Here is a 922,746-nt window from a genome sequence, read left to right as displayed (position 1 = left end):
CAAGAGATTTAGTACCAATCGGGTATTCACTGACAAAAAAACAAGTGGGCACAATAATTGAAGTAACATCTAAAAAAGTGAAGTTGGGCAAACAGCATATGTTGGGCGGTTATTTATTTGATCAAGATGGGAATCTAGTGACACAGTCTAAAGGGATTATCCAATTAGCAAAACATCAGACAAGCAAAGAGTTGGATCGGCTCGCTGAGATTCATCATCAATTTAGTCACAGCGGTAAAGGAATTTCTTCTTCACAAGAGATTTTTTTAGATGCGATGCAAGCGAGAACGATTACCTTGGGATACAAACAAGCGATTCAATCTGAGATAGACACAGTGGTCAAGTGGCTAAACAAGGAGATTGAACAGGCTAATCTTCTTTGGAGCCAAACGAAACGGGATACGAACCGCTGGGGTGAACATTTGAATGATACCGAAAAAATGGCTATTCTGGCAGAAAATCAGGTGACAGAGTACACACTAGTCCGTCAGCCAGTGGATACCTATGAACAACAACTAACCCTATTGCAAAAGGTCCAATATGAATTAGATACGCTGCTGAAACAGATAGTAACCACCATTGAAGAACAGGTGAGGACAGATAAAACATTGTCCCAATATCTTTCATAAAATGGAGGGGTTATGGATGAAAAAAGGTAAAGGACAGTCTCAACCTATGGAAAAACAGTTATATTCAGAAAAAAAACAATTAGAAAATCAACTCGACCAACTAAAGAAAGAAAAAAGTAAATTTGATCATTACTTAGATCACTTAGCAGACCAGTTCCATGATTTTTTGTTTTTTGATGTTTCCCCCCACAGAAAACAGTTCTATCATCTGTTAAATGATAGTAAAGAAGAGGCGGAAGGGATTTTTCGCAGAGAGAAAAGAATGATCGAATGTCGCATTGAATGTCCATTAGTAGAGAAGTATTCTGCTTTAGAGAAAGAATCTAATAACTAATAAAAACGAAATGGGAGAAAAACATGTTTGAAGAATTACAAAGAACATTGGAGAAACAACTCATACGGCTTATTGTTGCAACACCAAGTCATGCCACATCGCAAAATAGAAAAAACTTGACCAAACAAACACTTCAACAGAAGAAACAAACGTTGAAACAGCTGACTACAAGTTATGCAAGTCATTTAAGTCACGTTTCTAAAGGAACATGGGTCAAGACAGCTATCCAAGTGATCGAAAGAACGGCGAATCAATTCGAATGGCTTACTTAAGGAAGTAAAAAAGTTGAGCATGAAGTTGTGCTAAACTTTTTTACTACGAGTAAATGATCGATTCAATGATGAACCGCAATAGCAAGAGAAGACGTTCTAAATCAAGGGAGTGATGGATCTTCTTTTGTTTGCCAGTGATTGAATGATTTTTTGAGTATACCTAAGAATAGAAACTAAAAAATCATAAATAAGCATCGATTTCTTCTTTAATGATCCGTAATCCTTTCTTTAAAATCTCCAAATGATTGGATGATAAGGCGATTCGGATAAAAGGATCAGCTTGTTGTTGACTAGTGAAGCGATTCGAGTGATAGATTCTTATCCCTTTGTTCAAAAAATGTTGTTCTACATCTAAGGGAGAAATATCGGCTCGGATCGGAATATTTCGATAATAAGGATAAGGATTCGAAGGACGAGGTAAATCAAAATACGCATCAAAGCAGTCATTTGCTTCGGCTGTTCGCTTTAATTTTGTTGTTAAGATTTTCTGGACTGTTTCTGGTGAGTGCAAGATTTGAGTGATGATTTCTGCATCTAAACCAGATGTTTTGACGTTTATATTAAAGATTGCTCGTTCAATTCGTTCTCTTAAACGTTCTGGGAATACAAGATAGGCTACACGAAGACCTGAACAGATAAATTTGGTCATTCCTGACAAGTAAATGGTTTGGTCAGGTAGCAGCTGTTGAAACGGTGGCAAAACTTGTTGTTGAAAATGGGTCGTTAAAAAAGAATGAATATCGTCTTCAATAACTAATAACTTTTCTTTGGAAATAATAGCTTTCAATTCATTACGCCGTTGGAGAGACAGTTGAAAACCGATGGGGTTATTACAAGAAGGCATCAGATAAATCCCTTTTATTTTCTTTTTATGACACTCTTGTAGCAATAATTCAGGTTTCATTCCTTCTTGGTCGAAATCGATCGGAACTACTTCTAAGTGATACAAATGCGCTAACTCAATAAAATTGGAATAGGTATATCGATCAATAGCGATTCGATCTCCAGGAGAAAAAAAGGCGGCAAGTGTCACAGCAAGACCATTTTGAACACCAGAAACGATTGCGGTATGATGAATCGTTGTTTGAACCCCTTGAGTCTGTAACCACTCGACTGCCGTCTTTAATTGAAAATTGGTTCCCATAGGGTCACGATAATTCAATAAACCCACGATATTGGGGTTGAGACTGACTGAATGGATAAAAGGCAGGACAAGATGGTTGCAGTCTTCAAAAGAACTAACTAATCCAAAATCAATCACATGCTCAGCTACTTGATTAGTTGAAATCGTGATTGAAGTAAAAGCATTAGGGGAAACGAACGTACCACTTCCAATATTGGTGTACAAGAGACCTTTCTCAATACCATATTTATAGGCCTGACCGACAGTTGTAAAATTGATATCTAAATAGTCGGCTAATTCTCTCTGAGAAGGAAGTTGGGTATTTTTTTGTAACTTACTTGTAAGAATATCTTCTTCTAGCTGTTGGATCAGAGATTTATAGATGGGGCGTGTTAATTTTGTTTTATCAGGTCGCCAAGTGATCGGATAATCTTCATAAGAATTTATGGGCATTTTATTCACCTCTAAAATTGTATTCCATACAATTATACTGTTGAATGTATATAATTCAATGATAATATATGGATGTGAAGGGGAGATTTTTATGAGAAAAATCGATTTTGAAGAAGCAGTATCACGATTAGATTTTCAAGAGGCAATTGAAGTAATGCGTCAGTGTTTTAGCGATTATGGCGAAGGAAAAATTAGTCAAAATACACGTATGGTAGAGATTTTGCCAGATGGTAAAAACAAAAATGTTTTTGCGATGATGCCTGCTTATCTTGGTAAAGATCGTTATTTTGGTGCAAAAATCATTACTGCATTTCCTGATAATCATTTACAAGGACTATCTTCACATTTGGGGGAAATTCTATTATTTGATTCTAAAAACGGTGTACCTGTAGCGCTAATCAACGCGAATGCAGTCACTTGGATTCGTACCGCTGCAGTTTCCGCTTTAGCCACTGATATATTGGCGAAAAAAGAAGCGGCATCATTAGCTTTAATCGGGGCTGGACAACAAGCAAGCTCGCATTTGAATGCGATCTGTGCTATACGTTCAATCAATAAAGTATCTGTCTATGACTTGAGTAAAGAAAGAAGTCAACAATTTATTGAGGAAATGCAAACAGCATACCCGGAAATTGAATTTTCAAGTGGAGAAACACTCGCAGAAACAGTGGAACAAGCTGAGATCATTTGTACGCTAACACCTAGTAAAGAGGCGTTTTTGAAAAAAGAATGGCTTACTCCTGGTACGCATATCAATGCTATTGGTACGTTTACACCAGATACACGTGAAATCACTAGTGAGTTGATGAAAAGCAGTGCCATCTATGTCGATGATTATGAAGCTGCAATGAAAGAAAGTGGCGATCTACTGATTCCGATTGCTGAAGGAGAATTATCAGAATCAGCGATCTCAGGCTCGTTAAGTGAATTGGTTTCAGGAAAAAGATTACTAAAAGACCAACAAGAAACAATCACGATTTTTGATGCCGTTGGCTTAGCGATTGAAGATCTATGTTGTGCAGAATATATTTATCAAAAAGTTAAGGAGTCTGAATAAAATGAAGTTAAGTTATTATGTTGTTGATGCATTCACACAAGAAGTGTTTAAAGGGAATCCAGCAGCAGTCTATGTTTTAGAGAAGTGGTTACCAGATGCAGTGATGCAAAAAATTGCTATTGAGAATAACTTATCTGAAACAGCATTTACTGTCAAAAAGGAGGAACACTATGAGTTACGTTGGTTTACTCCGGATCGTGAAATCGACTTATGTGGACATGCTACTTTAGCAACAGCGTTTGTTTTGTTCAATTATTATGGGGTAGAGGAAGAAACAATCAAATTTACTAGTCAAAGTGGCGAACTTCTTGTGACAAAACAACAAGAAACTTACTATATGGATTTTCCAAGTATCATGCCTAAAAAAGTAGCAATTTTACCTGAATACGAAAAAGCGATCGGTGCAAAAATCAAAGCTGCTTATTTAGCGCGAGATTTATTTTTTGAACTGACAGATGAAGAAACCGTAAAACAGTTGCAACCAAACTTTTCAGCTATTAAAAATTTTGATTTGGGCGTTGGTGTGATCGTGACCGCACGTGGTCAGAAGGAAGATTTTGTTTCTCGTACATTTTTCCCGAAATTAACGATCAATGAAGATCCCGTTTGCGGTTCTGCTCATGCCAATCTTATTCCTTATTGGGCAAATAAATTAAGTAAGAAAAAAATGATTGCCCATCAGCTTTCACCAAGAGGTGGCTACCTTGATTGTGAGTTACGAGGGGAGAGGATCATGATTGGTGGAGAAGCAGTGCTATTCGCTCAAGGAGAAGCTTATATTCCAGAAAATTAAGCATCGCAAATGAAGCAGGAGTTCCCTCTGACAATCTATACCTTTTTCTTCCAGGGCGATTTCCAGAGGATAGAATAGAGATACTAGAAGAGGCTGAGGCAGGTTTTGGCTTAGTCTCTTCTTTTCAACCATAATATTGAAGCTTTCCTAGAAAATCTCTCTATTATTTTACTACTACTTTACTGCTAGAGTTCAAACAGATTATTTGCCTGTATCATTTTTGAGAGGTACGATAATAATGCAAACGCTATCATAAAATTTATGGTTCTTAATTCGAGAGAAAGAAGGCTTTATTATGGAAAAAGTTTATCAAGCTGGTACACATGAAGGGATGATTGATTTCATCAATATGGAAGATCTGGAATTAGCAGCTACTCAAGTAATCCCTAGTGGTGGATATGGCTATATCAGTAGTGGTGCAGGGGATTTGTTTACTTATCGAGAAAATCAAAAAGCCTTTAATCATCAATTGGTTATCCCTCATGTTTTGAAAGATGTGGAATTACCTGATACAACGACCTATTTTTCTGATGAAACATTAGCCGCACCAATCATTATGGCACCAGTAGCAGCGCATGGATTAGCTCATGAACAAGCTGAAAAAGCTTCGGCTAAAGGAGTATCAGAATTTGGAACGATCTATACAGCTAGTTCTTACGCTTCTTGTACCTTGGAAGAAATTAGAGCAGCTGGTGGTCCTGAAGCTCCTCAATGGTTTCAGTTTTATATGAGTAAGGACGATGGGATCAACTTGGATATCTTGGAAATGGCAAAAAGAAACGGAGCAAAGGCGGTTGTTTTAACAGCTGATGCAACAGTTGGCGGAAATCGTGAAACAGATCGGCGAAATGGTTTTACTTTTCCGTTGCCCATGCCAATCGTTCAAGCTTACCAATCGGGAGTCGGTCAAACGATGGATGCAGTCTATAAATCGTCTAAACAAAAATTAAGTCCAAAAGATATCGAATTTATTACGACCCATTCAGAGTTGCCAGTTTATGTCAAAGGGGTACAATCAGAAGATGATGTGTATCGTTCTCTTGATGCTGGTGCACAAGGGATTTGGGTCTCCAATCATGGTGGTAGACAGTTAGATGGTGGTCCAGCTTCTTTTGATTCATTACGCTATGTAGCTGAAGCTGTGGATAAACGTGTACCGATCGTATTTGATAGCGGTGTTAGACGAGGGCAACATGTCTTTAAAGCGATTGCTTCAGGAGCTGATTTAGTTGCCATTGGTAGACCAGCCATTTATGGACTTTCTTTAGGTGGAAGTACAGGAATCAAACAAGTATTTGATTTTTTCAAAACAGAACTTGAAATGGTCATGCAATTAGCTGGAACTCAAACTGTTGAAGATATCAAAAACGCAAAATTGAGAGAAAATCGTTTCATGTGTTAAGACAAAAAATCGGTTTATCAATAGGGATTAAGTAGCAAAACAGCAGGAACAGAGAGTGATTTTGGATAGCATTTTTGAATGATCGTGCTTGTTTTAGGAAAGAAAATTTCAACAAGATATTAACCAGTTTTATAGCGATAATCAAACGGTAAGGCAAACTTATTTAGCCTTACCGTTTTTTTGTGAGCAGATTATTCCTCTAAAAATTTATCAAGTGATAAACTTGTATTATTGTTTGATAAACTTTTAAAGGAGGAGTTAGATGTTTTTAGCATTAAATGAAATCATACATTCAAAATTACGCTATGCGTTGGTTGCTGGGGTGATGTTTTTAATTGCATATTTGGTCTTTTTTTTAACCGGTTTAGCGTATGGACTGGCACAAGATAACCGAACGGCTGTCGATAAGTGGGAGGCAGACTATATTGTACTGTCAAAAGATGCCAATACGAACCTAGGGATGTCAATGATAACGAAAAAGACAGCGCAAGAAGTAAAAGGGGATAAGGTGGCTTACTTAGCACAAACACCAGGGGTCGTAACCAGTAAAGACAACGATGAGGCAGGAAAAATCAATGTTAGTTTTTTTGGTATTGATCCAGATCAATTTATCATGCCTAATATTGTTGAAGGTAAGGCCTTTGTTGGGAACGATGAAGCAGTGGGTGATATTAGCTTAAAAGAAGAGTATGGTCTAGGAATTGGCGATACAGTTAAACTTTCTGGTAGTGACAAAACCTTTCGATTAACTGGATTTACCGAAAATGCGAAGTTCAATGTATCGCCAGTTTTATATACAACACTTGATGCTTACCAAGAAATTCGTTTTGAAAAAACAGATACAAGTGAGAATGCCCGAATCAACGCGGTGGTTGTTAGAGGACAGATAGATGATTTACCAAATGATCTTGAAAAAATCAGCATTTCTAAATTTATTAATGAATTACCTGGCTATAGTGCGCAAGTACTCACTTTTGGTTTTATGATCGGCTTTTTGATCGTGATTGCAGCGATTGTAATCGGAATTTTCATTTATGTGTTGACCATGCAAAAAATCAATATTTTTGGTGTTTTGAAGGCGCAAGGAATGACAGGAGGGTTTATCGCTCGTTCAGTAGTGGCCCAAACTTTCTTACTCTCATTCTTTGGGATCGGTCTTGGCTTGTTGGGAACAGTGGGGACCTCGTTCCTTTTACCAGATACCGTACCTTTTCAAAGTAATTGGTTATTTTTCGGAGTTATCAGTGTTTTGATGTTAGTGGTCGCCATTTTAGGTGCGCTGTTTTCGGTACGAGCAATTGTAAAAATCGATCCGTTGAAGGCAATTGGTTAGGAGATGAAAAAAATGAAAGCAATCGAATTTAAAGATGTCGAAAAGAATTTCAAAGATGGTGATCAAATCGTCCACGCACTGAAAAAAACCAATGTCAGTGTAGATAAAGGCGAATTTGTTGCGATCATCGGTCCTTCTGGTTCAGGAAAAAGTACTTTCTTGACCATTGCAGGTGGCTTACAAACGCCTAGTAAAGGGTCTGTTTTGATCAATGGGCAAGAATTTAGTGCTCAACCTGAGAATCAGCGGGTAAAATTACGTTTTAAGGAAATCGGATTTATTTTACAAGCGTCTAATTTGGTTCCATTTTTATCGGTCAAAAAGCAATTGATATTAGTGGATAAAGTCAAACATGAGAATCGTCAGAAAGAAGCGAATGAACTATTTGAGCAGTTAGGTGTTGCCGAATTGGTCAATAAATATCCAGAAGAATTATCAGGAGGAGAACGGCAAAGAGTCGCCATTGCTAGAGCGCTTTACAACGATCCGTCCATTATTTTAGCAGATGAACCAACAGCCAGTTTAGATTCAGAAAAAGCAAGAGAAGTCGTAGATATTTTAGCGAAAGAATCGAAAGAAAAAAATAAAGCCATCATTATGGTCACCCATGATACACGCCTGATTGACAAATGTGATAAAGTGTTTATGATGGAAGACGGTGTTTTTCAAGAAAAAACAGAATAAGCATAAAAAGAAGGTGTGTATGTGGTTCATCGCTATAACAAAGACACGCAAAAAAAGATTTTACATGAAGCCAATCATTTGTTTATGTCAAAAGGCTATCTCGGCACGTCTACTCGTGAAATTGCTAAGAACGCCGGGATTACCCAACCCAATCTTTATCATTACTTTAGTGACAAAGAAAAACTTTACCAGGCAGTTCTGGAACAACATTTGAAAACAGTAGGGGACGATTTGAGGAAGATCGCCGCAACGAGTGCCGATGATTTTCAACAAACGTTGACTAAGATGGCTGAATATCTTATCGAAACCCATCTCATTGATTTGTTTATGATGCTGCATGATTTGAAGCTCAATCTTTCAGCTGAAACAAGAAATCATTTGTTTTGTTTATGGAAAAAGAATTATCGGGAACCTTTTGAAAAGATTTTTGCCAATCATCAACAACTATTACGAAAAAACGTCACACAGGAACTGGCAGCGAAACATTTTTTCCTTTTACTAGCCCCTTATATTACTGAATCTGGTCATTCAGAGGAACAGCCTTTTGATGTGGCGACTTTGATCGATCTTTACTTAAATGGGGTTATTGTTTAGCTTGAGACGAATAACGGTTGTGTAAGCTCCGTTCGATTGGATGGATCTGATGTTTTGGAGACACTATATGCTGTCTCCAAAACATCAGATCCATTTCAAAGAACGAACACTTGCACGCCGTTTTTTTGTGTTAATGTTGCCGATGGGATTCATTTGTTAGTTGAAGCGGCTTTTCTATTAGGGGATTTCAATAAATTTTTTTTTTTGAAAAAAAAGGAACGTTTCTCCCTATTTTCCACTTTATACTTAAGCTCAATGAATAAACGAGAAGGGAAAGAGAAATGAAAAGAACTTTGTTCTATTTAGATAGGGATAGTTATGTTTGCTATTTATTAGAGAAAATCAAAGAGATAGATGAAAAACGAAGTATCGAACACCATTTATTAGTGGAAGGGGCAAATCGAAAGTCTATAGATACAGTCAGTCAAATCAAGAAGATGGATTTCTTACCAATATTTAAGGATAAAACCCAGCAAGAGATAGTTAACGAAGCCACTCAATACTGTCAATCGCTGCTAAATGTTTTTAATAGTGCGATAGGAAAAAAAGCTATTACAAATTATCTTGTGCTACATGACCTGAGTCCAGAATTGACTAAAGAAATTGTTGAAGGACTAGTTTTTAAGGGAACTGTGAACAAACATGGATTTTTTAAAAAGATAGAAAAGAAAAAACAATTACATAAAAAGTTCAATGAAACATTGGTCAAATATGGCACAAATGAAGGGATAAAAGCAATTGAAAATCAACTCATTTTAAATGAACTTCCTCGATCTGAATACAACAAAATAAGTGCAACAATTGGAGAATTTTTGTTTCCTACATGGGAGAATTCCAGATACTCTAAACAAATTACTTTGACGGCCAAAAGATGTAATGTTTTTTTAGAGGATTTCGGTGAGACAGAAGGATTATTAGCTGTTCAATATTATTTATTGTTGCAAAATACAACAGCAGACAGAGCGAAGGATATACTTAATGAAGTTCAATTACCCAAGACAATCAATCAAAAAGAGTATAAAGATCTTCTCGTTACAACGCTCTATTATAATAATATAGGGGCAACAGAAGTAGAAAATCGGCTAGTTCTACAAGGAGTAGATCGTAAATTTTTCAATCGGATAGGAGAAATTTTAAACATCAATTTATTGCCTTCCTTGAAAGATGAACCTTTATCAAAGGAGGAGAAAATAACTAAAGCAGTCAAATATTGCCAAAGTTTTTTAAATTACTGGTATCCAAACAAAGTAAATGGAGTTAAATCAGTCAATAATTACCTTATGTTGGAAGATTTCCCTCCTGCAATCAATATCGAAGTCATAGAGCGAATAAAAGATTCTATGAATGATGAGGATCGAAAAAATTTCCATTTTTGTTTAACTAGATATAGAAACTATAGCCAATTTGTTCGAGAATCGGGAACAGAAATGGGCAGAAAAAAATTCGAGAATTATTTTATTTTAACTTATCCTAGTTTACAACAGCTTCATCAAATGAATGAATACATCGATCAATCAATATTCCCAATGATAGATATGACTAAAAGAGGGGCAATTAGCACATTAGTTGATCGGTGCAATTCTTTTTTAGAAGACTTAGGACCAAAAAGAGGCTTTGTAGCGATTCAAAAATACTTATTGTTACAAAATACAGCGCCCAAGTATGTTGATAAAATTTTTAGAGATCTAAGGTTTCCTAAAACTATCAATAAATTTTATTTACAGAAACAATTCGAGGAAGTGTACAAGTGCCAATCGATGTTGATAGGATCTGAGGGAACTGTTGGAAAGAAAAAATGTGAGGAATATCTTGTTTTACGAGGAATGAATCGAACGCAGATCGATCAATTGAGTAAGATACTAAATGTCACCTTGCTTCCTTCTTTGAAGATGAAGTCGTCTCAAAAACTCATTGATGAAGTAGTCAAACGTTGTGAACGTTTTGAGCCATTGGCAACACGGAATTATCTCGTGCTTCAAGAGCTGCCTCCAGATATTCTTGAGGAAATTTTTACAAAAATCCCTTCAAAAGTAAATGTTGTTCTTGACAATAGTTATTTGACTATCAAAGAAGAAGTAAGACTTGTTAAGGAGTGCCAAGCATCTTTTAATAAGTTAGGGCTCATTGAGTGGAAAAAATCAAGTGAAAATGCCCTTGCCTTAAGGGGGGCGAATCAAGAATTAGTCACATTGATCAATAACCATGTAAATGAAGAGTTATTCCCCAAAACTGGACGTTTATCTGGACAGTTGAATCGTTGTCACTCGTTTTTAAAGGATTTAGGTAATGAAAAAGGAATGAAGGCTATTGTTCATTTTCTATTATTTACAGAGAGACCACTAAAGGAAACACTTCATGTGATTGATGCGTTTGATTTTTCTTTGCCGGTTTCTTCAGATGCATTAAAGGTGAGCATCATTGAGAAGTATTGTGATCATATCGTACAAAAAAAGGATGATTGGCTCTGGCAAAGGAAAGAAATAGAAAATACATTGATTTCCATAGGTGCAAGTAGAAGAATCAGTAATCGATTAAGTGATCGTTATGAGATTCCATTATTTCCACCGATTTTTGATGGTAAACTCTCAGCAGATGAGATCAACAAAGGGAAAAGGGACATAAGGAAACGTTGTGATGAGTTAATCAAAGAGAACCGATCCAAGGGGGGACATATACATGCGCTGGTCAATTACTTTTTCTTACAAAAAATGCCAGTCAAAATTGCAAAAGAAACCATCAAAAAGCTAAAATTAGAGACCATCACTAAAGACGAGGTAAAAAGAGTCGTGTTAGCTAATTATTATACTTATCTTGGAGAAAAAAAACCACTAGCTGAATATTTAAAATCGGCTAAACGATACTTACGTACATTAAATTGTTTTAGAGAGCAGGAATCGCAGATTAAATATGATCGTCAATTTCGTTGAAAAAGTTTTCAGTTAAATGTTAATGATGAAACGAAAAGAATCAGGAAGATCCAACTCTAAGAGGATACATTCAAAAATGAACAAATCATACATAAAAAGATTCGCAGCATTTTGTCCAATTTATTTTGGTGGAATGCTTTTTTTGTTCTTTTATAAATATAAAAATAAAAAATAAAAGTTATTTTAAATAAAGTAGCAAAAACAGATGGAAAAGAGATAAGAGAATGGGGCGATTTATTAGTTATTTTAGATAACTATAAATATATAAATGTTAATATGCAATACAAAAATATCAAATCATTTGATGCTTTGATAAGATAATGTTAACCTTGTTTTGTAAGGGTTATCATTTTTTGTTTTTTAGGAGGTTGGTTTATTAAAAATAACTGATTTATTTTATGGATAATAAGTTTTATTAGGGGAGTTCGTATAGAAAAAGAGGGGAAGGGTTAAAAATGAAAAAGTTTAAAAAAATTAGTTTGGCAGCGATGTTATTTTCTTCTGTTATTTCTCTGACAATGCCATTATTCAGCCACAAAGAACATGTGCATGCTGAAGAAGCACAGGAAATTACAAAAAAAGCGTCTTATCGTAATGTGATGTATTATGGTGATTGGTCGATTTGGGGAGGAGAACAAGAATTTTATCCTAAAGATATTGCCGCAGACCAATTGACGCATTTAAATTATGCCTTTTTAGATTTTGATAGTAATGGTGAGTTGAAATTTACAGATAAAGAAGCCGCTGTAGGCGTGCCAGCAGGTGAAGCAGAAGTCGGATGGGGAAATGCTGCTTCTGGTTTGTTGAATGCGCTTCAAAATTTGCGTGGACAAAATAAAAACTTAAAAATTGGCGTGTCATTAGGTGGTTGGTCAAAATCGGGTGATTTTTCTGAAGTTGCAGCTAGTCCTGCAAAACGAAAAAAATTAGTGGAAAACATTACTAAATTCTTAAAATATACCAACATGGATTTCGTTGATATTGATTGGGAATATCCAGCAGATGTTCGTGAGCCTGATCGTGTCGACAACAAAAATGATGAAGGAACACCTAACGCAAAACCAGAGGATAAAGAAAATTATATTTTACTATTAAAAGATATTCGAGCGGCGATCGATAAACAAGGAGTGGAATTAGGTAAGACTTATGAACTTTCCGTAGCATTACCTGCATCCCAAGGAATGTTGGACAAGGGAATTGACATCAAACAACTATTTGAAGTAGTTGACTTTGCGAATATGATGACTTATGACATGAATGGTGCTTGGAGTGCAACAAGTGGTCATCATACTGCACTTTATGGTAATCCTAACGACCCGAACTATGCAAATGGGTTGTCCGTTGATCAGACCGTTCGCTTTTTGAAAGAACATGGGGCTCCTTCAGAAAAAATCGTTATCGGCGCAGCTTTCTATACTCGTGGGTGGAATGAAGTAGCTAAAGGGACAGACCCAAATACTCCTGGATTATTCCAACCTGCTGAAAAAAGCAATAAAGATGCAGACCAAACACCGACATATGGTGCGGACAATGAACATTCTCTGGCACTTGGGGATGGTGGCCGAGCAGGTGGAGTTTGGTCCTACCGAAACATTGATGAATTAAAAACTAAAATCCCGACTCTAAAAGAATATTGGGATGATACAGCCAAAGCACCATTTTTATACAGCGAAGTTTCAAAAGAGTTCTTTACCTATGACAATGTAAAATCAATTAATTACAAAACGCAATATGTGAAAGAGCATGAATTAGGTGGTGTAATCTCTTGGATGCAATCGCAAGATAAGCCAACAACGAGTACGAAAAGAGATGAACTGACCAAAGCAATCAAAAATGGGTTGTTTGGTACAGAAAAACTTCCAGAGCATAAAATTGTATCAAGTGATCTAAATGTCGAGGTAGGGATTTCTACTTATTCTGAAAACAGTTCAAAAGGGTATGAATTAGTCATCAAAAATAAAGAAACACTAAATGAAAATTCGGACGTTTTATCAGCTATTGAATCTTCTCACAAGACAATTAAATTACCACGATACACTTTAGCGTTGAATTCAAATGAAATTCTTAGTAGTGGTGATTACAAAGCAGGCGAGGTTTCAACCTCAAATGGAACGGTGACGATCGATTTAAGTGGTGTTTATGAAGGAAAAGAGCTTAAACCAGGGGAGACATATACGTTTAGATTAAAATCAAATGCAACTGATGTATCCGTTGATCATATTGCTTCTATAAATCTAGCACAAAGAATTACAAAAGCCGGTATAGATATCTCGCAACAAACGATTTATGGAGAGGATTCAACTAATCCAACACCAACGCCAACACCAGATCCAGAAGATAAAGAAGCACCATCTATTCCGACTGATCTGACAGCTTCAAATGTGACAGAGACAAGCGTGACGTTGAACTGGACCGCTTCGACGGATAATAAAGGAGTAGCAGGATATTATGTTTATCGTGACGGACAACAAGTTGGTCAAACAGCTACTACCAATTATATTGACAAAAATTTAATTGCTGGGTCAACATACACTTATACTGTAAAAGCGTTTGATCATTCTGGTAATGTTTCAGAACACAGTCAACCTTTGAGTGTAACAACACTAGATAGCACATCTTCATCAAAATATGAAGCATGGAGTGCTACAAATATTTACAAAGCTGGTGATAAGGTGTCTCATAAAGGGCAAAACTATCAAGCGAAATGGTGGACAAGCGGGGAAGAACCAGGTACTGAACAATGGGGACCTTGGGAGTTGATTGATTAAATTGCTGGTTATTAATGGGGAAAACATACTAAGTTTTAACGTTTGGGACTAAATAGTTGGCTCCCATCGCAGTGGAAAAAAGTTCTATTCTACTGTGATGGGAGTTTTTATGCTATCTAAGAGATCAGGCTATGCTCTTAAGGTCAAATGACCAATTGGATAGCCTGTTTTAAGAGGTCTTATGACCGTTGCTTCAACGCTTCATTCCCATAGAATGATTTCTGAAACAACGTTTATTATTTTTAGAATAAAGCGTTAAAGGGATATCATAAACTCATTTTTTTTGCTTTTTCAGTATTCGCAAAATGTAATTTTGCATAATTTGCTAACAAATCAAGGCCACCTTTTTCAATGATTTTTGCAGCTATTCGATCCGACTTTGTTCCAGCGCCAGAAGGTAACTCTAAACCGACCTCTGCTGATTCTTTGGCTAATTCTTCTAGAAAACTTGCTCGGCTGATGATCGATGCCGCAGCTACCGCTAAGTGGTATTGTTCTCCTTTAGTCACAAAATAGAGTTTTTCTTGCACTTGATTTTTTTCCAAACGGACATACTTTTTATAATTGCTTTCTGGTGTAAACTGATCGATCAAGATTGCCTCTGGTTTGACAGGAGCAATTTTTTTCAGCAGTAGATGGATCGCTTGATTATGCAAAGCAACTTTCATACGCACAGCATTGTATTTCGGTTGGATTTCGTTATATTTTTTAGGCTCGAGTACTAAAAGTTGATAAGGGATCGTCTTCTTCAAGATACTAGCCAATTGAATGATTTGAGGATCTTTTAATTCTTTTGAATCACGAACGCCTAGTTTTTTTAGTTGTGTTAGTTGCTCCTTGGCCACGTAAGCAGCACAAACTGTCAATGGACCGAAGTAACTCCCATTTCCCACTTCATCACTTCCTAATACAGATAAAGATTCGATGTTCTTAGGCAAAGATGCAGCTGTTTTTCCAGCTTTGGGTTTTGCTGAAGCTGCTTCGCCCCATTGACTTGCTTCTTTTTCGGCATTTGCACCTTGGAACATGACTTTTCCTGAGGTGTAGGCAGTGATGGTCGTGCCATTTTTTTTAGCAGCAAATACGGTATAAGGAATTTTTTTAGGTAAAAGATAAGAAAGATAAGTTTGTTTCATTTTTTCCATTTGGGCAGTCGTTACTTTGATGATAATATTACTCATTATGTACCTCCAGTTTAGTTAAATTAATAAATTTAGATGCTTGTTAGATGAAAGATCCCTCAATAGTTCCTTGTCGTTCAGTTGGGGACGAGACATAGCATTTTTTCAAAGTTTATCATATAATGATAAGGTAAATATAAGAAAATTTGTGTACAACTGTTAAATCATTAATTTCATGGTACACTAGATAATAATTTTATCAATAGGGGGAAATGATTCGGATGGCGCACGAAAAAACACGCTATAAAGCAGTGATTGCCGACCAAACTTACACGATTATTGGACGTGAAACAAAGCACCATATGGATATCGTGACAAATTTGATCAATGAACAACTAAAAGAATTGAAGGATTTGTCTCCGCAAATCGATAATGAACAAGCAGCGATCTTAATGGCTGTCAATGCGCTCTCGGATCAATTGAAGAAGCAAGAAAGAAATCTCGAACTTGAAAAAGAAGTAGCAGATTTAAAGAAAAAAATGATCAAATTTGTGGAAATGGAAAATCGAATCAAAAGAATTGAAGCGATTGAAAACGAAGCACGAGAAGTGTTGAAAGAAAACGGACAAGCAGATCGAGAAATCAAGAATCATGTGGAAGCCCAACAAATTTTAAATGAAAAAAGAAAAGGTCAAATCAAACAAAAATCTTCAAATTGATGAAAGAGAAAGGAACAAGACATGTTAAGTCTTTTGATTTTATTTATCTTGCTGCTTGCATTTTTTTCAGGTGCGAGACGAGGATTCTCTATGCAGGTCGTTTATACGATCGGTTATATCTTGTCTTTTATGGCAGCACAGCACTTTTATAAGGATCTAGCAAGTCGTCTGGAATTATATATTCCTTATCCTGCGGTAACATCTAATTCCCAAATGGTCTTTTTTGATCAGACATTTTCTTTCAGATTAGATGAAGCTTTTTATGCAGGAGTCGCCTTTTTGCTGATTTTATTTATTGGAGGATTGCTTACTCGTTTTATCGGGATTTTTGTTCATAGCTTGACCTATATTCCGATCCTAAAACAAGTCGATTGGCTTGCGGGAGGCATCTTATCTTTAATCGTTGCCTATGTCACGATATTTTTGCTCTTGAGTTTATTGACTTTTGTGCCAGTAGATATCGTTCAAAAACAATTTAGTGGAAATAGTCTTGCCCGCTTTATCGTAGAGCAGACACCATTTCTAACCAATAAAATCCATGATTTATGGATAACGAATGTGATAAACTAATCAAAAATTTTTTGTAAAAGTGTAACAGTAAGTAGTGAAAGAAAAAAACGAAGTTGTGACAGGACAGCAAAGACCAATGAGTCAATGCGAAATGTGACAACTTCTTTTAGTGAAAGTTAGGGTGATAACGTGAATAATCGAATCCTAGAAACATTAGAATTTGAAAAAGTGAAACAGCTTGTTCGTCAGTTTGTGGTAACCGCGCAAGGAACAGAAGAACTCGCAAAGTTAGTGCCGATCAACCAACAAGAGAAATTAACAGATTGGTTAGCAGAAACAGAAGATGGCTTAAAAGTTCAAAGGTTACGTGGGGGAATCCCTATTCCTAAGTTAGAGAACATCCGACCTCATATGAAACGAATTGAGATCGGTGCTGATTTGAATGGACTCGAATTAGCGCAAGTTGCACGTGTTTTATCGACTACAAGTGAATTAAAACGATTCTTTGCTGATTTAGCAGATAGCGAAATTGAATTTTTACGTCTTTATTTCTGGGCAGAACAATTGGTGACGATCCCCGAATTGAATCGACGTTTAAAAGAGTCGATCGATGAAGATGGGCGAGTAACAGATGATGCTTCCCCTGAATTAAAAATCATTCGTCAAAATATTCGTCGAAGTGAACAAACGGTAAGAGAACAACTAGATGGCATTGTTCGGGGGAAAAACGCCAAATACTTAAGTGATACGATCATTACCATGCGAAATGATCGCTATGTGATTCCTGTCAAGCAAGAATACCGAGGTGTCTTTGGTGGGGTAGTCCATGATCAAAGTGCTTCTGGGCAAACATTATTTGTTGAACCAAAGCAGATCGTTGAATTAAATAATCGCTTGAGACAGTATCAAATTGCAGAGCGTAATGAGATCCAACGTATTTTAAGTGAACTTTCTGCTGAACTGGTTCCTCATCGACATGAAATCATTCATAACGCATACGTGATCGGTAAACTAGATTTGATGAACGCCAAAGCACGTTTTGGGAAAGAACTGAAAGCCATCGTTCCTGCAATCAGTGTAGAAAATCATGTCATTTTAAAACAAGCAAGACATCCGTTGATTGATCAAGAAAAAGTGGTGGCTAATGATATCAGTATTGGGAAAGAGTACCAAGCGATCGTGATTACTGGTCCAAATACTGGAGGAAAGACGATCACTTTAAAAACTTTAGGATTGTTACAATTGATGGGGCAATCGGGTTTACCGATCCCTGTAGATGAAGAAAGTCAAATCGGTATTTTTGAGGAAGTATTTGCTGACATTGGTGATGAACAATCCATCGAGCAAAGTCTCTCAACATTTTCTTCCCATATGACAAACACCGTTGATATCTTGGCACATGTGAATGAAAAAAGTTTAGTCTTGTTTGATGAATTAGGCGCAGGAACAGATCCCCAAGAAGGGGCAGCTTTAGCGATTGCTATTTTAGACGATCTTGGAAAAAAATCGGCTTATGTGATGGCTACGACACACTATCCAGAACTAAAAGTTTATGGATACAATCGGGCGAATACAATCAATGCAAGTATGGAATTTGACGTTGATACACTTAGTCCAACGTATCGTCTGTTGATTGGTGTACCAGGGCGAAGTAACGCATTTGAAATCTCTAGCCGCTTAGGATTAGATCAATCAGTCATCAATGAAGCCAAACAATTAATGAATGACGAAAGCCAAGATTTAAATGAAATGATCGCTGATTTAGAAAATCGACGAAAAATGGCTGAAACGGAGTATTTAGAAATGCGCCACTACGTTGATGAAGCACAAGAGTTATATGAAAACTTAAAAGAGGCGTATCGTTATTTCTTTGAAGAACGAGAAAAAGAAATCGAAAAAGCCAAGAAAAAAGCCAATGAATTAGTTTCTGAAGCACAAGAAAATGCGGAAAAAATCATTGCAGATATTCGTAAAATGCAACAACAAGTAGGCCAAGGAAATGTAAAAGAGCACCAATTGATTGATGCGAAAACCAAATTGGCAAACTTACATCAAGAAGAACAACTGAAAAAAAATAAAGTGTTGAAAAAAGCCAAAGAACAAAAAACATTGAAACCAGGCGACGAAGTTTTAGTGACAACTTATGGTCAAAGAGGAACCTTGTTACGTAAAAACGGGGAGCAATGGCAAGTGGAAATCGGGATTTTAAAAATGAATGTTTCTGAAAGTGAATTAACGCCCGTTGCTCCAAAAAAGGAACCAAAACAGCGGGTCATTCATGCTGTACGTTCGGAGTCAGCTAGTCACGTGTCGAACCAACTAGATCTTCGTGGCAAACGCTATGAAGAAGCGTTGAGTGAGGTTGACCAATACCTTGATTCAGCGATCCTTGCTGGCTATCCCCAAGTAACGATCGTACATGGAAAAGGGACCGGAGCTTTGCGTCAAGGAATCACCGACTACCTGAAAAATCATCGAAGTGTCAAAAGTTTTGAATTTGCTCCTGCTAACCAAGGCGGTAATGGGGCGACGATCGTTAAATTTAAATAAAACTTACTAAATGTAAGCAGAAGGCTCGTCTCGAATCAAGAAAGGTGCTATAATGACTCTAGACTAAAAAATGGAGGTCTTTGATATGTCACAAGTAGTTACAGATACGACATTTAACGAAGAAACAGATAAAGGCTTAGTATTAATCGACTTTTGGGCAACTTGGTGTGGACCTTGTCGCATGCAAGCACCAATTTTAGATCAGCTGTCAGAAGAATACGATGAAGATGAATTCCGAATCGTAAAAATGGATGTAGATGAAAACCCACAAACACCTCAACAATTTGGGATTATGAGTATTCCAACATTATTGTTGAAAAAAGATGGGCAAGTCGTTGAAAAAGCGGTTGGTGTACACTCGAAAGAGCAATTACGTCAAATGATCGATCAATATTTATAAACATCTGGAATGTTACTGAGATATCAATCAATGGATTGATATCTCGGTTTTTTTGTCCTTAGCACAAATTTCAGTAAAACCTTTCTCTAGTTTATCTAAACCCTCAAACAAGTCTAGGAAACAAATGAGCCGATCACGATTCTTTTTGACAGACATGTTATAATTAATTCAATGAAATTTGAAAGGAAGTATTTCATGAACGAACGTATCAAAAATAAATTAGCCTTACTTCCTGATCAACCTGGCTGCTACTTGATGAAAGATAAAAATGGCACCATCATCTATGTTGGGAAAGCAAAGATTCTCAAAAATAGAGTCCGTTCCTACTTTACAGGTAGTCATAATACCAAAACCGAACGATTAGTTAGTGAGATCGAAGACTTTGAATATATCGTTACAGAATCCAATATCGAAGCTTTACTTTTAGAAATCAATTTGATCAAGAAAAATGATCCCAAATACAATATCATGTTGAAAGATGATAAAACGTATCCTTTTTTGAAAATCACAAACGAAAAGTACCCACGCTTAGTCATTACACGTAAAGTGTTAAAAGACAAAGCAGTTTATTTTGGACCATATCCAGATGTTGGCGCAGCAAACGAGACCAAAAAAATCCTTGATCGGTTGTTTCCGTTACGCAAGTGTAAACCTAGCCAGACGAAAGAGCCGTGTTTGTATTATCACTTAGGACAATGCCTTTGTCCTTATTATTTTGATGTTGATCCACAAGTTTACACGAAAATCGTTGATGAAGTTAAAAGCTTTTTAAATGGTGGCTATGAAAAAGTTGAATCAGAAATCCACCAAAAAATGGTTCAAGCTGCCGAAAAGATGGAATTTGAAAAAGCGGCAGAATACCGCGATCAGATACGAGCCATTGAAACGATTATGACACGTCAAAAAATGACCAATACAGATCTGGTGGATCGAGATGTTTTTGGTTATGCCATTGACAAAGGCTGGATGTGTGTCCAAGTATTCTTTGTCAGACAGGGGAAATTGATTGAACGGGATGTGTCGATGTTTCCTTTTTATAATGAAGCAGAAGAGGATTTTCTGACTTATATCGGGCAGTTTTATCAAGAAAATGAACATTTTATTCCTAAAGAAGTCTTGATTCCTGACACGATCGATCAACCGAGTGTGGAGGCATTGTTGTCCACAAAAGTTTTACAACCCAAACGTGGTGAAAAGAAAAAATTAGTAGAACTTGCGAATAAAAATGCTACGGTTGCATTGAATGAACGATTTGATTTGATTGCTAGAAAGCAAGAACGAACGATTGGGGCAGTGGAACGTTTAGGGAATGCCATGAATATTCCTACACCTGTTCGGATTGAATCCTTCGATAATTCGAATATCATGGGAACCAATCCAGTAGCGGCAATGGTGGTATTCATCGATGGAAAGCCAGCAAAAAAAGAATACCGCAAATATAAAATCAAAACGGTCACAGGACCAGATGATTATGCTTCGATGCGAGAAGTGATCTATCGAAGATATTCTCGTGTCATTCGAGAAGGTCTCCCTTTGCCTGATTTGATTTTGATCGATGGCGGGAAAGGGCAAGTAGATGTCGCCAAAGATGTTTTAGAAAATCAACTTGGGATCGACATACCAGTGGCTGGTATGGCTAAAAATGATAAGCATAAAACGAATGAACTCCTTTTTGGAAATGAACTTTCGGTGGTTCCATTGGAAAGAAATTCGCCCGAGTTCTTTTTACTTCAACGGGTCCAAGATGAGGTCCATCGGTTTGCGATCACATTCCATAGACAACTACGAAGTAAAAATAGTTTTGCTTCTAAGCTGGATGAAATTGAAGGATTAGGACCGAAAAGAAAAAAATTACTTCTAAAAGAATTTAAATCGTTGAAAAATGTTACGGCAGCGACGATGGAAGAACTCCAACAAATTGGGCTACCAAAAAATGTTGCTCAAAATGTTTTTGATAAATTGCATGAGAACTAGCATAGGACACTTTACAAACTACGTAAAGTGTCCTATGATTTTTTGTATAACAAATGATGTAGAATTCGTTTTAGTTCGACGAGGCGGGAAGCGCTATGATGACTATTGGAAATGATTATAGCCAACCTAGATTGAATAAATGTCAAAATGGTCGTTGTTTCAATGAAAAAGTGGGAAAGAATGGTTTTCTTTTTAAACTATTCATTTTTCAATAGACTTTGGACCTTTAATTGATAAAGAATCTCTGGACTATTTCATTTTTTGCATTTGTATGCGATTTAAGTTGTCTGAACTATCTGAATATGGTAGAAGAAATGGAGACGAAGGAGTGAGACGATGTTAGAAGTGAAAGATTTGGTTAAGACGTTTGGAGACTATACCGCTGTTGATCATGTGTCTTTTCAAATACCTGATGGAAAGATTATGGGGCTGATCGGACAAAACGGGGCAGGAAAAACCACAACTTTTCGATTGATCTTAGATTTTTTGACACAGGATCAAGGGGAAGTTTTATGGAATGGACAACCTTTGGGAGAAAAAGACTATGACATTATTGGCTATCTTCCTGAAGAACGTGGGTTGTATCCGAAAGTAACGATTCAAGAGCAATTGTTGTATTTTGCTGAGTTGAGAGGCAAAAAAAGAAAAGAGATCGAACCAAAAATCGATTTTTGGATGGAAAAGTTCCAAGTAAAAGGAAAGAAAACCGATAAAGTAAAATCATTGTCTAAAGGAAATCAACAAAAAGTTCAATTGATTGCTACGTTGATCCATGAACCTAAATTAATCATATTGGATGAGCCGTTTAGTGGGCTTGACCCAGTCAATGCAGAATTGCTGAAAGACGGGATCATTGAGTTAAAAGAACATGGCTCATGTGTTATTTTCTCCAGTCACAATATGGATAATGTTGAAAAAATCTGTGATCATTTAATTATGTTGCGTAATGGAAAAATGGTGTTAAGTGGGAAAGTCCATGAAATCAGAAATTCTTTTGGACGTACAAAGTTATTCTTAGAATCTGGCTTGTCCCAACAGGAAGTTGCAATGATCGAAGGAGTCGAAAAAGTCGTCACTCATGAAGATCAAACGCTTGAAATCACTTTAAACGATCCTGATGTAGGAAAAGAAATCTTTACCCGAGCAACACAATTTGGCTATATTCCAATGTTCAATCAACAACCGCCTACCTTAGAAGAGATATTCAAAATGAAAGCAGGTGAGATTGATGCGTAAATTTTGGATCATTACAAAAGATGTCTATTTAAAAAATGTCAAATCCATCTCTTTCTTGATTATGATCTTAGTGCCATTCATTATGATAGGGATCGTTTATTTAGCAGGCAATTTTGCTCAGCAAAACAGTGAGATTAATAAAATTGGTGTATTGTCCGAAAATCAACAAGTAACGCAACAGCTTGAACAAGTAAAAACCGATGAGTTCAGCTTTCAAGCGGTTGATTCGCAAACACAAGCTCAAAAAGAATTAGCCGATGAAAAAATTGATGCCTATTTAGTCGTCACAGTCGAAAACGATCAGCTAAAAGGTCAACTTTACAGTGAAAATTCGTTAGGACAAAGTACACAATTGTTGATCCAACAGCAATTAACTGGGTTGCAATCACTATTGCGAGCTAGCCAACTGGGACTTTCTCCTGAAGAAGTAGCTAGTCTTAGTCAACCAGCAAGTTTGACTAGACAAAAAGTAAGTTTTGATAGTAATAACAAAATGAAAGTTGGAGAAGATAATTCTGGCGTACAATATGCGATTAGTTATGCAGCAACCATTATCTTATTTATCATTATCCTGACTTATTCACAAATCATCGCGCAAGAAATTGCTTCTGAAAAGGGAACTCGAATCATGGAAGTCATTTTATCAAGTACGACAGCTCAAAAACATTTTTATGGTAAATTGACTGGTGTCTTGTTAGTTGCTTTAACGCAGATGGCTCTATACGGTGTGATTTTGACTGTGGGATTCCAACAATTTAAACATATGGATTTTGTAAAAAGTATCATAGAGAATATTTCACTAGATAAGATCATCGGACCATTTTTATGGTACGCATTGTTGTTTATGTTCTTTGGTATCTTGATCTTCTCCGTTTTAGCGGCTTTATGTGGATCATTAGTCAACAAAGCAGAAGATACAGCAAAAGCGATTTTACCAGTTACTTATCTTTCTTTAGGTGGCTATATGCTTGGGTTGATCTTAGGCGCATCTGATCCCAACAATATCGTGATTCGGATCACGTCCTATATTCCGTTCCTTTCTTCTTATATTATGCCGATTCGATTGGCGAATGAGACAGTGGGAATGACTAGTGTATTGATTTCACTTGTAGTGTTAATCATTGTCACATTCCTGCTAATGTTCTTCTCAGCGAATATGTATAAATCAAATGTTCTTGTTTATAGTGAAGGTGGCTTATGGAGTTCGTTGAAACAGTCACTTTCAATTATGAGAAATGAACGTAAAAAATCCTAACCGACTGACTATTAAAAGCAGTATCGGCACAAGAAAACGGTAAATGAAAAACTAAATGCTGGCGTTATTTCGGTTGATCTACGAAATAACGCCAGCATTTTTTGTTAGGATATTCTAAAGAAAAAAAATCGTTGCCCAATCACTTCAGGACTAAAATTCTTGAACAAAAAAATCAAATAATCCTTGGTCAGTGGGATTGCTTGAATGTGTCAGCTCTGGATGCCATTGTACACCAAATAATCGAACATCCTTATCGAGACTTTCAATCCCTTCCACTAGACCATCAGGTGAAAAGGCTGTGGCTTTTAATGAAGGTGCCAGCTCTTTCAACGCCTGATGATGATAAGAGTTTACCAAATAAGTATCAGGTAGTAGCTGATGTAATAGAGTGTCGGGTAAAATCTCTACTTCATGAGTAGCAAATTGTGGGGCGGTTGGATGCTGTTCATGTTTGACTGACCACTTAGGATAAGTGGTTAAATCTTGATACAAACTACCCCCAAGCACGACATTTAAGAGTTGCATTCCACGACAGACAGCAAAAATTGGTTTGTTTTGTTTGAGTGCTTCGCTGATAAGTGCCGCTTCAAAGAGATCTCTTTGAAGGTTGGTTTCTAAAAGTTTTGGATGGGGAGGTTCATGATACAGTTGTGGGGAAATATCCTGTCCACCGGCTAAGATCAGTTTATCGATTTGGTCAATATAAGCAGAAGCAGTCTTAGGGGATGAGATCGGTAAAACGATCGGTAAACCATTCGCCTGCTGTACAGCATTGACAAAGCCTTGGGGAGTATAGGTTACTTGATTTCCTTGAAAAGTATCTGTTGCTCGGATCAACTGATTTCCAGCAATTCCAATAATGGGTAACATAAACATTCCTCCAAATCGTCTATTCGTTCTATTCTATCAAGAATAAAAAAAATTTAACACTATTTGAAATAGATCTAGTTTGGGAATACATATGAAGAAAAAATTTTTTTCATGAGAATTTCTTATAAAAAAACAGAGTTACCGAGGAAAAATATGGTGTTCTTATTGAATTTTTTCGTCATTTTGGTACAATAGAATTAAATCACGAATAAAATGGTTGGGCATAATGCTTCAAGGATCGCGTTCTTCAAGGGGTGAGAAGAACATATTGAAGGGCTCAGCATCATTAGTCAACTAAAGGGCACATACTTTCAATGTAACGAGAGCATGTGTCCTTTTTTAATCGAAAGGGGGAAGTGATTGTGACAGAAATGGCACGAATTTTGACAAGAATCAAAGAAGCAGAAGAGAATAATCAGAAAAAAGAAGAGCAGGTCAAAGCTGAACTTGCTCAATATGAACAATTAAAAAATAACGAATTAATCGATTTGAATAAAGAATTCCAAGAACGATTAACCAAGCTGATGAAAGAAAAAAGAAAAAATGAAGAGGAAGTAACTGAAGACGAACAGCACAAACTGGAATTGATTTTAGAACAATTTCGTCAAAAAGTTCTTGAAATAGAAAAAACATATTTAGAAAAAGAAGAAGAGGAAATAGCGAAGAAAAAGAACTTAACGAATGAGATCATTGAAAGGATGAAACAAAAAAATGGCTGTCACTAAAATGGTAAAAGTGACTCTCATTTCAGATAAGAAAAATCGTGAAATCTTGTTGCAAGCAGTTCAAGGACTTCATGCAGTAGAAATCCGTGATCTGTTCCAAGAATCTGAAAACAATCAATGGGTAGAGACGTTTTTTCCTGAACCAGAGATGATCGATAAGGACAAGGAACTTGCGAAATTATCCTATAAATTAACGGATATTCGTACAGCTATCCAATTTATCGAACATCATGGCGAAAAAAGACAGAAAAAACAACACTTAAAAAGGCGTGAACTTTCGTTAGATACTTTGGAAAAAAATTATTCAGAAGAAGCTTTTTCGAAAAAGCTGGAAGAAGTCTTACTTTTGAAAGAACAATGGGAGCAACTAGTAGACGAACGCCAACAATTGGAAGACCAAGAGAATTGGTTGCTCAATTGGCAAAATCTGGATTTGGCGCCTAAAGCATTTGATAGTCAAATGACCAAGCTAGTCATTGGAACGGTCAATGCTAAAAATGCTGAATCTTTTAAAGCTGAAGTTGCTGAGATAAACGAAGCCTATTTAGAAGAAATCAACTCTTCACCAACAACGACTTACTTTGCCTACATTGTTTTACGAGCTGACGAGTCACGCATGGAAGAAATCGCCAGTCGTTATGGATTTGTTAAAGAAGACTATCTGTATGAGGGGACACCACAGCAACAGTTAGTTGCTGCAAAACAAAGTTTACAGGAAATCAAGGACCAACAAAAGAAACTCTCTTCAGCCATTGGAGCTTGTAGTGGGTATATCAAAGATTTCGAATGGACGGAAGAAATCTTCTTGGCTCGCTCTGAACGAGAAGCAATCAAGGACCGGATCATTCATACTCCTTATCTGATTCTGATTCAAGGCTGGGTGGATCATGAAGAAAAACAAGAATTGATCCACATGCTACAAAATGTCTTAGCAAGTGAAGAAGTCTATTTGACCTTTGACGAGCCAACGGACAATGAAATTGCTGAAGAAGTACCGACCAAACTAAAGAATCATCCGATCGTTGCTCCTTTTGAGATGTTAACGGAGATGTATAGTTTACCAAAGTATGAAGAAGTTGATCCAACGCCGTGGATGATGCCGTTTTACCTCGTCTTTTTTGGCATGATGGTGGCGGATATCGGGTATGGGTTACTGATGTTTTTAGGGGCATTTTTACTCCAAAAATTAGTGGTATTGCCACGGGGAATGCAACGTTTTGCAAAATTCTTTGAGATTCTAGCGATCCCTTCGATCATCTGGGGATTTATCTACAGCTCATTTTTTGGGGCGGCATTGCCTAAAGAAATTTTTGGTATTCATTTACCATTTCCGATTTTGTCTACTACAGATGATGTCAACACGATCTTGATTTTATCCGTAATTTTTGGGTTGATCCAAATATTAGTCGGACTATTTATTGCTGCTAAGGAACATATCAAACGAAAAGCATATGTCGATGCCGTGAATGATGGGTTTGCTTGGCAAGGGATCTTGCTTGGTATCATTCTGATTTTATTGGGAACGATGATCCTTAAAAACAACGCCTTTGTTTATTTAGGCGGTGCATTAGCTGTTCTTTCAGCCGTATGTATTTTGATCATTCCTGTTTTCCAATCTTCATCAAAAGCCAAGGGGATCGCCAAAGGTGCGTATAATTTATATGGTCTAACTGGCTATATCGGAGACTTAGTCAGCTATACACGACTAATGGCACTGGGAATCTCTGGAGGAAGTATTGCCGCAGCTTTCAACATGTTAGTTGCTTTTATGCCTCCAGCTGCTCGTTTTAGTGTCGGAATTTTATTGATCATTGTCCTACAGGCTTTGAATATGTTCTTAACACTTTTGAGTGCCTATGTACATGGCGCAAGATTACAATATGTAGAATTTTTTGGAAAGTTTTACACTGGAGGAGGGCGTTCCTTCAAACCACTAAAAACGGTGGAGAAATACGTCAACATCAATCATAAGAAAAAATAGAAATATTGGAGGAATTTGATACAATGATGGATTATTTGATTACTCAAAATGGTGGAATGGTATTTGCAGTATTAGCGATGGCAACAGCAACGATTTTTTCAGGAATCGGGTCTGCTAAAGGCGTTGGAATGACTGGGGAAGCGGCAGCAGCATTGACGACCAGTCAACCAGAAAAATTTGGACAAGCGTTAATTTTACAATTACTTCCAGGTACCCAAGGATTATACGGTTTCGTTATCGCCTTCTTGATTTTTATCAACTTAGGCAGTGATATGTCTGTCGTTCAAGGATTGAACTTCTTAGGAGCTTCCTTACCGATTGCCTTTACTGGTTTATTCTCAGGGATCGCTCAAGGGAAGGTTGCAGCAGCTGGTATTCAAATTCTAGCGAAAAAACCTGAGCATGCAACAAAAGGGATCATTTTTGCTGCGATGGTTGAAACATATGCCATCTTAGGTTTCGTTATTTCTTTCTTACTGGTCTTAAATGCGTAATAGCCTAGCTTATAAGGAGGAATGACGGTGGATGCGATTGATAAAATCATCACTCAAATAAATGAAACAGCACAACTCGAACGTGCATCATTCGAAGAAATGAAGCGCAAAGAAATCGATCAAAAATTTGAAGTGAAAAAGTGGCAGATCGAAGCAGATTTTCAGAAAGAAAAAGCAAGTAAACTGGAAGAAATTGAACGAAGTTATTGCCAGTTGAGAAACAAGCAAAAAATGCAAGTGAAACAAGAAATCTTAAATGTGAAACAAGAAGTTTTACAGCGTTTATTCACGGAAGCAACGCTTCAGTTAGAAAATGAACCAAAAGAAGAACAACTTGCATTGATGAAGCAAATGATCCAAACATTACCGATCAATGGCACAGCTCGCTTGATCCCAGGAGAAAAATCAGCGGATATCTTAACACCTGCGGTCATCGCTGAATGGAATGAAGAACTTCCTTTTGAATTAATACGGGAAGACTTTACTGAAAAAGCACAAGCAGGGTTGATCATTGATGATGCTGGTATCCAATATAACTTTTTATTTAGTCACTTGATCAAGGAAATTCAAGAGACGATGAGTGCTGAAATTGCCAAAGAATTATTTGACTAAGGAGGGATTGTTAAATGGAGTATCATGAATTAAATCCCTTGATACGTGGTAGAGAATTAGAGTTGATTTCAAAAGACACGTTTGAGCAAATGATCCAAACCGATTCGATCGATTCACTTGGAGAAATCTTACAATCCACGATCTATCAGCCGTATATCTATGACGGCTTTGACAAGGATTTTGAAGCCAATCTCTCTCAGGAACGCAGCAAATTATTCCAGTGGTTGAAAGAATCTGCACCAGAACCAGAAATCGTTTGGATCTATACGATGCGTTACACTTTCCATAATTTGAAAGTATTGACAAAGGCTGAGATCACAGGGCAAAACCTTGATCACCTTTACATCCATGATGGATTTTATTCGCTGGAAGTGTTGAAAGATGCGATTCACACGCAAGTGTCGGTGGAATTGCCAGACAGTCTCATGGATTATATTCGAGAAGTTCATGAATACTGCGAAGAATCGACTATTTTACAAGGGATCGATGTGATTTATGACCGTTGTTTTCTAACCGAGCAACGTCGCTTAGGGGAACAGCTTGGTTACCCTGAACTATTAGAAGAGATCATTGCTTTTATCGATTTAACGAATATCACCACGACAGCAAGAGGGATCTTGCAGCAACGTTCTGCAGGTTTTATGACAACAGTTATTTCAAGTTCAGGAAGTATTCCGAAAGACACATTGCTTTCCTTTGTTCGTGGGGAAATGGCATCTTTTACTCAGTTTTTACTGACAACAGATTACAGTGAGCTATTAAAGCAAGTCATCCATGAAGAACAGATTGATTTAGTCAGTTTGGAACAATTGAAAGATGATTATTTAAGTTCTTTTTATCAAGTAGCACAGACACAAGCGTTTGGCCCGTTACCATTACTAGCTTTTTTGAACGCAAAAGAAGTCGAAAGTAAAAATCTGCGCCTTTTGATCATTGGCAAACGAAATCACTTTTCACTGGAACAACTAAAAGAAAGGATGAGACAGGTCTATGACTTATAAAATCGGAGTAGTAGGTGACAAGGATTCTGTCTCGCCTTTTCGATTATTTGGCTTTGATGTACAGCATGGTACGACAAAGACTGAAATAAGAAAAACAATCGATGAGATGGCTAAGAATGAATATGGTGTGATCTATATCACCGAACAATGTGCAAATCTGGTCCCTGAAACGATTGAGCGCTATAAAGGACAATTGACACCTGCGATCATTTTGATCCCTAGTCATCAAGGAACCCTTGGTATCGGTTTAGAAGAGATCCAAAATAGTGTGGAAAAAGCTGTTGGACAAAATATTTTATAATAGGAAAAGGAGATAGTCATTTGCAAATTGGAAAAATCATAAAAGTCTCCGGTCCTCTCGTTATGGCAGAAAATATGTCAGAAGCAAGTATTCAAGACATGTGTTTAGTGGGAGATTTAGGAGTCATCGGCGAAATCATTGAGATGCGTCAAGATGTGGCGTCTATTCAAGTATATGAAGAAACTTCAGGAATTGGTCCCGGAGAACCTGTTCGTTCCACTGGGGAAGCACTATCTGTTGAGCTAGGACCAGGAATCATTTCACAAATGTTTGACGGGATTCAAAGGCCACTGGATACATTTATGGAAGTGACTCAAAGTAACTTCTTAGGACGTGGGGTCCAATTACCAGCTTTAGATCATGAGAAACAATGGTGGTTTGAAGCGACAATCGAAGAAGGAACAGAAGTAAGTGCTGGAGACATCATTGGGTACGTGGATGAAACGAAGATCATTCAGCACAAAATCATGGTCCCTAATGGTATCAAAGGAACTGTACAAAAAATTGAATCTGGATCATTTACGATCGATGATCCGATTTGTGTGATCGAAACGGAACAAGGCTTAAAAGAGCTGACGATGATGCAAAAATGGCCAGTACGTCGTGGTCGACCAATCAAACAAAAATTAAATCCAGATGTACCGATGATCACCGGTCAAAGGGTCATTGACACGTTTTTCCCAGTAACTAAAGGAGGAGCGGCAGCCGTTCCAGGTCCGTTTGGTGCAGGGAAGACAGTTGTGCAACACCAGATTGCTAAGTGGTCGGACGTAGATCTAGTGGTTTACGTTGGTTGTGGGGAACGAGGAAATGAAATGACGGATGTCGTCAATGAATTTCCTGAACTGATCGATCCAAATACGGGCGAGTCTTTGATGGAACGAACTGTGTTGATCGCTAATACATCGAACATGCCAGTAGCTGCTCGAGAAGCTTCTATTTATACGGGAATCACGATTGCCGAGTACTTCCGTGACATGGGGTATGATGTAGCAATCATGGCAGATTCCACTTCTCGTTGGGCAGAAGCACTGCGTGAAATGAGCGGACGTTTAGAAGAAATGCCTGGTGATGAAGGTTATCCCGCTTATCTGGGCTCTCGTCTAGCTGAATACTATGAACGTTCAGGACGTGTCATTGCTCTAGGCTCTGACCAACGTGAGGGCAGTATCACTGCCATCAGTGCGGTTTCTCCTTCTGGTGGAGATATCTCTGAACCAGTGACTCAAAATACCTTACGAGTGGTGAAGGTTTTCTGGGGATTAGATTCTAGTCTTGCTCAAAAAAGACATTTTCCATCGATTAACTGGATCCAAAGTTACTCATTATATTCAACAGAAGTTGGCAGATATATGGATCAAATCTTACAACAGGATTGGTCTGATATGGTAACTGAAGGCATGCGGATCTTGCAAGAAGAAGAACAATTAAATGAAATCGTGCGCTTGGTAGGGATCGATTCGCTTTCTGATAACGATCGCTTGACCCTTGAAGTAGCAAAATCGATTCGAGAAGACTATTTACAACAAAATGCTTTTGATGATGTAGATACGTTTACTTCAAGAGAAAAACAATTCAACATGTTGAAAGTTATTTTGACTTTTGGGAAAGAGGCACGAAAAGCTTTATCGCTGGGAGCGTACTTCAATGAAATCATGGAAGGTACAGTAGCGGTCAGAGAACGCATTAGTCGGAGCAAGTATATTCCAGAAGAAGAGTTAGCCAAAATTAGTAGTATAAATGAAGAAATCAAAGAAACGATCCAATTGATTGTTTCAGAAGGAGGGATGACCGATGATTAAAGAATATCGTACAATCAAAGAAGTGGTCGGCCCTTTGATGGCAGTCGAAAAAGTTTCGGGAGTCAAATATGAAGAATTGATTGAAGTTCGGATGCAAAACGGCGAGATTCGTCGTGGACAAGTACTAGAAGTCCAAGAAGACAAAGCAATGGTTCAGATCTTTGAAGGAACCAGTGGAATCAATCTAAAAAATTCTTCCGTACGTTTTTTAGGACACCCTTTACAATTAGGGGTATCAGAAGACATGATCGGTCGGGTTTTTGATGGTCTTGGTCGACCAAAAGACAATGGACCTGAAATCTTGCCAGAAAAATATTTAGATATCAATGGCGAAGTAATCAATCCAATTGCCAGAGATTATCCCGATGAATTTATCCAAACAGGGATTTCAGCAATCGATCATTTGAATACATTAGTTCGTGGTCAAAAATTGCCGGTTTTTTCTGGCTCAGGTTTACCACACAAAGAGTTGGCTGCCCAAATTGCTCGCCAAGCAACTGTTTTGGATTCTTCCGATGATTTTGCTGTGGTTTTTGCTGCCATCGGTATTACTTTTGAAGAAGCCGAGTTTTTTATGGAAGACTTTAGACAAACAGGTGCGATTGACCGCTCTGTTATGTTTATGAATTTAGCTAATGATCCAGCAATCGAACGAATCGCCACACCAAGAATGGCATTGACGGCCGCTGAATATTTAGCTTATGAAAAAGGCATGCACGTCTTAGTCATCATGACCGATATGACCAACTATGCAGAAGCGCTCAGAGAAATTTCGGCCGCACGTCGAGAAGTTCCTGGCCGTCGTGGTTATCCAGGCTATCTTTACACAAACTTAGCCACCTTATTTGAACGGGCTGGACGGATTAGAGGATTGAAAGGTTCTGTAACTCAAATTCCGATTTTGACGATGCCAGAAGATGATAAGACTCATCCGATTCCCGATTTGACGGGCTATATCACAGAAGGTCAGATCATTTTAACGAGAGAGCTTTATAAGAGTGGGATTCAACCACCGATCGATGTCTTGCCTTCTCTTTCACGGTTGAAGGACAAAGGAACAGGTGCCGGTAAAACGAGAGAAGACCACGCAGCAACGATGAACCAATTGTTTGCCGCCTATGCGCAAGGAAAACAAGCGAAGGAATTAGCTGTCGTTTTAGGTGAATCTGCCTTGTCAGATATTGATAAAATCTATGCAAAATTTGCGGAACGATTTGAAAACGAATATGTCAACCAAGGATTTTACACCAATCGGACGATCACAGAAACGCTTGACTTAGGTTGGGAACTGTTGGCAATGCTTCCAAGAACCGAGTTAAAACGAATCAAGGATGATTTACTGGATAAGTATTTGCCAGAAGGGAAGTGAGTTCCTTATGCGATTAAACGTCAATCCTACGAGAATGGAGCTAACTCGTTTAAAGAAACAATTAACGACAGCGACAAGGGGACACAAACTTTTAAAGGATAAACAAGATGAATTGATGCGTCAATTTATTTTACTGATCCGTAAAAATAATGAGTTACGCCAAGCAATAGAAAAAGAAACCCAAACAGCAATGAAAGATTTTGTCTTAGCAAAGTCAACAGTCGAAGAAGCCTTCATTGACGAACTTTTAGCATTACCAGCGGAAAACGTCTCACTTTCTGTAGTTGAGAAAAATATTATGAGTGTCAAAGTTCCCCTCATGAATTTTCAATACGATGAAACATTGAATGAGACACCATTAGAGTATGGCTATCTTCATTCTAATGCAGAGTTGGATCGTTCGATCGATGGTTTTACGCAGCTCTTACCAAAGCTTTTGAAGCTGGCAGAAGTTGAAAAAACATGTCAACTCATGGCTGAAGAGATCGAGAAAACCAGAAGAAGGGTCAATGCGTTGGAATATATGACGATTCCTCAATTGGAAGAAACGATTTATTATATTAAAATGAAGCTGGAAGAAAACGAACGAGCAGAAGTAACTCGCCTGATCAAAGTGAAAAATATGGGAACAGAAGAGTAAGGCTGATCCAATTCAGCATTCTAATGGCTTTTTTCATGATCAGAACAAATCGAATTTAGCGTAAGAAGAAAAAGTAGTCATTTATTTTTCTTCTTACGCTCGTTTGCTTATAATGGAAAGAGGTCGTGAAAGAAGCGGTCAGCTCCGAGCGAATAAGCGATGATTTTTTTAAATAGCTTCTCCTATTTTAGAAAATCATCGCTTATTGCCGAGTAGTTGCTTCACGCCAATGATTCATTTTGTACCTATTTATGATCGCAGAACAAAATGTCGTTCTGAGATCTTAGATAAAAATTAAGCATAAGGAATGACTATCATGAAAAAAAGAGTAAGAAAACGATTATCACCTGTCCAGCTAATTGCTGCTGGTTTTTTTATCTTGATCCTGTTTGGAGGTAGCTTACTGACGTTACCATTTTTTAGCCGCAGCGGAGAAAGCACCCATTTTATTGATGCCTTATTCACTGCAACCTCAGCTGTTTGTGTGACTGGTTTGACGACACTGAATACTGCGGAGCATTGGAATAGTGCAGGACAGTTTTTGATCATGACCTTGATTGAAATCGGTGGGTTAGGCTTTATGATGATCCCGATCCTCTTTTTTGCTATTGCGAAGAAAAAAATCAGTTTTAGTATGCGGATTGTGCTAAAGGAAGCCTTAAACCTTGAAGAGATGTCGGGTGTAATTAAGTTAATGATCTATATCTTAAAATTTGCGGTGGTGATCCAAGTAATCGGGGCGGTTGCTTTGAGTGTAGTTTTTATTCCTGAATTGGGTTGGGCTAAAGGAATCTGGTTTAGTATCTTTCATGCCGTTTCTAGTTTTTGTAATGCAGGATTTGATTTATTAGGAGACAGTTTACTTGCGGATCAAACAAATGTTTACCTGATCATGGTCGTTTCAGCGTTGATCATTGCAGGTGGATTAGGTTTTATTGTCTGGCGTGATATTCTAAGTTATCATCGGGTCAAAAAAATCACACTACATTCAAAAGTCGCCTTATCTGTAACTGCACTCTTATTAATTGGTGGATTTATTTTATTTCTCATCACTGAAAGAAATGGACTGACTTTAGTTAAAGGTACGTTTACAGAAAGATTAGCGAATACATTTTTTATGAGTGTGACACCAAGAACAGCAGGCTATTACTCTATTGATTATTTACAGATGAGTCATGCAGGATTGATTTTAACGATGTTTTTGATGTACATCGGAGGAACTTCTGGTTCGACAGCTGGAGGACTGAAAACTACGACATTAGGAATTTTATTGATCCAAATGCATGCCATGTTTAAAGGAAAGACACGAGCAGAAGCCTTCGGTCGAACCATTCGCCAAGCAGCCGTGCTACGTGCATTGACTCTTTTCTTTGTAACTCTCTCTTTATGTGTTGTTGCGATCATGGTCCTATCTGTGACGGAGACGATTCCTAAAACGTCAGGAATCGAATACATTGCGTTTGAAGTCTTTTCCGCTTTTGGGACAGTTGGGTTGACGATGGGGTTGACCCCAGATTTGACATTGATCGGAAAACTAGTCATTATTTCTTTGATGTATATCGGTCGAGTAGGAATCATGACAGTCGTTTTTTCACTACTAGTAAAAGCGAACAGGGCAGAAGCCAATTACAAATACCCAGAAGAAAGCATCATGCTTGGGTAGTTGTGAAGGTATCGGGGAGTTCTGATGATAATAAAAAAGAAACGCTCAAAACAAGAGAAGCTGTTTTGAGCGTTTTTTTACAACCTTATCCCCGAATAACTTCGATTTTATATCCGTCAGGGTCAACAACGAAATAATAAGAAGGAGCTGTTCCTGGAAGTCCTTTTAGGTCTGTCACATTGAATCCTTCTGCTTGGTGTTTTTCGTGAAGTGCTTCTAAATCATCCGCAGCAATAGCAATGTGTCCATAGCCATTCCCTAGATCATAGCCTTCATGATCATAGTTATAAGTTAATTCTAATTCGTAGTCATCTCCTGGTAAAGTTAAATAAACAAGGGTGAATTTGTTTTCTGGAAAATCACGGCGACGACTTTCTTCAAAGCCAAACGCTTTTTGGTAAAATTCTAATGAAGCGTCAAGATCTTTCACTCGAACGCAAGTATGAGCCATTTTCATAAATAACTACTTCCTTTCCTTTTTTTTCATCATAACAAAAAAAGAAAGAGCAATAGAAGATTTGCGCTTGTTTATGAGAAAACTCTCATGTAAAATAAAAAGTAAATAAGCTTAAGGTGGACAAAATGATGGATAAACCAGTATTTGGTGAAAAAGAAGCAGGGGTCCAGTATTCCCCACGATATGCTGCCTATATCATCGTGGAAGAAAAGAACAAACTAGCTTTGATTGAAGCTCCAAATGGTGCTTATTTTTTACCTGGTGGAGAGATCGAAGCGATGGAAACGAAAGAAGCGGCACTCAAGAGAGAACTCCTTGAGGAAATGGGGATCGTCGCAGAAATTGCGACTTATCTAGGGGAAGCGGATGAGTATTTTTATTCCAATTACCGTCAGACCTATTACTATAACCCAGGCTACTTTTACGTGGCAAACGGCTGGCAACAAGTGGCAGAACCAACTGAAAAGACGAATACCGTTTGGTGGGTCACACCACAAGAAGCCATTGAAAAATTAAAACGAGGTAGCCACAAGTGGGCGGTTGAAAAATGGTTATTGAACAATTAAAACAATTAAATCAAGAAAAAATCCAAAACCAGCGTACAGTCAGTGACGAACTGGTTTTGGATTTTTATTTAGTAGCAAGTGTTATTTTTATTATGATAAAACATACGTTTTGATCGCTTCTGCCACACCATGTTCTTCATTTGTTTTAGTGACCACGTTGGCAGCTTCTTTAACTAGCGGAACAGCATTACCCATCGCAACGCCTAAGCCAGCATATTCAATCATCGATAAGTCATTTTCGTTGTCACCAATCGCCATGATCTCATCCTGATCGATTCCAAGATGTTGCGCTAAGTTCGCAACGGCTGCGCCTTTACTTGCTTCTTTGTTTAATACTTCAAAGTAATAAGGCGCACTTTTCACTGTCGTGTATTTTTCACGGAATGTTTGGGGCAAACGAGCAATCGCAGCATCTAAGATATCAGGTTCGTCGATCATCATCATTTTAACCAAATTGATATCTGGTGTCATTTCTTCAGGTGTGCGGTATTTCAACGGCATATGAACTAAGCTGGCTTCATGGATCGTATACGCACTGATATCACGATTAGAGGTGTAAATCGCCTGATCATCAATGGAGTGTAGATGACTGCCAACTCGACGAGCCATCACTTCGATTTCTAAATAATCTTCATGTGTCAAACCATGACGTGCGATGATTTTTCCTGATTTTGTTTGTTGGACAAGTGCGCCATTGTAGGTGATCACGTAGTCATTTTCTTGGAATAAATCGAGTTCATTCAACTGTTCCTGTACACCAGGCAACGGTCTGCCGGTACACAAGACGATGGCTACTCCTTTAGCGACAGCTTGAGCAATCGCTTCTTTGACGTCTGCTGTAATTTCTCTTTTCTCATTTAATAAGGTTCCATCGATGTCGATGGCGACTAACTTGATAGACATAATTTCCTCCAGTGATCGTGTGTTTTAGTTTGTTTGGGTAATCAGTGAACCATTGCGGATATGGCTTGCAAATTCTTGATAGGTTTCGTCAAATAGATCGTAGTGATTTCTTAAAGACGGATCAACCATTTCTTTTGGAAAGAAAAATCGTTCATCTCCTTGTTCTTGTCCAGCAAGAGCAGCCACAAGTTGGCTCACCTCTGATAATTCTACCAAAGTTCCATCATTTCGCAAGATTTCGATTTGTGTTCGATGGCGTCCTTCTTCGGGGCGATAAAAATCATAAGGCAAATCATAACTGGAATTGATGGCAGTATAGTAGACAGGATTGTAGCCAACTTTTTCCACAAGAGCAGTCATTTCCTTGATCAAGGAAGAAGAGCGATCCCCAGAAAAAGTTGCCGATTTTAACGGTTTACGGTATAAGAAACGTTTAGCTAAATCACTTAAGATTGGATCAGAAAATTCTGTCCATTGGGTAAAATAAGTTCCTAAAACGCCATCGTCTAATTTTAAATACTCATCTAGTGTAAAGTTTTCGTCAAGAAACGGTAAGAGTAGTTGAGAATGGGATTCAAACACATTGGGATCTTCTCGATACAACTCATGCGCCCGATGTAACAAGTGTTCTAAAATTACTTCCATGCCACGAGACACAGGGTGGAAATAAACTTGAACGTACATTTGATAGCGACTCACAATATAATCTTCGACTGCGTGCATCCCATTCATCGAAAAGGCGATCCCGCCTTTATAGGGACGAATGACACGTAAAATTCGTGTTAAATCAAACGTACCGTATTCTGTCCCAGTGTAATAGGCATCTCGCAACAAGTAATCCATTCGATCAGCATCGATCTGACTCGAAATCATTTGGACGACTTGGGGATTAGGATACGTTTTTTGAATCACACTGGCAACTTTTTCTGGAAATCCTTCTTCCACACGATTCAAAATTTGATAAACTTCCGTTTCGGGAGAAGTAATGATTTCTACAGTGATCGCTTCATGATTCGTATGGAAAATATGCTCAAATGTATGAGAATAAGGACCGTGACCAACATCGTGAAGTAATGCTGCGCACAACGTAACCAAACGTTCTCGATCATCCCAGCCGTCAGCGCCAATTTTTTCTTGAGGGAAATTGCGGGAAAAGATATCACAGATCCGTCTTGAAATTTCATAGACCCCTAATGAATGAGTGAACCGACTATGTTCAGCGCCGTGAAAAGTAAAGGAAGAAGTGCCTAACTGTTTGATACGGCGCAATCGTTGGACTTCTTTTGAATTGATCAAGTCTAAAATGACTTGGTGTTGGACATGGATATAGTTATGGACCGGGTCACGAAAGACCTTTTCGATCGGTAATAATTGATATTTATAAGGAATAGTCATCAGCAAGCTCCTTTAATTTATTTCGTTCTTCCATTCGATTGATTTGATTCGTCCACTGTTCAGAAGTGACATGTGCCTCTTTCCAACATAGCGCATCAACTGAACGACTCTCTCCATAGAGTTGTGTGAGTGCCAATTGGAATTGCTGTTTTACATCCTCAATGGTTAAAGGAATTTCAAGTAAATCAGCTAAGGTTGCCATACTTTCAGGAACGACCGCCGGGTAACCATCCGTGCCGAAATCCTCTTTCAACGCTTCTTGATAGAATCGTTTCATCGCTTGACCTCTGGTTTGTTGTGCGCCATTGACACTAACATACATCATCACAGAAATCCCGTTTTTTATGCGACGTTGGGCGATCCCCGCAAACTTTTTACCGTTGATACTCAGGTCATACGTACCAGGACAATAAGAATGAGTCACTTCAAAAGCTTCGATTGATACGGTTGGAAAAGCCAGACGAGTCAATGTGAGCATTTTTTCATAGGCAGCATCAATCGATATCTTCTCCTGTTCGTTTTGAGGGAAAATCAATGAGAGATTTAAAACCCCTTGATCAGAAATGATCCCTAATCCACCAGCGTTACGAACGATTGGCTGATAGCCTGCTTTTCTTAGCTCCTGAATGCCTTCATGGAAGTAGGGCGTTCGAGTATCTTTCATTCCTAAGATCACCGTTTGTTCATATTGCCAAAAATGGAGAAAGTTTTGGTTGTTTTTTTTTGAATACTCGGTTAAGATATCCGTCAGAGCAAAAGGGGTAAAATCATTTTTTTGATAAATTTTTTGATCCAAAATAATTGTTGGATTCATTACATTCGCTCCTTTATATAATTAATCATCGATTGACATTCCAATGATTCACGTTTGTCATCGTTTCATGGGAGTTTCTCTCATTATTATACTATACTCTAACATACTCTAAAAAAAAGAATTTATTGAGTCTGGGACAAAACTTGGCTCAGTCTCTTCTGGTAGCTCTAAAAACGAATAAACGGTGTTCAAGCATCAGCTCCTTGAAATAAGCCTGAATTTTTCAAAATATGAGAAGCTATTTTAAAAAATTCTTTCTTATTGTCATCGGAGCTCCCCGATGCTTTCACAACCTCTTCGATGACGAGTTGTTTGACAAATAGACGAAAACTAGGAACAATGTACCTATATGAAGTAAAGGAGAAGGTAAAATGGCACAATCGCAAGGAACACCCATTTCAATCAAATTACGGACGAAAGTCATGCAAAATGGGGAGCATCAAGACTTTTTCTTTGATCTGAAAGGTCAAATGGTCAAAATTGGGGATACGTTATACATACGATACCAGGAAATTCAGGAAAATACAGCAGAAGAAATCCCTGTAACGATCAAATTGATGCCCGATGGACAGGTTCAACTGATTCGTGCGGGAGAAACACGGATGCGACTAAAATTCGGGTATCGTGAACGTTTGGAAACAACGTATCGGACACCTTATGGCATGCTTCAAATTGAAACGTATACCAAAGAATTACATGTTAGTCTGAAAGACCGACCAACCGCTGGGAAAGTAATGATTGAATACGACTTGCTAATGGGACCAGAAAAATTAGGGGAATATTATTTAACTTTAGATTTTACTGCTTAAATCGCAAAGAAACGTTTGATTTTTTACGTATGATTTTGTATGATAAGGAGTAGACTGTGAAAGGACGTGTCCTGATTGGAAATTAGTGTATTTGAAGGTGCAAACAAAAACGAATTATCAATGATCGAAGTAGCACATGCGATCTTAGAACAACGTGGCGATGTGATGGATTTTTCTGATTTAGCCAACCAAATCCAAACCTATCTTGGAAAATCAGACAGTGAGATTCGTGATTCACTGGCACAATTTTATACTGACTTAAATATTGATGGTAGCTTTATTTCATTAGGTGACAATCGTTGGGGCTTGCGTTCATGGTATGCGATCGATTCGATCGATGAAGAAGTAAACCATGGAATTGACGAAGAAGATGAAGATACACCTCGTCGACGCAAACGTAAAAAAGTCAATGCCTTTATCAACGATGATGAAGATGCGATCGATTATAATGATGATGACCCAGAAGATACTGACTTGTCTGACGAAGATGACGATGATCTTTTTGAAGATGATGATGACGATGATGAAGAAATCGCTGCTTATAACTCTGACTTGCAAGAAATCGGTGCAGACGACACAAGTGACGATGAAGAAGAATTACCAGGCAACATCGAAGAAGATCTAAGCATCATTGAAGATGACGATGAAGACGAAGACTACGAGGACGAAGAGTTCACCGAAGAATAGACTTTCGGATTCATAGCTGCAGATCCCCCAATAAGGGATCTGCAGTTTTTTTGTATTGATTTTTTACATAAATTAAAAATAATTGAAACTTTTTGGTTTGTTTGATCGTCATAGTAAGTGAGAGGGAAAGGAGATGGGTCCGATTTTTAATCGTTACAAGAAAAAGAAGCAAATCGAAAAATCCAAGAATTTATTAAGTGAATTGATCCAAGAGGAATATGAGAAAATGTTTCGGATCACAATGAATTATGTTCATGACAAAGAAGAAGCATTGGACGTAATGCAAGACAGTTTTCATAAAGCGTTAGCTGCTATTGAACAAGGGAAAGAGATTGAACGATTTTCAGCTTGGTTTTATCGTATTTTGATACGAACAGCGATCGATGCTTGGCGTAAGCAAAAACGAAATCAATCGGAAACATTGGAAGAAGAAACGATTCAACTCGCTCATACAATGGACGATTCATTGACTGATTTACATGGAATCATTGAAGGAATTGATAGCCCCGAAAAGGAAATTTTGATTCTACATTTTTTTGAAGGCTTTCGTTTAAAAGAAATTGCAGAGATTCTTGATTTGAATGAAAACACCGTCAAAACCAAAATGTATCGTACGTTAAATCAGCTAAGAAAAATCTTACAGTAAAAATCACAATAAAGGAGAGAAAGACGGATGTACTCAGCTCAGAAAGAATTAGAACAACTGAAACAAGTCTATCAACAACAAGAAATCCCTCGTGGTATCAAAAATGAGATGATCAAGCGCTACTCACTAGAAGAACAAAGGTTTAACCAACGAGTGAAACGAAAAAAACAAGTGAAAGGACTTATTCTATCTTTTGCTATTATTGCGATGATGTTCAGCAGTATTTTTTTTAACAATCAAATTCGTAGTTTTGCTGAAGATTTACCCTTGATTGGCCCAGTCGTGAAATTAATTTTAGGGAAAACACTGTCTGATGAAGCAATCGAGATCCGAGTGCCGCAAATCAGTACAAAAGATAAAGAAAATAGTCAGACGATTGCTGGACTGAACAAAAAGTACTTTCGTGAAGGACAAGAAAACTTTGAAAAAGCAAAAGTACAGTACCAAGACTTTAAAACAAATCATTTTCAAGTTACGGGAGATTATCAGAAACTGTTGGATGATCCGCGTTTTTTAGTGATTGAACGAAAGATGACACAAACTGCCGCAGACAGCTATACGGAAAAGCGTTATGATACGATTGATAAAAAAAACGGAGTAGTCCTATCTTTACCACTTTTATTCAAAGATGATCAGTATCTTTCCGTTTTGACAAATGAAGTCAAAGAGCAAATGCAAAAAAATAGCAAAGAAAACCCTGATCAGTATTATTGGACAGATGATGATTTTAAAGATGGACTAATCAAAAAAACGCCATTAGTTACTAAAGACACATCTTTTTATATCAATAAAAATCACGAGCTAGTCTTAGTTTACGATCAATTTTCGATCGCACCTGGCTATATGGGCACACCAACCTTTGTGATACCTAAAGAAGTGACACGTTCACTTTTAGCTTCTCCAGATTACTTAAATGAGTAAGCTCAACCTAAAAAATAAATAACTGATCCTTTGCGCTATCATAAGAGTTGATTTGATTTTGGAAAAATACTTCAAATAGTTCAATTATACATGGTTATAATATATACAAAATGTCTAGGACAGCCATTGTTGGATAAATAGCTGTTTAAGAGAGATTGAGACAAAAGTATTTCGCATCAAGAAATAAGAAGGAATTTCCGAAAATTGACAAGAAACGCAAACACTGGTTTTTGCTGTTGATTGTTACCTACTTGGTGCTTCACAAATTTTTTGAAGATGCTACTTTTTTCTCACCGTGAACAAGAGGTCAGCTCTTTGAACATCATTTATTCGTTTTTAGAGATACTAGAAGAGACTGAAGCAAGTTTTGTTTCAGTCCCTTTTATTTTAGAGAACTATCCAAATTTCGTCCTAGAATTTTTTGTGCAAATATCGTAAATGATGTGAAAGTATATACTTTTTAGTATATACTTATTGTTGGATAAAAATATTTTCTCATTATTGTTGGTTCTGCTAATAAATAAAGCTAGCAGAAAGTTTGGAGAATATTTTAGGAGGAATCTCGTGAAAAAACAACCAAAATTTCAAGAAATTGCGAATGAAATTGAGAAGCGAATCATGGAAGGAATTTACGTTTCTAGTCAAAAATTACCTTCAGAATATGATTTAGCAGACGAGTTTCAATGTAGTCGTTTAACTGTTCGTAAAGCAATCGAATTATTGATCAGCCAAAATAAGTTGATCAAAGAAAAAAGTAAAGGCACGTATGTCATGAAACAACCTAAGATCCAAAGTGGCTCTGGAGGACTGCAAAGCTTTACCGAAACTGCTCGAATCCAAGGGAAAAAGACAAAAACGCAAGTCTTAGAATGCGAAGTTACTGAACAACTACCAACGAATGTTAAACAAGCTTTTGGTGAATCGATTTCTGAGCCAATCGTTCATTTGAGACGATTACGTTATTTTGATGACGAACCAATGACGGTTGAAAATCTTTATATTTTAAAACGTTATCTGGGAGAAGTCTCTCAAGAAGAATTAAGTGGGTCACTCTATCAAGTGATCGAAAAAAACGTGGAGATCGCTTATTCTCACCAAGAAATCGAAGCAGTGAAAGCGACGGCTGACGTGGCAAAACTCTTGCAAGTAGCTGTGGATGAACCGATGTTGTTTGTCCATTCAATGACATATTCGCCAGCAGCCAAACCGATCTTATATGACTGCTCGTTTTATCGTGCAGATAAATATACATTTAAAAATACGTTGATTCGTCAAAAAAGGAGTGAATAAATTGAAAAAAAGCAAGTCGATGATTGATGATCATTGGGAAGAATTTCTTGAGTTTCTTCAAACAGTTATGAAAGTACCAAGTGTGAAAGGGAAGCCGGAAGATCATGCTCCGTTTGGGAAAGCACCTCGAGAAGTGTTGGACCTTGTACTCAAAAAAGGAAAAGAAGTAGGGTTTAAGACTAAAGTGATTGATGATGCGATCGGATACGTCCAATGGGGAGAAGATGATGAGGACTATATTGGGATCATTGGTCATTTAGATGTGGTTCCAGCAGGATCAGGATGGGATTTTCCACCCTTTGATTTAAGCGAAAAAGATGGACGCTTTTATGGACGAGGGATTTTAGATAATAAAGGGCCGATCATTAGTTGTTTTTATGCTCTGATCCTGTTGAAAAAAATGGGAGCGGTTCCTAAAAAAACGATCCGCATTATTTTTGGGACTGACGAAGAAAGTGGGATGTCTGATGTGGCTCATTATTTACAGGCTGAAGTTCCGCCATCATTTGGTTTTACGCCAGATTGTAAATATCCAGTTGTTTACGGAGAAAGAGGAGTAGTCAACCTAACGATTCATTTCCCATTAGTTAAAGAAGAAGTTATTCAAATCAGTGATTTTACAGGGGATCAATATCGAGATCATGTGCCAGACCAGCTGAGTGTTTCGATTAATGAGAAAAAATTTGATGTGGAAGGAAAACGTTCTCCAAGTAATGCCCCAGAATTAGGAGAGAATGCGATTACGCTGCTTGCCGAAAAAATCAAAGCAGATTCAGCTGTTCCAGAACAAATACGAGCTTATTTTGATTGGATCTGGCAAGCTTTCCACAATAAACATTATGGAGAAGGAATCGATCTTGCTTTGTCTGATGAAGATTCAGGCAGGTTGATTCTTACACCTGTGAATTTGCAAAAAAACACTAACGGGTTAGATTTAGAAGTTGCTTTTCGTTACCCTGTTTCAGTCACAGAAGAGGAAGTCGTGAGTGGGTTGGCTAAACAGTTGCCCGAGAAAGCGACTTTTACAATCAATCGCAGTATTCCAGGAATCTGTCAGAAAAAAGATTCGCCTGAAATCAAAAAACTATCTCAAATTTATGGCGAGATTACTGGGAACGACCCTACGCCAGTGACGACAACGGGTGCTACTTATGCCAGAAAGATTCCTAATGTATTAGCATTTGGTCCCTCTTTTCCAGGGCAAAAAGGGATTGCGCATAACAAAAATGAGTATATGGAAGTAACAGATCTGCGCATGAATTTAGAGATATACCTACGAAGCATTCAAGCATTGATCGAATAAACAGTTATATATTTTTAAAAAAAAGATTATCAGAGACTTCTCTTATAAATCAATTAGATTTTAAGAAAAGTCTCTTTTTAGTATAGACATAATAGTATATACTAAATAAAATAGATGTAAGCGCTATATATAGGAGGGGTAAACATGTGGGGAATTATCGCAACGTGGCGTATGGCACATGATGGTGTGTTAGCTGCCAAAAAATTATTAGAACAGGAAGGAACGTGCGGAGATGCCGTGGAAACGTCAATCAAATGTGTAGAAGACTATCCATTTTACAAATCAGTTGGCTATGGTGGCTTGCCAAACGAACGAGGCATTGTAGAAATGGATGCGGCTTTTATGGATGGGGATACGTTCAAAATTGGGGCAGTGGCTGGGATCGTAGATATTGCGAATCCAATATCAGTTGCCAGAAAATTAAGTAATGAAAAATTCAATAGTTTTCGCGTAGGACAAGGAGCCACTGAATATGCAATGCTAGCAGGATTCGAACGGAAAAACATGCTAACGCCAAGAGCTAAAAAAATTTGGCAAAAACGAGTGGCAGAAGTGGCGAAAACGAATCTAAGTCCCTATGACGGACACGATACGGTGGGCGTGGTTTCTTTGGATCAACACACCGGCATGGCTGCAGGAACGTCTAGTTCTGGATTATTTATGAAAAAGCAAGGTCGTGTGGGAGATTCCCCTTTATCAGGTTCTGGTTTTTACGTCGACAGTCAAATCGGTGGTGCGACAGCAACTGGTCTAGGAGAAGATTTAATGAAAGGCTGTCTAGCTTATGAAATTGTTCGCTTGATGGGAGAAGGAGTCACTCCACAAAAAGCCTGTGATCAAGCTGTGTATTCTTTTACTGATTTATTAAAAGAACGGTATGGAAAAGCAGGTGCTTTTTCATTAGTTGCTATGAATAAAGCAGGTGAATGGGGAGTTGCGACCAATGTCGAATTTACGTTTACTGTTGCAACTGAAAAGGAGCAACCAGCTATCTACTTAGCTAATCCAGGAGTTGATCAGACAACGATCATTGAACCAATCACCAAAGAATGGCTGGATGCTTATGAAAAACGCATCAAAGCCCCAGTTTGATCCCAGTATCGAAGTCATTTAGCTGATAATCAGCATATGTATATATAAGGAGGAGAAAAAAATGGCAACAAAAAAAATCTATTTATTCTGTGAAGCAGGTATGTCAACGAGTATTATGGTCAATAAAATGATGGAAGTAGTCACAAAACATCAGATGCCACTAGAAATCCATGCGTTCCCAGCAATCCATGCAGAGGAAAAAGTTGAACAAGAGAAACCGGTAGCCATCTTATTAGGACCACAAGTTCGTCATTTAAGTGACAAAATGAAAAAAACGTTTGAGCCGTTAGGCATTCCTGTAGGCACAATTGCCACAGAAGCATATGGCATGATGGATGGCGAACGTGCGATGAAAGATGTCCTGAAAATGATCAAAGAAAGTAGAAAATGAGTTTTTGTAAACGGAAACAGTCGGAGTCAACAAAAAGATCGGGGGAAAAAAGATGCAAAAATTTTTGAATTGGTTAGAAAAAGTTTTGACACCAATGGCAAAAACGGTTGGAGAAAATAAATATTTGATTGCTATACGAGATGGCTTTTTACTTTCTACACCGTTATTGATCGTGGGGTCATTGTTTCTAGTATTGACCAACTTTCCAATACCAAATTGGAATGAATGGATGGCTGGTTTTTTAGGGGAAAATTGGGCAGTCATGTTGAATAAGCCTGCTACTGCCAGTTTTGATATCATGACGATTTTAGCAGTTGGGGGCATCGGTTATAGTTTAGCAAAGCAATTTAAAGTGGATGCGATGCAAGCAGCAATTATTTCTTTAGTTTCATTCTTTATCGTAACGCCTTTTACCACATTATTTACGCCAGAAGGTTCGACTGAAGTATTTGAAGTCGGAAGTCTTCCTTTACGTTGGATGGGATCAAGTGGTTTATTTTTAGGGATGGTAGTTGCTTTAGTAGCGACTCGTATGTTCGTTGCCTTGATTCGTACAGGGTGGACAATCAAAATGCCAGATGGCGTGCCGCCTACTGTTGTTAAATCGTTTGAAGCATTGATTCCAAGTTTCGTCATCTTAACGTTCTTTATGGTGGCGAATTGGGTAGCGAGTTTAACCACATATGGGAATTTACAAGAAATCCTGTTTAAATTCTTACAAACACCATTGTTAAGTTTAGGGAATACCTTAGGTGCTATGATCATTGCGTACTTATTTTTACATTTTTTCTGGTTTTTCGGAATCAACGGTTCAAGTGTCGTAGGTGCAGTTTTCAATCCAGTTCTTCGTGCTTTATCGATTGAAAATCTAAATGCGTTCAAAGACGGACATGAAATTCCTAATATCATTACAGGTCAATTTCAAGATATGTTTGCAACATTTGGTGGGGGCGGTTCTACCTTATCATTGATTTTGATTATGATTCTTGTATGTAAGAGTCAGCGAGTGAAAAAACTTTCACAATTATCACTTGTACCAGGAATTTTCGGGATCAATGAACCGATCATCTTTGGTTTACCGATCGTATTAAATCCAATCATTTTGATCCCATTTGCTTTAGTACCCACAATCAATATCATTATTGCTTATTTTTGTATGGACCTAGGGCTAGTTGCTTACACCAATGGGATTCAACTTCCATGGACAACGCCACCGATCATTTCAGGCTTTTTAGTCAGTGGTTGGCAAGCTTCTGTCCTTCAGGGATTACTTATTTTATTAGGAATGGCAGTTTATTATCCATTCATCAAAGTATTAGACAATCAATATCTGAAAGAAGAGCTTGAGGCAGAAGAATCAACAGCAGAAGAAATCAATTTTGATGACTTTGATTTTGATACCTTATAAAAAGGAGTAGGAGCATGAAAAAAATCATTTTGATCCTCAACCATGTGACCGCAGGTATGGGAAGTGACGAACAAGCACAATTGCCTCCAGGTGGAAAAAAAACAGCTCTAGGACCGGGAGAAACATTAGCGCCATTGTTTAAAGAAAAAAAGGCAGAGATTATTGCTACTTTATACTGCGGTGATCGTTATTATTCAAGTCATCCAGAAGAAGTCAAACAAAAATTTATCGGATTCGCCAAAAAGTTTGGAGCAGATGCGATATTATGTGGACCAGCTATGCATTATCCTAATTTTGGAGAGATGGCAGGCGGGTTAGTCGAAGCTTTTAACAAAGAAGGCATTCCTGCTGCCGCTGCAATGTCTGTTGAAAATCCTGCTGTAGCAAAATATCAGCAAGTGATCCCCATCGTTAAAATGCCAAAAAAAGGTGGGATCGGACTAAATCAATCCTATAAAAATATGGCAACAATCGTGACACAGTTAGCGAAAGGGGAAGAACGAACTTCCTCAGAACAAGAAATGATCTTTTGAATCAAAAGTGAATAAACGGAGCATAATGACTTTTCTTAAGTTGAAAAGCTGTTTCGATAGATGACGGAAAAAAGCCAATCATTACGTATGTTTTGATTGGCTTTTTGTGTGAAGAAGGTTGCAAAGAATAGTTTGCCACAAGCAGGATCAGGGGAGATGAGCAACACGTAAGGCTTTGATCAATGTTTGGGTAGAAAGATTCGATCAATTAGCTAACTGAATTTCATCGTTTGCCAACTTGCTCCTTCTCTTTATTGATTTATTCCTTCTCTTTATTAAAAAGTAGAGTGAAAAATAGACTTGAATCTCAATGGATCGTCCAATAAACTATTTATTGTAAGCGATTTATTCTTAATTGAAGAAAAGTGGTGATGTATGAACAAAGTAAAGATACTCATGACGTTGTTTGTTAGCTCTATACTTCTATTGTTGGTTTCTCATCCCCAAGAAATAGCGGCAACTACAAGCAAGTCTAATGTAGGAACACATGCAACATTTTCCAAAGTAATGACTTATGATCAAATGATTGAGCAACTCACAAACGATCTTCAGCTTTCATCAACAAAAGCAAGGCAAAAACTCGAATCTTCGGACAAAATTGTTCACACAGTTACTCGAAATAGAGCAACCTTTCGAGTACTGTCGCAGACTGTGACGGTGAATAAGACGTACAAGCCAACGATGCGGTTTTATTGTGAAACGAGTGAAAGTGGTCATTTTAGAGCGATTAAACGAATAATAGCAATAAATTTGGTTAGAGAAGACCAGGAAGTGGCAAAAGCTTTTTCGGGAACTGTCTATGTCAACTTAGAAGAAGCCAATCGTATCTATTATATCGTGAATGGTGACTTCTTTAATCAAGGTACGACTTCATGGAAAAACGGATCAACGAGTGGTGTAGACAGTGCGCTAGATCTAAGGTTTACTACAAAGGATGCCGGGAGCCATTACCAATACAGTTATAGTGAACACCGAATCACTTTTTGATTTGCAGGCGGGTAAGGAAGTGGACAGCGATCGCTAACCATTGCTGAATAATAGTGAATGGTTAAAGAAAAGTGATGGGAGAGATATGGGTGGCTCGTAAAACTTAGTTTACACAAAAAATAACGAAAAAAGCTGATCCATACATGCGGATCAGCTTTTTATCTTTTAAATTTAGAAAGCAAAACATTCCCAAATATGCTAAGATAGCAATAGACGCGTCCTGAGGGAATCGAACCCCCGTCTCAAGAACCGGAATCTTACGTGATATCCACTACACTAAGGACGCAAGTACAGACACAATTGTAACGAAACTAAAAAAAAATTACAAGGGGAATGGACAAAAAAATGAAATTTCAACAAAACTTTTCACAAAAACAACAGCAAACACAAAAATTAGCCATGACACAACATCTGCAACAGTCCATCCAGGTATTGCAATATAACAGTGAAGAGCTCTTGGCATTTGTTGAAAATCAAGCATTAGAAAATCCATTGATAGAAGTAGTGGAACCAGAATGGCAATCTGACTATCAGAAGATCAGATCAGCCAATGATAATGAAGAAACCAACTACTTAAATCAAATTCCCGATACCAGTGTTTCCTTATTTGAATCATTGATCGAACAGATCCATTTGAACTATCGGCAGACCTTCTTACGTCAGTTAGTTCTTTATTTAGTCGAGTACATTGATTTAAATGGATTTTTGACGATTGATTTAAAAGAGGCACAAGAACAAACAAATGCAACTTCGATTGAGATCCTTGATGCACTGACGCTGGTCCAACAACTTGAACCAGCAGGTGTGGGGGCACGAAGTTTACAAGAGTGTTTGATGTTACAAACGGAAAGAGATGACTTTGCACCAGAGTTAGCGTATATCGTTTTGGAAGAGTGTTTTGAGTTGCTGGTTGATCGCAAATGGAAAGAGATCGCTCAACGCTTTTCAATCGAACTTAGTGAAGTACAACGAATCTTTGATTACATCCAAACACTTAGCCCAAGCCCTGGCCGGATTTTTGATCGAAGCAGTGAATTATATATCATTCCTGATGTCAAAGTGATGGTTGATAAGGACCAAAAAGTGTCTGTCCTTTCTAGACGAGGAAATCAACCAGATGTTCGTTTCCAAGAACATTATTTTAATCAGATGCTTAAAAAAGCAGACAAAGAAACGCAAGCGTACTTGAAAGAACGGAAACAAGAATTTGACTGGTTGAAAAAAACGATTCTACAACGAGGGGATACGATTTTACGGGTGGCTCAAATCATTGTTTCCCATCAACAAGCCTTTTTCACAAATAAAGAACGACCAATTAAACCGCTGACATTAAAAGAAGTGGCAAAAGAGTTGGAAGTACATGAATCCACTGTCAGCCGTGCCGTCAATGGAAAATACCTGGAAACTGAATTTGGGGTTTTCGAGCTTAAGAAATTCTTTACAACTAGACTACAGCAAAGTGGGACAGATACTGAGACTGATCTCTCAGCTGATACTGCACAAAAGAAAATCCAAGAACTTGTAGATCAAGAAGACAAAATCAAACCACTTTCTGATCAAAAGATCGTAGAATTATTAAAAAAAGATGAAATATTGATTTCAAGAAGGACGGTTGCAAAATATCGTGACCTGCTGGGAATCCCAAGTTCATCGAAAAGAAAACGTTATGATAGATAATGTGAATCTCGACTAGAAAAAAATGAAAAGTTTTTTCTAGTCTTTTTTTATTGAAAAAAACGGGTAAAACTGTTAGACTTACATTCGTGAGGTTGAGATTTTCCTTTTTAATACTTAGTAGTAGGAAAGTCGCTTTTCTTTTTTTATCGTACATGGGTCGTTTTGAGTCTACATTGGACAAATATCGTCCAACTAAGGAGATCGCTATGCTTGATGAATTGAAAATGATTGAATCTGTTGCACCGGATATTATCGAGGTTTTACAGGAAAGATATAAAATTTTACGTAATATTTATTGGATGCAGCCAATAGGTCGTCGTAGTTTATCAGAGAGTATGGGCATCACAGAACGCGTATTACGAACAGAAACAGATCTATTGAAACAGTTAGATTTGATCAACACCTCTAAAAGCGGTATGACTTTGACCAAAAAAGGAGAAGAAGTTTATCAAAGTCTTGAGAACTTCATGGATCAACTTTTAGGAATGCATCAGACAGAAAAAAAACTGGCTGAGTATTTTGGGAATCAACGTTGTATCGTGGTATCAGGAAACAGTGAAGAACAGCCTAAAGTGGCGGATGCTTTTGGTGAAGCATTAAATGAAGCTTTAGATTTGTTACTACCGGAGGGCAATAATATCATTGCTGTAATGGGCGGAACAACGATGGCTGTAGTAGCTGAACAACTGACAAATTTGGAAAACAATCAGCGACATAATCTATTTGTGCCAGCTCGTGGCGGTATCGGAGAGGCTGTGACTGTACAAGCAAATTCCGTAAGTGCTAGAATGGCTACAAAAGCAAGTGGAAATCATCGTGCATTGTATGTTCCAGAACAATTAAGTTTAGCAACGTACAATTCCTTGCTCAATGAACCCTCTATTCAAGAAGTGTTAAACTTGATTAGTCAGGCAAATTGTGTTATTCATAGTATTGGACGCGCACTCCATATGGCAGCACGTCGAAAAATGACTGAAAAGGAATTAGTCATGCTGAAACAGGCGAATGCGGTGGCGGAATCTTTCGGCTATTTTTTCAATGAAAATGGCGAAGTCGTATATAAAGTTCCTCGCATCGGAATCGAATTGAAAGATTTGGCAAATGTACCCATCATTCTTGCGATTGCTGGGGGCAAGTCAAAAGCAAAAGCGATTCGCGCCTATATGAAAAATGCACCAAAACAAACGTGGCTCATCACTGATGAAGCTGCAGCAAAAGAGATTTTAAAAGGGGTATCCCTTTAAAATAAATATTTTTTTGATTTTCATAAGGAGGAAATCTTAAATGACAGTTAAAGTAGGTATTAATGGTTTTGGACGTATCGGACGTCTAGCATTCCGTCGTATCCAAGATGTAGATGGAATCGAAGTAGTAGCAATCAACGACTTAACAGATGCTAAAATGTTAGCACACTTGTTAAAATATGACACAACTCAAGGACGTTTCAACGGAACAGTTGAAGTTCACGAAGGTTCATTCAACGTTAACGGAAAAGAAGTTAAAGTTTTAGCTAACCGTAACCCTGAAGAATTACCTTGGGGCGAACTAGGTGTTGACATCGTTCTAGAATGTACTGGTTTCTTCACTTCAAAAGCAGCTGCTGAAAAACATTTAACAGCTGGTGCTAAACGTGTTGTTATCTCAGCTCCTGGTGGAAATGACGTTCCAACAATCGTTTATAACACAAACCACGAAACATTAACTGGTAAAGAAACAGTTATCTCAGGTGCTTCATGTACTACTAACTGTTTAGCTCCTATGGCTAAAACATTAAACGACAAATTTGGTGTTGTTGAAGGATTAATGACAACTATCCACGCTTACACAGGTGACCAAATGACTCTAGACGGACCTCATCCTAAAGGTGACTTCCGCCGTGCACGCGCTGCTGCTGCAAACATCGTTCCTAACTCAACAGGTGCTGCTAAAGCTATCGGTTTAGTAATCCCTGAATTGAACGGTAAATTAGACGGAGCTGCTCAACGTGTTCCTGTACCAACAGGTTCATTAACTGAATTAGTTACAGTTCTTGAAAAAGAAGTAACTGTTGACGAAATCAACGCAGCAATGAAAGAAGCTTCAAACGAATCTTACGGATACAACACAGACGAAATCGTTTCTTCTGATATCGTTGGTATGACTTTCGGTTCATTATTTGACGCTACACAAACTAAAGTAATGACTGTTGGCGACAAACAATTAGTTAAAACTGTTGCTTGGTATGACAACGAAATGTCTTACACTGCACAATTAGTACGTACTTTAGAATACTTCGCTAACTTATAAGATAGACCAAACGTACAAGTGTAATTTATAAGCATGTACACTTAAAAGCGGGGAAGCAATCGCGCTTCTTCCGCTTTTTTTGATAGTAAGTTTATTTAGGAGGAAATAAAATGGCTAAGAAAACAGTGAAAGATATTGATTTAAAAGATAAAAAAGTTCTTGTCCGTGTTGACTTTAATGTTCCTTTGAAAGATGGCGTGATCACAGATGACACACGTATCAAAGCAGCATTACCAACAATCAACTACGTATTAGAACAAGGCGGAAAAGCAATTCTTTTCTCTCACTTAGGACGTGTAAAAACGGAAGAAGATAAAGAAGGTAAATCTTTAGCTCCAGTTGCAAAACGTTTAGGCGAACTATTAGGAAAAGAAGTAACTTTCGTTCCTGAAACTCGTGGTGCAGAATTAGAAGCAGCAATCAATGGCATGAAAGATGGCGACGTGGTTGTTTTTGAAAACACTCGTTTTGAAGACATTGATGGCAAAAAAGAAAGCAAAAATGATGCAGACCTAGGTAAATACTGGGCTTCATTAGGTGATGTATTTGTCAATGATGCTTTCGGTACAGCTCACCGTGCGCATGCTTCAAACGTCGGAATTGCTTCAACTGGTATCCCAACAGTTGCTGGATTCTTGATGGAAAAAGAAATCAAATTTATCGGTGAAGCCGTTGAAGAACCAAAACGCCCTATGATCGCAATCTTAGGTGGCGCAAAAGTTTCTGATAAAATCGGTGTAATCGAAAACTTGATTCCTAAAGCAGACAAAATCTTGATCGGCGGCGGAATGACTTACACATTCTACGAAGCTAAAGGAATCAAAATCGGTAACTCTTTAGTAGAAGCTGATAAAGTTGAATTAGCAAAAGAATTGATCGAAAAAGCTGGCGACAAATTAGTCTTGCCAATCGATAACGTTTGTGCTCCAGAGTTCTCAAACGATGTTGAAACACAAGTAATCGAAGGCGATATCCCTGAAGGATTGATGGCTTTAGACATCGGCCCTGCATCAGTGAAATTATTTGCTGATACATTACAAGGTGCAAAAACAGTTGTTTGGAACGGACCAATGGGTGTGTTCGAAATGAGTAACTTTGCTAAAGGTACAATCGGTGTTTGTGAAGCAATCGCTAACCTTGAAGATGCAACAACAATCATCGGTGGTGGTGACTCAGCAGCTGCTGCAGAACAATTAGGTTTTGCTGACAAATTCACACATATCTCAACAGGTGGCGGCGCAAGCTTAGAATTACTAGAAGGTAAAGAACTACCTGGTTTAGCTGCAATCAACGATAAATAAGCATCGTTCGTTGTATCTGATTTAGATGAAGACAGCTGCTTTTTGCAACGGTGAATTGATTCAAACTCAAATAAACTTAACCAAAAAGCAGCTTTTTCTTTTTATACGTGGAGGAGAGTTCCACGACTCATAATTTTAAAGGAGTGCATACTGTCATGCGTAAACCAATTATCGCTGGTAACTGGAAAATGAACAAAACTGCATCTGAAGCAAAAGAATTTGCTGAAGCAGTAAAAAACAACATCCCTTCAAATGAAAAAGTTGATTCTGTTATCGGATCACCTGCTTTGTTCTTACAAGAACTAATGGCTTCAGCTGAAGGAACAGAATTAAAAATCTCAGCACAAAACTGCTACTGGGAAAACTCAGGTGCATTCACAGGTGAAACTTCACCAGCTGCTTTAGCAGACTTAGGTGTGGACTATGTGATCATCGGACATTCAGAACGTCGTGAATACTTCCATGAAACAGATGAAGACATCAACAAAAAAGCGAAAGCTATCTTTGCAAACGGCATGATCCCAATTCTTTGCTGTGGTGAATCTTTAGAAACTTACGAAGCTGGAAAAACAGCTGAATGGATCGAAGGACAAATCACTGCTGGTCTTGAAGGATTGACAGATGGCCAAGTAAGCAACATGGTTATTGCTTACGAACCAATTTGGGCAATCGGTACTGGTAAATCAGCTGATGCACAAATTGCTGACGAAATCTGTGGCGTTGTACGTCAAACAGTTGAAAAATTATACGGCAAAGAAGTATCTGATGCAGTACGTATCCAATACGGTGGTTCTGTAAAACCAGAAAACATTGCTGAATATATGGCGAAAGAAAATGTTGACGGAGCATTAGTTGGTGGCGCAAGCTTACAAGCTGATTCATTCTTAGCATTATTAGACGCTGTAAAATAATTAGTGAAAATTTGCGAAAAATGCAAGAAATGTTTGCACTAACGCCTAAAATTAACTAAAATCGTATATGAGGGAAATCCCTTAGGAAAAAACAAACTCAAAGGAGAGACAAAACATGTCAATTATTACTGATGTTTACGCTCGCGAGATCTTAGACTCACGCGGTAACCCAACAATCGAAGTAGAAGTATACACAGAAAGCGGAGCTTTTGGCCGTGGAATGGTTCCTTCAGGTGCTTCAACTGGTGAATACGAAGCCGTTGAATTACGTGATGGAGACAAAGCTCGTTATGGCGGTAAAGGTGTAACTAAAGCTGTTGACAACGTAAACAACATCATTGCTGAAGCAATCATTGGCTACGATGTACGTGACCAAATGGCAATCGATAAAGCTATGATCGCTTTAGACGGAACTCCTAACAAAGGTAAATTAGGTGCGAACGCAATTTTAGGTGTATCTATCGCTGTTGCTCGTGCAGCTGCTGACTACCTAGAAGTACCTTTATACCACTACCTAGGCGGATTCAATACAAAAGTTTTACCAACTCCAATGATGAACATCATCAACGGTGGATCACATGCGGATAACTCAATCGACTTCCAAGAATTCATGATCATGCCTGTTGGCGCTCCAACATTCAAAGAAGCTCTACGTATGGGTGCTGAAGTATTCCACGCATTAGCAGCAATCTTGAAATCTCGTGGATTAGCTACTTCTGTTGGTGACGAAGGTGGATTCGCTCCTAACCTTGGTTCAAACGAAGAAGGTTTTGAAGTAATCATCGAAGCAATCGAAAAAGCTGGCTATGTACCTGGTAAAGACGTTGTTCTTGCTATGGATGCTGCTTCTTCAGAATTCTACGACAAAGAAAAAGGTGTTTACGTATTAGCTGATTCAGGCGAAGGCGAAAAAACAACTGACGAAATGATCAAATTCTACGAAGAATTAGTTTCTAAATATCCAATCATCTCAATCGAAGACGGATTAGACGAAAACGACTGGGACGGATTCAAGAAATTAACTGACGTATTAGGCGACAAAGTTCAATTAGTTGGTGACGACTTGTTCGTAACAAACACTCAAAAATTATCTGAAGGTATTGAAAAAGGAATCGCTAACTCAATCCTAATCAAAGTTAACCAAATCGGTACTTTGACAGAAACTTTTGAAGCAATCGAAATGGCTAAAGAAGCTGGCTACACAGCAGTTGTTTCTCACCGTTCAGGTGAAACAGAAGATTCAACAATCTCTGATATTGCTGTTGCAACAAACGCTGGTCAAATCAAAACTGGTTCTCTATCACGTACTGACCGTATTGCTAAATACAACCAATTACTACGTATCGAAGACCAATTAGGCGAAGTTGCTGAATACAAAGGTTTGAAATCTTTCTACAACTTAAAAAACAAATAATTTTAGGACGATCAAATAAGTACGACGATAGCAGAGCGTCGATTATATAGCTGTGCTGGTCTACTTCATTCTAAAGTTATTAAAAAGTACCTTTCTCTTATCTTGAAGATAGGAGAAAGGTCTTTTTTTGCAGAAAAAATTTAGAGATTATCCTAACAAAAACTGAATTACATAATCGTTTTTTGTCACGTTTACAAACGATTTAATTATTGCTAAGATATTATGATAAAAGGAAAAAAAAGAATAATGGGGAAAGTGTATGAAAGCAAAAATTTTAAAGGGGTTCAAATGGTTCGGTATTTTGCTTCTCAGTACCATTTTATTGGTCGTGATTGCTTTTCAAGTTTCACCGAGACCGGGTGCTTATGTGATCCGACATCTGTTTAGCGATGCTGTAACGATCACAGATAAAGAAACGTATGAACAAGCAAAAGATTCCACCAGTTCGCTCACTGATCGTTCTTATCAATCACAATTCAAAAAAACAACTACGATATCTATTATCCTAAAGGCAGTGAGGGACCTTTACTCACGTTGATCTGGGTTCACGGTGGAGGCTATGTGAGCGGGGATAAAGCAGGTGTAAAAGAATTTGCAACAAGATTAGCTTCAGATACGCACATCGCAGTTGTTGCTATGAACTATGAACCGGCACCTAGCTCTCAGTATCCCAATCAAGTAGTCCAAGTCAATGAATTAGTCCAACAATTAAAAAAAGAGAACAATCAGAAGTTGGATCTTTCAAAGCTGATTTTTGGTGGCGATAGTGCAGGCGCTCAGATTGCCTTACAGTATGTCACTATCCAAACAAATCAACAGTATGCAAAAGAAATGAAGATGAAACAAATGATTGATCCAACAGCGATCAAAGGAGCCATTTCTTACTGTGGACCAGTTGATTTGCAACAAACGGCAAAACAGCAATCGAGTGATCGATTGATGCATTTCTTCGTTAAAACGGTAGCTTGGTCTTTGATTGGAACGAAAGATTGGCAAACAGACGAACGCTTATATCAAGCTAGTTTAGTTGATCAAGTTTCAAAAGACTTTCCGCCTACGTATATCACAGATGGAAATGCGTACTCTTTCCAAGATCAAGGGATTGCTTTCGCAAATAAATTAAAAGAGTTAGACGTCCCTGTAGACGAACTATTTTATAAAGACCAGAAAAAAGAAATCAGTCATGAATATCAATTTAATTATACATTGCCAGAATCAAAAAAATGTTATGAGCAGACGGAGCGGTTCATTGAAAACTGTTTTCGATCTACAACAGCTCAATAACGAATTGCCGAAGCATCCCGAAATAGCTCCTTCTATTTTGGGGTGCTTCGGTGTCTTTAGACATAGGAGTGTCAATGGCTGCTGCTAACTAATCGACTGAGAATGGATGAATGATTGAAAATGATACACTGTTTCAGTAAAATAGAAAGAAACAGCAGGAGTGTGAGACAGGATGGGAAATGAAGAAAAAATAGCTATTTTACAAGAACTGATCCGAATCAAGTCAGTGAATGGGAACGAAGGGGAAGTAGCCGCCTACTTAAATCAATTATTGAATCAACATGGAATCCAAGGAGAAATCATTTCTCACACTGAGGGGCGTGATAACTTGGTGGCGACGTATCACAATGGTCAAGGAAGAGTATTAGGTTTGTCTGGTCACATGGATGTTGTGTCTGCAGGAGACGAATCGAATTGGACCTATCCGCCTTTTGCAGCAGAAATAAAAGGTAATCGTTTGTATGGACGTGGTGCTACCGATATGAAAAGCGGGCTAGCCGCTATGGTGATTGCGATGATTGAATTGAAAGAGTCTGGGAAACCGTTTAACGGGACAATCAAATTATTAGCGACAGTAGGGGAAGAAGTAGGAGAATTAGGTAGTGAACAACTGACAAAAGCAGGTTATGTCGACGATTTAGACGGATTGATCATTGGTGAACCAACCAATTACAATTTGATGTATACTCACATGGGTTCAATAAACTACACCGTTGTTTCTCATGGTAAAGAAGCCCACAGCTCAATGCCTCAAGAAGGCTACAATGCGATCAACCATTTAAATGAATTTATTACGCGTGCAAATGAGCAAATGGATGCTTTAGCGAATGATTTCCAAAATTCAGCATTAGGAAAAACGATTCATAACGTTACAGTGATCAACGGAGGAAATCAAGTCAACAGTATTCCAAGTCAGGCGCAATTACAAGGAAATATCCGCTCAATCCCTGAATTTCCAAACGATCAAATCATTGATTTATTACAAAAGATCGTGGATGAATTGAATGAAGGAACGAACTATCACTTAGAATTGACGATCGACTACAATAAGATTCCTGTGAAAGCAAATCCTGACTCTTCGTTGATCCACCATATTCAAAAACAGTTCAAGCAACCATTGCCCCTAGTAGGTGCAGCAGCAACGACAGATGCAGCTGAATTTACTAAATCCGCTCACTCCTTCGATTTTGTGGTATTCGGTCCCGGAGTCGTAAACTTGCCTCATCAAATAGACGAATATGTAGAAATCGATAATTACTTGGATATGATTGACACATATCAAGCAATCATCTTGTCTTATTTAGCATAACAGCCTATTTTGGTTCAAAATACAAAAAAGTACAAAGTAGATCCTTCAATTAAATCAAAAAAACGCAAAACAAATTTTCATGTTTTGCGTTTTTTTTGATTTACTAATTGAAGTAACCGACTTCTATTCGCACGTGTATTTACTCCAGCTCATCACAACTACGCAGCTCAAATCGCTCTGTTCACAACCCTTTTCGGCAATGCCAAGACGACAAGGGTGACGACGACTACTGAGAGCAGGCGGTCGAGGTAATCGGTTCCCGCTTGAACGAGAATCACGCTCATTGTTTGATTGAACCCAATTCCATGGAGGAACTGAACGATCATGCTTGAACCAGAAGAAGTGACTCCCCCAAAGAGTTTTACAGTGATTAGGGAAGAAAGGATGGTTCCAGGCAGTGATAAGACAAGTGCCCAGAAAACTAAGGTCCAGCGGTTCTTACTGCGAGTGAATCGTTGATGGAAAATCACTCCAGCAAGTAAACCTGTTACCATTTGAACAGGTGAATAATACAACGAGAAGATATCGGTGGTAACACCACTTAATACCCCGCTGGCCAAGCCAGTGAGTAACCCAAATACTGGACCTAACAAAGTCCCAGCGAATATGGTACCGATCGAATCAAGATAGATCGGTAATCGTAGCCATAATGCAATGGTTCCGCCGATATAATTGATTCCGATACATAAAGCGACGATCGTAATCGTCTGTGTGGTGATTCTTTTTTTGCGCATGTTTTTCATCCCATCTTTAATCTTTCCAGATCTTTTTTAATCGTTTCTTCTTGTGCATTTAAAAGAACGGTCAAAAACTTCCGAAAAAATAGATGAGTATCAACTTCTGTCATAATGGTGCTGTTTGGTGCTTTTTGCCAAAAATCAAAGCGATCGACTAGTGTTTGCCCGCGGCTGATTCCTTGCGTTTCAACAGCGGTATAACTAGTAAATCCCTGACAAATGCTTTCGTCGATAAAGTAGGCAACGGCCAGAGGATCATTGATGACGCACCCTAGGATTCTTTCTTGTTGCCAGTGAAAATCAAAATAAAAACGAGTGATCGCTTTTAGAAATTCTCCTTCTTCAGGATTGAGCTGACAACAATATTCTAATAAGGTAGGTGTCAAAACGATTTCTCTCGTAACATCTAAACCGACCATTTCAATCGTGTTCCCTAAATTTTCAAACACAAAGGCAGCTGCATCAGGATCGCACCAATAATTGTACTCAGCAACTGGTGAACAGTTTCCGTGGCTTTTGTAGGTGCCACCCATTGAAATAAATCGCTCGAAATGTTTCCCTAAATGTGGATTTTTCATCAAAGCACGAGCAATATTGGTCAAAGGGCCAAGTGCAATGATCGAGGTGTTTGTTTCTTTAGAAAAGTATTCCGCCAAAAAATCGACTGCTGATTTTTCTTCTATTTGTTTTTCTTGTACTTGAGCAAAGTTTGTCTCGCCTAATCCGTCCATCCCATGAGTGTCTTGTGCGCTAATAAACGGCTGTTTCAACGGTTGTGTTTGCCCTTGATAGACGGGGATGTCTAAGCGTCCGCAACGTTTCAAACATTTGAAAACATTTTGGCTACCGATCGTCACAGGTACATTACCGCAGACCGTCGTGATCGCAACCACCTCGATTTCGGGGGACTTAATGGCTAACATCAATGCTAAAGTGTCATCGATTCCAGGATCGCAGTCAATAATTACTTTTCGCATTATTTCCAATCTCCTTTCTGTAGAGATACTTAGTTTTTTATTCTGGGAAGTTTCCGAACCAGTCCAAGGATACTCCTTGATTAAAATGCACGGAATCAGTATACTGGCTTTTAAATAAAATGTAAATGTTATCTTATTTTTTATTCCTATTTGATTGGTTTTAAATTTCAATGAAGCCTAGGGTGAAAACTTGAGCAGTTTTTTTAGAAAATGGTACAATGGAATAGAAGGCTATACGGATTGATAATAGAAAAAATATTTAAGGAAAGCGGGGAAGATAAGTGATTGTCATGTATCTTATTCTTATAGTTCTCATTTTAGGCGCAGTCATTTATCGTGGACTTTCTTCTTACTATGCGCAAAAATTAATTCAATCGGGTTTACAAAGAGGATATGATTGGTATGAGAAAACAGGTCATCAGTTGATGGACCCATCGGCTTTTACGATCGTGGAAAAGCAGCGGCAACTTGCGGAAACAGAAGCTGAGGGCTTTTGGAATAAAGGCAAAGAAATCGAAGTCAAAAGTCATGATGGGTTAAAACTGTTAGGACGAATCTTTCAAAGTTCCTCTCCCAACAAAAAATGGGTTGTTTGTGTCCATGACTATCGAAGTGATGGGAAAACAGATATGTCTTATATTGGAAAGAAATATGCAGAAGCAGGGTTTAACGTCTTGATTCCTGATTTGCGTGCTCACGGTAAGAGTGAAGGAGAAATCATCGGAATGGGTTGGTTGGATCGTTTAGACTTGATTATCTGGATCAACTATATTTTACAGCTGCAGCCAGATGCTAACATTATTTTACATGGGAGTTCAATGGGTGCCTCTGCTATCATGATGGCTAGTGGGGAAAAACTACCTCCTGCAGTTCGTGGGTTTATCCTGGATAGCGGGTTTGTTTCCGTCTATGAGGAGTTTCGCTACATGTTGAGCAAACTAACCTTTCTTCCTAAAAAAATGATCATGCGCCATGCAAATCGCTATGCAAAGAAATATGCTGGTTATTCTTTGAAACAGGCGTCAGCAACCCGTCAGTTGGGCAGTAATCACCTGCCAGTATTGATCATTCATGGGGAAGAGGATCAGTTCGTTCCAGTCAGTGCCGCTTATACGATCCAAAATGCGACAGCTGGTGAAAATGATCTTTTTCTGATCCCAGAAGCTCAACATTTAGAAGCAGCCGTGAAAAATCCCACCAAATATTGGACGGTTGTTTTCTCATTTATCGAACAGCGAATCGATTGGAGATAATCAGGTTATTCCGAGTATAAATAATTGTTTGCTGAGAACTAGACTGTTAGAATCAAGGAGAACAAATTATTTGGTCAATACGGGGAGTGGCGAAAATGGAAATCAAAGAAGAAAAAAATCGTTTCGTATTATTGAATGATGAAGCAAAAGAAATCGGGGAAATGACTTGGTCTGATGCAGGACCAGACATCATGATCATTGATCATACATTTGTAGAACCAGAGTATCGTGGACAAAAATTAGCAGAAAAATTAGTGCTTAATGGCGTAGAACTAGCTCGAAGAGAAGGTAAAAAAATTATTCCATTGTGTCCATATGCGAAGAAAGAATTTGAAAGAAAACCTGAATATCAAGATGTGCTTCGTAAATAATCGACTCGTTTTCGTACGATCGTCAATGAATGAAATGACAAAAAGTGGATCTATCCGCTAAATGAACTTTTTTTAAATTAAAGAAACCGAAATTGTAGCAACCGGCTATCAGCGGTGTTATTCTTTCGGTTTTTTCGTCTTTTCAGTCTTTGCCCATGAATAAGTACTAATACTAAATGTTATCTAAAATTGGAGCCCCATTCGCAAGAGAAGGTTGTCAGAGTTTTTTTTATATGATAAAGTAAAATAGATGATATTTTACGGAAAGGAGGCTGCTTAATGTATAATGTAATTTTAGGAATCGTGATCGTGTTATCGATTGTAATGGTCATTGCAATCATGATGCAACCAAGTAAACAAAACAGTGCAGCAAGTGCATTTACTGGCGGAGCGGATCAATTATTCGGTAAACAAAAAGCACGTGGTTTTGAAGCAGTCATGCAACGTTCGACAGCGGTAATGGGTGCCATTTGGATGATTTTATTATTTGTACTAGCCTTTTTATCTTCTAAATAAAAAGTTGATTTAACGATTAGTCGAAATAATTATGAATCGTTTTTTCGTTCAAAAAATTTCGGCTTAATTTTTTAAGTAGTTGATTTGAATGAGCGAAAAAAGAATTCCTTTCATGCAGAGCAGTGATTGACGTCGCGGCTCTTTTTTATTTGCCAAAAGAGCGGTTTTGTCCTAAGGGATCGCCAATCTATGTTAAAATGAGAAGAACGAGGTGAACCTAATGAAAAGTCTACCAAAACCCCTTTATGCAAAACATAGTAAGAGAGCTGTGCTACTCTTACATGCCTATTCTGGAAGTCCGAATGATGTGCGCATGCTGGCTCGATATTTGGAAAAGTCAGAATATACTGTCTATGCTCCATTGTTTACTGGACATGGAACGCTAGCTCCACAAGACATTTTAGCGCAAAAAACGGAAACATGGTGGGAAGATACGAAACAAGCCATCCACTTTTTAAAAGCAGAAGGTTTTTCCCAAGTTGCTGTTTTTGGATTATCAATGGGAGGAATCTTCGCTGTTCGAGCATTAGCAGAACAGCCAGAGATCATTGGTGGCGGATGTTTCTGCTCGCCGATTTCACCAGTTGAAAATCATGTGCCAGAAAATTTTGAGCGATATGAACGTTATGTGCTAAAACTTGCAGGGGAATCTGAACAGGAAATCGAAGAAACTGTCGCTGCGCTTCGACCAAATGTTTATCAGCAATTAGCAGAGATACAAAACCAAGCAGCAATTACAGAAGGAAAACTTAGTAACATCCAAGCACCTGTTTTTTTAGCCCAAGCCGGTCAAGATGAAATGATTGATCCAGCTGGAGTCTACGAAACAGCAAAAAAATTAGCCGATAAAAGAGTGACCCTTCAATGGTATCCCAACAGCAAACATGTGATCACCGTTGGAGAGTCTAGAAAATTACTGGAAAAAGATGTGTTGGAGTTTCTAGAGAATTTACCTTGGAATGAGGAATGAAAATGACAAAAGAAACATTGAAAGAAAAAATTATTTTTTTTATTGAGAGCGAGCGCAAAAAAAGCTTTTCAATGGAAGAAATCGCCCAAGGATTGGGCTTGCAAAAAAGTGAAGATTTCAAGCTACTCGTTCAGACGATCGCTCAAATGGAACGAGAACAAAGTGTGGTCTTTACCAAAAAAGGAAAAGTGAAGCTGCCATTAAAACCAGTATTGATCGAAGGAACGTTTCGGGCCAATGAAAGAGGCTTCGGCTTTGTGACGATTGATCCAGAAGAAGATGATATCTATATTCCTAAAGAAGCAACTGGGTATGCCATGGATGGCGATACGGTAGCGATCGATATCATAAAAACGGCCGATACTGCGATGGATCGTGGAGCAGAAGGTAAAGTAGTTGAGATCCGCAAACGAGCAACTACGCAGTTAGCTGGAGAATTCGTGGCTTACACAGACGACGAGATAAATGAAACGGATCTTTATGGGGTGGTTATCCCAAAAGACAAAAAATTGAATCAGTTTAAAGTTTATGCAGCAGCTGAAGGGATTCGACCAGTTGATGGGAGTATCGTAATGGTTGAGCTGACCCATTATCCTGAGAAAAACTACGCGACCAGTTTAGAAGGTATTGTCAAACAAGTCATCGGCCATAAAAATGATCCTGGAATGGATATCCTATCGATTGTTGTCTCAAACGGGATTCCGACAAAATTTCCAGATGATGTCTTGGCAGAAGCTGATCAAGTGCCAGATACGATCAATGAAAAAGACCTAGTTGGCCGGAGAGACTTACGGGAACAATTGATCGTGACGATTGACGGAGAAGATGCCAAAGATTTGGATGATGCTGTTACTGTGAAAAAATTAGCCAACGGTAATTATTTCTTAGGTGTACACATTGCAGATGTTTCCAATTATGTGACCGAAGGAAGCCAGTTAGATCGTGAAGCTTACGAACGAGGAACGAGTGTGTATTTAACCGACCGTGTCATTCCAATGATCCCACAAAGATTATCAAACGGGATTTGTTCATTGAACCCTCACGTACCAAGACTAACAATGAGTTGTGAGATGGAGATTGATCCAAATGGTCAGGTGGTATCTCATGATATTTTTCCAAGTGTCATCCAAACGACGGAACGAATGACCTATACAGCGGTCAATCAGATTTTAGAAGAACAAGATGAGCAGGTAATGGAACGGTATAAGCAATTAGTGCCGATGTTTCAAGAGATGCAAGAGCTACATCAGATTTTAGAAGAAATGCGGATTCGTCGAGGAGCGATTTCTTTTGAAGACCGTGAAGCAAAAATACTCGTAGAACCAGATGGACAACCAACTGATATCTTATTGCGAAGCCGTGGCGTAGGCGAACGGTTGATCGAATCTTTCATGTTGGCGGCAAATGAAACGGTGGCGGAACATTTTAATAAACGCAACTTTCCATTCATTTATCGGATTCACGAGCAACCTAAAGAAGAAAAGATGCAACGTTTCTTTGATTTTGCTTCTGCACTAGGAATCGTCGTTCGTGGAACAAAAGGAACAATCACACCTAAAGATCTTCAAAAAGTCATTGAAAACGTCGAAGACAAACCGGAATCAGCTGTTATCAATACGATGCTGTTGAGAAGTATGCAACAAGCACGTTATTCAGAAGATAATTTTGGGCACTATGGATTAGCTGCGGAATATTATACGCATTTCACTTCGCCTATCAGACGTTATCCAGATTTGATCGTCCATCGCTTAATTCGCTCGTATGGACAAGACCCAAGTGAAGCAAATCAAACTTATTGGGAAAATGAGCTACCCGAAATTGCGGAGCATAGTTCAAAGATGGAACGTCGTGCGGTCGAGGCAGAGCGTGAAGTAGATGCAATGAAGAAAGCTGAATACATGATGGATAAAGTAGGAGAGGAATTTGAAGGGATCATCAGTTCAGTTGTTAAATTTGGGTTGTTTATCGAATTACCCAATACGATTGAAGGGTTGATTCATATCAATGAGTTGAAACAAGACTATTTCCACTTTATTGAGAATCATTTAGCATTAGTAGGCGAACGAACAGGGTTAACTTTTAAAATCGGTCAAAAAGTGCGGGTAAAAGTCATCAAAGCAGACCCGGAAGAACGTGCAATTGACTTTGAATTGATTGATGCAGAAGAAATCGTTCCATTAGAACGTCCAAAAACGTCAAACAAAAATCGTCCTTCTAATCGTCATCAAAAGCGTTCATCAAAATCTCATACTGAACGGAATGGAAAGAAAAATTCCTATTCAAATGAGCGGAAAAAAGGAAAAGGACCATCTAATAAAAAAGGGAAAAAACCTTTTTATAAGGGAATTAAGAAGAAAAAGAAAAAATAACCAATAATCACTATGAATACCAGTTTGGAGGAATGTCATATGCCAAAAGGCGACGGAAAGTTAATCGCCCAAAATAAAAAGGCTCGCCATGATTATTCGATTATCGATACGATGGAAGCAGGAATGGTGCTGCAAGGAACAGAAATCAAATCGATCCGAAACAGCCGAATCAATTTGAAAGATGGATTTGTCCGTATTCGAAACGGTGAAGCATTTTTGCATAATGTTCATATCAGTCCCTATGAACAAGGCAATATTTTTAACCATGATCCGTTACGAACAAGAAAGTTACTATTACACAAAAAACAGATTTCACGGCTAGAGACTGAAACAAAGAATACCGGGGTCACGATCGTACCCTTAAAAGTATATATTCGTGATGGGTATGCCAAAGTTTTGATTGGTCTTGCGAAAGGGAAGAAATCTTATGACAAGCGAGAAGATCTAAAACGAAAAGATGTGGATCGTCAAATTGATCGAACATTAAAAAATTTCTCTAGATAATTTCATTATCCTTTTTCGCATATTCGGTGCTTTTAGGTTTACTTAATGATAAAATTTGTTAGCATTTAATCTGATAAAGCATGATATCACAGGTTTTTTCTTGTAAAACGCCACGATGATTTTTAGGAAAAAGCAAACTTTTTTGACTGAAATAAAAAATTGTCTGATTTTCATGAAAATGTTTTGAATTTTCTGTTTCATGGTGGTATGATACCGTTTGGTTAGAAAACGATTTAGAAAAACCAGATGTACACATGAATTTGATTTTATGTGAAATTCAGGGAAAAGAGGTGAAATGGATTGGATGAACGCTCGCTAACGTTCCATATTGGACCGGTTTGGTTTGATGGTACTGTTTGTATGATGGTGTTATTGACCTGTTTGATTGTCTTCTTCTTAGTTTACTTCTTTACAAGAAATCTTAAGATGAAACCAACGGGGAAACAAAATGCGCTGGAATGGGTCATTGACTTTACCCGAGGGATCGTAACAGATAATCTGCCTAGAAAAGAATTGAATAATTTTCATTTGTTGGCTTTTACATTGTTCTTGTTTGTCTTCGTGGCAAATAATATAGGTTTAATAACGAAAATCGTCTTACCTAGCGAAACAACACTTTGGAAAAGTCCGACAGCAGACCCGTTTGTTACTTTAACTTTGGCATTTATAATGATCACACTTACTCATTTATTCGGGGTGAAAAAGCTTGGATTTAAAGGGTATTTTGTAAATTCGTTCTTGAAACCATATAGTTTCATGTTTCCAATGAAGCTGATCGAAGAATTTACGAACCTATTAACACTTGCTTTGCGTCTTTACGGGAATATCTACGCGGGGGAAGTTTTACTTACCTTGATTGCCAATATGATGAATAATTTAGGTTGGTTCTCATTACCGTTAGCAATTCCTTTAGAGATGGTCTGGATCGCATTCTCATTGTTTATCGGAAGCATCCAAGCATTTGTCTTTGTCACTTTATCGATGGTATATATGAGCCATAAGATTGAAGTAGAAGAGTAACATCGTTTTTAACAAACTACTATTTATCTATATTTAGGAGGAAATAAATTATGAATTATATCGCAGCAGCAATCGCAATCATGGGAGCAGCTATCGGAGCTGGTTATGGTAATGGTCAAGTAATCTCTAAAACAATCGAATCAATGGCACGCCAACCTGAAATGTCTGGTCAATTACGTACAACAATGTTCATCGGGGTAGCCTTAGTTGAAGCTGTTCCTATTCTAGGTGTGGTTATTGCCTTGATTCTAGTCTTTGCTGTTTAATCAATTAACTGTTTGAGGATAGGACAACTGTCACTAATCCTCTTTTAATTGTCGAAAACTGAAAAAAAACAACCTGGTTATTTTCAAAATAATTGAGTTGTTTCATCATAATACTAGAACAAAAGGCGTTGAGGAGGCTGTTTCAATCATTGAAATCAGGATTCCTTCATCATCCATGAGATACACCTTAAAGAAAGGAAGGCTAGCCTATGCTGAATCAATTGGCAATTGCAGAAGTTGGTAATCCGATGTTAGGTAATATCATCGTTGTCAGCGGCTCATTTTTGATACTAATGTTTCTATTGAAACATTTTGCTTGGGGACCAATCAGCGATATTTTGAAAAAACGTGAAGATAAGATCGCCAATGATTTAGATTCTGCCGAAAAATCTCGCATCAATTCAGCAAAAATGGAACAAGAACGCGAACAACAATTGTTAGCGTCTCGCTCTGATGCAGCTGATATCATTAAAAATGCGAAAGAAAGTGGAGAATTAAGCCGTCAAAATATTTTGAAGGAAACGCAAGAAGAAGTTGCACGTCTAAAAAGCAAAGCGCAAACTGATATCATGTTAGAACGTGATACAGCTTTAAACTCTGTAAAAGATGATGTAGCAGATCTTTCTCTTCAAATCGCGGCTAAAATCTTGAACAAAGAATTGTCTCCAGAAATGCATGAATCTTTAATCAATCAATATATCGAAGGTCTAGGTTCTTCAAATGAAACTAGATAAATATACTGTCGGCAGACGCTACGGTAAAGCACTATTTGAACTGGCGATCGATTCAAATAGCGCAGAAGAAATTTACCAAGAATTACTAAGCTTACGCCAAATCTATAGTGAAGTATCTGGATTAGGCAACGTACTTAGTGACGTCCGCTTAGAACCTCACGAAAAACGAATCATTATGGATAAACTTGTCAGTGGGTTTGACGGTATCGTGAAAAACTTTTTAGAAGTGGTCTATAGTTATAATCGGATGTCTGAATTATCGTTTATGATCGATGAATACGAACATCGCTACAACGATTACAAAGGACTACTTTTAGGTAGTGTAAAAACAGCAGTACCACTTTCTGATGAACAATTACAAAAACTAGAAATGAATGTTGCAAAAACAATGGACTATCAAACAGTTGAATTGAAGCAAATCGTTGATTCTTCTATTATTGGTGGGGCAATTGTTGAAGCCAACCATCGAGTGATCGACGGAAGCATTCGCACGCAATTAGAAAAAATGCGTAATCAATTAAATAGATAGTACAAAGAGGTAGGTGAATCGAATGGCTATCAAAGCAGAAGAAATTAGTGCCTTGATCAAAGAACAAATTGAAAATTATCAAAACGTGCTTTCAGTCGAAGAAATCGGTACCGTGACTTATGTCGGTGACGGGATTGCTCGCGCACACGGTTTAGAAAATGCGATGAGTGGTGAGTTGCTTGAATTTTCAAACGGCTCATACGGAATGGCGCAAAACTTAGAATCAAATGATGTAGGTATCATTATCCTTGGTGATTTCGAATCCATTCGTGAAGGAGACAAAGTAAAACGAACAGGTAAAATCATGGAAGTTCCAGTTGGGGACGCCTTGATCGGACGTGTCGTTAATCCGCTAGGTCAACCAATCGATGGGTTAGGAGAAATCGTTACAGATAAAGCTCGACCAGTCGAAGCGATGGCACCAGGCGTTATGCAACGTAAATCTGTCAATGAACCAATGCAAACAGGTCTAAAAGCCATCGATGCTTTAGTTCCAATCGGACGTGGCCAACGTGAATTAGTTATTGGTGACCGTAAAACGGGTAAAACATCTATCGCAATCGATACGATCCTTAACCAAAAAGGTCAAGATATGATCTGTATCTATGTGGCGATCGGTCAAAAGGATTCTACTGTGCGTACACAAGTAGAAACTTTGAAAAAATATGGAGCAATGGATTACACGATCGTAGTCAATGCGGGTGCATCACAACCTGCGCCATTACTTTATATTGCGCCTTATGCAGGAACTGCAATGGGTGAAGAATTCATGTACAACGGCAAACATGTATTGATTATCTTTGATGACTTATCAAAACAAGCTGTTGCTTATCGTGAACTTTCATTGCTATTACGCCGTCCTCCAGGTCGTGAAGCTTATCCAGGGGATGTTTTCTACTTGCACTCACGTTTACTAGAACGTGCGGCAAAACTAAGTGATGATTTAGGTGGCGGTTCAATGACTGCTTTACCATTTGTTGAAACACAAGCTGGAGATATCTCTGCTTATATTCCAACAAACGTTATTTCAATCACTGACGGACAAATCTTCTTAGAAAGTGACTTGTTCTACGCTGGAACTCGTCCAGCCGTTGATGCTGGGTTATCCGTTTCCCGTGTAGGTGGTTCTGCTCAAATCAAAGCAATGAAAAAAGTGGCAGGAACATTACGTCTTGACTTAGCAAGTTACCGTGAATTAGAAGCATTTACCCAATTTGGTTCTGATTTAGATGCTGCGACTCAAGCGAAATTGAATCGTGGACGTCGTACAGTTGAGATCTTGAAACAAAAACTTCATGCACCACTAGCTGTTGAAAAACAAGTAGTTATCTTATATGCTTTGACACATGGATTCTTAGATAGTATTCCAGTTGACAGCATCTTAGATTTTGAACATGAATTATTTGAATATCTAGATACGAATCATGCAGATATCTTTGAAACGATCCGTACAACGAAAGATCTTCCAGAAGAAGAACGATTGAATCAAGCGATCCAAGAATACAAAGATATTTTCTTAGCGACAAAAGGAAACACTTCTTCAACAGAAGACAAATTGAAATCCATTCAAAATGCATAGTGAGGTGAGATGAATGGGCGCTTCATTAAATGAAATCAAGACTCGGATTGCTTCAACGAAGAAAACGAGTCAAATCACTCGAGCAATGCAAATGGTGTCCGCTTCTAAACTGACAAAATCTGAAGCTTCTTCTCAGAAGTTTCAGATTTATGCAAATAAAGTCAGAGAAATCGTCACTCATTTGACAGCTACTCAACTAAATGATATTGCTTCTGATAATCCTCGTGGAGATATCAATTACAATAGTATGTTAATCAGCCGTCCGGTAAAGAAAACGGGGTATATCGTGATTACCGCTGATGGTGGTTTAGTTGGTGGCTATAACAGTTCGATTTTAAAGCAAACAATGTCTATTTTAGAAGAAGACCATAAATCTCCTGACGATTATGTGATGATCGCAATCGGAGGTACAGGTGCAGATTTCTTCAAGGCTAGAGGAATTAATTTGGCTTACGAATTACGTAATTTATCGGACCAACCAAGTTTTGATGAAGTGCGTAAAATCGTAGGTATGGCAACAACGATGTATCAAAATGAAGTATTTGATGAATTGTACGTATGCTACAATCATCATATCAATTCACTAACTAGCCAATTTCGTGTAGAAAAAATGCTGCCAATTTCAGATTTAGATCCAGAAGAAGCAACTACTTTTGACCAAGAATACATTTTTGAACCTTCAAAAGAAGAAATCTTGGCGCAGTTATTGCCTCAATATGCGGAAAGCTTAATCTATGGTGCAATCGTTGATGCGAAGACAGCAGAACACGCTGCCGGCATGACTGCCATGAAGACAGCAACGGATAATGCTGCAACGATCATTGATGATTTGACGGTATCTTATAACCGTGCAAGACAAGGGGCTATTACCCAAGAAATTACCGAAATTGTTGCCGGAGCTTCGGCGCTAGAATAGTATTGAGATTGGAGGAAAAAAGATGAGTTCAGGCAAGATTGTTCAAGTAATCGGTCCCGTTGTCGACGTGGAATTTTCTTTAGACCAATCCTTACCAGATATCAACAACGCATTAGTTGTTTATAAAAATGATGAGAAAAAATCAAAAGTTGTTCTTGAAACAGCATTAGAATTAGGGGACGGAGTGATCCGTACCATTGCCATGGAATCAACAGATGGTTTACAACGTGGTATGGAAGTTATCGATACTGGTAAAGCCATTTCTGTTCCAGTAGGGAAAGATACACTAGGACGTGTATTCAACGTTTTAGGAGATACGATCGATTTAGGATCATCTTTCCCAGAAGATGCAGAACGTAGTGAGATTCATAAAAAAGCACCAAGCTTTGATGAATTAAGTACTAGTACGGAGATCCTTGAAACTGGGATCAAAGTTATCGATTTGTTAGCACCTTACTTAAAAGGTGGGAAAGTTGGATTATTCGGTGGTGCCGGTGTAGGTAAAACGGTATTGATCCAAGAATTGATCCATAATATTGCCCAAGAACATGGTGGTATTTCTGTATTTACCGGTGTTGGGGAACGTACTCGTGAAGGAAATGACCTTTACTATGAAATGAAAGATTCAGGCGTTATCGAAAAAACAGCGATGGTGTTCGGACAAATGAACGAACCACCAGGTGCTCGGATGCGGGTAGCTTTGACTGGTTTGACGATCGCTGAATACTTCCGTGATGTAGAAGGTCAAGACGTGCTATTGTTTATTGATAATATTTTCCGTTTCACTCAAGCTGGTTCAGAAGTATCTGCCCTTTTAGGTCGTATGCCTTCTGCCGTTGGTTACCAACCAACGTTAGCAACTGAAATGGGTCAATTACAAGAACGTATCACATCAACGAAAAAAGGTTCGATCACTTCGATCCAAGCAATCTATGTACCAGCCGATGACTATACTGACCCAGCGCCAGCAACAGCATTTGCCCACTTAGATGCTACAACAAACTTAGAGCGTAAATTGACAGAACAAGGGATCTATCCAGCCGTGGACCCATTGGCTTCATCTTCAAGTGCTTTGGCACCTGAAATCGTTGGTGAAGAACATTATAAAGTAGCGACTGAAGTCCAACATGTCTTACAACGTTACCGTGAATTACAAGATATCATTGCGATCTTAGGGATGGATGAATTATCTGATCAAGAAAAAGTTTTAGTTTCACGTGCACGTAGAGTTCAATTCTTCTTGTCACAAAACTTTAACGTAGCGGAACAATTTACAGGTCTTCCTGGTTCTTATGTACCAGTTGAAGAAACAGTCAAGGGTTTCCGTGAAATCTTAGAAGGTAAATACGATGATCTTCCTGAAGAAGCATTCCGAAGTGTTGGTAGAATAGAAGACGTCGTAGAAAAAGCGAAAAAACTAGGCTACTAGAAAGGGGTGCCCCATGGATCAATATTTAACTGTGAATGTGGTGACTCCTGACGGTTTGGTCTATGATCACCATGCAGCGATCGTAGTAGCACGTACTACAGCGGGGGAACTTGGTATTTTACCTAAACATGCGCCGATCATTGTTCCATTAACAATTGATGAAGTCCGTGTGAAGAGAACAGACTCTGATACCCACGTCGATTGGATTGCTGTCAATGGCGGAATCATGGAAGTTCGTGACAATGTTGTTTCAATCGTTGCCGATAGTGCAGAACGTGAAAGAGATATTGACGTTTCTCGGGCAGAAAGAGCCAAACAACGTGCTGAGCGACAAATCGCAGAAGCAAAAGAAAAAGAAGATACGAATGAATTGAAACGTGCGACAGTTGCTTTGCATCGTGCGATCAACCGAATCAAGGTTTCAAAACATTCTTAAAAGCAACGAATGAGGACCTAACAAGTAGGCCTTAAAAAATCCAAGATTCTTAAGGAGATTCCTTAGAATTTTGGATTTTTTTATCGTTTTTTTTATTGGTAGTTATATTCTAAACATAAAAAGTAAAGAACAATTACTTCTTTGTTACATAAAAATATGGAACTTTCATCATTATGATACTATGGTAAACTAATTGCAGTAAAAAAGGAGGTATCATAATGCCGAAAAAGGTTCAACGGTTTTCCACAGAAGACACAAAAGAAGAAACACATACGCAACAAAAATCGCTATCTTACTCAGAAATAGTAGGCAATCTTACGGATGATCAAACAGTTTCGTTACATAAACAATTACAAGAATTTAGGGACTATCTTTTAAAGAAGAGCCTTGAATCAGAAAAACAAGAAAAAGAGGAGTTTCCATCTAACAGACATCATTTTGGTCCACCTCTATCGGAAAATAATACAGGTAATCTTGCTGAGCAACAACACTCGCGATCGGAAACAATTCAAAGAAAGAGAACGTTGCAAAACATTATTAACGAAAATGAACTGAAAATGACACAAAACCAAGATAGTCATGCAGTGTCAGAACAGAATAACAAAGTACAAGTTCCCCCGTATAAGAAACAAAAAGTTGCTCCAGAGAACGAACTGGAAAATCATTTGGAGTACTCATTAGATGTCGAACGGTTACTAGAAATAGAAGAAATGTTGGGGATCAGAAACACTTCCCAATCAACAACGCTGTCTACCAAAGCCCAAGAGTCTTTATATGAAACTAAGGAATTTGTACAAGATACAAACGTGCCAATAGAAAGTAATAGCGAGTTCAGGTGTTCAACACAACAACCATTGGAGAATGGGCAGACAAGCACTCAAAGTAAGAAGGAACAAGCGCTTGTTGAATCAGTGAAGTGTTTGTTGGAGCAAAGACATAAACTATTTTTTTTGCGATTAGCTAAAAAACATGAGATGAGTTGTCAAACTGTAAAAAACATTTTAATTGAGAATAATATAGATGTAACTGCTGAGAATAATAAAATAAAAGTAGAGTCTGAAGAAAAAGCACGGCAATTATTAACGGAAGTATTTCACGGAAGGAAAAATTTATCATTTGAAAATATTAAACAAATGGTACGATTGAACAACAATGATATTACAATTTTAGCTAAGAATCACTTAAAAGTTCTCCTAGAACAAGCACACGCATCTCATCTGAATGGTTCTCAGAAGGAAACTTCAATAGATAGGATTCTTTTGACATATTCTGGATGGACTATGCCAATGCAATATAAATTGTCAAGGCTGGATACTGAATTAAAAGAACAGATAGATAAACACGGCGTAATAAACATAAATGAAATATTAAAGAAAATACCATGTAGCCAAATTGATGTCATCAAGCGAATAGGACAGTTAAATTATCAGCAATATCTCCCACCAATTTATATGTTTCACCCGCAACTAAATGAGAAAATCCAAAAGCCATTTTATGATGCAATAATACAAGATAAATCGATTCCTACTGATCAAACAAATCAATTTTTTAATCCTAGTACTGATCAAAACATTGCTTATTTGAAGGAACGAATAAAATTAAATCTCGCTAGAAAAGCTGAGTTTGAAACAGCAGAACAAAAAAACAAGACAATTATGGATCAGAGAACTCAGTTAAAAAACCAACCGATTAGAAACAATCAATCTCCCGCTATGGAAGAACGTTGAGTGTTTTAATTTTCGTAGTATGACTATTTTTTTTGTTAAATCGGACTAGGACAAAAGAAAAAAGTTCAAAGGAGGACGATTATTGCTGCTATTATTTACCTTGAAAACTAAAAATAAATAAACTTATGGGAAGGAAAATGAACGATGAAACAGGAAATAATTCTATTTTATGGCTTATCACCAAAAGCGGAAAACTTACAGAAACAGATTGAAAAAATTAGAAAAAAAGGATTCCATTCAAGTGTTACTGAAGGACAAGGTCCCTGTGATATCAGAGAGTACAATAATCATTTTTCATCTATTACATATGATCACCCAAAAAATCCGATGAATCTTGAATACTTAAAAGATTTTTCAATAAATTGGAAAAAATATATTTCACCATTTAAAGATTGGTGGCCTTTATGGTCTTACTATTTTCAACGCACACAAGATACTGAAAAAAATAAAGTAATCAATTTTAATCCTGGGCTACATAAAGCTACGAAAAAAAATATAGGACACCTATGTGAGAAAAATCGCAAATATACAGGACAGCTGATTGTTAGAGGTTGTAAAATTGGATTAGACAGTGCAAGAGATAATGAAAATGTAACCATTTATTATTGTATTGATGATTTAGATATGAAACGTATTATAGAAAAAAAAGATAAAAAGGCTTTCACTCCTAAAGAACTTCGCTATCTCTTTCGCAATTGGAAAGATTTTGAAGGAAAGGTACATTTTTTTGAAGATGGATATGAAGTGCCTGCACCTTGGAAAACATCTCCAAATGAATGGGAAAGTTATAAACCAAAAAGTTGGCAAGCGTTGAATGAACAACCACCCTTTCAAGAGAATCAAGTGAAACCAGAAACAATCAACCAACGAATATGTAGACAAAAGTATCTAAGTGAAATAAAAAATAATTTATTTGAGCTAAAAGTAGCAGAACAACCACCCTCTCAAGAGAATCAAGTGAAACCAGAAACAATCAACCAACGAATATGTAGATAAAAGAATTTAAATGAAACAATAACAAATAACTTAGCTGACCTTAAAGTACAAGCAAAGAAGATGGCAAAAAAAGAAATAGACTTGATTGTACGATCATCAAGAAATTAAACAAAGGATTATTTGTTCTTACACTATAAAAGAGAGCATATATTTATATTAAATAATCGTTTAATTAACAATGGTAAATACTATCATAATGATATGAGTACATAAGCAAAAAAGGAACAACTTTCATCAAAGATGCATGTGAAATAGTAGTTAAAATAGTTTATAAAAATAAGGTATTAAAACAGAGTCATCATTTGAATGTAAAGTTCTTGAAAATTCTTGTCTCGTTTAGCCAACAAATTCCATCTTTTTACAACCAATAATTTCTCTATTTTTCCAATTTATGGTATCATCATTTTGTTAGTTATTAAAAAAAGTATAATTTTGAAGGGACGTCACTATGCAAGTATACGGAATTGATGCAATTATTCGAATCGTGAGTCATTTAGCTTTTATTTATCTGGCTTTCTGGTCGTTGCGGTCACTGCGAATTGAGATGTTTTTTAAAAAAATGCATGATACGCAAATTCGAATGGCGATTGTATTCTTCTCTATTTTTTTAGGATATACTGCCAGTAATTTCTTCTTAGAAATTATTGCATTGTGTCGAAATCTTTTCGTTAGCCTGCAGTAAAAAAAAGGTACTATAAAAAAAGGTACTATTTTAATAAAAGAAATGATATAATAGAAAAGATTTTGAGTCTTTATAGCTCATTGGAATTTTTTGGGGGGAACAACATGGAAGAGATCATCGTCAAAGGTGGCAAACAATTGAATGGAACAGTAAAAATCGAAGGAGCTAAAAATGCTGTTCTACCTATTTTAGCTGCTAGTTTGTTGGCTGAAGAAGGAACAACCGTTTTAGACAACGTTCCAATTCTTTCTGACGTCTTCACTATGAATCAAGTGATTCGTCATTTAAACGTAGATGTAGTGTTTGATGAAGACAATAATCAAGTAACGCTTGATGCGTCAAGACAATTAGAAATCGAAGCGCCATATGAATATGTGAGTCAAATGCGTGCTTCTATCGTTGTAATGGGACCATTACTTGCTAGAAATGGTCATGCAAAAGTTGCCATGCCAGGTGGATGTGCGATTGGGAAACGTCCAATTGATTTACATCTTAAAGGATTCCAAGCATTGGGTGCGAAAATCATTCAAAAAAATGGCTACATCGAAGCTATTGCGGATGAATTGATCGGTAACACGATCTATTTAGATTTTCCAAGTGTTGGAGCCACTCAAAATATCATGATGGCAGCAGTAAAAGCTAAAGGAACAACGATCATCGAAAACGTCGCTCGAGAACCTGAAATTGTAGATCTTGCGAATATTTTAAATAAAATGGGCGCAAATATCTATGGTGCTGGTACGGAAACGATGCGTATCGAAGGAGTCGATCATCTGCATGCAGTGAAACACGCAATTGTTCAAGACCGGATCGAAGCAGGTACCTTTATGGTAGCAGCAGCGATGACTGAAGGAAATGTCTTGATCGCAGATGCAATCTCAGAACATAATCGTCCGTTGATTTCTAAATTAATTGAAATGGGTGCAACGATCACTGAAGAAGAAGACGGCATTCGAGTTGTTGGTCCAAAACATATTTTACCAACTGACGTCAAAACAATGCCTCATCCTGGTTTTCCGACAGACATGCAAGCCCAAATGACTGCTATTCAGTTAGTCGCTGAGGGAACGAGCATGGTGACTGAAACAGTTTTTGAGAATCGCTTCCAACATTTGGAAGAAATGCGCCGTATGAACGCCCATGTGAAGATTGATGGAAACGTAGCGATTATGGACGGGAATCATGAATTACAAGGTGCTGAAGTTTATGCAACAGATTTACGAGCTGCTGCAGCATTAGTACTTGCTGGTTTAAAAGCAAATGGCATAACACGCGTTCGCAATCTTAAATACTTAGATCGTGGTTATTATCAATTCCATATTAAATTGCAAAACTTAGGTGCAGATGTGGAACGTGTGGCAATCGATCAAACGCCCGCTGATAAAACAGCTCAAGTCACTGTTTAAGGACGTGATAAAATGAGTAGCCAACGGTATATTTTAATCACATTGGTGAAGATTTTAGTTGTCATACTATTACTGATTCTTTTATTTATAGCTGGAACAATGATTGGATACGGGGTTATCGGTGGTGGAAATCCGTTTAAGGTTTTTCAACCAAGTTTGTGGCTGCACATCCAAGATTTTTTCAGATAAAGAGTTGTGTGAAAATGATAGTGTAAGCAAACAAAGGATTTCTTAAAACGAATTTTCGCTTTTGAGAAGTCCTTTTTTATTGTGAGTCATTCCACTGTTTGGCAGATTATTGCTCCTTTGAACAGTCGTTTGTCATGAATAGGAGAATGAGGAGCAAAGCTTTAATAATGAGGTGATGAGATGAAAAAAATCTTAGTGGCTATTGTCCGTTTTTATCAACGGTTTATTTCTCCTGCTTTTCCACCTAGCTGTCGGTACTATCCTACTTGTTCAAACTATATGATACGTGCGATTCAAGTACACGGTGCATTTAAAGGAACGCTGATGGGGACAGCACGCATTTTGCGTTGCCATCCATTCGTAAAGGGCGGAATCGATTACGTGCCTTTAAATTGCCAATTGACACGTAATAAGAAAGATAAAGAGATGCCTAATTATGATGAAAAGTAAACAGTCAGGTAAGACCGAGCATTCTGGAGAAAAAAGTATCGTCACACTAGATCACTCAACTTTACCTTGGTCATTATTGTTGGATGCAGATCCTGAAGAGGAAAACGTCCAACGATACATTGATCAAGGGGCTGGTTTTATATGGAAAGCAGAAAACGACATTCAGGGAGTGATCGTTTTTCTCACAAATAAATTAGTGTTTGAAATAATGAATTTAGCTGTAGCTCCAAAAGTTCAAGGTCAAGGAATCGGCTACGCGTTGCTTACCCATACACTAAAAGAAATGAAAAAGTTAAAAACCACCCAACAACAAGTCATTATTCGGACGGGGAGTACGTCATCAGCAGCTTTACAACTGTATAAAAAAATCGGCTTCCTGGAAATTTCTAGAGAAAAAGATTATTTTGTCAAAAATTATAAACAGCCAATCTATGAAAATGGCCAACGTTTACGAGATCAAGTGACTCTAGCAAAGAAAATTTGAACTCATCCATAAAAAGGCTTTCAAAATACTGTGGCTTGACTTAAAATAAAAACAGTATGAGAAAAGGAGACAAATAAATGATGGGTATTTTAGTTTTTGATTTTGGTGGTTCCGCAGTAAAATATGGCTATTGGAATGGACAAGCGCTTGAAGACACCAGCCAATTTCCGACTCCTAAGACATGGGAAGAAATGAAAGCGCATTTAAAACGGGTATTCCAAACGTTTGTAAAACAGAAGGCGATTGAAGGCGTAGCAATCAGCGCACCTGGAGTAGTGAATCAGGAGAAACAGCTGATTGAAGGGATTAGTGCCATTCCTTATATCCACGGATTCAATATTTTTCATGAACTGGAGGAACTCTTCCATTTACCAGTGACGATCGAAAATGATGCTAATTGTGCTGGAATGGCTGAGTATTATGAAGGCGCAGCGAAAGAATATCAACATGTAGCATTTGTTGTACTTGGGACTGGAGTAGGTGGGGCAATCTTTACCCAAGGACAACTAAATAAAGGCGCTCATTTGTACGGGGGAGAATTTGGCTTGATGTTCTTAGAAGGCAATCAAACATTTAGTAAGCTTGGTACAGCAGTTCAAATGGCTTGGCGTTACTGTGACCGTTTGGGAGTTTCACGTACGACTTATAGCGGAAAAGAAGTCTTTGAACGAGCAGAACAAGGGGATGAACTAGCAAAAGAAGAGGTAGATAATTTTTATAATTATTTAACAAAAGGTTTGTTTAGTATCCAATTTTCGATTGATCCTGAAGTCATCGTGATTGGTGGGGGGATCTCTGCAAAAGCAGGGTTATTAACAGAAATCAATCAACGAATGAAACAATTAACTACTGATTTAGAACTAAATGACTTTGATCCTAAAATTTTATTATGTGATTATCGAAATGATGCAAACTTGATTGGAGCAGCTGCCAATTTCACCGCTCAACGTGAAGGTTTAGTTCAATGATGCATAGCGTTGAACAAAACTTTTAGACATATGGTAGGCATTCCATGAATGAATATGATAAACTATCATGGAGGTGGAAAAAGATGTCAAAAAAAAATAAAGATATTGAAGTACGTATCGAAGAAGTCAAAAAACAAATCAAAGGAACAACTTATGATGTGACTCAGTTATTTATTGGTAAAAAAATGATTGGGGAAATTTTGGCTTATGGACCAAAAGAATTTGAAATTTTTTTTGGTGAAGAAGATTTTGGGAAAGAAAAGAGTCTTGAAAACGCGATAGAAACAGTTATTCGTCACTGGAATCTACACGAATAAAAAAATATCAAAAAAATTTTCAATAAGGGGTTGCAAAAATCTGGAAAATTAGGTATTATAACTAAGTCAGGTTGATACAAACCTTTCGGAGGAGTAGCGAAGTGGCTAAACGCGACGGACTGTAAATCCGTTCCTTAGGGTTCAGTGGTTCGAATCCACTCTCCTCCATTTCATTGGGGTATAGCCAAGCGGTAAGGCAAGGGACTTTGACTCCCTCATGCGTTGGTTCGAATCCAGCTACCCCAGTAGTACGGAGTGATCTATTAAGATCACTCTTTTTTTGTGTGAAAACAGCTTGTTTCTTGAAGATTATCATGAAATAGGCTAGAGTGAATAGTAGATAGATCAAAAAAAGGGGGCAGTAAAATGAAGTGGAAAGAAAAAGTAGATGAGACCGCAGAGAAAATCTATGATTTGATTAAGTCGGAAAAGTATCAGGTAGAAGTCCGGTTACCGAAAAAATCAGAAAAAGCGATACAAGTGAAATCAAAGCGTCCAACCAATCACACAAAAAAATGGCTTTCAAAAAACCGTTAAGAATAACACAATCTCTAAAAAACAGTGATTTTGCTGTCTTTTGGAGATTTTGTTATTTTAAAAAATGATTTTCAATCCTTCCACTTGGATTAAAGAGGAAGGACACACATTTACTTACATAAACTTTCGGATAAAATAAACGGGTTGGCAAATGATTGATCGACAATTAGTCGAGCAAAAGAAACTTTTTCCTTTTCAGTTGTGAACCAGGTATATACCAGTTATAATAAAGGAAATGAAAGGGCGGATATACGTTATGTCGAATCAACTACCAGTCTATATACAAATCCATGATCAGATCAAAAGTGAAATCGAACAAGGTATTTGGAAAATCGGTGATCGCCTTCCTTCTGAAAGAGAATTGGCAGTGAAATTCAATGTTAGTCGAATGACTTTACGTCAAGCCATTCAAAACCTGGCTGATGAAGGGATTTTGGAAAGAAAAATTGGCTCAGGTACATATGTAGCAAGAGAAAAAGTCCAAGAAAAGATGTCGGGTGCGACCAGTTTTACTGAAATTATGGAATCACAGAATCGAGTACCCTCTAGTCGGACAATCTCTTATTTTTTAACTTCCCCAAGTTCTAGTGAAATGGAGAAGCTGCAACTGGAAAAAGACGAAACGATTCTTCGTATGGAACGAATTCGTTATGCTGATGATATACCAATCTGTTTTGAAGTAGCCAGTATCCCGCAAAAGATTATTGCAGACTATAGTAAATCTGAAATTACCAATTCTCTTTATCGGGTACTCGAAGAGAAAAGTGGGCATAAGATCGGGGCAGCTAATCAAACAATCACAGCCATTCTTGCTTCAGAAAAAATTGCAGAATATTTAGAAGTAAAAAAAGGAGATGCTGTGTTACGTTTACGCCAAACTTCTTATTTTGATGACGGTACCCCATTTGAATATGTTCGTACGCAATATGTAGGGAATCGTTTTGAATTTTATTTAGAGAAATAAAAGAGGGACACGAAACAGTCCAAATAAAGAAGAGCCTGAGACAAGTTTTGTCCTAGGCTCTTCTTTTTTGATTTCGAGATCAGCGGATAGAGTAATCACTGGTCAGCTTCTACCAGTTGTTCATGATAGGAAATTGGACCATCTGTAAATTCCACCTGTCCATTCAATAATTCAACGACTGCTGTTTTAAATGCAGTAACTTCTGTTTCTACAATCAAACAGTGAACCGTGACTTTGTCTGTGTAGATCGTTTCTTTTATAGGAATATGTTTCAACTCAAGCATATTTTCTAATTTACCTAATTGCGGGTAGGTGATATGGACAGCTATTTCTTGCTGTTGTGTTCCTTCAACGATCCCGATTTCAATTAGTGCGTGAGAAACAGCCTGTGTATAGGCACGAATCAAACCACCGGTACCCAATTTTGTCCCACCAAAATAGCGTGTGACGACAGCGACCACATTGATCAATTCATTTTTTTTTAGTACTTCCAGCATTGGGACACCTGCCGTACCACTAGGCTCACCGTCATCACTACTGCGTTGAATTTCATTTTTTTCACCGAGAACGAAAGCACTACAGTTATGGTTTGCTTTCCAATGCTCTTTTTTCATTGCCTGAATAAACGCTTTAGCTTCTGCTTCCGTTTCAATTCGTTTCATAGAGCAAATAAAACGAGATTTTTTGACTTCGATTTCTGCTTGACCGTCTGCTTGGATGGTTCTATAACTATTCAGCGTGATGCTTCCTCCTTACAAGTAGTTGATAATAGTCAAAGTATAATGAATTATTCCTTTAGTTTCAACACTTATAATACTTGAGTAATGAAGAGAGTCTATGGGATAATAGAAGAAAGAAAGGTGAGATGGGGATGAAAGAACGCATAAAAAAATATGACGCCATCACCCAATATTTAAAAAATAACGGGGGATCACAGGTTACTTTAACATTTACACAGATCGACGAACTTCTTTTTCCAAGTTATGGGCTCCCTAAATCAGCTAGACAAAGCACTGATTGGTGGGCAAATGATTATAAGCACCCAGAAAAAGGAGCATATGGCTGGATCAATGCTGGCTACGAGGTTGTGGCGATCAATTTAAAAAAAGAATATGTTGTGTTCAATCAATTAGTTAAATCGAGTTGGCTATTCGACTGATAAGAAAACGTTGACATTATCTTGCTTTTTTGTATAATAATCACACAAGCAAAAAAGAAATCGTTTGCAAAAGTTAAAAGAATGGAGAGAGTAAAATGACTAAAAAAACAATCATGCTCGTATGTTCTGCTGGGATGAGTACCAGTTTACTTGTAACAAAAATGCAAAAAGCTGCTGAAGAACAAGGAATTGATACGGATATTTTTGCCGTATCAGCTTCTGATGCCGATAATCAGCTAGCTTCTAAAGAAGTTGATGTTTTGCTGTTGGGACCACAAGTCCGCTTCATGAAAGCTGATTTTGAAAAACGTCTAGAGCCAAAAGGAATCCCATTAGATATTATCAATATGGCAGATTATGGTTTGATGAATGGCGAAAAAGTATTACAACAAGCCATCCATTTAATTGAAAACAAATAAAGGACAGAGCATACTAAGATGTTCAAATCGGAAATAAGCCGAAAAATCCAGCGAATAGGGCGCCTATTCAAGGATTTTTTGGCTTATTTTTTATACCAACCGTTTCAAATAACCATTTCTTCTCAAATTTTTTGAAGAATGGACTGATGTAGCGTATCTTCTTTTAGGGGATCATATGGAAAAAAGTAGTTTATGCAGTTTATATGGTAGACGATTACTTACGAGAGACTTGAGAGAATGGACAGAGAGTTTTCAACAGATTCGCTATCAGAAACTAGCTGCCATTCATCTACAAGGAAATTGGTTAACATGTAATCGATGCAGCATGCGAACAAAAATAGGTAAATCAGAGCAAAAGCAACCAATCCTCTTTTGTCCTGTTTGTCTTTTTTTAGGTCGTTGTGACAACACACAAGAATTATTTTTATTTGAACAACCTGAGTTGCCGAAAAGAAATGTCTGTTTTACTTGGACAGGAAAGTTAACGCCAACTCAACAAGCGATTTCTACGAACTTGGTCACTGATGTCTCGGGAAAACAGCACATGATTTGGGCTGTGACAGGAGCGGGAAAGACTGAGATGCTTTATGAAAAGGTCATAAAAACGTTAGAAAAAGGTGGACGAGTCGCATTAGTTTCACCTAGGGTTGATGTGTGCAACGAACTTTACCTACGTTTTTGTGGCGTTTTTCCAGAAGAAGACATTGTCCTGCTTCATGGAAAAAAGAAAGAAGCCTATCGCTTTAGTCCATTCGTGATTGCGACTACGCATCAGCTGTATCGTTTTTATCAGGCGTTTGATCTGTTAGTCGTCGATGAGGTGGATGCGTTCCCTTTTGCAGGAGATCCTGGGTTAGCTTATGCTGTTGAAACTGCAATTAAACCAAAAGGAACATTTATCTATTTAAGTGCGACACCTAATGAGCAGCTACTGAAAAAAATCCGTTCAACCTTTTTGATCCATCAATTGCCACTTCGCTTCCATCAACGGTTATTGCCTGAACCACATTTGTTTTTTTGGAATGACTGGCCGAATAAATGTTTGAAAGAAAAAAAACTTCGACCACTTTTGAAGTGTCTAAAGATGCTGCTCCAACAAAATCATGTCTTATTATTTTGTCCGTCGATTGCCTTAATGAATCGATTAGCCTCACTGTTAAAGCGTTGTTTACCCATGTACCGTATTACCGATGCATCCGCAAAAGATCCAAACCGTTCAGAAAAAGTTCAGCAAATGAGAAAGCAACAATATGATGTGTTACTTACTACAATGATTTTGGAACGTGGGGTAACATTTGCAAATGTGTCAGTGATCGTCTTAGGCGCTGATCACCGTGTTTTTACTAAATCTTCCCTTGTACAAATCGCTGGTCGAGCCGATCGAAAGGGAGATTTTACCAATAGCCAAGTCTATTTTTTCTATGAAGAACTGACAAAAGCTATCAAATTAGCCTGTCGTGAGATCAAAGAAATGAATCGTCAGGGAAAAAAGCAGCTTGCTATGAAAAATAGTGAGCCTAGAGGAGAAAAAACACATGAATCGTTGTAGTTATTGTCAAAAACAAGTCATCCGAAATTTGAAAATCAGCGAGATTGTTGGGTTGGGAAAGATTCTTCCTCAAATTTGTGAGGACTGTTCAAATTTGTTTCGTCCGATAAATAAACAGCAAAGCTGTCGAACTTGCCAGAAAGAACTGCCTGGTGATATTACGTATTGTGAAGATTGTATTGCCTGGAAAAACGACTATCCCAATTATGATTTCAGTCATCATGCTTGTTTTTACTATGATTCAGCCTTCAAAGAATGGTTAAAGCGCTATAAATTTATGGGAGATGTCCGACTGGCAGGTACATTTGCTAAACAGTTGCAAATAATCCAACAAGAATTTAGCGATTATCAAATCTGTCCAATCCCACTAGCAACTGCTCGTTTAAAAGAACGTGGGTTTAATCAGGTCATTGAAATGTTGAGAGTAGCTAAAATACCTTATAGTCAACTGCTGACTCGCTCTGATCATTCACTTCCACAATCCCAAAAAACACGTCAGGAACGTTTAAAAACTACCCAACCTTTCAAATTAGCTGTTGTTCCAACGATCATCAAAGGGAAAAAAGTATTGTTGGTAGACGATGTCTATACGACGGGGCAAACCCTTTTCCATGCTGCTTCTTGTTTATTGCCACATGCTCCTGAAAAAATCCGCACCTTTTCGCTAGCTCGATAAATAAATGAAAAACGAATGTCCTTGATAGCGATTTAGTTTGCAAATGGATTAGAGTTCGATATAATGGTAGTAAGAAGAGGGAAAGAGTGGTCCTTCTCCTTCTTGATTGTGGTAGACGAAAGGGGTAATTTTTATGTTTAGATACAATGTACGCGGTGAAAATATCGAAGTAACTGAAGCGATTCGTGACTACGTTGAGAAAAAAGTAGGAAAACTTGAACGCTATTTCAGTGATGCACCCGATGCTACAGCACATGTAAATTTAAAAGTTTATACTGAAAAAACAGCGAAAGTGGAAGTAACTATTCCATTACCTTATCTTGTATTGCGTGCCGAAGAAACATCACCTGATCTTTATGCAAGTATTGATTTGGTAGTTGACAAATTGGAACGACAAATCCGCAAATTCAAAACAAAAATTAACCGTAAATCTCGCGAAACCGGTATGAACACAGCCGATGCAGCGGTATTATTCAATAACGAAGCTGACGATGCTGATCATGAAAATGATTCTGAATTAGACATTGTCCGCACGAAACGTTTATCACTGAAACCAATGGACAGTGAAGAGGCTGTTCTACAAATGAACATGCTTGGTCATAATTTCTTTATTTTTGAAGATGCAGAAACCAATGGTACAAGTATCGTTTACCGTCGTAAAGATGGCAAATACGGTTTGATTGAAACCGACTGATAAATAACAATTAGAAAAAGCAGTAAAAAGCTTGTGGCAAACCCTTCACGGTTTGCCACAGCTTCTTTTTTGTCTACGTCAGAAATTGTGAATTAATTGTGAATATATTACATTAATTGTGTTAAGATATTTCAATTATCTAGAACTAATGATAAAATAGAAACTAGAATCTACATAATCTGGATAATATATGTAAAAAGGAGATTATACAACGCATGGCCAATTTTATTCGTTCGATTATCGAAAATGATAAAAAAGAACTAAAACGTTTAGATCGTATTGCTAAAAAAGTAGAAGATCATGCTGACGAAATGGCAGCATTAACAGATGAACAATTACAAGCAAAAACAGCTGAGTTTAAAGCTCGCTATCAAAATGGGGAAACTTTAGATCAATTATTACCGGAAGCCTTTGCGGTAGTTCGTGAAGCTGCCAAACGAGTGTTGGGACTTTATCCTTACCATGTACAATTGATGGGGGGGATCGTTCTTCACGATGGAAATATCCCAGAGATGCGTACTGGTGAAGGGAAAACTTTAACAGCAACAATGCCGGTTTATTTGAATGCATTGACGGGAGAAGGCGTTCACGTCGTTACTGTCAATGAATACCTGGCTACTCGTGACTCCTCTGAAATGGGCGAATTATACAACTTTTTAGGTTTAACAGTTGGCTTGAATATCAATTCAAAATCAGCGGACGAAAAACGAGATGCTTACAATTGTGATATTACCTATAGTACCAATAATGAATTAGGTTTCGACTATCTAAGAGACAACATGGTCGTTTATCGTCATCAAATGGTTCAAAGACCATTGAATTATGCGATTGTCGATGAAGTCGATTCGATCTTGATCGATGAAGCAAGAACACCGTTGATTATTTCAGGTCAAGCTGAAAAATCAACGGCTTTATATACAAGAACAGATAATTTTGTGAAACGTTTGAAAGAAGAAGAAGATTATAAAATCGATGTGCAATCGAAAACAATCAGCTTGACTGAAGCGGGGATCGAGAAAGCCGAAGAAACATTTGGCTTAGAAAATCTATATGATATTGAAAATACTGCCTTAACCCACCATCTGGATCAAGCGTTGCGTGCCAACTATATCATGATCTTGGATATTGATTATGTGGTCCAAGATGGAAAAGTCTTGATCGTTGACCAATTTACTGGTCGTATCATGGATGGACGCCGCTACTCTGATGGATTACATCAGGCGATTGAAGCAAAAGAAGGCGTAGAGATCGAAGACGAAACGAAAACGATGGCGACAATCACGTTCCAGAACTATTTCCGAATGTATAAGAAACTGTCAGGTATGACTGGTACAGCAAAAACAGAAGAAGAAGAGTTTCGGGAAATCTATAATATTCAAGTTTGTCAAATCCCAACAAATCGTCCAGTCATTCGTGACGACCGACCTGATTTGTTATATCCAACATTGACTAGCAAGTTCCAAGCGGTGGTGCAAGACATCAAAGAACGTTACCGCAAAGGACAACCTGTTCTTGTCGGAACGGTAGCAGTAGAAACTTCAGAATTATTGTCTGATATGTTGAATCGTGAACGTATCCCACATGAAGTATTGAATGCAAAAAACCACTTCAAAGAAGCGGAAATCATCATGAATGCTGGTCAAAAAGGTGCGGTGACGATTGCAACGAATATGGCTGGACGTGGTACAGATATCAAGTTGGGACTTGGTGTCAGAGAACTAGGCGGACTAGCTGTTATCGGGACAGAACGTCATGAATCACGTCGTATCGATAACCAATTACGTGGTAGGGCTGGACGTCAAGGAGACCCAGGGATGTCTCAATTCTATCTTTCATTGGAAGATGATCTGATGAAACGATTTGGTTCTGAACGGATCAAAGCATTCTTAGATCGCATGAAAATCGGTGAAGAGGATGCAGTGATCCAAAGTAAGATGCTGACAAAACAAGTGGAATCAGCACAAAAACGTGTCGAAGGAAATAACTACGATACTCGTAAAAATGTCTTACAATACGATGATGTAATGCGAGAACAACGCGAAGTTATCTACAAACAACGTCAAGAAGTCATCATGGAAGAAACAAGTTTGTCTAAACCAATGATGAATATGATCAAACGTACGATCAGTCGGGTAGTAGATGCGCACACACAACTAGAAAAAGACAACTGGAACCTTGAAGGAATCGTTGATTTTGCGGGTAGTACATTAGTCCATGAAGACAGTATCTCGATCGATGATCTTAAAGGGAAAGAACCGCAACAGATCAAAGAATATTTAAATGAGTTAGCACAAGAAGTATTTAATACGAAAGCTAACCAGCTCAACGGACCTGAACAATTACTAGAATTTGAAAAAGTAGTCATTCTACGAGTAGTGGATTCGAAATGGACCGATCATATCGATGCTATGGATCAATTACGCCAATCAATCGGTCTTAGAGCATATGGACAAAACAATCCATTGGTTGAGTATCAAACAGAAGGATACAAGATGTTTGAAGAGATGGTTGGAGCGATCGAATATGAAGTGACTCGTCTCTTTATGAAAGCTGAGATTCGTCAAAATGTTCAACGGGAGCAAGTGTCAACCGGTGAAGCAGTTCAACCAACTACCGGTGATGCAAAAGAAAATAGCAACACAAGTGCCAAAAAACAACCGGTTCACGTGAACAAAGTAGGCAGAAATGATCCTTGTCCATGTGGTAGCGGGAAAAAATATAAAAACTGTCATGGAAAAGATGAGAACTAATTTTTGACAGCTAGTAGATAAGATTGGTGAGATCGGTTCTTTTTGATTAAGAATCGTCTCACCTTCTTTCTGTTATGAAGCGTTTCTGTTAAACTAAAGTGGTTGAATAAAACATAAAATAATGTAGATAGAAAGAGGGAAGTTTATGGAGATTTCAGAAATCCGTAACTTATTAGCTGAGATGGAAGAAAAGGTCACAAGTTTCAGGAGGTCTCTTTGACTTAGATCGGTTGGAAGAAGACATCGCTGAAGCTGAAGCCAAAATGGCAGAGCCTGGTTTTTGGGATGATAGCGAAGCAGCACAAAAAGTGATCAATGAAAACAACACAAATAAAGAAACGTATGATCAATTCAATGCGTTAGCTGAAGAATTAGAAGAGTTAGCCCTAATGGTAGAAATGTTGCAAGAAGAACCAGATGCTCAAATGCAACAAGAAGCAGAAGATAGAATCCAACTATTAGACGAAAAAATGAAGACGTATGAATTAGCCATGCTTTTAGATGGTCCATATGATCGCAACCATGCAATCGTCGAACTTCATCCTGGAGCAGGGGGTACAGAATCCCAAGACTGGGGAAGTATGTTGTTACGCATGTACACACGTTGGGCAGAACAACATGGCTACCAAGTGGAAACATTGGATTACCAAGCAGGGGATGAAGCAGGAATAAAAAGTGTGACTTTACTGATTAAAGGGCATAATGCATATGGCTATTTAAAATCGGAAAAAGGTGTACACCGGCTTGTTCGGATCTCCCCTTTTGATTCAGCCAAACGGCGCCACACTTCGTTTTGTTCGGTCGATGTGATGCCAGAACTAGATGAAACGATTGATGTTGCGATCAACCCAGATGACTTGAAGATCGATACGTACCGAGCAAGCGGTGCTGGAGGACAACATATCAATAAAACAGAGTCTGCCGTTCGGATCACTCATCTTCCAACAGGAACGGTCGTAGCTAGTCAAGCGCAGCGTTCACAATTAAAAAACCGAGAACAAGCAATGAGCATGTTGAAAGCGAAATTGTATCAACTTGAGGTTGAAAAGAAAGAACAAGAAGCTGCAGCATTGCGTGGGGAGCAAAAAGAAATTGGTTGGGGTTCACAAATTCGTTCCTATGTCTTCCATCCATATTCAATGGTAAAAGATCACCGGACAAACGTAGAAACTGGTAATGTTCAAGCTGTAATGGATGGCGATTTAGACTTATTTATTGACGGATATTTAAAAATGCACCTCTAAATAGTTGACTTTAATTGAAATAAAATTGTAAGATTTTGAAAGCAAGATGAAACATTACCATGCTATAATGGTGAGAGACTGAGAAAAGATATGGAGAGAACGCCATGATTGAAATGAAGGATGTCATGAAAAAGTACTCAAATGGTACGACTGCAATCCGAAATTTATCGGTTGTTATCGATCAAGGAGAGTTCGTTTATGTAGTTGGTCCATCAGGGGCTGGGAAATCTACATTCATCAAATTGATGTATCGAGAAGAAAAAGCGTCAAAAGGAACCTTAAATGTTGCTGGTCATGATTTAATGGCAATCAAAAACAAAGATGTTCCTTACTTACGCAGAGAAATCGGGGTAGTTTTCCAAGACTACAAACTGTTGCCGAGAAAAACAGTTTACGAAAATGTCGCTTATGCGATGCAAGTAATCGGTAGAAAACCACGAGATATCAAAAAACGTGTGATGGAAGTGTTAGATCTTGTTGGATTGAAACATAAAGTGCGTGTTTTTCCAAGTGAGCTATCTGGTGGGGAACAGCAACGGGTATCGATTGCCCGTGCAATCGTAAATACGCCGAAAGTATTGATTGCTGACGAACCTACAGGAAATCTAGATCCGGAGAATTCTTGGGAGATCATGAAGTTATTGGACCGAATCAATGCTCAAGGGACAACGGTCGTTATGGCAACCCATAACAGTACGATCGTGAATACAATTCGTCATCGAGTGATCGCCATCGAAAATGGACGAATCATACGTGACCAAGCGGAAGGGGAATATGGATACGATGATTAGAACCTTTTTCCGACATTTATTAGAGAGTATCAAGAGTTTAAAGCGTAACGGCTGGATGACTGTCGCTTCAGTGAGTGCCGTGACGATCACATTAACATTAGTTGGGGTGTTCATGGCTGTGATCATGAATGCAACGAAACTAGCCGAAGATATCGAAGGTAACGTAGATGTTTCTGTTTTCGTTGATATTGGCACGAATGAAAAAGATATGAAGACTCTTGAAAAACAATTAAAAGAGATTGATCACGTCAAAAGTGTCAAATTCTCAAGTAAAGACCAAGAGTTGAAAAAGATCCAGGATGCTATGGGGAATTCATGGAGTTTGTTTGAAGGAGATAACAACCCGTTATATGATGTTTATGTCGTTCAAACGTCAGAACCTTCTTATACGAAACAAGTATCTCAAGAAGCCGGAAAATTAGCGAATGTTTCTCGCGCGGATTACGGTGGAACGTCTTCAGATAAAATTCTTAAGCTTGCAGGAACCGTTCGAACATGGGGCTTAGCTGCAGCAGCATTATTATTGTTTATTGCAATGTTTTTGATTTCAAATACAATCAGAATCACGATCTTATCTCGCCAAAAAGAAATTCAAATCATGCGATTAGTTGGTGCCAAAAACGGCTACATTCGTTGGCCATTCTTTTTAGAAGGTGGCTGGATTGGTTTGATCGGTGCAATTATTCCGGTATTGCTGATTACATTTGGGTACCAAGAAGTATTCCGAATGCTTAACCCTTCATTATTGCGCTCCCACTATTCCTTGATCCAACCACAGGATATCGTGTGGAAAATCAACGCTTTGATGGCTGGGATCGGAATCATTATCGGTTCATTAGGATCAATTATTTCGATGAGAAGATTCTTGAAGTTTTAATTCATTTCCATCGTTTCACCATATGAAAGGATGGAACGAGTTGTTTCAAGAAGATCCAACAACTTTAAAGTTTAAATGGATGATTCAATGAATCAGCAGACAGAAATTCATTTTTCTGTCTGCTTTTTTAGTTGAGATTGGGACAAAACTCGTCTCAGTCTCTTCTAGTATCTCTAAAAACGAATAAACGGCGTTCAAGAAGCAACTCCTCAACAATAAGCGATGATTTTCTAAAATATGAGGAGCTATTTTAAAAAATCCTCTCTTATTCGCTCGGAGCTAAACGCTTCTTTCACGACCTCTTGCTAAACGGTGTTCAAACATCAGCTCCTTGAAATAAGCCTGAATTTTTCAAAACATGAGAAGCTGTTTCAAAAAATTCTTTCTTATTGTCATCAGAGCTACCCGATGTTTTCACGACCTCTGATTCACGGTGAGACAAAAGCAGCATCTTCGGAAAATTTGCCGAAATTTACCAAAAATTTGAGAAGCACCAAGTAGATAACAATCAACATCAAAAACTAGTTTTTGTGTTTCTTGTAAATTTTCAGAAATTCCTTCTTATTTCTTGATGCTAAACACTTTTGTCTCAACCTCTTTGTAAAACGCTATGATTTTTTTTACCTCATAATATAAAATAAAAAAATAATATCAAGTAAATGATCAATAGGCGGTCATATCGGTTCAGCAGTAGGTATTTTAATTCATTGAGATCATTATCTGTCTGATACTTTCACTTTACTTTAAAAAACATCTCGGCTATTCTTAAGTAGGTGTAAAAGTGAAGAGGTGAGCCATGAGAGTAGTTGTTGATAATTTTTTTACGATCATCTTAATTGCGAATATCTTATTATCAATTGTCATTGTTTTTCGTGAACGAAAAGAAACCGCTCAGACATGGGCATGGTTGTTAGTATTAATGTTTATTCCGATTGTCGGTTTTCTTTTATATATCTTTTTTGGCAGAGGTATTTCACAAGACAAGATCTTTGATTTGAAGATCCAAGGGAAAATCGGGAAGAACTTGGAAATTGAAGAAGACAAACAAGCCTTGATGCGAGGACTTTATCCGCATCCACCAACAGGACAAGTTGATGTCAAGCAACTAATCTATATGCTGACAGTGTTTGAAAGTACATTGTACACAACTGGAAATGAAGTGACTTTATTTACGGATGGACGAGAAAAATTTGATGCATTGATTGAAGACATCAAGCAGGCAAAAGATCATATCCATCTACAATATTATATTTATCGGGGCGATGCTCTGGGTAAGGAAGTGCGTGACGCGCTGACTGAAGCAGCTCAAAGAGGGGTCAAAGTCCGTGTATTATTAGATGCTTGGGGGTCTACCCAAGTAAATGCAAAATTTTTCCACGAATTACAGGTAGCTGGTGGTGAAGTCGCTTTTTTCTTTCCACTATTTGTCCCTTATATCAATCCACGAATCAATTATCGAAACCATCGGAAAATCGTTGTCATTGATGGGAAAATTGGTTATACTGGTGGATTCAATGTAGGAAACGAATATTTAGGAGAAGTTTCAAAGTTTGGTTATTGGCGAGACAATCATTTGCGAATCTACGGGGAAGCAGTTTATACGCTACAAAATCGTTTCTTGATGGATTGGAACTCGCAGCACGTGAAAGAAGTCAGCTATGCACCAAAATTTTTCCCAAAAATTGATTCTGTAGGCACTTTAGCACTTCAAATCGTCACAAGTGGCCCAGATTCTGAGCATGAACAAATCAAATTGACTTATTTAAAAATGATTTCATTAGCAAAAAAAGAAATATTGATTCAAACGCCTTACTATATCCCAGATGAATCCATTCATGAAGCATTGAAATTAGCCTTGCTTTCTGGTGTCAAAGTTCAGATTCAGATTCCCAATAAACCTGATCATCCGTTAGTCTATTGGGCAACTTATTCTTTTGCAGCAGAACTAATCGAATATGGTGCAGTGATCGAAACCTATGAAAATGGGTTTATCCATGCTAAGACCATGATCATTGACAGTGGAATAGTTTCAATTGGTTCAGCAAATATTGATGTCCGTTCATTCAAATTAGACTTTGAAGTGAATGCGTTGATCTATGATGAAGGAATGGCGACTCACGTAAGAAAAGCTTTCTTTGCTGATTCAAGAAAGTCACAACTGTTAACCAAAGAACGCTATGAAAATCGAGGATTTATCATCAAATTAAAAGAAGGTTTGGCACGATTGATCTCGCCATTATTATAATTGCTACTTCCAGCTAATCAAAAAGGACATGAGGGAGGCGTCTAAGACGTCAGCTCATGTCCTTTTTCTGTCGGGGCCATTTCTGTAAACTGTCAGAAATGGAGAAAGCGTCTCACAGGAACAAAACTAACTTTGGGGTACTTCTTGTTTTTGGGGAAAGCAAGAAATAAGTTAGATAATGTTTGATAAAGAGACACATTTCAAAGCCAGTATAGCATAGAATAACCTAATGAGATAGTGTTTTTTTATTAATAATCATTATTTTTGTTATTTTATAATTTTAATTCGTTTTCAAGTATTTTGTTAAATGTTAAAATGAACTTACTTTAGGACTGAAGGAGATTTCTAAATGAAAAAATTAAAATTACTTTTACCAATAATAGGATTAACTATTCTTTTATCAGGTTGTTCAAAATGGATCGATCGAGGAGAATCCATTACAGCTGTCGGGTCTTCCGCATTGCAACCATTAGTTGAAACAGTCGCTGAATCTTTTCAGGCTGCAAACCCTGGGAAATTCATTAATGTCCAAGGAGGAGGAAGTGGAACTGGATTATCTCAAGTCCAATCTGGAGCAGTAGATATCGGGAATTCTGATTTATTTGCGGAGGAAAAATCTGGAATCGATGCAGCTGCTTTAGTTGATCATCGGGTGGCTGTAGTTGGGATCACACCGATCGTTAACAAGGAAGTGGGCGTTAAAGACATCTCAATGGAAAACTTACGGAAGTTATTTACGGGTGAAATCACCAACTGGAAAGAACTTGGCGGGAAAGACCAACCAGTGGTTATTTTAAATCGTGCATCAGGAAGTGGGACACGTAGTACTTTTGAAAAATGGGTCCTTGATGGAGAAACGGCGATTCGTGCGCAAGAACAAGATTCAAGCGGAATGGTGCGACAAATCGTTGCAGATACTCCAGGAGCAATTAGTTATGTCGCTTTCTCATATGTAACCAACGATGTGGCTACTTTGAGTATTGATGGTGTAGAGCCAACCGACGACAACGTTACGACCAATAAATGGATCATTTGGGCTTATGAACATATGTATACAAAAAATCAACCAAAACAGTTAACGAAAGAGTTTTTAAACTACATGCTATCAGAAGAAGTTCAAAATAATATCGTAGGTGAATTAGGTTATATTCCGGTTTCACGTATGCAAGTAGAACGTGATTGGGAAGGAAATATTGTAAAATAATCATCTTTACACAATCTTTACAAACTTCGCATAAATTTTACATGTTATTAAACTCAAATTGATGTTCGCTTTGTACACTGTATAAGTATGTTAAACCTTACTGGGGGGGAATCATCTGTGGAAGATGTGAAAAAAGTATTATTAACAAAATCAAAACGTTCAAAAATGGAGCAGCGTGGTAAATTCATCAGCTTCTTATGTATCGCCTTGATCGTTCTAGTAGTAGTAGCCATTTTTTATTTTGTTGCAAGTAAAGGATTAGCGACCTTTTTCGTTGATAAGATCAACGTATTTGATTTCTTGTTTGGAACGAATTGGAATCCTGGACAAATTGGTGCAGATGGTAAACCGATGGTCGGGGCATTACCAATGATCGCTGGTTCGTTTATCGTTACTTTTTTATCTGCGATCATCGCGACACCTTTTGCCATCGGTGCAGCGGTCTTCATGACAGAGATATCTCCAAAAAATGGCACAAAAATCTTGCAACCAGTCATTGAACTATTAGTTGGTATTCCATCTGTTGTTTATGGTTTTATTGGATTATCAGTCATCGTGCCATTTATCCGAAACATTTTTGGCGGAACTGGTTTTGGTATTTTAGCTGGGACATTTGTTTTGTTTGTCATGATCTTACCAACTGTGACGACTATGACAGTCGATGCCTTAAAAGCTGTGCCGCGTCATTATCGTGAAGCGTCATTAGCTTTAGGAGCTACACGTTGGCAAACGATCTATAAAGTCGTTTTACGAGCTGCTGTACCGGGAATCTTGACAGCCGTTGTATTTGGTATGGCACGTGCATTTGGTGAAGCATTAGCGATCCAAATGGTCATCGGGAATGCTGCCTTGATGCCAACAGGATTAACAACTCCTGCTTCAACATTGACATCGATTTTAACAATGGGGATCGGAAATACGATCATGGGAACAATTGAAAACAACGTGTTATGGTCATTAGCTTTGATCTTGCTATTGATGTCATTAATCTTTAATATCGTGATCCGAATGATTGGTAAGAAAGGGGCATTGAAATAATGAACGCAAAACGCTCTGATAAAATCGCAACAGGAGTCCTTTATGCAATATCGGGAATTATTGTATTGATCTTAGCTGCGTTACTTTTATATATTTTAGTTCGAGGAATTCCTCATATCTCTTGGTCATTTTTAACTGAACCATCAAAAGCCTATCAAGTAGGCGGCGGAATCGGTATCCAATTATTTAACTCGATTTATTTATTATTGATCACGATGATCATCAGTTTTCCGCTTTCTTTAGGAGCCGGTATTTACCTTTCTGAATATGCTGGTAAAAACTGGTTGACTGATGTTATCCGTACTTCAATTGAAATATTAAGCTCATTACCATCTGTAGTTGTTGGTTTGTTTGGCTTTTTAGTTTTTGTTATTCAATTCCAGTATGGCTTCTCCATTATCTCTGGGGCACTAGCTTTAACAGTTTTTAACTTACCTCTATTGACGAGAACGGTAGAAGAATCTTTACAAGCGGTGCATTACACACAGCGTGAGGCAGGGCTTGCATTAGGTTTGTCACGTTGGGAAACAGTGATTCGTGTAGTTGTACCTGAGGCAACTCCAGGGATTTTAACAGGAGTCATTTTAAGCTCAGGGAGAATTTTTGGTGAAGCAGCAGCTTTGATCTATACAGCTGGGCAAAGCGCGCCTGCACTTGATTTCTCAAACTGGAATCCATTGAGTGTCTCTAGTCCAATCAGTATTTTCCGTCAAGCTGAAACACTAGCTGTTCATATTTGGAAAATCAATACGGAAGGAACGATGCCAGATGGCGTATCAGTATCTGCTGGAGCATCTGCGGTCTTAATTATCGCAGTATTACTATTCAATTTTGGTGCTCGTGCGATTGGTAAACGTTTATACCGGAAAATGACTTCAGCTTAAGGAGAAGAAGTAAGATGAAAGAATATAATTGGAATGAAAGAAATATCATCACAATGGGTCAAGAAAAAGAAATTGCCCTTTATACAGATGATCTTCATGTTTGGTACGGTGACAACGAAGCGATCAAAGGTGTTGATCTGGAATTTGAAAAGAATAAGATCACAGCTTTAATCGGTCCTTCTGGCTGTGGTAAGTCTACTTATTTACGTTCGTTGAATCGGATGAATGATGGGATCGCAAATACTAAGGTGACTGGTAAAATCATGTACAAAGATGTCGATATCAATGCACCACAAATTGATGTCTATGAGATGCGTAAGCGAATCGGAATGGTTTTCCAACGACCAAATCCATTTAGTAAATCAATCTATGAAAATATCACGTTTGCATTGAAGCAACATGGCGAAAAGAACAAGAAGAAATTAGATGAGATCGTTGAGACCAGCTTGAAACAAGCAGCATTATGGGATCAAGTAAAAGATAGCCTGGATAAAAGTGCTTTAGCCTTGTCAGGTGGTCAACAACAACGTTTATGTATTGCACGTGCGATTGCGATGAAACCGGATATCTTGTTATTAGATGAACCAGCCAGCGCACTTGATCCGATTTCTACTGGGACAGTAGAAGAAACATTGGTGAATCTAAAAGATGATTACACGATCATCATTGTGACCCATAACATGCAACAAGCAGCTCGTATCAGTGACTATACTGCCTTTTTCTACTTAGGAAAAGCGATCGAATACGATAAAACGAATAAGATATTTACTAGACCAAAAATTAAAGCGACCGAAGATTATGTATCGGGTCATTTTGGGTAAGACGGAGGATTCGTTATGACAAAAGAAATTATCTCATCAAAAGATCTTCACTTATATTATGGAAAAAAAGAAGCATTAAAAGGAATCGATCTAAGCTTCAATCAAGGCGAAATCACAGCGATGATTGGTCCTTCTGGCTGTGGTAAATCAACTTATCTACGCTCATTGAATCGAATGAATGATTTGATACCGAGTGTGACGATCACTGGAAGTGTCCTGTATAAAGGAAAAGATATCTATGGCCCTAAAACGGACATTGTTGAATTGCGTAAAGAAATTGGAATGGTCTTCCAACAACCAAATCCTTTTCCCTTTTCGATTTACGAAAATGTGATCTATGGGTTAAAACTAAAAGGCGAAAAAGATAAAAAAGTCCTTGATCAAGTAGTCGAAGAAAGTTTAAAGGCTGCATCTGTGTGGGATGATGTCAAAGACAAACTGCATAAAAGTGCCTTATCCTTATCAGGTGGTCAACAACAACGGGTATGCATTGCAAGAGTGTTAGCCGTCAATCCAGAAATTATTTTGTTAGATGAGCCAACTAGTGCGCTTGATCCTGTTTCTACTGGGAAAATTGAAAGCATGCTCTTGGAATTAAAGGAAAGATATACTATGATTATAGTTACGCATAATATGTCACAAGCTTCACGGATTTCTGATAAAACAGCCTTTTTCTTAGATGGGAATTTAATTGAGTTCAATGATACGAAAAAAATCTTTATGACTCCAGAAAAACAAGAAACGGAAGACTATATCTCAGGGCGATTTGGATAAGGAGGAAACGAAATGTTACGTACACAGTTTGAAGAAGAACTACTTAACCTTCATAATCAATTTTATGAGATGGGGATGATGGTAAGTAGTGCAGTGCATAAATCAGTTCGTTCTTATATCAAACATGATAAAGCACTTGCTCAAGAAGTGATCGAAAATGATATTAAAATCAACGACATGGAAACACGTTTAGAGAAAAAAAGTTTTGAAATGATTGCTTTGCAACAACCAGTGACTACAGACTTACGGATGATTATTACCGTGATGAAAGCTAGTTCTGATTTGGAACGAATGGCAGATCATGCGGTTTCAGTTGCCAAATCAACGATCCGTGTGAAAGGTCAAACCAGAATCCCAGAGATCGAAAAAGAAATCTCTGATATGTCTGATTATGTCAAAAAAATGGTGGACAATGTGTTGGTTGCTTACGTCAAAACGGATGAAAAAGATGCTCGAACGATCGCAAATATGGATCAACGGGTCAATGATTATTTCAATCGCATCTACAATGCAACGATCAAAAATATGCAGTCTGATCCAGAAACAGTCATCAGTGGGACAGATTATCTAAATGTTGCCAGCTACTTAGAACGGATTGGCGATTATGTAACGAATATTTGTGAATGGATCGTGTATCTAGCTACAGGAAAAATCACCGAATTAAACTCAAATCACAACGAAATTTTCTAACTCTTGAAGATTGGAAAGTAACGATCAACGTGTGAGTTATAAGAAATAAGCCGAAAAATTCCAAAATAGGAAATATCCTAGGAATTCTTCGGTTTTTTTGTAACTTGAAGACTTAGAGTGAATATTGCTGACTTCTCTGAGAGAAAAAGGTCAAGACTAATTGTCATTTGTATAATCGAAATTCAGCGACTAGTCTTTGTTTTTTCAACTCGTTCAATTATAATAAGAGCATAGAGATGAAAAGGAGTGAAAGAAGATGAAATTTGTTGAGCAAGATTTTGCTTATTATGAGCGGACAATCAAAAGAATGTATCAAAGTTATTATTGGAAGCGAATTCTAATCTTAGCATTCGTACTCGTGATTGTTCTGGCTTATACAGGCATCTTTCAGGAACATTTGCTTTATAATGTTTTACTGATGATAATCATTGCTGGGGGAGGTATTTATCTTTATCTGCAAAAACAAAAATTTCCAGAGGTCTATCAAAAATATCTAGAGATAAATCAACCAGAAGCAAAAATCGTTAAGATCCAAGAAGCAGAGTATAGCTATAATGATCTTGAAGACAAGAGTGTCAGGATTAACAAAACTGGTATGCGTAATTTGCCGTCAAGGAATAAACAGTATACATTGATGGTTGGATTCTCCAAGTCCTTTTTTCCGCGTGAACCACTTCAAATTGTTTATTATGATATGCTTGAACTAACCTATGAAGAAAAGTTTCGTTTGAAGCGAAACGGCTATCATTCAATGCCACGTTTTTTGCGTCGGTTTACATTTAGTAATTTAAAAGAAAGCATTGGTAATATGGGACGTTTTATTGTCGGAAATATATTTTTACTAGTTATCCTGTTTCGTGTTATACGCTATTTATGGTCATTTATCCAATTGCTTTTTTAATATCCATAATATTCATACATAATTCATAAAAAATTAGAAAACAATATTTCTTGCCATAAAAAGGGAAAGAAATATTGTTTTTAAAGCATTATTGGCTGGTTCAATGGGAAGTAAATCGTTCAGTAACTCAAGTTGGAGAAAAAGTTACAACTTAAGTCCTATGACTTTTTCTTCCATTCCGTGCATAATATGAATGTAAGGAAAAGCTTGCAAACTATATTTGCTTAAGGAGGCAATTTCCATGAAAGAAAGAGAACGTATTTTAGACTTAGTTAAAAAAGGGATCCTTTCCACTGAAGAGGGCTTAGATTTATTAGAAAGCATGGCAACTGAGAAAGATGAAAAGCAAATCGCAAAAGAAGCAGATAAAGTAACTGCTAGTCATAAAGAAAAAGATCAAGCAACTCAATTGATCGATGAATTGGAAAATGGCACATCAGAAGAAATCCATTTTAATGCCGATCCAAAACAAAACGAAAAAGAAGATCAAGAAAATTTGGAACGTATCTTAGATGAGCTAGCAACACAAGCAAATCAAACGTCAGCTCATTTAGACGAAGTGAATGAAAAGTTAGCACAAAATAAAGCGGCACGCAATGACAAACAGGAAACATTGATGCAGCTGAATACCAAAGAAGAATTGGATGAACTAACAGAAGATGAGCTTCTCCAAAGAAAGACTCTTGAATCTGAGATCAAGGAATTAGAAGCTGCGAGTGAACAATTAACAGAAGAACAATTGAAACTAGAAGCAGAATTAAAAGATATTCGCAAAAACCAATGGACAGAAAAGAAAGAAACAATTGCTGATAAATTTGAGTTACCGGATGACTGGAAAGAACAAGCCAACGATACATTGAACCAAGTTGGAGAAAAAATGTCTGAAGCTGGTTCTCAGCTAGGCAAGTTTTTGCGGAAGACATTCCAAACGGTATCGGAAACAGTTAATGAAAACATGGAATGGAAAGATGTCAATCTCCGTGTACCAGGTATCGCAACGACAAAATTTGAACACGAATTTTATTATGAAGCACCTGCAGCAAGTATTCTTGATATCAAAGCTGCAAACGGAAATGTCACATTGAAAACTTGGGAAAGTGAAGATGTGAAAGTTGAAGCTAAAATCAAATTATACGGTAAAATGAATGCAGAACCATTCGAGGCATTCTTAGAACGTAGTCAAATTGAAGTCAATGATGAGCATGTCTCATTCCAAATTCCAAATAAACGTGTACGTGCGGATCTAGTCTTTTATTTACCAAAACGAGTATATGACCATACAGCAATCAAATTGTTAAATGGGAATATTACGATTAACGACTTAGAAGGTAAAGATGTGTACACCAAATCGACAAATGGAAATATCGTCATTCAAAAATTACAAGCAACCATGCTTGAAATTGAAGGCGTTAATGGGAATATCGATGTTCAATCAGGTGCAATCTTAGATTCGATCATCGAAACAGTGAATGGTACGGTCACTGTAGGAACAACCCCTGAAAATCTTTCCGTTTCTCTCGTTAATGGGGATGTACGGTTGACAATGAAAGAAGAACATTTGAAAAAAATTGAAGCAAGTTCAGTCAATGGCAATGTCAAAGTAGCTTTACCAACAGGAATTGGCATGGAAGGTAATGCGAAAACAAGTTTAGGCAGCATCAACAGCCGCCTGACTGATTATGAAGTAATCCGTGAAAAAAAAGAACGGACCAATCAATTACTACAGTTCCGTCGTCTCTCTGAAAATGAAGTAGCTAGAATCCAATTATCGACTACGACTGGTAGTATTTATTTAAAAGATACGGATCAATAAAGTAATCAACCGGTGAGTTAGCTTATTCTAACAATCGAAAGCAGGATTGATAAGTGGGATGTACGTTCACTATTAAACGATGATACTTGGTCATTCGTTCCTTTAACGAGGAAAAGCAAAAATCTTTGGAGAAAAAGTGTAGTGAGAATGAACAGTTTATCTATTGTCACACTCTTTTTCTTCCATTAAAATGAATAGAACAGAGGTGAAAGTAAAATGAAAAGAAAATTGACAAAATCAAATAAAAATATTGTTTTGACTGGTACATTAGCTGGGATCGCAGAATATCTTGGAATTGATCCAACGGTAGTTCGTGTGATCTATGTATTCCTAAGCTTAGTGGCATTTGGAAGTCCAGTTATCTTATATATTTTATTGGCTTTGCTCATCCCTTCTGGACGAAACAAACAGACTCGTTATGGGCATGAAAACCAATATTATCAAAATAATAATTATCATCATGAACAAACAAAAAAACGTAAAGAGGCGGAAAAGGTCAATGATGACGAATGGAGTGACTTCTAATGTCTTATCTTCAGCGCCTCATCGTGAATACGTTGACGTTCATCTCTCTGGCAGTGATTTTTCCGACGATGATTTATGTAGATAGTATTTGGACAGCTATTTTAGCAAGTTTCGTATTGTCCATCTTGAATATGTTCATTAAACCTATTCTAACAATTTTATCACTACCATTCACTTTAGTGACACTGGGCTTGTTCACATTTGTCATCAATGCGGCAATCTTGAAGATGACTTCCTTTTTTGTTGGAGCATCTAATTTTAATTTTGCTTCCTTTGGTTCAGCTTTTTTGATTGCTGTGATCATGTCAGTGGTGAATATGATTGTCAGTGAACACAATAGTAGAAGGTAAACGTGAACAATCGATAATGACTAAAAGGGTACATCCATGGGAAATGTCTTAAATTCCCTGGTTGTACCTTTTTGCTTTGTTTTATAAAAAAAGTGAATTTAAAATAAAAACGTTTTTTTTATTTGGTAGTACTTTTTGTCAGACAATGATAAAATGGGAAGGAACACTCTAATAGAAATGAGGTAGCACGAATGGCAGAAGTTGTAAAAGTAAGCCAATTAGTAGAAAAATTATCATTAGAAATAGTGACTGGTGATGAAAAGAGTTTGGAGCGTGTTATCGTAACTGGTGACATCTCAAGACCTGGTTTAGAATTGACCGGTTATTTTAATTATTATTCACATGATCGTTTACAATTATTTGGGAGCAAAGAGATTAGCTTTGCTGAACGGATGATGCCGGAAGAAAGACTGATGATCATGAGAAGATTGTGCAGTGAGGATATGCCAGCATTCATTATTTCTCGGGGGCTTCCAGCTTCTGAAGAAATGATTCAAGCAGCCAACGAATACGGTATGGCTGTCTTACGTTCACCAATCTCCACATCCCGTTTGCTTGGAGAATTATCTAGTTATTTAGATGGTCGTTTAGCTCCTAGAACGAGCGTTCATGGTGTGCTAGTCGATGTTTATGGGTTAGGTGTACTCATTCAAGGGGATAGCGGAATTGGTAAGAGTGAAACCGCATTAGAATTAATCAAACGTGGTCATCGCCTGATTGCTGATGACCGAGTAGATGTTTATCAACAAGATGAACTGACAGTCATTGGTGAACCACCAAAAATCTTAGAACACTTGATAGAGATCAGAGGGATCGGAATCATTGATGTCATGAACTTGTTTGGAGCAAGTGCTGTCCGTGGTTCAATGCAAGTGCAGTTAGCCGTTTATTTAGAAGCCTGGGCGAAGGACAAAAAATATGATCGACTAGGTTCTGAAGATACTTCTGTGGAAATTGCAGAAGTGGGGATTCCACAAATAAAAATACCTGTCAAAACTGGACGAAACGTGGCCATCATCATCGAAGTTGCAGCAATGAATTTCCGAGCAAAAACGATGGGATTTGATGCAACAAAAACGTTTGAAGAAAGATTAAGTCGTCTGATCGAAGAAAATTCAGGGGCACAATAGCAAGGAGTGGAAACATGATAGCGCAAATCGATCGGGTAGCGTTCAATCTTTTAGGAATACCAATCTATTGGTATGCTTTGATCATTGTATCGGGAATAATTATTGCCATGTGGCTAAGTAGCCGTGAAGCCGTACGAGTTGGCTTAAAATCTGAGGATGTCACTGATTTTATGTTGTGGGGATTGCCACTTTCAATTATTGGCGCACGGTTGTACTATATTTTATTTGATTTACCACAATATATAGCTGATCCTATTCAAATATTCAATATCCGTTCTGGCGGGTTAGCTATTTATGGTGGATTAATCGCAGGTGCCATTACTTTATACTTCTTTACCAAATACCACTTTATTTCCATGTGGACATTTTTAGATATAGCAGCACCAAGTGTCCTACTCGCTCAAGCAATTGGGCGCTGGGGAAATTTTATGAATCATGAAGCTTATGGCCCTGTCACGACGAGAATCTTTTTAGAAAATCTTCATATCCCAAGATTCATAATTGATAATATGTACATTGAAGGTTTTTATCGTCAACCTACCTTTTTATATGAATCCGTTTGGAGTTTGATTGGCTTTATCCTACTCCTATTTTTAAGAAACAAAAAGCATTTACTGAAAAAAGGAGAAGTTTTACTTGTTTATGTGATGTGGTACAGCTTCGGGCGCTTTTTTATCGAAGGATTACGGACAGATAGTTTATACTTCTTAGGTGTTATTCGTATCTCCCAATTGTTGTCAGCCTTTTTATTCGTTGGGACAATTATTCTGTTTATCTGGCGTAGAAAAAAAGGAAATCTACCAGATTACGATCGCACTTTTGGTAAAAATCAAATGATTATCTAATTTACAGAGCTAAAAAAATGAAAAAAATAGCAGGAGTGGTAAAATGAAATATAGGGTGGCAGTCTTAGGAGCTGGCTCATGGGGGACAGCTCTTGCGCAAGTTCTTGCTGAAAATGGACATGATGTTCGCCTATGGGGACATCGTCAATCGCAAATAGACGAGATCAACCAACAACACACCAATCAAAAATATTTACCCGACTATCATTTGTCAACGTCAATCCGTGGTTTTAGTGAGTTGGAACAGGCAGTTCAAGATATTGATGCCTTGTTATTCGTGATTCCGACACGAGCCATTCGCTCTGTAGCACAAGAGGTGGTCACTAAATTGAATACCAAGCCTGTAATCATCCACGCAAGCAAGGGTCTAGAACAAGAAACACACAAACGGATCTCAGAAATTCTTTTAGAAGAGATCCCGAGTGACAAACGTCAATCCATTGCTGTTTTATCTGGTCCGAGTCACGCAGAAGAAGTAGCAAATCATGACATTACTACGATCACAGCTGCTAGCACAGATCAAAAAACAGCTTCCTTTGTCCAAAAGTTATTCATGAATCATTATTTTAGGATTTATACCAACCCTGATGTGATTGGGGTTGAAATGGGGGCTGCATTGAAAAATATTATTGCTCTTGGTGCAGGAGCCATCCACGGATTAGGTTTTGGGGATAATGCAAAAGCTGCTATTATGACTAGAGGTTTAGCTGAAATCAGTCGTTTAGGTGTTGCCATGGGTGCCAACCCATTGACTTTTATTGGTCTTAGTGGTGTGGGCGATTTGATCGTTACTTGTACTAGTATCCATTCGCGAAATTGGCGAGCGGGCAATTTGTTAGGTAAAGGGCATGAACTGTCAGAAGTATTGGAAAATATGGGGATGGTTGTGGAAGGTGTCCATACGACAAAAGCCGCAAAAGAACTTGCTCAGCAAGTAGGTGTAGACATGCCAATCACTCAAACAATTTATGAAGTACTTTATGAAAATAAAAATGTACAAATTGCGGCAAGAGAAATCATGTTGCGAGATGGAAAAAAAGAAAATGAATTTTCACGATTAATTTTTTAGAGGAGAGATGACAAATGAAAGTAAAAAAGGCAGTTATTCCAGCAGCAGGTTTAGGAACAAGATTTTTACCTGCAACAAAAGCGATGGCAAAAGAAATGCTTCCAATCGTTGACAAACCAACGATTCAATTTATCGTAGAAGAAGCACTTAAATCAGGGATCGAAGACATTTTGATCGTCACTGGGAAAGCAAAACGACCAATCGAAGACCATTTTGATTCAAATATCGAGTTAGAAACGAATTTGAGTGAAAAAGGGAAAACAGAATTATTGAAGTTGGTTGAAGAAACAACTGATGTAAATCTACACTTCATTCGTCAATCTCATCCAAAAGGGTTAGGACATGCTGTATTACAAGCCCGTGCTTTTATCGGTAATGAACCTTTTGTTGTGATGTTAGGTGATGATATCATGGAAGATGAAGTACCTTTGACACAACAATTGATTGATGACTATGAGCGGACACATGCATCAACGATCGCAGTGATGGAAGTGCCACAAAAAGATACGTCTAAATACGGAATTATTAATCCTGGTGAAGAATTAGAAGAAGGATTGTTCAATGTTAAAAACTTCGTTGAAAAACCAGACCCAAGTAAAGCACCAAGTAATTTAGCTATTATTGGACGCTATTTATTAACTCCTGAAATCTTTGATGTTTTGGCAGAACAACAACCAGGTGCTGGGAATGAGATCCAACTGACAGATGCGATTGATACATTGAATAAAACACAACGAGTATTTGCTCGTAACTTTACAGGCAAACGCTATGATGTTGGTGACAAGTTTGGTTTCATGAAAACCAGTATTGAATACGGCTTGACTCATCCAGAAGTCGGCGAACCATTAAAAGAATATATCAAAGAGCTAGGGAAACAATTAGAAGCAGATCAAACAATGGTACCAAAAAAAGACAACAAAAAAATTGAATCAAAAGATGAGCTGAAAAAATAAATTTTTTAGCAATGAAAGCTTCAACTGCTCTTATCCAAAAAAAGTAGTTGAAGCTTTGCTATTTTTTATTTGTTTAAAAAATGCGAAAATGCTATGCTTATAGAAAGAGTATCAGAAGGGAGTTCGAGTATGACAGGCGGAGAAATTGCTGGGCTGATTGCGGCCATCGCATTTGCAGTCCTCGTTGTTTTTATCATAAGAGTATTGTTACAATTATCAAAAACATTAGAAAAAGTGGATCAAACAGTGGCAGAAGCAAATACGACGATTGAAGTCGTCACCAAAGATGTCGATCTTTTGTCAAGACAGGTGGAAGGTTTACTAGTCAAAAGTAATGAATTGCTTTTAGACATCAATGGGAAAGTAGAAACGATTGATCCATTATTTACAGCTATCGCGGATTTAAGTGAAAGCGTGTCAGAATTGAATACATCAAGTAAAAATATCGTAACCAAAGTTGGTGGGATTGGGCGTACAACAGCTAAAGCTACCGTGGCTGGAAAAGTTGGTGGCACAGCTTTAAAGTTTTTCAAAAATAAAAAACATACAGAAAAGACTGGAGGAATTTAATTATGGCAAAAAAAGGTGGATTTTTACTAGGAGCAGTTATTGGTGGGACAGCAGCAGCAGTCGCAGCATTATTATTAGCACCAAAGTCAGGAAAAGAACTACGCGATGAACTTGCTGCACAAGCAGATGATTTACTTGATATGGCTTCAGACTACACGGATATGGCAAAAGAAAAATCAGCGACATTAACAGACATCGCAAAAGAAAAAGCGCAAGATCTATCCCAACAAGCTGGTGACTTAGCTGGTAGCGTGAAAAATAAAGTCAATCATTCTGCCAATGATGTCGAAGATGAGTCTGAAGACATTTTATTAACATTAAAAGAACAATCAGAAGATCTTTCTCATCGCTTCAAGAAATCAGCAGATGAGCTTAAAAAGCCAGTCGGACAAATGAATGAAACAGTTAAAGATGCATCTGAAGATATGATGATCAATGCGAAAGATGCTGCAGGTGAAGCTGGACAAACAGTAAAAGAAGGCATTGCTGAAGCAAAACCAGTCGCAAAAGATGCGCAAGCAATGGCAGATATGGCTAAAGAAGACGTAAAAGCTAAAAAAGAAGATTTAAAAGATACATTTACTGACAATGGAAAATAGGCAATTTCTATTTTTTGTAAATAATCAATAGATGCTATCTCGATTTTGGTTAATCGAACGGAACAAGTGATGAATATCAAAGCTAGCAAAGTTTCCTAGCTTTGATATTTTTTTGTTTGATAATTACTAGAATAATACATAATGTAAAGGGCTAATTTGCATAATCACTTGATAGCATGCTTATTACCATGAGAGTGAAGACACTATAAAAGGACCAGAATGATCAGAAAAATTCGTAAAATCTAATGGTAACCAGAGCTCTTTGGTATGAATGGCTCAACAACGATTAGTGAGGTTGAAGATAAGAAAAAAATGAGTCTAGGACTAACAGTCGCCCTTAGACTCATTAATAGATGTAGAAGTGATAAACGGCGTTCAAGAAGCAACTCCTCAACAATAAACGATAATTTTCTAAAATATGAGAAGCTATTTTAAAAAATCATCGCTTATTCGTTCGGAGTTAACCGCTTCTTTCACGACCTAATCCACGGTGTTCAAAGAGCTGATCTTCGGCGATAAGTCAAAAAATCTCAAAACATGGGAAGCTGTTTCGAGATTTTCATCCTTACCGCTCCGATCAAGTCGCTCTTCTCACAACCTTATTCAATAACCAATAATTCTTTTGGCGTAGTTGTAAATGGAATACACCCGTCTTTTGTCACGTAGACACAGTCTTCGATTCGAACACCTACTTGATCAGGGATATAGATTCCTGGTTCAAGGGAGAAGCACATGCCTTCTTCGATGACTAAATCATTACCTGCTACAAGGGAAGGAAATTCATGGACAGTGGTTCCGATTCCGTGACCTAGACGATGATTGAAGTATTCGCCATAGCCATAGCTATTGATTACATTTCTTGCAATTTGATCTAGTTCGGCAGCCGTTACGCCGGGACGTACAGCTGCTTGGGCAGCTAATTGTGCCTCAAGTGTGATTTGATAAATTTTTTCCTGAAATTCAGTTGGTTTTTTATAGGCTACAGTTCGAGTAGCATCGCTGCAATAACCATCCCAAACAACACCTAAATCAAACAAAACAAGTTCATTAGGCGAAATTTTTGTGCTGCCTGGAGCACCGTGGGGGCTTGCTGCGTTTTTACCAGCTAAAACGAGCGTGTCAAACGACATTTGCGAAACACCTTGTTTTTTTAGTTGGTATTCGATTTCTGCAATGATTGCTTGCTCAGTAACACCTTCTTTTACTGCCTTAAAGCCGATTTCAAAGGCAACATCTGCCCATTTACCAGCAGCAAGTAATTGGTCTTTTTCTTCCAGTGTTTTGATTAATTGGAGACGTTGAATGATTGCTGTTAAATCAGTAAAGTTGTCAGAACCAGTTAGAACATCTGAAATGGCATCGAAACGATCAACGGTTAACGCATTTTTTTCGATTCCGATATTTCCAGGCTGACCATAACGGTGACGAATTTCTTTCCCAATGATTTCCCAAGGATTTTCGCTGTCTAAATAGCCACGAACATCAAAAGACCATGCACTGTTTTGTGCATCTTCAACTTCTAAAGCCGGAGTGAATAAAAAAGGATCCTGTTCAAGTGGGATAAATAGTGCTAAGACACGTTCATGGGGTTCACTTTCGTATCCTGAAAAATAAGCGATGTGTCCTGGATCACTAATATAGGCAAGATCCACTTGATTTTGAGCCATCCATTTACGTAATTCGTTGATTTTTACGTTATTCATTTTGGCATCCTTCTTTCTAATTTATTGAATTATTAGATAATTGTACCACTTAATGTTTCAAAGACCAACGTATAAAAGTGAAAAAATGAATTATTTTCATGAAAGCGGTAGTAAAACGGTTGCAATTTTGAGTATTATTTGTTATCCTGTTTTAGAAATGTAAAGCGTATTTTCAGAAAACATATAAAAATGAACAGGAGAGCAAGAATGGAAAAGCAAACAATTACTATTTATGATGTAGCGAGAGAGGCAAATGTTTCGATGGCTACTGTTTCACGTGTCGTTAACGGGAATCCGAATGTCAAACCTGCGACTAGAAAAAAAGTGTTAGAAGTCATTGATCGATTGGACTATCGTCCGAATGCTGTTGCACGTGGGCTAGCAAGTAAGAAGACAACGACAGTAGGGGTAATCATTCCAGATGTCAGCAATATGTTTTTTGCTTCTTTAGCACGTGGGATCGATGATGTTGCTACAATGTACAAATACAACATCATTTTAGCAAATTCAGACGGCAATGATCAAAAAGAAGTAAATGTATTAAATAACTTGTTAGCAAAACAAGTAGATGGCGTGATCTTCATGGGACATCATATCACTGATGAAATCCGTGGTGAGTTTTCTCGATCTAAGACTCCTGTAGTATTGGCTGGCTCAATTGACCCTGATGAACAAGTTGGAAGTGTGAATATCGATTACACTTCAGCAACTAAGGATGCTGTCAATAAATTAGCTAAGAATGGCAATAAAAAAATTGCCTTTGTCAGTGGGGCATTGATTGATCCAATCAATGGTCAAAATCGCTTGAAAGGATATAAAGAAGCACTTAAAGAAAATAATTTACCTTACAGCGAAGGTTTGATCTTTGAAGCAGAGTATAACTTTAAAGACGGATTAACCCTAGTTGATCGCATTCATAACAGTGGCGCAACAGCTGTTTATGTTTCAGATGATGAATTAGCTATCGGTATTTTAGATGGACTTTTAGATAAGGGTGTGAAAGTACCGGAAGAATTTGAGATCATTACAAGTAATAACTCATTGTTAACAGAAGTTGCACGTCCACGCCTAACAAGTATCACACAACCATTGTATGATTTAGGTGCCGTTTCAATGCGTCTATTAACAAAAATGATGAATAAAGAAGAAGTTGAAGAAAAAACAATTATCTTACCTTATGGAATTGAAGAAAAAGGATCGACGAAATAATAAGTGATTAACACTCCACTAGATGATGCTAGTGGAGTGTTTTTAACCTCTAAAAAGATTCAGTGATTGAAATAAGTAAACATTCGTTGAAGCTTTTAGCTAGTTAACAAGAACAACTATTTATTTTTTTGTAAAAATTTGGACAAATTTTAGCTTTTTATTCCGTATAATGAAATGGAATCTCTATCAGAAGAGAAAATCTAAAATGCCAGGAGTTACTGTATATGTCAGATTTTTATTTTGTAAAACTACGCCCTGAAGTTTACAATGATTTAATAACTTCAAAGGAAACTAAAAATAGGATATTAAATAAAGAAACAAGAATGTATCTTGCGTTCGAACAAAATGAAAGAAATTGGTATATTCCTTTTAAAGCTCATACAAGTACAAAACATTCAGATTCTGTATTTTTTTTGCCAATATTGGAGGAGGACCCTCATCTTGTTTCTCCGGGATTAGTTTTCTATCAGTCCTTAAATCTTTCCTCTTCAGATGTAATAGAAGTAAAGATAAAAAGTGAAGAGATAGCTGATTTATACCTACCGTTTATAGAAAAAAATTTGGAAAAAATTAAGGACGCTTTTTATCATTATCTAAGAGGATATTATAATCATTGTGTATACGATAAAAAGACCGGAACGCTTGAATTATTTCTAAAAGAAATAGAGGAAATATGCAATCTTAAGTTTAATGAGGGAATAAGTGATAAAAGTATACAAAATTTGAGCAAACGAGGTGATATAAAAGGGATTGAAGCATATCGAGAAAAACAACTTCCAAATTTTCTAGAAGAAGATTATTTTATTAAGTTTTTATCTGTTAAATCTCATCTTCCTTGGCAAGATTCAAGCATAATCCAAATCTTGATCGCCCAAAAACCAGACGTCCAATTGGCTCTTCAGGCTTGGGAATGGAAGAAACTTGAAAAAAAACTAAATCTGTGTCCGGAATCCCTCCTTAGAGCATATACAGGAGAAGTTTTCAAAAAAAAAACAAACTCTAAACCAACAGATTATTTTCAAGTACAGGTTTTTGATGTTAGTGAATTAAAGGAAAATCAAGAAATACCTAGACCTGCTTACTACGTAGGAGATCAAACAGTTGATTCATTTCTCTATAAAATTTTATTCCAAAGTATCAGAGGACTTACAAGTAGGTCAATCGAGATACAATCGGGAATGAATGATAAAGAAAAATTGAGTATCTTATTGCGTTCAGCCATACATAAGAGAAGATGGACTAGTATCGGTGATCAAGACCATTTAGAATATTTTAAATCAGAAGCGGTCGGTTATACCTTAGCAAAACATTTAGGATTATCTACGGAGAGTTATTCTTTTGAATATCTTTCTACTTTGAGGCAGAATAAATTGTCTGAAACTACAATAGATAATATTTTAGAGAGCATTAGTTCAGAAGTAAATAAAACATATAATGACTTTAGAGAAAAATTTAATATTATTTTGAATAAAAGTAACGAAAAGAATAAAGTTACCCAACTTCAAAACAATCAATCTATAGAGATATTAGACCCCGTCAATAAAGGGAAAAAAAGACGTGAAGCTTTGATTGAAAATAGTAAAAAAAAGTTTAGCGACAAACGTTTGAAAGTAGGAGAAAAACAGCAGCGTGATCCACAAACTTGGACAGAAGTTAAAACTAAAAAGAGTAAAAGAATCCATCCGAATATATATGAGAGTAAAATACAAAATTCTGAAGGGCAAAATAGCGAATATAATAGCGAGTATTGGTGGGAAATCGAAAGTAAACACGTGAGGAAAGTCAAAGAAGGGAACCACCAGCTATCAGGCGACTCTAAAGGATTGATTAGACCTGAAGTCAAAATATCTTTGGAAAAAGCTGAGGGTGCCAGCATAAAAAAAAATGAACTCTCGATGGATATTAAGGGAAATGAGCAACAGACAGTTCATATTAAAGGATCAAATGGTACTAAGCAACAAGAAGTTAAAGAGAGATCTTGGAAAGAGAACTCAAGCACAGAAAGAAACAATCAGCTAGATAATCTAGTGAAATACGGAGAAGCGAATCAACAATGGTTTGAGAAAGGAACTTTGGAAAAAGACACAAGTAAAGGAAGTAACACAAGTACTTCAGAAAATGTTGTTACCAATGATTTAAAGAGTTCTAAACTTAGAACTTTTGAAAGATCGATTATCCTTAAAGCCAAAGAAGGTGCAAGTCTACCTTTGAGTAAAGCTGAGGATACCAATCGAAATAAATCTGAACATTCGACGACTATTAATAGAATTAACCCGCAGACAGAGCATCAAGAATCTTCTACCCCTAGAACCTTTGCAAGCTTGTTTGACATGAAAGCCAAAGAAGGTGAAAGCCTATCTTTGAAAAAAGCTGAGGATACCAACCGAACTGAATCTAAACTTTCGACGACTATTAATGGAAAATATCAGCAGACAGATCATCAAGCGGATCAAAGTGAGCCGGAAGAAATGACTTGGGAAACAGTTACAAAAAAAGGAAGTAAAAAAAGCAACAAAAGCAACAAAAGCACTTTAGAAAAAGTAGATACTAACAGTCTAAATTCATTGACTACAGATAAATTCATTCCGCAATGGCAAAGGATAGCTCAGGAAAAAGCAAATAAAAACAATCGGCAGAAAAAAAATGGAGTATCCGGGCGTAGAACAGTGGCAAGATAAAAAAGCTTCTTTAAAACCATAACCAGATAAAAACGAGAGTGGGACAATAGTCAGAAAAAAATCTGATTATTTCCCCATTTTTTTGATTTTAAGGTACATAAAAAGCACAACCTTGTATGATTAAAGTGCTTAAACAAAAATCAAAGGAGTGTGCTTTATGTTTAAAAATTATACCATCAGCCAAACAACTTTACCACGAAATGTAGAACATTAACTGTTACCACCTTTATGTGGATGAAAGACGGTTATATGCGAAATGGACAGCGCAAACCAGGTTATAATTTCCAAATCGCCAACGATTGAGAAAGAACTATTGTCCCACTCTCGTTTTAACTTCTAAAAAAGATTTAGTGATTGAAATAAGTAAACATTCGTTGAAGCTTTTAGCTAGTTAACAAGAACAACTATTTATTTTTTTTGTAAAAACTTGGACAAATTTTAGCTTTTTATTCCGTATAATGAAATGGAATCTCTATCAGAAGAGAAAATCTAAATTGTAAGGAGAAGTTATAAATGTCAGATATTTATTTTGTGAAACTGCTTCCTGATGTTTACGATGAGTTAAAAACTTCAAAGTACAAAGAAATAACATTAGAAAATTTAAATAGGACATATCTTGCATTGGAAAGAAATAGGAGAAATTGGTATATTCCTATTAAATCTTTTACAGAGAAAATTTTTACAGAGTTTGTATATCCATTGCCAGTAATGGAAGAGAAGTACAAGAACAATCGTCGCTGTACTCCAGGTTTTGTTTTTAATCATTCCTTGTATCTTGATTCTTCACTGGTAATAGTAACTAAGGATCCGGGAATGGAATTATATCGTCCGTTTATAGAAGAAAATAAAGAAAAGATCATAGAAAAATTTTATTATTTTGTAAGTATGGCACATCATATTAATGAACGTGGTAATAAGTTGGTTAACTCAATTGACTTATTTCCAGAAGGAGTTGAATATATACTAAATCTTAGGTTTAATGAGGAAATAGACGATAAAAGTATACAAAGCTTGAATAAACGGGGGGATAGGGAAGGGATTGAAACGTATCGAAAAAAACAACTTTCAACTTTTCTAGAAGAGGATAATTTTATTAAGTTTTTATCTGTTACAGCGCATCTTCCTTGGCAACACTCAAAAATAACCCAAAACCTGATCGCCCAAAAACCAGATGTCCAATTGGCTCTCGAGGCTCAGGAATGGAAGAAACTAGAAAAAAAATTAAAACTGGGTCCAGAGGCACTTTATAGAGACCATACAGAAGTACGTTTCGACAAAGAAACAAAAAGTAAACTAACAGCCTCTTTTCTAGTACAGGTTTTCGATGTTAGTGAATTAGCGGAAAAGCAAGAAATACCCAGACCAGCATACTATGTAGGGAATCAAACAGTTGATTCATCTCTCTACCAAATTTTGTTCCAAAGTATTAACCAATTTAAAAGTATGCCAATCGAGATTCAATCAGGGATGAATGATAAACAAACATTGAGTAACTTTATGCGTTCAGCCATACATAAGACAAGAGGGACTAGTACCGATTATCCAGACCAATTAGAATATTTTAAATCAGAAGCGATTGGTTATATCTTAGCAAAACATATAGGTTTACATACGGAGAGTTATTCTTTTGAATATCTTTCTACTTTGAAAAAAAGTGAATTGTCTGACAGTAAAATCGATGCTATTTTAGTTAGCATTAGTAGGAAAGTAAGTCAAATATATGGACGGTTTAGAGACAATTTTAACGATATTTTGAAAAAAAGCATGGAAAATGATACAGTCTTCCAATTTCAAAACAATCAATCTATTGAGTTATTAGACCCTGTCAACAAAAGGAGAAAAGGACGTGAAGCTTCAAAGGAACGTAATCAAAAAAGGGTTGACAGCATACGTTTGGAAGAAGAGAAACAAAAACAGCATGACCCACAAGTATGGATAGAAGTACAAACGAACAGTAGCGAAAGAACCAATTGGAATAAAGATGAAAGTAAAATGCAAAGTCCTGAAGAGCCAAATAGAGAAAACAATAGCGATTATTGTAGGGAAATCGAAAGTAAGCAAGTGATGACTGTCAAAGAAGGGGATAACCGGCAATCAGGTGACTTTAAAGGAAAAGACAAAGATGATGCAAGCCTACCTTTAGAAAAAGCTGAGCCCTCGATGAATATCGATGGAAATGACCAACAGTCAGATAACCTAAAGAAATCAAGTGAAACGAACCCGCTGTGGTTTGAAATTGGGGTATGGGAACCAGTCATACATGAAAAAGAAAAAAGCAACCTTGCTACCAATGATCTAAATAGTTTTAACTCTAGCACATTTAAAAGCTTGACTGCTCCTAAATTCAAAGAAGGAACCAGCCTATATTTAGAAAAAGCTGAGCCCTCGATGAATATCGATGGAAATGACCAACAGTCAGATAACCTAAAGAAATCAAGTGAAACGAACCCGCTGTGGTTTGAAATTGGGGTATGGGAACCAGTCATACATGAAAAAGAAAAAAGCAACCTTGCTACCAATGATCTAAATAGTTTTAACTCTAGCACATTTAAAAGCTTGACTGCTCCTAAATTCAAAGAAGGAACCAGCCTATATTTAGAAAAAGCTGAGCCCTCGATGAATATCGATGGAAATGACCAACAGTCAGATAACCTAAAGAAATCAAGTGAAACGAACCCGCTGTGGTTTGAAATTGGGGTATGGGAACCAGTCATACATGAAAAAGAAAAAAGCAAACCTGCTACCAATGATCTAAATAGTTTTAACCCTAGCACATTTAAAAGCTTGACTGCTCCTAAATTCAAAGAAGGAACCAGCCTATATTTAGAAAAAGCTGAGCCCTCAATGAATATCAATGGAAATGACCAACAGTCAGATAACCTAAAGAAATCAAGTGAAACGAACCCGCTGTGGTTTGAAATTGGGGTATGGGAACCAGTCACATATGAAAAAGAAAAAAGCAAACCTGCTATCAATGATCTAAATCAGTCTAAATATTCACCGACTACAGATAAAAATACTCATCAACAGCAAACAGTGGATCAAAAAAGGAATAAAGCAATGAACTTAGTCAAACAGCAAGAAAAAAAGCGTATGGGCGCTACTGAAAAATTAACAAGATAAAAACAGTCGCCATAATTGGCGACTGTTTTTTTAGGTCCTTTGTCAAATAATGTTGGTACGTTTCATCAATATTATTTGACAAAGTCTGAGTTATTCTTTTTCTTTATCATTTTCTTTTTTTGCTGGATGCGCTCGAGCAAAGGATGAAGCAGTTCCCCAATAGTTTTTATAGTTTTCATCCGTTCCACCGACACCAAACTTGAATGTTGATTTTTTTGGACCATTTTTTGCCCAAAGCGATTCAACTGTCTGACTTGGCGTTTCGATGGTTTTCTTATCAACAGTAACTTTACCAGGAAGTTGTCCTGTAAAGGATGCTACTTTTTTCTTGGAGACATCAGAAGATAATTCAAATTTATCCTTTGTCCCGAACACCGCTGGATTTGCTTGGTATACTTGATTAATGAGATTGGCTAAATAGCTAGAAGAACGTAATCGGGCTCTTGAGTCCATTCCAGTGTTGTCATCGTGACCTGCCCAACTACTGATCGTAATAGATGGCGTTGAAACAATCAGCCAAGAATCACGGTAGTCATTTGTTGAACCTGTTTTGCCGATCCAATCCGCTTGTCCCAGTTCATGATTTAAAGCAGTAATATCATCTTTAAAAGGTGTCGTGATTTTCGCAGTGATTACACTACGCATCATATCATTCATAATTGATGCTGTAGCTTCAGAATACACTCTTACAGGTTTTTCCTCATGTTTGTAGATGACGTTTCCTGAGTTATCAGTAATTGAATCAATCAAATAACCTTCTTGATAGACCCCGCCATTAGCCAAAGCTTGGAAGCCATTGGTTTGTTCCAAAGTCGTTACATCAACGGTTCCCAACGGCGCAGACTCAACACCCCAATTATCATTGGTTGGATAATTCATTTTTGCCAAGTAATTTTCATAAGCATATTGTTTAGAACCACCATTTTCTAAAACATCCTGATATAAATGATAGGCAGGGATATTGTTAGACCATTCCAAAGATTCTCGAATCGTTTGGAAGGTATTAGAACCTTCATTCGTTGCATTGACGATTTTTTCTCCTGCGTTACTTCCTTCTTGCCAGGTAGTTGCGTAATCAGAAACACGTGATTCTGATCCTACGAGCCCCATATCGATGGCTGGACCATACACGAGTACTGGTTTAATCGAAGACCCAGCTTGTCTTTGGGTGTCAAAAGCATGATTATTTTGGTTTTGTAGATAATTTCTACCACCAACAAAACCATAGATACGACCAGTTTTATTATCCATCAAGACATTTCCTGTCTCAACTTGTGTGGCTTTGCCATCGTCTAATAGATGACCATAACTTTTTGCTGCTTCTTGCATTGCCGCATAAACATTTTTATCGATCGTTGAATGGATCGTATAACCTTTGTTTTGGATCGTTTGTTGTGCTTTTTGATAGTAGGCATCATAGACTGAACTATCAGATAAATCTGCATCATCTTTTTCAGCTAATTGTTTAGTGATGATCTCTGTGGCTTCACCCATAACGGTATAATATAGAAACTCACGATCACTTTGTTCAGCAATCTGTTGTGGTAAGAAATCTTTCGTGAGATCATAAGCTTTCGCTTCTTCATATTGTTGTTTTGTGATTTTATTTTCACGATACATGCTGAATAGAACCACATCTTTTCGATTCAATCCTGCTGAAAGGTCTTCTTTTAAACTCCCAGTATTTGTGTAAGGACTATAAGTGATCGGACTTTGTGGCAAGCCTGCGATAAAGGCAGCTTGTGGTAAGTTGACATCTTTGGCATTAACACCAAAGATTCCTTTCGCTGCTTCTTGTACACCAGCGATATTTTGTCCTTTATTGTTTCGACCAAAGGGAGAAACATTTAGATACATAGAAATAATTTCATTCTTGGAAAAGTGTTTCTCGACTTGTGCTGCTAATAAAATTTCATTTGCTTTTCGCTTGAATGTTGTTTCATCAGTTAAGATTTGTTGTTTGACTAACTGTTGAGTCAACGTGGAACCACCGGAAGAACCGATACCAGTTGCTTCAGAAAATAAAGCACGCAAAACAGCTTTTGGTACATAGCCGTTATGTCGCTCAAAATACTCATCTTCAGTACTAATGATTGCAGTTTTCAATAAAGGCGAAATTTGATCTGAAGGAACGGCTGTCCGCATTAAATCAGTTTGGATCTTTGATATTTCAGAATTGTCAGCATAAACAAGTTTAGATGTTTCTGTAATGTTGCCAAGCTCTGATTGCAGGGTTGCTTTGGATGGTATTTCGGTATCTTCAACAAGATAGGCAAAATAACCAGCTCCGATACCAACACCAAGGGCTGCCAGTAGCAGAAGAAGGACGACGATAAAAGTAGTCAGTGATTGGAAGACACCAAAAGCGATGTTTAATCCCAACCATTTTTGCTTTTTCCTTCGATGTTGCTTTTTCCGAGTATCTTTACGTGGCAAAAGGGTTCACCTCAACTAATAGTTTTATTTCGCTAATTATAGCAAATAATGGAACAAAAAAACAGATATGGTGATTTTTATAAGGATTATTTCAACTTTCTTTTTCTGAATGATAGAGTGAACGAGAAACTTAAAGCACTAGACCGGTTTTCGAGTCGTAAACTTTCCTTTCACTATATGTTCAGTTAAAATAGAAAAAGATTAGCTTATTTAGAGTGATTATCAATGAATGGAATATGGCTTGATAAGGATTTCGATCATTGACTCACTTTTTATGGAGAGGAAGAATTTTATGTTATTAGGGTCACACGTAAGCATGAGTGGGAAAAAAATGCTATTAGGGGCAGCAGAAGAAGCTGCAAGTTACGGTGCTTCAACCTTTATGATTTATACTGGAGCACCGCAAAATACTAGACGTAAAGCAATTGAAGACATGAATATCGAAGCGGGGAAAGCGTATATGAAGGAACATGGATTATCTGATATAGTGGTTCATGCACCTTATATTATTAATTTGGGAAATACGATTAAACCGGAGATGTTTCCTTTTGCGGTTCAATTTTTAAGAGAAGAGATCGTCCGAGCGGAGGCTTTAGGAGCAACCCAGATCACTTTACATCCAGGTGCCCATGTCGGTGCAGGTGCCGCAGCAGGTATTGCCAAAATCATTGAAGGGTTGAATGAAGTTTTGACGAAAGAACAGACTGCACAAATTGCTTTAGAGACAATGGCTGGTAAAGGGACGGAAGTCGGTCGGACATTTGAAGAATTAGCGCAGATCATTGATGGCGTGACTTTGAATGAAAAATTGTCTGTGACATTTGATACTTGTCATACGAACGATGCAGGCTATGACGTGTGTCATGATTTTTCAGGTGTCATGACAGAATTTGATAAAGTAATCGGCTTGGATCGATTGAAAGTGTTACACATCAATGACTCGAAGAATCCTCAAGGGTCACATAAGGATCGTCATGCTAATATTGGTTTCGGGACGATCGGTTTTGATGCACTGAAAGAAATCGTACATGAACCGATGTTTTCAGATATTGCCAAAATCTTAGAAACCCCTTATGTAGGGAAAGAGAAAAAAACGGCCTATGCACCATATGGAAAAGAAATTGCTATGTTAAAAGAAAAACACTTTGATCCAGAAGCTTTCCCAGAATTATTAGCAGCAGTGAATGAATAAACAAATGAAACCTTAAAGTTTTGATTGTAGGATCTGTGCAAAACCTACATGATATTAGTAGTAAAAAACGTGATTCATTTGCTTCACGAAGACATTTCAACAAATGGACATAAAAGTTGTTGAATGTAGTTATACGAATTAAAATAAGCCGAAGAATTTCCCTGAGTAACCATTTCGGGATTCTTTGGCTTATTTTTTAAAGTTGGACACTTAAGGAACAACTTTTTTATCATCTAATCTTTTTATTAGTTATTTTCTTGGACGGTTAGTTGTTGCAAACGTTCTGCGTATCTTTTGTTCCCTTTATACAAGTCGACGATCGTCCAACACAATAAGGCTAAGACAGCAAAGATAATCAAGTAGGCCACATTGTCTGCCCACATCAATTCATTGGTAGTTGCTTGATCACCTAAGAAACTTTCGATTTGTCCAGGCAACCCTCGTAAATTCAAGAATGTCAGACTGATTACGGAGATCCAGCCTAAAGATTTAACGAATAGATTATTTTTAAATTGTTTCCCCATCTCTACTTCACTATTTGTCATCATCAATAATGGAATCATTGAAAAAGGAAGCGCAAATGCAAGGAATACTTGAGATTCGTTCATCAAATGATTCAAAGCAGTATGTTCTTCGATCGTTCCTTTCGTGCTGGTAAAGAGGACACAGAGTAAAACAGGGATGACAGACAAGAGACGTGTGACCAAACGACGTAACCAAATCGGCATACGCATGTGGATAAAGCCTTCCATGATCACTTGTCCTGTCAGTGTTCCAGTAATCGTAGAATTTTGTCCAGAAGCTAAAAGGGCAACAGCAAATAATGTAGATAAAATGCCAGATTTTGCTACAGTGGTCAATACATCATTGCTCATAACAGAAGGATTAGACAATGCTTCGTAAAGCCCAAAAAATGATGGGTCTTGCACAGAACCATTTTTAAATACTGCAACGCCCATGATCAAAAGTAAAGCATTGACTAAAAAAGCCATAGTTAATTGAATATTAGAATCCCAAGTTGTAAAACGAACAGCTCGAGCGATATCGGTTGGGTCTTTCCGATCGATTTCTCTCGTTTGTGAGACTGCAGAATGGAGATACAAATTATGAGGCATGACAGTTGCGCCAATGATTCCTAATGCACCTGTCAATGGTGTCTCACCACCAATCATCGGTGAATCAGCAAACGTTTTGCTATTAGGAACAAAGCCAGCAAATAAATGTTTCCAGTCGGGATTTGACAAAGCCACTTGGTAGACAAAAACGAATAAAATGACAAAGATCAAACAAACGACGATCGCTTCAATTTTACGAAAGCCAATCTTAGTTAACATCAATAAAACAAAAACATCAAAAACAGTAATAAATACGGCAATTACTAATGGAATATCAAAAAGTAAATAAAGGGCAATGGCGGCCCCAATTACTTCTGCAATATCGGTTGCCATGATTGCCAATTCAGTTAACACCCACAAAATCACACCAAGTGTTTTACTTGTACGGGCTCGGATGGCTTGGGCTAAATCCATTTGACTAACGATGCCTAGTTTTGCTGCCATATATTGCAAAAGCATAGCGACTAAGCTGGATAAAAGAATGACTGACATCAGTAAATATTGAAAGTTTTGACCTCCTGTAATAGAAGTCGACCAGTTTCCTGGGTCCATATAACCTACCGCAACGAGTGCGCCAGGACCTGAATAAGCTAATAATGTTTTAAAAAAACTTTTCCCTTTAGGAACTTTGACTGTTCCGTTCACTTCAGCTAAAGATAAGCCGTTGGTGTGTTCAATCAATTTTTGTTTATGGAATTGATTACTCAAAAAAATCACCTCTCATTTTCTTCACGACACCATTCTACACCTGCATCAAAAAAATTGAAAGCAATTTATTCGGTTTGCCTAAAAAAAATATATGGTTAAGCTTCTATTTGGCGAAGTTATAGGAAAGCAGTAAAATAAACTTTTTAGCCAAAACTAAAGAAAACGCCTTTCTTTTTTGGGAAAACTTTAGTAAAATAAGTCATTGAGAGCAATTCGGAAATAGAAAGGAGAGATTTATATGGTAAAAACAGGAATAGTCGTACTTATCGCAGTTATTGCTTTATTAATCGGCGCAATCGGTGGATTCTTTTTTGCGCGTAAATATATGAAAGATTATTTAGAAAAAAATCCTCCCGTTAATGAGGACATGTTACGATCAATGATGATGTCAATGGGGCAAAAACCATCTGAAAAGAAAATTCGTCAGATGATGCAACAAATGAAAAACCAAGGGAAAAAATAGGGTTTTCATTGGACAAATCATAGCGGGCTGATTGATTTCAGCTCGCTTTTTTTGTTAGATGGATTTATGGAAGCGATTAAAAACAAGGTTGTGTAGTTAGTGAGAAAAATGAGTGACACTGACTAAATTTTTAAGAGAAAAAGAGGTTGATGGGAGTTAAAAAGGAGGAAAAATATGTCTATTTTTAGGAAGTTGGGTTGGTTTTTTAAACAAGAAAAGAAGCACTATGTGATCGGCGTTTTTTCTTTATTATGTGTTGCCTTGGTTCAGTTAGTTCCGCCTAAAGTAATCGGGATCATCATCGATGAGATTGCAGATAAGAATCTCTCCATGCGATTTATCGTCTTTTGGATCGCTGTATTAATCGGATCTGCTATTTTACAGTATCTCTTTCGTTTCATTTGGCGGGTGAATATTTGGGGAAGTGCAGCGAGGTTAGAGAAGGAATTACGTCAGCGTTTGTTTATCCATTTCACCCGTATGGATAGTATGTTTTATCAAAAATATCGTACAGGTGATTTAATGGCACATGCGACCAATGATTTAAATGCGATTCAAAATGTGGCAGGAGCAGGCATCTTGACATTTGCTGATTCGGTCATTACCGGTGGAACCACAATCATTGCCATGATCCTTTTCATTGACTGGCGCTTGACTTTGCTTGCTCTGATCCCTTTGCCGCTATTAGCTGTTACTTCAAGGATATTAGGATCAAAACTACATGATGCTTTTCGAGAATCACAAGAAGCTTTTTCCAGTATCAACGACAAAACGCAAGAAAGTATTACTGGGATTAAAGTAATCAAAACTTTTGGGCAAGAGCAGGAAGATCTGGCAGATTTTCAAGAAAAAATCGAACAGGCAATCACCAAGAATAAACGTGTCAACTTTTTAGATGCTTTGTTTGATCCGTTTATCACGCTGATCATTGGGTTATCTTATGTTTTAACGATCATCTTGGGTGGTAAATATGTGCTAGATGGCACGATCACGATTGGACAAATGGTTTCCTTCATCAGTTACATTGGAATGTTGGTTTGGCCGATGTTTGCTATTGGTCGGTTGTTCAATGTTCTGGAAAGAGGAAATGCTTCTTATGACCGAGTGAATGAACTCTTACATGAGAAGACCCATATCGTCGAACAACTTGGTGCAGTGAAGACACCCGCAAAAGGAGAATTAAATGTAGAGATCGCGCAATTCCATTATCCCAAAGAAGAATTACCCGCCTTGGAACAAATCAAGTTTGCAATTAAAGAAGGGGATACATTAGGAATTGTTGGTAAAACTGGTGCTGGAAAAACCACGATCATGAAGTTGCTGATGCGTGAATATGATGACTATCAAGGACAAATCAAATTTGGTGGTCGTTCGATCAAAGAATATTCCTTAGATGCTCTTTTACATTCTATTGGCTATGTACCACAAGATCATTTTTTGTTTTCAATGACGATTCGTGAGAATATCCGTTTTTCTGATCCTAAGTTATCTAACGAAGAAGTGGAAGCTGCTGCTTCGTTAGCATCAATCAACCAAGAGATCAAAGAATTACCGAAGGGGTATGAAACATTAGTTGGTGAGCGGGGGGTTTCCTTATCTGGTGGACAAAAACAGCGGATCTCGATTGCCAGAGCATTGATCCAAAATCCAGAGTTATTGATCCTTGACGATGCGTTGTCGGCAGTGGATGCTAAAACAGAAGAAAGAATTTTGCGAAATTTAAAAGAAATTCGTCAAAGTAAAACCACGATCATTGCCGCTCATCGACTAAGCAGTGTGATGCATGCTGATGAAATCATCGTCATTGACAAAGGACAGATCGTTGAACGTGGCCGTCACGCCGAGCTATTGGCTTTAGGTGGTTGGTACAAACAAATGTGGGAAAAACAACAGTTAGAAGCCAAAATTGAAAGGGGAGAAAATGATGGAAGATAACTATCAATCCGAATGGTCAAAATCCATTCCATTGCGAGAGCAAAAGCAAATCATTAAACGCTTGTTGCATTTTGCTAAACCCTTTAAAGCGACTTTCATCATTGCCATCCTGTTTGCTTTGGGATTGTCAGTAATCAATGTCCTATTACCTCGAATCATTCAAACCTTTATGGATGAATATTTAGCCAAACAATCTGCTACGACACAAGTGATTTTATTTTTTGCAGGCTTGTATTTATTTGGAGTCATCGTCAAAAGTATCATCTGGTTTTTCCAATGGTATTTGTATTCCAATGCTTCGCTTAAAACCTATCAATATATCCGTATAAAATTATTTGAAAAATTGCATACATTGGGAATGAGATATTTTGACCAGACACCAGCCGGCTCGACTGTCTCAAGAGTCACGAATGACACCGAAACGCTTTTTGAATTTTGGTATGTTTTTCTGATGGTATTGACAGGCATTTTCGCAGTAGTTTCCTCCTTTATTGCAATGTTTCAAATCAACGGACGCATTGCTTTATGGCTGTTGCTTTTTTTACCTGTTCTAGGAGTCGTGATCTGGTATTATCAAAAATTTAGTTCTCGGATTTATCGTAATATGCGAGAAAAGTTAAGTCAGTTGAATACTAAATTAAATGAATCCATTTCAGGGATGCGGATCATTCAGCAATTCCGGCAGGAAAAACGGTTAGCAAACGAATTTGAAGCGGTCAATACGGATTATCTCAATACACGATACGCTATGATCAAAACCAATTCGCTGTTATTGAGCCCGATTATCAGCTTTTTATATGCATTAGCCATTGCTTGGGCACTGACACTTTTTGGCTTAGATGCCTTAAAATCACCAGTGGAAGTTGGGCTGATCTATGCTTTCACCACATATGTCCAAGGGTTCTTCAATCCGATGTCTCAAATGATGGATTTCTTAAGTATATTCACTGACGGAATCGTCGCTGGTAGCAGAATCTTAAAAATCATGGACACAGAAGAATACGCACCACAGCAACATGAAGGAGCAAACAAAACCATCACTGAGGGGAAAATTGAATTTCGTAATGTCAGCTTTTCCTATGATGGAAAAAATAAAGTGTTGAACAACATTTCTTTTGTTGCCAATCCTGGTGAAACTGTCGCATTAGTCGGTCATACTGGCAGTGGGAAAAGTTCGATCATCAATGTATTGATGCGTTTTTATGAATTTTATGAAGGGCAGATTTTAATTGACGGGTGTGATATTCGAGAATATCCGATTGCTGAACTTCGTAAAAAAATGGGGTTAGTTCTCCAAGATGCTTTTCTATTCTATGGGGATATTGCAGGAAATATACGTATGATGGATCCAGCGATCACAGATGAACAGATACGTGCAGCGGCAGAATTTGTCCAAGCCGATCGCTTTATTAATGAATTACCAAATGGGTATCATTCAAAAGTGATTGAGCGAGGCGCAAGTTATTCTAGTGGACAACGACAATTGATCACATTCGCACGAACCATTGTTACTGATCCTAAAATCTTGGTTTTAGATGAAGCAACTGCCAATATTGATACCGAGACAGAAGGGTTGATCCAAGAAGGATTAGCAAAGATGCGTCAAGGAAGAACCACTATTGCGATTGCGCACCGCTTGTCAACGATCAAAGATGCAGAACTCATTCTTGTCTTGGATAAAGGAAAAATCGTTGAACAAGGAACCCACCAGGAGTTGCTAGTAAAAGAAGGACTGTATGCTGATATGTATAAACTCCAAAGTGAATAGTTGTTCCAAATAGAAGTAATCAGACAGAGAAAAAGAGGAAATCATCTTCTTTTTCTCTGTTTTTTTAATAAAGACAATTTTATTGAGTATCAGAAGTAGAGTACCTTGAACAATAGCGTTTGAAATAAACAAACAGATATAAAATAACTATTTAGTGATCATTTCTTAGCGGAGACATTTTATCGTCTGTCAGAACTTAATGAAAAACAAAAAGCAGTTTTGGTAGACTTAATGGCCGACAAGATTGATGATCCAAAAGTATCCGTAGAAGAGCTCAAAAAAGTAGTGGCTGCCAAAATGGAACAACTCTCATCAATTGAATCAAAACAAAGAAACAAAGAGAGTGAGGGGGGGAGCAAGTTTTAGTCAGGCAAGAGAACGTGGACTAATAGGCGCTACTGAGCCTAGTCCAACTGCTAACAACTACGAAAAACAACATGAAATTTAAGCAAATAAAACCTAAAAAATATCCATGTTGTCATGGTAAATTTTTTAGGTTTTTCTTTTTGGACACGACTAACTTAACAAGCTAGATGGTGAAAAGAGAAAATGCATAAGAAGCTGAAAAGTGTGAGATAATTTATTCCTTAATTGTAGGAGGCTCTTCCATAATAGAGGAGCTGATTGGGCGGTCGTCTACTTTTTGTCCGATTTTGATTAAATGGTTGAGGTTTTTTTGATATTCCTCTGCAAAGATACAGCTGTATAGTACGTCTAGTAAGTAACAAATTGAAGTATTGATCGTAAAATTACTGATTTTGGAATACAATCGTTCTCTGGTAGTGATACGAAGGATAGCTGAGCTGAAAGTAGAAAGAGTGGAATCACCAATACTCGTCAATGTTAAAATCGGCACATTGATTTCTTGCAAAATCTTGGCTGTTCGTAACATCATTTTATTTTCGCCGGTATAAGAAATTAAGATGGCACAAGTATCAGGCGTACAGTTGTAGGCTTCATAGTAGGATTCGCCTGAAGTCGTCACGATCGTTACGTCTCGTTTGATTCGCTTCATTTTCAACATAAAAGCCTGCGAGATCAAAGTATTCGAATTACTAGAAAAAAGGACGATTTTTTTTGCTTTCAATAAAAGCTGTTTTGCTCGTTGTAAGTCATCGTGGTGAAGCAATGAGAGTGTGTCTTCAATCGTCATTCGTTCCAGTGCAGCGACTTTGTTCGCAATAGACATGATTCCATCGTTTTCTAGAAAGGGGAGGTTGGCATCAACTTCTTGAAAATTTCCTTCCAAATACTCGTTTTCCGCCAAAAAAGCTTCCTTAAAGTGGACCCAACCGTTGAACCCAGCCTTTTTGGCAATCCGGATCAGCGTAGAAGGATGGACATAACATGCCTTCGCAATTTGTTGGATTGTTGCTTCTTTGAGTTGATGTTCATGGCTTTGAATAAAATGGATCACTTCTGTTTCTGCGGGAGAAAAAGCAATTTTTTTTAATTTTTCTTTTAATAGCATGACGATCCTCTTTTACATTTTTTTAATTTTTTGTGTAAAAATATTGTAAGCGCTATTTATTGATTCGTCAATCGTTCGTTGTTCTTATACAAGATTTTTACAAAATAATCTGCTATATAATGAATTTTTGTAAATGGAAATGCAAAAGAATAAAGTTAACTTGTTGTTTTCGTTTACAAAAAACATAATATAGTTGTAAAAACAAAAAAGGAGGAAGCTCATGGAACGAAAAGTGAAGATTGCAACAATTGGTGGCGGAAGTAGCTATACCCCTGAATTGATGGAAGGGTTTATTAAACGATATGAAGAATTACCGATTAAAGAAATCTGGTTAGTGGATGTAGCAGAGGGTCAAGAAAAATTAAGAATCGTCAGTGAAATGTCTCAACGAATGTGGGATGCTTCGCCTTATGATGTTAAGATCTATGCGACGTTGGATCGAGAAGAAGCACTGCGAGATGCTGATTTTGTAACAACTCAGTTTCGGGTAGGTCAATTAGATGCCAGAGTGAAAGATGAACGAATCCCTGCATATTATGGCATGCTTGGACAAGAAACCAATGGAGCTGGCGGTATGTTCAAAGCGTTTCGTACCATTCCGGTCATTCTTTCAATCGTAGAAGATATGAAAAGACTATGTCCCGATGCTTGGTTGATCAATTTTGCCAATCCTAGTGGAATGGTTACAGAAGCTGTCGTTCGCTACGGAAAATGGGAAAAGGTGATTGGGCTTTGTAATGTACCAGTTATGGCAATGATGACAGAGCCAGAAATGCTGGGAGAAACCAAAGAAAACTTGATTTATAAATTTGCTGGACTCAATCACTTTCATTGGCATAAAGTAGCAGATTCACATGGAAACGATCGAACGAATGAGCTAATCGACCGACTTTATGCTGAAAATAATGGCTTACCAAAAAATATATTCGATGTGCCGTTTTTCAAGGAACAATTACAACAAATGCAAATGATTCCTTGTGGCTACCATCGCTATTATTATCGTGAAGAAGAAATGTTGAACCATGCTTTAGAAGAATATCAAACAATTGGTACAAGAGCAGAACAAGTTAAAAAAACGGAAGCAGAATTATTTGAGTTGTATCAGGACCCAGAACTAGACCATAAACCAGAACAGTTACAACAACGTGGGGGTGCTTATTATTCAGATGCTGCCTGTGAAACGATCGCTTCGATCTATGCCAATAAAGAAACCCAAATCGTTGTTTCAACAAAAAATGACGGCGCTGTTCCTGATCTGCCCGCTGATTGTGTCGTGGAGGTCACAGCGTATGTCGGGGCACAGGGGGCACGTAACGTTGCTTTCGGTTCTTTGCCACCAGCTGAACGTGGCTGGCTTCAAGTCATGAAAAATATGGAACTATTGACGATCGAAGCGGCAGTGACGGGTGATTATGGCACAGCGCTTCAAGCATTTACGATCAATCCCTTAGTACGTTCGGGTGAAACAGCGAAACGGATCATGGATGAATTGTTTGTTGCTCACGAAGCGTATTTGCCACAATTTAAGGAAACGATCCACCGCTTAAAAGAAGAGGGGATCGAAGTACAAGATGAAATAGCAAACAACCTGACAAAAACTTATCAAAAACAATAATGGAGGAAGTAGGATGGCATTTAGAAAAGACTTTTTATGGGGTGGCGCAACGGCTGCCAATCAATGTGAAGGAGGCTACGCTGAAGGTGGACGTGGTTTAGCTAATGTTGATGTTGTTCCGATTGGTAAAGATCGTTTTTCAGTGATCACTGGGAAACAAAAAATGTTTGACTTTGATGAGGAACATTTTTATCCAGCAAAAACAGCTATTGATATGTACCATCGTTACAAAGAGGATATTGCACTTTTTGCGGAAATGGGATTTAAAACCTATCGCTTATCCATTGGGTGGAGTCGTATTTTTCCAAAAGGTGATGAAAAGGAACCAAATGAAGAAGGGTTGAAGTTCTATGAAGATGTCTTTAAAGAATGTCAAAAATATGGAATCGAACCGTTAGTGACGATTACTCATTTTGATTGTCCGATGCATTTGGTCAAAGAATATGGTGCTTGGCGTTCTCGAAAGTTGATAGAGTTTTATGAAAGACTTTGCCATGTCATTTTTAATCGTTACAAAGGACTAGTGAAATACTGGTTGACCTTCAACGAAATCAATATGATTTTACATGCTCCATTTATGGGCGCTGGATTGTATTTTGAAGAAGGGGACGATGTGGAACAAATCAAATACCAAGCAGCCCATCATGAACTAGTTGCTAGTGCAATCGCTACAAAGATCGCTCATGAAGTGGATCCAGAAAATAAAGTTGGCTGTATGTTAGCAGCCGGCGCAAATTATCCTTACACTTGTAAACCTGAAGATGTCTGGGCGTCAAGAAAGGCGGACCGGGAAAACTATTTCTTTATTGATGTCCAGTCAAGGGGAAGTTATCCAGCCTATGCTTTAAAAGAAATGGCACGTAATGGAATCAAAATCGAGATGGAACCAACTGACTTAGAAATATTAAAAGAACATACCGTTGATTTTATTTCATTCTCCTATTACTCTTCCCGGGTAGCTACTACTGATCCAAAAGTATTAGAGCAAACGGCCGGTAATATTTTTGAATCGGCTAAAAATCCTTATCTTTCAGCCAGTGAATGGGGCTGGCAAATTGATCCATTGGGGTTACGTATCACGATGAATGATCTTTATGATCGTTACCAAAAACCATTGTTCATCGTCGAAAATGGGTTAGGTGCCATTGATACACCAGATGAAAATGGCTATGTAGAAGACGACTATCGGATCGATTATTTAGCACAACATATCCAAGCAATGAAAGATGCGGTTGAGCTCGATGGTGTGGATCTCCTAGGCTACACGACTTGGGGCTGTATCGATCTTGTCTCTGCTGGGACTGGCGAAATGAAGAAACGCTATGGGTTCATCTACGTTGACCGTGACAACGAAGGAAATGGGACATTGGAACGCTCGAAGAAGAAATCGTTCAATTGGTATAAAAAAGTCATTGCAACAAATGGAGAAGATTTAAGTAACGAATAGCGAATCAAATAAAAGTCTATTGTTTTTAAACTGATTTTTCGAGTATAATAAATCTATTCGAGAAAAGAGTAAGCAGAACAATAGACTTTTTTTTCTATAGGCTGTAAAGTAAGCTTACTTGATTTTTATAATGGAGGAATGTACATATGTATGATGTTATCGTGATTGGTGCTGGACCTGCTGGAATGACTGCTGCGTTATATGCGTCACGTTCAAATCTTTCAGTTGCTATGATTGAACAAGGCGCACCGGGTGGACAAATGAATAACACCGCTGAAGTTGAAAATTATCCTGGATTTGATTCCATCATGGGACCTGATCTTGCTTATAAAATGTATGAAGGTGTCACTAAATTTGGAACAGAAAATGTCTATGGAATTGTGCAAGACATCAAAGACCATGGAAATTACAAAGAAGTGATTTGTGAAGATCAATCTTATGAAGCCAAAACAGTGATTATCGCAACGGGTTGTATCCATCGTAAGTTAGGTGTTCCTGGAGAAGAAGAATACGCTGGACGAGGTGTTTCCTATTGTGCCGTATGTGATGGTGCTTTTTTCCGAAACAAACGCTTAGTCGTGATCGGCGGGGGCGATTCTGCGGTAGAAGAAGCCATCTACCTAACACAATTTGCTTCTGAAGTCGTGATTGTTCATCGAAGAGACGAATTACGTGCGCAAAAAATCATCCAAGATCGTGCCTTTGCTAATGAAAAGATTTCATTTGTCTGGGACACTGTCACAGATGAAATCGTTGGTAATGACATGGTGGTCACTGGGGTTAAAGCGCATAATGTGAAAACGAATGAAACCATTGATTTAGCAGCAGATGGCGTGTTTATTTACGTAGGATTAGATCCGTTGACTGAACCATTTAAAAAAGCTGGTTTAACTAATGCAGCTGGTTGGATTCCAACAGATCAAGACATGCGTACGACTATGCCTGGTGTGTTCGCTATTGGGGATGTTCGTGAAAAAGATTTACGACAAATCACGACAGCAGTCGGTGATGGAGGCATTGCTGGTCAACAAGTTTATAAATATTTAGAAGCATTAGAAGAAACAACACAAGCGTAAAGTGATCAAAAGAGATGAAGAGCTTCTTGAATACTATTCATTTTTATACTACTAAAGAGAGAGTGGGACAATAGTTCTTTCTCAAAAAGAAATAAGTTCGATTTTGATGTTTATTGTCAAAATCGAACTTATTTTTTCTGTTATGCGCACTTTCCTCTCCATAAGGCATATACGTAGAGGATGCAAAATTGGCTTGAATAGTGCAAAACTAAATCCAAATTTAAAGATCCATTTTTGTTTAGATGGGTTAAATATGAGTGAGGTTTTATCTAAAGACAATCGCAACGGCAAAAAGAAAACATCAACTGAACTTCGCTACGTTTATCGCAATTGGAAGGAATTGAGCGAGAAAGTTATTTTTATGAAAGGAGGACAGAGGGTAAAAGCACCTTGGGAACAGGAACCAGAAGTTTGGCAAGCATATCAGCCGAAGAGTTGGAATAATCTTGATCTTGGTGAAAGAAAAGAAGATCCTATATGCGCTTATTTTTTCTTCTGACTTTTCTATCTAAAAAGAGAATGCTATACTGAAAGAGGTAGATATTTTAGAAAGAGGTGTTCGCTTCATGTCTTGGGAACAAGTATACCAACAATGGGCCAATGAAGAAAATTTAGAAGAAAATTTAAAAAAACAATTAACTGATCTTAGTCAGGACCCTGAAAAGCTGGAAGATGCTTTTTATGCTCCTTTAGAATTTGGAACAGCAGGAATGCGGGGGATTTTAGGTCCTGGGATCAATCGAATGAATATTTATACGGTCAGACAAGCAACAGAAGGGCTGGCACGTTTTATGGATACACAAGGAGAAGAAACAAAACGTCGCGGCGTAGCGATTGCTTATGATTCACGCCATCAATCGCCTGAATTTGCGATGGAAGCAGCGAAGACTTTGGCACAACACGATATTCCTTCTTTTGTCTTTGAGAGTCTACGTCCAACACCTGAACTTTCTTTCGCTGTTCGTCATTTGAATACGTTTGCGGGAATCATGGTGACAGCTTCTCATAACCCAGCAGCTTACAATGGCTATAAAGTTTATGGAGAAGATGGCGGACAAATGCCACCCGCTGATGCGGATGCATTGACAAAATATGTACGTGAAGTAAGTAATCCTTTAAAAGTCGCTGTTTTAGCTGATGACGAAGTAGAAACTAGTGGATTGATTACGATTATTGGTGAAGAAGTCGATAAAGCATATTTGGAAGAAATCAAAGCAGTCACGATTGATCAAGAATTAGTCCAAACAATGGGGAAAGACTTGAAATTGGTGTTTACACCCCTGCATGGTACAGGAAAAATGCTAGGAGAAAGAGCGTTACAACAAGCTGGTTTCGAACAATTTATGCTTGTACCTGAACAAGCTGTAGCTGATCCTGACTTTACAACGGTTCAATCACCAAACCCTGAAGAACATTCAGCATTTGAGTATGCGATTCGTTTAGGTGAAAAAGAAGGCGCTGATCTATTGATTGCAACTGATCCTGATGCGGATCGCTTAGGAGCAGCAGTTCGCCAACCTGATGGCTCTTATAAAGTTTTGACCGGTAATCAAATCGGTGCGTTAATGATTCAATATATTTTAGAAGCACATCAATCACGAGGGACTTTACCTGAAAATGCAGCCGTACTTAAGTCAATCGTATCAAGTGAACTTCCTGCAGCCATCGCTGAAAGCTATGGCGCTACGATGATCAATGTCTTAACAGGCTTTAAATTTATTGCAGAAAAAATCCATCAATTTGAAAAAGATCATTCTCATACATTTATGTTTGGTTTTGAAGAAAGCTATGGTTACTTGGTCAAACCATTTGTACGTGATAAAGATGCAATCCAAGCACTCTTATTGTTAGCCGAAGTAGCTGCTTTTTATAAAAAACAAGGAAAGACACTTTATGACGGCTTACAAATGATTTTTGAAAAATATGGTTATTTTGCTGAAAAAACAATCTCAGTCACGATGAGTGGTCAAGAAGGTTCAGCCAAAATTGCTGCTTTGATGAAGAAATTCCGTGACCATGCCCCATCAGAATTTGCTGGAGCAAAAGTTCTTCAAACAGAAGATTTCAAAGAATTAACGAAAACAGATTCAGCTGGACGAGTGGAAAAATTAACGACACCTCCATCTGACGTATTAAAATATGTATTAGAAGAACATGGTTGGGTAGCAATCCGTCCTTCAGGAACAGAGCCAAAAATCAAATTCTATATCGGTGTAAAAGGTAATTCCGCACAAGAGGCACAAGAAAAGATCGATACCTATGAAGCAATCATCAAATCAATGACAGAAGAATAAAATAATTGAGACTGATGGAAAAAGTGGTAAACTTTAGAAGTCAGTCTTTTTTTATGGAGGTGAATCGGTTGACAGACACACCAAAAAGCGAAATAGAAAAAGTGAGTCAATTATTTAAAGTCTTAAGTGATCCTACCCGATTGAAAATATTGATGTATTTAAAAGATGGAGAACAAAATGTGACGGCCATCAGCCAAGCGGTGGAAATGGAACAATCCGCTGTTTCCCACCAACTACGTTTATTAAGGGAAAACCATGTGGTAAAATCGCATCGTGAAGGCAAAGCAATCTTATATAGTTTAGATGATTTTCACGTGTTGGATATCTTGGAACAAACCTTGAAACATGTGGAACATCAGTAAAATAAGAATGAGGCATTTCTAAGGGAATGTAAATAGATTATACTGAAAAAAAGCCAGCAGACACGTGTCAGCTGGCTTTTTTTCAACTAGTTATGCGTTTGGTTCTGGTTGTTTGTTATAGCTGCTTACTGGATACAATTATTTGTTCTTTATTTTTCTCCTGAAGTATCCGTGCCATAATAACTGTGGTCCTCTAAATCTAAGGCATTTAGGATCAACGAAGCCGTTTCTTCAATTGAGAGAGAAGCAACATTGATCACAACGCAACCTAATTTTTCATACAAATCATTAGCAAAATCTAATTCTGCTCGTATTTTTTCGATATCAGAATAAGCCGTATCAGGATTTAATCCATAGGAACGCATCCGTTCTTTTCGAATATTATTTAAAATATCGGGATTATTGGTTAAACCAACAATTTTTTTAGGATCGATCTCCCAAAGTTGTTTTGGGATATGGGCTTGAGGAATGAGTGGGAGATTCGCCACTTTTAAGTTTTTATTCGCTAAAAAAAGACTTAACGGTGTCTTTGACGTTCTGGAAACTCCTAGCAACACCACGTCTGCTTCTAAGAAACCTCTTGGATCTTTCCCATCATCGTATTTTACAGCAAATTCCATTGCCTTGATTCGTTTAAAATAATTTTCATTCAATAAATGTAGGGCTCCAGGTTGACGAGTGGGTTGAATTCCTGTTAATCGTTGGATTTCTTCGATCGGTGGGGTCATCACGTCAAAACTAAATAAGTTGTTTTCTTCGCAAAAACTTCGGGTATAATCAATCAGCTCTTGGTTGATCAAGGTATGAAGTACTAACGCTTTTTCTGCTAACGCATCTTGTAAGGCTTGTTCGAGGGTGTCTTGGTCAGTGACAAACGTTCGACGAAATAAATTAAATTCAACTGTAGGATATTGTGCCATGGTTGCCTGTGCGAGTTTTGTTGCTGTTTCACCAGCTGAATCAGAAATGACAAAAAAAGTAACGATCTCAGTAGAATCAAAAGCCATAAATAAAAAACCTCACTTGCATTTTTTTTATCTTTAGTATACCATACTGTGGAATATGTACTTCGTAATCATTTTGATTTGGAGGGAAAGACTTGAAAAACCAAACATTAATCGAACAATCGTTAGAAATTTTGAAAAATAACGGATTTAAATACACGAAAAAGCGAGAAGCATTATTGACTTATTTGGTCAAAAGAAATCGTTATGTGTCAGCAAAAGAAGTATTTGATTTTATGAATGAGGAATTTAAAGGAGTGAGTTATGATACGATTTATCGTAATCTCCATGATTTCTCTGAGTTAGACTTATTAGAAGAAACCGATTTGAATGGCGAAATGAAGTTTCGTTTTCATTGTTGCCAGGGAGAGATCGGTCACCATCATCATTTTATTTGTACCGTTTGTGGGATGACAAAAGAAATCCATATGTGTCCAATGGACTATTTTGAAAATCAATTATCAGGTTGTACGATCGAAGGGCATCGGTTTGAAATTTTCGGTCGATGTGAAAACTGTCAGTAGTTGTTTTATAATAAAATAACATATCATTATTTTAAAAAATCCAAAGATTCCCTTGACGGTCAAATCAGCATTAGATATAATGTTTTATAGAACAGTCTTGTTTTTTGGATTATAATTTCAATAACAATTACGGTTACTTTTTAAGCTCGGAGGGAGGGAATTAACATGTCAAAAACAGTCATTCGTAAAAACGAATCAATTGACGATGCTCTTCGTCGCTTCAAACGTTCCGTGTCAAAAGCGGGTACTTTACAAGAATCTCGTAAACGTGAATTCTACGAAAAACCAAGCGTAAAACGTAAGAAAAAATCTGAAGCAGCTAGAAAAGCAGCGAAAAAACGCAAAAAAACGCAAAAAAACTAGTTCCTTTATGAATTGGAGTTGGTAGTGTGTCACTACTAAGTAGATTGAACGATGACATGAAAACAGCGATGAAAGCAAAAGATAAAGAATCTTTACAAGTCATACGTATGATTAAGTCATCCATTCAAAACGAGCAAATCAAAGAAGGTCACGACTTGACTGAAGATGAAGAATTAACAGTGTTGTCTCGTGAAATGAAACAACGGCGTGATTCTTTACATGAGTTCGAAGAAGCTGGACGTGACGATTTAGCTGAAAAAGTGAAAAGTGAAATAGTAATTGTTGAAAAATACATGCCAGAACAACTTTCTGAGGATGATATTCGTCAACTTGTTCAAGAAGCGATTACACAAACTGGAGCTTCTTCTGTCAAAGAATTTGGCAAAGTCATGGGTGCGATCATGCCGAAAGTCAAAGGAAAAGCAGATGGGAACCAAGTGAATGCGATTGTGAAAGAGCTATTACAATCTTAAACTTATCATTTAAAGAGTTTGGGACAACCGCCCTCTCTTAAAAAAGAAAATAAGCCTGATTTTGATCCACAACGTCAAAATCAGACTTATTTTTTTTAGATTTTTTTTCATACATGTCCCAATTTCCTCAAGGTGAGCGCCAAGGCAACATCAATCGGTACGCCTTGTTCCCCATGCAATCATACATATCCTTCTTTTATCTCTCTTCCTCACTCGATAGATCTAGGCTTGGTTAGATTGGTTCTTTGCCTTATCTATTAAGTAAAAGCTGTTTATTGATAGGCAGGAATCTCTCAATCATGGAAGTTCAGCAAAGTAATTTTAGGTTAAAATGAATGAAACGAATAAGGAGTGAGACAACCTTTTTTATTTGCTATATAGTTTTTTATGAATATGGTAAAATAGGAAGGAATGAATTGAAGTAAAGGAGATGTCTATTTTTGACAGAAGCATCCAGTTCTTTAGAAATTAGATTAACAGCTGCTGACGATATCAGTATGTTGTTAGGCTCGCATGACAAACATGTAAAATTAATTGAAGAAATGACTGAAACAACGATTCATACGAGAGGCGAAATGATCCAGATTATTGGAGAAGAGCCGGGGCTTTCGTTAGCACAATCGGTGATACGTACCTTACAAGAATTGATCAAGCGGGGGATACATGTCAGTACACCTGATGTTGTTACTGCCTTAAAAATGGGGCAAAAAGGGACATTGGATTACTTCATTGAAATGTATGAAGAAGAAATCGTCAAAGACCGCAATGGTAAACCGATTCGAGTGAAAAATAGTGGACAAAAACAATATGTCGAGGCCGTTGCTAAACATGACATCGTATTTGGTGTCGGTCCTGCTGGAACAGGTAAAACATTTCTAGCTGTCGTTTTAGCAATTGCTGCGTTGAAAAAAGGCGAAGTCCAAAAAATCATTTTGACTCGTCCAGCGGTGGAAGCAGGAGAAAATCTTGGTTTCTTACCGGGTGATCTGAAAGAAAAGGTTGATCCTTATTTACGTCCAGTGTATGATGCACTGTATCAAATATTTGGTTTAGATCATACCAATCGTTTGATGGAGCGTGGGATCATCGAAATTGCGCCATTAGCTTATATGCGTGGGCGAACACTTGACGATGCTTTTGTAATACTAGATGAAGCTCAAAATACAACAGTGGCACAGATGAAAATGTTCTTGACTCGTTTGGGGTATCAATCAAAAATGATCGTAAACGGCGATACAAGTCAGATTGACTTACCTAAAGGGACGATGAGTGGTTTGATCCATGCAGAACGTACATTGAAACAAATCAAAAAAATTGCTTTTGTCAATTTTGAAGCAAGTGACGTCGTTCGTCATCCTGTTGTAGCCGAAATCATCAAAGCTTATGAAAAGGCAGATCTTCATCAAGAGTAAGGCTTAGGAGGATAAGCGAATGTTGAATAAAATACTCCAACAACTGCAAGCAAAATTAGGAAAGGCGGCAATGCCTTTCTTATTGCTTTTGTTTTTTGTGATCGTTTGTGGCGTTACGTTTAGTAGCGTCAAGCAAAAAGCCAATGACTTCAGAGAAGGACAAGTGGCAGAAGAAAGTATCCGTGCGAATAAAACGATTGAGAATACAGAAGAAACCGAACAAAAAAGAAAATTAGCAGCGGAAGCTGTTACGCCAGAATATACGTATCAACAAGATTTAGCTAGTGAACAAAGTAGTCGCATCAAGCAGCTTTTTGAATTGATCAATAAAACAAATGATTCGATCAATAAAGCGTATAAAGAAAAAGTAGATAAAGCAAAAGAAGATGAAAATGTTCCTAAGCCAACTATCGACGAACGAATTGCAGCTTTAAAGAAGAGTTTTGAAAATGCCAATGCTGAAAACGTGGCATTTTATCAAAAATTACCGACTAATTTTTACACAAAAATCTTTAGTATGTCAGATAGTCAAATTGCGACAGTCCGAGATGAAAGTCTTCGATTGATCAATGAACAAATGAAAAAACAAGTTCGAGAAAGTGATTTAGAAACCTTCAAGCAACAGGCAGAAGAACAGATCCAATATTTGAACGTGACACCTGACCAACAACAAACGATCCATTATCTTGTCGATCAAGGAATCGTCGTAAATGATGTCTTAAATGAAAAGAAAACAGAGGAATTGAAACAATCAGCAAGGAGTGCGGTTCAACCGGTCATGATCTATCAAGGCGAAATCATTGTTCGTGAAGGAAATCAAATCGATGCAGATGCAATGAAAAAGCTTGAATTATTAGGATTGACCAGTCAAACAACGTCAATTTTTCCTTTAGTAGCAATGATCTTAGCAGTCTTATTGCAAATTGCTGTTTTAGTTTACAACTCAATGCAGTACCATGAAGCCGGAAAACGAACAGAGTATGTTCTCTTTTATGTTACGGCTATGTCCATCAGTGTGTTATTAATGAAATTTTTCCAACTATTCCAAACGGAACAAGCAGCTTTTATCCCGCTGTTTTATCCTGCAGCTTTTGTTCCTTTAGTTTTAAATTTCTTTTTGAACCGGAGGGCAGGAATCATGGCTGCCTTGTTCCAAGCCGTATCTGCATTGTTTATTTTTTATGGCTCGATTGGGACCAACTTTTTGACCGTTATCTTGATGGCTTATCTTTTTTCAGGCTTATTAGCGACGGTTTTAAAACGCCAACGAGTGTCAGAACAATGGTTTTCAGCTATGATGTGGGTCATTATTTTTCCGTTGATGATGGATGTTGTGTTGATTGTTTATCAAGGTATGAGCTTTAGTAATGGAACAACTTGGTTAACACTGATTTGTGGCTTTATGGGGGCTTTGCTGTCGTATCTGTTAACGATGGGATTACATCCGTATATCGAATTGATGGTCAACGATGATAGTGTGATCGTCTTGAATGAGTTAAGTAATCCTAACCATCCATTGTTAAAACAGCTATTGGAAGAAGCACCAGGAACTTATCATCACAGTATGATGGTCGCCAATTTAAGCGCAAACGCTGTGGCTGAGATCAATGGGCGGTCATTATTGACACGTGTAGCTTGTTACTACCACGATATTGGTAAAATCAAACATGCTAGCTTTTTTGTAGAAAACTTGCCTTCTGGTGCTGAAAATCCACATAATTTCTTATTACCTGAAGATAGTAAACAGATCATTTTTGGTCATGTGACCGATGGAGCGAAAATTTTAGAGGAATATGGCATGCCGCAAATGGTAATCGATATTTGCCGACAGCATCATGGAACAACATTGATGAAGTATTTCTATATCAAGGCAAAAGAAAGAAATCCTGAAGTCACCGAAGAACCATTTCGTTATCCTGGTCCCAAACCACAGACCCGAGAAGCCGGCATCGTGAATATTGCAGATAGTTGTGAAGCGGCAGTACGGGCAATGGATCATCCAACAGGTGAAAAAATCGAAAAATTTGTCCATAATTTGATTGAAGAACGAATCTCTGATGGTCAACTTGATGATAGTGGTTTAACATTAAAAGAAATTCGCAAAGTGGAAAAATCTTTGATCAGTGGGTTAAGTAGTACCTTCCATTCACGGATCAAATATCCTAAAATGAAATCGGAAGCGGAAACGATGAAAGTAGAAAAAGAAAATGGCTAAAATAAAAAATATCAGCAATAAGTAAGAAAGAAGCGATAAATATGGACATCACATTTATGGATGAAACACAGAAAGTTTCAACAGAAAAAATCAAAGAGATCGAGGACCTTCTGCAATTTGCAGCGGCTCATTTGAAATTACCCGAGGAAACAGAAATGTCTGTTACTTTTATGGACAATGCAGCAATCCAAGAAATCAACCGTGTCTACCGTGGCAAAGATGCCCCAACAGATGTGATTAGTTTTGCATTAGAAGACGAAGGGGAAGACGAAATTCCCGTGATTTTTGAAGAAGGCGATAATCCTTTACCACGAGTATTAGGAGATATCATGATCTCAATTGAGCGTGCCCAGGAACAAGCGGAAGAATATGGTCATTCGTATGATCGAGAGTTGGGATTTTTGGCAGTGCATGGCTTTTTGCACATCAATGGTTATGATCACATGACACCCGAAGATGAAGCAGAGATGTTTGGTTTACAGAAAGAGATTTTAGATGCTTATGGACTTAAAAGATAAAGAGTGCGAGAAAAAGGTTGAGAAAAATAAGCACTTCGCTATGTCAGTAGAATTTGCTCTTCAAGGGGTTAAAACAGTCTTTGATGAGGAACGTAATATGAAAAAACATGTAGGTTTTGGGTTGCTGGCGTTTTTTATGGGAGTTGTATTTCAACTGAATCAAATAGAATGGCTGTGGTTAGTTTTAGCAGTTTTTCTGGTGTGGATCGTTGAGATTTTAAATACTGTTTTTGAGAATGTGGTGGATATGTTTACCGATTTTCATTTCCATCCAATTGGGAAAAAAATCAAAGATATGGCGGCAGGAGCAGTGTTAGTCACCGCTTGTTTTGCAGTGATCGTCGGTCTCATTTTATTTGTACCTAAAATCTATCAAATGTTTTTTAATTAAAAGGAGAATAATATGTTAGAACATAAATCAGGTTTTGTCGCTATTGTGGGACGACCAAATGTTGGCAAATCAACATTATTAAATCGAATCGTTGGGCAAAAAATTGCTATCATGAGTGACAAGGCACAAACGACCAGAAATAAGATCCAAGGCGTTTATACGACACCAGAAGCACAGTTGATTTTTATCGACACTCCGGGAATCCATAAACCAAAACATCGTTTGGGTGATTTTATGGTGGAATCAGCCTATAGTGCACTAAGAGAAGTGGATGCTGTCTTATTTATGATCAGTGCGGATCAAAAACGTGGACGTGGGGATGATTTTATTATTGAACGATTAACAAATGTTCAATCACCTGTTTATTTGATCATCAATAAAATCGATAAAGTTCATCCAGATGAATTATTAGGAATCATCGAAGATTATTCGGCACAAATGCCTTTTGCACAAGTTGTACCGATTTCGGCTACCGAAGGGAACAATGTGGACCGTCTAATGGAAGTGTTGATCGCTGAGATGCCAGAAGGTCCTCAATACTTCCCGGATGATCAAGTAACGGATCATCCAGAATACTTTATCGTTTCGGAATTGATTCGTGAGAAAGTCCTGTTTTTGACTAGAGATGAAGTCCCACATTCAGTGGCTGTTGTTGTTGACTCAATGAAACGCAATGAAAATGATAAAATCCAAATTCAAGCAACCATTATCGTTGAACGTGATAGTCAAAAAGGGATTATCATCGGTAAAGGTGGTAAAATGCTAAAAGAAATTGGGACGAAAGCAAGAAAAGATATTGAAAATTTGCTTGGTGACAAAGTATTTCTAGAACTATGGGTTAAAGTTCAAAAAGATTGGCGCGATAAAAGAGTTTATTTACAAGATTTTGGTTACCGCAAAGAGGAATATTAACTTTAAGTAGATAAAAATGAGTTGAACGTGATTATTCGATAGACGAAACCGCGTGTAAAAGTCAGAAGACAAGAAAATGAGTAGAATAAGTGGGAAAGGAAAATGATTCAGTGAATGATTTTTCTTTTCCTTATTCTTTTTCTAAAAGGGGGGCGAAAAAAATGAGCCAGCTAGCCGAATCAAAAGGGATCATATTGTCCAGTCGAAATTATAAAGAAAAAGACAAATTAGTGAAAATTTTTACTGAGTCTGCGGGGAAACTGATGTTTTATGTCAAAGGAATTCACCGGCAAAACCAACCATTAGCCCCTGCACTACTCCCTTTTACTGAAGGAATCTACATCGGTACGTTTAAAAGTGAAGGACTTTCGTTTATAACCAGCGTAAAAGATGTTCACTCCTTTAGAAAAATTCAAGAAGACATTTTTTTAAGTGGTTACGGCACGTATTTGTTAAACTTAGTGGATGCAGCGATCGAAGACCATCAATATGATCCCCATCTTTTTCAATTTACACAAGCAGCATTGCAACGGATGGATCAGGGGGACGACGCGGAAATCATCACTAACATCTTTGAGGTACAATTATTGCAACGCTTTGGGATTGCACCGATTTGGACCCATTGTGTGGTGTGTGGCAAAACACAAGGTAAATTTGATTATTCTTCCAAATATGGAGGCGTGCTATGCGAAGAACATTGGTCAATGGATCACCGTCGTTATCATGCAGATCCAAGAGCTGTTTATTTCGTGCGTATGTTCTCTGCTATTTCTTATGATAAGATCACAGGGATCAATTTAAAAGACGAAACCAAGGCAACGATCAGGCAACTGATTGACCAGTTATACGAAGAATACGTAGGGATTCATCTAAAAAGTAAAAAGTTCATTGATCAAATGAAATCATGGGAACATGTCCTAAAAAAGCCTGATCCGGAAGGAGAAAGTGCTTCTGAAAATCAACAAAGTGAGTAGAATGTTCAATCAACATTCAAAACTATTTGACAAAAGCCTAACTATACGTCTATTATGGAACCTAGATAAATGAGAGTTTTGTACAAAAACTTGATTGGCTAAATAAAAGAATAAAGTACGTTGAACAAGATCAGTAAAAAATACGTAGCAAAAGCGAGTTCGGGAGGGTGTGAGCCGAATGCTGTCGGTTTTTGAAGAGGCACTTGGGAGTACTGACAATGAAGCTGCCGAAATTTTCGGAAGTAGGGTGGAACCGCGAAGTTATTCGTCCCTATGTTTGTTTAGACAAGCATAGGGACTTTTTGTTGTTTCAAATTCTCAGCAAACTATTTAGAAGTGGAAGGAGTCATTTTAAATGAGCAAAAAATTATCTGTACAAGACATGATCTTGACGTTACAAAAATTTTGGTCATCAAATGGGTGCATGTTGATGCAAGCCTATGATACAGAAAAGGGGGCAGGTACAATGAGCCCATATACCTTTTTACGAGCAATTGGACCAGAGCCTTGGAATGCAGCATACGTAGAGCCTTCTCGTCGCCCAGCCGATGGTCGTTATGGGGAAAATCCGAACCGTCTGTATCAACATCATCAGTTCCAAGTAGTGATGAAACCATCACCTGAAAATATCCAAGAACTTTATTTAGAAAGTTTACGTTTATTGGGGATCGATCCTTTGGAACACGACATTCGGTTTGTCGAAGATAACTGGGAAAACCCTTCGATGGGCTGTGCCGGTGTTGGTTGGGAAGTTTGGCTCGATGGAATGGAAATTACACAATTCACGTATTTCCAACAAGTCGGCGGTCTGCCATGTAAACCAGTGACATCTGAAATTACTTATGGTTTGGAGCGCTTGGCATCCTACATCCAAGAAGTAGAAAGTGTCTATGATCTTGAATGGTCAGATGGCGTAAAATATGGGGAGATTTTCAAACAGCCTGAATACGAACACTCCAAATATTCATTTGAAGTCAGTGATCAAGAACTATTATTAAGTAATTTTGATCGTTTTGAAAAAGAAGCCAAACGATGCATTGATGAAAACTTAGTTCATCCTGCCTATGATTACATTTTAAAATGCAGCCATACATTCAATCTATTAGATGCTCGTGGGGCAGTTTCTGTTACAGAACGAGCTGGCTATCTGTCACGCATCAGAAATATGGCAAAATCTGTTGCAAAGATTTTTGTGGCAGAGCGTGAAAAATTAGGATTTCCTTTATTGAATAAAAACACAGCAAATCCAGAAACGGTTAAGGAGGCTGAATAACATGGCAAAAGAGTTACTTTTAGAAATCGGGTTGGAAGAAATGCCTGCCCATGTAGTTACACCAAGCATGAAACAACTGGAACAAAAAACAGCAAAGTTTTTAGATGAACACCAATTGTCTTATGATACAATCGAAACTTTTTCAACGCCAAGACGTTTAGCGATCAAAGTAACCAATATCCCAGAACGTCAAGCAGATAGCGAAGAAGAATTAAAGGGTCCGGCTAAAAAAATCGCATTGGATTCAGATGGAAATTGGACGAAAGCCGCAGAAGGGTTTGTACGTGGTCAAGGTTTGACGACTGACGATATTACCTTTAAAGAGCTGAAAGGTGTAGAGTATGTGTACGTAACCAAATATACACATGGACAACCAGCGAAAGAAGTATTAACTGGACTTGCAGATGTCATCAAAAGTTTGACATTTCCTGTTACGATGCATTGGGCAAATTTTGACTTTGAATATATTCGTCCTATTCATTGGATTGTTGCTTTACTAGATGATGAAGTGATTCCTTTCGAGATTTTAGATGTTACAACAGATCGCACATCACGTGGTCATCGTTTCTTAGGAGAAACAGTTCGTTTCGCTCATGCCAATGAGTATGAAGAAAAATTACAAGAACAATTCGTGATAGCTGCGCCACATAAAAGAAAAGAAATGATTGTCCAACAAGCAACAGAATTAGCAGAGAAAAACCATTGGACGATCGATTTAGACGAAAAGTTATTAGAAGAAGTGAATAATTTAGTCGAATATCCCACAGTTTTTGCTGGCGATTTTGAAGAAAAATATCTGTCTGTCCCTGAAGAAGTATTGGTTACTTCAATGAAGGAGCACCAACGTTATTTTGAAGTAAGAAATGACCAAGGATTACTCTTGCCACATTTTATTTCTGCTCGAAATGGGGATCGTGTCAAACTAGAAAACGTGATCCGTGGAAATCAAAAAGTATTGACTGCTCGTTTAGAAGATGCAGAGTTTTTCTACAATGAAGATAAAAAGATTGAAATCGAGACTTTTGTTGATAAATTAAAATCAGTGACATTCCATGAAAAAATTGGAAGCATCTACGAAAAAATGCAACGAGTACAAGTTATTGCTCGTATTTTAGGTAAATCTGTCGGCTTATCACCAGAAGAGTTAACGGATTTACAACGTGCTGCTGAAATCTATAAATTTGATTTAGTGACCAACATGGTAGGTGAGTTTCCAGAGCTTCAAGGGATCATGGGTGAAAAATATGCGCGATTACACGGCGAAACATCAGCTGTAGCAACAGCTATCAAGGAACACTATCTGCCAATTTCAAGTGAAGGTGACTTACCAGAAACCAAAATTGGTGCAGTATTAGCGATTGCAGACAAATTAGATAGTATCTTCTCTTTCTTTACAGTTGGAATGATCCCAAGTGGGTCAAATGATCCGTATGCTCTTCGTCGTCAAGCGTATGGGATTGTCCGCATCATCGAAGCAAAAAATTGGGCATTTCCATTGGTTCGTTTACAACGTGAAATCGACCAGGCAATCAATGAAGATCAAGAACGTTTTGGCGTCCAGTTATCGGATGGACAACAGGCAGTCATTGATTTTATCAAAGGACGTTTCCGTCAGTTACTAACTACAAAACAAATCCGACACGATGTGATTGATGCAGTTTTAAATGCAAAACAAAGCGATTTGACAAAAGTTTTTGCAGCAGCTCAACTGTTTAAAGAACGTTTAGATGAGGAAGAGTTTAAGCCATCGATGGAAGCATTGACTCGAGTGGTTAATTTAGCGAAGAAAGCGCAAGAAACAACGACAACAGAGATTAATCCTGCGTTATTTGAAAATGAAGCTGAAACAGCACTTTATCAAGCGGTAGCAGAAATGAAAAAACAATTTGGTACACAAACGCTGAAAGAAGATTATGATCAACTTGTTGCTTTACGTCCATTGATCGAAACGTATTTTGACCAAACCATGGTCATGGTAGACGATCCTGCTGTCCGTAACAATCGTTTGGCACAGCTGAAACAAATTGCTGAAATGGCACTATCAATAGCAAGCTTAGATCAGATTATCACTAAATAAATCAGGTAGCCCTTTGCCAACTTGATTTGAAACAAGCGTTATGACAAGTCTAGCTCTGAGATATAAGCCGAAGCATCCGAAAATAGTTTCTTCTATTTTTAAATGCTTCGGCTTATTTTTTGACTGATTACCGAAGTGCAGATCTTTGAACGCCGTCGATAAGATTGTGAAAGTATCAGAGTGGATGCTTTCATAGCAATTACTCATTTTAGTGTAAAAAGTAAGCTTAAGGTCTTAATACCTCAGACTCTTTTTATGTAGTGTATATCGTTTTTATTCATGCTATCTAGCAATAAGCGACTTTTCTTTCACGAATCAGAACAATATGACATTTTTTGGTAAAAAGAGAACAATCGGTCAGTGCTATTGAGTGAAATGCATAGTTTTTGTTATTTTTAAATCATCCTTTATTTAAAAATGAAAGTTAGGTATAATTAATATAGAAAAATTGTTATTCATAACAAGAAAAGCTTGTTATGAATGGGATAATAGTAAATAGGGTCTCAGGTAGAAATTCTTTACTTGTCTAATGAAATTAGCAAATTTCCCGTGATTTGGAAGCGATTAGATAAAGTAACGATTTATTTTTTTGGGAATAAAAAGTTTTTAAAACGATGGGATCCAGTATCTTACTCTAGATGATAATAATTATCATCTGAATGATAAACTAAAAATTTTTTTAGAAATCGATGTCATTTTATTATCTAAGTATGTTCATAGGATGGAAGTCTCACGAAGCTTCACTGAAATGAGTATATTTTATGAGAACAAGTAACATCAGCAGGATGTCATGTGTTAAAAGAAAAATGAATTTAGGAAAGTAACAGGAAAGTGGAGAGAAATGGAAGAGACAATTAGTATAAAAGAGATCATCGGAGTATTTCGTAAGCGTTTGTTGACCTTATTTATTTCAACGTTAGTTGGTTTGGCGGTAGCAAGTTTCGTTACATTCTTTATTTTAACACCCAAGTTTAGTTCACAAGCCCAATTGATTGTCACGTTGCCTCAGTCAAATATTACGAATGTCAATGATGTGAATACGAATTTACAAATGATTAACACCTACAAAGATATGATCATTAGTGACTTAGTTTTAAGTGAAGTGAAAGATCAATTAGAAACGCAAGATCAGCTAGCAATGACGGTTGGAGAAATCAAACAAGCAATCACAGTGAATCAATCCGAAAATTCACAAATGTTTTCTATCCAAGCGATTAGTTCGATTCCAGATAATGCTCAGAAAATTGCGAATACCACAGCTGAGGTGTTTCAAACGAAAGCAAAAGATGTGATGAATGTCGATAAAATATCGATCATTTCTGAAGCGGTTGCGGACGGAACATCGGTGTCACCAAATAAAAAAATAAATATTGCCCTTGGCCTTATTTTAGGTCTGATGATTGGCATGGGGATAGCTCTGTTATTGGAATTGTTCGACCAGACTGTGAAAGATGAAAAATATCTTTCGGAGGTCATAGGGTTTCCAATTTTAGGGACGGTACCAGAAATGACTGCCAAAGATTTCAATAGAAATGACAAAAACAACAACGCACCGGTGACAATAAACGATGAAACTGGTGAACAAGCGAGAGCTTCTCGTAGAGCTCGTTCGAGAGTGTAGGAGGGAAAACATGCGACGTGTCATAAAACAAAAAGAAACACTACTTCAACCGATTCGTTTGATTACTTTAACTAATCCTTCATCAGCAGCGGCTGAGCACTACCGAACGATTCGAACCAATATCCAATTTGTTTCAATCAATGATCAACAAGTCAAAACGATCGTGGTCACGTCATCTGGACCAGGTGAAGGGAAATCGACCACGGCTGCAAATCTGGCTGTTGTCTTTGCAAAAGCTGGTCAGAAAGTGTTATTAGTTGATGCTGACATGCGAAAACCAGTTATTTACAAAGCATTTCAAATAAATAATCATTATGGGTTAAGTAATCTACTCAGTTCAACTGAAACGATCAGTAAAGGGATCCAAAAAACGGCAATCAAGGAATTATCGGTATTACCAAGTGGACCGATTCCTCCTAATCCATCAGAGCTGTTAAGCTCGAAAAGAATGGATCAACTAATGGTAGAAGCAAGTCAGCTCTATGATATCGTGATGTTTGATTTGCCTCCGATTGTAACTGTGACAGATGCTCAAATCTTGTCATCAAAGGCAGATGGTACGCTTCTGGTAGTACGTGAAAAGACTTCACGAAAAGAAGCAGTTGTGAAAGCCAAAAAATTATTAGAGATGGCTCAGGCAAAGGTACTGGGAATTGTTTATAACGGAGTCGAACAAAGCAAAGATACAAGTTATTATTATGAATGATAAAGAGGAGGTAAAGGGAATGATCGATTTACATTGTCATCTATTACCAGCAGTTGACGATGGTGCGCAAAACCTGGAAGAAAGCCTGGCAATGGCTGAAAAAGCGGTTGAACAAGGGATTACTCATATTCTATGTACACCGCACCATAACAATGGCAAGTATTGTAATCAAAAGAAAAAAGTCATTCCCCTAGTCGCCACTTTACAAAAAGAACTGGATAAAAGAAATTTACCGTTGGTGTTATTAGAAGGTCAAGAAGTTCGTATTACTGGAGAATTGCTTGAAGCGCTTCACCGAGATGAACTTCTTTTTACAGATTTAAATGATACTTATCTGTTGATTGAATTTCCTACATTAGAAGTACCGTTATATGCAAAGAACCTTTTTTTTGAACTGTTGAAACTAGGAAAAATACCAGTAATCGTGCATCCTGAGCGTAATACTTATTTTGCAAAAGATCCGAATCGTTTGTTGCCTTATCTAGAAATGGGGTGTTTGACACAGCTGACAGCGCCAAGTTATCTGGGGCGCTTTGGCAAAGAAATCCAAAAAACAGCAAAAAAAATGGTCAAGTACAATCTTGTACAAATGGTTGCTTCGGATGCTCACGGTGTTGAGCGACGTTCTTTTTGTTTAAAAGAATGTTATGAACAAATCGCTAAAGACTTCAATAACGAAAAAGTTGAGCAAATGAAACAAGTCGCCAAAGATTTAATCAATGGGGAGCAGATTCATTATCCAACTTATCAAGCGATAAAAAAGAAGAAGTTTGGGTTATTTTAGGGGGAGTAAAGGTGTTTGAAGTCACAAGAAAAAGAAAGATTGCTATTTTGATAGGAGTTGATAGCTTATTGTTGTTTTTGGCAAACATTGCTACAATTAGATTCATGAAGCCATTCGCAGAAGTATCAACGGATTTTATGTTCATCTCTACAGGCGTTTCAATAGGTTTCTATTTGTTTTATGGGAGTTTATTTAAAGTCTTTACAAGGATCAATCGCTATATGAATTTAGAAGAAATCAGGGCGATTTTTGTTTCTTTGTCGATCACTATGATTTCAAATCTTTTTGTCTTGTTTTTTATCAATCATCAGTATATGTTACGTCTAACGATCTTTACCTATATTTTGTCTTTGCTTTTAATCATGGGAAGCCGTCTGGAGTGGCGTCTTTACATTGAGAAAAAGCAGACAAAGCTACAACCTAGAGCCACTGCCAAGAAGACGATCATCGTAGGCGCTGGTGAAGGCGGTAGAATTTTGGCAAATATCTTACTTGGATCAAAAACAGCAAGTGACACCTATGTCATTGGTTTTGTTGATGATGATCCTAATAAGCAAAATACATATCTTTCAGGAAAAAAAGTGATCGGTATGATCAAAGACCTCCCTGCACTAATCAAGAAACATGATGTACAAATCGTTACCATCGCCATTCCTTCCTTATCCAAAACAAAAATCAGGAATATCTTTCAAATGGTAGAATCCTTGCATGTCAAAGTAAACACGATGCCTTCAATGGAAGAAATCGCTTCTGGAAAAGTCAGTGTCACAAAATTAAAAAAAATTGACGTAGTTGATTTACTAGAAAGAGATGAAGTTGAATTGGACATTGAATCGATCAAAGGTCATTTGACAGGGAAAACCATTCTTGTGACTGGTGCGGGTGGCTCGATCGGCTCAGAGATTTGTCGGCAGATTATCCAGTTTTCCCCAGCACAATTATTACTAGTAGGACATGGGGAAAATTCGATTTATTTGATCGATCGGGAACTCCGCATGAATCAGCAAAATCAGCAGACAAAAATCGTCCCGCTCATTGCAGATATTCAAGATCGTGACAAAATCAATGAGATCATGCAAAACTATCGCCCAGATATCGTTTATCATGCTGCAGCACATAAGCATGTTCCTCTCATGGAAGTAAATCCCAAAGAAGCAGTAAAAAATAATATTCTTGGAACAAAAAATGTTGCGGAAGCAGCCAAACAAGCGAAAGTCAAAAATTTTGTGATGGTCTCAACAGATAAAGCGAATCATCCACCTAATGTGATGGGAGCGACAAAGCGGATTGCAGAAATGATTGTAACAGGATTGAACGAAAAAAATGGAACAACATTTTCCGCTGTTCGCTTTGGAAATGTATTAGGTTCACGAGGAAGTGTGATTCCTGTCTTTCGTGAACAAATTGCGCAAGGTGGACCAGTCACGATTACTGATTTTCGGATGACACGTTACTTTATGACAATTCCTGAAGCAAGTCGATTGGTCATTCAATCAGGAGTCTTGGCTAAAGGTGGAGAGATTTTTATTTTAGATATGGGTGAACCAGTCAAAATCGTCAACCTTGCCAAAAATATGATTCGCCTGAGTGGCTATCGTGAAGACGAAATTGAGATTCTTGAAACGGGTATCCGTCCTGGGGAAAAACTATATGAAGAACTACTGTTGGATAAAGAGAGAAACGATGAAGCTGTCTATGAAAAAATTTTTGTCGGAAACATCAAAGGTTATTCAAATCAAAAAGTGATGGATTTTATCCGTCATTTGCCAAAAGATGAGAAACAATTAGCAAGAGAAGTGATTCGTTTTGCCAATGCTTCTAATCAATAGAAACTAGCTGTTTTAAGCTGAACGTACTATTAGTAAAGTAGTAAAATCATTGCTTTATGTGCTGGATTATACGATTCCTGCGATCAAAAATTGCATAGGGATACGTTATTCAAATCGCATGTAAAAAAACGTTTGACCATCAAAAAAAGAAACGAGAGGAGAAAGCGAGTGGATGCAATAATAGTAGGAGCAGGTGGGTTTGGTAAAGAAATTGCTTTTTTGCTCCAACAACAAAATGAGTATCAGTGGGTCGGTTTTGTCGATGATCGTAAAAGTGAGCAAAGCGATGTTCTAGGAAAACCTGTGATTGGCAAAATTGCTGACTTGCTTCAAGTCAAAACACCAATGGCAGTTTTTCTTGGGATTGCGGCTCCGACGGTCAAAGAAAACATCTATGAACAGTTACGACAAAACCCTCACTTGCTTTTTCCAAATTTGTTTGCCCCTAGCGCATTGATTGGCTTAAATGTTCAACTGGGCATTGGGAACATATTGATGCCTTACACGACCTATACTGCAGATATTTCAATCGGTGACTTCAATATGATCAATATTGGTTCAACAATCGGTCATGACTCCATTATAGGTAGTTACAATGCCATTTTTCCTAATGTCAATATTTCGGGAGCAGTCACTTTAGGAGATAAAAATGAACTGGGTGTCGGTACAAAGATTATTCAAGAACGTTCGATTGGTGATGGCAACATTATTGGGGCTGGCAGTGTTGTTATCAGAGATATCCCTCATCATTCAAAATGGGTGGGGGTACCAGCAAAGATAATTGAAAGGTGGAGTTGATGTGAGAAAAAAGCGAATATTATTAGCTTCGCCCCATATGAGTGAAGCAGGCTATGAACAAGCGTTTGTCAAAGAAGCCTTTGATACGAACTGGATTGCCCCTTTAGGTGCCAATGTCGATGGTTTTGAGCAAGAACTGGCAGATCATGTGGGAGCCAAGCATGTTGCTGCGCTTTCTTCAGGTACGGCAGCGATTCATTTAGCATTAAAGGCAGCAGGTGTCACGAAAGGAGATCAAGTGATTTGTCAATCCTTGACTTTTGCAGCTACGGTCAACCCGATTCTTTATCAAGGAGCCGTCCCAATCTTTGTGGATAGTGATGCCGAAACTTGGAATATGAGTCCTGTCCATTTACGCGCAGCTTTAGAAAAATATCCAAAAGCGAAAGCGGTGATCGTCGTTCACTTATATGGATTAGCTGCAAACTTAGCTGAAATCATGCAGATCTGTCAAGAATATCAAGTGACGTTGATTGAAGATGCTGCCGAATCATTAGGAACGACTTACCAAGGTAAATATACAGGAACGTTTGGAGACTATGGGATTTATTCCTTCAATGGAAATAAGATCATCACAACTTCAGGTGGGGGAGCATTAATCTCTGACGATCAATCAAAAATCGAAAAAGTCAAATTTTGGGCCACTCAATCTCGTGAAAATGAACGTTATTATCAACATTTAGAAATCGGTTATAACTATCGTATGAGCAATATATTAGCAGGAATCGGGCGTGGACAATTAAAAGTATTAAATGAAAGAATCCAAAAGAAGCGTGCCATCTATCAATTTTATCAAGAAGAATTGTCCGAGTTTCCTAATATACAATTTATGCCGGAAAACTCTTGGAACGAACCTAACTATTGGTTGAGTGTCATTCGTTTAGAAGGAATAGATCCATCTTATTTGATTGAAGAATTGGAAAAAGAACAGATCGAAGCACGTCCTGTCTGGAAACCGATGCACTTACAGCCTGTTTTTGACTCTTTTGATTTTATTGGCGGCGAAGTTGCAGAATCGCTTTTTTCTTCTGGAGTTTGTCTTCCCTCAGATACTAAAATGACGGATGAAGAGTTAAATAGAGTCGTTGCAACGATCAAGCGAGTGATGCGTTATGAGTAAACCAACCTTTTATCGACTTTTTGGAAAGCGTGCGTTCGATCTTTTTTTCTCAGGTCTTTTATTGCTTTTGCTTGCACCACTGATGCTCATACTTGCAGTGTGTGTGCGATTAAAATTAGGTTCACCGGTTATTTTTAAGCAAACAAGACCAGGGAAGAATGAACGATTATTTTTTATGTACAAGTTTCGCACGATGACAGACGAGAAAGATCAACATGGCGCGTATCTTCCAGATGAAGTTCGTCTAACAAAATTCGGCAAACTACTTAGAGCAACTAGTCTTGACGAGCTGCCAGAGCTTTGGAATATCTTTAAAGGCGAAATGTCTTTTGTTGGTCCTCGTCCATTATTGGTAGAATATTTGACACTTTATAATGAAGAGCAACGAAAACGCCACAACATTCGCCCAGGTTTGACCGGATTGGCCCAAGTCAGTGGTAGAAATGCGATCAGTTGGGAAGAAAAGTTTACGTATGATTGTTTGTACGTTGTAAGTTATTCGTTTGGCAAAGATGTTTGGATCTTGTTACAAACAGTCCTTAAAGTGTTCAAACAAGAAGGGATTAGCTCAAATTTTGGACCAACAAGTGAAAAATTTGAAGGGAATGAACCATACTGAAAATTTTATATGTGACGACGATCTCCAATACACTCAATGCTTTTTTAATCCCGCATATTGATCAACTAATCAAAAATGGACATGAAGTGAGTGTGGCATGTGCGCTTGAACAACCGTTGGCATCTTATTTTTCTGATAAAAAAATACCTGTGTTTCAAATACCATTCAATAGGAATCCATTAGCTAAAAGCAATCTTTTAGCCTATAAGAAAATCAAACAGCTGATCAAAGAAGAGAATATCGATATCGTACATACGCATACGCCAGTTGCTTCGATGGTGACAAGACTTGCTTGTAAGCGGATCAATATTCCTATCTACTATACGGCACACGGGTTTCACTTTTATCAAGGAGCCCCAATGCTTAATTGGTTCGTCTATTACCCAGTTGAAAAATACTTATCTCGTTATACAAGTAAGCTTATTACCATTAATCAGGAAGATTATTTGCTTGCTTCACAAAAATTTAAAGCAACACAAACTCATTTGATTCAGGGGATTGGAATCCAAGTCGAAAAGTTCGAGAAAACCTTGGTTGATAAACGGCTAAAAAGTAAGGTACTTTCACTAGCTCAGCCAACAACCAAAGTACTCCTTTCAGTCGGTGAATTGAATAAAAACAAAAACCACGAACTGGTGATTCATGCACTCGCTTCATTTAAAGATCAAGATTTCCACTATTTTATTTGTGGAACGGGGCCTTTAAAACAAACGCTGGAACAAAAAATTAAATTTTTAGGTTTGGAAAAGAAAGTCAGTTTACTCGGATATCGTAAGGATATTATTGAGATCATGAAAATGAGTGATCTATTTCTCTTTCCTTCTTTAAGAGAAGGATTGCCCGTATCGATCATGGAGGCTATGAGCGTTGGTTTACCGGTAGTCGCTTCAAATATACGAGGCAATAAAGATCTGATCTATGATGAGAACACAGGAAAATTGTTTGATGTCAAAGAGTCAGAAGAACTAGTGAATATTCTTCAAGATTTTTTTGCTGGAACGTTACCTGTTACAAAATATTCCGAGAACGCTGCTGCTCATATCCAACAATTCAGCGAAAATGTAATCCTCAATCAAGTAGCAGAACTTTATGAAACTTTATAACTAAAGGAATTTCACAAAATAAAAAAAACACTTAAACAGGGAAAATGAGGTGAAAAGCTCTTAACCTCAAGAATGCTTTGATTATTTGTAAGAGTGACTGACGAAATGAGCCTGGGTTTAAAGGAAAAGTAAATGGCTTTGTTTTTTTAGAAGAATGATAAAGCGAATGAAACGAAGAACTACCAATAACGTTCCAGTTTGTGTTTTTTATGTTAATAAAACTAATTATAGAGGTGAAACCAATTGAACGTATCAATTTTCGGCCTAGGCTATGTAGGGCTAGCCAATGCGTTATTACTTAGCCAGAATGAGAATGTCAAAGCTTATGACATCGTAGCAGAAAAGATCGAACGACTACAAAAGAAGGAGTCACCAATTGAAGACCGTGAAGTACATAATTTTCTTCAAAGAGAAGACCTAGCAATCGAATTTATTAAGGATTTCCGAGAAGCGGTTCTTTTTGGTGATTATTTGATTATTGCCACACCCACTGATTACGATGAAAAGAAAAATTATTTTAATACCTCATCGATTGAGAGCATCATTGAACAAGCTCTCGCCATTCGTCCAGAAGCAAAATTTATCATTAAGTCCACGGTACCAGTAGGGTATACGGCCGAATTAAAGAAAAAATATCAAACAGAAAATATTGTTTTTTCACCAGAATTTTTACGTGAAGGTAAAGCATTGTACGATAATCTTTATCCTTCCCGCATTGTTGTAGGAGAATGTTCAGATAGAGGGACAGAGATTGCGAATATGTTCAAAAAGAATACGCAAGCAGATAATGTCCCAGTTTTATTGACTCATTCAACAGAAGCGGAAGCAATCAAGTTATTCTCAAATACGTATCTGGCGTTGCGTGTGGCTTACTTCAATGAATTGGATAGTTATGCGGAGATACGAGGCTTAAATACGAAACAAATCATTGAAGGCGTCGGACTGGACCCACGTATCGGCTCTCATTACAATAATCCTTCATTTGGTTATGGAGGGTATTGTTTGCCAAAAGATACGAAACAGTTGAAAGCAAATTATACCGATGTGCCTAACAATCTTATCCAAGCGATCGTTGAAGCAAATACAACCAGAAAAGATTTTATTGCAGAACAAATTTTAGCCCAAAAGCCTAAAACTGTGGGAATCTATCGGTTAACGATGAAAGCCGATTCAGACAATTTCCGTTATTCATCGATTCAAGGAGTCATGAAACGAATCCAGGAACAAGGAGTTTCGGTGGTTGTCTATGAGCCAACGTTACCTGTTGAAGAATTTCATCATGCGCCTGTCGTTTCGGATCTTGCGCGATTCAAACAACTATCGGATGTGATCGTCTCAAATCGGATGGACCATCAATTAAAAGATGTGATCGAAAAAGTCTATACGAGAGATATTTTTAGACGGGATGAATAAATGAAAAATATAGCCAAAAATTTTTTTTATCAGAGCTTGTTTCAACTGACGAAAATCATTCTTCCGATTATTACCATTCCAATCGTTTCTAATGCTTTAGGGCCAAGTGGGATCGGTCTTTATAATTATACGTTTTCAATTGTCCAATATTTTGTTTTGTTTGCGGGGCTAGGGGTAACGATGTACGGGAACCGGGAAATAACTTTGACTTACAACCGTAAGAAAGAAGCGTTATCAGAAGTTTTTTGGGAAATTCTGCTTTTTAAGGCATTAGCGAGCTTAATTGTCATAGTCGCTTACTTTATTGTTGCCTCTTTATTAAATAATCGTTCGTATTTGTTTGTCCAATCCTTGGCGATTTTTGCCGTATTATTTGACGTATCTTGGTTTTTTATGGGAATTGAAGATTTTAAGAAAACTAGTATAGCTAATTTAGTAGTCCAACTAGTCACGTTTTTTCTCATTCTTTTCTTAATTAAAAACGAAGACGACACGTTAAAGTATACCTTGATTCAAGGACTAGGTTTAGTTTGTTCACAAGTGAGTGTCTGGTTCTTTATTCCTAAATACATTCATTTGACGAAAGTTGATTTAAAGAAAAGTCTTAGTCATTTAAAGGGCTCTTTTGATTATTTTATTCCTCAAATTGCGATCATGTTGTATACCAATTTGAATAAGACACTTTTAGGTTTCACATTAGGAAGTGTTGCAGTGGGCTATTTTACCAATTCTCTGCAATTGAATACCGTATTCATCACGATCATAACTACCTTAGACATCGTCTTACTTCCCCATATGACAAGTTTTTTTGCAAAAAAAAATATGGAGAAAATCGTTCGCACGATGGAAAAAACGATTCATTTACAATTGTTTTTTTCGATTCCAATCATGTTTGGGATGTTGACAGTTTATGACAAGCTCGTTCCTTGGTTTTTTGGCGAAAAATTTAGCTACATCACTCAAATTATTCCATATTTTACGGTTTTGATTGTGATCGTTCCTTTAGGCATGGCGATTTCTAGACAATATCTAATGCCAATCGGTCAGGTTAAAGAGTATAATCGTTCAGTAATCATTGGAGCTATCATCAATCTTGTGGCAAATCTCATACTATTGCCGTCTATTGGCTTTTTGGGCGTTGTATTTTCAACTATTCTCGCCGAAAGTTTTGTTACAGTTGTAAGAACAAGAGCTTTTCTGAAACAGACGACGTTTACCTTTTCTCTCAGAAAAATCGGGATGTTTATAATTGCTGGATTGATCATGTGTTTGATCACCAGGTTTTTAACAGGTCATTTAACGAGTAATATCCGAACCAATCTGATCCAATTCGTCATTGCTTGTCCGATCTATCTCGCAATCACAACGATAACCAAAGTCAATCCACTAGTTGATTTATTGAGGATCAAAAAGAAAATCTAATGATGACAAACAACAGGTCAAAGACCTTGAAAGTGGTTGCTGCTAGTGAAAAGAAAAATGTTTACACTGATTTTCATTCAATCCGAACCATTGATTCGGCAATATAGAGAAGAATAGTCAATGATCAGAGGACAAAATAAAAAAGGAGGAGAGGCGTTCTCTCTTCCTTTTTTATTTTAGCTATTTTGAGAAACAAACGAAATGCTTAGTTATTTCCGTTTTTGTTGTTTTCCAGCGTTACGACCTGTTTGGTTTTTAGGTGCTTTGACTTGTTTCTTCACTGGTTGTTCGCTATCCGCAGGTGTCACGTCTTTACGAGGTGTTACGACTTGCTTCGGTGGATTTTGTTTTAACTCTTCTGCCACTTGAGCTTTTAATTTAGGCTTCATGATGACATTTGTAATGAAGGTTTGCAAACAACTAAAGATACCACCAACTACCCAATAAAGTGTGACTCCAGCTGGCGCACTGATCGACATGAAGACGATCATCGCAGGCGAAACGATAAGCATCGTACGCATTGTTTTCTTTTGTTCTTCAGGGATACCGATTGTTGAAATATATCCTTGAAGTAAATAAGCAGCACCAGCAATCGCAACTAATACAAAACTAGGGTGTCCTAAGTCGATCCCATAGAAAGAGGATTCACGAATGCCTTCTGTATAACGAGCTGTGAAATAAAGGGCTGAAAAGATCGGCATTTGGATCAAGAGAGGCAAGCAGCCGATCCCGCCAGTCATACTTAACCCATTTTCACGATAAACTTGTTGCATTTCAGCTTGTGCAGCCATTTGTTCTTCACGAGTAGTCGCCGTTTTTAGTTTTTGTTGAGCGGCTTCGACTTGCGGCTTCAATGCTTGCATTTTTTCAGATTGGATCATTGTCTTTTTCGATTGACTAATACCTAATGGCAAAATGATGATACGAACGATGACTGTCATTAAAATAACAGCCCAACCATAGGACCAGTTGAAGTTCTCCACTAAATATGTAATCGCTTGTCCCATTGGATGGACTAATACTCGGTACACGATACCTGATGTGTCAGGGTTACCATTTGAATCCAGACGAACACAACCAGATAAGAAAAGCATGACTGTGACAAGGCCAGAACCCAATACCCAATTTTTCCATTTATTCATAAAATACTTCCTCTTTTATAATTTTTACACAAAATTAACTATACTAAAAAAGCACACACAATTCAATCTACTTTATAGAAAATTCATAGATTCCTACCTATATGGACTTAAAAAAATAAAAAAGTTATTTGTCAAACCACAAAAAGGAAAGGGAGAAAAGCCATCGGTTAAACAGAAGCAAAAACGATCAAACGAGTGAGGGACGATTAGAAGAGAGAAGGCACGTTGTTTCTTTAAAAAAAGTCCTTTATCGTCAAACTTTCTTAAAGTCATGTGAGCCTTCTCATAGTGTAAATAGAACTACCTTTTACGTGTTTCGTCCATTCAGAATCAGTAAATTAGCCGATCACATCAAATTTTTTTCGTTCTTCCATCATCGGATTATCTTGCAAGTCAACGTATTGTACGCGACCACTAGGACTTGGAGAATCCTTTACTTCTTCAATGAATCTTTTGATCGTTTCCTCATCGCCACATGCTTCGATTGTCACCGAACCATCTTCTTCGTTTTTAACTGTGCCTGTGATCCCTAATTGATCGGCAACGATTTTTGTCATATAACGAAAGCCAACACCTTGGACACGTCCTTGAACGTTCATCTTGATTTTTTTCATCATATCCACCTTTCTTTCCTTGCTTTTTAAATTAATGATACCGATTTTTTGATGTTGTAACAAGTTCAAGGTTCGAATTCATGCTATAATTAAGTGAGGTGAAAAATGTGAAAGAAATCCAATCAGCAAAAAATCCAAGAATCAAAGAATTGAAAAAACTACATAAGAAAAAATACCGGGAAGAAACAGGCGAGTATCTACTCGAAGGATTCCATTTGGTTGAAGAGGCAGTTGCTTCTCATGCCAAAGTAAAAGAAATCTTAATCACAGAAAAAGGGTTAGAAGAGTGGGAGGAGTGGCTTAAAAACCATTTAGACATCCCTTGTACCTTGGTAACGAATGAAGTCATGGCTGTGGTATCAGATTTGCCAACACCCCAAGGTATCTTAGCCGTTATGCTCTACGAAAAAGTAAACATGCCCGAATTAACTGGAGGATGGTTATTGTTAGATAATGTCCAAGATCCTGGGAATGTTGGAACAATGATTCGTACGGCAGATGCTTTTGGACTATCTGGTGTCGTTTTAGGAAAAGGATCAGCTGACATTTATAGTACAAAAGTGTTAAGAAGTATGCAGGGGAGCAATTACCATCTACCAATACTTCAAACAGACCTTGAGCAAATGATCCCGCTTTTAAAGGAACACAATTTTAATATCTATGGAACGGAATTGAACGAGGATGCTCGTTCATTAGAACAGGTAACTGTTCCTGAGAAGTATGCAATTGTCATGGGGAATGAAGGGCAAGGCGTGCGGCCCGAAATTCTTTCCTTGACGGATAAAAATATCTATATTCCGATTCGCGGAAATGCTGAATCATTAAATGTAGGAGTGGCAGCAGGCATCGTACTTTACCATTTCTCTTTATGATTAAGGAACTATTAAGCTTTCTACATTTTGATGGAACCTCACTAGAATATTCCGAACACTAATGGTATACTAGGATCAATTTCAAAGGAAAATGAAATTCAAAAAAGGTGGCAGATCAATAATTATGACAGAAAAATGGCGTGAAGACGAAGAATATATGTCTTATGTAGAAGATCTATTAGCAACAGATGCAGTGAAGAAATTAGCCAATTATACACAACATGTCCACTCCACTCGATTAGAGCATTCTCTTAGTGTTTCTTACTATAGTTATAAATTAGCCAAAAAATGGGGTGGTAATGCAAAAGCAACCGCACGTGCAGGTCTTTTGCATGATCTTTTCTACTATGATTGGCGTACAACAAAATTTGATGAAGGAACGCATGCTTATATCCATCCAAGGATCGCAGTGAAAAATGCAGAAAAAATTACTGACCTATCCGATTTAGAGCGTGATATCATCTTAAAACATATGTGGGGCGCTACGATCGCACCGCCTAAGTATAAAGAAAGCTATATTGTGACGTTTGTCGACAAATATTGTGCTGTGAAAGAAGCAGCACAGCCGATGACTGCTTCGATGAAACAAAAATGGCAAAGATATTTCGGCAAAGAACAATCGATTTAATACGATGTGATTAAGAATTCTTCCTGAGAAATTTCATAAAATTTCTCAGGTTTTTTTTTATTGACGAACCATGATTTTTACTGTTTACTTTGTATCAAGAACAAGTTGTTGAAACAAACTTAAAGGGGGTGATGATAAGATGCCATATGGATCTTATTTAAAAGAGTGGAAAAGCTTTAACTAACGTACTTTGCTGAAGTTCTTTTCTTCAAAGTACATTCACTTGAAAGAAGAAAGGACTCAAAGTCATGGAAAAAACAATTAAACCTTATCAATATTATTTTATTAAAAGAGAAGTCGAACAATTAATATCAGTCTATCATTCAGTAAACGATTCTAAAACGATCGAAACGGTCCAAGCATTAGCTGTGGAGAGAATAGAGGAACTAGTAGAACCCTCACAAAGGATGAACCTTTTCTTAGAAAACATCTTAGATACTTCTTTGACCAAAGAAACTGCTGAACGCTTATTAGAAGAATTAAAAGAATCAGTTCAACCTTTTGAGCAACCTTCGAAAGCTCAAATCGAAAAATTATTCCGAAAAGTGAAAAAGCTAAAACAACCTGATTGGAATCATTTGGATTTAAGAGAACACACCTATATTGGATGGAATGATCCTGGTACCCAGAAAAAATTTCTTGTTTATTATGATGAATCAGGGAAGTTAAACGGTATTCGCGGGACTTTGTCCCCGACCATTACGAAAGGGATTTGTACGATTTGTAAAAAAACTTCGAGTGTGTCACTCTTTTTAGCAACAACAAAATCGAATTCAGATGGCACCTATACGAAAAAAGGAAACTATATTTGCCATGATAGTGAGCATTGTAACCACAATTTAGTCCAATTGACTCCTTTTTATGAATTTACTGAGATTGTAAAAAAAGAAGGATAATTTCATTGTATTTTTCATAAATATATGCTATTTTAATTGATGAAGTGAATAGGTGATGGTGTTCGCCTTTAAACGTTAATCTTAAGATAACTAATGACGCCTACTAAGAATCGGGATACCCCTTTTTTTAGTAGGCGTTTTTTTGAGGAGGAAAAGAGATGGAAAATCGATTACCTGATCCAATTAGGGTCGTCGTATACATGGTCAAGTGGCTATTAATCACATTGTTATTGGGAATCTTTATGGGGAGTTTATCAGCCTTTTTTCTCAATAGTTTAACATGGGTTACTAATATACGCCTTGCTTCCCCCTGGTTGTTGTTTCTTTTACCAGTAAGTGGTGGAATTTTTGCTTTTTTATATAGTAAGTACGGAGGAAATTCTGGTAGAGGAAATAACTTAGTGATTGATCAAGGAAATGGTGGGGAAGAAAAAATTCCTTTACGCCTGATTCCTTTAACGTTATTTGGAACGATTACCACCCATTTATTTGGTGGTTCTGTCGGACGAGAAGGAACAGCTGTGCAAATGGGAGGCGCTTTAGCAGAAAATTTAGCCCGTCTCTTTCGGTTAAATAAAGTGGAACGGGAGTTATTGGTGATCAGCGGGATCAGTGCTGGTTTTAGTTCCGTTTTTGGTACGCCTCTGGCTGGAACACTATTTGGGTTAGAAGTTTTAGCAATTGGAAAAGTTAGAACAGAAGCCTTATTTCCAAGTTTTTTTGCAGCACTATTTGCTAACTTTGTGACTGAAAGCTTTGGGGTGAAACATATCCATTACCCTATGGGTACGATTCCAAGTTGGGATGTATCTCTTTTCTTTAAATTATTCGTTGCAGGCATTGCTTTTGGTCTTATTGGTTGGGTATTTAGTCGTTCGATTGTTTTTTTGAAAACTTGGTATGCCAAAAGAATGGCTAGTCCAGTTCTACGTAATTTTATTGGCGGAGCTGTGGTCGTCATCGCAGCGCTCTTATTGCAAACCCAAAGATATTTGGGGCTCAGTTTGCCTCTGTTAACTGATGCCTTTAATGGTACCGCCCATTTCTATGATTTTCTTGGAAAGCTTGGATTTACTGTCTTGTCTTTAGGTGCTGGTTATCAAGGTGGAGAGGTAACTCCTTTATTTGAAATCGGAGCGACATTAGGTGCTGCTCTAGCACCAATCTTACATGTGTCCATTCCTTTTTTAGCAGCCTTGGGATTCATTGGCGTCTTTTCAGGAGCAACAAATACACCCATTGCTTGTTTTGTTATGGGAATCGAATTGTTCGGTGGACAAGCAGCCAGTTATTTCTTTATGATCTGTCTGGTGAGCTTCATGTGTTCTGGTAATAGTGGAATTTATTCAGCACAAAAAGTAGTAGTGAAAAAGGGAATTCTTTTCCTGCCAATGATGGGAAGTCAGAAACAGTCTGAGCGATCTAAGGGGAGAACGAAAACACGAAAATAGTTGTTGCAAAAGGAAAGATTACAAAAAGTAAAAGGCATTTGGGGGGCACCCAAATGCCTTATTTAAATAAAGATGCTCAAAGCTGCGAATAATACGGTAAATAGCACGATTAAGCCACCAACGATCAAGTGTCTTTTTTTGTGCAGAACCAAGATGGCGATATATTCTCGCAAAAATGCATTCGGCAAGTAGTAAAAGGCAGTTTTCGCTCCGATTCCATCCGCTTTTAAACCAGCTTGCTTTGCATAAAGACCTGCACGGAAGATGTGGTAATTATTAGAAGTGAAAATCGCTCGATATGGCCCACCAGTTTGTTGATCCATGAGTTCTTTAGAAAAACGCATATTTTCTAAAGTTGTCTTTGAATTGGCTTCCACCAAGATATCTCTCTCAGGAATGCCTTTAGCTAAAGCATATTGCTTCATCGCAATTGCTTCCGGCACTTTTTCATCTGATCCTTGACCACCAGACATCAATAGAATAGGCGGGTTCAAGGTTGCTTTACTTTGTGCCCAATAAAAGGCGATCGCTTTGTCGATTCTTTTTGCTAAAAGAGGAGATACCGTTTCGCCATTTAGTAGACCAGCTCCTAAAACGATAATGTAATTTTGGTTGTATCGTGGACGGTTGAACTGATACAAAAAAGAAACGGTTATAAAGTTATAGAAAACCACAAAAAGATAAAACAGAATCAATGGGACAGCCGTGAATAATACATTGAACCATTGTGGGAAATATTGGATAAAGAAGATTTGAAATATAGTATATAACGTCAAAAAGATTGCTAATAATAAAGTTAAGAGATTGGCTAATGAGCGAGATTCTCTTTTTAAAACTAATAACCCGTTCCAAAATAAAAAGACGATCAAAATGTAAACGCCAAATAACAAGATCAACAAAACGGGGATAGCAATTATTGCAAATAAACCACCAATAAAAATATTTTGTGTTTCAAGCAGCAAGGTGACTAAGTAGCCGCCAAAACTAATTAAAAAGAAATTGAACAATACCCCGTTCAATAGTTTGCGTTTTTCAGTAAAATAGGAGAATGCAAAAATACTGAAAAAAACAAGTGGGATCAAAAAGTAAAAGGTGGAATAAAAAATTTCCAAAACAATGAAGTAAGTGACCATCATCATAAATGTCCAAGATCCACAATAAAAGAACAGAGCAGGATCACTTTGACGACGGCGCCAATAAAGAATACCGGTAAACCCTAAAACATAGAGAACCAAGAAAGTCAGGTCTCTTGTCAAATTCATAGAATTAACTCCTTTCGTTTAATGAACACGAAATAAAACGTGTTTTGTTTAGGTTGATACCAATTTACGCAAAAACGATTGATTGAAAGATAAAATCAATAAAATTGACACAACCTTTACTATTATAGCTAAAATTAGAGAAAAAAGCTGTTCTGAAAAATTAAAAACTAAAAAAAGGAAAACTTGAGGCATGTAGCAGGGATTGTTAGATAAAAGTACACCTCCTAAGTTAGACAATGACATTCTGACTTAAGAGGTGTACTTAAAATTCTACATTTTACTTGTTGGCATTTTAGCTGGATTAGAACAAATTACTAAAAAAATCAGTAACATGTCGCCAACCAATCACAAAGATATTTGCTTTTTCAACTGATTTAGCAGTAATAATATCTGTGGTTGGTTCTTTATTGTCTTCCAAATAGCCCAGTGAATCATCGGCTAAGGTAATCGTTGCTGTCCCTACCTTCATACCTTTATTGACGGGGGCTGCTACTTGATCATTCGTTACGACTTTTTTATCAAGGGTAGGAGTAATTTTTAATTTACCAGTATCCATACCATTTCTTACCCAAACTTTTACAGGATTTTTTAAGGCAACAGCTACTGAAGTTTCTTTGCCATCTTTCACTGCTAAGTTTTTTAAATCTGGAATACTTGCATTGGACTTTCCAAGTTCTTTAATTGACCAATTATCATAGCAGTAATCCATTAAACGTCCGGTTTCGTTGAAGCGGGCACTTGGATTTGTAGCATGGTCATCGGCATTTAAAACAACCGTAATGACTCGTCTACCCTCTTTATTGATCGTTCCAACAAAACAAGCACCAGCAAATTCAGTTGTACCAGTTTTTAAACCATCTACGCCTTCTTTGTAGTTAACAAACCCAGAAAGCATCCAATTCCAATTCACCATTTCGACAGGTGACTGAGTCCCTTCGCCGAACGTTTCATTAGTAGTATTTGTCACTTTTAATACCTCAGGGAAATCTAAGATCAAGTGTCTGGCAACGATCGCAACATCTTTGGCTGACATTTGGTTTTCTTCTGTTTCCGAGGTACCTTCAGGACGATTCTCACCGAGATAGGAATTATTTAATCCAGAGGCGTTTACAATCGTTGCGTCGTTAATACCCCAATCTTTTAATTGTTTTTTCATCAATTCAAGAAACTTTGTTTCACTGCCAGCTATTTTTTCGGCTAAAGCTACCATTGATGCGTTAGCAGATTGAATAAAGGCTGAATCAAAAAGTTCTTTGACCGTATAGCTGTTCTCTTTGTGCAAAGGTACGTTTGACAAGTCAGGAACGACACTCAATTTTTCAGCATAATCTGAAATTGGCACTTTTTCATCCCAAGTCAGTTTTCCTTCTTTTACTTGATCAAGAACGATATAAAGACCAATTATTTTGGTGATTGAAGCAATTCCCATTGGTTTTTCTCCATCTTGATCATAAAGGATCTTACCACTCTCTGCATCAACAGCAAAAGCGGCTTTTGCATTGACTTTGAATGATTCGTCAGCGTGAACTGCTGTGATTGGTAAAATCGCAGTAAGGCACAAGATCAAACTTGTTAATAACATGAACAATCGTAATTTTTTTTGAGGCATTTATTTTCTCCTTGTTTTCTAATAGTTTTCCTATAAATTAAAATTTTATCAAAGAGATAGAGTAGTTTCAATATTTCTGATAAAAACATAATAAAAGATATTTATAGAAAAAGGAGAAAAGTGGTTACTTCTCTTGATCTTTGCTACGAATTTTTACCGGTTGCACTTCTGGCTCATTCAATCGAGAAGCAACAAAAATAGTAACAGCAGTTAGGGTTAATAAACTGAAGATCATGAATATGTGCATGTGATCACCTCATTCATTTATTTTCTCTTAGTGTAGCAAAAAGAATTGAATTTCTTTTTAAGAAATGAAAGGAATGATTGAGTAAAGTATGAAATAATTATGAAATTAATTAAATAAAACAAAAATAGAAATAAGTCGTTTTATTAAAATTCGTTTTATTATCTCGAAAAAATTTGTTGTGGTAGACTTTACTTATAGTAAAGGAATGACTTTTTTTAGGAGGGATACGATTATGACAAAAATGGCGAAAGAATTATTGTCACAGCTGACTTCAGAAGGTGCTACAGGCCCATTCGTCACGATTATGTTGAACACCCATGTCGCACATCAAGATGTAGAAAAAGATCAAATCAAGTTCAAAAATTTTGCGAAAGAAGCAAAAAAACGGTTTGAAAAAAAATATGCTGAACATGACTGGTCCTTGTTCCAAGAAAAAATCACTAGTTTGTTAGAAGATGCTTCATTTTGGCGAAGCGCTACAACAAGCGTTGCTGTCATCTTATCTCCAGAACATACGTATATCCATCGCTTAGGTATTCCTGTAGATGACCAATATTATGTGAGTGATCTGCCATATCTTCTAGCGATTATCAAAAATAGTCACTTTAACTACGCTTATTATCTACTAGGATTGAATCGTGATTCAATGAAGTTGTACGAAGTAAACAATAAGCAGGTAACTGAAGTAAAATTACCGGAAGATGCACCGAAAGATGTAGTAACAGCTTTAGGTTCTGAGTTAACAGGTGGCGGATTAAACTATACTTCAAATGGTAGTGAGGGAGCTACGTTTCATGGTGTCAATCCAAAAGATGAGGAAGTAGAGATCGACTGGGTCAATTATTATCAAGCAGTTGATGATTATCTTAAGGATACCTTTGACAATCCTGAAAAACGCCCAATTTATCTCTTTGCATTACCGGAAAACCAAACGATGTTCAAAAAAATTGCTAAAAATCCGTACTATTGTTCTGATGTGGCGATCTCTGCCTCACCTGCACAATTATCGTTAAAAGAAATCGAAGCAGGAGCTAAAAAACTCTCTGAGGAATTAGCTGCGAAAGAAGCAGAAGGGTATAATCGTTTGTTAGATAAGAAATTTATCGATCAACTAGTGGATATCGTTCCAGCTGCTAAAGAAGGGAAAATTTCTCACTTGTTTATTGCTACGTCTAACTTAGTGGATGGATTTGGAGAAGATCCAGAAACAGAGTATGATCGCCGTCAAGTTTTAAATGAATTGGCAGATAATGTCATCATGAACGGAGGACAAGTAGTCATTCTTGAACAAAAAGAGGCACCAGATGAGAAAAGTTTAGTAGCAATCCTTCGTTACTAATAGAGTGACGTGAGATTTTGCATTTTGAATAAAGAAATGAAAGAGCACGACTGGGGAAATTTTTTCCTCAGTCTTGTTTATAGTTAAAAAATAAAAAGTAGAAGAAATCAATTCAACTGGTGTTATTTTACTATCAACTATCGTTCTTATGGGGAATCTTATCAAAAAAAATCGTTAGAGAAAGTCTGAATTATAAGGAAACGATTCCATATTTGTTAGGACGGAATACAGAGATATCCCTCTTTTTCTCGTTTTTGTCAGAAAACACCAGATGAAAAGGAAAAAAAGAAGGGAAAATAGTGGCTATTTTGTAACCGATATGATATATTAAGAGTGTAGTTTTTGTTCGGTAATCTGTGGCATGTTTCAAATAAACATCTTCCAGATATACACCATTCAAGTAATTGCAAAATATGTGTTGAAACACAAGGAGGATTTTTATTATGGAAACAGGTACAGTAAAATGGTTTAACTCAGAAAAAGGTTTTGGATTCATTACAGCAGAAAACGGTAACGATGTATTCGTTCATTTCTCAGCTATCCAAGGCGACGGATTCAAAACTCTTGAAGAAGGTCAAACAGTAAACTTTGACGTTGAAGAAGGTCAACGTGGCCCTCAAGCAACTAACGTTGTTAAAGCTTAATTAATTGATTTGAATAAAAGCTCGATAACTACATTGTAGTTGTCGAGCTTTTTTGTTTTGGATCAATCACGAAGTTAAATAAGTTCTTCAGATAAGTGGAATTGATTCTGCATCGACAGATAGTTGAGTAATCAGCTGGTAGGTAAGGTGATCAGATGATTTAGAAAGTGAACCAATAATATAAAGGTTTTTTTCATAAATGGAAAGAGAGATTAAGAAATTTTCTGGTGATTGTAGTATAATCGCAAGAGAACATTTAAAGGCAAGAGAAGAGGAAGTAAATTTGAAATCAAAAACTTATGCAGTTGTCGATATTGAAACGACTGGGACAAATCCAAAAGAAGATCGCATTATCCAATTTGGATGTGTCATGATTGAAGGTGGTCGAATCACTTCTCGTTTTTCGATTGATATTAATCCCGGACGCAAGATTTCCAAACAAATCCAACATCTGACAGGAATTACCAATCGTCGTGTCCAACAAGCACCTTATTTTGAAGATGTGGCCGCAACCATCTATAATCTGTTGGCGGATACGATTTTTGTTGCTCATAATATTTATTTTGATTATAACTTTCTTAATCAGGAGCTATTAAGGTGCCAAACACCGGGATTAAAGATTCCTGGCATCGATACTGTTGAATTAGCTCAAATCTTCTTGCCAAGTGAGCCAAGCTTTCGATTGGCTGATCTGTCAGAGAGTCTAGGCTTTATTCATGAAAATCCACACCAAGCTGATAGTGATGCCGAAGTGACTGCCCAACTTCTTCTATTGATTGAAGAACGGATGCGCCGTTTACCATTAGTCACATTAGAAGCCATTTATGCATTAAGTGGGCAAACAGGAATGGATACAAGTCGATTTATTCAAAGTGTGATGGAAGAGATGAGAGAACAACCTCAGCCGTTAAACGAAGAATTAGAGATAATTGATGGGTTAGCTTTGCAAAAAAAAGAAGTAGATCTTTATACCAGCATTCATTACAACGAGCAAGTTTATCCTAGAAAGAAACAAGCTAAAGAAAAGATATTTGGGAAAACATTGATGTATCGCAAGGAACAAAATCGCTTGATGAATGCAGTATACGACCATTTTACCAAAGATGAGTCCAAAGATTTGATGATTGAAGCCGCTACTGGAATGGGAAAAACGATCGGGTATCTACTCCCACTCAGCTATTTAGCCACTCCTGAAAAGCCGGCGATCATCAGTACTGTCTCACTGGTACTCCAGCAGCAGATCTTGGAGAAAGATATCCCATTGTTAAATCAATTGTTGGATCAGCCAATTCAAGCAACAGTGATTAAAAGTTATCGCCATTATATCGATTTGCAAAGGTTCAAAGCGACCCTTGAAGCGCCAAAAGAACAAAAACAATATTTACTTTACCAAATGGCAATCCTTGTTTGGTTGACTCAAACGAAAACCGGTGATTTAGACGAATTGCATTTGACCAACTTGAATCATCTTCTCTTTAGTGAGATTGCCCATCGGGGGACTTCATTTTTAGCTAAAAATCAACCGTTTTATGCACAAGATTTTGTTCGTTTTTTAGAGAGAAAGATCCAGCAAAGCAATTTTTTGATTGTGAATCATGCTTTTTTAGTCCAAGAAACCCAAAGAAAGCGACCATTGTTACCAGAGAGTCCATATTTATTGATCGATGAGGCGCATCATTTGCCTGATATTGCAGAGAAAGTCAATGATCGCCGCTTAAGTATTGCGTATTTTTTCAAACAAATCCAACAGTTTAACGAATCGGATCATTTGTTTGACCGGATCAAAGCGTATTTACCAGAAAACCACGAAGTTCAACGTTGGTTAGAGATTTACCAAGAGGAGTTAAACGCACTTAACGAAGCGCAAATTTTTCTGGCAGAAGGACTGAATCAATTTGCGGCAAAGCAAACAAACGGTCAGTATCCAGAAGAAATGATGGTTACTCAAGAAATGCTTTCGCAGTTACCCTTTGAGTCGAGCCTTGCAATTGACCATCTCCATGTGTTTTATCGTGAAATCAAACAACTACAAGACCAAATGCGCTTAAGTTTGACAATCATTCAAGAAAGCTGGACGAAACAAATGCGCATTGATTTAGCCACTCTTTATCAATTATTCGATCAAATGGAAAAGCAAGCAACTTTGATGGAACAGTGGCTGGAAGATTGGCATGAAAATTTGATCCATTGGTTTGTTCCCAACAAAACGGCGCAACAAACGATTTTTCATCTTCACGATTTCAAGGCAGCCTCACTGAAAAGAACAGTTTGGTATCCGCGCTACACGCATATTTTATATATTGGCGGCACGCTTAAAGTGGGACCGAATCGTCAGTATCTTGCGAAACCTTTAGGAATTGAAGGTACACCATTGAAAGTGATCGCATCTCCTTATGATTACGAAAAACAAGCCCGTATCTATGTACCCAAAGAAGCACCGTCAATTAGTCAAGTTGATCAGCAACAATACGTGGACTATTTGTCTCATACGTTGTCTCAATTGATCTTACAAGAAAAGCGGCCAATCTTGGTTTTGTTTACGTCACATGATATTTTACAAAAAGTTTATCAGACGATTCATTTATCCATGTTAGAGCAAGGACGGGAAATCTTAGCCCAAGGGATCGGCGGTAGCCGACAGAAATTGTTGAAACGATTCATGCTGTCTGAAATGAGTGTTTTATTTGGAGCTGATAGTTTTTGGGAAGGTGTGGATTTACCGGGGGATGCTTTACAGATTGTCGTGGTTACCCGCTTACCTTTTGACAATCCGTTACGACCGATGGTGAAGGCAAGGAATACCTATCTTGAATCAGAAGGAATCAACCCATTCTATCAAGAATCGATCCCTAAAGCTGCTTTAAAATTGAGACAAGCCTTAGGAAGATTGATTCGTGGTGAAGAAGATCGAGGCGTTTTATTGATTCTGGATCGTCGATTACTGTCTGCGAAATACAGTAATCGGATCTTGCAGGCCTTACCGAAGAATATTACGATCAAAGAAGAAACATTGGACGATATTTGCAAAGATATCCCAAAATTCTTAAAGAAAAACGAAGAATAAACTTCTTCAGACAATCTATTTTCGCATGAAAAATCTGCTATAATAAAACTTAGCGAATATAAAAGGAGCGACGATCCTTGAAGAAACAATCAAAACAAAAGCAAGAATCTCCGAAAGAAAAAACAATTAATCATGTATTACTAGGGTTGATTATCGCTTTATTAGCGATCATCGTATTTAGTTCGATTTTTTATTTACGTGCGAGCCGCCCAAGGATGCAAGCCAAACAAGAAGCAATTGAGATTGCTAAAAAATACGCAGGACTTGAAGAAGCAGATCACTTTTATTGGTTTACTCGGAATCATACTTACTTTTCTTTGACTGGTAAAAACGATAAAGGGCAAGAAATTGCGGTCATTATTCCTAAATCGGGCGAAAAGGTCAAAGTATTAGCTCAAAAAGATGGGATAACTGAACAAGAAGCAAAAGAAAAAATTGCTCAAGCTCATCCAGAAGTCCAAATCGAAAAAGCTTCACTAGGAATGTACGATAATCAAGCTGTCTGGGAAGTTGTTGGAAAAAATTCAAAGGATCAATTCAATTATTATTTGCTTTCTTTCGAGTCAGGGAAAGAAATAAAAACTATCACTGGAATATAATTTGTAAAGGATGAGTAGGATGAAGCTGTCAAAAAGAGTACAACAATTAGAACCTTCTGTGACGCTTGCTGCAGCAGCAAAAGCAAAAGCTTTGAAAGCACAAGGAAAAGATATCTTAAGTTTAACGGTCGGAGAACCTGACTTTGCAACGCCCGAAAATATCCAAGAAGTGGCGGTTCAGGCAATTAGAAACGGCAAAGCAAGTTACTATACGCCGAGCGCAGGGATTCCTGAACTACGCCAAGCAATTGTCGATTATATCAAGGAGTACTATGGGATCACCTATGAACCTTCTCAAACGATTGTAACGGATGGTGCAAAATTTGCGTTATATGCCCTTTTTCAGACGATTTTAGATCCTGAAGATGAAGTGATCATCCCAGTACCTTATTGGGTAAGTTATGGAGAGCAAGTAAAATTAGCAGAAGGTCGACCGGTATTTGTTAAAGGCGAGGAAAACAATGGATTTAAAATAACTGTTTCCCAGCTAGAAGCATCACGAACCCCTAAAACGAAAGCATTGATCATCAATTCTCCTTCGAATCCGACAGGAATGATCTATGATCAAAAAGAGCTGCAAGCAATCGGAGAGTGGGCTGTCAAACATGATATTTTGATAGTTGCAGATGATATTTATGGACGTTTAGTTTATAATGGCAATGAGTTTACTCCAATTGCAACAATCTCTGAAGCTATTCGTAAGCAAACGATCATCATCAATGGGGTCTCAAAAACTTATGCAATGACGGGATGGAGAATCGGCTATGCTTTGGGGAACCAAGAAATCATCGATGGGATGATTGCAATTGCTTCTCAATCAACAAGTAATTCAACAGCAGTCAGCCAATATGCTGCGATTGAAGCGTTGACTGGTGAGCAAGATCCAGTGGAAGAAATGCGCGTGGCATTTGAAGAACGCCTAAATATCTTATATCCACTTGTTTCAAACTTACCTGGAGTGACACTTAATAAACCACAAGGTGCTTTTTATTTGTTTCCGAATGTAAAAGAAACGTTGGCTATGTGCGGTTATGAGAATGTCACGAAGTGGGTAGAAGATCTATTAGAGGAAACGGGTGTTGCTTTAGTAACTGGTGAAGGATTTGGTGCGCCAGAAAATGTGCGATTAAGTTATGCAACGGATCTTGGAACTTTGGAAGAAGCAGTCCGACGTATTGCGCAATTTATTGAGAGTAAAAGTCAAATATAATCCTAATAATTAAGGTAGAGCGAAGGAGAGTCATAAGTGGAAACAATTCAAATCATTGATTCGAAAAATCATGTAGGAGAAACAGTAAAGATTGGCGCTTGGGTAGCAAATAAACGTTCAAGCGGAAAAATTGCTTTTCTACAACTAAGAGATGGAACGGCTTATTTTCAAGGAGTAGTTGTGAAAAGTGAAGTTCCAGAAGAAGTATTTCAATTAGCGAAAAATCTTCACCAAGAAACATCAATCATCTTGACCGGAGAAATCCGTGAAGATAGCCGTTCAAAATTTGGCTACGAAATCGGGATTAAGACAATCGAAGTTGTCAGTGAAAGTCATGATTATCCCATCACACCTAAAGAACATGGAACTGATTTTTTGATGGATCACCGTCATTTATGGTTACGTTCTTCCAGACAACATGCAATCATGCAAATCAGAAATGAAATTATTCGTGCAACATATGAGTTCTTTAATAACCATAACTTTGTCAAAATCGATCCCCCAATTTTAACTGGTTCTGCACCAGAAGGAACGACTGACTTATTTGAAACGAACTATTTTGACCAAAAAGCGTACTTATCACAAAGTGGTCAATTATATATGGAAGCTGCAGCGATGGCTTTTGGTAAAGTATTCTCCTTTGGTCCAACATTCCGTGCAGAAAAATCAAAAACACGTCGTCATTTGATCGAATTTTGGATGATTGAACCTGAGATGGCATTTACACATCAAGAAGAAAGTCTAGAGATCCAAGAACAATATGTTGCTTTCTTAGTACAAAATGTATTGGATCACTGTGATTACGCATTAGATGTCTTGGAACGAGACAAAGAAGTATTGAAAACTTATACGAAGTTACCATTCCCACGTATCTCTTATGATGATGCGATTGAATTATTGAAGAAAAATGGGTTTGATGATATTGAGTGGGGCGATGATTTTGGTTCCCCGCATGAGACATTCATTGCCAATTCATTTGAACAACCCGTATTTATCTTGAATTATCCAAAAGCAATCAAACCTTTCTATATGAAACCACATCCAACTCGTGAAGATGTAGTGATCTGTGCTGATATGATCGCACCAGAAGGATACGGTGAGATCATTGGTGGTAGTGAACGGGCAACGGATTATGAATTCTTATTAGAACAGATCAAAAATCATGGTTTAGACGAAAATGAATATTCTTGGTATCTTGATTTGCGTAAATATGGTTCAGTGCCACATTCTGGATTTGGATTGGGCTTAGAGCGAACAGTTACTTGGATCGCAGGTATCGACCATGTGCGTGAAGCAATTCCATTCCCACGTTTGTTGAACCGTATCTATCCATAAAAATGAAATAGCTGGTTCAACCACAAAAAACTGCAGAAAGTGGCCTCTTAGGAGGTTAACTTTCTGCAGTTTTTTTATAACTTAGTCAGTTGGTAATGGCTTTTTTAAAGCTTCGATTAATGGTTGGATCGTTGATTGCTGAAGAAGCAATTCTAAGGTACGAATCTCTTTTAGCGAAGGATAATTGTCTAAAAGTAGCCAGTTTTTCTGAGGAGCTATTGGAATATTAGAAATCCAGTAATCGATGGAATCTGCATTTTGATCGTTCATTACAGGATCTTGGACATCAATGATTTCAAAAACTGCGTACTCATTCAATTTCGTTTTAAGAAGCGTAATCAGTAATTCACTATGTACTTGGTCGTAGGTAAAAGCAAGACCAATTTTTTTCTTCTGTTGATTTTTTCTAATAAGTTCCTTTAAGTGTTTATCATAGATAATTGTAAGATAGAGCCATTCATAAAATAAAGGATCATCATTTATTTCATTTCTGAAAGTGATCAATTTTTGTAACAGTCGGTTAGCAGTATGGGCAGAAAAGCGCCCATTTTGCTTAAAAAATTCAATCACAAATCGTTTTTTTTGATCATTTAACAAATATTTGATTTTTCCAGACAAAGTTAGTGATTGATCGATCGAATAATGGAGCTCAATTTCTTTATTTTCTCCAAATAGCTGGTAGAGTTCAGTTGTCAACTGAATCAAGGATTGCTTTTTCCCTTGCATTTCTAGTGAAAGCTTTGGTTCTTTCATCATTGACTGAAATGTTAAGAGATTTGATTGGACGACACCCGTATATGAAAGCTTGAATACTTCTTTGAAGTGTGCATAATCAATGACGATTCGTGAATCATCAAATGGTAAAGTTGCTGAGGATATTGCATTTTTATCCGCTGATTTATAATAAGTCGTTGATTTTTGGATATGGACACTAAGCTTAATAATCACCCAGATCCAGCTACTTAATCGTTGTTGTTCTCGAGAAGTAGAGAAGTTGGGCAATTCGGTAAATGCTTGCAACAGTTGATCAAGAATTAATTGTTCTTTCGGAAGAATATATTGAGTATTAGCGTGATATTTTTCTGAAAAAAAGACATAAAAAAACTGATATAGTTTAGATGAATCTCCTGTAAAGTAGAAAGGAGAGTCAGTCAGACAAATATCATGGCAGTTCAAAAAATCAGCTACTTGTTTTTTGATACGGCGAAATTGAGATTTACTGATTTTTAGTTTTTTTAAAATTTCCGAAGTTGTTATAAACGGACAAGAAAAAACCAGAGAAATAAATTGAATCTGTACAGAATCTTGATAAATATAACTGTATACTTCACTATAGCTGATTGGTTTATTTTTTCTCAGCAATAAATGATCTTTTTTCTTTTCCACTTGAAAAAAGCCACGATTTTCCAGCTCATTCAATTGTTTAAGAATCGTTTGCTTGGTTGCTTGGGTTGTTTCTTCTAGTTGTTGAACGGTCACTTGTCCATTTGCTAAATATGTTTCTAAAATAATTAATTGGATATAATGTTTTTTGGATAATATCGGTTTCATCTTGGTTGGAACCTCCTTACTCGTTATAAGGATTGTACTAATGAAATAGCTGCTATCGGCAATGATAATTTCTTTTTTTTGAAAAAAAAATTATGGACAATTCCAAAAAATTAGTAAACATTAGCAGGATTGCTAAATAGAGAGATGAAAAATGGGAATTTGGCTATTTATTTCTTTTTTTGTGTAAAAAAGGGTCTTTAAAATAAAATGTTCATGAAAATTTAAGACAAATAAAAGAGTATCTCCAGAGATAATATAGAATGAGTCTCGTTACCTAATCGTAACAGCAGAAATCAATTAGTGGGGGAAAATAGAATGAAAAATAACATGAACAAGGTATTTGTCGCAAGCATTGCCTGTCTGTCTTTAGGAACTTCTATAGGCGTACATGCAACAACCATAGGTAAGGAAGCTATTACTATCAGTGATAACTTGAAAGAAGTGGTTGAGGACTCGATTATCAGTAACGGGGATTTTAGCGCTGGTTTAGATCATTGGATCGTGTCAAACCCAGAATCGAACAATCCAACACTGGTAACTGAAAATGGGGTTTCTTATGTGAAAGCAATGTTGGGCGAAAATATCCATCAATATGTGAAATTACAACCCAATACGACCTACACATTTTCTTATGACGCTGCGGGAAGCAAAAATTTTCCGAGTAAAGTCGAGTTTGGTACATTGAATCACGGAGAAGAATTTGTTTCTTTACAAGAATCGGCACATAATAATGAACAATGGGAAAGACATTCGTTTACTTTTACGACACCAGAAAAAGACAATACATATATTATCCGTTTTTCTTCTACGGGAAATGGTTGGGCAACTTTTAAAAATATCGATATCCAATCAGAAGATAACACATCCCAAAATACTTTGTTATCTGTTGGAGTAGAAAGTCACCAACCATATATCTACTTAAACTTAACGCCAGAACAATTTAATAGCAAACAACGCCTGATGGTTTATTTGGATGGTAACTATTATTTTGAAACGTATAATGGTAAAGCTTACTACTCTTACAAAGATATAACAGACGAACTAGTAAAGATACGTCGTGGGTTTGAAGGCAACAAAGGTGAAAAAATTGAAGTTTATTTAGCGCCTGGATCACCTGGTCAAAGCTCTGCAGGTAAAGTATTGTTAGAAACCTATGTAGTAGAGAAAAAATTGGAATCAGCAGCGACTGAATATGATCAGATCGTGAAAGATATTCAAGTAGTTGGAAATAAAGTAGTGATGGATATTGATCGAGAAATATTTGAGCAAGACAATCGAATCGTACTTTATAAAAATGATGCATATATCGCGGAAACTTATAAAGGAAAAGTTTACTATTCATCAGTCAAAAAAATGAATGAGACTGTTCGGGTGACTTACAGTAAAGGCGTGGTTGCTGGCGATATCATTTCAGTTAAATTAGTAGGTAATCGACCAGGAACAAGTACTACGAATAGTTTCCAACAACTACTAGCGACTATAGAAGTGGAATAATCCCAGTAAAATAGATATCGCTTAGGATGAAGAGATACGACAACAATAAAAAAACTCCCTCACTCGTTTGGCTAGTGGGGGAGTTTTAATCAAATAGGAGAAATGCTTATTTTTTTTATTGCTGATAAGATAGCTATTAGGTATGGATTAGTTCGGGTAAGGACAAGTGTAGATTCCGTTGTTCAGTTCTTTTTTATTTGTGACACTCCTGTACTCTTACAATGGATGATATGGTTTTCACTTTATGAGTCGCTTTTTTTATTGTAAAGGTAATGCTTTTTTGATTGATAAAAAATAGAAGAAGTATTAGTTTGACAAATGAGTGACCACTCATATATAATTATACATGAATAAACGTTCATGTTTAAAGTGAGGAGGTCAGAGCATGAAAAGCTATCGATTAGAAGGATTGGATTGCGCAAACTGTGCAATGAAAATCGAAAAAAGAATCAACGAAATCAATGGGGTAAAGCAAGCAAATGTTAACTTTGCTGTAGGTAAATTAACGATTGACGCAGATCAGGATAAGATAGGTGAAATCGAAACTGAAACTAGAAAAGTGATCAAGGAATTAGAACCAGAAGTTGAGGTAAAAGAGATGGAAGAAGTGACTTCGACATTAAATGAAGAAAAAAAGGATCTGATTCGTATTGTCCTATCAGCTATTGGCTTATTAGGCTTGTTTATTTGGGCTCCAGCTGAACCGATTCGTTTTATTGGATTTTTACTTGTCTATTTATTTATTGGTTTTGATGTTATTAAACAAGCTGCATTAAACATTACGAGAGGTCAATTGTTTGATGAAAATTTTTTGATGGCAATCGCAACGATCGGTGCGATGTTGATTGGTGAATATCCAGAGGCAGTAGCGGTCATGTTGTTTTATCAAGTAGGTGAATATTTCCAAGGCTTTGCAGTCAACCAATCAAGAAAATCGATACGTGCATTGATGGAGATTCGACCAGAAGTGGCTCATGTTGAAACAGAAGCTGGATTGGTGACAACCCAGCCAGAAAGAGTACTGATTGGGGAGCATGTTTTTGTCAAACCAGGAGAACGAGTACCATTAGATGGGAAAGTCATCAGTGGGCAGTCATTAGTTGACACTTCTGCATTAACTGGAGAATCGGTTCCAAAAGAAGTTTTTGAAGGAGAGTCAGTATTAAGTGGTTTTATCAATATCAATCAACCATTAGTTGTTGAAGTAGAAAAAAATTATCAAAACTCAACCATTAGTAAATTGCTCGAATTAGTAGAAAATGCAAGTAGTAAAAAGGCACCAGCAGAAAATTTCATCACTAAATTTGCTCGTTACTACACGCCAGTGGTAGTAGTATTAGCTGTTTTATTAGCCATTTTACCACCACTTGTGTTACCAAATACAGGATTTGATGAATGGATTTACCGAGCTTTGACGTTCTTAGTGATTTCGTGTCCTTGTGCTTTAGTAATTTCGGTACCTTTAAGCTTTTTTGGAGGGATTGGTGGAGCTAGTAAAATGGGTGTATTAGTGAAGGGTAGTAATTACCTTGAATTATTAGCTCATACAGACACCATGGTTTTTGACAAAACAGGAACTCTGACAAAAGGTGATTTTTCTGTTCAATCAATTGAAACTACTATGGTTGAACCTTTATTCATGCAATATGTTGCAAGTGTAGAACAATATTCGACACATCCGATTGCACAAGCGATTTTAGCTGATTATGAAGGAGCATTATTACCCACGGATCAAATGGAAGAAGTTTTAGGCGAAGGAATCAAGGCAGTTGTGGATGGGAAAGTAGTCTTAGTAGGAAATCATAAACTTTTCACTCGATACAATATAGCCTTTCCAGTCAATCAAGCAGTTGGTACCTTAGTATATGTGGCAATTGATCAACAGTATGTTGGAAGCATAGTGATTGCAGATTCCATCAAAGAAGATGCAAAAGCAGCTTTACAAAAACTAAAAAAACTTGGAGTTAAACAAACTGTGATGCTTACCGGGGACGCACAAGCAATTGCGACACATATTGGAAATGAATTAGGAATCGACACGGTCTATAGCGAGCTCTTACCGCAAGACAAAGTGGCTAAATTAGAGCAAATCCTCACGAACGCATCGCAAAAGACTGCGTTTGTTGGTGACGGAATCAATGATGCACCTGTGTTAGCTAGAGCTGATGTCGGAATAGCGATGGGAGGTCTTGGAAGTGATGCAGCAATCGAAGCGGCTGATGTAGTGATCATGAATGATGAACCTGGAAAAATCGCAGATGCTATTCGCTTATCAAGAAAAACGTTGAAAATCGTTAAACAAAATATTATCTTTGCGATCGGGATCAAAAGTGTTGTCTTAATTTTAGGCGCATTCGGGATTGCCACAATGGGAGATGCCGTATTTGCTGATGTAGGTGTCACTGTACTAGCAGTCTTAAACGCTATGAGATGTTTAAAACTCTAAAGATCGACTGTTGATCTAAACCACAAGCATCGTTAAAGTGAACTTTTCTTGCCTACGGAGTAGGATTATCAGAAAATAAGTGAAAATCTTTAACCAAACTATTTATATGCGTGTTTAAAATGAACTTCTATAGGTGTATTTTGTTTGTTATTGATCAATAGAAAAGAAATTTTCCTTTATTCGTCAGCTTGATGACTGTTCGGATGAAAGGGGAATTTCTTTTTTTATGTAAAAGCGACGATTTTTGAATTGTACTACCTATTGTTGTTTTTTGATTAGAAAGTAAGCATATTAAAATAACTGTTTGATCTAATTTTTTGAAAATTCTTTTACATCCTTCAGTTTGAAAGGGATTAACTAATTTATACAAGGTGTTATCTTGTGTTAAATGATAAAAAGATGGAAAAACAGTGTGGGAAAATTAAAAATATACACACATAAAATAACGAACTATTGTAAATAGATAAGAATTTGTTTATGATTGTGAATAGATAAATATTTTATTTAAAAAAATTTAAAAGGAGAAAACAGATGAACGATAAACAACTACGTTGGTTTACCGTAGCACTCATTGCTTTCAACATGGTTTGGGGCATGGGGAATGTAGTAAACAACTATGCGCAACAAGGAATCTCAGTTGTTACTTCTTGGCTATTGATTCTTGCTATTTATTTTATCCCTTATGCCTTGATCGTAGGGCAACTTGGTTCCGCATTTAAAGACAGTAAAGGTGGCGTCAGCTCTTGGGTCGAAAATACGACATCAAATAAACGGTTGGCATACTATGCTGCATGGACTTATTGGGTCGTCCACATTCCTTATCTTGCACAAAAACCTCAGGCAATTTTGATTGCTGCTGGATGGGCAGTTCAAGGAAATGGAAATATTGTTAACACAATGACTGTTCAAATGGTAGCAGTGATTTCCTTAGTAATTTTCTTAGCCTTCTTGTATCTTTCTACAAAAGGATTATCCACATTGAAGGTCATTGGTGGATTAGCAGGAACTGCGATGTTTGTCATGTCACTTTTATTTATTTTGATGGCAGTAACAGCTCCATTTATTACTACTGATATGGAATTTGCTACTACAGGAATGAATCAGGTCAAAACATACATCCCGACATTTGACTTTAGCTATTTTACGACCGTTTCGATGCTTGTATTTGCAGTAGGTGGGGCAGAAAAAATCTCTCCTTATGTTAATTCCACAAGAAATCCAGCCAAAGAATTTCCAAAAGGAATGATTTTCTTGGCTGCAATGGTTGGTGTTTGTGCGGTTTTAGGTTCTGTAGCGATGGGAATGTTATTTGCGAGTGACAATATTCCGAAAGACTTAATGGCAAATGGTGCTTACAGTGCTTTTCAAATCCTAGGCAACTATTATGGCATTGGTAATTCGTTGATGATCATCTATGCTTTGACAAATATGGTTGGTCAAATTTCCGCATTAGCCTTCTCAATTGATGCACCACTGAAAATTTTATTAGCAGATGCAGATCCAGAATTTGTTCCTTCATGGTTACGTAAACGAAGCAATAAAGGAACACTCGTCAATGGCTATTTATTGACTGGGATTTTAGTTAGCATCATCATTTTACTACCCATTTTTGGAATCAAAGACATGAACGAATTAGTGAAATGGTTGACTAATCTAAATTCAGTAGTAATGCCTATGCGTTATTTATGGGTATTCTTAGCGTATATGATGTTGAATAAAGCTTACAAGAAATTTACTTCTGAGTATAAATTCGTGAAGAATCCAAAGGTTGGTTTTATTTTCGGTGCTTGGTGTTTTGCCTTTACCGCTTTTGCTTGTATTCTGGGAATGGTTCCCAAAGTCGAGTATGCGGCTGATCCTAAAGCTTGGTGGTTCCAGTTGATCTCAAATGTCGTTACACCAATTATTTTGATCATGTTGGGAATGATCTTACCAGCGATTGCCCGTCGTGATAAAAATAAAAATGTAAAAGAAACATTGATTGAAACATAATGAGTTGAGAGAGAAACGATCGTTTCTCTCTTTTTTTGTGCCTCATGTTATCATAAATAAAAAAAGAAAAAGTTTTGAGTGGAGGAGGAATAAGATGAAGATAGTAATTTTAGGACAAAGTGGCTCTGGAAAATCGACACTGGCAAGAACTATTCAAGAAACGGCAAAGATTCCTCTTTTACCCTTAGATTTTTTATGGCATGGTACAGATTATAGTGAAAAGGCACAAGTTTGGTTTCAACTAGAGCAAGAAAACTTTATGGCTAAACATGAGAACTGGATCATCGAAGGAAACTATCTTGCTACTGCTAGGAAGAGACTGCAAGAAGCAGATCAAATCATCTTATTACGAGTGCCAACGTATCTTGCAATGGCTCGTGTCATCAAACGAACTTTAAAAAGAAAGCGAGATCGTGCGACCAGACCTGACATGCCTAATGACTTTACTGAAAAGTTGGATAAAGAATACTTGGATTTTTTGTGTTTTGTTTGGCGTTTTAAGCGAAAGAATGAACCTCGAATCTTCCAACTGATTGATACATTGCAAGTAAAAAATAAGTTACTCATTTTAGATAATAAACGTGATCGACAAAAGTATATTAACCAGTTGAAAAAAAATAAGCCCATTGGTTGACAATTTTCGATTACAGTTGTAATCTATTATCGAAGTTAAGTTTACAAATGTAATCGATGGAGGTGAAAAACCAATGGAAGAAAAGAGAGTATTAATTAAAATCAGTGATTCTGAATGGGAAATCATGCGAGTTATCTGGACTTTAGGTCAAGCAAATGCCCAACAAATCACTCAGATATTAGCTGATTCGATGGATTGGAAAGTAGCAACTGTTAAAACCCTTCTAGGGCGTTTGGTGAAAAAAGAAGCGCTTTGGACTGAACAAGAGGGAAAGAAATTTATTTATCATCCAGCTGTTTCCGAGATGGAAACCGTTCGAAGTGCTACTGAAAATCTCTTTTCACATATTTGTGCAAAAAGAGTCGGTGCGACAATTGCTGATTTGGTTGAAGAAGCGACATTGACCCAAGAAGATATTCAGCAGATCATGAAACAACTCAATAAAAAAGAGCCAGTCGAAACGATTGAATGTAATTGTATACCTGGCCAATGTGAATGTAAGAAACAGTAATAAGGAGGAAACAAGAATGAAACAAGAATTTTCAGTTAAAGGGATGAGTTGCAACCATTGTGTGGCTCGGATTGAAGAAGCGGTCGGAAGAATCAGTGGTGTCAAAAAAGTAAAAGTTCAGCTGAAAAAAGAAAAAGCCGTTGTGAAATTTGATGAAGCAAATGTTCAAGCGACAGAGATTTGTCAAGCAATCAATGAATTAGGCTATCAAGCAGAGGTGATTTGATGGCAACGAATACCAAAATGGAAACATTTGTCATTACTGGAATGACATGTGCGAATTGTTCTGCTCGAATCGAAAAAGAACTAAATGAACAACCTGGTGTCATGTCCGCTACTGTCAATTTAGCCACTGAAAAGGCAAGTGTGAAATATACCGACACTACTACAGAAAGATTGATCAAAAGTGTCGAAAATATCGGCTATGGGGCAATTTTATATGACGAAGCGCATAAACAAAAAATTGCTGAGGAGAAACAAACCTATTTAAGAAAAATGAAGTTTGATCTTATCTTTAGTGCGATCTTAACTCTACCCTTGATGTTAGCAATGATTGCCATGATGCTTGGAAGTCATGGACCAATTGTGTCGTTCTTCCATCTGCCTCTTGTGCAGCTGCTCTTTGCTTCGCCTGTGCAATTTTATGTAGGTTGGCGCTTTTATAAAGGAGCCTATCATGCATTAAAAACTAAGGCGCCGAATATGGATGTCTTAGTTGCGATTGGAACATCTGCAGCCTTCGCATTAAGCATTTATAATGGTTTTTTCCCTAGCCATTCCCATGATCTTTATTTTGAAAGTAGCAGTATGATTATTACCTTGATTTTACTTGGAAAGTATTTAGAACATACAGCAAAAAGTAAAACAGGAGATGCCATCAAACAGTTGATGTCCCTTCAGACAAAAACAGCACAAGTTTTAAGAGATGGCAAAGAAGAGACGATTGCAATTGATGAAGTCATGATCGATGACATCTTAGTGATTCGTCCTGGTGAACAAGTACCTACAGATGGACGGATCATTGCTGGCGCTAGTGCATTGGATGAAAGCATGTTGACAGGAGAAAGTGTACCTGTTGAGAAAAAAGAAAAAGATATGGTTTTTGGTGGAACGATCAATACCAATGGATTGATCCAAATACAAGTTTCTCAGATAGGAAAAGATACGGTGTTGGCACAAATCATCCAAATGGTGGAAGATGCTCAAGGAAGTAAAGCACCGATCCAACAAATTGCTGACAAGATTTCAGGGATTTTCGTACCGATCGTTTTGTTTTTAGCATTGGTGACACTATTAGTTACAGGATGGCTCACGAAGGATTGGCAGTTAGCATTGCTTCATAGTGTGTCCGTTTTAGTCATTGCTTGCCCATGTGCGCTTGGGTTAGCAACACCAACTGCCATCATGGTAGGAACAGGAGTCGGTGCTCATAATGGGATATTGATCAAAGGTGGCGAAGCGTTAGAAGGAGCCGCTCATCTAAATAGTATTATTTTGGATAAAACTGGAACGATTACACAAGGCCGACCAGAAGTAACAGATGTCATCGGTCCCAAAGAGATCATTTCCCTTTTCTATTCCCTTGAACATGCTTCTGAACATCCTTTAGGAAAAGCTATTGTTGCTTATGGTGCAAAAGTCGGTGCAAAAACTCAGCCAATCACTGATTTTGTTGCTCATCCTGGTGCAGGAATCAGTGGAACGATCAACGGTGTTCATTATTTTGCTGGGACTAGAAAGAGACTAGCTGAAATGAACCTTTCATTTGATGAATTTCAAGAACAGGCGTTAGAATTAGAACAGGTAGGGAAAACAGTGATGTTTTTAGCCAACGAAGAACAGGTTCTTGGAATGATTGCCGTTGCTGATCAAATCAAAGAAGATGCAAAACAAGCAATCGAGCAACTACAACAAAAAGGTGTAGATGTGTTTATGGTTACGGGAGATAATCAACGAGCCGCTCAAGCAATCGGCAAACAAGTAGGAATCGATTCCGACCATATCTTTGCAGAAGTTTTACCTGAAGAAAAAGCCAACTATGTAGAAAAACTACAGAAAGCTGGAAAGAAAGTTGGCATGGTCGGTGATGGAATCAATGATGCCCCAGCGCTAGCTTTAGCAGATGTTGGTATTGCAATGGGAAGTGGAACCGATATTGCGATGGAAACAGCCGATGTGACATTAATGAATAGTCATTTAACTTCTATCAATCAAATGATTTCTTTATCAGCTGCCACATTAAAAAAAATCAAACAAAATTTGTTTTGGGCATTCATTTATAATACGATCGGGATTCCTTTTGCTGCCTTTGGTTTTTTAAACCCAATCATTGCTGGTGGCGCAATGGCCTTTAGTTCAATCAGTGTATTATTGAATTCTTTAAGCTTAAATCGAAAAACGATCAAATAAATCGTTTCAGAGGAAAGGAAGGAAAAAGATGAATAATGGAATAGATCCTGAGAATGAAACAAATAAAAAGGGCGCTATTGGAAAGAATCCTGAGGAAAAAATAACTGTAGAACAAACGAATACCAAGAATAATTTACAGGAACATGGAAAAATGGAAAATATGGATCAACACCATACGCATGGACACATGGAACGGCACCAACAGATGGACCATGGACACATGAGCGGAATGGATCATAGCCATATGGATCATGAAGATATGAGTGGAATGAATCATAGCCACATGGGTCATGAAAATATGGGTGGAATGGATCATTCTATGCACATGGGGAACTTTAAGCAAAAATTTTGGCTTTCTCTGATTTTAGCGATTCCGATTATTCTTTTTTCACCGATGATGGGGATGTCCTTTCCTTTTCAAGTAACGTTTCCTGGTTCTAATTGGGTGGTGTTGGTTCTGGCAACGATTTTATTTATTTATGGCGGACAACCATTCTTAAGCGGAGCCAAAATGGAATTGAAACAAAAAAGTCCAGCAATGATGACACTGATTGCTATGGGGATTACCGTCGCATATGTTTATAGTGTGTATTCTTTTATAGCCAACCTCATCAACCCCCATACACATGTCATGGATTTTTTCTGGGAATTAGCAACGTTAATCGTAATCATGTTATTGGGACATTGGATCGAAATGAATGCAGTCTCTAATGCCAGCGATGCTTTACAAAAATTAGCAGAATTATTACCTGAATCGGTAAAACGATTGAAAAAAGACGGGACTGAAGAAACCGTCTCTTTAAAAGAAGTCCATGAAGGTGATCGTCTAATTGTTCGTGCTGGAGACAAGATGCCAACGGATGGGACGATCGACAAAGGACATACCATTGTTGATGAATCTGCTGTTACGGGTGAATCCAAAGGGGTTAAAAAGCAAGTGGGCGATTCGGTCATTGGTGGATCAATTAATGGCGACGGAACAATTGAAATTACTGTAACAGGTACTGGCGAAAATGGTTACCTTGCAAAAGTAATGGAGATGGTACGAAAAGCCCAAGGAGAAAAATCTAAATTAGAGTTTCTATCAGATAAAGTAGCAAAATGGTTATTTTATGTGGCTTTAGTAGTTGGGATCATCGCCTTTATTGCTTGGCTCTTCCTAGCAAATCTACCAGATGCACTAGAACGAATGGTCACCGTGTTCATCATTGCTTGTCCGCATGCACTGGGACTTGCGATTCCATTAGTCGTTGCTCGTTCGACTTCGATCGCAGCTAAAAATGGGTTGCTTTTGAAAAATCGGAATGCGATGGAACAAGCCAATGATCTAGATGTGATCATGTTAGATAAAACAGGCACGTTGACCCAAGGAAAATTTACTGTAACTGGTATTGAGATTTTAGATGAAGCTTATCAAGAAGAAGAAATCTTGAAATATATTGGTGCTTTAGAAGCACATGCAAATCATCCTTTAGCGATTGGGATAATGAATTATTTAAAAGAAAAAAAGATTACTCCTTATCAAGCACAGGAACAAAAAAATTTAGCAGGTGTTGGTTTAGAAGCAACTGTGGAAGACAAAGATGTTAAAATTATTAATGAAAAAGAAGCAAAACGTTTAGGACTAAAAATCGACCCTGAACGATTAAAAAACTATGAAGCTCAAGGAAACACTGTCAGCTTTTTAGTAGTTTCAGATAAATTAGTGGCTGTGATTGCTCTAGGAGATGTCATTAAACCAGAAGCAAAAGAGTTTATCCAAGCGATCAAAGAAAAAAATATTATCCCAGTCATGTTGACTGGGGATAACCCCAAAGCAGCCCAAGCAGTAGCGGAATATCTTGGAATCAATGAATATTACGGCGGTCTACTGCCAGATGACAAAGAGGCGATCGTTCAAAGATATCTTGATCAAGGAAAAAAAGTGATCATGGTTGGTGACGGCATCAATGATGCGCCAAGCTTAGCACGGGCAACGATAGGTATGGCAATCGGAGCAGGAACTGATATTGCGATTGATTCTGCAGATGTTGTCTTAACGAACAGTGACCCCAAAGATATCTTGCATTTCTTAGAATTAGCAAAAGAAACGAGAAGAAAAATGATCCAAAATCTTTGGTGGGGCGCTGGTTATAATATTATTGCTATTCCTTTAGCAGCAGGAATCTTAGCACCGATCGGACTTATTTTAAGCCCAGCAGTGGGAGCAGTCTTGATGTCACTAAGTACAGTGGTCGTTGCGCTCAACGCCCTAACTTTAAAATAAGTTGTTAACGTTACTTGATTAACGAGTGAGTGTAAGAATAGAAAAAAGACAATCTTTAAGGACAAACACAAGCAAATTTATTCAAATGAAAACTGGTAAGCAGCTATTTTTCAGCGAATCAAATTTAGCAAAGGTCGTTAAAGATTGTCTTTTTTATTTATGTAGACAAAATGAAAAGAAAAAATGGCAGGAGAGAGGTTGAGAGAGGTATTCAAGAAATAATCAGTAACCATAGTTGTTCCCATTGTACGAAATTTTGCACAGTTCAATGTGTGATGGTAAGAAAAAAATAGCAGTAGTTAACTTTTTCGATCTGTTAAATTAGAATTTAATGAATTTCGTTTGAATTAAAGAAGAAAAAATGTTTTTTTTCGTAATTTATATATAGGGAGATGTATTAATCTATAGTTGATCGTACTCCTGAAACACACAGTAAAAAATAAGTGAGGGAACGCCAATGAAGTGGCAAAGATTATTGTCAAAAAATGTACAAAATCTATTTATATTGATCCATCAAATGAAAGATTTATCGTGGAAAAAAACGGATCTAGCAGAAAAACTATTAGTTGATGTAAAAACGATCGATCGATATTTAAAAAGATTAGAAGAAGGAGATTTTCCGATCCAACTGATTCAACATAAAAAAAGCGTAAAGCTGATTTATAATAAAGGCTACAGTGAGCCCTATTTGTTATTTGATTTTCTGATCCACTCTTCGTCCTTTTGCTTATTGAAGGATTTGATTTTGAACACGGAGTATCAACAAGAGTATGATCGCTCCTCACAAGAGCGTCTAAGAAAATGGCTGGGTGAATATCATTTGTCTTTTTCTTATCGAAAACAACAACTTTATGGTTCTGAAAGAAAGATACGCTATCTTTTTTTCTGTTTTCTTAAAGATTTTCCCCTCTTTTTTATTGGGGATACAGAACAGTCTTTTTCCGAATTATTTATCCATTTGTTGGAGACACGTGACCAAAATGCCGAAATCAAAATATTAGACGAACATCGCACGCTTTTTTTTGAACTTTTTCCAGAGTTGTTATTCCGACACGAACAACGTTTATCTGTCCGCGAAAAAAATTACCGCTGTATCGTTCGTTTAAGTTGCAACATCATTATCGAAAAATACTGGAAAAAAATTGAAGAAACGAAAATCTACCGAAAATTAATGACCTTAACAGAGAAATTGGATTCGTTGTTTTGGTTGGCTAGTGAATTTGAAAGTACGAATAAAACAACGATTACGCGAGTTATCTATCAAGAGTGGCTCCGTTACTCAATTGGACTACACGAAAGAGTAGTCAAAGAGGAATTTCATGAGTATCAGGAAAGCTTGCGTTTGGTGCCGAATGTTAATGAAAAACTTTATCAATACCGGATGGCTTTACAACAAGCACTTACATATCCATCGTATGAATGGGGCCTACTTTTACTTAAAGTTTTGCAAGAAAGAGGATACCTGGAAATCTATCCACCAGAAGTAAAAATCGTCTTTTTTTTTCGTTACGATCATGAGGAAGCGCGCCGCCTAGCTTCTGTTCTGGATAAGACCTTGCGACATCGAAAACGGACCTCCATACATGTTTGTACTCGATCAATCCCTCCAAGTTATGCACAATTGATTATTACGGACCATTTTTTTCCATTAAATAATAGTAAACATCAAAAGACTTATTTCTACCAACCTTCTTTTGGGGTAGATCGTCTACTATCAGATATTGATTATTGGATTGATACGAAAAATTGATTTTTATCATATGAAAAGGGTGTGTTATAATAAAGAAGATGAGTAAAGGAGGATGTCTTTTGGATTTAAAGAAATTAGAAGTTCCTACATCTTCAATCACTGAAGTAAAACGATCACCGATGGATGTATTTGATCAGGCAAGAAAAGCTGAAACCGGTGTATATATATTTAATCGTGAAAAAGTTGCAGGAGTGATGTTGACACAAGAGCAATATGAAACACTGTTACAAGAATTAGCAGATTTACGTCAGAAGGCAAATGAAGAAGTACAGGCACCTATAGAAAGTAATGAACTACTTGGAAACTACACTGACCAAACAGCTGCTGTCGTTTCGACTTCTGATGGTCTAGATGAGTTGGTACAAACACTGAAACGTTATTTGATTACTGGTATAACGATTTCTGCTAAAAATTTAGATGAACGAATGGTTACACTAGGTTTCATTACGAAAAAGACGGGCTTTGGAGGAGTGGTCGATATGTTAAACGAATTGACCGCAACTGGAAAGATCAATTATCAGTTACGTAGAAAACCAAACAGTCGTACAGTAATTGCTGAGATTATTGGTGAACAAGACAGTCAATCACAATTATTTGATAAAATTATTATAAAAAAAATTTATCTGCATGAACTTTAATGAATAGCGTAAATTTTTATTTTTTGCTTCTTTCGGTGCTATGATTTTTCAGACTTTTTTACAAGGATCAATGAGAAATCATAGCTGATTTTCTATAAAAATTGGGTGGTTACCGATCCTTTGCTAGTCATATTTTTTCGATTCACTGATTTAACGAGTGAAAATTCTTACCCAAAAAGCCCCAAGAATTTGAGGGATCAAATACAAAACCGAAAGCAGTAAAATCAGTTGGGTTGGTTTGAATGGCTGGTAAAAGAAATGCCAATCAGAGTAATAGTGACAAATCAAATAAGAAATGAATGTTGAACTAATATTAATAAAGAAGAGAAAGAGTAACTGTTGCTTTTTCTGGAAGCTAAAGCCAGCGTAAAAAGACAGAAAAATCAAAAAAATCAAGCCAAAAACAGAATGATACCGATAATCTAGTAGTAAAGAGAAGTACACATACGGAATGAAAAGTAAGAGCAAAATTAATTTTTTTCCATGATTTTTCATGGTGTGTTCCCCCAATCAGGTGAATCCGATTTCTTCTACTTTCATTCTAAAATCAACCAGCTAATAATCAAACACTTTTTTGAAATTTGTAGATTAAATGAATAAACTCTCATAGCCTTATCTCTAAAAAAAAAGATTTTCCCCCTAATTTTTTTAGAGAAAACGCTTATAGTAGGTGAAAGAAAAAATCGCGTAGGAGTAAAGTGATGAAAAAGAAAATAAAACTTGAACAATTGTATTTATTTTTTTGGTTTTTTCCAATTCTGCTGTTGCCGTTTACTTGGGTGAATGCCGTTGTTCAGGGAGCAGAAATTTTGGGGCTAATTCATGGTACTGGGATTGTAGTATCGAAAAATTTTCCAATTTTAACACTATTCTATTTTTTAGTGAGTATGAGCTTGATTTTGACAAATAAATTTATGAATAGTTATAATTGGCATTTGATTCATTTTTCTTGTATGTTGGTTTTTACTTCCTTTTTTTCTATTCTGCCACGAATCATTGTTGGACCGAATGGCTTAAGTGAAAGTGGATTGAAAGATACAGGGGAAACTTCGATGTACTTTTTGACCATTAAACCAAGTTTTTATCTAGCGATTCTTTCGTTTTTATTAGCAGTCATTTTTTATTCTATAGCAAAATTAAGAATAGAAGAAAAACTGTCCGGCGAAGTTAATAAATAGGTTCAATAAAGAGGAAACATTGTGAGCAAATGATAGTAGCGAACAGTGTTTTTTTGCTCTTTGTCAAATGATGTTGAAGAAGAGAATCTTAGAATCATTTGGCCAGAAAGAGGAAACCTTTTTTATATCACACTACTTGATCCCAAATAGGCATTGGCATGATTCGACGTTTTAAAAGCACTGAACAAAAATACCTGAAAGGATGGCAGGAAAGCAAGAACAACTTAAAGAAATAGAAGAGAAGTTAGAAATAGCGAAAAAACAGCTTCGTTTCCCACAAAAGGAAGAACTCAAAGAAAAAGTGGTAGAACAAACTAGAGTAAACATAGAAATGGAGTATTCACTAAGTAAGAAGTTAGATACGCAATCAATGGATGAAGATATGAATGAAGCAATGTTGCCTGAAGAAGAATACAATGAAGAAAATCAAATCGAAATATAAAAGAATAAATAACTGAATGTATTACATATTCCGCAAAGGAAACATCTCTTTTCGTATAATAATCAACCTATTTAAAAAATTCAAATAGCCTTTTTAGGCAAGCTAAAGATCTTTATTCTATGATATAATATTATTGTAGAAAGTTTGTGGCGGTTTGGCAAATCCAATTGAGGGGGCGTGGTGCCTATGGGCTTATTAGCTTGTTGGACGTACTCTTTAGAAAGGAAATGCCTGATTTGTTCTCATTGGATCAAATCATTGCTATTATCGGAGCAGCAGCAGTAGTAATTACTGCCGTAGCGAAAGCTAGCGATTCGATTTTAGCTTGGTTAAAGTTCAAAAAAGAACAAAAAAAATAGAGCCGTCTCAACTTTTGGCGAAGTAGACAGGCTCTAAAGCTTTGTATATATGCCATCCGCTTTGAACGGACTACACATTAAGGGCTATGTTAGCGCATAGCTCCTTTATTTAATTATAGTATATCGTAGATAGAGAAGAAAGAAAAGGATTAAAGGTTAGTTTTGATATAAATTAACCTTTATTTTTGGGCTTTTTGTCAAATGACGTTGGTAAAGAGAAAGTCTAGAATCATTTGGACAGAAAGAAGAAAACTTCTTTCTGTGTTTTTTTTGGTTAAAATAGTTTTACGTGACGGATCATGGTTTAAAGGATTTCAGGGGGGCTCTTCTCTCTGTTTTTACATCATAAAAAATTTGTCGGTGAATTTCACCAACATCAAAAAGTACGAAGCCTTTTTATTTGGCTTCGATTTACGATAACTTTACATAAATTAACTTGATATTTACACCTTCAATATGCAGGATTTACAGTGGATTGCTACAATTTACTTGTAAATAAGAAAGGGGTATATCAATGAAAAAAGTATTATTTTCTTTAGGTGTTTTAGGTCTTATGTTAGCTGGCTGTGGTTCCGGTTCTGGTAGCACGGATGGCTCCGCAGCACAAAATAATTCTGCAACTTCTGGCGATCAAGTCAAAATCGTGGCTGTCGGATCTACTGCGCTCCAACCTCTAGTCGATGCGGCACAAGAAAGTTTTGTCCAAAAAAATCCCAACTATCAAATCTCTGTCCAAGGTGGCGGAAGTGGTACTGGGTTAAGTCAGGTCGAGTCTGGGGCAGTGACAATCGGAAACTCCGATGTCTTTGCTGAGGAAAAAGAAGGCGTAGATGCAAGTAAAATAAAGGATCATAAAGTTGCGGTGGTAGGTATGGCGCCAATCGTCAATAAAGACACGAACGTCAAAAATATTACAAAACAGGAATTAATTGATATATTCACTGGAAAAATTACCAATTGGCAAGAACTAGGTGGGAAAGATGAAAAAATCAATGTCATCAATCGGGCAAATGGTAGTGGTACACGAGCTACTTTTGAAAAGTGGGGATTAGATGGTGCTACTCCAGTACAATCACAAGAACAGGATTCATCAGGAACTGTTCGACAAATTGTTAGCCAAACTCCTGGCGCGATCAGCTACCTTGCTTTTTCTTATTTGGATGATAAAACACAGGCTTTAAGTATTGATGGTGTAGAACCAAAAGAAGAAAATGTTGCTGACAACAGTTGGAAAATTTGGTCTTATGAACACATGTATACAAATGGTGAGCCTTCCCCGGAAGTTCAAAAATTTTTAGATTATATGATGACAGACGAAATCCAACAAGGACCGGTGAAAGAACTCGGTTACTTACCAATTACTGCGATGAAAGTAGAACGTGATGCTGAAGGAAACTTAAAATAAGCAATCATGTACTCAAATCTGCTACCCCTAAAAGTGTGCCTTTAACGGGCATGCTTTTTTTTTAGCTATTTCCTGCAAATGAATATGACAGTAATGAAAGATATTTATTAGTCATTTCATAGGCTTTTTTTTTACAAATGTACTAAGGTAAATATAATACTAATAATCGAGGTAAACGGTAAATGAGAATATTTAGTCATCAAACGGAAGTTGAAAAAGATCAAACTTCAGTTAAAAATATTACAAGATATGCTCCCGATTATCGAGAGGGGCTAACAGATGAGCAAGTTGCAGAACGAGTGCATGCTCAAGCAACAAATGAAACGATCGACCCATCATTTAAAACGAACAAACAAATCGTTTTGCAAAATATATTTACTTATTTTAATTTGATTTTTATCGTCTTAGCAGTTTTATTATGTCTAGTTAGTTCCTATAAAAATTTGACTTTTTTGCCAGTGATTCTTGCAAACACGGGAATTGCTATCTATCAAGAAATTCGCTCAAAAAAGATATTAGATAATTTGAGTGTACTGAATGCAGCAAAAGTCACAGTCGTAAGAAACGGCGTAGCCAATAAGATCGATATGGAGGAATTAGTTTTAGATGATGTCATCTTGCTCGAAACGGGTCAACAGATTCCTGCAGACGGTTATGTCTTAGACGGTAAATTACAAGTCAATGAAGCACTTTTGACAGGTGAAGCAGATGAGATCGTGAAAGAAGTAGATGATTATTTGATGTCAGGGAGCTTTGTCGTTTCTGGTAAGGCTTATGTACGATTAGACAAGGTTGGCTATGACTCTTACATCTCCCAATTAACAGCAAAAGCAAAAAAAATGGGAGGAGGCGAACAATCAGAAATGATTGCTTCGTTGAATAAATTAATCAAATGGATCGGGATCATTATTATTCCCATCGGCATCACTTTGTTTTCACAAAGTTACTTTTTTAATGGCAACACGATCAAAGAAAGTGTGGTAGCCATGGAAGCAGCTTTAATCGGGATGATACCAGAAGGCTTGTACTTATTGACAACGATCGCTCTAGCAATGAGTGCCGCTCGTTTAGCTAAGCAACGAGTATTATTACATGATATGAAAAGCATAGAGACTTTAGCAAGGGTTAATGTACTATGTGTAGATAAAACGGGAACTATTACTGAAAATCAGATGTCTGTACAAAAACTAGTGATTGCTAAAAATGAGCAAGCGGAGCAACAGGCAACTAGGATTCAAGAACTCATTTCAGATTATGCTAAAGCTATGGCAAATGACAATGCGACGATGCAAGCAATCAAAACGTACTTTAATAAGCCTACAGATCAAGAACCTTTATCTATCTTGCCTTTCTCGTCGGTACAAAAATTCAGTAGCGTAACATTTGCGGATGGGGTCTATGTATTAGGAGCGCCAGAAATGGTTTTACGTGAACGTTTCGAAACAGTTAAAAATGAATTTAGTCAATATGCTGATCAAGGCTACCGTGTGTTGGTTTTCGGTAGTTACCAAGGAATATTGAGCGAAGCACTTTTAGAAGCAGAAGTGATTCCGCTTGCTTATCTTTTGATTGCCAACCCAATTCGTAAAGAAGCACCTGACACATTTGCTTATTTTAAGGAACAAGGGGTAGCAATCAAAGTGATTTCAGGGGATAATCCGCAGACCGTTTCAACTGTCGCATTACAGGCGGGCATTGCTAATGCAGACCAATATATTGATGTTTCTCAACTTGCTGAGGAAGATTATCTCTCAGCAGTGGAAAAATACACCGTATTTGGACGGGTTAAGCCTGAACAAAAAATGCAGTTCGTTCAGCTTCTTAAACAAAAAAATACAGTTGCGATGACTGGTGATGGTGTCAATGACATTTTAGCAATGAAAGAAGCTGATTGTAGTATCGCTATGGCTTCTGGCAACGAAGCAACGATCCAAGCTGCGCAAGTTGCTTTATTAGATTCTGATTTTTCTAGAATGCCTGAGATCGTAGCAGAAGGTCGGCGAGTTGTTAATAATATTGAACGATCTGCTAGTTTGTTTTTAGTAAAAAATATTTTTTCTTTCTTACTTTCCGTCTTTTCTGTCTTGTTCGCACTGACTTATCCGTTGGAGCCTTCTCAAATTACATTGATTAGTCTGTTTACGATTGGTTTGCCATCGTTTTTACTTGCTCTTGAAGAAAACAAAAATCGAATTGAAGGAAAGTTTATTGTGAATGTCTTAGAAAAAGCCATTCCTGGTGGGCTAACAGATATGACTGTCGTGGGGACTTTAGTGGTAGGCGGTGTCATCTTGCATTTGAATAAGACAGATGTTTCCACGGCTTCAACGATGCTACTGACAGCGGTTGGTTTTCTCGTACTCTATAAAATTTGTCACCCATTGAACCAATTCAGAGGGCGGATCATTTTATTTTGTGCAGCAGGTATCTTATTTTCAGTCGTCTTTCTGCATAAATTATTTTCTATCTCCGCTATTTCACCCGTTTCGATTCTGTTGCTTTTGATTCTATTTTTTGCGGCGGACTCGATTTTCCGGCAATATTCGCGAATGATTGAAAATTACAGCCAGTTGAAGGATGGAAAGAAAAAACGGTCTATTTGGTTCTGGCTCAAAGTGCTGTTTTCAGTAGACAATAAACACGATTAACAGATAGACAAAACAAAAATAGGCGGTTATGCCAACCGCCTATTTTTTTCTGTTCCACTATTTCACTTGTTCATTCATTTTTTGAAGATTTAAAGGTGATCATGCTGGAGGGATGGTGACGGTAAAAGTCGACCCCATTCCTGGATGACTTTCCACTTTGATCGTACCACCCAAGAGATTGACGTAATCTTTCACAATAGCCAGACCTAGACCAGTACCACCTGAGTGTCGACTACGTGCTTTATCCACTCGATAGAAGCGCTCAAAGATCCTTTCTTGATCTTCACGATCAATCCCAATACCAAAGTCTTGGACAGAGAATGTCAATTGGTTGTCAACCTCGTAACGGATGATTATTTTCTCTGATTCTTTAGAATATTGGATTGCATTTTCGATCAGATTTTTGATGATCGGGTATAAGAGTTCAGTTTGAGTTGTAAATGATTTTTCTTTCTGTTGCATTTCCAGGGTTAAGTGTTTCTTTTCGATCATTGGTTGGTAACTTTGAATGATTTGTTCAAAGTAAGTTGCTAAATGGATGGTTTGCGTTTCGTGTGCCGTTTCTTCATCTTTTGATAGCTGAATGATTTCTCGGATCAGCTTATCTAAACGAATCGCATCTTTTTGCATGATCAATAGGAACTCATTCATTATTTTTGGGTCATCTTTGGCTCCATCTAGCAGTGTTTCAGTAAATCCGATCAATGAAGTAACCGGTGTTTTAAGTTCATGAGAAACATTTCCTACGAAGTCTTTTTGCAGTTTTTCTAATCGTCTTACTTTTGTGAGATCATAAGCCACGCCTAGAATCTGCCCAGTCTCTTCAGAACTATTGAAGTAACGTAAGCTGATGTCTAATGTTTGTTGTCCCTCTGAAATAGTAATTTCTTGATGGATCAATGGTTCATTTGGCGTAACTTGATGAATCAATTGGATTAATTTTGGCTCTTGAATGATCTCAGTATACCGTTGATTAGGCTGATAATCATGTACCCCTAAATGTGCCTGCATTTTTGGATTCAATAGCCGCAGATGTGACTCTGAATCGATCAAAAAGACACCAATCATTAATTCATTCAATAGAGTATACAATTGTTCTTCAGTGGTCGTATAGGCACGATAGACTTTACTCATTTGTTCACTCAAAGCATTGATCGTTTGGTAAAGTTCTTCCCATTGATCAGAAGTTTGCATGATGGTCTCGGTTTTATCAGGGTTTTTGACCATTTTCTTTAAGACGGGCAGCACGGTTTTCAAGGGACGGTTACGTTGATAAACCAAATAATAGCTCATACTGGACAAAACAACGAAGAAAACCAAAAAGAAGAAAAAGACCCAACGACGAAAATTTTCTGTTCTTGGCAAAAAGCCATTTGTTGGTTCTGCGATTCGAATAATGGCTTCCAACTGCCCATTCTTCTTGATCGGTAGTGCTACATATAATAGTTCTTCCTTTAACGTACTGCTCATTCTTAAAGAAGTACCTAGTGAGCCGCCATCAAGGACTGCTTTGATTTCTGGACGAGTATTTCGCTGCCCTCGTAGTGAGTGATCGGTCGTATCGAATAGGATTGTACCATTTGGAGCTAATAAGGTTAGTCGTTCATTTGATTGATGAACAAAGTCTGTTAAAACTGATTGATTATGCTTCGAAGATAAATCATCAATAGTCAATTGCTGGATCAGCAATTGCCCTTTTTTTGAAAGATAGCTTTCTTGTTGCTCGATGATTTGTTGTTTGAAATATTGAGAAATCATTTGCCAGCCACCGAAAAAGAGTCCCACTAAGAGAATGAAAAAGAAGACACGCTCAGAAATTTTTTTCCAATTCATCGTTTTGGTTCCTGAAATTTATAGCCAAAACCGCGAACTGTCACTAAATATTTTGGATGTTTAGGGTCTCTTTCGATTTTTTCTCTTAAGTGACTGACATGGACATCAACGATTCGACTTTGACCTGCAAAATCAAAATTCCAGATGCGATTTAGCAGCGTATCACGATCAATTACACGATCTTTTCGTTTCATAAAATAAACGAGCAGTTCAAATTCTTTTGGCGTTAATTCGATCGGTCGTTCCTCTACGGTTACTTGGAAATTCGTTAAATCTGCTTTGATCTGTCCAATCGTTAGGTAAGCAGGTTCTGCTTCTTCTTGTTGGACATGGCGTGGTTCGATGCGGCGAAAAATAGCTTTCATTCGAGCAAGTACTTCTCTAGGGCTGAAAGGTTTTGTTAAATAATCATCAGCACCAATTTCCAAACCGATGATCCGATCGATCTGGTCATCTTTGGCTGTAAGCATTAAAATTGGAGTATCAATTTTTTCTTGTCTCAACTTTTGGGTGATTGCCATACCATCTATAGAAGGCAGCATCACATCTAAAATCATAAAATCAAAAGGTTCTTCCAGTGCTAATTCCAGTCCTTTTTGTCCGTCTAAAGCACTTGTTACTTGATACCCTTCTTTTTCCAGATTGAATGTCAACAATGTGACGATTGAAGGTTCATCATCTACCACTAATACTTTTTTCATAACTTCTCCCTTTTCTTGCGTTCATTCTTTTTGTTTATTTAAAAACAGCTATCAACTAATGCCTGGTTTTTTTAATTAAGTGTCATGAATAGACATTTCTTATTTTAGCATAGAATCCAGTAGAAGGACTATTTTACCAACTAAATAAATGGTATAATAGGAAGGCACTTTGTTGGATAAAGGAGTGAGTGGCAATTGATCGGAATTAGTGCTTGTTTAGGCGGTGTCTTATGTCGGTATGATGGACAAGAAAAAGCTGTGCCGGAATTAAAGAAACTGGTCGCTGAAGGTAAAGCGATCATGGTTTGTCCTGAAGTAATGGGCGGTCTTTCAACTCCTAGAGCCCCAGCAGAAATCGTTGGTGGCGATGGATTTGACGTTTGGAATGGTCAGGCAAAAGTGATCACTACAAATGGTGAAGACGTCACAAAAGCCTACCAAGAAGGGGCAATCCATGCTTATCAAAAATTAAAAGAGCAAGAAATAGATTTAGTGATATTAAAAGCGAAAAGTCCTTCTTGTGGTTCCTCTCTTATTTATGATGGGAGTTTTTCAGGAACCTTGAAGTCTGGAACTGGTGTAGCAACTGCTTATTTTATCCAACAAAAGATGACCGTACTCTCTGATGAAGAATGGTTGAAATTGCGAGGTGAACAGAATGGAAATCGAGAAAACGAACCGAATGAACGCACTTTTTGAATTTTATTCTACGCTTTTAACCGAAAAACAGATGAATTATATGGAGTTGTATTATGCAGACGATTTTTCATTAGGAGAAATAGCAGAAGAGTATGAAGTAAGTCGCCAAGCAGTATACGATAATATCAAACGAACCAGTAAGATTTTAGAAGATTATGAAAAGAAACTCCATCTTTTCTCTAATTATATTGTTCGGGAACAGTTATTAGAAAAAATGAAAACTTATGTAAAGGAAACTTATCCTAAAGATGAAGTTCTCCTTGATTATGTGAAACAGATCCAAGAAATTGAAGAATAAAGGAATGAAGAAATCATGGCATTTGAAAATTTAACTGAGCGCCTTCAACAGGCAATGAACAAGTTAAGAAAAAAAGGGAAAGTTTCAGAAGCTGACGTCAAAGAAATGATGCGGGAGATCCGCCTTGCATTACTAGAAGCCGATGTAAACTTACAAGTAGTAAAAGACTTTACGAAGCGTGTTCGAGAACGGGCGATTGGTGTAGAAGTATTAGAAAGTTTAACACCTGCACAACAAATCGTTAAGATCGTTGATGAAGAATTGACGATCACTTTAGGGGCAGAAACTGTTGAATTGAATAAATCACCAAAAATTCCAACAGTCATCATGATGGCAGGTTTGCAAGGGGCAGGTAAGACGACGTTTACTGGTAAACTAGCCAACTATTTAAAGAAAAATGAAAATGCACGTCCTTTACTGATCGCAGGTGACGTGTATCGTCCAGCTGCGATCGATCAATTGAAAGTTCTAGGGCAACAATTAGATGTACCTGTTTTTGATATGGGAACAGATGTTAGTCCAGTTGAGATCGTTCGTCAAGGGATGGAATTAGCAAAAGAAAAGAAAAATGATTATGTTCTGATCGATACGGCGGGGCGTCTGCATATCGATGAAACCCTGATGGATGAATTGAAACAAATCAAAGAATTAACACAACCAAATGAAATCTTGTTGGTTGTCGATGCGATGACCGGTCAAGATGCTGTCAATGTGGCAGATAGTTTTAACCAACAACTAGGGATCACTGGGGTAGTTATTACTAAATTAGATGGTGATACACGTGGTGGTGCAGCACTTTCGATCCGTTCTGTGACTGGCGCACCAATCAAATTCATCGGGTCAGGGGAAAAATTAACAGATCTTGAAGTTTTCCACCCAGACCGTATGGCAAGCCGTATTCTTGGTATGGGCGATATGTTGACGTTGATCGAAAAAGCGCAACAAGACTATGACGAGAAAAAAGCAGAAGAATTAGCGAAAAAAATGCGGGAAAATTCATTTGATTTCAATGATTTCATTGAACAGTTGGATCAAGTGATGGGGATGGGACCGTTAGAGGATCTGATCAAAATGATTCCTGGGATGAACCAAGTACCAGGGATTGAAAATGTCAAAGTAGATCCTAAAGATGTCGAACGTAAAAAAGCAATGGTTTACTCAATGACACCTGCAGAAAGAGAAAACCCTGATTTATTGAATCCAAGTCGTCGCAGAAGGATTGCCGCAGGTTCTGGTAACAGTGTGGTTGAAGTTAACCGCATGATTAAGCAATTTAAAGAATCACGCAAAATGATGCAACAAATGTCTAAGGGAGATATGAATATTCCTGGAATGGACCAAATGTTTGGCACAGGTGTCAAAGGAAAACTTGGAAAAATGGCGATGAATCGCATGATCAAGAAAAACAAAAAGAAAAAGAAAAAACGGAAATAAAGCTTCTATCGTACTTCTATTATAATAGTAGAATTTTGTTTACCGTTTCATCCATCGAAAGAATCGTTGAGTTAGCTTCTGCTGGCTTTGCGATTCTTTTTTTGCATACTAGATAAACCCAATTCAAAAACTACCTGCCATAGCGTTCCTCATTTTAGATAGAGAAACAAAGGAATGGTACAATAAAGCTAAGAGGTGAAGAGAATGAAACGAAGATGTCCTTGGGGTGAGCAAACAGCAAGTATGAAACATTATCATGACACAGTTTGGGGTGTTCCAGAATATGATGATCAATTACTTTTTCGTAAATTGATGTTAGATATCAATCAAGCGGGATTAAGCTGGCAAACGATTTTGAATAAAAGTGCCTCCTTTGATGAAGCTTATGACTTTTTTTCGATCGGTAAAGTAGCCGAATATACAGAAGCAAAAATCAATGAGTTGATGGAAAATAAAGGGATCATTCGTAACCGTCGTAAAATTGAAGCAGCGGTAGCCAATGCTCAGGGTGTCCAAAAAATCCAACATGAATTTGGTAGTTTTGCGGATTATTTGTGGTCATTTTCGGATCATCAAGTGATCAATCACTCGTATAAAGAACAAAATGAGGTACCAACAACGAGCCCGTTATCTGATCAAATCGCCAAAGATCTAAAACAACGCGGTTTTAAATTCATCGGAAGCACAACCATATATGCTTTTTTAGAAGCTGTGGGAATTGTCAATGACCATTTAGATCATTGCTTTCGCAAACAAGAAGTCAGCCAGATGGGAAAAGGAGAGTGAACATGATGGGGAAAATCGTCTTTTATGGAGCCATTAGTTTAGATGGCTACTTAGCAACAAAAGAGGATAGTTTACAATGGCTATTTGACACACCAACTGGAGAAAAAACAACTTACGAGGCTTTTTATCAAACGATTGATCAAACGATTATGGGAAGAAAAACTTATCAGGAAGCCAAAAAATTGTTAGCAACTGACCATCTGTATCCTGAAAAAAAGAATTTTGTATTTTCTACTAACAAAGAATTGGTATTAAATGATGCAACAGTTATTCATGAAGATCCCGTTTCATTCGTGAAAAACATAAAAGAACATTCTAACCAAACAGTCTGGGTCGTTGGTGGTGGGAATTTGTTGAAACCTTTGATCGAAAATCATTTGATCGATGAATGGTGGATCCAAATTGCACCTGTGCTTTTAGGAGAAGGTATTCGATTGTTTCAAGAAGGCGCATACGAAGAACGATTGAAACTAGTTGATACTAATTATTTTGGAGAGTTCATTGAATTGCATTATGTAAGTAATCGTGGATAATACTGGTTTAGTAAAAGGGAAGAGAAGTCTCGGAAAAAAGAACATAAAGAGGAATGAAAATTTTTCAAAGCATGAGGAGCGATTTTAACAAATCCTTTCTGATCCGCTCGGAGCTTATCGCTTTTTTCGTGGTCTTATTCATGTATTGAAAACAAGCCGAAGAATTCCAAAAATAGGAGAAGCTATTTTCGGATTCTTCGGCTTGTTTTTCAGAGCTAGACAGGTCACAACCTTTTTTCGATTGTTTCCTTCATATATGATCTATTTGATTCGACCCATCGCTTATCAAAGCTAATTTTTACTTAGTTAATTTATTTAAAAAATCAAGATAAGCATCTAGAATCGTTTGGAAGAAGCTGAGTGTTCCTTCCACAATATGACCTTCTTCATCAACTAAATTTGCAATATTGCCAATATAAGCTTCAGGTTGTTGTAAGGTAGGAACATTTAAGAATACAAGTGATTGACGTAGGTGATGGTTCGCGCCAAATCCACCGATACCGCCAGGGGAAGCAGTGACAACTAACCCAGGTTTGCCGTCCCATGCGCTTTGACCGTAAGGGCGAGAACCTACATCTAGTGCGTTTTTAAGTACAGCAGGAACCGAACGATTGTATTCTGGAGAAACAAAAACAACACCTGCTAATTCCTTGACCTCATCACGGAAACGACTCCATTCAGCAGGAGCATTCTCTGGAGTTTCAAGATCTTCGTTATAAAAAGGCAGATCATCGATCTTTACAAAAACACCTTCATATCCTTCAGGTAGCAAGTTAGCGAAAGCCTCTGCTACTTTTCTATTGTACGAATCCTTACGCAAACTACCTACAAAAAATCCAATTTTTTTAGTCATAAAACAATTCCTCCTTCAAACTTTCTATATTTATCTTACAAAAAATAAGTAAACTCAGCAAATAAAAACACTTGAGGAACATAGCGACTAACTTAACTACTTTTTTCGACTACTTATAGTAGTTATTACGTATATATATTTGCTTCACTTGACATGGATCTTCTATAATTAGTGAATAGAAGTCTTGTCTAAAGGAGTTTGTGTGATTTTTTTAGAAAAGAGTGTAGTACATGAACTTTTGATAAAGAATGTTTCTCATTGAAACATCGGTACACATCATCGCATGACTTGGGGTAACGCAGCATCAAATAAAAAGATGAAATTGGTAGGTGGAACAAATGCATATTAACGAGTTTTTACCATTTTTGATCCCGTTAGTGATCATACAACTTGGGTTATTTTTTTATGCCCTTTATCATATTTTGACTCATACGCATTATCGATTTGGCAGTCGAACACTCTGGATCATCGTAATTCTCATAGGATTTCAATTTGTTGGTCCAATCTTGTATTTCGTGTTCGGTAAGGAGGAGGCATAATGGCGATCCTTGAACTAATCGATGTATCAAAATCTTTTGGTGATAAAAAGTGTTGAACCATCTTTCCCTTACCGTCAAGGAAAAGACGATCTTTGGGTTTATTGGAAAAAATGGTGCAGGGAAAACGACGACGATGAAATTGATTTTGGGGTTGCTAAAAAAAGATGCTGGAACAATCAAGGTTAATGATGAAACGGTTCACTATGGTCAAACAAAAACGAATCGTTGGATCGGCTATTTACCAGATATTCCGATGTTTTATGACTACCTTACCGCCGAAGAGTATTTGCAATTATGCGGGGAAATCACCGAGATGCCTAAACATAAAATCCAACAAAAAACGCAAGAGTTATTAGCGTTAGTCGGATTGGCTCACGAGAAAAAAAGGATTAGGACTTTTTCAAGAGGGATGAAGCAACGTTTGGGGATTGCCCAGGGGTTACTGAATGAACCAAAACTGTTTATTTGTGATGAGCCGACTTCGGCGTTGGATCCATTGGGGCGTAAAGAAATTTTGGATATCTTATTACGTGTCAAAGAGCAAACAACGATCCTTTTTTCCACACATATTCTATCAGACGTGGAACAAATTTGTGATGAAGTGGCTTTCTTAAATAAAGGAGAAATCGTTTTAACAGGCACGGTAGCAGAATTGAAAACCCATCCTAAAAATGAAGGATTTGAAATCCAATTTCCAACTGTGAAACATTCTCAAGAATTTTTATCGCTTTTGCCGGGAGCAACCATGAAAAATGAAACCCTTATTTATCCTGGCAGAACTAACGAAGACTTACTTCGTGCACTATCTTTAATTGTTGATCACAAATTACCGATTCAATCGATTCATCGTTTAGAACCTTCCTTAGAACAAATTTTTATGGAAGTGGTGGACAAATGAAGCAATTACTCGCGTTTTCAAAAAAAGAATGGAAGGAAAATTGGCGTACAGGTAGATTATTACTGTTGCTTTCATTAACGATCATTTTTGGGATCATGAATCCACTGATAGCCAAATTAACACCCTACATCGTTCAATCGATGTCAGAAAATTTAGCAGCATCTGGTATGAAAATCGGGGAAGTCAATGTAGATGCGCTGACTTCTTGGGGACAATTTTATAAAAACATGCCTATGTTTCTTTTATTGTTTTTGTTATTGTTTAGCTCGACCTTGACGAATGAATATCAAAAAGGAACATTGATTAATCTTTTAACCAAAGGGATGGTTCGCTGGAAAATTTATTTTACCAAATGGATCATGGGACAGTTTTTTTGGGCAGTTGGTTTTTGGGGTTGTTCCTTCATTACTTACTTTTATACTGCTATTTATTGGGATAATGAGCTGGTTGTTCAATTAGGGACAAGAAGTTTTTATTATTATTTATGGGGTGTGTGGTTATATACTTTATTTCTATGGTTGTCCTCCTTTATTTCTTCTGGCTATTTTGTGCTAGCTTGTGGAGGGATTTGTGTGGCTGGCTGTTATTTGTTATCTATGTTTACAAAAGTTGCTGAGTATTCTCCTTTTTATTTAACGACAGTTTCGAACGCATTGGGGGAAAGGATTGATTCGAGTAACTATTCTTTTTCTTTAATGGTAACAGGTTTGATGATTGCTGCCTTTTTAGTGACAGGAATTCTTTTTTTCAATAAAAAAGAGAGTTGAAAAAATTTTTTATTAGCTGTAAAGAAAAAAAGCTTTACAGGGTAAAAAAAAACTGTTACACTACAACTTGTGAATAAAACAATGGAGGTGGAAATATATAATGGCAGTTAAAATCCGTTTAAAACGTATGGGTTCTAAAAAGAGTCCTTTTTACCGTATCGTCGTAGCTGATTCACGTTCTCCTCGTGATGGACGTTTCATCGAAACTGTAGGTACTTACAATCCTTTGAAAGACCCTGCAGAAGTAGTTTTAAAAGAAGATTTAGTTCTTAACTGGTTATCTAAAGGTGCGCAACCTTCTGATACTGTACGTAACATCCTTTCAAGAGAAGGCGTTATGCAAAAACACCACGAAGCTAAATTCTCAAAGAAATAAGGTGATCGGATATGAAAGATTTAAGCGAATTAGTCTTAACAATCGTTCGTCCGTTAGTCACTTATCCTGAACAAGTCCAGTTAGAAGTCACTGAGTCAAAAGACTTCTATGAATATAACCTAACTGTGGCTCCTGAAGATATTGGTCGTATCATCGGTAAACAAGGGCGTGTTGCGAAAGCAATTCGTACGATCGTTTACGGGGTACGAACAAATGCACCGAAAAAAGTGCGTTTAAATATCATCGATCATAAGGAATAAAAAAAGCTGTTTCGTCTTGACGAGACAGCTTTTTTCTTTTTGAGGGGACTACTTGGCAAATGATTATAGAAAGCGTATCCTTAAAGTATAGAAAGGAGTAGATACCTATGAAAAAAGTTGCATTATTGATACCAGCTCTTTTACTTTTAAGTGCCTGTCAAGGGACAAATAATTCTACTGAAACAACTGATACGGCGACACCAGGGACTCATTCAACGAGTCATAGTACTTCCAAAGAAACAGATACTCAATCAACAACCAAAAAGAGTGAAAGCTCTGAGATGTCTGGAAATACAACGGAAACGGCGACTACAAAAACAGAAACATCTACACAGAATAAACAATCACAAACCGCATTTGAAGAACTGAAAGAAAAATACCCAACAACACCGATGCCACAAGAGATACCGATTACAACAGGGAAATTAAACATCGCTGCTGCCGAAACCAAACAGGGCTTTTCGATCTTATACTATGACCTACCCAAAGCCTATGTCTTAAATGCCAAAGAGTTAAATCAAGAAACCCCGATGGCTTCTTATCTTTACCAGTATGGCTTTGCTTCTAGTCAAGAAGCAATTGATGCCTTGCAACCAGTTACGGTTGATACAAACGGCCGACAAGTCGATTTGGGCTACAATATTACTGGCTATCAACAAGGAGCGGCGGGATCTAGTATTCTAGAATGGCAAGAAGGAAATTGGAGTATTCGTGTCCGGGCAAGTAATATTGAAGGACAAGATCCTGTACCGTTAGCCAAAGAAATCGTTGCTTACTTAGAAAAAGCAAGTTTGCCTGCGCCTGAGAAGTACGGAAAAATTACGGTTGAAATGAATGATTCTTCCCAACAAGCTACACAAGTAAGCTGGCAAGAGCCTAAAAATGTTTATACTGTTACCCACAAAGATACTCTTTCCGCATTGAAAATGGCTGTTTCTATGAACCAATAAATGATTGGAAAATGATATAGAAAAGCGAAAAGAAAGTAGAATTGCATATGCACACATGCTAAAATAAGGCAGATACGTCAAAAACACGTTCAGCCATTTAAAAACCATTGTTTGGTTGAAACATGTGTGAAAAGGAAAAGGGGATACAAGTTGACTGAATATTTAAATGTTGGAAAAATCGTAAATACTCAAGGGATCAAAGGAGAAGTGCGCGTCATTTCTACCACAGATTTTCCAGAAGAACGATATAAAAAAGGTGCTGTACTTACCTTGTTTCAAGAGAAGAAAGCGCCAATTGAATTAACCGTCAAAAGTCATCGTAAACATAAAAATTTTGACTTGTTAAGTTTTGAAGGGCATCCTTCAATCAACGATGTTGAAAAATATCGAGACGGTATTTTAAAAGTTTCAAAAGAAGAAACGATTGAGTTGCCAGAAAATGAATTTTATTATCATGAGATCATTGGAGCAAAGGTCGTTGAGGAAAATGGGAATGAACTAGGTAAAATCAAAGAAATTCTTTCACCAGGTGCTAACGATGTTTGGGTAGTCCAACGACCAAAGAAAAAAGATGTTTTGCTTCCTTATATTGACTCAGTGGTTAAAACAGTTGATTTAGAAAATGGGGTCATTTACGTCGAGATTCCAGAAGGATTGATCGATGATGAAAATTGATGTCTTAACACTCTTCCCACGAATGTTTGAAGGACCAATGGGTGAATCAATCATCGGTAAAGCGGTCAATAAAGGATTGTTAGAGATCAATGTTTCTAATTTTAGAGACTATTCCGATAATAAACACCAAACGGTCGATGATTATCCATATGGTGGCGGGGCAGGGATGTTGTTAAAAGTCCAACCTATCTATGACAATATCAAAGCAATTGAACAAGCAAATCCTGAAACAAAAAAACGTGTGATTTTATTGGATCCAGCTGGTAAACGATTTGATCAAGCGATGGCGGAAGAATTTTCGAATGAAGAACATTTAGTATTTATTTGTGGACATTACGAAGGCTATGATGAACGAATCCGTTCGCTAGTTACGGATGAAGTCTCTTTAGGTGATTATGTCTTGACTGGTGGCGAACTTGGCGCAATGGTGATGATTGATGCAACAGTCCGCTTACTACCGGATGTTTTAGGAAATCAAACATCCGCTCAAACAGATTCTTATTCAACGGGATTATTGGAACATCCTCAATATACACGGCCAGCAGAATTTAACGGGATGAAAGTCCCAGAAGTTTTAACAAATGGAAACCATAAATTGATTGAAGAATGGCAACTGAAAGAATCCTTAAGAAGAACCTATCAACGCCGACCTGACTTATTGGAACAATTAACAATGACTCCACAAATGCTGAATTTGTTAGAAGAAGTCAAAAAAGAAGAATCAGACGAAATAGAATAAGAAATATCAAAATGACTCTTTACACTAAATTGATAGTATGATAGTATTTTATGGTGAGTGCAAAAGCACTTAACTATTACGATGTTCCGCTGTGAGGGAAAACTCATAAGAATGTTTGGAATAAGGAGAAAAGATCAATGAATCCATTAATCGAAGAATTAACAAAAGAACAATTACGTTCTGACATCCCAGCTTTCCGCCCTGGTGACACTGTACGTGTTCATGCGAAAGTTGTCGAAGGTACACGTGAACGTATCCAGTTATTTGAAGGTGTTGTAATCAAACGCCGCGGAGCTGGAATCAGCGAAACTTATACAGTACGTAAAGTTTCTAACGGAGTAGGCGTTGAACGTACATTCCCATTGCATACACCACGTGTTGCAAAGATCGAAGTCGTTCGCTACGGTAAAGTACGTCGTGCAAAATTGTACTACTTACGTGCATTACACGGAAAAGCTGCTCGTATCAAAGAAATCAGAAGATAAGAAAGCAGAATTCTGTCTATCAAATTTCGAATGTGAAAAGTCCTTGTATATCAAGGGCTTTTTCTTTTTTCTCTATCACAGTTTTAAGCCTGAATTGGCTATTTTGGCTCATTTTTCACTCATATTACCTTAAATTGTCCTAGATTGTCCGATATTGACTATCAGTGTCGTCAAAATAAGGCAAAATTTAGTAGTCAGTCTGACGACAAATTTAATACGAAAAATACTAAAACATTTACCGAATTTAGCAACTTCTGAATCCAAGTTACTAAAAGGGTCGACTTTTTTAAAAAAAGACAAAACATGCACTTTTCTACTAAAAAGTTGATGTGATAGGATTCTATCTAAATAATTTTTAGGAGTTTTTATCGTGAAGCAAGATGATGGACGAATCGTATGGAAAAAGTTAAGTGATCTAAAACTGATTTTGCTAATCAATCAATTTATCGAAAAACACGGAATAAAATCTAGCTGCCAATATCAGAGAAAATTATCAAAGAATCCCAATTCTGTGCCAAGTATGTGGTTTATCAATCAAAAATATGGTTCATGGAAAAACTTATTAGTTAGTCTTGGATGTGACAATGGAGAATGCGGGAAATGGGCAAAAATATCAGAAAAAGATTTACTGAAAATAGTAGAGTCCTTTATTACGGTTGAGAAAATAACTTCTCAGCGTATGTATGAAAAAAATCAGTAGGAAAAGACGTTCCTTCGTTAAGTACATTGAAAAAGAGATTTGGAGATGTAAGACATCTGTTTAGAAAGAATACAGAGGAACATTTACTTACCGACTTTGAATTGTTGTTAGAATTAAGAAACGAACTAATTCGGTTAAGTTTGCAAGATGATTTGTCAATGACGAAGTTCCGAAAACTTGCAGAGTCCTCGAATTTACCGTCAGTTGATACAATTATGAAAAGGACAAATAAAAATTGGGAAGAATTGATGACAGAAATAGGGTTTGACTATCGAAGAATCAAAATCTATAAGCAGAGAAATAACTTATCTATAAAGAAGAAAACTAAATAGTAACTCCCTAGACTAGACGTTCAAAACTAAAAATTTGGACGTCTTTTTTTATTACCCAAAAATGAAAGGAGATTTATTCTATGAGAAAGCCGAGATTTAAAAATTGGCGATTGTTTGCGACTTTGGCTATATTAGGGCAAACAATTGGCGGAGCGATTGGTCCTACGATTGCCTTTGCTGATGAGATTATTCATCCACAAAAGGTAACTGTGGAATTAGATTTAGCACATCAATATGCTGTCGAAGGAACCTTTAGTGACGGTCGTCCAATGTCAGAAGTCACCGTTCCACATTTGCTGTCTATAATGGCGTGAAACAAAATATTTTCTGTATTGAACCGGGGATTCCGATTGATAATCAATTCACTCCAGGTTATGAGAAAAATCCATTACCTGATACGCCGGAAAAAGCCAAATTAGTTTCAGTGTTATGGAAGGAAGCCGGCACAGATGTTGATACACAAATGGTCGCTCAAAAGATGATCTGGCAAGACGTCAATGGTTATACCCTTCACTCAATCAAACGATCGGATGGTAGTGCGGTAAATATTGCAGCTATTGAAACAATGGTATATCAAGACTCAAAAGATAGGAGAATTATTATTCAAAATCCTACAATTACTGCTTTGTCGCAAAAAGCCTTGTATAAGCAAGATCTCCTCTTCGAATTCGATAGTAATGTCGACGAGAAAGAAGTAACTGAAGTTACTTTGTTTTTAGAAACTTTTTTCAAGTTATATCCAAAAGCTTCAGCAGAAGAACTTGAGCATTATGTAAAAAATAATTCAATAAAACCCATTAGTTCTAACTCTTATATTTTTGAATCAATAAATCAACTTTCTTTAGTTAGGGATAAAAAAGGAATAGCAGCTTCTTTTTTTGTAATATATATTGATGAACAGACTAAAATGAAGCAACTTTTTCAATACAAATGTTTTCTTCTCAAAGATGATCACTGGTTTATTACAAACGTAAATAAAAAACAATTTATAAATACCCTTTTTTAAAAGTGTGTTTATAAATTTTATGGTGTATTATTTTATTAACAAAGATTTGATGGGAGAAAAAAATGCATAAAAAAATTTTACAAAAAGCTTTAGTTGCATTGACTTACAGCAAATTGAAAATGCAAATTCAGATATTAGAAGATACCAGAAAAGGTGAGAAAAACTCTACTTCTGATTATCAAGAAACCAAAGATAAATATGATGATAGAATTTCTCAAAGATCTATATCGCTCGCTTTAAAAGGAGATCAGAATCCTAATTGGCTGAATGATATTTTTAGAGAAAACAAAGATATTGGACTCAGCAACTATATAAGCATACTTGCCTATATTAAAGAGAAGTATAGAGATTTTTTGTTAGAGAAACAATTTGTTTTAACTGACTTTCTTACTGAAGATCTTCTTGAAATGGGGGACTTGCTAGATCAATACATTGTTGAGTCAACTGAGCCGGATTTTGATCTGGAAGAGTTCTTCCAAGCTTATTCTGATTCTGAATTTTTACTGGATGAACTTACTGAAATTTTAGGGGAGTTTGCTATGAATGGTAATTTAACAGAGGAAGAGACGGAATCTGTGGACTTGTTGCTAAGCGCCATTACAGTTGATTATTCAGAAAGAGAACAACTAGACGACAATATTGAAGGAGATGGAAAAGATGAAATATAGAACAACTTGGTTTGTTACCCGGCCACAACGAGATCCAAACTTTTTTCCCAATGCCTTAGAAGCTTTAAAAACTGCAACCAATAATTTTACGGAAAAATGGAACTCCAATCGACCTATCCAAAAAGAGTATGAAGTAGTGCTAGCTGATAAGAAATTGAAAAGAGCGAACATTTCTAATGATGGATCAGGCGGTAGGACTTGGGTAGCAATGCTAAGAACATACAGTTTGGTTTATTTAGCAGATGACGGACGCCTAGTACCGACAAAAGTTGGTGTAGCTCTTTTAGAAGGAAAGAAAAAATTCGATAATTTGTGTAAACAGCTTCTGACATTACAAATTCCTAATTCTTATTTTGAATCTACAGGATTTAGGCCAAAGTTTGCACCCGACTTTAAAATTCGACCAATAAGATTTTTGATCAGAATCGTTTGTCAAGAACCTTTGGACTATTATGTTACCAGAGAAGAAATTACATTTTTTGTAATGACTGCAAGAACAGATAAGCAAATCAATGAAACTGTTGCTAAAATCGTTCAGTTTCGAAATGCAAGTGAAGAAGAAAAAGCAGAAATGAAAAGAGAGATTGCAGAACTTGATTACAGAAAAAGGTCGGATAGTGGCGCCAGAGATTTTGAAACGGCAAATGGTGATGTTGCCCATACGTTTATGTTACAGGCTGGTTATACCGAATTAGTGGAATACAATGAAGGACGCTTATTTATCGATAAAGAAACTGATCAGCTAGGCTCTACACTTGAAGAATTAGATCGATATGATCAACGATATCCGTTTGATGATCGATATAAAATTTCGGAGTCCAGGTTTGGTGAACGTGCAGGTTTAGATGTAGACAGCTATAAGTCTAGAGCTTTAACAAACGAAAAAGTTGCTAGTAATCAAAGTAAGGAAGAGAAGCTGGTTCAAGAAATTTTGATGCAGTACCCAAATCTTCCTGGTAAAAGTTTAAATGAAGTTATTGATATTATTTCAAATGACTTCCCTCCAAAAAAAGCACAAAAAATTGCTGTAAAAATCGTAGAGCAAAAAAGTGAAATGCCCAATATAGATGGAGGATTTATTACCTCATATCTTAATCAACAAAATGACTTGGAATTTGAAGTTCAATCTGCGGAAATTTTAAAATCTATAGGGTTCAAAACAGTTCTTCATCCTAAACCGGTTATTGAAGACGAAAGAACTAATATTGATATATTGATTCATATTGATGAATCAACTGTAGCAATAATTGACGCTAAAAATTATAAACAAAAGTTTCTTCTCTCAGCTAATTTAGCTAATCATATGGCTGCTGAGTACATCCCCGAGTATCAGGGTTATGAGGGAAAAAGAGTGAAATATTTTGGTTATATTACTGCTTCAAAAATCGGCGGAGTTTCAAATATGAAAAAGATAGTCAATAAAGTTAAGGACTTATATGATGAAGAAGTAAGCGGATTAATGATTTCAGCCTCAGCTTTATTAGGATTTTTAGATTACTGCTTAGAAAATGGTATTGAAGCGGTAGAAAGAAAAAGAATGTTTTTAGAGTTGTTGAATGATAACCAAGCCTACGAGTATTACGGAGAAGTTGCAAAAAGGCTCAATATTGACTAAATACAAACTTAGCTGGAGTGAAGATAATTTATGTTAATTTGTGATGATTTATTTGATGAAGTACTTATGGATCCTGCCCGAAGAGGTCTTACTGATTAAAAAATAATCAGCGGCTATGCGAGTTCTTCTATGGTTAACCAGCATATAGCCTTTCTTCAGGGAGAAGGCATCTATATCAGATCACTTGAACTGATTGTTGGCATGGTATTAAGAGATGGTATCAGTATTGCTGATTATAAAGGTTTTTTATATAATGATCGGCGATTCGAATGTTTTTTCGGCTATTACTCTCTTAATAATATCCCAATACACTCTAAACTGTATATATGGAGTGATGAATTCGGTAATTCAGAAGCTTATATTGGTTCAGCAAATTACACACAAAATGCCTTTTTAAGACGAAGTAATGATGAGATTTTAAGTCCCTGCGACCCTAGGACAGCGATGTTATACTATGAAAGTATTTCAAATCATGTTATAGATTGTTGTAACCCTGATGTCCAAAATTTATTTGCAATCACAGAAACTAGACGCATGATAGAGGACGCAAGGAGAGTGCAGAGGTCAAGTAGAATAGTAGATAATAATGGGATCGGAACTACCATTACGCTTCCTCTTCTTACGCGAAATGGTGAGATACATCCTAGATCAGGTTTAAATTGGGGGCAAAGACCAGGGAGAGAATCTAATCAAGCTTATATCCCAATTCCTATGACTTATCAATTGAACAACTTTTTTCCAAATGTGGGTGAAGTTTTTAATGTTATTACAGATGACGATATTTTATTAGTTTGCTGCCGTGCCCAAGGAGATCATGGTAAGGCTATACAAACTACGCAGAATAATTCAGAAATGGGAATCTACTTCAGAGATCGGATCGGAGTTCCAAGAGGGGATTTTGTTACGAAAGAAGATTTGCTGAATTATGGAAGAATAGATGTAGATATAACTAAACTTGATGAATCAACCTTTTATATGAACTTTGGTTGGAACTAATTAATTTTCTTAAAGACATAACATATTGTTATATTTGAAATATTATTTTTGATCCTCCTCAATTGACTTTTTTGGCATATGCTAAACTGTACTTCGAGGCATCTGCTAAAACGTATGTTCGAAACCAGGAGGGTTACTATGATTTTTAAAACTGGAGAATTATTTGCTGGACCTAAAGGCGGAGCTTACGTTGCCGTTACTTCAAAATATATAGATCAACATAATGAAGAATGGGGATTTACTCATGCTTGGGCAAATGAATACGATTCAGACACAGTTGAAACGTACAAAATTAATATTTTGAAAGATCCTGATGCAACTTCTGTTTATTGCCAAGATGTGCGAACATTTGATTTACATGATCATGAATTGTTAGGAGACATCGATCTTCAGACATTTCCTGATCATTTTCATTTTCAAGGTAGTAGAGAAAGCGTAAGAAGACAAATAGGGATGGCAATCCCACCGGAAGGTCTTCGTCATATATTGATGGCAATCCACAAAACTTTCGCAGGTGAAGAGTATGATCATATTCAAGCCACTCCTAAATTGCAACCGCAAATTTTATTCCAAGAAGATGGCGATACTGCAGCTTCACTAGTTAAATCTTAAAATAGACAATCAGAATATCCCGTACAATCGAGTCTTAATTCTCATTGTACGGGATATTTTTTTAGTGTACCATTATATTAAGAATGGAGAGATATTATGTCTGAGACAAAAGAATACCGATCAAAAATGATGTCCAAAATACGTTCAACGGGTGGGAAAGCAGAGACTTTATTAGCAAAAAGAATTTGGCACGAAGGATATAGATATTTTCGTAATTATAAAAAATTACCAGGAAAGCCGGATATAGCTATTACAAAGTATAAAATTGCAATTTTCGTCGATGGAGAGTTTTGGCATGGTTATGATTGGGAAAATCAAAAATTAAAGCGGATACACACCAATAGGGAGTATTGGATTCCTAAAATCGAAAAAAATATGGCTAAAGACAGGCAAGTAAATGAAGAACTTAGAAATATGGGATGGATAGTAATTCGTTTTTGGGAAAAGCATGAAGTTTTAAAAAATATTGATGAATGTGTATTGGAAGTAAAAGAAGCCATAGCTTTAAAAAAATAGTTTGAAAATGAGGTATGGATTGATGAAAATAGCGATTACAGAAGCTCAACTAGCAAAGCGCAAGGAATTCTCGGAAGAATGCGCTAAGCAACACCAACAAAAAGAATTTGGGCAGTCGGATACATCAAAGAGATGTGTAAAAGAAATTGCTAGAGATAATTTAATAGGGAAAATTGCAGAAGTCGCATTAGCTAATTTTTTAAATTCGAAACACAACATTTCAATAGACTTGAAATTTAATTATTATCCTAGAAACATTTGGGACGACGATGATGCGTCAATAAATGGTTGGAAAATTGACATAAAAGGAACGAGACAAGGCGGGAAGTGGATGCTTGTTGAATGGAATAAACTATCATTTCGTAAAAAAGTAGCAAAATTGCCGCATCTGTTCGTCATGCTTTCTGTGGGGTGGGATAGGAAAGCTGATGAACCAACAGGTGTTGCTGATCTACAAGGCTATTTCCCCACTAGAAGGCTTACTTTTTTAGATGAAGATGCGTCCGTATTAAAAAAAGGTTCTTATTTGCCTAATACTCAATGCAGATTACAGGCAGATAATTTTGGGATATTATTCGAAAATTTATGCAAAAACTGGGATGAGTTAATGATCGCTATAAAAGAAAAACAACCTTATAGTCTAGACACCTATCAAACTCCTTCGTCCTATACCTAAGCAAATCTATTTTTAAAGTGTTAATTCTTGAATGAAAAAAGTCCAAGCTGAGATAATGCCTGGACTTTTTTAGTAAGTTTTATTAGTAATAAAGCAAGACTGCTTCCAAAGATTCTATTTCGATCCCACTTTCAATTAAAGCATCAATATGTTTTTCATATATTTGCGTCAGCAAGGGCAATTTGTCTTCTTTTTTTCCATAATGAATTAATCGATGACATGACGGACACAAGCAGCTCAGGTTTTCAATGCAATCTAGTTTGTTCTGATAATATTTTTGTGCACTCAGAGGAATAATATGATGAGTTTCTATATAGTTTCTGTTTGTTTTACTTGATATAAAAGTTTCATGAAGTGGACTTATTTCACATTGATATTTGTGTGATGCTAAGCATTCCTTTTTTAGTCTAGCCGATCTCTTTATGCGTTCTTTTTCTGACAAGGTTATAGTATCCTCAGCAGAAAAGGCAGTGTTTGAATAATTCAGTTCAACATTGCTGGATTCGCTTATGTCATCCATCTCAATAAATGGCATGATCTCTGAATTGACCTTCCATATTATATTAATCGGGTCTTTACCACTTACCTTTATAGGGACTGCTAATCCCTTATATGTAAACGGGGCTCCTTTTAGCTTACTTTTATTTGAGTTAGACTTTCTAACGAATAAATGATTTTTAAGGTTAGGATCAAGTAATTTTTTTATAAGCTTATGGTTGATGTTAGATTTCTTTCTACCATTCCAAAAGAAGGTTTCTTCGTCTATCCAGGTATCTCCGTGATCAAAGCCAGTATATGATTCACCACCATATGTAGATAAAATAAACATCTCATTATTATGCTCTACATATCCACCATCCCATTTTCCTAATGTACCAGGATCATTTTCTATGTTCCGTATTTCTGTTCTAGTATAAGTTTTTCCAACCACATATTTACCCATTTTCATACCTCCATTTAAAAATTATACTCGAAAAATCAAGTAGATACGAATAATATATTTTCAGGCCATATATTTTATTATCACACACTATATTAATTAAATATATATAATGTAGTATATATACGTTTTATCTATTGAAATATATTCTGTTTAGTGATAAAAATATAGTATAAATACTCATGTTTTTTTGATTTTTTAAGGAGGGTTTGTATGGAAAATAAAAAAGATAAATTTGTTCGTTTAGGTGAAAGCAGAGTTAACGACGCAATAAAAAAGATCAGGTTAATTGGAAATCTATCTAACAAAAATAATTATGAATATACCAGTGAGCAGGTAAATGAAATAATAACAGCTTTAAAATCTGAAATAGAAGATGTTCAAAAAAAGTTTACAGCTCAGCAAAATAAAAAAGATGACAAATTTCAATTTAGAAAGTGAAGTGAAAATCTATGACATTAGCAGAAAATTTTTATTTTCCAAGTAATAATGGAGGTGAAGTAAAAGGTATCAGCGATTCCGGTATTGAAACATTCAGCGGAAATTCTATCAAAGGATTAGCAAGAGAGATATTACAAAATTCTTTAGATGCAAATAAAAACTCATCTGAACCAGCTTACGTTGAATTTGAATTATTTCAATTGCCTTTTAGATCACTTCCAGGGAGTGTTTCATTAGAAGATGCTTTTAAAAAAGCACGTGAGTTTTGGGAACGTCAGACAAGTAAGAAAGCAAAAAAATTTTTTGATCAGACTTTGGATCAGATTAATGAACCTGTCAACATGCTTCGAATAAGTGACTTCCATACTACTGGACTGACAGGATCAAAGGGAGACTATAATACGCCATGGGTTAATTTAACTAAATCAGCAGGTGTATCAGACAAAGAAAATGGTACCATGGGATCATTTGGAATTGGTAAATTTGCAACTTTTGCTGCCTCTTCTTTACGTACTGTTTTCTATAATACAGTTGCAGAAGATGGGGAATCAGCATTTCAAGGGATTTCTCGTCTTACATCTTTTAATAATGATGCTGGGGATATCACCCAAGGTATTGGTTATTTGGGTTCCCACCGCTCTGATCCTGAATACACTAATATTTCTTTAGATCCTAATTATAAGCGTGGTGAGTTAGACTATGGAACTGACATTTATATAGCAGGCTTTAAAAATGTGGGTAATGATTGGCAAGAAGAAATTATTGCTTCCGTTTTAGATGGTTTTTTATATGCAATCTTTATAGGAAATTTAGAAGTAAAAGTCGGATCTATCACTATAAATAAGTATACATTGCCTGATGTAATTGAAAACTACAAAGACTATTTTTCAGAAAATGCTCACTATTACTATAATGTTTTGACAAATCCAGCCACACATTATAAAGAAGAAAATTATAACAACGATGGTCTTATAAAATTGTGGATATTATTGGAAGATGATTTAAGTAATAAAACAGCTATATATAGAGGCGCAGGAATGAAAATCAAAGAAATCCCTTTTCAAAACAGCCTGCTTTCTGGAGCAGCTGTTATGGTAATTGAAGGAAAAGAGATTCAAAATAAATTAATTCCTTTAGAAAACCCAACACATACTAACTGGGAAGTAAAAAGGGCAGAAGAGAACAGACCATTCTTAAAAAATTATATCAGAGGAATATATGATTTTGTAAAACAAGAATTATTAGTACTCTCAGACTATGAAAGTTTAGATGAAGTGGATTCTGATGTAGGAGAATATTTGCCTCTTATTTCAGAAGATGATAAAAACAAAGCACTTGAAGAATCCATTACTAACGAGTCAAAAAGTATTGTACAAAAAGAAGTAAAAAGAATAAAAACGAAATCAGGAGTTCCTGATGGAGAATATCTGCAAGAGGAAGTGGACGATAATGGAGAAGTTACTGTTCCCGGGAATTCTGGACACAAAAAATCAAAAAAAACAATTATAGATAAAACTAAAACCCAAAAAGACACGCCGGGAGAAGGTTACGGTAATGCAGATGAAAAACGTAATTATAAGCATATTGGAATATCACAAATTAGAGTTTTAGCTCAAGATAAAAACGCTGGTAGATATACAGTTGTTTTCAAACCGGAAAAAGATTGTGAAGATAGCAAAATCAGAATACGGTTAATTGGTGAAACTGGCAATGAAATTGCAACTTTGCTAGATGTTAAAGCAATACCTAATACTCCAATTAATATTATTAACAACGTTATAACAGGTTTGAACTTGAAAAAAGATGCGTTAACAAGACTTATTGTTACTATTGATTTTGATGATTATGTCGCAATGGAGGTGGATGTATATGGAATTTAGAACAAAAACTTTTCCTTATCCATTACTTGAAAAAGACTCTACTGATTATAAATCCTCATTTCTAAATATCTCTATGGAATATGGGCGTTATGGTTCTGATATAGAAATGGTATTTGAAGCGAAACTAGAAAACGAGGAATTAATAGAATTATTTCAAAATAATTCTATTGCAATTACAGTCCACATTGAGTGTCCTGCAACTTCTTACAGAAAGGTTTTCCCCTTAGATAAGGAAATGACAGCAACAATAAAAATTCCAGAAGAAATACTGAATGGAAAGGTAGAAATTTCAAGTTTCATTGTTGCTATAACCGAAATTAAAAATTACAGCAGCAAAGATTTTGAAGATTTTCTCAAAGGCTATACTTTTGACTTTGAGATCGGTGCTATTTTAGGAGTAGGTAACCAATTTTCATTGCTTATCAACAAAGAAACAGAGGAATTGATAAATGTTGTTTCTATTTTTAAAATTATGCGAAATCCAAATATTGAAACAATAGATTATGACGCATCACAGCATCGTATTTCAATTTATCTTCCCGAAAAAGAATTTGGAATCTATAACTTATTAAGAAATCAGGTATCTTTACAACCTATCTTATCTGCAATGATTATCGTTCCTGTTTTAACAGAAATGTTGACTGAAATTAAAAGCCTGGGAGCTGACGAATATCAAGACCTTTTATGGTTTAATTCGCTCGAAAAACAACTTAATGAAAAATTTAATTTATCAATGATTGACGGAATATGGTCCCGATATACTGAAAAAAGTATGTTTTTCTTAGCTCAAGAATTGATAAATTATCCAGTATCTAAAGGACTTGGGACTTTAGTGGCTGGATACTCTAGTGAGAATATTATTGAAGACGGAGAGGAGGCATAAATATGGAAAAAATAAAAATTGTCCCAAGCGATGAGCTTGCCGTTTTGAAAAATAATATTGAATTATATAGAGAAGCTTTTTTAAAGCCCGATAATCAACACTTAATCGACCTATTTGGAAAAGATCCTTTCATAGATTCAAAATTTACTATTGAGAATTTTTCTTTAGATATGAGTGCAAAAGAACCTTTTGCAACAGAATTTGTCAATGTAAAAACTACTTATGAAAATTTGAAATTTTTGACAAGATCCCAAGCAAGTGATGAACGATTATGGGCTGGTTTATGTTTATCGAACTTTTGGAGCTATACAAAATATCGTTGGAAAATAGATAGTAATAACAGCACAAATAACATTTTAAATCATTTCTTTTTTAATTATTCTAGAAAAAGATCATTAACTAGAAATGCAATGGCTAGATTGTGGTGGATTGGCTCTTTGACGTATGACAAAAATAATCCTGATCCATATGCGTTGACTAAATTAGTGTGCAGAAATGCAAACTATATCCTCGATGCTTTAGAAAGAAATACATCTAATAATCCTGAAGTAGTTCAATCATTCTTGAAAGGTGCGCTAAGGGCTGAAAAAGAAGGTTATGCACTGACTAAACAGTCTTTTTCAAGACTAGCAATTTATATGAATCTGTTAGGGGGGACTTACCTTTTAGATGCGATACCTTCGGAAATGATTGAAGAAAAGATTTTTAATTATGCTATGAAAGTGGTGCATTAAAATGACCATTAGTGAATTATTATCAGATGATAAGTGGGAAAAAATCAGCTTTTTTTTACAATCAAGAGGAATAGAGCTTGTTGACCAGTTAGAAGAGAGCGTCATAGAAGAACTTTATTTTGTTCCAGGGGCAGACTACGAGTTTATTGAAGAACTAAAGCAAAAAATAGCATTCGTAAATGAAAAAAAACTCCAAAAAGGTACTTCAGAAAATGAAGTACAAGAGCTTAGCAAGGTCTCAGAAGAAAACGAAATCTCTAAGGAAACTGTAATTTTAGAGGATGTTATACCAGATTTTGATAATAAGATAGACAGCATTCAACTTCTTAAAGAGAATACAGGGCAACAAGCCACCCCTTGGTATTCTAAATATCCTTGGCAAATGTTATTAGGTAAGTCCTATAAGGTAAGAGGTGTCATAATTTCATTTCTCGAAACAAATAATATTTCGACTATAAAAAATATTGAAATGATTTTGCCTATCAGCAGAGCTGAGATAACTTCAGGTATTAGTGAAGAAAACCTCGATAGCTTCAATCGATATATGCAAAGTAAAATGAGTTTGCTGAAGCGTACAACTTCTTTTGAAGAAATAGATCAAGTCGTGGATGGGCTTAGTTGGCAAAATTTTTATTCTAAGATCGATTTGAATGAACTAGCCGGAAGTTTGCCGCGCTCCATACTTTCAGAATCAATGAAAGGGTTATTCGATCTATTTGAGATTTCAGTAAGTAAAAAAGTGGCCAAAAGACTCAGTAGCGAGACGTTATGGAATTTTTTGATCGATCGAACTGAATATGATTTCTCAGGGGTTAGACAGGCTGATCTGTATCAAACCTATGATGCTCTTTTTGAGAGTCTGAGAGAACAGTTTATTAAACCACAATCAAGAAGTGGTGCTAAGCAATATACGATTTCCCTATATGAACCAGTAAAATCTTTAGATTTAAAAGAAGCTTTAAATATCTTTCTTGATCATAATAAGGACTTAGTTACAGGTGTTTTTAATAAATATGGCGTAGAGTCAATGAATGATTTAGCAAGTATCGAACTAGATTTTACAGATTATAGTATTCTTCGACCGTTTCTTGCAGTACTTGAAGTAAACTATATCCAAGAGTTTATTGACCATATAGAAGAGTTACCTGCAAATCGAAAACAAATTTTAGAAGGTAGAGTTCTAGGAGACACATTACAAACTATTGCAATGGAGTTGGACTTAACGCGAGAACGTGTACGTCAAATTGAAGTAAGGATACTGTCAGAATTGTTGAAAGATATTGATCTTTTAGCTCAAATATTATCCCATTCGAGAGGATTTTTTTATTATTCGGATCTTGAAAAGTTATTTCAAGAGGACTTTCTTAGTATGGTATTTGTTTGGATACTAGATAAAAAATCAAGCCGGTATGAATACTTGAAATTTGCTGATTTAATTATTGATAAAAATGTCATCAGTGAGGATATTTCTCAAAAATTCCAGAATATAGTTGAAAAAGAGGCAGCAGAAATCGGCGATATAGCGAACTTGTACCATAATGTATCTACTAAATTAAATGATAACGGACTGTCTTTTATTACTCTTAATAACTTCTCTGTTTTTTTGAATAAGTGGCTTAATTTTAAGATAACTGATGGAATGTACGTTAAACCTGGAATACAAGATGTCGATCTTTTGGCCTATGTCATTGAAGAAGAGTTTAGCGACGGAATAAAACTAGACAGTCAGGAAGATAATCCGGATTTAATTGAATTTAGGAAACAAGTACAAAGAAGCTTCCCGCAAATCAAATTACCAGCTAATAATCGCGCTTTAACTGCTCGCATCACACGGAGTGAGCGGATAATACTCAGAGATCGCGGAGTATACATTGCGTCCTCGCAAATATATATTGATGACTCTCTTCGCGATGAAATAGTGGAATGGATAAATAATCAAGAAACGACTTTAACTTACAATGAGGTATATGAAAAATTTAAATCACGGCTATTTATGGAAAGTAACATTGATAATGGAAACTTTTTACATGGAATGCTTAAATACTATTATCCGGATAAATTCGTTTTTAGTCGCGATTATTTTACAAAAATAGATGGAGAAGTAATCACTACCGATGAAAGAATCATTTATTTACTAGAAAAAAATGGAGCGATGACTGAACAGGAGATCACGAAAGAAATTCCAGGTCTGAAAGAATATCAGATTTCAAGTATCGGAGATAGAAATATTAGGATTTTTAGAGCAGGAATAAAGAAACTTGATGTAGTTGATCACGTCAATTTTTGTGAAAATGATCTGGTGCAAGTTGAACAGTTTATACGACATCTGTTAGAAAAAAATAAAGGGTATATTTCCAGTAAATACTTATTTAGTGAACTATCTTCGTCAACTCTGAACAGGTTGATTATTAATAACCCTGAATTAGATGATGTTGGAATTTATCAGTTTTTATTGAAAAAATTAAATGATTCTTTCCTCTTCAGATATCCTCATATAATAGATAATCAAGGTGATATTCAAATAAAAAATCTAAATGCATCTTCTATATTAGAAAAGCTTTTTGTTAATAAGAGCGGGATTATTTCAAGAAGTGATTTGGAGCATTTCAAAAAGAAATTCCAATGGTCGGAATTGACAATTTATGCATTTTTAAACGAAAGTAAGCAAAATTTAATTCGTATTTCGCGAACAGAATATGCCACACTTGAAAAAAGCGGTGTAACTGATAAGACAGTACATGCTATTGATCATTTTTTTGATAAAATTGATGCTCCTTATTATCCAACGAGGGGTTTTTCTAACTTTGATTCATTGCCTGACGTGACATTTGATTGGAATCTTTTTTTATTGGAAGATATAATAAATAAATTTAGTGACCGCTATCGTTTAATTGATAGAGAGCATAACGGAATGCATTATGTTAGTTCAATTATTGTAAAAGATACAAGTGATTTAAAATCTTTTGAAGATATTGTTGTCTTTGAGCTTAACAAAACTGGGAGAAAGAGTTTTTCTTTAAGAGAAATGCGGGAATATTTATCAAATAGAGGTTTAATAGCCGATGTTGTTCCTCAGGAATTAGAAGATGGAGAAAAAATTAAATTTAACAGCAGAAGTGAAATGTTCGAATTAAAAGAATAGCTGATTTAAAAAAAAGGATAGATTTGAGAAAAAATTTCTCAAATCTATCCTTTTTTTATCTAGATTGTATCTGAAAATTCCAACGATAAATATTTTGTGCATTGTTCTCATCGTAATCATCGCCACAAATGCTTGAATATGGGACACATAAGTTACTCTTTATTACTCGGTTACGACAAAAAGTTCATAAAAATGCGTATCCTGCCAGTGTTTTCAGATGTACTCTAGAATAATTTGCTAGTAGTTTAATTTATTTGTGATTTTATTTATTTGAATAAGTATCTGTTAAAGAGTGTAACTAGCAGGTGTCTACTAACTTTAGTCACTATAAATATTTATTTGATATAATAAAATTAAGCATTATTAATTATATTGATCGGGGTGTAATCATCTATGAGTAAATATGTTCAACACTTCTCAACAAGGATTCCGTGGAAAGATAGTTTTTCTGGAAAAATTGACGATAATCCTAAGTACAACGTTGCTGCGCAAGTTATACCAAATATTGCTTCTGCTAGAGATCTAGAGTTTGAAGAAGCTAATAAGGGAAAAGATTATTATGAAGTTGGTACAGTTAAGATGCAAAATTGGATTACTGAAAATGCTGCGTTTATGTGTAAAAGAAAACTTTTTCTGTACTAGAGCTACTACGAGAAATTATAGAAGACAGTATACTTCGCTTATCTCGGAGTTTTATGAAGTGTTAACCAATAGTGGACTAATTGACTTCATAAGATTTAGTTGAGACTTTTGAAACACGTATGAATATACTAATGACGTCCTGTTATTGATTTTCATAATAAAAAAGTCTCAAAGAAATTTATAGAAAGTGAATTGGTTGGGCACTCACAGAATAAATCCTCAAAGAGTACTTCACTTTTTTAGTATCTGTAAATGCTGTTTGTTTTCTCCAAGACATCTTGATCGTTTTCAACCTTGCTATGAACTATATGATTATATAGACAAAGGATCCGTTCAAAATCTCTTGCTGTTGGATTTGTTTGGATAGAGACGATCGGTGGATCACAAATCTCTAAGGTCGATAGATTTGTAATGATCATATCATAATCTTGGCAAAAACCAGTAAAATCGGTGATCGTCTTCGAGTTTGGTATATCGATTATCAATCGGTTTTTCAAATGATATTGTAAGTCATCACGTAAGAATATGGTATGTTCATAGCTTGTATTCACAAACAAAGCAACTTTCACTATAGGTACATTGTTTTCCAACTGTAAAGATAAACTGTCCCAAGCCGTAACCAACATAAATAATAATTGATCAAGAACTGTTTCATCATAATAGATTGGTAATTCATTATCTATTATGGCTGAATGCAGCTTTTTTTTTATTCTCTGGGTAAAAGCATCGTAGTAGTTGTTTAGATTCACAAAGAATTCTTCATTTGGATTGTATAAAATTTTAGTTGGACCCCAGATATAGGTCGTTGCGTTATAGAGATATAGGAGCATTTTTTCCTTATTTTGAATAGTTAGGTTTTCTTGCTTTTCGATATTATTTAACGCTTCGGACAATGATGAATAAATCGAATTTACTGTCAAAGTGTTGGCTGCTTTTGTTAGCAGTTCGTGATTTGAAAAAAGTAATCTTGATTCAAAAAAATATGGAACAATCTATTGACTACAGTGTCTGAGCAATGGATTGTTCCATAATAAGATTTAATTCTGTAAGTTAGGAAGCCTGGTAAGTGCAAAGTACGAAGATAGAGCTCATTTTGATGGCTGTGTCCCTTGTGTAATCTTTTGATTCCAACGAACAACATCGTTCGAATTTTATTTAAATAGGAGAAAGTTTGCCTTTTAGGTATGTTCAAACAAGGATACTGATCAAATAAGACTGCAATCAATTCATCTAAAAGAGTAAGTTCTATGTCAGGTAATAAAGCATCCAGATATTCGTATTTCTCGAATAGGTAACAATAAAAAAACAGATGATTTTTTTCTCATCGCCTAAAATGTCCATATGATTTGGGTCAATATAGAATCCATACTCTTTCCATATCTTATTGATTCGGTAAATTCCTCTTCTCAAGGTAGATTCACTGATGAATAATTTACGAGACAAGTCAGAAAGAGAAGCATATTGATGTAAAAAAATGTGTTCCAAAATTAGAAAGGCAACAGATTGTTTATTAATAGACGAAAAAATATAAAACGCATTCTTGTTTTTTTGAAAAGTAAGCTTAAGCCAAACTTGATGCTGCTGTCGATTTTTACTGGCTCGATGTATTCGTTGATTTCTCTAATATCTTTACGAACTGTCACTTCTGTGCGAGGAAAGCAAGTCAATTTTTCAATTGAAACGACAAAAACGGTCAGTTCTGCAAGACGTGTGGTTATGACTCCATTAGTCATGGATAAGTTGCAACAATTGATCAACGTCCTAGATGAGATGCGCTCAACCGTCAGTTTTAAAGTGGAAGAATACTATCTATTCATTTACTTAGAGCCACGTAAAAGAGGTATTCCATTCAGACGTGAATTCGTGAATGATCATGTAAAACGTTGTATGCATCGTTGCAGAATCACTAAAGCATTTCATACCCATTTAGCGAGACATACGATGGCAAGTCTAGTTGCTCAACACTGTAGCTGGGATGTTTTAAAAGCTCGCTTAGGACACGCTGACAAATCGACTTCTGAGTTTTATCGTCACCTGACTTCCGAAGAAAAAATGACACCTTTAGATGCTTTTGATGATTTAGAGAATTAGTTTTGTCGTCAACTCTATCATAGATGGCTCTATATCAATATATCCAGAGCTTTTCACACTTATCAAAGAAATCCGTCGTTAATCTATCGTTACCAGATAGTAGGAGAACCCTTGATTTTCAAGGGTTTTTTTTTGTGTGTTTTGAAAGCTTTCTGCTATGCAGGTGGTTTTCGAAACACACAAAAAAATCGATAGCTGGAATACTGGCAAGTTGCCGATACAATTTAAATACTATAAAAGAATTTTTGAATGATGAGACTGGTTTTAGATTTATCCCAATAATAGCTGATAAAAGTATCTTAAGGTTATGAAAGTAATAGTACAAATGAAATATTGCTCTTTTATACCTGATTTAATCAAAAGATTAACGCATAACGATAGAGCAAGTAAGGCACAATTTATCAAACTTAATTTAAGATAGAACGTTCCTAAAAACACGTAATTAATAATGAGATTAATGATGACATAAAAAAGAAAAGCTTTTAGTAATTACTTAATCAGAAAAAATAGATAGTGGGGTTGATCCAATCGTATGGCAATAAAATTTTTCATTAACGATAGTTCATAGAAAAAATAAAAAATAAAATACATTTGTGAAAACGAGATTAGAATAGTAAATAAAAAATCGATTGGCAAATTCAAGTACATAGTATATTGGGTGAATACGGGGAATAGACCGATAGCAACTATTAGATAAAAAATGATATCAATAAACAGTTGGTTAGAATAGAAATATAAAAAATGTAGAGGCGATGTAGTGTGTAGTGAAGAAAAGCTCAGATTGACTGTTAGAAGTGGCTTGAGGTCTACGATAACTTACTAAAGAGAGGCTGTTCAGTAGCAATCGGTGCATCCTCTTTCCCGCGTAAATGAAAACAACGGAACGCCAATTTTTCCTTTGGATGCCCAAACATTACCAATTCTATTTTTTCACGAATTGCTAAAGCGAGGCTTGAATAATGAAGAGTGGGGAGTTCCATTTAGCTATACGAACAACTGCAAATTATTTTGAAAATAGAAGATTCAATGAGTAAACCAACGCACCAGTATGTCCTAGTACAGCCGGAAATCAAAAAGTCTAAAATAATTAGGAGCAGTGAGATTGAAGAGGGATCGGAATATTCAGATGGGAAATACCGAAAGAGTTTTTATAGGGTGAGTCATTTTCATTTTTAACAAAACAATTTACTCCGGTTTCAGTGAGGTAGTTTGGTAATGGAATAAGATAAATATTTTTTATTGTTATTTTAAAATAACGTTTTTAATAGGAAGGTGTATCTCGTTTATTATGTGTATCTTTATTCTTAATATTGCTAATGTAATTTTTGTTGTAATATTTTTTTATGATAACAGACTTTTTGTTTTTATTATAACAAATTTATCTTATTAAATATTTTCTATTTTTTTATTTTATAAATGAATATACTGAATATATTATGAGATGTGTACTTATGTTATATATGAAGGGGTAGGGAAGGAAAAGGGGACATAAGATGACATAAAATGGCTTTACACTCAGTTCAAAAGGAGGGAAGTGTCCAGTGAGGTTGTAGATTAAGGAGTATCATCTTATTTTGATCAGATCATAAAAGAGCAAGTATACATATCATGTGAAAAATCTGTATGGCATCATGAATTATTCTCTAATTCATTTATAGGAGGAATCGTTATGGCTATTGATCATAAACAAGTGACTCAATTGGAAAAATTAGCATTAAACATTCAACTAGATATTTTGATAAGTGTTAAACAAAGAGGAGAAGAATCAATGGATTGTTCTTTTTCTATGATCAAATTGTTAGCTGTTTTATACGGTAAACAGATGAAGATTGACCCGAAAAAACCAGATTGGGGAAATCGTGATCAATTAGTTTTAGCTAAAAGTCATGCGGTATTGGAATTATATAGTACTTTATCTAATCTAGGGTATTTTGATAAGAAGTGGCTATGGACGATGAGTCATCAAGGGGACAGACTCCCTAAAAAGTTAGATCGTTCAAAGACTCCTGGAATCGATGTGACAATCGGGGACTTAAATAACGGTGTTGCAATAGCTGCAGGTCTTGCGATGGGATTAAAAATAGCAAATAAGGAAAATGATGTTTATTTAGTGATGGATGAAGACGAATTAAAAGATGAACGTTGCTGGCAAGTATTTCAGTGTATTGCTCATTTTAAATTAGATCATTGCTTGGTAATTATTGATAGTGGTTATAGAAAACGAGAACAGTTAAGCAAAAGGTATGAGAAATCTTATCTATTGAAAAGAAAAGCAGAGAAGGCTGGGTTTTATACGTTGCTCGTTGATGGGACAAATATCAAAGCAATCAATGAGGCGATTGAAGAGTATAAAATGAGGACGACACAAGCCTTCTGTATTGTTTTAGAAAGTTATCCAGAGCGAGTGCTATCAGACTTAACAATGGACGATCATGAGGATTCAAGTAAAAAAATTCCTAAAACATTCCATCAAGAGATAGAAAAAACGATTTTGAAATTACAAGAAAAGCTTGAAAGGATGAGCTAAATGGTTCAGTTAAGTAACTCGTTATCTGTAAGGAAAGAACTTCGTACTTGCATAGTTGATACATTAAATGAATTAATGAAAAAAAACCACAATATCGTTGCGTTAGAAAATAAGTTTGAATCATTTAGTAATTGGGTTGATTTAAAAAATGAACACCCAAAGAGATATCTCAACATGCCTGTGGATGAAGAGAACATGGTAGGTATTGCAGCGGGGTTAAGTTTAGCTGGCTACCAACCTTTTATCCATCTTTTTGATTCTCATGCGATTCGAAAAATTTTTGATCAATTATTTATTTCCGAAGGATACGGTGGAAATACCATCAATATTTTTGGGGAATATTTCGCTTCTAATCGAAATGGAAAGGAACGCGTCAATGAACTAGGGGAAGATTTAGCGTTGATGACAATGATCCCAAATTCAATTATTTGTGAAGCAACAGATGAGGTGCAAATGGCATGGATCATCAAAGAATTTAGCCAATTGAGCGGTATTCACTATGTACGCGGAGAAAATAAAAGGATACCTAATATCTATAAAAAAGAAACGACTTTTCAATTAGGCAAAGGAAATATTGTATGGCATGGAACAGATATTTTAATTATTGTCGCTGGCAGATTAGTTTACGAAGCCCTCAATGTTGCTAAGCGGTTAAAGTCCTGTCAAATTAGTTGCGAAGTCATTGATATGTTTACGATCAAACCAATCGATAAACAGTTGATCCTTAACGAGTTGAAAGGGAAAACACAAGTGGTCACTATCGAAAATTATGCAGTTATTGGTGGCTTGAGCAGTGCGGTGAACAGAGCTCTTACAGAAAATAAAGCAGCTGTTCCGTTGAGAAAGATAGAGATTGTGAAGCTTAGGCAACAAACGGATGTGCCAATCCAGACAGAAGGTTTTGACTTAGTGGTTCAGTTGATTGTTGAAACAATATTAGCGAATGAGCTAGATCGATAACGGAAAAATTGAGCTGGATCATGATAAAGGATAAAATTTCTTGAAAAAAATTAGTGTATCAAAGAAAGCATATGAAATATTGATTCTAATCGAAATACATAAAGAGCCTTGATTGATCAAGGGAATGAAGAAAACGAAAAAGGCAGCGTTTGGATTGGCCCGATGAAAGGGCCATTTGGGCGCTGTCTTCCTTTAATTTTTCGTTTCTTTAACTACTTAAAAGAGTTTTAATCAATTAATAATTGAACATGTTTGCCAAAAGTTTCTTTTTGACTATCGGATATAGCAGAATCGGTAATCAAATAGTCGACTTCTTGGAGTGGATAAAAGCCATAGAAATCTTTTTTATCAAGTTTATGATGATCTGCTACGATATATCGTGTTTCAGCGCTGTTCAATGCGTAACGTTGAGTCAATCCTTCATCTTCATTTGAAGTGAAAACGGATGTTTTATCTAATCCATTTACCCCGATGAAACTTTTTTTTACATGGATATTTGCAATAAAATCATTGGCGATCGTCCCAACGAAAGCGCCGGTCTTATTTCGATAGGAGCCGCCGATCAGGATGATCTCAAATCGAGGATCACTTTTGAATTTGTTAAACACATGGATCGAATTGGTAATGATTTTAGCGTGGTTAATCGTCAAGAAATCATAAGCTAATTCAATCGTTGTTCCAGGTCCTAAAAAGACAGTATCGCCTTCGTGGATATGATTCGCAATGATTGTGGCAATTTCTATTTTTTCTGACAAATGAAGATCCTTTTTTTCCCGATGACTTAGTTCGATCACGGAAGTTTTAGGATTTAATAGTTTGGCACCACCATGAATGCGAATGATTAACCCCTTATCCTCCAATTCCTGCAAATCTCTACGAACAGTCATATCAGCTACTTTCAATTCTTGAACAATATCGGCCACTTTCACGATGCCGTTCTTCTCTAGTTGTGCTAATAAGTATTTTTGTCGTTCTTCTTTTAACATGATATAAACTCCCTGATATTTCGTGGTTCTTATTTTTTTGTTTGAAATAAACATAAAACATTCAAAGGAGGTTGTCAAATATTAAAGGTTTGTATAAGAAAATAGATTGACATGTTAAAAACATTCGGTTACTATTTGTTTGTAAAGGACAAAAACGAACACAAACAAACATAAACTGGAACAAATATAATGTTCTTGTAAGAGAATGGAGGAAGAAAAATGGATAAAGAAACAGTAGCAATGATTGGATTTGAAGTGGTAGCTTTTGCTGGTGAAGCAAGATCGAAATTGATCGAAGCGTTAGCTAAAGCAGAGAAGGGGGAATTTGAAGAAGCCAATGGATTAGTTGAAGAAGCCAATCAGAGTTTGGTTGAAGCGCACAATTCTCAAACTAAAATGTTAGCTGCTGAAGCGAGTGGTGAAACAATTGAAGTAGGGTTTATTATGGTTCACGCCCAAGATCATCTAATGACCACGTTGCTATTGAAAGATGTCATTCAACATCTCTTTAATATTTATAAAAAATCATAGAGGAGCCTGGGTATGAATGCAATGATCAAACGTATCGAAAAAATGAAACCGTTTTTTGAGAAAATTTCTAATAATTCTTATTTAAGAGCAATTAGGGATGGTTTTATCAGTCTTATCCCTGTCATTCTTTTTTCAAGCTTTTTTTTATTGGTAGCATATGTTCCCAACGCATTCAATTTTCATTGGGGAGAAGAAATAGAATCCATTCTAATGAAAGCGTATAACGGGTCCATGGGGATATTAGGGATCTTAATGGCTGCTACAGTGACCAAGAGTTTGACAGAAAACTTTAATACTAAATTGCCAAAAACGAATCAAATCAATAGTACTTCAACCATGATCGCTGCTTTTATTGGTTTCTTGATTGTTGGGGTTGATTCGTTAGAAGGTGAATTTGCTTCTGATTACATGGGGACCAAAGGATTGATGACAGCGTTCATTGTTGGTTTTATTGTTCCTAATATCTATCGATTCTGTGTTAGCAAGAATTTGACAGTGAAAATGCCAGAGGAAGTTCCTGGTAATATCTCACAGACATTTAAGGATTTGATCCCGATTACACTGTCGACCGTCTTTTTTTGGGGATTTGATTTGGGTTTTCGTAACCTTGTCGGTAGTGGGTTTTCAGAAAAATTGATTGAACTGTTCCAACCAATTTTCTCAGCGGCCGATGGCTATTTTGGGTTAGCACTCATTTTTGGGGCAATGGCGTTTTTCTGGTTTGTCGGTATCCACGGTCCCTCTATTGTTGAGCCAGCTGTTGCTGCCATCTACATAACAAATGTAGAGATGAATTTTCAACTGTTTCAAAGTGGGGAACATGCACCGAAAATTTTATCTCAAGGCTTACAATACTTTGTTGCCACACTAGGTGGGACGGGTGCGACATTGGTCATTACGTTGATGTTTGCTTTTCTAGCAAAGTCAAAGCAGTTAAAAACAATGGGACGTGCCTCAGCGATTCCCGTTTTGTTTGGTGTGAATGAACCCATGCTGTTTGGTGCACCAATCGTATTGAATCCTATCTTTTTTATTCCTTTTATTCTTGCACCGATCCTCAATGTCTGGATCTTTAAATTTTTTGTTGAGGTGTTAGATATGAATGGATTCATCTACAATCTGCCATGGACAACTCCTGGACCAGTAGGGTTGATCTTAGGGACAGGTTTTGCTGGACTATCGATCGTTTTGATGATTGTTTTATTAACTGTTGATTTTGCGATTTACTATCCATTTTTCAAAGCCTATGACAATGAATTATTAGTGAAAGAAAAAGAAATAGGGCACGGGGATCAGTTGGAAAGTACAACTGTCAAATCAGCAGTCGTTTCACCGGCATTTGCTAAACAAAAGAATGATCAGACTAATGTTCTTGTACTTTGTGCCAATGGAGCAACTAGTTCGATGTTAGCCAATGCAATTAAAAAGGGTGCGAAGGAATTGAGTATCGGTGTGGATGCGACGGCAATGGCTTATGGGCAACATAAAGATCAGATTGGCGAGTTTGACTTGATTATCTTAGCTCCGCAAATGGCTTCGATGCTTGAGGAACTGAGAGAAAGTGCGAAGGACCATAAAACACAAACTGTTTCTACTACGGGAATCGAGTACGTCAAACTTGCAAAAGCACCTACTGATGCGGTCAACTTTGTTTTTGAAAATCTAACATGATGTGGAGGATGCGATGAATAAATTTCCAGAACATTTTATTTTTGGAGCGGCAACGGCCGCTTATCAAGCTGAGGGTGCCCTTTCAATAGGAAACCGTGGGAAAAATTATTGGGATGATTACCTTAAAAAGACAGGGACGTTTGACCCTAGTCAAGCAAGTGATTTCTATAATCGTTATGCAGAAGACTTACAAGCATGTCATCAGTTTGGCATCAATGGCATTCGGATTTCGATTGCCTGGTCTAGGATCTTTCCTAGTGGGAGAGAGAAGGTCGATCCGATCGGTGTCCAATTTTATCATCGTTTGATCGATTCTTGTATCAAAAATGGAGTCACGCCGTTTGTGACTTTGCACCATTTTGATACACCAGAGAAGCAATTTAAAGATGGTGATTGGTTGTCTGCAAATATGGTGGATGATTATGTTGACTTTGCGCAATTTTGTTTTGAAGAATACGGGGACAAAGTGAAACATTGGATCACGATCAATGAACCCTGGTCAGTGGTTGCCGGTCAATACATCATCGGTCATTTTCCGCCGAACAATCAATATGAGCTGGGTAAAGCGATCCAATCGATGCACAACATGATGGTTGCCCACGCTCGCGTAGTCAAAAAATACAAGGAAGCTAATTACCAAGGTGAGATCGGGATCGTTCATATTTTAGAATCAAAGTACGGGATAACTGATCAGAGAGAAGATAGCCTGTCAGCGAAGAAAGAACATATCTTGGCGAATCAATTTCTATTGGATGCGACGTTTAAAGGGGAATACTCAGCAGAAACGATGCGTGTGATCAATGAGATCTTATCTGCAAATGGGGCGCAGCTTGAACTCAAAATAGAAGATTTTGATCATCTAAAAGAAGCAGCAAAAATGATTGATTTTTTAGGAGTCAATTATTATGCGAGTCATTTTTTAAAAGGCTATACAGGAACATCAAAAATCCAACATAACGGAACTGGTGAAAAAGGAAGTAGTATCTTTGCCTTGCAAGGTGTAGGAGAAAGGGTAACAAATCCTGTAATCCCAACGACTGACTGGGATTGGCCGATCTATCCACAAGGGTTGGAAGATATGCTTCTCTTGATCAAACAGAATTATCCGAACTATGGAAAAATTTATGTAACAGAAAATGGTTTAGGGAGTAAGGATCATTTTGAAGCGGGACAAATCAATGATGAGGAGCGGATCGATTATGTTCGTCTTCATCTAGCCGCTATTTTACGGGCGATCGACCAAGGTGTGAGAATTGAGGGATACTTTATTTGGTCGTTGATGGATATGTTTTCTTGGACGAATGGTTACAATAAACGTTATGGATTATTTTACGTAGATTTTGATACGCAGCAACGATTTCCTAAAAAGAGTGCTTATTGGTACCAAAAAATCAGCAAAGAAAAAGTATTGGATCAACCGATTAAAAATGAAACTAGCGAGAAATGAGAAAACTAAACAGGAGGAAAAATGAGTATGCGAGTAGTCATTGGTGCGGATAGCGACGGAATGGAATTAAAAGAATGGTTAAAAGATAAGCTCGTGCAAGAGGGATTTGAAGTAGAAGATAAAAGTATTCAACCAGCAGAAGATTTTATTGCATCTACATTAGCTATCACAACAGATTTAAAAGAACACCCGGAAAGTCTAGGGATCGCTATTGATGGTTATGGTGCAGGGAGCTTTATGGTCGCAACAAAAATAAAAGGAATCGTGGCAGCTGAAGTGTCGGATGAAAGAAGTGCTTATATGACTAGAGATCATAATGATGCCCGAATGATTACCTTAGGCGCAGCGATTGTTGGTAAAGAGCTTGCGTTAAATATCGTTAAGGGATTTTTGACCGCATCTTATAGTGGTGGTCGTCATCAGATTCGTGTAGATATGTTAAATGAAATGGGTTAAGAAAGGAGCAGATAATGAGAATAGCAATTGGATGTGACCACATCGTAACAGATACAAAAATAGCAGTTGCGGATTTTTTGAAATCAAAAGGGCATGAAGTAGTGGATGTAGGGACCTATGATTTTACCCGCACACATTACCCGATATATGGGAAAAAAATTGGAGAAGCAGTAGTTAAAAAAGAAGTTGATTTAGGCGTATGTTTATGTGGAACAGGTGTCGGGATTACCAATGCAGTCAATAAAGTACCTGGAGTAAGAGGTGCGTTGGTTCGTGATATGACCAGTGCCATCTATGCAAAAGAGCAACTAAATGCGAACGTCATTGGTTTTGGTGCCAGAATCACAGGAGAATTTTTGATTTGTGATGTCATCGAAGCCTTTATTCAGGCAGAATATCAAGAAACAGATAAAAACAAACAGTTGATCGAAAAAATCAACCAGTGTGAAAGCACAAATGCTTCGCAAGAGAAGCCGGAATTTTTTGCAAAATTTCTTAAAAAATGGGAAATGGGCGAATACGAAGACTAAAAAGGAGCGTGACATAGAAGCAATGGATGGAAAAATGAAACATTTAAAAAAACTCTGGAATAAAGAACAAATCTTTGCCGCTTTAGCAATTGATCAACGAGGTGCATTACGTAAAATGCTTACCAAAGCAAAAGGAGAAGAAGCAAGTGCTAAAGAGCTGGAAGAATTTAAGATGATCGTGTCTTCGCAACTAACAAAAGATGCGTCAGCGATTTTGTTAGACCCAGAGTATGGCTTGCCTGCAGCGAAAGCGAAAGCGCAAGAAGCTGGCTTACTTCTTGCCTATGAAAAAACGGGATATGATAGTACCGTTCCTGGAAGACTTCCTGATCTTTTACCTACTTGTTCAGTTAAGAATCTAAAAGAGGCAGGTGCAGATGCTTGTAAATTCTTACTTTATTATGATGTTGATGAAAGTGACGAAATCAATGAGCGAAAACAGGTATTTATCGAACGGATCGGCTCAGAATGTCAGGCAGAAAATTTACCATTCTTTTTAGAATTAGTTTCATATGATCAAAACATTTCTGATAGTCAATCAAAAGAATATGCGATGAAAAAACCTGGCAAAGTCATAAAAATGATGGAGAAGTTTTCTGAAGAGCGATTCAATGTCGATGTCTTGAAAGTGGAAGTTCCTGTCAACATGCAATATGTAGAAGGATATAGTCAAACAGATTTCGTACATACGAAAGAAGAAGCAGCGAAATTTTTCCAAGAACAAGCTGCTGCTACCCATTTGCCTTATATCTTTTTAAGTGCCGGTGTCGAAGCAGAATTATTTTATGAAACACTACGTTTTGCCAAGGCAGCAGGATCGACCTTCAATGGGGTTCTTTGTGGTCGGGCAACGTGGAGTGCTGGGGTAGAAACTTTTGTCAAACACGGAAAAGAAGCGGCAATGACGTGGATGAACGAAGAAGGAAGTAAAAAAATCCAACAACTCAACCAAGTGCTGCAAGAAACTGCAACACCAGTAGCGTTATAAAAAAGGCTATGAATACCATTTGTTCGGAGGGTAACAACGGGTATAAACGTAGCGGTAAGCTTTATAATAGAATGAACATTTTTTGAAACGCTTCTTCTATTTTTATAATGGAGAAAAATAGACAAGAATAAATAATCAAGAGATATAAAGATAGTGTAAAGAAACGATTTAAAGTTTCACACTATCTTTATATCTTTTTTTGTATGATCAAATCATAAAGGAGAGAGGAAAAATGATGATTATATTTGGTTTGATTAGTGCTTTATTAATGATTTATCTTTTCTGGTTTTTATTTAAGGGGGAAGAGTTATGAGTAGTATCATTTATCAAGGATTGTTTTTTTTATTTGTGTTACTAATTCTAGCGTTACCTCTTGGGTGGTATATTAAACAAATCATGCAAAATAACATACCTAAAGGCGTACGATTTTTGCAACCCGTTGAAAAACTATTTTATAAAATAATCGGACCAGTCAGTCAGAAAGAAATGACGGCGAAACGCTACATTTTTAGTGTATTGTCATTAAGCCTTTTTTCGCTCATTTTACTGATTGGTCTGTTAATGACACAAGAATGGTTGCCGGGAGGGAATACAGTTAAAAATCTTTCTTTCCCATTAGCCCTCAATACGGCAGTTAGCTTTGTAACGAATACTAATTGGCAAGCCTATGCTGGGGAAACTACCTTATCGAATTTTTCGCAAATGTTTGGCTTAACAGTTCAAAATTTTGTATCTGCAGGTGTTGGTTTAGCAGTTTTGATTGCCTTATTAAGAGGTTTGACTCAAGTGAAAAATAAACGGCTAGGGAATTTTTGGCAAGATTTAACCAGAGGTCTAGTCTATATCTTATTGCCGCTTTCCATCGTTTTAGCTATCTTATTGATCTCTCAAGGAACGATCCAAACGTTTCAATCAGGGCTAGCTTATCAAGGATTAGAAGGAAAAGATTTGTGGTTGTATCTAGGACCAGTAGCAAGCCAAGTAGCTATCAAGCAGTTAGGAACGAACGGTGGTGGTTTTTTTGGAGCAAATTCAGCTTATCCTTTTGAGAATCCAACGATTTTAGCGAATTTTTTGGAAAATATTGCCATTTTGCTTATTCCTGCTGCATTGATTTTTACACTAGGTTTTTGGGTAAAAGAATGGAAACAAGGGCGGACGATCTTGATCGTTGCAACCACTTTTGTTCTATTAGCGTTTATCGGGGTAACAGTTAGTGAATATTATGGACCAAACTTTATTCAAGTGTTAGGTTCGGCCAACATGGAAGGAAAAGAAGTTCGTTTCGGTGTAGGATGGTCAAGTTTATGGGCTGTCAGCACGACTGCTGCTTCTAATGGTTCGGTCAATGCGATGCTAGATAGTTTTACGCCATTAGGTGGAGCGATCCCACTCTTTTTGATGCAATTAGGAGAGATTATTTTTGGTGGGATTGGTAGTGGATTATACGGCATGCTTGCTTTTCTTTTGTTAGCCGTTTTTATTGCTGGTTTATTAGTTGGTCGTACGCCCGAATATTTAGGGAAAAAAATTGAAGCGTTTGACATCAAGATGGCTAGTTTAGTTATTTTGACTCCTTTAATGTTGACCCTCTTTGGAGCTATGGCCTTGATCAGCCACAGTGAAGTCTTCACTTGGTTAACTAATGAAGGACCTCATGGATTTAGTGAATTATTATATGGTGCAACTTCCTTAGCGAATAATAATGGGAGTTCATTTGGAGGTCTATTAGCAGATACGCCGTTTATTAACTATTTAGGCAGTTTCTTGATGCTGCTGTCCAGATATCTACCGATCGTTGCGATTTTATTCCTAGCAGAAAATATGGGGAATAAGAAAAAAGCAGCGTTGAGTCCAGGGACATTATCAACCGTCAGTCCAACGTTTGTTACGATGTTGATTATTGTCATTTTAGTGATCGGCGCCTTGAGTTTCTTACCAGCATTAGCCTTAGGACCAATTGCTGAGTATTTTACAGTAAAGTGAGTGAGAAAAATGAAAAAAATCTATTTATGGGCTGTGGGTCAATCGTTCAAGAAGTTGGACCCACGACAGCAATTAAGAAATCCAGTCATGTTTGTTGTCTATTTAGGCGCGATTTTGACAACCATTTTGTGTTTTTACCCGATGGATGTACCATTATGGTTTAGTCTTGCGATTACGGTTTTCTTATGGTTGACTCTATTATTTGCCAATTTTGCTGAAGCCGTTGCTGAAGGTCGTGGGAAGGCACAAGCGGATAGTTTGAAGCAAGCGAAGAAAGAAGTAATGACCTATAAGATCACCTGTTTAGAAGATGTGCAAGAAAAAAACTTTATTGAGATCCGTTCTTCTGATTTGAAAAAAGGCGATCTGGTTTATGTCCAGGCAGGTGAACAAATCCCAGCAGACGGGGACGTTATTGAAGGGGCTGCCTCCGTCGATGAAAGTGCCATTACTGGAGAATCAGCACCAGTCATTCGGGAATCCGGAGGGGATCGAAGCGCTGTGACAGGAGGAACGACAGTCGTCTCTGATTATTTAGTGATACGGGTCACTTCCGAAAACGGGCAATCATTTTTAGATAAAATGATTGCGATGGTGGAAGGCACCCAACGAAAAAAAACACCCAATGAAATCGGACTGCAAATCTTTTTGATCACTTTGACGATCATTTTCTTAACAGTTTCGATTACGCTGATCCCGTTTACTCACTTTAGTAGTCTGCTGGCAGGAAAAGGTGGCCCGCTTTCTTTAATCATTGTGATTGCGTTATTGATTTGTTTAGCACCCACGACAATTGGTGCGTTGATCTCTTCGATCGGTATTGCTGGTATGAGTCGATTGACAAAAGAAAATGTCATTGCCATGAGTGGTCGAGCAATCGAAGCGGCAGGAGACGTCGATGTCTTATTATTGGATAAAACTGGAACGATTACGCTGGGCAATCGACGTGCAAGTGAATTTTTACCAGTTCATCAAGTGAGTGAACGAGAACTGGCGGATGCTGCCCAACTTTCCTCTTTGGCAGATGAAACAGCGGAAGGCAGAAGCATTGTGATTTTAGCCAAAGAACGATTCAATCTACGGGAACGTGAATTTCAGCAATCTGAGGTGAAATTTATTGATTTTAGTGCCAAAACAAGAATGAGCGGGATCGATTATCGCGGGGACGAAATTCGTAAAGGTGCGGCTGACACTATGAAAAAATACGTGGAAGCAAATGGACATACCTATCCTGAAGAATGCGATCAATTAGTGGCTCAAATCGCACGTGCAGGGGGAACCCCATTAGTAGTTGTCAAAAATTACCAAGTTTTAGGTGTTGTTTATCTCAAAGACATTGTAAAAAATGGTGTGAAAGAAAAATTTGCAGATATGCGGAAAATGGGGATCAAAACGATCATGATCACAGGGGATAATCCTTTGACGGCTGCAGCGATTGCGGCAGAAGCGGGCGTTGATGATTTTTTGGCAGAAGCAACACCAGAAAACAAAATGGAATTAATCCGTGAGTACCAAGAAAAAGGTCACCTTGTAGCAATGACGGGTGATGGAACGAATGATGCTCCGGCATTAGCACAAGCTGATGTAGCGATGGCAATGAATACAGGAACCCAGGCTGCCAAAGAAGCAGGGAACATGATCGACTTAGATTCAAGTCCTACGAAACTCCTGCAAGTAGTTCAAATCGGCAAACAACTATTGATGACTCGTGGAGCGTTAACGACCTTTAGTATTGCCAATGATGTTGCTAAATATTTTGCGGTGATCCCAGTCTTGTTCTATAGCATCTATCCACAATTAGATCAATTGAACATCATGGGACTTAGTACGCCTTTAACAGCTATTTTATCTGCGGTCATTTATAACGCGGTGGTGATTGTGGCATTGATCCCATTAGCGTTGAAAGGTGTTGCTTACCAGGAAAAACCAGCTAGTCAAATCCTGCGACATAATCTACTTGTCTATGGATTAGGAGGTGTCATTGTACCATTTATTTTTATCAAACTGATTGATGTCATTTTATCATTCGTGATTTTGTAAAGGAGAAAAGTGATGCGAAAAACAGTTATGGGAAGTATTCGTTTTTTATTGTTAAGTTTACTTGTTTTCGGAGGGGGGTATACATTACTAGTTACCGGGGTCGGTCAACTATTTTTCAATGAACAAGCTAATGGCAGTCAAGTTACCAATGATGGGAAAGTCATAGGTTCGAAGTTGATTGGGCAACCTTTTGAATCAACTCGCTATTTTTCTGGACGGAATGAAAAAGTTAGCCAACTGTCACCGGTATCCAAGGAACAGGCTTCACGTGTGGAACAGAGAACGAAAAAACAGCTTCAAGAAAATCCAGATCAAAAAGAAGTTCCGGTGGATCTAGTGACTGCTTCGGCAAGTGGTGTAGACCCAGATATCAGTGTGGAAGCAGCCAATTTTCAAGTGCCAAAAATCGCTCAAGAGCGAGGTCTTAAAGAAGCGGATATCTATGCTATAATAGAAAAAAACAGCCATAAGGATTGGTTTTCAGATCGCAAATACGTTAATGTATTACAATTGAATCTTTCGTTAGATCAGATGTCTGATTCATAATCGGTTCTAGCCATTTTCTTGATTGGTTTTAGCCAATCGGAAAATGGCTCAGACTTACATAAAGGATAAGTTGGAGGGGGAAAGGATGTCGTTATCGAGTGTATCAGAAGATTTTATGCAAAGACAGCAAGGGAAGAAAGGTAAATTAAGAGTATTCTTTGGTTTTGCGGCTGGTGTCGGGAAAACGTATGCGATGCTCTTAGAAGCTAGAGAATTATTTGCCTTAGGTAAAGATGTCGTGATTGGCTATATTGAGCCTCATGATCGACCAGAAACGAATCAACTACTCGAAGGTATGCCTCAGATCCCACCTAAAGAAATCAATTACAAATCAATCACTTTATTTGAACCTGATATTGATCGCTTGATCAAGCGAAAGCCAGAAGTAGTTTTGATCGATGAATTAGCGCACACCAATGCGCATGGATCAAGAAATAAGAAACGTTACCAAGACGTGGCAGAGTTACTGAATGCTGGAATCAACGTTTTTACAACGATTAATGTGCAACATATCGAAAGTTTGAATGATGTTGTTGTTAATGTAACAGGTGTGGAAGTAAAAGAAACCGTACCAGACACTTTCTTTCAACAAGCATCTTTGAAAGTGATCGATGTTGAGCCGGAAGAATTGATCTTACGGTTAGAAGAAGGAAAGATCTATACCAACGAAAATGCAAAACGAGCCTTAAAAAATTTTTTTACCCCACAAAAGTTGAACCATCTGAGAGGTTTAGCGATCCAAAGAGCTTCCGATCATATTAATCAAGTCAGTAGTCAAACCAATCGAATCCAAAGCAAGTTGTTGACTATTGTTAATGACGATTTTCCTAAAATGGCAGAAAAGTGTATTCGTTGGACTGCAAGATTGGCGCAAGGCTTAGGTGCGCAATGGGTCGTGATTCAGATTCGTTCACATGAAGACACGCCGACAAACTTACCACTTGCTGACAAACTTGGTGGAGAAGTGATCAGTATGGAAGAAGAAGGAAGCTTTGAAACGATCGTTGAATACGCTAAAATGACTGGTATCACAGATATCATCATGGGAAAGAATCTACGACAACCATGGTATGAACGATTATTTTTAGAATCGTTTGAAAACCGATTGCTGAAGCGATTGAATGATACAGAGATCCATTTGATCCCATTTCAAGAAACTAGACCGTCCTTTTTATTTCATACAAGAAAAATCATTGAAGGCGGCGGGAAAGATCTAGGGTATGCATTAGGTGCTGTTTTTTGTGCCACTTTAATTACTGAGTTGATGCAGTATTTGAACGTCGGTGATCAAAATCTGATGTTGATCTATCTCTTTTTCGTCTTATTAGTCGCTCGGATGACTTCCGGTTATTTTTGGAGCGCTTTAGCATCAATCCTTAGTGTACTATCGTTCAATTGGTTTTTTGTTGAGCCACTTTATTCATTGACAGTCTATAAACAAGGCTATCCGTTCACTCTTTTGATCATGTTTTTAGTTGCTCTGATGATTAGTAACTTAATGGTGCGGTTAAAAAAACAAGCAGTTTATTCTATGGAAAAAGAGCATCAAATGGAAATTCTTTATGAATTGAATAAACAATATGTGTTGGCACAAGATCAACAACAAATTTTTGATATTACTGCGACGTATCTTTCACGTTTGTTAGATCGAGAAGTGGTTCTCTTTGATTCTGAAGGACAAGTGAAAAGTGTGCATCGTGTCGATCGGAAAAAATCAAGACTTAACATCAGTGAAGAAATTGCAGTAGCTGTTTGGACAGCAAAAAATCAACAGGAAGCAGGAAATGGAACCGATACCCTCGGAGGAGCAAAAGGATTCTATTTACCGATCCTTACTAATGGAAAAGTCGTAGCTGTTTTAGGAATGGAACGAAGTCATTCCCACGACCTACAAAACGATCAACTAAACTATTTAAAGTTGCTCATTACACAACTGGCAACGATTCTGGAACAAAATCAATTGAAAAATGAGAAAGAGCAAATCGAACTTGAGAATGAACGAGAAAGAGTCCGCAGCAATTTGCTCCGAGCGGTCTCGCATGATTTGCGGACACCATTAACGGCAATTTCAGGGATTGCGGAGACGTTAAACAATGAAAAAAGTGTGTCGAAAGAAACCCAACAAAAATTATTGCAAGATATTCAAGATGAGTCCCAATGGTTGATTCGGATGGTGGAAAATTTATTATCGATTACACGGATCAATATGAATACAATGAAAGTGAATAAATCAGCGGAACCGATTGAAGAAATTATCGAAGCTGTGTATAGTCATTTGAAAAAAGTGTATCCAGATAGCCAATTAGATGTCGTATTACCAGAAAACATGCTATTCATCCAAGCAGATCCTATTTTAATTGAACAAGCTTTGTTCAATTTGATTGAGAATGCTTTGAGACACGGTGAAAAACAGCAACCTGTACGATTGACTGTGAGCCAAAATGGAGAAGAAACGAGAATTGAGATTAGAAATAAGGGTGAGATTCCTATCGAACAATTTCAAAAAATCCAAAATAATCTGACTCAACCAAATGAGGTGCCTGTTGATTCTAAAAACGGATTGGGAATTGGGTTAAGTATTGTCAACACGATCATTCGTGCTCATAACGGACAAATGGAGATGATTGCCGATAATGGGGAAACGATTGTCCGAATCTATTTAAAGTAAGGAGTTTTTTATGAATAAGATGATCTTATTGATTGAAGATGATCCCAACATTACCGACTTCATGGAAGTGGTTTTTGAGCGAGAACAATATAGATTAACGGTAGCAGCAAATGGGATGGAAGCTTTAACTGCTTTACAGGCAGAAACATTTGATGTCATTTTACTTGATCTAGGTTTACCTGATATTGATGGAATGGATCTCTTGAAAATATTGAGGAAACGGATGGATCTTCCGATCGTGGTGATCTCTGCACGAAAGGACGAAAATGAAAAAGTAGCCGCCCTTGATTTAGGAGCAGATGATTACGTCACCAAACCTTTCGGGACTAACGAACTTCTAGCTCGTATAAGAACAGCTTTACGACATAAGAAAACCAAAGAAGAACAGACGTTGATCGTAGTAAATAATGCATTGAAAATCGATTTTGATAAGCAATTGGTTTATAAAAATGACCAAGAAATCCATTTAACAAAAAATGAATATCGATTACTTAAATGTTTATTTGAGCAGATTGGTAAAGTAGTCACTTACCAAACCTTAATGACCCAAGTATGGGGACCATATAGTGAAGATTCCCAAATTTTGCGAGTCAATATGTCAAATATCCGCAAAAAAATTGAAACAAATACGTTGAAGCCTGAATATATCATTACTGAAATTGGTGTTGGTTATCGTTTACGTGATTACCGCTCGTAAACATAAAGATGAAACAGTGAAGTCTGTTTAATAAGTATTAGATCCAAGAAAGATAGTTCAAAAAGGTCATGAAAGAAACAAATAGCTCCGAACAAACCAGAGCTTACTGTATCTTTCATGACCATTTTATGGTGTTCATCGTATTACTTCTAGGGAATTAAACCTAGGTTATTCACTTACTCTTTTATAATTAGACCTAACAATGTAGAGAATTTTAAGGCCTGGTAGGTTGAGACCTGGCAACCTTTTAATTCATTGATCGTAATGCTTAATGTTTCAAAATTAGAGGAGCTTAAATCAACGCCTTTTAAAGAGGTTTGCTGAAAATTCGCTTCGTTCAATTCACAATTGTCAAAAATGATTCCTTTGAAGCGACAATGATAAAGATCGGCGTTTTCCAATGAACAATGGCAAAATTGATTATTCTCCATTTTAGCATAGCCAAAAGCAGCTAGATTGATTAGACAATCTTTAAAAGTAACGTTTTTAATCGTTGATTCTTGAAAGGTTGTCCCAAGTAGTTTGCAATTGATAAATTCTACTCGGTGGATAGAGGCTTTTGTCATATTGACGTTGGAAAGATCACAATTTGTAAAGCGAACATCTACGAACTCGACCTGACTAAAATCGCTATTTGTAAATTGACAGTGATCAAATTCCATATTGTAAAAACGTGGACGATCGAAAAATGCTTCGATTGCTTCGTCATTGACTACTTTGCACATTTCAAGCATTGGTTCCTCTTCGGAATAGATTGTAGAAAAGGGCTTAAGTGGTAATGTGGGAGAAATTTTTGGAGGAACGATTTTCATAGATTCATCTACTTTCCTATATAAGATTTTTCCATATCAGTAACGGAATCATCGCTGTCTGCTTATTATAGCACAAATCATTTGATTACATTTGGCAAATTTTTTGCGACAAAATGCGATATATTGCAAAATATTGCAAAATGTAGTAAAGTGACTTAAGGGAGGCGGTTTCATGCTGAGGGAAATTCGTTTGAAAAAAATAATCAAAATCATGAAAGAAAAACAAAATGCTGCGATTGATGACTTAGCAGAACAGCTGGAAGTATCTAAAGACACGATCAGACGTGATTTAATGAAGTTAGAAGAAAAAAATATAGTTCGCAGAACACACGGCGGAGCGATTTTATTAGAAAGAGAAGCAACTATTTTTGATTATGAGCAACGTTCAACTAAATTAAATGGAGTGAAACTTCAGTTAGGAAAAACCGCTGCAGCTATCATTAAAGACAATTCATCGGTTATTTTCGATTCCTCCACTACTGTAGAAAGTGTGATCAATCAAATAGGGATGAAACCTTTGACAGCTATCACTAATTCTTTGACTCATGCGATGCTGTTGGCAAAAAGGTCAGCAACTACGATTACGCTATTGCCGGGAAAATTGCACAAAACACAACTTTTTTTACATGGCGCAGATACTATTGAGAAATTAAAACAATACAGTGTAGACTATACATTTTTAGGTGTTTTTGCTTTATCGTCTGAAGGAATATTCATTCATACGGAAGAAGAAGGACTTGTCAAACGCCAAATGGTCAAACAGGCAAAAACGGTGGTTGCTTTAGCAGATCATACAAAAATGGATAAAACCGGTTTTTTTAAGGTTTGTGATTTAAAAGAGATTGATTTTCTAGTAACAGATCAACCTCCCAGCAAGCAGTTGCAACAAGCTTTGATAAATAATCAGGTGGAATGTCTTATATTAGATCAATAAAGGAGTAAGTATGGAAAAGAAAAATATAATTTTAGATGTGTTGACTGAGCCGAAAACATTTGCAGATGTCTCACCGGTTTTCTTAACAGATGAAACGATTGAGATGAGAAAAAAACGAATGATACAAAGGATGAGAGAAGAAGCGATTGACACACTGATCATTTACGCGGATCGTGAGCATGGTAGCAATTTTGAATATTTTACGGGATTTATTCCACGGTTTGAAGAAGGATTATTTGTTATGGAAGATAGTGGAAAAAGTACCTTGATTTTGGGAAATGAAAATCTGAAACTATGTAAACATGCACGAATCCAATCAGAATTGGTTCATTATCCACCTTTTTCATTGCCGAATCAACCAATGGATCACGAACAACCTTTAGAACAATTATTTACTTCGTTAGGGTTCGTTGAAAAGAAAAAAATCGGGGTAGTTGGTTGGAAAATGTTTACTACACGGAAGAAAGAAGCGAACAAGCTATTCGATGTTCCTCACTTTATTATTGAAGCAATCGAAAAAGCAAAAGATGAAACGACTGAACTACTAAATGCTAGTTCGCTGTTGATCGGGGAAAAAGGAATACGGAGAACAAATAATGCCAATGAGATCGCTCATTATGAATTTGGTGCCAATCTAGCTTCTAGTTGCATGTTACAAGCACTAAACAAGATTGAAGTAGGTGTAAAAGAGTCTGAAATTGGAGCATTGTTAAATGGAAAAGGACAACCGAACACGGTAGTGACAATTGCTGCGACAGGGCAACGTTTCGAATATGCTAATCTTTACCCAACCGATAAAACAATTAAACTTGGGGATGCGTTGTCTTTAACTACTGGGTTTAAAGGTGGTCTATCTAGCAGAACCGGGTTTGTCATCGAACATGAAAAACAACTTCCATCAGAGCAAGCGGATTATTTAGAAAAAGTGGCTAAACCTTATTTTCAAGCAATTGTTCATTGGTTAGAAACAATCAAAGTGGGGATGAGAGGCGAAGAAGTTTATCAACTAGTTGAGACTGTTTTACCAAAAAAACAGTTCCATTGGCATTTAAATCCTGGTCACTTGACAGCAGATGAAGAGTGGTTAGCTTCACCTATTTATCAAGAGTCGCAAGAAATACTTGAAAGTGGGATGATTTTTCAACTAGATATCATTCCTTCAGTTCCGGGTTATACAGGTGTTAGTGCGGAAGAATGTGTGGTATTAGCTGATGAGGCACTGCAAGGAAAAATCAAAGAAAAGTATCCAGAATTATGGCAACGCATTATGATTCGTCAAACGTATTTGAAAGAAGTGCTAAACATTGATTTAAGTAAAGACATTTTACCGCTTTCCAATACGGTTGCATACTTACGCCCTTTTTATTTAGCAAAGAATCAAGCATTTCGTGTACAAAGAATAAAATCCACATCTTGATGTACGAGTGAATGATAAGAGAAAATTCGTAGGAGTAACAGGAGCTGTATGGTTCGTTACTTCTACGAATTTCTTTGAGGTCTGCTAGCTTTTTTGAGAAAAATCCCTTATAGTGAAAGCCGAAAGACTAGATCATTTTTTGTACGTTGTTTCAAATGCGACGATGATCATGCATAAATCTTCATTCGTTTATTGGTTTTGGCCAAGCAGATAAATGTTAGGCTAGTCAATTATGAACGAGATGGAGCAGAAAAAAGGGGATATCAACTATGAACATCAAACAAGTGAGCGAAGCGAAAGGGATCTCGCCCGATACATTGCGTTATTATGAGAAAATTGGTCTCATTCCGCCTGTACATCGCACGAAAGGCGGAATCCGTGATTATACAGAAGAAGACCTCAACTGGGTAGATTTTACAATTTGTATGAGAAATGCTGGTTTATCCATTGAGTCGTTGATCGAATACAATAAATTGTGTAAGCAAGGAGACCAGACAATTGCTGCTAGGAAGCAATTATTGATGACAGAAAGACAGCATTTGATTCAAAAGATCGATGAGATGCAAGAGTGTTTAACACGATTACATAAGAAAATCGAGAATTACGATCGGTATTTATTAGAACAATAAGATATTAGTCCATGTTAGCCAACAGTTGGTTAAGAGAACTTTTATAGCCCAAATACAACAGTTCTGAAATTTTTACCAATGATGAAATAAAAAATTTTGATGAAAAAGAAGGCGTGTCGGAAGTGTCTAACTCTAAGAAATAAGCCGGATAATCCCAAATAGGAGGAACTATTTTGGGACTATCCGGCTTATTTTCGATGATAGAACTCACCATGAATATCAGATAGTGAGTGAAACTACATAGCATTTAACGCATCATCAAGATCAGCGATCAAATCTTCTACATCTTCGATCCCGCATGAAAGCCGAACTAAAGTTTCAGTGACACCCATCGCTAATCGATCCTTTTCAGGCATACTGGCATGAGACATCGCCCAAGGATAAGAAAGGATGGATTCCACACCTCCGAGACTGACAGCTACGATTGGTACACGACAGTGTGTGAATAAGGTTTCAATTTGCTTAACTGAATCTACTTCAAATGACAAAATAGCACCACAGTCTTCGCATTGTTTTTGATGGATCGAATGTCCAGCATGCTGTTCAAGACCAGGATAATAAACGTTTGTTACTTTCGGATGATTGACGAGAAAGTTAGCTAATTCACTAGCGTTTCGAACTGATTTTTCCATTCTTAACCCCAACGTTTTAACGCCGCGCAATAGTAGCCAAGCATCTTCAGGACCTAAAATCCCGCCCAGTGCTTTTTGATGTTCCTTTAATTGCTGATACAGCTCCTCGTTATTTGTAGCGACCAAACCTGCAACAACGTCACTATGTCCATTGATAAACTTTGTTGCACTATGTATCACGATATCAACACCTAAATCTAAAGGATGTTGTGAAATGGGTGTCATAAATGTATTATCTGCAACTGTTAAGATCTGATACTCGTTAGCCAATTCAGTCACTTTCTTTATATCAGTGATTGTTAATAATGGATTGGAAGGAGTTTCAATGTAAAACATTTTTGTTTCTTTTTTAATCGCTTTTTGCCAAGAATCAATATCCGTTTCATCAACAAAAGTGCAATCGATCCCGAAACGAGCTAAGAAAAGATGGATGCTTTGGAAGGTTCCACCATAAATATTTTTACCTAGTACTAAATGATCTCCTTTGGATAAAAGGAACAGGACAGCGTTAATAGCAGCCATTCCTGATGAAAAGGCTAAACCGAACTGTGCGTTTTCTAATGAAGCAATACATTTTTCCGCCGCTTCGACAGTAGGGTTACCAAAACGAGTGTAACTAAAACCTGTGTGAGTGAAGACATTTTTTTGATGAAACGTGGAAGTTTGATATTTAGGTATCGACGATGCGCCTGTAACTGGGTCGATGACTGGGTAATCGTGTAGAATTTTTGTATTGATATTCATATGGGTTTCCTCCAAACCTACTTCATGTATCTCAAAAATAACACATTCATTTCCGTTATGTCAACGCTTTCTTGATAAAAAATTATCAATGAAATTAATTGCTTGCGTTAGATTTTAAATAACATTAGCTTTTATAATTTTATTTTAAATAAAAGAATTTTTGCGGTTTTTAAAAACTCTGAAAGTGGTTGACTGCCTTAAAAATATATGATAATTTTTTAGTGTAATTGTATTCTATGATAAAAAATTATTAAAGGAGGAAAAGAATGAGTAGCAACAAATTACCGTATGAAAAATATCGCGTGGCGGGAGACTTGATCTTTGTTTCTGGACAGTTATCAATCGATCCAACCACTGGTGAAATCGTTTCTGAAGAGATTAAAGCACAAGCGAACCAAATCATGATCAATATATCACAAGTGTTGGAGGAGCTAGACTTGACCATGAATCAAGTGGTTAAAACGACTTGTTTTCTAACTGATATGAATCATTTTGAAGCATTTAATCAAGTGTACGCAGAACACTTTGGTGAACGTTTCCCAGCACGATCAGCTTTTCAAGTCGTTGCCTTACCAAAAGATGCTTTAATAGAAATCGAATGGGTTTTATCTAAAGCATAAGAAAAGAGGAAGAAAGAATGAAAATAATAATCATTGGTGGAATTGCTGCAGGAATGAGCGCAGCGGCCAAAGCAAAGAGAGTCAATCCAGATGCAGAAATCATCGTGATTGAACAAGAGGATTATATCTCTTTCGGCGCTTGTGGGCTTCCTTATTATTTAGGCGAAGAATTTAATGATGAACAAGAGATGTTTGCTCGAACGCCTGAACAAATCGAACGTTTAGGAATTAAATTATTGTTGCGCCATCGAGTAGAATCAATCGAATTTGCCACTAAAACGTTAGCTGTAAAAATTTAAGTACAAATGAAGTAAGTCATGAAACTTATGATCGTCTGATGCTGGCTGTCGGTGCAAAGCCGTTTGTTCCTAACATTGCTGGTATTGATTCCAGTGATGTATATACGATTACAAAACTTAATGAAGTCAAACGACTACAGCAAGAATTATCAAATTATCAAAATATTGTCATCCTGGGTGGTGGATTTATTGGCATTGAAGTAGCTGATCAGTTAACGAAAGCAGGAAAAAATATTCATTTGATCGAGATGGCTCCTCACTTGATGAATCGTTCATTTGATCCGGAATTTTCTACTAAAATTAAAGAAGCTATTGAAGAAGAAAATGTAAGGGTTTCCTTAGAGGAGTCTGTTCTAGAGATCGAAAAAAATCATGAACAAGTGGTAGCTGTCAAAACGAATAGAGGAAGTTATCAGGCGGATGCGGTGATCGTTGCTGCTGGATTTGTTCCTAATACCAGCTTTTTGAATGATCAATTGGAATTGTTAGGAAATGGTGCAATTAAAATCGATACATATGGGAGAACGTCTCAAAAAGATGTATTTACGGCAGGTGACTGTGCTTCGATTCCCCATCGAATCTTAGGGGATATTTACCTTCCTTTAGCGACTACAGCGAATAAAATGGGACGGATCGTTGGGATCAATCTTAGCGGTGTACAGATGCAGGAATATTCAGGGACATTAGGCAGCAGTGCGATCAAAGTAGTAGAGTACGAGGCAGCAGCGACTGGTATCACTGAAAAAATGGCAAGAGAAAAAGGATTAGATATCAAAACGACTTGTATTGAGACAATGAATCACTCGAATTATTATGGAACTCAAGAAAAAATCATGATCAAACTGGTTTATGACCGACAAACAAAAGTGTTGTATGGCGCCCAACTATTCGGGAAAAATGAAACAGTTCTTCGTGCGACTGGCTTAGCTGTTGCGATACACGCTCAAATGACGACTGAAGAATTAGGATTTGTTGATTTTGCTTATGCACCACCTTTTTCTTCTACGTGGGAAGCACTAAATGTTGTAGCAAATACTGCAAAATAAAGGGGATGAATAAATTGATCGATGCACCTTTTTTTACTCAATTTCTGAAAGTAAGTAATTATTATACTGCGGGAGGAATCGCTTTGCTGATTCTATCCCTCGGGGTAATGAAGTACCTGAAAGACAAACGGATTAATTTCTCTAAACGAATGATTTATGCTCTTATTCTTGGTTTGCTTTTAGGGGTTGTCATTGATTTGATTGGTTCCGATAGCGAAATTTATACCGAATTTGCTCGAACGGAAATCAATGCCTGGTATGCCCTAGTTGGTTCAGGATTCTTGAAGATGATCCAGTTGCTAGCTATTCCTGTCGTGTTCTTATCGATTATCAAAGTAGTGATTGATGTCAAAGGAGAACGGTTAAAATATTTGACGGGAAAAACTTTTGCAACATTACTAGGGACTACGGCTATCTCTGCGGCATTGGGGATTGCGGTTGTCAAACTCTATCGGCTTAACGGTGCAGAGTTTGCTGGAGACTTGGCAGCAGACAAAGCAGAAAGTATTAGTAATATTGCTTCGCAAAGTTTCCCGGAATTTTTCTTGAAACTGATACCTAACAATATAGTTAGTGTGATGGGGGACAATGGGAGTATTGTATCGGTTGTGATCATAGCGGCTATGTTTGCTGGAGCTATTCGCTTCTTACAAGTCAAAAAACCGGATCAAGTGGCACCTTTTGTTACGTTGTTGGACTCATTAAAAGTAACCGTCATTTCCGTTTTAACTAACGTGATCAAGTTGATGCCGTATGGGGTTGTTGCTTTAGTAAGTAATACAATTATTTCTAGAGGGATTCAAGCAATTATGGGAATGATCGGATTTATTGCAGCTCTATATACTGGCGTTCTTTTGATGTTGATCGTTTATGTCATTTTATTACTATTCATGGGTGTGAATCCAATTGTTTTTTACAAAAAAGCATTTACGACACTATTGTTTGCTTTTTCTTCCCGTTCAAGTGTAGGAACTTTACCTTATACTTTGAAAAATCTGGAAGAAGATCTAGGTGTGTCTCAAGAAACGGCAAATTTTGTTGCTACTTTAGGAACTTCGATTGGTATGAATGGATGTGCTGGTGTATTCCCTGCTATGCTTGGTGTTTTAATGGGATCAGCTGTTGGCGCAGAAATGGATCTATCCTTTTATTTCTTGGTGGTCGTTGTCGTTACGGTAGGATCCATCGGAATTGCTGGTGTACCTGGTACGGCGACCGTTGCTGCGACAGTTACTCTTAATGGCTTAGGGTTTGGACACACGATCACAAGTATTGGAGCGATATTTGGTATCGATCCGATTGTTGATATGGGACGTACCATGTTGAACGTCGCAGGCTCAATGGTTTCTGCGATTATGGTAGATAAGTGGGAAGGAACATTTGATAAACAAGCGTTTTTGGCACCATTGAATAAAAAAAATGAAGAAGAGTAATAGACAATGGGAAAAGTTATGTGTTCAATTAGTGATGAAATGATATCTAGGTAATGAGTTGATACCAACTCGCTGATTAGATCGTTTTTACTATAGCTTTCGCCTGTTTCAAAAGTGAAACAACCAAGAAATAAGACGGCACTCCTTAGTGAAGAGGAGTGCCGTCTTTAGTTTCAAAGTTCATCATGTCTGAGAAGCTGTTAAAAAATGCTTGCTTATTGTCATTGGAGGTAACCGATGCTTTCGCAATCTCTTTACTTTTCTCCTTCAGCAATCTTCAGGTAACGATAAACGCTGGGATCTGATATGTTGAGAATCTTAGCCACTTGTGAAACAGCGCCTTTGATTTGGAAGATTCCTTTTTCATTTAATTGGCGAATGATTTTAATTTTCAACTCTTTATTTAAAGGAGTTTGTTTGTCCAAGAGATCGGAGGGGACGATAGAGTAGATAATCCCTTCAATGGTTTCTTCCAAGATCTCAACGGATTCGGGGAGGTGATTCGTATCAAACACTGCAAGTGGTTGTTTTTCTGTTGATAAGCCAGCTAATGCGAGTATCTCCTTTGAGAGTGACTGATATTTGCTGATATCTTGATTAATGCAAAGTAATCCGACTATCTTCTGCTGATCATTGCGTATAAAAAAAGTGGCACCTCTTAATTTTTTCCCATTGATTGTTTGTGCATCATAGTTGACTAAATAATCTTGTTTAAGATATTTCTTTGAGCGCACCATTTCTAAAGCGAAACCAGTAACAGGATAATGGATATCTCGTCCACTTATATGATTGTTTTCAATGGCAGCGATATGAAAATGACCTTCTTCCAGATGATGAAGAACCACTTCATAGTTTTCCCCTAAAGCTTGTCCGAGGAATTTGACCAGGGATATATATAGCGTTAATTGAGTGTTATTCATTTTCTCACCTTGATAATTTTTTGTTACTTTATAATACCATCTTTGTTTGCTGTTTACATTATAAAATAATCGTTATTTCATTTTATTTTTTATTGACAAATTTTTTGGGGGAAGTTATATTGTTTGTATAAATCGTAATCATTACTATTTAAGTTCGTGAACGGTTTATTTGATAAAAATAGACTTGAAAAAGGGAGAAAGCAATGGAAAAACAAGACTTAGCGAGTGCCTATCGTCGGCTAAAGAGCCCCAATATCAAAACGAAAAAAAGAGCGTTAAAAATCATTCATCAATACAAACGTAATAAAAATAAGTAAAAACTGCCATTTGTCAAAACAAAACGTATTTGATTGGGCGGTGTAAACGATAGATGATTAAATGGGTTTGTTTTGGTGAAAGAACGTGATAATTCTATCAGTCAATTCTTGTCTTCAAAATTTTAACTGGTATAATGGTTTTTAAACGAAAAAAGGTGTGTACTATATGATCCATTATTCTATAGCAACTATAGAAGATTTACCTCGTATCGTGGCAATTTACAATCAATCGATTTTAACAAAACAATCAACTGCCGATGTAGCGCCCATAACGATGGAAGATAAAGTGGCTTGGTTTGAAGCCCATGATCCTAAGAAACGTCCGCTATGGATCATGCAAGAAGCAGGGGAGATCATTGGCTGGATCAGTTTGAGTGATTTTTATGGACGACCAGCATATGATCAAACGGTAGAAATCAGTATTTATATTGATGAGGCCTATCAACATAGAGGCATTGGGCAGTATGCTATGGACTTTGTAGAAAAACAGCTCCTTGGCTTAGGTATTGAGACTGTGCTAGCCTTTATCTTCGATAGTAATCAAGCGAGTCAACGTTTATTTGAAAAAAATGGTTATTGTTTATGGGGGCTACTGCCTGAAGTTGCGCAAATCGATGAGAGATTGCTTGGGTTAGCTATTTGGGGAAAATCGTATCGCTAATCAAATAAGCTGTAGTTTCATGGATTTTTCTGAAACTACAGCTTATTTTTCATATTACTACACAAATGAAAAAATTTGTGTTACACTCTTTTTGTGAAACAGTTTATAAAACTGTACTAATAAAAAAGCGTTTTTCGAGAGAATGTTTAATGAAAAGGGAGTAATATTGTAATGGATGATGAAATGAAACAAGGTTCTAGAGCTGTAGTAGAAAGTTTAGCGAATCACCAAGTCGAATATGTTTTTGGGATTCCAGGAGCAAAAATCGATGGGGTGTTTAATGAGTTAGAAGATCAAGGACCAGAATTAATCGTTACGAGACATGAACAAAATGCCGCTTTTATGGCTCAAGCAATTGGACGGATCACAGGCGAGCCAGGCGTCGTCATTGCTACTAGTGGTCCTGGAGCTAGTAATTTAGCAACTGGGCTAGTGACCGCTACGGCTGAAGGTGATCCGGTTCTTGCAATTGCAGGACAAGTCAAACGAAGCGATCTACTTAAATTAACTCATCAAAGCATGGACAATGCTGCTTTATTTCAGCCAATCACTAAATATAGTGCAGAAATTCAAGATCCAGAAACAATTTCAGAAGTGATTGCCAATGCTTATCGAATGGCTAAAAGTTCGAAAAAAGGAGCAAGCTTTATTAGTATCCCACAAGATGTGGTAGATGCGACTGTAAAAAATGAAGTCATCAAACCTCTAAAAGATCCACAATTAGGTTCTGCTTCTGCTGGCGATATCGATTATTTAGCGGAACGTATTCAAGAAGCGAAATTACCTGTTTTATTAATTGGGATGCGAGGTTCAAGTAAAAAAGAAACAGCAGCGATCCGTAGATTAGTAGAAAAAACAGGCTTGCCGGTGGTGGAAACTTTCCAAGCCGCTGGTGTGATTTCTAGAAAATTAGAAAACTATTTTTTTGGCAGAGTCGGTTTGTTTAGAAATCAACCAGGAGATATGTTATTGAAACGAAGTGATCTAGTGATTGCGATTGGGTATGATCCAATCGAATATGAAGCAAGAAACTGGAATGCTGAAAAAGATGCTCGAGTAATCGTTATTGATGAAACACCAGCTGAGATTGATTCTTACATGCAGCCAGAAAGAGAATTAATCGGGGATATCTCTGAAATATTGGATCTGTTGACGGATTCTTTAACACCGCATCAAGTGTCACGTGATGCGAAAGAATACTTAGCCTTTTTGCAAAATAAATTAACTGAGCGTGATATTGTGCCAACAAAAGACTGCGAAGGAATTTTGCATCCTCTAGAAGTCATTAATACACTCCAAAATAAAGTGACAGATGAGATGACTGTTACTGTAGATGTAGGTAGTCACTACATTTGGATGGCACGTCATTTTAGAAGTTATGAAGCAAGACATCTATTATTTAGCAATGGGATGCAGACACTAGGCGTTGCTTTGCCATGGGCAATCTCCGCTGCATTAGTACGTCCTAAGACACAAATCATTTCGGTATCTGGTGATGGTGGTTTCTTATTTTCTGCTCAAGATCTAGAAACAGCTGTTCGTAAAAATTTGAAGATCATTCATTTGATTTGGAACGATGGTCGTTACAATATGGTGGAATTTCAAGAGATCATGAAATACCAACGAGCTTCCGGTGTGGATTTTGGCCCAGTTGATTTTGTAAAATATGCAGAAGCTTTTGGTGCTAAGGGGCTTCGTGTGACCTCTGTCGCTGAGTTGGAACAAGCAATAGAAGAAGGATTTAAAACGCAAGGTCCAGTTATCATCGATATTCCAATCGACTACCGTGACAATGAAAAACTTGGTGAAACGATTTTACCAGATCAATTCTATTAAGGAGATGCTAAGATGAGTGAAAGAATACTTTTTCAACATGGAACACTAGGAGCATTGATGGCAGGACTAATGGATGGTACTGAGACGATTGAACAGATACTCAAACACGGGACTTTAGGTTTGGGAACGCTACATGGATTAGATGGGGAAGTCATCTTCCTAGATGGTGAAGCTTATCAAGGACGTTCCGATGGAGTAGTTGTTAAGCTGACAGGAAAAGAAACCACTCCTTATGCAGCAATCACCCCATTCATTACAGATGAACGTTTTGAAGTCGAAAATCAAACAAAAGGCGAAGAATTAAAACAATCAATTTTAGCCAGTCAAGCAGGAAATAACTTATTCTTAGCGATAAAAATTACTGGGCTGTTTAAAACAGTTCACACACGTATTATGCCAAAACAAGAAAAGCCTTACCGAAGATTAGCAAAAATTTCAGAGTCTCAACCTGAATTTCATGAAACAAATAGTCAAGGAACGTTAGTTGGATTTTATACGCCAAAACTGTTTCAAGGAGTAGCAGCTGCTGGATTTCATTTGCACTATATCGATGAAGCTAAACAATTCGGAGGGCATGTCATTGATTTTGAGCTGACAAAAGGCACTGTCGAAATCAGTAAAATCGAAACACTTGTTCAACATTTTCCCAGCGATGATCCAACGTTTATTGGAACGACAATAGATTATGCAAACTTGGAACAAGAGATCCAGCAAGCAGAATAATTTTCTAATGAGTCCGTGCTAAAAATTAATAATGAAAGTATTTTATATTTGAAGGATGTTCTTTTCCCGTCTTTCTGTCTAGTAAGGTCATTTTTTTCTCAATGACTAGTCAGCAAATCATTTCTAAGCTATAATTTTTTCATAGAAGGAGTGGTTGAGATGTTGTGGACAGAAAAGCAAAAAGAAGATGCCTATCAAATTTTATTATTACAGCAAAAAGGATTATTAGAGGCAGAAGATCATTGGCTAGCAAATTTAGCGAATTCTTCTGCTTTGTTGAACGAGACATTACCAGAAACAGTTTTTGCAGGTTATTACCTATATAATGGCGAAGAATTGATTTTGGGTCCATTTCAAGGTCGTGTTTCTTGTACTAGGATCACAATGGGAAAAGGGGTTTGTGGTGAGTCAGCACAAACAAAAACTACATTGATCGTTGATGACGTTAAGAAACATGAAAACTATATTTCTTGTGATTCTGCAGCTCAATCTGAAATCGTTGTGCCCATGATCAAAGAAGGACATCTGATTGGCGTTCTAGATATTGATTGTGGTGTAACAGGCGGGTATGATCATATTGATCAAGAATATCTTGAGAAATACGTAGAAATGCTTATTGATATCGTGCCTTTAGATGTTATTTCTTAAAAAATTCAATAACTTTAATAAGTGAAATCAAAAGAACGCTCGAAAAAGTCGTTCTTTTGATTTTTTTCTAAAATTATAATGGTTTTTGGTTTTCATAATCTAATTTTAATGCTATTATCATTTTATAAAATGTTAGAACGATTAAAGGTGGATGAGATATGAATAACGAAGAAATCATTTTGGGACAAAAATATGCGTGTAAGCCAATCGGTTTAAAGCATGTAGTAGTAGGTGAAGTCATTAATAAATTAGAAAATTGTATCGTGTTATGTGTGGAAAAATACCAAGAAAGTGATCATGAAGAAATATTAGAAAAATGTGGGAAAGTGGTTGCGAAATATGCGGATGTATATGATTTAACTACTATAGAAGCCATTTTTGAAACTTCTTCAAAAATTTATGAACCAGCGCTTGTCTCATAAATAAAAAATAGTTTAAAAGAGAGGCTCTTTGTCAAATGATGTTGGTAAAGAGAAATCTTAGAATAATTTGGGCAGAAAGAAGAAAAACTTCTTTCTGTTTTTTTTATTTGGTTAAAATAGTTTTACCGTGACAGATAATGATTCGTCGTTTGAAATGATAAAAATTTCGAAACCCATAAGCGTTGCGTTTTAATACTTTAATAGGGTTGTTTAAACATTCTAGTGGTCCGTTTGAATAACTGTAGCGGAGGGCATTTCGGATCTGTGGCAGAAACTTTTTAAATGTTCGCAAAGTTGTCGCATAAGTTTCAGGTAGCTGGCTGACTTCTCTAGATAAACAGTCCTCAAATAGTGAATGATCTCTTTTCTTTACTGCATAAAGAAAAACTTGGTATAACTGATAGCCTTGTCGTAGATTGGTACAAGTAGCTAACAATCGGTCGACAATCTCACTTTCAGTTAAGTAATCTTTGAAACTGGCACGCCAAACCCGTTTTTCATAGTTCAACTTTGCTTCTTCTTTTTGTAGGAGTTTCCAATAACGTTTCATTTTTTTATCAAGCCCACGTTGGTATTGAGAAGTACTTTTAAGTCGTGCATTGGTTTCCTTCACTCGGTGGTTTAAAAAAGTTTTTCCTATATGTTGGACAATATGGAAACGATCAATAATCAACTGAGCATTGGGAAAAGCTTTTTAACCAATGAAACATAAGGCACATACCTATCAATAACAATGAATTCAACAGCTTTTCGAGTCGCTAAGGACAATCGAGAAAACAGCTTTCTAAATAAGGCAATCGTCGGTTTGAGACAATGTGGATACTCTTCGGGCGTGTATTGAAGAGTACCTTTGTAAATCAAGCAAATTTGCCCTTTATATCTTTCTTTGGTTAAATAATTTTCCTCGAAATAGATAGTTAGGTCTAGAATATTTAGGGTATCTTTGATAAGCTGAGTATAAGACATCTTGAATCCTCCTATGAATTGGTTAGCCAAATTAATTCTAAAGGATTTCAGGGTGTCTTTTCTATATTTTTACATCATAAAAAAGATGTTGGTGAATTTCACCAACATCAAAAAGTATAGAGCCAAAAGAGAAAGAGGAATAGCTTTCTCTTTTTTTTTTTTGTTATTCAAACTTTTATGCTTTACAAGTCTCACTAAAACATTTATATTATTGATAAGTCAATAATTGACAAGTCAACGGAAGGAGGATGGAGATGGATTTAAGAAAACTCAGTCAGTTACTCTATAAAATCAAAATTATCAGTCAAGAAGGATCAGCTTTGTTCGAGAAAGAAACTGGATTCAGTTTGACGAGATATGAAATGCTGATGTTTTTATGGGAAAAAGGCAAATGTTTACAAAATCAAATTCAAACAGATCTGAAAATAGACAATGCAGCTATCTCTAGACATTTGAAGATATTGGAAGAAAAAGGCTATGTTTCACGAAAACGCAATCCAGCGAATAATCGTGAAGTATTTGTTCTACTGACGGATACAGCCAAACGAGAACTGGCTAAGTGTGAAAATAATCATCAACAGTCCGCTGACTCTTTGTGCATTTCGTTGACCGATGAAGAAATCACCGAACTAACAAAATTATTGAATAAACTTTATTAACTACATTAGGAGAAAGAAGAGAGAGAAATGAGCAAAGAATTAGTAAACAATGATTTTTCAAGTGTTGTATTTGGAAGAAAATCCGTTCGTGTATATGATGAAACGGTTAAGATTTCTCATGAAGAAATGTTAGAAATGATACAAGAAACAACAACAGCACCATCTTCAGTTAATATGCAACCATGGCGTTTTGTGGTGGCAGAAAGTGAAGAAGCAAAAGCAAAATTGAAACCATTGATCCGTTTTAATACGAGACAAAATGATACTTCATCAGCTATGGTCATGATCTTTGGAGATATGAACTGCTACGAATATGGGGAAGAAATCTATGATCAAGCAGTAGCAGAAGGTAAGATGCCGGCAGAAGTCCGAGACCAACAACTTGCTGCGATCCTTCCTTATTACCAAAACTTTACACGTGAACAAATGAATGACGTTGTGAAAATTGATGCTAGTTTAGCTGCAATGCAATTCATGCTAGTTGCTCGTAGTCACGGCTATGAAACAAATCCAATCGGGGGATTCGAAGCAGACCAATTGGCTGAAGCTTTTGATCTCGACAAAGAACGTTATGTTCCAGTGATGATCTTATCTGTTGGGAAAGCAGTAGAAGAAGGATATGAATCTGTTCGATTGGCTCCAGAAAAAATTACAACTTTTAAATAAAGCGAGTGTGGAAAAATGATCGTTATCAATGCAAAATTTTCAATCAAACCAGAAAAAAGAAATGAATTTCTTGCGGAAGTCAATGAACTTGTTGCAAGTACAAGAAAAGAAGACGGGTGCTTAAGCTATCAATTGTACGAATCAATCGATATTGAAAATGAATTTGTCATGGTTGAAAATTGGCGTGATCAAGCAGCGATTGAAGGACACAATCAAAGTCCGTTACTTCAACAATTATTTAAAAATATGAGTCAGTATAGTAGTAAGAAGACAGAAATAAATGTTTCTCAAACAGTAAACTAATTTTTTGATTAAAGAAGTTATGTGTTAAATCTATTTTATAAAATGTAACTAAATAATTTCCAGTTCGTCATGGTAAAATGATTAATCATTTACCGTGACGGGCTTTTTTTGTTAATCAATCATTTTTACTAAATAAACATAATCGGATTTTAAATAACGTTTGTGAATTTTTTTAAGAATGTAAAAATCATAATTTTAATTTCTTAACTAGATATTTTTTTATTTTAACACACAGAAAACCTTGTTTTAATAATAAAATAATCTTGCGAATCTTATATGTTACAGGTAACATTAATATGTAGGTTAAACTACTATTGTTTATTTTAAATAACGTTTTTTAAGGAGGAGGATAATCGGATTCAAGTACATAAATAAAAGTAACCAACCTTAGAATAAAGTAAGAAAAAGCTAGGTTAGCGAAATTTCAAATATAACTGGGGGAGCAGATAAATTAAATGACGAAAAGAAAGCAAAATAAAAAAATAAAAAAAATGAAAACAATTATGAACTCAGCATTGCTGATGACCACTGTAGTGGGGTTGCTAGCACCTAACGTATTGGCAGCATCCAACGCAGTAAGTGAAATCGAAATAATTGATGAGGTGCAACCACCACATGATTCAGGAACATTGGACCTATCCATGCCTGAACCGGAAATAGGACGGGTATCTGTCATTGGGGTAGATGTAGATACACAAAAAGCACTTTGGTTTTCAGAGGAATTCGGTTTTGTCGGAAACAATGTAACCTTATTCGCTGAAATTGTAGAAGGGTATGAATTGATCTCTCCAGATAGAGTGATTATTTATATGGAAACGCCAGAGATGTATCACAATTTTTATTATAAAAAAATTGAAGATAGTCCTGAAGAAAGCTTCTCATCAGTCACTGTGCAGTATTTACATAATGAAACTGGTCAACCGATTGCCGAACCTACGGTAATTAATGATTTAGAGATTGGAACAGAATACATAGGAAATGCACTGGTGATTGATGGCTACACGATCGTAGGGCCTGAAACTTATACAATCAATGTTTCCGAGGATCCAAATAGCAATATCATTACTTTCCGTTATGATGAAAATCCAGTGACTAAAGAAAAAGCAGCTGTAACTGTTAAGTATATTAATGAGAAGGGGGAATCGATTGCTGAAGATAAAATAATAAGTGACCTGGAAGTCGGCTCTACACATACAGAAGAAGCGTTACTTATCGAAGGATACGAATTGCTGAGTATCAAAGTCCAAACGATAGAAATACAAAGCGAAGGCAATATCATTACATTTATATATGAAACTAAGGAAACAACGCCGCCAGAAAATGAAAAAGCCAATTTGACTGTGAAATATATTGATGAGCATGGTCAATCGATTGCTAATGATAAAATAATCCAAGACTTAGAAGTCGGCTCTACATATACGGAAGAAGCGTTACTTATCGAAGGATACGAATTGCTGAGTGCCAAAGTCCAAACGATAGAAGTACAAAGTGATGGCAACACCATTACATTTATATATAAAGCCAAAGAAACATCACCGTCAGAAAATGAAAAAGCCGATCTGACTGTCCGATATATCGATGAGCAAGGTCAATCAATTGCGGAGAAAAAAGTAATAACTGATTTAGAGATTGGGAAGCTTCACAAAGAAGAAGCGTTGCTAATCAAAGGATATGAACTAGTTAATCCAAAGTTAGCGATACAAGAAATCATGATTGAAAAGGGAACAAACACGATCACGTTTATCTATAAGAAAATCAAAACAACAGTAGCGTTAGCAGAAAACGTTGCTTTCATTTATGGTACAGAAGGAAAACAAATGACGGCGGTTATTCCAGGAGGAACAACGATGTACGTTGTTTTGAACGGGGAAATCATCGGAAAAGCCAAACAAGAAAAGGTCAATTCTTCTCGTTTAGTAGATGTAAAAGTAGAAGAACCGACGACGATTTATTTATCTAAAGCTGTAGCAAATGGGGAAACAGTTCAATACTATACAGAAAATGAAGCCGGAGAAAAATCAGTCATCTCAGAAATTACACGCCAAGAAAAGACGGATCAAACAAATAAACCAACTGAGAATGACGACAACAAACAAGATCAAAGTAAAGTGGATACCGCAACTGAAACGAATAAAAATAAAGAAAGTACCGAAAAGAAAGAATCAAATCAAACGTCAACTTCAAAAAATGGTAGCACCACAAAAAATAATTCTACAGGTACGACCAAAACCACCGTATCTGGAAAAGCTACTTTACCAAAAACAGGAGAGCAACAAAATCGCTTATTGCGCAGTTTAGGAATGGCACTTTTAGTAACGGTAATGGGGATCAGTTACATATTAAAGAGAAAAAATAGAATAAAACAAGATTAAAAATCATTCAATGAAAAATAACTAAAAAAACACAGACCTCCAGAAGTATCTAGATACTTCCGAGGGCCTGTGTTTTTGTTCTCGCTTCCTATTTACTGGCAGTGATAGCGGACAGGATACTTATTTTTTCGGGATCGGATAAAACCGTTAATTCTTTATTGATCTATGTGAGTAAACTTTGTCATAATGACTGAGAAATAACCAAAATCTAACTAATTCAAGGTTGCTTATTGTTCAAATTATGCGCTTTATATGTATCAGTCAGCAGGGAATGCTTAGATTCAATCGTTAGTATAGGAAAATGTTCAGAATCATTCAATTTTATAATGAGACTAGATAATAAAATTTTATCTTTCATTACTTGGTATTTTTTTTGTAAGGGATAAGCACGAGGTTTTTTGTCTCCGTAGTTTCTTCCTCGCTTAAAGGAGTGAGAATAATCGTTTCATTCTTCTTACTGACTTTGTAAGACATGATGTCACTTTTAGACCAAAGTTCCTTCCAAGTCATTATATCTCCTTTAATCGTATAACGAAACTCTTCTTTTATATGCTTACTGAATTGTTTGATAAATTTCTTCATATGTACACTATTGGATTCATCGTCTACAGAGTAATCGATACTTGAAAAATCTAAGTTAAAACTAGCTTTACGGTTAGAAAAGGTAAGGGTCATTTTGGGATCATCAGTAGAGTCCGTCCCTTCAATTACCCATGCATTTGCTTTTAGATCCTTAACTAAACGATTTGCTTGCTCGTCTTTTTTCCTTTGACATCCACATGCGCTAAGTAACAACAATGTGAATAAAACCAATAAACGAACGCTCTTTTTTTTCACTTGCTTTCCTCCTTTCTATTTTCTTTAGTGTTCAAGAGAAGAAGACTTGCCCTCTAAGCAAATAAAGAGTTGCGAGTGCTTAAATTAGATAAATAATCTCCCGCTTTTTAGATAATTTATAAAGATTGAAAACGTGGGCTCCTTTCGTTCAGGATCAAATTATTCTTCTCTTATCAGAAATAACGCAACCATTCAAAGATGAAACATGTTTCTCGTTGTGAATATCTCTAAGTTAAGTTTAAAGCTTATCTGATTTCATGACAATCAGAAATTGAAGAGAGAGAATTGATCTTGCTCAGTGACCAATCCAAACCAAACTTGAGAAGATAATGTACAGCGTATTTCAATTTCTGAAAACAAAAAAATGATTCATTCAAAGAAATAATTATAAAAAAAGGAAAAAAATTTGTATATTTTTGGTTAAACTATTGGAAAATAAAAAGGTATTAAATGATGTAGTGAGCGCTGAAATGATGTAAACAAGTTTCAAAATATCTTTTAGTTAGAAAGTCGAGGTCTATCGTTGAGGAGTTGGTTTTACACATCGTTGATTTTCTTTGGTAGTAGGCCAGTTCCTATCTTTTATAATCAATTATTAAATGAGGAGGGGTATGTATGTTTCTAATATTTATGTTTATCTTTTTTATTTCAGCATTCTTACTCTTGATGTATGGCGCAATTAAAAGGCGAAAAGTCACTGTTCCATTTTTTCTGCTACTTTTTTTGGGAACTTATTGTTTCTTCAATGTAGCTAAAGATGTATTAGACGAACTGGATTTGGGAAGCAAAACGTCTTTCAATCAATTAGATGATGATGTTTTTGAAATTGACGATTGATGAGATAATCATAAAATGCAGTGAAATTTTTAGCATTACCAACGATATACTATTAGTAGCTATTCCTCAAAAGTGTAGGTGAATCACCAGAGCAATCTTTATACGACTAGCAGTAACGTAATCTTTTTCTGTGCTATGGAAAAAATAGGACTAGATTTTCCAAGTAATTGAATTCGGAAATTCCATCTTATCTCTTGCTACTATTTTGTCTCAACTCTTTTGTTTCCATATAATTTTAGTATGAATCAAAAAATAGTTGAGTGGGGCCCAATGAAAAATCAGCGTGAGAGATGAATCTTTCGGGCTTGAAAATGAGCTTGAATAAATTTCATTTAACGAAAACTACCGAAAATAAAAAATGCCTAAATCCTTTTAAAATAAGGATTTAGGCATTTAGTGAAATCTACCGAAATCTCACAATGGAGACGGCGGGAGTCGAACCCGCGTCCAAACACATCGCCACTTAAAAATCTACGTTCATAGTCAACTCATTTGTGGTTTCGCTTTACAGCTTGCCGAGTGACAGGCATTCTGTATCGCTAGTCTGATGATCTCTTTAACAACTTACAGACGGAAAGTTGTCACGTATCCCACTAAATTTGAGACCCTTACTCGAGCACATGGGCGATGCCGAGAGGATCTACGCTAACTGTTTTTAGGCAGCTAAAGCGTAAGAGTTGTTTTCGTTTTTAGCAGTTATATTTAACTGTAACGTTTTAACGTAGACGTAACCTACGAAACGCAATTCAAGCTCAAACTGTGCCTGTCGAATCCGTAACGTCCCCGTTATAAACAAGGGTTACGTGTATTTTTCATACAATTTATATTATAGCACAAAATTGAATTTTTTCAATGAGAAACGATCACGGAAAAAGCAAATCGTCCGAAGTATCAAGAGATGATTCTCAATAGCTAATACTGTAAAAAATCATCTCTCAGTTACTCGGAAATATACATCGTATCTAGTTAAAAAGTTTTCAACATTCACCTGATATTGGCTAGATGAATTACCTTTCTACTAGCTAGCATCCTTATCAGCAGAATTTCATCGTTTTTCGATTAAAAATCAAATCAAGTCAAAATGTTTGAGCGCATGAACGATTCCGCCCTCAGTGTTTTTCTTTGTAATAAAAGTGGATAGTTCTTTGAGATCATTGTAAGCATTGCCCATCGCGATCTTGTTGTCGCATGCTTCTAACAGTGCAAAGTCATTTGGTCCATCACCAAATCCAAATGTAGGCACATCAACAAGGTTTAATTCTTGTTTTAGACGTTTCACTCCTGCGCCTTTCGAGATTCCTTTTTTGACCGTGTCAATCGAGTAAGGACCATTTCGATAAAAAGTCAGATCAGGAAATTGTTCATGATAATATTCATCCCCAGATTGAGAGAGGATAAGTAACATATTGATGGGATGATCCAAATAAGCTTGCGGATTGATTTCTGGTACATTTGAATGGATAAAGTTATAGGCATCAATCATCGTTTGTGTGTGTGCAGTACACCAAATATGTTGATGGTTATAAAATGAGAGCTGGTGCCCTTGTATTTGGACATGTTCGAGCATCTTTTGACAGTCTTCGGTTGCGATTATTTCAGAATGAACTTCTTGACCATCCACGCTGATGTAAGAACCATTCATCGTAACTGCAGAGGAAATACCAGCATCTGACATGATATGTTTGATTTCAGCTTCAGTTCGTCCAGTTGCTATGACTGGCAGGACGTTATTTGCCTGTAGTGCTTGCATTGCTTCGGCCACTTCTGGTGTGATTTTTGATTGAGCATCTAACAGTGTTCCATCAAGATCAAAAAAAGTAATTGCACGATAATTTGACACAAAAAAAACCCCTTTTTTATTCGATTACCCCTATCTTAACAAAGAATGAACAAAAGACAAACCTTTCGTGAAGAATTACCGAATATATTGGTTCAAGTTAATTTTTAGAGTATACTAGAAAGAGAGATTTAGGAGGGATTATATGATTTTTTTAGTTGTCGGAGTATTTTTGACTATCCTAGGTTGCTTGTTTCTTTTTATCCCTTCTAAAGGGAATCTGCCTTTTTATGGTTACCACTCACCGCGAGCCACAAAATCCGATGTTCACTGGCGGTTAGCACAAAAAACAAGTGGAAAATATTTTTTTATTTTCGGTTTATTGATGGCCTTGATCGGCTATTTACTAAAATTAACTGGACAGACAAACTATTTTATAATCGAGATGTTGGTTTTAGTTTTTCCAATTATGCCGATTTTTATCTTAACTGAAAAAAAATTACAAGAACTCGATGATAGTATTGGAGGAAATAAAAAATGAATATTTTAATGATAGAAGATAATCAATCCGTATCTGAAATGATGCAGATGTTTTTTTTGAATGAAGGATGGGAAGCAACTTTTAAATATGACGGAAAAGAAGGTCTAGATGCTTTTTTAGAAAGACCGAATTACTGGGACATGATCACTTTAGACCTGAACTTGCCAACGATGGATGGTATGCTTGTTGGAAGAGAAATTCGGAAAGTCTCTAGTACAGTTCCGATCATTATGTTAACAGCTCGTGATTCTGAAAGTGACCAGGTTATTGGATTAGAGATGGGCGCAGATGACTACGTGACCAAACCTTTTAGCCCACTAACTTTGATTGCCCGAATGAAAGCTTTACACCGTCGTAGTGAATTGGTAGAGGTAAAAGAAGAAACAAACAACTCGGACGATCACTTCGATATCGAAACAGATCACTTTAAGATGAATACAAAAACACGTGAAGCTTATTTAAATAAAGCACCAATCGAAGGTTTGACACCGAAAGAGTTTGATCTACTATTTACACTAGCTAAAAAACCACGCCAAGTATTCTCTCGGGAACAATTACTGGAATTAGTGTGGGATTATCAATACTTTGGTGATGAACGAACGGTTGATGCGCATATCAAAAAGCTTCGACAAAAAATCGAAAAGGTTGGACCACAAGTCATTCAAACGGTTTGGGGCGTAGGTTATAAATTTGATGATTCTGGTGTGGCCTAATGCGCTATCTTTACCAGCAGTTATTAGCCTTTTGCGGAATGATCGCGATGATTATTTTGATCGTAGGTGTTTCTTTTACGCAACTGACTAAGCAAACCATTGAAGAAAATAATTACCAACAACTTTTTGGCTATGCAGAATCTGTCGAGAAGACAACACAGACATACACAGACACGTTTCCTCAATTAAGCCAAGATCAAGCGTTTCAAAATGCATTATTATTAACGGAACAAGTCTTATCAGAACAAAATGTCAATTTTATTTTTATCGATAAGAACGAACGGGTCATTTATCCTACTGATAATGTGGTATTGAACTTTACGATTAAAGCGGAACAATGGGATAATCTGCGTCATGGAAGACAAGTAAAATTTACCTCCAACAAAAATATACTAGGACAAAATCAAGCGACGTCTTATGCCTTAGTACCTTTTAATTTAAATCATGAATTTTATGGTGGCTTGGTTGTTAGTCAACCGGCTAAAAATATCGATAATAGTGTTCGGTCGGTCACATTGAATCTGTTTAAAGGTTTTATTTTTTCAAGTATTGTTGCTATATTAGCGAGTTATGCGTTTGCTGCTTTTCAGGTTAAAAGGATCAATCGTTTACGTAATGCAACGAAAGAAGTCACGAATGGAAATTTTGATGTCCAATTGCCAGTTCATGATAAAGATGAATTTGATGAATTAGCGGATGACTTCAACAAAATGACGAATTCTTTAAAAGAATCTCAGGCTGAAATCGAAGAGCAAGAAAATCGCCGAAGACAATTTATGGCAGATGCTTCTCACGAAATGCGTACGCCGCTAACCACAATCAACGGATTACTTGAAGGTCTAAAATATAATGCAATTCCTGAAGACCAAAGAGAAAATGCGATCAACTTGATGAAAAATGAAACAGAACGACTGATACGCTTAGTTAACGAAAATCTAGACTATGAAAAAATCAGAACCAATCAAATCAGTATGGTTATTAAAAGATTCAATGGTACAGAAACATTGAAAAATATTGTGGCACAGCTTGAAACAAAAGCAGAAGCTGCAGGGAATGTTTTAGTTTTACAAGCAGAAGACGATGTGGAAGTGTATGCAGACTATGACCGATTTGTGCAAATCATGGTGAATATCATCCAAAATGCGATTCAATTTACAGAAAATGGAACGATCACGATCTCTTTAGAAAAAGGTTATCTAGAAACGATTATCCGAATTAAGGATACAGGTATCGGAATGACTGAACAACAAATGAAGAGTATTTGGGACCGTTATTATAAAGTTGATCCCTCAAGAAAAAATACAAAATACGGGGAATCAGGTCTAGGACTTCCAATCGTTCAACAGTTAGTTCGGCTTCATAAAGGAAAGCTGGAAGTAGAAAGCGAATTGGGGACAGGAACAACATTTACAGTTAAATTACCAGATGTAGAAATAAAATAAACAAAGAGACTGATCCAAAACTTGGTTCAGTCTCTTTTAGTATCTCTAAAAACGAATAAACGGCGTTCAAGAAACAACTCCTCAACAATTAAGAGAGGAGCTAAATAGTGTTCAAAGAGCTGATCTTCGGCAATAAGGATGAAACTCTCAAAACATAGGAAGCTGTGAGTTTCATCCTTATTACATAGGTCGAGTTGCTCTTTCCACGACCTCTTTTTATCGTTCATCATAGATTTGGTCGACATACTGACTATGAGCAATGGTTTCATCATGAGTCAGTAATAGAATGGCGATTTTTTTGTTTTTGACTAGATAATCAAATAGATCAAGAATTTCTTGTGCTTCAATTACTTTAAGTTCATCCAGCACTTCTTCAATGATGAGTTTGTCTTTTTTAGCAAGTAACGCATGCAACAATTGAAGTTTGATTTTATCAAAAAGAGAGAGTTGATCAGGTTCTCTGTTAAGAAGTGCTGGATCAATCTTGAGCATTTCTTGAAAAGATAAACGTTCTTTTTTATTTTCAGATAAATTCAGTAGTACTTGATCTTTGGTTTTTAAATAAGGGAAGAGAGGCCAATCTTTTTGGACGATAAGTAATTGTTTGGGACTCGATACAATCGCTTGCTCTTTTAGCGCTGTTAATAGTTCTTCTTGTTTTGCTTTTGGGCAAAGAATAACAGCTAATTCTCCTAAAGACATTATTGGCTTACATGTATTCATGAAAGATCACCTTACCTTTTTTTAAACGTTGATAGAAAATCGTAAATTGTAAGAGACTAATGCATAGACTGATGGAGATAAGAAGGCCAACCGTTTGTAGGAAACTCTTAAACGTATCGAAGAAAAAAGCATCGTTTACAAAATCAATTTTAAAAAAAGTTTGTTGATCCATCGGTATGGCTAATGGTCGAGTAGTCGATATAAGTGAATGGGTGTCAGGTAATTCAAATAATCTTAGACTCCAAAAATTAAGATGTTGTAACAGTGCTTGATAAATGTTTTGAAAAAGCACAATTCCAATAAATAAGAGTGTGCAACAGATCAGTAATGGTAAGATCATTTGCCAGATGATCAAAAGAAAAATTCTAGTTTTCGATAAACCAGCTAAACGCCAGTTGATCAATTCACGTTGGTCTTGTTTTAATGTTCGCTGAAAGAAAAAGATAAATGCGCCAACAAACAAGAACAGTAACAACAAGATCAGCTCGACATAAAATTGTTTCACTGATAGAAAAGACGGAAAGTGTACTTTTAAGGACGTCGTGTCCAAGAAACTAAGACGATCTTCAATTTGTGCATAAAGTGTTGATTGTAAATGATATAAGTTACACACAAGCATCAATAAAAAAGCAGTGACACTTGTAAATAAGCAACTAAAAAGTGTCTGTTTTTTATAATAACGCATTCTTGCAACTGAATAGCGGAGTATTCTCATCACTTTCACCTCATTTTAAATTATAGAAAATGAATATGAATAAAGTATGAAATTCATATAGTAAAATCAGGAAATCCCTATTTTTTAATAAACGAAAATGACGATAAATCAACTGTTCCGCTATATTTTGTGAATAAAATCCAATGTTCATGGATGGTTCTAATACGTGAATTTAAGCTCTATTTTCTAGAAAAACGCCAGAGTAACTCAAATTAAAGTGCATGAAAAAAGCTAAGAATTAACGAAAAACAAGAATTGGTTTTCGTCAATCTTAGCTTTTATAATCATTACTTCTATGGGCACGTAATCCTTTTGAAAGAAAGGCTAGCTATTTATCAGATTCAGAAGAAGGAACTGAATCACTCGTCTGTGTCCCATTTATTTGTTGGTAAGTTTTGGTTTCATATAGATCTTTTGTTGATTGGTTATTGTTTTGACTAAAGACACTTGTTGATTTGTCACCTAGTTCTTTTTCTTTTTCAAGCAACTGTTTCATGCCGTTTTTGTAATCAAATTGACTTGCTTCAATTGGGTCTAACCCAGTATCTGTAGAAAAGCGGAGTAAGTCACCATTGTTGATTTGATCAGAAACAGCTAGCTGTTTATTCGCTTTTTCTTTCAATGCATCAATCTCATTTTGAACTTCTTGAGTCGGTTCTGTAATGGCTTGTCCAGTTTTGTTATCGTAAATCGTTCCACCATAATAAGTGTATTTAGGAGTAATAAAATCACCATCACGGAAAGTAACAAGTTGATCATGTTGCTTAGAAAAGAGATCTTGTCCTAGCTGATTGTAATTTTTGGTATCTACTCCTAACAGATGGAGTAGAGTAGGTAATGCATCCACTTGTCCGCCATAGGTATGATTGATTCCACCGTTTGTTTGTCCAGGTAGATGGATCATGTAGGGAACTCGTTGCATTTGTGCATTGTCAAAGTTGGTCCATGTATCACTTGTTTTACCCACTAGTTCCGCTAACGATTTATTTCTAGAGTTAGAAATTCCGTAGTGATCACCATAAAGGACGATGACAGAATTATCATAAAGACCACTAGCTTTCAAATAGTTGAAAAATTCTTCAACTGCTGTATCGAGATAATTCGCTGTTGCAAAGTATCCGTTGATCGTTTCATCATTTGTCGTAGCTAGCGGGAAGCCTGCTTCTTCGTTTGTAAACTTAGAATAAGGATAATGATTAGATACCGCAATAAATTTAGAATAAAAAGGTTGTTGTAAATGTTCTAAATATTGTACTGATTGTTGGAAGAACGGCTTATCATGCAATCCATATTGGAATGAATTGTCGTCATTGACATCATAATAAGAAGCATCAAAGAAATAGTTGTAACCTAATTTTTTATAGGTCTCATTACGATTCCAGAATGTACCAGCGTTACCATGGAAGGCGGCACTCGTATAACCTTGTGTCTGACTCAAAATATCAGGAGCAGCTTGGAAGGTATTCTTTCCACCTAATTGAGTGAATAACGATCCTTGATTTAAACCAAATAGTGAATTTTCAAATAAGGTTTCAGCATCACTGGTTTTACCTGCTTTAACTTGATGGAAGAAATTGTCAAAGCTAAATGTACTGTTACTATGATATAAACTATTCAAAAATGGCGTTACTTCATGTTCTACACCATTGGCATCTTTTAGTTTATAGTCGATCAAGAATTGTTGGAAACTTTCTAAATGGATATAAATCACATTTTTTCCTTTAGCAATACCAAATGTTTCATCATTTGGTTCAGCATAGTGATCTTTGATATAACTTTCTACTTCTTTCAGATCATTAGGACTTGCTTCTGCTCGTACTTGGTTCGTTTGGTAAGTCTGGATACCATCATAGACGGTAAACGCATTGATACCTAAATATTTGACTAAATAATCTCTAGAAAAAGTACGAGTCAATAATTCTGGGCGATCGGCTTCTGCTAAAAATAAATTTCCAGAAAAAATCATGACTGACAAAGTCGAGATCGCAAAAGCCATTCGTGCACGAATCGGTTGTGGATCCATTTTGATTTTTTTGGTTATCAATAATGCAGCGACAATGATAAAGTCGATCCAATAAAGGACGTCATATGGTCTAAATAAGCGAATAGCACTTTCGCCAAGTCCGCTAGCTACTTTTCCTGCTCCCAAGATGGTATTGATCGTAATAAAATCCGTAAACTCACGATAATAAGTTACGTTAGAGAACACCAGTAAAGTCAATAGGAAATAAATGACCATCATTGTAATATAAGACGCCTTCGTCCGTCTCACATATAACGCAATCCCCATTAACAACAACGTGGTAGCGATCGGATTGATAAACAGTATAAAGTATTGTATGCCACTTTCGATGCCTAAATTGAAATCAAACAAATAGGCAAAAATTGTTTTTAGCCAAAGTAAAACAGCTAATAAAGAAAAAAATCCGAGCCTTTTATTCAAAAAGGCGGGTGTTTTTATTCGTCTCAATGTAATCTCCCTTTCCCCACTCTTCTCATTTACAGAGTGTTATGAAGTTATGATTGCTCAAACTACATATTCCATCCTATTTTACTAGTACGCAAATCCAGTGTCAATCGAAACCAAACGCTTACACTGGTGATTAAGGATTTCTTATTCTTTTGTGAACGCTAGCACTAAGACAGCCTGCTTAATATTTGGTATACTGATTAATGATAAAGGTAAAGTAGGTGAGTCAATGAAAGTACAAATTAAGAAAAAAGCAGGAAATCGTATCAAGAACGGTTATCCATTGATTCAAAAGGAAGATTTGGTCCAGTCGTACAATGAAACCACGCAGTGGATCGAATTGGTTGATCAACAAGATAATTTCTTAGCTAAGGGCTATTTAGGTAAACAAAACAAAGGAATCGGTTGGGTTTTGAGTCAACAAAATGAAACGTTTGACCAGGCATTTTTTGAGAAAAAGTTCTCTGAAGCTAAAGCTAAAAGACAAGCTTTTTTCATAGATGAACAAACAACAGCATTTCGTTTATTTAACGGAGAAGGGGATGGCATCGGTGGTCTGATCATTGATTATTATGAACACTATGCAGTATTTTCTTGGTATAATGAAACTCTTTATACTTACCGCCATTTGCTCTTCTCAGCGTTTCAACAAGTTTATCCTGAGATAAAGGGTGCTTACGAAAAAATCCGTTTTGAAACAAATGAATTTCCTGAAAGTCAGTATGTTTATGGAGAAACAGCTCCTGAACCTTTAATCATCAAAGAAAATGGCGTCTCTTACGCCACTTATTTGAATGAAGGGCTGATGACAGGCATCTTTTTAGATCAAAAAGAAGTCAGAGGAGCTTTGATCGATGGACTTGGTCTAGGAAAGTCTGTTTTGAATATGTTTAGCTATACTGGGGCTTTTTCAGTTGCGGCAGCAATGGGTGGTGCTTTGGAGACCACTAGTGTTGACCTAGCAAAGCGAAGTTTGAAAAAAACACAGGAACAATTTGAAATCAACGGTTTGGATCTTCAGACACAAAAAATCATTGTGATGGATGTTTTTGCCTATTTTAAATATGCTAAAAGAAAGCAGCTGACTTATGATCTCATTGTGCTTGACCCTCCAAGTTTTGCGAGAAACAAAAAGAAAGTGTTCCGAGTAGCCAAAGATTATGGCGAATTGGTTAAAGATAGCTTGGCTATTTTATCGGACGAGGGAACGCTTATCGCTTCAACGAACGCAGCTAACGTGAGTACCGATCAGTTCAAAAAAATGATCGAAAATGAACTAATGCTAGCCAATGTTGAATATGAAGAAATCACTCGTTTTCGATTACCACAAGATTTCCAAACCATTGAAGCCTTTCCAGAAGGGGATTATTTAAAAGTATTTATCTATCAAATTAGGAAATAAGGGGGGAGGACAGATGGTGCAAGTGAAAGGACTAAACTTAGGAAAAGGACATCCTAAAATTTGTGCGCCAATGATCGGAGACACTCGTGAAGAACTTTTGCGAGAAGCGATTTTAGCCAAAGAAGCTGGTGCTGATTTAGTGGAGTGGCGAATTGATTATTATGAAGATGTCTTTCAATATGAAAAAGTCACAGAAACGTTGGTACTGATCCATGAGATGCTCGATGGGTTACCGGTGCTTTTCACTTTTAGAACAATAGCAGAAGGTGGCAAACGAGATATAACGATCCGAGCATATCACGAGTTGTACCTACAGATGATCCGCTCTGGTTTAGTCGATATGGTTGATTTAGAATTAGACAAAATTGAAAGCCTTGAAAAAGAGTTGTTAGCAGAAATCAAACAGCGCAACATCCCGATGATTATCAGCAGTCATAATTTTAAAGAGACACCAGCTGATCCAGTCTTATTGTATCAATTGAATATGATGGAACATCTTGGTGCAGATATCGGTAAAATAGCGGTAATGCCCCATAACGAACGAGATGTGTTACGTTTGATGGAGCTAACGAGACGGGCAGGAGCGTTTGTGTCCATGCCTCTGATTACAATGTCAATGGGACAGCTCGGAATGATTTCGCGCTTATCGGGAAATTTGACTGGTTCGGTCATGACCTTTGGTGCGTTAACCTCTGAAAAAGCATCAGCACCTGGACAAATCACTGTAAAGGAACTAAAATCAATAATCAAATTATTAAATTGAAACAATCTAATTTGAAGGTGAAAATGTTGGCAAAGAAAAAACAAGTGAAAACAAATGCGATCCGCTTAGTAGAACAAAAGAAAATCAAGTATACTGAACATGAGTATGCTTGGGATGAAGCACATTTAAGTGCATCTTCTGTCGCTGAGCAACTTTCTGAAAGTGAACACCGCATTTATAAAACACTCGTAGCGGTTGGAAACAAAACAGGAACGATCGTAGCGGTCATTCCTGGTAATCGAGAGTTAGATCTAAAAAAATTAGCAAGAGTATCTGGAAACAAAAAAGTAGAAATGTTACATCTGAAAGACTTAGAAGCTACCACTGGTTATATTCGTGGCGGCTGCTCGCCAATTGGGATGAAGAAATTATTTCCTACTTATTTAGAACAAACAGCACAATCACAAGAAACGATCATTGTATCAGCAGGAAAAAGAGGACACCAAATGGAGCTAGCACCTCAAGCCATTTGTGATTTAACTAAAGGGACTTTTGCTGATCTTGTACTGTGATGCAGTCGGAAATTCATCAGTTTATCAACAAAAAAAGAAAAAACAGTAACGAAAAGAGTAAGACATCTTCTACTCCCTTCGTTACTGTTTTCATTTAATCAGCTAAGAAAAGCGGCATTCATTCCTGCTACATGTCCAGTCGCAAAAGCCGCAGTAATATTGAAACCACCAGTATACCCATTAACATCTAACAATTCACCAGCAAAAAATAATCCATTGACCAATTTGCTTTCTAATGTTTTTGGATTGATCTCTTTTAGTGAAACGCCACCACCAGTCACAAAAGACTTTTCGATGGCAAAAGTTTTGGTTATTTTGAAAGAAAAACTTTTGCAAAGCTCCGCAAATTGTTGGATCTCTTTTTCTGTCGTTTGACTACCAGTTTGTTCCGTTAATCCACTTTTTTCAAGGAAAAAGAGAAGCAAGCGTTCAGGTAAAAAGCCATGCCAAGCATTACTCAATGTTTTCTTCGATTGGTGGCTTTTAGCAGTCAATTCGTTGATCAATTCTTGAAGCGAACGATTCGGAAAACAGTCTAAGACGACCGTGACAGGTTCTCCAGTCGTTTGCAACTCTTGATTGATGAAACTTGAACATCTCAATGCCGCAGGTCCAGAAATCCCAAAATGAGTGAAAAGCAAGTCCATAACATGTTCGGTGATAACTTTACCTCTCTTGTTTAATACGCTTAAAGAAATATCTTGTAAAGATAATCCTTGCAAGGTTTTATCCTTGATAAAAGTTTCTTCAGAAACCAGTGGAGATTCTGTTGCATACAAGGGTGTGACAGTGTGACCGACTTTTTTAACGATTTTATAGCCATCACCTGTAGAACCAGTCGACGGATAGGTTCGCCCCCCAGTAGTTAATACGACACAAGAGGATTGAAATTCTTCAAATTCCGTTCGTACACCATAGATTTTTCCGTCGCTATGCACTAATTTTTCGACTCGGGTGCCAAAGAGCATCGTAACATTTAATTCATTTAAACGATGGATCAAGGCTTCGATAATCGTTTTTGACTTATTCGTCACAGGGAACATCCGACCATGATCTTCTTCTTTTAGATGAACACCTTGAGATTCGAAAAATTCCATGATATCAAAATTATTCCATTGGGAAAATGTACTGTATAAAAATTTGCCATTTCCAGGAATATGAGCAATCAAATCATCAACTGGACGGTTATTCGTGACATTACATCTTCCGCCACCTGTCATTAATAATTTTTTTCCAGCTTTTTTATTTTTTTCAATTAAGAGAACCTTTGCGCCATATTCAGCCGCACTAATTGCAGCCATCATACCACTAGTTCCAGCACCGACTACAATCACATCATAGGTTGTTTCCATTTCCTCACCTCAGAGAAAGTGTAGCATATTTATGAAAAGAAAGCAGGAAATGTTTTGAGCATCTAATAAAAATAGGCTAAAATAAAAGAAGATTATAAAAGGAGTGTGAAACAATGACAAACGCAACAGAATACGTCCAACGAATTCAAAATAATATTCATCAAAAAGACACAGGACAAGTCGAATTTTTACAAGCCATTGATGAATTTATGCCTTCAGCTACTCAATTTTTAGAAAAACATCCTGAATACATCAAACGGAATATTTTAGGATTGTTGTCAGAACCAGAAAGAATCATTCAATTTCGCGTGCCGTGGCAAGATGACGAAGGAAACTGGCAAGTCAATCGTGGATACCGCATTCAGTACAATTCAGCAATCGGCCCTTATAAAGGCGGGTTGAGATTCCACCCGAGTGTGAATTTAAGTATTCTTAAATTCCTAGCTTTTGAACAAATTTTCAAAAATAGTCTAACTGGTCTACCAATCGGTGGAGGAAAAGGCGGAAGTGACTTTGATCCAAAAGGAAAATCAGACGATGAAATCATGCGTTTTTGTCAAAGTTTCATGCTGGAGCTATCCAAGCATATCGGTCCATCCATCGATGTACCTGCTGGAGATATTGGAGTCGGTGCCAGAGAAATCGGTTATTTGTTTGGAGAATATAAACGATTAAAACAATATGATGCCGGTGTCCTTACTGGAAAACCATTAGATTTTTGGGGAAGTAAGATTCGTACGGAAGCAACTGGATACGGATTGGTTTATTATGTCAAACATCTTTTACAAGCAGAAAAAGACTCTTTTGAAGGAAAAACAGTTCTGGTATCTGGTAGCGGAAACGTTGCAATCTATGCCATTGAAAAAGTTCAAGAATTAGGTGGGAAAGTCATCACATGTTCTGATTCCAGTGGGTTTATCTATGATCCAGAAGGAATCGACCTGGCACTATTAAAAGAAGTCAAAGAAGAAAAAAGGGAACGGTTGACCGCTTATGCAGAAAAACGTGATTCTGCTGTCTATCATGCTGGTCAATCTGTCTGGACTTTGAAAGAAACTGCAGATATCGCGCTTCCTTGCGCTACTCAAAACGAGATAGACGAAACGCTTGCTAACAACTTGGTTGAATGTGGCGTGAAAATCATCGCAGAAGGCGCAAACATGCCATGTACTCTTGAAGCTGTCAATGTTTTTGAAAAAGCCAATGTGTGGTATTGTCCTGGGAAAGCAGCTAATGCCGGCGGTGTCGCTGTCTCAGCATTAGAAATGAGTCAAAATGCTCAACGATTGTCTTGGGAAAGTGAACAAGTGGATCGCCAATTAGATGAAATCATGAAAAATATTTATCAAACGTGTCGCCAAACGGCAGCAGCTTATGGCAATGAAAAAAATCTATTGCTAGGAGCAAATGTTGCAGGTTTTGAAAAAGTAGCGAAAGTGATGTATGCGCAAGGATTAGTTTAGTGTTTGAAATTTTCTTGTAAATATTAGCTTCAATTCATTTATTTGCTTGAAAAATTGTAAAAAAAAACGTAAAGTATAAGCTGTATATTGATCTTTTAAAGGAGGAATAAAAAATGGCACATATTCATTTTGATTATTCAAAAGTAGCACCATTTGTTAATGAACATGAGTTAGGTTACATGCAAAGCCAAGTATCAATGGCAGATAAAGTATTACGTGAAGGTACAGGCGCAGGAAGTGATTTCCGTGGTTGGATCGATCTACCTACTAATTACGACAAAAAAGAATTTGCTCGTATCAAAGAAGCAGCGAAAAAAATCCAATCTGATTCTGAAGTTTTAGTAGTTATCGGAATTGGTGGTTCTTACCTAGGCGCTCGTGCAGCAATCGATTTCTTAAACCACACTTTCTTCAATTTATTAGATGGTGAACAACGTAAAGCACCACAAATTTTCTTTGCAGGAAACTCAATCAGCTCAACTTATATCGCTGATTTGATTGAAGTAATCGGAGATCGTGACTTCTCAGTAAACGTGATTTCAAAATCAGGTACAACGACTGAACCAGCTATCGCATTCCGTGTCTTCAAAGAATTACTTGTTAAAAAATATGGTCAAGAAGAAGCGAATAAACGTATTTATGCAACAACTGATAAAGCAAAAGGTGCAGTTAAAGTAGAAGCCGACGCAGAAGGTTGGGAAACATTCGTGATTCCTGATGACATCGGTGGACGTTTCTCTGTTTTAACAGCAGTAGGATTACTACCAATCGCTGTTAGTGGAGCAGATATCGATGCGTTGATGCAAGGAGCTGCAGATGCAAGCAAAGCTTATTCAAGTGATAAACTAGAAGAAAACGAAGCTTATCAATATGCAGCAATGCGTAACATCCTTTACCGTAAAGGGAAAGTAACTGAATTATTGATCAACTATGAACCAGGAATGCAATATTTCTCTGAATGGTGGAAACAATTATACGGTGAATCAGAAGGTAAAGACCAAAAAGGAATCTACCCTTCAAGTGCGAACTTCTCAACTGACTTACATTCACTAGGTCAATATATTCAAGAAGGACGCCGTAACATCTTTGAAACGATCGTTAAAGTTGAAAAACCACGTAAATCAATTACAATTCCAGAACAAGCTGAAGACCTAGATGGTTTAGGTTACTTGGAAGGAAAAGAAGTAGATTTCGTCAATACAAAAGCTTTTGAAGGAACTTTATTGGCTCATACAGATGGCGACGTACCAAACTTATTAGTTAAAATTCCAGAAATGGATGCTTACACATTAGGTTATACAATGTACTTCTTTGAAATTGCTGTAGGTATTTCAGGTTACTTAAATGGAATTAACCCATTTGACCAACCTGGTGTTGAAGCATATAAGAAAAACATGTTCGCACTTCTAGGCAAACCAGGCTTTGAAGACCTTGCGAAAGAATTGAACGAACGCCTGTAAGATAAGGGTTTTTCGCTAGATTTAAAAAATCAGTGATAGAAACATGTTCGCTTCTAAATAAAATTAGTGATAGTTTTAGTGATAGTGAACTTAAAAAAAGCACTCAATTTGAGTGCTTTTTTATTTGCTCTTCTATATAGTTTTCTAGTTGATTCATTGATCTTTTTTTCACTTCGGGAGAAATATGGGCATAGACTTGTGTAGTAGAAACATCTTTATGACCTAAAAAATCTTTGATATCTTCTAAAGGTATTCCTGCTTGTCTCGTTCTAGCTGCAAAAGTATGTCTACCATCATGCACAGTTATGTGGGGGAGATTGGCATGTTTTTCAATTCTATGAGAAGCACCGTTAACGGTTCGATCTCTTATTGGAATACCTTTATTTTTACCGTAAGTATTTATAAAAATAAATGCTTCGTGGTCATCTGTTTCAGGTAAAAAACCAAATTCTTTTATTACTTGATTTCTTAAAGTCAATAAGGCTTTCTTTACTCGTTTTGTCATAGGCAATGATCGTGTACCAGATGGGGTTTTTGTGTCATCTGTAATAATTAAACCTTTGTTAGGTCCTTTTTCAGCAGCCCCAAGTCGTTCACGATTGATATTAAGTGTATTCTGAGAAAAATCAATATCAGCCCATTGTAGCCCTAAAGCTTCTGATTTTCGCAATCCTTGATCAAATATAATAAGAAAAAAGGGATACCATATAAATGATTTCTCTTTTTTGGCAAATTCGAGAAATAGTTCAGATTGATCAAAAGTATAATATTTAACTTTCTTTTTATCAGATAGATTTCTTGGAAACTCAACAAAACTAGTAGGGTTATTCTTTATATATCCTAACTGAATAGCTTTTTTGAAAGCATTGCTAAGAGTGGCATTGATACTTTTGGCTGTTGTTACTGAGAGACCTTCCTTAGTTCTACCTAAGCCCTTTTTAGTAAGTAACTGATTGATGAATCTTTGATGATCAGCTCTAGTATATTTATCTAGTTTATATTTTCCAATATATGGATTGATGTACATTTTTATATTTGCCCTATGAACTATTCTTGTTCCTTCTTTAACATTCATTTTATAGTTATTAATCCAATCGTCCATGAATTTTTCTATAGTTAATTTCTTAGGATTATTTTGTATATATTCTTCAGAAGCTATTTGTCCTTCAACAATTTTTGCGAATTTTTCTGCTTCTTCGTGACTTTTAAACCCTTTTTTATGAATCTTTTTCTGTAGCTTAGTACCAGGATTAATTCCATTTGATATATATACTTCATAACGATATTCTTTTGATTTCTTTAAGTAATATTTTTTAATGGAGGCCACTGACATCATTCCTTTCGTATTTCAGTCCTAATAATAAGAATATTTTAGGGGAGGGATGTTATTTGAACGAAAATTTAGAAAATCTTCGTATCAATAGAGTTTTTATACGAACTTATGTTCTTTTGCGTTTAAAAAGAAAAGCCCTAAGGCTAATCTTTGGTTATTACCATTTAAATTAAAAATCTATACACGCTTTCAGGAAGCCCATACAAATTTGTTAATTCCTCGACTTTTCTAGGGTATTTATCGTTGTCTTCTTTATAAAGAGAAACAATGAGATTAGCGGCAAAGCAATTCGCTTCGCTCTCTGATTTACTTCTGGATGTTCTTGTTGATACGTAATAGCTAGATAACCCACGATGAAATATAGCGTGACCAAGTTCGTGAGCGCAAATATAGAACCGTTCTTCAGAATACTTTAGTTCGTGATTTAGAAGTATAACTGACCGTCCTAATAATTCTTGAAATTGTCCCTTTGGGTTATTCAAAAAGGGAACGTATCTAATTTGAATATCCATTTTTCCACAAATAGTAAAGGGATTAGCAGAATTATATTTTTGTTTTAGTCTACCAACTAGACTAATTACGTCCATCTCCATAGAAAATCACTTCTCTTTACTTTTGTCTTCTTTTCTAAATTCCCAAAATAGACCAGTTAAAACATCTTTTACTCTTTGTTTCTCTTCATCAGTTAACGTTTCGCCACCATAAGCCATATTAACATTGGAATCGAGCATTTTATCTAATTCAACTAAATCATTTTCATCAGCCCATTCAGGAGTTTGATTTCTTCCGAGTAAGTAATCAGTAGTAACATTAAAAATTTCTGCTAATTTCTGGAGTTCTTCTGTAGAAACCTTTCTAGTGCCATTTTCAATTTTATTCATTGCTGATTTTTCTAATCCAATTTTCCTGCCTAACTCAGCTTGGGTCCAGTCACGTTTTTCTCTTAAATCTATTATTCTATTCACTAGATCTTTTGACATTAGACTACTCCTTCCGTTGCTTTTTTCACAACTATTTTACCATAGTTGCGAAAAAAGATATAAAAAGATGCGAAAAAAGATACTTTTTCTATTGACGTATCTAAAATCGCAATGTATTATATGTATATAAGGTTGCTAAAAAAGAAACTTTGGAGGTGCAAATATGTATCAAGTAAATCTTGAATTAATAAAAGAGCGACGTAAAACAAAAGGTTACTCTTTAAAAAAAATGTCTGATCTCATGGGTTTTAATGATAAGGCGAAATATTATAGAAGAGAAACTGGCGAATATAATTTTAAACCAGAAGAACTTCCTTATTTAGCAAAGCTATTGGATATCCCATTAGCAAAAATTTTTACCCATAAAGTATCTAAAATCGAAACTTTTTGACAAAGGAAGGAGAAACACCAAATGACACGACAATAAAAATAAACATCGTACTTGATGCAAGACCTAGACTAGTACACATCATCAAATGTGCTACAGATGTTCAACTTGATCTTTTAGTTGAAGAAGTTCAAAAAGAGCTTGAACGTGAATTAGACGAAACAGCTTTTGTTTGATTATTTAAATTAATAGTACAAAAAAATTGCTCGTATTGATATACGTGTGAATAAGAAATTGAGGTGTTCAAACTGTTAAAAAAATCAGCTGTCATTCGAGAATCATTAATTAAGGTGATAAATAAGAGTGGCAAAACGAAGAAAGAAATTGCAAAGCAAGTTAATGTATCTCAACAGTCATTGAGTGATTGGACAACGCCACATAATACTAAGCCTGTGACGTTAGAAAATGCTCAAGCTTTAACTGATCATTTTCGAGATTCAGATTTTACTCTCCATGTAATCCATAAATTTTTTGGATTATTTAAATCAATTGATGGAGATGTTTATAGAAGAGACCCCTCGTCACTAGATAAGCTTCAAATGATAGAATCCGATGAGCGAAAACAAAAGAAAAAAGAAGTTGAGAAAATTCTTCTCAAAAATGAGGATTATTTAACCGCTGAGGATCGTCAGCAAATCATTTCATATGCATATGAATTTTTAGACGAGATCATGATTGAAGTGACTCTGATCTGTGTACTATGCGAAATTCTTGGAATTGATATTCGTCAACTAAGCGAACAGCGTTTAACTTATTGGATCAGTCAAGGATACATGAAAGGAGAATTAAAATGAAGATTTCACAAATGGAAAGAGTGGTCCCTTTAGTTCAAAAAAAGCAACCAAAAGAAAGAGTTTGGAAGAAAGCTAAAGATATTGCTGAATATTTCGGTGTCTCATTAGCTACTATTTCTAAATGGACGAATTCAAAAAATGATCCGTTACCTTCTCGAAGGGTTCGAGGTGTTTTGCAGTATGACTTCGAGTTAGTGAAGGAATGGGAAGAACGCAATACTAATTAGAAAGGAATGTGAAGCAATGAGAACGGTTTTTAAAATGACTGTCAAAAGCGCTTTGCTTATGTGTCTTGTAGCAATCATACTGACAAGTATCAACCCGGCATATGCGCTGATTTATTGGGGAACTTTAGTAGTTGTTACTGCTGTAAGAGAAAGTTTCAAAATGCCAACACAAAAAAGACCGACCAGCGATGGCCGTCGCTAATCGGTAACATAAAAAAACATAACTAAGGAGATTTCACCATATGAATCCAAAAATTAAAAATTTAATTGAAGAACTAATACATGAGTGTAACGAAAGTGATGTAGCCATCACTCTTGGGGCGATTGATCCAAGTGTAGATGAAGCAACTGTTGTATTTGGTGGAACATTTGCTTTGCAAACAATTGTACTAACACTAATGAACGATAAGTTTAAAGAAAGTATACGAACTAATGATTGCGATTATCCTGCATGTAAGGCTACAAAGGAGATGATGTTTAATGAATGACTTTGCCTCATCGTTAGATCAATACCTAAATACTCCAGATTGGGGAAGACCACAAACTGAGGAGGATGAAGATGAGTAAATCAACTTTAGACATGAGCCATCAAGAATGGCTCGAAGACCGCAAAAGAGGTATTGGTGGTTCTGATGTCGCAACAGTACTTGGATTGAATAAATACAAATCCCCTTATCAATTATGGCTTGAGAAAACGGGTCAAATTGAATTAAAAGATTCAGAGAGCGAACCAGCTTATTGGGGCAATGTTTTAGAAGAAGTTGTTGCCAAAGAATTTCAAGAACGAACAGGCAAAAAGGTCCGTAGAAGAAACCAAGTGTTTGAACATCCGTTACATCCATTCTTAAGAGCAAATATCGATCGTGATGTAGTAGGAGAAAATGCCATTCTTGAATGTAAAACAGCGAATCAATTTTTTAGCAAAGAATGGGAAGGAGAAGAAGTGCCACTTAGTTATTTGTGTCAAGTGCAACATTACATGAATGTTTTGAACAAGGATTATTGTTATATCGCTGTGTTGATTGGTGGTCAAAGATTTATATGGAAACGAGTTGAACGAGATCAAGAACTGATTGACATCATCACAGAACGGTTAGTTGATTTTTGGGAAACGAACATTATCGGCGGAGAAGAGCCACTGATCGATGGAAGTAAAGCAACGTCAGATTTTCTAAAAGAGCGTTATTCAGAATTAGATTCAACTGAAATTATGCTTCATGCTGATTATGATGTTCTACTCGATCAAAAAGAAGAGTTACTCAAAAATAAGAAGGAACTAGAGAAGAGTATTCGACAAATCGACAATCAAATTATTCAGGAACTTGGAATAAAGAATGCCTCTACAGGTATCACACCTAATCGGATTATTTGTTTAAAATCAGTCGTTTCTAAACGAAAAGACTTGAAGAAAATAGCAGAGAAATATCCATATGTGATGAAAGATGAGGAAATTTACAGTTTATCAACTTCAAATAGATTAGTGATAAAGGAGATTCAGTGATATGGCAACAAGTAAAGATTTAAAGAATCAACTAACAGAAAAAAACAATCAAGCAGTGGATGTTTCAAAATTAGGTTTTAAAACATTGATGAGTCAGCCAGCTATGAAAAAGAAATTCAATGATATTTTACACGAAAAATCAGATGCTTTTATGGGTTCTCTTTTAACGTTAGTTGGTGGCGATGATTATTTATCTAAAGCAGAGCCGATGACAATCATCGCTTCTGCTTTAAAAGCAGCAACGATGGATTTACCAATAGATAAAAATTTAGGATATGCCTATATTGTTCCATTTAATCGGAAAGAAAAGGTAGGAAAAGATTGGATTACGCATAACGAAGCCCAATTCATCCTAGGATACAAAGGCTATATTCAGTTAGCACAACGTTCTGGACAATACAAAGCACTTAATGCAATAGAAATTTATGAAGGGCAATTAATTGAATGGAATCCTCTGACAGAAGAGTTTCAGTTTGACTACAATGCGAAACAATCTGATCGAGTCATCGGTTATGTTGGATTTTTTGAATTACTAAATGGGTTTAAAAAAACTGTTTATTGGACAAAGCAAGAAGTGGAAGCTCATCGTATTAAACATGCCAAAGGGTTTGATAAAACAAAGCTAACTGGAGCGTGGAAAGAGAATTATGATGCGATGGCGATAAAAACCGTCTTACGTAACATGTTAGCTAAATGGGGGATTTTATCTGTAGAAATGCAAAATGCGGTTACTTCTGACGAAAGAGTTTTTCGATTTGATGAAAATAATGATCTTGTAGAAGAAGTTACTTTAAATGATGCAGAACCAATTGAATCAGAACGTAAAGAAGCAGAAAAAGTGGAAGACGTGTCATCAGCGTTTGATGAATACGAAGAAACAGCAAATATAGACGAACAACAGGATTCATTGTTCGATGATATGAACCCACCACTATAGCGAGGGAGTTTCCCCTCGCTTATCTAAGGAGGTGATAGTGTGGCAAGACCAACAAAAGAAGGTCTTGATTATTTTCCTCTTGATGTTGATGTTTTCGAAGATGAAAAAATAGAGGCTATTGCTGGGGAATTTGGACTTAAAGGAGAAATTGCGGTAATCAAACTGCTTTGTGCGATATATAAAAAAGGATATTTCATTTTGTGGAATGATTTAACGCAAGCTACTCTTTTAAAACGCCTGCCAGGAGTAAGTAAGGAAATGCTCAATCAAATAGTGAACCGCTTAGTCAAATGGGGTTTTTTTGATAAACAACTGTTTGACTCGGTCGAGGTGCTTACGAGTGAGAATATCCAAGCCACCTACTTTGAAGCGACAAAAAGACGAAAATCACCAAAACCAACTAAGTATGTAATTAACGCAAACATTAATACACAAGATGAAAGAGATAATGCTGACATTAATCCCCAAAGTAAAGGAAATAAAAGTAAAGTAAATGAAACAAGAGTATCTTCTTCTAGATCTAGTATAGATATTCATTCAGAAAATATCGCAGAGAGCTATTGGCTAAATCAAGTGAATCCAGCAGAAGCACCAATGGTTTTAGAATCTATTCGTTTTTGGGTAAATGATTTTCAAGGACAAGATGAAATTGTCATCATGGCGATTGAAGAAATGCTAAAAAATGGTGCTAAAAATTATAACTATCTCGATAGAGTGCTAAAAAACTGGGAAAACAAGCAACTAGACACCGTTGAGAAAGTGAGAAAGTATTTGCAAGGTCATTATTCAAAATCACCTAGAAATGCAAATAAAACGCTTGAATACGAGAAATTTAGCACAGATGAGTTGCCTATTTGAGAGGAGGCGTAGGCATGGAAACCGTTGGAGAAATCATGGAAAAACTAATACAGAAAGTGCTTGTCCAACGTGGCGAATGTCCTGAATGCGGACAGCCCTTGTATGGATGGCGTACGAAGAATCCTGATGGCTCAGATCGTTGTAAACCAACTTGTATGCAATGTGGGTATAAAGCATTGCGAGTTCAGGAAGACTTACAAACAGAGCAAATGTACAACGAAAGTCTGAAAGCAAGAGCTATCAATTTTTTCAAAGGTGGTTCTGTCGTGCCTAATAAAGCGTTGTTTGATTGTACATTGCAGAATTATCAAATCGTTGATCAAGAAACAAGACAAGCGGTTGAAGTAACCAAACGCTTTGTTAATTCAGTCTTGTTAGGAAATCCAAGTCATCTTGTTTTAACTGGCAAACAGGGAACAGGTAAAAGTCACCTAGCGATGGCAGCGGCTTGGGAAGTTTTGAGGCGATCAAACTACGACAAGAAAATCTTGTTTATCGGGTTACAGGAAATGCTGGATCAAATCAAGTTTTCGTACAACAATCCTGAACTTAGAAAAACGATTGAGGGATCGTTGATTGCAGATATCAAAACGGCGGATTTAGTCGTCATTGATGATATCGGTTCAGAGCTAGGAAAAGATACTTCAGATAGTCGAGCATTTGGCATAAACACGTTGAATTCGTTCTTGGATGCACGACAGAACTTAGCAACGATTATCACAACGAACTTGCTTGGGGAAGAGTTGAAAAAGGCTTACGGTATGAGGACAACATCAAGAATATTTGTCAATTCTGATGGATTTACGATGGTCTTTTCTCAAACAACCGATAAACGATTAAAACCAGTAAAAGGAGCGACAGCATGAACAAATATCGCAATCGAAAAACGGTTCATCGTGAGATCAAATTCGATTCTGTAGCAGAAGCAGAGTACTATGATCTGGCAGTATGGCAAGCGGAAGCAAACGGCTGGAAAGTAAAGCTTCAGGAAAAATTTGAACTATTGCCAAAATTTGAATTGGAAGGCAAGAAGTACCGTAAAATCGAGTATATTCCTGACTTCACGTTTTATAAAAACGGTAAGCTTGTGAAAGTTGTAGATGTCAAAGGAATGCAGACAAAAGATTTTAAAATCAAAGCGAAACTGTTCTGCCATCGTTATCAAGTGCCGTTGATATTAGCTAAAAAATATGGCAAGACGTTCAAGGAAGAGCGTTTTTAAAAGAAAGGTTAGGAAGGTTTGAAAATGAGCAGAAAAAAGAAATTCATTCCAGAAGTTAACCAAGAGGTTGAATGCTTTTGATGTGACTCAGAACATGAGACACCATGGATTTATCTATTTGTATGATATGTAAAGACAGTCTACGACAGATGTTGATACGGAAGATAAAAATAAACTCGTTATTCTAGTTGAAACAGGAAAGAAACAGTACAAAAGACATCTTGTGAACATGACTAGTTGGAACATGTATGTGGTTGAAGATTTAGAAGGCGCGAAGGTCAATGAATACAAATACGAAGTAAATTACATGCCAGAAAGTATTGTGCCGTTTACGGTGACTGAGAAGAAGTAGGAGGACAGCGAATGATACCGAAGTTTCGAGCGTGGTACCACCGTTTAAAGGTAAAAAATTTGGGCAAGAAATGAAATATGGACAAGCAGGAAGGTTGATCACTCATGCTGAAATGTCTCCAGATAAATATATCCTCATGCAATCCACAGGACTGAAAGATAAGAACGGTGTAGAGATTTTTGAGGGGGATATAGTACTTTTCAGTGTAAGTGATGGTTTTAATCACTTAGATCATGAAAAAGCTGTTGTTCAAGCCTCTGGGTGTCATTCTGGCTTAATTTGTAAGCTAGTAGACTTGGACTTAGAATATCGAATTTATTATGATCCAGTATTTCACACTGACTATGAAGTTATCGGGAATATATACGAGAATAAAGAGTTATTAGAGGTAGAGTAATTGACTAAAATATTAGATGCATGTTGTGGTAGTCGAATGTTTTGGTTTGATAAACAGAATCCAAACGTAATTTTTATGGACATTCGGAAACAATACGAAGAACTAAATAGCGGACATGTCGTTGATATCAATCCTAATGTCATTGGAGATTTCAGAGATATGCCATTTGAAGATGAATCATTTTATCATGTAGTATTTGATCCGCCACACTTGCTTAAAGCAGGCGAGAATAGCTGGTTGGTCAAAAAGTATGGAAAATTAAATCCCGAAACTTGGAAAGAAGATTTAGCATTAGGATTCAAAGAATGTTTCAGAGTATTAAAGCCAAATGGAACTCTTGTATTTAAATGGAACGAGGATCAAATCAAGCTATCAGAAATATTGAATGCAATTGATTATGTGCCATTATATGGAAATAAGAGAGCTAAAACACACTGGTTAGTATTTATGAAGAGTATCTAGCTACCTCGTGAAATTGTAGGATCAATTTTGATTAAATATGTAATTTCTGAATTTACCAGATAATGGGAAGGTAAACATGCAAATTAAAAGGATCGTTTGGAAAATTAAAACTATAGTTAATGCTGTAGCGTTGAATTTTAAGTACAAGCTTAAATGTATTCCCCATTCAATCAAATTTAATCCAATTAAATAAAAGTAGTATCTCTTTTTAATCTTACAGTTTTTAAGAAAATAGTAGCTAATATAATAATCTAATAAGACAAGTATAACCAATATATGTTTATCTATAGTGACTATAATGTCATGTTTTTCTGAGAGTCTATGGAAATACATTAATAATGTTGGTAAAGGAATATATATTGTTAATAATGATATAAAGAAAAAGACTATAAATGGCATTTCGTCACCCCCATATAAATAAAACTATGTAAAAAATATCACAATCTTGTGTTGTGGTCAAATATTTTCATGTTATCTATTTTGTTATTATCGTCAATAAATGAAAAGGAGGAGGTAGAATGATGGGTTTCAAAAAGAGTGACAAAGTAGTGACTAAAATAGGATCAGGCGTGTCATTATACTTCTTGGACAACGAATATTATATAGTTCAAGATGCTTCGATGCCTGGCAGAATCGTTTTGATTGACGACGATAAACAGCGTTTGAGTTGGCCATCTAGTAAATTCGAATTATATGAGGAGGTGGCGGAAGGATGAAATTAAAAGACGGCTTTTACGCTAGCAGTCATGGAATCGGCGGTTTAATGCTAGATATGCCGACTAAGAATCCTAAGAAGAAAAAGAAAGCAAAAGTCGAAGTAGGTGACATGGTTCGTTGCGAAGCAGAAGAGTTCGTTTATCCGTTCAGAGGATATGTAGAACACGTTTATAATCATTCTGCAATCATTCGTATCGGAAATACGATGGAATGCGACAAGTGGTTAGCAAAGAGTAAAGATAATTTAGCTGTAGCTCGTTTGATGGATATCGAACTCATTGGAGGCAAATAAAAAAAGCCGGATCGCTCCGACTCAAAATAAATAAACATGACACGTTTATTATATCACAAAAAGGAGCGGTTTGACTTGATGCAATTGTTACGAGAGGTAGATTTCAAACAGACAAGATGTAATGCGAGAGATGTGCTGAAGAACTTTCGGCGTTTGGAGCGGATGGCAGGTCGCTCTTTGATAGATATTAAGTCGCCTATCATAACCGATATGCCGAAGGCACCAAAACACGGGAATAAGGCAGAAGACGCGATTATCCAGATGATGGATATAGAAGCAGAGAGAGACGCGATTTTAGCGGCTTTAATGGCTCTTAGTCTGATTAGTCGTCAGATACTCTACTACAGCTTCTGTGATGTAAATAAGCACTCTAATTATGAGATAGGGCAATTGATCTGCGGATATGGTGAGAAAAATGTCGAGAAGCTGAAATCCAACGCATTGATTGAATTTGCAGAAGCGTATAAAAGAGGGGCGCTGATTGCGTACCTGTAAAAACGTAGGGTTTTTGTAGGGATAGTGTAGGGTTTTTGAGCGTTTTAACATGATATTATGGTAGTGTCGAAAGATTAGTGATAGGTCTGAGACAAAATAAAATGTAAGGGAGGAAATCTCCCTCATCGTTGTAAATTATGCTTTGATAGACAGCAACCAACTAATCACAAAAATACGAAAAAGGAAGTGAAAACCTCCTTCATTTTCCATTGTTTATCTATATCAATTGGTTGCTGTCTGTTTATATTATGTCGCTGTGGCGGAATAGGTAGACGCACTAGTCCTTCCGAAGGATATCAGTCAAGGGCGGAGCTTAGCTCAAATTAGGGTAGATATCATGCAAGGTGCAAATCCTTGCTAGCGACTTTGGCAACTGAGGGTTGGAAATGGGGGCTCAAAGTACACGAGCAAGGCGAGGTCGATAGTAATCGATGGAATCGGTGTAGGTTGCTTGATAGAGCTATAACTGCATCTCATTGCTGAGGTGTAGTTTTTACATATTAGATCACTCAATGAGTGGTCTTTTTATTTAACACAAAGGAGACTGCATGATGAGAAACTACTGGTACGTATCACTGTCTAATAGGTATCCACAGCCGAATGAAAATGATCTAGTAAGAGTCGTCCAGTCAGTACAAATCAAAAAGAAGTATTCGATTATTGAAATGACACGAGAAGCGACTCCAAAAGAAATCGACAAATACAACCTTCGTTACTGTGGACGTGGGTATTTTAATGAGCAGAATATTCAAGAAAACATAAACAAGAATTTGAGGGATTAGAATGTAAATTGAATTAATTAATTTTCTGATTTAAAGATATTAATTGAAGCTGATCTTATGTTGAAAGATATCGATAGTTAGAGGATAATTAAACTAAAAATATTGGAGGACATAAGATGGTTTTAAATATCTTATTTGATCATAATGGTAATTTTATGTGGTCAAGTTTAGCAACTTTAGCTAGTTTTATAGCTGCATGTTTAGCTTATAGAAGTTCAAGTAAAAATAGTAAAATTCAAAAAGAAATTGCTCAGCAACAAATAGATGCTAATTTAAAAGCAAAAGCAAGAATAGAATGGATAACCGAGGTACGAAACTTAGTTAGTAAATATTTATCTTATCTGTTCGATATTAAAATATTGGTTAGCAGAATGCAAGATATTGAAGAGGAATTAAGTGGTTTAGAGAAGAAAATGAATCAAGAACCAACTTATATTAATAGACAAAAGGAGTTAAAAATAAAACAATTAAAAAAAGAAGAGGAATTAATGATTTGTATACAAGAATCCATTTTAACTGCAGAAAAAATATTACTTCATTTCAGCAAAAAAGACGAGCATAAGGCTATTGAGAAAGAGTTATCAGATTCTGTAGATATTATAAAAGATATAGAGGCAAGAGAAGCGAGACCAGGTTTCTACAATTTGCATTTGCCAAAAACTGATAAAACTTACGCTAGTGAAATGAGAGGTTTGATTGATAATTCAATTACTAGTATACGTAATATTTTTCGTGAATATCTAAAAACTGAATGGGATAGAGCAAAAAAAGGAGATTAGAAAAACAAAACTCAACCTAAACAGAATGTGAGGTGGTGTGTATTGAATGGCAAGAAAACGTGATCCAAGACGTGATGAAGCCAAAAGAATTTGGTTGGAATCCAACGGAGAAAAGCAATTAAAGGAAATTGCATCAGAATTAAATGTTTCAGATTCTCAGATTAGAAAATGGAAATCTCAAGACAAGTGGAGCGCTGAATTGAAAAGTAATGTTACCAATGCAAAAGGTAACGTTACTAATCGAGGAGGCGCTCCTTTTGGTAATCAGAATGCCAAAGGCAATAAAGGCAATAGCCGAGCATCGCCGCCAATAGGGAACAAGAACGCTTTGAAAACTGGCGAGTATGAAACTATATTTTACGAAACATTAAGCGATGAAGAGAAGGACATCTATTCTAATTTGAATAATGATCCTTCTTTTGTTTTGTCTGAGGAAATACGGTTATTAAAGATAAGACAGTTGCGAATGATGAAAAGAATCAAACAAGCTGAATCAGGTTTAAACGAGGAAGAAATCGAACGCCTGCAACAGTTAAGAAAAATCAAAACGCCGATTGAAAAAGACGGTAGAAAGTTAGAAATTAAACGAGAGGTTATGCAAGATGTTCAAGTTATCAGAAAAATACATCGCAAAATTGATGACATTCTTTCAATTGAAGATTCATTAACTCGGATTAGCAATCAGTTAGCTAAAGCCATTAAGCAAATGAATGAACTATATATAACAGATTACAAGACTGATTTAATGAAAGCACAAACCGAGAAAATTCAAGCTGAAACAGCTGATATTGGCGGTAATAATTCTGGCGAAGAAGTGGAAGAATGGAAGCAAGCAGTTTTGAATGCAGCAAATAAACGGGCGGTGAGAGAGAATGAGTAATGATTTTATTCCTTTTGCTGATATAGGTGCTGCGATTGATTATTACTATGATAAGCCAGTAGCTTTTTGCCAAGATATATTGGGCTTGGATCCTGATGAATGGCAGGAAAGTGTTTTGAATGATTTGGCTGAATTTCCAAAGGTTTCAGTTCGTTCTGGACAAGGTGTTGGAAAAACAGCATTAGAAGCAGGAGCAATACTTTGGTTTTTAACTTGTCGACCATACGCAAAAGTGATTGCTACAGCTCCAACCATGAAACAACTTTACGATGTGCTTTGGGCGGAAGTAGCTAAATGGCTAAATGATAGCTTGATCAAAAACTTACTGAAGTGGACAAAGACCAAAATTTATATGGTTGGTGATTCAGAGCGTTGGTTTGCTACCGCTAGAACAGCAACGAAACCAGAAAATATGCAAGGTTTTCATGAGGACCATATGCTGATTGTGGTAGATGAAGCTTCTGGTGTATCTGATCCAATTATGGAAGCTATTCTTGGTACGCTATCGGGTTTTGATAATAAGCTATTGATGTGTGGAAACCCCAATAATATTGAAGGTGTCTTTTATGATTCCCACAATTCAGACCGTGATAAATACAGAGTCCATAAAGTATCTAGTTACGATAGTAAACGTACAAACAAAGATAACATAGAGATGATCCTTAAAAAGTATGGAAAAGAAAGCGACGTTGCTCGTGTCCGTATTTTTGGAGAATTTCCCAAAGGAGCGTTGGATTCATTTATCAATCTTGAAACGGTAGAATTGGCTACAGAAAAACTAATTAGTGATTCTTTAGTCAATAAAACAACGGTTGCTCATATAGGTGTCGACGTAGCTCGGTATGGTGATGATTCTACGATTCTTTTCCCTAGAATTGCTACTAGGGCATTAGAGTATGAGAAATATTCAAAACGTAGCACCATGGAAACAACAGGATATGTCATCAATATGGCCAAGAATCTAATGAGTCAATATCCGAGTATTGATAAAGTGATGATTAAAGTCGATGACACTGGTGTCGGAGGCGGTGTAACCGATCGCCTCGAAGAACTGATAGAAGATAATCATTATCCTTTTGAGGTGTTTGGAGTGAATAATGGTGCAACATCAGAAGACGATTTTTACGATAATTTAGGTACTCAGCTATGGGGAAATATCAAGGAAATGTTAGAAGAAAATATGACAGCAAATCTTAACGGTGAACAACCGATTATTGAATTGCCTGATGATGGATCGTTGATTAAAGAACTGAGTACACGTAAATTCAAAATGACGAGTAGAAGTCGTATTCGTTTAGAAAGTAAAGATGATATGAAAAAGCGAAACATTGGTAGTCCAGATATTGCTGATGCGTTGGCTTTAGCATTTTATGAGCCACCAAGTCACTATCAATTTATTCAATTTTAGGAGGTGAGCTTTTGATTAGTACAGTATTATCTTTAGAGAGATATAAGAAGCTACGTATTAAATATGCAACACAAATTGAAGATAGAATGTTTGATCCGAATGGTTTTATAGAAGATATGAAACCATTTTTTGCTGATCGTGAAAGAAAATATCTAGCGTATACTAGCGAAAAGAATGAAATAGACAAAAGACCAAAGCCTAACACTGATATTGTAAAGGTTAATAATAAACTTCATGCTGGTATGTATTCGATTGTCGTAGATCAAGCAGTCAATCATTTTACTGGTGTACCTATTAAATGGGATTACGATGTATCAGAACAAAAAAGAACACTCATTCAAAGATTAAAAGATAAATTCTTAAAAAATGATACAGAGCTTCCAACAGTTCCAGAAGCTTTTAACAAATTAACAAGCAATCTTGATTCCATGAGATTTGCAATGCTTGATCCTGAGACAGCCACTTTTCAAGGTGCATGTGGAGTAGCTTTCCGATTGTTAGAGCCTGTGGAAGGAGATGATGGTTGGGAGTTAAGAGCAAGCAATATTGAGCCTTGGAGAGCTGAAAGATATGGAAATGCTGGAATCTATATTAAAGAAAAGTATGACTCTTATCAGAAAAAGTTTTTCCAAGAAATGAAAGTTATAACTAGAAATGAAATTACGACATATGCTTGTTATGGTGATTTAGATTTTATTACTAACGGAACATTCAAAAAAATCGATGAAACAAAAAATCCTTTAGAAGTGATTAATTTATCCGAATTTAAAAATAATACGAATCGTTATTGTGATTTTGAAGTAGCCGAGGAAATTGGAGATGCAATTGATCGTGCTTTGTCTGATCAGCAAAACGAAATCGAACAATTTAAGCTTGCGTACATGCTTGTTACTGGTACGACAATGAGCAAAGACACTGCTAAAGAAATGATGAATCAGCTAGGGATTATTAACTTAAAAGACCCTACAGCAAAAGCAGAATATGTCACCAAAGATTTAGCGAAAGATTTCAATGAATATCATATGGATCTATTGAAAAAACAATTTTACACCATTTGTAAAGCAATCGATTTTAACGATGAGGTGTTTAAATCAAACAGTTCTGGAGAAGCTCGTAAGTGGCAAATCATTAGCCTAGAAGCAAAAACAAATACTAAAGAACAATATTTTAGAGAAGGACTGAAAGAATGCGCAGAAACAATTGCTGCTTTTCTTAAGTTTCATGACAAAGTAGAAATTGAGCCAGAAAAAATTATTTTTACTTTCTCTAGATCTTTGCCAACTGATCTAAGTTATTTAGCTGAAGCTTTACCTAAGCTTGCACCTTATGTATCCAAACGAACCATTCAAAGACAAATTCCATTTGTGACAGACGTTGATTATGAAAATGAAATAATGGAGTTGGAAAATGGAAATGCTTATCCAGATAGTGAATACAATTTTGGCGGAGGTGGCAATAGTGACGACAGAAACGAAGTATTGGACCAAACGTCGAGAACTGGAGGATCAAGCAAGGCTCAAACAAGAAAATCAGACACTTAAAAAATTAACTAGTGTATTTCCTGAAGCGCTGAAAGAGATACAGGAAAAACTATTATCTCAAGCAGACTTACATGATATTACTTATGCTGAAATGATGGAGTTTTACAGCAAAAGTGATCAAAAAAAATATCGTGAATATGTGGAAAAAAATTACAAATCTCTCAAAATGTACGATTCAAAATACAAAGAGTTTATCGATGAATTTTTTCCATCTTTTGATTATACAAAGGTTAATCGTTTGCTACAGATACGTTCTGATATCTTTAAAATCCTTGCATACCATGCAATAGATGTAGACGTGAACAAGTATTTTTCAGATCGATTGGAAGAGATATTGCAACGTTCATATGCTTCAAATGCAAATGTGTTATCGCAATTGCTGAATGTTGATTTGCCGAATTATTTATCCCAAGTGGAATTAGAGAGTTATCTAAACTATCCTTGGTCGGGTAAAACCTTTTCTAGGAGGCTTTGGGGAAATATTTCATCACTCGAACAGAAACTCTCCAATGCTATTGTAAAAAGTGTTGCTAGTGGAGAAGGCGTTATACACGCACTAAATACCATGCGAACAGACTCAGAAATTTGTGACATGTTTAAGTTAGAAGAATCAAAGTATAACAAAGCGATAGAAAATCTCGTTCGAACGGAGTATGCAAAATTTGCTCAAGATGGTATTGAAAAATCATATTTAGAAACAGGTATTGAGGAATACAACGTTTTAACTGCAAAGGATGAGAGAGTTTGCCGAATTTGTGGAGGAAAGGCAAGTAAGAATCCCTATAAACTGAAAGATGCTGTCATAGGTGAGAATCGAGCACCTTTTCACAGTCGTTGCAGATGTACGGATGTTCCTAATTTACCAAAATTAGGAAAGGATATTGATGAAGAATATGACCGATTATTTGGCGATTTATTAGATGAGTTTGCACATGATTCTTTTGGAATTAATTTGAAACGGAGGAAGTAGAATGAAAGATTTTCATGAAGCAGTACTAACAATTAATGTAAAAGCTGATATTGCAGAAGCCTACAAAACAGCTATTGAGTCTGAGAATCATCCTAATGGCTTGAGAGATCAGTGGAATGGTAATTATGCCTACGTGGTTATTGGCGATCAAACTGTTAATTATCAAGAGAATACTCCAGTTAATAAGAATACCGTTAATTTAACGATTCAATTATTATCTCATACATTACCAAATTTAAAAGAAACAGTTAATTGGTATGAAAAGACGGGATGTATTGTTGTTAGAACTGACTACAAAGAAGGAAAGTCTAGTAAATAGGCTTCTTATTTCAAATTTCTACAAATACTAACAAAAAGGAGTTGGCAATTAAGCCACTCCTTTTTGTCTACAGTCTGAGATAACTTAATTAATAAGTTATCTTTTTCTTGGTGCGAAATCACCTTAAACTAGCGCAATACTGGGCTTGGTTGAATGGTGGGGCGCAACTATTAAAACTCAAAGCAATGCGGGGCGTGAAAACGAATCGTGGGGCGAAAGGAGAATAAGCGTGAAAAACAAATCATTAATACCAATGAATTTGCAATACTTTGCCGAAGGTGACGATCCACAGTTTTCTTTTGAGGATTTCAAAACTTTTGCGGAATCTAATGAAGAAGCTCAAAAATTTCTTCAGTCACAATCTCAAAGTGTTGCTGACAAGCAATTGGAAGCTTGGAAACAAAATAACCTAGATAAAATTAAACAGGATACTATCAAGGAATATGAGGAATCCAAGAAAAACAAGTCACCTGAACAAATACAACTAGAGAAATTACAAGCTGAATTCGAAGCTGAGAAGGCTTTACGTGTGACAAGTGACAACAAAGCATTTGTTGCTGAACAAATTGCTGGGCTAGAACTAGATGGAGAGTTAAAAGATTCTATTTCTCAATTTATGTTAAATAATCTTGTTAGTTCTGATACAGAATTCACTAAAAAAGCTGTGGAAGGTTTTACTAACGTTTTGGAATCTATTAAAGAGAAACATTCCGAAGAAATTAAAAGTCTAGAAATGCAGACAGCATTTGGTACGAAAAAACAGCAACAAACAGCTGATAATACACAAGAAAATATTGATGATCCAATGGGTAAGTTAGGCGAAATGCTACAACAATTTAATTAGGAGAGTGACAAATTATGAAAAAAACATCTTTAAATAATTTAGAGTATTTGGATATTTCACCAGCGATTAATGCTATGCAAGTACCAAATACACCTTTTTTAAGCTATTTACTTGGTGCTGGAAAGACAGAGCAAGCAAACTCTACAGAAATTAAATGGCGTGAATATGATATCAATAACGATGATTCTTCTGAAAAGCTTGAGGGCGGAGATTATCCAGATGCTGAATCTGGTCGAACTTGGTTTAACAACTATACAGAAATTTTTAGAAAATCAACCTCTGTATCTGGTACGTTAGATGCTATTAATGTGAATGGTGTCGGAAACGAATTGACTAATCAAGTAGCACTACGTGGTATGGAAATGAAAATTGATTTGAACAGAAAATTAATTACTGGTGTAAAAGCTGATGAAAATAGTTCTAAAGGTCGTCGAATGAATGGAATCTTGAACTTGATCAACTCAGCAAATAAAGCAGAAACAGCTACTGCGGGTGCGGTAACAAGAAAAGATATCGATAGTTTATTTAAATTAATGTATGAAAAAGGTTATATGGGAGAAAAACTATGCTTGATTTCTCCAGATATGCAGGAGTTAATGACTGATGAGTTAGATGGAAAATCAACAAAAATTGTTCAGTTCGGGGAAAGAGTAACTTTTGGATTGCAAATTGGAAATATCGTGTCTAATTACGGTACAGGTATTGCTTTACTAGAACCATCATTGCCAAAAGGAACAATTGCCGCAATCGATACTAATTATGTGAAACTACGTCCATTACGTGAATGGAGAGCAGAAGAACTTGCAAAAACAACTGATTCAAGACGTATCGGTCTTGTAGGTGAATATTCTCTTGAATACAACGCTTCAAACTCTGGGGCAATTTTAAATTTAAAGTCTGAATAAATGGGAGTTAGTACTCCCTTTTTTGATAGGAGGAATTACAGTGGTAAAAAAAGATGAAACTAAAAAAGATGAAGTCGTGAAATATAGAGTAGGTAAAACTAAAAATTTTGTTGGATTTGTTCATCCTAAAACTCGTAGATTTATCACAGCAGATTCAAATAACGAATTTATCATTTCTATAGATGATAAAGAAGCAATTGCAATTTTGGAAGATGCAATTGATGTTAATGAAATTTAGGAAGTGATCTGATGGATGAATCGCTAAAAACGGAAATCATTGAGTCTATAAAAGAAGATTTTCCAGATTTGAGTGAAGAACGCATAACTAATTTATTAGAAATAATTTTGCTAGAAATTGAATCATACAATAGTTGTAAAAATGATGTTTCATGGGAAAAGTTAAAAAGCGTGATTAGTGAAGTGTTGTATCAAATAATAAAAAATGAATCAGAAAAAAAAGTATCTTCAGTTAGACGTGGCGATACGACGATTAGTTATGCGTCAACAGCGAATGCTGTTAGTGAGTTACTTCTAGGATATGGCGATTTGATACGAAGGGTTATTGGTTGTGGAGGATTGGAGTTTTTTTAATGAATGAAGCAGATATTTTAGAAACTACTTACGAAGATAGTTGTATTATCGAAAGACTAATGGACATTGAAGATTCTAATACAAATATTACTATTCAAGATTATAAAAAAGTACATGATAATCCTATCCCTTGCGCTCTTTCACAAGGTCAAATCGATGGACTAGCAGTCATAGAAGATGGAGAAATGGTAAATGTTTCGACTGACACATATAAATTATTTATTCATCCTAAGATTAAACTCAAAAAAGGAGATCGAATAACAATAACTCAAAAGGCCAGTGGCTTAATTTTTTCTCTATTTGCTACTAAGCCTTTTTACTATCCTAGTCATTGTGAAGTAAATTTGATAGGAAGTGAAAAAAATGGGTGATCTCAAATATGAATCTAATGCAGAAAAGATCATTGAAAATTTTAAAAATATGACTGTAATTGCTCAAAAAGAAGGAATATCTTTTGTAAATGATTCGATGAATAAAGTTGTTAGCCTAGCTAAACCTTTAACTCCTGTAAAATCAGGTGATTTAAGACGTGGTTATCGAGTAGTAAAAGCTAGGAAGCTTTCAACTGGTCGTATTGTTGGAGCAGCTATAAATAATGAACATTACTTTAAGTATGTGGAAGAAGGACACAGGACTAAAAATGGTGGATTTGTAAAAGGACGGTTTATGTTGACCCGTGCAACGAATCTTGCAAATATGTCTTATATTCCTCGAAGATTTAAACAAATGGCAATAAAAATCGTTAAGAAAGGAAAGTAACATGAAAGATAAAATCATTGCTGAAATCAGTAGTAAATTAAAAGAAATATATCCAGATGGGACAATATATCTTGATTCAGTTATGCAGTCAACTAAAGATTTTTACTTTGTATTATCCGTAATGGAATCTGGGACTGAAAATGTAGGGATTGATGTTCAAAATGTTTCTTTCTTAATTGATATTGCATTGATTGATAATAAATCTGATAAAAAATTAGTGAATGAATTAGTCTCATGCTGTGGGGCTTTTTTTAATACGATTACAATTGATAGTCAAACACTATTTCCAGAAAACTATTTACCTGATGAAACAGATGGTGTTCAACACATTCGCTTTACATTAGGATTTCCACAATATATTGAATGGAGTGAAAAATAAATGGGAGAAAAAAGAAGTAAAACTGGAATTATTTCTGTTGAAAAACCTACTTGGTTTCCTTTGAAAGATGAGACAGGAGAACTTCCAGTATATGATACTGCAATGACGATGGGAACAGCAGTTAGTATCAAACCTACAGCTAATTACGAAACAACACAAGACTATGGTGATTCAGTTGTTCAAGATCAATTCACTGCGTTTGGTGGTGCAGAAGTTGAATTAGAAGCAAATGGGTATAGTCATAAAGTTTTAACAGCAATCACTGGAGGAAAACTTGTCAAAGGTGGTGCGTTGCGCTCTGGAGAAGATATTGCCCAAGATGGGGCTTTTGCATATCGGCGTAAAAAGTCGAATGGAAAATATCGTTATACAGTCTTTTATAAAGGGCAGTTTGCTTTAGATTCAGATGAAACTTCAACTATTGAAGGAAGTAAAGTAAGTTTTACTCATCCAACTTGGAAGGGTTCATTTGTAGATGTACCAGGACTTGGATATATGTACTCAGTTGATGAAGATGATGAAGGCGTTGATCAAACAATGATCGAAAACTGGTTTACAAAAGTAGCAATTCCAATTGAAGAAGCAGAACAAGAAGAACTTACAGGAGGTAAAAAATAATGTCTAAATATCAAACTACAATTAAATTAATGAAAAAAAATGAAGATGGGAAATATAAACAAGTGCAATTCAAATCTGCTGAATTTCTACCAGGTCCAGTTGTAGAAGAAGCGGCAGAAGTGATGGAAGTAATGCAAAATGCTGTAGACAAAAAATCAGTGTCAGAAGCTTTAAGTCGAGCTTATTCATTTATTGCAGATACTTTGTTTGAAGGACAATTTACTGGTGAAGATTATCGTCAAGGGATTGATGCTCGAGAAATTGCTCCATTGACAGGAAAGTTATTAAAATCTGTTACCGCAGGATTTGATGAAACTTATACGGAGACGAAAAAAAAGTAAGCGAAGCTCTCAAATATCCTTCTTTTAAACATTCGATTACTTATCGAGAATTAGATTTAAAGACGCAATTACTCGAAGCAGGTTGGACGTTACCAGAAATTGAACGTACTGACTTTGATGAGTTAATGCGTCTTTTTGCTTTTCGAGATGCAGTAAAAGAGCATGAAGATGTTGAGTACTACGATAACTTCACCCAATTTTAGGAGGTGATACTTTGAATAACGATGACCTAATTCTGAAGATGATATTAGATGAATCAGGTTTTACTGCTGGTATGAATAATGCTATCAAAAAGCTAGGTTCTTTTGATGGAACTATCGAAAGAACGAGTAGAAAAAGTGGCAGTTCATTAGGTAGTATTTGGAAAATATTTGCTGGTAGCTTTCTAGCCAGTGGAGTGACTAGAATTTTAGGAGCTGGTTTTGATCTAATTAAAGGTTCCATAAGTGGAGCAATTGATCGAGTAGATACGATGAATAATGCTCTACGAAATTTCCAAAATATGGGGTTCAGCAACTCTGAAATTATGAAGAATATCGGAAAGAATGGGCTTTTATCTCAAGGTATTAAAGGACTTCCTACCGCTTTGAATGATGCGATAAGTCATGTACAACTTCTTGCTTCTTCAACTGGGAACTTGACTCGTTCGACTCAAATATTTAAAGCATTAAATGATGGGATTCTCGGGTTTGGTGGTTCAACTGATCAAGTAAATGAAGCTGTTATTCAGCTATCTCAAAGTTTCTCAAATGGAAAAGTAGACGCACAAACTTGGAATTCAATGATTAATGCTCAACTTGGTCCTACTCTATCTGCTATCGCTAAAAAGATGGGAATTACAATGGGAGAGCTTAAAGAAGGGTTATCTCAAGGTAAGATCTCTGTTGAAGAGTTCCAAAATCAATTAATAGAAATGGATACTAAAGGTGGCGGAGGACTTAAATCATTAAATCAAATTGCAAAAGATTCAACTAAAGGGATTAAAACCTCTATCCAGAATGCCAAAACAGCTGTTACTCGTGGTGTTGGCGAAGTAATAGAAGGATTAAATAAAGCCCTAGTGGATGCTGATTTAGGTGGATTTAAGGGGATTATTGATAAAGTTGCCAGTTCCATGGAATCTTTTTTAAAAGTAATTGCTGCAAATATTCCTAGAGCAGTGTCTTTTTTAGGTGATTTATTTAATGCAGTTCAAAAATTTGGCTCTGCATTGAAATTCATGATGCCATTTCTGGTTCCTGCAACTACTGCTTTGGGCGCATTAATGTTTCAACTTAAAGGAATACCAGCAATTATAAAAAGCTTCAATAATTTTAAAAATGCCATAATCGGTGTTGGAAATTCACTAAAGATTATGGGTGCTATAGCTGCCGCAAATCCGTTTGTTTTGATTGTTGGAGCCGTTGTTGGGGCGATTGCTGTATTTGGCTATTTTATGGCAACCAACGAAGAGTTTAGAAACAAAGTTATATCCGTTTGGAATGATGTAAAAGATTCCGTACTTGGGGTATTAAAGAATATAAAAGATTGGGGAATTGATACTTGGAATTCTGCTAAAGAAATGGCATCAAATGCCGTTGAGAGTGTCAAGAATACTTGGTCTGGAATAAAGGAATGGTTTTCAAATACTTGGCAAGACATTAAAAATGGAGCAACAGGTTTATTTGATAAAACAGTAGAAACATCTATTAATGCAGTTGATAGTGTAAAAAACGCATGGTCTAATATGAAGAAATGGTTTTCTGATACTTGGCAAAGTATAAAAGATTCAGCCAGAGAAAAATGGAATGAAATTAAAGGTTCTATTATGTCAGTTGCTGGTCCATTGATTACAGGTATAAAGAATGCATTTTTACATGTTACTTTTTATCTAGAAACCTTATGGAATAATTTAGTTGAGATTGGTAAAAACGTCTTTGAGATTTTAAAAAATGTTATACTTGCGCCGGTTTTGTTTATTACCTCCATGATTTCTGGTGGATGGGAAGAAACAAAAAATAATATGATTGCTGTTTGGAATAATATTAAAGAAAGTGCCATAAATATTTGGGAATCTATAAAGAATATATTTGTAAGTTATTTTACAAATATTTATTTTGCTGCACTCAATATTTGGACAGGGTTCAAGCTTACATTGATAAATATTTGGAATGAAGTGGTAAATCAAGCTAAATCGATTTGGTTAAACATAAAGTATTTTTTTATTAATCTTTGGATTGATATAAAATATTTTGCAATTCAGAAATGGATTGAATTGAAGTTTTCTATTATTCAAACTTGGATCGATTTAAAATATAATGCCATTGCTACTTGGAATAATATTAAACAGTTTTTCAAAGATACTTGGAAAAATATTAAAGATACGGCATACAATACGTGGATTTCTATAAAAAATACCATGATCAATACATGGAATAACATTAAGGACTCTTTCTGGAATATTATTACTGGAATTGTTAATTCTGCTGAAAATGCATGGACAAATCTAAAAAATGGTGTTTCAAATACTATTAATCGGGTAAAAGAAATCTTTAATTCGTTAAGGGAAGTCAATTTATTTGAAATCGGTAAGAACATCATTGATGGACTTATAAATGGTGTAAAAGAAAAGTGGAATGCTTTGAAAGATACTATCAAAGGTATTGCAGGTAATATCAAAAATTGGATTAAAGGAGCTTTAGATATTCATTCTCCATCAAGATGGATGCGTGATATGGTTGGTAAAAATATTGTTCAAGGTATTATCGTTGGTATTGATAAAGAGCAAAGTAAGTTAGATCAAACCATGACAAATTTAGTAAAAACACCGTCTGTTCAACCTGTAGTAAATGGAATAAGTCACCTACCAATTACACAAACAAAGCAAAATATATCTGCTAGTGAAACAAAAGAAATTCATTTACATTTAAATGTTTATGGAGATTTACCTGATTCAATGGTTCGAAAGATTACTACAAAAATTAAAACAGAATTGACAAGACAAATGAAACGAGATGCTGGTGCAGTAGGAGGAACATTATATGCAACTTAAGAGAGGACAATTTTTTATTAATCAACATTATTCTTCTGAATTTAATGTGTATATTCAAAACAGGCCTGCTTCTGTTTCAGCTAGTCGAGTAATTGAATTGAGAGAGCGAGAAGGAAATGATTCTATCATTATTGATAAAGGCTATTACAAAAATGTGACTAGAAAGATTGAGTGTTACTATAAAGCACCTTCAATTGATATGGTGCAGGAGTGGGAAGATCGAATCACTGAATGGTTAGATATGTCGTCTTATAGTGATTTTATTCTTTACTATGATGAACAATATATTTATCAAGCTGTAGTAATAGAAGGACCTGAATTTAAAGGAACAAGAAAAACAGGAAATATTGTCCCTTTTGAATTTACAGTGAGTATTCGACCATTTAAGGAAAATTACAATGGTAGATTTACTATTCGACAAACAGAAACTTTTGAAATTTATAACCCAGAGAAGTATTCTTCAAAACCGCTTATTAAATTGAGTGGTTCTGGAGATGCTTCTTTTTATATTAATAAGGATAAATATGATTTGAAATCGTTGGACAGAGAATTATTTATAGATTCTAAATTAGAAGAGGCTTATCGAAAATTAGATGGTAATTTAGAACATCAGGATCAGGTCACTTTATTTTTAGATTTTCCATTTTTATATCCTGGAAAAAATGAAATTAAATGGACGAAAAATATTCATTCATTTGAAATAATGCCTAGGTGGTGGAGAAAAGTATGAAACCAAGAATATATAGTCCTACTGAAACAGATTTCTCAACGAATGGCTTAGGAATTTTAAAGGATTGTACAAGATGTGAAATATATGAAGTAGCTAATGGAAAATATGAATTAGAGTTGGATTATCCTTTAGGAACTAGATTTGATGAATATTTTGAAAATGACTATCAAATAAAAGCAAAGCCAAACGATCAAGAAGAGTATCATATCTTTTTTATTGATGATAAAGATATAGATACTTTTTTAAATACAGTAACTATTTATGCTCAGAGTCGTACAAATCGACTTGGAAGACGGGTAGTCACTCTTGCGGAAGTAGACTCTAAAACTGGTCAAGAAGCGATATCAATTATTGAAGCCAAAATGGATAAAAAATCTGACATACGACTTTATTCTGATATTACGGCTGTTTCTAGCACAATCTTTGAAGCGAGAAATGTTTTAAATTGTATTGCTGGTGAACAAGGATCATTGCTTCAATATTGGGGCGGAGAAATTAAACGTGAACCATTTAAGCTTTCTTTGTTAAAGCGAAGAGGTCGCAATAATGTTGGAACGATTCGGTATGGAAAAGATATGTCTGGTTTGAAGGTCAAATTAGATTGGACAGGTATAAAAACAAGAATTATTCCATATGCTGATCCTCAAAGTGAGGTAGGTACGACTAATCGAATTTATGGTTCGCCAGTAGATAGTGCCTATATTAATAACTATCCTGATGTCTATACAGAACATGTTCAGTTTACAGAAGAACAAGGAGTAAAAGACATTAAGAGCTTAAATAAAATAGCTAAAAATTACTTTAAAACGATCAATCCTGGCTGTGATAAGCCTAAAGTTTCTATTACGGTTGAATTTGATAAGTTGACTGATAGTGAAGAAGCGAAAGAATTTGCGAAGATTAGAAATTATGGTCTGTTTGATACATTTAAAATATATCATAAAAAATATAATATTTATCTTGAATCAAAGGTTAGTGGACTACAATACGATTCTTTATCTGAAAAAACTTTGAAATTAGAAGCAGGAGACATTCAAGTTGCTTTTTATCAGCAACAAGCTGTAACTATTCAGGATAAATTAAAAGATTATGCAACGAATAATTATATGAGTGATTTTAATGATTATGTTTCTTCAATGATTACAGGTCAAGGCAGTGCAGGAGGATATGTAGTTTTATGGCCAAAAGAAAAACCTTCCAACATCTTTATTATGGATAATCCAGATTTAGAAAAGGCAAGAGAAGTACTAAGAATGAATAAAAATGGGATTGCTTTTTCTAAGAAAGGATGGCGGGGGCCTTTTAATTCAGCTTGGACATTAGATAGTATATTTAATGCCAATTTTATACAAACTGGATTAATCAAAGCAGATATCTTTCAAAATTCTTTTAACAAGACTGGAGATGTATTGAAATTAGTTAATGGACTACTCCAAATTTGGAACAACAAAAAGAAAATAATGGAGTTAACTAAAAAAGGAATGGAATTTTGGAATTCTAAGGGTTCAATTGGAACGATTGGAACAACTGATTCTGCTGGTAATCCTTTTCCTGGAGCTTCTACTCCAACCCCTATTGAAGATAATTCTTTAGTTATTCGTACAAATGGAGACGGCAAATATATTTTGATTTCTCCAAAAGTAGGAAAAGGATTAGTTTTATTAGGAAATGGTAAAGCAATTTATTTTGGAGACTTAGATGTACAAGGAAAACTTACAGTTAAAGGAAAAGAAATAATTCCTGGACAAGGTGGTGGTCCATCAGGAGGTGGAGAATCTACTGGTGGATATCCTAGTGAATTAAAAACAGATGCAGAAAAGAGAGCTTGGAGAATTTACGATATTTTGTGTAATAACGGATTTACGAAACAATCTGCATGTGGAATATTGGGGAACATTCAACAAGAAACAGGAGGAACTTTTGATCCTGATACTGTTCAAATAGGTGGACCAGCATACGGATTAGTTCAGTGGGATGGTTCTTCATATCCTCTTGTTGGTCCAGCAACATGGGATGGAAAAGTTTATGTTCAAAACTTATTTAATGCTGCAGGTATTAAAGAACCAATAACGAGCTTAGATGCACAAGTTCGATTGCTTATTTGGACATTTACAAATGGACAATGGATGGGTGTAGTACAACCTACGACGGTTGATGGATTTAAGGCCTGTACTGATCCAAGACAAGCAGCATATGCTTTTGAACGAAACTATGAACGTCCGGCAGCGACACATCCTGAACGTCAAGATTATGCAGTTAACTGGTATAACAAATTTAAAGATTTAAAACCAGGAGGAGCTACTGGAGAAGCAGGACTAAAACATTTAGAGTCTTTGATTGGACAACGAATTGGCAATGGTCAGTGTTATGGCTTGTCTGCAGAATATTCAGGATATCTGGGTGGTTGTGGCATGGGTGCTGGAACAAAATATGGTTTAACTCATGTGATAGGAAATACTTCTGCAGCATCTGATATTGGTATTGCCTATGATTGGTCTGCTGTTGGCTGGAAAGTGATTCAAAACCCTAGATATGATCAATTAGTAGTTGGTGCAATTATTAATTGGGCAAGAGGTGGACAAGTGGGTTCATGGTTTGCAGATGGAACTTATGGACATACTGGCGTTATCCGAGGCTTAGCTAATGGTCGTATGCAAACTTATGAACAAAACACAGAGTTAGGTATGATTTGTGGAAAGTTAGATCGCCAGTATTATAGTGCAAGTGCAATTTCTTCCATTGTCATACCACCAAAATAGGGAGGTGATTTAATGGCAAAGTGGAATGTCATATTAAGTACAACAGAACCCTATAATTACGTGGGGATGATTCAAGTTCGACAAGGCAATAAAAACACTGAAGTTATGGAAGCTACAATTGTCGAAAATGGTCTTCCATATGATTTATCAGAATGTAAGGTATATTTTGAATCAGTTGTTGGCGGAAAATATCCAGTCCAATTAGAAACAAAAATTGTGGATGCTAAAAAAGGGAAAATCAAATATATTTTTGATAAATATTCCATGCAGTGTTTGCATCGACAAACAGCCAATTTCATTATATTTAAAGGAGAAGACTTGATTGGAACAACTCAAGACTTCTCTTATTTTGTCATCAATGCTGTTTCAAAAACAGAAGGAGAAATGGGTTCTTATTGGCAATCAATTGAAGATTTAATTGCTGATATGACAGATTTTATTAATGAAAATAAAGGCGATTTTACGGACTGGATGAATGAAAGGAAAGAAGAATTTGATCGCTGGAGAGAGGAACAGGAGAATAGTTTCCAAGATTGGAGAGAAGGACAAGAATCAGATTACTTGTCATGGTTTGAATCAATCAAGGATATTTTAAAAACAATTGATCCTGGAGGAACGATGCTTGCCGAATTGATGGATGCGAGAGTGGATATTCAAGGGAAACGACACAATTCAATTTCTAATCGTTTGCTTGCAGATATGGATTATTTATTCGAAAAATTGAGAGAAAGTTTATTTACTATCGAATACGGTGAAATTGAAATTGTGGATGTTTTACAAGATGATTTATTTTCTAAGAATCATGAGGTAGAAAAAGTAGAAACTATTGAAAGTAATATATCCGAAGGAGCATTAGTTATAGCCACCATTGATGATGAAAAACAAAATGTATTCACTCTTGAGAAAGTTGGGGTGATTTGATGGTTAAAGTAAAGAGAATGATGGAAACTGATGAATCTGGTGTTAAACGTCAATTTATGCCAATTACACATGTTTCTGCAGTTTTAGGCTTAGAAAAAATGATATCAGGACAATCAAAAGTTCTTTCGGTTAATGGTAAATATGGTGCAGTCATTTTAACGAAAGCTGATTTAGGATTAGAGAATGCAATTACTGAACTACCTTATGCAAGCGAGACAAGCGATGGTATTCTTACTGCTGAAATGTTTCAAAAGATTGTAAATGGAGAAGGTGGAACATATATTTTGCCGATCGCTACCCCTGAACAATTAGGAGGTATAAAAGTTGGGGAACTTTTAGAAGTTACTGAAGAAGGTGTTTTATCTGCAACTAAGCAAACAGACTTCAATTTCTCTGAAGAATTAAAAGGAAAATTAGAATCTCTAAAAATATTAAAAGCAGGTGCAAATATATCAATTGCAGAAGATGGAACAATTAGTTCTACAGGTGGTAGTGGGACTGGTGGTGTTAGTCAGTCATATGTAGATCAAAAATTCCAAGAAGCTGTAAATCAAGCAGAAAATTACACAAACGAAAGAATTCCAAATTTTACTTTTGAAAAAATTGGGGAGGTATAGAGAATGACAGATATCGTAAAAATAAAACAAAGCGATGTACAGGTTTATCCACAAACTCATTGGAATGCTATAGAAGGCAAACCAACAACAGTGAAGGGAGATAAAGGCGATCCTGGTCAAGCAGCAACAATTACCATAGGAACAGTTTCTAGTGGGGCAACCGCTTCTGTTACGAATGTAGGAACATCATCTGCAGCTAGATTTAATTTTGTTTTACCAAAGGGAGATAAAGGTGATCCTGGAGAAAATGCAACAACTACAGCAGTAGCAACAACGACAGCAAATGGTTTGATGTCTAAAGATGATAAAAAGAAACTTGATGGAATAGCCAATATTACATTTGAGAAAGTAGGCGAAGTTTAATGTCTGATATTGTGCAATTAAAAGAAAATGGTGTGCCTAAATATTTAAAAACTCATTTTAGAGCAATTGATGGAGCTGAAGCATTAGTACAAACATCTGGTAATCAGTCTGTTGATGGTTTTAAAAACTTTTTACAAACACCAACAGTGAATGATGTACCAGTAATTTTAGATCGTTTTGTTTCAAAAACAGTAAAAACAACGAATACAACAGATTTTACCAATGAAAGTTCAGTCAGATTTGAACGATGTGGACGAAGTGTAGTGGCTAATTTTGCGATTACAAATAAATCAGCAAATTTTGCTGGATGGAAAAACTTAATGGCTTTTCCAAAAGGATATACTCCAACTTCGCTAAAGGATTGGGGTGGAACTTTGGCGAATAAAACCAATCGAAATCCTGCATTATCTGTTTATGCGAATGCTTCGGGAATTGCTGTGATGGTTTCTACTACAAATTTACCAGAAAATCAAGAGTGTTCTGGAACCGTCAGCTATTTTACAAATGATGCGTGGCCAAATTAATAGGGGGAATGAATGATGAAAGCAATGTATGAATATATGTATCCAGTAGGTTGTAAGGTCTGGGAGAACATGCCAGATGATTTCCCAGAGGGAGTCCCTTATACCTCAGTACCGCCATTACCAGATATTCCATTAGATCGCCAATTTTGGAATCCGAGGGAGCGAAAATGGGAAGAAGTTGTGACCCAAGATGTTTCTAAAAAACTGAATCTTTTAGAAGAACTATCTATAGGCTTACAAAATGATAACAAAAACTTGAAACAATCAAATGGAGAACTAGCAAAAAAAACTGAATCATTAGCACAAATCAATTCAAAAACAATGCTTACAACTATTCAAAATAGTAAAGAAATCGATTCATTAAAAAGTCAACTTCAATTATCAGAAAATGAAGGAGGAAAATAATATGTATTCCTATGATGATATTAAAATGATGTATGACTGGAATTGTTTTACTGCAGATCAAGTTCGGCAATTTGTTCCATTGTGCATTACAGAGGAAGAAGCAGATAAAATTATTAATAAAGAAAGTTAAAGCATGCTCCGTGGAGTGTGCTTTTTTTGTTGGAAAGTTGGTGAACTATGAGTATTGATGCGATTATTTCTGCTTTAAGTATTGCAGGAACATTGGTTGGTACGTTTGCAGGCATTGTTTTTTCAAATAAACTGACCATTTATCGAATTGAACAATTGGAGAAAAAAGTTGAAAAGCATAACCATATTGTTGAACGTACTTTTCTATTAGAAGGACGGATGAATGAAGCAGAACATGATATTCAGGAAATGAAAGGAGGCGAGAAGTAATGATTTTACCCGATAAATATTATCAAATTATTAAATGGACAGTACTTACGGTATTGCCCACTTTATCTGTATTAGTAGCCACATTAGGCAAAGCATATGGATGGAATGAAACTGATATGACAGTATTAACTATCAATGCTATAGCAACATTTTTAGGAGTAATTACAGGGGTATCAGCTTACAACTTAAAAGATAAGGAGTAAACGAATGAAAAAGAAAATTTTAGTAGGAGCTCTCGTAGCTCTTTTTTTGTTGCCTATAAATGTTTTTGCCGCCAAAGGCGATCAGGGTGTGGATTGGGCGATTTATCAAGGAGATCAAGGGCGTTTTGGTTATGCTCATGATAAATTTGCGATTGCTCAAATTGGCGGGTATAACGCTAATGGTATTTACGAGCAGTCCACGTACAAAACACAAGTAGCGAGTGCTATTGCGCAAGGTAAACGAGCGCATACCTATATCTGGTATGACACCTATGGAAACATGGATATCGCTAAACAGACAATGGATTATTTCTTGCCTAAGATTCAAACACCGAAAGGCTCAATTGTAGCTTTAGATTTTGAACACGGCGCTAGTTCTGATAGAAATGCAAATACAGAAACAATTTTGTACGGTATGCGACGAATTAGACAAGCAGGATATACACCAATGTATTATAGCTATAAACCTTTCACATTAAAATATGTTGATTATAAGAGAATTATTAAAGAATTTCCTAACTCTTTATGGATTGCCGGGTATCCTAGCTACAATGTAACTCCAGAACCGTTGTATAACTATTTTCCAAGTATGGATGGGGTTGCCATTTGGCAGTTTACATCTACTTATATTGCAGGGGGATTGGATGGGAATGTCGATTTAACAGGAATCACTGATAATGGTTATACTAATTCAGATAAACCACAAACAGATACACCAGCAATTAATGCAGGCGAAGAAACGAGTGAAAAACCAAAATCAGAGATTAAAACTGGCGACACTGTGAAAGTGAATTTCTCAGCTAATCAGTGGGTGACTGGTGAGGATATCCCACAATGGGTAAAAGGTGAAAGCTACAAAGTTCAACAAGTAGATGGGAATAAAATCTTACTTGCGAATATTTTATCTTGGATCGATAAATCCAATGTAGAACTTTTGCCAGATTCTACAACTGTTGCACAACAACCCTCAACTACAACACACATTGTACAATACGGAGAAACCTTGTCATCAATCGCCACTCAGTATGGTACAACGTACCAAGCTTTAGCTTCTTTGAATGGATTAAGTAATCCAAACATGATCTATGCTGGTCAAGTATTAAAATTAAGTGGTGTAGCTAGTGCAATTAGAACGTATTCAGTTCAATATGGCGATAATCTTTCGTTAATTGCGACTAAGTTAGGAACAACCTATCAAGCACTGGCACAGCACAATGGATTATCCAATCCTAATTTGATTTATCCAGGTCAAGTACTATCATACTAAAAAATAGCCCCTCGATGAGGGGCGGTACTTGGAAATATATATAACATTTTTGTTACAAATTTAATGTTATGAGTATCACAAAGTGTCGTTTTAATGTCATAAACGTTTAACTTGAACGTATGTTCTCTATATGTTAAAGTTATTTCATAATTCTCAATGATTATATCTGCTAAGAGGTCCAAAAGCTATTGTCTTTAGGGCTTTCTTTTGGTTAAATTAGGTTAGCAGATACATTGGAGGATTATGATAATGGAAGACTTAATGATACCAGGTCATTTATTGGAAAAAATTGACGTTAAACATTTAGAACAATTTATTAAAAATGAGGGTTTAGTATTAGATGGCAATAAAGCAATGTTGATTGATAGCTTAATTAAAACAATTAATGAAGAAAGTGACAAATACGAAAAGAAACAATTAATTGCTAGCTATCATAATTTTCTATTAAAAACAATTAAACATATCAATAATAGAATAGTAGTTACATATCCTATTATTACTACAGAGCAATCTGTTTATTTTTCTGAAAGAAATATAATTGAAAAGTTTGATGTAAATTCAATTGATGATCTAAATTTTTCCGATGTTCTTTTGGGTAAAAATTTAAAAAAAGAAAAATTTACAAAAATATTTAGACATGTGTCACATACAAATGGACTCATTGATTTAATAGAAATTTGCTATGGTAGAATAAATAGCTATAAACGTGAAGACGAAACAGAAAAAGAAATTTTCGAGTACGTATGGTGCGAAATAAATCCATTAGATGATGTTGTTAGAATAATTTTATCAGAAAATCCCCAGGCTTTTATTAAAGATAATAGTAATGGATCAAGAAATAAGATACAAACTGAAATTGTTGGTAAATTAAAAAGAGACTATAATTTAACATTTAAATTATTAAATGAAAAGCAAACTTTATTTAAGATTTATAAATATTTAACTGCACATTTGGAAGAGCCTTATGCTCAAAAACTAGAGCCCTACCAAGAGGAAATCCAAAGATTTGTTACCACCATGTTAAACAATCTGAATACAGAAGAGGCACGGAACATAAGGCTTTCTCACAGAGTTAGAAAATTATTTGAAAGAAATCTTATTCAAAAAGATTTTCAAAAATTTATAACTAAAAAAGTAGATGATGGAAGAGTATTATCTATAATTTATTCAGATGCAGTTGGGGGGAATGTTAAAGCAACTTCAGGTGGAACGAATGCAAGAAAAGATTTGGATTTACAGGATAGTGATGTATATTTTGATACGAAGGAAAGTATATATTTTGATCAAGAATTATCTAGTATAGTAGTTAGTTGGGTAAATAAAAGTGAATTGAAAGATGATCGTTTTGATAATATTGAAGTACGCTATACTTGTTATCGCGAATTTTATATAACTCATTTTTTGAGATATAATGTTAGAGAGGAGATATATGAATATGTATTACCAAAATTTGATGAATATAAAAGAAAGCCTCTCTAATGAAGGAAATTATTCATCTATAGGTAAAATACTGGAAAATTTAGATATGTGGTTAGCTTCGTTGTCTTATCACAGATTAATGCGAATTAACCCTTATCAATTTGCTTTGGAATATAATCATAATGAGCGGGATGTACTTAGAATATTTGCAGAAGGGGAACGTAAAAATTTATTTGAAGTAAAGTATGAAGTAAGAAATGATGATAATGATTACATTGGAACTATATCTGAAGAGGAGTATAGAAAACTTGTTGTTCATGGGAACCCTATAATTTTATATTCAAGATATACTGATAGAAATGAAGAGTTTTTCTCTCATAACATTGAAATTTGGTTTAGTTTAAAAATGAAACCAACTAAAGTACCGGAAACAATTTTGTCAACAAAAAAAGAGATTGCCCCGCCAGTTTGTGGTGATGATGATAATGCTAAATTATGGCTGGGGCTAGCTGAGAGGTAGTTTATGAATACGAAAAAAGTTGAAATAAGCATTGTGTACTTAGTGATAGGCCTTTTTTGCGTTTTCTTTTTATCTATGTGGGGAATGAATATATTATTTTCTAAAATAAGCGATGAAAACCAAGCGATGTATTGGACAGAACTTTTTAAAATTATGTTTTCTTCTTTACTATCTGCTGGAGTGGCATACTGTGTTTCTTACTTACAAACCAAAGGAGCTATAATGCGAGAAAAAGAGAAAGAGTTAAGTGCTAATAACAAACGTGTAAAGCTGCTAATTCTAGAAATCAAAGATAATCTAGATGTTATGAATAAAGTAAACGAAGCGAATTTTCCAACTGATAGTAAAATGATTTTAGAAAATCAGATATCAAAAAAGATTTTAAATACTTATTTTGATAAGTTGATTTTAGAAGAAGATGTACTGGAAAGTTTAATAAAATATGATAAAAAATTGTCATTATTAATTGGATCAGATTTAGAACAAAAAAGAGGTATCTATAGCAACTTGAAGTCTGAAATAAACTCATTAATAACAAAATTGGAGAGAGAAGTTTTAAGAACTTAATGGAATATATAAAAGAACCAGCTTTAAAATCTAAGGATGGTTCTTTTTTTCATCCCTTGATCAACCGCTCTAACTCTTCCAAATCTTCAAGAGTAGCTTGCTTTCGAATAAATGATCGATATAAAGTATTTAGATGACTATATTGACAACTATAAAAAATATTCGATAAAATAATAATGTTATCGCGTATCTTCACTTTCACCCATAGCTAGTCACTCTCCAAAGTTATGCGATAATGGGATTGTTGCCACAAAAACTGATGTTATCTCTTTTTTTATTGTTCATGGTGGCAACAACCTGTACCCTTAGCTCAGTTGGTCAGAGCAGACGGCTCATAACCGTCCGGTCGTAGGTTGAGTCCTACAGGGTACATATAGTAATTAAGTTAGTTCTGTGTTAAAATTATTTAGAAGAGTATTTATGTAAATAAAAGCTTTCTTCAGCCACCTTCGGGCGGTTATTTTTTTATACACAATCTTATGTCTATTTCCTTCATAAGTTATGATGACATCTGTTCAGAGCTACTCGAAAGAATAGTTTTTTAGTATTGATTTTTTATAGGATGAGATTATAATAATAGTCGTAATAGCTGATGAATCAATTTCCCAATCTTTTTACGCATTTAAACAGCGAAGCGTCTTCGGACGCTTCTTTTTTGTACTACAATCAATATTTATATTTGGATTACCTCCAGATAGTTTCTTTGTATAAAAAAACGACTCATAATGAGTCGTTTAATAGATCAGAGTAATAAGTCATTGATTTCTTTAAATTCTTTATCAAGTTCTTTTTCATCATATTTTTCATATTTATCAGCTTCATGAAGAACTTTTTTAATTTCATGAATAGCCTTTCGTTCAACTAACCATTTTTTTAGGTTATGTTTTTTTTCTGGATTTTCAGATAACGTATCAAGTTCGTCTAACTCTTTATCCAGTTTATTGACAACAGAAACAATTTTGTTTACAACTTTTTCTTCTTTGTTTTCTAAATTTGACATTTATCTTCACGTCCTTTTTATTTGATAATTTAAGTATAGAACTTTGATATAGTTTATACAAATAAAAACGCTTCTTTGTGTATTCTGTGCTTTTCTTTTGGAATGAGGAAAACTTTGGAGTAATATGAACGTGGACAGAAAAATATTTAGGAGGAATAAACTATGTGTACGTCTATTACTTATGTAACAAGTGATCATTATTTTGGAAGGAATTTTGATTATGAAATATCTTACAATGAAGTAGTCACTATTACTCCAAGAAATTATAAGTTGAATTTTCGAAAGGTAAATGATTTGGATACTCATTATGCAATGATTGGTATTGCCGCTGGTATAGCTGACTACCCTCTTTATTACGATGCGACAAATGAAAAAGGATTGAGTATGGCTGGGCTAAATTTTTCTGGGTATGCTGATTATAAAGAAATACAAGAAGGGAAAGACAATGTATCTCCTTTTGAATTTATTCCTTGGATTTTAGGACAATGCTCAACAGTAGGAGAAGCTAAAAAATTGTTAAAAAATATCAATTTAGCAAATATAAATTATAGTGATGAACTTCCTTTATCCCCTTTACATTGGCTATTAGCTGATAAAGAAAAATCAATTGTCATTGAAAGTATGAAAGATGGACTTCATATATATGATAACCCTGTGGGCGTTCTTACCAATAATCCTTCATTTGACTATCAATTATTTAATTTAAACAATTATCGTGTCTTATCGAGTGAAACTCCTAAAAATAATTTTTCAAATCAAATAAGTTTGAATGCCTATAGCCGCGGTATGGGAGGGATAGGCTTGCCTGGAGATTTATCCTCAGTATCTCGTTTTGTTAAAGCGACTTTTACGAAGCTGAATTCTGTATCTGGAGATTCAGAGTCAGAAAGTATTAGTCAATTTTTCCATATCTTAGGTTCAGTAGAACAACAAAAAGGTTTGTGTGATGTTGGTGATGGAAAATATGAATATACAATTTATTCTTCTTGTTGCAATGTTGACAAAGGAATCTATTATTATCGAACATATGAAGACAGTCAAATTACTGCAATTGATATGAATAAAGAAGACTTAGATAGTCATAAGTTAATTAGTTATCCAATTATAGAAAAACAACAAATTAAATATATAAATTAGTTAATGTGTTGTGATTGATTATTTAATATAGATATAATACAAAAAAGGCAAAGATATTTTCAAAACATTTTTTCTTGATGTGATATCCTTGTCTTTTTTGTAATGTTTTTAACTTATTGCTTTTGCAAAATTTATTTACCTGTTTTCTGGATCAACAATAGTGTATATTATGCTATCCTTGTTTGGATTTTAGGACGTTTAAAGAGGCACTTTTTTACATAACTTAATCCATAGACCTTTTAAGCATGCTGTGAGATAATAATAAAGAAGAGTTTAAAGCGCACCCCAAACCACTTCCCTTAAGTGTATTACGCTTTAAACTCTTTTATATTTGAAGCCATTAAAAAGCATACCATATAACTATAAAAAATAATGGGAAAAAGACTTATAATTGGAGTGGTAGTTAATTAGTGACTTATTTTTGGTTTTATAGCACTGATACTATAAAATATAGATATCATCATATTACACAATCTTAATACTAACTTAAAAATATCTCCTTTTATAAGTATGGTGATAAAATCCGTTCCGGGCTACCTTTTTAGGTATCCTACTTTAATCTTTATACCTTTCTGGATCAACGAAAGTATACTTTATATAGTCATAACGCCGATGACCGCTCCGTGCGTCTGACACATTCGTCACGATATCAAATATACATCTTTCTTCATGCTCGTTTTCGCAGCAGGGATTTTAAAGTAGTTTTTATTGGAATAATAGAGATTAATTAATAAGCTATCTTCTATTGCTAATGGTCAGAGCAGACGGCTCATAACCGTCCTGTCGTAGGTTCGAGTCCTACAGGGTATATAAGGATAGATAAATATACAAGGAGGTAAAGAAATGGCTATTACTGTGAACATTTATTATAGTGGTACAAATGGAAATGCGAAAAAATTTGCAAAAGAGATGGTTTCAACTGGAGTTGTAGAAGATATCCGTGCAGAAAAAGGCAATATTAAATATGAATACTTTTTTTCAATGAATGATGAGGACACAATTCTTCTAATTGATAGTTGGACAGATCAAGATGCACTAGACAAACATCATGAATCTCCGATGATGGCTCATATTACTAAACTTAGAGAAAAATATGATTTGCATATGAAAGTTGAAAGATATGTAACAGATATAAAAAATATTTCCGCAAAAGACTCCGCTTTTATAAGAAAATAATGTGCTTATTTTATTTGATAGGATAGTTTTTCCTTTAGAGTGAGAAGAACACTTGTAGTAACAGTACTCTTAAGTTAATTTATCTATAACTAAACCATTTTTTATACACCTTCGGGTATTTTTTTATTTCAAAAATATAGAATATATAATCTCTTAAATTGGTAAAATAAATGTGTTAGATGTTTTGGTCTATCCGAAAGAGTAGACTTTTTTATGTGAATTTAATAACTGTATCTAATTTTAAATTAATTAATACAATGTTTTAAAAATAATGTTTGTATGCAGTTACATCTGACTTTATCCGAATTAAGAAAAAGATTTATAAAAATAAAATAAAAAAATACATATTTAAATTGACTGATTGTGAAATCATTAACTATAATTTGTTCAGTTTGTGTTAAGGAGAATGGTGATATGAATAAGAAAATTGTAGTAAGTGGATTAATTATAGGTGGATTAGTGTTAGCAGGGATCGCAGGGAAAAACTTTGCCGATGATATTTTGTTATGGGGTGGAGAAGATAATATTGAACAAATCAATCATAATTTGGAGTCATTAGATAAAGCACTAGAAAATAAAGAGCAAAATATTAGTAGTTTAAATTCACGATTATCTTCAAATAATCAAGAACTTGAGCAAGTAAAGGCTAACGTTGAAGAATATAAACAAAAAGTGTTGACTTTGGAAAATGAGAAAAATCAATTAACTATAGATAAAACAAATTTAGAGAATCAATTATCAGGAAAAAATGCTGAATTGCAAGGTAAACAAAATGAAATCAATGCTAAAATTGATGAAATAAATCAAAAAATAGCTGAAATAAATCAATTAAACACTGATTGGAATAATCGTTTACAAACAGAACAAAATAAATTTAATGATGCTCAAAATACTGTTAATAGTTTAAATCAACAAATTAATCAATTGTCAAATGAAAAAAATACTATTAAAAACCAATTGCAAAGTACTCAACAAAAACTAGAAAAAGAGCAATCAGAAAACAGTAATTTGAATAATTATATTGAAAAACTGGAAAAAGCCAAAAGCGATGTAGAAGACACAGCAAATAGATCACAAGAAATCGTGACTGAACATACAGGAAAATAGATGTATTTTTTAGTTTAAATTTCTTTAACAAAATAGTATTTTGTTGCTAAATAATTTTTATTTGAATATTCTACAAAAATATCTCCTCTCAAAATGGAGGGGAAGTACATATTTATATTTTTGCTGAACGACAGGAAACGGGGAAAGGTCTTTTTGTTTGTACTTCAAAAAGACTAAAACATATTAAAAAAGGTCTTCCACCTTTAAATAGATTTGAAATTTTACCAAATAAAGAGACTTCTAGAATTAAATCGCCATTTCGCATGCCAGTTCTGGTGGATTGTGATCGGTTATTTGTCTTAAGTGGTATCTCTATACCATTAACGTTACTTACAAATCGGAGGTATATATGTAGAGAATACCTAGAAAAAATTTTACAAATAAGGAAAAATAATATGAGATGTGAAATTGTGCCTTTAGAGATTAAATCAATGATTTCATTAAATCCTTTGCTAAATTTAAAACCGAAAGATTCAAATCTGACTTTGAGTAGCTAAAGACCTCAACCAATCATTCTTGGCTGAGTTTTTTTCGTTCTTATATTAATTGTTCTAACTCCGGTTTCAATATGCATATAAAAAAGTAAAAATAATAGAAAAACTAGTGATAGTTTTGGTGATAGTGATATTAAAAACCAGAAAAGATGGAAAAAGCAGGAGATAGATAAAATACTGATATTTCAGCGTTTTCTAACGGTACAAAAGAGAAAAAAAGTAATAAATGTACACATGATACAAGAAAAACATGTTCGCACTCCTAGGCAAACCAGGCTTTGAAGACCTTGCCAAAGAATTGAACGAACGTCTTTAAGATAAGGAGTTTTAGGTAATTATTAAAAATAATTATCCAAAACAATTTGCCTTTAAAATGAAAAGTGATACTCATTGAGGTATTTATAAAAAAGGATGGCTAATTATAGCCATCCTTTTTTGGTTTGTTGGCAGAGAAATATTTTGTCCAGAAAATTTTCGTTGTTGATTATTGATATAGTCATTGGACTTATCGAAGTTCGTTCAATACTTTCATATGACACTTGATCATATAGTTGAATAATAGAGAGATCTTTATGACTTATATCTTCATGCTTCATGCCAACTTTTCGGTTAGGCACTGCTTACACATATCTACCATTATGGACAGTTAGGGGAGAGATGGGCATGTTTGTCAATTCTGTGGGCAATAGTATTCACAGTTTTAATTTTTTAAATCAATCAAGCTTACTTTGCTCGGTTGGTCAGAGATTGTGAGCATACATTAAATGGGATTTTTATGTCGTCTGTAATGATTAAATCTTTGTTCAGATCTTTTCAATAGCTTTTATCCGTGCACGAATACTATCATTGACAAATATATCATTATTTTGATAAAATAATAATTGTTATTTAATAGCCGTTTGTTTTGATTTGTAATTAGCTGAAACATAGGTAAATCCAATTATAATAGTTTTACGACCAAATTTTAATAATGTGAATGGAGAAATGATATGGATCAAAAAGCGTTTATTGAATCGATTGATTCTACAATTAATAAATTAAAAAAAGATATTCAATCGTATAATAGAATCATTGGTATAGGTAATATTATAAAAATCGTATTATCTGCTGCTATTCCTATTTTAATTCACGAGGCATCTGATCATAAGTCTTTGTTATTAGTCGTTTCGATTGCTTCCGCAATCATAACGATTATTCAAAGTGGGATGTCTGCGTTTAATTATCAAAACAAAGTACAAACCGCAACACAGGTTCTAATGAAAATAGAAAACGAGAAGCTGCTTTATGTAACAAAAACATCCCCATATGATAAAACGGATGAAGAAAATTTTCATTTGATTGTTTCGACACTTCAAACGGAGTTGAATGATATCATTTCTGACTTTAATCAAGTAAGCAATTAACCATATCATCCCTTTAAAGATAGAAAGGTACCAAAGAGATAGGAACAACAAGTAATCCTAGAACAGCATTTATGTATAAATAAAAAATAAACCTAATTTTGCTGATTTAAAAAGGTATCCAAACCTACACGCTGAGGCAGATGGATACCTTTTTTTTTACAAAAAAGTTCTGATTTTTTGAGACGGGAGTTATATACTTCAAAACCAATTTTTATTTTTTACCAATAAATTCTTTCTTGATTTTTTTAAAATCAATCAGTATTTTCGTAGGACCGAGCACATGGTATTCTTTGACGACCAATTGGTTTCTTTGATTATAATAGCCACTGATTACTAATTTCATTCCTTCATCTACTTCAGCAAGAAAGTTTAAGCCATGACCAGCGATTAAACAGTTCGTATCATTCAAGCTAAATCTTATCAAGGGACGAGCCCCAATTTGTAGTATTTTTATTTTTGTTACTGTGCCATATTTCTTAATCATTGTGGACTCTCCCTTATGAGCGATTTCGAGGATGCCAATCCGTAAATATTCTTTAATAGCATTATACGAACAAACATTCTTTTTGTAAAGGAGAAACGCAAAAAAATTTATGGTATTTAAGCTAATATCCGACTATTAATATCAGGAAAATGGCTGTAAAATTTTTCTGTTTTTTTGTATGATCATGCTTAAGTAAAGTTAGGAGAGACCGGACACCGGAAATGTTCACAATAAAAAATAAATTAGGGAGACAAATCTTACATTGTGCTTTGAAAATGGATAAACGGTGTTCAAGCATCAACTCCTTGAAATAAGCCTAAATTTTTCAAAATATGAGAAACTATTTCAAAAAATTTTTTCTTATTGTCATCGGAGCTCCCCGATGTTTTCACAACCTCTTGCTCTAAACGGTGTTCAAAGAGCTGACCTTCGGCGATAAGTCAAAAAATCTCAAAATATGGAGAGCTGTTTCGAGATTTTCATCCTTAATGCTCCTGCGATTACTCGTCGCAGTTTTTACTTGGTGAGCGCTCAGGTCAAAACGCTCTTTTCACAACCTCTGATTCATGGTGTTCAAGCATCAACTCCTTGAAATAAGCCGGAGAGTCCAAAATAGTAGAGACTATTTTCGGATTCTCCGGCTTAGTTATCAGAGCTAGACATTGCTGTCACAGTTCATTTTATTATTTTAGCTTAACCTCGCTTACACAACGTATATCCACGTGCTTGGGCCTCTTGCAGCGAGATAGCTACGACAGAATTTGCATTGTTAAGTCCCGAACAGTTCGGATTTAAATGATATTTTGTACCATGATCTGGAGCAATATAAACCGTTTGTTCGTTGTTTTGTTGCGGTGTTTGTGCTGCTGCAACTTGATTGGCTTGTTCTTGTGCGGCCGCAGCTTGCCGTTGTCGTTCTGCTTCAGCTGCTTCATTGGCTTTGATCGTTGCATCTACTGTAGCTAGTCGAGCAGACAAGTGTTGATTGCCGTTTGGAATAGCCTGGATTAAAGTAGCTGCTGAGTTATAGTTTTCTCTAGTTGGATGAGCTTCAGCTTGTGATAGTGCTGTTGTTGCTTCATTTTCAGCTTGTTTTTGACGTTCTTCTTGTGCTTTACGCTCAGCTTCAATTTTCTGTTTTTCTTCTTCTTGTTTTTTGCGCTCAGCCTCAAGTTTCTGTCTTTCTTCTTCTTGTTTTTTGCGCTCAGCCTCAAGTTTCTGTCTTTCTTCTTCTTGTTTCTTACGCTCAGCTTCAAGTTTTTGTTTTTCTTTTTCTTTACGTTCAGCTTTTTGTTTCAGCTGCTCTTCACTAGAAGTACTTGATGTTCTTTTTGTTTCGATCTTTTTTTCAGATCGTGCGCTTGCTTTTGAACTATCGGAATGACTGGTAGGAGAGATAGACGCTCCGAAAATCATAAGAATAAATGCTGTTCCTATAATAATAAAGTTTCGTTTTTTATTCCCTTTTTTGAAAAATGATCGAATTAGTCCTACTAACCCCCAACAAATACCAATTAAACCTACTAACACTAAAAAAGTTCCAATTTTTTCCTCCAAAAATAAAAATATTTTCCTTCCATGTAGGAATGAAAGGAATAAACCTCCTAATAAAAAAATATATCATTCTGTAATACTTGTCTAAAGATATACAAAGTTGTTTTTTATCTAAAAATTAAATTACAAAATAAAAAATGTGAATTTTTAATCACCTATTGATAAAAATAGATATATAAAGGAAATGATTTGCACAACAGCAGATTACGATAGTTACAAAGTGGAAAAGATCAGTCATTAAGTTAGTACAGTATAATTCTTGTTTTTAACGCTTAGAACCTGCTAAAAAAGCAATCAAACAAGTTAATAAGAATCCTTTAAGGTTAATATCAATGAAATGAATTTTTGCTATACTTATTAGAGGCTTATTGAATAAGGAGTTGAGTGAATTGGTTAAAAATAAATTATCAAATATGATTAGTATCAAGAAGAAAGGCGGAGGAAAGGTTAGGGTACATGGATAGAGTAAAGGAAATGCTTCAGTATGTTAGGCAAAAACAACTTTATTTTATTTGTGGTATCGCTCTAATTCTTACACTAATACGTCTTTATCTCTATTACAAAGCGACTTACAGCATCGATATGACAGCTAGCTATGATGACCATCTTTTTATTCATTATGCCCGTAACTTAGTGGACGGGCAGTGGTTAGGAGAGTACAATGCTAAAACTTTATCAAAAGGTATTTCTTATAGCTTATTTTTAGCTTTTGCCAATAAAATTCAGCTACCATACTCGCTATTATTAGGTGGGTTTAATATTTTAGCTAGCGTGCTGATTACACTGAGTGTAAAGCCGATCGTTAAAAAGAATAGTATCTTGTTTTTTATCTATGTCTTTTTTTTATTTTCACCAATCGGTTTTACCCATGAATATTCGACACGTATTTATCGAAACGCCATTGTAATTCCATCTGTCGTAATTATCGTTGCTTGTTTATTAGCTATTTATTATCGTAAATATCGTGCAACAAAAACTATTTTACCTTGGTTTTTCTTGTTGTCTCTAATCTTTCCATTTTACTGGTATATTCGCGAAGATTCACTCTGGTTGTTGCCGTTTGTTCTGGCAGCCTTAATCATTAGTTTTGTTCAGATTTTATTAGGAGTGGATTTTAGACCAACGAAAACTGTTGAAAAGTTTCTTTCACAAATTACCTTTGATCGAAGAAAACTGATCAAGCTCAGTTTGTTTTTTCTTCCTATGATCAGCTTTATCGTGACAAACCAAATGATTAAGCATAAAAATGAAGAAGTCTATCATCTTGCAGTAGTCAATGATCGTACGAGCGGAGAGTTTGCTCAATTGATGAAGAACTTGATTCGAATAGATGATGGAACGAACATAAACAAAGAGAACAGTAGGATTTGGGTTTCTCATGAAGCGTTAAATAAAGCATTAGCTGTGTCACCTGCTTTTGCTAAAGAAGCTGCTAGAATCAAAGAATTATATACGACACATGCTTGGACTCAGGCAGGAAAAGTAAAGGAATTAAAGGGAGACATTATTTTTTGGGCACTGCGAGATGTGTTGAATGAGTCTGGCTACTATCAAAATAACGCAAAAGAAACCAATGAATTTTGGAAACAAGTCAATCAAGAGTTAAGGGCTGCTTATCGTAAGGGAGATTTGAAGAAGAAACGTGAAGTCTACTTAATGAGTACAGGAGATGGGAAAATTGCCGAGGATATTCCAGTACTCTTAGATTTTTTTAGGACAGCTTATAGTGACAATTTGTTTTACAAAGATTTTCATCAAGGAGGGAATTACAGTTTTGGAACCCATGCGGATGTAGAAGCAACGCAAAACTTTTTGCGAGTTCCTTTATTGAATAATTGGATTAATAGTGAAGATCCACAACCGCCAATTTTAGTTTTATCAAAAACAGCGAAAATCTCTAATATTATGATTGCGATTTATCAAAAGACAAGTGGTGTTGTTCTATGTTTAGCGATTTTAGGATTTTTATTTTTGATCTTAGGTTCAATCTATGCTAAAAAAGATCGTGGTTTTTATTGTTCTGCACTAGTCATTACTAGTGGTTTGATATTGACCCAGTTTTTATTTTTATTTGGGGTTTCATGGTTTTGTTCCTACTCGCCAGAGCAAAAAGATTATTTTCTAAGTGTGTATACGGGGGCAGGAGTACCAATCATGCAAATTGCGATGGTTCTAATCTTTCTGGGAATCAGCAAAATTTCATGGGGGAAAATAAAGCACAAACTCAAATTGAATAAATAATAAAAGACGTTTGCTAACTGTATTAGTTGCAAACGTCTTTATTCTTTTTTCGATCCCGAGTTGTTTTCGGTCATTAGAAATGATTCACTCCTTATTTGGATTCATTTAATGCACGGACAGCTTGTTCAATCGTGATACCAAATGCTACGTTGTTTTCATTTGTAGCATCAATTGCCATAAATTGATTGGATACAGTATCAAATGCAACTCGGTATTCAATATTTGTTTTAGTAAATGTCATGTAAGTCACCTCTTTTTTTATTAATGTAAATTGTGGTTGGAATTTTCTGTTAAATTTTCCTGCCTGTAATTAGTGTAGCACCCTTATTTTTTTTTCGCAATTAATTGCTATGTCAACAAGGGATTCTTAATTTTCTGTGAGTCCAATAAGCAATCCAATCAATAACAGGATAAATACAGTAGCTTGAATAACAATCATGAAATTCCCTCCTCACAGAATAGTTTAGATGCTTTTTCGGAGGTTTACACGAACAAAAGGCTAACAGTTTCAAACAAATCTGTCACTTATAAATTACAATTATATCTTGGTATTAGTTATGTGAGAAAAAGGGGAAACTAGATTGAAATCGTGTAATTCTAAGAAAAAATATAAAAAAATTCAATAAATCGTTTTCAAATCTTCTTTTTTTTGTTATTATAAATTAAAGATTAACAAAATAAAGGAGGGAATTGAGAAATGTTAAAATTAGAAATAGGCAAGTCATACATATGCAAACCGATTGGAGTGAACTATGAAGTGATTGGTTGCGTGGAACGTACATATACTAATACGGCTGTTATTTTTGTAGAAAGCTATGATCAGAGAGATCGGTTGGCTGTTTACGATAGTAAGTTTCGTCTACTAGTTAAACTGGACGAAATTTATACAGTAGCAGAATCTGCTTTGGTTTCATAAACACTTTTTTTGAGAAATATCGTAAACTTCTCTATAATTAGAGGAGAGAGAAGGGAGCGAAAAAACATGCAAAAAAGAAAGAGTTCAGGTAAAATGGGCATTATCTTAGCAGTTATTTCTGCTATTCCGGCAATCTTAGCAGTGGTTCGTGCGGTGAAAAGCGCGAGAGAAAGATAAAGTAATTGAAAAAGAACCCCATGGATTCAATCCATGGGGCTCTTTTTTTAACCAACACCTAAAACGAAATTCAATAATTTATCTGAATAGGTGATCTCTTCATCCATTGCTTTGATATTTTCATTTAAGATAGTCATTTGATCAGTAATGATCCCATCAACACCATAAAACATCATACGACTGATTCCATCTGAGTCGTTAACCGTCCAGACATACACTTTTTTACCATCTTGATGAGCTGAATCAATAAAATTCCGATTGATCGTACTATACTCCATCGTCAAAAAGTCAGCCGGAGTAACTGGTGGTCCAACAATATTGAATGGTAGGATGTAGCCTACATAAAAATTAGGATTGGCATTTTTCAGATCAGATACTGTCTGATACGTAAGACTTTGTAGAATATGCTGATGAGTTAAAATGTTTTCCTCATATTTTTTGACAAAGCGATCAATGATATCTTTAGAATCATTTTTTGAATTTTTGATTTCGATTAAAAGTTTTTGATTTAATTCATTGGCTCTCTTTAAATAAGTATCAAAGGAAACGACAGGTTCTTTCGCACCGTTTTCAGTTACTTTTAACTTTTCTAATTCTTTCAAGGTTAGATCTTGTGGTGCTTTATTTATCCCTGTTAATTTTTTTAAGTTAAAATCATGCATGACAACGAATTGACCATCTTTGGTTTCTTGTACATCCATCTCCACATAATCAGGATGGTAGGTACGACTTGTTTTTTCTAAAGCAGCTAAAGTATTTTGGGCACTGTTACCTCCACTGACACCACGATGAGAAATCGTTACAGGTTTCGTTTGAGAAGCAGAAGTCAAATAATCCATATTGTAGAGACAAACACCTACACCAAAAAATACAGCAAATAAAACTAAGCTTGTATTTTTAAGAACAGAAAAACGTTTGTTAGGAGATTCTAAACGAAACCAGTTAGGAGTCTCAGGAAGAAAACCTTCATCATCCATGAAATCAATAATAATGTAAAAAATTCCGACTGTTGACATAACGATGTTGAATAAAAGGATAGCTTGAAGAATCGTCATTGCAAAAACAGCGCTAATCAATGAATAATTAGGGAAAAATTGTTCTACAATTATTTGTGCGAGGAGCACAATTAAATAGCCGGCAAATGAAATGAGTAAAATACTACCACCAATAATGATGAACTGTCCAAGGATTGCAAAAAAACGTGATTTGGTTAAATACCAACTTTCTTTAACCGCTTGTTTAAATGGTCGATCACGTAGAATCATTTCTGGTAAGGCAAAAATGAGACGGATACCAATGTAAGCTAAAAAGATATAAAACAGAATGAAGCTGCTAACCACGATCCAACGATTAGTAAAAATAAAATCCATGATAAAAGCTGGGATTTTAACTTTAGATAGTAAATCAGAATTAAAACTTAACCCACTAATCGGTAAAATAAGTACGAAATAAGCTAAGAAAAAAAGAAAAGTCAATGGGCGTATTTTTTTTAATTGACGAAACGTTGCTTGAAGTAACTGTTTCAACGAGATAGGTGTTTGTTTCTTAATAAAGTAAACACTCATCAATAAAAAAGTAAACTCAAAATAAACTAGGAGTAAGATAGTTAGTAAGACAGCAGTCAAAGATAATAAGACACCTGGGTGCTGTGAAAGGATTGTAGAGATATTATCACTAGATATATAATCAATGGCTCCTCGATTCAAGATGAATCTGGTCGTACTATTCAATAAGGGTAAACAAATAAATAAAATAAATAAATGCATAATCAAAACATCACGAAAATATGCTTGAGTTCCTTTAAGAAAGTCCCAAGCATTTCCTAAACTTCTTTTTAAATAAATTAACATTCAATCACCTACCATAAATATTATAACGTAAAAATAAAAATAAGTGGACAGATTGCGCAAATACTTAACGCAGTACGCCCACTTATAATAAACTATCCTAGTAATCCACTTAAGAAATGTCCACCATAAATCAAAGCCATGCTGTATAAGAAAATCGAGAGGGGTTTCGCCAATAAAATGATCCAAGTATATTTTTTTACAGAAATATTTGTTAGACCAGCCATTAAACAAAGCGCATCATCAGGGGCCACTGGTAGAAAAATTGCTAAAGCAAATAACTTTTCAAAGCGATTCTGGTTATCGAGCCAACCAACATACTTGTTATACGTCTTGTCACTGACCATAGATAAAATAAATGGTTTACCATACCGCCGACCAAGTAAAAAGATGATGATCGAACCGATACAAATTCCTACATAATTATAAATAAAACCAGCATAAGGTCCAAAAATTAATACACCGGCTGCTGTACTTATCCCTCCAGGAATGATTGGAATAACAACTTGCAGGATTTGGATTAAGATGAAAATAATAGGACCTAAGATAATTGAATCTCCAACTAATCCTCTTAAAGAATTTAAATCTTTAAATACACCCAAATTGATAAAATAAATCGTTAAGCCTATCGAAATTACTAATCCAATGATAGATATAAAATTGATCAATTTCCGTGATGCCGCAATGTTCAACGTCTATCAACTCCTTTGATACGTTTTCTTATATTACTAATGTACTTTATTAGTGACTCTTTGTGCCACTATTTTAAATGACAGTTATCAAACAATTTTGTAAGTTGTAATAAGTATAATTTAAAAACGATTCAAAAACATCCAACTAAAGATGTATTTGAAGTATTATTTTTGTGCCTGTAGTTTTAGGAAAAAATATCCTCTATTAAATGAAAAATCGGCGTTCAAGTATTAAATCTTTAAAATAAGCTGAGGAAACTAAAAGAAGAAGTTTTTGCTTTACCTCTTCTGCGTTTCTAGCTTACTTACGTGGATAGAATACTCTGAACGCCATAACTATATGAAAGCTAAAGGGAATATCTCAGGGGAGTGAAAATCAGTGTCTCATTTTGTCTTTTCACTAAGCCTGTTGAATCAAAGGATTCGTCTAAATACTTTTATATTTAAGATGGGAAGTTCGTACATGAGTTCCACATCATCAATCAGACTTCCAAGTAATCGGAAATCTGATTGATCCAGAAAAACATTTCCAAGCTCTTGGTAATATAGATCCATAGTAGGATTTCTTGGTTCATTGAGCATTTCCGCTAACTCATGCAAATCAGAAGGAGGAGAATAACAAGTTCCTTGAATTTCAATATATAATCCTTCGGGTGTTGATTCTAGCCCAATCCTTATTTCAGTGATCTCGTGAGAATAAAGATAGGTTAAAAATTCACTAATGATTCTTTTTGATAATTCTTTTTCCAATGCCATCCTTTTCCTTTCTGCCAACAGTCAGGCTGTCTAAGATCGGTACAAGAAAACTTGCAACGAATCCAGTTGAGAATCCACTATTATATAGGCTTAATCCGCCATGTAATGCACTGACGTTATGGACTAAGACAATATGCAAAAATCCAGCTAAAATACCAAAAATACTACCATAAAAACCACTAATAGGAGCAAGTGCAGTACCAAATATCGCTGCTACGATCATTGTTGTTTGAGAGGCATCATGGATAGTAGCCAGATATGAAGCAAGATAAATCCCTATAAGTATGGGGAAGCTGTTCTTTAGATGACAACCAAAGGCACTGAATCCAACTGAAGATAGGATTGCACCAATAATCGGGCCGTTGAATTCACCACCAATAAGAAGAACATAGATGGAAAGCATTAGCCCTACTAACCCCATGTTTAGTAAGGTGGCACCGATACTTGAGATCGCCATAAAATCAGTAGTTACTTTTCCTGAAGTTTGAAAAATGTCATGTAAACCAGTGAGCTTCCATGAATTAATAAAAAGACCAAATAGCGTAGTTAAACTAAAAAAAAGAAAAATGACTAATGTAAGTTCTTGATGGTAGCCTGTTGAAACGAACGATTGAACTTCAATTGGAAAATCAAATAACCGAAGGATACCAGCCACGACCATGGCGATCAATCCAGAAGTAAAACCAATATTATACAAATTGAATCCGCGATGAAAAATAAGGGTATGCGATGCCAAAGGAGGGAGTAAAAAACCAACGAGTATACCAGTCAGATTACCAAATAAAATACCTAAGCCCAATGGTAAGTTCATACCGAAAGTGATATAACTAACTACAGGTGACAAGGCACTAGCAAATAAGCCAACCATAATATACTGTGAAAATGGTTTATGTACAAAACGTGCATAGAGATAGACACCCAAAATAATGGAAAGAGAGTTATACAGATTTTTTCCAAAAAAAGAAAAGCCTGTGACGGTTAATACAGAAGCAAAGATTAGTCCATTTAGATAGACTTTATGATGATAGCAAAGAAGTACGGACAACAAAGTCAGAACACCAACATTGATAAATGCGCTTCCAAAACCACCTATTGCCAAATAATCGGTCATCAGATTACTAGGAGAAGTGAGGATATTGTTGAGTCCCTCAATAGTTTCAACCGGATGTCCAGAAACAAGCCCGATTATTAGAAAAAACAAGCCAGTAAATGTTAAATAAAAATACTTATTTTTTTGAGATGGCTTTTTTTTGATGGGGTGAATATAAATAACGTCGTTTTTATTAACCATTACATACCTTCTTTGTCGTTTTCTTTAACTATAACGTGAAAGAAATCTTTTGGTCAACTAACAGTTACAGAAAAATCAATTTTTGTAAGGGGAAACAGTATTTTTGTTTATTCTTAAATAATATTGTATCATTGTTAAAAATAAATAAGAAAAAAACTTAAAATATAACGTTTTGAGTAAATTATTTGCCAAAAACTGTGTATATCGGTTACAATAAAACAACATATACTGCAGTAAGAAGTGGGGGAGTTTTAATGAGAAGAAAAGTCTATACTAAAGATCAAATTCTAAAAGCTGCTTATGATGTTGTTGCAAAGGAAGGTTTTAAAGGGTTTACTGCGAGAAATATTGCTAAAAAAATGGGTATATCCACACAACCTATTTATTTAGAGTTCAAAAACATGGAGGATCTAAAAAATACTTTATTAGACTCAATTTTTGAACAACTCAAAGAAAATGTTTTTCCAGTTGAACGTACTGGAGATAAAATTATTGACCTAGGTTTAAACTATATCTACTTTGCAAAAAAACATCATAGTCTTTACATGGCATTATATATCGACGAACATGGCGATGGACAAAAAATGCATGATTTTTCTTATAACTATTTCCGTGAAATCGTCAAACAAGATCATCGATACAACCAGTTGTCAGATGAATACGTTGATGCATTACACACTGGAACCTGGGTTGCAGTTACCGGAATCGCATCTTTAATGTCTTCAAACATCATGCACCCAACTGAAGAACAAATTATTTCGTTCATCAAGCGAACGATTGATTCTATTCTTTCTTTAGAAAATCCTGAAACAATTAGTTAGATCTACTTATGAAGTGTGATAACACAAGGTTCATTCCAATACTCTTTCTTACTTCACATTGGGCACTATTTAAGAAGGAGCAGAAAATGATTCTTGTGTTTTTTTGTCTTCTCATAAAATAAATATGCCGGTTTTTGATTTCTATCGGGAAATAGGCTTGACTTTTTACTAAAAAAAGTTTAAAAATAATAGGTATGGAAGGTTGGCAGAGTGGTAATGCACCGGACTCGAAATCCGGCGAACCGGTTAATACCGGCGCGCAGGTTCAAATCCTGTACCTTCCTTATATAACATTTCATAATAGAGGCGAAAACATTGATATACAGGCATTTGCTTGCAATATTTTCGCCTCTATTTTTTGTTTGAATACGTCTTTGAATACGTTCTGCTTAAATACCGATATATTTTGCGAATTGTGCTGCTGTTTTTTCTTTTCGTTTGTCTGTAATGTGGATATATAGATCCATAGTGATTTGAATAGACGAGTGGCCTAAACGTTCTTGTACGTCCTTAATATTTGCACCAGCTTCTAAAAGTAAACTAGCATGTGTATGTCTAAAACCATGAACAGTAATACGTTTAAGATTATTTTGTTTGATAATCACTTCTAACCATTTACGAGGCTTAGATAATTGGAAATATTCGTTTTTCTGGTTAGAAAATACCAGTTGATTTTTGCTTAACGTATTAATTCCCAATGCTAACAACCATTTTCTTTGTTCTAATCGCCATTTCTTCAAGATGTTCATAGTTTCATCATCGACTGGTATATCTCGCTTAGAATTTTTGGTTTTAGGTTGCTCTACATAAAGGCGTCTATTTTTTCCTCTGGCGAGAGTTTTATTTATCTTGATATAATTATCGTTAAAATCAATATCTTTCCATGTGAGAGCTAAGAGCTCGCCTACGCGCATCCCTGTGAAGGCTAGTGTCCGAAAAAAAGAATACATACGAATATCTTTTTTCTTTTCTACTGATTTCAAAAAGATTTCTAGTTCTTCTTTACTAAAAAAGTTTAAAGTATCTTCTTCATGAATAGAGACCTTCCTTTTCGGAACTGTGATTTTTTTAAAGGGATTATCTTGTAGATATCCTAATTTAATAGCATAATCACATATACGCGAAGCATTATTGATGAATTCTCTATACAACACAAATTTTTTTACCTTTTCATTAGCGAACTTTTGAGCTATATCAATCGATATTTTGTTGATTTTAAGAGCACCAAATGCTGGTAATATATGATTCGCAAACTGTTCTTTTGTTTTAACGAAAGAACTTTCTTTTACTGTTTGCTCATAATTTACGATCCATAGATCGTATACTTCTTGAAAAGTTAACTCTTTAGACTTATTTAGACCATTATTTTCGTATTCCAATTGCAGTTTGGTCAGCGCTAATTGAGCTTCTTTTTTTGTTTTAAAACCTCTTCGTGTAGTTCTAACTTGTTTGCCAGTCAAGGGATCTACTCCCAAATAAGTTTGAAACTTCCACAATTTTTTACCGTTTTTCTTTTTGTATTGTTCGAATGTTGCCATTTTTTTCGTCCTTTCGCTCGGGTAAGTGTTCGGACTAAAATAGCTGGCATCACCTCCTTAGTTATACGATCTTACTTTGGACAGTGGTCGTGTTTTTATTTTATCTTCTTATTAAATAATTGTTATCTGTAGGTGTTAACAGTGCTTTTATACCTTCATATAAACCTAGGAAAAAAGTAATACTTGTCCAACTAAAGACAAAATATAATAAACCTCTTTTAAATTTTTGTGCATAAAACCATTGAATTCCAAACGTTCCTAAAAATATTGCTAATAGTGAAAATATGAATTTATTTACTAAAATCTCATTTTTCTCTTCGATAGATGAGGTATTTTGAATAATTGTGTCATCAATATTTTCTGATTCTAACACACTCTCTCTTTCTTCTGTCATAGATTCTTTTCGTTCTAAATACTTACTTACATCAACTTTAATATAAAAATTTCCATATCCTTCTTTTATAGTTGTTTCAATTTCTGAAGGTTCATTTAAGATTACACCAGAATTTCTTGGTAAATATCCTATTTTTCCACTTCTATTTATTTTTGCATTTTTAGGAGTTGGATGATTAGAATAAACAGCTATGGCCTTAGGATCATATTCATTATCAGGTTCAGGAACAAGAACCAATTCTAAATCGTGATATTGATAGCCATACGTATCCCACGTTTCGCCTCTATCTTTCAATACATTCCTTAAAATTCGTTCTGCGTCAGTATATTGAGTGCCAACTACTTCTAAAATTTTCTTGCTACTTTGTTGATTGTTTTGATTATCATTTTTTATATTAGAGTTGAGGGATTTTTTATTTACATCAATAGATGAAAGAGGATTAACTCCGAAGGTAGTCTTATTGTAAACTTTATTATATGCAGCTTTTTTTGGGTCTTTAATCCATCCAGTGCCTTTTTTACCGTAACCAGGAATTACTGCTTTTTTCACAGCTCTTTTTGCTTTCCCAGTAGTTCTAGCGCTGATAGATTTTTTTATACTCGGTTTTCGTGGTCCTATTTTCATATAGCATTCTCCTTACGTTGTATTATAATTCACAAGTAACGATCGAATTCATCTGGTAATCCAAAGCAGACGAGCTTTTCATATTTTGTCATATGATCAAAGCCGTCTAAAGTTGGATCAATAGTTAGATGAGTTGCGAAATAGTTTGCCTCTTTTTCAATTTTTAATTCGGATACTAGCGTTTTTTTAGACAACATAGGTGTGTTTTCATTTGAATGTAAAACACAGTGGCCTAATTCATGACTACAAGTTATCCATTTTCCCATTTCATCTAAGTTAGAATTTATGTGGATCATTTTTATTTGTTTTAATTTACTATAGTAACCATAAATTTCTCCCAAATCTTCTTCTAAAACTAGTATCTTCAATTCTCGTGCAATTCTAAAAGGATTGCGTGTTTGATATAGTTTTACCAGTTTATTAATTTTTTTATCAATTTGAGGTAAATACATAAACATCGCACTCCTTTTAATCGCGATATTTTTTAGGTGTATATTTTTTCTTAGCTTCTATCTTAGATATCCGCAATGCATTCTCTAAAGAAATAATGAGAGCTTCACGTGTAGCTTCGCTCATTTCACCATCCTTCTTCGAAAAAGCCATTCCATCAGCATTAGATAAATCGTCGATTAAGGATTGTAATTCTTTTTGAATATCACGTTCGTCTTTTTCCGTTAAATCGTAGTACCTTTTTTTCTCAGTGCGTCCTAATAGATAGTCGACAGATACATTGAAATAGTCAGCAAGTCGAGCTAATTCTGTAGAATTAGGAGTTTGTCTTTTCCAACTGCCAATGTATCCGTTGGAATATCCGAAATTTATCTCCAATTGCCTAATAGAAAGACCTTTTTCTTTAGCTAAATCTTTTATTATTTCATAAGTATTCATTGATTTAACAACCTTTCTGAATGCTTACAAAAAAGTTTAGATAAATAATATAAAAACTGTTGACTAGTTTATATTAATAATCTATACTATGTCTTGTAAACAAGTTTAACAACTAAAAAGACAACAAAAACACTATTGATTAATAAATGCCAACCGCCAAGAAAGCTTTTAAATCAACGTTTTAATGTCTTATTTAACTATGGATTTAGTATAGATTAATAATCTAATAATGTCAATATAGTTTATAAAATAGTTGTTAGATTTGTTTACAAGTAAAAGAAAGGAGGCGCGGTAATGACTGATATTGCAGAAATTACTAAACAAGACAGAGAAAAAATTAAAAAATATGTAGAAGGATCTAAGTTTCTAACATACAAAATGCTTGCTGAAAGATTTGGAATTAGTAAAAGTTACTTATCTTTAATCTTAAGCGGTAAAAAGACTTCTGCAGAAGCTAATATAATTATCGATTCGATCATTACTATGTATGAACTGTAAAGAGAGGAGTAAAAAAATATGAGTATTATCGATCAAGTTTCAAAGATAAACGAATTATCTGACGAAGTAGCTAAACAGATTTATTCAGAATGCATTGAAGAGAACATTTCTGTCAACAATTTAAGGGAAAGAGTCAAAGAGAAGTTAACTAAGTATGTCGGAGAACCGGCATTCAACGAAACCTACAGATATATTTTCAGCAAAGTTAAGTTTTTGATCGAACATAGCGAAGTAAAAATAGTGAAGCCCCACATTGGATTTGAAGCTTCACATAAAACATCAATTTTTTAATTGTTCTTCAAGCTCTTGGAATAAATCAGCTAATGCAAGCACTAATTTTTCCATATCTTGGTTAGTAGTATCTATTCCATAATGCTCAAAAACTTTAGAAATTTTTTCTTCGCTAAACATCAAAACACCTCGCTTTCTAATGAGAATTATAGCAAATAAAAATCAGCTGGGGAGGAAACCGAATGAAAGAACTAATCAAAGTAACAACAAATAAGGAGAATGAACAGTTAGTAAACGGCAGAGAATTGCATGAGTTTTTGGAGGTGGCTACAGAATATAAAAAATGGTTTAGTCGTATGGCAGAATATGGTTTTGTTGAAAATATAGATTTCATAAGGGTGACCCAAAAATGTCCGACCCCTGGAGGAATTCAGAATATTACTGACCATGCAATGAAATTGGACATGGCAAAAGAAATTTCAATGATTCAACGAACAGAAAAAGGAAAACAAGCGCGTCAATATTTTATTCAAGTAGAAAAAGAATATAAACAACAGTTGCTTGATACTTCAAAACTAAGTCCAGAACTCCAAATGTTCCAAGGAATATTTAATGCAGTAGCTAAGCAAGAGTTAGAGACAAAACGTTTAGCAACACAAATGGAGAATATTACTGAAATTGTGGCATTGAATACAACTGACTGGCGTAGAGAATGTCGAAAACTCGTAAATAAAATGGGGGAAACTCAAGGCGGATACGGTGCTTATCAAGAAATTCAAACAGCGATATATGAAGAAGTTGATCGTAGAGCTGGTTCCTCTCTCAAAACTAGATTAACCAATTTACGTAACCGTATGGCTGGCGAAGGTGTTTCAAAATCCAAGCGAGATAAGACAAATAAGTTAGATGTAATCGAAAGTGATAAAAGGTTAAAAGAAATTTATTTATCTGTAGTCAAGGATTTCGCTATTAAGTATGGAGTTTGGAAAGAAAAATAAAATTTGATAGGAGGTTCAGGATTATGGAAGTAATCTTAACGCCTGAAAATGAGGCAGCACTTCGTAGCTATATTCATGAAATCATAACTGATGAAATTGCAAAAGCAAGAAGAGATGCCTCAGTTGATAAACGTGTATTAAAGCAAATAGAGATAGCGAAATACTTCGGAGTATCAACTGCAACTATTCGTAAGTGGGAAGATAAAGGACTTCCATTCGGGCGTATAGGCGATCAAAAATTTTACGACAAAGAAAAATGTAGAGCATGGGTTCTAGCACAATAAAATATCGGGTAAGTGTTCGGACATAATAACAGCAAAGAAGGGGAAATACATGGGCAAGTTTAATCGATCATTAGTATTTAGCGCACCGCTAATTATCTACGCTTTAGGTCTTTGGGGAAGCAAACAAGCATTAATCGGCACGATTGTTTACATGGTATGGATCTTCATAGGTCTTGATGAAGCTGAGTATAGAACCAAAAAAAGACACGATCGCCGGCAAGCATAATCGTGTCAAAAAAATAAAAATCACAAGGAGATTTTATCACATGAACGTAAAAATTGAAAACTTAATTAAAGAATTAGCGAATGAGCTACAAGAGCAAGAAGCCGGAATGTCGTTAAGTATTGTCAATTCAGAAGGCGAAACAATCATTGCACAAGGAGGCAGCGACATATTAGTCAGCTTAGGGGTTCTTGAACAATATGAAAAAACAAAAGAAAAATTGGAATATAGCGATTGTGATTGTCCTGGCCATCGTGAAGTTTTCAAAGGGTTTGGTATTGAACGTGAATACAGCGGAGAAGTTACAGAAGAGACAATCAAAGATTTTACTGACTTCCTTAAATTCTTAGCTAATGGAATGGGAGGTACACAAAAATGATTTCAGTAAAGGGATTAGGCGATGAAATATTCGAAGTAATGATGAATAAAGCGCAATAAGACATCCAAGAAAAAATTCTAACCGCAGCAAGCTATGGACAAACGAGTTGCACTGTTCGTTCAAAAGGAGTTACACCATCATTTCTAGTGGCACTGGAAAGCGAAGGCATTTCAAACATCAAGCAAGATGAGGACACCATCAAATTATTTTGGGAATTTTAGGAGGCCATGATGAAAGACTTTGATTCTTTAGGAGCTATGCAAGAACCACCAAAAGAAAGTAGTCCTATCGGAATTGACTGGCAAGACAATCCTATTTATGAAGGTGACTCTTGCTACTTAACCGAAGATGGGTACGTACAAGAAGAGGATATTTTGGAATATGTACAACAATATTTTCCAAAGATTGAACTAGGAGGAGTTTAATATGTCAAATGAAATGGCTACTTTACAAAAAGATATTACTGATGTTGTTTTAGGAAAAATAACTGAATTGGAAAGTCAAGGTGTTAAGTTACCGAACAATTACAATGCAGCGAACGCATTAAAACAAGCATTTTTCAAAATCAATGAGGCAGCTCTAAGCCAACGAGAAGGTGGTGGGTTATACATGGAAAAATATGGTAATACGCCAGTTGGTAAAGCTAGTATAGCTAATGCGTTATTAGACATGATTCAGCAAGGATTGAACCCTGGAAAAAATCAATGCTATTTCATTGCTTATGGTCCAAAACTTCAAATGTCGAGATCGTACTTTGGTACTCAAGCAGCATTAAAACGACTTGATGAGATTAATGATGTCAAAGCAGAAGTAATCCGAAAAGATGATGTCTTTGAGATTGGTTCGATTGATAACGAGACAGTAGTCACAAAGTTTGTTCCTAGTTTTGAAAACATGGATAAAGAAATTATTGGAGCATTTGCAACAATCACTAAGTCTGACGGAAACAAAGTTTATACGATTATGACAAAAAAACAAATCGAAAAATCATGGTCAAAAGCTAAGACAAAAAGTGTTCAAAATGATTTCCCAGAAGAAATGGCTAAGCGTACAGTGATTAATCGTGCTGCTAAACCATTTATCAATACTAGTGATGATGCTGAACTTTTTTCAGATGCGTTCAACCGAACGACCGAAAATGACTATGATTACAATCGCAAAGACGTTACACCTCAAATTGAAAAAGTGGCCACACTTGAAGAAAAACTTTTTTCAAATAAAACTGTCGAACCAATTCAAAAAGAAGCAGAAGAGATTGTGATTCCTAACGATATTCAAGAAGAAAATACTCGTATTGCGGATATGCCAGGACATCTAGAAGTTGAACAAGCTCATCCGATTGAAAAAGAAACATTGAACGAACCGATTCAAGAAGAATTATTAGATATTCCAGATTTCGGACGTGAGGAAGGTGCAGATGATGTCTCAGAATTTGAAGACGATGAGTACCCTTTCTGATGAGAATTATTACTCAAATGAAGCTGACTGGCAGTACATGTCAACGTCACAATATAAGTCCTTTTTAAAATGTGAAGCGGCCGCCTTGGCCAAACTCAAAGGGGATTGGCAACCGATATCTAATCCTAAAGCTCTTTTAGTCGGGAATTATGTACATTCGTATTTTGAATCGAAAGAGATACACGAAGCGTTCAAAGAAGAAAATAAATCCAAAATGTTTTCTAGTCGCAAGCCGTATGGATTATTGAAAGATTTCCAGATTGCTGAACAGATGATTGATCGATTAAAACAAGAAGAAGCTTTCATGAACATTTATCAAGGTGAGAAAGAAACGATTGTAACTGGTGAATTATTTGGAACTCAGTGGAAAGGCAAAATTGACTGCTTGAATTTAGAAGAAGAATACTTTGTTGATATCAAAACAACGAAAGACATGCATGAACGTAAATGGAATGAAGATTATGGATCAAGAGAAACATTCCTAGTCAATTTTGGATATGTACTTCAAATGGCTATATATCAGGAGTTACTTTTACAGCAATACGGAAAGACGTTTACACCGATCATTGCAGCAGTTTCTAAACAAACACCAAGTGAAGCAAGACTGATCACAATTGACCAGGACAATATGGATTATGAGCTGGTTATGTTAAAAGAAAAAATTGAAAGAATTGTCAGAGTGAAGAATGGTGAAGAGAAGCCGAACCATTGCGGTTTATGCGAGTACTGTAGGGGTAATCTTCCAATAACCGGATTCACTAGCATGGACGATTTATAGAACGGTGGTGATTATATGGCTGAAGGATGGGTCAAGCTTCACCGTTCTATAACTGAAAATTGGATATGGGATAATCCGCAATATCTAAAGTGGTGGCTTGATTTAATTCTAATGGCCAACCACAAAGAAAAGAAAATTCTTTTTAATGGTTCATTTAAAAAAGTTGATGTTGGGGAAAGAATTACTTCAGAACAAAAATTGGCTGAACGTTGGGGAGTAAGTAGAAATACTGTCAGAAAATTTTTAAGTCTACTTGTTGAAGATGACATGATAAGCATTGAAAAAAGCAGGAAAAATGGAACAACGTATAAAGTCAATAACTACGCCATTTATCAAGGATTTTCAGAAGAAAAAAAACAACAGACTGAACAACGAGCTGAACATCAAAAGGACAACGAACTGAACATAAACAAGAATGAAAAGAATGAGAAGAATGAAAAGAATAATAATTATGTCGCAACACGCAAAAAACGCGTGTACGCAGATGACGATCCAAATAAAAAATTGGCCATTCTTTTATTAAAACTCATTCGAAAAAATCAAAACATCAAAGAACCTGATTTGGATAAATGGGCGAATACGATTCGTTTAACAATTGAATCTGACAAACGAACCGGTAGAGAAGTTCAAGACATGATTGTTTGGGCCACAAGCAATGATTTCTGGTCAGGAGTAATTTTATCACCGACTAGCTTAAGAAAGCATTTCGATAAGATGGCTATCCAAAAAAATAAAAGAAAGCAACAAAATATTTCTAATGATGAGTTACCAGAAACAGGTGAGGATTGGTAATGGATAAAAAACTAAGTGCAATGGCTGCACCTTATGGCGGTTTGAGGATTGTTGATCATCCTTGCCCAAAATGCGGGGATCCATTGTACATGTGGAAATCAAAAAACAAAGATGGTACGGATCGATGCGGTCCTACATGTATCAATAAGAGTTGCGGATATCGAGAAATGGTAACGAAAAATCAAAAAGAAGCTATCAAAAAAGCGAATGAAGCAATGAAAAGGGATGCCATCAATCGAATGATTAACAGTTCAATGATTACGGACGATGCCATATGGATCTTCGATTTTGATGGATACAAAGTAGTTGATCAGGAAACAGCACAAATAAAAAGAATGGCTCAAGAATGGGCTAAAAAAATCGTAGATGGTAGCACGATTCACGCGGTTATTACTGGTAGAACAGGAGCCGGAAAAACTCATCTAGGTGCTGCAGTGATCAAAGAAGTGATGAGGGCATCTAATTATAAAATTGCCTGTTCATTTATAAGCTATCGAGAATTATTAGAGCAGTTGAAGTTTGCAATGAATGATCCAGAAGCAAGAAAAGCTGTGACAGGATCGTTGATGGCTGAAATAAAAAAGACAGATTTTGTGGTAATTGATGATTTAGGTGCGGAGCTAGGTCGAATGGAAGAAAACAATCAAGCAACACCATACGATGTCGATGTTCTTACATCGCTCACAGAAGCCCGTTTAAACAAAGCTACGATATTCACGACTAATTTATCATCAAAGCAATTAAAACACGCGTACGGCGAGCGAGTGTTCTCTCGTGTCATGAATGGAACAAAAGGGAACATTGCCGTATTCAAATCAACAACAGATAAAAGGAGGAATCCAGTTTGACCTTTGTAATTAAGAAAATGTGTTATTTAGACAAAAACGGAAAAGGCGTTATTTTATCTGAACAAGCATATCATTATGAGAGCTATGAAGCAGCTGAATTAGTTGCAAATACGTGCGGTGATGAAATATTCAAAACGTTTAAGCCTGACCGACGATTTGCAAAAATTAAAACTAAGCCAGCAAAGAAAGAGAAATGCACTCCAAAGGGTAATCAAGCATGGATGAGAGGTGCAAAATGACTTGTTTAAGGTGTAATGATGAAACTGTCATTTGGTATAAGACGTCGCTTGGCTGGTCAACTTGCGAACCTTGCCCAGTATGCAATAAAAATAGGCGAAAGCATGATGAGCGATTAAAAGAATTAAAAAGGAAGTATGCAGATGGTGACAAAAAGCAAATACGGAAATAAAAAACATGAAGTAGACGGCATTATGTTTGATTCAAAGGCAGAAGCTAGATACTACATGAAGCTAAAACGAAATGGCATGAGCTTTATGCCTTTATCTAAAACCTATTGCGCAATGCAAGAGAATGTTTTATTGCAAGAAGGATATTTATGTAACGATCGTAAGATTGCGCCGATTTATTACAGAGCCGATTTTGTGATTTATGAGAACGGCAAAGTGAAGAAAGTTATTGATGTCAAAGGTTATCAAGATGCAATCTCTATGCTGAAAATGAAGATGTTTGCTCATCGATACGGCTTTCCAGTGATATTTGCTAAGTTCGATTCAAAAATCAATAAGTTCATTGAAATGGACTGCTTTGAATCGGCAAGACAGCAGCGAAAGAGACAAGCAGAACGAAGAAAAAAGAAATTAGCGGAGGGAAAATAAATGACAAAACAAGTTAATTTTAGACCAAAAGTCAAATCAATTAATATCGCAAATGAGGAATTAACGAAAATTACCCTTGAAGTTAAAAATAATAGCTTAGATGGAAAATTAGATGAGTTAAGAAAATTTTCTAATAAAGTTGTGACAGTAATTATAAGTGAAGAAACAATCAGTTATACGTTGCCGATAAACAAACAAACGAAGAAACCAAATATTGAATATGTTGTGAATTCAGATGGCACAATTGAAATGCTAAAAGAAGAGCAAACTTCTTTGGATATTGGCGATGGAGTGGAAGAAGTTGAGAATATTGAATTCCTTGTATCAAAAGAAACCGTTGATGATTTTATTAAAACAGCAACAACATTGCAACTGCCAGAAAACGTAACTTTAAATGTTCGAGACGTTCTTATCCGTTTAGAAGACGGCGATAGCTTAAATGACATTGCTGCAGATCACGAACTATCTGAAACAGCTCTAATCGATCAAATCGAAACAGCTCGAAAATATTTTGCACCGTTTGCGGATACATGGTCAAAACATAAAGAAGACATCATTTTTCCAGAGAAATAATGCGTGGAACTGATCCAGTAATTATTTTGGAAGAAGCTAAATTTATTTGGACTCATGAGGAAATTGAGCAGGCTCGCTTGCTCTTTTCTCAAGGAGTTAAGCCGAGTAAAGTAGCTGAAATAATGGATCAAAAGATTCTTGATGTCGGATTACTTTTGCTCCATTTAGCAGAAAAAATTTGATTTGAGGTGAAGATGATGATTCAACTTGCAGGAATACAAACTGGAAAAATTTATTTTGTTGGCAAGAACAAAAGTGAAACGAGTCAGTGGTTGCTGAAAACATTTAACGATAATAAAAAGTTACGAAAGCATTATCCAAATGAATTTTTGAAAGATGATCAGATTATGCCAGAACCAATGTTATTAATTCGAAAGAAAGACCACGAATAATGGATCTTATTAATCAATACAGTGACATCATCCTCAAGAAAATCATGACAAAGATTCAGAAAGACAAAAAAGCAAAAGGACGAGCGGAATTAGTTAAGTTGGAAATGGCTGAAACTGGTTCAGGAGTTCGAACCGCTCGACATTGGAAAGCAGCGTCTAATATTGAATTTTATTACAAAGAGATTCAAAAAGGGTTCGATCAGATGCGTGAGCTGGATCAGCAAACAGGTTGGAGTCAGAAACTTAATCAAGACCGTTTCAAATTTGTAGAGAAATATAAAGAGATATTAGACGAATACATGGGGGACAGCGAATGAAAGTCTATATTGTGGCGATAACTAGTGGACAATACATGTTTCCAGTTGGAGATGGAAAGCTATATAAATCAAAATCGGCAGCAAAGAAGTTTTGTGATCAATACAATCAAAAGCTACCTGTTGCTACTGAATCGAAAGCAAAAGTGTTGGTTGCAGACAATTGGCATGAGGAAAGAGAGGACAGCGAATGACACCGAAATTTCGAGCGTGGGATAAAAAAACAGAAACTATACAAGAGGTAGAATCAATATCTTTCAAAGAAAAAAAGCTAGTAATCGGTCAAGGGAATGTCGCTTGGTTTAACTCTGATTATATTAGAAATTTTGATGATATTGAACTTATGCAATCCACAGGACTGAAAGACAAGAATGGTGTGGAGATATTTGAGGGGGATATTGTAGCAGTCGAAAATCATCCTTTTCAAAGAAAAGAAGACAGTAGTGCAGGCATGGAGATCGAAGGAGATTATGCAGTTGGATGGAATCAACACGACTTAACATGGTGTGCCGGAGATTTGTTATTAGCTAGGCTAAAGCCTTATGTAAGGGTCATCGGAAATATATATGAGAATCCTGAGTTATTGGAAGAAGTGAAGGAATGAAATTCTTAGATTTATTTGCAGGCATTGGCGGATTTCGATTAGGTATGGAATCCGCTGGACACGAATGCATAGGATTTTGCGAAATTGACAAATTTGCAAGAGCTAGCTACAAAGCAATTCATAACACTGAAGGAGAGGTGGAGATGCATGACATCACAACAGTATCAGATGAGTTTGTTCGAAGAATCGGAAGTGTCGATGTTATCTGTGGAGGATTTCCGTGCCAAGCTTTCTCAATTGCAGGAAAGCGAAAAGGTTTCGAAGATACTAGAGGAACTCTCTTCTTTGAAATTGCAAGGTTCGCATCTATTCTCAGACCACGCTATCTATTCCTTGAGAACGTCAAAGGACTCCTCAATCACGAAGGAGGGGCTACGTTCGAGACGATCATCAGAGCCTTGGATGAACTCGGGTATGATGTGGAATGGCAAGTGCTTAACTCTAAAGACTACGTTCCACAAAACAGGGAGCGAGTATTCATTATCGGACATCTTAGAGGAGAACGTACCAGAAAAGTATTTCCTTTCTCAGGAAATGATGAACCGCTTGTTGAGTTACAAAGACAACAAAACTCAGTCAATACAATCACGGCAAGATATGGAGAAGCAACAGGAGTCGAATCGTACGTTATTGAAAGTAAACAGCAGAAACAAGTAGCGATACCAGTTCTTACGCCTGATCGCTTAGAAAAAAGGCAAAACGGTAGAAGATTTAAAAATGACGGTGATGAAATGTTTACTCTAACTGCACAGGATAGACACGGAATAATGGTTGCTGGGAAATTACCTGGAAATCACGATCAAAATTCGAGAGTTTATAATCCGAATGGAATAGCACCGACGCTTTCTACCATGCAAGGTGGTGGTCAAGAGCCTAAAATCATTCAGAAGCCACGGGGATACAATGAAGGCGGTATTCATGAGATCGCACCAACCTTATCGTCAAACAGTTGGCATGAAAACAACATTTTAGAAAATGGATTTCAAATCCGTAAACTAACCCCACGCGAATGTTGGAGATTACAAGGTTTCCCAGATTGGACATTTGATCTAGCAAAAGAAGTAAACAGCGATAGTCAATTATACAAACAAGCTGGAAACAGTGTGACTGTGCCAGTGATTGCGGATATAGCGAAGAGACTATGAAGGAGGAACAGCGATGAACATACAAGAAGGAATCAAAGAATTAGAAAGCATTAAAATGAAAAGTGAAGACATGAGAGCGGATTGTTTCAATAACGGTTTAAATGCTGGTATTACGGTAATGAAAAATAAGACATCACCTGTGTGGGCGATTAATCCATAATGTGATGATTGGTTTACTGAAGATGAATATATTGGATTAGACTTGGAGGAAAAAGAATGATTTATTCTATTATCTTTATTGTATTTTTTGTTTATATGCTAGTAATCATCCAAGAGGGGAACAAGAAATAATAGGAAAGACGAACAATAAATTCTGGCCAATTTTTATTAAATAGTCAAAATCGAACGAAATGTTGTTGTGGAAAAACAATTGTATGGAAAAATAGAAAATAAAAAAGCCGGATTCCTCCGACTTTGGTTAATAATTCTGACACAATTATTATATCATAATTGGAGGAATCAATGGATGGTACTTTTCGATGTAAAGAAGTATGAGACACCAGAGGCAAAAGATGTGGATATGGAACGCACGAAACACAATGTCGCTGTATTCCTTTCCGCATATCTGTCAGCTAGATGTAGGGTAGGTCAACCTCGTGAACCTAAGGTAACAGCATCTTACTCCTTGGTTCCGCCTTCTACAGCAAATAATACATTTGAAGCAGAACGAATGATGATTGAGAAAGAGGAAGCACAAGAGGAATTTGAGTACTTGCACAAATTATTTATTCGTGGCTATTCAGCAATTCAGCATCCACATAAACCTGATATAACAGAAAGACGGAAAAAGATATTCTACGATCGCTATATCAACGGTATGTCAATTTATGTAACTGCCCAAAGAAATAATACGAGCGAGGAATCTGTTAAAGCAGAATCAAACAAAATCATCATTCAATTTGCTTCTTCCTTAGAACTGGTTGCTTTTAAGTAGCCAGTTTTTACACTTTTTATACCCATTTACTAACCAAATACTTTCCTTTTTATACCTTTTTTGTACCAATCAACTACCTAGCAAGTGATTTATTATGATAGTGTCGAAAGATTGCGAAAAAGGATCGACAAAATAAACGAAGGGAAGAAATCTCTCTCATCGTTTTAAATTATGCTTTGATAGACAGCAACTAATCAATCGCAAAAATATGAAAAAGGAAGTGAAAACCTCCTTTACTTTCCATTGTTTATCTATATCAACTGGTTGCTGTCTGTTTTGATATAAAAAAATTAGCTATCATCAAAAGATAGCTAGCAATACAATTATTTTTTACTGCAACAAGAACGACAACAGTATTTGCATCCAGAAACATTTAAATTTGGTTTTTTGATACGAATATATCGGAGCGCTGATGAACATTCTATATAGTATCCAATTTCAATCGAATGATTTTTGTCAGGGGCATATGGACAGTCTATTTCATGTAGTATGTGAGTATTATTTTTTGTAGGTGTTGTATCAATAACATAATTAGGCATATGAAAAACCTCCTTAATTAATTATATAACGACTAAAAATAATTTCGCAATACACTTATGTCGCTGTGGCGGAAATAGAGAGACGCGAAGGTGAAGGTAGGTTGCGTACGGCGCACTACTGGGACCTTGTACAAAACTAGAGCGGACTAGTGCATGAGTGGTGCAATCCCACTCCAGCGACTTTGGGTTTGCGGTACAAGATCCCGAAAGTAAAACCGCATTGAGATTGAGTAGTAGTGGAGGCAATCAGACCCATATACTATTCTATGGCTACTACAAGATGAATAGGCAATCTCAATTATATAGCATGCTAGAGCTATACCTCATGAGCTCCTCTGAGGTGTAGTTTTTACATATTAGATCACTCGTTGAGTGGTCTTTTTATTTTGAAAGGAGTTTTATCTATGAATGATTTTCATGAGGCTGTACTTACTTTTGATGTTACATCGGGTATGGGTCAAGTTTATAAAAAAGCAATTGAAGCTGAGAATAGTCCTAATGGGTTGAGAGATTATTGGAATGGTAATTATGCACATGTTGAAGTAGTAAACGAAAGCACAGGTTTTGAGTTTTTAGTAATAACGTTACTATCTCACACTTTACCTAATCTGCAGGAAACTGTTAAGTGGTATGAACGAATGGGTGCAAAAGTAATCAGTACAAATTACAAAGGAGAGAATCAAAATGGTATTGAAAAAAATTAGATCATCAATTACTGGAACTGAGTACTGGGATTCAGAAAATAAAAAGATTGTTGTGGTTCCGAAAGGGCAAGAACCTAACTTTGATACAAGCGAACAATCTGATATGACTGTAGTTGCCAAGGCGATTGTTGGCGATGGTGTCTTGTTCAAGGGAGATGAAGAAATTCAGTTGTCAGGAGAAGAATTAGAAAGTAATGGAAACGCCACTGCTGACTTTGATGGAGACGAAGTTACTAAAGCTCAGTCTGGTGAAGAAACAAATGAACTGGATAACATGACTGCAAAAGAATTGCGTGCATATGCTAAGAAACATGGTATTGATATTCCTGGCGCTATCCGTGCAAAAGGCGACATCCTAAAATTTATCCGTGAAGCAGAATGAAGTATTGTCAGTTTGACGGATGTACGAACAAGATAGCAAAGGGAATATATTGTACTGAACACAAGCAATCAAGTAAATCACGTAAGAAGAAGCAACAAGCAAAGTCTGTTTATCATCATGAGAACAAACCATTCTATCGAACACAGGCATGGAAGGACATGCGTCAATTTATTTATGAAAGAGAAGGTGGACACTGTCAGCGATGCGGTCAGTTCATCTTCGGCAAAAGGGCACACGTCCATCACATTGTACCCATCAAAGACAATGAACTGCTTAAGCTTGATCCAAACAATCTCATGCTTTTATGTTCAAAATGTCATCCAATTGTTGAAAATGAAACGGAAGACAAAAAAGTTTTCCCTTCGTATTTCAATTGAAGCCCCCCTATCCATTTTCAAAATTTTTTCGCGTGGGGAGATAGGGTAGCGGGGAGTCACGCGCATCGTTAGGTCAAATTTTTCAAAAACAAAGGGGGGTGTATACAAAAATGACGACTAAAGCGCAACGTAAAGCGATTATTGATGAAAAAGTAAGTGCTGAAAAAGCTCGTATTTTAGAAATAATGCGTAAGTCTGATTTGTACACTATCACTCTTGATCCGTTGATTGAATCATATCTGGATATTTTTGAAATATACCAACATAAATATTTATTGTGGAAAGAAAAAGGTTTTCCAGAAACTCAAAAATTCACGAATAAATCAGGTGCTACTAATCAATCAAAACATCCGTTAGCGCAACAAGTAGAAACTTGGGCTGATAAGAAAATGAAAGCTCTGGATTTATTAGGATTAACGAACAAAGCAAAAAATGGTAGACAAATTACTGGAGGATCGACTGCAAGAAAAGATGAAGAAATTACACGTCCGGAAGTAAAAACAGTAGATGAACTAGCAGCGCACAGAAATAAATGGCGTAAGAAGGCAGGTGCTGAAAAATGATTGAACCTGGTGTAAATTATGCTGATTTATTTGCAAAAGAAGTAAGAAAGCAACCTAAGAAGTATCCTAAAACCGTTCGTTTAGCAATAGATCGTTGGTATAGGTGGAAAAAAAGAAAAGACATTTGGTTTGATGTAGATCGGGCGAATGAAATGATGGATTGGGTAGAAACATTTATTGTTCACACAAAAGGAGAAATGGTGGGAAAACCATTTCTTTTAGAATCCTGGGAAAAATTTATTTATTCTTGGATTTATGGTTGGGTTAAAGAAAATGAAAAAGGCCAAATTGTTCGCGTTACTCGTGAGGCTTATGTTCAAATCCCAAAAAAGAATGGTAAAACATTGATTGCCGTAGGTTCATTAGGATATGCAATGTACGGTGAAGGTGCTTTATCAGTCGATTGTTATGCGTGTGCCTCTGATTTTGCTCAAGCTCAATATGCTGCTAAACCTTTTGCAGCTACCATCTTAAACAATCCAATTCTACTTGAAGGAACAAAAATATTTAAAGGACCAAAGGGAACTGTTTCTAGTATCACTTATGACTATATTCATAAAGATATGGCTTACTCGAATAAATTTATTGTTCAAACGAAGAATATTGATAACATTGAGGGTTCAAATCCATATTTTGTGTTGAATGATGAATTGCATAAGCAAGAGAAAATGGAACAGTATGACAATTTTAAGTCTGCTCAAATATCTTTACCACAGCCATTGATGTTTAATATCTCAACTGCTGGGAAAGGTTCGTCGTCTGTTGGAATGCGTGTATATCGAGAAGCAAAAGAAGTGTTGAAACGTGATGATAATGATTCAAACTTTGTTCTAATCTATGAGCCAAATAAAAATTATGATTGGACGGATAGAAAAGTCTGGGAAATGTGCAATCCTAACTGGGGAATATCAGTCGATTTATCTGCTTTAGAATCAGCATTTAAAACGGCGCAACGGTCAGCTCATTCCAAAGCTGAATTTCTAACGAAACACTTGGATGTATTTGTGAACGGCGCGGATAATTTCTTTGAACAGGATCAAGTAGAGCCATGTTTAGTTACCACACAAGAACTTGGTGATTTAAGTGGCGAACCATGTTATATCGGTTTAGATTTATCACGTACACGAGATTTGACCTGTGTATCTTTAAACTTCCCAACATGGGATGAAGATGGTAAAGCGGTTCTTAAAGTAAAGCAACTTTATTTTATTCCGAATGAAGATTTAGAGTTTCGAGAAAAAGAAGATAATGTTCCTTACAGTGATTTGGCTGAACAAGGTTTCGTTGAATTTTGCGACGGAAAAATGATTGATCAAGATCAGATTTTGCAGTACATAGAGGACTGCATGGATTTATATGATATTCAGCAAGTGAATTATGATCCAGCAATGAGTGATAAACTTGTTGAGAAATTAGAAAACTTAGGATTGGAATGCGTTGAGGTTGCCCAATATCCTAAAGTATTGAATGCACCTTTTGACGATGTCGAACGGTTGTTTTATGAGAAACGGATTCAATTTGATAATCCATTATTCCTTTATTGCACTTTGAACGTTGTAGCAATTACTAACATCAATGGACAAAAAGCGCCAAGTAAACGTCAATCAAAGAAAAAGATTGATGGGTTCGTGGCGTTTTTGTGTGGTCATAAGGAAACGATGAATCAAATGACCGATATTGATTCGGATGAGTTAGATGATTATCTAAGTTCCATTTATAGATAAATAGAAAGGCGGTGAGAAAAATTGAAATTACGTGATCGGTTATCGAATGCAGTCTATTCTTTTATGGAAAAACGTGGATATATCGAGGATATTTTTGGACACTACACACGTTATGGTCAAAGATATGTGACGGATTCATCTATCATGGAATCTTCTGATGTTTATGAATTAGTTCAAGACATATCTAATCAGGTGGCATTGGCCACACCAATTGTTATTGGTCCCGACGGCAACGAAGTCAAAGATCATCACTTACTAAATATTTTGAAGAGTCCCAATGATTATTTGACCGGATTCGAATTTACCAAATTGGAAACAAATACCCTACTGATCAACGGTGAGACATTTCCATTAACAGATCGGGACCAGCTTCATTTGGCATACGGTGTAACCACTAAAATCAATGAACGACTTCAAGAAGAATTTGAAATGAACGGTCAAAAAATACCTGGTCAAATGATTCGACACATTAAAAACATCGGAACTGATTCATTAAAAGGTGCTGGGATAATTGACCTTGCAAAAAACACTCTGGAAGGCGTTATGAGTGCTGAAAAAGTTTTGACGGACAAATATACAAAAGGCGGTTTACTTGCGTTTATGCTTAAACTGGACGCCCACATCAACCCAAATAATAGCGCCCAAACAAAAATTGTTAAAGCTATATTGGATCAACTAGAAGGAACGCAAAATGAGAGTGATCATTCTGTTAAGATGATTCCTTTGGGAAAAGGGTATTCCATCGAAACATTAAAAAGTCCTGTTGATGATACGGCTATTTTGAACTACTTAGGTGTTTACAAAAAAGACTTAGGCAAATTTCTAGGAATCAATGTTGATACGTATCAATCGTTGATGAAAACAGACATTGAAAAAGCAATGATGTATCTGCACAACAAAGCAATCAAACCAATATTGAAGAACAAGAGCGAACATTACACCGCTCTTTTTTTTATGCCTAATTCTGGCTATCGAGTGGAATGGAAAATTAACATTTTGGATTTTGTTCCTTATTCCACAAAAACAAATATCGGATACAACATTGTTCGTACTGGGATTACAAGCCCAGATAATGTGGCAGAAATGCTTGGTTTCCCTAAACAAAACACTCCAGAAACACAAGCTATTTATATTTCAAATGATTTATCTAAAATCGGCAAGAAGCATGCAACAGATGATTCTTTGCCTACGAATAACCAGAATTTGAAGGGAGGTGATGGAAATGAAGAAGAAGGAAATTCGAACGATTGACATCACCGATCTTTCAACACGTTCTGATGAAGAAACACAAACAAGAACGATTAGTGGTTATGCAGCAGTTTTTAATAGTCCAACAAGATTATGGGAAGACTTGGACGAAGTGATAGCTCCTGGTGCTTTTTCAAGAGCTGTTAGCAGTTCCGATGTTCGATGTCTTTTCAATCATGATTGGTCCAATGTATTAGGACGCACAAAAAGCGGCACACTACGTCTATCAGAAGATGAGCGTGGGTTAAAATTTGAAGTTGATCTTCCGGATACAACAGTTGCTAGGGATTTGATCAAATCGATGGAACGTGGCGATATCAATCAATGCAGTTTTGGATTCATACCAACTGAAGAAACATGGGATTATAACTCTACACCAATGCTTAGAACAATTCACGAAGTGGAATTGTATGAAGTTTCTATCGTGCCGTTGCCAGCATATGAAGATACCGAAGCCGCTTTAAGAAGTAAGGAAGACTTAGAAAAAGTAGTCGAAAAAAGAAAAAATTTAATCAAAAAAATCAATCAAGCACTAGGAGCTTAGGAGGAAAAGATTATGGATAAAGAATTATTAAAAAAACTGAAAGCGCGTCAAGAGCAAAGACTGGAAGAATTACGTGGAAAAATCGAATCTGGTGAATTGCGTGAAGCAGACATCGACGGCGTGCAACAAGAAATTGATGCAGTCATTGAAGAATTAAATGGAATCAAAGATGCGTTGGAAGATGATGGTGACTCTAGTGGTACAGGAGAAGGAAAAGATGATGGAGTAGGCGATGAAAGTGCTGATCCTGACAATCGTTCTAGTGATGAATCTAATTCAGATGGTGATGATGAAGAAGGAGAAGATAATCCAGAAAATCGTTCGGGGATGATCACACAAGAACAACGTGATGGATTGTTAGACTCCATTAAATCAGGATTGGAGGCAAGAAGCAAAATGACCAAGAAACAAAAAGATCAACAACTACGAAAAGCATTTGCTAATTTTGTAATTGGAAATATTTCTGAAGCAGAAGCTCGAGCTTTAGGGATTGAAGCTGGCAACGGTTCAGTTACTGTCCCAGAAGTAATTGCATCTGAAGTTATTACTTATGCTCAAGAAGAAAATTTACTTCGTAAATACGGAACAGTGGTGCGAACATCAGGTGATGTAAAATATCCAATTCTTGTGAAAAAAGCAGACGCGAATGTCAATAAGAAAGAACGTTCAACTGATATTACTGAGACAGCTATTCAGTTTGATGAAATTTTACTTGATCCGGCTGAGTTTGATGCATTGGCAACAGTAACTAAGAAATTACTAAAAATGTCTGGTGTTCCAGTTGAAGATATTGTTGTCGAAGAATTGAAAAAAGCTTATGTACGAAAAGAAATCAATTATATGTTTAATGGAGATGATGCTGGAAATGAAAATCCAGGTGCATTGGCTAAAAAAGCTGTGTCATTTGAAAAACCGTTAGATTTGACTGCTCAAGGTGCTGGACAAAAATTATATGATGCATTAATTGAATTTAAAAATACACCAGTGACAGAAGTAATGAAAAAAGGTCGCTTTATTATTAATCGAGCTGCTTTGACTGCTATCGAAAAAATGAAAACAGACGATGGATTTCCTTTATTGCGACCATTCACACAAGCAGAAGGTGGAATTGGTTACCAATTAGTTGGCTATCCTGTAGATTGGACAGATGCAGCGGATAAAAAAGGTGAACCAGATACGCCAGTTTTATATTTTGGCGATTTTTCTGCATTCAAAATTCAAGAAGTTATTGGTGCCTTAGAGATTCAAAAACTTATTGAGAAATTCTCTGGTAAAAATCAAATTGGATTCCAAATTTACAATTTACTAGATGGACAATTGGTTTATTCTCCGTTTGAACCGGCAGTATATCGTTATGAAATTACAAAACCGGTTGGTGATTAAATATGATTATTCAATCATTAAAGGAAAAATTTAAAGCACATATTCATTTTGAAGAGGGTATGGATGATTCCTTACTCTCTTTTTATTTAGATATGGCTAGAAATTATGTTGAGATAGCAACTGGTGGGCAACAAGAATATCTTATTCTAATGGTTGCAAGCATTGCTTATGAATATCGAGTTTCAGAAGATGAACTAGATAAAGCAATGAATGCTATTACTCCATTTATTGTGCAAGGAGCAATTCAAAATGCCGAAGAGACAAACTAACAATTTCAGATGGAGAGCAGAGTTGCTAGATATCAAATCAGGGACTGACGAAAATGATCGTCCAACTACAGTTTACGAATTTAAGCGTCCAATATTTTATGAGGAACTCGGTGTGACTTCTCAAGAAAAATATTTATCACAGCAAGTCAAGACAGACGTTGTCAGAAGAATAAAAGTCAGATGGGATAAATCTATCACAGAAAAATTAAGTGCGCTCAAAATTGATTCTGTGACATATAACATCACTCGAATTTATACTAATCCAGATACAAGAGAAATGGAGTTGAGTTTAGCTTATGTCGACTAGTTTCAATGAATTGATAAAAGTATTGAAATCAACTAAGTTACCGGTGTTCAGAGATAAGGCCGCATTAGGAACGACGTATCCATATATCGTGTATTCAAATGTGAGTATTAATAAGAAAATGGCTTCCGGAAAAGTATACAAAAAGATGCCATATTATCAAATCTCTTTCTTTACGTTAGGAACAGAACAGGACTTGGTTATCATTGAACAAGCTTTGGAAAAAGCAAGTATACCTTATGCTGATTTTGTGGGTATACAAGGTGAAGAGAACGACGATACCATAACTAACTATTACTCGTATGTGAGGTGTATGGAAAATGGCCAATAATGCGAACGGATTTGCTGAGATGGCGGATTATTTAGGAAATCTTTCAAAGGTAGATCCGAAAAAAATATCAATAGAATCTTTAGAAGAAGCTGCTAATTTTTACATGAAGCAACTATTGCCTAAGATACCTAAGTCGTTATTAAAGAAAAAACATATGAAAGATCATGTAAAAGTTGTAGTAGAAGATGATCGAGTAAAAGTCCAATTTGAAGATACAGCCTTTTATTGGCGTTTTGCCGAAAATGGGACAACAAAGCAACGCGCTCAACATTTTGCAAGTGGAACATATGAGCAAAATAAGCAACAGATTGAAGAGATTATGACAAAGAAAATTATTAAAATGTGGGAAGGGTGATTTAAGTGGGAAAGCAAGATACTTTCTATTTTGAAGGATTAGACGATATATTGATTGGCATGATGACTACTCCTGATACTGTTGGAGAAGCACCGACTTATAGCGAGATTGTTCGTTTACCAATTGCTACAAAATTAGGAATAAAGGGAAATGGAACAGCTCTTGAAAAATGGGCATCTAGTAAAATGTTTCGGCGTGTAAGTAGAGAAACAAAACATGAGTTAGCTCTGGATCATGTAGGAATTCCAATTGCTGTTATGGACGAATTGAAAGGTTTGATTGCTGAAAGTGGCGTAACTTTTGGTAGAAATACCGCTCGTGAATTTCCTTATTTTGCATTTGGTTTTATTGGAAATATTGAAAACGGTGGAAAGAAAGCTGTTTGGTATCCCAAAACACAGTTGTCCAATGTTATTGATGAAGAATATGCTACTGCTGATGATGAGACGAAAATTGATGATGTAACTGCGAACTTCATTTCATCTGGATTGAAGTATAACAACGTAATGTATTCAAGCTTTGATTCAAATAGAGACGGAGCTTCTCTCGAATTATTTAATAAATTCATTGCTCAACCTGTATACGATGAAGAACAGTGGAAAACATTGGCTAAAGTTGGAGGTGCAGGTTAATGGCTCGGTTATCTGATTATGGAATTCACGTTGAAGACTTAAAAAATTCTGCTACTGTCACTATTCAAGGTGTAGAATTCCCTATCTCATTTACTATGCAAACAATGGAATTTATAGCAGATGTATATGGTGGAGATTATTCGCAATTCGAATCTGATATGAATGCCATGCTATACAAAAAAGAAGGAAAAATTTCTTCTGCTAACTTATCGCCTAGTGACTTAAAAATCATGCGTGCCTTGATTTATGCAATGTTGCGCACTGGTGGTTTAGATGAAAATCCAGAAACTATTTTTAAATTCTTAGGAATGAGTGGAGAGGTGTTGTCTGCTTATAGTACCTGTATGGAAATTTTTGCTAGTCAGACATTTCAGGTAGAAGACCTAAAAAAATCCAAGAAGCCACAAGACTTTCAAAAAGCGCAAGCAAAAAGAAAGAAAAACAAAAAGAATCGGAAGAAATAGGAACTCCTTGGAGTTTTTATATTTATGTTGCTCTCACTCTATTAAATTGGAGTGAGAGTTTCTTTTTGAAATCTACGCCTAACTTGTGGCTGAAATCATACCTACAGTGGTTACAGCAAAATACTGAGTTTGAGCCACCTCAATCTATAACTATGGATAAGAGTCCTTGGTGGTAGGAAAGGAGCGCTAAAATGTCAGGGAAAGAATCAGATGTTGTTTTAAATTTTAAAACGAATGGCGAAGTTAGCTATTCAAAAACAATTAAAGAAATCAATAAAGAAATGAACTTAGCAGCTACCGAGTACAAAAACCAAGTGTCTGCCATGGATAAGAATGCAACTCAAACAGAGAAATTAACAGCTACTAAGAAAAAATTAGAAAAACAACTTTCTTTAGCAGAAAAGCGAACCCAGATGTTAAGGGAAGAGTATGAAAAAACAGTTAAAGAAACTGGTGAATATTCAGACCAATCTCAAAAACTCTATAAAAGACTTTTGGAATCTGAAACAGGAGAAAATAAACTGCGTTATGCATTAGAGCAAACTAATGATGCATTAAAAGAACAGGGAAATGTTTCTGTTGATACCGCAAAAAAACTTCAAAAAATTGAAGGAGCTGGCGAAAAAGTTAAAGGTGTTGGTGAAAAAATGTCTATTGGCGTAACTGCACCAATTGTTGCTGCAGGTGCTGCAGGACTAGCAGCTTTTAGTGAAGTAGATGAAGCTCTTGATACTATTATTACTAAAACCGGAGCAACAGGTGATCAAGCTGATAGACTATCGCAATCTTTTGAAAATGTTGGTTCAAATACTCACTTGCCTTTACAAACGGTAGGAGAAGCCATTGGCGAAGTAAATACTCAATTTGGATTCATGGACAAAAAACTGGAAGATTCCACCAATTATCTCCTACAGTATGCTGAAATCAATGATACAGATGTTTCGCAATCGGCTATTTTTGCTCGACAAGCAATTGAGGCTTATGACATGTCTTATGATGATTTAAATTCTGTATTAGATGTAACAACAAAGACAGCTCAAAATACAGGGCAATCTGTAGATGATTTAATGCAAAAGGCGATTGATGGAGCCCCTCAAATCAAACAACTAGGATTGAGTTTTGGTGAAGGTATTACATTAATGGGGCAATTCGAGCAAGCTGGTGTTGATTCTAGCGCAGCTTTGAGTAGTCTATCTAAAGCCACAGTTACCTATGCTAAAGATGGGAAAACTTTGTCACAAGGACTTGGAGAATTGCAAGATAAAATTAAAAATGCAAGCTCAGAAACTGAAGCAATTAATGCAGCCGCCGAAATTTTCGGTAATAAAGGCGGTCCTCGAATGGCTGATGCAATTAAAAGGGGGACTCTTAATCTAGAAGATTTAGCAAAAGTTGCCTCAGAAAGTGGTGGCTCTGTTGGTTCTACTTATGAAGCTACACTTGATCCGATTGATAAGGCAAATATGGCCATGAACAACGCAAAATTAGCAATGGCATCTGTGGGAGAAAGCGTACAAATAGCTTTGTTGCCTTTTTTCGAATTGGCAATAGATGCATTGCAACGATTTAAAATTTGGCTTGATTCACTTGATCAAGGGCAAAAAAATATGTTAGTAACAATAGCTTTAGTAGTAGCAGCAATTGGTCCACTATTAGTGATTTTAGGAACACTTATGGGTTCAATTACTAAAATTGTTAGTGGAGTTAAATCTTTTATAGGGATTTGGCAGACTTTATCTGGTTTTCTTGCAACGAATCCGTTTGTTTTAGTAATCGCAGGAATAGCTTTATTGATTGCTGGATTTGTATTGGCATATAACAAAGTGAAATGGTTTCATGATGGAGTTAATGCATTTTTCAAAGGCATTTCAGATGTCGCCGTAGAAGTTTTTAAATTTATAGGTGGCTATATTTCTGGTGTTTTCGAAGGAATAGTAGTTAATTTCATGAATTTTTATAATGCAGGAAAGAGGATACTGACAGGATTTATTGACTTTATTACTGGTATATTTACAGGTGATTGGTCAAGAGCGTGGCAAGGTTTGGTTGATATTTTTGGCGGTATTTTCGATGGTATTGTTGCTGTGGGAAAAGCTCCTATTAATGCCATGATTGGTTTGATTAATGGTTTTATTGGTGGACTGAATAATATCAAAATACCAAAATGGGTTCCTGGTATTGGTGGTAAATCATTTTCTATATCCAAGCTCCCATATTTAGCTCAAGGTGGTCATTTAATCAATGGACAAGCGATTGTTGGTGAAGCTGGACCAGAGTTATTAACTGCTAAAAATGGAAAAACTACTGTGACTCCATTATCTGACGAAGAAAAACGCAGAGGTATCGGTGGAAAAGTTTCTGGTGGTAATATCGAGCAACATATCCATATTGGCAAAGTTGATGCAAATAATCCATCGGAATTAGATCGAATGAACCGTAAATTTGCAAGAGCTAATCGACAAGCTATTTATGATTTGGGAGGTGTTCCGGAATGAGTCAACGATTCATGAAACCAGATGAGCCGAATTTTATCTGGAAAAACTTAAATGCTACGCTTGATATGAATTGCATTATTGAAAGCGAGTTGCCTGAAATAATGCCAAACAAACGCTATGAAACGTATACGGTACAAGGCAGAAACGGCGAACTAACTGAAACATTCGATGATTATGAACCGTTCAACCTTGAAATCGAAGGGATCACCATTCCGCATTCACGGCTGAGAGAAGTTAAACGTTGGCTGACAGGGAAAAGTCAATTAATCACTCACAATGATCCAGATAAATATTTAGATGCTATCTGTAGCATGAGTAAAGAAATTCTGTTCGAAAATGAATGGGGCTATTTTTATACCTTTGATGTTACTTTTCGCTGCCAGCCTTTCAAAAGAAAAGTTGGCGAAACACCTAAAAACTTCAACGTGTCTAAAGTTGAAATTTATGATCATGGAGACGAAAAAGCCCAACCATATCTTGAAATTGATTCAAAAGGTGGGGACATTTCAATAAAAATCGGCGATCGAACGTTAACTGTTTTAAACACTGTAACTGGAACTGTGGCGGTTGATACTGAACTGGGTAAAGTTGTTCAGGAAGGTTTATCGCTGTTTACAAAAGGCGATTGGCCGATTTTGACACCAGGAAAAAACACCATCGAATTATCTGGTAAGTTCAATCAAATTCGATTTTGGAATAGGAGTGTGTATCTGTGACAAAAGAATTTATTTATGCTTATGACAAAATGCCAGATGATTTATCTGTGAATGGATTTTCTCTGGTTGATTGGGAAGACTTGCCAGAAATTAATCGAGTGTTAAACGGTCAGTATCGTTTTTATGGAAATTACGCTAGGAATGGTCAATATCGATCCTATTTGAAAAAAGGAAATTTTTTAAAAGCAAAAGTTCCTGATGGTTCATGGCAATATTTCGAAATTTACAATATCAAAAAGAATTTGACTTCGGTATCTGTTACGGCTCGTCATATTGGATTTATGGCCAACAAAAATTTCATCGTGGAATCATTTACTAGCAATGGGAATGGCACGCAAATTATGAATAGCTTAAAAAATAATTTGGCGTTCAAACAAAAATTCAATTACCTGTCAAATGTCGGAACCACTCATCAATTCACTGCGAAGCAAGTCGCACCAGTTGAAGCTATTATTGGTTCGAACAACGGAAATCAAAATTTGACTGGTGTTGCTAGTGCAGAATTGGACATGGATAATTACAATTTAAATCTAGTGAAGCAGATCGGTGCAGATAACGGATTTCGCATTGATTTTGGTGTCAATTTAGAATCAATCGAAGAGGAAATAGACGAGGAATCTATCGTAAATAGTCTGTTTCTAGTTGGTGGTGTTCCTGATAATGACTATGACCAGGACAAAGAACCAATTTCGTATGGCTATTTAGAGGTGGCAGGCGTAACAGATGAAAACCGCAGAATCGGTAAAAGAGAAAATGCCGATTGTAAAACTATTGATGAGCTTATTAAGTGGGGGAAAACACTATTTGATAACGACAGAATCCACGAACCAAAAGCCACTCATCAGGTAAGCATGGTTTCGCTTGAGCATACGCTCGAATACGGTGAAATGTATCGAAAGCTTTCAACTCTAAGCTTTGGTGATGTCGCTCACGTGAGAGCGAAAGAGCTAGATATCGAAATAAAAGAAAGGGTCGTTGAATATACCTATTTTCCAACGTTAGGAAAGTATAAAGACCTCGTTTTAGGCAATGATCTATCTCTTTACACATCGACAGTTAATTCGCAAACTCAAGAACTCAAAAAGAAAATTGATAATAGGACAGAAACATTAGTACAGAATGTACTAAATGCAACGGCATGGATCACTGGGAATTCTGGTGGACATGTCGTTTTTCGTCCAGAGAAAGCACCATCCGAGATACTTATTATGGATACTGATAATGTGGCTAGCGCAAAGCGTGTTTGGCGATGGAATTTGAATGGTTTAGGTTATTCAGATAATGGCGTAAATGGCCCATTCGGTATTGCTATCACATCAAAAGGAGAAATTGTTGCTGACTTCATCAAAGTAGGAACAATAAATGCAGAAGTATTCGAAACTTCCTTTAATGCTTATGGTGATGTGTTAAAACTTGTAAAAGGCACACTTCAAATTTGGAATGAAAACAAAAAAATCATGGAGCTAACCAAAAAAGGTATGGAATTTTGGAATTCTAAGGGTTCAATTGGAACGATTGGAACAACTGATTCTGCTGGTAATCCTTTTCCTGGGGCTTCTACTCCAACCCCTATTGAAGATAATTCTTTAGTTATTCGTACAAATGGAGACGGCAAATATATTTTGATTTCTCCTAAAGTCGGTAAAGGATTAGTTTTATTAGGAAATGGTAAAGCAATTTATTTTGGAGACTTAGATGTACAAGGCAAACTCACAGTCAACGGAAAAGAAATCACAGGGAACAACAGTGGAGGAAGTGATCCTGGAACTATCCCTCCTCAATTGACGACGGAAGCTGAAAAAAGAGCATGGAAAATTTGGACAATGCTGAAAGCTCGTGGCTATTCTGAATATGCAGCTGCAGGTATTCTAGGAAATATTCAGGGGGAAGTTGGAGCAAGTATGAACCCTGATACAGAACAACTTGGTGGTCCAGCTTATGGGATTGTTCAATGGGATGGTTCTGCTTATCCGTTAGTCGGATCACCAACTTGGCACGGACGAGAGTATGTTCAGCGTTTGATGAACACCGCAGGGATTCAAGAAGATTATCGAAGTATTGAAGCCCAAGTAAAATTATTAGATTGGTGTATGTTCAACGGTCAATGGCTCGGAAAAGTAAATCCAACCACAGTATCAGGATTTAAATCGATCAATGATGCCAAAAGTGCAGCATATGCTTTTGAAATGAACTTTGAACGTCCAGCTTCTGCACATCCAGAACGCCAAAATTATGCCCAATCTTGGTATAACAAATTACATGGATTAACTAGTCCAGAACCTGGAGGGAATTTCATTTGTCCAATTCAAAAACCAGTGACAGTTACTTCAGAATGTGGATGGAGAACTAGTCCAATAAATGGCGGCCAAGAATTTCATAATGGAATTGATCTTGTAAATGGAAATCCTAATACACCTGTTTTTGCAGCATTAGATGGGGAAGTTGTTCAGGCTGGTGCTAATTATTATGACTGGTATGGTAATTACGTGGTTATTAAACATAATAATGGGAAGTGGACAGGTTATGCTCATTTGTCTCGTATTGATGTTTCTGTTGGACAAAAAGTCCAGAAAGGTGCTCAAATAGGCTTGATGGGAACAACTGGTCCATCTACAGGAGAACATCTACATTTTCAAATTATGAAAAATTATTGGCCACAGCCAGTTGTTGATTTTGAGAATCCAAGAAATTATATCCAATTTTAAGGTGGTGATTCTATGAGTAAATGGAATGTCGTTTTAAGTACAACAGAACCATATAATTATGTGGGGATGATTCAAGTTCGACAAGGAGATGTTTCAACCCAAAAATTGGTTGTTGAAGTGGTGGAACATGGGATATTAAAAACATTCGATGGCCTAGTGCCATTTTTTATTAACACAACAAAATTTGGCGAAAACCAACCTGTTGAACAAAAAGTACAAGAATACAGTCCAGGACAAGCAAGGCTTGTTTATACGTTAAGTGAGCCTGACTGGCAATGGGGCGGTGAAAACACCGCACATTTCAGTTTCCGATCACTTAATGGTGATGGAACTTGGAGTGAACAATTTAGCACACAGGATTTTACCTATCGAGTCATTTCTGGAATATCTAGAAGCCAGTTACGTGATTCTGGCTATGTGTGGACCTTTGAGGATTTGCTAAGAAAATTCAAAGATTACATGGTTCAGGGCAAAAATGACTGGGAGCAGTGGTTAGAAGATAATCGTGAAATACTGGAAAGTATCGATCCAGGTGGTACGATCATTAACATTCTGAATGAAGCGAAAGGAAATTATGAGAGTTTAGCTGATCGCTTAGATGACATTCAAAATAAAAAACTTTCTGTGTCTAGTTCTGTGCGACAGATTACAGACGGTGGATATTCTGTTCCGTCTAATTTTGATGAAGTTATTGCCAACATTGATCATCAGTTATTTAACGTTGCGTTCATCACAGATACTCACGTCGATGGGATGGGGAAAGAAAGTGCTTTTACAACAGGAGATAGTTCGACGAATCCTAGGCGTTGGAGTACTTTAGCAAAATTTAAAGAAATGGCCAAACAATGTGATGTGACTGTTTACGGTGGAGATAACTGTGATTGTAATAGTGGGCGTACAGGAGAGTTCAAGATTGGTGTTCGTGACTTTGGGCGAACACATTCAATGGCCATACAAAAACGTTTCGCAAATTTTGCTAGTGTATGGAAAAAAGATGTCATCGTTTGTCGTGGAAATCATGATACTGGAAAAATTCCTTATGCTTGGATAGGTCATACACCAGAAACTTGTTTAAATAGTGCGGATATGCACCATTTATATAATGGCACATTCGGTGGTCGTTTATTCCCAGATAAAGGAATTGCAATCTATCGCATTGATACAGATGATTATAGTGATGCACTTGATAGCAACGGTCAGTATAAAGAATTCAGTGGCCATACAAAAGATGGGGAAATAGGGAAAATCGGAGCAGAACAATTGAAAGACTTCGGTACTTTCCTCACGAACTTAGATCGTAGCTATCATGTTTTATTAGTAGGTCATATTCCATTAGATGATTCCGCAACAGGTGTATGGAATACTGCAGCATTACGGATACTTATTGATGGGTTTAAACAAGGTGTGTCAGTAACCATTGATTATGATTCGCTAACTGGAGAACCATCGGAGTCCGTTACAGGAAGTGAAGTATTTGATTTTAGCACAAAAGGACCAGGTGTTATTATTGCCTACATTTGCGGGCATGAACATTGGGAAACGGTGAGAAATCTCGGTACTTTGAAAATGATAGTTGGAACTTGTGCATTTACTAAAGATACTAGTGTTGATTTTGAAGCTTTTTATCAATTGTCAATTGATAAGACAGCAAGAACGTTGATAATGAATGGCGTGGGACGAGCAACAAAACGGTCATTTTCATATTAAAGGAGTGATGGATAATGTTTGAAGATATGACAAGAGAAGAAGCAATTGATCACATGTTAGAACAATTTGCTATTCATTGTGATGGTAACGACCAACAAGCACATGCGCTTGCTACCGAGAAAAATGCAGGTTTTGCTTCACCTGAGACTGTAGCACAAGCAACCGGCCATTTAATTAAGGATAATTACTTAAGTGAGAAGTATAGTTTCTGGAATATTCCATTCGGTCATTACGCTACTGTGTGGGCATGGGCTGACGAAATGGGAACGCCCGATCCAATGATCCCTGGACAAATTATCCAGTTACACGTTTTCGGGGAACACTCTCAACGTAAGACTTATGTGATGATTGACGTATCAAACGGAAGTATTTTTTATATCAATTCAAGCAAGGAAGGCGGAGAAGGTGGCTACAATTCAAGAAATTGGAAACGAATTGAACAAGTAACGAAACTGTGGAAAGCGGGCGATTCAGATTGTAAGGTAGGACAAAACATGAATTTAACGGCTAGTACACGTCGTTTTAGTCGTTTACGATTTCATGTCAAGGGTTTAGGTACACAATTTACGCTTGAAACACCAGCGGTAGATAACCCAGTTATTATGTTCACGGGTATAGGTTCATCCGAAAAAAGTATTTGGAATATTCGAATAGAACTTACTAATTATCGTGACAACGTGGTGTTACGTTTTACTAAATGTCGATTGGCCACTATTCATGGAAATGGAACTATAGATTTTACAGATGACACAGGTTTTACGATTGCAGGTATCGAAGGGATTTATTAATACGGTGACTCCTCTATTTAATTATTAAGGAAGGTGATTCAATGGAAAAAAAGACAGGAGAAATCATTGTTCCAACAGAACCGACAAATCCACCAGCGAAAGTCACTGGATTTACTTTCAAATCCTATGACAAAAAAGCTGGCTTATTACAATTTGAAATTAAAAATCAAGACGGAAGTCCAACTGATTTAATCAATGCGACTGTCCGTCTTTTTATGTATATCTATTCTGGTGAAGAGAAAAAAGAATTTCCTATTTTTGACAACCAAATCATTACTGAAAGCTACATGCAAGGTATTGTAAAATATTTAATTCCTGATATGTTACTTGCTTATGAAGGCAAAGTTGATGCGAATGTTTATATTGACTTTCCAGATGGCAGTCACACCGACAACTTGGCTTTTACTTTCAATATTGAGAAATCTATCATCGATAGAGATGTTCAACTAAATGGAGAATATTATTTCAAAGACTTTCAACAACTGCTCGATGGAATCAAGCAAGAAACAACAGATGCAGTGAATGAGGCCTTAACAAATGTAGATTCTACAATCGAAAAGGCCAACCAGCAAATAAATAACTTTGTAGAGAATGCAGCACAGTCAATTGATCAAAATGTTGTCGAGGTAACAGAGGAATTAAAAACAACTCAATCTAATATTGATACTGTTTCTCAAAACGTTGTTTCAACACAAAATGAATTAACGTTAATCAAAGATAAGATGAACCAAACCAATCAGCAAATCGGCGATCTAGGCAAGCTGAAGAAAATGTACAGTAACAGCATCGATTTCGGGGGCTATGATTATAGTGGTAATCCGAATTTAATGGCTAATATAAACGCTGACAGCTTCTCGCAAGGTACTGGTGCTTTATCTGTTGTGGATGATGGTGACGAGGTAGTGGTCACACTTGATCCAAACCATAAATTAGAGATATACAAAATGAAAAGTCAACCAGCTCTGATAGTAGGTAAAACATATACCATGAGTGTAGAAATTATGCTGGAAGATGATTTCACTGGAGACCCTAGTAAGATAGTACTACGATATTTTAGAATGCCTCAGTGGGTTCCAGCACTAACTACGCCTAATACATTAACTACCGCTAAAGGTGTATGGCAAAAACTAACTGTTACCGCTAAAATGACTACTGTGATAGATAACGCTGAAAGTTGGTATATACTGCTATATAATCAAGACGCTAATAACAGCCTATCTGGTAGACTACGTTTGAGACACGCTAAACTTGAGGAAGGCTCTACAGCCACACCATATCAGCCAAACTTACTTGATGACCCTTACTGGCTAGGTAAAGCGCCTTTGGGTGAGAATATCGCAAACAAAGATGTTCAGTTTCCTATTACTACAACTGAATACTCTGTTTATTCAAAAGCCAATGTAGAAGACTACAAAGTTAACCAGAAATATGTGTTAACTATGAAAGCAACCAAGCCAGCAACTCAGCGATTTATAGCATATCTAAACGGCGGTACAATTAAAGCTGCTGTTTTGTATCCAGTTGAAGGATTAACAGATACATGGCAAGGAGAGTTCACAGTAACACAGGCTAGCATAGACGCAGGCGCACTACGAACTCTAGCTGTATATCAGTTTCCAAGTGAAACAAAAGGTACTGTAAAAATAGACTGGCTCAAGATTGAAAAAGGAGACACCAGAACCCCTAATATTAGTCAGTTTAAATACTTCGGTGAAGGCTTGAAAGATAGCGATAATCCAAATGATTACAGCTGGAATATCACGCCTGATTATGGTGAACAATATTTTGTCACTAAATCTAGCACTGAAAAAGGCTTAATGGTATATAAAAATCAATATATTACAACCGAAAATTGGGATGATATTCAAGAGAGTGGGATTTATTATTGTGCTGGTGCAACCGGTGAAAATATGCCTGTTCAAGGCCCATTATACGGTAATCTTATTGTCATTAAATCTGCCGGAGTAATTATCCAACAATTTTTATCGAATGGTATGTTTTATAAACGTGCGATGATCGGTTATCCTATGGCATGGAATCCTTGGAGCAAATTAGCGAGTGATGCTTCGGTTGTGCATTCTTCAGGAAATGAATCTATTGATGGCTTTAAAGACTTTCGACAAACACCAACAGTGAATAATGTACCAGTAGCTTTAGATCGTTTTGTTTCAAAAACAGTAAAAACAACGAATACAACAGATTTCACCAATGAAAGTTCAGTCAGATTTGAACGAGATGGACGAAGTGTAGTAGCCAATTTTTCGATCACAAATAAATCAGCAAATTTTGCTGGATGGAAAAATTTAATGGCTTTTCCAAAAGGATATACTCCAACTTCGCTAAAGGATTGGGGTGGAACTTTGGCGAATAAAACCAATCGAAATCCTGCGTTATCTGTTTATGCGAATGGTTCGGGAATTGTTGTGATGGTTTCTACTACAAATTTACCAGAAAATCAAGAGTGTTCTGGAACCGTCAGCTATTTTACAAATGATGTATGGCCGAATGAATAGGGGGAATGAATAATGAAAACAATGTATGAATATATGTATCCAGTGGGTTGCAAGGTATGGGGAAGTATGCCAGATGATTTCCCAGAAGGAGTGCCTTATACCTCTGTACCACCATTGCTAGATGTTCCATTAGATCGTCAATTTTGGAATCCAAGCGAACGGAAATGGGAAGAAGTTGTGACTCAAGATGTTTCTAAAAAATTAGCTCTGCTAGAAGATTTATCTGAAGGGTTACAAGAAGATAATAAAATATTGAAACAAGCGAATGAAGAATTAACAAAAAGAGCTGATTCGTTAGCACAAATCAATTCAAAAACGATGCTCACAACTATTCAAAACAGTAAAGAAATCGATTTATTGAAAGATCAACTTCAATCTTCGAAAAATGAAGGGGGAGAATAAGATGTATTCCTATGAAGATATCAAAATGATGTATGACTGGAATTGCTTTACTGCAGATCAAGTTCGACAATTTGTTCCGTTGTGCATTACAGAGGAAGAAGCAGATAAAATTATTAATAAAGAAAGTTAAGGCATACTCCCTGGAGTATGCTTTTTTTGTTGGAAAGTTGGTGAACTATGAGTATTGATGCGATTATTTCTGCTTTAAGTATTGCAGGAACCTTAGTTGGTACGTTTGCAGGCATTGTTTTTTCAAACAAACTGACCATTTATCGAATTGAACAATTGGAGAAAAAAGTTGAAAAGCATAACCATATTGTTGAACGGACTTTTCTATTAGAAGGACGGATGAATGAAGCAGAACATGATATTCAGGAAATGAAAGGAGGCGAGAAGAAATGATTTTACCCGATAAATATTATCAAATTATTAAATGGACAGTTTTAACAGTATTGCCAGCTGCATCTGTATTAGTAGCGACGTTAGGGAAAGCATATGGATGGAATGGAACAGATATGACAGTACTCACTATCAATGCAGTAGCAACATTTTTAGGCGTTATCACTGGTGTGTCGGCTTATAATTTAAAAAAATAGGAGGAAACAAATGAAGAAGAAAATTACTATTACTGCGATGAGCCTATTAACGGCTCTTTTTTTATTGCCAATTAATGGGTTCGCCTATACGATTAACAATGAATTTAATTTGGGCCCAAACGAAGGTAGCTCACAAGTAGCAAATAATCAGTATATTTTACTTCATGAAACGGCTAACGAAACAGCAACCGGACGCAATGAAGCGCAGTATATGCAACGTTCATGGACTAGTGCTTACACTGCTTACATTGTGGGAGATGGCGGAATTGTTTATCAAGTCGGTCAACCTGGTTATGTACAGTACGGTGCTGGTTCGTACGCTAATGCCAACAGTCCTGTGCAGATTGAGTTACAGCACACACATGATAAAGCAACGTTTGAGAAAAACTACAAGGCATACGTTGAATTGGCTAGAGATTCAGCAATGAAATATGGTATTCCATTAACATTGGACACGCCTTATAACCAACCAGGAATCAAATCGCATTTATGGGTAACACAAAATATTTGGGGGGATCATACAGATCCTTACGGTTATCTTTCTGAAATGGGCGTAAGTAAAGAAAAATTAGCATATGATTTAGCTCATGGATTTACCGATGAAAATCCAACTACTTCAGATGATAAACCAGTCATTGATCCAACTAGAGCAGGTGCTGCAAATCCTACGCTGACAGATGGAACAAATTACGCCCACATTGATCAGTTTGGAGAAATCGAAAACGCAAACTTGCATGTAGCTGGATGGCACATTGCTAACTATAAATACGAGTATATCTTCATTATGGATTACAATACTGGGAAAGAACTAGCTCGAGTAAAAGCTGATGGAATTTATAGACCAGATGTAAATCAAGCGTATGGGACATTTGGAAACGTTGGCTATCATGTATCTTTTAACATGCGCAACTTCCCTAATAAGAAAGTCTATGTCATGATGCGGGCAACGAATGATCCAGAAGGAAACACTAAAGGCGGTGCGCAAGATTTCCATGACAAACGTTGGTATTTAAATATTCCTAAACGATAAAAATAGCTCCTCGTTGAGGAGCAGTACATAACCGTATTGACAACTATAAAAATTATTCGATAAAATAGTGATGTTATCGCATAGTTTTACTCTCACTCATAACTAATCATATTTCGAGCTATGCGATAATAGGTTGGTTGCCAACAATGTTCCTCCTTTTTAGTAAACACATTGTTGGTAATAACCTGTACCCTTAGCTCAGTTGGTCAGAGCAGACGGCTCATAACCGTCCGGTCGTAGGTTCGAGTCCTACAGGGTACATAAGATAAATTCAGTTCATTAACCGTTTGTCGAACACTTACCCGATTAGAATTTTAAATACGTTTTTGACTACGTTTTGAAATTTAGTTAGTGCTAGTATTTTATAACTAGAAGCAAAAAATAGGGTATTTTGCTAAAATATGTTAGTAATTTTCTTTTATTGCCAGTTATATATAAATCCTGTACCTTCCTTATATACCAACGGTTAGACACGATTTAGGTCGTGTCTTTTTTGTTGTGTTTTTTAATCTGAATTATTTTTTGACTCCCCCGAAAGATTATTTTTATGGTGAGATATTAAACTCACACTTTACACAAAAAATAAATCAATAGTGTTTAAGTAGCAGCTTCTTGGAATAAGCTTGAATTTTTCAAACATGGAAAGATGTTTAAAAAATTCTTTCTTGTTGTCATTGGAGCTACCCGAAGTTTTCATAACCTCTTTTTGTATTCCGAATTTCCGTCAGATGCCTATCGATAGTTATTGTAATTTTTGTCTCTTCATGAACGATATCATTTAGAAGGGGGAATTTATGAATGTTTCAAAAATTATGCGGTGTTATTTGTTTGGAGTACTTATTTTTCTTGTAAAGTTTTATTAACAAGTAATGAATACTTTTTTAGCCGAATATGGTTGATCAAACGCTTTGGAAAACCAATGAATGAAACCTGTTAATCGTTATGTTTATTTTTGATAAAGTGACCAGTTTGTTCATTATTTAAAAATAAAAGGATGAAAAAAATATAGGAAACAGATGCCTCTGTGTTATAATTGCTGGGATAAATTATAAAAAGGAGTTTAATAATGTACTGGAATAAAAAAAGAATTAATAAAGAATTATTTTTTTTGCTTTTAGTTATTTGGCTTGGTTTTTTATTTTTCAATCTATATATGCCATCATTTAGAGCAGACGATTTAGTTTACTCAAATAGATTAGACCAACTAGGGTATTTAGGAGCTTCGATCGAACATTATAAAACTTGGAGTTCGAGAATTATCATAGAGCTGTTTATGATGTTTTTTTCTAAACATTTTCTGCTGTGGAAATTTGTCAATTCAATCATCATGTTGGGCACGGTTCTGATGATTTGTAAGTATGTTTTTGAAAAATTGGATGGTAAGAACGTGTTGCTAGTTACATCTGTCTACTGCTTAGTCCCACTTACCGTGATGGGGGAAACAGGCTGGGAGTCGACAACTTTGAATTATCAATGGTCCGTTTCATTTTGCTTATTCGCTTTTTTCCCATTCTTCCAACGCTTAAAAGGAAGAGCTATCACTCCTAGTATTTATTGGTTTAGTTTGCCTTTCCTGATATTTGCTGCTAACCAAGAACAAGTGAATGCGTGCTTTTTTACTTTAACGGCCATTATAACTGGCTATTTATTATATAAAAGAGCATATCATCGCCTATTGATTCTCCCATTGCTCATAAGTTTTATTGAGTTACTATTTTCGTTGACAACACCGGGGAATGCCATCAGGACATCTCAAGAAATTAGCAAGTGGTTTCCTCAATATGATCAATTTGGCTTTATCACTAAATTGGATTTGGGTATTTCTTCTTTTGGAAAGCCTTTTTTTCTAGATACAAATGTATTGTTCTTAATTTTGTTCTTATTTGTTTTTTTACTTTCTTATAACAAGTGCAAAAATTATTATAGCCGCTTATTATCTGCTATACCTTTTTTCTTGAATCTGATTATCTATCTAGGGAATACGATGGGTGAAAGTTTTATACACATTCGTGGCAATAGTCGTGCACAAATATGGGATAGCAGTCACTTAACAAAGCTATTTACCGATACTGGAACGAATCTGTCACTTACTCGTCCTGGATCATGGCTAGCGACTTTACTTGTTTTAGGTTTATTGGCTTGTTTGCTCCTAGGGATTTACTTAAGTTTTGATAATAAAAAAACAGCATCTTTTCTTATATTGTTAATGATGATGGGCGCTTGTTCAAGAATAATTATGGGATTTTCTCCTACGATCTGGGCTTCAGGAATGAGAACTTATTATATTTTATATATAGTTGTAGGAATTTTAGTGTTAATGCTGGTAAAAGAATTGTTGAAAACCTGGAATCCGAAAAAAGCAGAACTCGTACAATTTAGTTTGACTATGCTGGGGATTGGGACCATTGTTTTGACCATCATAAATAGATGAAAATAAAAAAAGACTCAAGTTGTAGGAAATCCAACAGTTAGATCACTAACTATTGAGATCGTTACAACTTGAGTTTTTTTATTTCTCGCTTTGATAGTTTTTTGGATTAATTTTTTCAGTCTCTCTGATAATATACACTGGACGTTGTTTGGTTTCTAAAAAGATTTTTCCAATGTATTTGCCAATTATTCCAAGACACAATAATTGGATACCTCCGATAAACAAGAAAATCGAGACCATGGAAGGCCAACCAGCTGTAGGATCACCATACAACAGGGCACGTAAAATAATAAATAAAATAGCAAGACCTGAACCAATACATGATAATGCCCCCACGAATGAAGCAATTGTTAATGGTGCATCTGAAAAGTTGACGATTCCATCAATAGAGTAATTAAATAATTTCCAAAAAGACCAAGAGGTTTCACCAGCTACTCGTTCACGGTTTTCAAAGGAAATATACTTGGTTTTAAAACCAACCCAACTGAACAAGCCTTTCGAAAAGCGGTTGTATTCAGTTAATTCCAAGATAGCATCAACCATTTGGCGAGTCATTAAACGGAAATCTCTCGCTCCGTCAACCATTTCAGTATCACTGATTTTATTGATTAGCTGATAAAATTTCTTAGCAAAAAAACTACGGATCGGTGGTTCACCGTCACGAGTCGAACGACGAGTACCGACGCAATCAATATCAGATTGCATAATTGTTTCAATCATTTCTGGTAATAGATCAGGTGGATCTTGTAGATCAACATCCATTACAGAGACAAGGTCGCCAGTAGAAGCTTGTAAACCGGCATATAAAGCAGCTTCTTTCCCAAAATTTCGAGAAAAGGAAATAAAGCGTACATATTCATGGTCATTAGCTAATGCTTTGATTGCTTGTAATGTATTATCTCTTGAACCATCATCAATAAACAAATATTCAAATTCATGTATTCCCTTAAATTTTTCGACCTCGTTAAAAAAAAGAGGAACTGTTTTTTCTTCGTTATAGCATGGAACCACAATTGATACTTTCATAACATTACCCTTTCCAATAAAGATCCTTCATAATAATAACATGAATGAATCAAAAAAAATATAGTTTTAGAGATAAGTAAACGAACAAAGTCTTCTCAGCTATGTTCGAAGAAATAGAAAAGAAAATATAAACCAGATACTAGGCGAGATGAGGTCAGATCTAGTTAGGTTTATTTGTAAGTGGAAAATATATTCTTGTTTTTAAACGAGATTGTTCCAACGGAATTTCTTTCACGACAAGAAGGTTCAAGAGTAAAATCAAACAAGTCTTATTGGAAATCGTTCGTAACTTAATTAGAGCGGATTATTTAGTAAGAACTATCTTTTGATTGGTTAAATGATAGAGATGATTAAATAATAATGAATATTTTTCAAGTCTTTGCTAAACAAAATAGCTTCCTTAGTCAAAACATGTTAAATTAATTAATAGGACTACTTTTTTTATAGTAGAACTCAAAAATATTCACTGTTATTTCATGTGACGAAACTGTAAGAGAGCTATTATTTCAAGATTTAATAGCCTCTATGATAAGATGCTTATGGACGAAACAAAGTAATAGTAATTATTATCTAGGATGTGAAAAATAAAATGTGTGGAATTGTAGGATTTATTAACGACAAAGACAATAAAAAAGCAATCGTAAACGACATGATGGATCGAATCGTTCATCGGGGACCGAATAGTTCGGGTGATTATATTGACCAGCATGTTGCTTTAGGATTTAGAAGATTAAGTATTATCGACTTAGAGGGTGGAAAACAACCTATCTATAATGAAGATCGAACAAAAGTCATCATTTTTAATGGGGAAATCTATAATTACCAACCTCTTAGAGAAGAGCTGATTGCAGCTGGACATGTTTTTCAAACACATGCGGATACAGAAGTATTGTTGCATGGTTATGAAGAATGGGGAACTGATCTATTACAAAAGGTTCGGGGTATGTTTGCCTTTGCAATCTGGGACAATAAACGCAATGAATTATTTGGTGCTCGGGATCATTTTGGAATCAAACCATATTATTATGCGGAAATGAACGGCACATTTATGTTCGGATCAGAAATCAAAAGCTTTTTACCACATCCAGATTTTCATAAAGAATTGAATAAAGAAGCCTTGAAACCTTATATGACATTTCAATATTCACCATTAAATGGAGAAACCTTTTTTAAAGGGGTTCACCGTTTGCCAGAAGGTCATTATTTCACTTACAAAGATAATAAGTTAGCGATTCATCAATATTGGGATGCTAATTTTGAAGAAAAACAAAACTATTCACGGAAAGAATGGATCGATAAGATTGATGAAACAGTTGAAGCATCGATTAAAGCACATACGATCAGCGATGTAGAAGTTGGCTCATTCTTATCTAGTGGGGTAGATTCAAGCTATGTGACTTCTGTATTAAAACCTGATCATTCTTTTTCAATTGGGTTTGATGATAAAACATATAATGAAGCTATTGAAGCTAGAAAGTTAACAGAACTTTTGGACTTAGATAATACAGCAGCTGTCATCGATGGAGATATGTCATTTAAAGCTTTTCCTTTGATTCAATACCATTTAGATGAGCCAGATTCGAATCCTTCATGTGTCCCACTTTATTTCTTAGCAAACTTGGCTTCGCAAAGTGTTCGAGTTGTCCAATCAGGTGAAGGGGCAGATGAACTATTTGCGGGATACCAAACTTATGGGTTCCATACGAATTCAAAAGTTATTCGTGTCATTGCTCAAGGGTTGAAGAAACTACCAAAAGGAACACGTTATAACTTGGGACGAAAAATTGGCAAGATGAAAAACTTCCACGGTAGAATCCATTTATATGAATCTTTAGCTCCTGCGAAAGAATATTTTATTGGTCATGCCCGAGTGTTTGAAGAAAACGAAGCGTCAGATATTTTAACACAAGAATACCAAAAGGCTCCTTCCGTTCAGGAGATTATGGCAGTCCATTATGCTAAAACTGAAAAAATCGAAGATGAAGTGAACAAAATGCAATACGTTGACCTTCATCAATGGATGCCAAAAGATATTTTATTAAAAGCGGATAAATTATCAATGGCTAGCTCACTTGAAGTACGCGTACCGTTACTTGACATCGAAGTGATGAGATTGGCAGAACAGATCCCAAGTAAGTATCTGTTAAATCAAAATAATACCAAAGATATTTTCCGACAAGCAGCAAATAAACATTTGCCAGAAGAATGGTCTAACCGTGTAAAACTTGGTTTCCCAGTACCAATCAAAGCTTGGTTGAAAGAAGACCATGGCTATCAACAAGTCAAAGAATTATTTGAGGCTGATTTTGCCAAAGAATTCTTTGATCAAGAAAAAATTATGAAGTTGTTAAATGACCATCATGAAGGGCGTCATGAAGAACAACGAAAAATTTGGACGATTTTCAGCTTTTTAACTTGGTATAAAGTTTTCTTCATTGACGAAGAAATCCCTAAGGCTGAAGCAATTGATTATGTAACAGTCTAAAAAGTAATCAGTTAGCGAAGCAAAAGAACATCCCGCTTCGAGCGGATTGATTTTATTGCTTTTTAACAGTGAACAACTCCTCCTTTATTGTGGAGGAGTTGTTTTTTATTAATAGTTTATTTCTCTTTCTTTCGTTCCGTCTTTTTTGTAGATAATTAATGATGTGTTTTTGTTTTGAGCAATTTCTTTCCCTTTTTCAATCGCTTTTTCTTTCGTATCAAAATGATTACTTGCTTTTTTAGCTCCTTCTGATTGGACAGTCCACTTATCTTCTTCAAATTTTACGATCACGTTGGCTGTCAATAATTTAGAAGCTCTTGGATTTGTGTCGTGAGAATCATGCTTTGTTGGATTTTTTTCTTGAGAAAACTCTTTTTTTTCAGTAGAAGTAGCATCTTCTGACCATTCTTTGGCTTGTTTGATAGCAATCGGAATAGCACGATCATCAGGATAGCCTTCTGCAAGCAAGGCGTTACCGATATCGATTGCTTTCTTTCGTGTTAACTCTTCTAAATTTTTCATTGCAGGCGGATAATCTTTCATATTCCAAGGCATAAAATCTTCCTCCTCAAAAATTATTTATACTTCAAGTGTAAGCGCAATAGTTGGAAAAGGAAAAGATTTTGTTTAGCAAGTAGTTATTTAGATAACTTTCGTCAAGTAGTTTTACTTAACAAATTTTGTAAAAAGGCTAGCAATCTAGTGGAAATCATGGTAAGATAATCAAGTCTGAGAGTCATCTTAGAGGATTCTAGTAAAAAATGGGAGGGAAAAACATGCGCGTAAACATTACTTTAGAGTGTACTTCTTGTAAAGAACGTAACTACCTAACAAGCAAAAACAAACGTAACAACCCTGATCGTTTGGAAAAACAAAAATATTGCCCACGCGAACGTAAAGTTACTTTACACCGTGAAACTAAATAATTAGTTCAGCGTAAGTCTAGAATCCTTTTTAGGAAGCTAGACTTTTTTTAATAGTGAAGGTTGAATGAAACCATAAACCTGACAAGTGACTCTTTTTCTTGTAACAGGGTCGTTTTTCTTGTATGATTGAAATCGTTTGTTCAAATTCAGTTTGAGAGGATGAAACACATGTTTATTTCAATCTGGGCACAAGACAAGAATGGTTTGATTGGAAAAGATGGCCTGCTTCCTTGGAGGTTACCAAACGATATGCGTTTTTTTCGGGAACATACGATGGATAAAATATTAGTGATGGGGAGAAAGACATATGAAGGCATGGGCAAATTGTCTCTTCCTTATCGGCATATCATTGTGTTAACTACTCAAAAAGATTTTAAAGTAGAAAAAAATGCGGAAGTCCTTCATTCGATTGATGAACTTTTGGCATATGCAAAAGATATACCTGAAGATATCTATGTGTCAGGAGGAAGTCGAATTTTTCAAGCTTTGTTACCAGAAACAAAAATCATCTGGCGAACATTAATTGATGCAGAGTTTGAGGGGGATACATTTATTGGAGAAATCGATTTTACAGGTTTTGAATTAGTGGAAGAACATGAAGGAATTGTCAACCAAGAAAATCAATACCCTCATCGATTTCAGAAATGGCAAAAAATGAGCAAAGTGGTTTAGCACATAGTTAAATAAAAAAAGACGTTCACTCCAATTTGTAAAGAAAGGAAGGTGAACGTCTATTCTTGTTCAGGCGATTTATTTCAAATTCTTTTTGATATCATTGACCATATTTTGACTAGCTATTGGACCATTATAGAGCCAACTAGATTCAGGACCAAATTCTAAGACATGATTTTCTTTGACGGCTTTTAAATTTTGCCAAGTTGCTTCATTAAACATCGCAGCTTTTTCATCACTGTTGACTAAGATGAGATAGTCTGCATCTAACTCTGCTAATTTTTCTGCAGAGACAGCTGACCAATCTGAAGTTGCACTTTTAGAGATTTCAGTAACTAGATTTGGCACACCAAATTTTAGATCGCCGTAAATGATTCTTCCACTTGAACGTGTTTCACTTACCATAAATGCTGAGTTATTCGTTACCCATAAAACAGCAGCCGTTTTGCCGTTGATTTTATCTGCGAGTTCTTGTCTAGTGGCTTTCACCTTTTTTTGGTAATCAGTAATGATTTTTTCTGCTGCTTGTTCTTTATTTAATGCTTTTCCGATATCTTTTAGTTGGGTTTCCCAAGTGACATCATTCCCATTTTTTACGACATAGGTTGGCGCAATTTTGCTGTATTGCTCGTATTTACCTCCTTCAACTGTAGCCGAAGAAGAGATCAATAAAAGATCGGGTTCATAACTTAAGACTTTTTCATACGGAAGATCATAAGAGATCGTGGGAACATCTTTTAATTCTTTTTGTAAATAATGTTGAATCGATCCACTACCAACTGTCCATTGAGCAACAGGTTTTTCACCTAAAGCGATAAGATAGTCTTCGAGGTAACTCCCGATGATTCGTTTTGGTTGATTAGGGATCTCGACTTTATGACCCAAGGCATCAGTCACTAAGTGAGTTTTTGCAGTTGTTTCATTACCTGCTGTGTCAGTTGAATTGGATGAATTATTTGAAGAAGAGCAGGCGCTAAGTAAACTAAGCAGCAACACTGTGGCCCCAATGGTAAAGATATTCTTTTTTAGTTTCATTTTTTCCTCCTGAAGGGATTTTCATTGATAATCATTCTCAATTGATATTATTCCTGACAATAGTGGTCATGTCAACTATTTTCGGGAAAGAGCCATTTAGAGTAAAACTTGACGAATTTGTGAAGGAGCTTCATAATTGAGAATGATTTTCAGGGAAAGGATGAAAAATTTGACGACGATTGAAGCTGTTGATATTACAACGGGTTATTTAAATAAACAAGTGATTGAAAAAATGTCTATCAAGATACCAGAAGGAAAAGTGACAAGTTTGATTGGTCCTAATGGCAGTGGTAAATCAACTTTATTAAAAAGTTTTACTCGACTGTTACCTGTCAAAGAAGGAAAGATTATCGTAGATGGATCTGAAATTTCTACATATAGTCCTAAGATGTTAGCGCAAAAAATTGCACTGTTAGCCCAAAGTAGTGAACACCCTTTAGGCATGACTGTCGAAGAGGTGGTCTCTTATGGTCGTTATCCTTATCAAAAATTTTTTAGTGGATTAAATGAAGAAGATCTACATGCTATCCAATGGGCGTTGGAAGCGACACAACTAACTAAGTTGAAAGAAAGGGAGCTTTCGAGTCTATCAGGTGGACAAGCGCAACGAGTTTGGATTGCGATGGCTTTAGCCCAAGAAGCGGATATTTTGATTTTAGATGAGCCAACCACTTTTTTAGATCCTGCGCATCAATTGGAAATCTTACATTTACTGAAAGAGATCAATCATATCAAACAGACAACCATTTTAATGTCGATCCATGACATCAATCACGCTTCTCGCTTTTCTGACTATTTAATTGGGATGAAAGCAGGACAAATAGTGGTTCAAGGCACACCTGATGAAGTAATCACAACGTCATGGATGAGGGAAATCTATGAAATTGAAGCGCAGATCATCGAATTGCCTGAAACGAATAAACCCGTTGTTTTGTCTTACGATTTAATCAATGATCGTAAGGAGGATGAACAATGAAGACAAAGAGGAAACGAATGATTCTTTCCCTATTGTTGCTAGGAGTAGTTAGTATATTTTTCTTTGCGTTAGCCAATGGAGCGGCGGTTGTCGACTTTTCTAATTTGTGGCAAGCGATTTTTAAATTTGACGACTCAGTTCAATCGCAGTTGATTATCCGAACGATTCGGTTGCCTCGAGTGCTGGGGGCTTTCTTAGTCGGAAGCTGTTTTGCTCTTAGTGGCGCATTGATGCAAGGGGTGACACGGAATCCTTTAGCTGATTCAGGGTTATTAGGAATTAATGCAGGAGCATCGCTTGCAATGGCTCTTTGTTTTGCGTTTTGGCCACAAGCTTCTGCTTTTTCTGTTTTTTTACTGTCATTACTTGGTTCGTTGATAGTTACGTTATTTGTTTTTGGTTTCTTACGTTTTTCAAAAATGGGGATGAATCCACTTCAATTGATTTTAGCAGGTGTTGCGATCAGTACTTTTTTTACAGCTATTAGTCAAGCGCTGACACAACTATTCAATTTGCAACAAGACTTGGCGTTTTGGTTCGTGGGAGGCGCTGCGAATGTCACTTGGCATCAATTGGAAATTTTGGCTCCGATTTATCTGTTGACAGTTAGTGGCTCTTTTTTGCTAGGTCGCTCCATCTCGTTGGTCAACTTAAGTGAGTCACATGCCTTGGCATTAGGAGGTAACCCTGGACGGATCAGATTTTTTGCATTTGTATTAGTGGCGGGGTTAGCTGCAATGGCGGTGTCGTTAGTTGGACCAGTTTCATTTATTGGATTGATGGTTCCACCAATCGTCCGAGGAATCATTGGTTCCGATTATCGGTATGTTTTACCAGCCTCTTTTTTAGTAGGTGGAGGATTAGTGATGTTGGCGGATTATGTTGCACGAATGATCAATCCGCCATTTGAAACGCCATTCGGCTTAATTATTTCCTTGATCGGTGTACCGTTTTTACTACTCCAAGTAAGGAGGGAACAAGGATGAAAAGAAGTTACCAATCACTAGTTGTTTTATTTGTTTTATTAGTTGTTAGTATAGTTGCAAGTTTAATGATTGGCACATCATTTATTCCATTTGATCAATTAGCTGAGGTGTTTCAAGGGAAGGGTTCGGCAATCCAAGAGTTGATTGTTTATGAATTTCGTGCCCCTCGTCTATTAATCAGTCTTCTTGCTGGTATGTGTTTAGGTATTTCAGGCTTTATCTTGCAGGGAGTTACCAGAAATAGACTAGCTGATGCTGGCATATTGGGCATTAACGCTGGAGCAGGTTTTTTCGTTATGATTTATTTGGGCTTTTATGCCAACCAAACTTTTCCGTTTTTACTATTGATCGTGGCTTTTCTAGGCGGCTTGCTTGCAGCTTTACTTGTGTACTTGTTTGCTTATACGAGAAATAGTTTTTTAGGGATGAACCGGCTTTTACTATCAGGAATTGCAGTCAATGCTGGATTGTCGGCATTGATGCTTTTATTTACGATTAAATTGTCGAAAGAAAACTATGGTTTTGTTAATGCATGGTTAGCAGGTTCACTTTGGGGAGCTAGTTGGCCATATGTTTTCTCATTGTTACCTTGGGCAGTCATTTTGCTTCCTTTCGTGCTGATTTACAGTCGACGAATTGGTTTATTATCTTTTGGTCAAGAAAGAGCGCAAAGTCTAGGATTAGACGTGCAGAAAAGTCAAAAAATCCTATTGATACTCGCTGTTGCTTTAGCCTGCGGAAGCGTTGCGGTAGCTGGCAGCTTATCTTTTGTCGGTTTGTTAGCTCCTCATTTGGCTAAATTTGTCGTCAGAAGAGAAAATCAACTGTCCTTGATCTTGAGTGGATTATTTGGGGCATTTTTTGTAACGATTGCAGATGTTCTTACACGAGTGATTCTACCAAGTGGTGAGATTCCTACTGGGATTTTAATTGCGGTCCTAGGAGCTCCATATTTCTTATATTTATTATTTTCCAAACAAACGATTGCTTAGAAAATAAATACGGGGAAGAAACGATTGTGTTGAGTAAGCAGTGTTTCCCAAAGTAGTTTCTCGTTATTTTGAGACTACGATTATTCTGACTATTCAAATGAAAAGAGTGAATCAGAGGTCGTGAAGGCATCGGAAAGCTCCAATGACAATAAGAAAGAATTTTTTTAACAGCTTCTCATGTTTTGAAAAATTCAGGCTTATTTCAAGGAGCTGATGCGTGAACACCGTTTACTCGTTTTTAGAATAAAGAGTGAGAGTGATGTCTTAAATTCTGTTTATAAAACTCTTTTTATTTAAAAAGTTAAATTGCTATTTTTACTATTTTCCGCTACCATTTTAACGAGAGGTGGGTTGATACGTTTGAGTCATATTAAAGAAAAACTTAGAAAACTTGGCATTGAAAATTTACAAAAGATTGCTAGAAGTGAACAGAAGCAGCAAAAAGAGCAAAAAATTTACCAACAACTCTTTCAAAGTAATGAATGGCAGCAAGCAAAAGTGGTTGGTTTGACGATGGCAAATGAGATAGAAGTGGCTACGACCCCAATTATTGAAAAGGCATGGGAAGAGGGTAAAACCATACTTGTTCCTAAGACATTGCCTGAACGTCAAATGTGTTTTTTTAAAATTGATCCGGATACCCGATTTGAACGCACCGCTTTTGGCGTACTGGAGCCATTATCTGATCATTCTTTTTCACCGGACGCTATCGATTTGCTGATCGTTCCAGGGGTTGTTTATCATCAAGATGGTTATCGGATTGGTTTTGGTGGAGGCTACTATGATCGCTATCTAGCCAATTATCCGAACCAGACATGTAGTCTGGTTTTTCAAGAACAAATAAACAATCAATGGGTACCAGAAAGTTTTGATAAAAAAGTGCAACACTTGTTTATCGATAAATAATAAGGAGGGTTACATGAATTATCAACAGAAATTAAAATTAAACGCTTGGCTAAGAAGACCAATTTTGACTTATTTGTTTTTAGCGATACAAACCATCGTGTTTGCAATGATGGAGTTCTTTCCATTTTTAAATATTCCAGCATATTTAGGCATGTTTGGGCCGTCTATTGTAGTTGGAAATGAATGGTGGCGGCTTATTACACCGATTTTCATTCACTTTGGACTGGTGCATTTTGTCATGAATTCTTTGATTTTATATTTTATGGGAGACCAAATTGAAACACTCTACGGCCATTGGCGTTTTTTCTTGATCTATTTGTTTAGTGGTATCCTTGGGAATGCGGCGAGTTTTGCATTCAACGATCTTGGCGTTCTATCTGGTGGAGCAAGTACTTCTTTGTTTGGTTTGTTTGGTGCGTTATTCATTCTTGGATTTCATTTCAAAAATAACTCTCAGGTTCGCCAATTGATTCGTCATTACATGTTGTTTATTGTTATCAGTTTTGTATTTGGTTTGACGGATACCTCAGTCGATATCTGGGGGCATCTCGGTGGGATTGTTGGTGGCTTGCTTATAGGAAATATCATCGGCCTACCACAGAAAGTGACCAATTACTCAATTCATCAAAAAATCCTATCTACGCTTGTTTTTGGATTTCTTTTGATAATATGTGTTTTATTGGGTTTAAAAAACTACGGATTACTTGTATAATGTGAAGGAAGTGCTTTGAGATGGAGAGCTTATATGACGTGCAACAACTGCTCAAACGATTTGGCATCTTTGTCTATGTTGGGTCACGTATCTATGATATTGAATTAATGACGATTGAATTGAAGAATCTTCATGACAGTCGTTTGATCGATCATGATACATACATGACAGCGTGGCGCATACTAAAACGAGAGCACCGAGTGGAAGAAAGCCGAAAGAAAGGAAACTTGTAATGGACAAAAAAATTATTGGGATTGATTTAGGTGGAACAACAGCAAAATTTGCAATTCTAACACCAGAAGGAGAGATTCAACAAAAATGGAGCATCGATACCAATATATTGGATGACGGTAAACATATTATTCCGGAAATTATCGAGTCAGTAAATCATCGTATCAAATTATATAACATGAATGCTGAAAATTTCATCGGAATCGGTATGGGAACACCAGGAAGTGTCGATAGTGAAGCAGGTACAGTGATTGGAGCCTACAATTTAAATTGGACTGAACTTCAATACGTAAAAAAACAAATTGAAGAAGGAACTGGAATCAAATTTGCTATTGATAACGATGCGAACGTTGCTGCTTTAGGTGAGCGCTGGAAAGGTGCAGGGGAAAATGATCCTGACGTTATTTTTGTTACCTTAGGAACGGGTGTCGGTGGCGGAATCGTTGCTGCTGGGAACTTGATCCACGGCGTTGCTGGTGCAGGTGGCGAGATTGGACACATTACAGTGGACCCAGAAGGTTTTGAATGTACATGCGGTAAAAGAGGGTGCTTAGAAACAGTTTCAAGTGCAACAGGTGTAGTTCGCTTAGCACGTTTCTTAGCAGAAGAGTATGCCGGAGATTCAAAATTAAAAGCAATGCTTGACAATGGAGAAGAAGTAACAAGTAAAGATATTTTTGAAATGGCACAAGCAGACGATCCATTTGGTCTGATGGTCGTTGATCGTGTTTGTTTCTACTTAGGATTAGCTTGCGGTAATCTAGGGAACACTATGAACCCATCAAGTATTGTTTTAGGCGGCGGAGTATCTGCTGCCGGGGAATTTTTACGTAGTCGTGTTGAAAAATATTTCAACCAATTTACGTTCCCTCAAGTACAACAATCAACAAAAATCAAATTAGCAGAATTAGGAAATGAAGCTGGCGTGATCGGTGCTGCTTCATTAGCCTTGAAATTTGCGGAATAACGTGGAGGAATGACATGGTTTTATGGGTAATTAACATCATTTTGCTATTGATTATTCTTGCTATTGTGTTTTGGGAAGTTTATCTACGAGTAATGGCAAAACGTTCTGCAAAAACACTGGAAGAAGAAGAATTTCGTGATGGGATGCGTAAGGCACAAGTCATTGATGTTCGTGAAAAAGACGTGTTTGATGCAGGACATATTTTAGGGGCAAGAAATATCCCTTATACTGTTTTAAAAGATTCATTAGGATCTATCCGAAAAGATCAACCGGTGTATATCTACGACCAAAAGAAAAGCTTAAGTATTCGTACAGCGAATAAGTTAAGAAAAGCTGGCTACCAAGATATCTATATCTTAAAAGGTGGATATGATGGCTGGTCTGGCAAGATTAAAAGTAAAAAAGTATAGAACGTCATGACGTCAAATTATCGGTCAATCCTGATGAGTTGTGTAAAGTCAAATCTGGGTCAGAATGAACCTCATTCTGTCTCAGATTTTTTGTTATTTCATTTGGAAGGAAAATGGGGCTGAAGAATCAACTTTGATTCTGTAGTAACCACCAGAAGTTAGATTTTGGTCTTACTTTTTGGGATTGATACATTCATCAGTTCCACAAATGATAGAGCCAATTTATCAGAAGTTTTTGTATATAAAGTAACAGATACTTTTTAGAAAATTGCATGACTGATTATTCGATTAGGCAACGGGAATAAAAAGAATTCATTAGATCGCACAAGATAAAATACTAAATTTTATTCTTTCCAGAAATAAAAGTTCTATCTCCATTGCGTACGTCATGTATGATGATTCAATGATAAATCAAACAATGGGGGAGAAAAGAAAATGCCAGAAATATCTAATGAAACTTTCACTGAGCAACAACCTGCAGGAGTAGTAAAAAAAGAAGAAATAACAGAAAAAAGAAAAAAGGAACTTGATAAACTTGTTGGAACGATTGAGGTTTCACTAGCTGGTAAATTAAAAGGAAAGACATATGAGGAGATCGTTGAATCGGTTGTGTCTAAGATTATAAATAAGAAGGTAGAGCAATCTGAACTTGGGAGAGTATTATACTCACTAGATCTTTCTGCCCAATTATATCAGCAGGTCGTAAAGGATTATAACATAAAACGCTTAATCAGCCATGATGGTCCAAGCCAAAGTAAAGTCTCTATAACCAATTCTGTGGTTATAGAAAATATAGAAAGCGCAATAGATTCTCCACAAATAATAATAGAAGATCAATCGGTCGAACAAAAAGATAGTTCAAAACCAGAAAACATTCAAGAACAAAAAACAAGTAAGTTGACCACAGAAAAGCTAACGTTTAGGAAAAGGATTAAGAAGTGGGGTCAATCGTTAAACATTTTCAGAAAGAGTAACACAGATAAACCAGAGAATATAACAAATTGTCAAGGAATTGAAATGGATAAGGGTGGGGTACCTTTAAAAAAAATATTGAGACGACAATCGAGCGAAACTAATGATGATTGTCATAAGAATAACCAACGCCTATACCCTGTCCCTCTCGAAAAGGGAGATAGGAATCACTAGCAAGTATCCATAAATCGTGCAAAATTGAAACTTAGCATTTAGGGAGTACTAACAGAAATCAAGCCACGATTTTTTGCTATGACATAATCAAAGGAGAATCTAATCATTTATGCTATGATCAATGTATAAGCAATGAAAGAAGTGGAGAGAATGATCAAACTGAAAAGAGTGTACAGTGCGCGCGAAAAGGGTGATGGCTTTAGAATTTTAGTTGATCGAATATGGCCAAGAGGGATATCAAAGGAAAAAGCACAGATTGATCTATGGTTAAAGGAGATTGCACCAAGTACTGAGTTGAGAAAATTCTTTGGACATCTTCCTGAGCGTTTTCCTGTTTTTGAAGAAAAATACCTAGAAGAGTTAATGACAGATCAAGAAAAGCAATTGGCAGTCAAGCAGTTAGCTGAACTCTGTCAAAACTATCCAATCGTGACCTTAGTTTATGGTGCAAAGAATGAACAGCAAAATCAAGCCGTGGTGCTAAAAGCGTTGATGGAAAGGAAGCTGAATCGATGATTATTGGCATTGTTGGGGCAGGCCCCAGAGGACTAAGCATGGTAGAACGATTGATCCGAAACAATCGGGAAAACCAACATATCCAGATCTGTTTATTCGATCCTGAGGGGCCTGGTGGTCGAGTCTGGCGGCTCGATCAACCAACAGAGTTATTGATGAACTCAGTCTCTCAGCAAGTTACGCTTTTTACAGATGAAACATTAACAAGTGGCGGAGAGATTTCACCGGGGCCTAATTTATATCAATGGAGCCAAACAGAGGCGAAAAAGTATATCGAAAAGCAACAGTTTGTGAATAAAGAATTTTTTTTGGCAGAAGCCGAGCGCTTACGTGCCAATGAACCAGCTACCAGATGTTTTTATGGCTTGTACCAACAGTGGTTTTATGAACAATTAAAAAAATTAGCACCGCATTCATTCACTATCGTTCGATCCTTAGTGAAAGAGATTGATAAGATAAAGACAGGTTTTTACTTGAAAACAAACGAACAGCATTTAGTAGTAGATCAGTTAGTGATGACTACGGGACATTGGGAAAATAAAGTATCCAAAGACGAGAAAAGGTTTTATGACTATGCTGAAAAAGAGCAATTGTTCTACCAACCGCCAGCAAATCCAGCTGATGTTTCCGTAGAAACTATTCCGCCAAAAGCCACAGTGATTCTTAGAGGATTAGGTCTAAGTTTTTTTGATTATGTAGGTTTACTTACCGAGAATAGAGGAGGTAAGTTTGAAAAACAAGGAGAGAAATTGGTATATTTGCCGTCTGGACGTGAGCCGATCGTATACTGCGGGTCTAGAAAAGGGTTGCCCTATTTTCCTCGAGGAAAAAATGAAAAACGGGGAGGAGCAATGGCTGTTCCTAAATTGATCACCAAAGAAAATTTAGCAAAGCTTTATCAAAATCAACAATTAACTGGGAAACTGTTTTTCGACTTGCTAAAAAAAGATGTCGAACTTTTTTATTATAAGAAATTAATTGAGGAAAAACATCTAGCTATTTCACCAGTATTATTTGAACAAATCTTTTTAACACGTGATCAAAGTGATTGGCAAAAACAATTTCCTGAATTACAGCCTTATCAATGGGAGTGGGATTTTTTTGAAACGCCTATCTATCATGAGAAGCACGACTTTCAAAAAGAAAGTCGAAGGTTTATTGATTATCAAATCAATGAATCAATGAAAGGAAATTGTACTGGGGCGCTTGCTTCAGCTTTTGATGCGTTAAAAGATTGGCGTGATCCTGTCCATCTGGTCATTGAATGGGGCATCTTCACTGCCAAAGAATATAGAGAAGTATTATGGGGTTGGTTTACTAAGCTCAATGCTTTTCTCACGATCGGTCCGCCAGTTGTTCGGACAAGAGAATTAGCCGCTCTGATTGATGCGGGTATTTTCACAATCGTTTCCCCGCCGCTGGAAATCAAAACAGAAGCCGGTTTCTTTATCGTAGAAAACGAGGGAAAACGGATTGAAAGTCGCTACTTGATTGAAGCCCGACTCCCGCAGACTGATTTGACACAGACAAAGAATCCAGCATTAAATAGCTTGAAAAAACATCAGCTGATTCGTCCTTTTACTTATCAGGACACGACTGGCGTGTATGAAACTGGTGCAATTGATATCAAACTAAGCACCAATCAAGTCTGGAACAAACAGGGAGAGCTAGAAGAAAATTTATATTGTTTAGGGATTCCGGTCGAAGGTGTGGATTGGTTGACAGCTACAGTCTCACGACCATATACCGATGCTTGGAATTTGAGGCAAATCGATAAAGTGGCACAGCTGATTCTTGGAAGGACAACCAATTGAAGCAAAAAACACAACCGACTCTAAAGGCTAGATCATTCATCTAACTTTTAAGATCGGTTGTGTTTTACTAATTAATAATGATTCTTTGGGCTATAAAAGGGATGATTTTCTTGAATCGTTTAAAGATTAGCGAGCTACACGTTTACGCATCGCTTTTTTACGATTTTCTTCGATCATTGTTTCTTTTTCATCAATGGGATCGATTACTGTTTTTTTAACTGAAGCTACCAATCCAGCAACAAGTGCCGCTGTTGCAAGACTACCGACTAAAATTCCAGATACAAATTTTTTCATTAAATCCACCTCGTTTATTAGTTGTTGCTTCTATTATGTAACAAATTGAAAAAAAAGGCTAGTCTGACGTCTATTTATTGGAAACCTTTACAAATTTTCCTTGAAAATATTTACTAAATGTTTTATTATAAATTTACTAAATAAATAGCAAAGGCAACAGAAACAAAAGAGTCATAGTTTCAAACGATTCAAAACGTACTTTTTGCTGCTTTTGTAAAAAAAGGAGTGTTTTCATGGCAATCTTGGTATTGGGTGGCGCAGGTTATATCGGTTCACATGCTGTTGATCGGTTGATCAATCAAAACTATCAAGTGGTAGTAGTGGATAATTTATTAACGGGGCATCAAGCAGCAATTCATCCTAAAGCACAATTTTACAAAGGTGACATTCGGGATAAATCTTTTTTACAGTCTGTTTTTGAAAAAGAAACGATCGAAGGAGTCCTTCATTTTGCAGCTAGTTCATTAGTGGGAGAGTCTGTTGAGAAACCATTGAAGTATTTTAATAACAATGTCTATGGTATGCAAATATTGTTAGAAGTGATGCATGAATATTATGTGAAGAATATTGTCTTTTCATCTACAGCAGCCACTTATGGTGAACCTACAGAATCACCAATTACCGAAGCAACTCCTACGAATCCAAAAAATCCGTACGGTGAAAGCAAATTGATGATGGAAAAAATGATGAAATGGTGTGACCAAGCCTATGGCATGCGATATGTAGCATTGCGTTATTTCAATGTAGCAGGTGCAAAAGCAGATGCATCGATTGGGGAAGATCACACACCAGAAACGCATTTAGTTCCTATTATTCTCCAAGTAGCTCTAGGTCAACGTGATTCTTTGGCGATTTACGGTGATGATTACGATACACCCGATGGAACATGCATCCGAGATTATGTTCAAGTGGAAGATTTAGCTGATGCCCATATCTTAGCTTTAGAATATTTAAGCGCGGGGAATGAAAGTAACTTCTTTAATCTAGGGAGCAATCAAGGCTACTCCGTCAAAGAAATGCTTGAAGCGGCTAGAGAAGTAACAAATCGAGAAATTCCAGCTAAGGTGGCACCACGTAGAGCCGGAGATCCAAGCCGGTTGGTCGCTTCCAGTGCTAAAGCTGAAGAAATCTTAGGTTGGCGACCAGCTTACACAGATGTAAAAGAAATCATTAAAACAGCCTGGGATTGGCATGTGAGTCATCCCCATGGTTATGAGGAGTAGAGAGAAGATGACAATCAGTCAAACGATTTGTGATTTTACGACACTAGCAATTGAAGCTGGTGGCTGGATGGAAATGGATCGAATTTATTTGCAAAATCGAATTTTGGGAATGATCGGCGAAGAGGCTTTGGAAAACACTGAAGTGCGCCCTGTTTCAGAAGAATCGGTGGTGTTACTTGATCGGTTAGTCGAACAAGCCAAAAAAAATGAAGTGGTTACTGATTTACCAGCTGAAATCGAAATCTTTGAAGCACAATTAATGGATTTTTTAACACCACCACCATCAGTAGTCAATGCGTTTTTTGCACAACATTACGCAACAAATCCAGAAGAAGCAACAGACTACTTTTATCAATTGAGTAAAAGAAATGATTATATCAAAACCAGAGCGATTGCGAAAAATATCAGATATACGTATCCTTCAGAATATGGCGAATTAGAGATTACGATCAACTTATCCAAGCCTGAAAAAGATCCTAAGCAAATTGCTGCCGAAAAACATGCCAAAAAAGTTGATTATCCTGAGTGTATGCTTTGTATGAACAATGAAGGCTATAAAGGACGTTTAAATTATCCAGCTCGCACCAATCATCGAATCATCAGAATGAATCTTGATGGGGAAAGTTGGGGATTTCAGTATTCTCCATATGCTTATTACAATGAACATTCGATCATCTTGTCAGAAGAGCATCGTCCTATGAAGATTACGAAAGAAACATTTTCACGTTTATTAAAAATCACAGAGGTTTTACCACACTACTTTGTTGGTTCAAACGCAGATCTGCCAATTGTTGGAGGATCGATTCTGTCACATGATCATTACCAAGCAGGGCGCCATGAATTTCCAATGGCTAAAGCTCCAATCGAACGATTAATCAAATTATCGGATTATCCTCAAGTAATCGCAGGTGTTGTCAAATGGCCGATGTCTGTCATTCGTCTGCAAGCGACGGGGAAAGAAATCCTAGTGGAAGCTGCTAATAGTATTTTAGAAAAATGGCATCAATATTCAGATCCCGCGGTAGCAGTGACGGCATTTTCTAAAGATGGTACGCCCCATCATACGATTACACCAATTGCTAGAAAACGCGAAAATTATTTTGAACTCGATTTAGTGTTACGAGATAACAATGTCTCTGACGAACATCCAGAAGGGATTTTCCATCCTCACCGAGATATCCAGCATATTAAAAAAGAAAATATCGGTTTGATCGAAGTCATGGGATTAGCTGTTTTACCACCTCGTTTAAAATCAGAAATGGCAGAAGTAGAAAAGTATTTGCTTGGACAAGAAAATAAGATAGCTGAGTATCACATGGAATGGGCGAAGGGCTTGAAAGCCGACCATCCAAATGTGACAACTGAAACAGTAACAGAGATCGTTCAGCAAGCTATTGGTAAAGTTTTTGCTCGTGTGTTGGAAGATTCAGGGGTATTCAAACGCGATATAAAAGGTCAAGAAGCTTTCCAACGCTTTACTGCAACGCTTTAAGAAGGATGCCCGAGTGGAATAGATAGGAGGAGAAACAAGTGGCAACGATTAAAGATATTGCAAAGTTGGCAGGGGTTTCTCCTGCTACTGTGTCAAGAGTCTTAAATGATGATCAGGAGTTATCAGTTAGCCTAGCAACGAAAAGAAAAATTTTTGAGGCTGCTGAAGAGTTGAATTACACGAAGCATCATAGAAACACATCGTTGAATCAAAAGTCGTTGCGTTTGATCCAATGGTACAATGATCAAGAAGAATTAGAGGATCTCTATTATCTTGCTATTCGTTTGGGAATAGAGAAAAAGGCAGAGGAATCAAATGTGACTTTGCTAAAGGAAACGTGGGACGCTATCAGTGATAGACCGACAAATGGAACGATTGCTCTAGGAAAATTCGATGAGCAGCAGTTGATTGAATTGAAGCAGACACAAAGCAATCTGTTATTAGTTGATTTTGATGGAACACCCTATAACATTAATTCATTAATCGTTGATTTTCAAACAAGTATCCAAAAAGTGATTGATTATTTTTTTAACCAAGATAAAAAAACGATTGCAATGCTTGCTGGTAGGGAATACACCAAAAAAGGACATCAACGGATTGATGACCCAAGGATTGCTGCCTACCAACAAATCATGGCTGGTAAAGGATTGACTACAACGATCATTGAAGCAGATTTTTCAGTTGAATCTGGCTATCGGAAAGTCAAAGAATACTTAGATAGTGGACAGTATTCGTTTGAGGCGCTGTTTGCAGCAAATGACACACTAGCGATCGGTGCATTGAAGGCAATTAACGAAAAAGGTCTAAAAGTACCTGAGGATATCTCATTGATCGGATTCAATGACATTAGTGTAGCAAAATATGTTTCCCCAGCTCTTTCGACAGTCAAAGTTCACACGGAATGGATGGGGGAACTGGCGGTAGAGACCGTTTTACAAATGATGAATGAAAAAGCACCTGTTTCGAGAAAAATCATTGTAGAAACGGATCTTATCTTGCGTGAGTCTACAAAAAACTAAAGAACAAATCAAGAGAAAGTTGCGAATGATTGCAACTTTTTTTCTTTTTTTCTGAAATGAATTGTCTTTTTCTTAGCAAGAAGTATGCTACAATATAAAACGATAGAAGTTAGTAGAAAGGATGCATCAAAATGATTACATTAGGGATAGACACCGCTAATCAAACTTTAGCGATCGGCGTGATTGAAGATGATACTGTCTTAGGACAAATCCAAATCAATAAACAGAAAAATCATAGCGTTAGTTTGATGCCGGCTATCGATCAGTTATTCTCAGCACTCGGATTAACACCAACCGCTATCGATCGAATTGCTGTTTCCGATGGACCAGGTTCATACACCGGTCTAAGAATCGGTGTAACTACTGCAAAAACACTTGCATATACATTGGGTAAAGAACTTGTGGGGATTTCAAGTTTACAAGCAATTGCTGCTAATTGCCGGAACGTAAATGGGTTGATCGTGCCTTTATTTGATGCAAGAAGAAAAAATGTTTATGCTGGTGTGTACCGAAGACAAAATGGAAAATTAGAAACAGTTCTTGAAGATGTACATATTTCAATTGAAGAACTGCTTAAGCAACTGTCTCAGTTCGATGAACCTATCTTATTTGTCGGAACAGATACGCAAAAATTTACGAATGAAATAAAGGAAGTATTACATGAAGCAGAAATAAATAAGGTGCTTGAATGGGATCTTCCTAATGGCTGTACGATTGCAACATTAGGGGCCAATCGTGAACCAGTAAGAGATTTAACCAATTTTGTACCACGTTATTTGAAAAAAGTAGAAGCAGAGGAAAAGTGGTTGGAAACCCACACTCCTGGAGACGAAAGATATGTTGAAAAAATTTAAAGCATATGCTAGAAGTTTATTCTATGAAAAAAAAGAATTTGCTACTAAGATAATTGAAAATCAAGGGAAAAGCTATCGAATAAAAGAGCTGATACCTCGAGATATCAAAGATTTATTATCGATTGAACGCCAGGTATACAATGGCGAATTACCATGGACAAAAAGTGCCTTCCTTTCTGAATTAAATTCACCTTTTCAAAATTTATATTTAGGAATACTAGACGGTGAACAGTTAATTGGATTTATAGGTGCGAGAATTTTTGGCTTGGATTGCCATATTACAAATATTGCGGTTATTCCTGTGTACCAACGAAGAAATATCGGTACACTGTTAATTGACGAAATTGAAAAATTTGCTATAATGAATCGCTGTGACACACTCTCTTTAGAGGTGAGAATGAGTAATCAAGATGCCCAAAGACTCTATCGGAAATTAGGATTTCAATCGAACAAAGTAAAAAAAGGGTATTATACCCAAACAAATGAAGATGGATTAGAAATGATCAAATATTTAGAAAAATGAGAGGTACAATTGATTTATACTAAGAATGACTTTGAAGATGAACAGTTAGCGTCTTGTTTATGGGCGCTTTGTGAGGAAGCATATGAACATGGTTCTCCTTGGACCAAAGACCAATTTTTAATGGATATCCAACAACCACATACGCAATATTACTTATTGGTGGAAAATTCGCTACTCCAAGGATTCATTGGTTATTCGAAAGTTATCGATGAGACGGAGATCACGAATATTGCTGTGGCAAAAAAACTGCAAAAAAAAGGGTATGCACGTCAGTTATTACGCTTTTTATTAGACCGAGAAAAACAAGCAGGAACATATAATGTTTATTTAGAAGTACGAACGTCTAACCTAGCAGCTCGTCATCTTTACCAATCAGAGAAATTTAGAGAACTAGGGAAACGAAAATCTTATTATCATGATCCAGTAGAAGATGCGATCATTATGAGTACAAAGTTAAAAACGGAGACGATGAAATGAAAGAAGAATTGATTCTGGCAATTGAATCAAGTTGCGATGAAACGAGTGTCGCAGTTGTGAAAAATGGTGATGAGATTTTAGCCAATGTCATTGCTTCACAGATTAACAGCCATAAAAGATTTGGCGGTGTTGTTCCAGAGGTAGCAAGTCGCCATCATGTAGAGCAAATCACTTTATGTATCGAAGACGCTTTGGCGGAGGCAGGCACTTCTGTTGAACAACTGAGTGCTGTAGCGGTTACTTATGGTCCTGGTTTAGTTGGTTCGTTACTGATTGGGATTTCTGCCGCTAAAGCTTTTGCTTGGGCGAACAATTTGCCTTTGATACCTGTGAACCATATGGCAGGTCATATTTACGCTGCACGCTTTCAAAAGCCTTTTGAATTTCCGCTACTAGCATTGCTTGTCAGTGGTGGACATACAGAGTTGGTCTATATGAAGGAAGACGGGAACTATCAAATCATCGGTGAAACGAGAGACGATGCCGCTGGAGAAGCTTATGATAAAGTTGGTCGTGTCTTAGGTTTGAGTTATCCAAGCGGAAAAGAAATCGATCAGTTAGCGCATCGTGGTGAAGATACCTACCATTTTCCAAGAGCCATGATTCATGAAAGTAATTATGATTTTAGCTTTAGTGGTTTAAAAAGCGCCTTTATCAATTTAGTACACAATGCCCAACAACGTGGAGAAACTCTTGATACAAATAATTTAGCTGCTAGTTTTCAATCGAGCGTTGTGGACGTTTTAGTCAATAAAACTCTTCGTGCTTGTAACGAATACCCAGTCAAACAATTGATTGTAGCAGGTGGAGTTGCAGCCAATCAAGGATTGCGTGAAACGCTCGAAGAGGCATTGAAAAAAGAACATCCAGAAATTGAACTGCTGATCCCTCCATTAAAACTTTGTGGTGATAATGCAGCAATGATTGGAGCAGCTGCGCATGTAGAGTTGAAACAAGCCAATTTCGCTGATCTTCGTTTAAATGCGAAACCTAGTTTGGTATTGAATCAAGGAGGAAATGAGTAAAATTCACCTTGTTTTCGTATACATGGCAAGAGCGGTTGAGAAAAACTTACTTTGTAGTAAGTGAAATCGATTAATTAATGAAATATGAAAGTTAGAATATCATTTTTATTTTTACATCTATCAAAGAGCTTGGGACAATCTTTTATTTGTTCCAAGCTTTTTTGACTTAAAATTTCTAAATTTGGAAATTTTTGTTCTATTGTTCAAATCGTTATATTAATAAGAGATCTCGCGATAATACGGATTAGAGATTAAGAATATAAATGACGTAAATACTATGTTCTCAGTAAAATCGCTTATTATAATAACTATTTTTAAATAGTAATTGTTATTTTGCGAGTAGTGATTTTATTACGATGGTTATTTGTTTTGAAGGCATTTATTTAATTGTCTTAAGAAATAACATATGCTAATATGGATGGTAGAAATGCTTTTATGTGTTATTTTTTAATGGTTGTTTAATTATTTTGATAGGAAAAGGAGAGTTAGAAGATGAAATATGTGTTACAGAGTATGGTTTTAATTTTATGTAGTTTCTTTTTTACGTCTTATGTTGATGCTGCCGGGGCGATTTCGCAAGATGAGCAAATGATCATCCAAGAATTGACTCAACCTATTTTAATTCAAGGCAAAGAATTTCAAATGCCTCAAACATATATTACACAAACTGAAAATTATTTAAAACAAAATGATTTATCCAAGTCACAAGTGGATACAGCAGTAAAAAATATCCAAAATGTGAAGCAAAAACTGACTAATTTAGACATTGATTTGTCATCGGTTCATACGATAAATGATTTAATAAAAATTATCCCTAGGGAAACAATTTTGGAAATTCAGCAATTGATTTCATCAACAGCGGATGCTTTAGGATTAGTCGTTTTAAGTTGGAATAAGGGGTATGTTGAGCTAGGCACACAAAACTCTGATGGCTCGATTTCAGCAGTGTTCAACTCGAAACAACCGATTAAACAAACGGGAACATTCCCTATCTCAAGCATTCTTGCAATTGGATGTTTAATGATGACTGCGACAGGTGCATTCATCGTAGGAAAGAAAGTCAAACTTGCATAAAAAAAAGAAAAAATTAAAAAGAATAGGCGGAATGATTTTTACCCCTATCTTTTTTTTGATCATGGGTTATTCGCTAATGTATATTATTGGGCGACCTGTCATTCAGTTTACGACTTCTTCCTTACGATTGTTTCTGCTTTCGGATATTCCAAAATATGAAAAAAAGACACAACCATCAGCTAAAGGTATGTCAACTAGTGAGTTAGAAGAAAAACGGAAAACAATTGAGTTGGAAGGAGAGAACATTCCCTCCAGTAAAATCGATTATCCAAGAAGCGGGTATCAATATGGACAGGTTGATGTTGCTTCTGTAAATTTGAATGTGCCCTTATATTATGGAGACTCAGATGATATTTTACGAGAAGGTGCTGGACAATACATGGGGTCTGTGTATCCAGGTGAACATGGGACTACATTGATTGGTGGGCATAATAGTAGTGAATTTGGAAAATTAAGTGCTGTCAAAATTACGGATAAGATTAACATTTCCACTAGTTATGGTGAGTATGTTTACCAAGTATACGAAACAAAGATTTTAGATAAAAATGCGAAATTGATTAGTCAACTTCTAGTTCAAAAACAGCAAGGAAAACTGATTTTGTATACTTGTTATCCAGTCGATAGTATTGGAATGACGGATCAAAGATTATTTATTCTAGGCGATCTCATTAAGGGGCCAATGATCCAACCAGATAAATAATGAATTGAAAAATTGCGCTACTAATATGTTAAGCAAAACGCTTTGAAAAGAGGTGGATTTACCAAAAAAGAATCAAATGATCAATCGAATAATCGCTTGTTTGGCTCACTAAAAATGAAGTTAGTGGATAAAAAATTTCGAAGTGGGGCAATTTAAGCTGCAATGAGTTTGTGAAATTTTATGGTCTTTTCTTACATTTGGTAAAAATAGTTATGAAAAAAAGAAAACAATGGCGAAAAGTGCCAAAAATGATTCTTGCTTTTATCTGTTCGCTTAGTTTATTTGCAATTTTTGTCTTGGGCATTCTTAAGATTACTTTATTCAATCAAAATTTTATGATCCGTGCAGTGGAATCCTCACATTATGGGGAAACGATCACTAAAGAGATCAATCACACAATTGCTGATGTAGGAAGAGGTGCCAATATCTCCCAAAAATGGTTGAATCAGACAGTTTCAGAAAGCTTAGTAAATGATAATATCAAACAATATATTCATAGTATCTATGCTGGCTCAACCTTTCAATTAGAAGGGGAGAAGCAAATAGAAGAGACAGTCCAAAGCCAATTAGAAAGTTATGGAAAAGAAAAGAATTACCCAAGAAATGCAGAATTTGAAACCACAGTAAATAAACTAAAAAAAGTGAGTATTGAAACAGTTCGGCGTGATATCGAAATCCCTTATTTTGCGTTATACGGCAAAAAAATAATGGCTTATACATCCACCCTTAACCTGTTGCTCATTTTTGCAGTCGCTTTTTTTGGAATCTTATTTTCCGCAATCATTTCGCTTAACAAACCTTTCTTTCATTTAATTATCCGTTACCTTGCTTATGTGATCGGTGGAGCTGGATTAATGGTAGGGGCTTTACCGACCTATTTGTATGTAACTCGATTGATTGAACGATTGGGTATTCATTCTGAAGCTCTATACTTATTTTTAACGACTTATTTGAAAAATTTTCTCTTTATGTTTATGAAATTTGGTCTTTTCAGTATCCTGTTGAGCTTGTTCCTATTTGGCGTAAGTGAGTTTTTCAGAAAGAAAATAGTTCGACGTGAAAAATAGAATAGAAAGGGGCGAAAAGATGGAAGCGGTTATTAATTTGAATGAGATACTAAGCTGGTTAAAAAAGCGGATACTGTTGATCATTTGTACATTGATCGGCGGTTTCGCCGTTGCGACTGGAATAACTTATTTTGTTATTACACCAACATACAGTTCATCGGCTGAATTGATCGTTCAATCGAAAAACGAAATCGTCAACCATAATTTACAATCAGAAGTACATGCAAATGTACTCTTGATTAATACATATAAAGACATGATTTTAGGAGATATCGTACTTAATGAAGCAACCGAATACTTAGAAAATAAATTTGCTTATTACTTAACGAAAGATCAATTGAGAAAGAATATTCAGATTATTCAATCTTCAGACTCACAAATGTTCCATATCAAGGTGATGTCAGATGAAGCTGAAAAAGCTGCGAATATAGCAAATGTTCTTGCTTATACTTTTGAAGAAAAAGTAAAAGAAGTTTTAGACGTAAATAAAGTAACGATCACATCAATTGCGCAAGCAAATCAGCTACCGGTTTCACCCAATAAACGGTTGAATCTTTTTCTTGGTGCATTTTTAGGTTTACTTCTAGGGATCGGGATGGCTGTCTTGTTAGAAATATTGGATAAAACAGTAAAGGATGAGCATTTTCTCGCAACGATGGGGTATCCAGTCTTAGGGATAATTAGTGAAATGAGTAATAAGGAAATTGAAAGTGGGCAATCGATTCAACTCACAACATACTCTCGACAAGGAACGCATACACATAGACAACGAGCGCGTACACATCTAAGCAGAGAAAATCGGTTCACACGAAAATAGATGAGGAGACTAATACGTGAAAAATAATATGAAAAAAAAGGGTGTTCCTCTGATTAGTGCTAGTAAACAATCGTCCATGATTTCTGAACAGTATCGAACGGTTCGATCAAATATCCAATTTAGCTCATTTGATCAGGATATAAAGACAATCGTCGTTACTTCAGCAGGTCCAGAGGAAGGGAAGTCAACTGTTTCAGCGAATCTAGCGATTGTTTTTGCAAATAGCGGGAAGAAAACACTCCTAATTGATGCAGATTTAAGAAAGCCAAGTGTAGAAAGTACATTTCGTTCAACCTCGAACAGTGACGGACTAACTAACCTGTTAAAAAAAAGAAATGAATCAGCTTTCGTATTCATTCATGAAACAAATATTGCACATTTGTGGACAATGACCAGTGGACCAAAACCTCCCAATCCTTCTGAATTACTCGAGTCAAGCCGAATGAATGAAATCATTGATGAATTAAGCGTAAATTTTGATTTGATCATTTTTGATTTACCGCCTGTTGTGCCTGTGACGGATGCACAGATACTAGCTTCAAAAACAGATGGTACAATTATTGTCGTGAGAGAACGAAAAACGCTAAAACAAGAATTGTTCAAAGCAAAGGAACTGTTGACGATCGCTCAGGCAAATATCTTAGGGATTGTCTATAATGGAGTAAAGAAGTCGAAAGATATCAACTACTATTATTGAGGTAGTAGATGGTGTGTTAAAATGATTGAAAGAAAATGTTGATCAAGATCGTGCATATCAAGTACTAAAGAAGGTGATTTATTGATTAAACCAACTAGAAAAATCAAAGCGATTAGTTTGGTGCTACTCGATAGTTTTCTGATCATACTTGCTAATTACATCAGTTTTATATTTATGGTTCCATTTGTTATCATCAATAGAGATTATTTGGCAATAACACTCATTTCATCAGTTGTTTGTTATCTGTTCTATGGTGGGATCTTTAAAGTATTTACAAGAATCAATCGTTATACGAATCTTAATGAGTTGTTAGGGATCTTTGCGGCACTCACTTTTATGTTATTTTCAATTTTTCCTTTGTTTTACTTGTTTAACCAGGAGCTCATGTACCAGATTAGTTTGCGATTAGTTGTTTTTTCTTACATAATGGCACTTTTATTGATTGCTAGTAGTCGGTTAGGCTGGCGGGTCTGGGTTGAATTGAAAAATAAAAATGGTCGTTCGAATGAAAAAAAAGTACGAATCTTGATCATTGGTGCTGGAGAGGGTGGACAATTACTGTATCAAAGTTTTTTAGGTTCTCAAATTGTGAATAATATTGAAGTTGTGGGCTTTGTCGATGATGATTGTAACAAATGGGGAACTTATCTTTTAGGTAAAAAAGTACTGGGAAATACCCGTGAAATAAATCAATTGATCCAGACATTCCGTATCAATATGGTTACGATAGCGATTCCTTCATTACCAAAAAAAAAGATCCAACAGCTTGTTCAATCCATTGAAAATAAGAATATCAAGGTAAATATGGTTCCCTCTTTTGAAGAAATAGCTACCGGAAAAATCAATGTTTCGCAATTAAAAGAAGTAGATGTGATCGATCTATTAGGAAGAGAGGAAGTTTCCCTTGACCTAGAAAGTATCAGCTATCAATTAAAAGGACAAACGATTTTAGTAACTGGGGCTGGGGGCTCGATTGGTTCAGAGATTTGTCGGCAAGTTTTGGCATTTGAACCAGCAAAGTTGATTTTACTTGGACATGGAGAAAATTCGATTTATTCGATTCATCGAGAACTAACTACATTAGATCCTCAGAGGAAAGTTGAGATTCTACCAATCATTGCTGATATTCAAGATAGAGAACGCATCTTTTATTTGATGGAAAAATACCATCCCACGATTGTTTATCATGCAGCCGCACATAAGCACGTTCCGCTGATGGAATATAATCCCACAGAAGCAATTAAGAATAATATTAACGGAACAAAAAATGTGGCGGAAGCAGCTAAAAAAAATCATGTTAAGAACTTTGTGATGATTTCTTCTGATAAAGCAAATCGCCCGCCAAATGTGATGGGAGCAACAAAAAGAATCGCTGAAATGTTAATCACAAGTCTGAACCAATCTGGTGAGACCAAGTTTTCGGCTGTCCGTTTCGGGAATGTACTTGGGTCTAGAGGTAGTGTTATTCCACTGTTTAAAGAACAGATTTTAAGAGGGGGACCGATCACTGTCACCGATTTTCGGATGACCCGCTACTTCATGACGATCCCTGAAGCGAGCAGATTAGTTATTCAATCAGGTGCATTGGCTAAGGGAGGAGAAATTTTTGTTTTGGATATGGATAAGCCGATCAAGATCGTGGATCTAGCTAAGAATATGATCCATTTGAGTGGTTATACAGAAGAAGATATCGAGATTGTTGAAACAGGGATACGTCCTGGGGAAAAATTATATGAAGAATTGCTATTAGAAAAAGAAAAGAAAGAAACGCAAATTTTTGAGAAGATTTTTGTTGGGGACATTAAAGGCTTTTCTTTAAAAGAAGTCACCCAGCTAATGGAACAGTTACCAGAAGATGAAAGCGAAGCAGCCAAGAAAGTTATAGCGTTTGCAAATGCTTCTAATGAATGAAGAAAAGATAGAAATGATGATTGGAAAAATAAATCAATCAGTGAATTTTTGCTGTTAAAGGCGCACGGGGAGATAGAAAATGAAAACAATTGAAGCACATGGGTACTCATCAATTGATGAATTAACGAAAAGCAACCAAAAAATTTTAGGAAGGTTATTTTACCTATTGGGATTTACACTCTGTATTTCGCGTGTTTTTTTCGGTATCAATATGTCAATAAGTGATGTATTTATGGTGCTATTAGTTGGCTACCTTCTACTAATGAAAAAAGTGGTGTTCAGTAAACAATTAATACTATTTTTTATTGGGGTTATTTGTTGGCGGTTATTGTCCACGATATTGTTAAGTTCATGGGTGGATACTTCTGTTTCGCTTTTTACAGTCATCATGACGGGACAAAAATTTTTCGTCAATCTCCTTTATTTGATTCTAACGATCTCGATCCTTCATATAAATCCAGAGTTGAAAAAAGATTTTTTATCTGGGGTAAAAGTCGGAACACTTTTTTTTGGCTGTCTTAGTATGTTCATTTTTCTAGTAGCTCCAGCAAGTTTGAAATCATTTGTTTTGTTCGGTGATCTACGTTTGAAAGGATTCATGAATGATCCTAACTATTTTGCTTATCTTCAAACATGTGGCTACTGTATCTGGTACTTAAGACCATTTAAAGGTAAGTGGAAGAACCTGATTGCATTCATGGGTTATACATCCTGTATTTTGTTATCTGCTTCCAAAACAGGGGTTGTAGCGTTTTTAGTAATCAATTTGTTATTTCTAATTCAAAAATTATTTAGGAAAAATATCAACGTCAAACATCTTGTAATGACAATCATGACAGCGAGTGTATTGATTATCGGTACGCATTTTCTTTTTGCTGATTATGTAAGTAATTTAATTGCACGTTTTCTTTCCATTCCGCAATTTGTCCGATTTGAGGGAGTTTTCACTAATTTTTATGGCGCAATCGTTGCTGGAGGTTCCGGTAGAACAGAAGCTTGGAAAACAGCACAACTTTTGTTAACGCGGACTCATTTCATGGGTATCGGTTTCGTTGACTACTCTTCAGTTGCTTTATCAGTTAGTGGAAGCCCGACGATTGCTCATAATACTTTTTTACAAATAGCTGTTGAATGGGGAATAGTCCCAGCAATGATGGGAATGTTGTTGGTATTTGGTCAGCTTGTCAGAAAATTATTGCTGAAAAAATGGTTGCTGTGTCTCTTAATATTAGCGAATATTATTTTTTCTTTTAGTATTTCTTTACAAAATTCACGATTACTATGGATCTTAGTAGGTTTACTCGTTGTGAAAGAACAGGGATCTCTAGTAAATGGAAAAAAGGAGCAGTCAAATGATTAGTGTGATTATTCCCACTTTCAATGCAGAAAAATCGATTGAGCGAGCAGTCAATTCTGTACTAAGACAAAGCTATCAAGATTTTGAAATCATTATTGTCGATGATCGATCAACAGATCATACTTGGGAACTTTTAACGAAATTAAAAAAACAAGATCAACGTATCAGAATCTATCAAAACGCTAGAAATTCTAAAAGTGCTTATACTCGCAACCAGGCAATCAAACATGCACGGGGGAACTACATTATGCAACTAGATGACGATGATTATTGTCACGTGGAACGTATGGCAAAGCAAGTAGCGTTTTTAGAGGCTCATCCAGAATTTGGTTTTGTTGGCAGTAATGCCTATTTATGGGACCAAGAGGGTGTCTATGGTGAACGGGTGGCCAAAGAACGACCTGAAATAAAAGATCTCTTGAAAACGAGTCCGTTCATCAATCCATCGGCTATGTTTAGAAAACACATCTTAGAATCTGTAGCGGGTTATCGAGTTTCAAAAGATACTGTTAGAGGACAAGATTATGACCTATATATGCGGTTATATGCGAAGGGACACAAAGGTTATAATTTACAAGAAAACTTAGTTTATTACTATCAAGATAAAGAGTACTATAAAAAAATTTCCTGGAAAAATCGCCTTGGGGAAAGTCGGTTGAAATATCGTAATTTCAAAGAATTAAAGGTTGCTAAAGTTCATTATCTGTATGTCTTGAAACCACTAATAGCGATAATGATTCCTAGACACCTCCTATTTTGGCATCAGCACCGCAAACAAGGATGAAAAGGTTTCTTTGTTTCCTTTACAAATAAATCAGGCTTAGACAAAAAATAAAACATACTAAGATAAGGGCAGCCTCATCTTAGTATGTTTTTTTATTCTCTTAAAGCAGGCGTCACAGCAGTTTTACAAAAAGTAAACCGTTTCTTTTGGTAATCTAATAAACCAGAATCTTTTAACTGTTTGATTACTTGTCCAGCAGTCTCTCTCGTTGTCCCACTATTAACCGCTAATTCTTTTAGTGTGATAGGGTATGGAATTTCGACATGGCCATCTGTGGTTGGTATGCCAAGCTCTTCTTTTAAAATGAATAAGTTTTGTTTCACTCGATCAAAAGCGCTAGAAGTTAAACCGATCTGTATCCGCAGTTCGTGCATCGCTACTACTTTTGAGATTTTATGGATCATATAGAGTAATTGTTTTGGATTGTTTTTCGCAATTTTTTCATAACAAGATACTGGGAAAGAGAAAGTTTCGATGTCTGTCATTGCTTGAGCAGTGTATGAATAAATTCCTTCTTCAAAAATACCAGACATTGGGAAAAGGTTATTTGGATTGACATAATCATAATAATAATAAGTAGCACTTTCATCATATCGTTCTAGACGAACCAATCCTGATGTTAAAATGTAGAGACGTTGTCGTTCATCTCCTTCATCAAATAAAATTTGTCCTTTTTTATAAGAACGAAGGATCGTATGCTCTTTAATGAGCTCAAATTCCTCGTCAGTAAAGTTTTCAAAATCAGGTTGATAGCGTAACTTTGAAAAATGATAATCAATTCTATTTATACGCATAAAACTCCCACTCCTTACTTTCAGCTACATACTATATTGTGACTGGTTTTGGCTTAAATGTAAAGTTTTAACCTAGAAGAAAAATCATGGTTAAAAAAGCAATTTTATTCTTTGTGATCAATCTTTTTTGTTATTATGAATAATTTATACGGATAGATTGCATAATTCTTTTTAATGATTGGTATTTTTGTATAAAAAACACAATTATTACATAAAGCAAGCGCTATCAACCTTGTGAAATATCGAAAAAGAAAATATTCAAAAATAATTTTTTAATGAATAAATATTTTTTTGAGAGAGTTTTCAGTATAAAAAAAGTGATAAAAGTTAATAAAAAATGTAAAAACGTGTATTTATTTAATTGTCTTCTAATAATGTGAAATTGCTCTCGTTTTAGATGAGAAGAAATTATGAAAGTGGTTACAAAAAGGCGGTATTCTATGTATGTAATCAAAACGAAGGAGGCAACACAACATGGATAAACCTATTCACGTTTTCTCTGAGATAGGGAAGTTAAAGACAGTTTTATTGAAACGACCTGGACAAGAAGTGGAAAATTTAACACCAGATATTATGGACCGTCTGTTGTTTGATGATATTCCATATCTGCCAATCGCACAAGAAGAGCATGACTATTTTGCAAAGACATTGCAAGATGAAGGCGTCGAAACTTTATATCTAGAAAAATTAGCTGCAGAAGCAATTGATGCCGGCAATGTCAAAGAACAATTTTTAAATAAAATGTTAGACGAATCCCACATTGCATCTTCTGCTGTAAGAGATGGTCTTCATGAGTTCCTTCTATCAATGGAAACCCAAGAAATGGTAGATAAAATTATGGCGGGTGTCCGCACGAAAGATATTTCAGTTCGTTCAAACAGTCTGTATGATCTTTCTTCAGATGACGACTATCCATTCTATATGGACCCAATGCCAAACCTTTACTTTACACGTGATCCTTCCGCATCAATGGGAAATGGGATGACTGTTAACATGATGACATTTGAAGCACGTCGTCGTGAATCAATGTTTACTGAATACATCTTGAAACATCACCCACGTTTTGCGAACAAAGGGGTTGAAGTATGGTTAGATCGTGAAAACCCTGATCACATCGAAGGTGGAGATGAATTAATCCTAAGTGACAAAGTCGTCGCTGTAGGTATCTCACAACGAACAAGCGCTAAAGCAATCGAAAAATTAGCACGTAATTTATTTGCTAAACATGCAGGCTTTGAAAAAGTCCTAGCAATCAAGATTCCTAACAATCGAGCAATGATGCATTTAGATACTGTGTTTACCATGGTTGACCATGATAAATTCACGATCCATCCAGCAATCCAAAGTAAAGAAGGAAAAATGGATGTCTTTACGATCGAACAAGCAGGCGATGATATCAAGATCGCTCATTCAGATGACTTACAAGCGTCATTAAAAGCTGCATTAGGTTTGGATGATTTAGTCTTGATCCCAACTGGTAATGGTGATGCGATCGTTGCTCCTCGTGAACAATGGAATGATGGTTCTAATACTCTGGCAATCGCACCAGGTGTTGTCGTAACGTACAACCGTAACTATGTATCCAATGAATTATTACGTAGCTATGGCATCAAAGTATTGGAAATCAATTCAAGTGAGTTATCACGCGGTCGTGGTGGTCCACGCTGCATGAGCCAACCATTAGTACGTGAAGATTTAAAATAATATGAATGCTAGTGGCAGTCTAACTGTCAGCTGCCACTAGATTTCCTCTTTAAAACAAAAACAAACAACCTAAAGGAGAATTTTAGTTATGAAAGAGTCAGTATTTCAAGGAAGAAGTTTATTAGCAGAAAAAGATTTTACAAAAGAAGAATTACAATATCTAATCGATTTTTCTGAGCACTTAAAAGATTTGAAAAAACGTGGCATTCCACATCACTACTTAGAAGGTAAAAACATTGCACTTTTATTTGAAAAAACGTCTACTCGTACACGTGCAGCTTTTACAACTGCAGCAATCGATTTAGGTGCGCATCCTGAATATCTAGGTGCCAATGATATCCAATTAGGTAAAAAAGAATCAACAGAAGATACAGCTAAAGTATTAGGTCGAATGTTTGACGGAATTGAGTTCCGCGGCTTTAGCCAAAAAATGGTGGAAGAACTAGCAGAATTTTCTGGTGTTCCAGTATGGAATGGTTTAACAGATGAATGGCATCCAACACAAATGATCGCAGATTTCTTAACAATCCAAGAAAACTTTGGAACAGTTGAAGGAATCACAGTGGCATATTGTGGTGACGGACGTAACAACATGGCGAACTCTTTACTTGTGACTGGGGCTATTTTAGGTGCAAACATGCGTATCGTAGCACCAAAAGAATTACAACCAGAAGAAGAAATCGTCAAAATGGCAGAAGAATTTGCTGCTAAATCTGGTGCACAATTAATGATCACTGATGACGTGGATAAAGGTGTTGACGGTGCTGACGTACTTTATTCAGATGTTTGGGTATCAATGGGTGAAGAAGATAAATTTGAAGAACGAATCAAATTGTTGAAACCTTACCAAATCAACATGGAAATGATCGAAAAAACGCACAATACTGACCGTTTGATTTTCTTACATTGCTTACCAGCATTCCATGATACTAACACAATCTATGGTGAACAAATGAAAGAACGCTTCGGCATTACTGAGATGGAAGTTACTGATGAAGTCTTCCGCAGTAAATATGCACGTCAATTCGACCAAGCAGAAAACCGCATGCATTCAATCAAAGCGATCATGGCAGCAACACTTGGTAACTTGTTTATTCCTCGTGTGTAACGGTTAATCACATTCATCTCAAGAACAAAACGAGTCAGCTTTAATGGACCTCATCATGGGCTGGCTTGTTTTGTCATTGAGAAAATTCAGAACTCTCTGGAGAAAGGAAGACAAATATGGCAAATCGTAAAGTAGTTGTCGCATTAGGTGGTAATGCGATTTTATCAACAGATGCAAGTGCAAAAGCACAACAAGAGGCATTGATGGAAACAGCAAAATACTTAGTAAAATTCATTGAACAAGGGGATGAGTTGATCATTTCTCACGGGAATGGACCACAAGTAGGGAATTTGCTGATCCAACAACAAGCAGCTGACTCAGAAAAGACACCAGCGATGCCTTTAGATACTTGTGTTGCAATGACAGAAGGATCAATTGGGTATTGGTTACAAAATGCAATGGGTGAAGTATTGAAAGAAAAAGGCATCGATAAAGATGTGGTTTCACTTGTTACGCAAGTCATCGTTGATGAAAACGATCCATCATTTAAAAACCCAAGCAAACCAGTAGGACCATTCTATACCGAAGAAGAAGCCAATGAACAAATGAAAGCTGATTCAACAGTAACCTTTAAAGAAGATGCTGGTCGTGGCTGGCGTAAAGTAGTGGCTTCTCCTAAACCAATTTCAATTAAAGAAGCACGAGTGATTGAAACGCTAGTAGAACAAGGCGTGATTACAGTCTCTGTTGGTGGTGGCGGAATTCCTGTTGTGGAAACGGCAACTGGTTTAGAAGGTAGAGAAGCGGTTATCGATAAAGATTTTGCTTCTGAAAAATTAGCGGAAATTATCGATGCAGATCTATTGATCGTTTTAACTGGAGTAGATAATGTTTATGTAAATTATCAAAAACCAGATCAAAAGAAACTAGAAACTGTTTCAGTTTCAGAAATGAAGCAATACATTGATGAAAATCAATTTGCACCAGGAAGTATGCTGCCAAAAGTCGAAGCGGCAATTACCTTTGTTGAGGCAAAACCAAAAGCTAAAGCGATTATTACTTCTTTAGAAAATATCGAGAACCTTCTCGCATCTGAAGAAGGAACGATCATCGTAGCGGATAACTAAGAATTCTTTTTCTTAGGAAATGAACTATGTTAAAAAGTGTCCAGTTGGTATTTCTTCTCCTTTAGACCTTCTGGACATTTTTTATAAGAAATCCCTAGCCAGCAGTTTTTTTTTCTGCTATAATTCAATTAATATAATAATTTCATAGTTTGTTGAACAAGAGAGTAATTGTATTTACTTGATCAAAGCGAGTTTGGGTGTGGTGAAAGCCAAACGAGAGGATACAATGAAGCGCACTTGGAGAACTCTGTCTAAGACAGACGGCTATCAACCGATATCAGATGAAGCTGGTCCTAGCAAATAGGACAACTGGAGTGGTACCGCGGGATATCTCGTCTCTAGTGATCATAGTTATCTATGATCACTAGAGATTTTTTTGTTTTCAGCAAACAAAAGTATTTATAGGAGGAATGTAAATGAATAACAAAGATATTGTATCAAAAGCGATCTATGACGTTGTCAAAGACGATCTTACAATGGAACAAGTAGAAAAACTATTAGAAAATCCAAAATCTGCAGACCATGGGGATGTAGCCTTTCCTGCCTTTTCATTAGCGAAAATCTATCGAAAAGCCCCTCAACAAATTGCAGCTGACCTAGCAGAAAAAATCGATTCAACAAACTTTGAAAAAATCGAAGTGGTTGGTCCTTACTTAAACTTCTTTATGAATAAAGCGATGATCAGTAAAGAAGTTTTGGCTTCTGTCGTGAAAGAAAAAGAACATTATGGCGACAGCTCCATCGGAAATAACGGAAACGTACCAATCGATATGTCTTCTCCTAATATTGCAAAGCCGATTTCAATGGGGCATTTGCGTTCTACAGTTATCGGGAACTCCATCGGATTTATCATGGAAAAATTAGGCTACAACCCGATTCGTATCAATCATTTAGGAGATTGGGGCACACAGTTTGGGAAACTGATTGTGGCTTATAAAAAATGGGGTTCAGAAGAAGCAGTACGTTCTGAACCAATCAATGAATTGTTGCGTCTGTATGTTCAATTCCATGAAGTGGCTGAAACAGAACCAGAATTGAATGATGAAGCACGTTCATGGTTTAAACGTTTGGAAGAAGGCGACAAAGAAGCCATTGAATTATGGCAATGGTTCCGCGACGAATCTATGAAAGAGTTCAATAAAATCTACGATCTATTAGAAGTTCGTTTTGATTCTTTAAATGGTGAAGCTTTCTATAACGATAAAATGGATGAAATCGTAGAACTTTTAGAAGAAAAACATTTATTGCAAGCAGATAAAGGTGCTGAAATCGTTGACTTATCAGCTTATGATTTGAACCCAGCGTTGATCAAGAAATCAGATGGTGCAACACTTTATATCACTCGTGATTTAGCAGCAGCTCTTTACCGCAAACGCACCTATGATTTTAAACAATCATTGTATGTTGTCGGAAACGAACAAAGTTATCACTTCAAACAATTGAAAGCTGTTCTTAAAGAATTAGGCTTTGATTGGTCAGATGATATGCATCACATCCCATTCGGATTGATTACTCAAGGTGGTAAAAAACTATCAACACGTAAAGGGAAAATTGTTTTACTTGAAGAAGTGCTAAATGAAGCCATTGACTCTGCTAAAGAACAGATCAGTGAGAAAAATCCTGATTTAGAAAATAAAGATGTGGTAGCTAAACAAGTCGGTGTTGGCGCAGTTATCTTCCATGATTTAAAAAACGATCGCCTAAATACATTTGACTTTAATTTAGAAGAAGTTGTACGTTTCGAAGGTGAAACAGGACCTTATGTACAATATACACATGCTCGTGCTGTCAGCTTGTTAGCAAAAGCCGACTTTACGCCATCGACAGATCAAGAATACGCCTTGAATGATGAAAACAGCTGGGAAGTTGTAAAATTGATTCAAAAATACCCAGAAACTGTTTTACAAGCAGGTGAAAAATACGAACCGTCTATTATTGCGAAACATGCAATCAAGTTAGCTCAAGCATTTAATAAATATTATGCACATACTAAAATTTTAGTTGAAGATGACCAAAAAGAAGCGCGTTTAGCATTAGTTTATGCTGTAACAGTCTTGTTAAAAGAAGATTTACGTTTGCTTGGCTTACACGCACCAGATAAAATGTAAGAAAAGTAACGTACACAAATAAACCGTCCCTTACGAAAGGCTTACTTATAATAGTAGCTTTCGTGAGGGGCGGTTTATTTTATATAGAAGTGATTGGGACAGATATCATCCATTCATTGATTCATGTTGCGTTGATTAAATTTAGTTGGCTTAAAAAAGTGTTGTTTCTTTGGGAGCATGTAAGAAGGCTTCCACCAATTTTGCTTCTTCTTCATCTTTGGAAATGATAATGGTTGTATCGAACCCGGCAATCGTACTGACGATATGAGGTGGTTTGATATCGTCTAAAACGGCAGCGAAAAGATGTGCGTTGTCTGGTAAGGTATGGACGACCGTCAGAAAATGGACCCGTTCCACTTTTAACACGATGTCTTCGATCATTTGGACTAACCGTTTTTCATCATCTGTTTTTGCTTCGAGTCCTTTTTTTCCTTGAAAAAGAACAAAATGGGAAACGCCATTTTCATCTGGTACTTTTACGATTTTTAAGTCACGAATATCTCTGGAAATCGTAGCTTGTGTCGCTGTCACACCATAATCCTCCAGTTTGGCCAAGAGTTCTTCTTGTGTACGGATCGTAAATTCACCGATCACTTGTTTAATAAGTAAATGTCGCTCAGATTTACGCATATTCTTTCTCCTTTACGAAAGATTTCACATGTATCATATCAAAAAAAAATCGAGTTGCCCAATATTATTCTGATTTATGAGATAACTCTAGGAATTATGATCATTTGTTAATGAGAGAGTAAAGCATGAAAGATGAGAATAAATGCAGAGGTAACTAGAGATTTCTCTTGATATTTACTAGCAAGTCAGGTAAAATATTGAATGTTGAGCAAGAATGTCTCTTTAGCTATTGCTATACAGGTAGGTTACTTGTATAATTTTTAAAGATGCTTTTTGCATCAACAAATCCACATTCCTGTTGGATCGTTGATAGGTGCTTGAAAAAGTTTGTCAGCGAGGTGAAAGACAGGGAGAGGAAAAATAAAAACCAAATCGGAGGAAACAAAAATGGCAGTAATTTCAATGAAACAATTACTAGAAGCCGGCGTACATTTTGGTCACCAAACTCGTCGCTGGAACCCAAAAATGAAGAAATATATCTTCACAGAAAGAAACGGAATCTACATCATCGACTTACAAAAAACTGTTAAGTTAGTAGATGCAGCTTATGACTACATGAAGAGCGTTGCAGAAGAAGGCGGCGTGGCTTTATTCGTAGGTACGAAAAAACAAGCACAAGAAGCAATCAAAGATGAAGCAACACGTGCTGGACAATACTTTGTAAACCATCGTTGGTTAGGTGGAACATTGACTAACTGGGATACAATCCAAAAACGTATCAGCCGTTTGAAACAAATCAATGCAATGGAAGAAGATGGAACTTTTGAAGTTCTACCTAAAAAAGAAGTTGCTGGTTTGAACAAACAACGTGAACGTCTTGAAAAATTCTTGGGTGGTATCGCTGATATGCCAAGAATTCCAGATGTAATGTACATCGTTGACCCACGTAAAGAGCGCATTGCTGTTCAAGAAGCGCATAAATTAAATATCCCAATCGTAGCTATGGTTGATACAAACTGCGACCCAGACGAAATCGACGTAGTTATCCCTTCAAATGACGATGCAATCCGTGCCGTTAAATTGATTACTTCAAAAATGGCTGATGCATTTATCGAAGGTAACCAAGGGGAAGACCAAGTAGTTGAAGAAGACTTTGTAGTAGAAAACAATGCTACTTCAATCGAAGAAATCGTTGACGTTGTAGAAGGCGACAACACTTCAGCAGAATAATTTTTAAATGATGGAGCTGTTTCAAAGGCTAGGCGACAAGCCTCACTCTCCTTTGAAACAGCTTTTTTTAAAAAGAAACTATAGGAGGATACAATAATGGCAGACGTAACAGCTAAAATGGTAAAAGAACTACGCGAAATGACAGGCGTAGGTATGATGGATGCGAAAAAAGCATTAGTTGAAGTAGAAGGCGATATGGAAAAAGCAGTAGATCTTTTACGTGAAAAAGGAATGGCTAAAGCAGCTAAGAAAAATGATCGTATTGCAGCTGAAGGATTAGCTTCAGTAGCAATCAAAGGAAATACTGCAGCAATCGTTGAAGTTAACTCAGAAACAGACTTTGTTTCTAAAAACGAAATGTTCCAAGATCTAGTGAAAGAAATCGCTGAACTTGTTGCAGAAAACAAACCTGCAGACATGGAAGCTGCAATGAAGATCAAAACAGAAAAAGGTACGATCGAATCTGACTTGATCGAAGCAACACAAGTAATCGGAGAAAAAATCAGCTTCCGTCGTTTTGAAGTAGTTGAAAAAGAAGATAACGCTGCTTTCGGTGGTTACTTACACATGGGCGGACGTATCGCTGTATTGACTGTTTTAGATGGAACAACTGATGAATCTGTAGCAAGAGACGTTGCTATGCACGTAGCTGCAATCAATCCTCGCTATGTAAACGAAACTCAAATTCCTGAAGCTGAATTAGAACATGAAAAAACTGTTCTTACAGAACAAGCTTTAAACGAAGGTAAGCCTGCTAATATCGTTGAAAAAATGGTAGAAGGACGCTTGAAGAAATTTAAAGCAGAAATCGCTTTGGTTGACCAACCATTCGTTAAAGATCCTGATATGACTGTTGAAAAATATGTTGCTTCTAAAGGTGCTGCAGTGAAAACTTTTGTACGCTTTGAAGTTGGCGAAGGAATCGAAAAACGCGAAGACAACTTTGTTGAAGAAGTTATGAACCAAGTGAAAAAATAATTCTGAAAATTGAGTATATGTTATCTAATGTTGATTCATTTTGCGAGTCACTTTTTAAATGTTGGATCAACATTAGATAGTATGCTTATTTGGAATTAAAAAGGAGCAGCGACGTATGTCACAGCTCTTTTTTTTAGGCATAGGTACAAATAGTTAGACTTTTAGTGGCTAAATTACCTGAATATGGTAAAATAGCAATAGAAAATATTGGAGGAATGAACATGGTCACACCGAAATATCAGCGTGTTGTCTTAAAATTAAGTGGAGAAGCTTTAGCTGGGAATGAAGGCTTTGGAATTAAACCGCCTGTTATTAAAGAAATCATCCAAGAAATCAAAGAAGTACACGAATTAGGCGTTGAAATGGCTATCGTGGTAGGCGGCGGCAATATTTGGCGCGGACAAATCGGTGCTCAGATGGGAATGGAACGTGCTCAAGCTGATTACATGGGGATGCTGGCAACTGTAATGAATGCTTTAGCGTTGCAAGATACTTTGGAAAATGTTGGTGTGCCAACACGTGTCCAAACATCAATCGAAATGCGACAAATTGCTGAACCATATATTCGCAGAAAAGCAGAACGTCATTTAGAAAAAGGCCGAATCGTGATTTTTGCAGGTGGAACTGGGAATCCATACTTTTCAACAGACACCACTGCAGCATTACGCGCAGCTGAGATTGGCGCTGATGTTATTTTAATGGCTAAAAACAATGTTGATGGTGTTTATTCAGCTGATCCAAAATTAGATTCAAATGCTGTGAAATTTGAAGAATTGACTCATTTAGAAGTGATTGCAAAAGGGTTGCAGGTAATGGACTCTACCGCTAGCTCACTAAGCATGGACAATGACATCCCATTGCTTGTCTTTAATTTAAATGAACATGGAAATATCCGTCGTGCAATCTTAGGCGAAAATATCGGAACAACTGTAAGGGGGAAATAAAAAATGGCAGATGCAATTATGACAGAAGCAAAAGAAAAGATGCAAAAAGCAGCACAAAATTTACAACGTGAGCTTGGACAAATTCGTGCAGGACGTGCCAATGCAAGTTTACTTGATCGAATCACAGTTAATTATTATGGTGCACCAACACCTTTGAACCAAATGGCTTCAATTCAAATCCCGGAAGCACGTGTTTTAATGATCACTCCATTTGATAAGAGCATTTTACAAGATGTTGAAAAAGCAATTATGGCAAGTGATATTGGAATCAGTCCAACCAATGATGGGAATGTCATTCGTTTAATTATTCCTCAATTAACTGAAGAACGTCGTAAAGAATTAGCAAAAGATGTAAAAAAAGAAGCAGAAAATGCGAAAATCGCTGTTCGTAACATTCGTCGTGATGCAATTGATGAATACAAAAAACAACAAAAAAATGGCGATATCACAGAAGATGATCTACGTGGATTAGAAAAAGAAGTACAAAAACTAACCGATGAAAGCATCAAAGAAGTAGATAAAATCGCTAGTGACAAAGAACAAGAATTACTGGAAGTTTAATCATAAAGCTTGGTAGAATCAGTCTTTTATCAATGCCGTTTATGTATTTTTACACCTACTAAAAAGCCTTGGACGCTTTCTTGTCCTAGGCTTTTTTTTTAGCAAAAGTTAAAAAATAAGAAAAAAGTCGTAGAAATAACTAAAAAAAGTAATCCAGCATAGGAAATCACGTGATAAATTGATATAATACTAAAGATAGTGGTAACTTTTAAGTATAGGAGGAAAAAGAATGTTACGTTTTTTTCCGCAAAAAAACAAGTATATTCAAGAAAAAAGTGATTTTCATTTTGCGGCTGAAGGACCCATTCCTCAGCATATCGCAATCATTATGGATGGAAATGGTCGTTGGGCCCAAAATCGACGTTTACCTCGAGTTGCTGGACATAAAGAAGGGATGGAGACAGTTAAAAAAGTAACCAAACAAGCTTCTCGTTTAGGTGTGAAAGTTTTAACCCTCTATGCTTTTTCAACAGAAAATTGGAAACGACCAAAAGATGAAGTCCGTTTTTTGATGCAACTTCCAGTGGATTTTTTTGATACATTTGTTCCAGAATTGATCAAAGAAAACGTTCAGGTTCGTGTCATGGGCTATGAAGAAGTATTACCTGAACATACACAAGATGCTGTTCGTCGAGCAATTGAGCAAACAAAAGATAATACTGGAATGATCCTTAACTTTGCTTTGAATTATGGAAGCAGAGCAGAGATTGTGACAGCAGTCAAAAAAATTGCTGAAGAAGTCAAAAATGAAGAAACTGCGATTGAAGCTATTGACGAAGAACTGATTGCAGATCATCTCATGACTGGTTTTTTGCCAACCGAATGGCGGGATCCTGAATTGGTTATTCGAACAAGTGGGGAAGAAAGAATTAGTAACTTCTTGCTTTGGCAACTTGCATACAGCGAATTGTATTTCACAAAAGCTTTGTGGCCTGATTTTGATGGGGCGCATCTAGAAGAAGCAATCGCAGCATTTCAAAACAGAGACCGTCGTTTCGGTGGCGTGAAGAAAACAGAGAAAGAAGGAGATCAGTCATGAAGCAACGAGTGATCACAGCTGCTATTGCCCTGGTCCTATTTATACCAATTATATGGATCGGTGGAATCACAATCGAATTTGTAGCAGCTTTGTTAGCAGTCGTCGGTGTCTATGAGTTATTCCGTATGAAGGGCTTGACGTTGTTAAGTTTTGAAGGAATATTATCAGCGATTGGAGCAGTCATTTTAGTTCTACCAAAAGAACGTTGGTTTTTCTTTTTACCGGAGAAGACAAGCACGTTTATGCTCTTTTACTTGATCGTCATGATCTTGTTAGGGACATCAGTTATTTCAAAGAATACCTATACGATTGATGAAGCGGGGTTCCCGGTAATTACTAGTTTATATGTAGGTATTGGATTTCAAAATTTCGTCAATGCAAGAACAGAAGGTTTGGCAGTTTTGCTCTTTGGATTATTTGTCGTTTGGGCAACTGATATCGGTGCTTATATGGTTGGAAGACAATACGGAAAACATAAGTTAAGTCCAGATGTTTCACCAAATAAAACAATCGAAGGAGCATTAGGTGGTATTGCTAGTGCATTAGTCGTTGCTTTGTTGTACTTCTTGTTCTATCCAGCCAAAGAATTATTTGGACATGGGCTGTTCTTCATGCTCCTTGTAACGATGCTCTTATCGATCGTGGGACAATTTGGTGATCTCGTTGAATCTTCGATCAAACGTCACTACGATGTCAAAGATTCTGGGAATATCTTACCAGGGCATGGCGGGATACTAGATCGTTTTGATAGTTTGCTTTTTGTCTTTCCAATCATGCATTTATTTGGATTGATTTAGTGATCATCAAAGACTTGAATGAGCACTTGCCTAATCGTCTACTCATTTATAAATAACAATAGTTTAATAGTATGCCAATGAGTTGTTAACTAAATATGGGTATGGGAATGAAGCATTATCTTTTTTCAAATCAATATGCGAGCTTTATGTTCACATCTTACTCAAAAAAGAATACGTGGTGTCTTAGAAGTTGTTCGTTCAGAAAATAAGCCGAATAATCCAGAAGAAAAATAGTTTTGGATTATTCGGCTTATTTCTAAAAATTGATTATTTCCAGCGCCACCTCTTTTCTTTAAAAAAACTAGAGCTATTGGTGAATAGCTATTAATATGGTAAAATTAAGATGTTTTATTTAACCTAAAAAAAAGTAAAGGAGAATGTAAAATGAAAACAATTATTACATTTATTATTGTTTTTGGCATTTTGGTCATTGTTCATGAATTTGGACACTTCTTCTTTGCGAAACGATCAGGAATTCTCGTTCGAGAGTTTGCAATTGGTATGGGACCCAAAATTTATGGGCATCAAGCTAAGGACGGAACTACCTATACACTACGTTTATTGCCAATCGGAGGTTATGTGAGGATGGCAGGAAACGGGGACGATGAAACAGAGATGGCTCCGGGAATGCCGTTATCTCTTTTATTAAATTCTGATGGTATCGTAGAGAAAATCAATTTAAGTAAAAAAGTACAGCTTACAAATAGTATCCCGATGGAATTGATTCGTTATGATCTTGAAGAAGAATTAACGATTACTGGCTATGTCAATGGCGAGGAAGAACAAGAAGTGACTTACTCTGTCGCGCATGATGCTTCGATCATTGAAGCCGATGGCACAGAACTTCGAATCGCTCCAAAAGACGTGCAGTTCCAATCAGCCAAATTATGGCAACGGATGTTGACGAATTTCGCAGGACCAATGAATAATTTCTTGTTAGCTATTTTGTTATTTATTCTGCTTGCTTTTATGCATGGCGGAGTTCAAGTCACTAACACGAATCAAATTGGCGAAGTCTTACCTAATGGTGCAGCACAAACTGCTGGTTTAAAAGAAAATGATAAAATCTTGGAGATCAATGGTAATGCCATTCATTCTTGGGGAGATCTAACGGCTACAATCACCGAGAATCCTGGGAAAAAACTCAATGTTGAAGTCGAGCGCAATGGTCAGAAACAAACCCTTTCAGTAACACCAGGCGTGGTAGAATCGAATGGAAAAAAATATGGGCAATTAGGAATCAAAGCACCAATGAAAACGGGATTTTTTGACAAAATCATTGGAGGAACACAACAAGCTTTCAGTAGTTCATTAGAAATTTTTAAAGCACTAGGCTCATTATTTACAAACTTTAGTTTAAATAAATTGGGCGGTCCTGTAATGATGTTCCAATTATCTTCAGAAGCTGCAGATCAAGGAATATTAACGGTCATTAGCTTGATGGCCATTCTTTCGATGAATTTGGGAATCGTTAACTTATTACCAATTCCAGCGCTTGACGGAGGAAAGCTTGTCTTGAACGTCGTGGAAGGGATTCGTGGAAAACCAATCAGCCAAGAAAAAGAAGGCTTTATCACATTAGCAGGCTTCGGTTTATTAATGCTTTTAATGGTATTAGTCACATGGAATGATATCCAACGATTCTTTTTCTAGAAAAAGTTTATAAATAGGGTATAATTACAAACGATAAATGATTATATGAGAAATGAAGGAGTATATAGAATGAGACAATCAAAAATGTTGATTCCAACATTACGAGAAGTTCCAAATGATGCAGAAGTACTAAGTCATCAAATTTTATTAAGAGCAGGGTATATTCGCCAAGTTTCAGCTGGTATTTATTCTTATTTGCCTCTTGCTAATCGTGTATTGGAAAAATTAAAAACGATCATGCGTGAAGAATTTGAAAAGATTGGCGCTGTCGAAATGTTGATGCCAGCTCTCTTACCTGCGGAATTGTGGGAAGAATCTGGTCGTTATGAAACTTACGGCCCAAATTTATATCGTCTCAATGATCGTAATGATCGCAAAATGATCTTAGGTCCAACTCATGAAGAAACATTTACTGAATTGATTCGCAATGAAGTCAATTCCTATAAAAAATTGCCGTTGAACCTTTACCAAATCCAGACAAAATATCGTGATGAAAAACGTCCACGGTTTGGGTTATTACGTGGCAGAGAATTTATTATGAAAGATGCTTACTCTTTCCATTCATCAGAAGAAAGTTTAGATGAAGCGTATAAAGATTATGAAAAAGCATATACTGAGATTTTCAAACGTTGTGGGTTAGATTTCCGAGCAATCATTGGTGATGGTGGTGCAATGGGTGGTAAAGATTCAAAAGAATTCATGGCGATCTCAGAAATCGGTGAAGATACGATCTGTTACTCAACAGAAAGCGATTATGCCGCTAACTTAGAAATGGCGACAAGTTATTATGTCCCTAAAAAATCACATGAAACACAACTTGAATTAGAAAAAATTGCGACACCAGATGTAAAAACGATTGAAGAAGTAGCGAACTTCTTTGAAACTGAGCCACAAAAAATCATCAAATCTGTTTTATTTATGGCAGACGAAAACCCAGTATTGGTATTAGTACGTGGGGACCACGATGTCAATGATGTGAAACTGAAAAACTTTTTAGCGGTTGATTTCTTAGAAGAAGCAACAGAAGAAGATGCTCAAAAATACCTAGGAGCAGATTTCGGCTCTGTTGGTCCAATCGGTGTAGCAGAAGAAGTAAAAGTCTACGCTGATCGTCATGTCCAAGACTTAGCGAACGCTATTACTGGAGCGAATGAAACTGGGTTCCATTATGTGAATGTCAACCCAGAACGAGATTTTGAAGTGATCTCATATGAAGACCTTCGCTTTGTTCAAGAAGGAGATCCATCACCTGATAATAATGGTGTATTGGCATTTACACGTGGAATCGAAATCGGACATATCTTTAAATTAGGCACACGCTATAGTGAATCAATGGGCGCAACCGTATTAGATGAAAATGGACGTGAAAAATTTGTCATTATGGGTTGTTACGGAATTGGCGTAAGTCGTCTGCTTTCAGCAATCGTTGAACAAAATTCAGATGAAAATGGCATTAACTGGCCTAAAGGAATCGCGCCTTTTGATTTACATGTTGTTCAAATGAATCTAAAAGACGAAAACCAAACGAACTTAACCGAAGAAGTCGAACAAACGATGTTAGCTGCTGGTTATCAAGTACTCGTTGACGATCGTAATGAGCGTGCAGGTGTGAAATTTGCAGATTCCGATTTAATTGGCTGTCCAATTAGAATTACAGTAGGTAAAAAAGCGGTGGATGGTATCGTTGAAGTCAAAATTAAGAAAACTGGGGAAATGGTTGAAGTTCGCAAAGAAGAGCTAGCAAATACGTTACCCATTCTTTTAAATCAATAAAATACAGTCAAGAAAGAAAATTCTTGCTTGAAATGAAAGACAAGCCTAACGAATAGTTGGGCTTGTCTTTTTTCTAATGAGACTGAGGCAAGTTTTGGCTCGGTATCCTTCGTTTTTTGTTTCTCACATTTGTTCGAATGAAAAATCATACTGGCTCTTTAGTAAGAAGAAATTGATTTGTGTTACAAAATCGTTCTTAATAAATCGTTGGCACCAATCCTCCATCAAGTCGCAAGGCAGCGCCAGAAAAAGAAGTTGCATAGGGGCTAGAAACAAAGGCAACAAAACGCCCGATTTCTTCTGGTCGGATCAAGCGTTGGATCTGTGAGAGTGGACGATGATTTTTCATAAAATCTTGTTCCCATTCAGATTCAGGTAATTGGCTGTCTGCGTACATTGTTGTTAACATTTCTTGAACGCCCTCTGTCAAGGTGGAGCCAGGCATGATCGTGTTGACGGTCACTTGAGAGCCAACAGTCAATTTGGATAAACTTTTTGCTAAAGAAAGATTCATCGTTTTGGTCATACTGTATTGAGCCATTTCACCTGAAGGCATCACTGCTTCTTCACTGGCAATAAAAAGGATACGACCAAAATCTTGCTTCAACATTTTAGGTAAATAATTTTTGGCTAATGCATTTCCAGCAAGAACATTGACTTGGAAAAAATGTTCCCAAATATCATCTGTGATAGCTAGATAATCCATCGGTTCAAAAATCCCCATATTATTGATCAAAATATCTATTGTAGGAAATTGCGTAAACAGTTCTTGCCGTGCTTCTGGATCTGCTAAATCAAATGGCGCACGCTGAGGATTAGTTTGGGGGAATTTTTCTTTTAATTCAGTGACCACTTGATCAACAAGCGGTGCGTGACGACCATTGATGATGACATCTGCACCTTCTTTTGCCAATTCGATCGCAATGGCCTTTCCGATGCCTTTTGTTGAGCCAGTGACTAACGCAACCTTATGAGATAAACCTAGTTCCATCTTACATCTTCCTCCTTTATTTAAAATCGAATGTATCAGGATTTGGTCCTACCCGAAAATGATCGTTCAGAGCATTCAAAACCGTCATTTCATCTTCAGAAAGAACGAAATCAAAAATGTCAGCATTACTTTTCATTCGTTCGGGCTTAACTGACTTGACCACTAATAAGATGTCTTGCTGGACATCCCAACGTAAGATTACTTGGGCTGGAGTAATATGATGCGCTTCAGCAATCTCTACTATAGTTGGGTGATTCAATAGTTTCCCTTGCATCAAAGGGGACCACGCTTGGATCTTTATTGCATGTTTTGCGCAGAAATTGCGTAGTTCAATTTGAGATAACTTTGGATGTAGTTCCACTTGGTTGAGAACGGGAATGACATTCGCATGTGTCAATAATTTTTCTAAATGAGTGATTTGAAAATTGCTAACACCAATCGCTTTGATTTTCCCCGCTTGATATAATTGTTCCAAAGCACGCCATGACTCTAAAAATGCATCTTCGCCAGGCCAATGGATTAAATAAAGATCTAGATAGTCTAGTCCTAGACGTGCTAAACTGGTTTCAAAAGCTTGGATCGTTTCGTCATAGGTTAAATGATCGTTCCAGACTTTGGAGGTTACGAATAGTTCTTCTCGAGAAATTCCAGCAGCTTTCAGCCCTTCTTTGATTCCGATTCCTGTACCAATTTCATTATCATATATTTGAGCAGTATCAATCAACCGATAGCCCTTTACAATGCCTTCTTTGACTACTTCAGCAGTTTGGGTATCAGGGATTTGAAAGACACCAAGTCCTATCCCTGGAATTTCTATTTGGTTATTTAACATGATTCGATCATTCAATGAATGGATCATCTATACTCCTCCTTTAATTTTCAATAGATATAATGTATACTAGATAGGCTCTAATAGATAGTACCTACTTTATTGTGCTATAGTGTCTAAAAAGTAACTATTGGATAGTAAAAGGATTTTAGGAGGGAAATATGATTGGAAAAACGTATAATATTGGTGTAGAAGCCACGATGGATGTTATCGGTGGGAAATGGAAACCGATTATTTTATGCAACCTGCGTCACAGTCCGCTTCGTCCCAGCGACTTAAAACGAAAAATTCCTAATCTTAGCCAAAAGATGTTGACTCAACAATTGCGTGAATTAGAAGCAGACGGTATTGTTGTACGAACCTCATATCATCAGGTTCCACCAAAAGTTGTTTATTCCTTAAGTGAATATGGTCAAACATTAAGTAGTGTGTTAGATGCGTTATGTGATTGGGGCGAACTGCATGTTACTACGTTGCAAGAGCAAGGAGTACCAATCAGCTTACGTTGTGAGGATTCATTTAGCTAAGTAATCAACGATTTAGAACGAGAAAGAAAATTCTTTGTCGTTTTTTTAATGTAAATCCATGTAAAAACGGGTATACTAAATAGTACTGAAAGAAGAAGAGGTTCAAATGAAATAGCATTGATTTGTCCTCGTCAGAAAGGGCGTATGGTTTTGTCAGAAAAACGAGAGTTATTTGAAAAATTGTTGGAACAAATCCAACTAGAAGAAGTGGAAAAAAATCATCCACTAATCTCTGCTGGCGAAATGGAGCGTGTAGTGGTTCACCGCAAATCAAGATTGTGGGAGTTTACCCTACACTTTACTCAAATTTTACCGATCATGCTTTATCGATCATTGCTCCAAAATTTGACACTGGCATTTAAAGATATTGCACAGATCAGATTAACTATCAAAGCTGATGATCAGCAGTTTGATGAAAAATTATTACAAGATTATTGGGCACAAGCTTTAGAAAGCCAACAATGCGATACGCCGTTGGCTCAACAAGTTTTAAAAACACAAGTCCCTATATTGAAGGAAAAGAAAATTGTCTTGCCAGTCGATAGCAATGGCGCGATTAATTATTTAAAGCAACAATATCTACCTTTAGTTGAAACGCTGTTTGTCAGCTACGGGTTCCCTAAATTTCGTATCGAACCTGAAATTGATGAAGAACAAGCAGAACGTGTGCTAAAACTGTTTGAAGAGCGGAAGCAAGAACAAGCAGAAGCGTTCATGAAGCAAGCTGCGGAAAGTTTGATTGTCCATGAACAAAAGAAAAAAGAAAGAAAAGAGCAACTTCCTGTACTAGATGGACCGATCCAGTTAGGTCGTAATATTCCAGCAGATGAACCGACAATACCAATGATCAATATCGTTGAAGAAGAACGTCGTGTGACCTTGGAAGGCTATGTATTTGATAAAGAAGTGCGTGAGCTACGTTCAAAACGTAAGATCCTAACGTTAAAAATCACCGATTATACTTCTTCTTTTATTGTTAAGAAATTTTCAAATAATGAAAAAGATGAACAAATCTTTGATGCAATCAGCGTAGGAAGCTGGTTAAAAGTTAGAGGAAGTATCCAAGAAGATACATTTGTGCGAGACCTGGTGATGAATGCACAAGATATCATTGAGGTGAAGCATGCACCTCGTAAAGACTATGCTCCTGACGATGAGAAACGAGTGGAATTACATGTTCATAGTAATATGAGTACGATGGATGCAACCAATAGTATCTCTGACCTTGTGGCTCAAGCTGGAAAATGGGGACACAAAGCGATTGCAATCACGGATCATGGAGGGGCACAAGCATTTCCTGAAGCGCATAGTGCCGGTAAAAAAGCAGGCGTAAAAATTCTTTATGGGGTTGAAGCCAATGTTGTAGATGATGGTGTGCCGATTGCTTACAATGATGAACATGTTTCTTTGAATGAAGGAACATATGTCGTATTTGACGTGGAAACCACTGGACTATCTGCTGTTTATGATACGATCATCGAATTAGCTGCGGTCAAGATGTATAAAGGGAATGTCATTGAAAGCTTTGATGAATTTATTGATCCTGGACACCCACTTTCCCGCACAACGATTGATCTAACTGGGATCACAGATGAAATGGTACGAGGATCTAAATCAGAAGAAGAAGTCCTACGTCTGTTTCTCGAGTTTTCAAAAGATTCGATTCTGGTCGCCCATAATGCCGCGTTTGATATGGGATTCTTGAATACAAGTTATGCAAAATATGGAATTCCAGAGGCGACGAATCCAGTCATCGATACGCTGGAATTAGCCAGATATCTGTATCCTCAATTTAAACGATTTGGTCTAGGTGTGTTATCTAAAAAATTTGGTGTCAGTCTTGAACAGCATCACCGAGCGATTTACGATGCTGAAGCGACAGGTCATTTAGCATGGATTTTCGTTAAAGAAGCAATGGAAAACCATGAGATGCTCTACCATGATCAACTCAATGCTCATGTGGGAGAAGGCGATTCGTATAAACGAGCAAGGCCATTTCATGTGACGATCTTAGCGAAAAATCAAGCTGGATTAAAAGATTTATTCAAATTAATCTCGATGTCGAATGTGGAATATTTTGAACGTGTCCCACGTATTCCTCGTTCACAACTGAAGAAATTACGTGAGAATCTTTTCATTGGCTCTGCTTGTGATAAAGGTGAGATTTTCGAAGCAATGATGCAAAAAGGAATTGAAGAAGCTAGAAATCGAGCAAAGTTTTATGATTATATTGAAGTGATGCCAAAAGCGGTCTATGCACCATTGCTTGAGCAAGAACTAGTCAAAAATGAACATGATTTAGAAGAAATCATCAAAAATCTAGTTGAAATCGGAAAGTCATTGGACAAAATCGTCGTTGCTACTGGGAATGTTCATTACCTTAATGAAGAAGATGCAATCTATCGGAAGATTTTGATTAATTCAATGGGTGGGGCTAATCCGTTGAACCGACATAGTTTGCCTGATGTGCATTTTAGAACAACAGATGAGATGTTGACTGCTTTTAACTTTTTAGGAAAAGATCTAGCGAAAGAAATCGTCGTTGACAATACGAATAAGATTGCTGACCTTTGTGAAGAGGTCATTCCGGTGAAAGATGATTTGTATACGCCAAAAATTCCTGGATCTGAAGAAGAGATTTCTGATTTGAGTTATACCAGAGCTAAACAGTTGTACGGTGATCCATTACCAGAAATCATTGAAAAACGATTAGAAAAAGAATTGAATTCGATCAACGGGAATGGGTTTTCTGTGATCTATTTGATTGCGCAAAAACTGGTGCATAAAAGTAACGAAGATGGTTATTTAGTTGGTTCACGTGGATCAGTTGGTTCTAGTTTTGTTGCAACGATGACTGGGATCACTGAAGTAAATCCATTAGCCCCTCACTATTATTGTCCTGATTGCCAGTATTCAGAATTCTTTGAAGATGGTACTTACGGTTCGGGGTTTGATATGCCTGAAAAAAAATGTCCGAAATGTGGCGCACGATTAAATAAAGATGGCCATGATATTCCTTTTGAAACGTTCTTAGGGTTCCATGGAGACAAAGTACCAGATATCGATTTGAACTTTTCAGGTGATTACCAAGCAGAAGCGCACAACTATACGAAAGTTTTGTTTGGGGAAGAATATGTTTATCGAGCAGGAACAATCGGTACAGTTGCCGATAAAACAGCTTATGGCTTTGTTAAAGGTTATGAGCGAGATCATAATTTACAATTTCGCAGTGCTGAAGTTGATCGATTAGCCAAAGGTGCGACTGGCGTGAAGCGAACGACTGGACAACATCCAGGGGGGATCATCGTTATTCCCGATTACATGGACGTATATGATTTTACACCGATCCAATATCCAGCAGATGATCAAAATTCAGAATGGAAAACAACGCATTTTGATTTCCATTCTATCCATGATAATGTACTGAAGCTTGATATTCTGGGACATGATGATCCGACAGTAATCCGTATGTTGCAGGATTTATCGGGAATCGATCCACAAACGATCCCAACTGACGATCCAGAAGTAATGAGAATTTTTGCCGGTCCAGATGTCTTGAACGTTACCAGTGAACAGATTTATTCTAAAACAGGGACACTAGGTATCCCAGAGTTTGGGACACGCTTTGTTCGGGGAATGTTGGAAGAAACACATCCAACGACTTTTGCTGAACTCTTACAGATTTCCGGATTATCACATGGGACCGATGTGTGGTTAGGCAATGCAGAAGAATTGATCAAACGTGGGGATGCAACTTTGGCTGAAGTAATTGGTTGTCGGGATGATATCATGGTTTACTTGATCCATGCTGGATTAGATAGTGGGATGGCTTTTAAGATTATGGAAACCGTTCGTAAAGGGCTATGGAACAAGATCCCTGATGAATTACGAGAAACCTATCTATCCGCCATGAAAGAAAACAATGTTCCTGATTGGTACATTGATTCTTGTTCTAAAATCAAATATATGTTCCCAAAAGCCCATGCAGCGGCTTATGTTTTGATGGCCTTACGTGTAGCTTATTTTAAAGTCTATTTCCCTATTTTATACTATTGTGCCTATTTCTCAGTTCGAGCGGATGATTTTAATCTTGTGGCTATGTGTAAAGGGAAAGATGCGGTAAAACAAGCGATGAAAGAAATCACAGATAAAGGTTTGGATGCCTCAGTCAAAGAGAAAAATCAGTTGACCGTCCTTGAATTAGCGAATGAAATGTTGGAAAGAGGCTTCCATTTTGGCATGATCGATCTATATAAATCAGATGCCGTGAACTTCGTGATCGAAGGAGACACATTGATCGCACCATTTAGAGCTGTCCCAAGTTTAGGAACAAACGTTGCAAAACAAATCGTTGAAGCACGAAAAGATGGACCATTCTTATCAAAAGAAGATCTTGCTACACGAGGAAAAGTTTCTAAAACGTTGATTGAGTATATGAACGACAACGGGGTATTGAAAGACCTTCCAGATGAAAACCAACTTTCCTTGTTTGATATGTTCTAATCAAGGGTTAGCGTGGAAGCTTGTCATTTTAAATGAAATATGGTATAGTTATTTATAGGTAATGATACTAACTGTGAGTGAGCGGAATTTTCGCTCACTCTTTTTAATGGAATTACGGAAGCAATTTTAAGGAGGCGAACTTTTTGAGTAGCGTCGTTGAAACAGTCACAGCAATGGTGACTCCGATTTTAGAGGAACAAAATTTTGAACTTGTCGAAGTAGAATTTGTGAAGGAAGGCAAAAGTTGGTTCTTACGAGTATTCATTGACAAAGATGGCGGAATCGATATCGAAGAATGTGCATGGGTTAGCGAAAAACTTAGCGAAAAACTTGATGCAGCAGATCCAGATCCTATCCCACAAGCTTATTTTCTAGAGGTATCATCTCCAGGGGCAGAACGCCCATTAAAAAAAGAGAAAGATTACGAAAAAGCGCTTGGAGAATATATCCATGTTTCTCTTTATCAACCAGTTGATGGAGAAAAACAATATGAAGGATTTCTCCAATCAGTTGATGCTGAACAGCTGATATTGAAAATACGCATAAAAACACGGGAAAAAGAATTAATTCTTGACCGAAAAAATATTGCCAAAGCTCGCTTAGCGATCCAATTTTAATCACGGAGAGGAAACAGAAAAATGAGTAAAGAAATGCTAAACGCATTAGATGCATTAGAAGCTGAAAAAGGGATTTCAAAAGAAATCGTGATCGACGCTTTAGAAGCTGCTTTAGTTTCTGCATACAAACGCCATTATGGTCAAGCTCAAAATGTTGAAGTTGAATTTGATCAAAAGAAAGGGAAAATTCACGTCTATGCTGTGAAAGAAGTTACTGAAGAAGTAATGGATTCACAATTAGAAGTATCATTAAAAGATGCGCTTTTGATTAATCCGGCATATGAGATTGGTGATACCATCCGTTTTGAAGTGACACCAAAAGACTTTGGACGAATTGCTGCACAAACAGCAAAACAAGTTATTTTACAACGTGTCAGAGAAGCAGAAAGAACCATCATTTACAATGAGTTCAGCGCGTATGAAAAAGACATTATGCAAGGTATCGTTGAACGTCAAGATAAACGATATATCTATGTAAATCTTGGAAAGATCGAAGCAGTTTTATCGAAACAAGATCAAATGCCTAATGAATTTTATCAACCGCATGATCGTATCAAAGTGTACGTTTCTCGTGTAGAAAATACGTCAAAAGGTCCACAAGTCTTCGTTAGCCGTAGCCATCCAGATCTATTACGCCGTTTATTCGAACAAGAAGTGCCAGAAGTTTACGATGGGATCGTTGAAATCGTAAGCATTGCTAGAGAAGCGGGCGATCGCTCAAAAGTAGCCGTTCGTTCAAATGATGAAAATATTGATGCAGTTGGAACTTGTGTTGGACCAAAAGGCCAGCGTGTGCAAGCGATCGTGAATGAATTAAAGGGTGAAAACATGGATATCGTTGAGTGGAACGAAGATCCAGCGGTATTTATCACGAATGCTCTGAATCCAGCGCAAGTGATCGATGTGATTTTTGATGAAGAAAATCCTAAAGCTTGTACCGTTGTCGTTCCAGATTACCAATTATCCTTAGCGATTGGTAAACGTGGACAAAATGCACGTTTGGCTGCCAAACTAACAAATCACAAAATCGATATCAAGTCAGAATCAGATATGGCTGAATATTATGAAAAACAAGCGCAAGATCAAGAAGTAGCTTCTGAAGAAGTCGCTCATGATGAAGCGATCGTTCAATCTGATTATACAGATGATGAATATGAAACGATTGCTTTCAACGATGAAACAGTTGAAAATACGGATCAAGATGCTTAACAATTAGCTTAGGAGGCGAAGAGATGAAACAAAGGAAGATTCCTTTACGCAAATCTGTGGTTTCAGGTGAAATGAAACCCAAAAAAGAGATGATTCGAATTACCCGTTCCAAAGAAGGGGAAGTATCGATTGATCCCACTGGGAAAATGCCAGGCCGTGGTGCGTATGTCTCACTTGAGCCAGCTGAGGTACAACAAGCTTGGGATAAGAAGATTCTTGATCGGGCGTTAGAAACGACTTTGACAGATGAATTCTACCAAGAGTTACTCGATTATGTAACCCATCAAAAAGCACGAAAAGAGCTATTCGGTAAATGAATGAAGGAAATCGGCAAAAAGCCATGAATCTCATTGGGTTAGCGATGCGCGCTGGTAAGTTGATTACCGGCGAGGAGTTGACCATTGCAGACATTCGTAAACAGAAAGCAAAGATCGTGTTTGTAGCAAATGATGCGAGTGAGAATACGAAGAAAAAAGTGAAAGATAAGAGTTCATATTATGAAGTTCCTTGCTTTGAACTATTTTCCGAAGCTGAAATCACGCAGATGATTGGGAAGCCTCGCAAAGTATTTGGAATCGTAGATAACGGTTTTGCGAAGAAAACCAAGGAGCTAATTGAAGGTTAGGAAGGTGATTGCATGAGCAACAAACGAATTTATGAACTAGCAAAAGAATTAAATCAGCCTAGTAAAGACGTTGTGGAAAAGGCGCAGCAACTTGGGATTAATGTGAAGAATCACATGGGAGCAATCACAACTGGTGATGAAAAGAAGTTGCAACAAGCGTTCAAAAAACCACAGACGAATAAAAAACCAGCACAGCAAGCCAGCCAAAAGCCAGCCACAAACCAGCCGAATGAACAAAAGAAACAAGAAACAAAAACGAAACAACAAAAAAATAACCGCAACTATCAAGATCGCGGTCAAGGGAGCGGTCAAGTGAATCAAGGAAAAAACCAATCAACAAACCAAAACCGAAGTAATAATGGAGGCGGAAATAACCAAAACCGTCAAGGAGCAACACAAAGTGGCAATCAAAACCGCCAAGGATCAACACAAGGCGGAAACCAAAATCGCCAAGGATCAAACCAAGGTGGTAACCAAAACCGTAACAACAATAATAATCGTGGTAAATTTAACAATAACAACCGCAATCGTTTTAACAAAAAAGGGAAAAAAGGAAAACAACAAACTTCCAATAAACCTGCTGTACCACCACGTAAATTCCGTGAGTTACCAGAAGTATTAGAGTATACTGAAGGCATGAACGTTGCGGATATTGCGAAGAAAATCCATCGTGAACCAGCAGAGATCATCAAAAAATTATTTATGCTTGGCGTAATGGTCAACCAAAACCAAGCACTAGATAAAGATACGATTGAACTCTTAGCAACAGATTATGGGATGGAACCACAAGAAAAAATCCAAGTAGATATCGCAGATATCGACAAATTCTTTGAACCAGAAGAATTAAATCCTGATACATTGGTTTCTCGTCCACCAGTTGTAACAATCATGGGACACGTCGACCACGGGAAAACAACATTACTTGATACATTACGTCATTCACGAGTAACAAGTGGCGAAGCTGGTGGGATTACACAACATATCGGTGCCTACCAAATCGATATCGATGGCAAACCAATCACATTCTTAGACACACCTGGGCATGCTGCATTTACAAGTATGCGTGCGCGAGGAGCAAGCATCACTGATATCACGATCTTAGTTGTAGCAGCAGATGACGGTGTTATGCCACAAACAGTCGAAGCAATCAACCATGCGAAAGCAGCTGGCGTACCAATTATCGTTGCTGTTAATAAGATTGATAAACCAGGGGCAAATCCTCAACACGTGATGCAAGAATTAAGTGAATATGAATTGATTCCAGAAGCTTGGGGTGGAGAAACGATTTTCGTTGAAATCTCTGCTAAATTTGGTCAAAATATTGACGAATTGCTAGAAATGATCTTGCTGGTTGCGGAAGTAGAGGATCTAAAAGCAGATCCTAAACAACGAGCAATTGGTACAGTAATTGAAGCACGTCTAGACAAAGGAAAAGGACCTGTTACAACATTACTTGTTCAACAAGGGACTTTAAACGTAGGTGACCCAATTGTAGTAGGAAATACCTATGGACGTGTGCGTGTGATGGTCAACGACTTAGGTCGTCGTGAAAAATCTGCTGGACCAGCAACACCAGTTGAGATCACTGGGTTAAACGATGTGCCACAAGCAGGTGACCGCTTTGTTGTCTTTGAAGATGAAAAAACTGCTCGTGCAGCCGGTGAAGAACGTGCCAAACGTGCGTTGTTAGAACATCGTGCGATCACTAGTCGGGTAACATTGGACAACTTGTTTGAAAGCTTAAAAGAAGGCGAATTAAAAGAAGTAAATGTTATCATTAAAGCTGATGTACAAGGTTCTGCAGAAGCATTGGCTGCTTCATTGCAAAAGATCGATGTAGAAGGCGTACGTGTGAAAATCGTCCATTCTGCAGTTGGTGCCATCAATGAAAGTGATGTAACCCTGGCAGCAGCAAGTAATGCGATCATCATTGGGTTCAATGTTCGTCCTACACCACAAGCTAAAATTCAAGCGGATAATGAAGAAGTGGACATTCGTTTACACCGAATCATTTATAAAGCAATCGAAGAAATCGAAACGGCGATGAAAGGGATGCTAGATCCAGAGTTTGAAGAAAAAATCACTGGTCAAATGATCGTTCGAGAAACATTCAAAGTATCAAAAGTTGGAACGATCGCTGGGGCTTATGTCACAGAAGGATACATTCGACGTGATAGTGGCGTTCGCGTGATCCGTGATGGTATCGTCATTTACGAAGGACAACTAGCTAGCTTGAAACGTTTCAAAGACGATGTAAAAGAAGTTAAAATGGGTTATGAATGTGGTGCAATGATCGAAAAATTCAATGACATCAAAGTCGATGACGTCATCGAAGGCTTCATTATGGAAGAAATCAAAACAAATTAATTTTAGGAGGCCGCTCAATATGGCAAACTATCGAGACCGCCGAGTCGGTCAAGAAATTTTAAAAGAAGTAAATGATATTTTACGCAAAAAAGTTCGTGATCCTCGTGTAGAAAACGTGACAATCACTGATGTCCACGTTACGGGAGATCTACAACAAGCAACCATCTATTATAGTATTTTATCTGACTTAGCTTCAGATAAGAAAAAAGCACAGGAAGGCCTAGCAAAAGCAAGTGGACTGATTCGCCGTGAATTAGGACACAACTTAAGCATCTATAAAACGCCTGAATTAACTTTTGAATTAGATGAGTCAGTGGGGTATGGTAACCACATTGATGAGTTGCTTCGTAATTTAAATAAAGATTAAAACAAAAAGAGCTATAAACCTTAAGAAGTGGGGTTATAGCTCTTTTTTAGTAGTTTTTTTAGTTTTAGCTTTTTATAAAGCAGAGATACCGCAGTTACACCATCATCCAATTTTTTAGAAAAAAAGTTCAAACTACACAATGCAAGTAGTTTAAAATGACAAACGCACAGTACCATAATTTTACTGTACAGAATACATGAGAAAAAAATGAACAATTTGTACGTGTCTCGAACAGGTTGTGAAAGAAGCGGTCAACTCCAAACGAATAAGAGAGAATCTTTTAAAATAGCTTTTCTTATTTTGAAAAATTCTCTCTTATTTTTAAGAAGTGGCTTCTTGGACACCATTTATTAAGAGTTAGATTTATACTTCAGACTCTTTTCGAGATTCGTATATGATCCTCAGTTTTTTGTTTTGGGGAAGACTAGGATCATTTATTCCTTAAAAGCTGCGACTCGTTTTAATCAAAGGCTGCAAATGAAGGATTCAAGCTTGCCTTTGTCTAAGAGAATAACATGAATTGTATTTACAGGTTTGTGAAGTTTTATTACAAGTTTGTTGCCAAATAATAAAAACGTAGCGAAAAAAGGTAAAATCGTCACATTATTGTGGGATGTGTTATAATGACAAAGTTGATATTTTATTGGATAGGGAGAAAAAACATGGACGGATTATTACCTTTGTGGAAAGAACGTGGCATGACAAGTCATGATTGTGTATTTAAATTAAGAAAAATCTTACATATGAAAAAAATTGGTCATGGTGGTACGTTAGACCCTGATGTTGATGGTGTGTTACCGATTTGCCTTGGAAAAGCGACTAAAGTTATCGAATATTTAAGCGATGCAGGAAAAGTATACCAAGGAGAGATTACATTAGGATTTAGTACAACGACAGAAGACAAATCTGGTGAGGTCGTCGAAAGTAAAACAGTTGATCGATTAATCAGTGATGAAGAAATTGATGAAACGATGAAAAGTTTTATCGGGGAAATCACTCAGATACCACCGATGTATTCAGCTGTCAAAGTGAACGGCAAACGTCTTTATGAGTATGCCAGAAACAATGAAACAGTTACACGTCCCGTGCGTAAAGCGCAGATTGAACGTTTTGAAAGAACAAGTGACGTGCATTGGGACCAAGAGAAGGGGTTGCTATCTTGGCGTTTTGAGGTAGTATGCGGGAAAGGGACTTATGTACGAACGCTTGCTGTTGATACTGGGAAAAAATTAGGCTATCCTGCTCACATGTCCGATCTAACTCGAACAGCTAGTGGAGGAATGAAGAAGGAGCAGGCAATCACTTTACAGCAAGTAGCAGATTATATGCTTGCAGGAACCTTTGAAGAACATTTATTGCCACTAGAAGCTGGTGTTGCTCGTTTTAAGAGAGTAGACATTAGTGATCGTGTTTGGGAAAAAGTTAAAAATGGTATGCGCTTAGATTATCAGGTATTTAACTTAGCAGAAATGCCGACAGAAGAGATCGCACTTTTTTACCAAGACAAAGTAGTAAGTATTTACCAGCCAAATCCAAAAGAAAAAAATAAATTAAAACCAAGCAAAGTGTTGAGGAATGAGGTATAAAAATGAAAATTATCAAAATTAGACATCCTTATCAAGCAGATCAGATCCCACCAGAAGACGTTGTACTTGTTTTAGGCTTTTTTGACGGGGTACATCTAGGCCATCAACGTGTTATCAATCGGGGAAAAGAAATTGCTAAAAAAGAAGGATTGAAATTAGCTTTGATGACTTTCAACCAACATCCTTCAATCGTCTTCAAAAAAATAAATCCAAGTCAAGTAAAATATTTGACTACTCTGGAACAAAAAGAAGAAAAAATGGCCTTATTAGGTGTTGATTATTTATACGAAATCGATTTTACGTCATCGTTTGCTCATTTAGCTCCACAAGAATTTGTTGATCAATATATCGTAGGACTTCATGCAAAATATGCTGTTTCTGGTTTTGACTATACTTACGGACCTAAAGAAATTGCAGATGTAGCGCACTTACCAAGTTATGCAAAAAATCGATTTGAAATCATCACTGTACCAAAAGAAGAAGACAGTGGCGAGAAGATTAGTTCGACACGGATACGTGAATTATTAAACGCAGGAGAAATAAATGAAGTAACGCGTTTATTGGGGGCTGCTTACGAGGTCGAAGGGGTGGTAGTCCATGGCGATGCTCGTGGCCGCCTGCTAGGATTCCCAACAGCTAACATCAAAGTTAAAAGTACTGTTCATCTTCCAAAAGAAGGTGTCTATGTTTCAGAGATCAAAGTTGGTGAAACGTGGTATCAAGCAATGGGATCAATCGGTCATAATGATACCTTTGGTGATGATCGTGAACTTACCGTTGAATTATATATTTTAAATTTTGCTCAAGATATCTATGGAGAGCATGTAAAAGTCCGTTGGCATCATTTTTTGAGAAACCAAGTGAAATTTCCAAACGTTGAATCGTTGATTGAACAACTGAAAGCAGATGAAAAAGCGACAGCGGACTATTTTAAATAAAAGTATTGAATTTAACTGAAGACAATAAAAAAGCCTTTTTTGGTGAAATCATTCGAGTCAGCAAGTAGCTTGCTGACTCTTTTATTATAGAAAAAAGTAAATCGATCGAATAAGCGTATCGTTTGCCTAAAAGACAGGGTGCTATTGTACACTTGATATAGGAAGTATGCAGTAGGTGAAAAAGAAGGGTGGAAAGTATATGTATAAAGATCTAACAAATAAGGTGGCAGTAGTAACTGGAGGATCAAAAGGGATCGGTAAAGCAATCTGTGAACGCTTTGGTAAAGAAAAAATGTGTGTGGTTGTCAACTATCATTCGGATGAAGAAGGGGCACAAGAAGCAGTAGCCGAGATCGAAAAAAATGGTGGCAAAGCAGTAGCTGTCGAAGCGGATGTCAGTACAGAAGAAGGGATGGATCGTCTGCTCAAAGCAGCAATCGAAACATTCGGAAGTTTAGATATCTGGGTCAATAATGCTGGTATGGAAACGCAAAAACCAACCCATGAGCTGGAATTAGAAGATTGGGAGAAAGTGTTAAAGGTGAACCTAACAGGCGTATTTTTAGGGACAAAAACAGCGTTGAATTATTTTAAAACTCATCAGATCAAAGGTAATATTATCAATATGTCCTCCGTTCACGAACAAATCCCTTGGCCGACATTTGCTCATTACGCAGCATCAAAAGGCGGTGTCAAGCTGTTTACAGAAACAGTAGCCATGGAGTACGCACCAGAAAATATTCGAATCAACAGTATTGGACCAGGGGCGATCAAAACTCCGATTAATGCAGAAAAATTTGAAGATCCAAAAGAAAAAGAAATTCTAGAAAGCATGATACCAATGGAACGAGTGGGTAAACCCGAGGAAGTCGCCGCCGCTGTTGCTTGGCTCGCTTCTAATGAATCCAGTTATGTGACAGGAATTACTTTATTTGTAGATGGTGGCATGAAACTATATCCATCCTTTCAAGGTGGTAAGGGTTAAAGCTACTTACCATTATTATAGAAACAAGAAATATGGGAAATAATAAATTCAGAATCTAAAAAAACAGTAAACGACATTCAAAGAGCTGACCTTTGCCAATAAGAAAAAAATCCACAAAACATGGGGAGCTGTTTCGAGATTTTTATCTTGATTGCTCCTACGTTTATTCGTCTTAGTTTTTACTTGGTGAGTATTCAGGTCAAACGCTCTTTTCGCAATCTCTTATGCACGGTGCTTATGCATCCAGTTCTTGAAATAAGCCTGAATTTTTTGAAACATGGGAAGCTGTTTCAAAAAATTCAGGCTTATTGTCATCAGAGCAGATCGTTTCTTTCACAGTCTCTCTTTCAAAATAAAAAACTAATTCTTTTTTAGTGAAATGGATGTTTGTTTTTGTAGTTGTTCATAGATCCATGACCCGAAATTAGTGACATAATTAAAGTTACCACCAATTAAGATATCATATTCATTTTCTTTGAAATGCGTGTATTGGATCAATCGATCATTTTTATTAGCATAAACCTCTGAATGATAATTAAAAAGTTCCTCTTTAAAGGCATCCATTTCGTGAAAATCATCTGTTACAAGAGATAATTTTAATGTGACAGGGACATCAAGCGTCACTTGATAATCTTTTTGGATCATTAGATTTTCCTTGTCACCGTAAAGGAAATCAAACAAATTTTGTTCAGAAAACTTCCATTTTCCTCCAACTTTTGTTCCCTTTAATTTCCCTTCGTGCAGATAGTTTCGAATTGAACGAGTTGTCACACCAAGTTGGTCGGCTAATTCTTGTACTGAATAATAACCTTTCAATATATCCCTCCTAAAAATTAAACCACTATTTAAACACCGTGGTATCGAATTAAAATAAAGTCCTTATGACCCAAAAGTTAGTTTCAGATTGATGAGGAATTAAATATACTTTATAGATTGTAATTATACTAAAATTCTTATGAAAAAAATAGATTTGTTCGTTAAATAATCGTTATGTTTAGAATAAAATAAACAGATAAAGCAGTGTTTTTCAAATTTAAACTTAAAAAATCGTTATTTAAAATAACTTAATGGAAATTTATGATCACTATGGAAATTTGAGGTGATGAAATAAAATAAAAACAAATTTACTTATAGATAGCAATGAATCCAATCAAATAAGTCAGAAGAACAAATCAACGTGTCTTAGAAATTTTAGCGTTATATAAAAGAAACGCATAAATTGTTTAATTTTTTTTATTTTATAACTAAGGTTTTAATAATTTTTCTCTCGAACCGTCATTGACAATATTTTCATTCAAAGTTTATACTATATTTAGGAAAAAAAATGAATATTATCGTGCTTTTTCCTAAAAGTTCAGAAAGGAGACTTGTTATGTTTACGAAACCTGTACTAAAAAAAATCTCTGGCAATGTTTTGTCCCCATGTTCTTGTGGGTTATTGATTGGTAACGGTTCTTAATCTAGTCTTCCGATGTCCATTTTTAATTGGAAAATAAAGTTGCCCTACAAAACTCCCCTGTTAAAAAGGCGACTTTATTTTCCTATTTAATATAGTCAAAATGTTATTATTCGTTTGTTATGCTAATAAAAGAGGTGAGTGATCTATGAAAATCAAGGAAAATTTATACGCGTATCCTTTTCTTGATGAAATGATTCTCCATAGTGTTCTAAGAAGCAGCTGGCTAGTGATTTCTAAAGAAGAGTTAGAGTTGGTGAAGCTACGAAAGTATTCAGCGTTATCCGAGTCTACGCAAAAAAAACTAAAAATCTTTCAGCTTCTATTAGACGAGCCATTAAAAGTAAAAAAAAATGAAGTCACCATTCCTGAAACCGCTTATTTGGCGTTGACACATCAATGTAATTTAAAATGTGTGTATTGTTACGCAGAAGCAGATATGACCAAGAACTATCCGGATCAATTGTCTTTTATTGAATGGTTCCAACTATTAGATCAATTAAAAGACTGTGGTGTAAAAAAAGTCATTTTTACTGGTGGAGAAATAGGACTGAATCATGATTCTTTAAAATATATCGATTATGCTTATCAACTAGGCTTATCGGTTGGTTTGATCACTAATGGAACCTTGATTGGAAAAAAAAGGAATGCACAATTCTTGGCAGATCGATGCGAATCAATGACCATCAGCTTGGATTCGATTGATAAAGAAGAAAATGACAAGAACCGTGGTAGAGGTTGTTATGAAATAGCAATGAGAGGTATCCGTAATCTTTTAGATATCGGTTTCCATAATATTTACGTTAATGCAACCGTTACCAACTATAACTTAAAATCAGTTGATCAAACGATTGAGTTTTTTAAAGAGAATGGAATCGCCTATAAATTAGGTGGATTTAGCGAATTAGGAAGAGGTAGTATGGCAGATATTTCATTATCTTTTGAAGAAAGAAAAGAAATCGAGTGCAAAGAAAAAAGTGCTCAACGATCTGCATTTTTAAAGCCATTTACAATTAAAGAATCTTGTGGTTTGGGTTTGGGAGAGTTCGTTATCAATCCAGTTGGGGATATTTTTGCATGTAAATTATTGGAGACAGATGACTATAAATTAGGTAATATCAGAAAAAACAAATTAGCTGATATTTATAACCATAAAGAGATAGAATTGCTTGAATCTCAAAATATCCATCATTTATCTGGTTGTCAAACTTGTTCTTTTCGCTATTTATGCGGTGGTGGTTGTCGTGCGCAACATTATTATCATACCAATGATATTCATGGAGTGGATCGCTCTGAATGTCAATTATTGCAAGAGTTAATAAAAAATCAAATGTATCGTATCTGGAAACAGACAGAAATGACCTGAAGGAGCGTGATTAGGTGAGACTGAACGGCGAATTGGCCTATGAGAAATTAGGGAACGACCTCTATCTTTCCTTGAATGATGAAATCTATCTTTTAGATAATGAAGTATCGATCTATATATTTGAATTATTAAAAACAAATGTAGCACTTAGTCATGTAAAAGAAAAAGTATTAATACGATTTGCTGATTCTGGTGACTATTCTAATGAAGAAAAAGAAAAATATATCACAGAGTTTATCTCAGATCTGATCAACAATCAAATTCTCTTACAAGATCAGGTCAATCAATGAAAACTAGCAAAAGAACAATGCGTTTATCAAAAGATAATCAACATTGTTCTTTTTTGCTTCTTTCTTCTGGCTTCACTCAAATTATCAAATGAAGCGTCATATTTCGGTAAAACTTCTCTTTGTCCGTTACAAGACTCAATTAGATAGAGAAGGGTCTAACTCAGTTCTTTGTTTAAAAATTAAACAATACAGTACGCCTATGATAAAGCCACTGATTGCTGGCAGGATAAAACCAACACCACTGGAAGCAAATGGAATCGTATGAACATACCAATTGGTTAAATTTGTTGTCAAATGATTTTGAATAGGTAATGCTTTGATACCATCAAATAAAGCAGGTATGGCTGTAAAGATTGTCGTCAATTGATAAACGATTCTGCGATTTTGGAAAAAGGCAGAGCAAAGTGCTGGGATGATCATTGCCATGGAAAGAGGATAAAGAATCATTAAAAATGGCATGGTCCAAGCAATAATGGTGTCAAGTCCAAAGTTTGCGGTAATAAAAGAAAGTAATGTAGTGATTCGTAGCCATCCTTTATAGCCGATCTTAGGGAAGCGGACAGAGAAATCTTGGGCAAATGAGGCAATCAATCCCATCGCAGAAGTGAAAACTGCTAACAGCGTCATCAAGGCCATAAAAATCAATCCCACTTTACCAAAATAGGATTGGACGATTTGAGTTAATGCAATCCCTCCGTTTTCGGAGATACCAAAGCGATTTAAAGACATCGTACCTAATGCAATAATCCCCAAATAGATACCACCACATAAAACCATCGTTAATAGACCAGATTTTACAGTATTTTTAGCAATCTGATCTTCATCATGAATCCCCATTCCTTGAAGCGCACGAATGATCGTAATTCCAAAAGCTAATGAGGCTAATGCGTCCATTGTATTATATCCTTCGATAAAGCCGTTGGTAGTTGCTGCTTGTTGGTAATCCAGTACAGGCTTGGCATCCAATGGCCCTAAGGGAAGAATCAAAGCGACGATAAACACAGCGAATAGTAAAATTAAAAATAATGGGTTTAAATATTTTCCAATGATTTTTAATAAATTTGATTCACGAGTTGATAAATAATAGGCTAAGCCAAAGAAAATAACCGAAAAGATAAATAAGCCAATCGTTGTATACTTTTCTGGTAAAATCATTCCTAAACTAAATTGATATCCTAATGCAGCAGTTCTGGGAGTGGCGAATAAAGGTCCTAAGGCCATATGGTTCATAATAAGAAATAAGGTACCATACCACGCAGCCACTGGTTTAGCAAAATCGTACAACCCGCTTGAGCGTGTTTTACTTAAGGCAATCAGTGCAGCTAAAGGTAATAAAGTAGAGGAGATCAAAAAACCAATCCCAGCAGATAACCAATGACTACCTGCAAGTTGACCTAAATGAGCAGGGAAAATAAGGTTACCTGCTCCAAAAAGCATTCCGAAAATGAGTGAAGCTAATAAAAATAATTTCTTTGTTGATAATTTTTCCATCATAAATAACTCCTTAATCGTTTAGTTAACATAAATGAAATGAAGCTAAACGTCTGACTCGTCTTTGTCTAAAAATTTGCATAAATCTTTTCCTTTCTTTGGTGAAAAAACACAAAAAGCCCGTTGGAATAATTATTCCAACGGGCAATTGACATTGCGGTACCACCGTTTTTTTTTGTTTATGAATAAACAATCTCTTAGCGACTCACTAATAGTGAAGCGCATTATCCGATAACGGGGATCGCCGGCACAAACTTCTAACGTCACTTGTGCATCTCCAGAGTTACTTTCACAAATAATAGACCTACGATTTTCCACCAACCAATCGCTCTCTAAAATGCTTATTATTCGTTACTCTCTCTATCAATGATTTTTGTTCATTATAGAAGCAATGATGGACAGTGTCAAGACAAAAAAAGTAAAAAATTGAATTTTCTGTCAATAGATTTGGGTGAAACGTTCACCATTGATTTTTTTCTTTCTTCTTAATTACGGTCAATTTTTATTGCTGTAAGAGTCTTCGTTAAGGACAGAAGCGTAGTTAAGTGTCTACATAATAAATAGTGAAACGAATACTTAATGGCTTGAAAAATGTGGTGGAATATTCTTTGAGATTGTTAGAAACAGCCAACTATTGTTAGCAAAGTATTTATTTGACTGTCTCTACAACAATTTTGAAATTTGATCTATCACACCGATTTGTTATCAGTCAGTCGTTCGATTCATCTTTTAAGACAAAAAAAGCAAAAATTGCAAGGTTAAACGGTTTCAAACGCCTTTTTTTAGAATGAATATAAGTAAAATAGGATTTACCCAATTGAGCGAAGATTAAAAAAAGGAGGTTTTGTTACATTTGCTGTAAAGAGAAAGGTGAGGGTAAGTGGATGAGAAAGATGACGATTGTTTTCTTTTTGTTCCTTATTTTTTTGACCATTGAGGCATATACGCGAACAATGATTGTCTACGCTGAATCTGTACAAAGCACAGCGGGGATCCGCTTTGTACCAAATCCTTCAAATGCATCATCAGAAGATCTGGCAAAAGAGAAAGACGGGCAGACAAAAAGAATGATGCAAAGAAAGCTCCCAAAAACAATTGATCAGCAGAGTAGTTCTTTGATGATCTGTGGTGGACTCATTGTAACAGCAACAGGAGGTTTCCTCTTACTGAGAAAAGGAAAGAAGGAAAAAAATGAAAAAAGTAGTTTTAACAATCGCACTATTTAGCACATTCGTTATTAGTGCGAAGGCAACAACCGTTTATGCAGAAATAGCCGATGATACTCATGGCACAAGTATCGCTAAAGTTGGGTTAGAGAAACAAGATGAAACGGATGAACCAACGGATCCAATTGATCCACCAGATGTACCAGGTACGTATATTCCCACAGGAAACACCGGTGCTTTACGTATTGACTATATCTCAAATATTGACTTCGGTACACAAAAAATCGCTAGTGAAACAAAAAACTATACAGCTGGGAATTCAGATGAATTTGTTGAAACACAAATATCTGATCTACGAGGAAATGGTGCAGGTTGGAACTTACAAGTTAGCTATGATAGTGAAAAAGCAGGATTTTATACTGAAAATGGTGTTGCGTTAGCTGGGGCTGAACTAAGCTTGCCAGCAGGGACAGCAAAAACGGTGACAGAGAATCAATCTCCGGCAGCTGAAACGGCAACGGTAACAGTAAATAAAGATGCGCAAAATATTATGTTTGCTGCCGCAACAACCGGTCTAGGGACTTGGGAAGATCAGATGTCAGCAGAAGCTGTTTCATTAAAAGTACCTTCTGGTAACTTGGCAGGAACTTATTCTGCCACACTTGTTTGGACATTAACAGACGCACCAGCTTAATCTAAAGGAGAAGAAACATGAAAAAAAATATTCTAGCAACTACATTATTAAGTGTGTTAGCCATTAATACCATGAGTATGACCATCTATGCAGAAGAAATGAGTGATTCAGCAACTTCAACAGCAAAGATCACATTCGAAGGGAATGATACCCATTCCAATAAACCAGTGAATCCAGATAATCCAGATGATCCAATCGACAAACCAGACGAAGTAGATCCAGATGATCCTAACAATCATGGAACTGGCGATCAAGGACCACTTTCAATTGACTATGTGTCCAATATCAGTTTTGGTACACAAGAAATTTCACAAAATAAAAAAGTCTATGTCGCAGCAAATGCAAAACCATTTGTTCAAATTACAGATAAACGAGGAGTAGCTGGTGGCTGGTCACTAACTGCGACTGCTTCAAAATTTTCAGCAGCTGACAGCACTGAATTAAAAGGAGCAATCCTATCATTTGCGAATGGAGATACTCGAACGACTTCTGATAACATCAGCGGCAAACCTGATGCTTTTGATTTCACTTTTAACAATCATGAAGCTCAACCAGTTATGACGGCAAAAAGTCTGAATGGTCAGGGAACTTGGTTAGATGTATTTGAAGGAGAAGAAGGAAACAATACAAATGTTCAATTGACTGTTCCTGTTGGTTCTGCTCAAGCAAAAGAGTATACCGCAACGATTACTTGGACCCTTACTGCAGGTCCAACTGATGCACAATGATGCATAAACGTCATCATCGTTTTATTTGTTTAGTCACAGGCATCATCGGATTTTGGGGAATCCTTGGTGTCAATTCGCTTACCTCATATGCAGATTCAGCTGAATCTGCATATAGTGTAAGTGCAAATATACCTGAAGAACAAACAAATAAAGATGTATCTTATTTTGATTTAACTGAAGCACCAAATGAAACGCGCGACCTATCCATTCATTTATCCAATGTCGGAGAAAAAGAAAGTGTCTTTGAAATAGAGATCAACAATGCAGCGACCAACACAAACGGTGTGATCGATTATAATCAACGAACAGTTAAAAAGGATGCCTCTGCCAAATACCAAGTCAGTGATTGCTTAACCACTGATGCAAAGGAAGTAACAATTCCAGCTGGAGAAGCAAAAGACGTGCACTTTCAATTGAAAATGCCAAAAGAATCATTTGACGGGATTCTTTTAGGAGGTATCCATGTAACGAAAAAAGAGAACCAAAGTGAAAAAGTTTCTGGAACAGCGATTCGAAATAAGTATGCTTATGTTATTGGGGTTGAGCTTAGGAACAACAGTAAACCTGTCTCACCAGATTTGAAATTAATTTCTGTAAGAACTGGGTTACAAAATTCGTATGCAACGATTTTTGCACATTTACAAAATCCTACATCAACGATCATCAGTCAAGTTCATACGGAAGCGACGATCACTAAAAAAGGCTCATCAAAAGTGTTGTATACAGCAAACAAAGATCATATGTCGATCGCACCCAATACGAACTTTGATTTTCCGATCAGTGTCAACAAGAAGAAAATCGATCCGGGAACTTATATGTTAACAGTAGATGCGACAACAGAAAATAATCAAAAGAAATGGCATTTAGCAAAAACATTTACGATCAAACCAGAAAATGCCAAAAAAATCAATGATGAAGCAATTACAGAAGAAAAAGCAGAAGTATCTTATCTGCCGATGATCATTGGGATAGGCGGCTTACTATTAGGGATCATTGTGTTCTTAAGTTACAAACTTTTCCAACAAAAAGGTAGGTGAGGAAGGAAATGAAAAAGCAAAAAGTGAATAAAAAATTATTATTTCTAGTCGCCTATTTTGCTTTGTTCAGTCTCTTTCAGCTAGCCTTCTCTACTAAGTCAGTTGTTGCGGATTCATGGCCTGATGGACAATCAGAAGCTGACATCTATGGTGGACATATCCATGCTAAAATCACCTATGTAAAAGATGGGAATCCAAATTATACAGCGATTGGGGATACGATAACAGTTACAACAGTTTTAGAAAAAAAAGATGATACAAACCTTGAAGAAGAGTATAAGCAATCAACGTTAGTGACGGTTTTTCCTGATAAAGAGCAAGGGTTGGAATTATTAGGAGAACCCGAACTTGTTTATAAACATGGTGGTGTAACAGGTAACGGAAATTTGATGGCTCCATCTAAGGAAGTTGCCTATGACATCATAACGGCTTATAACTTTTATGGACATACAGAATTTGGAGATTCCAAGTCCTATGATGGGCGGATTACAGAAATATTGCCGCTCGCTTCAGACGGTATCTCTGATGGTCCTTATAGTGACAATTACTCGGTTTATCGATTATTGGAAAAAACGGGTGATTCAATGACGATCACCTATCGTGCCAAAGTCACAGAAAAAGCAGTCACTAAGGATAAATTTGTCTTGCGTGCTTCTATTTGGGATAGTATGAAAAAAGATATTGGATTTACTCATTTTTTATCTGCTGAAATGCCAAGCTTTCAATCAGAAAAGTTAGCCTTATCTTTTGATGATACGAGCAAAAATCTAGAATTAGATTCCGAGCAGATCACGCTAACAGGTAAATGGAGTGGTCCTTTGAACGATCTCACAGCTTACTTAACAATCAATGGGATGATAATGAACACTGATGAACTATTGTCTTGCTTCAAGAGTGATGGCACATTTCGTGTACCTGTTGACCTGAGTCAGCTACCATCAGTTTCAGAATTGAATAATGTGACTTTGATGATTCAAAAAAGTAATGGTGAGTCAGCACAAGATTCAACGGTCTTAAGAATGACCAAACCTGCTTCACCTCCTACGATTGAACTGGCAAATAATCTTGCTAATCAAACGCTCGTTCTTTACCCGGGGGATCAAGGGTTTACTTTGAGTGGCAAATGGAAAGCCGATAGTGGTTCGTGGATCAATATTTATTATAAGTTAAATGGTGTTGAAAAAAAGCTGAATGATTCAGATTCGATTGCGAATACACAACCTGGAAATATGGTTGATTTTTCAAAGAATTTCACACTTGCAGACTTAGCAGCAGGAGAAAATCAATTTGAAGTTTATGTTAAAAATGAAAAACAACAACAATCAAATATTGAAACATTTAAGGTGATCAAAGAAGCGGGGGTTGTGAGATTTGTAAACGTACCAGATCTTCTGACTTTCATGGCAATCCCCGTTGCTAGTCATACGATTCAAACAAATTTGACACAGGCAGCCAATCTTTTAGTAGAAGATACAACTGGAAAACCGATGAATTGGAAACTTAATGTGTCACAAACTGAAGAGTTTAAAGATGGTAAACAAGTATTACCAGCCACTCTTTTTTATCAAAATGGTGATACGGCACAAGTCATCGAAAAAGAACATCCGATCACACTTCCTATGACTGAAGTAACAACTAATAATAATGTCCGGAATTACAGCATTCTACAAAATTCAGAAAACTATTTTTATCTAAATGTGCAACCCGGTGGATATGCTGGGGAATATTCATCACAGGTGGAATGGACAATTGTCAATGCCCCTTAGTTACTTTTATTGATAAAATATAGTGGAGCTGGTTAACAGGGATATTCAAATGATTGAAATCCAGATTTTTAATATTGAAATTAGCGAAATAATCCAAAGATAGCCAAAATTACTTTTTGTATTTAAGCTATCTTTGGCTTATTTTTTTGTATTGTTTTATTAAGGATGGTGCAAATGCTGATCAAAGAAGACTGTTCATTGATTGAAATAGTTTGGATAGTTCTATGCTACTAAAAAAAGATGAATAAATGAAACTTGGATTTCCATCTAATCGAGAAGGTTAAGGTAACGTGAGATTCAGTTTTACAGTTAAGCTCTAAGGTGGTTAAATAAAAATTAAATTTTTCAAATATTCTAAATATGCTTGCGATTTTTCTAGTATTTTTTATTATTCATGTTATCTTATAACAGTAATGTTATTGGTTGTCAAAAGGGGAGGCACCAATTAATGAAAAAGTGGTATGTTTGAAAATGATAAACTGGTTTGCTTAGGGGGATGGGTTAATGGAAGTGATTATTTATATTATAGTGGTTCATCTTAATTTTGCACTGATAGGTCTCATTTTATTTGCAAAAAAAAGGATTTTTATGGATTGCTTCATTCGTTTGGGATTAACGCTACTTAATATATGGCTGATTGAATGGACGCCAGTATTTTTGGTTTTACTTTATTTTTATAATGGAAAATATATTTTTCAGGAAACAAGAAATCTATTTATTGTTTTTTTATTAAATACTTTTTGTGTAAATTTTATCGGCATTTCTGTTTTTTTGACAATTGAAGTGCCACGATTTTTAGAAAATTATGACTTATTAGCGAATGCGATCCTAGAAATTTTGCTTTTAGTGGTAATCCTAATTGTAATGAAAGAATTAGATAAAAAGTTTCGAATTAGTAATTATCTATACGCATATAAAAAAAATCGTCTGTTTTCGACATTTTTGATTATATGTATGTTCATGTCACTTTTGTGGTATCATTTGCTTTTTTCGATGGATTCATTGGATTTCCTTTTAACCTCTTTTATTTTAGTTGCTAGTAATTCCTTTTATGGACTACTTATGCTTTTGATTTTATTGAATGAAAAAAAGGAAGAATACTATCAGATCTATTTGGAAAGCATGAAAAAAAATGAAGAATATTATCAAAAGCTAGAAGAATTTCGTCATGATTATAAAAATTATGTTGGTGTGATGGAAGATCTTGTACAGAATAAACAAATTCATAACGAAATAGAGGCCATCGTAGGGGAAGAAAAAGAGTTTTTTGAAACGCAACTCAACGATGCTTTACACATGAAGTTACAAAAAATTTATGATCCACTGTTGCAAGGAGTTTTTGTCAAATTTGTTAAGCGGGCAGAAGAGCTTCGGATACCTTATAAAATCCAAGTTAATCATATCATACCCAAGCTTTCAATGAATTCCTATGACATGATTCGCTTATTTACAAATATTATCGAAAATGCGTTTGTTCATTATGATCAAACGATGGCGAAAGAAAAAAAAGAAATCACGATCATCGTTGAACATTTGTGGGATTGTTTTTATTTTGAATTTAGTAATCCCAGCAAAAACACTGGAAAAAATCTAACTGAATTGTTTCAAAAAGGAACAACCAGTCAGAAAAGTAGTAAGGGAATTGGGTTATACAGTGTCAAAAAAATCGTAGAAGAGAATGAGAATCTTGCATTGAATTTAAAGTATGACAAACAAGAGCAACGTTTTTACTGTATCTTAACTTTGAAAAAAGAAACAGTCCATTAAAAAAAAGCCACTTGCCTATTTACTGAATAGGCAAGTGGCTTTTTGTTGTACGTATGGGACTAATGAACTAAATGATTTTCATTTTTCAGAAGTTCCATAAAATCCACTAATTTTTTTATGCTTCTACGGCTAAGGATCAAGGTATCATCATTTTTAAACACAATTTCATTGTTTTTTTTATCTACTAATTTAATGTTAGCTGGATTGATGGAGTAACTCTTCAAATCATTGAAAAAATGAAAGTTTTGAAACGTCTGTTTTAGTTCTTCAATTTTCCCATGAATCAAAAAAAATTCTGTTTGACAGAAAAATTCAATAGTCGAACGAGAACCTGTGATCTTACTTAAGTAATTGACTTCTTTAGGGTCGATTAAATAGATTTTAGAAAGTGATTCGATTTTAATGAGTTTACTTTGTCCTTGTTGCAAATTCGAATGGTTGAACAATAATTCTTCCAAGCCATTTACAGCTTCCATGATGTCTTTTTTACTATAGTATTTATCTGCTCGAATATTTTGATTGATAATCTCCATCCCTTTAGTTGTGTCATTCGTCAAAAACAGGATGTAACAAGAATGATTTCTCTGACGAATTTTTTTGCTAAAATCAATCCCAGAATGAAAACGGTTCAATTCAATATCAACAATAAAAATATCTGAGTCTTGGATAGGCATAAAATCAAGGTCAGCATAGAATTTTTCTAATTGAGAAGGCAAGGGGATGGTTAACGAAATTGCTGCTAAATTAGCACTACGATTATATTGTTTACGAAATTCTTCTTGATGGAATACATTATCTTCAATATAGTACACTTTCACACACATCACCTCCAACTTTCAATCGTTCTTAGTATAGCAAGAATCAATGTGTGGATAAAGAGAATAAAAGAATAAATTATTAGACTTTTTTTATTTAATATTTAAATAATTGAAAGGAAATATGGATGTTAAAGTAAAATTTGAACGAAAGAGTCAGAGAGAAAACGGTTATTTTGGAAGTCTAAAAATCATCTGGAAATAGTCTACAGACAAAAGCTGGGATACCTTTTTTAAAAGTTGAACCAATGCGTACTGTTTTGTTCGTAAAAAGAAAGAACATCCTATATTAGTTGGTCATATGAAGAAAAGAAAGAATGAGCAAAGAGAAAAATTAATTGAAATAGCCGTTACAAGAAAACGCTTTTATGTTAAGGTAGATACGTAAAATAGTACATTGGTTAGGGAGGGTATTCAAATGACAAGGGAAGAAAAAATATATGATGTAGCATCACAGATCATTTATGTAGTCATAAACAATCTTTTTTTTATTGTTGTAAATTTACCGCTGTTTAGTTACCTTTATTTGATGATTTATCAAGGAGTTACTTTATATCTAATTTTAATGGGTCTCTTTATGATTCTGTTTGCTATTTCATTGATCGCACTATTTGAATCGCTGTATCAGTTTATTATTAAGAAACAGGAAAGCAATCTCCGATTTTTTTGGCGGAGCATCGCTAAGGCATGTTCTTGGGATAGTTTACCTGTCTATTTGCTCATCAGTCTGATTGCTTCAATAGGATTTCTCTTTTTTATGGTTGAACTTTCTCCAATTTTTTCTATATTTGTCATTATTTATGCTATTTTAGCGGTCTACGGGATGTTGATCCTTCCTTTTGCTATCATGGAAACGATCCTTTTCCAAAACACCTTTTTAAAAACGTTGTTGAATGCGATGATTTTATCTTTTCAAAAATGGCAATTACAGCTTTTTACGATTGCCTATCTGTTATTTGTTCTTTTATTGTTTCCACGCTCGCCAGCTATCTTCTTTTTTGTCGGTTTTAGTGGCTACTGCTACTTGTTTTTAACTTTTTATACACCATTTTTACAAACTCGGATAGCGAGTATTAAGGGATTGGATCAAAGAAATGACTAAAAGCATGATGAGGATTAAACACAACCTTTTGAAACACGCTTTTTATCGTTACATGTTGTGGATGAGTGTTAGTTTATTAGTATTATTCTTTATTATTTATCTCATCACAGTTTCTTTCCATCAAAAAAGAGATGAAAATCTAAAGGAAATCAACTTAAATTTTTATACAGAAATTATGATGATGAAAAATGCAACAGACAATATGTTGGCGCTTTTGTATGCGGAACAACCTGATTTGGAAGATTTGAGGCAAATTACTAATTTATCACTCGCAGAATACTACGAATACAAAACGACTACTTACATGAAACATGCCGGTTCAAAGTATAATGGAACCCAAAATTTTGTTAATCAGTCCTTTAAAATGAATGATTATTTGTCAACTGTAGTTATTTATCATGCGCAGACGAAACGTAGCGTAGTCTTTCAAAAAGATCAGACAACCACGATGAAAAAAGTGGATGAATTTCATCTAGCAGACCCAAACGATATCGAAAAGACAAAAAAGCAAATTTTTAAGATAAATAAGAATAGAAATCTGATTGGATTTCACAAAGAATTACATAAAGAAACAGATTTAAGTTACGCAGCAGATGTCTATTTTTATTATGATATTTCTCCATTATTTGAAAAGATTCATTATCAAGTGTTAAGAAACAACGGCAATATTCAAGTTTTCTACAAAAACAACCCTATTCCACCGGAGATAAAACCAAAATATGTTCTAGACCAACGTCAAGCAGAACATTACGTGGTTACAGCCACGACAAAGTATGCCAATGTTTTTACAGAATATTCTTTGATCTATACTGTCTACTCTTTTTTTGCCATCCTTGTGTTTTTAGGTTTTTTCCCATTTCTATTTCAGTATTTGCAAAAAATAGAGGGAAGACTCTCTCAACTAACTCAAAAAATTACCAAAGTAAAAACAGGGAATTTTGACCCTGAAAAGTTCGCTCAATCAGACGACTATAAAAGTGATGATGCGATTTCTTTGATCTCTTCTAGTATTGATGAATTAGCGTATCAGTTAAATGACCAGATTCATCAAGTTTATAAAAGTAAGATTAAACAAAAGGATTATCAGATCCAAAGTATTCGGTCTCAGATCAATCCACACTTTCTTTACAATACGTTAGAAGCAATTCGAATGAAAGCAGAACTAAATGAAGATCACGCAGTGGCAGGAATGCTCTTAAATACTGCAACATTATACCGTAAATTGATCAAGGGGAAAGATGTCATTTGTTTAGCGGAAGAATTGGAATATTGTGATGCTTATCTTAGTCTTTTTGAAATACGTTTTGAAGATGCACTATTTTATGATATCGTTTGTGATCCAAGTCTTGAATCTTTGCTGATTGAGAAATTTACGATCCAACCAATCATCGAAAATTTTATTCATCACGGGATTGATTCGCAACGCCAAGATAACTTTATCGAGATCCATTGTTTTGAAAAGGATGATCGGTTATACATTGAAGTAGTAAATAACGGAAAGCCAATTCCAAAAGTAGAAAAACAAAGAATCCAAAAACAACTTGCTCAAAACAGCCATGATCTGGAGATGACTGCCCCTACTGGCTTATTTGGGGTAGATTATCGAATCAAACAACGCTTTGGTCATCAGTATGGCGTAACATTTACTACGCAAGAAGATTATGTGAAATTTCAAATCACCATGCCTAAAAAAAGAGGAGGGGAGATCGTGTGAATGTTTTACTAGTTGATGATGAACCGTTAATCACAGAAGGAATTGAGAAACTGCTAAAAAAAACAACCGGTAACACAAAAAATTTCACGACATTTAAAACAACTTCCGGTATTGAAGCATTGAAAATCCTAAATGAGGTAGCTATTGATATTTTATTAACAGATATCAGAATGCCTGATATTGATGGATTGGCACTTGCTAAAAAGGCACGTTGTGTACAAAAACAAATAAAAATCATCTTTATCAGTAGTTATGATGATTTTAGTTATCTGAAACAAGCCATTCTCATTGGAAGTAGTGATTATCTTTTAAAACCAGTCGATCCTATTGAGTTAGCCACTACTTTTGGGAAGTTGACAAGAGAAATAAAAGAAGAAAAACTCTTTCAGCATTTGAAGAACAATCAACAGATTGATGTGTTTCGTGTCAATTTGTTGCGGAAATTGCTGCATCAAGAAATTTCGTCAACGGAATTAGCAAAATGGCAGGACATCCTTGAACCAATCACGGATTGGCAAAATTATACCATCACTTACCTAGAAGGTGCTTTTTATAATGATAAACTTTTTGAACGTGTTTCTGAGCAGTTATCGGTATTATTCGTCCAACCTTATAGCCTTTTATTGGAACCGAATAAACTTCTTTTGTTTTTTTCTCCTAAAGAAGAACAACATTATCGGTTAAGTATTCAATATTTATGTGAGACATTTGATTTATTTGCGGTCATCGGTAGTGGCTGCCATTCATTAATTGAGATCACGCATTCTTATCGAAGTATTGAACCATTTATGGAAAGTAAAAATATCTTGGAAAACCCATTAGTCATTGATCTATTTCCTAAAACTACATTGATCAACGAATACCAACTAACGCAGAAAATTTATTTTAAAAGTTTAGCTTATCTTGAAAACCAATCGATTGAAGCATTCCAACAATTAGCTATTGCCAATATTGATCAATGGAAAGAACATCCGATTCAGTCGTTAGTATGTCATTACTTGCTGATCGCACTTCACAAAGGGATTGCTACTCTGGAAAAACAAGAACAAGCTTATCAAGAGTTACAACCATTGATCTACGCATTAAAGTCAGCAGACAAATCAGTTTTTAAGAAAAAGATAGGTACGATCTGTTCAAAACTGACTGAAATAAGTTGTACCACAAAAAGTCATTCTCCAGTGATTGACCAAATCTTATATCTAGTCAATCAGGATTTCACGAAACGCTACTCTTTAAAATCATTAGCTGAGCGATTTCATATGAATCCAGCCTATCTTGGACAGCTTTTTTTAAAAGAATTGAATATGAGTTTTAGTGAATATGATAAAAAAATTCGTATGAGAGAAGCCAATCAGCGAATCAAAGAGAGTACGGAAAGAATTACTGTGATCGCAAAAGCCTTAGGATATGATGATATCAGTTTATTTTATCGTCATTATAAAAAAGAATACGGAATAACCCCCAATAAAGCACGCAAGTTCGAAAATGAAAGAGAGCCGTTGAATCTAAAATGAAAAATCATTCTTTTATCATTTTTTATGACTAAGAAAGGCGTAGCAAAACCAATAATGAAATCATGAATCATTTTTCGAGAAGAGTGATATTCCAGACTCTTCTTTTTTGTGTCTTTATTACATACAAAAAATATTGTCTATAATTTTGCCAATAAATCTATAAAATCGCAAATTGAGAAAGCGCTTTATTTGCTTTATGATAAACGTAGATAAGGAGTTGAACAGGATGGAAGAAAAATTAGCAGCAACATTTGTCAAAAAGAAGCAGGAAAATCGTGTGTTAAAAACATTTAAAAAAAACCGACCTTTATTTTTCCTTTCTTTACCAGGAATCATTTGGTTTGCGATATTTTCCTATTTTCCACTTTTTGCGATTTTAGTGGCGTTTAAAGATTTTCGATTAAGTGGTAATTTTTTTGAAAGTTTTATGAAGAGTGATTGGGTCGCTTTTAAAAACTTTGAATTTATTTTTAAAAGTGGGAATGCTAGCCTTATTATTCGCAACACGGTTGGTTATAATGTGCTGTTCATTGTTATGGGAATCATCGTGCCATTGATCCTTGCATTAATGTTAAATGAAATTTTCAGTAAGCGACTATCAAAATTGTATCAAAGTGTCATGTTTATTCCTTACTTTCTTTCGATGGTCGTTGTCAGTTATATCGTATTTGCATTTTTGGACCCGACAAATGGGTTTATCAATCAGTTTTTGATAAGTATTGGGAAAGAGCCGATCCAATTTTATATGCAAGCAAAGTATTGGCCTTATATTTTAGTCGTTGTACAAATGTGGAAAACGATGGGCTACAATATGATTATTTTTTTAGCCGCAATATGCGGGTTTGATAAATCTTATTACGAAGCAGCTAATCTTGATGGAGCAACAAAATTCCAACAAATCTGGTATGTCACGATTCCTATGTTGAAACCTGTGATCATTATGTTGACGATTTTAGCAGTAGGGGGGATCTTTCGGACAGACTTCGGATTGTTTTATCAAGTGCCAAAAGATTCAGGGGCGCTTATCAATGTGACACAAACCATTGACACTTATATCTATCGCGGATTGTCGTCTATGGGAGATATCGGTTTATCGGCTGCTGGTGGACTGTTGCAGTCAGTAGTTGGCTTCTTTTTAGTGTTAGGAACCAACATGATCGTCAAAAAAATCGATAAAACACAAGGAATCTTTTAAGGGAGGAAAAAAGAGTGGAAGCAAAAAAAACACTAGGTGAATCTTTGAACCGATTTGGACGAATCAGTAAAAAAAATAACCTTTTGATTAGTCTGGGTTTAGGGATATTGACCTTTTTAACTGCTGTTCCTTTTATTTTAGTTTGTATTATCGCCTTTACTGATTCAGAATCGATCCAACGAAACGGGTACCGACTGCTACCTGAAAAATGGAGCCTAGCAGCGTTTCAAGCAATTTTTGAAGAAGGAGCGATTTTTTCCGCTTTCGGTACAACGATTTTCATTACGATCATTGGGACCGTCATCGGTGTGTTTTTAATGTCGACATTTGCGTATACCCTTTCTCGAAAGACTTACGCTTATCGAGGGTTTTTATCAAGGTATTCTTTGATACCCATGTTGTTTAGCGGTGGGATGATTGGTAATTACATTGTGGTTGTGAATGTTTTAGGGTTGAGGAACTCTATCTGGGCATTGATTTTACCTTTGTGTATGTCCACGTTTTCAATCATGGTTTTGAAAACGTTTTATCAAATGTCTGTCCCAGAAGCATTGATTGAATCAGCATATATCGATGGTGCCAGTGAGTGGTTGATTTATTTTAAAATCGTACTTCCGTTATCATTACCAGGTATCGCAACCATTGCCTTATTTTTAACCTTAGGCTATTGGAATGATTGGTTTTCAGCATTACTTTATACCGATAATAATCAATTGGTACCGTTACAGTATTTGTTGATGAAAATGGAGAATAATATTGAATTTATTGCAAACAATGCTGGAAAAATGGGGATGACCCAAACCGGTGCTTTACCCACTGAAACGATCAAAATGGCGGTGGTAGTAGTAGCTACTTTACCGATCTTGATTGCATATCCTTTTTTTCAAAAATATTTTATTGGTGGTTTAACTGTTGGCGCAGTGAAAGAATAGTATAGGAGGAAAAATAATGAAAAAATTTGTATTGCTAGGAGCTGCATTATTAGCAGGAGGTCTTTTAACAGGATGTTCAAGTAACAAAACCAGTAATGCGAGTGAGTCTGGTACGGTGGATCTTACTTGGTACATAACGGGTATTCCACAAAAAGATGTGGCAAAAGTGAATGAGGCGGTCAATAAGTATACAAAGGACAAATATAATGTCACAGTGTCTCTTAATCAAATTGACTGGGGTGAATATGACCAAAAGATGAGCGCACTGGTCAATGCCGGTGAAAGCTTTGATCTCGCATTTACTGCTTCTTGGCTAGGAGGATTTAATTATTTAACCAATGCTCGAAAGGGCGCATTGTACGATATCACAGAATTACTTGATAATGAAAACCAAGGATTAAAAGCTGAAATCTACGAGAATTTTTGGAAAGGTTCCACCATTGATGGAAAGATATATGGGGTACCAGCGCAAAAAGAAATCGCTGCTACGGAATATTTTGTCTTTAATAAAGAACTAGTTGATAAATATGATGTTCCGTACGAATCAATCAAAACCTATGATGAACTTGAACCATGGCTCAAAACGATCAAGGAAAAAGAAGGAATCAATCCTTGGTACATGTCTGAAGGTTACCGAAACCCTTATAAATTCGATGAATTATCAACATCCGTTGGGATCAACCTTGAAGGAGATGAAGGGAAGATCGTCAATTATTATTTTGAGAAACCATACGTTGAACGGGTTGAAAAAGTGAGAGATTTTATGAAAAAAGGCTATGTCAATAAAGATGCAGCACTGGCAAAACAAACCGATATTGTTGGGAAAGAATGGTTTGTTACTTCAACCGTGATGGGACCACTTGATACAGCAACAGTCAAAGACCAAGTGAAAAAAGATGTAGTGGTAACGCCTATGGTAGATTCAATTGTGACGAATGCTTCAGCAATGGGTGGCGGTACGGTGATCAGTGCGAACTCGAAACATCCAAAAGAAGCGATGAAGCTATTAGAAGCTGTAAATACCGACGAAAAATTGATGAATCTCTTATCCTATGGTATTGAAGGAACACATTATGAAAAAACTGGGGAGAAGACAATCAAATGGTTAGATGCTCATAGCAATTATACGATGCCATTTTATATGTTTGGGAATTACTTCAATCTTTATCACCAAGAAGGTGCACCAACAGACGAATGGGAAGTGTTGAAATCTTATAATGAGCAAGCAGAAGCATCCCCAGCACTTGGATTCAACTTTGACACGAAAGCTGTGACAACGCAACTTGCTGCTTTGAATAACGTACAAGAAGAATTTAAAGCATTGATCAACACTGGCTCAGTTGAAACACAAGAGAATTTGAATAATATGAAGAAAAAAATGAATGCGGCTGGACTAGATGAAATTATCACGGAAATGCAAACACAATATGATAGTTGGAAAAAAGAACAAAAATAATACAGATAGTACAAGCCAGGAGCTCAATTTTTTTAGTTGTTTCCTGGCTTTTCACTAGAAAAGAGGAATAGTGTGAAAAAATTACTAGAATTTGAACGTGTGCAACGAATCATCATAGAGTTAAAAAAGAACATGATCAAAACTGCGATACCTGTTGAGAATTTAGTTTTTCATTCTGAAACGGGGACAAAAGAATTTGAAAGAGGTGCTTATTTTGGCGAAAAAAATCAGTACTATACAATTGCAGGAGAACTCTGTTTACCAAATGAATTTCAAAATCAAACAGTCGATTTAGCAATCTTTTCTTCACTAACTGAATGGGATTCAACGACAAACCCACAAATAAAAGTGTATTTTGATGATCAGCTGATCCAAGGATTAGATGTTAACCATACGACTTTGCGGTTACCCAAAGAATATGCTTCAAGAGATCGGATTCCATTGCAAATCGAGGTTTTTTCAGGTCGGGAGGAAAAAAAATATCCTTTGACGGTTGAGCTAAGGTTGATCGATCCTTTGACTTATGAACTCTATTACGATTTGTTCGTGATATTGGATAGTTGGCGATCGCTAAACGAGCATGACTCGAATTATATCTATTATGAAAGAGAATTAGGACAAGTAGTTGATCAATTGAATTTTTATAAACCTTATAGCTCAGAATATTATCAAGGATTAATGAAAGCAAAAGAACACTTAGAACGTGCATTTTATCAAACAGGCTTAGTAAAAAATGCTCCTCGTGCCTTGGTTGTTGGTCATACACATATCGATTTGGCTTGGTTATGGACAGTGATGCAGGCGGTTGAAAAGGGAGAACGTAGTTTTTCGACTGTATTGAAATTAATGGAGGAATATGATGAACTGACTTTCATTCAGAGTCAACCACAAATGTATCAATTGATCAAAGATACCTATCCGCAACTATATGAGAAAATCAAAGAAAAAATTGTTGCAGGCAAGTGGATTCCAGAAGGGGCTATGTGGGTAGAAGCAGATTGTAATCTTGCTTCAGGTGAATCATTGGTCCGTCAATTTCTTTATGGGAAACAATTTATACGCGAAGAGTTTGGTCAAGAAAGTCAAATTTTGTGGTTACCAGATGTTTTTGGTTATTCTGCAGCTTTACCGCAAATTTTGAAAAAAACAAACACGCCCTATTTCATGACAACAAAACTTTCTTGGAATCAATTCAATCAGATCCCTTATGACAGCTTTTTTTGGCAAGGAATCGATGGTAGCCGAGCGCTAACTCATTTTATTACGACAATCAGTGACGGTTATAGCCCGACACCTTATTATACGACTTACAATGGACTACTCGATCCTTATACGGTGAAAGGAAGTTGGGAACGCTACTTAGATAAGGATGTCAATGACAGTATTCTGATCGCTTACGGTTATGGAGACGGTGGCGGAGGACCAACACGAGACATGTTGGAAACGTTGAAACGCATGAAAAAAGGTTTGCCAAGTATGCCCCAAGTCATTGAAAGCACAGCGATTGATTTTTTTGAAGAACTCTCCAAAAAAATGGTCAAGCATCAGGAAAAAGAGTGGCTCGGAGAACTGTATTTTGAATACCATCGAGGAACATACACCTCAATCGGGAAAAACAAGCGCAACAATCGATTTGGTGAAACGTTATTACAGACAGTTGAAAAATTATATAGTATCTTTGCCCGAGAAAAATATCCAGCTGAAATGTTGGAAAAATCATGGAAACAATTATTGTTAAATCAATTCCATGATATTCTTCCAGGAAGCGGAATCAAAGAAGTTTATGATCAGACAGATATTGATTATCACGAACTTTTCACTGAAATGAACCAATTAATTGACACAGTGTTGCCAAGTCACGATGCAGGACAGTTTCTTTATCTGTTCAACCCTAGCGGAGTAAGTGAACAAGTCATCGTTCCATTACCACTGGAATCAGGAGAATGTCTGGAACATCAAGGTCAGTCGATTGTCAGCCAAAAAACGTATGATGGACAATTCTTAGGACGATTCGATCATTTACCTGCTCTCGGTGGGAGTTATTACACTATTGTAAAATCAGATCGTGAAGTCACGACTAAAACGGAAACCACTCCTTTAACTAAACAATACGAGACACAAGACTTTAGTCTTTTATTCAACGAACACTATCGTATGATCAGTGCATTCGATAAAAAGAACCAACGAGAAATCGCTGGTAAGAAAGCAGTGAACGAACTACTGGTTTACGAAGATCTGCCTTTAAATTATGATGCATGGGACATTGATTTTTACTATAAAAATAAACCAACAATCATTACCGATATTCAAGAAGCATTGATTGTTGATCAAGGTCCGATTCGGGATACATTGAAAATCGTTAGAAAGTTTTATGATTCGACTATTACGCAATACATCCATTTGATTCACGGAAAAGCACGAATCGATTTTGAAACGAAGGTTGATTGGCAGCAAAATCATAGTCTCCTTCGAGCAGAGTTTCCAGTGCCTGTCAATGCCTATCAAGCAACTTATGATATCCAGTTTGGCAATCTACAACGACCGGCGCATAAAAATACTTCGTGGGACAAAGCAAAGTTTGAAGTATGTGGACATAAATGGGTCGATCTATCCGATGATGGCTATGGGATTTCATTATTGACAGATTCAAAGTATGGCTTTGATGCTCAATACCAACATTTAGGAGTCTCATTGATCAAATCCGCCACAGATCCTTATGAAACAGCAGATCAAGGAAATCATCAGTTCACCTACTCGCTTTATTGCCATGCTCAAACGTGGAAGGAAGCGAAGACCCAAGAAGAAGCTCGTCAATTAAATATCCCTTGTTTGGCTGTTCGTCAAGAACAGAAAACTTTACCAGAAGGTTCGTGGGTGACCTGTCAAGAACGAAACATTTGTATGGAAACCTTAAAGAAAGCTGAAAAAGATGAGTCCGTCATTTTACGAGCTTATGAATTTGAAAATCGCCAAACAACAACGGTCTTAAAATTTTCTCAGCCAATTCAACATGTACAGATTTGCGATCTATTAGAAAATCCAATTGAAACAGTCGCTTTAGACAGTGAGCATGAGGTAACAGTGGTGTTCAAACCTTACGAGATCCATACCTTCAAAATCCAATTAAAGGAGCAGAACGATGGGTGATTTGCAAAAATTGTTGCAAAAAATGACACTAAAAGAAAAAGTTGGACAATTGAATCAACGATTGTATGGCTGGCAAGTCTACGAAAAAAAAGATGGAAAGCTTTTTTTGACGGACTATTTCAAAAATGAAGTGAAAAAATATGGCACAGTCGGTGTCATTTATGGGGTATTTCGTGCCGATCCTTGGTCTGAAAGAAATGAGCTGACTGGTTTAACAACCAGTGAGGCACAAGAAGTCAGTCAAATGATTCAACAATACATGAAAAAAGAAACCCGTTTAAAAATCCCGGTCTTATTATCCGAAGAATGTCCCCATGGGCATCAAGCCTTAGAAGCCACCACACTGCCAACGAATTTTTCAGTGGGATGTAGTTGGAATCCCGAACTTTATCAACAATTGCAGGAAGTCGTGGCTGCTGAGTTACAAGAAAAAGGAGCTCATCTTGGACTGATTTCGACTTTAGATCTATTAAGAGATCCACGCTGGGGCAGAACAGAAGAATGTTTTAGTGAAGATCCGTATCTAACAGCGGCCTTTACCCAAGCAGCTGTAACTGGTTTACAAAAAGAACAAAAAATTAAAGCTGTGTTAAAACATTTGGCTGGTCAAGGAAACGTCATGGGAGGACATAATTCTGGTCCAGTGGCAATCGGAGAGCGTGAGTTAAGGGAAATCCATTTACCCGCTATTCGAGCAGGAATTAAAGCTGGCGCAAAAGGCTGTATGGCAGCGTATAACGATATTGATGGGGTATTTTGTCACACGAATCCCCATTTGTTACAAGAAATTTTACGAGAAGAATACGGGTTTTCTGGAATCGTCATGGCCGATGGTTGTGCATTAGATCGAGTGGCAGAAACTTGTGGCGATCCATCAATGGCTGCAGCCAAAGCCATCTCTAGTGGAGTTGATCTTAGCTTATGGGACGAGGTGTTTCCTTATCTAGAACAAGCAGTGGCTATTGGGCTGGTAAGTGAAGAAGTGATTGATCGTTCTGTTTTAAGAATTCTTGAGTTGAAAAGCGAATTAGGTCTTTTCTCTAGCCAAAGTTCACCGAAAGTTTCTTTTACTTCGGCACAAAAAGAAACGTTGTGTACAGCTTTGGCAGAAGACAGTCTAGTATTGTTGAAAAATGACAATATATTACCTTTGAAAAAAGAGAAATTAAATCAAATTGGAGTTGTAGGACCTCTTGCGAATAATATCTATCATCTATTAGGTGATTACACGCCTTTTAAAAAAATAGCATCATGTTGCAATCTATTGCAGGGGATCGAAGAGCACACGGCAAATTCAACTACCCAATTGGCTTTTGCTCAAGGCTGTCAGATCACAACTGATCTACCTCAAGGACTAGACGAAGCAAATCAAGTAGCTGAAAATGCAGATGTCATTGTCGTGACTTTAGGTGGGTCCAGTGCCAGAGATTTTTCAACGGCTTTTGCTAAAAATGGCGCTGCATTACAGGGATCACAAGAAATGACTAGTGGAGAAAACATTGACCTAGCCTCGATCGAACTACCGGAATGCCAAATTAAACTAGTCAAGGAATTAGCAAAACATGGAAAACCAGTCATTGCCGTTTTGATTGAAGGCCGACCTCATAGTATCTCAGCGATTGAACCATATGTTTCAGCGATTCTTTTCGCTGGCTATCCAGGACAATACGGAGGAAAAGCGATCGCGAATGTTCTTTTTGGAAAAAATCCGAATGGTAGATTAGCGTTTACGATTCCCGAGCATTCAGGTCAATTACCCGTTTATTATAACTATCGAAATACTCAATTTAAAGAAACGTATACCGATTATCCTAAAAAGCCAATCTATCGTTTTGGCTATGGCTTAAGCTATACATCGTTTGAATTGACCGATGTACTCTTTACCGATCATCAAGATCATTCGATTAAGGTTTCTTGTCGATTGAAAAACACAGGTAATCATAGTGGAGCAGAGACGATTCAAATTTACGGGAAAAAACAACAAGGTTTTATTCCCCCACGAGAAAAAGAATTGCTCGCATTTAAAAAAGTACATCTAACCCCATTGGAAGAACGAATGATTGAAATTATCCTAACAAAAGAACAGTTATACTATTTAGATGAAACGTTTAAAGAAGTATTGCCAAGAGAAGTTCATTTGACAGTTGAAACAGTTACCTTTAAACAAAGTATTCAATTATTTAGAAAGGTTGATGATCATGAAAAAAGCACATGGTGTATCCGCAGTTGAACAGGAAAACGAAGACCGTAAGCTGCGAAAAGACATTGTCGAAAACCATCAAAGCGAAACAGATCATTACCAAGAGTTACCCGCTAATATCCAAAAAAAACTCGATTGGTTTCAAGATCAAAAACTGGGCGTGATCTTTCATTGGGGGCTGTATAGTATTCCCGGTATTGTAGAGTCTTGGCAATTGTCACAAGAAGACAGCTGGGCAAGAAAAATACCTTGGCGCACGAACATGGTCGAATTACGAGAAGATTATTGGGGGTTGATCCATAGTTTCAATCCTTATAAGTTTGAACCAACTAAGTGGGCAAAGCTGTGCCGACAAGCTGGTTTTCGCTACATGATTTTTACAACAAAACATCATGACGGCTTTACAATGTATGATACAAAGTATTCGGATTATAAAGTAACTGCAGCGACATGTCCCTACCATAAAGCGCCTCAAGCAGACATTTTTAAGGCAGTTGTCACCGCTTTTAGAAAGGAAGGACTAGCGACAGGTGCTTATTATTCAAAACCAGATTGGCATAGCTCTTATTATTGGTTGCCAGAAAGAGAAGCGACTGGGCGATACGCAAATTATGACCCAAAAGAGTTGCCTGAAGTCTGGCAGAAATATGATCGGTTTGTTACGAATCAACTCACTGAAATTAGCCAAAATTATGGCCAACTTGATATCTTATGGTTAGATGGAGGCTGGGTGAATCAGGGCAATGAACAACTCGATATGGAAAGAATAGCGAGTGAAGTCAGGCATTCTCAGCCAGATCTCTTGATTGTCGATCGAACCATTGGCGGGGCCTATGAGAACTATGTGACACCAGAAAGAAAAATACCTGAACAACCACCAGTCAAAGTATGGGAAAGCAATATCCCATTAACCAAAAATTGGGGCTATTGGCCAAATGATGAATATAAAGAAGTAGCAGAAGTTATTCTATCATTCGTCCAGATCGTTGCAAAAGGAGGAAATCTACTACTAGGCATCGGACCGAAACCAAATGGAGAGTTACCTACAGAAGCGGTAGCGATTTTAGAAAGACTAGGCGATTGGTTGGAAAAATATGGCGAAGGAATCTATGAGACAAGAGCAGTACCGTTTGATTCCCCTGAAGGCTGGTATGTGACCCAGAAAAATGGCGATTATTACTTTTTTTATAAAGAAAACGCTTCATCTTTATTGCTGTCTGAGGTAGGATTGGATTATAGAAACTTTACCATTCAAGAACTGTCTGAAAAAAATCAGGTAATGGGATCAGAAACTTTAGTACCAGGAAAAACGATAGAGGGCATTGGTTGTTGGCAACTAATGGCAGAATAAGGAGTGGATGCTACTTGATGAATGAATCAAACAAGCCAATATCTGTTACAAAAGCACCTTCTTTAAAAGAGCGTGGCGTGATTTTAGATATTGGACGTAAATTTTATTCAATAGATTTTCTGAAAAAACTTGTAGACTACATGGCTTCATTGAAAATGAATGCTTTGCAACTTCACTTTTCTGATAATGAAGGATTTCGGCTGGAATGCGAAACAATTCCAGAAATCACATCAGAAAAATTTTTGACGAAACAGGAAATGACGAAATTAATTGATTATGCGGAGCAAAAGGGGATCTCTGTGATTCCAGAGTTTGATAGTCCTGGCCATTTGCAACGGTTGTTGGCAATCTATCCACAATGGCAAATGGAGCGAGAAGGCGAAGATTCTTTGATTTTTCCGACTAATCGAGCCCTTGATATCACCAAAAAAGATGCGGTCGCCATGATCAAAAAGATGATAAAAGAATATGCAGAGTTATTTCATCGTTCCGATTATTTCCATTTAGGGGCTGACGAATACATTGAATTTTCAGAGTTGGATAAATATCCGGCACTAAAAGCACAAGCAATCGCTGAATACCACGACCCAACTCGTCAGTATGATGTTTTCATCGACTACATCAATGAGTTAGCAGACTATGTCGAAACATTAGGTAAAAAAGCTAGAATTTGGAATGATGGTGTCTATAAAAAAGGACTGCTCATGAAAAGTAAATTAAAACCTTCTATTCAAATTACGTAATGGACGAAACATCAAGCAACAATGGCGACTGTGGGGGAATTTCTCACTCGTGACCATCAATTGATCAATGTCAACGATCAATTTTTCTATTTTGTTTTAGGAGAAGGTGCCAGTTATAAATATCCTACAGCTCAAAAGATTCAAGACCACTGGACGATTGATCAATTTCCTGAAAATCAACGATTAACAAACGAACAAATGAAAAAAGTACAAGGTGCCTATTTTGCTATCTGGAGTGACTACCCTGATGCTTTGACTGAAGAGGAAGTCTTAACAATGATTAAAGAACCATTAGCTGCACAACAGCAAATCATCTGGCACGAAACAATATGAACAATCAGTGATCAAAGAGGTGAATCTATAGTTGATGTTGTCTTCAATAATTGATCCTGGTGTTTCTTAAAAGTTGTCCAAACAAAAAAGCCGAAGATTTCAAAAATTGTTTCTTTTTTGACATTCTTCGGCTTTTTTAGATCTAGAAATTGTTACCAGGTTCTTAACTATCTGATCAATAATAAGATCTGGTTAGAACGATTCTCGTACCAAAAGGCATCAACGCTAATTTAGCTAATTTAAACGACTGTTTACCAAATGGAATACCAATGATCGTAATATAGAGTATAAGACCACTAATCACATGGGCAATCGCTAATGGGAGTCCACTGATAATCAACCAGATGATATTGATAATTAAAGAAGTCCCACTATCGCTATAAATCACTTCTTTACCAAATGGGAAAAAGCTAAGAGTTGCCAGCTTAAAACATTGTAACCCGATTGGAATACCAATGATCGTTATACACCAAATGACTCCTGCTAAAAACCAACCAATCCCACCGATACAGCCTCCAAAAATAAACCAAATCAAGTTTCCTAACATTCTCATTTTAACACCTACTAAATTTTTTCCCATTATACCATGTAATGGTTCTTAGAGTTCCTTTATTAAAGTTATTTAATTATGTATTTTTTGTTTTGGATAAATGTTTTTTAATATTAATTATATATAAAAATAGTTATTTAATGGTGAACTAAGAACAGAAAGAATGTGAATCGCAAACTGGGTTTGCTTAGTTACCTTAAATAAAGAAAGTGATTGACTTATGCATCTTTTAGATATATTATTCTTGTATCTAAAAGATAGATAAGGAGGAAGAAACATGATGAATGAACTGTTTGTTCTAGGAGAATTGATGGAATCACCACAAAATGGTTATCACTTAAGAAATGCAATGCAGGCTTCTTTAGGCAAAAATCGCAAAGTCAGTTTTGGTGTTTTATACCCATTGTTAGACAAGTTGGCAAAAAATGGCTTAATCACTATTACTGTTAATGAAGAAGGCCGTACACAAAAGACTGCCAGTATTACTGATAAAGGACGTCAACGATTTTTTGAATTAATGAAACAAGACGTTCCCAGTGGCGCTCATACAGAAGAAATTTATTTAATCAAACTCGATTCGATGCAACATCTCTCATTAGACGAACAAAAAGAATTGTTAATGGTCTACATACGTGAAAAACAAGTCACGGTTGACGAAATCAAGGGCTATTTAAAAAAATTAGACGAAGTAAAAAAAATTGATCATTGGTATGCGACTAAAAAATTAGAATTATTACTTGGAAAAGCCCAGTTAGCAATCCAGTGGGCAGAAGATTTTCTATCAGAACTGCCTTATGTGGAAGAATAAGCATGATCATGGTGTAGAACAAAACGTGACAGTTCTTAACATCAGGTCGATTTTAAACGTCATAAAAAAGCAACGATACTGTAACTTTTTATTAGTTACAGTCTCTTTTATACAAAAAAATATATATCTAAAAGATATATTAAGGATGATATTTGGAGGAAGAACATGTCTCAACAAATCAAAATTGCCTTAGTAATGGCAATGAGTTTATTTATGGAAATATTAGATGGTACGATCGTTACAACAGCTTTACCCAAAATGGCGACCACTTTTTCAACAAGTATGTCGCAAATCTCACTTTTAATCAGTGCCTATTTAGTTACAGTGGCGATTTTTATCCCAATGAGTGGCTGGTTAGCCAATTATTTTGGTAAGAAAAAAATCTGGCTTCTGGCTGTTTTCCTATTCACCATTAGTTCATTAGGGAGCGCCCTTGCGCCTAGTTTTGGGGTTCTTTTAGGAATGCGAATGTTACAAGGTTTCTCTGGAGCGTTGATGACACCTACTGCACGATTGATCGTTTTTGAAAAAACGCCAGTCGATCAACTATTAAAAATGACGAGTTATCTTGTTTGGCCAGCATTAATCGCACCTGCGATCGCTCCTATAATGGGTGGAGCAATCATTACCTATTTAAGTTGGCATTGGATTTTTTTGATCAATTTGCCAATCGGTATGTCGATCTTGATCCTAGGATATTCATTGATTCCGTCAGACCATGACCTGATCAAAAATAAATTTGATTGGCTCGGTTTTTTGGAAATGGCAACGGCATCCACCTTACTGGTAGTCGGTGCAGAATTATCTTCACGAGACGGTCTTTCATTTGAGATAGCAGGAATTGTGTGTATCGTGAGTGGAATAATATTTCTTTTGTTCACATATCAACATTTAAATAAAGTCGAACAACCCTTATTTTCATTAAAAGCCCTATCAAAGACTTCTTTTAGAATCGGCCAAACTAGTGGTGCAATCCTATGGTTATCTGTCGGAGCGATGCCATACTTGTTGACGATCTATTTACAAAATATTTTTCATTGGTCAGCAGTCGTTGCAGGAAGTTATGTTATTTTCATTTTTATTGGAAATATTGGGATCAAACCCTTCACGACATCGATTATTCGCTCACTTAACTACAAAGGGGCATTGATTGCATCATTCCTCATGATTTTGAGTAGTTCTTTCTGTTTGTTTTTCATTGAATCAACTACGTTTCCAGCGATTATCATGTTACTAGCTTTTGCTTCAGGAATCGGACGCTCGCTTGCACTCACAGCGTTTATGGGATTAAGTTTATCAGAAATTCCACCACAAGAACGCAATAGCGCCAATACATTGAATACAGTTGTCCAGTCTTTAGCTCAAGGGTTAGGCGTATCATTTATTACATTGGTGATCCATTTATTGGAAATCCAATTGTCGATCCCACTGGCTTATAGCTTAGGTTTTGCGGTTTTAGGAGCACTAATGCTTCTGCCAATCATTGAAATCCTAAAAATTCCACAAACAATGGGCATAGCGACAATGAAGAAATAAACCTAAAATAGTAGACAGGTAGATTTATTGAAGAAAGATTTGAACTAAGGGTACTTTACAATCAAAAATCTACTAAAAAACTAGTCCTTCGCTGACTTGATTGTGCGAGGGGCTAGTTTATGTAGCGTTTTATCGAAAAGCCACATTGGTAGTAAGTTGAATAACGACACTTCGATTCAAACAAACGCCAACTCTATTACCAATAAGCAAATCAAGGATCATAGATTAGCGAGTCAGTACAAGCAATTGTTTTAAGTAATTGGCTAAAAACTCTGAATGACTATTCTGATTTTTTGATCAACACAAGAACAAGTAACAATCCAATCTTTCCAAATAGGAAAAATCCTTTGTGTGACTCGGACACAAGTTAGCTTTCCTTAAAATATAATCGAGCCTTTTTGATAAAGTTTCTTTGAGTATAGGAGAGGAATGATACCCAGTAAACGATAGTTCAAATCAATGATAATCAACGAGAATGCCTAAAAAATCTGTAATCTTCACAATAGTTCTAGTAAGCGAAGTATCAACGGATTGATTCTTTTAATAAAAATTATTTAAAAATTTTTATTATATAACAAATTAATACTCTTGTTATTGATTTACAATGTAATTGTCAGATCGATAAGCGAGAGGAGAAAATAATGGTTTTTAAATTCTTACAAAAATTCAAAGAAGCCAATCAACTGGAAAGCAGCGCCCAAGAAGTGGTTTCCAAACAATACTTAGAAATAAGAAAAACGTCTTTTGTGCAAAAGAAAGATGAGAAGATCGTAATCGACTTTTTAAGTGACATGGATAAAGATTTCGGTAGTAGCCAAGATGATCGAGTGAGGCAAGGAGAACATTTTGAGCAATTTTTAGCAGCAGCTTTCCGATTAGCAGGATACGGGGTTGAGATAACGAAGAAAAGTTATGTCAAAGATCATCGTAAGTATGTGGGAGATGGGGGTGTCGATTTAATTTTGACGAAAGAAAAAAAGCGGATCGCGGTACAAGCAAAATCCAATCGCTTAAACGCAAAACCCACACCGACACTGATTGGACGTAAAGATATCACTAATTTTTCAGGAATTTCAAATAAAAATTGGGATAAAAAAATGTTTATCACCACTTCATTTTTTTATCAACAGGTCTATGAAGAAATTGAACAAAATGAAAAAGCAAAAGAAATCGAGTGGTATGATCGCTACGGGTTATTACAATTATTAAATCAAATCATACCAGATACGATGCTAAAATTTCAGCTTTTAAATTCTTTGCCAATGGGTATAAAAATATGCCCCAAATGTAGCGAAGGAATCATAATTAATTGTCGGAATGGAAAAACCGGCCATCTATTTAAAGCATGTTCCTTACATTGTGGTCATACAGAAAAGTTCAACACAACGGAATGATTGCATTAGTCAGCGATTCTTTTTCCAAAATCTCTACATATACTAATACAGTGATACTTCGATTGAATGCTAGTCAATACTATGGACGCTAAGACAGCGTTATAGTTTAAAAAATCCACAAAAAATATGTGATGCAGCCATACTTGGGAATAATTCCCCGTCAATTTTTCAATAGAAAGAATAAACAGTTCAAACAAGTGATTAAGAAAGGACTCTAGAATGGATAAATGACAAAAATACTCAAAGTAAAGCAAATTGAAGCAATGAAATTTTATACGGATATCTATCGAGAAGCAAGTTCATTCAGAAACATGTGGGTAATCAAACCCTTTTATCTGTTTTTATATGTTCTTAGCCTATGGATTAATACGCTATTTATTCTAGTTATTTTGGGTAGTAGTTTTTTATATTTAACTGGAAATACTCATGCTTATAATAATATTGAAACAATCTTTTACCAATTCATCGTGGCGACTGCGTTTCTGTTATTCTGTTACTATAAAAGATATCGAACAAAGCATGGTCGTCCTAAAAAATACCATAATTATTTATATAAACGAAAAGCCGAAAGAATGCTCGACGAACGAAGTATCAATCAATTGATTTTTGATGTGGAATACTTGATCAAAAAGAAAGAAAACCACGGAACCAGTATGTTAAGTATTTACCAAAACTTTATCGTAGCTTCGTGTTTTCCCATTACAATCTATCTCATCCAAAATTTTTTTGAGAAAGGCAGTATAAATTTTAGTACTTTTCTAATCAGTCTTTTTCCACTGACATTCATTTTTGGGATTTTTAAATCGAATAATTTATTTATATTAGTAAAAAGCCTTTATGTTGAAGATTATTATATGCTTGTTCATGTAAAAAAAGAATTAGAATATATGAAGACAATCAAAATAAATAAGACCAAACGTTGAAAATCGGTATTTATGTGTCTCACTCAATCAATAGAAAAATAAACAGCACCTAATCTGTTCCAAAATAGTAAAACCGTCATTTTAGAGATAGGTTATATTCAATCTAAAGCTCAAACTCATCCTCACAATGATATGGGGTCAACTTATTAGTAAATATCTGGAATACGACTAAGGCTAGAGTGCGCGGAATAAATTCATAAAGAGAGGGATATTAGATGAAGTATATCACTAAAAGTTGGTCATTTATTTCTATTTTAATCTTATTAATCATTTTTGAAATAGTTAACACATATCTTATTTGTCAGTTTCCTATTTATTTACGAATAGGCATACTTATGCTCATTGGGTGGGGATATGAAATAATCATAAGACGTTTTTTAAAACATTAACTATAAAAAACTATGGTAGAACATCATGAAAAAATACTATAAGATTATCTCTGATTTACGTTGAGCAACTTTAGAATCAGCGCTTAATACAGCATTTTCAAGAAAATAAGATAGAATTAAAAAAGGTTAGGCTGGTTTCCTACGAGAACTAGCTATAATGATGCTGGAATAGCTATAGCCGGAATAATATAGAGGAGTGAGTTTTCTTGTATAAAAACTGGAAAAAGTATACGAAAAACCATCCATACGCTAGTATTATCATTGTGGCGTTAGTAGCCAGTTTAATAGGTATTTTTATCGAATATTTACTGAATCGAGACTTTCTAAGAAGCGGCTTTGGAGTAACGTTGATTTTGATTATCGGGCAGATAGTTGTTGTAAAGAAAAATAAGAAATAATTTACTGAAATAAAGTGTCGGGGTAAGAAGCGTTTTTGTAGTGTGAAAAATGATGAGTTTATGAAAGATTAAATGATGAATAATGAAACAATTGAACAAAAGAGAAAGGGTATGCTATAATAAACATGAAAAAAGGAACTGCGTCAACAGTTCCCTTTTGACAGCACCGCTAAAGACGGTGGCAAGTTATATAGTTATCTCAAAAAGGAGTAACCAATCTCTCGCTAAAGTGACGGTTACTTCTTTTTGTCGTTTTTGTGGGCTAAGGTTAGAATGCCAAAAATCAGTGTTGCGATCAAAGATCCAAAACTGATCATTAGCCCTAACGCTGCTTCCACAGACAAAAGGCGTCTCCTTTCTCTAAAGTTTGAGATTATGTGCATAAGCACCACCTCACTTCCAGATTGGATAGCCACCGTCATTAAACTTTACTGTCATAACTGATTATAGCATATAGGATTTGTTATTATTACCTTAAAAATAAAAACAACTGTTCTTTTGTTTTGGAAATTGAATAGCAGAATAAGCGTATGCTATAATGAGCATGAAAAAAGGAACTGCGCGAACAGTTCCCTTTTGACAGCACCGTTTAAGACGGTGGCTCAGTTTAATTATAGTTACAAAAAATAACCGTTAAACTGCCTAAGTGTAAATTGCGGTTATTTTTTGTCGTTTTTGTGATTGCTGACTGTCAGAACTAACGCTACAAAAGCTATTGCAAACATTAGCGCTTCAAAAACAGACAAGCTTATCCTTTCTAGGGAGCAAGTTACAAATCAACATAGGCCTCACCCTATTTCTATTGGGATTAGCCACCACATAAACTGTGCTGTCTCAACTATATATAGCATATAGACCTAGTTATTTTCTTGAAATTTCAAGTATAATTAGGTCTATTTTTTTGCTTAAAAATAAGAAACCAAGAGGGAATGTGAACTGAAAAAAAATCAAGAAAAAGGAGAAAAACAAAAACTTTTTATCCGTGAAAACGTAAGTATATTAGAATCGATGGAAGTTAAAGTTATTTAGTCAAATAAGAAAAATTAAAGTTGCTTTATAACATAAGAAAGAAACAAAATAAAATAAGATTCAGGGGAACAAAAATCAATGAAACAACCAATCCTGCAGAACAAAAGGTTTCTGCGTATATCCATATCTCGTTTTGTGAGCATATCTGCCATTACTGTAACTGGCTGACTAAAATTAGTTCTTTTATTTAAAAAATTCAAACAGTTATGACTTTAAAAACGCTTTTTATGATGAGGTAAACTAATAACATCGTTATTAGTTTACAGTTGTATCGTCATATAAGACAAATAAAATAATTGGGAGGATACATATTTTTAAATGAAAATTAGTATTACTTACATCTGATTTGGTTGTCTCTATTACTCCATCAATCTCGATAGGATCAAATGTATTTGCTAATGAAAATACAGAAATTTCGTTGAATCAATCAATAGACAGAACTATTACTGAATAAAAGCTTACTGAAGGATTCAGGCAATTATTTAATTTAAATATTGACGATTTAATCACTATTTTGAAACAATAAGGAATTGATCCATATACAATTTTTACTGCTAGCGAAATAGCATTACAAAGAAGAAAAGAGCTACTTAGGGCTAGGGTAAATAAAGTATTTAATTTCAATAACGAAACAAAAGATATTTATTTGAACTCTTATATTGCGACTACTGCAAAAACTGTTGGGCTTGCAGTGATTGTACATTATGTAGGTTTAGGATAGCTCAAGCTATTACTGGTTCTATCGGAACTACGATTCATACAAGTAAAAGAATGATTATTCGTGTAAATAAACAACCAGGATGAAAAGGGGTTCGAATATTGATTGTTGAGTAATCATAAGTGTACGCAGCCAATAAAGTAAAGAAATCTTGATTGGCTGGTGTTTTATATGAATTATTTATCTAAAATATGGCTATTTGTTCAATATTTAATATTACTAGTGATTTTTGAATTGATTAACATATTTATTATTTATCGTTTTCCTATTTATGTGAGAATTGTAATACTTGTTCTCAATGCTTGGGGATATGAAATAATCGTAAGCCATTAAAAAAAACATCGTTATAATCATAAGCAATAAAGAAATTGTTACATAAAATCATGAAAAAAAGACAACAGAATTATCGCTGATTGGTTAAACAATTGTTGGCCAAAAAACAAAAGAAATGATGAAGTACATAGTTAATGGGATAAGCAGTAAATAATAAAAATTAGTTAATGTGGATAAAAATGGTTTGAACAAGGTCATATCTTAAACGTAGATATGACTGTGACTATTAAAATGTGTTAAAGATAATGTCTCACATCCAAATGAAACTTTTTATGGCATTAAATTGTCGTTGTGGTACTCTACATTTGCGACGACTAGAAAGCATTTTCTTTGTTTGGCATAGATTTTATAGTTGTTGTGTTTTTTGTCTAGCTTTTTACTTTCCATAGGATAAGTAAAAAGCATTAAATGAAAAGGAGATGGATACTATATGAAAATAGGTAAACTGATTACTGCTGCTCTTGGTGTGGCGAGCATAGCAAATGAAGCACGTAGTTTAGGACACCAAAATCAAGGAAGGGAATTAGAACGAAATCCGTATGTAGAAAACTTGGATAGAATTAATTTTTTACCTGATGACATTCATCCACACGAAGTTCAACACTCGAAATACAACAATGGGATGAACGCTGACCAAACCTCAAGACTACTAGACGAAATGCAAAGAGATGATCCAAGACACCCCTATTCAGCTCAAATATCTAAAAAAAAATCTAAAAAAAATGATGAAATTCATCCACACAAAGTTCGACACTCGAAACACAATAATGTGATGAACACTGACCAAACCTCAAGACTATTAGACGAAATGCAAGTCGATGATCCAAACCCCTATTCAGCTCAAAAATCTAAACAATCAAAAGAAATTGATGTAGAATTTTCAAAGCATCTCGAGGATCAAAAAGCTCATGACGGAGCAATTTATCAACTAGTGGAAAAAGAGTCAGAATTTATCAAACTCTTAAACGGATATATTACTGAAAAACCTGCAGAAATTAATCTATTAAAATCATACCGTGAGCAGTCTGAAGAATTATGCAAAGAATTACGTCTTGTGAGGAATGATTTAAAAACTTTTGTGAATAAGACAGAACAGAAGTTGGAATCGCTTGAAAAATATTTAAAAAATGATGGAATAGAGAATAGAACAGAAGTAGAAGAATATGAGTTTCGTTACATAATGGACTTAGACAATCTAAAAAACAAAAAAAGGGAGGCCAATAGTTTTTTAGCGAATTGTAGAAAGCTAACAAGATTCCTAAAAAATGAGATAAACTACCTGAGAACCCCTGCAGTGCATTCTCTTGAAACAGAAAGTCCTACTATTTTTTCACAAGAGTCTACAAAATCAAAAGGAACCCATTTGGGTAGCGCTTATAAAACAACGATAAGTATGCCTGAAATAACGAATAAACCTACAACAGCGCTACCTACTCTTTCTCCACAAGAAGAATCTATAGCAATAAGATTTGAAGATCTTTCAAACAATTTCAACATGGCAACTAAAAATATAAAATATTTACGTGAACAAATTAATGAGTTCCATTTACAGTTACGCTCGAATAAGAAAATGTCTCCTAGTGATATTCAGCAGACAGAAAAAAATCTTAATATTTTTGAGAATATCATCCTTCCAACATTAAAGTGTGAAAAAACGAATATTCAATATGCAATAATTAATGAGAAAAATTGTATAGAGTTGCTTGTAAAAAAAGGAAAATTAAGCCCCTCGTTAGCAACAAAGTATACTGATGAATACAATAAACTCATTAATAACTTTGAACAATCTAATAACAGAAGAAATAAAAGAGGCCAGTCAATGAAACCTACTCTTTCAGAAAAACTAGCAAATACTGCTATAAAAAATAACGAAGAATTTTCAAGAACTAAACGAGAGTCAACTTTTGAAAGGTAGTCTATAAAAAAGTGTGTAAACCCCCAGAGGTTGTATCAAGTGATGCAGAGAAATTTTTCAAATGGATAAACCTAAAGAAACGAATGTTCAAAAGAATTAGATTTAAAACGTACATACAACATAAAAGACAGAATGAAATAGCTAATAAGTTCAGCAATTGAGGAGATACTTGTTGAATTACCATGTGCCTGGTCTTTTTTGATTAGTCACTTTATAAACATTACTGTCTTTACCATTACACTCATATCTCTTTATTGGCAGAAGCAGGCGTTCCGATTAAAGCGATCATGGAGCGAGTGGGTCATTCCAACATGAAAACTACTTTAGAAATTTATAACCAAGTAACCAATACAACCAAAGAAAAACTAGTCCAAGAAGTCGATTCTTGGATTTTTTAGTGGATTTGTTTGGAAAATACGGTTAGTATGCGTATATGAGAGGTTGTGAAAGCGATGGTTTGCTTCAAGAATTAAGAGCGAAAAATCGAAAATAGCTTTCCATATTTTTGAATTTTTTGAACTTAATTCCGTAGAAGCAATCGCTTGAACACCGTTTAAAGAAGGTCGAAAACAGGTACGACTTTTCGACGTAAGGAGAATTTAGTTTAATGAATGAAACAACCAATTCCGCAGAACAAAAGGTTTCTGCGTATATCCATATCCCATTTTGTGAGCATATCTGTTATTACTGTGACTTCTATAGAAATTAGTAAGTAATATAATGTTGGGGCTGCAATATGCGAACAAATGTGCTACAATGTGAGAGTTATATAGAAAATTTATTAAGAAAAGAGAGTGTAATACATGGGAAATTCTGTAAGTTCTTCAATGGAGGATAAACGAACAATTGCGGCGTTTTTCTCTGGTGTAGGAGGAATTGAGCTAGGTTTTACAAATACTGGCAAGTTCAGAGTACTGTATGCAAACGAATTTGATAGTAATGCTATTATTACCTACCGTGAAAATCATCCAGAAACACATTTGGATGAAAGGGATATTCATGAAGTCACAAAAGATATGTCGGTTGTACCGGAAGCTAATTTAGTTATCGGTGGTTTCCCTTGTCAGGCATTTTCGATTGCAGGCTATAGAAAAGGTTTTGAGGACGAACGTGGAGATCTTTTTTTTGAACTATTGAAAATTATTAATGAGAAGAAACCCGAGGCTATATTTGTAGAAAATGTAAAAAATATGGTTACACACGATCATGGAAATACTTTTAAGGTAATAAGAGAAGCCCTAGTGATGAGTAACTATTTTATAAAATGGAAAGTACTTAATGGAAAAGATTATGGTAATGTTCCACAAAATAGAGAGAGAATATACATTGTTGGCTTTAAGTCAAAAGAAGCTTATGAATCCTTTAGTTTCCCTGAAAAAATTAGGTTAACAAATAAATTAGATAGCGTTATTGATTTTAATCTAGATGCCGATGAAAGATATTATTATGATGAGACAAAAACACCATTTTGGGATAAATTGTATCCTAATATTACTTCCCAAGATACGGTCTATCAATGGCGACGACAATACGTTCGAGAAAACAAATCAGGAGTAGTACCTACATTGACAGCTAACATGGGAACAGGTGGACATAACGTTCCTCTAATTTTAACTAATGATGGACGTATAAGAAAATTAACACCAAAGGAAACTTTTAATGTTCAAGGCTTTCCTGCTAATTTTAAGTTGCCAAATATTTCTAATGGACAATTATATAAGCAAGCAGGTAATAGTGTGGTTGTTCCTGTAATACAAAGAATTGCCGAAAAAATAGATGAAGCGTTGGAAAAAAGTGACGAATTAATAAAAGTAATACCAAATGGGAAATATGCTATCATGCATACTATAATGGATGGTCGTTTTAGTGGTAGATCTGAACTTGTAAGAACAGTTAATAGTGAACAAGAGCTTAAAAAATTTGAAGAAGAACATAACATTACTTTTATGAGTCGAGATGAATATTTACGTAATGTCCAAAAAAATCGTCAAATGGATTTTTATAATTTTGAATAATAAATGATTAATTATGTTTAGAAAAAGACCAACTTTATTATGATTTGTTGGTCTTTTTTTGTTATACTTTATTTATAAAATAATAAGTAAGGTGTTTTTAATATGTGGAATCAACTTGATGTACATAAAAAAGAAAAATACAAATCCTTAATAACTAATTTTGCCAGCTTAAGTGAGGCTTTTTCTCAAAAATCAGATAACGAAATAGATGTACAAATAACAAAAAGAGTTGCCCCTATTGTAAATTCAAAGTTTCAGGAAACAGCCTTTCAAAGGTCATTTGGTGCAATTGGTGAAGATATAGCAAATACAAGCTATGATGCTTCGTTGAAATTAGATGATAGACATAAATATTTAGTTGGTATTAAATCTTTTGGAATACATTCTGGCGACCAAAAAATTGCTCAATTTAAAGCAAGTAGTATTTTGAATGGTTGGAGTACGATTTTAGCTGAAGCTAGAAAAAATGCGGATTTACTTGGTGATAAGAAACTAGCTGATGAAAAAAATGAACCTCTATATAGAAAAGTGGCTATGGAAATAGCCAGATTAAGAAATGAACGAATTGCATCTTCTAAAGAGTTGATTAAAGGATTCGATGCATGCAATGATGTAAATGTGGATGCTGTATATCATGTTTTAATGCCTTCAAAAAGAGGAGAAGTTCCTCAAATTCATGTGGGAGAAACTAGTTATCTACCAATTGATATCAATAATATTGTAATTTTGGGAGCAACTGCTTTAAGAAATGCAACAAATTTTAAATTTACGGACGGTCATCATACTTATAAATATGCAGATGCTGATTCGCAATTATTTATGAATTTTCATAATAAAGAAATCGTTGTAGATACCTGGGATGTTAATTATGTCCAGGATGCATTTGCTTTCTTTGAGAACTTGAATGCAGGAGCAATAAATTTACCTGAAATTAAACCACTGGGACAAACTGTTTCTTGGATGATAGCGAATGAAAAAGGTATTGTTGAAGGAAGTTCGGGCTATAATGGATTTGATGGAGCTACAAAATTAGCAAAGGCTAACAACTATAGAGAGAACAGAATTAACTCATTCTATGAAAAATTTAAAAATGTAGTGACGAAAGATGATATGGATATAATTATTTTATATTTAAGAGAAATTTTATTGAAAGATTATCCCACTAAAGATGATAAAAAAGAAATGAAAAAAGTACGGAATAAACTTAGGGATAAGCTTATTTCAATTGGTGATGAAAAGGTAAAAACTGCAGTGTTTTCAATGGTTTATCGTCCTGTAAGTGAAATGTATATTCCCATACCTGAATCAAAGAAATTTCATAATGAAAATCCAGATTTTTTTGGGAAAAATATTGGAACTTTTATAAACGGAACATCAAAATTAGCTTTAGATAAAGAACAAAGAACTTTTTCATTGGAATTTATTCCAAGTGGAAATAAAGTCTTAGCATACATTAATCAAGATAACGGTAAAGGAATTCAATCAAAAAACAAACAAGGAATATTAGGTGAATGGATTTTACGTGGAGTGTTCCAACTTGATGAGTATGAAGTTTTAACTGGTGAAAGACTCAATGAACTAGGAATAAATGCAATTCGTTTAACTAAATTCGATGACTTAAATAGGGGGATTGGTCTGGAATTTATTTGGATTGATATAGATAATCCACCCGAAGATGCAATTGGTTGGGTGTGTAAAAATAAAAAGTAAGGCTTCCTATGAAGATACGTAATATGATCCCATAATCTATGAAAGACTTCAAAATGAACCTGTAAAGTATAAATCTTTACTAAGATACGTTATGAAAGCTAATGTTATAGGACAATATCATAGAATTTTTATTGGTGTAGCTCTACTAATAACGCTATTTTAAATATATTGTTTAAAACCACTTGTGATAAATTATTAATAGAAGAGCCTTTGTTTGTAGTAATAATTTTTAAATAAATTGAAAGCTAGTATATCCTCCAGTAAATTCCAAATACTGGAGGATTCTTTTTCTAAGCGCTGATTTACTCATAAAAAAGTAGTTGGCTACTTCGTCAAAGTTTCTACATTTTCTTAGTGCATAGGAAAGCGCTTGATCGTTCGCCATAAGAATACTGACGCCTATATTGGCTCTAAGTTCTTTTTCATAGTCTTCTGGTAAACAGGTGTCTTCTAAATTCATATCAAAAAATGCATGAGATTCTCCAAGATAGGGTATATCCCTATAGTAATAGATTATCTCATGCATTTTTGTAAAGTTTTGGCGTTCAAGCATTAAGTTTTGATTGGTGTTGATGATGATCTCACCATATACTTTCGTAATTGATCCAAGCATTTTCTTACTTAAGTTATTTTGAATAGTAATAAGTCACTTTATCTGAGCGTTCATTATAAATAAAGTAGAGAATTAAAAAAATTACTTAAAACAGGAAATGTCCAAACGTCGCTATATGTATTTGTAGATATCTTATTCTTTACTGTTACTACTTTTTTTAACAAAAAATGGGCATGGAAAATTTGCGGTAATTGATATTAAAGAGTAGGAAGAATACGAGAATTATAAAATAGCGAAACAAGTTTCTCAAGAATTAATGAAAGCGGAGCAAAGTGATAGTGTGAGCAATAAAGAGATGGTGAAAGAGTTTGGATTATAGTTGATAGTTTTTCAAATTAGAGTGACAGATAGATTACAATATAATTCTTTATAAGATTGAGGTAGAAAAACAATTGTTGATTTTGAGAATTTACTCAAATCGAGAAGATCTTGTCAAAAAATGTCTGCTCTTTGTGGAAGGTTAAATGTAGAATGATGAAACAATTGAACAAAAGAGAAAGAATATGCTATAATGAACATGAAAAAAGGAACTGCGCTAACAGTTCCCTTTTGACAGCACCGTTTAAGACGGTGGCTCAGTTTAATAATAGTTACAAAAAATAACCGTTCAAACTGCCTAAGTTTAAATTGCGGTTATTTTTTGTCGTTTTTGTGATTGCTGATTGTCAGAACTAACGTTGCAAAAGCTATTGCAAACATTAGCGCTTCAAAAACAGACAAGCTTATTCCTTTCTAGGGATCAAGCCACAAATCAACATAGGCATCACCCCGTTTCTATTGGGATTAGCCACCGCATAAACTTTACTGTCTCAACTATTATAGCATATAGACCTAGTTATTTCCTTGGAAATTCAAGTATAACTAGGTCTATTTTTTTGTCTAAAAATAAGAAATCAGGAGGAACTATGAATTTAAAAAAGGTCAAGAAAAAGGAGAAAAAAGAGAAACATCCGAAAGTGAAAAATTGTCACAACAAAAAGCGAATAAAGTGGTTTTTACTGGCGTTTGTTTGCTAGTGATTGGCTTCAACTATTGAAGTAATTCGAGCAAATGTTGTGACAACTAATTTTGATCAACTATCCAAACAGGTGGTTCAATTAGCTAAGTACAAAAATAAATAAGAAATCTAAGAAAAAGGTTTTATCAAATTATCTTTATAGATATGTAAACGGAAATTCCTATAGAAAATCCAGAAGATCGTTCATTGGCAGAATCAGATGAGCTAACTCTCGAACAAGAGCTATCACTAGATGAGAAAGAGGTGAAAGAGGAGTTTGATGAACCACAGAATACTGAAGAGATGGATAATCTAAATATGACCGTATATAACTTGGAAGAACTTGCATTAACCCAAGCAGGAAAAGCTTATTTTGATCAAGAACAAGATCAAGAATTACTAACGAAGTATGTGCTACCTATGAATCGAATGGAACAATTAGAACCAGATTTTAGAAGTTTGGAAGAATCAGAAAAACTTTTATTTAGTTTAATCGCAGAACAAGAAAATGAGAAAGAGAACACAAAAAATTCCTTCAATTGATATACGCCCTGGTTTAAGCTATACTGTATATACGGTATAACTTAAGGAGGCGTTTAAGATGGAAATCAAGGAAAGAAAAATTAGAAAAAGTGGAAATTCAATCGTTTTGACTTTGTCAAAAGAAGTATTGGAAAAAATTGGTGTAAAAGAAAATGATTTTGTTTATGTAGATGAAGAAAAGTTAATTGAAGCCATCAGTAAAAAAGAGCCAAAATCTTCACACGACTTAAAAATAGACCAATTGATTAATGATTCATTTCATGACTATGAACAGATGTACAAGGAGTTGGCAAACCATTGATCAACTACCTGACAGAAAAAGATATCATAAAAATGAATGTCCACTTAATCAGCTGGCAAACACCAGGTGAAATGACCGGTGTAAGAGATGCAAGTGCATTAGCTATGGCTGTAAACCAGCCGCGTCAGGAAATATTTGGTCAAGAGTTGTACGAAACGATTGAAGAAAAAGCAGCCATCTTAGGAATCAATCTTATTAAGAAACACCCCTTTCAAAATGCAAATAAACGTACCGCTTTTATGGCGATGGATGTCTTTTTACGGTTAAATCAGGTCAAAGTATCCTTTAAACAAAACGAAGCCATTGATTTTGTTGTCAAGATAGCTACGCATGATTCAGAAGATTTTGATCAATTAAAAAGAAGTGTTGTCGACACAATTAATGATCATATGATGAACTAAAAATTTATAATTAAGTGTTTTATAAAAAAGAAAGAAGATTGATGAGGAAATCAGTCTTCTTTTTTTGCGTAACAGAGGTGAAAAATGAAAAAAATTGCGTATTTAATTATAGCTACTTCTTTTCTCATGTTATTTCAATTTCAATTATTCTAATAAACATGTGACTACGCATACTTTTCGCTACACACATATTTCTCTTTTAGCAGAAGCAGGCGTTCCGATCAAAGCGATCATGGAGCGAGTGGGTCATTCCAACATGAAAACAACTTTAGAGATTTATAACCAAGTAACCAATACAACCAAAGAAAAACTAGTCCAAGAAGTCGATTCTTGGATTTTTTAGTGGATTTGTTTGGAAAATACGGTTAGTATGCTTTTATAAGAGTGGTCGAAAACAGGTACGACTTTTCGACGTAAGGAGAATTTAGTTTAATGAATGAAACAACCAATTCCGCAGAACAAAAGGTTTCTGCGTATATCCATATCCCATTTTGTGAGCATATCTGTTATTACTGTGACTTTAATAAAGTATTTTTAGAAGGTCAACCCGTAGATGAATATGTCGAGATGCTTCTAAAAGAAATGGAAATCACACTTGAACAACATCCTGTAAAAGAATTAGAAACACTGTATGTTGGTGGTGGGACACCTACGTCTTTGACTGCAGTGCAATTGGATCGTTTGTTAGTAGGCGCTAGGGAAATATTGCCTTTTAAAGAAGGAAAAGAATTTACGGTTGAAGCGAATCCTGGAGATCTAACGAAAGAAAAGCTTCAGGTCATGAAAAATTATGGAGTGAATCGTTTATCAATGGGGGTGCAAACTTTTGATAATCGGTTGCTGAAAAAAATTGGGCGGAAACATACCGCAGAGGATGTTTACCAAACAATGCGTTTTTTAGAAGAAGAAAACTTTACGAATGTGAGTATTGATCTGATTTATGCGTTACCTGGACAAACGTTAGAGGGCTATCGAGAGACATTGAATCAAGCACTTGCACTTGATTTGCCCCATTATTCATTGTATTCATTGATTTTAGAAAATAAAACGATGTTTATGAATTGGGTGCGGCAAGGGCGTTTAGAACTGCCTGATCAAGAAACCGAAACGCGGATGTTTGAAGAAACCATACAAGCAATGGAAAAAAAGGGACGTCATCAATATGAGATCAGTAATTTTGGGTTGGATGGGCATGAATCAAAACACAATTTGATGTATTGGAACAATGATCATTATTTCGGCTTTGGCGCAGGTGCAAGTGGATATCTTGGGAATAAACGATACCGTAATAAGGGACCGATTCAACATTATTTACGTCCATTAAGAGTAGGAGAACTCCCTGTTTTGGAAACTGAAGTACTTTTAAGAGAAAATCAAATCGAGGAAGAAATGTTTCTTGGGTTAAGGAAAAAGATAGGAATTTCCAAACGACATTTTTACGAACGTTATCAGCAAACAATCGAATCGCTTTATTCAAAGGTTTTGACAGATTTAGAAAAAGAAGGATTATTGGTCAATGAATCCGATCGAATTTATTTAACGCCAAAAGGAACTTTTCTAGGAAATGAAGTATTTGAACGTTTCTTGCTTGAAAAATAGTTGTGAGAGGTCAATAAAACCTTTAAATTTCTTTATAGATCGATTAAATAATGGAAGGTATTAAGAAACCTATTTATCTTTCGTGTTGATCTATCAATGTATTTATCAGAGAACACCACTTTTAGCACTCGTTAAATGAGAGTGCTAAAAGTGGTGTTCTTTTTCTTGACACACTATGCGCTTCTTGCTATATTAGTAAGTGGGTTAGCACTTAGAAGATATGAGTGCTAATGAGAGGTGAAGAAGATGTTAACACAAAGACAAAGTGAGATTTTACGTCTGATCATCCAAAACTATACGAGTAGCGGTATACCCGTTGGCTCCAAAACCTTAATGGAAGATGGAGTCAAGGCAAGCTCAGCAACGATCCGTAATGACATGAAAGCCTTAGAAGACGCTGGGTTGTTACTTAAAACTCATTCTTCATCAGGAAGGATTCCTTCAGCATTAGGTTATCGGCATTATGTGGACCATTTGCTAAAACCTGCTCGTATAACCAATGATGATCTGCAGCAGATTCGGCTGTCTTTAAGCAAAGAATTTCATGAAATTAACGAGATTATTCAACAATCTGCTGAGATTTTATCCGAGCTGACTAGTTACACAACCTTCTCGTTAGGCCCAGAAATTAAAGACCGCCGTTTGACTGGTTTTCGTATCGTTCCTTTAAATAGTCGTCAAGTGATTGCGATTGTAGTAACCGATAAAGGAAATGTAGAAAGCCAAGTTTTTACACTTCCTGAAAATCTAGGAAGCCAAGATTTAGAAAAAATTGTTCGCATTGTCAATGAACGATTGGTGGGAGATCCATTGATGACTGTCTATCATAAATTGCGGACAGAGATTCCAATGATTTTGCATAGATATTTTCAGACAACTGAAGGGATATCAAATCTTTTTGATACGATACTCGGACATGCGTTTGAAGACAAAATTTATGTAAGTGGACAAATGAATCTACTAGATTATGAACTCCACCAAGATCTGGAGCAATTCAAATCGATGTTTTCGTTTATGACAGATACTTATGAATTAACCCAAATGATCGTCCCAACGGATAGTAACATCCACATCAAAATTGGATCTGAATTAGGAAATGAGCTTTTACAAAATATGAGCATGATCCAAGCAAGTTACGAGATTGCTGGACACGGTCGAGGTACAATAGCCTTGTTAGGACCAACCAGTATGCCTTATTCAAAAATGCTGGGTCTGGTAGATGTCTATCGTCAAGAATTAGCGAACAAGCTTGCTGATTATTATCGATCAATTGATTTGACTGGATCTTAGCATGAAAACGAATCACTGACTGATTAACGAAAAGGAGTGTGTCTTGTGAAAGAAAAAAAAGAAGAGTTAGAAAAAGACGTAGCGGATATTCAAGAAGATACGGAAATCGATACGGAAGCGACGGAAGACTCAGGTGTCTCTGACGTAGAAGCTGAAGAATTTGAGCGTTTAAATTTAAAGGCTGAAATGGAAGAGTTGGAAGATAAATATTTACGTGCTCGAGCTGAGATTGCAAATATTGCAAATCGAAGTAAAAATGAGCGTGAACAATTACAAAAATATCGTTCACAAGATCTTGCTAAAAAATTATTACCTTCAATTGATAACTTAGAGCGTGCTTTGGCTACAGATGTGGCTGATGATCAGGGTGCAAGTTTGAAAAAAGGTGTCGAAATGGTACTAGAAAGCTTGAAACAAGCACTTAAAGAAGAAGGAATCGAAAAAATCCCAGCAAAAGGAGAGGCTTTTGATCCGAACCTCCATCAAGCTGTACAAACCGTGTCAGCGACTGAGGAACTTCCAGCTGACACAATCGTCGAAGTACTACAAGAAGGTTACAAATTACATGACCGCGTATTAAGACCAACAATGGTTATTGTTGCGCAATAATGTCATGATATAAAATTAACTAAGATAAGGAGACGTTAATTATGAGTAAAATTATCGGTATTGACTTAGGTACAACCAATTCAGCAGTAGCTGTTTTAGAAGGAAACGAAGCAAAAATTATTGCAAATCCAGAAGGTAACCGTACAACTCCTTCTGTTGTCTCATTTAAAAATGGGGAAATTCAAGTGGGTGAAGTTGCTAAACGTCAAGCAGTAACGAATCCAAATACGATTTCATCGATCAAACGCCATATCGGTGAACCAGGCTATAAAGTAGAAGTAGAAGGAAAATCATATACACCACAAGAAATCTCTGCAATGATCCTTCAATATATCAAAGGATTCGCTGAAGACTATCTAGGTGAAAAAGTTGAAAAAGCAGTTATTACTGTGCCTGCTTACTTCAATGATGCACAACGTCAAGCAACAAAAGATGCTGGTAAAATTGCTGGCTTAGAAGTTGAACGTATTGTAAATGAACCAACTGCTGCAGCGCTTGCTTATGGCTTGGATAAAACAGATCGTGATGAAAAAATCCTAGTATTTGACCTTGGTGGTGGTACGTTCGACGTATCTATCCTTGAATTAGGTGATGGCGTATTTGACGTACTATCAACAGCTGGAGATAACCATCTAGGTGGGGATGACTTCGATAACAAAATCATTGATCACATGGTAGCTGAGTTCAAAAAAGAAAACGGCATTGATTTATCACAAGATAAAATGGCATTGCAACGTTTGAAAGATGCTGCAGAAAAAGCGAAAAAAGATTTATCTGGTGTATCAAGCACACAAATCAGCTTACCGTTCATCACAGCTGGAGAAGCAGGTCCTCTTCACTTAGAAATGACATTGACTCGTGCGAAATTTGATGAATTAACCGCTGATTTAGTAGAGCGTACAAAAATTCCAGTACGACAAGCCTTGAAAGATGCTGGTTTATCACAATCTGAAATTGATGAAGTTATCTTAGTTGGTGGTTCAACACGTATTCCTGCAGTTGTTGAAGCAGTAAGAAAAGAAACTGGAAAAGAACCAAACAAATCTGTTAACCCAGATGAAGTAGTAGCGATGGGTGCTGCTATCCAAGGTGGGGTTATCACAGGTGATGTCAAAGACGTTGTGTTACTTGATGTTACTCCGTTATCATTAGGTATTGAAACAATGGGTGGCGTCTTTACTAAATTAATTGATCGAAACACAACGATCCCTACAAGTAAATCACAAGTGTTCTCAACGGCTGCAGATAATCAACCTGCTGTAGATATCCATGTCTTGCAAGGTGAACGTCCAATGGCTGCTGACAACAAAACATTAGGAAGATTCCAATTAACAGATATTCCTGCAGCACCACGTGGTGTGCCACAAATCGAAGTTACTTTTGACATTGATAAAAATGGTATCGTGAATGTTTCTGCTAAAGACCTAGGTACACAAAAAGAACAAAAAATCACGATTAAATCTTCTTCAGGTTTAACTGATGATGAAATCGAACGCATGGTAAAAGATGCAGAAGCGAATGCAGAAGCAGATAAAGCACGTAAAGAAGAAGTAGACTTACGTAACGATATTGATGCTTTATTATTCTCAGTTGACAAAACACTCAAAGAATTAGAAGGTAAAGTTGACGCAGAAGAAGTGAAAAAAGCGGAAGAAGCTCGCGATGAATTGAAAGCTGCTGTTGAAGCAAACAATATCGAAGAAATGAAAACAAAACGTGATGCTTTGAATGAAATCGTGCAAAACTTGACAGTTAAATTGTATGAACAAGCTGCGCAACAACAAGCACAAGAAAATCCAGAAGCAGCGCAAACAGGTGCAGATGATGTAGTAGACGCTGACTTTGAAGAAGTCGACGGAGACAACAAAAAATAATCTCATTAAATAATCGTTAGCTGTTTAGTAGAAATGACAAGTTTCAGTAGAGAAGGTTTTCCCCTTCTCTAGCTGGGACTGTTATCATACAATACAACCTTTTGAATACGTTGTTAAACAATATTAAGCAGGATCTAAAAAACGAGTGAATCGAAGTTTATACAACAATTTGCTTTACCATTCGTTTTTAGTGCCAATGCTTGAAAGAAGGTTTAGCAAAAGAGATCAGCTCTAAGAAATAATCCGAAGAATGCGAAAATAGATTCTCATATTTTCGAGATTCTTCGGATTATTTTCCGATAGTGCTACATTTAGCGTGGCCTAAAAGGTTATTGGGCGTTCTTTTTCAAGAATGATGCGCAAAATAGAGACCTTATTGTTTGGAGATTTGATGTGCATGATTATGCCTGTTGAATAACAGAAGTCATAAGAACAATGGGAGAATTTCTTGGACAATAGCTGTTGCTTTGAGGTAGTTCGATCTGGTCATAAGATAAGATTTGAGGAATATTCTTCCTTCAATTTGGAAAACTTGACTTAGGTATGATCCTTAAACTAGCTTCCTTTTTTAAATACTTGAAAGTAGCAGTTTTTGTTTTCGTAAAAGTATGATATGATAACAAGCGACGTGGAAATGATGAGAACCAATAGGAGGAAAGCCTATGGCAACAAAACGTGATTATTACGAAGTCTTAGGGCTCTCAAAAGGAGCTTCTGAAGATGAAATTAAAAAAGCTTATCGAAAGCTATCAAAAAAATATCATCCAGATATCAATAAAGAAGCTGATGCAGAAGAAAAATTCAAAGAAGTATCAGAAGCTTATGAAATTTTAAGTGACCCGCAAAAACGGGCAGCTTATGATCAATATGGACACGCAGGTACCGATCCAAACTATGGCGCTGGTGGAGCCGGTGGCGGCTTTGGTGGTTTTGGCGGCTTTTCAGGTGGCGGTTTTGGTGGCTTCGAAGATATCTTTGATTCATTCTTTGGCGGTGGCGGTCGTACGGTAGACCCTAATGCGCCAAGACAGGGTGCGGATTTACAGTACACGATCGATCTTTCTTTTGAAGAAGCGATTTTTGGCGTAGAAAAAGAAATCAAGTATAACCGAGAAGAAATTTGTCATACTTGCCATGGAAATGGTGCGAAACCTGGAACACAACCAACAACTTGTCATAAGTGTCATGGATCAGGGACAATCAATGTGGAACGTCAAACGCCACTTGGCCGTGTGATGAGTCGTCAAACTTGTGACGTTTGTCATGGTACTGGTAAAGAAATCAAAGATCCTTGTCCAACTTGTCATGGTTCTGGTCACGAAAAGAAAGCACATTCTGTTAAGGTGAATGTACCAGCAGGTGTAGAAGAAGGACAACAAATGCGTCTGGCAGGTCAAGGTGAAGCTGGGGAAAACGGCGGACCATTTGGTGATCTATATGTTGTATTCCGTGTGGAAGAAAGTGATATTTTCGATCGTGATGGTTCAGAGATCTATTACGAATTGCCATTGAGTTTTGTACAAGCTGCTTTAGGTGATGAAGTAAAAGTGCCAACCGTTCATGGAGATGTCAAACTTAAAATTCCGGCAGGTACGCAAACAGGAACGAATTTCCGTTTACGTGGCAAAGGAGCGCCTAAACTTCGTGGAGGAGCTACTGGGGATCAACATGTGAAAGTGAAGTTGATCACGCCGAAGAACTTAAATGAACAGCAACGTGAAGCATTGCGTGCTTTTGCTGAAGCTGGCGGCATCAAAGTAGAAGAACAACAAGAAGATGGCTTCTTTGATAAAGTGAAAGATGCCTTTGGCGGTAAGAAAAGAAAATAAAAGAAAAGCAAATCAATAAATTCAGCTAGCATCTCTGGCAGTTAGACCAACATCTAATTGCTGGAGAATCGCCCGCCCTCTTATTGATTTGCTTTTTTTTATTTAGACAGGAGAAAGTGGCATACAAATAATTAAAGCAGGGACGAAAGAAGAGGACAAAAAGGAATCAAGTGTTTTTTTGTCAATTTTATAAATGCCTTTAAAATAAAGACCGTTGCAAGGGATAGGCATCCTTTTGCAACGGTCTTTAACAATTTCATCATCTTAAGGTTAAATATCTAGTACTTTATCTAGGAAATCTTTTGTTCGTTCATTTTGTGGATTTTCAAAGATTTGTTGTGGTGTGCCATCTTCTAGGAAATTCCCTCCATCAATAAACATGACACGATTGGCAACTTCTTTAGCAAAGCCCATTTCGTGTGTAACGATAACCATCGTCATCCCTTGCTTAGCTAATTTTTTCATGACGTTCAAGACATCTCCGACCATTTCCGGGTCTAGTGCAGAAGTTGGTTCGTCGAAGAGCATGATATCAGGATTCATCGCTAGAGCACGAGCGATAGCGACCCGTTGTTTTTGTCCACCAGAAAGCATTTCTGGATACATGTCTTTTTTATCTTCAAGGCCGACGGTTTGTAGCAATTTGATTGCTTTCTTTTCAGCGGCTTCTTTTGATTCTTTTTTCAAATCCATTGGTGCTAATGTAATGTTTTCTAGCACTGAAAGATGTGGGAATAGATTAAAATGTTGGAATACCATTCCGATGTGTTGTCTTACCAAATTGATATCGGTGTTTTTGTCCATTAAGTGGGCTCCATCAATGATGATTTCGCCGTCTGAAGGCTCTTCTAGACGGTTTAAGCAACGTAGGAAGGTACTTTTTCCTGAACCGGAAGGACCGATGATACAAACAACGTCACCTTCGTTGATTGAAACATTGATATCATTTAAAACGGTATTTTCACCGTATTTTTTTACAAGATGTTCAACTAGAATTTTTTCAGCCATCTTATTTCACCTTCTTTTCTAAAACTTTTGCTAATTTTGTCAGAATAGTAATGAGGATCAAATACATGATAGCAATAATTAGATAGACGTACGTACTTTGTGTCGTACGTGCAACGATAATTTTACCAGTTTGCAGTAACTCTACCACACCGATCGCTGAGATGATTGTTGTATCTTTCAATGAAATAACGAATTGGTTCACGAAAGATGGCAACATGATCTTGATTGCTTGTGGTAAGATGATTTTTTGCATGGTTCGATTATATGAAAGTCCTAAACTGCGAGAAGCTTCCATTTGACCAACTGGCACAGCTTTGATCCCACCACGAACGATTTCTGCGATATAAGCGCTGGCGTTCAAAGTTAGTGTGATAATCCCGGCAATGAAGTCGGGAATAGTAAATCCGACGATACCTGGTAATCCAAAGAAGATGAAGAATGCAAGAACCATCATTGGAATACCGCGGATAACATCGACATAAATACTTGCAATTGTTCGTAGGGCTCTGATTGGCGCTACGCTGAATAAACCAAAGATAACACCAACAACTAATGCCAAGGCGAATGAAATTAAAGTTAATAAGATCGTTTGCCATAAACCTTTTAGTAAAACTTTGTAGTTGTTTTGTAATAGACCAGTTAGTGTAGATTCATCTTTGCTGGCTTTAGTAGGCGTATTATCTGTTGAGATATATTTGTTGATGATTTTATCGTATTCGCCAGTTCGTTTTAATTCTTTTAGACCTTCGTTGAACATTTGTAATAGTTCAGGATTTTGGCCTTTTTTCACAGCAAAAGCGTATTTACCACCAGATTCTTTAGCAATCGGTGTTTCTAATTGTTGATTGTTTTTAATTGCATAGCCGATAACAGGGTAGTCGTCCATCATGGCGTCAATTGCGCCAACTCTCAATCCGTCATATAACTGATCTGCAGAATCGAAGTACTTGATGGTATAGCCGTACTGGTCTTCGTGGGCATTTAAAAAATCAGCACTTTCAGTTCCAACTTTGGCACCTACTGTTTTTCCTTTTAGGTCTTCATAGGACTTGATTGAATTGTCTCCTTTTTTGACAGCGATTTGAATCCCGCTTTCAAAATAAGGATCTGAGAAATCATAGCTTTTTTTTCGTTCATCGGTCACAGTCATTCCTGCGATCATTCCATCTGCTTGACCAGATTCTAACGCTTGTAGCGCAGCAGAGAAACCACGATAATCCATACGTAGGTTAAATCCTTGCAGTTTGGAGATTGCCTCCATTAATCCAACATCAATTCCCTCGTATTTGCCTTCAGCGTTTTGAAACTCGAAAGGTGCAAAAGCTGAATCGCTGGCAATGACATACGTCTCTTTCTTAGGTTCTATTTTTTGCATCGTCTCGCTCGTACTTGAGTCAGCAGTAGTTTTATCGTCAGCTTGTACAGGATTGCTAAGCGCAAATGTGACAAGTCCTGTCATTATGAAAATAATCGTATGAAGCAAATGCTTTTTTTTCATAATTAACCTCCTAAAATTTCAATAACTTTTCATATTTTCCTATTATATGCGAAAACTAATAATAGATACAAGCTGAGTTGCTGAAAAAAATAAAAAAAATGTCATTTTGTAACAATCTATGTTATAAAATGTAACATAATAAATGTAGAGAGGAATCTGACGTAAGATAAATAATTACTTAAGGGACATTATTGATATATAATTTTGCTGCCTAATTTACTACATAATACATGTATGAATTTATATAATATAGTAGAAAAGAAAAAACTCAAAAGTAGCGAAAGTATGTTCGGTGTGGTATAATAAATCAACAAGGAATGCCTTTGCTTTCCTTTTCTTTTTTGTGGTCGTAAAATGAAGAGGAAAGAATGAAAAGGAGGATGAAATATGATAGAAAGAGATACCTCCCGACACTTTGAGTTGGTGTCAAAATATCAACCAGCAGGAGATCAACCCGAAGCCATTACACAGTTAGTTGATGGGGTAGTTGGTGGAAAGAAAGCTCAGATACTTTTAGGAGCAACTGGTACAGGGAAGACGTACACCGTTTCGAATTTGATTGAAAAAGTGAATAAGCCAACATTGATTATTGCCCACAATAAAACATTAGCTGGACAATTATATGGGGAGTTCAAAGAATTTTTCCCCAATAATGCAGTTGAATATTTTGTATCTTATTACGATTATTATCAACCTGAAGCTTATGTCCCTTCAAGTGATACTTACATTGAAAAGGATTCTAGTGTCAATGATGAAATTGATAAATTACGACATTCGGCAACCAGTTCGTTATTAGAACGAAATGACGTGATCGTGATTGCTTCTGTTTCTTGCATCTTTGGTTTGGGTTCACCTTTTGAGTATCAAAAACAAGTCGTTTCAATTAGACAAGGAGCTGAGCTTGATCGTAATCAATTGATTCGTGATTTAGTTAGTATCCAATTTGAGCGCAACGATATTGATTTTCAACGTGGTCGTTTTCGAGTACGTGGGGACGTTGTGGAGATTTTCCCAGCCAGTCGGGATGAACGTGCGTTGCGTGTTGAATTTTTTGGGGATGAGGTCGAAAGGATTCGTGAAGTCAATGCGTTGACTGGTGAGGTCTTGGGAGAAACTGAGCATGTGGCGATATTTCCAGCGACTCACTTTGTTACAAATGATGAACACATGGAACATGCGGTTGCAAATATCAAAGCGGAACTGGAACAACGTTTGACAGTTTTGCGGAATGAGAATAAATTGTTAGAGGCTCAACGGCTAGAACAACGAACGAACTATGATATTGAAATGATGTTAGAGATGGGTTATACATCTGGAATCGAAAATTATTCGCGACACATGGATGGTCGAAAAGAAGGTGAGCCACCATACACATTACTTGATTTCTTTCCCGAAGATTCATTAATGATTATTGATGAATCGCATGTGACAATGCCGCAAATTCGGGGAATGTACAATGGTGACCGCGCAAGAAAACAGATGTTAGTCGATTATGGTTTTCGTTTACCATCGGCATTAGACAATCGTCCGTTACGATTAGAAGAGTTTGAAAAGCACGTGAATCAAATCGTTTATGTATCTGCTACGCCTGGTCCATATGAGTATGAACAAACGGATACAGTGATTCAACAGATCATCCGACCAACTGGGCTACTAGATCCAATCATCGAAGTGCGGCCGATCATGGGGCAAATTGATGATCTGGTAGGAGAAATCAATGAACGAGTTGAAAAAGATCAGCGCGTGTTTGTAACTACATTGACAAAGAAAATGTCTGAAGATTTGACTGATTATTTTAAAGAATTAGGAATCAAAGTCAAATATCTGCATAGTGATATCAAAACATTAGAGCGTACCGAAATCATTCGTGATCTTCGTTTAGGTGAATTCGATGTACTTGTAGGAATCAACTTGTTACGTGAAGGACTTGATGTACCGGAAGTTTCGCTAGTAGCGATTTTGGATGCAGATAAAGAAGGCTTTTTACGGAGCGAACGTTCTTTAGTACAGACGATTGGACGTGCAGCACGGAATGCAGAAGGAAAAGTGATTATGTATGCGGACAAAGTGACTGATTCGATGCGCAAGGCTATCGATGAAACTGCTAGACGACGTAGTATCCAAGAACAATATAATCAAGAGCATGGTATCGTGCCGAAAACGATCATCAAAGAGATCCGTGATTTGATTTCCATCACGAAAGAATCCGAAGATGATGCAAAAGAAACGGTTCAAGTATCCTATGAAGAAATGACAAGAGAAGAAAAAGCTACATTATTAATGAAATTAGAAAAAGAAATGAAAGATGCTGCTAAAGCATTAGATTTCGAGACAGCCGCAAATGTACGGGATATGATTCTTGAACTAAAGGCGTCAGAGTAGGGGGATTATATGGCAAATGATAAAATAATTATCCATGGTGCAAGAGCCCACAATTTAAAAAACATCAATGTGACAATTCCGCGAGATAAATTTGTGGTGGTCACTGGATTATCTGGTTCTGGGAAAAGTTCGTTAGCATTCGATACATTATATGCAGAAGGACAAAGAAGATATGTCGAAAGTCTTTCTGCTTATGCACGCCAATTTTTAGGGCAAATGGATAAACCGGATGTTGATAGTATTGATGGGCTAAGTCCAGCAATTTCAATTGATCAAAAAACAACTAGTAAAAACCCTCGTTCAACGGTAGGAACTGTCACAGAAATCAATGATTATCTCCGATTGCTGTTTGCACGTGTAGGGCATCCTATCTGTCCGAATGATCACATTGAGATCACCAGCCAATCTATTGATCAAATGGCTGATAAAGTTTTAGAATTACCTGAACGAACTAAAATTCAAGTTCTTGCGCCGATCATTGTCAAGAAAAAAGGCCAACATAAAAAAGTTTTTGAACGTATTCAAAAAGAAGGATACGTACGTGTTCGAGTGGATGGAGAAATCTATGACTTAAGTGAAGTACCAGAATTAGAAAAAAATAAAAAGCATGATATCGCAATTGTCATAGACCGTGTCATCATAAAAGAAGGAATCCGTTCACGTTTGTTTGATTCAATCGAAGCTGCCTTGCGTTTAGCAGAAGGCTATGTTTTGATTGATGTCATCGGAGAAGAGGAAATGCTGTTTAGCGAGCATTACGCTTGTCCTTATTGTGGCTTTACTGTTGGTGAATTGGAACCAAGACTGTTTTCTTTCAATGCGCCATTTGGTGCTTGTCCTGATTGTGATGGTCTTGGTGTCAAATTAGAAGTGGACCAAGATTTAGTGATACCTGATCGTACGAAGACGTTGAGTCAAGGAGCGATCGTCCCTTGGAATCCAATCAGTTCACAATACTATCCACAGATGCTGGCTCAAGCCTGTGAAAGTTATGGGATTGATATGGAGACGCCTTTTGAAGAGTTGCCACTTGAACATCAAGAAATCGTGCTCAATGGGACAGACGAGCTGTTCCATTTCCACTATGAGAATGATTTCGGTGGTGTTCGTGATGTTGAAACAACTTTTGAAGGGGTATTGAAAAACATTAAGCGTCGGTACCATGATACAAACAGTGATTTCACAAGAGAGCAAATGAGACAATATATGACTGAATTGACTTGTCAAACTTGTCATGGGTATCGTTTGAATCCTCAAGCTTTATCCGTTCAAATCAATGGGACGAATATTGGACAAACGAACGAGTTGTCTATCCAAAAAGCGGTCAACTTCTTTTCAAATTTGACCCTTTCAGACCAAGAAAAAGTAATAGCTAAACCGATTTTAAAAGAAGTGAATGATCGACTTTCATTTTTAGAAAATGTTGGTCTCGATTATTTAACGCTGAGTCGTGCATCAGGAACTCTTTCAGGAGGAGAAGCACAGCGGATCCGTTTGGCCACTCAAATTGGCTCGAATCTCTCAGGAGTTCTTTATATTTTAGATGAGCCTTCTATCGGACTCCATCAAAGAGATAACGACCGTTTGATCGGTTCATTGAAGAAAATGCGTGATCTAGGGAACACCCTGGTTGTGGTCGAGCATGATGAAGATACGATGCGTGCGGCAGATTATTTGATTGATGTAGGCCCTGGTGCCGGACATCAAGGAGGAGAAATCGTTTCAGCTGGCACGCCTGCGGAAGTGGCTGCTGATGAAGACTCTTTGACTGGACAATATCTATCCGGTAAAAAGAGTATCCCAGTTCCAACTGAACGCCGAAAAGGGAATGGAAAAGCCATCAAAATCACTGGGGCAACGGAAAATAATTTGAAAAATATTTCAGTGGAATTTCCTTTAGGAGAATTTGTTGCGGTAACTGGTGTGTCTGGTTCAGGTAAGAGTACATTGGTCAATAGTATCCTAAAACGAGCTCTTGCACAAAAAATCAACCGTAATTCAGCAAAACCTGGTAAATTCAAATCAATTTCCGGTTATGAAAGTATTGAAAAAATCATTGATATCGATCAAAGTCCGATTGGGCGCACACCACGAAGCAATCCTGCGACATATACTAGTGTATTTGATGATATCAGAGATTTATTTGCACAAACAAATGAAGCTAAAATGCGTGGGTATAAAAAAGGCCGTTTTAGTTTCAACGTTAAAGGTGGACGTTGTGAAGCCTGCCGAGGCGATGGAATTATTAAGATTGAAATGCACTTTCTACCTGACGTTTACGTTCCTTGTGAAGTTTGTCATGGGAAGCGATATAATTCTGAAACGCTAGAAGTTCATTATAAAGGAAAAAGTATTGCAGATATTTTAGAAATGACGGTTGAAGATGCCGTTGAATTTTTCCAACCAATCCCTAAGATTCATCGAAAACTTCAAACCATTGTCGATGTTGGTCTAGGCTACGTTACGATGGGGCAACCAGCTACAACATTATCTGGTGGGGAAGCACAGCGGATGAAACTCGCTAGTGAATTACACAAAATAGCGAATGGTAAGAACTTTTATATTTTGGATGAACCAACGACTGGTTTGCATACAGATGATATTGCCCGGCTACTTGATGTCTTGCAACGTTTAGTAGATGCAGGGAATACGGTATTAGTGATTGAGCATAACCTTGATGTTATTAAAACCGCTGATCATATTATTGATCTTGGACCAGAAGGCGGGGAAGGTGGCGGTACGATTTTAGCCACTGGTACACCTGAAGAAATCATTGAGGTGAAAGAGAGTTATACTGGTCGATACTTAAAAAAAATCATGAATGGTGAAAACCAACTGGATAGTTAAAAAAAAATTAAAATCAAGTATCTATTCTTGTTTTATTGACTAGTATAGACTAAAATACGAAACATGGTAGTTCTTTCTACACTAATTGGTATAGATAAAAACTTCCTATAAGTTCAATCCGTTCAAAAAAGAATTGAGCAATCGGAGGAGATTCCTTTGATTGCTTTTTTCTTTATGGTATGATATTCCTTGTGTAGTTGAAAAAGAAAACTAGAGATTATGAGTAAGTGAGAGATAATGATGAACAGTAATGTAAACGAAGAATTTATTCCTATTTTATTGGGTAGCGACATGAATGTCTATGGAATGGCACGTTCATTTCATGAAGCGTATGGCAAAGTTTGCCAGGCGTATGCATCAAATCAGTTGGCACCAACTCGCTATAGCAAAATCGTCAAAGTAGACGTAATTCCTGGTTTTGATAAAGATCCGGTCTTTATTGAGTCCATGTTACGTTTAGCAAGAGAGAAATATTCAGATCAAACGAAGAAGTATCTCTTGATTGCATGTGGAGATGGCTATGCAGAACTGATTTCTCAGCATAAAGAAGAACTCTCAAAGTATTTTATTTGTCCTTACATCGATTATTCGTTATTTAAACGTCTGATTAATAAGGTTAGTTTTTATGAAGTTTGCGAGGAATACCAGTTACCTTATCCCAAAACGTTGATTGTTAGAAAAGAAATGTTAGTTGATGGGCATTTGAATCAAGAGTTACCATTTGACTTTCCAGTGGCATTAAAGCCGGCAAACAGCGTAGAATACTTATCTGTCCAATTTGAAGGTCGAAAAAAAGCCTTTATTATCGATAATCGTGAAGAATTTGACTTGATCTTAGGTCGTATTTACGAAGCAGGTTATACAAGTGAAATGATCGTCCAAGATTTCATTCCTGGGGATGATAGTAATATGCGTGTGTTAAATGCTTATGTCGATGAAAACCATCAAGTAAGAATGATGTGTTTAGGTCACCCATTACTAGAAGATCCAACACCAGCTTCGATTGGTAATTATGTGGTGATCATGCCAGATTATAATGAAAAGATCTATCAAACGATTAAACGATTTTTAGAAGATATTTCCTATACTGGTTTTGCGAATTTTGATATGAAATACGATCCAAGAGATGGTGAATACAAACTTTTTGAAATCAACCTTCGTCAGGGAAGAAGCAGTTTCTTTGTCACTCTTAATGGCTTGAATTTAGCAAAATTTGTGACAGAAGACCGTGTATTTGAAGTTCCATTCACAGGGACTACCTATGGGACGAGCCAATCGGATCAAGCAAAATTATGGATGGGTGTACCTAACAAGGTCTTTTTAACTTATGCAAAAGCAAATGAAGACAAAAAAGTTGCAGAAAAAATGATTAAAGAAAATCGTTATGGAACGACTGTTTTTTATGAGAAAGATCGTTCGCTCAAACGCTGGTTATTGATGAAGTATATGTTTAGAAATTACATTCCTCGATTTAAAAAATACTTTCATGTGAAAGAAGGTTGATTCATGGAAAACTTTTTTAGTATTTTGGGCGGAATGGGAACGATGGCCACAGAGAGTTTTGTCCGTCTAATCAATCATCGAACCAAAGCCTCAAAAGATCAGGAATATTTAAATTATGTATTATTTAATCATGCGACAGTTCCTGATCGAACGGCTTATATTTTAGATAGGGAACAAGAAAGTCCAATGCCTTACCTACTAGATGATGTTGAAAAACAAAATTTACTCAAACCAAATTTTATCGTTTTAACGTGTAATACAGCTCATTATTTCTTTGATGAACTTCAAGCAGCCACTGAGATTCCGATTCTTCATATGCCACGAGAAGCGGCAAATGAGCTTGTCAGACAAAATACAACTGGTAAAGTAGCCATCCTGGGTACGGAAGGTAGCATGAAAGCTGGGATTTATGAAAAGGAAGTGAGACAGCTAGGCTTTGAGGCTGTCATTCCTGATGCTCAACTTCAGGCGAAAATCAACCATTTGATTTATCATGATATCAAAGAATCAGATTATTTAAACAAAGAACTATACTACGAAATTTTGGCAGAAGCGGTGGCGCGATTTGATTGCGAAAAAATTATTTTAGGCTGTACAGAATTATCGTTGATGCAAGAGTATGTAGGGGAAAATGAATATCCCGTCATTGACGCACAGTCAATCTTAGCTGATCAAACGATCGCCCGTGCCTTACAACACCGACAAGCTACCATATCAAGTTGAAAACTTTTATGAGCAAAGATTAGGGGCGGATACCTACAGTGGTATTTGTCCCTATTTTTATCGACAACTTCATTTTTAAGAATGTTTAACTGGTAATGATACGCCCGGAAGTGATATAATTTTAGGAAGAGATATGAGAGGGGGCCGTTTGATATGGCTGATAATTTACAACTAGTAATCATCACAGGGATGAGTGGCGCTGGGAAGACGGTCGCTATTCAAAGTTTTGAAGATATGGGGTATTTTTGTATTGATAATATGCCACCAAATCTAATTCCAAAGTTTTGGGAATTGATCAAAGAATCGGGTAAAGTGACGAAAATGGCATTAGTGGTAGACTTGCGTTCACGCTCGTTTTTTGAAGAAATCCAAAATATGTTAGTCGAAATTGAGAATACGGATTTTATCGATACGTCGATTTTATTTTTAGATGCATCCGATGAAGAATTAGTCGCACGATACAAGGAAACAAGACGTACCCATCCAATGGCAATGAACGGTTTAGTCACGGAAGGAATTCGTAAAGAACGTGCGATATTGAATGATCTAAAGATGCAGGCCTCGGTCATTATAGACACGACGACTTTAACGCCACGTCAGTTAAGGGAAAAAATCAATCAAACGTTTAAGACCAAAGGCGATCAAGGCTTTCGAATCGAATTTGTTTCCTTTGGATTCAAATATGGCTTGCCAATTGATTCAGATATCGTGATGGATGTACGCTTTTTACCAAATCCCCACTATATCCCTGAATTAAGACCTTTGACAGGAAAAGATCAACCAGTTTATGACTATGTGATGTCATTTGATGAAACTGAGCTGTTTTATAATAAGTTTTTAGATTTATTACAGACGGTTTTACCAGGATATATCAAAGAAGGTAAAAGCAGCTTGACGATTGCTATTGGCTGTACCGGAGGGCAACACCGTTCAGTTGCGTTAACAGAACGTTTATCAGGTGCTTTGAAAGAAAATTATAAAGTCAATGTGACTCACCGTGACAAAGATAAACGGAAAGAGACGGTGAATCGCTCGTGAAGATGAAAACTTACCGTATAAGAAAGCCCAGAATCGTTGTCGTTGGGGGTGGCACAGGCTTACCGGTTATTTTAAAAAGCTTGCGTAACCAAGGGGCTGATATTACAGCGATCGTAACTGTCGCAGATGACGGGGGCAGTAGCGGTGCAATCAGAGAATCAATTGCGATGGCGCCCCCTGGCGATTTGAGGAATGTGTTGGTTTCATTGTCGGATATGCCACAATTTTATGAAGATATCTTTCAGTATCGTTTTAAAAAAGAAGATCAATTTTTAGCCAATCATACGATCGGTAATTTGATCATTGCCGCTGTCGCAGAAATGAGAGGAAGTACATACGAAGCAGTACAACTCCTATCTAAGATGATGCATGTGGACGGTCATATCTATCCTTCTTCTGAAACACCATTAACACTCCATGCAGTTTTTAAAGATGGTACTACTGCGGTGGGGGAATCAAAAATTGCGGTCGATCGAAAAACGATTGATCATGTCTATGTGCGAAATACCACGGATGATAGCGAAGCCAAACCAGCACGAAAAGTTGTTTCTGCCATTATGGAGGCAGATATGGTCGTTTTAGGACCGGGTAGTTTGTTTACTAGCATTTTACCTAATTTGGTCATCCAAGAAATTGGAGAAGCAGTAGCTAAAACAGAAGCCGAAGTGGTGTATATTTGTAATATCATGACACAAAAAGGTGAAACAGAACATTTTACAGATGCTGATCATATTCGGGTGTTGCATGAACATTTGAAACGACCATTTATTGATACTGTTTTAGTTAACACAGAAAAAGTACCAGCAGGTTATATGGATCCTGAAATTTACGATGAATACCTCGTACAAGTAACTCATGATTTTCATGGATTACGGAATGAAGGATGTCGAGTGATTTCGACTGACTTTTTAGAATTAAAAAATGGTGGTGTCTTCCATGATGGTGAAAAAGTTGTGGAAGAGCTATTTCGTTTGGTTTTTGGTTCCAAATATTAAACGATAGGTCACTAAGAGAAAGGAGGAGAATAGGGTGTCATTTGCGGCAGATGTCAAAAAAGAACTTACTGGACTTGAAGTTCACCGCGAACATGCAAAGGCGGAATTAGCTGCACTTTTGCGAATGAATGGATCTTTAGGGATTGTGAATCAACAATTTATCCTAAACGTTCAAACAGAAAATGCAGCTATCGCTAGACGGATCTATTCTCTTTTAAAAGATCATTATAATGTCCGAAGCGAGTTACTCGTTCGAAAAAAAATGAAATTGAAAAAGAATAATGTCTATATCGTTCGTTTGAAACAAGGAACGAAAAATGTACTGATGGATCTAGATATCATGGACGGAATGATGTTCAATGGGCATGTATCTGATGAAATTTTAGGAAATGCACAAAAAATGCGATCTTATCTAAGAGGAGCATTCATGGCGTCTGGTTCAGTCAATAACCCTGAAACTAGTCGTTACCATTTAGAAATTTTCTCCATTTATGAACAACATAATCAAGACATTTGTGATATGTTAAATTATTATGGTCTTCATGCTCGAACATTGGAACGTCGAAACGGCTATATTTCATACTTAAAAGGCGCAGAGAAAATTGCTGACTTTTTAACCTTAATTGGTGCGACGAATTCGATGTTGCGCTTTGAAGATGTCCGTATCGTACGTGATATGCGAAACTCAGTCAACCGACTTGTCAATTGTGAGACAGCCAATCTGAATAAAACGATTGATGCTGCAGCAAAACAAATCGAAAATATTGAATTGATTGAAAGTAGAGTTGGATTAACTGCGCTACCAGAAAAATTGCAAGAAATTGCAGAATTGAGATTAAAGCACCCAGAAGTCAGTTTAAAAGAGCTAGGAGAAATGATTCCATCAGGAGCGATCTCTAAATCCGGAATCAATCATCGAATCAGAAAGATTAATGAATTTGCAGAAAAGTTGCGCGAAGAAGCAAGTTAAGTGAAAAAATTTTTAATTTTTTAATTAATGAAGATTTTGGGACAAGTATTTGTCTCAGAATCTTTTTTTATTATATTTCCAAAAAAAGTTCTAATCAGTGTCCTTTAATATGTTAAAAAGTAAGTAGCAAGTCCCATTGATAACGGTTATTGCTACTAAAAACAAAGGAGAATAGTGTCATGAAATATCTGAATAAAATACTGAGAGCCAAGGTCGTTCAAGGTTATGAACAAGGAAAAACAGATGAAGAAATTGCAGATAGCTTGAAGATATCCCGTAAAACAGTGGTTGAAATCAAATTGCTTGAAATCGCATGTAAACTAAGTCAAGGATTTACGGAACTTGAAATAGCTGAACGATTTCACAAGCCCGTTGAGGAAATTCACAGAAACAAACACAACTATATTCTAAGACGTTTTTCGGATTCCTCTAGTAATAATTCCATTTCTGAGATTCCACCTTCCTCTAGGATTGACTCCATTTCTCAGCAGATAGGTGGTACGAAGGCGTATGTTCTTGAAAAAATAATTATTCAAAAGCTGAAAAAAATGGAAAATATCGAGGATATTACTAAGAGTGTTTCTATTTCATTAGGAGAAACTAAAAAGATAATAGAAAATTATGCAATACGAAAAATCTGTGAGGAAGGATACACACTGGAAGAATTGAATAAAATGTTGTATCTTAATTTGGCTGAGAATCCACGAGTCCATAATATCTACCTTGAAGTTAAAAAGGAAAACGAATCAGGAGAAAAAGGAGTAGAAAGTAGGAGACAAAATGAAATAATTAATTTTTACAAAGAAAATAGAAAAGACAAGTTAGAAGAAATAACATCAAATGAATTAAATAAATATCTAATTAATTATATTGCTATCCAAAGAAAGAAAGGTAAAAATATTGAGGAAATTGCACAAGAGTTGAATAGAAGTCATAAAACAATTCGAATGATAATAGCGCAATTTATTATCAGTGAATCGAGTAAGGGAACCCCTAAACAACACATTTCTACCTATCTTTGGTTAACAACAGCTCAAATGAAAAAAAATGTATACAACTATCTTACAGTAGAGTTAAAGGCTAATACAATGCAACATATTGCTTGGTTAAACAGTTCTACGTTCGATCAGATTCAATTAATGTATATCGAAGGCGCACTTGAAATGAAAAAATCCATTCATAAGATGCGCCCCAATAAAGATAGTTCAAAAAAATTAGCGTTTCTAAAACGCCACAATAAGGAGGAAATGAAAAAAATACGAGTAGAGTTCATTCAAGGACTTGAAAATAAAATAAGTCATGAAGAACTTATCGAGCAACTAAAGATTAGTAGACCAACTGCTTATAGGATACTTAATTTAGAAATCGCACGTAGCATATACCAAGGTTTTTCGGTACCTCAGATAGCTGAAAGACTACATAAAAGTTCAAGTAGTATAATGGGAAAAAAACATGCATTTATCCAAAATAGTTTTAAAAGGCATAGTGATATCCCTCTCATTGCTGAGAATATTGGTTGTTCAGAAGATTATGTGATGGAAAAATTGGTCGTTCACAAGCTAAAAATAAAGGAAAACATAAAGAATATCTCTGAAAGCTTGAATATTTCGGTAGAAAAAACTAAAACGATAATAGAGGATTATGCAATAAAAAAGATTCATCAAGGATATACACGGGAAGAATTAAATAGTATATTACCTGTGAGTTTAGATGGATATCCGAGGATACTTGAGACTTTCAAAAAAGTTGAAAAAAATAATAAGTTAGAGGGAGAAAGTAAAAACACAAATACCTTATTATTAAAAACACAACCAGAAAGGGTACTTGAACAACTAAGCTTCGAAGAGCTTGTCAAGAAACTAAGAAAAGGGATAAAAATTGGTGATATTGCAACCGAATTGGACTGGACTCCGAGAATGGTTAAACATCGAATGGCTGAATTTATTATACAACATTCAATTAAGGGAATGTCTAAAGAAGAAATAGGTAACCGGCTTTGTTTGACTCAAACTGACATAAAAGTACTTCCATATCAATATATTAGAGATTATAAAGCAATGAACCATCAAATTCAAAGAATTGCGGAGAAAAATGGCTGCACGTTGGCTCAAATTTATAAGATATATGTAGAGGGAGCAATTGAAAAAAATGTATCCATTAATGAAATTGCATGTACGCTAAAGATAAACGAAAAAGCCGTTCAAGAGATAGTGAATAAAATTCAGAACGAATCTCAACCAGAATTAAACACCCCAGAACCACCTATCATTGAGAAAGCAATCTCTGAAGTTAAGAAAAATCTGATACAAGAAGGCACGATCCAACCACCAAAACCAATATCTATGGCTGAATCAACAAACCAGTTTCATCAAATCTACACTAAATCGAATAGATTAGATCCATTGCGTGAAATCATTGTTAGTGAGTATAAGGAGAATCAAAATATAGGAGTAATTTCATATCAATATAATTTATCACCAGAAGAGATCAAAGAAATAATATATGATTACATCCAAAATGAAGAAAAGAAAGGGAGGACAGTTAACGAGATTGCGACAGAATTTTCTTTTTATTCCGTTCCTAATTCCGATGGAAAACTGCGGTTTATCCATAAAGATGAAGCGTTCTCTCTAGTTAAAAACAATCCGTTGTACCAAAGCACGAGTCACCAACCACTACAACCAATATCTATGGATGAATTAACCAGCCGTTTTGATCAAATCGAGCTTAGATCAAATAGCTCAGACCAAGTGAAAGGAAAATATGAAAAGAGTCAAGAAATGAGATCAGAAGGAGAGAGGAAGAGAAGGAATTCAGAATCGGATCCTGGCGCCCTGGACCTAAGTCTGAAAAAAGCACGGGTAGACTCACCCATATTGTCACAGCCAAAAAGTTTTTCATCGACTACAACTCGTGCCGTTGAAAAAGTACAAAATGTCATCGAACAGAAATGGCAACAGCATCTAAATAACCCACGTGTCCAAGCTAGTTTACGAAGCTTTGTCAACGAAAGGTCTTAGGATAGATAGATGGTGTATCAATCCGTTTTTTTATATTTTTCTAAATTAAGATCTGGATAGTCGCTCAATCAAAAATGACCCAAGGACCTTAAAAATAGGCTAGGCTATTTTGAGGTTCTTTGGGTCTTGTTAGGATCGGAACGATAGTGTCAATCCTGATCAATAATGATTACAAGTACATGTGATAGTCAGGATTATTACTCGTTAATGTAGTCAATTAGCTCTTCTTTTTTGATCGATTCATCAAAAATATGCTCTTCCAAAATAACAGTTGGAACAAAACGGATATTGGCAGCATTCGCCTCAGCTATAATTGCTTGAGAGGCAGGAGATTCTTCTTGGTAAGTTAGACCTAACTTATTTTGAGCATAATCTGCTACTTCTGCTAGACTAAGATTTTTCCAATCATCCTGCGAATCAAATACTTTTTTGATTTCTCGTAAAGCTACTTGACCGTCTGACGTATCAATATGATGATGCATCACATTCCCACGTTGCAAACTTTCTTTTTCTTTATCAAAAAGTTTGATCACCCGTTGCAAACGACCTTTACTTACAGCTTCTTCGAGTAATTCATAAGATTCGTTGAACCATTGACGGCAATAAGGGCAAGCCAGATTGATAAACTCTGCCATTTTCTTAGGAGCATCTAAGTTTCCATAATGAATGCCAGTTTCGGTATTTGTTTTATCTGCTTTAATGATAGATATATCCATGTATAATCACCTCTTAGATTCATTTTAAGCATTTTTCAGAAAAAAGACTAGTTTTTTGTTTAATAAAGCATGTATCTTCTCATGTGAGTACTATTACAGAATAGGTAGGTTTTCAGGAGCTTTTGCGTTATAATAGGTGGGATATTTGAGAGAATTTGAACAAGGATGATGACAAATGCGAAAAATGAAAACAATGGACGGAAATACAGCTGCCGCTTATATTTCTTATGCTTTTACAGAATTAGCTGCAATCTATCCCATTACGCCCAGCTCAACGATGGCAGAATTAGTGGATCAATGGTCTGCTAGTGGGAAGAAAAATCTTTTTGGACAACCAGTTAAAGTGGTTGAAATGCAATCTGAAGCAGGAGCGGCTGGTGTTGTGCATGGTTCGCTCAAAACAGGAGCGCTGACAACGACTTATACAGCTTCTCAAGGATTGTTGTTGATGATACCCAATATGTATAAAATCGCTGGTGAATTACTACCAAGCGTATTTCATGTCGCAAGTCGTGCAGTCACGACGAATGCGTTAAATATCTTTGGGGATCATGGGGATGTCATGGCTGCTCGATCGACTGGATTTGCGATGCTTGCAGAAAGCAGTGTGCAAGAAGTTATGGACTTAGCACCCGTAGCACATTTGGCTTCGATTGAAGCAGAGCTGCCATTCTTGAATTTTTTTGATGGTTTTCGTACGAGCCATGAAATCCAAAAAATTGAAGTACTAGAATATGACGAGTTAGCATCGTTAATCAATCAAGAGAAACTTGCTGCGTTTAGAAACAGAGCGATGAACCCTAACCACCCAACTGTTAGTGGAACGAATCAAAATCCAGATATTCATTTTCAGCAAAGAGAAACGATCAATTCGTATTACGAACAATTACCTCGCATCGTACAAAAATACATGCAAGCAATCAATGAATTACGTGGAACTTCCTATGATTTAGTCACTTATCATGGTGCTGCCGATGCGACAGAAGTCATCATTTCGATGGGGTCGGTAGCGCAAACGATTGAGCAGACAGTCGATTATTTGAATAAAAATGGCCGGAAAGTCGGTTTCTTGAATATCCATCTTTATCGCCCATTCCCAATTGAAACATTGTTGCAAAAACTTCCTAAAACTACACAGTCAATTGCCGTATTAGATCGAAGCAAAGAACCAGGAGCTGGTGGGGAACCATTACTGCTAGATGTTCAAAGTGCACTTTATGATGCAACAATCTGTCCTAAAATAATTGGTGGGCGGTATGGATTAGGATCAAAAGATGTGACACCAGATCAAATCATCAGCGTTTTTGACGAGTTGCAAAAAGATGAACAAATGAAAAAACGATTTACAATCGGGATAGTGGATGATGTTACCTATCATTCTTTGGCACCAAGACCAACATTGGATTTAACGGATGCTGAAACTTACCAAGCTAAGTTTTGGGGTTTTGGTTCTGACGGGACAGTCGGTGCAAATAAATCTGCTATTAAAATCATTGGTGATCATACAGACAAATACGCCCAAGGCTATTTTTACTATGATTCAAAAAAATCAGGTGGATTGACGATTTCCCATCTCCGTTTTGGAAACACGCCAATTCGTTCTACTTATTTAGTTGAACATGCTGATTTTGTCGCTTGTCATACGCCTGCTTACTTGCACAGCTATGATTTAGTTAAAGGGTTGAAAAAAGGTGGCACATTTTTATTGAATACTTTATGGACAGATGAGCAGTTAGAAACGCATCTGCCTATTCGTCTAAAAAAATATTTGGCAGAAAATGAGATTCAATTTTATACGATCAATGCGATGAAAATTGCTCAAGAAGTTGGATTAGGTCGTCGTATTAACACTGCCATGCAAACGGCTTTTTTCAAATTAGCAAACATTATTCCTATTGAAGAAGTGATTCCGCTCTTGAAAGAAGAAGTGCTTAAAAGCTATGGTCATAAATCAATGAAAATCGTAGAAAAAAATAACCAAGCGATTGATCATACCCTTGAACTTCTCCATAGAGTTGAAATCCCCAAACATTGGCAATCATTAGAACTGCCTAGCAAAAAAGAAGAGACAACATCACGTTACGTAAAAGAGATTTTTACGCCGATCAATGCTCAAGAAGGAAATCAACTGTCAGTAGGTACTTTAGTAGCCAACCAGATGACAACTGGCGAGATGCCATTAGGAACAGCAGCGCTGGAAAAACGAGGTGTAGCCCTAGAAGTCCCTGAATGGATCAGTGACCGTTGTACGATGTGCAATGAGTGCGCATTTGTATGTCCGCACGCAGCCATCCGCCCATTCTTAGCTGATGAAGAAGAGCTGACTGAAGCGCCTGAAGGATTTATCGTTCGTGATATGAGAGGACCTGACGGGTTAAACTATCGTATCCAAGTTTCCGTGGAGGACTGTACAGGATGTGGATTATGTGTGGAGGCTTGTCCAGCCAAAGGAAAAGCGTTAGTGATGAAACCTTACGAGGAACAAAAAGAACAAGCGGTCAATTGGGCGTTTGCAATGACATTGAGACAGAAAGAAAACCCTATGAAAGGAAAAAATACGGTAATGGCTACCCAATTTAACCAACCGTTGCTTGAATTTTCAGGTGCTTGCTCGGGTTGCGGTGAAACGCCATATGTGAAACTTTTGACCCAAATGTTCGGAGACCGAATGATGATCGCTAATGCAACCGGCTGTTCTTCAATATGGGGAGGAGCTTCGCCAGCATCACCGTTCACAACGAATGCTTGTGGGCAAGGTCCAGCTTGGTCTAATTCCTTATTAGAAGATAATGCTGAATTTGGCTATGGTATGTTACTAGCTGCTCAAACCCGTCGTGAAGCTTTAGCGCAATCTGTTCGTGAAATCATGCCAAAAGTATCGAGTGCGCTTCGACTGTTGATGGAGGATTGGCTCAACCATTTATTCGATAGCGAAGGAACACAACAACGAGCAGCTAAACTTCAGGCTGCGATGGTAGCGGAAGTACAGCAAGTCCCAGAATTGGAATCCATTCTTGAGCACAAAGATATTTTTGTCAAAAACAGTCAATGGATTATTGGCGGAGATGGTTGGGCTTATGATATTGGCTTTGGTGGTATCGATCATGTATTGGCTAGTGGGGCAGATGTGAATATCCTAGTATTGGATAATGAAGTTTATTCTAATACTGGGGGGCAAACCTCTAAAGCAACGCCAACGTCAGCTATTGCAAAATTCTCCGCAAGTGGGAAATATGCGTCGAAGAAAGATTTAGGAATGATGGCAATGACTTATGGGAACGTCTATGTCGCTCAAATTGCTTCTGGTGCCAATCAAATGCAAACAATCAAGGCGTTTGAAGAAGCAGAGAAATACCCAGGGCCATCACTAATCATTGCGTATACGCCTTGTATCACCCATGGTCTGTTGGGGGGCATGAAAGAATCGATTAAAGAAGCCAAAGAAGCTGTTTCATCAGGCTATTGGTCCCTCTATCGTTATAATCCAAGTTTAATTGAAAAAGGGAAGGTTCCGATGATTTTGGATTACAAAAAACCAGACTTTTCAACAATGGACGATTTTATGCGTAAGCAAGTCCGGTTTTCTTCACTAGAAAGTGCCAACCCTCAATTAGCTGAAAAATTGTTTGAAAAAACGGTTCTAGATGCAAAAACTCGTTTTTACAATTATGCTTCACTCACTGGACAGCTTGATAAAATTAAAGAAAAACTAGAACCGTCTGATCCAATTGTAAAAGAAGAGGAAGTCGAAACGAAAAAGAGAAAAAAAGAACGTAAGATCGATAATGAAGCAGCAGCCAGAAGAGCTGCTAAAAGAGCAGAACGCGCAGCACGTCGAAAATGATGTTTTGATGTTTTGTTCATTGATCCAACTATCTCATTCGGTAAATGATAAGCAAACAATTTAAAGGGCGGAAAAATCGATCGAATAATTTATGTAATTTTCTTGAAAAAAGTAGCCAGAATCGTCTCATATTTCCAAACATATGATATACTTAAAGGGAAATCTCAAAAGAGAAGAGAGGCTTTTTATGTCATTTCAAATCGGGGAACTTTTTAATTTAGAGTATTGGCAACAAATGTTTTCCGGTGACTTATTTTCTCTGAATTTTTTGGTAAACATACTGGATATTTTAGTCGTATGGTATTTGGTTTACAAACTGATCCAGCTACTAAGAGGGACGAAAGCGATCCAATTGCTCAAAGGCGTTGCCATCTTTATCGTGATTCGAATTGCGGCTGAGTTGATTGGGCTACACACGCTGTCATGGCTGATGAATCAAGTCATAACTTATGGTGTGATTGCAGCAATCGTCATCTTCCAACCAGAGATTCGTCGTGGGTTAGAACATCTGGGAAGAAGTTCGTTATTCAAACAAACGAAAAGCGAGCAACAAGAAGACGAGAAGATGATCCTATCCTTTGATAAAGCTATTCAATATATGTCGAAACGTAAGATTGGTGCTCTGATTACGATCGAGCGTCATACTGGTTTAGATGAGTATATTGAGACAGGCATCGCATTGGATGCAGATATTACTGGTGAGTTACTCATTAATATCTTTATCCCCAATACGCCGCTGCATGACGGGGCAGTTATTGTCAAAAATGGAAAAATTGCAGTTGCCAGTGCCTATTTACCTTTATCAGAAAGTATGTTGATTCCAAAAGAATTTGGAACACGTCACCGAGCTGCTGTCGGTATTAGTGAGGTCAGCGATGCAATAACTATCGTGGTCTCGGAAGAAACAGGAGATGTAAGTATCACTTTAGACAATCAATTGATACCAGGGTTATCGCAAGAAGAGTATTTATCGATCTTACGAAAACAACTAATTGTAGAAGAAAAAAATAAAAACAAAAAGAATGGGCTTCAATCTTTCTTGGACGCAATGACTAAGGGAGGGGATCGGAAATGATCTCAAAAGAAAAGCGTACGAGTATTCTGTATGGGTTTGTTGCGTTATTGTTTAGTATCATTCTTTATTTCAATGCGAATGGTCAAACGATGCAAAACACATTATCTGGAAACGAGTCCTATTCGCAGACAGCTTCTGATGTTTCGATCCAACTTTTATATGATACCGATAAGTATTATATCCATGGTTACGAAAACACTACTACTGTCAAATTGGCTAGTGCGAATCGTATCCAGTTGATGGCTGAGGCAAATGAAGACACCCGTACCTTTAGGGTCACCGCAGACTTAGCACATCTAGGTGAAGGAACCCACGAAGTGCCATTGAAAATCAAAAATCTAAGCAGCGCTGTCACCGCTAAGTTGCAACCGGAAACGATCACGGTTACAATTGAAAAGAAAGTGACCAAAGACTTTGAAGTTAAAGCTATTCTGCCAACAGAGACGACGCCTTCTGGTTATAATTTAACTGAAACAACTGTCGATCCAACGAAGGTCACGATCACCACTGGAGATAAGACTTTAGCGGAAATTCATCAAGTGGTTGCAAAAGTCAACCCGTCAATGATAACGGACGATGGTGTGAATAGCAATGTATCTGTACAAGCATTAAATTCAGCTGGTGAGCCGTTGAGTATTGTTTCTGATCCAGTGCAAGTCAACGTCACGTCAGATGCAATCAAACCGAAAAAAACGGTTAGCCTATATGGTATTCAACAAGGGACAAAAAGCGAAGGAATTAAGAACTATAATTTCAAGTTTTCCGAATTAGAGGCTGAAGTCACAGGGACGACGGAACAACTTGCTCAATTAGGGGATAGTATCGCTGTGCCTATCGACATATCAGGAATTACTCATCGAACGACTAGGACGATTCAGATTCCTATTGAACAAGGAATGAGCGTCTCGCCTAAATCGGTTAAAGTTGAGATAACACCAGTGCTGGAATCGACAACTAGTGATTCTTCAGCCGATAAAAATCAAAGTTCGACTAAAAGGAATGACTCAACAACGTCAACGACAAAGTCGACTACATCGAGCACGTCACTTTCTAGTGTCCAGACAGAAAGCAAGCAAACTTCTGAAAGTACAGATTCGAGTGAATCCACTATGCAAAGTACACAAGAGAGTCAAACGTATTCTTCGGAAAATTAAGTTAAAGGAGCAAATTTACAATTATGGGTAAATATTTTGGAACGGATGGTGTCCGTGGCGAAGCCAATAAAGAATTGACACCAGAATTAGCGTTTAAGTTAGGTAGATGTGGCGGATATGTATTAAGCCAACATGAAACAGAAGGGAAACGTCCACGGGTTTTAGTTGGGCGTGATACCAGAATCTCTGGGCAAATGCTAGAAGAAGCCTTAATTTCTGGTTTGTTATCAGTTGGTATTGAAGTATTTCAACTTGGCGTCATTTCCACACCAGGAGTTGCTTATTTAACAAGATTGCAAAAAGCCAATGCCGGCGTGATGATTTCTGCTTCACATAATCCTGCACAAGATAATGGAATCAAATTTTTTGGTGCTGATGGGTTTAAATTAGTGGATGAACAAGAATTAGAAATTGAAGCATTGCTTGATGCCGAAGTGGACGAATTGCCACGTCCTTCAGCAGAGGGATTAGGAACAGTAGAAGAATTTCCAGAAGGCTTATTAAAATATTCTCAATTCTTAGTGCAAACGATCAATGGGGATCTATCAGGCCTAACCGTTTGTGTCGATGCGGCAAATGGGGCGACAGCAACTTCTGTCAACCGTTTATTCGCAGACTTAGAAACAGATTTTTATACGATGGGTACCAGCCCTAATGGCTTAAATATTAACGATGGTGTTGGTTCAACACACCCTGAAAAGTTAGCTGAAATGGTTGTTGAAAAAGGCGCCGATGCCGGTTTAGCATTTGATGGTGATGGGGATCGAATTATTGCAGTGGATGAACTTGGGAATATCGTTGATGGTGATAAAATCATGTTCATTTGTGCGAAATACCTTTCAAAGAAAAATCGTTTGAAAAAAGATACGATCGTTACAACGGTCATGAGTAATTTAGGATTCCATAAAGCGGTGGAAGAAATTGGCTTGAAGGACGTAGTTACTCAGGTTGGTGACCGCTATGTTGTAGAAGAAATGCGAAAAAATGATTATAATTTTGGTGGAGAACAATCTGGTCATATGGTCTTCCTTGACTTTAATACTACAGGTGATGGAATGCTATCAGGAATCCAATTACTGAATATCATGAAGCAAACTGGGAAGAAATTATCCGAGTTAGCGAGCGAAGTGACGATCTACCCACAAAAATTAGTAAATATCCGAGTAAGCAACAAAAATGGTGCAATGGAAGTTCCAGCGATCAAAAAAGTGATTGAAGAAACTGAGGCCGAGATGGCTGGTGAAGGAAGAATTTTAGTTCGTCCTTCTGGAACTGAACCATTATTACGTGTCATGGCCGAAGCGCCAACGGATGAAAAAGTAGCATATTACGTGGATAAGATTGCTTCAGTTGTTCGAGAAGAGATCGGACTTGAAGAATAAGAACTAAAATTTTTCTCATTTTAATAGTAATCGACTGTTATTTACAAAAATGTTTTCTTGTTTTTGTGAATAACAGTTTTTTTGTCTGTAGGAAAACAAATTTGGGTTACTGTCAAATGATTGTTCCAAGATAACTACTTTTTTGTATAAAATTAGCGTTGGGTTTAGAATATTCTCCGTTAAAAGTTGTTATGATAGAACTTTAATTTCTAATTATACGAAAAAAAAGGGCTTTTTTTATCTCTGAATAGATTAAACTAACTTGCGAAACAACTAATTTAGAGGAGGTAAATATGAAAATTTTCAAAAAACTGATTCGATTGATGATGATTGTTTTTCTATTTGTAAAACCGGTCATTGCAGTAGCGGTTGATCCATCTTATGCACCCTCTTATCAACTAGCAGAAGAGGTGATTATAAAAAATGGTGAATTTAATGATGGATTGAATCACTGGATCGTTTCCAATCCTGGAAGTAGTAATCCTGCACTTGTGACAGATGAAAGTGGCAATCATTATGTAATGGCATCAAATGGAGAGAATATCCTGCAATATGTTCAGTTAAAACCGAAAACGACCTATCAATTCACTTATTATGTGATCGGAGACCCTTCGTTTCCAGCAATTGTGGAATTTGGTACGCTTAATCATGGGGAAGGGTTTATTTCGTTGAAGGATGAGAGACATTATAATGATGCTTGGAAACAACATGAATTTAGCTTTACGACTCCGGAAGGTGAAAATACATATATTATCCGTTTTGCGTCTAGTGGAAACGGGACAGCATATTTTGATAACGTTCAAGCCACTGCATTAGATTTGGAAGCTCCTACCAATCCTAAAAATCTGAAAGTCAACGACGTTTCAAGTGATAGTGTTAGCTTATCTTGGGAAGCTGCAACAGACAACGTAGGCGTAATGGGTTATTTGGTTTATCGAGACAACCAACTGATTCAAACAGTCACCGATGCAGACCTCGCCTATACCGACAATGGATTAACGGAAGATACTACCTATACGTATGAAGTGAGAGCAGTTGATCAAGCGGGGAATGTATCAGCAGCGAGTAATGCAGTGACGGCTAGGACAAAACTGGCGAGTAGCAGCCCACCTGCAGTGCCTTTGAATTTAAAAGTTACTAGTGTAACAACTGATAGTGTCAGCTTATCGTGGGAATCAGCGACAGATAGCATTGACGTAATCGGTTATATCATTTATCGAGACAATCAGTTAATTCAAGGAGTGATTGGTGCGGAGGAAGTAGCATACACGGATATAGGATTAATGGAAGATACGATGTATACATATCAAGTGAGAGCAGTTGATCAGGCAGGAAACATATCAGAAATGAGTAATACAGTAACAGCTAAGACAAAACCAACAGAAGAAATTCTTCCTCCTGCAGCTCCTTTGAACTTGCGAATCGATGATGTAACAACTAACAGTGTCAGCTTGTCATGGCAAGAAGCAATCGATAATGTTGATGTAGCTAGTTATAACGTTTATCGAGATGATCAGTTGGTTCAAACGCTAACTGGTACGGACTTAACCTACATAGATACAGGGTTGATGGAAGATACCACCTATACCTATATAGTCAAAGCTGTTGATCAATCAGGGAATCTATCAGAAGCAAGTAATGCGGTAACGGCTAGGACAAAATCAGCAGAAGATCTGACTCCTCCTACGCCCCCTTTGAATTTACGAATCGATGATGTAACAACTAACAGTGTCAGCTTGTCGTGGGAAGCAGCAATCGATGATGTGGGTGTCACTGGTTATCACGTCTATCGAGACGATCAGTTAGTCCAAACACTTTCTGGTACGGACTTAACTTACATAGACACAGGATTGATGGAGGCTACCACTTATACCTATAAAATCAGAGCGGTTGATCAAGCTGGTAATCTATCAGAAGCGAGTAATGCAGTGAAAGCAAGAACGAAAATGACAATGGAGGTGAGTCGCCCGTTGCCCCCTACTAAACTGAGATCAGTCCGTGTCACAGAACATGAAGTGGCTTTAATGTGGGACGCACCTAATGAATCGAAGGAAATCATGAGCTATCAAGTTTATCGAAACAATGTATTGGTAGGAGAAGTAGCGGGGGAAACCTCACTATATACTGATAAAGATTTACAGGAAAATACGAAATATTCTTATGTAGTTAAATCGAAAAACAAAGAAGGGAATCTCTCGGAAGAAAGTAATAAAATCATTGTGCAGACAAGCAAAAAACATGAGACGGTTCCTCCTTTAGAGGAAGAGATAGTAAAAGAATCAACGGAAAAACCACCTGTGGCAAAAGAAACCGAAACAAAAAATAATGGAGCGATTAATAAAGGAAAAGAGGAAGCAAAAGTGAATAAGAATACTGCTAAAAAGGTGAGTAAACAGTTACCAGCTACGGGTAATAAAGTTAGTCCATTGCTACAACTACTGGGGCTAACCATAGTGAGTGTAACAATCCTGTTATCTTACAGGAGACAAAAAAAGAGCCATCAAGCAAAACAGCCCGGAACTAATGCTTAGCTCGTTTAGATGGGGGACTCGATGCAAAATAGGTTAAAACAATAAAAGTCATTTTCGAACTGATTGATGACTACACAAAAAAGCCAAAAAGGCAATGAAAATTAAATTTCATTGTTTTTTGGCTTTTTTCATGGTGATACATGCTATATTTTTTTAACCTTTTTCCTATTCAACGGTCACTGATTTTGCCAAATTTCTCGGTTTATCAACATCAAGACCTCTTAGCAAGGTCGCATAGTAGGCAATCAATTGTGTAGGGATCACTGTGATTAATGAAGTGAGTAAAGGATGAACAACAGGCAATACTAATTGGTCATCTGATCGATCTAAGCCTTTTGTAGCCATGACCAATGTTTTTGCTCCACGACTTTCCACTTCTTTTAGATTTCCTCTCGTGTGTGCACCTGTTATCTCTTCGCTGATCATCCCGATAACCGGTGTGTTCGTTTCAATCAGCGCGATCGTACCATGTTTTAATTCTCCAGCTGCGAAACCTTCTGCTTGGATATAACTGATTTCTTTTAACTTCAATGCAGCCTCTAAAGAGACAGCATAATCTGTTCCACGTCCAATATAAAAAGCGTTTCTTGCATCCATTAGATAGTCAGCTGCTAACTCCTGTAAGTAGTCCTTTTGAGAAATTAGTTCTTCCATGCCATTCGCTACGATACTAAGCTCGTGCGTTAGATCGAATTCTCTAGCTGAAGAAAGATTTTTTTCATGACCAATTCCTTTAGCAAGTGCAGCTAAAACAGCGATTTGAGCAGTATAAGCTTTTGTTGAAGCCACGGCGATTTCAGGTCCAGCATGTAGTAAAAGAGTGTAAGAAGCTTCCCTTGATAAAGTAGAGCCGGGTACATTAGTGATCGTCAATGATGGGTAACTCAATTCATTCATTTTCACGAGTACTTGTCGACTGTCTGCTGTTTCTCCACTTTGGCTTAAGAAAATAAAAAATGGTTTCTCTGAAAGTAAAGGCAAATTATAACCAAATTCACTTGCAAGGTGGACTTCCACAGGAATACGGGTTAATTGTTCTAAAATAGGTTTTCCAACTAAGCCAGCATGGTAACTCGTTCCACAAGCAACAATGTAGATACGGTCACTGTTTTTAGCTGTTTCTAAAAGTTGTTTGTCCATCAGTACTTCATTCTCATGGCTCACGTAAGTTTGGGCAATCTTTCGCATAACGATCGGTTGTTCATCGATTTCTTTCAACATGTAGTAAGGATAAGTGCCCTTTTCAATATCAGCTGCATCAATTTGTGCTTCAAAAGAAGTTCGTTCAACTGGTTGACCTGAGATCGTTTCGATTGAAATCTCATTTTTAGTGACGATCACTAATTCGCCATCTTCAATTTCAACAAATTCTTTCGTATAAGCCAGCATAGCCATTGCGTCGCTGGCGATAACATTGAATCCGTCTCCCAGACCAATTAAGAGAGGGCTTTTGTTTTTAGCGACAAAAATTTGATCTGGCAGAGTACGATCAATTAATGCGAAAGCATAAGAACCTTTGATTAATTGAAGTGTTTTGACAAAGGCAGATTTTGTATCCAGTCCTTCATTTGCAAAAAATTCAATAAGATGAGCAATGATCTCAGTATCCGTTTCCCCTGAAAATTGATCCGTTTCTAAATAATCGTTTTTTAGTTCAGCAAAGTTTTCAATTACACCGTTATGGACAAGAACAAAACGTCCGCTTTGAGAAGTGTGAGGGTGCGCATTTTTTTGAGAAGGTTCGCCATGAGTTGCCCAACGAGTGTGACCGATTCCGATTGTTCCCGCTGTTTCGTTTGTTAGCTTATCCTTTAGGTTCTGAATTCTACCTTGTGCTTTGACCAAAAAATCATTTTCATGATTCGCAACAAAGATTCCAGCCGAATCGTATCCCCGATATTCTAATTTTTCTAAACCATTGATCAATCCTGGTGTTACGTTTTCTAATCCAATCATTCCGACAATTCCACACATAAAAAACATCCTACTTTCTATAATATAATCATTATGAAAGTTTCCAGCTGCTGGAATCGATTTTTGTTCTATCTTCACAGATAGGTTTTGATCGATCCTATAGAGTGCAATCCCTAGGGTCATCCGCCGAATATTTCGATAAACCCTTTCCTCGTCATCTGTAACTACAGACCAGGCGCTATTCCTTAAAATGAGAATGGTATATCTAAACTCCTTTTTCGTATTTTTCTGGAAACTTCTTAAATGATAACGTTGTTGTGTGATGTTTGTCAATAAAAAAGAGAAAAAATAAAATTGGTCTATATGGTTGTGGCGGGAGGATCGAAATGAAGTTTTGACTATCATCTTTTTGCAGACTTCGGTACAATATGAGAGTAAGTAAAAGAAGGAGGATGAAAAATGGCATCAAATATCGCAGTCTTGACATTAGGCATGCTAAAAAAACAGTTGGCCGAACTTGAAAAAGTAAATACAGTGGATGATGAAACCAAAATCTTTTTAGATACTGGTTGGGATAGTATCCAAGAAATTGCGCCTGATGCGTTGACTATTGGAGAAGCGCAACAATTCGTAGTAGAAGATGAGTGGACAAAAGAGAAGTTCAATGGATTTACATTAGTCGAAAAAGCAGAAAAAATGAATGCAACTGGAGAAAAAGAAACAGTGATCGTTATCAAAAATTTATATTAAGCGAGGGAGAGTATGAATAAAAAGCGTTGGATAGCAGTGTTGATTGCGACAGGCTTATTGGTTGTTTCGTTGGTATCATCTAGCCTGACGTCAAATTCAAAAGAAGAAAAGCAAATGAGTGGTTTGAATAGCTTATTATATGGCACTAATGAATTATCGCCCACGGTTCTGGAAGAAGGAGATAGTTCAGAAAAAATCGTAAAATTGACTGTTGATGGGACGATCACTAGTGATGGAACATCAGGTTTGTTTGCAACAGAAGGATACAATCACGCTAAGTTTATGGAGCAATTAAATGCTATAAAAGAAGATAAAACGATCAAAGGGATGATGTTAGAAGTCAATTCTCCTGGTGGTGGTGTTTATGAAAGTGCAGAAATAGCTAAGACAATCAGTGATATCCGAAATGAACGAAATATTCCAATGTATGTCAGTATGAAAAATACAGCTGCTAGTGGCGGATATTATATCTCAGCCCAAGCAGATAAAATCTATGCAACAGAGGAAACAGTCACTGGGTCCATTGGTGTCATCATGTCAGGTCTTAATTATTCTGGTCTTTTAGAAAAATTAGGGATCGAGGATACGACGGTAAAAAGTGGTGCATTGAAAGATATGGGTTCAAGTACTAGACCACAAACGCCAGAAGATCAAAAAGTCTTACAAACTTATATCGATAATGCCTACAATCGATTTGTCAAAGTAGTCAGTACTGGACGAAATCAATCAGAAGAAGAAGTCCGAAAAATTGCGGATGGTCGTATTTATGATGGAGAACAGGCGAAAGCAGTCGGATTAGTGGATGAAATTGGGTATCCACAAGACGCGTTAAAAGCGATGAGAAGTGAGCAACATTTAGAAAACGCTCAGTTAGTAGAATATGAAACGAATACTACTGGTTTTGCAAACACATGGTTCGGTTCGAAACTTGCTCAGCTTCAAGGCCTAAAAGCTTCTGAAACAAGTCAAATCTTGTCTTTCTTAGAAAATCAAGGAACCGTTCAATCACCAAAGGCAATGTATTATTACGGAGGTGAGTAAGCATGACGAAGCAACCAGAAGATTTAACTTCACATAACAAGGCAGATCGTCCTGCTGTAGGGCCAGATCCGAGCTTTTCTCAAAAAGTACTGCAATCTTTTAAAGAAAAACCATTATCTGAAAGTGAAATCAAAGTAAAGCAACAACAATGGCAACAGTATACCGAAGATAAAGAGGAGAAAATCAATGTAAATGACTTTCCTAAATATTTTTATGCAGGATTTTGGATAAGATTTTTCGCTTTTATTGTGGATCTGATTTGTATTGGCTCAATCACACGGTTGACCATTGGATTAGCGGCTAATTTAGACTGGTTAAAAGTATCCGATTCTTATTTAAGTATTTATGGTTTTGCTGCTTTGCTGATTTACCTTGGTTATTTTATTTTATTCACGAAATTAAATCATGGTCAAACGATTGGAAAAATGATTTTTGGGATTCGTGTGATTTGCTTTAATGAATCAGATTTGAGTTGGACAACAGTGCTGGTGAGAGAAGGCGCTTGTCGGTTCATTTTGAAATTCCCATTACTTTTTGTTGGCTATTTACCGACAATCTTTAATCAAAGAAAACAGCATATTGGTGATTATTTTTCAAATACGAGTGTAGTCACGCTAAATCTAGTCAAAGCCTTTAATCAAGAAATTAATGCTTGATTCATTTTATTTTTTCAACATGGCAATCTAAAAAAGATTGTCATGTTTTTTTATGTTTGATACTATAGTTTTATTCATGATTTTACTGGCAAAGAGTCGAAGGGAGAACGAACATTGGAGCCGATTGATTTTCCTGATAAATACGAAAATCTTATGCGTCTAGCGCAACAAGCATTAGCTGATCATCAATATTTACAAGCAAAGACATTTTTACAACGAGCATTGGAGCTTAAAGGAACATTTGAGGCGAATCGTCTACTTGTCCTTTGCTTAGTTGAGCTAGATGAAAAAAAAGAAGCGCTGAATCAGGCGTTTCCTTATGAAAATGACTACCTGACAGATGAAAAAGTGGCAGCTTTTTATTTTGATCTGCTGATCCAAACAAAAGATTATCTTTATGCTCGCAAGTTAATTGCCAGCTATGATTTTTCTGATTTATTTGAGCAACTCATGGTAGAGAAGATCCAACAAGCAGAAAATTTCACGAGTCAAAATGACCGTCAAAAAATACGTAAGATTCATCTTAGTGTTGAAAAAATGCCGACAATGCCACCTGCAGAACAACTTTTGGTTGTTTCTGAGATTGAAGAGTTGCCTTATCATGAATTGGTACAAACAATCAAAAAAATGATTATCTTACCAGAAATCCACTTATTAGTGCGAGCAAAAATGTTAGAGTCACTCGTGCAAGTGAAGAAACACCAGCCAGTTGTTTATTTAACGATGGATCAGACGTTTATAGAAGTCATACCTGCAACATTACCAAAACCAGAAAAGCAGAAGGCTTATGAACAGTTAATGCGATTAGCAGAAGCTTATGAAGATCAAGATGCCTATCTTAGTACAGTGCTAAAAGAAGAATTTATGATGCAATCCGCTCTTCTTTATCCTGTTTATGATACATATGTCGGTGATCCCAAAAAATGGTTTGCTGATACACTTAGCATGTATGATCCAAACTATAATAATAGACAAACAGAAGCAGAGGAAGCAGATTTCCTAGAAAAAAGGGGAAATATTTTAAGGGAAATGCTGCTCTTTCAAAGTGACCGTTGACACTTATCAGATAAAAAAGTCATGAAAAACGTGGATTCTAACCATTCAATATGTTTACAATTTGAAAGGGTTAGTGTACTATTTAAGGGTATGCATGAAACGTTTTTGATGTATAAAATGAATTTTCTAAACTCGGAGGGAACTAAATGACTGCAACATTTGAAAAAAAAGGCACAAACGATGGTGTTTTAAAATTTACGATTGCGCAAGATGAAATTCAAAAAGGATTGACAGCTGCGTTTAATAAAGTTAAAGGAAACTTGAACGTACCAGGGTTCCGTAAAGGGAAAGTTTCACGCCAAGTATTCAACCGTATGTACGGAGAAGAAGCTCTTTATGAAGACGCATTGAATGCTGTCTTACCTGAAAGCTATGAAGCAGCAGTTAAAGAAGCAGGTATCGAACCTGTATCACAACCTCAAATCGATGTTGAAAGCATGGAAAAAGGGCAAGATTGGGTGATCACTGCTGAAGTAACAGTTAAACCTGAAGTGAAATTAGGTCAATATAAAGATTTAGTTGTTGAAAAACAAGACCGTGAAGTTACTGAAGCGGATGTGGAAGAACGTATCAAACGTGAACAAGAAGCTCAAGCAGAATTAGTAATCAAAGAAGATGCTCCAGCAGAAAATGGCGATACTGTAGTGATTGACTTTGAAGGCTTTGTTGATGGCGAAGCATTCGATGGCGGAAAAGGTGAAAACTATTCACTAGAACTAGGCTCTGGTTCATTCATTCCTGGCTTTGAAGATCAATTGATCGGTAAAAAATCAGGTGAAAGCTTAGATGTAACAGTTACTTTCCCAGAAGACTATCAAGCAGAAGACCTTGCTGGTAAAGAAGCAGTGTTCAAAGTAACGGTTCATGAAGTAAAAGCTAAAGAAGTACCTGAATTAGATGACGAATTTGCAAAAGATGTAGATGATGAAGTTTCTACATTAGCAGAATTGAAAGAAAAATATCTAAAAGAATTGACAGAAGCAAAAGAAAAAGAAGCAGAAGACGCAAAAGATGAAGCTGCAATCCGCTTAGCTGTTGAAAATGCAGAAATCGTTGATCTGCCACACGTGATGGTTCACGATGAAGTACACCGTTCAATGGATGAATTTTTGAACAACATGCAACGTCAAGGAATCTCTCCTGACATGTACTACCAATTAACTGGTTCTACAGAAGAAGACTTGCACAAACAATTTGAAGGCGAAGCAGAAGTACGCACAAAAACAAATCTTGTAATCGAAGCTATCGCTAAAGCAGAAGGACTAGCAGCAACAGAAGAAGAAATCAACGCTGAAATCCAAGAATTATCTGAGACATACAACATGCCAATCGAACAAATCAAACGAGTGTTAACAGAAGATATGTTGGAACATGATGTGACAATGAAAAAAGCAATCGATTTGATTACTGGAACTGCTACTGAAGCAAAATAATCATCTTTTATTGCATTTTATCAAAGAGGAAACTGAGAGGTTTCCTCTTTTTGCATATTTTCGATTTTTGGTTCTTGTTTAGTGCTTTTGCTTTTTTTTGAATTATGGTATGATAGTAAAAGACTGTAAAGTCTGTGATAGTTTCTTGCATTTATGATGCAAGTTAAGGGGTGAAGACCATGTATGATAATCCAAGTGGCAATGAGACCGTACGTTGTTCTTTTTGCGGGAAAACACAAGAAGAAGTAAAAAAAATCGTGGCTGGTCCAGGGGTCTACATCTGTAATGAATGTATTGACCTATGCAAAGAAATCATTGATGAAGAATTTTATGAAGAAGCGGTACGTGAATTCACAGAAGTACCAAAACCATTAGAAATTTTGGAAGTCTTAAATAATTATGTGATTGGTCAAGATCGTGCGAAACGTTCATTAGCTGTAGCAGTATACAATCACTATAAGCGTGTTAATCAACAATCCCAAGAAGATGCAGATGATGTTGAACTGCAAAAAAGTAATATCTGCCTGATCGGTCCTACTGGATCAGGGAAAACTTTCTTGGCACAAACATTAGCTAAAACGTTAAATGTACCTTTTGCGATCGCTGATGCAACCAGTTTAACTGAAGCTGGTTATGTTGGGGAAGACGTCGAAAACATCCTATTGAAATTATTGCAATCAGCTGATTACAATGTGGAACGAGCTGAAAAAGGGATCATCTACATTGACGAAATCGATAAAATTGCTCGTAAAAGCGAGAATGTTTCAATTACTCGAGATGTTTCAGGTGAAGGTGTCCAACAAGCCTTATTGAAGATTTTAGAAGGGACAGTTGCCAGCGTTCCCCCTCAAGGCGGTCGGAAACATCCTCATCAAGAATTTATCCAAATCGATACGACAAATGTTTTGTTTATCGTAGGTGGTGCGTTTGATGGGATTGAAACAATTGTTAAAAATCGTCTAGGAGAAAAGACAATCGGTTTCGGGACTAAAAATCAAAAATTAGCAGATGGCGAAAGTGTCATGCAAGAAATCATTCCAGAAGATCTATTGAAATTTGGTTTGATTCCTGAATTTATTGGTCGTTTACCAGTAATGGCAGCACTTGAAAAATTAACGACAGAAGATCTTGTGCGTATTTTGACAGAGCCAAAGAATGCTTTGGTCAAACAATACCAAAAATTACTTGCTTTGGATAATACGGAATTAGAATTTGAACCAGAGGCATTAACAGCAATCGCTGAAAAAGCAATTGCCCGAAATACTGGGGCACGTGGACTACGTTCGATCATCGAAGAAATCATGATGGATATTATGTTTGACATCCCATCTAATGAGAATATCGAAAAAGTGATCATTACGAAAGAAGCTGCTGAATTAACAGGAGAACCGACTGTCGTTTATAAAGATTCTGAGAAAAAAGCGGGATAAAAGCAGATAGAAGCTGGAGTGCTGTCGTGAAAGTTAGTTATTGCTTTTGCGGCAGCTTTGTCTTTTTATCGAAACTATTGATTAATGATTAAGGCATTCTATTGACAGCAGGCGATTCAACGTTGTGATTACTCAAAATCGACAAATAGGGAAGATGACTTTCGTTTATGTAAAAACGTACTTTCCGCAATCAACTGCAGTTTTTCGATCGTTGAATCTTAGAATGAAATTAAAAAACCTCAAAACATGAGAAGCTGTTTCGAGATTTTTTTCTTTAAAGAACGAATCAATTCATGCTTCTCGCAACCTGTTACACGGCGTTTAAGAAGCGACTCTTCGTTTATCAGAGATTGTTTAATAAAGTGATATTAAACAATCTTCTCTCATCTCGATAGAGTTCATTTCTTCTTCAACGACCTTTTTTAGGAGAGATTTTATGAAAGTACATCAAGCAGAAATAGTGATTAGTGCAGTTGCACCAAAACAATACCCAGAATCTGATTTACCAGAAATTGCTTTAGCAGGGCGTTCAAATGTCGGAAAGTCTTCTTTTATCAATACGTTGATTGACCGAAAGAATTTAGCTCGCACTTCGGGAAAACCAGGTAAGACCCAAACATTGAATTTTTATTTGATTGAAAATGCGTTACACTTTGTCGATGTCCCTGGTTATGGTTATGCCAAAGTATCAAAGACTGAACGTGCAAAATGGGGTAAAATGATCGAAACATATATTACGACCAGAGAGCAGTTGCGAGCAGTCGTTTCTTTAGTCGATTTACGTCACAAACCTTCCCAAGAGGATATCCAGATGTATGAATTTTTGAAATATTACGATATTCCAGTGATTGTCGTAGCGACTAAAGCGGATAAGATACCACGAGGAAAATGGAACAAGCATGAAAGTGAAATCAAAAAAGCGTTGGATTTTGATAATAATGATCAGTTTATTTTATTTTCTTCTGTCACAAAGCAAGGAAAAGAAGAAGCTTGGCAGGCAATTGAAGAAGCAATTTCAGAATAAAAAACTAGTAGCAGACGAAGGACTCAAAGAGGAGAACATTCGCTTGCTACTAGTTTTTTTCTATTTTTTTGTCTGTTCTTTTTTTTCGTCATTTTTTGGTTTCAAAAAGCGATCGATTTCTTCTTTTGAAGCAACTGTTTTTTCTGGATCAACAGCAAAGGATTCAAATAATTTATCAAGATTATCTGTGCGTTCAAATTTAAGCCCCAAATTATTCACCTCTTTGATTATTTGTTTCTATTCTACCATGGATAGTTACTAAAATAATTGGAAGTCGTTAAATTTTAGTTTTTTCTTATGCTTAGTTATAATTTAATTATAAAACAATTTGAAAGGAGTGAGAGCAGAGTGGAAGAACAACAATTATTAATGACGATTCAATTAACCAATTTGAATCAAAGTCAAAGAGAAAATGAATTGGAAGATTGGTTCTTTTTTATTCGGATGATGTTTAGTCCCTCATTTTTTCAGACTTCTCATCAGACAGCACGAATATTTGAATGGACAACCTTTAAAAAGGAAGCAATGCAGGAATCTCAGTTCGCATTTGGTTGGCTGACTGTAAAAAATGAAACGAATGAGTGTCGTTTTCATTTTGATGGTCAACAATTGATCATTAAGAATATTTTGGAGAAGAATATTTTCTTACAACATGAATCGGTGATCAGAGATTATATCCAGCTTAAAATGGATAAAAATGGCGTATTTGCTTACTTACGTTCATACAATGAATTTAAGTATCATAATATTAAAGAAATTGAAGAACGGTTGAAGTTTGAAACACAAGAAGCTATTGATAAGTTGCCAAAGATGAGAGAACGATCGGGAGCGGTTGTGATTGATTGTAATCAATTGCCTGGTTACGATCTATCTCATGAGGGATTATGCTTTACTTCTTGTTGGGAAATGTATTACAGCTCTTACTACTATCGCATCATTCCGAAACAAGTATTTTTAGATGTCCAACAAGTGGAATTTGTAAAAGAGAAACAAAATGGTGTGATCTGTATTCAATTATATCGTGACCCTTTCAAATGGGCCGAGGAAACGAATCGACATTTTCAGACCTATTATCGCGACCAATTGGGATTTGATCATCTTTCTTGGGACAATGGTGTTGGGCTTTTGAAAGCCCCGTACATTGAGTATGCTTATACCGATCAAAGTATTCAATCTGTTCAATACCAAAATGAAAGAATGCAACCGACTCAGAAAAAGGATGCGACGTTCTTCGTTACTCGAAGTTATAATTTTGTCAATGATGAATACCACGAAAAGCGAGTAAGAGGGCGGTTGAATACACAAGCTTATTTTCCTTGGGTAGATGAGCAGCGGGCGCAGATGATGTTTTACAAAGTGATTGATCCCCGTATTTCTTTAGATGATGGGATCGAAGCTTATTGCTACTATATAAGAGAATACTTAGAGATCGCAGTTGACGATGAAAAATATCAAGAATATTTAGTTACTTTACGATTATACGTACCTACTGAAAATTTGACACAGCTCCCATTGAATGAAATTCGCGAAAAACTATCAGATATTCAGTTTAAGCGAATAAGAAAAAGACGAGGACGTTTAAGCTTTGACGTGAAAAAAGGTGTAAATCATCTTAGAGTAGAAATCTATGATTATCCCAAGTTAAACAAATTTGCGACATTACAAAAAATTTGAGGTGAGCACATGGATAAACACTTATATTATCGGGTCATGTTACCTACAGCATTTGTAGCTTTTTTGATGTTCTTTCTTCCCAACATCCCTGTACGATCAATTTTGGGCTTTATCATTATGTTCATTGGATTAGGAAGGTACTATTATTTAGTGCATAGAAAATAAAGCATATAAAAGGTTGTGGAAGAATCGTACAGCGAATACCGTTCGTACTTCTTTACAACCAATCAAGAGTCTGGACCAGTTGAAAGTTCAGACTCTTTTTTGAATGTTTTAGATTGTCTGTGAATGTTTTTGAATGATTTTTATTGATTAATAAAAAGAATTATGCTACTATATGTCGTGAGGTGATCGTGGAAATGCTTACAGAAGAGCGCAGACAAAAAATACTACACTTGTTAGAACAAAATAAAATAGTGAAATCTCAAGATTTAGTAACACTTCTAAACGCTTCTGAATCAACGATTAGACGTGATTTGCAAGAGTTGGAGAATGATGGTCTGTTAGAAAGAATCCATGGTGGCGCGAAAAAAGGGCAACTTTTAGGGTTTGAACAGAATATGAGTGAAAAAACGCTCAAAAACGTTCAAGAAAAACAAACAATCGCTCGATTAGCAGCTCAATTAATCAATGACGATGACGTTATTTATTTAGATGCTGGGTCCACGACGTTAGAAATGATCCCATATTTGCAAGAGAAAAAGGTAACGGTAGTAACTAATTCAGTGAAACATGCAGCTAGTTTGGTTGATTTGCAACTTCCCACCATCATATTAGGTGGACAAGTTAAATTATCAACAAATGCTGTACTAGGAAATAGTACAATCAGCCAGTTAAAAAATTTCTATTTTAATAAAGTGTTTATGGGAATGAACGGTGTTGACTTGAACCGTGGATTTACAACGCCAGATCCGGAAGAAGCAGCCGTGAAACGTCTAGCAATGGCAAATGCGGAAGAAAGTTTCGTCCTGATTGATCATTCTAAGTTCAACAAGCTTAGTTTCACTTCTGTGGCACCTTTAGAAGCAGCCACGATCGTAACCGAACGTTGTCCATTGGAATTTGTTACCGATTATCGGGAACGGACAACTATCAAGGAGGCAGCTATACAATGATTTATACAGTAACATTAAATCCGTCGATTGACTTTATCGTACGTGTCGATGGGTTAAAAATCGGGGAATTGAATCGAATGAAAGAAGACTTTAAAGTTCCTGGCGGAAAAGGGATCAATGTTTCTCGAATTTTGAAAAGAATTGACTCTGATTCGACAGCCCTTGGTTTTTTAGGAGGCTTTACAGGAAACTTTATCGCAGAGTGGTTGGAAAAAGAAACAATCCAAACTTCTTTTACAACAGTTCAATCAGATACTCGGATCAATATCAAATTAAAATCTGATTCTGAAACGGAGATCAATGGTTTAGGCCCAACGATCTCAGATGAAGAAATCCAATCATTCAAGCAAGCGCTAAGTGTTGTGAACAAAGGGGACATCGTTGTCTTATCTGGTAGTACTCCTGCCAGCTTAAGAAAAGGGTTCTATCAAGAATTGATTGAGATCATTCGTGAAAAAGAAGCAGACTTTGTGATTGATACAACTGGAGATGATCTAAAAAATTCTCTTGCTAAAAGACCATTGTTGATCAAACCTAATAACCATGAATTAGCCGAATTATATCAGACACACTTTGATCGTGTGGAAGAGATTTTGCCATATGGTAAGAAACTATTAGCTGAAGGGGCACAAAATGTCTTGATATCAATGGCGGGAGATGGTGCCTTGTTATTTACTAATGAAGGTGCTTACCGATCAAACGTATTAGTTCGCCCGTTAAAAAACTCGGTTGGTGCAGGAGATTCAATGATTGCTGGATTTATTGGTGCTTATAGCAAAAATCAAGATCCAGTGGAAGCATTTAAATGGGGAGTCGCTTGTGGAAGTGCGACAGCATTTTCTGATGATTTAGCTTCTAGAGCATTGATTGATGAACTGTTACCAGAAGTTGAGATAACAAAAATAGATTCGTTTTCAGGAGGATTATCATGAATATCAAAGATTTAATGATCAAAGATGCAATGATCATGGACCTACAAGCAACTGATAAAAAAAGCGCAATTGATGAAATGGTCCAAAAAATGTTTGCTGCCGGAAGAATCTCAGATATTGAAACCTATAAAGAGGGGATTTTAGCACGAGAAGCGCAAACTTCTACCGGACTAGGTGACGGCATTGCGATGCCTCATGCAAAAAATGCAGCAGTAAAAGAAGCAACCGTACTATTTGCTAAAAGTAACAAAGGGGTCGATTATGAGGCATTAGATGGTCAGCCGACTTACCTATTCTTTATGATCGCAGCTCCAGAAGGCGCAAATGATACACACTTACAAGCGTTAGCTGCTTTATCCCGCCTTTTAGTGGATCCAGATTTTGTTGCAAAATTAAAAGAAGCAGATTCACCAGAAGCTGTACAAGAATTATTCCAAACAGCGGAAGATCAAAAAGCTGCGGAAGAAAAAGCAGAACAGGCAAAACAAGCTGAAGCTGCAACCGTTGATCCTAAGAGCAAGTTTGTTATTGCAGTAACCGCTTGTCCAACAGGAATCGCCCACACTTATATGGCGGAAGATGCTTTGAAGAAAAAAGCGAAAGAAATGGGCGTAGAGATCAAAGTTGAAACAAACGGATCAGAAGGCGTTAAAAACTTATTGACAGCTGAAGACATCGCTCGCGCGGATGGTGTAATCGTAGCTGCAGATAAAAAAGTTGCCATGGATCGTTTTGACGGGAAAGAACTTGTCAATCGTCCGGTTAGCGACGGGATTCGTAAGCCAGAAGAACTGATCAATCTTGCTTTAAGCGGTACTGCACCAGTTTATCATGGACAAGGGAAAGATACTGGTTCTGATGAAGGAAATGCAGAAGGAACCGTCGGTCAACGAATCTATAAAGATTTGATGAATGGTGTTTCTCATATGCTGCCGTTTGTTATTGGCGGTGGGATTGCGATTGCTCTTTCTTTCATGGTAGACCAATTTATGGGTGTACCACAAGATCAGCTTGCAAACCTTGGGAATTATAATCAAATTGCCAGCTGGTTCAACCAAATCGGTCAAGCTGCTTTTGGTTTCATGTTACCAGTTCTTGCTGGATTTATTGCTTCAAGTATCGGGGATCGCCCTGGTTTGATTGTTGGTTTTGCTGCTGGTGCATTAGCTAATACTGGCGGTGCAGGCTTCTTAGGAGCTTTGATCGGCGGTTTCTTAGCTGGATATGTCATTGTGTTCTTGCGCAAACTATTCAAGAAATTACCTAAATCATTAGACGGAATCAAAACGATTCTCTTTTATCCCGTGTTTGGGTTGTTGATTACCGGTTTCTTGATGTTGTTGGTTAATGTACCGATGAAAGCAATCAATGATGCATTAAACGGATTTTTAACAAGCATGAGCGGTTCAAACGCTGCGTTACTTGGAGCTTTACTTGCAGGAATGATGGCTGCTGACTTAGGTGGACCAATTAATAAAGCGGCTTATGTTTTCGGTACAGCTACGCTAGCAACAACTGTTGCGACTGGCGGTAGTGTCGTGATGGCTTCTGTTATGGCTGGTGGGATGGTTCCACCATTAGCAATTTTTGTTGCTACTCGTTTATTCAAAAATAAATTTAGTAAAACAGATCAAGATGCTGGTCTAACGAATATTGTGATGGGCTTGTCCTTTGTAACAGAAGGATCGATCCCATTTGCAGCAGCTGATCCGATCCGCGCCATTCCAAGTTTCATTATTGGCTCTGCTTTAACAGGTGGTTTAGTTGGTGCTTTCGGTATCAAATTACTTGCTCCTCATGGTGGGATTTTCGTTGTATTCTTGTTAAGTCATCCAGTCTTGTACTTAGCATTCATCGCTATTGGTGCAATCGTTTCTGGTGTGATTTATGGTTTACTAAGAAAATCACCAACAGTAACAACAGCATAATTTTCAATTTATAAATATGAGACCTTCTTACGGAATTTAACAATAATTTTCGTAAGAAGGTTTTTTTGTGAGATTAAATGCAAATTTTTTGAAAATTAAAAAATGGAAAGCGAAATTGATCAATAGATGCATAAATATAGGATTTGTGATTAGAAATTAGTTATTTATTGACGGATATAAATGTGTATAGTATCATTTTTTTGTAATCTAATGTTAATCAAAAGCGCTTTTATATAAAAAAAGAATGGTTATAGAGGAGGGGAATATGAAAAAAAGTACAAAATGGGTTGTTTTATCGCTCTTTATTCTTTGTGCTAGTATTGTCCCAGTCAATGACTTTGATGCACAAGAAAATTCTGAGAATAGTGTAAATCTCCATGACAATGTGCAAACGAGCACAAGTGATGAGTACTCCGTTTCCTTTGAGACAACTACGGAAGAATCCCATGAAGATGTCAATAATCAAATCACCGAAGCATCAACAAGCAGCGAAGAAACAAAACAAGTGTTAGCAGAAAACGCTGAACTGTCCGACGAAATTGGTGCAATTAGTCCTTTGGTTGGAGAAGGATCATTAGAAAGTCCTTATACTGCAGCAACAGCAGATGAATTAATTAGGGTAATGAGTGAGATCAATAATGATTCAGGTTCGGGAACCTATTATGTTGCTTTGACAGCAGACATCGTGTATACAGATGCGGATGTTTTTGAGTTTTATAAAAATGTCGAGATCGATGGTCAAAATCATCATATGCTATATACCAACGCTTCCAACTCAACCGCTTCGAATACTGGCTATCGAGTGAAGATTAGTGGATTAAGAATCAAATTGAAAAACATGAATTTTGGAAGCGCGACACTAACTGATGAAAATGGCGTTATCTATGGCAACCAATCTTACTACGGGATCTTAGGGGCTGGAAGTTTATCTGTCCTCTCATTTGACGCGGTTTTTGAAAACGTCAATTATTATGGCAAGACCGGGGCGCAACCACTTCTAGCTTGGCATACAGAATCCACCTTCACCTTTGAGGGGAAAAATGAATTTGTCAGTGAAGCAGGAGCAAACAGCGAAGAGTTCATGGAAGGAAACAACATTACATTTGCGAAAGATTCGACGACGATTATCAACCACCAAACGAGTACGAATCTCGCTTTGTTTTATGGTTCAGCTTCTGGCGGATCGGGTGATCGGAAAATACGAGTCACTCTTGAAGAAAATGCGAATGTGCAATTGACATCAAGCAAAGATTATTTTTCTTATGATGGGACAGGATTAATTTTTACGATTGGTCAAAATGCTGAATTTTTGTATGAACAAACAGGTAACAAGCCAATGAATTTTACGAATGGTCAAGCAGCAGAAATCAATTTTGGCGCTAATTCACAAACTTCAATGATCAGCCAAGGCAGATTCAATTCAAATGGAAATGTTGTAATGAATGCGGATGAGCCCGATTTTGTTCGTTTTCAAAATACTTCTAATACCAACGGCTTGTTTGCTAGAAATATGACATTTAACCGGATCGATGGAGTAGCAGGAGAAATAGGAGGCTATCAATTTAGCTATTTAGCAACTGATCAAAGTTTACAAAAAAAGGAAGTAGTAGGAGCTGGTACAGCTACATTAAATGACAGTTACTTTACAAATACAGCTCTAAAACAAGCAATCTATCAAAAAAAAATCAATATTACCGATTGGAAAGCACAGCCGAGTGTAGCGGTCGGACAAAGTCAATTAGACACTACGATCAATGCTTATGAGCCAGCCAGTCGGATAGGAAAGGCAACGACGTTTAAATTAAGTACGAAACAACTTTGGAGTGAAACCGATTTAACGACTGAGGAAGCACAACAACAAGTTGAGATTGCTGATGAAAATACAGATGGGATGATCGCAGTCGAAGAAACCGCGGGAATGACATGGACAAAAGAAAAACTACCAGCTGGAACTTATTTTGTCTATACAAAAATAGCTGGTGCCGTCAACGATGATCCCGAACTTCAAGCCTATTTAACTGAAAGCCTTTGGGTAGAACAACAGGTGGAAGTAGTCAAAAGTCCATTAAGTGTGGAAGTACCTTTAGAAATGATATTTGAATCGAAAACAGAAGGTGCATTCGACACGGCATCTTCGACCAAACCAATCATTAGTTCGAGTAACTATCCCATTGATTTTACGATTGGCACGGTTCAAGATCTTACAGCTGATTCATCAGTTGTGCTAGTCAATCAATTTTCTGGCGGAAATCATAACGAGTTGATTCTTAATCTTGTTGCCACTGATGGGACAACGATGGGACCGTTGGTTGTCGGGCAAAATAATGTGGACAGATTGGAAATTGCCCCTTTTTTAACAGAACCAATTGAACTTTATTTAGCTGGAGAATTTTCAGGAAACATTTTACAAAAATATTATCCTAGTTATGCCTTTACTTATCAACTATCAGCTAAAGAATAAAGGAGAAAAGCAATGGAAGAAACAAAACGGAAAAAACAAAAACAGGTACTACTCATTCTACTAGGATTATTGTTGTTGCTAAGTGGCTGGCTAGTGTACCGCTATTATCTTCAAGCAAAACCAGAGCCCGTTACTATTGTTAGTGGCGAATTTTTACCCGCTGGGAAAGATGCCCAAAAAATCTCTGACTCTGAAAAGAAAAAAATTGCGCAGGTTGCAGTAGATAAAAGCAAATTCAATTTAGTTATCTCACCTGAAGCGAAAATCGATCGACAAACAGGGAGCGGCGAATTGATGATAAAAAATCCCAGTGAAAATGGCTATCCGATCAATGTAGAAATTAGAGAAAAAAAGAACAATCAACTTGTTTATACTTCCGGTGCGATTCAGCCCGGGTATGAAATAAAAAATGTCACGTTGGAACAGGCATTAGAAAAGGGGGAGTATCCATCAGTTGCTTTATTTAGTTTGTATGACCCAGACACCAATGAAAAAAAAGGTCAAGTGGCTGCAGGAGTTACATTAACAGTTGAATAAAAAATAAAAGGGGTTTATTGATATGATGAAAAAAGTACTTGTAAGTATGTTGTTTAGTGGGAGTTTTGTTGGATTTGTTGCGCCCGCAATGGTTCAAGCGGAAGACGTGATTGGTGTTGACCAAGCCGATATTCAAATCAATGGTACGATTGGATTAGATAACACAGATCCAGAAGAAGCGATTGAGGAAAGTCATGACAATTGGATCAATGTGACATTAGATACAGCGACCATATTCTATAACGTAAGCGGGCGAAATGATATTGAATCTCCAACCTATAATATTGAAAATAAATCGGGACGTCCAGTTGATGTATCCATTGCAGATTTCGCGCAAACAAATGCCGAAAGTATCACAGAAATTTCTAGTCTAAATCTTGTTTCTCCAGCAGCAACGAACACTTCCTTGATCGCCGCAGGAACACTCACAGATTTTGCGACGACACCAGTCAAACTCTTTACATTAGCAAACAATGAAGGAAAACTAACTGCAAATGGTACCGCAAATAATGCTTTTTCGACCACCTTCAATTATGCTGGAACAGTATCTTCTACCACAGCAACCAAGAGTACACCAACGTTCAATTTGACGTTGCAATTAGATGCTGTATCTTGGACAGCAGCGCCTTAAACTGATTAAAAAAGTTAGAAGGGATAATATGAAGGCAACACTTGACGTAAAAGGATCACTTGGAATTGATGCCGAACTGCCAAATGACCAGCAAGAAAGTGCAGGGGCTCAAAAACCAGGTTATGTGATTAAAACAGAAGTAAAAACGATGAGTACCTTCCCCAAAACAACGGACACAGACAGTTTAATGATTAGTTTCTTGGGAATATTCCTTGTAGGAGTAACAATTACAGTGAAGTATTTTTGGGGAAATAAAGAAAGAGAATAAAATGAAAAGTTTTTTTAAAGATAAAGATACTGGTTGTATTTCCCTATAAAATAAAAATTTGCTCTTACCACTAGCATACTGGCTAATCGTAAGAGCAAATTTTTATTGCCTAAAAGGCTTGTTTCGTCGTTAAAATCGAAGAGCGAGCAACAATCGTTTTCCGTACGCTTGAAAGATGACGTTCATCGGTTAAGATGACTAAAATGTCGCCAACATTCATGATTGTATCCCCATGAGTCAAAATCTCTTTATTTCCTCTAATAATGGAAACGAGTAACATATGTTTTGGCCAATTGAAATCTCTGACCATTCGTCCATCCAATGTACTTTCCGCAGTGATTGGAAAATCAAAGGTTGTTTTGCCGACTAATATTGGTTGTTTTTCTTGTTGAATCAATCGCTCGAGTAAAGATTCGTAAATCGGATTGCCTCCTAATAAATCATTGCTAACGTAAGCGAAGAGTGAAACGACACCTAAAGGCATCAAATGATTCAAAGAACCGACCATCTCCGTTACTAAGATAATTGCAGTCAACGGGGCTTTTCCGATTGCTGTAAAGTAACCTGCCATCGCAATCACGAGAAAGTCTTTGACATAAATCGGATTCATACCAACTAAGTTCACTAAAGCCCCTCCATAAAATGCTCCAATCAGCGCACCTAAAGTTAGGATTGGTAAAAAAATCCCGCCCGGTAAACTGGCGCCATATGAAACCATAGAAAAGAAAAACCGTAAGATAAATAGACCTGCAATCAATGTTAATGGGTAAAAGGCATGTCCTGAAGTGATGATGATCTGGTTTCCGCCCCCTAGGATTGTTGGCCAAAAATAGCCAATCGGCAAAACTAAAAGAAAAGGAACGATTCCGTGAAAGTGTGCAGGAATCGGCAGCTTTCGATAAAATTTTGGTAAGCTTAGCAAAACGATTTGATAAATATACCCTAGCACACCGAGAATAATACCTAGAATAATTAAAAAACCATAATATTTTAACGGTAAAGACGGAATTTTTCCTAGAGACAATACAGGTTTCAAACCGAAAAAATAAAGTGACACAAAATTAGCAGTGATCGCTGATGTAAAGGATGTCAGCCAAACTAATGGAGAGAAAGAATGATGGATTTCTTCTAAAACAAATAATAACCCAGCAATCGGTGCATTAAATGCTGCTGCTAATCCCGCACTCGCTCCGCTAGAGATAAGAATTTTCTTTTCAGCTGAAGAGCTGTTTAATAATTGGCTTGTTCCTTCACCCACCACTGCGCCTAACTGGATTGATGGACCTTCTCGACCTAAGAATAAACCGGAACCAACTGATAACACGCCTCCAATAAATTTTTTCCATAGAACAGAAAACCATGAGACTGTTAATTCTCCTTGTAATTGTCCTTCGACTTGGGGAATGCCGCTTCCTTTAATATCGGGATCGCTTTTGATAAGAAATCCCACAAAAATAGCAATAATAATTGAAGCTGCTAAGATAAATGCTAAATATAAAGGTTCTTGTTGACTATGAAGGTAAACTTGTTCGGTTAATTCACCAAATTTCTCAATTGCCAAGCGAAAAATGCTAACGATACCGCCAGTGAGCAACCCAACTAAGACCCCTTTTAAAATATAATATAGTTGTGTTTTGTCGACATGTTTAAATAATGTTTTTGCTTTCATTGCTAATCCCTCGTTTCAATTTAATTTAGCGTGATTTTTTCTTTTTTACAAGAGGAAAAGAAAAGAAAAAATTTTTTCATTGCAAATTCATCGCTTTGCAAACAAATTTTCATTTCGCTTGCAGTGATCAGATTGCGGTTATTACTACCCTATTCATAGATAATATATGCTTTAATGAAAGCTGGGGAAATGCTATAATTAAACGGATTGATAAAAGAAAGGATGTTGTAAATGTCATCCAAAAGTGAATTATTGAATGGGATGAATCCTCGACAAAAAGAAGCGGTTCTTCATACCGAGGGACCACTATTATTGATGGCCGGTGCAGGTAGTGGGAAAACGAGGGTCTTGACCCACCGAATTGCTTATTTGATTGAAGAAAAGGAAGTAAATCCGTGGAACATCCTAGCGATTACTTTTACCAATAAAGCCGCTAAAGAGATGAAAGAGCGGGTAAATGCCATTTTAGAATATGGTGGCGAAGATGTTTGGGTATCGACTTTCCATTCCATGTGTGTGCGTATCTTAAGAAGAGATGTCGATTTCATCGGTTACAACCGAAATTTTACCATTATCGATTCTTCTGAACAGTTGTCATTAATGAAACGTATCTTAAAAGAATTGAATATTGATCCGAAAAAATACGATCCAAGAAGTATACTTGGAACGATTTCGCAAGCAAAAAACAACTTGCAAAACCCTCAGGAGTTTGCCAAGTTGCAGGGAAGTTACTATGAAGAAATTGCAGCTAAGTGTTATGTAGCTTATCAAAAAGAATTACAATATAACCAATGTATGGATTTTGATGACTTGATTATGAATACCATTCGGTTATTTGAAGAGCATCCTGATTCTTTGACTTATTATCAAAATAAATTCCATTACATCCATGTGGATGAATACCAAGACACGAACCATGCACAATATACTTTAGTTAATCTACTCGCCCAAAGATTCCAAAATTTATGTGTTGTGGGGGATGCTGATCAAAGTATTTACGGTTGGCGTGGCGCTGATATGCAAAATATTTTGGATTTTGAAAAAGATTATCCGAATGCCACAGTCATTTTATTAGAGCAAAACTACCGTTCGACTAAAACAATTTTAAGTGCTGCCAACCAAGTGATCGAAAATAATAGCAATCGAAAGCCGAAAAATCTTTGGACAGAAAACCGGGAAGGAAATAAAATCACTTACTACCGTGCAGATAACGAGCGAGATGAAACACGTTTCATCGTGGATCGTATGCAAGAGCAAATTCGTGAAAATCAACGGAATTATGGCGACTTTGCGATTTTGTATCGAACTAATGCTCAGTCTCGTGTGATGGAAGAAACCTTACTAAAAGCGAATATTCCTTATAAAATGGTGGGCGGACATAAGTTCTATGACCGTAAAGAAATTAAGGATATTTTAGCGTATTTGAATGTGATTGCGAATCCTCAAGACTCAATCAGTTTTGAACGGATCGTTAATTCGCCTAAACGCGGGATCGGACCTGGCTCAATCGAGAAATTAAGAAGTTTTGCGACGATCCACCAATGGCCACTCCTTGAAGCGGCTCAAAATGTTGATTTAACTAACATTGGTGGAAAAGCCGGTCAACAATTAGCAGTTTTTGGCGACATGATCAATGACGTCACACAAATGGTTCCCTATCTAACAGTGACCGAACTGACAAAAGAAGTCTTAGAACGTAGTGGGTATCTAGAAGACTTAAAAATTCAAAATACTTTAGAATCACAAGCAAGAATCGAAAACTTGGAAGAATTTTTAACCGTTACTCAAGAATTTGATAAACAATTTGAAAAACAAAATGAAGAAAATGCGGATGCACCAGAAGAAAAATTGACTGTATTTTTAAATGACTTGGCCTTAGTTTCAGACATCGATAATTTAGAAGAAGAAACCACCCAAGTGACATTGATGACTTTGCATGCCGCAAAAGGTCTTGAATTTCCAGTCGTCTTTCTGATTGGTTTGGAAGAAGGAGTTTTCCCATTGTCACGAGCCTTGATGGAAGAAAGCGAATTGGAAGAAGAACGAAGACTTGCTTATGTCGGGATCACGAGAGCAGAAGAAGCACTCTACCTGACCAATGCTTTTTCCCGTACCTTATATGGCAGGACGCAATATAATCGACCTTCTCGCTTTGTAGAAGAAATCGATCAAGAATTATTAGAAGTCCAAGGCATGCGGCCAACGCCAAAACAAACGAGTCCTTTTACGAGCAGAACAGCTAAACCAGCCTACAAACAACCAGTAACAACTGTTGTTTCTTCAAAAACAGCAACTGGTGGAGAAAGCAATAGCTGGAAAGCAGGCGATAAAGTCAACCATAAAAAATGGGGGATCGGAACAGTGGTAAGGGTAAATGGTACTGCCAAAGATTTAGAATTGGACGTGGCATTTCCTAGTCAAGGTGTGAAACGGTTGTTAGCAGCATTTGCGCCAATTGAAAAAGTTTAAACAGGGGGGATAAACGATGGAACATGAAATGACAATTGATGAAGCTGCAAAACGAGCAGAAGAACTACGATCTCGGTTAAATCGTTGGTCCAGAGAATATTATGTTGAAGATAAACCAACTGTCGAAGATTATGTTTATGATCAAGAATATGCTGAATTAGTAGCAATTGAAGAGCAATATCCTGATTTAATCACTTCGGATTCACCAACTCAGCGAGTAGGGGGGAAAGTTCTCAGTGGCTTTGAAAAAGTGACTCATGATATTCCGCTTTATAGTTTGAATGACGTATTTAGCAAAGACGAACTATTTGCCTTTGATCAACGTGTCCAAAAAGCGATTGGTCGCCCTGTTGATTACTGTTGTGAACTAAAAATTGATGGTTTATCGGTTTCCTTGCGCTATGAAAATGGCGAATTTGTTCGTGGTGCAACAAGAGGAGATGGGACGGTTGGCGAAAATATCACAGAAAATCTAAAAACAGTTCGTTCTGTCCCATTGAAGTTGAAAGATGCTATCAGTATCGAAGTCCGCGGCGAATGTTTTATGCCCAAAAAATCATTTGTGCAATTAAATCAAGCAAGAGAAGCAGAAGGGAAAGATATTTTTGCAAATCCTCGAAATGCAGCTGCAGGATCACTGAGACAACTGGACTCTAAAATTACTGCAAAACGTAATTTGGATACTTTTTTATATACGGTAGCGGATTTTGGACCGATGAAAGCAACAACCCAATATGATGCTTTAGAAGAATTAGAACAGATCGGTTTCCATACGAATCACGAAAAGCGTTTGTGTCATTCGATTGATGAAGTTTGGTCATTTATTGAAGAATACCATGAAAAACGAATGGACTTAACCTATGAAATTGATGGAATCGTCATCAAAGTGAATGAATTTTCTTTACAGGACCAATTAGGTTTTACTGTCAAAGCACCTCGTTGGGCAACAGCGTATAAATTCCCACCGGAAGAAGTAGAAACGAAGATCGAAGAAATCGAATGGACGGTTGGGCGGACTGGTGTTGTGACACCTACAGCGATTATGACTCCGGTACGAGTGGCTGGAACGACAGTTAGTCGAGCAAGTCTGCATAACGGTGATTACATCAAGTTAAAAGATATAAGGTTAAACGATATTGTTCGTATCTATAAAGCAGGAGATATTATCCCTGAAGTAGCACAAGTCGTGTTGGATCAACGACCTGCTGATAGCGAACCTTATGTTTTACCAACACATTGTCCGATCTGTCATAGTGAATTAGTTCATCTTGATGAAGAGGTTGCTCTTCGTTGTATCAATCCGAAGTGTCCAGCCCAAATCAAAGAAGGATTGAATCATTTTGTTTCACGTAACGCCATGAATATCGATGGCCTAGGACCAAGAGTATTGGCACAGATGTATGATAAACAACTAGTTACAGATGTGGCTGATCTTTACAAGCTAACGGAAGAGGAATTGCTGACGTTAGATAAAATCAAAGAAAAATCAGCCAATAATATATTGACAGCGATCCACGATAGTAAGGATAATTCGGTCGAAAGATTGATATTTGGCTTAGGGATTCGCCACGTCGGCTCCAAGGCAGCGAAGATATTAGCAGAGCATTTTGGCGATCTGGAAACATTAAGTAAAAGTGACTTTGAATCGATCATTGCGCTAGACACGATCGGCGATACGATTGCTGATAGCGTAGTGACTTATTTCAGTAATGAAGAGGTCCATGACTTGATGTCCGAACTAAAACAAGCAGGTGTCAACTTTGAGTATAAAGGGATTCGTTCTTCACAGATCGAAACGATCGACTCACCTTTTAAAGAAAAAACAGTGGTTTTAACAGGGAAATTGACTCGTTTTACGCGTGAAGAAGCAAAAGAAACCATTGAAAATCTTGGAGGTAAGGTTACTGGCAGTGTGTCTAAGAAAACCGATATCGTGGTTGCAGGCGAAGACGCTGGTAGTAAGCTGACCAAAGCACAAGAACTAGGAATCGACGTATGGTCAGAAGAAAAAATGGCAGAAGCATTAGCTGACAGTCATTTTAATTAAGAAAATCTGATTTTTTTCAGACAAATTTCAAGAAACAATTTCAGATGGGAATCACTTATGTTAAAATAGAGAGCAAAGTTTTTAACTCGTTTAGAAAGAAGGGGTAGTATGGCGATCAGTGAAGAACAAGTAAAACACGTTGCCAAATTAGCAAAACTTGCGTTCGCAGATGAAGAACTTGCAAGTTTTACTGATCAATTAGGGAAAATCATTGATATGGTGGAAATGCTTGAGGAAGTTGATACAGAAGGTGTTCCATTTACATCAAATGTGGTTGAAACAGTGAACGTTATGCGACAAGACCGAGCAAGTGCTGGTTGGGATCGCGATGAATTGTTGAGAAATGTACCAGAAAAAGAAGATGGCTTTATCAAAGTGCCAGCAATTATTGACAATGGGGAGGCTGGCGCATAATGACAAAACTATATGATCTTTCTTTAGAAGAATTGCACGCATTATTGGTTTCTAAAGAAATCACTGCACAAGATTTAACAAGAGCAACCTTTGAGCGAATCAAAGAAACTGAGCCAGAGATTGAAGCTTTTATTACATTGAATGAAGAAAAAGCTCTGGCACAAGCCAAAGCGTTAGATGAAAAAGGAATTGACGAAAATAATGTCTTAGCTGGGATTCCAATTGGGATCAAAGACAATATCGTTACCAAAGATCTGTTGACGACTGCAGCTTCCAAAATTCTTTATAATTTTGATCCTATCTATGATGCTACTGTCATGGACAAAGTGTATCAAGCAGATATGATTCCAGTTGGTAAATTGAACATGGATGAGTTTGCGATGGGAGGAAGTACAGAAACTTCTTACTTTAAGAAAACAAAAAATGCTTGGGACCATTCGAAAGTTCCTGGTGGTTCTTCTGGTGGTTCGGCTGCTGCAGTCGCTGCTGGACAAATCCCAGTTTCCTTGGGTAGTGATACAGGCGGAAGTATTCGCCAACCAGCTTCATTTAATGGAATCGTGGGAATGAAACCTACCTACGGACGTGTGTCACGTTTTGGTTTGATCGCCTTTGCCTCATCACTAGATCAAATCGGGCCAATGACTCGCAACGTCAAAGATAATGCATTAGCTTTAACAGCAATCAGTGGCTATGATGAAAAAGATGGCACATCTTCTGGTGTTTCTGTTCCTAATTTTGCCGAAGGATTAACTGGCGACATCAAGGGGATGAAGATTGCTTTACCAAAAGAATATCTTGGCGAAGGAGTCGCTCCTGGCGTAAAAGAAAACATTTTGAAAGCGGCAGAAACTTTCCGTTCATTAGGCGCAACTGTAGAAGAAGTAAGTTTGCCACATTCAAAATATGGGGTAGCAGTCTACTATATCATTGCCTCATCAGAAGCAAGTTCCAACTTACAACGTTTTGATGGTATTCGTTTCGGTTACCGTTCAGAAAATGTGAAGAACTTAGAAGATGTATATGTGAATTCACGTACTGAAGGTTTTGGTGAAGAAGTCAAACGTCGGATCATGTTGGGAACATTCTCATTAAGTGCTGGATATTATGATGCTTACTTTAAAAAAGCGGGTCAAGTTCGAACATTGATCAAACGTGATTTTGAAAAAGTCTTTGCAGACTACGATCTGATCATCGGCCCATCTTCTCCAACAGTGGCATTTGGTATCGGTGAAAACATTAATGATCCAATCACGATGTACATGAGTGACATCTTAACAATTCCTGTTAACTTAGCTGGTTTACCTGGAATGTCAGTTCCTGCGGGATTATCTGAGAATATGCCGGTTGGTTTACAAATCATTGGTAATTATTTTGATGAAAAAACAATGTACCAAGCAGCCTATGCTTTTGAACAAGCAACACAATTCCATAATCAAAAACCAGCAATTTTAGGAGGGAAAGGCGAATGAACTTTGAAACAATCATTGGGCTTGAAGTCCACGTTGAGTTAAAGACCAACTCAAAAATTTTCTCTCCAGCTCCTGCACATTTTGGAGCTGAACCAAACAGCAATACAAATGTGATCGACTGGGGATATCCTGGTGTTTTACCAGTAATGAATAAAGCAGCATTAGAATTCGGTATGCGAGCAGCACTCGCTTTGAACTGTGAAATTTCTAAAGACACACATTTTGATCGTAAAAATTATTTTTACCCAGATAATCCAAAAGCTTACCAAATCTCACAATTTGATCAACCCATTGGGCATGACGGTTGGATCGAGATCGAAGTTGAAGGTAAGAAAAAGAAAATACGGATCGAACGAGTTCACTTAGAAGAAGATGCTGGTAAGAACATGCATGGTATTGGTGGCTATTCTTACGTTGACTTAAACCGTCAAGGGACACCATTGATCGAGATCGTTTCTGAAGCTGATATGCGTTCACCAGAAGAAGCCTATGCTTATCTAGAAGCATTGCGTTCAATCATCCAATTTACTGAAGTTAGTGATGTGAAAATGGAAGAAGGTTCTATGCGCTGTGATGCCAATATTTCTTTACGGCCTTATGGACAGGAAGAATTTGGAACAAAAGCAGAGTTGAAAAACTTAAACTCCCTTTCATTTGTTAAAAAAGGTCTAGCCTTCGAAGAAAAACGTCAAGCAAAAGTCTTACTTTCTGGTGGAGAAATCCAACAAGAGACACGACGTTTTGACGAAACAACTAATAAAACAATTTTGATGCGTGTCAAAGAAGGTTCTAGCGATTATCGTTATTTCCCTGAACCTGATATTCCTAAATTTATGATTGACGATGAATGGATCCAAAAAGTGAAAGCAAGCTTGCCGGAAATGCCTGCTTCTCGTCGTCAACGTTATATCCAAGAATTAGGGTTACCTGAGTATGATGCAATGGTTCTAACTCTATCAAAAGAAATGTCTGACTTCTTTGAAGCGACTTTAGAGAATGGTGCGGATGCAAAACAGGCATCTAACTGGTTAATGGGTGAAGTATCTGCTTACTTGAACAGTGAGAAACTAGAATTAGCTCAAACGAACTTGACTCCTGAAAATCTAGCAGGCATGATTCGTCTGATTGCAGATGGTACGATTAGTTCTAAGATTGCGAAAAAAGTATTCCGAGAATTAATCACAAATGGTGGCGACGCACAAGATGTTGTTGAAAAAAATGGTTGGGTTCAGTTGTCTGATCCAAGCAAACTATTACCAGTTATCAACGAAATCTTAGATAATAACCAACAATCAGTAGATGACTTCAAAAACGGAAAAGATCGTGCGGTTGGTTTCTTAGTAGGACAAATCATGAAAGCAACTAAAGGTCAAGCCAATCCAGGTGTCGTTAATAAACTGTTGCAAGAAGAATTAGCAAAACGCTAGGAGTAGATCATGAAAAAAGCTCGTGTTATTTATAATCCAACTTCTGGCAAAGAATTGTTGAAAAAAAATCTAGCGGATATCCTCCAAGCTTTGGAGGATTCTGGCTATGAAGCAAGTGCGTATGCGACAACACCAGAAAAAAATTCTGCCAAAAATGAAGCAAGAAGAGCAGCAGAAAATGGATTTGATCTGGTGGTAGCTGCGGGAGGCGATGGGACGATCAATGAGGTTGTTAACGGTATTGCACCGCTTGAGCATCGCCCTAAAATGGCGATTATCCCAGCAGGTACTACTAACGATTACGCACGTGCGTTAAAGATTCCACGGGATGATATCAAAGCCGCAGCTGAAGTTATCAAGAAGAATCAGACGGTTAAGATGGATATCGGTCAAACGGAAGATAGCTACTTTATCAACATCGCTGCGGGTGGTTATTTAACGGAGTTAACTTATGAAGTTCCTTCAGAACTAAAGAGTATTTTCGGCTATTTGGCATATTTAGCTAAAGGAGCAGAGATGCTGCCTCGAGTGAAACCAATCAAAATGCGCTTGAAATATGATGAAGGAGAATACATCGGGAATGCCTCTATGTTCTTTTTAGGACTCACTAATTCAGTCGGCGGGTTCGAAAAGATTGCTCCTGATGCCAAGCTAGACGATGGTAAATTTTCATTAATTATTGTCAAAACAGCGAATATTTTTGAAATTTTGCATATCGCAGCCTTGATGTTGAATGGTGGGCGCCATGTAGATGATTCTCGAGTGATTTATACGAAAACCAGCAGTTTGTATGTCGAAACAGAAGACGATATCAACCGACCGGTCATGATCAACTTAGACGGTGAATATGGTGGAAATGCACCTATGCACTTCCAAAACCTTCATCAACATATTGAATTTTATGCAAACATCGACCAAATTCCAGATGAAGCAATTACTGGTTCCGAAGAGGAGTTAGAAGAGGTCAGCAAAGAATTTGTCAAAGAAGTTGAGCGTTTGACTGATGAAGATATAGACGGTGACGGCAAGATTGCAGATAAAGAAAAATGACGTAAAGGGTGGGACAAATGATCGTTCCACCCTTTCGTATGATAAAAATTAATTCTTATTTATTGAAGGTCATTATGTAACAGTATGTTATTTTTCTTTGTTGAGTCTAAAGCAGGCGAACGAAAGATTGACAATTGGATCGTAAATGAAGTGAAGGCATCAAGTGAATAAATGGACTTGCCAAAAAAAGGCTCTATGTGCCTAAAAAAAATGTCCTGAAGCAACCCGGTACCAAGTCCCTATCCAATAAAACACAAATGATCGTTTTTTGGATATGACCGTAGTACTAAAAGCAAAACTGCTTCAGTTACAAACCTAAATGAGGAGTTATTATGAAAGAGAAACTATCAGTTAAAAAAAATGAACGTTACACATTAGATATTATCGATTTAAGTTATGAAGGTATGGGCGTAGCTAAAATCGATGGCTATCCTTTGTTTATTGAAAATGCATTACCAGGTGAACGAGTGGAAGTGCTAGTAGTAAAAGCTGGGAATAAATTTGGTTATGGAAAAGTAGAAAAATGGCTAACCGAATCACCAGACCGTCAACCATTAAAGGATAATCGCCTTCTACGGACAGGAATTGCTCCTTTAGCACATTTGAACTATGAGCAGCAATTACTTTTTAAACAAAAGCAAGTGGAAAATGTCATGAGCAAGATCGCAAAGATGCCAGAGGTTGACATTTTACCTACCATCCCAATGGAGAATCCTGTTGGCTATCGTAACAAAGCGCAGATTCCAGTGAGAAGAATAGATGGTCGTCTAGCAACTGGTTTTTATAAAAAGAATAGCCATGAACTAGTTGAAATCGAGGATTATTATATTCAAGATCCAGCAATCGATGAAGCCATCAAACGTGTGAGAGATATTTTGCAACGTTTCCAAGTACGTGGTTATAACGAGGCGAAAAATGAAGGACAGATCCGTCATATTATCATCAGAAGAGGTCATTACTCACATGAAATGATGGTCGTTTTAGTTACACGAAAAGAAAAATTCTTTAAAGGAAAGGAAATTGCGTCTATTATTCATGAAGAATTGCCAGAAGTCGTTTCAGTCGTTCAAAATATCAACGAAGAGAAAACAAACGTGATATTAGGCGATAAAGAGAAGGTTCTTTATGGTAGAAGTTATATTGAGGATCAACTATTGGGAAAAACTTACCGTATTTCCTCAAAATCATTCTATCAAGTGAATACTGAACAAACGGAAAAATTGTATCAAACAGCCATTGAATTTGCAGCGTTACAAAAAGAAGATACCGTCATTGATGCTTACTCTGGTATTGGAACGATCGGTTTATCTTTAGCTGATAAAGTTAAAGAGGTCTATGGCATGGAACTTGTTCCGGAAGCGATTGAAGATGCACAATTCAATGCATTAACAAACAAAATTGAAAATGCTCATTACGAAGTGGGTAAGGCAGAAACAGTCATGAAGAAATGGCAAGACAAAGGGATCAAACCATCTGTGATCGTTGTCGACCCGCCAAGAAAAGGATTAGATGCACGTTTTATTGCGTCAGCCATTGACATGGCACCTGCGAAATTAGTATATATCTCTTGCAATCCAGCAACTTTTGCCAGAGATGCAAAGTTATTTGCTGAGTCAGGCTACGAAGTGAAAAAAGTACAACCAGTCGATTTATTCCCACAAACACATCATGTGGAATTAGTGGCGCTATTAGCACCTAAGGGATAATTCAAACTTAGTGAATCATGTAAAAGAATCAGAAAACTAGAAAATGATAACGTAGCTGACAATCATGAAGAAAGGGGTATAAGATGGATACAAAGGAAAAAATGCTTGAATTGATCAAAAAGAAACAAGGCGGCGGACGTTCAAAAAAAATGGCTGAGCCTAAAAATGATCGACGGAATATGCGAAAAGGACCAAAAATCTATAATAAATAATTAAAAAGAATCAACACGAAACTAATAATCGTGTTGATTCTTTTTTTCACTTGTTCGGCTAATGATCAATCATTGATTGGATAAGCTAATTTAAAAATGTATTGTTGTAGATCGAGCCATTCCTTTTTTGTAGGAAAATAAGAAAGTAAGAGTACTGGGCAAGGGCAGGTTGTATCTAGAAAATCATAATTGCAAACAACCAATGCAACCTCAGTTTCTAAAACCATCTTATGTGAAATAAATTTATTAGAGACAAAAAGAGGAACCACATTTTGTGGAAGCAATTGGCATACGAATCGAGTCAAATAGTCTTCTAATCCGGGTTCTCCTTGGAATGAAAATAAAATCGTCTGTTTTTTTTGGGTAGAGGAAGAGGTTAAATTGGCATAATGAATAATACTTAACGTTAAGGCGATATCTTGATAGTGGGTAACAGAAAAAGGTAATACATGTGTATACTTTTTTAAATAGTTCTGCCATTCTTTAAAAAGTTTTTTGACTTTCATAGGTACGCTGGTATGAAGTTCTAAAGTGATTCGCTCAAAATGAGAAGAGATTTTTGTCAGCAGACGCAGGTTGCTGAGATATCCTTTTAACTTTAGCAGGTCGACATTTGTGATAGTTGTAGAATTCTGTAATGGTCGTAAAAATGGTTCATACTGTTCTAAGGTTGGAATATCTTCTGGATAGCACAGATTCAAAGTTTTGTTAGCTGGGTAGTAAGAAACACAATGTAAGCGTATGAGGTAAGACCAAACAATTTCCTCCTCGGCTACTTGGGTAATACCAAATCTACTTTTAAAATACTTTTTAAAAACCGATTTAAACTGAATGAAACTTGTTCTTGCCTTAATTTCTTTACATAAGGACGGTTCGAGATGAATCATTTGTTTATTTAATAAGCGCTGTTTTAAAATATTCATCCATAAGTTGATGCGAAAATAATTTGTTGCGATTTGCGTTGTCGCTTCTTGGAGTTCTTCGTATGTATTGTTGATTGTTTGATAAGAATGATTAGTCGTAAATGTTTGTCTAAAACCATGGTAAAACTCAAATAAAAAGTAACGGATATCTGCTTCATTTCCTAATAAATCTAATTGTTTAGTCGATAAAGTAAGGCGATAAAATTTTAATTCTTTGTTAATATGGCGAATGGTCTTTCTCAAAACTGAATGCGAGAGATGAAACTGTTCGGTGGCAGTTTGGAATGAATGAATACGACCTCGGTAGATTTCGTCAATCAATTTATAAACAATTGTATCTTTAGCGATCTCCATGACAATGGAATCAATCGTTTTGAATGTAGACACCATCAATCGGTAACCGATCTTTTTATAATATTTGATGGTCATTCCCTTGGGAAGTAATTGTTGTAAAGAATCAATATCCGCGCGAAGTGTCGGTGCTGTTGTTTCAAGTTCTTTCACTAGTTTTTCAGTTGAAGAAATCGAATCACATTTATGTAAATAGTAAAGAATTCTTATCTGCCGCTGTAATTGCTTGTTATTTAATAATCTGAAAAATAGGTTATTCATTCTTATTCCTTCCCGACTTTAATTAAAAGCCGCGTAATTTATTTAGTGAAATCTTTTTTATTTTAACTTGAATAAACGATGAGCTCAATTTTTTTACTAATATTTTTTTTGAAAGAAAAAAATAGAAAACTTTTCCTTCAAGTAATCGTTGATTATATAAATAGCTTTTATTTTAAAAACATGGTGAATTTAGGGGGAAAATCAATGAACAAGAAAAAGTTAGTCAAATGTTCGTTAGCGATTTGGTTGGCGACACAATCTCTGCTTCATCCGTTTTCTTATTCTTATGCCGAAGAATGGAGTAAACCAGACGAAGAGCAAGTACAAACAGCAACTAGTTTAAACGAACCAGGAGGTAAAAACGATCTGGTCGAAAATCCATTAGAAACAATGATCCAGGAACCTGATGAAAATCAGCCAGAGTTAGAAGAGTCAATGACAGAAGTTCCGCAAGAAGAACTGGTAGAGGAATCAGAGAGCCTTGATCAACCAACTGAAAGTCAATCAGCTGCTGACTTAGATCAGGATCAATTGACGGAAAACACAGAACAAGAGGAGACACTTCTCAACACTGCCACACCTACAGAAGAATCCACCGATATTGCCAGTGGTGTTTTCGGAACTTGTTCTTGGCGAATCGATGCAGAAGGTACATTATATATTGGAGGAGGCACATTGGGAGAAACACCGGTTACGTTTTTTCCTCCTTGGTTCAACAGCTATCGATTTAAAATAAAAAAAATGGTATTCACTGGACCAACGATTGCTCCTGAAGAAACTCATCGCTTATTTTATGGATATAGTAATCTTTTGTCCATTGAGAATTTAGCTTATTTAGACGTAAGTCAAGTAACGGATATGACTTCCTTTTTTTCTGACTGTCGTGTACTAAATGGCGTTGATTTGTCAGGATGGGATACGTCAAATGTCACGAATATGTCTAATATGTTTTTTGAAGCATTTGACCAAACAGAGAATCTCATTCATCTTGATCTTTCAAGTTTCGATACAAGTAATGTAGTTGATATGAGTGGCATGTTCAGTCGATGTACCAAAGTACAATCAATCGATCTTTCTAGTTTTGATACGAGTAATGTTGTCAACATGAACAGAATGTTTTTTGCTTGTAATGAATTAATTACCTTAGATATCGCTCACTTTGATACATCAAATGTGGTTTATATGTCACGTTTATTCGCTGAATGTAAGAAGTTGCGCTATGTGGATGTCTCAAATTTCGATACATCAAGTGCGATTGATCTTTCAGTGATGTTTCGTTTGAATTATGAATTAGAGAGTGTGGACGTTTCTAATTTTGATACATCAAAGGTTGTTCATTTGCATTACATGTTTGATCAATGTCGCAAATTGAAAACGATCGCAGTGGAAGGTTTTGATACAAGTCAAGTAACATCCATGAATTATATGTTCAATGGCTGTAATAGTTTAACCTCTTTGGACGTTTCTAATTTTGACACCAGTCTAGTCCAAGCAATGAGATACATGTTTGCTAATTGTGAGTTACTAGAGACGATCGATGTGTCTAATTTCAATACAGAATCTGTGAATTATCTGACATATATGTTCTTAAATTGTTCGAAAGTAAAAAAATTAGATCTTTCTTATTTTCAGTTTGAGGATCCCGTAGAAATGGCAGAAATGCTGGCTGGAACAACGAGCCTCAATGAATTGACTCTTGGTAAAGGCTATCGTTTTGTAGATTCAGCCAATCTTCCTGCTATTCCAGTAGAAGATGGAAATACTGGTTATTGGCAAAACGTTGGTTCTGGAACGGTTACGAACCCTGCAGGGGAATACGTGCTAACTTCAGAAGAATTGATGGCGAACTATACAGGAGCGATGGCAGATACGTATGTTTGGCAGAAAGAGCCAAACTATGAATCAATTTTAGCCAAAGATTCGACGCTTTACCTTGGTGAAACCTGGGATCCACAGGATAATTTTATTTCAGCAACAGATAAGGAAGGAAATCCCCTTCCATTTGATATGAGTATGGTCAGTGGAACAGTGGATACCTCAGTAGCAGGAGTGACACCGATTACTTATACTAATGGTAGCGCTGCTCAAGTCATTCATGTAACAGTGAAAGAAAACCAGGAGAGCATTCAGGCCAAAGACTCAGTTATTTATGTGGGTGATCAATGGGATCCACAAGCTAATTTTGTTTCAGCTACTGATGAAGATGGGATGCCTCTAGCGTTCACTCCAAAAATGGTGGAAGGTTCGGTGGATAGCCAAAAAACGGGCGATTATTTTGTGACGTATACCAACGGAATAGCAAGTAAGACGATCAAAGTAACGGTCAAAGAGAACAAAGAAACACTCGTAGTTAAAGGTTCCACACTCTATGTAGGAGACAATTGGAATCCACAAGACAATTTTATTTCAGCCAATGATAAAGAAGGAAATCCCCTAACATTTGACCAGAAAATGGTTTCTGGTAAGGTGGATACGACAAAAGTTGGCGTTTATCCAGTGACCTATCAAAACGGTCATCAAAAGAAAACTGTTGAAATCCATGTGCTAGCTGAACCAACTAAAGAAAAACCAGATGCGGATACGAACCAATCGGGGGATAAAAAGCCAGTACCAGCAACGCCAAATGAGACAACGAATAACAACGATCAGAGAGATAAAAAAGACGAAAAAAATGAAAAAAATAAAAAAGATGAAAAAGATGATAAAGATGAAAAAGACGAACAAGAAGACAAAAAACTACCTACTACAGGTTATCAAAAATCAAGTCTTTCTATGATTGGCATGGCTTGCTTCTTACTTGGATTATACTTTGTTTACAAAAAAAAGATAAACGTTAAATAAAGCGTAAATCAACTAGTCAATCTCCTCGTTTTACGTCATAATGTAAAAAAAGGAGATTGGCAAGATGGATAAAGAATTATTGATTATTGAATTGATGTCAGCAAAAGCAAAGATGTTGTCTATCATCAATCAACGAACGAAAAAAATGACATGGAAAATTGGGATGTATTTAACCGCTAACTTGTTGTTCTTTGGCGGATGGGGAAACATCTACCATCATTTAAAGCAGAATCATCCACATTCATTTAAAATGGAGCGAATCACTAGTTTGTACCATTTTTCAAGTTATGTTGACTTTGCGATAGGACTATTCTTGTTTTTACTCGTTGCTGTGCTATGGTTCAAAAAGAGGAACATCTCTCGGCATTATGATCAATGGCTGGAAAAACAAGTGGCGAATATGTTACATATTTCAGTTGGCTCTCAGGACGAAAATTATCTCTACTTGAGTGATCATAACAAAAAGGAGTTTACACTTGCGAAAAAGAGGCGTTATTTTCTGCTGCAAACGATGGAGGGTGTCTCACTTTTTCTAGGAGAACAACTTACTTGGTATGGCAGTAATCGATACTATGTTTTTATGCAAGTAAATGAACCGATAGACCGAAAAAACAAAAAAAGAATTGAGCCTTTTTACTCTCATTTAGCAATTGGAGTTGGAACACTCTTGTTGATTGGCGGGGGTGTTTATCAATTCATTAATGCAGGACCAGTAGCAACGAATGTACACTCTATGATGCAAAGCGAAGAAAAAGTAAGAAAAATGCCAACTTCGACTAATCAGGACGGATTATTGAAACCTGTTCAAACATCCGTCAATTTGACCACTGAGCAAACGAATGACGTAAAAATAGACCCAGAAACACAAGCCTTGTATTTGACGACGAATCAAGGAAAAGACTGGCATTTCGTTCCAATTGCTGTGGACTGGTTGCGCTTTGGTGACTATACTTTGACTTCAGGCCTTGTTGCAAAAGGGGAATGGATGGACAAAACATTTGATGTTTCTCCTACTTTTTCTTGGTTTATCTATTCACCTGATCAAAAAAACGTTTACCTATTATCATCAGCTGATAATGGGAAGACGTGGCAAAAAAGTCAGATTACAGATCAAGGTGAACAGGTTCGTTATCGTAAAGCAAACTTTTTCACAAACGATCAAGGCGTCATGGTATTTTCATCCTCTACAGGAATGTCTGCGGAAAGTCTAAAAATTTATACGACCAACGATAAAGGGCAAAGCTGGCAAAAAAGCGGCAGTACCATCGTAAATCAACCGATTCAAAATGTTAGTTTTGTGACGAAGACATTGGGTTTCCTTTCTACAAGAGAAAACATCTATTATACGAATGATGGGGGACTAACATTCAAAGAATCCTTGGTAGCTATCCCGGGTGAGTATCAATTGGGAGGGATCGATTTGTTCCAGTCACCAAATGAAGTGGTACAAGTAAGTGCTAATAAATTGGAAACCAAGTTTTACCTCCTAAAAAATGGATCGATCGATGCAGGGAAAATGTTTGCTTGTCTTTTTTATTCGACTGATGGTGGAGAAACATGGCAATTCGAACAACAATTATCGCAAGTAGAGAATCGCTAAAAAGGTTTAGATGAATTTCAACCCCAAAAAGAAAATGGCGTAAGGAGAGACATTGACAATTTATGTAAGTGAAAGTTCTCTATGTAACGATTGAATTTGTGAATAAGAGAGATTGAAAGAATAGACCCATAAAAAAGAGCCTTGGAAAAAAGTCCAGGCTCTTTTTTATGGGTTTTAAAATGGGTAAAAAGTGTTCAAAATTACTTAGGTCAAAGCGTACTTTCACAACTTCTTGATATAAACGGCGTTCAAGAAGCAACTCCTCAACAATAAGCGATGATTTTCTAAAATATGAGAAGCTATTTTAAAAAATCCTCTCTTATTCGCTCGGAGCTAAACGCTTCTTTCACAGCCTCTTGCTAAACGGTGTTCAAAGTGCTGACCCTCGGTAATAAGTCTAAAAATCTCAAAACATGAGGAGCTGTTTCGAGATTTTCTTCCTTATTACTCAGGTCAAAGCGTACTTTTCACAACCTCTTTTATGTGATTTGAAATTGGCTATTATATAAACTAGCATAAAGTGTTGGTTTGCTTAATAGTGACTGATGAGTTCCTTGTTCAATAATATTTCCATTTTCCATCACTAAAATCAAGTCGGCATTTTCAATCGTAGATAACCGATGGGCGATGATAAAGCTGGTTCGGTTTTCTGTGACAGCATTCATTGCTTTTTGGATCATTGCTTCGGTGCGGGTATCCACGCTGGAGGTTGCTTCATCTAAAATAACTACGGAAGGATTCGCCAGCAATACCCGAGCAATGGTCAATAGCTGTTGTTGTCCTTGTGACAACGAACCATTTTCACTTGAAATAATCGTATCATATCCTTCAGGTAACGTACGGATGAAATGATCACATTGGGAAATTTTGGCAGCCGCAATGATTTCGTCTCTGGAAGCTTGCTGTTTCCCATAAGCAATATTATCTGCCACTGTGCCTTCAAAGAGCCACGTATTTTGCAAAACCATCCCAAAGTGTTTACGTAACTCACTACGAGAGAATTTCGTGATATCGATTCCGTCGAATTCGATTCTTCCATGGTTTAGCTCGTAAAATCGCATGAGTAAATTGACTAATGTCGTTTTTCCTGCCCCAGTAGGTCCCACGATTGCAATTGTTTGTTTTGGTTTAGCCGAAAAGTTGACATTTTCCATCAAGATCTTATCTGGACTATAACCAAATCGAACATCTTTGAACCTGATTGAACCAGCAGGCTGGTCAAGTGATGCTGTATTTTCGTGATCAGAACGCTCATTTGGTTCATCCATAATCTCAAAGATACGATCAATCGCCGCCATAGCAGATTGTAACGAATTGATGACATAAGAAGCGGTCGAGATCGGTTCAGAGATTTGATTGATGTACTGCAGATAAGCTTGTAACAATCCTAGTGTGAGTCCACCAGATATTACTAAGATCCCACCTAAGACAGCACTTAAAATGAACGCTGATTGATTGATCAAGCGAATCGCTGGATAGATGGCAAAGTTCATGAATTGCGCTTTTTTAAATGCTTGGTACTGTGAATGATTTACTTGACGGATCGACTCGATCGCTTGATCTTGTTGATTGAATGTTTTGATGACCAAGTTACCTGCAAGATATTCTTCCACTTTATTATTTAATGAACCTAGTTCTGTTTGATTGTCATCAGAAATCTTTTTGTTTTTATTCGCAAAGAGTTGAGTGACCCATGAACTACCAACGATCAATAAAAGAATCAGTAACGTCAATTTGCTGTCAATATAAAACAGCATCAAAATTGAAAATAAAATCGTTACAATGGAAGTGAAAAATTGATTGATCCCTGTTAGCAAGACTTGTGCTAGTTGATTCAAACCAGTCGTTGTTCGGCTGATGATATCTCCTACCTGATGCTGATCAAAGAAGGCCATTGGTAATGTTTTGAATTTCTTGGTCATTTCTTTTCTAACATTAAGTGTGATTTTTTCACTCAATGAAGCCATTGCGTATTCTTGAATGAAAGAAGTAATACTACTTAAAAAAGAAAAAACGAGTAATAAAACAACAGGGAACAAAAGGGCATCCTTGACATCATGAAATGTCATTTCAGCAATCCCGATCGTGCGGATTCGACTTAAAAGCTGATCGATACCAACGCCCATGATCATCGGCATTGCAACGACCATCAGGTTACCGATTAAACTACATAATAGTAAGCCATAAAATGTTTTGTGATCAGATTGGATCATTTTCCAAAAGCGGATCAAACTATGTTTATTCATTTTTACATCAGTTGTTTTCATATATTCCCTTCTTTCAAAATCCCTTGTGATTTAGCAAATTCCTGATAAGAAAGACAAGTAGCAAGGAGTGTTTCGTGAGTTCCTTGTCCCACGATTCGGCCATTGTCTAAAACGATGATGTGATCAGCGTTCATGATTGTACTCAATCTTTGAGCCACAATGATCAATGTCTTATCAGCCATTTCTTCATGGAGGGCTGTTCTTAGTTTTGCATCCGTCTTGTAGTCCAAAGCAGAAAAGCTATCGTCGAAAACATAGATATCTGCTGGTTTGATGAGCGCTCGTGCAATACACATCCGTTGTTTTTGTCCGCCAGAATAATTATCTCCGCCTTGTGCAACAAAACTAGCTAATTTTTTGGGCAATTTATCCAAAACTTCCTCTAATTGTGAAATACGTATAGCTGAGGTCAATTCTTCTTCTGTTGCATGCTCATTGCCCATTTGCAGGTTTGATAAAATTGTTCCACTAAACAGAAATGCTTTTTGCGGAACATAGCTGATTTTTGAGCGAATCATTTCTTGTGTTAATTGTTGGAGTGGTTGACCCCCTAATATAATCTGTCCACTGGTCACATCATTCAAACGAAGGAGCAATTTGGCTATTGTACTTTTACCAGAACCAGTTCCGCCAACGATGGCAGTTGTTTTGCCTTTAGGTACCTTAAAATGGATATCTTCCAATACAGGTTCCGAATCTTTGGTATAACTGAAAGAAACGTGTTCAAAAGATAACACATGCTCATCATCCATATTCAGCGAAGCTGTTGATGGATTTTCCGGATCAATGATCTCAATAGGTTGATTCAACACTTCTTCGATCCGCCGAAGAGAGGACATCGATTTTGGAACGACGACTAACACCATAGCTGCAGTCATTAGATAAGCCAACGTGAGCATCGAATATTCGACGATGGCAGTAACAGTCCCGATCTGTAGTGCACCTTCACTGACCAACGAACCACCAAACCAAAGAATGGCGCTGTATACGATCCCCATTAATAAAAATGCAATCGGAGTGACCCAAGCAAATACGCGATTGACTCGGATCATCTGTGTGGCATACTTCTCAAATGTTTGATTGGTGCGCTTCTCCTCATAGTCTTGATTGTTAAAGGCTCGAATCATATTCACACCTGTAAAAAATTCCCTTAAAGTCACTGTGATACGATCCATTTTTGGTTGGATACTGAGAGATAGAGGGGTTCCTTTTTTCATTAAGATGTAAATAACGACAGCATAAATAAACACAGAAATCAATGTAATCAATGTCAATGTCATGGAATATTGAAGCATCATGACAATTGTAAACACCGCAATGATTGGTGCAGGTAAGATCATTTGACAAAAGAGTACAATCATTTGTTGGATATTATCTACATCATTAGTCATTCGAGTCAGGAGTGAGGCACTTCCAAATTCATCTGCATCTTTCATCGATAATTGTTGGAACTTATCAAAATAGGTTTCCCTTGTTTGGTAGCCAAATTTTGCAGACACTAGTGCAGAAAAATAGCTAGAAGCAATCGCTGAAAAAGTACCTAGCAAGGCTACGAATGCCATTTGTAGACCAATGGTATAAATTTTACTGTTTTGACCAGTAACTATCCCTTCATCAATTAATGTTGCCACTAATTTAGGAACACCAAGTGTACCAATGATTTGTAAACAGACGAATAAAAAAGTCATGCCTACGATTTTTTTATTCTTCCATAGGAATTGTTTAAGTAATGTCATTTTGTTTCCTCCTTTTACTAGACAATAATGAATTTTACACCTTAAAGTTACTTGAAGGTCAATAGAAGAAGCGGTAAAATTAACAAGAGGTGAGCGGAAATGCCAAAACTTTACACAATCGGAGAAGTCTCGGAACTACTAAATGTACCAAAGTCAACGATTCGTTTTTGGGATGAGCAAGGGTTAATCCATTCTCTACGCCATGAAGAAAACGGGTATCGGATGTTTAATATTGATGATATTTTTCAGATCTATGACATCAATTTCTATCGAAAATTAGATGTTCCAATCAAACAGATGAAAAATTTATATGGAAAAACGATCGAAGAACATTATGCAACGATTGCAGAAACAGAGCAGCGGATTAAGCAAGAAAAAATAAGTCTGCAAAAAAAACATGAAGAAATCTTGGCTCGAAAAGAACAATTAAAACTTATGATTGACAATCGAGGCATTACCAAAGAAACAATTCCTTTTGCGGCAATCGTCATAGTGGATTCCGACGACATTTTAGATTCGAAAGCCTATCTTGAAAACTATGCCAGCTTCGGTGGGTATTTTGATTTTTCGCTGAGCGATGAAATGATTTATGGCTTCTGTACAGACCAAACATCAGCCACAATTCCACTGTCTAAAATTGTTTGGTACAATCAGCCTGGTAAAACTTATCATCGATTTTTATTACAAGTGGAAGTCAATCATACCGAAAAGAACAATATCGAAGAAGTAAGATTAACATTAGCTCAACGAGGGTATCAAACAGGAAATGTGATTGGACAGTATCTGCTAACGAAGCAAACGGAAGAAGGAGTCTATCATGAATATTATTTAGGATGGATCGAAAGCCAAAAAGTAGAAGCTGACTTAACAAATGAGGATAAGCAAAAGTAGACGAAGAAGGAGCGGGAAAGGATAGTTATCTCGCTCTTCTTCGTCTATTTGGTTAGGATTTATCAGGGTTAAAACTTTCTCTAATGATTAGTCGTGTAGGATAAGTGACAATGATCGGTTCATCTCTCAAACCATCGATTCGCTCCACCGCTAATCGAACAGCAGACTGACCAATGGCTTTTGCATTGATCGCTACACTTGTTAAACTAGGAGATAAATCAGCAATCGCCTCGATGTTATCGAAGCTAACTAGAACGATCTCTTCTCCAATTTTTCGATTGTCTTTTTGTAATGCTCGATAAACACCTAATGCTAAAGGATCGCTACCGATCAAAATGGCCGTCGGTAAATCATGTTTTTGTTTTTCGAGAAGTTTGGTCGCTAACTGCTCTCCGGATTCCTCTGTCCATTCTCCTAAATAATAATTGATCTGTTTGGTCAAATGATGATCTTGCATGAAATGGCGGTAGGCTCTGAGCCTTTTTTCATTCTCAGTTGTTGATTTCCGACCAGCTTCGTTAATATCGATTTGATAACCACCAATATAAGCGATGTTGGTGTGCCCATTGTCTAAAAAAAGTTCTAAAACAGATTTAGTCATTCGTTCGAGATCCCCATAGACCATATCCACTTCTTGTTGGATATCTGGATTATCTACTACAACTAATTGTCGGTTCTGTTTCAATAAATCGGCGATTGCACCTTTATCGATCGTACCGACTACGATTATAGCACCTAATTGATCCAAATCTTTCCACTCGGTCGGGTTATCCGACATATTATAAATTCGATTCATGCCGATATGGAGTCGGCTGGCTTCTTCTTCTAGACCTGCTCGTAATTCTCGATAATAAATATCTTTTTCTTCGCTGGCTTTACTGATTGCTGAAATGACACCGATGGAAGGACGGCGTTTTTTAATATATTTTCGCTTGTTGATATCATAATTTAATGTGGCAGCTGCAGTAAAAATCCGTTGACGAGTAGCAGCAGAGACACTGATCGTTTTGTCTTCATTCAAAACTCTTGAGACCGTAGCAGGTGAAACATTGGCTTTTCTTGCGACATCTCTAATTCCAACCATAAAATGGCACCCCTTACAAAAAAATAAAAATTTTTATTGACATATTTGTTTAGTAAACAGTATACAGGAAATGTAACAAAAGTAAACGGTTACTATTTATTTGAGAGGTGAAACAATGGAACAAGTGATGAAGAATCAAAGAGCAGCTTTAATCACATTTGACGAACAGGAAAAAGTATTTCATCTATCCAATTCAGAAATTTCCTATATTCTTCAAATTGAAGAAAGTGAAGTTCTGGCTCATGTTTATTTTGGTAAAAGAACGACCCATTATCATAATCATAAAAAATATCCTCGCAGAGATCGCGGCTTTTCTGGGAACGTCCCCTTAAATGAAGATCGAACGTATTCAAAAGATACATTACCACAAGAGTATTCAGGGCACGGAGGGATGGATTATCGATTACCTGCCTTGATGATTCGTCGAGAAAATGGATCAAATCTGCTTGATCTACGTTATGAAAGTTTTCAGATCCAAGAAGGAAAGCCAAATTTATCTGGATTACCGCAAGCGTATATCAAGAATGATACAGAGGCAGAAACGTTGATCGTGACGTTGAAAGATCGTGAAGAAAAGATTTACGTGGATCTTTCCTATACGATTTATCGAGAAAGAGCAGTGATTACACGTTCGCTGAAGGTAAGAAATGAAACCAATGATCCAGTGATGATTGAAAAAGCAGCCTCTTTTCAACTTGATTTTACGAATTCAGGCCGGTTTGATGAAGTGATTGCCTTACCAGGAGCGCATGTCAAAGAACGGCAGATGTCTAGACAAAGCATAACAGATGGCATCAAATCATTTGAAAGCCGTCGTGGTTCAAGCAGTCATCAGATGAATTCATTCATTGCCTTGACAAATCATGCAACAACTGAATTCACAGGGGAAGCGATTGGGATCCATCTTGTTTATTCGGGAAATCATTCCTTTGAGATTGAAAAAGATGCCATTCAACAATTTAGAGTGATCGGTGGGATCAATCCCTATAATTTTTCTTGGGAGTTACAACCATATGAAAGCTTCCAAACACCGGAAATACTCTTAACTTATTCTGATCAAGGGTTGAATGGGATGAGTCAAGTGACCCATCATTTATTACGGGAACGAGTAGCAAGAGGGCGATTCCAATACCAAGAACGTCCGATCCTAGTCAACAATTGGGAAGCGACTTATTTTGACTTTACGAGCAAAAAGATCGAAGCGATCGTTGATGAAGCAAACGAATTAGCGATAGAGATGTTTGTTTTAGATGACGGCTGGTTTGGGAAAAGAGATTCGGACCAATCTTCTCTAGGAGACTGGTTTGAATATCAAGGGAAATTGAAAAATGGCTTAAAAGGGATCGCTGACTATGTTCACCAAAAAGGACTAAAGTTTGGCTTGTGGGTTGAGCCTGAAATGGTTTCCAGCGACTCTCAATTAAATCGGGATCATCCCGAATTTATGATGAAAGAACCAGGTCGTCAACCATCAGCTTCTAGATCTCAACACGTCCTTGATTTTACCCGAAAAGAAGTCCGGCAGACGATTGAAACACAGTTACGGCATTTGTTAGACAGTGTGGAGATCGACTATATCAAATGGGATATGAATCGATCGCTATCTGATGTCTATTCGGTGTCATTGGGCAAACAAAACCAAGGGGAAGTTTTGCATCGTTATCTATTAGGATTATATGAGATGATGGAAAACTTAACAAACGACTATCCTCATATCCTTTGGGAAGGATGTTCGGGTGGTGGTGGACGGTTCGATGCAGGGCTGCTTTATTATATGCCACAGTCTTGGACTAGTGACAATACAGATGCGGTTGAACGCATCAATATCCAATATGGGACGAGCTTAGCTTATCCTATTTCAGCTATGACTGCCCATGTATCAGCTGTTCCTAATCATCAAACGGGTCGAGTCACCAGTTTAAAAACACGTGGAGATGTGGCCATGGGCGGGGTGTTTGGATATGAACTCGATCTAACAAAATTATCTAGTGAGGAAAAGCAGGAAGTAGCGACACAGGTAGAATTTTATAAAAAAATCAGACAGACAGTCCAATATGGTGATTTCTATCGTTTACAAAATCCCTTTGAGCAAAATATTGCTTCCTGGGAATTTGTTTCAAAAAACCAACAGGAAGTCCTCTTATTTATAAATCGTCGGTTGGCAAATGCACAGCCCGAATTTCATGAGGTACGCCTTGTTGGACTAAGCGAAGAAAAGCTATACCAGAACCAGATAGATGGCAAAGTATATTCAGGATCGGAATTAATGACAATAGGTCTTTATTTCCCAGATTTTTATGGCGATTTTCAAACAGAATTGATTCATTTTATGAGTATAGACGAAGGAGAATAGAAAAATGAACGCATTGATTGAATGGTTAGATGATCCGCAAGTGTATCGAGTAAATCAAAGGAAAGCCCATAGTGATCATGTTATTTATGGTGCTAAAGAAGAAGTGGAAACAGGAAACACCAGAATCCAATCACTGAATGGGAAGTGGCAATTTTGCTATTCCCGTAATGCTTTAGAACGTCCAGTGAATTTTTTTGAAAAGGAATTTGATAACAGCAGCTTCGATCAGATTGATGTTCCTGGGCATATCGAACTAGCAGGATACGACAAGATCCACTACATCAATACGATGTATCCATGGGAAGGGCATGAGTTTAGACGTCCGGCTTATACAACCGCTGGTAAGGAAGAAGCCGAGGGGATGTTTTCTCAAGCCGAGTATAACCCAGTTGGCTCATATGTGACGAACTTTACTTTAAATGAAGAAATGAAAGAAAAGGCGATCACCATTCGATTTGAAGGTGTCGAACAGGCAATGTATGTCTGGTTAAATGGGCACTTTGTCGGCTATGCAGAAGATTCTTTCACGCCTTCTGAATTTGATTTAACTCCTTATCTGGAAGAAGAGAATCGTTTAGCGGTAGAAGTCCATAAAAGAAGTAGTGCCGCTTTTCTAGAAGACCAAGATTTTTTCCGTTTCTTTGGGATTTTTAGAGATGTTTCATTGATCGCCAGAGGGAAAAATCATATAGAGGATATGTGGATCAAACCTCAAGTTGATCCCTCTTTTCAAAGCGGTTGGGTAGATATCGACTTGACTATTGAAAATCTTACTTCAAACGGAAAGCTACGTGTCCGACTCCTCAATTGCAAAGGAGAAGAGATCCATCAAGAAGAAGTGGGAATCGAAGAACAAATCTCGTTGCATATTCCAGTAGATAAAATTACTTTATGGGATCATTTTCAACCCAATTTATACACCGTCGAATTTGAAACGTTTGATGATACTGGGGTGACGGAGTATAGTTACTATCCATTTGGTTTTAGAAAGATCGAGATCAAAGAGCGGATCATTTATTTGAATGACCGACGTTTGATCATCAACGGTGTCAATCGACATGAATGGCATCCTGAAAAAGGAAGAGCTATCGATTTGATGGATATGAAGAAAGATCTAGAAATCATTAAACATGCGAATATCAATGGGGTTAGAACCTCACATTATCCAAATCAAATCCCTTGGTATTATCTTTGTGATCAGGCGGGGATTCACTTGATGGCAGAGACCAATCTGGAATCTCATGGTTCTTGGCAAAAGATGGGCGCGTTTGAGCCGTCTTACAATGTACCGGGGAACGTTCCTCAATGGCGGGAGATCGTTCTTGACAGAGCACAGACAAATTTTGAGACATTCAAGAACCATACGAGTATTTTATTCTGGTCTTTAGGAAATGAATCTTACGCAGAAGAGAATATTCGTTTGATGAATGATTACTTTAAAGAAAAAGATCCCGATCGCCTTGTTCACTATGAAGGAAATTTCCCTAATCCTGCATTCGAAGATTCGATTTCTGATGTCAAGAGTTGCATGTATGCTACGCCAACAGATATCTGTGATTACCTTGAAAATGATGGGAAAAAGCCTTTCATTTTATGTGAATACATGCATGACATGGGGAATTCGTTGGGAGGATTGAATTCTTACATGGAATTATTAGATCGATACCCAATGTATCAAGGTGGCTATATTTGGGACTTTAAAGATCAAGCGATTCAAGTGATCGATCCATTGACGAAACAAAAAGTAATGAGATACGGTGGGGACTTTGATGATCGTCCAAGTGATTATGAATTTTCAGGTAACGGGATCGTCTTTTCTGATGGTCAAGAAAAACCGGCATTACAGGAGGTAAGGTATTATTATGGAAAATACAGCGATTAAAATGAAGATTATTTATGGAGATTGTACATTTGCTTTAAAAGGTGAAGGATTTCATTATATCTTTTCCTATACAAGAGGTGGGTTGGAATCCTTAAATAAACATGGGAAAGAATGGTTGTATCGAGAAACGCTGCCGACGTTTTGGCGAGCTTTGACGGATAATGATCGAGGGAATGGGTTTGGCTATCGTTCGTCCATGTGGCTAGGGGCTGGGATGTACCCGAAAGTAAAAAATGTTCAAGTTTCCATTGATCAAAAACCAATCGAACAGCCAATTGCTCCGATCAATAATCGCTATTCCAATCATGAATATGCTCAATCAGCAGCGATCAAATTCACGTTAGAAATCAATACGGTGCCCAAAACAGAAGTCATAGTCAACTATGGAGTACAATCTGATGGGGAAATGAAAATTTCTGTCTTTTATCATGGACAGCAAGGGCTGCCTGAATTACCTTTATTAGGTTTTCGCTTTATTATGCCAACCAAAGCGAAATATTTTGAATATGAAGGACTATCAGGAGAAACGTATCCAGATCGAATGGCAGGAGGAATCGAGGGTACTTATAAAGTAACTGGTTTACCAGTGACTCCCTATCTCGTGCCACAAGATTGTGGTGTCCATATGAAGACGAAATGGCTAGAAATCACTAGAGATTCTACGATGAATAATGCGGATCATGGAAAGGAGGAATTTTCATTACGCTTTGAACAAGTGAACGGCGATTTTGCATTTTCAGCTCTCCCTTATAAAGCCGAAGAATTAGAAAATGCTACGCATCTTGAAGAGTTACCACCAGCTAGAAGAACCGTCTTAGTGATTCAAGGGAAGGTACGTGGTGTAGGAGGAATCAACAGCTGGGGAGCAGATGTTGAAGAAGCGTATCATATTTCAGCGGAAGAAGACCATGAATTTAGTTTTATCGTGAAGTAAAGGTCGTGAAAGAAGCGGTCAGCTCCGAGCAAATAAGAGGCAATTTTTTAAAACACCTTTTCATGTTAAAAAAAATTTAGGCTTATTTCAAGGAGCTGATGCTTGAATGCTGTCTATCTAGAGAAAGGAAGGATTGATAGCTAAGTATCGGTAAAGAACAATAGCTTTTCATATTATTAGCAGACACGAAAAATATAAAACCATAGACAAATAGACGTTGCATTTCTAGGATCATCTATCTTAGAAGGGCAGCGTCTATTGCTTATAAGTATCAACTAACTGAATTGTTTATTTTTGAATTAACTGATTAATGGCAATGTGATTTTTACCGTTGTACCAACACCCATAATCGATTGGATCTGCAATCCATACTCTGTACCGTAAAGCAATTTGATTCGTTCGTTCACATTCTTGACTCCGATTCCAGAAAAATAGTCCTTGTTTTTTTTCTTTTGATTTGTATCAAATCCATCACCGTTATCTACGATTTCAAAGATCAATTGTGTTTCATGAATTTTTCCGAATAAAGTAATAAACCCACTTTTTTTTGTTTGAAAAGCATGTAAAAAAGCATTTTCAATAATTGGCTGGATCATCATATTGGGCACTTTAAAAGGGTATAGTTCATCGGGGACCATGATCCGAGTGGCGATATCATCACCATATCTCAATGAAAGAATATGGATATAGCTTTGCACACTTTTTAATTCTTCTTCGACAGTGATTGTTTCTGCTTTTTTCCCAATGGTACTTCTCAACAAATCAATAAAATGATCGATTCCATGAATTGCTTTTTGATTTTCTTTTTGCCAGATCAAAAATTTTAGACTAGTTAACGTATTGTAGATAAAGTGAGGCTGGATTTGGGCTTGCATCGTTTGAATCTCTAATTGGCGTTTTTTCTTTTCGTTTTCAATTGAAGTAAAATAGTTCTCATCGATCGTTGTTAATAGTTGATTGATTGTAGTGCCTAAAGTCTTTGTTTCGTAGGTCCCTTGAACGTCTACTTGGGTATTATTAGGAATTTTTTTGATATGTTTTAAGGACTGAATCAAGGCATAAATCGACTTCGTCTGACGGTTCATATAGCGAAAGACAATAGCACCAACTACCATTAAAGTCATCAAATTAAAAAGGACGATCGGAACAATCAGTCCCATTTGATTGACTAGTGAACGAATATTTACTTTACTAATCAAAGCTAAGTTTTGTCGATATAATGGAACACGTGTTAAACGATTATAATCAACTGTTTTTGTTTCATTGGTATTTAAATCATTTAACAAGTTGGTTTTGGCACCAATCATGCCAGTTTCATTGGAGGTAATGATTTGATTTGCTTCATTGATGAGATAGATTTTGGAGACCTCCGAATGGATCGTTTCATTGAATAAATTCGCTAGCTCATCTGCAGTTATCGCAATGACAGCATACCCATAAATATGATTCAACGAGGAAGTCAATTTCTTAATGAATAGGATGCTGCTTTTTGTTTGGTCACGAGTAGTCAAACCAAAGTCGACAAAGAACATTTGGGTCGATGCTTTATGTGCCTTTGCTTTTTGTACGACATCAGATCTCATGAATGCCACAGCATCCATACTGGCAAGCATCTCGTTTCCAACAAAGGTATGTCCACTTTCACCATAGATCATCAGATCGTAATTGATGGAAGGAGAGATCGAAGTAAAGCTTCGGTTCATTTGTTGGATTGTTTTTACATTTGCGTAGTTATCTAACGAAGAGTGCGGATCGTTAGAGAAATAATTTTCGACTGCAGGGTTGTTAGCGACCATCGTTAAGGTATTTTCGATATTATCATTCAATCGTTCAAAATCACGTTGTATTTTGCCAAGCGTTAGTTCATTCGATTTATCAAATAGATGGATATAAGCGTTTTTGGATCGATCATAAATGAAGAAGGACAGAATAATCGCTTGAGTAAGAAGCGCAATGACTAGGACAACCAGTAGTTTTGTAACTAGTTCATACTCTTTGAATTTTTTCTTCATGTTTCAAACTTCCTTTTCGATATTGAGAAGGATTTAGCCCAGTTTCTTCCTTGAATACTCTTGAGAAGTAACCAAGTTCAGCAAATCCTACTTGGTAAGAGATTTGTGAAAGTGGCTCGGTTGTCTCAAGCAAAAGCCGTTTCGCATGTTGTATCCGGACTTTTTTTAGATATTTAGTGAAGCTAATCCCATATTTCTCGGTAAACATGGTAGATAAATAACTATAGGAAAAATGAAATTTTTCGGAGATGATTTGCAAGGAAATATCTTGATGATAATTTTCTTGAACATAATCATAGATCGCTGTCAGAATTTCTGAGTTTTCATTCTTTTCCGGCGTGCTCCAACGCATCAATTGAGTGATGATTTTAGTAAACGTAATGGAAAAATCTTCGATGGTGGCGACGTTCGTTATAAGTGTTGGTAACGTAATTTTTAATGTCGTCAATTCTTTCGTCCCTTGACCATCTTCTAAAGCATTGATGAGTGCGTAGAGACGATTGATTGTTTCGTGTTTTAAAAATAAAGGGTCAATTTTTAAAGCGATCAGAGTCTCAATCGCTGATTTCATTTCTCTGATAGCGGATACATAATCTTTGTTGACAATCTTTGTTAAGTAGCTTTTCGTGCTCTGATCAAAGTGTGGAATCAAAGGGACTAATTGTTCTTCCGATACAACACCAGCACTTTTCTGATAAAAACGTTGTCCTTTGCCTAATTTTTTTAATCTTTGAAAACAATCGAACAGCTCACTTAGCTCTAAACAAGGGGAAATAATCAATAATGCATCAGATTTTTGCGCATATTCACGCAAAGAAGTCTGAATTTGTTCGAAACAATCCATGGAAGAAACATTTAGTAAGCAACCATATTCATAGTCGAGAGTGGTAAAAGGCTGACAATCAATCCAGGGTTCAGCTCGTTCTTCGTTACTTTTTAGAGAAGCTAGTGGAGCTAAATCATCCATTTCGCTATAGACGATGTAAAATAACGGGAAACGAAAAGGATCGTTAGATATCGTTGTTTTTTGTCCAGAGAAATATTGTGTTAAAGCACTATCTAGAGAGAATTTAGAGTCTAGATTTTTTTGGCCTTTTTTAACCAAATGGTTCAAAGCAGAAAGCAGGTTTTCTGGATTCAATTTTGGTTTAAGTAAATAATCGGATACGCCTTCTTTAAAAGAGTCTTTCACTAGTTGAAACTCATCATGGCTTGATAACACTAATATTTGAATATCAGGCTTGCTTTTTTTTAGGAGGCGAGCAAGTTCAATCCCATCCAGTTCAGGCATGATAAGATCAGTAATGACAATATCAATATCATTAGAATGAATAGAGAAAAAATCAAGCGCTTCCAATGAGTTTGAAAAAGCGCCTTTAATTTGGAATCCGTGGTTTGACCAATCAACCAAATTGGCTATGCCATGTAAGATTGTTTTTTCATCGTCGATCAATAATAAATTAATCAAGCTTGTTCCCCCTTTTAAACAGTTTCTCTTTTTAAAATACGGTTTTATTGACAGAAAAGCAAGATGAATTACTCAAAATAAAAAAATTTGAAATCTAAATTTGTGATTTTTTCTTATTTTGGGATATTTTTTGGAACTCTTTTAGAAACTAAGAAAACGATTACATTTTTTGGTATGATTCACATGTAAAGAATAAAAATGAAAAAGGCGGGTTGGATATGAAATTCAAAAAATTAGTAGCAAGTGCGACGCTTTTAGCTTCAGCAGCAGTTTTGTTTGCGGGATGTGGGAGTTCCTCAAATTCAGCAACGAAAGATGAAAATAAAATCAGTGTTTGGGCATGGGATGAAACGTTTAATATCAAAGCAGTCAATGAAGCAAAAAAAGTCTATGACAATAAAGACGTCGAAGTGGATGTCGTTACGATGTCACAAGATGATATCGTACAAAAGTTAAACACAGCATTAGCCAGTGGAAATACGGATGGATTACCGAATATCGTGTTGATTGAGGATTATCGTATTCAAGGTTATTTGAATTCTTATCCGGACGCATTTTCTGAGTTAACCGATATCGTAGATGAATCCAATTTTGCTTCGTATAAATTTGCGGTTAATAAGATCGATGATCAAATTTATGGCGTCCCATTTGATTCAGGTGTTACGGCTAATTTTTATCGAACAGATTTGTTAGAAGAAGCCGGTTACAGTCAAGCAGATATGCAGAATTTAAGTTGGGATGACTATTTACAAGTTGCTCGAGATGTTAAAGCAAAAACGGGTAAAAAAATTACTGAAGTGAATCCCTCAGATCTTGGACGTGTCCGTATGATTATGCAAGAAGCTGGTGAATGGTACACTTCGGAAGATGGAAAGACGGTTACGATCAAAGATAACCAATCATTGAAATATGGATTAAATCTATTTGCTACACTACTTAAAGAAGATCTAGTGGAACAAACTTCAGATTGGAATGCAGGTGTCACGGCCATTCAATCAGGGGCTGTTGCATCCAGTCCAATTGGTGCTTGGTATTCCTCAACGATCCAAGGTGCTGAAGATCAATCAGGGAAATGGGCAATTGCACCGACACCTTCATTACCTGCCAATATGCAAAAAGCACAAGCTTCTAATTTAGGCGGAGCTGGGTGGTATGTGATCAAAGGTGTTTCAGGCGAAGAAAATGCGAAAGACTTCTTGAAGAAGACCTTTGCGACTAACGAAGACTTGATGGGAACCTTAGCGAAAGAAATCGGGTTAGTTTCTACCATGTTAAGTGCAAAAGATCAACCAGCTTATCAAGAGTCTTCTGAATTCTATAGTGGTCAAAAGGTGTTTGAAGACTTTTCTAAATGGACAGCGGAAATTCCACAAGTTAATTATGGACAAGAAACCTATGCAATCGAAGCAGTTGTAGCAGAGTCATTACACCGAATCATCAATGGAGAAGATACTGATAAAGTCTTGGCAGATACGCAAAAACAAGTAGAAGCACAGTTAGCCAATTAAGCAGAGTGAAATGAATTGATTTAGAGTATCAAATTTGTGTTGGCTGGTGATTTTTGAATGGTCATCAGTCACACAAATTTGCTATCTCTTAAAAATAGTTTCAATCAATACCGTAGAATTTTCGTGAGGACGCTGTCAATTACTCAGACAATTAGTTAAGAGGAAGGATTTGTGAGACGATCCTTAAATGACAGATAAAACGAAGATGAACGTAACGAAAGTGAGCAAAGCAGATGAAACAAAAAGATTTTTTCAAGAACGGAAATGCGTTTCTTGTTTTACCAGTTCTGATGATCTCGATCATGGTGTTTATCCCAATGATTTTAGCGCTGATCACTTCATTTCAAAGTGGTCCCCCAGTTAATATGAGTTTTAATGGTTTGGGGAATTATCAACGCATGTTGAATGATGCGACCTTCAAAAAGGCTTTTTTTAACACCTTTTTATATTTATTGGTACAAGTACCGATTATGTTGTTTTTAGCTTTATTTGTCTCTAATTTATTAAATGATAAAAAGCTTAAAATGAAAGGATTCTTCCGGACAGCGATTTTTTTACCTTGTATCACATCCATGGTTAGCTATTCGCTTATTATGAAAAGCTTGTTTTCTCAATCGGGATTAGTGAATAATTTTTTGATGACGATCGGCTTGATCGATATGCCAATTGGCTGGCTGACTCATCCAGTTTGGGCGAAAGTATTAATCATCATTTCGATTACATGGCGTTGGACAGGTTATAACATGATTTTCTTTTTATCAGGAATGCAAAATATTGATCCGGCAATTTATGAAGCAGCAGAAATCGATGGCGCATCTAAGTGGCAACAATTGATCAAAGTCACGATTCCTAACTTAAAACCAATTATTTTGTTTACGTCAATCACATCAACGATCGGTACGTTGCAACTCTTTGATGAAGTACAAAATATTACGGGTGGTGGACCAGCAAATGCAACAACTACGCTATCTCAGTATATTTACAATTTAAGTTATAAATTTACACCGAATTTTGGTTATGCTGCGGCGGTTTCATTTGTGATCGTAGTCTTTATTGTACTGTTATCAATCATTCAAACGAAAGTCGGAGGTGAAAAAGCGTGATAGATCAAGCAGAAAACAAAGTACTTCTTAAAGAGAATGAAAAAAAAGCGACTAAAACATTCGATTGGTTAGCTGTTTTTAAATATGCCTCTTTGAGCGTGATTTCATTTATTTCGATTTTTCCTTTTGTTTGGATGATCTTAGGAATGACGAATACACCTATCGATATTACTGCCGGAAAATTAAAGATCGGTAGCCATTTAGTTGTCAACTTCCAGAATCTTTTTTCAAATGACTTACACTTTGCACGCTCATTGTGGAATTCAGCTTTGATCGCTATTGTAACAACGGTCTTAGCTTTGTTGATTTCATCTATGGCTGGTTATGGGTTTGAGATCTATAAAAGTCGAAAAAAAGAACGATTATTTACGATTTTGCTTTTATCGATGATGGTTCCTTTTGCTGCGTTGATGATTCCTTTGTACCGCATGTTTTCTAACTTAAACGGAACGATCTTAGGGATTAATAGCTTCTTAGTCGTCATTTTGCCTTCAGTAAGTACAGCTTTTTTGATCTTCTTCTTTCGACAAAACGTTAAAGCGTTTCCTAAAGATTTAGTAGAAGCTGCACGTTTAGATGGATTAAAAGAATTAAGTATATTTTTCCGTGTCTACCTACCCACTGCTAAAAATACGTATGCAGCTGCTGCAATCATAACTTTTATGAGTAGCTGGAATAACTATCTTTGGCCTTTAGTTGCATTACAATCACCAGATAAGCGTACGGTCCCATTAGTTTTATCTGCCATGGGAGCCTCTTATACACCAGATTACGGAATGATTATGGCCGGGCTTGTGATTGCAACATTACCAACAGCTATCGTGTTCTTTGTTTTACAAAAACAATTTGTCCAAGGAATGATCGGTTCTGTCAAGTAAACGCGACTCGATGATAAAATTAGTTTGGTATAAACTTTAAATGTATAGGAAAAGCTGTCCCACTAGGGGAGAGCTTTTTTTCTTTTTAAATAACATTTTATATTAAAAATATATTTATGATTAATTATTTAAATAACTGTAATTATTAAAGGTAGTAAGCTTAAAAATTAATAAATATTATATTGTTGCTATTTATTTAGTTGTTATTTATAATTAAATTGTACAAAAGATAACGTTTTCGTAATGGATGAATAATTATTTTTTGTTCATAAAATAATTTTAAGGAGTGAGGTAAATGAAAAAATATGCGGTTAGTCTGTTGTTATTTGTGTTTGGTATCTTTGTACTTTCAGCCAATGTTGGGGCGCAAGAAGTCACGTCAAAAGAGATTTTTAGTATTCCGGAGCCGACGTGGATCTTCAACTCAGGGATGAGTAAAGGGAAAAACCATGATCGTCAGGATCTAGGTTTTATCTTAAGCGAAAATACCGAATTGAGAATGAGACAGACAAATGCTCATTTCAAGAATAAGTTAAAATTGCGACTACTAGGAAACGATAAAAAGAATGAAAAAAGTATCGAAGTTGGATCAAATTGGGTAAGTATACGTGCAGATGAGCCCTTGGTTCTATTTATTGATACACCGTACGGAGAAGGATCAGCACAGATCGAATACGAAGTGGTGACTTCCAAAGAAATGAAAGCGTTACCTGTTTATGGATATCATGGGAATGAGACCATGTTTTTTTCAATGTGGGATACGGAGGATGCAGAGTATGCGCTAATTCAAGGAGTAGATTTCCAATTACTCGTACCCAAATTGGACAAAGAACTAGTGAGAAACTTAAAAGATTTTCCATCAATTGATGCGTTGATTGAGTATCATCACGGTATTTTTGCTTTATTTAACGGTATCGCTGGTTTTGATGGTTCCGCACCAGAAAATCAGAACGGCGCGAATCGTTACTTTTTAAAGGCAGATGATTCTGGCGCAGGTGCTGCTTATTATGGGGGTGATTGGACAGCTAATAGTGAACCTACGACAGATATGTGGTTGAAAGAACTAAGTTGGGCAACATTACATGAAATTGCTCACGGTTATCAAGCTGGTTTTGATGGGCAAGATATGTATACTGGCGAAGTGTCAAATAATTTATTTGGGGTCCAATATCAGTATGAAAAATATGGAAAAAAAGCAGATGACATCGGTTGGTTGTTTAATTTAGGTAAAAAAGAAGAAGTCGAAAACAAGCTATATGATAAGTTGATCCGTGATGGAGACACTTACCATGATGTCGATGTGCGTGAACAACTGATTTTATTAACGATGTTCAAACAAAAAGCTGGAAATGACTCCTTCACTAAGATATATCAGGAATACCGTAAAATGGCTAATCAGAGTGATTTCAAAGATTGGGAATATACATTACCCAATTTAATGAATCGTATCTACAGTGAAAATAGTAAGCAGGATTTTTCTGCTGCCTTAAAAAAACGTGGGTTGTATCTTGATGAATTTCAAGCAGAAAAAAATCGTGTGGCAGGTTATCCAGCTGTGGCTTCATTGGCAGATATTGTCTCTGAAAATGAGTTGGTGCGTGCACGTCAATTGATTGACCCAAACTATTTAATCAATTCTAATTTTGAATTGGTTACTAACGAGGAAATCGCCTCTCTAGGGTTGGCTGGTGATTTGACCATTGAAATTCTTCCTAGCGATTTGAGTAACTTTGAAGGACTCACAGTTGAATTAAAAGATGGAGCAACTATTATAGCGAGTCAACCAGTACAACAAAAAATGACATTTAAAAATATTCCTAATGGGGTCTATCATTTAGAATTTTCTGGTGAACAAATGAAGTATTATTTACCAAGCGAAAATTATGTTTATGTAAAGGAAACCCAAAACCATGCTTCTCTTTCATTAATCAAAGCTGATATCAGTAAGTTAGCCGATGAAGATCTTATCTTTTATGGCTTTAATGATCAATGGTCAGGTTCATTAAGAACGAATTTGAATTCAAGAGAAGCAACACTTACCTTAAATATGCCAAAACCTCATTATTTATTTAAAGATGAACTTTATGTAAAAGTGACTATCAAATCTCAGGATGGCAAAATTAGGTATGAAAAATCGATTAATGGAGACATACCTGAACGATTCACCGATGACCATTTGTTGCTTGAGATAGGAGATAGCATAGAAATCTACCATGCAGAAGCAAGAAATCGTTTGAAAGGTCCAGAAAATCTTATTGATCGTGGACAAAATACTAACCACTGGCTAGTTACGGAACATGGGTTAAAACACCTTGGATTAAACAATAATCCAGAAAAAGATCTTATGGAAAAAATTGAAAAATTAGGGAATTCATTAGTAAAAGCTGAGGGTATTAAACCGATGGCGTGGGAAAGATCAATGGCTAAAAAACAATTATGGACAGCCATACAATCTCTATCTCCAAAAGATACAGAACATTATATGTCCCAATATTATGTTTTGTTTAAATAGCTTATGATGAGCAGGCAAGATGAGCAGTCAAAATTATCGAATTGATCGTCTTTAGCAAAAAACTTAGCACCTTAGAGGTTGAGACGAAAGTGTTAACTATCAAGTACCAAAAAAAATACCGAAAATTGCCAAGAAACACAAACGCTAGTTTTTTTTGTCGATTGTTATCTACTTGGTGCTTCTCCAATTTTTGATTAATTTCGGCTTATCTTTCGAAAATGCTGCTTTTATCTCGTCGTGAACAAGAGCTTTTTAAACACCGTTTATTCATTTTTAGATATAATAGAAGATACTGGGACAAAAAAGTTGTCTCAGTATCTTCTTTTGTTTTATCACAAGCGTTTGGTTTTAGTGATGTAATACAAATAAGACCAGTATAAAATATTAGCTAAATGGCTATGCTAGTATAAATGACCTGAATGATCCTAAGATTTACTCAAGAATTTTTTAAAAGAGCTTCTTTTATATAACAAACACTTCTTTTTTGATATAAAAATGGTTACGCTTTCATTAGAATAGAAATATCAAATAAAGGAGTGAGTAGAATGAAAAATAAATGTTGCATGATTACTTTGGCTTCTATTTTATTGTTAGGATGTGCTACACCAAGTGTCGTTTACGGAAAGGAACAAGAGGGACTATTGGCAAGAACAAGCCTTACATCTGTTTCTCAATCCCTCAACAAAGGAAACGAGGGGCAAGTAAAAACAACAACACTTGGATTATCTGACGATGAGCAAGCGATCATTCAAGCAATCGGTAAAGGCAAGAATTTCAAGGGAAAACTTTATTTAAATTATATCCGAGATAAAATAACTGAAGTTTTCAAAGAATATAATGGAAATATTTTTAAACTTCTAAGTGAATTCTCTTCGTTGATATCAGACCAAATTTCAGAAGTGAATGTAAAAGAACGCTTTGATGTTAGTCCAGAAGTAATCAAACGTTTGATTACAATCAGTGCGATGTATGACATTGCTTTTGCAAAAGACAGTTGTTTTATGAACTTGCTTGGTGCAGCGAATGATGGAACGGCACCTGCTGAGCCTACAGGTTTTTATCCTAATACCACTCAATTAGAAGGAACGACCGTAAATAAGCAAGATGGAAAATTAATGACGTTGAAATCTTATTATGTGGATCAAAAATCAGATGTAACGGTGATGATTCATGGTGGTTTTCGAGGAAATTGGAATTTAGGGACAGTAACGGATGAGTATAATATCTTTTACAATGCGGGCTATAATTTATTATTTGTAGACCCTCGTGCCACTGGAAACAGTGGGGGCGATTATGTCACTTATGGACAATATGAGTCAGATGATGTGCTCTATTGGATCAATCGAGAAGTAGGAACTAAGCCGACTCAAAAGATTTTACTTTATGGTGGCTCAATGGGTGCTGCAACTATGATGTCAACATTAGCTAAGGATATCCCAGCAAACGTAAAAGGAATCATCGAGAATTGCGGATTTAAATCAATTGATGAACAACTTAGATACACCTACAAAAATACCGTAGCGCCTTTATTAGGTTCAATATTTGGGGAAGAATTTGACATTGTAGCAGACGAAGAACATGAAGATCTATATATGGGATTGTTGAAAGAGTATTACTTTGACCAAGAATTAAAAATGAATGTGAATGAAAATCTACCTGAAATTGGTATGGCCACAACGATCCCCAAATTGATCATTCACGGAGATGCTGATCAAGTAGTTCCTCATGAAAATGCGGATGAGCTCTATGATCTTTCCGGGGGCTACAAAGTCAAGTTGATTGTAGCAGGAGCAGGACATGGGGAAGCCCAATCAGTTGATCCCGTAGCGTATCAAACATATGTCACTAATTTTCTAAATTATCTTTTTGGAAGTCAAAGACATTAAGAAAAAATGATTGATCTTTCTGAGGAATGGGACGAAGTTTGACACGATCGAGAGAGTAGCGCCACGCATAATTAGGTTGATGAAATAAGCCGAAGAATCTAAAATCATTTCCTTGATTTTAGTGTTCTTCGGCTTGTTTTTACTACATTTACTCAAACCACAAGCAGTTACAAATACATACATGAAAGTATTGAACCTATCTGATCTCGATCAAGATAAATGGAGAACGACTTAGTAGTTAAGGCATTTTCAGACCAATGAATGGGCATAGTGGATACTTTTGTATTCTTTTGGGGTACAGCCGGCGACCTTTTTGAACACTTGAATAAAATGACTTTGACTAGAATAAGCAAGCAAGTGACTGATTTCATCGTAAGAATGATCTGTAAACAATAACAAATGTTTTGCTTCGGTTATCTTTTTTTCTTGAATGTATCCGTGAATGGTAATCCCCATTTCTTTTTTGAAGTGGCTGCAAATATGTGCCTTATGTTTTTCAGTGATGGCAGCTAACTCGTCGACGGTGATGCGTTCGTATAAATGATTATCAATGTGGTTGACAATCGTTTTTACTAACATGGATTTTTGAGCTAAAGGAAAATTATGAAGCAGTTCCATAAAACGGAAGGTTGCTTCTTTCATATATTGCAGACATTCTTTGACTGAGTGGATATAAATCAGTCCCTGAATCAAAGAGTCGGACAGACCAAAGGCTTGATTGATCGGTACGCCTTCTTCAATACTCATTCTGGTGACGATGGCTACGAACGAGGCAAATTTAAGTTTCAACCCTTCCAATTCAAAGGGGGATAAAGAGACTTTATAGGTTTCTTTCATTTTATTGAAGACCCAAATGACTTTTTCAGGTTCGTTTCGTTTGATGTAATCTAGATACCGTAATTCAAAATGATACGAATCGAAGGTTTCTTTGTGGATCCGTCGATCATAAAGATTATTTTCCAGGCTGTAATCAGTGGATAGATTTTTTTTATTTTTTTCTTGTTGAAAGTACCAAATAAATTCTTCCTTTTTGGTTGGCCGCTGAGTCAGAATCGTGTGTAATAGTTGGATATATTCTTCAAATGAATACTTGTCTTCTTTGGAATAATGAATATTATAATGGTACTCATGTCCCATAAAAAAACAAGAGGTTTCTTTTGAACCGATAATACCGCAAGGGCCAATGATCATCTGATATTCCTTTTGATCAGATTTAAAACAAAAATAGCCGTATAAATAGGATGTTGTATGGTAAAGCTGGATCTGCTCTGTTTTTTTAAATGGAAAATAGGTACTGATCGTGATTGGTAAGTCTTCTAAATTTTTTGGATGGATGAGATATCCGTTTTCATCAAATAATAGCATCGGAATCAGATATTTTCGGTACAATAAATCCATAGTTATTTTAATCGTATCGGTAGTCATAATGTAAATACTCCTTGTGTCGAATTCTTTCTTTTTATTTTACACGAATAAATTTTGTATAGCGCGAATATTTTGGTATAAATGCTAATTTTTTTATATAAAATTCGTTTTTTATTCTTTATAATCTGTTCTATAAAGCGGTTACAAAGGAGGCGCCGATGGAAGCAGATCAGTTACAAGCTTTGTTTGATCGATTATCTGTTCAGGAAAAAATCGCACAAACGATCCAACTGAATGGAAGTATTCTATCAGAAAATGATGTGATGAATACTGGGCCAATGGAAGAATTAGGATTACCTCAAGAGTTAGACGTATTTGAGATTGGCTCTATTTATAATATCAACGATCATCAAAAATTAAAAGAACTACAAACAAAAGTTTTAGCAAAAAGTAAACACAAGATACCCATGTTGTTTATGTCAGATGTCATCTATGGGTTTCGGACAATTTTCCCCATACCTCTAGCTCAAGCTGGTTCTTACGATTTTGAGTTAATTCAACAAGCAGCTAAGTTAACAGCAGAAGAAAGTTATTTAAATGGCTTACATGTCTTGTTTTCACCAATGTTAGATTTAGCGCGTGATCCACGTTGGGGGAGGGTTATGGAATCTCCAGGCGAAGATGTTTATACGGCGAAAGAGTTTGCAAAAAGTATCGTCAATGGTTATCAGGGAGATAGTGAGACAAAAATTCCAGAAAAACATGTAGCTGCATGTCTGAAGCACTTTGCAGCTTATGGAGCACCGGAAGCAGGACGAGAATATCAAGCTGTAGATATGTCCCATCAACGGCTTTTCAATGAATATCTACAGCCTTATCAAGCAGCAATTGAAGCAAAATGTGAATTAGTAATGACTGCTTTTAATTTGTTGAATGGAGTTCCTGCAACTGGAAATGAATGGTTGAATCGAGAGATTTTACGTTCTCGCTTTGGGTTTGATGGCGTATTAGTTTCAGACTATGCAGCAATCAAAGAACTGATTCCTCACGGGTATGCCAAAGACGAAATAGATGCAGCCAAAAAGGCACTCATTGCAGGTGTTGATTTAGACATGATGACTTCGATTTATGCCAATCACCTGTCTGAATTAGTACAAGAGCCACGATTTATGCAACTTCTCGATGAAGCGGTGTGGCGTATTTTAATGCTCAAAAATAAATTGGGCTTATTTGAAAATCCTTATCGTGGCTTGGAAGAAGTGAATACTGGAGAAATCTTAACCGAAAAAGCTAAAGAAGCAGCAGTCGAGTTGGTTGAAAAAAGTTGTGTTCTTTTAAAAAATAATGACACACTTCCATTAGTACCAAATCAAAAAATTGCTGTGATCGGTCCATACGGCGAAAGTCCTCTCACTTTAGGTTTTTGGGCTTCAGTTAGCGGAAAGCCACAAGATACGGTTACTTTGAAGGAAGGGTTGAGTCGCCATTTTGCGACAGATCACTTAATGTTTGCTAAAGGATACAATTTATTCGATTCTTATGATGGGTTTGGACCTCTGAAAAAAGGAATGGAATTATTGAATGGACCAATTGCAGAAGAGGAATCATTAGTGGAAGAAGCTTACCAGATTTCTCAAAAGGCTGATGTGATTGTATTAACATTTGGCGAACAATTTCTCGAGAGTGGTGAAGGAGCTTCTAAAGCTCACTTACAGATTTCACAAAAACAACAACGTTTGATCAAAAAATTACATGAATTAAATAAACCAATTATAGGCGTACTATATACCGGTCGACCGCTAGTCATAACGGATATAGAAAAATATTTCGATAGTTTATTACTTGTCTGGTTTCCTGGAACGATGGGGGGGATCGGAATCGCTAATTTACTTGCTGGTAAAGTCAGTCCTTCTGCTCGTCTATCGATGACGTTTCCTAGAAGTGAAGGACAACTACCGATTTATTATGCTCAGACCTCCACAGGTAGACCAATATCAACAAGCAATCATTCTGAGCGTTTTGTCTCAAAATATATCGATGAATCCAATGATCCGCTATTCAAATTTGGAACGGGAATGAGTTACGCCTCATTCGAAAGTCAATTACTGAGAAGTGAGCAAAAAGACCAATTTATTGAGATCAATTATTTAGTGAAAAATCGATCGGATGTTTCAGCAGAAACTGTGACACATGTTTATCTTCATCAAGAATATGCTTCGATTGTCCAACCGGAAAAACGATTGGTCAGCAGTCAGCGAATCTATTTAGAAGCAAATCAAGAAAAGCAAGCAAGAATCAATATTCCAATTTCTGACTTAGCTATCTTTGATAATAATGGAAATAGTTGGATAGAAGAAGGTGTCTACCATTTTTATTTAAATGTCGACGGGTTAGAAAGTGTTACCACATGGGAATATAAACAATAGGGGGATTACGATGGAAAAATTAGAAGCGTTTTTAGGAAGTAAGTTATTACCATTATCGCAAAAATTACAACAAAATAAAGTGTTAGCTGCTTTGATGGAAGGGTTTATTCGTACGAGTCCAATCACTTTGGGGATTGCGCTGATTACGATTGTAGGGAACTTCCCAATTCCTGGTTGGATCGATTATTTGACTTCATTAGGTATTTACCCACATGTAGAAGCTATTACAAATGGTGCAACTGGGGTATTTTCATTGTATGTCGTTTATAGTCTGGCTTTTTCTTATGCAAAACAACTGGGGACGAATGAGCGAAACGCAGCAATTATTTCTTTAGCTAGTTTTGTGATGTTGATGCCTCAAACTGTCGCAACAATGGCTATGCAAAATGGAGAGGCTGTAGACTCTACGATTGCAGCATTACGCTTAGATTTCTTAGGCGGACAAGGCTTGTTTATTGGAATGATCGTTGCGTTAGTGGTTACTCAACTTTATGCTTATCTATCGAAAAAAAATATTGTGCTTAAATTACCAGATAGCGTACCTCCGATGGTTACGCAATCATTGGCACCGGTCTTTGTTGTAACAATCATCTTTGTCTTTGTATTTATTCTGCGTATCTTATTTGGTTTGACAAAATCTGGCTCGATTTTCCAATTCTTTATCGATGTGATCAATGCACCGCTTAACGCGTTGGTTGCTAGTCCATTATCAATTATTATTATCATGGAAGTATTAGCTGTCCTTTGGTTCTTTGGGATTCACAACGCAGTTTTACAAGGACCATTAGGAGCAATCAGTATGACGATGGTTGTCTCAAATATCGCAGCTTTCCAAAAAAATGAAGCTTTGCCTTACTTGATTCCTTCTGTGATCTACATGGGAATGTACGCTGCAGGCTTCATGGGATTTGTGACGTTCTTTATGATTCGTAGTAAATCTGCCAAAATGAAACAACTTGGGAAATTATCCGTGATTCCTGCCATTTTCAACATTACGGAACCCTTGATGTTTGGTATGCCGATTATTTTAAACCCATTGTTTTTCATTCCACAAGTCTTTACACAGTTGATCGCAGGCTTTGTGACGTGGGGATTAACCACAACCATTTTACCGATTTCATTGAACCCAATGATAAGTTTATTGCCTTGGACGACACCAACTTTTGTTAAGATGCCACTTTCTGGTGGGATAAATTATACAATCTTGATGGTTATTTGCATGGGTATCGGGATCTTGATGTGGTATCCATTTATTAAGATTGCTGACAAAAAAGAGTATGAATTAGAATTAAAAGAAGAAGCCGAAGCTAAGGAAGCAAAAGAAAAGATGGCTGGTGTGATTGCAGAAGAAGTTCAAGCATAATGGAGGAGAGCAAATGGTTGTTTTAGGGATTGATATTGGAGGGACGATGACCAAGACCGCTCTGATTTCTCAGAATGAAGTTTCTTTTAAAAAGCGTTTTCCAACACCTTCAGACAAAGAGCAATTTCAACGATTATTATCACAAATGATTCGTGACTATCAAGAGATCCAATCATTCCATAAAATTGCTTTTTCAGTACCTGGATCGGTTGATCAGTCTGGGACAGTTCGCTTCGGCGGTGCTGTTCCTTACCTGGATCAACTCCAATTGCAATCGTTTTTAGAGTTGGAGAATTTCGAAGTGTTCGTTGAAAATGATGCCAAAGCTGCTACTTCCTGTGAAATGAAATATGGCAATTTAAAAGGGATCCAACAAGGCGCAGCAATTATTTTGGGAACTGGAGTTGGCATGGGCATTTGTATCAATGGACAGCTTTATAAAGGAACGCACATGCAAGCCGGTGAAATTAGCTTTATGATCCGTGATCGTCAGATTACTGGTCAAGACTCGTTTGTAGGTATGGGACTGTCGGCTGTTTGGTTGATCAAACAATTAGCTGAATTATTAAAAGTAGACAACGAGGGCGAACAGGTCTTTGCTGCCTTAAAAGACAGTGAGAATGAGTCAGCCAAAGCTTTATTTCATGATTATTGTAAACAGGTTGCTTTTCTTTGTTTCAATGTTCAAACGCTGCTAGATGTTGAAAAGATCGTCATTGGTGGAGGAATCAGTCAACAAGAATATTTGGTCCAGACGATTCAACAAGCTTATCGAGAGCTGTTTACAGTAGCGCCAATCATCAAAAAAACATTACAACCAATGACGATTGAAGCAGCAAAATTTCAAGCAGACGCCAATTTAATTGGTGCGGCCATAAAGGAGAATGAAGATGAAAAATAAATTTCCAACAGATTTTTTATGGGGAGCTTCTACCAGTGCTTATCAAGTAGAAGGCGCTTGGAATGAAGAAGGGAAAGAACCATCTGTTCAGGATATCAAGTCTATCCCAGAAGGAACGACTGATTTTAAAGTTGCCTCTGACCACTACCATCGATTGGAAGAAGATGTCCGTTTATTTAAAGAGTTAGGACTAAAAGCTTATCGTTTTTCGATTTCATGGAGTCGTGTAATGCCTAATGGAAAAGTGAATCCAGCTGGTATTGCTTTTTACAAACGTTTGATTGAGTTATTGAAAGAAAATGATATCCAACCAATCGTAACTGTTTTCCATTTTGATTTGCCTGCGTCCATTGCCGAAAAAGGTGGTTGGGAAAATAGAGAAACGATTCAAGCTTTTGCGGATTATTGTCAGGTATTATTTGACCATTTTGGGCAAGATGTTCCACTTTGGCAAACAATCAATGAACAAAATGTCATGGCATTGGCTGGTTCTGTAATTGGGACAAGTAATAAAAGTATGAAAGAAAAATTCCAAGAAAACCATCATATGTTAGTCGCACAAGCCCTCGTGACCAGTAATTACCACAAAGGGAATTATAACGGCAAAATTGGACCAGCGCCTAACATCGCCAGTGTGTATCCTGCTTCAGATAAACCAGAGGATCAGATGGCCGCTTTATATATGAGTGCGCTTAGAAATTGGCTCTATTTAGATGTTGCTGTTTTTGGGAAGTACAATCATAATGCTTGGCATTTATTAGAGAAGATTGGTGCGGCACCAGTGATCACTGCAGAAGATCAAACGATTTTAGCAGAAGGAACAGGAGATTACATTGCTTTTAACTACTATAATACAATGACCGTCTCCAGTTATTTTGCCAAAGAACAAAAAATAGATCAGCAATCCGGTTTTGGGATTCCAGGATTCTTTCAAACAGTCGAAAATCCACATTTACCAATGACGGAATTTGGCTGGCCTATTGATCCAGAAGGGTTTCGTTTTACTTTAAATGAAATTTATTCTCGCTATCGCTTACCACTCTTGGTGACAGAAAATGGGATCGGTGCATCAGAACAACTCATTGACGGGAAAATCCATGATGATTATCGGATTGCTTATTTACATCAACACATCCAGCAAATGGCTTTAGCGATTGAAGATGGCGTTGAGGTGATCGGTTATTGCCCATGGAGTGCGATTGATTTGATCAGTACCCATGAAGGAATCAATAAAAGGTACGGATTTATCTATGTCAATCGGACCGATGAAGAGTTACTCGATTTAGCACGGTATAAAAAGGATAGCTTTTATTGGTATCAACAAGTGATTGAGGAAAATGGCTTAGGAGAATGAAGCAATGAGAACAAAAGAAATTATTTTTGATCGCAAGGCAAATACCGGTCTCAAGCTTTACTTACAAGAAGAATTGTTTGAATCGCAGCCAATCGAAAAACGTCCGTTTATTTTAGTGATTCCTGGGGGTGGGTATTCTTTTTGTAGTGAAAGAGAAGGGGAACCGATCGCATTAAGCTTTCTGTCAAAGGGCTATCATGCAGGTGTTTTACATTATCATGTAGGAGAACATCGTCATTTTCAAAAAGCATTGTCTGATGGACAAAAAGCAATGGGATTACTTCAAGAATGTGCGGAAGAATGGCAGATTGATCGTCATAAGATTGCGGTCATTGGCTTTTCAGCAGGTGGGCATTTAGCAGCAGCCATGTCGACAATGTTAGCGACTAAACCCGCTCTATGTTTATTAGGTTATCCAGCTATCCTCTCTTCTTTTTCGGAGGTCATGGGTATTTCTGCTCCTTCTTTGGAAGAATGCGTGACGAGTGATACGCCGCCGACGTTTTTATTTTCCACATTTGAAGATTCGATCGTTCCTATCGAAAATTCCTTACTATATTTACGTGCGTTAGAAGAAAATGATGTTCCTTTTGAATCACATATTTTTCAAAAAGGACCTCATGGACTTTCTTTGGCAACTAAGTGGTACCGCACATCTGATGAAGTGACAGACGAACGTTTTGCTCGCTGGTTTCCATTTGCGATGGAATGGATGGAATCACAGTGGGAAGAACAAGGAAAAGGCAACGAATTATCGACCAGAGAGATCATCGACATACCGATTTTTCAACTCGTAAAAGAGGCAGAAAATCAGCAAGTTCTCCAACGATTTTTCCCTAGCTGGCAAGATCCTAGTCGTTTCAAATTAGTAAAAAGACTTAATTTAAAGCAATTACGGCGAATGATTCCAGATCAAATGACGAATGAACAATTTGAACAATTGATCGATGGATTGAATCGACCAAAGGAGGAGCATTGAATGCAAGCTTACCTTGTCCATGAAAGTTATAAAGCGACCAACCGTCTGACGGCTGAACAGCCTCAGGAACTTACGGAGTTAACTTTTTATAAGAACAGTAAAAATGCTTGTCAGTTACTACTTCATGACGGGCGAAAAAACCATTTCGTACTATCGGATGAATTTTCGATACCAGATGCTATTGAGATACCGATTTATCGTATCGCTATCGAATCCTCGTTACCAGTAAAAGCTCAATTTATTGACTATTATTTAGGCAACGAAGATATATTGTATGCTGATAAGTTGTTAGAACAAACAGTGAAAACTTATTCAGGCGATCGTTATGCGCCAATTTATCTGGAATTTCCTTTGGATACTGAAATCAAGTCTGGCAGCTATTCACTAGAAATAACAGTTTACCGTTCGCATTTGACAGCCGGTGACGAAGAAGTAGTGACGAAAAAATTAATGATTGACGTTTCAGATTATTGTTTTCCAGATAACGTGACTCAGAAATTTAATTTGGACATCTGGCAACAACCGTCTAATTTAGCGAGAAGTTTTCAAGTCCCACTTTGGAGTGAGACTCATTTCCGATTGATTCGCGAAATGGCTTCCAGTTTAGCAGCTATTGGGCAAAAAGCGGTAACGGTGATCGCAGGCGAGATCCCTTGGAAAGGTTGGTTTAATTATATCGTCAAAGACTATCCAGCGAATCTTTATGAGTACTCGATGATTAAAGTCAAAAAGGATCTCAAAGGAGAATTGACGTGTGATTTCACCATTTTAGATCGCTATCTTCAAACAATGGCAGAAGCAGGTATCGATCAAGAAATCAACGTCTTTGGTTTGTTAGGTGTGTGGCAAGTACCATTCTTCCCATTGATCCAACAGTTAGATTACCCTGAAAAAATTGTGGTTCGCTATTTTGATGAAGCCTTGCAAAAGATCGGATTCATCGAAAACAAAAATGAATTGAAGTCCTATTTCAACCAATTATTTGAGCATTTCAAAGAGATTGGGGTATGGGACAAAGTCAGGATTATCTCTGATGAGCCGAAGATTCACGAAATAGACACCTTTAAAGCTTCATTAGCAGAATTAAAGTCAGTGGATACTAGTGTTCAGATAAAAGTCGCTTTTGATAAAGAAAACGTCTTGGAACAATTGCTGCCAGATGTCGATTTTCCGGTCACTTCTTTTTATTGTACGTGCAACCATTATCAGCAGTTAACACAAAGCCATCCAGGAAAGACACAATATTATATTTGTAATTATCCTGATCGTCCGAATACCTTTTTACACAGCTCATTACTAGAGACTCGTATCCAAGGAATTTTAGCGCATTGCTTCAAAACAGATGGTATGCTGCGTTGGGCATATAATTGCTGGCCAGAAAATGTGCGAGAAGATATCCGCTATAATACTAGTTCGTTACCGATCGGTGATACTTGTCTCATTTATCCTAGCTATTCTGGACAGTTATTGTTGTCTTTACGTTACAAACAATTGCAAAGAGGAATTGAAGATTTTTACTTGGTCAAAGAAGCAGTGAAAAAGAATCCGATTGTCACACAACAATTGTTAGATGCATTTCTAGGCAGCAGCGAACCAAAAGAATGGATGCAAGATAGCCATACAAGCAACCAACGTTTGTTTAATCAACAGGCAGACGAATACGAAGCAATTCGAAAACAATTGATTGCTTCCTTGTCTTAGAGCTGAGTACTTGTTTTGTGGTTACTTCCCACAGGTTAAACAAGAAGAGACTCTTAGTTCCAGACGCTTTTTGATCACCTTGCTAAACAACATGCCTTTCTTTTAAAATCAAGCCCCAAAATTTGAAAAGTTCGTTCTGATTTTTCATTCTTGATTTGAGGCATTGTTGCTTATAACATAAAGAGAAGCCAAAGGAGCCGAAACCAAGTTTGATTTTCGCTCAATTTGGCTTCTTTTTACGGTAATGTCATATTTGAGTATTTTTTTATTGAAAAAAATAACAGCGTTTACCTGTTCTGCTCGTAACTTGTGAAGGAATCAGGTAAAATAGAGTAAAGGAGGAGGATATATGCTAAAAAATTTAAAAGAAGTTGTTATCGCCATTTTACCAATGACGCTTTTAATTGTTATTTTAACTTTTATTTTTGCACCGCTTGACTCAGATGAAATGATTTCTTTTTTGTTTGGGGCAGGGATTATGATGATTGGCATGACACTATTTTTATTTGGCGCCGATTATTCGATGATGGAAGTCGGGCGATTAGTGGGAAAATATATGATCAAAAAGAAAAGTCTCACAATCCTCATTGCTTTAGGATTTATGATTGGAATTGTAATCACGATCGCAGAACCTTCCGTTCAAGTGTTGGGACAACAAGTCAATCAGATTTCTGAAGGAAAGATTGGCCGAGTTTTGTTAATTGGAATTGTAAGCGTTGGCACAGGTGTCTTTTTAGCGTTTGCTCTGTTACGGGTTGTCTTCAAATTATCTTATTATCAATTGATGGCGATTGGTTATGTTGGTGTATTAGTCGCTTCATTTTTTACAAGTAATGAATTTATGCCGATTGCTTTTGATTCTGGAGGCGTTACGACTGGACCGATTACTGTTCCTTTTATTCTAGCATTAGCTGGCGGACTGACTAGTATGATTCGTCAAGAAACAAGTGCCAATGATAGCTTTGGGATGGTTGGGATTGCATCTTTAGGTCCAATTCTGGCAGTAATGATTTTAGGGGTGATTTTTCAATGAAGATAGTCCAAGAATTATTTTCGGGAATAGAAATCATTTCCTATGAGGTGTTAATCGCCATATCGCCGATCATACTATTATTCTTAGTCATGAACTTCCTGAGCTTTCAGATGAGTAAAGAACGTTTCTGGGCTATTATCAAGGGCTTTTTGATCACTACTGTCGGATTGATCTTATTCCTGCATGGTGTCGATCTGGCTTACGTTCCTGTTGGACAACATCTAGGTAGTGTACTTGCTAGTTTAGAACATAATCAGCTTTTGATACCTTTAGGGTTCTTGATGGGGTTTTTAGTTGGTTTCGCAGAACCAGCGATCCATGTCATGGTTAAACAAGTGGAAGAATTGAGTGAGGGAAGAATCAAAGCAAAAATCATGTTAGCAGTCATCTCTATTGGGATTGGCTTAGCAGTTGGGTTATCTATGTGGCGTTTATTAGTTGGGTTTTCTCTCTACTATTTTTTGATTCCAGGATATGGCTTAGCTTTCATTTTAGGGCGCAAGGTTGATAAAATTTTTCTTGCTATGGCATTTGATAATGGAGGGGTAGCGACTGGTCCCATGTGTTCCACGTTCATTTTATCGATGTGTGTGGCAATCGCCACGCAAATTGAAGGAAGAGATCCGATTATTGATGGATTTGGAGTGGTGGCTATGATTGCATTAACGCCCATATTATCGACATTGGTTCTAGGCTATATCTACAAAAGGAAAGATGAAAAAGATAAACAAGCCAAACACAAATTACAACAGTTGGAGGGAAAAAAATGAAAGATCCTGTAGCGTTGAATCTGAATATGATCGTCACGATTGTTGATGGGGGAATGGGGTACGAAGTGATTAAGTTTTCAAAAACCGCCGGAGCAGCTGGAGGTACGATACTCCATGGGCGTGGATCAGGGATTCATGATTCTAGTAATTTTTTAGGTCTGGAAATCTCACCTGAAAAAGATATTGTGTTAACCCTCGTACCTGATAGTTTAACCAATCAAGTCATGGAGACGATTGGTCAGGGAATCAACATTGATGTTCCAGGAAATGGTATTTGTTTTAGTATTGATGTCGATAAAGTCATTGGGATCACTAAAATCCACCAATATCGGGAAGTGATCGAGATGAAAGAATTGATGGAAAAAGAGGAGTGAATCTGCAATCGCTCAGGTGGTTTCATTGTTTTAAGGAGAATTTGATGAATTACTAAATTTTTATGAAACCCTCCTCTTTTACCAGACAACTTTTTAAAAATATGCTATGTTAAAAATGATAAAGGGGGAGAAAAATGAATTTTTTAGTGGTGCTAAAGGATCAAGTCATCAACCGTTCGACCTTTCTTTATGTTCAGTTAAACAAGGGGAAAACTTTGTTGCATTTTTCGCCAGAGTTTCATTTAGAAGGTCAAACACTAGGAGAAATCTATCAATCAGAAGGGTTAACTGCACTTTTGCTCTTTTTTAATAGAGAACTTGATTTACCTGTGAAAGATTATCTTGAGCTTTCATTGACAAGTTGGGATCAGGCAGTAACAGAACTATTTCCAAATGGCTTGATAATCAAGGAGAACGGCCAGTTGATACAGTTAACGGTCAGTGAACTTCAAAGACAAATGCGTTATAAAATTGATGAGAAAGATTCGTTTTCGATTTTTCAACGGCAACAAAAAATCTTAAAAAGTTTTTTAAGTGAAATTGGTAAAAAACGCCATTTATTAAAGACAACTCAATTATTAAAAAAATATCCTGATTTAGTTCATACATCGATTCAATTAACCCAATTCTTAACGCTGATTCGCCGATTTGTTCGCTTGAAGGAAGTGCCTTCTAGAAAGCTCACGTTACCGTTAGCGGATACATTTCGTGTCGTCCAAAGAGCGCAGGAAAAGAAAGTCATCGTGATTGACTTTATGAAGAATCGGAATGCACTTCATCAATTAACAATGGAAAAAGCGAATTAAAGCTTTTTCTTTTTGCTTTTTTTGCCATAATAAGAGCAACAGGAGGAGTTACGATGGCACAAATTTGGTTAAGACGCTTGATTGAATACAAAAGAAAATACAACCAAGTGATGCAAGGACGTTATGCAACATTTGATTCGTTGAACCGAGTATTGTTGATTCTGGCACTATTCTTTCGTCTGTTTCAATTTTTACTTCCTTTTTCAATCGGTTATTTCTTATTTTGGGGATTACTCGGTCTGATCGTATTTCGATTGTTATCGAAGAAAATCTATGTAAGAATAAATGAAAATCGTAAATTCATCGAAAAATCGAATCAAATAAAATTATGGTTTTCTCAGTTGAGAAAGCCAAAAAATTCAAAGAAAGTGATGGAGTACACGTTTTTTTCTTGTCCTACTTGTCACCAAAAGCAAAGAGCGCCACGAGGTAAAGGACGAATTCGAGTGACTTGTCAAAAATGCGGTACCCAATTTGAAACGAAAGTCTAGGTGAAGAGGATGAAGTTAGTCTTATTACGACATGGTGAAAGTGAAGCCAATTTTCAAAATTATTGGACTGGCTGGTTAGATGTTGCGCTAACTGAAAAGGGGATGCAACAAGCAACGGAAGCTGGACGAAAAATGAATGAGCAAGGACTGGTTTTTGATATCGTTTATACATCTGTACTAAAAAGAGCAATCAAAACGTCACAGTTAGCTTTAGAAGAAATGAATCAATTGTATCTTCCCGTCCAAAAAACTTGGCGGTTAAATGAACGACATTATGGGGCATTAGTTGGTAAAAATAAAACGGAGATGAAAAAAGAATATGGCGAAGAACAAGTCAAAAAATGGCGTCGTGGCTATCGAGAAGTTCCGCCACTCGTATCAGAAAACCATTTTGATCGACGCTATGATTCTTTAGATCCACGTTTGCTCTCCCATGGTGAAAGCTTAGAGATGACAGTTGAGCGCGTGGTTCCTTTATGGCAAGATGAACTAGCACCACACTTATTAGCTGGTAAAAATGTCTTAGTGGTTGGACATGGGAATAGCTTACGTGCGTTAACGAAATATTTAGAAGATGTACCAGAAAATCAGTTGGATACGATTGATATCCCGAATGCGCAACCGATCCAATACACTTTAAATAAAGAGTTAGAAATCCTCGGAAAAGAATTGTTATAAGAGGGACATGTTTTGTGGGAATATGAATAGATTTAAAGGAAAGAAGTTACGATGATAAAAAATTATGTTTGGGATTTTGATGGAACATTATTTGATACTTATCCAGCCATGGTCGATGGAGCGCTTCAAGCAATGGCTGCGTTAGGTATCTTAGCGGATCAAGAAACGATTTATCCGATTATGAAGAAATTTTCCACCCGTCAACTAATCAAAGAATACCAATTACCAGAAGAACAATTTACACCCTTGTTTCATCGTTATGAAGCAGCGAGTCAGAAAATTTCCAAGCCTTTTGCAGGCACCCAAGAAGTGTTACGATTATTGAAAAGCCAAGGTGCAAAACATTTTATTTTGACCCATCGACTCTCAACCTCAACATGGGGATTACTTGAGCAGTTTGATCTAACTGATTTAATTGAAGAAGTCATTGGGATTGATCGGAATTTTCCTCGTAAGCCAGCGCCCAACTCATTAAATCATTTGATCCAAAGACATCAATTGAAAAAGTCGGAAACGATCATGATTGGTGATCGTCGTTTAGATATAGAAGCTGGTAAGAACGCAGGAGTCTTGACTTGTTTGTATGATATTGATCATTTTTTACAAGATATTCCTGCGGATTATGTTGTAGATGATCTCTTGAAAATCCTTGATATCAAGGAGAAAGCAATAAAATAGTATCCTCTATCAAAGTGAGGTATGTTATAATTTGAATAAGGAGTGATCAAATGGAAATCAAAAGACAAAAAGAAGTAGTAGAGGCATTTCACTATGATTTTAAAAGGCCTGATCAAGAAGTTGAAACAGATTTAAAAGTAGGATTTTCTCCTCTGAAAGAGACGATTGAGAACTATCCGAAAGAACACAGTATCGTAGGGGCACGTTTAGAATTTCGCTTAGTCTTTGATACATATGTTTTATCAGGAAGCGTGAGTCAAATTAACCATATCCTTAATCGAAAGATTGAAGGACAAAATGATGTCACACAAGAAGAAGTGGATGAGCTAGTTGCGCCATTATTTGACATCGTCAAACGAATGGCCTATGAAATAACTGAGATTGCATTGGATCAACCAGGCGTGAAACTAAATTTTCAATCTGAAAAAGAAGAAAACGAAGCATAAAACGTGCTTAAAACCAGTAGTGATAGCCAAAAGCTATCACTACTGGTTTTTTTCTATTACTAATTGTAAGCAAAACGAATGTATTTTTTACATAAATAGTCTAGAATGAACGAGTCGCTGAAAAAAATATTTTCAGGAAAATGATTGAAGAATCATTTTCGGGAACCTTTACTTCCTTAGATGGACTTGTCATTAAAAATTAGAGGAGGAGTAAAATGACAACACTCATCACAGTTTTAGTGGTTCTAGTTTTTGCGGTATTATTATATGTTTTCTATCGCATGCAAAAGCGCCATGCAAAATTTTCAACAAGGGTTTATACAGCTCTAGCTATCGGAATCGTATTTGGTGGCTTATTACAATTGATTTTTGGAGTAGATAACCAAGTCATCAGTCAATCAATGGAATGGATCAATATCGTAGGTGAAGGCTATGTCGGCTTCTTACAAATGCTGATTATGCCATTAGTATTCGTCTCGATCGTTGGCGCATTTACAAAAATGAAAGTTTCTGAAAAATTAGGTAAAATCAGTGCAACAGTATTAACCTCACTGCTTGCAACAACAGCAATTGCTGCATTGATTGGAATCGGTACAACCATATTATTTGGTCTTCAAGGAGCAAAGTTTACCGAGGGCGCAGCAGAAACAGCTCGAATCTCGGAATTAGCCACTCGCCAAGAGAGTATCCAAGGATTAACGATTCCGCAACAAATATTATCATTCATCCCTAAAAATGTTTTTGCTGATCTAGCTGGTACACGTGCAACAAGTACGATCGGTGTTGTGATTTTTGCTGCATTTGTCGGGATTGCTTATCTAGGAGTCAAAAGAAAAGCACCGAAAGAAGCAGAATTTTTTGCCAATTTGATTGATAGTTTATATAAAATCGTTATGCGTATCGTTACCTTAGTATTACGTTTGACTCCATATGGCGTCTTTGCGTTGATGACGAATGTGATGGCTACTAGTGATTTTGTTGCCATCATCAATTTAGGAAAATTCGTACTTGCTTCGTATGTTGCTTTACTAGCAGTCTTGATTGTTCATTCATTGATCTTGCTTTCAGTGAAAGTCAATCCGTTTGACTACTTTAAAAAAGCTTTTCCAGTATTGAGCTTTGCTTTTACTTCACGTTCAAGTGCAGGGGCATTGCCATTGAATATCGAAACACAGACCAAAGCGTTAGGTGTGGATGAAGCAACAGCGAATTTTTCAGCCAGCTTTGGTTTATCAATTGGGCAAAACGGCTGTGCAGGTGTGTATCCAGCGATGCTAGCTACGATCGTTGCTCCAGCTGCTGGAATTGATGTTTTTAGTATTGGCTTTATCTTGATGTTAGTTGCAATCGTCACGATCAGCTCATTTGGTGTAGCCGGTGTTGGTGGTGGCGCAACGTTTGCTTCATTGATCGTCTTAGGGGCGATGAATTTGCCAGTTGCCATCGTTGGCTTAGTTATCTCAGTAGAACCATTGATTGATATGGCTCGAACAGCAACGAACGTCAGTGGCAGTATGGTTGCCGGGATTGTCACAAGTGCTAGAATTAAGGACTTGGATCGTGAAGCAATCAAAGATGATTCAAAAGTCATTGATGTCAATGCTTAGTTATAAGCCAAAAACAGATTTCGTCTTTGAGACGGGATCTGTTTTTTTTATAAGCGATTGATACAGAGAATCTATTTTATTCCGAAAAGTGAAAACGAGATTCCATCCACTCCAAAAACTATGACAATAAGGGCAAGTATAAGAGTATAAAGATGGAGTGAAGATAGCTTTTCCGATCTCCGTATGCTAAAATAGTTAAGCTTATGACTTCTAAAACGAAGAAATGTAGGAGGATTTACATGTTTACCAATGAAATGAAAATCATGTTATATGTTGATGATGTGAAAAAAAACGTTGATTTTTGGACTGCGGTTGGATTCAAAGAATTAGATCGTCAAGAAATGGATGGCACATTGGTTGTAGAAATCGCCCAATCAGAGAAGGCGACTACTTCACTTGTCTTATACGATCGGGAATTCATTGAACAACATTCCCCAGAAGTTGCTGGAAGTTCCCCATCCTTGATGTTTTATAGCGATGATATTTTTGATTTATATAAGAAAATGCAAGCACAAGGTACGGTATTAGGCGAATTAGTCCAGTTAGGTGAAGAATACGTATTTAATTTTGCCGATCCTGATGGTAATTATTTTGCAGTAACAGGGAAATAAAGAAATGATTTGAAGGTAGTCTTCAGACACTCATTCTACTAGTAGTTAAACAGGTCATGTTTAGCGACTAGTAGAGTGGGTGTTTTTCACTTGGTAGAACCTAGTTTATGTAAATGGTCATTCCATCGTTGAGGTCATCTTATTCCATCTTTTATATAGTAAAGTTTGCCTAAATTAAAAAACGATAATTATATTATGTTAACTAAGGAGTTTGAACATAAATACACAAGCATAAATATCGTCAAACGAACCTTACTTTTTTTATACTATTCTGGAGAGAAGAGAAGGAAGGAAAGAAAACATGGATTACCAAGTATTACTTTATTACAACTACACAACCATTGAAGACCCAGAGCAATTTGCGAAGGAACATTTAGCCTTTTGTAAATCGTTGAATTTAAAAGGAAGAATCTTAGTTGCCAAAGAGGGTATCAACGGCACATTGTCTGGAACGATCGAAGAAACTGAAAAATATATGGCGATGATGCATCAAGACGAGCGTTTTGCTGATACATTTTTTAAAATTGATCCAAGTGAAGGCCACGCATTTAAGAAAATGTTTGTTCGTGCACGACCAGAACTTGTTTCTTTGAAATTAGAAGACGATATCGATCCTCACGAATTGACAGGAGATTATCTCTCACCAAAAGAATTCAAAGAGGCAATTTTAGATGAAGATACTGTTGTCATTGATGCCAGAAATGATTACGAGTATGATCTAGGACATTTTCGTGGGGCTGTTCGTCCTGATATTAGAAGCTTTAGGGAACTCCCTAAATGGATCCGTGATCATAAAGAAGAATTTATGGAAAAACGAGTGGTTACTTATTGTACTGGTGGGATTCGTTGCGAAAAATTTTCTGGTTGGTTAGTCCGTGAAGGCTTCAAAGATGTTGGTCAACTACACGGCGGGATCGCAACTTATGGAAAAGACCCTGAAGTTCAAGGAGAATTGTGGGATGGTAAGATGTATGTGTTTGATGAACGTATTGCAGTTGATATCAATCAAGTGGATAAACGAATCGTAGGCAAAGATTGGTTCGACGGTACGCCTTGCGAACGCTACATCAATTGTGGCAATCCTGAATGCAATCGTCAGATGTTGACTTCTGTTGAAAATGAAGAAAAACATTTAGGTTCTTGTTCGATCGAATGCGCAAAACATCCACAAAACCGCTACATCAAAGAGCATCAACTGTCTGAAAAAGAAGTAGAAGAAAAATTAGCTGCTTTTTTTAACTAGCATTTAGTGACAAGCTGAAAAATAAACATAGCAGGAGAAGCTGTTCTCCAATCACCTAGCACTAGTTGAGCGCTGAGTGAATAAGGGAATTCCTTTGCTATCTTTATTTTTGGCTTGTCTTTTTTTCTTTTTATTGAGAAAATCAGTATAGGAAAGGGAAAAACCTTTTTGATAAGTGTAAATCTATGCGAAAGATACGTTATACTACAATGGAAAGGGAGAGTTTCATCATGAAAAAGTGGGTGTATGCGATTGGCGATGTTCATGGAAAATACGATCTCTTTAAAAAATTGGTCAACGAATTTGATCCATTAAATCATCAATTAGTATTGATGGGGGATTTGAATGACAGAGGCCCTAACACGAAAGAATGTTTTTTACTAGGTATGCAACTAGTCAAAGAAAATAACGCGATTTATCTTCGAGGAAACCACGAAGAGTACTTTTTGCAGTTCCTCCAAAGTCCTGAAGACTGGTATGAGCCCTATTTACGGAATGGTGGCAAAGAAACATTTGACAGTCTTTTACACCCTGGGTCAACTGAAGAGTATTCGCCCACAGAGATTGCGTTGATGATTCGCTCACGATATGGCGAACTGATTGATTTTTTATGTGAGCGGCCGCTATATTATGAATGGCATAATTATCTCTTTGTCCATGCAGGGGTTGACTTAACTAAAAAAGATTGGCATGATACAAACCCTCATGATTTCATCTGGATCCGCGAACCTTTCCATGAAGGTAAAAATAATACAGGAAAAACAATCGTTTTTGGTCATACCATTACCCCTATGCTACACGGAGATATGGAAACGACAGATTTATGGATTCACGATAAGAAAATCGGAATTGACGGTGGAGCAGTCTTCGGTGGATCGATGCATGGTGTGGTTTTTGATGAAACTGGTATCGTTCAAGACATTGAGTATCAAAACACTGAAGGACCGTGGCAAGGAAATTAATGGATCAGGATAACAGTACATGATTCCTTATAAAAGTATTGAGGAAACTCAAATTCCTCAACTATTATAGGGGATTTTTAGTGTGATTGATTTGTTTTGCTAAGAGCTGCTATAAGTACTGTTATCAAATATGATAAAATAAATAAGTATGTGAGAAAATCCACCATTTTTATTTAGAAACAGGGAATAATGAAAATGGCTTTAACTTAAAAAGGGAGTATATTGATGGCAGAGAATTTAAATCAAACAATTGTCCAGTTAGTTCAAAAAGAACTAACGATGTATCATTCAAAACAACTTACCACCGTATTGAATTTATTGAACGAAGGAAATACTGTCCCATTTATTGCACGTTACCGAAAAGAAATGACCGGTAGCTTAGATGAGGTACAAATTCGAGAAATTGAAGAGCGTTATGCTTATTTAGAAAACTTAGAGAAACGAAAACAAGAAGTGATTCGTTTAATCGATGAACAAGGTAAGCTAACGCCAGAATTGAAAAAAGACATTACTTTAGCAGTTAAAATGCAACAAGTAGAAGACTTGTATCGTCCTTATAAACAAAAACGCAGAACGAAAGCGACGATCGCAAAAGAAAAAGGATTAGAGCCTTTTGCCCAGTGGCTTCGCCAATTGCCCAATGAAGATGTCTATGCAGAAGCAAAAAAATACCTCAATGATGAAAAAGAAGTTCATACGGTCGAGGAAGTATTGCAAGGCGCTCACGAAATCATTGCTGAAGAAGTCAGTGATAATGCAACTTACAGAACGTGGGTACGCTCCTATACCTACAATAAAGGTTCTTATGTCAGTGTCGTTAAAAAGAAGGAGTTAGATGAAAAAGCGGTATATGAAATGTATTATGATTATGCCGAACCCATTCATAAAATCGTCTCTCATCGCATTTTAGCGACGAATCGTGGTGAAAAAGAAGGTATTTTGAAAGTCGGACTCCAAGTGGAAGAGGAACCTATTTTGTCTTATTTGGAGCGGCAATTGATCAATAACCCAGCTTCTCCCGCAACTATGTTTGTTAGGAATGCTTATCAAGATAGTTACAAACGGTTTATTCAACCTGCGATTGAGCGGGAAGTGCGCAATGAATTAACTGAAAAAGCTGATGAGCAAGCAATTGCGATCTTTGGAGAAAACCTCCGTAATCTCTTGTTACAACCTCCTTTAAAAGGAAAAGTCGTTTTAGGATTCGATCCAGCCTATCGTACAGGATGTAAGTTAGCTGTAGTAGATGCGACAGGTAAAGTTTTGGCAATTGAAGTCATCTATCCGCATAAACCTGCTTCTCAAGCGAAACGTGAAGCTGCAGGACCTGCTTTTGTTCAATTGATCAACCAATACCAAGTAGATATGGTCGCAATAGGAAATGGTACTGCTAGCCGTGAATCAGAACAATTTGTTGCTGAACAATTAAAATCAGCTGATCATAAAGCGTACTATGCGATCGTGAATGAGGCGGGAGCTTCTGTTTATTCTGCAAGTGATATTGCCCGCAAAGAATTTCCTGACCTCCAAGTGGAAGAGCGAAGTGCAGTGTCGATCGCTCGACGTTTGCAAGATCCATTAGCTGAATTAGTGAAGATTGACCCTAAAGCTGTAGGAGTTGGACAATACCAACATGATGTTTCTCAAAAACGTTTAGCGGAACAATTAGATTTTGTAGTAGAAACTGTGGTCAATCAAGTGGGTGTGGATGTTAATACTGCAAGCCCTCAATTATTGCAACACATCTCTGGTTTGAATAAAACAACTGCTCAAAATATTGTGACTTATCGAGAAGAAAATGGTGCGTTTGATACGCGAGCGCAATTGAAAAAAGTTCCTCGCTTAGGACCAAAGGCTTATGAGCAAGCGATCGGGTTTATCCGTGTACCAGGTGGGAAAAACATTCTTGATAATACAGGCATTCACCCAGAAAGCTATCCAATTGCAAAAGAAATTCTAAAAAGCAACGGGTTATCAGAAAAAGCATTAGGTAAAAAAGAAGCAATCGAAACCCTATCTCAACTTTCTTCCACTCATTTATCCAAAACATTATCTGTAGGAGAAGAAACGTTAGCTGATATTCTTGAAGGGTTAACCCGACCTGGTAGAGATATGCGGGATGAAATGCCAGCCCCACTCTTGCGTTCAGATGTTTTAAGTATGGAAGATTTGAAACCAGGGATGGAGTTGAAAGGGACTGTACGGAATGTAATCGACTTTGGTGCGTTTGTTGATATCGGTGTAAAGCAAGACGGATTAGTTCATCTTTCTAAATTAAGTAAAAAATTTGTTAAACATCCTACTGATGTCGTTTCTGTAGGCGATGTTGTAACAGTTTGGATTGAAGCTGTTGATGTCAATAAAGGAAGAATCAGTTTAACGATGCTTTCCCCTTATGAGGCGAAATAAAGTGACAGAAATCGAATTGCAGCAACTCGTTGAAAAAATCTCGCTAGATAGTTTTTCATTGCCCTTTAAGCATCAAGCAAAGTTCAATTCTCGTTTGCGATCTACAGGGGGACGTTATCACTTAAACGACCATCATTTAGATTTTAATTGGAAGATGTTTCAAGAAGTGGATGAAGCGACAAAAGTTGCAATCATTAAACATGAATTATGTCATTATCATTTGCATTTAGCTAATAAAGGTTATCGTCATCGAGATGCTGATTTTAAGGCCTTACTAAAAAAAACGGGTGGTTTAAGATACGCTCCTGCTCTTTCTGCTAAGAAAACGACTAAAATTGAATGGTATCAGTGTGCTAGTTGTACAACCGATATTTACCGCAAGCGAAAAATCGATACCAAACGCTATGTTTGCGGGAAATGTCGAGGGCGTTTGATTTGGAAGGAAACACTGGATAAAGTGCCAAATGAACAGCTTTCCAGTAAGTAAAAAATCTTAAAAAGGAGAAAAAAGCTCATGACGAATCAAGGGGAACAATTGAAAGATTGGAATTGTTTGCTATCCTTTTTGGCTGATGCAAGTGATCAAAGAACAAATGATTCGGCACCAATAGTGATTCTAGCAGGCAATGGCTTACCGATTCTTGCTGATAAGGCAGCTGAACTGTATTTGCAAGGACAAGTGCAGCAAATTTTTCTAGTCGGAGGAATCGGACATGCTACTAAGGTGATTCGCCAAAATTTTGCAAAGCAAGGGATTTTATTTGAGGATGGACTCAGTGAAAGTGAGATGTGTTTTCGTTACTTAACAGAAAAATACCACATTCCAACTGAAAGATTCATTTTAGAAACAACCTCGACGAACTCTGGGGAAAATGCACAACATGCCTTGACGATCCTTCAAAAAAAGGGCGCTCTACCTGAACGGATTTTTCTTATGAATGATCCAACATTACAGCGACGTACCAGAGCAACTTTTGAGAAGGTCTGGAAAGGCACAGGAGTAGAATGGTGTAACTATGTCCCATTTGTTCCCCAATTAATTGAACTAGCGGAAGAGTTACATTTTTCTCAGCCAGAGTTGAACGATCAATGGTCGAAAGATTATTTCTATGCGTTAGTTTTAGGAGAAATGGTTCGTTTGAAGGATGATGAACAGGGCTATGGACCAAATGGGAAAAATTATATGAATCATGTGGACATCCCACAAAAAGTTTGGTCAGCCTATCAACGGATCCGTTCTTCTGTTTCAGGAACTTTCTTGCGTTCATGAGAAAATCATCCCTAGTAGACCAAACGAGAGCGTTAGCCAGTTTTTAAATTTGAACGATTTTTCAAGTAAGTAACCTCTTCAAATATATTTGGTTGAAATTTTTTTAGGTTTATATGATAATGAGGAACGTGTTGTAATAGAAAACAAAATAATGGATGATATTTAAGAGAAGAGGATTCAAATGGAAAATCAAAATAAATTATACCATTTTGTTGGTATTAAAGGATCAGGAATGAGCTCATTGGCACTTGTCTTACACGAGCAAGGGTTACCAGTACAAGGATCAGATATCGAAAAATATTTCTTTACACAAAGGGATTTAGAAAAAGCAAATATCAAAATTTTGCCTTTTGATGCAGAGAATGTTCAACCTGGAATGACGATCATTGCTGGTAATGCTTTCCCAGATACGCATGAGGAGATTCAAAGAGCGAAAGAGTTGGGATTAGAAGTTGTTCGTTATCATGACTTTATTGGCGACTTTATCCAAAACTACACGAGTATTGCAGTGACTGGTTCACATGGTAAAACGAGTACGACAGGATTACTTTCACATATGTTGACTGGCATTCGTCCAACAAGTTATTTAATTGGTGATGGCACAGGACATGGCGATCCCGAAGCAGAATTTTTTGCATTTGAAGCTTGTGAATATCGTCGCCATTTCTTAGCATATTCGCCTGATTATGTTATCATGACAAATATTGATTTTGATCATCCAGATTATTATACAAGTATTGATGATGTGTTTACCGCATTTCAATCAATGGCAAATCAAGTGAAAAAAGCGATCTTTGCCTATGGAGACGATGCTTACTTAAGAAAATTAGAAGCAGATGTTCCGATCTATTATTATGGTGTTTCTGAAGATGATGATATCCAAGCTCGGAATATCGAACGCACAACGACGGGGTCAGCTTTCGATGTGTACCACAAAGATGAATTTGTGGGACATTTCACTGTTCCTGCTTTTGGCAAACATAATATATTAAACGCATTAGGCGTGATCGCAGTTGCTTATTTTGAAAAACTAGACCAAGAAGAAGTAGCGAAAGAATTGTTAACATTCCCAGGTGTAAAACGTCGCTTCAGCGAAAAAATCGTAGCTGATATGACAGTTGTAGATGATTATGCCCATCATCCAGCTGAAATCAAAGCAACAATCGATGGGGCTCGACAAAAGTACCCTGATAAAGAAATCATTGCAGTTTTCCAACCTCATACATTTACCCGCACAATTGCTTTGATGGATGAGTTTGCAGAAGCACTAGATCTTGCAGATAAAGTTTATCTATGTGATATATTTGGCTCTGCTCGAGAAGAACAGGGCGATGTCAAAATTGAAGATCTTGGCAATAAAATCAAAAAAGGTGGTCAAGTGATCAAAGAAGACAATGTTTCTCCTTTACTTGATTTCCACGATGCTGTCATTATCTTTATGGGTGCAGGGGACGTTCAAAAATTTGAACAAGCGTATGAAAAATTATTAAGTAGTACGACAAAGAATGTATTGTAATCTATTTTTTAAGTAGTCGATTGTAAAGCAGTCTCTATCTGTTAAAGAATGAAACTTAACAGGTAGAGATTTTTTGATTTTTCTGGTTTTCAAAAGAGGAATCAACATCGCTGTCTTCTTTCAGTTTCGTTAATATTTTCTTGTTTTAATCAGTGTAACTTGCCTTTTTGGACTGTTTTGATACAATAAGAAGTGATCAATATATAAACTGGAGGGTTACTAACTTGAACATAAGTAAACCACGTAAATTAGGAAAAACCATCAATGAACTGGAGGAAGGGGACTCGTTGTCTTTAACTGAATCGATTGAAGACAATCAGCTGTTATTGTATTTAGGACTAACAAATGATGCGAATCCACTCTACATCCAACATGATTTTGCGAAACACACGGAATACCAACAACCGATTGTGCCTTCTGTCATGTTGATGGGCATCATCACCAGTGCAATTTCAAAGCATTTGCCAGGTCCTGGGTCTCATGTAGTCAATTTTTCTGTCAATTTTATTGAGCCAGTTTTCCATTATCAAACATTGACTTTTCAGTTTGATATTATCAAAGTAGACAAAATGAAAAATGTCGTGACAATCTCTGTCGAAGCAAACAATAGCGAAGAAAATCGGGTATTGGATGCAGTAGTGATGGTTCAGCCACCGGTCGAACCAGAATTAGAGATTACTCTTGAAAGTGAAGGTGAAACATATGAATAATCAAGGTACTATTTCAACAGGACTGAATCGCTTCTATGCTAAGGTCTATGGTTATCTAGGAGGAGGACTAGCATTAAGTGCGGTTATCTCTTATCTCGCATTACAAGTATATCCTCAACAAGTTTTCTCGTTCATCAATAATTTCCCTTTAGGCTTTATGGGTCTCTGGATCGTAGAGTTGATTTTAGTAGTTGTATTGGGCGTTAAAGCCGCTAAAAACCCAAGTTTAGCTATTGGTGGTTTTATTGCGTATTCGCTCTTGAATGGACTGACGTTAGCTGTCACATTAGCGATGTATGATATCGGTAGCATTACCAGAGCGTTTATTACAGCAACTGGAATGTTTTTAGGGATGTCCGTTGTAGGCTTGGTTACTAAAAAAGATTTGACAGGTGTCGGCCGTGCCGGAATGGCCGCATTGATCGGTGTCATTATTGCCATGGTCTTAAATGTCTTTATTTTACGAAGCAGCGCAGTAGAGTTGTTTATTTCTCTTCTTTTAGTCGTGATCTTCGCAGGAATTACCGCATATGACAACCAAAAGATCCGGTCAATCTATATAGAATCAAATGGGACAGCACACAGTGGAATTGCCGTTTTCTTGGCATTGCAACTATACCTTGATTTTATCAACTTGTTCTTAGCATTCTTAAGAATTTTCGGACGTAACAATTAAGCGATTGAATGGATCGTTCAGTTGAACAATAATTATGAGAGTGAAAAGCATTGAGTCTTTTCACTCTTTTTTGTCCAGTAAAGTGGTTAATTTGCGTTTTTCTTTTCGCTTTCCTCAGTATTCTTTGTTAGAATAAATAAGAACTTTACAGTAAGGAGTTAGGCAGATGACAAAAAATAAATTATTACTTGTAGATGGAAATAGTGTTGCTTTTCGCGCATTTTTTGCTTTACACAATTCATTAGAACGGTTTAAAAATAGAAATGGGTTGCATACAAATGCGATCTATGCTTTTAACACGATGTTTGAAAATGTGATGCAAAAAGAGCAACCTACTCATGTATTAGTTGCATTCGATGCAGGAAAGACGACATTTAGAACCGAGATGTATGCAGAATACAAAGGTGGCCGTTCAAAAACTCCTGGAGAATTTAAAGAACAGATGCCTTACATTCGTGAATTACTCACAGGACTAGGTGTCCAATACTATGAATTACCTAATTATGAAGCGGATGACATCATTGGGACATTAGCCGAAAAAGTCAATAAAGAAGAATTTGATGTCGTTGTTTTATCTGGTGATCGAGATCTGACTCAATTAGCTAGTAATGAAATCAAAGTAGACATTACGGTGAAAGGTGTGAGTGATATCGAAAGTTACACACCTGAACATGTGGCTGAAAAATATGATGGGTTGACGCCAAATCAAATCATTGATATGAAAGGTTTGGCAGGAGACGCTTCAGACAATATTCCTGGTGTGACGAAAATCGGCGAAAAAACAGCAATCAAATTGTTAAAACAATATGGATCCGTTGAAGGGATCTATGAGCATATTGATGAAATGAAACAAAGCAAAATGAAAGAAAATTTGATCAATGATAAAGAACAAGCTTTCTTATCCAAACAATTAGCGACGATCAATACAGATGCGCCAGTTGAAGTCTCAATTGATTCATTAAAATATGAAGGGAAAAACTTAGAGAAATTGGTGCCATTTTATAAAGAAATGGAATTTAAACAATTTCTGGCAAAGCTGGACCTTGTTGAGGAAGAAGTAGAACTTGAAGATATCCTATTTGAAGTAGTCCATGAATACCATGAGGACATGTTCACGACTGACATGGCTTTATATGTGGAGATGATGGGAGACAATTACCATACAGAAGATATCGTGGGTGTAGCTTGGGGGACGAAACAAAAAATTTATGTTACGAATGATCTAGCGTTATTTGAGAACGAAGCTTTTTGTGCTTGGCTAGCTGATCCAACACGGTTGAAAAAAGTCTATGATGCCAAACGGACTTATGTGGCTTTAAATCGTTATGCCACGAAAACAAAAGGGATCGATTTTGATGTCTTGCTTGGTGCCTACTTGCTTGATACAAATGAGAAAAGTACGGATATTGAAGGAATCGCTGCCCATTATGGCTATCATGAAGTGCAGTCAGATGAAGCAATTTATGGAAAAGGGGCAAAAAAAGGATTACCGGAAGAGGAAGAAGTATTTTTTGCCCACCTTGCCAGAAAAGTATCTGCCATTAATGTTTTAACACCTAAGTTAAGTCAAGAATTAACAGAAAAAAACCAAATGGCCTTGTTCCGTGAGATGGAACTACCCCTTTCAATCATCTTAGCTGAAATGGAAATCACTGGTATCAAAGTTGATGCTTCTCGTTTACAAGAAATGAAAATCGAATTCTCCAATCGATTGAAAGAGATTGAGGAAACAATCTATCAAGAGGCTGGTGAATCCTTCAATTTAAACTCACCAAAACAATTAGGGGTTATTTTATTTGAAAAAATGGGGTTACCGGTGATCAAGAAAACGAAGACAGGCTATTCCACTGCGGTCGATGTTTTAGAACAATTAAGAGAACAAGCCCCAATCGTGGATGACATCTTGACGTATCGCCAAATCGCCAAGATCCAGTCAACTTATGTAGAAGGTTTGTTAAAAGTCATTCAATCCGATGGAAAAGTCCATACCAGATATGTTCAAACATTGACTCAAACAGGGCGTTTAAGTTCAGTAGATCCTAATTTACAGAATATTCCTATCCGCTTAGATGAAGGGCGAAAGATTCGCCAAGCGTTTGTGCCTAGAGAAAAAGACTGGTTGATTTATTCATCTGACTATTCACAAATCGAATTGCGTGTCTTAGCTCATATCTCGAATGATGAACATTTAAAAGCAGCCTTTCTTGAAGGACAAGATATCCATGCAAGTACTGCTATGCGTGTTTTCGGGATTGAAAAAGCAGAAGATGTTACACCAAATATGCGTCGTCAAGCAAAAGCAGTCAATTTTGGGATCGTTTATGGCATCTCTGACTATGGTTTATCACAAAACCTTGGGATTACAAGAAAAGCAGCACAACAGTATATTGATACGTATTTTGAAAAATATCCTGGAGTCAAAGAATATATGGAACGTATCGTTCGTGAAGCGAAGGAACAAGGATTTGTCGAAACTCTTTACCATCGCAGACGTTATTTGCCTGATATCAATTCACGAAATTATAATATACGTTCTTTTGCTGAAAGAACAGCAATCAATACCCCAATCCAAGGAAGTGCCGCTGATATTCTTAAAATCGCGATGATCGAGTTGGATAAACGCTTAAAAGAAGAAAAACTATCAGCAACCATGTTGTTACAAGTACACGATGAATTGGTTTTTGAAGTGCCAGAAACAGAATTAGAACGATTAGACAAATTAGTAAGTGAAGTCATGGAACATGCCGTGTCCTTACACGTACCATTGATTACAGATAGTAGTTGGGGGAAGACGTGGTATGAAGCGAAATAGCTGATTGCCACTATTGAACCGATCTGCTCAATAAATAGATAAAAAAGCAAATAAGTCGAAGGTGAAAACATGCCAGAATTACCAGAAGTAGAAACTGTACGAAAAGGCTTGTCTCGTTTAGTCGTTGGAAAGAAAATCCAAAAAATCCAAGTCTTATGGCCAAGAATCATTGAACAACCAGAAACAGCAATCTTTGAAGCTTCGTTAGTTGGCGAAGAGATTCTGGCTATTGATCGAAGAGGCAAGTTTTTAATTTTTCGTTTGACTCATTATGAATTGATCTCACATTTACGTATGGAAGGAAAATACCAATTTGTTGAAAAAAATGAACCGATCGATAAACACACGCATGTCATTTTTTTCTTTGAAGATGGTAGCCAACTCCGATACCATGATGTACGTAAATTTGGACGAATGACATTAGTTGAAAAAGGAGCGAGTGATGCATACAAAGGCATCATGAAACTCGGTCCCGAACCGTCACCAGATGCATTCTTACTGGACGGCTTTCGTTTAGGTCTACAAAAATCCCATAAAGCAATCAAACCATTATTATTGGATCAAAAGTTAGTAACAGGCCTAGGAAATATCTATGTGGATGAAGCGCTTTGGGAAGCGAAGATCCATCCAGAACAGCCAGCGGATACATTGAAGCCCAAAGAAGCAGAGTTGTTACGAAAAGCAATTATTGACGTGTTGTCTCGGGCAATCGAGGCTGGCGGAACGACGATCAGGAGTTATCTCAATGCGTTAGGTGAGTCAGGTAACTTTCAAGTGGCTTTATATGTCTATGGCCAGACTGGTCAGCCATGTGTTCGTTGTCATACACCGATCGTCAAAACAAAAGTAGCGCAAAGGGGGACGCACTATTGTCCAAATTGCCAAAGACTAAAAATCAGCAAGTAGGCTATGTCTTAGGCTTAACTGGTGGAATTGCTACTGGGAAAAGCACTGCAGCAGCTGTTTTTAGCCGTCACCAAATCCCGATGATCGATGGAGATATCATCGCCCGTGAAGTCGTCCAACCTCAGACTCTCGGATTGGCGGCAATCGTTCAAGAATTTGGGGAAGAAATCCTTCAAGAAGATGGCACGCTTGATCGAGTAGCTTTAGCCAAGATTATTTTCGATTCGACAGAACAAAGACAAAAACTTGATCGCTTATTAGACCCATTTATCCGTCAAGCGATTACGGAACAGATTAAGCAACAAAAAGCAAATTATCCTTTAGTTGTCGTTGATATCCCTTTATTATTTGAAGGTCATTATGAACAGGAAATGGATGCTGTAGCAGTCGTTTACCTTCCAGAAGAAATTCAATTGCAACGTTTGATGAAAAGAAATCAATTGACACTGGACGAAGCAAAGAAAAGAATACAAAGCCAGATGCCGATTGAAGAAAAGAAAAAATTAGCAGATATCGTTTTTGACAATTCCGGTAGTAAGGATGAACTGACTTGTCAAATCGAACGTTGGCTCTCGGACTTCAACAATCGATTTCTTTGAGTATATTTAGATAGTTTGCTATGCTGAATATAAAGAAAAGAGGGGGATTGGTATGGGGACTTTTAAAAATCAAAAAGATAAAGTAGTCGGTTCTGCAAAAGAAAAACTAGGAGAGATCTTGAATAAAGATGAACTGGTAGATGAAGGACGGGCACAATCAGAAGCTGCAAAAGAAAATGATGAACGCTACAAAGCCAGAGTCGATGAATTAGAAGACCAACAAGCAGAAAAAGAAGCCAAGGAGCAAGATCTGACACAAGAACGAAAAAAAGATGATCCAACACACAAAAAAACACCTTTACCAGAATCCGATCATATTCCTGAACAACAAAAAATCGATGAACAACGAATGAAACATTATACAGGGATTGAAGAAAAACTTTAATGGGTATAACTTAGACTGTTGAAACAGAGAGTGAGACAAGTTTTGTCTCACTCTCTGTTTTTTTGAAGTATGCACCTGAAAGAAGTTTTTAAGAAGCACTGTTTTACATGCAGTTTTCTCGAAAGTCAAGCCTAATTGTTTTGCTTTGGAACAATTTCGATCAATCGATTGAAAAAAAGGTTCTTCTAACGAGGTTTTTTATACAGGAGAGTCGCCTGTAAGAATTGTTTCATGTTATAATACAACTAGTTACATGTGTGAAACTTTTTTTATGAAAAGCAGGAGTGAATCATAAAAATATTGTTTCATACGTAATTATTTACGTAACTATTATCGAGTGAAAATTTATCCTTTGAATGTTCGTTGAATCAATACTATATAAATTGATTCAATATATTAAATGAATGTATATCAGAAAAATTTCAGATTAAGAGGTGAAAATAATGAGATGTCCTAGATGTCAACATAACAATTCCCGAGTGATTGATAGTCGACAAGCGGATGATGGTCGAGCAATTCGTCGAAGACGAGAGTGCGAAAACTGTTCTTTTCGTTTTACAACATTTGAAAGAATTGAAGCAGCACCTTTATTAGTGATCAAAAAAAATGGGGAACGGGAAGAATTTAATCGTGACAAGATTTTAAGAGGATTAATCCGTTCAGCAGAAAAAAGACCAGTTGCGATGGAACAAATGGAGCAAATCGTAAATCATGTTGAAAATCGGGTGCGAAGTCTTGGTGAAAATGAAGTATCGACGACGTTGATCGGAGAATACGTGATGGAAGATCTGGTCAATTTAGATGAGATTGCTTATATCCGTTTTGCCAGTGTTTATCGTCAATTTAAAGATATGTCGGTGTTTTTAAAAGAATTACAAGACATCGTTGATAAAGCAAAAGAAAATAATAAAGAGAATCATAAAGAGAATCATAAAGAAAACAACGAATAAATCAGAAATAAAATCAAGTCATAAAAGGAGGCCAAATTCCTTGGATAACGCATGGAAAGAGCTTCAACCTAAAAATATCTACCAAGGAAGAAAAAGCTATCCGCTAAGAGAAGAAGGGAAATCCTCATTACTTTATCTCTACCAGCCATTAATCGGCAGTGAAGCTTTGAGTTTGTATTTTACCTTACTATCAGAAATTCCTTTACAAAAAGGCGTTGGACCGGAAGGATTACATGCTGATCTGTTAAGTAGCTTGAATTGTGGTATTCCTCAGCTTTATGAAGCACGAAAAAAACTAGAAGGGATCGGACTTTTAGAAGTTTTTTTCAAAGAAGACCCTAGCTTAGGGGGATGTTTTATTTATGAGTTACTTGAGCCAATTGAACCGTTAGCATTTTTTAAAGATACATTATTGTCTTTTCTGCTATTAGAAAAAGTCGGTCAACGGCGTTTTGATCAGTTGATCCAACTGTTTCAGCCGGAACATTTTTCGACGAATGATTATCAAAAGATCACGAAGAAATTTTTAGAAGTATATCACTTTAATGAAAAAACATATGCTGCAGATCAAGAGAAACTCGAGGAAAACCAACAGTCATTTACAACCAAATCAACTGATCTGGGGAAGTCCATGGAACAATCCACTCTTGATTGGCGCTTTTTGACAGATTGGTTGGCAAAAAAACATATCATGAATCTAGATGAATCATTGAAGGAACAGTTAACAATGTATCATTTACTTTATGGCGTGGATGAGTTGACATTAGGTGAATGGGTCGTACAAGCGTATGATTTTTCTGAGCAGACAGTATCTGTCAAAGAGCTTCAACGCATCGTATTGGTGAACCAACAGACGAAGCGAACAAATACATTGACTAATCAAAAAGAAGAAGCAACCTCTGCCAATCAGAATGAGACACCTAAGGAAGCAACTGCTCTGACAAATGCGACACTACAGTTAGTGAACGAAGCCAAAAGCATTCCGCCAATGAAATACTTAGAGGCACTGAAACAAGCAAAAGGCGGCTATGTCTCAAAACAAGAAACTTGGCTTTTACAGGATTTAGTTTCACAATCGGGATTGTCGAATAGTTTGATCAATATCCTGATCAATTATGTCTTAGTAATCAAAGATCGTCCTAGCTTAACCGCAAGCTTTGTCAACACGATCGCTAACGAATGGGCACAAAAAAAGATCATGACCCCAGAAGAAGCCATTGAACATATTCGGAAAACCAATAGCAAAGGCAAACAAAATACTAAAAATACGAACCAGAATTATTCAACTAATCGTCGAAACGTTCGTCGTGAGAAACTACCAGATTGGGTCAACCAGCCAAAAGAAGAGAAAAAAATCAGTAGTGAGAAAAAAGCGGAGATCGAACGACGATTCAAAGAATATTTTGCCAAGAAGGAGGGAGATAGCTAATGGAAGATGTAGGAAAAGAATTAAAGCGGATCATCAGCCAGCGAAATTATCAACAAAAATTTGCTGAAATGATCGAAGAAGTCCTCAACGATCCAGATGTGCAAGCCTTTTTGGCGGATCACAAAGATGAATTAACACAAGCAGATATCGAAAAAAGTTATGCAAAACTATATGAATTTGTCCAAGAAAAACGAAAATACCAAAAAAATGATCCTACGATGATCGCTCCTGGCTATGAGCCCAAGCTAACCTTGAATTTTCATTATGTCGATGTGACTTATGTTCCAACAGAAGCCTTATTGGCGAAGAAAAGACAAGAAGAAATTAGGAACCGGATCAAAGCTGTCGATATGCCAAAAGATATCCAAGATGCTTCTTTCAATAATTTTGAGCGTACCGATGGACGGAGCTATGCAAGTTTTGAAGCACTAGACTTTGTGGAAAATTATAGTGCAAGTCCCAAAGAATATCACAAAGGACTTTATTTAGTTGGCAGCTTTGGAATAGGAAAGACCTATCTTTTAGGGGCGACTGCCAGAGAACTAGCCATTAAAGGCTTTACAACTACACTTGTCCATTTTCCGACTTTTGCTGTTGAAATGAAACAAGCGATTGGAAAAGATCAAGTCGCAGAAAAACTAGATGCGGTCAAACGTTCACCCATTTTAATGATGGATGACATTGGCGCCGATGCAATGAGTAGTTGGATCAGAGATGAAGTCTTTGGTGTGATTTTGCAATATCGAATGCAAGAGCAACTGCCAACCTTTTTCTCATCTAATTTTACAATGAATGAATTGGAACAACATCTTGCTGTGACGCAGCGTGGAGATGAAGAACCATTGAAAGCCAAACGAATCATGGAACGAATCCGTTACTTGACGAAAGAAATTGAAATGACTGGACGCAATCGAAGAAATGGCTAGCGAAAAGAGAAAGCATAGAAGTCATAATTTTAGCCTTAGTAGGATTAGAATATGTGATTGAGAAAGCCTTTTGCTGAATTAGTTATTGCCCTATTTCCTGCCTATTGCTTTGATGGGTAGGAAAATAAGCAATGCAAATAATTCTCTTTTCAATGACTCTCGATGTTCACTTAGTTATTCAAGAAACTTATAATTTGAGATGAAAGTGTATCTGAATTCATACTTAACGCCACTTTTATTGATCGTAACAAGCTACAAAAGTGGTGTCATACTGGATAGAGTGATGATTACAGAAGCTTATGCCTGATCAATAGTCATCATGGTAACGAAAAAAGACAACCATAAATTTCTGATGAACAAGTATCAAAAACAAAATTGAACGACTAAAAACAGAATGTATTGATTTATCGTCAACTAAATAAAAAGTCAAAGAACGATCATCAATTGAAGTAATGTAAATAATTAGCCGGAGGATAAAGATATGAAAGTGATTTTTTCTTGTTTGTTGGCGACAGGGTTACTTTTTTCGCTAACAGGTTGTGGTAATGGAGATAAAAATGAGGCATCGATCGATTCGATTAGTGCGGAAACAACGACTAAAGCGAAGGATTCTTCTAACGAAGGACAAAGTATTTTTAAGGGTGAAATTGAAAGTATTGATGATTCAGTCGATGATACCATTCAAATCAAAGTGGTCAATGTAGATGAAATCGAAGACCCCGAGAATATTGGAACCTCTTTTGATAATGATGGTGTAACACTAAATGTTTTGAATGATCAATTAGTCGGAGGTAAGGAATCTTTTCAAAAAGGTGACGAGATCAAGTTTACTTTAAAAGAAAAACCAATTATGACAATGTCAATCCCTCCGCAAATTCCTGGTAATTCGATCGTTGAGGTAAGAGTTATTGAATAGTCAGTGTTAAACGTTTCGTAAAAGCAAATAGCTCATCAGGAGATTTGAAATTTTTCTTTTTCAAATCTCCTTCATTTATAGGGAAAATGTTATAATGAGGGGGAAGGAGTGAAGGTATGAACCACTTAGATTTATCGAAACGCTTAGCATTAGTGGGAGAACATGTCCCAACAGGAGCGTTTTTAGCAGATATTGGCTCTGACCACGCTTACTTGCCAGTTGCATTAATGTTAAAGGATAAAATTGAATTTGCTGTAGCTGGCGAAGTGGTGAAAGGCCCTTATGAGTCAGCAAAAAAACAAGTACAGAAAAATGGTTTAGAAAAGCGGATCGTTGTTCGTTTAGCTAACGGATTAGATGCGATTGAGCCAACAGATCAGATCAATGCGATCACGATTGCTGGTATGGGTGGGGCTTTGATTCGAGATATTTTAGAAGCAGGCGCCAAACAACAGCGTTTAACAGGGAAGGAGCGTTTGATTCTCCAACCAAATATTGGCGAGCAAGCAGTGAGAAAATGGTTGCAAGACAATTACTATCAAATCATTGCAGAAGAGATTTTAGAGGAAAACAAAAAAATCTATGAAATCATTGTAGCTGAAAAAACACCGACGAAGCATATCTATAATGAGGAAGAGATTCTGTTTGGTCCATTTTTATTGCAAGGAAAAACAGTGGTCTTCCAAAAGAAATGGCAAAGAGAATTAAAACAAAGACAAGCGATTTTAAAACAATTGGCACAAGCACAGAACCAAGAAGAACGTGTTGAAGCGATAAAAAAAGAAATCCAGATGATCGAGGAGGTTTTAGCTTAATGGCGATCAACGGTAATGAATTTATTCGCAAATTTGAAGAATATTGTCCTCAATGGTTGGCTGAAGAAGGAGATCCTGTGGGGCTACACCTCGGAACATTAAATAAACCGATTCAACGCATAATGATGACGTTAGATGTTCGTCCAGAAGTTGTGCAAGAAGCCATCGAAAAAAAGATTGATTTGTTAATTGCTAAACATCCTCCCATTTTTCGACCAATTAAACGATTAACAACGGATCATCCACAAGAAAAAATGTATGCTGATTTATTAAAACATGATATTGCTGTCTATGCAGCACATACCAATATGGATATTATCGAGGATGGACTGAATGATTGGTTTTGTGAAGCATTAGGAATCAATGTCGAAAATTATTTGTTAAAGACACATACAAGGCATTACAAAAAACTAGCTGTTTATGTACCGATCGAAGACGCTGACAAATTACGTAAGGCTTTAGCTGAGGCTGGTGCGGGTGAACAAGGTCATTACGATCATACAAGTTTTACCAGTATTGGCGAAGGTCGTTTTCGACCGAATGAACAGGCACATCCCGCAATTGGTAAAAATGGCCAACTAGAAAAGGTAGAAGAAGCTAAAGTGGAAGTGATTTTTCCTGAAGACCGTGAGGAAAAAGTGTTATCAGCTATGTATCGTGTCCATCCTTATGAAGAAGTAGCATTTGATTTGTTTTCAATTGACGAACCGACTCAAACCTGGGGGATCGGTCGAATCGGAGAATTACCAGAAGCGCTTGATTTAGATACCTTTGTATCTAAATTAAAAGAAGTCTTCCAATTAGAAGGGCTACGAGTTGTTCGTCCAACTCATACAAAGAGCACTGTTAAAAGAATCGCCATTTGTGGTGGTAGCGGCGAAAAGTTCTATCCTTACGCATTAGCTCAAAAAGCGGATATTTATATTACTGGAGATATCTATTACCACACAGCTCAAGATATGCAAAGTGCAGGCTTGATTGCGATTGATCCAGGTCATTATATTGAATCTTTATGTAAAGAAAAGTTTGTCGAAAAATTTGAGAAATGGAAACAAGAAGAAAATTGGACCGTTGATTTCTTTGTTTCAGAAACGGATACGAACCCATTTCAATTTAACTAAAGGAGAGCTGTTGTATGTACGAAAATCTTTTACCACGTTTTTTACGCTATGTTAAGACTGAAACCAGATCTGATGAAAGTAGTCAAACGACTCCTTCGACACAAACACAAGTCGCTTTTGCGCAAGTCTTGAAAAAGGAATTAGAAGATTTAGGACTAACCAATGTATTTTACAATGAAGAAAATGGATTTGTTATAGGAACATTGCCAAGTAATATTGAAAAGAAAGTTCGCTCGATCGGTTTCATTGCCCACATGGATACCGCAGATTTCAATGCAGTCAATGTTAATCCACAAATCATTGAGAACTACGATGGGGAATCAACGATTGTTCTAGATAGTGAAGAACATTATACATTAAATACCAAAGACTTCCCTAATTTGAAAAACTACGAAGGACACACATTGATCACAACTGATGGCAGTACGTTGTTAGGTGCGGACGATAAAGCTGGGATCGCTGAAATTATGACCGCAATGGAAATTCTGCTGAAAAACCCAACTATCCCTCATGGTGAGATCAAAGTAGCTTTTGGACCAGATGAAGAGATTGGGGTAGGGGCAGATAGATTTGATGTCCAGCAGTTTGATGTTGATTTTGCCTATACCGTTGATGGTGGTCCTTTAGGCGAATTGCAATATGAAACATTCAGCGCAGCTCAGGCTAATATTTCAATTCAAGGAAAAAATGTCCATCCTGGTACAGCCAAAGATACGATGATCAATGCATTACAATTAGCGATAGACTTCCATAATCAACTACCAGCAGATGAAGTCCCGGAAAAAACGACAGGTTATGAAGGGTTCTTCCATTTGATGGGATTAAATGGAAATGTCGAAGAAGCAACTATGAGTTATATTATCCGTGACCACGATCGAGAAAAATTTGAAGCACGGAAAGCGAAAATTACTGAAATCCAAGAAAAACTAAATAGTCGCTTCGATCAGACACGCGTGAAAGTTGATATGTATGATCAGTACTATAATATGCGAGAAATTATTGAAAAAGATATGAGCATTGTTGAATTAGCAAAACAAGCGATGATCGATTTAGAAATCGAGCCTGTGATTGAACCAGTACGAGGTGGAACAGATGGATCAAAAATTTCTTATCTAGGCATTCCAACACCTAATTTGTTCGCAGGTGGCGAAAATATGCACGGCCGATTTGAGTTTGTTTCTCTGCAAGTGATGGAAAAAGCAACAGATGTGATTGTAAAAATTGCAGAATTGAATACAAACGTATAAAATCAAATAGGAACGTGGATGGATCAAGTAAGTAAACGAAGTGGATCTATCCTTTTAGCTGGGGGTGGGCGTATTCCAACAATGGAACGTCTGACCCCTTGGTTTTTGTGTAAAAATGGGAGGAAGAAAGAAATGGAAAAATTGCTAGTTTTTTATAATCAAAGCTCAGGACAAGATGAAGGTGAAAAATTAGCAAGCTGGTTTAAAGAATATGCTTTAAAGAAACGACCAGAACTAATCATCAATCTAACGGAAACAGGTCCTTCGATCAAGCATGAGACATTAGTCAAAAAAGCTGAAGAAACGCACGCAGATACCTTGATCGTAATCGGAGGCGATGGTACGATCCATCATATTGTACAGGCTTTTCAAGATAAACTTGAGCATTATCAAGTAGGACTACTACCAGGAGGAACAGTCAATAATTTAGCCCGTGTTCTCGGTATTCCATTAGAAAAGGAAAAAGCTGCAGACATTATCTTAGAGGGACAAATCCGTCAAATCGATTATGGAAAAGTCAATGATGAAGTCATTATCTCAACTTTAACGATCGGTATACTGGCAGATACAGCTGTTTGGATCAGTCAAAAAGAAAAGCAAAAATATGGTTCTTGGATTTTTATCAAACGGTTCATCAAGTTATTATTAAAAAAGAGAAAGTATCATTTAGATATCAAAACAGAAAAAGAACATTGGCGAGGAAAAACACAATTATTGACAGTCACAATGTCTAACTCAGTAGGTGGTTATACGAATTTTGATGATTCAGCTTCACCCGATGATGGTATGTTTCATGTCACAATCATCCCATCTTTAGATATTTTTCGATTTGTTTTTTATTTGCCTCGTTTAATCAAAGGAAAAATTTACTCTGTCCCAGGTATCAATTATTTGACTGCTAGTCAAATCAATATCCAAGCACGGGAGAAATCAGTTGGTACTCGTACAGATGGTGATACGACAGATAATCTGCCTATCGAATTAGTCGTAGTCAAAAAAGGGTTGTCGGTCTTTGCTCCTAAAGAAGAGCAAAAATGATGTGCTAGAGGTGGAGGAAAACACGTATGGAAGCTTTACTACACAATCCTTTGTGGTTTTATTTAGTGATTGTCAATTTATATTTATTTTGTTTGATGGGTTACGACAAGTATCAAGCAAAAAAAGGCGGTTGGCGCGTTCCAGAAAATAATTTGATTTTTGTTAGTTTATTAGGCGGTGGAATTGGGGGATTGATTTCTCGTAAAGTATTCCATCATAAAACGAGAAAAAAGAAATTTACAGTAGGATTTGTACTAGGTGTATTGGTGGATTTACTGTTGATTTATTTTTTTCATTAAGGAGTAATTGATGGCGACAAAAGGTGCAAAAACGAAAATAGCGTTAAATCTATTCTTATTGATTGGAATTTTTGCCATTATTTATTATTTGATCAACCAATCTTTTGCAGATATTTTCGCTGAATTGCTGTCTACAAGCTTTATCGTTCTGGTAGCGGCATTCTTGTTAGGAACGATCTATCAGGTGGCAGAAGGTCGTTCAATCAAAGAGATTGCCCAGCCGTTCGAACCAACATTTTCCACTTGGGATGGTTTTTGGACGTCTTGCTATATTGCATTTTATCGAATCGTTTCATTTGGAACGGGAACTTTGATTTCAGAAATTTATTTTTATAATAAAAAAGGAATGAAATACTCACAAGGTGCAGGTGTCACTGCGTTGCATATGATTATGTATAAATTAGCCGTGATTACCTATGCGATCATTGGTTTGATCATCCATTTCTCTTTATTTTATTCCAAAGGACCAAACATGATCTGGTTCATTATTGCTGGCATTATTTTAACTGGGCTGATCATTGCCTTTTTATTGATGGTCTCAATGAGTCTGAATCTACAAATTTTCTTTGTGAGTATCTCAAACAAACTGTTTCGAAGTGAACGCATCAGAAGTTGGGTAGATACATGTAATACACAAATCTATTCGTTGAGAGAAACTGTCCAGACAATTGTCAAAGATCGAACAGCTCTATTACGCATCTATTTTTGGAATATGGTCAAACTTACTTTTTGGTATATCATGCCCTATCTCTTTTTGGTTGAAAACCATCCCACGATCGACTTTCTCTTGACCTTTTCATTTATCAGTTTTGCGGTAGTTTTATCTGGTGTCATCCCTACCCCAGCTGGAATCGGTTCATTTGAATTTGTCTATCTGTTGTTATTCAGACCACTTGTGGGAACCATAGATGCTGTTTCTTCTTTATTACTGTATCGGTTTAGCTCATTTATCTTACCTTTTATTTATGGGTTATGTTACGTGATTGCTGATCGTCGAAGGGTAATAAAACAAGAGATCCAAGATGTAAAAAACAACAAAAAAGAATCAAATTGATTATTACAGCGATTGTATAGAGTCATTTTATTAGATCTAAAACACAACAGTAAGTCCATCCAAGTTGGCTCTGTTGTGTTTTTTTTGATCACTTATTTCCGATAAAATAAGCGAGGTTATCTTTTGACCAAGACTGACCAAAGAGGTATAATGTTTATTGGAACGAGATGTATCATATTGAATATTGAAATTTTATATTCAGGAGGTAAGTAAAATGAACATTGAAAAAATGACAACCACGCTTCAAGAAGCGATTGCTGAAGCGCAACAAATCGCTGTCACAAGAAAACATCAAGAAATTGATATTGCGCATTTGTGGAAGATTTTTTTACAACCAAACCATTTTGGGCGCAATCTATACACTGATGCGGGAATGGATGTTGATACGTTTGAAAAGGAAGTAGATCGTGTATTAGATGAATATCCCACAGTTTCAGGGGGAAACGTCCAATATGGTCAGAATCTAAGCCAAAATCTATTCCGTTTATTAAATGAAGCAGACCAGTTAAGAGAAAGTTTTGGCGATGAATTTCTTTCAACAGAGATTGTAATTTTAGCCTTGATGAAATTGAAAAATTATCCATTGACGGTTTATTTGACCAAAAATGGTTTATCAGAAAAAGAGTTACGTAAAAATATCGAAGACATGAGAGGAGGAGAAAAGGTGACATCTAAAAATCAAGAAGAACAATACAAAGCACTAGAAAAATACGGCGTTGATCTTGTTCAACAAGTCAGAAGCGGGAAAATGGATCCAATCATTGGACGTGATGAAGAAATTCGGGATGTTATCCGTATCTTATCTCGTAAAACCAAGAATAATCCAGTATTGATTGGTGAACCTGGTGTCGGTAAAACAGCAATTGTAGAAGGGTTAGCACAACGTATCGTACGAAAAGACGTGCCAGAAAACTTGAAAGATAAAACGATCTTTTCATTAGACATGGGGGCATTGATTGCTGGTGCTAAATTCCGTGGTGAATTTGAGGAACGATTAAAAGCTGTGCTGAAAGAAGTCAAGAAAAGTGATGGACGAATCATCTTATTTATTGATGAAATCCACAATATCGTTGGTGCAGGGAAAACTGAAGGCAGCATGGATGCTGGAAATTTATTGAAACCAATGCTTGCTCGTGGTGAATTGCATTTGATTGGGGCAACGACATTAGATGAATATCGTCAATATATGGAAAAAGATAAAGCATTAGAACGTCGTTTCCAAAAAGTCTTAGTCAAAGAACCGACAGTAGAAGATACTATCAGTATCTTACGAGGATTGAAAGAACGTTTTGAGATCCATCATGGAGTCAACATCCATGATAATGCATTAGTCGCTGCTGCAACTTTATCTGACCGTTATATCACAGACCGTTTTTTACCAGATAAAGCAATTGATTTGATCGATGAAGCAAGTGCAACGATCCGAGTAGAAATGAACTCTATGCCGACTGAGCTAGACCAAGTGACTCGTCGCTTGATGCAATTAGAGATCGAAGAAGCAGCATTGAAAAAAGAATCAGACGATGCAAGTAAAAAACGTTTGAAAAATCTACAAGAAGAGTTAGCTGATCTTCGAGAAGAAGCAAACTCGATGAAAATGCAATGGGAAACAGAAAAACAAGAAGTCAATAGCGTTTCTTCTAAACGTGCGGAAATTGATAAAGCCAAACATGAATTAGAAGATGCAGAAAACAACTATGATTTAGAACGGGCTGCCGTCCTAAGACATGGAACGATTCCTCAATTAGAAAAAGAATTAAAGGAATTGGAAGCAAAAGCTAAAGACAGTGAAATCAAGATGGTTCAAGAATCAGTCACTGAAAATGAAATTGCGCAAGTGGTTGGACGTTTAACTGGTATCCCAGTCACAAAATTAGTGGAAGGGGAACGAGAAAAACTAATCAAGCTCAACGAAACATTGCATAAACGTGTGATTGGACAAGATGAAGCAGTAGATGCAGTCAGTGATGCGGTCATTCGCTCTCGAGCAGGATTGCAAGATCCAAACCGCCCACTAGGTTCTTTCTTATTCTTAGGACCAACCGGAGTTGGGAAAACAGAATTAGCGAAAGCTTTAGCAGAAAACTTATTTGATTCTGAAGAACACATGGTGCGGATCGATATGAGTGAGTATATGGAGAAACATGCCGTATCTCGTTTGGTTGGGGCTCCTCCAGGCTATGTTGGCTATGAAGAAGGCGGACAATTGACGGAAGCCGTTCGCAGAAATCCTTATACGATCGTTTTACTCGATGAAATCGAAAAAGCCCATCCAGATGTCTTCAATATCTTGTTACAAGTATTAGATGATGGACGTTTAACTGATTCTAAAGGACGTGTGGTTGACTTCAAAAATACCGTTCTTATCATGACCAGCAACATTGGTTCTCAACTGTTATTAGAAGGAGTGTCAGCAGATGGCACTATCCCTGAAGAAGTGGAAGAACAAGTAAGAACGATCCTTCGAGGTCATTTCAAACCAGAATTCTTAAATCGAATCGATGATACGATTTTATTCACACCATTAAGTCTTGAAAATGTGAAAGGAATCGTTGATAAAATGGTGGCGCAATTGGCAAAACGATTGGATTATCAAGAAATTCATCTAACAATCAGCGACGAAGCCAAAACATGGATCGCAGAAAATGCCTACGAACCAGCATACGGGGCTCGACCATTGAAACGCTTTATTACGAAAGAAGTAGAAACACCATTAGCCAAAGAAATCGTAGCAGGACACATCTTACCAAAATCTAAAGTAACGATTACCTTGCTAGCAGAGAAACTTCATTTCCAAACGGAAGAACTTGAAGACACGGAAGAGTAAAGAAACGGTAAGCTTTCGCAAGAAAACGGGTGTTGGCAAACAGTAGAATCGATCAAATGTTTAGTTGAGCCACACACCATCTAAGCTTAAAAAAAAAACAATAAAGTTAGGTCAACCACCTAGCTTTATTGTTTTTTTGTAATTTAGTCATAAGTCTGAAAAAATCATTCATAAAATAAGTTGATCTCAATCGTTATTTCCAAGTTCATCTACTCATAAGGTAATGTTTTTATTCCCCATATAAATAGGAGTGGTCAGGTAAATATCTTCTTTGGTTCCCATCATTTCAACCCTTGTCACTAAGTACAATTTTCATTGGGAATGGTAACAAAATCACCGTAAGGGTTGATGATAAGAAATAAGTGGGTGAGACAAAATGAGATGCTACCTAACCATTGACGTTTTCACGCACAATTTTTAGGAAGCATCTCACTTTTGTCACAATTCTTTAATGTGATATTTTTTTTGCTCTATTTCAAAATTTTCAACCGATAATTTTCAAAATAATCACGATTGTTTCTTCCTTGGGTCCAAGCAAAGATTCCCATGACCAATGCACCAATCGTATTTGTGAATAAATCACCCATCGTGTCCATCAAAGCAGCTCGTCCGACAAATAAGGTGCCATCTGAAGCGGCAAACCGTTGGAGATTCATTCCTAAGAATTGATCACAGAGAAATTCCCAAAATTCCCAAAACACGCCACAGAGGCCAGCAAAGGCAAAACCAAACAGTAAAAACAACCATGGACTAGTCTTCGCAATTGGTGCATCTTTCAATAATAAGCCGATCAATCCGTAACCTAGGGCAGTCAATACCATAGGACTAACGGCGTGTAAAATTTTATCCCAGAATGAAATGATACTGATCAAATGCATACCGGTACCTAAGAACACGGAAATAAACAAGAAAAACCAATAAAATAAAACAATGGCATCTGGAACGTATAATTTTGCGATTTTTCTAACGATCTGAGGGAGAAAAATCAATAGAATTCCAGCTAAAGATTCGATGATGAAAGTAACTCCCTGAGTAGTTGAATATTTTTTAGTAATAAATTCATAAAGGTTATAACAAACCACAAACACACCAAAAGCAACAAGTGCAAGTTGGATTTTTTTCATTGTCTTATTCATGGCTCAAACCTCCATCTAAGTAAGTCTTTACTTGACTGAGTAACGCTTCTTCACTAGTTACGAGAGCGCCATTTAGCTTGATTAACCCAATTGTATAAAGATTTAAATAATGGAATTGGTTTTCAGCTACTTCTTGTAAAGCAGCAATTTTTTGCGGGTGGGTACCGCCTTGTTGCCGACTATCTGTATACAATCCAATGACAGGAATCCCTTTAGCATAGGCAACACCAATTTCGGATGCAACACCAGGATCGATCGTTAAACCATCTAATAGTGCAATCATCAAATCACTTTCCAACACCTTTTCTGTATCGGCTAAAGCAATCATCTGACTATCAGCATAGGCTGTTTTATCATTGATCGCTTCGTTTTCTTGCGGAAGATAAATGGTTAATTCATTGGAAAGACTCCTGATTTCTTCTACAAGTTTCGCATTATATAATAAGTCACTTTTCGCAAAAAGTGGGGCAGCAAAATAAATATTCATTTTCATCGTCCTTTTCTTAGAAATAGTCACTGAAATAAGCTTCCATATTTGGAAGAATCAATTCAAGTGTTTTAAGTGTTTCATCATCTGTTTTGATTCGTTCGATCCTTGCAAGATAAGAAGGGCGACGATAATTCATCATCAAACAACTTAATGTTTGAATGGACAACTGGACCGATTGTCCGACAGGTTCGTCCACGACATCCAATTGTCCGTCTTCGTTCCAGACCAACCCAAAAACACCATTGTTCCATGAGGCGATAGGGTCCTCGACAACAAAGTGGAAAGGTTTCGCAGTAGAAACGAAGGGGAATTGCTTCAGAAACTCTTTGACATCTACGATTCTCGCCATGTAGTAAGGCTCGATCTGTTCTTTTATTTGACTATCTTCGATCAAGAAAGCCAGTGGTTCATTTTTGTAGATGTCACCGTGAACCCAGTAAACCATTGAAAAGTGTGCTGAAATAAAATTCCATAGACCATTCCGAGCTTCTTGGTTCAAGTAAAACATTTCTTTAACATGAAAAATTTCTTCAGCGACCCAATAAAATAAAACACCAATTGGTTCATGCTCTTTCGTATAGTAGATCGCAGCTGTCCGTTCCTCTTTATTTTCAAAGCGCCAATATTCTTCCCAATGAAATTGGCTACGAAACAAAGCACCGTGATTTTGAGCCGCAAATTTCTGATACACTCGGTAAACATCTGGATGATCTACTGGTAATCGTTCAACCATTCCATCCACAGGAACATTCTTCGGTAATTGGGTATCACGAATTTTAAATGTCAACTTATCAGACATGATTTCCCAACCCTTGCGTCGATAATAAGGCACGCTATAGGGATAAAGATAAGAGATCCATTGTTTGTTTTTACGCATATTATCTAACGCAACCAAGATCAAATCTTGCATCAATCCATGATTTGCATATTCAGGATACGTTCCGACACCGGTAACGCCACCCATTTTGTAGGGTTTACCGTGGATGTTGACTTCACATGGATAGATCGCAATTTGAGAAATCAATTTGTTATGGTGGAACCAGCCAAATACTTCCGATAGTTCCAAAATTGGGCGCTTGGAGCGAATAAATGCCCCTTTGCTTTCAAAACCACTTTCTTCGATGTCTGCTTCTGTTACTTGAAAGACATAAGACAATAACTCATTGAATTGATCAACATCTTTTTCAGTAACAGGTTTTAATTCAAGATTTTCTCTGAAATCTTTTTCATCCATTCTTTCATCTCCAATTATTTACTTGTTATTAGTATAGCAAATTTTCATAAAAAAAACTTCTAAAGCTGACTAGGTAAAAAGTCTTTAAATTCATGCTTTTCATTGATATAATGAGAGGTGCTGATTTAACGAAAAGAGGAGACGCTATGGATATAAAAAAAATGAAACAACGACAAGAGCAAATTCGAAATTTTTCGATCATTGCTCATATCGACCATGGAAAATCAACGCTGGCCGATCGTATTCTGGAAAAGACGAACACTGTGACGTCTCGTGAAATGCAGGATCAGCTATTAGACTCAATGGATCTAGAGCGTGAACGTGGAATCACGATTAAATTAAATGCTGTCGAATTGAATTATACAGCCAAAAATGGCGAAACCTATATCTTCCATCTAATCGACACCCCTGGGCACGTCGATTTCACTTATGAAGTATCAAGGAGTTTAGCAGCCTGTGAAGGTGCGGTATTAGTAGTTGATGCGGCACAGGGAATCGAGGCTCAAACATTAGCAAATGTTTACTTAGCTTTGGATAATGATCTGGAAATTTTGCCAGTCATCAATAAAATCGATCTTCCAGCTGCTGATCCAGAACGTGTACGACAAGAAATCGAAGATGTTATCGGAATCGATGCCAGTGAGGCAGTCCTGGCTAGTGCTAAAGCAGGAATTGGGATTGAAGAAATACTTGAACAAATCGTTGAATATGTACCCGCACCATCAGGCGATCTGGATGCCCCTTTGAAAGCATTGATCTTTGATTCCGTGTACGATAGTTATCGAGGAGTCGTTCTGAATGTTCGAATCACAGACGGCATGGTCAAACCAGGCGATAAAATCAAATTGATGAGTAACGGCAAAACATTTGATGTGACAGAAGTGGGAGTCTTTTCACCCAAAGCTGTTGCTAGAGATTTCTTGATGGTCGGTGATGTAGGGTATATCACGGCAAGCATCAAAACGGTCCAAGACACGCGAGTAGGGGACACAGTTACGTTGGCAGATAATCCAGCAGAAGAAGCGCTACCTGGATACCGTAAAATGAATCCAATGGTTTACTGTGGATTATATCCAATTGATACTTCCCGCTACAATGATCTGCGTGAAGCACTTGAAAAATTACAACTAAACGACGCAGCACTACAGTTTGAACCTGAAACCTCACAAGCACTTGGTTTTGGCTTCCGTTGTGGATTCTTAGGCTTATTACACATGGATGTAGTCCAAGAACGTTTGGAACGTGAGTTCAACTTAGAGTTGATCACAACGGCACCTTCTGTAATCTATCATGTGAATAAAACAGATGGGTCTATGACAGTCGTCGATAACCCGGCAGATTTTCCAGAACCAGTAACGATCCAAGATGTTGAAGAACCTTTTGTCAAGGCACAAATCATGGTTCCAAATGACTTCGTTGGTGCAGTGATGGAATTATCCCAAAGAAAACGTGGAGAATTTATCACAATGGATTATTTAGATGATTATCGAGTGAATGTCGTTTATAACATTCCACTTTCTGAAATCGTTTTTGACTTTTTCGATAAACTAAAATCCAGCACGAAAGGCTATGCTTCCTTGGATTATGAAATGTCTGGTTATCAAAAGAGCAAGTTAGTAAAAATGGATATTTTATTAAATGGAGAAAAAGTCGATGCGTTAAGTTTCATCGTTCACCGAGACTTTGCTTACGAACGAGGAAAAGCAATCGTTGAAAAACTGAAAAAACTAATTCCACGTCAACAATTTGAAGTGCCGATTCAAGCAGCTATCGGACAAAAAATCGTTGCTCGTTCAGATATCAAAGCATTACGTAAAAACGTTTTAGCAAAATGTTATGGTGGAGACGTTTCACGGAAACGCAAACTTCTTGAAAAACAAAAAGAAGGAAAGAAACGAATGAAACAAATCGGCAGCGTCGAAGTCCCACAAGAAGCCTTCATGGCTGTTCTGAAAATGGATGAGGATGAACCGAAGAAATAGCAAATGGTCTAGCCATTGAGCTAGACCTTTTTTATCTGTTTTTCCCACGGTTTTTCCAGGCTCTTTGTCAAATGATGTTGGTAAAGAAAAATCTTAGAATAATTTGGGGCAGAAAGAAGAAAAACTTCTTTCTGTTCTTTTTATTTGGTTAAAATAGTTTTACCGTGTCGAATCATGATCTGTCGTTTGAAATGATAAAAATTTCGAAACCCATAAGCATTGCGTTTTAATATTTTAATATGGTTGTTTAAACATTCTAGTGGTCCGTTTGAATAACTGTAGCGGAGGGCATTTTGGATCTGTGGCAGAAACTTTTTAAATGTTCGCAAAGTTGTCGCATAAGTTTCAGGTAGCCGGCTGACTTCTCTGGATAAACAGTCCTCAAATAGTGAATGATCTCTTTTCTTTTTAAGATTGATGACATCTATTCAGAGCTACTTGAAAGAGTAGCTCTTTTTAGTTGCTTTTGATTAATCTATTTTATAAAAAATAGATTGTATTTCTATTCTGCCATTTTTGGTTAAATATAATGTTTTTTATTATCAGGTAATATTTTTTATATTAGATATAACAAAAACAAATAAAAAAACTTAATTTAATAGATTATAATTATAATGTGCTACAAGATATTACATGTTGTATTCGCATTATTCAGGTTAAACTATGTAGCACAAAATAAATTTCGTAGTAACTACGATCAACCTCACAAAGATCTCCTGTATTTTACTGCGATTTATTATCTATGAGACTACTCATAAGAGTAGTCTTTACATAAAAAACTAATAAAGAAGGTATCACTATGTATTATGTAGAAGTACAAACACGAGGAGTAAAAAACAAACAATATGTCAAAAGTGTAATCAATAATTATCCACTATTAGGATCATGGAAAGAGGCTGAACCATTTTCAAAAGAATGTGCATTGCAAATAAAATCAGTTTTAGAACAAGAATTAATTTGTGGAAAAGCAATAGTCAATATAGTAGAAAAGTAAAATTTATTAAAGTTTTAAGTAAATGATGTAATATTGTAATTAGTGGCGTTAGTCGTTTATTTTCAATTTTTTCATCCTTTAATTAATCATTCTAAATATTTACTCCAAATTTTGTATTAAAAAGTGTATCAAGCAGTTATCCTTGTGTTACCATTGCATCCGTGTTATAGTAATTAAGTAATCTAATTTGAAACGTAATCTGAGCGATATATTCACACTATAAAAACTCCTTTTACCAAGTAATATTAATTGCAACAAAACACGTATTATATACGTATTAGGAGGAAATATATATGAATAACGGTACAGTAAAATGGTTTAACTCAGATAAAGGTTTTGGATTTATCACTGGTGAAGATGGAAATGACGTATTTGCACACTTCTCAGCTATCCAAGGCGATGGATTCAAAACATTAGATGAAGGTCAAGCTGTTTCTTATGATATTGAAGAAGGACAACGTGGACCTCAAGCGGTAAATATCGTAAAATAATGTTGAACTTTAACCATCTCAATCGAGATGGTTTTTTTTATATTATGACTCATAAGCATCCGGTCGTATAATCGAGTCTTACAAGGTAAAAAATATTCTATTAAAGAAATAATTTCTCCATTTTTTCGCCCATTTATAAAATATCAATTATTATTATATGAGTATCAGCAAGTATTAAATAATAGGCTCTTGCTTAATATGAAAGTTGGTATAATAGGATTTATAATGATGTATAGATATTAGAAAAACTTTGTGAATAACACAATCTTATAGGAAGCCTTCATGGCTGTTCTGAAAATGGACGAGGATGAACCGAAGAAATAGCAAAGGAGCCTGGGACAAAACTTGTCTCAGGCTCTTTTAGTATCTCTAAAACGAATAAACGGTGAGACAAAAGCAGCATCTTCGGAAATAAGCCGAAATTTACCAAAAATTTGAGAAGCAATTTTCGGAAATTCCTTCTTATTTCTTGATGCTAAACACTTTTGTCTCAACCTCTTTTTTATCTGTTTTTCCCACGGTTTTCCCACATGTGAAAGGGAAGGATCAAAGGCATTATCGTGTAGCATTTTTTCAAAAATGTCAACTGTATCTTTTTTCATTTTTTCGTAACATGGGCATAGGTATCCATTGTTGTAGCTAACCTGGAATGACCTAATCTGGCTTGGATCTCCTTAGGCTTTGCTCCTTGTTCTAATAACATGGTGACGAAAAGGAAGAAATTGGAAGATAGCGAACAGCGACTAAAATGGTACCTACAACAAACACTGACGAGTTCACTGAAGCAAGCAAAGTTATTTTCAAAAGGACAGGAAGACTTGTGATAGCTTATATGATGGTCGAGAATAAGAATGCGAATTTTGCTGGCTGAAAACGCTAGTGCAATATCCGGATGGCTTCTATCCTGCTTACTACAACAACTGGGGCGGAGCTCTATCAAACAGAAAGTCTAGAAATCCCGCTTTAACGCTATACGCAAACGAAAAAGTTATGGCGCCGATAACGAATTTCCCTGCAGGACAGGAATGCGTTGGCTCTGTCATATATTCTACAAATGACGATTGGCTTCCATCGGAAACATTAAATACACCAGAGCGAATTGAAGACAATTGCAAGTTACCGCAAATGTAAATTACCTCCTTAAAAAGGAAACATCTATGATAGAAACCGACTTATTATTGCCCTAGTCTTTTTTGTGTCTTTTTAATTTGATATACTTGTTTTTGAGGTGATTCCGAAAGTGAGAAAATTATCAAAGATATTAATTATGTTTTCCATTGTTTTAACCGGATGTGTTTACTCATCCAGTAGCTTATTGAACCATAAAGAAACTTACCTAGTAGCCCATAGAAGTGCACATATAGTTGCTCCTGAAAATACAGTTGAAGCTATGAGAGAAGCAAAGTCACTTGGCTATAATGCAGTAGAAATTGATGTAAGAACTAGTAAAGATGGAGTGAATTTCTTGATGCACGATGACACTCTTGATAGGACAACAAACGGAGAAGGACAACCAGAAAGACTTACAATCAAACAGCTTAAAGAATTATCGATAGATACTTCAAATTATCCAAAATATAAAGATAAAAAAGTTAATATACCAACTTTTGACGAAGCAATTAAAGAAATAAGTAAAGACAAATTAATTGTTAATGTGGATGGATCAAAGGGAGATTGGAATGACGATAAATTTGTTGCATCAATAGTAAATACATTAAAAAAATACAATGTATATGATCGTTCTTTTTTTGTCCTGACAAATAAAAAAATTAGAGATAAGGTAGTAAAGGATCATCCTGATTGTACGGTTTCATGGTTATATGATTCAAAAAATAACATTGACGATGATATACAACAAGTTGAGCAATACAATAAAGCTTTGCTATCAGTATCAAATGACTTAGCAACAAACCAAGTAATTGAAAAATTAAATAAATCTGGAATTATGTACCAGATTTATGGTGTTAATGATGCTGAAAGGTTTAAAAAGTTAAAATCATTAGAGGTACCTATAGTAGAGACAGATACAATCAATCCAAATAAAATATAGAATAAATTTTTTTTATCTGTTTTTCCCACGGTTTTCCCACATGCGAAGAAATAGTAGCGCTTGCTTGAAAATAGTGTAAAAATTAGACCATGTTTACATGGATTTACCACCGGTTTGCCACCGGTGGTTTTTTTTGGTGGCAAACCTCAAGAGTTCTTTCTAAGCTTCTCCATAATGTCGACCGTTTCATTTTGCATTTTATTCGGCATGTGAGAGTATCCATCGTAATAGAAATTCTGCTATGCCCTAGTCGTTCAGGAATTTCCTTCATCTTAGCACCATTTTCAAGAAGAGTAGCGTGAGTATGCCGCAAAGAATGAAAGTTGAATGAGAGGGAGAGTGCATTCGAGATTTAGTATTTCATTTTATTACACTTTGAATGATCAGTTTCATGCTTCCCCTAATCCTTGAACTGAGCGATTACTATCATCACTACTCAATAAGAATAATAGACACGATTGCGCTGATATTTATATGGGGTTATGCCTACGATCTTTTTGAATACGGTTGAGAAATGGCTCTGGGTGCTAAATGATAGTTCTTCGGCAATTTGATTGATGGATTTGTTAGAAAATAATAAAAAGTACTTGGCCTTTTCAATTTTCTTCAAATGCATGAAATCTTTAAAATGCATCCCAACTTCTTTATAAAATAACCTTCCCACGTATTTTGAATCCCGATTTAAAACATCACAGATATCTTTTAAAGAAATAGCTTCATACAGATGATTTTCTACATAGTTAAGAACACATACGGTAACAGGGCTATAGGTTTTTTTAGGAATATTGGTTGGATGAGCCAAAAAGTCATGAATGGCTTGCTTAGCTAATGTTTCAAACTTATTGATATCACGAATTTCCTGTAAATATTCATAGTACTGAAACTGTCTATTAAAAACTTTGCTTACCGGTACACCTTTTTCAACTTCCACTCGTGTAAGTAATGTAATGAGCGCACAATAAAAACATTTAAGTTGATCGCTTGTAAGGCTCTTATAGTAATATTTGATAAATAATTCAAGTGTTTTTATTGCAGCTAATTTATTGCGATCTTTTACATGAGAAAAGAGCAGCAACTCTAACTTATAGTATTCTTCAATATCGTAAAAAGTATTATAAGAGAATGTTTGTGATTGGTAAAATTCTTCTAGATTTAATTGCTTATCGTCGATTTTTTTTGGTGAATGATGATTTGCTAATATAAATAGATTTGTAAGGATTTGTCTGAATTCTTGTGTGGTATCCTCGGCTTCTTTTAAACCAAAATTTACTTCGGCCATGAGTAATGGGCCACAGGTAATCTGCATATAACCTGTCTCCGATGAACTGTCACTATATAAAAAAGTTCCATAGATTTCTCGTTTTGTATTATACATTTGAATAGCAGAAAGCTGATTTTCTTCTGTTTTTAGTGTTTTTTCAACCACACTGACGGGAATGCCTAGTTTTTCTGTTATGGATATTAATGAAATAAGGATTGGCGACATACTAACACCTCCATTCAAAATATAAAACACTTTCTTAATAAAAGAAACACTTTTTTGGTATATCTATTCATAATCATTGTTTATACTATGGATGATTAAAGTACTTGATCAAAAAACATTTATTTAAACATATTAGAATGGAGTATTGAGTAATGAAAAAATTCGAAGCGTTTTTAAACAATAATTTGTTGCCGCTTTCAGCAAAGATGCAAAACAATAATATCTTAGGAGCACTATCTGAAGGATTTATTCGAACAAGTCCAGCGACGATTGGCTCTGCGTTCATTTTAATTTTGGCAAATTTCCCGATTCCTGCTTGGCTTAAATGGTTACAGGATATGAACTTAGCACCTGGTCTAGCCGCTGTTAGTAATGCCTCTATTGGTCTAATGGGTTTGTTTGCAGTTTATAATATTGCGTATGCATATGCGAATCGCTTAGGTGTCCATTCACAAAATGCAGGTCTAATTTCTCTCGCTTCATATTTTATTTTAATCCCTCAACAAGTTGTTACGCATGTCAACGATGGGGGAAAATGGGTGGAATCAACAGTCAACGCGGTGAAATTTGATTATTTAGGAGGACAAGGTATTTTCGTAGGAATGATCGTAGCAATTGGAATTACCAAATTGTATTCTATCTTGTCAAAGAAAAATTTTACGATCAAATTACCAGCATCAGTGCCACCAATGGTTTCTGATTCCTTAGCACCGACGTTTATTGTGACCACGATTTTCTTATTTGTATGTGCCATTCGGATTGCTTTTTCGTTTACTGATTTTGGAGATATCTTTACTTTTATTACAGAAATGATTAGTGCACCGTTGAATAGTTTGATGGCTAATCCAGTATCAATGATTTTTATTCAAGTATTGATTGCTTTCTTGTGGTTCTTTGGTATCCATAATGCTGTGTTATCTGGACCACTTTCAGCTGTAACCTTAACAATGATGACTGCTAATATTGATGCTTATACCAATGGCAGCACGTTGCCTTTTGCCATGGCTTCTCTTGTGTATGGTGTTTGTGGAGCTGCAGGAAATGCGCTTGGTCTGGTTATTTGTTTATTCTTCTCTAAGTCAGCTCGCTATAAAGAAATGTTTAAGTTAGGTGCGTTGCCAACGATTTTTAATATTACCGAGCCGCTAAACTTTGGGATTCCGACAGTAATGAATCCAATCTTTTTCTTACCATTAGTTTTAAGCCCACTTGTTGCAGGTTTTGTTTCTTGGGGATTAATGAGTACGATTTTGCCAATTCCCTATAATCCTACGGCAGAAGCGATTCCTTGGACAACACCAGGATTTGTTAAGTTTTCATTGATTGGTAACTGGCAATTCCTGTTGATTTACATTATTATCACGGCAATTGTGGCATTGATTTGGTTCCCATTTGTTAAAGTCGCTGATATGAAAGAGCTACAGGAAGAAATGAAAAATAAATAATTGTTAGGAGTAAATCCAGTGTTAGGAATTTCCTTATATCCAGAAAAAGCTTCATTTAATGAAATGAAAAACTATTTAGCTTTAGCAAAATCGTATGGCTTTCAACGTGTATTCTTGAGCTTGCTTCAATTTGATCGGAACAATGTCAGTGAGTCCATGGAAAAATATTTAAAAATAATCAAAGAAGCAAGAGAGCAAGAATTTGAAGTAGCCATTGATTTTATCCCACCAATATTTGATCTTTTAGGAGAGTCCTATAAAGACTTAACATTTTTAGCTGATTGGGGAATTAATTGTATTCGCTTAGATGCTGGTATGACAGGGAAAGAAGAAGCTGAAATGACTAAAAATCCTTATGGTATCAAGATTGAATTAAATATGAGCAATTATTCTCATTATCTTGATCAAATTTTGGATTATGGTCCGAATCGAAAGCAGCTTACTGGTTGCCATAATTTTTTCCCACAGCAATATACAGGGCTATCCAGAGAGCAGTTTAAGCAGTATTCAATAAAATTCTGTCAAAGTTATTTAACGACAGCAGCATTTGTTACTTCTCAGTCCGGGGAACATGGTCCTTGGCCATTACAAGAGGGGCTTTGTACCTTAGAGGAACATCGTCACCTACCAATAGGAATACAAGTGAGGGATCTTTTACAAAGTGGTCTAATAGATGATGTCCTGATTGGTACGATGTTTGCCTCAGAAGAAGAATTACGTCAAGTCAGTGAAGCTGCCAAAGATTCAATGAAAAAAATAGATATCACCTTAGTGGAAGATATTACTGCATTCGAACGACAGCTCTTATTTGACTACACGCATAACTATCGAGGAGACTCTTCGGATTATATGATTCGTTCAACTAGGCTTCGCGCTAAGATTGTAGATAAGCCATTGCCTAGCAATCACCCAGTTCAGATGATCAAAAAAGGGGATATTCTCATTTTAAATGAGGCTTATGGGCAATATAAAGGTGAAGTTCAAATTGCTTTGAAAGATCGCCCTGGTGATAAAAAAATCAATCTTGTGGGCATATTCCGGAAGATCGGTTATTTGAGATGAAAAACATACAACGCTTTGAAGATTTTAGATTTTGTGAGGTGAACAAACAGTATGACTAGCTATTATTTAGGTGTCGATATCGGAGGAACCTTTATCAAATTAGGGATAGTTGATTCTACAGGTCAGATAATAAAAAAAGAAAAAATCACTAGTACAAATGATATGACACAAATTTTGACCGATTTGAAAAATTATTTAAACGAACAACAACAGTATTTAGATATCTCTGGTGTAGGAATTAGTTTACCAGGAGTGATAAATCATGATGGAACGATGCAAACAGCAGGCTCCTTAAAAAAATTGATTGGCTTGAACGTTAAAGAAATTGCTCAAGACCATTTACAACTACCAGTGGAAATCATTACTGATAGTAAAGCGGTTGCCTTAGCTGAAGGTTGGCTTGGAAATGGGGCGAACTATAGTAATTATGTCTGCGTGACTTTAGGCTCCGCTATTGGAGGGGCGATCGTGATTGATCGTAAGCTTTATTGGGGGCAAGGTGGTTTAGCTGGTGAGTTTGGTGTTTCTTTAATGGGTAGAGAAAATCAGGAATATAAACTGGATTCTACTTCATTACATGCGGGTGTTGTCGGCGGTTTATGTCGCAAATACAGCTTAGCGATTGGGAAAGAAGTGAAGGATGCCAAGTATATCTTTGATTTGGCTGCACAAAAAGATGCATTAGCTAAAAAATATGTAGATGAATTTTTAGATGATGTTGCCCGACTTCTAACCAACATTAGTGTGTATATAGCACCCGAAGCTATTTTGATAGGAGGAGGGGTTAGTGGAAATTCTCAGATTATGGCAGAGATACAAGCAGCTTATACAAGAATTATTCATGAGTACCGAGTATTATCCAGCGTTCAAATGCCCCAAGTCATTCCTTGCAAATTGGCAAATGATGCCGGTGTAATTGGTTCAGTAAAACAAATCATAGATATGCAACAGATAGGTGATAATCAATGACAGCTCTTTTTGATATTAATTTTTTTTCCAAAACATTGAATATGAACACGACAATGAAGGTGATCGTCCCTCAAAGACAGAACCATTCAATCGGTGTGTCACAAGCTCCCGAATCTGAAACTTATAAAATTTTATATTTGCTTCATGGAATGACTGATGATCATACAATTTGGTTAAGGCGCTCTAATATCGAGCGTTATGTCTCAGGTGAAAATATGATCGTAGTAATGCCAAATGTACACTTGTCATGGTATACAGATACAAAATACGGTCTGAATTACTGGAAATTCATTTCGGAAGAATTACTACAGATTTGTCATGAATTTTTCCCATATATTTCCTCAAAAAGAACTGATCATCTCGTTGCTGGACTATCAATGGGGGGCTATGGCGCGATCAAACTAGCGATGAAACGTAGTGATTATTTTGCCTATGGCGCTTCATTGTCTGGCGCATTAGATGTGGTTAACGGGTTAAAGAACAATAAGCAGCAGTCTTTGACTGGGCAACCATTGTCTGACCAGGAAAAACTCTATTGGCAAGGGATTTTCGGAAATTTTGCACAAGCGGAATCAGAAAATCTTTTTACAATGTTGGAAGCGGGTCTCGGTAAAGAAGCAACGAACTATTTTGCTTGCTGTGGCTATCAAGATTTTTTATATGACCATACAAAAGCTTTTGAAAAAGAATGTCACAAGAAAAAGTACCAATTGACAACCGATTATTCTAATGGAAGTCACGAATGGGGCTATTGGGATAAACAAATTTTTAAGGTACTAGATTGGTATGAAGAAAATGAAAAGGGTGTAGAAAATGGAACATCAAAAATTAAATGACTTCCCAGAAGACTTCTTGTGGGGCTCTGCTTCAGCTGCCTATCAAGTAGAAGGTGCTTATGATGAAGATGGCAAAGGAGAATCTGTTTGGGATAAATTCGTAAAAATTCCTGGTAAAACATTTAAAGGAACAACAGGAGAAATTGCAGTTGATCACTATCACCGTTTTAAACAAGATATTGCATTAATGAAAGAACAAGGCTTGAAAACTTATCGATTTTCCGTGTCATGGACTCGGATTTTCCCTAACGGCAGTGGAGCAATCAATCAAGCTGGTTTAGCCTTTTATCAACGTTTAGTGGATGAATTGATCGACAATGACATTGAACCTATGTTGACGTTATATCATTGGGATCTTCCTCAAGCATTACAAGAAGAGTATCAAGGATGGGAATCTCGAAAAATTATCGAAGATTTTACCAACTATGCCCAAGTATTGTTTGAAGCATTTCGTGGAAAAGTTCATTATTGGATAAGCTTGAATGAGCAGAACATCTTTATTTCCCATGGGTATTTGTTAGCTGCTCATCCACCAGGAGTTAGTGATCCTAAGCGTATGTATCATGCAAATCATATGGCAAATCTTGCAAATGCAGCAGTAATCAATAAATTTCATGAATTAGAGATGCCAGGTAAGATTGGACCAAGTTTTGCTTATTCTCCAAACTATGCCATTGATAGTAATCCCCAAAACGTTCTTGCTGCAGAAAATGCGGAGGATCTACTTGCAAATTTTTGGATGGATATTTACATGCAGGGGCGTTATCCGCTAGCTGCTTTGCGCTATTTAGAAGAAAAGGGCTGGGCGCCTGAAATTGAACCAGGAGATATGGCGTTGTTAGCAAGTGCCAAACCAGACTTTTTAGGGATCAATTATTATCAGTCAACAACCAATGGATTTAATCCGCTAACAGGAGTTGGTTTTGGTGAAATGAATACGACTGGTAAAAAAGGAACTTCTGGAGAAAGTGGTCTTCCAGGAGTCTACAAAAAAGTCCCAAATCCTTTTGTTGAACGAACAAATTGGGATTGGGAGATTGATCCAAGTGGGCTGAGAATTGCTTTAAGAAGAATTGCTAGTCGTTATCAAACACCCATCATCATTACTGAAAACGGGCTGGGGGAATACGATAAACTAACTGAAAATAACCAGATTCATGACAGCTATCGAATCACGTATCTCAAAAATCATATTCAAGCGATTCAAGAAGCTTTAACAGACGGTGTCGAAGTTTTAGGTTATTGTACTTGGTCATATACTGATTTACTTAGTTGGTTAAATGGCTATCAAAAGCGCTATGGATTTGTATATGTTGATCAAGATGAGTGGCAAAAAGGAAGCCTTAAGCGTTACAAAAAAGACAGTTATTTTTGGTATCAAAAGGTCATTGCAAGTAATGGCAGCAATTTGGAAGGGGTATAACCATGGGCATTTTAGCTTTAGATTTTGGGGGTACATCGATCAAATACGGACTTTGGAAAGAGGAATTGATTGAACAAGGTGTGACGCCACTGCCCAAAACTTGGGAGGAAGCTTTAAAAGCAATCGAAAAAATTTTGGAACGTTATCGAAACGATGGGTATCTGATTGATGGGATAGCAACTAGTGTACCTGGAGCTGTGAGTCAAGAAGAAGACAAAATTTATGGATTAACGGCAATTGATTACATTCATCACAGAAGTTTCACTCAGGAGCTATCTGATTATTTTCAATTACCTGTTACTATGGAAAATGATGCGAATTGTGCTGCTTTGTCAGAAATATGGAAAGGGCATGCAGATGATGCCCAAAGTATTTTATATTTTGTTTTTGGTACAGGTGTAGGTGGTGCTATTATCCAAAATAGACAAATTCAGGCAGGAAAACATCAATTTGGGGGAGAATTTGGCTATATGATGCTAAATGAAGAGGGATCATTTAGTGAATTAGCAAGTATTGTTCGTACAACTGCCTTATACAATCAACGTCAAAACCAGTCGATTGATGGGCAAGAATTGTTCGTACGTGCAACAAATGGGGATGAATTAGCAAAATATTTAATCACACAATTTTGTCGGTATAGTGCTAGAGGTATTTATAATCTGATGATCAGTTTTGACCCAGATAAAATAATTATTGGGGGAGCCATTTCCAGTAACTCATTATTTATCAAGAAGATGAAAGAAGAAATAGAATGTTTACGGACGCGGACAGGAGCACAGCGAGTGGAAACTGAGATTCTACCTTCAAAATTTGGAAATAATGCCAATTTAGTTGGTGCTGTGTACAATTTTATGATCAAAAAAGCTAAGTAAAAAATCGTTTATCATTCACAAGTAATATTTTTTCAAAATCAATATATCCGAATAGAGAGATGTCAGAGCTTCTTCACTGTAAGCGAAACACGTCTCGCTATTCGGATATTTATTTTGTTTGTGTGAAACGAATAAAAGATATGAGAGTTAGAAAATCAAAAATTGGCAGCTGGAGTAGTTCGAGTTGTTCATCTAGTCTAAAATTAATTGATTCGATTATAAATGGAATTAGAGCTAAAAGCATGTTCGAACTTTTGTTGACTATTCATAGTTTTGTTTTAGTTAATAAATCGTAGTTTTATAAAAAGAAAGAAAAAATGGCTCTTATCTAGGGCTTTTTATTTTGGACAAAATATTATAAATAATGTTACCCGAATGGTAGATTTTTCTGATTGTCATGGGAGAAGGAATTTAGCTTTGTGACTTGAAAAATGACTCGTTAATTTCATATGAATTGATCGTAAACCAGTGTATGCTATAATCCAAAACGTTAACGAACAATGTCTTTTGAATGTTAAGAAAGTTAAAAATATTTAAATTGGTGGTGATTGAATGCAAACTTTTTTGACGAAAGCCTCCCAAAAAAAAGTGAAACTAATTCACTTTTTACTTGAAGCGGACAATGGGTATACGATGGATGAGATACAGCAATATATAGGAGGATCTGTTAAATCAATTTCTCTTTATATGAAGGAATTATCAGAGCTGTTTGAACAGTTTAATGGGAAAATTGTTTTACAAAATGAGAATAATCAGCGCTTTTGTATCCAAAAGGAAGAAGACTTTCCCATATATAGTATTTATCTTCCCTATTATAAAGAATCATATAATTACCAATTAATCGATTTTATGTTCAAATATCCCGAAAAAAGAATCGAAGACTTTGCAGAAAAACAATATACGAGTACATCTACCGTTTTTAGATATGCTAAATTATTAGTTCCTTACTTTAAAAGATACAAGATCGGTTTTCACTCGTTTAAACTGGAAATAGAAGCCGAAGAGATCAATATCAGAAGTTTTTATTACTATTTTTATTGGGAATCAACACGAGATGGTCACTGGCCCTTTTTGATTGATTGTGACAGGATCATGAAGTCTGTTCAATGTTTTGAAAAAACCTATGGATTTAAATTAGATGCTTTACAAACGAAAACGCTGAGTTTTTGGTTAGCGATTATACTTGAAAGAACTAAGAAGCAGATTATTTCACTAGATAAAGAGGTGAAATCAACAATCGAGAGTGATCCAAACTTTGAATTGGTCTCGATGTGGTTGAAAGAAAGCCAGTTACTATTGCCAGACAATGAACGATATTTTCTATATCGGGTAATCTATGCTTTCGGTATTGTTGAGGGAAAGGAGTGCTATGAGCAACAAGCGGTGCGTGCTCATACAAGAAGTCAAAGTTTAGCCTATCGTTTAGTTGAATTGCTCAGTTGTTCGTTAAAAGAAGTCTTTGATTACGACTTTGATCGAAGAAACCAGAACCATTTGTTTAGCTTGATTGCGTTTTATGAAAGAAGCTGTTTTTTCTGGGGGAATCCCGATGTTTTTTTCAATAAATCATATATATTTGAAGTAGAAAAGCTTGATTCTCAAATTTGCCGAATGGTTCAGAAGTTTCATGACTCGATGATACAGATAGCTCCCGCAGAGTTATTGCCCCATTTAAAGAACACGCACCAGCTGTTTTTAAATTATTACTATTTGCTGGATTATTATGGATTGTTACTCAAAAGTATTCAACCAATAAAAATTTTGCTCACGGATGATCTACATCGTCCTCATCGATTATGGTTAATGAATAAAATCAAAACATTGTTTAGTAATGTTTATGCTCTTTCTTTTTTTGATTCTGAAACCAAATTTGAGGAGGTTGATTTAGTGATCTCAAATTATTTCTTGGATACGAAAAATACACCGTTACTGTTAATGAAAAACATTCCGACAGAACGTAACTGGCGAAATCTTGAAAAAATCTTATATGAGTTGCATAGAGAAAGAGCTACAAACAAATAACTATTTTTTTTTAAACTTATCAACAATCAAAATTTTCAAGGGTTTATTTGTCAGAGTCTGAGACATAAAACTCACACTTTACTCTAAACGATGTTTAAGCATCAGCTCCTTGAAATAAGCCGAAGAATTCCAAAAATAGGAAAACTGTCTTTGGATTCTCCGGCTTTTTCTCAAATCTGGACATATCACGACCTCTTTTTAATTGAAAAATAGATTGAGTCAATCAGCACTTTTGGATTTGATCGTAAATGGCTTAGCTGAGAATAAGTCGAATTGGCACCTGTTTTCAATCAATTATTGCAGTATCATAGGAAATCAAATGAGAGACGAAACGTTTTTCAAAAAAGTACTTCTAATTTTTTTCCAGATTCCGGAATTTTTTTACTGTTTTTTTCCTCATCAAGAAATGGAAGAATAGTTGTAGTCGCAATTGCAGACTAATTTTTATTAGGAGGAAGAGAATTATGAAGAAACAAGTTGTTAGTATAGCTGGACTTGCCTTATTGGCATTAGGGACATCTAGTTCCGTGGTTTGTGCAGCTGAAAATGAAGGACTAACAAGTCAAGTCACAAATAAAACAAATGTAACTTTGAAGGAAGGGTCGGGTAGTGATGTTCAGCCAGTGGTACCAGATGATACCCATGATGACGATCCAAGCACAGGAGCGAAAGGCTCATTGTCTATTCCTTTCGCATCAAACATTACTTTTGGTGAACAAGAAATCCAACAAGGAGATGCGGATTATTTTGCATTGAATAAAAAGCCATTTGTCCAAGTGAATGATACTCGTGGGGGAGCGAAAGGCTGGACATTAGGTGTATCTATCTCACCATTTACTTCAACAGATAAAGATCACTCGGAGTTGACAGGCGCACAGCTATCTTTAAGCAATGGTCAAGTAGTAACGAAAAACAACTCATCCAAAGCACCTCATTTGGTAGAGTCAAAAGATCATACATTTGTACTAAACGAAGTCAATCAAACCGTTATGTTGGCTCAACCCGGCGAAGGTGCAGGGGCTTTTGCTGCAGTATTCGAAGGAACAGATGGCAAGAACGAAAATGTGAAATTACATGTTCCCCGGGCAGGTGTGGAAGCAAAAAATTATACAGCTGAGATTACTTGGACGTTAAGCGATGCTCCAGTATAAATTTAGGCCGGGATGGGGCTGGATAGTCTCCATCCTTTTTATGACAAGTTTACTGTTTGCTTGCCACCCTGCCTCAGTTTTTGCTGAAAAAACAGAAGTGAACTTTGAAGCTAAGGCTGTCTTGCCAGAGAATCAACGTTCAGAAGTAAGCTATTATGATCTTAAAGTTGAGCCTAACCAGTCCCAAGAGTTGACGATAAAGCTTAAAAATACCAGCTCTGAAAAGATAAAAGTCAAAGTAGCAGCCAATAATGCGACTACCAATAAAAATGGGGTGCTAGATTATTCACAACATGATCAAAAATTATTAGGTGGTCCTTCTTTAGAAGAACTGATTTCAGGTCCTCAAACAGTTGAACTGAATCCTAATGAAGAAAAAGATGTCGTGTTTCAATTAAAGATTCCGTCAACTGGATTTGAGGGGACGATTCTGGGTGGTTTTTATTGCTATGAAGAAAAGAATAAGGTAGAGGATCAACCAGCTGGATTTAGCTTAGCAAATAAATTTGCGTATACAATTGGTATCCAACTCCAATGTTCAGACAAAAAAATTGCTTCTGAACTAAAACTCTTGGAGGCAAAGCCAGGACTAGATAATGGTTATTTAACAGTCTATGCAAAATTGGCAAATCCACAACCAATGATTATGAGTCAATTGGATCTTCATGCTTTCATCACAAAAAAGAAACAGAAAGAAGTACTGCACGATGTTAGTAAGCTGGTTTCTTTAGCACCACGAAGTACCTTCAAATTACCGATTAGTTGGGAAGATGAACCTTTAAAAAAAGGAGAGTATACGTTAACTACCGTTTTGAAAGAAAAGTCGGGGAAAGTTTGGACGTTGAAAAAAGACTTTACGGTAAAAGGAAAAGATGAAAGTCTTAACGACAAAACGGTTAAGCTTAAAAAATCGAAGAACAATAACTACCAATACTTATATGGGGGGCTAATTGTTTGCTTACTCATTATTGGCTTGTTACTGTGGCATATTACAAAATTGCGAAGGAATAAAGGAAATTAAAGGAAGTGTCACATTGATGAAAAAACGATGGCTCAATATACTCTTACTGGTTTTCTTAGTGGTTTTCCCACGAATTGGTTTAGCTGATAGCCAGGTCAATAGTCAGGTAGGGATTCGTTTTTACCAACCAACGAGTGCGCACCAAATTGTCCCGATGGAAAAAGTTCTTAATCCAAATGAGAGAAATAGACCAGTTACTGATGGACAAGCGAAGTCTGAAGAAGCTGGAAAAATAAAAATGTATCCCAAAACAAACCAATCTAACCATCATTTATATCTCTTTATTGGTGTAGCTCTATTGACTTTAATCATCCTGTATTGGTGTAAAAAGAGGAAGAAATTTGTTCGTAAGTTTAATAAAATTTGGTTACTTCCTTTTTTGTTAGGGTTGATTGGCATATTTCCAAAAGAAGTTCGAGCAGCTGGAAGTATTACAAATCTTCCGTATTTCAGATATGCAAATACGATAGAAACTCCCGCCAATAACACATTTATGATGCATTATGGTAGTTTTACAACTGTGGAACAAGTTAAAGGTCAGTATTCTGGGAATTGGCTGGTTGTCAATCAGGAGAATCCAGAAAGTAGTGCGTTGATCAAAAATGTTGGCTTTTTCAATGGGAAACCAGTAGATGTTAAAATAATAATGAAAAAAAAGGATGGACAAGCAGGAGGAGAGATCGGTATTGGCAATCCAAAGAGTTTTTTAGATATCGATATCTCTGGCGAAGTCTTTCTTACTTATGAATTTTTCGATCAAACGGGGAATGCCTTTCCAATTGAAACTTCTTTTAATTATTTTGGGATCAATCGAAACAAGTATATCGGCTATAATCATATCGGTAAGGTGGCAAAATATCTTGTTGCGAATAATCCAACAGATATCAGTTACCATACGTGGAGTGATGATCATTCTTTCTGGACGTATTTTGAAAATAATTTTTCGAAGCCATGGGGGCATCCTACACAAGAGTTCCAGATTATCACTAAACCAGTAACTAAAATAGAAACGGTTGTTAAAAACTTAGATAATACGCCATCCTCTCTCATGTATGAAACAGATTTTTTGGCTAGTCCAGAGTTTCCTGCTGCTGAAGCAGTGGATAAGCGTTTTGATAAGGAACAACAAAAGGTTACTTTAAATGCGATGCAAACCATACCGAATGTGGGGCATGGGAATAAAATGAAAGATTTATCTGTGGCTTTTTCATTGGATGATGTGACAGCTCACTCACAATATAAGATTAAAGATTTTAACGTAGTGAAGTTTGATGGGACGGACATTAGTGATCTTTTTGTGGGGAATCAAAAAGAGGATCACTCCTATCAACTAACGTTAAAAGACCCTAACAATGAAAATCTTTATGATACAGTTTTGAATTATCAACTTAATCTTGAGTGGATTGGGAGTAAGCAAAATCCGGTAGATAAAACGAATTTGAAAGAAGGCTATTTAAACATTCCTTTCACTGTTACTACACAGATTAATCACAAACAGAAAGGAACGAGTTCTGCCTATTCTTCTGTATACTACGTGGGGAAGGTCATACTGAATTACTTGGATGAAAATAACCAACAACTTTCTGATCCTAAAATCATTTCAGGAATCATAACAGATTCTTTTGATCTATCACAAGAATATCCAGAATTGAACGGATATTATCCAGTCAAGGAAATAGTGGAAAGGGATCAAGGAATCTTTACTCCAGAAGAACAGCAATTCGTTCATCATTATAAGAAAGGTTCACCAATTGAATTTACTTTGATGCCTAAAGAAAATCCTTTACTGTTTTCTCGTTTCTCAAAAACCAGAGAGGTGACGATTCATATTTCTTGTGAAGAGAAACAGAATTTATCATTTATGGCGAAATGTGGAGATGAAGTCTTAAGGTTAAAGGACTATCCAAGTTCCGAAAACGAGATCCAAGATAAAGTGAATGTTCAGCTTCCTGAAAATTGGTTGAACAAGGAAGTTGCTTTTTATATGGAAAACGAAAAAGGACAAAAATCAAAGGAAGAGAGCCGTCAGGTTTTAATTGATCACGGGGTTAAGCTTAGATTACCGGAACAGTTGACGTTTGGGGAACAACAGATTCCGGGTCAAGATCAATCGGTACAAGCAACGAATCAAAAAGAAATTCAGCTTATCGATGAAAGTGTGTTGGAGAAGAGTCATTGGCACGTTAAGTTAAAAGAAGAACGACCTTTAACTAACCAAGAGAATGACCAGTTGCATAATGCTCTTCATCTGCAGAGGAGTGGAGTGGATCAAACGATTAATGCAGAAGACCAATTGGTTTGGCAAGGAGACGGTAGTGCAAGCTTCACTGATCATCATAAGATCCAGTTAAATTTACATCCTTTTTACAAAACTGGGGCGTATCAAGGAAGCCTAATTTGGACACTAGAAGATGCGCCTGGATAAGAAGGTTTTGACCAAACGATTCTTTTTTATATAGTTTCTAATAAGAAAAAGATAAACGCAAAGGACACGAGTCAGAAAATAGTTGATTCGTGTCCTAAGCTTTGGTTATCAAGAGACTTATCAAAGACTTTGTCGTTCGATTACTCCAACTAGAAGAATACAACCGAGGTTTATAAAATGATATGCGGGAACTATGACATACGATCGAAAAATTAGTTCACTTATGTAATATAAATTTTATGTAATATATAGAATTTAGTATTAGGAAGGATGAGATGAAAAAAACTAAATAAAACTAAATGAACGCAAAATACACAAACTGTTCAAAGCGATAACAGATAGTGACTATTTAAAAGAAGGACAGTAGATACTCGCTATTTCTGAACTTGTTTTTCACCAAAAAACGACGGTTAACCATATCAATAGCTAACCGTCGTTTAACTTTTTTCTAAAATGTCCCGATATGAATCTATAAACTAGACTGTTGCTTTAAATTTAGCCGCTTTTTCGATAGAAACTAATGGACTAAACTGAATTTCGATGTCTCCAGTTTGATTCAGACCAAAATGAGCAGTACAATCCATTACTTTATCAGGAGCAACTGATCCCATTGTATTGTCATTTGGATAAGAAGAAGCTTTTTTATCGTCTGAGCCATAAACTTCTACATCCATTCCTACAGGAAGGTCATTTTGACCATTGTTTTTAATTGTGTAAGTAATCTTGACTACTTGAGCAGGTTGTTCATCTGCGAATTGATTTCTTTCGTCAGTAAGTTCCACACTGTTTAATGTATACTCAGCATCGCCAACTTTTACAGTATCCCCAACTTGGTAAAAACTTTCTTGCGCTTCTTTTGAAGAAGAGCTTGATGTAGCTTCTTTAGTAGAACTTGTTTTTGTCACTTTTTCTCCGCCATTATCACTTGCTTTATTGTCATCTGAGCCACCCAGTGCAGATCCAATTATTGCTACAAGAATGATTGCTAGTACCCAAAACCAAACTTTTTTATAAAATGGCTTTTTCTCCTTTACTACGTAACGTTTGTCATCTTCCCCTACAACACTTTTTTTAACCATTGTTTCCTCCATAATAATTATCTAATTTACTCCCACTTAATGGCAGGTAGTGATAGTCGCCAAAATATAGATATCTTGTGTTTCATTTATTAAGACATCTTTACTACCAAATATTCAGTTTTTCACAAATGAAAAGCTTCAAAAAAACACCTAACAGTTCGCATCAAATAAGAATATTCATTTTTTACTTACATATAGTAACATGATGTGTTTGATTTGGAAATATGTAATTATAAAATTTGTTATTTTTTATTATTCGAAAGATCATGTTAGGTATCGAGAAAGTAATAGAGAAGTAGGATTATCAAAAAAGATGTAGGAGATGATAAGTATCTATTGATAAGTGGTTAATGTCATTTATGTGACAAATTTGAAAGATAAATAAATGGAAAAAAAAGATCAAAAAAGATAAAATAAGTTAAATTTATTGATGAGGTGAGTTTATGAAAAAGGGAATATTCGGGGTTATTGTATTAATTTTATTAGGAGTTGGGGGATTTTTCGGTTACAAATATTATAGCGAAACGTATAAAACAACTACTGCATACACTAAGATTCCAGCAGAAGTGCCAGAAAAAACGAAATCAAAGAACAGCGATGGGAAAATCATTGCGGGTGAATATAGTTACCATTATGACGTGACTTTTGTAAAAGCTGATGGTAAAGCAACCAAACGAACATTTAGTGTGAGTGGGGAAGCACCACAACCATTGAAACCAGGTAGTTACGTGCAAGCTGACATCAGTGACAAAAGAACAAGCTCTCCTAGAGTAATTGCAGAAGAAAAGATTCCTAAAAAAATCAAAGATAAAGTAGATGAATTAAATTAGTTTTCAAAAAATGAATGAGACGATAAAAAGTCTGATTTAAAATCAACTATTAAATCTAGCCGGAGCATGTACTGGTTAGATTTTTTTGTTGGTCAGTTATTCCATGTGATGGAGCATTGACGCAATTTGATGGAGAAATAGATTAGCAGGGGATTGTCCAAATACGCATTCTAGGATTCACGAATGAAATTTTGACAAAAAATCATTAATATGGTTTATTAAGAATAGAAAGATGAGGTGAATGAAATGGATAATGACCAGAGGTACTCTAAGCTTGCTAAGGATAAAACCTTTGTAACTTGGGGAATGATTCCGGTAGTCGGCTTTTTTGGACTTTTAGTGTCGTTGATGATTTTCATTTAAATATCTTCAAATAGTTAGGTGAGGCTTCTATGTAAACATAAGCTACTGCCCAAAAATGTCGAGAGACGCCAATGGGTAGAACAGGGATTGTCGATAGCAAGGCTTTTCTTAAGGTAGCTAAGTGCAAACTTTACGTTGCATAGTGCCAAAGCTCAAACGTGACGTAAGTCAAACGAAAACGGTAGCAAAAGCATCAATCAGTTCTTCAGACAGGATAAAAAAATGAAACGTTGGTAGACGTTCAACATTTATCCTGTCTGAAGAACTGATGCTGGAGCACCGTTTATTTGTTATTTTGCAGCAGGCGTTCCAAAAATTTTTTTACTAATTTTGTTTAGGTTAGTTTTTTAGGCTGTAAGATTATTTTTATTACATCGATTGAATATCGCTGGACACCTTGCATAGTTTTCTCTGTTAGAATGCCAGTAGTTACAGATTTTAAAAAGTGAAAAATAATATTCTTGTCATTAAAACAAGTGAGCTATTTCTTCTTTTTGATAATAATGAAAACAAGAATGGAATAGAAGATGGTGGAAAAAGCGAGTCCTTTAAGATAGAAATCGAATAATTGAACAGGTTGACTATAGGAATATTCTAAAATTTGGATCATAAAATAGATAGACGGAAAAGAGGAGAGAAGCATTAGTATGTCATATTTGTTCCATTTTGTATAAAGAGACAAAAAAAGAATAATACCAATAAAAGGGATCCAAAACAGTAATTTACTCATCGTAATCATATGACCCATCCTTATACAGCCTTTGCATAATTTAGATAATAGCACGTAGTATATAACCGACAAAGAGTTTTGTATTACCTTGTCCAATTTTTAATTGTATACTCATTAATGGCGGAATAAGTTAAGGAGAGAACTGAATAAAGTGAGGTAAATAGACGACAAAAAAGCACCTACCATTGAATGAATAGGTGCTTTTAAAGTGAACTAGAACTGTAATCGTTCATTTGGGGTTTTCACTCCTATGCGGATTTTTTCAATTCTTGCACTGCTTGTTCAATCGTCACTCCAGTGGCTACTCGATTTTCATTTGTTTTATCAAATACCACAAATAGATTCAAATCAGTATTTAGAGTTACACGATATTGTAAGTCTTTGTTATAGAATGTCATAATCATTCTCCTTTCTTAAATTCTTGCGAAAGGCAACGAAACGTTGATAACGAAATTCCATTTATTATTATAGCATAAAGAAGAAAACTTTGCTAATTAAGGATTGTTTAACTTTATATAGAAGATAAGATAAACAGGATAGAAATAGCCTATTCGCTTTAATTAAAAAACTATAAAAAAAGTAGAGGTTTATTCTTGTGTTTCTCATTTATCTATGCTATATTAAGTAAGTAATCTATTTTGAAACGTAATTTGAGCTAACTATTTTAGTTTATGACTCCTTTTGCCTATCAATAATTTATTGCAATAAAATCGTACGTTGATACGTATTAGGAGGAAATATATATGAATAACGGTACAGTAAAATGGTTTAACGCAGACAAAGGTTTTGGATTTATCACTGCTGAAGATGGAAATGATGTTTTTGCACATTTCTCAGCTATCCAAGGTGACGGTTTCAAAACATTAGACGAAGGTCAAGCAGTGACTTTTGATATTGAAGACGGTCAACGTGGCCCTCAAGCAGTAAACATCGTAAAAGGTTAATACTGTCATAATAAAAACTACTCTTTCATTAGAGTAGTTTTTTTGTTTTTTCTTAGTAAAGAAAAATGCTGCTCTGCCGCTCAAGTGAAGACTATTGAGGAAGGGATACGGACCTCTCCCTATTCAATAGCGAAGAATCGTGATCGACGAATGAATGTGTCAGTCAGACAGTTTAAATGAATGCTAATATAATGAATATGAGAGTGAGAAAAGGTTCATACTCTCATATTCATTACGTTTATTTGGATCAATAAATGAGGAAAATCTGATGAACTTTTAAGAATCCGCAGCTTTTATATGGATTAAATCAATTCCTTTTTGTTTAAGGTTTGTTAAACAGATCATCAGGTAGTCCTCGTCATGCTCAGGATAAATAGGTGAAGTTTGTTTTTGAGGAGAAAGATAAGTATAAGGATCACAGGCTTTCCCACGGTACTCCGGGACAGACCATTCTGGAGAAGGAAGATAATGGCGCTTTTTCATTTCAGTAAGAATAAGATGGTGATACTGATAAAGCTTGTAAGGGGAATGTTGGAAGACATAATCAACTGTTGCATGCTTTCTTCCCCAACCATTACCTCTTAATGCACAACATTCTCTATGTTGACCTAATAATTGTTTTCTAGGAAGCAAAGGGATTAATTCTTCATGCCATAAGCGCATTTACTCACTCTCTTTCATTTAGATTAGATGGTTTAATTTACGCGGTCTGGTTTTTCTGATCGTCCGATCAAATAGTCAACAGATACATGATAAAAATCCGCAATAAAAATTAGATCGATAGCGCTCGGACAACGTTTTCCCTGCTCTAATTGTAGATAAGTTTCCAACGGGAGTGAGGTTTGTTCAGTCACTTCCTTAACGGTTAAATTCTTTTTTTTTCGGAGATAATCCAGCCGACAGCGTAGTGTATCTAATAAAATCGCTTCTTCAATACTCATAAATTCGCTCCTTTTGTCATTCAAATAAATTCATCGATCAATGCTTTCTATTTAAATAAACCAAATAAGCAATTGGTAATAACAAAGCTAGAATCAAACCAATCAGTTCTGCTACGAATAATTGATCTGGTTCAAAATACTGATAATTTAAGATTTTATATGAAAAAAAGATTGCTGGTAACGTAAAAAACGCTAAAATTAGGCGTTCCTTGTTCCAGTTGATTAAGTAACAAATAATAGGGATAAGAATTAAGGTAGGAATAAAAAAAATAAGTCGACTCAATGTTATCATAGTACTAACTCCTATAGATTTCGTATTTAAATAATCATTGATTTTCAGTCGTAGGTTAACAACGAACAACCACTTATACTAAGAGGTGGAAAACACTTCGAAAAGTGATTACGACTTAAATAATCATAAGAATAAAAAAACAACCCAAATACAAGATAGCACGTTCCGAGTAACAGAACAAATAATATGCTACGTGTTTGAAAAAACAAATGATTCAAGCAATTCATATACCAAGTGATAGTGCATTTGTGGTGAAGAGGGAGGGAAGAGCTGGAAATCGTCTGATCCAAATAAAATATTTGTTATTTAATGGGATGCTTTTGGATTTTTATTAAATAAGCTTGTTTCGGATTTTTATTCATGCTATAGTAGATATAAGTTATTTTTATATCTTAAAATTTTTACTGTACCCTTAGCTCAGTTGGTTAGAGCTGACGGCTCATAACCGTCCGGTCGTAGGTTCGAGTCCTACAGGGTACATATTAAAGCGCTCGTTTCTTTAAACAATGATTAGATAATCGTTGTTTTTTTATTTTGAAAAGTTGCATGCTTTTAGAAATGACTAATAACTGACGTTTCAACTATTGTTTATTGGAGATGGGGAACCTCATTTGATATTTTTTATAAACGCTATAGGAAGTTTAGTAGTAAAAAAATCCTAACCGTTACTTTCCACAAAGTGAGGGAACGATCAATACAAATTTTAGGAAATAGATAGTACGAACAAAGAAAAGCCTTTAGTAAATAACGAAATAAAACGCCCACAAAGTTAAATTTTGTGGGCGTTTTATTTTCGGTTACTTCAACTCAACATTAAAATCTTTGAGTAGTTTTAGCGCTTGATCGCCATGCTTGTTTTCAGAAACAAAAGCTGTATCCACTAAAAAATCAGCTTCTGGAAATACGCTTTGTAAAGCAATGGTATTCGATAAGACACAGAGATTCGTTTCTGTACCAACGACTTCAATGTGTTTTTCTTTTTCATCTTGGTCAAAAGCTTCTTGTTTAATCTCAAGTAAGCTTTCCGGTGGCATCGTGAAGTAGTATTTCTTGACGACTTTTTCATTTTCTTTAGGAGCAAGTGTAGGAATGATTTGCAAATCTTCGCCTTCTTCATCCTGCTCTTTTCGCTCGACTGGTATATCTCTGGTAAAAAGAATATATTCGTTTTTTTTACGTGCAGCTTCTAAACGTGAGTGGATTTGTTTGATTAACTTATCTGCGTGCTGAACATAATATTTACTCTCAGGATCTAGAATATGATTTTGCATATCGACGATTACTAACAATTTTGTCTCCCTCCTTAAACCTTAATAATAATTGTTGATAATATACGCTACACCAGCTTCTTCATTTGTTTTGGTTACTTCATCCGCAATATTTTTTACCTGTTTCTGTGCATTTCCCATCGCAATACTTGTTCCACTGACTTTTAGCATCGCAATATCATTTTCCTGATCACCAAAGGCAACGATCTCATGAGGATCGATTTCCAAGGTCTCAGCTAAAAAGATTAATGAGTGAGCCTTTGTTACATTTTTAGGTGTGATTTCCAAAAAATGGGGGTCTGAAAAGACGGAATCAATCCCTTCACTTTTTAAATCTTGTTGCAGTTTTTGCAATTTTGATTCATCTTTATCTGTTAATGCCAATTTTAAATAGCTGACAGATGGATCTTCTAATAACTTGGTGATTTCAGCAAATGTCTGATTTTGTAAATTGAAATGTTGGTAGTAGGGATCATCTTTCACCAAATTTGACTCATCAAAGGTTAATTGATCATCTTGAGTTTCTCGACTAGCAATAATTGATATTTTTGCCTCTTGTGCTAAGAAAAAGGCCCGTTTAAGGGTAGCAAGCTCAATTTTAGAACGTTTCAATACGTGAAGGATCTCGCCTTTCATCATCTTTGCCACGAAAGAACCATTAGATGAAATCAAATAGCCGCCGATCCCAAGTTCTTCAAATACATCTTTAGCAGAGATGCTATTTCTACCAGTCGCAATCGTGACGATCCCACCATGTCGATCAAAGTTTTGAAGTGCCTCGATGTTTTCTTTTGGTATCTTTCCATTCCGATCGAGTAAAGTACCATCTAAATCAATTGCTGCTAATTTCATATTATTCGCTCCCTTTATCTATTGCTTACTCTAAGGTTAAATGAGAATTTCCTAAAATAAAAATAAAATGCTTTGTGTTTTTGAATTTTTTCAAAAAATATTCTTAGTTTTCATTAGACATATATAGGTAGTATTTCAAATCCTATAATTGAATAAATAGGCAGAAAAACGATTAAGTTAACGTTTTCAATTCGATAAAAAATGTTTATTTTTATGAATTATTCAATGAAAATGAAGCATATCTTTTGCTTTAAAGTTTATTGAGGCATATTCTGGATATAGAAAAGGTTAGAAAAAGATTAGAAAAAGGAGTGATTTTAATGGAGATGAAACAAGGTATCGTTCCGGTAGTAACTGCTTCAGATGAAAATTACGCTCCTTACTTAAGCGTGATGATTGCCACTGTACTGGAAAACTCCACTAAAACAAGACACATTTATTTTTATGTCATTGACGACGGTATTTCTGAATATAGCAAAGAAGGACTTAGACAAACGGTTAAAAAACATTCAGACAATGCAACGATTCAATTTTTAACAGTTGATAAAGATGTCTACGAAGATTTCCTAGTAAGTGACCATATTACTACTACAGCATACTTAAGAATATCTTTACCTAAGATCTTAGCTAAATACGACTATAAAAAAGTGCTTTATTTAGATTCAGATATTTTAGTACTGGATGACATCGTTCATTTATATGATCAACCATTAAATGGTAAAACGATTGGAGCTGTCATCGATCCAGGTCAAACGAAAGCTTTGAAACGGTTAGGAATTGAATCAGATGCTTATTATTTTAATTCCGGTGTGATGGTTATCGACATTGATCGTTGGAATGAAAAAATGATTACTGAAAAAACAATCAATTATTTAAAAGAAAATGGCGATCGAATTATTTACCATGATCAAGATGCTTTAAATGCAGTTCTTTATGAAGACTGGGAGCAATTAGAACCAAAATGGAATATGCAGACTTCTTTGATCTTTGAACGTCATCCTGCTCCAGATGCTGCGTATGAAAAATTATACAAAGCAGGAAATGAATCGCCGTCGATCGTTCATTTCACAGGGCATGACAAACCATGGAATACGTTAAAAGATCATCCATATACAAATGTCTATTTAAAAAAATTAGCGCATAGCGTTTTAAAGAAAGTGGGAGAGGTAAATGAATAGAAGAAAAGAAATCGCAATCGTATCAAGTTGTAATACCAAATTTGTGCCTCATCTAGCGGCGCTGTTCGTTTCAGTATTAGAAAATAGTGATCCAAAAGTTTTTGTACGATTTTATGTCATTGATGACAACATTGATAATGAAAGCAAACAATTATTACGTTTCTCTGTTAAGAATTCTCGTATGAATACAGAGGTTGAATTCTTGAAGATCAACAAAAAATTCTTTGAAAATGTAGTAACAAGTGATCGTATTCCGGAAACTGCTTACTATCGTATTGCTATTCCTGAGTTATTTAGAGGAAAAAATGTCGAACGTCTTTTATATATGGACTGTGACATGATTACCGTAAAAGATGTTACACCATTATGGGATCTTGAATTTAATGGTGCGATCTTGGCCGCCGTAGAAGATGCTGGTTTCCACCAACGATTAGAAAAAATGGAGATTCCAGCAAAATCAACACGCTACTTTAATTCTGGATTGATGCTCATCAATGTTGAAAAATGGTTAGAACAAGACATTACTAAAAAAGTTCTAACATTCATTGAAGAAAATCCTGAAAAATTACGTTTCCACGATCAAGATGCGTTAAATGCAATTTTACATGATCGTTGGATTCCATTACATCCAAAATGGAATGCTCAAGGATATATCATGGCAAAAGCGAAAAAACATCCAACGCCACAAGGAGAAAAGGAATACGAAGAAACACGTAAAGATCCATCGATCATCCACTTCTCTGGTCATGTTAAACCATGGAGTAAAGATTTTGAAGGGCCAACTAAAAAATACTACGATAAATATGCAAACATGACAGCTTTCCGTTGTGTCGCAAAATTTCCTAAATATCCACTTTATGCCAGAATCAATCGTAACACAGAAGTGAGCCGCTGAGGAAAAATGTCGTAACTTATATATAATCTGAAGGAGATGATGATGATGGAAATCACGATGACAAAACATGCGATGGAGGCATTGACAAAAAAAGTAGGAAAAGATTCAAAAATTGCTTTGGCATTGATTGATTCTTCAGATCCGTTTTTAAGAGATAAAGGGGCTTGTGCAAAAGGCAGTTTTTTCCAGATTATTCCTTTCTTTGTAGAATTTGGGAAATACGTCAATAAAATCGAACATCCCACTCTGGAAATCTACACATCTAAATTAGAGCAATCTTATTTAGGTAGACATTTGAATCTTGCCTATGACCACCAATTAAACAGTTTCTCTTTAGAAAATGAGATTGTTGTCTTGGATCGTAACATTAAATTAAGCAACTGTTTCTTTAGCTAACATCCTTTGTAGAAAGGGAGATTGATCATGCTGGACTATTACTTTATTGGAAAAGAGAAAGTAATAACGACAGACAAAAACAACTATAATTGGCTCGTGATCGACAGTAGTGACACTAAGGAAATCGAACAGGTGATTGAAAAGTATCGTTTACCAAAAGATATCTTTGTTGGAACTTCTCTACCAGAAGAAGTTTCAAGAATCGAAGAGCTTGTAGGGACGAATTTGAACCATCCGATTTCCTTAGTGCTACTGAATTTGTCCAACCAGGAGCAGAAAATCGAGAATCGGTTAATGCCTATTTCGTTTATTTATTCGGATGAGTTATTGATTAGTTGTATCGATAAAAAAACGGACTTTTTTGATCGAGTATTAGCAAAACATGGGAATAAGATCAATTCTTTTGAAACACTTATTGCATATTCTGTCTTGAACATCTATACCCATTACGTGAAAGAACTAACAGAAATGAAAAAGAGGATTGATTCCCTCGATCAAGAAGCGCGTAAAACGACGGAAAACGAAGAACTATATAAGCAAGCGGATTTAGAACGGGACATTGTTTATATTGACCATACGTTGAGAGATCAAAAGGAGACTTTAGATACCTTATGGCAATCAGAAGATTTTGTTGAGAAATTAGCTGATGCTCGTCTACTTTATGACATCCAATTGAGACAAAGACAAACAGAAAAAATGATTTTGATCTATCGTGACTTGTTAGAAAGTATTGGGGATCTTTTTAATGGAATGATGGACAATCATTTGAATCATCTAATGAAATATCTTGATTCGGCGGCACTAGTGATCTCTGTTCCAGCATTGATTGCAGGAATATGGGGAATGAATACCGGCGGATTACCTGGTAAAAGCTCTGGCTTAGCCTTTTTATTAGTTATCTTTGGCTCGATCGTTGTTGCAGGAGCTGTAGGCTACCATCTATACCGAAAAGATTATACAAAATAAAAAAGTACCAAACGATGAGGAGGATACACATGACAGAACCAAAATTAATTGATCCACGTAAACTTTACCATACTGAGGAATTTCCTAAACAAGACCAGGATACACCAGCATTACAAAAAGAAATGCAACCAGTTCCTGACTGTGGAGAAGAATCTTATGAAGGATCAAATCAACTAGAAAATCGCCGTGTTCTGATTACTGGCGGAGACTCAGGGATCGGGCGCGCGGCAGCTATTGCTTTTGCAAGAGAAGGGGCAGATATCGGCTTGCACTTTTTCCCAGGCGAAGAAGAAGATGCCAAACAAGTAGCTTCCTATATTGAAAAAGCAGGACGAAAAGTTGTCTTACTACCATATGATCTTAGAGACGAAACAGCGCCTAAAGAAATCGTTGAAAAAGTTGTCAGTGAATTAGGTGGCTTAGATACATTAGTATTAAATGCGGGACAACAAATCTCTTGCCCGGCTATTGAAGAAATTCCATTAGAACAAGTGAAAGATACCTTCATGGTGAATATCTTAGCGATGTTTGCGATTGTTAAAGAGGCGGTTCCGCATATTCCAGCAGGAGGGGCAATTATCAACACTACTTCTGTTCAAGCGTTCAATCCAAGTGAACATCTTTTAGATTACGCTTCCACGAAAGCAGCTATTGCAAACTTTACAATTGGCTTAGCAAAACAATTAGCACCAAAAGGCATTCGTGTTAATGGAGTAGCTCCTGGTCCTATTTGGACACCACTACAGTTAGACGAAGGACAACCGGAAGATTCTATTCCTGAATTTGGCCAACAAAGCTTGCTTGAACGTGCCGGCCAACCAGTAGAATTAGCTCCAGTTTACGTTTTCTTAGCTTCAAATAAAGCGAGCTACGTTACTGCACAAATTTATGGTGTAACTGGTGGGGAAGCTATCAACTTATAAAAAATGGGAGGTGCCAGGATGAATAAAGGGACTAAAACAATTGGTGTCATTTATTCTCTGCTACTTTTGTCTATTCTACTATTTGTCGTCTTGATCAGTGCGGTCTATCCTTTACCATTGATGCTTGAACGATTCCGTTTCTTTACAATAACGAATTACTATATGCAGCAATATATTTTTTGGGTAGCAGTCGGCTTAGCGATTCTACTAATTATTGCATTATTGATCGTCATTTTTTATCCGAAAACGATCGGAACCTTCTTATTGAAAAAAGGGGACGGCGAATTAACGTTAGACAAAAAAGCGATTGAAGGTATGGTTCGTTCACATTTACATGAAGATGAATTCATTCACTCGCCTAAGGTTAATATCAAAGCCACAAAAAATAAGATCGCAGTTACAGTTAAAGGTGAATTAAAACGGACTTCTTCATTGATCGGGAAAACAAGAATATTGATGGATGAAATCGAAAAAGAAGTGAAACAGTTACTCGGCACAGATGAGCAAGTAAAAGTGTCGGTGAAGTATACAGGTTACCAAGCACCTACCAATAAATATCAAACAAACGAACACGCTCGTGTGGAATAAGGAGGGGCACAAATGAATGAACTTTTTGCTGCTTATAAGCTTCCGATCATTTGCGGGGCAATTGGGTTGATTCTCGCCGTACTATTGATTACAGTGGGATTCTTTAAAACCTTGTTGCTGATCCTTATGGCGATCATTGGCGTGGCGGTCGGAATGTATTTAAAACAAACGAAAATTTTTGATCATAAATCTTAGGAGGAAATTCTATTATGGATAACAACAAAACAAATAACCAAAACAAACCAGTATCTGCACATCCAGATCCAACGACACCGAACAATGCAAATGGTGTTCATGATGCCAAAGATAAAACAGCACCCGTTTCAGCACATCCAGATCCGGTTGTACCCAACGTTGAAAACAAAGTGGCTCATGATAAAAAAGAAAACGAAGGACAATCAGAACAACAAGGAAAAAATGAAAATTTTAGTAATCCAAAAGAACATCATGGAGATCAGCCAAAACCTCCAATGCCAGGTCATACACCACCTAAGCCAGAAGCCCCAGCAAAAGATCCAAAAAACACAACGGAAAACGGTGAATCTATGAATGGTGATGTGACATATGAAGATAAAGTCATTCAAAAAATCATAGGCATCTCTTTAGAAAAAGTGGATGGATTATTAACAGCTGATGGTGGCTTCTTCTCTAACGTGGCAGAAAAATTAGTCAACACTGATAATGTAACAGCCGGTATTGACACGGAAGTTGGGAAAAAACAAGTCGCTGTTGATCTTAAGATCGTTGTTGAATACGGCAAAGACATCGAAGAAATTTACCAACAAATCAAAAAAATCATTGCCAAAGAAGTTCATGAAATGACACATCTAGATGTCATTGAAGTCAATGTCGATGTTGTCGACATTAAGACAAAAGAAGAATATGAAGCAAACAGTGAAACAGTTCAAGATAAATTGACAAATGCGGCAAAAGCCACAGGAGAATTTGCATCTGAACAAACGGAAAAAGCCAAATCCGCAATTGAGCAACAAAAAGAAAATAACCAATAATCAACTGATTCAAGCACGAATTAGCTGTTCGTTCAGTCGCTAAGTAGTTGAAAGCAAAGCAACTAAAAATTAGTTTATTTATAGAGTCAATAGAAGAGATCGAGACAAGTTTTTGTCTCGGTCTCTTCTATTTTTGGCTAAGGCTCCTTTTTTAATGGTGAGTAAAATGTTTTACATAACAAAAACATCTTCTGTCTTTTAGTGTTTGTCCATTGTGAAAAAGTGACATTACATATTCTTGTGATTCCCATTAAACTTAAGAAGTAGGGTTTTATTGAAGTTTTTCCATAAAAATAAACGTAAAAGGGGCGAATTGGGAGAAAAGAAAAAAAACTTAAGAAACATAACGTTTTAACTTTACTAAATTGGCAGAAACAAAGGAAGAAATCAAACATAAGTATGGCATAAAAAGGAGTCTTTCTTATGAGAAAACAGACATTACTTTTCTATTGCCATTTAAAGATATAGCCTTAAAAGGAGGAGTACATTGAAAACCAGAAAAAAGTTATTACATAGTACATTAATATTAGCGCTAGCGCTTGGACAAACCAGCGGGACAGTTGTTGAAGCTGTTTCGATGTTAAGCTCAGTTGAAAGTAGTTCTGTCAAGCAAAGTTCAAAAAAGAATGAAAAAACAAGTACGAGTAAAAAAGAAACAACTGAAAATAACACTAATTCTAAGAAACAGAGTCAATCTAAAAAAATTAGAAATTTGGATTTACCACCTACTTTTACTATAGCGAATGATGAAACTTCCGATAGAGTATCACCTGCTAAAAGTAAGCAGTATGGAACAGAAGTCGCAAGTTATATTAATTATTTCGTAAACAAAATGCTAAATAAAAATATTGATGTTTCAGAAGATAACTACGAAGTTGGAGATACGATAATATTTCCATTTTATGATATTTTTATAAGAACGGCAGATCAAGAATTTTTTAATGATACATGGTGGAATCAGCAACCATGGTCTGGATCTACTCAAATTGCTACGTTGTCCTCGATAACTCAATTGAATTCAGGTTCGGTAGGAATCCCGGGAATATATTCAACTGCTACCACAATATCAAAGAGCGGGAATTGGAGCCTACGGATATCTGCTCCTGATGCAGCAGCTTATAGGTTGTACGATCATAAGGTATACGCTATTTTAACTCGGTTAAAATTAGCTGTGCCACAAGAGGAAATTTTTGATGTTGATAAATTTGTTTTTACTTATTCGAAAAAAAATGGCGCTCATGAGTATCTTTATAGTCCGCAGACTTATAAAATCACTATACCAAGTGCAGAAAATGCTATCGGTAAAATTAAAGTAACGGTAAATCCAGGAGACCATATATTAGGGGAACACCTATCAGCGATCCCTAAACCAGAAGAGTATGTGACTGCTGAAAATACTCGCGGAAAAGTAACTTATGAATGGGTTACTAAACCAGATACAAGTAAAGTCGGGAAACAAGATGTTAAGATTGCGGTGAAAGACGACACCGGTCGTTCGACAGAAGTGTCTTTCCCGATTACAATAAAAGAATTATTGACAGTAAAAAAGGCTACTGATGAGATCTATCAATACGATGCTATCCCAGATGTCAAAGATTATTTTGAAGTAACAACGGAAGGTGCGTATACTCTGCGATGGGAAAATAGCCCGAATACGTCCATATCAGGAACCTATAATTGGCAAGCAACAGTGATAACAGCTGATGGTCGTGAAGAAACAAAATCAATGACTATGAAAATTTTACCTCATCCTGGTATACAATTAAAATTAAAACCGATTGAAGATCGTACCATGACTTTAGTAGAATCTTCTGATACGTTAGCAAATACCTTTAAAAATTATATTGAAGAGGCAATCATGTTAGGAGAACCTGTAGCAATTGATGATCTAGAATTTGTTGCGAATGAATCTTCTAAAACTGATTTTCAATCAGTAGGCTTACATGAAGTGAAAATCACTGTTCAAGCGAAACACCCTGTTTCCAATGTCATGATCAAAGGAACAGGAACCACCACAGTCAACGTATTATGGGGCAATACCATCTTGATGCGTTCGGTTGATGGTCATTCCGCTGGTGCTTTTGCTTTAGATGTTGGCAATTCTAATGATGCCCCAGCCAAGCTGTCGATTCGCCAGGGGATTGAGTCCCCGTTAAATGTCAGTGTAGGCTCAGCTAAAGAACCTTTTGAACTTTATTATAACTTACAAATTTTACGTAATGGCAACGCCATTTATAACCAAGACGTGACGAATCGAGCAACGTTACAAGAAGTCATGGATGCGTTTGGAGATACGAATAATGAAGTAACAGTTCAAATGAATGATATCATCCAAATCACACATCCAAGCAAAACGCCAAATGCTTCAGTGGTGATGATAAAAGAGAAAGAAAATGATTTTACGTATGGTACGGAAATCGCCCGTTACCGTGTGACTCCTTATGGGTTTGATCCAGCACCTGTCATGACGGCAGAAAGTGCGGAAAAAGCGTTCGTTTTAGGCGAAGACGTGAAGCAAACGAATTTGAATGAACTAGTAAAAAATGTGCGGATCAACGGTGGGGTAGCGGACAATGAATTTTATACAGTAGAACCTCTTGATGAGTTTGATACTAGCACGATCGGTAAACGAAATATGCGGGTCAAAGTCACGACAAAAGATAAACTGGCTTCTGAAATCATTGAGATTTCTTACCAAGTGAAGTGGGGAGACACTTTTGTTATTAAAGGATTGAAAGAGGCGACAGTTGGTGCGTTTAGTTTATTGAAGAATCAAAATCAATGGCAAATCCAAGCTTCTCAAGGAGTGGACGGCACAAACTTAAATGATCCGGTGGATAATTATTTTGGGCGTGATACGTATTATTCTATCGAAGTTTTACAAGGAGCTACAAGCAAGTTCCGTTATGAAGTGGCAGGCAATCAGTCGATTCGTGAATCGATCCAGGGCTTCAATAATGGGCAACCGTTGACGGTCAGTAAAGGCGACGTGATCAAAGTGTACCATGCCGATCCTGTTGGGAAAAATCTTTTAATGAAAGATGAATTAGTCAAGGACTATACGATTGGTTCCAATTATGCGTATTATGAAGTCACTGACCATGGATTGGAACCGATTTTAGCGGTTGCGGCTGATTCGATGCCTCAAGAATTTATCTTAGGTGAAGATAGTAGTAACGTTGATGGTACGAAGTTAATTAATAGCATTACGATCAATGGAACGGCAGTGGGAAGTAATCAGTACACAGTCAAACAAATGAGTGATTTTGATACTTCGGTGGCGGGATCACAAACGATCAAAGTACGTATTGATACGAAAGATGGACTCGTTTCAAAAGAAATCGAGGTTCCTTATGAAGTTAAATGGAACGATACGATTTTGATGAAAGCTCAAAATGGTCAATCAGCCGGAGCCTTTTCATTACATTCTGGGACTTCCAGTACGAATCGTGTATTAGTCTTTAACCAAGGATTAAAAACCGATCTCAATGCGCCGATTAGTACCGATTCTTCACTTTATTATTCTATTGAAGTATTGCGAGATGGTCGTTCTGTTTATCTACAAGAGGTACCGGGACGTGCTTCTCTCCAACAGGTAATGGACAATTTCGGGACGAAACAAACGTTAAATGTCCAAGCTGGTGATGTCGTTAAAATGTATCATCCACAACGTTCAGAAGGTAGTTCAGTGTTAATGGTAGATGAAATGGAAGAAGATTATACCTATGGCTCGCAATATGCCTACTATCGAGTAACCTCCTATGGTTTTGAACCGATGTCAGTGATTGAAGCTGTTGGCTCCAACAAAGCATTTTCATTAAAAGAGAATACGAAAACGACGGACTTGAGTCTGTTGTTAGCACAAGTATCGATCAATGGCGAAATCGTTACGAATGAAGACTATACAGTGGAGAAACTTTCTGAATTAGATACCGCAACTGTGGGTAAAAAGGAAGTCAGATTAAAACTGACGACAGCCGATGAGACCGCAGATATCGAACTGGATGTTCCTTACGAAGTGGTTTGGGGAAGTACCTTCTTGCTTAAAGGGTTAGATGACCAGAATGTGGGCGCTTATAGTATTGTGGAACAAGATGGAGAGTGGACGATCCAGGCTGGCAAAGGGGATGATTCCACCGTTTTAACCAATCACGTGAATAACGTTTTTGGTCGCGATACTTACTATCGGATCGAGGTAGTAGCAAGTTCAGAAAATCAACCGAAGGAAGGTTCTGGTGTAACCGTTGAAAATATTATGGGCTTAGATCCGACGACTCGATTATCGGAACAAATAAAATACCAGTATGATGTGACTGGAAACATGACTGTGGGTCAGGCTATCAACGGGTTTAATAATGGACAGCCGTTGTCAATTGAAGAAGGGGACATCGTAAAAGTTTATCATGCAGAGGCGAAGAATAATTTATTGATGCGAGATGACTTGACGAAAAATTATACAGCGGGTTCAAATTATGCCTATTATCAAGTAGCCAATCAAGAATTTGAACCGATCACTGAGATGAAAGCTGAAACAGTTTCGCAAGAATTGACATTAGGCGAAGATGCTAGTGATATTGATGGAATGGATTTGATTAAGAATGTCACTTTCAATGGTCAAAAATTAGATACGACATTATATGATGTCGAACAAGTTTCTGAATTTGATACGAATACTACTGGAGCGAAGATGTTAACGGTGAAATTATCTACCGCAGATGGTGTCACTTCTACGGATGTGGAAGTACCTTACGAAGTCAAATGGGGAAGTACGATCCAGCTCAAAAATAAAAAAGGTGAAACCGTCGGTACTTTCGGCTTAACAAAAGACAAAAAACAATTGAAACTCCAGGCATTGCAAGGGAAAGAGGGAACGAACTTAGCTAGTCGAGTCACTGAAGCCAACGATGCAGATGTGTATTATGGGATCGAAGTCTTTACAAACAACAGTAGTAAATATAAATACGAAGTGCGAGGCACACAAACGATTGCCCAAGCAATCGAACGATTCAATAGTGGGGAGCCATTAAAAGTTTCTGCAGGGGATCAAATCAAAGTGTATCATACGGATCCAAGCGGGAATGTCTTGATGGCAGAAGAAACGGAGCAAAATTATACCTATGGTTCCAATTATGCGTATTATAATGTGACCGCATACGGCTTTGAACCGACTGGGGACTTTACCGTGACACCGGCAGAAGCAAAAATAATCATTAATACCAAACAAGTGGATCTTAAAGATCTCTTGAAAGAAGTAAAAGTCAACGGGAAAGAAGTACCGAAAAACGCGTATACCGTGAAATTGGATCCTGAAACTGAAATCGATACTTCAAGTTTAGGAAATCGTGTCGCTAAATTAGTGGTCAAAGTTGACCGCTCTTACGGTGGATTTTCTACTGAAACTGAAGCGACTTATGAGGTGGTGAAAGAAGGAACACCAGGAGCGTTAGGAGAAAGTTCAGGCGAAGGAAATACAGAAGAAGAGACCAACGTGGAAGGTGAAGGAACAGAAGAAGCAAACGGTGGTAACTTACCAAAAACCAATGAAACCAAAAATGCAATGTTCCCACTTTTAGGTACCGCGCTAATTAGTTTGGTAGGAATGTTTCTGCTTTGGAAAAAGAAAAAACCAAAAGAAGAACCAAAAAAGTAGTATAATCTCGTTGAAATAAATAAAACACTCATTAGTTGCGGTAAAAGCTTCTAATGAGTGTTTTTTAGCTCTTTGTCACTGAGTTGTCTGACTTACCATTTGCACAAATAAAGCCCATGTCATCCTCTATGCAAACATGAGGATAACATCCATCGTCTATCAATATCCGAATAGAATTCTTTAGTAAGCTTTGGAAAATAGCTTTTCAACTATTTTATTATATGTATAACTAAAATTATTGTTATTATAACAAAATTAAAAATGATATCTGCTTAACTAAACGTACATATCGGTTTCAAGTTACTACGATAATCATCCTGTTGAAATTTATTCATTAACCACATCTAGAGGGTGGGGGAATTCTATCTAAAGTAAATTTTATTGTAATATCAGTTTTACTCAGCGTTTTTACTATCTGAAATGAAACGGAAAAATCAATGATGATTCATCAATCCCATAAATATCAGTTTTTTTCATTTCCTTTTACATTTATAGTACAATTTAAAAAATAACGATTTGAAGTAAGTCTATTTTTCCTGGTTTGTTGGTAAAATATGACATTGTACGATAAAATAATTCCTTATATGCTTCTTGATGAAAGAAAAATTTTTTTCTTAATAGAGTAATCAAGGGAGGATTATGTTGAAAGATAAAAAACGATTATTGAAAAGTGCGTTGATTTTTGCATTGATACTCGGTCAAACGAATAGTGGGACTATCGTGGGAGCAGGTTCGATGTTGCCTACAAATGAAAGCAGATCTATAAGTCAAAAATCAAAAAGAACTGAAAAAACAAATCAGGGAAAAGAAAAAAAAACAAGTGAAAAAGCAGATAATAATAACCTAGTAGATTCAGAAGATGATCAAAAAAATACAACAATTTCTTCTAGAGACTCTGTGCTAACCAGTTATCAACGTGGAGAACTTAGGAAGACAGCTTCTGCGTATTTAGGAAAATATTTGAATGTTAGGATAAGATTTACAGTAGATGAGATTAACTTAAATTATAAAGTAGATGAACAAGTAAATTTAAAAGAATATATACTTGTTTCAGACTTTGATTATAGCAATCAGATAGGTCTTATGGAACCAGCTTATGACCCTGATCTCCCTCGTGATGGCATTCTGATAAAGAATGACACAATATATTTATTACCTCAAGGGGCACCACATAATGGAACTATTCCAGAAGGTAAACATTTTAGTGTAGATTCAAAAAGCGGAAATTGGCGAATGAAATTGGTTCAATTAAATACTTGGGGTTATCAGGTTACATTCACTCGTCTGAAAATTGCGCCAAACCAACCCGAGATTTTCCCTATGGAAATCTTTTATTACCCTACTTACTTTTATGGGATAGTTAAAGAATATGATGCAATTGATTTTTCAGTAGATTTTCCTGATGCAGAATCAAGTATTGGGAAATTGAAAGCTTCAATAAAAGATGGCGTACATACGCTTAAACAAGGTGATGAGGTACCTAAAGCTGTAGAATATATTGAGTCAGTAGAGAATACTCGAGGAAATGTAAAATATGAATGGAAAACATCTCCTGATACGAGTCAGCCAGGAGTGCAAGAAGCGAGAATAGTAGTCAGTGATGACTCTGGACGAACGCTTGAAGTCACTGTGCCGATTACGATTATGCCTTTGCCACTAGAGATGTTACCAAAAGCAGGAGAACATAAAGTCATACAATATGGTGCTGTTCCAAAAGCAGCCGATTATTTTAATGTGGTGAATCATTATGAAGAGTCTACATATAAAATTGAATGGGTCAAAGCCCCTGATATGAATCAAGAGGGTGTTCAAACTTGTCTGGCGAAAGCGACCTCCTCAGATGGGCGTACTGCAGATAGTGCAGTACAAATTGAAGTTATCTCCAATCCAGGTTTAGAAGTTAAATTAAAACCATTAGAAGAACGAATATTAGGAGTATCCTACCCTTCTTTAAGTTCAAATTTTAAAAATTATATAGAAGAAGTGACACTGTTAGGTGAGAAAGTAGACGTTAATGAGCTAGAATTGGTCGTGGACGAAACAACCGATACAAATTTTCAGACTATTGGTCAAAAAGAAGTAAACATTACAGTTAAGAAAAAAACTTCTGAGGCGAGTGTCTGGATTAAAGGAACAGGAACCACTACAGTCAACGTATTATGGGGCAATACCATCTTAATGCGTTCAATTGATGGCCATTCTGCAGGTGCTTTCACTCTTGATGTCAGTAACTCAAATAATGACTCCGCAGCTCTTTCGATTCGCCAAGGATTAGAATCACCGTTAAACGTGGCGGTAGGAAAATTACAAGATCCATTTAAACTGTATTATCGGTTGGATATTTTACGTAATGAGAGAACGATCTATACGCAAGAAGTAACAAATCGGGCAACTTTACAAGAAATTATGAATGCTTTCGGAGATAAAGAGAATAAAATAGACGTTAAAATAGATGATATCATCCAAATCACACACCCAGGGAAAACAGCTAATAGCTCGGTCGTGATGATTGATGAAGAAGAAAAAGATTTTACATACGGAACAGAGAATGCTCGTTATCGTGTAACAGCGTATGGTTTAGACCCAGCTCCCGTAATAACAGCTGAAAGCGCAAGAGTATTTTTTTTAGGCGAAGATATCAACCAATTGAATCCACAAGAGTTCATCAAAAATATACGTCTTAATGATCAATTAACTTCGAATGAACAGTATAAAATCAACCTTATCGATGGGGGGGATACTCGAACAGTTGGTAAGCAAACGATGAGAGTCAATATTACCACAAAAGATGGTTTAGTCTCTGAAGAAGTTGAAGTCACTTATCAAGTGAAATGGGGTGATACTTTCGTTCTAAAGGGGTTGAAAGAATCGACTGTTGGTGCATTCAGTTTACTAAAAAGTAATGATCAATGGCAGATTAAAGCTAGCCAAGGCGTAGAAGGTACAGAATTAGACGAGCCAGTCAATAACTACTTTGGCAGAGGTACCTTTTACTCCATTGAAATTTTACAGGGGACAACTAACAAGTTCCGTTATGAAGTGATAGGCAATCAGTCGATTCGTGAATCCATCTACGGCTTCAACGAGGGAAAACCGCTGGATGTCAATGAAGGTGACGTGATCAAAGTGTACCATGCCGATTCTGTTGGGAAAAATCTATTAATGAAAGACGAATTAGTCAAGGATTACACGATGGGTTCCGATTATGCGTATTATGAAGTCACTGAATATGGCTTGGAACCAATTTTAGCGGTAGCGGCTGATTCGATGCCTCAAGAATTTATCTTGGGTGAAGACAGCAGTAACGTTGATGGATCGAAGTTGATCAATAGTATTACGGTCAATGGAACGATAGTGGCTAGTAATCTATATACAGTCAAACAAATGAGTGATTTTGATACTTCGGTGGCAGGATCACAAACGATCAAAGTACGTATTGATACGAAAGATGGGCTGGTGTCAAAAGAGATTGACGTTCCCTATGAAGTCAAATGGGGAAAAACTATTTTGATAAAAGCTCAGAATGGACAATCAGCCGGGGCCTTTTCATTATATGCGGGAACTTCCAGTACGAATCGGGTATTAGTCTTTAACCAAGGATTAAAAACCGATCTTAATGCACCAATTAGTACCGATTCTTCACTTTACTATTCCATTGAAATAGTGCGTGAAGGGCGATCTATTTACTCTCAAGAAATACCGGGTTATGCGACGTTAGAAGAGGTAATGGCTAATTTTGGCTCGAAACAAAAATTGAATGTCCAAGCAGGTGATATCATAAAACTATATCACCCCCAACGTTCAGACGGTAGCTCTGTCTTATTGGTAAATGAAACAGAAAAGGACTATACCTATGGTTCTCCATATGCTAATTACCGCATAACTTCTTATGGTTTTGAGCCCATGCCGGTAATTGAAACTGTAGGACCAAATAAAGTTTTTTCTTTAATGGAAAACACTCAAAATATAGACTTGAGTCAGCTATTAGCGAATATAACGATCAATGGTGAACGGGTGGAAAGCAAAAATTATAAGATTACGCAACTTTCTAAAATGGACACCTCTACTGTTGGTAAAAGAGAAGTCAAATTAAATCTTAAGCCAGAAGATGGCTCAGCAGATATTGAACTGGATGTTCCTTATGAAGTGGCTTGGGGAAGTACTTTCTTACTTAAAGGGTTAGATGACCAGAATGTGGGCGCTTATAGTATTGTGGAACAAGGCGGAGAGTGGACGATACAAGCTGGCAAAGGGGATGATTCCACCGTTTTATCGGATCATGTGAATAGTGCCTTTGGTCGCGATACTTACTATCGAATCGAAATAGTAGGAAATCCAGAAAATCAGTCCGAAGAAAAAACAGGTGTCACTGTCGAAAATATTATGGGCTTAGATCCGACTACTCGATTATCGGAACAAATAAAATACCAGTATGATGTGACGGGCAATATGACAGTGTGGCAGGCGATCAATGGGTTTAATAATGGCCAACCATTACCGATTGAGGAAGGGGACATCGTTAAAGTTTATCATGCAGAGGCGAAGAATAATTTATTGATGCGAGATGACTTGTCGAAAAATTATACAGCGGGTTCCAACTACGCCTATTATCAAGTGGCCAGTCAAGAATTTGTTCCCATCACTGAGATGGAGGCTGAAACAGTTTCGCATGAATTTACCTTGGGCGAAGATACCAGTGACATTGATGGAATGGATTTGATTAAAAATGTCACTTTCAATGGTCAAAAATTAGAGACGACATTATATGATGTCGAACAAGTTTCTGACTTTGATACAAATACCACTGGACAGAAAATGTTAAAAGTGAAATTGTCTACCGCAGATGAGGTGACTTCTACAGAAGTGGAAGTGCCTTACGAAGTGAAGTGGGGAAGTACGATCCAACTAAAAAATCAAGATGGCGATACTGTAGGTGCCTACAGTTTGATAAAAGAAAACAAACAAATCAAACTCCAATCATTACAGGGAGAAGACGGAAGTGACTTATCGAACCGTATCACAGAATATGATGACATGGAAATTTACTATGGGATTGAAGTTTTTACAAATAACAGCAGTAAATATAAATACGAAGTTCGCGGTACGCAAACAATTGAACAATCGATTAATCGATTCAATAGTGGGGAACCATTAAAAGTTTCGGTGGGAGATCAAATTAAAGTGTATCATGCCGATCCAAGTGGGAATGTCTTGATGGCAGAAGAAGAGCGAAATTACACTTATGGTTCCAATTATGCGTATTACAATGTGACTGAATATGGGTTTGAACCAACAGGAGATTTTACCGTGACACCAACAGAAGCGCAAATAGTTATCGATACGAAACGTGTGGACCTTAAAAATCTTTTGAAAGAAGTTAAAGTCAATGGCAAAGAGCTGCCGAAAACTGCTTATACGGTTGCATTAGATCCTGAAACAGAAATCGATACTTCCTCTTTGGGGTATCGTGTTGCTAAACTAGTCGTGAAAGCTGACCGTTCCTATGGTGGTTTTTCTACTGAAACTGAAGCGGCTTATGAAGTGGTGGAAAAAGGGACGGATGGTGCTTTAGAAGATGGTACAGAAGATAGCATGACTGAAGATAAAGAGATCACAGGAACAGATTCAGAAAAAAAGAACTCAAATGGAGACAATACAAGTGGCGCAAAAAATGGTAATTTACCAAAAACCAATGAAACAAAAAATACGGTTTTTACTGTATCAGGTGTCTTGATTGTTAGTTTAGCGGGAATCATCCTGTTTTGGAGAAAAAGAAAAGCAAATAAAAATTCTAAAAAATAAGATAATCAGTTATTAAAAAGCCCACGTTAGCTAGACTACAGCTGACGTGGGCTTTTTTGTCGGTCTTCAGATTGATTAGAAAGTAGTTAGCTTTCATTGGTGTCACTCAACTAAAGAAATGAGCTACTCTCTCATTTGGCTTGTATCTTGATATTCGAGGATATTACCTGGTTGGCAGTTTAAAACTTCGCAAATCTTATCGAGCGTAGAAAACCGAATCGCTTTTGCTTTACCATTTTTTAAAATAGAGATATTAGCCATCGTAAGACCTACTTTTTCACTCAGTTCGGTCACGCTCATTTTTCGCTTGGCTAACATGACATCTAAATTGATAATAATAGACATTCGACACCTCACACTGTTAAATCATAGTCATTTTTTAAATAAATGGCTTGTTTGAGTAAATCAATCAAAATGCTTGAAAGGATGTAGATAAAAAAAGGGATAAAGAGTAAGACGAAAGCGATGAGTAGGATTCCTGGACTATCGCTCATATCAGCTATTTGGTAAAATTTTGGCAAAATACCAAATGCAAGGATCGTGATACATAAAAGGCAAGATCGGATTTTACTGCTAAGTTTGAGACTCTTTTTAGTAAAAGTTTCCTTTGAAGGGAAGGTTTTGACTAAGCGGAGCAGGAAGAAATTGAGCAACAAAGTGACTAGAAGGATCAGGTAAAGAACTAGAATAAATAGTGTAGTTTGCCAGTTGCTAAATGGATTTGTAGGTTTTGTACTCAATTGAATAGTTAATAGCGTTCCCAAGAGAAGGGGAACAAAACAAAAAACAGAAACGATTAATTGGATAAAGAACAGTTTGGATTTCATAAAATGCCTCCTAAATTTTTATTAGTATAGCATGAGGTTTGTTCATTATCAATAATTATTTATCGATAAACGATAAATAAAAGGATGGACAAACGCCTTTTTCAATAAAGAAAAGGCGTTCTAACGAATCATATTATATTTTAAAGCTGTAAAACTATTACTAAAAATGGACTATTTCTCATTTAAACAATGTATTCCCTAACCACTAATACATCCTTGTAACCCTGAAGTTACGCCAGTGGGATTAAATTTCATCAAAACAAATCAAAATCTCGCATAAAATATTTATCGCAATAGATTAATTATAACATATCTTTTGCAAAAAAGATATTTAATTTAGATTACATTTGCGATAGTTTTAAATAACAGAACTTTTAAGTAGAAAAACGTATCATTATCATGTTTATACCCTCCCAAATCTAAAGTAAATATGCTAAAATCACAAATAACAGCGAAGATCATGATTGGTTGGAAAAATTTATCCCTATTTTTCGTTATTAAAATTAGGTGTACAAATAACTAATTGTTTTATTTTGTTTGGTTGTGGGGAGTGGAGAAACAAAATACGCTAGTATAAATTGTTATATAAGTATGGATAAAAATTTCAGATAAAATTATTAAGTTGTTAGGGGAAGTTTAAATGAAATTAAATGAAGAAAGTTTATTTATCCTAATTTTGATTGGTCAGCTTTACACTGTTTTTATGGCTCTTGGTTATCTAAGGAATCTTTTATCAAATAAAAAGTTTCAGTTGTTTTCGTTTGTTAGTGTAATCGCTTATATTGCTTTATATCAATGGATCAATATCATAGCGACAGTTATCTTATGGGCTGGGTTATGTCTAAGTATCTATATCATTGATCGAAACATTGATATAGCGATATTTTATCCTTCGATTATTTTATTTTTCTACATATTCATTGATGGAACAGCCAAATATCTATATAAAATTTTAGGTTGGGATATCAGCGATTTTTTTACAGCTGTTTTAGGAACAGGTTGTTTGTGGATCGTTACTGTTTTTCTAAAAAAAATGGTCATACCAAAGATTATTAGGGATAAAACGACTCTAAAAATAGCGGCCATCGTTGTTTTTTTTACGATTATTGTTTATTTTATTAACATTTGTAGTGATCGTTTTTCTGTTTTAGCAAGATTCCTAGTTATCAGTAATGAATTATTTACGGTTCTTTATGGTGTAATGTCTACCATAATTTATTGTGTACTACTTTTTATCAAGAAAAAAGAATTCGAAACACGAGAACAGCAAAAAGAAATGCGTCACCTGATTGAATACAGCGAACAGATCGAAAATAATTATCTTGCATTACGAAAATTTAAACACGATTATAAGAATATTTTGTTTTCAATAGAGGATTATATTCAAACAAAGGATATTGAAGGGCTGCAAAAGTATTTTTATCAAAGTATCAAAGCAACAGAAACGATTTTTGAAGAAAACAATCTCCCAATTGCTTCGATTTCAAATCTTAAAATTAGAGAGATAAAAAGCATTATTTTGAGTAAATTATACGTGGCTAGCCAAAAGGGTGTCGAAGTAAACGTAATGATTCCAACACCCATTACGGATATCGCTATCTCAACAGTCACACTTGTTCGTATGCTAGGGATTATACTGGATAATGCAATTGAAGAATCAGCCTTTTTAGAAAAGGGAAAAATTGAATTGACTATTATGGAGGAAGACAAAAATTGTTTTTTTGTCTTAATGAATCAATGTCGTTCGAGTATTCCTAAATTACATGAATTGAAAAAAGTGAATTTTACTACTAAAAAAGGAAATCAAGGACTAGGTCTAACGAATCTGGACGAGCTTGTTCATTTGAATGAGAATGTTTTTTTAGAAACAAAAATTGAAAACAATCGCTTTATACAAATCATAACGATTAGTGGAATGAGGGGCTAGTAATGTTAAAAATATTTGTTTGTGATGATGAAATTGCTCATCGTAATAAGCTTACTCGGATGATTACAAATTATTTATTGATGAAAGACTATGATGTTCAATTCCAATTTGCTACGGATGATCCAATGATGATCTTGTCGTTTATTTCAAAACATAAAACAGAAGGAATCTATTTTTTGGATATTGATCTAAAAACGGATTTAAATGGGATCGAGTTAGCAAAAAAAATCAGAGATTACGACCCAACAGCAAAAATCATTTTTGTGACAACTTATACAGATTTAGTCTATTTAACTTTTTTATACAAAGTAGAAGCATTAGATTACATCGTTAAAGATAATATGGATACCTTTCAAAAGAGAGTGACGGAATGTATTGACGTCGCAATTGAACGCTATTTGAATACAAATCTGGAAACTAGACCCCAAATTTGGATTAAGAATGGTCCAGTTGATGTAAAGTTATATGTCGATGAAATATTTTATTTTGAATCTAGTCCAACACCCCATAAATTGATCGTCTATTTAGATAACCGCAGAATTGAGTATATAGGGAAGATCAAAGAAGTAGAAAGTATGTATGAGGTATTTTGTCGTTGCCATCAATCTTATGTAGTTAATCTGATGAATGTGAAAGAGATCAATAAAAAAGAACGAGTGATCACTATGGCCAATGGAGCAAAATGTTTAGTTTCTACTCGTCATTTAAAAAAAGTAGTAAATCAGTTCAAGAAATTAACCAGTTGTTGATTACATCTCCAAGTATTCCGCACTTTTGATCAAATAACGTTCACTTTTGATAAAACCAACTATCTTATAAAAAAACAAATATAATATAGATGAAAAGGAGCGGATCAAATGTCGGAAGAATCTATATCTTTAGAAGAAAAAGTTTCAAAAACAATTAGTAAGCGGATAGGAAGACAATTACAATTGTCAGAAATTGACTTGGCAAAAATGGAATATGGATTAGCTGTTCTTCTGGTAATTAGTTCAAAGATATTTTTTATCTACTGTTTAGCTGGGTGTCTTCATATTATTCTGCCGGTTTTAACTACCCATTTGGCATTTACACTAATGAGAAGAACAACAAAAAGTTTTCATGCAAGAGATAGTAATGTATGTACGGTCTTAAGTCTATTTTTCTTTGTCTTATTACCATATCTAGTTACTACTTTTGCTGTAGATGTCACAAGAGCCAGCTTTGTGATCTGCAGTCTCATGATTTGCTTGATCTTGTGGTTCAAAGGGATAGTGATCGCACAAAGACCGGCGAAAAGTTCTTTGCTAAATGGAAAGAGCCAGATGATAGTGGTCAGTTTGTTCCTTACTATTTTTGGTGGGATTCAATCAAATAACCGTATTCGTACCTTACTGTTGTTAGGCATGATGATCTCAACCCTTTTAATGTTTGTTCAAAAAAGAAAGGATGAAGAAAATGTTAAAAAAAATTAGCTCAAGAAAATTAAAATATATGCGAATTTTAGCAACTGTTGCTATTGCTGTTGCTACAGAAGCTATAGGTAAAGGAACAATGTGTACAGGAATTATTTATGAACCAAAAGTACCTGAAGCATTGAAACAAATCGAAAAATAAACTTGTAAATCGAAATACTAGTGGAATAAAAAGAATTCATCATACGAAATAAGTCTTAGGATCAAAAATAGTAGTTGCTATTTTGACCCTAAGACTTATTTTTTTCGATAATTTTGTAAGAGCAAAACAAATATAAAAAAGAAAAAAGATTCCCATAATGTCGTTGTCCAACTAAATTCTTTTGAAATTCCAAAAAATAAATTCCCTGCATTAGAAACGATTAAATAAATTAAGGTAGTTATTAGAGCATAAATTATTTTCTTTACCATAATCTCACAACACCCCTTTTTTCAAAAACATGGCTAAAGCGTTCCATTTCTTCAAATGATCTTTACTTAAGTATAATTCATTTAAAAGATATTTGGAAAGAAATTTTATCTGTTTTTTACAGATAAGAAAGAAGAAAGAGAGTAGGAAATGATAAATATTAGAAAATTTTCATAGCAACTGATAGTTTTTTGTAATAATAACTGAGCATTATCTTTGCATTTTTTAATGTAGACTACTATCCTTTAAATATACCCAATAGAAAAAAGGCAACACAGTCTATTGGAGGGAAACGTTATTTATGAATGATTGTCATAGAAAGTGAAAAAAGGCTATTAGTATTAGCATGGCATGGTAGCGCTTTCTATAAAATCTTGTAAATAACATGTGTGATCACGGTCAATTAGAAGTAGGAGGTGGAGAATGAATAAAGGGTGGAAGATCGTCGGTATTCTTGCAAGTTTATTCTTGCTGACGGTGCTTTTAGGGATTGCGTTGATCAACGCACCGTATATGATGCCAGAACAGTTGGAACGTTTTCGATTTTTTGTCATAACGAACTACTACGTGCAACAATATCTATTTTGGACAGCTGTCGTTTTTGCTATACTTGTGCTTATTTTGTTATTAGTTGTTCTTTTCTATCCAAAATCCAAAGGAACGTTTGTTTTAAAACAAAAAGATGGAAAACTGACTTTAGACAAGAAAGCAATCGAAGGGCTTGTGCGATCACAATTACATGAAGAAGAATTTGTTGGTTCACCAAAAGTTCGAGTACGCTCAACAAAAAATAAAATCAATGTCCATGTAAAAGGGGATTTAAAACGAACATCCTCTTTAATTGGTAAAACAGGAGAATTGATGCGTGACATTGAACAACAAGTGGCACGAGTACTTGGTACTGAACAAAACATCGCTGTAGCTGTTACTTATAGTGGATTTGAAGATTACGACAGTAATGCACACAAGCACGCTCGAGTAGAATAGGAGGGGCCCATCATGAAAGAGATATTTTCAGCGTACAAGCTCCCTATTATCTTCGGGGGACTTGGCTTACTGTTAGCTGTTTTATGGATAACAGTTGGATTTTTTAAAACACTTCTAATATTAATCATGACTGCTATAGGTGCAGGCATTGGTTTTTATTTGAAAGAAACAAAAATATTTGATCAATTTTTTAAATCTTAGGAGGAACTGGACATGGAAAACAAAGAAATCAAAAACACAAATACAATGACATCTGAGAATAACCATATTTCACGTGGAGAATTAACTTACGAAGATAAAGTAATCCAAAAAATCATCGGTTATGCTTTGAAAGATGTTGACGGTTTATTAACATTAGATGGCGGTTTCTTCTCAAACATTGCTGAAAAATTAGTGAACACGGATAATGTCACAGCAGGAATCAATGCAGAAGTTGGTAAAAAACAAGTAGCTGTTGACTTAGATGTAGTTGTAGAATACGGAAAAGATATTGAAAATATCTATGATCAAATTAAAGACTTGATCAGCCGTGAAGTGAATGATATGACACATTTAGATGTAATCGAAGTGAATGTGAATGTAGTTGATATCAAAACACAAGAAGAATATGCAAAAGATCAAGAAACTGTCCAAGACAAAGTGACAGATGCTGCTAAATCAACTGGTCAATTTGCTTCAAAACAAACAGATAAAGCAAAAGCAGCTATGAATAAAGGAACACAAAAAGTGAAAGAAAACACTGAACCACGTGTTCAGTAATTGATTGTTAGTAAAAGAAATTAGGAGGAAATTAAAATGGGATTTATTTGGTCATTAATCGTCGGTGGTATTATCGGAGCAATTGCAGGGGCTATTACAAATAAAGGTTCTTCAATGGGAATCATTGCTAACGTAGTCGCAGGTCTAGTTGGATCAGCGATCGGACAAGCTTTACTTGGCACTTGGGGACCAAGTATCGGGGGCATGGCAATCGTTCCATCATTGATTGGTGCAATCATTCTTGTATTGGTCGTATCATTCTTTGCTCGTAAACTGTAAGAAATTGATCGGATCATTTGATCGATCATAAATAAAATCAGAAGCTGAGACAATTATTGTCTCAGCTTTTTTTATCTACTTTAAAAAAATTCGGTCCAGTTAGTAAAGTTTATTCGTGTAAGCTGTTTAGAATAAAAATATCATTGTTATTGTGAAGTTTTACTCAAAATCCTCTTGACTTAGAGTTGACTCCAAGTAGTACAATATCTTTTGTGGTAACAATTAGTAAGACCGAAATGAGTTATTCTTTTCGGACATGTTATTGCAAAAGGAGAGAGAATAGTGAGTATAAAGACAAACATCTTAGACCAAATCAATGGTCCAACAGAGGTAAAAAAACTAACGATAGACGAAATGTCTGAATTAGCTACAGAAATTAGAGAAAAGATTTTACAAAAAAATAGTGCGATCGGAGGACATGTCGGACCAAATTTGGGTGTCGTGGAATTAACAATTGCTTTCCACCATGTGTTTGACTCGCCCAAGGATAAAATTGTTTGGGACGTTTCCCATCAATCTTATGGACATAAGTTATTAACTGGTCGTAAAAATGGATTTGAGGAGGGAAGCTACCACGAAATTAGTGGCTATTCCAATCAACATGAAAGTGAACATGATTATTTTACTGTGGGGCATACTTCAACTTCGATCAGTTTAGCGGTCGGTCTTGCAAAAGCCCGTGATTTGAAACAGGAGAAAGGAAATATCATTGCTTTTATCGGGGATGGTTCCTTAAGTGGAGGCTTAGCTTTTGAAGGTTTGAATAATGGTGGAACAATCAATTCTAATTTGATCGTTTTAGTGAATGACAATGAAATGTCCATTGATGAGAATCAGGGAAGTTTATATCGTCATTTAGCAGAGCTTCGTGAAAGCAATGGGACAAGTAATGATAATTTATTTAAAGCGATGGGGTATGATTATCGCTACATTGCGGATGGTAATGATTTAGAAACAGTAATTGAGGTTTTCAGAGAAATTAAAGACATTGACCATCCAATCGTTTTACATGTTCACACCGAAAAAGGTCATGGCTATGAGCCAGCCGTCGAAAACAAAATGAAATATCATTGGCATGTACCGTTTGATTTAGAAACAGGCGAAGCGAAAAATGCTCCTACTAGTGAAAGTTTTAATCAAATAATTATGAACTATCTTGATGAAAAAACGAAAACAAGTGCAACGCCTATCGTGGCTGTGAATGCTGCGATTCCAGGAATGTTTGGCTTAAAGGAATTTCAAAAAAAACATCCAGAACACTACTTTGATGTGGGGATTGCAGAACAACATTCGATCACATTTGCTTCTGCTTTAGCATCTCAAGGGATTCGACCTGTGGTATTCCATTCAAGTGTGTTTTTACAACGAGCATATGATCAATTATCTCATGATTTAGCGATCAACGAAAATCCAGTAGTCATTCTAATTGGAGGAGCAAGCATTTCAGGAAGTGATCGTACCCACCAAGGGACTTTTGATATTCCTTATCTTTCAAGTATTCCTAATATTAAATATTTAGCGCCAGCTACGAAGGAAGACTTACTTTCGATGTTGAATTGGAGTTTATCGCAAACCGATTCACCGGTTGCTATTAGAATCCCTGCTCATGGTGTGACATCTGGTGAAGCAATCGCAAAAGACTACGCTATTCCAAGTTACCAACGCTTGGTTGCTGGAGATAAAGTTGCAATCTTAGCACTAGGTGGCTTCCTTGAATTAGGTAAACAAGCTTTAGAAGAATTTGTGAATCAGGGGATTTCAGGCACTTTGATTAACCCTGGAACGATCACCGAACTTGATCATGAAACTTTAGAAGAATTAAAAGAAAATCACCAATTGATTATCACTTTAGAAGATGGTAGTCTTTCGGGCGGATTTGGTGAAAAAATCAGTCGTTATTATGGAGATTCAGCAATCCAAGTTCTAAACTTTGGTTCTCAAAAAGAGTTTACTGATAGTGTACCTGTTCAAACATTGTATGAACGTTATCATTTGACACCAAAACAAATCGTAGCAGATAGTCTTAGCAGTTTAAATCAATAGAAAAAAACAGAGTAAATTCGTGATATCAAACGAATTTACTCTGTTTTTTTAAGAAATCCGACTTAAATAAACTATATTTATATTATGTAAACACAGTTAGGGATAAACCGAACGAGTAATGAAATAAACATTGCTTTTATCGATAAAAATCCCATAAAATAGAAAAGTAAAGAAATAATCTATTTTTTAGGAGGTATTTTTTTGATTGATTTGCAAGAAATATTTACACAAAACCAGATTGAGTTTGAACTTTATCGCCATCGTCCGATTTATACCAATGAGGATGCGTTAGTTGTAAAAGAGGAACAAGGATTTAGCGGTACTGAGACGAAGAGCTTATATTTAAAAGATAAACAAAACAATCGCTATATTTTTTTAACCTTCACGACTAAAAGAAGCGACTTTAAAAAATTAAGCAAACTGATTGGTAAAAGAGTGTCAGTTGTTTCGGCTGAAGAAATGGAAGCGGAAACGGGACAAAAGTCAGGTGCTGTTTCACCATTTGGTTATGAATCATCTGTTCCTGTCATTATTGATGAAGAAATATTCGCTCAGGAAAAATTAGTATTTGCACCTGGTAGACCTGATCAAACCATGGTAGTCAAAGTGGCAGATTTAGATAAGATCATTCAAGTATTAGAAATAAAAACGTATGTATTACCAACAGTCGAGTGACCTGTAACCATAATGAAACAGGTTCATCTTAAGTGAAATCTTTTGTTTAACGAAGGTTTCGTGATAGAAAAACTGCGTATGAGTAAAGGCGCAGATGTGACGTTCCATACCAAAAAGCTTAGCTGATCAGAAAGTAAATCGAACATGGTTCAGACGAAAACGATGAGACGATCGTGAAAGTAAAACAAAAAAGCAAATGTCTAAGCTATAAACAAAAGTGTCATTTTGTTATAAAACATCGATCATCAGCTTTTTTATTTGGAAATTATTGTTTACCCTGTAATCAAGTTAATTGAGATAGTAGTTGATCATATCCTAATTCTCTGGCATAATCTTCGGCAGTTTTTCCTTGATTATCACGCAATTCTTTATTTGCACCATGAGCCAATAATTCTCGGACGATGTCTTGGTAGATCTTTGAGCCATCTCGCAAAGCCACAGCTTCAATCAAGGCAGTATAGCCATAATGATTTTGATGGTCAATATCAACACGACCATCGGTTAGCAAAAGTTTGACGTTGGCTAAATGTCCTTTTTCGGCAGCTGGTATCAATGCATTACCACCAAAACGGTTAACGATCGACTGATCAGGTTCACTATTTTCAAGCATATAAGCAAGAATCTCAGTTTTTCCTTGTGCGCCAGCATATAAGTAAGGGCTATCTTGAATATGATCTTGTAAGTTGATGTTCGCACCGTGATCAACGAGGATTTTTGCAATATCGATCATATTATGGTGGACAGCAATCAATAATGGGGATTCTCCTTTTTCATTTTGTTCATCAATCATCGCAGTTGACTGGTCTAACAACGTTTGAACTAGATTTAAATCCTCGGCACTAACAGCTTGTAACAAGCGACCTGGAGCAATTGACATTGGTGTTTCCTCCTTTGATGGATGGTTGGGATTAGTTGGTAAAGGCGCAGAAGTTGTAGAATCCAAAACAATCGAATTCGTGCTAGTATTAGTACCATTTGATTGAGAGGAATGATCGGCACATCCTGCAAATACCAATAACGTAGGGAATAACCATAGGATTGAATACGATTTCATGAAAACGCCTCCTCCATATTATTTTAGTTGAAATAGCCATAAACAGCAAAATAAATACTTGCTAAACAATGCACAGCTCTTTATATAGAGGCAAAAACGTAATAAGCAACGCTTCCAAGACGGATTCTTGACAAAAAAAGAACAATGATAGATAGTAAAAAATAGTGTCTGACTAAATCTAGACAGGAGAACAGCTTTTGATTCTGTCAAATGAAAGTAGGGGAGTAGATGTTTACACGTTTGTCATCTCAATTAACAGAAAGAGAAAATTATAAATTACTGATTGGTTCAATTATTCCCAGACCAGTAGCTGTTGTTTCAACATTAACTGAGAAAGGGAACTTAAACATTGCGCCATTCAGCTATTTTAATATCGTTAGTTCAAATCCACCCATCGTTTCGTTGGCTGTCCAAAGAAAAAATGAGCAGATGAAAGATACTGCTAAAAATATCTTAATAAGGAAAGAAGCAATTATCCAAGTTTTAGATGAGCAAAATGTGGTGGAGGTCAATAAAACAGCAGCAACTCTTCCGCAAGAAGAAAGTGAGCTAACCTTGACTAACTTGACTACGAAAATAAATAGGAATGGTTCAATTCCACCAATCAATGAGTCAAAAATTGTTTTTGAAACAGATTTATATGACCATCTCGAAATTAAGAATGAGCAAAAAGTTACTGCCGATCTTTTCTTATTAAAAATCCATACGTATCAATTAAATGAAGAGGTATATGATCCAGTATCTGGGAAGATCAATCCCAAGAAACTACAACCAGTTAGTCGATTAGCAGGGAATGATTATGCAACCTTAGGGGAAATCTTTACCATCCCTAGGCCAAAGTGAACCACATGACGATAAATATGTTATTTTTAGAGGATGTATAATCCTAAAAATATTATTATAATATTGGCGTAAGTTCATTTCTTTCATGAATGGAGTAAGAAATAAAATTTAGCTAAAACATTTTTTAGTTATAAAAAACAATAAAGTTTTTTTAGGTAAACCGAATGATTTAAAGTTTTATTTAAAATAGGCAAGTAAAAAGGCAAATATGAGACTTTTTAATGCATGAATAAACTGGTATGTAAATGTTAAGATAACTTGAAAATTTATTCCGAAAAGTGAAAAAAAGAAAATTAAAACAGAAAAATCAATCAAGTCAGCAAGGTATTTTCATACTAAACGACTTCCTAAAAAGGGGAAATATATTAAAGATTGATTAATTTTGTTTTTTTATCAAATAAATGATTGCTAAAATAGTTAAAGAAGCTTACTATTAACTCTGTAAAAAATAAAAATAGTAATAACCTTGTTAGGTGAGGCTCCTATACAAACATATGCTATTGCTCAGAAACGTCGAAAGACGCCAATGAGTCAAACAGGAATTGTCGGATTAAGGCTTTTTCAAATAGCTAAGAGTGTTTCTTTACGTTGTATAGTGCTAAAACTCGGACGATGAGATGATGCTAGGTCAGAATTCTTGTTCGAAAAGGTTTCTGACCTTTTCTTATATTCTATAACTGATTCTATATTTAACTGCTCGTGTTCGCCTAACTTGTGTAAGAGGAGGGGGATATGCGATGTGGAAAAACAGAAAGATCGACTGGTTGATTTTAGGCCCTTATTTGGCTTTGTCAATTGTCGGTCTTTTAGAGATATATAGTGCTAGTTCCTATCGTTTATTGGTAGCAGGAAGTGATCCTAAAAGCTTATTTATTCGGCAATTTTTGTTTATTATTCTTAGTTGGGGAGTAATTGTATTGACCTATTCCATCAGATTACAAGTTCTACTGAAACCAAGAATAATAAAAGCTGGATTGATTGTATCGGGCTTATTATTAGCGATGATGAAACTCGGGATTTTTGCTGTAACAGTTAATGGTGCCCAGCGGTGGGTTTCAATCGCTGGAATCCAGTTTCAACCGTCAGAAATCGCAACCATTTTTTTGATTTTATATTTAAGTCGTTTTTTTAGAAATGACCGCAGTGTTCCTGAGAAACTTCATATACCAGTGTTGATCGTGGGCGGAATCGCCGTGCTTGTTTTGTTTCAACCTAAAATTGCGGGAGCACTGATGATTTTAGCTATTGCTGGAGCTATCTTTTGGGCTGCAGCTATTCCCATTAAAAAAGGGCTGATAATTATCGGAGCAGCGATTGCTAGCTTGATCTTAGTAGCTGGCTTAGTTTTACTACTTGAAAAGCATCATTTGTTACCTTCATTTTTTGAACACGCTTATGACCGAATCGCAATGGTTCATAATCCTTTTTTAGATGAACATGGTGCAGGATACCAGATGAGTAACTCTTACTATGCACTATACAACGGTGGCCTATTTGGTCGAGGAATGGGGAATAGTATAACTAAAAAAGGTTATCTCCCTGAATCCGAAACAGATTTTATTTTCTCAGTCATTGCTGAGGAGTTTGGGTTGATAGGCGCATTACTTGTTTTGTTTTTGCTTTTCTTATTATGTATGCGAATCTTCCAAAAGAGTACGAAACAAAAGAACCAACAGGCAACTTTGATCTTAATTGGTGTAGGGACATGGATACTCGTTCAGACAAGTATCAATATTGGAAGTATCCTTGGTTTAATTCCAATGACAGGTGTACCATTGCCATTTGTCAGCTACGGAGGAACAAGCTATTTAATCTTGTCTTTTGCTATTGGATTAGCTTTGAATATCTCGTCTCGACAAGTGAAAGAGAAAAATAAGCAGGTTGAGAGGTTACAACTCAAGAAACCTGAACTGTTAAACAAGAACAATTAAGAATCTCTCAATTGGACTATCATAATAAAAAAATGGCTATATTTCAAGTAAGAGGTTCGGTTAGAAAGAGGAATCGAAAATGAAAACATTTCAAAAAGTGATTTTAGGTCTATTGACGGCAGTCGTCATTGTCATCGGCTATTTTTCTTTTGAGTTTGTTCATGGTTATTCTTCAACGAGTCGAGCAGACGATGTACCAAAAGTAGAAGCCAAAAGTGTTCCTAAGATTATCAATGTGGCATTGATTGGCTCTGATGCCCGGTCGAAAGAAGAGAATGGACGTTCAGATTCTTTGATGATTGCTCAGTATAATCAAAAAACTAAAAAAGCAAAATTGGTTTCGATTATGCGTGATTCTTATGTAGATATACCTGGGCATGGTCAAGATAAGATCAACGCAGCTTATTCATATGGCGGGATTGATCTTTTGAACCAAACATTGAAAGAAAATTTCAAATTTGAAACACCTTATTATGCAAGTATCACCTTCCAAGATTTCATTGATTGTGTCAATGAGCTATTCCCTAACGGTGTAGATATCAATGCTGAGAAAGATTTAGATTTGGATGGTGTATACATCAAAAAAGGTGAACAAACGATGGATGGGAATACCTTATTGCAATATGCGCGTTTTAGAGAAGATGCTGAAGGAGATTTTGGACGGATCAGAAGACAACAACAAGTGATCAAAGCAATTTCTAAGCAATTAAAAGATGTGACTTCCATCCTTAAATTACCAAAAGCAATCGGTCAACTCTTGGGAAGTATTAAAACGAATTTACCTGAAAGTGTATTAATTGATTGTGGTATTGATTTCTTAAAAGATGACAAACCAATTGATACGTTATCTGTACCAGTTGAAGGTAGTTGGAATTTTAATGATAACACACCTTCTGGTAGTGTACTAGAACTTGATTTAGAAAAAAATCAATTAGCAATCAATCAGTTTTTAGACCAATAGATTTACATTTTATTTAAAGTGTAAGAAGTTAGAAACAAGCGATTGTCGTTGTGTTCTAGCTTCTTTTCTTATGGTAAAATGGATAGAAGTTAAGATAAGAAAATGTGAGCGGAGGGACAAAATGAAACGAAGTGACAATCATCGCAGGAACAAGACTGGTGTGTATCTAACAAGCGCCCTTGTTTTAGTTCTTGCGGCTGGTGGCGGGTATTTTTACTATCAAAAAACGCAAGAAGAGCAAGTGGTTTCAGCAGGAGAAAAAACGATCCAACAGTTTACGGAACGTTTGAGTACTGGCGATTACAAAAAGGCGATGTCATACACACAAATTGATTCACAGACTAAGAAGACAATTTCTGAAAAAGAAGCTCTTGAAAAATACCAAAACATTTACGGAGCTGTGGCCATAAAAGGCTTGGAAATCTCTAATTTAAAAGTGACGAAAAAAGATAGTGAAACCTATTCTTTTTCTTATAAAGCTAAAATGAATACAAGCTTAGGCGAATTAAAAGACCTATCATATAAAGGAACTTTGACAAATAAAAATGATCAGATCAAAATCAACTGGCAGCCGAACTTGATTTTTCCTCAAATGGAAGATACAGACAAAGTAAGTCTGACTAGTGAGGAAGCTAAGAGAGGCGATATCCTCGATCGAAATGGAAAGAAATTAGCAACGACGGGCAAATTGAAACAGTTAGGGATCGTTCCTAGAAAGCTGGGAGAAAAAGAAGAGAAAACAGCAAACATCAAAGCAATTGCTGCAGCTTTCGATCTTTCAGAAGATGAAATCAATCAAGCTATCTCTCAAAGTTGGGTACAACCGGACTATTTTGTTCCTCTAAAAATCATTGATGGACAAACCCCCGAATTACCAAGCGGAGCAGCGATCCAAGAAGTTGATGGTCGCACCTATCCGTTAGGCGAAGCAGCAGCGCAATTGATTGGTTATGTTGGTGATATCTCAGCAGAAGATATCAAAAAGAATGCTGAATTAAGTAGTAATGGTAAAATTGGTCGTTCTGGTCTGGAAATGACTTATGACAAAGAACTACGTGGCACCAATGGGGGGAAATTGAGTATTACGGATGCTGATGGGACAGAAAAAGAAGTATTGATCGATCAAGAAGTGAAAAATGGTCAGGATATCAAATTAACTCTTGATGCCGATGCTCAAAAAATCGCATTTGATAGTTTAGGTGGAAAAGCGGGTTCAACAGTAGCGACTTCGCCAAAAACGGGTGAGTTGTTAGTATTAGCGAGCTCTCCAAGTTATGATCCAAACAAAATGACAAATGGAATCTCTCAAGAAGATTATCAAGCCTATACGGAAAATAAAGATCAACCATTTATTAGTCGTTTTGCTACCGGTTACGCTCCCGGATCTACATTTAAAATGATTACTGCCGCAATCGGATTAGATAATCAAACGCTGAATCCAGACGAAGTATTGACGATCAATGGATTGAAATGGCAAAAAGACCAATCATGGGGATCGTATCAAGTTACTCGTGTCAGCGATGTGCCTCAAGTCAATCTGAGAAACGCAATGATTTATTCTGATAATATCTATATGGCTCAAGAAACCTTGAAAATGGGTGAGAAGAAATTCCGCGAAGGATTAAATAAATTCATTTTTGGGGAAGACTTAGATTTGCCGATCAGCATGAATCCCGCACAAATCTCAAATAAGGATAGTTTTAAGTCAGAAATCTTATTAGCAGATACTGGTTATGGACAGGGAGAACTATTGATCAATCCGATCCAACAAGCAACGATGTATTCTGTTTTTGCTAATAATGGAAATCTCGTTTATCCAAAATTAGAGATGGATAAAGAAACGAAAGTTAAACAAAATGTCATTGCTACAACAGCTGTACAGACGATTCTGCCAGATTTGAAAGATGTTGTTCAAGATACGAATGGTACCGCTCATTCTTTAGCTGCTTTAGGCATACCAATAGCAGCAAAAACTGGTACAGCGGAAATCAAAGAAAAACAAGATGAAAAAGGACAAGAAAATAGCTTCCTATTTGCTGTGAATCCTGATACAAATGGTTATCTCATGATCAGCATGTTAGAAGATAAAGCAGAAGGTGATTCTGCAACGAAACGTGCACCTGAGTTGCTCCAATACTTGAATCAAAACTATCAATAGACGAATGAATAAAACTAATCAATGACTGTAGTCACTACTTACATTTGGGCTAGGAAACCTAAATTATTTAGAATACTACAGTCACTCGATTAGTTTTTTTATATAGGGATGCTTTAGAATGATCTTTTTACTTTTGGTTTAACGACAAAAGTAGCTAAACCTAATAAAATGAATCCAATAATGAATGGCATCGTATGATGGAAAGTAGCATATAGTTGACCACCAATCATCGGACCGATCACTCTAGCTAATGCTTGGATGCTTTGTGAAGCCCCTTGGATTTTCCCTTGGTCCTCTTTGCTAGCATACGTTGAAATCAAACCATTATAGGAAGGACTAAAAATCGCATCACCTAGCCCGAAAAAGACCATGCCGATGATAAAGTAGGGGATCGATCTATAAAAAGCGGAAAGGATGATGACAGAATAACCAATCATTTCACTGGTAATACCCATAGTGATGATCTGGTTTTCTCGCCAAAATTTTAATAAAATCGGCATAATCAACAGTTGAGCAATAATGTCCATAATGCCAATTAACGAGAAAGTAAAACCGATGATGATTGGCGATAAATGGAAAGTATCAATTGAAAATTGAGCAAAAATCGCTTGGAATGAACCGTTGGGTAGCCAAATCAAAAAACCTGTGATCAATAACCATTTGACTGATCGAAAAGTGAAAACCAATTGGAGTTGCTTGAAGGGATTGATTTGCTGAAGAGAAAGATTTCTTGTACGTTCACGTTTAGTCAAACTTTCAGGCATAAAAAAATAACCGTAAACCGCATTACTCAAAGACAAAAAGGAGGCAACGTATAAGGGAGTTGCTGGTCCGTACTGTGCCAAGAACCCACCAATCAAAGGACCTGCTGCAGTTCCAATCCCAACCGTCGCGCTAATCCATCCAAAATATTTTGTTCGACTTTCAATTGGCGTCAAATCAGCAAAATAGGCTAGAATAGCTGAGATTTCACCGCCGGTCAGCCCCTCAATTATTCTACCAAGAAAAAGTATCCATAAAGCTCCACCAAAGCCAAATAAATAGTACCCAATCGCAGAGCCAAACAAACTACTGATCAAAATAATTTTCCGACCAAACCGATCACTGAGTGCGCCTAACATAGGGGCGGCTAAAAACATGGAAAAAGCATAGATCGCACTGAGTAGTGTCACCGTGGTTGCTTGTTGCTGTGTGTTTTTTGTGTATTGCTCTACCATAAATGGGATGACCGGATTAACGATTGTTAACCCTAATCCAATCAAAAAGACCGAAGTGAAACCAAAAACGAGTGCATGTTTGTTGATTGTTGTATTCATATCAAAACTCCTTAGCTATAAAATGTTTCCCAGGAAACATTTTATATAGTATCTGTTTATTGTTTCCTTGTCAACAATAAACAGAGAGATACTACGATAGAAGAATGAAATCTAACGAAGCAGAGAGCAAAAAAAACCGTGATCTTAAGATCACGGTTGATTACACATGCACTTTATTTTTCTAGTTTTGTTCTTTTTAAATTTTCTCTAAAGCGACCGATAAAACGAAAAACAGTATCAAACTCTTCCTTAGTCATTTGTTGAAAAACGACCTCATTTTCTTTAAGAAATTCTTCATGGAGCTTTTGATGCATTTTGTTAATACGCTGACCTTCAGCTGTCAGGCGAAAGTAACGCTCTTTTTTATTTTCAGGTTTCTGATAGCTTTCAAGTAAGCCGTTAGTGATCATTTTTTTAGTTAGCTTACTAATCGCTCCACGAGTCATGTAACTAGCATTTGCTAATTTGGTTACATTTGGATTTGGAATTGATGCTACTTTTTCGATTAAGTCGATCTCATTTAAAGAATAGCCTTCGAGTACTTGTTCTAATTTTGGTTTATTACGCCAAGTGATCTCGTTAGTCAGATCGACCATCTCACTAATCAATTTAAGTCTTGAGTCCATTTTTCACCGTCCTTTTTCTCTAGTATAACGAATGGACATTATCATCACAACATTCATTGATAGATAGTAAGTTAATTGGCGTATACTTTTTTAGTGAAATATTTAAGAATCAGAGGTGAGATCAGAGTACTTAACAAAACAACGATCACTAAAGGAGAGTAGTAGTGATTTTCAATCAAGTTGCTTTGTTGTCCGATCTGTAAAATGATCAGTGCCATTTCACCACGAGAAATCATACCAGCTCCTACCATGAGTGCACTGTTGGAAGAAAAACCAGAGAATTTTGCTCCAATATATCCGCCAATAAGTTTAGTCAGAATCGCTACGAGTGTCAAAATCAAAATAAATAGTATCTGTTCACTAAAGTTAGAAAAATCTACTTCTAAACCAACACTCACAAAAAAGACGGGGATGAATACTGCATATCCTAAAGCTTCAACATTATTGTAAACTTCATGTTTTACTTTTGTTTGACTCACTGCAATCCCAGCAAAAAATGCCCCAATTACTGAACTTAACCCAATCAGGTCTGCTAAATAAGACATTCCTAGGCAAATGACTAATGACATAATGATAATGGCTGAATTCGCATAGATTTTTTCTGCTAGAGACATTAAAAATGGAGCGATCCATTTCACTAATAAAAAGATAAATAAGAAATAGAATAGTTGTTCCAACAAGAGTAAAGGAAGGGGTAGGTTGCTCGTAGACTTACCTGTTAAAAAAGATAAACTGAAGCTTAGCACTAGAACAACCAGAATATCATCAACGACAGAGGCACCTAGAATCGTTGATCCTTCCTTCGTATTCACAACATTCAGTTCTTTTAGTACTTCGACAGAGATACTAACAGAAGTCGCAGCTAAAATAATCCCAAAAAAGATTGCTTCATTATTTGCTACTTGAAACGCCTCGCCAGTAAGCCAACCGAAAAAGACAGGGAAGAGGATTCCTAAAAGTGCTACAAACATTCCTGGTTTAAAATATTTTTTCAATAAGGATAAATCACTTTCCAAACCTGCTAAGAACATCAGCAAAATGACACCAATTTCAGAAAAATCATGAACTAAAATATTTGGATGAACCCAGCCAAGTCCTGCTTGTCCTAGTAATACACCAACTAACAATTGCCCAATAACAGCCGGAATCCCAAATCTTCTTGAAATATGCGAACCAATTGTAGTTGCAACAAGGATTAGACACAAGATACCAATAAACTCCATAAGATAGTCAAACCTTTCTTTATTCAATAGTCTCAAATATATAATAACATTAATTATTTTATTTGTGGTAAAAAGAGATTGCATAAGAAATCAGCAATCAGAGACTCGGAAAATGAAAAATTTTAAAGCAAATAAAAAGAGGGAGCAAACAGAAAGTTTACCCCTAGAAACGAAAGAAATTTGGAAAAAGCAACTTCTTCCATCTTCTAGGTAAACTAATAGTCATGCAACCTCTTATTTACTTACGAATATCTCTTGTTCACTTTGAAATAGGTAATGATTTCTGAGATACCCATGAAAATTAATAGCCCACCAAATAATTGGAAGAGTATCATGACGCTTTTGAATGGATTGAATAATAAAATCAAACCACCAACCAATAAGAGAATACTATAAGCACTCCAACCTTTCGAACGGGTGTTAAGTCCGACGAATAATTGAAAGAGACTTTTTAGGATAATAACTAAACCTAAGATAACTGGTAAGAGCGAGACGATTGCTGCTGCAAAGACCCACACGATTAGTGCGAGAATAAAAAAGGCAATCCCGCTAATTAAACCAAATCCCCATGCACCCGTTTGTTTTCGGTTTTTATTTGCTTCTAAAAGATTCAAAATCCCCAATAAAACAAAATACGCTGTAATGAGGTAGCCAATAAAATGGAATACAGCTGTCGGATTGATCACAATTGCAAGTCCGGCAATGATGTAAATGGCTGACCTTAGCAATGCGTAACGCTGAAAATTAGTACGTATCATTTCAAACATAACATAACCTCCTTTTATTCTATTGTAACGGTAAACGGTTATTCTACCAAACAAAAACCTGTTTTTTGATTTAGCTTCTTAATATTTTATCCATTTTCTTGCCTTTTGCAAGTTCGTCGATTAGCTTATCCAAATAACGTATTTCCTGCATTAGAGGATCTTCGATCGTTTCGACTCGCACCCCACAAATCATGCCAGTTATCAACTGTCGGTTTGGGTTCAGTTTGGGTGCTTGTTCAAAGAAGACTTGGAATGTTACTTCGTTTTCCAGTTGTTTTTGTAATTCTTCTTCGGTATAACCAGTCAACCAGCGGATGATTTCATCCACTTCTGACCGAGAGTGTCCTTTTTTCTCAGCTTTTTTTACATAGAGAGGGTAGACACTTGAGAAACTCATGGTGAAAATTCGTTGATTCATGATAGCACCTCCTACGATAAGTTTTCTTTTATTATATTCGTTTGTTCAATAAATGTGTACTTATCGCAATTGTAAAAAAAGAATAAATAAAAGGTTAAGGCAAGTTGATGAATAAACTTGTCTTAACCTTTTGAGATTTGTAGCAAAGTTATTCTTTTCTCATCAAATAGTCAAATGCACCAAGGGCTGCTGTAGCTCCTGATCCCATAGCAATAATGATCTGTTTATAAGCACTATCTGTGCAATCACCAGCAGCGTAAAGTCCTGCTTCACTAGTAGCACCATGAGCATCAGTGATGATTTCTCCTCGATCATTTAACTCAAGTGTTCCAACTAACCAATCCGTATTAGGAACCAAACCAATCAGAATAAACACACCTGAAACAGCTATTGTGTGTTCTTCCTGGGTGGAACGGTCGATATAACTCAACGAATCAACCTTTGTCTGACCACTGATGTCTTTCGTCTGGGCATTTAGAATGACAGTGACATTTGTTAAAGTAGCTAGTTTATCTTGTAATACTTGGTCTGCTTTAAGTGTCGGAAGAAACTCTAAAATATATACATGTTTCGCCAACCCAGCTAAATCAATGGCAGCTTCAATCCCTGAATTTCCGCCACCAATCACTGCGATTTCTTTTCCGGCAAAGAGGGGACCATCGCAATGAGGACAATAGGCAATTCCTTTGTTTTTAAATTCTTTTTCACCAGGAACATTGATTGAACGCCAATGAGCTCCTGTTGCAACAATCGTTGTTTTTGATTTCAGCTGATTGCCGCTTTTTAAATTGATTTCAAAGAGATCTGCTCCTTTGTTTAGTGACACAACTTGTTGATTTGTCATAACATCAACAGGATAAGACCGTAAATGTTCTTCGACTTGCTTCATCAATCGTGGACCTTCTGTGTAAGGTGTACCGATTAGATTTTCGATGCCTAACGTTTCTACGACTTGACCGCCAAGTGTATCAGTTACGAGTCCAGTACGGAGGCCTTTTCTAACGGCGTAAATCGCTGCGCTGCTTGCTGCTGGACCGCCACCGATAACTAGAACGTCAAATAATTCTTTTGTATTGATTTCCTTTTGTTCCATTAGATTCGGGCCAGCTATTTTTCCTAAAATTTGTTCAATCGTCATTCGTCCACTAGCAAATTCTTTTTCGTTTAAAAAGACGGTTGGCACGGCCATGATTTGTTTTTCAGTGATTTCATGCTGATACATCCCACCTTCGATCATCGTATGGGTGATCAACGGATTTAAAACCGCTAAAATGTTTAACGCTTGAACAACATCAGGGCAGTTGTGACAAGTTAAACTGACATAGCTCTCAAAATGTAGAGGTTGATTAATTTCTAAAATGGATTGAATCAAAGTATCAGCTATTTTAGGTGGTCGTCCACTTACTTGTAATAAAGCAAGGAGGAAAGATGCAAATTCGTGGCCTAAAGGAATACCTGCGAAAGTAATCCCGCTAGTCTTTTGTAAAGAATTGATTTCAAAGCTAGGGGTACGTGGCAACTTCTTTTGTTCAACCGTAATTTTATCAGTCATATCTGCCACTTCGTTCACAAACTCGAATAATTGTTGAGAATTGGCAGTGTCATCTGTACTAACCGAAAAAACGACTGGTGCTTCCATTAAATCAAGATACTGAGCTAAATTTTGTTTCGTTTCCTTATCTAACATCGGCTCATCCTCTAAATCTTTCCAACAAGATCGAAACTAGGTTTTAGTGTTTCACCACTTTCTTTCCATTTCGCTGGACAAACTTCACCAGGATGCGTACGTACGTATTGTGCGGCTTTGATTTTGTCAATCAAGGCACTTGCGTCACGTCCAATACCATCAGCATTGATTTCCATTGCTTGTACGATACCATCTGGATCTATGATAAAAGTTCCTCTTTGTGCAAGTCCACTTTCTTCATTCAATACATCAAATAAACGAGAAATGTGGTGAGAAGGGTCGCCAATCATGGCATATTCTATTTTTCCGATAGCTTCAGATGAGTCATGCCATGCTTTATGTGTAAAGTGGGTATCCGTTGAACAAGAAAAGACTTGGACGCCTAGTGATTTTAATTCATCGTATTGTTCCTGTAAATCCTCTAATTCTGTCGGACATACGAAAGTGAAATCTGCTGGATAAAAGCAAATAATACTCCAATTACCAGTAAGATTAGCATCGCTGATATCGATAAATTCTCCGTTTTTATAAGCTCGTGCGGTAAATTCTCCAACTTTTTTTCCAATCAATGACATATGAAAACCTCCAATTTATTTTGCTTTATTTATAATTAATATAATTTAATAACGGTTGCAAAGTCAAAGGTTTTTTGGTTATTTTAAGAATGTCTCGTAAAAATAGGAGGTTATTTATAGGTGCAATAGAAAAAGCCGTACATGGGAATAGTGACTGCTTCCTTTGTCTAGTAGGATTCGTCGACTATTTTTCCATGAACGGCTGCATTGGATCATTTATTAGAAAATGGTGTGCAAGATGTATAATCATTTTCTTGTTTTAATTCAAAGATATATCCAGCAATTTGAGTAATTACTTTTTTCCATTCTTGCGGTGTTACATAATTGTCCAATAAATAGATTTTTTTGATGTGTGACGGCAGATGCTCTAAGGGACAGTCACTGACGATGATATCACATTCTTCCATATAATTTTTTTGGATGATGATCGACTCGGAAGAAAAGATCTGCTCGATTTTGACCATCAAATCTTTACTCACATAAAAATCCTTGGTGTAATTGATACCTATGACGATCGAGTGTTGAGGTTTAAAGCGATCATACAAATGAAGTAAGTCTTCAACGATCCATTGCATATTTTCTTTGATCAATAGATCTGGCAGCTCTTTACTGATTTTTTGTCTAAAAGTGACGTAGAATTGTTTGATCTCATTTTGTAAGTTTTCAAAATTTTCTTTTCCTTCATATAAAGTATAGGTAGGTAAAGGAGTATTGGGTTGATCAGGATTCAAAAAAGTACTGAAAAGTTTATTTCGAGCAAAGTTCAAGGCATAAAGTTTTTGTTGGTTTACTGGTACTTTTAAATGAAAGTGTCGGCTAAAAGACTCCACTAGCTTTTTAGAGTAAACGATGTAAGGAACATTAGCTTCTAGTAACATTTGGTAATGTTGAAAGCTAAGCTCGTCACTTTCTAGTTTTGAGATCGCTAATCTTGCTAACAGGTTGATTAAAACCCGCTGTTCATGACAAATAGATAAATGATCGTTAAGCAAATCAAATTCTGGAGTAACCAAGTATTCAATATAGTCATATTCTTTAAACTCTCTTTGGACATTCTTCAACGATGTAACTGGAAAGTTCTCTACACAGATTTTTAATAGTAAAAATAATTTCTCTTTCATCCCTCCACTTAGGGCATCAAGTAATTCTTGTTTAAAATAAGTTGTTAGTTCATACGTAATAGATTGTGGGGTTTCCATGCCATAGGGGACAGAAGTATTTGAAAAAATATTCCAATAAACATCTAAAAAACAATACTGGATCTGTACTTCCGTTCCTGCTACGATTTTTTTTCCTTTAGCTGTAAATTTAAATGCAATCCCATACAATTTAAGGAACTGATTGACAGCTTTCATTTTGGAATAAAGATAAGAGGAGCTGTAATTTGTTGTTTGACTAATGCTAACAATTGAATGACCAGTTGGTTCTAACAGGGCTGTTAAAATTTTAAAATTTGTCGATTCTAAACAGTATTTACCAAATAATTCATAATAACATTTTGCACTATCTGTATTCTTTAAATCTAACTGGACAAATTTCTTTTGCCTGATCAAAGAAACATCTTCTAAATCAAGTGTCATAAAATCCTGTTCTAATTCTTGAAGATAAAGCAAAAAATTAGAATCAGACATCTCAAAATAATCAGCGAGGTAGTGAGTGGTAATGAAGAATGGGTGTTCTGCAAGAAAAAGAAAAATATTGAGCTTGGTAACACTTTTTTTATTTAAAAGATACTTTTTGATTGCTTCTTGTGTTTGCATGTTATTCCTCCATTTGATTTTCCATCCAGCATTTTACTAAAAAATTAGCTATTTTGAACAAAAAAACAGTAATAATATTTTAGCCGTTTGTATTATCTTATGTATTGCAAGCCAAAAGTGTTTGAAACGGGGGAGATGTAAAAATGAATCACTTAAAACTTATAATGGCTACTGTTGCTTTGACAGGCCTATCGGTAACTGCCGAAGCAACGCAACAAGTAAAGATTGAAGAGCACCACCCAATCGTTACTAAAACGAAAGAGCCTGGGTGGGCAAACGTGAATTGTATCACACTACAGGATGAATTCTCCACAACAAATTCAGGAATCATGAAATTTCCGGTGGGAAAAACGGTACCAGTCAAAGCCAGTGTCAGCTATTCAGGCGATAGACAACCAATCTCACAATCCAATGTAGTATTTGAGAATGTTGATCCAGCATTGACGATTGGGTACGATCCAACTACGCTTCAGATTAATGGACATAAGGCTAGTTTTACCTTTACTGTAACATTAAATCAACATTTAACAAAGCCAGCATTATTTACGATCAAAGTAGCTGATGGCAGTCCGACAGATAATCAGCATCTTACGCCTTATAGTCAACGTCAGACAGTTGAAGAAATGCTTAATGTTGATGAGGATAATTTTACCGAATTACCAGAAATTGACCCAACTGATCCAACACCGGAAGAAAAGCCAGATCCAGTCGAACCAACTGATCCAACACCGGAGGAAAAACCAGATCCAGTTGAACCGACTGATCCAACACCGGAGGAAAAACCAGATCCAGTCGAACCGACTGATCCAACACCGGAGGAAAAACCAGATCCAGTTGAACCGACTGATCCAACGCCAGAAGAAAAACCATATCCAGTTGAACCGACTGATCCAACGCCAGAAGAAAAACCAGATCCAGTTGAACCGACTGATCCCACGCCAGAAGAAAAACCAGATCCAGTCGAACCGACTGATCCAACACCGGAGGAAAAACCAGATCCAGTCGAACCGACTGATCCAACGCCAGATGAAATGAAAAAACCTCAAGTGGAAATCGAGATACCTAAGAAAGAAGAATTTCCAACTGTGGGGGAATCTTTAATTGACGTTAATACGAAAAATCAAGTAATTTTGCCAGATATGATCAAAGAAAAATCGCATCAGATGTCTTTATCAGGTAGTTTAACGCCTAAAAATGAAAACAATTATGAAATAAATAATGATAATTTCTCAGATAATGAAAAATCTCTTGGTAATGGTATAAGCGGTCAATTACCAAAAACAGCAGATAAAGCAACACCAAGTTTTATGTATCTTGGGTTTACACTTATCATTTTCTCTATTTTCGGAGTGAGAAAGTTACGAAATAGTGAAAAACAAAGTTAAAGCAAACAAATAACATTATTATTAAAAGAAGAGAATGAGGAGCACATCCTCATTCTCTTCTTTATAAAATAGAAAATTACTAGAAAAATAAGTGATGAACCATAAGTATTAAAGCACTTATTTTTTATTTGTTTAAATAATGTATTTGTTCTTGATCAACCACTGGATAAGTAATCAATTCAGTGCCTTCGAGATTTTCTTTATGCATTTCAACTGCGGTGATTTGGTGATTGTTGTAAGTAGTATAGTAATAGATCCCTTTGTCCATGTTACAACAAGACGAATAGATCGTATATTCAAATTTCCCATTTCCTACATCACACAATCCTTTTTGTTGTTCCACGGATGTTAATATATGGAAAAATTGGTTCACGCTCTCCATCTCTGAATCTCCTGAGACTGATTGCCATTTTGTAAAGGAAGCTTTTACGAAACGAGAAGCAGATGATAAATCGCCTGGTAAGCCTAATCCACCCATTCCACGACTATACACATCCAACTCTAGATTTTTCGCAAAATGATTGGAAGATACAGTAGGAGAAACATGACGGTAGTTATTTAAATTAAACAATTGATAATCAAAAGGTGGATTATTTGTTAATACACCGACTGGATTATTGTAAATTTTCAAACCATCAATGGTTGATTCGATCACGAGAGCTTCATTTTGGTCAGCAAGCATCCAATGAAGAGGAGAAAGTGGAAGTTCTTCACTAAAATTGATATTTACTAAGTTGATCTCAGCAAGTAATTTTTTTGCCTCATCGATTGTTGCGCATTTTCCTAATAACCAAGGGATAAATTCGAATGGTGAGATATTGGTTTTACCAGAGTCTTCTTCAAAGTAATGAGCATTTTCAGGGAAATTCAAACCTGCCATGCTAAGTCCTTTTTCATTTGTTGCTTCAAAATATAACGGATAATTATCAACAACTGCAGCCATACCAATTAACGCATAGTGAGAGGGTAGAGGATCCGTTCGACGAAATTTAAAAGGATAGTTTCTAGGCGTAATTGTCACTACTTGTCCATAAGAAAGCTCTAAATCTAAGTTTCGTCCAAAATAATGATCTTTAGTTGCATAAACAATGGATGTACACATGATACATCTCCTCCTTTTATTAATATAAATTAATGATAATACCAATTTTAATTTTTTACCAGAAAAACTGATTTTCGATTAAAAAAACTCCTGTTATAAAAATGATCTTTTCTAAGATGGATTTACTTTGTAAGGATTAACAAGACAAGTGTGCGGTGTTCTAGAAAATTTTAGCGGAAAATAAGCCGAAGAATGCCCTCACTAGAAGGGATTCTTCGACTTATTTCTCAGAGATAGAGACGTCACAAAATTTTTATGACAATTAAACTGAAGTAAATCTTACAGGTTCTGATTCAAAGAAAGTCACTCTTTGAGGGGATGGTTGGGAATTTCTTTCACTTTTAATATATCTAATAAGAATGTAAAAATTGGAATACCAACAATCAAACCCCATACTCCTAAAAAGCGTTCGCTGATCAATAATACAATAAAGGTATAGAAAATCGGTAATTCTGTTTTACTAGACATCAATTTTGGATTCAAAACATAAGATTCAAGTAAATGGACGATTAAAATCGTTAATAAGATGTAAACCACATCTTTTATGCCACCTTGAGAATACGCAATAAAGGATAAGGGCACACAAGAGATAATGACACCAGCAACTGGGATCAAACTTAAAATAAAAATCATAATTGCTAAACTAAGCAACTGATGGAAACCAAAAGCAGCCAAAGCAATCGTTGTGAGGATCGTGTTTAATAAAGCAATAATGAACTGTGCCTCTAATACTAATCCAAAGGTATTGACAAATTTATCAGCAAAGTAATAAATGTCTTGGAAGAACCAAGAAAATTCGCCTTTTAAGAATAAGCGGGAAAATAGGATTGTTTTTTTCTTTTCGATCATAAAAAAGAAACTTAAGATAAAAGACATAGTAAAGGCGACAGCCATCTTACCAAAGTCTTGCAAATAGCCTAAAGCAATTGATGCACCATTTTGTAATTGTTCAAAGAAATCATTTCTTTCAATGTAATTATGGATATAAAGTAAAACCGGATCAGCGTCTTTGGGTTGATGTTCATAGAAATTGATGACTGATTTGACCATGTCAAATGTTTGGTGTACCAAGACGGGGATATAAATTGTAAATGCTAAATAGATTAGGTAAACCACAAGAGCATAAACAATAATGGTTAATACTCCGGTTGGAACCTTAATGAATCGTTGGATAATTTGCACTAAGTGAATCATTAAATACGTAAAAATAAAAGTTAGTAAAATTGTTGTAATCATGCTTCTTACAAGAAAAAGGACTACAATAATGATTAATAGAACAGTCATACGACGAATTTTTTCATTCGCCAAAAAGCGTTGGTAAACAGACAAATCAACAACCTCCAAGTAATTTAAGTCATAGCGTACATATTTGATTATAAAGCGGAAATAGGGAATTAGGAAGAAAAAAATAAAAACTGCAGACATTGATGAGCAATGTCTGCAGTTTGACTGTTTAGTTCCTAGTGTTTTTCCCGAAAATTAGTTAGCATTTTCTTGCTGAGTTTTTGCAAAAGAACAAGCTCATCCGGTTCAAGTGGAAGACTCGCTAATATTTTAGCAGGAATATCTTTTGCTTTTTCTTCTAAAGCTTTTCCATTAGAAGTCAGTGATAGAATCGTAATACGCTCGTCTTTATCTGCTCTTCTTCTTTGAAGTAGGCCTTTGTCAGCCATTTTTTTTATGACGGGCGTCAAGGTTCCAGAATCTAAACAAAGTAAGCTGCCAAGTTCTTTCATTGTGACTTGTTGGTTTTCCCATAAAACAAGCATTACCAGGTATTGCGTGTAAGTTAAATCTAAAGGCTTCAGCAAAGGGTTGTACGAGCGAATGATTTCTTTAGAGGTGGCATATAAAGGAAAGCACAACTGGTTTTCTAAATATAAATCTTCCATTTTCTCCACCTCGATTCTCGTAGTTCCTTGTTAGCATAGCTGATTTTATAATAAATGTCTAGCTGTTAACAGCAGTCAATGTCACTTCAATATTACCTGCAGTTGCTTTAGAATATGGGCAAACCTTATGAGCTGCTTCCAATAATTCTTGTGTTTCTTCTAAAGAAATACCTTCAACATGACCTTCAATTTCAACGCCTAAAACAAAACTCATTTCATTTTCAGCATACAAAGATACTTGAGCACTGATGGTAGAAGCACCAGAGATATTTTTTTGATTTTTGATCAATTCTAACGCACTATTGAAACAAGCACTGAAACCTGCTGCAAATAATTGCTCAGGATTCGTTGCATCGGCTACACGACGTCCAGGAGCCGCAATTGCAAGTTCAAATGAATGATCTGGACTATGAACTTCACCTGAACGACCACCAGTATTGATCATTTTTGTAGAATACATTTTTTTCATAAAAAACACTCCTTTAAATTTGATTTTGTACAATTAAATTGTATACAACTTAATTGAGAAAGGCAACTAATTCGTTTCAGCATGGGCATAAAAAAACGAGCGACTACACGTTATGGCATCACTCGTTTTAGATAAATTATTTAAGCAGAATCAATTTTTAGAAGAAATACAAAAATAGAAGAGGAAGTATTTATGAATAAGCTTCTTATTACTCAATTGGATGGTAAGTGAAGCCACTACCAGTTACTTCAGCTACACTGCTGACAATCACAAAAGCAGTAGGGTCGATTTCTTCGATCAATGGTTTGACTCTTGAAAACTCCTGGTCTGTTACGACGATCAATAAAACTTCTTTAGATTTGCGGTTGTAGCCACCTTTTGCTTCTAATAAAGTTAAGCCACGACCAATTTCCGCACTTAAACGTTGGCGGATTTCTTCGATAGAGGTTTCGCTCATCACCATTATCGATTTTTTACGATTCATTCCTGTTTCAATATAAGACATTACAATCGAGGTAATGACGATCGAAAGAATGGCATATAAAAATTCTTCAAACCCAAAAATAAATAAATTAAGTGATACAACAAACGCATCTGTTACCAATAAACCAATCGAAGTATTCAAATGAAAGTACTTTTTGAAGATCAGTGGTGGAATAGTTGTTCCGCCACTTGAAGAATTATTTTTGTATAAAATAGCGACACCCAGAGCAAAGATCGCACTACCAAAGATCACTGAAAGTAAACGATCCGACGTAACCATCATTTCAGGGACAACCGCAATAATCAGCGGAAAGACAAGACTTCCAAAAAGCACTTTGAAAAAAGGTTTTTTTCCAAGAAATACAAGAGCTAATACCAACATGATGATATTTAATACTAAAATGACCATTGCACGATCAAAACCTAAAGCCGATTCTAAGAGAATACCTAAACCACTCACACCGCCTGCTGCGATATGGTGAGGCCCTAAAAACATATTGATACCTACACCTAAAATGGTTAAGGCAAACATTATTTTTATGTATGTCCAAATCATCGTTTTCATTTGCTTCATCCATTCACATCCATTCATTATTGTATTTTAATTTTTTAGTGCTTTTTTCATTATAACGTAATATCCACCTAAAGTTAACTACTATTTTAAAAAAATGTTAGGTTAGTCTAACATTTCAGGTCTAGAAATAGAGGAGCTATGAGTTCACTATGTTGCTATAGATAGTGAATATTAATATTTTTTATCGATTGAAATAAAAATGAAAGATGTCTTTTACTTTTCCTTATTTCGATAAAGAGCAAATAAAGATGGAAATTTAATGAATGAAAGGTTGGACATAAATGCAACGTCATGTCGATTCGTTACGAACAGTTAGTGTGCAAGAACCATTGGCAATAAGATGAGCAGGAGTTAGTTTGTTTTCTTTTTCTAAATAAATTTCAGCTGCCCAAAATTGGATAGAGCGTCCAATTTTAGTCGGACGTGCGATCACTCGTAATTGTCCATTTTGAGCGCTGTTAAGGTGGTTGACGTGTAAATCTACACCTACCGCATATTGTGGCGAGCTTAAATGTTGGTTAGCACCAATACTACAAGCGGTTTCAATCAAGATACCGTTGATTCCGCCATGAAGGAAGCCAAAAGGTTGGAGATGGATGTCAGAAATCGGTAGTAACAATTCAACCTGTTCTTTTGAGATAGACATTGTCTCAATCTGTAAATATTCGATTAAATTCATTTTTAGGTTTCATTCCTTTTTTTGTTTTTTTGAATAGTATAACAGAAATTCTTAAAAAATATAAAATTACAAACGTTTTCTTTGGCTTTTGTGTATAATAAGAATGTTCAACTTAGAGGAGGAATAAAATGAGAAAATGGCAAACAATTAAAGACTATGAAGAAATACTTTTTGAAAAACATGATAAAATAGCAAAAATAACAATTAATCGACCTCAAGTACACAATGCATTCACTCCAAAGACAGTGTTTGAAATGATTGAAGCTTTTACTATTTGTCGAGAGCGGCAAGATATTGGTGTGATTATTTTAACCGGAGCAGGAGATCAAGCATTTTGTTCTGGTGGAGATCAAAAAGTTCGAGGAAATGGCGGGTATGTAGGTGATGATCAAATCCCTCGCTTGAATGTGCTAGATCTCCAACGCTTGATTCGGGTCATTCCAAAGCCTGTGATTGCAATGGTCAAAGGTTGGTCGATCGGTGGAGGCAATGTCTTACAACTTGTTTGTGACATTACAATTGCCGCTGAAAATGCGAAATTTGGACAAACAGGTCCGAATGTAGGAAGTTTTGACGGCGGTTATGGATCAGGCTATCTAGCTCGAGTGATCGGTCATAAAAAAGCAAAAGAAGTCTGGTTTATGACGAAACAGTATTCCGCAACAGAAGCTTTAGCAATGAATTGGATCAACACAGTGGTACCTTTAGCCGAAATTGAAGACGTAACGATAGAGTGGGCAGAAGAAATGTTGAAGAAAAGTCCTTTAGCATTAAGAATGATCAAGGCTGCAATGAACGCAGATACAGACGGACTAGCGGGGATCCAACAATTAGCAGGGGATGCCACTTTACTTTACTACACGATGGCTGAAGCTCAAGAAGGACGAGATGCATTCAAAGAAAAGAGAGAGCCTGACTTTGACCAATTTCCTAAATTTCCCTAAACAAAAACCAAATAGTTGGTTGCAACGACAAGCATTAAAACAGCCAGATCAGCCAGCCTTTTATACGAAAGATGTTTGTCTAACGTTTAGTGAATTGAATCACTATGTACAGCAACTTGCTTATTATTTCAAACGTTTTATAAGCAATCAACAAAAAACTATTAAAAGAGTAGCCATTTTGAGCGACAATCAGACAAGGATGTATCAGTCGATCTTAGCTCTATGGGAATTAGGAATGGAGATCCAATTTCTAAATACAAGGTTAACCAGTGAAGAACTAGCTTATCAGTTAAAAGATGCCAATACACGACTATTGATCACTGAACATCCTGAACATTTTTCCTTTGAAAATGTAACCATCATTTCTTTCCCGAAAAAAAAGGAACTAATCGGGAGAATTAATGAACCACCAATTGATTTCGGCTATCAATTGGAGCAAATAGCCTCGATCATGTATACATCTGGGACTACTGGAAAGCCAAAAGGAGTACCTCAAACTTTTTCAAACCATCAAGCAAGTAGCCTAGCTACACAAAAAAGTATGGCTATCGAGTCTGGCGAGAATTGGCTTTGTTGCGTCCCGTTGTACCATATCAGTGGTTTATCGATTCTTTTACGTTCCCTTGTTTTAGGAATTAGCGTTCATTTATGTGAAAAATTTCACCCATCAGAAGTCAACCAACTGATTTTAAGCGAAAAAACCGCTTATTTGTCGTTAGTCACGAAAATGTTAAAAGATCTGTTGCCGTTTGTACCAGAAGACGGTTATCCTTCTTCTTTGAAGCAAGTTTTATTAGGTGGCGGTCCGATTGAATCTACCTTACTTGAAGACTGTTGCCAGTTGAAGCTACCCGTTATGTTATCTTATGGCATGACAGAAACATGTTCCCAAGTTGTCGCAGGTAAAATCAATATGCATTCAAAGTTTAAAGACACGGTTGGTCGTCCGCTAATGGGTGTGCAAATTAAAATCGATGGGACAGATCAAGCGAATGAATCTGGAGAAATTCTTTTGAAAGGTCCGTCGATCGTTAAAGGATATCTCAACGGACGAGATCGACATTCGTGGACGAAAGAGGGCTGGTTTTGTACTGGTGATTGGGGCTATTTAACAGATACTGGTGAACTAAAAATTCTTAGTCGAATGAGTGAGCGAATCATCTCTGGCGGAGAAAATATTTACCCTGCTGAGATTGAAGCAATTTTTTTAAAAAGTCAGAAAATTGCAGAGGCTATTGTTATTGGTAGAGCCGATCCTAACTGGGGGCAACGCCCAGTAGCTTATTTGAAATTAATAGATAAGGTCAGCGTTAATGAAATTTGCAATCTCATGGAGCCACTTGCTTCCTACAAACATCCTGACGAAATTTTTGTCATCCATGATCTACCAAAAACAGCCTCAGGAAAACCATTAAAACGACTTTTTTTAACAGAAGAAAGAGTGAACTATATTGACTACCAACTTATTTAATCTAAATCTACAGGAAGTACCTGAAGCTGACTATGTATGTTATAGCTTTAAGATTCCTTATGAACCGTTAGCAAATCTCTTTGCAAAAGCGAGTGACTTTAAAGGCACACGTTTCTTTTGGCAAACGCCAGACAAAAATGTCGGTTTCTTGGGGTTTGGGCGTAATCTTTTAAAGAAGCGTGGAAACTGGTCCACCGAAGACCTGATAAATGCTAAACAAGAGTTTTTTAAAAAACTTTCGTTTCTGGTTCCTGAAAAAGAGACTCCGATTCTTTTTGGAGGATTACCTTTCGATGCTGAAAACAAAAAACAAGCGCCTATTTGGGGAGAATTGGCAGAGGGCTGTTTTATTCTACCCGAACTATTAATCAAGCAAAATCATCAGCAACTAACCGTTGTAATAACCGCAAGGAATCATTTTAAAACTTTAAAAAAACTCGATGAGTTTATTAAAGAAAAAATGAGACTCATTAATGAAATGAAAGAGCGATGTGTCCCAGATTTTTCGCCAAGTCAAATATTAAAAGAAACTGAAGTAGCTGTTCCTCATTTCTTAAAAGCTGTTGAAGAGACGATCGAAGTCACAGCAAATAAAAAATCAGCACTTAAAAAAGTGGTTTTAGCAAGACAGATGCAATTAGTTGGCAAAGAATTTTCTGTTGAAAAAATCTTACTTCATCTGATTAGTCAACAACCAAACACCTATCACTTTGTTTTAGAAGCAAAAGGTCAAGCGTTTATTGGCGCAACACCTGAACGTTTGCTTCAGGCGACTGATACCCATTTCTTGACCGCTAGCATTGCTGGCTCTATCGCTAGAAGTTCAAACGAAAGAGAAGACGTTACATTGGGAGAAAAACTTTTAAAAGACTCTAAAAATATTGGAGAACACCAATTAGTCGTCGAACGTTTAACAGAACAGATGCACTCATTTATTAAGGGGAAACTAACAGTATCAGAAAAAAGTCTTTTAAAAAACCGAGACATTCAACATCTTTGTTTGACGTTGAAAGGGAACCGTCAGGACGGTTTCTCATTTTTAGAAGTCATACGACAACTACATCCTTCACCAGCTTTAGGCGGTGTTCCTAAACAGGCAGCCATTGATTGGATAGCGGAAAAAGAACCTATTGGGCGAGGGTTATACGGTGGTCCAATTGGCTGGTGTAGTTTAACTGAGGATGTTGGTGAATTTGCAGTTGGTATTCGTTCTGGAGTAGTGAGTGATACTGAAGTCCAGTTGTATGCTGGCTGTGGAATTGTGCCAGATTCAACGCCTGAAGCGGAATACTTAGAAACTGCTCTAAAATTTCAACCGATGATTCGAGGTGTAAAAGAATGACGAACACAAAAGAGCTGACTGCTTATTTATTAGCATTTATCCATGGATTGAAAGAAAGTGGATTAAAAGAAATGGTCATTAGCCCAGGATCACGCTCGACACCACTGGCCTTATTGGCTTATCGTGACCCGGAAATCAATTGCTATATCAATGTGGACGAGCGATCGGCTGCTTTTTTTGCGCTTGGTTTAGCAAAAGCACAAAAGGAACCTGTGGGTCTGATTTGCACATCAGGAACTGCTGCAGCAAATTATTATCCAGCCATTTGTGAAGCTGAGGCGTCAAATGTTCCACTCGTTGTGTTGACCGCTGACCGTCCACCAGAGGCGCAAGGCGTAGGAGCACCACAAACGATGAATCAACAACATTTGTATGGAAGCCATGTCAAAAAGTATATCGGAATGGCTTTGCCAGAAGAAGGAGAATCTTTTGAAAGATATGCGTTTTTTCAGGGTTGGGAGAGTGCGGCTGCTGCAATAAAAATTCCTAAAGGACCTGTACATGTGAATCTACCTTTTCGAGAACCTTTACTGCCGGATTTATCACAATCATTTACACGTCATTATTCAAGAAAAGGGGAAACGATCAATAAAGTAACTTCCTTTTCGTTACCAGAACTTGATTCTTGGTTGACCAAAAAAGGGTTGATTATTGTTGGAAGAGAATTGACCACACAACAGGCAACGAAAATGATTGAACTAGCTGAAATCGTAGGATGGCCTATTCTTGGTGATCCACTTACAAATTTAGGAAATTGCGGGAAAGAAAGCGCCAATTATATTTCTCATGTTGATTTGATCTTTGCCGATCAACGCTTAGAAACACCCGAAATCGTTTGGCAGTTTGGTAACTTGCCATTGGCCAAAAACCTCATGCTTTATTTAAAGCAGTCAAATGACCTGACTTATGTCATCATTGATGAAAGCGAATCTTGGAAAGACTGGTTACATCAAAGTAATTATGTTTTACCAATTGATCCACTGACGTTTTGTAGCATGGTTAAGAACATGAGCGATGAAGCATTTCATACTCATGCAGATAGAAACTGGTTATCCTATTGGCAAGAAAGAGCAAAGCTTGCCCGACAAACGATAGAAACAACCTTGCCCTTAGATGCCTATAACGAAAGCAATGCCAGTAAGCGTCTTTTTCAATTGTTAAAGTTTGACGAAACACTCTTCTTGTCCAATAGTAATGCTATTCGTTTTATTGATCGCTACGCTGGTTTTTCAAAACAACGATTTTCAGTCTATGGGAATCGGGGAGTAAATGGTATTGACGGGATTATTTCAACAGCTGCAGGTATTTGTGCGGCTAAGAAACAGCAGATGTTTTTGTTGATTGGTGACTTAGCTTTGTTTCATGATATGAATGGATTACAAATAATCAAAGAACTTGAGCTGCCGGTGACTGTGATCGTTTTGAATAATAACGGGGGAGGTATCTTTTCTTTCCTTCCTCAAAGGGAATTAGATAACTCCTTTTTTGATCCTTTGTTTTCAACACCCTTACATCTAGACTTGGAGAAAGTGGCAGATCTCTACTGCGGTGCTTATAAAAAGCCCAAATCGCTGACTGAATTTGAACAAATAGTTTGTGAAAGTCGAGAAAGAATAGACAGTAAAGACAATAGAGAAGAGAAAGAAAATTCAACTTGGACGTTGATTGAAGTCGTTGGCGAACAAAAAGCACCAGCAGAGCTTTGGCAACACATGATTGAGGGATACGGTAATCGAAATGAGTGAGGGAAAAATAAAAATCAATGGTGTTAATTATGCTTATCGTTGGTTACAGCGAACATCTCCAATGAGACCTACTATCATTTGTTTACACGGATTTACCGGAACTTCCATGAGCTTTTCTTTGCCTTTTCAAGATTTAAATGTTTTAGCAATCGATTTGATCGGGCATGGTAAGACGGATGTTTATGTTCATCCTTATCGCTATAAGCTTCCATTACTTGTTCAAGATTTAGCACAATTGGTTTTGCAATTAAAGATCGATGCCTTTTATTTGTTGGGGTATTCCATGGGGGCCCGTACCGCGTTAACTTGGCTGATTGAACAACCAAAAGGAATTTTAGGCATCATTATGGAAAGTGGTACACCAGGCATCAGTTCGCTTAGCGAAAGACTCATACGTCAAAAAAAAGATCTTCTATTAGCGCAAAAGATTATGACTGAACCATTGTCTGGTTTTGTGGATTATTGGGAATCGATTCCATTATTTGAAAGTCAAAAAGAACTACCTGATTCGACAAGAAGAAAGATTCGCCAAGGAAGACTTATGCAACAACCAATTGGTTTGGCGCTTAGTTTGATGTACATGGGAACTGGGCAACAGACGAATTACTGGCCATCGCTTAGAAATATCCAAAGACCGATCCTTTATTTAGCAGGAGAATATGATGATAAGTTTCAAAAAATCGGAAAAAAATTGGTTGAAGAAAATAGTCTGTTTTCCATGGCGTTGGTTCCCAAAAGTGGACACTGTATTCATCTAGAACAGCCAACGAAATTTGTTTCCCTAGTAAATCAATGGATAATGGAGAAAGAAAAAAGTGATACAAATTAGAAAAATCGAGCAATTACAACTTAAATTACCTTTGACTACCCCTTTTGAAACGAGTTATGGAATTCTAACTGAAAAAGCGTTTGATTTATTGATAATCGAGGATGAATTAGGCAATCAAGGAGTAGGAGAGTTGGTTTCTTTCCAACAAGCGGACTATATTGAAGAAACGATCGACATGAGTCGCTTGATCATCAAAAATGAATTGATTCCTTTACTTACTATGTCTCCAATCAAAGAGCCTTTCGAAGTTCAGCGACGATTGACGAAAGTGCAAGGGAATTTTATGGCAAAAGCAGCCATGGAAACTGCTATTTGGGATTTATATGCCAGAAGAAAGAATGTCAGTCTCCGAGAAATTTTCAAAAGTACGAAAACAGAATTAGCAGTTGGGATTAGTTTAGGTATCCACATAGATTCTGCAAAATTGTTAAAACAAGCTCGAATGTATGTTTCTCAAGGCTATACGCGGTTGAAGTTAAAGATCAAACCAGGTTACGATATCGAACCATTAACCTTATTACGAAAGGAATTTCCTCACTTGCTTTTGATGGCAGATGCCAATTCTGCTTATACATTAAAGGATCTACCGATATTGTTAGAATTGGATCGATTAAACCTAGCGATGATTGAACAGCCTTTTAATCAACGGGATTTTATCGAGCATGCGTATTTACAGAAACAATTAAAAACACCAATTTGTTTAGATGAGAATATTCGTACACTAAATGATGTTAAAACCGCTCATACCTTGGGAAGTTGTCGTGGGATTAATCTAAAAATCCCCAGAGTGGGTGGGATCGCTGAGGCATTATCCATCGTAACATTTTGTCGTGAACATAACTTGACGGTGTGGCTAGGTGGAATGTTTGAATCAGGAGTAGGACGTTGCTTAAATATACAATTTGCCAGCCAAAATGACTTTACTTTCCCTGGCGATATATCGGCATCAGATCGCTATTACTACGATGATATCATCAAAAATAAAGCTTGCCTCACTGATGGGAAACTTGCAGTTCCCTTAGGAAAAGGCAATGGGGCAGTCCTTGATCAAGAAAAAATCGAACGTTATTGCTACAAAAAGGAACTCCTTTTTTCTCAATAATAAACGTTTGACAAATAATATGATCACTGTGGTCGTTGTAGAGATACACCAAGTAATCAGAAAGAATCCAAAAGCAGCTCTTTCTCTTTTGGATTCTTTCTTTATTGTTGAACTTTTTTTATATGAATCAGCAAGTAGCGAGTATAAAATTACACTTTCTACAATACCGATAATTCAGCTAATGTCGCCATTGACCTAACTTCTCCTTTTGATGAGATAATCATGGGAAACAGAATTCTGTTACCGATAACATAAATGAAAGCGTTGTCTTTTGTTGTTCACTCTTTTATAGTGAACACGTAATCTTAAATATGAAGGAGGAAATACATGAACACCGCAGCAATTTATCATCGACCGGAAAGTGAATATGCTTTTTTATATACAGCTGATACTTTCAGAATTCGTTTACGTACCTGTAAAGACGATGTAAAAAAAGTTTATCTTATTAGTGGCGATCCTTATACGATTGATTCACAAAAATGGTATCTGGAAGAAATACCAATGAAAAAAAGTCTGAGTACTTTAGTTCATGATTACTGGGAAGTGGAACAAACAAGCTCGACTAGAAGGTTACAATATGGGTTTCATATCGTAGGAATTGATGGCACAGAATGTTTTTACGGGGATCAAGGGATTTTTGCGTATGAACCAGCGAACTTAGCAGAAGCAAATTACTATTTCCGGATACCCTATTTTCATGAAATTGATCGTTTCAAAGTGCCGCAATGGGCAAAAGAAACGATTTGGTACCAAATATTTCCTGAACGATTTGCGAATGGCGACTCAACTAACGATCCAGCTCATACGCTACCATGGGGAAGTAAAGCACCTGACCGAGATGATTTCTTTGGTGGTGATTTACAGGGTGTGATTGATCACCTCGATTACTTAGTCGATTTGGGAATCAATGGTATTTATTTTTGCCCGATTTTCCAAGCTATGTCTAATCATAAATACGATACGATCGACTATTTGAAGGTTGATCCAGCCTTTGGTGACGAACGTCTGTTAAAAGAATTAATCGAAAAAGCGCATAAAAAGGGTATCCGCATTATGTTAGATGCTGTTTTCAATCATATTGGTAGTGACTCGCCCCAATGGCAAGATGTGATCAAAAATGGCGAAAAATCAATTTATAAAGATTGGTTCCATATTCATTCTTTTCCTGTGGATGCCTATCAAATGACGAATTTACCCGAAACGGCAGCAAATTTATCTTATGATACGTTTGCTTTTACACCTTTCATGCCTAAACTCAACACAGCAAATCCTGAGGTTCAATCGTACTTACTAGATATTGCTGCTTATTGGGTGAAAGAATTTGATATTGATGGGTGGCGTTTAGATGTCGCTAATGAAGTCGATCATCATTTCTGGAAATTGTTCCATGAAAAAGTCACTGCAATCAAACCAGATATTTATATTTTAGGCGAAATCTGGCATTCATCCCAAGCTTGGTTACAAGGAGATGAGTTCCATGCTGTAATGAACTATGCGTTTACAGACTCAATCAAAGACTATTTTGTTAAACGAAAAATCACTGCTTCACAAATGGCAAGTGGCATGAACCATCAGCAGATGCTGTACCAAGATCAAGTAAACGAAGGAACATTTAATTTATTAGATTCCCACGATACTGCGAGAATCCTAACATTGTGTAATGGAAATAAAGAGTTGATGAAAGCTGTACTTACTTTCATGTTTTTACAAAAAGGCGCACCTTGTATTTATTACGGAACGGAAATCGGATTGACTGGAGAAGATGATCCTGATTGTCGTAAATGTATGATCTGGGAGAAAGAGCAACAAGATACGGAATTATACGGTTTTATTAAAGAATTGATTTATCTTCGGAAACGATTATCTGAAATTTTAATCACAGGTACGATTTGCTGGGAGCTAATTGATGATAGTCAAGACGTGATTCATTTTTCTCGTGAATTGAACGGCCAAAAGATCCATGCTATTTTTAATCAATCTTCTACAAGTTATTTGGTTGATCAGAAAAATGAAATTATCTTAAGCCAAAATAGTGAATTATTAAATGATGGGAAAGCTGAAATTCAACAATTCGGATTCATTTTGATGTGTGAATAACTTGTTACCGGTAACATGCAGAAATCGTTTGCAAGTTGTCGTTTTATAACAGTATACTCTTTATACAAACAACATTTATGGAAGTGGAGGAACAAAAAGTGAAGAAAAACTATGTTAAAAAATTAGGGTTGGGTTTATTGTCACTTGGTATTTTAGGTGGATTAGCAGCTTGTGGTAATGGAAAAGCTGATACAGCTAGCGGTGGAAATGATGAAAAAACATTAACTGTATCGGTAGATTCTGGTTATAAAGATTACATCAATGAGATCAAAGGTGATTTTGAAAAAGAGAATGATGTCAAAATCAAGCTAGTTGAAAAAGATATGTTCGATCAATTAGAAGCGCTTTCTTTGGATGGACCTGCCGGTAAAGGACCAGATGTGATGATGGCAGCCTATGATCGAATTGGTGCGTTAGGACAACAAGGCCATTTAGCGGAAGTCAAATTAGGAAATGAAGCCGACTATGACGAAACAGATAAAGCACAAGTGACCTATGACGGAAAAATTTACGGCGAACCAGCGGTGATCGAAACATTAGTCTTGTACTACAACAAGGATCTAGTAGATGCAGCACCAACCACTTTCAAAGAATTAGAAAATCTAGCCAAAGACAAACGCTTTGCCTTTGAATCAGAAGCAGGAAAAAATACTGGATTCTTAGCAAAATGGACTGATTTCTATTATTCTTATGGTTTACTAGCAGGCTATGGCGGGTATGTTTTTGGTGACAACGGAACTAATCCATCAGATATTGGTCTAAATAATGCAGGATCAATCGAAGGAATCACTTATGCTACAAACTGGTTCCAAAATGTTTGGCCAAAAGGGATGCAAGATATCAAGAGTGCAGGCGATTTCGTTAGCCAACAATTCATGTCTAACAAAGCAGCAGCAATCATTGATGGTCCTTGGCAAGCACAAACTTATAAAGACAACAAAATCAATTATGGGGTAGCAAAAATTCCAACATTGAACAACGGCGAATCTTATCAACCGTTTGGTGGAGGAAAAGGTTGGGTAGCAAGTAACTATTCTAAAAACAAAGAATTATCACAAAAATGGTTAGACTATGTGACAAACACAAAAAATCAAGAAAAATTCTTTGAAATGGTCAATGAGATTCCAGCCAATCAAGCAGCACGTGAAACAGCTAAATCAAAAAATGATGAATTGACAACTGCGGTGATTGATCAGTATGAAACTGCGCAAGCAATGCCAAATATTCCAGAAATGGCTGAAGTTTGGACTGGTGCTGAAAACTTAATGTTTGATGCAGCTTCAGGTTCTAAATCGCCAAAAGAATCTGCTAACCAAGCAGTGAAAACCATAAAAGAAGCGATTGAGCAAAAATATTAAAAGTAACAAAGCGATCTCTATTCACGATCAAATGGATATTTTTACTAGATGTGGTGATAGTAGACCACTAAATCTCATTTGGTCAACCAAATCATAAAACAAGTCATGGATCAATAGGTGAAACAGTTGAACGGTGTATTTTCTTTAACTGTTTCACATTGATTCGTGTGAATAACATCCACGAGCAGAGTTTTTTATAGCAACTGAGTGAGGACTACAAATGAATGGAAAATGGTTTTTGATAGCAATTATTGATGACTGTCATGGATAGCTACTATTTATAGCTACTATTTATAGTTACTATGTATAACTGCTATGAATAGTTACTTATAGATGGCTATTATGGATAGCCGACTGATTCATTTCCTTGCGCAAAGAATAAAATAGTAGTACTGGGGGTATCGTTATGCAAGACGAACAAAATAATATCAATGTAAGAAAAATTACACTTATGTCTCTCATACCTGGCTTAGGGCAATTTGCTAATGGTCAAGCGTTCAAAGGAATCGTATTTCTAGGTATTTTCGTAGCATTTATTCTACAACTGATAGTTGGTGGCTTCCACTCTTTGATTGGCTTAGTCACACTGGGAACGGTTCCGATGGAGGATCACTCCTTATTTATTTTGATTCAAGGAACGCTGCAACTAATCATTACGGTTATTTTTTTTATTTTCTATGGACTGAATCTGTTAGATGCCAAACGTGTCGCAGTTTTACGCAAAGAAGGTAAGAAAATCAACCGAACGATGAAGGAAGTTATACATAATATTGGTGATGAGGGTTTTCCTTATTTGCTTACACTTCCAGCCTATCTTTTGATGATTTTTACGATTATTTTTCCAGTTCTAGTCACATTATTTACAGCATTTACCAACTATGATTTCAAACATATCCCACCTGCTAGTTTGATTGATTGGATCGGAGTAAAAAACTTTTTTAGTATCTTCTTCTTAAGTTCTTACCGTAATACCTTTTTCTCTGTGTTTTCTTGGACTGTTATTTGGACACTATGTGCAACGACACTTCAAATCACATTAGGTATTTTTACAGCCGTTATTGCTCACCAAAAATTTATTAAATTTAGACGTTTTTTTGGTATTATTTTCCTTTTACCATGGGCGGTACCAGCATTTATAACAATTATGAGTTTCTCTAATATCTTCAATGATAGTGTGGGGGCGATCAACACCCAAGTGATTCCTTTTATCAATCATCTGCCATTCGTAGACATTAGCGCGATTTCATGGAAAACAGATCCATTTTGGACGAAAGTTGCGATCATTATGGTTCAAGGGTGGTTAGGATTCCCTTATATCTATGTCATGGTAACAGGTATTTTACAATCCATTTCTGAAGATTTATATGAAGCAGCAAAAATCGATGGTGCAAATGCTTGGAAACGTTTCTCTAATATCACGTTACCGGCTATTTTTCTAGTAGCAGCGCCAACGTTTATTACTCAGTATACTGGTAATTTCAACAATTTCTCGATGATTTATTTATTTAACAACGGTGGTCCTGGAAGTGTAGGAGGGGGCGCAGGTTCAACAGACATCTTGATTTCTTGGATCTATAAACTAACGACGGGAACCTCGCCACAATACTCCATGGCTTCAGCTATTACACTAATTATTTCTGCAATTGTCATTTGTGTTTCTTTACTTGTGTTTAAAAAGACTAATGCATTTAATATGGAGGACTAAGCGATGAAACAATTTAATTCAAGTGCTAAATTCCAACGAAGATTGTCACAATTCTTGACCTATGTTTTTTTGATTCTTTTGTCGATCATCATTATCTATCCATTGTTGATTACAGCCAGTACAGCATTTAAATCAGGTAATATCGCTGCTTTTAGTCTGGATTTATCCAGTGACTGGACACTAGAAAATTTTAGACGGCTATTCTCAGAAACGTTATATGGTACTTGGTATAAAAATACCTTGATTATTTCCATTTTAACAATGGTTATCCAAGTGACTGTTGTAACTTTGGCAGGTTACACTTATAGTCGTTACCGTTTCATTGGGCGCAAATCAAGCTTGATGTTTTTCCTGGTGATTCAAATGGTTCCAACGATGGCTGCATTGACCGCTTTTTACGTCATGGCTTTTCTACTTAACGCCTTAGATCGATACTGGTTCTTAACAATGATCTATATTGGTGGGGGAATTCCGATGAATACTTGGCTAATGAAAGGTTATTTTGATACTGTTCCACTTGATTTAGATGAATCTGCTAAATTAGATGGAGCTGGTCATTTCCGGATTTTTCTACAAATCGTTTTACCGTTAGTTAAACCAATGATTGCCGTTCAAGCATTGTGGGCCTTTATGGGACCGTTTGGAGACTTCATGCTCGCTAAATTTTTACTACGCACACCAGAAAATCAAACAGTGGCAGTTGGTTTGCAAACATTCATTTCTGATGTGACAAATCAACGGGTTTCATTATTTGCCGCAGGAGCGATCCTCATTGCATTACCGATTTGTTTATTGTTCTTCTTTTTACAAAAAAACTTTGTCACTGGTTTGACTTCTGGTGGCACAAAAGGTTAGGAGCAGGTGTTGATGCAAACATTTCCTTTGAATTACTTTTCTCATTTAAATAGTCCTAGACGTCTTTTTGCTGGTAGAAGACAGTTGTCATGGCCTAAATTGAGTCTGATCTTTCTTTTCTTGGTCGCGTTGATGGTTATGCCGATTACCATGTATTATACCAATCAGGTAAAAGCAATCCCTATGGAGCAATTTTTGACAGTTCACCAACTAATTGATCAAGATGGAGTAAATAAATTTTCAGAATTACCCATGGAGAATGGGCAAATAAATCACTCACCAATAACGATTTATCAGAATAACGAAATACTGATTGGGTCAGGATTGACGAAAGAACAAAAAAACGAAAAAAACGCCTTTATTGATTTCGCAAAAAATCATTGGACAATCCAACAAAAAGAACAGGGGCGTATAAGAACCTATCAAATGAATTACCAAGCGTCTTTCAATCCCGAATCAGTCCGAACGCCACAAGAGTTTCAAGCATTTTTAGAACAGGAATTTTACGCCAGTAATCGTCCAATGATTATTTTATCTTATAGTATGAGTTTAGGAATCATCTTATTAATAATGACTAGCTTCATTTTATTTGGTGCTTCTTTCTTTTTATGGCTAACTAGAAAGAGTCGTTTTTCTTCCATCCAAACATTCAAAGAAAGTGCCAATTTAATGTTGAATGTGATTGGAGTTGGCTCCATTATTGCCACGATTGTTGGATTCTTTTATTTTGATTTTGTTTTGATGTTAGGTATTCAATCAACTGTTTCAGTTCTTTTATTGCTATGGATTTTTGCTAAAACTGGCTTTAAAGATGAAGTCAAGGCCTAAGATCATCAACTAATTATGAGAAATTAAATGTGAAAATAATGAAAATTTGATAGGTAACAAAGATTTTTTTCTGAAAAATACCCTTCTGAGTTGATTCTTTTAATTTTTAGTATTAACGTTAAATAGTAGCAATTCTAAGGAGGAAAATCATGTTAGAAAAAACAGTATATAATCAATTATTTTCACGTTCTTTCTCCCTTCCAGTCGAAGTTACCTACTGGGATGGTACGACAAAACGCTATGGAGATACTGACAATCCTCCCCAAATCAAAATTAAGATCCATGAAGAAATACCAATGAAAGAAATCACAAATAACGCCTCTCTAGCTCTAGGTGAAGCTTACATGGATCATCGTATTGAGATTGAGGGAAGTATTCAAGCGTTGATCAACGATGCTTACCAACAAGCAAACAGCTTTTTAAGAGGGAGCGACTATTTAAAATGGCTTCCTAAAAAGCAAAAACACACAAAAAAACAAAATCAAGCAGATATTCATGCACATTATGATCTAGGAAATGATTTTTATGAAATGTGGCTAGATCCAACATTAACCTATTCTTGTGCTTATTTTGAGACACCTGAAGATACATTGGAACAAGCCCAAATCAATAAAGTCCACCACATCTTAGATAAACTTTTTATCAAGGATAATGATACGTTATTAGATATCGGTTGTGGTTGGGGAACCTTGATGTTTACAGCTATCAAAGAATACAATGTAAAAGCAACTGGTATTACCTTGAGTGAAGAACAATATAACCATATTACTAATCGGATCAAAGAAGAACATCTGGAAGATAAATGTCGGGTCTTATTAATGGATTATCGTGATCTAAAAGATGAAACGTTTGATCATATTACAAGTGTCGGGATGTTTGAACATGTGGGAGCAGACAACTTAAAAGAGTATTTTGGTGTCATCCAAAAATTACTAGCTCCTAAAGGAACAGCGTTGATTCACGGTATTACTCGTCAGCAAGGTGGGGCAGTTAATGCTTGGATCAACAAATATATTTTCCCGGGTGGATACATTCCAGGATTAGCAGAAATCGTAACAGATATTACGGATAATGATTTACAGTTAATTGATTTAGAAAGTTTGCGCCGGGACTATCAGCTTACTTTAGAACATTGGACAAATAATTTCCATAAAGTACAAGACAAGGTAACAGAAACTATGGGCGATTCCTTCTATCGAATGTGGGATCTTTACCTTCAAGCTTGTGCAGCATCTTTTGAATCAAGTAACATTGATGTTATCCAATACTTACTTGTTCAACCAAGTAATAATGATCTTCCAATGCATCGTGCATAAGGGGAGAAACCTAATAAAAAATATGAATTAAGATTCGCATGAAAAGAGGCTTTGAAAGAAGCAACTCCTCCCTTATTATTGAGGAGTTGCTTCTTGAACACCGCGAATCAGAGGTCGTAAAAACATCGGGTAGCTCTGATGACAATAAGAAAGAATTTTTTGAAACAGCTTCTCATGTTTTGAAAAATTCAGGCTTATTTCAAGGAGCTGATGTTTGAACACCGTTTATTCGTTTTTAGAGATACTAGAAGAGACTGAGACAACTTTTGTCCCAGTCCCTTTTTTTTGTGTGAAAATGTCTAATGCTGGCCAACCTATTTTTTAGATTTTTTATTAGCTAAAAAGGAGATGATTATCGAGCTGATTTTGCCCATAGAATAGAACAGATATTGAAAGAGTAACCGTGCTAAACTGTATTTTTTGATGAATGAAAATGAAAAAATTATGATAATCAAAATTTCATAGACTATATGTGTCGTTCAATAAAGTGAAAAAAGATTTTCCATCAGTTCTCACTCTATGTATATAATCATTAAGTAAATATTGTTATTTTTTATCTATATTTAAATAAAAAACAATACATATATTTTCGTTGTTATAAAAGCATTTATAGAACATTAAATAACAATTGTATATAAATAAATCGTTCATCAAACCTCCATATTGTGATATTATAAACATGAGCTGTGGGTGGCTAGTTTACTCAAGTTCAAGTAAAACGAGGGAGGTGAAAAGAGTGGAAAAAATTCTTATACCATTAAAACAACATGTAGGCGCTTCATCAAAGAGTATGGTAAAAATAGGCGAATATGTGCAACGTGGACAAAAAATTGCTAAACCAGATGGATTAGGAGCAAACATTCATTCTAGCTTTTCAGGCGTTGTATCAGAAGTAACCAACGATCAGATTGTGCTAAAGATTGATGAAAAGCAAAATTTTTCAAGTTATCTTCCTATTCCAGAAACATCCTCTTATATTCAAGCAATCAAAGAAGCCGGAATTGTCGGAGCTGGTGGAGCTGGGTTTCCGACAGATATAAAATTATCTTGTGAAATACCAGAAGGCATCTTTATCGCAAATGGTGCAGAATGTGAAGCTTTATTACTTCACAATGTAAAGCAAATGAAAAGTCAAATCAAACAATTGATTCGTGGAATAAAGTATTGCATGAGCATTACGAAAGCACCCAAAGGAATCATTGCCGTTAAAGAAAAACATCGAGAGTTAGTCATACAATTGTTAAAGTTTACCAACAATGAACCGACAATAGATGTTTACCAATTACCTGACATCTATCCTGCAGGCGATGAACGTGTAGTGATTCGTGAAGTGTTGAACATCACTTTAGACCCTGGTCAACTGCCAATCGAAATCGGAGCAGTAGTGGATAATGTTGAAACAATTAAACGCATTGTCGAAGCGATTGAACAGCGAAAACCATTTATTGATAAAGATCTTACGGTATCTGGTCGTGTAAAACAAAAGAAAACAGTCTTTAAAGATGTCCCAATTGGAACACCTGTCAAGCAATTAATTGATCAAGTTGGAGGTTTTATTGAGCCCCATGGAGAAATTGTGATCGGTGGACCAATGACTGGTCATAGCGGCACGGAAGAAACCCCCATTACGAAAACCAGCGGAGGGGTATTGGTTGCTATGCCATTTCCTCAAGAACATCGAAAAATAGGACTATTACTTTGTGAATGCGGCGGTTCAGAAGAAAGAATGACTGAAATAGCTGAAAACATGGGTGCTGAAGTTGTTGCTACACAACGCTGTAAGCGAATGGTAAAAGTGAATGGAAGATATAGATGTACCTTGCCAGGTATATGTCCAGGACAAGCACAAACAGTCTTTGCTTTGAAAAAAGCAGGTGCTGAAGTTGTGATGACTGGAACTTGTTCTGATTGAACGAACACCGTTATTGGTGTAGCTCCTAGGTTAGGAGTTCCGGTTTATCATCATACAGATCATGTACTTCGGGCAGATGGGCACAGACTATATCGTAAATTACCTACAACGAAATAAATTTAAATTTTAGGAGGATTTAACGAATGTCTATTACGGCTGAAACTGCCCAAGAACATGCAAAAGATCTAGCTGTACTCTGTTGTCGTGCGGAAGCAGGCACAGTGATTACGCCAGAAAATCTAGAGGACCCCGCAATTTTTCTTGATCTGGAAGAATCAGGGTTGCTTGAATTTTCTGAAGATGTGTTAACAATTGAACAAGTACTTGGTACAACATTAAAAGAAACAACGGATGCGTTGATTCCATTGACAAAAGAATTACTGGAAGGTGTATCTGAAGGAATGAAAGAAGTTCATTTAAATGAAAAAAAAGAAGTTGAGACTTCTGAAACAATTGCGACGCCAATTCAAACTGCTTCATCTTCTGTAACAAGTGGTCAGACTATTAAAATTCATATTGCTGAAGGAAAAGGAATTGATTTAGAGCTTCCTTTAATGATGGCTACTCAGTTAACCGAAACGGTAAATCCTGAACCGGAATCAATAATTCCTGAGCAAGTAACGCCAGTAATACCAGCACCGGTTTTGGAAAACTCAAATCAGGTGAAAGAAAAAGTGATTCGTTCTGTACGACATGATCATCTAAAAATTGATCAGGTGATTTTTGGGGAAGAAACAAAAATCGAAGGAACAACTTTAATTTTACGAAAAATGACAGAAATTTGTGCTGAAGCAGTTGAACTGGAACAGCTCGTTGAAGATATGACTTTAGAAATCATTACACCAGATAAATACACTGAATATAGTGAAACGATTATGGACGTTCAGCCAATTGCCGCAAAAGTTGAAGGTGATCTTGGGCATGGAATTACCCGAGTACTGGATGGTGTCGTCATGGTTGTTACAGGGACGGATGCTAATGGAGTTCAAATCGGTGAATTTGGTTCTTCTGAAGGAGAATTAGATCGTAACATTATGTGGGGACGACCTGGAGCACCAGATAAAGGAGAAATCTTTATTAAAACCCAAGTGACAATCAAAGAACACGCGAATATGGAACGTCCGGGTCCGCTAGCCGCTCACAAAGCTTCTGATTACATCACTCAAGAAATTCGTGAAGCCCTCAAAAAAGCGGATGAATCATTGGTGATACATTCAGAAGAAATTATACAGAAACGTCGAATTGGCAATAAGAAAGTTTTGATCATCAAAGAAATAATGGGGCAAGGTGCGATGCATGATAATTTGATTATGCCCATCGAGCCAGTTGGAACATTTGGCGCAAAACCAAATGTTGACCTTGGCAATTTGCCAATCCTATTGGCACCAACAGAAGTATTAGATGGAGGAATCCATGCGTTAACTTGTATTGGACCGGCTTCGAAAGAAACTTCACGCCATTATTGGCGGGAACCGCTTGTTAAAGAAGCAATGGCAGATGAAGAAATTGATTTAGTCGGTGTTATGTTCGTCGGCTCTCCACAAGCGAATACTGAAAAATATTATGTTTCAAAACGTTTAGGAATGACTGTCGAAGCCATGGACATTGATGGTGCCATTGTAACCACTGAAGGTTTCGGAAATAATCATATTGATTTCGCTTCTCACATGGAAGAAATTGGAAAACGTGGAATCAAAGTGGTTGGCGACTCTTATAGTGCTGTTCAAGGAGCCTTAGTTGTTGGTAATTCTGAAATGGGCGCAATGGTTGATAATAATAAATCAAAACAAGGGATTGAAAATGAAATTTTATCAAATAATACCTTGTGTAGAGAAGACGCCATTCGTGATTTAGCTATGTTAAAAACGTTAATGGGTGGAGGAACAATTAAACCAGCTGAACGTAAATGGAATCCGAATGTCAAACAAAACAACATTGAGATTATCGAAAAAACAACAGGAAGAAAAATAGACCTGGAAGAAAATGAACAATCTTTGCCGAAAAGTAAAAAACGTCAAGAAATTTATGAAAAAGAATAAAATAAGGTGCAAAATGGATAGAATCGAAAAATTAAAGTATGTCTCTACTGAACAAATGTTTGAAGGGATACTTGTTGAAGTTCGAGATGCGAGCGTAACTATTGATATCAAAGGACGACTAGGTCAATTAAAAATTCCGCGGCGCATGATTATTTCAGAGTACGATTTAAAAATAGGACAAGAAGTTGGATTTTTGATGAGTTATCCAGAGGTTTTGGAAGAAGCAGCCAATACTCATTACGTTGAAGCAATCACAGAACATGAACGTCGACGTTTAAAAAATCAACAGAAGAAAATAAAAATGAGAGAGGAAAATGAGTAGATGAGTTTAACAGTATTCGAAGGATTACAGTCAGAAATTTTTGTACCAATCACACCCAAATCCGTCTTTACGCCCGTTAAAAAAGAGCTGAAAGAGATGCGGATTGCTTTAGCAACGGCAGCTGGTGTCCACTTAAAAAGTGATACACGTTTTAATTTGGCAGGAGACACAACGTATCGTGAGATTCCAGATGGAGTACCAAGTGAAGATTTAATGGTCTCACATGGTGGATATGACAACGCAGACGTTAATCGGGATGTCAATGCAATGTTTCCGATTGACCGATTACATGAATTAGTAAAAGACGGCTTTATTAAAGAAGCTGCCCCTGTACATTATGGCTTTATGGGAGGCGGCGGTGACCAAGATGCCTTTAATGAACAGACGGGACCAGAAATCGCACAAAAACTCGTAGAAGAAGAAGTTGACGCAGTTGTTTTAACTGCTGGTTGAGGGACCTGTCATAGAACTGCCGTGATCGTGCAGAGAGCAATTGAGGAAGCAGGGATTCCTACTATTTTAATCGCCGCATTACCACCAGTAGTACGGCAAAATGGTTCACCTAGAGCTGTAGCACCACGTGTACCGATGGGCGCTAATGCCGGAGAACCACATAATATTGACATGCAAACGGGTATTTTAAAAGATACTTTAGAAAGCCTAGTTTCAATTGAAACACCAGGGAAAATTGTGCCATTACCTTATGAATATATCGCTCATGTGTAAAGAGGGATCAGCATGCAAGGAGAAACATTAAAAATGAAAGTTTTCCATATGGAAAAAGTTTCCATAGGAAATCAATTTAAGCTTGATCACAACCAACTACAGATAAAAACTGAATTTGATTGTCTGTGTGAGGATGTCAAATCCTTGACGATCCGATTGTTAGAGCCAGATCAGTTAGACCTAAAAACAAATACTATTATGGATATTTTACCAATTTCTGCTAAAGTATTAGGCGTTTTGGGGACGGGTATCACCCATACATTAACGGGAGTGTCGGTCATAATGACCGGCACAATCGATGAGGGTGAACAGCTCCATGAGTTTGGTTCTTCTGATGGTGTATTGCGTGATCATTTATTTTTAAATCGACCGGGCACACCTAACGCAGAGGATTACATTATTTTGATTGACTTACTTGTCAAGAAAGGAACACCTTTCGATCGTGAGTTATGTTTAAAATTGTTTCGGATAGTTGACAATTATCTGCAGGAAATCCGAGAACAATTAAAGTTGCTAGATGGTAAGGAAGCAACGGAAACACATGTCTATGAAGAAATAAGAAATCCGGGAAAGCCAAAAGTGACGTTGGTCAAGCAGGTAGCTGGCCAAGGTGCGATGTACGATATGTTATTATTTCCAGATGAACCTAGTGGGTTTAAGGGCGGTCATTCGATTATCGATATGAATAATATGCCCATCTTTTTATCTGCCAATGAGTATCGTGATGGTGCCATTCGTTCAATGGTCTAATTGTTAGAAAAGGGGATTTTTATGGGAATAGGACCATCAACTAAAGAAACTTCGATGCACCTTTTTAAAGATCCTTTACTGGATGTTTTAAGCAAAGATCCTGACATTGATTTCCAAGGTGTTATTATTATTGGCACGCCTCAAAGCAATGAAATGAAGCATCTAGTCGGACAACGAACAGCTACTTGGCTAGAAGCGATGGCTACAGATGGCGTTGTTTTATCAACAGATGGTTGGGGAAATTCAGACATCGATTTTGCCAATACCCTAGAAGAAATAGGTCGTCGTGGCATCAGTGTTATTGGGCTCAAATTTATTGGGAAACAAGCCAAGTTTGTCGTAGAAAATGATTATACAAAATATGTGCTGGATTTTAATAAATCACAAGCAGGGATTGAAACGGAAGTGGTTGGAGAAAATACGATCACTTTCTATGATGCAGTTAAAGCGCTCGCTTTTATAAAATTAAAGATGCGTAAAGATAATCAAAAATTGAAGTAACGTGGAGGTTAGTATGAAAGTATCAAAAATGATATCAGTAGTAGATACCCATACAGCTGGTGAAGCCGCTCGGTTAATTGTAGGAGGCATTCCTAAATTTCATGGAAAAACGATGGCGGATAAAAAAATATACTTGGAAACACAAGCAGATGATTTACGTAAAATGCTAATGCATGAACCACGAGGGCATAAAAATATGTTCGGGGCTTTTATTTGTGAACCGGTTCATGATGAGGCAGACTACGGGATTATTTTCATGGATTCTGGTGGCTATTTAAATATGTGCGGTCACAACACCATTGCGGCAATGACAGCAGCTGTAGAATTGGGCTGGGTAGATGTAGGAGAAGGCACCCGTGTGGTTAAAGTAACGCAAGATACACCTGCGGGGATTGTTTGCGGAGAGGTTCGTCTGGATGAAGATTACTCTGCGGAATCAGTCTCTTTTGAAAACGTGGAATCCTTTCTATATAAAGAAAATATGGCAGTGAGTGTGCCCGATATTGGGACAGTTCATGTGGATATTTCTTTTGGCGGAAGTTTTTTTGCCATATTAAAAGCCGAAGAAGTTGGTTTAACAATTGAGGCGAAGAATGCGTCAAGATTTACTGAAGCAGGTCTAAAAATCCGCGAAGCGATTAATCAAAATATCGAGGTCCAACATCCCCGATTAAAACATATTAAAACCGTTGACTTAGTCGAATTTTATGGTCCTGCTAAAAGTCCTGAAGCTACTTATCAAAACGTCGTGGTATTCGGGGATGGACAAGTTGATCGTTCACCTTGCGGAACGGGAACGAGTGCTAAATTAGCAACTTTGTATGCAAAAAATGAGTTGAAAATTGGTGAAAGTTTTGTCTATGAAAGTATTTTAGGAACGATGTTTAAGGGAGAAATTACAAAGGAAACACGTGTAGGAAATTATCAAGCGATTATTCCCAAAGTGACGGGATCTGCTTATATTACAGGATTTAATCAATTCCTTGTCGATCCTAAAGACTCATTAAAAAATGGATTTTTACTTGATTAAAATACACGGTATAACCATCCAAAATGTGAATTAAATTCTCTAGTCCTAGCCATTTACAGATGGTTACACAAAAAATGATGGGTTAGTAAAACTCTGCTTACTATTAAGGAGGTATCATGGTACAACTACTGTTGGGTTTATTAAGCGTTTTATTACTCTATTTCTTATTCTTTTTTGTTCTCGACTTACTTGCAAATAAAGGAAATTGGGGTGGAGGAAATTATCTTATTTCTGGAACAATTGGGTTAATTACCGATTTTTTAGATACATTAGGGATTGGTAGTTTTGCGCCAACAACCATGTTACTAGAATTTACCAAGCAATTAGATAACGATCGACAATTACCAGGAACGCTCAATGTGGCACACTCTATTCCGGTAATCATTGAAGCTTTTATTTTCATTACTGTTGTTAAAGTATCACCCATTACTCTGTTTTCATTAGTTGCAGCAGCAATTGTGGGTTCGTTTGTGGGTTCGAAAACAGTCAGTAAGCTACCTGAAAAAAAGGTGCAGTTTTTTATGGGACTTGCTTTGATTGTGACAGCAATTTTAATGGGGCTAAAACAAGCTGGAATGCTGGATCTCTTAGGCTCTGGAAATGAAGCGACCGCTTTAACAGGTCTTAAGCTAATCATCGGCGTTATCGGTAATTTCCTTTTAGGTGCATTAATGACGATTGGCGTAGGTTTATATGCACCATGCATGGCATTAGTATACATGTTGGGGTTAAGTCCGCTTGTTGCTTTTCCTATTATGATGGCTTCTTGTGCAGGATTGATGCCCGTTGCTTCAGGTAACTTTATTAAATCTGGTGATTATGCGCGTAAAGTTAGTTTGGCAATTACGATTGGTGGAGTGATTGGGGTAATTATTGCTGTTAAATTCGTCACAAGTTTAGATTTGAATATGCTGACTTGGGTAATCATTGCTGTAATTATTTACTCAGGAATTACATATATGCGAAAAGGAATGTTTTCTAAAAAATAGAAAAGCTTAATCTAGTAGCAAAATGTGAAGGAGTGGAAAGAACTGTACAGCCACTTCTTCATTTTTAGTACACCAAACTAGCATAGTTATTTTAATGATTTGCCCGCTATTTTCTGATTGTTGGTGTAACTATAGAAAATGAAACAGTAAGCAGCAGAGGAAAAGTCATCAATTATTACACTATATGAAAAGGAAGTGGATGCCAATGAAAAAAGAAATCGAACAATTAATTATTTGTGGTGGATGTAATGCTAAGATTGGTCCTGGAAATCTAGGGAATATTTTAGCAGACCTCCCTAAATCCCAAGATGAAAAATTGTTAGTGGGCTTTGATGCAACAGATGACGCAGCCGTTATTAAATTGACCGATGAATTAGCAGTTATTCAAACGTTAGACTTTTTTCCTACTATGGTGACAGATCCTTATTTATTTGGCAAAATTGCTGCTGCCAATGCGATGAGTGATGTTTATGCGATGGGAGGGGATGTATTATCTGCCTTAAATATTGTTGCTTTTCCTGAAGAAAAAGAACTACAGGTTTTAAAAGAGATTTTAAGAGGTGGAGCTGAAAAAGTTCAAGAAGCAGGTGGAATCTTAGCAGGTGGGCACTCAATCCATGACCGTTCAGTCAAATATGGACTTTCTGTAACTGGCACAATTCATCCAAACAATATTTACAAAAATAATACTTGTCAAGAAGGAGATCACTTAATCTTAACAAAACCTCTAGGTGTAAGCATTATTACCATTGGTTACAGCGCCGGGGCAATAACCAAAGAAGGGTTTGCCAAAGCAACAAAAAGTATGGAAACCTTAAATAAATATGCGATGGCTATCATCAGAAAATATCCAATCACTAGTTGTACCGACGTAACAGGATTTGGGTTAGCAGGACATCTTCATGAAATGTTACATGACAATTTTTCAGCTGAAATCTATTCAAAAAAACTGCCATATTTTGAAGAAGCTTATGAAGGAGCAAAAGCTTTTCTTTTTACTGCTGGAGGACAACGAAACCGAAATTTTATGGAAAAAAAGATGGCCTTTTATGTCGATGACTTAGGAATCGAAGAGTTGCTATATGATCCACAGACATCTGGAGGATTATTGGTAAGTATCCCGGCTAAAGAAGCAAAAAAATTAGAAGAAGAGCTGAAATCAGCCAATATCTTAGCCAAAGATTTTGGCGTTGTTACGAAAAAAAAGACAGCAGAAATCATGGTTTATTAAGAAAAAAATTGTTCGATTAGTCTAACGAACTGATCCCATGATTAACCACACAAGGAAAGGAGAATCAAAATGGTTAAAATTAACGCATTGGGAAAAGTATGTCCCCTTCCAGTGATTGAAACAAAGAAAGCTTTGGAAGAAAACGATACAGTAGAAACAACTGTCGATAATGAGATTGCTGCACAAAACCTAAAAAAAATGGCGGGACAACTAGGTTATGATTATCAAGTAGAGCAAAATGATGCACAATCGTTTACTGTACGTATCTCCAAGAAAAAAGGAGAGGTAGCTTCTATTTATGAACAAGAACTTACAAGAGAAAATGATATTGAAGACAATTATATAGTTGTTGTCGACACGAATACGATGGGGCAAGGGTCGAAAGAATTAGGGAAACAATTATTAAAAATGTTTATTTATTCTTTAACCGAACAACCTGATTTGCCCGAAAAAATCATTTTCTACAATGGTGGGGTCCATTTAGTAAGCGACAACTCGGATTCCTTGGAGGATTTACAGATTCTTGCGGAAAATGGGATAGAAATTTATGCTTGTGGAGCCTGTCTTAACTATTATAATCTCAGTGAAAAATGTAAAGTCGGTGAAGTGACCAATATGTATCATATTGTTGAAATGATGCGACAATCTAAAAAAATCATCAAACCTTAAGGAGTAAACAATGAAGTCATATGGAGTGGTATTATTTCATTCGACACGTGAAGCAATGAGAGCTGAGCTGATGTGCCAATCAGCTAAACTATCTGTAAGAATCATTCCTACACCCGAAAAAATATATCTTAGCTGTGGTTTTTCTTTAAAATTTCCGCTAGAAGCTGAAAATCAGATACGTCATATTTTAGCTAAAAATAATGTGTCATCAGAAGGTTTTTATAAAGCGCTTCAAGTTGGATTGGATGTAACGTATTACTTATTATAAGGGGTAAAAGAAATGGCAAATATTGTAATTGGAACAGCTGGGCATATTGATCATGGAAAAACAACATTGATCAAAGCGCTGACTGGAATAGATACTGACACAACAAAAGAAGAAAAAAAAAGGGGCATGTCGATTAATCTAGGATTTGCTTACTTAAATTTACCAAATCAACAACGTGTGGGTTTCGTAGATGTTCCTGGCCATGAAAAATTTATTAAAAATATGGTTGCTGGACTACCTGGTCTTAATCTTATTTTATTAGTCATTGATGCTAGTGAAGGAATCATGCCTCAAACAAAAGAGCATATTGATATTTTGAATTTATTAGGAATCCACCATTTTTTAATTGTATTAACTAAAATTGATACGATTGATGCTGAATTGAAAGAACTAGTCATCGAAGATATACGTGATCAATTACTTCACACGCCTTTAGAAAAAGCGGAAATAATTGAAACCGATGCCATTAGCGGAAAAGGGATCAAACAATTACTAAAAAAAATCGAAGCCTACACGGAGCAAACATCAGAACAAGTAAGTAATGGAACACCAAGGCTAAATATCGATCGGGTTTTCAGTGTAAAAGGCTTCGGTACAGTAGTTACAGGCACTTTGCTGGAAGGGGAACTAACCGTTGGAGAAAACTGCTATCTCTACCCAAATAAGCGAAAAGTTCGGATAAGAAATCTGCAGGTACATGAAAATAACGTTCAAAAAGCATATGCTGGACAACGAACTGCTATCAATTTAGCAAACATTACCCGTGAAGAAGTCACGCGCGGGGATGTTCTATCAACCGCGGATTCTTTAGAGGAAAGCTGGATGTTGGATGTTAAGGTAACTTGCTTGGCAGGGACGGATGGGGGAATTAATCTATGGGATCGGGTTAGAGTGTTGATCGGAACAAAAGAAATAATGGCTCGTACTGTTCCATTAGGATTAGATTGGATTGGGCCAAACGAAGAAGGCTTTTTGCAGTTAAGATTAGAAGAAAAAGTTTCTGTAAAAGAAAAAGATCGTTTTATTCTACGCTCTTATTCACCCATGCATACGATTGCTGGAGGCGAAGTCTTAAACGCCGTTCCCAAAAAACATCGCCGATTCAAGCAGGCGGTTTTAGAAAGCTTAAAAGCGAAAGAAAATGGCAATCTAAACAGTATGATAATTGATTTTATGTTAAATAAGAAACAGCCATTTACAGTAGAAAAAGAATTGTTGGCCTATCTGGGTGTCACCCTTGATCAACTAAGCCATTCATTAGAAGAACTACAGGATAAAAGTCAAATCTTCTTTACCTCTTGTGGGTTTTTACTTTATGAAAGATACCAACAATTAGCAGGAAAAGCACAAAAGATCTTAGAAGAGTATCACAAAAAATATCGTCTACGGGATGGTATGCCTTTAGAAGAATTTCGTTCTAAAATACGAAATGGCTTGACCGAAAAAGAAGTTTTCGTCTTGATTCAATTATTAAAAAAATTCAACGTAATCAAAGAACAACAGAAACGATTATCTGTTTATGATTTTCAAGTACAATTTAATAGCTATCAACAAGTCGCCAAACAAAAAATTGAACGTTACCTAAAAAGCAGTGGTTATATGCCGATAAAAAAAGAAGAGTTAGCCCTTTTAGACAAAAATGCTGAAGAAGTATTGGAAGCTTTAGATGCCACCAGCGCTGTTTTTTTAACCCACGAATATGTTCTGTCAGGAAAGATTTACCAACAAGCTATTCAACAAATCCGGACTTATATTAAGAAAAACAAGAAAATGACACTGGCTGATTTTCGTGATATGACAAACTCGAGCCGAAAAGCTTCCATGCTTATTCTAGAATCAATCGATAAACTCGGCATCACGAAACGAGTAGAAAATTATCGGATTTTAGGGAAACAAGAGGGAGACTAGTATGACTATTTATTTAGATAATGCAGCTACGACAGTCCAAAAGCCGGTTTGTATGAAACAAACAATGCTGGATGTGCTTGAAAGTGAGAGGTATGGCAACCCAGCTCGTGGCGCTCATAGCTATTCCATTCGTGCTTATCAATTAATAGAAATGGCAAGAGATACACTAAAAAGTTTTTTTCATACCGGGGATTTATATGAAATTATTTTTTCTGGAAGCGTGACTATTGCTCTTAATGCAGTATTAAAAGGGTTCATTCAAGCTGGTGATCATGTATTGACCACAAGTTGGGAACACAATTCCGTGTTGCGACCGCTCTATCAATTAGAAAAACTAGGCGTTTCCTACGACATTATCAGTAGTCATCCAATCACTGGACAGTTGAATTATGAAGAATTTACTGAAAAATTAAACGCAAAAACTAAAGTAGTGGTCTGCAATCATGCGAGTAATGTGACAGGGAATCTTTTAGATATTGAATGGATAAAACGTTTTTGCCACAAACATCAGCTTTATTTAATCTTAGATATTTCTCAAACAGCTGGACATCTACCAATTGACTTAAGTGATGGGAAGGTCGCAGCGGCTTGTTTCACTGGACACAAAGCGTTACATGGACCACAAGGAACTGGGGGCATCTGTATTCACAAAAAAATGAAACTTACACCGATAATAACTGGTGGTGATGGTATGAATTCCTTTTCTAAGGAGCAGCCGGATGAATTGCCAGCAATGTTGGAAGCTGGGACAGCAAATGTGCCAGGAATTGCTGGATTAGCAGCCAGTGTAGGTTGGCTAATGTCCCAAGAGACACCATCATTGGGAAACTACTTCTACCAAGAAGCGACGAAGATTTCAGAATTAACGTTTTATGGAGATTTCACGAAAGAGCATATAGACGTTTTTTCGTTGAATATCAGATCTGCAGAATCAGCTTTAATCAGTGACATTCTGTGGGAAGAGTTTGGCATTGCCACACGTTCAGGCTACCATTGTTCACCGCTAATACATCAAGATTTAGGAACTAAAAATACTGGAACTGTTCGAGTATCCTTATCCCGTTTTACAACAGAAGAAGAAATAGAAAAAACCATAAAGGCGTTGAGAATAATTGCAAAACGATAGAAAGCAGGTAAACGATGGCTAGAGAAATACAACGACGATTAGCAGATTTGCCTTCAGTGGATCGTTTATTAAAAACTCCTGAATTGCAAATATTAGAAAAGAAGTATTCTTACGGAGTAGTCAAACAACAGGTACAAAGTGTTTTAGAACAAACTAGAAAAACTGTTTTAAAAGAAGAAGTGTTACCTCCAGCGATTGAAGAACTCTGTATTCGAGTGATTGAAAAAGTGAAACAACGAACGTATTCGTTACAAAAAGTAATTAATGGGACCGGTACGATTCTGCATACAAATCTAGGACGTTCCTTACTTAGTAAGAAAATTGAGGAACAATTAAAGACAATAAGTTTTTCCTATTCAAATTTAGAAATGGATTTAACTAGTGGCAAGAGAGGTACCAGATACAATCATTTAACGCATATTCTAAAAAAACTTACTGGAGCAGAAGACGTCTTAGTGGTGAATAATAACGCAGCAGCTGTTATGTTAATTCTTGATACTTTGGCTACTGATAAAGAAGTATTGGTTTCTCGAGGGGAACTTGTTGAAATAGGAGGGTCTTTTCGTATTCCAGAGGTAATTACCGCAACAGGTGGAAAAATTAGAGAAGTTGGAACAACCAATAAAACGCATATTAGAGATTACCAACAGGCTTTGACTTCTGAAACTGGAGCGATTTTAAAAGTCCACACCAGTAATTATCGAATCATTGGATTTACAGAAACTCCTCACTTATCAGAGTTAACTCTCTTAGCACAAAAACATCAAGTCCCGTTAATCAATGATCTGGGTAGCGGTCTACTCATTGACATGCGCCGCTTTGGCTTACCGTATGAACCGACTGTTCGAGAAGTAATCGAGCAAGGGTGTGATGTGGTCTCCTTTAGTGGAGATAAATTATTAGGCGGACCACAAGCCGGAATTATTGTAGGTAAAAAAACGTATATTCAGAGGATGAAAGAAAATCAACTACTGCGTGCATTAAGAGTCGATAAAATGACTCTAAGTGCATTAGAAGCAACTTTAGAACTTTATCTTGATGAAGAAGAAGCCATTCGATCCTTGCCTACTTTGCAAATGCTATCGGATAAGATCGAAAATTGTTTGAATCGCGCACAAATATTAGCTGAAAAGTTAAAAAAAATCGAGCAACTCGAAGTCTCTATCGAAAAAGATTATAGTACGGTTGGTGGTGGAACGTATCCAGAAAGCTTATTACCTACCTATGCAGTAACAGTAAAAAGTAAGCAATGGCATGCGGAAGAGCTGCAACGAAGACTAAGAAAAGGAATTGTTCCAGTGATTAGTCGGGTAAAAAATGAGCGAAACTATTTAGATATGCGCACGATTTTTGAAGAAGAACTTCATCAGGTGTTCGTCAGTTTAGAAAAGATTTTTTGTGAGGAAATAACATGAAATTAAAGAGAGAATTTGTGGTTGTTTCACACTGCATCTTGAATCAACATGCGGTGATACCTGGATGGGAACGGGCTCGTGGTGCTTTTCCTTTGGCCATTTCTTTATTAAATCAAGGCGTTGCGTTGCTACAATTGCCTTGTCCTGAATTTTTGACCTTAGGAAAAGAGAGACCACCAATGACTTATCAAGAATATGTTGCTATACCAGGCTATCGTCAAAAATGTCAAAGTATGTTGCAACCAGTCATTCAACAAATCAAAGAGTATCAAGCGAATGATTATCGCTATTTGGGAATCATCGGGATCAATGAAAGTCCTAATTGTTCCATCTCAGCACAGCGAGGCGTACTAATGGAAGAGTATATTGAATTATGTAAGAATCATGGGATTGTTAATCCTTATTTTGAAGTTCCAACTTGGTATACAGAAGAAACACAAGGCGATTTATATCAGAAATTAAAACTATTTTTAGAAGGAAAAGTAAATGATGAATAATAAAATGAAAATATTGACTTTATGTGCAATGGCCGTTGTTTTAAATGTTGTTTTAGGTGAGGCTGTTTCACTAATGAAAATCCCCTTATTATTTTTAGATACGATGGGAACGATTTATATTTCAACCAATTTTGGTATGAGTTATGGGGTAATGACTGGGATTGCCACTAATTTATTAATGGGTATCATCAGTGGACCGTTGGCTGTTCCTTTTGTATTCGTAAATATTGTTGTAGCAATTATCTGTTCTTTACTAGCGAAGAATGGATTTTCTTACAAAAAAGCGCTAATAGCAGGGGGACTATTAGCCGTTGTTTGTCCAATGATCGGTGCGCCGATCCGTTTAGCTTTATTTGGTGGTTTTACCGGTTCAGGAACGGACATCCTCATTTTTGCTTTCAAGGCTTCCGGTAAAGAAATGATCACTGCAACTTATTGGGCAACTGTTGCAGGAAATATTGTGGATAAGATGCTTTCTTGTTTACTTGTTGCTTGGTTTATGAAACGTTTACCGCAACGTATCCTAGTAAAATAAAAAGAGAACAACTAACAGATATTAAAGCTAGTCAAGTCTTTTATAACTGCAAACATTCTAGCATTTGATATTGATTGAACAAACGAAAAATGTTAGAATGTTTTTATTAGGGGAGTGGATGGATTCTGGTGTTCCCTCTGGTCTTCAAAACCAGTATGAGGAGTTAAGAGCTTCTTGGGTAGGTTCGATTCCTACACATTCCCGCCAATTGAATACATACAAAGCTAAAAACATTGATACAGAGCCGTTCTGTTGATGTTTTTAGCTTTATTTTTTTGTCGCCACTGCATTTCCACTGCATTTGATTATTTTTCGAGCTAGTTCATTGCTTGATCACTGTTTTCATCAAGTGTAAGAAAGGAACATTCTGCTTCTCGCTTTTTATCAATGATCATGTGATCAACATCACATATTAGTCTCGACATGGCTATTTTTCCATGCTATATTTAATTCGAAAAGAAGAAATTAAAATATAGATGTGCGCATCTACTACATAAAAAGACTTAATTATTAAGGATTTTTATCGTCTTTCTATTAATTCCCACATAGTTAAAGTTTTTATATGAATGCGCCGGAAAGGAATGAGAGCTTGATTTCATTTGAACACGTTTCAAAGTCTTTTGGAGGTACGATGATCCTAAATGATCTCAATTTATTTATACCAAAAGGAAAAATCTTTGGTATCATTGGACGAAGTGGTGCAGGAAAAAGTACAATGATTCGTTTAATAAACGGATTAGATCAACCAACAAAAGGTAAGATATCTCTATCAAAAGATGTGAAAAGCAGCACAATATTTCAACATTATGCCTTATTGCAGTCAAAAACTGTCGCTGATAACATTCGACTTGCTCTGAGATTTAGCAAAGTCAATAAGCAGGAATACGACAAAAGAATTGAAAACGTTTTACGTTATGTATCGATGATAGAGAAAAAAAATACATATCCCTCCCATTTATCTGGTGGGCAGAAACAACGAGTGGGGATTGCTAGAGCGCTAGTAACGGAGCCTTCGCTTTTATTATGCGACGAAATTACTAGCGCTCTTGATCCAACCACTAAAAAAAGTATTCTAAATTTGTTAAAAAAAGTGAATGAGGAACTAGGAACCACCATCATTTTGGTCACCCATGAAATGGAGGCGATAAAAGAAATTTGTGATGAAGTGGCTGTCATTGATTCAGGAAAAGTTATTGAACAGGCAACAACCAAAAAAATGTTTTTAAGCCCTCAAAGCAATTTAGTTCGTGAATTTTTAGCCGATATGATTTATCCTAAGTATCCAAAAAAAGAATCGATTTCCTTTAATTATGTCCTTTACTTCCTGATGAATGCCACAAATTATGCTCGTTTTCAAGAAAGTAAAATGGAGGGGACGGTCTATGATATCAAAACCATACATATTAGCGGAGAACGTTTTTTTGCGATGTATTTTCTAACGAATAAAATTCCTGATAATGAATTTATTGACCAACTAATTAGTTATGAGAAGGTGATCGTTGATGTTTGAAATACTTTCATCAGAGATCATTCTCAAAGCAACTTATGAATCGATTTATATGGTCAGTATTTCTTTGGTGTTCGCTATCGGCTTAGGAGTTCCTTTAGGCATACTATTAGCAGAGACCAGAAAACAAGGTGTTTTAGCTAATTCTCTTATGTACACGGTGTTACAGACGCTTATCAACATCTTGCGTTCAGTGCCATTTATCATTTTGTTGGTGGCTATTTTGCCTTTTACTCGCTTAGTTGTTGGAACTTCCATTGGAACAACTGCTGCTATTGTCCCGTTAACGTTATATATTGTTCCCTTTATGGGCCGTTTAATCGAGCAAGCCATTCTAGAAATCCCTCCTACAATTATCGAATGTGCGAAAACATTAGGGGCAAACCGATTGGAAATCATTCTTTACTTTATTCTACCTGAAGCTCGACCGGCGATTATTTTAGCCATTACTAATTCAATGATTGGACTAATTAATGCCTCTTCTATGGCGGGAACTGTCGGTGGAGGAGGAATCGGGGATTTAGCTATTTCCCAAGGCTATCAACGATTTAATAGTGGGATGATTGTTGTAACGGTAGTTATCTTAATTGTTTTAATAAACAGTATCCAATTTCTGGGAAATTATCTTTATCATAAAATTAAATATTAAGGAGTAAACTTCATGAAAAAAATAGTGACTATAGTCTGTCTGTTCGTATTGGTTCTCATTGGGGGTGGTTGTCATTCAAAAGATCAATCATCACACGCTCAGAAAAAACATGAAATTGTCATGGGGGTAACTGGAGGACCGTATAACGATTTATTTGATGATGCGATTGCACCTATATTAGAATCGGAAGGATATACGATTAAACGAATTGAATTTTCTCAATTTATCCAATCAAATACTGCCTTAGGTGAAGGAAAGATTGATGTAAATGTTGCTCAACACTCCGCTTATATGAATGTTTTCAATAAGGAGAATGGGACTGATTTAGTTCCTTTAGTTGCTACACCCTCTGTTCCGTGTAATTTGTACTCTTCCAAATATACAAGTAAAGAAGAGGTGAAAAAAGGAATGATGATTGGGATTCCCCAAGATCCGAGTAATGCAGCACGAGCCTATGCAGTTCTTGCTAAAGCTGGTTTTATTCAAGTGGATAAACAAGTGAAAAGTACCGACTTGACTGCAAAAGCAATCACAAATAACCCCTATCAGTTAAATATCAAAGAGATGGACACGAACACTTTACCACACGTGTTGGATGACCTTGATTTTGAAGTCATACCTGGAAGCACAGTTGAAGATGCAGGAATTCGAGAACAACTTCATTTGATCGAGCTAGAAAAAATGGTGCCTGAATTACAAATCGTAGCTGCTGTGACAAAAGAAAATGAAAAAACGGATTGGGCAAAAGCGATTAAGAAAGCCTACCAATCAGAAAAATTTCGTACATATATCAATAGTCATAATAAAGATAATTACTGGATCATACCTAACATTTCTGAAACTGAGAATAGCAGCCAATAAACATATTACATATTAGTAATTGAAAGAAAGAACTGCGTTTTTACTTAAAACACATTTTACTTGTTCGTAGAAGTAGAGACAAATTTTTTTCTTAATTTGATTTTTTAGACAAGACTGATTATTTTTTCAGACTTGTCTTTATTATTTTTTGCTATTTAATGATTGATTTGTTTAAAAATGACAGAACAACTTTACTTGTGTATACTTAAATTAAAGTGATTTTTATTCAAGAAAGGAAATAAATTTTATGAAAACTAATGTTATTTTTTGCGGTCTATTCTCATTACTATTATTAGCAGGTTGTCAATCGAATCAGTCCACGCCAGAATCAACGCCAGCTCCAGCGACTACGTCAACAAGTACTGGTCAACAAACAACTTCTTCAACCGAAGCATCAAATCAAACAATGAATTCTGGGACGAATGCAACAAAAGAGATCAAAGTATCTGCACAAAAAGCGATTGAGTTGTTTCAAAAAGAATATCCAAATGCAGCGATTACCAGTTTAGAATTAGATAGTAGTTGGGGAAGTTTCTTCTATAAAATTGATGGTGTTGATGATCAAAATGAATACGAAATGAAGATCAATGCAGCAAACGAAGAAATCCAAAAACAAAATCCTGAGCGTTTAGATCAAGATGAACAAAATGGACAGAAGAAACAAGAAGATGCTTTGGACACAAGTAAACTTCTAAGTATTGAAGAAGCAGCGAAAATCGCTGAAAAACAAGCGGGTGGGGGAACAGCCACTGACTGGGATCTTAGTAAGGAACTTGGTACCACTTACTGGGAAGTGAAAGTGAAAAACGGGAATAAGAGTACTCAAGTAAAACTCAATAGTCAAACAGGAGAAGTTTTAGCAACTGAAAATGATGATTAATTGTCTTGATCCTATTTGCTTTTGCTTGACTTGATGATAAACTAGAAAAAATGATTCATCAAAGGAGAGAATGACTTGACCTTAGAAACGACTTTTTTTAATCATACTTTTGCTAACCCTTTTATGAATGCCTCTGGTGTTCATTGCATGACAACGACAGAACTAGTTGAATTGGAACAATCCAATGCTGGCGCTTTTATCACAAAGAGTTGTACATTGAATGAACGTGCTGGAAATCCAGAACCCCGTTATTTCGATGTACCTCTTGGAAGTATTAATTCCATGGGATTACCTAATCGTGGATTTGATTATTACTTAGATTATGCATTGAACTATGAAAAACAGCAGACACAACCGCTCTTTTTCTCTATTGCAGGCATGAGTGCAGCAGAAAATTTGGAAATGTTGACAATGATTGAAAAGAGTGACTTTCAAGGAATCACTGAATTGAATCTTTCTTGTCCCAATGTTCCTGGCAAACCACAGTTAGCCTATGATTTTGAGGCGACGGAAGATTTATTGCAACAAGTTTTTGCCCGTTTCACCAAACCATTAGGAATCAAATTGCCCCCATATTTTGATTTGGCGCATTTTGATCAAATGGCTGAAATTTTGAATCAATTTCCTTTAACTTATGTAAATTCTATTAATAGTATCGGTAATGGTTTGTATATCGATCCTCAAAAAGAAGCAGTCGTGATCAAACCTAAAGAGGGTTTCGGTGGACTTGGTGGAGAATATGTGAAACCAACCGCTTTAGCGAACGTCCGTGCTTTTTATACTCGCTTGAAACCAGAGATCAAAATTATTGGTACTGGAGGCATTCGGAATGGACAGGATGCTTTTGAACATTTATTATGTGGAGCAACTATGCTACAAATCGGTACCGAACTTCACAAAGAAGGACCAAAAATTTTTGATCGGATCACGAAAGAACTCGAACAGATTATGACAGAAAAAGGGTATCGAACCATCGATGAATTTAGAGGGAAACTAAAAATGATCTAATCGTTAACGATTCTCTAAGTGATAAAATAAAAGACAACAAAAAAAATAAGCCAAAGAATCCAAACATAGTTTCTCTTATTTTGGAAATCTTTGGCTTATTTTTATGCGATCCGGTGGTTTTAGAATAATAACTGGTGGTTAGCTTTTAGTCTATTCGTTGGTTTGCCATGAATAGTACCTTAGCTATTAGGATTCAATAGGTGTATATAATTACTGATAATAGCACCACCGTTTCTAACATGAAGCGTAATCATTCTTTTTGTTTGTTGAATAGAAATATGAGAAAATGGCACAAAGGTATGACAAATAAAAGGAGGGATTTACTTGAAAGATGGCATGGAGATCGTGAAGGGTCTAAAAAAGAAGCAGTTCAGTTACAAGGAATTAGTCAAAGAGGTTAGCCAAAAAGTAGCAAAATTAAATCCAGAATTAAATGCGTTCGTTACTTTTGAAACAGATCAACCGATTAAAGATGAGGCACCAATTCTAAAGGATGAACAGCCTTTAAGCGGCTTACCTTTCCCGTTGAAAATGTTAGGACAGGAAAAGCAAGGTTGGTTAGCTACATCAGGCTCAAAGCTTTTTCAAACTCATCGCTCATCTAGAAATTCAAATTTTGTTTCGCAAGTTGAAAAAATTGGTCTTATCCCACTTGGACAAACAAATGCACCAGAGTTTGGTTTTAAGAATATCACCGACCCACAACTTTATGGTCCAGCTAAAAATCCTTGGAATCTTGCGCATTCGCCAGGTGGTTCAAGTGGTGGGGCAGCAGCCGTTGTTGCTTCTGGCATTTTACCGATCGCTGGTGCTAGTGACGGTGGAGGATCAATTCGCATACCTGCTTCCTTTTGTGGTCTGATTGGCTTAAAACCTTCACGAGGAACGATGCCAGTTGGTCCTCATGCTTGGCGAGGTTGGCAAGGAGCAGCGATTGATTTTGGTTTGACCATTTCTATGAGAGACACCAAAGCTTTATTTGCAGGACTGCGAAGTATCCATTCAGGAGCACCTTATCAAGTTTCGCCAGCGGAATGGCAAGAGCATCCACCAAAAAAACGGTTGAAAATCGCTGTTTGTACAGAATCACCGATCCACACAAAAATCAGTGATGAAGCACGACAAGCAGTGACCAATGCGGTGACATTTTTAGCACAAGAAGGCCATGAAATCATTGAAATCAATTACCCTCTTGATGGAAGAGCCTTGATCCAGTCTTATTACCAAATGAATGGAGCAGAAACAGCTAGTATGATTCACTCGATTGAATCTGGATTAGGACGACCGGTTGCTCAAAATGAACTTGAACCGATTTCCTGGGTCCTGCTAGAGTATGGGAAGAAGGTTTCTGCAGCGAACTATATCCAGTCGCTTCATGTTTGGGATCATGCAGCAATCACAATGGAAGACCTATTTCAAACTGTTGATCTTTTTCTTTCGCCGACAACAGCATTTACTGCTCCAGAAATTTCCACTGATCTTCAAAGCGATGAAATTCGGGCAAAAATGGCTGGAATCAACGAATGCAACGAACAAGAAAGTTTAGCAGTTATTTCTGAAATGTTTGAGGAAAGTTTAAAGATCACGCCTTACACCCAACTGGCAAATTTGACGGGACAACCAGCAATCAGTTTACCCACACATATCAGTGAGGAAGGTCTGCCTTTGGGTATCCAATTCATGGCTGCCAGAGGACGAGAAGACTTGCTCTTTCAAATTGGCGAAATCTTTGAAAATCATCAAAAATTCTATTTACCGCCAAGTTATCAATAATAGTCAGTTGAAGAAAAGCAGTTGGGACTAAGAAAACTTTAGACTCAACTGTTTTTTATCTGGCTGTCAGCTACCTCGTGACGATGTTTTGTCCCATTCATTTCGCAGGATTAAAGTGAACAAAAACTGATTCTAAATATTTTTAAGGAAACGATTCAAATAATAATTAACGATAGATTTTTTGTTGGATCTAAGGTAGAATGGGTAGGCGAAAATATGTTCGGAGGTGGAGGGATTGAAAACTCCTTTAACGATCGAGATGGAAACTTCTCTTTATCAATACTGTATCGAACAAGGGGGCATTGTCGTAGAAGAGGTGACCATGCCTGACGACCATGGTATCGTGGATACGTTAAGTTGTCTCACAAAGTTTGATGGTACAAGAGAGTGGCGTTGCTATGAGTTGAAAGTATCAAAAGCGGACTTTCGTTCCACTGCAAAATTATCGTTTGTCGGGAATTACAATTATTTTGTATTACCTCAAACACTTTTTGATGAAGTCAAAGCTGAAATCCCCACTGGTATCGGTGTTTTAGTTTATCGACCTTACGGGATAGCAGAAGAGATGCCAGCTTCTGGTACATTCATTATTGCTAAAAAAGCAATGAAGCAACCGTTAGCAGTGGCAGAAGAGGCGCTGCTCAACCGTTTTATGGCTTCGTTATTTAGAGAAGTAAGAAAAGCCAAACAGATGGAACGAGGCGTCAAATATTTTCCAACTGATCAGTTGTATAAAGAATTAAAAAAACGATCAGATTCTCAAGATCCATTTGCCAAAGAGCGTTATTATGAACGATTTATTGAGGAAACAGAAAATCAAGCGATCCAAGATTTACAAGCAGAAATCAGCGCTTTACAGCAAGACTATGAGAATCTGCGACAAAAGCAGCAAGTTAGACGCTTGCCAACAGAGCCATTGGAGTGAATAAGCATGTACTATCCTTATTTGAGAGGGAAACAGTTTGATCTTTTAGCATTAAAAGAAATGATTCAACAGAATCTATTATCTAAAAAGGTGGTTCCCATCATCGAACCAGTTCGTGATTCAGCTACCTTTAAAAACGTTGTTGAGTTATTCCAAAAAGCAAATCACCCGCTGATCATCATCGATAATCCCCAAGTGGGTCAGTTCAAACTTTTTGATGAACATTTACATTTATGGGAAGAAAAAGAAAATAGTTCCATTCAACATGCAATGATCATCACGTCCGATAATTACCAACAGATCATGGAGCAACCACCTAAATTGATCATTTTTGATGGACAACATCAGCCTCATGATCCAAAAATATGGAAAGAATTTTCAAAAATGGATACTCATTTTTTGTTACCAGACCATAGTCGGTTCCATATCTGGTTACCAGAAAACAAAATCATCATAAAAGAAGCCTTTAAACCAAGAAAACACGTAGAAGATTATAGCGAAAAAATAGATGATTTTTTTAGCGACGACTATTTGTTTTTTAAAGAAGAGGGGAATCATGGCTTTTCAGATTTTACGATTGAAGGAAGTCGCTATTTTGATAAAGGCTTTCCTAGTCGGGCATTGGCACTTCATCTGACCTATGTTGATGCATATGGTAATCTCAGAGTAAAACATTTTATTTCTGATACGAACGATTCAGCTAAGGATCAAGCACTAAAGTTTTTTGAAGCTGTTGAAAAAATGCAACAGTGGGTATTGAGGAACCAAGATCAACTGTTGATTACAACGGGTATATTAGCCCTGCTTTCTTTGAAACAACAAAAAAAATTTCCTGGTTTAGGTGTATTGAAAAAATGGACATTGGTCCATCATTTAGAACTGCTCAGTTTATTATTAGACCAGCCGACTAATTGGTTACGCATGTATTCTAAAGTAGAAGAATTACATTCGCTGATTTGTGGTATTGGACATACAGAACGACAAAAATTGGTTTGATTCCCCTCACTAGTTTATGTTTTGAAGCTAGTGAGAGATTTTTTTGCTAATCAATCCTGTTTATCAAAATAAGATCATTCTTTGAGCATTTTTATTTGTCGCTTAAATTGGTTTTTGGTGGCTTCTAACCCTTCATTATTTGCTAAAACAATGAGGTTTGGTAGTTTTTTTAACTCATCTAATTCCTTCGTGTCTTGCTCAAAAAGAGCGAGCCTTTTTTTGATTTGATCCGGAGCATCTCCACGTTGTTCTAAACGCTGCTTCAATTTGTTTTTAGCGATAGTCACAAATACTGGTTGGATCTGTTTCCCAAATGCATGGAAGAGTGCCCAAAAACCAGCAGCTGTTAAAATTGTATAACAATCACCATTTTTCAACTTTTGAGCAATCTCCCTCTTAGTTGAACCATATTTATGTCCCGCATATTCATCCCATTCCACAAATGCCTGTTCAGTGATCAACTGTTCAAATTTGTCTTCAGAGAGAAAATAGTAATCTTTTTGATCGGTTTCACCTTTTCGAGGAGGACGAGTCGTCGAAGTGACAATTTTTTCTTTTAGTTCAAAAAGAGCATTAGCAATGGAAGTTTTTCCTGAACCAGAAGGACCAATAAATACATAACATTTGTTCATCATGAATCTCCTTTAACCCTTTATTTCTTTTATTAAACGATACACGAGAAAGTTTCTTTTAGCAATTGTTCTTTTCGCATAGATATTCCAGGTGGACGACAATAAATTTTGTCTTATAAAAAACACTCTCTTGAGTCTTTAGAAAATCGTCTAAAGAGCAAAGAGAGTGTTTTAAATATACAATTCAATTAAATTTAATCATTTAGACTAATAAACCAGTGACGATCGCACTTAAAAAGCTGACTAATGTGGCAGTCAACAAGATTTTTAATCCATGTTTCGCAACTAAGTTTCCTTTTTCTTCATTTAGACCTTTCATAGCACCCGAAATGATTCCAATGGAAGAGAAGTTAGCAAAAGATACTAAAAAGACAGATAAAATAGCTGTTGTACGTTCAGTAAAATGCAGGTTCCCAGTGGCTAGTTCTGTCATCGCAACAAATTCATTTGTCACAAGTTTCGTCGCCATGATACTACCCGCATCCACAGCTTCTTTCCAAGGAATCCCGCTGATAAATGCTAGTGGAGCAAAGATGTAACCAAGAATTTCTTGGAAAGAGATCCCAAAGATTCCACTAAAAATGGCATTGATCATAGCAATAAGAGCAACGAATCCAATCAACATAGCAGCAACTGTAATCGCTACATGAAAGCCGTCAAGAATATATTCTCCAAGCATTTGGAAGAAAGTTTGTTCTTTGTTTTCTTCAATGATCAACTCATCTTCTTTTTCTTCTAATTCATAGGGATTAACGATGGAGGCTAAGATATACCCACCGAATAAGTTCAATACCAGCGCAGTAATTACATACTTAGAATCGATCAACGCCATATAAGAACCCACGATCGACATCGAAACAGTCGACATGGCAGAAACGCTCATGGTAAATAAACGTTTTTCAGATAAGAAAGGCAATTCTTTTTTTATTGAAATAAAAACTTCAGATTGACCTAGTATTGCTGAAGCAACACCGTTGTAAGATTCTAATTTCCCCATACCATTGATTTTACTTAAACCCAATCCAACTGCCTTCATGAATAATGGCAAGATCTTGATATAACGCAAAATCCCGATGATTGCAGAAATAAAAACAATCGGCATCAAAACATTTAAGAAAAACGGCGCACTGCCTTTATTGGCTACCCCAGCAAAAACGAAATTGACTCCTTCACCTGCAAACGCCAGTAAATGATCGAATACTTTCGCTAACATGGAAACGACTGCTGTACCAAAAGTCGTTCGTAACAAAATAAAACCAAAAATAAATTGCAACACGATCATCAATAGTAAAGGTTTTACTTTGATGGCTTTCTTGTTGGTACTAATCAAAAAAGCAAGGCTAAAAATAAAAAGTAATCCAATAATTCCTAAAATCTGACTCAAACTATCACTCCTAATCAAAATTCCGTTTAATTTTACACGTTTTATCGTTAAAATACTAATTTTTTGCTAAGATTATCATCGCTTTTTTAGACTGAAACGCATACATTTCAATTGAAACGGATACAACAAAATAAAACTCTTAAAAGATTATCAGTTGCACTTTTTCAGGTGCAATTTAAATAAAATCTTTTAAGAGTTTATTCAGCTATTTGTTCATAAAGAAACAATGCTTATTGATAAAATAAATTTTCCGATGGATAGAAGGGAGCACTTGTGATATCAATACCTAATTGTTTCAACGTTTGTTCATCATTTTTATTGACGATGACTGTCGAGTGAGCTTGAGCACCATCTAATTCAGCAAGTTTGTCATAAGCTACTTGAGCGATAGGGTTGGTTACCGCACTGATCGAAAGAGCAATCAGTACTTCATTTAGGCTCAATGTATCAACGGAAGAATGCAGTGCGGAAGACTTCATCCCTTGAATCCGTTCTAGAACAAGCGGCGACAACAATGGAATATTATCTGAGATATGTGCCAAATGTTTGATCGCATTTAAAATGACGGCAGCAGAAGCATTCATTAAAGAACTGGTGCGTCCTGTAATGATCACTTCATCGGGTAATTGGATCGCGATCACCGCAGAAGGATCGTTGCTGTCATTTTGAACAGTTTTTGCATACTCGTGAGCAGGCAATACCACTTGACGGTCTTCAGGTTGAAGACCTACTTCTTCCATGATCAATTTAATTCGATTTACTGCTTCCTCATCGATCAATCCTTTTTTGAAATCACACTCTGTTTGGAAATAGCGGCGGATGATTTCTTGTCGAGAAGCTTCTTGCACAACTTCATCATCAACGATTCCGAATCCCACACGATTCACACCCATATCGGTAGGGGATTGATAGATTGATTCTTTACCAGTGATTTTTTCAATGATCCGTTTGATTACTGGAAAGGTTTCAACATCTCGATTATAGTTTACAGCAACCTTGCCATAGGCATCATAATGGAAGGAATCGATCATATTGACATCTTTTAAATCCACAGTGGCAGCTTCATAGGCAATGTTTAGTGGATGTTTCAATGGGACATTCCAAACAGGGAAGGTCTCAAATTTTGAATAACCTGCTGATTGTCCTTTTTGGCTTTCATGATAAAGCTGATTCAAACATGTTGCTAGTTTGCCACTACCAGGTCCAGGAGCAGTAACAACAACGATTGGCTTACTGGTCTCAATATATTCATTTTTGCCAAAGCCGTTTTCAGAAACGATTTTTTCAACATTAATTGGATAATCTTCAATTTCTGAATGTTTGTAGACTTTGATATCACGTCTTTCTAATTTATTGACGAAGACATTCGTAGCTGGCTGACCATTGTAACGAGTAATGACGACACTATTGATAGATAATCCGTAGCCACGCATTTCGTCGATCAAGCGTAAAATATCCATGTCATAAGTGATACCATAATCCCCACGAATTTTATTACGTTCAATGTCTCCAGCGTAGACGCAAATCAAGATTTCTGCTTGGTCTTTTAATTTTTGTAACAATTTGATTTTTGCATCTTCTTCAAAGCCAGGCAAAACACGTTTGGCATGCTTATCATCGACCAATTTGCCTCCAAATTCTAAATATAATTTATCATAGTGATTCACTCGTTCAAGGATATATGCTGATTGTTCTTCGATATATTTCTCTGAATCAAAACCGATTTTTTTCACGAGATTCCCTCCTTAAGTACTAAAGCATTTTTTCATTTTTTTTGATTTTCGTCAACTAGTAACTAACACCGGATTAAAACAACAGATAAAATCTCAAATCTGGCTTGTTTCATCTTAAATTCATTGGTATGATAGTTTTGATAAGGAAGGTGTCACATGAAAAAAAGACAGAAAAAGAAAAACGCATATAAACAATATATCCGTTCGATTTTTACCGGTTATGAAAAAATGCTCGAAAATACTGATTTAGAAGAGATGAAGTTTACTTATTTGAATGAAGAAACACTATTATCTCGTGATGAAAATCAGCGCATTCACTTCACAACCAGAGATCTGCCTCAAAAATAAAAAAATTACTGAGTGAAAAAGAGTGGGGGGATCTGTAGTAACCCCCAAAAGTTAGAATCTAACTTTTGGAGGTCGCTTCAATCCTCTTTCCACTCTTTTGTTTTACTCTCGATACGTAAGATTATTCAATAGTGAAAGTACAATAATCAGACCTTATCAAAACGGTGGATAATCAATGAATATTGATTAAAAGATACATAGAGGAGGAAGCCCTTTGTAACATTTTTTTCTATAAAATGGTACTATTAAATTATCAATTCAATAGTAAGTAAACTCAACCTATTGTGCTTCTGTCCAAGAAAGTGGATAACTGTGAGGAGGTAATCAAAATGAAAGAAACACCACAAGAAAATAACGAAGAAATCATCATTCAGCAAGAAGATGACACTACTTTTTTTGATATCAAAGAAAAAGCTAGCACGAATCTATCTCAACTGTTAGAGGATTTACAAGCATTTGAAAGAGCTGTTCGTGAAGAAAACATTCCAGAAATCTATCAACTGTATAATGGTCATTTAAATGAGGAATTGAAAAAAAGTTCGAATGAAAACCATGAAATCGATCAGCTATTAATGCGGAAAATTCATGATCGCTTTATTCAAGAATTTCCATTTATGGAGCTAGTCGAAAAGATTTCTCCTACGATGAGTTATTACAAGATCGGTACGTATTATCACGAAAGGCCAACAATTGGTATCGATGCTAGTCTACCGGAAATTTTCGTCTTGCCCCAAATTGACGAAGAGTGGGGCACCTATGCAAACCAGGAACCGGATGACTACAGTCAACAAATTAACGAACTTGATGCTAAAGTCATCACTGCAAAAGCCGAGATTGATCGTCTGGATGAAGAATTAAAAGAAGTGGATCGCCAAATCTCTGATCTGGATGACACTAAAGGATTCTTAAATCGGAAAAAAATTGATGAAGAAATCCAAGAACTAAAAAAACAAAAACAAGCGTTATCGAATGAAAAATTAGGCTGGATGCCTTATCTTGAAGCACCTGAAAAAATCCAAAATCAAAAAGCTGCTTTACTTAACGAAGCAAAAGCGAATCAATTACGTGCAGCGATCGTTGAAAAAGAACAACGACAAATCAATCGCTACTTCGGTGGGATAGAAGGGTTCAGTCAAACCATCCATCATTTCCTAATGAATTACTTAGGTAATGTTGATCCACATGAAAACCCAGAAGTATCGATGCAAGAGGGAGGGGTAGAGTAATGAATGAGCATGAAGAGTTAGAAAAAAATGAAGAGCTGGAAGCACAATCGTTAGCAGAAACGACTGTGGCGGAAGAAGCAATAGAAACAGATCCTGAAAACTCCAGCAATCACTCTGCTTCTGAAGATGATTTGCTTGATGAAAATGAACAGGTCACTTCTGAACAATTAGAGGCAATTGAATCCAGTCATCCACATGAAGCGAGGGAAAATCAAGTCTATTTAGAAACAAAAGAAAAAGACCATCAAGACATTGTTCTTTTGATTGAAACAGCAGAGGCAGAATTAGCGGATTTACGCTTACGAAAATATCTACTTGAATCGGACTTTTCACAATTATTAGATGCTTTTGAACGCTATATCTTAAAAGCAGAACCTATTTCCCCGATTGGTAAGACAAGTTTGATCGAATACTTTACTTATGAGTTGCTAAAACCTTTAAATGATATTGGTTTGAAATTCTCTAATACCACTTATGATACTTGGGAAACACGACATTTTTCGATCAACTATCGTTTGAATGAGTCCAATCAATTAGTATTTTCTTTTGTTCTTCCGACGATTGATCAACGATACCAAGTGGAATCACTCAACTTATTGGAAGTTTCACCAGAAACGATGGAAATCACGGTTCAGGATGACCGTGTGTTATCTTTGATTCGTTATTGGTCTGTTGAACGGGTATTCTCTGCTGGTCAACTGACTATTTTCAATCATAAGTTCAACCAAATATTAGCTCATGCACGTCACTTAGGTTTCTTAGTCAAGCAAACCTTACTAGATAACACCCAACCGTTACAACTGAATCTTCAAAGTCAATTTGAATTGACTGACCAGGTACTAGATGACATCTTTATCGTAGCGATGAAAAATCCTCAATATGATTTTGAAAAAATTGGAGAAGAAAAATATCAAGTTCTATTAGATAAAGGACAATCCATGATCATTTCCAAAAATCAGAAAAACCAAACAATGCTTGAAGTTTCTTCTGGGGAGTACCATCGATCAGTGATTGATTTCTTTATCAATTACGAATTTTTGGTTCCTTTGATGGTTCGAAAGGCTTAGACAGGATATAAACGTGTGGCAATCCTTAGAGAGATTGTCGCATGTTTTTTGTTCCGTCTGCAGGCAATAGATCACACGGTTCTTCCGAGAGATAGTTAACTGAGAAACTGTTGAGAAGAAAAGAAAGAAGGAAATAAGATGGAAAATTTTAAAAAGAGCGGGATGTTCTCTGTGATTGCCGCATTAGGTGCGAATATTTTAGTTGCAATCAGTAAATTTGTCGGTTATGCCATTAGTGGAAGTGCGGCAATGCTGAATGAAAGTATTCATAGTATCGTCGATTGCAGCAATCAAATCCTTTTGCTTTTTGGGGATAAACGAGCGAATAGAGGGCAAAGCGAATTACACCAATTTGGCGAAGGAAGAGCAAAATATTTTTTTAGCACAATTGTGGCAACCATGCTCTTTTTTGGTGGGGGAGCTTTGGGAGTCATGGAAGCTTTTGAAAAATTGACCCATCCTGCGCATGAAGTTGATAACTCATTGATCGTTATCATTATTTTAATCTTTGGATTAGCCATTGAAGGAACGTCATTACGTATCGCTATGAAAGAAATCCATGAGTTGAATACCGAAAAGTTATCATTGATGAAATTTTTGAGAGAAAGTCGTTACAGTGAAATTTTGATCATCTTTACTGAAGATTTTTGTGCTGTGATCGGACTCATTCTTGCTTTAGTAGGAACAGTCTTGACGATGGTAACAGGAATTGCGGCGTTTGATGCGATTAGCGGCCTATTGATCGGATTATTGTTGATGGGAGCTGCCATTTTCTTAGCAAAAGAATTTTACAGTTTGATTGTTGGTGAAAGTGTGACAACGAGTGACTTGATTAAAATCAAGCAAGCCTTTGAGCGTCCGGAAGTCTCTCGTTTGATCGATGTAAAGACCGTTCATCTGAGCCCAACTGAGGTATTGGTAGCTGCTAAAATCGATATCTTTGATCACCCAGAGAATGAATCGTATGCAATCATCAATAACATTGAAGAAACGATTCGTCAGTCTTTAAATGATAAAAAAGTTTATATTTATATTGAAACTGATAAATATGACCCTAATTATCGAAGATGATCATGCTGATTCTTCAGCAAAACAATGCTTTTATGTTGCATAAAAATAACTTGTTTATGATTTAAAATTTCAATATTCAAGCTTAAAATGAGAAAAATATAATATTGTTTTTAGATAAAACGGCTACAATTTCGTTTTTTTATGTTACAATGAGTCCGCTGTTTATTTGTTGTAATTGAAGGAGACATTTTGATGAATAAAAAGAAAAGTGCGCCATGGCTTCAGGCTTTGCACGCAGTAATGCCACTTTGCTTAAGTTATATACCAGTTGGGTTAGCTTGTGGTGTCTTATTGCAAAAAGTGGGTTTTGATCCAATCTTAACCGGTCTGTTGTCCATATTAGTATTTTCGGGTGGAGCGCAATTTTTAGTTGCTTCGATGCTAACAACTCAAGCATCTTTTGCAACGACACTTTTGATGGTATTTTTCTTGGAATTACGTTACACATTGTTAGGGTCGAGTCTTTCAGGTTTTATGAAGAAAGAAAAGAGACTATTCTTGGCGGTATTTTCACAATCGTTAAATGATGAAAATTATGCGGTTAATTATCTTAAATATTCAACTGATCCTACATGGAATAAGCGTAAAGCTTTATATGTAAATTGGTTTTCGATGGCTTCTTGGACAGGTAGTAACATGATTGGAAACATGTTTGGTTCTGTTATCCATGTAGATGCTGATCTCGTTCACTTTGCACTGACTGCGATGTTTATCTTCATGTTTGTCATGCAAATGAAAAATAAGCTGCTCATTTTTACAGGATTGTTTTCTGGTGTATTAGGCGTTACTTTCATGGTCATGTTCCAAAATACATTAGGATTAATTGCTGCGACGGTGATCGCTTCTTTTGCAGGGTTTGCTTTAGAGAAAGCTTTCAAAAAAGAGAAGGCAAAAAAATTAAAACGATTAAAAAACCGTGGCAAACATGTCAATGAACCACTATTCAACTTCCCAGAACAGGAGAGTCAACATCATGACTAAGACGTATCTTATTCTTTTAGTACTTAGTTTATTCGTGGTGGCTTATGTGCCACGACTATTCCCGATGCTCTATTTTACCCATCGGAAAGTCCCTTCATGGTTTAGTGAATGGATGAAATATGTGCCTGTTGCGCTATTCGCAGCTTTAGCATTCAAGGATGTCTTTATTACCCATGAACATTTAGCCATTGCTTGGAATATCAAAATCTTAGCTATGGTTCTCGTAGTTGGCGTGGCGTATAAAACTCATTCTATGGCATTATCAGTAGTAACTGGACTTGCTTCGGTATTTTTGCTGTCGATGTTTTAAACAGTTCCAAAATCTTGCCTTCTCTTAGTTTTAGAGAATGGCTTTTTTTTGCCTTTTTTATTAAAATTTTAAGGATGATTTGTCCTTCTTTGAATTTTTGCTATAATGGGAAAGGTATTGATTTAAATATAGATAGTTGAGGAAAATTTAATGAATAAAAAATTGATGCAAGGAACATTTTGGTTAACCTTTGCTAATTTGCTTTGTAAGGTATTAGGTGTTGTTTACTTGATCCCATGGCTAAGTATGATGGGGAACAATCAAGAAGGAATGTTAGCGACCACTTTATACAATGTAGGTTATTTACCTTATGGCTTGTTCCTGATGCTGGGAACAGTTGGGTTTCCTAATGCGATTGCTAAAAAAGTCGCTGTAGCAACGAAAGAAAATGATGAACAGGGCTGTCGAACGATTTTTCGCAGTACCATCAATATCATGTTTGTCATTGGGATCATTTCTGCTGTGCTGATGTATCTTTTTGCCCCGATGCTTGCAGGAATCAGCCCAATTGCAAATGTAAATAATGGGATCTTAGCAATTCGTAGTTTGTGTCCGTCATTGATCGCCATTCCAGTTCTTAGTGCAATGAGAGGTTATTTTCAAGGGAAAAACAATCTGAGACCTTATGGGACCTCACTAATCATTGAACAAGCGGTTCGTGTCCTGGTCATTTTAGCAGGAACGTTTTACTTACGCGTCTTGACCGATGGAACGATTTTAGAAGCTGTTCTGATCAGTACAGTGGCATCCTTCTTTGGTGGGTTAGCAGCAATTATCCATATGTATTTCGTTGGAATAAAAAATGATTATTTCAAATTAAAAGATTTCTTGATCTCTAGTCGCTATTTCAAGCATGAGAATCGGGCAGAGTCGGTATCGATCATTCGTGAAACTTTACCTTTCATCTTTGTGGGATCTGTTATTACCATCGTGCAAATGATTGACCAAGTGACGATGAAGCCGTTGTTGCATTTTTTCAGACCTGAAATCACGAATCAACAATTGGAATTTTTATTTAGTCGAGCTTCAGTTAATCCCAACAAGTTGACATTGATCTTGATTTCTATGGTTGGTACAGTCGCAATCAGCAGTTTGCCGATTTTAAGTACTTTGAGAAAAAAAGATCGTTTGCAAATTGAAAAGACAGTAGGAGATAGTTTTTCAATTGCTGTCTTGATTTTACTTCCTTCTCTTGCGGGGATGTCTTTATTGGCGGGTCCATTGTATACCTTATTTTTTGGATATGATCCTGATAGTGTCGGCTATTTCCAATTTGCCTTACTCGCTTCATTATTCTTTTCATTGTTCACGATTCTTTCGACGATGTTACAATCACTTAGCCATCATATGATTGCGATTCGGCTGACCGTTGAAGCGATTATTTTGAAAATTGTCTTTCAAGTGATTGGATTAGCACTATTTGGCGGTTATGGTATGAGTTTTTCAAACACAATGGCTTTTGCGATCGTGTTTATCAGAGGTTATTTCTATATGTGTAAAGAGTATCGAATCGCACCTCTAGCTAAAATTAGATTTTTCTTTCTTAAAACATTCCGCTCAACCTTGTTGATGCTGGTTCTTTGTTCGATTGTATTTATCCTATTGAACCTCCAATTGACGATGACGTCGAAAGCCCATGCTGTTGTTTATTGTGTTGGCCTTGGTGGAGTAGGTGGGCTGACATTTCTCTTTGCTCAATTTGGCAGAAATGGACTCCAATTACTTAAAAACTTCCAGCATCGGCATCACTCAACCAAAAATTAGGAACAACATCCAGTTCATGATAATTTTTTAAAGCTACAGAAAGTGAGAGGGACGTGATTGTTTCTCTCACTTTTTGAGTGAGAGGTTCAAATGTCATCTTTCTTATGATATAGTTAAATAGACTGGTAAAATTCTTTGAAATGAGGAAATTAAATAAATGAAACTTGCAGTAGTTACTGACAGTACGGCTTATTTGCCTGAACGAATCCAAAATCATCCTGATTTGTTCGTTATTCCGATCCCTGTCATTTTGGATGGGAAAATCTACAATGAAGGAATAGACATAGAAGCTGACGAATACTATGGGCTTCTAAATAAAAGCAAAGACTTCCCGACCACTTCACAACCTGCAGTTGGAGAAGTACTGGCGCTTTACGAAGAACTGAAAAGAAAAGGATACGATACCATCTTAAGTATCCATTTATCCTCTGGGATCTCCGGCTTTGTCAACACATTACATGCTATGAAAAACGACATTGACGGTGTAAAAATCGTTCCTTATGATTCTAAGATCACGAGTATGCCAATGGGTCACATGGTAGAAGCTGCTCTAGATTTAAATCAAAAAGGTCAATCTCTTGAAGAAATTATCGCACATATCGATCGTATCCGAGATAATACGTATGCTTATCTCATCGTGGATGACTTGAACAACTTAGTACGCGGTGGACGCTTGACTAATGGGGCTGCATTGATAGGTGGATTACTTAAAATCAAACCGATTTTGACTTTTTCAGAAGGAAAAATCGTTTTATTTGAAAAAATCCGTTCAAGTAAAAAAGCTTTCGCTCGTGCCGAAAAAGTCATCGGCATGCGAAATGAGGAAATTGCACCACCTGTTAAACTTTATGTGATTCATGCAAATAATTTGGAAGTTGCCATACAAGAAAAAGAAAAATTACAAAAGCAATACCCGCATGCTGACATTGAGATTGGTCATTTTGGTCCAGTGATTGGTAGTCACTTAGGAGAAAAAGCAATCGGGCTTGCCATCTCTGCGCAATAATTTAGATTATTCAATTCAATGCAAGCATCGTCTCTCATTCATTGGGATACGATGCTTTTTTTGCATTTTTTCTATATAAGGCGTATAATCCTTAAAAGTTTAGTAAATGAGTAAATCACTAGGTTAGTAATTTACTAAAAGAGAAAGGATGGATTTAGATGGAAATCCCAACAAATTTAAAACACAAACCTGTTATTGTCGTTGAAGACTATGATCAAGTTGATGGAAGAAATGCTTTGCATACGGATGCTAAAGGACTATCTTTAGGGTTAGCACAATGGAATGATCGTGGAAAAGTTGATATTTCAGGCAAGGTATGGCGCCATACGGGTGAAAAATGGTCACGCCAATCGGAAGAACTACCAATCACTCGGATCTTAGATCTAGCAATTTTAGCTGAGCAAGGGAGTTTGTATTTTCAAGATGCGTATCGCTATGAAAAATTTTATGATCCTGAAAATCCAGTTGTCGATATTATTGGACTTCAAGGAAATCGAATGACGGTTGAAGTGGATACCAAAAATCCTAAGATCGATGAAGATATTATGCTCTATTATGACACGTTACAAAAAGATGGCGAATTGATCGGAGAACGTTTCCGAATTTTGAAACGTCTATTAGATGATTTAGGGTATTAAGGAAAAAAGGAGTGAGGTACATTGGAAGATTTCTCACTGACAAAAGACCGTCAATTTTCAAGTGTTGAAAAACAAATGATTTGGCAAAAGCCAACGAGTCATCGAACCAGTCAAGAAGAACAAAGAATCGCAGCTGAAATCTTTGAAAACTGGAATGATCCTGAAATGAAGATCAGTAACATCTTGCTTGAAGGGGATGCTGGGTCAGGAAAAACGCAACTGGCTAAAGCTCTTTCGGCTGATTTACAACTTCCTTATACGAAAATAACTTGTTTTGCGGATATGGATAAATCAGATGTCTTTGGTGCGCTATTGCCTATTGTTGAGTCTGACGTAGATGAAGATCAAGAATTGATTGATGCAATCAACCAAACAGAGACATTAGATGCTGTCTTACGGTTAATCAAAAATCACTATAATCTTAGTACAGAAATGGCTAAATCCAAACTGGCTGATTTCATCAAGCGGATGGAACATAATGAAAATAGTAACGTTCGCTATAAATATTATCCCTCTGAAATTGTTCGAGCGATCGAAAAAGGGTATTTGTTAGAAATCCAAGAGCCAACGGTGATCCGTGATGCTTCCGTATTAGTTGCTTTAAATTCCGCTCTTGAGCCAAATGGATTATTGAATTTACCCACGGGTGTCGTCGTCCGTCATCCAGATTGCGTCATCATCATCACAACCAATCGGAACTACCAAGGTAATCGTCCGTTGAATGAATCTTTGAGAGATCGGATGCAACATGCTGAGAAGATGGATTTACCTTCACTTGAAGTGATGGCTGAGCGAGCCTTAGGTAAGACAAAGATTCAACAACCTGAACTGCTCTTGAAATTAGCGGAGATCATTCGTTTATTAGATGATACTGCCAAAGCGAATGCCATCAAGGGAGTGGCTGGTATGCGTTCTTACTTTTATTGGGCAAATACTTGGAAACAAGGGCACGATCTTTTCCAATCGATTTATCCTAAAGTTCTCTATAAATTGACCACTGTTCCAGAAGAATTGGAGATATTAACCCAAGCATTAGAACAAAGTGGGCTTCTTGAAGAACTTCGTGAATTATTACGGCAAATAAAGTGGGGACGTCTTTCAGAAGAAGCTCCAAGAAATCGAGGCAGAATCCTTAACGATGAAGAAGCTGATGAACGTAATATCGATCAACTAGCAGAAGAAACGTTGTCTTTAATGGAAAATGAGTCGCCTGAGATCGAAGTAGAAACTCCACCAGTGGAGAATGCTGAGATTGAAGAGAAAAAAAAGGCAGAGTCTTTTTCATTTGAACAAGAACGAAGTCAAGAAGTTTCAGGTCAGGGGCAACAGGAGCAACAAGCAGAAGATAATTCAGAAAAAATGTCTGCCTCTGATATGGAGGCTTACGACAAAGAAATCAAACGTGAGTTAACGAAAGAAGCACGACAAATAATGAAGGGGACGATGCACGAAAAAGAAGGACTGATCGTTCATCGACCAAAATTTGAACTCAAAGCACAAGAAGCAGAACAAATCAGACAACAAGTTTTACCGATCGTTGAAACATTAAGCCGTCAAATTTTAGATTTGTTGGAAAATGATGAATCAACGACTTATCAAAAAGGAAAATATGAAGGACAACGGTTCAATGCGAGTCGTGTGGCCTATAATGACCTAGGTTATTTTGATAAGAAAAATCCACCCCACGAACAACCTTCATTGGCAGTGGCTTTAAGGATTGATGAATCTGGTTCAATGATTCGAGATGAACGAATCGAAGCAGCAAAAAAAGCAGCGATCGCCATCGCAGAATTTGCTAAACGTGTAAATATTCCTTTAATGATTTATGGAGATACAGCAGATGTCTCAACGAGAGAAAAGACCTCGATTTTTTCTTATAAAGAATTTAGTGATGATTTCCAATGGTTAGATGAGAAGTTAGTGACGATGAAACCACGACAAAACAATCGTGATGGTGCCAGTTTGAGACTAATTGCTAACAAACTAAGCCAAGAAGCTGCCACGACTAAATTGCTGATCTCGATTAGTGATGGCCAACCTAAAGCTTTGCCAGACTATACTGGGAAGAAGGCAAGGGAAGATATCCAAAGCGTTCTGTCTGAATATGACCGTCAAGGAGTCATCTTTGTGGCTGCTGCGATTGGACAGGATCAAAAAGAAATCAAAGAGATATATGGGGAAAATCGTTTCATTGATATGACAGAAATCAACGAGTTACCACAGCAATTGATCCAATTGATTGCTCGCTATTTGTAAATAGCTGAAAATAGCTGGAGTCACGTATAAGTCCATTCATCGACTAAAAGAGATTGTGACAGAAGTTCCTAGCTCTGAGAACAAGCCGAAGAATTCGAAAATAGTTCCTATTTTTGGATTTTCCGGCTTGTTTTTTGTTAGAGCGACTGCTGGAACAACGGGAAGAGGGCATGAACGCATTGTAGCGAATAGTTAAACACCATTTAGTTTATCTGTCAGACTCTTTTTGATCGTTAATCGACTGTTAAATCCTCACATTCTGCAAACCAGATAACGAAACAAAAAAGGAAACTGTTAAAGAGAAAACGATGTTATCGGTAACATCAACAAAAAATAGTGGCATTGTTTTATAATAGAGAAAAAGAGAAGGGAAGAAGACAATGACTCAAACAAAAGCTTGGTGGAAAGAAGCGGTCGGATACCAGATTTATCCTGCCAGTTTTATGGATAGTAATGGAGACGGCATTGGGGATCTCAATGGGATTCGTGAAAAGCTTCCTTATTTAAAACAATTAGGGATTGATTTTATTTGGATCAATCCAGTTTATTCTTCGCCTTTTATTGATAACGGTTACGATATTAGTGACTACCAAAATATTTTAGAAAAATTTGGAACAATGGCCGAATTTGATCAATTACTGGCAGAAGCACATCAACAAGGGATCAAAATCATTATGGATCTTGTGATCAATCATACCTCTGATCAACACGAATGGTTTATTGAATCAAAGAAATCACTGGATAATCCTTACCGAGATTACTATATTTGGGTAGATGGAACACCTGAAAACGCTCCGAATGACTGGCAATCGATTTTTGGTGGCTCAGCTTGGGCATATGATGAACAGACGAAACAATATTATCTGCATGTCTTTGCTAAAGAGCAACCTGATTTAAATTGGGAAAGCGACAAGTTAAAAAATGAACTTTTTTCGATGATTCGCTGGTGGTTAGATAAAGGGATCGATGGGTTTCGTTTAGATGCGATTTCCCATGTGAAAAAAGATGAATATTCTGTTAAAGCAACTGAAAACCCCTTTTCTCCTTTTCAAAATGTTTCCGGGATCGATGAACACTTAAATGAATTAAAAGATGTTTTTGATGACTATGACATTATGACTGTTGGCGAAGCTAGCGGGGTGTCGGCTGAAGAAGGTCCAGAATGGGTCGGCGCTGATGGGTATTTTGACATGATCTTTGAATTTGACCATATCTCGATTTGGAAGCACGAAAAAGAAGGGAAACTTGATGTTATCAAGTTAAAAAGAGCGTTAAGTGCCTGGCAAACCGCTTTAGACGGTAAGGGTTGGAATGCACTTTATATGGAAAATCATGATACACCTCGTTCAGTTTCTGTTTTTGGTGATCCTGAACATTATTGGCAAAAATCAGCAAAAGCAGTCGCAATGATGTACTTTTTCCTGCAAGGCACGCCATTTATTTATCAAGGACAAGAAATCGGTATGACGAATATGCCGTTTACTGCCATCGAACAAATCGATGCCGTCGATTCAAGACGTCTTTATAACCAATTGCTAGAAGAAGGAAAATCTCCTGAGGAAGCTATAGATATCGTTGCTGATACAACAAGAGACAATAGCCGAACACCTATGCAGTGGGGATCAAAAAAATATGCTGGATTCTCAACAAACGAACCTTGGCTGATGGTAAATCCCAACTATCATACACTTAACGTAGAAGAACAAGAAAACGATCCTTCGTCGATCTTATCTTTCTACAAACAAATGATCCGCATCCGTCGTGAAAATCAAGGATTGATCTATGGTTCATTCAAAGAATATCTCGCTGAACACGACCAACTCTATGTTTATGAACGATCATTTACCGATAAAAACTATCTGATTATGGTCAATCTTACGAGTGAAGTAGCGGAATATTCATTACCGAATGAAGTTGATGTTCCTTGGGAATTACTTCTCACGAATCAAGAAGAACGTGTATTTGAACGAGTGGGTAAGCTTGATCCTTATGAAGCGAAATTATTTGTAAACAGTAAAAAAAGAAACTAAAAAAAGTTTGTCTTGAGCTTTCTAATGAAGTCCAAGGCAAACTTTTTTGACATACTGTATGAAGTTGGGTGACTGTACCTTTATAGAAATTAGATAATAAGTGAATATTTTATAATAAAGAATAACATTTACATAAATATTAGGTAGGTTATCAGTTAATTGATTCTTTTAAATCACTTCATACTCAGCTCGCGGACCACCAATATATTTTGGACGTGAACGCAGAGCTGTAACATGCGCGGCTCCTAATGTTTGACTGCTTGGTCGAACAGGTACTTGAACGTGTTTGACATGCATACCGATGGAAGTATCACCGATATCGATCCCAGCTTGCGCTACCACATGTTCCACTTCTACTGGATCATCGAATTGGTCAAACGCTGCTACTGAACAAGCGCCACCAGCGTGTAAGGCTGGTACAACAGAAACAATTTCAAATTGTTTTTGCTCTGCTACGGAGCGTTCGACGACAAGGGCTCGATTAATGTGTTCACATCCTTGAACAGCTAAAGCGACTCCTAAAGGTTGCAATATTTCTCTAATCGTTTGGATAATCCACTGTCCAACTGGAGAACTTGAGTTTTTACCAATTTGTCCACCGACCACTTCACTGGTACTACATCCTAATACAAATAAATCGCCAGATTTTAAATTTGCTTCTGCTAATACCTCGTTGACCATTTTGGTTAATTCTTGTTTTAAAGATTCTTCTGTGATGCTCATTTTATTCTTCCTTTCATTACTTACTTTCTTTTTGTACTCTCGTTCGTTTTAGAGCTTGAGTGAGTGGTAAAGCCAATCCAACCCCTACAATATTTTGAAAAATATTTCCAGGAATAGAAGCTACCCCCGCAGGCCAATCATATAAAAACCAACCTGCTAAAAAATAGCCACTAATCATCAGACAACTACCGATAAAAAGACCGACAAATCGACCTTTGCTTGTTTTTTCGGCAAAATAGCCACTGACCAATCCTTGCAAACCATGGATCAATAATGAAAAAAGGGCCCATTGCGGATAACCCGACAGTAAATCGATGAATAAACCACTTGAGGCACCGACAACGAACCCACCAAATGGACCAAATAATAAAGCAGTGGTGTAGATGCCAGCTTCGCAGAGCGTGACAAAGCCGTTAGTTGCTGGTATTGGAACCAAAATTGTTAAAGATAATGCTACTGTTAAAGCGATCAGCATGGCATAAATTGTCATTCGTTTCGTATTCAACGATTAAATCCCTCCTTTGATGTTACCGCCAGACCAGACACTGCCCGTTTGATCATTCATTTCAACACCGTTTAAAATACATTGATAAACGTAAGTTTTACTTCGTTGAATGGCTTGTGGGAGCGTATAGCCATGGACGAGATTCGCTGTAATAGCAGAAGAAAAGGTACATCCTGCGCCATTCACCGTTGATCGTGTTAATTTTTCCATTGTAAAAGTGGTTAGCCCGTCATGACTATACAAAACATCGATTGCTTCATCGCCATGGATCCCAGAGCCACCTTTAACAACGACCGCTTTGCTTCCTAAAGTATGAATAAATTTGGTTGTCTCTATCACTTCATTGATGCTTGAAATTTTTTTCTTTCCAGAAAGGAGAGCCGCTTCTTTAAGATTGGGCGTGACAAGATCAACAAGGGGGAAGAGTTCTTTCACTAAGCACTCAATATACTGTTGATTCGCTAATGAAGTAGTTTCTTTAAAAGCTAAAACCGGATCAAGAACGATTGGGATTTGAGGGTGCTTTTTTAAAAAATCTCGGACGATCATGATTGCTTCAAGAGAATGCAATAAGCCAATTTTGATACCCGCTAAGTCTGTCATCTTCTGGATCGAAGCAAGTTGCTGTTCCAACCACTTAGCAGGTAGATTTTCTAAGAGGAATGCGTTGTTTTCGTCTAACATGCCTACACAGGTGAGCGCGCTCATTCCAAAAAGTTGAAAATTCTCAAAAGTTTTCAAATCGGATTGAATTCCTCCACCGGCAAAAGGGTCAGAACCACCAATTGTAAGTATTTTTCTCATTGTTTTCCCTCCACGAAAAGAGTATAACGAAAGTTGTTAGAAAAGAAAACAGCCAATTGGCATATTTTTATGTCATCCAATTTTGCGTAGTCTTTAGATCACCAAAATTTATCTATCATCTGAATGAAACAAGTACACTGTATTGTTGGCAACTTAACAGCTAGAAGAATACATAAGCTATGCATACTCAAATGAACAACTTCATTAGATATCATTATCAATAAATTGAATCTTTTTTTGTCATTCCTACAATTTTAACAACTGAAAAATGGTTAAACAAAAGAGAACACTGACGTTATACCTGCTAGGTAAGAGGATAACGTCAGTGTTCTGTTTATTATGCTTTTAATTCTTTTTCAATTTGTAGTCGACGGACTTTCATCGTTGCAGTCCGTGGGATATCTTCATAATCTCTGATAATCGGCGTATTCAATCGAGGTAACTCATGCACTTGTTTCCACCAACGATCCCAATCCATTTCGTGATTAGGAGCAAGAGCAATCAATGGTTGTGGTGCATTGTTTTTATCACGAACGATGACCACCTCCGATAGAAATTCTAATGAGTCTAACAAGAAATCTTCGATCGCTAAATTGCTATTGATTGTATCGATCAAATCCACTTGACGATCCTTTAAGAACAAATGCCCCTGTTCATCCATGCTGCCGTAATCACCGCTGTCCCACCAAGCACCATAAACATTTTCTTGGAAACGAGCATCTTCTTTATAATAAGTTAATGCACGACCTTTTGATAATAAATGGATGTGTCCATCTGTATTAGCAGGTAAGACGTTCCCATTTTCATCTGCGATCCGCGCTTTGGTTAAGTCGCCAAGTCCCACACCCATGTCTCTCGCATTACTCGTTTTTAAACTCTCTAATGTATGAGCTTTTAAAATCATCGGTCCGCATTCGCTTTGGCCATAAACTTGTAAGAAAACAGCTTCTTGATTAGGAGAAGTCCGTAAGAATGTTTCCATAGTAGAGTTGTTGATCGCATCAAAAGTGGAATGGTAATAACGAATACCAGCAAAAGCTTCTGGATATTCTTTCGCTGTAAAGCTCCACTGAACAAAGTTGTTTGGATGTGTTTCAAGTGCAATCGGTGGATTTTCTTTTAACATGGCCACAACGTTTTCCCCTTGAGCATCCGCTAACGGCATCATTGGAAAGCCCATCGCCATTAACGAAGAAATACCAATATTGAAGCGAGAATGAACAGGAGAGATATGGAAAGCCACAAGTTTTTTCTCTGCTATCTTAGTAAAGACAGTTTTTTGCCATTTGGTGCGCCAGCCCATTGAATGAGCAGAATGACAAATCAATTTAGGAATACCTGTGGTTCCTGAAGTATGGGTCATATAAGAAATTTCATCGTTCCCCAATTGATTTTGTGCCACTGGTTCTGCTGGTTGAGTCAATAGTTTAGAAACAGCAATTTGTTTTTCTTTTGATCCATTTGAAATGCCAGCCACTCGTTCAGCCGTTTCATCATCAAAAAGGATAAATGGATCTTCTAAACGGTCGACAAAGACTTCTAAAGTGGGGGTAGGGAAGTGATAAGAGATCATTGCTGGTACCGCCCCAAGATAAGCTGTTGCTACAGCTAATAAATAAGTATCAAAAGCTGAACTTTTGTAGATCATGACCTTATCACCAAGTCCGACACCCAAATGAGCTAATTGATAGGCACGAGTCAAAACGAGTTGACAAGTATCTTTGTAAGTGCTTTTAAAACCAAGTTCCGGAAAAGCTGCTAAGGGTTGGTCAAAGATGATTGGTACATCTGGTGTAGCATTTGCTGCTTCTTGAAAATTAGAAAAAAGATTTAGTGGGGAATAAGCGATTGTTTCCATAAGTCACACTCCGATTTCATTTAATAAACAAGTTGGTAAGCAAAGTAAGAAAAACTTGTGAATTAAATCATTTACTTTGCAAATTCAGCTATAATCTTAGCACAAACCCTAAATAAAAAACAGCTTTCTTTGTGAAAAAATGAATTATATTTCGTTATTTCATTTTTTGATACTTGTTATTTCCTTGTAAGAGAACTCTAACATCTTTTGATGGACTTCTTCAAATGAATGTTCATTGATATAACGATTACCATAAAGGAAATTGACGATATCCAGATCATCAAAATAAAGGGAAACGTAGTACCCGTAAGTTTTACGACATAATTCTGGCGAAATATTTTTATATACAGTGATTTTACTTAGTATTTGGCGAATCGTCCGTGGAGAGATTTGCTGGTCATGAGATGAACGAAAAGCAAAAGAATCAGGTCCTGTCCCAGTATCAGTTATTGCTAAATAGTTTTTAATGAATGGCAGTGCTTCATTGGGAATTGGCGACTGATTAAGACGATTTTTTTTACGGCTAAGATGAATGATTTGTTTATTTAAGTCAATATCTTTTCTTTTTAATTCAACGACTTCATGGATCTTTAACCCGCAATATAAAAGAATAGCTGCAATCGCTAAATTTCTTGGTCGGTTCCTTTTTTCAAAGCGTGCTTCTCGTGAAGAGTTAAAGCCATTCATAGGAATAAACAGATGCTCAAAGTCTTGAAACAAAGAGGCGTCTATGAATCGAGGCGCTGCAGCAGTAGTTTCAGGAAGCGTTTTTCCTAATAGAGATATTTCTTCAGTCAATAACCCTTTTTGATACAAAAACCGTAGAAAATGATTTAACGAATATTGTTTTCGTGAAAGACCATAATAGCTATTTTTAAATAACTGGTTTGTTTGTTGATCAGCTGTGGTCTGAAACGAACGAGTATGCTGATAGACTTTATCTAAAAAATTTAAATAGTCTTGTTTTTCAAGACGAAGAATAACTTCATCCGTGATCTCTTGATCTAAAGCTTCGTGAAGATAATCCGTGAATAAATGAAAATCTTTTGCATATTCATAACGACTGCTTAATGAAAGCTTTTTTTGATTTTCTTTTAAAAATTCTTGGAAAATAGGAGGAAGCTGTGCGATGCGTTGTTTTAACTTTTCTTGAATGTGTTTTCGTGTTTTTTGATCCATAAAAGAACCTCCTTTTTATTCAAACTGGTGTTCTATTTTATTATTGTAGCTTATTTTTCGTTTTTCTTCTATTTCCTTTTACTGATATCTATTTATACCAACGTTTATTTGCTCATGATTCATATATATAGTAACATCGCCAACTATAAGAAAAACTGTAACCAATAAACAGAAAGACAATGATCTTGTAGTATGAACGAATTGTTTTATGAGTTTTGTTGAGTGACATTTTGTCACTGTTGCGCTATACTTTTCCACAGTGACAAAATGTCACTATCGAAAAAAGAAAATGTAGGAGGGAAAGTAATGTTTTTAGCAATGAAAGAAATGAAATACGCAAAACTACGATACGGACTGATTATCGGTATCATGTTCTTGATTGCTTATGTCGTTTTCATGCTATCAGGTCTAGCAAGTGGATTAGCAGAAGAATTTAAAAAAGCGATTGATGATTGGGGTGCTCAAGAAATCGTTTTGTCCGAAGATGCTAATCAAGTGTTTGCAGCATCTCAATTGACAAGAGGTGACCTTGATCAAGTAAATGCGAAAGAAAAAGCACCGATTGGCTTATTCAGTGGAGCAATCAAGGGCAAAAACAAAGAAAATGTGACAGTCTTTGGTACGACTAACGATGCCTTTTTATTACCTAAAATCACAGATGGTCGGATGTTTGATAAGAAAAATGAAATAATTATCTCCCAAAATCTGGCACAAGATCAATATAAGTTGGGAGATCAAATCAAAATCGGTAGCGATGACCAATCATTTACGATCGTTGGAATTTTTCCTGCCACTTATTATACGGTCTCACCAGTCATCTATACAGATCTAGAAACTTGGACACAATTAAAATATGGAGCCCAACCGTTTGCTTCAGATGACAAAAAGCCGATCAATGCGATCGTGACCAAACAATCAGCTGCAATTGATAAAGATGGCGCATCAAAAGATTTACAAAAACTGACGATTCCTGATTTTATTGAAAGTCTTCCAGGTTATTCTGCACAAAATATGACACTAAATGCAATGGTTTACTTCTTGTTTCTTGTCGTAGCCGCAGTGGTTGGCATTTTTATGTATGTCATCACTTTACAAAAAACGGCGATCTTTGGCGTAATGAAAGCTCAAGGGATTCGCAATTCATTTATTGCTAAATCGTTGATTGCACAGTCATTTGTTATTGGAGTCATTGGTGTCGCCTTAGCAGTTCTAGCTGCTTATCTAACTAGCTTGTTTTTACCAAGTGCGATGCCATTCGCTATTTTCTGGACACAATGGTTGCTATATAGTGGGGTCTTACTCGTTGTAGCAGTTGTAGGCGGCGTCTTCTCAATACGCACGATCACAAAAGTGGACCCAATCACCGCAATAGGAGGGTAAAAAATGAAGAATATTTTAACGATGAAAAATATCGTCAAGACTTTTGGTAGTGGACATACCGAAGTGACTGCGTTAAAAGGAATTAATTTTAATGTCAAACAAGGAGAATTTGTCAGCATCATCGGTCCCTCTGGTTCAGGAAAGAGTACTTTCTTAACCATTTCCGGTGGGCTACAAACACCTACTTCTGGAGAAATCGCCATTAATGGTCAGTCTTTTTCCGATTTATCTGAGAAAAAAAGAGCCGATTTACGTTTTAAAGAAATTGGGTTTATTTTACAAAGTTCTAATTTGATTCCATTTTTAAAGGTCAAAGAACAATTTTATTTAGTTGATCGAGTCAGCCATCAGAAACAAAACGAAACCGTCATTGATGACTTATTGAAATCATTAGATATTTATGATCTAAAAGAAAGCTATCCTCGAGATTTATCTGGTGGGGAAAGACAACGTGTAGCGATTGCTCGTGCGTTGTTCAATGACCCTAGTTTGATCTTAGCAGATGAGCCTACCGCTAGCTTAGATACAGATCATGCCTTTGAAGTAGTCAAGTTACTTGTCAAAGAAGCACATGAAAAACAAAAAGCAACAGTCATGGTTACGCATGATGCTCGGATGATCAAATGGAGCGATCGTGTCTACCGAATGAAAGATGGTGATTTGATCGAAGAAACGGAGGGGTGGGATGCCTAAATCGACATTTCTTAATCTGCCGAATGAGAAGAAACAACGGCTTATTGAAATTTTACTTGAAAATTTTTCAGCTCGACATATTAGCCAAGTAAAAGTTGCAGATATTGTCGAAGATATGGCTATGTCAAGAGGGGCCTTTTATAAGTACTTCGAAGACTTGGAAGATGCCTATACCTACACGATCCAGTATTATTCGATTCAAATCCATCGAGATATTCTGAAATATATCAGTCAAAACAAGCAAGACTTTTTTCAAGGAATTGAAAATTACCTTGCGTGGTGTAGTGAACTGGAACAAAAAAGTAGTTATTGGCAGGCCATCCGCTTTTTAACGAGAAGTGATGATTTTACCAATCACCAAAGAACCAAGCCTTCTGCTGAATCAGGAAGATTAAAGGAATGGTTTAAATTACTGAAGGCAAATGGTTTTCACATTACTTCGGAAGAAGAAGCAATTAGCTTTTTATATTTTGTCATGGATCTTGTGATCAATTCATTGACGGATTACATTGCGAATGACTGGACTACTGATGAGTTGTTGCAAGATTATCGTTACAAGGTAAAATGGCTTCAAAGAGGTTTGAACACCGAACGAAGTGAATCTTGAATCCACTCGATTCATTTGTTAGCCGTTTCTTTTTAACTGGTAAGTAGTGTCCGTATTCAGAAAAACACTTCGATACTTCTTTGTGTCATCATCGATAACCAAATAAAAACCTTCGATAGAAAGTTCTTATAGTTGAGAGCAACGATTTTTCCTTTTTGATTCTCCGTGATAGAATTTTCATTGTAAGAAAAGAAAAGGGATGACACAGATGAAGAAAATTATACTATTTGGTGATAGCATTGCTGCTGGATTGTACCAGGGGGAGATCGTCCATGCATTGGACCATGCGTTATCAACGACCTTAAATGCTTTAGGACAAGCTGATTTTAAGATCATTAACTTAGGAAAAAGAGGCGATTCAACGACAAGCAGCCTTGAACGATTGTCTCAACTTCCCCAAGATGAACGTACAGCTGACTACGTCGTTCTTAATGTTGGCATTAATGATGCAATCAATCAAAGAGATAACCAAGAAACCTATCGAAAAAACTTAGAACAATTGATCAATTTTTTTAAACATAGCCAAGTGATTTTGATAGGGCCTAGTTACGTTGATGAAAAGATCAAAACCCAAACAATTCCTGAAATCTTAGTAGAGTATACTCAGATCGCAAAAGAAGTAGCAGATAAGAACAAAGTAAGTTTTATTGATTTTTATCATTATGAAAAATCTTTTGAGGACCCAACACTTTACTTGCAAGACGATGGGTTGCATCCTTCGAAGTTAGGCTATCACTTGCTAGGTGCTTTGATTGCACAATGTATCCAGCAAAAAGAACAAAATTAATCTACAGACCGAGTACTGCAAAGATTGAGGTACTCGGTCTGTAGATTTTTAGTTTCAAGTTTTATCATGACAAAAAGAATGAAGCGCGCTCTATTGGCTTTGACATACGGTAATAAACAACTGTTTTCTAATGGCGATATTCCTTCAACAAACCTTTTTGGATCAAGTCTTGTTTTTGTTTGAGATTCTGGATGTTTTCTTGATAGTTTTGTGCATACATCACGGAATAAAGAGTGTTTAAAACATAGTCGAAGGCAATTTGTGAGGAAAATGTTGCCACTTTAGCAAAATCTAATTCATCTTGCGTAACGATGAGTTTCATCGTTGCTTGTTTTGCCATTTCTGAATGTTCATTTCCAGTGATCAATACAGTTTTAGCACCCACATGGTTTAAATGCATCATAATTTTTTCATAATGGTGAATCCTTCCACTATAAGTTAGAAAGATGGCACAATCCTTTTCCGTTAAATTAGCTGCATTCCAAGAAGAATCACTATACTCTTCAGCTAATATCAAAAATTTATTGATCTTGATTAGTTTATTTTGAAATTTGCGTGCTGTGATTTGAGAATCCCCTTTGGCAAAAATAAACATGCGATTCGCTTGATTCAATGCTGTGGCAATCGCATCAATTGACTGTTTCTCCAATTGAAGCTGTGCTTTTTTGATAGATTGGATCGACAAATCGGCCATTTTTTTAGCGATCGATTGACTATCATCTTTATCAGTAAAAGGAAAGTTTGGATCAATGATTTGATTGAACTGGGCTTTCATCTGATGGACTTCACGACCAAATTCAAAACGAAATTCTCTAAAACCAGAAAAACTCAATTTTTTACATAAGCGAATTATGGCTGAATGCGAAGTATACGTCGCTTTTGCCAATTCCTCGATCGTCATATAAACAGCTGTTTCTCTGTTTGCTTTGAGATAATCAGCAATTCTTTTTTCTGTTGTTGTAAATGCTTCTTGTCGTATCAATTGGTCTTCGATTAACATATGCTCACCTTCCTCATCCATCTTACTGAATATCCCTCTTTTTGACTACTATTTTTTGTGTAGGTTAAACATACCTGTCGATTATTTACTTAAAAAGATCACTTTCTTGAACATTTTTTTCTAACTGCGCTCAAATTAACTTTTAAAGGGACCGGTCATTTATACTGATAGTAGTTAAAAACAAAAATTGGAGGAAAACGTATGTTAACAATTGCCTATCTAGGAAATGGAAAAAGTACCAACCGCTATCATTTACCTTTTTCACGAAAACTAAAAGATAAGATCAAAATCAAAACGATCTATTCACGTTCAGAACCCACTTGGGAAACATTTGAGGATATCCATTACACCAATCAATTGGAAGATCTATGGAACGATCCAGAAATCCAACTAGTTGTCATTACGACACCGAGCCAATTTCATTATGAATATGCTAAATTAGCCTTAGAGCATGGAAAAAATGTCCTGGTTGAAAAACCGTTTGCTGAAACTTCTGCAGAAGCGAAAGAGTTATTTGAGCTAGCGAAACAAAAAGATTTATTTATCCAGTGTTATCAAAATCGTCGTTTTGATTCTGATTTCTTGACCGTACAAAAAGTGTTGGAAAGTGGAAAATTAGGCGATATTTTAGAAATTGAGATGCATTATGATTATTTCAGACCTGAAGTTCCTGAATCGGCAACGGAATTTTCAACAGTCAATAGTTATCTCTATGGTCATGCTTGTCACACAGTAGATCAAGTAATTTCTTACTTTGGCGAACCAGATGACATCCACTATGATGTGCGCCAATTATTAGGAACGGGACGAATGAATGATTATTTCGATTTAGATTTTTATTATGGAACAATGAAAATCTCTGTCAAATCAAGCTATTTTCGTATTAAGGAACGCCCAAGTTTTGTGGTTTATGGGAAGAAAGGGATGTTTGTAAAACAGACAAAAGATCGACAAGAAGAGCATCTTAAACTATTTTATTTCCCAGACCATCAAGATTTTGGTATTGATTTACCAGAACACTACGGCACACTTACCTATATGGACCAAAATGGAAACTACCATGAGGAAAAAGTGATTTCTGAAGTAGGTGACTATAGTCGGGTCTATGAGGGCGTCTATGAAACGCTCATAAACGGAGCCGAAAAAGTAGTGAAAGACGAAGAAACACTTCTACAAATGAACATTTTAGAAACAGGGATCAAAGAGATCCAGGAAAAAGAAGCGCAAGCAAACAGATAAACCATTCGCTGTTTATGATCATTCTGAAGGATTAAGCAAAGATTGATGAGAAACAAAAAAACAAAACCATTAAAATATGATGGGGAGGACACCTCATGTTTTGACAGTTATTTTGTTCTTATGTACTATAAAATAAATAACTGTAAGGAGGAATTCTCATGACAAATTATAACGGCGAAAAAGGCAAACGTCTAAGAGGTTCGATGGCGCCTAAAACCGATGATGAAGTAGCATTAGCAGGGACAAATTCTGGTGAAACAGAAAACAAACAAGAATCGTTATCTGGCACAAACTCTGGCGAAGCCAAGGATGTCGCTTTATCTGGTTCTAATTCGGTTGAAGAGGAAGAACCAAAGAAACCGAATGCTTTTGAAAAAGAAGTGGAAAAATTAGCGGAAGAAGTAAAAGAAAAATTTGAAGAATTGACATCTAAAAAAGATACTAAAAAATAGATTTGTCAGTTGCTAGTGATCCTATGAAAAAGACAGCTTTTACGCTGTCTTTTTTTATCCAAAAACTATTTTTCCGATTTTAGAAAAAAATGGTGTCTGCGCTTACCTTCTTTGTATTATGCTTTATTTATGAGAATAAATTTTTCTCAGCTAAACATTAGGAGGTAATATATGGAAAATTTTGGGTTACAGTTAATCAATTCGAGTGTGCTTGGACAAACCGATTTCATAAGTCTATTCACGACTTATTTATCAGATTATATGTATTTGTTCTTAGGTGGAGCCGTTCTATTTGTTATTTTGATGTTGTTATTAAGTAAAAAAATGTCCGATAAGCCTGCAAATAAAAGCGGATCTTCAAAAGGTGCTTCTAAGCAAAGCCAATATAAACGAATGAAATAGATCTTATTTTACTTTGAACAGATTGTTAGTTTACTAATAATCTGTTTTTTTGCCATAACTATAAAAAAATATTATAGTAACTATAAATATCATTATATTGAAAAATGTTTCTATTCGAACTATAATTTTCATGAAAATAACATATGAGATGAAAAGGAGCGTGTATCAACATGAGAAAAACCAGTAGAAAAGTAGTGATCGTTGGAACAGGCTTTGTGGGAACAAGTATTGCTTATGCCATGATCAATCAAGGAATTGCGAATGAATTAGTCTTGATCGATGTCAACCAAGAAAAAGCGGAAGGGGAAGCTTTAGACCTTTTAGATGGTATGGCATGGGGAGAAGAGAATGTTGCTGTTTGGTCAGGTGATTATAGCGAATGCAGCGATGCCGATTTAGTAGTAATCACAGCAGGTATCAACCAAAAACCAGGACAAACTCGTTTAGATTTAGTGAAAACAAATGCTGGAATTATGAAGGATATTGTTCGACAAATCATGGGAGCAGGATTCAACGGAATATTAGTTGTTGCTTCTAATCCAGTAGATATTTTGACTTGCATTGCGTGGAAAGAATCAGGGTTACCTTCTTCTCGAGTAATCGGAACAGGAACAACATTAGATACAACTCGTTTTAGAAAAGAAATTGCCTTGAAACTTTCTGTCGATCCTCGTAGCGTTCACGGCTATATTTTAGGTGAACACGGCGATTCTGAAGTAGCAGCTTGGTCCCATACAACAGTTGGCGGAAAACCAATCATGGAATTTGTCGAAAAAGATCATCGAATCGACGAAAAGGACTTAGATATCATTGCTGATAAAGTTAAAAATGCTGCCTATGAAATCATCGATCGAAAAAAAGCGACTTATTATGGAATTGGTATGAGTACAGCACGAATCGTCAAGGCTGTATTAAACAATGAACAAGCTGTATTACCAGTTTCTGCTTATTTATCTGGTCAATATGGAGTGAAAGATATCTTTACAGGTGTTCCATCCATAGTTGATGAAAAGGGTGTAAGAGAAGTTATTGAATTATCAATTACACCAGAAGAAGAACAAATGTTTAAACAATCTGTCAATGAATTAAGAAACGTATTAAACACCGTGAGATAATTGAATGAAAATAAAAAGGAGAATGAGCGTTTTGCTCGTTGTCCTTTTTATTTTTGTTTTAGAAAAAATAGTTCTCTAGTAGAAAGTGAATTGTAATAAAATGGTAGCATATTAGGTAACTTTTTTGGGAAATGCATTTGAAACAACAAGAAAAAAATGAAAGAGGTAATTGATTTAGAGCATAATCAGCTTAAAAAGAATAAAAGATGACTGGTAAAATTACTAAATAAACGAAAGGAGATAGTATATGGAAAAGCAGAATGCTAAGGGCTCAAGAAGCGGATTAGAAGAATCTGCAGTTCAACAAGATATTCACTCTATACATACAGAGCAAACCGTATCTGGTAGGCAACAAAAAGATCAATCGGAGATGATGTATGTAAAATTAGTAGGCTTGCCTAAAGCGGATGTCAACCAGATTTCAGTAACTCCAGGAAAAAGAGTTCAGCCTGTGTACAAAACTCCAGAGCAGTTTAAAGCTTTTTTGAGTGAGCTTATAAAGCCATCAACAACATCGTCACATTCTTATGAACATCTGCTTCCAACACAAGGAGCACCTGCTTCGCTACATCAGGATATGGATCCAGCTCCACCTTTATCGCTTCGAAGTAAGAAGCCAGCTCAGAAATTCAATAAAATAATAGATAGAAGTAAAAATGTAGCCACAAATAAAATGAATGGACAAGCAGGAACTTTTAAAAATATCACGTCCGAGATAGTAAAAAATGAGCATTTTCGCAGTCAGAATTCCATGAGTGACCTATTACCTATGGCTAAAGGACAATCTGCTGAGCATTCCCGGGAAGTAACATCCAGACAGGGTAGAGAGAGGCCTGAAATGCAATTAGGAGGAACTATGGGAGAAAAGAACGCACAGATTATGAAAAGGGTGAAAAATCAAGTAAATGAGGTAATAAGTAATATAGGTAATAGGTGAGAGCTTCTTAAAAATTAGATTGAAGATGAAAAGAGGTGAGTTGGATAATATATAGTTTGTTCGTTTATAATTTAAGACATAAAGAGGAAAGAAAGAAATTTAATGAGAAGACAAATTATCTATGTAGAAGATCCAACAGTAAAGAAGAAAGATACACAGTCTAAACAAAAACCACCTGCTCCATTGCCGCGTTCTACCCCTAATATGGATAGACCACCTAGAGCTGGAAGATAGACTTCATACATAAATAAGAAAAAAAGAAACTACTTAGCATAATATATAGAAGAGAAGGGTGTAAGAGAAGTTATCGAATTATCAATTACACCAGAAGAAGAACAAATGTTTAAAAAATCTGTCAATGAATTAAGAAATGTATTAAACACCGTGAGATAATTGAATGAAAATAAAAAGGAGAATGAGCGTTTTGCTCGTTTTCCTTTTTAATTTTTTTTTAGAAAAAATAGTTCTTTAGTAGAAAGTGAATTGTAATAAAATGGTAGCATATTAGGTAAATTTTTTGGGAAATGCTTTGAAACAACAAGAAAAAAATGAAGGAGGTGATTGATTTAGAGCAGAATCAGCTTTAAAAGAATAAAAGATGACTGGTAAAATTACTAAATAAATAAATGAATGAAAGGAGATAGTATATGGAAAAGCAGAATACTCAGGAGTTAAGAAGCATATCTGATGGGCAGAAAAATACTTTAGCCAAAGATCAATCGAAGATGATAGATGCAGAGCTAGCAGGCTTGCCTGAAGGAAAAGTTAAACAGAAACCGGTAAATAATATAGGGGAGTCCCTTAAAAAGAATAAGTTAGACATGGATGAAAATACTGGATGGGGCACCACAGAAAGATACTCTGAAAAAACACAACCTAATCCCCAAACTAACAGCCATTACAAATCTTTTTTAAATGAACTTATCCGCAAGTCAGCGGAAAGAAAGAGTGTACAAAATTCAGCAAATGGTTTAGAGACTGACAATATCTTGAGCAGCGGGAATTCTCAGTCCGTTATGATAAATAAATCTCTGTATCATTTGAATGGACGAGCAGGCATTATTACAAATGTCACGCCCGAGACAAGACACATTATTGATAAAACTACTGGATCTAATATCAATAGATAACCTGCATGGTCGGTTGATGAGATAAACAATTGAAAAAATAATGTAAAAATTTAAGAAGATGATTTAAATTTAAACGTCATCAGCGCCGTATGAATCAACCAAACGCACTTGAAGGGCGTGGGTCGGATTCTGTATCACGTTGATCATGTATCTTTGATTTTATATGAGGGGATATTATATAGAGCAGACGGTGGATATGTTTCTGGAAAAAACGAATATGAAAAAATTATAGATGAAAATGATTCTAAAAAAAGGCAGAATGTGGACGAACAACAGAGTGAATTTTTATTATGTTAAGGATCTACTTGGCATAATATATATTATGTAAACTAAAATATAAAATTTTTTATTTCCTTCCTTTAAAAAGCCACAAACCCTCTCTTCTTGCTATTTATTCTATTTCTTTTTACCAGATAGTATAAAAACGATTCTTTTCTTGTTCAACTAATCAGTTATACATATATACGCATGCATAAACCATTTAGAATTAAAGCTATCTAGAAATCATTCACACCAAACATAGATTTTGATGTGAATTTATCTATCCATATTTTGTTAGAGCAATGATTGATAGATGTATCCTAGAAAGTAGTGTTTTATCAGTTGATTAATATACCTTAAAAATGTAAGAACGATTATATGGAGTTATAGACTGTTAAATATGCCTTTGATTTATGATAATAATTCACGTTGTTTTAAGAATCCAATTACATCATTATTACGCAACAATTCAACTTAATCTTTAAAGAAATACTATAATCAAGGAACATTAGTTTTTTATCTGTCTATATTAGTATAATTTTCTGATGTCAAAGTCAAACTAGGAGATGTTTGTGCATTTCTTGCCTTAGTAGCTTTAGCAGCTAAAGAGCCTTGTGTAAGATTGTTTTCTGGTTTATTTTCCAAAACTTGTTTTCTTTTAACTATATCAACTACTTTTCGAATCGATTCTAAACATTTTTCATCGACTTTTACGGCTTGATTTTCCCCACATTCTTTCGGTAAATTTTTTAGAAGTGCCACATTGTTCCATACAAAACTTCGATTAATTTCCTGCACTCCTTCAGCAATTAGGGTCGCCCGCCCCTTTTCATGATCAACCTTATATAGGTTATTGTTCCCAAAATATAGTAATGGCTCGTCTTTGTCATAACCGCTCTTGTTTTTAGCATCTAATGGATAATATACTACCGGTTCATTTTTACTCAGCCATTCCTGAAGTTTACGTTTTGAGTGATCAGTATATTGTACCTCTCCATCATTTTGGTGATGTTCCTGGTCTTTATTGTTTAAAGAACCAACTATATTTATTAGTTCGTTTTCTTTTTCTGTTGTCACCCATATAAACCGTGATTTTTTTCTATTAAACAGTTCGTCCAGTCCAAATTTAATTAAGGTTGTTTCTTGATTCTGTTGTTTATTGTCTATGACTAGTTTTCTTGAACCGTCACTAAATTTAACGTTACTCGTAATCAATTTTCCATGACAATTTAAGTAGGACTTTTTTTTATTAACAATTTCCTGGCTTGAAATGATCTTATAAAGCTTCTCCTCATTATGATCATAATATAATAACTGATTTTTCTCAGTATTTTCCGATTTTTTGGGCAGTTTCATGTGTAGTTGTTCATGAAAGTCGTTCTCGTCTCTCTGCTCAAATTGTTGATGAAATCTTAACCCGTTCTCCTGTGTTAAATGTTTATGTTCTTGGATTTGATCAGCAGAAAATGCCAGAGATAAATATCGTTCCTCTGGTGATAGTTTGTCGCTTTTCTTCATCGTCATATTCCCTCTCCTTTTATGGCCTTGTATAAAAGTTCATTTATTTACAGTCGTACTAGTTTTCTTTGCGTTTTTCAAGTAATTACTGAAACAAACAGCTTTTATCCGCTTTCCATTCTATATCTACACTTCAGCTTAAATAAAACTTTTATTTCAAAATGACAAAACAAAAAGGTCGGTGATTCTAATTTTGTTATCTGAAGATAGTCTATTCACCTACATACAAGACGTAATCACATATTTTTGAACGATCATTCGTTGAATCATTCTATAAAAAAACTAATAAAAAAACATCAAAGATAGTAGCTACTACTGCCTTTGATGTCCTTAAACACGGTTAGAATATTCTATTTTCTAGTAAATAGCTCAGCATAAAAATAGCAAAAATTAAATAATAATGGAAATAAAATTTTTTGTACAAATGTTCCCCACTTTAAGGCTACCACATAACTAGTAAAGCAAATAAAAATCACTCGTTCTTCTTATTCAATAAATCCGAATGCTATGATCATTTTATCTAGATGGGTCTTCATTACTACCTTTTTGAGGAGGTTGCGGTGCAGGACGCTTTTGAGTGTGTCCAAGAGTGTTGCTTTGAGTATTTCTATTAAGTTTGGGTGATGCTTTTGCCGATGTTGTCAAATCAATCAAATTGCTTAATGAATTTCTATCTTGAGCAATGTTACTAGTACTTGGTTCGGGTAATAGTTGTTTGTACTTTGTCAAATCTTCTAACGACTTACTATCTTGAATGATGTGACTAGTGCCAGGTTCGGGTGATGCTTTTGCGTGTGTTGTCAAATCAATCAAATTACTTAACGAATTTCTACCTTGAGCGATGTTACTAGTACTTGGTTCGGGTAATGGTTGTGTGTACCCTGTCAAATCTTCTAACGACTTACTACCTTGAATGATGTGACTAGTGCCAAGTTCGTGTGATGCTTTTGCGGGTGTTGTCAAATCAATCAAATTTCTACCTTGAACGAAGTTGTTTATATTCGCTATGTCTAAGAATTTCGTGGCATTCTCAGCAGAGAGACTCCATATCATGGCATCTTTATTAGACGTCTTTGGTAATTTGTCTGCAATTACTTTATCCCCTAATTTGAGCTTGCCGTCTTGAAAATGTGCATTATCAGTAATCAGGATAGCCTTTTTTCCTTTATGACTAACTAAATATAAATTGGTCTTATTCAACAAAAGTGTACACGAATTTACATTTCTGTTTTCATGCTCTCGGGGTTTATGTAAATCTCTAGGAGAACGATTTCTAGGAAAATGTTTCTTGGCCTCATTCAAATAATTGATGTTCTTTTCAACTTCTCCTTTATCTATCCATATAAATCCGTTTGACATCTTTGATTTAAGGAATAAATTTATTTTTACATTTGTTTCCCAGTCTTGGACTGCAATATGTTTTGCATTTGGTGAATTATAGAGATCCTTATCAGCAAGCAAATAAGCGTTTATGATTTTCACATTCTTACCATCTTGAGATTCAGTCTCTAATTTATATAGTTTATCCCACATGGTCCCTACTTTATAATAAAATAGATCTTTCTGTTTATTGTGACTTTGATTTTTTGGTATTGATAATGATGAAAATGCTCTAACATCCACCTTAATCCATGGTTTACTCTTTATCTGTTGTCTATCTTCCATCATTTTAAACCCATTTAGTCGCTGATTAATCTCTTTTAAAGTAAGTGAATCGACGTACATCGTTGCCGTTCTATCTCTATTTTTACCCTCCCGAGTCCAACGTCTTTGAATGAAATTATTTGTATCAACCGTTGTCACATTGGAAGGCGAGAACAGATCAACTCTCAAACCTTGACTATTTCTTTTGTAATATACCCCTTCTTTCTCTTCTATGTTATCTGCGAGGAGTTTCGACTTGCTGCTCTCAGTGTCCAATTGATAAAGTTTGCCTTTATGTACCATTAATTGAACATTTACACTAAGATCGGATGACGTACGCTGCGGGATTCCTATCTTGAGATTTTCACCAATGTAAGTTGCATCTGGTTCTGTTATTGTACGTGCTGCTCTCTCGGCTATTTTTGCTTTTTTGTATTCGTTATCCTTTTTGATAATATCGTATACTACGCGTGAATGAACAAATAACGATTGAGCGTCCTTTGAGGGATTATTCTCCATTTCTACAGGTCCAATTAAATTTTGGTAGCTATTCTTTTCTTTACTTCCTTGCGTCAATTCACCATTTATATACTCTACATCTTCAGCAATTACATAAGCTTTTTTTTCTCCTTTTTGTGGGTCCAAATTTTCTATGAAATAAAGTTTCCCTTGGTATAAACATAATAGTTTATCCATTGGATCACCTTGGTGAATATTATCTATTGTTTTGCTTGGTAATTTTACCTTATTGGGCAATTGGGAAAATTTATTTCTATAGGTTGAAATTATATCAACCAAAAATACATGCTCGTTCACCACAATATTTTCATATGGCTCTTTGTTTTGGTCTTCTGCGATTTGGTCCTTAGAAAAATTCAGATGATTATATAGTTCCTCTTTGCTCATGCTATTTTCTATCATAGAGATCACACCTTTCTATTTATTGTTTTTCTAAAAGGATCATTTGTTTAATATCTGCAAGAAATAATCCTTCAATAAATTTCAATAATTACCTAGATGTTCCAGGTCTTTCTCCGATTGAAACGCATGAACGAGTGTCCATCTTCTGATTCTGATTCAGGAGTTCTCTTTGAGTTTGGCTTTTTCCTTTTGAGCGTTTTTGCAACTCTACTACATTATTACTTAGTTGAGGAATGTTCCTCGATTGGTTTATTTTTGCTATTTCAAAAATTTTAGAAGCTTTGTATGAAGATATTGGCCATTTCATATTTTCATTAGGCGATAAGTTGGATAAGAGTATTTTATTATCTGATTTGATCTTACCATCTTCAAAATTGACATTAGTGGCAACCTTCATAGCCACTTTTGATCTATGATTAACTAAATACAAATTAGTATCTTTCAACAAAAGTGTATATACATCTTTGTTTCTATTTTTACGAGTAATCATTTTTTGGAATTCAATAAAATGCGCCACTTTCTTTTCTATTTCCCCTTTTTGTACCCACACCAATTCGGAAAATCCCTTTGTTACAGGAAATAAATTCAATTTTATACTTTTATTGAAATCTTTTAATGCAAGATGGCTTTTATGAAGTTGATTATCAAGGTGTTTATTAGTAAGCAAATAAGCTTTTTGGACTTTCCCACGATCGTTAATCTCTAACTTATAAAGAGCACTTTTGTCGTTATCGTAAAAGATTAGGTCTTTATCGTTGTGAAGGTTTGGATCTTTTACTATTTTTAACTTCTTTAACGATGAAATGCTATCAACATCCACCTCAGGCCAAGGTTTACTTTCTATCTGATCCTTCTTTTCCATATTTTTAAAATATTGTAATCGCTGATTGATGTTCTCTAGGGTATCGGCGCTTACATACTTCGTTTGAGTTTTTTCTCTTTTTTCTTTAGTAAAAAATGATTTTATCAAACCTATATTGTGAGACTCTTTAAGAATATTAGGTCTGAATAGCACCATTCTTAGCCCTTGCTCATTTCTCTTATAGATTGTTCCATCTTGAAATTTTACGTTATCTGCGAGTAGTTTTGACTGTTTATTTTGGCGGTCAATTTGATAGAGCTTATCTTCATGCAACATTAATTGAACTTTCATTTCCGGATCCCTAGTGCCATATTCAGGGGTCCCTATCTTAAGACGCTCACCAATATATGTTGGATCTGGTTGTGCTACTGTACGAGCTATCCCCTGAGTTTCTTTTGCATTTTCGAAAATTTCATTATTCTTGATAATATTGTACACTAAACTTGGACTAGCAAGTAACGTGCGAGTACCATTTTTCTTATTTTTTGTCATCTTAGTAAAATTAATTAAGGTTTGGTTGATGTTATGCTGAATGCTCGCTTGGAACAATCGTTTATCTCCATACCATACTTCCTCAGCAATTACATAAGCTTTTTTTTCTCCTTTTTGTGGGTCCAAATTTTCAATATAATAGAGTTTGCCTTTGTGTAAGCATAGTAGTTTATTCATTGGATTATCATCATGAATATTACGTATTTTTTCGCTTGGTATTTTTATATCATCGGGCAATTTAGAGAACTCATTTTGATGGTTTGAAATCATACCATCCAACAATATATGATCATTCACATCAATACGTTCACCTATTTTTTGTTGTTGATCTGTTTCGATTTCTTCTTCAGAAAAATTCAGATGTTCATACAGCTCCTGATCATTCGTTAACGTTGAACCCTCGATTTGATTATTTGTTTCCGGCATAGTGATTGCACCTTCCTATTTATGTTATTTTTTGCATAAAAAATAATCATTTGTTTAGTTCTTAACCTTATTAAATATCTGGCATATAAGATTTTGTCGAAACAAAAGATTTTTTAATGCGCTTTTATTTTATAATTATTATTAGTGAGAAATAATCCATTAATTTCCATAAATAGAAATAAAAAGCACCACAAGAAATAACTTGTTATTCTCTAATTTTTTATGAATTGTCGTACCCACTTCTTCGAGCTTTAGCTGTTAACTTGTCTAAAACGACAATTTTCATTCTTAAACATCTAATGTTCAAATATTATAATCACTAACAAATCAATAACCGACATATTCACTATTGTTATAAGTAAGTGAGCTTAATTCCTTGATAATAAACGGACTTAACCTAGCATTTCCAATAAAAAAAGATCTTAAAACACAAATGTGTTCTAAGATCTTTAGTTATATATTTTACTAATTTATCATGATACTTTTATGATAAAGAAATTTCAAAGTGAATCATTATGCTCTATTATAACTGTGAATGTGGTTTATTTCCGGTAATCAACCAAAATACTGATGCCATAATTGTGTCAATACGGGTAGAAAGTAAATGATTACTAGTGCTGCGATGACCATCAGTAATTGCTTACGTTGTTTCTTTCGTTTCAACAGACTACTTGTTTTGTGTAAAAAGTATGTGGCACTTTTCGCTCCAGCTGTTAGTGTTGATAGTAGCAGTGTAGGTGAGTAAGCCGTAGGGTCTTTCGTGATAGACAATAATTTCGTACCATATTCTGGATATTTTAATAATGCTTGATAAACAGCAACGATCGTGATCGTTCCCATCAAATAATTTAACAATGAATGAACTTTTTTCAAACGCTTAAACTCCTTATTTATAAATCGTATGTTATTTTTGGATAAATAAACCAACACTTTTCGGAATAATTATTTTTCTTCTTTATTTTTTTCTCCTGATTTTTCCATCCACGGAAAAGAAAAACCGATCGAATCATCTGCTTTTAGTTCTAGTACCGCATCAAACTTCCCTTTTTTGCCAGTCAACCCTTTAACTACTTTACTAGTCTTGCCTTTAGACAATAATTCCCGCATCATCGTTTTCGTCAGCTTCTTCTTTGCAATCGTTGGCCAAAGTTTAAAATCACAGGAAGCATTGGTACAAGTTGCTACTTTTGGATACAACATGACGATCCCTTGTTTACACTTTGGACATCTGCCTAGTTGATCATTTTTCTTCTCCAGCGCTTTGATTTGGCGCGTTCCAGTGATTTCTTCAGATAAATCGACTGAAGTAAGCTGTTTTGGCACGGATTCAAGTAAATGAAGGATGAATTTTTTGATATTTGCTAAAAAGACTTCGGGTGTGCCCTCATTGTTACCGATCTTTTTGAGGTATCCTTCCCACTGAGCAGTCATTTCCGCACTAGTCAACAAAGGTTCTTGAGCGACCGCTTTACAAAGAGTGATTCCTTTAGCCGTAACAGTGATTTCATTTTTTGTGACCTCGATATAGTGACGTTGCTTTAGATTTTCAATAATATTGGCTCGAGTCGCTTCTGTTCCGATTCCCTCAACTTCTTTTAAGATTTCCTGTGCTTCTTCATCATCCAATGTTTTCCCTGCCGTTTTCATCGCAGTGATTAGTGTTCCCTCGTTGTATGGTTTTGGTGGTTGGGTTTCTTTTTGAATACTTTTCAGATCAACGCCGACCACCTGACCTTTTACCACATCTGGTAATACTTGGACTTCTTTCTGCTTGCTTTTGGTTGCTAAGATCATTTGCCACCCTTTTTTGATTGGGATTTTCCCTGTACTTTTTAAGCGAAGTTCTTGGACACCAGTATAAATCGTTGTTTCTTCATATACATAATTTTCGGCAAACATTGCCATAGTCGTTTTCGCTACTTGTAAATAGATGGCTTGTTGCAGACGTGATAATTGCGCAAAACGTTCCTTGGAAGGAATCGTTTTTGTTGGAATAATTGCATGGTGTTCTTGGACTTTTGTCGCATCAACATATCTTTTTTTCGACCATGTTTCAGGAGTCTCTACGCTGCTGATCCCTAAAAAATCTTTATAACGTACTAAGTTTTTCACCAAGTAGTGATGTTCATTTTCAGTAATGTAAGTAGAATCTGTCCGAGGATAGCTTAAAAATTTCTTTTCGTAGAGCCCTTGAGCAGCATCTAATGTCGCTTTGGCACTCGCCTTCATCAATTGGTTCATTTTTGTCTGGAGACTAGATAAAGAAAATAAACGTGGACTACTTAGTTGTTTTTCTTTTTTAATGACCGATAAGATCTGTCCTGATTGCTTCCCAAGATGCGCGCCTGATTTTTCAATTGCTTGATGTAGTGCTTCGAGGGTTTTAAAATTCTGCTTAGGATCGATTTTCCCAGTAAACCGTCCATCATCACAACTGATCGTCGCTTCTACTTCAAAGTATGGTTCTTTTTTGAAGTTTTTAATTGTTTCTTGTAACTGATAGATCATATATAAGGTTGGCGTTTGGACACGTCCTAAAGAAAAGCTGCCATCGATCCCTTTTTGTTGCAGTAAGAGACTATATAATGGACTCCCGTTCATCCCGATCAACCAATCCGCATTCTGTCTAGCTTTCGCTTCTTTATATTTAGGAAAATAGCTCTCGCCTGGACGAAGGTTTTTAAAGCCTTCATAAATCGCCTCTTTTTCCAGCGAATTGATCCACAAACGTTGATACTTTTTGCTTTTGGTGAAGGCTTGTGCTTGAATGATAATCGACCAAGCAATGGCTTCTCCTTCACGGTCTCCATCTGTCGCAATAATGATCGTATCTGCTGATTGTAATTCCTTTTTGACGATTGAAAATTGTGCTTGTTTTTCTTTCGGCACTTCATAGCGGAAGGTTTCTGGGAAAATTGGTAAGTTAGCTAAGGACCATTTGCTCCAGCGTTCTTCATATGCACCAGGAGGGACCATGTCCACTAAGTGACCGAATCCATAAGTAATCGTTACTTCCCCACTAAACAACGGATCAACGATCTCATAATACCCTTCGTGACGTATTCGTTTCTTAAATGTTTCAGCATAAGCTTTTGCTTGGGAAGGTTTTTCAGCCAGTATAACAGTTTTCATTTTATCCCCTCCATGATTCTCAGTCTTAGAACAGACTTCTTTATTATGGAACAAACATTCGCATATGACAACCCAAAAACTATTTTTTCAAAAGAAAAAAACGACTGAAGACCCTTGTCTAACAGTCGTTTTATGAACTTAGCTTTTACAATTGGTGAAAATCCAAAGTGTTGAATCGTCCACCTATTAAAAATGGAGGACTTTTACCTAAACGAAGTGAAATAGATGATTACAGAGAGTAAATTCCTATTTCTTTTCTTCCATTTATTTACTTAAAAAATCACTGATTGCTGCGCGATTGGCGTCATTGTCGATCACCAAAATACTTCCGGCATAACTACTGTTTCCGAAGTTCCATGAACCTTCAACAGGCACACTTAAGCGATCCACACCACCGACACCTCGAGCAATCGACAAAAGATTTTTGATAATAAACAATGATGAAACATCCGTTGAGGTATAACCAATGGCTTTTCCGGCAGCGTAAGGGGCACGAATCAAGTTTAGGGGATTTTTTAGCTGACTAAAAATCGTATTCATGACTTGTTGTTGCCGTCTTACTCGACCAAAATCGCCTTCTTCGTCTTTTCTAAAACGTGCATACTGTAAAAGTGTATGACCATCCATTTTTTGGACACCTTTTTTGATATCGACACCATCCAGATTCAAATCTTTCTCTGCATCGATCTTGATACCATTCATAAACAATGCATCGACCACTTTTTCAAACGATTTAAAATCGACTTTTGCGTAATACTGGCAATCAAGTCCAAAATTTTCTTTGATGGTTTGACGGACCAGATCAGCACCGCCATAAGCATAAGCTGCATTGATCTTATTTTGACCAACTCCTGGAATTGTTACAAAACTATCACGCATAAATGAGATCAATTTTGGTTTATGAGCAGGTCCATCTAACTGTAACACCATGATCGTATCTGCACGACCAGCATCCTCACCTCTAGTGTCACTACCTAATATCAGAATATTATGTGCGCCACTCGAAGACTGTACACCATCAAATGATTCCGTTGTAACACTCGGCAAACTGGTATCATGTTCTGCCATGGATTTCCCGACAAAAAAGGAAATGACTGAAAATAAGAATAAACATAGGATAATGCCTAGGATGATTTTCCCCCACGAACGTTTCTTTTTTGGACGAACTTCTTTTGGCTCTTTCTTCCTCTTAAAAAAGCTTTTCTTCGTTTGATTAAATCCTTTTTTGTTTCCTGCTTTTGCATAGGAATAAGGGGTTTGATAGTCATTAGCTTGTCCTTCTTTGGAAGAATAAGAAGAATCCTGATCAGGTTGATAGATCCGAGTAGCTTCATCTCTTGAATCATTCAACGCTTTGTCCTTTTGACGTTCACGTCTAAAAAAACCGGTTGATTCTTTTTTTAGTGGTTTTGCTTTTTTATGGATGTTCTTATAACGATCCATCCGACTCATTTTGTTTCCTCCCTGCTATCTGTACAAGTAAATAAAGGATACGCTATCTTCGTGATAAAAACAGCTATTTGAACCACAATTTAATAAAAAATAACGAAATGAGACAAGCCATTACACGTAAAGCTCGTCACACTTCTTGTTCTAATCGTTCTCGTATGTTCTGGACTGGCATTTCTCGATGTGTCCACAGTTCAAAAGCAATTGCTCCTTGATGAATCAACATACCTAAACCATTATAGGCTTTGATTCCCATTTTTTTGGCTTCTTGGATTAATCGTGTCTCACTAGGGGAGTAGATCAAGTCAAAGACGGCTAATTGCGAATGCAACAACTTTACATCAGCAATCGGTAATTGGTCTTTCTTGCTTCCCATTCCGATATCAGTTGCGTTGATCAATAGATTCGCCTGACTCAAATCTAATGCCAGTTGACTTTCGTCCGCATAATCATGTAATCGGATGGGACAACCTGTTTTCTCAGAGACTTTCGCAAAATACTCTTTTAGTGGTAAAAAAGTGGCATTCAAACGTTTGTAGATCGTGATTTCTTGTGCGCCTTCTAGTGCCATTTGTACGACAATTGCTTTTGCTGCACCACCTGCTCCCAGAACAACGATTTTTTGATTTTTGATTGGATGCCCCGTTTCGTTGACGGAACGTACAAATCCCATACCATCTGTATTGTAGCCAATCAAACGTTGCTCCTGGTGAACGATCGTGTTGACCGCTCCGATCAATTCCGCTTCAGGGCTTAACTGATCAAGGTATGCCAAGACAGCCGTTTTATTCGGCATTGAAACATTTACACCCAACATATCTAATGTGCGGATACTCTTAACGGCTTGTCTTAGGTTCGTTTGATCTATCTCAAAAGCCAGATAAACGGCATCAATACCCCAATGTGAAAATGCCAGATTGTGCATGAGCGGTGAAAGACTATGAGAAGCAGGCTTTGCAAAAAAGCCTGTGAGTTTTGTTTTACCAGAGATCATCTTTTTCCTCCTTAAAAAATAAAACAACCATCCAATCCTCGTAAACATGACACGAGACATCAGATGGTCGATTGTTTAGTTCTGTTTCTTGTGCTTTTTCTTATGTCTATGATTGACGAGTCTTTCTAAGTTTAAAGGAGGTATGAGAAACTTGTCAACATGATTGTCAAACAAGCGGGGCCTCTTTCTCATTCATTTAAAACAAATCAATGTACTATAGGCATACTAGGCACAAAGTAGAAGGAAAAGCAGTCAGTAATCAAAAACTAATCTAACACTTCTTCAAAAAATTGTAATAGATCCGCTAGTGACAATTGCTCTTTTTCTTCTTTAGACAAATCTTTCACGATCCGTCCTTTTTGTAAAACGATCAGACGATTCCCATAATTCAAGGCATCTTCCATCCGGTGGGTGATCATCAAGCACGTCAAGTGTTGTTCAGTAATCCTGCGATTGGTTAATTGCATCAATGATTTGGCAGTTTTAGGATCGAGCGCTGCTGTATGTTCATCTAATAGCAGCAACTCAGGCGCTTCAATGGTCGCCATCAACAAACTCAATGCTTGGCGTTGCCCTCCTGATAATTCCCCAGCTGGCGTATCTAGATGCTGCTCCAACCCATTTCCAACTTCTTGACACAATTGATAAAATTTTTCTCTTTGGTTCTTTAGGTTACGGAGACGAAGGGGTCTTTTCTTTCCTCTTTTTTGAGCCAAAAGCAAGTTCTCTGCTACTGTCATCCTTGGAGCTGTGCCCATCTTAGGATCTTGGAACACCCGAGAAAGAAAAGAAGCCCGTTTTTCTTCTGTTTCTTTCGTGATATTCCGCTCTTTAAAAGCGATCGACCCTTGACTTAATTGCAATGTTCCTGCGATCGTGTTGAACAGTGTACTTTTTCCCGCACCATTTCCACCAAGGACCGTAATAAAATCGCCTTTATTGATTGTCAAATCAATTCCATCTAATAATACTTTTTCTTCATTCATGCCATTGCTAACGACTTTTTTTCCATTTTTAATTGTGATGATCGCTGTCATGGTCAAACCTCCTTTTCAAAACCGGTTTTAAGTTTCAATGCTTGTTTTAACTGAGGAATCATCAAACAAATGGCTAAAATAATAGCGGAGAAGAGTTTGAGATATGTTGTGTCAAACCCAAGTTTAATGACGATCAGGATCAATAATTGATAGATGATGCTTCCCACGACAATGGCAATCAAGCGTTCTGCTAAAGTTAATTCGTGGAAAATCACTTCTCCAATAATGATAGAAGCTAGCCCGATCACGATGACACCAATTCCTTTATTGACATCGGCATACCCATCATTTTGTGCAATCAATGCACCTGATAAAGCAATAACACCATTTGAAAGAGTCAATCCTAAGATTTTCATTCGATCTGTTTTGATCCCTAAGGAACGAGCCATCGTTTCGTTGTCTCCTGTCGCGATATACCCTTGACCTAAATCGGTATTGAAAAAGAACAGTAAGACACCAATCAAGAGACTTAATGCAAGCAAGCCAAGTAACACGGTATCAAAATAGTCAGGTAAATGAAGACCATTGAACGTATCTTGTAAAATCGAATGATTCAATAAAGAAAGATTTGGTGTGCGCATCACGAATAAAATCACCGAGTTTAATCCAGACATGACTAAGATTCCGGCAAGGATCACGGGGATCTTTCCTTTGGTATACAACAGCCCCGTAACTAGTCCGGCAAGCATGCCTGCACCAACGCCAAGCAGTGTTGCTAAAACCGGTGAGATCCCATGAGTGATAGCTGTCACACAAACTGCTCCACCTAATGGAAATGATCCTTCAGTCGTCATATCAGGAAAATCCAAAATCCGATAAGTCATAAAGATTCCTAATCCTAAGATTGCCCATAACATCCCTTGCGAAATTGCTGATACGATCATTGTTCATCCCCCTCGTCTTTCGGTTCTTCTGAAACATTTTTAGCTTCTTGCTTTATTGAATCAGGAATCGTGATCCCTAATTTTTCCGCCTGTTTTTCATTGATAATAACATCGCCTTTATCAAAGACGTAAACAGGTGTCGTTGCTGGTTTTTCTTTTCCTAGTGCAAGCATCGCAGCCATTTTCCCACTTTGGACACCTAAATCATATTGATTGATCCCAATAGTTGCCAAGCCACCTTGTTCGACCATTGAATCAACTGAAGGGATCACTGGGATCTTCGCTTTATCGGCTTCTTTTACCACTGTCTGCATGGCATTAGCAATCGTATTGTCTAAAGGAACATAGATGAAGTCCACTTGTTGACTCATCACTTGGACAGTTTGGGCGATTTCATTCGTAGAAGGTACAGCATATTTTACTGAAGTCAAACCTGCTTTTTGAATCGCTTTTTCTGCTTGGCTTACTTGGTATTTTGAATTATCTTCTGAAGAAGCGTATAAAATCCCGACTTTCTTCGCATTCGGCAACAATTCAGCGCCTAACTTGATTTGCGCTTCAACAGGAGGCTGATCAGATACGCCTGTGATGTTTCCACCTGGTTCTTTTAAAGACTTCACTAAGCCGGCACCAACTGGATCTGTGACCGCACCTAAGACTAGTGGTATCGTATTCGTTACATTAGCTAAAGACTGAGCAGCCGGAGTAGCGATCCCTACTAGGACATCTGGGTCAGCTTGTACTAATTGTTGACTCATAGTGGCTAATTTACTTTGATCTGCTTGCCCGTTTTGAAAGGAGATCGTTAAATTTTTTCCTTCCTCAAGCCCTGATTGTTCGAGACCGTCTTTGATCCCACGGTAAATTTCATCTAATGCCGGATGGCTCACATATTGCAAAACCCCAACGGAAACAGTTTGATCCGTTTCTTTTGGTTTCGATTCAGTAGAAGCAGGCGTTATTTTTTCATAAATAAAGGTTCCTACTAAGTAAAGCATAATAAGTGCAACAACTGTGATCAAACGTTTATTTTTCATTTTTCTTCCCCCTCATTCCTTTAATCATCATTATTCAAGTCTGGTTTCTGACACGAACTGACAAAAAAAGACAATCACCCCAACGGTAATTGTCTTCTTACATACAAAAAACCGCATAGATCGAATCTATGCGGTAGTCAAATTTCTTGTCCAGCATAGATACAAATTTTAGATTTGTACTCTAAAAAGTTGTATCTACGGTCAAAGTTCGCCATCAATACAACTTATCTACGCCAGTTACGCCAAGCTTGAGTTGTTCCTGCTAAAAATTGGTTTGATAAGTTCATTGTGGATCACCCTTTCCTTAATAATTAATCTAAGTCTAATCGAATTTAGCATGTTCGTCAACTGTTTTTTTATTCCTTCTTACTTCCAGTCTTCAGATCTGTTCCCAGTTGAGTATTTGTCGAAGTCGTTTGCGTTTCTTTCCCAAGTTCTTCTTCTAATTTCTTGATATTCGCTAATGGCAAACGATTTAATTCGGGAATCAGCTGCGTAGGGAAATCACTTAACTGATTTGCGTTATAGACTAAGCGATTGGCTTCTTTGCCATTTTGGAAAAAGATTACCGTCAAATGCTCTTGCTTTAAATCGTAGCGTTGTTCTAATTCATTGACCTGATAAACCAATGGGTAAAAATAAATAGGGCGATTCAATTCCGCCATTTTTTTTGGATCATGAAAAATGTCCATTAATGCTTGATACATTTCTCCACTTGGCACACTGAACAAAACTGAAATAGCTTTACTTTCTTCAATTGTTTGCGAGGCTTCATTGATATTCAAAGGTTTAAGCTTAGGAGAATTGATTTCTGCATAGACTAAGCTCTCCACCTGTGCTTCTCTAATATTTTTAGGAAAGACAAACATCGTGATCGTAATGACCAGTGAAACAAGGAATACGAACAATAAACGCATAAAATAGCGTTGTGGATGCGTATCGAAATCAGCCAAAAAATGATGGTATTTGACTTTGATGGTCTCACTTATCTCTTTCCACATAGCGATCACCTTCTTTTTCGTTTTCTTTTATTATACCTAAGTTTGAGGTAGATAGAAAAAAATACATTTAAAGAATATCGATTATTTTTCAATCCAGTATCTTTTTATGATCAAATCAGTTGATAACTACCTAGTAAATTGGTCTTTCTACGTTTTTTTCGTTATAATGAAACTACTTATGAAAAGAAATGAGGAATGAACCATGTCCTTTGATGGTGTCTTTACTCATGCAATGATCAATGAATTGCGTGAGACTCTATTATCTGGTCGGATTTCTAAAATCCACCAACCTTACGAAAATGAAGTCGTATTAGTGATTCGCTCACGTGGTAAAAATCAGCGTTTGCTCTTATCTGCACATCCTAGTTATGCTCGAATCCAGATCACTCAAATCGACTATCAAAATCCAGACACACCACCGAACTTTGTGATGATGTTACGCAAGCATCTTGATGGGGCAATTTTGGAGTCGATCGAACAAATCGAAAACGACCGAGTGATCCACTTTCATTTCACGAAACGAGACGAACTAGGAGATCTCCAAAATATCATTTTGATTGTGGAACTCATGGGACGTCATAGCACGATCATCTTAGTGAATAAAGAATCAGGAAAAATCTTAGATGCGATCAAGCATATTGGTAGTTCACAAAATACTTATCGTTCCCTTCTGCCTGGTGTAGACTATATTGCTCCACCTGAACAAAACCAGCTGAATCCCTTTAGTCAGGAAAAAGAAAAAGTCTTCCATCGGCTTTCTCAAATGGACTTGACACCAAAAGGAATCCAACAACAATTTCAAGGAATCGGTTTTGATACTGCGCAAGAATTGGTGGCTCGCTTAACAGAACGCCCCAATGAAAAAATGTTGGTATGGCAAGAATTCTTCACAGCAATCGACACCCAACTCTCCCCTAGCCTTTATGAAGTAGCGGAGAAAGAATATTTTACGCCGATCAACTATCGTTTCTTTGACTCAAATACGCAACAAAAAAAGATGTACCCGACTCTCAGTGCGTTATTAGATGCGTTTTATCAAGAAAAAGCGGAAAAAGACCGTGCCAAACAACAAGGTGGCGAGCTCATCCGCAAGATTGAAAACGAGCTTAAGCGAAACAGAAATAAACTGAAAAAACGGGAGCAGACCTTAAAAGATTCGGAAAATGCCGAAGATTATCGTCGAGATGGCGAACTATTGACTACTTTTATGGCTCAAGTACCTCGGGGCGCAAATGAAGTAACATTGCCTAATTATTATGAAGAAGATCGGCCGATCACAATCAAGCTTGATCCAGCATTAACGCCCAATCAAAATGCCCAAAAATATTTCCATCGCTACCAAAAACTAAAAAATGCCGTCAAATTGATTGGTAAACAGATCGAAGAAGCCAAAAATGAGATCGATTATTTAGAATCTGTCTTGTCCCAATTAGAGATTGCTGGTCCTATGGATATCGAAGTGATCAAAGAAGAATTGACAGCAGAAGGTTATTTAAAAAAGAAATCTTCGAAAAAACAAAAACGCAAGAAACCTTCACAGCCAGATCAATATCTTTCTACTGATGGTACGTTGATCTTGGTAGGGAAAAACAATCTTCAAAATGATCAACTTTCCTTAAAAACGGCGAAGAAAACAGACTATTGGCTCCATGCCAAAAATATCCCTGGCTCTCATGTCATTATCAAAAGTGACCAGCCATCTGATGAAACGATAACTGAAGCCGCTGAATTAGCTGCTTATTTCTCAAAATACCGTCATTCCGCCCAAGTACCAGTGGACTTGGTTCAAGTCAAGCATTTGCGCAAACCGAATGGCGCAAAACCAGGCTATGTGATTTATGAAAATCAAAAAACGATCATTGTTACTCCGGAAGAAGAAAAGATCAACAAGATGAAACAGATGACTAACTGATGTAATGCAATTTAATCTAGTCAACAGTATCGCATCTGGCCATCATCGATGAGTAAGCACTCCCCTTTTTATTCGCTAACATGACAAGTGCCTGTTCCAGAAAATATCGGATGATTTTTCTGGAACAGGCACTTGTTTCTATTATCTAGCTTTTCCCCTCAAGTTCCTTTTTTAAGACCATGATATTGCCTTTTTCAGTGGAGATGTTTATAGTGTTCGCCTCGTCTTTTGTCTGCTCTTTAAACTGATTAGTTATTTCCCCGAACGTACTACTTAAATCAAAACGACTAATAACGTCTTGTGACTACACCCACTTCACATGACCACTAGCACTTTTCACTGTTGCTTCTAAAGGGACTTGCTGACTGACGATAACCGTCCCTGAATCATTTCCTACCGATAAACCACCAGTTAAATCCGTCAATACCAATTTCCCAGAGCCATTTTTTATCGATGTGTCTCCTGCTTGTTTTTCAATAATCGTAGTCCCTTTCATATTACGGGCAGTCAATCGTTGAATCGCTCCTGATGAAACAATATTTTTTCCTTCGATATTATTCAATTCCATTTTTTCACTCATCGTTGAGAGAACTTTTATTACCCCACTGTCAGTCACTACCCGGATTTTTCCTTGACCATCAGAAAGAATTGTTTTTCCAACTTTATTTTTTATAGCCAGCTCAGAGAAAAATTGATGGACACTAACATCGGAAGATTGGCTGTTTATCTGGATCATTTTACTATAAACATCTGTTATGCTTATTCGTCCTTTTTTCATCTTCAAGTTGATCTTTTCTGCATATGTATGATTTAACGTTACTTCTCCTTGTTCTAAGTTAAAACGAAGGGATTTATGTTTGGTATTTTCCGGAAGATAAAAAACGACCTCGACTTTTCCCATACTTTGTGACCAGTCAAAAAATCTTGGGTGTCCAATGGTCAAGTTCATTTTGCTGCTACTCATGCTGAATAGCTGTTTTTGATCTTGCTTTCTGATATGACCCTTGATTTCTACTTTCGCTGTTTCATTTTCGGATAGTTGGATTACACTAATATCTACTGGATATGTGGAAGACACATTCAACGACTCAATCGCATTTGCTTTAAGTTCTATGTCTCTTGTCAAAAATTGCCCTTGGTAAACCCAGCTGTGATTGAACACAAGTAATAGGTTACATAAAAAACTAACTATTCCCACAAAATAAACTAGAAACAATCTCTTCCTTACCTGCTCAGGTTTCTTTAATACAATAACGAAGCATAACGAAAATAACGACGAAGCCACGGCTCCCCACATCATAACCTGTTCATAAATCAGATAGTATAGTACCATCATCAAAAAATAGAAACTAGTCACTAGCAATAAAATTTGGAACAAAAACAAGAATAACTTACCTAGTTTGATCATCCAACGTTTTAAGCAAGAATTACGCTTCATTCTATATTCACGTACCAGGTCTTCGCCAGCAATTATATCTTGTTTTGCTTTCATCGCTTTTTCTAAGCGCTGGTCTTCATAATAAGCTTCAGCAATTTCTTGCGGACTTCCCAGAGCTTTTAAAATCGCTTCACAAGATTCTCCTTCTGCCATCCTTACTTTGATTTCTCTTGAAAGATCTGCTTTTATTTCAAGAAAAGCTTCTTTATCTTTTTCTAAAAATAATCCTTCTAACGCTTCAAAAAAATCATTCATTTGCTCTCTCATCTTCCTCCTGTTTTAACAACGCCACATTTTCTACAAACACCATCCATTCCTTATTTAACTCAGCCAGATATTCTTGTCCCAGTGAAGTGATTTGGTAGTATTTGCGTGCAGGTCCTCCTTTTGATTCTTTAAGGTAGGTCACACAATACCCTTCTTTGACAAATCGTCTCAATATTGGATAAAGCGCTCCTTCTGTAAGCGGAATATTTTTATTGACCAATTGGGTAATTTCATAACCATATCGATCCTTATTTTTCAGTAAATAAAGAACGCATAATTCCAATACACCTTTTTTAAATTGATTTGATTTTCCCAATAACTTCACCTTCCATAATCCATGCTGCCATGTTTTCTTTTTCTCTATTTTGAGTCTACCTTATTTTTCCCCCCTAGAAAAGAAAAAGGTGGACAGGAAGTCTTGAGAACCTTGTGTTAGACTGATTCTCTAACGCATTCCCATTTATTCCCCGTACACCTTTTTTCCTGATCTACTTGTACTTGATTTTGAAATCTACTTTTGTTTTATCTGCATATTTCACTTTAAAAGCAAATTTTTTCAACCCTTTTTGATTCGCATGTAACTGCTCCATGATATACGTTTTGATTTCTTCTTGACTGCTTGTTTTTGCATCTAGTCCTACAAACAGTGTTTCGACATAGGTCTGCGCTTTTGCATCCTGTAACTTAAGACCTGTTTGTTCATTTTTGACTTCTGCTTTGATTTTGCCATTTGACTTGACTTCATAATCTAGTTTGATTTTCTCTTTCTGATACTCGATTTCAATTTCAATTTCTTTTACCAATGCACGTAACGCTGAATCTCCTGGTACGTTGGTGTTTTCTTCTTTCTCAGGTTCATCTTTTGGGACGGTTGGCTTGTCGACAGATCCAATTGTCCCAATGTTTATTGTGCTGTAATTAGGTTTGTTGATGACAACGACTTTCAATTGGATATTTTGGTTATTTGCCATACTTGTCAAAATACCTATTGCTTGATATGTACTTTGCGCCATTCTTTTAGTAATTCGTTGTGCTTCAGTCGAAGAATAGCCAAGAGCCAACCAAACACGTTCGTTTTTCAATGAATCATACATGCGCTGAATGGACGCTTCTGTTGGTTCTAACACTATTCCCGTTACAGCTGTTAAGTCTGCTTTGGTAAAACTCATGACCTTCTCATACTGGTTTTCTGAAATTACTGTTGCAGCACAAACATCTGGTGAGCTTGCCAAAGTAGTGGCTCCAGTGGATAGAATGATTCCCGCTAATAATAAACCTGTCAATTTTTTCATTTTCATATGTATTCCTTCTTTCTGATATATGTAAGTATTTCTGTGTTGCACCACTAATATACAATGAATAGTACTTAGTGTCAAATAATAGTAAAAAGTTAATCGTTAGCGTTTGGTTTATCTGTTGCTATCCTTGAACGGGTTCATCCAAGAAACTTCACTCTTGTCTTTCATGACAGCAAAAAAACGAGTAAGATGCCGAATGCCACTCTTACTCGTTTGTTAAAAACAGGCGTTTTGTTGATTTCTTCTCACTTTCTTTGTTCTTTTAAAAAGCTGGAATATTTGCGCCTTTCGAATTTTTCTTAATATACTCAGCGACTTCTTTCGTCGTCATTGCTTTTTTCAATACGTTGATTTTCTCGCTGTCTTTTTCCCCTTCTCTCGTTACCAATTGCAAAGCGTAATGTTTGCTGGCAGCTTCATCTTCCAGTAAAATCGCATCTTTGGTCGATAAGCCCGCTGGTTCTAAGTAAGCAGGGTAACAAAAGACCATCGCAATGTCCTTTTCATCGTAGGCTTTTACTAGATTCAATAAATCGATTCGTTCAAATTGAAGATTTTTAGGATTGTCAACGATATCCGCCACTGTACCGTTGAACCCCATGTTATCCTTTAATTTGATAACACCATTTTTATTTAAGATCGCTAATGCTCGACCTTCATTTGTTGGATCGCTTGGAATACCGACTTTAGCATTTTTGGGCAATTGATCAGCATTCTTATAATTTTTGGAATAAAAGCCCCCCGCAAAATAATAAATGGGTTGAACGGCGACTAAATCTGCTTTTTTTTCTTGATTGAACATTGCCATAAACGGTTCATGCTGTGCAAAATTGGCATCTGCTTCATCATGTTGAACGGCATCATTATAAGCTACATTGTCACTTACTTCCATAATATCAATGGTGTAACCCTGTTTCTCCGCTTCTTTTTTGGCAATCTCCAAAATATCTTTTGATGACTCTAACTGAACAGCCACTTTGATTTCCTTTTTGTCTTTATCCGCTGAATGACCTCCACAAGCTGCTAAAGTTAAGATCGCAATCATTGCGAAACCAATCAAATAAAACTTCTTCATTCTTCTTCCTCCTATTTTCGTTTATCCAGTGTCTGAGCAACAAAGTTTCCCAGCATTTGTAAAATAAAGACTAAGACGATCATGATTACAATAGCGACATACATGACCCCATATTCATAGCGTTGATAACCGACACGAACAGCAAAATCACCGATTCCGCCACCGCCAATGACTCCCATGACAGTCGAATAGGAAACCATACTGACAGTCGTCGTCGTATACGCCAAGACTAAACCACTTCTCGCTTCTACTAGTAAAAAATGCCAGATATATTGAAAGCGAGTCGTCCCTAATGAATTGGCCAATGCATAAGTTTCGTCAGAAACATCCAGCAAAACCTGTTCAACTAGCCGGGCAAAGATGGTGATCGCAATGATACTAAGTGGTACAGAAGCTGGTATAGGACCAAAGGCTTTGCCTAATACCGCGCGAGTTACTGGGATCAACGCAATCACAAATAATAGATATGGAAAAGAGCGGATCACTGTGACTAAAAAATTCAAAGTCCAATAAATCCAAGGATAATGACCTCGAACTTTAGGATTCGTCAAAAACAACCCTAAACCTAGTGGCAATCCGCCAACCACACACACGCCCATCGAAATAGCCATCATGATGCCCGTTTCTTCGAGACTGGTCAGTAGGGCTGGCCAATACTCCATCATGCTTTGTGAATGAATCATTGCGCTAAGCTCCTTTTTATTTTTTCAAAATACGTCAAGTTTTCTTCCGTAAATCGTTGTGGGTGATTTCTTAACTCGCCAATCAACTCGCCATTTTCCATGACCAAAATTCGTTGGCATAAGCTTTTCACTGTTTCTAATTCGTGACTAACAAAGAAAATTGTCGGCTGGAATTCTTCATGGACTTTATGCAATAAACGAATCACACTTTCCGTATTTTCTTCATCTAGTGAGCTGGTGGCTTCGTCACACAATAAAATTTCTGGATCACGTGTCAACGCCCGAGCAATCGACACTCGTTGCTTTTCACCGCCAGATAGTTTTACTGGATATACAGCAGCTTTATGAGCCATCCCAACAAAATTTAATAAATAATCGATTTTTTCACGGTTCTTTTTCTTTTGCAGCTTCAATGGTAATTCTACATTTTCATAAACCTTTAAGTTATCTAATAGATTATGGTTTTGGAAAATCATCCCCATTTTTTGTTTTTGCTGCCTTTTTTCTTTTTTGTTCAACTTTTGAACGGCCACACTATCGATTAGGATTTCCCCACTACTAGGTTCTTCCATTAAGTTCAACAAACGAAGTAACGTGGATTTACCAGAACCGCTTTTCCCAACGATTCCGATGATCTCACCTGGTTCGATTGTCAAATGAATATTCTTTACCGCTTGCGTGCCTTCATAGCTTTTAGTTACATTGATCAATTCAATCATCTGTTCCTCCAATGAAAAATAGTACACCTTATCAAACTGTTTGATAAAAATAGATAAATCAGCTTATTGGTTTTCTATTTAAATAAAAAACGCTTCCTAAATACTAACTGTTTCTATAATGGCGGAGTATTCGTAAAAAAGCAACTTTTTTACTCATCTTCTATCTGTTTTTTAACTGTATTAATAATGGTGTTTTATAAACCGATTTATCTGTATCTTTTAAGAACCCTCACTGTAACAAGCATGTATTCTATCTATTGCCATTAATCACCATAAGCTAACAACGTTGTTATTTCTTTTTTCAACAAATTCAGTTTCTTTTTCATAAAAACGAAAAATAGGAGGAAAAGAAAAAGCGGTCAAACAATCGCTGTTGCCGATCATTCAACCACTTTTTCAATGGCTCTATAATTTGAGAGCGGGACAATAGTTCTTTCTCAAAAAGAAAATAAGTTCGACTTTGATGGCTAGTGTCAAAATCGAACTTATTTTTTCTATTATGTACACTTTCCTCTCCATATATTTTCCTAATTTTCTTAAATTTAATGCCATCAGTGCCAAACCAATATCAATCGTTGCTCCTTGTTTCCCACGTAAATGGAAACGATGGAACGCCAAGTGAGTCTTTAGATGCCCGAACACTGGTTCGACCTCGATTTTCTCCTCTAAAAGCTTTTTTCTGCATTCTGCTTTGAAATAGCGCCCATTATTATTTACTTGAATTTTTCGCTTTTGTTCACTTTTCGCACGCGTACATTAACGACGGACTGGACAGTTCCGACAATCCTCACATTCATAGATTTTGAAATCTTGAATAAAGCCACCTTTATCTTTCGACTATCATTTTTGAACGGTATCGGACGATTCGCTGGGCAAATGTATTCATCTTGTTCTTCAAGGTAGTGCCAGTTTTCCACGTTAAATGGATTCTCCTTGTATTTCTTTTTGTTTTCTTTGTGATAACTTAGGATTTTTTTGATTAATCAATTAATCAACATGAAATAACAAAAAAATCTGAGACAGAATGAGGTTCATTCTGACCCAGATTTGATTTTACACCACTCATCAGTCCTTATTGACAAAGAGCCAAGGTTTACACACTTTTTGTAGACTATCTTGTCATAGATATAGTTGTATTTTGTGCAATAGGTTTCTCTGAATTATTTAAAACTATACTTTCTAGTTTTTTTGAAAGGTTCTGTTTCAATGATATGTCTCTTTTGTTTCTTTCTTTAGCAAAGTTAATATTGAGTTTATTATACTCATTAAGAAACTTTTTTGCTTCAAAAGGACTTATTTTCCCTTGGCCTTCAAGCGAATTTATATGATTTACCTCCTTAATTATTTCAGCTTGAATATGAAATTTTTCCGACTCTAATTTTGGAATTATGTTACGATTTATCTCATTAAGGTCTGCTTTTACGTCACTAATATTACGAGGATTTTCAAATTGAGTCCTATACTGATCCTGTAATAGTAAAAGTAACTCTTTTTCTTGCCTACGGAAAGCATTGATTTCTTGAGTTTTCTCGTTGAACTGGGATATAAGTTTTTTACTTCTTATTAGAATACGTTCTGTTTCTTGTAGAGAAATAGTAGGTTGCTCTGTGCGTGATGTTGTCGTAGGTTGCTCTGTGTGTGATGTTGTCATAGTTGATTTACTTGTGCTCACAGAATGGGTTTTCTTTGATTCTATAGACTCTTGTAATTGATTTACCATGTCTTTACAATTGGATATAAGATAGTCGATATGCTTTTTATTTGTACTTAAAACTTTTATTTCTTTATAGCATTCTTTAAGCATTTTTTTGTTCTTTATTTTATGCTTTCTTAAATTTACCTTTTGCTGTGTCATTTTACCATATTCAATTACTATATCATTTCTTAGTTTACGGAATTTCGAGCAAAAATTTTGAACCCGCCGGAGATTCGTTTGTAATTGATTAACTTCTATAGAACTTTCAGTAGAAATTCCCTCTTTTAATTTTTTAAAATCTGTCTCTTCTTGCTTAATAAGATTCTTTATTTTTTTATGTAAAAATTTTTTAGCAGAATATGGCTGTCTTGAAACATCATCTTGTATTTTATCTAAATGTTTTAAGTTCCCCTTATTTCTGTGTTTTGAGTGTAGTTTTTTGTGTGAATAAGTTTTATCAGATAAACGGGTGGTTTCATTCCTGTTTTCTAAATCTAGTACTTTTCCTAATCCCCTCCCTTGATTTTGGTTGTCTAAACTAGGCAGTGCCCTTGCTCCGCCTATTCCACTTGCTATGCTTAAAGCATTAATAAAAGTAACTATCATTTTGTCTAATCTCATATGCCATCAATCTCCTTTTCATTTAATGATTTTCACTTATCCTACGGAAAATAAAAACTTATACAGAAAAAATTCTGTTTCAAAAGCCATAATGCACCGATCATCAAAAGTTAGACCAAAAATCTAACGTCTGAAACTTTAATTTGCCCAAAGTCTGTTCGAGTCTTTCTAATCAAACCAACTAGTCCTTCACGTTCCTATTTTTGTACCCAACGATAGAGTGCACATAGAGACGCTTCACTTTTAATAGATATTTACCTTAGCTACTACATTTTTATCTAAAAGAGTTAATTCTTGGCTACTATCTGCCACAGTAGATGGTTCATTTATTGTAGAAGCATATCCAGAGATTTTGCTTTCAGATACGCAAATTCCAATAGTTAAAATATCTAAAGATAAGATAAACTTATTTTTCATTTTCTATTACCTCGAAATCCAAAAAACAGAAAGCGCTTTCTGAATAAATCATAACAGAGAAATCAAATTATATATATAAAAGTCATAAAAAATAGTTTTCATGTCATAATCGTTCATTTTTTCTGTATTGTCCTTTATTTATAAAAAATTATTTCCACATCCACAGTCAATAAGAACAACGAAATTCAATTCATTTTAGGAAATAGATTAAGGTGTTGATATAAAAACTCGAAATTTTTTGCATACAAATAATTTACAATTGTTATTATATTTTATAAAGGTAATTTATAAATTTATTCATTGTTCATTTGTACAGGTTGATCGTATTTTACAAATCAATCAACTAGATAAATTACTATAAGGAGTAGCGAGAGATAATTTAGTGATAGATATCTAAAAAGATACCATGAAAAATTGGTTTAGTTAAACAATTACGGAGAAGTAAATATTAGCGATTATGACGTAAAACACATATTTTATGAAATTTTTTTACATAACTTAAAGTATATAATATATCAGAATAAGAAAGCGTTTTTTTGCTGAAAGTGCTATCTAACACCTTTTAAGGAAACTTAAATAATGTGAAGAAAAAAATATTATTTGGTATTTATTTTGTCTCATTGTCTTTCAAAACACAAAAAAAATCTGAGACAGAATGAGGTTCATTCTGACCCAGATTTGATTTTACACCACTCATCAGCTCTTATTGACAAAGAGCTTTTTCAATTTGTTTTGATCTGACTTAGTAAAACGGTTAGACTTTCCATGAATTTTTGTGCAATTTCGCTTAATTGGCGCTTAGCAGAATAAATCACATACAATTCATTTTGGGGACTATTTGCCAATGGAATCAAACGTAAATACTCTTTGATCTCACCAATGACCAGCCCAGAACCTGAAGCATAAGCATCTGTTTCTAACACGATATTCATCAATGTTCCCCGATCACTCGTATAGATAACCGTTTCTTGATCAGGACTTTCAATCAAGTCTTCATAAAAATAAGGAAAATTATTGCCATCTTGTGTAAATCTTACTTGCGGATAAGGAAGTAATTCTTCTTTAAAGATTTCTTTCTTTTCACTAAGCGGATGTCCTTGACGTAAAAAAATGTGCGTTTGAAATTCTCCTAATGAATGGGCAACTAGTTCCCCTTGTTCTAAGTAGCGCTTGATCCCTGCTTGATTGTGTTCATTCATATAAAGAATCCCAATCTCACTATGTTGATCCTTTACTTCTTCGATCACATTGGCGGTCGTTGTTTCAATGATTCGAAACTGTTTGATCTCACTTTTGAAAGAAGAGATCAACTTTGCTGTTAAAGGACCTAAGAAATCATAATGTTGCGAAGCAATTGAAAAGCTTTCACGCTTCTCATTCGTCAAATAATAATTTTCTAAAGACTCTAACTGTAAGAGAATCCGTTCCGCTCTTTTTAAAAACTCTTGTCCTTCCTCGGTCAGATACGCCCCTCGATTCGTTCGAGTGAACAGCGTGATCCCTAACTCGGTTTCTAATTCTTTGATTCCTGCGGAAAGACTTGGTTGTGCGACATAGAGTTTTTTAGCTGCTTCTCTGAAACTCCCATTGTTCGCTACAGCAATTACATATTTTAATTGTTGGAAGTTCACTGATGATCCCTCACAAAATAACTGATTGGACGATTTTTCAACGGTTGGAGCGGACGGTTGTTTGGTTGTGCATACTGTCCTTTAAAAGGAATCAAGAAATCTTTATTTAGTTTTTGCACTTGATCCATGACAAACCATTGGATTGGTCCACTCGTTGGTGGCGTAGTTAAAGAGCCGACATAATGGTAATGGCTTTTTTGTTCAGGAAAAAGAACCAATGGATTGGTCCAATGTTCATGTTTTTCTACATCCCAACTATCGCCATTGTCTCGATCATACAACCAACCTTCATCCGTCGTTAGCTGAAACATCACACCAACAACTAAATTTTCTTTTTTGGCATTCATATGAACAAAGTGGAACTCGATATCTTCTTGATTCCCATTGATCAGATGTTCAGAAGGCATATGAAAATGGATATCTGTGAGATAATATTTCTGACCTTTAAATTCGACATAACTAAGCTGATCATAAGGAACCAAGTGGATCGTATTTTTAAATTCTTTATCTGTAAACCGTTGCTTCTGATAATGAAAAGCAATGGTATCTGATTGATCCTTCGCTGGTTCACAAGTGGTCAATGGAATGGGCGACTGCAATTCAAACGCCGCACCTTTAGCAAACCAGTCGCATAATTCAGCCCAATGTTCCGGTCCTCTTTCTCCCGTATATCCCCATTCAACATCCATATTCTTTTTCACTTTTATTCCTCCTGCATCTTTGCAAAATTTTCTATTGTTGACTATTTTTAACGATCGTGGAAACAGTCGCTAAAAAGTCTTCTTTCCCATAAAATTCTTGATTCAGTAATTCAGGGAAAATCTCGTTGAAGAAATACTTGACAGAAGGACGATGCTCAAACCCTTTGATCGTAGTTACCGCTTCAATAAACATCTCTTTATATACTTTTTCTGGATTGTTCTTGATGATTTCTTCAAATGATTCATACAATAGATCGACTTTATCAGAGATTGCTAATAACTCACCTTCCACTGTGTCATCTTTTCCTTCAAACAATCGCCGGCGGTATACTTCTTGAAACTCTTCCGGAATCTCTTGGTTGATGAACTCATCCGTCATCTTTTCTTCAACTGTTTGTAACATTCCCCGTAACTCTTTATTTGCATACTTGACCGGTGTTTTGATATCCCCGATAAAACGTTCTGTATAATCATGATTTAACGCTTTTTCATAAAGTAATTTCCAATCGATCGCTTGACCATGAACCTCTTCAATGTCACCTAAGACTTGAGCAATCGAAGCCACTCGATAAGAATGAGCGGCTACCGTATGTTCAGTAAATTTAAAGAACCCTGGCGCTCGTGTAATTTTTTCCAAATTATTCAAACCTAAAATAAATTCATTCAATCCCATAAAATAGCCTCCCCTTTACTTTTCCGATGATTTTATCATTAAATAACTATCTTTCGCAAACATCCCGTTTGTAAATCAACGAAAAATTAATCTTTTTACTGAGAATCACGCAATTTTACTATAAAAAAATAGAAACCAGAAAAACAACTCTAGTTTCCATTAAACATAATCATAAAATTCAAAACCAGCTCAATGCAAGCTCTTCGCCTTAAAAACGACAAGCGAAGTACAGCAACTATTAGTTCAGAAACATTCAAAACAACATAGCTCTAAAACGGTGTATACTCAGCTTCTTCAAGAGCAGCTGTTTTGGAAGCATTCAAAACAACATAGCTCTAAAACTACCTTTTGAAAAGTAAATCTTTGATTTTAGTTTTGGAAGCATTCAAAACAACATAGCTCTAAAACCTTTATGGAAGTGATCCCATAACTTTTTACGTTTTGGAAGCATTCAAAACAACATAGCTCTAAAACCTCGCAGAAATTTTTTTCTTACGAAATTTCGTAATCGCGCTACTCGTCCATAGCAAAACTTTCGCCTTGGATGCTTCCTTTGTTTCATTCAGTTGTTTTGTTTGATCCTAGTATACCATGGATTTTGTTCAACGAAAGCCCTTTTTTGAGTCTTTTGTTTTTGTTCCATCTTCGTTTTCTTCGTTTTCTTCGTTACTGTTTTAACCAGTCCGCTGGATTCTTTTTCCATTCTTTTAACAAGGCTAATTCCGCTTCATCAATATATTTTTCGGCTAACGCTGTTTCGATCAAGACAGAATAATTCGTGAGAGTAAATAGTGGTAACTCTGCTTTGGCAAAATTTTCTTCACCTGCTGGTAGTTCATACGTAAAGATCGCTGCTACACCTAATACATTAGCGCCTTCTCTTTTGGCTGCTTCCGTTGCTTCTAAAACGCTTTGGCCTGTCGAAATCAAGTCTTCGATCACAACCATTTTTTGACCTTCAAAAATCCGTCCTTCGATTTGATTGCCTTTACCGTGATCTTTCGCTTTACTACGGATATAAACCATAGGCAAGTCCAAGATTTCTGCCACCCATGCAGCGTGAGGGATTCCTGCTGTTGCTGTACCAGCAATGACTTCCACGTCAGGGAATGCTTGCTTGATTTTTTCTGCTAACCCTTGAGCAATTGCTTTTCTGACTTTTGGATAGCTCATCGTGATGCGGTTGTCACAATAAATCGGGCTTTTTAGTCCACTTGCCCACGTGAATGGTTCATTTGGGCTTAAGAAAACCGCTTCAATAGCTAACAAATCTTTGGCAATGTTCTTTTCAATCGTATTCAAATTGATCGACTCCATTCTTCTTTGATTGTTTGATAGGCTTGGTAGGGATCTTTCGCTTGAGTGATTGGTCGTCCAACCACGATAAACGTTGAACCAATTCCTCGAGCTTGGGCAGGCGTGACGATCCTCGTTTGATCACCTGCGACGCTTCCTTCTGGTCTGATACCCGGAGAAAGGCAAATGAAATCTTGGCGGGTAGCTGCTTTGATGCCACTTACTTCTAAGGCAGAAGAAACAACGCCATCTAGTCCGGCAGCTTCGGCACATTTCGCATAATGGATCACACTTTCTTCTAAGGGAACTTGGATCAATTGATCATGATGCATATCCGCTTCACTCGTTGAAGTAAGCTGAGTGATTGCTAATAACAATGGGCGTTTTTTGCCAGCAGGAGTTCCTTCTTCTAGCCCACGTAGTGCCGCTTGCATCATTTTGATTCCGCCAGCTGCATGGACACAAGTGATATCCACGCCTAGTTTTGCTAACCCACGCATGGCTTTTTCCACCGTGTTAGGGATATCATGAAGTTTCAAGTCTAAAAATACTTCATGTCCAGCATCTTTCAACCAACGAACAATAATCGGTCCTTCCTGATAAAATAATTCCATTCCGATTTTTACAAATAATTTTTCCTCTTCAGGGAATAGTTGCATAAATTGTTCCACTTCTTGCCACGTCGAAAAGTCTAAAGCAATAATTGGTCGTTGGTTCATTTCATTCGTTCCTCTCTTACTTCTTTGATTAGTTGTTGGAGGGATTCGATCCCTAATTCTGCCATTCGTACGGGTAGTTCTTCAATCAGTTTCGGACAAATGTACGGATCCGTAAAATTAGCTGTTCCTACTGCCACGGCACTGGCTCCTGCCATGAACATCTCTAAGACATCGTCAACAGTTTGGACACCGCCCATACCAATGATCGGTAACTCGGAAACAGCGGCGACTTGATGGATCAAACGAATCGCCACTGGTTTGATCGCAGGACCAGAAAGACCGCCTGTCTGGTTGGCTAAAATAGGTTGACGTGTTTTCAGATCAATCCGCATACCAAGTAGTGTATTGATCATCGTAAAGCCATCTGCCCCACCGCTTTCGATTGCTTGTGCGATAGGTACGATATCCGTCACATTAGGGGAAAGTTTCACATAAACTGGTACACTTGCAACCTTTTTGACAGCTTGTGTCAATTGAAAGGCAACGTCTGGGTCTGTCCCAAAGGCAATGCCGCCATGTTTGACATTCGGGCAAGAAATATTCAACTCGATCGCTTTGACATTCGGCGCTTCACCAATTTTACGACAAACCTCGACATAGTCTTCTTCACAGGCACCAGCGACATTCGCAATGATAGGTAAATCTGGATAGACAGCTAATTCTGGTAACAGTTCATTCATGACAACTTCCAGACCGGGATTTTGCAATCCGATCGCATTCAACATACCGGAGGGTGTTTCCGCCACACGTGGGGTGGGATTACCAAACCTTGCATGCGGCGTTGTCGCCTTGACCATGATCGACCCTAATTGATTCAAATCGTAATATTTCCCATATTCTTTTCCAAATCCAAAGCATCCACTGGCTGGCATGATCGGATTTTTCAATTCCAAACCTGGGAGCTTAACTGCTAAGGGATTACTCATAAGACAACCTCTCCTACTTTAAAAATTGGCCCCTCGTCACAAACCTTGACACTTTTTGTTCCAGTTTCATCATCCGGTCGATGACAAACGCACGCATAACAAGCACCGATACCACAAGCCATTCGTGATTCTAATGATAATTGGACATTTGGATGATCCGCAAAAAGTTGTTCGACTGTTTTTAAGAGACCATTTGCACCACAAGCAAAGACAGCTTTTGGTTGCTTATGAGTACTCATTAGCAGATTCCCGACGTTTCCATGGATCCCATAAGTACCATCATCCGTCGCTACTCTGGTTTCACCTAATTCATGAAACTTTGCTTCATGGTACATGACTTCTTTTGATGCAAATCCTAAAAAATTAGTCACTTTTATGCCACGTGTAGTCAGTTGTTTGGCTAATTCATATAAAGGTGGGATACCAATTCCTCCCCCTACGATGAACACTTCATCTCCTGCGGACAACCCAGATAGATCAAAGCCATTGCCTAATGGCCCTAAAACGTCTAAAGAATCGCCAGCTTTCAACGTAGAAAATTCTTTCGTTCCTTCACCTTCGATTCGATAGATGATCTGGCAAGTGTAGTTTTGTTGATCAATCGAATGGATACTGATGGGGCGGCGTAAAAGCAAATCTGCTCTAGGTACTCGAATATGCAAAAACTGCCCAGGTATTAACATTTCTTTGACCAATTCTCCTTTTAAAGTCAATTCATAAATACGTGGTGCTAGTTGTGTTTGTTGAATGATTGTCATGACTTCTTGCTTCATATCTGCTCTCCTCTTTGGGATTTTTTCATTGCCAAACATCTCGACAAAAGTGATCCTTTCAACCAATGTCAGTAACAAGGCGAACGAAAATGATCACTTTTATCTCTGTTTAGGTGCCTACAAGCTATTTTAACTATTACTTAATCGTTATAGGAACTGTCACTTTAGAACATGCTGATCAAATCGCTTGTGTCGAAAAAGCTCGAGACTCCATTACCCGAATGATCGCATCCGCTGTATCTAATGAAGTAAATAAAGGAATACCATGTTCAACTGCTTCTCGGCGAATGATAAATCCGTCTTTCGAGGCATTTCCTCGATCTTTATCGATGGTATTAACAACGACCTGTGCTTTTCCTTCTCGAATCAACTCAACAACATTTTTCTCCGTTGCTTTTTCAGAGATTTTAGCAACAGGCGTGACGATCAGCCCATTTTTTTCAAAATAAGCTGCCGTATGCTTGGTAGCTAATAGGCTGTAACCAATTTCTGAAAAACGTTTAGCTAGCGCTAACGCTTCTTCTTTAGTTTCATCAGCAATCGTGAACAAGACGGCACCATAATCTGGTAGGCGTAGACCTGATGCTTCAAACGCTTTGTATAATGCTTTATCTAAGTTTTGATCAGAGCCCATGACTTCTCCAGTAGATTTCATTTCAGGTCCTAAGTAGGTATCCACTTGTTGCAATTTAGTAAACGAGAACACAGGAGCTTTCACATGGACAGCGTTTGATTCTGGATATAAGCCATTCGTAAAGCCTAAGTCACTTAACTTTTCACCTAAGATCGCTTTTGTGGCGATTTGAGCCATCGGTATTCCTGTAACTTTACTTAAAAACGGAACCGTTCGACTTGCACGAGGATTGACTTCGATCACGTAAACTTGATTGTCGTGGATCACGAATTGGATATTCATCATACCGATACAGTTTAAACCACGAGCTAAGCGAATCGTATAGTCTTCAATGGTTTGTTTGATCTCTGCTGAGAGTGCTTGTGGCGGATAAACAGCCATGGAATCCCCCGAATGGACCCCTGCACGTTCAATGTGTTCCATGATTCCAGGGATTAGAACTGTTTCCCCATCACAAATGGCATCTACTTCACATTCACTTCCAAGCAAATAACGGTCAATCAAAACAGGATGTTCTGGGGAAGCTTTCACTGCATGTTCCATATAATCTTCCAAATCTTGTTGATTTTCAACGATTTCCATTGCTCGACCGCCCAAGACATAACTTGGTCTGACAAGAACCGGATAACCGATTTTTGAAGCGATTCCTACTGCTTCTTCTTTACTAGTTGCAGTATCACCTAGTGGCTGAGGTACTTCCAGGCTTCTTAACGCTTGTTCAAATAAATCACGGTTTTCAGCTCGATCTAGATCTTCAATTGTAGTACCTAAAATTTTGACCCCCGCTTGAACTAATGGCTCCGCTAAATTGATAGCTGTCTGACCACCAAACTGGACGATTACCCCAATCGGTTGTTCAAGTTCAATGACATTCATCACATCTTCAAAAGTCAGTGGTTCAAAGTACAGTTTATCAGAGATCGAGAAATCGGTTGAAACTGTTTCAGGATTGCTATTCATGATAATGGCTTCATAACCTGCTTGTTGGATCGCTTTAACTGAATGGACCGTTGCATAGTCAAACTCGACCCCTTGACCGATTCGAATGGGTCCAGAGCCTAAGACAAGAACAGAATCTTTTTCGGATCGTTCACTTTCATTTTCAACTTCGTATGAGCTGTAAAAATAAGGCGTCTGTGAAGCAAATTCAGCCGCACACGTATCGACCATTTTGTATACGGGTTTGATGTCGGATTTTTCACGAAGCTCTCTGATCTGCTTTGGTTCAGTTTTCCACAGTTCAGCAATCTTTTGATCTGTAAACCCATTTTGTTTCACAGTACGTAAGACGTTTTCATCTTGCGGGTGTTCCAACAGTTCAGTTTCTAGTTCAACGATATGGAGCAATTTGTCTAAAAAGAACAAATCGATCTTTGTCAACTCCGCCAGTTCTTCAATTGGATAGCCGCGGCGGATCGCCTCTGCGACATAAAATAAGCGATCATCTTGGGCACGGACGACTTTTTCGATCAATTCACTATCATCGATCATGTTTAGTTCTGGTAGTTCCAAATGGTGTGTCCCGATTTCTAAAGAGCGAACGGCTTTTAATAGGGATTCTTCAATATTACGACCAATCGCCATTACTTCGCCAGTTGCTTTCATTTGAGTTCCTAAAACTCGTTCCCCATTCTCAAATTTATCGAATGGCCAACGAGGGATCTTAGCAACGACGTAGTCCAAAGCTGGTTCAAATTCTGCATAAGTCGTTCCCGTTACTGGATTCTTCATTTCATCAAGCGTCAAACCTAATGCGATCTTAGCTGCCAATTTTGCAATCGGGTAACCAGTTGCTTTACTTGCTAAAGCAGAAGAGCGTGAAACACGTGGGTTAACTTCGATCACATAATAATTGAAGCTATGTGGATCAAGTGCAAGTTGGACATTGCAGCCGCCTTCGATTTTCAATGCACGAATAATCGCTAATGATGCATCACGCAACAGCTGGTATTCATGATCTGAAAGGGTCTGACTTGGGGCGAAGACGATCGAATCGCCTGTGTGGATACCCACTGGGTCAAAATTTTCCATGTTACAAACAACAATGGCATTATCAGCCGAGTCACGCATAACTTCGTATTCAATTTCTTTGAATCCTGCAATACTGCGTTCGATCAAACATTGGGTCACTGGAGAAAGGCTCAGACCATTTTCTGCGATCACTCGAAGTTCTTCTTCATTTTTACACATTCCACCACCCGTTCCACCTAATGTGAAAGCGGGACGAACGATGATTGGATAGCCAATTTTATTAGCAAATTCGACTGCTTCTTCAACAGTTGTGACGATTTCAGATTCGGGGATTGGTTGATTCAGTTCTTCCATCAACTTTTTAAATAAATCACGATCCTCTGCTTGATCGATAGCAGATAATTTTGTCCCTAACAGCTCAATGCCTAGTTCATCTAAAATACCAGATTCTGCTAGTTCCATTGCCATGTTCAAGCCTGTTTGTCCGCCTAATGTCGGTAACAAAGCATCAGGACGTTCTTTTCGCAAGATCCTTGAAACAAATTCTAGTGTGATCGGTTCGATATACACTTGATCGGCAATTTCTTGATCAGTCATGATCGTTGCGGGATTGGAATTTACTAAAACGACCTCATATCCTTCTTCTTTCAAAGCAAGACAAGCTTGGGTTCCGGCATAGTCAAATTCCGCCGCTTGACCAATGATGATCGGACCTGATCCAATCACCATAATTTTTTTGATATCTGTACGTTTTGGCATGTTTATTTCTCCTCTCCTGCATCCATCATTTCCATAAATTCATCAAATAAATGAAGCGCATCATGTGGACCGGGAGCTGCATCAGGATGGAATTGGACGCTAAACGCTGGATAATGACGATGTCTAATTCCTTCCACAGTCCCATCATTTACTTCTACATGGGTGATCAGCAACTGATCTGGATCAACTGTTTTTTCATCCACAGCATAGCCGTGATTTTGAGAAGTAAAATCGATCCTTCCAGTCGCGATTTCTCGGACAGGATGATTCAAGCCACGATGACCAAATTTCATTTTATAGGTATCCGCACCATTAGCTAAGGCAAACAATTGATGCCCTAAACAGATCCCGAAAATTGGTATTTTCCCTTGGATTTCTCGAATCATTTCAATAGCTTCTGGTACGTCTTTTGGATCTCCTGGTCCATTCGTCAGCATGACGCCATCCGGTGCTAGGGAGAGAATTGTTTTTGCATCCGTATTATAAGGTAATACGGTTAAATTGCAGTTTCTTTTACTTAGTTCACGCAAAATACTATGTTTCAAACCAAAATCAATGACAGCCACATTTTTTCCAGTTCCAGGACTTGGATATGGTTTACTCGTTGAGACTTGTTGCACTTGGTTTGTAGCTAAAACGGTCGCTTTCAATTGATCAAAAGCATGTTCAAAGGAATCACCAGCATCCACGATACTCGCTTTCATCGTTCCAACTTGACGAATTTTTCGTGTCAATGCCCGAGTATCAACCCCTGAAATTCCAGGGATACCTTTTCGTTTCAAAAACTCGTCCAATGTCATTTGACTCCGCCAATTAGAAGCCACTCTCGCATGTTCTTTGACGACTACGCCCTTGCAAGTTGGTGCGATGGATTCATAATCATCACGGTTGACACCGTAATTTCCCACCATCGGATACGTAAAGGTAATGATTTGCCCATTGAAACTTTGGTCTGTGATCGTTTCTTGATATCCTGTCATGCTGGTAGTAAACACGATCTCGCCAAACACATTATTATTCGCTCCAAATGCTTTTCCTTTAAAAACTGTTCCGTCTTCTAAAATCAATAATCGTTCCATTTGCTTCACTCCCCTTTGTGCCACGCCAATTTTCCATCAACGAATGTTCCTAATGTTTCGCCCTTGACGTTCCATCCAACAAAAGGTGTGTTTTCGCCTTTCGATAAGAAATCTTTCTTATCGATTGTACTTGAGTGTTCAATATCGAAAATAGCTACGTCAGCTGGTGCCCCAACTGTCAATGTCCCAGCCTCTAACTGGAAGATTTCCGCTGGCTTGGTAGCCATCCAGTTGATCACTTGTTCGAGTGTGAAACGATTGGTTTCAACAAAGTGCGTATAAATCAGTTGGAAAGCTGTCTCACTTCCTACGATCCCAAATGGTGATTCTAAGAAACTTTTGCTTTTTTCTTCTAATCCGTGTGGCGCGTGGTCAGTCGCAATACAATCAATCGTTCCATCAAGAAGTCCTTCGATCAACGCTTCTCGATCTTCCTTTCCTCTTAATGGTGGGTTCATTTTCCAAAAGCCGAAGTCTTCGGGGATATCTTCATCGATCAAGATCAAATGATGGGGAGAAACCTCTGCTGTAACGTGGATACCCGCTTTTTTGGCATCACGAATGACCCGCACGCTTTCCTTGGTAGAAACGTGACAGACGTGATAGTGCACACCTGTTGCTTCAGCTAAAAGGAGATCCCGTGCGATTTGTGAGGATTCAGTTACACTTAAAATACCTGGTAAACCTAGTTCTTTTGCTTTATCACCAGCATGCATCACTCCACCGAATAGTAATGATTCATCTTCCGTATGTGCTACCAGTGCTTTGTTATTTTTTGCTGCTTCTTTCATGGCTTGATACATCGTTCCGGCGGTCTGAACACCCACGCCATCATTCGTAAATGCAAATGCTCCTGCTTTAATCATCGCTTCTTGATCCACTAAGACTTCACTTCGAAGATTTTCAGTGATCGGTGCATATTGCAAGACTTTGACCACTGCATCTCGTTTGATCAAGTCATAGACCTGTTCTAATTTTTCCGGGGTATCAGGTACAGGGTTCAGATTAGGCATGGCACAAACAGTTGTAAAGCCGCCTCTTGCCGCTGCTTTAGTACCAGCTGCAATCGTCTCCTTGTATGTAAATCCTGGCTCTCTTAAATGGACATGGACGTCCACTAAACCAGGTGTGATCAGTTGTCCTTTGGCATCAAACACTTCATCAAATTCAGCCTCGGAAAATCCTTCGCCGATTGCTTTGATTTTTCCGTTTTCGATCCAAATTTCTGCAGGTGTTGTTTCATTGTTTCGTGTATTGATTTGACCGTTTTTAATGAGTGTTTTCATCTTTTCTTCCTCCTAGCTTTACGCTTTTCCGTTTAGTACTGCTTCTAAGATCGCCATTCTAACAAAGACGCCATTGCTCATTTGCTGTACGATTCGTGATTGTAGTCCTTCCACAAGGGAGTCAGCTAATTCGACATCACGATTGACTGGCGCTGGGTGCATGATGATCGCATGCTTTTGTAATTTCTTCGCACGTTCGACTGTTAATCCATACTCTTGGTGATAGGCTTCTTTTGAAAAACTTTCTTTCCCATCATGACGTTCATGTTGTACGCGAAGCATCATCATGACATCCACTTGTTCTAATAATTCATCTAATGGCAGGTAGTGCCCATAGACTTCAAATTCTTCATCGTACCATTCGCGTGGACCTGAAAAGAAGACTTGTGCTCCTAATCGTTTCAGCATTTGCATGTTTGATTTTGCTACTCGTGAGTGTGTGATATCCCCAACGATCGCTACTTTCAATCCCTCAAAGTAACCAAATTCTTCGTAGATCGTCATCAAATCAAGTAAGCATTGTGTTGGATGTTGACCACTTCCGTCACCACCATTGATAATCGAGCATTGGATTGTTTTACTTTGGATCAATTCATCATAGTAATTTTCATCTCCATGGCGGATTACTGCAACATCCACACCGAGCGCAGACATCGTCAAGACCGTATCATAAAGGGTTTCCCCTTTTTGTACAGAACTCGTACTCGCTTCAAATTCAATCACTTCTAAGCCTAGTTTCTTTTCGGCTACATCGAAGCTCTTATGCGTACGAGTACTATTTTCAAAAAACAGATTCGTCGCAAAGTATTGCGGTTTTTGTGGTGTCCAGTTTGCTCCTTGTTTAAACTCTTGACCTCGTCGGATCAAGCCCATGACTTCTTGATCCGTTAAAGCTTCCACTGTCAATAAATGTTTTAAACTAATGCGTTCTGATTTGATGATCATGATAGTTCCTCCTTATTTTTCTTCGCTACGTGAAGTTTCGGGTAAGATAAGATTCAGAATGATACCAAGTACAGTTGCTAAAGCCATTGCTGATAACGTGAAGGTGCCTACTTCAAAAACCAAGCCGCCGATTCCGACCACTAAGATCACTGAAGCAATCAACAGATTTTTCTTTTTATCAAAATCGATTTTATTTTCGATCAAAATCTTCATTCCACTCGCTGCGATCACTCCGAACAAGATAAAGCTGATTCCGGAAATTACGGGACCTGGGATACTTAAGATCAAAGCGCTTAATTTGCCCACAAATCCTAAAATCACAGCGAAGACTGCTGCACCACCGATGACGAATACGCTGTGTACACGAGTGATTGCTAACACACCAATATTTTCCCCATAACTTGTAACTGGAGGACCACCGACGAAAGCTGCAACGATCTGCGCTAAGCCATCTCCCATCAATGTTTTGTGTAAACCTGGCTCTTCAAAGAAATTACGTTTGGTTAATTTATTCAAGACCATCAAATGTCCAATGTGTTCCGTCATCGTAACGAAAGCGATAGGTGCCATCGTCGTGATTGCTCCTAAGTAAAGCTTCGGTTCATATTGAACAAATGGAATCTCGAAGTTTGGTAAAGCGAACCATGCAGCATCAGCGATCGGCTTTGTATTGACGATTCCGAAGAGTAAAGCAACGAGGTAGCCGCAAATGATCCCTAACAAAATTGGAATAAGTCCTAAAAATCCTTTTAGCCACATGTTGAAGAAAATCGTCAATGCTAAAGTGATCAGTGCCACGGCTATATATTTAAAATCATAGTTGCCTTGGTTATACATTGCGTTCGTTGCAGCATTCGCTGCTAACCCCAAACCGATTACCATGATCACGGGACCAACGACAATCGGTGGTAAAATTTTGTCCAACCATGCTGAACCGATCTTTTTGATGATCCATGCGACGATCAAGTAAACCAGACCAGTCGTTACGGCTCCTTGGGCGATCGCTGGGTAACCATCAGTCTTCATCAGCATTTGCATAGCTGCGATAAAGGCAAAGCTACTACCCAAGTATGCTGGAATCTTTCCTTTAGTAGTAAAAAGATAAACTAATGTTCCTAATCCTGAGCTGACTAAGGCAATCCCTGGATCGATCCCCACTAAAATCGGCACAAGTACAGTAGCACCAAACATCGTAAAGAGATGTTGTAAACTTAAGCCGATCCAATGTCCTGTTTTTGGGCGATCGTGGATATCTAAAACCGCATCGTGATTATGGAATTTTTTCTGTTCTGACATATCAATTGCTCCTCTATTCTTCCTCTTTCAAAATCATGATTCGATCTTTGCCGTCAAGTTCTTGCATTTCGACTAAGATTTCTTCTGTTTTTGCTGTGGGAATGTTTTTCCCAACATAGTCTGCTCGAATCGGTAACTCCCGATGTCCCCTGTCTACTAAGACAGCCAGAGAAATTTTTCTAGGACGACCATAGTCCATTACTGCGTCCATCGCTGCTCGAATCGTTCGTCCAGTGTAAAGGACGTCATCGATCAAAATCACTTCTTTTCCTTCTAGTGAAACGGGAATATCTGAAGAATGAAGTTCTGCTTCAGCTGGTGTTTCTTTTTTATCATCACGATACAATGTGATATCCAGCTCTCCGACCGGAACTTCGATGCCTTCTAGTTGCTTCAAACGATCGGCAACTCTTGATGCGATGTAAATGCCTCTTGTTTTTATCCCAATTAAGACAACATCTTGAATCGTCTGATTTCTTTCAATGATTTCATAAGTGATACGTGTCAATGCCCGCTTCATGGTTACTTGATCCACAACTTCTTTTGCTTGCATGTTTGTTTCCTCCTTTTTTATACACAAAAAAACTCCTGCCCTAAGAGGACAGGAGGAATGTCTAGACTGAGTGTACATTTAGATACACTGATAGTTATACTACGTCATTGAGTAATCGATGTTATGGCGCACCATAGCTCTCTTACCCACACCCTTCTTAGCCTCACGGGACTAAACTTAAAGGAACTGATATGAATTTTTTATGCTTTCGTTGTTAAATACTATACCGTTATCTAAATCAAAATGCAACACTTTTCCTTAGTTTTTCTAAAGTTTTTTCAAAGATTGTTGGAAGCGGTGCTTCAAAGACCATTTTCTGACCTGTGATTGGATGGGTAAAACCTAAGAGCTTCGCATGAAGAAATTGCCCATTTCCTTTCAATGTCTTACTTGGTCCGTAAACTGGGTCTCCAGCTAAAGGATAGCCTATATATTTCATATGCACACGGATCTGATGGGTCCTACCTGTTTCTAACGTCAACTCCACCAACGTAAAATCATTGAATCGTTCCAAGACATTAAAATGGGTCACGGCTGGTTTGCCATCTTCTCTGACTGCCTGCATTTTACGGTTCACTTTTGATCGACCGATCGGTGCGTTGATCGTTCCTTTTTCATGAGGAATCACTCCATGGACTAACGCTACGTATTTACGTAAAGAAGTTTTATCTTTTAATTGCTTGGCCCAAGATTCATGTGCTAAATCATTTTTCGCTACCATCAACAAACCTGAAGTATCTTTATCGATTCGATGGACGATCCCTGGACGGATCACACCATTGATCGACGAAAGATCTTTTACATGATACATTAAAGCATTGACCATCGTACCATTCGGATGACCTGCTGAAGGATGGACGACCATGCCTTGTGGTTTGTTGACAACAGCAACCGCTTCGTCTTCATAAACGATTTCTAATGGAATGTCTTCTGCTTCAATTGAAAGGGTCTCTGGTTCTGGCACAGCGATCACGATTTCATCATTTTTCTTCACTTTATAATTTGCTTTCACCACTTGTCCGTTGACCGAAACGGCACCATCTTTGAGCCAAAGCTGGATTTGTGAACGACTATAATCGTTGAATAAACCTGTGAGTACTTTATCGATCCGTCCTGTTTCTGTTTGAATCGTTGCGTTTAATTCTGTCATTTTTTCCCTTGTTCCTTTTCATCTAAAATAATATATATCAAAATAAGAATCACACCACAAACAAGTGTCATATCAGCTACATTGAAGATCGGAAAATTCATAAAATCTGTTTGGAACATATCGACGACATATCCCAGTCTTACACGATCAATAAAATTCCCAATAGCTCCTGCCAAAATAAAACTTAGTCCTGTCAGCAACCATCGATTGCCCTGTTTGCGATTCTTGACCATCAATGTCACGACAACAATGACAGCAACCACTGTGATTATGACGAAAAACCACATCTTCCCTTCAAGCATACTCCAAGCTGCCCCAGTATTGCGTATATGATTCAACGATAAGACGCCTGGAATCAATGTCTTCGTTTCGCCTAAAGATAAATCATTGACGATCCACCATTTGACCCACTGATCAAGAGCCACTAATAATCCACTGATCATAAAATAAATTGCTAACAAAAAATCATTCCTTTTCTATTTGTTGATAAATATCTCTAGGTCTAATGATCCCCAGTAAGTTGCCGTCAGGATGACCATCTTTGGTAATCAGGACTGCTTCTAGAGTTCCTTGTTCCCGAAACATTGTTTCCACTTCATAAACATAAGTATGTTCAGCTACAAAACGATAATTCGTATATTTGCCATCACTAAAAATCAAATCAGCCGCTTTTTTATCTGTTAAATCAATGGTCCCTTTTTGACTTTCCTTTGCTAGCCAAAAACCAATGACCCGCAATGTCACAAGCGCTACGAATTTCCCTTTATTATACAAAGGAAACTGTGAGTATCGTTTTTTGGCAACCGTTCCTAATAAATCAAGTAAAGGAAGATCTCGTTCAAAACCTGTGACATGTTTCGCAAAGCGAGGTAAAACCTTTGCTGGACGAATCAAGTCTTCTTCAATCTGCTGGATCTTATTGACTGCCCAATCATTGGGTTCAGCAATCACAAAATCCACAGCAATCCGATCGTGAACAATGGCATTTCGTAACTGCGCCAGCTGAAGCAAATCTTCTTCATATTGACGAATCACTGCTTTTTTGCGTTGGGCAAGTCGCCGAACTAACTCAGTAAATCCCATATTGCGGGCGTTACCCATTTCATCTCTCATCCATTTTTCGATCCGATTAAAACTACTTAAAAAAATATCAGAGTTTGCCATCTTTCTCCTCCTTGATTACATAGGCTTGGTTTTTGATGAAAAAAAAGAAGCCAATCATTACAAGTACCACGAACATACTATAAATTAGATTGTGTAACCACAATGCGCTTAATCCACTTCCTAAAAATAAAAAGGGATAAATCTGTAACAATAAGAGATTCATTGTAATGACGTATCCTTTGGACGGATGCGTTATTGTATACACTGGACTTTTTAACCAATAAAACGAAACTTGCATTGTAAAAGGTGCTTCTAACTTAAGTAAAACCGATTGATTATGATTCAATTGTCCTTTTTTCTTTCCATTGATCCGCAGTTGGATCGGACTACCCATGCCATAAAAACCTGTTCGTCTTGTCACTCGTACGTCCATAACGCCCCTCCTCCTGATGCTTTCTTAGTATACCGTAAAACACCCGAACAAGAAAGTAGATGTCTCAAAGTGTTTGAGTTCCCTATATTTAACTAATTTATAGACATTTTTTGCTCAAATGCAGCGAGTACAGCAAAAGTAGCCAACCAGCAAAACTATTAGAAATCTGTTGTAACATCTTTTTCACTCCTTATATATCCATTAAAAATGTTCGATCGAAAATAAAAGGATGACTCAACTATCCGTAATGAATAATTGTGTCATCCTTTTTTACTGTTTAGAAGTATTTTTTTCAACCTCACTTTTTGTAAATCTCCACTTGCTTTAACTACTTTATCGTTCATTGCTTTGCAACAACTAAGTAAAGAATAAAAAAAGAAATATACCCACACCATTATAAAAAACATGGGTCAATATGGCGTACCACACATTAGAAGTTTTTATATAAACGAATCCAAATAGAACGCCGCAGAAAAAAAGGTTGAAATTTCCTCCGTGTACGATTGAAAACAAGAATGAAGAGATTATGAGGAGAGAAGCCTTTGTTTTCCTGTCAGAATGTAAGCTGATTAGACTAAATCTAAAAATCATTTCTTCTAAAAATACACCGTACGTTGTAGCACTTATTATATATTTTTTCAATTCACTATTAGCTAAAGAATTTAGGGGTAAGCTATTTGTATCAGGCAAAGCAGTATTAATGACAATAATACTAACGATACAAAAGACTGCAATAAATATGAGTTTCAGCCATTGTATTTCTACTAATGATTGATAGAGAAGCTGGTGGAACAACACCAAAAACATAAAACTTAGGATCAACGGAAACCAAGAAATCCAATCAAATATGAAATCATATTTGATTGGGATCCCTATATTTGGGATCATAAAATAAATAATAAAGTAACTCAAGCAAAGAATGAATTTCCAATGTTTCTTAGTATTCCTATGTATCATATTGCTACATAATCAATATATTGTGTATTTGCTGTAGCAGTTTGAGTACGAATATATTTATTGTCTACTTTACGATAAACTCGGTAAGTGACCGTTATCCTTGCATTTTGACGATACTTCTTGAATTTTCCGTTTACTGAGTATTCGTTCCCGATTTTAATATTCATTCCGAAGATCGTTGCACCAATTGATAATGTGGTTTTTCTATTGTGGGTTTCTGTACCCGAATATGTACGATTTCCTTTAGAAATACGCCAACTTTGAGGTTGTGACCAAGTTTTTGTCTGAATCGATGGTTCGTCTAATACATAGTACTCATCATCACTACAAATTGCTATGCCAGAACTATTCGTTTCATCGGCTAATACTGGAACACACGGAGTTACAGCAGTTCCTAAAGTCAAAAGTGACGTAGACACCAAAATTGTTCTAAATAAATACTTTTTCAAAAATTTGCACTCCTATTTTAGTATTAAAAAAACGTTTTCTTCGCAATGATTATAAATCATTTTATTTTAGACATATGATTGCTATCATAAAAAGCTGTTTTGAACTCAAAATCATCCGTGAAACCGCCATTATTTATTTGTTGACTAACACAATATGTATAAAAACAAGTCAGCCCTTGTATGAACATATACAAGAGCTGACTTTATACTTTTTTTTGATCGAAAGGGAGCCTTTACCTAATTTTAGGTATTTACTCGTTTTTTGTGTATTCTCACTAAACATTTTTGATAGATGGCTTTTTTATGAAGCACCCTATCCTCTTTCTTTTTTAGAATAATCCCAGTACTTCCCCATCACTGGTAACATCCATATTCAATGCAGCTGGTTTTTTGGGAAGTCCCGGCATAGTCATGACATCACCTGTTAGCGCAACGATAAACCCAGCCCCTAATTTGGGAACGAACTCTCTGATGGTAATCGTAAATCCTTCAGGAGCGCCTAGAAGTGTCGGATCGTCAGAAAATGAATATTGGGTTTTCGCCATACAAATTGGCAGTTTATCCCAACCATTAAGGACAAACTCATCGATTTGTTTTTTTGCTTTTTTACTAAAATTGACACCTTTTCCACCATAAATCTCTTGGACGATCGTTGCCACTTTTTCTTCAATAGTCGCTGTCGGTTGATACAGGGGCTGATAATCTGCTTGCTGACTATCAATCGCACGAACGACCGCTTTGGCAAGTTCAATTCCACCGTCTGCGCCATGCTCCCAAACACTTGCTCGTTTTACGATCACCCCTTGATTTTCGCAAAGACGTTCTAACAAAGTAAATTCAGCTTCCGTATCTGTCACGAACTCGTTGATCGCAACGATTACTGGGATATGGTATTTCTCCATATTGTGGATATGACGTTTTAAATTACTGAATCCTTTTTCCAATGCTGCTAAATTTTCCGTTTTCAACTCTTCTTTAGTTGCACCGCCATGCATTTTCAAGGCACGAACTGTTGCTACGATCACGATCGCATCAGGCGCCTTTTTCAAATTCGGAACTTTGATATCTAGGAATTTTTCTCCACCTAGATCTGCACCAAATCCAGCTTCAGTCACCACATACTCCCCTAATTTAAGAGCTGTTTGGGTAGCTAAAACACTATTACACCCGTGAGCAATATTGGCAAAAGGACCGCCATGGACAAATGCTGGCGTGCCATAAATCGTTTGTACTAAGTTTGGTTTGATCGCTTCTTTTAATAGCAGTGCCAATGCGCCTTCTGCTTTGAGATCACCAGCTGTCACTGGCTTTTGATCAAAGGTATAACCGACAACAATTCGAGCTAAACGAGCTTTTAAATCATCGATGTCTGTTGCTAAGCATAAAATCGCCATGATTTCACTTGCTACGGTGATGTCAAAGCCATCTTCTCTCGGTACACCTTGAATCGGACCGCCCAAGCCAACAATCACTTTTCGCAGTTCGCGATCATTCAAATCGACGACACGTTTCCAGATCACACGACGTGAATCGATTCTCAGTTCATTCCCTTGATGGATATGATTGTCCAAAAGTGCAGACAATGCATTATTAGCAGACGTAATCGCATGCATATCGCCAGTAAAGTGTAAATTGATATCTTCCATTGGTAATACTTGTGCATAGCCTCCGCCGGCAGCACCACCCTTGATTCCCATGACTGGACCAAGGGAAGGTTCTCTTAACGCAATCACTGCTTTTTTACCAATTTGATTCAATGCGTCCCCAAGACCTACCGTGATGGTCGATTTACCTTCTCCAGCTGGTGTAGGATTGATGGATGTAACTAAAATCAAGTGACCATCTGGTTTTTTCTTTAATTTCTTGATGGTGGAAAAATTGATTTTCGCTTTATATTTTCCGTAAAGCTCCAGGTCATCTTGTTGGATATCCAATTTTTCCGCAATTTTAATAATCGGTTTTAACTCTGTTTCTTGTGATATTTGTAGATCGCTCTTCATCAAATTGCCCCTTTACACGAACTTTATGCCCAAAACAAAAGAATTTGTTCAGTTATATCTATTATACCTTTTTTTATTTTAAAACAAAATAGGCAAGATTGCTTTTTTAATTTAATTGACGTATATATAAATACTCTTTATAATGTTAGTTATGATCAGACTTTAGAAAGGTCGTGAGAGCTTTGACCACAGGAACTGTGAAATGGTTTGACAACAAAAAAGGATATGGATTTATTAGTTATGATGAAACAGAAGAAATATTCGTCCATTTTACTGCAATTGAAGAAGAGGGATTCAAAACCCTTGAAGAAAATCAATCTGTAGAATTTGAAATAATCGAAGGAAACCGTGGGGCACAAGCCGCTCATGTCAAAAAAATGATCTTATAAGAAAGTTTCAACAATAAGTAACTTCTCTTCAAAACAGAAGAGATTGCATCAAAAATATTCAATTTAAAGAAAGACCGATACTCCGCAAAATGTTCTTTGCAAAGTATCGGCTTTTTTATAATTTTATAATTGCTTGAACGATAGAAAATCAACTTATGCTGCGTCTCTTCCATACAGTACAACGTTCACTAATATTACAAAATCTCACTTTTCAATATAAAGATACATATTTCTGTTTGTTTTCTGATCCTATCGAAAGAAGGTTATCTCGAATTTATCAGATGATTTGAAAAAGACTGCTCGACTGTATTGAAAACTTGATTTCTAGCGTTTGCTTTAATATTTTTTACAAATTTCTTTTCTTTTTTCTTCGCTATTATTTCTTCTCGTTGTATCTATGCATCCTTCTCACTTATTTCCGAGTGAATGATGTCTTTCGCATCAGATTGTTTTCTTTTCAACATTAATTGCCATTTTAAAAGAATCTTTCTAAATCGAGACAACGGATTTAAAGAATCGACAATCCGAGCAAGGGCTTGATTGTTATATAGCCTTGGTTGATAATCTTTTTTGATTTGCTTTTATACCATTTTTTTACCGAACTTTTCTAATAACTAGTTTCAACGGTCACTTTCACTATTTATGATTCGTTCATTTATGTATCTTCTTGAACTGGTTCCTGAAGTTATTTCCTGCGAATCAAGCCCAGCCATGATATTTTTAAAGTCCTGAAGGTTATAACCCTGTGTTTTGCTGTTTTCTTTTAAAAATTGCCAACCATTTATCACTCCTAATTGCTCAAAACACTGAATCCAACGATTGACATCAAAACTATGTGAACCCATAGAAAGATTCATCTCGTTGAGGTGATAGATGTCTGTTGACTCCTGGAGTAGCCCTTTTGCTGATTCGCTAAATTTCTTGAAATTTGCGCATTTTTCCAACTCGCTTGATTTGTTGCACGGACAGATAGCGAACGTATTTCTTGTTTATTATTCGAACTACCTTGTTTCACTCTTGATGTCTGTGCTTTTTTCATCTGTGTTCTTTTGCCATTTTCCTTTCTTTTATTTAGCTTTTCCAAGTGCATTCTCCGTAGTTTTGTACCTCTCGTTTTCCATATTCCTTTTATCTTCCTACCGTTCCTCCGCCATAGTCTCACTATCTTCCTACCGTTTCTCCGCCATAGTCTCGATAGCTTCGCACCTCTTCTCTTGAGAATGCCTGTTTTCTTCCAAATTCGGTAGAGATCTTCAAACATTTTTTTTATTTCCACGTCCGTTTTTCTCCTTATACTTTTTCTGTAAGTTTTATTATAAATTAGAAAAATTGTTATCTTACTTCTTTTTTTCCTTTAAAAAATATTTAGTGCAAATTTTTTATAATATCCTTTATGTTATTAAGTTATATATCCCTTGGTTGAATGGTCAGGTGTCCATTACTTTATCGAAAGTTACTGGTCGAACATCATATCATCCATTTTTCTAGGGTCAAGTTCATACAAACGTCAGCAAGACACAATCAAGCCGAAGAATCTCACCCTGATCATAAAATGATCTTCGGATTCTTCGGCTTGTTTTCTCAGAGGTTATATATAGTTATGTTTCTCTCGCAGCTATTTTATATCTGCTAAATCAATTGGTTTAAACAAGTAAAATCAATCAGCTAGTTGTATTTACTTGGTTGTTAGTGCTTTGTTGCTCTTTACCTTCAGAATAGTAGGACAAAAAAGCTGTCTGACTTTTTTTGCGCATCAGATAGAAGGTTGGCTCAGCCTTCCCTACATATTTAATCTTTACGCCTCTTTTGACCGGTGTTACAGAGTCAATATCTTGTAGCGGGATATTTTGGTCCTTCCAAAAAGCAGCATATTTAATTTTGATTGCATGGTTTTTCAAAATAAATGACCGACGATACCCAAGAAAAAGAAAAATTAAAAATAGCCCCATCACTAAGTTACTTTTCCAATAGGGTCTAGTGTTTTCAAGTGATAAAATCAAACTAAAAAATAAAATGATCAAAGATAAAGACCAATAGATGATTGTCTGCGCCCATTCCGGCTGCCAGCGAATTATTTTTTTCATTCTTTAACCTCGCATCTATTTGTAATGGTATAATTATAGCATAACACTATTTTTATAAAAAGGAGAGCTTCCTTATTATGATCAAAGTATACATTGATGCTTCCACAAAAGGCAATCCAGGACCTAGTGGTGGAGGGATTTTAATTATCCATGAAAATAAACAAGAACAGCTTACCGTCCCACTTTCGGATGGCTCCAATCATCAAGCTGAATTCGAAGTCTTTTTAAAAACTTTAGAAATTTTAAAGGAAAAAGGCTGGGTCAATGAAACAATTCTCTGTTATTCCGATAGCAAAGTACTTGTTTCTACAATCGACAAAAACCATACGAACAACGAAAGTTTCTCTTCCCTTCTATATGAGATCCAACAATTACTCGCTCAGTTCCATTTACTCATCTTACAATGGATTCCCGAGAGTAAGAATAAAGGGGCGGATAATCTGGCACGCCAAGCGCTTCAAAAACAATTAAATCCATAAAAAAAAGACTTTTTAGCTACTTACTAAAAAGTCTTTTTAAAGTTTCTGATTTAATAGAGAAGATAATTGTGATCAAAAGTAATATCGAGTTCAAAAGAACCAACCTTTTTCTCAATAGCTTGACGAATCTTTTCTTCTAAAACATCATCTGGTAACTTGAAATTCTGAGGAACTACAATATCGAATTGCAACTCTTTCCCTTTACGTATGATCCGTAAATCGTGCAACCTCAACTCTTCCCCCAACTCTTTGATAATTTGTCTCAATTGTTTCAATATCTTACGGTATTGTTCATTATGGATTGCTACCGGATCTAGATGACAAACTAAATCTACATCCAAAGTCTTTTTAAAGTCTTTTTCGATAATATCAATGATTTTATGTGCTTCATTCAAGTTTAAACTGTCGTCAACTTCAATATGAACAGAAGCAAACTTTTTGTTTGGTCCATAATTATGAACCAACAGATCATGAAAACCTAAAATCGATTTATAAGAACTTAATTGTTTTTCCATTGTTTTGATTTCTTCAGCTGTTGGACGGCTACCTAGTAATTCATAGACAAAATCACGTAACATCATGATCCCACTAAAAATAATGTACCCGGCTAAGACAAAACCAACATAACCATCAATACGCCAGCCAGTGAATCTTTCGATACCTGCAGATACTAAAACAGCTAACGTCGTGAATACATCATTGTAACTATCTTTGGCTGTCGCTTTTAGTGCTTCTGACTGAATTGTTTTTGAAAATCTAGTGTACATACGTCCTTGTAAAAGTTTTAACAGAATCGAAAATATCAGGACAAGAAACACGATCGGTGTCAGGACTAAATGTTCCGGCCGAAAAATTTTCCGTATAGAAGCGTCCAAAAATTGAAACCCTACATACGTAATGATGATGGAAACAAATAAGCCACTGATATATTCAAATCGTTCATGTCCAAATGGATGTTCTTGGTCTGCGGGTTTTGCAGCAATCTTAAACCCAACAAGCGTCAAAATGGATGAAGCTGTATCGGATAAACTATTGATAGCATCCGCCATGATCGAAACACTGCCAGAAAAAAGGCCGATCATAAACTTCGCAACAAACAATAACATATTTGAGATAAGACCTAAGATTCCTGCTATAATGCCTTTTTTGGTACGTTCTTGCCCACTAATCGTTTTTTGTTCTTTTGACACTTTTTCGCTTCCTTTATTCTTTATTCTGGTTTGAGTGGCGTTGCAGCAAACAGCGCTTTAGCAATCAGTGGCGTAATGATTCCGGCACCTATCGCTTCCGGAATCCCATTGATTGCGGCAACTCCTGCCAAAGTTTTAAATAATAGATCCGCATCTACGCCATACGCATCAGCAGTTGCCCCAGTATAAAACAGTCCCATAAACCCTAGAACTAAAAGTGTATTCACGAGTGAGCCAAATACTCCTGCTAAAACCGAACCAACGACTACAGAATGATAACGTTGATAAATCCAATGAAAAATGATTCCTGCAACTAAACCAACTAAAACTCTAGGAACAACTGAAATGATCGGATTGGTAAAGACGAGGGTATCAAATGGGGTCGTAGGCATGGCGTAAGCACGAATGATCGTGGCGATCCCCCAAAACAAACCAATGACCATGCCGTCTTTCGGTCCTAATACAACCGCAGCAACGATAACTGTTATGTGAATAATCGTCAAACTAATAAATCCTAAAGGAATAAACCCTAACCATGGAACCATTGCTTGAACGATAATGATTGCTAATAAAATCGCTCGTAAAACTAAACGAAAAGTTTTATTTTTACTATTCAATTTTACCCCCTCCTTTTTATTCTAATCGTAAAAGGTTTTGCTTTTTTGTCAATTAATTACTCTCAAAGAAAATGCTGATTGGTTGCATTCAGTTCTCATAAAATAAACCGAATTTGTCAACGGGATTTCCGTTTCAAACAAATTCGGTAGAACTTTTCTTTAACAAATAGGAGGATTCAATACTCCTTGAACAAAAAAAGTCGTTCTTGAGCCCTTTAGCATGTATGAAAATAAATAGTATTATCGGTGCTTCCTTAAGCAATAAGCGATCAGTGTTTAAACTATGAAAAGCTGTTTAAAAAATGACCGCTTACTCGCTTCAATGAAAGCATTCTATTCCCCATTATTTGCTAAAACAAGGTCAAGTATTCGCTCCTTGAAATAAGTTTTTTCTCTCCCAAACATAAAATACCGTTTCAAAAGGAGGTTATTATCATCTGAGCTATTCGACGCTTTCCCATTTTATTTGGAAAAGTATTTAAAGTTGATTATTGATTAGACAACCATGTTTTAGCTTCTGATAAAGCATCTGGGATACCAGCAGGGTTTTTCCCACCTGCTTGCGCCATATCAGGGCGACCACCACCGCCACCACCAACTTTTGGTGCGATTGCTTTGATCAAGTCACCAGCTTTTAGCCCAGCATCATTTGCTTCTTTCGTCATAGCGACTAACAAACTAACTTTTCCGTCTTGTTCATTTGCCAAAACAAGAATATCGGAAATGTTTTTTTGTTTCCATTGGTCTGCTAATTGACGTAATTGGTTCATATCTTTTACTTTTACTTGTGCAGTAATCATTGAATGACCACTAACTGTTTCCACATTTTTAAAGACATCGCCTGCTTGTTGGTTCGCTAGTTTACTTGCTAATTGTTCATTTTCTTTTTGTAGTTCTTTTAGTTGTTGTTGTAATTGTTCTGTTTTTGATACAACCTCTTTTAATTGAGGTGATTTGACAATTGTGGCAACTTCTTTTAATTGTTTTTCTTCTGCTTCCAATAACTCATATGCTTCTTTACTTGTTACAGCTTCGATCCGACGAACACCGGCACCGATTCCTGATTCAGAAACGATTTTAAAGATCCCAATATTTTCAGTATTTGTTACATGGGTTCCACCACAAAGTTCGATAGACCATCCACCAATGTTCACTACACGGACTTCTTGACCATATTTTTCACCAAATAAAGCCATAGCACCCATATTCTTAGCGGTATCGATATCTGTTTCGATGGTTTCTACTGGGATTGCTTCCCATATCTTCTCATTAACGATTCGTTCCATTTTTACTAATTCATCTGCTGTGATTTGTCCAAAATGAGTAAAGTCAAAGCGTAAATGTCCAGGAGCAACTAAAGAACCAGCTTGGTTTGCATGTTCCCCTAAAACTTCTTTTAAAGCTTTATGCAATAAGTGAGTCGCTGTATGGTTTTTGATAATGCGATTTCTCATCGGTACATCGATCAATAAGTGGTAAACTTCGCCTTCAGTCAATGTTGAAAGCACTTCTACGGTATGCATAAATTGTCCATTCGGTGCTTTTTGAACGTCAACAACTGTCGCAACCGTTTCTCCAGAGGCATCAATGATCCAACCTTGATCAGCCACTTGTCCGCCCATTTCTGCATAAAACGGTGTTTGATCAAAAATCAATTGACCTTGTCCAGCAGACAATTCACTCACTAGTTCTTCATCTTTGATAATCACCAATAGTTTGCTGTCTGATTCAACTTGATCATAGCCAATAAATTTACTATCCACTTTGATATCTGTTAATAGGGCAGATTGGACTCCCATTGATTTTTCTGTACTACGAGCAGCACGCGCACGTTGTCTTTGTGCTTCCATTTCTTTTTCAAAGCCTTCATAATCGACTTTCAAGCCTTCATCTTCTGCCACTTCTTCGGTCAACTCCACTGGGAAACCGTAAGTATCATATAATTTGAAGATATCTTTTCCAGCAAGTGTTGTTCCATTTGCTTTTTTGACTTCAGCGATCACTTGATTCAAGATTTCAAGACCTTCGTTGATTGTTTCATTGAAACGTTCTTCTTCGGTACGAACTACTTTTTCAATAAATTCTTTTTGTTGAAGGACTTCCGGATAATAGCTAACCATGATTTCGCCAACTACTGGAACAAGATCATATAAGAAAGCTTTTTCGATCCCTAATTTTTTCCCGTGCATCACTGCTCGGCGTAATAAACGACGAAGAACATAGCCACGACCTTCATTTGAAGGAAGCGCCCCATCTCCAATCGCAAAAGATAATGCTCGGATATGATCCGCAATTACTTTATAAGAAATGTCGGTTGTCGGGTTTTCACCATATTTTACTTGGTTACTTAGTTTTTCTACCGCATGAATGATCGGTAAGAACAAGTCTGTTTCAAAGTTTGTTGGTGCGTCTTGAACGATCGAAACCATCCGTTCCAGCCCCATGCCCGTATCAATGTTTTTATGTGGTAAAGGTTCAAATGTATTATCTGGTTTATGGTTGAACTCAGAAAATACTAGATTCCAAATTTCTAAATAGCGTTCGTTTTCTCCACCAGGGTAGTTTTCTGGATCATCTTCTGCGACATCATTGTATGCTTCGCCTCGATCATAGAAGATTTCTGTATCAGGACCACAAGGACCCGCACCAATATCCCAGAAATTATCTTCAACATCTACAATGTGATCAAGTGGTAAGCCGACTTCTTCATGCCAGATTCGTTTTGCTTCTGTGTCTTTTGGATAAACGGTAACATATAATTTTTCCGGATCAAATGCCATCCATTCAGGACTTGTTAAAAATTCCCATGCCCAATGGATTGCTTCATTTTTGAAATAATCACCAATAGAAAAATTCCCTAGCATTTCAAACATTGTGTGGTGACGTGCTGTCTTCCCTACATTTTCAATGTCATTCGTACGAATTGATTTTTGAGCGTTTGTGATGCGTGGATTTTCTGGTACGACAGAGCCGTCAAAATATTTTTTTAACGTAGCAACCCCTGAGTTGATCCATAAAAGCGTTGGATCGTTGACTGGAATTAATGATGCGCTAGGTTCAATCGTGTGTCCTTTTGATTGGAAGAAATCTAAAAACATTTGTCGAACTTGTGCACTGCTTAATTGTTTCATTTTATTACCTTCTTTCTTTATTTTAAACGACAAAAAAACACCCTCACAGCCAAGGACGAAAACTCGCGGTACCACCTTGGTTGCAATGATGTTCGATCATTACCTCTTGAACTCGATAACGCTGAGTAGCGTTGATATTTCTATCAATAAAAAAGGGAGCAATTTGTTTTTTTGACTATTCTTTTTTCAGCCTGGAAAGAATTTTCTGTAAGTCAGACTTAAACAAACCATGTCCTTTTCGTACTTTACAAGTATACGTATTCTATTTTATTCTGTCAACCGCTCTTTTCCTTCAACTCTTATTTCTTTCTAGAATATTTTTTGTTAAGCTTGAATTACGCCTATTAATCAAAAGGAGAATCGATGATGCAAGTTTATTTTGGAAACAAGTCCTGGATCAGAGGGGCGAGTTTTTATCTTCGTTATCAGGTATTTGTTCTGGAACAAGGCATTTTGCCAGAATTAGAATTTGACGAAACGGACACTTCTGATAACTACTTTCTGTTAATGGAAAACAATGTTCCAATTGCAACATTACGTTATCAAAAAAAATCGTCCACTTGTCTTAACCCCGATCGTTTTTGCGTCGCCAAAAATTATCGCCAACAAGGTTTCGGTCGTCAGCTGTTGTCCTTAGCTGAACAGAAAGCGAAAAAAGAAGGCTTGCTATCAAGTTACCTAGTAGCAGAAATGACTGCCCTTAGTTTCTATCAGCAACAAGGTTACGAGACTTGTACAGATCCTTTTATCGAGGATGGGATTACCTGCGTAGGGATGCAAAAAGAATTGATTTAAGATCTATTATCACTAGATTATCTGCTAAATGAACACTTAAAAACAGACCAAAGGAATGCAGAAGACATGCAATTCTTTGGTCTTTGAGCGTGAAGTCATGACGTCTCTTTTAAAGGGTCTGGTCATTGACTTACTTATTGGAGTTTTTCTTATTTTTTCTTGCAGTTCTAGTTTGTTGTCTGCGTTCGATTTTACGGTCTTTTTTGTTCTTTTCAGCAATTGCCCAATCGATTTTCTTTTTATATCCAGGTTTGATTTTTTTCTTTTTCTTTTTCACTAAGCCGATCAATGTAGGATCCAGTGTATCTTTGGATTTTTCCCGTTTCGTCCGACGATTGCGGTCATAAGTCTTGATGATTTCATCATTTTTGATTTCCATCGGTTCAAATGTGACACCAATTTTTTCAATACTGTCAATCGTTTGTTCATCACTTGGTGAGTACAAAGTGATCGCAGTTCCTTTTAAACCATTACGTCCAGTCCGACCTACTCGATGGATAAAGAAGTCAAGGTCTTCAGGAATTTCTGCATTGATCACATGAGAAACCCCTTCAATATCGATGCCACGTGCCGCTAGATCTGTCGCAACCACGTATTGATATTCTAAGTTTTGAACTTGGCGCATCACCCGTTTTCGTTCTCTTGGAGTGATATCTCCATGGATTTTAGCTACTTTTAAGCCTTGGCTTTTCAAGTAATCAGCAATTTCATCTACGTGTTGCTTCGTATTCGCGAAGACAATTGCTAGATAAGGATGACCAATCGTTAACAATTGGTAAATCATTCGATTTTTATCTTTCCCTTTAGTAGAGATCAGCCAATTCTCGATATCTTCAGAAATAACTGCTTTCGGTTTGATTTCTTCAATGATTGGATTTTCCATGTATTTACGTAAGAATGGTCGTAATTTTTCAGGAATCGTCGCTGAGAAAACTAAAAATTGCAGTTTTTCAGGCAATCGACTAGCAATTTGATCCACTTCATTCAAGAAGCCCATGTCCAGTGTCATATCGGCTTCATCTACAACAAATGCGAATGCTGTATGGATTTTCAACGCTTGTTCATTCATCATATCCAAGATTCTACCTGGCGTTCCCACTACGATCTGTGGCTGTTGATGTTTCAAGCGGCTCAATTGGCGTTGCTTATCAGTTCCACCTACAAAATTCGTCACTCGGATCTCTGGATCAGAAAATTTAGCGATCTGACTAGCCGCATCATAAATCTGAGTGGCTAGTTCACGACTTGGTGCAGTGATTACTACTTGTACTTCAGCTTTTTCCGCATTAATTTTTTGAAATAAAGGCAATAAAAATGTATGCGTTTTGCCAGAACCTGTTTGTGATTGCCCAATGATATTTTTTCCTTTAGCGATCAAAGGAATCAAACGCTCTTGTACTTCAGTTGGTTGAGCAAAACCTTTTTCTGCTAACGCCTCATTTATATATGGTTTAAAATGAAATTGTTCAAAATTACTCATTTAAGTAAGCACCTCTTCTCTTTCTTTTTTACACGACTTTCGCATTATACCACATCCTCAAGCAATTTGCTTGATCCTTTTCAAAGTCGCTCACGATCCGCTAGTTCCCTTTTGATTGAATAGTACTAATCGTATGTGTTTGACTGGCTTTTTCATAGAACAGCACTCTTTTCTTACGAAGGAATGACAAGAAAAGATTCAGCATGAAGATAAACTGTGCAAATGCAACACCCAACACAATAAAAATCCCGCTTACCTGTAATACACCTGTCGTATGGTCAGTGATATGTTGGATCGTCTGACTAAGCCAAGCTAACCCATAAAATAAAAAGTAAAGATACCCATAACGGATAAACAGTGCTTTAAAAGAAAGTCGTTTTCCGTTATCTGAAACCACACGAATGCGTACGATTTTTTTACCTAAAGTGAGACCGTTTGTTACATATGGTATGACCATGAAATAAAGCAAGACTTCTAAAAATACCCACCAACTACTTGAAGTGATATCTCCTATTTTCAAAGACAATTGAAGAGTCACAGCAATCAGTACGGATAAAACCGATAAGAAAGCCCAATCAATGAGATAGGCAACTAATCGTCTCGTTAGAGAAACTGTTTTCCCTTTTTCGTATGACACTTCATCCATTCTTGCTCTCGTAGGCAACATGAAGGTAAAGATTGGTGTCATAATGTACCCTAACATTCCTCCGATCGTATTCGTCAATAAGTCATTGAAATCAAATAGCCGATAAGGTCGAGGATAAATAAAATACAACCCACTTAACTGAGTCAATTCAAAAAATAAGGAAAGACAAAAACTTGCAATGATGGTTTTCACAAAAGATAATCGAAAATAATATCTTAAATAGATCCCGAAAGGTAATAAAAGCAAAACATTAAATACCGGTTCTAAAAAAACGCTTTGTCGCATCGCTGGTAAATACGTACTTGGATCAGATAAAACCAAGACGGTATTCTCTCGGAAATGGACCCATGATGCAAATAAATGTAATTCCATTTTAGGTCCGGTCATTTGAGCAACGGCTTCCTTTGAAGGCAACGGTAAAATGATCAAAAAATAAGCACATAACAAATAAAAAACAAACGAATATAAGATAACCGCTCTCGAAAAAATAAACGTTCCATACTTTCGATATTCATAAATGAAAAAAACCGAAGAAATCGCTAATGCCAAAAATGGAAAAACAATAAGTGCAAAGCGAATCGGTTCAATATAACTAGCCATAAACATCCCCCATTTTCATCTTAACTAACGGTTTCATCTTATCAGTACTCTAGTAAACTATGCAAGTTATGGGGTAATTATTTTTAAATTTATATTAATTGAAGTATCATTAACAAAAGGAGGCGATTAGCGTGCTTAATATTTATTTTGTGTTTGGCGTACCCGCTTTTTTATTGATTCTCTATCTCATTTTTGCGTATATACGTAAAAAAACGACCATCCGCTATCTTGGATTTATCTTGTTAATTATTGCTAGTTTCATGCTCGTGTTTAACTTACAGACATGGCAACAAGCACTACTTGAAATGGAGCAAGCTTCCTCTCAATCTTTATCAGATCAATTAGGTTATCCGATCTACTTGATTTGGATTCCCATTACTGTTGCTGGTTTTCTCGTCTTATTAAACCTTTTTCGTGCTTGGCGCCGACTAAAACAGTTAAGAAAAAAAACAGGATAAAAACGTGCATTCTCTTGTAGCTGGTTGGTAAAGTTAGCATTGCTTAACTTGACACGCTACAACAGAATGCACGTTTAACTATCATTTATATGTTAAACTACAGGATATTTATTTTTCAAATATAAATAAACAGGGATTCCAACTAATGTCAAAGCGATTCCGCTAAATGCTAAAAGTGTTTGTGTCAGTAACGTACTAACCACGATAAAAGCACCACCAAGAATGGCGATTAGCGGAATGATTGGGTATAGCGGAACTTTATAAGGCCTTTCAAGTTTTGGAGCTGTTTTTCTCAATATAATTACACCTACAAATACCATCGTATAAAAAATCCAAATCACAAAAACAAGCATATCCGTCAGCATATCAAATCCACCGACCATCATCATACCGATCGCAAACACTAGTTCCAAAACACCAGCAACCACTGGAATCTTCGTTCGATCGTTCAATTTTCCTAAGTGGTGACTGAAAGGTAACCGTTTTTCTTGGGCCATCACATAGGGCAGGCGCATCCCAGTAAGTGTATAGCCATTGATTGTTCCATAGACTGAAATCAAAATCCCGACAGTTACAAGTTTCCCACCTACACCACCAAAAATCATGGTGGCCACTTCGCTAGCAGCATTACTGTTGCCACTGATTCCTCCAATCGAAGCTGTTTTTAAAAAGACGGTATTAACGAATAAATAAACAACCATAATCCCGATGATTCCTATAGAAATGGCTTTCGGTAAATCTTTTGCCGGTTTTTTTAATTCTCCCGCAATGTTTCCAACGTGAATCCAACCATCGTAAGCAAACATTGTCGCTAACAAGCCCGCACCTAATGCTGAAAACAATGGCAGATCTTTTCCTGCTTCTATGGGAAACAGCTGAAACTCTACTCCACCTCTGCGAAATAAGCCAAACAAGACGATGACTGCCAGTGGGATCAATTTACAGATTAAGGTAATAGATTGAAAAGTTCCACCAACTTTTGATCCTAAAAAATTGATCAGCATGATCGTCACAGCGGCTATAATAGCGATGGGGACAATCCATTGCTGTTCTAAGGCAAATAAGTTCACAAATTGTGTCCCAAAGATGATTGATAGTGCCGCTACATTTGCAGGAAAGTAAATCACAACTTGTGCCCAACCTAACAAAAAAGCAGCCGTTTGACCATAGGTTCGTTCGATATATTTGACCATACCACCTGTTTCGGGGATCGCTGCGGCAAGTTCTGCACCAGTTAAACCTGCACAGACGGAGATGATACCTCCCAAAAACCAAGAAAGCATATGTAAACTAACTGATCCTGTAACTTCTGCGACACTCGCTGCTTTAAAGAATACTCCCGCTCCAATCACTGTTCCCATCACAGTCGATAAAGCAGTAAAAAAGCCCATCGTTCGCTTTAGTTCGACTTTGTTTTTTTCAACCGATACTTGGTTACGTTCCATCGCTTATCCTCCCTTTATCGTAAACTCCCCACCACTCGATCGGAAGTTTACGATAAACTATAGTAATTAGACTGTTGCTGTCAATTTCTCTTGCAACTTGGTCAACATATCTTGAGTCATTTTATCTAGGTCGTAACGTGGTTGAAAGCCCCACTCTTTTTGCGCACAACTAATATCTAATGAATTTGGCCAAGAGTCTGCGATCGATTGTCGCACTGGATCAACTGCATAGTCCATTTCAAAATCAGGAAACACTTTTTTGATTGACGCTTTGATTTCTTCTGGTTCAAAAGACATCGCAGAGATATTGAATGCATTGCGATGAACTAAATTTTTAGGATCAGCATTCATCAACTGAACAATCGCCTCAATGGCATCTGGCATGTACATCATGTCCATAGCTGTTCCACGATCAATAAAGCACGTGTATTTTCCTTCTTTGATAGCTGAATAATAAATATCCACTGCATAGTCCGTTGTCCCACCACCAGGTAAAGTTTTATAAGAAATCAATCCTGGGAAGCGTACACCTCGTGTATCTACGCCATACTTTGTATAATAGTAGTCACACAAAAGCTCGCCTGCGACTTTTGTCACGCCATACATTGTTGTTGGTCGTTGGAGTGTATCTTGAGGAGTCTCATCTTTTGGTGTATTAGGTCCAAAAGCGCCGATTGAACTTGGCGTGAAGAATTTTAACTTAAATTCTCTTGCGACTTCCAGCGCATTGACTAACCCAACCATATTGAGGTCCCAAGCGAACTTTGGTTTTGCTTCAGCGACAGCTGATAAAAGCGCTGCTAAATGAATCAAAGTATCTACTTGATATTTTTCGACTAACGCTCGCATTTTTTCGTAATCCATGACGTCTAAAATTTCAAATAGTTCACCATCTTCTAGCTTTTCAGGCATACGAATATCCGTTGCGATAACATTTTCATTACCCAAATCTTCCCTTAAACGTAAAACTAATTCCGATCCGATTTGTCCAAGGCAGCCAGTAACTAATACTTTTTTCATACAAACACTCCTTTTTAGTTCATTTTCACTATCTATTAAAAATAAATGCTACCTACATTCCATCGACCACTCCATCGACGAACAAAATATAAAAAAAGGTAATTTTTCGATTTTCACAGAAATACAACCGAAACGCTCTATCCTGTGATCGTCTTTCTCTTAGATTTCAGGCGAGATCGTTTCTACTAAATCAAATGATGCCCATTTCATTTCCGACTTTTTGGTAAATCGCTACAGCATGATCGAGCATTTCTTTGGTATGAGCTGCAGTTGGCATATTACGAACACGACCTGTTCCCAATGGTACGGTTGGATAAACGATTGGTTTCACATATAGTCCATTTTCAATCAACTTTTTAGAAAATTGTTGTGTTAGACTCTCATCCCCAAGTATCACTGGAGTGATTGGTGTTTCCGACACGCCGATGTCATACCCGATTTTTTTCAGTTCTTCTTTGAAATAAATGGCATTTTCCCAAACTTTTTCGACTAATTCTGGATGATCTTGCATCAGTTGAATCGATGCTAGAGCAGCGCCAGCAGCACCTGGTGTAAGTGATGTTGAAAACAAGAAAGGACGTCCTCGTGATTTTAACCAGTCGATCAACGATTTAGATCCTGCGACATAGCCACCAACGACACCGATTGCTTTAGACAATGTACCCATTTGCATGTCAATTTTCTGTTGGAGACCAAAATGCTTCACTGTGCCGGCTCCTTTTCCCATCACTCCAGAACCATGGGCATCATCCACATAAGTAATCAACCCGTATTTTTCGGCAATTGGGATCATATCGGGTAAATTAGCTACATCGCCATCCATTGAAAAAACACCGTCTGTGATATACATGATTTTGTTATATTTCCCACTATTTACCGCTTCTTTTGCTTTTTCTTCTAGATCGTTCATATCTTGATGCTTAACACGAATGATTTTGGCACCAGAGAGGCGACATCCATCGATGATCGAAGCATGATTCAATTCATCTGATAAGATCGCATCCTCCTTAGTCATAATGGCTGAAATAGCTCCCATATTACAATTGAAGCCTGATTGAAAAGCAATCGCTGCTTCTGTACCTTTAAATTCTGCAATTTTATTCTCTAATTCTTGATGGATACGTAATGTGCCATTAATTGTTCGGACAGCACCTGCGCCGACACCATAGCGATTTGTCGCATCGATACACGCTTGTTTCAGCTCCACTCGATCAGCAAACCCCAAATAATTATTCGATGCTAGATTGATCAAATTTTTCCCTGCTACCTCAACGATCGCACCATTTGCACCTTCAAGGATATCAATCGTGTTGTATAGTCCCTTTTCCTTCAATAAAGCCAGTTCCTGTTCTAAATAAGTTGACAATACTTCAGAAGACATGTCTCCACCCCCATTTTTCTAACCTTCAAGGTTGAGGAACGAATATGCAGCCTTTCATTCCTGTTTATAAGTATACCTTTTCTGATAGCGCTTACACAAATTATGAGAGTTATTTAACTGAGTATTTTCTTACATAACAAAACAATCGGTACTCCACTAACGAAATATTTTTTTACTTATTTTAGTAACTATCGTTATTTTTAAGAGGATCACATCTAGCTAATATCAACCTTTAACTTAATCAACTTTCCAATAAATATTCCATATATTCTGAATTTTCCGCCATTAGTTAGCGTTGTTTTTTGTTATGAAATAAAAAAACAAATATTCTATTTGTATATTAAATTCTTTTAATGTTTGCTTCTCTAGCTATATATTACTTGGTTCAAGGCGCTTACCTGTAGCTATTTTCAGAAGTCTTTCTCCCAACACAAAAAACGTTCCCTATGGTCATCAGTTACTACTCATGACCACAAGAAGAGACTGAGACAAACCTTGCCTCAGTCTCTTCTGGTCTCTCTAAAATCGAATAAACGGTGTTCAAAGAGCTGACCTTCGGCGATAAGTCAAAAAATCTCAAAACATGGGGAGCTGTTTCGAGATTTTCATCCTTAATGCTCATGCGATTACTCGTCGCAGTTTTTACTTGGTGAGCGCTCAGGTCAAAACACTCTTTTCACGACCTCTTGTTCACGGTGAGACAAAAGTAGCATCTTCGGAAAATTTGCCGAAATTTACCAAAAATTTGAGAAGCACCAAGTAGGTAACAATCAACATCAAAAACGAGTTTTTGTGTTTCTTGTCAATTTTCGGAAATTCCTTCTTATTTCTTGATGCTAAACACTTTTGTCTCAACCTCCTGTTGCCAACCAGCTTTCGGGAGTAAAATCAGGGTCTCCTACTGACCATTCATTGAAGAATTCATCAATAAATTCCCGCATAAAGGCTTCTCGTCGTTTTGCTTCCTTTATACCATATGGGGTGTTCATCCTATCTGGTAATAAGAACAATTTTTCGTAAAAATGATTGATCACAGTGGACCCTTTGCGATAATCTTTTTTATTTTGATAACTGATTGGGTGCCGACTTTCATCAAAAATGGGATGGCCATGTCCACCACCAAAATAAGCCGTACGCAAAATACCAATTGCTCCTAAGGCTTCAAGACGATCTGCATCTTGAACAATTTTTCCTTCAATAGATAATGCCATTCCTTCACCTGACAATCCTTTTGAAAAAGACAGGTTATCAATAATCAAAAAGATTGATTCAATGGTTGCATCTGATAGCTCTAAACGTTGCAAAAATTGATGTAACTCTGCTTTTGCTTTCGTTTCATCGGCTACTACTTTATCATCGATCGTATCATGCAAATAAGCAGAAGCAAGAGTAATCAATGGATCAGCTTGCGGTTCAGTTGCTAAAATTTTCTCTGCTAATTTAACGACTCTTACCGTATGATCAATCCCGTGTCCAGTTTGATCCATTGCTAATTGCTTGAAACTGTAATCAGCAATTTCCTGCAGTTTCTCCATTTATTTTCCTTCTTTCTCGCTACTGAATTCAGCTACTTGATAGACCGAAAAATAGATTTTTTTCATGTAATCGATCAAATACTGCGGATTTAGCGCCTCACCGGTTGCATCCTGAATCAATTGCGTTGGTTTTCTAGATGCACCATATTGATGGATCTTTTCTTTCATCCATTCTTTGATTGGTCGATAATCATCGGATGCTAGCACTTCATCGATCGAAAGCTCTTTTTCTAATGCGTGAAGCAGTTGCGCAGCATACATATATCCTAAAGCATAAGATGGGAAGTAACCAAAACTAGCTCCTGACCAGTGGACATCTTGCAAGATTCCTTCTAAATCATTCGCAGGTCGTACTCCTAGATATTCTTCATACTTTTGATTCCAAATAGTTGGTAACTGAGCCACGTCCACGCCTTCATTGAAAATCATTTTCTCAATTTCATAACGAATAATGATATGCAATGGATAGGTTAAACTATCTGCTTCAATTCGAATCAAGCTTGCTTGGGTTTGTTTCAGCGAGCGATAAAAGTCAGTAAATGAAATATCATCGAATGTTCCTTCTGCACATTGTTGGAAAAATGGATATTGTTTTTCCCAGAAACTTCGATTGCTACCAATGATGATCTCATTGAACAGTGATTGAGATTCGTGGATGCCCATCGAAGTACCTTGGTAAATCGGAGTATAAGCAAATTTTTCGTCAATATCTTGCTCATACATTCCATGACCAGCTTCATGGATCACGCCAAAGACTGCCATTTTAAAGTCATGTTCATTCCAACGAGTCGTAATACGTGCATCATTATGATTGATCCCGATCATAAAAGGATGGATTGTGTCATCTAAACGTCCTCTTGAGAAATCATAACCTAACTGTTCAATCACGCCTGTGACAAACCTTTTTTGTTGGGCTTTAGTCATTTTTCGAGAAAGAAAAGAGGTATCTGGTTCATGCCCTTTTTCTGCTAAGGTTTTTCTAATTTCCATGATCCCTTCTTTTACTTGTTGGAAAACACGATCTAATATTTCAACAGACATCCCTGGTTCATATTGGTTGAGTAACACATCATAATCTGTTGCTTCGTCTTTTTTCCAATAGGGGATCAACTGTTTTGTTAACTCAATATTTTTAGTCAATGCTTCTTGAAAATCCGCAAAATTTTTCGTTTCACGAGATTGCTGCCATTGCACCTGTGCGGTAGAAGTTGCTGCTGTCAATGCAGTCATCAATTCTTCAGGAACTTTATATTCAAGTTCATAGTCTTCTTTGACCTTCTCAAACACGATTTTTCCCGTTTCAGATAATTCATTGGGATGTTCAGAAAAATATTGGATGGCTTCTTTGATCTTAGGTCCAATTTTCTTTGAGAAATAAAGACTATAAAGATAACTATTGACTTCACTACGATCCTCACTCGCTTTTTCTGGCATACCTGTTTGGATATCCCAATCTAAAATGCCCAAGGTTTGTTGCAAGAGATTGATTTCTTTTAGTTCTTTCATCAATTCTTTTTCATTCATCATTTATTCCTCCATCCATCCCATATAATTTTAAATCGTTTTGTCTTTTCTTGGTGGCCGCGTTCCCCAGTATTGGAAGAGATCAGTCCGTAAAGCTCCGTTATACAGTTTACGTTTTTTAGTAGCTTTTTGCCCATAAAATTCTTCAAAAGTAAGATCACTTGTCAAAATGTACTTACTCCATGTCTTTAATGGACGGAAAACATCGCCCATTTCTTCATACAAGCGACGAACCGTTTCTTCTTCACCTAAACGCTCTCCATAAGGCGGATTCGCGACGATTACGCCGTATTCTTTATCCGTTTTGAAATCTTTGACTGCTTGTTGTTTAAACGTGATTGAAGAGCCTAAGCCAATTTCTTCCGCATTCGCTTTAGCAATTTCGATCATCCGCCCATTGATATCAGAACCTGTGATATCGAGTTCAATATCATAGTCTGCTTGCTCTTCTGCCAATGCTCGAACATTTTCTATAACATCTTTACTAAACCAATCCCATGATTCACAAGCAAATTCACGATTAAATCCTGGTGCAATGTTGTGTCCAATCAAGGCAGCTTCGATACAGATCGTACCAGAACCACACACTGGATCATAAAACGGACGATCTTTTCGCCAATTTGTCAACATCACTAAAGCGGCTGCCATGTTTTCTTTCAACGGTGCGCCACCTTTTTCCAAACGATATCCCCGTTTGAACAAACTAGGACCAGTTGTGTCTAGTGTGATCATGACATGATCTTTTAGTAAAGCGACTTCTAATTGAAAATGTGCGCCTGTCTCCGTTAATGGAACAGATGCCGGACGGTGATAATACTTACGCAATCGTTCAACGATCGCTTTTTTAGTGATCGCCTGACAATCAGGTGTACTATAAAGCTTAGACTTAATTGATTTTCCTGCAACCGGAAATTCAGCATCTAAAGGTAGAAAGTCTTCCCAAGGTAATGCTTTAACTTTCTCAAATAGTTCATCAAAGGTAAACGCATCAAATTCCCCAACAACGATCTTTACCCGGTCAGCTGTTCGTAACCATAAATTTGCTGTAGCGATCGTTTCCATCGTTCCTTTGAAACGTGCCCGTCCATTTTCAACTTGACAATCAATGCCTAAGTCACGTAGTTCTTTTCCAACAAGGGCTTCTAACCCACTTGCAGCCGTTGCCACAAGATTAAATTCTCTAGTCGTATCCATACTTATCTCCTTATAAGAAAAGCTGAACGTGGTCGTCCAGCTTTTTGCAAAATCAAACCGAAAAATGAATCAGTATTTTTTTCATACTTATCTCTAAATTGCCATTCTTCACTCGTTCATTTTTGTGTTCCTGAACAAACAAGCCATTTATTGAATGGTATAAATCAGTGGTGACACTCTAATGTTAAAAAAAACCTTCACAACATGGTTGGAAGGTATTCCCTGTTATATTGCGGTTTTCTGTAAGCCATGTTCTGTACACTACTTTTCCAGGGAGAAAAAGCAATGTGGTAACCATCTATCTGCAGTTAACCTGCCTTTTTGTCTCGTTCTTAATTCCCAACAAAAAGCGCCCCTACCATTGTTTGGGTTGCTCGCTCGAGGGGTTTACCGCGTTCCACCGAATAAGTTTCCCTATCCGCTTCGTCACTGTGGCACTTTCAAGGATACTTAAGCATAGTTAAAAACCTTAGCTTGTTTTCCTGCCGTTACTCTAATAGAGCACCTTAGCTTATTGTTTCGCTAAGCACGAACACTACAGGCATCACAGCCTGTGCGAGCATGGACTTTCCTCAGCCTGATCATGTCAGACCGCGATTACCCAAAAACCGCAATGTATCATCAATCTTAGAATTGACGTGTCTTTTCGTTATCATCGTCACTTGCATTTGTGTAGTTGTTTGGGTTAGGTTGGGAAACATTCACTGTTGATGATTGTTGATCCAATTTTTTTCCAAATACTTCACGTTCAAGATTTGACAAACGTTTCAAGATATCGAAATTTGTGACTGCTGCACTTTTCGGTGTTTCAACTTGTTGAACACGCGTTTGTGCTGCTCCTTGTGTTTTTGATAATTGTGCTACTTTGGCACTTAATTTATCATTTTCTTCTTGTAAAGCAAGGAGTTTTTTGCTGTAAGTTTCATAATCTTTGATGATATTGTCTAAGAATTCATCCACTTCGATGGGATCATAGCCACGCATCTTTGTTTTGAATTCTTGTTGTAAAATGTCTTTAGGACTATAAACCAATTCCGCCATATTTACACCTCTAGTTTTCATTTACATAATAACAGTTTCTACCTATATCATTGTATCGGAAATAACTTGATAAATCAAACACTATCTGAATTATTCACTGAAATTTTGTAAATCATCCATACTGACTAGCCGAATTTCATAAGAATGATCCTGTTGATAGGTTTGCGCCTCTTTCAGAAAATACTGGGTTTTCCCTGGAAACTCAGGATCATAAATTAATAGACAGCCATCGGTATGGTCAAGTAAAAAACGCGTGTGGTTTCTTAATTGGCTAGGCGACTGATAGGCTTGATGGCTAACTGCTTCAACGTAGTCTGCTAACTGTTCTGCCATTCTTAACTTTTCTTGATTATTCTCATTCCAATTATTTCCAAACTCTTTGAATGGATAGATGATCCCCAACTTTAACTCAGGGTATTCCTGCTTTAATTCAGCAACTACTTCCGTGACCCATGTTTCTATACCCAAGTTTCCACTAGTAAGAACCCATTCAAGTCCTTCTTCGACTAATTGCTGTATCTCTTTTTTTAAGACTTTTTTAATAACCGTTATTTTAGGGTCATTTTCCTTAAAAACCCCAAGTTCAAAACTTCGATAACCGGAAATATACATCACTTTTAATCGGTCCATTTGAGTTTCCTTTTCTTTCTTGATTCTTTTTTGCTATAATGTTGGCTAGGAGTGTGATTAAAATGGTTTTACGCTATCCAAACGGCCAACCCTATCATAAGAATGCCTCTTTAAAGGAAAAAGTTCAAGAAAAAAGAGAATCAGCCATTGAATTTGGCAATCGAGGGATGCGTTTTGAAGAAGCAATTAACGAAAGTAACCAGTATTACTTAGCGCACCAAGTAGCTGTTATCCATAAAAAACCAACCCCCATTCAAATTGTTAAAGTAGATTATCCTCGACGTAGCGCCGCTGTTATTAAGGAAGCTTATTTCTCACAGGCCTCCACAACAGATTATAACGGTGTATATCGAGGTTTCTATTTGGATTTTGAAGCGAAAGAAACAAAGAATAAGACATCTTTTCCCTTCAAAAATTTCCATGCGCATCAAATTGACCATATGGAAGCTTGTCTAAAGCAACAAGGAATTTGTTTTGTCCTATTATGGTTTTCTACATTGAAGCGTTGCTTTTATTTAGATAGTACTTATCTGATCGATTATTGGCATGCGCAAAAGGATCAGGGGAAAAAGTCACTTCCGCTTTCATTGATCGAAAAAATAGGGATCGAGATCCAAACAGGTTTTTCGCCACGTATCCCTTATCTAAAAGCGGTAGATCAATACTTATCAACATTAACTATCGAAGGAGATCGCAAGAATGGCAAATGAGCAAACAAGAACTTCCAGACGAAACAGTCCCTCTTCTTCTAAAAAGACGAGTCAAACAAGAAATAAAACTTCTGGCAAAGGTTCCGGGCATAAGAAGCGTGGGCTTTTCATCCGTATCATCTTGATTTTATTTTCTTTGATTTGTATCGCTTTCCTAGCCGGTGTCGGATTATTTTGGTTTTATGCAAAAGATGCTCCAAAATTAACGGACACTGCATTAGATGCGACTGTTTCTTCTAAACTTTACACACAAAATGGCGAATTATTTGAAGATTTAGGAGCAGAAAAAAGAGAAAAGATTACCGCAAACGAATTGCCGAAAACGTTAGAAAACGCCATCGTTTCTGTTGAAGATCGACGTTTCTATAAACATATCGGGATCGACCCAGTTCGGATCGTCGGCTCTGCACTTTCTAACTTTACTTCTGGCGGACTTCAAGGTGGTAGTACATTGACCCAACAATTGATTAAGCTCTCCTACTTCTCTACCAACGCTTCAGATCAAACCTTGAAACGAAAAGCACAAGAAGCTTGGTTAGCTGTAAAATTAGAACAACAAAAATCAAAACAAGAAATATTGACTTACTATGTGAACAAAGTCTATATGTCCAACGGATTATACGGAATGGAAACGGCAGCAGAAAATTATTTTGGTAAAAGATTACCAGAACTTTCATTACCACAGACTGCTTTGTTAGCTGGAATGCCACAAGCGCCTTCTGCCTATGACCCATACCAATATCCAGAACAAGCCAAAAAACGGCGAGATACTGTTTTATATACCATGTTACAAAATAAGAAAATCTCTCAATCAGAATATGATGCTGCAGTGAATACACCAATCGATGATGGTCTTCAAGAGATGAAAAAAGAAGATGATAATTCAAAAATCGTTGATAATTATGTCAAAGAAGTCATCAATGAAGTTCAAGAAAAAACGGATAAAAATGTATTTACTGATGGATTGGATATCTATACTAACTTAGATCTAGACGCACAAAAACATCTTTATGATATTGTCAACACTGATGACTATGTCAACTATCCTGATGATGAAATGCAAGTTGCTTCTACGTTGATCGATGTCAATACTGGTCAAGTAAAAGCGCAAATTGGCGGTCGCCATATTGCAGAAGATGTCACACTAGGTATGAACTTAGCTGTTAATACTTCTCGTGACTTCGGTTCGACGATGAAACCAGTCACAGATTATGGCCCAGCTTTTGAATATCTAAAATACTCTACAGGAAAAACGATCAGTGATGCTCCTTATAACTATGAAGGAACCTCAACACCAGTAGGCAACTGGGATAACCGCTTTATGGGGACGATCACCTTAAGACAAGCCTTGTATCTTTCTAGGAACGTTCCAGCTGTCAAATTGTTCAATGAAGTCGGCGCAGATAAAGTCAGCACCTTTTTAAAAGATCTTGGAATCGAATATAGTACGATCCATCAATCAAATGCGATTTCAAGTAACACAGAAAAACAAGACGGCACAAAATATGGCGCTTCTTCCTTGAAAATGGCGGCTGCCTATGCTGCTTTCGCTAATGGAGGAACGTATTATAAACCACAATATGTCAATAAGATCGTCTTCCAAGACGGCACAGAAGAAACGTTCGATCCCGATGGTAATACAGCTATGTCTCCAGAAACAGCCTATATGGTCACAGATATTTTAAAAGATACATTAACAAAAGGAACTGGGACGAATGCGTTGATTCCTGGATTATACCAAGCTGGGAAAACCGGGACTTCCAACTATACGGATGATGAGTACGCAAAATTAGGAACTTCTAGCGGTGTGTATCCTGATATTTTATTTGCTGGTTATACACCAAACTACGCCATCTCAGTATGGACCGGTTATAACAACAAAATGACACCTGTCACCTCCGCTTCGTCTCATGTTGCTTCTGATGTTTATCGAGAATTAATGAAATATGTATCATCCAGCGTCACAAATAGCGATTGGCAAATGCCTAGCGGACTGGTAAGATCTGGCGGTGAATTATACTTTACCGATCAACTCAAGAAAACACCAAGTACGACGATCCCTTCAACAACGGTGCCATCTTCATCAGTGACACTGGTACCTGAAAGTTCGACACCGGTATCTTCTTCGTCGGAATCGACAGAAACTTCAACAACTGAGTCATCTGCCGAATCATCGACATCGGTAGATAGTTCAAGTGAAAAAAATGATTCAAGTAGTTCAGCTGAAACGCCAGAAAATAGCAGCAGTAGTCAAAGCTCTTCATCTTCGGCAACTCCTGAGTCATCCACGACACCACCAGCGCAAACACCTCCGGAGAACAATGCACAGTCCGGACAGTCCTCTAGTCGTTCAACGTCTTCTGGCACATAACAAAAAAGGAAGTTGAGAAAAACCTCAACTTCCTTTTTTTATCTTTTATTTTACGTTCAATGTTTTTTCTTTCATTCTGTTTTTTCCATCTTGACACATGTCTAACAAGGGGCAAACTTCACACCGTGGACTTCTTGCCGTGCAATGATAACGACCAAAAAATATTAAAGTGTGGTGAGTCTTGACCCATAATTCTTTTGGTACTTTGCGCATCAGCGTTTCTTCTACTTCTAACACCGAGGCATTCAACTTACAAATCCTTAAACGTTTTGTTACTCTCTCGACATGAGTATCCACAGCAATTGCTGGTATACCAAAAGCATCACCTAAAACAACATTCGCTGTCTTTCGTCCAACTCCTGGAAGAGAAATCAATTCTTCTCTAGTTTGAGGAACTTGACCTGAAAAGCGATCCATCAATTGTTGGGCACATGCTTTGATATTTTTTGCTTTATTGCGGTAAAGACCAATCGTTTTGATCTTAGGGATAATGTCATCAATCGGAGCCGCAGCCAGCTTTTCAGGAGTTGGAAAAGCTTCAAAAAGAGCTGGGGTCGCTTTATTAACTGAGACATCGGTTGCTTGAGCACTGAGTATGACAGCAATCAACAGTTCATAAGGGTTTCGATGTTTTAATTCACCATGTGCTTCTGGGAACATGTCGTACATTTTTGTCAAGGCTTCCATTGTTTTTTGTTTACTTAACATATTATTCCTCCAGCCAATTTTTCAACGTAACTTTTGGCAAGGCTTCTGGTTGTGCGTTAGTGGTTTCCACTTCTTTTTGTAACATTTGTTGTTTTCGTCTTTTTTGATCTTCTTCTACTTGTTGCTTCGTCTTTAAATTTTTGCGTTCCCAAGACAACAAGATTCGATCCACATAGTTAAAACTATACGCTTGATTCAAAACAGCCTCACGTAAAGCAAGTTTCAGAATTTCCGGTTGATAATGATCTTCTTCTAACCATTGACCGATCCGTTGAAATTCGATGGCTGACAATGGGCGACCAAATTCCTGTTCAAATAACTGATAAACAGACTGCACCATTTTTTCTTGACTTAAATCAGCTTGTTTTTGATTTTGACTTTCCAAAAAATTCCCTAAAATTTCATATATAGGATATAGATTGTAACGATCAGCTTGCTTACCATCAATTGTTGCTGTTTCAATTTTAATAAACCCATTACTGATCAAGTGATTTAAAATTTGATAGATACGCTCTTGTTTGACACCCATATCCAACGCAATCGAGTGTAAATCTGGGAAAAAGTCTCCTTCGAGTTGCGCCCTTTGTAATTGCAAAATAAATAAAAACTCTTCTGCTTGTAATCCGATACGATGATAATTTTTTAACAACAAGTTCGATATCGTTGTTTGTCCTGCTTTTAAGTAATTTTCTAAGTTCAACATGATTTTTCCCTCACTTCAAATCCAGTATACGGAAAAAGCTTGTTCGAGGCAAGGTAGCTTTCCTTTACTTCTATATGTTTTTTATTTTTTTGTTTCACTTTTTCACTTTTCGGAATAAATATAATATTCGCTCTATCAAAGAGCATCTGCCGTCGAAAAAAAGCCAGGTTTCTCAATCATCATTCGATTGAAAAACCTGAACTTTTTTTAAATGATTAGAGAACTGCTTATTTATCTTCTTCCGTTTGCAAGACGTAAGGTTCTCCTTCATAAGTATACTCCGTATTGATTGTTCCATCGTTTTCATCTGAATAAACGCGACGACTGAATGGGAAACGATGAGAATTGCCATCTTTTGCTACTTCCCCACTCATTAGATAATAATCCTCTTGTGTTTCATTCAATTGGTTGATTACTTGATCTGCTAATTGATCGATATTGATCGTTTCATCTTTTGCTTCTTTTTTATAATCATCCAGAAATGCTGCTTGTTGTACAAAATATTCTTTTTCCATTATTTGATTGCTCCTTCGTTATCGTTTGACATGATTTTCATCATCCTCTATTTATTTTGTCAGAAAACGAATTGAAAGACAACTTATAGCTTTTATGTCTAAGAATTAAAAGAATACTTTATCTCAAAATAATATTAAATTTTGTCTACTTTGTTATCTATGTACTTATTTAGACCTAAATTTTTTCAAACTACTTCCTCACTTATCCCCTTACAAACCTAGGCATATTAAAAAGACGCTATTTTTTAAATATAGAAAACAGTAATTTTTCAAATTATTTCATTCAATTGATAGACTTGACTATCTATATACTTTCACTTGGATTTGACATCCATTTTACTGTAATAATCAATACAATCGTTTTTTTTGTTATTGCTGACGCTCAGATTTTTATCATCTGATGTCAGTTGTTTTCTTGTATGTAATTCATTTTTCACACTAGCATTTATACTAGCATTTCTTGTTAAATGATGAAGATTCTTACGGATATTTTCTTCATCAAGTATTCCTTTTAAAATCTCCCCCAAGTTTGGTAATTGCCTTTTTGACGAGGTGAACACCTTAAAATTATCAAACGATTGACTTTTTTTGAAAGTAAGCGGCGAACTTGAGTCGTTGATTATACTATTGGTAAAACTTGCTGTAAATTCTCCCTGAGAGTATTCCAAAAAATAATAGGGGTTTTCAGCAATTCTTTTTTCTCGTTGTTCTTTAAGCTCTAAATAAACGTTATATAGATGAGTCAACGCACTGACTTGTTTTTTATTAAATCTCGCTTCTTTTATAAAAGCTTCAAGTAACATCTTACGATTATCTCTGGTATTTCCTACCTTTGGCTTAATTGTTCTACTTTTTAATTCTACTGGTAGTTTTTTTAACCCAGTAGCTATTGTCTCTTGAAAAATAGATTTCTGACTGTTGTAGAGAACGACTCTAAAAGTCCCAAAAAGTTCTTTAACCGTACAATTTGCCATTCCATTATATCCCCTCATACTAAGGTTGAGGTATGTAGGGTCTATTTTTTCTTCGCCTAATTGCTGAATAACTTTTGCTGTATTGCAACGACTATCTTTGTGATGTTCAAATTTTGTCTGGAAAATGATTTTACTTAAAGTACTTAATTTTTCTGGAAGAATCGTTGTGAATACACCTGATGGACGATCACTGTTCGTATCTTCCAATTTATCAATCATCGCTACTAAATAATGTCCTTCTTTTCTATAAAGGATTAATCCAAATACATGATCCTGAATTTTTTTAGTGATATATGCTGGAAAAATTATAAAATCTGTTGGATCATCTTTTTTCATGTTTTCCATCATTTGCTGTAACTCTTTGGGATTTTTCATTTCATAAAATTTAATCGTTCTTTTCAAGGAATCAATGATTGCTGGTTTTTTCTCTCGGTCAATCAATGCTTCCTGTTCATCATTTTCAAGCATTTTAATAAAAGTTGAGAATAACAATTGATAATTTTTTTTTCCTTCTTCACCGACTGCTTTAAAATCTCCTGCATCAGCCAACCCATAAGCTAGTGCCAACAACATATAAGATCGTTCAAACAAGTTCATAACATCACTCCTGATTAGAATAGTTGAATTTTATCATATAAAAAAGAAACAAAAGAATCTTTTTTTCTTATCTTTAGAAAAAAAGATTCTTTTGTTTCGATAATACCCGTTGATACCTTTATGTAAAAAAAAGAGTCCAAGACGAAAATTCGTCTTAGACTCGTTGATAGCTATAAAACGAATAAACAATGTTCAACCATTCGCTGATTGCTTATTGCGCAGTTTCGATTTCGCCCAATGCAGCTTGTGCCAATAGGTTCAAGTAGTTCCATGGACGGTCAAAATGAGGTTGGAAGAAGAAATCAGATAGCGCTAGATCTTCAACGGTCATTTTATTTTGAACAGCCAGTGACATCGTATTTGCTGATTGAGTGATATCATATTTCGACATGAATTGGGCACCGACAATGCGGTTTGTCCCTTTTTCATAAACCAATTCCATCATCACTTTTTCATTTGTTGGCATGAATTCTGGACGATAATTGTCTTCAAAGACCGTTGCTTGGACTTCTAAATTATTCATAGGTGCGCTCTCTTTTGTCACCCCTGTTGAACCAATCGTCCAACCAAATAGGTAAAGTCCAGACGTTCCTTGCGTTCCACGATACGCCATTTTATGTTCAGTCAAGTTATTTCCTACTAATAATCCTTGACGAACTGCGTTAGTTGCCAAAGGAATATAATTTTGGGTACCACTTGGGTTATAACTTACTACAGCAGAATCCCCTGCAGCAAAGATATCTGGATCACTTGTTTGCATGTATTCATTAACTTTGATGGCTCCATTAGGTAACGTATCAACTTTTCCATCAACTAATGTCGTATTTGGTCTAAAACCAACACATAAGATGACCATGTCCGCGTCAAAAGTTTCTTTAGCAGTTGCTACTTGTTTCACTTTACCCTCTTCATCCGCAATAAACTCAGAAACATTTTCACCTAATGCTAGAGTAACTCCACGGTCGACAAGTTCTTTTTCTAATACATCTGTGAATGGTTTATCAAGATATTTATTTAAAATACGATCTAAACCATCAATCAATGTAACTTGTTTACCAGATTCAACAAAAGCTTCGACTAATTCGATACCGATATAACCGCCACCTACGATGACCACCCGTTTGGCATCTTCTGCTTGTGCAATAATTTCATTTGCTTGGTTATAGTTTTTACATAACAAAATATTTTTTGATTCAATTCCTTTGATTGGCGGAATGATTGGCCAAGAGCCAGTAGTCATTACCAATTTATCATAAGAAACTGTTTCAACTTCACCAGTTTTTAGATCTTTGGCTGTCACAGTTTTCTTTTCAGTATCCACGTCAGTTACATCATGTTCCATTTTTACAGTTGCACCTAAAGAATGTAGTTCTTCAGGATTAGAATAGAATAAACCGGCTGGGTCTTTTACTACACCACCCACGTATAATGCGATCCCACATGATAAAAAGGAAATATTATCATTTCGCTCGTACACAGTAACATCCGCTTCTGGGTGATTTTTTAAGATACTTTTAACAGCTGCTGTACCCGCATGCGTGCAGCCAATTACTACAACTTTCATATGTGAATCCCTCCGATTAACGATTTGTCCTTCGACAAGTTTAAATATAGCAAAAATAAAACGGATACAACAGTTTAATGCTTGTGAATTCACAAATTCAACCTTGTTGTTTTCTGTTCATTCTCCTGCGCAATTGCTGATTACTCCACGATTTACTTGTGAAAACAAAAACATATACTATAACCTTTGTGAAAGAAAGAGAAAAAAATAAAAAAAAGTCAGTGATTTGTTTATCAAACTGACTTATTTTTTATTTTTTCATATTTTTATCAATACTTTCAGCAAACTAAATCGCTTGTTCTTTTTGACACTCAGGACAGCGACCATATAATTCCAAACGATGCTCATTGATCTCAAAGTTCGTCAATCGACCAGCTGCCATTTCGATATCCGCTAAATCAGGATAATGAAAATCGACGATCTTTCCACAATTTTCGCATATCACATGATAGTGACGTTTTGAACTAAAATCGAATCGACTAGATGAATCCCCAAATTTCATCTCTTGTACAAAGCCAATTGAAGTAAACAATCTTAAATTGTTATAAACTGTTGCCACACTCATATTCGGAAAACGATCTTCCAGAGCACGATAAATTTCGTCAGCAGTTGGATGTGAATGATGTTCAATCAGATACTCTAAAACTGCATACCTCTGAGGTGAGATCCGTATATTTTCCTTTTTCAATTTTTCGATTGTTTCTTCAACTAATAGTTTATTCTCCATTTTTAACACCCCGCGTTGTTATTCTCGTCCTATCATACTATTTTTACTTTTTAAAATCTACTTTTCATGAAAAGAAATTTCAAATTAATCATAATATTGCGAAAAAAGACGCAATTAAGGAAAAAATCTCCTTAATTACGTCTAAATGTTGTGGTAAGAATTCTTTACATTTCTTGATAAAGAGCTGTTGACAAATAACGTTCTCCGTTATCTGGGACAACCGCTAAGACTTTTTTCCCTTTACCTAACACTTTCGCTTCTGCCAAAGCAGCAGCAATCGCTGCGCCTGATGAAATGCCTACTAAGATTCCTTCTTTTTTTCCAACTTCTCTAGCAGTGGCTAACGCTTGATCCCCTGTTACAGAAACTACCCGATCATAGACGCTCGTATCCAAAGTATCTGGCACAAACCCTGTCCCAATTCCTTGAATTTTATGTGGTCCTGCTTCTTTCCCTTCTAAAATCGCTGATTCGGCTGGTTCAACTCCAATGATTTCAATTGCTGGATAGACTCGCTTCAACTCTTTACCAGCACCAGAAATCGTTCCTCCAGTGCCAATCCCTGCTACAAAAGCATCTAACCCATTCACACCAAACGCCTCTTGAATCTCATGTCCAGTTGTTTTCTCATGGATAGAAGGATTGGCTGGATTTTCAAACTGAAGCGGCAAGAAGTAGTCATTTTCCGCTGCTAAACGTTTCGCTTCTTTGATTGAGCCACTGATTCCATCCTTACCTGGCGTGAGCAGTAATTCAGCACCATAACCTTTCATCAATAAGCGTCGTTCGATACTCATCGTTTCTGGCATCACGATGATCACTTTATACCCTTTAGCTACCCCAACCATGGCTAATCCGATCCCTGTATTTCCTGAAGTCGGTTCGATGATTGTGTCTCCTGGCTTAAGAAGGCCATCCCGTTCTGCTTTTTCAATCATACTTAATGCAATCCGGTCTTTTACGCTACCACCAGGATTAAAAAATTCCAATTTCACATAAACTTCCGCTGAATCTTCTGGAACCAAATGATTAAGCTTAACGATCGGTGTCTGACCAATCAATTCTGTAATCGAATGATAAATTTGTGTCATTTTAAGTTCCTCCTTAATATTTTCTTCTATTCAATGATAATACAACTAAGAAACTTCTGGCGAATAATTCGCCTTTTCAACGTAAAAAAACAGGAAAGCTGCGAAGAGCCTTTCCCGTTTTTATCACTTAATTTAACTAAACGTTTATTTCTTGTCCGACTAATAAGGAATAGTTAGACATCGTCATCCCATTTTTAGCCATTAAGTCATCAACTGACAAACCAAATTTCTGTGCGATATCCCACAAAGTATCACCTGAAACCACTTTATAGGTCTGGCTACCACTTGTTGAAGAGGTAGTTGACGTAGTAGTCGTTGTGGTAGTACTTGTCGTCGTTGTGGTACCAGAAGAAGGCGTATCAAATCGGGTTAAATTATACGTATTAATCAATGAGTTCAATTTTGCTCCGTAACCCGGATCTGTTGCATAACGACCAGTTAGATATGCTGTTGCATCGTAAAAACTCGTGGTATTACTTTTCCAGACACCAGCATAATGATAGTCTCCAGTTGAAAAACTAGTTGAACGCAAAACGTTGGCATGATCTTGCAGAGATTCCCAATAAGAAGAATATTTACGGAAAGGTTCATTCATCGTGACCCATTGTCCATTAAGATATTCCTTTGTAGCCATATAAACGACTTGACCACTATAACTTCCTTTAACTCCGAATAAATTATAGTTTGGCGCACTTGCCAGGCTAGATGTGCCATAAGCACTTTCTAATAAAGCTTGGGCAATCATGACCGATGCATATAAATCATTGTTTGCAGCCACTTCAGAAGCTGCCCAACCGATTTGATTGATGAAAGCTTGTGGATCTGCAGTCGTTTGTGTGACCTGCTCATCTGCTCGTACATTTTGCGGTGCTGCTGTAACCATCATTGGCCCCACTAAAAGAGTTGTCCCCATCAAAGGAGCAATCGCTTTTTTATTGATCACCATGGTTCTTTTATTCTTTTGGTGTCGGGCACTGCGGGTTTTCAGCTCTTGCATTCGAATTCCTCCTCAAAAAAATAAAAAACTCTTGATAAAGTTTCCATCTTTAAACAATCTTAATTAATTAAATTATACTTTTAATTTATGGGAAACTCAAATCAATCTTTACTATTTTTCTTTTTGTAACACGAACGTAATGTTAAAGAAACATTAAGTAATATTAAACACGAATCATTATTCTAATTTTCTACTACAAAAAAAGAACATCTGAAAATAGTCTCCTTTTTTCAGATGTTCTTAAACGTTTGTCGTAAAACTTCTTTAACTCATTTTATAATTGGTTGAAAGTTGCTACAACATTTTCCACAGTGAAACCAAATTCTTCAAGAATTTTATTTCCTGGAGCAGAAGCACCAAAATGATCGATCGTGATAGTTGTTCCTTCTGTCCCAACATAGCGTTCCCAACCAAATGAAGCTGCTGCTTCAATAGCAACTCGTTTTGTTACGGCTTTTGGTAAGACGCTTTCTTTGTATTCTGCAGATTGTTTTTCAAATAAATCGAAACTTGGCATTGAAACGACTGAAACATCTTTTCCAGCTGCTGCCAATTCTTTTTGTGCTTTGACTGCTAGATCCACTTCAGAACCAGTCGCGATCAAGATACCTTCTGGTGTTTCTCCTTGAGCTGGTGATAGTACATAAGCTCCTTTTTTCACCATTTCGTCTGCCACTTCTTTCGTTGATGGCAGAACTGGAAGATTTTGACGACTTAAAACCAAGATCGTTGGTGTATCAGTCGATTCCATTGCTACTTTCCAAGCAGCGCGTGTTTCATTCCCATCGGCTGGACGAATCACGTGAACACCTGGCATACATCTTACAGACGCTAATTGTTCGATTGGCTCATGTGTTGGTCCATCTTCACCAACCGCCACTGAATCATGTGTCAACACGTAGATGACCGGTGTATTTTGAATAGCTGCTAAACGGACTGCTGGACGTAAGTAATCAACGAAAACAAAGAATGTGCCGCCATAGATACGAGTTCCGCCATGAAGCTGGATACCGTTCATCGCAGCTGCCATCGCAAACTCACGAACGCCAAACCAAATATTACGACCTTCATAATGTTCTGGAGTAAAGTCTTTGTCCGCAGTGACCATCGTATTATTCGAACCTGATAAGTCCGCTGATCCGCCCCAGAAACTTGGGATTGCTTTTGATAACTCTTGAATCACTTCTTTGCTTGAAACCCGGCTAGCTTGACTTTCGCCTACTTCATAAGAAGGTAATTCAGCATCCCAGTCAGCTGGAAGTTTTCCAGCAAACGCATCTTCAAATTGTTGAGCTAATTCTGGATAAGCATGTTTATAGTTTTCAAACATTTCTTTCCATTCATTTTCAGCTTTTTGCCCTTCTTCAACCATTGTTTGGTGGAATCTTTCAGCTACTTCTTCTGGAACTGTGAAATCAGGATACTCCCAACCATACACTCCTTTAGCCATTTTAATTCCATCATCGCCAATTGGTGCCCCATGGACAGCAGAAGTTCCTTCTTTAGGAGCTCCGTAGCCGATCACTGTTTTGACTTCGATCAATGTTGGTTTTTCAGTTTCAGCTTTTGCTTCTTCGATCGCTTGATTGATGGCTTCTAAATCATTTCCATCTTTAACCAAAATATGTTGCCAGCCATAAGCTTCATAACGAGCTCCTACATTTTCAGTGAAAGCTTTTGAAGTAGGACCATCTAATGAAATATCATTTGAATCATACAATACGATCAATTTACCTAATTTCATGTGAGCAGCCATTGAACTTGCTTCTTGCGAAACGCCTTCCATCAAGTCGCCGTCGCCACAAAGAGAATAAGTATAGTGATCTACCACTTTGAAGTTTTCTCTGTTATATGTTGCTGCCAAGTGAGCTTCTGCCATTGCCATACCTACAGCCATAGCGATTCCTTGTCCTAACGGTCCAGTTGTTGCTTCTACTCCGTCAGTATGATTGACCTCTGGATGTCCAGGTGTTTTTGAATCCCATTGACGGAATTGTTTTAAGTCATCGATTGTGACTTGATAACCTGATAAATGTAGTAAGCTGTATAACATTGCCGAACCATGTCCTGCGGATAAGACAAAACGGTCACGGTCAACCCAATTTTTTGAAGTCGTTGGGTTCACTTTCAAATGTTTCGTCCAGAGTGCATATGCCATTGGGGCTGCCCCCATTGGTAACCCTGGGTGTCCAGAATTTGCCTTTTGAACTGCTTCAATACTTAATGTACGGATCGTGTTAACGCCAAGTTGGTCGATTTTGTCGAACAAAATAACCCCTCCTATTAATTTAGGTTTTTTTTACCTTTATTTCTTACTTACTAATTTTATTAGATACGTCTCGAAAAAGCAATGTTTTTTAGTAATTATTACTGAAACTTATTTCCTCGACGATGTAAGCCTTTTTCACGTTGGATTTCTTTCAATTTTTCTGGAGTGACATCGTTACCTTCTGGATCAATGATTTTCATCCCTTCGATATGGTGTCGCATCCCAGAACGAAAAGCAGACAGATACTCTTCTCTTAACGCCAATTGTTCTTTTTCTTCGTCAGCTGTTAAGCCTTCTGTTTTCTTTTTTTGGGCCAGTTCGTTGATGCGGGTAATTTTTTCCGGTGATAACATAGCAAGTCCTCCTTTTTACTCTACTTCATATTATATAAAAATCACGAAAAAAACAACTAGTATAAAATATTTTAAATACGAACATTTGTTTGAAAGAAGTAGTTTTATGTGGTACTATTTAATTATTAATTGAAAGAAGGTGTACTCTGTGGCCCGACAAACCGAAACCAGACAAATCGAAGTCTTACGATATATCCACGAGCAAGTTTCCCAAAAAGGCTACCCACCAACTGTTCGGGAGATTGGAGAAGCGGTTCAGCTTTCTTCTACCTCCACAGTTCACGGTCATCTTGCACGATTGGAAAAAAAAGGATTTATTCAACGTGACCCTACGAAACCACGTGCAATCGAATTAACAAAACAAGGATTAGCCAAAATAGGGGTAAAACCTTCCACGATTCCAGTGCTTGGTGTGGTCACTGCAGGTGAACCGATTTTAGCAGTTGAAGATGCGTCCGATTTCTTTCCGATCCCTCCTAACCTTTCTTCTGAAGATGGAAGCTTGTTCATGTTGACGATCCGCGGAGAAAGTATGATCAATGCAGGAATTTTAGACGGAGATAATGTAATTGTCCGTAAACAAGAAACTGCCCAAAACGGGGATATCGTGATTGCAATGACTGCCGAAGATGAAGCGACTTGTAAACGATTCTATAAAGAAAAAAATCATTTTCGTTTACAACCGGAAAACGATCTTCTTGAACCGATCATTTTAGATCAAGTCTCTATTTTAGGTCGAGTCGTTGGGCTCTACCGCAGTCATATCTATTAAAGACGATTCTTTTGACTAGACTTAAGTGAAGGTCTTACTCGCATACTCATTTATTTGCAGTAACTGCTATATCTATCAATAAAGACTGAAAAACCCGGGGCAACGTGTCTCGGGTTCTTTAATGGGCATTAAGATGGATAAACGATGATTAAGTGTCCATAAACGGCCGGAGTTGTTTCTCTTGTGCTTTCCTCACTCCTTAAATAAAATGCACCGATCTCCTACTTTTTTGTCGATCTTTGTCGTATTTCCATTTCGATTTTTTTCATTTGGTACCACTACAATCGTCATTTACCTACCATGATCTGTGGCATGATTTAGATCAAATACCGCTAACTGCTTTGAATACGGTGAATAAGCAAATGACCTGTGCTGGTTTAAAAAAATTCTGAGTATTACACACATAGATTTCGATCTTTTTTGTTCTTCCCTCTTTACAAAACGAACAAAAGTTCGTATACTAATTATACGAACTTTTGTTCGCATAAAATAATGAGGTGAGAAATCATGAAATCAATGAGACGTCTTGGCTTAGTATTAATGGTATTATTTTTAGGCATTATTATTGGTAATTTTGGTATGCGTACAGCATTGTTGATCTTTGTTCCGTTGTTTGCTTTATGGTTTATGTTGTGGGATGAAAAGAAATACCGTCAGTCTGAACGGCGTCGGATTCATGATGACACTTTTTATCCAGACTCCTATTATCGATCGAGACACTCTTGATCTTGACCCATAAAGAATCCTGAATAACGAAATAAAAAAAAACACATATGTAAGAGTCAAAAAACGGCTCATGCACAAAAAAGTAGTCGATTGTTCCCCCCATCAAAAAACAATTGACTACTTTTACAAATACACCTGCACAAACTAAAAATAGTGAGCAAGCGTGCTTAGGATTGCTTCACAAAAAAGAGAGTGGGACAATTAGTCAGAAAAAATCTGATTAACGTCCCACTTCTTTTTACATTTATTTTTAATGTTTATTAAGCAAAAAATCGTTTAATATTCCATCAAGGTGATCATATCATATCCTTCGATTTTTTCACGACCATCTAAGTCCATTAGTTCGATCAAGAAAGCACAGCCAACAACGACACCGCCCAATTTTTCTACTAATTCGATCGTTGCTTTGATCGTTCCCCCTGTAGCCAATAAGTCATCACAAATCAAGACTCTTTGTCCAGGTTGGATCGCATCTTTATGGAGTGTCAATGTATCTGTACCGTATTCCAGTCCGTAAGTTACTTCGATCGTTTCACGAGGCAACTTCCCTTTTTTACGTACAGGTGCAAATCCAACTCCTAATTCGTAAGCTACAGGACAGCCAACGATGAATCCTCGCGCTTCTGGTCCTACAACCATATCGATTCTTTTTTCTTTCGCATAATCTACGATCTGTTTCGTTGCTTCTCTGTAGGCATCTCCATCAGCCATAAGGGGCGAGATGTCACGAAAAATAATTCCTTTTGCTGGATAATCAGGAATACTTGCAATATATTTTTTTAAATCCACTATTTGTCTCCTCCTAGGTTGTTAACCTTTTTTTAATAGAGGGAATATCACTTAACAATAAGAATTCCTCTACTTTGATTTTTTTTATTCGTTGCTGATAACGCACGCTATCAGTCAACGGATGACTTTTGGGATTAGCGATCTTTTGCAAAACGCCATCTTCTATTGTAACAAATTTCAATTCAAAAAACACCTGAATCATAAAAATTAATAATTTTTGTGGTATTTTTAGATATTGAGCAATTGAGCCTAATTTATAGCGAATATCTATTTTTTCTTGTGTATGGATTAGTTTGAACAATTTGGCATATTGTTCTCTTGATCCAACTCCATTCAAATAAGCTTCTTCATAAGAAATCCCTAATAAGTACATTCGATCGAAAGAACCAAAGGCAAGGATTTCTTTTAATATTTCTAAATCATTTGGACAATCAACTACCAGCAAGGAATGATATGAATTATCGTGGATCAACTGCTTGATATGTTCCATACTTTCGAACACGTGGACATTGTCTGTAGCCAGTCCAGAGATTTCTTTTAAAGAAGAGCGATCAAACGCAAGATACAATGTTTGTGGATCAACCTTCGTTAACTGACGGTATCTCTTTGAACGCCAATCAAAAATTTGAAATCCATCAACAACAAAGTCTGATACCAGCAATTGCGGTTTTTTCCGACCGTTCCATTCATTGATAGCTAATTTCCCAACGATATCCACTGGATTATTTAACAGCTCAGCTTCTTGGTCACCAAAACCAAATGCTACCGCATCTAACGGACTAGCTTCTTCCATCAATGTTAACTTCAAATGTTGCTGACTCGTACCAATTCTTTTCACATTTTCAGCCAAGATTTGGCGAAACAGAAAGTGAGGTACCGCATTGTCTGTACCATATGGTGCAAGTAACTTTAATTCATTAAGCAATTCAATGGTTACATCTTTGGGTGTAAGGACTTCGTCGATCGGTAAAGCTGCGCCTTTTGTCAAATCTATTTTTTGTTCGGAAACATACTGATTCATTCGTTTTTGTAATTCTTGAAGATTATCACTAGGCATCGTTAACCCTACAGCAGCATGGTGTCCTCCAAAGAAAGTAAATAAGTCACGCATCGCATCTAACATTTCATATAGATTCAGGGCTTCGACACTTCGGCCAGATCCTTTCGCTGTACCATCTTCTTTGATCGTTAAGACGATCGTCGGTTTACCAGTGGCATTCATCAGTTTACCAGCTACGATCCCCAACACTCCCTCATGCCACCCAGGATGGGCAAGAAGGTGGATCTGATTCGTTTCATCAATCATTTCCAATGCTTCTTGGGTAATTTTTTCAACGACTGCTTTTCTTTCTTCATTGATCGTGTTGAGTTTTTTGGCATACGTGAGTGCCGCTTCCTCATCAAAGGTAGCTAGCATCTCGACAGCTGGATTAGGATCACCCATTCGGCCAATCGCGTTGAGCCGAGGGGCAATTGAAAAGCCGATGGTCGTTTCATCTGCTTCTTTCATAGAGACGCCACTTTCATTAAATAAAGCTTGTAAACCGATCCGTTCGGTTTCTTTGATCGTATCTAATCCTAAAGCAACAAGTGTGCGATTTTCGCCTGTCATTGATACTAAGTCTGCAATCGTTCCAATCGCCACTAGATCTAAAAATTCAGCAGGAGGTTCTTCTAATAATGCTGTTGCCACTTTAAAAGCTACTCCGACACCTGCTAGATCAGGAAACGGATAATTCCCTTGTGGATGTCGTGGATGAACGATAGCGTAGGCTTCAGGTAATTCACTGGGCATTTCATGGTGATCTGTGATGATTACATCAACACCTGCTTGTTGCGCATAAGCTACGGCATCGTGACCAGCCACACCATTGTCCACTGTAATGATCAATTGCGCACCTGCATCGATTTTTTCTTGATAAACGGCTTTGTTTGGTCCATAGCCATGGATAAAACGATTGGGTAAAAATGTTTCGACATTGGCGCCGAGTAGCTCCAATGTTTCTTTCATCACTGTCGTACTTGTAATCCCATCTGCATCGTAGTCACCATAAACGACTATTTTTTCACCATTGATCACCGCTTCTTGGATTCGACTGATGGCTTTATCCATGTCATGTATTAAGTAAGGATCATGCAATTCTTGATGTTTGGGATTCAAAAATTCTTTTACTTTCTCTACATCACGATAGCCTCGTTGCCAAAGTAATTTGCCAATAAAAGGCGATAGATTCTCTTGCTTTATACTTTGAAGAAACATTTCAGTCGGTTCTGATTCACTTAATTGCCAATCATAATTTGCTTGTCTCACTTGCTCACCCCTAACCTAGTTATTATAGCAAACGAAAAGTTTAAAAAAAAGAAGAAAGATAGCCACAAACACATTAAAATGGTCTTCAAAAAGTCGTTACGCACTTTTTGAAGACCATTTGACAAACCCGAAACTCAGCCTTTTACCTCTCAGCCAAATGTAACAATGGTTCCTGCCATCTTTTATTTTGATCTCGTTCATGAAACTTTAGTCAAAATAATTATAGCTTTGCTTTGCTGAAATTTTCTGCGTATCAGATGTTGTCGACTGCGCTTGTTGTAGTTGTTTTTTCGTTGCTTGTAATTCTGCCTGATAAGCAGCTTCTAATTCTGCTCGTTCATTTCGGAATGTTCGTTGTTGTTCTTCCTTTGCTTCAGCAATTTTTTTATCAAGATTTTCTTGATAATCTGATAGTTCCTGCTTTAATTGTTTGATTTGTTTTTTCTGTTGCCATAAAGTGGTTGATGCAGTAACAAAAACAATCAATGCACCAATAATCGCCGAACCAATGATAACTAAAATCAATGGTGCAGAAAATGAAGCAATCCCAAAGTTAACAGGAACATTTCTGTTGTTTAATACAGCAAATACGACAATAATCAAGACAAGCAAAAATCCAATAATCACACTACTTTGTTTTTTCATACTCTTTCACCTACTTTTTATTAAAAATCCCACTTGCGAGGTAGTCGCCAATAGTCGGAAAGAGAGTGTAAAATTTAGCCGCTATTTCAAGAAGGACAGGACGATTCACTTCACGCTTTGGATGTTCCATTGTTCGTACAATTGTTTTTGCTAGTTTCTCCGGTTCTAAAACAAGTTGACTAACTTTTTCTAAATAACTGCCGGTAGGATCAGCTTTATCAAAAAATTCAGTAGCAACCGGTCCTGGATTCACCGTAGTGACTGCCACTCCAAGTGGTCTTAATTCTAATCGTAAGGCATTAGAAAAGCCTAAGACAGCAAATTTTGTTGCTGAATAGATCGTTGATTTCGCCGTCGCCATTTTCCCAGCCATTGAAGCGATATTGATGATATGTCCTTGCCTTCTTTCAGCCATATCAATCGCAAATTTTTGGGTTAAGACCATCATACCTAGTACATTTACTTCAAACATATCGTAAGCTTTTCCTAAATCGAAAGTTAAAAAATCTTCAAAAATGCCAAAGCCGGCATTATTGACTAACACATCTACACGTCCGACTGTTTGCATCACTTGTTCATAGAGCCGATCGACGCTGTCAGGATCACTCACATCTACTGGAAAAGCATAGGCTTCCTTTCCGCTTAATCTCTGACATTCTGCTTTAACCTCATCAATCAATTGGCTGCGTCGAGCACAAGCAATGACGATAGCACCTTTTTTTGCAGCTTCATAACAGATTTGAGCGCCCAATCCACCAGAACTACCGGTTACTAAGACAACTTTATTTTCTAAATTCATTCTTTTCCTCCTCACGAAATGGAATATCGACAGTATCAAAATCTCTCATGATCCTTGTATTTGCAAAGACCTCACGTGCCTCTTCTTCTAGTTCTTGCGCAGCTTTTCCTAAATAGCGCGCACTAATATGGGTTAATAACAAACTTTTCGCTGCTGCTTCTTTAGCTACTTCAGCCGCTTGATAAGTCGTCGAATGGAAGTAGTTCTTTGCCAGCTTGGCTTCATTTTTGTTAAACGTACTTTCATGAACCAAAACATCACAGTCTTGGGCCAACACGACTGAATTTGCTGTCTTCCTCGTATCACCTAAAATCGTAACGATCCGCCCTTTTTTGTCTGGTCCCACAAACTGCTTCCCGTCCACAACCCTTCCATCAGGTAATTGAACAGATTCTCCTTTTTTCAACTTTCCATATATTGGTCCAGCCGGAATATTCAGTTCTTGTAATTTTTCAACTTGAAGCTCTCCTTTATGGTCATGTTCCACAATCCGAAAGCCATAGCTGGCAATTCCATGATCTAATTTTTTAGTATAGACAGAAAAATGCTGATCTTGAAAAATCGGCTGATCTTCAACTAACTCGATGAATTTCAACGGATAGCCTAAACGTGTTTGCGAAACAGCTAACGAAGTTTTGACAAATGTCTCGATTCCTTTTGGTCCGTAGATCTCCAAGGGCGTATCTCCACCTTGGAATGAACGACTGCTTAACAAGCCTGGCAACCCAAAGATATGGTCACCATGTAAGTGAGTAATAAATATCTTTTCAATCTTTCTTGGACGAATGTTGGTACGTAAGATTTGCATTTGCGTTCCTTCACCACAGTCAAATAACCAGACTTCATTTCTTTCATCCAAAAGTTTTAATGCAATACTGGTAACGTTTCGATGTTTGGCAGGTACCCCTGCACCAGTTCCTAAAAATTGTAATTCCATAATCTACCTGACTTTCTTTAAACTCACTATTAATTTTATGGGAAATGTGTCGGATAATCAACCGAAAGTCCGTATTGCTTCCTAAATAATTGCATTTTTATTGGTACTAAAAAAAGAAAAACGCCTTTTTCACGCGTTTCTCTTTCTTTATTCTGTTCGTCTCTTTATTGAGGATGTTTGTCTTTCCACGATTTCCGTGCCGTTTCTTGTGTTTGTTTTTCGACTTCTTTGGCAGCGTGGACGTCTTCTTCGACCTCTTCATAATCTAAGCGAGTAATTTCGCCACCTAAATCCATCATGACTAATTGGTTCAAAGGACGATTATCTTCTTCTTCAGCAATCAAAATCAAACCGGTTGCTCCTTCGCCAATTTTATTGCCCACAAAATCAAAAACTGTCTGAGCATCTTGGATTTCCTTGGCATCCTGCGTAGCACCGATCATCCCGCCAGCAAACCAGCCTAAAAGAATCCCTAGTGGGCCTCCCAAGACACCGACTAACATTCCGATTAAACCACCTTTTGAAGATTTATTGTTTCCAGTAAAATCCAAAAAATCCTCTATTTTGAATTGATGCGTTCCATTAGGATCATGACTAATCACTGCCATTTGTTCACCCTTGATGGCACGAGAAGCGTGTAATCGTTTGATTTCAGAAAATGCTTGGTAAGCTTGACTCTCTACAGGGAAATTCAAAATAATCACTCGTTTGCTCATAAAAACACTCCTCTATTCATTTTCTTTATTCTAACTTTTATTTTAAAAAAACAAAAGGAAAAACCCTTTAATAAATAACACATAAGAAATATAAATTTTTCCTATTAAAAAATCTTTCTGGATACTATTGGTGATAGCTTAAAAATTTTTACCAAAAGACAAATCCTACCATTGCTTAAACCAAAAAAGCGCCAAACCATTTTTCTGGTTTGACGCTTTGTTGATATTGAGTGTTAACATGGGCTCTTTTCATGAGCATACGTAATCTTATTCGACAAACTCAAATTCAAATTCACCAATTCTCACTAGATCGCCATCTTTTGCTCCACGGGCACGTAAAGCTTCGTCAACGCCCATTCCTCTCAACTGACGAGCAAAACGCATAACAGTTTCATCGTGATCGAAATTCGTCATTTGGAATAGTTTCTCAATTTTTTCTCCTGATAAGATCCAAGTAGCATCAGGATCGCGATCGATTTTAAATTCTGGCCCTTCTGGATTGAATCCATATTGAACTGTTTCTTCTTCGATTTCTTCATCATATAACGGAAACTCTGGTGTTACTTCTAGAAGATCCGCTGTCGCATTCAGCAATGGATCAATGCCTTTTCTTGTTACTCCTGAAACTGGAAAAATCGGCATATCGTCTGCAAATTCATCTGTTTTTTCTTTATTAAGCTGCTCTTTGAATTTTTTCAAATTTTCTTCTGCGTTTGGCATGTCCATTTTATTGGCTACAATTATTTGAGGTCGTTCCAATAAACGAAGATTGTAAGTAGACAATTCATGGTTGATCGCCAAATAGTCTTCGTAAGGATCTCTGCCTTCCATCCCACTCATATCAATCACATGTAAAATAACACGAGTACGTTCGATATGACGTAAAAACTGCGTTCCTAAGCCAACACCTTGAGAAGCTCCTTCAATCAATCCAGGAAGGTCCGCTGCTGCAAAACTGCGTCCATCGCTAGTTGTTACCATACCAAGATTTGGTACTAATGTCGTGAAATGGTACGCACCGATTTTAGGCCGAGCAGAAGAAATAACTGAAAGCAGCGTTGATTTACCTACAGATGGAAAGCCAACCAGCCCAACATCAGCCAAGACTTTTAGTTCTAATTCGATTCTGCGTTCTTGACCTGGTTCGCCGTTTTCTGCAATTTCTGGTGCTGGGTTTCGTGGAGAAGCAAAGCGGATGTTTCCTCGTCCCCCTCGACCGCCTTTAGCAACAACTAAGGTTTGACCATTTTCAATCAAATCGCCTAACAAAGCGCCTGTTTCAGCATCACGGACAGTCGTTCCTTGAGGGACTTTTACATAAGTATCTTCTGAACCCCGACCGTGCATCCCTTTACTCATTCCGTTTTCTCCTGGCTGTGCTTTAAAATGGCGATTGAAACGAAAATCCATTAATGTACGTAAACCTTCATCAACGATCAAAATGACGTCACCGCCACGACCGCCGTCACCACCAGCAGGTCCTCCATCAGGTACATATTTTTCTCTGCGAAAAGCGACCATTCCGTCGCCGCCTTTACCGGCCTTCACATCGATGGTTACTTGATCTAAAAACATGGACATCTTTAAGTCCTCCTATTTTAATTATCTATTATTCATTTGACTGCCTGAATTTCCACAATAAACAAAAGTCTTATTTATTTTATCGGTCAAAAGCTATTTTGTCTATCGTTTCAATTAAACTTTCCAGGTTTTGTTCATTTTTTCTATTCTACTTAAGGAAATTGTTTCAAAGATCTCCTAGTGCTTTTCACCTCTCAGACCATTTTATCACTTTACTTTTGTAAGTATCTTTTTTTGACAAATTTTGTGAACAGGAGGAAAATGACAGTGTATTAATCAAGGATGCGAAGTTTGCACCCTCAATATCACTAAAGAAGGAACTTTTGATTATGACAGTAAAAGTAGGTATTAACGGATTTGGACGTATTGGACGTTTAGCTTTCCGCCGAATCAAAGAAGTATCTGATGATATTGAAGTCGTAGCAATCAATGACTTAACTAGCCCAACAATGTTGGCACAGTTGCTACAATTTGATTCAACTCATGGAACCTATCCCGGTACAGTTACTGCAACAGAAGACTCAATCGTAGTAGATGGTGAAGAAACGCGTGTCTATGCTGAACCAGATGCAAGTAAAATCCCTTGGGTTAAAGAAAACGGGGTCGATATCGTACTGGAATGTACTGGTTTTTATACTTCGGAAGAAAAAGCACAAGCCCATTTGAACGCTGGGGTAAAACGTGTAGTGATCTCTGCTCCTGCTGGTGCAATGAAAACTATCGTATACAATGTAAATGATGATACGTTAGATGCTAATGATAAAATCATTTCGGCAGGCTCTTGTACGACAAACTGTTTAGCACCGATGGCTTATTTCTTAAATAATGAATTTGGTATCGAAGTGGGGACTATGACTACCGTTCATGCTTATACTTCTACACAAATGTTATTAGACGGACCAGTAAAAGGTGGAAATTTACGGGCAGCTCGATCAGCAGCTGACAACACGATCCCTCACTCAACAGGTGCGGCAAAAGCAATTGGCTTAGTTATTCCAGAGCTTCAAGGGAAATTGCAAGGTCACGCACAACGAGTACCTGTAGTGGATGGTTCATTAACAGAACTAGTTTCCATTTTAAAAACAAAAGTGACCGCTGAACAAGTGAACGAAGCGATCAAGAAACATACCGAAGACAATCCATCATTTGGTTACGATGATCGTCAAATCGTCTCTGGTGACGTAATCGGTACCACACAAGGTTCGATTTTCGATCCAACTCAAACAGAAGTCACAACGGCTGGCGATTACCAACTCGTAAAAACCGTTGCTTGGTATGACAATGAATATGGTTTCACTTGCCAAATGATCCGTTTGTTGGAAAAATTTGCTAATCTTTAATCACCAAAAAATCACATGTTTTCAAAGATAGAAAATAGAGACCGTTTGAACGACTCGTTGAGTGGTTCAAACGGTCTCTTTATCTAGTTCTTCTAAACTGGTTCAAAAAGAACGAGTGATGGTAAACCTTATCATCTCTCTTGATCAAAGATAGAATTTTTATAAACATCCCTTATTTGCGAATTACTAGCTCGTGTTTTTTTCACTTTCTTTTGAGCAAAGTGTTCTGGATAAGCTATTTTCAATGCTCTTTCTTCTCCTAAATTATTCGCTAACTCTGTATTTTTTCCACTCAATTTCTCAAGATCATTAATATAAACATAACGCCCTAACTGCATTGTACTTGAAAAAATAGCAAAATCTACTGCGGCAGAAAAATGATGAAATCCCTGTTTTGATTTTAAATAAGCACTTTGATCAATGATATAATCTGTAACTTTTCCTCCATTGCTAATTAAAGATAAATCCCTTTGAAGGATAAAGTCACTTTTGTTCTTATCGTTGCTCTTATTGAGTGCTTGTGCTAGTTCTGATAGGTTAGATTTAGAAATTTCAAATTCATGTACACAAGGTAACAGACCATTTACTTGCGTTCTTTTTTGATAGTAACCTGTGGGATCAACCACTGAAACGATAAAGTTCCCGAAAGTATTTTTCCGTATCACACAACCAAGATTCTGTTTTTCATGAGGACCCTTGTCCTTCAACTTGATCTGAATATCATGAGAAGTAACTAGAAAAGAAGTTGGATCGCCTGGCATTAATCGAGAGAGTTCTTGTACAATCGAATTTTTTTCTAACTGATAATACTTACTATATTGAAGTGAACGGCTAATTGCTGCCACTTCATTTGGCAGAACAATCCCTCTTGACTGTTTTAATTGTTCTTCTGCTTTCTCAAATATTTCTTTTGGTTCCCGCAGCTCAGCTAGGTAAATCCCTCTGTCTTCTACTTCTACTGAATCTTGTCTATACGGCGATTTTCTTTGTTGAGAAGTTGTGAGTATTGTATCTTCAATTTTTGTTTTCCAATTCTTATCCATATTTTCCACTTGTTCAGTTTTATTATGTACAATAACCATCGAATGAAGAAGATCTTCCGAATATTGTAATTGGTTCATCCTCTTAAGTGCTGCGTAATGAAACTCATTCATCAAACGTTTATGATTATTTTGTTGAGTTGCTGGTGTAAGATTGAAGTAATCCATTGGGGGCTTCGTTTGTTCATCAATTGCCTTCCCCTTCTGATCTTGTATTTGACCGTTCTTTTGAACATCCTCATGAATTTGATCAATAGCATTCCCATAAAAAATGTAGTCAACAGTGTAATATAGTTGCGGAAGTAAGAAATGAAATTTTTTTGAATGTGATATATTCTTTGCCGTTTCTTTTATTTCTTGTTTATTCCTAAGATTCTCAAATTTATCCACTAGTGTAGTCATATTCTCATGGCTAGAGTGTAATGGCGTGCCCAATAGATTGGCTAACTCTTTGGTTTTGTCTTGATCGATTGCGCATTTGCGAATCGTGAGCTCTTGGTCATTCGAAGTTACCAATGTAACGAGATATTTATTGTTTTGATTTTGGATAATTGCTCCTGTTAAACTAGTGTATACAGGCTCGTTTTCAGTGGTGTCCTTAATCAACTCTTTTTCCTCTTTATGTAACGGTCTCCCACTTAGGAGTGGTAATACGAGAAAACGAGCTTTATCTCCACTTAAGTGTAAGAGTTCTTGTTCTATTTTTTGTGTATCTTGGATAGCATCGCTACTCCGTTCGAATGAATCGTACATTGTAAACTGACCTTTTTCTTCAACTAAACTTGTTATGTTAGGATCGGCACTCACGTTGATCATATGACCCCAAATTTTCAAATTCTCTTTAAACATCTCTTTCGTCTCATTCAAATCAGGAATATGCCGAATATCTCCAACTGGAAGATCAAAAAATTGTTCATACATTTTGAAATTCCCAAATTTGTCTTGCTTATTTACTTCAATCGAAGGTTTTTTTTTGAACAAACGTTTTGTGCGGTTCAAAATTGAATGTTTAGTATCTTTAGAGGATATTGAATTGACTAATAATCGTGCGCGCAAAGCTTGTTCTAGTTCTAGTTTATTTGCCAGTGGCATTTTTTCGCTCCCTTTCTTGAGATCATTTTTTATAATAAAAATCGTTTTGTGCGGTTGATTCGCTTTTTTTCATGAAACGATTTTATATCCGTTTTTATGTCAAAAAGGCTCCTAAATTCATTTTCTCTATTTTCATTCTTCACAATGTATTTTTCGATAATGACAGAAAGGTTCCTCTTTGCCTATTCTTGATTTTCGTTCGTTTTTTTGTCTGATTTATGTAAAATTCTCAACTATATATGTAAGCAGTCACCCATATTTCTATTGTGAACGGATGACTGCCGGTAAATAAAAAGAATGAGTTCTCTCTATTAGAATCCTAAAATTATTTTTGTATTATCTATTAGCAAACAACTCATTGGACATATTTTGCTAAAAACTCTTTGACGGTTTGCTGATACTTTTCTGGGTCTGCCTGATACGCTTTTGCGTGTTCGGCTCCCTTGACCACGTATTTTTCTTTTGGTCCCTTTGTTGCAGCATATACTTTTGCTAACATATTATAGGGAACGAATGTATCCGCATCACCATGGATAAATAACATTGGTTTCGTATTTTTAGTTAATTGATCAACGGCACTTGCTTCCCCAAAAAAATACCCTGCTCGAATTTTTGTAATCAAGCTAGTCACTTGGATCAATGGAAAAGAAGGTAAGTTGAACATATCTTTTAGTTGATATGCAAGTTCTTCATCAACTGACGAATACCCACAGTCTTCGATGATCGCTTTCACGTTATTTGGTAGCTTCTCACCGCTCGTCATCATCACAGTTGCAGCACCCATACTTACTCCATAAAGTACGATTTGTTGCGACTGCCCTGTTTCTGCTAAGATTTTATCGATCCATTGGACGTAATCTTTTCGCTCTGGCCAACCGAATCCGATATAATCCCCTTCACTACGCCCGTGGCCTCGAGCATCTGGAACTAACACATTGTAGCCTAAATCATGAAACATTTTTGCATAATTTGCCATTGTTTCTGCATTCCCCATATAACCATGGGCAACAATAACTGTTTTATCACTTTTCTTTTCTGCTGGCAGATAGATCGCAGACAATTTCAAATGATCTGTTGATGTTAGATGCCAGTAAGTGCGATTCTCTTTCTGATTGAACCACTTTGTCGCCTCGTTTTCTTTTGTTGTTTGAGAAGTTCCCGGCGTATCGTTTTCTAAAAAATCCTTTTCTGATGGGACAACTGCATAATTATAAAAATAGTTGCCTGCAAATAATAGAACCACTATCACGACAATAGCAATTCCGATTACTATTTTTGTCAAAAGTTTCATCGCTTTCCTTCCTTATTCCATTATTAATACTAATTCTTGATTAAGTATAAACAAAGAAGTTATTCGATGCAATCCTTCCAAGAGTAAATATAAAGCTCCACATCACCCATTTCTCTTCAAATTTCATTTATAAATGGTTGTAAAAAAACCATCTTCACACAACTAATCTATCAAGATCAGTCTTGTTATCTCAGAGACATAACATCTTGACAAATTATTTAGACTAATCAATTTTTCAATCATTTTTACAAAAAAACTTCAAAACCAGTAGAATTCACCGGCTTTGAAGTTTCCCCGATGGTTCTTAGCTTTTAAACAAAAATAGTTTAAAAGTTAGGAACCATTATTTTTTATTTTCGATCATTTTAAAACTTGACCACGGTTTTAAGAAGTCTAATAAGAACAATTCATCTTCTGAAATACGTCCGACTACATTCACACGACCGTCATTTTTCATCTCTTTTAGCGCAATTTGAGTTTCACCTTTGTATTGGTCATACCCCACATTATCAATCAAGACATCCCCGCGAGACATGTCCCGGGTATTATGTGGTGGGAATGGTTTATCTTTATAGTAGATCCGTGTCATTGTTGAACGAAGGATATATTCTGAACGATCACCACGATAGCTGTGGAGATTATCAAACAAACAAATCCGTTCATCTTCGGTGATATCTTCTTCAACATCTACTTTCAATGTTGGATAATCTGCATTAAATGCTTCTGCCATCGCTTTTAGTTCTTCCTCGCTCGCATAAGCATTGCCGATAGAAATATCATCGATCAAACCCGTAAGCATCAAGTGCTTGACTTGTGTAGAAATCTCTAAGTTTCGATGATCTTCAAGCGAACACAAACCGTCTTGCGTTGGCCATGGTCCGAAATCAGCGGTTTGAGAATTGACGAATGCCATTGTATTCAAATTATAATTTCTAAATTTTTCTGAGCAATACACAAAATGATCATAACTCAAACCAGAATAGCGATGAGGGTAAAAATTATGAGACCCTAACAAATTATTAGTATTCGGAGAATAACTCATGATGTTGTCAACATAACTAGTTCCAGAACTCATATTGATCTCAATCTTAATACCGTATGGATTACGTGTCATTTTTGCTTCTTCAGCTCCCGTAAATCCGATATCTAAACGGATGCCGTACGCTCCCATCTTATGAAAAAAGGAAAGATCATCGTAGGATATCCCTAATTGTTCAAATAATGCTGGGTTGATATCTACCATAACTTCCATTCCTAATTGGTTCGCATATTCCACAACTTTAGAAAAATCAGCTAAAACCTTTTCTTTGTCATCTTCTATTTGTAATAAGCTAGTAAATACACGTTTGAATCCATATTTATGTGCTAAATCCAAATATGCTTTGTCCTTTTTGAACGTTGAACGTTCCGGATAAATCGAAATACCTAATTTTCCCATCAGTTGAATCCTCCCAAAATCTTTTTTGTATCCACTTACATTATAACAAAAGCGCTTTAAATGGTCTACACCTTTGAGAAAAGTGATCATAAACGAAGAAATTATGAGAAAAAGAATAGGTAAATTGAACATTATTTGTTATCATTATAGATAACAAACTGATTATCTTTGAAAGGAACCAAAAATGAAAACAAAAAAACTTCTTTTAAGTATGGGATTGGTTGCAACCCTACTATTTGCAGCAGGGTGTAATCAAAGTGAACCAAAAACAAACACTTCTGAAACAACAAGTTCAACAGAAAAAACAACGGAAAGCAGTACAAAAGAAAGTGTCGATTTAAACGCACTCCCTCTTCCTCAATTGAGCAATGAGGTCGCTGCCAATGAAGATCTGGTTGAGATGGTCACATCAAAAGGGACAATCAAAATGAAATTATTCCCTGAATTGGCCCCTAAAGCAGTTGAGAATTTTATGACACATGCTAAAGATGGCTATTACGATGGCTTGACTTTCCACCGAGTGATCAAAGATTTCATGATCCAAGGAGGCGATCCTAAAGGGGATGGTACTGGCGGTGAAAGTATTTGGGGCAAAGGATTTGAAACTGAAATATCTAACCAGCTTTACAACATCCGCGGAGCTTTATCCATGGCACGTGCCCAAGATCCTAACAGTAATGGGAGCCAATTCTTTATCGTCCAAAACTCAGATGATATGCATGACGGACTATTAAAAGATGATTACCCTCAAGCAATCATCAATGCGTATAAAAATGGTGGCTATCCTAGTTTAGATGGTGAATATACGGTCTTTGGACAAGTCATCGAAGGAATGGACGTTGTAGATAAAATCGCAGAGGTTGAAACAGATGCCTCAGATAAACCAAAAGAAGCGGTTAAAATTGAAAAAATCAACATCTTACAAGAAGCGAAAGAATCATAAGACGAATCATTAAGTAAAAGCCGAAGAATAACGAAAGGTACTCCATTGCCCTTCGCTGTTCTTCGGCTTTTACTGATAACTGGGTCCTTGTAAATTCTGCTTTTATAAAAAAAGCCGCTTTACCCAATTAAGCATCTTTGTTCACAATAAAAGTAAACTCACACTCACAAACTTTTTTATCCTCGACATAAGCCGCAGATAAAGCGGTCCCTACTGCACCCTTCATTTTTGTGATTTCAAAATGACATTTCATCACGTCACCAGGAACCACTTTCTGGCGAAATTTCGCTTTGTTAATCCCACCGATATACGCTCTTTTGCCTAAAAATTCTTCTGATTTTAAAATCAGAATCGATCCAGCTTGCGCTAAGGTTTCTAGAATCAATGCACCAGGCATTACTGGATTATCAGGAAAGTGTCCTTGGAAGAAATCTTCATTGATCGTTACATTTTTCGTTGCGACGATTTTCTTTCCTGGTTCTAAGGTATCGACATAATCGATATAGCATATTGGATAACGATTGGGAATCAAGTCCATTACTTCAGTAGCTGATAATACGTAAGACATAATATACTCCTTCTTTTGGCTAATTGCCTTGATTATTACTTTGATTATCAAAGTATCATATTCTTAAATTTTTAGCAATCTTTTTTTATTATTAAAAAAAATAGTTTGACAATCAAAGCATTTTGACTAATAATAGAAAATCAAGAGGTTATTATTTTGCAATTATTGTTTATTATACAACCTATTAAATCTTTTTAAGATCAAAGGAGTGTCAATATGTCTTTTTTAGAAGGAAAGAAAATCGTCATTATGGGCGTCGCAAATAAGCGAAGTATTGCTTGGGGTTGTGCCGAAGCAATGATGAAACAAGGTGCTGAGATCATCTATACTTATCAAAATGAACGCATGAAAAAATCATTGCTTAAATTAGTCGGCGAAGATGCCTTTACGGTGGAATGTGATGTATCAAGTGATGAAAGTATTGAAAAAGCAATGGATGCAATCGGCGAATATGCTGGAGAAATCCACGGCCTAGTACACGCGATCGCATACGCAAACAAAGAAGAATTATCAGGAAACGTATCCGATATCTCACGTGACGGCTATCAATTAGCGCAAGATATCAGTAGCTATTCATTAATCGCTGTAACAAAATATGCACAAAAGTATCTAGCACATAACAGCGGAATTGTAAGCATGTCTTATTTAGGATCAGAACGCGCTATTCCTAACTACAACATGATGGGAATTGCAAAAGCATCTTTAGAAGCAGCCATCCGTTACTTAGCTGCAGAACTATCTCCTAAAGGCATTCGTGTCAACGGTATTTCAGCTGGGGCGATCAAAACATTAGCGGTTACTGGCGTGAAAGATTACCAAAAATTGATCCAATTATCTGAATCACGTACACCAGATCAACAAGGTGTGACGATCGAAGAAGTCGGAAATGCCTGTGCCTTTTTAATTAGCCCATTATCAAGCGGAATGATTGGCGACATTGTTTATGTAGATAAAGGCGTCCACTTATCTTAAGAGAACCCTATTTACTTTAGTCATCCCATTTAAAACAACACGAATCGCTTTTTATTTAAGTAAGATAACGGAAAAATTCGTTTAACACTAACGAACTCACCGGTTTCAAATAAACTTTAAACGACGACCTACTATTGATAGGCTTATCAATATTGGGTCGTCTTATTTTGATTGATCCCTAAAGAAAATATGAGACCCAGACGATGATACGCATGAAATATGTCTATCTAGATTATTGTGACAGATTACAAGCCATTTGATTGTTAAAATATAAATAGTTTATATTTTAATATGAGTGAAATTGTATCTTCTATTTGGTGATGGATAAACTCTTCTAAAGTAGTATGTGGCAAGAAAGCTTGTAAAACTAATTTTATAAAAAAACTAGGACAGATCATCTATATCTGTCCTAGAAATCGTAGCATCTCTTTTTTATTAGATTATACTGTTGTTTATTCGACTACTTCGATCCAACCCTCAGGCGCTTCTACATCGCCAAACTGGATCCCTGTCAATTCATCATACAATCGTTTAGTTACAGGACCAACTTCTGTTTCGCTATGGAAAACATGTAAGTTATTTTGATAATAGATCCCTCCGATCGGTGAGATGACCGCTGCTGTGCCACACGCTCCTGCTTCGGCAAATTGGTCTAATTGATCAATAAAGATATCCCCTTCGACAGCAGTTAAGCCTAAACGCTCTTCAGCCAATTGTAAGAGTGAATATTTCGTGATACTTGGTAAAATCGATGGCGATTGCGGTGTGATAAATTGCCCATCTTTAGTAATACCAAAGAAATTCGCTGCACCGACTTCTTCAATTTTCGTGTGAGTAGCAGGATCTAAATACACGCAGTCTGAATAATCTAATTCCTTCGCTTGTGTACCTGGCAACAGACTAGCTGCATAGTTCCCTCCTACTTTTGCTGCCCCTGTTCCATTAGGTGCTGCCCGGTCGTACTCTGATACGATAAAGTTCGTTGGTTTCAAACCACCTTTAAAGTAAGCACCAACTGGTGTACAGAAAACGACAAATAAGTACTCTGGCGCTGGGTGCACACCAATGTTTTCACCGACACCAATCAGAAAAGGACGTAAGTATAATGTTGCGCCTGTTCCATAAGGTGGTACAAATGCTTCGTTCGCTTTGACTACGTCTTTCACAGCTTCAATGAACATTTTTTCTGGTACCATCGGCATCAATAACCGTCTAGCACTTTGATTCAAACGACGGCTGTTTTGATCTGGTCGAAAAAGATTGATCTTGCCATCTTTTCTTCGGTAAGCTTTTAATCCTTCAAAGCATTGTTGTCCATAATGAAGCGCTGGAGAACCTTCATGGATTGTTAAATAGTTGTCTTCCGTCAATTCTCCTTTTTCCCATTGACCATCTTTCCACTTTGCAACGTAACGCCAAGGAGTTTTGATATATGAGAAACCTAAATTATTCCAATCCAATTGCATATTCATTCCACCTATCTTTGTTTTGTGAATATTTTAGCACTATCCTTGAGGTTTGTCATTTTATTTTTTGGAAAATTTCTGAAATTTGAAACAGTTTTGCTGATTTTCTTTTTCCCTCGTTCTTGTTACAATACAGTAGTGAGTATATATTTTAGAAAAGGGGATCTTATGTTTTTACAACTAGCGACAACAGCAACCACTTCCACAGGTGAAACATTAACTGACCAAGCAGTCCACCAAGTGAATGCTTTCCAACGTTTCTGGAATACGATCGATTGGGATGCAATTTTTGCAACCTTTATCCAAAAAGGACTTTATTTAGTTTTTTTAATTCTTTTATTTGCCATACTTAACCGTGTCGGAAAATATTTAATTGATAAATCTTTTAAACAATATTCTAAGAAATCGGTTTTGAATGAAAGTCGTTTAAAAACGTTACACAGTCTGTTAAATACGATTTTCCAATACACGATGGGTTTTTTCTTTATTTATGCGATTTTATCCGTCATTGGTGTTCCGATTGGTTCATTGTTGGCAGGAGCGGGAATCGCTGGGGTAGCAATTGGATTGGGCGCACAAGGCTTTATGAGTGATGTGATTACCGGCTTTTTCATTATTATGGAACAACAAATGGATGTCGGAGATTATGTAAAATTAGCGAATCTGTCAATTGAAGGAACAGTGGCTTCTGTCGGTATTCGGACGTTACAGCTAAAAGCCGTAGACGGTACGGTCCACTTTATTCCCAATCGAAACATCACGACTATCAGCAACCTATCCAGAGCGAATATGCAAGTTCTACTTGATATTCGCATCGTGCCGGAAGAAGGCTATGATTCTATCTACGAAATCATCGATCGTGTAAATCAACGATTAGCTGAAAAATACCAAGACGACTTACAAACTGAACCAACAATTTTTGGATTAGTCGATTTAGGGAACAGTAATTTTGCGATTCGAACCATTTGTTATGCCTTGAATGGGAAACAATTTGTTTTGAAAGAAGAATTTTTGAGTTCTTATGTAAAAGAATTGACAACAGCAGGATTTACCATTCCTAACAGCCCGATCAGCTTGAAATAAAAAAGATTGAGACGATTCCTTACGCTTTCCATTAAATGACCTTAATGGAGAAATAAGTGTAATCAGTCTCAATCTTTTTTGCTTTAATCGTTAACTAACGATGTCTAACTTTTCTTTTAATTCTTCGACTTTAGGCGAAACAATGTTTCGTCGTTCCAATTCATGCACCATATAGTTGACTGCCTTTAGTAGTTCTTTTCGAGTAATGATCCCTTTAAAAACTTTGTCTTCTGTAACAACCGGTAGAAAAGGTGAATCAACTAATAAATGGAGAACTTCTTCTAGTTCCCAATTTTCATCGATCGTTGCAACATTCGTTTCCATTACATCTGCAACGGTTAATCCTTCTAATGGGTCCATACTGATCGTTTGTAGATCGATCATTTTATTGACGACATCAGATAAGCTAACTAATCCCACAAAACGGTCATCTTTTCCTAGTACAGGGATCTTCGTATAACCTACTTTCGATAAAACAAGCAAACCATGTGATAATGGATGTTGATACATGACATTCGCTACATTTTCAGCTGAGATCAAAAAAGTCTCTCGATTTTGTAGCAATAACTCTCTTACAATCGGTCCAATCATTGGAGGGCCTCCATTTCAATTTCATTTCAACATAATTATTTTACCGAAAACGGATGCAAAATTCATATAAAAAATCGAGATTTTAGTAAAAATTAGAGATTTTTTGCTTACAAGGAAAAAGTGAAAGCCAGTTCCTCGACAGGTTGATGCGCTCGATTATAATATTGAACATTGACTTGTTCTCCACTGTGTTCAATCAAGGCATAAGAAGGGATTTGGATCGGTCCTCGTGGTTGCGAAATGCTTCCAGGATTCAAATACAAGACCCCTTCTACTACCTCACAACCAATTTGATGCGTATGACCAAAAAAGACCATCGTTGCTTGGTTGGCTTGCGCTTCAAGCGCTAATTGAGTAAGACCAAAACGAACATTTGCCAAATGTCCATGAGTGATAAATATTTTATCTTTCCCAGTATCAACCCACTCTTTTTCAACAAATCCCGGTCCGAAATCACAATTTCCCTTGACTACATGGAAGTGCGTCCACAATTGATCTTCTGGCGATAATTCTGAATCGCCGCAGTGAAAGAAGAAATCCACTTTCGTTTGATAACGAGCAACTAGATCAGCTAAGATTTCCCGATCACCATGGTTATCACTGACAACTAAATAGTTCATTTGTTTTCACCTTCCAACCAGCTTTGCCATACTTGGCTCAATTTCTTCATTGCTTGTGCCCGGTGGCTTACTTGGTTTTTTTCTTCACTTGACATTTCGGCTGCAGTTTCAGTTGAACCGTCAGGAATAAATAGTGGATCATACCCAAAGCCGTTGTCTCCTCTTGGGATTCTTCCTACTTTTCCTGGCCATTGCGCTTCCACCACTAGACTTTCTTTATCCGGTGCAGCAAAAACCAAGGTGCAATGAAATTGCGCCGTTCTTTTCTCATCAGGAATCTCCGTCATCTCATAAAGTAATTTCGCATTGTTTCCTGCATCACTTTTGTGTTCACCGGCAAATCGTGCAGAGTAGATTCCTGGCATGCCGCCTAAAGCATCTACTTTCAAACCAGAGTCATCAGCTAATACAGGTTGATTCAACAAATAAGCAATCGTTTCCGCCTTCAGACGAGCATTTTCCTCAAACGTTGAACCAGTTTCTTCTACATCAGGTAATTCAGGATAGTCAAACAATGTTTTGACTTCATAACCAGCTTTGCCAAACATCGCTTTAAATTCTTCTGCTTTCCCAGCATTTTTGGTAGCAATAACGATCGTCTTCAAATCGTCCTCTCTTTCTGCTCGTTGCTCGAACAAGACATTTTTTTGTTCAAGAATCAATTGCTCAATCGCCGTTTTCCCATAAAAGAGCAGATCGTTTAATTGTTCTCCATCAAAGGTTGCTTCTTCCCCAGTTCCTTGAATCTCGACAAATTTGCCAGATTCAGTCATGACTAGATTCATATCGACTAACGCTGCAGCATCTTCTTCATAATCTAAATCTGCCACACATGTCTGATCGGGTAAAATCCCAACACTGATAGCAGCTAAATGTTCAATAACTGGATCTTCACGTAAAACTTTTGTTTGAAGTAACTTTTCGACTGCTAATTTTAACGCAATAAAAGCTCCTGTGATGCTTGCCGTTCTTGTCCCACCATCTGCTTGCAAAACATCGCAATCAATGATAATACTACGTTCGCCTAACTTTTTCAGATCAACGACCGCTCTTAACGAACGACCAATCAACCGTTGGATTTCCATTGTGCGTCCTGAAAGTTTTCCTTTGCTGCTTTCTCTTCGATTTCTAGTATGAGTCGCACGTGGCAACATGCTATATTCTGCTGTTACCCAACCAGTTCCTGTTTCTCTTAAAAATGGCGGAACGTTTTCTTCAATCGTAGCAGAACAATTGACGATCGTATCACCAAAGTGAATCATAACAGAACCTTCTGGATGTTTAAAAACATTTGTTTCAATCTTTATTTTTCTTAACTGCTGAGGTTGTCTTCCATCGTGACGCATCTGTTATTTTCCTCCTAATTCAATATGCTCAACATTCAACTGATCGAGCATCAACCAATCTTGTGCAATCTCTTTAAAAAGCTTAGCTGAACCAGTCGTATAGAATTGGCATAACGTCCGCCCCTCATTGACTGAATTGCTGATTTCAAAATAGTCCAGCAACATCGAAACTTCCCCGACAGTCTCTGCACCTGAATCGATTAATGTTACACTTTCTCCCATAACGTTTTGGATAATCGGACGTAACAAAGGGTAATGGGTACAACCCAATACTAATGTATCGATTTTCTTAGTAACCAATGGCGCTAGTGTCTGGGCAACGATTTTTTTTGCCACTGACGAATGATATTCATTACTTTCCACTACCGAAACGAATTTTGGACAAGCCAAACTAGTCACGGCAAGTTCAGGTACCTTCGTTTTCAGCGCTGTTTCATAAGCACGACTTTTGATCGTTCCGAGGGTTCCGATAATCCCTACTTGTTTATTTCTTGTTTGTTTAACAGCTGCTCTTGTCCCAGGTAAGATCACACCAATGACTGGAATAGGAAGTGCCGCCTTGATTTCTTCTAAAGCAACCGCAGTAGCAGTATTACAGGCAATCACTAACATTTTGATGTTTTGTTCCACCAAATGATTCGTCATTTCCCAAGTAAATTCGATCACTTGTTCTGCCGGTCTAGGACCATAGGGGCAACGGGCAGTATCTCCAACATATAAGATATTTTCATTTGGTAATTGTTTCAATGCTTCTTTGACCACCGTCAATCCACCAACACCTGAATCAATAAAACCAATCGGGCGATTATCAGTCAATAGTATCATCCTTTTTCTCAATAAATTCTATCTTCCTTATTGTGGACTTTTTAAGGTGATTTTTCAAGTACTACCTTTGTACTTCTATCCATAAAGCTTGAATAGCTCACACAGTCGATCTAAAGAATCACTAGTTTGACTTAATGATCTTAAGTTAGTTGTTTTTAGCAGATGAAGATTGCTCTTTATCTACACTTATCATGAATGATTGCGATTCGTTTTAGAGATACTAGAAGAGACTGAGACAAGTTTTGTCACAGTCTCTGAGCAATTATGGTTTATCGACTAACTTCAGCTGATCCTTGAGATAAAGAATTCATTTGTTTTATATTTTTGTTTGGTTTTGGTAGAGTATTTTGTTCCGATCCTCGATTACTTAGTCTTTGATTCAATGGTAATGGAACTTGATCTATTGGATTTGGGTTTGTTCTATCTAGTTCGGGAAGCTTACTTAGCAAAGTTGTTTTTCCATTGATTATTTCGTTAAGCTCTTTTTTATCTTCTTTAGTCAGAGTAAGCATATAAGGTATATTGCGTCTATTTATTTCATTAAGTTTTCTGCTACCAATAAATTCCGCCATCGTAGATAGCATTTTGGGTTCTACCTTTTGGTTCTCTTTAAGTGCTAATGCAGTGTTCATTGCTCGAGATAACAAAAGCGCGTTGTCATCCACTACTTCAGCTATAGTCTTCCCATTTATTTTAATGTCTGCTTCATTTTCTTGTTTTTTATCTGTTTGTTGTTTCGCTCTTTCTCTGATTATATCCCGAAGTGCTTCTTTTTCTTCTATTCTCATGACAAGATTATCAGAAAGTGTATCCATATACTTTTCATCAAGATAACTATTCTCAATGGTAATTGCTATTTCATGTAAATCCTTTGGAGAGATAGTTTTATTCTCTGAAAGTTGATAATTTACTTTTATTGTTTCAGCCAATAGGGAGACTATCTTATTCTGTACCACAACATTTAATAGATTAATTCGGGCTGGTGCTTTTGGTAAAGTTCCTGGTTTTGGCGACGTATTTGGTTCCAAGCCTGGAGTATTCTCACTTTGATTTAGTAGAGTTCTTAAATTTGGTTTTGGTGATGTCTGTAGTGGATTCTTTGGTTTTGAATCTAAATTGTTTAGTCCTTGACTTAATGTTGAACTTAGGTTCATTTTAGCTGGTTCTTGTGAAATTTCGAGTTCCTTATTTAGCAATGTTGTTTTTTCATTTGTTATTTCATTAAGCTCTTTTTTATCTTCTTTAGTCAGAGTAAGCATATAAGGCATATTGCGTCTATTTATTTCATTAAGTTTTCTGCTACCAATAAATTCTGCCATCATAGATAGTATTTCTGGTTCTACCTTTTTGTTCTCTTTAAGTTCTAATGCAGTGTTCATTGCTCGAGATAGCAATAGTGCGTTGTCATCTAGTACTTCAGCTATGGTCTTCCCATTTATTTTAATGTCTACTTCATTTTCTTGTTTTTTTTCTGTTTGTTGTTTCGCTCTTTCTCTGATCATATCCCGAAGTGTCTCTTTATCTTCTCTTGTCATGACAAGAGCGTTTGAAACCGTATCCATATACTTTTTATCAAGAGAACTATTCTCAATGGTAATTGCTATTTCATGTAAATCCTTTGGAGAGATAGTTTTATTCTCTGAAAGTTGGTAAGCTACTTTTATTTCTTCAGCCAATAGGGATACGATCTTATCATTTATTACACTATTTGAGAATATATTCCGAAGCTTGTCTTTGTCTGCTTGTGTCAAGGCAAGCGTACGCATGAGCTCCAGTTTCTGGTCTATATTTAGGTTTAAATTCACAACCTCATTTGCTATTCTATGTAGTTTATTCGAGGTTGCAGGTCGATCCTCTGAAAGCTGATGCTTATTTGTAATAGTAGTAGCAACAGCATTTACATTCTGCTGAAATAATTGTTCTGATTCTGTTGATTTTTTTTTGACATTATTACGTCTTTCATTCGCAATATGTTTTGCTATTTCCTTTAGATCATATTGGGCGTTAGGTTGGTATTTTTTTATAATAGCTATATTAGCAACTTTCTTTTGTTCTTCGTATATAGACAGAAGAGTGTCTCTATCTTTTTCTGGTATTTTAAGTTCGAAAATAACCTCTCTTTTCTGTTCATCACTAAGATCTAATTTCGCAATCTTTTTTGCTGTTTTATTTAGTTTTTCTGGGGAGTTAGATTGATCCTCTGAAAGTTCATATTTAGTTGTAATAGCTAGAGTAGCAACTTTCTTAATTACTTGTATTTTTTTTAGTTCTTTGTATATTGTCCGAAGAGTGTCTCTATCTTCTGTTTCTATTGCAAGTAGATGAATAATTTCTTTTTCCTTTTCCTGTGCTTTACTAAGATTTAAATCTATAAGCTCATTTGCTATTCCCTTTAGTTTCTCTTGAGGGGTCGTTTTTTCAACTGAAAGTTGATATTTACTTGAAATAGCTGTAGCTGCAGTAAATATTTTCCAATTCAATTTCTCCTCAAATTTGTTTAAGTACATTTCTCGAAGAGTGTCTTGATCTTTTTCTGGTATTTCAAGTATTCTAATAACTTCTCTTTTCTGTTCATCACTAAGATCTAATTTCGTAATCTTTTTTGCTATTGTATTTAGTTTCTCTTGAGGAGTCGTTTTTTCAACTGAAAGTTGATATTTACTTGAAATAGCTGTAGCAATACTAACTCTTTCCCCATTCAAGTTCTTCTCTAATTCGTTCGAGTACATTTCTCGGAGAGTGGTTTTATCTTTTTCTGGTATTTTTAGTTCGAGAATAACCTCTCTTTTCTGTTCGTCACTAAGATCTAAATCCACAATCGTTTTTGCTGTTTTATTTAGTTTTTCTGGGGAGTTAGATTGATCCTTTGAAAGTTCATATATATTTGTAATAGTTAGAGTAGCAGCTTTTATGTTAGCGTATTTCTGACTTTCTTGTGTTTTTTTAAGTTCGTTATATATTGTCCTAAGAGTTTTTCTATCTCTTGTTTTCATTTCAAGTAGGTGAAAAATATCCTTTCCAATTCCCTGTACTTCACTAGGATTTAAATCCATAAGCTCATTTGCTATTGCCTTTAGTTTCTCTTGAGGGGTCGTTTTTTCAATTGAAAGTAGATATTTACTTGAAATAGCTGTAGCTATACTAACTCTTTCCCAATGCAATTTCTGCAATTTCTTCTCTAATTTGTTCGAATACATCTTTCGAAGAGTGTCTTTATCTTTTTTTGGTATTTCAAGTTCGAGAATAACCTCTCTTTTCTGTTCGTCACTAAGATCTAAATCCACAATCGTTTTTGCTGTTTTATTTAGTTTTTCTGGGGAGTTAGATTGATCCTTTGAAAGTTCATATATATTTGTAATAGTTAGAGTAGCAGCTTTTATGTTAGCGTATTTCTGACTTTCTTGTGTTTTTTTAAGTTCGTTATATATTGTCCTAAGAGTTTTTCTATCTCTTGTTTTCATTTCAAGTAGGTGAAAAATATCCTTTCCAATTCCCTGTACTTCACTAGGATTTAAATCCATAAGCTCATTTGCTATTGCCTTTAGTTTCTCTTGAGGAGTCGTTTTTTCAACTGAAAGTTGATATTTACTTGAAATAGCTGTAGCAATACTAACTCTTTCCCCATTCAAGTTCTTCTCTAATTCGTTCGAGTACATTTCTCGGAGAGTGGTTTTATCTTTTTCTGGTATTTTTAGTTCGAGAATAACCTCTCTTTTCTGTTCGTCACTAAGATCTAAATCCACAATCGTTTTTGCTGTTTTATTTAGTTTTTCTGGGGAGTTAGATTGATCCTTTGAAAGTTCATATATATTTGTAATAGTTAGAGTAGCAGCTTTTATGTTAGCGTATTTCTGACTTTCTTGTGTTTTTTTAAGTTCGTTATATATTGTCCTAAGAGTTTTTCTATCTCTTGTTTTCATTTCAAGTAGGTGAAAAATATCCTTTCCAATTCCCTGTACTTCACTAGGATTTAAATCCATAAGCTCATTTGCTATTGCCTTTAGTTTCTCTTGAGGGGTCGTTTTTTCAATTGAAAGTAGATATTTACTTGAAATAGCTGTAGCTATACTAACTCTTTCCCAATGCAATTTCTGCAATTTCTTCTCTAATTTGTTCGAATACATCTTTCGAAGAGTGTCTTTATCTTTTTTTGGTATTTCAAGTTCGAGAATAACCTCTCTTTTCTGTTCGTCACTAAGATCTAAATCCACAATCGTTTTTGCTATTGCCTTTAAATTATTCTGGGAGTTAGGTTGATCCTCTGAAAGTTTATATATATTTGTAATAGCTAGAGTAACAGCTTTTATGTTAGCGTCTTTCTGACTTTCTTGTATTATTTTTAATTCTTTGTATATTGACCGAAGAGTGTCTTTATCTTTTTTTGGTATTTCAAGTTCGAGAATAACCTCTCTTTTCTGTTCATCACTAAGATCTAAATCCACAATCGTTTTTGCTATTGCCTTTAAATTATTCTGGGAGTTAGGTTGATCCTCTGAAAGTTTATATATGTTTGTAAAAGCTATAGTAACAGCTTTTACGTTAGCGTCTTTCTGACTTTCTTGTATTTTTTTTAATTCTTTGTATATTGTCCGAAGGGTGTCTCTGTCTTTTGTTTCTATTTCAAGTAGGTAAATAATCTCATGTTCCTGTAATGTACTAAGATTTCGATTTATAAGCTCATTTGCTATTGCCTTTAATTTCTCTTGAGGAGTAGTTTTTTCAACTGAAAGTTCATATGTATTTGTAATAGCTATAGTAGCAGCTTTTATTTCAGCGTCTTTCTGACTTTCTTGTGTTTGCAATAAGTCTCGTTTTTCTCTGTATATTTCCTCAAGAGTAGCTCGATCTTCTTTTGAGATTTCAAGTTTAGCAATAACCTCCCTTTCCTGTTCTTCACCAAGATTTAAATCCAGGATCTCAGTTGTTATTGTCTCTAGTTTCTCTTTGGGGACAGATTGGTTCTCTAAAAGTTGATATTTATTTGTAATAGCTAGAGTAGCATTATTTATTACCTGCGTTATTAATTCATTCACCTTGGGAATTTGATCATTTAGAAGCTCATATACATCATCTCTATTTATAATATGTAGATCGGAAATAAAGTTATAACACGTACTAGGTTTCAAAGGAAGATAATAGAATTTATCAAGGTCTTCAATTAGTGCAGCTTTTGTTTTTTCCGATAAAGGCGTGTTTGAATTAAGGTTATGCTGTTCATTAAGATAGTCAATAAAAAAGGTTCTATCTATGCTTTCCATTTCAATAGTTCTTTGTTGTAACAGTTTTTTCTCTTCTGGATTCAATGGACGATTGGAGATGTTTCCTCCGCTTGAAGTTGGATCATCTTTAGAAAGATCTTTATCTAATGTTACTAGTGTTTCCATATTAGTAGATTGCTTTTTCTCTTCAGTTAGTTCATAAGCAAGAGCAGGCTGATCTTCGGGCTGTGCTATTCTATTGCTTGGTTGTAACAGTTTTTTCTCTTCTGGATTCAATGGAAGATTGGAGATGTTTCCTTCGCTTGAAGTTGGATCATCTTTAGAAAGATCTTTATCTAATGCTACTAGTGTTTCCATATTAGTAGATTGCTTTTTCTCTTCAGTTAGTTCATAAGCAAGAGCAGGCTGATCTTCGGGCTGTGCTATTCTATTGCTTGGTTGTAACAGGTTTTTCTCTTTTGGATTCAATGGAAGATTGGAGATGTTTCCTCCGCTTGAAGTTGGATCATCTTTAGAAAGATCTTTATCTAATGCTACTAGTGTTTCCATATTAGTAGATTGCTTTTTCTCTTCAGTTAGTTCATAAGCAAGAGCAGGCTGATCTTTGGGCTGTGCTATTCTATTTCTTGGTTGTAACAGTTTTTTCTCTTCTGGAATCAATGGAAGAAGTAAAAGGATTCCTTCGGTTGAATTTGGATCATATTTAGAAAGTTCTTTACCTAATGCTACTAATGTTTTCACATTAGTATGTTGATTTTTTAGTTTATACTTTTTGGTTAATCTATAAGCAAGATTAGGCTGATTTTCGGGTTTTACTATTCTATTTCTTGGTTGTAACAGGTTTTTCTCTTCTGGAATCAGCGGAAGATGTAAGAGGATTCCTTCGGTTGAATCTGAATCATATTTAGAAAGTTCTCTATCTAATTTTGCGAATGTCACCGGATCAGTACGTTCCATTTTTAGGTTATACTTATCGGTTAACCTATCAGCAAGTTCAAGTCGATCTTCGGGTTTTACTATTCTATTTCTTGGTTGTAACAGTTTTTTCTCTTCTGGGATCAGCGGAAGATGTAAGAGGATTCCTTCGGTTGAATCTGGATCATATCTAGAAAGATCTTTTCCTAATGCTACGAATGTTTTTAGATTAGTATGTTGATGTTTTAGTTTATACTTTTTGGTTATTCTATAAGCAAGTTCAAGCTGATCTTCGGGCTGTACTATTCTATTTCTTGGTTGTAACTGTTTTTTCTCTTCTGGAATCAATGGAAGATGTAAGAGGATTCCTTCGGTTGAATCTGGATCATATCTAGAAAGATCTTTTCCTAATGCTGCCATTGTTTTCAGATTAGTATGTTTATTTTTTAGTTTGTACTTATCGATTAATCTATCAGCAAGTTCAAGCTGATCTTCGGGCTGTACTATTCTATTTCTTGGTTGTAACAGGTCTTTCTCTTCTGGAATCAGTGGAAGATGTAACAGGATTCCTTCGATTGTAGCTGGATCATATCTAGAAAGTTCTCTACCTAATTTTGCGAATTTCTCCGGATTAGTACGTTCCATTTTTAGTTCGTACTTATTGGTTAGTCTATAAGCATGACTTTGCTGATCTTCAGGCTGTACTATTCTATTTCTTGGTTGAAACAGGTTTTTCTTTTCTGGAGTCAATGGAAGATAGAAGAGGATTCCTTCGATTGTAGCTGGGGCATATTTAGAAAGATCTTTTCCTAATGCTACTAGTGCTTTCATATCATCAGATTTATTTTTCTCAAGTTTATACTTATTAGTTAGTTCATAAGCAAGTGAAAGCTGATCTTCGGGTTGTACAATTACTTTTTTTCCGTTTTTTTTATTTAGTTTCAACCTATCTTTTAGTCTATAAAAAATACCACGCTGATTTTTGGACTGTACGCTTACTTTCTCTCCATTTTTTTTATTTAGTTTTTCCATGTTGTTTTCTCCTTTGCACTTTTATATACTGCTTTATAAATTTATCAGAAAAAAAAGGACATCAAAAACTTTTATTCCCAAATAAAGAAATTCTTGGAATTTAATACCATGGTATTTGTTCAAATTTTAGAATATTATTTTTAATTTCTGAAAATAATTAGTCAAGAATAGTGTTTTCAAAAAGATTATGCATGAATAAAGTTTTATTTGAGTCCACTTATACATAACTATTTCTTTCATAATTTTTTTCTGAATATACTTGCGTAACCACGTGTAGTGATTTGAAAAAAATAGTATTCCTGTATAAAAATATAGAAATACATAATTTACGGATTTAATTCAATGACATCATGAAAAATAGAAACTTTTTGATTAATTAACGAACAAATGTGAGAAAACAAAAAAATCTGAGAAAGAATGGGTACCTTCTTGCCCAGATTTGATTTTGCATCACTCATCAGTACTTATTGACGAAGAGATGAAAAATATTAATCATCCCTAATACAGCAAGAGCCGAACAATCCCTTCTCAGAAAATGATTCAGCTTGAGCAATTATGGTTCATCGACTAAATTCATCTAAACCTTTAGATAAGTGAATCGTTGGGTTTAGTGGAGTCTGTGGTTTCGAGCTTAGACTGTTTACTCTTTTTAAAGGATTACCTTTTGATGCATTTGGTTTTAGCGATATCGGTGGTTCCGATCCTAGATTATCCTCACTTTTCTTTAGTAGAGATCTTAATTTTGATTTTAATGACGTCTGTAGTGGCGTAGTGGGTTTTGATTCAAGATTATTTAGTCCCTGACTTAATGTTGAGCTTGGGTTCGTTTTAGCTGATTCTTGTAAAGTTTCTACCTGGTTTAGCAACGTTGTTTTTTTATTTATTAATTCATTAAGTTTATCTCTATCTATTTCTGGTATTTCAAGTTCGAAAATGACCTCTCTTTTCTGTTGCTTATTAAGATTTAAATTCAAAATCTCATTTGCTATTGCATCTAGTTTTTTTTGGGGATTAGGTTGGTCCTCTGAAAGTTGATAGTTGGTTATAATAGTTAGAGTTGCATCATCTACTCCATGATAAAAGAACACTTCATCGTCTGTCTTATTTTTTTGTATTTTTAACAAGTCTTGTCTTTCTCTGTACATTGTCTTAAGAGCGACTCTATCCTCTTTTGATATTTCAAGTACTCTAATAACCACCCTTTTTTGTTGCTCACTAAGATTTAAATCTATAATCTCATTTACCATTTTCTCTAGTTTATCTCGGAAGGTAGGTCGGTCATTCGAAAGTTGATATTTATTTGTAATAGCTATAGTAGCATCATTTATTCCCTTAAAAAAAAATGGTGCTGCTTCGGAAAAATTTCTTCTGACAATTTGCTTCTTATTTTTATGAATCAATTGTGCCCTATCGTCACTATACCCATCTTGTGTCCGCCCATTCACTCTAGAGTCTGTCTTACTTTCTTGTTTTTTTGGCAATATCTCAAGTTTTCTGTATATTTTCCAAAAAGCTTCTCTATCAGCTTCTGGTATTTCAAGACCATTAATAACCTCTCTTTTTTGTTCATCACTAAGGTTTAAATCTATAATCTCTTTTGCTATTGCCTTTAGTTTCCTATGATGAGTAGCTTGATCTTCTGAAAGTTCATATTTATTTGTAATATAAGTAACTGAATCATGTACTAGCTGATTAAATAACTGTAATGCTTTAGCCCCTCTTATTATAACTTCTAACTTACTTTGGGGTGGTGTTGGCCATCTCTGTAATTCTTTAAATATTTCCAGAAGAACATCTTTATATTCGCTTTGTATTCCAAGATAGATAATAACCTCTTTCTTCTGTTCCTCGCTTAATTTTAAATTTAAAATCTCTTTTGCTATTTTCCTTAACTCCTCTTCGGAGACAAATAGTTGAAATTTATTTATAATGCCTATAACTGCATCACCTATTTGCTGATAAAATGATACTTTATCTTCACCTTTTGTGTTCTCATCTATTTTAGCATCTGTCTTACTTTCTTGCGCTGTTAAAAAGTCTTGTCTTTCTCTATATATTGTTTGAAGAGTTTCTCGATCTTCTTCTGATATTTTAAGCTCGAAAATAACCTCTCTTTTGTATTCTTCACTAAGATTTAAATCCATAATTTCCTTTGCTATTGCCTTTAGTTTCTCTTCAGGAACAGATTGGTTCTCTGAAAGCTGATATTTATTGATAATAGCTATAGTAGCATGAATAGCAGCATTGTTTGCTTGCTGATAAAATAACTGTTCTGCTTTCATCAAATTTATTTTGTATATTTTCCAAAGAGTGGCACTATCTTCTGTTTGTAGTCCAAGTTGGAAAATAACCTCCTCTTTTTGTTCCCCACTAAGATTTAAATCCATTATCTCATCTGCTATTGCCTTTAGTTTATTTTCGGGGATAGATAGCTGATATTTATTTATGATAGCTATAGCTGCATCATCTACTTGCTGATAAAATAATATTTCATCGTCATCTTTTGTAATCTCTTTTAAATTAGCATCTGTCTTACTTTCCTGTGTTTTCAATGTGTCTTGTTTTTTTCTGTATATTTTCCGAAGAGTGGCTCGATCTTCTTTTGATAGCTCAAGTTTAGCTATAACCACCCTTTTCATTTCCTCATCAAGATTTAAATCCATGACCTCATTTGCTATTGCCTCTAGTTTTTCTTCGGAGACAGTGTGGTTCTCTAAAAGTTGGTATTTATTTGTAATAGCTATAGTAGCATCATCTGTTAGCTGCGCTATTAATTCATTCACCTTTAGAAATTGATCATCTTTAAGCCTAGTTAATTCCCTTCTAGTTATATTCAGATCGAAAATAAAGTTATGACACGTACTAGTTTTTAAAGGAATATAATAGAATTTATCAAGGTCTTCAATTAGTGCAGCTTTCGTTTCTTCCGACAAAGGCATGTTTGAATTAAGTCTATGTTTTTCATTAAGATAGTTAATAAAAAAGGTTCTATTATTACTATTTATTTCTATATTTCTTTGTTGTAACAGATTTTTCTCTTCTAGAAGAGATTTTAGATAGGAGGGGATTTCCTCATAGGAGGGGATTTCTTCAGTTGAAGCTTGATCATCTTTAGAAAGATCTTTATCCAATGCTGCTGATGTTTCCAGATCAGTACGTTTCTTTTTCGTAAATTTATACTTATTGAATAGTCTATAAAAAAAACCACGCTGATCTTGGGACTGTATGCTAACTTTCTCTTCATTGTTTTTATTTATATTCTGTTCCTTGTTTGGCATGCTGTTTTCTCCTTTGAGATTTTATATACGCTTTATAAATTTATCAGAAAAAAAAGGACATCAAAAACTTTTATTTCTAAACAAAGAAATTCTTGGGATTTAATACTATTGCATTTATTCAAAATCTAGATTATCGTTTTTAATCTCTGGGAATATTTGGCATCCACGTGCGGTGATTTGCAAAAAATAGTATTACTTTATAAAAACAGAAGAACATTTAGCCTGCAAACTTAAATCAATATCAACATGAAAATTAGAAGCTTTTTGATCAAATTATGAGACAAAGTGAAAGAACAAAAAATCTGAGATAGCATGAGGTACATTCTGACCCAGATTTGATTTTGCACAACTTATCAGTTCTTATTGACCAAAAACCTTTTTTTAACAGATATTAAAACTAATCAAAAAAAAAACGAAAATCAGAATAACTGCTTTTCGTTTTTTCAGCTTGTTCATACGAATACTTTGACCGCACGCTCAAGTTAATTTTTGAACTGTTACACTCTTACTTGAATGTTGCTAAATTGAACACTATCTGATCGTTAGGTGATAATTTAATATCATTTGCTCCTTTTTCCGCCATTTTGCCGTTGATTGTGAACGTCCAATATAATCCTTTATCTTTGTCTTGTGCATGCCCATCAATTGCCGTCACAAAACCATTGTCTTCTTTCACTGAAAACTGTTTTTTTAGTAATTCCAACAAGGTCTGATTTGGTTGGTAAGTAACGTTTTTTGCCGATAGTTCTTTTCCCTCTTCTTGCAAAGTGATGGTCACTTTTTTTGTAGTGGCTTGTGATTGAGCGCTTGATTGTTCTGTCGTGGTAGGTGATTGACAACCAGTCATAACGATCATACTTGATAAAGCAGCTAATAATACTATGAATTTCTTCAAAAAAAACACTCCTATTTATTAATTTGTAAAAAGAATTAACTTAAGTTATCACTTTAAACATTATAGATATAATTCTTAGACAGTTAGATTTTAATTCAAACAGTAAGGTCTGATAAATAATTAATGGAATACTTTCCCAGCTCGCTCATAGAATGGTTCTTTAATATGATAAACCACATTGACATAACGTGCCAAGACAAAAAAGAGATCCGATAACCGATTAATAAGTTTATAACTCATTTGATTCGTTTCTGTTTCTTCCAAAATCAATTCAGTGATTTCACGTTCCGCTCTTCGGGTCACTGTTCGGGCAAGATGGAAATGCCCTGCTACTGGATGTCCACCAGGCAAGATAAATTTGTCGATAACCGGTAGTTTTTCTTGATAAAAATCAATCATTTCTTCCATTTTCTCCAAATCTTTTTTAGTCACGATCCGTTCTTTGACTTCCGCTGGTGTGGCAAAATCTGTTCCGATATCAAATAGTAATCGTTGAAGTTGGATTAATTGTTCGATCAAAAGTGCAAATTTATCAGGATCTAATTCTGCAACGATCGTTCCTACCCAAGAATTGATTTCATCCACACTTCCATAAGCTCTAACACGAGAAGCTGACTTAGCTAGCCGTTGCCCTCCGATAATACTAGTCATCCCAGCATCACCACTTTTAGTATAGATTTTCATGATACCATGCTCCTTTTTAACCTTATAATCCACACTTTAGTTGTACTTTACAATGGGTGCAAGTACTGCAACCTCCGATTTCTTCAATTGTACCTTCATGACAAATCGGACAGCGCTCTTCACTCGTTGCTGAGTCGTTTGAAGCTTCTGTTAGCAAAACATCTGGGTGTACCTCTGATGTTACTAGCTCATCGGTAAAACTATTTTCTTCCGCTGATAAAGTCAGGACTTGTGAATCTCGGCTACCGTCAACATATACCGTACCGCCTTTTGCCCCACCTTGATAAAGTCGTTCGTAAATATCAGCTACTTCTTTAACACGATATCCCTTAGGTGCGTTGACTGTTTTGGAAATGGAGCTATCAACCCATCGTTGGATCGTACATTGGACATCCACGTGAGCTTCTGGTGAAAGCTCCATTGCTGAGACAAAGTATTCCGGTAACTCTGAGGCATCTGCCTCTGGATGTTTCGCTAGATATTCGTCAACGATTTCAGCGTGTACTTCAATGAATTTTCCTAAGCGACCGCTTCTAAAGTAGGAAAAAGAGAAATAAGGTTCCAATCCCGTGGAAACACCAGTCATCGTACCTGTCGAGCCAGTTGGTGCAACGGTTAATAAGTGTGAATTACGGATTCCATAAATTAAGACACCTTGCCTAATATGTTCTGGCATCTTTTTCATATACCCAGAATGGATAAAACGCTCACGTAATTGTCGTGTTTCTTCTTCGTTCTTACCAACTAAATATGGAAAACTTCCTTTTTCTTTTGCCAATTCGATCGACGTTTGATAAGCTGTAACGGCAATCGTTTCAAACAATTGATCGACTAACGCATTTCCTTCTTTAGAGCCATACGTTTTGCCGCAATAGATCAATAAGTCGGCTAAGCCCATCACCCCTAAACCAATACGACGTTCCCCTTTTGCTTGTTGCTCATTCTTGTCAAAAAAATAAGGGGTCGCATCAATAACATTATCTTGGAAACGTACACTGGTTCTAACCACTTCTGCAACTTTTTGAAAATCGATTTCTTGGTGCTCATCTACCATATTCGCTAAATTGATAGCCGCAAGATTACATACCGCATACGGTGTCAATGGCTGTTCTCCACAAGGATTTGTTGCAACGACTTTTTGACCATAGGCAGCAGCATTAGTCATCTCATTGGCGTTATCAATAAAAAAGATCCCTGGTTCCGCAGAATAAGTAGCACAGTAAGTGATCAATTCCCAAAGCTCTCTGGCTCGAATTGTTTGATGAACTTTCACTTTACGTCCTGTCGCTTCCCACTCACGAACATCACCGATTTCAGCCCAATGTTGATCATAATCAGCCATTTCTACTTCTGTATACTCGTCAATAGCAGGAAAACGCAAATCATAGGTCTTATCTTGTGCGACAGCTGCCATGAATTCCTTTGTCAGACAGATTGAAATATTCGCCCCTGTTAAGAAGTCAGGATCTTTGACACTATAACTTCCACCCATTTTTAATTTTTGCTTAGCCTCTTTGATGAAAGTTTGTTCTGCAAATTGCAAAAGCCCCTCTTCCTTAAGCAAGACTTCAAATAGCTCCCTTTCTTCTTGAGTTAAAGGAGAAAAAGCTAGTTTCTCACTTGCCAACTGTTTGATTAGCGGGTTTTTACTTGTAGTTATCAACTGTTGCAGGATCAACGGATTCTGGATTTTTGAAATAATAAATTCAAAAATATCTGGGTGCCAATCATTGAGCATGATCATTTGCGCCCCTCTGCGACTTCCTCCTTGCTCGACTAAATGGGTGAGATTAGCTAAATCATTGAGCCAAGAAACAGCACCAGAAGATTTTCCATTTACGCCATGTACGACAGCTGATTTTGGTCTCAAGGTTGAGCCATTCGTTCCTACTCCACCACCACGACTCATGATTTCCATGACTTCTTCTCGGTGTTTTGCTAAACCAGAACGAGAATCTTGAATAAATGGCATGACAAAACAATTAAAGTATGTGACTTCTGATTGCGTACCAGCACCATATAACACCCTTCCTGCAGGAATCAAATTTTGTTCAGTCAATTGTTTGTAAAAATCTTCAAAAAATTCAGCTTTTCTATCGCCCTCGACTTGACTAATTCCGAAAGCAACTCGAGCAGCAATTTGTTCATAATACAGCTCTAAAGGTTTTTCAACTTCACTTTTGTTTCTTTTAACAAATCCACGAGCTATTTCTTCAGGATCAGTCAAAGAGGAGCGAAATTCCTCTTCCACTTCGATCGTTAAATCGTCTCCAGAGTGCTGAATGATCGTTCCAATTCCACGAGCCGGGTATTGTGGATCCGCATGTACCGTCAAGACGACTAGATCACCTATGGTTAACGTCTGATTATGTGGATCTTTGTAAGTATATCGATCCAACATGACCAAGCGTGAAATCCCTTCAAATGTCAGTTTCATTTGTGGATCAATAGGTTTGACCTCTGGATAATTCCGTATATCCTGATTAAGTTTTTCTATATATTTTTTTGAATAAATTCCCATTCCATCGCCACCTTATCATAAAAAACACTATATATAGTGTCTGTTAATTATTATCACACTACATCATGTGTTTTTCAATATTGTAATAAAAAAAATTTATGATATAATGAGAACTATTATCAGTGAAGGAGCAGCCTCAAAAGATGAACACATTTAAACAAAAACCTTACTTTACGATTCACAAATTTGCTTATTTGTCATTATTAATTGCTGCCTGTGTCGTAGGCAGACTTTTTTTTGCTTGGTTACCAAATATTCAACCTATGACAGCCATTCTTTTACTACTTGCGGCATTTGGTTCTTTAACAGATGCTTTAATCGTCTCCATATTGAGCTTATTCATCACTAATCTATATTTAGGATTAGGGACTTGGACAATCAGTCAAATGCTCGCCTTCAGCGGGATTGTTTTGTTTTTCCATTGGATGAATCAGTTACCTATAGTCGCTAAGCATGTGACTATTCAAGCAATTTTGAGCTTTATTTGTGGATTAATTTACGGTTTGATTGTTTCACGAATTGAAACTTTCATCTATCAACTTCCCTCTTTTTGGGCTTACTATTTTCAAGGACTTCCTTTTGATCTCGCCCATGGTATAGGTAATTTCTTTTTTTATTTGATTCTCTTTCCCGTATTTCAACGGATACTATTTCCGCTATACAGTAAGACGCTTGATGACAGATATAAAAAATAAATGACGTGAGAATCCTTATTTTATCAGCCCTCTGATTATTTTTGTCTAACTTTTTTTGGGGGTATAGAATCAGAAGTGATTCTTCTGTCCCAGTTTTAAATTTGCCATAAAAAGTGGGATATTAATCATTTTTTTTCTGATTAATATCCCACACTCATTTATTATGTAATCATTTTTAGAGTTTATTGATTATTATCTATGTAACGGGTTATCCTGCTTATGCTGTAGGTCTTGAGATACAGCTGCTCTTTCTGGGAATGAGTTTTCTTCTTTAGATACTCTATTTAATTTTTCTTTAAGATCTTCTCCTCTATCTTTGTTCTCTGGAACTTCAGAACTATTTCTAACATTATTCCTTCCCTCATACTTCCCCATTTCTTCTTCTACTCTCTGTCGGCTTATGGATGGACTTTTTGTCAACTCATTTTTAAGATACCTCAATACACTACTTCCAGTAATGTCTCTATTATTCACAACTGTTTTTATCGCTCGCTCAACCGCTTTATCCTCTTTTTTTCTATTTTTACCCTTAAATTTCTTCAATTCTTCTTCTGCTCTCTCTTTACTTATGAATGGATTATGCTCAAATCCATATGTGAGATACTTAAATATTTGGGAATGATCTTGAGTCCTGTCTGCATCCTTCATAACTGTTTTTATCTCTTGTTTAACCGCTTTATCCTCTTTTTTTCTATATAACTTCTTCAATTCTTCTTCTGCTCTCTCTTTACTTATGAATGGACTATTCTTAAATTCATATGTGAGATACTTAAATATTTGGGAATGATCTTGAATCCTATCTGCATCCTTCATAACTTTTTTTATCACTTGTTTAACCGCTTTATCCTCTTTTTTCCTAACTTTACTCTCAAACTTCTTCAATTCTTTTGCTCTCTTTTTACTTATGAATGGACTATTCTCTTTTTCTTTAGTTGTACTCGGATTTAATTCAGTTGGTTCCTGTTGAATAGTTTTTGTCTTTTCCTGTTCCTTGTTTGGCATATTATCTTCTCCTTTAAAATTTTATATACTGCTTCATCAATTTATCAGAAAAAAAGAATACATAATAAACTTTTATTTCCGATAAAAGAAATTTTTGTAATTTAATACCATTTAATTGATTAAAATTCTAGGTTACTACTTTTAGTTTCTGAGAGTACAAGGTCAAGTATAGTATTTTCAAAGAATTATGCATCAAAAAATTGTATTTGAGTAGTCCTATACATAACAGTTCCTTTCATAATATTTCATTGATTCTTTAATCCCATTTTTGATTTAGCTATAAAAATCGGATCGTTCATCCAATTTTTTCTGATTAACGACCCGAGCTCATATACTATGTAATTTGGGCTCTATATTTTTTGATGTTGGTGAAATTTACCAACATCAAAAAATATAGAAAAGACACCCTGAAATCCTTTAGAATTAATTTGACGAACCAATTCATAGGATAATTCAAGATGTCTTGTACTCAGCTTATCAAAGATCTCCTAAATATTCTAGACCTAACTATCTATTTTGAGGTAAATTGTTAAACCAAAGAAAGATATAAAGAGAAATTTTGCTTGATTTACAAAGGTACTCTTCAATACACGCCCGAAGAGTGTCCACATTATTCAACATATAGGAAGAACTTTTTTAAACCACCGAGTGAAGGAAACCAATGCACGACTTAAAAGTACTTCTCGATACCAACGTGGGCTTGGTAGAAAAATGAAACGTTATTGGAAACTCCTACAAAAAGAAGAAGCAAAGTTGAACTATGAAAAACGGGTTTGGTGTTCCAGTTTCAAAGATTACTTAACTGAAAGTGAGATTGTCGACCGATTGTTAGCTACTTGTGCCGATCTACGACAAGGCTATCAGTTATACCAAGATGTTCTTTATGAGTAAAGAAAAGAGATCATTCACTATTTGAGGACTGTTTATCCAGAGAAGTCAGCCAGTTACCTGAAACTTATGCGATAACTTTGCGAACATTTAGAAATTTTCTGCCACAGATCCAAAATGTCCTCCGCTACAGTTATTCAAACGGACCACTAGAATGTTTAAACAACCATATTAAAGTATTAAAACACAATACTTATTGTTTTCGAAATTTTTATCATTTCAAACGACGGATCACAATTCGACACGATAAAACTATTTTAACCAAATAAAAAGAACTGAACTGGGACAATAGTCAGAAAAAAAATCTGATTATTGCCCCATTTTTTTGATTTTAAGGTACACAAAAAGCACGCAACCTTGTAAGATTAAAGTAACCCAACCCAATCAAAAAGGAGCATGCTTTTATGTTTAAAAATTATACCATCAATCAAACAACTTTACCACTAGATGTAGAACAATAATATATTCCAGAAACGGATGTTGCCTTTAAATAATAATTGGTGCTATTTCAAAGTAGAATGCAGGAAAAAGTGTCTAAAATAAGAAAAATCAGCCTGATTTTCTTTTTGAAAAGTATTATTGTCCCAATCTCGTCCAAATTATTCTAAGATTTCTCTTTACCAACATCATTTGACAAAGAGCCAGCAATTATTGTTCATCGACTAAATTCATCTGACTTTTTAGGTAAATGATTATTTTGTTGTACATTTTGGTCTAGTAGAGTTTTTGGTTTTAAATCTGAATTATTTAGTCTTCCACTCAATGAAACTTGATTTGTTGAGTTTAGGTTTGTTTTAGCTGGTTCTTGTGAAGTTCCGTGCGCCCTGTTCAGCAACGCTGTTTTTTCTTTCATTATTTTGATAAGGTCCTTTTTATCTTCTTTAGTAATCAAAATCTCCTCAACTAAATTGCGTTGAGAGAGTTTATCAAGGCTACTGTTAACAATAAATTCGGCCATCATAGATAGCGTTTCCGGGTCTACCTTTTTGTTCGCTTTAAGTCCCAATGCTGCGTTCATTGCATCAGATAACAATATCATGTTTTCAGTCTGCACTTGATCTATAGTCTTCCCATTTATTTTAGTGTCTGCCTTATTTTCTTGTAATTTTTTGGGTTGCTGTTTCAGGCTTTCGCTGATCATATCTCGAAGTGTTTTTTCATCTTCTCTTCTCATGCCAAGAGCTTCAGGAACTTTTTTCATATAATTTGGATCAAGTACACTATTCTCAATGGTAATGGCTATTTGATGTAAAACCTTTGGAGCTGTAAATTGACTCTTTGAAAGTTGATAATCGTCTTTTATTATTTTAACCACTAGGGGTACTGCCTTATCATTTATTGCATTACTTTGGAATATATTCCGAAGTTTGTCTCTATCTGATTTTGACATAGGAAGCGTACTTATAAGCTCTTGCTTCTGGTCTATATTAAGGTCTAAATCCACCACTTCATTTGCTATTGTATGTAGTTTTTCTGGAGCTGTCGGTTGATTCTTTGAAAGTTGATAATGTCTTTTTGCTGATTCAGCCAACATGGATACTAGCTTATCCTGTGCCGTAGCATTTATTGAATTACTTTGAACAGATACTTTTGGTTTTGGTGGAATCGGTGGTGGAGTCTTTTGTTGTACATTTTGGTTTAGTAGAGTTTTTGGTTTTAAATCTGAATTATTTAGTCTTTCACTTAATGAAACTTGATCTGTTGCTTTTACCTTAAAATATTCTTTTTGATCATAGTTATATTCACTCTTAAACTTCTCAATTTCTTTTTCTCGTCTCTCTCGGCTTATTATTGGTCTATTCTCCAACTCATCTATGAATTGCTTTAATATGGTGGGGTTAAGTTTAGTAAAGTGTCTATTCTTCATAAAACTTGCTATCGCTTGCTTAACCGCTTCATTTTCTTTTCTTTCTTCAATTAATTTTTCCACTCTTGACGTTTGATTTCCTATAAGTTCCTTAACGTCCTGTTCAGCGTTTATTTTTAGATCATGAATAAATGCTATACACGTATCAGGAGTCAAGGGATTAAACTTAAATTTATTAAGGTCTCCAATTAGTGCATCTTTTGTTTCCTTCGGCAAACGTGTATCTGAGTGAATCTTATGCCTTGTCTTAAGGTAGTCAATATAAAAAGTTTTATTTTGGCTAGTTACTTCTATTGTATTTTGGGTCTCTATTAGGTTGTTTGGTTGTATGAGTTTGCTCTCATCTGGATGAAGTGGAAGTCGTTGGATGACCCCTTCTGCTACATCATCTTTAAGTTCAGAAAGAAATTCACCTATTGCTGCTAATGTTTCCGAACTAACAGGTTCACCCTCCTCAAGCTTACACTCTTCGATTAGTTGAAAAGCTATAGTAGCATGATTATACAAAGTATTTCGAGGTCGTTTGCTTTCATTATTTGCAATTTTTTGATTTGTTTCTTTTTTCTGTTCCATGTTTGGCATGTTATTCTCTCCTTTAAAATTTTATGTACTGCTTCATCAATTTATCAGAAAAAAGAATACATAAGAAAACTTTTATTTCCAAGAAAAGAAAATTTTGCAATTTAATACCATTTAATTGATTAAAATTCTAGGTTATTACTTTTAATTTCTGAGAATACAAGGTCAAGTATAGTATTTTCAAAGAATTATGCATCAAAAAATTGTATTTGAGTAGTCCTATACATAACAGTTCCTTTCATAATATTTCATTGATTCTTTAATCCTATTTTTGATTTAGCTATAAAAATCGGGTCGTTCATCCAATTTTTTCTGATTAACGACCCGAGCTCATAAACTATGTAATTATTCTTAGAGTTTATTGATCACTATCTTTGAAATTGATCCTTTTTGTTTAGATATGCCTGTGACTTTGGTAGTACAGATGTGTTTAATTGCTCAATTCTTTTTTTCGTAAGTCTTCCTTGCTCGGATTTTCCTTGCTCACGTTTTCTTTTATTAAGGCTTCTTTGTTCGGAGCTTCCTTTTTCAAGAAATTCTTTTACACTCATCTTGAAATATTCCTGTCTTTCATTTGGTTTACTTGGAGACTTATATTCATTTTTTAATTTCTCAATTTCTATTTTTTGCCTCTTTTTGCTTATGTATTCAGATTTTTTCAACTCGTCTTGAAATTGCACCATTAGTGTTGGAGGAATTTCAGTATAGTGTCTGTTCATCTTAAATCTTTCTTTCACTTGATCAACCGCTAAATCTTCTCTGGCCTTTTTTATTGATTTTTCTATCTTGGGCGTTTGCTTCTTTAAGAGTGTCTGAACATCTCTTCTAGCGATCACATCTAAATCATAAATAAAGGAAGTAAACCTGTTAAGGTCCAAAGAATCGAAATAGAATTTATCAAGGTCTTGAATTAGTGCATGTTTTGTTTCTTTCGACAAAACTGCTTTTTTGCTTAAATCATACTTTTGATTAAGGTAGTTAATATAAAAGGTTTTATTTTTATCATCCACTACTATTCTATCATCACTATTCATTTGGATGTTCCTTTGTCGTAACAGTTTTTTCTCTTCTGGAAGAAGCGGAAGATAAAAGATAATCCCTTCTGCAGACTCTCTCTTATAGTTAGAAAGAATTTTACCTAATGTTGCTAACTTTTCCGAACTATTAGCTTCTCCCCTCACAAGCTTATGATCCTTGATTAGTTGAAGAGCAATAGCATATTGACTTCCTGTCCGTATTACTGCTATTTTTTGTTTATCATTTGGCATGTTATTCTCTCCTTTAAAAGTTATATACTACCTTGTTAAACTATCAGAAAAAAGGAGTATCTAAGTAACTTTTATTTCTGCAGAAAGAATTTTTTGGCATCTGATATCACTAAACATGTTGTTTTTCGAGTTACTATCCGATAACCATTCTGTCAAAAAGCAGTCATCACCCACTTATAGAGAATGGATGATGACTGCCTATACTAGATTAAAATTGAAGATTCTTAATTTATCCACTTCTGTTTGTCACAAATTGTTGATTGAATGATCTATCGACCACTAGAACATCGTACTTCAACTTCACGCAAGCTCCCCTTTTTTGCTTTAGCAGTCGTTCAGAACAGTTGGTTTTCTAACCGACCAATTTGTTCATTCATTTTTGACATTTTCCTAAATAAACGAACCCTTACACAAAAAATGTACTATATTTCTAGAAAATCTTACAGAAACTTCTTTCTTTTTACCATTTCCTGTTTGTCGCAAGCAATGGATCATTCGTATACAATTAGTCAATTACATTCGATAATAGACAATGATTGCTAGTCCGATACCTGATAAAATCAGTCCCCAAAATAGTTGTCCGAACATACTGGTATCTCCCAATAGCCAACGAACGAAAAATAATTTTCTTCCAAAACAAAAAATTAACACACCTATGATAAAAATAATACATCCCGTAGAAAATATCGGGTTTGCTTGAAAAGCATTTATAATCTCTTCCATCTAACAACATCTCTTTCTCTATCCATTATAGTTACCACAAACTCTGTTAGGCATCCTCTCATTTCAATACGTTTACCTAACGACACTTAGTATACTTCCTACTGTCAAGACAGTCCATATTTTTAAATGACCTGAACGAACAAAACTGTAAGCTATGTTTTTAAGCTGATCTTTGTCTACGACTACTTTCTCTCACAATATCGTTGAAGAGAAAAACGATCTAAGTTTTACATTGACGAATCAAATAAAAATACTCGCTGAACAATTTTCATTGAACAACGAGCATGCTAAGTTTTTGACTAATAGCTGTACTTTCTTTTTTCTAAATAGGAAGAAAGTAAGGATAAAGCATAGCAGACAGCAAAATACATCAATGTCATTGCCACAAACATTGGCAATACATAATTGGTATTTTGGCCGTAAACAATTCGTGCTTGGTGAGTCAATTCAGGTAAGGAAATGATCACTGCTAATGATGTATCCTTGATCAATGAAATCAGCTGACTCACGATTGCTGGGATCATTGATTTAAATGCTTGGGGTAAAACGACGATTCTCATCGTTTCTACATAAGACAATCCTGTGGAAAGACCAGCCTCCATTTGTCCTTTAGGAACGGCATTCAACCCTGCTCGAAAAATTTCTGATAACATAGCCGATTCAAAAATCGTCAATGCTGCTACGGCTGACCAAAAAATATTCATTTGGATACCGATTTGTGGTAAGGCAAAATACGTAAAGAAAATGATCAATAACAATGGAAGATTTCTGATAATATCAATTAGTATTCCTAGTATTTTTGAAAGATAAGGTATATTGGCAAAACGAACCACACCACAAATCCCGCCAATCAAAAAACTAAAGATGATTGAAAATAATGAAACCTCCACAGTCACTTTTAATCCTTCTAATAAGAAGCGGATATTCATCCATGAAAAAGCACCACTAAAATCCATTTTGTTCTCCCCTTCCTATGAACGAACTGCCCATTTTTTCTCTAAATATGTCATCAAGTAAGACAAAGGTAATGTAATTACTAAGTAAAAAAGACCCACGATGATATAGGTATCAAAAGTGTTGAAAGTTTCACTGGCAATTAAGTCCCCTTGATACATTAAATCTAACCCAGCAACGATAGCTAAAATCGATGAATTTTTGACTAGATTAATGAATTGGTTTCCTAATGGTGGTACGACGATCTTGAAAGCCTGCGGCAAAATAATAAACCGCATCGTTTGCGCATAGGTCAAACCAGCTGATAAACCCGCTTCTGTTTGCCCTTTTGGCACTGTTTGAATCCCTGAACGAACGGTTTCTGCAATAAATGCCGAAGTATAGATCGTCAAACCGATCGTCCCTGCTTGAAAGCCGTCAAAACTAATCCAATAGATCGGAAGGACGACATAAAAGAACATCACAATAATCAACAATGGGATATTTCGAAAAAATTCCACGTACGCTTTAGCTAGTCCACTGATCACTTTGTTCGTTGACAATTGAAAAATTGCCATCAGTGTTCCAATAATCAAACTAAATAATAAAGCTAACACACTTGAATAGATAGTGATTTTAAACCCTTCTAAGAAGGTTGATCCATATGTTTGCAGCAACTCAGCCATTCTTTCCCCTCCTTAATTCACTTTTCCTTGGGTGGTATCTGGGAACCATTTTTGGTAAATCTGATCATATGTGCCGTTAGCAATGAGTTCTTTTAACGCTTGATTTACGGCATCCAAAAATTCTGTTTGTCCTTTATTGATCGCAATTCCATAAGGTTCATTGGTAAACGTCCCACCTGCTAAAGTATAGTCAGGGTTCTCGTCAGCCATTCCCAACAAAATGGCATTATCGGTCGTCATAGCATCTCCTTGCCCCGATTGTAAAGCAGTAAACGCTTCGGCATAGTTTTCTAGTTCAAGAATTTTTGCATCTGGAGCATGTTCTCGGATATTTACTGCAGAAGTTGATCCTTTGACTGCGAGCACAGTTGTTTCAGCATTTAAGTCATCTACGCTTTTAATCGGGCTTCCTTTTTTGACTAATAAAGATTGTCCGGCATCAAAATAAACATCAGAAAAATCAACTTGCTTTTTTCGTTCATCTGTAATGGTCATTGTCGCAATAATCGCATCAATATTTCCATTTTTTAATAGCGGAATCCGTGTTTTAGAGGTAACTTCCACAAATTCTGCTTTCCCATCTTTTCCAAGAATCTCTTGCGTAATCGCTTTAGCGATATCGATATCAAATCCTTGAACCGTACTACTTTTGATATCCATCATCCCAAATAAGCGAGTATCGTATTTTACACCCCACGTTATGGTGTTGTTTTGCTTACTTCGTTCCAGAATATTTTCTTCAGCGACACTTTTTCCTTTGCAGCCTGCTAATATCAAAAAGACCAGACCCAAAAGGAAAAGCAAACGAATCATTGTTTTCTTACGCATTTTATTCCTCCTATCAATGATTGATTACTTTACTAATAAATTGTTGTGCCCGAGGTTCTTTAGGGTTCTCAAAGAAGTCTTTTACATTGCGGCTATCTTCCAATACTTGGCCATCCGCCATGAAAATAACCCGATCTGCTACTTCTTTTGCAAATCCCATTTCATGGGTCACGACGATCATTGACATCCCATCACGAGCTAATTTTTTCATTACATCAAGTACATCCCCGATCATTTCCGGATCTAAAGCAGATGTAGGCTCGTCAAATAGCAGCATTTCCGGATTCATCGCCAAACCTCTGGCAATTGCCACACGCTGTTGTTGTCCTCCAGATAACATAGATGGATAAGAATCTTTTTTGTCGAGCATGTTGACTTTTTCTAAGAATTTTTCCGCGTTTTTCACTGCACTTGCTTGATCTTGCTTTAATACTTTAATCGGTGCAAGTGTAATGTTTTCTAAAACGGTTTTATTAGGATATAGATTAAAATGCTGAAAAACCATTCCAACATTTTTTCTGACTTCAGTCAATTTTGTTTTTTTGTCCTGAAGGTCGATATCATTGATTAACAATCTTCCAGAAGAGATCGTTTCTAATCCATTGATACATCGTAACATTGTACTTTTACCTGAACCTGAAGGACCAATGACAACGACGACTTCCCCTTTCTCAAACTCGAGGTTTATGTTTTTCAAAGCATGGAATTTGCCGTAGTATTTTTCCACGTTATCAAATTTAATCATTGCCATATCATTACACTCCCATTATTATTTAGTAAGAAAACATTTAAATATATATAATAGAACATATTATATCTGAAACTTACGTATTTTGTAAAGTTTCTTTGAAACTTTCTTTCGTTATTTTTCTCCTTTGCTTCTTACATCTGCTATTTTTCTGCATTTTGTTCGTCTTTTGATTTAGAACGGTTGTTTCTTCCTCCAAAAAACGGTAAGATATTAAGTGCTTAGTCTTACAAATCGTAAAGAGGTGTTTTTTTTGAAAAATATTATTCTAACAGGTGATCGCCCGACTGGCAAGTTACATTTAGGGCATTATGTAGGATCACTCAAAACACGGGTAGAAATGCAAAAAGATGAAAACAATCAACTTTTTGTAATGATTGCAGATATGCAAGCCCTAACCGATAACGCTAAAAACCCTGAGAAGGTTTCTTCAAATGTACTTGAAGTTGCTTTAGACTATTTAGCTGTTGGATTAGATCCTACGAAATCAACGCTTTTTATCCAATCGCAAATACCAGAATTAGCTGAATTGACTATGTACTATTTAAACCTAGTCAGCGTCGGGCGTGTCCGTCGTAATCCTACAGTTAAAACAGAAATCGAACAGAAAAAATTTGGTGAAGGTGTCCCAACTGGATTCTTTATTTATCCTGTATCGCAAGCTGCTGATATCACAGCTTTCAAAGCGAATTTAGTTCCTGTTGGTGAAGATCAAAAACCAATGCTTGAACAAACGCAAGAAATAGTTCAAAGTTTCAACCACACGTATGGCGACGTCTTAGTGGAACCAAAAGGCGTTTTCCCACCAAAAGGAATGGGCCGTTTGCCTGGCATCGATGGGAATGGAAAAATGAGCAAGTCATTGGGTAATGGCATCTATATTTCTGATCCTGCTGATGTGGTCAAGAAAAAAGTAATGAGTATGTACACAGACCCAAATCACATCCACGTGGAAGATCCAGGTCAAGTCGAAGGCAATATGGTATTCACTTATCTTGATGTGTTTGGAAAAGATAAAAGCGCAATTGAAGAAATGAAAGCTCATTATCGTCGTGGTGGTCTAGGTGATGTAAAAATCAAACGCTATTTGATTGATGTTTTGGAAGAAGAGTTTGCTCCAATTCGTGCTAGAAGAGAAGAATTAGCGAAAGATCCAGCCGCTGTGATGGCGATCCTAAGAGACGGTAGTGACGCTGCTGCGAAAGTCGCTGCTCAAACTCTAGCAGAAGTCAAAACTGCAATGGGAATCAATTATTTTAACTGATTGGCTTGTTAATGAATAAAAAAAGACGTCCTCATTCTTTGTGAGGGCGTCTTTTTTTACAGTTTAACGAATATTTGCACCAACTGTTTCACTTAGTGCTTTTTCGATCTTAGTCATTGATCGGTTAATTTCTTCATCTGTCATTGTTGCTTCAGGATTCTCGAATGTCAGACTGTAAGCCATTGACTTATGTCCTTCCTCGATATTTTTCCCTTGATACACATCAAACAATTGGATGTCTGTTAAGAACTTACCTGCAGCAGACTGGATAACCGTTACGATTTCTTGATTGGTTACTGTTTCTGCAACTAACATTGCAATGTCACGAGAAACGGAAGGGAATTTTGTCACCGCATGGAAAGTCATCCCTTTTTGAGCAGCTTCGATCACTGAGCTCAAGTCAAATTCTGCAACATAGGTTTCTGGAACATCGTATTCTTTAGCTGTATTCGGATGAACCTGTCCAACAAATCCAATCACTGTTTCACCTAAATAGATTTCCGCTGTTCTTCCTGGATGCATGTCTTTCAAACTATCAGTCGCTTGATAAGAAATTTCTGTTGCTATTCCTAATTGTTCAAACAAGTTTTCTAAAAGACCTTTGATCGTATAGAAGTCAACTACTTCTGCTTGAGTTTGCCAACTTTTATCCTGCCAAGTACCTGTCAATGCAAGAGCAACATGTTTCACTTCCTGCGGCAAATGAGTCAATGGATCGTTTTCTTGATAGAAGACTCTTCCAACTTCATAAAAAGCGACATCACTATTTTTTCTAGCTACGTTATAGTTCACATTATCCAGTAACCCACTGATCAAGTTCATTCGTAAGACAGAACGGTCTTCGCTCATTGGCCAATCAAGACGTGTAACTAAGGAATCTTTGATTGTAAATTGACGAGATTTTTCTTCAGTTGTCAAAGCATAGCTGATGGCTTCATGTAAACCACTGTCTTCAAGTAATGTACGGATCTTGCGTGTTGTTGCTTGCTCTTGGGTCAAACTTCCTGCAACAGTCTCTCCACTTGGTAATGTGGAAGGCAAGCGATCATAACCATAGATACGAGCGACTTCTTCAATAATATCCGCTTCAATCTTGATATCCCAGCGACGAGGAGGAACAGTAACGGTGAACGTTTCCCCTTCACTTTGACAGCCAAAGCCAAGTGCTTCAAAAATCTCATTTACTTCCTTAACTGTTAAGTCAGTTCCTAGATAATGATTGATTCGTGAGAGGGTGATCGTTACTGTTACGTCTTCTACTTGATAAGTCGAACCAGCAACCGCACCTTGAAGAACCTCACCGCCTGCTAACGAAACGATCATTGCAGCAGCAACGTCACATGCTTCAGCGACTGTTGCTTGATTGATTCCTTTTTCAAAACGAGCAGAAGATTCACTTCTTAAATTGAATTGTTTCGCTGTTCGACGGATCGAAATTGGATCAAACAAAGCTGCTTCTAGAGCAACCGTAGTCGTTGTCTCAGTGATTTCAGAATCCAAGCCGCCCATCACACCTGCTAAAGCGACTGGTTGTTCTCCATTAGTGATCACGAGATTTTCGGGTGTTAGCTCACGTGTTTCGCCATCTAACGTAACGATTTTTTCTGTTGCTTTTGCCTGACGGACGACGATTTCTTGTGATCCTAGCCGATCATAATCAAACGCATGTAATGGTTGCCCAAACAACAGTAAGATGTAGTTTGTGATATCTACTACGTTGTTGATTGGTCGAATCCCTTCATTCATCAAGATATTTTGTAACCATTGTGGACTAGATTGGATTTTTACGCCTTCAATGATTCGAATTTGATAAGCAGGCACAGCTTCTGGATCTTCGACTGTCACCTTGATTTTGTCTTTTGCCGGACGTGCTGCTTCTACTAATTCTTCCTCTGCAAAATGAGGTGTTTGACGATAAATCGCCCCCACTTCATATGCTACTCCTCGCATAGATAAAGCATCTGCGCGATTCGGTGTAATCGATAACTCGATAATTGAATCGTCCATGTCTAAATAAGAAAAGACGGGCTCTCCATTGACTGCCTCTTGTGGAAGATAGTAGATTCCTTCAGCATATTCTTTGGAAACGACACTATCTGGATAGCCAATTTCTTGTAAGGCACAAATCATCCCATTAGAAACTTGACCACGCATTTTCCCTTTTTTGATTTTTACATTCCCTGCGATCCGTGAATTAGGTAAAGCAACGATGACTTTGATCCCTGCCTTCACGTTAGGCGCGCCACAAACGATCTGTGAAAGTTCTTCTTCACCGATATCCACTTGGCAAATCGATAAATGATCGGAATCAGGATGTGGCACACATTCCTTGACTTCGCCGACTACGATTTTTTTTAAGCCTTCTTCAGGAACCGTGATTCCTTCCACTTCGATCCCAGTCACTGACATTTTATCAGCTAGTTCTTTTGGCGTAACTGCTGACAAATCAAGATATTTATTTAACCATTTATAAGAAACTAACATGCTTTTTACTCCCCTTTGAACTGACTTAAGAAACGCAAGTCATTTTGATAGAAATTACGAATATCATTGACACCGTAACGTAGCATTGCTACTCGATCTGGGCCAAGGCCAAAAGCAAAACCAGAGTATTTTTCCGGATCGATACCTGACATTTTCAATACATTTGGATGAACCATCCCAGCTCCTAAGATTTCAATCCAACCGGTGTGCTTGCAGACATTACAGCCAGCGCCACCACATTTGAAACAGCTGACATCCACTTCAACAGAAGGTTCAGTAAATGGGAAATAACTAGGACGTAGTCGAATTTCACGTTCTTCACCAAACATCTTTTTCATTACGACTTCTAACGTGCCTTTTAAGTCACCCATCGTAATATTTTCATCGATCACTAATCCTTCGATTTGATGGAATTGGTGACTATGAGTAGCATCATCTGTATCACGACGGAATACTTTCCCAGGTGAGATCATTCGAAGTGCACCTTTTGAAAAGTCATGTTTTTCCATCGTACGTGCTTGTACTGGTGAGGTATGCGTACGAATCAAGATCTCTTCTGAAATATAAAAAGTATCTTGCATATCACGAGCTGGGTGGTCTTTTGGTAAGTTCATTCGCTCAAAATTATAATGATCAGACTCCACCTCATACCCTTCAACAATTTGGTAGCCCATTCCGACAAAGATGTCTTCGATTTCTTCCATGATTTGTGTCAAGATGTGGCGGTTTCCTTGTTTGACTTGACGTCCTGGCAAGGTCACATCAATTGTTTCTTTGCTTAAAGCTGTTGCAAGTGCCGCTTCTTCTAACGCTTGCTTTTTACGTTCAATTTCTGCTGTCAACAGATCACGAATCTCATTGGCAAAACTACCAACTTTCGGACGTTCTTCAGGACTTAGATCCTTCATTCCCCGTAAAACTTCGGTGATTGGTCCTTTTTTTCCTAAAGTTTCTACACGAATTTGATTTAATTCTTTTAAATCGTGTGCTGTCGCTATTTTAACGATTGTGGCTTCTTTCAAGCTTTCTAATTGGGCTTGTAGAGACATTCCCTATTTCCTCCTTCAAATTCAAATACAAAAAAGACCTCATTCCTACAAAGGAACGAGGTCTTCGCGTTACCATCCTAATTTACGGTCAAAACCGTACACTTACTTTTTTAACGACATTTGCCGGTCTGAATAAATCAGACGAACTCAGAAAGTGAACTTCATTTTTCAAACTCAGGATCTGCTTACAGTCTATGACAGATCTCCCTGGACTGGTTTAGCCAAACTACTCTTTTTCGTCAACGTTCTTTAGCTATTCATCTAATGCCAGTTTACAAGATTTCACTTCCAAAATCAACTGCATTCTTCTTCTGTCACCCATTTTTCACTCCAAACCTGTAACTGAACAATGGCCTTTTGAAGATCCGCTCCTTTTTCAGTTAACATATATTCTGAACGGCTGGACTCTTTACATGAGAAGTTTCTGGCGATGATTTTTTCTTTTTCAAGTTCTTTTAATCGTTCAACTAAAACCCGATCACTCACCATAGGTATTTTAGCTGCGAGATCAACAAAGCGTTGCGGACCATTTTCAAGCAATACATCAATAATCAGCCCATTCCATTTTTTACCTAAAATCGAAAAGGTCTTTTCAAATTTAGGACATAAAGTGAACTCTGTCTGTGTTAGCTCCATTTTACTCACCTCTTTGCTAAGAGTATAGCATATTACTTACAAAGTGTAAGTCCTAGTTGCTCAATTATTATTATTTATTAATATTTATTATTTTCTTTGCGCTTAATAAGACAAGAAAGACATCTGTGACAGGCTTTTCTAAAGATTCTGTCAACGCCTGTTGATAGAGATTCAATTGCCCACGATATTTTTGAATGACAGCATCAATCGCTGTTTCATCGTTGCGATCTAAAATGAAATCCGTCTTAAAGTCATATAATTGAATCGTCGTGGATAATTCGATATAACCATCAACAATCCCATGGATCAGCAATTCATCTTCTTCATTTGGGTATTGTTCAAAGACCCGTTCTGCAGGTAACAGCATCGAAAACGGTTGTTCCCGTTTGACATGCGCTTTTTGCTTGATCAATTCTTTTCCTAGCTCGGTTTCAAAAAACCAAAGAATAGCAGAAAAATCAATTTTTTTGGCTACCTTTTGATCCACTAAACGCTTTTTGACTAATTCATCTAGCAATGCTTGGATCGACTCAGTAGTCGGCATTTCTAATGGCAGCAATTGCAATAAATAGTGTGTTGCAGTTCCGATTGCCGCAGCTGAAACCTGTTGCGTTTTTTGTAAGAAACGTGGTTCAGCCAATGTATCTTGCGTATAACGGAATTGGCGGTTTAACCCTCTTGTTTCATTACTTTCCCAGACAAGTTTAGCATCAAGCGTATCATCTGGATCTTCAAACAAACGTTTAATTTCAGAAACCGATTGATAACTTGTGGTTTGCGTTGACTCTTTGAAAGGATAACGATAATCGAGTCGTGCTTTCAGAGCAGGTGATAGTGGTGTTTGATCCACGTCATTATTTTCAGCAGCATCGTTTTCTTGCGCTATTAAACGTTGCCTTTTTTCAAGCAGAGATTGTTGATTCATCCAAGTAATGGCAAATTGGCTATCAGAGTTTTTTAATTCTGAAAGAATGGTTGCTTCGGCAAAATAGTTTTGCATCAATGGATGACGCATCAAACTAAGACCGACCCAGCTCATCAAGCTGTTCTTCCCTTTTAATCGAGTCGTTGGCTCTAAGACTAATTTGGTTTGTTCAGAAGCTTCTGACCAATTCTTCAAGGTATCTTCTTTATTTTTATACGAGCCGATAATAAATAATTTTTGTTCCGCACGGGTCAAACCAACGTAGAGTTTACGCATCTCCTCTGACAATAACTTATTTTGTTTGGCTGATTTGATTGCTTGGTAAGGCAAAGTATCATACAACACCCGAGTATCAGGATCCATATAACGAATTCCCGCACCTAGTTTTTCTTCAAAAGCATATCGCTTTTTTAAATCTTGCAAATTGAATTGTTTGGTCATATCTAATAAAAAGACAATAGGAAATTCTAAGCCTTTACTTGCATGGATCGTCATGACTCGAACAGCATTATCACTGGATGAAATCACCGGCTCCGCTAAATCTTTGTCTTTTTCCTGCATCTTTTCGATGAAGCGAACGAATTGATACAACCCTCTAAACGAACTTTGTTCATACGCTTTCGCACGATCAGCCAACGCATAAAGGTTTGCTTGTCTTTGGGCACCAGCTGGTAAACCTGCTACATATTCTAAATAACCGGTTTGTAAATAGATCTCCCACAGCAAGTCAGTGATTGAAGACCGCCGAGCCAGTTCCCGCCACAATTCGAGTTGATTATTGAAATGGCGCAATTTATCAGCTAATTCATTCTGATTTGCTGTTTGGTAAGCCAGCACCGCATCATAATAAGTATGCGTACGATCAGCTAAACGGATCTGTGCCAGTTCTGGTTCAATCAGTCCTACGATCGGTGAACGTAAAACGGCTGCCAATGGAATATCTTGATATGGATTATCAATCAATTGGAGTAAAGAAATCATCGTACGCAACTCCGTAGATTGAAAATAATTTTGGGCATCGTTCATTTCTAAAGGAATATCTAATGTTTTAAAGATCTCTAATATCGTCAGATTATTCTTCTTTGTAGGTGTCAAAAGTACGATATCTTTATATTCGACCGGACGATTCTGTTTCATTTTTTTATCATAGATCAGGAATTTTTCATCAATCAGTTCGCGGATTTTTAAGCCCGTCATAAAGAGTTCGCCTTCTGTTTTGTCCTCTAGATTCTCATCAATTGGAAGGTCGCTGTTTGGCTCTTCTTCTTTTTCGTAAATCAATAGTTCTGGTTCAAAGCGATCGACTTCGGGGAAATCGGGAAATCCTAATCGTAATTGTGCAGCATCATCATAAGCGATTTGTCCCACAACAGGGTCCATCAATTGTTGGAACACCAGATTGGTAAATGACAGGACTTCCTTTCGGGAACGAAAGTTTTCTGCCAAAATGATCCGTCTTCCACCCTCAGCTGTTGAAAATGCTTCATATTTTTCAATAAACAAACTAGGATCAGCTAGTCGAAAAGAATAAATCGACTGTTTGACATCCCCAACCATGAATAAATTGCCATTTGTCGGATCAGGCTGTCTAAGCCAATAAAGGATAGCTTCTTGCAACTGGTTGATATCTTGGTATTCATCGACCATTACTTCTTTGAATTGCTTACGATAAAGCTTTGATGCTTCACTTGGAAGCCATGACTCTTCTGTTTGGGTCGTCAAGATTCGCAAAGCAAGATGTTCTAAATCATTGAAATCTACTACTCCCTTTTCTCTTTTTCGTTGTCTGAAACCATCCATGAAACGTTTGGTAACACTCGTGAGCTCTTCCACTAGGACAGCAGCTTTTTTCGTCCGTTCGGTCAATTGTTCAGGAGAAATCGGAAAATATGTTTTTCCAATTTTCTGAATGATTTTTTTCGCCTGATCTCTTAAATTTTTAACTTCGGCTGAACGTTCTTTCAGCTCTGCTTTGCGACTGCTTTTAAAAGTAGTAAAAGTCAATGTTTCTAAACCCGTATAGGCTTCCGGCAATTGATCTTGTAATAAGTGATCATAAATGCGTTGGACTTGTTCTTTTTCTCCTGCAACTTGTTCCAACATTTTTTCCAGACCTTCTTCTTGCGCTAATCCAACCATTTCTTCATAAAGTTGCACACTTTGTGCCATATCTGTAAGTAGAAGTGGTCGCAATTGTTCTTGGTACAATGGTGAATGAGCTAATCCATCATCTAAACGATAGTTATCCACTAATTGATCTAACCAACGTTTGGGATCAGGATTCGCTCGCGCAAATTCATAAAGAGAGAAAACCAGATTGGTCAATCCATCATCTGAACGATCATTTGAAAAATTCATTGTTAATTGGAAAAACTCTTCCCGATCTTCGCTATAACAAGCCTCGCGTAATTCATCCCAAACATCTTCTTTCATTAAGATCGTTTCTGTCTCATCCGTTAACATCCGAAAAACTGGATCAATATCGATCAAGTAGTAGAATCGGCGGATGACCGTTAAACAAAAAGCATGTAAAGTAGAAATATTAGCACTCGGCAATAAAATCAGCTGTTTCGTGAAATGTTGTTGGCGTGCCGGATCGCTTTCACTATTGACTGCCTCTTGTAAAGCTTCTTGGATCCGTTCTTTCATTTCTTTCGCTGCCGCTTCTGTAAACGTCACGATCAAAAGTTCATCAATATTGAACCCCATTTTTAGTTTTTCGATTACTCGACGGACAAGCACTGTGGTTTTTCCAGAACCAGCGGAAGCTGATACCAGCAAGTTATCTCCCTGATCAAAAATGGCTTGCCATTGTTCGTCAGTGAATCGTTCGTTTTCTGGTCTCAAAGGAATTTTGGTCATTCTTCCTCACTCCTTTTTTCTATTCTTCGCAGGGCTTCTTCCTTGTTTAATTTTTCTAAACGGTGATAATTGTTTTCTTGCAACATCACATCAAACGTACAAACACTTCTAAAAGGACACATTTGACAAGCAAGCCGCTCCTTGTCTTTGTATGCTGGATTAAGTTTGATCTCCCCTGACGTGATTTTATCCCCTGCTAAACGCATATTCGCACGATTATGCGCCATAAAAAGTTGGAGTTCCTGTTCTGTATAGAATTTTTCTTTACTAAAACTTCCCTTTTGATAGACATCTTTCGCATTTTTCTTGATCGGATAAATCAAAGAGTTCTCTTTTGCTTCCAGTGAATGATCTAATACTTCCAATAACTCAGGTTCATCGACAAAAATGCCGTCATAACTGAATTTTTTCAATGTCTCTTTTTCAATTTCATTTGCTTCAGACAAAATCGGATTATGGACATGTAAATAATAGGAACCAGCTGGTCGAACCAATGCTTTTCCAGTCAATTTGACAGCATCCATCAACGCCACGTCTAGATAGGTCAACAGTTGCATAGCCATCCCGTAGTAAGCTTCAGTGACATCAAAGGAACGTCCACTTGATTTATAATCGACAACACTAAGCCAGGTATCCGCTTGTTCAACAGCAACATCCACACGATCAATCTTCCCACGAACATGTAATTTCCCACCATTATTCAGTGGTAATTCCAACCCTGGGATACCTTGAGCGCCAGCAATTTGGCCAAACAATATTTCTGTTTGAAGGGGCTTCATCCCTGTATTTTTACTTTGCTTTTGTAATGCCCAAGCTACTTTTTGGATCGTTTGTCCTAACTGATAACGAATATAGTTCATTCGAGCTGAACTATCTAAAATTTCAAAGCGTAACTCGCCAAAGACGTCTTGCAAGACTTTTTCAGTAAACTCTTTACGTTGTGTATCGGTCATTTCTACTAGCGATATCTGATTTGAAAATAGTAATTTAAAGAAACGGTCTAATGATTCATGATAAAAATCACCTGTAGCAGCTGGCGTTAAACCATAGACCATTCGTTCTTTCAGTTTCAAACCAAATTGGACAAAATATTTATATTCACAATTATAGAAATTTTCTAATCTGGAAATAGAGGTATAAATATCTTTACCATAGAGTTCCTCTGCCATCTTTTTAGGTAATGACACCGGGACATTAAGATGTTCTTGACTTTCAAAAATGCGCAATGCAAAATTTCGCCATTGTGATTGCAAGATCTGCTCTCTTAGTTGGCGCCAATACACCGGAACTTTTTTCTTCTCTTCCTTTGCTAAACGATAGATATGATTGATTGTATTGATCCCACTACGATACGTACCGATATAACAACTCGGATCGCTGTCTAAAACCAAATGCTCTTTTCTTTCAGCTGGGATCATCAAGTATTCCATGATTCGTTTCAAATAAGGAGAGATTTTCAACGTGTTTGTATCATAACTTTGAGCGTAACTGAGGTATAGACGCTGAGTGGCTGAAGCAAACACCAAGTAGGCTTGCAATGGTTCAAAAGACAAGTTCTCTTTTGCGGGATCAAATAAAAATTTCTCTTCCGCTAAACGAGCATTCAACGTTTCCCTTTCCTCACTAGAAAGCAAGCCTTTCGTTTCGTGCCGATCAGGAAATACTTGATCATTCAAGCCAATGGCAAACGTGACTTTCGCCTGGTTTGATCGTACCAGTTCCAAGCGGTTGATGCGTACTTGGTCGATTGCTGTAGGAATCTTCCCATAACTTAAATTTTCTAACCCGCTGGTAATGATTTCCTGAAACAAATGCCAGTCAAATTCAGATTCCCCATAAATGAGCGAATACTCGTCCAGTAAATCAATCAACGCCCCCCATGTTTGCTCATGGTTTCGGGCTGCTGCTAAATTGCCTCGTTCAATTTCTTGATTTCGCCAAAAAACTAATTGTTGTTGTACGCCACTGTTCACCAAAAAACGATAAAAGACCGTCGCGCCTTCTTGTCCATTTTTACATTTTTTCATCTTGTCAAAAAATGTTGGGACTTTCTCTTTGAAGAAGTGCCGAATATCATTCGAGCGTTTTTCTAATTCTTGAACATCTTCCAGTTGTTCTGCTTCAAAATCGTAAGACACGAACTGCCAATCTTTTTCTCTCGTCCAGTATGAACCTTGATAGTTATAAGCAAGTGCTACATTTTCTGTGACATCTAATTTTGCTCGGAACTGATTTCTTTGCTCACGCCAACTGGCTAAGTCTAGTGTATCATCCGCTTCACAAATGAATAATTCAGTTTTGAAAAAACGCATGATATCATTCAAACGATAGGCATATCGATCTAAAGCGAATAAACTATTGATCCATTCGATCAATGGATGATTCTCCATCAACTGCTCTTCATCAATATAAAAAGGAATCGCCATTTCTTTGAAAACAGGTTGTAGCAAGTTACCATAAAACGCCATATCTTTCGTTAACACTTGAATGTCACGATAGCGATAATTTTCCTCGCTGACCAAACGACGGATCTCCACAGCTAGTTGTCTGACTTCTTCGGTGGCGTTCTCTGCTTCCCAAATTCTCAACGCCTCTTGTTGCCCAACCTTCAGCGGCTGGCTTTTTTTGTTGCTAGAAGTTTCTTCCCACATTTTTTGCAAGTGCATGAGTGCAAGCGGTCTTTCATGTTCTGGGGCAAATTTTTCCACTAAAACCGGCACTCTTCGTTCTTTGGCACTGTTGATTAGTTGGAAATAGAGCTTTCCTGTTTCATGAAACAATGTCAACACTTCAGGCATATCCGTGATATAAGGACGATCAAGAAGCAAATCAATCACTAGCTGTCCCTTTTCCATCATGACCTGTAACAATTGATATTCTTGCGCATTGACTCGAGTGAAACCACTAACGATAAATTTCACCTTGGACATGTCTTGCGTTTGTAGATAATTTGCCAAAATGGTCAAAGCATCTTCAGATTGCAGCGCACGTTGGACTAATTCTTCTTCAAAAGCTGTAAAAATCAATTGAAGATCTTTCATTTTCAACTGTTGATTTTCAGCTTTTACCGTATCCGCTAGTTCTGAAAAGACAAGATCTTCAGGTGAAATATTTCCAATACGTAATTCATTGTGCAATTCTTGCAGCTGGCGAATAAACCCTTTTTTATTGATTTCTCCCCGAAAAATCGTTAAATTTTCTTCATTTTTTTCTAGGATCTGTCGCAAGATCATTGCCGAACCAGATTCTGAAAGTTCATTACCAGACAATAACGTTGTTTGCTGCAACAAATACCACGCTAAACGATAAAAACTAAAGACTTGGACATTCGTTGTACTAAATGACGTTTTGCCACTTCTTTGACGCAGCTCTGTCAAGATTTCTTGTTCTTGTTCAAATTTATTATAGTTAGGTACAAGGAAAAATACCTGGTGCATGCTATCTTTTGCTAACCATTCGACTGATTCATCAATCAACGCTGTACGGTGGTCTTTTCGGGCTGTCCCGAGAATAAATTGTAAAGACATTTTCCCTCTCCTTATTCCTTAGATTCATTCCTCATTCATTATACCAAAAACAACTGAACATTTGTTCTTTCTCCTATTTTTTTTAGAAATTAATTGTTTGCGCTTATAGAGATTATTTTACCAAATCCTCTCAAAAAAAGTTTAAGACTACTTCTTGCGATTCACATCCATCAATCGCTATCCTTTACTTATTTCTTATACTTATCCATATAAAAAAAGAGCCTGGGACAAAACTTGTCTCAGGCTCTTTTAGTATCTCTAAAACGAATAAACGGTGAGACAAAAGCAGCATCTTCGGAAATAAGCCGAAATTTACCAAAAATTTGAGAAGCAATTTTCGGAAATTCCTTCTTATTTCTTGATGCTAAACACTTTTGTCTCAACCTCTTTCTTTTATAACTTCATTTGATTTAATGAATGGAACCCATCAATTTTTTGATTGGTTCTTTGATCATAAACAATACAACTGCTCCGACGATTGCTACGACACCGACAATTCCGAAATAAGCAGATTCAGTACCTGGTGTATAGAAACGCGCGATTTGTGCATTGATCGCTTGTGAAGAAGCATCTGCCAAGAACCAGATAGCAATGGTTTGTGATTCAAAAGCTTTAGGTGCTAATTTTGTTGTCGCAGACAAGCCAACTGGTGATAAACATAATTCAGCGATTACGACAATGAAGAAGCTGCCAATCAACCACATTGGACTTACTTTACTATCTGTGCCATAAAGCATACCTGGTAACATCATTAATAAGAAAGATAACCCAGCAAATAATAATCCTAGTGAGAATTTCACTACTGTTGATGGTTGTCGTTTTCCTAATCTCGTCCACAATGTAACAAATACTGGTGTCAAGACGAAGATGAAAATCGGATTCAATGATTGGTACCAACTAGCTGGAATATTCATACCGAACAATGTTGATTGTGTCCGTTCTTGTGCAAACAGAGCCAAGATGGAAGATCCTTGTTCTTGTAACGACCAGAAAATGATCGCTGCTAAAAATAATGGGATATACGCCCATACTTTTGGTTTTTCCTCTGCTGTAACATTTTTAGCTGTTAACATTTTAACAAAATAGTATAACGGTAAAAGAATACCTAAAACACTAATTGAATTGACAAAGAAATCAATGGTTAAATGTCCAGTGACTTGTGCGCCACCAAAGATTGCTACAATCACAACTAAAGCAATGACTAAGTTACGAATGAATTTTTTACGCTCTGCTGCTGTTAATGGGTTAGGAGCAACTGTTCCTATACCATCCAACGTTTTACGTCCTTGGATCACGTATTGTAACAGTCCAAAGAACATTCCGATTGCAGCTAATGAGAAGCCAAGATGGTAGTTGTATTCTTGTCCGATCGTTCCTACGATGATCGGAGCTAACATCGCACCTAAGTTGATCCCCATATAAAAAATAGAGAAACCGGCATCTCGTCTTAAATCAGTTTTTGAATAAAGATGTCCAACCATTCCGGAAACATTTGGTTTCAAAAAGGCTGTCCCAAAGATAATCAAAGCCATTGAGACGAATAAAGTGGAAACACCAAATGGCAATGCTAAGACGATATGTCCAAGCATAATAAATATTCCACCGAAGAAAACAGTTCTTTTTGCACCTAGTACCCGGTCTGAAACCCAACCACCGATGATACTAGACATATAAATCAGTGAACCATAAATTGACATAATTGCTAATGCTGTTGCGGTAGGTAATCCAAGTCCACCGTTTGCTACAGTATCGTACATGTAGTAAAGCAACAGCGCACGCATACCATAATAACTAAATCGTTCCCACATCTCTGTGAAGAACAATGTTGACAACCCCTTCGGCTGACCGAAGAAGCCCTTGTCTTGTTGATTTTCCATAATCCATACCCCAATTCTTTAAATTTTCAGAAAATACTATAAATATTCACTGAAAAATTTAACTAAAAAACTTATTTAAGAAATATATACTTATTTTCTATAAAAACGAATAAAATTTAATGGGAAAATGATAATAAAAAATAAACAGATATTTAATAATTATATATTGCTATTTTAAAATGATCGAGTTTTACTTAGTTTAACAACAATGGAAACGTTAACTAAAATAACCTCTATTATTTTAATATTCATTAAAAAATTTACTTATTTTTTGTGAGCATATTATTTCACTTACTTTTTGTAAGGTGATATACTTCGTTTGTACTCATAAAATATGCAGATCACAACTAAAGGAGATTTCACCATGACAACATTTACAACAACTTTGCAAAACCGTCGTTCTATCTATGATTTAGGACGTAACGTAACACTATCAAATGAAGAATTAACAGCTTTGATCAAAGAAGCAATCAAAGAAAGTCCAACTGCATTTAATGCACAATCAACACGAGCAGTCATTCTTTTTGGAGATGCTCACGAAAAATTATGGGAAATGACCGAAGAAGCTCTTCGCCCATTGACACCTGCTGAAGCTTTTCCAAATACGCAAAATAAATTAGCGGGCTTCAAAAAAGGCTATGGAACAGTCTTGTTCTTTAAAGATACAGATATCATCAAAAATCTCCAAGAACAATTTACATTATATGCTGACAACTTCCCAGATTGGTCAGAACAATCAAATGGGATTGCTACAGCAAATACATGGGTAGCCTTAACAGAACAAGGTTTAGGAGCTAACTTGCAACATTACAATCCAGTAATTGACGAAGCTGTCGCTAAAGAATGGAACATCCCATCTAATTGGAAACTACGTTCTCAATTAGTGTTTGGCTCACCAGAAACACCAGCTGGAGAAAAAGAATATATGAACGACGAAGATCGTTTCCGTGTATTTAACTAAAAATCGATTCATTAACCATTCTGCAATACAAATTTATAAAAAATAGCAAACTAAAAAAAGGACCTCTAAAATAAGAATAACTATTTTAGAGGTCCTTTTTTTTATCGTTCTACCTTTTAACGTTTCACTACAAAGGTATCCCCTCTTCTATTTTCATTCTACTAATAGAAAATTCCTTTAGTCTATTGAAGAAAGTCTCTCATGAGTAAGAATACAATTACTTAAAAAATGCAAAGAACCAAAGAAGCAATCAAACAATCTATCTATTGATAGGATCATGCGCGTCTAAAGGATCGATAGAGGCTAGTACAATTTAGAAAAGCTACCTAAATAGAATGATCAAACAAAAAAAGAGTGGATTTCTCCACTCCAATTTATAGAGACTCATTCTGTAAGCAGTTACTCTTCAGAATCGATCATAATATCAATTTCGGCATCATCATTTAAATGCTGTGCTAAAAAAGTGACCAACTCTTCCATTGATACAGAAAATTTCAGCATGGGTCCACGCCAACCGTTACGAAAGAAATTCATTTTTATGATGGAAGATCCTTCCGGTTGATACAAAACGATTTTATTGATCTCAGAAAAAGGAACACCTTTTTTATCAAAGCTATTTAGAACAAGCCCATCTTCTGTTATACCACGACTATCTAGTAAAAAGCTGATGAAAATTAGCGCTGACAAGACCCCTTTTGCCAATTCATCTGCAGTTGGTTGACTAATCAGCGTAAACCAAAGAACTAAGATAGCCAGAAAAGGCACGACTAAGTAAACCCAGCGATTTCTAACCGTTCGATAGACGATTTCTCGACGTACCAACCATAAAAACAAACACATAACAAAGACAAATAAAAATAATAGTAAAGTAAATATACTAATCATCTAACTACACCTCTTTTCTCTTTCCAAATACTCGAAAAAGAAATAAAAATTACAAGCAAAAGGACATACAGTACCGATTTCGTTACTGTACGTCCAAAATCATTTCTTCTTATTCAAATGTTTCGTATTTTGCAACAACCATACTTGCTTTTTCTTCTAATAACTCTTGATCTTCCATTGCGCATTGAGCAACTTTGACTACGGCACAATTCGTCATTTTTGAAACAACTTCTCCGATAACTGCTTTTGTAAACCCAATCGGTTTACATGAATATTGCTCTCCTAAATTAATCATTTCTTCCGTCATCAAAATCCTCCTAAACTACCAAGCTCTTTTATAAGGTAACTGTTTTTTTCAAACAGTAATTGCTCTTTCAAATAAACATCATCTAAAAACGTTTGTTATTTGACCTGCGATTTATTTCGACCTTACTGGCATTATAGCGTACTGTTTTCGTTTTCACAATTAAAAACTATCAATAAATCGAAACATTTTTTTCAATTTAAAAAAATTATTCGGCTATTGATCCTGTGATTTTTCAGGACTTTTGTCTTTTTATTTTAAATTTGGAAAACAACATGTCAAATTTTTTATTTTATTTTTAAAAAAAAGCATTATAATATGTAAATATCAGAAAAAAGGGGAATTATTATGAAAAGATTCATTGGTAAAAAAATATTATTCGTGGCAGTCCTATTATTCGTTATTTTTTCTGCCACCACTTATTTTCACCATTCACACAATGTTGGAAAGGATACTGAAAAAGTAAGTAGTTATGCTAAAAAACAAGTTTTACTTGATGTCCCCTTGGAAAGCCAATTCACCGAGCCAGCGTTAGGAAATGGCTGTGAAGTTACTTCACTGTCCATGCTGCTTTCTTATTATGGTTACGAGACTTCTAAAAACCAGTTAGCTCAACAATTGAATTACGTTCCTGTTTTTAATGCTGATGGTACACATGGCGATCCTAATGAAGGGTTTGTTGGGGACATCAGCGGTGGAGATTGGGCAATGGGCGTCTATGTCCCGCCTATCGCTTCGTTGGCACAGACAATCGTAAAAACAGATTATCATACTCTTCCAAAAACCGATGCAACAATCAATGACATTAAGAAAGCTTTACAACAAGGAAAGCCTGTGTGGGCCTCCGTTACTTTAGATTTCCAAGTGCCTACTGATACTGATTTCGTTACTTGGCAAACAAACAATGGGCAAGTAAAAGTGACACCATTAAACCATGCCTGTGTAGTTACTGGTTATGACAATGACAATATTTATGTAAATGATCCTTATGGAGAAAAAAATAGACCCGTAGCAATCAAAGATTTTGAGGCAATTTTCACCTCAATGGGTGGTCAAATGTTGACTTTAGAGAAAAGCTAGTATTTTTATAAAAAATACATTATACTCTAGCTAAATATGATGGAAAGGATTGAGGGAAATGGAAAAAATTCATAAAAAAATAGATCCTAATGAAATTCCGATTATTTTCGTTCGTGATGTAAATGGTCATACACCAACCAAAGTTTCCGTCAAGGAATGGACGGATCGCTATAGCCCAGTTTCACTCAATGAGTTACAGATCAAACTTTATCGTCAAGCATTAGCCTATTATTCTGAGAAAGATTATGCAAAAGCGATTGATTTATTGAAATTTTTAATCTCACAAACAAACTATACACATTTTGAATACATCGAACGTTTGGCAACGATCTATCGAATCATCGATGCTCCACTAAAAGAATTTCAGTTACTTTCTAATACATTATCAATTGCCAATTTGATTCCACTTCCATCTGGTTTAATCAAGAAGTTAGAAAGACGAATGATCACTGTCAAAAAAATGCTGGATAAAGAGTAATCTCTTGCATTTTCTTTGTGTCGTGCTATGATCAAATTGTTTGATTGGGATGTAGCCAAACTGGTAAGGCACTTGACTCTGAATCAAGCAATTGCAGGTTCGAACCCTACCATCCCAATAAAAAAACCAATCAGAAACTCAGTTTTCTGATTGGTTTTTTTATATTCTCTTTAAGTTTACATAATAAAATTATATTTATCCAATGATAGCTAATGCTTTTTTAGGTACTTCTTTTTTGTCAACTTCTTCATATGACTCGACGTGAGCGCCCTTATTAATGATCTTTAAATAATGTCCTTCTTTTAAAATAGATAAACCTGTAAATTCAATCGTTCGTTCATGTCCCTTTTGATCGGCAGCTTTTTGGATATAAGTCGCTGTTCCATATGAATTGACTTCATCTGGTTTTTTCGTCTTGACGTATACCTCTCCTTTTGTTACCAACGGATTTAATTGGTCTACCACACCTGCCATCTCATCGTGGGAATTTTGCGTATAAAACTTCAAGCCCACTAATGCGACTCCTGCAAATAATACCGTTCCAATAACTACTTTTACTACTTTCATTTTTCTACCTCCTATTTTTATTTCATTATATCCATAAAAATAAACGGCTTCATCCGCCTCTAGTTGGAGATTTTTCTCCTACTTTGGCACAAAAGCTTTTGCTCACCCTTGTTCTAAATAATGCTCAATATTAAAAAACGCTCAAAACGGCTAAAACCATTTCAAGCGTTTTTTTTAATAATAAAATCATGAGCAACAATTTTGCCATATGATTAATTTCTTGTAATTAATACAGCCTAGTTGGATCATAATGATAAACTACATTCCCGTTCAATAATGCCTTACCTACGACATATTTACGATTCTCTAATTTTAGCCACGCTTCACGAAAAAGCATGACCTCTTCTCTTTTGACCTCAATTTTTTCAATTTTTCCGTCAATCAATTCTTGGATAAGTGCTTCGTATGGATTCATTGTTCTCCTCCGTCACAATCAATACGTAGTAAAAATTGGTTCATGATCTACTTTTGTATCTAGGTCTGTTCTGACATTTACCGTTGTATATAAAACTTTTTCAACAGGTATACTATAATAATTGTCTTCGCTACTGCTGAATTGGTGTACACCTTTTTTCGTCAGAATACCATTGATTTTATTCATCAGTACTCTTTTTTCTACACTATTACTGACCACATAGTAAATCACACGTATATTGTTTACTAAATGTAAATCGACTTCTAACATTACTTGATCCATGAAAATTTCATCCTTTCTTTCGGATCAATTATAGCAAGAAACTTCTTGTTAATCAAAAACCTTTGTATGTCCTTCTTGGTTATCAATTAAAGAAATACTTGCATCATTTGATACAAAATGTTATTTTGTATCAGATATCATTATTATTCTGGGAGGCACTCTCGTGATTGCGATTGGTCAGCTTGTTTTTTATATTCCATTTTTCATCATGCTAAGTATTCTTTTCTATTACATAAATTGGACAAAAAAGAAA

The 922,746-nt window shown here is 36.6% G+C and carries 835 protein-coding genes, 9 tRNA genes, 2 other RNA genes, 19 pseudogenes, 4 riboswitches and 4 other annotated features (2 of these 873 running past the window's edge); of the genes and pseudogenes, 631 read left to right on the top strand and 234 right to left on the bottom strand.

Annotated features, from left to right (window positions below):
• The 3 genes in view from IGL28_RS10165 to IGL28_RS10155 are tightly spaced (at most 23 nt apart) and all read left to right on the top strand, a layout consistent with a single transcriptional unit that may run on beyond the window.
• Window positions 1–629, top strand: partial view of a hypothetical protein gene (locus tag IGL28_RS10165; RefSeq protein WP_241546311.1) — the 3' portion only. 562 nt of this gene lie to the left of the window's left edge; 629 of the gene's 1,191 nt are visible here — the last part of the coding sequence; its start codon lies off the left edge, out of view; it ends in the stop codon at window positions 627–629.
• A gap of 16 nt (window positions 630–645) precedes the next feature.
• Window positions 646–963 carry a hypothetical protein gene (locus IGL28_RS10160; RefSeq protein WP_081128129.1) on the top strand — a complete coding sequence of 106 codons (318 nt, stop codon included), beginning with the start codon at window positions 646–648 and terminating at the stop codon, window positions 961–963.
• Between the two features lie 23 nt (window positions 964–986).
• A complete protein-coding gene (locus IGL28_RS10155; RefSeq protein WP_081128126.1) occupies window positions 987–1,235 on the top strand; it encodes a hypothetical protein in 249 nt (82 codons plus the stop codon).
• Window positions 1,236–1,416: 181 nt separating this feature from the next.
• On the opposite strand, the gene IGL28_RS10150 is transcribed toward IGL28_RS10155, so the two are convergent.
• Window positions 1,417–2,811 (bottom strand): PLP-dependent aminotransferase family protein, encoded by a 1,395-nt coding sequence (locus IGL28_RS10150; protein ID WP_010738030.1) that lies wholly within the window; start codon window positions 2,809–2,811, stop codon window positions 1,417–1,419.
• A gap of 91 nt (window positions 2,812–2,902) precedes the next feature.
• Between IGL28_RS10150 and IGL28_RS10145 the strand changes: the two genes are divergently transcribed.
• The 8 genes from IGL28_RS10145 (at window position 2,903) to IGL28_RS10110 (ending at window position 14,369) form a co-directional block, all read left to right on the top strand.
• A complete protein-coding gene (locus IGL28_RS10145; protein WP_081128124.1) occupies window positions 2,903–3,868 on the top strand; it encodes an ornithine cyclodeaminase family protein in 966 nt (321 codons plus the stop codon).
• 1 nt (window position 3,869) lies between these two features.
• Entirely contained in the window at window positions 3,870–4,661 is a 792-nt protein-coding gene (locus tag IGL28_RS10140; protein WP_081128122.1) for a PhzF family phenazine biosynthesis protein, read from the top strand.
• Window positions 4,662–4,956: 295 nt separating this feature from the next.
• Window positions 4,957–6,063: an alpha-hydroxy-acid oxidizing protein gene (locus IGL28_RS10135; protein WP_034699072.1), complete on the top strand. Its 1,107-nt coding sequence runs from the start codon at window positions 4,957–4,959 to the stop codon at window positions 6,061–6,063.
• A gap of 262 nt (window positions 6,064–6,325) precedes the next feature.
• Window positions 6,326–7,396 carry an ABC transporter permease gene (locus tag IGL28_RS10130; protein WP_010738026.1) on the top strand — a complete coding sequence of 357 codons (1,071 nt, stop codon included), beginning with the start codon at window positions 6,326–6,328 and terminating at the stop codon, window positions 7,394–7,396.
• 12 nt (window positions 7,397–7,408) lie between these two features.
• Complete coding sequence (locus IGL28_RS10125) at window positions 7,409–8,080, top strand: ABC transporter ATP-binding protein (protein ID WP_010718656.1); 672 nt, start codon at window positions 7,409–7,411, stop codon at window positions 8,078–8,080.
• 21 nt (window positions 8,081–8,101) lie between these two features.
• The gene (locus tag IGL28_RS10120; RefSeq protein WP_081128120.1) at window positions 8,102–8,674 is read left to right on the top strand and encodes a TetR/AcrR family transcriptional regulator; all 573 of its coding nucleotides are present in this window, start codon (window positions 8,102–8,104) and stop codon (window positions 8,672–8,674) included.
• A 281-nt stretch (window positions 8,675–8,955) separates the two neighbouring features.
• Window positions 8,956–11,601: a hypothetical protein gene (locus tag IGL28_RS10115; RefSeq protein WP_081128116.1), complete on the top strand. Its 2,646-nt coding sequence runs from the start codon at window positions 8,956–8,958 to the stop codon at window positions 11,599–11,601.
• A gap of 455 nt (window positions 11,602–12,056) precedes the next feature.
• Window positions 12,057–14,369: a glycosyl hydrolase family 18 protein gene (locus tag IGL28_RS10110; protein ID WP_081128114.1), complete on the top strand. Its 2,313-nt coding sequence runs from the start codon at window positions 12,057–12,059 to the stop codon at window positions 14,367–14,369.
• 266 nt (window positions 14,370–14,635) lie between these two features.
• Here IGL28_RS10110 and rnhC read toward each other — a convergent pair whose 3' ends face one another.
• Entirely contained in the window at window positions 14,636–15,550 is a 915-nt protein-coding gene (rnhC, locus tag IGL28_RS10105) for a ribonuclease HIII (protein WP_081128112.1), read from the bottom strand.
• A 221-nt stretch (window positions 15,551–15,771) separates the two neighbouring features.
• Here rnhC and zapA point away from each other — a divergent pair, with 221 nt between their 5' ends.
• The 7 genes from zapA to IGL28_RS10070 all read left to right on the top strand — a co-directional run bounded on the left by zapA (window position 15,772) and on the right by IGL28_RS10070 (window position 24,134).
• Complete coding sequence (gene zapA / locus IGL28_RS10100; protein ID WP_010718651.1) at window positions 15,772–16,209, top strand: cell division protein ZapA; 438 nt, start codon at window positions 15,772–15,774, stop codon at window positions 16,207–16,209.
• A 21-nt stretch (window positions 16,210–16,230) separates the two neighbouring features.
• The gene (locus IGL28_RS10095) at window positions 16,231–16,779 is read left to right on the top strand and encodes a CvpA family protein (RefSeq protein WP_010718650.1); all 549 of its coding nucleotides are present in this window, start codon (window positions 16,231–16,233) and stop codon (window positions 16,777–16,779) included.
• A gap of 129 nt (window positions 16,780–16,908) precedes the next feature.
• The gene (locus tag IGL28_RS10090; RefSeq protein WP_081128110.1) at window positions 16,909–19,269 is read left to right on the top strand and encodes an endonuclease MutS2; all 2,361 of its coding nucleotides are present in this window, start codon (window positions 16,909–16,911) and stop codon (window positions 19,267–19,269) included.
• An 85-nt stretch (window positions 19,270–19,354) separates the two neighbouring features.
• The gene (gene trxA, locus IGL28_RS10085) at window positions 19,355–19,669 is read left to right on the top strand and encodes a thioredoxin (protein ID WP_010718648.1); all 315 of its coding nucleotides are present in this window, start codon (window positions 19,355–19,357) and stop codon (window positions 19,667–19,669) included.
• 195 nt (window positions 19,670–19,864) lie between these two features.
• Window positions 19,865–21,643: an excinuclease ABC subunit UvrC gene (uvrC, locus tag IGL28_RS10080; protein WP_010738020.1), complete on the top strand. Its 1,779-nt coding sequence runs from the start codon at window positions 19,865–19,867 to the stop codon at window positions 21,641–21,643.
• Between the two features lie 336 nt (window positions 21,644–21,979).
• Window positions 21,980–22,879, top strand: coding sequence for an ABC transporter ATP-binding protein (locus IGL28_RS10075; protein ID WP_010718646.1), 900 nt, complete (start codon window positions 21,980–21,982; stop codon window positions 22,877–22,879).
• Window positions 22,872–24,134: an ABC transporter permease gene (locus IGL28_RS10070; RefSeq protein ID WP_010738019.1), complete on the top strand. Its 1,263-nt coding sequence runs from the start codon at window positions 22,872–22,874 to the stop codon at window positions 24,132–24,134. Before IGL28_RS10075 ends, IGL28_RS10070 begins: the two co-directional genes overlap by 8 nt.
• 150 nt (window positions 24,135–24,284) lie before the next feature.
• Here IGL28_RS10070 and IGL28_RS10065 read toward each other — a convergent pair whose 3' ends face one another.
• Window positions 24,285–25,004, bottom strand: coding sequence for a gamma-glutamyl-gamma-aminobutyrate hydrolase family protein (locus IGL28_RS10065; protein WP_010718644.1), 720 nt, complete (start codon window positions 25,002–25,004; stop codon window positions 24,285–24,287).
• A 215-nt stretch (window positions 25,005–25,219) separates the two neighbouring features.
• Window positions 25,220–25,268, top strand: a sequence feature (sodium ion sensor (DUF1646 type); this cis-regulatory element may regulate processes involved in with the transportation of sodium ions).
• A gap of 107 nt (window positions 25,269–25,375) precedes the next feature.
• Here IGL28_RS10065 and IGL28_RS10060 point away from each other — a divergent pair.
• From IGL28_RS10060 to IGL28_RS10015, 10 genes are all read left to right on the top strand, one after another.
• Window positions 25,376–25,729 carry an ATPase V gene (locus tag IGL28_RS10060; protein ID WP_192924300.1) on the top strand — a complete coding sequence of 118 codons (354 nt, stop codon included), beginning with the start codon at window positions 25,376–25,378 and terminating at the stop codon, window positions 25,727–25,729.
• Complete coding sequence (locus tag IGL28_RS10055; RefSeq protein ID WP_081128108.1) at window positions 25,716–27,710, top strand: V-type ATP synthase subunit I; 1,995 nt, start codon at window positions 25,716–25,718, stop codon at window positions 27,708–27,710. The genes IGL28_RS10060 and IGL28_RS10055 overlap by 14 nt, the downstream gene beginning before the upstream one ends.
• 23 nt (window positions 27,711–27,733) lie before the next feature.
• Window positions 27,734–28,204, top strand: a complete 471-nt coding sequence (locus IGL28_RS10050; RefSeq protein WP_010738015.1) for a V-type ATP synthase subunit K — start codon at window positions 27,734–27,736, stop codon at window positions 28,202–28,204.
• A gap of 27 nt (window positions 28,205–28,231) precedes the next feature.
• On the top strand, window positions 28,232–28,816 hold the full coding sequence (gene ntpE, locus IGL28_RS10045) for a V-type sodium ATPase subunit E (RefSeq protein WP_081128107.1): 585 nt from the start codon (window positions 28,232–28,234) through the stop codon (window positions 28,814–28,816).
• Window positions 28,817–28,830: 14 nt separating this feature from the next.
• Window positions 28,831–29,817, top strand: a complete 987-nt coding sequence (locus tag IGL28_RS10040; RefSeq protein ID WP_081128105.1) for a V-type ATPase subunit — start codon at window positions 28,831–28,833, stop codon at window positions 29,815–29,817.
• Window positions 29,807–30,118: a V-type ATP synthase subunit F gene (locus tag IGL28_RS10035; protein WP_010718638.1), complete on the top strand. Its 312-nt coding sequence runs from the start codon at window positions 29,807–29,809 to the stop codon at window positions 30,116–30,118. Before IGL28_RS10040 ends, IGL28_RS10035 begins: the two co-directional genes overlap by 11 nt.
• A 20-nt stretch (window positions 30,119–30,138) precedes the next feature.
• Complete coding sequence (locus IGL28_RS10030) at window positions 30,139–31,920, top strand: V-type ATP synthase subunit A (protein ID WP_010718637.1); 1,782 nt, start codon at window positions 30,139–30,141, stop codon at window positions 31,918–31,920.
• Window positions 31,913–33,289, top strand: coding sequence for a V-type ATP synthase subunit B (locus IGL28_RS10025; RefSeq protein ID WP_010718636.1), 1,377 nt, complete (start codon window positions 31,913–31,915; stop codon window positions 33,287–33,289). Before IGL28_RS10030 ends, IGL28_RS10025 begins: the two co-directional genes overlap by 8 nt.
• Before the next feature lie 7 nt (window positions 33,290–33,296).
• Window positions 33,297–33,929, top strand: a complete 633-nt coding sequence (locus IGL28_RS10020) for a V-type ATP synthase subunit D (RefSeq protein ID WP_080292479.1) — start codon at window positions 33,297–33,299, stop codon at window positions 33,927–33,929.
• Window positions 33,930–34,245: 316 nt separating this feature from the next.
• Window positions 34,246–35,592, top strand: a complete 1,347-nt coding sequence (locus tag IGL28_RS10015; RefSeq protein WP_053765709.1) for a TrkH family potassium uptake protein — start codon at window positions 34,246–34,248, stop codon at window positions 35,590–35,592.
• A gap of 85 nt (window positions 35,593–35,677) precedes the next feature.
• On the opposite strand, the gene gloA is transcribed toward IGL28_RS10015, so the two are convergent.
• Complete coding sequence (gene gloA, locus IGL28_RS10010) at window positions 35,678–36,049, bottom strand: lactoylglutathione lyase (protein WP_010718633.1); 372 nt, start codon at window positions 36,047–36,049, stop codon at window positions 35,678–35,680.
• A 128-nt stretch (window positions 36,050–36,177) separates the two neighbouring features.
• Between gloA and IGL28_RS10005 the strand changes: the two genes are divergently transcribed.
• Complete coding sequence (locus IGL28_RS10005) at window positions 36,178–36,615, top strand: NUDIX hydrolase (RefSeq protein ID WP_081128104.1); 438 nt, start codon at window positions 36,178–36,180, stop codon at window positions 36,613–36,615.
• A gap of 90 nt (window positions 36,616–36,705) precedes the next feature.
• Here IGL28_RS10005 and yidA read toward each other — a convergent pair whose 3' ends face one another.
• Genes yidA through IGL28_RS09990 form a run of 3 tightly spaced genes read right to left on the bottom strand, consistent with a single transcriptional unit; the run spans window position 36,706 to window position 39,727 of the window.
• Window positions 36,706–37,518, bottom strand: a complete 813-nt coding sequence (gene yidA, locus IGL28_RS10000; RefSeq protein WP_010718630.1) for a sugar-phosphatase — start codon at window positions 37,516–37,518, stop codon at window positions 36,706–36,708.
• 24 nt (window positions 37,519–37,542) lie between these two features.
• A complete protein-coding gene (locus IGL28_RS09995) occupies window positions 37,543–38,913 on the bottom strand; it encodes an HD domain-containing protein (RefSeq protein WP_053765708.1) in 1,371 nt (456 codons plus the stop codon).
• On the bottom strand, window positions 38,897–39,727 hold the full coding sequence (locus tag IGL28_RS09990) for a lipoate--protein ligase family protein (protein ID WP_081128102.1): 831 nt from the start codon (window positions 39,725–39,727) through the stop codon (window positions 38,897–38,899). The genes IGL28_RS09995 and IGL28_RS09990 overlap by 17 nt, the downstream gene beginning before the upstream one ends.
• Window positions 39,728–40,098: 371 nt before the next feature.
• On the opposite strand from IGL28_RS09990, the gene IGL28_RS09985 reads away from it, so the two are divergent.
• From IGL28_RS09985 to IGL28_RS09935, 11 genes are all read left to right on the top strand, one after another.
• The gene (locus IGL28_RS09985) at window positions 40,099–40,536 is read left to right on the top strand and encodes a DUF1934 domain-containing protein (RefSeq protein ID WP_010718627.1); all 438 of its coding nucleotides are present in this window, start codon (window positions 40,099–40,101) and stop codon (window positions 40,534–40,536) included.
• A gap of 75 nt (window positions 40,537–40,611) precedes the next feature.
• Window positions 40,612–41,223, top strand: a complete 612-nt coding sequence (rpoE, locus tag IGL28_RS09980; RefSeq protein ID WP_010718626.1) for a DNA-directed RNA polymerase subunit delta — start codon at window positions 40,612–40,614, stop codon at window positions 41,221–41,223.
• A gap of 133 nt (window positions 41,224–41,356) precedes the next feature.
• Window positions 41,357–41,869, top strand: a complete 513-nt coding sequence (locus IGL28_RS09975) for an RNA polymerase sigma factor (protein WP_081128098.1) — start codon at window positions 41,357–41,359, stop codon at window positions 41,867–41,869.
• A 27-nt stretch (window positions 41,870–41,896) separates the two neighbouring features.
• Window positions 41,897–42,790, top strand: a complete 894-nt coding sequence (locus tag IGL28_RS09970) for an RsiV family protein (protein WP_081128095.1) — start codon at window positions 41,897–41,899, stop codon at window positions 42,788–42,790.
• 564 nt (window positions 42,791–43,354) lie between these two features.
• Window positions 43,355–44,080: a GntR family transcriptional regulator, LSA1692 subfamily gene (locus IGL28_RS09965; RefSeq protein ID WP_063627411.1), complete on the top strand. Its 726-nt coding sequence runs from the start codon at window positions 43,355–43,357 to the stop codon at window positions 44,078–44,080.
• 19 nt (window positions 44,081–44,099) lie between these two features.
• A complete protein-coding gene (locus IGL28_RS09960) occupies window positions 44,100–45,383 on the top strand; it encodes a Sapep family Mn(2+)-dependent dipeptidase (RefSeq protein WP_164885430.1) in 1,284 nt (427 codons plus the stop codon).
• A 144-nt stretch (window positions 45,384–45,527) separates the two neighbouring features.
• Entirely contained in the window at window positions 45,528–46,475 is a 948-nt protein-coding gene (locus tag IGL28_RS09955) for a N(4)-(beta-N-acetylglucosaminyl)-L-asparaginase (protein WP_081128091.1), read from the top strand.
• A gap of 61 nt (window positions 46,476–46,536) precedes the next feature.
• Window positions 46,537–46,866, top strand: a complete 330-nt coding sequence (locus tag IGL28_RS09950; protein ID WP_010718620.1) for a PTS sugar transporter subunit IIB — start codon at window positions 46,537–46,539, stop codon at window positions 46,864–46,866.
• A gap of 52 nt (window positions 46,867–46,918) precedes the next feature.
• Window positions 46,919–48,274 (top strand): PTS cellobiose transporter subunit IIC, encoded by a 1,356-nt coding sequence (celB, locus tag IGL28_RS09945; RefSeq protein WP_010738000.1) that lies wholly within the window; start codon window positions 46,919–46,921, stop codon window positions 48,272–48,274.
• A 14-nt stretch (window positions 48,275–48,288) separates the two neighbouring features.
• On the top strand, window positions 48,289–48,807 hold the full coding sequence (locus IGL28_RS09940) for a GrdB-related putative oxidoreductase (protein WP_010718618.1): 519 nt from the start codon (window positions 48,289–48,291) through the stop codon (window positions 48,805–48,807).
• Window positions 48,808–49,182: 375 nt separating this feature from the next.
• Window positions 49,183–49,794, top strand: a complete 612-nt coding sequence (locus IGL28_RS09935; protein WP_128427388.1) for a hypothetical protein — start codon at window positions 49,183–49,185, stop codon at window positions 49,792–49,794.
• Window positions 49,795–50,008: 214 nt separating this feature from the next.
• Here IGL28_RS09935 and IGL28_RS09930 read toward each other — a convergent pair.
• Window positions 50,009–50,080: transfer RNA gene (locus IGL28_RS09930), tRNA-Arg, on the bottom strand.
• 59 nt (window positions 50,081–50,139) lie between these two features.
• Here IGL28_RS09930 and rpoN point away from each other — a divergent pair.
• The 8 genes and pseudogenes from rpoN (at window position 50,140) to IGL28_RS09890 (ending at window position 59,976) form a co-directional block, all read left to right on the top strand.
• On the top strand, window positions 50,140–51,471 hold the full coding sequence (gene rpoN / locus IGL28_RS09925) for an RNA polymerase factor sigma-54 (protein ID WP_034699130.1): 1,332 nt from the start codon (window positions 50,140–50,142) through the stop codon (window positions 51,469–51,471).
• 152 nt (window positions 51,472–51,623) lie between these two features.
• A complete protein-coding gene (locus IGL28_RS09920; protein ID WP_172595671.1) occupies window positions 51,624–52,715 on the top strand; it encodes a sugar-binding transcriptional regulator in 1,092 nt (363 codons plus the stop codon).
• 40 nt (window positions 52,716–52,755) lie between these two features.
• Window positions 52,756–53,757 carry a type I glyceraldehyde-3-phosphate dehydrogenase gene (gene gap / locus IGL28_RS09915; RefSeq protein WP_010718614.1) on the top strand — a complete coding sequence of 334 codons (1,002 nt, stop codon included), beginning with the start codon at window positions 52,756–52,758 and terminating at the stop codon, window positions 53,755–53,757.
• A 110-nt stretch (window positions 53,758–53,867) separates the two neighbouring features.
• Window positions 53,868–55,058: a phosphoglycerate kinase gene (locus tag IGL28_RS09910; RefSeq protein WP_010718613.1), complete on the top strand. Its 1,191-nt coding sequence runs from the start codon at window positions 53,868–53,870 to the stop codon at window positions 55,056–55,058.
• A 155-nt stretch (window positions 55,059–55,213) separates the two neighbouring features.
• On the top strand, window positions 55,214–55,969 hold the full coding sequence (gene tpiA / locus IGL28_RS09905; protein ID WP_010718612.1) for a triose-phosphate isomerase: 756 nt from the start codon (window positions 55,214–55,216) through the stop codon (window positions 55,967–55,969).
• 115 nt (window positions 55,970–56,084) lie between these two features.
• Complete coding sequence (gene eno / locus IGL28_RS09900; RefSeq protein WP_010718611.1) at window positions 56,085–57,383, top strand: phosphopyruvate hydratase; 1,299 nt, start codon at window positions 56,085–56,087, stop codon at window positions 57,381–57,383.
• Between the two features lie 259 nt (window positions 57,384–57,642).
• Window positions 57,643–58,667 (top strand): annotated as a pseudogene (locus IGL28_RS09895) (alpha/beta hydrolase).
• A 172-nt stretch (window positions 58,668–58,839) separates the two neighbouring features.
• Complete coding sequence (locus tag IGL28_RS09890) at window positions 58,840–59,976, top strand: ArgE/DapE family deacylase (protein ID WP_081128087.1); 1,137 nt, start codon at window positions 58,840–58,842, stop codon at window positions 59,974–59,976.
• Window positions 59,977–60,143: 167 nt separating this feature from the next.
• Here the strand turns inward: IGL28_RS09890 and IGL28_RS09885 are convergent, their stop codons facing one another.
• Both IGL28_RS09885 and IGL28_RS09880 read right to left on the bottom strand, forming a co-directional pair.
• Window positions 60,144–60,710, bottom strand: a complete 567-nt coding sequence (locus IGL28_RS09885) for an ECF transporter S component (RefSeq protein WP_010737992.1) — start codon at window positions 60,708–60,710, stop codon at window positions 60,144–60,146.
• Between the two features lie 5 nt (window positions 60,711–60,715).
• Window positions 60,716–61,690, bottom strand: a complete 975-nt coding sequence (locus IGL28_RS09880) for a nucleoside hydrolase (RefSeq protein WP_010718607.1) — start codon at window positions 61,688–61,690, stop codon at window positions 60,716–60,718.
• A 23-nt stretch (window positions 61,691–61,713) separates the two neighbouring features.
• A riboswitch (PreQ1 riboswitch) is annotated at window positions 61,714–61,758 on the bottom strand.
• 222 nt (window positions 61,759–61,980) lie between these two features.
• Between IGL28_RS09880 and IGL28_RS09875 the strand changes: the two genes are divergently transcribed.
• From IGL28_RS09875 to IGL28_RS09745, 27 genes are all read left to right on the top strand, one after another.
• Entirely contained in the window at window positions 61,981–62,943 is a 963-nt protein-coding gene (locus tag IGL28_RS09875) for an alpha/beta hydrolase (protein ID WP_438843975.1), read from the top strand.
• A 95-nt stretch (window positions 62,944–63,038) separates the two neighbouring features.
• The gene (locus tag IGL28_RS09870) at window positions 63,039–63,314 is read left to right on the top strand and encodes a GNAT family N-acetyltransferase (RefSeq protein ID WP_010718605.1); all 276 of its coding nucleotides are present in this window, start codon (window positions 63,039–63,041) and stop codon (window positions 63,312–63,314) included.
• A gap of 279 nt (window positions 63,315–63,593) precedes the next feature.
• On the top strand, window positions 63,594–63,830 hold the full coding sequence (secG, locus tag IGL28_RS09865; RefSeq protein WP_010718604.1) for a preprotein translocase subunit SecG: 237 nt from the start codon (window positions 63,594–63,596) through the stop codon (window positions 63,828–63,830).
• Between the two features lie 220 nt (window positions 63,831–64,050).
• The gene (locus IGL28_RS09860) at window positions 64,051–64,800 is read left to right on the top strand and encodes an alpha/beta hydrolase (RefSeq protein WP_081128081.1); all 750 of its coding nucleotides are present in this window, start codon (window positions 64,051–64,053) and stop codon (window positions 64,798–64,800) included.
• Window positions 64,801–64,802: 2 nt separating this feature from the next.
• Window positions 64,803–67,169 (top strand): ribonuclease R, encoded by a 2,367-nt coding sequence (gene rnr, locus IGL28_RS09855; RefSeq protein WP_113820700.1) that lies wholly within the window; start codon window positions 64,803–64,805, stop codon window positions 67,167–67,169.
• 39 nt (window positions 67,170–67,208) lie between these two features.
• On the top strand, window positions 67,209–67,673 hold the full coding sequence (gene smpB / locus IGL28_RS09850) for an SsrA-binding protein SmpB (RefSeq protein WP_010718601.1): 465 nt from the start codon (window positions 67,209–67,211) through the stop codon (window positions 67,671–67,673).
• Between the two features lie 300 nt (window positions 67,674–67,973).
• Entirely contained in the window at window positions 67,974–68,693 is a 720-nt protein-coding gene (gene atpB / locus IGL28_RS09845) for a F0F1 ATP synthase subunit A (protein WP_010718600.1), read from the top strand.
• Window positions 68,694–68,743: 50 nt separating this feature from the next.
• Window positions 68,744–68,959: an ATP synthase F0 subunit C gene (gene atpE / locus IGL28_RS09840; protein ID WP_010718599.1), complete on the top strand. Its 216-nt coding sequence runs from the start codon at window positions 68,744–68,746 to the stop codon at window positions 68,957–68,959.
• A 209-nt stretch (window positions 68,960–69,168) separates the two neighbouring features.
• On the top strand, window positions 69,169–69,693 hold the full coding sequence (atpF, locus tag IGL28_RS09835) for a F0F1 ATP synthase subunit B (RefSeq protein WP_010718598.1): 525 nt from the start codon (window positions 69,169–69,171) through the stop codon (window positions 69,691–69,693).
• Window positions 69,680–70,222: an ATP synthase F1 subunit delta gene (atpH, locus tag IGL28_RS09830; RefSeq protein WP_081128079.1), complete on the top strand. Its 543-nt coding sequence runs from the start codon at window positions 69,680–69,682 to the stop codon at window positions 70,220–70,222. The genes atpF and atpH overlap by 14 nt, the downstream gene beginning before the upstream one ends.
• Window positions 70,223–70,244: 22 nt before the next feature.
• Window positions 70,245–71,801, top strand: a complete 1,557-nt coding sequence (atpA, locus tag IGL28_RS09825; RefSeq protein ID WP_010718596.1) for a F0F1 ATP synthase subunit alpha — start codon at window positions 70,245–70,247, stop codon at window positions 71,799–71,801.
• A 13-nt stretch (window positions 71,802–71,814) separates the two neighbouring features.
• The gene (locus IGL28_RS09820; protein ID WP_010737986.1) at window positions 71,815–72,717 is read left to right on the top strand and encodes a F0F1 ATP synthase subunit gamma; all 903 of its coding nucleotides are present in this window, start codon (window positions 71,815–71,817) and stop codon (window positions 72,715–72,717) included.
• A gap of 22 nt (window positions 72,718–72,739) precedes the next feature.
• The gene (gene atpD, locus IGL28_RS09815; RefSeq protein ID WP_010718594.1) at window positions 72,740–74,146 is read left to right on the top strand and encodes a F0F1 ATP synthase subunit beta; all 1,407 of its coding nucleotides are present in this window, start codon (window positions 72,740–72,742) and stop codon (window positions 74,144–74,146) included.
• 13 nt (window positions 74,147–74,159) lie between these two features.
• Window positions 74,160–74,582: a F0F1 ATP synthase subunit epsilon gene (locus IGL28_RS09810; protein WP_010718593.1), complete on the top strand. Its 423-nt coding sequence runs from the start codon at window positions 74,160–74,162 to the stop codon at window positions 74,580–74,582.
• 218 nt (window positions 74,583–74,800) lie between these two features.
• On the top strand, window positions 74,801–76,309 hold the full coding sequence (locus tag IGL28_RS09805) for a hypothetical protein (RefSeq protein WP_232088594.1): 1,509 nt from the start codon (window positions 74,801–74,803) through the stop codon (window positions 76,307–76,309).
• Between the two features lie 144 nt (window positions 76,310–76,453).
• Window positions 76,454–77,305, top strand: coding sequence for a hypothetical protein (locus IGL28_RS09800; protein WP_232088593.1), 852 nt, complete (start codon window positions 76,454–76,456; stop codon window positions 77,303–77,305).
• A gap of 448 nt (window positions 77,306–77,753) precedes the next feature.
• A complete protein-coding gene (locus tag IGL28_RS09795; protein ID WP_010718588.1) occupies window positions 77,754–77,987 on the top strand; it encodes a DUF1146 family protein in 234 nt (77 codons plus the stop codon).
• A 104-nt stretch (window positions 77,988–78,091) separates the two neighbouring features.
• Window positions 78,092–79,393 carry a UDP-N-acetylglucosamine 1-carboxyvinyltransferase gene (gene murA / locus IGL28_RS09790; RefSeq protein WP_081128073.1) on the top strand — a complete coding sequence of 434 codons (1,302 nt, stop codon included), beginning with the start codon at window positions 78,092–78,094 and terminating at the stop codon, window positions 79,391–79,393.
• Between the two features lie 12 nt (window positions 79,394–79,405).
• Window positions 79,406–79,582, top strand: coding sequence for a DNA-directed RNA polymerase subunit beta (locus IGL28_RS09785; RefSeq protein ID WP_010718586.1), 177 nt, complete (start codon window positions 79,406–79,408; stop codon window positions 79,580–79,582).
• Between the two features lie 180 nt (window positions 79,583–79,762).
• The gene (gene yidD / locus IGL28_RS09780; protein WP_010718585.1) at window positions 79,763–80,032 is read left to right on the top strand and encodes a membrane protein insertion efficiency factor YidD; all 270 of its coding nucleotides are present in this window, start codon (window positions 79,763–79,765) and stop codon (window positions 80,030–80,032) included.
• The gene (locus IGL28_RS09775) at window positions 80,019–80,516 is read left to right on the top strand and encodes a GNAT family N-acetyltransferase (protein ID WP_081128068.1); all 498 of its coding nucleotides are present in this window, start codon (window positions 80,019–80,021) and stop codon (window positions 80,514–80,516) included. The genes yidD and IGL28_RS09775 overlap by 14 nt, the downstream gene beginning before the upstream one ends.
• 80 nt (window positions 80,517–80,596) lie before the next feature.
• Window positions 80,597–81,484, top strand: coding sequence for an ROK family protein (locus IGL28_RS09770; RefSeq protein WP_025480131.1), 888 nt, complete (start codon window positions 80,597–80,599; stop codon window positions 81,482–81,484).
• 83 nt (window positions 81,485–81,567) lie between these two features.
• Complete coding sequence (locus tag IGL28_RS09765; protein WP_010718582.1) at window positions 81,568–81,801, top strand: DUF2969 domain-containing protein; 234 nt, start codon at window positions 81,568–81,570, stop codon at window positions 81,799–81,801.
• Between the two features lie 87 nt (window positions 81,802–81,888).
• A tRNA-Tyr gene (locus IGL28_RS09760) sits at window positions 81,889–81,969 on the top strand.
• Between the two features lie 6 nt (window positions 81,970–81,975).
• Window positions 81,976–82,047: transfer RNA gene (locus tag IGL28_RS09755), tRNA-Gln, on the top strand.
• Window positions 82,048–82,167: 120 nt separating this feature from the next.
• Window positions 82,168–82,338 carry a hypothetical protein gene (locus IGL28_RS09750; protein ID WP_010718581.1) on the top strand — a complete coding sequence of 57 codons (171 nt, stop codon included), beginning with the start codon at window positions 82,168–82,170 and terminating at the stop codon, window positions 82,336–82,338.
• A gap of 256 nt (window positions 82,339–82,594) precedes the next feature.
• The gene (locus IGL28_RS09745; protein WP_010718580.1) at window positions 82,595–83,302 is read left to right on the top strand and encodes a GntR family transcriptional regulator; all 708 of its coding nucleotides are present in this window, start codon (window positions 82,595–82,597) and stop codon (window positions 83,300–83,302) included.
• Window positions 83,303–83,397: 95 nt separating this feature from the next.
• Here IGL28_RS09745 and IGL28_RS09740 read toward each other — a convergent pair whose 3' ends face one another.
• Window positions 83,398–84,045 (bottom strand): YigZ family protein, encoded by a 648-nt coding sequence (locus IGL28_RS09740; protein WP_063627399.1) that lies wholly within the window; start codon window positions 84,043–84,045, stop codon window positions 83,398–83,400.
• A gap of 128 nt (window positions 84,046–84,173) precedes the next feature.
• Between IGL28_RS09740 and IGL28_RS09735 the strand changes: the two genes are divergently transcribed.
• From IGL28_RS09735 to IGL28_RS09610, 26 genes are all read left to right on the top strand, one after another.
• Window positions 84,174–84,461: a DUF7662 domain-containing protein gene (locus tag IGL28_RS09735; RefSeq protein ID WP_081128065.1), complete on the top strand. Its 288-nt coding sequence runs from the start codon at window positions 84,174–84,176 to the stop codon at window positions 84,459–84,461.
• Between the two features lie 95 nt (window positions 84,462–84,556).
• On the top strand, window positions 84,557–84,880 hold the full coding sequence (locus IGL28_RS09730) for a PTS sugar transporter subunit IIB (RefSeq protein ID WP_010718577.1): 324 nt from the start codon (window positions 84,557–84,559) through the stop codon (window positions 84,878–84,880).
• 175 nt (window positions 84,881–85,055) lie between these two features.
• Entirely contained in the window at window positions 85,056–86,429 is a 1,374-nt protein-coding gene (locus tag IGL28_RS09725; protein WP_081128063.1) for a DEAD/DEAH box helicase, read from the top strand.
• Window positions 86,416–87,105 carry a ComF family protein gene (locus IGL28_RS09720; RefSeq protein ID WP_081128060.1) on the top strand — a complete coding sequence of 230 codons (690 nt, stop codon included), beginning with the start codon at window positions 86,416–86,418 and terminating at the stop codon, window positions 87,103–87,105. The genes IGL28_RS09725 and IGL28_RS09720 overlap by 14 nt, the downstream gene beginning before the upstream one ends.
• A 133-nt stretch (window positions 87,106–87,238) precedes the next feature.
• Complete coding sequence (hpf, locus tag IGL28_RS09715; protein ID WP_010718572.1) at window positions 87,239–87,799, top strand: ribosome hibernation-promoting factor, HPF/YfiA family; 561 nt, start codon at window positions 87,239–87,241, stop codon at window positions 87,797–87,799.
• 215 nt (window positions 87,800–88,014) lie between these two features.
• Complete coding sequence (secA, locus tag IGL28_RS09710) at window positions 88,015–90,549, top strand: preprotein translocase subunit SecA (protein WP_034699158.1); 2,535 nt, start codon at window positions 88,015–88,017, stop codon at window positions 90,547–90,549.
• Between the two features lie 145 nt (window positions 90,550–90,694).
• A protein-coding gene (gene prfB, locus IGL28_RS09705) for a peptide chain release factor 2 (RefSeq protein WP_178243920.1) occupies window positions 90,695–91,793 on the top strand; the annotation gives its coding sequence in 2 pieces (ribosomal slippage) (window positions 90,695–90,766 and window positions 90,768–91,793; 1,098 coding nt in all).
• 104 nt (window positions 91,794–91,897) lie between these two features.
• Window positions 91,898–92,584, top strand: coding sequence for a cell division ATP-binding protein FtsE (gene ftsE, locus IGL28_RS09700; RefSeq protein ID WP_010718569.1), 687 nt, complete (start codon window positions 91,898–91,900; stop codon window positions 92,582–92,584).
• Window positions 92,577–93,461: a permease-like cell division protein FtsX gene (gene ftsX / locus IGL28_RS09695; protein WP_278250225.1), complete on the top strand. Its 885-nt coding sequence runs from the start codon at window positions 92,577–92,579 to the stop codon at window positions 93,459–93,461. The genes ftsE and ftsX overlap by 8 nt, the downstream gene beginning before the upstream one ends.
• A 796-nt stretch (window positions 93,462–94,257) precedes the next feature.
• Entirely contained in the window at window positions 94,258–95,706 is a 1,449-nt protein-coding gene (gene cls, locus IGL28_RS09690; RefSeq protein WP_010718567.1) for a cardiolipin synthase, read from the top strand.
• A gap of 349 nt (window positions 95,707–96,055) precedes the next feature.
• A complete protein-coding gene (locus tag IGL28_RS09685) occupies window positions 96,056–96,910 on the top strand; it encodes a phosphate ABC transporter substrate-binding protein PstS (RefSeq protein ID WP_063627395.1) in 855 nt (284 codons plus the stop codon).
• Between the two features lie 117 nt (window positions 96,911–97,027).
• Window positions 97,028–97,948: a phosphate ABC transporter permease subunit PstC gene (gene pstC, locus IGL28_RS09680; protein ID WP_010718565.1), complete on the top strand. Its 921-nt coding sequence runs from the start codon at window positions 97,028–97,030 to the stop codon at window positions 97,946–97,948.
• On the top strand, window positions 97,948–98,832 hold the full coding sequence (pstA, locus tag IGL28_RS09675) for a phosphate ABC transporter permease PstA (protein ID WP_010718564.1): 885 nt from the start codon (window positions 97,948–97,950) through the stop codon (window positions 98,830–98,832). Before pstC ends, pstA begins: the two co-directional genes overlap by 1 nt.
• 14 nt (window positions 98,833–98,846) lie before the next feature.
• Entirely contained in the window at window positions 98,847–99,653 is an 807-nt protein-coding gene (gene pstB / locus IGL28_RS09670) for a phosphate ABC transporter ATP-binding protein PstB (RefSeq protein ID WP_010718563.1), read from the top strand.
• Between the two features lie 15 nt (window positions 99,654–99,668).
• The gene (gene pstB, locus IGL28_RS09665; protein WP_010718562.1) at window positions 99,669–100,427 is read left to right on the top strand and encodes a phosphate ABC transporter ATP-binding protein PstB; all 759 of its coding nucleotides are present in this window, start codon (window positions 99,669–99,671) and stop codon (window positions 100,425–100,427) included.
• A gap of 12 nt (window positions 100,428–100,439) precedes the next feature.
• On the top strand, window positions 100,440–101,117 hold the full coding sequence (gene phoU / locus IGL28_RS09660; protein ID WP_010718561.1) for a phosphate signaling complex protein PhoU: 678 nt from the start codon (window positions 100,440–100,442) through the stop codon (window positions 101,115–101,117).
• Window positions 101,118–101,373: 256 nt separating this feature from the next.
• Entirely contained in the window at window positions 101,374–102,018 is a 645-nt protein-coding gene (locus IGL28_RS09655; RefSeq protein ID WP_034699165.1) for a hypothetical protein, read from the top strand.
• Window positions 102,019–102,259: 241 nt separating this feature from the next.
• Window positions 102,260–103,831, top strand: a complete 1,572-nt coding sequence (gene liaX / locus IGL28_RS09650; protein WP_010737970.1) for a daptomycin-sensing surface protein LiaX — start codon at window positions 102,260–102,262, stop codon at window positions 103,829–103,831.
• A gap of 216 nt (window positions 103,832–104,047) precedes the next feature.
• Window positions 104,048–104,356: a PspC domain-containing protein gene (locus tag IGL28_RS09645; RefSeq protein ID WP_010718558.1), complete on the top strand. Its 309-nt coding sequence runs from the start codon at window positions 104,048–104,050 to the stop codon at window positions 104,354–104,356.
• Window positions 104,356–104,706, top strand: coding sequence for a phage holin family protein (locus tag IGL28_RS09640; protein WP_010737969.1), 351 nt, complete (start codon window positions 104,356–104,358; stop codon window positions 104,704–104,706). Before IGL28_RS09645 ends, IGL28_RS09640 begins: the two co-directional genes overlap by 1 nt.
• Before the next feature lie 191 nt (window positions 104,707–104,897).
• Complete coding sequence (gene hprK / locus IGL28_RS09635; RefSeq protein WP_010718556.1) at window positions 104,898–105,836, top strand: HPr(Ser) kinase/phosphatase; 939 nt, start codon at window positions 104,898–104,900, stop codon at window positions 105,834–105,836.
• Between the two features lie 14 nt (window positions 105,837–105,850).
• On the top strand, window positions 105,851–106,681 hold the full coding sequence (gene lgt, locus IGL28_RS09630) for a prolipoprotein diacylglyceryl transferase (protein WP_010718555.1): 831 nt from the start codon (window positions 105,851–105,853) through the stop codon (window positions 106,679–106,681).
• A 43-nt stretch (window positions 106,682–106,724) separates the two neighbouring features.
• The gene (locus IGL28_RS09625; RefSeq protein ID WP_081128057.1) at window positions 106,725–107,750 is read left to right on the top strand and encodes an NAD(P)H-dependent glycerol-3-phosphate dehydrogenase; all 1,026 of its coding nucleotides are present in this window, start codon (window positions 106,725–106,727) and stop codon (window positions 107,748–107,750) included.
• Window positions 107,751–107,764: 14 nt separating this feature from the next.
• Entirely contained in the window at window positions 107,765–108,703 is a 939-nt protein-coding gene (galU, locus tag IGL28_RS09620) for a UTP--glucose-1-phosphate uridylyltransferase GalU (protein ID WP_010718553.1), read from the top strand.
• A 129-nt stretch (window positions 108,704–108,832) separates the two neighbouring features.
• A complete protein-coding gene (locus tag IGL28_RS09615) occupies window positions 108,833–109,273 on the top strand; it encodes a DUF948 domain-containing protein (protein ID WP_010718552.1) in 441 nt (146 codons plus the stop codon).
• Between the two features lie 2 nt (window positions 109,274–109,275).
• On the top strand, window positions 109,276–109,872 hold the full coding sequence (locus IGL28_RS09610; RefSeq protein WP_034699167.1) for a YtxH domain-containing protein: 597 nt from the start codon (window positions 109,276–109,278) through the stop codon (window positions 109,870–109,872).
• Window positions 109,873–110,471: 599 nt separating this feature from the next.
• On the opposite strand, the gene IGL28_RS09605 is transcribed toward IGL28_RS09610, so the two are convergent.
• Window positions 110,472–111,575, bottom strand: a complete 1,104-nt coding sequence (locus IGL28_RS09605) for a M24 family metallopeptidase (RefSeq protein WP_010737965.1) — start codon at window positions 111,573–111,575, stop codon at window positions 110,472–110,474.
• 207 nt (window positions 111,576–111,782) lie between these two features.
• On the opposite strand from IGL28_RS09605, the gene ccpA reads away from it, so the two are divergent.
• From ccpA to IGL28_RS09590, 3 genes are all read left to right on the top strand, one after another.
• Window positions 111,783–112,784, top strand: a complete 1,002-nt coding sequence (gene ccpA, locus IGL28_RS09600) for a catabolite control protein A (RefSeq protein ID WP_010718548.1) — start codon at window positions 111,783–111,785, stop codon at window positions 112,782–112,784.
• Window positions 112,785–113,008: 224 nt separating this feature from the next.
• A complete protein-coding gene (locus IGL28_RS09595) occupies window positions 113,009–115,462 on the top strand; it encodes a hypothetical protein (protein ID WP_376115878.1) in 2,454 nt (817 codons plus the stop codon).
• Between the two features lie 513 nt (window positions 115,463–115,975).
• Window positions 115,976–118,585 carry a hypothetical protein gene (locus IGL28_RS09590; RefSeq protein WP_438743589.1) on the top strand — a complete coding sequence of 870 codons (2,610 nt, stop codon included), beginning with the start codon at window positions 115,976–115,978 and terminating at the stop codon, window positions 118,583–118,585.
• A 90-nt stretch (window positions 118,586–118,675) separates the two neighbouring features.
• Here the strand turns inward: IGL28_RS09590 and IGL28_RS09585 are convergent, their stop codons facing one another.
• Window positions 118,676–121,021: a transglycosylase domain-containing protein gene (locus IGL28_RS09585; RefSeq protein ID WP_081128039.1), complete on the bottom strand. Its 2,346-nt coding sequence runs from the start codon at window positions 121,019–121,021 to the stop codon at window positions 118,676–118,678.
• A gap of 292 nt (window positions 121,022–121,313) precedes the next feature.
• Here IGL28_RS09585 and IGL28_RS09580 point away from each other — a divergent pair, with 292 nt between their 5' ends.
• Complete coding sequence (locus IGL28_RS09580) at window positions 121,314–122,213, top strand: deoxyribonuclease IV (RefSeq protein WP_081128037.1); 900 nt, start codon at window positions 121,314–121,316, stop codon at window positions 122,211–122,213.
• 245 nt (window positions 122,214–122,458) lie between these two features.
• Here IGL28_RS09580 and IGL28_RS09575 read toward each other — a convergent pair whose 3' ends face one another.
• Window positions 122,459–124,036 carry an Nramp family divalent metal transporter gene (locus IGL28_RS09575; protein ID WP_081128035.1) on the bottom strand — a complete coding sequence of 526 codons (1,578 nt, stop codon included), beginning with the start codon at window positions 124,034–124,036 and terminating at the stop codon, window positions 122,459–122,461.
• 238 nt (window positions 124,037–124,274) lie between these two features.
• On the opposite strand from IGL28_RS09575, the gene IGL28_RS09570 reads away from it, so the two are divergent.
• The 3 genes from IGL28_RS09570 (at window position 124,275) to IGL28_RS09560 (ending at window position 128,202) form a co-directional block, all read left to right on the top strand.
• On the top strand, window positions 124,275–124,499 hold the full coding sequence (locus IGL28_RS09570; RefSeq protein ID WP_010718542.1) for a YneF family protein: 225 nt from the start codon (window positions 124,275–124,277) through the stop codon (window positions 124,497–124,499).
• 174 nt (window positions 124,500–124,673) lie between these two features.
• A complete protein-coding gene (locus IGL28_RS09565) occupies window positions 124,674–126,434 on the top strand; it encodes an ABC transporter ATP-binding protein (RefSeq protein ID WP_034700948.1) in 1,761 nt (586 codons plus the stop codon).
• A complete protein-coding gene (locus tag IGL28_RS09560) occupies window positions 126,424–128,202 on the top strand; it encodes an ABC transporter ATP-binding protein (RefSeq protein ID WP_010718540.1) in 1,779 nt (592 codons plus the stop codon). Before IGL28_RS09565 ends, IGL28_RS09560 begins: the two co-directional genes overlap by 11 nt.
• A gap of 580 nt (window positions 128,203–128,782) precedes the next feature.
• On the opposite strand, the gene IGL28_RS09555 is transcribed toward IGL28_RS09560, so the two are convergent.
• A complete protein-coding gene (locus IGL28_RS09555; RefSeq protein ID WP_010718539.1) occupies window positions 128,783–129,673 on the bottom strand; it encodes a MurR/RpiR family transcriptional regulator in 891 nt (296 codons plus the stop codon).
• Between the two features lie 220 nt (window positions 129,674–129,893).
• Here IGL28_RS09555 and IGL28_RS09550 point away from each other — a divergent pair, with 220 nt between their 5' ends.
• The 6 genes from IGL28_RS09550 (at window position 129,894) to IGL28_RS09525 (ending at window position 136,467) form a co-directional block, all read left to right on the top strand.
• Window positions 129,894–131,288, top strand: a complete 1,395-nt coding sequence (locus IGL28_RS09550) for a 6-phospho-beta-glucosidase (protein WP_063627386.1) — start codon at window positions 129,894–129,896, stop codon at window positions 131,286–131,288.
• A gap of 13 nt (window positions 131,289–131,301) precedes the next feature.
• Window positions 131,302–132,735 carry a 6-phospho-beta-glucosidase gene (locus tag IGL28_RS09545; RefSeq protein ID WP_081128034.1) on the top strand — a complete coding sequence of 478 codons (1,434 nt, stop codon included), beginning with the start codon at window positions 131,302–131,304 and terminating at the stop codon, window positions 132,733–132,735.
• Between the two features lie 146 nt (window positions 132,736–132,881).
• Window positions 132,882–133,811, top strand: a complete 930-nt coding sequence (gene trxB / locus IGL28_RS09540; RefSeq protein WP_081128033.1) for a thioredoxin-disulfide reductase — start codon at window positions 132,882–132,884, stop codon at window positions 133,809–133,811.
• Between the two features lie 253 nt (window positions 133,812–134,064).
• Window positions 134,065–134,310 (top strand): hypothetical protein, encoded by a 246-nt coding sequence (locus IGL28_RS09535; protein ID WP_081128031.1) that lies wholly within the window; start codon window positions 134,065–134,067, stop codon window positions 134,308–134,310.
• Between the two features lie 67 nt (window positions 134,311–134,377).
• Window positions 134,378–136,105: a phospho-sugar mutase gene (locus IGL28_RS09530; protein WP_010737954.1), complete on the top strand. Its 1,728-nt coding sequence runs from the start codon at window positions 134,378–134,380 to the stop codon at window positions 136,103–136,105.
• Window positions 136,106–136,119: 14 nt separating this feature from the next.
• Entirely contained in the window at window positions 136,120–136,467 is a 348-nt protein-coding gene (locus IGL28_RS09525; RefSeq protein WP_025480128.1) for an ArsR/SmtB family transcription factor, read from the top strand.
• A gap of 149 nt (window positions 136,468–136,616) precedes the next feature.
• On the opposite strand, the gene IGL28_RS09520 is transcribed toward IGL28_RS09525, so the two are convergent.
• On the bottom strand, window positions 136,617–137,474 hold the full coding sequence (locus IGL28_RS09520; RefSeq protein WP_010718532.1) for a pyruvate, water dikinase regulatory protein: 858 nt from the start codon (window positions 137,472–137,474) through the stop codon (window positions 136,617–136,619).
• Window positions 137,475–137,566: 92 nt separating this feature from the next.
• Here IGL28_RS09520 and IGL28_RS09515 point away from each other — a divergent pair, with 92 nt between their 5' ends.
• From IGL28_RS09515 to IGL28_RS09415, 21 genes are all read left to right on the top strand, one after another.
• A complete protein-coding gene (locus IGL28_RS09515; RefSeq protein WP_010718531.1) occupies window positions 137,567–137,995 on the top strand; it encodes a Fur family transcriptional regulator in 429 nt (142 codons plus the stop codon).
• 165 nt (window positions 137,996–138,160) lie between these two features.
• Window positions 138,161–138,358, top strand: coding sequence for a 30S ribosomal protein S21 (rpsU, locus tag IGL28_RS09510; protein WP_010718530.1), 198 nt, complete (start codon window positions 138,161–138,163; stop codon window positions 138,356–138,358).
• 26 nt (window positions 138,359–138,384) lie between these two features.
• Window positions 138,385–138,831 carry a GatB/YqeY domain-containing protein gene (locus IGL28_RS09505; protein WP_010718529.1) on the top strand — a complete coding sequence of 149 codons (447 nt, stop codon included), beginning with the start codon at window positions 138,385–138,387 and terminating at the stop codon, window positions 138,829–138,831.
• A 440-nt stretch (window positions 138,832–139,271) separates the two neighbouring features.
• Window positions 139,272–140,243, top strand: coding sequence for a PhoH family protein (locus IGL28_RS09500; protein WP_010718528.1), 972 nt, complete (start codon window positions 139,272–139,274; stop codon window positions 140,241–140,243).
• Window positions 140,244–140,262: 19 nt separating this feature from the next.
• Window positions 140,263–142,458: an HD family phosphohydrolase gene (locus IGL28_RS09495; protein ID WP_081128029.1), complete on the top strand. Its 2,196-nt coding sequence runs from the start codon at window positions 140,263–140,265 to the stop codon at window positions 142,456–142,458.
• A gap of 41 nt (window positions 142,459–142,499) precedes the next feature.
• Entirely contained in the window at window positions 142,500–142,976 is a 477-nt protein-coding gene (gene ybeY, locus IGL28_RS09490) for an rRNA maturation RNase YbeY (protein ID WP_014834527.1), read from the top strand.
• The gene (locus IGL28_RS09485) at window positions 142,954–143,367 is read left to right on the top strand and encodes a diacylglycerol kinase family protein (protein WP_034700929.1); all 414 of its coding nucleotides are present in this window, start codon (window positions 142,954–142,956) and stop codon (window positions 143,365–143,367) included. The genes ybeY and IGL28_RS09485 overlap by 23 nt, the downstream gene beginning before the upstream one ends.
• 12 nt (window positions 143,368–143,379) lie before the next feature.
• Window positions 143,380–144,279: a GTPase Era gene (gene era, locus IGL28_RS09480; protein ID WP_081128027.1), complete on the top strand. Its 900-nt coding sequence runs from the start codon at window positions 143,380–143,382 to the stop codon at window positions 144,277–144,279.
• Window positions 144,280–144,440: 161 nt separating this feature from the next.
• Window positions 144,441–145,253 (top strand): DNA repair protein RecO, encoded by an 813-nt coding sequence (gene recO, locus IGL28_RS09475; protein ID WP_081128188.1) that lies wholly within the window; start codon window positions 144,441–144,443, stop codon window positions 145,251–145,253.
• Between the two features lie 355 nt (window positions 145,254–145,608).
• The gene (gene glyQ / locus IGL28_RS09470) at window positions 145,609–146,526 is read left to right on the top strand and encodes a glycine--tRNA ligase subunit alpha (protein WP_010718522.1); all 918 of its coding nucleotides are present in this window, start codon (window positions 145,609–145,611) and stop codon (window positions 146,524–146,526) included.
• Window position 146,527: 1 nt separating this feature from the next.
• A complete protein-coding gene (gene glyS, locus IGL28_RS09465; RefSeq protein WP_010718521.1) occupies window positions 146,528–148,603 on the top strand; it encodes a glycine--tRNA ligase subunit beta in 2,076 nt (691 codons plus the stop codon).
• An 841-nt stretch (window positions 148,604–149,444) separates the two neighbouring features.
• On the top strand, window positions 149,445–150,224 hold the full coding sequence (locus IGL28_RS09460) for a YveK family protein (protein ID WP_010737948.1): 780 nt from the start codon (window positions 149,445–149,447) through the stop codon (window positions 150,222–150,224).
• Window positions 150,225–150,234: 10 nt separating this feature from the next.
• A complete protein-coding gene (locus tag IGL28_RS09455) occupies window positions 150,235–150,930 on the top strand; it encodes a CpsD/CapB family tyrosine-protein kinase (protein WP_010718519.1) in 696 nt (231 codons plus the stop codon).
• Between the two features lie 19 nt (window positions 150,931–150,949).
• Window positions 150,950–151,714 carry a tyrosine-protein phosphatase gene (locus tag IGL28_RS09450; RefSeq protein ID WP_063627381.1) on the top strand — a complete coding sequence of 255 codons (765 nt, stop codon included), beginning with the start codon at window positions 150,950–150,952 and terminating at the stop codon, window positions 151,712–151,714.
• Window positions 151,715–151,725: 11 nt separating this feature from the next.
• Window positions 151,726–153,543: a polysaccharide biosynthesis protein gene (locus IGL28_RS09445; RefSeq protein WP_010718517.1), complete on the top strand. Its 1,818-nt coding sequence runs from the start codon at window positions 151,726–151,728 to the stop codon at window positions 153,541–153,543.
• 168 nt (window positions 153,544–153,711) lie between these two features.
• Entirely contained in the window at window positions 153,712–154,341 is a 630-nt protein-coding gene (locus tag IGL28_RS09440) for an acetyltransferase (protein WP_010718516.1), read from the top strand.
• A 1-nt stretch (window position 154,342) separates the two neighbouring features.
• The gene (locus IGL28_RS09435) at window positions 154,343–155,461 is read left to right on the top strand and encodes a DegT/DnrJ/EryC1/StrS family aminotransferase (RefSeq protein WP_053766592.1); all 1,119 of its coding nucleotides are present in this window, start codon (window positions 154,343–154,345) and stop codon (window positions 155,459–155,461) included.
• Complete coding sequence (locus IGL28_RS09430) at window positions 155,454–156,080, top strand: sugar transferase (RefSeq protein ID WP_081128025.1); 627 nt, start codon at window positions 155,454–155,456, stop codon at window positions 156,078–156,080. Before IGL28_RS09435 ends, IGL28_RS09430 begins: the two co-directional genes overlap by 8 nt.
• Before the next feature lie 11 nt (window positions 156,081–156,091).
• Complete coding sequence (locus IGL28_RS09425; protein WP_081128023.1) at window positions 156,092–157,183, top strand: glycosyltransferase family 4 protein; 1,092 nt, start codon at window positions 156,092–156,094, stop codon at window positions 157,181–157,183.
• Window positions 157,184–157,426: 243 nt separating this feature from the next.
• Window positions 157,427–158,596 carry a nucleotide sugar dehydrogenase gene (locus tag IGL28_RS09420; protein ID WP_081128021.1) on the top strand — a complete coding sequence of 390 codons (1,170 nt, stop codon included), beginning with the start codon at window positions 157,427–157,429 and terminating at the stop codon, window positions 158,594–158,596.
• Entirely contained in the window at window positions 158,597–160,018 is a 1,422-nt protein-coding gene (locus IGL28_RS09415; protein WP_010718511.1) for an oligosaccharide flippase family protein, read from the top strand.
• A 209-nt stretch (window positions 160,019–160,227) separates the two neighbouring features.
• Here IGL28_RS09415 and yidC read toward each other — a convergent pair whose 3' ends face one another.
• Window positions 160,228–161,160, bottom strand: a complete 933-nt coding sequence (gene yidC / locus IGL28_RS09410) for a membrane protein insertase YidC (RefSeq protein ID WP_010718510.1) — start codon at window positions 161,158–161,160, stop codon at window positions 160,228–160,230.
• Between the two features lie 338 nt (window positions 161,161–161,498).
• Window positions 161,499–161,774: an acylphosphatase gene (locus IGL28_RS09405; RefSeq protein ID WP_010718509.1), complete on the bottom strand. Its 276-nt coding sequence runs from the start codon at window positions 161,772–161,774 to the stop codon at window positions 161,499–161,501.
• Between the two features lie 107 nt (window positions 161,775–161,881).
• Here IGL28_RS09405 and IGL28_RS09400 point away from each other — a divergent pair, with 107 nt between their 5' ends.
• From IGL28_RS09400 to IGL28_RS09385, 4 genes are all read left to right on the top strand, one after another.
• A complete protein-coding gene (locus IGL28_RS09400; RefSeq protein WP_034700883.1) occupies window positions 161,882–162,646 on the top strand; it encodes a TrmH family RNA methyltransferase in 765 nt (254 codons plus the stop codon).
• A 124-nt stretch (window positions 162,647–162,770) separates the two neighbouring features.
• Window positions 162,771–163,274, top strand: coding sequence for an HD domain-containing protein (locus tag IGL28_RS09395; protein WP_010737939.1), 504 nt, complete (start codon window positions 162,771–162,773; stop codon window positions 163,272–163,274).
• A gap of 248 nt (window positions 163,275–163,522) precedes the next feature.
• Window positions 163,523–164,170 carry a FusB/FusC family EF-G-binding protein gene (locus IGL28_RS09390; protein ID WP_010718506.1) on the top strand — a complete coding sequence of 216 codons (648 nt, stop codon included), beginning with the start codon at window positions 163,523–163,525 and terminating at the stop codon, window positions 164,168–164,170.
• A gap of 42 nt (window positions 164,171–164,212) precedes the next feature.
• A riboswitch (Fluoride riboswitch) is annotated at window positions 164,213–164,280 on the top strand.
• A gap of 48 nt (window positions 164,281–164,328) precedes the next feature.
• On the top strand, window positions 164,329–165,621 hold the full coding sequence (locus tag IGL28_RS09385; protein ID WP_010718505.1) for a voltage-gated chloride channel family protein: 1,293 nt from the start codon (window positions 164,329–164,331) through the stop codon (window positions 165,619–165,621).
• 62 nt (window positions 165,622–165,683) lie between these two features.
• Here IGL28_RS09385 and IGL28_RS09380 read toward each other — a convergent pair whose 3' ends face one another.
• The 3 genes from IGL28_RS09380 to IGL28_RS09370 all read right to left on the bottom strand — a co-directional run bounded on the left by IGL28_RS09380 (window position 165,684) and on the right by IGL28_RS09370 (window position 168,739).
• A complete protein-coding gene (locus IGL28_RS09380) occupies window positions 165,684–166,883 on the bottom strand; it encodes a YdcF family protein (protein WP_010718504.1) in 1,200 nt (399 codons plus the stop codon).
• A gap of 301 nt (window positions 166,884–167,184) precedes the next feature.
• Window positions 167,185–168,492, bottom strand: a complete 1,308-nt coding sequence (locus tag IGL28_RS09375) for a serine hydrolase (RefSeq protein WP_081128019.1) — start codon at window positions 168,490–168,492, stop codon at window positions 167,185–167,187.
• Between the two features lie 124 nt (window positions 168,493–168,616).
• Window positions 168,617–168,739, bottom strand: coding sequence for a hypothetical protein (locus IGL28_RS09370; protein ID WP_010718502.1), 123 nt, complete (start codon window positions 168,737–168,739; stop codon window positions 168,617–168,619).
• A gap of 232 nt (window positions 168,740–168,971) precedes the next feature.
• Between IGL28_RS09370 and IGL28_RS09365 the strand changes: the two genes are divergently transcribed.
• The 6 genes from IGL28_RS09365 to asnS all read left to right on the top strand — a co-directional run bounded on the left by IGL28_RS09365 (window position 168,972) and on the right by asnS (window position 176,930).
• A complete protein-coding gene (locus IGL28_RS09365; protein WP_010737935.1) occupies window positions 168,972–170,078 on the top strand; it encodes a baeRF6 domain-containing protein in 1,107 nt (368 codons plus the stop codon).
• Between the two features lie 443 nt (window positions 170,079–170,521).
• Window positions 170,522–170,722 (top strand): cold-shock protein, encoded by a 201-nt coding sequence (locus IGL28_RS09360; RefSeq protein ID WP_005875554.1) that lies wholly within the window; start codon window positions 170,522–170,524, stop codon window positions 170,720–170,722.
• 283 nt (window positions 170,723–171,005) lie between these two features.
• Window positions 171,006–173,786 carry a helicase C-terminal domain-containing protein gene (locus IGL28_RS09355; protein WP_081128186.1) on the top strand — a complete coding sequence of 927 codons (2,781 nt, stop codon included), beginning with the start codon at window positions 171,006–171,008 and terminating at the stop codon, window positions 173,784–173,786.
• Window positions 173,787–173,863: 77 nt separating this feature from the next.
• Window positions 173,864–174,385, top strand: a complete 522-nt coding sequence (locus tag IGL28_RS09350) for a cell wall elongation regulator TseB-like domain-containing protein (RefSeq protein ID WP_010718499.1) — start codon at window positions 173,864–173,866, stop codon at window positions 174,383–174,385.
• 19 nt (window positions 174,386–174,404) lie between these two features.
• Window positions 174,405–175,595: a pyridoxal phosphate-dependent aminotransferase gene (locus IGL28_RS09345; RefSeq protein ID WP_034700871.1), complete on the top strand. Its 1,191-nt coding sequence runs from the start codon at window positions 174,405–174,407 to the stop codon at window positions 175,593–175,595.
• A gap of 36 nt (window positions 175,596–175,631) precedes the next feature.
• Window positions 175,632–176,930, top strand: a complete 1,299-nt coding sequence (gene asnS / locus IGL28_RS09340; RefSeq protein ID WP_081128015.1) for an asparagine--tRNA ligase — start codon at window positions 175,632–175,634, stop codon at window positions 176,928–176,930.
• Window positions 176,931–177,011: 81 nt separating this feature from the next.
• On the opposite strand, the gene IGL28_RS09335 is transcribed toward asnS, so the two are convergent.
• The gene (locus IGL28_RS09335) at window positions 177,012–178,481 is read right to left on the bottom strand and encodes a MarR family transcriptional regulator (protein WP_232088591.1); all 1,470 of its coding nucleotides are present in this window, start codon (window positions 178,479–178,481) and stop codon (window positions 177,012–177,014) included.
• Between the two features lie 315 nt (window positions 178,482–178,796).
• Here IGL28_RS09335 and IGL28_RS09330 point away from each other — a divergent pair, with 315 nt between their 5' ends.
• The 10 genes from IGL28_RS09330 to IGL28_RS09285 all read left to right on the top strand — a co-directional run bounded on the left by IGL28_RS09330 (window position 178,797) and on the right by IGL28_RS09285 (window position 192,621).
• The gene (locus tag IGL28_RS09330; protein WP_081128011.1) at window positions 178,797–179,975 is read left to right on the top strand and encodes a carbohydrate binding domain-containing protein; all 1,179 of its coding nucleotides are present in this window, start codon (window positions 178,797–178,799) and stop codon (window positions 179,973–179,975) included.
• Window positions 179,976–180,360: 385 nt separating this feature from the next.
• Window positions 180,361–182,421 (top strand): heavy metal translocating P-type ATPase, encoded by a 2,061-nt coding sequence (locus IGL28_RS09325; protein ID WP_128427347.1) that lies wholly within the window; start codon window positions 180,361–180,363, stop codon window positions 182,419–182,421.
• A gap of 531 nt (window positions 182,422–182,952) precedes the next feature.
• Window positions 182,953–184,413, top strand: coding sequence for an APC family permease (locus IGL28_RS09320; protein ID WP_010718493.1), 1,461 nt, complete (start codon window positions 182,953–182,955; stop codon window positions 184,411–184,413).
• A gap of 94 nt (window positions 184,414–184,507) precedes the next feature.
• The gene (locus tag IGL28_RS09315; RefSeq protein WP_034700862.1) at window positions 184,508–185,047 is read left to right on the top strand and encodes a topology modulation protein; all 540 of its coding nucleotides are present in this window, start codon (window positions 184,508–184,510) and stop codon (window positions 185,045–185,047) included.
• A 73-nt stretch (window positions 185,048–185,120) separates the two neighbouring features.
• The gene (locus IGL28_RS09310; protein ID WP_081128007.1) at window positions 185,121–185,558 is read left to right on the top strand and encodes a CopY/TcrY family copper transport repressor; all 438 of its coding nucleotides are present in this window, start codon (window positions 185,121–185,123) and stop codon (window positions 185,556–185,558) included.
• A 16-nt stretch (window positions 185,559–185,574) separates the two neighbouring features.
• Complete coding sequence (gene copZ, locus IGL28_RS09305) at window positions 185,575–185,784, top strand: copper chaperone CopZ (RefSeq protein WP_010718490.1); 210 nt, start codon at window positions 185,575–185,577, stop codon at window positions 185,782–185,784.
• Window positions 185,784–187,967 (top strand): copper-translocating P-type ATPase CopA, encoded by a 2,184-nt coding sequence (copA, locus tag IGL28_RS09300; protein ID WP_368014335.1) that lies wholly within the window; start codon window positions 185,784–185,786, stop codon window positions 187,965–187,967. The genes copZ and copA overlap by 1 nt, the downstream gene beginning before the upstream one ends.
• A 28-nt stretch (window positions 187,968–187,995) precedes the next feature.
• A complete protein-coding gene (copB, locus tag IGL28_RS09295; RefSeq protein WP_081128003.1) occupies window positions 187,996–190,233 on the top strand; it encodes a copper/silver-translocating P-type ATPase CopB in 2,238 nt (745 codons plus the stop codon).
• A 457-nt stretch (window positions 190,234–190,690) separates the two neighbouring features.
• Complete coding sequence (locus IGL28_RS09290; RefSeq protein ID WP_128427349.1) at window positions 190,691–191,983, top strand: helix-turn-helix domain-containing protein; 1,293 nt, start codon at window positions 190,691–190,693, stop codon at window positions 191,981–191,983.
• 59 nt (window positions 191,984–192,042) lie between these two features.
• Window positions 192,043–192,621, top strand: a complete 579-nt coding sequence (locus tag IGL28_RS09285) for a prevent-host-death protein (protein ID WP_081127999.1) — start codon at window positions 192,043–192,045, stop codon at window positions 192,619–192,621.
• Between the two features lie 150 nt (window positions 192,622–192,771).
• On the opposite strand, the gene IGL28_RS09280 is transcribed toward IGL28_RS09285, so the two are convergent.
• Window positions 192,772–193,116: a hypothetical protein gene (locus IGL28_RS09280; protein WP_438843953.1), complete on the bottom strand. Its 345-nt coding sequence runs from the start codon at window positions 193,114–193,116 to the stop codon at window positions 192,772–192,774.
• A 206-nt stretch (window positions 193,117–193,322) separates the two neighbouring features.
• Here IGL28_RS09280 and IGL28_RS09275 point away from each other — a divergent pair, with 206 nt between their 5' ends.
• The 5 genes from IGL28_RS09275 to IGL28_RS09255 all read left to right on the top strand — a co-directional run bounded on the left by IGL28_RS09275 (window position 193,323) and on the right by IGL28_RS09255 (window position 198,653).
• A complete protein-coding gene (locus IGL28_RS09275) occupies window positions 193,323–193,799 on the top strand; it encodes a hypothetical protein (RefSeq protein WP_010718484.1) in 477 nt (158 codons plus the stop codon).
• Window positions 193,800–194,001: 202 nt separating this feature from the next.
• Window positions 194,002–194,241 (top strand): hypothetical protein, encoded by a 240-nt coding sequence (locus IGL28_RS09270; protein WP_081127997.1) that lies wholly within the window; start codon window positions 194,002–194,004, stop codon window positions 194,239–194,241.
• A gap of 146 nt (window positions 194,242–194,387) precedes the next feature.
• The gene (locus IGL28_RS09265; protein WP_025480120.1) at window positions 194,388–194,600 is read left to right on the top strand and encodes a hypothetical protein; all 213 of its coding nucleotides are present in this window, start codon (window positions 194,388–194,390) and stop codon (window positions 194,598–194,600) included.
• 514 nt (window positions 194,601–195,114) lie between these two features.
• On the top strand, window positions 195,115–196,005 hold the full coding sequence (locus IGL28_RS09260; protein ID WP_034700844.1) for a phosphate ABC transporter substrate-binding protein PstS family protein: 891 nt from the start codon (window positions 195,115–195,117) through the stop codon (window positions 196,003–196,005).
• Between the two features lie 182 nt (window positions 196,006–196,187).
• A complete protein-coding gene (locus IGL28_RS09255; protein ID WP_081127995.1) occupies window positions 196,188–198,653 on the top strand; it encodes a cation-translocating P-type ATPase in 2,466 nt (821 codons plus the stop codon).
• A gap of 99 nt (window positions 198,654–198,752) precedes the next feature.
• On the opposite strand, the gene IGL28_RS09250 is transcribed toward IGL28_RS09255, so the two are convergent.
• Both IGL28_RS09250 and IGL28_RS09245 read right to left on the bottom strand, forming a co-directional pair.
• A complete protein-coding gene (locus tag IGL28_RS09250) occupies window positions 198,753–200,486 on the bottom strand; it encodes a sensor histidine kinase (protein WP_081127994.1) in 1,734 nt (577 codons plus the stop codon).
• Complete coding sequence (locus IGL28_RS09245; RefSeq protein ID WP_081127992.1) at window positions 200,483–201,187, bottom strand: response regulator transcription factor; 705 nt, start codon at window positions 201,185–201,187, stop codon at window positions 200,483–200,485. The genes IGL28_RS09250 and IGL28_RS09245 overlap by 4 nt, the downstream gene beginning before the upstream one ends.
• 195 nt (window positions 201,188–201,382) lie before the next feature.
• On the opposite strand from IGL28_RS09245, the gene IGL28_RS09240 reads away from it, so the two are divergent.
• From IGL28_RS09240 to IGL28_RS09220, 5 genes are all read left to right on the top strand, one after another.
• On the top strand, window positions 201,383–201,886 hold the full coding sequence (locus tag IGL28_RS09240; RefSeq protein WP_010718478.1) for a DUF523 domain-containing protein: 504 nt from the start codon (window positions 201,383–201,385) through the stop codon (window positions 201,884–201,886).
• On the top strand, window positions 201,846–202,184 hold the full coding sequence (locus IGL28_RS09235; RefSeq protein ID WP_010718477.1) for a putative DNA-binding protein: 339 nt from the start codon (window positions 201,846–201,848) through the stop codon (window positions 202,182–202,184). The genes IGL28_RS09240 and IGL28_RS09235 overlap by 41 nt, the downstream gene beginning before the upstream one ends.
• A 15-nt stretch (window positions 202,185–202,199) precedes the next feature.
• Complete coding sequence (gene ffh, locus IGL28_RS09230) at window positions 202,200–203,618, top strand: signal recognition particle protein (RefSeq protein WP_081127990.1); 1,419 nt, start codon at window positions 202,200–202,202, stop codon at window positions 203,616–203,618.
• Between the two features lie 204 nt (window positions 203,619–203,822).
• Window positions 203,823–204,404, top strand: a complete 582-nt coding sequence (locus IGL28_RS09225; RefSeq protein ID WP_010737917.1) for a DNA-3-methyladenine glycosylase I — start codon at window positions 203,823–203,825, stop codon at window positions 204,402–204,404.
• 5 nt (window positions 204,405–204,409) lie between these two features.
• Complete coding sequence (locus IGL28_RS09220) at window positions 204,410–204,937, top strand: dihydrofolate reductase family protein (RefSeq protein ID WP_034700956.1); 528 nt, start codon at window positions 204,410–204,412, stop codon at window positions 204,935–204,937.
• Window positions 204,938–205,235: 298 nt separating this feature from the next.
• On the opposite strand, the gene IGL28_RS09215 is transcribed toward IGL28_RS09220, so the two are convergent.
• On the bottom strand, window positions 205,236–205,790 hold the full coding sequence (locus IGL28_RS09215) for an NADPH-dependent FMN reductase (protein WP_010718468.1): 555 nt from the start codon (window positions 205,788–205,790) through the stop codon (window positions 205,236–205,238).
• 338 nt (window positions 205,791–206,128) lie between these two features.
• Here IGL28_RS09215 and IGL28_RS09210 point away from each other — a divergent pair, with 338 nt between their 5' ends.
• From IGL28_RS09210 to IGL28_RS09125, 18 genes and pseudogenes are all read left to right on the top strand, one after another.
• Window positions 206,129–206,329 carry a PLDc N-terminal domain-containing protein gene (locus IGL28_RS09210; protein ID WP_010737914.1) on the top strand — a complete coding sequence of 67 codons (201 nt, stop codon included), beginning with the start codon at window positions 206,129–206,131 and terminating at the stop codon, window positions 206,327–206,329.
• Window positions 206,329–207,227, top strand: a pseudogene (locus IGL28_RS09205) (ATP-binding cassette domain-containing protein). Before IGL28_RS09210 ends, IGL28_RS09205 begins: the two are co-directional and overlap by 1 nt.
• On the top strand, window positions 207,224–207,994 hold the full coding sequence (locus IGL28_RS09200) for an ABC transporter permease subunit (protein WP_081127987.1): 771 nt from the start codon (window positions 207,224–207,226) through the stop codon (window positions 207,992–207,994). The pseudogene IGL28_RS09205 and the gene IGL28_RS09200 overlap by 4 nt, the downstream one beginning before the upstream one ends.
• Window positions 207,995–208,094: 100 nt before the next feature.
• Entirely contained in the window at window positions 208,095–208,370 is a 276-nt protein-coding gene (gene rpsP / locus IGL28_RS09195; protein ID WP_010718464.1) for a 30S ribosomal protein S16, read from the top strand.
• Between the two features lie 11 nt (window positions 208,371–208,381).
• Complete coding sequence (locus tag IGL28_RS09190; RefSeq protein WP_010718463.1) at window positions 208,382–208,630, top strand: KH domain-containing protein; 249 nt, start codon at window positions 208,382–208,384, stop codon at window positions 208,628–208,630.
• Window positions 208,631–208,737: 107 nt separating this feature from the next.
• Window positions 208,738–209,580 carry a hypothetical protein gene (locus tag IGL28_RS09185; protein ID WP_081127985.1) on the top strand — a complete coding sequence of 281 codons (843 nt, stop codon included), beginning with the start codon at window positions 208,738–208,740 and terminating at the stop codon, window positions 209,578–209,580.
• Between the two features lie 150 nt (window positions 209,581–209,730).
• Entirely contained in the window at window positions 209,731–210,255 is a 525-nt protein-coding gene (gene rimM / locus IGL28_RS09180; protein WP_010718461.1) for a ribosome maturation factor RimM, read from the top strand.
• Window positions 210,245–210,994 carry a tRNA (guanosine(37)-N1)-methyltransferase TrmD gene (trmD, locus tag IGL28_RS09175; RefSeq protein WP_164885414.1) on the top strand — a complete coding sequence of 250 codons (750 nt, stop codon included), beginning with the start codon at window positions 210,245–210,247 and terminating at the stop codon, window positions 210,992–210,994. Before rimM ends, trmD begins: the two co-directional genes overlap by 11 nt.
• 137 nt (window positions 210,995–211,131) lie before the next feature.
• Complete coding sequence (gene rplS / locus IGL28_RS09170) at window positions 211,132–211,479, top strand: 50S ribosomal protein L19 (RefSeq protein WP_002286913.1); 348 nt, start codon at window positions 211,132–211,134, stop codon at window positions 211,477–211,479.
• Between the two features lie 370 nt (window positions 211,480–211,849).
• Window positions 211,850–212,511 (top strand): annotated as a pseudogene (locus IGL28_RS09165) (hypothetical protein).
• An 80-nt stretch (window positions 212,512–212,591) separates the two neighbouring features.
• Window positions 212,592–213,076: pseudogene (locus IGL28_RS09160) on the top strand (cell surface protein); the annotation flags it as partial.
• Entirely contained in the window at window positions 213,077–213,517 is a 441-nt protein-coding gene (locus IGL28_RS09155) for a conjugal transfer protein (RefSeq protein WP_232088647.1), read from the top strand. It begins immediately after the preceding pseudogene.
• Between the two features lie 62 nt (window positions 213,518–213,579).
• A complete protein-coding gene (locus IGL28_RS09150) occupies window positions 213,580–214,185 on the top strand; it encodes a hypothetical protein (protein WP_081127982.1) in 606 nt (201 codons plus the stop codon).
• A complete protein-coding gene (locus tag IGL28_RS09145; RefSeq protein ID WP_081127981.1) occupies window positions 214,175–215,800 on the top strand; it encodes an AlwI family type II restriction endonuclease in 1,626 nt (541 codons plus the stop codon). The genes IGL28_RS09150 and IGL28_RS09145 overlap by 11 nt, the downstream gene beginning before the upstream one ends.
• Before the next feature lie 102 nt (window positions 215,801–215,902).
• The gene (locus IGL28_RS09140; protein ID WP_332107349.1) at window positions 215,903–216,796 is read left to right on the top strand and encodes a restriction endonuclease PLD domain-containing protein; all 894 of its coding nucleotides are present in this window, start codon (window positions 215,903–215,905) and stop codon (window positions 216,794–216,796) included.
• A 138-nt stretch (window positions 216,797–216,934) separates the two neighbouring features.
• On the top strand, window positions 216,935–217,408 hold the full coding sequence (locus tag IGL28_RS09135) for a DNA cytosine methyltransferase (protein ID WP_081127977.1): 474 nt from the start codon (window positions 216,935–216,937) through the stop codon (window positions 217,406–217,408).
• A gap of 96 nt (window positions 217,409–217,504) precedes the next feature.
• Window positions 217,505–217,924, top strand: coding sequence for a very short patch repair endonuclease (locus tag IGL28_RS09130; protein ID WP_081204122.1), 420 nt, complete (start codon window positions 217,505–217,507; stop codon window positions 217,922–217,924).
• 22 nt (window positions 217,925–217,946) lie between these two features.
• Window positions 217,947–218,600: a hypothetical protein gene (locus tag IGL28_RS09125; RefSeq protein ID WP_081127973.1), complete on the top strand. Its 654-nt coding sequence runs from the start codon at window positions 217,947–217,949 to the stop codon at window positions 218,598–218,600.
• An 82-nt stretch (window positions 218,601–218,682) separates the two neighbouring features.
• Here IGL28_RS09125 and IGL28_RS09120 read toward each other — a convergent pair whose 3' ends face one another.
• Entirely contained in the window at window positions 218,683–219,543 is an 861-nt protein-coding gene (locus IGL28_RS09120) for a DUF3427 domain-containing protein (RefSeq protein ID WP_232088590.1), read from the bottom strand.
• Between the two features lie 210 nt (window positions 219,544–219,753).
• On the opposite strand from IGL28_RS09120, the gene IGL28_RS09115 reads away from it, so the two are divergent.
• The 6 genes from IGL28_RS09115 (at window position 219,754) to IGL28_RS09090 (ending at window position 227,262) form a co-directional block, all read left to right on the top strand.
• Window positions 219,754–219,981: a hypothetical protein gene (locus IGL28_RS09115; protein WP_081127969.1), complete on the top strand. Its 228-nt coding sequence runs from the start codon at window positions 219,754–219,756 to the stop codon at window positions 219,979–219,981.
• 11 nt (window positions 219,982–219,992) lie between these two features.
• Window positions 219,993–221,861 (top strand): hypothetical protein, encoded by a 1,869-nt coding sequence (locus IGL28_RS09110; protein ID WP_081127967.1) that lies wholly within the window; start codon window positions 219,993–219,995, stop codon window positions 221,859–221,861.
• Window positions 221,851–222,744: a hypothetical protein gene (locus tag IGL28_RS09105; RefSeq protein ID WP_081127965.1), complete on the top strand. Its 894-nt coding sequence runs from the start codon at window positions 221,851–221,853 to the stop codon at window positions 222,742–222,744. Before IGL28_RS09110 ends, IGL28_RS09105 begins: the two co-directional genes overlap by 11 nt.
• 2 nt (window positions 222,745–222,746) lie before the next feature.
• Window positions 222,747–223,478 (top strand): DUF6339 family protein, encoded by a 732-nt coding sequence (locus IGL28_RS09100; protein WP_081127963.1) that lies wholly within the window; start codon window positions 222,747–222,749, stop codon window positions 223,476–223,478.
• Window position 223,479: 1 nt separating this feature from the next.
• The gene (locus IGL28_RS09095) at window positions 223,480–226,620 is read left to right on the top strand and encodes a sigma factor-like helix-turn-helix DNA-binding protein (RefSeq protein WP_081127961.1); all 3,141 of its coding nucleotides are present in this window, start codon (window positions 223,480–223,482) and stop codon (window positions 226,618–226,620) included.
• 393 nt (window positions 226,621–227,013) lie between these two features.
• On the top strand, window positions 227,014–227,262 hold the full coding sequence (locus IGL28_RS09090) for a hypothetical protein (protein WP_081127959.1): 249 nt from the start codon (window positions 227,014–227,016) through the stop codon (window positions 227,260–227,262).
• A 239-nt stretch (window positions 227,263–227,501) separates the two neighbouring features.
• Here the strand turns inward: IGL28_RS09090 and IGL28_RS09085 are convergent, their stop codons facing one another.
• Window positions 227,502–228,182, bottom strand: a complete 681-nt coding sequence (locus tag IGL28_RS09085) for a hypothetical protein (protein WP_081204120.1) — start codon at window positions 228,180–228,182, stop codon at window positions 227,502–227,504.
• A gap of 325 nt (window positions 228,183–228,507) precedes the next feature.
• On the bottom strand, window positions 228,508–228,777 hold the full coding sequence (locus tag IGL28_RS09080; protein WP_368014347.1) for a helix-turn-helix domain-containing protein: 270 nt from the start codon (window positions 228,775–228,777) through the stop codon (window positions 228,508–228,510).
• A gap of 126 nt (window positions 228,778–228,903) precedes the next feature.
• On the opposite strand from IGL28_RS09080, the pseudogene IGL28_RS09075 reads away from it, so the two are divergent.
• From IGL28_RS09075 to IGL28_RS09065, 3 genes and pseudogenes are all read left to right on the top strand, one after another.
• Window positions 228,904–229,353 (top strand): annotated as a pseudogene (locus IGL28_RS09075) (tyrosine-type recombinase/integrase); the annotation flags it as partial.
• Window positions 229,354–231,022: 1,669 nt separating this feature from the next.
• Window positions 231,023–231,880 (top strand): hypothetical protein, encoded by an 858-nt coding sequence (locus tag IGL28_RS09070; RefSeq protein WP_034700825.1) that lies wholly within the window; start codon window positions 231,023–231,025, stop codon window positions 231,878–231,880.
• The gene (locus tag IGL28_RS09065) at window positions 231,881–232,840 is read left to right on the top strand and encodes a transketolase family protein (protein WP_034700823.1); all 960 of its coding nucleotides are present in this window, start codon (window positions 231,881–231,883) and stop codon (window positions 232,838–232,840) included.
• Between the two features lie 227 nt (window positions 232,841–233,067).
• Here IGL28_RS09065 and IGL28_RS09060 read toward each other — a convergent pair whose 3' ends face one another.
• On the bottom strand, window positions 233,068–233,826 hold the full coding sequence (locus IGL28_RS09060) for a DeoR/GlpR family DNA-binding transcription regulator (RefSeq protein WP_034700821.1): 759 nt from the start codon (window positions 233,824–233,826) through the stop codon (window positions 233,068–233,070).
• Window positions 233,827–234,045: 219 nt separating this feature from the next.
• Here IGL28_RS09060 and IGL28_RS09055 point away from each other — a divergent pair, with 219 nt between their 5' ends.
• The 11 genes from IGL28_RS09055 to IGL28_RS09005 all read left to right on the top strand — a co-directional run bounded on the left by IGL28_RS09055 (window position 234,046) and on the right by IGL28_RS09005 (window position 247,386).
• Window positions 234,046–234,357 (top strand): PTS lactose/cellobiose transporter subunit IIA, encoded by a 312-nt coding sequence (locus IGL28_RS09055; protein WP_034700819.1) that lies wholly within the window; start codon window positions 234,046–234,048, stop codon window positions 234,355–234,357.
• Between the two features lie 12 nt (window positions 234,358–234,369).
• Window positions 234,370–236,028, top strand: coding sequence for a PTS transporter subunit EIIC (locus IGL28_RS09050; RefSeq protein WP_081127951.1), 1,659 nt, complete (start codon window positions 234,370–234,372; stop codon window positions 236,026–236,028).
• A gap of 13 nt (window positions 236,029–236,041) precedes the next feature.
• On the top strand, window positions 236,042–237,475 hold the full coding sequence (gene lacG / locus IGL28_RS09045) for a 6-phospho-beta-galactosidase (RefSeq protein ID WP_063627353.1): 1,434 nt from the start codon (window positions 236,042–236,044) through the stop codon (window positions 237,473–237,475).
• Window positions 237,476–237,502: 27 nt separating this feature from the next.
• Complete coding sequence (gene lacA / locus IGL28_RS09040; RefSeq protein WP_010718450.1) at window positions 237,503–237,931, top strand: galactose-6-phosphate isomerase subunit LacA; 429 nt, start codon at window positions 237,503–237,505, stop codon at window positions 237,929–237,931.
• Between the two features lie 14 nt (window positions 237,932–237,945).
• The gene (gene lacB, locus IGL28_RS09035; RefSeq protein ID WP_063627351.1) at window positions 237,946–238,461 is read left to right on the top strand and encodes a galactose-6-phosphate isomerase subunit LacB; all 516 of its coding nucleotides are present in this window, start codon (window positions 237,946–237,948) and stop codon (window positions 238,459–238,461) included.
• A gap of 34 nt (window positions 238,462–238,495) precedes the next feature.
• Window positions 238,496–239,449, top strand: a complete 954-nt coding sequence (gene lacD, locus IGL28_RS09030; protein ID WP_232088589.1) for a tagatose-bisphosphate aldolase — start codon at window positions 238,496–238,498, stop codon at window positions 239,447–239,449.
• A gap of 309 nt (window positions 239,450–239,758) precedes the next feature.
• Window positions 239,759–241,435 carry a potassium-transporting ATPase subunit KdpA gene (gene kdpA / locus IGL28_RS09025; RefSeq protein ID WP_096708909.1) on the top strand — a complete coding sequence of 559 codons (1,677 nt, stop codon included), beginning with the start codon at window positions 239,759–239,761 and terminating at the stop codon, window positions 241,433–241,435.
• Window positions 241,436–241,444: 9 nt separating this feature from the next.
• Window positions 241,445–243,475 carry a potassium-transporting ATPase subunit KdpB gene (kdpB, locus tag IGL28_RS09020; RefSeq protein WP_438843952.1) on the top strand — a complete coding sequence of 677 codons (2,031 nt, stop codon included), beginning with the start codon at window positions 241,445–241,447 and terminating at the stop codon, window positions 243,473–243,475.
• 12 nt (window positions 243,476–243,487) lie between these two features.
• Window positions 243,488–244,021, top strand: a complete 534-nt coding sequence (locus IGL28_RS09015; protein WP_081127949.1) for a potassium-transporting ATPase subunit C — start codon at window positions 243,488–243,490, stop codon at window positions 244,019–244,021.
• Window positions 244,022–244,106: 85 nt separating this feature from the next.
• A complete protein-coding gene (locus IGL28_RS09010) occupies window positions 244,107–246,689 on the top strand; it encodes a sensor histidine kinase (protein WP_274456562.1) in 2,583 nt (860 codons plus the stop codon).
• A gap of 10 nt (window positions 246,690–246,699) precedes the next feature.
• On the top strand, window positions 246,700–247,386 hold the full coding sequence (locus tag IGL28_RS09005) for a response regulator transcription factor (RefSeq protein ID WP_010718443.1): 687 nt from the start codon (window positions 246,700–246,702) through the stop codon (window positions 247,384–247,386).
• Window positions 247,387–247,562: 176 nt separating this feature from the next.
• Here the strand turns inward: IGL28_RS09005 and IGL28_RS09000 are convergent, their stop codons facing one another.
• Complete coding sequence (locus IGL28_RS09000) at window positions 247,563–248,120, bottom strand: pentapeptide repeat-containing protein (protein WP_232088588.1); 558 nt, start codon at window positions 248,118–248,120, stop codon at window positions 247,563–247,565.
• Between the two features lie 250 nt (window positions 248,121–248,370).
• Here IGL28_RS09000 and IGL28_RS08995 point away from each other — a divergent pair, with 250 nt between their 5' ends.
• From IGL28_RS08995 to IGL28_RS08985, 3 genes are all read left to right on the top strand, one after another.
• A complete protein-coding gene (locus tag IGL28_RS08995) occupies window positions 248,371–249,132 on the top strand; it encodes a DeoR/GlpR family DNA-binding transcription regulator (protein WP_034700802.1) in 762 nt (253 codons plus the stop codon).
• A gap of 10 nt (window positions 249,133–249,142) precedes the next feature.
• Complete coding sequence (locus tag IGL28_RS08990; RefSeq protein ID WP_081127945.1) at window positions 249,143–250,549, top strand: M24 family metallopeptidase; 1,407 nt, start codon at window positions 249,143–249,145, stop codon at window positions 250,547–250,549.
• A 269-nt stretch (window positions 250,550–250,818) separates the two neighbouring features.
• Window positions 250,819–251,178 carry a MerR family transcriptional regulator gene (locus IGL28_RS08985; protein WP_010718439.1) on the top strand — a complete coding sequence of 120 codons (360 nt, stop codon included), beginning with the start codon at window positions 250,819–250,821 and terminating at the stop codon, window positions 251,176–251,178.
• 236 nt (window positions 251,179–251,414) lie between these two features.
• Here IGL28_RS08985 and IGL28_RS08980 read toward each other — a convergent pair whose 3' ends face one another.
• Window positions 251,415–252,554, bottom strand: coding sequence for a trans-sulfuration enzyme family protein (locus tag IGL28_RS08980; protein WP_034700797.1), 1,140 nt, complete (start codon window positions 252,552–252,554; stop codon window positions 251,415–251,417).
• 266 nt (window positions 252,555–252,820) lie between these two features.
• On the opposite strand from IGL28_RS08980, the gene IGL28_RS08975 reads away from it, so the two are divergent.
• The 4 genes and pseudogenes from IGL28_RS08975 to IGL28_RS08960 all read left to right on the top strand — a co-directional run bounded on the left by IGL28_RS08975 (window position 252,821) and on the right by IGL28_RS08960 (window position 255,952).
• On the top strand, window positions 252,821–253,174 hold the full coding sequence (locus IGL28_RS08975) for a RidA family protein (RefSeq protein WP_438843951.1): 354 nt from the start codon (window positions 252,821–252,823) through the stop codon (window positions 253,172–253,174).
• A gap of 17 nt (window positions 253,175–253,191) precedes the next feature.
• Window positions 253,192–254,033: pseudogene (locus tag IGL28_RS08970) on the top strand (FAD-dependent oxidoreductase); the annotation flags it as partial.
• 63 nt (window positions 254,034–254,096) lie between these two features.
• Window positions 254,097–254,519, top strand: a complete 423-nt coding sequence (locus IGL28_RS08965; protein WP_438843974.1) for a hypothetical protein — start codon at window positions 254,097–254,099, stop codon at window positions 254,517–254,519.
• A 14-nt stretch (window positions 254,520–254,533) separates the two neighbouring features.
• A complete protein-coding gene (locus tag IGL28_RS08960) occupies window positions 254,534–255,952 on the top strand; it encodes a cation:dicarboxylate symporter family transporter (RefSeq protein ID WP_034700793.1) in 1,419 nt (472 codons plus the stop codon).
• A gap of 254 nt (window positions 255,953–256,206) precedes the next feature.
• On the opposite strand, the gene IGL28_RS08955 is transcribed toward IGL28_RS08960, so the two are convergent.
• On the bottom strand, window positions 256,207–256,872 hold the full coding sequence (locus IGL28_RS08955) for a helix-turn-helix transcriptional regulator (protein WP_438843950.1): 666 nt from the start codon (window positions 256,870–256,872) through the stop codon (window positions 256,207–256,209).
• Between the two features lie 203 nt (window positions 256,873–257,075).
• Between IGL28_RS08955 and IGL28_RS08950 the strand changes: the two genes are divergently transcribed.
• The 6 genes from IGL28_RS08950 (at window position 257,076) to IGL28_RS08925 (ending at window position 261,479) form a co-directional block, all read left to right on the top strand.
• On the top strand, window positions 257,076–257,189 hold the full coding sequence (locus IGL28_RS08950) for a putative metal homeostasis protein (protein ID WP_010718433.1): 114 nt from the start codon (window positions 257,076–257,078) through the stop codon (window positions 257,187–257,189).
• A 166-nt stretch (window positions 257,190–257,355) separates the two neighbouring features.
• Complete coding sequence (locus tag IGL28_RS08945; protein WP_081127941.1) at window positions 257,356–257,850, top strand: GNAT family N-acetyltransferase; 495 nt, start codon at window positions 257,356–257,358, stop codon at window positions 257,848–257,850.
• A gap of 171 nt (window positions 257,851–258,021) precedes the next feature.
• Window positions 258,022–259,686 carry an acetolactate synthase AlsS gene (gene alsS / locus IGL28_RS08940; protein ID WP_438843949.1) on the top strand — a complete coding sequence of 555 codons (1,665 nt, stop codon included), beginning with the start codon at window positions 258,022–258,024 and terminating at the stop codon, window positions 259,684–259,686.
• A 12-nt stretch (window positions 259,687–259,698) separates the two neighbouring features.
• Window positions 259,699–260,409, top strand: coding sequence for an acetolactate decarboxylase (gene budA / locus IGL28_RS08935; protein WP_081127937.1), 711 nt, complete (start codon window positions 259,699–259,701; stop codon window positions 260,407–260,409).
• 162 nt (window positions 260,410–260,571) lie between these two features.
• Window positions 260,572–261,057 carry a GAF domain-containing protein gene (locus tag IGL28_RS08930; RefSeq protein WP_025480112.1) on the top strand — a complete coding sequence of 162 codons (486 nt, stop codon included), beginning with the start codon at window positions 260,572–260,574 and terminating at the stop codon, window positions 261,055–261,057.
• A gap of 158 nt (window positions 261,058–261,215) precedes the next feature.
• Window positions 261,216–261,479 (top strand): hypothetical protein, encoded by a 264-nt coding sequence (locus IGL28_RS08925; RefSeq protein ID WP_010737894.1) that lies wholly within the window; start codon window positions 261,216–261,218, stop codon window positions 261,477–261,479.
• Between the two features lie 103 nt (window positions 261,480–261,582).
• On the opposite strand, the gene IGL28_RS08920 is transcribed toward IGL28_RS08925, so the two are convergent.
• Entirely contained in the window at window positions 261,583–262,152 is a 570-nt protein-coding gene (locus IGL28_RS08920) for a transposase (protein WP_415270638.1), read from the bottom strand.
• Window positions 262,149–262,445, bottom strand: a complete 297-nt coding sequence (locus tag IGL28_RS08915) for a hypothetical protein (protein ID WP_415270637.1) — start codon at window positions 262,443–262,445, stop codon at window positions 262,149–262,151. The genes IGL28_RS08920 and IGL28_RS08915 overlap by 4 nt, the downstream gene beginning before the upstream one ends.
• A gap of 254 nt (window positions 262,446–262,699) precedes the next feature.
• Here IGL28_RS08915 and IGL28_RS08910 point away from each other — a divergent pair, with 254 nt between their 5' ends.
• The 4 genes from IGL28_RS08910 to IGL28_RS08895 all read left to right on the top strand — a co-directional run bounded on the left by IGL28_RS08910 (window position 262,700) and on the right by IGL28_RS08895 (window position 266,445).
• A complete protein-coding gene (locus IGL28_RS08910; protein WP_010737892.1) occupies window positions 262,700–263,104 on the top strand; it encodes a MarR family winged helix-turn-helix transcriptional regulator in 405 nt (134 codons plus the stop codon).
• Window positions 263,105–263,131: 27 nt separating this feature from the next.
• Window positions 263,132–263,770 carry a nitroreductase family protein gene (locus IGL28_RS08905; protein WP_010718426.1) on the top strand — a complete coding sequence of 213 codons (639 nt, stop codon included), beginning with the start codon at window positions 263,132–263,134 and terminating at the stop codon, window positions 263,768–263,770.
• Window positions 263,771–263,785: 15 nt separating this feature from the next.
• Complete coding sequence (locus IGL28_RS08900; RefSeq protein WP_010718425.1) at window positions 263,786–264,073, top strand: putative quinol monooxygenase; 288 nt, start codon at window positions 263,786–263,788, stop codon at window positions 264,071–264,073.
• 455 nt (window positions 264,074–264,528) lie between these two features.
• Window positions 264,529–266,445, top strand: coding sequence for a MucBP domain-containing protein (locus IGL28_RS08895; protein WP_081127935.1), 1,917 nt, complete (start codon window positions 264,529–264,531; stop codon window positions 266,443–266,445).
• Window positions 266,446–266,802: 357 nt separating this feature from the next.
• On the opposite strand, the gene IGL28_RS08890 is transcribed toward IGL28_RS08895, so the two are convergent.
• The gene (locus IGL28_RS08890; protein ID WP_010718422.1) at window positions 266,803–267,282 is read right to left on the bottom strand and encodes a hypothetical protein; all 480 of its coding nucleotides are present in this window, start codon (window positions 267,280–267,282) and stop codon (window positions 266,803–266,805) included.
• Window positions 267,283–267,897: 615 nt separating this feature from the next.
• Between IGL28_RS08890 and IGL28_RS08885 the strand changes: the two genes are divergently transcribed.
• On the top strand, window positions 267,898–268,119 hold the full coding sequence (locus IGL28_RS08885; RefSeq protein WP_081127933.1) for a hypothetical protein: 222 nt from the start codon (window positions 267,898–267,900) through the stop codon (window positions 268,117–268,119).
• 417 nt (window positions 268,120–268,536) lie between these two features.
• Here IGL28_RS08885 and ssrA read toward each other — a convergent pair.
• Together ssrA and IGL28_RS08875 are read right to left on the bottom strand one after the other, a co-directional pair.
• Window positions 268,537–268,904, bottom strand: a transfer-messenger RNA (tmRNA) gene (gene ssrA / locus IGL28_RS08880).
• A gap of 281 nt (window positions 268,905–269,185) precedes the next feature.
• A complete protein-coding gene (locus IGL28_RS08875) occupies window positions 269,186–269,959 on the bottom strand; it encodes a Cof-type HAD-IIB family hydrolase (RefSeq protein ID WP_010737850.1) in 774 nt (257 codons plus the stop codon).
• A gap of 142 nt (window positions 269,960–270,101) precedes the next feature.
• Between IGL28_RS08875 and IGL28_RS08870 the strand changes: the two are divergent.
• The 3 genes and pseudogenes from IGL28_RS08870 (at window position 270,102) to IGL28_RS08860 (ending at window position 272,592) form a co-directional block, all read left to right on the top strand.
• A pseudogene (locus tag IGL28_RS08870) lies at window positions 270,102–270,459 on the top strand (SdpI family protein).
• A complete protein-coding gene (locus IGL28_RS08865) occupies window positions 270,434–271,150 on the top strand; it encodes a response regulator transcription factor (protein ID WP_010718417.1) in 717 nt (238 codons plus the stop codon). The pseudogene IGL28_RS08870 and the gene IGL28_RS08865 overlap by 26 nt, the downstream one beginning before the upstream one ends.
• Window positions 271,150–272,592 (top strand): sensor histidine kinase, encoded by a 1,443-nt coding sequence (locus tag IGL28_RS08860; RefSeq protein WP_010718416.1) that lies wholly within the window; start codon window positions 271,150–271,152, stop codon window positions 272,590–272,592. Before IGL28_RS08865 ends, IGL28_RS08860 begins: the two co-directional genes overlap by 1 nt.
• A 216-nt stretch (window positions 272,593–272,808) precedes the next feature.
• On the opposite strand, the gene IGL28_RS08855 is transcribed toward IGL28_RS08860, so the two are convergent.
• The 3 genes from IGL28_RS08855 to IGL28_RS08845 form a co-directional block, all read right to left on the bottom strand.
• A complete protein-coding gene (locus tag IGL28_RS08855; protein WP_010718415.1) occupies window positions 272,809–273,315 on the bottom strand; it encodes a hypothetical protein in 507 nt (168 codons plus the stop codon).
• Window positions 273,302–274,030, bottom strand: coding sequence for a hypothetical protein (locus tag IGL28_RS08850; protein ID WP_010737848.1), 729 nt, complete (start codon window positions 274,028–274,030; stop codon window positions 273,302–273,304). Before IGL28_RS08850 ends, IGL28_RS08855 begins: the two co-directional genes overlap by 14 nt.
• A 328-nt stretch (window positions 274,031–274,358) precedes the next feature.
• Window positions 274,359–276,500, bottom strand: coding sequence for an LTA synthase family protein (locus tag IGL28_RS08845; RefSeq protein WP_010718413.1), 2,142 nt, complete (start codon window positions 276,498–276,500; stop codon window positions 274,359–274,361).
• Window positions 276,501–276,729: 229 nt separating this feature from the next.
• Between IGL28_RS08845 and IGL28_RS08840 the strand changes: the two genes are divergently transcribed.
• From IGL28_RS08840 to ybaK, 3 genes are read left to right on the top strand one after another with little or no spacing between them, the layout of a single operon-like run.
• The gene (locus tag IGL28_RS08840; RefSeq protein ID WP_010737846.1) at window positions 276,730–277,902 is read left to right on the top strand and encodes a class I SAM-dependent rRNA methyltransferase; all 1,173 of its coding nucleotides are present in this window, start codon (window positions 276,730–276,732) and stop codon (window positions 277,900–277,902) included.
• A 13-nt stretch (window positions 277,903–277,915) separates the two neighbouring features.
• Entirely contained in the window at window positions 277,916–278,665 is a 750-nt protein-coding gene (gene aroD / locus IGL28_RS08835; RefSeq protein WP_010737845.1) for a type I 3-dehydroquinate dehydratase, read from the top strand.
• 26 nt (window positions 278,666–278,691) lie between these two features.
• Window positions 278,692–279,177, top strand: coding sequence for a Cys-tRNA(Pro) deacylase (gene ybaK, locus IGL28_RS08830; RefSeq protein WP_025480513.1), 486 nt, complete (start codon window positions 278,692–278,694; stop codon window positions 279,175–279,177).
• Window positions 279,178–279,275: 98 nt separating this feature from the next.
• Here the strand turns inward: ybaK and IGL28_RS08825 are convergent, their stop codons facing one another.
• Window positions 279,276–280,529, bottom strand: coding sequence for an NAD(P)/FAD-dependent oxidoreductase (locus tag IGL28_RS08825; protein WP_438843948.1), 1,254 nt, complete (start codon window positions 280,527–280,529; stop codon window positions 279,276–279,278).
• A 113-nt stretch (window positions 280,530–280,642) separates the two neighbouring features.
• Here IGL28_RS08825 and gdhA point away from each other — a divergent pair, with 113 nt between their 5' ends.
• Window positions 280,643–281,992, top strand: coding sequence for an NADP-specific glutamate dehydrogenase (gdhA, locus tag IGL28_RS08820; RefSeq protein WP_010718408.1), 1,350 nt, complete (start codon window positions 280,643–280,645; stop codon window positions 281,990–281,992).
• A 113-nt stretch (window positions 281,993–282,105) separates the two neighbouring features.
• On the top strand, window positions 282,106–283,452 hold the full coding sequence (locus IGL28_RS08815; RefSeq protein ID WP_081127931.1) for a glucose-6-phosphate isomerase: 1,347 nt from the start codon (window positions 282,106–282,108) through the stop codon (window positions 283,450–283,452).
• Window positions 283,453–283,555: 103 nt separating this feature from the next.
• On the opposite strand, the gene IGL28_RS08810 is transcribed toward IGL28_RS08815, so the two are convergent.
• The 3 genes from IGL28_RS08810 to IGL28_RS08800 form a co-directional block, all read right to left on the bottom strand.
• On the bottom strand, window positions 283,556–284,779 hold the full coding sequence (locus IGL28_RS08810) for a tyrosine-type recombinase/integrase (RefSeq protein ID WP_034698498.1): 1,224 nt from the start codon (window positions 284,777–284,779) through the stop codon (window positions 283,556–283,558).
• A gap of 170 nt (window positions 284,780–284,949) precedes the next feature.
• On the bottom strand, window positions 284,950–285,378 hold the full coding sequence (locus IGL28_RS08805; RefSeq protein ID WP_081127929.1) for an ImmA/IrrE family metallo-endopeptidase: 429 nt from the start codon (window positions 285,376–285,378) through the stop codon (window positions 284,950–284,952).
• A 6-nt stretch (window positions 285,379–285,384) separates the two neighbouring features.
• Window positions 285,385–285,765, bottom strand: coding sequence for a helix-turn-helix transcriptional regulator (locus IGL28_RS08800; RefSeq protein WP_034866875.1), 381 nt, complete (start codon window positions 285,763–285,765; stop codon window positions 285,385–285,387).
• 163 nt (window positions 285,766–285,928) lie between these two features.
• Between IGL28_RS08800 and IGL28_RS08795 the strand changes: the two genes are divergently transcribed.
• The 14 genes and pseudogenes from IGL28_RS08795 to IGL28_RS08730 all read left to right on the top strand — a co-directional run bounded on the left by IGL28_RS08795 (window position 285,929) and on the right by IGL28_RS08730 (window position 292,903).
• Complete coding sequence (locus IGL28_RS08795) at window positions 285,929–286,156, top strand: helix-turn-helix domain-containing protein (protein ID WP_081127927.1); 228 nt, start codon at window positions 285,929–285,931, stop codon at window positions 286,154–286,156.
• Window positions 286,153–286,329: a hypothetical protein gene (locus IGL28_RS08790; protein ID WP_179133707.1), complete on the top strand. Its 177-nt coding sequence runs from the start codon at window positions 286,153–286,155 to the stop codon at window positions 286,327–286,329. The genes IGL28_RS08795 and IGL28_RS08790 overlap by 4 nt, the downstream gene beginning before the upstream one ends.
• Before the next feature lie 63 nt (window positions 286,330–286,392).
• On the top strand, window positions 286,393–286,947 hold the full coding sequence (locus tag IGL28_RS08785) for a hypothetical protein (RefSeq protein ID WP_034698489.1): 555 nt from the start codon (window positions 286,393–286,395) through the stop codon (window positions 286,945–286,947).
• A complete protein-coding gene (locus IGL28_RS08780; RefSeq protein ID WP_010718399.1) occupies window positions 286,944–287,174 on the top strand; it encodes a DNA-binding protein in 231 nt (76 codons plus the stop codon). The genes IGL28_RS08785 and IGL28_RS08780 overlap by 4 nt, the downstream gene beginning before the upstream one ends.
• Before the next feature lie 16 nt (window positions 287,175–287,190).
• On the top strand, window positions 287,191–287,376 hold the full coding sequence (locus tag IGL28_RS08775; protein ID WP_010718398.1) for a hypothetical protein: 186 nt from the start codon (window positions 287,191–287,193) through the stop codon (window positions 287,374–287,376).
• A gap of 40 nt (window positions 287,377–287,416) precedes the next feature.
• Window positions 287,417–287,662, top strand: coding sequence for a hypothetical protein (locus IGL28_RS08770; protein WP_081127925.1), 246 nt, complete (start codon window positions 287,417–287,419; stop codon window positions 287,660–287,662).
• A 65-nt stretch (window positions 287,663–287,727) separates the two neighbouring features.
• On the top strand, window positions 287,728–288,675 hold the full coding sequence (locus IGL28_RS08765; protein WP_179287073.1) for a YqaJ viral recombinase family protein: 948 nt from the start codon (window positions 287,728–287,730) through the stop codon (window positions 288,673–288,675).
• A gap of 1 nt (window position 288,676) precedes the next feature.
• Window positions 288,677–289,612 carry a recombinase RecT gene (locus IGL28_RS08760; protein ID WP_081129698.1) on the top strand — a complete coding sequence of 312 codons (936 nt, stop codon included), beginning with the start codon at window positions 288,677–288,679 and terminating at the stop codon, window positions 289,610–289,612.
• Between the two features lie 39 nt (window positions 289,613–289,651).
• Window positions 289,652–290,470 carry a Lin1244/Lin1753 domain-containing protein gene (locus tag IGL28_RS08755; protein WP_010720131.1) on the top strand — a complete coding sequence of 273 codons (819 nt, stop codon included), beginning with the start codon at window positions 289,652–289,654 and terminating at the stop codon, window positions 290,468–290,470.
• Window positions 290,471–290,484: 14 nt separating this feature from the next.
• A complete protein-coding gene (locus tag IGL28_RS08750; protein ID WP_010719519.1) occupies window positions 290,485–291,336 on the top strand; it encodes an ATP-binding protein in 852 nt (283 codons plus the stop codon).
• A complete protein-coding gene (locus IGL28_RS08745; protein ID WP_034698477.1) occupies window positions 291,333–291,692 on the top strand; it encodes a DUF1064 domain-containing protein in 360 nt (119 codons plus the stop codon). Before IGL28_RS08750 ends, IGL28_RS08745 begins: the two co-directional genes overlap by 4 nt.
• A gap of 151 nt (window positions 291,693–291,843) precedes the next feature.
• Window positions 291,844–292,044, top strand: a pseudogene (locus tag IGL28_RS08740) (hypothetical protein); the annotation flags it as partial.
• An 11-nt stretch (window positions 292,045–292,055) separates the two neighbouring features.
• Window positions 292,056–292,441 (top strand): annotated as a pseudogene (locus IGL28_RS08735) (YopX family protein).
• Complete coding sequence (locus IGL28_RS08730) at window positions 292,442–292,903, top strand: class I SAM-dependent methyltransferase (RefSeq protein WP_002325355.1); 462 nt, start codon at window positions 292,442–292,444, stop codon at window positions 292,901–292,903.
• 21 nt (window positions 292,904–292,924) lie between these two features.
• Here IGL28_RS08730 and IGL28_RS08725 read toward each other — a convergent pair whose 3' ends face one another.
• A complete protein-coding gene (locus IGL28_RS08725; protein ID WP_080704590.1) occupies window positions 292,925–293,302 on the bottom strand; it encodes a hypothetical protein in 378 nt (125 codons plus the stop codon).
• A gap of 119 nt (window positions 293,303–293,421) precedes the next feature.
• Here IGL28_RS08725 and IGL28_RS08720 point away from each other — a divergent pair, with 119 nt between their 5' ends.
• The 35 genes from IGL28_RS08720 to IGL28_RS08550 all read left to right on the top strand — a co-directional run bounded on the left by IGL28_RS08720 (window position 293,422) and on the right by IGL28_RS08550 (window position 319,620).
• Window positions 293,422–293,619 carry a hypothetical protein gene (locus tag IGL28_RS08720; protein ID WP_010718393.1) on the top strand — a complete coding sequence of 66 codons (198 nt, stop codon included), beginning with the start codon at window positions 293,422–293,424 and terminating at the stop codon, window positions 293,617–293,619.
• Window positions 293,616–293,912: a hypothetical protein gene (locus IGL28_RS08715; protein WP_034698471.1), complete on the top strand. Its 297-nt coding sequence runs from the start codon at window positions 293,616–293,618 to the stop codon at window positions 293,910–293,912. Before IGL28_RS08720 ends, IGL28_RS08715 begins: the two co-directional genes overlap by 4 nt.
• Before the next feature lie 78 nt (window positions 293,913–293,990).
• Window positions 293,991–294,407, top strand: coding sequence for an ArpU family phage packaging/lysis transcriptional regulator (locus IGL28_RS08710; RefSeq protein WP_034698468.1), 417 nt, complete (start codon window positions 293,991–293,993; stop codon window positions 294,405–294,407).
• 551 nt (window positions 294,408–294,958) lie between these two features.
• Window positions 294,959–295,189: a hypothetical protein gene (locus IGL28_RS08705; RefSeq protein WP_081129465.1), complete on the top strand. Its 231-nt coding sequence runs from the start codon at window positions 294,959–294,961 to the stop codon at window positions 295,187–295,189.
• A 116-nt stretch (window positions 295,190–295,305) separates the two neighbouring features.
• Window positions 295,306–295,968 carry a hypothetical protein gene (locus IGL28_RS08700; RefSeq protein WP_081129468.1) on the top strand — a complete coding sequence of 221 codons (663 nt, stop codon included), beginning with the start codon at window positions 295,306–295,308 and terminating at the stop codon, window positions 295,966–295,968.
• A 46-nt stretch (window positions 295,969–296,014) separates the two neighbouring features.
• Entirely contained in the window at window positions 296,015–296,848 is an 834-nt protein-coding gene (gene terS / locus IGL28_RS08695; protein ID WP_081129470.1) for a phage terminase small subunit, read from the top strand.
• Window positions 296,841–298,256 carry a DEAD/DEAH box helicase family protein gene (locus IGL28_RS08690; RefSeq protein ID WP_438843947.1) on the top strand — a complete coding sequence of 472 codons (1,416 nt, stop codon included), beginning with the start codon at window positions 296,841–296,843 and terminating at the stop codon, window positions 298,254–298,256. Before terS ends, IGL28_RS08690 begins: the two co-directional genes overlap by 8 nt.
• An 11-nt stretch (window positions 298,257–298,267) precedes the next feature.
• A complete protein-coding gene (locus IGL28_RS08685) occupies window positions 298,268–299,797 on the top strand; it encodes a phage portal protein (RefSeq protein WP_081129475.1) in 1,530 nt (509 codons plus the stop codon).
• 91 nt (window positions 299,798–299,888) lie between these two features.
• Window positions 299,889–300,767: a minor capsid protein gene (locus IGL28_RS08680; RefSeq protein ID WP_128427694.1), complete on the top strand. Its 879-nt coding sequence runs from the start codon at window positions 299,889–299,891 to the stop codon at window positions 300,765–300,767.
• A gap of 1 nt (window position 300,768) precedes the next feature.
• Window positions 300,769–301,086, top strand: coding sequence for a hypothetical protein (locus IGL28_RS08675; protein ID WP_034698454.1), 318 nt, complete (start codon window positions 300,769–300,771; stop codon window positions 301,084–301,086).
• A gap of 229 nt (window positions 301,087–301,315) precedes the next feature.
• Window positions 301,316–301,930, top strand: coding sequence for a capsid assembly scaffolding protein Gp46 family protein (locus IGL28_RS08670; protein WP_241546346.1), 615 nt, complete (start codon window positions 301,316–301,318; stop codon window positions 301,928–301,930).
• 14 nt (window positions 301,931–301,944) lie between these two features.
• Window positions 301,945–302,835: an SU10 major capsid protein gene (locus IGL28_RS08665; RefSeq protein ID WP_081129480.1), complete on the top strand. Its 891-nt coding sequence runs from the start codon at window positions 301,945–301,947 to the stop codon at window positions 302,833–302,835.
• Between the two features lie 22 nt (window positions 302,836–302,857).
• Window positions 302,858–303,073 (top strand): hypothetical protein, encoded by a 216-nt coding sequence (locus IGL28_RS08660; protein ID WP_002311614.1) that lies wholly within the window; start codon window positions 302,858–302,860, stop codon window positions 303,071–303,073.
• 11 nt (window positions 303,074–303,084) lie between these two features.
• Entirely contained in the window at window positions 303,085–303,426 is a 342-nt protein-coding gene (locus IGL28_RS08655; protein ID WP_002304501.1) for a hypothetical protein, read from the top strand.
• Window positions 303,426–303,797, top strand: a complete 372-nt coding sequence (locus IGL28_RS08650; protein ID WP_081129483.1) for a hypothetical protein — start codon at window positions 303,426–303,428, stop codon at window positions 303,795–303,797. The genes IGL28_RS08655 and IGL28_RS08650 overlap by 1 nt, the downstream gene beginning before the upstream one ends.
• On the top strand, window positions 303,790–304,185 hold the full coding sequence (locus IGL28_RS08645) for an HK97 gp10 family phage protein (protein WP_053766659.1): 396 nt from the start codon (window positions 303,790–303,792) through the stop codon (window positions 304,183–304,185). Before IGL28_RS08650 ends, IGL28_RS08645 begins: the two co-directional genes overlap by 8 nt.
• Before the next feature lies 1 nt (window position 304,186).
• On the top strand, window positions 304,187–304,564 hold the full coding sequence (locus tag IGL28_RS08640; RefSeq protein WP_034698430.1) for a phage tail terminator family protein: 378 nt from the start codon (window positions 304,187–304,189) through the stop codon (window positions 304,562–304,564).
• Window positions 304,565–305,182 (top strand): major tail protein, encoded by a 618-nt coding sequence (locus tag IGL28_RS08635; protein WP_034867690.1) that lies wholly within the window; start codon window positions 304,565–304,567, stop codon window positions 305,180–305,182. It abuts the gene before it with no gap.
• The gene (gene gpG, locus IGL28_RS08630) at window positions 305,182–305,523 is read left to right on the top strand and encodes a phage tail assembly chaperone G (RefSeq protein ID WP_034698427.1); all 342 of its coding nucleotides are present in this window, start codon (window positions 305,182–305,184) and stop codon (window positions 305,521–305,523) included. Before IGL28_RS08635 ends, gpG begins: the two co-directional genes overlap by 1 nt.
• A gap of 241 nt (window positions 305,524–305,764) precedes the next feature.
• On the top strand, window positions 305,765–308,554 hold the full coding sequence (locus IGL28_RS08625) for a tape measure protein (RefSeq protein WP_081129498.1): 2,790 nt from the start codon (window positions 305,765–305,767) through the stop codon (window positions 308,552–308,554).
• The gene (locus IGL28_RS08620) at window positions 308,544–309,284 is read left to right on the top strand and encodes a tail protein (protein ID WP_002349898.1); all 741 of its coding nucleotides are present in this window, start codon (window positions 308,544–308,546) and stop codon (window positions 309,282–309,284) included. The genes IGL28_RS08625 and IGL28_RS08620 overlap by 11 nt, the downstream gene beginning before the upstream one ends.
• On the top strand, window positions 309,281–312,043 hold the full coding sequence (locus tag IGL28_RS08615; protein WP_081129485.1) for a phage tail spike protein: 2,763 nt from the start codon (window positions 309,281–309,283) through the stop codon (window positions 312,041–312,043). Before IGL28_RS08620 ends, IGL28_RS08615 begins: the two co-directional genes overlap by 4 nt.
• A 12-nt stretch (window positions 312,044–312,055) precedes the next feature.
• Window positions 312,056–312,964 (top strand): phage baseplate upper protein, encoded by a 909-nt coding sequence (locus tag IGL28_RS08610; RefSeq protein ID WP_081129486.1) that lies wholly within the window; start codon window positions 312,056–312,058, stop codon window positions 312,962–312,964.
• Window positions 312,964–313,581, top strand: coding sequence for a hypothetical protein (locus IGL28_RS08605; RefSeq protein ID WP_081129489.1), 618 nt, complete (start codon window positions 312,964–312,966; stop codon window positions 313,579–313,581). The genes IGL28_RS08610 and IGL28_RS08605 overlap by 1 nt, the downstream gene beginning before the upstream one ends.
• Window positions 313,582–313,584: 3 nt before the next feature.
• Entirely contained in the window at window positions 313,585–313,944 is a 360-nt protein-coding gene (locus tag IGL28_RS08600; RefSeq protein WP_081129490.1) for a hypothetical protein, read from the top strand.
• The gene (locus IGL28_RS08595; RefSeq protein WP_164885458.1) at window positions 313,944–314,468 is read left to right on the top strand and encodes a hypothetical protein; all 525 of its coding nucleotides are present in this window, start codon (window positions 313,944–313,946) and stop codon (window positions 314,466–314,468) included. Before IGL28_RS08600 ends, IGL28_RS08595 begins: the two co-directional genes overlap by 1 nt.
• 15 nt (window positions 314,469–314,483) lie before the next feature.
• A complete protein-coding gene (locus tag IGL28_RS08590; RefSeq protein WP_081129493.1) occupies window positions 314,484–314,873 on the top strand; it encodes a hypothetical protein in 390 nt (129 codons plus the stop codon).
• A 1-nt stretch (window position 314,874) separates the two neighbouring features.
• Window positions 314,875–315,003: an XkdX family protein gene (locus IGL28_RS08585; protein WP_071856314.1), complete on the top strand. Its 129-nt coding sequence runs from the start codon at window positions 314,875–314,877 to the stop codon at window positions 315,001–315,003.
• A gap of 47 nt (window positions 315,004–315,050) precedes the next feature.
• Window positions 315,051–315,272: a hypothetical protein gene (locus IGL28_RS08580; protein WP_010718827.1), complete on the top strand. Its 222-nt coding sequence runs from the start codon at window positions 315,051–315,053 to the stop codon at window positions 315,270–315,272.
• Entirely contained in the window at window positions 315,272–315,475 is a 204-nt protein-coding gene (locus IGL28_RS08575; RefSeq protein WP_081127311.1) for a phage holin, read from the top strand. The genes IGL28_RS08580 and IGL28_RS08575 overlap by 1 nt, the downstream gene beginning before the upstream one ends.
• Window positions 315,476–315,479: 4 nt before the next feature.
• Window positions 315,480–316,742, top strand: a complete 1,263-nt coding sequence (locus IGL28_RS08570) for a LysM peptidoglycan-binding domain-containing protein (protein WP_081127313.1) — start codon at window positions 315,480–315,482, stop codon at window positions 316,740–316,742.
• Window positions 316,743–316,991: 249 nt separating this feature from the next.
• Window positions 316,992–318,221, top strand: coding sequence for a hypothetical protein (locus tag IGL28_RS08565; protein WP_081127314.1), 1,230 nt, complete (start codon window positions 316,992–316,994; stop codon window positions 318,219–318,221).
• On the top strand, window positions 318,172–318,681 hold the full coding sequence (locus tag IGL28_RS08560) for a hypothetical protein (protein WP_376115662.1): 510 nt from the start codon (window positions 318,172–318,174) through the stop codon (window positions 318,679–318,681). Before IGL28_RS08565 ends, IGL28_RS08560 begins: the two co-directional genes overlap by 50 nt.
• A gap of 3 nt (window positions 318,682–318,684) precedes the next feature.
• Window positions 318,685–319,248: a hypothetical protein gene (locus tag IGL28_RS08555; RefSeq protein WP_081127317.1), complete on the top strand. Its 564-nt coding sequence runs from the start codon at window positions 318,685–318,687 to the stop codon at window positions 319,246–319,248.
• 299 nt (window positions 319,249–319,547) lie between these two features.
• Window positions 319,548–319,620: transfer RNA gene (locus tag IGL28_RS08550), tRNA-Ile, on the top strand.
• Window positions 319,621–319,990: 370 nt separating this feature from the next.
• Here the strand turns inward: IGL28_RS08550 and IGL28_RS08545 are convergent.
• Window positions 319,991–320,248, bottom strand: coding sequence for a hypothetical protein (locus tag IGL28_RS08545; protein ID WP_002295273.1), 258 nt, complete (start codon window positions 320,246–320,248; stop codon window positions 319,991–319,993).
• Window positions 320,249–320,410: 162 nt separating this feature from the next.
• Between IGL28_RS08545 and bsh (IGL28_RS08540) the strand changes: the two genes are divergently transcribed.
• Window positions 320,411–321,385 (top strand): choloylglycine hydrolase, encoded by a 975-nt coding sequence (gene bsh / locus IGL28_RS08540; protein WP_002295271.1) that lies wholly within the window; start codon window positions 320,411–320,413, stop codon window positions 321,383–321,385.
• A 555-nt stretch (window positions 321,386–321,940) separates the two neighbouring features.
• On the opposite strand, the pseudogene IGL28_RS08535 reads toward bsh (IGL28_RS08540), so the two are convergent.
• Window positions 321,941–322,137, bottom strand: a pseudogene (locus IGL28_RS08535) (DUF5960 family protein); the annotation flags it as partial.
• 91 nt (window positions 322,138–322,228) lie between these two features.
• On the opposite strand from IGL28_RS08535, the gene IGL28_RS08530 reads away from it, so the two are divergent.
• From IGL28_RS08530 to IGL28_RS08520, 3 genes are all read left to right on the top strand, one after another.
• Window positions 322,229–322,561: a putative quinol monooxygenase gene (locus tag IGL28_RS08530; RefSeq protein WP_010718759.1), complete on the top strand. Its 333-nt coding sequence runs from the start codon at window positions 322,229–322,231 to the stop codon at window positions 322,559–322,561.
• Window positions 322,562–322,975: 414 nt separating this feature from the next.
• The gene (locus IGL28_RS08525) at window positions 322,976–323,668 is read left to right on the top strand and encodes a DNA-directed RNA polymerase subunit omega (RefSeq protein WP_081123338.1); all 693 of its coding nucleotides are present in this window, start codon (window positions 322,976–322,978) and stop codon (window positions 323,666–323,668) included.
• Window positions 323,669–325,151: 1,483 nt separating this feature from the next.
• The gene (locus IGL28_RS08520) at window positions 325,152–325,565 is read left to right on the top strand and encodes a DUF4231 domain-containing protein (RefSeq protein ID WP_010718761.1); all 414 of its coding nucleotides are present in this window, start codon (window positions 325,152–325,154) and stop codon (window positions 325,563–325,565) included.
• Between the two features lie 211 nt (window positions 325,566–325,776).
• Here the strand turns inward: IGL28_RS08520 and IGL28_RS08515 are convergent, their stop codons facing one another.
• Complete coding sequence (locus tag IGL28_RS08515; protein ID WP_010737819.1) at window positions 325,777–326,049, bottom strand: hypothetical protein; 273 nt, start codon at window positions 326,047–326,049, stop codon at window positions 325,777–325,779.
• Window positions 326,050–326,742: 693 nt separating this feature from the next.
• Window positions 326,743–327,579, bottom strand: a complete 837-nt coding sequence (locus IGL28_RS08510) for a hypothetical protein (RefSeq protein ID WP_241546343.1) — start codon at window positions 327,577–327,579, stop codon at window positions 326,743–326,745.
• Between the two features lie 480 nt (window positions 327,580–328,059).
• Here IGL28_RS08510 and IGL28_RS08505 point away from each other — a divergent pair, with 480 nt between their 5' ends.
• On the top strand, window positions 328,060–329,844 hold the full coding sequence (locus IGL28_RS08505) for a glucosyltransferase (RefSeq protein WP_081127319.1): 1,785 nt from the start codon (window positions 328,060–328,062) through the stop codon (window positions 329,842–329,844).
• 91 nt (window positions 329,845–329,935) lie between these two features.
• On the opposite strand, the gene IGL28_RS08500 is transcribed toward IGL28_RS08505, so the two are convergent.
• Window positions 329,936–330,085 (bottom strand): hypothetical protein, encoded by a 150-nt coding sequence (locus IGL28_RS08500; protein ID WP_010718765.1) that lies wholly within the window; start codon window positions 330,083–330,085, stop codon window positions 329,936–329,938.
• 456 nt (window positions 330,086–330,541) lie between these two features.
• Between IGL28_RS08500 and IGL28_RS08495 the strand changes: the two genes are divergently transcribed.
• A complete protein-coding gene (locus tag IGL28_RS08495) occupies window positions 330,542–330,760 on the top strand; it encodes a hypothetical protein (protein WP_010737815.1) in 219 nt (72 codons plus the stop codon).
• A 224-nt stretch (window positions 330,761–330,984) separates the two neighbouring features.
• Here the strand turns inward: IGL28_RS08495 and IGL28_RS08490 are convergent, their stop codons facing one another.
• The 4 genes from IGL28_RS08490 to IGL28_RS08475 form a co-directional block, all read right to left on the bottom strand.
• Window positions 330,985–332,787: a glycerophosphoryl diester phosphodiesterase membrane domain-containing protein gene (locus IGL28_RS08490; protein ID WP_081127321.1), complete on the bottom strand. Its 1,803-nt coding sequence runs from the start codon at window positions 332,785–332,787 to the stop codon at window positions 330,985–330,987.
• 92 nt (window positions 332,788–332,879) lie between these two features.
• Window positions 332,880–333,476, bottom strand: a complete 597-nt coding sequence (locus IGL28_RS08485; RefSeq protein WP_010737813.1) for a TVP38/TMEM64 family protein — start codon at window positions 333,474–333,476, stop codon at window positions 332,880–332,882.
• Between the two features lie 414 nt (window positions 333,477–333,890).
• A complete protein-coding gene (locus IGL28_RS08480; protein WP_025480148.1) occupies window positions 333,891–334,226 on the bottom strand; it encodes a hypothetical protein in 336 nt (111 codons plus the stop codon).
• A complete protein-coding gene (locus tag IGL28_RS08475; RefSeq protein WP_081127322.1) occupies window positions 334,195–335,523 on the bottom strand; it encodes a DUF1576 domain-containing protein in 1,329 nt (442 codons plus the stop codon). The genes IGL28_RS08480 and IGL28_RS08475 overlap by 32 nt, the downstream gene beginning before the upstream one ends.
• Window positions 335,524–335,777: 254 nt before the next feature.
• Between IGL28_RS08475 and IGL28_RS08470 the strand changes: the two genes are divergently transcribed.
• Both IGL28_RS08470 and IGL28_RS08465 read left to right on the top strand, forming a co-directional pair.
• Entirely contained in the window at window positions 335,778–336,344 is a 567-nt protein-coding gene (locus tag IGL28_RS08470) for a TetR/AcrR family transcriptional regulator (RefSeq protein ID WP_010737811.1), read from the top strand.
• A 196-nt stretch (window positions 336,345–336,540) separates the two neighbouring features.
• Window positions 336,541–336,628 (top strand) — tRNA-Ser (locus IGL28_RS08465).
• Between the two features lie 105 nt (window positions 336,629–336,733).
• On the opposite strand, the gene IGL28_RS08460 is transcribed toward IGL28_RS08465, so the two are convergent.
• The 5 genes and pseudogenes from IGL28_RS08460 to IGL28_RS08440 form a co-directional block, all read right to left on the bottom strand.
• Window positions 336,734–337,882, bottom strand: coding sequence for a tyrosine-type recombinase/integrase (locus IGL28_RS08460; RefSeq protein ID WP_438843946.1), 1,149 nt, complete (start codon window positions 337,880–337,882; stop codon window positions 336,734–336,736).
• Between the two features lie 100 nt (window positions 337,883–337,982).
• A complete protein-coding gene (locus tag IGL28_RS08455; protein WP_370566563.1) occupies window positions 337,983–338,570 on the bottom strand; it encodes an NINE protein in 588 nt (195 codons plus the stop codon).
• 153 nt (window positions 338,571–338,723) lie between these two features.
• Window positions 338,724–338,900, bottom strand: a pseudogene (locus IGL28_RS08450) (NINE protein); the annotation flags it as partial.
• Between the two features lie 29 nt (window positions 338,901–338,929).
• On the bottom strand, window positions 338,930–339,352 hold the full coding sequence (locus tag IGL28_RS08445) for an ImmA/IrrE family metallo-endopeptidase (protein ID WP_071856230.1): 423 nt from the start codon (window positions 339,350–339,352) through the stop codon (window positions 338,930–338,932).
• Between the two features lie 16 nt (window positions 339,353–339,368).
• Window positions 339,369–339,788, bottom strand: a complete 420-nt coding sequence (locus IGL28_RS08440; protein ID WP_226062939.1) for a helix-turn-helix domain-containing protein — start codon at window positions 339,786–339,788, stop codon at window positions 339,369–339,371.
• A gap of 294 nt (window positions 339,789–340,082) precedes the next feature.
• Here IGL28_RS08440 and IGL28_RS08435 point away from each other — a divergent pair, with 294 nt between their 5' ends.
• Both IGL28_RS08435 and IGL28_RS08430 read left to right on the top strand, forming a co-directional pair.
• Window positions 340,083–340,286, top strand: a complete 204-nt coding sequence (locus IGL28_RS08435) for a helix-turn-helix domain-containing protein (protein WP_010752202.1) — start codon at window positions 340,083–340,085, stop codon at window positions 340,284–340,286.
• 18 nt (window positions 340,287–340,304) lie between these two features.
• Window positions 340,305–340,577, top strand: coding sequence for a hypothetical protein (locus tag IGL28_RS08430; protein WP_010718781.1), 273 nt, complete (start codon window positions 340,305–340,307; stop codon window positions 340,575–340,577).
• Here the strand turns inward: IGL28_RS08430 and IGL28_RS08425 are convergent.
• Window positions 340,566–340,697 (bottom strand): hypothetical protein, encoded by a 132-nt coding sequence (locus IGL28_RS08425; protein WP_010718782.1) that lies wholly within the window; start codon window positions 340,695–340,697, stop codon window positions 340,566–340,568. The two genes, IGL28_RS08430 and IGL28_RS08425, sit on opposite strands and share 12 nt — an antisense overlap.
• A 62-nt stretch (window positions 340,698–340,759) precedes the next feature.
• On the opposite strand from IGL28_RS08425, the gene IGL28_RS08420 reads away from it, so the two are divergent.
• The 47 genes from IGL28_RS08420 to IGL28_RS08190 all read left to right on the top strand — a co-directional run bounded on the left by IGL28_RS08420 (window position 340,760) and on the right by IGL28_RS08190 (window position 376,277).
• The gene (locus IGL28_RS08420; protein ID WP_368026545.1) at window positions 340,760–341,515 is read left to right on the top strand and encodes an antA/AntB antirepressor family protein; all 756 of its coding nucleotides are present in this window, start codon (window positions 340,760–340,762) and stop codon (window positions 341,513–341,515) included.
• A gap of 23 nt (window positions 341,516–341,538) precedes the next feature.
• Entirely contained in the window at window positions 341,539–341,799 is a 261-nt protein-coding gene (locus IGL28_RS08415) for a hypothetical protein (RefSeq protein ID WP_002323902.1), read from the top strand.
• Window positions 341,800–341,848: 49 nt separating this feature from the next.
• Complete coding sequence (locus tag IGL28_RS08410) at window positions 341,849–342,025, top strand: hypothetical protein (RefSeq protein WP_164907431.1); 177 nt, start codon at window positions 341,849–341,851, stop codon at window positions 342,023–342,025.
• Between the two features lie 40 nt (window positions 342,026–342,065).
• Complete coding sequence (locus tag IGL28_RS08405) at window positions 342,066–342,401, top strand: hypothetical protein (protein WP_081127333.1); 336 nt, start codon at window positions 342,066–342,068, stop codon at window positions 342,399–342,401.
• Window positions 342,402–342,631: 230 nt separating this feature from the next.
• On the top strand, window positions 342,632–342,826 hold the full coding sequence (locus IGL28_RS08400) for a hypothetical protein (protein WP_081127336.1): 195 nt from the start codon (window positions 342,632–342,634) through the stop codon (window positions 342,824–342,826).
• Window position 342,827: 1 nt separating this feature from the next.
• A complete protein-coding gene (locus tag IGL28_RS08395; protein ID WP_368026543.1) occupies window positions 342,828–343,859 on the top strand; it encodes a recombinase RecT in 1,032 nt (343 codons plus the stop codon).
• A complete protein-coding gene (locus IGL28_RS08390; protein ID WP_368026566.1) occupies window positions 343,822–344,637 on the top strand; it encodes a PD-(D/E)XK nuclease-like domain-containing protein in 816 nt (271 codons plus the stop codon). Before IGL28_RS08395 ends, IGL28_RS08390 begins: the two co-directional genes overlap by 38 nt.
• A 15-nt stretch (window positions 344,638–344,652) precedes the next feature.
• The gene (locus IGL28_RS08385; RefSeq protein ID WP_002317351.1) at window positions 344,653–345,429 is read left to right on the top strand and encodes a GntR family transcriptional regulator; all 777 of its coding nucleotides are present in this window, start codon (window positions 344,653–344,655) and stop codon (window positions 345,427–345,429) included.
• Window positions 345,429–346,277 (top strand): ATP-binding protein, encoded by an 849-nt coding sequence (locus IGL28_RS08380; protein WP_368026542.1) that lies wholly within the window; start codon window positions 345,429–345,431, stop codon window positions 346,275–346,277. Before IGL28_RS08385 ends, IGL28_RS08380 begins: the two co-directional genes overlap by 1 nt.
• Complete coding sequence (locus IGL28_RS08375; RefSeq protein ID WP_368026541.1) at window positions 346,274–346,516, top strand: hypothetical protein; 243 nt, start codon at window positions 346,274–346,276, stop codon at window positions 346,514–346,516. The genes IGL28_RS08380 and IGL28_RS08375 overlap by 4 nt, the downstream gene beginning before the upstream one ends.
• A 141-nt stretch (window positions 346,517–346,657) precedes the next feature.
• A complete protein-coding gene (locus IGL28_RS08370; RefSeq protein WP_178309263.1) occupies window positions 346,658–347,113 on the top strand; it encodes a DUF1064 domain-containing protein in 456 nt (151 codons plus the stop codon).
• Window positions 347,114–347,686 carry a hypothetical protein gene (locus IGL28_RS08365; protein WP_178309262.1) on the top strand — a complete coding sequence of 191 codons (573 nt, stop codon included), beginning with the start codon at window positions 347,114–347,116 and terminating at the stop codon, window positions 347,684–347,686. It abuts the gene before it with no gap.
• Window positions 347,686–347,868, top strand: coding sequence for a hypothetical protein (locus tag IGL28_RS08360; RefSeq protein WP_181933766.1), 183 nt, complete (start codon window positions 347,686–347,688; stop codon window positions 347,866–347,868). Before IGL28_RS08365 ends, IGL28_RS08360 begins: the two co-directional genes overlap by 1 nt.
• Before the next feature lie 12 nt (window positions 347,869–347,880).
• The gene (locus IGL28_RS08355) at window positions 347,881–348,078 is read left to right on the top strand and encodes a hypothetical protein (protein ID WP_178309261.1); all 198 of its coding nucleotides are present in this window, start codon (window positions 347,881–347,883) and stop codon (window positions 348,076–348,078) included.
• Window positions 348,078–348,395, top strand: coding sequence for a DUF1140 family protein (locus IGL28_RS08350; RefSeq protein WP_178309260.1), 318 nt, complete (start codon window positions 348,078–348,080; stop codon window positions 348,393–348,395). The genes IGL28_RS08355 and IGL28_RS08350 overlap by 1 nt, the downstream gene beginning before the upstream one ends.
• On the top strand, window positions 348,392–348,586 hold the full coding sequence (locus IGL28_RS08345; protein WP_139438621.1) for a hypothetical protein: 195 nt from the start codon (window positions 348,392–348,394) through the stop codon (window positions 348,584–348,586). Before IGL28_RS08350 ends, IGL28_RS08345 begins: the two co-directional genes overlap by 4 nt.
• Window positions 348,583–348,996: a YopX family protein gene (locus IGL28_RS08340; RefSeq protein ID WP_368026539.1), complete on the top strand. Its 414-nt coding sequence runs from the start codon at window positions 348,583–348,585 to the stop codon at window positions 348,994–348,996. Before IGL28_RS08345 ends, IGL28_RS08340 begins: the two co-directional genes overlap by 4 nt.
• Window positions 348,993–350,141, top strand: a complete 1,149-nt coding sequence (gene dcm, locus IGL28_RS08335) for a DNA (cytosine-5-)-methyltransferase (RefSeq protein ID WP_368026537.1) — start codon at window positions 348,993–348,995, stop codon at window positions 350,139–350,141. Before IGL28_RS08340 ends, dcm begins: the two co-directional genes overlap by 4 nt.
• A 13-nt stretch (window positions 350,142–350,154) precedes the next feature.
• Window positions 350,155–350,301, top strand: a complete 147-nt coding sequence (locus IGL28_RS08330; protein WP_226062951.1) for a hypothetical protein — start codon at window positions 350,155–350,157, stop codon at window positions 350,299–350,301.
• 306 nt (window positions 350,302–350,607) lie between these two features.
• The gene (locus tag IGL28_RS08325; RefSeq protein ID WP_010720123.1) at window positions 350,608–351,075 is read left to right on the top strand and encodes an ArpU family phage packaging/lysis transcriptional regulator; all 468 of its coding nucleotides are present in this window, start codon (window positions 350,608–350,610) and stop codon (window positions 351,073–351,075) included.
• A 943-nt stretch (window positions 351,076–352,018) separates the two neighbouring features.
• Window positions 352,019–352,318, top strand: a complete 300-nt coding sequence (locus tag IGL28_RS08320) for a hypothetical protein (protein WP_081201986.1) — start codon at window positions 352,019–352,021, stop codon at window positions 352,316–352,318.
• Window positions 352,299–352,700: a hypothetical protein gene (locus tag IGL28_RS08315; RefSeq protein ID WP_081201988.1), complete on the top strand. Its 402-nt coding sequence runs from the start codon at window positions 352,299–352,301 to the stop codon at window positions 352,698–352,700. The genes IGL28_RS08320 and IGL28_RS08315 overlap by 20 nt, the downstream gene beginning before the upstream one ends.
• Window positions 352,697–353,077, top strand: coding sequence for an HNH endonuclease (locus tag IGL28_RS08310; protein ID WP_002317345.1), 381 nt, complete (start codon window positions 352,697–352,699; stop codon window positions 353,075–353,077). The genes IGL28_RS08315 and IGL28_RS08310 overlap by 4 nt, the downstream gene beginning before the upstream one ends.
• A gap of 110 nt (window positions 353,078–353,187) precedes the next feature.
• Window positions 353,188–353,640 (top strand): P27 family phage terminase small subunit, encoded by a 453-nt coding sequence (locus tag IGL28_RS08305; RefSeq protein ID WP_368026565.1) that lies wholly within the window; start codon window positions 353,188–353,190, stop codon window positions 353,638–353,640.
• On the top strand, window positions 353,637–355,364 hold the full coding sequence (locus IGL28_RS08300; RefSeq protein WP_368026536.1) for a terminase large subunit: 1,728 nt from the start codon (window positions 353,637–353,639) through the stop codon (window positions 355,362–355,364). Before IGL28_RS08305 ends, IGL28_RS08300 begins: the two co-directional genes overlap by 4 nt.
• Before the next feature lie 63 nt (window positions 355,365–355,427).
• Window positions 355,428–356,615, top strand: coding sequence for a phage portal protein (locus IGL28_RS08295; protein WP_368026564.1), 1,188 nt, complete (start codon window positions 355,428–355,430; stop codon window positions 356,613–356,615).
• Complete coding sequence (locus IGL28_RS08290; protein ID WP_368026535.1) at window positions 356,587–357,156, top strand: HK97 family phage prohead protease; 570 nt, start codon at window positions 356,587–356,589, stop codon at window positions 357,154–357,156. The genes IGL28_RS08295 and IGL28_RS08290 overlap by 29 nt, the downstream gene beginning before the upstream one ends.
• A gap of 12 nt (window positions 357,157–357,168) precedes the next feature.
• Window positions 357,169–358,539, top strand: coding sequence for a phage major capsid protein (locus tag IGL28_RS08285; protein WP_368026534.1), 1,371 nt, complete (start codon window positions 357,169–357,171; stop codon window positions 358,537–358,539).
• 2 nt (window positions 358,540–358,541) lie between these two features.
• Entirely contained in the window at window positions 358,542–358,808 is a 267-nt protein-coding gene (locus IGL28_RS08280; RefSeq protein WP_081185164.1) for a head-tail connector protein, read from the top strand.
• Complete coding sequence (locus tag IGL28_RS08275; RefSeq protein WP_368026533.1) at window positions 358,789–359,115, top strand: phage head closure protein; 327 nt, start codon at window positions 358,789–358,791, stop codon at window positions 359,113–359,115. Before IGL28_RS08280 ends, IGL28_RS08275 begins: the two co-directional genes overlap by 20 nt.
• On the top strand, window positions 359,105–359,443 hold the full coding sequence (locus IGL28_RS08270; protein WP_226062914.1) for a hypothetical protein: 339 nt from the start codon (window positions 359,105–359,107) through the stop codon (window positions 359,441–359,443). The genes IGL28_RS08275 and IGL28_RS08270 overlap by 11 nt, the downstream gene beginning before the upstream one ends.
• Window positions 359,433–359,798 carry an HK97-gp10 family putative phage morphogenesis protein gene (locus tag IGL28_RS08265; protein ID WP_368026532.1) on the top strand — a complete coding sequence of 122 codons (366 nt, stop codon included), beginning with the start codon at window positions 359,433–359,435 and terminating at the stop codon, window positions 359,796–359,798. The genes IGL28_RS08270 and IGL28_RS08265 overlap by 11 nt, the downstream gene beginning before the upstream one ends.
• A 5-nt stretch (window positions 359,799–359,803) precedes the next feature.
• A complete protein-coding gene (locus tag IGL28_RS08260) occupies window positions 359,804–360,430 on the top strand; it encodes a major tail protein (RefSeq protein WP_368026531.1) in 627 nt (208 codons plus the stop codon).
• Window positions 360,430–360,894, top strand: a complete 465-nt coding sequence (locus IGL28_RS08255; protein ID WP_034867627.1) for a hypothetical protein — start codon at window positions 360,430–360,432, stop codon at window positions 360,892–360,894. Before IGL28_RS08260 ends, IGL28_RS08255 begins: the two co-directional genes overlap by 1 nt.
• 191 nt (window positions 360,895–361,085) lie before the next feature.
• Entirely contained in the window at window positions 361,086–363,389 is a 2,304-nt protein-coding gene (locus IGL28_RS08250) for a phage tail tape measure protein (RefSeq protein WP_368026530.1), read from the top strand.
• The gene (locus IGL28_RS08245; RefSeq protein ID WP_438843945.1) at window positions 363,386–364,105 is read left to right on the top strand and encodes a phage tail protein; all 720 of its coding nucleotides are present in this window, start codon (window positions 363,386–363,388) and stop codon (window positions 364,103–364,105) included. The genes IGL28_RS08250 and IGL28_RS08245 overlap by 4 nt, the downstream gene beginning before the upstream one ends.
• The gene (locus tag IGL28_RS08240; RefSeq protein ID WP_368026528.1) at window positions 364,102–366,810 is read left to right on the top strand and encodes a phage tail tip lysozyme; all 2,709 of its coding nucleotides are present in this window, start codon (window positions 364,102–364,104) and stop codon (window positions 366,808–366,810) included. Before IGL28_RS08245 ends, IGL28_RS08240 begins: the two co-directional genes overlap by 4 nt.
• A gap of 12 nt (window positions 366,811–366,822) precedes the next feature.
• Window positions 366,823–368,517, top strand: coding sequence for a BppU family phage baseplate upper protein (locus tag IGL28_RS08235; RefSeq protein ID WP_197725770.1), 1,695 nt, complete (start codon window positions 366,823–366,825; stop codon window positions 368,515–368,517).
• A gap of 14 nt (window positions 368,518–368,531) precedes the next feature.
• Entirely contained in the window at window positions 368,532–369,305 is a 774-nt protein-coding gene (locus tag IGL28_RS08230) for a hypothetical protein (protein ID WP_081122922.1), read from the top strand.
• Window positions 369,306–369,346: 41 nt separating this feature from the next.
• Window positions 369,347–371,818, top strand: coding sequence for a BppU family phage baseplate upper protein (locus IGL28_RS08225; protein WP_081122924.1), 2,472 nt, complete (start codon window positions 369,347–369,349; stop codon window positions 371,816–371,818).
• A 12-nt stretch (window positions 371,819–371,830) separates the two neighbouring features.
• Window positions 371,831–372,220: a hypothetical protein gene (locus tag IGL28_RS08220; protein ID WP_081122925.1), complete on the top strand. Its 390-nt coding sequence runs from the start codon at window positions 371,831–371,833 to the stop codon at window positions 372,218–372,220.
• A 1-nt stretch (window position 372,221) separates the two neighbouring features.
• The gene (locus tag IGL28_RS08215; protein WP_080292486.1) at window positions 372,222–372,350 is read left to right on the top strand and encodes an XkdX family protein; all 129 of its coding nucleotides are present in this window, start codon (window positions 372,222–372,224) and stop codon (window positions 372,348–372,350) included.
• 47 nt (window positions 372,351–372,397) lie between these two features.
• On the top strand, window positions 372,398–372,622 hold the full coding sequence (locus IGL28_RS08210) for a hypothetical protein (protein WP_081122927.1): 225 nt from the start codon (window positions 372,398–372,400) through the stop codon (window positions 372,620–372,622).
• Entirely contained in the window at window positions 372,619–372,816 is a 198-nt protein-coding gene (locus IGL28_RS08205) for a phage holin (RefSeq protein WP_002319084.1), read from the top strand. Before IGL28_RS08210 ends, IGL28_RS08205 begins: the two co-directional genes overlap by 4 nt.
• A 10-nt stretch (window positions 372,817–372,826) precedes the next feature.
• Window positions 372,827–373,846, top strand: a complete 1,020-nt coding sequence (locus tag IGL28_RS08200; RefSeq protein ID WP_368022282.1) for a peptidoglycan recognition protein family protein — start codon at window positions 372,827–372,829, stop codon at window positions 373,844–373,846.
• A gap of 187 nt (window positions 373,847–374,033) precedes the next feature.
• Window positions 374,034–374,107 (top strand) — tRNA-Ile (locus IGL28_RS08195).
• 805 nt (window positions 374,108–374,912) lie between these two features.
• Window positions 374,913–376,277: a DUF6056 family protein gene (locus tag IGL28_RS08190; RefSeq protein ID WP_081127390.1), complete on the top strand. Its 1,365-nt coding sequence runs from the start codon at window positions 374,913–374,915 to the stop codon at window positions 376,275–376,277.
• 78 nt (window positions 376,278–376,355) lie between these two features.
• Here the strand turns inward: IGL28_RS08190 and IGL28_RS08185 are convergent, their stop codons facing one another.
• Entirely contained in the window at window positions 376,356–377,303 is a 948-nt protein-coding gene (locus IGL28_RS08185; protein WP_010718832.1) for a glycosyltransferase family 2 protein, read from the bottom strand.
• Window positions 377,304–377,892: 589 nt separating this feature from the next.
• Here IGL28_RS08185 and asnB point away from each other — a divergent pair.
• On the top strand, window positions 377,893–379,788 hold the full coding sequence (gene asnB / locus IGL28_RS08180; protein WP_081127392.1) for an asparagine synthase (glutamine-hydrolyzing): 1,896 nt from the start codon (window positions 377,893–377,895) through the stop codon (window positions 379,786–379,788).
• Window positions 379,789–379,896: 108 nt separating this feature from the next.
• On the opposite strand, the gene IGL28_RS08175 is transcribed toward asnB, so the two are convergent.
• Window positions 379,897–380,343: a DUF2188 domain-containing protein gene (locus IGL28_RS08175; RefSeq protein WP_081127393.1), complete on the bottom strand. Its 447-nt coding sequence runs from the start codon at window positions 380,341–380,343 to the stop codon at window positions 379,897–379,899.
• 206 nt (window positions 380,344–380,549) lie between these two features.
• Here IGL28_RS08175 and rpmG point away from each other — a divergent pair, with 206 nt between their 5' ends.
• Both rpmG and IGL28_RS08165 read left to right on the top strand, forming a co-directional pair.
• Window positions 380,550–380,714, top strand: a complete 165-nt coding sequence (rpmG, locus tag IGL28_RS08170; protein ID WP_002320810.1) for a 50S ribosomal protein L33 — start codon at window positions 380,550–380,552, stop codon at window positions 380,712–380,714.
• 168 nt (window positions 380,715–380,882) lie between these two features.
• Window positions 380,883–381,386, top strand: coding sequence for a dihydrofolate reductase (locus IGL28_RS08165; protein WP_438843944.1), 504 nt, complete (start codon window positions 380,883–380,885; stop codon window positions 381,384–381,386).
• 78 nt (window positions 381,387–381,464) lie between these two features.
• Here IGL28_RS08165 and IGL28_RS08160 read toward each other — a convergent pair whose 3' ends face one another.
• A complete protein-coding gene (locus IGL28_RS08160; protein ID WP_081127395.1) occupies window positions 381,465–382,421 on the bottom strand; it encodes an ABC transporter substrate-binding protein in 957 nt (318 codons plus the stop codon).
• Between the two features lie 142 nt (window positions 382,422–382,563).
• On the opposite strand from IGL28_RS08160, the gene IGL28_RS08155 reads away from it, so the two are divergent.
• The 11 genes from IGL28_RS08155 (at window position 382,564) to IGL28_RS08105 (ending at window position 392,077) form a co-directional block, all read left to right on the top strand.
• Complete coding sequence (locus tag IGL28_RS08155) at window positions 382,564–383,397, top strand: ABC transporter ATP-binding protein (protein WP_172595703.1); 834 nt, start codon at window positions 382,564–382,566, stop codon at window positions 383,395–383,397.
• Window positions 383,394–384,383 (top strand): FecCD family ABC transporter permease, encoded by a 990-nt coding sequence (locus IGL28_RS08150; RefSeq protein ID WP_081204098.1) that lies wholly within the window; start codon window positions 383,394–383,396, stop codon window positions 384,381–384,383. The genes IGL28_RS08155 and IGL28_RS08150 overlap by 4 nt, the downstream gene beginning before the upstream one ends.
• On the top strand, window positions 384,380–385,375 hold the full coding sequence (locus IGL28_RS08145; protein WP_081127398.1) for a FecCD family ABC transporter permease: 996 nt from the start codon (window positions 384,380–384,382) through the stop codon (window positions 385,373–385,375). The genes IGL28_RS08150 and IGL28_RS08145 overlap by 4 nt, the downstream gene beginning before the upstream one ends.
• A 360-nt stretch (window positions 385,376–385,735) precedes the next feature.
• Window positions 385,736–386,281 carry a 5-formyltetrahydrofolate cyclo-ligase gene (locus tag IGL28_RS08140; protein ID WP_081127400.1) on the top strand — a complete coding sequence of 182 codons (546 nt, stop codon included), beginning with the start codon at window positions 385,736–385,738 and terminating at the stop codon, window positions 386,279–386,281.
• Window positions 386,282–386,294: 13 nt separating this feature from the next.
• Entirely contained in the window at window positions 386,295–386,993 is a 699-nt protein-coding gene (locus tag IGL28_RS08135; RefSeq protein WP_081127401.1) for a rhomboid family intramembrane serine protease, read from the top strand.
• Window positions 386,994–387,013: 20 nt separating this feature from the next.
• On the top strand, window positions 387,014–387,226 hold the full coding sequence (locus IGL28_RS08130; protein WP_010718842.1) for a YqgQ family protein: 213 nt from the start codon (window positions 387,014–387,016) through the stop codon (window positions 387,224–387,226).
• Window positions 387,226–388,191: an ROK family glucokinase gene (locus IGL28_RS08125; protein ID WP_010718843.1), complete on the top strand. Its 966-nt coding sequence runs from the start codon at window positions 387,226–387,228 to the stop codon at window positions 388,189–388,191. Before IGL28_RS08130 ends, IGL28_RS08125 begins: the two co-directional genes overlap by 1 nt.
• A gap of 14 nt (window positions 388,192–388,205) precedes the next feature.
• Window positions 388,206–388,601, top strand: coding sequence for a rhodanese-like domain-containing protein (locus IGL28_RS08120; protein ID WP_010737800.1), 396 nt, complete (start codon window positions 388,206–388,208; stop codon window positions 388,599–388,601).
• 435 nt (window positions 388,602–389,036) lie between these two features.
• On the top strand, window positions 389,037–389,747 hold the full coding sequence (locus tag IGL28_RS08115; RefSeq protein WP_081127403.1) for a hypothetical protein: 711 nt from the start codon (window positions 389,037–389,039) through the stop codon (window positions 389,745–389,747).
• Between the two features lie 150 nt (window positions 389,748–389,897).
• Window positions 389,898–390,263 carry a DUF488 domain-containing protein gene (locus tag IGL28_RS08110; protein ID WP_010737798.1) on the top strand — a complete coding sequence of 122 codons (366 nt, stop codon included), beginning with the start codon at window positions 389,898–389,900 and terminating at the stop codon, window positions 390,261–390,263.
• On the top strand, window positions 390,260–392,077 hold the full coding sequence (locus tag IGL28_RS08105; protein ID WP_081127404.1) for an FAD/NAD(P)-binding protein: 1,818 nt from the start codon (window positions 390,260–390,262) through the stop codon (window positions 392,075–392,077). Before IGL28_RS08110 ends, IGL28_RS08105 begins: the two co-directional genes overlap by 4 nt.
• A gap of 126 nt (window positions 392,078–392,203) precedes the next feature.
• Here the strand turns inward: IGL28_RS08105 and IGL28_RS08100 are convergent, their stop codons facing one another.
• Window positions 392,204–392,371: a DUF3042 family protein gene (locus tag IGL28_RS08100; RefSeq protein WP_081127406.1), complete on the bottom strand. Its 168-nt coding sequence runs from the start codon at window positions 392,369–392,371 to the stop codon at window positions 392,204–392,206.
• Window positions 392,372–392,604: 233 nt separating this feature from the next.
• Here IGL28_RS08100 and galE point away from each other — a divergent pair, with 233 nt between their 5' ends.
• The 15 genes from galE (at window position 392,605) to IGL28_RS08025 (ending at window position 407,391) form a co-directional block, all read left to right on the top strand.
• Window positions 392,605–393,594, top strand: coding sequence for a UDP-glucose 4-epimerase GalE (galE, locus tag IGL28_RS08095; protein ID WP_081127407.1), 990 nt, complete (start codon window positions 392,605–392,607; stop codon window positions 393,592–393,594).
• A 7-nt stretch (window positions 393,595–393,601) separates the two neighbouring features.
• The gene (gene galT / locus IGL28_RS08090) at window positions 393,602–395,086 is read left to right on the top strand and encodes a UDP-glucose--hexose-1-phosphate uridylyltransferase (RefSeq protein WP_063627256.1); all 1,485 of its coding nucleotides are present in this window, start codon (window positions 393,602–393,604) and stop codon (window positions 395,084–395,086) included.
• Between the two features lie 38 nt (window positions 395,087–395,124).
• A complete protein-coding gene (locus IGL28_RS08085; protein WP_063627255.1) occupies window positions 395,125–396,105 on the top strand; it encodes a LacI family DNA-binding transcriptional regulator in 981 nt (326 codons plus the stop codon).
• A gap of 131 nt (window positions 396,106–396,236) precedes the next feature.
• Window positions 396,237–396,959, top strand: coding sequence for a tRNA (adenosine(37)-N6)-threonylcarbamoyltransferase complex dimerization subunit type 1 TsaB (gene tsaB / locus IGL28_RS08080; RefSeq protein WP_081127409.1), 723 nt, complete (start codon window positions 396,237–396,239; stop codon window positions 396,957–396,959).
• Window positions 396,943–397,482: a ribosomal protein S18-alanine N-acetyltransferase gene (rimI, locus tag IGL28_RS08075; RefSeq protein WP_010737793.1), complete on the top strand. Its 540-nt coding sequence runs from the start codon at window positions 396,943–396,945 to the stop codon at window positions 397,480–397,482. The genes tsaB and rimI (IGL28_RS08075) overlap by 17 nt, the downstream gene beginning before the upstream one ends.
• Window positions 397,483–397,491: 9 nt before the next feature.
• The gene (gene rimI, locus IGL28_RS08070) at window positions 397,492–397,959 is read left to right on the top strand and encodes a ribosomal protein S18-alanine N-acetyltransferase (protein ID WP_063627253.1); all 468 of its coding nucleotides are present in this window, start codon (window positions 397,492–397,494) and stop codon (window positions 397,957–397,959) included.
• Complete coding sequence (gene tsaD, locus IGL28_RS08065; RefSeq protein ID WP_081127411.1) at window positions 397,956–398,984, top strand: tRNA (adenosine(37)-N6)-threonylcarbamoyltransferase complex transferase subunit TsaD; 1,029 nt, start codon at window positions 397,956–397,958, stop codon at window positions 398,982–398,984. The genes rimI (IGL28_RS08070) and tsaD overlap by 4 nt, the downstream gene beginning before the upstream one ends.
• A 492-nt stretch (window positions 398,985–399,476) precedes the next feature.
• Window positions 399,477–400,058: a hypothetical protein gene (locus tag IGL28_RS08060; RefSeq protein ID WP_010718856.1), complete on the top strand. Its 582-nt coding sequence runs from the start codon at window positions 399,477–399,479 to the stop codon at window positions 400,056–400,058.
• 31 nt (window positions 400,059–400,089) lie between these two features.
• Window positions 400,090–400,758 (top strand): class D sortase, encoded by a 669-nt coding sequence (locus IGL28_RS08055; protein ID WP_010718857.1) that lies wholly within the window; start codon window positions 400,090–400,092, stop codon window positions 400,756–400,758.
• A 212-nt stretch (window positions 400,759–400,970) separates the two neighbouring features.
• Window positions 400,971–401,825, top strand: a complete 855-nt coding sequence (locus IGL28_RS08050) for a hypothetical protein (protein ID WP_051641758.1) — start codon at window positions 400,971–400,973, stop codon at window positions 401,823–401,825.
• A gap of 19 nt (window positions 401,826–401,844) precedes the next feature.
• Window positions 401,845–402,642, top strand: a complete 798-nt coding sequence (locus IGL28_RS08045) for a YveK family protein (protein ID WP_010737789.1) — start codon at window positions 401,845–401,847, stop codon at window positions 402,640–402,642.
• A gap of 28 nt (window positions 402,643–402,670) precedes the next feature.
• The gene (locus IGL28_RS08040) at window positions 402,671–403,339 is read left to right on the top strand and encodes a CpsD/CapB family tyrosine-protein kinase (protein WP_025480509.1); all 669 of its coding nucleotides are present in this window, start codon (window positions 402,671–402,673) and stop codon (window positions 403,337–403,339) included.
• 81 nt (window positions 403,340–403,420) lie between these two features.
• Complete coding sequence (locus IGL28_RS08035) at window positions 403,421–405,250, top strand: polysaccharide biosynthesis protein (protein ID WP_081127412.1); 1,830 nt, start codon at window positions 403,421–403,423, stop codon at window positions 405,248–405,250.
• 79 nt (window positions 405,251–405,329) lie between these two features.
• A complete protein-coding gene (locus IGL28_RS08030; RefSeq protein ID WP_081127414.1) occupies window positions 405,330–406,610 on the top strand; it encodes an O-antigen ligase family protein in 1,281 nt (426 codons plus the stop codon).
• Complete coding sequence (locus IGL28_RS08025; protein WP_081127415.1) at window positions 406,603–407,391, top strand: glycosyltransferase family 2 protein; 789 nt, start codon at window positions 406,603–406,605, stop codon at window positions 407,389–407,391. The genes IGL28_RS08030 and IGL28_RS08025 overlap by 8 nt, the downstream gene beginning before the upstream one ends.
• A 92-nt stretch (window positions 407,392–407,483) precedes the next feature.
• Here the strand turns inward: IGL28_RS08025 and IGL28_RS08020 are convergent, their stop codons facing one another.
• Window positions 407,484–408,185 (bottom strand): Crp/Fnr family transcriptional regulator, encoded by a 702-nt coding sequence (locus IGL28_RS08020; RefSeq protein WP_010718864.1) that lies wholly within the window; start codon window positions 408,183–408,185, stop codon window positions 407,484–407,486.
• A gap of 474 nt (window positions 408,186–408,659) precedes the next feature.
• Here IGL28_RS08020 and arcA point away from each other — a divergent pair, with 474 nt between their 5' ends.
• The 4 genes from arcA to argS all read left to right on the top strand — a co-directional run bounded on the left by arcA (window position 408,660) and on the right by argS (window position 414,172).
• A complete protein-coding gene (gene arcA / locus IGL28_RS08015) occupies window positions 408,660–409,889 on the top strand; it encodes an arginine deiminase (RefSeq protein ID WP_010718865.1) in 1,230 nt (409 codons plus the stop codon).
• A gap of 88 nt (window positions 409,890–409,977) precedes the next feature.
• Window positions 409,978–410,997 carry an ornithine carbamoyltransferase gene (gene argF / locus IGL28_RS08010; protein ID WP_010718866.1) on the top strand — a complete coding sequence of 340 codons (1,020 nt, stop codon included), beginning with the start codon at window positions 409,978–409,980 and terminating at the stop codon, window positions 410,995–410,997.
• 116 nt (window positions 410,998–411,113) lie between these two features.
• Entirely contained in the window at window positions 411,114–412,064 is a 951-nt protein-coding gene (arcC, locus tag IGL28_RS08005; RefSeq protein WP_438843943.1) for a carbamate kinase, read from the top strand.
• Between the two features lie 143 nt (window positions 412,065–412,207).
• Window positions 412,208–412,407: a binding site (T-box leader), on the top strand.
• Between the two features lie 73 nt (window positions 412,408–412,480).
• Window positions 412,481–414,172 carry an arginine--tRNA ligase gene (argS, locus tag IGL28_RS08000; RefSeq protein ID WP_034698338.1) on the top strand — a complete coding sequence of 564 codons (1,692 nt, stop codon included), beginning with the start codon at window positions 412,481–412,483 and terminating at the stop codon, window positions 414,170–414,172.
• A gap of 150 nt (window positions 414,173–414,322) precedes the next feature.
• Here argS and IGL28_RS07995 read toward each other — a convergent pair whose 3' ends face one another.
• Window positions 414,323–414,802, bottom strand: a complete 480-nt coding sequence (locus tag IGL28_RS07995) for an arginine repressor (protein WP_010718869.1) — start codon at window positions 414,800–414,802, stop codon at window positions 414,323–414,325.
• Between the two features lie 387 nt (window positions 414,803–415,189).
• On the opposite strand from IGL28_RS07995, the gene rpsB reads away from it, so the two are divergent.
• The 8 genes from rpsB (at window position 415,190) to IGL28_RS07955 (ending at window position 423,717) form a co-directional block, all read left to right on the top strand.
• On the top strand, window positions 415,190–415,972 hold the full coding sequence (gene rpsB / locus IGL28_RS07990) for a 30S ribosomal protein S2 (protein WP_010718870.1): 783 nt from the start codon (window positions 415,190–415,192) through the stop codon (window positions 415,970–415,972).
• Window positions 415,973–416,068: 96 nt separating this feature from the next.
• Window positions 416,069–416,950: a translation elongation factor Ts gene (tsf, locus tag IGL28_RS07985; protein ID WP_081127417.1), complete on the top strand. Its 882-nt coding sequence runs from the start codon at window positions 416,069–416,071 to the stop codon at window positions 416,948–416,950.
• A gap of 221 nt (window positions 416,951–417,171) precedes the next feature.
• On the top strand, window positions 417,172–417,894 hold the full coding sequence (pyrH, locus tag IGL28_RS07980; RefSeq protein WP_010718872.1) for a UMP kinase: 723 nt from the start codon (window positions 417,172–417,174) through the stop codon (window positions 417,892–417,894).
• Between the two features lie 3 nt (window positions 417,895–417,897).
• A complete protein-coding gene (gene frr, locus IGL28_RS07975; protein WP_010718873.1) occupies window positions 417,898–418,455 on the top strand; it encodes a ribosome recycling factor in 558 nt (185 codons plus the stop codon).
• Window positions 418,456–418,684: 229 nt separating this feature from the next.
• Entirely contained in the window at window positions 418,685–419,494 is an 810-nt protein-coding gene (locus tag IGL28_RS07970) for an isoprenyl transferase (RefSeq protein WP_010718874.1), read from the top strand.
• On the top strand, window positions 419,491–420,291 hold the full coding sequence (locus tag IGL28_RS07965) for a phosphatidate cytidylyltransferase (protein WP_010718875.1): 801 nt from the start codon (window positions 419,491–419,493) through the stop codon (window positions 420,289–420,291). The genes IGL28_RS07970 and IGL28_RS07965 overlap by 4 nt, the downstream gene beginning before the upstream one ends.
• Window positions 420,292–420,675: 384 nt before the next feature.
• Complete coding sequence (gene rseP, locus IGL28_RS07960) at window positions 420,676–421,944, top strand: RIP metalloprotease RseP (protein WP_010718876.1); 1,269 nt, start codon at window positions 420,676–420,678, stop codon at window positions 421,942–421,944.
• 69 nt (window positions 421,945–422,013) lie between these two features.
• Window positions 422,014–423,717 carry a proline--tRNA ligase gene (locus IGL28_RS07955; RefSeq protein WP_010718877.1) on the top strand — a complete coding sequence of 568 codons (1,704 nt, stop codon included), beginning with the start codon at window positions 422,014–422,016 and terminating at the stop codon, window positions 423,715–423,717.
• 196 nt (window positions 423,718–423,913) lie between these two features.
• Here the strand turns inward: IGL28_RS07955 and IGL28_RS07950 are convergent, their stop codons facing one another.
• Both IGL28_RS07950 and IGL28_RS07945 read right to left on the bottom strand, forming a co-directional pair.
• Window positions 423,914–424,708, bottom strand: a complete 795-nt coding sequence (locus tag IGL28_RS07950; RefSeq protein ID WP_081127418.1) for an SDR family NAD(P)-dependent oxidoreductase — start codon at window positions 424,706–424,708, stop codon at window positions 423,914–423,916.
• Between the two features lie 16 nt (window positions 424,709–424,724).
• Window positions 424,725–425,567: an aldo/keto reductase gene (locus IGL28_RS07945; protein WP_010718879.1), complete on the bottom strand. Its 843-nt coding sequence runs from the start codon at window positions 425,565–425,567 to the stop codon at window positions 424,725–424,727.
• A gap of 131 nt (window positions 425,568–425,698) precedes the next feature.
• Between IGL28_RS07945 and IGL28_RS07940 the strand changes: the two genes are divergently transcribed.
• From IGL28_RS07940 to IGL28_RS07890, 11 genes are all read left to right on the top strand, one after another.
• Window positions 425,699–426,064, top strand: coding sequence for a winged helix-turn-helix transcriptional regulator (locus IGL28_RS07940; protein ID WP_063627248.1), 366 nt, complete (start codon window positions 425,699–425,701; stop codon window positions 426,062–426,064).
• 150 nt (window positions 426,065–426,214) lie between these two features.
• On the top strand, window positions 426,215–430,567 hold the full coding sequence (locus tag IGL28_RS07935; RefSeq protein ID WP_034698557.1) for a PolC-type DNA polymerase III: 4,353 nt from the start codon (window positions 426,215–426,217) through the stop codon (window positions 430,565–430,567).
• A gap of 143 nt (window positions 430,568–430,710) precedes the next feature.
• Window positions 430,711–431,184 carry a ribosome maturation factor RimP gene (gene rimP / locus IGL28_RS07930; RefSeq protein ID WP_010718882.1) on the top strand — a complete coding sequence of 158 codons (474 nt, stop codon included), beginning with the start codon at window positions 430,711–430,713 and terminating at the stop codon, window positions 431,182–431,184.
• Between the two features lie 21 nt (window positions 431,185–431,205).
• Window positions 431,206–432,393, top strand: coding sequence for a transcription termination factor NusA (gene nusA, locus IGL28_RS07925; protein ID WP_010718883.1), 1,188 nt, complete (start codon window positions 431,206–431,208; stop codon window positions 432,391–432,393).
• 23 nt (window positions 432,394–432,416) lie between these two features.
• On the top strand, window positions 432,417–432,710 hold the full coding sequence (gene rnpM / locus IGL28_RS07920; protein ID WP_010718884.1) for an RNase P modulator RnpM: 294 nt from the start codon (window positions 432,417–432,419) through the stop codon (window positions 432,708–432,710).
• On the top strand, window positions 432,707–433,018 hold the full coding sequence (locus IGL28_RS07915; protein ID WP_010718885.1) for a YlxQ-related RNA-binding protein: 312 nt from the start codon (window positions 432,707–432,709) through the stop codon (window positions 433,016–433,018). The genes rnpM and IGL28_RS07915 overlap by 4 nt, the downstream gene beginning before the upstream one ends.
• Before the next feature lie 12 nt (window positions 433,019–433,030).
• Window positions 433,031–435,385 (top strand): translation initiation factor IF-2, encoded by a 2,355-nt coding sequence (gene infB / locus IGL28_RS07910; RefSeq protein ID WP_053766744.1) that lies wholly within the window; start codon window positions 433,031–433,033, stop codon window positions 435,383–435,385.
• Window positions 435,386–435,404: 19 nt separating this feature from the next.
• Entirely contained in the window at window positions 435,405–435,752 is a 348-nt protein-coding gene (gene rbfA, locus IGL28_RS07905) for a 30S ribosome-binding factor RbfA (protein WP_010718887.1), read from the top strand.
• Between the two features lie 662 nt (window positions 435,753–436,414).
• A complete protein-coding gene (gene truB / locus IGL28_RS07900; RefSeq protein ID WP_010718888.1) occupies window positions 436,415–437,338 on the top strand; it encodes a tRNA pseudouridine(55) synthase TruB in 924 nt (307 codons plus the stop codon).
• Window positions 437,339–437,340: 2 nt separating this feature from the next.
• Window positions 437,341–438,276, top strand: a complete 936-nt coding sequence (gene ribF / locus IGL28_RS07895; protein WP_010718889.1) for a riboflavin biosynthesis protein RibF — start codon at window positions 437,341–437,343, stop codon at window positions 438,274–438,276.
• A 199-nt stretch (window positions 438,277–438,475) separates the two neighbouring features.
• A complete protein-coding gene (locus IGL28_RS07890; RefSeq protein ID WP_081127422.1) occupies window positions 438,476–439,261 on the top strand; it encodes a glucose-1-dehydrogenase in 786 nt (261 codons plus the stop codon).
• Between the two features lie 360 nt (window positions 439,262–439,621).
• On the opposite strand, the gene IGL28_RS07885 is transcribed toward IGL28_RS07890, so the two are convergent.
• The gene (locus IGL28_RS07885) at window positions 439,622–440,077 is read right to left on the bottom strand and encodes a helix-turn-helix domain-containing protein (protein WP_081127423.1); all 456 of its coding nucleotides are present in this window, start codon (window positions 440,075–440,077) and stop codon (window positions 439,622–439,624) included.
• Window positions 440,078–440,865: 788 nt separating this feature from the next.
• On the opposite strand from IGL28_RS07885, the gene IGL28_RS07880 reads away from it, so the two are divergent.
• Together IGL28_RS07880 and IGL28_RS07875 are read left to right on the top strand one after the other, a co-directional pair.
• Window positions 440,866–442,083 carry a radical SAM/SPASM domain-containing protein gene (locus IGL28_RS07880; protein WP_179133700.1) on the top strand — a complete coding sequence of 406 codons (1,218 nt, stop codon included), beginning with the start codon at window positions 440,866–440,868 and terminating at the stop codon, window positions 442,081–442,083.
• 14 nt (window positions 442,084–442,097) lie between these two features.
• The gene (locus IGL28_RS07875) at window positions 442,098–442,373 is read left to right on the top strand and encodes a hypothetical protein (protein ID WP_010737768.1); all 276 of its coding nucleotides are present in this window, start codon (window positions 442,098–442,100) and stop codon (window positions 442,371–442,373) included.
• A gap of 135 nt (window positions 442,374–442,508) precedes the next feature.
• On the opposite strand, the gene brnQ is transcribed toward IGL28_RS07875, so the two are convergent.
• Window positions 442,509–443,867, bottom strand: a complete 1,359-nt coding sequence (gene brnQ / locus IGL28_RS07870; protein ID WP_034698322.1) for a branched-chain amino acid transport system II carrier protein — start codon at window positions 443,865–443,867, stop codon at window positions 442,509–442,511.
• 134 nt (window positions 443,868–444,001) lie between these two features.
• Window positions 444,002–444,240 (bottom strand) — a binding site (T-box leader).
• Window positions 444,241–444,748: 508 nt separating this feature from the next.
• Between brnQ and IGL28_RS07865 the strand changes: the two genes are divergently transcribed.
• From IGL28_RS07865 to IGL28_RS07840, 6 genes are all read left to right on the top strand, one after another.
• Window positions 444,749–445,090, top strand: a complete 342-nt coding sequence (locus tag IGL28_RS07865) for an LPXTG cell wall anchor domain-containing protein (protein WP_081127425.1) — start codon at window positions 444,749–444,751, stop codon at window positions 445,088–445,090.
• Entirely contained in the window at window positions 445,056–445,724 is a 669-nt protein-coding gene (locus IGL28_RS07860) for a WxL domain-containing protein (RefSeq protein WP_010718897.1), read from the top strand. Before IGL28_RS07865 ends, IGL28_RS07860 begins: the two co-directional genes overlap by 35 nt.
• A 17-nt stretch (window positions 445,725–445,741) precedes the next feature.
• Window positions 445,742–446,452 (top strand): WxL domain-containing protein, encoded by a 711-nt coding sequence (locus IGL28_RS07855; protein ID WP_081127426.1) that lies wholly within the window; start codon window positions 445,742–445,744, stop codon window positions 446,450–446,452.
• Window positions 446,449–447,489, top strand: coding sequence for a DUF916 and DUF3324 domain-containing protein (locus IGL28_RS07850; protein ID WP_053766751.1), 1,041 nt, complete (start codon window positions 446,449–446,451; stop codon window positions 447,487–447,489). Before IGL28_RS07855 ends, IGL28_RS07850 begins: the two co-directional genes overlap by 4 nt.
• 8 nt (window positions 447,490–447,497) lie before the next feature.
• Window positions 447,498–449,255: a hypothetical protein gene (locus tag IGL28_RS07845; RefSeq protein WP_081127428.1), complete on the top strand. Its 1,758-nt coding sequence runs from the start codon at window positions 447,498–447,500 to the stop codon at window positions 449,253–449,255.
• Between the two features lie 504 nt (window positions 449,256–449,759).
• Window positions 449,760–451,022, top strand: a complete 1,263-nt coding sequence (locus IGL28_RS07840) for a GHKL domain-containing protein (RefSeq protein ID WP_081127429.1) — start codon at window positions 449,760–449,762, stop codon at window positions 451,020–451,022.
• 59 nt (window positions 451,023–451,081) lie between these two features.
• On the opposite strand, the gene IGL28_RS07835 is transcribed toward IGL28_RS07840, so the two are convergent.
• A complete protein-coding gene (locus tag IGL28_RS07835; protein WP_232088583.1) occupies window positions 451,082–451,846 on the bottom strand; it encodes a LytTR family transcriptional regulator DNA-binding domain-containing protein in 765 nt (254 codons plus the stop codon).
• Window positions 451,847–452,255: 409 nt separating this feature from the next.
• Between IGL28_RS07835 and IGL28_RS07830 the strand changes: the two genes are divergently transcribed.
• The 11 genes from IGL28_RS07830 (at window position 452,256) to IGL28_RS07780 (ending at window position 467,524) form a co-directional block, all read left to right on the top strand.
• On the top strand, window positions 452,256–452,939 hold the full coding sequence (locus IGL28_RS07830; RefSeq protein WP_081127432.1) for a hypothetical protein: 684 nt from the start codon (window positions 452,256–452,258) through the stop codon (window positions 452,937–452,939).
• The gene (locus IGL28_RS07825; protein ID WP_081127434.1) at window positions 452,932–454,653 is read left to right on the top strand and encodes a sensor histidine kinase; all 1,722 of its coding nucleotides are present in this window, start codon (window positions 452,932–452,934) and stop codon (window positions 454,651–454,653) included. The genes IGL28_RS07830 and IGL28_RS07825 overlap by 8 nt, the downstream gene beginning before the upstream one ends.
• The gene (locus IGL28_RS07820; protein ID WP_081127435.1) at window positions 454,650–456,167 is read left to right on the top strand and encodes a response regulator transcription factor; all 1,518 of its coding nucleotides are present in this window, start codon (window positions 454,650–454,652) and stop codon (window positions 456,165–456,167) included. The genes IGL28_RS07825 and IGL28_RS07820 overlap by 4 nt, the downstream gene beginning before the upstream one ends.
• Window positions 456,168–456,393: 226 nt before the next feature.
• On the top strand, window positions 456,394–457,362 hold the full coding sequence (locus IGL28_RS07815) for an ABC transporter permease (protein WP_438843942.1): 969 nt from the start codon (window positions 456,394–456,396) through the stop codon (window positions 457,360–457,362).
• Between the two features lie 14 nt (window positions 457,363–457,376).
• A complete protein-coding gene (locus IGL28_RS07810; RefSeq protein WP_010737756.1) occupies window positions 457,377–458,294 on the top strand; it encodes a carbohydrate ABC transporter permease in 918 nt (305 codons plus the stop codon).
• A 16-nt stretch (window positions 458,295–458,310) separates the two neighbouring features.
• Complete coding sequence (locus IGL28_RS07805; protein WP_034866998.1) at window positions 458,311–459,750, top strand: ABC transporter substrate-binding protein; 1,440 nt, start codon at window positions 458,311–458,313, stop codon at window positions 459,748–459,750.
• A gap of 72 nt (window positions 459,751–459,822) precedes the next feature.
• Complete coding sequence (locus IGL28_RS07800) at window positions 459,823–462,897, top strand: alpha-mannosidase (protein WP_438843941.1); 3,075 nt, start codon at window positions 459,823–459,825, stop codon at window positions 462,895–462,897.
• Window positions 462,890–465,127: a glycoside hydrolase family 3 N-terminal domain-containing protein gene (locus IGL28_RS07795; protein WP_081127438.1), complete on the top strand. Its 2,238-nt coding sequence runs from the start codon at window positions 462,890–462,892 to the stop codon at window positions 465,125–465,127. Before IGL28_RS07800 ends, IGL28_RS07795 begins: the two co-directional genes overlap by 8 nt.
• A complete protein-coding gene (locus IGL28_RS07790) occupies window positions 465,096–466,448 on the top strand; it encodes an alpha-L-fucosidase (RefSeq protein ID WP_010718911.1) in 1,353 nt (450 codons plus the stop codon). Before IGL28_RS07795 ends, IGL28_RS07790 begins: the two co-directional genes overlap by 32 nt.
• A gap of 17 nt (window positions 466,449–466,465) precedes the next feature.
• Entirely contained in the window at window positions 466,466–467,191 is a 726-nt protein-coding gene (locus tag IGL28_RS07785) for a family 20 glycosylhydrolase (RefSeq protein ID WP_241546303.1), read from the top strand.
• Between the two features lie 21 nt (window positions 467,192–467,212).
• Window positions 467,213–467,524, top strand: a complete 312-nt coding sequence (locus IGL28_RS07780) for a hypothetical protein (RefSeq protein ID WP_241546302.1) — start codon at window positions 467,213–467,215, stop codon at window positions 467,522–467,524.
• Window positions 467,525–467,699: 175 nt separating this feature from the next.
• On the opposite strand, the gene IGL28_RS07775 is transcribed toward IGL28_RS07780, so the two are convergent.
• A complete protein-coding gene (locus tag IGL28_RS07775; protein WP_010718913.1) occupies window positions 467,700–468,077 on the bottom strand; it encodes a YccF domain-containing protein in 378 nt (125 codons plus the stop codon).
• Window positions 468,078–468,351: 274 nt separating this feature from the next.
• Between IGL28_RS07775 and IGL28_RS07770 the strand changes: the two genes are divergently transcribed.
• From IGL28_RS07770 to IGL28_RS07750, 5 genes are all read left to right on the top strand, one after another.
• Window positions 468,352–468,882, top strand: a complete 531-nt coding sequence (locus tag IGL28_RS07770) for a PadR family transcriptional regulator (RefSeq protein WP_128427583.1) — start codon at window positions 468,352–468,354, stop codon at window positions 468,880–468,882.
• Between the two features lie 165 nt (window positions 468,883–469,047).
• On the top strand, window positions 469,048–470,418 hold the full coding sequence (locus IGL28_RS07765) for an MFS transporter (RefSeq protein ID WP_081127441.1): 1,371 nt from the start codon (window positions 469,048–469,050) through the stop codon (window positions 470,416–470,418).
• 641 nt (window positions 470,419–471,059) lie between these two features.
• Window positions 471,060–471,812: a restriction endonuclease gene (locus IGL28_RS07760; RefSeq protein WP_010718916.1), complete on the top strand. Its 753-nt coding sequence runs from the start codon at window positions 471,060–471,062 to the stop codon at window positions 471,810–471,812.
• 227 nt (window positions 471,813–472,039) lie between these two features.
• Window positions 472,040–472,735: a hypothetical protein gene (locus IGL28_RS07755; protein WP_241546301.1), complete on the top strand. Its 696-nt coding sequence runs from the start codon at window positions 472,040–472,042 to the stop codon at window positions 472,733–472,735.
• A 595-nt stretch (window positions 472,736–473,330) separates the two neighbouring features.
• A complete protein-coding gene (locus IGL28_RS07750; RefSeq protein ID WP_010718919.1) occupies window positions 473,331–473,522 on the top strand; it encodes a hypothetical protein in 192 nt (63 codons plus the stop codon).
• 236 nt (window positions 473,523–473,758) lie between these two features.
• Here IGL28_RS07750 and IGL28_RS07745 read toward each other — a convergent pair whose 3' ends face one another.
• A complete protein-coding gene (locus IGL28_RS07745) occupies window positions 473,759–473,905 on the bottom strand; it encodes a putative holin-like toxin (RefSeq protein WP_081186522.1) in 147 nt (48 codons plus the stop codon).
• Window positions 473,906–476,032: 2,127 nt separating this feature from the next.
• Here IGL28_RS07745 and IGL28_RS07740 point away from each other — a divergent pair.
• The 3 genes from IGL28_RS07740 to IGL28_RS07730 all read left to right on the top strand — a co-directional run bounded on the left by IGL28_RS07740 (window position 476,033) and on the right by IGL28_RS07730 (window position 481,242).
• Window positions 476,033–477,517, top strand: coding sequence for a hypothetical protein (locus tag IGL28_RS07740; RefSeq protein ID WP_241546300.1), 1,485 nt, complete (start codon window positions 476,033–476,035; stop codon window positions 477,515–477,517).
• A gap of 803 nt (window positions 477,518–478,320) precedes the next feature.
• Window positions 478,321–479,532: a DNA cytosine methyltransferase gene (locus IGL28_RS07735; protein ID WP_081127446.1), complete on the top strand. Its 1,212-nt coding sequence runs from the start codon at window positions 478,321–478,323 to the stop codon at window positions 479,530–479,532.
• A gap of 102 nt (window positions 479,533–479,634) precedes the next feature.
• Entirely contained in the window at window positions 479,635–481,242 is a 1,608-nt protein-coding gene (locus IGL28_RS07730; RefSeq protein WP_081127447.1) for a hypothetical protein, read from the top strand.
• A 229-nt stretch (window positions 481,243–481,471) separates the two neighbouring features.
• Here IGL28_RS07730 and IGL28_RS07725 read toward each other — a convergent pair whose 3' ends face one another.
• The gene (locus IGL28_RS07725) at window positions 481,472–481,855 is read right to left on the bottom strand and encodes an ImmA/IrrE family metallo-endopeptidase (protein ID WP_232088578.1); all 384 of its coding nucleotides are present in this window, start codon (window positions 481,853–481,855) and stop codon (window positions 481,472–481,474) included.
• A gap of 1,204 nt (window positions 481,856–483,059) precedes the next feature.
• Between IGL28_RS07725 and IGL28_RS07720 the strand changes: the two genes are divergently transcribed.
• From IGL28_RS07720 to dnaJ, 9 genes and pseudogenes are all read left to right on the top strand, one after another.
• The gene (locus IGL28_RS07720; protein WP_081127449.1) at window positions 483,060–483,395 is read left to right on the top strand and encodes a hypothetical protein; all 336 of its coding nucleotides are present in this window, start codon (window positions 483,060–483,062) and stop codon (window positions 483,393–483,395) included.
• A gap of 58 nt (window positions 483,396–483,453) precedes the next feature.
• A complete protein-coding gene (locus IGL28_RS07715; protein WP_010718931.1) occupies window positions 483,454–483,696 on the top strand; it encodes a hypothetical protein in 243 nt (80 codons plus the stop codon).
• Window positions 483,696–484,097 (top strand): type II toxin-antitoxin system death-on-curing family toxin, encoded by a 402-nt coding sequence (locus tag IGL28_RS07710; protein ID WP_053766865.1) that lies wholly within the window; start codon window positions 483,696–483,698, stop codon window positions 484,095–484,097. Before IGL28_RS07715 ends, IGL28_RS07710 begins: the two co-directional genes overlap by 1 nt.
• A gap of 154 nt (window positions 484,098–484,251) precedes the next feature.
• A pseudogene (locus IGL28_RS07705) lies at window positions 484,252–484,440 on the top strand (tyrosine-type recombinase/integrase); the annotation flags it as partial.
• 89 nt (window positions 484,441–484,529) lie between these two features.
• Window positions 484,530–485,696, top strand: coding sequence for a radical SAM family heme chaperone HemW (hemW, locus tag IGL28_RS07700; RefSeq protein ID WP_438843940.1), 1,167 nt, complete (start codon window positions 484,530–484,532; stop codon window positions 485,694–485,696).
• 246 nt (window positions 485,697–485,942) lie between these two features.
• The gene (gene hrcA, locus IGL28_RS07695; protein ID WP_081127452.1) at window positions 485,943–486,986 is read left to right on the top strand and encodes a heat-inducible transcriptional repressor HrcA; all 1,044 of its coding nucleotides are present in this window, start codon (window positions 485,943–485,945) and stop codon (window positions 486,984–486,986) included.
• Between the two features lie 45 nt (window positions 486,987–487,031).
• On the top strand, window positions 487,032–487,595 hold the full coding sequence (grpE, locus tag IGL28_RS07690) for a nucleotide exchange factor GrpE (RefSeq protein ID WP_081127453.1): 564 nt from the start codon (window positions 487,032–487,034) through the stop codon (window positions 487,593–487,595).
• A 41-nt stretch (window positions 487,596–487,636) separates the two neighbouring features.
• Window positions 487,637–489,469 carry a molecular chaperone DnaK gene (gene dnaK, locus IGL28_RS07685; protein ID WP_081127455.1) on the top strand — a complete coding sequence of 611 codons (1,833 nt, stop codon included), beginning with the start codon at window positions 487,637–487,639 and terminating at the stop codon, window positions 489,467–489,469.
• A gap of 662 nt (window positions 489,470–490,131) precedes the next feature.
• Complete coding sequence (gene dnaJ, locus IGL28_RS07680) at window positions 490,132–491,298, top strand: molecular chaperone DnaJ (protein ID WP_010718942.1); 1,167 nt, start codon at window positions 490,132–490,134, stop codon at window positions 491,296–491,298.
• A 270-nt stretch (window positions 491,299–491,568) separates the two neighbouring features.
• Here the strand turns inward: dnaJ and IGL28_RS07675 are convergent, their stop codons facing one another.
• Together IGL28_RS07675 and IGL28_RS07670 are read right to left on the bottom strand one after the other, a co-directional pair.
• Window positions 491,569–492,306, bottom strand: a complete 738-nt coding sequence (locus tag IGL28_RS07675) for an amino acid ABC transporter ATP-binding protein (protein ID WP_010718943.1) — start codon at window positions 492,304–492,306, stop codon at window positions 491,569–491,571.
• A 1-nt stretch (window position 492,307) separates the two neighbouring features.
• Window positions 492,308–493,804 carry an amino acid ABC transporter substrate-binding protein/permease gene (locus IGL28_RS07670; RefSeq protein WP_010737741.1) on the bottom strand — a complete coding sequence of 499 codons (1,497 nt, stop codon included), beginning with the start codon at window positions 493,802–493,804 and terminating at the stop codon, window positions 492,308–492,310.
• Between the two features lie 387 nt (window positions 493,805–494,191).
• On the opposite strand from IGL28_RS07670, the gene uvrB reads away from it, so the two are divergent.
• The 8 genes from uvrB (at window position 494,192) to IGL28_RS07630 (ending at window position 507,282) form a co-directional block, all read left to right on the top strand.
• The gene (gene uvrB, locus IGL28_RS07665; RefSeq protein ID WP_034698271.1) at window positions 494,192–496,186 is read left to right on the top strand and encodes an excinuclease ABC subunit UvrB; all 1,995 of its coding nucleotides are present in this window, start codon (window positions 494,192–494,194) and stop codon (window positions 496,184–496,186) included.
• Between the two features lie 9 nt (window positions 496,187–496,195).
• Window positions 496,196–499,033, top strand: coding sequence for an excinuclease ABC subunit UvrA (gene uvrA / locus IGL28_RS07660; protein ID WP_081127457.1), 2,838 nt, complete (start codon window positions 496,196–496,198; stop codon window positions 499,031–499,033).
• 237 nt (window positions 499,034–499,270) lie between these two features.
• Complete coding sequence (locus tag IGL28_RS07655) at window positions 499,271–500,536, top strand: D-aspartate ligase (RefSeq protein WP_010718947.1); 1,266 nt, start codon at window positions 499,271–499,273, stop codon at window positions 500,534–500,536.
• Window positions 500,537–500,539: 3 nt separating this feature from the next.
• On the top strand, window positions 500,540–501,259 hold the full coding sequence (locus tag IGL28_RS07650; protein ID WP_010718948.1) for an amino acid racemase: 720 nt from the start codon (window positions 500,540–500,542) through the stop codon (window positions 501,257–501,259).
• 153 nt (window positions 501,260–501,412) lie between these two features.
• Window positions 501,413–502,297 (top strand): RNase adapter RapZ, encoded by an 885-nt coding sequence (gene rapZ, locus IGL28_RS07645; RefSeq protein WP_010718949.1) that lies wholly within the window; start codon window positions 501,413–501,415, stop codon window positions 502,295–502,297.
• Window positions 502,294–503,292, top strand: coding sequence for a gluconeogenesis factor YvcK family protein (locus tag IGL28_RS07640; RefSeq protein ID WP_438843939.1), 999 nt, complete (start codon window positions 502,294–502,296; stop codon window positions 503,290–503,292). Before rapZ ends, IGL28_RS07640 begins: the two co-directional genes overlap by 4 nt.
• 34 nt (window positions 503,293–503,326) lie before the next feature.
• The gene (gene whiA, locus IGL28_RS07635; protein WP_010718951.1) at window positions 503,327–504,262 is read left to right on the top strand and encodes a DNA-binding protein WhiA; all 936 of its coding nucleotides are present in this window, start codon (window positions 503,327–503,329) and stop codon (window positions 504,260–504,262) included.
• A gap of 179 nt (window positions 504,263–504,441) precedes the next feature.
• The gene (locus tag IGL28_RS07630) at window positions 504,442–507,282 is read left to right on the top strand and encodes a hypothetical protein (protein WP_081127458.1); all 2,841 of its coding nucleotides are present in this window, start codon (window positions 504,442–504,444) and stop codon (window positions 507,280–507,282) included.
• Between the two features lie 197 nt (window positions 507,283–507,479).
• On the opposite strand, the gene IGL28_RS07625 is transcribed toward IGL28_RS07630, so the two are convergent.
• Window positions 507,480–507,998, bottom strand: a complete 519-nt coding sequence (locus tag IGL28_RS07625; RefSeq protein WP_034698266.1) for a thioredoxin domain-containing protein — start codon at window positions 507,996–507,998, stop codon at window positions 507,480–507,482.
• Window positions 507,999–508,173: 175 nt separating this feature from the next.
• Here IGL28_RS07625 and nifJ point away from each other — a divergent pair, with 175 nt between their 5' ends.
• The 5 genes from nifJ (at window position 508,174) to IGL28_RS07600 (ending at window position 517,984) form a co-directional block, all read left to right on the top strand.
• Window positions 508,174–511,842, top strand: a complete 3,669-nt coding sequence (gene nifJ, locus IGL28_RS07620; RefSeq protein ID WP_081127460.1) for a pyruvate:ferredoxin (flavodoxin) oxidoreductase — start codon at window positions 508,174–508,176, stop codon at window positions 511,840–511,842.
• A gap of 187 nt (window positions 511,843–512,029) precedes the next feature.
• Window positions 512,030–512,917, top strand: coding sequence for a diadenylate cyclase CdaA (gene cdaA, locus IGL28_RS07615; protein ID WP_010737735.1), 888 nt, complete (start codon window positions 512,030–512,032; stop codon window positions 512,915–512,917).
• Entirely contained in the window at window positions 512,914–514,071 is a 1,158-nt protein-coding gene (locus IGL28_RS07610; protein ID WP_081127461.1) for a CdaR family protein, read from the top strand. The genes cdaA and IGL28_RS07610 overlap by 4 nt, the downstream gene beginning before the upstream one ends.
• 23 nt (window positions 514,072–514,094) lie before the next feature.
• Complete coding sequence (gene glmM, locus IGL28_RS07605) at window positions 514,095–515,453, top strand: phosphoglucosamine mutase (RefSeq protein WP_081127463.1); 1,359 nt, start codon at window positions 514,095–514,097, stop codon at window positions 515,451–515,453.
• A 293-nt stretch (window positions 515,454–515,746) separates the two neighbouring features.
• Window positions 515,747–517,984, top strand: coding sequence for a fibronectin type III domain-containing protein (locus IGL28_RS07600; RefSeq protein ID WP_081127464.1), 2,238 nt, complete (start codon window positions 515,747–515,749; stop codon window positions 517,982–517,984).
• 165 nt (window positions 517,985–518,149) lie between these two features.
• Here the strand turns inward: IGL28_RS07600 and glmS are convergent, their stop codons facing one another.
• On the bottom strand, window positions 518,150–519,958 hold the full coding sequence (gene glmS, locus IGL28_RS07595) for a glutamine--fructose-6-phosphate transaminase (isomerizing) (protein ID WP_128427688.1): 1,809 nt from the start codon (window positions 519,956–519,958) through the stop codon (window positions 518,150–518,152).
• Window positions 519,959–520,357: 399 nt separating this feature from the next.
• Between glmS and IGL28_RS07590 the strand changes: the two genes are divergently transcribed.
• From IGL28_RS07590 to yihA, 7 genes are all read left to right on the top strand, one after another.
• A complete protein-coding gene (locus tag IGL28_RS07590; RefSeq protein WP_010737730.1) occupies window positions 520,358–520,648 on the top strand; it encodes a hypothetical protein in 291 nt (96 codons plus the stop codon).
• A gap of 12 nt (window positions 520,649–520,660) precedes the next feature.
• Window positions 520,661–521,689: a signal peptide peptidase SppA gene (sppA, locus tag IGL28_RS07585; RefSeq protein ID WP_081127466.1), complete on the top strand. Its 1,029-nt coding sequence runs from the start codon at window positions 520,661–520,663 to the stop codon at window positions 521,687–521,689.
• Between the two features lie 2 nt (window positions 521,690–521,691).
• Window positions 521,692–522,345 carry an RDD family protein gene (locus IGL28_RS07580; RefSeq protein ID WP_053766778.1) on the top strand — a complete coding sequence of 218 codons (654 nt, stop codon included), beginning with the start codon at window positions 521,692–521,694 and terminating at the stop codon, window positions 522,343–522,345.
• A gap of 114 nt (window positions 522,346–522,459) precedes the next feature.
• Complete coding sequence (locus tag IGL28_RS07575; RefSeq protein WP_010718966.1) at window positions 522,460–523,401, top strand: hypothetical protein; 942 nt, start codon at window positions 522,460–522,462, stop codon at window positions 523,399–523,401.
• Window positions 523,402–523,547: 146 nt separating this feature from the next.
• Window positions 523,548–524,834, top strand: a complete 1,287-nt coding sequence (gene tig, locus IGL28_RS07570) for a trigger factor (protein WP_010718967.1) — start codon at window positions 523,548–523,550, stop codon at window positions 524,832–524,834.
• A 179-nt stretch (window positions 524,835–525,013) separates the two neighbouring features.
• A complete protein-coding gene (gene clpX / locus IGL28_RS07565) occupies window positions 525,014–526,264 on the top strand; it encodes an ATP-dependent Clp protease ATP-binding subunit ClpX (RefSeq protein WP_010718968.1) in 1,251 nt (416 codons plus the stop codon).
• Between the two features lie 436 nt (window positions 526,265–526,700).
• The gene (yihA, locus tag IGL28_RS07560) at window positions 526,701–527,288 is read left to right on the top strand and encodes a ribosome biogenesis GTP-binding protein YihA/YsxC (RefSeq protein ID WP_010718969.1); all 588 of its coding nucleotides are present in this window, start codon (window positions 526,701–526,703) and stop codon (window positions 527,286–527,288) included.
• A gap of 60 nt (window positions 527,289–527,348) precedes the next feature.
• Here yihA and IGL28_RS07555 read toward each other — a convergent pair whose 3' ends face one another.
• Window positions 527,349–527,498: an SPJ_0845 family protein gene (locus tag IGL28_RS07555; protein WP_010737727.1), complete on the bottom strand. Its 150-nt coding sequence runs from the start codon at window positions 527,496–527,498 to the stop codon at window positions 527,349–527,351.
• Between the two features lie 159 nt (window positions 527,499–527,657).
• Between IGL28_RS07555 and IGL28_RS07550 the strand changes: the two genes are divergently transcribed.
• From IGL28_RS07550 to IGL28_RS07515, 8 genes are all read left to right on the top strand, one after another.
• Window positions 527,658–528,962, top strand: a complete 1,305-nt coding sequence (locus IGL28_RS07550; RefSeq protein ID WP_232088639.1) for a hypothetical protein — start codon at window positions 527,658–527,660, stop codon at window positions 528,960–528,962.
• A 359-nt stretch (window positions 528,963–529,321) separates the two neighbouring features.
• Window positions 529,322–530,077 (top strand): DeoR/GlpR family DNA-binding transcription regulator, encoded by a 756-nt coding sequence (locus IGL28_RS07545; protein WP_010718973.1) that lies wholly within the window; start codon window positions 529,322–529,324, stop codon window positions 530,075–530,077.
• Window positions 530,074–531,009 (top strand): 1-phosphofructokinase, encoded by a 936-nt coding sequence (gene pfkB, locus IGL28_RS07540; RefSeq protein ID WP_010718974.1) that lies wholly within the window; start codon window positions 530,074–530,076, stop codon window positions 531,007–531,009. The genes IGL28_RS07545 and pfkB overlap by 4 nt, the downstream gene beginning before the upstream one ends.
• Window positions 531,006–532,937 carry a PTS fructose transporter subunit IIABC gene (locus IGL28_RS07535; protein WP_081127469.1) on the top strand — a complete coding sequence of 644 codons (1,932 nt, stop codon included), beginning with the start codon at window positions 531,006–531,008 and terminating at the stop codon, window positions 532,935–532,937. Before pfkB ends, IGL28_RS07535 begins: the two co-directional genes overlap by 4 nt.
• A 265-nt stretch (window positions 532,938–533,202) precedes the next feature.
• Window positions 533,203–535,398 carry a hypothetical protein gene (locus tag IGL28_RS07530; RefSeq protein WP_081127471.1) on the top strand — a complete coding sequence of 732 codons (2,196 nt, stop codon included), beginning with the start codon at window positions 533,203–533,205 and terminating at the stop codon, window positions 535,396–535,398.
• 12 nt (window positions 535,399–535,410) lie between these two features.
• The gene (locus tag IGL28_RS07525) at window positions 535,411–535,935 is read left to right on the top strand and encodes a hypothetical protein (RefSeq protein ID WP_010718977.1); all 525 of its coding nucleotides are present in this window, start codon (window positions 535,411–535,413) and stop codon (window positions 535,933–535,935) included.
• 22 nt (window positions 535,936–535,957) lie between these two features.
• Window positions 535,958–536,566, top strand: coding sequence for a hypothetical protein (locus IGL28_RS07520; RefSeq protein WP_010718978.1), 609 nt, complete (start codon window positions 535,958–535,960; stop codon window positions 536,564–536,566).
• Between the two features lie 28 nt (window positions 536,567–536,594).
• On the top strand, window positions 536,595–536,834 hold the full coding sequence (locus IGL28_RS07515) for a hypothetical protein (protein ID WP_010718979.1): 240 nt from the start codon (window positions 536,595–536,597) through the stop codon (window positions 536,832–536,834).
• 109 nt (window positions 536,835–536,943) lie between these two features.
• On the opposite strand, the gene IGL28_RS07510 is transcribed toward IGL28_RS07515, so the two are convergent.
• The gene (locus IGL28_RS07510) at window positions 536,944–538,503 is read right to left on the bottom strand and encodes a ClC family H(+)/Cl(-) exchange transporter (RefSeq protein WP_010737720.1); all 1,560 of its coding nucleotides are present in this window, start codon (window positions 538,501–538,503) and stop codon (window positions 536,944–536,946) included.
• 231 nt (window positions 538,504–538,734) lie between these two features.
• Here IGL28_RS07510 and pcrA point away from each other — a divergent pair, with 231 nt between their 5' ends.
• From pcrA to IGL28_RS07470, 8 genes are all read left to right on the top strand, one after another.
• A complete protein-coding gene (pcrA, locus tag IGL28_RS07505) occupies window positions 538,735–540,972 on the top strand; it encodes a DNA helicase PcrA (protein ID WP_081127474.1) in 2,238 nt (745 codons plus the stop codon).
• A gap of 16 nt (window positions 540,973–540,988) precedes the next feature.
• Window positions 540,989–543,019 carry an NAD-dependent DNA ligase LigA gene (ligA, locus tag IGL28_RS07500; RefSeq protein WP_010718982.1) on the top strand — a complete coding sequence of 677 codons (2,031 nt, stop codon included), beginning with the start codon at window positions 540,989–540,991 and terminating at the stop codon, window positions 543,017–543,019.
• A 108-nt stretch (window positions 543,020–543,127) separates the two neighbouring features.
• Window positions 543,128–543,433, top strand: a complete 306-nt coding sequence (gene gatC / locus IGL28_RS07495; RefSeq protein WP_010718983.1) for an Asp-tRNA(Asn)/Glu-tRNA(Gln) amidotransferase subunit GatC — start codon at window positions 543,128–543,130, stop codon at window positions 543,431–543,433.
• Window positions 543,433–544,905, top strand: a complete 1,473-nt coding sequence (gene gatA / locus IGL28_RS07490) for an Asp-tRNA(Asn)/Glu-tRNA(Gln) amidotransferase subunit GatA (protein WP_010718984.1) — start codon at window positions 543,433–543,435, stop codon at window positions 544,903–544,905. Before gatC ends, gatA begins: the two co-directional genes overlap by 1 nt.
• Entirely contained in the window at window positions 544,902–546,332 is a 1,431-nt protein-coding gene (gene gatB, locus IGL28_RS07485; protein ID WP_034698244.1) for an Asp-tRNA(Asn)/Glu-tRNA(Gln) amidotransferase subunit GatB, read from the top strand. Before gatA ends, gatB begins: the two co-directional genes overlap by 4 nt.
• Window positions 546,333–546,341: 9 nt before the next feature.
• The gene (locus IGL28_RS07480) at window positions 546,342–547,382 is read left to right on the top strand and encodes a diacylglycerol kinase (protein ID WP_010718986.1); all 1,041 of its coding nucleotides are present in this window, start codon (window positions 546,342–546,344) and stop codon (window positions 547,380–547,382) included.
• Between the two features lie 332 nt (window positions 547,383–547,714).
• The gene (rlmD, locus tag IGL28_RS07475) at window positions 547,715–549,088 is read left to right on the top strand and encodes a 23S rRNA (uracil(1939)-C(5))-methyltransferase RlmD (RefSeq protein WP_081127475.1); all 1,374 of its coding nucleotides are present in this window, start codon (window positions 547,715–547,717) and stop codon (window positions 549,086–549,088) included.
• An 83-nt stretch (window positions 549,089–549,171) separates the two neighbouring features.
• A complete protein-coding gene (locus IGL28_RS07470) occupies window positions 549,172–549,300 on the top strand; it encodes a hypothetical protein (protein WP_010718988.1) in 129 nt (42 codons plus the stop codon).
• Between the two features lie 65 nt (window positions 549,301–549,365).
• Here the strand turns inward: IGL28_RS07470 and IGL28_RS07465 are convergent, their stop codons facing one another.
• Window positions 549,366–550,835, bottom strand: coding sequence for a helix-turn-helix domain-containing protein (locus IGL28_RS07465; RefSeq protein ID WP_063627210.1), 1,470 nt, complete (start codon window positions 550,833–550,835; stop codon window positions 549,366–549,368).
• 204 nt (window positions 550,836–551,039) lie between these two features.
• Here IGL28_RS07465 and IGL28_RS07460 point away from each other — a divergent pair, with 204 nt between their 5' ends.
• Entirely contained in the window at window positions 551,040–553,676 is a 2,637-nt protein-coding gene (locus IGL28_RS07460; protein WP_438843938.1) for a BspA family leucine-rich repeat surface protein, read from the top strand.
• Between the two features lie 64 nt (window positions 553,677–553,740).
• The gene (locus IGL28_RS07455; RefSeq protein WP_081127478.1) at window positions 553,741–555,276 is read left to right on the top strand and encodes a WD40/YVTN/BNR-like repeat-containing protein; all 1,536 of its coding nucleotides are present in this window, start codon (window positions 553,741–553,743) and stop codon (window positions 555,274–555,276) included.
• Between the two features lie 479 nt (window positions 555,277–555,755).
• Here IGL28_RS07455 and IGL28_RS07450 read toward each other — a convergent pair whose 3' ends face one another.
• On the bottom strand, window positions 555,756–557,543 hold the full coding sequence (locus tag IGL28_RS07450; RefSeq protein WP_438843937.1) for an ABC transporter ATP-binding protein: 1,788 nt from the start codon (window positions 557,541–557,543) through the stop codon (window positions 555,756–555,758).
• Window positions 557,540–559,279 carry an ABC transporter ATP-binding protein gene (locus tag IGL28_RS07445; protein WP_081127480.1) on the bottom strand — a complete coding sequence of 580 codons (1,740 nt, stop codon included), beginning with the start codon at window positions 559,277–559,279 and terminating at the stop codon, window positions 557,540–557,542. The genes IGL28_RS07450 and IGL28_RS07445 overlap by 4 nt, the downstream gene beginning before the upstream one ends.
• A 99-nt stretch (window positions 559,280–559,378) precedes the next feature.
• On the opposite strand from IGL28_RS07445, the gene IGL28_RS07440 reads away from it, so the two are divergent.
• Complete coding sequence (locus IGL28_RS07440) at window positions 559,379–560,170, top strand: MerR family transcriptional regulator (RefSeq protein WP_010718996.1); 792 nt, start codon at window positions 559,379–559,381, stop codon at window positions 560,168–560,170.
• Window positions 560,171–560,222: 52 nt separating this feature from the next.
• Here IGL28_RS07440 and IGL28_RS07435 read toward each other — a convergent pair whose 3' ends face one another.
• Window positions 560,223–561,254: a LacI family DNA-binding transcriptional regulator gene (locus IGL28_RS07435; protein ID WP_053766792.1), complete on the bottom strand. Its 1,032-nt coding sequence runs from the start codon at window positions 561,252–561,254 to the stop codon at window positions 560,223–560,225.
• Between the two features lie 115 nt (window positions 561,255–561,369).
• On the opposite strand from IGL28_RS07435, the gene IGL28_RS07430 reads away from it, so the two are divergent.
• The 3 genes from IGL28_RS07430 to IGL28_RS07420 are packed head-to-tail and all read left to right on the top strand — an operon-like array spanning window position 561,370 to window position 566,423.
• The gene (locus IGL28_RS07430) at window positions 561,370–563,607 is read left to right on the top strand and encodes an alpha-galactosidase (protein ID WP_081127481.1); all 2,238 of its coding nucleotides are present in this window, start codon (window positions 561,370–561,372) and stop codon (window positions 563,605–563,607) included.
• 4 nt (window positions 563,608–563,611) lie between these two features.
• Window positions 563,612–565,489, top strand: coding sequence for a glycoside hydrolase family 2 protein (locus tag IGL28_RS07425; protein ID WP_081127483.1), 1,878 nt, complete (start codon window positions 563,612–563,614; stop codon window positions 565,487–565,489).
• Window positions 565,470–566,423 (top strand): beta-galactosidase small subunit, encoded by a 954-nt coding sequence (locus tag IGL28_RS07420; RefSeq protein ID WP_438843936.1) that lies wholly within the window; start codon window positions 565,470–565,472, stop codon window positions 566,421–566,423. The genes IGL28_RS07425 and IGL28_RS07420 overlap by 20 nt, the downstream gene beginning before the upstream one ends.
• A gap of 299 nt (window positions 566,424–566,722) precedes the next feature.
• On the opposite strand, the gene IGL28_RS07415 is transcribed toward IGL28_RS07420, so the two are convergent.
• A complete protein-coding gene (locus IGL28_RS07415; protein WP_438843935.1) occupies window positions 566,723–568,435 on the bottom strand; it encodes a cache domain-containing sensor histidine kinase in 1,713 nt (570 codons plus the stop codon).
• Window positions 568,410–569,903 (bottom strand): response regulator transcription factor, encoded by a 1,494-nt coding sequence (locus tag IGL28_RS07410; RefSeq protein ID WP_010737705.1) that lies wholly within the window; start codon window positions 569,901–569,903, stop codon window positions 568,410–568,412. Before IGL28_RS07410 ends, IGL28_RS07415 begins: the two co-directional genes overlap by 26 nt.
• A gap of 218 nt (window positions 569,904–570,121) precedes the next feature.
• Here IGL28_RS07410 and IGL28_RS07405 point away from each other — a divergent pair, with 218 nt between their 5' ends.
• From IGL28_RS07405 to IGL28_RS07385, 5 genes and pseudogenes are all read left to right on the top strand, one after another.
• Window positions 570,122–571,411, top strand: coding sequence for an ABC transporter substrate-binding protein (locus IGL28_RS07405; RefSeq protein WP_010737704.1), 1,290 nt, complete (start codon window positions 570,122–570,124; stop codon window positions 571,409–571,411).
• Between the two features lie 233 nt (window positions 571,412–571,644).
• Window positions 571,645–572,514, top strand: coding sequence for a carbohydrate ABC transporter permease (locus IGL28_RS07400; protein ID WP_010719005.1), 870 nt, complete (start codon window positions 571,645–571,647; stop codon window positions 572,512–572,514).
• Window positions 572,511–573,392 (top strand): carbohydrate ABC transporter permease, encoded by an 882-nt coding sequence (locus IGL28_RS07395; RefSeq protein WP_438843934.1) that lies wholly within the window; start codon window positions 572,511–572,513, stop codon window positions 573,390–573,392. The genes IGL28_RS07400 and IGL28_RS07395 overlap by 4 nt, the downstream gene beginning before the upstream one ends.
• A 295-nt stretch (window positions 573,393–573,687) precedes the next feature.
• Entirely contained in the window at window positions 573,688–575,904 is a 2,217-nt protein-coding gene (locus IGL28_RS07390; protein WP_438843933.1) for a putative mucin/carbohydrate-binding domain-containing protein, read from the top strand.
• 650 nt (window positions 575,905–576,554) lie between these two features.
• A pseudogene (locus tag IGL28_RS07385) lies at window positions 576,555–577,781 on the top strand (alpha/beta hydrolase); the annotation flags it as partial.
• A 258-nt stretch (window positions 577,782–578,039) separates the two neighbouring features.
• Here the strand turns inward: IGL28_RS07385 and IGL28_RS07380 are convergent.
• The gene (locus IGL28_RS07380; RefSeq protein ID WP_081127492.1) at window positions 578,040–579,215 is read right to left on the bottom strand and encodes a helix-turn-helix transcriptional regulator; all 1,176 of its coding nucleotides are present in this window, start codon (window positions 579,213–579,215) and stop codon (window positions 578,040–578,042) included.
• 158 nt (window positions 579,216–579,373) lie between these two features.
• Between IGL28_RS07380 and IGL28_RS07375 the strand changes: the two genes are divergently transcribed.
• The 39 genes from IGL28_RS07375 (at window position 579,374) to clpB (ending at window position 621,483) form a co-directional block, all read left to right on the top strand.
• Window positions 579,374–581,581, top strand: coding sequence for a glycoside hydrolase family 3 N-terminal domain-containing protein (locus tag IGL28_RS07375; RefSeq protein ID WP_081204090.1), 2,208 nt, complete (start codon window positions 579,374–579,376; stop codon window positions 581,579–581,581).
• A gap of 10 nt (window positions 581,582–581,591) precedes the next feature.
• A complete protein-coding gene (locus IGL28_RS07370) occupies window positions 581,592–582,944 on the top strand; it encodes a PTS sugar transporter subunit IIC (RefSeq protein WP_438843932.1) in 1,353 nt (450 codons plus the stop codon).
• Between the two features lie 13 nt (window positions 582,945–582,957).
• Window positions 582,958–583,845 (top strand): ROK family protein, encoded by an 888-nt coding sequence (locus tag IGL28_RS07365; protein ID WP_081127495.1) that lies wholly within the window; start codon window positions 582,958–582,960, stop codon window positions 583,843–583,845.
• The gene (locus tag IGL28_RS07360; RefSeq protein WP_081127496.1) at window positions 583,835–585,199 is read left to right on the top strand and encodes a glycoside hydrolase family 1 protein; all 1,365 of its coding nucleotides are present in this window, start codon (window positions 583,835–583,837) and stop codon (window positions 585,197–585,199) included. Before IGL28_RS07365 ends, IGL28_RS07360 begins: the two co-directional genes overlap by 11 nt.
• Before the next feature lie 4 nt (window positions 585,200–585,203).
• Window positions 585,204–586,178, top strand: coding sequence for an alpha/beta hydrolase (locus IGL28_RS07355; RefSeq protein WP_081127498.1), 975 nt, complete (start codon window positions 585,204–585,206; stop codon window positions 586,176–586,178).
• On the top strand, window positions 586,179–587,879 hold the full coding sequence (locus IGL28_RS07350; RefSeq protein WP_081127499.1) for a DUF4091 domain-containing protein: 1,701 nt from the start codon (window positions 586,179–586,181) through the stop codon (window positions 587,877–587,879).
• 349 nt (window positions 587,880–588,228) lie between these two features.
• Window positions 588,229–588,912 (top strand): DUF1538 domain-containing protein, encoded by a 684-nt coding sequence (locus IGL28_RS07345; protein ID WP_010737694.1) that lies wholly within the window; start codon window positions 588,229–588,231, stop codon window positions 588,910–588,912.
• Window positions 588,909–589,682, top strand: a complete 774-nt coding sequence (locus tag IGL28_RS07340; protein WP_010719018.1) for a DUF1538 domain-containing protein — start codon at window positions 588,909–588,911, stop codon at window positions 589,680–589,682. Before IGL28_RS07345 ends, IGL28_RS07340 begins: the two co-directional genes overlap by 4 nt.
• Window positions 589,679–590,056, top strand: a complete 378-nt coding sequence (locus IGL28_RS07335; RefSeq protein WP_010719019.1) for a P-II family nitrogen regulator — start codon at window positions 589,679–589,681, stop codon at window positions 590,054–590,056. The genes IGL28_RS07340 and IGL28_RS07335 overlap by 4 nt, the downstream gene beginning before the upstream one ends.
• A 134-nt stretch (window positions 590,057–590,190) precedes the next feature.
• A complete protein-coding gene (locus IGL28_RS07330; RefSeq protein ID WP_010737691.1) occupies window positions 590,191–590,862 on the top strand; it encodes a hypothetical protein in 672 nt (223 codons plus the stop codon).
• Between the two features lie 53 nt (window positions 590,863–590,915).
• On the top strand, window positions 590,916–591,353 hold the full coding sequence (locus IGL28_RS07325) for a hypothetical protein (RefSeq protein ID WP_034698189.1): 438 nt from the start codon (window positions 590,916–590,918) through the stop codon (window positions 591,351–591,353).
• A gap of 9 nt (window positions 591,354–591,362) precedes the next feature.
• A complete protein-coding gene (locus IGL28_RS07320; RefSeq protein ID WP_010719022.1) occupies window positions 591,363–592,031 on the top strand; it encodes a 2,3-bisphosphoglycerate-dependent phosphoglycerate mutase in 669 nt (222 codons plus the stop codon).
• Window positions 592,032–592,085: 54 nt separating this feature from the next.
• Window positions 592,086–592,709, top strand: a complete 624-nt coding sequence (locus tag IGL28_RS07315; protein ID WP_179133703.1) for an HAD-IA family hydrolase — start codon at window positions 592,086–592,088, stop codon at window positions 592,707–592,709.
• A 50-nt stretch (window positions 592,710–592,759) separates the two neighbouring features.
• Window positions 592,760–593,155 carry a DUF1149 family protein gene (locus tag IGL28_RS07310; protein ID WP_010719024.1) on the top strand — a complete coding sequence of 132 codons (396 nt, stop codon included), beginning with the start codon at window positions 592,760–592,762 and terminating at the stop codon, window positions 593,153–593,155.
• Window positions 593,156–593,370: 215 nt separating this feature from the next.
• Window positions 593,371–594,762: an L-cystine transporter gene (locus tag IGL28_RS07305; RefSeq protein ID WP_010719025.1), complete on the top strand. Its 1,392-nt coding sequence runs from the start codon at window positions 593,371–593,373 to the stop codon at window positions 594,760–594,762.
• 239 nt (window positions 594,763–595,001) lie between these two features.
• Window positions 595,002–595,373: a VOC family protein gene (locus tag IGL28_RS07300; protein ID WP_010719026.1), complete on the top strand. Its 372-nt coding sequence runs from the start codon at window positions 595,002–595,004 to the stop codon at window positions 595,371–595,373.
• Window positions 595,374–595,674: 301 nt separating this feature from the next.
• Window positions 595,675–596,616, top strand: coding sequence for an oxygen-dependent tRNA uridine(34) hydroxylase TrhO (trhO, locus tag IGL28_RS07295; RefSeq protein ID WP_010719027.1), 942 nt, complete (start codon window positions 595,675–595,677; stop codon window positions 596,614–596,616).
• 230 nt (window positions 596,617–596,846) lie between these two features.
• On the top strand, window positions 596,847–597,578 hold the full coding sequence (locus IGL28_RS07290) for a metallophosphoesterase family protein (RefSeq protein ID WP_010719028.1): 732 nt from the start codon (window positions 596,847–596,849) through the stop codon (window positions 597,576–597,578).
• Window positions 597,579–597,803: 225 nt separating this feature from the next.
• Window positions 597,804–599,987: a Tex family protein gene (locus IGL28_RS07285; protein ID WP_128427507.1), complete on the top strand. Its 2,184-nt coding sequence runs from the start codon at window positions 597,804–597,806 to the stop codon at window positions 599,985–599,987.
• A gap of 1 nt (window position 599,988) precedes the next feature.
• On the top strand, window positions 599,989–600,474 hold the full coding sequence (locus IGL28_RS07280) for a SprT family protein (RefSeq protein WP_081127504.1): 486 nt from the start codon (window positions 599,989–599,991) through the stop codon (window positions 600,472–600,474).
• A gap of 27 nt (window positions 600,475–600,501) precedes the next feature.
• Window positions 600,502–601,257, top strand: coding sequence for a YdcF family protein (locus IGL28_RS07275; RefSeq protein ID WP_438843931.1), 756 nt, complete (start codon window positions 600,502–600,504; stop codon window positions 601,255–601,257).
• A 181-nt stretch (window positions 601,258–601,438) separates the two neighbouring features.
• The gene (gene murC, locus IGL28_RS07270) at window positions 601,439–602,773 is read left to right on the top strand and encodes a UDP-N-acetylmuramate--L-alanine ligase (RefSeq protein ID WP_010719032.1); all 1,335 of its coding nucleotides are present in this window, start codon (window positions 601,439–601,441) and stop codon (window positions 602,771–602,773) included.
• Between the two features lie 224 nt (window positions 602,774–602,997).
• Window positions 602,998–603,483 (top strand): MaoC/PaaZ C-terminal domain-containing protein, encoded by a 486-nt coding sequence (locus IGL28_RS07265; protein ID WP_053766813.1) that lies wholly within the window; start codon window positions 602,998–603,000, stop codon window positions 603,481–603,483.
• Window positions 603,476–604,159, top strand: coding sequence for a Bax inhibitor-1/YccA family protein (locus tag IGL28_RS07260; RefSeq protein WP_081127507.1), 684 nt, complete (start codon window positions 603,476–603,478; stop codon window positions 604,157–604,159). Before IGL28_RS07265 ends, IGL28_RS07260 begins: the two co-directional genes overlap by 8 nt.
• A gap of 166 nt (window positions 604,160–604,325) precedes the next feature.
• Entirely contained in the window at window positions 604,326–606,971 is a 2,646-nt protein-coding gene (polA, locus tag IGL28_RS07255; RefSeq protein ID WP_010719035.1) for a DNA polymerase I, read from the top strand.
• Window positions 606,972–607,040: 69 nt separating this feature from the next.
• Complete coding sequence (mutM, locus tag IGL28_RS07250) at window positions 607,041–607,877, top strand: DNA-formamidopyrimidine glycosylase (RefSeq protein WP_438843930.1); 837 nt, start codon at window positions 607,041–607,043, stop codon at window positions 607,875–607,877.
• Window positions 607,841–608,476: a dephospho-CoA kinase gene (gene coaE / locus IGL28_RS07245; protein WP_081127510.1), complete on the top strand. Its 636-nt coding sequence runs from the start codon at window positions 607,841–607,843 to the stop codon at window positions 608,474–608,476. Before mutM ends, coaE begins: the two co-directional genes overlap by 37 nt.
• Window positions 608,477–608,528: 52 nt before the next feature.
• On the top strand, window positions 608,529–608,861 hold the full coding sequence (locus IGL28_RS07240; protein WP_010737677.1) for a hypothetical protein: 333 nt from the start codon (window positions 608,529–608,531) through the stop codon (window positions 608,859–608,861).
• 443 nt (window positions 608,862–609,304) lie between these two features.
• A complete protein-coding gene (nrdR, locus tag IGL28_RS07235) occupies window positions 609,305–609,811 on the top strand; it encodes a transcriptional regulator NrdR (protein ID WP_063627173.1) in 507 nt (168 codons plus the stop codon).
• A gap of 40 nt (window positions 609,812–609,851) precedes the next feature.
• Entirely contained in the window at window positions 609,852–611,240 is a 1,389-nt protein-coding gene (locus IGL28_RS07230; RefSeq protein ID WP_081127513.1) for a replication initiation and membrane attachment family protein, read from the top strand.
• Window positions 611,240–612,166: a primosomal protein DnaI gene (gene dnaI / locus IGL28_RS07225; protein WP_081127514.1), complete on the top strand. Its 927-nt coding sequence runs from the start codon at window positions 611,240–611,242 to the stop codon at window positions 612,164–612,166. Before IGL28_RS07230 ends, dnaI begins: the two co-directional genes overlap by 1 nt.
• Before the next feature lie 481 nt (window positions 612,167–612,647).
• Window positions 612,648–613,082, top strand: coding sequence for an LptM family lipoprotein (locus tag IGL28_RS07220; protein ID WP_081127516.1), 435 nt, complete (start codon window positions 612,648–612,650; stop codon window positions 613,080–613,082).
• Between the two features lie 116 nt (window positions 613,083–613,198).
• Window positions 613,199–613,897, top strand: coding sequence for a tRNA (adenine(22)-N(1))-methyltransferase (locus IGL28_RS07215; protein ID WP_081204088.1), 699 nt, complete (start codon window positions 613,199–613,201; stop codon window positions 613,895–613,897).
• Entirely contained in the window at window positions 613,897–615,018 is a 1,122-nt protein-coding gene (locus IGL28_RS07210) for a Nif3-like dinuclear metal center hexameric protein (protein ID WP_081127519.1), read from the top strand. The genes IGL28_RS07215 and IGL28_RS07210 overlap by 1 nt, the downstream gene beginning before the upstream one ends.
• Window positions 615,019–615,032: 14 nt before the next feature.
• Window positions 615,033–616,265 carry a peptidase T gene (pepT, locus tag IGL28_RS07205; protein WP_081127520.1) on the top strand — a complete coding sequence of 411 codons (1,233 nt, stop codon included), beginning with the start codon at window positions 615,033–615,035 and terminating at the stop codon, window positions 616,263–616,265.
• 132 nt (window positions 616,266–616,397) lie between these two features.
• A complete protein-coding gene (locus tag IGL28_RS07200) occupies window positions 616,398–617,303 on the top strand; it encodes a diacylglycerol/lipid kinase family protein (RefSeq protein WP_025480176.1) in 906 nt (301 codons plus the stop codon).
• A gap of 26 nt (window positions 617,304–617,329) precedes the next feature.
• A complete protein-coding gene (locus IGL28_RS07195; RefSeq protein WP_010719047.1) occupies window positions 617,330–617,602 on the top strand; it encodes a DUF1294 domain-containing protein in 273 nt (90 codons plus the stop codon).
• Window positions 617,603–617,612: 10 nt separating this feature from the next.
• Window positions 617,613–618,656, top strand: a complete 1,044-nt coding sequence (locus IGL28_RS07190) for a lysylphosphatidylglycerol synthase transmembrane domain-containing protein (RefSeq protein ID WP_081127522.1) — start codon at window positions 617,613–617,615, stop codon at window positions 618,654–618,656.
• A 214-nt stretch (window positions 618,657–618,870) separates the two neighbouring features.
• On the top strand, window positions 618,871–621,483 hold the full coding sequence (gene clpB, locus IGL28_RS07185; RefSeq protein WP_010737669.1) for an ATP-dependent chaperone ClpB: 2,613 nt from the start codon (window positions 618,871–618,873) through the stop codon (window positions 621,481–621,483).
• A gap of 470 nt (window positions 621,484–621,953) precedes the next feature.
• Here the strand turns inward: clpB and IGL28_RS07180 are convergent, their stop codons facing one another.
• The 3 genes from IGL28_RS07180 to IGL28_RS07170 are packed head-to-tail and all read right to left on the bottom strand — an operon-like array spanning window position 621,954 to window position 624,343.
• Window positions 621,954–622,619, bottom strand: a complete 666-nt coding sequence (locus IGL28_RS07180) for a hypothetical protein (protein ID WP_010719050.1) — start codon at window positions 622,617–622,619, stop codon at window positions 621,954–621,956.
• Window positions 622,612–623,106 (bottom strand): nucleoside 2-deoxyribosyltransferase, encoded by a 495-nt coding sequence (locus IGL28_RS07175; RefSeq protein ID WP_010719051.1) that lies wholly within the window; start codon window positions 623,104–623,106, stop codon window positions 622,612–622,614. The genes IGL28_RS07180 and IGL28_RS07175 overlap by 8 nt, the downstream gene beginning before the upstream one ends.
• A gap of 16 nt (window positions 623,107–623,122) precedes the next feature.
• Window positions 623,123–624,343 carry a GNAT family N-acetyltransferase gene (locus IGL28_RS07170; protein WP_010719052.1) on the bottom strand — a complete coding sequence of 407 codons (1,221 nt, stop codon included), beginning with the start codon at window positions 624,341–624,343 and terminating at the stop codon, window positions 623,123–623,125.
• Between the two features lie 146 nt (window positions 624,344–624,489).
• Here IGL28_RS07170 and lepA point away from each other — a divergent pair, with 146 nt between their 5' ends.
• Complete coding sequence (lepA, locus tag IGL28_RS07165) at window positions 624,490–626,325, top strand: translation elongation factor 4 (RefSeq protein WP_010719053.1); 1,836 nt, start codon at window positions 624,490–624,492, stop codon at window positions 626,323–626,325.
• Between the two features lie 140 nt (window positions 626,326–626,465).
• On the opposite strand, the pseudogene IGL28_RS07160 reads toward lepA, so the two are convergent.
• Window positions 626,466–626,750: pseudogene (locus tag IGL28_RS07160) on the bottom strand (transposase); the annotation flags it as partial.
• A gap of 374 nt (window positions 626,751–627,124) precedes the next feature.
• Between IGL28_RS07160 and IGL28_RS07155 the strand changes: the two are divergent.
• On the top strand, window positions 627,125–627,319 hold the full coding sequence (locus IGL28_RS07155) for a hypothetical protein (RefSeq protein WP_010719054.1): 195 nt from the start codon (window positions 627,125–627,127) through the stop codon (window positions 627,317–627,319).
• A gap of 293 nt (window positions 627,320–627,612) precedes the next feature.
• Window positions 627,613–627,810, top strand: a complete 198-nt coding sequence (locus IGL28_RS07150) for a cold-shock protein (RefSeq protein WP_010718754.1) — start codon at window positions 627,613–627,615, stop codon at window positions 627,808–627,810.
• 551 nt (window positions 627,811–628,361) lie between these two features.
• Here the strand turns inward: IGL28_RS07150 and IGL28_RS07145 are convergent.
• Window positions 628,362–628,519 (bottom strand): annotated as a pseudogene (locus tag IGL28_RS07145) (site-specific integrase); the annotation flags it as partial.
• A 558-nt stretch (window positions 628,520–629,077) separates the two neighbouring features.
• Here IGL28_RS07145 and IGL28_RS07140 point away from each other — a divergent pair.
• Entirely contained in the window at window positions 629,078–629,860 is a 783-nt protein-coding gene (locus IGL28_RS07140) for a glycerophosphodiester phosphodiesterase (RefSeq protein ID WP_179133704.1), read from the top strand.
• A gap of 146 nt (window positions 629,861–630,006) precedes the next feature.
• Here the strand turns inward: IGL28_RS07140 and IGL28_RS07135 are convergent.
• Window positions 630,007–630,212 (bottom strand): annotated as a pseudogene (locus IGL28_RS07135) (tyrosine-type recombinase/integrase); the annotation flags it as partial.
• Window positions 630,213–630,296: 84 nt separating this feature from the next.
• Window positions 630,297–631,346 (bottom strand): helix-turn-helix domain-containing protein, encoded by a 1,050-nt coding sequence (locus IGL28_RS07130; RefSeq protein ID WP_081127525.1) that lies wholly within the window; start codon window positions 631,344–631,346, stop codon window positions 630,297–630,299.
• Between the two features lie 152 nt (window positions 631,347–631,498).
• Between IGL28_RS07130 and IGL28_RS07125 the strand changes: the two genes are divergently transcribed.
• From IGL28_RS07125 to IGL28_RS07080, 10 genes are all read left to right on the top strand, one after another.
• Window positions 631,499–632,791 carry a PTS sugar transporter subunit IIC gene (locus tag IGL28_RS07125; RefSeq protein ID WP_010737665.1) on the top strand — a complete coding sequence of 431 codons (1,293 nt, stop codon included), beginning with the start codon at window positions 631,499–631,501 and terminating at the stop codon, window positions 632,789–632,791.
• An 18-nt stretch (window positions 632,792–632,809) separates the two neighbouring features.
• Window positions 632,810–633,853 (top strand): DUF871 domain-containing protein, encoded by a 1,044-nt coding sequence (locus tag IGL28_RS07120; RefSeq protein WP_438843929.1) that lies wholly within the window; start codon window positions 632,810–632,812, stop codon window positions 633,851–633,853.
• A 51-nt stretch (window positions 633,854–633,904) separates the two neighbouring features.
• Complete coding sequence (locus IGL28_RS07115) at window positions 633,905–634,822, top strand: ROK family protein (RefSeq protein ID WP_034698145.1); 918 nt, start codon at window positions 633,905–633,907, stop codon at window positions 634,820–634,822.
• Window positions 634,819–635,658 carry an alpha/beta hydrolase gene (locus IGL28_RS07110; RefSeq protein WP_081127528.1) on the top strand — a complete coding sequence of 280 codons (840 nt, stop codon included), beginning with the start codon at window positions 634,819–634,821 and terminating at the stop codon, window positions 635,656–635,658. The genes IGL28_RS07115 and IGL28_RS07110 overlap by 4 nt, the downstream gene beginning before the upstream one ends.
• Window positions 635,636–637,081: a glycoside hydrolase family 1 protein gene (locus IGL28_RS07105; protein ID WP_081127529.1), complete on the top strand. Its 1,446-nt coding sequence runs from the start codon at window positions 635,636–635,638 to the stop codon at window positions 637,079–637,081. The genes IGL28_RS07110 and IGL28_RS07105 overlap by 23 nt, the downstream gene beginning before the upstream one ends.
• Before the next feature lie 2 nt (window positions 637,082–637,083).
• Window positions 637,084–637,953 carry an ROK family protein gene (locus IGL28_RS07100; protein WP_010737659.1) on the top strand — a complete coding sequence of 290 codons (870 nt, stop codon included), beginning with the start codon at window positions 637,084–637,086 and terminating at the stop codon, window positions 637,951–637,953.
• Window positions 637,954–638,505: 552 nt separating this feature from the next.
• Entirely contained in the window at window positions 638,506–639,975 is a 1,470-nt protein-coding gene (locus IGL28_RS07095; RefSeq protein ID WP_081127531.1) for a helix-turn-helix domain-containing protein, read from the top strand.
• A gap of 464 nt (window positions 639,976–640,439) precedes the next feature.
• Window positions 640,440–641,126: a WxL domain-containing protein gene (locus tag IGL28_RS07090; protein ID WP_010719065.1), complete on the top strand. Its 687-nt coding sequence runs from the start codon at window positions 640,440–640,442 to the stop codon at window positions 641,124–641,126.
• 40 nt (window positions 641,127–641,166) lie between these two features.
• Window positions 641,167–642,147 (top strand): DUF916 and DUF3324 domain-containing protein, encoded by a 981-nt coding sequence (locus tag IGL28_RS07085; RefSeq protein ID WP_232088576.1) that lies wholly within the window; start codon window positions 641,167–641,169, stop codon window positions 642,145–642,147.
• A gap of 16 nt (window positions 642,148–642,163) precedes the next feature.
• Window positions 642,164–644,572 carry a MucBP domain-containing protein gene (locus IGL28_RS07080; RefSeq protein WP_081127534.1) on the top strand — a complete coding sequence of 803 codons (2,409 nt, stop codon included), beginning with the start codon at window positions 642,164–642,166 and terminating at the stop codon, window positions 644,570–644,572.
• Between the two features lie 476 nt (window positions 644,573–645,048).
• Here IGL28_RS07080 and IGL28_RS07075 read toward each other — a convergent pair whose 3' ends face one another.
• Entirely contained in the window at window positions 645,049–645,651 is a 603-nt protein-coding gene (locus IGL28_RS07075) for a DUF4352 domain-containing protein (RefSeq protein ID WP_081127535.1), read from the bottom strand.
• Window positions 645,652–646,094: 443 nt separating this feature from the next.
• Between IGL28_RS07075 and IGL28_RS07070 the strand changes: the two genes are divergently transcribed.
• Window positions 646,095–646,481, top strand: coding sequence for a DUF1093 domain-containing protein (locus tag IGL28_RS07070; protein WP_081127537.1), 387 nt, complete (start codon window positions 646,095–646,097; stop codon window positions 646,479–646,481).
• Between the two features lie 366 nt (window positions 646,482–646,847).
• A riboswitch (M-box (ykoK) riboswitch) is annotated at window positions 646,848–647,016 on the top strand.
• An 806-nt stretch (window positions 647,017–647,822) separates the two neighbouring features.
• Here the strand turns inward: IGL28_RS07070 and IGL28_RS07065 are convergent.
• Complete coding sequence (locus IGL28_RS07065; RefSeq protein WP_010719071.1) at window positions 647,823–647,972, bottom strand: hypothetical protein; 150 nt, start codon at window positions 647,970–647,972, stop codon at window positions 647,823–647,825.
• 345 nt (window positions 647,973–648,317) lie between these two features.
• Here IGL28_RS07065 and IGL28_RS07060 point away from each other — a divergent pair, with 345 nt between their 5' ends.
• Complete coding sequence (locus IGL28_RS07060; RefSeq protein WP_010719072.1) at window positions 648,318–648,518, top strand: cold-shock protein; 201 nt, start codon at window positions 648,318–648,320, stop codon at window positions 648,516–648,518.
• Between the two features lie 276 nt (window positions 648,519–648,794).
• Here the strand turns inward: IGL28_RS07060 and IGL28_RS07055 are convergent, their stop codons facing one another.
• The 3 genes from IGL28_RS07055 to IGL28_RS07045 are packed head-to-tail and all read right to left on the bottom strand — an operon-like array spanning window position 648,795 to window position 649,751.
• Entirely contained in the window at window positions 648,795–649,181 is a 387-nt protein-coding gene (locus tag IGL28_RS07055; RefSeq protein WP_081127538.1) for a TIGR02328 family protein, read from the bottom strand.
• A gap of 32 nt (window positions 649,182–649,213) precedes the next feature.
• Window positions 649,214–649,459, bottom strand: a complete 246-nt coding sequence (locus IGL28_RS07050) for a helix-turn-helix domain-containing protein (RefSeq protein ID WP_081127540.1) — start codon at window positions 649,457–649,459, stop codon at window positions 649,214–649,216.
• 37 nt (window positions 649,460–649,496) lie between these two features.
• A complete protein-coding gene (locus tag IGL28_RS07045) occupies window positions 649,497–649,751 on the bottom strand; it encodes a hypothetical protein (RefSeq protein WP_010719075.1) in 255 nt (84 codons plus the stop codon).
• 406 nt (window positions 649,752–650,157) lie between these two features.
• On the opposite strand from IGL28_RS07045, the gene IGL28_RS07040 reads away from it, so the two are divergent.
• A tRNA-Ile gene (locus IGL28_RS07040) sits at window positions 650,158–650,231 on the top strand.
• A gap of 317 nt (window positions 650,232–650,548) precedes the next feature.
• On the opposite strand, the gene IGL28_RS07035 is transcribed toward IGL28_RS07040, so the two are convergent.
• Window positions 650,549–651,040, bottom strand: a complete 492-nt coding sequence (locus IGL28_RS07035) for an isochorismatase family protein (RefSeq protein ID WP_010719076.1) — start codon at window positions 651,038–651,040, stop codon at window positions 650,549–650,551.
• A 21-nt stretch (window positions 651,041–651,061) separates the two neighbouring features.
• Complete coding sequence (locus IGL28_RS07030) at window positions 651,062–651,871, bottom strand: Cof-type HAD-IIB family hydrolase (protein WP_010737655.1); 810 nt, start codon at window positions 651,869–651,871, stop codon at window positions 651,062–651,064.
• A 320-nt stretch (window positions 651,872–652,191) separates the two neighbouring features.
• Here IGL28_RS07030 and IGL28_RS07025 point away from each other — a divergent pair, with 320 nt between their 5' ends.
• The 10 genes from IGL28_RS07025 (at window position 652,192) to IGL28_RS06980 (ending at window position 669,279) form a co-directional block, all read left to right on the top strand.
• Window positions 652,192–653,049, top strand: a complete 858-nt coding sequence (locus IGL28_RS07025; RefSeq protein WP_010719078.1) for a glycosyltransferase family 8 protein — start codon at window positions 652,192–652,194, stop codon at window positions 653,047–653,049.
• The gene (locus IGL28_RS07020) at window positions 653,042–653,944 is read left to right on the top strand and encodes a glycosyltransferase family 8 protein (RefSeq protein WP_034698121.1); all 903 of its coding nucleotides are present in this window, start codon (window positions 653,042–653,044) and stop codon (window positions 653,942–653,944) included. The genes IGL28_RS07025 and IGL28_RS07020 overlap by 8 nt, the downstream gene beginning before the upstream one ends.
• A 45-nt stretch (window positions 653,945–653,989) precedes the next feature.
• Window positions 653,990–654,340, top strand: coding sequence for an iron-sulfur cluster biosynthesis family protein (locus IGL28_RS07015; protein WP_010719080.1), 351 nt, complete (start codon window positions 653,990–653,992; stop codon window positions 654,338–654,340).
• A gap of 27 nt (window positions 654,341–654,367) precedes the next feature.
• Window positions 654,368–655,306 (top strand): magnesium transporter CorA family protein, encoded by a 939-nt coding sequence (locus tag IGL28_RS07010; protein ID WP_010719081.1) that lies wholly within the window; start codon window positions 654,368–654,370, stop codon window positions 655,304–655,306.
• Between the two features lie 29 nt (window positions 655,307–655,335).
• Window positions 655,336–656,229 (top strand): SDR family oxidoreductase, encoded by an 894-nt coding sequence (locus IGL28_RS07005; RefSeq protein WP_010719082.1) that lies wholly within the window; start codon window positions 655,336–655,338, stop codon window positions 656,227–656,229.
• An 18-nt stretch (window positions 656,230–656,247) separates the two neighbouring features.
• Complete coding sequence (gene amaP / locus IGL28_RS07000) at window positions 656,248–656,817, top strand: alkaline shock response membrane anchor protein AmaP (RefSeq protein WP_438843928.1); 570 nt, start codon at window positions 656,248–656,250, stop codon at window positions 656,815–656,817.
• Window positions 656,818–656,829: 12 nt separating this feature from the next.
• Window positions 656,830–657,012, top strand: coding sequence for a DUF2273 domain-containing protein (locus IGL28_RS06995; protein ID WP_010719084.1), 183 nt, complete (start codon window positions 656,830–656,832; stop codon window positions 657,010–657,012).
• Window positions 657,013–657,026: 14 nt separating this feature from the next.
• The gene (locus tag IGL28_RS06990; protein ID WP_081127541.1) at window positions 657,027–657,827 is read left to right on the top strand and encodes an Asp23/Gls24 family envelope stress response protein; all 801 of its coding nucleotides are present in this window, start codon (window positions 657,027–657,029) and stop codon (window positions 657,825–657,827) included.
• 487 nt (window positions 657,828–658,314) lie between these two features.
• Window positions 658,315–663,477 carry an LPXTG cell wall anchor domain-containing protein gene (locus IGL28_RS06985; protein ID WP_081204082.1) on the top strand — a complete coding sequence of 1,721 codons (5,163 nt, stop codon included), beginning with the start codon at window positions 658,315–658,317 and terminating at the stop codon, window positions 663,475–663,477.
• Window positions 663,478–664,119: 642 nt separating this feature from the next.
• Window positions 664,120–669,279: an LPXTG cell wall anchor domain-containing protein gene (locus tag IGL28_RS06980; RefSeq protein WP_081127630.1), complete on the top strand. Its 5,160-nt coding sequence runs from the start codon at window positions 664,120–664,122 to the stop codon at window positions 669,277–669,279.
• 123 nt (window positions 669,280–669,402) lie between these two features.
• Here the strand turns inward: IGL28_RS06980 and IGL28_RS06975 are convergent, their stop codons facing one another.
• A complete protein-coding gene (locus tag IGL28_RS06975; RefSeq protein ID WP_081127543.1) occupies window positions 669,403–669,624 on the bottom strand; it encodes a helix-turn-helix domain-containing protein in 222 nt (73 codons plus the stop codon).
• 8 nt (window positions 669,625–669,632) lie between these two features.
• Entirely contained in the window at window positions 669,633–670,106 is a 474-nt protein-coding gene (locus tag IGL28_RS06970; protein WP_081127544.1) for a DUF2975 domain-containing protein, read from the bottom strand.
• Window positions 670,107–670,746: 640 nt separating this feature from the next.
• On the opposite strand from IGL28_RS06970, the gene IGL28_RS06965 reads away from it, so the two are divergent.
• From IGL28_RS06965 to IGL28_RS06920, 10 genes are all read left to right on the top strand, one after another.
• Entirely contained in the window at window positions 670,747–672,033 is a 1,287-nt protein-coding gene (locus tag IGL28_RS06965; protein WP_034698104.1) for a sensor histidine kinase, read from the top strand.
• A gap of 2 nt (window positions 672,034–672,035) precedes the next feature.
• Entirely contained in the window at window positions 672,036–672,782 is a 747-nt protein-coding gene (locus IGL28_RS06960) for a LytR/AlgR family response regulator transcription factor (RefSeq protein ID WP_081127546.1), read from the top strand.
• Window positions 672,783–672,890: 108 nt separating this feature from the next.
• Complete coding sequence (locus IGL28_RS06955; protein WP_081127547.1) at window positions 672,891–673,487, top strand: accessory gene regulator B family protein; 597 nt, start codon at window positions 672,891–672,893, stop codon at window positions 673,485–673,487.
• The gene (locus tag IGL28_RS06950) at window positions 673,471–673,629 is read left to right on the top strand and encodes a cyclic lactone autoinducer peptide (RefSeq protein ID WP_081127549.1); all 159 of its coding nucleotides are present in this window, start codon (window positions 673,471–673,473) and stop codon (window positions 673,627–673,629) included. Before IGL28_RS06955 ends, IGL28_RS06950 begins: the two co-directional genes overlap by 17 nt.
• A gap of 690 nt (window positions 673,630–674,319) precedes the next feature.
• Entirely contained in the window at window positions 674,320–674,883 is a 564-nt protein-coding gene (gene amaP / locus IGL28_RS06945; protein WP_010737641.1) for an alkaline shock response membrane anchor protein AmaP, read from the top strand.
• A gap of 12 nt (window positions 674,884–674,895) precedes the next feature.
• Window positions 674,896–675,084 (top strand): DUF2273 domain-containing protein, encoded by a 189-nt coding sequence (locus IGL28_RS06940; RefSeq protein ID WP_010719095.1) that lies wholly within the window; start codon window positions 674,896–674,898, stop codon window positions 675,082–675,084.
• 12 nt (window positions 675,085–675,096) lie between these two features.
• The gene (locus tag IGL28_RS06935; RefSeq protein WP_010719096.1) at window positions 675,097–675,642 is read left to right on the top strand and encodes an Asp23/Gls24 family envelope stress response protein; all 546 of its coding nucleotides are present in this window, start codon (window positions 675,097–675,099) and stop codon (window positions 675,640–675,642) included.
• A gap of 36 nt (window positions 675,643–675,678) precedes the next feature.
• Window positions 675,679–675,921: a GlsB/YeaQ/YmgE family stress response membrane protein gene (locus tag IGL28_RS06930; RefSeq protein WP_010719097.1), complete on the top strand. Its 243-nt coding sequence runs from the start codon at window positions 675,679–675,681 to the stop codon at window positions 675,919–675,921.
• A 282-nt stretch (window positions 675,922–676,203) separates the two neighbouring features.
• A complete protein-coding gene (locus IGL28_RS06925) occupies window positions 676,204–677,964 on the top strand; it encodes a 1-deoxy-D-xylulose-5-phosphate synthase (RefSeq protein ID WP_128427761.1) in 1,761 nt (586 codons plus the stop codon).
• 201 nt (window positions 677,965–678,165) lie between these two features.
• Entirely contained in the window at window positions 678,166–678,639 is a 474-nt protein-coding gene (locus IGL28_RS06920; protein ID WP_081127552.1) for a YbaK/EbsC family protein, read from the top strand.
• Between the two features lie 283 nt (window positions 678,640–678,922).
• On the opposite strand, the gene IGL28_RS06915 is transcribed toward IGL28_RS06920, so the two are convergent.
• The gene (locus IGL28_RS06915; protein ID WP_081127553.1) at window positions 678,923–679,693 is read right to left on the bottom strand and encodes an ankyrin repeat domain-containing protein; all 771 of its coding nucleotides are present in this window, start codon (window positions 679,691–679,693) and stop codon (window positions 678,923–678,925) included.
• A gap of 228 nt (window positions 679,694–679,921) precedes the next feature.
• Here IGL28_RS06915 and IGL28_RS06910 point away from each other — a divergent pair, with 228 nt between their 5' ends.
• From IGL28_RS06910 to pbp4, 4 genes are all read left to right on the top strand, one after another.
• Window positions 679,922–680,536 carry a flavin reductase family protein gene (locus tag IGL28_RS06910; RefSeq protein WP_081127555.1) on the top strand — a complete coding sequence of 205 codons (615 nt, stop codon included), beginning with the start codon at window positions 679,922–679,924 and terminating at the stop codon, window positions 680,534–680,536.
• Between the two features lie 458 nt (window positions 680,537–680,994).
• Window positions 680,995–681,160: riboswitch (M-box (ykoK) riboswitch) on the top strand.
• A gap of 113 nt (window positions 681,161–681,273) precedes the next feature.
• Entirely contained in the window at window positions 681,274–682,467 is a 1,194-nt protein-coding gene (locus IGL28_RS06905; protein ID WP_034698076.1) for an FtsW/RodA/SpoVE family cell cycle protein, read from the top strand.
• A 79-nt stretch (window positions 682,468–682,546) separates the two neighbouring features.
• A complete protein-coding gene (locus tag IGL28_RS06900) occupies window positions 682,547–683,428 on the top strand; it encodes an LCP family protein (RefSeq protein WP_438843927.1) in 882 nt (293 codons plus the stop codon).
• 121 nt (window positions 683,429–683,549) lie between these two features.
• Window positions 683,550–685,586 carry a penicillin-binding protein PBP4(5) gene (gene pbp4, locus IGL28_RS06895; protein WP_128427663.1) on the top strand — a complete coding sequence of 679 codons (2,037 nt, stop codon included), beginning with the start codon at window positions 683,550–683,552 and terminating at the stop codon, window positions 685,584–685,586.
• A 113-nt stretch (window positions 685,587–685,699) separates the two neighbouring features.
• On the opposite strand, the gene IGL28_RS06890 is transcribed toward pbp4, so the two are convergent.
• The 8 genes from IGL28_RS06890 to IGL28_RS06855 form a co-directional block, all read right to left on the bottom strand.
• Window positions 685,700–686,902: an MFS transporter gene (locus tag IGL28_RS06890; RefSeq protein WP_081127558.1), complete on the bottom strand. Its 1,203-nt coding sequence runs from the start codon at window positions 686,900–686,902 to the stop codon at window positions 685,700–685,702.
• A 173-nt stretch (window positions 686,903–687,075) separates the two neighbouring features.
• Window positions 687,076–687,528: a MarR family transcriptional regulator gene (locus IGL28_RS06885; protein ID WP_063627145.1), complete on the bottom strand. Its 453-nt coding sequence runs from the start codon at window positions 687,526–687,528 to the stop codon at window positions 687,076–687,078.
• Between the two features lie 71 nt (window positions 687,529–687,599).
• On the bottom strand, window positions 687,600–688,751 hold the full coding sequence (locus tag IGL28_RS06880) for a cation:proton antiporter (RefSeq protein ID WP_010719107.1): 1,152 nt from the start codon (window positions 688,749–688,751) through the stop codon (window positions 687,600–687,602).
• Window positions 688,752–688,993: 242 nt separating this feature from the next.
• Entirely contained in the window at window positions 688,994–689,518 is a 525-nt protein-coding gene (locus IGL28_RS06875; protein WP_081127559.1) for a DUF308 domain-containing protein, read from the bottom strand.
• Window positions 689,519–689,588: 70 nt separating this feature from the next.
• Window positions 689,589–689,936: a DUF2200 domain-containing protein gene (locus IGL28_RS06870; protein ID WP_081127561.1), complete on the bottom strand. Its 348-nt coding sequence runs from the start codon at window positions 689,934–689,936 to the stop codon at window positions 689,589–689,591.
• A gap of 148 nt (window positions 689,937–690,084) precedes the next feature.
• The gene (gene ahpF, locus IGL28_RS06865; protein ID WP_081127562.1) at window positions 690,085–691,623 is read right to left on the bottom strand and encodes an alkyl hydroperoxide reductase subunit F; all 1,539 of its coding nucleotides are present in this window, start codon (window positions 691,621–691,623) and stop codon (window positions 690,085–690,087) included.
• 11 nt (window positions 691,624–691,634) lie between these two features.
• Window positions 691,635–692,198 (bottom strand): alkyl hydroperoxide reductase subunit C, encoded by a 564-nt coding sequence (gene ahpC, locus IGL28_RS06860; RefSeq protein WP_081127564.1) that lies wholly within the window; start codon window positions 692,196–692,198, stop codon window positions 691,635–691,637.
• Window positions 692,199–692,410: 212 nt separating this feature from the next.
• Window positions 692,411–693,958 carry a helix-turn-helix domain-containing protein gene (locus IGL28_RS06855; RefSeq protein WP_034698053.1) on the bottom strand — a complete coding sequence of 516 codons (1,548 nt, stop codon included), beginning with the start codon at window positions 693,956–693,958 and terminating at the stop codon, window positions 692,411–692,413.
• Between the two features lie 143 nt (window positions 693,959–694,101).
• Here IGL28_RS06855 and IGL28_RS06850 point away from each other — a divergent pair, with 143 nt between their 5' ends.
• The gene (locus IGL28_RS06850) at window positions 694,102–695,343 is read left to right on the top strand and encodes an LPXTG cell wall anchor domain-containing protein (RefSeq protein WP_128427781.1); all 1,242 of its coding nucleotides are present in this window, start codon (window positions 694,102–694,104) and stop codon (window positions 695,341–695,343) included.
• A 124-nt stretch (window positions 695,344–695,467) separates the two neighbouring features.
• Here IGL28_RS06850 and bsh (IGL28_RS06845) read toward each other — a convergent pair whose 3' ends face one another.
• The 6 genes from bsh (IGL28_RS06845) to IGL28_RS06820 all read right to left on the bottom strand — a co-directional run bounded on the left by bsh (IGL28_RS06845) (window position 695,468) and on the right by IGL28_RS06820 (window position 700,542).
• A complete protein-coding gene (bsh, locus tag IGL28_RS06845) occupies window positions 695,468–696,445 on the bottom strand; it encodes a choloylglycine hydrolase (protein WP_081127565.1) in 978 nt (325 codons plus the stop codon).
• A 303-nt stretch (window positions 696,446–696,748) separates the two neighbouring features.
• Entirely contained in the window at window positions 696,749–697,774 is a 1,026-nt protein-coding gene (locus IGL28_RS06840; protein ID WP_010737621.1) for an AI-2E family transporter, read from the bottom strand.
• A gap of 131 nt (window positions 697,775–697,905) precedes the next feature.
• Window positions 697,906–698,337 carry a MarR family winged helix-turn-helix transcriptional regulator gene (locus IGL28_RS06835; protein ID WP_034698048.1) on the bottom strand — a complete coding sequence of 144 codons (432 nt, stop codon included), beginning with the start codon at window positions 698,335–698,337 and terminating at the stop codon, window positions 697,906–697,908.
• A gap of 58 nt (window positions 698,338–698,395) precedes the next feature.
• Window positions 698,396–698,806, bottom strand: a complete 411-nt coding sequence (locus IGL28_RS06830) for an organic hydroperoxide resistance protein (protein WP_081127567.1) — start codon at window positions 698,804–698,806, stop codon at window positions 698,396–698,398.
• Between the two features lie 208 nt (window positions 698,807–699,014).
• Window positions 699,015–699,863, bottom strand: coding sequence for a YitT family protein (locus IGL28_RS06825; protein ID WP_010719119.1), 849 nt, complete (start codon window positions 699,861–699,863; stop codon window positions 699,015–699,017).
• A gap of 289 nt (window positions 699,864–700,152) precedes the next feature.
• The gene (locus IGL28_RS06820) at window positions 700,153–700,542 is read right to left on the bottom strand and encodes a PaaI family thioesterase (protein ID WP_010719120.1); all 390 of its coding nucleotides are present in this window, start codon (window positions 700,540–700,542) and stop codon (window positions 700,153–700,155) included.
• A gap of 128 nt (window positions 700,543–700,670) precedes the next feature.
• On the opposite strand from IGL28_RS06820, the gene menB reads away from it, so the two are divergent.
• The 37 genes from menB (at window position 700,671) to IGL28_RS06635 (ending at window position 740,651) form a co-directional block, all read left to right on the top strand.
• Complete coding sequence (gene menB / locus IGL28_RS06815; protein WP_081127568.1) at window positions 700,671–701,486, top strand: 1,4-dihydroxy-2-naphthoyl-CoA synthase; 816 nt, start codon at window positions 700,671–700,673, stop codon at window positions 701,484–701,486.
• The gene (gene menE / locus IGL28_RS06810) at window positions 701,431–702,957 is read left to right on the top strand and encodes an o-succinylbenzoate--CoA ligase (RefSeq protein WP_081127570.1); all 1,527 of its coding nucleotides are present in this window, start codon (window positions 701,431–701,433) and stop codon (window positions 702,955–702,957) included. The genes menB and menE overlap by 56 nt, the downstream gene beginning before the upstream one ends.
• A complete protein-coding gene (locus IGL28_RS06805) occupies window positions 702,938–704,299 on the top strand; it encodes an isochorismate synthase (RefSeq protein ID WP_081127571.1) in 1,362 nt (453 codons plus the stop codon). Before menE ends, IGL28_RS06805 begins: the two co-directional genes overlap by 20 nt.
• Window positions 704,296–706,044, top strand: coding sequence for a 2-succinyl-5-enolpyruvyl-6-hydroxy-3-cyclohexene-1-carboxylic-acid synthase (gene menD / locus IGL28_RS06800; RefSeq protein ID WP_081127573.1), 1,749 nt, complete (start codon window positions 704,296–704,298; stop codon window positions 706,042–706,044). Before IGL28_RS06805 ends, menD begins: the two co-directional genes overlap by 4 nt.
• On the top strand, window positions 706,037–706,873 hold the full coding sequence (menH, locus tag IGL28_RS06795; RefSeq protein ID WP_053765996.1) for a 2-succinyl-6-hydroxy-2,4-cyclohexadiene-1-carboxylate synthase: 837 nt from the start codon (window positions 706,037–706,039) through the stop codon (window positions 706,871–706,873). Before menD ends, menH begins: the two co-directional genes overlap by 8 nt.
• Complete coding sequence (gene menC, locus IGL28_RS06790) at window positions 706,863–707,975, top strand: o-succinylbenzoate synthase (protein ID WP_241546310.1); 1,113 nt, start codon at window positions 706,863–706,865, stop codon at window positions 707,973–707,975. Before menH ends, menC begins: the two co-directional genes overlap by 11 nt.
• 327 nt (window positions 707,976–708,302) lie before the next feature.
• Window positions 708,303–710,072, top strand: coding sequence for a glycoside hydrolase family 13 protein (locus IGL28_RS06785; protein ID WP_010719127.1), 1,770 nt, complete (start codon window positions 708,303–708,305; stop codon window positions 710,070–710,072).
• Window positions 710,073–710,170: 98 nt separating this feature from the next.
• The gene (locus IGL28_RS06780) at window positions 710,171–711,430 is read left to right on the top strand and encodes an extracellular solute-binding protein (RefSeq protein WP_010737611.1); all 1,260 of its coding nucleotides are present in this window, start codon (window positions 710,171–710,173) and stop codon (window positions 711,428–711,430) included.
• Between the two features lie 406 nt (window positions 711,431–711,836).
• Entirely contained in the window at window positions 711,837–713,135 is a 1,299-nt protein-coding gene (locus IGL28_RS06775) for a carbohydrate ABC transporter permease (RefSeq protein WP_010719129.1), read from the top strand.
• Between the two features lie 3 nt (window positions 713,136–713,138).
• Window positions 713,139–713,990, top strand: coding sequence for a sugar ABC transporter permease (locus tag IGL28_RS06770; RefSeq protein WP_010719130.1), 852 nt, complete (start codon window positions 713,139–713,141; stop codon window positions 713,988–713,990).
• Between the two features lie 12 nt (window positions 713,991–714,002).
• Window positions 714,003–714,818 (top strand): maltodextrose utilization protein MalA, encoded by an 816-nt coding sequence (locus tag IGL28_RS06765; protein WP_053765999.1) that lies wholly within the window; start codon window positions 714,003–714,005, stop codon window positions 714,816–714,818.
• A gap of 149 nt (window positions 714,819–714,967) precedes the next feature.
• Window positions 714,968–716,134 (top strand): class I SAM-dependent methyltransferase, encoded by a 1,167-nt coding sequence (locus tag IGL28_RS06760; RefSeq protein ID WP_010719132.1) that lies wholly within the window; start codon window positions 714,968–714,970, stop codon window positions 716,132–716,134.
• Between the two features lie 736 nt (window positions 716,135–716,870).
• A complete protein-coding gene (gene prdC / locus IGL28_RS06755; protein ID WP_376115777.1) occupies window positions 716,871–718,163 on the top strand; it encodes a proline reductase-associated electron transfer protein PrdC in 1,293 nt (430 codons plus the stop codon).
• A gap of 26 nt (window positions 718,164–718,189) precedes the next feature.
• Window positions 718,190–720,085, top strand: a complete 1,896-nt coding sequence (gene prdA, locus IGL28_RS06750; RefSeq protein WP_081127579.1) for a D-proline reductase (dithiol) proprotein PrdA — start codon at window positions 718,190–718,192, stop codon at window positions 720,083–720,085.
• A gap of 13 nt (window positions 720,086–720,098) precedes the next feature.
• Window positions 720,099–720,407, top strand: coding sequence for a CBO2463/CBO2479 domain-containing protein (locus IGL28_RS06745; protein WP_010719135.1), 309 nt, complete (start codon window positions 720,099–720,101; stop codon window positions 720,405–720,407).
• Complete coding sequence (gene prdB, locus IGL28_RS06740) at window positions 720,408–721,133, top strand: D-proline reductase (dithiol) protein PrdB (protein WP_080292465.1); 726 nt, start codon at window positions 720,408–720,410, stop codon at window positions 721,131–721,133.
• A 12-nt stretch (window positions 721,134–721,145) separates the two neighbouring features.
• Complete coding sequence (prdD, locus tag IGL28_RS06735; protein ID WP_081127581.1) at window positions 721,146–721,883, top strand: proline reductase cluster protein PrdD; 738 nt, start codon at window positions 721,146–721,148, stop codon at window positions 721,881–721,883.
• Between the two features lie 21 nt (window positions 721,884–721,904).
• Complete coding sequence (locus IGL28_RS06730) at window positions 721,905–722,384, top strand: glycine/sarcosine/betaine reductase component B subunit (RefSeq protein ID WP_034698007.1); 480 nt, start codon at window positions 721,905–721,907, stop codon at window positions 722,382–722,384.
• A 13-nt stretch (window positions 722,385–722,397) separates the two neighbouring features.
• Entirely contained in the window at window positions 722,398–723,414 is a 1,017-nt protein-coding gene (locus IGL28_RS06725; RefSeq protein ID WP_081127583.1) for a proline racemase family protein, read from the top strand.
• A 116-nt stretch (window positions 723,415–723,530) separates the two neighbouring features.
• Window positions 723,531–724,403 carry a sulfite exporter TauE/SafE family protein gene (locus IGL28_RS06720; protein WP_010737601.1) on the top strand — a complete coding sequence of 291 codons (873 nt, stop codon included), beginning with the start codon at window positions 723,531–723,533 and terminating at the stop codon, window positions 724,401–724,403.
• A gap of 199 nt (window positions 724,404–724,602) precedes the next feature.
• Window positions 724,603–725,634 carry a selenide, water dikinase SelD gene (gene selD / locus IGL28_RS06715; RefSeq protein WP_081127584.1) on the top strand — a complete coding sequence of 344 codons (1,032 nt, stop codon included), beginning with the start codon at window positions 724,603–724,605 and terminating at the stop codon, window positions 725,632–725,634.
• Between the two features lie 69 nt (window positions 725,635–725,703).
• Window positions 725,704–726,303, top strand: a complete 600-nt coding sequence (gene yedF / locus IGL28_RS06710; protein WP_034697998.1) for a sulfurtransferase-like selenium metabolism protein YedF — start codon at window positions 725,704–725,706, stop codon at window positions 726,301–726,303.
• Between the two features lie 10 nt (window positions 726,304–726,313).
• On the top strand, window positions 726,314–726,571 hold the full coding sequence (locus IGL28_RS06705) for a DUF3343 domain-containing protein (RefSeq protein ID WP_010737598.1): 258 nt from the start codon (window positions 726,314–726,316) through the stop codon (window positions 726,569–726,571).
• Between the two features lie 12 nt (window positions 726,572–726,583).
• Window positions 726,584–728,479 (top strand): selenocysteine-specific translation elongation factor, encoded by a 1,896-nt coding sequence (selB, locus tag IGL28_RS06700; RefSeq protein ID WP_128427608.1) that lies wholly within the window; start codon window positions 726,584–726,586, stop codon window positions 728,477–728,479.
• A gap of 1 nt (window position 728,480) precedes the next feature.
• Window positions 728,481–729,605: an aminotransferase class V-fold PLP-dependent enzyme gene (locus tag IGL28_RS06695; protein ID WP_081127587.1), complete on the top strand. Its 1,125-nt coding sequence runs from the start codon at window positions 728,481–728,483 to the stop codon at window positions 729,603–729,605.
• Between the two features lie 14 nt (window positions 729,606–729,619).
• Entirely contained in the window at window positions 729,620–731,020 is a 1,401-nt protein-coding gene (gene selA / locus IGL28_RS06690) for an L-seryl-tRNA(Sec) selenium transferase (RefSeq protein ID WP_081127589.1), read from the top strand.
• Entirely contained in the window at window positions 731,017–731,517 is a 501-nt protein-coding gene (locus IGL28_RS06685; RefSeq protein ID WP_081127591.1) for a CD3072 family TudS-related putative desulfidase, read from the top strand. The genes selA and IGL28_RS06685 overlap by 4 nt, the downstream gene beginning before the upstream one ends.
• Window positions 731,507–732,052 carry a CD3073 family putative ECF transporter S component gene (locus IGL28_RS06680; protein ID WP_438843926.1) on the top strand — a complete coding sequence of 182 codons (546 nt, stop codon included), beginning with the start codon at window positions 731,507–731,509 and terminating at the stop codon, window positions 732,050–732,052. Before IGL28_RS06685 ends, IGL28_RS06680 begins: the two co-directional genes overlap by 11 nt.
• Before the next feature lie 110 nt (window positions 732,053–732,162).
• Window positions 732,163–732,259 (top strand) — tRNA-Sec (locus tag IGL28_RS06675).
• A 424-nt stretch (window positions 732,260–732,683) separates the two neighbouring features.
• The gene (locus IGL28_RS06670; RefSeq protein ID WP_081127631.1) at window positions 732,684–733,562 is read left to right on the top strand and encodes a methionine ABC transporter ATP-binding protein; all 879 of its coding nucleotides are present in this window, start codon (window positions 732,684–732,686) and stop codon (window positions 733,560–733,562) included.
• Window positions 733,555–734,208 carry a methionine ABC transporter permease gene (locus IGL28_RS06665; protein WP_010719143.1) on the top strand — a complete coding sequence of 218 codons (654 nt, stop codon included), beginning with the start codon at window positions 733,555–733,557 and terminating at the stop codon, window positions 734,206–734,208. Before IGL28_RS06670 ends, IGL28_RS06665 begins: the two co-directional genes overlap by 8 nt.
• 12 nt (window positions 734,209–734,220) lie before the next feature.
• Window positions 734,221–735,069, top strand: coding sequence for a MetQ/NlpA family ABC transporter substrate-binding protein (locus IGL28_RS06660; protein ID WP_081127592.1), 849 nt, complete (start codon window positions 734,221–734,223; stop codon window positions 735,067–735,069).
• 247 nt (window positions 735,070–735,316) lie between these two features.
• Window positions 735,317–735,949 (top strand): PepSY domain-containing protein, encoded by a 633-nt coding sequence (locus IGL28_RS06655; RefSeq protein ID WP_081127594.1) that lies wholly within the window; start codon window positions 735,317–735,319, stop codon window positions 735,947–735,949.
• Between the two features lie 75 nt (window positions 735,950–736,024).
• Window positions 736,025–736,957 (top strand): dihydroorotate oxidase, encoded by a 933-nt coding sequence (locus tag IGL28_RS06650; RefSeq protein ID WP_081127595.1) that lies wholly within the window; start codon window positions 736,025–736,027, stop codon window positions 736,955–736,957.
• A gap of 324 nt (window positions 736,958–737,281) precedes the next feature.
• Window positions 737,282–738,730 (top strand): amidase, encoded by a 1,449-nt coding sequence (locus tag IGL28_RS06645; protein ID WP_081127597.1) that lies wholly within the window; start codon window positions 737,282–737,284, stop codon window positions 738,728–738,730.
• A gap of 235 nt (window positions 738,731–738,965) precedes the next feature.
• Window positions 738,966–739,655 (top strand): hypothetical protein, encoded by a 690-nt coding sequence (locus tag IGL28_RS06640; protein ID WP_010719148.1) that lies wholly within the window; start codon window positions 738,966–738,968, stop codon window positions 739,653–739,655.
• A gap of 6 nt (window positions 739,656–739,661) precedes the next feature.
• Complete coding sequence (locus tag IGL28_RS06635; protein WP_081127598.1) at window positions 739,662–740,651, top strand: sce7725 family protein; 990 nt, start codon at window positions 739,662–739,664, stop codon at window positions 740,649–740,651.
• Window positions 740,652–740,725: 74 nt separating this feature from the next.
• Here the strand turns inward: IGL28_RS06635 and IGL28_RS06630 are convergent, their stop codons facing one another.
• The 3 genes from IGL28_RS06630 to IGL28_RS06620 all read right to left on the bottom strand — a co-directional run bounded on the left by IGL28_RS06630 (window position 740,726) and on the right by IGL28_RS06620 (window position 744,400).
• On the bottom strand, window positions 740,726–741,283 hold the full coding sequence (locus IGL28_RS06630; protein WP_081127600.1) for a guanylate kinase: 558 nt from the start codon (window positions 741,281–741,283) through the stop codon (window positions 740,726–740,728).
• A gap of 202 nt (window positions 741,284–741,485) precedes the next feature.
• A complete protein-coding gene (locus IGL28_RS06625) occupies window positions 741,486–742,667 on the bottom strand; it encodes a NupC/NupG family nucleoside CNT transporter (RefSeq protein ID WP_010719151.1) in 1,182 nt (393 codons plus the stop codon).
• Window positions 742,668–742,897: 230 nt separating this feature from the next.
• A complete protein-coding gene (locus IGL28_RS06620; protein ID WP_053766017.1) occupies window positions 742,898–744,400 on the bottom strand; it encodes a DUF1846 domain-containing protein in 1,503 nt (500 codons plus the stop codon).
• A gap of 156 nt (window positions 744,401–744,556) precedes the next feature.
• Between IGL28_RS06620 and IGL28_RS06615 the strand changes: the two genes are divergently transcribed.
• From IGL28_RS06615 to IGL28_RS06565, 11 genes are all read left to right on the top strand, one after another.
• The gene (locus IGL28_RS06615) at window positions 744,557–744,748 is read left to right on the top strand and encodes a hypothetical protein (RefSeq protein WP_010719153.1); all 192 of its coding nucleotides are present in this window, start codon (window positions 744,557–744,559) and stop codon (window positions 744,746–744,748) included.
• A gap of 329 nt (window positions 744,749–745,077) precedes the next feature.
• Window positions 745,078–745,974 (top strand): hypothetical protein, encoded by an 897-nt coding sequence (locus IGL28_RS06610; protein WP_010719154.1) that lies wholly within the window; start codon window positions 745,078–745,080, stop codon window positions 745,972–745,974.
• On the top strand, window positions 745,974–747,041 hold the full coding sequence (locus IGL28_RS06605) for a hypothetical protein (RefSeq protein ID WP_081127604.1): 1,068 nt from the start codon (window positions 745,974–745,976) through the stop codon (window positions 747,039–747,041). Before IGL28_RS06610 ends, IGL28_RS06605 begins: the two co-directional genes overlap by 1 nt.
• 138 nt (window positions 747,042–747,179) lie before the next feature.
• Window positions 747,180–748,112: a cation diffusion facilitator family transporter gene (locus tag IGL28_RS06600; RefSeq protein ID WP_438843925.1), complete on the top strand. Its 933-nt coding sequence runs from the start codon at window positions 747,180–747,182 to the stop codon at window positions 748,110–748,112.
• Between the two features lie 192 nt (window positions 748,113–748,304).
• A complete protein-coding gene (locus IGL28_RS06595; protein WP_010719157.1) occupies window positions 748,305–749,093 on the top strand; it encodes an AzlC family ABC transporter permease in 789 nt (262 codons plus the stop codon).
• Entirely contained in the window at window positions 749,086–749,403 is a 318-nt protein-coding gene (locus tag IGL28_RS06590; RefSeq protein ID WP_010737579.1) for an AzlD domain-containing protein, read from the top strand. Before IGL28_RS06595 ends, IGL28_RS06590 begins: the two co-directional genes overlap by 8 nt.
• A 150-nt stretch (window positions 749,404–749,553) precedes the next feature.
• Window positions 749,554–751,167, top strand: coding sequence for a polysaccharide biosynthesis protein (locus tag IGL28_RS06585; protein WP_081127606.1), 1,614 nt, complete (start codon window positions 749,554–749,556; stop codon window positions 751,165–751,167).
• Window positions 751,168–751,324: 157 nt separating this feature from the next.
• Window positions 751,325–752,173 carry a DegV family protein gene (locus IGL28_RS06580; protein ID WP_010719160.1) on the top strand — a complete coding sequence of 283 codons (849 nt, stop codon included), beginning with the start codon at window positions 751,325–751,327 and terminating at the stop codon, window positions 752,171–752,173.
• 158 nt (window positions 752,174–752,331) lie between these two features.
• Window positions 752,332–752,811, top strand: a complete 480-nt coding sequence (locus IGL28_RS06575) for a DUF6530 family protein (RefSeq protein ID WP_438843924.1) — start codon at window positions 752,332–752,334, stop codon at window positions 752,809–752,811.
• A 21-nt stretch (window positions 752,812–752,832) separates the two neighbouring features.
• Window positions 752,833–755,067 carry an AAA family ATPase gene (locus IGL28_RS06570; protein ID WP_081127607.1) on the top strand — a complete coding sequence of 745 codons (2,235 nt, stop codon included), beginning with the start codon at window positions 752,833–752,835 and terminating at the stop codon, window positions 755,065–755,067.
• Between the two features lie 380 nt (window positions 755,068–755,447).
• Window positions 755,448–757,097 carry a glycoside hydrolase family 13 protein gene (locus IGL28_RS06565; RefSeq protein WP_081127609.1) on the top strand — a complete coding sequence of 550 codons (1,650 nt, stop codon included), beginning with the start codon at window positions 755,448–755,450 and terminating at the stop codon, window positions 757,095–757,097.
• A 168-nt stretch (window positions 757,098–757,265) separates the two neighbouring features.
• Here the strand turns inward: IGL28_RS06565 and IGL28_RS06560 are convergent, their stop codons facing one another.
• From IGL28_RS06560 to IGL28_RS06540, 5 genes are all read right to left on the bottom strand, one after another.
• Window positions 757,266–757,820, bottom strand: a complete 555-nt coding sequence (locus tag IGL28_RS06560) for a TIGR01440 family protein (protein WP_081127610.1) — start codon at window positions 757,818–757,820, stop codon at window positions 757,266–757,268.
• Between the two features lie 16 nt (window positions 757,821–757,836).
• The gene (locus IGL28_RS06555; protein ID WP_081127612.1) at window positions 757,837–758,325 is read right to left on the bottom strand and encodes an ECF transporter S component; all 489 of its coding nucleotides are present in this window, start codon (window positions 758,323–758,325) and stop codon (window positions 757,837–757,839) included.
• A 3-nt stretch (window positions 758,326–758,328) separates the two neighbouring features.
• A complete protein-coding gene (locus IGL28_RS06550) occupies window positions 758,329–759,129 on the bottom strand; it encodes a hydroxymethylpyrimidine/phosphomethylpyrimidine kinase (protein ID WP_034697951.1) in 801 nt (266 codons plus the stop codon).
• Between the two features lie 337 nt (window positions 759,130–759,466).
• Window positions 759,467–760,987, bottom strand: coding sequence for an AMP-binding protein (locus IGL28_RS06545; RefSeq protein ID WP_034866587.1), 1,521 nt, complete (start codon window positions 760,985–760,987; stop codon window positions 759,467–759,469).
• A gap of 159 nt (window positions 760,988–761,146) precedes the next feature.
• Window positions 761,147–762,166: a tyrosine-type recombinase/integrase gene (locus tag IGL28_RS06540; RefSeq protein WP_081127613.1), complete on the bottom strand. Its 1,020-nt coding sequence runs from the start codon at window positions 762,164–762,166 to the stop codon at window positions 761,147–761,149.
• A gap of 306 nt (window positions 762,167–762,472) precedes the next feature.
• On the opposite strand from IGL28_RS06540, the gene IGL28_RS06535 reads away from it, so the two are divergent.
• The 4 genes from IGL28_RS06535 (at window position 762,473) to IGL28_RS06520 (ending at window position 765,633) form a co-directional block, all read left to right on the top strand.
• Window positions 762,473–763,546 (top strand): ABC transporter permease, encoded by a 1,074-nt coding sequence (locus tag IGL28_RS06535; protein ID WP_081127615.1) that lies wholly within the window; start codon window positions 762,473–762,475, stop codon window positions 763,544–763,546.
• A 3-nt stretch (window positions 763,547–763,549) separates the two neighbouring features.
• Window positions 763,550–764,239, top strand: coding sequence for an ABC transporter ATP-binding protein (locus IGL28_RS06530; protein WP_010737568.1), 690 nt, complete (start codon window positions 763,550–763,552; stop codon window positions 764,237–764,239).
• The gene (locus tag IGL28_RS06525) at window positions 764,232–764,846 is read left to right on the top strand and encodes a TetR/AcrR family transcriptional regulator (protein WP_053766029.1); all 615 of its coding nucleotides are present in this window, start codon (window positions 764,232–764,234) and stop codon (window positions 764,844–764,846) included. Before IGL28_RS06530 ends, IGL28_RS06525 begins: the two co-directional genes overlap by 8 nt.
• Before the next feature lie 208 nt (window positions 764,847–765,054).
• Complete coding sequence (locus tag IGL28_RS06520; protein WP_081127616.1) at window positions 765,055–765,633, top strand: SGNH/GDSL hydrolase family protein; 579 nt, start codon at window positions 765,055–765,057, stop codon at window positions 765,631–765,633.
• A 127-nt stretch (window positions 765,634–765,760) separates the two neighbouring features.
• Here the strand turns inward: IGL28_RS06520 and IGL28_RS06515 are convergent, their stop codons facing one another.
• Entirely contained in the window at window positions 765,761–766,633 is an 873-nt protein-coding gene (locus IGL28_RS06515) for a MurR/RpiR family transcriptional regulator (RefSeq protein ID WP_025480187.1), read from the bottom strand.
• A 201-nt stretch (window positions 766,634–766,834) separates the two neighbouring features.
• Between IGL28_RS06515 and IGL28_RS06510 the strand changes: the two genes are divergently transcribed.
• The 7 genes and pseudogenes from IGL28_RS06510 (at window position 766,835) to IGL28_RS06480 (ending at window position 771,908) form a co-directional block, all read left to right on the top strand.
• Entirely contained in the window at window positions 766,835–767,872 is a 1,038-nt protein-coding gene (locus IGL28_RS06510) for a Gfo/Idh/MocA family oxidoreductase (protein ID WP_081127618.1), read from the top strand.
• Window positions 767,873–768,030: 158 nt separating this feature from the next.
• Complete coding sequence (locus tag IGL28_RS06505) at window positions 768,031–768,324, top strand: hypothetical protein (protein ID WP_034697939.1); 294 nt, start codon at window positions 768,031–768,033, stop codon at window positions 768,322–768,324.
• Between the two features lie 171 nt (window positions 768,325–768,495).
• Window positions 768,496–768,726, top strand: a complete 231-nt coding sequence (locus tag IGL28_RS06500) for a hypothetical protein (protein ID WP_010719176.1) — start codon at window positions 768,496–768,498, stop codon at window positions 768,724–768,726.
• Window positions 768,727–768,896: 170 nt separating this feature from the next.
• Window positions 768,897–769,841, top strand: a complete 945-nt coding sequence (locus tag IGL28_RS06495) for an L-lactate dehydrogenase (RefSeq protein WP_010719177.1) — start codon at window positions 768,897–768,899, stop codon at window positions 769,839–769,841.
• A gap of 247 nt (window positions 769,842–770,088) precedes the next feature.
• Window positions 770,089–770,778 (top strand): hypothetical protein, encoded by a 690-nt coding sequence (locus tag IGL28_RS06490; protein ID WP_081127619.1) that lies wholly within the window; start codon window positions 770,089–770,091, stop codon window positions 770,776–770,778.
• A gap of 279 nt (window positions 770,779–771,057) precedes the next feature.
• Window positions 771,058–771,171, top strand: a pseudogene (ldh, locus tag IGL28_RS06485) (L-lactate dehydrogenase); the annotation flags it as partial.
• A 254-nt stretch (window positions 771,172–771,425) separates the two neighbouring features.
• Window positions 771,426–771,908: a hypothetical protein gene (locus tag IGL28_RS06480; RefSeq protein ID WP_081127621.1), complete on the top strand. Its 483-nt coding sequence runs from the start codon at window positions 771,426–771,428 to the stop codon at window positions 771,906–771,908.
• A gap of 777 nt (window positions 771,909–772,685) precedes the next feature.
• On the opposite strand, the gene IGL28_RS06475 is transcribed toward IGL28_RS06480, so the two are convergent.
• The 11 genes from IGL28_RS06475 to IGL28_RS06425 form a co-directional block, all read right to left on the bottom strand.
• A complete protein-coding gene (locus IGL28_RS06475) occupies window positions 772,686–773,693 on the bottom strand; it encodes a hypothetical protein (RefSeq protein WP_081129067.1) in 1,008 nt (335 codons plus the stop codon).
• Between the two features lie 510 nt (window positions 773,694–774,203).
• Window positions 774,204–776,252 carry a hypothetical protein gene (locus IGL28_RS06470; RefSeq protein ID WP_197725831.1) on the bottom strand — a complete coding sequence of 683 codons (2,049 nt, stop codon included), beginning with the start codon at window positions 776,250–776,252 and terminating at the stop codon, window positions 774,204–774,206.
• Between the two features lie 88 nt (window positions 776,253–776,340).
• A complete protein-coding gene (locus IGL28_RS06465; protein ID WP_081129064.1) occupies window positions 776,341–778,032 on the bottom strand; it encodes a hypothetical protein in 1,692 nt (563 codons plus the stop codon).
• Window positions 778,033–778,587: 555 nt separating this feature from the next.
• The gene (locus IGL28_RS06460) at window positions 778,588–778,872 is read right to left on the bottom strand and encodes a hypothetical protein (protein ID WP_174270245.1); all 285 of its coding nucleotides are present in this window, start codon (window positions 778,870–778,872) and stop codon (window positions 778,588–778,590) included.
• Window positions 778,873–778,974: 102 nt separating this feature from the next.
• Window positions 778,975–781,164, bottom strand: coding sequence for a type IA DNA topoisomerase (gene topB / locus IGL28_RS06455; RefSeq protein ID WP_081129062.1), 2,190 nt, complete (start codon window positions 781,162–781,164; stop codon window positions 778,975–778,977).
• 264 nt (window positions 781,165–781,428) lie between these two features.
• Window positions 781,429–782,616 carry an LCP family protein gene (locus tag IGL28_RS06450; protein WP_081129061.1) on the bottom strand — a complete coding sequence of 396 codons (1,188 nt, stop codon included), beginning with the start codon at window positions 782,614–782,616 and terminating at the stop codon, window positions 781,429–781,431.
• Window positions 782,617–782,743: 127 nt separating this feature from the next.
• Window positions 782,744–783,607 carry a shikimate dehydrogenase gene (locus IGL28_RS06445; RefSeq protein ID WP_438843923.1) on the bottom strand — a complete coding sequence of 288 codons (864 nt, stop codon included), beginning with the start codon at window positions 783,605–783,607 and terminating at the stop codon, window positions 782,744–782,746.
• A gap of 266 nt (window positions 783,608–783,873) precedes the next feature.
• Window positions 783,874–784,644, bottom strand: coding sequence for an ABC transporter ATP-binding protein (locus tag IGL28_RS06440; RefSeq protein ID WP_010719188.1), 771 nt, complete (start codon window positions 784,642–784,644; stop codon window positions 783,874–783,876).
• Between the two features lie 2 nt (window positions 784,645–784,646).
• On the bottom strand, window positions 784,647–785,528 hold the full coding sequence (locus IGL28_RS06435; protein WP_010737553.1) for an ABC transporter permease: 882 nt from the start codon (window positions 785,526–785,528) through the stop codon (window positions 784,647–784,649).
• Complete coding sequence (trpX, locus tag IGL28_RS06430; RefSeq protein WP_034697916.1) at window positions 785,525–786,565, bottom strand: tryptophan ABC transporter substrate-binding protein; 1,041 nt, start codon at window positions 786,563–786,565, stop codon at window positions 785,525–785,527. The genes IGL28_RS06435 and trpX overlap by 4 nt, the downstream gene beginning before the upstream one ends.
• Window positions 786,566–786,921: 356 nt before the next feature.
• Window positions 786,922–787,566 carry a hypothetical protein gene (locus IGL28_RS06425; protein ID WP_081129058.1) on the bottom strand — a complete coding sequence of 215 codons (645 nt, stop codon included), beginning with the start codon at window positions 787,564–787,566 and terminating at the stop codon, window positions 786,922–786,924.
• A 202-nt stretch (window positions 787,567–787,768) separates the two neighbouring features.
• Here IGL28_RS06425 and efbA point away from each other — a divergent pair, with 202 nt between their 5' ends.
• Window positions 787,769–789,478, top strand: a complete 1,710-nt coding sequence (efbA, locus tag IGL28_RS06420) for a fibronectin-binding protein EfbA (RefSeq protein WP_010737550.1) — start codon at window positions 787,769–787,771, stop codon at window positions 789,476–789,478.
• 304 nt (window positions 789,479–789,782) lie between these two features.
• Here efbA and IGL28_RS06415 read toward each other — a convergent pair whose 3' ends face one another.
• From IGL28_RS06415 to IGL28_RS06275, 29 genes and pseudogenes are all read right to left on the bottom strand, one after another.
• Window positions 789,783–791,183: a DUF4097 family beta strand repeat-containing protein gene (locus IGL28_RS06415; protein WP_081129056.1), complete on the bottom strand. Its 1,401-nt coding sequence runs from the start codon at window positions 791,181–791,183 to the stop codon at window positions 789,783–789,785.
• On the bottom strand, window positions 791,164–791,499 hold the full coding sequence (locus IGL28_RS06410; RefSeq protein ID WP_025480193.1) for a PadR family transcriptional regulator: 336 nt from the start codon (window positions 791,497–791,499) through the stop codon (window positions 791,164–791,166). Before IGL28_RS06410 ends, IGL28_RS06415 begins: the two co-directional genes overlap by 20 nt.
• A gap of 172 nt (window positions 791,500–791,671) precedes the next feature.
• Window positions 791,672–792,481, bottom strand: a complete 810-nt coding sequence (locus IGL28_RS06405) for a YusW family protein (RefSeq protein ID WP_081129055.1) — start codon at window positions 792,479–792,481, stop codon at window positions 791,672–791,674.
• Between the two features lie 262 nt (window positions 792,482–792,743).
• Window positions 792,744–793,556 carry a MetQ/NlpA family ABC transporter substrate-binding protein gene (locus IGL28_RS06400; protein WP_081129053.1) on the bottom strand — a complete coding sequence of 271 codons (813 nt, stop codon included), beginning with the start codon at window positions 793,554–793,556 and terminating at the stop codon, window positions 792,744–792,746.
• An 11-nt stretch (window positions 793,557–793,567) separates the two neighbouring features.
• Entirely contained in the window at window positions 793,568–794,239 is a 672-nt protein-coding gene (locus IGL28_RS06395; RefSeq protein WP_081129052.1) for a methionine ABC transporter permease, read from the bottom strand.
• Entirely contained in the window at window positions 794,236–794,958 is a 723-nt protein-coding gene (locus IGL28_RS06390; RefSeq protein ID WP_081129050.1) for an ATP-binding cassette domain-containing protein, read from the bottom strand. The genes IGL28_RS06395 and IGL28_RS06390 overlap by 4 nt, the downstream gene beginning before the upstream one ends.
• Window positions 794,959–795,363: 405 nt before the next feature.
• Window positions 795,364–795,923 (bottom strand): annotated as a pseudogene (locus IGL28_RS06385) (transposase); the annotation flags it as partial.
• Window positions 795,924–796,069: 146 nt separating this feature from the next.
• Window positions 796,070–797,275 carry a hypothetical protein gene (locus tag IGL28_RS06380; protein ID WP_081129049.1) on the bottom strand — a complete coding sequence of 402 codons (1,206 nt, stop codon included), beginning with the start codon at window positions 797,273–797,275 and terminating at the stop codon, window positions 796,070–796,072.
• A 243-nt stretch (window positions 797,276–797,518) separates the two neighbouring features.
• A complete protein-coding gene (locus IGL28_RS06375) occupies window positions 797,519–797,692 on the bottom strand; it encodes a hypothetical protein (protein ID WP_179133717.1) in 174 nt (57 codons plus the stop codon).
• A 722-nt stretch (window positions 797,693–798,414) separates the two neighbouring features.
• The gene (locus IGL28_RS06370; protein ID WP_053766051.1) at window positions 798,415–799,323 is read right to left on the bottom strand and encodes a LysR family transcriptional regulator; all 909 of its coding nucleotides are present in this window, start codon (window positions 799,321–799,323) and stop codon (window positions 798,415–798,417) included.
• Entirely contained in the window at window positions 799,320–800,024 is a 705-nt protein-coding gene (locus tag IGL28_RS06365; protein WP_053766052.1) for a carbonic anhydrase family protein, read from the bottom strand. The genes IGL28_RS06370 and IGL28_RS06365 overlap by 4 nt, the downstream gene beginning before the upstream one ends.
• Before the next feature lie 31 nt (window positions 800,025–800,055).
• A complete protein-coding gene (locus IGL28_RS06360; RefSeq protein WP_010719207.1) occupies window positions 800,056–800,697 on the bottom strand; it encodes a YfbR-like 5'-deoxynucleotidase in 642 nt (213 codons plus the stop codon).
• 666 nt (window positions 800,698–801,363) lie between these two features.
• The gene (gene pyrE / locus IGL28_RS06355) at window positions 801,364–802,014 is read right to left on the bottom strand and encodes an orotate phosphoribosyltransferase (RefSeq protein WP_164445105.1); all 651 of its coding nucleotides are present in this window, start codon (window positions 802,012–802,014) and stop codon (window positions 801,364–801,366) included.
• Window positions 801,996–802,712 (bottom strand): orotidine-5'-phosphate decarboxylase, encoded by a 717-nt coding sequence (gene pyrF, locus IGL28_RS06350; RefSeq protein WP_010719209.1) that lies wholly within the window; start codon window positions 802,710–802,712, stop codon window positions 801,996–801,998. Before pyrF ends, pyrE begins: the two co-directional genes overlap by 19 nt.
• Window positions 802,709–803,638, bottom strand: coding sequence for a dihydroorotate dehydrogenase (locus IGL28_RS06345; RefSeq protein ID WP_034697879.1), 930 nt, complete (start codon window positions 803,636–803,638; stop codon window positions 802,709–802,711). The genes pyrF and IGL28_RS06345 overlap by 4 nt, the downstream gene beginning before the upstream one ends.
• A complete protein-coding gene (locus tag IGL28_RS06340; RefSeq protein WP_081204066.1) occupies window positions 803,635–804,411 on the bottom strand; it encodes a dihydroorotate dehydrogenase electron transfer subunit in 777 nt (258 codons plus the stop codon). The genes IGL28_RS06345 and IGL28_RS06340 overlap by 4 nt, the downstream gene beginning before the upstream one ends.
• A gap of 178 nt (window positions 804,412–804,589) precedes the next feature.
• Window positions 804,590–807,775: a carbamoyl-phosphate synthase large subunit gene (gene carB / locus IGL28_RS06335; protein ID WP_081129046.1), complete on the bottom strand. Its 3,186-nt coding sequence runs from the start codon at window positions 807,773–807,775 to the stop codon at window positions 804,590–804,592.
• A gap of 2 nt (window positions 807,776–807,777) precedes the next feature.
• Window positions 807,778–808,854, bottom strand: coding sequence for a carbamoyl phosphate synthase small subunit (locus IGL28_RS06330; protein ID WP_034697869.1), 1,077 nt, complete (start codon window positions 808,852–808,854; stop codon window positions 807,778–807,780).
• 5 nt (window positions 808,855–808,859) lie between these two features.
• Complete coding sequence (locus IGL28_RS06325) at window positions 808,860–810,140, bottom strand: dihydroorotase (RefSeq protein ID WP_081129044.1); 1,281 nt, start codon at window positions 810,138–810,140, stop codon at window positions 808,860–808,862.
• 18 nt (window positions 810,141–810,158) lie between these two features.
• Entirely contained in the window at window positions 810,159–811,085 is a 927-nt protein-coding gene (locus IGL28_RS06320) for an aspartate carbamoyltransferase catalytic subunit (RefSeq protein WP_010719215.1), read from the bottom strand.
• Between the two features lie 12 nt (window positions 811,086–811,097).
• A complete protein-coding gene (locus IGL28_RS06315; protein ID WP_081129043.1) occupies window positions 811,098–812,381 on the bottom strand; it encodes a solute carrier family 23 protein in 1,284 nt (427 codons plus the stop codon).
• Window positions 812,382–812,394: 13 nt separating this feature from the next.
• Window positions 812,395–812,934: a bifunctional pyr operon transcriptional regulator/uracil phosphoribosyltransferase PyrR gene (gene pyrR, locus IGL28_RS06310; RefSeq protein ID WP_010719217.1), complete on the bottom strand. Its 540-nt coding sequence runs from the start codon at window positions 812,932–812,934 to the stop codon at window positions 812,395–812,397.
• A gap of 238 nt (window positions 812,935–813,172) precedes the next feature.
• On the bottom strand, window positions 813,173–814,084 hold the full coding sequence (locus IGL28_RS06305; RefSeq protein ID WP_438843922.1) for an RluA family pseudouridine synthase: 912 nt from the start codon (window positions 814,082–814,084) through the stop codon (window positions 813,173–813,175).
• Entirely contained in the window at window positions 814,081–814,545 is a 465-nt protein-coding gene (gene lspA, locus IGL28_RS06300; protein WP_010719219.1) for a signal peptidase II, read from the bottom strand. Before lspA ends, IGL28_RS06305 begins: the two co-directional genes overlap by 4 nt.
• A gap of 4 nt (window positions 814,546–814,549) precedes the next feature.
• Window positions 814,550–815,248: a CBS domain-containing protein gene (locus IGL28_RS06295; protein WP_010719220.1), complete on the bottom strand. Its 699-nt coding sequence runs from the start codon at window positions 815,246–815,248 to the stop codon at window positions 814,550–814,552.
• Entirely contained in the window at window positions 815,235–815,621 is a 387-nt protein-coding gene (locus tag IGL28_RS06290) for a hypothetical protein (protein ID WP_010737532.1), read from the bottom strand. Before IGL28_RS06290 ends, IGL28_RS06295 begins: the two co-directional genes overlap by 14 nt.
• Window positions 815,622–815,978: 357 nt before the next feature.
• Complete coding sequence (locus IGL28_RS06285; RefSeq protein ID WP_229060502.1) at window positions 815,979–816,212, bottom strand: CPBP family intramembrane glutamic endopeptidase; 234 nt, start codon at window positions 816,210–816,212, stop codon at window positions 815,979–815,981.
• A gap of 362 nt (window positions 816,213–816,574) precedes the next feature.
• On the bottom strand, window positions 816,575–817,027 hold the full coding sequence (locus tag IGL28_RS06280) for an LMxysn_1693 family intestinal colonization protein (protein WP_081129041.1): 453 nt from the start codon (window positions 817,025–817,027) through the stop codon (window positions 816,575–816,577).
• Window positions 817,028–817,356: 329 nt separating this feature from the next.
• Complete coding sequence (locus IGL28_RS06275) at window positions 817,357–819,027, bottom strand: formate--tetrahydrofolate ligase (protein ID WP_081204064.1); 1,671 nt, start codon at window positions 819,025–819,027, stop codon at window positions 817,357–817,359.
• A gap of 182 nt (window positions 819,028–819,209) precedes the next feature.
• Between IGL28_RS06275 and IGL28_RS06270 the strand changes: the two genes are divergently transcribed.
• Entirely contained in the window at window positions 819,210–819,416 is a 207-nt protein-coding gene (locus IGL28_RS06270; RefSeq protein ID WP_010719225.1) for a cold-shock protein, read from the top strand.
• An 853-nt stretch (window positions 819,417–820,269) separates the two neighbouring features.
• On the opposite strand, the gene IGL28_RS06265 is transcribed toward IGL28_RS06270, so the two are convergent.
• A complete protein-coding gene (locus tag IGL28_RS06265; RefSeq protein WP_228011854.1) occupies window positions 820,270–820,500 on the bottom strand; it encodes a hypothetical protein in 231 nt (76 codons plus the stop codon).
• Between the two features lie 577 nt (window positions 820,501–821,077).
• A complete protein-coding gene (locus IGL28_RS06260) occupies window positions 821,078–821,500 on the bottom strand; it encodes an EbsA family protein (RefSeq protein ID WP_034697854.1) in 423 nt (140 codons plus the stop codon).
• Window positions 821,501–821,577: 77 nt separating this feature from the next.
• Here IGL28_RS06260 and IGL28_RS06255 point away from each other — a divergent pair, with 77 nt between their 5' ends.
• Window positions 821,578–821,979, top strand: a complete 402-nt coding sequence (locus IGL28_RS06255; RefSeq protein ID WP_010719229.1) for a ribonuclease HI family protein — start codon at window positions 821,578–821,580, stop codon at window positions 821,977–821,979.
• A gap of 50 nt (window positions 821,980–822,029) precedes the next feature.
• Here IGL28_RS06255 and IGL28_RS06250 read toward each other — a convergent pair whose 3' ends face one another.
• From IGL28_RS06250 to alaS, 3 genes are all read right to left on the bottom strand, one after another.
• Window positions 822,030–823,169, bottom strand: a complete 1,140-nt coding sequence (locus IGL28_RS06250) for a cation diffusion facilitator family transporter (protein ID WP_034697851.1) — start codon at window positions 823,167–823,169, stop codon at window positions 822,030–822,032.
• Between the two features lie 20 nt (window positions 823,170–823,189).
• Entirely contained in the window at window positions 823,190–823,786 is a 597-nt protein-coding gene (locus tag IGL28_RS06245) for an ECF transporter S component (RefSeq protein WP_010737525.1), read from the bottom strand.
• A gap of 488 nt (window positions 823,787–824,274) precedes the next feature.
• The gene (gene alaS / locus IGL28_RS06240; RefSeq protein WP_081129037.1) at window positions 824,275–826,917 is read right to left on the bottom strand and encodes an alanine--tRNA ligase; all 2,643 of its coding nucleotides are present in this window, start codon (window positions 826,915–826,917) and stop codon (window positions 824,275–824,277) included.
• Between the two features lie 366 nt (window positions 826,918–827,283).
• Here alaS and IGL28_RS06235 point away from each other — a divergent pair, with 366 nt between their 5' ends.
• Entirely contained in the window at window positions 827,284–827,712 is a 429-nt protein-coding gene (locus IGL28_RS06235; RefSeq protein WP_014834680.1) for a GNAT family N-acetyltransferase, read from the top strand.
• A gap of 130 nt (window positions 827,713–827,842) precedes the next feature.
• On the opposite strand, the gene IGL28_RS06230 is transcribed toward IGL28_RS06235, so the two are convergent.
• Both IGL28_RS06230 and IGL28_RS06225 read right to left on the bottom strand, forming a co-directional pair.
• The gene (locus IGL28_RS06230) at window positions 827,843–829,192 is read right to left on the bottom strand and encodes a DEAD/DEAH box helicase (RefSeq protein WP_081129035.1); all 1,350 of its coding nucleotides are present in this window, start codon (window positions 829,190–829,192) and stop codon (window positions 827,843–827,845) included.
• Between the two features lie 100 nt (window positions 829,193–829,292).
• On the bottom strand, window positions 829,293–830,438 hold the full coding sequence (locus IGL28_RS06225) for a VanZ family protein (protein ID WP_438843921.1): 1,146 nt from the start codon (window positions 830,436–830,438) through the stop codon (window positions 829,293–829,295).
• A 131-nt stretch (window positions 830,439–830,569) separates the two neighbouring features.
• Here IGL28_RS06225 and IGL28_RS06220 point away from each other — a divergent pair, with 131 nt between their 5' ends.
• The gene (locus IGL28_RS06220) at window positions 830,570–830,896 is read left to right on the top strand and encodes a hypothetical protein (RefSeq protein ID WP_081129032.1); all 327 of its coding nucleotides are present in this window, start codon (window positions 830,570–830,572) and stop codon (window positions 830,894–830,896) included.
• A gap of 92 nt (window positions 830,897–830,988) precedes the next feature.
• Here IGL28_RS06220 and IGL28_RS06215 read toward each other — a convergent pair whose 3' ends face one another.
• From IGL28_RS06215 to IGL28_RS06175, 9 genes are all read right to left on the bottom strand, one after another.
• The gene (locus IGL28_RS06215; protein WP_438843920.1) at window positions 830,989–832,341 is read right to left on the bottom strand and encodes an APC family permease; all 1,353 of its coding nucleotides are present in this window, start codon (window positions 832,339–832,341) and stop codon (window positions 830,989–830,991) included.
• Window positions 832,342–832,407: 66 nt separating this feature from the next.
• The gene (locus tag IGL28_RS06210; protein ID WP_081129029.1) at window positions 832,408–833,361 is read right to left on the bottom strand and encodes an L-threonine 3-dehydrogenase; all 954 of its coding nucleotides are present in this window, start codon (window positions 833,359–833,361) and stop codon (window positions 832,408–832,410) included.
• A 190-nt stretch (window positions 833,362–833,551) separates the two neighbouring features.
• Window positions 833,552–834,742 (bottom strand): glycine C-acetyltransferase, encoded by a 1,191-nt coding sequence (locus tag IGL28_RS06205; RefSeq protein WP_081129027.1) that lies wholly within the window; start codon window positions 834,740–834,742, stop codon window positions 833,552–833,554.
• A gap of 851 nt (window positions 834,743–835,593) precedes the next feature.
• Complete coding sequence (locus IGL28_RS06200) at window positions 835,594–836,277, bottom strand: HD domain-containing protein (RefSeq protein ID WP_081129026.1); 684 nt, start codon at window positions 836,275–836,277, stop codon at window positions 835,594–835,596.
• The gene (locus IGL28_RS06195; RefSeq protein ID WP_081129024.1) at window positions 836,278–837,801 is read right to left on the bottom strand and encodes a carboxypeptidase M32; all 1,524 of its coding nucleotides are present in this window, start codon (window positions 837,799–837,801) and stop codon (window positions 836,278–836,280) included. It abuts the gene before it with no gap.
• A 30-nt stretch (window positions 837,802–837,831) separates the two neighbouring features.
• A complete protein-coding gene (locus IGL28_RS06190) occupies window positions 837,832–838,995 on the bottom strand; it encodes a THUMP domain-containing class I SAM-dependent RNA methyltransferase (protein WP_081129023.1) in 1,164 nt (387 codons plus the stop codon).
• Window positions 838,996–839,233: 238 nt separating this feature from the next.
• Window positions 839,234–839,604: RNase P RNA component class B (gene rnpB / locus IGL28_RS06185), an RNA gene on the bottom strand.
• A gap of 18 nt (window positions 839,605–839,622) precedes the next feature.
• Window positions 839,623–840,036 carry a cell division regulator GpsB gene (gpsB, locus tag IGL28_RS06180; protein WP_010719243.1) on the bottom strand — a complete coding sequence of 138 codons (414 nt, stop codon included), beginning with the start codon at window positions 840,034–840,036 and terminating at the stop codon, window positions 839,623–839,625.
• 90 nt (window positions 840,037–840,126) lie between these two features.
• The gene (locus tag IGL28_RS06175; RefSeq protein WP_063627065.1) at window positions 840,127–840,666 is read right to left on the bottom strand and encodes a DUF1273 domain-containing protein; all 540 of its coding nucleotides are present in this window, start codon (window positions 840,664–840,666) and stop codon (window positions 840,127–840,129) included.
• 62 nt (window positions 840,667–840,728) lie between these two features.
• Here IGL28_RS06175 and recU point away from each other — a divergent pair, with 62 nt between their 5' ends.
• Both recU and IGL28_RS06165 read left to right on the top strand, forming a co-directional pair.
• Window positions 840,729–841,376, top strand: a complete 648-nt coding sequence (gene recU, locus IGL28_RS06170; protein WP_010737514.1) for a Holliday junction resolvase RecU — start codon at window positions 840,729–840,731, stop codon at window positions 841,374–841,376.
• Entirely contained in the window at window positions 841,366–843,747 is a 2,382-nt protein-coding gene (locus tag IGL28_RS06165) for a PBP1A family penicillin-binding protein (RefSeq protein WP_010719246.1), read from the top strand. The genes recU and IGL28_RS06165 overlap by 11 nt, the downstream gene beginning before the upstream one ends.
• A gap of 45 nt (window positions 843,748–843,792) precedes the next feature.
• On the opposite strand, the gene nth is transcribed toward IGL28_RS06165, so the two are convergent.
• The 10 genes from nth to IGL28_RS06115 all read right to left on the bottom strand — a co-directional run bounded on the left by nth (window position 843,793) and on the right by IGL28_RS06115 (window position 854,245).
• Window positions 843,793–844,455, bottom strand: a complete 663-nt coding sequence (nth, locus tag IGL28_RS06160; RefSeq protein WP_010737512.1) for an endonuclease III — start codon at window positions 844,453–844,455, stop codon at window positions 843,793–843,795.
• Window position 844,456: 1 nt separating this feature from the next.
• Window positions 844,457–845,158, bottom strand: coding sequence for a DnaD domain protein (locus tag IGL28_RS06155; RefSeq protein ID WP_010737511.1), 702 nt, complete (start codon window positions 845,156–845,158; stop codon window positions 844,457–844,459).
• A gap of 227 nt (window positions 845,159–845,385) precedes the next feature.
• A complete protein-coding gene (locus tag IGL28_RS06150; RefSeq protein WP_010719249.1) occupies window positions 845,386–845,673 on the bottom strand; it encodes a DUF5960 family protein in 288 nt (95 codons plus the stop codon).
• A 314-nt stretch (window positions 845,674–845,987) separates the two neighbouring features.
• Complete coding sequence (locus tag IGL28_RS06145) at window positions 845,988–847,244, bottom strand: hypothetical protein (protein WP_053766071.1); 1,257 nt, start codon at window positions 847,242–847,244, stop codon at window positions 845,988–845,990.
• A gap of 211 nt (window positions 847,245–847,455) precedes the next feature.
• On the bottom strand, window positions 847,456–848,808 hold the full coding sequence (locus IGL28_RS06140) for an NADH oxidase (RefSeq protein ID WP_010737508.1): 1,353 nt from the start codon (window positions 848,806–848,808) through the stop codon (window positions 847,456–847,458).
• Window positions 848,809–849,094: 286 nt separating this feature from the next.
• On the bottom strand, window positions 849,095–849,535 hold the full coding sequence (locus IGL28_RS06135; RefSeq protein WP_081129021.1) for a Fur family transcriptional regulator: 441 nt from the start codon (window positions 849,533–849,535) through the stop codon (window positions 849,095–849,097).
• Between the two features lie 164 nt (window positions 849,536–849,699).
• Complete coding sequence (gene cysK / locus IGL28_RS06130; protein ID WP_010719255.1) at window positions 849,700–850,626, bottom strand: cysteine synthase A; 927 nt, start codon at window positions 850,624–850,626, stop codon at window positions 849,700–849,702.
• Between the two features lie 136 nt (window positions 850,627–850,762).
• Window positions 850,763–851,623, bottom strand: coding sequence for a glucosaminidase domain-containing protein (locus IGL28_RS06125; RefSeq protein ID WP_034697803.1), 861 nt, complete (start codon window positions 851,621–851,623; stop codon window positions 850,763–850,765).
• Window positions 851,624–851,897: 274 nt separating this feature from the next.
• Window positions 851,898–853,892 (bottom strand): transketolase, encoded by a 1,995-nt coding sequence (gene tkt, locus IGL28_RS06120; protein ID WP_010737506.1) that lies wholly within the window; start codon window positions 853,890–853,892, stop codon window positions 851,898–851,900.
• Between the two features lie 98 nt (window positions 853,893–853,990).
• Complete coding sequence (locus IGL28_RS06115) at window positions 853,991–854,245, bottom strand: DUF896 family protein (protein WP_081129020.1); 255 nt, start codon at window positions 854,243–854,245, stop codon at window positions 853,991–853,993.
• Window positions 854,246–854,393: 148 nt separating this feature from the next.
• Here IGL28_RS06115 and lexA point away from each other — a divergent pair, with 148 nt between their 5' ends.
• Both lexA and IGL28_RS06105 read left to right on the top strand, forming a co-directional pair.
• Window positions 854,394–855,017, top strand: a complete 624-nt coding sequence (lexA, locus tag IGL28_RS06110; protein WP_010719259.1) for a transcriptional repressor LexA — start codon at window positions 854,394–854,396, stop codon at window positions 855,015–855,017.
• Between the two features lie 507 nt (window positions 855,018–855,524).
• A complete protein-coding gene (locus IGL28_RS06105; RefSeq protein WP_010719260.1) occupies window positions 855,525–855,743 on the top strand; it encodes a hypothetical protein in 219 nt (72 codons plus the stop codon).
• 276 nt (window positions 855,744–856,019) lie between these two features.
• Here the strand turns inward: IGL28_RS06105 and IGL28_RS06100 are convergent, their stop codons facing one another.
• From IGL28_RS06100 to obgE, 7 genes are all read right to left on the bottom strand, one after another.
• Window positions 856,020–856,532 (bottom strand): adenine phosphoribosyltransferase, encoded by a 513-nt coding sequence (locus IGL28_RS06100; protein ID WP_010719261.1) that lies wholly within the window; start codon window positions 856,530–856,532, stop codon window positions 856,020–856,022.
• Window positions 856,533–856,545: 13 nt separating this feature from the next.
• Window positions 856,546–858,843, bottom strand: coding sequence for a single-stranded-DNA-specific exonuclease RecJ (gene recJ / locus IGL28_RS06095; protein WP_081129018.1), 2,298 nt, complete (start codon window positions 858,841–858,843; stop codon window positions 856,546–856,548).
• Between the two features lie 207 nt (window positions 858,844–859,050).
• Window positions 859,051–859,488: a LapA family protein gene (locus tag IGL28_RS06090; protein WP_034697790.1), complete on the bottom strand. Its 438-nt coding sequence runs from the start codon at window positions 859,486–859,488 to the stop codon at window positions 859,051–859,053.
• Window positions 859,489–859,498: 10 nt separating this feature from the next.
• Window positions 859,499–860,287, bottom strand: a complete 789-nt coding sequence (locus IGL28_RS06085; protein WP_010737503.1) for an SDR family NAD(P)-dependent oxidoreductase — start codon at window positions 860,285–860,287, stop codon at window positions 859,499–859,501.
• Window positions 860,271–861,224: a ribonuclease Z gene (gene rnz, locus IGL28_RS06080; RefSeq protein ID WP_081129017.1), complete on the bottom strand. Its 954-nt coding sequence runs from the start codon at window positions 861,222–861,224 to the stop codon at window positions 860,271–860,273. The genes IGL28_RS06085 and rnz overlap by 17 nt, the downstream gene beginning before the upstream one ends.
• A gap of 164 nt (window positions 861,225–861,388) precedes the next feature.
• Window positions 861,389–861,940, bottom strand: a complete 552-nt coding sequence (locus tag IGL28_RS06075) for a hypothetical protein (protein WP_010737501.1) — start codon at window positions 861,938–861,940, stop codon at window positions 861,389–861,391.
• A 267-nt stretch (window positions 861,941–862,207) separates the two neighbouring features.
• Window positions 862,208–863,521, bottom strand: a complete 1,314-nt coding sequence (gene obgE / locus IGL28_RS06070; protein WP_010719267.1) for a GTPase ObgE — start codon at window positions 863,519–863,521, stop codon at window positions 862,208–862,210.
• Between the two features lie 329 nt (window positions 863,522–863,850).
• On the opposite strand from obgE, the gene gap (IGL28_RS06065) reads away from it, so the two are divergent.
• Entirely contained in the window at window positions 863,851–864,861 is a 1,011-nt protein-coding gene (gene gap / locus IGL28_RS06065) for a type I glyceraldehyde-3-phosphate dehydrogenase (protein ID WP_010719268.1), read from the top strand.
• A gap of 131 nt (window positions 864,862–864,992) precedes the next feature.
• On the opposite strand, the gene IGL28_RS06060 is transcribed toward gap (IGL28_RS06065), so the two are convergent.
• From IGL28_RS06060 to IGL28_RS06050, 3 genes are all read right to left on the bottom strand, one after another.
• Window positions 864,993–866,993, bottom strand: a complete 2,001-nt coding sequence (locus IGL28_RS06060) for a hypothetical protein (protein WP_232088572.1) — start codon at window positions 866,991–866,993, stop codon at window positions 864,993–864,995.
• 355 nt (window positions 866,994–867,348) lie between these two features.
• Window positions 867,349–868,284, bottom strand: a complete 936-nt coding sequence (locus IGL28_RS06055; RefSeq protein ID WP_053766076.1) for an alpha/beta hydrolase — start codon at window positions 868,282–868,284, stop codon at window positions 867,349–867,351.
• A 343-nt stretch (window positions 868,285–868,627) separates the two neighbouring features.
• Complete coding sequence (locus tag IGL28_RS06050; RefSeq protein ID WP_010719272.1) at window positions 868,628–869,722, bottom strand: DUF871 domain-containing protein; 1,095 nt, start codon at window positions 869,720–869,722, stop codon at window positions 868,628–868,630.
• A gap of 184 nt (window positions 869,723–869,906) precedes the next feature.
• Here IGL28_RS06050 and IGL28_RS06045 point away from each other — a divergent pair, with 184 nt between their 5' ends.
• On the top strand, window positions 869,907–870,665 hold the full coding sequence (locus tag IGL28_RS06045; protein WP_010719273.1) for a peptidylprolyl isomerase: 759 nt from the start codon (window positions 869,907–869,909) through the stop codon (window positions 870,663–870,665).
• A 127-nt stretch (window positions 870,666–870,792) separates the two neighbouring features.
• Here IGL28_RS06045 and fabZ read toward each other — a convergent pair whose 3' ends face one another.
• The gene (fabZ, locus tag IGL28_RS06040) at window positions 870,793–871,233 is read right to left on the bottom strand and encodes a 3-hydroxyacyl-ACP dehydratase FabZ (RefSeq protein ID WP_010719274.1); all 441 of its coding nucleotides are present in this window, start codon (window positions 871,231–871,233) and stop codon (window positions 870,793–870,795) included.
• A 216-nt stretch (window positions 871,234–871,449) separates the two neighbouring features.
• On the opposite strand from fabZ, the gene fabI reads away from it, so the two are divergent.
• Window positions 871,450–872,205: an enoyl-ACP reductase FabI gene (gene fabI / locus IGL28_RS06035; RefSeq protein ID WP_010719275.1), complete on the top strand. Its 756-nt coding sequence runs from the start codon at window positions 871,450–871,452 to the stop codon at window positions 872,203–872,205.
• A gap of 452 nt (window positions 872,206–872,657) precedes the next feature.
• On the opposite strand, the gene IGL28_RS06030 is transcribed toward fabI, so the two are convergent.
• Window positions 872,658–873,671: a branched-chain amino acid aminotransferase gene (locus tag IGL28_RS06030; RefSeq protein ID WP_010719277.1), complete on the bottom strand. Its 1,014-nt coding sequence runs from the start codon at window positions 873,669–873,671 to the stop codon at window positions 872,658–872,660.
• Window positions 873,672–873,839: 168 nt separating this feature from the next.
• Here IGL28_RS06030 and IGL28_RS06025 point away from each other — a divergent pair, with 168 nt between their 5' ends.
• Entirely contained in the window at window positions 873,840–874,754 is a 915-nt protein-coding gene (locus IGL28_RS06025) for a mechanosensitive ion channel family protein (protein WP_034697771.1), read from the top strand.
• Window positions 874,755–874,844: 90 nt separating this feature from the next.
• Here IGL28_RS06025 and cbpB read toward each other — a convergent pair whose 3' ends face one another.
• From cbpB to IGL28_RS05980, 9 genes are all read right to left on the bottom strand, one after another.
• Entirely contained in the window at window positions 874,845–875,345 is a 501-nt protein-coding gene (cbpB, locus tag IGL28_RS06020; protein WP_010719279.1) for a cyclic-di-AMP-binding protein CbpB, read from the bottom strand.
• Window positions 875,346–875,452: 107 nt separating this feature from the next.
• Window positions 875,453–875,965, bottom strand: coding sequence for a metallophosphoesterase (locus IGL28_RS06015; protein WP_010719280.1), 513 nt, complete (start codon window positions 875,963–875,965; stop codon window positions 875,453–875,455).
• Window positions 875,962–877,311, bottom strand: a complete 1,350-nt coding sequence (gene rph, locus IGL28_RS06010) for a ribonuclease PH (protein WP_010737495.1) — start codon at window positions 877,309–877,311, stop codon at window positions 875,962–875,964. The genes IGL28_RS06015 and rph overlap by 4 nt, the downstream gene beginning before the upstream one ends.
• Window positions 877,312–877,314: 3 nt before the next feature.
• Window positions 877,315–878,136: a glutamate racemase gene (gene racE / locus IGL28_RS06005; RefSeq protein ID WP_010737494.1), complete on the bottom strand. Its 822-nt coding sequence runs from the start codon at window positions 878,134–878,136 to the stop codon at window positions 877,315–877,317.
• A 269-nt stretch (window positions 878,137–878,405) separates the two neighbouring features.
• Window positions 878,406–885,302 carry a hypothetical protein gene (locus IGL28_RS06000; protein ID WP_438843919.1) on the bottom strand — a complete coding sequence of 2,299 codons (6,897 nt, stop codon included), beginning with the start codon at window positions 885,300–885,302 and terminating at the stop codon, window positions 878,406–878,408.
• A 560-nt stretch (window positions 885,303–885,862) separates the two neighbouring features.
• Window positions 885,863–888,580, bottom strand: a complete 2,718-nt coding sequence (locus tag IGL28_RS05995) for a hypothetical protein (RefSeq protein WP_438843918.1) — start codon at window positions 888,578–888,580, stop codon at window positions 885,863–885,865.
• 505 nt (window positions 888,581–889,085) lie between these two features.
• Complete coding sequence (locus IGL28_RS05990; RefSeq protein WP_223603268.1) at window positions 889,086–889,484, bottom strand: DUF4430 domain-containing protein; 399 nt, start codon at window positions 889,482–889,484, stop codon at window positions 889,086–889,088.
• Between the two features lie 111 nt (window positions 889,485–889,595).
• Window positions 889,596–890,159, bottom strand: coding sequence for a cob(I)yrinic acid a,c-diamide adenosyltransferase (locus IGL28_RS05985; protein WP_081129012.1), 564 nt, complete (start codon window positions 890,157–890,159; stop codon window positions 889,596–889,598).
• 22 nt (window positions 890,160–890,181) lie between these two features.
• Window positions 890,182–892,680: a vitamin B12-dependent ribonucleotide reductase gene (locus IGL28_RS05980; protein WP_081129010.1), complete on the bottom strand. Its 2,499-nt coding sequence runs from the start codon at window positions 892,678–892,680 to the stop codon at window positions 890,182–890,184.
• Between the two features lie 143 nt (window positions 892,681–892,823).
• Between IGL28_RS05980 and IGL28_RS05975 the strand changes: the two genes are divergently transcribed.
• Window positions 892,824–893,375, top strand: a complete 552-nt coding sequence (locus tag IGL28_RS05975; RefSeq protein ID WP_081129009.1) for a DUF6580 family putative transport protein — start codon at window positions 892,824–892,826, stop codon at window positions 893,373–893,375.
• A gap of 192 nt (window positions 893,376–893,567) precedes the next feature.
• Here the strand turns inward: IGL28_RS05975 and IGL28_RS05970 are convergent, their stop codons facing one another.
• Window positions 893,568–894,377: a hypothetical protein gene (locus IGL28_RS05970; protein WP_438843917.1), complete on the bottom strand. Its 810-nt coding sequence runs from the start codon at window positions 894,375–894,377 to the stop codon at window positions 893,568–893,570.
• 606 nt (window positions 894,378–894,983) lie between these two features.
• On the opposite strand from IGL28_RS05970, the pseudogene IGL28_RS05965 reads away from it, so the two are divergent.
• Window positions 894,984–895,534: pseudogene (locus tag IGL28_RS05965) on the top strand (transposase); the annotation flags it as partial.
• 386 nt (window positions 895,535–895,920) lie between these two features.
• Here IGL28_RS05965 and IGL28_RS05960 read toward each other — a convergent pair.
• The 7 genes from IGL28_RS05960 to IGL28_RS05930 all read right to left on the bottom strand — a co-directional run bounded on the left by IGL28_RS05960 (window position 895,921) and on the right by IGL28_RS05930 (window position 902,900).
• Window positions 895,921–897,714: a hypothetical protein gene (locus IGL28_RS05960; protein WP_438843916.1), complete on the bottom strand. Its 1,794-nt coding sequence runs from the start codon at window positions 897,712–897,714 to the stop codon at window positions 895,921–895,923.
• Between the two features lie 365 nt (window positions 897,715–898,079).
• A complete protein-coding gene (locus IGL28_RS05955) occupies window positions 898,080–898,979 on the bottom strand; it encodes a hypothetical protein (RefSeq protein WP_081129006.1) in 900 nt (299 codons plus the stop codon).
• Between the two features lie 513 nt (window positions 898,980–899,492).
• A complete protein-coding gene (locus IGL28_RS05950) occupies window positions 899,493–899,702 on the bottom strand; it encodes a hypothetical protein (protein WP_010737487.1) in 210 nt (69 codons plus the stop codon).
• Between the two features lie 299 nt (window positions 899,703–900,001).
• Window positions 900,002–900,658, bottom strand: coding sequence for an amino acid ABC transporter permease (locus tag IGL28_RS05945; RefSeq protein WP_010737486.1), 657 nt, complete (start codon window positions 900,656–900,658; stop codon window positions 900,002–900,004).
• Window positions 900,659–900,673: 15 nt separating this feature from the next.
• Window positions 900,674–901,321 (bottom strand): amino acid ABC transporter permease, encoded by a 648-nt coding sequence (locus IGL28_RS05940; RefSeq protein ID WP_010719298.1) that lies wholly within the window; start codon window positions 901,319–901,321, stop codon window positions 900,674–900,676.
• Window positions 901,322–901,333: 12 nt separating this feature from the next.
• Entirely contained in the window at window positions 901,334–902,149 is an 816-nt protein-coding gene (locus tag IGL28_RS05935) for a transporter substrate-binding domain-containing protein (RefSeq protein ID WP_010719299.1), read from the bottom strand.
• A gap of 13 nt (window positions 902,150–902,162) precedes the next feature.
• A complete protein-coding gene (locus IGL28_RS05930) occupies window positions 902,163–902,900 on the bottom strand; it encodes an amino acid ABC transporter ATP-binding protein (protein WP_010719300.1) in 738 nt (245 codons plus the stop codon).
• A gap of 250 nt (window positions 902,901–903,150) precedes the next feature.
• Between IGL28_RS05930 and trpS the strand changes: the two genes are divergently transcribed.
• Window positions 903,151–904,161: a tryptophan--tRNA ligase gene (gene trpS / locus IGL28_RS05925; protein ID WP_081129004.1), complete on the top strand. Its 1,011-nt coding sequence runs from the start codon at window positions 903,151–903,153 to the stop codon at window positions 904,159–904,161.
• Window positions 904,162–904,224: 63 nt separating this feature from the next.
• On the opposite strand, the gene pheT is transcribed toward trpS, so the two are convergent.
• The 6 genes from pheT to IGL28_RS05895 all read right to left on the bottom strand — a co-directional run bounded on the left by pheT (window position 904,225) and on the right by IGL28_RS05895 (window position 917,521).
• Window positions 904,225–906,645, bottom strand: a complete 2,421-nt coding sequence (gene pheT / locus IGL28_RS05920; protein WP_081129003.1) for a phenylalanine--tRNA ligase subunit beta — start codon at window positions 906,643–906,645, stop codon at window positions 904,225–904,227.
• Window positions 906,646–906,650: 5 nt separating this feature from the next.
• Complete coding sequence (gene pheS, locus IGL28_RS05915) at window positions 906,651–907,694, bottom strand: phenylalanine--tRNA ligase subunit alpha (RefSeq protein WP_034699979.1); 1,044 nt, start codon at window positions 907,692–907,694, stop codon at window positions 906,651–906,653.
• A 48-nt stretch (window positions 907,695–907,742) separates the two neighbouring features.
• Window positions 907,743–907,946: a binding site (T-box leader), on the bottom strand.
• A gap of 42 nt (window positions 907,947–907,988) precedes the next feature.
• Window positions 907,989–908,330, bottom strand: coding sequence for a winged helix-turn-helix transcriptional regulator (locus IGL28_RS05910; RefSeq protein WP_010719304.1), 342 nt, complete (start codon window positions 908,328–908,330; stop codon window positions 907,989–907,991).
• 70 nt (window positions 908,331–908,400) lie between these two features.
• On the bottom strand, window positions 908,401–912,117 hold the full coding sequence (gene addA, locus IGL28_RS05905) for a helicase-exonuclease AddAB subunit AddA (RefSeq protein WP_081129001.1): 3,717 nt from the start codon (window positions 912,115–912,117) through the stop codon (window positions 908,401–908,403).
• Entirely contained in the window at window positions 912,114–915,644 is a 3,531-nt protein-coding gene (locus IGL28_RS05900; protein ID WP_081129000.1) for a PD-(D/E)XK nuclease family protein, read from the bottom strand. Before IGL28_RS05900 ends, addA begins: the two co-directional genes overlap by 4 nt.
• Before the next feature lie 410 nt (window positions 915,645–916,054).
• Window positions 916,055–917,521 (bottom strand): peptide MFS transporter, encoded by a 1,467-nt coding sequence (locus tag IGL28_RS05895; RefSeq protein ID WP_010719307.1) that lies wholly within the window; start codon window positions 917,519–917,521, stop codon window positions 916,055–916,057.
• 364 nt (window positions 917,522–917,885) lie between these two features.
• Between IGL28_RS05895 and IGL28_RS05890 the strand changes: the two genes are divergently transcribed.
• On the top strand, window positions 917,886–918,482 hold the full coding sequence (locus tag IGL28_RS05890; protein WP_010719308.1) for a nitroreductase family protein: 597 nt from the start codon (window positions 917,886–917,888) through the stop codon (window positions 918,480–918,482).
• A gap of 399 nt (window positions 918,483–918,881) precedes the next feature.
• Here IGL28_RS05890 and IGL28_RS05885 read toward each other — a convergent pair whose 3' ends face one another.
• Together IGL28_RS05885 and IGL28_RS05880 are read right to left on the bottom strand one after the other, a co-directional pair.
• Complete coding sequence (locus IGL28_RS05885; protein ID WP_081128998.1) at window positions 918,882–919,367, bottom strand: hypothetical protein; 486 nt, start codon at window positions 919,365–919,367, stop codon at window positions 918,882–918,884.
• A 109-nt stretch (window positions 919,368–919,476) separates the two neighbouring features.
• Entirely contained in the window at window positions 919,477–919,674 is a 198-nt protein-coding gene (locus IGL28_RS05880) for a hypothetical protein (protein ID WP_010719311.1), read from the bottom strand.
• Window positions 919,675–920,019: 345 nt separating this feature from the next.
• Between IGL28_RS05880 and IGL28_RS05875 the strand changes: the two genes are divergently transcribed.
• From IGL28_RS05875 to IGL28_RS05865, 3 genes are all read left to right on the top strand, one after another.
• Window positions 920,020–920,751 (top strand): C39 family peptidase, encoded by a 732-nt coding sequence (locus IGL28_RS05875; protein ID WP_010737478.1) that lies wholly within the window; start codon window positions 920,020–920,022, stop codon window positions 920,749–920,751.
• 58 nt (window positions 920,752–920,809) lie between these two features.
• A complete protein-coding gene (locus tag IGL28_RS05870; protein ID WP_010737477.1) occupies window positions 920,810–921,229 on the top strand; it encodes a hypothetical protein in 420 nt (139 codons plus the stop codon).
• A 45-nt stretch (window positions 921,230–921,274) separates the two neighbouring features.
• Window positions 921,275–921,347: transfer RNA gene (locus tag IGL28_RS05865), tRNA-Gln, on the top strand.
• Between the two features lie 77 nt (window positions 921,348–921,424).
• On the opposite strand, the gene IGL28_RS05860 is transcribed toward IGL28_RS05865, so the two are convergent.
• From IGL28_RS05860 to IGL28_RS05850, 3 genes are all read right to left on the bottom strand, one after another.
• Window positions 921,425–921,796 (bottom strand): YxeA family protein, encoded by a 372-nt coding sequence (locus tag IGL28_RS05860; RefSeq protein ID WP_010737476.1) that lies wholly within the window; start codon window positions 921,794–921,796, stop codon window positions 921,425–921,427.
• A gap of 226 nt (window positions 921,797–922,022) precedes the next feature.
• Window positions 922,023–922,211, bottom strand: coding sequence for a hypothetical protein (locus IGL28_RS05855; RefSeq protein ID WP_010719315.1), 189 nt, complete (start codon window positions 922,209–922,211; stop codon window positions 922,023–922,025).
• An 18-nt stretch (window positions 922,212–922,229) separates the two neighbouring features.
• Window positions 922,230–922,493 (bottom strand): hypothetical protein, encoded by a 264-nt coding sequence (locus tag IGL28_RS05850; protein ID WP_010737474.1) that lies wholly within the window; start codon window positions 922,491–922,493, stop codon window positions 922,230–922,232.
• 163 nt (window positions 922,494–922,656) lie between these two features.
• On the opposite strand from IGL28_RS05850, the gene IGL28_RS05845 reads away from it, so the two are divergent.
• Window positions 922,657–922,746, top strand: the start of a protein-coding gene (locus IGL28_RS05845) for a hypothetical protein (protein WP_010719317.1). Its footprint extends 168 nt past the window's final position; only the first 90 of its 258 coding nucleotides appear in the window; its start codon is at window positions 922,657–922,659; its stop codon lies off the right edge, out of view.

It is taken from the genome of Enterococcus sp. AZ077, assembly GCF_051714965.1.
Taxonomy (GTDB): domain Bacteria; phylum Bacillota; class Bacilli; order Lactobacillales; family Enterococcaceae; genus Enterococcus_B; species Enterococcus_B hirae.
The sequence above is the reverse complement of the archived record's forward strand: the minus strand, read 5'-3'. Positions and strand labels throughout refer to the sequence as shown.

Coding starts and splice junctions, on each gene's coding strand:
- IGL28_RS10095 (WP_010718650.1), top strand. CDS start 16,231: ATGTTAAGTCTTTTGATTTTATTTATCTTGCTGCTTGCATTTTTTTCA.
- IGL28_RS08520 (WP_010718761.1), top strand. CDS start 325,152: ATGGATCAAAAAGCGTTTATTGAATCGATTGATTCTACAATTAATAAA.
- IGL28_RS08340 (WP_368026539.1), top strand. CDS start 348,583: ATGACACCGAAATTTCGAGCGTGGGATAAAAAAACAGAAACTATACAA.
- IGL28_RS07760 (WP_010718916.1), top strand. CDS start 471,060: ATGGTTTTTAAATTCTTACAAAAATTCAAAGAAGCCAATCAACTGGAA.
- IGL28_RS10075 (WP_010718646.1), top strand. CDS start 21,980: ATGTTAGAAGTGAAAGATTTGGTTAAGACGTTTGGAGACTATACCGCT.
- IGL28_RS07765 (WP_081127441.1), top strand. CDS start 469,048: ATGTCTCAACAAATCAAAATTGCCTTAGTAATGGCAATGAGTTTATTT.
- IGL28_RS06105 (WP_010719260.1), top strand. CDS start 855,525: ATGAAATCAATGAGACGTCTTGGCTTAGTATTAATGGTATTATTTTTA.
- IGL28_RS08290 (WP_368026535.1), top strand. CDS start 356,587: ATGAAGAAGAAGGAAATTCGAACGATTGACATCACCGATCTTTCAACA.
- IGL28_RS09060 (WP_034700821.1), bottom strand. CDS start 233,826: ATGTTAAAAGAAGAACGACAAAAATACTTATTAGCACAACTAGAGAAG.
- IGL28_RS10065 (WP_010718644.1), bottom strand. CDS start 25,004: ATGTTACCCATTATTGGAATTGCTGGAAATCAGTTGATCCGAGCAACA.
- IGL28_RS08320 (WP_081201986.1), top strand. CDS start 352,019: ATGAATGATTTTCATGAGGCTGTACTTACTTTTGATGTTACATCGGGT.
- infB (WP_053766744.1), top strand. CDS start 433,031: ATGAGCAACAAACGAATTTATGAACTAGCAAAAGAATTAAATCAGCCT.
- arcC (WP_438843943.1), top strand. CDS start 411,114: ATGGCAAATCGTAAAGTAGTTGTCGCATTAGGTGGTAATGCGATTTTA.
- IGL28_RS05895 (WP_010719307.1), bottom strand. CDS start 917,521: ATGGAAAATCAACAAGACAAGGGCTTCTTCGGTCAGCCGAAGGGGTTG.
- IGL28_RS07915 (WP_010718885.1), top strand. CDS start 432,707: ATGAATGAAGGAAATCGGCAAAAAGCCATGAATCTCATTGGGTTAGCG.
- IGL28_RS09935 (WP_128427388.1), top strand. CDS start 49,183: ATGAACAAAGTAAAGATACTCATGACGTTGTTTGTTAGCTCTATACTT.
- IGL28_RS09590 (WP_438743589.1), top strand. CDS start 115,976: ATGTCAGATATTTATTTTGTGAAACTGCTTCCTGATGTTTACGATGAG.
- IGL28_RS08575 (WP_081127311.1), top strand. CDS start 315,272: ATGATTTTACCCGATAAATATTATCAAATTATTAAATGGACAGTACTT.
- IGL28_RS07125 (WP_010737665.1), top strand. CDS start 631,499: ATGAAAAAATTCGAAGCGTTTTTAAACAATAATTTGTTGCCGCTTTCA.
- fabZ (WP_010719274.1), bottom strand. CDS start 871,233: ATGTCTTACGTATTATCAGCTACTGAAGTAATGGACTTGATTCCCAAT.
- IGL28_RS09135 (WP_081127977.1), top strand. CDS start 216,935: ATGATTTTTAAAACTGGAGAATTATTTGCTGGACCTAAAGGCGGAGCT.
- gap (WP_010719268.1), top strand. CDS start 863,851: ATGACAGTAAAAGTAGGTATTAACGGATTTGGACGTATTGGACGTTTA.
- IGL28_RS09095 (WP_081127961.1), top strand. CDS start 223,480: ATGACCATTAGTGAATTATTATCAGATGATAAGTGGGAAAAAATCAGC.
- IGL28_RS06285 (WP_229060502.1), bottom strand. CDS start 816,212: ATGATTTTTAGATTTAGTCTAATCAGCTTACATTCTGACAGGAAAACA.
- IGL28_RS06535 (WP_081127615.1), top strand. CDS start 762,473: ATGTTTTTAGCAATGAAAGAAATGAAATACGCAAAACTACGATACGGA.
- IGL28_RS10155 (WP_081128126.1), top strand. CDS start 987: ATGTTTGAAGAATTACAAAGAACATTGGAGAAACAACTCATACGGCTT.
- dnaI (WP_081127514.1), top strand. CDS start 611,240: ATGGAAGATGTAGGAAAAGAATTAAAGCGGATCATCAGCCAGCGAAAT.
- IGL28_RS09220 (WP_034700956.1), top strand. CDS start 204,410: ATGGGGAAAATCGTCTTTTATGGAGCCATTAGTTTAGATGGCTACTTA.
- uvrB (WP_034698271.1), top strand. CDS start 494,192: ATGATAGAAAGAGATACCTCCCGACACTTTGAGTTGGTGTCAAAATAT.
- IGL28_RS09005 (WP_010718443.1), top strand. CDS start 246,700: ATGAATAAGATGATCTTATTGATTGAAGATGATCCCAACATTACCGAC.
- mutM (WP_438843930.1), top strand. CDS start 607,041: ATGCCAGAATTACCAGAAGTAGAAACTGTACGAAAAGGCTTGTCTCGT.
- IGL28_RS07535 (WP_081127469.1), top strand. CDS start 531,006: ATGAATATCAAAGATTTAATGATCAAAGATGCAATGATCATGGACCTA.
- IGL28_RS08400 (WP_081127336.1), top strand. CDS start 342,632: ATGAAAGACTTTGATTCTTTAGGAGCTATGCAAGAACCACCAAAAGAA.
- hemW (WP_438843940.1), top strand. CDS start 484,530: ATGAATGAAACAACCAATTCCGCAGAACAAAAGGTTTCTGCGTATATC.
- hpf (WP_010718572.1), top strand. CDS start 87,239: ATGTTTAGATACAATGTACGCGGTGAAAATATCGAAGTAACTGAAGCG.
- IGL28_RS07210 (WP_081127519.1), top strand. CDS start 613,897: ATGGCGATCAACGGTAATGAATTTATTCGCAAATTTGAAGAATATTGT.
- IGL28_RS09530 (WP_010737954.1), top strand. CDS start 134,378: ATGTCTTGGGAACAAGTATACCAACAATGGGCCAATGAAGAAAATTTA.
- IGL28_RS07115 (WP_034698145.1), top strand. CDS start 633,905: ATGACTAGCTATTATTTAGGTGTCGATATCGGAGGAACCTTTATCAAA.
- IGL28_RS08020 (WP_010718864.1), bottom strand. CDS start 408,185: ATGCGTATAAATAGAATTGATTATCATTTTTCAAAGTTACGCTATCAA.
- IGL28_RS07140 (WP_179133704.1), top strand. CDS start 629,078: ATGTTTTCCATTGTTTTAACCGGATGTGTTTACTCATCCAGTAGCTTA.
- lgt (WP_010718555.1), top strand. CDS start 105,851: ATGATAGCGCAAATCGATCGGGTAGCGTTCAATCTTTTAGGAATACCA.
- IGL28_RS07025 (WP_010719078.1), top strand. CDS start 652,192: ATGGAGATGAAACAAGGTATCGTTCCGGTAGTAACTGCTTCAGATGAA.
- ahpC (WP_081127564.1), bottom strand. CDS start 692,198: ATGTCATTGATTGGAAAAAAAGTTGGAGAATTTACCGCACGAGCTTAT.
- IGL28_RS07370 (WP_438843932.1), top strand. CDS start 581,592: ATGGAAAAATTAGAAGCGTTTTTAGGAAGTAAGTTATTACCATTATCG.
- IGL28_RS09920 (WP_172595671.1), top strand. CDS start 51,624: ATGGGTCGTTTTGAGTCTACATTGGACAAATATCGTCCAACTAAGGAG.
- pstA (WP_010718564.1), top strand. CDS start 97,948: ATGAACGCAAAACGCTCTGATAAAATCGCAACAGGAGTCCTTTATGCA.
- sppA (WP_081127466.1), top strand. CDS start 520,661: ATGAATAAAAAGCGTTGGATAGCAGTGTTGATTGCGACAGGCTTATTG.
- IGL28_RS08995 (WP_034700802.1), top strand. CDS start 248,371: ATGCTGAGGGAAATTCGTTTGAAAAAAATAATCAAAATCATGAAAGAA.
- IGL28_RS07590 (WP_010737730.1), top strand. CDS start 520,358: ATGGCATCAAATATCGCAGTCTTGACATTAGGCATGCTAAAAAAACAG.
- IGL28_RS06295 (WP_010719220.1), bottom strand. CDS start 815,248: ATGGCAAACTCTGATATTTTTTTAAGTAGTTTTAATCGGATCGAAAAA.
- IGL28_RS10055 (WP_081128108.1), top strand. CDS start 25,716: ATGGCTGTCACTAAAATGGTAAAAGTGACTCTCATTTCAGATAAGAAA.
- yidC (WP_010718510.1), bottom strand. CDS start 161,160: ATGAATAAATGGAAAAATTGGGTATTGGGTTCTGGCCTTGTCACAGTC.
- IGL28_RS06470 (WP_197725831.1), bottom strand. CDS start 776,252: ATGATAGAAAATAGCATGAGCAAAGAGGAACTATATAATCATCTGAAT.
- IGL28_RS10110 (WP_081128114.1), top strand. CDS start 12,057: ATGAAAAAGTTTAAAAAAATTAGTTTGGCAGCGATGTTATTTTCTTCT.
- IGL28_RS08865 (WP_010718417.1), top strand. CDS start 270,434: ATGAATATTTTAATGATAGAAGATAATCAATCCGTATCTGAAATGATG.
- IGL28_RS07365 (WP_081127495.1), top strand. CDS start 582,958: ATGGTTGTTTTAGGGATTGATATTGGAGGGACGATGACCAAGACCGCT.
- IGL28_RS08405 (WP_081127333.1), top strand. CDS start 342,066: ATGAACGTAAAAATTGAAAACTTAATTAAAGAATTAGCGAATGAGCTA.
- glmS (WP_128427688.1), bottom strand. CDS start 519,958: ATGTGTGGAATTGTCGGAATGATTGGATTAGAAAACGTAACACCAGGA.
- nrdR (WP_063627173.1), top strand. CDS start 609,305: ATGAGATGTCCTAGATGTCAACATAACAATTCCCGAGTGATTGATAGT.
- yidD (WP_010718585.1), top strand. CDS start 79,763: ATGAAAAAAATCTTAGTGGCTATTGTCCGTTTTTATCAACGGTTTATT.
- IGL28_RS06575 (WP_438843924.1), top strand. CDS start 752,332: ATGGAAATCCCAACAAATTTAAAACACAAACCTGTTATTGTCGTTGAA.
- IGL28_RS09555 (WP_010718539.1), bottom strand. CDS start 129,673: ATGCTATTAAAAGAAAAATTAAAAAAAATTGCTTTTTCTCCCGCAGAA.
- rapZ (WP_010718949.1), top strand. CDS start 501,413: ATGGCTGATAATTTACAACTAGTAATCATCACAGGGATGAGTGGCGCT.
- IGL28_RS06450 (WP_081129061.1), bottom strand. CDS start 782,616: ATGAGTCGGATGGATCGTTATAAGAACATCCATAAAAAAGCAAAACCA.
- IGL28_RS09750 (WP_010718581.1), top strand. CDS start 82,168: ATGAAGTGGAAAGAAAAAGTAGATGAGACCGCAGAGAAAATCTATGAT.
- IGL28_RS07005 (WP_010719082.1), top strand. CDS start 655,336: ATGACAGAACCAAAATTAATTGATCCACGTAAACTTTACCATACTGAG.
- IGL28_RS08975 (WP_438843951.1), top strand. CDS start 252,821: ATGAGTAGCAACAAATTACCGTATGAAAAATATCGCGTGGCGGGAGAC.
- IGL28_RS06500 (WP_010719176.1), top strand. CDS start 768,496: ATGGAAAATTTTGGGTTACAGTTAATCAATTCGAGTGTGCTTGGACAA.
- rlmD (WP_081127475.1), top strand. CDS start 547,715: ATGAAAGAGAAACTATCAGTTAAAAAAAATGAACGTTACACATTAGAT.
- yedF (WP_034697998.1), top strand. CDS start 725,704: ATGGTTAAAATTAACGCATTGGGAAAAGTATGTCCCCTTCCAGTGATT.
- yidA (WP_010718630.1), bottom strand. CDS start 37,518: ATGTCTATCAAGTTAGTCGCCATCGACATCGATGGAACCTTATTAAAT.
- IGL28_RS07965 (WP_010718875.1), top strand. CDS start 419,491: ATGAAGCAACGAGTGATCACAGCTGCTATTGCCCTGGTCCTATTTATA.
- IGL28_RS07435 (WP_053766792.1), bottom strand. CDS start 561,254: ATGGTTGGAATTAGAGATGTCGCAAGAAAAGCCAATGTTTCACCTGCT.
- nth (WP_010737512.1), bottom strand. CDS start 844,455: ATGTTAAGTAAACAAAAAACAATGGAAGCCTTGACAAAAATGTACGAC.
- IGL28_RS07030 (WP_010737655.1), bottom strand. CDS start 651,871: ATGAAATTAGCAGCAATTGATTTAGATGGTACTTTACTCGATCGGAAT.
- IGL28_RS07180 (WP_010719050.1), bottom strand. CDS start 622,619: ATGAATAAGACAATGAAAAAAATCCAACTTGCACTTGTTGCTTTTGGT.
- cbpB (WP_010719279.1), bottom strand. CDS start 875,345: ATGATTGGACCGATTGTAAGAGAGTTATTGCTACAAAATCGAGAGACT.
- ybeY (WP_014834527.1), top strand. CDS start 142,500: ATGGACATCACATTTATGGATGAAACACAGAAAGTTTCAACAGAAAAA.
- IGL28_RS08440 (WP_226062939.1), bottom strand. CDS start 339,788: ATGAATACTTATGAAATAATAAAAGATTTAGCTAAAGAAAAAGGTCTT.
- clpX (WP_010718968.1), top strand. CDS start 525,014: ATGTATGATAATCCAAGTGGCAATGAGACCGTACGTTGTTCTTTTTGC.
- IGL28_RS06900 (WP_438843927.1), top strand. CDS start 682,547: ATGAAAACATTTCAAAAAGTGATTTTAGGTCTATTGACGGCAGTCGTC.
- ftsE (WP_010718569.1), top strand. CDS start 91,898: ATGATTGAAATGAAGGATGTCATGAAAAAGTACTCAAATGGTACGACT.
- IGL28_RS06885 (WP_063627145.1), bottom strand. CDS start 687,528: ATGGACTCAAGACTTAAATTGATTAGTGAGATGGTCGATCTGACTAAC.
- IGL28_RS09730 (WP_010718577.1), top strand. CDS start 84,557: ATGACTAAAAAAACAATCATGCTCGTATGTTCTGCTGGGATGAGTACC.
- IGL28_RS09745 (WP_010718580.1), top strand. CDS start 82,595: ATGTCGAATCAACTACCAGTCTATATACAAATCCATGATCAGATCAAA.
- IGL28_RS09365 (WP_010737935.1), top strand. CDS start 168,972: ATGACAAAAATGGCGAAAGAATTATTGTCACAGCTGACTTCAGAAGGT.
- IGL28_RS08680 (WP_128427694.1), top strand. CDS start 299,889: ATGATGGAGTTTTACAGCAAAAGTGATCAAAAAAAATATCGTGAATAT.
- IGL28_RS07290 (WP_010719028.1), top strand. CDS start 596,847: ATGAAAAAGTGGGTGTATGCGATTGGCGATGTTCATGGAAAATACGAT.
- asnB (WP_081127392.1), top strand. CDS start 377,893: ATGTGTGGAATTGTAGGATTTATTAACGACAAAGACAATAAAAAAGCA.
- IGL28_RS09525 (WP_025480128.1), top strand. CDS start 136,120: ATGGAAAAAGTGGTAAACTTTAGAAGTCAGTCTTTTTTTATGGAGGTG.
- IGL28_RS06460 (WP_174270245.1), bottom strand. CDS start 778,872: ATGGGAACGATCACGATCGTTGCTGTTTATCAAGCATTATTAAAATAT.
- IGL28_RS08295 (WP_368026564.1), top strand. CDS start 355,428: ATGGAAAAACGTGGATATATCGAGGATATTTTTGGACACTACACACGT.
- IGL28_RS08310 (WP_002317345.1), top strand. CDS start 352,697: ATGAAGTATTGTCAGTTTGACGGATGTACGAACAAGATAGCAAAGGGA.
- IGL28_RS08675 (WP_034698454.1), top strand. CDS start 300,769: ATGAAAGATTTTCATGAAGCAGTACTAACAATTAATGTAAAAGCTGAT.
- IGL28_RS06195 (WP_081129024.1), bottom strand. CDS start 837,801: ATGAATGAAAAAGAATTGATGAAAGAACTAAAAGAAATCAATCTCTTG.
- pcrA (WP_081127474.1), top strand. CDS start 538,735: ATGTCATCCAAAAGTGAATTATTGAATGGGATGAATCCTCGACAAAAA.
- lacA (WP_010718450.1), top strand. CDS start 237,503: ATGCGAGTAGTCATTGGTGCGGATAGCGACGGAATGGAATTAAAAGAA.
- IGL28_RS08620 (WP_002349898.1), top strand. CDS start 308,544: ATGCAACTTAAGAGAGGACAATTTTTTATTAATCAACATTATTCTTCT.
- IGL28_RS09995 (WP_053765708.1), bottom strand. CDS start 38,913: ATGACTATTCCTTATAAATATCAATTATTACCGATCGAAAAGGTCTTT.
- dnaK (WP_081127455.1), top strand. CDS start 487,637: ATGAGTAAAATTATCGGTATTGACTTAGGTACAACCAATTCAGCAGTA.
- IGL28_RS09535 (WP_081128031.1), top strand. CDS start 134,065: ATGAGTGAGGTTTTATCTAAAGACAATCGCAACGGCAAAAAGAAAACA.
- IGL28_RS06045 (WP_010719273.1), top strand. CDS start 869,907: ATGAAAACAAAAAAACTTCTTTTAAGTATGGGATTGGTTGCAACCCTA.
- IGL28_RS06145 (WP_053766071.1), bottom strand. CDS start 847,244: ATGAACTTGTTTGAACGATCTTATATGTTGTTGGCACTAGCTTATGGG.
- IGL28_RS09330 (WP_081128011.1), top strand. CDS start 178,797: ATGAAAAATAACATGAACAAGGTATTTGTCGCAAGCATTGCCTGTCTG.
- IGL28_RS08390 (WP_368026566.1), top strand. CDS start 343,822: ATGTCTCAGAATTTGAAGACGATGAGTACCCTTTCTGATGAGAATTAT.
- IGL28_RS08205 (WP_002319084.1), top strand. CDS start 372,619: ATGATTTTACCCGATAAATATTATCAAATTATTAAATGGACAGTTTTA.
- IGL28_RS08925 (WP_010737894.1), top strand. CDS start 261,216: ATGAATAACGAAGAAATCATTTTGGGACAAAAATATGCGTGTAAGCCA.
- IGL28_RS06400 (WP_081129053.1), bottom strand. CDS start 793,556: ATGAAGAAGTTTTATTTGATTGGTTTCGCAATGATTGCGATCTTAACT.
- IGL28_RS08635 (WP_034867690.1), top strand. CDS start 304,565: ATGGGAGAAAAAAGAAGTAAAACTGGAATTATTTCTGTTGAAAAACCT.
- IGL28_RS06425 (WP_081129058.1), bottom strand. CDS start 787,566: ATGTGGAAAGAGATAAGTGAGACCATCAAAGTCAAATACCATCATTTT.
- IGL28_RS09810 (WP_010718593.1), top strand. CDS start 74,160: ATGGATCAATATTTAACTGTGAATGTGGTGACTCCTGACGGTTTGGTC.
- IGL28_RS08945 (WP_081127941.1), top strand. CDS start 257,356: ATGATCCATTATTCTATAGCAACTATAGAAGATTTACCTCGTATCGTG.
- IGL28_RS08430 (WP_010718781.1), top strand. CDS start 340,305: ATGAGTATTATCGATCAAGTTTCAAAGATAAACGAATTATCTGACGAA.
- IGL28_RS10150 (WP_010738030.1), bottom strand. CDS start 2,811: ATGCCCATAAATTCTTATGAAGATTATCCGATCACTTGGCGACCTGAT.
- IGL28_RS05900 (WP_081129000.1), bottom strand. CDS start 915,644: ATGTCTTTACAATTTATTCTCGGGACAGCCCGAAAAGACCACCGTACA.
- tsaB (WP_081127409.1), top strand. CDS start 396,237: ATGATTACATTAGGGATAGACACCGCTAATCAAACTTTAGCGATCGGC.
- IGL28_RS09975 (WP_081128098.1), top strand. CDS start 41,357: ATGGGTCCGATTTTTAATCGTTACAAGAAAAAGAAGCAAATCGAAAAA.
- cls (WP_010718567.1), top strand. CDS start 94,258: ATGAGAGTAGTTGTTGATAATTTTTTTACGATCATCTTAATTGCGAAT.
- rpmG (WP_002320810.1), top strand. CDS start 380,550: ATGGGAGGGAAAAACATGCGCGTAAACATTACTTTAGAGTGTACTTCT.
- era (WP_081128027.1), top strand. CDS start 143,380: ATGTTAGAACATAAATCAGGTTTTGTCGCTATTGTGGGACGACCAAAT.
- IGL28_RS09765 (WP_010718582.1), top strand. CDS start 81,568: ATGTCAAAAAAAAATAAAGATATTGAAGTACGTATCGAAGAAGTCAAA.
- atpE (WP_010718599.1), top strand. CDS start 68,744: ATGAATTATATCGCAGCAGCAATCGCAATCATGGGAGCAGCTATCGGA.
- dnaJ (WP_010718942.1), top strand. CDS start 490,132: ATGGCAACAAAACGTGATTATTACGAAGTCTTAGGGCTCTCAAAAGGA.
- IGL28_RS08315 (WP_081201988.1), top strand. CDS start 352,299: ATGGTATTGAAAAAAATTAGATCATCAATTACTGGAACTGAGTACTGG.
- IGL28_RS09495 (WP_081128029.1), top strand. CDS start 140,263: ATGTTGAATAAAATACTCCAACAACTGCAAGCAAAATTAGGAAAGGCG.
- IGL28_RS09325 (WP_128427347.1), top strand. CDS start 180,361: ATGAAAAGCTATCGATTAGAAGGATTGGATTGCGCAAACTGTGCAATG.
- IGL28_RS09360 (WP_005875554.1), top strand. CDS start 170,522: ATGGAAACAGGTACAGTAAAATGGTTTAACTCAGAAAAAGGTTTTGGA.
- pfkB (WP_010718974.1), top strand. CDS start 530,074: ATGATTTATACAGTAACATTAAATCCGTCGATTGACTTTATCGTACGT.
- IGL28_RS08280 (WP_081185164.1), top strand. CDS start 358,542: ATGATTATTCAATCATTAAAGGAAAAATTTAAAGCACATATTCATTTT.
- IGL28_RS07335 (WP_010719019.1), top strand. CDS start 589,679: ATGAAAGATCCTGTAGCGTTGAATCTGAATATGATCGTCACGATTGTT.
- celB (WP_010738000.1), top strand. CDS start 46,919: ATGCAAAAATTTTTGAATTGGTTAGAAAAAGTTTTGACACCAATGGCA.
- IGL28_RS07110 (WP_081127528.1), top strand. CDS start 634,819: ATGACAGCTCTTTTTGATATTAATTTTTTTTCCAAAACATTGAATATG.
- IGL28_RS06200 (WP_081129026.1), bottom strand. CDS start 836,277: ATGGAGAAACTGCAGGAAATTGCTGATTACAGTTTCAAGCAATTAGCA.
- prdA (WP_081127579.1), top strand. CDS start 718,190: ATGTCTATTACGGCTGAAACTGCCCAAGAACATGCAAAAGATCTAGCT.
- IGL28_RS05985 (WP_081129012.1), bottom strand. CDS start 890,159: ATGAAAATCTATACTAAAAGTGGTGATGCTGGGATGACTAGTATTATC.
- IGL28_RS06325 (WP_081129044.1), bottom strand. CDS start 810,140: ATGAAAACACTCATTAAAAACGGTCAAATCAATACACGAAACAATGAA.
- IGL28_RS07425 (WP_081127483.1), top strand. CDS start 563,612: ATGAACGCATTGATTGAATGGTTAGATGATCCGCAAGTGTATCGAGTA.
- IGL28_RS06965 (WP_034698104.1), top strand. CDS start 670,747: ATGAAATTAAATGAAGAAAGTTTATTTATCCTAATTTTGATTGGTCAG.
- IGL28_RS07215 (WP_081204088.1), top strand. CDS start 613,199: ATGAACCACTTAGATTTATCGAAACGCTTAGCATTAGTGGGAGAACAT.
- IGL28_RS08610 (WP_081129486.1), top strand. CDS start 312,056: ATGGCAAAGTGGAATGTCATATTAAGTACAACAGAACCCTATAATTAC.
- IGL28_RS06855 (WP_034698053.1), bottom strand. CDS start 693,958: ATGCAAACACAAGAAGCAATCAAAAAGTATCTTTTAAATAAAAAAAGT.
- IGL28_RS05955 (WP_081129006.1), bottom strand. CDS start 898,979: ATGCCAAATGATAAACAAAAAATAGCAGTAATACGGACAGGAAGTCAA.
- IGL28_RS06085 (WP_010737503.1), bottom strand. CDS start 860,287: ATGAATTTAGAAAATAAAGTTGTCTTAGTAACCGGTAGTTCTGGTGGA.
- addA (WP_081129001.1), bottom strand. CDS start 912,117: ATGACCAAAATTCCTTTGAGACCAGAAAACGAACGATTCACTGACGAA.
- IGL28_RS06655 (WP_081127594.1), top strand. CDS start 735,317: ATGAAAACTAATGTTATTTTTTGCGGTCTATTCTCATTACTATTATTA.
- IGL28_RS07530 (WP_081127471.1), top strand. CDS start 533,203: ATGAAAAAAAGTACAAAATGGGTTGTTTTATCGCTCTTTATTCTTTGT.
- gatA (WP_010718984.1), top strand. CDS start 543,433: ATGACAAAACTATATGATCTTTCTTTAGAAGAATTGCACGCATTATTG.
- IGL28_RS06905 (WP_034698076.1), top strand. CDS start 681,274: ATGTGGAAAAACAGAAAGATCGACTGGTTGATTTTAGGCCCTTATTTG.
- IGL28_RS09610 (WP_034699167.1), top strand. CDS start 109,276: ATGGCAAAAAAAGGTGGATTTTTACTAGGAGCAGTTATTGGTGGGACA.
- pbp4 (WP_128427663.1), top strand. CDS start 683,550: ATGAAACGAAGTGACAATCATCGCAGGAACAAGACTGGTGTGTATCTA.
- frr (WP_010718873.1), top strand. CDS start 417,898: ATGGCAGATGCAATTATGACAGAAGCAAAAGAAAAGATGCAAAAAGCA.
- IGL28_RS08900 (WP_010718425.1), top strand. CDS start 263,786: ATGATCGTTATCAATGCAAAATTTTCAATCAAACCAGAAAAAAGAAAT.
- IGL28_RS09255 (WP_081127995.1), top strand. CDS start 196,188: ATGAGAATATTTAGTCATCAAACGGAAGTTGAAAAAGATCAAACTTCA.
- IGL28_RS07095 (WP_081127531.1), top strand. CDS start 638,506: ATGCAAACTTTTTTGACGAAAGCCTCCCAAAAAAAAGTGAAACTAATT.
- IGL28_RS06705 (WP_010737598.1), top strand. CDS start 726,314: ATGAAGTCATATGGAGTGGTATTATTTCATTCGACACGTGAAGCAATG.
- IGL28_RS07890 (WP_081127422.1), top strand. CDS start 438,476: ATGTATAAAGATCTAACAAATAAGGTGGCAGTAGTAACTGGAGGATCA.
- IGL28_RS08415 (WP_002323902.1), top strand. CDS start 341,539: ATGGAAGTAATCTTAACGCCTGAAAATGAGGCAGCACTTCGTAGCTAT.
- IGL28_RS10125 (WP_010718656.1), top strand. CDS start 7,409: ATGAAAGCAATCGAATTTAAAGATGTCGAAAAGAATTTCAAAGATGGT.
- IGL28_RS07275 (WP_438843931.1), top strand. CDS start 600,502: ATGACGAATCAAGGGGAACAATTGAAAGATTGGAATTGTTTGCTATCC.
- tsf (WP_081127417.1), top strand. CDS start 416,069: ATGGCAGACGTAACAGCTAAAATGGTAAAAGAACTACGCGAAATGACA.
- IGL28_RS08795 (WP_081127927.1), top strand. CDS start 285,929: ATGTATCAAGTAAATCTTGAATTAATAAAAGAGCGACGTAAAACAAAA.
- liaX (WP_010737970.1), top strand. CDS start 102,260: ATGAAAGAAAGAGAACGTATTTTAGACTTAGTTAAAAAAGGGATCCTT.
- trxA (WP_010718648.1), top strand. CDS start 19,355: ATGTCACAAGTAGTTACAGATACGACATTTAACGAAGAAACAGATAAA.
- uvrC (WP_010738020.1), top strand. CDS start 19,865: ATGAACGAACGTATCAAAAATAAATTAGCCTTACTTCCTGATCAACCT.
- IGL28_RS07200 (WP_025480176.1), top strand. CDS start 616,398: ATGGAAAAATTGCTAGTTTTTTATAATCAAAGCTCAGGACAAGATGAA.
- IGL28_RS06000 (WP_438843919.1), bottom strand. CDS start 885,302: ATGGAAAAACTAAATAAAAAAAATGGAGAGAAAGTAAGCGTACAGTCC.
- IGL28_RS07085 (WP_232088576.1), top strand. CDS start 641,167: ATGACAAGTTTACTGTTTGCTTGCCACCCTGCCTCAGTTTTTGCTGAA.
- IGL28_RS06660 (WP_081127592.1), top strand. CDS start 734,221: ATGAAAAAAATAGTGACTATAGTCTGTCTGTTCGTATTGGTTCTCATT.
- IGL28_RS09450 (WP_063627381.1), top strand. CDS start 150,950: ATGATCGATTTACATTGTCATCTATTACCAGCAGTTGACGATGGTGCG.
- IGL28_RS05970 (WP_438843917.1), bottom strand. CDS start 894,377: ATGCCAAACAAGGAACAGGAAAAGACAAAAACTATTCAACAGGAACCA.
- ftsX (WP_278250225.1), top strand. CDS start 92,577: ATGATTAGAACCTTTTTCCGACATTTATTAGAGAGTATCAAGAGTTTA.
- IGL28_RS08245 (WP_438843945.1), top strand. CDS start 363,386: ATGAGTCAACGATTCATGAAACCAGATGAGCCGAATTTTATCTGGAAA.
- IGL28_RS05880 (WP_010719311.1), bottom strand. CDS start 919,674: ATGACGGAAGAAATGATTAATTTAGGAGAGCAATATTCATGTAAACCG.
- IGL28_RS06830 (WP_081127567.1), bottom strand. CDS start 698,806: ATGAAAAAAATGTATTCTACAAAAATGATCAATACTGGTGGTCGTTCA.
- IGL28_RS07065 (WP_010719071.1), bottom strand. CDS start 647,972: ATGACATTCTATAACAAAGACTTACAATATCGTGTAACTCTAAATACT.
- IGL28_RS09990 (WP_081128102.1), bottom strand. CDS start 39,727: ATGAATCCAACAATTATTTTGGATCAAAAAATTTATCAAAAAAATGAT.
- IGL28_RS06175 (WP_063627065.1), bottom strand. CDS start 840,666: ATGGACCGATTAAAAGTGATGTATATTTCCGGTTATCGAAGTTTTGAA.
- IGL28_RS08355 (WP_178309261.1), top strand. CDS start 347,881: ATGATGATTCAACTTGCAGGAATACAAACTGGAAAAATTTATTTTGTT.
- IGL28_RS07420 (WP_438843936.1), top strand. CDS start 565,470: ATGGAAAATACAGCGATTAAAATGAAGATTATTTATGGAGATTGTACA.
- IGL28_RS07600 (WP_081127464.1), top strand. CDS start 515,747: ATGAAAATTTTCAAAAAACTGATTCGATTGATGATGATTGTTTTTCTA.
- IGL28_RS09550 (WP_063627386.1), top strand. CDS start 129,894: ATGGAACGAAAAGTGAAGATTGCAACAATTGGTGGCGGAAGTAGCTAT.
- gap (WP_010718614.1), top strand. CDS start 52,756: ATGACAGTTAAAGTAGGTATTAATGGTTTTGGACGTATCGGACGTCTA.
- IGL28_RS08580 (WP_010718827.1), top strand. CDS start 315,051: ATGAGTATTGATGCGATTATTTCTGCTTTAAGTATTGCAGGAACATTG.
- IGL28_RS06155 (WP_010737511.1), bottom strand. CDS start 845,158: ATGTTGAACTTAGAAAATTACTTAAAAGCAGGACAAACAACGATATCG.
- IGL28_RS06375 (WP_179133717.1), bottom strand. CDS start 797,692: ATGAAAAATAAGTTTATCTTATCTTTAGATATTTTAACTATTGGAATT.
- IGL28_RS07310 (WP_010719024.1), top strand. CDS start 592,760: ATGGAAATCAAAAGACAAAAAGAAGTAGTAGAGGCATTTCACTATGAT.
- IGL28_RS08025 (WP_081127415.1), top strand. CDS start 406,603: ATGATTAGTGTGATTATTCCCACTTTCAATGCAGAAAAATCGATTGAG.
- arcA (WP_010718865.1), top strand. CDS start 408,660: ATGGATAAACCTATTCACGTTTTCTCTGAGATAGGGAAGTTAAAGACA.
- IGL28_RS08050 (WP_051641758.1), top strand. CDS start 400,971: ATGAAAAAAAGAAAACAATGGCGAAAAGTGCCAAAAATGATTCTTGCT.
- IGL28_RS08560 (WP_376115662.1), top strand. CDS start 318,172: ATGAATATGTATTACCAAAATTTGATGAATATAAAAGAAAGCCTCTCT.
- amaP (WP_010737641.1), top strand. CDS start 674,320: ATGAATAAAGGGTGGAAGATCGTCGGTATTCTTGCAAGTTTATTCTTG.
- IGL28_RS06030 (WP_010719277.1), bottom strand. CDS start 873,671: ATGCAATTGGATTGGAATAATTTAGGTTTCTCATATATCAAAACTCCT.
- IGL28_RS07650 (WP_010718948.1), top strand. CDS start 500,540: ATGGAAAACTTTTTTAGTATTTTGGGCGGAATGGGAACGATGGCCACA.
- IGL28_RS06320 (WP_010719215.1), bottom strand. CDS start 811,085: ATGATCATCAAATCAGAACGCATTAGTTTAAAACATTTATTGACAGTG.
- IGL28_RS07070 (WP_081127537.1), top strand. CDS start 646,095: ATGAAAAAGGGAATATTCGGGGTTATTGTATTAATTTTATTAGGAGTT.
- budA (WP_081127937.1), top strand. CDS start 259,699: ATGAGTGAAAGAATACTTTTTCAACATGGAACACTAGGAGCATTGATG.
- IGL28_RS09910 (WP_010718613.1), top strand. CDS start 53,868: ATGGCTAAGAAAACAGTGAAAGATATTGATTTAAAAGATAAAAAAGTT.
- IGL28_RS08530 (WP_010718759.1), top strand. CDS start 322,229: ATGGCTATTACTGTGAACATTTATTATAGTGGTACAAATGGAAATGCG.
- IGL28_RS06765 (WP_053765999.1), top strand. CDS start 714,003: ATGCAAACATTTCCTTTGAATTACTTTTCTCATTTAAATAGTCCTAGA.
- IGL28_RS08715 (WP_034698471.1), top strand. CDS start 293,616: ATGAAATTAAAAGACGGCTTTTACGCTAGCAGTCATGGAATCGGCGGT.
- IGL28_RS06880 (WP_010719107.1), bottom strand. CDS start 688,751: ATGGAGTTTATTGGTATCTTGTGTCTAATCCTTGTTGCAACTACAATT.
- IGL28_RS07525 (WP_010718977.1), top strand. CDS start 535,411: ATGGAAGAAACAAAACGGAAAAAACAAAAACAGGTACTACTCATTCTA.
- IGL28_RS08230 (WP_081122922.1), top strand. CDS start 368,532: ATGTTTGAAGATATGACAAGAGAAGAAGCAATTGATCACATGTTAGAA.
- IGL28_RS09800 (WP_232088593.1), top strand. CDS start 76,454: ATGAAACAGGAAATAATTCTATTTTATGGCTTATCACCAAAAGCGGAA.
- IGL28_RS06305 (WP_438843922.1), bottom strand. CDS start 814,084: ATGACAGAATTAAACGCAACGATTCAAACAGAAACAGGACGGATCGAT.
- IGL28_RS06825 (WP_010719119.1), bottom strand. CDS start 699,863: ATGAAGCAAATGAAAACGATGATTTGGACATACATAAAAATAATGTTT.
- IGL28_RS06935 (WP_010719096.1), top strand. CDS start 675,097: ATGGAAAACAAAGAAATCAAAAACACAAATACAATGACATCTGAGAAT.
- IGL28_RS06560 (WP_081127610.1), bottom strand. CDS start 757,820: ATGAGCATCACAGAAGAATCTTTAAAACAAGAATTAACCAAAATGGTC.
- IGL28_RS07325 (WP_034698189.1), top strand. CDS start 590,916: ATGGCACAAATTTGGTTAAGACGCTTGATTGAATACAAAAGAAAATAC.
- IGL28_RS07400 (WP_010719005.1), top strand. CDS start 571,645: ATGAAACAAAAAGATTTTTTCAAGAACGGAAATGCGTTTCTTGTTTTA.
- IGL28_RS06415 (WP_081129056.1), bottom strand. CDS start 791,183: ATGAGAGAGCAAATGAATGATTTTTTTGAAGCGTTAGAAGGATTATTT.
- IGL28_RS08840 (WP_010737846.1), top strand. CDS start 276,730: ATGAAAGTACAAATTAAGAAAAAAGCAGGAAATCGTATCAAGAACGGT.
- IGL28_RS06445 (WP_438843923.1), bottom strand. CDS start 783,607: ATGATCTCTGGTAAAACAAAACTCACAGGCTTTTTTGCAAAGCCTGCT.
- racE (WP_010737494.1), bottom strand. CDS start 878,136: ATGATACTATTGACTGATAATCGCCCGATTGGTTTTATTGATTCAGGT.
- secA (WP_034699158.1), top strand. CDS start 88,015: ATGGCCAATTTTATTCGTTCGATTATCGAAAATGATAAAAAAGAACTA.
- IGL28_RS08420 (WP_368026545.1), top strand. CDS start 340,760: ATGAAAGAACTAATCAAAGTAACAACAAATAAGGAGAATGAACAGTTA.
- rnr (WP_113820700.1), top strand. CDS start 64,803: ATGACAAAAGAAACATTGAAAGAAAAAATTATTTTTTTTATTGAGAGC.
- IGL28_RS07945 (WP_010718879.1), bottom strand. CDS start 425,567: ATGATCCATTCATTGAATGATCGAATCATGTTAAATAACCAAATAGAA.
- rpoN (WP_034699130.1), top strand. CDS start 50,140: ATGAAATTTCAACAAAACTTTTCACAAAAACAACAGCAAACACAAAAA.
- IGL28_RS09820 (WP_010737986.1), top strand. CDS start 71,815: ATGGGCGCTTCATTAAATGAAATCAAGACTCGGATTGCTTCAACGAAG.
- IGL28_RS07080 (WP_081127534.1), top strand. CDS start 642,164: ATGAAAAAACGATGGCTCAATATACTCTTACTGGTTTTCTTAGTGGTT.
- IGL28_RS07740 (WP_241546300.1), top strand. CDS start 476,033: ATGAAAATAGGTAAACTGATTACTGCTGCTCTTGGTGTGGCGAGCATA.
- IGL28_RS05890 (WP_010719308.1), top strand. CDS start 917,886: ATGACAACATTTACAACAACTTTGCAAAACCGTCGTTCTATCTATGAT.
- IGL28_RS06870 (WP_081127561.1), bottom strand. CDS start 689,936: ATGAATCAACGAATTTTCACCATGAGTTTCTCAAGTGTCTACCCTCTC.
- IGL28_RS08860 (WP_010718416.1), top strand. CDS start 271,150: ATGCGCTATCTTTACCAGCAGTTATTAGCCTTTTGCGGAATGATCGCG.
- ffh (WP_081127990.1), top strand. CDS start 202,200: ATGGCATTTGAAAATTTAACTGAGCGCCTTCAACAGGCAATGAACAAG.
- IGL28_RS07345 (WP_010737694.1), top strand. CDS start 588,229: ATGCTAAAAAATTTAAAAGAAGTTGTTATCGCCATTTTACCAATGACG.
- yihA (WP_010718969.1), top strand. CDS start 526,701: ATGAAAGTACATCAAGCAGAAATAGTGATTAGTGCAGTTGCACCAAAA.
- murC (WP_010719032.1), top strand. CDS start 601,439: ATGGAAAATCAAAATAAATTATACCATTTTGTTGGTATTAAAGGATCA.
- alaS (WP_081129037.1), bottom strand. CDS start 826,917: ATGAAACAATTAAGCAGTGCACAAGTTCGACAAATGTTTTTAGATTTC.
- IGL28_RS05860 (WP_010737476.1), bottom strand. CDS start 921,796: ATGAAAGTAGTAAAAGTAGTTATTGGAACGGTATTATTTGCAGGAGTC.
- IGL28_RS08950 (WP_010718433.1), top strand. CDS start 257,076: ATGGAAAAACAAGACTTAGCGAGTGCCTATCGTCGGCTAAAGAGCCCC.
- IGL28_RS06515 (WP_025480187.1), bottom strand. CDS start 766,633: ATGTTAATCGAAGACCAATTGATACGACAAGAAGCATTTACAACAACA.
- IGL28_RS06260 (WP_034697854.1), bottom strand. CDS start 821,500: ATGAAAAAAATAATTCGCTGGCAGCCGGAATGGGCGCAGACAATCATC.
- rpsB (WP_010718870.1), top strand. CDS start 415,190: ATGGCAGTAATTTCAATGAAACAATTACTAGAAGCCGGCGTACATTTT.
- clpB (WP_010737669.1), top strand. CDS start 618,871: ATGAACATTGAAAAAATGACAACCACGCTTCAAGAAGCGATTGCTGAA.
- IGL28_RS07300 (WP_010719026.1), top strand. CDS start 595,002: ATGTTTACCAATGAAATGAAAATCATGTTATATGTTGATGATGTGAAA.
- IGL28_RS07805 (WP_034866998.1), top strand. CDS start 458,311: ATGAAAAAATTTGTATTGCTAGGAGCTGCATTATTAGCAGGAGGTCTT.
- IGL28_RS10145 (WP_081128124.1), top strand. CDS start 2,903: ATGAGAAAAATCGATTTTGAAGAAGCAGTATCACGATTAGATTTTCAA.
- IGL28_RS08500 (WP_010718765.1), bottom strand. CDS start 330,085: ATGACATTTACTAAAACAAATATTGAATACCGAGTTGCATTTGATACT.
- IGL28_RS08750 (WP_010719519.1), top strand. CDS start 290,485: ATGGAAACCGTTGGAGAAATCATGGAAAAACTAATACAGAAAGTGCTT.
- IGL28_RS06480 (WP_081127621.1), top strand. CDS start 771,426: ATGGAAAAGCAGAATACTCAGGAGTTAAGAAGCATATCTGATGGGCAG.
- IGL28_RS06190 (WP_081129023.1), bottom strand. CDS start 838,995: ATGGATACGACTAGAGAATTTAATCTTGTGGCAACGGCTGCAAGTGGG.
- IGL28_RS09560 (WP_010718540.1), top strand. CDS start 126,424: ATGGAAGATAACTATCAATCCGAATGGTCAAAATCCATTCCATTGCGA.
- IGL28_RS07360 (WP_081127496.1), top strand. CDS start 583,835: ATGAAAAATAAATTTCCAACAGATTTTTTATGGGGAGCTTCTACCAGT.
- IGL28_RS09145 (WP_081127981.1), top strand. CDS start 214,175: ATGAAATATAGAACAACTTGGTTTGTTACCCGGCCACAACGAGATCCA.
- fabI (WP_010719275.1), top strand. CDS start 871,450: ATGTCTTTTTTAGAAGGAAAGAAAATCGTCATTATGGGCGTCGCAAAT.
- IGL28_RS08650 (WP_081129483.1), top strand. CDS start 303,426: ATGAATGAAGCAGATATTTTAGAAACTACTTACGAAGATAGTTGTATT.
- IGL28_RS10070 (WP_010738019.1), top strand. CDS start 22,872: ATGCGTAAATTTTGGATCATTACAAAAGATGTCTATTTAAAAAATGTC.
- IGL28_RS06290 (WP_010737532.1), bottom strand. CDS start 815,621: ATGGACGTACGAGTGACAAGACGAACAGGTTTTTATGGCATGGGTAGT.
- IGL28_RS09200 (WP_081127987.1), top strand. CDS start 207,224: ATGAAGCAATTACTCGCGTTTTCAAAAAAAGAATGGAAGGAAAATTGG.
- IGL28_RS06380 (WP_081129049.1), bottom strand. CDS start 797,275: ATGAGATTAGACAAAATGATAGTTACTTTTATTAATGCTTTAAGCATA.
- IGL28_RS09970 (WP_081128095.1), top strand. CDS start 41,897: ATGTACTCAGCTCAGAAAGAATTAGAACAACTGAAACAAGTCTATCAA.
- IGL28_RS08040 (WP_025480509.1), top strand. CDS start 402,671: ATGAAAAAAAAGGGTGTTCCTCTGATTAGTGCTAGTAAACAATCGTCC.
- eno (WP_010718611.1), top strand. CDS start 56,085: ATGTCAATTATTACTGATGTTTACGCTCGCGAGATCTTAGACTCACGC.
- IGL28_RS06315 (WP_081129043.1), bottom strand. CDS start 812,381: ATGTCAGAACAGAAAAAATTCCATAATCACGATGCGGTTTTAGATATC.
- IGL28_RS08030 (WP_081127414.1), top strand. CDS start 405,330: ATGAAAACAATTGAAGCACATGGGTACTCATCAATTGATGAATTAACG.
- IGL28_RS07415 (WP_438843935.1), bottom strand. CDS start 568,435: ATGAAGAAAAAATTCAAAGAGTATGAACTAGTTACAAAACTACTGGTT.
- IGL28_RS08325 (WP_010720123.1), top strand. CDS start 350,608: ATGGTACTTTTCGATGTAAAGAAGTATGAGACACCAGAGGCAAAAGAT.
- kdpA (WP_096708909.1), top strand. CDS start 239,759: ATGAGTAGTATCATTTATCAAGGATTGTTTTTTTTATTTGTGTTACTA.
- uvrA (WP_081127457.1), top strand. CDS start 496,196: ATGGCAAATGATAAAATAATTATCCATGGTGCAAGAGCCCACAATTTA.
- recO (WP_081128188.1), top strand. CDS start 144,441: ATGAGCCAGCTAGCCGAATCAAAAGGGATCATATTGTCCAGTCGAAAT.
- IGL28_RS09640 (WP_010737969.1), top strand. CDS start 104,356: ATGTCTTATCTTCAGCGCCTCATCGTGAATACGTTGACGTTCATCTCT.
- IGL28_RS06395 (WP_081129052.1), bottom strand. CDS start 794,239: ATGATTCATTCACAAAGCATGATGGAGTATTGGCCAGCCCTACTGACC.
- IGL28_RS07510 (WP_010737720.1), bottom strand. CDS start 538,503: ATGAAAGCAAAAACATTATTTAAACATGTCGACAAAACACAACTATAT.
- IGL28_RS08365 (WP_178309262.1), top strand. CDS start 347,114: ATGACAAAACAAGTTAATTTTAGACCAAAAGTCAAATCAATTAATATC.
- IGL28_RS06525 (WP_053766029.1), top strand. CDS start 764,232: ATGCCTAAATCGACATTTCTTAATCTGCCGAATGAGAAGAAACAACGG.
- IGL28_RS07835 (WP_232088583.1), bottom strand. CDS start 451,846: ATGTGTGTGAAAGTGTACTATATTGAAGATAATGTATTCCATCAAGAA.
- IGL28_RS06600 (WP_438843925.1), top strand. CDS start 747,180: ATGGAAAATTTTAAAAAGAGCGGGATGTTCTCTGTGATTGCCGCATTA.
- IGL28_RS07955 (WP_010718877.1), top strand. CDS start 422,014: ATGAGACAATCAAAAATGTTGATTCCAACATTACGAGAAGTTCCAAAT.
- atpH (WP_081128079.1), top strand. CDS start 69,680: ATGAAACTAGATAAATATACTGTCGGCAGACGCTACGGTAAAGCACTA.
- IGL28_RS09010 (WP_274456562.1), top strand. CDS start 244,107: ATGTCGTTATCGAGTGTATCAGAAGATTTTATGCAAAGACAGCAAGGG.
- IGL28_RS07755 (WP_241546301.1), top strand. CDS start 472,040: ATGACAAAAATACTCAAAGTAAAGCAAATTGAAGCAATGAAATTTTAT.
- IGL28_RS08760 (WP_081129698.1), top strand. CDS start 288,677: ATGGCAACAAGTAAAGATTTAAAGAATCAACTAACAGAAAAAAACAAT.
- IGL28_RS09885 (WP_010737992.1), bottom strand. CDS start 60,710: ATGCGCAAAAAAAGAATCACCACACAGACGATTACGATCGTCGCTTTA.
- cysK (WP_010719255.1), bottom strand. CDS start 850,626: ATGACACAAATTTATCATTCGATTACAGAATTGATTGGTCAGACACCG.
- IGL28_RS09655 (WP_034699165.1), top strand. CDS start 101,374: ATGAAATTTGTTGAGCAAGATTTTGCTTATTATGAGCGGACAATCAAA.
- IGL28_RS06890 (WP_081127558.1), bottom strand. CDS start 686,902: ATGAATACAACAATCAACAAACATGCACTCGTTTTTGGTTTCACTTCG.
- ahpF (WP_081127562.1), bottom strand. CDS start 691,623: ATGTTAGATAAGGAAACGAAACAAAATTTAGCTCAGTATCTTGATTTA.
- hprK (WP_010718556.1), top strand. CDS start 104,898: ATGGCAGAAGTTGTAAAAGTAAGCCAATTAGTAGAAAAATTATCATTA.
- IGL28_RS07440 (WP_010718996.1), top strand. CDS start 559,379: ATGCCAAAACTTTACACAATCGGAGAAGTCTCGGAACTACTAAATGTA.
- IGL28_RS06510 (WP_081127618.1), top strand. CDS start 766,835: ATGTTAACAATTGCCTATCTAGGAAATGGAAAAAGTACCAACCGCTAT.
- IGL28_RS05870 (WP_010737477.1), top strand. CDS start 920,810: ATGGAAAAAATTCATAAAAAAATAGATCCTAATGAAATTCCGATTATT.
- IGL28_RS08100 (WP_081127406.1), bottom strand. CDS start 392,371: ATGAAAAAATTTGTATCTGGAATTTTAGTCGGTAGTCTTGCAACAGCG.
- IGL28_RS06635 (WP_081127598.1), top strand. CDS start 739,662: ATGTACTATCCTTATTTGAGAGGGAAACAGTTTGATCTTTTAGCATTA.
- IGL28_RS10005 (WP_081128104.1), top strand. CDS start 36,178: ATGGATAAACCAGTATTTGGTGAAAAAGAAGCAGGGGTCCAGTATTCC.
- IGL28_RS06540 (WP_081127613.1), bottom strand. CDS start 762,166: ATGGATCAAAAAACACGAAAACACATTCAAGAAAAGTTAAAACAACGC.
- argF (WP_010718866.1), top strand. CDS start 409,978: ATGAAAGAGTCAGTATTTCAAGGAAGAAGTTTATTAGCAGAAAAAGAT.
- IGL28_RS08330 (WP_226062951.1), top strand. CDS start 350,155: ATGAACATACAAGAAGGAATCAAAGAATTAGAAAGCATTAAAATGAAA.
- IGL28_RS06960 (WP_081127546.1), top strand. CDS start 672,036: ATGTTAAAAATATTTGTTTGTGATGATGAAATTGCTCATCGTAATAAG.
- IGL28_RS06760 (WP_010719132.1), top strand. CDS start 714,968: ATGTTAGAAAAAACAGTATATAATCAATTATTTTCACGTTCTTTCTCC.
- IGL28_RS09000 (WP_232088588.1), bottom strand. CDS start 248,120: ATGCTTGAAATGTGCAAAGTAGTCAATGACGAAGCAATCGAAGCATTT.
- gatC (WP_010718983.1), top strand. CDS start 543,128: ATGGCGATCAGTGAAGAACAAGTAAAACACGTTGCCAAATTAGCAAAA.
- IGL28_RS06745 (WP_010719135.1), top strand. CDS start 720,099: ATGGATAGAATCGAAAAATTAAAGTATGTCTCTACTGAACAAATGTTT.
- IGL28_RS08160 (WP_081127395.1), bottom strand. CDS start 382,421: ATGAAACTAAAAAAGAATATCTTTACCATTGGGGCCACAGTGTTGCTG.
- IGL28_RS09125 (WP_081127973.1), top strand. CDS start 217,947: ATGAAAATAGCGATTACAGAAGCTCAACTAGCAAAGCGCAAGGAATTC.
- IGL28_RS06990 (WP_081127541.1), top strand. CDS start 657,027: ATGGATAACAACAAAACAAATAACCAAAACAAACCAGTATCTGCACAT.
- selD (WP_081127584.1), top strand. CDS start 724,603: ATGCCAATGAAAAAAGAAATCGAACAATTAATTATTTGTGGTGGATGT.
- IGL28_RS08555 (WP_081127317.1), top strand. CDS start 318,685: ATGAATACGAAAAAAGTTGAAATAAGCATTGTGTACTTAGTGATAGGC.
- IGL28_RS08885 (WP_081127933.1), top strand. CDS start 267,898: ATGTTTCTAATATTTATGTTTATCTTTTTTATTTCAGCATTCTTACTC.
- smpB (WP_010718601.1), top strand. CDS start 67,209: ATGCCAAAAGGCGACGGAAAGTTAATCGCCCAAAATAAAAAGGCTCGC.
- IGL28_RS08985 (WP_010718439.1), top strand. CDS start 250,819: ATGAACATCAAACAAGTGAGCGAAGCGAAAGGGATCTCGCCCGATACA.
- selB (WP_128427608.1), top strand. CDS start 726,584: ATGGCAAATATTGTAATTGGAACAGCTGGGCATATTGATCATGGAAAA.
- IGL28_RS07260 (WP_081127507.1), top strand. CDS start 603,476: ATGAATAATCAAGGTACTATTTCAACAGGACTGAATCGCTTCTATGCT.
- IGL28_RS08780 (WP_010718399.1), top strand. CDS start 286,944: ATGAAGATTTCACAAATGGAAAGAGTGGTCCCTTTAGTTCAAAAAAAG.
- IGL28_RS09770 (WP_025480131.1), top strand. CDS start 80,597: ATGGGTATTTTAGTTTTTGATTTTGGTGGTTCCGCAGTAAAATATGGC.
- IGL28_RS07830 (WP_081127432.1), top strand. CDS start 452,256: ATGACAAGGGAAGAAAAAATATATGATGTAGCATCACAGATCATTTAT.
- IGL28_RS06940 (WP_010719095.1), top strand. CDS start 674,896: ATGAAAGAGATATTTTCAGCGTACAAGCTCCCTATTATCTTCGGGGGA.
- IGL28_RS08225 (WP_081122924.1), top strand. CDS start 369,347: ATGGAAAAAAAGACAGGAGAAATCATTGTTCCAACAGAACCGACAAAT.
- IGL28_RS08345 (WP_139438621.1), top strand. CDS start 348,392: ATGAAAGTCTATATTGTGGCGATAACTAGTGGACAATACATGTTTCCA.
- cdaA (WP_010737735.1), top strand. CDS start 512,030: ATGTCATTTCAAATCGGGGAACTTTTTAATTTAGAGTATTGGCAACAA.
- IGL28_RS08350 (WP_178309260.1), top strand. CDS start 348,078: ATGGATCTTATTAATCAATACAGTGACATCATCCTCAAGAAAATCATG.
- IGL28_RS06140 (WP_010737508.1), bottom strand. CDS start 848,808: ATGAAAGTTGTAGTAATTGGCTGCACGCATGCGGGTACAGCAGCTGTT.
- IGL28_RS06970 (WP_081127544.1), bottom strand. CDS start 670,106: ATGAAATCCAAACTGTTCTTTATCCAATTAATCGTTTCTGTTTTTTGT.
- IGL28_RS09880 (WP_010718607.1), bottom strand. CDS start 61,690: ATGCGAAAAGTAATTATTGACTGCGATCCTGGAATCGATGACACTTTA.
- IGL28_RS07840 (WP_081127429.1), top strand. CDS start 449,760: ATGGAAGTGATTATTTATATTATAGTGGTTCATCTTAATTTTGCACTG.
- IGL28_RS06775 (WP_010719129.1), top strand. CDS start 711,837: ATGCAAGACGAACAAAATAATATCAATGTAAGAAAAATTACACTTATG.
- IGL28_RS06850 (WP_128427781.1), top strand. CDS start 694,102: ATGAATCACTTAAAACTTATAATGGCTACTGTTGCTTTGACAGGCCTA.
- IGL28_RS05875 (WP_010737478.1), top strand. CDS start 920,020: ATGAAAAGATTCATTGGTAAAAAAATATTATTCGTGGCAGTCCTATTA.
- IGL28_RS08705 (WP_081129465.1), top strand. CDS start 294,959: ATGAGAAACTACTGGTACGTATCACTGTCTAATAGGTATCCACAGCCG.
- trpX (WP_034697916.1), bottom strand. CDS start 786,565: ATGAAAAATAAACGTTTGATCACAGTTGTTGCACTTATTATGCTTTAC.
- trmD (WP_164885414.1), top strand. CDS start 210,245: ATGAAAATTGATGTCTTAACACTCTTCCCACGAATGTTTGAAGGACCA.
- IGL28_RS08255 (WP_034867627.1), top strand. CDS start 360,430: ATGGCTCGGTTATCTGATTATGGAATTCACGTTGAAGACTTAAAAAAT.
- IGL28_RS07625 (WP_034698266.1), bottom strand. CDS start 507,998: ATGGATATATCTATCATTAAAGCAGATAAAACAAATACCGAAACTGGC.
- ribF (WP_010718889.1), top strand. CDS start 437,341: ATGAAAATTATCAAAATTAGACATCCTTATCAAGCAGATCAGATCCCA.
- IGL28_RS09405 (WP_010718509.1), bottom strand. CDS start 161,774: ATGAAAAAAATCAAGATGAACGTTCAAGGACGTGTCCAAGGTGTTGGC.
- truB (WP_010718888.1), top strand. CDS start 436,415: ATGGACGGATTATTACCTTTGTGGAAAGAACGTGGCATGACAAGTCAT.
- IGL28_RS07195 (WP_010719047.1), top strand. CDS start 617,330: ATGGAAGCTTTACTACACAATCCTTTGTGGTTTTATTTAGTGATTGTC.
- IGL28_RS09595 (WP_376115878.1), top strand. CDS start 113,009: ATGTCAGATTTTTATTTTGTAAAACTACGCCCTGAAGTTTACAATGAT.
- IGL28_RS07020 (WP_034698121.1), top strand. CDS start 653,042: ATGAATAGAAGAAAAGAAATCGCAATCGTATCAAGTTGTAATACCAAA.
- murA (WP_081128073.1), top strand. CDS start 78,092: ATGGAAGAGATCATCGTCAAAGGTGGCAAACAATTGAATGGAACAGTA.
- IGL28_RS07845 (WP_081127428.1), top strand. CDS start 447,498: ATGAAAAAGCAAAAAGTGAATAAAAAATTATTATTTCTAGTCGCCTAT.
- IGL28_RS08665 (WP_081129480.1), top strand. CDS start 301,945: ATGAAAAAAACATCTTTAAATAATTTAGAGTATTTGGATATTTCACCA.
- rseP (WP_010718876.1), top strand. CDS start 420,676: ATGAAAACAATTATTACATTTATTATTGTTTTTGGCATTTTGGTCATT.
- IGL28_RS07100 (WP_010737659.1), top strand. CDS start 637,084: ATGGGCATTTTAGCTTTAGATTTTGGGGGTACATCGATCAAATACGGA.
- kdpB (WP_438843952.1), top strand. CDS start 241,445: ATGAAAAAAATCTATTTATGGGCTGTGGGTCAATCGTTCAAGAAGTTG.
- IGL28_RS06225 (WP_438843921.1), bottom strand. CDS start 830,438: ATGGCTAGTTATATTGAACCGATTCGCTTTGCACTTATTGTTTTTCCA.
- IGL28_RS08155 (WP_172595703.1), top strand. CDS start 382,564: ATGATTTTCAGGGAAAGGATGAAAAATTTGACGACGATTGAAGCTGTT.
- IGL28_RS08505 (WP_081127319.1), top strand. CDS start 328,060: ATGGATAGAGTAAAGGAAATGCTTCAGTATGTTAGGCAAAAACAACTT.
- IGL28_RS07170 (WP_010719052.1), bottom strand. CDS start 624,343: ATGGATGAAAAAGATTTCAGAGAAAATCTTGAATTAAAACCTGTTACT.
- IGL28_RS09795 (WP_010718588.1), top strand. CDS start 77,754: ATGCAAGTATACGGAATTGATGCAATTATTCGAATCGTGAGTCATTTA.
- ligA (WP_010718982.1), top strand. CDS start 540,989: ATGGAACATGAAATGACAATTGATGAAGCTGCAAAACGAGCAGAAGAA.
- IGL28_RS08770 (WP_081127925.1), top strand. CDS start 287,417: ATGAATCCAAAAATTAAAAATTTAATTGAAGAACTAATACATGAGTGT.
- IGL28_RS06955 (WP_081127547.1), top strand. CDS start 672,891: ATGTCGGAAGAATCTATATCTTTAGAAGAAAAAGTTTCAAAAACAATT.
- IGL28_RS07655 (WP_010718947.1), top strand. CDS start 499,271: ATGATGAACAGTAATGTAAACGAAGAATTTATTCCTATTTTATTGGGT.
- IGL28_RS10035 (WP_010718638.1), top strand. CDS start 29,807: ATGACTTATAAAATCGGAGTAGTAGGTGACAAGGATTCTGTCTCGCCT.
- IGL28_RS07850 (WP_053766751.1), top strand. CDS start 446,449: ATGATGCATAAACGTCATCATCGTTTTATTTGTTTAGTCACAGGCATC.
- selA (WP_081127589.1), top strand. CDS start 729,620: ATGGCTAGAGAAATACAACGACGATTAGCAGATTTGCCTTCAGTGGAT.
- IGL28_RS08105 (WP_081127404.1), top strand. CDS start 390,260: ATGATTATTGGCATTGTTGGGGCAGGCCCCAGAGGACTAAGCATGGTA.
- IGL28_RS09120 (WP_232088590.1), bottom strand. CDS start 219,543: ATGGGTAAATATGTGGTTGGAAAAACTTATACTAGAACAGAAATACGG.
- IGL28_RS07445 (WP_081127480.1), bottom strand. CDS start 559,279: ATGACATTACTTAAACAATTCCTATGGAAGAATAAAAAAATCGTAGGC.
- IGL28_RS09570 (WP_010718542.1), top strand. CDS start 124,275: ATGGTAAAAACAGGAATAGTCGTACTTATCGCAGTTATTGCTTTATTA.
- zapA (WP_010718651.1), top strand. CDS start 15,772: ATGGCGCACGAAAAAACACGCTATAAAGCAGTGATTGCCGACCAAACT.
- IGL28_RS07320 (WP_010719022.1), top strand. CDS start 591,363: ATGAAGTTAGTCTTATTACGACATGGTGAAAGTGAAGCCAATTTTCAA.
- IGL28_RS08435 (WP_010752202.1), top strand. CDS start 340,083: ATGACTGATATTGCAGAAATTACTAAACAAGACAGAGAAAAAATTAAA.
- IGL28_RS06695 (WP_081127587.1), top strand. CDS start 728,481: ATGACTATTTATTTAGATAATGCAGCTACGACAGTCCAAAAGCCGGTT.
- efbA (WP_010737550.1), top strand. CDS start 787,769: ATGTCCTTTGATGGTGTCTTTACTCATGCAATGATCAATGAATTGCGT.
- galE (WP_081127407.1), top strand. CDS start 392,605: ATGGCAATCTTGGTATTGGGTGGCGCAGGTTATATCGGTTCACATGCT.
- IGL28_RS06235 (WP_014834680.1), top strand. CDS start 827,284: ATGCAAGTTTATTTTGGAAACAAGTCCTGGATCAGAGGGGCGAGTTTT.
- IGL28_RS08605 (WP_081129489.1), top strand. CDS start 312,964: ATGGTTAAAGTAAAGAGAATGATGGAAACTGATGAATCTGGTGTTAAA.
- IGL28_RS08460 (WP_438843946.1), bottom strand. CDS start 337,882: ATGGCAACATTCGAACAATACAAAAAGAAAAACGGTAAAAAATTGTGG.
- IGL28_RS09960 (WP_164885430.1), top strand. CDS start 44,100: ATGATTGATGATCATTGGGAAGAATTTCTTGAGTTTCTTCAAACAGTT.
- IGL28_RS09115 (WP_081127969.1), top strand. CDS start 219,754: ATGGAAAATAAAAAAGATAAATTTGTTCGTTTAGGTGAAAGCAGAGTT.
- IGL28_RS09485 (WP_034700929.1), top strand. CDS start 142,954: ATGCTTATGGACTTAAAAGATAAAGAGTGCGAGAAAAAGGTTGAGAAA.
- IGL28_RS08285 (WP_368026534.1), top strand. CDS start 357,169: ATGGATAAAGAATTATTAAAAAAACTGAAAGCGCGTCAAGAGCAAAGA.
- IGL28_RS05855 (WP_010719315.1), bottom strand. CDS start 922,211: ATGAATCCATACGAAGCACTTATCCAAGAATTGATTGACGGAAAAATT.
- IGL28_RS08615 (WP_081129485.1), top strand. CDS start 309,281: ATGAAACCAAGAATATATAGTCCTACTGAAACAGATTTCTCAACGAAT.
- IGL28_RS10130 (WP_010738026.1), top strand. CDS start 6,326: ATGTTTTTAGCATTAAATGAAATCATACATTCAAAATTACGCTATGCG.
- bsh (WP_081127565.1), bottom strand. CDS start 696,445: ATGTGTACATCCATTGTTTATGCAACTAAAGATCATTATTTTGGACGA.
- IGL28_RS09985 (WP_010718627.1), top strand. CDS start 40,099: ATGGCACAATCGCAAGGAACACCCATTTCAATCAAATTACGGACGAAA.
- IGL28_RS09520 (WP_010718532.1), bottom strand. CDS start 137,474: ATGGCTTTTGATTCTACTGAGATCGTTACTTTTTTTGTCATTTCTGAT.
- galU (WP_010718553.1), top strand. CDS start 107,765: ATGAAAGTAAAAAAGGCAGTTATTCCAGCAGCAGGTTTAGGAACAAGA.
- glyQ (WP_010718522.1), top strand. CDS start 145,609: ATGAGCAAAAAATTATCTGTACAAGACATGATCTTGACGTTACAAAAA.
- IGL28_RS08475 (WP_081127322.1), bottom strand. CDS start 335,523: ATGGTTAATAAAAACGACGTTATTTATATTCACCCCATCAAAAAAAAG.
- IGL28_RS06950 (WP_081127549.1), top strand. CDS start 673,471: ATGTTAAAAAAAATTAGCTCAAGAAAATTAAAATATATGCGAATTTTA.
- alsS (WP_438843949.1), top strand. CDS start 258,022: ATGGATGATGAAATGAAACAAGGTTCTAGAGCTGTAGTAGAAAGTTTA.
- IGL28_RS06390 (WP_081129050.1), bottom strand. CDS start 794,958: ATGATTGAATTGATCAATGTAACTAAAAGCTATGAAGGCACGCAAGCG.
- IGL28_RS09645 (WP_010718558.1), top strand. CDS start 104,048: ATGAAAAGAAAATTGACAAAATCAAATAAAAATATTGTTTTGACTGGT.
- IGL28_RS09625 (WP_081128057.1), top strand. CDS start 106,725: ATGAAATATAGGGTGGCAGTCTTAGGAGCTGGCTCATGGGGGACAGCT.
- IGL28_RS06015 (WP_010719280.1), bottom strand. CDS start 875,965: ATGAACTATTTAGTTGTCAGTGATAACCATGGTGATCGGGAAATCTTA.
- IGL28_RS08565 (WP_081127314.1), top strand. CDS start 316,992: ATGGAAGACTTAATGATACCAGGTCATTTATTGGAAAAAATTGACGTT.
- IGL28_RS06595 (WP_010719157.1), top strand. CDS start 748,305: ATGAATAAAAAGAAAAGTGCGCCATGGCTTCAGGCTTTGCACGCAGTA.
- IGL28_RS05885 (WP_081128998.1), bottom strand. CDS start 919,367: ATGATTAGTATATTTACTTTACTATTATTTTTATTTGTCTTTGTTATG.
- IGL28_RS08965 (WP_438843974.1), top strand. CDS start 254,097: ATGGGACGGATCGTTGGGATCAATCTTAGCGGTGTACAGATGCAGGAA.
- rpsU (WP_010718530.1), top strand. CDS start 138,161: ATGTCAAAAACAGTCATTCGTAAAAACGAATCAATTGACGATGCTCTT.
- menH (WP_053765996.1), top strand. CDS start 706,037: ATGAGTGAGGGAAAAATAAAAATCAATGGTGTTAATTATGCTTATCGT.
- pyrH (WP_010718872.1), top strand. CDS start 417,172: ATGGTCACACCGAAATATCAGCGTGTTGTCTTAAAATTAAGTGGAGAA.
- IGL28_RS09955 (WP_081128091.1), top strand. CDS start 45,528: ATGTGGGGAATTATCGCAACGTGGCGTATGGCACATGATGGTGTGTTA.
- lacB (WP_063627351.1), top strand. CDS start 237,946: ATGAGAATAGCAATTGGATGTGACCACATCGTAACAGATACAAAAATA.
- IGL28_RS07175 (WP_010719051.1), bottom strand. CDS start 623,106: ATGAATATTTATTTTGCTGCCCCACTTTTTGCGAAAAGTGACTTATTA.
- IGL28_RS08585 (WP_071856314.1), top strand. CDS start 314,875: ATGTATTCCTATGATGATATTAAAATGATGTATGACTGGAATTGTTTT.
- IGL28_RS09345 (WP_034700871.1), top strand. CDS start 174,405: ATGAAGCTGTCAAAAAGAGTACAACAATTAGAACCTTCTGTGACGCTT.
- IGL28_RS06605 (WP_081127604.1), top strand. CDS start 745,974: ATGAATGAGCATGAAGAGTTAGAAAAAAATGAAGAGCTGGAAGCACAA.
- IGL28_RS05960 (WP_438843916.1), bottom strand. CDS start 897,714: ATGCCAAACATGGAACAGAAAAAAGAAACAAATCAAAAAATTGCAAAT.
- IGL28_RS05980 (WP_081129010.1), bottom strand. CDS start 892,680: ATGGGAATTTATTCAAAAAAATATATAGAAAAACTTAATCAGGATATA.
- IGL28_RS06340 (WP_081204066.1), bottom strand. CDS start 804,411: ATGAAGCAAGAAGTCATGACAATCATTCAACAAACACAACTAGCACCA.
- IGL28_RS08445 (WP_071856230.1), bottom strand. CDS start 339,352: ATGTATTTACCTCAAATTGATAAAAAAATTAATAAACTGGTAAAACTA.
- IGL28_RS06090 (WP_034697790.1), bottom strand. CDS start 859,488: ATGAAAAAACAAAGTAGTGTGATTATTGGATTTTTGCTTGTCTTGATT.
- rbfA (WP_010718887.1), top strand. CDS start 435,405: ATGGCAAACTATCGAGACCGCCGAGTCGGTCAAGAAATTTTAAAAGAA.
- IGL28_RS07045 (WP_010719075.1), bottom strand. CDS start 649,751: ATGATAACATTGAGTCGACTTATTTTTTTTATTCCTACCTTAATTCTT.
- IGL28_RS07055 (WP_081127538.1), bottom strand. CDS start 649,181: ATGCGCTTATGGCATGAAGAATTAATCCCTTTGCTTCCTAGAAAACAA.
- IGL28_RS09870 (WP_010718605.1), top strand. CDS start 63,039: ATGGAAATCAAAGAAGAAAAAAATCGTTTCGTATTATTGAATGATGAA.
- IGL28_RS07610 (WP_081127461.1), top strand. CDS start 512,914: ATGATCTCAAAAGAAAAGCGTACGAGTATTCTGTATGGGTTTGTTGCG.
- IGL28_RS09875 (WP_438843975.1), top strand. CDS start 61,981: ATGTATCTTATTCTTATAGTTCTCATTTTAGGCGCAGTCATTTATCGT.
- IGL28_RS07350 (WP_081127499.1), top strand. CDS start 586,179: ATGCAAGCTTACCTTGTCCATGAAAGTTATAAAGCGACCAACCGTCTG.
- IGL28_RS08895 (WP_081127935.1), top strand. CDS start 264,529: ATGACGAAAAGAAAGCAAAATAAAAAAATAAAAAAAATGAAAACAATT.
- IGL28_RS09735 (WP_081128065.1), top strand. CDS start 84,174: ATGAAAGAACGCATAAAAAAATATGACGCCATCACCCAATATTTAAAA.
- IGL28_RS08055 (WP_010718857.1), top strand. CDS start 400,090: ATGATTTTTACCCCTATCTTTTTTTTGATCATGGGTTATTCGCTAATG.
- IGL28_RS07075 (WP_081127535.1), bottom strand. CDS start 645,651: ATGGTTAAAAAAAGTGTTGTAGGGGAAGATGACAAACGTTACGTAGTA.
- IGL28_RS08600 (WP_081129490.1), top strand. CDS start 313,585: ATGACAGATATCGTAAAAATAAAACAAAGCGATGTACAGGTTTATCCA.
- IGL28_RS09015 (WP_081127949.1), top strand. CDS start 243,488: ATGCGAAAAACAGTTATGGGAAGTATTCGTTTTTTATTGTTAAGTTTA.
- IGL28_RS05930 (WP_010719300.1), bottom strand. CDS start 902,900: ATGGCAATGATTAAATTTGATAACGTGGAAAAATACTACGGCAAATTC.
- IGL28_RS08370 (WP_178309263.1), top strand. CDS start 346,658: ATGGTGACAAAAAGCAAATACGGAAATAAAAAACATGAAGTAGACGGC.
- IGL28_RS09310 (WP_081128007.1), top strand. CDS start 185,121: ATGGAAGAAAAGAGAGTATTAATTAAAATCAGTGATTCTGAATGGGAA.
- IGL28_RS09250 (WP_081127994.1), bottom strand. CDS start 200,486: ATGAATTGGAAAAAAATTTCTGAGCGTGTCTTCTTTTTCATTCTCTTA.
- IGL28_RS06115 (WP_081129020.1), bottom strand. CDS start 854,245: ATGTTATCACCGGAAAAAATTACCCGCATCAACGAACTGGCCCAAAAA.
- IGL28_RS08270 (WP_226062914.1), top strand. CDS start 359,105: ATGTCGACTAGTTTCAATGAATTGATAAAAGTATTGAAATCAACTAAG.
- IGL28_RS06505 (WP_034697939.1), top strand. CDS start 768,031: ATGACAAATTATAACGGCGAAAAAGGCAAACGTCTAAGAGGTTCGATG.
- IGL28_RS06205 (WP_081129027.1), bottom strand. CDS start 834,742: ATGTCTTCTGAAGTATTGTCAACTTATTTAGAACAGGAACTGGCTTTA.
- IGL28_RS07865 (WP_081127425.1), top strand. CDS start 444,749: ATGAGAAAGATGACGATTGTTTTCTTTTTGTTCCTTATTTTTTTGACC.
- IGL28_RS06360 (WP_010719207.1), bottom strand. CDS start 800,697: ATGGGATTGAATGAATTTATTTTAGGTTTGAATAATTTGGAAAAAATT.
- IGL28_RS07785 (WP_241546303.1), top strand. CDS start 466,466: ATGAATGAATCAAACAAGCCAATATCTGTTACAAAAGCACCTTCTTTA.
- IGL28_RS08145 (WP_081127398.1), top strand. CDS start 384,380: ATGAAAAGAAGTTACCAATCACTAGTTGTTTTATTTGTTTTATTAGTT.
- IGL28_RS09275 (WP_010718484.1), top strand. CDS start 193,323: ATGAAAAAGAAAATAAAACTTGAACAATTGTATTTATTTTTTTGGTTT.
- IGL28_RS08410 (WP_164907431.1), top strand. CDS start 341,849: ATGGGCAAGTTTAATCGATCATTAGTATTTAGCGCACCGCTAATTATC.
- IGL28_RS08915 (WP_415270637.1), bottom strand. CDS start 262,445: ATGTCTTATACTCAGCTTATCAAAGATACCCTAAATATTCTAGACCTA.
- IGL28_RS09785 (WP_010718586.1), top strand. CDS start 79,406: ATGAGTAGCCAACGGTATATTTTAATCACATTGGTGAAGATTTTAGTT.
- IGL28_RS06050 (WP_010719272.1), bottom strand. CDS start 869,722: ATGGGAAAATTAGGTATTTCGATTTATCCGGAACGTTCAACGTTCAAA.
- IGL28_RS08045 (WP_010737789.1), top strand. CDS start 401,845: ATGGAAGCGGTTATTAATTTGAATGAGATACTAAGCTGGTTAAAAAAG.
- IGL28_RS07305 (WP_010719025.1), top strand. CDS start 593,371: ATGACAACACTCATCACAGTTTTAGTGGTTCTAGTTTTTGCGGTATTA.
- IGL28_RS07480 (WP_010718986.1), top strand. CDS start 546,342: ATGAAAAAAGCTCGTGTTATTTATAATCCAACTTCTGGCAAAGAATTG.
- brnQ (WP_034698322.1), bottom strand. CDS start 443,867: ATGATGGAAAAATTATCAACAAAGAAATTATTTTTATTAGCTTCACTC.
- IGL28_RS07790 (WP_010718911.1), top strand. CDS start 465,096: ATGAAAAAAGCACATGGTGTATCCGCAGTTGAACAGGAAAACGAAGAC.
- rnhC (WP_081128112.1), bottom strand. CDS start 15,550: ATGAGTAATATTATCATCAAAGTAACGACTGCCCAAATGGAAAAAATG.
- IGL28_RS07580 (WP_053766778.1), top strand. CDS start 521,692: ATGACGAAGCAACCAGAAGATTTAACTTCACATAACAAGGCAGATCGT.
- IGL28_RS07725 (WP_232088578.1), bottom strand. CDS start 481,855: ATGCTTGGATCAATTACGAAAGTATATGGTGAGATCATCATCAACACC.
- IGL28_RS08385 (WP_002317351.1), top strand. CDS start 344,653: ATGGCTGAAGGATGGGTCAAGCTTCACCGTTCTATAACTGAAAATTGG.
- gdhA (WP_010718408.1), top strand. CDS start 280,643: ATGACAAACGCAACAGAATACGTCCAACGAATTCAAAATAATATTCAT.
- IGL28_RS06530 (WP_010737568.1), top strand. CDS start 763,550: ATGAAGAATATTTTAACGATGAAAAATATCGTCAAGACTTTTGGTAGT.
- IGL28_RS06125 (WP_034697803.1), bottom strand. CDS start 851,623: ATGCAAGAGCTGAAAACCCGCAGTGCCCGACACCAAAAGAATAAAAGA.
- IGL28_RS08905 (WP_010718426.1), top strand. CDS start 263,132: ATGAGCAAAGAATTAGTAAACAATGATTTTTCAAGTGTTGTATTTGGA.
- IGL28_RS07855 (WP_081127426.1), top strand. CDS start 445,742: ATGAAAAAAAATATTCTAGCAACTACATTATTAAGTGTGTTAGCCATT.
- IGL28_RS06150 (WP_010719249.1), bottom strand. CDS start 845,673: ATGGAAAAAGAATATTTTGTACAACAAGCAGCATTTCTGGATGATTAT.
- IGL28_RS07220 (WP_081127516.1), top strand. CDS start 612,648: ATGAAAGTGATTTTTTCTTGTTTGTTGGCGACAGGGTTACTTTTTTCG.
- IGL28_RS08980 (WP_034700797.1), bottom strand. CDS start 252,554: ATGAATATCAATACAAAAATTCTACACGATTACCCAGTCATCGACCCA.
- IGL28_RS08360 (WP_181933766.1), top strand. CDS start 347,686: ATGCGTGGAACTGATCCAGTAATTATTTTGGAAGAAGCTAAATTTATT.
- tsaD (WP_081127411.1), top strand. CDS start 397,956: ATGAAAGAAGAATTGATTCTGGCAATTGAATCAAGTTGCGATGAAACG.
- IGL28_RS08060 (WP_010718856.1), top strand. CDS start 399,477: ATGAAATATGTGTTACAGAGTATGGTTTTAATTTTATGTAGTTTCTTT.
- IGL28_RS06075 (WP_010737501.1), bottom strand. CDS start 861,940: ATGAGCAAACGAGTGATTATTTTGAATTTCCCTGTAGAGAGTCAAGCT.
- IGL28_RS09245 (WP_081127992.1), bottom strand. CDS start 201,187: ATGAAAAAAGTATTAGTGGTAGATGATGAACCTTCAATCGTCACATTG.
- IGL28_RS07825 (WP_081127434.1), top strand. CDS start 452,932: ATGACTAAAAGCATGATGAGGATTAAACACAACCTTTTGAAACACGCT.
- IGL28_RS08305 (WP_368026565.1), top strand. CDS start 353,188: ATGACGACTAAAGCGCAACGTAAAGCGATTATTGATGAAAAAGTAAGT.
- IGL28_RS08175 (WP_081127393.1), bottom strand. CDS start 380,343: ATGCCTTGGAATATGAAAGATTATCCGCCTGCAATGAAAAATTTAGAA.
- IGL28_RS10050 (WP_010738015.1), top strand. CDS start 27,734: ATGATGGATTATTTGATTACTCAAAATGGTGGAATGGTATTTGCAGTA.
- IGL28_RS06770 (WP_010719130.1), top strand. CDS start 713,139: ATGAAACAATTTAATTCAAGTGCTAAATTCCAACGAAGATTGTCACAA.
- IGL28_RS08690 (WP_438843947.1), top strand. CDS start 296,841: ATGAGTAATGATTTTATTCCTTTTGCTGATATAGGTGCTGCGATTGAT.
- IGL28_RS08710 (WP_034698468.1), top strand. CDS start 293,991: ATGCAATTGTTACGAGAGGTAGATTTCAAACAGACAAGATGTAATGCG.
- IGL28_RS07050 (WP_081127540.1), bottom strand. CDS start 649,459: ATGAGTATTGAAGAAGCGATTTTATTAGATACACTACGCTGTCGGCTG.
- IGL28_RS09725 (WP_081128063.1), top strand. CDS start 85,056: ATGGAAAAAAGTAGTTTATGCAGTTTATATGGTAGACGATTACTTACG.
- IGL28_RS08425 (WP_010718782.1), bottom strand. CDS start 340,697: ATGTTTAGCGAAGAAAAAATTTCTAAAGTTTTTGAGCATTATGGAATA.
- IGL28_RS10025 (WP_010718636.1), top strand. CDS start 31,913: ATGATTAAAGAATATCGTACAATCAAAGAAGTGGTCGGCCCTTTGATG.
- IGL28_RS06255 (WP_010719229.1), top strand. CDS start 821,578: ATGATCAAAGTATACATTGATGCTTCCACAAAAGGCAATCCAGGACCT.
- IGL28_RS09070 (WP_034700825.1), top strand. CDS start 231,023: ATGGCTATTGATCATAAACAAGTGACTCAATTGGAAAAATTAGCATTA.
- IGL28_RS07515 (WP_010718979.1), top strand. CDS start 536,595: ATGAAGGCAACACTTGACGTAAAAGGATCACTTGGAATTGATGCCGAA.
- IGL28_RS08200 (WP_368022282.1), top strand. CDS start 372,827: ATGAAGAAGAAAATTACTATTACTGCGATGAGCCTATTAACGGCTCTT.
- IGL28_RS08655 (WP_002304501.1), top strand. CDS start 303,085: ATGGATGAATCGCTAAAAACGGAAATCATTGAGTCTATAAAAGAAGAT.
- pepT (WP_081127520.1), top strand. CDS start 615,033: ATGTACGAAAATCTTTTACCACGTTTTTTACGCTATGTTAAGACTGAA.
- bsh (WP_002295271.1), top strand. CDS start 320,411: ATGTGTACGTCTATTACTTATGTAACAAGTGATCATTATTTTGGAAGG.
- lacD (WP_232088589.1), top strand. CDS start 238,496: ATGAAACATTTAAAAAAACTCTGGAATAAAGAACAAATCTTTGCCGCT.
- rpsP (WP_010718464.1), top strand. CDS start 208,095: ATGGCAGTTAAAATCCGTTTAAAACGTATGGGTTCTAAAAAGAGTCCT.
- IGL28_RS05995 (WP_438843918.1), bottom strand. CDS start 888,580: ATGCCAAACAAGGAACAGAATATAAATAAAAACAATGAAGAGAAAGTT.
- IGL28_RS08215 (WP_080292486.1), top strand. CDS start 372,222: ATGTATTCCTATGAAGATATCAAAATGATGTATGACTGGAATTGCTTT.
- IGL28_RS06330 (WP_034697869.1), bottom strand. CDS start 808,854: ATGGAACGATTATTGATTTTAGAAGACGGAACAGTTTTTAAAGGAAAA.
- IGL28_RS09460 (WP_010737948.1), top strand. CDS start 149,445: ATGGAAGAGACAATTAGTATAAAAGAGATCATCGGAGTATTTCGTAAG.
- IGL28_RS08265 (WP_368026532.1), top strand. CDS start 359,433: ATGGCCAATAATGCGAACGGATTTGCTGAGATGGCGGATTATTTAGGA.
- IGL28_RS09290 (WP_128427349.1), top strand. CDS start 190,691: ATGAAGTGGCAAAGATTATTGTCAAAAAATGTACAAAATCTATTTATA.
- IGL28_RS07150 (WP_010718754.1), top strand. CDS start 627,613: ATGAATAACGGTACAGTAAAATGGTTTAACTCAGATAAAGGTTTTGGA.
- IGL28_RS05850 (WP_010737474.1), bottom strand. CDS start 922,493: ATGGATCAAGTAATGTTAGAAGTCGATTTACATTTAGTAAACAATATA.
- IGL28_RS06630 (WP_081127600.1), bottom strand. CDS start 741,283: ATGAACAAATGTTATGTATTTATTGGTCCTTCTGGTTCAGGAAAAACT.
- IGL28_RS09685 (WP_063627395.1), top strand. CDS start 96,056: ATGAAAAAATTAAAATTACTTTTACCAATAATAGGATTAACTATTCTT.
- argS (WP_034698338.1), top strand. CDS start 412,481: ATGAATAACAAAGATATTGTATCAAAAGCGATCTATGACGTTGTCAAA.
- amaP (WP_438843928.1), top strand. CDS start 656,248: ATGAATAAAGGGACTAAAACAATTGGTGTCATTTATTCTCTGCTACTT.
- IGL28_RS08190 (WP_081127390.1), top strand. CDS start 374,913: ATGTACTGGAATAAAAAAAGAATTAATAAAGAATTATTTTTTTTGCTT.
- rimI (WP_010737793.1), top strand. CDS start 396,943: ATGTTGAAAAAATTTAAAGCATATGCTAGAAGTTTATTCTATGAAAAA.
- IGL28_RS06685 (WP_081127591.1), top strand. CDS start 731,017: ATGAAATTAAAGAGAGAATTTGTGGTTGTTTCACACTGCATCTTGAAT.
- IGL28_RS07450 (WP_438843937.1), bottom strand. CDS start 557,543: ATGAAAACAACTGATGTAAAAATGAATAAACATAGTTTGATCCGCTTT.
- IGL28_RS07880 (WP_179133700.1), top strand. CDS start 440,866: ATGAAAATCAAGGAAAATTTATACGCGTATCCTTTTCTTGATGAAATG.
- copA (WP_368014335.1), top strand. CDS start 185,784: ATGGCAACGAATACCAAAATGGAAACATTTGTCATTACTGGAATGACA.
- IGL28_RS09105 (WP_081127965.1), top strand. CDS start 221,851: ATGGAATTTAGAACAAAAACTTTTCCTTATCCATTACTTGAAAAAGAC.
- IGL28_RS08120 (WP_010737800.1), top strand. CDS start 388,206: ATGGTTTTATGGGTAATTAACATCATTTTGCTATTGATTATTCTTGCT.
- IGL28_RS08135 (WP_081127401.1), top strand. CDS start 386,295: ATGAATTATCAACAGAAATTAAAATTAAACGCTTGGCTAAGAAGACCA.
- IGL28_RS07390 (WP_438843933.1), top strand. CDS start 573,688: ATGAAAAAATATGCGGTTAGTCTGTTGTTATTTGTGTTTGGTATCTTT.
- IGL28_RS07815 (WP_438843942.1), top strand. CDS start 456,394: ATGGAAGAAAAATTAGCAGCAACATTTGTCAAAAAGAAGCAGGAAAAT.
- IGL28_RS07375 (WP_081204090.1), top strand. CDS start 579,374: ATGGAAGCAGATCAGTTACAAGCTTTGTTTGATCGATTATCTGTTCAG.
- IGL28_RS09615 (WP_010718552.1), top strand. CDS start 108,833: ATGACAGGCGGAGAAATTGCTGGGCTGATTGCGGCCATCGCATTTGCA.
- IGL28_RS05935 (WP_010719299.1), bottom strand. CDS start 902,149: ATGCGTAAGAAAACAATGATTCGTTTGCTTTTCCTTTTGGGTCTGGTC.
- IGL28_RS09050 (WP_081127951.1), top strand. CDS start 234,370: ATGAATGCAATGATCAAACGTATCGAAAAAATGAAACCGTTTTTTGAG.
- IGL28_RS09545 (WP_081128034.1), top strand. CDS start 131,302: ATGGCATTTAGAAAAGACTTTTTATGGGGTGGCGCAACGGCTGCCAAT.
- lacG (WP_063627353.1), top strand. CDS start 236,042: ATGAATAAATTTCCAGAACATTTTATTTTTGGAGCGGCAACGGCCGCT.
- menD (WP_081127573.1), top strand. CDS start 704,296: ATGACGAACACAAAAGAGCTGACTGCTTATTTATTAGCATTTATCCAT.
- IGL28_RS06910 (WP_081127555.1), top strand. CDS start 679,922: ATGTTTACACGTTTGTCATCTCAATTAACAGAAAGAGAAAATTATAAA.
- IGL28_RS06520 (WP_081127616.1), top strand. CDS start 765,055: ATGAAGAAAATTATACTATTTGGTGATAGCATTGCTGCTGGATTGTAC.
- IGL28_RS06165 (WP_010719246.1), top strand. CDS start 841,366: ATGGCAAATGAGCAAACAAGAACTTCCAGACGAAACAGTCCCTCTTCT.
- menB (WP_081127568.1), top strand. CDS start 700,671: ATGAGAAAATGGCAAACAATTAAAGACTATGAAGAAATACTTTTTGAA.
- gloA (WP_010718633.1), bottom strand. CDS start 36,049: ATGAAAATGGCTCATACTTGCGTTCGAGTGAAAGATCTTGACGCTTCA.
- IGL28_RS06580 (WP_010719160.1), top strand. CDS start 751,325: ATGAAACTTGCAGTAGTTACTGACAGTACGGCTTATTTGCCTGAACGA.
- IGL28_RS08380 (WP_368026542.1), top strand. CDS start 345,429: ATGGATAAAAAACTAAGTGCAATGGCTGCACCTTATGGCGGTTTGAGG.
- IGL28_RS08700 (WP_081129468.1), top strand. CDS start 295,306: ATGGTTTTAAATATCTTATTTGATCATAATGGTAATTTTATGTGGTCA.
- IGL28_RS09215 (WP_010718468.1), bottom strand. CDS start 205,790: ATGACTAAAAAAATTGGATTTTTTGTAGGTAGTTTGCGTAAGGATTCG.
- IGL28_RS06975 (WP_081127543.1), bottom strand. CDS start 669,624: ATGTCTATTATTATCAATTTAGATGTCATGTTAGCCAAGCGAAAAATG.
- glmM (WP_081127463.1), top strand. CDS start 514,095: ATGGGTAAATATTTTGGAACGGATGGTGTCCGTGGCGAAGCCAATAAA.
- IGL28_RS07460 (WP_438843938.1), top strand. CDS start 551,040: ATGAACAAGAAAAAGTTAGTCAAATGTTCGTTAGCGATTTGGTTGGCG.
- IGL28_RS06055 (WP_053766076.1), bottom strand. CDS start 868,284: ATGAAACTTTTGACAAAAATAGTAATCGGAATTGCTATTGTCGTGATA.
- IGL28_RS08545 (WP_002295273.1), bottom strand. CDS start 320,248: ATGTCAAATTTAGAAAACAAAGAAGAAAAAGTTGTAAACAAAATTGTT.
- atpD (WP_010718594.1), top strand. CDS start 72,740: ATGAGTTCAGGCAAGATTGTTCAAGTAATCGGTCCCGTTGTCGACGTG.
- IGL28_RS09395 (WP_010737939.1), top strand. CDS start 162,771: ATGACAGAAAAATGGCGTGAAGACGAAGAATATATGTCTTATGTAGAA.
- IGL28_RS07010 (WP_010719081.1), top strand. CDS start 654,368: ATGCTGGACTATTACTTTATTGGAAAAGAGAAAGTAATAACGACAGAC.
- IGL28_RS06835 (WP_034698048.1), bottom strand. CDS start 698,337: ATGGAAGATTTATATTTAGAAAACCAGTTGTGCTTTCCTTTATATGCC.
- IGL28_RS09210 (WP_010737914.1), top strand. CDS start 206,129: ATGCATATTAACGAGTTTTTACCATTTTTGATCCCGTTAGTGATCATA.
- phoU (WP_010718561.1), top strand. CDS start 100,440: ATGTTACGTACACAGTTTGAAGAAGAACTACTTAACCTTCATAATCAA.
- IGL28_RS09385 (WP_010718505.1), top strand. CDS start 164,329: ATGGAAAATCGATTACCTGATCCAATTAGGGTCGTCGTATACATGGTC.
- gpG (WP_034698427.1), top strand. CDS start 305,182: ATGTCTAAATATCAAACTACAATTAAATTAATGAAAAAAAATGAAGAT.
- IGL28_RS08300 (WP_368026536.1), top strand. CDS start 353,637: ATGATTGAACCTGGTGTAAATTATGCTGATTTATTTGCAAAAGAAGTA.
- IGL28_RS07465 (WP_063627210.1), bottom strand. CDS start 550,835: ATGAATAACCTATTTTTCAGATTATTAAATAACAAGCAATTACAGCGG.
- IGL28_RS09605 (WP_010737965.1), bottom strand. CDS start 111,575: ATGAATAACGTAAAAATCAACGAATTACGTAAATGGATGGCTCAAAAT.
- IGL28_RS06820 (WP_010719120.1), bottom strand. CDS start 700,542: ATGAATTTAATCGAATATTTACAGATTGAGACAATGTCTATCTCAAAA.
- IGL28_RS08250 (WP_368026530.1), top strand. CDS start 361,086: ATGTCAGGGAAAGAATCAGATGTTGTTTTAAATTTTAAAACGAATGGC.
- IGL28_RS07105 (WP_081127529.1), top strand. CDS start 635,636: ATGGAACATCAAAAATTAAATGACTTCCCAGAAGACTTCTTGTGGGGC.
- IGL28_RS07780 (WP_241546302.1), top strand. CDS start 467,213: ATGGCGACTGTGGGGGAATTTCTCACTCGTGACCATCAATTGATCAAT.
- IGL28_RS09155 (WP_232088647.1), top strand. CDS start 213,077: ATGGTATATCAAGACTCAAAAGATAGGAGAATTATTATTCAAAATCCT.
- IGL28_RS07995 (WP_010718869.1), bottom strand. CDS start 414,802: ATGCGTAAATCTGAGCGACATTTACTTATTAAACAAGTGATCGGTGAA.
- IGL28_RS06585 (WP_081127606.1), top strand. CDS start 749,554: ATGAATAAAAAATTGATGCAAGGAACATTTTGGTTAACCTTTGCTAAT.
- IGL28_RS07240 (WP_010737677.1), top strand. CDS start 608,529: ATGGGGACTTTTAAAAATCAAAAAGATAAAGTAGTCGGTTCTGCAAAA.
- IGL28_RS08640 (WP_034698430.1), top strand. CDS start 304,187: ATGAAAGATAAAATCATTGCTGAAATCAGTAGTAAATTAAAAGAAATA.
- IGL28_RS06610 (WP_010719154.1), top strand. CDS start 745,078: ATGAAAGAAACACCACAAGAAAATAACGAAGAAATCATCATTCAGCAA.
- IGL28_RS06730 (WP_034698007.1), top strand. CDS start 721,905: ATGGGAATAGGACCATCAACTAAAGAAACTTCGATGCACCTTTTTAAA.
- IGL28_RS09415 (WP_010718511.1), top strand. CDS start 158,597: ATGAAAAATATAGCCAAAAATTTTTTTTATCAGAGCTTGTTTCAACTG.
- IGL28_RS09320 (WP_010718493.1), top strand. CDS start 182,953: ATGAACGATAAACAACTACGTTGGTTTACCGTAGCACTCATTGCTTTC.
- recU (WP_010737514.1), top strand. CDS start 840,729: ATGGTTTTACGCTATCCAAACGGCCAACCCTATCATAAGAATGCCTCT.
- IGL28_RS09380 (WP_010718504.1), bottom strand. CDS start 166,883: ATGAATTTGACAAGAGACCTGACTTTCTTGGTTCTCTATGTTTTAGGG.
- IGL28_RS06725 (WP_081127583.1), top strand. CDS start 722,398: ATGAAAGTATCAAAAATGATATCAGTAGTAGATACCCATACAGCTGGT.
- ccpA (WP_010718548.1), top strand. CDS start 111,783: ATGGAAAAGCAAACAATTACTATTTATGATGTAGCGAGAGAGGCAAAT.
- IGL28_RS07155 (WP_010719054.1), top strand. CDS start 627,125: ATGTATTATGTAGAAGTACAAACACGAGGAGTAAAAAACAAACAATAT.
- pheT (WP_081129003.1), bottom strand. CDS start 906,645: ATGTTAGTTTCTTATAAATGGTTAAATAAATATCTTGATTTGTCAGCA.
- IGL28_RS08235 (WP_197725770.1), top strand. CDS start 366,823: ATGAGTAAATGGAATGTCGTTTTAAGTACAACAGAACCATATAATTAT.
- IGL28_RS07715 (WP_010718931.1), top strand. CDS start 483,454: ATGGAAATCAAGGAAAGAAAAATTAGAAAAAGTGGAAATTCAATCGTT.
- IGL28_RS06665 (WP_010719143.1), top strand. CDS start 733,555: ATGTTTGAAATACTTTCATCAGAGATCATTCTCAAAGCAACTTATGAA.
- IGL28_RS08490 (WP_081127321.1), bottom strand. CDS start 332,787: ATGTTAATTTATTTAAAAAGAAGTTTAGGAAATGCTTGGGACTTTCTT.
- IGL28_RS08525 (WP_081123338.1), top strand. CDS start 322,976: ATGAATAAGAAAATTGTAGTAAGTGGATTAATTATAGGTGGATTAGTG.
- IGL28_RS06405 (WP_081129055.1), bottom strand. CDS start 792,481: ATGAAAATGAAAAAATTGACAGGTTTATTATTAGCGGGAATCATTCTA.
- IGL28_RS09225 (WP_010737917.1), top strand. CDS start 203,823: ATGAAACGAAGATGTCCTTGGGGTGAGCAAACAGCAAGTATGAAACAT.
- IGL28_RS07745 (WP_081186522.1), bottom strand. CDS start 473,905: ATGCACATAATCTCAAACTTTAGAGAAAGGAGACGCCTTTTGTCTGTG.
- IGL28_RS06670 (WP_081127631.1), top strand. CDS start 732,684: ATGATCCTAAATGATCTCAATTTATTTATACCAAAAGGAAAAATCTTT.
- IGL28_RS09055 (WP_034700819.1), top strand. CDS start 234,046: ATGGATAAAGAAACAGTAGCAATGATTGGATTTGAAGTGGTAGCTTTT.
- IGL28_RS09565 (WP_034700948.1), top strand. CDS start 124,674: ATGTCTATTTTTAGGAAGTTGGGTTGGTTTTTTAAACAAGAAAAGAAG.
- IGL28_RS06275 (WP_081204064.1), bottom strand. CDS start 819,027: ATGAAGAGCGATCTACAAATATCACAAGAAACAGAGTTAAAACCGATT.
- topB (WP_081129062.1), bottom strand. CDS start 781,164: ATGAAAACTGTTATACTGGCTGAAAAACCTTCCCAAGCAAAAGCTTAT.
- IGL28_RS08775 (WP_010718398.1), top strand. CDS start 287,191: ATGAGAACGGTTTTTAAAATGACTGTCAAAAGCGCTTTGCTTATGTGT.
- IGL28_RS08150 (WP_081204098.1), top strand. CDS start 383,394: ATGAAGACAAAGAGGAAACGAATGATTCTTTCCCTATTGTTGCTAGGA.
- IGL28_RS07735 (WP_081127446.1), top strand. CDS start 478,321: ATGGGAAATTCTGTAAGTTCTTCAATGGAGGATAAACGAACAATTGCG.
- IGL28_RS09940 (WP_010718618.1), top strand. CDS start 48,289: ATGAAAAAAATCATTTTGATCCTCAACCATGTGACCGCAGGTATGGGA.
- IGL28_RS08645 (WP_053766659.1), top strand. CDS start 303,790: ATGGGTGATCTCAAATATGAATCTAATGCAGAAAAGATCATTGAAAAT.
- IGL28_RS09950 (WP_010718620.1), top strand. CDS start 46,537: ATGGCAACAAAAAAAATCTATTTATTCTGTGAAGCAGGTATGTCAACG.
- dcm (WP_368026537.1), top strand. CDS start 348,993: ATGAAATTCTTAGATTTATTTGCAGGCATTGGCGGATTTCGATTAGGT.
- IGL28_RS06915 (WP_081127553.1), bottom strand. CDS start 679,693: ATGAAATCGTATTCAATCCTATGGTTATTCCCTACGTTATTGGTATTT.
- IGL28_RS08395 (WP_368026543.1), top strand. CDS start 342,828: ATGTCAAATGAAATGGCTACTTTACAAAAAGATATTACTGATGTTGTT.
- polA (WP_010719035.1), top strand. CDS start 604,326: ATGACAAAAAATAAATTATTACTTGTAGATGGAAATAGTGTTGCTTTT.
- IGL28_RS09065 (WP_034700823.1), top strand. CDS start 231,881: ATGGTTCAGTTAAGTAACTCGTTATCTGTAAGGAAAGAACTTCGTACT.
- IGL28_RS09270 (WP_081127997.1), top strand. CDS start 194,002: ATGGCAGGAAAGCAAGAACAACTTAAAGAAATAGAAGAGAAGTTAGAA.
- carB (WP_081129046.1), bottom strand. CDS start 807,775: ATGCCAAAACGTACAGATATCAAAAAAATTATGGTGATTGGATCAGGT.
- IGL28_RS08590 (WP_081129493.1), top strand. CDS start 314,484: ATGAAAGCAATGTATGAATATATGTATCCAGTAGGTTGTAAGGTCTGG.
- secG (WP_010718604.1), top strand. CDS start 63,594: ATGTATAATGTAATTTTAGGAATCGTGATCGTGTTATCGATTGTAATG.
- IGL28_RS06565 (WP_081127609.1), top strand. CDS start 755,448: ATGACTCAAACAAAAGCTTGGTGGAAAGAAGCGGTCGGATACCAGATT.
- pstB (WP_010718563.1), top strand. CDS start 98,847: ATGAAAGAATATAATTGGAATGAAAGAAATATCATCACAATGGGTCAA.
- IGL28_RS09260 (WP_034700844.1), top strand. CDS start 195,115: ATGAAAAAAGTATTATTTTCTTTAGGTGTTTTAGGTCTTATGTTAGCT.
- IGL28_RS06475 (WP_081129067.1), bottom strand. CDS start 773,693: ATGACGATGAAGAAAAGCGACAAACTATCACCAGAGGAACGATATTTA.
- IGL28_RS05910 (WP_010719304.1), bottom strand. CDS start 908,330: ATGGAGCTAACACAGACAGAGTTCACTTTATGTCCTAAATTTGAAAAG.
- copZ (WP_010718490.1), top strand. CDS start 185,575: ATGAAACAAGAATTTTCAGTTAAAGGGATGAGTTGCAACCATTGTGTG.
- IGL28_RS09090 (WP_081127959.1), top strand. CDS start 227,014: ATGAGTAAATATGTTCAACACTTCTCAACAAGGATTCCGTGGAAAGAT.
- IGL28_RS05940 (WP_010719298.1), bottom strand. CDS start 901,321: ATGGCTGAGTTGCTGCAAACATATGGATCAACCTTCTTAGAAGGGTTT.
- pheS (WP_034699979.1), bottom strand. CDS start 907,694: ATGTCTCTACAAGCCCAATTAGAAAGCTTGAAAGAAGCCACAATCGTT.
- glyS (WP_010718521.1), top strand. CDS start 146,528: ATGGCAAAAGAGTTACTTTTAGAAATCGGGTTGGAAGAAATGCCTGCC.
- IGL28_RS05950 (WP_010737487.1), bottom strand. CDS start 899,702: ATGGAAGAGATTATAAATGCTTTTCAAGCAAACCCGATATTTTCTACG.
- IGL28_RS08210 (WP_081122927.1), top strand. CDS start 372,398: ATGAGTATTGATGCGATTATTTCTGCTTTAAGTATTGCAGGAACCTTA.
- IGL28_RS08745 (WP_034698477.1), top strand. CDS start 291,333: ATGAACAAATATCGCAATCGAAAAACGGTTCATCGTGAGATCAAATTC.
- rplS (WP_002286913.1), top strand. CDS start 211,132: ATGAATCCATTAATCGAAGAATTAACAAAAGAACAATTACGTTCTGAC.
- IGL28_RS09390 (WP_010718506.1), top strand. CDS start 163,523: ATGGAAAAAACAATTAAACCTTATCAATATTATTTTATTAAAAGAGAA.
- tpiA (WP_010718612.1), top strand. CDS start 55,214: ATGCGTAAACCAATTATCGCTGGTAACTGGAAAATGAACAAAACTGCA.
- IGL28_RS09280 (WP_438843953.1), bottom strand. CDS start 193,116: ATGAAAAATCATGGAAAAAAATTAATTTTGCTCTTACTTTTCATTCCG.
- IGL28_RS07015 (WP_010719080.1), top strand. CDS start 653,990: ATGGAAATCACGATGACAAAACATGCGATGGAGGCATTGACAAAAAAA.
- IGL28_RS07130 (WP_081127525.1), bottom strand. CDS start 631,346: ATGTCGCCAATCCTTATTTCATTAATATCCATAACAGAAAAACTAGGC.
- IGL28_RS07380 (WP_081127492.1), bottom strand. CDS start 579,215: ATGACTACCGATACGATTAAAATAACTATGGATTTATTGTACCGAAAA.
- IGL28_RS07545 (WP_010718973.1), top strand. CDS start 529,322: ATGCTTACAGAAGAGCGCAGACAAAAAATACTACACTTGTTAGAACAA.
- IGL28_RS07860 (WP_010718897.1), top strand. CDS start 445,056: ATGAAAAAAGTAGTTTTAACAATCGCACTATTTAGCACATTCGTTATT.
- IGL28_RS09455 (WP_010718519.1), top strand. CDS start 150,235: ATGCGACGTGTCATAAAACAAAAAGAAACACTACTTCAACCGATTCGT.
- IGL28_RS07190 (WP_081127522.1), top strand. CDS start 617,613: ATGGCGACAAAAGGTGCAAAAACGAAAATAGCGTTAAATCTATTCTTA.
- IGL28_RS06215 (WP_438843920.1), bottom strand. CDS start 832,341: ATGGAACGTAACCAAGTATCGGTTGAAAAAAACAAAGTCGAACTAAAG.
- IGL28_RS07520 (WP_010718978.1), top strand. CDS start 535,958: ATGATGAAAAAAGTACTTGTAAGTATGTTGTTTAGTGGGAGTTTTGTT.
- IGL28_RS06435 (WP_010737553.1), bottom strand. CDS start 785,528: ATGATCGTATCAGCAATTTCGCAAGGGATGTTATGGGCAATCTTAGGA.
- IGL28_RS08515 (WP_010737819.1), bottom strand. CDS start 326,049: ATGATTAAGAAATATGGCACAGTAACAAAAATAAAAATACTACAAATT.
- trxB (WP_081128033.1), top strand. CDS start 132,882: ATGTATGATGTTATCGTGATTGGTGCTGGACCTGCTGGAATGACTGCT.
- rnz (WP_081129017.1), bottom strand. CDS start 861,224: ATGGAATTACAATTTTTAGGAACTGGTGCAGGGGTACCTGCCAAACAT.
- IGL28_RS10060 (WP_192924300.1), top strand. CDS start 25,376: ATGGCACGAATTTTGACAAGAATCAAAGAAGCAGAAGAGAATAATCAG.
- gpsB (WP_010719243.1), bottom strand. CDS start 840,036: ATGGCGGAATTGGTTTATAGTCCTAAAGACATTTTACAACAAGAATTC.
- IGL28_RS09370 (WP_010718502.1), bottom strand. CDS start 168,739: ATGCACATATTCATGATCTTCAGTTTATTAACCCTAACTGCTGTTACT.
- tig (WP_010718967.1), top strand. CDS start 523,548: ATGACTGCAACATTTGAAAAAAAAGGCACAAACGATGGTGTTTTAAAA.
- IGL28_RS07795 (WP_081127438.1), top strand. CDS start 462,890: ATGGGTGATTTGCAAAAATTGTTGCAAAAAATGACACTAAAAGAAAAA.
- IGL28_RS08115 (WP_081127403.1), top strand. CDS start 389,037: ATGCCAGAAATATCTAATGAAACTTTCACTGAGCAACAACCTGCAGGA.
- IGL28_RS08275 (WP_368026533.1), top strand. CDS start 358,789: ATGCCGAAGAGACAAACTAACAATTTCAGATGGAGAGCAGAGTTGCTA.
- nusA (WP_010718883.1), top strand. CDS start 431,206: ATGAGTAAAGAAATGCTAAACGCATTAGATGCATTAGAAGCTGAAAAA.
- IGL28_RS10140 (WP_081128122.1), top strand. CDS start 3,870: ATGAAGTTAAGTTATTATGTTGTTGATGCATTCACACAAGAAGTGTTT.
- IGL28_RS07675 (WP_010718943.1), bottom strand. CDS start 492,306: ATGGCTGAAAAAATTCTAGTTGAACATCTTGTAAAAAAATACGGTGAA.
- pstB (WP_010718562.1), top strand. CDS start 99,669: ATGACAAAAGAAATTATCTCATCAAAAGATCTTCACTTATATTATGGA.
- IGL28_RS07775 (WP_010718913.1), bottom strand. CDS start 468,077: ATGAGAATGTTAGGAAACTTGATTTGGTTTATTTTTGGAGGCTGTATC.
- IGL28_RS07430 (WP_081127481.1), top strand. CDS start 561,370: ATGGAACAAGTGATGAAGAATCAAAGAGCAGCTTTAATCACATTTGAC.
- IGL28_RS10020 (WP_080292479.1), top strand. CDS start 33,297: ATGCGATTAAACGTCAATCCTACGAGAATGGAGCTAACTCGTTTAAAG.
- IGL28_RS07060 (WP_010719072.1), top strand. CDS start 648,318: ATGAATAACGGTACAGTAAAATGGTTTAACGCAGACAAAGGTTTTGGA.
- IGL28_RS08495 (WP_010737815.1), top strand. CDS start 330,542: ATGTTAAAATTAGAAATAGGCAAGTCATACATATGCAAACCGATTGGA.
- IGL28_RS06465 (WP_081129064.1), bottom strand. CDS start 778,032: ATGCCGGAAACAAATAATCAAATCGAGGGTTCAACGTTAACGAATGAT.
- pyrR (WP_010719217.1), bottom strand. CDS start 812,934: ATGCAAGCAAAAGAAGTTGTGGATCAAGTAACCATGAAGCGGGCATTG.
- IGL28_RS09110 (WP_081127967.1), top strand. CDS start 219,993: ATGACATTAGCAGAAAATTTTTATTTTCCAAGTAATAATGGAGGTGAA.
- IGL28_RS07970 (WP_010718874.1), top strand. CDS start 418,685: ATGTTACGTTTTTTTCCGCAAAAAAACAAGTATATTCAAGAAAAAAGT.
- prdD (WP_081127581.1), top strand. CDS start 721,146: ATGCAAGGAGAAACATTAAAAATGAAAGTTTTCCATATGGAAAAAGTT.
- IGL28_RS05975 (WP_081129009.1), top strand. CDS start 892,824: ATGAACACATTTAAACAAAAACCTTACTTTACGATTCACAAATTTGCT.
- IGL28_RS09235 (WP_010718477.1), top strand. CDS start 201,846: ATGGAAATCGAGAAAACGAACCGAATGAACGCACTTTTTGAATTTTAT.
- IGL28_RS09150 (WP_081127982.1), top strand. CDS start 213,580: ATGCATAAAAAAATTTTACAAAAAGCTTTAGTTGCATTGACTTACAGC.
- atpF (WP_010718598.1), top strand. CDS start 69,169: ATGCTGAATCAATTGGCAATTGCAGAAGTTGGTAATCCGATGTTAGGT.
- IGL28_RS06615 (WP_010719153.1), top strand. CDS start 744,557: ATGAAAAAAAGACAGAAAAAGAAAAACGCATATAAACAATATATCCGT.
- IGL28_RS07950 (WP_081127418.1), bottom strand. CDS start 424,708: ATGGAACTAGGTTTATCTCATAAGGTTGCGTTAGTCACTGGCTCAACA.
- IGL28_RS06495 (WP_010719177.1), top strand. CDS start 768,897: ATGAGAAAAACCAGTAGAAAAGTAGTGATCGTTGGAACAGGCTTTGTG.
- copB (WP_081128003.1), top strand. CDS start 187,996: ATGAATAATGGAATAGATCCTGAGAATGAAACAAATAAAAAGGGCGCT.
- IGL28_RS06440 (WP_010719188.1), bottom strand. CDS start 784,644: ATGACAGCGATCATCACAATTAAAAATGGAAAAAAAGTCGTTAGCAAT.
- IGL28_RS09890 (WP_081128087.1), top strand. CDS start 58,840: ATGGGAAATGAAGAAAAAATAGCTATTTTACAAGAACTGATCCGAATC.
- IGL28_RS07770 (WP_128427583.1), top strand. CDS start 468,352: ATGATGAATGAACTGTTTGTTCTAGGAGAATTGATGGAATCACCACAA.
- rph (WP_010737495.1), bottom strand. CDS start 877,311: ATGCGTCACGATGGAAGACAACCTCAGCAGTTAAGAAAAATAAAGATT.
- IGL28_RS10015 (WP_053765709.1), top strand. CDS start 34,246: ATGAAAAAAAGAGTAAGAAAACGATTATCACCTGTCCAGCTAATTGCT.
- IGL28_RS08990 (WP_081127945.1), top strand. CDS start 249,143: ATGGAAAAGAAAAATATAATTTTAGATGTGTTGACTGAGCCGAAAACA.
- IGL28_RS06680 (WP_438843926.1), top strand. CDS start 731,507: ATGATGAATAATAAAATGAAAATATTGACTTTATGTGCAATGGCCGTT.
- IGL28_RS09100 (WP_081127963.1), top strand. CDS start 222,747: ATGGAAAAAATAAAAATTGTCCCAAGCGATGAGCTTGCCGTTTTGAAA.
- IGL28_RS10115 (WP_081128116.1), top strand. CDS start 8,956: ATGAAAAGAACTTTGTTCTATTTAGATAGGGATAGTTATGTTTGCTAT.
- IGL28_RS07330 (WP_010737691.1), top strand. CDS start 590,191: ATGAATTTTTTAGTGGTGCTAAAGGATCAAGTCATCAACCGTTCGACC.
- IGL28_RS07630 (WP_081127458.1), top strand. CDS start 504,442: ATGAAATATCTGAATAAAATACTGAGAGCCAAGGTCGTTCAAGGTTAT.
- IGL28_RS09775 (WP_081128068.1), top strand. CDS start 80,019: ATGATGAAAAGTAAACAGTCAGGTAAGACCGAGCATTCTGGAGAAAAA.
- IGL28_RS08220 (WP_081122925.1), top strand. CDS start 371,831: ATGAAAACAATGTATGAATATATGTATCCAGTGGGTTGCAAGGTATGG.
- IGL28_RS08725 (WP_080704590.1), bottom strand. CDS start 293,302: ATGCCATTTATAGTCTTTTTCTTTATATCATTATTAACAATATATATT.
- IGL28_RS06550 (WP_034697951.1), bottom strand. CDS start 759,129: ATGAGAAAAATACTTACAATTGGTGGTTCTGACCCTTTTGCCGGTGGA.
- IGL28_RS08470 (WP_010737811.1), top strand. CDS start 335,778: ATGAGAAGAAAAGTCTATACTAAAGATCAAATTCTAAAAGCTGCTTAT.
- IGL28_RS06720 (WP_010737601.1), top strand. CDS start 723,531: ATGGTACAACTACTGTTGGGTTTATTAAGCGTTTTATTACTCTATTTC.
- IGL28_RS07940 (WP_063627248.1), top strand. CDS start 425,699: ATGATTGGAAAAACGTATAATATTGGTGTAGAAGCCACGATGGATGTT.
- menE (WP_081127570.1), top strand. CDS start 701,431: ATGCATTCAAAGAAAAGAGAGAGCCTGACTTTGACCAATTTCCTAAAT.
- IGL28_RS07470 (WP_010718988.1), top strand. CDS start 549,172: ATGGATACAAAGGAAAAAATGCTTGAATTGATCAAAAAGAAACAAGGC.
- IGL28_RS07730 (WP_081127447.1), top strand. CDS start 479,635: ATGTGGAATCAACTTGATGTACATAAAAAAGAAAAATACAAATCCTTA.
- lepA (WP_010719053.1), top strand. CDS start 624,490: ATGGATATAAAAAAAATGAAACAACGACAAGAGCAAATTCGAAATTTT.
- IGL28_RS09190 (WP_010718463.1), top strand. CDS start 208,382: ATGAAAGATTTAAGCGAATTAGTCTTAACAATCGTTCGTCCGTTAGTC.
- IGL28_RS08855 (WP_010718415.1), bottom strand. CDS start 273,315: ATGAATACATGTAAGCCAATAATGTCTTTAGGAGAATTAGCTGTTATT.
- IGL28_RS06995 (WP_010719084.1), top strand. CDS start 656,830: ATGAATGAACTTTTTGCTGCTTATAAGCTTCCGATCATTTGCGGGGCA.
- IGL28_RS06785 (WP_010719127.1), top strand. CDS start 708,303: ATGAACACCGCAGCAATTTATCATCGACCGGAAAGTGAATATGCTTTT.
- IGL28_RS08185 (WP_010718832.1), bottom strand. CDS start 377,303: ATGAAAGTATCAATTGTGGTTCCATGCTATAACGAAGAAAAAACAGTT.
- IGL28_RS10160 (WP_081128129.1), top strand. CDS start 646: ATGAAAAAAGGTAAAGGACAGTCTCAACCTATGGAAAAACAGTTATAT.
- IGL28_RS08595 (WP_164885458.1), top strand. CDS start 313,944: ATGTCTGATATTGTGCAATTAAAAGAAAATGGTGTGCCTAAATATTTA.
- IGL28_RS09430 (WP_081128025.1), top strand. CDS start 155,454: ATGAGTAAACCAACCTTTTATCGACTTTTTGGAAAGCGTGCGTTCGAT.
- IGL28_RS08110 (WP_010737798.1), top strand. CDS start 389,898: ATGATCAAACTGAAAAGAGTGTACAGTGCGCGCGAAAAGGGTGATGGC.
- IGL28_RS07285 (WP_128427507.1), top strand. CDS start 597,804: ATGGCAGAGAATTTAAATCAAACAATTGTCCAGTTAGTTCAAAAAGAA.
- gatB (WP_034698244.1), top strand. CDS start 544,902: ATGAACTTTGAAACAATCATTGGGCTTGAAGTCCACGTTGAGTTAAAG.
- rnpM (WP_010718884.1), top strand. CDS start 432,417: ATGAAACAAAGGAAGATTCCTTTACGCAAATCTGTGGTTTCAGGTGAA.
- IGL28_RS10040 (WP_081128105.1), top strand. CDS start 28,831: ATGGAGTATCATGAATTAAATCCCTTGATACGTGGTAGAGAATTAGAG.
- IGL28_RS07355 (WP_081127498.1), top strand. CDS start 585,204: ATGAGAACAAAAGAAATTATTTTTGATCGCAAGGCAAATACCGGTCTC.
- IGL28_RS10135 (WP_034699072.1), top strand. CDS start 4,957: ATGGAAAAAGTTTATCAAGCTGGTACACATGAAGGGATGATTGATTTC.
- galT (WP_063627256.1), top strand. CDS start 393,602: ATGACAATCAGTCAAACGATTTGTGATTTTACGACACTAGCAATTGAA.
- trhO (WP_010719027.1), top strand. CDS start 595,675: ATGGATTACCAAGTATTACTTTATTACAACTACACAACCATTGAAGAC.
- IGL28_RS06345 (WP_034697879.1), bottom strand. CDS start 803,638: ATGAGTAATCCCTTAGCAGTTAAGCTCCCAGGTTTGGAATTGAAAAAT.
- IGL28_RS06135 (WP_081129021.1), bottom strand. CDS start 849,535: ATGGAGAATAAACTATTAGTTGAAGAAACAATCGAAAAATTGAAAAAG.
- atpA (WP_010718596.1), top strand. CDS start 70,245: ATGGCTATCAAAGCAGAAGAAATTAGTGCCTTGATCAAAGAACAAATT.
- IGL28_RS09805 (WP_232088594.1), top strand. CDS start 74,801: ATGCCGAAAAAGGTTCAACGGTTTTCCACAGAAGACACAAAAGAAGAA.
- IGL28_RS08130 (WP_010718842.1), top strand. CDS start 387,014: ATGGAGAGCTTATATGACGTGCAACAACTGCTCAAACGATTTGGCATC.
- IGL28_RS09185 (WP_081127985.1), top strand. CDS start 208,738: ATGAAAAAAGTTGCATTATTGATACCAGCTCTTTTACTTTTAAGTGCC.
- IGL28_RS08800 (WP_034866875.1), bottom strand. CDS start 285,765: ATGTCAAAAGATCTAGTGAATAGAATAATAGATTTAAGAGAAAAACGT.
- IGL28_RS06060 (WP_232088572.1), bottom strand. CDS start 866,993: ATGCCACTGGCAAATAAACTAGAACTAGAACAAGCTTTGCGCGCACGA.
- IGL28_RS06930 (WP_010719097.1), top strand. CDS start 675,679: ATGGGATTTATTTGGTCATTAATCGTCGGTGGTATTATCGGAGCAATT.
- IGL28_RS07670 (WP_010737741.1), bottom strand. CDS start 493,804: ATGAAAAAAAAGCATTTGCTTCATACGATTATTTTCATAATGACAGGA.
- IGL28_RS06025 (WP_034697771.1), top strand. CDS start 873,840: ATGTTTTTACAACTAGCGACAACAGCAACCACTTCCACAGGTGAAACA.
- IGL28_RS08570 (WP_081127313.1), top strand. CDS start 315,480: ATGAAAAAGAAAATTTTAGTAGGAGCTCTCGTAGCTCTTTTTTTGTTG.
- pyrE (WP_164445105.1), bottom strand. CDS start 802,014: ATGGAGTCGATCAATTTGAATACGATTGAAAAGAACATTGCCAAAGAT.
- IGL28_RS08720 (WP_010718393.1), top strand. CDS start 293,422: ATGATGGGTTTCAAAAAGAGTGACAAAGTAGTGACTAAAATAGGATCA.
- IGL28_RS06210 (WP_081129029.1), bottom strand. CDS start 833,361: ATGAAAAAAGTATTAGTTACTGGCTGCCTTGGACAAATCGGATCGGAA.
- IGL28_RS07550 (WP_232088639.1), top strand. CDS start 527,658: ATGACGATTCAATTAACCAATTTGAATCAAAGTCAAAGAGAAAATGAA.
- IGL28_RS06545 (WP_034866587.1), bottom strand. CDS start 760,987: ATGGAAACAATCGCTTATTCCCCACTAAATCTTTTTTCTAATTTTCAA.
- terS (WP_081129470.1), top strand. CDS start 296,015: ATGGCAAGAAAACGTGATCCAAGACGTGATGAAGCCAAAAGAATTTGG.
- IGL28_RS09335 (WP_232088591.1), bottom strand. CDS start 178,481: ATGAAACCGATATTATCCAAAAAACATTATATCCAATTAATTATTTTA.
- IGL28_RS08765 (WP_179287073.1), top strand. CDS start 287,728: ATGAAGATGAGTAAATCAACTTTAGACATGAGCCATCAAGAATGGCTC.
- IGL28_RS09720 (WP_081128060.1), top strand. CDS start 86,416: ATGAATCGTTGTAGTTATTGTCAAAAACAAGTCATCCGAAATTTGAAA.
- IGL28_RS08850 (WP_010737848.1), bottom strand. CDS start 274,030: ATGAGAATACTCCGCTATTCAGTTGCAAGAATGCGTTATTATAAAAAA.
- IGL28_RS08625 (WP_081129498.1), top strand. CDS start 305,765: ATGATATTAGATGAATCAGGTTTTACTGCTGGTATGAATAATGCTATC.
- IGL28_RS07455 (WP_081127478.1), top strand. CDS start 553,741: ATGGATAAAGAATTATTGATTATTGAATTGATGTCAGCAAAAGCAAAG.
- IGL28_RS08125 (WP_010718843.1), top strand. CDS start 387,226: ATGGACAAAAAAATTATTGGGATTGATTTAGGTGGAACAACAGCAAAA.
- aroD (WP_010737845.1), top strand. CDS start 277,916: ATGGTGCAAGTGAAAGGACTAAACTTAGGAAAAGGACATCCTAAAATT.
- IGL28_RS08805 (WP_081127929.1), bottom strand. CDS start 285,378: ATGGAGATGGACGTAATTAGTCTAGTTGGTAGACTAAAACAAAAATAT.
- IGL28_RS07090 (WP_010719065.1), top strand. CDS start 640,440: ATGAAGAAACAAGTTGTTAGTATAGCTGGACTTGCCTTATTGGCATTA.
- IGL28_RS09580 (WP_081128037.1), top strand. CDS start 121,314: ATGTTATTAGGGTCACACGTAAGCATGAGTGGGAAAAAAATGCTATTA.
- IGL28_RS06875 (WP_081127559.1), bottom strand. CDS start 689,518: ATGTTTGAAATGATACGTACTAATTTTCAGCGTTACGCATTGCTAAGG.
- IGL28_RS06230 (WP_081129035.1), bottom strand. CDS start 829,192: ATGAGTAATTTTGAACAATTTCATTTTAAACCATATATAAATGAGGCG.
- IGL28_RS05945 (WP_010737486.1), bottom strand. CDS start 900,658: ATGGATTTTAGTGGTGCTTTTTCATGGATGAATATCCGCTTCTTATTA.
- IGL28_RS08955 (WP_438843950.1), bottom strand. CDS start 256,872: ATGAATAACACTCAATTAACGCTATATATATCCCTGGTCAAATTCCTC.
- IGL28_RS09860 (WP_081128081.1), top strand. CDS start 64,051: ATGAAAAGTCTACCAAAACCCCTTTATGCAAAACATAGTAAGAGAGCT.
- obgE (WP_010719267.1), bottom strand. CDS start 863,521: ATGTCCATGTTTTTAGATCAAGTAACCATCGATGTGAAGGCCGGTAAA.
- nifJ (WP_081127460.1), top strand. CDS start 508,174: ATGCGAAAAATGAAAACAATGGACGGAAATACAGCTGCCGCTTATATT.
- IGL28_RS08165 (WP_438843944.1), top strand. CDS start 380,883: ATGTTTATTTCAATCTGGGCACAAGACAAGAATGGTTTGATTGGAAAA.
- hrcA (WP_081127452.1), top strand. CDS start 485,943: ATGTTAACACAAAGACAAAGTGAGATTTTACGTCTGATCATCCAAAAC.
- IGL28_RS08815 (WP_081127931.1), top strand. CDS start 282,106: ATGGCACATATTCATTTTGATTATTCAAAAGTAGCACCATTTGTTAAT.
- IGL28_RS08825 (WP_438843948.1), bottom strand. CDS start 280,529: ATGGAAACAACCTATGATGTGATTGTAGTCGGTGCTGGAACTAGTGGT.
- IGL28_RS09315 (WP_034700862.1), top strand. CDS start 184,508: ATGAAGATAGTAATTTTAGGACAAAGTGGCTCTGGAAAATCGACACTG.
- IGL28_RS09375 (WP_081128019.1), bottom strand. CDS start 168,492: ATGCCTCAAAAAAAATTACGATTGTTCATGTTATTAACAAGTTTGATC.
- IGL28_RS07405 (WP_010737704.1), top strand. CDS start 570,122: ATGAAATTCAAAAAATTAGTAGCAAGTGCGACGCTTTTAGCTTCAGCA.
- IGL28_RS06490 (WP_081127619.1), top strand. CDS start 770,089: ATGGAAAAGCAGAATGCTAAGGGCTCAAGAAGCGGATTAGAAGAATCT.
- pyrF (WP_010719209.1), bottom strand. CDS start 802,712: ATGAACCAACGACCAATTATTGCTTTAGACTTTTCGACGTGGCAAGAA.
- IGL28_RS08910 (WP_010737892.1), top strand. CDS start 262,700: ATGGATTTAAGAAAACTCAGTCAGTTACTCTATAAAATCAAAATTATC.
- IGL28_RS09130 (WP_081204122.1), top strand. CDS start 217,505: ATGTCTGAGACAAAAGAATACCGATCAAAAATGATGTCCAAAATACGT.
- IGL28_RS06590 (WP_010737579.1), top strand. CDS start 749,086: ATGACTAAGACGTATCTTATTCTTTTAGTACTTAGTTTATTCGTGGTG.
- IGL28_RS07340 (WP_010719018.1), top strand. CDS start 588,909: ATGAAGATAGTCCAAGAATTATTTTCGGGAATAGAAATCATTTCCTAT.